This is a genomic window from Bradyrhizobium sp. CCGUVB1N3 (assembly GCF_024199925.1).
Classification (GTDB): domain Bacteria; phylum Pseudomonadota; class Alphaproteobacteria; order Rhizobiales; family Xanthobacteraceae; genus Bradyrhizobium.
On the sequence record NZ_JANADR010000001.1, the window covers coordinates 516994 to 1422207 of the forward strand.

Sequence of the window (905214 nt, forward strand, 5' to 3'; positions counted from 1 at the left end):
GCTGGGTGAACTCGGCGAGGCCCTCCTCGGCGAATTCGGTCCCGATGCCCGACTGCTTGGCGCCGCCGAAGGGGATGTGCGGGGCCATGTCGAGATGCTTGTTGATCCAAACCGTGCCGGACTCGAGCTGGCTTGCGACCTCGTGGGCGCGCTTGACGTCGGACGACCACACCGAGGCACCGAGGCCGTAGGTCGTGGCGTTGGCGCGGCGGATCACGTCGTCCTTGTCGGAATATTTGATCACCGGCAGCACGGGACCGAACTGCTCCTCGTCGACCAGCTTCGAGCCTTCCTGGATGTCGCGCACGATCGTAGGTTCGATGAAATAGCCGGGGCGGTCCGTCGCCGAGCCGCCGGCGATGACGTTGCCGTTCTTGCGCGCGTCCTCGAGGAACGCCTTCACCTTCTCGTACTGCATCTTGTTCTGAAGCGGTCCGAGCTTGGTGCCTTGCTTCGATCCGTCATCGACCACGGTGCTCTTGGCGATCGCGACCAGCTCGTTGCAGAGCTCGTCATAGACGGACTCGTGGACATAGAGTCGCTTGATCGCAAGGCAGACCTGGCCGGAATTCTGGAACGCGCCTTCGAAGATGCCGGGCGCGACCTTCTTCGGATCGACGTCGTCGAGCACGATGCCGGCATCGTTGCCGCCGAGCTCGAGCGTGATGCGCTTGAGTGTCTGCGCGGCGCTCGCCATCACCTTCTGGCCGGTCGCGGACGAGCCGGTGAAGGAGATCTTGCGGATGTCAGGATGCTTGGTCATTTCACCGCCGAGATCGTTCGCGTCGGTGATGACGTTGAGCACGCCCTTCGGCAGCACGTCCTTGACGAGCTCGGCAAAGCGCAGCGTCGCGAGCGGCGTGGTCGGCGCGGGCTTCACCACCAGCGTATTGCCGGCGAGCAGCGCCGACGGCAGCTTGAAGCTGAGGATCAGCAGCGGATAGTTCCAGGGAATGATGGCGCCGACGACGCCGAGTGGCCGGCGATACGCCTCGACCTTGCGGTCGCCGGAGTTCTCGATCACCCGCATCGGCAGCTCGAGCGAGCCGAGATAACGGAAGAACGCGGCCATGCCCAGGACCTCGCCGGTGGCATCCGTGAGTGGCTTGCCCTGCTCGGCGGTCAGAAGGCGCGCGAGCTCGCCGGAATTGGCCTCGATGACGTCGGCCATCTTGATCACGAGCTTGCGCCGCTCCTCGATCGGCGTTGCGGCCCAGGCCGGGTAGGCGGCTTTTGCCGCGGCCACGGCCGCGTCGAGCTGGCTCTTCGAGGCGCGCGGGCACTGCGCCAGCACATCCTCGGTCGCGGGATTGAGCACGGGCATGGTCAGGTCGCCGGGCACCATCTTGCCGTCGATGAGAAGATTGAAGTCGCTCATTGGCTTGTTCGCTCCCTGTCAAAACGGGCCGTTCGGGTCGCTATATCCATGCGTATATCACGATTTCGATCCGTGAGTCATGCTGTGCGTTTCGAGCGGTTCCAAAAAAGGCGGCTGGACGCGGCAGCCGATATCGATATATCGTGAACGATATAGCGAAGGCGGGGGTGTCGGAGTTTGCAATGGAAATCAGCGTCAAATCGCTCACGACCTGCGAGGTGGCTCCGGACGGCGGTGCGATCGCGCTGCGGTTCGAGGATGCTGCAGGCAAGCCGGCCGAGGTGCGCGTCTCGCTCAACCAGGTCGGCGCGCTGATCATGACACTGCCGGGCCTGCTCGAAGCCGCGCTGAAGGCCCGCTATGGCGACCAGAGCCTGCGCTATGCCTATCCGCTGGCGGCCTGGGTGGTCGAGCAATCAACGGATGCGACCCAGCGCATCATCACGCTCGAGACAGAAGACGGCTTCAAGGTCCGCTTCTCGATCCCGAAGGCCGAGCAGAGTCTGCTCGGCGAGGCACTGATCCAGCCAGCGCCGGAGATCGCGGTGCGGCCGAATTAGGCCGTGCACTCATCGGTTCGGAGCAGAGGTTGTGCCGTTGACGGCGAACACCGACGACGATTGCGCCGGACGGGCTTCATGCCGCTTGCGCGTGCTCGGCAACGCTTCTCTGTACGTTTAAGATGTCCGGCCCTTGCGATGAGCGGCTAGTTGTTTGGGACTAGTCGTTTATCTCTAACTCTCATGTCCAGCTTGGCGGTGGCGACGCGCAATGGGATTGTTCATCCCTGGCGCGATCGTATTGGCGGCGCGTCCAAGCAGGAGCCGACGACAATGACTTTCCGAGCGTTGCGCCTTTCATTCGTTGCCTTAAGCGCGTTGGTCGGCGTCGCGCATGCCGACAGTAACGCCGCGAACACCAATTTGCCGATCATCATCGGTCCACTGCCTCCGATACACATCGGCCCTCCGCCGTTGCCGTGGCCGTTGCCCTGGCCGCCACATATCCCTGTCGATCCGGTGCCGATCCATCCGCTGCCGCCGCTTCCGACGCCACAACCGATTGTTCCTGGTCAGGGGTGCGTTGCAACGCCGGGCACGGCTTGTCCGCTCTGAGGCCGAAGGCCTTTTCGGGCCACCGGACTCATGCATTGCAGCAATAGCGTCCTGTTCGATCGCCTCGTCGGAGCTGACGAGCGGTGGTGGTGACGTGATGAGGCACCGCAGGCCGGCGGACAGGCCGGACCCGGATCCTTGTCGCCGGGATCCTAATGTCTCAGACGATCGTCGACGCATCAGGTCATGCTGCCCGGTATGAAACAGCGGACACGGGGGTGGCCGTCGATGTAGTGCTTCCAGACCATCGTCCGTCCGGCGAGGTTGGGTTGCGTGATGAGAGCGCCGTCTGGCACCAGAACCCATTCGCCGTCGATGCGAACGCGATATCGCCCGTGATCGGACTCCCAATCCGGTTCGGAAACCACGTAGGCGTCGGAATCCTCGCAGCACTTACCGAATTCGCTCTCCAGGCTCTCGAACCAGGGTTTCAGCGGGGAATTCGCGTAGCGGCCGTCATCTCGCGCGAACGTCGCGGTCGTGAGCAGCAGCAGACAGATCGGAACGGTCGCCCGCCTCATCGCCAGCATGTCGTCGCCTCGCGATCTTGACTCGGTTCAACGGAAGACTTCGAGGCCACCGAGCGGTCTTGAAATGGTGTACTCGATCTTGCGCGTGCTCAGTCAGCGGTACAAAGCCCAGCGCCAGTCGCGCCTGTTGGCAGGCTAGGTGGCGTCAAGCCAACGGTGGTTGGTTCTCGCGTACCAACCGTAGCCTGAGCCATTTTCAGCGTTTTCGAACGCGAAGTGAGGACCGCAATCTGATGGGGAGAAGCGGGCAAACCAGCCAACGTCAGCTGCGGTGTGGCTGAGCTCTCCTCAACATGGGCCGATCCCATCACCGCTACCTGGTGCGGGGAGATTGGAAAGCCCATGAGTTCGAAAGTCGGAAGGTTCAAGTTGCACGCGCCGGCTCTTTCGGTCCATGTGCCTCCGATGGCGGCGATGGCAATCGTGGTCACAAACAAATTTTTCATGATGACATCCCTCCTGGATCAGAGATCGTCCCACGACGAATTTCGCAATCATCCTGCCTCAAATCTTCAACGTATTGTGGTGAGGAGAGCCGGGTAAGCTGCCCCAAGGAAGAGTGGGGCTGGGTGCCTGCTCCTCAACAGTCGCTTCATGAGGACCGCGCCCGCAGCATCTGACACACCGTCAATCGGGGAAACGGCGGACTCCATGCGGGGCCCTGGGAAATTTGCCCGACATCGAACCAAACAGTATCGAGTAGCCGCCGGATGCTGTAATCTGCGGAAAGCAGTACGGGCCCCTCGCCATGCGGAAGATAAGGATTCTTCGGCGCCGGCCGGTCATCGATCTCAAGTGGTCGCTATTGAGGCAAGTAGCGGCGGTTGCGTTACTCTGTTTTCTTGGCGCAGCAGCGATCTCCGTCTACCGAGCAGCAGAGGAGACGTTGAAGGCCAATCGGGCTGTAGCCGATGCTGTTGGCAGGTTCGTGGAAATGCCGATCGCATTCCATGGCGACATGCGGACTTTCTTCGGAAAGCGCCTTGATCTGCAAGCACGCTTTCGTCAGTTGGATGGCTTTCTCGACCAGGTGATGAACCCCGGTCAGTGTGTGCGGCTCCATGAAGCCGGCAAGGATGTCATCTCCAGCTGTCTGGGTTTCCGCAGCCAGGTGGACGAGGCGCCGGCATGGTTTTCGACCATTTATCGGTGGGCAGTCGGCAGTCGCATGACTTACGAGCGTCCCGTCGGGTACCAAGGTCGCGTATTTGGCTCGGTCGTCGTCAGCACAAACCCCTCAGCCGTGACGGCGCGCGCCTGGTCCGAGATCTCACGGATGCTCGGCCTCTCCGCAGCGACGATCGGCGCACTTGGTATCCTGGTGTATTTCGTCGTCGAGCGTGCGCTGCGGCCGACGAGAGATGTCGTTAGCGGCCTCAACAGGTTGGCTGTGGGCGATCTGAAGTGCCGTCTCCCGCCGTTCCGACTTGCCGAGCTGCAAAGCATACGCGGCGTCTTCAACGATCTGGCGAACACCCTGGACGTCGCGACCTCCGAGCGCGCCGAGCTTGCGCGACGTCTGGTGGAAGCCCGGGAGCAGGAACGGCGTCACCTCGCAAGGGTGCTTCATGACGAGCTGGCCCAGAGCCTCAGTGCCATGAGTGCGACGGCAGCTTCGATCAAGTTCACCGCCGCGACCGATTGTCCATCTCTTGTCCCCGAAGCTCAGGCCCTGACGGAAACTGCTGGCAATATCATGAAGGGGCTTCGCAGGACCGTGCAGGAGTTGCGACTGCAGGAGATCGACGACGTCGGTCTGCTCACGAGCCTGGAGGGATTAATCGGCGATCATAATCGCCGCGGTTGCGGGAAGACCCGATTCTTCCTCGAGACGCATGGCGACCTCGACGCGCTACCTCCGGCCATCACCGTTCACGTCTTTTATATCGTTCAGGAGGGTCTCACGAACGCGGCGAAGCATGCGCAGGCGGCCAACGTGCGTGCCGTGGTGCGGATCGACCTTGCCCAAATGGATGCGCCACGGTCTGGCGCCGGCATAGTCGAGGCAACGGTTGAAGACGATGGTGCTGGATTAGCGCCCGAGATCAGGAGAGAGACTGGTTTTGGCCTCGGGCTGATCGGGATTCGCGAGAGAACGCTCGCGCTGGGCGGGCAGATGAAAGTTGTGTCGAGGCCGGAGAAAGGCCTCGTCCTCAGCGCCATTATTCCGGTTGAGAATATCCGGGGTGCAGCATGATGAGGCCGCGAAGTATCAGCGTCCTGCTTGTCGATGACCACGCGGTTGTGCGTGAGGGATACCGTCGGCTTCTCGAGAAGCATGAAGGCATTACCGTCGTCGCCGAGGCCGCCGATGCGGCGGGTGCCTATCAAGCCTATAAGAGCAAAAGGCCCGATGTTGTGGTGATGGACGTGTCGCTGCCAGGTCGCGGCGGTATTGATGCCATTCGCCAGATACGTCAGTGGGATCCAGCAGCGCGCCTGCTTGTTTTCACCATGCATTTGAGCGCGACATTCGCTCTCCAGGCCTTCAGGGCCGGTGCAAAGGGCTTTGTCACAAAGAGCAGCCCGCCCGAGTTGCTCGTTAGCGCGGTATGTGACGTGGCTGCCGGCCGTGTTGCCATCTGCCCCGAGGTCAGTGAAGCACTTGCGAGGAGCCACTTGCAGGATGATGCAAGTGCCGTCGATAGTTTGTCCCCACGTGAATTCGAGATCCTGCGCATGTTGCTCGCTGGCCGGTCGGCCGAGGAAATAGCCACCGCATTCAATCTCAGTCCGAAAACCGTCTCGAACTACCACTACGCCATCAAATCGAAGCTCAGCGTTTCTTCCGACGTCGAGCTTGTGCTTTTTGGGCTGCGAAGCGGGCTAGTAACGCGAGTAGAGGAGCGCGAGCACGAGACCTAGCACCGCAGCTCCTCCAGGCAACGGGGGTTATCCATGCGCGTTAGGACCGCTCATGCCTTGCGCGAGCGCTTGATGTCCGTCTTCAGCGCCATCAGCTCCTTGCGTACGGCGCGCGCGGCGTCCCGCTCGATCTTGCGGTAACGCGCGACGAGCGCGGCGCCGAACGGGGTCAGCATCGCGCCGCCGCCGTTCTTGCCGCCGGTCTGGGGTTCGACCGCCGCATGTCCGCAGATGCGGTTGATCTCGTCGACGAGGTCCCAGGCACGCTTGTACGACATGTCCATGGCGCGGCCCGCCGCCGAGATCGAGCCGTGTTCCCTGATGTTCTCCAGAAGCTGGATCTTGCCGGGCCCGATCCGGTCCTCGGCATCCAGATCGATCCGGACGCTCAATTGGGGAAGCGATTTTACGCTCGCGCGCGACATGACAGGTTCTCTTCGGTCTCGGTTTGCGAGATTGCCACCACGGGAGCCAGCGAACAAGGTAAACGGGCGGGATATCCCTTATGGCGATTTTATGAACGGCACGCCCCGTTCCCGCGGCTGCTGGTCGCAGCTCGGCCGGCTTGATTTCGGCTCCTCGAACTTTATTTCTCCCTCAACAGTATCCGGGCCCCTCTGACGAGGCCGCCGATCCCTCGGCCAACCTCGTGATGTCGGATGACCTGTCCCGCGCGCGAATGCGTTTGGATTGGACGATCGTTGGGCCCAGCGCACCTGCTCTCATCGACCAGCCATCCTCATCGTTTCCGCGTTGCGGTCACAACCGTAAGCTTGAGGAGCTATGATGCCCAACGCAGGACCTTTGAGCCCGATCCACGGGGAGATCACTGAACCTTCCAGCCTGCACGAGCAGGCCGCCGCCGCGCTCGTGATTGCCGGCGCGCTGGTGGCCGTCGCCGATCGCCGCGTCGCCGCGGTCGAGCGCGAGGAGGTGACCCGCTTCATCCGGGAGCGCGGGCTCGCCCCGCATGTCTCGGAAGCGCGGCTGGCCGCGATGTTCGACGAGCTTGCCGAGCGGTTGGAGCAGCCTGATTTCGCCAATGTCGTCATCGACACGCTGCGCCCGGTCTCGGACCTGCCGCTGGCCGCGCATCTGGTCGACATCTCCGAGCGCGTCGCCGCGGCGGATGAGGACGTGCATCCGCATGAGGTGCAGGCGATCAAGCTGCTGCGCCTGCTCACGCTGGTGCTGCCGCGATCGAAGCCGGTCACCGCGCGCGGCGAGGGCCGCGTCACATCCGGAGCGTGAGCATGAGCGCAGGCACCGACGATCGCGCGAGATCGCGTGAGCGCGCCACCGGCGAGGCCGCCGGTGGCGATCCGCGCCTTGACGCGCTGGTCGGCCGCCTGCCGCCGCGCGTGAGCGGCACCGTCACCTATCTGCTGCAACCTTCAAACCGCTGGGTGAGGATGCCCGCCGGCGCGCTGCTCGTCGTCGGTGGCGTGCTGTCGTTCCTGCCGGTGCTCGGCATCTGGATGCTGCCGCTTGGCCTTGCCTTGCTTGCCGAGGACGTGCCGGGCTTGCGCTCGCAGCGCTCGAAGATCCTGGACTGGATCGAGCGCCGCAAGCCGCACTGGCTCGGTGCCGGCTCGCGCCCGAATGATCAGACATGAGCGAGTTCATCACCCCCGATGCGCTGACGGCGCTGTTTCAGGTCGTCCTGATCGACCTCGTGCTCGCCGGCGACAATGCCGTCGTCATCGGCCTTGCCGCGGCGGGCCTGCCTGCCGGCCAGCGCCGCCGTGCCATCATCGTCGGCATCGCGGCCGCGACCGTGCTGCGCATCGTCTTCGCCGGCGTTGCGACGCAGCTTCTCCAGGTGCTCGGCCTTCTGCTGGCCGGCGGTGTGCTGCTGCTGTGGGTCTGCTGGAAGATGTGGCGCGAATTGCGCGAGCAGGCTGCGAGCCATGGCGAGCTGGCCTTAGGCCATGCCGGAGCGGGCAGTTCTGCCGGCGCACAGACCCCGCGCAAGACGTTCCGGCAGGCGGCGCTCCAGATCGTCGCCGCCGACGTCTCGATGTCGCTCGACAACGTGCTCGCGGTGGCCGGCGCCGCGCGCGAGCATCCGTTCATCCTGGCATTTGGTCTGCTGCTTTCGGTCGCGCTGATGGGCGTTGCCGCAGATCTGCTCGGCCGCGTGCTCCAGAAACAGCGCTGGATCGCCTATGTCGGCCTCGCCATCATCGTCTACGTCGCCTTCGAGATGATCTTGCGCGGCTCGCTCGAGCTTGCGCCGGTCATCGCCAGCCTCTGATCCCAGCCTTTCTGACTTCGCCCGAAATCCGGAGTGATCCATGACGTCTGAATCCCAAGCACCTTTGGGCCGCGCGGCTTCGCCGCAGCTTGGGCTTGTCCCGCGCCTGATCTTCGGCTCGCGCTGGCTGCAATTGCCACTCTATGTCGGCCTCATCGTCGCGCAGGCTGTCTATGTGCTCCTGTTCCTGAAGGAGCTCTGGCATCTCGCCGCCCACTGGTTCGACGTCAACGAGCAGCAGATCATGCTGACCGTGCTCGGGCTGATCGACGTCGTCATGATCTCCAACCTGCTCGTGATGGTGATCGTCGGCGGCTACGAGACCTTCGTCTCGCGCCTCAACTTGCGCGGCCATCCCGACGAGCCGGAATGGCTGAGCCACGTCAATGCCAGCGTGCTCAAGATCAAGCTTGCGATGGCGATCGTCGGCATCTCCTCGATCTCGCTGCTCAGAACCTTCATCGAGGCCGGCAATCTCGGTACCGCGCGCAGCAATTTCACCGAGAGCGGCGTGATGTGGCAGGTCATCATCCACGTCACCTTCATCGTCTCGGCGATCGGGATCGCCTGGGTCGATCGCCTGAGCGAGGTCGCGCATCGCAAGGCGGCCGATCACGCGAAGGCCGCGGGCCATTGAGCCGGCGTGGCCTCGATTGCATTGGCTTGCGACCGCGCCTCAACACTCCCACGGCGCATTGTGAGACACGTTCTTGATGATCGCGAGATGGTCCGCCATTTCCGTCAACTTGATCTTGCGGCCGGCCCAATGGACGCGTCACGGTGCCCGATCTGGCGAAGCCAGTCGGAGAACACGCGATCAGCCTCGCGCGCAAGTCCGTTTGAGAGTTCTGCCGTCCGTGCCCGAAGCTGCGACACTGAGATTTTCGTCACCGCAAGCTCGACAGCGTGGCCGACATACCATTCCTCGAGTTGCCGCGAGTCGGCTTCGAGGTGAAATTGCAGTGCCAGCGCATGGTTGCCGCAGGCGAATGCCTGGTTTTCGTAGTTCTCGTTCGACGCCAGTCGTACGGCCGCTGACGGGAGATCGAAGGTGTCGCCGTGCCAGTGCAGAACCGGCGTGCCGCCGGCCAGCGGCTTCAGGCTTGAGGCGAGGCCCGCCTCCGACAGCGTGATCGATCCCCAGCCGATTTCCTTGACGGCACCGGCATAGACGCGGGCACCGAGCGCCTTCGCCATGAGCTGCGCGCCGAGGCAGATGCCGAGTGTCGGCAGATCCCGGCCGAAACGGTGCTCAATGAGCGAGATCTCCCGCGTGATGAAAGGATAGCTCTCGGTCTCGTAGACACCGATCGGGCCGCCGAGAACAATCACGAGATCGGCATCCCTGATCGAGGGATGGCTGAGATCGTCGACCGGTGCGTCGCAGAAGGAGACGTTCCAGCCCTCGCGCTCCATGATCGGCGCGAGCAGGCCCAGATCCTCGAAGGCGACGTGACGGAGCGCGACGGCAGATCGGCGGCGTTGAAACATTCGGCAAGTCCTGTGGCGCGAGGAAGCTCGGCCAGCATTCGCTATATTCAGACTGATATAACGAGTTCCGAACCTCGTCCAGTCGGTTGGGGGGCAATGCGGCGTGTGCATGACCGCATGCGGCTCACCGCACGGCGTGCATCTCCAGGAAAGCCTTCACCCCGGTGACGTCGCCTGTATCGGTCGGCTTGTAACCCGGGAGGGCGGCGACGGCGGCCCGAAACTCGGCGCCGCGGATGATCTCGATCACGCGCTGCATCGGCTCGGTTTCCAGAAACGCGCGCTTGCAGACGAAGAAATAATCCTCGGTCACGATCCGGATGAAATCGAGGCCGAAATGCCGCGCCGCGGCCTCAACGCCAAAGCAGGCGTCCGCCATGCCGCTCGCGACATAGGCTGCGACCGCGGCATGGGTGAACTCGATCTGCTGCGCGCCGCTGATCCGGCTTTCGTCGACGCCTTGGGCGGCGAGCAACTGGTCGAACAGGAGGCGCGTGCCGGAGTCGTGATCACGGTTGACGAAGCGGACGTTTGGCCGCGTGAGGTCCGGGATCGACGTGATGCGCAGGGGATTGCCGCGCGCCACCATCAGTCCCATCTCTCGCGTAACGAAGCTGATCACGCGATCCTCACGCGGATCGAGCCATTCGCGCGCGGCCTTGATGCCCTGCGCGCGTAGCGGGCCGTGCGGCAGATGCAGGCCGGAAAGGTCGCAGGCGCCCTGGGCCAACGAGACCAGCGAATGCTGGTTGCTGACATAGCGGAGGTCGACGCCGATGCCCGGCTCACGGTCGAGAAATTCGCGCAGCTTTGCCACCGCAAAGCCGTGGCTGGCGTGGACGCGGATCACCGAGGGGCGCTGCTCGAGGAATGGCTTGATCTCGCTTGCAAGCTCCTGCGCGAGGTTTTCGAGCTGCGGTCCGAGCCGGGCCTGCATGCGCTCGCCCGCCCACACCAGCCGCTCGCCGAACGCGGTGAGCTTGGTGCCCTTGCCGCGCTGGGTCTCGACGAGAGGCGTGCCGAAAAACTCCGACCATTGCTCGATCAGATTCCAGACGTGCCGATAGGAGAGGTGCGCGTCATTGGCTGCGCTCGTGATCTTGCCGGTCTTCCGGATCTCGTTGAGAACGCCGAGCATGACCACCGCGGTGCGCGGGCTGCCTTCGCGGCGAAATCGCCAGATGGCTTCGATCTCGATCTGAAGCATCGACCTTATCCTTATGAAGTTCGCTTCATATGTGGGGTGTCCATTTGCACTCCGTATCATATTTACTCCAGGCAATAGGCGCCTAGTCTGGTATACCAGAACAGGAGGAAATATGATGTCTGTTGCATATGACTTTGCGCATTCGCCGGCGACCGAGTTCATGTCCCGGCCGCAGCATCTGCTCATCGACGGCCGCCGCGTCCCCGCGAACTCCGGCCGCACCTTCAACTCCCTCAATCCCGCCACCGGCCAAATCATCGCCACCATTGCCGAAGGCGGCGAGGTCGATGTCGAGCACGCGGTCGCCGCGGCGCGCCGCGCGTTCGAAGGCCCGTGGCGTACGATGCGCGCGTCCGAGCGCGGTCAGATCCTGCTCCGCTGGGCAGACCTGCTGAAGGCCAATGCCGACGAGATCGTTGAGCTCGAATCGCTCGACGCCGGTAAGCCGATCGCGGCAACGCTGCGCCAGGATTTTCCGGCCGCCGTCGATACGCTGGTCTATTACGCTGGCTGGGCCGACAAGATCAGAGGTGACGTCGTCCCCGTGCGCGACGATGCGTTGACCTATACCGTGCGCGAGCCGGTCGGCGTGGTCGCGGCGATCGTGCCATGGAATTTCCCGCTGATGATCGGCATGTGGAAGCTCGCGCCGGCGCTGGCCTGCGGCTGCACCGTAGTGATGAAGCCGGCCGAGCTGACTTCGCTGTCGGCGCTGCGGATCGGCGAGCTCGCGCTCGAAGCGGGGTTGCCGCCCGGCGTCTTCAACATCGTCACGGGACCGGGCCGCGTCGTCGGTGACGCGCTGGTCAATCATCCCGATGTCGACAAAGTGACTTTCACCGGCTCGCCCGGAGTGGGGCGCGGGATCATGAAAGGCGCTGCCGGCAATTTCAAGCGCGTCTCGCTCGAACTCGGCGGCAAGTCGGCCAACGTCATTTTTGACGATGCCGATCTTGAAGCAGCATCAAAGGCGGCGGCCTCCGGCATCTTCTTCAATGCTGGCCAGGTGTGCTCGGCAGGTTCCCGCGTGCTTGTGCAGGAGGGTGCTTATGATGAGGTCGTCGAGCGGCTCGCGGCGCGCGCGAAATTGCTGCGCATGGGCGATCCCCTGGATCGCAAGACGACGCTCGGCCCGGTGATCTCCGAAAAGCAGATGAAGTCGATCCTCGACTATGTCGATATCGGACAGAAGGAGGGGGCAACGCTCGTCACCGGCGGCGAGCGGATCGGCGAACGCGGCTACTTCATCAGCCCGACGGTGTTCGCCAACGTCGCGCACGAGATGCGGATATCGCAGGAAGAGATCTTTGGGCCCGTGGTCAGCGTCATCAAGTTCAAGGACGAGACCGACGCCTTGCGGATCGCCAACGGCACGGCCTACAGCCTCGCCGCCGGCGTCTGGAGCCGCGACATCGGCAGGCTCCAGCGCTTTGCCAAGAAGGCGAGGGCGGGCACCGTCTGGATGAACACCTATGGCTACACCGACGTGCGATTGCCGTGGGGCGGCGAACGCGACTCCGGCCTCGGCCGCGAGCACGGCACTGCCGCGATCGACAATTTTACCGAGCCCAAGGCGGTGTGGATGAATCTGAGCGTCTGACAGCAGCGCAACCGGCGGCTTGATCATCCCCTGGGGAGCATCAGGCCGCCCGGGCGGGCGGGCCCGCGGCCTCGAGCTCAGCGACTTCCTCGTCGGTGAAGACGCGGCTACGCGTCAAAAATCTCACGCCTTCGGGGGCCTCGACCGAAAACCCCGATCCGCGTCCGGGAACGACATCGATGATGAGCTGGGTGTGCTGCCAGTATTCGAACTGGGCGGCACCGATGTAGAAGTCGCAGCCAGCGATATTGCCGAGCAGCACGTCCTGGGGGCCGACCCTGAAATCGCCGACCGGATAGCACATCGGCGCCGAGCCATCGCAGCAGCCGCCGGACTGATGAAACATCAGCGCGCCGTGCTGGGCCTTGAGGCGTTCGACAATCTCGGCGGCTTTCGGCGTGATCTCGACCCGATAGACCATGGTGTGCATCCCACAAAAAAGGGGGCAGGCGCGGACGGGCCACGCCTGCGCCAGGCGGCGAACGATCAGAAGAAGCCGAGCGCCTTGGTCGAGTAACTGACCAGGACGTTCTTGGTCTGCTGGTAATGATCCAGCATCATCTTGTGCGTCTCGCGCCCGATGCCGGACTGCTTGTAGCCGCCAAATGCCGCGTGCGCGGGATAGGCGTGATAGCAATTGGTCCAGACGCGGCCGGCCTGGATGGCGCGGCCGAACCGGTAGGCGCGATTGCCGTTACGGGTCCAGACGCCGGCACCCAACCCGTAGAGCGTGTCGTTGGCGATCGCGAGTGCGTCTTCCTCGGTCTTGAACTTCGTGACCGACACAACCGGGCCAAAGATCTCCTCTTGGAAGATGCGCATCTTGTTGGTGCCTTCGAAGATGGTCGGCTCGACGTAATAGCCTTCGGCGAGCTCGCCCTCCATTTTGGCGCGCTGGCCGCCGGTCAGCACTTTCGCGCCTTCCTGCTTGCCGATGTCGAGATAGGACAGGATCTTCTCAAGCTGGTCGTTGGAGGCCTGTGCGCCGATCATGGTGCTGGCGTCCAACGGATGACCCTGCTTGATCTTCTTGGTGCGAGCGACCGCCTTCTCCATGAACCTGTCATAGATCGATTCCTGCACCAGCACGCGGCTCGGGCAGGTGCAGACCTCGCCCTGGTTGAGCGCGAACATGGCAAAACCCTCGAGGGCCTTGTCCAGGAAATCGTCGTCGGCTTCCGCAACGTCGGCGAAGAAGATGTTCGGCGACTTGCCGCCGAGCTCCAGCGTCACGGGGATGAGGTTGTCGGACGCATATTGCATGATCATGCGTCCCGTCGTCGTCTCGCCGGTGAAGGCGATCTTGGCGATCCGCTTGTTCTGTGCGAGCGGTTTGCCGGCCTCGATGCCGAAACCGTTGACGACGTTGATGACGCCCGGCGGCAGGATGTCCGCGATCAGCTCCATCACGGCGAGGATGCCGAGCGGCGTCTGTTCGGCCGGCTTGAGGACCACGCAATTGCCCGCGGCCAGCGCTGGAGCCAGCTTCCAGGTCGCCATCAGGATCGGGAAGTTCCAGGGAATGATCTGGCCGACGACGCCGAGCGGCTCATGGTAGTGATACGCGACGGTGTCGTGGTCGATCTCGGAGATGCCGCCTTCCTGGGCGCGTACCACGCTAGCGAAATAGCGCCAGTGGTCGACGACGAGTGGCATGTCGGCATGGGTCGTCTCACGGATCGGCTTGCCGTTGTCGAACGTCTCGATCAGCGCGAGGAGGTCGAGATTGGCCTCCAACTTGTCTGCAATCTTGTTCAGGATGCGCGAGCGCTCCTGCGCCGACGCCTTGCCCCAGGCATCCTTGGCCTTGTGCGCGGCGTCCAGCGCAAGCTCGATGTCGGCGGCGGTGGAGCGCGGCACCGCGCAGAGCTTCTTGCCGGTGATGGGGCTTGGATTATCGAAATATTTTCCTTCTACCGGCGCCACCCATTTGCCGCCGATGAAATTGTCGTAGCGTTCGCGGATAAGGAGCTGTTTCGAGACTTGGTCGAGCGCTTGCTGGAACATGACATTTCCTCCGTGGGATTGACGAATTTTTTGTACTTGTGGTCTGCGGTCCCGCGCCTGGTTGACCGTTTGCTCCGATCGCGGCGGTGCAGCACGGCGCAACTGGTTGGCTAGGAGCGCAGCAGGCTCCAGCAGCGAGTGGGATTCAGTTATCCCGGCGAAACCATCAGGAAGTCTGCGCTCAGCGCGGACGTTCGTCAACGTTATATGCGAACGGATATTGCGCGGCATTAGGACCAAAGTAATAGACGGCCTCGCCGGGGCGCGAACAGATTCGCACGCCCGGCGCCGTGATGAGGCTCGATATTATTTCGGCAAGGCGACGGGCTTCAGCGCGAACGGGCCGGGATCCTCGTCCTTGTTCGGGCCGATGAGGTGAGACAGCTTGCCCTCGGCAACCCAGGCGACATCACCGATCTGCGTCACCGAGACGGGCTCGGCAAGACCGTCCTTGATGATCTCGATCTTCGCGTCATTGCCGCTGACCGTGACCTTGTCGAGACGGCCCGCGCCCTCGATCAGGAGCAGACCGCTGCCATCGGCGCGCAATGCGTCGGCGTGATCCAGTGGCTGCGACGGCTTGAGCTCGGTGATCGCACCGGACTTACCGTCCTTCAAGCCGATCCTGAACAGCTTGGCCGGAATGTAGGTGGTCACATAGAGGTAGCCGTCAGCCCCGACGGCGATGCCGTCGAGGCCGACGCCGTCCTTGGCCGGCGCCAGCGCCGGGTCTGTTGCCCAGACCTCGAGCGCGGTCGCGCCTGGCTTCAGGCTATAGACATAGGGGGCGAAGGAATCGGTAACGTACGCCGTGCCGTCGCTGCCGACCGCAATGTCATTGCAGAATGACTTGTCGTCCTTCAGCGCGAAGCTGCCCTTGGCTGCGCCGGTGCGGAGATCGAATGTCTTCAACCACGCGCCCTTGCCATCGCCTGGGCTCGGGACGCCGAGGCCGGTAAGGTCGTTGGAGCAGACGTACAGCGTGCCGCTGGCCTGGTCGGCCAGCACCCCGAGGGTGGAGCGGCTGCCGCCTGCACCGGGCGAGATGAAGGCGTCCACCTTGCCGCTGGGCGTAATCCTCGTCACGCCGCCGAGGTTGAAGCTGCCGACGTAAAGTGCGCCGTCGTTGGTCGACGTCACGCTTTCGGGGAAGCTCCTGTCGGCAAGCCTGATTGGTGCGTTCTGTGCATGCACGAAGCCTGCGGTTAGTCCAAGGAAGGCGATGGTCCATGCGGCCGCGCCGAGCGCGCGACCGGTCTTGAGCGTTTCTCCCTGCTTACGCGAAGCAGCGTCATTTTCTTGTTTCATGATTGAAAGTCCTGATGAATACGGGGCTATTCTTCAGAAGCGTTGCGGCGTCGGCCGGAAACTGCTCCGCCTTGCCGCGATCGATATATATGGATAAATATAGCGATACGAAGGCTGATGCCTGGACGCGGAGGATCGCCGATGGTCCGTCATATCTCGCAGGTGTACGACGCCGCCGCCGATCCCCGGCCGGACACCCAGCACAGGTGCTTGAACTGCAACGGGGTCATCGCCGGCCTGGCCGATCAGGATCTGGGGCTCGGCCTCGACACCAGGGTCGGTCTGGTGTCGGACGAATGCGCGCTCATCTGCAACGTGTGCACTGCAAAATTGATCGAAACGCGAGCGTCTGAGCCCGTAACGGCCGCGTCTCGGCGGTAACGCATTCGTTCAAATTGTCTGCAATTTGCCGACCCGCCGCCAACCCTGCCGACAAGTACCGCGCGGTCTTAAACCTGGCCTTTGGAACCCGCGTTCATCCTTCCCGGAAAAGGGTGGGGCATCAACATGTCGGTTCTCAAGGAGATCGTCGCTGCGGTGGCCGGAGTCTACGCGGTCCTGTTCGTCTGCGACGCATTGTTCGGCATCAACGAGACGCGTTTCGACGACGCCTATTATGGCCGCGACTTCTACGCGCCGCGGCCGAAGGAGTTTCGCTTCGCAAGCGATACGCCGCCGGCCGTCCGCGTCAGCGACGCCTTCGCGCAGTTCTTGCCGGGTGAAGCAAAGCCGGGAAAACGTTACTCGTCTTTGACGACCATCATTCGCTAGCCCGTCGTCACTCCCCCTGGATCCATTCGGCCACGCCGCGCCAGAGCGTGTCGCGGTGGTCGGGGCGGAAGAAGCCGAAATGGCCTATAGTCTTGGCGCCGACGTCGGACGGCCTGACGGTCAGTACCTCCGGCTTGGTCGACGTGAAGCCCGAACAGAGCAACTCCACCGCGGGCCGTGTCGCCCAAGGGTCGTCCGAGAAGGTGAGCGCACGCAATTCGCCCTTATAGTTCGCGAAGTTTGCCAGCGCCGGAAGCCCGGAGTCGAAGAGGTGGCGCGGACTGCTCACCCATTTGGTCCCTTGCAGGAACACGCCCTTGGGCAGGTCCTCGCCGATGCCGAGCCAGCCCGGCGCATAGCCGAGCAGGTGGGTCAGCGGCGCGCCAATGAAATTCATGAAGGCGAAGACGCGGTAGTTTTCCGGGGGCGGGATCAGCTTCCACGTTGCCGCCTGCGAAGCCACGAACAGCGCGCGCGAGATCTCGCTGTTGTTCTCGATCAGGCCGAGCGCCTGGCCACCGAAGGAATGGCCGACATAGCCGAGCGGCAGGCCGTGATAGCGCTCGCGCATCCATTTGACCGCGGCGGTGACATCGAGCGCGGCCCAGTCCGACATCGAGGCGTTGAAGCCGACCAGTGATTTCGGCTGGTTGTAGCCGACCAGCGCCGGCAAGCGGGAGTCGCCGATGCCGCGGTAATCGTAGGTCAGGACCGCGCAGCCGCGGTTGGCGAGGTAGGAGGCAAAGCCGCGATAGACTTTGCGGGGAACGGCGGTCGCGGAATTGATCAGGACGGCGTGGCGCTTGGCGCCGCGCGGCAGGAACAGGGTGCCGGTCAGCGAATAGCCGTCGACGGCCGGAAAGCTGATGTCGTCGATAAAAACGTCGTCGAGTGCCGCGTCCATGAGCAGCGCACGCCCCAGAGGTTTTCCGCACGCCCCCCAGCAAATGCGAATTCGGCTTTGTCCGCAAGGGCTTGCATGCGGAAATGGATTTACAACTGGCGAGGCGATGCTAGCCTGTGTATAAGGCCGCTCGCGCAACCCACAGATCAGGTTGCTGTTTTTGCTTTTAGAAGAGGATTTGCGATGTCCGAGCGATGGACACCCGAGAGCTGGCGCAGCAAGCCCGTGCTGCAGGTCCCCGACTATCCCGACGCCAAGGCGTTGGCCGATGTCGAGGCGCAGCTTGCGAGCTTTCCGCCGCTGGTGTTCGCCGGCGAGGCGCGCAATCTGAAGAAGGCGCTGGCGCGGGTTGCGGCCGGCGAGGCCTTCCTGCTCCAGGGCGGCGACTGCGCCGAGAGCTTTGCCGAGCACGGCGCCAACAATATCCGCGACTTCTTCCGCGTGCTGCTCCAGATGGCGGTGGTGCTCACCTATGCGGGCGCGGTCCCCGTGGTGAAGGTTGGCCGTATCGCCGGGCAGTTCGCAAAACCGCGCTCCTCGCCGACGGAGAAGGTTGATGGCATCGAGCTGCCGAGCTATCGCGGCGATATCGTCAACGACATCGCGTTCACCAAGGAAGCGCGCGTTCCGGATCCGCAGCGCCAGCTGATGGCCTACCGCCAGTCGGCGGCGACGCTGAACCTGCTGCGCGCGTTCGCGACCGGCGGCTTCGCCAATCTCGGCAGCGTGCATCAGTGGATGCTCGGCTTCCTGAAGGATTCTCCGCAGTCCCGCCGCTACAAGGAACTGGCCGACCGCATCTCGGACGCGCTGAACTTCATGCGCGCCTGCGGCCTTGATCTCGAAAGCCACCCCGAGCTGCGCGCTACCGATTTCTACACCAGCCACGAGGCGCTGCTGCTCGGCTACGAGCAGGCCATGACCCGCGTCGATTCCACGACCGGCGACTGGTACGCCACGTCAGGTCACATGATCTGGATTGGCGACCGCACCCGCCAGCTCGACCACGGCCATATCGAATATTTCCGCGGCATCAAGAACCCGATCGGGCTGAAGTGCGGCCCGTCGCTGAAGGCCGACGAGCTGCTCAAGCTGATCGACGTGCTCAACCCCGACAACGAGCCCGGCCGGCTGACGCTGATCGGCCGCTTCGGCTCCGACAAGGTCGGCGAGCATCTGCCGAACATGATCCGCGCGGTGCAGCGCGAGGGCAGGGTGGTCGTCTGGTCCTGCGATCCCATGCACGGCAACACCATCACCTCCACCAGCGGCTACAAGACGCGGCCGTTCGACCGCATCCTGTCGGAGGTGAAGTCGTTTTTCGCGATCCACGCGGCCGAAGGAACGCATGCCGGCGGCGTGCATCTGGAGATGACCGGCAAGGACGTCACCGAATGCCTCGGCGGCGCGCGCGCGATCACGGACGAGGACCTCAACGACCGCTACCACACGGTCTGCGATCCCCGCCTCAACGCCGAGCAATCGATCGACATGGCGTTCCTGATCGCGGAGCTCTTGAAGCAGGATCGCGCCGGCAAGGCGAAGCCGATGCCGGTCGCAGCGGGGCTCTAAGATCTTGCTGCGGCTCTGGAAGGCCACGATCAATTCGCGCAACGGTCTGGCCTTTGCGTTCCGCTCGGAGCAGGCCATCCGCGAGGAGATATTTGCGCTGCTGCTGTCGCTGCCGCTGGCCTGGTTCATCGGCGCGACCGCGATGCGCACGGTCGAGCTGGTCTGTGCCGTCGCCTTCGTGCTGGTCGTCGAACTGCTCAACACGGCGGTCGAAAAGCTCGCCGACCGCCTGACGCTCGATCACGACAAGCAGATCGGTCAGGTCAAGGACATGGGCTCGGCCGCCGTCGGTGTCGCGCTGTTGATGGCAGGCGCGTTCTGGATCTTCGCCATCGTGGAGCGGATAGGGCTGGTCTAGCCAGATGACCGAACGCGTCAACCAGTTTGCCGTGACGCTCGCCCAGCTCAATCCGACGGTGGGCGATATCGACGGCAATGCCGCGAAGGCGCGCGTGGCGCGCGCGCAAGCAGCTGCCGACGGCGCCGACCTCGTTCTGTTTCCGGAATTGTTCATCGCAGGCTATCCGCCCGAAGACCTCGTGCAGAAGCCTGCCTTCCAGTCCGCCTGCCGCGCTGCGATCGAAGCGCTCGCGCGCGAGACTTCCGATGGCGGCCCCGCCATGCTGGTCGGCACGCCCTGGGTCGAGGACGGCAAGCTCTACAATGCCTGTGCGCTGCTCGATGGCGGTCGTATCGCGAGCCTGCGCTTCAAGGCCAACCTGCCGAACTACGGCGTGTTCGACGAGAAGCGGCTGTTTGCGCGCGGCCCCGCGGCCGGCCCGGTGACCGTGCGCGGCGTGCGGATCGGCGTGCCGATCTGCGAGGACATCTGGCTGGAGGAATCCGAGGACTACGAGAATGTCGTCGAGACACTGGCCGAGACCGGCGCCGAGATCATCCTCGTGCCCAACGGCTCGCCTTACGCCCGCGACAAGGGCGACGTGCGCTTGTCGGTCGCGGTCGCGCGCGTGACCGAAAGCGGCCTGCCGCTGGTCTATCTCAACCAGGTCTGCGGCCAGGACGAGCTGGTGTTCGACGGCGCTTCGTTCGCGCTGAACGGCGATCTCTCGCTTGCCGCGCAACTGCCGGCATTCGAGGAGTGCGTTACCACGCTGCACTTCACCAAGACCGGCGACGATTGGCGCTGCAGGGGTCCGGTTGCGCAACTGCCCGAAGGCGACGAAGCCGACTATATGGCCTGCATGCTCGGCTTGCGCGACTATGTCGGCAAGAACGGTTTTCCCGGTGTGCTGCTCGGCATTTCCGGCGGCATCGATTCAGCCTTGTGCGCGGCGATCGCGGTCGATGCGCTCGGCGCGGACCAGGTGCATGGCGTGATGCTGCCGTATCGCTTCACGGCGCCGAGCTCGATTGCGGATGCCGGCGAGCTCGCAGGCCACCTCGGGATCCGCTACGAGGTGCTGCCGATCGCGGAGGCGGTGAACGGTTTTGGGACCATCCTCTCCGACATCTTCAAGAATCTGCCGCCTGACATCACCGAGGAAAATCTCCAGGCTCGCACGCGCGGCACGCTGCTGATGGCGATCTCCAACAAGACCGGCTTGATGGTGGTGACCACCGGCAACAAGTCGGAGATGTCGGTCGGGTATGCCACGCTCTATGGTGACATGAACGGCGGCTTCAACCCGATCAAGGATATCTACAAGACGCAGGTGTTTCGGCTGGCGTCCCTGCGCAATGCGTGGAAACCGGATGACGCGCTTGGTCCCTCCGGCGAGGTCATCCCGCCTGATATCATCACCCGTCCTCCGACGGCCGAGCTGCGCGAGGACCAGCTAGATCAGGATTCGCTGCCGCCTTACGATCTGCTCGACGCGGTGCTCGAACGCCTGGTCGAGCGCGAGGAGCCGCTGGAACAGATCATTGCCGCAGGCTTCGACCGCGCGATGGTGACGCGGATCGACCACCTCCTCAACATCGCCGAATACAAGCGCCGCCAGGCCGCGCCGGGCGTGAAGGTGACGCGGAAGAATTTTGGTCGCGACCGCCGCTACCCCATCACCAACCGTTTCCGCGACAAAGGCGAGCCCTTGCCTGCGCCCGACGAGACCCTCGTCTCACGCGGCAACCGCGCCTCGATCGACGCGTTCGAGGGTTGACCGAAGCGCTAGCTGGATGGGCGGTCTTGCCACCCATCATACTGTCATCATCCGCGAGGGCGGATGATCCAGTACTCCGCGGCGGAGTTTGTGGAAACCAACTAGCGCCTCGGCGTACTGGATGCCCCGCCTTCGCGGGGCATGACAGTGGAGTGAGGAGCGAACCCCTTTACTGCTACGACGGGGTTGCGAAGAACAGCACCCGAAGCAAGTGGGTGTATTCGGATTCGAGCACCATGATTGACACGAATACCAACACTGCAATCGGTGGCAGCAGGATGGCATAGGCCAGGGCCAGCCGCTCCCAGGCCATGTGCATGAAAACGGCGACGATCAGACCGGCCTTCAACACCATGAACAGCAGGATCAGCGACCACCTGAGATAGCCGTGTATGCCAAAGTAGTCGACGAGGTAGGAACACGTGCTGAGGACGAACAACCAGCCCCAGACCACGAGGTAGAGCTTGATCGGGTGCTGTTGCCCCTTGGTGTGCACGGCTGCTGTTGCGGCTGCGCCATGCGCCGGAGCGTGGAGCTGTCCTTCCATGTGTACCGTCGCGTTTGTCATGCGCCACCTCACCAAAGATAGAAAAACGCAAAGATGAACACCCACACCAGATCGACGAAGTGCCAGTACAGGCCCATGATTTCGACGATCTCGTAGTACCCTTTCCGGCTCGTGAAGAAGCCGCGTCTGCCGACGTCGAAGTCTCCGCGCGCGACCTTGCGTGCGATCGCGATCAGGAAGATCACGCCGATCGTCACGTGGGTGCCGTGGAAGCCGGTGATCATGAAGAAGCTCGAGCCAAATTGCTCCGCGCCCCACGGGTTGCCCCAGGGCCGGACGCCCTCCCTGATCAGCTTGGTCCATTCGAAAGCCTGCATGCCGACGAAGGTTGCGCCGAACGCCGCCGTGGCCAGCATCAAGGCGGCGGTTCTGACGCGATCGCGGCGGTAGCCGAAATTGACGGCCATCGCCATCGTCCCGCTGCTGCTGATCAGGATGAAGGTCATGATGGCGATCAGGATCAGCGGGATGTGCTTGCCGCCGAAGTTGAGGGCGAAGACTTCGCTCGGATTGGGCCACGGCACGGTCGTCGACATGCGCGCCGTCATGTAGGAGAGCAGGAAGCAACTGAAGATGAAGGTGTCGCTGAGGAGGAAGATCCACATCATGGCCTTGCCCCAGGACACATTCTTGAAGGCACGCTGATCGGACGCCCAATCGGCGGCGATGCCGCGCCAGCCTTCAAGCCGTGCAGGCGATTGTCCGGAGTTTGTCAGCACAGTCTCTGCCATCTGGTCTCGCCCTCCCTAGCTCAGCAATTGGCGGCAGATGTCGACGAGATCGTCCGTCCATCCCGTGAGAAGACCGAGCAGGACAAGCCAGACCAGCAGCAGGAAGTGCCAGTAGATGGTGCATAGTTCCACGCTCAAGCGCATGTCGGCGATCTCGGCGCCGCGCCACACCTTGGCTGAGGTTCGCCCGAGGGCCACCAGGCCGCCCGTCAGATGCAGCCCATGCACTGCGGTCAACAGGTAGAAGAAGGAATTGGCCGGATTGGACGCCACGAAATATCCGGCCGCGCTGAGCTGCTGCCAGGCCAGCAGTTGCCCGGCCAGGAAGATCACGGCAGCTACGCCCCCCGCGAGCAGGCCGACCATGACGCCGTCAGCGTCGTCTCGGCGGGCAGCCACATATGACCATTGCAGCGCGACGCTGCTCAGGACAAGGACACCCGTGTTGAGCCACAGCAGCTTAGGCACGGGCAGCGCCCGCCAGTCCACGACGCTCATGCGCATGGAGTAGGCGCTAATGAAGAGGACGAACAAACAACTCGCGACAGCGAGGAACACGCCGAGTCCGATCTTCGCTGCCGGCCAGGCCATTGCATCGCTGCCGGGGAAGTCACCGGCCGGACCTTCCTCCAGCCAGGGCTTGGCCGTCAGCCGTTGCTGCGAGAGCCACCATCCGGCGATGACAGTGATCACAGCCAGGAACAGGATGATGGCGCTCACGAAGCAGCTCCCTGAACGAGATGCGTCGCGCGCGGCGGCTGGTTCTGCGGAATGAAGTCCTCCTCGGCGCCGGGTACGCTGTAGTCATAGGCCCAGCGGTAGACGACCGGGAGCTCTTTGCCCCAGTTGCCGTGCCCGGGGGGCGTCTCCGGCGTCTGCCATTCCAGCGTCGTCGCCCGCCACGGATTGCCGCCTGAGGCCTCACCCTTGAACAGGCTCCAGGCAAGATTGAACAGGAACACCATTTGGCTGAAGCCGACGGTCAAGGCCACCACGGAGATGAAGGCGTTCAGTGAATGGGCTGAGGGCGGGATGAACGCGGCGTCGCCGAGTTCGAAATACCGGCGCGGAACCCCGAGCAGTCCGAGATAGTGCATGGGGAAGAAGATCAGGTAGGCGCCGAGGAAGGTGACCCAGAAATGAAACTTGCCCAGTAAGTCGTTGAGCATCCGCCCCGTGACCTTGGGGTACCAATGATAGATCGCTCCGAGCACGACCATGATCGGCGCCACGCCCATCACCATGTGGAAATGCGCGACCACGAACATGGTATCCGAGAGGGGCACGTCGACGACGACGTTGCCGAGGAAGAGGCCGGTGAGCCCGCCGTTCACGAAGGTGATAATGAAGCCGAGGGCGAACAGCATCGGCACCCTGAGGTGAATGTCGCCGCGCCACAGGGTCAGCACCCAGTTGTAGACCTTGATCGCGGTGGGGACGGCGATGATGAGCGTCGTGGTGGCGAAGAAGTACCCGAATTGCGGGAACATGCCGCTCACATACATGTGGTGCGCCCAGACGATGAAGCTGAGCGCGCCGATGCCCACGATCGCCCAGACCATCATGCGGTAACCGAAGATGTTCTTGCGCGCATGCGTGCTGATCAGATCGGAGACGATGCCGAAGGCGGGCAGGGCGACGATGTAGACCTCGGGGTGGCCGAAGAACCAGAACAGGTGCTGGAAGAGCAGCGGGCTACCGCCACCATATTTCGAAAGCGTGCCCATCTCGACGAGGGAGGGCATGAAGAAGCTGGTTCCCAGCAGACGGTCGAGCAGCAGCATCACCGAGGCAACGAAGAGTGCGGGGAATGCCAGCAGCGCCATGACGGTCGCGGTGAAAATGCCCCACACCGTCAGGGGCAGGCGCATCAACGTCATGCCGCGGGTGCGCGCCTGGAGAACCGTGACCACATAGTTCAGCCCGCCCATGGTGAAGCCGATGATGAACAGGATCAGGGACGACATCATGAGAATGATGCCCCAATCCTGCCCCGGCGTTCCTGAGAGGATTGCTTGCGGCGGGTACAGCGTCCAGCCGGCGCCGGTGGGGCCGCCGGGCACGAAGAATGTCGAGGCCAGCACCAGGACTGCGAGCAGGTAGACCCAGTAGCTCAGCATGTTCACATACGGGAAGACCATGTCCCGGGCGCCGACCATCAGCGGGATCAGGTAGTTGCCGAAGCCGCCCAGGAACAATGCGGTGAGCAGGTAGATCACCATGATCATGCCGTGCATGGTGATGAATTGGAGGTACTGGTTGGCATCGATGAAAGAGAAGGTGCCGGGGAATCCCAGTTGCAATCGCATCAGCCACGACAGCACCAGGGCCACCAGCCCGATGGCGGAGGCTGTCAGCGCGTACTGAATGGCGATCACCTTGGCGTCCTGCGAGAAGACATACCGTGTCCACCAGCTCCTCGGATGATAGAGCTCGACATCGGGTACTTCGGCAGGCGGGACGCCTGCGATCCCTTCATATGGAATATCGACCATAGAAAAACCTCCTCGGTCGTTTCCATCGGGGGCGACGAGTTGGCCTCACGCTCCCGATCTATCCTCGCGGCGGCAGCTTGCTACTTGCCGCCGGATTGGTACGTCGCCTTCACGATGGCCTTTCCAGGCAACAATTCCGCAAATGTTTTCTGCTGCTCCAGCCAGGCGTGATACTCACCCTCGTTGTCGACGACGACTTTGGCGCGCATTTGATAGTGCGCAGCGCCACACAGCTCTGCGCAGAGAACGTCGAACGTTCCGGTTCGGATTGGCTTGATCCAGAAATAGGTCACCATGCCGGGAACCATGTCCATCTTGGCGCGGAATTCGGGCACGTAGAAATCGTGCAGGACGTCGACCGAGCGGAGGAGAACCTTGACCGATTTTCCGACTTGAAGGTGCAGGTCGCCGTTCTCGATCACGACGTCATCCTGGGCATGTGGATCGTCGCGATTGAGTCCCATCGGATTGTCGGAACCGATGTTGCGGACATCGGATGTGCCCAACCGCCCATCCTTGCCGGGAAGGCGGAAGCTCCATTGCCATTGCTGGCCCATGACCTCGACCTCGGTGGCATCCGCAGGCACCGTCACGAACTGGTGCCAGACCACGAGGCCAGGCGCCAGCATGGCCGCGACGCCGACGCCGGTCCCGACGCTCAGCCACCATTCGAGCCTTTTGTTTTCCGGATTGTAGTCAGCCCGTCTTCCCTCCTTGTGGTGAAAGCGGAAGACGCAATAAGCCATGAAGGCGATGACCGCGACGAACACGAAGCCCGTGATCCAGAACGTGATGCTGATGGTGTGGTCGATATACGCCCAGTCCGTGGCGATCGGCGTCCACCACCACGGGCTGTAGAGGTGAAACAGCACCGAGCCGATCGCGACCAGAAGCAGTATCAATGCGACAGCCATCCTGATCCATCCTTGCCATCGAAGGCTGCGGATACGAATCCAGGGCGGAGCTCACGTCTGTTGCGATGGCTGCGTTGGCATGCACGCCATCGCTGCGCGTCTTGCCTCGCCCATTTCAACCGGTCGCGATATCAAGAGAGAGGTCGCGACCGCCAATCTCATCGAAGCTGCGGGCGTCTACACGTTTAAAATGATCTCCGCCGGACCCGGCGTCAATAGCGCATGCTAGGGTTCATTTGGCTCGGACAAACTGCACTGCCGCGCAATACGGTGGGCGTCAGTCGCCGGACCCGTCACGTTGCGCAGCGCACAATTCTACGCTGTCGCACAATTCACCCAACCGTGAGTGCAACCGTGCCTCGTGCGCGCTAAGCTTATGATGCAGGTCGCGACGGGTTCCGTCGGGCCAGGCTCGTTTCGCTGAACCTGGGTTGCCGTACTCGGCCCATCGCGTTTCTCGCTCGTGAGGCGGACACGCGTGGCTGGAAAGTGCGCGGTTTCACCGCCGCGACTTTCAGCACGGGAGGGTGCGTACATGGCCACTCTGTATTCCGACAACATTATAAGACGGCACGTGTTCGGCGACGCGGCCACTTATCCAGTTCGCAAGATCGGCCTCTCCGACTTGAGAGAGGCGCTGCGCCTGGGTTGGGAAGATTTCCAGGCGATGCCAAGTCACGCGATCGTGGTGTGCGTGCTCTATCCCGTTCTCGGCCTCGTCCTGTTCAGGATGGTCCTCGGCTATTCGGTGCTGCCGCTGCTTTTCCCGCTGGCTGCCGGGTTTGCCTTGATCGGCCCCTTTGCCGCGATCGGTCTCTACGAGCTCAGCCGTCGCCGCGAGCGCGGCGAGGAGGTCGATGCATGGGACGCGATCAAGGTGCTGCGAGCCCCGTCGTTCGGCGCCATGCTGGAGCTCGGCGTGCTCCTGCTCGTCCTGTTCGGGGCCTGGATCGGCGTCGCGAACGCGATCTACGTCACAATCTTCGGCCACGCGGCAGCTGCGAGCATTCCCGACTTCGCAACGCGCGTGCTGACGACGCCGGAGGGATGGTCGCTCATCATCGTCGGTTGTGGTGTCGGCTTCCTGTTTGCGGTGCTGGCTCTGTGCGTCAGCGTCGTATCGTTTCCGTTGATGCTCGACCGGCATGCGACTGCGATCGATGCGATCCGCACGTCGCTGCGTGCGGTGGCGGCGAATCCGGTGGCGATGGCTGCGTGGGGCCTGATCGTCGCGGCACTGCTCGTGATCGGCTCGCTACCGCTCTTTGTCGGCCTCGCCGTCGTCCTGCCGGTGCTCGGCCATGCCACCTGGCACCTTTATCGGCGGGTTGTCGAGCCGAATCCAAATCCACCCGACGAGGCGCCGCCGCCCCCGAAGGGAAGGCGCTACGCAGCGGACTTCCCGGCCAATCTCTTTCCGTGGAGCCGCGAGGGCGAGTAGTAAACCGCGAGGCGGCCGCTCCGCGCGGTCGCCTTGGCTCGATTTTGCTGCGGAGTTATTGCTTCGGAGCTATGAAGGTCGGCCCGACTGAGCGGATCGGCTTGTTCTCGCTCGTGGTCGTCGCGGCGGAATCCGCTGGCGCAGCAGGAGCGGCCGGTGCGTTAGCCGCCGCGGCCGGAGGAGGCGCGCCTTTCTTGCCGTTGGCCGCCGCGCCCTTGGTGAGCTGACGCTGCTGCATCTTCTTCGCGCTCTCCTCGGTGACGATGATGTCACCCTGCTGCTCGACCGCCGCCTTGTCGTCGGCCGATTTCAGCGCGTCCGCCCAGCTCTGGCCCGCGGCCTTGCACGAGCAGGACGGGTTGAACTCGCCGCGGAATTTGAAGGCGTTCGGGAGTGCGGTGTAGGCCTGGCCGCTGACGGAGACCGCCGCGTTCATGTCCTCGCCGGGATTGCGATAAGCGTAGAGCGCGGCGTCGGCTGCCGGGCACAGCGCCTTGCAGGTCTTCTCGTCATCGGGGAAGCGCGCCGGCACGGTGGCGAACGATACCGGGAAGTAGGCGCCGTCGCAGGTGCGGACACAGACCGTACGATAAGTCCCCGACTGCGGGCCGAGATCCGCGGGCGGTGCGCCGGCCGGATTGGCGTTGTTGCCGCCGCCGAACAGGTTGCTGAGGAAATTGCCGGGGCCCTGCGATTGCGCGGCGTTGGCATATTGCGGGCCGCAATTGTTCTGCGCGAGCGAGGCCAAGACCGAGCGGCGCTGGTTGTCGCGGTCGGGGCTGTAGCTGCCCGGACCGCCCGAGCGCAGCCGCTCGAGGTTGGAGGTGATCTGGTCGAGATTGGCCCGCATCTGCTGGATCTGGGTGTTGACCGGACCGCATTGCGCCGACTGGTTGTTGAACAGCGAGAAGAAGCCGGAGCTGTCGCAGCCCATGCGCTTGGCCTGCGAGGTGAGGCGATCCAGCTCGGCCTGCTGGCGGGTCGCCGAATCCTGGTAGCGGCGGATCTGGTCGTCCTTGGCGGGATCGCCGCTGCCGCCGCGGTCAAGCACGGCGAGTTGCCCCTCCAGCCGCGAGCAGATCGGGTTCGCTCCGGGCGCCGCTTGCGCGGGCGGCGGCGGTCCGGGGGGACCTGATTGTGCGAGGGCCTCGGTGCCGAGGGCGAGCGCGCTGATCAGCGCGGCGCCGGCAAGGATCGAACGGGAGCGAGAGAGAGAGAGAGATTCCGGCATATCCGCCATTCTAGCGATGTCACGGCCGCAAACATGGGGCCGGTGCGCGCCTCCAATACCCGCTTCTCGGGGCATCGTCACGTCGTTTCGGGGGCGAAGATTGGACCTAAGGTCCGCCAGTCCCGACTGAATTCAGCGCTGGCAGGTGATTGCGACATATTCGTCGCAATGGCCATGGGAGCAGTTTGCGCCGGATTTGGGGACGGAGCCGGTAATTTCGTCGGGATCGACCCGGCGATAGGACGATGCCTGGGCAAAGTCGCGGGACTGGCAATAGGAGCGGGCGGCGTGCGCGCCGCATTGATCGCCCTTGGCGAGGCACTGGTCGACGCCGTAGCCGTCCGCCTGATTGGCGACGATGAAGACGCGGGTCTCCGCCGAGGCGCTGGACGCGGCGACGATGAAGGCACAGCAAAGGAGTGCCGAAAGGGATCGCATGAAGTGCACCATGGCTTGGGAGGAACCGCCATCACATGAATAAACTCAAAAGGTTAAGGATGATTAACCCTGATGGCGGGACGGGGCCGCTTTGGGCAGAGAAAGCGGCTTTTTCGCGGCTCACTTGACGGCAGGCCCGCTTGTGGCCCATATGTTCCGCATGAACGGTCTCCTCGCCATTTGCGCCATTTGCCGCGAGATTATGAGCTAGCGATTCGCTGGCTGGAGCCGTCTTTTCTCAAAAAACATTGAGAGCACTGGACGCCCAGCCGATAGGGATGGGTTGTCATGGACTTGCGTCTTCACGATACGCTGACGAGGGAAAAGCGCGCTTTTGTGCCGCTCGATCCAAAGAACGTCCGCATGTATGTCTGCGGACCGACCGTCTACGACTTCGCCCATATCGGCAATGCGCGGCCGGTGATCGTGTTCGACGTGCTATTTCGGCTGCTCCGCCATCTCTATGGCGAGGCGCACGTCAAATATGTCCGCAACATCACCGACGTCGACGACAAGATCAACGATCGCGCCGCGCGGGATTTTCCAGGGCTGCCGCTCAACGAGGCGATCCGCAAGGTCACCGAGGAGACGGGCCGGCAGTTTCACGCCGACGTTGACGCGCTTGGTGCGCTTCGGCCGAGCGTCGAACCGCGCGCGACCGAGCATATCGGCGAGATGAGCGAGATTATAGAGAAGCTGGTTGCCGGCGGCTTCGCCTATGTCGCCGAGGACCACGTCCTGTTTTCGCCGCAGGCGATGAACGCGGCCAATTCCGAGCTGCCGCGCTATGGCGCGCTGTCCAATCGCTCGCTGGATGAGATGGTCGCCGGCGCCCGGGTCGATGTCGCGCCGTACAAGCGGGGCAACACGGACTTCGTGCTGTGGAAGCCTTCGAAGCCCGGCGAGCCGTCATGGCCGTCGCCGGCCGGCATCGGGGCGCCGGGCCGTCCGGGCTGGCACATCGAGTGCTCGGCCATGGCCTGGAAGCATCTCGGCACGCATTTCGACATTCATGGTGGCGGCATCGATCTCGTGTTTCCGCATCACGAGAACGAGGTCGCGCAGAGCTGCTGCGCCTTCCACCAGTCGCGCATGGCGAACTACTGGATGCACAATGGCTTCCTCCAGGTCGAGAGCGAGAAGATGTCGAAGAGCCTCGGCAACTTCATCACCATCCGCGACCTGCTTGCGGATTGGCCGGGTGAGGTGCTGCGTCTGAACATGCTGAAGACGCATTACCGCTCGCCGATCGACTGGACCCTGAAATCGCTCGAGGAGAGCGGCAAGACGCTCGACGACTGGTATCGCGTTGCGGCGGACGTTCCACCGGGCGAGCCGGCTGCGTCGGTGATCGAGCCGTTGCTGGATGACCTCAACACGCCGCAGACGATCGCGGCGCTGCATGGTCTGCGCAACGCGTCCGATGCCGCCGGCCTGGCGGCGTCACTGCGGCTGCTCGGCTTCCTGTCTGAAACCGGGGCGCAGTGGGAGGGACGGAAGCGGCAGGCAAGTGGCGTCGATGCGAGCGAGATCGATCGTTTGATCGCAGAGCGCGCGGCCGCGCGTGCGCGGAAAGACTTCAAGGAGTCCGACCGCATCCGCGACGAGCTTGCCGCCAAGGGCGTCGTGCTCAAGGACGGCAAGGACGCCGACGGCAAGCCGGTGACGACCTGGGAGCTCGCGTGATGGCCCGAGCACTCCCCAAGCCCGCGCTGCGGCCGTTCCTGCCGGCCGACGTTCCGGTCCTTGCCGCGATCTTCGCATCTGCCATCGAAGAGCTGACCGGCGACGACTACAACGAGGCGCAGCAGGAAGCCTGGATGGCGGCGGCGGAGGACGACGAGTTCGGCCGCCAGTTCGCCGCCGACCTGACGCTGGTCGCAACGCTGGACGGCTCGCCGGTCGGCTTTGCCTCGCTGCGCGGCAGCGATCACATCCGCATGCTCTATGTGCATCCCGCGGTGAGCGGGCAGGGCATCGCGACCCTGCTGGTCGATGCGCTGGAGAAGCTTGCCGGCGGCCGCGGCACCACGAGCCTGACGGTCGATGCCAGCGATACCGCGCAGGGCTTCTTCGCCAAGCGCGGCTACACCGCCCAGCAGCGCAACAGCGTCACGATCAACGACGAATGGCTCGCCAACACCACCATGAAGAAGACGCTCGGAGCGCCACAATGAGCAAGGAGCGCCTGTATCTGTTCGACACCACGCTGCGCGATGGCGCGCAGACCAATGGCGTCGACTTCACGCTCGCCGACAAGCAGGTCATCGCGCAGATGCTGGACGAGCTCGGCATCGACTATGTCGAGGGCGGCTATCCCGGCGCCAATCCGCAAGATACGGAATTCTTCGCCGAGAAGCCGAAGTTCGCGCACGCTCGCTTCACCGCGTTCGGTATGACGCGGCGGGCGGGGCGGTCGGTCTCCAACGATCCCGGCGTTGCAGCGCTGCTGGAGGCAAAGGCGGACGCGATCTGCTTCGTCGCAAAAGCCTCCGCCTACCAGGTGCGCGTTGCGCTGGAGACCACGAAGGAAGAAAACCTCGCCTCGATCCGCGACAGCGTCAGCGCTGCGAAAAAGGCCGGCCGTGAGGTCATGCTCGATTGCGAGCATTTCTTCGACGGCTACAAGGAGGACGCGGACTTCGCGCTCGCCTGCGCGAAGGCAGCCTATGAGGCCGGCGCGCGTTGGGTCGTGCTGTGTGACACCAATGGCGGCACCATGCCGCACGAGGTCGAGACAATCGTCACGGAGGTCATCAAGCACATCCCGGGCGATCACGTCGGCATCCACGCCCATAACGATACCGAGCAGGCGGTGGCGAATTCGCTCGCGGCCGTGCGTGCCGGCGCGCGCCAGATCCAGGGGACGTTGAACGGGCTGGGCGAGCGCTGCGGCAACGCCAATCTCTGTTCGCTGATCCCGACCTTGAGGTTGAAGAAGGAGTTTGCCGACGTCTTCGAGATCGGCGTCACCGGCGAGAAGCTCGCGAGCCTCGTCAAGGTCTCGCGCACGCTCGACGACATGCTCAACCGCGCGCCGAACCGGCACGCGCCTTACGTCGGCGAGAGCGCCTTCGTCACCAAGACCGGCATCCACGCCTCGGCCGTGCTGAAGGATCCGCAGACCTATGAGCATGTGGCGCCGGAGGCTGTCGGCAATCATCGCAAGGTGCTGGTCTCCGACCAGGCCGGCCGCTCCAACGTCATCGCCGAGCTCGACCGCGCCGGCATCGCTTACGACAAAAGCGATCCCAAGCTGACGCGGCTGGTCGAGGAGCTGAAGGAGCGCGAAGCGCAGGGCTACGCCTACGAGTCCGCCAATGCGTCGTTCGATCTCCTGGCCCGCCGCACGCTCGGCAAGGTGCCGCACTATTTCGAGGTCGAGCAGTTCGACGTCAATGTCGAGCAGCGCTACAACGCGCTCGGCGAGCGCGTCACCGTTGCGCTCGCCGTGGTGAAGGTCGATGTCGCCGGCGAACGCCTGATCTCGGCGGCGGAAGGCAACGGCCCCGTCAACGCGCTCGACGTCGCGCTGCGCAAGGACCTCGGCAAATACCAGAAATACATCGAAGGCCTGAAGCTGATCGACTACCGCGTGCGTATCCTCAATGGCGGCACCGGCGCGGTCACGCGCGTTCTGATCGAGAGCGAGGACGAGAACGGCGACAGCTGGACCACGGTCGGCGTTTCGCCCAATATCATCGACGCCTCGTTCCAGGCGCTGATGGATTCGGTGATCTACAAGCTCGTGAAGTCAGGCGCGCCTGCGTAGGAGTTGAATTGTCATTCCGGGGCGGTCCGAAGGACCGAACCCGGAATCTCGAGATTCCGGGCTCGATGCTTCGCATCGCCCCGGAATGACTGGGGGGAGGGGAGCGCGACCAATGATCGACCACATCTCCGTCGGAGTCAGCGATCTCGATCGCTCCGCAAAATTCTACGAGGCCATGCTCGCAACGCTCGGGCTCACGCGGCTCGTGATCCGGCCGGGGACGGTCGGTTTCGGAAAGGCCTATCCGGAATTCTGGATCAATTTGCGCGCCGGAATGGCGCCCGTAGCGCCAGGGAGTGGCGTCCACATCTGCCTGCGGGCGAAGACGACCACCGAGGTCGATGCGTTTCACGCCGCAGCCCTTGCGGCGGGCGGCGCTTCCGACGGTGCGCCGGGCATCCGCCCGCATGACCGCGTGCGCTATTACGCGGCCTTCGTTACCGATCCCGACGGCAATCGCATCGAGGCGGTGACGTTCCCGAGCGAATAGGCTTATTGATTGAGCATGATCTTTTCGGAAAACCGCTTCACACTTTTCCGGATCATGCTCTACAGCTTCCGCGCAACTTCCGGCGCGAGGCTCTTCTCCGCCTCGGCCACCTGCGCGGCAGCCGCCTTCAGCTTCGGAAGGATATCCTCGACGCGGTCGGCCATGAGGATGTCGACGTTGAGACCGGCGCGGATGAATTCCGTCTGGCGCATGTGCGACAGGAGCGAGAACAACGGTTCCCAGAAATTGTCGATATTGGCGAGCAGCACGGGCTTGGCATGGCGGCCGAGCTGCTTCCAGGTGAGTTGCTCGACCAGCTCCTCCAGCGTGCCGACGCCGCCGGGCAGCGCCACGAAGGCGTCGGAGCGTTCGAACATCAGCCGCTTGCGCTCGTGCATGTCGGGCGTGACGACCATCTCCTGCACGCGCGTCAGCGCGTTCTCGCGCATCCGGAGGAAGTCGGGGATGATTCCGGTTACGCTGCCGCCGTGATCGAGCACGGAGGTCGCGACTGCGCCCATCATGCCGAGCGAGCCGCCGCCATAGACGAGGCGGACGTTGTTCTCGGCGAGCGCCCTACCGAGCGCCTTGGCGCCTTCGATGAAACGGGGATTGGTTCCTGGGCCGGAGCCGCAATAGACACAGACGGTTTTAAGAGTGCTCATTGAACCCATGATGCATTGCAGCGTAAGGGCGTCAAGTCCAATCGGCGATTCGCAAGTCCCCGGGAGTCTACCGGTAAATCACGACAAACAATCGAGAATAGCCGTCTGGCGGGGTGCGCGCCCGCCCCGAAGCCTCTATATGACAGGCGAAAACGGTTAATCGCAAACGGGCTCGCATCCGGCGAGCTTTTCAAGGCTGTCTATGGCTCACCCTCATTCGTCCCCCGCCGGCGGCGACGTCCCTGATGCCGCGCGCAACTCCGCGGAGCGGGCGACCCTGGCCGGAACGCTGGCGCATCTGTGGCCCTATACCTGGCCGAGCGACCGCTTCGACCTGAAGATGCGCGTGGTCTGGTCGATGGTGCTGCTGCTCATCGCCAAGCTCATCACGCTATCAGTGCCGTTCACCTTCAAATGGGCGACCGACGCGCTGACCGGCGCGAATACGGCGCCCGTGGAGGCCTCCAACTGGCATCTCTGGGTGATCGCTTCGCCGCTGGTCCTCACCGCAAGCTACGGCGCGACGCGTATCCTGATGGCGGTGCTGACGCAGTGGCGCGACGGCATCTTTGCCCGCGTCGCCATGCACGCGGTGCGCAAGCTTGCCACCATCACCTTCATCCACATGCACGAATTGTCGCTGCGTTTTCACCTCGAGCGCAAGACCGGCGGGCTGACGCGCGTCCTGGAGCGCGGCCGTGAGGGCATCGAGGTGATCGTGCGCATGGTGATCCTGCAGCTCATCCCGACCATCGTCGAGGTGTCGCTGCTGATGGCCGTGCTGTTCTGGCAATTCGACTGGCGCTACGTGGTCGCGACCCTGATCACCGTCGTGATCTACATGTACTACACCTACATCGCCACCGAATGGCGGATCGGCATCCGCCGCACGATGAACGATTCCGACACCGAGGCGAATACCAAGGCGATCGACTCGCTGCTCAACTACGAGACCGTGAAATATTTCGGCGCCGAGGCGCGCGAGGCGCAGCGCTACGACCGTTCGGTCGAGCGCTACGAGGAGGCGAGCGTCAAGACCTACACCTCGCTCGCCGTACTCAACACCGGCCAGGCCGTGATCTTCACGCTCGGGCTCACTGCAACCATGCTGATGTGCGCGATCGGTGTGCGAAGCGGGCGCAACACGGTCGGCGATTTCGTGCTGGTCAACGCCATGATGATCCAGCTCTACCAGCCCCTGAACTTCATGGGCATGGTCTATCGCGAGATCAAGCAGGCGATCATCGACATCGAGAAGATGTTTGGCGTGCTGTCGCGGGAGGCCGAGATCAAGGACGCGCCGGACGCCAAGCCGCTGGTGGTGTCCGCAGGCTCCGTGCGCTTCGAGGACGTGCGCTTTGCCTATGAGACGGCGCGGCCGATCCTCAAGGGGATCAGCTTCGAGGTGCCGGCCGGCAAGACGGTTGCGATCGTCGGGCCCTCTGGTGCCGGCAAGTCGACAATCTCGCGGCTCCTGTTCCGCCTCTACGACGTCTCCGGCGGCAAGATACTGATCGACGGCCAGGACATCCGTGACGTCACGCAGGGCTCGCTGCGCGCCTCCATCGGCATGGTGCCGCAGGACACTGTGCTGTTCAACGACACCATTCGCTACAACATCCGCTACGGCCGTTGGGACGCAAGCGATGCGGACGTCGAGCAGGCGGCACGACTCGCGCAAATCGACAATTTCATCCGCATGGCGCCGAAGGGCTATGAGACCCAGGTCGGCGAGCGCGGCCTGAAGCTTTCCGGCGGCGAGAAGCAGCGCGTGGCTATCGCGCGCACGGTGCTGAAGGCGCCACCGATCCTGGTGCTGGACGAGGCGACCTCGGCGCTCGACAGCCACACCGAGCACGAGATCCAGGGCGCGCTCGACCGCGTCTCGAAGAATCGCACCTCGCTGGTGATCGCGCACCGGCTTTCGACCATCGTCGGCGCCGACGAGATCATCGTGCTGGACCAGGGCCGCATCGCAGAGCGGGGGACGCACGCCAGCCTGCTGGCGTTCGGCGGGCTCTATGCCAGCATGTGGAACAGGCAGCGCGAGGCGGAGGCAGCGCGCGAAAAGCTCGCCAAGATCGCCGACTCTGCCGAGGCGCCGAACCGCGAGCCGCCGCCGGTCGACGACGTCCTCACCACACCGGCGGCCGCCGAGTGACCTTGTCTATGGTCCCAACTCTGGCCTAAACCTCTTCCGCGCGCGAGATGACCGCGCGCCAGCAACCCCAGGCGGCAGATAGCGATGTCCATTCTCGATTCGATCCAACGGCAGATCCCGCCGATCCACAAGGAGGGCTATCCCTTCATCGGCATCTTCGCCCTAGTGAGCCTCCTCCTGTTCTGGCTCTGGTCGCCCCTGGGGTGGATCGGCACCGCGCTCACGGTGTGGTGCGCGCTGTTCTTCCGCGACCCTGTCAGGGTGACGCCGGTGCGCGAGGGGCTCGTGGTATCGCCGGCCGACGGGCGGGTCTCGATGATCACTATGGCGCTGCCGCCGGCCGAGCTCGGGCTCGGCGACCGGCCGCTGCCGCGCGTCTCCATCTTCATGAGCGTGTTCAACTGCCACGTGAATCGTGCCCCGATCGCGGGCCGGATCGACCGCATCGCCTACCGGCCGGGCCTGTTCATCAATGCCGAGCTCGACAAGGCGAGTGAGGACAATGAGCGCAATTCGCTGGTGATCTCCTCGGCGCAGGGGCGGATCGGCGTCGTCCAGATCGCCGGCCTCATCGCCAAGCGCATCGTCTGCTTCGTCAAGGAGGGCCAGTCGATCGGCGCCGGCGAGCGGTTCGGCCTGATCCGCTTCGGTTCGCGGCTCGACGTCTATCTGCCGCTCGGCACAAGGGCGCTGGTCTCGGAAGGCCAGACCGCGATCGCCGGCGAGACGGTTTTGGCCGATATCGTCGCTGACGACGCCGGCCGGTCCTACCGCGCCAGTTAACTATTACATCGGCGAAAGGTCCCGCGAGCGCATTGGCGGGAGGCGGGGCGGCTTGCTATATCTTGGGGAAGCGAGGTCAAAGCCATGACGCCCTACGACTTCAAGAATCCCGACGTGCGCCGCCGGCGGTTCCGCCCGATTCCGGTCCGGATGCTGGTGCCCAACGTCATCACGCTGCTGGCGATCTGCGCTGGCTTGACCTCGATCCGGCTATCGATCGAGGGGCGGATGACGCTCGCGGTCTATGCGATCGTGTTCGCCGCGGCCCTCGATGGCATCGACGGCCGCATCGCGCGGCTGATCAAGGGCCAGTCGAAATTCGGCGCCGAGCTCGACAGTCTCGCGGACTTCGTCAATTTCGGCGTGGCGCCCGGCTTGATGCTGTATTTCTGGCAGCTCCATGAGCTGCGCAACGCCGGCTGGATCGCGGCCATGGTGTTCGCGATCTCCATGGGCTTGCGGCTCGCGCGCTTCAACGCCACCTTGGACGATCCCAACAAGCCACCCTTCGCGTCGAACTATTTTACGGGCATCCCGGCGCCCGCCGGTGCGATCACGGTGCTGCTGCCAATCTATGCGGCGTTCCTCGATCTCGGGCGCTGGCCCGCGGCGGTGACGGCCGGCTACACGCTGCTGATTGCCTTCCTGATGGTGTCGCGGCTGCCGGTGTTCTCCGGCAAGTCGGTGCGCATGCGCGTGCCGCCGGAGCTGGTGCTGCCGGTGTTCGTCGGCGTGATCTTCTTCATCGCGCTCCTGATCAGCTATCCCTGGTACATCCTGCTGGCCGGCTCGGTGCTTTATCTCCTGGCCCTGCCATTGGGCTGGAGGTCCTATCAGAAGCAGGCGCGCGCATTCGCCGCGGCCTCACCCGCGCCGGTCGGCGTCACGCCGCCCGGCCCCGCGTCGACGCTGACGCCGAACCTGCCGGAACCCCCGCGCGACGACCGGCCCGAGCGGCTGCATTAGACGGCGCTCGCGGATATCTGCCATGAAGGCACGCGCGTTGGGTTGACGCCCGATCTCGGCTATATCGCCACGGCCTGCGGCATTTGCGATCTGCCGCGGCCAACAGGGGAGAGAACGCCGTGACGACATCCGCAACCGGGCCGCTGCCTGCATCCGTCCTCGAAGCGCTCGGCCGCTACGACACGCCGACGATCTGCAACGCCATGGAGATCGTGGCGCCCGAGCGGCGGCTGCTCGGCTTCACCACCAAGCCCCTGGTCTGTCCGTTCCCCGATCTGCCGCCGATCGTCGGCTACGCCCGCACCGTCGCGATCCGCTCGGTGTTGAAATCCTCGCTTCCTGCCGAAGAGCAGGCCAAGCGTCGCATCGACTACTATGAATATGTCGGCACCGGCCAAGGGCCGCGCATCGCCGTGATCCAGGACATCGACGGCGCGGACGTCGGCTACGGCGCGTTCTGGGGCGAGGTACAGAGCAACGTCCACAAGGCGCTCGGCTGCCTCGGCGTCGTCACTGACGGCTCGATTCGCGATATCCCGCAATGGGCCCCGGGCTTCCAGGCGCTCGCCGGCTCGATCGGCCCGTCACACGCCTGGGTACACGCGGAGAGCTTCGGCGGTGAGGTGCGGGTCGCCGGCATGACCGTGAAGTCGGACGACCTGATCCACGCCGACCAGCACGGCGCGATTGTGATCCCGCTCGACGTCGCCACCAAACTGCCCGAGGCTGCCGAGCTCTGCGGCCGCCGCGAGACCCCGATCCTGGAGATCGCGCGCAGCCCCGACTTCTCGCTGGAGAAGCTGAAGGCCGCGCTGAAGCGCTCGGCGGAGATCCACTAGCGGCGTGGATCGAAATTTGGCGTCTCGGACGGAGAGGGCGATCATGAAAGCGTTCGTTATCGCGGCCGAGACCCTCAAAGACGAAGCCATGTTCGCCGAATATCGACGGGCCGTTCCAGAAACGCTAAGGGCTTTTGGAGGTAAATTCGTCGTGCGGGGCGGGAATCTCCAATTGGTGGAAGGGGAATGGCCGCACCCGCGCTTGGTGATTATCGAATTCCCATCGCGAGAGGCTGCTGAGGACTGGTACAGATCGCCGGCGTATCAGAAGATCATCGGACTTCGACAAGGAAGCGCGATCACGAACCTCGTCATTGTCGAGGGGCAGGTGGACTAGATCTCACCACGCGAAGACAGGGTTGCGTTTGGCCTGGAGGCGACTGGCCCGTCGGGCCAGCCGGCCGATTATGGTTAGCAGAGTGTTGAGATTGCTATTCTGGCGCGGCAATTCGCCCGCGCGATGAGCCTCGCGGTGTGGCCGGACCGAGGCAGGCCGCACTTAACCTTTACGCGTCTTTAATGGCAGCTCTTTAGGGTTCCTCCCACGCGGTTCGGGGTTGGGCTGCGCCGCCGGCCAGGACGGCCGGTGTGTGGCGTGCGGGGTTGGAGTCTCCCATGGATATCATGACGAGCGTTGGGCTTGCGGCGGGCTTCGCCGTCATCGCCGTCATGATGATCATGGGTGGCGATCTCCACATGTTCATCTCCGAACATGCGATGATCATCATCTTCGGCGGCTCGATCTCCGCCACCATGATCCGATTTCCGCTCAGCGCGCTGATGCACGGCCTTCCGCTCGGCGCCAAGTTCGCCTTCACCATGAGCCGGCTGTCGGCGCACGATCTCGTCGACGAGCTCGCCCGCATCGCCGAGATCGCTCGCAAGCAGGGCCCGGTGGGCCTGGAAAAGGTCGAGACCGACGAGCCATTCCTCGCCAAGGGCATCCGCTACGTCGCCGACGGCTACGACCTCGACTTCATCCGCGACAATCTCGAGCGCGACCGCGACAACTTCCTCATGCATCTGGACGAGGGCAGCAAGATCTACCGCGCCATCGGCGACTGCGCCCCGGCCTTCGGCATGATCGGCACCCTGATCGGCATGGTGCAGATGTTCGCCAACATGACCGACCCCTCCAAGCTCGGCCCGTTCATGGCGACCGCGCTGCTCGCCACGCTCTACGGCGCGCTGGTCGCGAACCTGTTCTGTCTGCCGATCGCCGACAAGCTGCACGGCAAGCTGCTTGACGAGGAGACCAACCGCACGCTGATCATCGACGGCATCCTGATGATCCGCGACTCCAAGAGCCCGACCCTTGTGCGCGAAATGCTGCTGGCTTACCTGCCGGAGAAGCATCGCCATGCCGAGGGCGAGCCGGTGCCGGCCTGATCAGTCACGCCGGGTTTAGGACATGGCCAAGAAGAAGCGCGGCGATGCACATGGAGGCGGTCACGGCTGGTTCGTGACCTTCGCCGATCTGATGGGCCTGATGATGAGCTTCTTCGTGATGCTCGTCGCGTTCTCGACCCAAGACGCCAACAAGCTCAAGATCGTGGCAGGCTCCATGCGCGACGCCTTCGGCATCCAGAGCGAGGCGCGCTATGCCGGCATCATCGAATCCGACGGCCTGCCCACGCGTCCCAAGCTGAAGAACGTCGACCACATCCAGCCCGAGGATTCCTCCAATACGCCGACCCCGGATCAGCAGGATCGCGACCGCACCTCGGGCGCGAAGATCAAGGTCGACCGCGACTTCGCGCTTGCCGCGGCCTCGCTCCGCCAGGCGCTTCAGGACCTGCCCGAGCTCACCGAGATGTCCAAGCACATCATGTTCGAGGAGACCAAGCAGGGCCTCAATCTCGAGATCGTCGACCAGGACGGCCGCTCGATGTTTGCGGACGGCTCCAAGGTGCCCTATGACCGTACCCGCCGCCTGATCGAGAAGCTGGCCGTCCCGCTCAAGGCGACGCCGCTGCGCGTCTCCATCGTCGGCCATACCGCCGCGGGCTTCGTGCCGAACCGCAGCGACTACGGTGCCTTCGACCTCTCGGCCGACCGTGCCAATGCGGTGCGCCAGATCCTCGAGCGTGAAGGGCTGCCGCCCTCGCACATCTTCGCCGTCTCCGGCAAGGCGGACACCCAGCCGCTGTTTCCTGACGATCCGTCCCTGGCCGCCAATCGCCGCGTGACCATCACCCTGATGCGCGAAGACCCGCCGCTGCCGCCGAATCTGAAGCCGTAAATCCTTGCGCTACCATTCTACCTGAGGCATGTCGTCGCGTGCCGATGAACGCGGCTGCTCCGTCACAGCATCCGCGCGGGCGCCTGCTATGCTGGGGCGATTGACAGGCGCGCAGGAAGCGTCAAAAGGCGCCGGATCAATTCCAGGGAAGAAGCGTTTTCCACTCTCATGACGGCGAGCATCACCACGACCGAAGGCCAGGAGACCACGGCCCATGCGGGCTTTTGGGCCCTGACGCTCGGAAGCATCGGCGTCGTCTTCGGCGATATCGGCACCTCGCCGCTCTACGCATTCCACGAGGCGGTCAGAGGTGCGGCCCATGGCGAGCCGGTCTCGCGGGTCATCGTGCTCGGCGTGCTTTCGCTGATCCTGTGGGCGCTCTTGATCGTCGTGACCGCCAAATATGTCCTGCTGCTGCTGCGCGCCGACAACAACGGGGAGGGCGGCACGCTTTCGCTGATGGCGCTCGGCCAGCGCGCGCTCGGGCGTCGAAGCTGGCTCCTGCTCGCGCTCGGCGTCGTCGGCGCTTCCATGTTCATCGGCGATTCCATGATCACGCCGGCGATCTCGGTGCTGTCGGCGGTCGAAGGTCTCAAGCTCGCGACGCCCGCTTTCGAGCATTACGTCGTGCCGCTCACGGTCCTCATCCTGGCGCTGCTGTTCGCGGTCCAGAGCAAGGGGACCGCGCTGGTGGCCTCCGCCTTCGGGCCGGTGATGGTGGTCTGGTTTGCCTGCCTTGCGGTGATGGGCATCGTTCACATCGCCGACGATCCCTCGGTGCTGGCTGCGATCAATCCCTACTACGCGCTGCAATTCCTGCTGTCGCACGGCACGATCGGTCTCGTGACGCTCGGCGCCGTCTTCCTGGCGGTGACCGGCGGCGAGGCGCTCTATGCCGATCTCGGCCATTTCGGCCGCAAGCCGATCCAGTCGGCCTGGATGTTCTTCGTGCTGCCTTCGCTCCTGATCAACTATTTCGGGCAGGGCGCGCTGGTGCTGTCCGACCCGAGCGCGATCGAACATTCCTTCTATCGCATGGTGCCAGAGAAGCTCGTGCTGCCACTGGTCGGGCTTGCGACCGCGGCCACCGTGATTGCGAGCCAGGCGGTGATCACCGGCGCCTATTCGCTGGTCTATCAGGCCGTGCAGCTCGGCCTCTTGCCGCGCTTCGAGGTCCGCTACACCTCCGAATCCCACGCCGGCCAGATCTATCTGCCGCGCGTGAACCGGTTGCTCCTGATCGGCGTGATGCTGCTGGTCTTGTTGTTCCGCACCCCCAGCGGTCTTGCCTCGGCCTACGGCATCGCAGTTTCCACCACCATGGTCGCCGACGGCATCATGGGCTTCGTCGTGATCTGGAAGCTGTGGAACTGGCGCGCCGCGACGGCTGCCGCGGTGATCCTGCCCTTCGTCGTGGTCGACATGACCTTCTTCAGCGCCAATCTCCTGAAGCTGCTCGAGGGGGCCTGGGTGCCGCTGCTGTTCGGCGTCGTCATGGTCGCGATGATCTGGACGTGGCGGCGGGGCACGGGAATTCTGCTCCAGAAGACCCGCCGCATCGAGGTGCCGCTGGACGACCTGATCCGGAGCCTGGAGAAGCGGCCGCCGCACATCGTTAAGGGCACTGCGGTGTTCCTCACCAGCGATCCCGCCTTCGTGCCGACCGCGCTGCTGCACAATCTCAAGCACAACAAAGTGCTGCATGAGCACAACGTGATCCTGACGATCGAGACGGCGCACACACCGCGGGTCGATCTGTCGGAGCGGTTCCGGATGGAGAAGATCAGCGACAAGTTCTCCAAGGTGCGGCTGCGCTTCGGATTCATGGAACAGCCGAACGTACCCAAGGCGCTCGCGATCGCCCGCAAGCAGGGCTGGCAGTTCGACATCATGTCGACGTCGTTCTTCGTGTCGCGGCGGTCGCTGAAGGCCTCTGCGCAATCGGGCATGCCGCTCTGGCAAGACCATATGTTCATCGCGCTCAGCCGGTCCGCCAACGACGCCACCGATTACTTCCAGATTCCGACGGGGCGGGTGGTTGAAGTCGGCACCCAAGTCACTATTTGAGCGAAATTGGCGGACTTATGCGATTTTTGCATGGCAAGGGCCCAAAATCGCGCTAGGCTATGCCGGTAGCGCAGGACTATAAGCCCGCGCGCTCTGCCACCATTGTGCAGTGAAGCATCCTTAGAGGCCAATAGTCTCTCCCATGACGAGTGAAGTCGCAGTTCCCGCCCCGGAAACGGTGGCGGCCAATGGGCATGCGGATGCCCACACCACCGCCGGCTTCGGCGCGCTGACGCTTGGCAGCATCGGCGTCGTCTATGGCGATATCGGTACCAGCCCGCTCTACGCGTTCCGCGAGGCGGTGACGGCGGCGTCAGGGGCGGAGGGCGCGCCGACGACCGCGGCCGTGCTCGGCGTGGTCTCGCTGATCCTGTGGGCGCTCGTCGTCGTGGTGACGCTGAAATACGTCGTGATCCTGCTCCGCGCCGACAACAACGGCGAGGGCGGCACGCTCGCCTTGATGGCGCTGGCCCAGCGCGCGGTCGGCACGGGCGGGGCGACCATCGTCCTGCTCGGCATCATCTCCGGCGCCCTGTTCTACGGCGATGCGGTGATCACGCCGGCGGTCTCCGTGCTGTCGGCCATCGAAGGCATGAAGGACGTCACGTTGACGTTCGAGCCTTACATCGTTCCGCTGACCGTGGTGATCCTGGTCGGCCTGTTCGCCGTGCAATCGCGCGGCACGGCCCGCGTCGCGGCGTTCTTCGGTCCGGTGATGTGCGTCTGGTTCGCAGTGATCGCGATCGCGGCGATCGGCCCGATTCTCCGTCAGCCGCAGGTGCTGTTCGCGCTGAACCCGCTCTACGCGATCTCCTTCATGCTCCACCACGGCATCATCGGCTTCGTCACGCTGGGTGCGGTGTTCCTGGCGGTCACCGGCGCCGAGGCGCTCTACGCCGACCTCGGCCATTTCGGCAAGCGGCCGATCCAGACTGCCTGGCTGTTCATTGTGCTGCCGTCGCTGGCGCTGAACTATCTGGGGCAGGGCGCTCTCGTCCTGGACGATCCCGGCGCGATCGTGAGCCCGTTCTTCCAGTTGTTTCCGCAAGGCTGGCTCCGCGGCAGCATGGTCGTGCTGGCCACCGCTGCGACCGTCATCGCCAGCCAGGCCGTCATCACCGGCGCCTATTCGCTGACGCGCCAGGCAATCCAGCTCGGGCTGCTGCCGCGATTTGAGATTCGCCATACCTCCGAGGCCCATTCCGGCCAGATCTTCATCCCGCGCATCAACCAGCTGCTGCTGGTTGCCGTGATATTGATGGTCCTCCTGTTCCGTTCTTCCAGCGCGTTGGCGTCGGCCTACGGCATCGCCGTCACCGGCACCATGGTGGTCACGGGGATGATGGGCTTTGTGGTGGTCTGGAAGGCCTGGAGGTGGTCGCCGCTTGCTGCCGCCGCACTGATCGCGCCATTCCTGTTCCTCGACCTGACCTTCCTGGCGGCGAACCTGCTCAAGGTGTTCGAGGGCGGCTGGGTCCCGCTGGCGCTCGGCGCCCTCATGATCCTCCTGATGTACACGTGGCGGCGCGGCAGCCGGCTCCTGTTCGAGAAGTCGCGCAAGCTCGAGTTCCCGCTCGCCGACCTCGTGGCGATGCTGGAAAAGCGACCGCCGCAGCGGGTGCCCGGCACTGCCGTGTTCCTCACCTCGGACCCGCTGAGCGCGCCGACCGCGTTGATGCATAGTCTGAAGCACTACAAGGTGCTGCATGAGAAGAATGTCATTCTCACCATCGAGACCGCGACGACCCCGCGCATCGATCCGTCCGAGCGCGTGAAGCTGGAGCAGGTCAGCCCGACCTTCTCCAAGGTGACGCTCAAGTTCGGCTTCATGGAATCGCCCAACGTGCCGAAGGCGCTGGCGATCGCCCGCAAGCTCGGCTGGCAGTTCGACATCATGTCGACCTCGTTCTTCCTGTCGCGCAGGGCGCTGAAGCCGGCCGCCCATTCCGGCATGCCGCGCTGGCAGGACCGCCTGTTCATCTCGCTGAGCCGCTCGGCAAACGATGCCACCGACTATTTCCAGATCCCGAGCGGGCGGGTGGTCGAGGTCGGAACGCAGGTGACGATCTAAAGCTCCGCTTCAATGCGCTGCGATTTAGCTTTAAGTTCCGGGATATCGCTCAAGCCTTTGTAGCGCTTGATTTTCGTGAGCCGAGAGGCGAGGTTGCCGCCGGCCGGGGCAGCCCGGCCTAGCGCGCGGCCGTTCTGGAGGATGAAGTGGCAAACCAGGTGCAGGATCTGACCCCGGACGAGGTCGCCAAGGGTGTGAGCGAGGGGCGCTATCTGCTCGTCGACGTCCGTGAGCCCAACGAGGTTGCCGCGGAGGCCTACCCCTATGGCGTCGTCGTGCCGCTCTCGACCTTTGATCCCAAGGCGATCCCCGATCCCCAGGGCAAGGACGTCGTGTTCGCCTGCCGCTCCGGCAAGCGCTCGGTGACGGCCTCGCTCGCAGCGCAGGCGGCGGGCCTTGCCTACGACAAGCATCTTGCGGGCGGCATGCTCGGCTGGAAGGCCGCAGGGCTGCCGACCAAGGTAGGCGGCTGATCTACCCGATGTCGTCCAAGATGACCTGCAAGAGCTCCTCCCTGAACAAGGTCTTCGCGGACCTGCCCGTGACCATCTTCGAGGCGATGTCGCAGGCCGCGCGCGATAATGCCGCCATCAATCTCGGCCAGGGCTTCCCGGACGATCCCGGTCCCGAGGACATCCGCCGCGCCGCGGCCGAAGCCTCGGTGAACGGCTACAACCAGTACCCGTCGATGATGGGCATTCCCGAGCTGCGCCAGGCGATCGCGACGCATTACGGGCACTGGCATGGGTTGAAGCTCGATCCGATGTCCGAGGTCATGGTGACCTCCGGCGGCACCGAGGCGCTGACCTCGGCGATCCTCGCGGTGGTGCAGCCCGGCGACGAGGTCGTCTGCTTCCAGCCGGTCTATGATTCCTATTTGCCGATCATCCGCCAGGCCGGCGGCATTCCGCGCCTGGTGCGGCTGCAGCCGCCGCACTGGCGGCTGGACGAGGACATGCTGAAAAGCGTGTTCAATTCAAAGACCAAGGCGGTCCTGTTCAACAACCCCTTGAATCCGTCCGCCGTCGTCTTTCCGCGCGAGGATCTCGAGCTGCTGGCGCGCTACTGCCAGAAGTTCGACGTCATCGCGATCTGCGACGAGGTCTGGGAGCACGTCACCTTCGACGAGCACAAGCATATCCCGCTGATCACCATCCCGGGCATGCGGGACCGCACCATCAAGATCGGCTCGGCCGGCAAGATCTTCTCGCTGACGGGCTGGAAGATCGGCTTCGTCTGCGCCGCGCCGCCCTTGCTGCGCGTCGTGGCCAAGGTGCATCAGTTCCTGACCTTCACCACCGCGCCCAATCTGCAGGCCGCGGTCGCCTATGGCCTCGGAAAGCCGGACGAGTATTTCGTCTCGATGCGCAAGGATCTGGCGCGGAGCCGGGATCGCCTGACGAAGGGGCTCGAAAGCCTTGGCTTCCCGGTGCTGAAGTCGCAGGGCACCTACTTCCTCACCGTCGACCTGTCGCCGCTCGGCCTCAACGAGAGCGACACCGAGTTCTGCTGGCGCATCGTGAAGGACTACAAAGTCGCGGCGATCCCGGTGTCGGCGTTCTACGAGCAGGACCCGGTGACCTCGGTGGTGCGCTTCTGCTTTGCCAAGAAGGACGAAACCCTCGACACCGCGCTGGAGCGGCTGTCGGACGCGGTGCGCAGACGCAAGAGGTAGACCTGAGATGACGAACGTCAGCCGCTCCTGGCTTTGCCTTGGTTTCGCAATCGCCGCGCTGACGTTGTTCTCCGCTCCGGCAGGGGCCGAGGAACGCGTCGTCAACTTCTACAACTGGTCCAACTATATGGCGCCGGATGTCCTTGAGGCCTTCACCAAGGAGACCGGCATCAAGGTGGTCTACGACACCTTCGACGCCAACGAGACGCTGGAGACGCGCCTGATGGCCGGCAAGTCCGGCTATGACGTCGTGGTGCCCACGGCGTATTTCCTCCAGCGTCAGATCAAGGCCAACATCTTCCAGAAGCTCGACAAGTCGAAGCTGCCGAACCTCGCCAATGCCTGGCCGGTGGTGACGCAGCGCCTTGGCATCTACGATCCCGGCAACGTCTACGCCGCCAACTACATGTGGGGCACGACGGGCATCGGCTACAACGTCAAGAAGGTGAGGGAGATCCTCGGGCCGGATGCCAAGATCGATAGCTGGGACATCGTCTTCAAGCCGGAGAACCTCGCAAAATTCAGAGATTGCGGCGTGCACATGCTCGATTCCGCCGACGACATCTTCCCGGCGGCGCTGAACTATCTCGGGCTCGATCCGAACTCGACCAAGCAGGCGGACCTGGAGAAGGCCGCCGATGCCGTCGCCAAGGTCCGGCCCTCCGTGCGAAAATTTCACTCGTCCGAATATCTGAGTGCGCTCGCGACCGGCGAGATCTGCTTCGTGGTCGGCTGGTCCGGCGACATCATGCAGGCCCGAGCCCGCGCGGCTGAGGCCAAGAAAGACGATAGCAGCGGCATCGAGATCGGCTACACGATCCCGAAGGAGGGCGCGCAGATGTTCTTCGACAATCTCGCGATCCCCGCGGATGCCAAGAACGTCGCGGAAGCCTACGAGCTGATCAACTATCTCTACCGCCCGGACGTCGCCGCCAAGAATTCGGACTTCCTGTCCTACGCCAACGGCAACCTCGCGAGCCAAAAGCTGGTCGACCCAAAGATCCTGGGCGACAGGAACATCTATCCGGACGAGGCGACGCTCGCAAAGCTGTTCGTGATCACGGCGCGCGATCCGGCGACCCAGCGCATCATCAACCGGCTCTGGACCAAGGTGAAGACGGGGCGATAGTCACACCGCATTCTGCGAGCGAAACAGTCCACAAAGCCAGACCCTCACCCTGAGGAGCTTGCGTAGCAAGTGTCTCGAAGGGCGAGGCCACCAGCGGGGCCTTCATCCTTCGAGACGCGCGTTCCGCGCTCCTCAGGATGAGGAACGGGCAGGCTGGCTCCCCTCGGAACGGGACGGTAGAGGGGCTGCCGTTGTGCCTGATATCAACGCGGCAACCAAAACCTGCAAAACAACCCCATGCAAAGTAGATCCGCCACCTCCGGGTTGACTGGCGTGGCGGTGCCTAAGTCGCGATGAGGCTTGGCTTAATCGGCCCGCAGGCGCAAAACCCCAAGCACCTCGCCCGCAGCGCCCCGGAATGACTGTCGAGAGAGCAGGGGAGTGACGCCGCCTACCACGTATAACGCACCGTGCCCTTACCGGCGTAGGAGCGCGTCACGTTGGAGAACTCGCCCTCGAAGGTCGCGGCGGCCGACCAGCCGTTGAGCCATTTCATCTCGGCGGAAGCGGTGGTCAGTGCGGAGTCGCTGGCGGCCCGTGCGCCGTTGGCGACGAAGCTCGCGCCCGGCAGGGCCTGGAACGTCGCGGCGACGGAGTGATCCGGATTGAAGTCGTGCGCCCAGGCGGCGCGGCCGCGCAGGGTGAGGACACCGTTCGCAAGGGCGAAGGACTTGTCGGTACGCAGGCCGAGCTCGCTGCGCGTATCAGTCACGCTCTTGGCGGCGAGCTATGCAGAATTTTGGGTGACGAGGTGATCAGGCGGCGTGGGTTGCCGGCATTTGGATGACCTCGATGCCGTCGTTGAATCTGACACCTGCGATGATCTTCGGCAACTGATTTGTGCCTTTGAGCCGCCGCCAGGTTTTTGATGCGGCGATAACCAGCTTGAACACCATCAGCCTGGCGGTCGTTGCCGACAGCGATCCTTTCGTCCGCACGGTTCTGTGCCGCACGGTCGCGAACACGCTTTCGATGGGGTTGGTCGTGCGCAAGTGATCCCAATGCTCGGCAGGGAAGTCGTAGAAGGCCAGCAGTGCGTCGCGGTCCTTGGCGAGGCATTCGACCGCCCGGCCGTACTTGGCGCGATATTTCTGGGCGAAGATGTCGATCGCCGCTTCGGCGGCCGCCCGGTTCGGCGCCCAATAGACCTCGCGCAGGTCCTTCTTCATGTTGGCCTGCACCGAGAGCGGGACCTTGTCCAGGACGTTGACGGTCTTGTGCACCCAGCAGCGCTGGTGCCGCGTGCCGGGACAGATCTCGTCAAGCGCCTTCCAGAAGCCGAGCGCGCCGTCACCAACGGCAATTTCAGGGGCGATTTGCAACCCGCGCTGCTTCACGTCGATCAGGAGCTCACGCCAGCTCTGCGCGCTCTCGCGGACGCCGACCTGAAAGCCGATCAGCTCCTTCTTGCCTTCCGGCGTCGCGCCGATCAGCACCAGCATGCATTCGCCGTGGTCTTCCATGCGCGCCTGCAGGAAGACGCCATCGGCCCACACATACACGTAGCGTCGCGCCGACAGATCGCGCTTCTGCCAGCGCTCGTACTCGCCCTGCCACTCGGCCGTCAGCCGAGAAACCACCGCAGGCGACAGGTTTGGCGCGTCCTTGCCCAGCAGGGCCGTCAGTGCCTCCCGGAAATCGCCGGTCGAGATGCCGCGCAGATACAGCACCGGCAACAGCGCATCCAGGCTCCGGGTGCGCCGCGCCCACAGCGGCAGGATCGCCGAGCTGAACCGGATCCGCTCGCCATCGCTGGCCGCTCCACGGTCGCGAATCTTTGCCCGCGCCACTTCGACCGGGCCGATGCCGGTCGCAATCGTCCGCGCCGGGCCGTAACCATGTCGCACGACACGGGCGCGCCCGTCGGCCAGCTTCAAATCCTTCACCGTGGCAAGAAACGTCTCGACTTCGACCTCCACGGCCTGCGCCAGAAGTTGCCGAGCACCAGCTCGCAGAATATTGGTCAGTGGATCGTCGATATCGTCGGGCTGACGAAGGGCAACAATATTGCTAGTCTCGTTCATGGCGTATCGCTCTCCTTGAGAGGTTCTGGCAGGCTCGACACCCGCCTCGATACGCCGCCTATCTCAGTCCGTCATCACCCAGTTTCCCGCATAGCTCTGGCGGCATAGGCGAGTGCAAAGGCATTACTGCCTGAGACGACGGACTCCGCATAGCCCGGCAGGTTGAACGTCGTGAACTGGCCCGCGGCATAGGGCGTGATGCCGAAGCCGCCGATCCACGGCGCAATGAAGCGATAACCGCCTTCGAGCCGGCCGCTCCACGCATTGGCGTTGAACTCGGCACGCAGGCGATCGACGCCGGCAAGGGTGACGGTGCGATCGGTGGTGACGTCCTGCCAGCCATAGGCCAGCGCGGCGGAGATGTAGCTCGGGCCGTTGGTGTGGCGGAGATAGGCGCCGGCCTGGAACAGGTCGGAGCGGCCGCTGCCGCCATTGGCGACGGAGAAGCTGGTGCCGCCGCCGGCGAGCGCAAAGCCGGCCAGTGTCTGCGGCGAGAACCAATACTCGGCGCCGGCCGCGGTGCCGAACAGGCGGCTGGTCGCGCTGTTTGATCCCTGCGCGGTGCTGCCATCCGTCGTCTGCGATCCGGCGAAGCCGGAAGCCCACACGCTCCAGCGCTGCTCGAACGTCGTGGCCGGTGGCGCCTTGGTGAGCATGGCATAGGCCTCGCGCGCGGCGCCTGCCGGCGCGCTGTCCGCATAGGCCGGCGGAGCGGAGCCGCCGGTGTCGCGGCCGGCACTGAAGGGATCGGTGAGCAGGCCCATGAACTGGCCCATGGCCTGGAAGGTGGCCTGCTGCGCGCCCGTCGCGGTCTCGCCCGAGGCTTGTGTCAATCCGGCGGCCGTGAGCCCGCTATAGACCAGCGAGATGCCGCCGTTCGCATTGAACGAGCGGATGATGGCATTGCCGACACTCTGCTGATTGCCGCTCGGGCTGCCACCCGATGGCGGAACGAAGCTCAGCACCAGGTTGAGATAGGCGTGCGTGGCGTCGTAGCTCAGTGTGGTCTGGAGATTCGACGGCAGGTTGGTCTGGACGGCAGAACCGAACGTGCCGCTGACGCTGCCGGCGGTCAGGATGGTGTACTGCTTGGCGACGTAGCTGCCCGGCGCGAACACGGCATTGACGGTTGCGCCGCCCAGTGTCGCGCTACCTGTCACGTTGACGGAGGAGGCCGTCGCCGGATTGACCGCGACTAGATAGTAGGCGCCCGACTGGAACGCGAGATTGCCGGAGATCGCAAGCGATGTGCCGGCGGTGCCATTGCCGCCGAGCAGCGCGCCGCCGCTGTTGATCGCGGTGCCGCCGACCGTTCCCGTGCCCATCAGCGCGGCGCTCGCATCCACCGTCACGCCGATCGAGGATGCGATCGAGCCGTCCACGCGCAGGACGCCGCCGCCGACAGTCGTGGCGCCGGTATAGGTGTTGATGCCCGCCAGGGTCAGCGTGCCGGTGCCGACCTTGATCAGCGAGGCACCGGTGCCGCCGCCGGATCCGCCATCGGCGATCACGCCGGTGACGTTGGTCGACAGATTGTTGCTGCCGACCGTCAGCTCGTTGGCGCCGAGCTCGAATGTCCCTCCGCCGAGGAGTGAACCGGCGGTGAGCTTGTTATCGCCGTTCGGACCAGAGGTCATCGAGAGGTCGAAGACGGAGCCGACCGAGGCGTTGAACAATTGCGCGTTGCCGGGCGTGGAGTTGCCTTCGAACAGCGAGTGGCCGACGTTCATGATGAGGGCGCTGCCGGCCGTGGCGTTGGTGGACTGCACCCCTGAAGCGAGACACGATAATTTCAGTGACAGGCATTTCAAGGATGACCTGTGGCAGTACAAGGAAAGAACCGTCAGTTTCCGACGGCCTACAAAATAAAGGCGATCAAGCGGGTTGAGAGAGGCGACGGCGTTCTGCCGGTAGCCCGTGAACTCGGGATTTCTCGCAAGATTCTCCACGACTGGATCAAGGCGTGGAAGGCCGATGGGCCAGACGGGTTGAACCGCAAGCGCGGACCCAAGCCTGGCCCCCGCAAGCTGAAGCCGCTAGCGACGTACAACGACAAGCGCTCCGCCCTCGCGCTCGCCAAAGCGCGCATCGCCGAGCTCGAAGGGCTGGTGGGGCGCCAGCAGATGGATCTCGATTTTTTTCGACAAGCCTTGCGCGCCTTGGAGCGGCCGGCAGCGCAAGGCAAACCCGCATCCGCATCGTCGAAGTCATCCAAGCGATGACTTCGCAGGTAACAGACGCAAACGCCGACGTGCAGCGACTATGCCGCCTCGCGGGCCTGCCGCGCGCGACGTATTACCGCCATCTCGCCAAACGCAGCAGCGAGACAGCAGATTGCGAGCTGCGCGATGTGATCCAGCGCATCTGCCTCAAGCACGTCTTCTACGGCTATCGGCGGGTGACAGCTGCCCTCCGGCGCCAAGGTATGGCGGTGAATGCCAAGAAAGTTCAGCGGCTTATGCGCCAGGATAATCTGCTCGCGCAGCGCAAGACGCCGTTCCTGAAGCCGCCTGCGGAACGGCCATCGGGCGTTCTCGTCGTCCCCAATCTGGTCCGCGGCCTGGTGCCATCCGCACCCGATCAGATCTGGGTCGCCGACATCACCTATGTCCATCTCGCCAAGACCTTCGCCTATCTCGCCGTCATTCTGGATGCCTTCTCGCGCAAGGCTGTCGGATGGGCTTTTGAAGACACGCTCGATGCCTCACTCGCCATCGCTGCACTGGAGAAAGCCATCGCCACCAGGAAGCCGGCACCCGGCAGCCTGATCCATCACTCCGACCGCGGAGTGCAATATGCGTCCATCGCCTATCGCCAGCGACTGGCCGATCGCGACATCACCATCAGCATGAGCAGGCCGGGCAATCCCTTCGACAACGCCAAGGCCGAAAGCTTCATGAAGACGCTCAAGGCCGAGCAGGTCAACGGCCGGGCCTTTACTGACCTGGGCGACGCGCGCCGCCACATCAACAGCTTTATCGCAGAGGTCTACAACAAAGAGCGCCTCCATTCGGCGCTCGGATATCAGTCGCCTCTTGAATTCGAAACCGCGTTCGCCCAAAACAAAGCGCGATAACGCATCGTGACAACCCCGCTGTCACTGAAATTATCGTGTCTCACTTCAGGGGTGCAGTCCATTGGTGTCGAACGTCAGCTGGTTGTTGTTGGTAATGTTGGCGTTGCCGGCCGTTGACGAGGCGGTGAACAGCAGCTGTTGGTTGTTGGTGAGGGTAGCGCTGCCGGCCGTGGCGTTGGTGTCGAACGTCAACTGATGGTTGTTGGTGATAACAGCGCTGCCGGCCGTGGAGTTGGAGCTATAGACCAGTGTGGCGTTGTTCGTGATCAGCCTCGACGCAACGCTGTCAAGAATGGTCAGCGTGCCGGCGCTGACCGTGGTGGCGCCGGTGTAGGTATTGGCGCTCTGGAGGATGAGCGTGCCGGCACCGAGCTTTTCCAGCGTGCCGCTGCCGCTGATGACCCCGCCAAAGTTGACCGTGTCCGAGCGGTCGAAAATGAGCGCTGCGTTGTCGGTGATATCCCCGGCCACCGAACCGCTGGTGCCGCCATTGCCGAACTGCAACGTGCCACCATTGATCGTGGTGCCCCCGGTGTAGGTGTTCGCGCCGGACAGCGTCAGCGTGCCAGTGCCGATCTTCACCAGTGATCCGCCGGTCGCGCCCGCCGCGGAGCACGTCGGGCTCGTGCCGCAGTCGCTGATCACGCCGCTCACTTCCGTGCTCAGATTGTTGCCGCCGACGGTGAGCTCGCGTGCGCCCAGAAAGAAATTGCCGGCGCCCGCAATCGAGCCGGCGCTGAGCTTGCCGTCCCCCGCAGGCCCCGTCGACGCGGAAAAATCGACGGTGCCGGCCGTGTTGATGATGGCAGCGTTGCCCGCCGTGCTCGTGCCGGAGAAGCTCAGGTAGCTGTTGCTCGTGTTGTTTGTGATGGTCGCATTGCCGGCCGTGCTGGCGGCGGAAAAACCCACGGAACCGTTGTTGGCGATGGCGGCGCTGCCGGCCGTGCTCGTGTTCTTGAAATACACGAACATGTTGTTGGTGATGGTGGCGCTGCCGGCCGAGCTCGTGTCGTTGAAGAGCAGCCGTCCCCCATTTTCGCCGTTGTAATTGATGGTGATGGTGGCGCTGCCGGCCGTGCTGGAATTGTAGAAATTCACGTCACCATAGCTGGTGATGGTCGCGGACCCCGCCGTGCTGGTGTTGTAGAAATTCACGGCACTGTAGGGATTGTTGTTGTTGATGGTGGCGCCGCCGGCCGTGCTGGCGTTGAGGAAATTGACGCCGCCGTCGATGACGTTGATGGTGGCGCTGCCGCCGTTGATGACGATGCCCGCGCCGTTGAAATTCAGCAACTGGCCGCTGGTGAAGGTGTAATTTCCCGCCCCGGCATTGAACGTCCAGCCGCCGACGTTCGTCGTGTTGGCTTCGTCGTTGCCGGGAAGTGACAGGCTGGTGGTGTTCGAGGCGCCGAAGGAGGCGGTGCCCGTCGGCACCGTGCCGGTGCTCCAACTGGTGTCGAAGTCATAGCGATTGCTGTTGGGAGACGCGAGCCAGGTCGCGTCCTGCGCACGAGCCGGCGTCGCCGGCAGCGACCAGGCCAAGGCCAGCGCCGACGACGTCAGCAGCGCGGCCCGCAGCCGGCGGGGCGCTGTGAGGCGTTCTCGTCCCGGCCTTAGGGCTCCGCCCAGCGCGCGGACGTGCCGCCTACCACGCATAACGCACCGTGCCCTTGCCGGCGTAGGAGCGCGTTACGTTGGAGAACTCGCCCTCGAAGCTTGCCGCCGCCGACCAGCCGTTCAGCCATTTCATCTCAGCGGAGGCGGTGGTGAGGGCGGAGTCGCTGGCGGCCCGCGCGCCGTTGACGACGAAGCTTGCACCGGGGAGGGCCTGGAAGGTCGCGGCGACGGAGTGATCCGGATTGAAGTCGTGCGCCCAGGCTGCGCGGCCGCGCAGGGTGAGAACGCCATTCGCCATGGCAAACGATTTGTCGGTGCGGAGGCCGAGCTCGCTACGTGGATCGGTGACGCTCTTGGCGCCGTAGGCGAGGGCGAAGGCATTGCTGCCCGAGACGACGGACTCTGCATAGCCGGGCAGGTTGAACGTCGTGAACTGGCCCGCGGCATAGGGCGTCACGCCGATGCCGCCGATCCACGGCGCAACGAAGCGATAGCCGCCTTCGATACGGCCGCTCCACGCATTGGCATTGAACTCGGCGCGCAGGCGATCGACGCCGGCGAGCGTCACCGTGCGATCGGTGGTGACGTCCTGCCAGCCATAGGCCAGCGCGGCGGAGATGTAGCTCGGGCCGTTGGCGTGGCGGAGATAGGCGCCGGCCTGGAACAGGTCGGAGCGGCCGGTGCCGCCGCCCGTCACGGAGAAGCTGGTGCCGCCGCCGGCGAGCGCGAAGCCGGCCAGCGTCTGCGGTGAGAAAGCGTATTCTGCGCCGGCGGCGGTGCCGAACAGGCGGCTGGTCGTGCTGTTCGATCCCTGCGCGGTGCTGCCATCCGTTGTCTGCGATCCGGCGAAGCCGGAAGCCCACACGTTCCAGCGCTGCTCAAAGGTTGGCGCCTTGGCCAGCATCGCAAAGGCGTCGCGCGCAGCACCCGCCGGCGCGCTGTCCGCATAGGCCGGCGGAGCGGAGCCGCCGGTGTCGCGGCCCGCGCCGGAGGGATCGGTGAGCAGGCCCATGAACTGGCCCATCGCCTGGAACGTGGTCCCTTGCGACCCCGCCGCCGTCTCGCCGGAGGCCTGCGTCAGGCCGGCCGCGGTCAGCCCGCTATAGACCAGCGAGATGCCGCCGTTGGTATTGAACGAGTTGATGATGGCATTGCCGACACTTTGCTGGTTGCCGCTCAGCCCGCTGCCTGACGGCGCAACGAAGTTCAGAACGAGGTTCAGATAGGCATGCGTGCCGTCGTAGCTCACCGTACTGTGGAAGTTCGACGGCAGGTTGGTCTGGACGACCGAACCGAATGTGCCGTTGATGCTGCCAGCGGTCAGGATGGTGTATTGCTTGTTGACGTAGCTGCCATTGGCATAGACCGCCTGGAGCGTCGATCCGCCCAGCGTCGCCGTGCCCGAGACGTTGGCGTAGCTCGACGTCGCCGGATTGATCTGCACCATGTAGAAGGCACCGGATTGCAGCGCGAGGCTGCCCGCGACGGTCAGCGACGAGTTGGCGGTGCCGTTGCCGGCCAGGAGCGTGCCGCCGGCGTTGACGGTCGTGGTGCCCACGGTGCCGCCGCCGCCCAGGGTTGCGCCGCTGTTGACGGTGACGCTGCTCGACGCTGCGATCGATCCGTTCACGACGAGCGCACCGCCATCGACAATGGTCGCGCCGGTGTAGGTGTTGACGCCCGAGAGCGTCAGTGTGCCGGTACCGACCTTGATCAGCGACGTTCCGGTCGCACTCCCGTCGCCGGTGAGCACGCCGGTCACTTCAGTCGACAGATTGCTGCTGCCGACCGTCAGTTCAATGCTATTGAGGTCGAAGCGTCCGTTGCCGGCGATCGAGCCGGCGGTGAGTTTGCCGTCGCTGCTCGGGCCGGGGGTCCAAAAGTTGATCACGGCGGTGGACGCGGTGTTGATGAGCTGCGCGTTGTCTGGCGTCGAATTGCCGTCGAACAGCACATTGCCGCTGTTGATGATGATCGCGTTGCCGGCCGTGGAGTTGCCGTAGAACGCCAATTGCGCGTTGTTGGTGATGGTCGTGCTGCCGGCCGTGGTATCGAGGAACACCAGCTTGCCGTCGGCAATCGTCACGCCGGAAAATGTGTCTGCGCCGGTCAAGGTCAGCGTGCCGGCGCCGGACTTGGTCAACCCGCCGCCGCTGAGACCCTGGCTGACGGTGAAATTGTTGGCTGCATCCGCAATGTCGAACGTGCCGCCTGCGGCGCTCCAGTTGATGGTGCGTGCGGTGGTGTTGAAGGTCGTGCCCGTGATTTGCAAGGCGCCGCCCTTGAAGGTCAGACTGCCCGCGAGGTCGCCGAGATTGGCTTCGGACGCGACGCTGACAGTGCCGCCGGCGAAGGTGGTGCCGCCGGTATAGGTGTTGGTGCCCGTGAGCGTCAGCGTGCCGGTGCCGGTCTTCACCAGCGACCCGCCCGTGGCGCCGCTATAGCCGCCGTCGGCGATCACGCCGCTGACGGTGGTCGACAGATTGTTGCTGCCAACCGTCAGCTCGATGGCGCCGAGATAGAAGGTGCCGTCGCCGGCGATCGAGCCGGCGCTGAGCTTGTTGTCGCCGTTCGGGCCGGAGCTGCCGGAGAAATCGAAGAAGGTGTTGGCCCCGTTGTTGATCAACTGCGCATTGCCGGCGGTAGCATTGTCCCGGAACCAGGTCATTCCGTTGGGGTTGATGGGGCCGCCGGTATTGTTGGTGATGACGGCGTTGCCGGCGGTGCTGGTGCCGGTGAATGACAGATTGTAGGTGTTGTTGATGGTTGCGCTGCCGGCCGTGCTGGCGCTGTTGAACGACGCCGCAAAGTTGTTGGTGATGGTTGCGCTGGCCGCAGTGCTCGAGTTCCCGAAGTTCAAGCTGCCATTGTTGGTGATGGCAGCGCTTCCGGCCGTGCTGTTTTGACGGAAGTCGATTGAGTTGGTGCTGGTGATGACGGCATTGCCGGCGGTGCTCGACCCGCCGAAAGAAAGCGATCCGTCGTTGTTGATGGTTGCGGTGCCGGCTGTGCTGGTGTTGAGAAAATACGCGTAGCCCAAGTTGTTGACGGTGATGGTCGCGCTGCCAGCCGTGCTGGTGTTGCGGAAAGACAATTGGCCGTTGGCCGTGATGGTGGCGCTGCCGGCCGAACTCGCATCGTAGAAACCTATGAAAGTATAGCTGCTGCCGCCGCCGATGATGGCGTTCGCGGCCGTGCTCGAGTCCTGGAAGATGACCTGGCCGGTGCTGGAATTGGTGATGGTGGCACTGCCGGCCGAGCTCGTGCCGTAGAAGTATGTCAAGCCGTCGTTGTTGATGGTCGCGTGACCGGCCGTGCTGTTGTCGTAGAACGCCGTCGTTCTGTTGTTGGCGTTATTGATGGTTGCGCTCGCTGCCGTGCTGGCGTCGCGGAAATAGAACGTGCCGTAGATGTCGTTGCTGAGGTTCGCGGTTCCGGCCGAGCTTATGTTGTGAAAGGTCACGGCGTAGGTGGTATCGGTGGTACTGTTGATGATCGTGGCGCTTCCGGCCGTGCTCTGGTCGTAGAAGTCGATGGTGCCGTGTCCCGTGCTGGTGATCGTGGCGCTGCCGGCGCTGCTTGTGTTGCGGAAGATCACGGCCCCTTCGTTGGAGATGCTGGTGACGCCGCTGGTGTTGGCGTTGACGACGTCGAACGTGCCGCTGGCGCCAACGGTAACGGTCCCCAGAATCGTGCCGACGCTGGCGGCCGTGCCGAGCTGTAACGTGCCGCCATTGATCGTGGTGCCACCGGTGTAGGTGTTCGCGCCGGACAGCGTCAGCGTGCCGGTGCCGATCTTGACCAGCGAGCCGCCGGTGCCGGCGATGACGCCGCTCACCTCGGTCGAGGAATTGTTGGAGCCGACGGTCAGCTCATTGGCGCCGAGCAGGTACAAGCCCGCGCCCGCGATCGAGCCGGCGCTGATCTTGTTGTCGCCGTTGAGGCCCGCGGTCTGGCTGAAGTCGACCAAGGCGTTGGCATTGTTGACGATCGCCGCAGCGCCGGCCGTGCTGTTGTCCTGAAAGGTGACGCTACCATTGACGGTGATGGTTGCGGTGCCGGCCGTGCTGTAGTCCTGGAAGGTGATGCCGCCATTGTTGGTGATGGTGGCGCTGCCGGCGGTGCTGTAGTCATAGAAAAAGAGGAGGTTGGTGTTGGTGATGGCTGCGTTGCCCGCAGTGCTGTTGCCGTAAAAGATCGTCGTGCTGCCGTTGTTGTTTGTAATGGTTGCGTTGCCGGCCGTGCTGCTGTCGCCGAATTGAAGAAGGGAGCTGTTGTTGTTGATTGTCGCCCCGCCGGCCGTGCTGGTGTTCTGGAAAGCCAGCGAGGAGTTGTTCGTGATGGTGGCGCTGCCGCCGTTGATGGTGATGCCGGCGCCCGTGAAGTTCAGCGAGTTGCTGACGTTAAAGGTGTAGTTCGAGGCGCCGGCATTGAAGGTCCAGCCGCCGACGCTGGCGCTCGAAATCACCAGGCTGGTGGTATCAGAGGCGCCGAAGGTGGCCGTGCCCACCGGCACGAAGCCGCCGCTCCAGTTGGAGCCGGTGTTATAGTCGTTGCTGCTGGGAGAGGTGAGCCAGGTGCCATCCGACGCGCCGCGGGAGGGCGTGGCCGGCAGCATCCAGGCCAAAACCAGCGCCGACGACGTCAACAGCGCGGCCCGCAGCCGGCGGGTCGCTTTGAAACAATCTTTCCCCGTCTTCACCACATCCCCCAAACCGCACGAACCGCGAGTCCTCGACGGGATTCATCGCATTGGGGCCGCAGGGGTGTCCTGATAAGGGGGCGGTCAGTTTCTGAAAGTTTCTGATATTTCCGTTTCAGAGAAACTTTTCGGGCTTTTTCGACACAGTTCCTCTATATGAGCCGGCCAGAGAAAGGCTGGGGGGATCAATTGCTTCGTTTCGCCGGCTTCGGGCTGGATCAACAGCGCGGGGAGCTGCGGGGGCCGGATGGCGTTGCGATCAAGCTCCGGCCAAAGACCTTCGAGATGCTCCGCCTGTTCGCCACCAGCGGCGGCCGGGTGCTCAGCAAGCAGGAGCTGATGGAGGCGGTTTGGCCGAACGTCCATGTCGGCGAGGACAACCTCTTCCAATGCATCCGCGAGCTTCGCGGCGCGCTCGGCGACGAGCGGCGGCAGCTGATCAAGCTCGCCTCCGGCGGCGGCTATCTGCTGACGGCGGAGGTTGAGGCCGAGGCGGAGGTGACGGCGGAGGCCGAGGCGCCTCCATTCGCCCAGGCCGTGGACGCACGGCCTGCTGCGCCGGCCGAAGGTGTCCCGCTACAGGCGAGGTCGCACCGCTCCATCTTCGCCTTCAGCCGACGGGCCATGGTCGCCGCAGTTGCCGTGACAGGTGTGATCGCGGGGCTTGCAGTGGCCGCGCCGGTGCTGAAGCCGGACCTCCTGTTCCGGCGAACGCCGCCGCGCATCGCCGTGATGCCGATCGTTGACGCCAGCAACGATTCGCGCGGCCCGGCGATGGCGGAGGAGGTCACCGGCCGCCTCACGGACGGCTTTGCGAAGATCCAGAACATCAGCGTGGTTGCGCCACGATCGCCAGCGTTGGCGGGTGTCGAAAGCACCAGTGCGCGGGCTGCATCACCCGACTACGAGATACGCGGCGAGTTGCAGCATAGCGATCAGTCCTGGACGCTGCGGGCGCGCATGATCAAGACAGCCACCGGCGAGGTTCAGTCGGTGGTCGCGGCTTCGGCCAACGCGGATGAGGCGGACGCGCAGCTTGCGCAGTCCCGGCTTGTCGCGGGCGCCGGTCATGTGCTTGCGCGCCGCCTCAACGAAATGCTGGAGCCCAGCGCGTCTTCGCCCTCAAGCCGCGGGCAATCCGCGGGCGGCGACAGGGTCGCCGTCGAGCAGGCGCTCGCCTCGATCAACCAGACGACGCGCGAGCGTTTCGGCGCGGCGCAGACCATGCTGCAGAAGGCGCTTACCGACGATCCTGACAATGTCGATCTTGCCGTCGCGCTCGCCTCGTTGCAGATGCGCGGCATCCAGATGGTCTGGTTCAGCCCGGAGGAGGCTGTTACGGTCGAGGCGAAGGCCAATGCGACGCTCGAGCGCGCATTGCGGGCAAAGCCGAATTCCATTCCGGTGCTCGAGGCCTATTGCCGGTTTCTCAGCGCGACCAACCATTTCGTGGAAAGTCTCGTCACCTGCGCCAAGGCCTTGAGCTTCGATCCGTGGAACGGGTCTGCGCTCTATCTGATCGGCTTAGGCCAGATCTATCTCGGCCGCTTCGACGATGCGCTCACGACATTCCGGCAAGCCGATCGTTACGATACGCCGCCGGCCTCGCGCTGGACCTGGCTGCTCGGCGCAGGCATGGCGAATGTCTTGATGGGACGTGACGAGGAAGCGCTGCCGTGGCTGCAACGCTCGATCGCCATCACGCCGGCGACCGGCCGCTCGCACCTGCTGCTCGCGGCCGCGTACCAGAGATTGGGCCGGTTCGAGGAGGCAAAGGCGGCGATCGCGGAGGGACTGCGCTTGCGGCCCGGCACGACCAGGCTCAACGTCTCGCCGCCGATGAAGAACGCAAGTCCGGTGAATATCGCAGCCTGGGAGCGCGTCGTTCAGGCCGAGGTCGACGCAGGATTGCCGGAGCAGTGAGGGCGGCGGCGATCAGGCTCGCCGGGAGCGACGCCGCCTACCACGCATAACGCACGACGCCCTTGCCGGCGTAGGAGCGGGTGACGTTGGAGAATTCGCCTTCGAACGTCGTTGCGGCCGACCAGCCGTTCAGCCATTTCTTCTCGGCCGATGCCGTGACCAGTGCGGAGTCGCTGGCCAGTGCCGCACCGTTCACGACAAAGCTCGCGCCGGGCAGGCTCTGGAAGGTCGCGGTGGCCGCGCGGTCCGGATTGAAATCATGCGCCCAGGCGAGGCGGCCGCGCAGCGTGAAGATGCCGCCGTCGGCCGCGAATGCGCGGTCCGCGCGCAGGCCGAGCTCGCTGCGTGTATCGGTGACGCTCTTGCTCCCATAGGCGAGCGCGAATGTGTTGGCACCGGAGACGACCTGCTCCGCGTAGGCCGGAAGATCGAAGGTGGTGAACTGGCCGGCGGCGTAGGGCGTCAGGCCGACGCTTTGCGTGACGAAACGATAGCCGCCCTCGAGCCGGCCGCTCCAGGCATTGGCATTGAACTGGGCGCGCAGGTGATCGACACCGGCGATGGTGACGGTGCGATCGGTGGTGATGTCCTGCCAGCCATAGGCCAGCGCGGCCGAGATATAGGCAGGGCCAATGGTGTGGCGGACAAAGGCGCCGGCCTGGAACAGGTCCGAGCGGCCGTAGCCGAGCCCGTTTACGCTGAAATTGGTGCCGCCACCGGCGAGTGCAAAGCCCGCCACCGTGTTCGGCGAGAACCGATAGTCGGCGCCGACCGCGGTGCCGTAGAGGCTGCTGCTTGTGTTATTCGATCCCGCCGCGACATTACCACTGGTGGTTTGCGATCCGCCAAAGGCGGAGGCCCAGACGCTCCAGCGCTGTTCGAAGGAGGGCGCCACGGGCGCCTTAGCCGACATCGCGGCATAGGCGTCACGCTCGCTCCGGCTGCGGCCGCTCGAGGCATAGGCGATGCGCTCATCCGCGAAAGCCGACGGGCCTGTGCCGCCTGCCGGATCGCCGCGGCCGGCAAGAGACGGATCCATCATCGCGCCCATGAACTGGCTCATGGCGTTGAACGTGCCTTGCTGCGTCCCCGTCGCGCTCTCGCCTGTGGCCTGCGACAACGCTGTGGTGAGGCTGCTTCCGGTCAGTCCGAACAGGGACAAAAAGCTCGACGGCAGCGAGCCGCCATTGTTGAAGATCGTGTTGATCTGGTTGGCGACCGCCTGCTGGTTGGCGTTCAGATTGCTGCCGCCGCCGAGCGACGCGCTGACGGTCATGGAGACGGTGTACGGGCTGTAGCTCAGGGTTTCCGAGAAATTCGGATTGGTGCCGGTCACGCCGCTGAAGGTGCCGACGATGCTCCACGCCTGCAGAATCTCGTAGGTGGTCCTGGTGGTGTAGGTGCCGGATCCGAAGCTCGCGAGCACGGTGCCGCCCAGGGTCGCCGTGCCCTGCACATTGGCGATGCTCGCAGTCGTCGGGTTGATTGCAACCTGATAGGTCGAACCCGCTTGCATCACGAGATTGCCGCTGACGGTGAGCGTGCTGCCGGTTACGCCGGGCGTGCCGGGAGCGAGCACACCGCCGTTGGCGACGGTGACGTCGCCGACCGTGCCCGCGCCGGTCAGCGTGCCGCCGGTGACGGTGGTCGCACTCCCGGCGATCGAGCCCTCGACATCGAGAACGCCGCCGGCCACCGTCGTTGCTCCGGTATAGGCATTGAAGCCCGTCAGCACAGTGGTGCCGCTCAGATTGGTCAGCGAGCCGGCGCCGTAGATCGGCGTGGAGAACACATAGTTGTCCGAGGTGTGATTGAACACGATGCTGCCGTTGCCGTCACCGAACTGGATGAGGGACGCCGTGACATATCCCGGCGCGGTGGCTGCGCTGCCTGCGGCCGAACCGATGTTGATCGTACCGGTCGAGCCGGCATTGGTTGCGACATAGAGACCGCTATAGCCGTAACCCGCCATCACCGTGCCGCCATCGGACAAGGTCAGGACACCGGTGCCGGTCGAGCCGTAGGTGTTCGGATAGGTGCTTCCGATCGAGATGTTGCCGTCCGCCCTGAGCAGCGAGTTAGTGCCCGTTACGCTGACGGTGGCGGTGCCGTTGACGCCGATGAAGATCACGCCGCTGCCGTTCGAATCGCAGCACTGGTAATATTGAGCGTAGAACGTGCCGCCGTTCGAGATGTTCAGCGTCGTCACCGAACCGGCAGCAGCCGACAGGCTGACCTGGAAGCCGGTCGTGAACGTTGAGCCTGCCCCGTCCACGGTGATGGTCGTGGTGGTCCCGCTGGCTAACCCGGTATTCACGTTCGAGTAGGTCTGGATCGTGCCCCCGTTGGTCACCGAGATGACGGCGTTCGCGCCTGTGGCGGTCGCGACGTTGAGATCGTGGTAATACAAGTCGAAGATCGATCCGGAGCCGTCCACGGACAGGGTGCCGGTGTTCGACGCGGTCGTCGCGATGTAGCTGTAATTGCCGGAATAGACGAGGGCGCCGTTGGAGATGACCAGGCTGCCGTCGATCTGGACGCCGGAATAGTAAAATGGAGCTGTCGTCGGGTCTGAGACAGTGACGGTGGTCCCCGCCGGGATAACCGTTTGGGCGGCCGCAGGGGCGACAGCAAACATCGCGGCGGCAAGGACGGCGGCGCCGCCGAGCCTGGACAATCGTGAATTCAGAATGCGCATCGTCCCACTTCGCTTTCGGGCGAGGGGCCTGACCCACCGCTCGCGTCACCTCCGAAGGGACGCGTCGGCGCGCCACAATTGTGCGACGTCGATTCCCCTCCCGTCAGGCAGTCTCATGCCGTCGAACCGAAGTCCTGAAGGCGCGCTCGGAAGTTTCTGAAATTTTGCTGAAAGCTGCTGTTTGGGGTGGGTTTGGTGCGGAAAAGCCACATTTTGTCACGCCGCCGTTGTTTCAGAATGTTTCGCAGGGCAGGCCACGGCCACCCCGTGGGGCGGTTGGCGTCTACGCGTGTTGACGTCTCAAGCCGGGGAAGAAGCGGTATTCCCATGACATTGCGGAGTTATGCTGCTATCCGTCGTCCGGCTTGCCACCGCGCATAAGAAAATTGTCGTGTCGTGTTTCATTTTGCTGACTTTGAACTCGATCCGCAGCGCGCCGAGCTGCGTGGACGCAATGGCGAAACGATCAGGCTCCGGCCGAAATCATTCGACATGCTGGAGCTGCTTGCGACCAACGCCGGGCGGGTGCTGTCCAAGCAGGAGCTGATCGAGGCGCTCTGGCCCGACGTCCATGTCAGCGACGATAGCCTGTTTCAATGCATCCGCGAGATCCGTGCCGCCCTTGGCGATGAGAAGCGTGAGCTGATCCGACTGGTCTCGGGACGTGGCTATCTCTTCGATGTCGCAGTCTCGCGCGCTTCGGATGCCATTCCCGTCAGCGATCCCGTGGCGCCGGAGGCGCCGCCGCCGGCCATTGTGCCGGACGTTGCGGCTCAGCCCCCCACCATTCGGTCGCGCTTTGCCATGCGCGGTCCGGCGGCGTTCGCCGTCGCCGCCGCCCTGGTCACCCTTGTGGGGCTCGCCACCGCCGCGCCGATCCTCGCGCCCCGGTTCATCTTCACGCCAAAGCCTCCGGTCATCTCCGTGACGCCGATCGCTGCCGCCAGCGGCGACGCCGAGCAGGTCGCGATGGCGGCCGAAGTGACCGGCCGCCTCACCAACGGGCTCGCGAAGATCGATGGAATTCGCGTGGTGGCCCCGCAGTCAACCGCTCCGGCTGCACCGCAGGTGACGTCAGCCGTTTCCGCCGATCTGGTGGTGAGCGGCGAAGTGCAGAAGACGACCGGCGGATGGGAGGTGAGGGCGCGCATGATCGCCTCTGCCACGGGCGAAGTGCGCTGGGCAGGAACGGCGGTGGTCGCAGACGAGGGAGGGCCGGCGCTTCAGCAAATGCGGCTCGCAGCGGGCATCGGCCATCCCCTCGCGCTTCGCATCAACGCCCTCGTCAGTGGTGCCGCCCCGAGCGGCCGTGATGCCGAGCTTGCCGCCGGCCGCGCCAGGGTGGCGATCGAGCAGGCCAGCGCGGTGATCAACCAGACCTCGCACGAGCGCTTCAGCGCTGCGCAGGCGATGCTGGAGAAGGCGTTGGCGGCGGATCCCGACAATGTCGACATCGAGGTTGCGCTGGCGAGCCATCTGATGCGCGGCATTCAGTCGGTGTGGTACGACCCGGCGGATGTTGCTGCAACGGAGAGCCGCGCGCGTGCGATGCTCGAACACGCCCTGCGCGCGAAGGCCGGCTACGTGCCTGTGCTCGAAGCCTATTGCCGCTTCCTGACGGCGACCAACAGCCTCTCTGAAAGCCTTGTCGCCTGCGCGCGAGCGTTGAGCTTCGATCCCTGGCACGGAACGGCGCTGTATAATCTCGGTCTGACGCAAATGCTGCAGGGCCGCTTCGACGATGCTTTGTCGACCTTCAGGCAGGCCGACGACTACGGTACGCCGCAGGTCTCGCGATGGACCTGGCTGCTCGGCACGGGACTCGTCTACGCCCTGACGGAACGCTACGCCGAAGCATTGCCATGGCTTGAACGATCACTTGCGATCACAGCGGGTACCGGGCGCAGCCAGATGCTGCTGGCAGCGGTCTATTACAAGCTCGGCCGCTATGAAGAGGCGAAGGCGGAGATGGTGAGGGGACTGGCGCTGCGGCCCGGTTCGAGTACCGTCAACATCGCGCTGCCGACCAAGAATGCCAGCCAGGCCTTTATTGCCGGGATGGATAGGCTGCTCGGAATCCAGGTCGAGATCGGATTGCCGACGCGCTAAAGCCTGGATTGCTTCGCTTCGCTCGCAATGATGGAGAAGCTACCGCCACCGCCGGTGCAGCCAGAGCCACTGCTCCGGATATTCGCGGACCCAGCCTTCCACCACGTTCGTGATCGCCTGTGTCGTGCCCTGGACGTCGATCTTGCCGTCTGCATCGCGCACCGGCGCGATCTCCTCGGTCAGCTCGGCGCGGAAGCGATAGCCGGGCAGGCGGATGATGCGCACGCCGTGGATGGGGCATTCGACCTGGCGCAGGAGCCGCGCCAGCATCGGATTGGCGCGGGTCTTGCGGCCGAAGAAGGTGACCTCGACGCCGCCGGTCAGATACTGATCGACCAACATGGCGACGTGCTGGCCGTTCCTGAGCGCTTCGCCAAGCCGAAACGGCGCGTCGCGCCCTGCAGGGATCAGCGTGCCCATGTTGACCTGGCGCATCTCCTGGATGATGCGGTCGGCCGAGGCGATGTTCGGGCGGCGATAGAGGATCGCAGCGTCAAGGCCGTGAGCGACGGCGGCGAGCGCCGGTAGCTCCCACATGGCAAGATGTGAGGTGAAGATCAGCGCCGGCTTGCCATCATCCCTGATCTGGTCGAACAGCTCGATTGTCCGCGGCGGCAGCTCGATGCGGCTGTTCTCCGGGTGGGCGCGATCATAGTCCCAGACACGATCGATATGGGCGAACTCGGCGCCGTAGCGACCGAGACTGTCCCACACGCCCATCAGGATTGTTTCGATCTCCTCGGGCGATTTCTCCGGGAAAGCCGCCGACAGATTGGCGCGCGCGATCCTGTGCTCGCGCAGGCGAGGGCCGATCAGGCGGGTGACGCGGGAAAAGAAGTTCGAGGTCTTGAGCGGATCGAAATAGCGCGTGGTGCGCAGCATGCCGACGGTAGCGGCGCCGATCAGGCTCCCGCTGATCGATTTCGCAGCCTCCCGCGCCCGGGCCTTCGTGCTCGCAGGAAGCAGCGACATGCGTCCGGTCAGGCCGGTTCGCGGGTCAGGATCAGGGACGCGTTCTGGCCGCCGAAGCCGAACGAGTTCGACATCACCGCGGTGACGCGGGCATCGCGCGCGGTGTTGCCGACGACGTCGAACAGGATCGTGGGATCCGGCGTCTCGTAGTTGATCGTCGGCGGGATGCGCTGGTGCTCGAGCGTGAGCAGCGAGAAGATCGCTTCCACCGCGCCGGCGGCCGAGATGGTGTGGCCAACCATCGACTTGTTGGAGGTGACCGGAATCTTCTGCGCGAGCTCGCCGAATACGGCCGATGTCGTGTTGAATTCCATCTTGTCGTTTTCGGGCGTCGCGGTGCCGTGGGCGTTGATGTGGTCGATCTGGTCCGGCGTCATGCCGGCATCGGCCAGCGTCTTGTTCATGCAGCCGATGATCGGCTTCCCATCGGGCGAAGAGCGGGTGCGATGGAAGGAATCGGTGAGCTCGCCGCAGCCGGCGATCACGCCGAGGATTTTTGCGCCGCGCGCGGTCGCAGCCTCGTAGCTCTCCAGCACGAGGGCGCCTGCGCCTTCGGCCATGACGAAACCGTCGCGATTCTTCGAGAACGGCCGCGAAGCGGCCTGCGGCGGTTCGTTCTGCGTGGAGAGCGCGGAGAGCAGCGAGAAGCGCACCAGGGCTTCGGGATTCACGGTGCCGTCGGTTGCGACGCACAGCGCAGCATCGGTCTCGCCGCGGCGGATCGCCTCGACGCCGAGCTGGATCGAGGTCGCGCCCGAGGCGCAGGCCGTCGACAGCGAGATCGGCGAGCCCTTGGTGCCGAAGGTCTCGGCGAGATAGGCCGCGACCGAGCCGAACATGAAGCGGTGATGATAGGCGTTGTACTTGCCGCCGCCGGAGATGCGCAGCAGATCATCGTAGGTGAAGTCGGGCTTGCCGACGGCGCGGCCGAGCTCGCGGCGCTGCGGCCATTCGACCTCGACCGGCGCAACCGCCAGGAACAGCGGACCCGGGAAGTCGCCCTTGGCGCCGATGCCGGCCTGATCGAGCGCTTCCTCCGTGACCATCTCGGCCATCCGTTCGGAGAGGCCGGTGGAGGAGAACGGATCGACGCTGACGAAATCGACCGTGCCGGCCATCGTCGTCTTCAGCCCGTCGGTCGGAAAGCGCGTGATGGTGCGGATGCCGGATTGCCCGGCAACGAGCTTCGACCAGTTGTCGGCCTTGCCGGCGCCGAGCGAGGTCATGATGCCCATGCCGGTGACGACGACGACGGGCCGTCCGAATTTGTCGCGTGGTGCTGTCATGATTCCCCCGCTCGTCTCAATCGTCCCAAACAACCAGCCGAACGCGTGTTAGCTGACTGCTTCCACCAGCGCCATGCCTTCGCCGCGCCAGTGTCCGGCTCCCACCACCACAATCTGGGTCGGAGCCGACTGCATTTCAATCTCGAGGCCGGTCGAATCGTTCGGCGGGAACAGGGCTCCGCGCGAGAGCGACAGTGCGGCGAGCGCAATCCCGAGCGGGAACTGCGTCTCCATGGTGTGGCCGAACATGGTACCGGTGGCGCGAACCGGGAAGTCCGCATGGCTCTCGAGGAAGGCGCGCTCCTCGGCTGTCGCCGGCTCAGCGCCGGTTGCACCCGTAATGATCGCACCATTGCCCTCGCGCCTGGGGAGCTTCGACCACAGCTTCTGAAGCGTCGCGGTCAATTCGCCCGGCTGCTTGCGCCTGGCGAGATCGGCCACCACGCTCGTCAGCTTCGCGAACGGTTTTGCACCGCGCGCTTCCGCATGGGCCTTCGATTCCAGCACAAGGAACGCACCGGCCGAGCCGAGCGCGAAGCCGGCGTGGTCCTTGCGCGCCCAGACGGGGGCGAAATTGTCCTTGAGATTGAAGTCGCCGAACTCGTAGAGGACCATCAGGTCCTTGCGCTCGCCATTATGCGAGCCGCCGACCAGCGCAATGTCGCTCTCGCCAGAGGCGATCCGCGCCAGTGCGATGCGCGTGGCATCCGCGCCCGCCACCTCTTCACCCATGAAGGTGCGCGAGGTGCCGCCGAGACCGTGCACGATCGCGATGTTGCCGGCGAGCAGGTTGGAGAGCTGGGCCAGGAACAGCGTCGGCCGCAGATCGCTCATCAGCCGCTCGTTGAGGAAGCCGGGCGCATTGGCGCCCTTGGCCTCGGCCGTGAGCACGCCGGTATCGACGTTGAGATCGCGCTCGCCGCCGCCGGCCGCGACCACCATGTCGATCTTGGACAGAATGTCCTTGTTGCCTTTGATCCCGGCCGAATCGAGCGCCAGGCCCGCGGCATAGGTGCCGATGCGCTGCCAGGCTTCCATCTGGCGCTGGTCGCCCTTCTTCGGGATCTGGCTGTCGAAACTGACCGGCATCAGGGGATGCACGATGAAAGGGGCAAATCCCTTCTCGTCGACGTTGATGCGCCGCTCGCCGAGCGCGGCCCAGTTGGCGTCCAGCCCTTCGCCGAGCGAAGTGGCGAGCCCAATACCGGTGATCCAGACTTCCGTCTGGCCGGGCTTCGAAGCGGGAGTGTCAGTCATGGCGAAACGGCCTGTTGCGGAAAGCCGATGCGCTTGGCGAACGCGTCCATGTAGCTGCGCATATCCGCATTGGGGAAGGGAATCTGCGTGAAGGTGAGCGTCGAATTCGCGCGCAGCTTGCCGCCGACCCTGATCTTGGCTTCGGTCATGGCGTAGCCCGAGCCCTCATGGGCGAGGGTCGCCTCGATGCTCATGAGATCGCCGGGGAAGACCGAGCCGCGGACCTTGGCCTCCTTTACGGCGGCGAGGATCGGCATGCGCTCGAACTTCAACACGCCGAGCTGCAGCCAGCCCGAGGCCTGCGCCATCGATTCGATCAGGAGCACGCCGGGCATCAGGGGATAGCCCGGAAAGTGTCCCTCGAAGATGGTGCTTTCCTTCGGAACGAGCGCCTCGACGACGATCCGCTTCTCGTCGACGTTGAGGTCGACGATGCGATCGATCATGTGGAAGTATTCGAGTTGCATGGTCGCGCGATCAGGTGCTCGCGCCCTTGGCCGCCACCAGCTCGTCGATGCGCGCGCACAGGTTTTTCAGCACGAAATACTGCTCGGTGGTCGCCTTGCCGTCGTTGACCTCCTGGGTCCACTTCTCCAGTGGCAGCTTGATGCCGAACTGCTTGTCGATCGCGAACGCGATGTCCAGGAAATCGAGGCTGTCGATGCCCAGATCGTCGATGGCGTGGCTATCCGGCGTGATCGTGTCGCGCGGGATGTCGCAGGTTTCAGCGATGATCGTGGCGACCTGATCGAATGTAGAGGACATCACTAAGCCTTTGATATATTGCGGGTATTTGTCAGATGTTCCAGAGAGGCACGGTGGGCGGGCATCGCGCCCCGAGTGATGCCCTCAAACGCCCTCTGGCCGGGTCGAGTGCCCGTATATCGGACGGCCGGCCTGAGTTCAATGGAGCCGGGCAGGGCCTAAGGACAGGGCTGGGGATGCCGGTCGGAGCCCGGTGAATCGGGGCAGCTCCGGCCGGACTGCCTAGATATGCGGCGTCGTGATCTTCACGCAGTCGCGCCGGCCCATCAGCACGCAATCCTGGGTCCGCCTGAGGTCGGCAATGCTGACCGCGAGCCAGATCCCGATCGCGGTGAGCGCGATGGTGAAGGCGAGGGCTGCGATATTGGCGAGCATGCGGTGGCGGAAGTTGTCCGGCTCGTCGCGGGGCTGCTCGTAACGCGAGAGGTCGAGCGGTTCCGGCGCGGGCTGGGCCTGCAATGGCTGCACGGTCCCGTTCCCCCGCCGGGGCACGCCCTGGAGCTGGCTGCGCGGCCTGAACTGGAGCACCCGGTGCTCGTCGTCCGAGGTTATGGGCCGCTGGGTTTTCATGCCAAGGATCGGTCGCGGATCAGCTTTCAAAGCAGCGAAATTTAGATAGCACACGGCCGCGAGGCGTTGCAGAAAATCTTCGCAAATACAGCGTGCATCTGCGCATTCGGAATTATCCTTCGCCGGTCGTTTCCAGTGTTTGGTGGAACCTGCCGTAGTCGATGCGCAGCCGTCCATCGTCCTGCGTATCGAGGACGTCGGCATAGCGGCGGCCGAACCTGATATCGAGATGCTCGCAGGATTTGCGAGCATGCACCGTTTGCGCCGCACCATCCAGCCTGCTCGTCTCGTCCTGTTGATCAGTGTCGGCTTGCCCTCGTGCGGCGAGATCCCTGGATTTTGGGCGAACAACAGCCGCGCGCTCGGCCGCGAGAAGCGGGCGAAGATTAGCCCGGTCACAGCGACATCGAGAAGATGCCGGTGAATTCGACCGTCGCAATGAGGGGCCGTAATGGCTGTGCGGGTGCATGTCGCCATAGCCCGTGGTCGATAGCGTCTCGATCGATCTCTTCACGCCGTAGCGGCATTTGCCGTCCCGGCCGTCATGGCATAAATCGTACGGAGTTCAGGACGTTCTTTGCAACCTTTGAGGGGTTTTCGATCATGACCAACACGCGCGAGCCCAGAGTGCATCCGGTGCCGATCCTGTCGCTGAGGCCGACGCAGATGACGGTCGGCATGCGCGAGGTCAAGGAGAAGCGCAAGCGCTGGCGTGAGCAGGACAAGGAGAAGCAGGCGGACGCGCTGGGCAAGCACATGATCCCCGTGGTCTACGGGCCGGACCAGCGCTACTACGTCATCGACCATCATCATCTGGCCCGCGCACTGCATGACGAGGGCGTCAAGGACGTTCTGGTGACGATCGTTGGCGACCTCAGAATGGTCGAGCGGGAGGCCTTCTGGGGCGTGATGGACAACAAGCGCTGGGTCTACCCCTACGACACCAAGGGCGAGCGGCGGCATTTCAAGGACCTGCCGAAATCGGTTGCCGATCTCAAGGACGATCCGTTCCGCAGCCTCGCCGGCGAACTCCGCCGCATGGGCGGCTTCGCCAAGGACACCACGCCGTTCTCCGAATTCCTGTGGGCCGACTATTTGCGTCGAAAGCTGTCGCGCAAGGCGGTCGACGCCAATTTCGACAAGGCAATGGAGAAGGCGCTGGCTGCCGCAAAGATCAAGGACGCGATCTATCTGCCCGGTTGGTGCGGACCGGCATCGGAGGATTAGGCGCGACGCTCACATCAGTCGCGCTGGAAGATCTTGGCGCCGGGGTAGACGCGCCGGGCGTAAGTCACGACCAACTCGCGATCCTGGGTTTCCAGAAAAGGAGTTCGGATCTGACACGATCCGACGATCAGGTGCCACAGACCATTGAGCTTCTGAACGAAGACGTTCATTTGAGTGTTCCTCGACGAACCTGCATTCCAACAAGAGCTGCTTGTCACGGCAGTCTTGCGATTCACTATCGTGATCCCGAGCGCAAAATTCCCAACGTGCTTGCGCCCACTGTAAAACGACGGTAACTATTGTTGGTCGCGCCTTTCGAGAGTGAAGTTCGCGCCGTTCGTGTGTCGTTTTGGACTAGTCCTGAATATATGAACCTCTCAACGTCGTTCAATTGTACGACCCTATGCAGAGAGCATAAGAAGGAATGAGCGGGCTATACGAAGGTATTCCGTTGTTTGCCGGAGCGCCCTTGCGGGCCGGACCTCATCACAGTCTCTTGAGCGAAATCATTTTCCGGCCGCACGAAGAGATCCTGAAACAAAGCCGTCCCATCCTCGGGGGCAGTCGAGCCCACAAAGGAGGGAGGAATGCGTCGTCTGGTCTTCGCCGCCGCCTTGCTCGCGGTCGCCACAGTAGGGTTTCACACTTTCATCTCGGCCTCGCTTGCCGCAGCTCGCGAGGCCAAGGCAGCGACGTTTGCCGAACGCTTTGCCCCGGCGCTCGAGTTGATGGCGAAGCAAGCGCAGTAGCGCAGCAGCCGCCGCTGCAAGCAACGCAGCGGTGGTACGCCCGGACGTCAACGCCGGTGGCTCACGCTCCCGGCGGCGGGGATGGCGGCATCTTGGGGAAAGTCGGCAGGCCATCGTGCATCAGGTGCCAAGGCGGTGCTGACGACGTGTAGAGATGCAGGTCAGGCGTCAAGTCTGAATTGCTGTCGAGCGCGCCGAGCTTGATAGTCGCGAACGGCGCATGGGGAGGCAAGCTCCACAGCGGAGACCCGCACCCCGGACAAAAGGCGCGACCGACATCACCGCCGCTGTCGCCCTTGCAGACGTAAATCCGTGCCTCGCCCTTCGTGATTTCGAGGGCGGCCTTTGGCGCAAGCGCGACATAGTTCGGCCCGCCGCCCGAAGCCTTTTGACAGTCGGTGCAGTGGCAGACGCCGACGCCCATCAGCGGCGCGGAGATTTTGAACCGGATCGCGCCACACGCGCATCCGCCTGTACGGTCCGTCATGATCACCTCATCCTCGCTGTTCGGAAGCCACCGCAGGTCCTGGCGCGTGTATTGGCGGCGCCCAAGGAAGGCTTAAGCGAGCGCTGCTGCCAACGTGTTGTCAGCATGGCCGGCGGCCCTTGGAAGATGCGGCAGGTTTGCGTCGCACTGTTGCGATCTCCGCCGGACGTGTGCGGTCTTCAGCTCACGTCCTCGCCCCCGCGCGCGTCCGCATCATGCTGCTCCTCCCTGCCGCCGAGCGCGCGGTGCAGCCAGTGCTCGATGCGGTTACCGACGGTGAGGATCAGGAAAGCCAGGACGAACGCCGTGCCGACGATCGGCCACTCTCCGGCGCCGCAGGCAATCCCGAGGCAGGCAGCGAGGAAGGTGCAGGCGGCGCTGGTCAGGCCGCGCACGCGAAACCGGCGGCTCTCATGGACGATGACGCCGGCGCCGAGAAAGCCGATGCCGGTCAAAATGCCCTGGATCACGCGGCTCGCAGCATCGCTGATCTTGCCGGGCTCGGCGAACTGGACGGCGAGCAACACCACGGTCGCAGTCGACAGACCGACGATGCCGAGCGTCTTCAACCCGATCGGTTTGCCATGCAGGTCGCGGTTGAGGCCGATGGCGCAGCCTGCGAGCGTGGCGGTGCCAAGCCGCAGCACGATCTCCTGCCAGTCGAGCGAGGCGATCATTGCTTCGGCAGGCGTCCCATCAGGTAAAACTCGTCGTTCGGCCGCATGCCCGTGAAGTTCGCGAGCCGGTTCGACAGCGCGAAGAACGCCGATATCGCAGCGATATCCCAGATGTCGTCGTCGCTGAAGCCGTGTGGGGCAAGCGCCGCAAAATCCTCCTCGGAAATCCGCTGTGCGTCGGCCGAGACTTTCATCGCGAAATCGAGCATCGCTTTCTGCCGCGGCGTGATATCGGCCTTGCGGTAGTTCACCGCGACCTGGTCGGCGATCACTGGATTCTTGGCGCGGATGCGCAGGATCGCACCGTGCGCGATCACGCAATACTGGCACTGGTTGGCGGCCGAGGTCGCCACCACGATCATCTCGCGCTCGGCCTTGGTGAGGCCGGAATCCTTCTCCATCAGCGCGTCGTGATAGGCGAAGAAGGCGCGGAACTCGTCCGGCCGGTAGGCCAGCGTCAGGAACACGTTCGGCACGAAGCCGCTCTTCTCCTGCACGGCGAGGAGGCGCGTGCGGATGTCCTCTGGCAGCGTGTCGAGCGCGGGAGCGGGAAAGCGTTGCGTGGCGGGCTTTGTCATGGTCGTGGATTCCGGCTTGGGGCCGGCAAACATAGTCGATGCCGGCGGACGCCTCAATGTGCCACATACTCGCTGTCATCGCCCCACTTGATCGGGCGATCAGTATTCCAGAGACGGCGATGGGATATGGAGAGGCTGCGGCGTACTGGATGCCCCGGTCAAGCCGGGGCATGACAGCGGAATTTGGGGAAGCGGTATCCGCCCCTTACCGCAACGGCTTCTTCAACAGCGAGAAGCGATCGGGGTCGAGCCCCATCGCCGGCTGGAGCATCGGGGTCTCGAGGTTGGAGAGCGTCTTCGCGGGCGGCGCCGAGAACACTGGATCGTTCGGCGTATCGCGTTGCGAGGTCGCGCCGCGCCAGCGCTCCAGCACGGCGCCGACGAAATGCATGTCGTGACCGGCGGTGACCGAGGGAACGCTGCTGATGGTCGCCTCGCCGCGCGGCAATTGATGCGGCGGCACCTCCTTGAAGCGCAACCGCGTCGGCAGTGCCACGCCTTCGCCGAACGCCAGCACCTCACGGGTGCCGAGCGAGGGAACGAAGGAGAGCAGGTTCGCGGCCGCATCCGACACCGCGGCGCGGAGCAGCGCCTGGTCGCGGTCGTTGGCCAGGCGCATCGTGAACAGCGTGTTGCACTGGGAAATGATGGTGGCGTCGAGCTCGGCCGGACGCTGGGTGATGAGGCCGAGATAGACGCCGTATTTGCGACCTTCCTTGGCAATGCGTGACACCGCCTTGCGGGTCGGCCCGAAACCGATGTTGCGGTCGGCGGACGCATAGCGATGCGCCTCTTCGCAGACGAACAGCAGCGGCGAGACGCCGTCGCTCCACAGGCCGAAATCGAAGGCCATGCGGCACAGCACCGATACGACGGAGTCGATCACCTCGACCGGAAATCCGGCGAGTTGCATCACCGTCATCGGCTTGCCGTTGGCCGGCAGACGGAACAGGTGGCTGATCACCTCCGCCATGGTGTCGCCGCCGACATTGGCGTTGTCGAACATGAAGGTATAGCGAGGATCGTTGCGCACCGCCTCGATGCGCGAGATCAGCTTGTGATAGATGATGCGCGAGGAGCGGTTTTCGAGCTTGCCCATGCGCTCGTCGATCAGCGAGATCAGGTCGACGAGGCGGTAGGGCACCGGCGTGTCGACGGTGAAGCCGACCTGCTTGGGATCGATGCGCTTGAGGCCGAGGCGGTCGGAGTTCTGGTACTGGGTGTAGACCCCCTTCGCGATCGGAATGACCTCGGCGAGGATGTCGAGCTCTTCGGGCACGCCAGGGCGGCCCGCAAATAGCACGTCGACGATTTCCTCGAAATTGAACAGCCAGAACGGCAGCTTCAGGTTCCGCGGGTTGAGCACCAGGGAACGGTCGCCGAAACAGCGGCCATATTCGTTGTGGACGTCGAGCAGGAAGATGCGCAGGTTCGGGCGCGCCTTGAGGATCTCGTTGAGCAGCAGCGATACGCCGGTCGATTTGCCGACGCCGGTCGAGCCGAGCACCGCAAAATGCTTGGACAGCATTTCCTCGACGTCGACATAAGCAACGACCGAGCGGTCCTGTTGCAGGAAACCGACATTGATCTGGTCCGTGCCGGTCGGCGCGTAGATCGTGCGCAACTCCTGGCTGGTGATCAGGTCGACCGCATCGCCGATGGTCGGGTAGTTGGTGACACCGCGCTGGAACTTGGCCTTGTCGCTGGCATTGAGGATCTCGCCGAGCAGGTCGACGGAGGCGATGGCAATGTAGTTGTCGGCGCTCGAGAGGTTTTCGCAGGAGACCTCGGTGATCATGGCCACGATGATCGAGCTGCCGCAGCGGATGCTGACGAAGCGTCCGACGGTGGCGCGCACCTCCGCCATCGGCATCCGGCTTTCCGCCAAAAGCCCGACCCGGGCAAGCGATCCGCGTACCGAAATCACGCGTCCAAAGGATGTCACGATGATGAACCTGGAACAACAAAGGGCCTGTGCGTCACTATGCGCGCCGTCACTGCACAAACGGTTAAATGCGAAGCGCCGCCGCTTTGTTAAATCCGCGAGAATTCGGTCGGGAGATTTGTACCAAAGTGCATACTTGCCGCGAAAATCGGTAGGAGAATGCCGTTTTTCTGGGCCAGCCGAGCGGTCGGTGCGTAAGGAAGGATTTACCATTCGGAAAGCCGCCCGGCCTGGTCCGGACACGAAAGCGGCGCGGCCCGATGCGGGACGAGGGAGGCTTCTATTTGTTGACGAGACCTAATCATTTGTACATTAGTACAAATGAACCGGCGGCCGGCAGGGCTGCCCGCGCGCATGCAGGTCCCGCCGTTGCGTCCGCAAGCCCGCGTCGAAATTCCGGGATCCGTGGAAAGCGGATCGCCCGTCATGCCATGGAGGAAATGATGCAGCCTGAACCGATCCTCGATCTCGCCCATCTCGGCCATATGGAGCTGTTGACGCCGAAGCCCGACGAGAGCCTGAAATTCTTCGTCGACGTCATGGGCATGACCGTCAGCGGACGACAAGGCGAGTCGGTCTATTTGCGCGGCTGGGATGACTATGAACGCTATTCGCTAAAACTCACGTCGTCGAAAACCTCCGGCATGGGTCACATGGCGCTACGTGCGCGGAGCCAGCAGGCGCTGGAGCGGCGCGTCGCCGCGCTCAAGGGATCGGGCTTCGACATCGGCTGGATCGACGGCGACATGGGGCAGGGGCCGACCTTCCGCTGCCGCGATCCCGACGGCCACATCGTCGAGCTCTATTACGAGACCGAATGGTATCAGGCGCCGCCCGAGCTGAAGCCCGCGCTGAAGAACCAGGCCCAGCGCTTTCCCGCACGCGGCGTCAACGTCCGCCGCCTCGACCATCTCAACTGCCTCGCGGCCGATATCAAGGCGAACCGCCAGTTCTTCGAGAACTATCTCGGCTGCCGCCTCACCGAGCAGATCGTGCTCAACGACGGCCGGGAAGCCGCGATGTGGCTGACGATGTCGAACAAGAGCTACGATTTTGCTTATTCGCTCGACCACTCCGGCGTGCCTGGCCGCTTCCATCACGTCACCTACGCGCTCGACAGTCGCGAAGAGATTTTGCGCGCTGCCGACATCTTCCTGGAGAACGGCGTCTACATCGAGACCGGCCCGCACAAGCACGCGATCCAGCAGACCTTCTTCCTCTACGTTTATGAGCCCGGCGGCAACCGCGTCGAAGTCGCCAACGCCGGCGCGCGCCTTATCCTCGCGCCCGACTGGAAGCCGATCGTGTGGACGGAGGAGGAGCGCAAGAAGGGCCAGGCGTGGGGCCTGAAGACGATCGAGTCCTTCCACACCCACGGCACGCCGCCGGTGGAGATCAAGAAGCACGCCTGATCTAGTGCGTGGACGATCGCACGCGTGCGATCGTCTCGCTGATGCCAGTCCACGCCGGCTTGTCCGGCGCGAATTGTTTGCGCAGAAACGTGACGAGCTCCTCGACCTGCGCATCGCTCATGCTGTGCTTGAAGGCCGGCATGTAGCCGAGGTCGGTTGATGCGGGCTCGGTAATGCCGTGCAGGATGACCTGCACGAGATTGTCCGGCGCGTTGCTGTGCAGATTGCTGTTGAGCGCAAGCGAGGGCCGGCTGCCGAACAGCGGCAGGCCGCCGATCTCATGGCAGACGGCGCAGGCGCCTTGATAGAGCCGCGCGCCAGTTGATGAGGCAACGGTGACCCGCGTTGCGCTCTCGAGCCTGGCCGCGAGAGCGTCCTGCGCATGCTTGTCGATCGCGCTGTCGTTGAACGAGCCGAGATAAACCGCCATCGCGCGGATGTCGTGATCGGGCAGGGCCGCGAGATCCCGCACGATGGGCGCCATCGGGCCCGCCGCTACGCCGTGGAACCGCGAATGGCCGGTGCGCAAATAGGCGTAAAGTTCCTCCTCGCTCCAGGGGATCGGCGCCTGCGACAGCGACGTCAGCGCCGGCGCCTCCCAACCCTCGGCAAAGCCGCCGGCGAGATAGGCGCTCCGCCGCTCGGCGCCGAGCGCATTGCGCGGCGAATGGCAGGCGCTGCAATGGCCGAGGCTTTCGACGAGATAGGCGCCACGATTCCACTGCTCGGACTTGGTCGGATCCGGCTTGAGCACGTCGGTCTGATGGAATAGCGCGTTCCAGCCCGCCAACAATGGCCGAAGGTTGAACGGGAACGCGAGCGCATTGTTCGGTGCGGTCGCACGCACCGCGGGCTGCGCCATCAGGTACGCGTACAGCGCTTGCATGTCGGCGTCGCTTGTCTTCGCAAAATGCGTGTAGGGGAATGCGGGATAGAGCTGTCGCCCGTCGCGATGCAGTCCCTCGCGCATCGCGCGCTCGAACGCCGGATAGGACCAGGCGCCGATGCCTGTCTCGACGTCGGACGTGATGTTGGTGCTGTAGATCGTGCCGAACGGCGTTTCCAGCCCACGACCACCCGCGTTCAGCGCGCCGCCGACGGTCGTGTGGCACTCCGCGCAATTGCCGAGCGCGGCGAGCTCTGCGCCGCGCGCGATCGTCGCAGCGGAATAGACGGACGCATCGGGCCGTGCGATCGGCGCAATGGCGCGGCCCGGTAGCAAGGCGGCGCCGATGCCGACCGCGGCCGTACAGAGCGCGGCCATCGTTGCGAAGATGCCGGCGCGCTTCGCAAACGGGTTTGTCCAGGAGCTAGCCGGCGCGGCCGCCGGCGCAGGTAACGCCTGAGGCTCAGCCGGCACATCGCCGCGCAAGCCCCTGAGGATGCGCTCCGGCGTGAACGGCGGCTCGCGGAAACGCACGCCGGTTGCATCGAAGATCGCATTCGCGATCGCCGCAGCGCTCGGCACCGAGGCCGACTCGCCGACGCCGAGCGGCGGCTGGTCCTGACGCGGCAACATCAGCACGTCGATCTCAGGCACATCGGGGAACGGGATGATCGGGTAGGCGCCCCATTCGCGCGCCGCGACCGCTCCGCGCTCGAAGGAGACCTCCTCCATCAGCGCCCTGCTGGTCGACTGGATCACGTTGCCCTGGATCTGGTGGCGCACGCCGTCCGGATTGATCATCAATCCGGAATCCTGCCCTGCGACGACGCGGGTGACGCTGACATCGCCGGTCGTCTTGTTCACCGCGACGTCGGCGATCCAGGCCGACCACGCCGCGCCATAGCCGGGAAACTTGCTGTGGACATAGAGCGCGTAGGCGAAGCCGCGCCCATTCACCACCTCGCCGTCCTTGTCCTGCCGCACCGGCCGCGGTGTCCAGCCCGCGCGCTCGGCGACCGCATTGACGAGATCGACCGCGCGCGGGTCCTTCAGATAGCGCAGGCGATATTCGATCGGATCGACACCGGCTTCGCTCGCGAGCTCGTCGATATAGGACTCATGCGCAAAGGTGTTCGGCAGCGCCGAGACGCCGCGTAACCAGGAGGCGCGTACGATCGGCGGCATGTCGTGCGCGACGACGCGCATGTGATCGTAATCGTAGGGCGGAATCGCGGTGCGGTCGCCCATCTGAAGCACGTCGGGCTCGGGCGGGATCCGGCCGGTGAGAACCAGCGCAAGTGTCGGCGCGGCGTTCGACGGATAGCGTGTGGCGAGATCGTAACCGGCGACACCGCCGTCGGCGTTCAGCCCGCCATTGACGTCGATGAGCTGCGCGGTGCCCTTCGGCTCCCAGGCGTGCTCCTGCTCCCGCGACAACTGCACGCGCACGGGCCGGCCGACCGCGCGCGAGAGCAGCAGTGCGTCCGCGGTGACGTCATCGGCGCAGTTGCGGCCGTAGCAGCCGGCGGCCTCCAGCCGGATCACCTCGATCTCGGTCTCGGGCCGCTCGATCAGCAAGGCAAGGTCGGTGCGCAGGACGTGCGGGTTTTGCGTTCCGGACCAGACCCGGATGCGACCGTCCTGAAAATCGGCGACGGCGCAGGACGGCCCGATCGAAGCGTGCATCTGGTAGGGCCAGACGTAAGTGCGCTGCATTGGCTTGGCGGCGCCGGCGATTGCCGCGTTCACGTCGCCCTTGTCGATCAGCGTGCGCGGCGTCGATGGGTTGGCGCGTAGCGCAGTCTCGAGATCGGCGAGATCGGGCAGGGCGGGCGTCGGCTTCCAGATCACCTTGAGCCGGCTTGCGGCCAGAACCGCATTCTCCTCGCGCTCGGCGACGACGCCGACGAAGTCGCCGATGTGCACGACGGCGACGAGGCCAGGGATGTCCCGCACCGAGGACTCGTCCACCGCGATCAGGCTGGTACCGACGAACGGGCCGGCATCCACGCCGGCATAGGGCGGGCGCACGACGCGGCCGTGCAGCATGCCGGGCACACGGATGTCATGCACGAAGGTCAGCTCGCCCGTTGCCTTCGCCGGCAGGTCGACGCGCGGCACTGAGCGGCCGACGATGGCGTAGTCGCCGACGGGCTTCACGGCGACATCATCGGCAAGCTCGAGGCGGATGATCTCATCGCCGATCAGCTCACCAAAGCTGATGCTGCGGTTGTGGCCGCGAACCAGCCCATCCTGAATGCCGAGTTCCGCAGCCGGCAGCTCCAGCCGTTCGGCGGCGCGCGCGATCAGAAAATGCCGCGCTTGTGCGGCGGCCTTGCGCAGGGGAACGGCGGTGATCTGGATCGTCTCGCTCGCAATCGTCGCGCCCTGGTTCGGCACGACGGCCGTATCGCCGAGCACCACGACGACGCGGGCAAAGGACACGTCGAGCTCTTCGGCAACGATCTGGCCGAGCGCGGTGCGGATGCCGGTGCCGAGATCGACATGGCCGTTATAGGCGTTGACCGAGCCGTCCGCGGTGATCCGGACAAAGGTCTCGGACGTGCCGTCGTCCAGCGCGCGAGCGACGACGAGCGAACCGGAGCGCCGCTCAGTTTCATTCGACACGGGGGAGGTCATCAATCACCGGCCTCGGCAAGCTGGCCTGATGCGCGCATCACCGCGCGGAGGATTTCGACATGCGTGCAGCAACGGCAGAGATTGTAACGCAGCGTCGCCATTGCCTCCTGCTCGGTGGGCTGAGGGTTGATCGCAAGCAGCGCCTTGGTGGTCATGATCATGCCATTGAGGCAGTAGCCGCATTGCGCGGCTTGCTCGTCGATGAAGGCCTGCTGCACAGGGTCCGGTTCGTCGCGCGTGCCGAGCCCTTCAAGCGTCACGATGTCGCGCCCCACACAGCCGCCGATCGGAATGACGCACGAACGTGCCGCGAGCCCGTCGATCAGGACAGTGCAGGTGCCGCATTCGCCGAGGCCGCATCCATATTTCGGGCCGTTGAGTTCGAGGTCGTTGCGCAGCACATACAGTAGCGGCGTCTCCGGCGCGGCGGCGACGTCGTGGATCCCGCCATTCACGGTGAGGCGGATCGTGGTCTGCGTCATCTCTGGTCCCGGCAGTGCGGCTGCGCGTGTCAAATTGCGAAGCCCGACGATACCGTTTGTACACAAACGTGCAAGCGCCGCATGCCGCACTGCAGCGCGGTTGCCCGCTTTGTGGACAGTTCGGGCAGGCAGATGAGGTTTTATTCGGCAGCCTCATGGTTTTGCCGGTGGTGCCGCTTGACAGCTTCCGGCATCGCGCGCAACATCGTTCGTATACGAATGATAAGCCCCTGTGATCCGCTGGCTTTGACATGGTGACCGAAGCGACGAGCGCTGCCTCCGACAAAATCCGATGCGATGCCTGTCCGGTGATGTGCTACATCAAGCCGGGCGCGGCAGGAGCCTGCGACCGCTATGCCAATCACGACGGCAAGCTCGTCCGCGTCGATCCGCATATCATCCTCGAGCGCACGGTGTCGCATGGCGGCAAGCTGGTGCCGTTCAGCCGGTCAGAGGATTGGGACGGCAAGATCGTCCATGAACCCTCGACCTTCGTCACCGCGATCGGCGCGGGCACGACCTATCCCGACTACAAGCCGGCGCCGTTCATCGTCTCATCGGAAGTCGATGGCGTCGACATGGTCACCGTCGTGACTGAAGGCATCTTCTCCTATTGTGGCGTCAAGGTGAAGATCGACACCGACCGCTATCTCGGCCCGGAAAGCGCGGTCGTGCGCGCGCAGGGCGAGGCCGTCGGCCACGTCACGACCAGTGAATACGGCTCGCAGATGCTGTCGCTCGGCGGCGTGCATCATCTGACCGGCGGCTCCAAGAAGGAAGGCCGCGTCACCTGCGACACGCTGATGGATCTCTCCAACTGCAAGCCTGTCGAGTTCACGATCGACGATGGCGCGACGGTGGTGGTTCAGGCGGGAGAGCCGCCGATCGTCAACGGCGTGAAGGAAGAGCGCATGCGCGTCGGCTGCGGCTCGGCGACGATCGGCATGTTCGCCAAGCAGTGGCACGGCAAGGTCGATGAGGTCGTCGTGGTCGACGATCACATCACCGGCGTGCTCAGCGAGCACCAGGCCGGCAAGCTGCTCGACATCGCCGACACCGGTATCAAGATGAAGGGCCGGCGCTCGACGCCCGGCCGCTATTTCCAGGTCGCCGATCCCGGCACGGGCTGGGGCGGCACCAACATCTCCGATCCGCTGTCGATCCTCGGCCCCTTCAACGCCAAGGAAGCAAAACCCGGCTTGACCATGCTGATGGTCTCCACGACCGGCGAGCACGCGTCCTACTATGTGCTCGACGACGCCCTGAAGCCGGTCGAGACCGAGATGCCGGCGGACTTGCGATTCTCGGTCGAGCGCATCCAGGAGAATTGCGAGCCGGCGCTTTGCACGGTGCTGTTCATGGCGGGGGCCGGCGGCTCCTTGCGCGCCGGCGTCACCGATAATCCAGTGCGTCTGACACGCTCGGTGAAGGATGCGCTGACGCGCGTCACCAGCGGCGGTGCGCCGGTTTATGTCTGGCCTGGCGGCGGCATCACCTACATGGTCGATGTGACGCAGATGCCGGCCGGTGCGTTCGGCTATGTGCCGACGCCGGCCCTTGTCGCGCCGATCGAGTTCACCATGAGGCTGTCCGACTATGCCGCGCTCGGGGGGCACATGGACCATGTGCGTCCGCTGTCCGAGGTCCAGGAGAGCGATGATGTCCGCCAGGTGCCGTGGCAGAACCCGATCCCGGGGCGGCGCGCATGAGGAGGCTCCCGCAAATCGCATTGCTGTCTGATGGCCGGCGGCTGCATTTGCAGGATGGTCCGATTGATCTGATCGTGGAGGCGAGGGGAGCCGCACAGCATGTGCGCGCGGCCCATGAGGCGGCGGCGCGGCGGTTCACCGGACTGCTCGACGAGCTCTGCGAGGAATTGCCCGAGTTGCGCAAGGCAGCGCTGCCGACGCAGTGCTGTCTTAAAGGTGTCGTCGCGCGGCGTATGTCCGCGGCCGTCGCACCCTATGCCGCCGATTGCTTCATCACGCCGATGGCCGCGGTCGCCGGCAGCGTGGCTGAGGAGATTGTGGGCGCGATGCTCGGTGCCGCGCAGCTCGACCAGGCCTATGTCAACAATGGCGGCGATATTGCGCTTCATCTAGGTGAGGGCGAGCGCTTCACCGTTGGTCTCATGGATCGCCCCGACCGCGACGGCGTGATGCGGGCGATGACGATCGAGGCGGACGATCCGGTCCGCGGCATCGCGACCAGCGGGCGCCATGGCCGCAGTTTCTCGCTCGGCATCGCCGACGCGGTCACGGTGCTGGCCGCGACAGCCTCGCAAGCCGATGCGGCAGCGACCGTGATCGCCAATGCCGTCGATCTGCCCGGGCATCCGGCGGTCAAGCGCCGTCCGGCGAACGAGCTCCAGCCCGACAGTGATCTCGGCGCGCGTCTCGTCACCCGCGAGGTCGGCGCATTGTCGCGGACAGATATTCGTGAGGCTCTCGAATCTGGCGCAGAATGTGCACGGCGTTTGTTCGATCGCGGACTGATCGAGGGTGCCGTGCTCAGGCTTTGTGGTGATATGCTTGTCATCGGGACCAAGGATATTGAACGGCAGCGATTGCGCCCGTCTGTGTTGGAGAGCGCGGTCCATGCCTGATCAGGAAGCGAACTAAGGAAGCCGACATGAGCGTGATCATCCGCAAGATCGTCACCGTCGTCGAAGAGACGCAGAGGGAGATGGGACGGTCCGTGTCACCGCCGACCCGGCGCGCCGCGGCCATCGCAGTCATTGAGAATCCGTTCGCCGGAAAATATGTCGAAGATCTTTCATCGCTGATCGCGATCGGCGAGGAGCTCGGCGATCTCTTGTCAAAGCGCGCGGTGGCGGCGCTCGGCATCGAGGGCGCGAAGGTGCAGAGCTACGGCAAGGCTGCCGCCGTCGGAGAGAACGGCGAGCTGGAGCACGCGGCTGCGATCCTGCATCCCAAGATGGGCGCGCCGGTGCGCAAGGTCCTCGGCAAGGGCGCGGCCCTGATTCCGTCGTCGAAGAAGCGCAGCGGTCCTGGCACGACCCTCGACATTCCCTTGGGCCACAAGGACGCGGCTTTCGTGCGCAGCCATTTCGATGGCATGGAAGTGCAGATCAATGACGCGCCGCGCGCCAACGAGATCATGGTCGCGGTCGCCGTCACCGACAGCGGCCGTCCGCTGCCGCGGGTCGGTGGGCTGACGGTTGCGGAGATCAAGGGCGACGACGGCCTGCGTTAGAGCATGATCCGGAAAAGTGGAACCGGTTTTCCGATAAGATCATGCTCAAGAAATAGAGTTTTCAAAAAACTGGAGGTTGGGATGCGAGCAAGAAACTATTTTGTCGGTGCGGCCTTCGCGCTTCTGGCCGGCGGCATGGTTCATTCGGCCATGGCGCAGGAGATCAAGATCGGCGAGATCAACAGCTACTCGCTGTTGCCGGCGTTCACCGAGCCCTATCGCAAGGGCTGGCAGCTTGCCGTCGAGGAGATCAACGCGGCCGGCGGTATCAACGGCAAGAAGCTTGTCGTGATCTCCAAGGACGACGGCGGCAAGCCGGCCGATGCGCAGACCGCGGCCAATGAGCTCGTCTCGAGCGAAGGCGTCGCGATGCTCGCCGGCACGTTCCTGTCGAACATCGGCCTAGCCGTGAGCGACTTCGCCAACCAGAAGAAGGTGTTTTTCCTCGCCGCCGAACCGCTGACGGACGCCGTCACCTGGTCGAAGGGCAACAAGTACACGTTCCGCCTGCGTCCCTCTAACTACATGCAGGCCGCGATGCTGGTGGAAGCGGCAGCTAAGCTGCCGGCAAAACGCTGGGCGACGATCGCGCCGAACTACGAGTACGGCCAGTCGGCGGTTGCGGTGTTCAAGAAGCTGATGTCGGAGAAGCGTCCCGACATCCAGTGGGTCGACGAGCAGTGGCCGCCGCAGGGCAAGATCGATGCCGGCCCGGTGGTGCAGGCGGTTGCCCAAGCCAATCCGGAGGCGATCCTCAACGTCACCTTCGGCGCCGATCTCGTGAAGCTGGTGCGCGAAGGCAATACCCGCGGCCTGTTCAAGGATCGCGCCGTGGTCTCGTTCCTGACGGGCGAGCCGGAATATCTCGATCCACTCAAGGACGAGACGCCCGAGGGCTGGATCGTCACCGGATATCCCTGGTACTCGATCAAGACGCCCGAGCACGACGCGTTCCTGAAGGCCTATCAGGCCAAGTACAACGACTATCCGCGCCTCGGCTCGATCGTCGGCTACCAGACCATCAAGTCGGCGGCCGCGATCCTGGCAAAGGCCGGGTCGACCGATCCGGAAAAGCTGATCGCAGCGGCGGAAGGCCTCTCGGTGGGCTCGCCCTTCGGCGACATCACCTTCCGCAAGATCGACCACCAGTCGACGCTTGGGGCCTTCGTCGGCAAGACCGCGTTGAAGGACGGCAAGGGCGTGATGGTGGATTCGGCCTACAAGAAGGGCGCGGACTATCTGCCTGGTGACGCCGAAGTCGAGAAGCTGCGTCCGAAGGATTGATGTGATCGAAGCCGGGGCCTCATGGTTCGAGACGCGCGGCGTTGCCGCGCTCCTCACCATGAGGGTCCCGGACCTCATCCTGAGGAGGCGCGAAGCGCCGTCTCGAAGGATGAAGCCCGTCTGCTGAGACTATTGTGAACCCGGACCGCCGATGGCCTTTTACGTCGTACAGTTTCTGACCGGACTCGCCAGCGCAGCGTCGCTGTTCCTGGTGGCCTCGGGCCTGTCGATCATCTTCGGCGTGACGCGGATCGTGAACTTTGCGCACGGCGCCTTCTACATGGTCGGTGCCTACATCGCCTTCACGCTGACGGATCGCCTCTCCGGTGCGTTCGGCTTCTGGGGCGGCATCGTCGTCGCCGCGCTCACGGTGGCGCTGATCGGTGTCCTCGTCGAGATGGTGCTGCTTCGGCGCATCTATCACGCGCCCGAACTTTTCCAGTTGCTCGCGACCTTCGGCCTGACGCTGATGGTCGAGGATCTCGTCGTACTCATCTGGGGACCCGACGATCTGCTCGGCCGCCGCGCGCCGGGCTTCAAAGGGGCGGTCGATTTCTTCGGCCAGAACATCCCGAGCTACGACCTGTTCCTGATCGTGCTCGGTCCGGTCGTGCTCGGCATCCTTTGGCTGCTGTTCCAGCGCACCCGTTGGGGCGTGCTGGTGCGCGCGGCGACGCAGGACCGCGACATGGTCGCGGCGCTCGGCGTCAATCAGAAATGGCTGTTCACGAGCGTGTTCGCGGTCGGCGTCTTCCTCGCAGCGCTCGGCGGCGCGCTGCAAATCCCGCGCGATGCCGTGCATCACGCCATGGACCTGCGCATCATCGTCGAGGTCTTCGTCGTCGTCGTGATCGGCGGTCTCGGCAGCATCGTCGGCGCCTTCGTCGCGGCGGTGCTGGTCTCCGAGCTCAACGCCTTTGGCATCCTGATCTTCCCGAAGATTTCCATCATCCTGGTTTTCCTCGTGATGGCGGTGGTGCTGATCGTGCGGCCCTGGGGCCTGTTCGGAAAGGCCGAGGCGCCCGCGCGCCGGACACCGGGCCTCACCGTCAATCCCTGGCGTCCGCTGACGTCGAACGAGCGGCTGGCTGCGTTTGCCGCGCTCGTCGTCGCGGCGGCGCTACCGCTGTTCGCCGGCAATTATGCTCTGACAGTTGGCTCGGAGATCGCGATCTTCGTGATCTTCGCTGTCAGCCTGCATTTCCTGATGGCGGTCGGCGGCCTCGCATCCTTCGGACACGCGGCGTATTTCGGCCTCGGCGCCTACGGCGTCGCGTTCCTCGCCAAGATGGCGGGGCTGCCGATGATCGTCTGCCTGCTGCTGGGGCCGTTGCTCGGCTGCCTTGGTGCCGCCGTGTTCGGCTTCTTCGCGGTGCAGCTCTCCGGCGTCTATTTCGCGATGCTGACGCTCGCCTTCGCGCAGATCGTGTGGTCGATCGCGTTCCAGTGGGTCAGCGTCACCGGCGGCGACAACGGCATTCTGGGCGTCTGGCCTTCGAGCTGGGCGGCGAGCCCGTCGCATTTTTATTGGCTGGCGCTCGGCGTCGCCGCGCTGGTGACCATCGCCCTTCGCGTCGCCGTGTTCTCGCCGTTCGGCTACGCCCTGCGCGCCACGCGCGACTCAGCGCTGCGGAGTGAGGCGGTCGGCATCAACGTCAAGCGCATGCAGTGGACGGCCTTTGTCATCGCGGGAACGACGGCCGGCATCGGTGGTGCGCTGTTCGCGTACCTGAAGGGCAGCGTCTTCCCGGATAATCTCGGCATCTCGCTTTCGGTCGATGCGCTCGTCATGGTGCTGCTCGGCGGCGTCGAGACGGTGTCCGGCGCGGTGATTGGCGCGATCGTCTACAAGGCGCTCAACATCTGGCTCGTCAGCCAGACTGACCTGTCAAAGCTCGTGCTCGGCGCCTTCATCGTGCTGATCGTGGTCGTCTTTCCGAAGGGTATCGTGGGCATGCTGGAAATGCTTGCGCAGCGGCGCAAGGGATCCTCGCCGCCGGGCGCGACATTGCTCGCCAAACCGATCGGGCCTGCCGAATGAGCGTCGCCCCCACACTTCTCGCGGTCGAAGGCCTGACCAAATCCTATGGTGGCATCCACGCTGTGCGCGGCGTCTCGTTCGAACTGCGCGCCGGCGAGATCCTGGCGCTGATCGGCCCCAACGGCGCCGGCAAGAGCACCTGCTTCGACATGCTCAACGGTCAGAACACGCCGGACGCGGGGCGTATCCGGCTGCTCGGCGAGGATACGACGGGCAAGAGGCCGCGCGAGGTCTGGCGACTCGGGGTCGGTCGCACCTTCCAGATCACCGCGACGTTCGCAACCATGACGGTGCGCGAGAACGTGCAGATTGCGCTGATCTCGCACCAAAGGCAATTGTTCAATCTCTGGGGTTCGGGGCCGCGGTTCGACCGCGACGAGGCCGTGCGCTTGTTGGAATTGGTCGGCATGGGCGGCTATGCGGATCGTCCCTGCGGCGAGCTCGCCTATGGCGACCTCAAGCGGCTCGAGCTTGCGGTTGCGCTCGCCAATCAGCCAAAGCTCCTGCTGATGGACGAACCAACCGCCGGCATGGCGCCGCGCGAGCGCATCGACTTGATGCGGCTCACCGCGCGCATCGCGCGGGAGAAATCCATTGGCGTGCTGTTCACCGAGCACGATATGGACGTGGTGTTCGAGCATGCCGATCGCATCATCGTGCTCAACCGCGGCACGCTGATTGCTGAGGGTTCACCGACGGAAGTGCGGGGTAATCCGCAGGTGCAAGCGGTTTATCTCGGCGAGGGCCTCGTCTACGACGCCCGCCATCGCGAGGGGGCCTCAACATGAAGCTCACGGTCGAGGGGCTCAACAGCCATTACGGTCCGGCCCATATCCTGTTCGACATCGCCCTTGAGGTCGGCGAGGGCGAGGTGGTCGCCTTGCTCGGACGCAACGGTGCCGGAAAATCGACGACGTTCCGCTCCATCGTCGGCCTCGTGGCCCAACGCTCTGGGCGCATCGTGTTCGAAGGCAAAGACGTCTCGGCCCGGCCGACGCATGAGATCGTGCGTGGCGGGCTTGGCTATGTGCCTGAAGAGCGCCGCATCTTCACCGATCTCACGGTCGAGGAGAATCTCGAAGTCGGCCGTCAGCCGAAGCGGCTGAACGCGCCATACTGGACGCGCGAAAAGCTGTTCACGCTATTCCCGAATCTGAACGAGATGCGTAACCGGCCGGGTGGCCGCATGAGCGGCGGCGAGCAGCAGATGCTGACCATAGCCCGCACGCTGATGGGCAATCCGTCGCTGGTGCTGCTGGACGAGCCGTCGGAGGGGCTGTCGCCCAAGATCGTGGAGCAGATGGTCGATGCGATCCTGACCATGAAGAAGGAAGGCGTCAGCATCGTCGTTTCCGAGCAGAACCTGCATTTTGCAAAGCTGATCTCCGATCGCGCCTATATCATCGAGCGTGGCCGAATCTGTTTCGGTGGTACGATGGCCGAGCTCGATGCGCGCCCGGATATCCGCGACGCACATCTGTCATTGTGAAGGGCGGGGCGGGAATGGCGAGAGGCGTCGCAGCCAAGAAGAGCGTCAGGCAGGCCAAGCCGCCTTATGTGCTCGACGAGCAGGTCGGCTTCATCCTGCGCCAGGTCTGGCAGCGTCACAGCGCGATCTTTGCCCGCGACATCGGCACCAATCTAACGCCGACGCAATGGGCGGCGCTGTCGAAGCTCGCCGAGACCGGGCCTTGCTCACAGAACCAGCTTGGACGCCTGACCGCGATGGATGTCGCGACCATCAAGGGTGTGATCGACCGGCTCAGCGCACGCGGACTGACTGAGACGAGCCAGGATCCGGAAGACGGCCGGCGGCTGCTGGTCAGTCTGACACGCGCCGGTCAGCAACTGGCCGAAAAGGTCGCGCCGAGCGCGCTCGCGATCACCCGCGAAACACTGGCGCCGCTCGACGCCAGGGAGCGCGAGATGCTGATGGCGCTGTTGAACAAGCTGAGGTGACCGGCGACTAACCTCGGTGAAGGTTTTGTCGAGGTTTACCGGCATGAGAGCGGCGACGCGGTTTGCGATGGTTTTGAGTCTTGGTACGGCGCTCGCGGGCGGGTGCGCTCCTGCCTGGGCCGCGCAGCCTTACGAAGGGTTCTGGGCGTCGACCAAAGAAGACTGCCGCGACGAGGACAGTGCCAACCGCATGAGCATCGAAGGCGGCAATCGCCTCTACTGGTACGAGACGCGGTGCCGCGCCAGCGAGATCACCGCCGACGGGAAGCTCAGCTGGAAAATGCGGCTGGCCTGTGAAGGCGAGGGTGAGCAGTTTCGTTCCAATCCCCGGGTGTCAATCGCTGCGGATGGCAAGCTCTTGATGGACAACGGCCCGGTCGGGCGCGCCAAGCGCCAGACCTATGTGCGTTGTGAGGTGGCCAAGCCGCGCTGATTCCTGCGCTTACGTCTTTCCCGGCCATTTGGCCCGATAGCGGATTTCGCTGCCGTCGGCATTGGCTTGCCAAGGTCCGAGTTCAGAGGCATGCGGCGCCTTGGCCGATAGGCCGATGGGGTAGAGCCGGTCAGGCTGGCCCTTGATCTTGATCTCCAACTGCCGCTGCGCGGTACGGAAGGCGAGCTCGACGTCGCCGGCAATGATGGGCCTTTCGCCGTCGCGGCGGATCAGGTCGAGGCGTAGTTCGCCCGGCATGGTGTTGAGATCGGTCTGCAATTCGATCGCGATGTCGCCGACCGAGCTCGGCATTGTCGCTCCCGCGGGGAGCCGAACCTCGAACACCAGAAGCGGATTGGCGGCATTCGGGTTGAGCCAGGGCGTCGCCGTGTTGACCGCGTAGACACAATAAGCAGTGCCGGCGGCGGCGCAGAGCGCGACAACGACGGCGAATGCCTTCCGGCCGCTATGGAGACTTCCGGCGCTATTGTCTCCGCCGGGCAGCCGCTCGGCCAGCATCGCGCCGAGCACGAGGCCCGCGATCGCGCCGGCAGGCGCAAAGACGAATAGCATCAGCATGCCGGACATGATGGGATCAGCCCGGTTTCCAAGGCCAACCAGCTCGAGCGCCAGCGGCACGGTGACAAAGCCGGCGATCGCGCCTGCCACCCCGCAGGCAATCCGCAGCGAATTCTTCACGTATCCTCGATGATCTCAAAATGAGCAGGCTGCCGCCAGGACAGTCAGCTTTTGTCGGAGCTGGCCAGCCGTTCGTTCACCGCTTTCGAGGCATTACTGCAAGTTATATCGGGCGCGCGTGTCGCGCGCCCGCTTTGTCGGTATCAATGCCCGCTGACGATCAGCGGCACATTGCCCGCGGGCGGGGTGTTGCGGCTGCGCTGGGTGCGGACGATGCCGTCGATGATGGTCATGCCGATGCCGGGGAGGTCGCCGAGTTGCACGCTCTCCAGAATATTCTTGCCCGGCGAATGCTGCGCCTTGTCCATCAACACGAAGTCGGCGGATCGGCCCACTTCAATGAGGCCGCAATCGAGCTCGCGCATGCGCGCCGTGTTGCCGGTGGCCAGGCAAAACGCGATCTCGGCCGGGAGCTCGCCGAGCGAGGACAGCATCGAGACCATGCGCAAGATGCCGAGCGGCTGCACGCCGGAGCCGGCCGGCGCGTCGGTGCCGAGGATGACACGGTGCAAATCGCCCATCTCGCGCGCGGTGCGCAGCGTGAACAGGGCCGAGCGCTCATTGCCGTTGTGCACGAGCTCGAGGCCGCGCTTGCAGCCCTCGCAGATGCAGCGGATCTGGTCGTCGGGCAGTGCCGTGTGGCCGCCATTGATGTGGCCGACCACGTCGGTGTCGGCCTCCAGCACCACGTCCTTGTCGATCAGACCGGAGCCGGGGATCGAGGGGCCGCCGGTGTGGATCGTGCTCTGGATGCCGTATTTGCGCGCCCAGCCCACCATCTTGCGCGCGGTCGGGCCGTCCTTCACGCCGCCAAGGCCAACTTCGCCGAGCAGTTTGACGCCGGCGGCGGCCATCTCCTTGAAGTCCTCCTCGACCATCTCGCATTCGATCACCGGCGCGCCGGCGTGAACCTTCACGCCGCCCGGACGCAGCGTCCAGAACGCGCGCTGGGCAAAGATCGCCATGGCTTTCAGGCCGACGACGTCGCGGGGGCGGCCGGGCATGTGCACTTCGCCGGCCGAGATCATGGTGGTGACGCCGCCATGGAGGTAGCTGTCGATCCAGTTGATCTGGTTTTGCCGCGGCGTCCAGTCGCCGGCGACGGGGTGGACATGGCTGTCGATCAGGCCGGGTGCGACGGTGGTGCCGTTGGCGTCCACGATGGTCGTCGCACCTTCCGTGTTGACGTCCTTGAAGCGGCCGATCGCGGTGATCTTGCCGTTCTCGGCAACGATGGTATCGCCATCCAGGATCGGCTTCTCCAGGGCGCCCGACAGCATCAGGCCGATATTGCGGATCACGAGCTTCGAAGGCCCGGTGGCCTGGGGTGCGTCATGCGCCATGGAAAGGTTCCTCATTCCTAACTGCAACGCTCGCGATCTTGGGCAGCCTTGACCAAAAGAACAAGCTGGATTATTCATTTGTATACGAACGATCGTATACGAATGACGCATAGCTGACAATCGCCTGCGCACCGGCAAGGGAAGGGTGAGATGAGCAATTTCAACCAGGAAAGCGTCCTCAGCGTCCACCACTGGACCGACACGCTGTTCAGCTTCAAGACCACCCGCAGCCCGACTTTCCGCTTCCGCAACGGCGAGTTCACGATGATCGGGCTGAAGGTCGGCGAGAAGCCGCTGCTCCGCGCCTATAGCGTCGCCAGTGCCAATTACGAGGACACGCTCGAATTCTTCTCGATCAAGGTGCAGGACGGCCCGCTGACCTCGCGGCTTCAGCACCTGAAGGAAGGCGACGAGATCATCGTCAGCCGCAAGGCGACCGGCACGCTCGTGATCGACAATCTCGAAGAGGGCCGCAACCTCTACCTCATCGGCACCGGCACGGGTCTTGCGCCGTTCCTGAGCGTGATCAAGGATCCCGAAACCTATGAGCGGTTCGAGAAGGTGGTGCTCCTGCACGGCTGCCGGCACGTCAAAGAGCTCGCCTATGGCGAGGTGATCACCGAGACGCTGCCGAATGACGAGTTGCTCGGCGACTACATCCGCAACCAGCTCATCTATTACCCGACCGTTACCCGCGATCCCTTTCGCAACCGCGGCCGCATCACCGACCTCATCACCTCGGGCAAGCTGTTCAGCGACATCGGCCTGCCGCCGCTCGAAGCGGCCCACGACCGCGTGATGATCTGCGGCAGTCCGGCGCTGGTCACTGATACCCGCGTGCTCCTGACCGAGCGCGGCTTCGTCGAGGGCAATCACGGCGAGCCGGCGCAATTCGTGGTCGAAAAGGCCTTTGCCGAGCGCTGAATCGGATATTTATTTGGGGCATGATCCTCTCGGAAAACCGCCGCACACTTTTCCGGATCATGCCCACCGCGCAATAAAGCCGCATTTTCGCCGCTCGACGCCCGTTGCGGCGTCGATTCGGCAGGCGATATTATGGGAACGCCGAATCAGCGGAGTTTCTACATGGTTGCGGACAACGACAGCAACATCGCCTGGCACCGGGTTCAGGTGAAGAAGAACCGCGCCGAGTTGAAGGCGCTCGAGACCGCGCGATTTACGATGGGCGAGGTCGCATCATCCAAGCGCGACGGACAGACCCAGAAGGCGATCGTGGAACTCAAGCGCAAGATCGCGCAATCCGAACGCGCGATTGCCGACTACGAGAAGCGTACACGCCGCCCGCTCGCAACCGACCTGCAAAGCCTCAGCAATGGGAGCTGGAGCCATTGGGACGCCTACACCAACCAGCGCAAAGCGGGGCCACGGTCGCCCGGGCGCGGCTGATCGCCTTCTTTTGATCGACGTTCCGGCCTTGCGCCGGCGATTGTGCACACCATCTGGTGAGGCGCCATTAACAGGGGCGGTGACCCATGACACCGCGCATCGACTTCACTAGCGACGCCTTCTTTCGCGACCCGCCCAGGGGAATCGCGACGCTGCGCGCCTCCGGGCCCGTGGTCGCGACCCGTTTTCCGCTCATTGGCGACGTCTGGGTCACCACCACCCACGATGCCACGGCTGAAGTGCTCAAGGACGGCGCGACGTTCACGCTGCGCAAGGAGGACGGCAAGGTCGCTGGCTTGCGCTGGTGGATGCCGAAACTCGTCACGACCATCGCCAGCAACATGCTGACGATGGACGAGCCCGATCACACGCGGCTGCGCAGCATCGTGGACGAGGCCTTCCGCCGCCGCGCGATCGTCGCGATGGCGCCGCGCGTCCGCGCCATCGCGGACGGGCTCGCGGACGAGCTGTTCGCGGCGGGAAGCCCGGCCGATCTCGTCCAGCGCTACGCCCGGATCCTGCCGCTGTCGGTGATCTCCGAGCTGCTCGGCCTGCCGATGGCCGATCGCCCAAGATTCATTGCCTGGGCCAATGCGATGTCTTCGCTGACGAACGTCGTCAGCTTCTTCCGCCTGATGTTCGCGTTCCGCAAGATGCGCGCTTATCTCGAGGAGCAGTTGCGGATCGCACGCGCGCAGGGCGGCGAGGGCCTGATTGCCGAGCTGGTCCAGGTCGAGCGGGAGGGCGGCCGCATTTCGCCGAACGAGATGGTGTCGATGGTGTTCCTGTTGCTGGCCGCGGGCTCGGAGACAACCACGCATCTCATCAGCGGCTCCGTCTATGAGCTCCTCAAAAATCCGGGCTTGCGCGATTGGCTGGAAGAGGATTGGTCTCGCGCCGGCCTTGCCGTCGAGGAATTCCTGCGCTTCGTCTCGCCGGTGCAATTCTCAAAGCCACGCTACGTGCGGCGCGATCTCGAGCTCGAGGGCGTGCGCCTGAAGAAGGGCGACCGCGTCATGGTCATGCTCGCCGCAGCGAACATGGATCCTTCGGTGCATGATGCTCCCGAGCATCTCGATCTCGAACGCAAGCCCAACCGGCACATCTCCTTCGGCACGGGAATCCATTTTTGTCTCGGTCACCAACTCGCGCGGATCGAGGCGGCCTGTGCCCTTGAGGCCTTGTTCACGCGCTGGCCGCGGCTCGGTCTCGCCGTCGACGCGTCAGAGATCCGCTGGCGTCGGCGACCGGGCATCCGTGCGATCGAGAAGCTCCCGGTCGTTGCAGGGGCGCGTCAGCCCGTCGACTTGTCCGACGACGCGAGGTCGCGCTCCCAGCCGAACACGGATCGCCCACCGAGTTCGGGCGAGGCGGCGCGCTCGCCGGCCATATAAGCCTCGACCGATGGACCGCGCGCGGTGCGCTCCAACCGCCGCGCCTGGTCGTCGAGACGTTTGATCGCCTGCATTTCCTCCTCGCACCCGAGCCTTGCGTTCTCGATCGCGCCCTTGAGTACGCGAATGGTCTCGTCATAGACCTTGATCGGAACGGGGTAGGGGTGGCGGTCCTTGCCGCCATGGGCCAGCGAGAAACGCGCCGGATCCTTGAAGCGATAGGGCGCGCCGTGCACGACTTCGGCGACCATCGCGAGGGAGCGCACGGTGCGCGCGCCGACGCCGGGCGTCAGCAACAGCTCCGGAAAATCGACCGGACCGCGCTCGGCGGCCGCGGCCAGCGTGCCGTGCAGGCGACGCGCGAAGACGTCCTTCGGCCGCACGTCGTGATGCGCGGGCATGATGAGGTGCGGCAGCATGGCTTGTGCGGGTTCGACGCCGCTCAGACGTTCGAATTCGGACACGATGCGATCGGGGCCGAGATCGGAGAGCAGCTCGAGCTGCGCTGAGCGCGAGACGTCGGCGCGGTGGTCGGTGAGATTGACGATCTCGCCTTGCAAGGGGCCGTCGATCGCGCTGTGGGGCGCATCGACAAAGCTCTTCAGCGCCTCGGAGTGCCAGTGATAGCGCCGCGCCTGCCGCTTCTCGCCGTTCATGCCTTGCTGCACTACAGTCCATTTGCCTTCGGCAGTGACGAAGAAGCCATGCAGATAGAGGTCAAAGCCGTCCTGCACCGCGGCGCTGTCGACCTTCGCAACGAGGCGGCTCGCCCGGGTCAGCCTGACGCCATCGAAGCCGACGCGGTCGCCGAGCGTCTGGAGCTCATCCGGCGTCTTGCGCGAATGCTGGCCGCGGCCGCCGCAGACATAGATGCCGAGCTCGTTCTGGAGTGGGGCGAGCCCGCGCTTCAGCGCGCCGATCACGGAGGTGGTGATGCCGGACGAGTGCCAGTCCATTCCCATCACGGCGCCGAACGACTGGAACCAGAAGGGATGCGACAGCCGCTGCATGAACTCGTCGCGGCCGTAGTGATGGACGATCGCCTGGGTGACGATCGCTCCCAGCGAAGCCATGCGGCTTGCGAGCCACGGCGGAACCCGTCCGGTGTGGAGAGGAAGATCGGCGCTGCCGGTGCGTCGGGGCATGGCTGCTTTGATAGCCGGATTCTGCCGCAGTTGCACGACGGGAAATACTGCCTTCGCGCGCCGGGGCCAAGGCCGATCATCCTACTGCGCCCGGATGTTCGCAGCCTTCAGCACCGGCTCCCATTTGGTCGCCTCTGCATGCATGTAGGCATCGAACTCCTTCGACGACGAGCCGACCGGCGTCGCGCCGATCTTGTCGAGGGTCGACAGCACGCTCGGGTCTTGCAGCGCCGTCTTCAAATCGGCTTCGAGCTTTGCCACGATCTCCGGCGGCATTTTCGCCGGCGCCAAAAATCCCCACCAGACCGAGACGTCATAGCCAGCCACGCCGGCCTCGGCGACGGTCGGAACATCGGGCAGGGCCTTTGACCGCTGCGCCGAGGTCACGGCGAGCGCACGCACCGGGCCGCCTTCGAGCTGACCGATCGCTTCGGCAAGTGGGTTGAGGCTGAGGGGGATTTCGCCGGCGATCACGGCGGTCAGCGCCGGCGCGCCGCCCTTGTAGGGAATAGAGACGATCTTCACGCCGGCCATGTATTTCAACAGCTCGCCGGCAAGGTGCGCCGAGGTGCCGTTGCCCGACATGCCGTAGGAGAGCTTGTCCGGCTCCTTCTTCGCAGCGGCCAGGAGATCGCCGAGGCTCTTGTACGGGCTGTCCTTGGCGACGACGATGGCGAGCGGCGACGAGGCGACCTCGCTGATCGCGGTGAAATCCTTGAAGGTGTCGTAGGGTACGCTCGGATAGATGAACTGGTTGAGCGGATGGCCGCTCGCGACCAGGATCAGTGTGTAGCCGTCGGGCGGCGCCTGGGTCAGCGCCTGCGAGGCGATAATGCCGCCGGCGCCGGGGCGGTTGTCGATCACCGGCTGCTGGCCCCAACTCTTGGCCAGCGCCTGGCCGATCGTGCGGGCGAGCACGTCGACGGCGCCGCCGGCCGCATAGGGCACCAGAATGTGGACCGGCTTGCTCGGGAAATTGTCGGCCTGCGCGGCGCTCGCGGCCAGCAGCAGGCCCGCGCCCAGCAGTGAGCGTCCGATTTTCTTGTTCAAGCCCAGCATCTTCCAGCGCTCCTCGGGGCGAGTATCCGTCCGGGCGCTCGTCTTGCGACCGCCCTGGCGCTGCCCATCGTTTTTGTTGACGAGACCTTATCTTTTGTACGATAGTACAAATCACATGATACGCAAGCCCACCAGCAAAGAGACGGCCCGCAAGCCGAACATGCGCGAGGCGATCCTCGCCGCGGCCGAAGAGTTGTTCGCGACCAACGGCTTCAACGCCGTGTCGGTGCGTGACATCGCACAGGCCGCCGGGGCCAACCCCGGCAGCGTCACCTATCATTTCAAGACCAAGGACGGTCTGCTGCTCGAGATCTATCGCCGCCATTGCGGGCCGATGAATCTCCGCCGGTCCGAGCTGTTAGCTGCCGCCAAGCGCGTGCGCGATCTCCAGGACCGGCTGGAGGCGATCGTGCGCGCCTACGTCGTGCCGGCCTTCACTTCCGGCAGCGATCTCGCCGGCGGCGGGGCGCGGTTCACCCGGCTGCGCGCCGTGATGTCGGCCGAGGGGAACGAGGTGGCACGGCGCATCATCGCGCAGACCTTCGACGATACCAGCCACGCCTTCATCGACGCGATCCACGAGAGCCTGCCGCACGTGCCGCGCACCGAGATCGTCTGGCGCAGCCATTTCCTGCTTGGTGCCCTCTATTACTCGCTGGTGACGCCGGAGCGCGTCTCGCGCCTGTCGCGCGGCGAGGCCGACGGCAGCGATGCGGCCGCTGCGATCGAGCAGCTCGTTCAGGCGACAGTGGCCTCGTTCCAGGCGCCGGCACTCGACCAGGCCGCGCCGGCACGTCGGCGCGCAGCGGCAAGCAACAAGACGTAGACGACCGCCGACGGACGAGGAGCGTCAAGCTCGCGTTGTCCGCAACCGGCGGCATTTGACTGGGGATGCGGAATGAACAGGCGGGACTGCTTGCAACTCTTGACGGGCGTTTCGATGGCCGCCTCGGTTTCGAGCGCGCGCGGGCAGGCAGCCGAGCCGGCCAAAGCGATTCCGACCATCGACCCGCCGGACCCGAATCCCAAGACGCCGGCATTCAAGCTGCCGCCGAAATCCTGCGACGCTCACACGCACATCTTTGGGCCGGCCGCCCGCTATCCGTTCTCGGAACACCGTCCCTACAACACGGCCGATGCGCCACTGGAGGCCTTCCGCGCCGTGCACGAGAAGATCGGCGTCGATCGCTGTGTGATCGTCAACGCCACGGTGCATGGCACTGACAATCGCGTGGTGACCGACGCCATCGCGCAAAGCGAGGGCGCCTATAAGGGTATCGCCAACGTCAAGGACGAGATGTCCGATCACGAGCTCGAGGCGCTGGACAAGGGCGGTATCTGCGGCTGCCGCTTTGCCTTCCTGAAGCGGCTCGGCGGCGTCGGCGACATGAACAAGTTCCAGCGCATCGTGCATCGCGTCGCCGAACTCGGCTGGCACGTCGACGTCTATTTCGAGCCGGGCACGATCGCCGAATTCGCGCCGATCCTCACCGCGCTGCCGACGCGCTACGTCATCGACCACATGGGCACGGTGCAGGCGGGCAAGGGGCTCGACGATCCCGGCTTCACCGCGCTGCTCGATCTCCAGAAGAAAGATGAGAAGTGCTGGGTCAAGATCACCGGCCTAGAGCGTGCATCCGCCGCAGGCAAGCCGTTCCACGATGCCGTGCCGTTCGCAAAGAAGCTCATCGACAACGCGCCTGATCGGGTGATCTGGGGCACGGATTGGCCGCATCCCAACGTCAAGGTCATGCCCAATGATGGCGAGATCGTCGATCTGATCCCACTTTATGCGCCGGATGCCGCGATCCAGCAGAAGCTGCTGGTCGACAATCCCGCGCGCCTGTTCAAGTTCAGCTGAAGACACCAGATGTACACGCCGACCATTCCCCCGCCCGATCCGAACACGCGCACGCCGAAGTTCAAGCTGCCGCCGCTCGCTTGCGACGCGCATTGCCACATCTTTGGTCCGGGCTCGAAATATCCGTACGCGCCGGACCGTTCCTACACGCCGCCCGACGCGCCGCTGGAGGATTTTAGGGCGTTGCACGCCAGGCTCGGCGTCGGGCGCGCCGTCATCGTCAACGCCAGCGTGCACGGCACCGACAACGCCGTTGCGCTCGATGCGATCGCGCAAAGCAACGGCGCCTATCGCGCCGTGGCCAATATCGACGACACCATCACCGAGCGGGGCTTGCGCGTTCTGCATGAGGGTGGCTTCCGCGGCTGTCGCTTCAATTTCGTCCGCCATCTCGGCGGCGTCCCGGACAAGGGCGTATTCGACCGGGTGATCGCGATGGTCGCGCCGCTCGGCTGGCACATCGATCTGCATTTCGACGCGATCGACCTGCCGGAATATGCCGACATGCTGGCAAAGCTTCCGGTGCGCTACACCATCGATCACATGGGACGGGTGAAGGCGTCCGAGGGGCTCGACCAGCTTCCGTTCAAGATCCTGATCGAGCTGATGCAGCGCGACGAAAAATGCTGGGTCAAGATCTGCGGTTCGGAACGCGTCTCCTCCTCGGGCCCGCCCTTCACCGATGCCGTGCCGTTCGCGCGCAAGATCGTCGAGACCGCGGTCGACCGCGTCATCTGGGGCACGGATTGGCCGCATCCCAATGTCAAGGTGATGCCGAATGACGGCGACCTCGTCGACTTGATTCCGCTGTTTGCGCCGGAGGCGGAGTTCCAGCAGAAGATCCTGGTCGGCAATCCGGCCCGCCTGTTCGAGTTCGGAGAATGACGGCGCTCTCGATCGACAAGCCGCGCGGCCGCGCCTGGTGGAAGGAACTCTGGGTCCAGGTTCTCCTTGCCATGGCGGCCGGCATCGTGCTCGGCATCGTCAATCCCGAACTTGGCGCAAAAATGCAGCCGCTCGGCGACGCCTTCATCAAGGCGATCCGCATGCTGATCGCGCCGATCATCTTCTGCACGGTCGTGCACGGCATCGCGCACATGGCTGACATGGCCCGGGTCGGCCGCGTCGCCATCAAGGCGATCGTCTATTTCGAGATCATGACCACGATCGCGCTGGTGATCGGGCTTGTCGCGATCAATCTGCTGAAGCCCGGCGTCGGCATGAACATCGATGCCGCCAGCATCAACACCAGCGCGATCGAGCCCTACGTCAAGCAGACCGGGGCGATCGGCTTCGTGCCGTTCCTGATGAACATCCTTCCCGGCACCTTCGTCGGCGCATTTGCTGAAGGCAACATCCTCCAGGTGCTGTTCATCTCGGTGCTCTGTGGCTTTGCCCTGGTGCAGCTCGGCGAGCGCGGAGCGCCGCTGGTCAACCTGATCGACGTCGCTGCGAAGATGGTATTCGCGATCGTCGGCTTCGTGATGTGGGTGGCGCCGATCGGCGCCTTCGGCGCCATTGCGTTCACGGTCGGCAAGTTCGGTGTCGGCTCGCTGGCCTCGCTAGGCAAGCTGCTCGGTGGTTTCTATCTCACCTGCCTGGTATTCATCGTGATTGCGCTCGGCCCTGTCGCACGCTGGTGCGGTTTCAGCCTCGTCAAGCTGATCCGCTACATCTGGGAAGAGCTGTTGATCTGCATCGCCACGACATCGTCGGAAACCGTCTTGCCGCGCATGCTCTCGAAGCTCGAGAATGCCGGCTGCGAACGCAGCGTGGTCGGGCTCGTGATCCCGACCGGCTACTCCTTCAATCTCGACGGCACCTGCCTTTACCTCGCGGCGGCCTCTGTGTTCCTGGCGCAGGCGACCAACACGCCGCTTGGCCTCACCGAGCAGATCGAGCTGCTGCTGATCCTGCTCGTGACCTCCAAGGGGGCGGCGGGAATTGCGGGCGCCGCCTTCGTCGTGCTGGCGGCAACGCTGTCGGCGACCGGAACCATTCCGGTCGCGAGCGTCGCGCTGGTGCTTGGCATTCACAGGCTGATGTCGCAGGGGTTGACGCCGACCAATCTGATCGGGAACGCGGTGGCGACCATCGCGATTGCAAGATGGGAAGGCGCGCTCGACGCGGATCGGTTGAAGCGCGTGCTCGACGGCGAGGCCGTGCCGGCCGCAAGGGCGTGATGAATGGGCTGCTTGCGCTTCGCAAGGAGCAGCTCAAGCTTTGAAGAGATGAAAGGGGAGTTTGTCCCATGAAGACAGGTCTTGTGATTACCGCGCATCCCGGCGACTTCGTCTGGCGCGCGGGCGGCGCGATCGCGCTGCATGCCAGGAAGGGCTACCGGATGAAGATCGTCTGCATGTCCTTCGGCGAGCGCGGCGAGAGCCAGTTCGCCTGGAAGGAAAAGGGCGCGACGCTGGAGTCGGTGAAGGCCGGCCGCAAGGACGAGGCCGAGCGCGCCGCCAAACTCCTGGGCGCCGAGATCGAGTTCTTCGATTGCGGCGACTATCCGCTCAAGCTCAACGAAGCGCATTTCGACCGCATGGTCGATATCTACCGCGAGCTCAACCCGAGCTTCGTGCTGACCCATGCGCTAGAAGACCCTTACAATTTTGATCACCCGAATGCGGCCCATTTCGCGCAGGAGACTCGCGTGGTCGCGCAGGCCATGGGCCACAAGCCGGGCGCGCAGTACAAATATGCCGCGCCGCCGGTGTTCCTGTTCGAGCCGCACCAGCCCGAGATGTGCAATTTCAAGCCGAACCTGATCCTGAAGATCGACGAGGTCTGGAAGGAGAAGTACGAGGCGTTCCAGATCCTCGCCGCACAAAAGCATCTCTGGGGTTACTATGAGCGCGTCGCGCTCAACCGCGGCATCCAGGGCAGCCGCAACACCGGCGTGCCCATGACCTATGGCGAGGCCTATCAGCGCCTGTTCCCGACGGTTGAGGAGGTCCTGGCATGAAGCCCGTCGTCGTTTGCAACATCAAGCGCGCCGATCCCGCCGGCATGTCGGCCTATGGCGTGTCCACGGTGCACGAGGCTATGGGCCGTGTCGGCCTGATGAAGCCCTATATGCGCCCGATCTGGCCCGGCGCGCAGATCGCCGGTCCCGCGGTCACCGTGCTGGCGCAGCCCGGCGACAACTGGATGATCCATGTCGCGGTCGAGCAATGCAGGCCGGGCGACATCCTCGTGGTTGGTTGCACCACCGACAATACCGACGGCATGTTCGGCGAGCTGCTGGCAACGTCGCTTCGCGCGCGCGGCGTGCAGGGGCTCGTCATCGATGCCGGCTGCCGTGACGTGAAGGCGCTGCACGAGATGAAATTTCCGGTGTGGTCGCGCGCCGTCTCGGCCAAGGGAACGGTCAAGGCGACGCTGGGCTCGGTCAACGTTCCCGTGGTCTGCGCCGGCGTCAATGTCGAGCCCGGCGACATCGTGGTCGCCGATGACGACGGCGTCGTGGTGGTGCCGAAGCGGATCGCGGCGGAGGTCGCCGGGAAGGCCGGGAAGCGCAATGCGGACGAAGGCGGCAAGCGCAATCGCCTCGCCTCGGGCGAGCTTGGCCTCGACATGTACAACATGCGCGAGGCTCTGGCGAAGGCCGGACTCGTCTATGTCGACAATCCCGAGGACGTCTGAGCAGACGAGAAGCGGAGCGGGCTGATGGATCGTCTCAAGCTGCGGACCGTGCTCGGCAGTCATCCGCATGTGCAGGCATTGAAGAGCGGAGAACTCCGCTCCGACCGCTTCGATCTCGACTTCATCGAGTACACGCCGACCAACAGGGCGTTCAAGCCGATGGTGCGCGAGCAGGCCTTCGACGTCTGCGAGATGGCGATCGTCACCTATCTGATGGCGAAGGCCCACGGCAAGCCGCTGGTGCTGTTGCCGGCGACCATGCTCGGCCGCTTCCAGCATGGTTACGCGCTGTACAACCCCGAGCGAGGCACGCTCCGCCCGTCCGATCTGGAAGGCAAGCGCGTGGGTATTCGATCGTTCACGACCACGACGGGTGCCTGGATCAGGGGAATTTTGGCCAACGACTACGGCGTCAACCTCGACAAGATTGGTTGGATTACCTTTGAGGACCCTCACGTCGCCGAATATGTCGACACCACCGAGCGCGCGCCGAAGGACAAGAAGATCCTGCAAATGCTGCTCGACGGTGAACTCGACGCCGTGCTCGGCGAGACCTCGAATGATCCGCGCCTCAAGCCGCTGTTTCCCGATCCGGCCGCGGAGGCCGCGGCCTGGTACGCCCGGCGTGGCGTGGTGCCGGTCAACCATCTCGTGGTCGTAACCGAGGCTCTGGCAACATCGCGCCCTGACATCGTCGCCGGCGTGTACGATCTTCTGAGGGCCGGCAAAGCGAAGGCAGGCGTGGCCGCGTCGCCCGATCTCCTGCCGTTCGGGATCGATGCCAACCGCAAGCCGCTGGAGCTGATCATCGACTACGCCTATCAGCAGGCGCTGATCCCGCGCCGCTTTGCGCTCGAGGAGCTCTTTGACGACACCACGCGAAGGATGAACTGATGTCAGGCGATCCCAGGCGGTGGCAGATAGGACTGATCGGCTATGGCGAGGTCGGCAAGATCCTTGCGGAGGACCTGCGCCAGCAGGACATCAAGGTCGCGGCCTTCGACCTCAAGCTCGGGAGCGAGCAGGGCGCGGCCTTGCGTGATCACGCCACGAGGCACGGCGTTACGTTAGCTGCCTCGCATGCTGATCTGACCGCAAAATCCGACTTCATCGTCTCCGCGGTCACCGCAAGCCAGGCCGTCTCGGTGGCGCAAGCCTGCGCGGCTGCGATCAACCAGGGCACCTGGTTTCTCGACTTCAACTCGGCCTCGCCCGGCGCCAAGCAGTGCGCCGGGAAGCTGATCGAGGACGCGGGCGGACGCTATGTCGAGGGCGCGGTGATGACGTCGGTGCCGCCTTATCGCATCAAGGTGCCGCTACTGCTCGGTGGCCCCGGCGCACGCGAAGTCGAGCCGCTTCTCAACGCGATCGGCTTTGCCGCCAAGGTCGCGAGCGACCAGCTTGGCGTCTCCTCGGCGGTAAAGATGTGCCGGAGCATCATGATCAAGGGCCTGGAAGCCATGGTCATCGAGAGCTTCACCACGGCGCGCGCTTATGGCGTCGAGGATGCCGTGCTTGCCTCGCTCGCAGAAACCTTTCCCGGCATAAACTGGGAGAAGCAGGGCGCCTATTTCTTCCAGCGCGTGATCGAGCACGGCCGCCGCCGCGCTGAGGAGGTACGCGAGGTTGCCGAGACCGTGCGCGAGGCAGGGCTGACGCCATGGTCGGCACAAGGCACCGCCGAGCGACAGGCCTGGGTCGCCGATCTTGCCGACCAGGGTCTGTTCGGCGCAAAGGGCACCAAAGAGTTTGCCCGCAGCGCCGACTGGCGCACCGAGGCCGACCGCATCCTGGCAAAGATCAAGCGTGAGGGATGACGGCGCGCGGTTTGCCCGAATCTGAGGGCGGAAACAGGACGGCTTGTTGCCGTTCAAAGACCGGCCGGCCGTTCTTGAAGCCCATCATGGCGTCCGGCAGTTCGGCGATCGCAAAACGGCCGTCGCGTGTATCGAGCACGACGAGATCGGCCGGGTTGCCGATCTTGAGGCCGTAATTCTTCAGGTTCATCAGCCGCGCGGGCAAATCGGTGACGAGATCGAGGCAGGTGTCGAACTCGCCGACCGATGCATGCGCGACATTGGCGTAGAAATTCGCCATTCGCAGCAGCGAGGCATCGCCGAAGGGCGTGAAGGGATTGAGCACATTGTTGGTCGCAACGGAGCATAGCACGCCGCTTGCGGCGAGCTTGTGGGCCATCGTGATGCCGCGCGGCACGTTGTGCGTGGCATCGCGGCCCATCAGATAGAGATCGGTCGCGGGCAGCACCGTGACGGCGACACCGGTTTTTGCGAGACGCTCGACCACGGGTCTCAGGCGCTCCGGCGGTAGCGCGGAGAGCTTTGTGACATGGCCGATCGCGACGCGTCCCTGATAGCCGCGCTGTTCGGTCTGCCGGCACACTTCGTCGAGATGCGACCAGGACGTATCGAGATCGAAGTCGAGATGGAGATCGACATCGACATCGAATTCCTGGGCGAGGTCGAAGATGCGCTTAAGATGCGCGTTCGGATCGGTGTCGGTATAGGGACAGCCGCCGATCACATCGCCGCCGTCGCGCAGCGCATGGATCAAGAGCTCCTCAGCTCCGGGATCGTTGGTCAGCCCCTCCTGCGGAAAGACGCAGAGCGACAGATCGAGCGCCCAGGCATAGTCGCGCTTCAGGGCCTTGACGGCCTCGAAGCCGCGCAGGCCGATCCGCGGATCAATCTCGACATGGGTTCGCATCCGCGTCGTGCCGTGCACGATTGCACGTTCCAGCACCCTGGCGCCGCGGGCATAGACGTCCTCGACCGTGAAATCGCGCTTCATCGCCGAGACGGCGCGGATGGCGTCGCTGAGACTGCCGTGGTCGTGCCCGCAGCGGCCGAGCAGGCAGGCCTTGTCGAGGTGGACGTGGGTGTCGACGAAGCCGGGCAGCACGAGCCGCCCTTCGAGGTCGATCTCGACGGCATCGGCCTGAAGGCGCGGCTCGATCGCGGCGATCTTGCCTTGGGAAATGCCGATATCCGCAGGAGCGGTGACGCCGCGCATCAGTGCGTTGCGGAAGATCAGGTCGAAGGTGGTTCGGCTTGTCATGGCACCAGCACTTTGCGGCGTAAGCGTACAGGAGCGTGCCCTGCGGGGCACCTCCAGATTCCCGGCAATCGAGCGCGGGAATGTTCAAAATATATGCATGCAATCCAGCAGCCCAGGGTTAGTATCCCGCATCTTTCGGAGAAGTGCCATGTCCGTTGTCGCAAAAGCCCCAAGCAAAACCATGTCCGACGCCGAGATCGTCGAAGCCTATCTGACGGCGTCGATGATCCCCGACCCGGAGGCCGCGGCGGTCTACATGGCGCCCGGCACGGTGATCACCTTCACCGGCGGGCGCGAATTCGACCATCCGCGTGGGCCGACCGGATTCAACGCAAAGCGCTATCGCTGGGTCAAGAAGAAGATGGACCGGTTCGACGTCTGCCCGGGCGAGGGGGAGACCGTGGTCTACAGCGTCGGCACGCTCTACGGCGAATGGCACGATGGCACGTCCTTCGAAGGCAATCGCTACGTCGATCGTTTCGTGGTGCGGGGTGGCAAGATCACCAAGATGGACGTCTGGAACGACAGCGCCGAGCGCATCCTGGTTCAACGCGGCATCGAGGCATAGCGTCCAATCCTCGAGTCCGGCGGCGGCGCCGTCGTGCGCGGCGTCATCTCGGATTAGGGTGGCCGTCGAGGCGAAGCTGATAAACAAAATAGGTGGGGGTGCAGAACCCAAGCTTGCGGCTTTTCAGGATACTGAGGGTCTGCGGGCTGACGCCGAACTTCGCGCCAGTCAGGAAATCCGGCATCGCCTGGCAGATATAATCTTCCCGGCAAAATCGCGACGGCGAACATACGTTCAAGAGCCCGCGGCCGACGCCGGCTGCAAAGGCGGCGCTGTCGAAATAGCCCTTGGCCATCTGTTCAAAGCCCTTGCCGCCGACGACAGCGCAGATCTCGTCCGGCGTGCTGCCAGGCTGAACGGTCGCCAGTTTCGACTCTTCGGGTTTGCACGGGCGGGTGATGCGGCCGAGCGGCACGCCGATTTTTGTCGGCCGGCAATTGTAGTCATAGCCGCTCAATTTGCCCTCAGGCACGCGATAGACCAATTCATCCGTGTTCACGCGATCGGTGAAAGAGCGCAAACTGAAGCTCAACAGATCCTTCGCATTGTTCTTCGCCGTCGTGTCCTCGATGGCGTTCGAGCGGCAAGCGAGGCCTGCGTAGATGTTCTGCTGGGCCGGCAGACATTGGCCGAGATGGGAAGAGGCCGTCGCATTCGTCACCACGGCCTGGCAGGCGAGATGTCGCGCAGCGTTGCAGCTCCACTTCGCGCCATCGGCGAGATCGGTGTTCAGGGGACACGGCATGTTGTCGCCGGCGGCTGAATAAGCCGGGCTCGCGTTCTGCCAGGCTGCTGCGGGCGCAGACGGATGCGGACGGAACGTGTCAGGGGCCTCGCCCCGCGAAAGGCTTTCAACGTAGCTCTTCCGGCGGGTAAGCTCCGCATAGACGTGCGGCGAGAACGGAAGCTGCAGACTGTTGCCGTCGAGTGCGTCCTTGATTGCCCCGCCGTCGCTGCCGAAATCGACCCGGTCGACGCCGAGGAAGTGAAATCCCGCCGTCGACGAGGATTGATGGCAGCCCATGCAGGACGATGTGTTCAGCCGTTCGAGCAGACCGGCGCCGGATCGCGCGAACTTGGCGGACTTCGCGGTCTTTTCCAGCGCCGCGACGATCTGCCCCGCCTGCTCTTTGCTGACCAGCAGATCGAATGGCCGGTTGGCCACACGCGCGCTTCCCGCCGTGGAAAAACTCAGAGCGATATCGGCCTCCAGGCTCTCCGGCAGATTGAACACGCCGTTGTCGATCGCGTCCGCGTGGCCCGCGAGGTAGTCCTGCAATTGCTTCTGCTTGGAGGGATCCTTCAGGATCGCCTGCACGTCGGGTGTGTTCTCCAGCTTGATGGGCTGAAAGTTTTCGCCCTTCAAGGCGAATATCCGCATCCAGTAGATCGCCTGGCCGGCGAATTTCCGGCCCTCCATGTTTTCGAGATCGGAGGGAAAGCGCACGACCTGGGCGTTGACTTCCATCTGCTTGAAGGTCAGCCTTGAGAAATCCAGCGGGCCCTGCAGAAGGCGCTGCGCAATCAGTTGCGGGTCGCCGCCGTCGATGCCATCGATGCGCCAGAGCGCAGCCACATCCTGGCAGCGCTTGCCGTCGTCACGATAGCTGAAGACCATGTTCACGGTGAGCGGCATGCGCGAGGCGTAGGTCTTGCCGTTCATCCGGACTTCGTATCCAAGCCGGTAGATGAAGCGAAGTTCGCCGTAGTTGATAGGATCGAAGTCGCGGCGATCGATGCGATTGACCACGCCGGCCAGGATGAACAGCCCATCGTTCGACCCGAGCCATTTTTCGTTGAAGACGCGAGCGACGTTACCGTTCTGCCGCAAGGTCTTTCCGGCCTCCGTCTTGGCCGACTTTGGGTCGTAGGTCTTGAGAATTTCCTTTTCCCAGTCGATCCCAAGGCCCGAAATGATTCGCGTCATGTCCGCGGACATGACGGCCGCAAATTGTCCGTAGGTCTCGCCAAAGCGCAGCAAGTCGCTGGCGCGCGTGGGGCCCGGCGCCGGGGCCGGCGACGGGAGCCTTTCCGCCGCGTGGATTTTCTGAAGAAGCGTGATCAGCGACAGCGCGGATGAATTGTCATGATCGAGTAAGGCGAGCACGGCTGCCTGGTCGATCAGGACCGTGACCGGCGTGGAAGGCTGCGGCGACTGGGCGAAGCAAAGCGAAATTGAGAAGATCAACCAACAGATGATCGAGATGATGCGCATCTGCGATTTGTAACGCGGCAAAGAGCATTTTACAATTCAGAGACGAGCCACACTTTCATCCTTGGCGGCGCAGAAAGCCGGTGATCGTGACTTTCTCCCAGATGTCGGCCGCGGCGAAGGGGTCGGCGCGATTGAAGGCCTCGACCTCGGCCCGTCCCGGCGACTCGATCAGGAACAGGCTGCCGATCATCTTCTCGCCATCGTCGGAGACGAGCGGGCCGGACATGACGATTTTGACTTCGAAGCGCGAGGTGTCGCTCAGGAACGCCTTGTGCGCGTCGTAATGGGCGAGCCGGGTCGGCAGCGCACCGGCGCGGTCGAGGGCGTGAATGGCAAACAGCATGATGTCTCCGGACGATGTCTCCGAACGATGTCTTGGGACGGCCATATTGAACGGCCGTCCCGATTTTTAGAAGGACAAGCCTACTTCGTGCCGAGCTTTTGCGCCTCTTCCCAGGTGGGGCAGGCCCGCTGCTCAAGCGGCACGTCGAAAGGCCCGAAATTGTCCTTGGTGATAACGGTGGGCTTCAGCACGATCTCGGCGACGACGGGTTGTTCGCGCAGGTTGCGGATCGCCATCATGGTGCCGAGGCAGCCCTGCGCAAAGCCGTTATAGTCGCCGCTTGCGAGCAGCTTGCCGGACTTGATGGCGTCGATCGCTTCCTTGGTGCCGTTGATGCCGATCACCTGCGCTTTGCGATTGGCGCCATCCAGCGCCTCGATCGCGCCGACTGCCATGGCGTCGTTGGCGGCCAGCACGCCGTCGATCTGCGAGTTCGACTGCATCAGGTTTTCCATCACCTGGAGCGCCTGGAGTCGCTGGTAGTTGCCGGGCTGCGAGGCGAGCAGCTTCGCGCCCGGAGTTTCTTTCAGCGCGTCGTTGAAGCCTCTGACACGATCGACATTGGTCAGCGAGCCCTTGACGCCTTCGATGATGACGATGTTGCCCTTGCCGCCGAGCGTCTTCAGCAGGTAGCGCGCGGTTTCGAGCCCAAGGCTGTAGTCGTCGGCGCCGACGAAGGAGACGAACTTGCCGCCGGCGGAGCGGTCGGTGATGTTGACCACCGGGATCTTGGCGTCGTTGATCTTCTCGACCCCCGGTACCATCGCCTTGTAGTCGACGGGGATGAAGACGATAGCACTCGGCTTCTTCACCACGACGTCCTCGATCTGGCTGAGCTGTTCGGGGATCGAGTCCGGCTTGGTCGGGATATATTGCAACGTCTTGGCGTTCAGCGCCTTGGCCGCGACATCCGCTCCGACCCGCACGGTCTGGAAATAGGGATTGGTCTGGTTTTTGGTGAACACGGCGATGGTCTGGCCGTCGGCGCGCGCCTGCGTCGTGAACGCGGCGGCCGTTAGCAGCGGCAGTGCAAGGTAGCCCAATCTCAGTTTCATATGATCTCCATCCCTCTTTTGGTTTGCTGGATTTTTGCGAAAGAACTCATTGCGTGCGGCGGCGGGTCTTCATGTCGAGCCAGACGGCGAGAATAACGATGATCCCCGTGACGAGCGGCTGCCAGTTGGCGCTGACCGACAGGAGGTTCATGCCGTTGAGAACCAGCGTCAGGATCAGCGCGCCGACGAAGGTGCCGAACACCGTGCCGACGCCGCCGAACAGCGAAGTGCCGCCGATCAGCACGGCCGCGATCGCGGGTAGCGTCAGGCTTTCGCCGATATCTGCCTCGGCCGAATTGAGCCGCGACAGGAAGATGATCGACGCAAGGCCCGCCATGGTGCCGGAGACGGCGTAGACCAGCAGCAGGCGGCGTACGACCGGAATGCCGGACAGCCGTGCCGCCACCGGGTTGGCCCCGATCGCATAGATCTCCTGGCCCCAGATCGTCCGCTGCGCGAATAGCGTGCCGATCGCGAGAAAGACGACGAGCAGATAGACCGGGATCGGCAGGCCGAACAGATAGCCGCTGCCGATCTGGCGGAAGCCCGCTGGGAAGCCGTGAATGGTGTCGCCGGCCATGTACCAATAGGTGAGGCCATTCAGCACCCAGAGCATGCCGTAGGTGGCGATGAAGGAGGGGATGCGCAGTGCCGTCACCATGACGCCGTTGAGGAGGCCAACGATGCCACCGGCCACTAGCGCGGTGACAACGCCCAGCACCGGAGAGCCCGTCTGATGGATCACCGTGCCGGCGAGGCAGGCTGAGAGAGCGACATTGGCGCCGACGGAGAGATCGAGCCCGGCGGTCAGCACCACCAGTGTCAGGCCCGAGGCGATGAAGAAGGTCAGGCTCGCCTGCCGCAGCACGTTGAGGATGTTGCCGAGGCTCAGGAAGGAGTCGCTGAGGACTGCGAGCACGGCGCAGATCAGCAGTGCTGCGAGCAAGCGGTAGAACACCTGGATCGCATCCTGCGACAGGAAGGAGCGGGGCGGCGAGATGGCCTCCTTGGTGATGTCGGTCATGTGCGGCTCCTGATGCCGTCCAGGAACAGCGCGACTATGACGAGGACGCCGACGCTTGCGACCTGAACCGAGGACGGCAGCGAGATCAGATTGAGCCCGTTGCGGAGCACGCCGACGGCGATGACACCGAGCACGGTGCCGAGCAACCAGCCATTGCCGCGCTCAAAGGACGTGCCGCCAACCGCAACCGCCGCGATCGCATCGAATTCGAGGCCGAGACCGGCGGTCGGGTGGCCGGAATTCATGCGCGCGGTCATCAAGAGGCCGGCGACGCCGGCCATGGTGCCGCCGAGCGCGTAAACTGCGATCAGGAGGCGGTTCGGCGAGAGACCGGCATATCTCAGCGCCTCGCGGTTGCCGCCGAGCGCGAAGATGTAGGTGCCGAAACGCGTGTGATAGAGCAGGGCATGAAAGAACGCGTAAGTCACGAGCGCCATCACGATCGGCACGGGTACGCCGAGCAGGGTGGACGAGTAGATATCACGCACGCTGTGGGGGATGCCGACCACGCTCTGTCCGTCAGAGACGATCAGCGACAGGCCCTGCGCCATGCCGAGCGTGCCGAGCGTCGCAACGAAGGGCGGGATTCCCAGGATCGCGACCAGCCATCCATTGATGGTGCCGAAGCCGGCGCCGACCAGCACGCCTGCGGCGAGGCCAAGCAGCATCGATTTGGTTGCCAGCGACACGATCGCGACGCAGAGCGAGGTCAGCGTCAGCACCGCGCCCATCGAGAGGTCCAGGCCTTCGGTCATGATGATCAACGTCATCGGCAGCGCGAGCATGGTCAGGATCGTCGATTGCACCAGCACGTTGGAGAGGTTGGCGATCGACAGGAAGCCGGGCGCGATCGTCCCGAACAGCGCGATCAGGAGCACCAGCACGATGGCGACGCCGGGAATGCGCTGGAGCGGATTTGGTTGTGAAACGACCGCGGCCTCACGCATGGTGCATCCCCAATCGCACGATGTTCTCCTCGGTCAGCTCATTGCGCGACAGGTGTCCGGCGATGCGGCCCTCGCGCATCACATAGGCGCGGTCGCAGACATGGCAGATCTCGACCTGCTCGGACGAGATCATCAGGGCGGCAGCGCCTTCAGCGACGAGCCGGTCGATCAGGGCAAAGATCTCGGATTTGGCGCCGATGTCGATGCCGCGCGTCGGCTCGTCGAAGATGAAGAGTTTTGCGCCGGCAGCCAGCCACTTGCCGATCACGACCTTCTGCTGGTTGCCGCCGGAGAGCAGGCCGACGGTCTGCCGCGCGCTCGGGGTCGCGATCCTGAGCTGCCGGATCAGGCTGTCCGACGTGCGCTGCGCGCTACGCTGATCGAACAGGCCGCTCGGGAACAGCTTTCGCAGCGCTGACACCACGAGATTGTCGCCGACCGAGCGCAACAGTGCGAGCCCCTCACTCTTGCGGCTCTCCGGGATCAGCGCGATGCCACGGCGGGCGGCGACATCAGGTTCGCCTGAGATCGTCTTGCCGTCGAAGACGATCTCGCCGCTTGTCACGGGATCCGCGCCGAAGATCGCGCGCGCAACCTCGCTGCGGCCGGAGCCGACCAGGCCGCAGAGGCCGACGATCTCGCCCTGGCGTACCTCGATGTCGATGTCGGAAATGCCGGTCGGCGAGGCCAGGCCCTTGACGCTGAGCAGCACCGCGCCGGGCTTGTCGGCAAAATTGCGCGGATAGGTCATGTCGACGGTGCGGCCGACCATCATACGGACGAGCTGGTCCGGGGTGACGTCGGCGGGACGGACGCCGTCGATGCGGCGGCCGTCGCGCAGGACCGTGATGCGATCTCCGAGCGCGAACACCTCGGCCATGCGGTGTGAGATGTAGACGATAGAAACGCCATCGGCCTTCAGCCGCGCGATCAGCGCAAACAGGAGCTCTGTCTCGCGGTCGGACAGCGCCGCGGTCGGCTCGTCCATGACCAGGATGCGCGCATTCTGGCTGATCGCTTTCGCAATCTCGACCATCTGCTGCTGGGCGACGCCGAGCTTGTCGACCGTGATGGAGGGATCGATGTCGAAGCCGATGGTGTCGAGCACGCGCTTGGCATCGGCCAGGATCCTTCGGCGGTCGATCGTGCCGGGGATGCGGCCTTTCGGCTCGCGGCCGAGGAAGATGTTTTGCGCGATATCGAGGTGGGGGACGAGCGAGAATTCCTGGAAGATGACGGCGATGCCGAGCTTCTGCGCGTCTGTGGTCGAACTGATCGCGACCTTCTCGCCCTTGTGGTAGAACTCGCCGGCATCGGCGCGGTAGGCGCCGCACAGCACCTTCATCAGGCTCGATTTGCCGGCGCCGTTCTCGCCGAGCAGCATATGGACCTCGCCGGGAAACACGGCAAAGGACACGTCGTCCAGCGCCTTGACGCCCGGAAACTCCTTGCTGATGCCGCGCAACTCGAGCAGCGGTGTGTCAGCCTCCTCCATTTGTCCGTCCTCTCCAAAAAAGCGGCTTGCGGGACTCTTGTCGGTCCATTCGCCGTGATCCGGCTTAAGCAGCTCTCGCGCTGCTCGCAACCTGCTTCAGGCCGAAATCGTAGTTGAGATGGAAATAGTCGCTGTCCACCATACGACCATCCGGCGCACGGCCGGGCGGGCAGCGGACGAATTCGCGGATCAGGCTGTCCTTGACGCCGAACACCACGTCGCTGTCGAGGTATTGATCGCCGGCGACGAACACATGCGTCACGAGCTGTTCGAAGCCTGGCGCGGAGATCATGAAATGCACGTGCGCCGGACGCCAGGGATGGCGGCCCTGCGCCTCCAGCATCTCGCCGACCGGACCGTCATGCGGAATCGGGTAGGCGGCGGGCTTGATCGACCAGAAATGGAAGCGGCCGTTCTGGTCGGTGTGGAAGCGCGCGCGCATCGCGAGATCGCCGATTTTGTCGAGCTGCTGCACGTCGTAATAGCCGTCGTCGTCGGAATGCCAGACGTCGACCACGGCGCCCGCGAGCGGCCGGCCGTCCACGGCCGAGACGGTACCTGTGACCAGCATCGGATCGCCTTCCATGGTGCCGGAGATATCCTCGCCGTTGGTCTTCTCCGGTGCGGCTTGCACGAAGAACGGGCCGAGCACCGTGGTCTCGGTCGCGCCTTCCGGCACCGGGTGGTTGATGGCGTCCACCAGCATGGAGACGCCGAACGTGTCCGAAAGCAGGATGAACTCCTGGCGCTTGTCGTCGCACATGTGGCCGGTGCGGGTGAGGAAGTCGATGCCATACTCCCATTCCTTCTGGGTCGGCCGCACCTCGCGCACGAAGGCATGAAGATGGCGCACCAGCGCCTCGCTCACTTGCTTGACGCGCGGATCGGTCGCGCCCTTGATCCGCTCCAGCACGGCCTCGGTGATGGTGTTCTCGTTGAAGTTACGCAACGTTGCCTCCGCTAGTCAGAGTTTTGGCTCGCCGAGCCCGGACAGCCGTTCCAGATGCTTGACGGTCGCGATGAAGTCGGTCTCGCCGTCGCCTTGCGCAACCAGCGAGCCATAGGTCTCACGCACCTGGGCCGCAAGCTGCAAGGGCACGCCGACGGCATGACCGGCACCGAGGATGAGATCGAGGTCTTTCGCCATCTGCTTGCAGGAGAAGGTCGACTCGAAGTCGCGAGTCCTGAGCGGCGCGGTCTTGTACTTCACCATGGGAGAGGCAACCGCGCTGTCGTCGAGCATCTTCAGAATGTCCTGCCAGGCGATGCCGCCCTTCCGAGCGAGCGCAAGGCTCTCGGCCATCATGGCGGCCGACACCGCGATCATCAGATTGACCGCGAGCTTTGCGTAGCGTGCTTCTTCGCCGGGCCCGAGATAGGTCTGCGCGCGGGTGAAGGTTGCAAACAGCGGCTTTGCGCTTTCGAAAGCGTCCTTCGGCCCCGACACGAAGCAGGTCAGCGCGCCTGTGTGGACGATGCTGGCGTTGCCGGAGACCGGTGCACGCAGATAGGCGACACCGCGCGCCTGTGCGGCGGCATCGACCTCGGCGGAGGCCTCGATGCTCACGGTGCTGGTGTCGATCAGCAACGATCCTTGGGCCATCGTTGCGATGAGGCCGGTTGGGCCGAGCGTCACAGCGCGCAGCGCAGCATCGTCGGGCAAGGAGGTGACTACGGCTGCCCGGCCGCTGACCGCGTCGGCCGGTGACGCCGCAACGGCGATGCCCTGCTCACGTGCGGCAGCGATACGAGCCGCACTTGGATCGAAGGCGGTCACGGAATAGGCCTTGGCGACGAGAGCCGACATCGGCAAGCCCATCTTGCCGATGCCGATGAAAGCGATGTTGTTCGAAGCGTCTGCCATTCTTGTTGTCCGTTGGCGCCTTCAGGCGGCGCGTCCCTGTCGTTCGATGTCCTGCACCAGCCGCCGCCCGGATTGCGCGAGCAGCTCCTTCTTCGGCTCAAGCCCGTCAACCAGCAGCCTGCCGTTCCGCTTCTTCCAGACGCCGCCGATCATCACCGCCTCGATATTGGCAAGGCTCGTCTGCATCACGACGGTGGCGACGGGATCGTGGACCGGAAAGAGATTGAGGTCGGAGGCATTGATGATCACAAGGTCGGCGAGCTTGCCGGGCGTGAGCGAACCGATCTGGCTGTCGCGGCCAAGCATGCGGGCGCCCTCCAATGTGATCCAGCGCAGCGCCTCGCGTGCCGGAATCGTCGTCGTCGCCGGAATGCTTCCGCTGGTCTTACGTGCCTCGGCATTGTCGAGCGCCCTCTGCATCGACAGCGCGACACGCGCGGCGGAGAAGAGATCGCCGGCCAGCACGGATTCCAGATCGATGCCGATCGTCGGCCGGACGCTGCGCTTCAGGAGCCGTCCCGTGATCGGAAAGCCGTGGCCCTGGATCATTTCGTTCTCAGGCGTCACCGAGAACGATACGCCGAGATCGACCAGGCGGTCGAGGAGATCGTCGGGCAGATCGTTGCCGTGGACGATGTTGACGCCTGCGCCGACGAGGCCGGCCTCGATCAGCTTTTCCCAGCCACCCGGCGTCTTGGCCGGACCGCCGCCCTGGTGCATCGAGGCGATCAGGTTAAGCTCCCGCGCCATGCGGAAATCATGCATGGCGACATCGAGCGTCGAATAGTGCGGGCCCAGGATGGCAAGTCCGAGCGTGACGAGGCCGTTACGATCGGCGAGGGGACCTGCCAGCAACCGCTCGACCTCGCGGCGCGGATGCGGGATCTCCGAGAAATGCGGCTCGCCGGGTTTCGGCTCCGGCTTAGGCGAGCCGTGAAAGAAGGCCGCGCGGATGCCGCTCTCGATCAGTCCGCGCACCGCGGCATCGGTATGGTCAGGCGTCGGATTGTTGTGGCACCAGTCGACCAGCGTCGTGGTGCCCTGATTGATCTGGTTCAGCGCGCCGACGAGGGTCGCGATGTAGATGTCGTCGGGCCGGAACACGGTTGCCAGCCCCGCATGCATGCGGCGGAAATATTCGAGTAGCGTCCAGTTCGCGGCAAATCCGCGCAAGCCCGTCTGCCAGGTGTGCATATGGGCGTTGATCAGCCCAGGGATGACGATGCGCCCGGTGCCGTCGACGATCTCGGTCTCGGCCTCACCGCTGCCAAGCTCGATGCCGGGGCGCACGTCGACGATCCGGTTGCCTTCGACCAGCACATCGCCGGCACGGAGATCGCCAAGCGCGTCATCCATGCTGATGATGGTCGCCGATTTGATCAGCGTGCGCCGCATCGCTTCAAGCCGCCGCTTCGGTTGCGGCCGGCGGCTCGCCCGCCCAGGCGCGCGCGATCAGGTCGCGAATGGCGTTGCGCTCGAGAGGGCGCGGATTCCAGTAGGCGTTGGTGACTGCGAGATCCGCCGCCTTGCCGATGCCGCCCTCGGGCATGCCGATGTCGCGCAGCGCCAGCTTTGCATTCAGCCGCTTCGCGAGATCGTACAGCCCCCGCGATGCATCGGCCGCGCCGATCGCGCGCGAGATGCGTACGACGGCTTCGGGCACGGCGGGGGCGTTATAGGCCAGTGCATGCGGCAGCACGATGGTGTGGGTCTCGGCGTGCGGCAGGTCGAACGTGCCGCCGAGTGTGTGGCAGAGCTTGTGATGCAAGGCCATGCCGACGGTGCCGAGACAAACGCCGCAGAGCCAGGCGCCATAGAGCGCCTCGGTGCGGGCCTCGCGGTCGTCGCTCTTCGCGGCAATGGCAGGGAGAGCACGGGCGAGGGCACGGATGCCTTCTTCCGCCATCAGCGAGGTCACGGGATTGGCGTCGCGCGCGTAAAGCGCCTCCACGGCATGCGCAATCGCATTGATGCCGGAGGTCGCTGCCAGGCCGACCGGCAGCGTCAAGGTCAGGTCGACATCGTAGATCACGGTCTCCGGCAGCACGGCCGCATCGCGCACCGTGGTCTTGAGGCCATTCTCGGTCTGGCCGACGATCGGTGTCATCTCCGAGCCGGCATAGGTGGTGGGGATGCAGAGCTGGTTGACCCCGGTGCGCAACGCCAGCGCCTTGCCAAGCCCCGTGGTCGAGCCGCCACCGAGCGAGACGACGCAGTCGGCTTCGCAAGCCTTCATCGCCGCGAGCGCCTGCGCGGTGACCTCGACCGGGGTGTGCATGGTGGCGCCGGCAAAGAGGCCGGCATAGAGCGGGCCGAGTGCAGTGCCGAGGTTTTTGCCTTGCGCCTCCTGCTGCGGCGTCGTCAGCACCAGCGCGCGCTTGCCGCCCAGCCGCTCGACCTCGGCCTTGGCCGCCGCAAGCGTTCCGCTGCCGAACACGACACGGCAGGGGAGGTTTTCAAAGGTGAACGAACCGATCATGCGCCGGTCTCTTTGATGGGATAATCGACCTGGAAGCGGCCGATCCGCAAGTCGCCGAGCTCCTCGCGCACGCGCAGGTGCTCCGGATGCGTTGCATAGGCCTGAAGCGCTGCCCGGTCGGCGAATTCGGAGAACAGCACGACGTCGCAGGCGTAATCGACATCGCTGACGTCGAGGCCGACCTCGATATGGGTGAGGCCGTCGATCCGGCCCTTCAGGCCCTCGAACAGGGTTTTGACTTTGAGCCGGGCCGCGGAGCGCTCCGCAGGCGTCTCCCCGCGCAGCCGCCACATCACGATGTGCCTGATCGGGCCCGACATTTTCCTGATTTCCTCGCCGCTCGTCTTGCTTGTTGGAGGGTATTTTGCCTTGCAGAAATCGGAAATAAAGGTCTAAAATCGTAAGTCTCTTTTCCGATTTATGCAAAAATGGACCGCCTTCTCCAACTCGAGGTCTTCGCCAAAACGGCCGAGCTCGGCAGCCTTTCCAAGGCGGCCGAAACGTTACGGATGTCGAATGCGGCGGCAAGCCGGCATCTCAGCGCGCTGGAGGAGCGGCTCGCGGTCCGGCTGATCGAGCGGAACACGCGCCGGCAATGGCTGACGGAAGCAGGGCAGGAGCTCCTGCAGCGTTGCAGCACGCTCTTGAACGAGCTCGCCGAGGCCGAGGACGCCGTCTCGGACCGCGCGCTGTCGCCGAAGGGCATGCTGCGCGTCACGAGCTCGCTTTCGTTCGCGATGATCTATCTGGCACCGATGCTGCCCGCGTTCCGCGCGCTCTATCCAAAACTGAGCGTGCAGATCATCAGCGCCAACCGCTATCCCGATTTCATCGAAGCCGGCATCGACGTCGCGATCCGCACGAGGGAGCATGAGCCCGACTCCAACATCGTCGTCCGGCGCATCGGCCAGATGCGACGCGTGCTGGCGGCGGCCCCCTCGTATCTCGCAAGGCAGGGATGGCCGGAGCACCCCGCAGATCTCGCCCGCCACGACATGCTGATCTACAACCTCGCCAACGATCCCTATTCGCTGCGGCTCAGCAAGGGCAATGCGGCTCAGACCATCCGCATCGCGCCGACGCTCGACAGCAATGACGGCCAGGTGATCCGCGGCGCCGCGCTCGCAGGCCTCGGCATCCTCATCCAGCCGCTCTATATCGTGCAGGGCGATATTTCCTCAGGAAAGCTCGTGCCGCTATTGATGGATTGGGAGCTGCCCTTGCTCACGATGAACATCGCCTACCAGAACCGCGTCAGGCTGCCCGCCAAGATCAGGGTGTTTTCCGACTTCCTGGTCAACCACATCCGCGAACATTCGCAGCCGGGGATCTGGATCGACGCGAAGGAGCGCGTCCCCGATTCGTCAGGCGCAATGTAAAAACACGATAAGCTGCGCGTCCGATCTGTGCTCGCTCGCGCGCTTGCCGCAAGCAAGTGGCGCCGGTTAGGCGCCACTCCCTGTCGACGGCATCCGCCGTTCAGAACGAGCAGCCAAGGGATGTGAGCGAGGCCTTCGTCGCATCCATGGTTTGCTTGCAAGTCGTCTCCATGGTCGCCTTCGTCGACGGATTCTTGGACAGGTCGATCCACGTCTTGCGCATCTGGTCGATCTGCGCCTTGTACGTTGCGCGCTGTTCCGCAGGGACTTTGGCGGCAACGCAGCTGTCGTATTTGGTCAGGAACTCGTCGCAGGTGGCGATACCGGTGCTCTCCGCGTGGGCCGCCGTGACGCCCGCGAGCAAGGCGAGGCCTGCGATGCCTGGGAATATCCGTCGCCAGTTCGCGCTCGAACCCGCCGCGGCCTTCGATGTTGCTTGACGCATTTCTCTAACTTCCTTGTCACAACTGAATAGCTTCGAATGTCGGCGTGCTCCCGGCTTCGCCTCATCTCCCTGATCGATGCGCCAGACATCTCGCAACAAATGGTCGGCGTTGCGTTCGTAGAGCAGCTTGAGCGACGAGTAGTCAGAGGCGAGACCGGGCACGATCGCGCCGGCGCCGAACGAATGTTCGGTCAATCCGGCGAGATTGTGGGTGATGACGCGATGACAACTGCGCGGGGCGCGACATCGTGTGGCGAGCCGCGACAACGCGGTGTCGCAGCGAAAGAGCCGGCGCACTACGGGGGCATTGGGCAGGGGCTAGCGCGCTCGCGGGAACGGCAGCAACTGACCAGCCAGTGCCGCGCCGATCGCCGCGATGGCTGCCATCGCAAGCGCCCAGACGACAAAGAGCCGATGACCGATCAGCACGCCGCTCAGGAGCGGCGCGGTGATGTTGGCGCCCGACATCAGCGACTGGTTGAGGCCCATGATCATGCCTTGGCGGTTGATCGCGGTGCTGCGCGACAGCTCCGCCGTCAGCGTGCTGCGGGCGAACATCGTGCCGATGATGATCATCGTCAGGAAGATGGCGAGCAGGCTGTTGCTGTTTCCGATCGCGAGGCCGGAAAATCCGAGCGCCATGCACGCGAACGCCAGCAGCACGATGCCGCGGTCGGATGCAAAGCGGTTCGCGCGCGTGATCAGCAGGCCTTGAACGACCATGTTGATGAAGCCCGCATAGGCGAACACCCAGCCGAGCTCGCGTGCGCCGAAGGGATGCCCGTCCCAGGTGAACCGCGCCGACAGGAACAGGCCGATCTGCGATAGGAACATCGAGTTGGCGAAGAAGAACACGATCAGGAGACCGAGCACCCGCCACGCATGGCGCATGCCGACGATCGCACGCGTCACCTCCGCTTGGGGAACACGGTGATGATAGAGCGGCTCGGAGGCGGGATGGCGGGTGGCAGCAGGGCGACGGTCGCCAAAATGCTAACGAGCGATAGTGCCGCGGCGGCCCACACCGGCGCGGTGTCACCGTAGTGGACGAGAAAGCCGGAGAGCGCTGGTCCCAACAGCAGTCCCGTTCCGATCGCTCCGCTGGTCATCCCGAGCGCCTGCTTGCGCGTCGATGGCCCGCTGTGTTCGGCCGCATAGGCATGCGCCACCGAGATATTGCCCGAGGTCAGACCGTCGATGATCCGGGCGAGAAAGACCAGGATCAGGTTGGTTGCAAGCGCGAGAAGAACGAATCCGACGAACGTACCGATCTGGCTGACGAGCAGGATCTTGCGGCGGCCATAGCGGTCCGAGAGCATGCCCACCACCGGTCCGGCTATGAGCTGGCAGACGGCGTAGGCCGAGATCAGCATGCCAAGCACGAACGGTGTTGCGCCGAGCCGTTGCGAGTAGAACGGGAGCAGGGGCAGGATGATCCCCAATCCCGTGGCATCCACGGCCACCACGACAAAGGTCGGTACGAGCGACAGGCTGCTGTCGCCGCGCAGCGCCTGGCCTGCTTCTGTCGTGGAACCCGCGCCCATGGTGCGTCGGTCTCGCTCGCTTTCGCGTGATCGGTCGAGATATCCCGGCCTATATAGTTGTCACCTAATAGTTCGTGTCCTATCTAATTTGCATGGCTCCGTCGCGGTCCCAAATCCACGCCGAGATCGGTCGGCTGATTGCGCGCCTTGGCCGGATCTGGCGCCGCGAGTCGGACCAAGCGCTGTCCGATCACGGCCTGTCCTATGCGACGGCATTTCCGCTCCTGGTGCTGTCGCGGCAGGGAACTTCAGTGCGCCAGGGCGTGCTCGCCGACGAATTGGGAATCGAGGGACCTTCGCTGGTGCGGCTGATCGATCTGCTCGAGGCCGAGGGGCTCGTAGAGCGCCGCGAGGATCCGACCGACCGGCGTGCCAAAACGCTACATCTCACAGCAACGGGTGACGCCAAGGTCGAGGAGATCAACCGTGTGCTGCGGCGGGTGCGGGCGAGCCTGTTCAAGGATATCGGAGCCGAGGAACTTGCGATAACCTTCGCGACGCTCCAGCGCATCGAGCAGCGTGCCAGTCGGCTGCATGACGCGAAGACTGGTTCAGAGGCGAAATAGCCATGCGCGCTGATGAGCCTTTCCTGGTCCGCCACGCGGACCTCATCTTTGCCTTGAAGACGTTTGCCGCGTCGATGCTGGCGCTCGTCTTCGCGCTATGGATCGACCTGCCGCGGCCCTATTGGGCGATGGCGACCGTCTACATCACCTCGCAGCCGCTCGCCGGCGCGACCAGTTCGAAGGCATTCTTCCGTGTGATGGGGACGCTCGTCGGAGCCACGGCGACGGTGGCCATGGTGCCCAATCTCGTCGACGCGCCGGAACTGCTATGCCTCGCAATCGCGCTTTGGGTCGGCCTTTGCCTTTATGTCTCGTTGCTCGACGGCACGCCGCGCAGCTATCTCTTCATGCTGGCCGGCTACACGGTTGCGCTGATTGGCTTTCCCTCTGTCTCCGACCCCGGAAACATCTTCGACATCGCGATTGCGCGCGTGGAGGAGATCTCGCTCGGCATCATCTGTGCGAGCCTGGTCTCGACCGTCGTGTTTCCCCGCAGCGTCGCCCCGGCCGTCGCTGCGCGGGTCGACAACTGGCTCAGGGACGCGCGCCGCCTCAGCCACGACACCTTGCTCGGTCGCGACACCGTCGAGGCGCGCCGCGCGCTCCGCCTGCGCCTTGCAACCGACACCGTCGAGATCGACACGCTTGCGATCCATCTCGGTTATGACCGCCTGGCGGACACCGAGGCCGTCACCGGCCTGCGTGAAATCCGGTTGCGCATGCTGATGCTTTTGCCGGCGATCGCCTCGATCGAGGATCGGCTGGCTGCACTTGGCGAACGGGGCCTTCAGGCGCAGCCCGACTTGAACCGCCTGCTCGGGGATGTCGGCACATGGGTCTCGGAGGACGCGCGGCGGCCGGCCGGGCCGATCCGCGCCACGATCGAGGCGCGGCAGGCGGCGCTCGACGGCAACGCCTCGTGGGAGCGGATCATTACGACCAGCCTCCTGTCGCGGCTGCGCGAGCTCGTCGATCTCTCCAGTGACTGCCGCGCGCTGAGCGAGGCGATTGCCGCCGGCCGCAAGATTTCTACGGTCGATCTCGTATTCCATCCCGAGTCTGGTGCTGCGGCCGTACGTCACCGCGACCGCGGCCTCGCGCTCTGGTCGGCGGCCGGTGCCGTCATCGCCATCCTGATCTGCTGCGCCTTCTGGATCGGGACCGGCTGGCCGGACGGCGCTTCGGCGCCGATGATGGCGGCGGTCGCCTGTTGCTTCTTCGCCGCCCAGGACGATCCCGCGCGCTTCATCCGCAGCTTTGGCCTGTGGTCGCTGGTCGCGATCGTCGTGGTCGCGATCTACCTGTTCGCGCTGGTGCCCGCCATCTCCCATATCGAGGTCCTGATCGTCGCGCTGGCGCCGACCTTCCTGCTCTATGGCCTCCTGATCGCGCGGCCCGCGACGACCGGCACCGGCATGGCGCTCGCCGCCAACACCGCGACGCTGCTCGCGCTGCAATCGACCTACAGCGCGGATTTTGCCACCTATGCTAATTCCGCGCTCGCATTTTTCGTCGGTGTCATCATCGCCGAGCTCGTGACCCGGATCGCGCGCGGGGTGGGGGCCGAATGGGTCGCCAAGCGCCTGGTGCTGTCGAGCTGGAAGACGCTGGCGGTCGCCGCCGAGCGCCGCGGCAAGCACGACCGCGCGGAATTCGCAGGTCTGATGCTGCACCGGCTCGGACTGCTCGTGCAGCGTATCGCCTTCGTCTCGGAGGCCGACCGTCGCGACACCGAGAGCCTGGCGCAGCTCCGCATCGGGCTCAACATCATACACCTTCGGCGGGCTCGCTATGGCCTCGCCGCATCCACGCTCTTCGTCCTCGACGACATGCTCGACCAGCTCGCCGTCGCGTTCCGCCGCTATGCCGGCGGCGGCATGCCGACGGAGCTGCTCGCGCGCATCGACGCTGCGCTCGCCGCAGCCGTCGAGGATCCCAACCCGCAGGCGCGGGAGGACGCGCTGCTCGGGCTCGTCGGCATCCGGCGCGGGCTGTTTCCGGGTGCGCCGGCCTATCGTCCGCAGCGAGGGGAGAGCTTTGCGGCATGAGGTACGAGATCGACATTTACGGCGTGCTCGTCCCGGCGTTGCTGCTGTGGCTGATCGTGGCCTTTGCGCTCAGTGCTCTCTTGCGCAGGCTGATGCAGCGCTTCGGCCTCTACCGGCTCGTCTGGCATCGCGCGCTGTTCAATTTCGCGCTGTTCGTCTGCATTCTCGGCGGTGTCGTGTATCTTTCGGAGTTTCTGCCATGAAAGGGAGTTTTGGCTGGCTCGGTCGCGTGGCTCTGACCGTGCTGGTCGTCGTCGCGGCGCTCGCCGTCGGCCGCGGGCTTTGGGCCTATTACATGGAGTCGCCCTGGACGCGCGACGGGCGCGTCCGCGCCGACGTGGTCCAGGTTGCGCCCGACGTGTCGGGTTTCGTCACGGAGGTTCTGGTCAAGGACAACCAGAAGATCCATCGCGGCGACGTCCTGTTCCGTATCGATCGTGAGCGCTTTGCGTTGGCGCTGCAACAGGCCGACGCCGCGCTTGCCGGCCACCGCGCCACGCTCGACCAGGCCAATGCCGACCTGAAGCGCTACAGCGCGCTCACCACCGACGCGGTCTCGCAGCAAAAGCAGGAACAGGTGCTGGCCACGCAGTTGCAGGCCAAGGCGGCCTACGATCAGGTGGTCGCCGACCGGGCGGTGGCCCAGCTCAATCTCGATCGCAGCGACGTCCGGGCCTCGGTGAACGGCGTCATCACCAACATGGACTTGCGGCCGGGCGCGTATGTGACGGCCGGGAAGGGCGTGATGGCGCTCGTCGACACCGACACGCTGCATGTCGAAGGCTATTTCGAGGAGACCAAGCTCGCGCGCATCCGCGTTGGCGACAAGGTGCAGGTCCGCCTGATGGGTGAGCCTGCCAGGCTCACCGGCCATGTCGAAAGCATCGCGGCGGGGATCGAGGATCGCGACCGCGCCGCGGGTGCGAATTTGCTCGCCAACGTCAACCCGACCTTCAGCTGGGTGCGTCTGGCGCAGCGCGTTCCCGTACGGATCGCGCTCGACGAGATTCCGGACAATATCGCACTGGTCGCCGGCCGCTCGGCGACCGTGGAGGTGCTGAACTAGCTACCAGGTCGCGGTGAAGGCCTTCTGAAGCTCGGCAGGCGCCGTGACGCCGCTCGCGATCAGGAGCTGGGCGAGGACGCGCGCCTTCTGCGGGTTCAGATCCTCGGACACGACGAAGCCGTTCTTGTCGTCGTCGACCTCGACATTGCGCGTGACGAAGCCCGAGCGGACCCGCGTGGCGCGGACGATGATGATGCCCTTCTTCGCGGCCGCCTCGAGCGCCTCGAGCGCCGACTTCGATGTGTTGCCATCGCCGACGCCCGCGAGCACGATGCCCTTGGCGCCGTGCGAAATCGCGTCCTCGATCGGCACGGCGTCCATGTTGGCGTGGGAGTAGACGATCTCGACGCGCGGCAACGGGTCGCTTGCCGGCAGCGCGTAGGTCGCGCGCTTCGCACCCGCCTGAGCCAGGAAACGAACACCGCCGGCGGTATCGACATAGCCGATCGGCCCGTCGTTGGGCGACATGAACGTCTCGACGCTCGTGGTGTTGGTCTTGGTCACCGAGCGCGCGCTCTGGATCTTGTCGTTCAACACGGCCATGACACCCCGCCCGCGCGAGCGCGGATCGGCGGCGACCTGGAAGGCTTCATAGAGATTGCCGGGACCATCCGCGCTGACCGCTGTGGCCGGACGCATCGAGCCCACGATGACGACCGGCTTGTCGCCTTTGACCACGTTGTCGAGGAAGAACGCGGTCTCCTCCAGCGTATCCGTGCCGTGGGTGATGACGACCGCATCGGCCTCGTTTTTGTCGAACGCCTGCTGGATGCGACCGGCCAGTGCAAACCAGACCTTGTCGTTCATGTCCTGCGAGCCGATCGACGAAATCTGTTCGGCATTCACGCTCGCGAGCTTGTCGAGGCCCGGGACGGAGGCGACCAATTGCTCACCGGTGATCTGGCCGGATTTGTAGGCGCCTGCTGCCCGTGGATCGGCTTGACCCGCGATGGTTCCGCCGGTTGCGAGCACGAGGATGCGCGGCAGATTGCCAGCGTCTGCGGCATGTGCCGCCACATTGATCAGGAATGACGAGGCCGCCAGCGCAATCAGCGGAGCAGAGGCCATCGATATCAGGCGTTGCCGACGGCATGATGATTGGACGGTGTCGTTCGTCATCGAAGTGACCTCCCGTGTCCTCAAGGCATCGATGCCTGAGATGTCGCCGCCAGCGCCGATCAATGTCGTCCAACATGCGACATCTTGTCAATCCGCCAAGCCTCGCTCAGGCTGCCGCTGTCGTTGGCCGCGACGGAGTCCAGACACCAGCCGGCGAGGGCAAAGACGGAATCAACTGTGCGCCGGCGGCACCCGCTATCTGCGTTGTGATCTCACAGATTTCCTGCACCGAGCGGCGCATCGAGAAGCGCGGATAGGCCTCGGCCATTGTCGTCGCGGTCGCCGCCTGCGCGGCCGCGGGATCGTCGAGCACCGCCTCAACGGCGGCCGCGACGCTGTCGGCGTCCTGGCCAAAGCTGAAGCGGGAGAGGCGCGGCAGATGCTGCTTCGAAAAGCCGTTGGCGTCGAAGATCGGTACGGTGCCGGCGCCGAGCGCGAAGAACACGCGGTCATGCACCGACAGGTCGACATTGGGGTTGAGGGAGGCTGCGCCGAGATAGGTCCCTAGATTTTCGCGCAATGCGTCGAACGGCATCGCACCGAGGAAGCGTGCGCGGCGGCTCGAGGCCGCGAAGTCGTCCCAGCCGCCGCCGATGAAATCCACCGGATAGTTCGCAAGCACCGCGCCGACCTCGCGGGTGCGCACCGCCCGGGTATAATTGTCGAGCCGCGTGAGGATCGCATTGAAGACGTCGCCGCCGGGCGTCAGATAGACGAGATGTTCGGCGGCTACCGTGCAGATGATCTCCGGGAATGCCGAGCAGTTCTTGCCGCGTGCGGCTGCGATGGCATCGAACAGGATTGCGAACAGCCTCGGCGGCAACGTCTCGCGCCACGAGCGCTCGAGCTTCGCGGGATTCCAGTCGGACTTGGCGAAAACGATCCGGCCGTTGCGCTTCTCGGCCGGCGGGCCGCCGAAGAAGCCGGGATCGGGAATGCCGATATGGGTCGCAAACGCCGCGCCATTGGTGTGCAGGTGGTCGCGGCTGAAGACGGCGTGATCCGGAAAGACATAGCCATGGACGACGTAGCGGCTCTCCAGCCGATGGCGGCGGATGAAATAGGACGGATGGTCGCAATTCCAGTTGAACAGCGGGATCCTGGACATGTCCCAGAACAGCTTTTGGTCCTTGGTATAGAGCTCGAGGCCGATGCCTGACATGCAGATCATGATCGTCTCGTCGCGGCGTGGCAGCAGGGCATCGAGCCGCGCGGGCAGGTCCGGCGCCTCCAGATCGAGGACCTTGACCTCGTGCCCGAGGCGATCGAGCTCGGCGGCGGCTATCAAAAGGATGCCGCGAACCGAATGATAGGCGCTGTTGTTTGCTGTCAGGATGCAGACGACGGACATCGCGGACCCTCTCCAAAACGGAGGCGCCGACGGACTTGCGGATCGCGCCGTCATCTTGCCCCCGACTGTTGAACGGTCGAGGCGGCTTTCCCAGGCTCGCAAATCTTCCACGCCGGCAATTTTCCGCCTGAACTTGCCAGGCGTCGCGTTGAAACCCCGTCGGGCGACCGGTCGGGGGGACCGCGTTTGCGACCGACGCGCATTGGCGGGGGACTACATGCAGCTCGGTGACTTCGATGTCGTTGTCGTGGGGGCAGGGTTCTTCGGCGCAACCATTGCGGAGCGGGTCGCAAGCCAGCTCGGAGGGAAGGTCTGCGTTCTCGACCGGCGGCCCCATATCGGTGGCAATGCGTATTCGGAGGTCGATCCCGACAGCGGCATCGAGGTGCACCGCTACGGCACGCATATCTTCCACACCAATTCGGAAGCCGTCTGGAGCTATCTCCATCGCTTCACCGAGTTCACCGGCTACCGCCACCGCGTATTCACGGTGGCGCAAGGCCGGCTCTATTCGATGCCGATCAACCTTGCGACCATCTCGGCCGCATTTGGCCGGGTGATGACGCCGCAGGAGGCGCAGGCCGCGATCGCGAAGGAGGCGGACGCGCATGGCGCTACCGCGGCGCAGAACCTGGAGGACAAGGCGATCGCCTCCGTCGGCCGCACGCTCTATGACCTGCTGATCCGCGGCTATACGCGGAAGCAGTGGCAGACCGAGCCCAGGGAGCTCTCGGCCGAGATCATCGGCCGATTGCCGGTCAGGCTCACCTTCGATGACCGCTATTTCGCCGATCGCTACGAGGGCATGCCGGCCGACGGCTATACGGCGATCTTCCGCCGGATGCTCGCCGATCCGAACATCGCGCTTCACCTCGGCGTCGACTATTTCGACGTCGCCGACCAGATCCGGCCCGATCAGCTCGTCGTCTACACCGGACCGATCGACCGCTTCTTCCGCTATCGTTGCGGCGAGCTCGGCTGGCGCACCGTCGACTTCGCGCGCGAAGTGCACGACGTCGCCGACTTCCAGGGCGCGGCGGTAATCAACTATGCCGACGCCGAGGTGCCTTTCACCCGCGTCCACGAGTTCAGGCATCTTCACCCCGAGCGCGACTATTCGCAGCCGAAAACGACCATCTACCGCGAATACTCCCGCTTTGCGGGGCGCGACGACGAGCCCTATTACCCCATCAATACCGCGGCCGACCGGGCGATCCTGCACGGCTATCGCAGCATGATGGCAAAACATCCGAACCTCGTCTTCGGCGGTCGGCTAGGCTCTTACAAATATCTCGATATGCACCAGGCGATCGGCGCGGCGCTCAAGACGTTCGAGAACGAGATCACGGCCTTCCTTGCGGAACGCAAGATGCCCGCGGCCGCGGCGATGGCGGGCTGAAGGCTTGGCATTGAAGGCTTGGCATTGAAGGCTTGGGCCGGCCGTCGGCGCGAGCCCCAGGGTGCGCGGGCTGCGTCCGCCTCGTCCCCACCGCGGGGCGCGAGGTTCTATCCTGCGCGGGAGCTTTTGAACTTCTCGCGCAGCGCCGCCTTCAGCACCTTGCCGGTGCCGCCCTTCTTACGCACGACGAGCAGCCGCGGTCGTTCCTGCCATCCGCAAAACCGCGCGCACGTTGCGCATTCCGGCTTTTGTGGCTAACTGGCGCAAGTTGTCGAAAGAGCAACGTCGCCACGGAGGAAACGTTGATGTCAGCGGAAAAACACAAGACCGGCGCAGCCGGCTCATCCAGCATCGATATCGATGGCTTGCGTGCGCGCTATCGCGACGAGCGCGACCGGCGTCTGCGCGCAGAGGGCAAGGCGCAATATGTCGAGGTGACCGGCGAATTCGGCCACTATCTCGACGACCCCTGGGCCGATCCCGGCTTCACGCGGCAGGCGATCAGCGAGGAGACGGAGGTCGTCGTCGTCGGAGGCGGCTTCGGTGGCCTGTTGTGTGGTGCGCGCTTGCGCGAAGCCGGCATCGACGATTTCCGTATCGTGGAGAAGGCCGCGGATTTCGGCGGCACCTGGTACTGGAATCGCTATCCAGGCGCCGCCTGCGACACCGAGAGCTACATCTATCTGCCGCTGCTGGAAGAGACCGGATACATACCCGTGCGCAAATATGCGCGCGCGCCCGAGATCTATGAGCACTCGCGCCGGATCGGCCGCCATTTTGGCCTCTACGAGCGTGCACTGTTTCAGACCGTCATCTCGCGGATGGAATGGCGGGAAGAGGAGGCGCGCTGGCTGGTCGAGACCGATCGCGGCGACAGGATCCGCGCGCGCTTCGTTATTCTCGCCGGTGGCCCGCTGAGCCGGCCGAAGCTGCCGGGCATTCCCGGCATCGAGACGTTTGCGGGACACAGCTTTCACACCAGCCGCTGGGACTATGCCTACACCGGCGGCGGCGCGCAGGGCGGGCTGACGGGACTGGCGGACAAGCGCGTCGGCATCATCGGCACCGGCGCGACCGCCGTGCAATGCGTGCCGCATCTCGGCCGCGCGGCCAAGGAACTCTACGTCTTCCAGCGCACACCCTCCGCCATCGGCGTGCGCGACGACCGGCCAACCGACGATGACTGGGCGAACGGCTTGAAGCCCGGCTGGCAGCGCGAGCGCATGGACAACTTTACCGCGGTGATCTCCGGCGAGCCGTTCGAGAAGGATCTCGTGCAGGACGGCTGGACCGGTCTGCTCGGCGAAATCCTGCTCGCGCCGCGCCGTCAGCCCGAACCGGTCACCTCGCTCGAGCAGGCGCTCAAGGTGATGGAGCAGGCCGACTACCGGAAGATGGAGGAGATCCGCGCGCGCGTCGATGCCGTGGTGAAGGACCCCGCGACGGCTGAAGCCCTAAAGCCCTGGTACAAGGCGTTCTGCAAGCGGCCGTGTTTCCACGACGAATATCTCGACACCTTCAATCGCCCCAACGTGCATTTGGTCGACACCAAGGGCCACGGCGTCGAGCGGATCACCGAAAATGCCGTCGTCGTCGACGGCAAGGCTTATGAGATCGACTGCCTGATCTACGCCAGCGGTTTTGAGGTCGGCACCGATTATGCCCGCCGCATGGGGTTTGAGCTCTATGGCCGCGGCGGCGTCAGCCTGACCGAGCGCTGGCGCGAGGGCGTGAAGACGATGCACGGCTTTTACAGCCGCGGCTTTCCCAACTGCTTCCTGATCGTGACCGTGCAGGCCGGGCAGAGCGCCAACTTCCAGCACATCATCGACGAGCAGTCGCGCCACATCGCCTACGTGATCAACGAGGCGCAAAAGCGCGGCGCGAGAACGCTGGAGCCGACGCTCGCAGCCGAAAACGCCTGGGTCGAGGAGGTCGTCAAGGCCGCGATCGGCCGGCAGACTTATCTCGCCGAATGTACGCCCGGCTATTACAACAACGAAGGCGTGTTCGATCCGATCGCCGCGCGCAACAGCCAGTATTGGCGCGGCCCGGTGGCTTTCCTGCGGCTGCTCGAGAAGTGGCGCAAGGCGGGCGATCTCGAGGGACTTGAATTGACCTATGCGACCGCTGCCGAGACCGGCAGCACTCCGGTGCCGGCTTGAGCGCCGTGCCCCCGACGCTCAGCGGCGCGACGCGGCTCCATGTCATCGTCGGCGATCCCATCGCCCAGGTGCGCTCGCCCGCAGGGCTCACGGCCGCCTTCGCCGCACGTGGTCATGACGGCATCCTCGTCCCCGTCCAGGTCGCGCCAGCCGATCTGCCCGACTTCCTCGCTGTCGCCTCGCGGCTGAAGAATCTCGACGGCATCGTCGCAACCATTCCGCACAAGTTCGCCTGCTACCAGGCCTGCGCCAGCGCCACCGACCGCGCGCATTTCCTGCGTACAGTGAACTTGATGCGCCGCCGCGCGGACGGCGCCTGGCATGGCGATATGGTGGACGGACTCGGATTCGTCGGTGCTGCCCGTGCCAAGGGGATTGACCCTGAGGGGATGCGCGCACTGCTGGTCGGTGCCGGTGGCGCGGGCTCGGCGATTGCGCTCGCGCTGATCGAGGCCGGCGTCCGCGAGATCGCCATTCATGACACCGTGCCGGAGCGGCGTGACGTGTTGATCGAGCAGTTGAACAAGCTTGGCAAGGGTCGCGCTTCGGCTGGGTCGATCGATCCCTCCGGCTACGATTTCGTAGCCAACGCCACGCCCGCCGGCATGCGGGAAGGCGACTCGCTGCCGGTCGACGTCGCAAAACTGGCGTCGTCGACCTATTGCGGCTGTGTCATCACCAAGCCGGAGGTCTCGCCCTTCATCGCAGCCGCGCGAAAGATCGGCTGCGTCACGGCGACCGGCACCGACATGTATCAGCAGCACCAGAGCATCATGGTGGATTTCCTGCTCGGCGGATGACCGTTCATCCGATGTCAAGCGTCGTGCCGCGCAATGATTGCGGTCGGCAGGGCTTGAGCGATCGGCACTGACGTACGATCATGCCGCACGGCAGACGAATCCAGGCATCGATTGGTTGCGAGCAGGGCGCATGCCCCGAAGAAAGGAACGCGGAATGACCAGGGGCAAAATCGCAGCATTGGCCGTTCTCGGCACCGTGGCGCTGCTCGCGGGTCTTGGCGCCGCCGACGCCGCGCAATGCGGCAACGGGCCCGGCGGCTTCGAGGGCTGGAAGCGCGCGTTCGGCGAGGAGGCCCGTGGCAAGGGCATCGGCGCGACCGGCATTGGCGCATTGATGCAGGCCAATTACGCCAGCGCGACCATTGCGGCCGATCGCAGCCAGCACAGTTTTTCGCTTTCGCTCGACCAGTTCCTGGCCAAGCGCGGCGCCTCGACCATCGTGGCGCGCGGGCGCTCGCTGAAGCAGTCGCAGGGCGCTTTGTTCGCCTCGATCCAGCAGCGCTATGGCGTGCCGCCGGGGCCGCTGATTGCGATCTGGGGCATGGAAACCGGCTTTGGCAGCCAGCGCGGCAATCAGAACATGCTGTCGTCGATCGCGACGCTCGCCTATGACTGCCGCCGGCCGGAGTTCTTCACCGACCAGCTCTATGCCGCCCTGAAGCTGATTGATCGTGGCTCAATGTCGCCCGGCCAGCGCGGGTCCATGCATGGCGAGGTCGGCCAGACCCAGTTCATGCCCAAGAACATCCTGGCCTATGGCACCGGCAATCTCGACGTTGCCGCCAATGCGCTGAATTCGACGGCGAATTTCCTGAAAGCCCATGGCTGGCGCGCCGGCGCCGGCTACCAGCCGGGCGAGCCAAATTTTGCGGCCATCGAAGCCTGGAACGCCGCCGGCGTCTACCAGAAGGCGATCGCGCTGATGGGGCGGCAGATCGATGGCGAGGGGGCGCGTTAGCGCCCCGTCTCAGTAGTGCGAGGTGCGGTAGGCGTCGAGCGCGTGCGCTGCAAAAACGCCGATGCTGCAAAGGGCGAGGAAGGCGGAGATCAGCTCGATCATAGCTCATCCTCCCGCAGCGGCATGGCGACGAGGTATTGGCCGCAGGAATAGTCCCAGATCAGCTCGAGGAAGAATTGCATGGTGGCCGTCCCTGTATGATTTTGGGGATCAGCATAGGGGGCGGTCTGTTTCAGGGGTGTTTCGTGGGTTTGGGGAAAGGGTTTCGTCGGAACCGCCGCAGGCGTTGCGCCTTCAGGCCCGTTAACCACGCTATCCCAGATTGTGCTGCCCGTTGGGGTGGCGACGCTCTTGCGGCTCTCCAACGGAGATGGTCAGCTCGTTCCGGGGAAACGGCTGGGAGGACAATATGAGGAAATTGCTTTTCACGATCGCGCTGCTCGCGGGATTTTCGGCCACGCCTGTGCTCGCGCAGCAATCCAAGGTGGGCGATTGGACGATCGAGAAGCGCTCGCAGGACACCCATTGCAATGCAAGCCGCGGCTACAAGGACAAGGAGGACGAGAACCGCGATTACGTGATCGTGCTGTCCTACTCCGACAAGGCCATCGTCATCGTGATGATCTACGACGGCTGGGAATGGGACAAGGTCGGCGAGGTCTTGAAGGCCGACTTCGGCACCGACGACGCCGACATCATGAAGGGCGCCAAGTGGGAGGTCATGGACAAGACCACCGTGCGCGGCATCTTCGAGTTCAACCAGTCGATCCTTGACAGGCTGTCGAAGGCGAAGCGCCTCACGGTCGATTTCGAGGATGATGACGACGACAGCATCGAGATGCAGATCCCCCGCGCCGGCGAGGTGCTGGGCGCGCTGAAGTTCTGTGAGGAGAACAGGAAGTAAGGGCGAGGGCGGCTTCGTCGCGTGATGCCATCGCCTGACCTCACGGCGCCGTCAGCGTGAACTCCATCTCGGCGACCTTCTGCTCGCCCACCCAGGTCTGCAGGACCCACGTGCCGGGAACGGCTTCCCAATCCTCGTCGAGGCTGTAGCCGTGCAGCACGGTGCTGCCGATCGCCCAGCGCTCGGTGACATCGCTGCGCGAGAACACCTCGCCCGTGCGCGGGTTGCGTATGCCGCCGGGTGGGAAGATGGTGATGCTCCGCACCGGCACTAGCGCTCCGTTGGGGGCGCCGGCGAGCCGATATTCATAGCCGAAGCGAATGCCCTTGCGCGCCGGGACCGTCGTCGTCTCTGACGTGAACGTATGGATGACCCGCATGATCGTTCCGGTCGGTGTACCGCTCGACGTCTCGGAGTTGAGGACCTTGCCCTCGTAGATCCCGAACCGCGGAATGTCGGCGCCCGTGACGCTCGGCGTTTCGGCGGAGGCCACCTGCGAAACGAAAGCGAGCATAAGGACTGCCGGCCACCACGAAAGTGCCTTTGCTCGAAATTGGCGCATCAATGCCGCCCCAGGATCACGTCGCAACGCGAAGGACTTGAATGCGTCACGGCGCACGAGCCAGTCGCGAAATCGACAAGACTTGCCCGCTGGTCGCTGGAACAAGCTTGTTGGCGACCAGGCCGGCGTCGCTTTCAGGCTCCAGCAACGCGACGGCCAGGCCCGACAAGGACTGATTGAACGGAACGAAGACATCGTCCGGCGTCAAAACGATATCGGCCTTCTCCAGCGCAAAAGTCCCCTTGATGATCGCTCCGGCACCTGTGTCGTCGCCGCGCACATCTTCCTTCGCTCCCGAGGTAACATCGGCTACCCGATAGTGATCGCCGGGGATCACCGCCGCTTTTGCAACGAGCTGAAAGGTCAGGCCAGCCCGCTTGATCGCGTCGATGGCCTGGGTGTTGTCACGGCTGATGAGATAGCCGGCGGGTCGGGGGCGAGTCAGCGCCGGGTCGATCTTCAGTGCCGAGACCCAGGCTACCGTGGCGGGTTTGTCCGCACCGGTCTTGGGATCGACGAAGACCATCTCACGCGACTCGGGATGTCCATGCGCGACGATGACGACGGGTTGGTCGGACGTGCTGGCCTCGATTGAAGCCTGCTTCGACAACTGCATGAATGCACCGGGATTCTTGGCCGCTAGCTGCAGGATGGCTTCGGCCGCAACGACATGCGTCTCGACCCGCCGCGCCAGATGCGCGCGCCCAAGCCCCACCCCGCGGGTTTCCAGCAGGAAACTGACGGCATTGCGCAAGCCGGCGACGTTGCGGCCGGTATCGGGCCCGATCCCGCCCATCGCGACGGGCGAGTCACGACGACTGCCGTCGGTCGTGTGATACCAGTCATGCGTCAGACCATGCGTATCGAAGGCCTGCAAGATCGCCGGAAGGAAAAGCTGGGATTCGGCCTTCTCCAGGCTCGGCGGAAGATTGGGGACCGTGGCGTATTGGATCATCGCGTCGACGCGTTGGAGGCCACCGACCTTCTCGATCCAGCGGCCGCCCACGGTGAATTCATGGCAATCCAGCACGAGTTGCGGATGAAACCGGTTGAACAGGGCGCCGATCGTCCGGGTTTCCGGTGTTCGCAGCAGCGTGTGATCCCGGTTGGCGTCCATGCCGTTCGCCAGTCCGCGGACAAACGCTTCGGCACCATCCGGATTGGCGCGCGGGACAATGATGACGTCGATGGCGGAGAGGAGATCGGCGAGATCGCCGGCGCCGAGGCGCTGCGCCAGAACCAGGGCCGCTTCACCACCGGCAGGTTCGTTGCCGTGCTGCTGGCCGATGATGAGAACCACCGGCTTCGCTCCATTGCCGAGCGCGTTCTGATCGCGGGAGAAGAACAGAACGGGTAGCACGCGTCCTTGCTGGGAGCGGGCGCCAATCTCCATGCGCATGGCCGGCGCCTTATCCGAGAGCGCCTCCAGGAAGGCCATCAACTCGCTATGCGAAGTGAAATCCTGCTTTCCGGGCGCAAAGGCCGGCGTGCTGTAGTGCACCTCCGCATCTGGGTAGCGGGCTGCGACCTCCGGAGCCTCCTGATAGACGGATGCGGGATTGAAGCCCGCAAGAGACATGGCGGAGGAGGCCAGAAGGACCGCGGCGGCGAACGTGCCGCGGAAATGGCGCCGATAAGACATTGCTGATCACCCCCCCCCGATAGACATCGTAACTCTAAAGCAAATTGCCGCAGCAGGGTGCCAGGTGATGCCAAAGACATCATCGGCAGCATCGCTAAATAAATTGAAGAATTTTGATGGCTGGGGAACCTGGATTCGAACCAAGACAAACAGAGTCAGAGTCTGTTGTGCTACCGTTACACCATTCCCCAACGGAATTGCCTAACAAATTCAATAATTTATTGAACTGTCGGGCGGCGACCGGAGGCGCACGCGGCGCAAATCACGGCTCAGGCGTGGTGGGTTTCTACCCGCTCGTCTCCAGGCTTGCAAGCGCCGCTGTGGAGGGGATTTTCGCGCCGCTCCAAGGGCGCGAAACCAAGTGATCAAAATCGCGGCCGGTGCGCGCAGCGGTTGGCGCCGCGGCGAGCGGCAGATGCTCGCGGTCGGCCGCCTGCATCGCGAGGGCCCGACCATCCTGCTTGCCGAGCAGTCGATCGAGCTCGCCCTCGAGGTCTCCGATTTCGCGACGTGTTGCAGGTGGGCAGAAGCGTCTTGTCCTGCACCGCGACGGCGCTGGCGAACGATCCGCAGGTGCGGAAGGCTTATCTCGGGCAGGGTGAGACGGATGCGGCTCGTTACTTGATCTTGTCGTAGGCGGCAGCAAAGTCATTCAACGGCATCGGAATGTTGATGGTCTCCTTGGACATGTTCTGGAAGGAGACCTTCAACTGCTTGCCGGATTTCAGCGCCGCGAGCAGATCCGCGGAAATCGGCGTCGAGACGTAGCAGCCGCGATTTTCGCAGGTCTGGATCGGCAGGTCGACGGTCTTGCCCTCGTCGATCTGGAGCTTGGCGCCGACGGGGATGTTGAGGCCGAGCGGCAGCTGGATCAGCGCCGTGGGCACGCGGGTGTCGGCAGGCACGCGGATGTTGATCAGCACGATGAGCTGTCCTGTCTTGGTCAGCACCGCGTTCTGCTCGATCGCGCATTCCAGCGGCGCCTCGCGGCTCGCGCTGGTGCAGCGTGCGGCCCAGCCTGCTTGCGGGGCCGGCGCAACATCGGCCTGCGGCTGCGCGGCAGGAGCCGTGGGCTGTGCGGAGGGGGGCGGAGCAGCCTTGGACTTGGTGCCCTGGGCGTGTGCGGATCCGCTCCACAGCAAGGCAACCGAGAGGAGGGCGGCAAGATTGGAGCGCATGGGCATGAAATATCGCTTTGGCTTGAAAGGAGGGAAATGTGCCGGCATTGGAATCGCGACGCTGGCTTACTCGGCCGCTTCCTTGACCGTGCCGTGTTCGGTCGTCTCGTGTTCGCTCTCCTTGGAACGGCCCCAGCCGGAGAACCAGTTGGAGAGCTCGTCGAGATAGAGATAGACCACGGGTGTCGTGAACAGTGTCAGGGCCTGGCTGACGATCAAGCCGCCGACCATGGCATAGCCAAGCGGCTGGCGGATTTCGGCACCGGTGCCGTGCCCGAGCATCAACGGCACGCCGCCGAGAAGGGCGGCCATCGTCGTCATCATGATCGGGCGGAAGCGGAGCAGCGCGGCCTGGCGGATCGATTCCGCCGGCGTCTTGTGCTCGTCGCGCTCCGCCGCGATCGCGAAGTCGACCATCATGATGCCGTTCTTCTTCACGATGCCGATCAGCAGGATGATGCCGATCAGCGCGATCAGGCTGAAGTCGAACCCGGCCGCCATCAGGATCGCGAGCGCGCCGACGCCGGCCGAAGGCAGGGTCGAGAGAATCGTGATCGGATGGATGTAGCTCTCATAGAGAATGCCGAGGATCAGATAGACCACGACGAGGGCTGCGAGGATCAGCAGCGGCACAGTGCCGAGCGACTGCTGGAAAGCCTGCGCGGTGCCCTGGAAACTCGAATTCAGCGTCGCCGGCGCGCCGAGATCGGCCATCGCCTTCTGCACGGCTTCCGTGGCCTGTCCCAGCGCCACGCCCTGTGCGAGGTTGAAGCTGATCGTGATCGCCGGGAATTGGCCCTGATGGCTGATCGAGAGCGGGCGCACCGGATCGGTCGTCCAGGTCGCAAACGTCGACAGCGGCACCTGGTCGCCCGTTAGAGGCGATTTCAGGTACAGCTTGTTCAGGCTGTCGAGATTACCCTGCATCTCCGGCAGGATCTCGAGGATCACGTGATAGCTGTTGAGCTGCGTGAAGTACTGCGTGACCTGCCGCTGGCCGAACGCATCATAGAGGGTATCGTCGATCAGCTGCGGCTGGATGCCGTAGCGCGAGGCGGTATCGCGGTTGATCTTGAGCTGAACCGTGGTGCCCTGGGTCTGCTGGTCGGTCGCGACGTCGCGTAGTTCCGGCAGCGTCTGCATCTTGGCGAGGATCTTGGGCGCCCAGTCGTTGAGCTCGCCGAGATCTGCGTCCTGCAACGTGAACTCGAATTGGGTACGCGTCGGCCGGCCGCCGAGCCGAACGTCCTGGGCGGCCTGCATATAGAGGCGGGCGCCTTCGACCTTCTCGAGTTTCGGACGCAGCCGCGCGATGATCTGCTGCGCCGATGCCTCGCGATCGCTGCGCGGCTTCAGAGTGATGAACATGTTGCCGTTGTTGCCGGCCCGGCCGCTACCGCCGATGTTCATCGCGATGGAGGCAACGTCAGGATCGGCCATCACGATCTTGCCGAGTTCCACCTGCCGCTTTTGCATCTCGGCAAACGAGATGTCCTGAGATGCTTCGGATGTCGCGGTGATCAGGCCGACGTCCTGCTGCGGGAAGAAACCCTTCGGGATCAGGACGAACAGGTAGACCGACAGGCCGAGCGTGGCAAAGAAGATGGTGAGCGTGGTGCGGCGCCAGCTCAGCGCGTGGTCGAGGATGTATTCATAGCCGCGCAGCATCGCATCGAAGGCGCGTTCGCTCCAAACATAGAACTTGCCGTGCTTCACCTCGCCATGGGCGCGCAGGAAACGCGAGGCCATCATCGGGGTCAGCGTCAGCGACACGAACATCGAGACGAAGATCGTCATCGCGAGCACGACGGCGAATTCGCGGAACAGGCGCCCGATGATGCCGCCCATCAGCAGAAGCGGGATCAGCACCGCAACGAGCGAGATACTGATCGACACGATGGTGAAGCCGATCTCCTTGGCGCCCTTGTAGGCGGCGGCGAGGGGCGAATCGCCGTTTTCGATGTAGCGCGTGATGTTCTCGAGCATCACGATGGCATCGTCGACGACGAAGCCGACCGCGATCGTGAGCGCCATCAGCGACAGATTGTCGAGCGAGTAGCCGAACACCCACATCAGGGCGCACGCACCGAGCAGCGCCAGCGGAACCGTGACGGTGGGGATGACGGTCGCCCAGAAGCTGCGCAGGAAGACGAAGATGACCATGACCACCAGGATGATGGTCAAAAGCAGCGTGAACTGGACGTCCTCGACCGCGGCGCGAATGGTCGTGGTGCGGTCGCTGATGACCTCGATCTTGATCGCCGGCGGGATCGCCGCCACCAGCCGGGGCAGGGTTGCCTTGATCCGGTCGACGGTCTCGATGACGTTGGCGCCGGGCTGCTTGAACACCACCAGGAACACGCCGCGCTTGCCGTTGGCCCAGGCGGCCTGCTTGGCGTCCTCGGGCCCGGTGACGGCCTGGCCGATATCGCGGATTCGCAATGGGCCGCCGTTGCGGTAGGCGATGATGACGTCGTTCCAGTCCTTGGACTGGAGCAACTGGTCGTTGGCGTAGATGGTGTAGGCGCGTTTCTCGCCGTCGATATTGCCCTTGGGGCTGTCGACCGTCGTGATCGCGATAGCGCTGCGGACGTCCTCCAGCGACAGGCCCTTGGCGACCAGTTTCGCCGGATCGATCTGTACGCGGACCGACGGCTTCTGCTGGCCGCCGATGAAGACCTGTGCGACGCCCGAGATCTGGCTGATCTGCTGGGCGAGCTGGGCGTCGATCGCGTCGCTGACGGTCGTCAGCGGCAGCGTCTCGGATGTCGCGGATAACAGCAGGATCGGCGAGTCCGCCGGGTTGACCTTGCGATAGGTCGGCGGCGAGGGCAGGTTTTTCGGCAACTGGCCGCTGGCCGCGTTGATGGCGCCCTGCACGTCGTTGGCCGCGCCGTCGATGCTGCGATTGAGGTCGAACTGGATCGTGATCGAGGCCGTGCCCAGATAGCTCGTCGACGTCATCTGGGCGATGCCGGGGATCTGCGCGAATTGGCGCTCCAGCGGCTGGGCGACCGAGGAGGCCATCGTCTCCGGGCTGCCGCCGGGCAGGTTCGCGGTGATCTGGATGGTCGGGAAGTCAACCTGCGGCAGCGGCGCGACCGGCAGCAGGGGGTAGGCGACGAGGCCGACAAAGAGAATGCCGGCCATCAGCAGCGAGGTGCCGATGGGATAACGGATAAAAGGTGCCGAAATCCCGCCGTCGTTCATTCCTGTCGAACCTTGTTCTGGCCCGGAGTCGAACTCGCGACCGCCGTAGAGACGAGGCTTCCAGGCTGTACCTTGAACTGACCGCCGGTGATCACTTGTTGTCCCGGGCTAAGTCCTTCATCGATCACCGAGCGTCCATCGATGGAGTAGCTGACCTTGAGCTTGCGCAGTTCAGCCTTGTTCTCCTGATTGACGGTATAGGCGTAGAGACCGTTGGTCGAATGCTGGACCGCGTCGTCGGGCACCACCGTGGCGTCCTTCAGCGTCCGAACCAGAAGACGCGTCGAGACCGATTGGCCCGGCCACAGCGTGTGGTCCTTGTTGTCGAACACCGCCTTCAGCCGAATAGTCCCGCTGGTCGTGTCGACCTGATTGTTGATGACGGCGAGCTTGCCTGCGGCGAGCGCCTTCTTGCCGTCGGTCGTCAGCGCGATCACCTTGAGCGCGCCGGCCTTCTGGCCCTCATTGATGTAGGGCAGCTGGTCCTCGGGCGCGGTGAAGATCACCGTGATCGGCTCGATCTGGGCGATGGAGACGATTGCCGTCTGGCTGGAGGCATTGACGATGTTGCCGATATCGACCTGGCGCAGACCCGCGACGCCCGTGATCGGCGACTTGACCTGGGTGTAGTCGAGCTGGGTCTGGGCATTGGAAATCGCGGCCTCGTCGGCGGCGATCTGTGCGGTGAGTTGGGCGACGGTGGAGCGTTGCGTGTCGGTCTGCTGCCGGGTCGCGAATTCACCGAGCTTGGTATAGCGCTGGAGGTCGAGATTGGCGTTGGCGAGGTTCGCCTCATCCTGCGCCTTCTTCGCCTTGGCCTGGTCGAGCGCGGCCTGGAAGGGGCGGGGATCGATCTCGACCAGAAGGTCGCCCTGGTTGACGATCTGGCCCTCGGTGAAGGCGACCTTGTCGATCTGGCCGTCGACCCGGGTCCGAACCTGCACGGTATTGAAGCCCTGAACCGTGCCGAGCCCGGTCAGATAGACCGGGAAATCGGCCTGCTGCACCGGTGCGATGGTGACAGGAACTGCGACCGGCCGCGGCGGGCCTTTTTGCGCGGTCTGGGTCTTGGCGGCGTCCGGACCGTAGAAGCGTTGCCAGCCGAAGTAGCCTGTCACGGCCACGGCTGCGATGAGGGAAAACCACAGAATCGGCCGCGACTTTTTCATTTCAGCTTCGTATCGGCTCGTTTGCCCAAAGGTTGAATTATGGGTCTTCGAAAGGGTTCCGGCGGCAGCCTGTATAATACACGCCAAGTTCCAGTGTAAACAACACTGTCGCTTGAGAATCCTAAACAATTGGAAAGCTTTGCATCCGATCCGGGCGACGTGCGCGTATCGTGAACAACCGTTCTCCGAACGCCGAAGTATCGATCAACGTGCAAAAGCTTCGCGACACGCGCGCCGAGTGCGCGAATCCTTGCGCTGAAGCTCACGCCGCCCGCGCCAGAACGGTTCTAAATTGATCGCGCGCTGTTTCCGTTGTCAGCCCATGCGACGTCGTCCATATCAGCCGCCGCACAACGGGAGCGCATGATGGACGAGCTGAACGGCAAGCTGATCGCGTGTCAGATTCTGATCACGGGCCTGATCGCGCGTGTCGCCAACGAACAGGGCGATCCCTTGCGCTTCCTCACCGACTTTCGCGACGAGATCAAAGCCGTCGTGAAGGGTGTCAACATCGCGGGCATGGACAATACTGATCGCGTTCGCTCCGTCGCGCAGCAAACGGTCGACGAATTGTTCTCACTGATGAAGCCGCCGAGCAGCGATTGATGCTGTAAATTGCGAGATGGCGAGGCGCAGTTTTTCAGCTTTTTAGAACGTTTACAAACTAGCTCCTTAGAACGATTTAAAACTCCAGATTAGAATCGTTTTGATCTGGAATTATTCAAGCGTTCTCGCAAGCCTGCTCGCATTGACCGCATATTTCGCGGCCGATACCAACGCCTCAACGTTCATCGCGAATGACGCGCATGAGCGATCAGGAAAATGGGGCGTGTGGTAATGGGGCAGGTGGTTGCACCGAAGTCGCTGCGATCGTTCGCGGCAATTGATTTCATCGACGAGAGATTCGAAGGCGGCTCTGGCAAGGCGGCGTCAGCCGTTGCCGGATTGATCGCGGTGGCATCGTTCTCGGGCGCCGCTGAGGCGCAGCAGTCGAATCTTCCGCCGGTCAGCGTCGACGCGCCGGTCGAGCGCCCGCGCCCTGCCGCCTCGAAGCCGTCGCCGGAGCAGATTCGTGCGCGCAATGCGCTTCGCCGCGCGGCGCAGCGCCAGCAGGCGCAACAGGCCGCAGCCGCGCCGTCCCAGAGCGCAGGCGCGCCGGACCGCGATCCCTATGCCGATCCGGCAGCTCCCTACAAGGTCGATCACGTGCAGGCCTCGGGCAAGTTTCCCGAGCCGCTGTTGAACACGCCGAAGACCATCACCGTTCTCAGCAAGGAAGTGCTTGAGGACAAGAACGCCACGACGCTGAAGGAGATCGGTCGTTCGACCGCCGGCGTGACGCTGGGCTCCGGCGAGGGCGGCAACGCCTTCGGCGACCGCTTCTTCATCCGCGGCTTCGATGCGCGCAACGACGTCTTCATCGACGGCATCCGCGATCCCGCGGTCTCCATCCGCGAGAACTTCTTTACCGAGCAGCTCGAGATCCTGCGGGGACCGGCTTCGTCCTATGCCGGACGTGGCACCGCGGGCGGTGCCATCAACATCGTCACCAAGCAGGCGGGCGACCAGAACTTCACCAACGCCGAGACCACCTTCGGCACCGACATGACCAAGCGTGTCACGCTGGACGTCAACCAGGTCATCAACCCGACCTTCTCGGTGCGCGCCGGCGGCCTTTTCCAGGATGCCAACGTCGCCGGTCGCAACTATGTGACCGACAATCGCTGGGGCACCTTCATCTCGACCAAGTACACACCGACCAACGACATCAAGATCACGACGAACTACGTGCACACCGATCTGAGCGGTCTGCCGGATTTCGGCGTGCCCTACTACAAGCAGGGCAACGTGCCGGTGACCGAGGCCGGCATCCCGCGCCAGAACTGGTACGGCCTCATCAATCGCGACTGGCAGACCGCGCGGCAGGACTTCGGCACGCTGACGGGTGAGTACAAGCCCACCGACAACATCACGCTGACCAGCCGGACCCGTATGGAGCAGTCCATGCTGGCCTATATCGGCACGCTGCCGCAGTCGCCCGTGACGACCAACCCGGATCCGACGAAGTGGACGTTCACTGCGAGCGCGCAGAGCCGCAACCAGTGGGTCGACGTCGTGGCAAACCAGGAAGACGCGACGTTCAAGTTCAACACGGGATCGGTCAAGCACACGGCAGTGACCGGCCTCGAGGTCGCCAACGAACGTATCGGAATCGGCCGCTATACCGGGCTTTCGTCGGAGGTGAACGGTAGTGGGTTTACAAGCACCGGCGCGTTGCCGGGCCAGTCGATCTATGCACCTGGCTACACCTTCAGCTCCGGGCCGTTCAACCCTGTGCTGGGCGGCGATCCGATCCACTACAATGTCGACAGCGGCGCCCTCTACGTGCTCGATACCGCGAACTGGGAAGACCGGATCATCGTGAACGGAGGCGTTCGGTGGGACAACTATGCTTTGAGATCGTCGACCGCCGCGGCAGCGGCCAGGGTTGACTCGGACTTCGTCAACTACAACGGCGGCATCGTCTTCAAGCCCATTCCGATCGGAAGCCTCTACGCGGCCTACGCGACCTCGACCAACCCGTTCGGCTCCGAGCTCGACGCCACCGGCACGGATTATGGCTCGGCGCCGCCGACCAGCACCACGATCCTCGGGCCCGAGCGCAACAAGGCTGCGGAAGTCGGCACCAAGTGGGAGCTGTTCGACCGTCACCTCCTGGTGAGCGGCGCACTGTTCCAGACCACCAAGGATAATGCGCGTGAGACCGTCGGCACGACGCTGACGTCGGGTGCGGCGTACCAGATCCAGGGTATCGACATCGAGGCCAGCGGCAAGCTCACCGACCGCTGGAGCATCTTCGGCGGCATCGTGCTGATGGAGTCGAAGGTGACTAAGAGCAACATCGCCAGCAATGTCGGCTTGCCGCTCGCCAACGTCGCCCACCAGTCGTTCAGCCTGCTCAGCAAGTACAAGTTCGACGGCGACTGGGAAGTCGGTGGGCAGGCGGTGTTCCGTTCCAAGGTCTACGGCGGCACCTTCGGCGCCAACACCGGCACGCTGATCCCGAGCTACTGGCGCTTCGACGCGTTCGTCGAGAAGAAGATCGACCAGCACTGGACCATGAAGCTCTACGCGCAGAACCTGACCAACAAGCTCTACTACGATACGCTCTACCGTAGTGCGACGCCGTTCGTGGCGGTCGCGCCGGGCCGGGCGTTCTACGTCGTGACTTCGGCCAAGTTCTGATCATGCTGGCCTGCATACCCGGTGTCCTGAGCAAGGATGATGTGGCGGATTTCCGCCGCATCATGGATGCGAGCGAGTGGGAGGACGGCCGCTCCACGGCGGGTGCGCAGTCGGCGATGGTCAAACGCAACGAGCAATTGCCGCCGGACAGCGAGGTCGCGCGCAAGCTCGGCAACCGCATCATCTCGGCGCTGACGTCGAACCCGCGTTTCCTGGCGGCCGCAATTCCGCTCCAGATCTTCCCGCCGCTGTTCAACCGCTATGCGGCCAGCGGCGGACACCATTTCGGTCTGCACGTCGACAACGCGATCCGCGGTGATCGCCTGACCGGCCTTCGCATCCGCACCGACCTGTCGGTCACGCTGTTCCTCGCCGAGCCGGAGGAATACGACGGTGGCGAACTCGTGATCGAGGACACCTACGGTTCGCACGAAGTTAAGTTGCCGGCCGGCGACTGCGTGCTGTATCCCTCGACCAGCCTGCATCTCGTCACGCCGGTGACGCGGGGGGCGCGGGTGGCGTCTTTTTTCTGGCTGCAGAGCATGGTACGGGATGACCAAGCCCGCAGCCTGATCTTTGACCTCGATACTGCCGTTCAGGCGCTGGTGCAGCGGCTTGGACGCGACGACCCCGAAACGGTCAACTTGACGGGTATCTATCACAACCTAATTCGCTACTGGGCCGAAGTATGAAGACCACATTTTTCCGGACAAGCTTTGCCGTAACCGTGATGATTGCGGCCGTCGGGCTCGCGATCCCCGTTTCGGCGCAGCAGCCGGCGGCATCTCAGGCGGCCAATCCGGCGCCGGCAGCAGCGCCCGTGACTGCTACGCCCGCGGTCGCTGCTCCGGCTCCTGTGGCTGCCGTCCCAGCAGCGCCAGCCCCTGCGGCAGCTTCGCCCACGGTGGCTGCACCCGATGCGGCCTCGGCCGATGCCGGCCGAGCGCCGAAATCGACCGCGCCTTTGATGAAGGAGCTGTCGCCCTGGGTGATGTTCATGTCGGCGGACATCATCGTGAAGGCGGTGATGATCGGGCTCGCTTTCGCCTCGCTCGTCACCTGGACCATCTTCATCGCGAAATCGATCGAGCTGACGCTGGTGCAGGGCAGGGTGCGCGCGGCTCTGAAGAAGATCGCCGACGCACGCTCGCTGGCAGAGGCCCAGTTTGCGCTCGGTGCCAAGGAAGGCATCTTGCCGTCATTCCTTGCGGCTGCGCTGCGCGAGGCGCGGGCATCCGCAGGCATCTCCAGCGATGCCGGCATCAAGGAACGCGCCGCCTCGAGCTTTGCCGAGATCGCCCGCGCGGAGTCGCGGCGGATCCGGATCGGCATGGGCGTGCTTGCGACCATCGGCGCGACGTCGCCCTTCGTCGGCCTGTTCGGCACCGTCTGGGGCATCATGAACAGCTTCATCGGCATCTCGAAATCGCAGACGACGAACCTTGCGGTCGTCGCGCCCGGCATCGCCGAAGCGCTGCTTGCGACCGCGATCGGCCTCGTCGCGGCGATCCCGGCCGTCATCATCTACAATCATTTCGCGCGCATGACGAAGGGCTATCTCGAGCTCGTCAGCCGCGCCTCGGGTGCCGCGGCGCGGCTGCTTTCGCGCGACCTCGACCGCAGCCACGGCAGCGTTCATGCGCGCGCAGCGGCGGAGTAGGCAATGGGCGCTTCGCTCGCAGACAATGATCTCGACGACGATGCGGACTTCTCCGAGACGCATGAGATCAACGTCACGCCGTTCATCGACGTCATGCTGGTGCTGCTGATCATCTTCATGGTTGCAGCGCCCCTGTCGACGGTTGATCTGCCTGTCGATCTGCCGACCTCCACTGCCACACCGCAGAAGAAGCCGGACAAGCCGACCTACGTCAGCATCAAGTCCGATCTGACGCTTGCCATCGGGGAGAACCCGGTCACGCGCACCAACCTGGCTGCCTCGCTCGACGGCCTCGCGGACATGGGCAAGGACAAATACGTCTTCCTCCGCGCCGATCGCTCGGTGCCTTATGGCGAGCTGATGGGCGTGATGGAGCTGTTGCGTTCGGGTGGCTACTCCAAGGTGAAGCTGGTGACGCTGGAAGGTGTCCCGGTCTCTCCGGGGGCGCCCGCGGCAGACCCTGCGAAGCCCTAGAGGCTGCTCTTATGTCCGGTCTCGAGATCGAACCAAAACCATCCCGGCGGCTGTGGGTTTTGGCCGCAGTAGCGGCGCTCGCGCTCCATCTGGGAGGCGCAGCGCTGGCGCTCGCGCATCTGCGGACGGATGGTGGCGACGACGGTCTGGGTGCGGCCGGTGCGGAATTCGCCGTCGAGATGGCTTCGCCCGATGCTCCCGAGTCCGAACTTCCGCCCGGACCTGACAGCGAGGCTATGCAGGAACAGCGGGCGATGCCCGAACAAAAGGCGGAGGTGAAGGAGACGGAGCTTCCAAAGGATCAGCACCAGGACGTCGACGATGCCGACCGGGTCGTCACCGACAACAACGCGAAAAAGCCGGACGACGAGAGCCAGAAGGTAGCGGCCATCGAGACTCCGGCTACCGAGGCATCGCCGCAGTCGGTCGCCACGGCGCGACAGAAGCTCGACGAGGCCGCGCGCGAGGCCGAAAAGGCCATGGCGCCGGTGCTCGGGATCGGCAAGGACATCCTGAAGCTGACTGCCGACTGGAACCGCAAGATCAGCGCGCATTTCAAGCTGCACCAGGTCTATCCGGAGGGCAAGGAACCCAAGTCCCAGAAGGTCAAGGTGACCCTCGTCCTCAACCGCAAAGGCAACGTGCTTTCGGTCGACGTGGTGGAGTCCTCGGGAGAGGAGGCCTTCGATTCGGCCGCGGTCTCGATGATCCGTCGCTCGGATCCCGTGCCGCAACCGCCGGCCGGACTGACGGATGAAAAGTTCGAGCGCACGCTCGACGTGACCTTCCCGCCGCGCGAGACGAAGAAGAAGTCGGCTCAGCGCCAGTAATAGCGGATCGCGACGTAGACCACGACCAGGCAGGCGAAGATCAGTGCCACCGGCAGCGGCCGCTTCTCGGTTCCGCCGAACGCCGCCACCCGGAACGTGCCGGCCTTCTTCGGCTTGGGCGCGGGGCGTCGGAAGGCGGTAACATTGTCCTTCACAGGCTCGCTGGCCCGGGGGCGAACGTCGGGCGGAGTTCCCCCGCCGCCCATTTCGGCGTAGTAGGCCTTGTAGACCGATGTGATGGTCGCCTCTGTGGCCTCGTCCTCGCTCGTCTGCTCCAAGAGCTTCTTGTAGCTTGCAAGGAACTCCTGGGCCTCCGAAGGCAGCGCGGACAACCCGTTGAGCTTGGCCATCATCTTCCAGGTGGCGAAATCGGCGCGGGCACGGGTGTCGGCTCGTCGCGCGATCAGCATGTCGGCAGCTTTGACCAAGTTGGCCTCGGGCCCTTCGGGTTCTCTGGGTTTGTCCTGGTTCAACTACGCATTGCCGGTCAGGAAGAGAACGGCCTTAATCACATATCCGGTCAACGTTCGCAGTATTGCCGAGATAACATCAAGATTTAGACCGAACTGCGAACCCGCAAGGGGGAGCAGGATCAGGATGGCAATCAGGATCAGCATCCCGAACGGCTCGAGCCGGGCCAGCGGCAGGGCGAGCGGCCGCGGCAGGAGCCCGACCGCGACCCGCCCGCCATCGAGCGGCGGTATCGGCATCATGTTGAACACCGCCAGCACCACGTTGATCAACAGCGAATTCTTCAGGTTGTCGAAGATCCATTGTCCCGAATTTGCCGGTGCGAGGGGGAGGGCGTGGAATGCGAGGGCCGCCAGCAGCGCCAGCAGGATGTTGGTCACGGGGCCGGCCAGCGCCACCCAGACCATGTCGAGCTTCGGGTTGTTGAGCTTGCGGAAATTGACCGGCACCGGCTTGGCATAGCCGAACAGGAAGGGCGAATGCGCAAACAGCAGCATCGCCGGCAGGATCAGGGTGCCGAACGGATCGATATGCCGGAGCGGGTTGAAGCTGACGCGGCCGAGCTGCCAGGCGGTATCGTCGCCGAGACGGTGCGCCACGAAGCCATGCGCGGCCTCGTGGAAGGTGATGGCGATCACCAGCGGCAGCACCCAGACGGAGAGGTCGTAGAGGGAGACGTTCAAGCGGAGGTGTTCCAGTTCGTAACCTGAAGGGTCCGAACTATCACGATTCAGCGCCGTGGCGAACCGTTAGCTCTGCTCCCGCAACGCGGGCTGGACGTCGCACGCCTTGGCGCGGGGCTGCATCGTAGCGATCCAGATGCCGGCGAACACGGTGACGATCCCGGCCACAACGTGCCAGCGCACGGGCTCGCCGAGCAAGGCGCTGCCGACGAGCGAGGCCGCGATCGGATTGACGGTAACCGAGATCGCGACGCGCGTTGGCGTGGTGCGCTCCAGCGCGAAGGCCCAGAGCCAGAAGGTCAGCGCGCTGCCGATGGCACCGAGATAGATCGCGCTGAACCATTGCGGCGCGCCGAAGTGCGCAACCGGTGCAAAGCTGCCGCAGGTGAGCGCTGCCACGATCAGGACGGCCGCGCCGGCCGCCATCGCGAGTGTCGTGAAGGGGACGGCGCCGGAGCGGCAGATCAGGGGTCTCGACCAGATGCTGTAGAGCGCCATGCAGAGCGCGGCGGCGACCATCAGGAGGTCGCCGCGCCATGCGCCCGGCGGCGCCGCGGCAAGACCTGCCATGAGGGCCATGGACACGCCTGATATCGTGACCAGGACGCCGATGGTTTTGCGCGCCGTCAGCGGCTCGCTTCCGAGCGCTGCGCCGACCAGCATAGTCAGCAAAGGCAGCGTCGAGAGCGCGAGCGCCCCGCGCGCGGCCGTCGTGAAGATCAGCGACGCGTTGAACAGGATGGGAAACGCCGCAAAGAACAGGAGGCCAAGGCCCAGGGCCGCCGGCCAGTCCCGCCGTGGCGGCCACTGCATCGCCTGGGTGAGGGCGATGGGCAGCAACAGCAGAAAGCCGATGCCGAACCGGAACGAGCCGATCGCGAGCGGGTCGATAGCGCTAACCAGAAACCGCGTCGCGCCAATCGACGTGCCTCCGATTGCGCTCGACAACACCGCAGCCAGGACGCCCCAGACCTCAGCCATGCCTTGCATCTCCCACGACCCGCTTGCGCCCACGCTAAGGCCTGGGCGATAATCAAGGAATGGAATTTATGTGATAGAAGAAATCGCATTTTGTGATGGACCCCGATCTGCTCCAGGCCTTCGTCGCGGTGGCGGACCACCGGTCCTTCACCCGCGCCGCCATTGCACTGAACCGCACACAATCCGCTGTGAGCATGCAGGTGAAGCGGCTGGAGGAGCAGCTTCAGGCCGAGCTGTTTCACCGTACCAAGGCCAACGTCGAATTGAGTCCCGCAGGCGAAGGACTGCTCGGCTACGCGCGCCGCATCCTCAACCTGAACGAAGAGGCCGTGGGTCGGGTTCGCACGCACCGGCTGGAGGGCCGCGTCCGCCTCGGCGTGATGGACGACTACGGGACGCTGATCGTGCCGCCGCTGCTCGCGGGCTTTGCTGCGCAGTATCCGCTGATCCACATCGAGATGGAGACGGGATTGACGTCCTCGATGACCGATCGGCTCGGAGAGGCCTACGACCTCGTCATCGCCATGCATCCGGAAGGGCGCGGCGAGGGCGAGCTGTTGCGGCGCGAGCAGGCGGTATGGGCTGCGAGCGCCGATCATCGTGTGGAGGAGTTCGACCCGCTGCCCGTCGCGCTTTATCCGCAGGGGTGTCTGTTCCGGAGCTGGGCGATGCAGGCACTGGATGCTGCGAACCGCCGCTGGCGGCTCGCCTTCGTCAGCCACAGCCTCGGCGCCGTGGAAGCGATCGCCGCGCAGGGCCTTGCGGTGACTGTGGTGAAGGCCGGGACGTTTCCCGCAAAGCTTCGCCGCTTGTCCGAGCGCGACGGCTTGCCGACGCTGCCGCGGGCGGACATACGGCTGCACCGCGCGCAAAACCTGTCGCGTGGCGCATCACTGCTTGCCGATCATCTGGCGGCGGGTGTTGGTGCGAGGCGACGTGCCTAGCTAGGACGGGATTGTCGCCGGATATTGCGGCAGGCCGTCGTCGAGCTTCAGCCACGTCATCTTTTCCGAGACCCAGATATGCTCGGTCGGCGCGAAGCCGTTGCGGTCGTCGAACGTCGCGAGCGCGACGCCGACGGCGGTGCCGTTGCGCCGCCAGGCGAAGAGACGCGTGCCGCAGCGCTTGCAAAAGACGCGATCGATGTTTTCCGATGACGGGTAGCGGCCGGTGTCGCCCTCGACCGTCAGCGCCTCCGGGACAAACTGCGCGCGGGCGAAGAAGGGCGAGCCCATCGCCTTTTGGCAGATGCGGCAATGGCAGACCCGGACGTTGAGCGGCTCGCCCTCCGCCTTGAACCGCACTGCGCCACACAGGCAGCCGCCCTCCCGGATCATGACACCCTCAATAGGTCGCCCGCCCGCCGGAGATATCGAACACCGCGCCGGTCGAAAACCCGCAGTCTTCGGAGGCAAGCCAGGCGACCATCGCGGCGAGCTCCTCCACCAGCACGAAGCGGCCTTTCGGGATCTTCGACAGCATGAAATCGATGTGCTGCTGCGTGAGCTGGTCGAATATCGCGGTCTTCGCGGCCGCCGGCGTCACGGCGTTCACCAGGATGTCGTGCGCGGCAAGCTCCTTGCCGAGCGACTTCGTCAGCGCGATCAGGCCGGCCTTGGATGCCGAGTAGTGCGCCGCGTTCGGATTGCCCTCCTTGCCGGCGATCGAGGCGATGTTCACGATCCGCCCGTATTTCTGCTTGAGCATCGTGGGCACGATCGCCTTGCAGCAGATGAAGGGGCCGTCGAGGTTGATGCGCAGCACCTTGCGCCATTCCTCGAGATCGGTCTCCCAGACCGTCTTGTTGATGCCGGCGATGCCGGCATTGTTGACGAGGATGTCGATCCTGCCGAAGGCGGCGAGGGTCGCATCGCGGGCTTGGTCGACTGCGGCCGTGTCGGCGACATCGACCTTGAAGACGCGAGCGTCGCCGCCGATCTCCTTGGCCGTCTTCTCGGCGAGGGCCGCGTCGAAATCCCAGATCGCGACCTTGGCGCCGGAGGCGACGAAGCGTTCGGCGATGGCGCGGCCAAAGCCCTGCGCGCCGCCGGTGACGATGGCGCAGCGGCCGTTGAGGTCGATCTTGTTCATGCAGGAACTCCTTCCTCTCACCCTCATGGTGAGGAGCGCGCCCTTGGCGCGCACCCCGGGATGAGGATTGATCAGAGCATGAAGCCGCCGTCGACGACGAGGTCAACGCCGGTGGTGAACGCGCTTTCGTCACTGCCGAGATAGACCGCCATGGCCGCGATTTCCTCTGCGGTGCCGAGCCGGCCCATCTTCTGGCGGGCGATGAACATCTCCTTGCCCTGCGGGCCGACGGCGGCGGCGCGGTCGAGCATCGAGGGTGTCTCGACGGTGCCCGGGCAGATGCTGTTGCAGCGGATTCCCTGCGTGATGAAGTCGAGCGCAACCGCGCGCGTGAGCAGCGAAACCGCAGCCTTCGACGCGCTGTAGACGTAACGGTTGGCTGGCGGCCTCAGCGCCGCGCAAGACGAGATGTTGACGATGCTGCCGCCTCCGCCCGCGATCATTGCCGGCAGAAACGCCTTGATGGTCCGGTGCATGGACTTGACGTTGAGGTCGAACGAGAAGTCCCAGTCCTCTTCCGAACAGTCCAAAATGGTCCCGTTGTGCACGAAACCCGCGGCATTGAGCAGGATGTCGATCTTGCCGATGCGCTTGGCGAAGGCGTTGACGTCGGCGGTGTTGCGAACGTCGAGCTTTGCCGTCTCGGCGATGCCGTCCTTGCTTAAGCTCGAGATGCCGCCTTCATTGATGTCGGTGGCGATGACGGTCGCGCCTTCACGCGCGAATGCGATGGCGCATGCGCGGCCGATGCCTGCCGCAGCAGCCGTGACGACGGCGCGCTTTCCCTTGAGGCGGTCTGCCATTTTCTTGTTCTCCTCACCTAAGATTTGTCCGTTCGCTCGTCATTGCGAGCGAAGCGAAGCAATCCAGAATCTCGCCGCGGAGACAGTCTGGATTGGCTTCGTCGCTTCGCTCCTCGCAATGACGAGTTGTTAGTGGTTGTCCCGCGCCACGCCGAACGTGCCGGCGACGTTCTGGTAGCGTGTGGCGAGCTCCATGCAGGCGCCGGTCGATTGCTGGCCGACGGTGTTGCGATAGATCTCCTGCCAGGGCGTCTGGTTCGGCGGATGCTTGAAGCCGCCATTGGCCTTGAGCTCGGCGTGGCGCTTCTTCACTTCCTCATCCGAAATCAGGATGTTGGCGCTGCCCTTGTTGAGGTCGATGCGCACCTTGTCGCCGGTCCTGAGGATCGCAAGGCCGCCGTCGGCGGCCGCCTCGGGCGAAGCGTTGAGGATCGAGGGCGATCCCGACGTGCCGGACTGCCGGCCGTCGCCGATGCAGGGCAGGGAGTGGATGCCGCGTTTGATCAGCGCCGCCGGCGGCTGCATGTTCACGACTTCCGCGCCGCCGGGATAGCCGATCGGTCCGGTGCCACGGATGAACAACACGCAGCGCTCGTCGATGTCGAGCGAGGCATCGTCGATCCGCTCGTGATAATCTTCCGGTCCCTCGAACACGACCGCGCGTCCCTCGAACGCGTTCAGGTCCTTCGGGTTGCTGAGGTAGCGGTCGCGGAATTCCTTGGAGATCACGCTGGTCTTCATGATCGCGGAATCGAAAAGATTGCCGCGCAGCACCAGGAAGCCGGCATCCTTCACCATCGGCTTGTCGTAAGCCCAGATCACATCCTGATCGGGCTTGGGCGCGTTCGCGCAGTTCTCGCCGATGCCACGGCCGTTGACGGTGAGCGCGTCCTCGTGGATGCGCTTGTGCTTCATGAGTTCGCGTATCACGGTGGGCACGCCGCCGGAGCGATGGAATTCCTCGCCGAGATAGAAGCCGGCCGGCTGGACGTTCACCAGCAACGGCACGTCATGACCGTACTTCTGCCAGTCGTCGATCGAAAGCTCGACGCCGATGTGGCGCGCGAGCGCGTTGATGTGGATCGGCGCATTGGTCGAGCCGCCGATCGCCGAATTCACCACGATGCAGTTCTCGAACGCCTTGCGGGTCAGGAAGTCTGAGGGTTTCAGATCCTCCCAGACCATCTCGACGATGCGCTTGCCCGTCTCGTAAGCGATCTGGCCGCGTTCGCGATAGGGCGCCGGGATCGCTGCGCAGCCCGGCAGCGAAAAGCCGAGCGCCTCGGCCAGTGAGTTCATGGTCGAGGCCGTGCCCATGGTGTTGCAATGGCCGACCGAGGGCGCGGACGAGGCCACGATCTCCATGAACTCTTCGTAGTCGATCTCGCCCGCGGCGAGCCGCTCACGCGACTTCCAGACGATGGTGCCCGAGCCGGTGCGTTCGCCGTCATGCCAGCCGTTCAGCATCGGGCCGCCCGACAGCACGATCGCCGGCAGGTTGACGGTCGCCGCCGCCATCATACAGGCAGGCGTCGTCTTGTCGCAGCCGGTGGTCAGAACCACGCCGTCGAGGGGGTAGCCGAACAGCACCTCGACGAGACCGAGATAGGCGAGGTTGCGGTCGAGCGCCGCGGTCGGCCGCTTGCCGGTTTCCTGGATCGGATGGGTCGGAAACTCCAGTGCGATGCCGCCAGCCATGCGGATGCCTTCGCGGACGCGGTGCGCGAGCTCGATGTGGTGGCGGTTGCAGGGGGAAAGGTCGTTGCCGGTCTGGGCGATGCCGATGATCGGCTTGCCGGACTGGAGTTCCTCGCGGGTGAGGCCGAAGTTCAGATAGCGCTCCATATAGAGCGCGGTCATGCCGGGGTTATGCGGGTTGTCGAACCATTCCTGGGAGCGAAGGCGCCGGCGGCTGCCATTGGTTGAGGGCGCATGCCCGTTGGTTGGCTTTTTTGTCATTGGTATCTCCTAGAATGCGAACGCACAGGCGTCGGTCTGTCGTGTCGGCTTGTGCGATGCCCAACAGCGCAAGCCTGCATTCCGCAGCTCGCCTGATGGCGGTCGTTCCTCACAAGTGCGATACTAGTCATGGGTGGTTGGTAACGCTATCATTTTGTTCTGCCCGCCACCATTCCCGAAAGCGCGGGCTGGCTGTCGGCGCGCTGCGCCAACGAGCTTTGCCGCTCGACCACCTTGAAGCCGAGATCGAGCACCGGCTGTTCCGGGCGTCGGCCTTCGATGGCCTCGATCAGCATGGTGGCGGCGGCCCGGCCCATCTCGTAACGGTTGGTGCGCACGCTGGTGAGCGTCGGGACCGCGCTCGCCATGAATTCGAGGTCGTTGAAGCCGACGATGGCGATCTGATCGGGGACCGTGATCTCCCGGCGTCGGCATTCGAAGAGCACGCCGAGGGCAAGGTCGTCGTTGGCGCAAAACACCGCATCGATACTCGGCTCCCGCGCGAGCAGGTCGGCGAACAGCGTTCCCCCCAGCGTCACCGAGGTCGGCGTCGCCGTCGTGACGACCTGGCGTTGGTCGAACAGGCCGGCGTCCTTCATGGCCGAGACATAGCCGTCCAGCCGCCGCTGCACCCGCGGGTCCATCCGTGCACCGACGAAGCCGACCCTGCGGCAGCCTTGCGCGAACAGGTGCGCAATTGCCGCGCGCGCTGCCTCAAAGTGCGAAAAGCCGATCATCATGTCGACGGGGGCGGGCCCGAGCTCCATGATCTGCACGATCGGGCAATCGGCTGCCTCCAGCATCGCGCGCGATTCGGTCGTCTGGTCGATGCCGGTGACGATCAGCCCTGCCGGCTTCTGCGCCAGGAACAGGCGGAGAAGCTTCTCTTCCTGGAGGATGCTGTAGCGGGTATTGGAGAGCTGGATCGAGTAGCGGCTGCCTTCGGACGCATCATAGATGCCGCGCAGCACGTCGGAGAACACGTTGTTGGTGAGGGAGGGGATCAGGACGGCGATCACTTCCGTGCGCTGCGAGGCCAATGCACGCGCCGCGAGATTCGGCACATAGCCGAGCTCGCGTGCCGCGCTTTCGACTCGCGCCCGCTTGGCGACCGATAGCGCCTCGGGATTCCTGAAAAAGCGGGACGCGGTGATAGGGCTCACTCCGGCGAGCTCGGCGACCTCCGCCAGCCGGATCTTGCCCGATTTGGTGCGTTTTCGTCCCATTTGTTGCTCATAGCACAGCCGTTCCTGCAAACAAAGGAACGTTGACAGCGCTACCAGCTCAGACTAACCAAAGACAAATTGCCAAAACCGCGCAAACTGCGGACAATGCTGCCTGTATGATGGGGCCTCGTTGGATGGAGCCTCAGAAGAAAAGGCGGTAGCGGTGCCCGATTGAGCGCTGCGGACCAGTGAGGAGGGAGCTAGATGTCGTCTGTGCATATCCGCGACGTGCGGAAATCGTTCGGCAATTTTGAAGTCCTGCACGGCGTGACGATTCCGATCGAGGACGGTCAGTTCGTCGTTCTCGTTGGCCCATCCGGCTGCGGCAAGTCGACGCTGCTGCGCATGCTCGCAGGGCTCGAGAACATCACCTCGGGTACGATCTCGATCGGCGAGCGCGTCGTCAACAATGTCCAGCCCAAGGAGCGGGACATTGCGATGGTGTTCCAGAATTACGCGCTCTATCCGCACATGACGGTCGCCGACAACATGGGCTTCTCGCTCAAGCTGCGCAGCGCGGGCTCCGACGAGATCAACAAGCGCGTCAAGCGCGCCGCCGAGATCCTCGCGCTCACGCCGCTGCTCGATCGCTATCCGCGCCAGCTCTCCGGCGGCCAGCGCCAGCGCGTCGCCATGGGCCGCGCCATCGTCCGCGATCCGCAGGTATTCCTGTTCGACGAGCCCTTGTCGAACCTCGACGCCAAGCTGCGCGTCGCCATGCGCACCGAGATCAAGGAGCTGCACCAGCGGCTCAAGACCACGACCGTCTACGTCACCCACGACCAGATCGAGGCCATGACCATGGCCGACAAGATCGTGGTCATGCATGACGGCATCGTCGAGCAGATGGGCACCCCGCTCGAGCTCTACGACAAGCCCGAAAACCAGTTCGTCGCGGGCTTCATCGGCTCACCGGCGATGAACTTCCTGAAAGGCCATGTGCGCTCGAACGGGGTGGCGACCTTCGAGGGCCCGAACGGCGTCAAGCTTCCGCTCAAGACCGCGCCGACCGCGTCCGACGGACAGCCCGCGGTCTATGGTGTGCGGCCCGAGCATTTCACGATCGCCGACGACGGGGCGGAAGCCGAGATCGTCGTGGTCGAACCGACCGGTTCGGAGACGCAGGTGTTCGCAAAGCTCGGCGGCGAGCAGGTTGTCGCCGTGTTCCGCGAGCGGCACCAGTTCAATCCCGGCGACAAGGTCCGGTTGAAGCCGGATCCGTCGCTGGTTCACTTGTTCGATGAGGGGACGGGAAAACGACTGAACGCATAAGACAGATTTCAACAAACTAAAAAAAGCATCATTGGGAGGAACGACATGCATGACTTCACCCGCCGGGCATTGCTTCAAGGCGGAACGGCGCTGGCTGCAACCGGCGCACTGACTGGGCCTGCACTGTTCGAATTCGCGAAAGCCTGGGCGGCGGATTCGCCGTGGAAGGCCGAGCCGGGCGCCAAGCTGACCGTGATGCGCTGGAAGCGCTTCGTGCCGGCGGAAGACGATGCGTTCAATGCGATGGTCGCGGCGTTCAAGACGGCGACCGGCACCGAAATGAACGTGTTCAGCGAGTCCTTTGAGGACGTGCAGCCGAAGGCATCCGTTGCGGCCAATACCGGCTCCGGGCTCGACCTCGCATGGGGTCTGCATACGCTGCCGCAGCTCTTCCCGACCAAAGTGCTGAAGATGAACGACGTTGCCGATTATCTCGGCAAGAAATACGGCGGCTGGACGGATGCGGCGGCCAAGACCTGCAAGCTTGGCGACGACTGGCTGGGCATTCCGGTCGCGACCAATGGCGGTTACATGACCTACCGCAAGTCGGCGACCGACAAGGCGGGCTTCAAGGAGTTTCCGAAAGACTTTCCTGGCTTCCTCGAGATGTGCAAGGCACTCAAGGCGAACAACACGCCTGCAGGTTTTGCTCTTGGGCATGCCAGCGGCGACGCCAATGCCTGGCTGCACTGGGTGCTGTGGGGGCACGGCGCCTACACGGTCGACCAGAACGACAAGATCATCATCAATTCGCCCGAAACCGTGAAGGCGCTGGAGTACTGCAAGGCGCTTTCGGAAACCTTCATCCCCGGCACTCCATCCTGGAACGACTCCTCCAACAACAAGGCGTATCTGGCCGGCGAGCTCTATTGTACCCTCAACGGCATTTCGATCTATGTCGCGGCCAAGACGGACCCCACCAAGAAGGAACTCGCCGAAGATACCTATCACGCGCTGCACCCGATCGGGCCCGTCGGCAAGCCGACTGAATTGCAGCTGGCATTTCCGATTCTCGCCTTTAACTTCACCAAATATCCGAACGCAGCAAAGGCGTTCATCGCCTTCATGCTGGAGAAGGAAAACTACGAGAAGTGGATGGATGGTGCACAGGGTTACCTGACACAGACCCTGAATGCGTATGAAACCGCGCCGGTCTGGACGGCCGATCCAAAGAACGCCGTGTTCGCGCAGGCATCCAAGCGCACCCTGCCGGCGTCCGGCATCGGTACGGTGGGCGAGAAGGCGGCAACCGCAATCGCAGACTTCATCGTCGTTGACATGTTTGCCAACTATTGCACCGGCACGAAGGACGCAAAGGGTGCGGTTGCGGAAGCCGAACGGCAATTGAAGCGCATCTATCGCTGATGATATCGAGCGGGCGGCTGTCTGGCCGCCCGCTCATTCGCACTCTGATCGGGGATATCGGGCATGGCTGATGTCGTAGTTGCTTCTCAAGCCAAGCCTCAGTTTCGAGAGGCAAGCGCCTGGGACCACCTCAGGTACAACCGCAACTGGCTCGGCTTCTGGTTCATGCTGCCGGCCATGGCCTTCCTGATCTTCTTCCTGGCCTATCCGCTGGGGCTCGGCATCTGGCTGTCCTTCACCGACACCCGCATCGGCCGGGTCGGCCAGTTCATCGGCACCGAGAATTATCAATGGCTGTGGGACGACTCCATCTTCTGGCTGTCGGTGTTCAACACGCTGCTCTACACTTTCGTCGCCAGCGCTCTCAAATTCGCGATCGGGCTCTATCTCGCGCTGCTCTTGAACGAGAACATGCCGTTCAAGGCGATGCTGCGTGCGATGGTCCTGATCCCCTTCATCGTGCCGACGGTGCTCTCGGCGCTGGCGTTCTGGTGGATCTTCGATTCCCAGTTCTCGATCATCTCGTGGTCGCTGAAGCATCTCGGTCTGATCAGCCAGAACATCAATTTCCTCGGCGACACGACCTGGGCACGCATTTGCGTGATCTTCGCCAACATCTGGCGCGGCGTGCCGTTCGTGGCGATCACGCTGCTCGCCGGCCTGCAGACGGTGTCGCCCTCGCTCTATGAAGCCGCGACGCTGGACGGCGCCACGCGCTGGCAGAATTTCCGGTACATCACCTATCCGCTGCTGACGCCGATCATCGCGGTCGTGATGACCTTCTCGGTGCTATTCACCTTCACCGACTTCCAGCTGATCTGGGCGATGACCCGCGGCGGCCCGGTCAATGCCACCCATCTGATGGCGACGCTGTCCTATCAGCGCGCGATCATCGCGGGGCAGCTCGGCGAGGGCGCGGCGATCTCCAGTGCGATGATCCCGTTCCTGCTCGCCGCGATCATGGTTTCATGGTTCGGGTTGCAGCGCCGGAAGTGGCAACAGGGAGAGAACAATGACTGATCTTCCTGCCTCGAAAGTCGATCTCAAGACCGTCCTCGCGACGCCTGCGCGCGTCGATAACAGCGAAGGCATGAGCTACCTGCAGTCGGTGCCGCGCCGGATCGTGACGCTGTACCTGCCGCTCGCGATCATCGTCGTGATCCTCTTGTTCCCGTTCTACTGGATGGCGCTGACCTCGGTGAAGCCGGACGAGCAGTTGCTCGATCTCGACAAGTACAACCCGTTCTGGACCTGGAATCCGACCTTCAAGCATTTCCACAAGCTGCTGTTCGAGAGCTACTATCCGCACTGGCTCTGGAACACGATGTATGTGGCGGTCTGCGCCACGGTGCTCTCGATCATCGCATCGGTGCTGGCGGCCTATGCCATCGTGCGCTTGCGCTACAAGGGGGCAAATCTCGTCGGCGGGCTGATTTTCCTCGCCTACCTGGTGCCGCCGTCGATCCTGTTCATCCCGCTCGCCACCGTCGTGTTCCAGTACGGCCTATTCGACTCGCCGATGGCGCTGATCCTGACCTATCCGACCATCCTGATCCCGTTCTCGACCTGGCTGTTGATGGGCTATTTCAAGACCATTCCGTTCGAGCTCGAGGAATGCGCGCTGATCGATGGAGCAAGCCGCTGGCAGATCCTGGTCAAGATCGTGTTGCCGCTGGCAATCCCCGGCTTGATCTCGGCCTTCATCTTCTGCTTCACGCTGTGCTGGAACGAGTTCATCTACGCGTTGACCTTCCTGCAATCGACCAGCAACAAGACGGTGCCGGTCGCGATCGTCAACGAGTTCGTGGACGGCGACATCTACCGCTGGGGCTCGTTGATGGCGGGGGCGCTGGCGGGGTCGCTGCCGCTGGTTATCCTTTACGCCTTCTTCGTGGAGCATTATGTGTCGGCGATGACCGGCGCCGTGAAGGAATGATTGCGGGCCCGTCGTAAGTGCGCGTCCGAATGGGCGCGTTCAAGATCAATAAGAAGGAGTAGGCTCTTGCACATTCTGGTTCTCGGCGCTGCCGGCATGGTCGGCCGCAAATTGTGCGAACGGCTGCTACGCGATGGCCGGCTCGGCAAGAGCGACGTCACCAAGCTGACCATGCATGACGTGGTCGAGCCGAAGAAGCCCGAGAAGGCCGGCTTTGCCGTCGAGACGGTGTCCGGCGATTTTGCCGTTCCCGGAGCCGCCGAAAAGCTGATCGCGGGCCGCCCGGACGTGATCTTCCATCTGGCCGCCATCGTCTCCGGCGAGGCCGAGCTCGATTTCGACAAGGGCTATCGCATCAATCTCGACGGCACGCGGATGCTGCTCGATGCCGTCCGCCTCGCTGGCGGTGGCTACAAGCCGCGCGTGGTCTTCACCTCCTCGATCGCGGTGTTCGGCGCTCCGTTCCCGGATGCGATCGGCGACGAGTTCTTCCACACGCCGCTGCTCAGCTACGGCACCCAGAAGGCGATCGGCGAACTGCTGCTCGCCGACTATTCCCGCCGCGGCTTCCTCGACGGCATCGGCATCCGCCTGCCGACAATCTGCATCCGGCCCGGCCTGCCCAACAAAGCGGCATCCGGCTTCTTCTCCAACATTTTGCGCGAGCCGCTGGCTGGCAAGGACGCGATCCTGCCGGTCTCCGAAGACGTCCGCCACTGGCATGCGACGCCGCGCTCCGCGGTGGGCTTCCTGCTCCACGCCGGCACCATGGACCTCGCCGCGGTCGGTCCGCGCCGCAATCTCACCATGCCTGGCCTGTCGGCGACGGTCGGCGAGCAGATCGCCGCCCTGAAGCGGGTCGCGGGCGAGAAGGTCGCCGCCCGCATCAAGCGGGAGCCGGATCCCTTCATCGTCGGCATCGTCAGTGGCTGGCCGCGCAATTTCGATGCGCGTCGCTCGCGCGAGCTCGGCTTCACCACCGCCGAGAAGAGCTTCGATGATATCATCCGCATTCACATCGAAGACGAGCTGGGCGGCAATTTCGTCGCCTGACGTAACCGGTGAACAGTGTGGGTGGAGTGATGGTGAGCGTTGCTTGCATCGGTGAATGCATGGTCGAGCTCCGGCAGGCCCAAGGAGGCGGGCAGTCCGGCGGCCAGGGGCAGGGCGGCGGGCTCTACTCGCGCGGCTTCGGCGGCGACACGCTCAACACGGCCGTCTATCTCGCGCGGCTCGAGGTCAAGGTCGACTATCTCACCGCGCTCGGCGACGACGGCTTGAGCGATGAGATGGTGACGGCCTGGACGGCGGAGGGCGTCGGCACCAGGCGTGTCGTGCGTCTGCCCGGCAAGCTGCCCGGCCTCTACATGATCCAGCTCGATGCGAAGGGCGAGCGGCAGTTCTTTCACTGGCGCGACAGCGCAGCTGCGCGCCGGCTGATGGATCTGCCGGAGACGGACGAGCTCCTCAACTCCTTGATGAGCTACGACATCGTCTATCTCTCCGCCATCACCCTCTCGATCTACGATCAGGCCGGGCGGGAGCGCCTGTTCGCGGCGATCAAGCGCGCGCGCCTGCTCGGCACCCGCTTCGTGTTCGACACCAATTTTCGCGCCCGCGGCTGGCCCGATCGCGACGTTGCCCGCGAGGTGTTTGCCGCGGCCTTCGAGGCCGCCGACATCGTGCTGACCTCGACCGAGGATCTGCTTGCGCTGTACCCCGGTGAAAGCCATGCCGATTTGATGGCGCGCATCACCACTCCCGAGCTGGTATTCCGTCTCGCCGAGCCGGTCAGCCTGTTGCGCTTTCCGGGCGGCACCAGCGAGGTGCGTGCCGAGCCGCTGACCAAGCCGGTGGTCGACACCACCGCGGCCGGCGACAGCTTTGCCGCGGCCTATATCGCAGCCCGGCTTGCCGGCTCCGATCCGGTCGAGGCCGCGCAGGCCGGGCATCGCCTTGCGAGCCTCGTGATCTGCTATCCCGGTGCCATCATTCCGGCCTATGCCATGCCGCCGAAGAAGCGGCTCCGGCCGGCAACCTCACGCCAAGCGACAAAGTGAAAATCGAGACGCCATGACCACGACTGCCAAACAGGAAAAGCTCGCGGCGCTGTTCAAGGCCGCGACCGTCATCCCCGTCCTCACCATCGAGCGTCTCGAGGACGCCGTGCCGCTGGCGCGCGCCCTCGTTGCCGGTGGCGTCAAGACGCTGGAGGTGACGCTGCGCACCTCCGTGGCGATCGAGGCGGCAAAGGCGATGATATCGGAGGTGCCGGAGGCGATCGTCGGCATCGGCACCATTCTCAACCCGGCCGACCTTGCGCGTGCCGAGAAGCTCGGCGTCAAGTTCGGCATCAGCCCGGGCGGCACGCCCGATCTGTTGAAGGCCGCCGCCGACAGCGCCTTGCCCTTTGCCCCGGGCATTGCGACTGCGTCCGAGCTGATGCAGGCGTTGGCATTCGGCTTCGATCTGGCAAAGTTCTTCCCGGCGGAGCAGGCCGGCGGCATCAAGGGCCTGCGGGCGCTGGGCGGTCCGTTCCCCAATGTGCGCTTTTGCCCCACCGGCGGCGTCGGCGAGGCCAATGCGGCGACCTGGCTCGCCGAGCCGAACGTGCTGGCGGTCGGCGGTTCCTGGCTATGCCCGGCTGCGGAGATCAGGGCGGGGAACTGGGCCGGCATAACTGCCATCTGCCAGCGCACCCTGAAAGGCCTCAAAGCCACGTGAAGTCTTGGGCCTGATGGGCTAAGAATCGGGCAGGGGGAGACGAGGGAAGATCTGAGGAGAGTGACCATGACCGCCAGCATCGTCGGATGGGCGCACACGCCGTTCGGCAAGTTCGACACCGAGATCGTCGAAAGCCTCGTCACGCGCGTTGCCAATGAGGCGCTCGCCGATGCCGGCATCTCGGCTGGCGATGTCGACGAGATCGTGCTCGGTCATTTCAACGCCGGCTTCTCGCCGCAGGATTTTACCGCCTCGCTGGTGCTCCAGGCCGATCCGCATTTGCGCTTCAAGCCGGCGACCCGTGTCGAGAACGCCTGCGCCACCGGCTCGGCCGCCGTGCATCAGGGCCTGCGCGCGATCGCGGCCGGCGCTGCCAAAATCGTGCTGGTCGTCGGCGTCGAGCAGATGACGCGCACGCCGGGTCCGGAGATCGGCAAGAACCTCCTGAAGGCGTCCTATCTGCCGGAAGACGGCGACACCGTTGGCGGCTTCGCCGGCGTGTTCGGCAAGATCGCCAGCGCCTATTTCCAGAAATACGGCGACCAGTCCGACGCGCTGGCGCTGATCGCGGCCAAGAACCACAAGAACGGCGTTGCCAACCCCTTCGCCCAGATGCGCAAGGATTTTGGCTTCGAGTTCTGCCGCTCCGAAAGCGAGAAGAATCCTTACGTCGCCGGTCCCCTGAAGCGCACCGACTGCTCGCTCGTCTCCGACGGCGCTGCGGCACTGGTGCTGGCCGACGCCGAGACCGCCAAGGGCATGAGCAAGTCGATCGGCTTCCGCGCCACCGCGCATGCCCAGGACTTCCTGCCGATGAGCAAGCGCGACATCCTCCAGTTCGAAGGCTGCACGGTTGCCTGGCAGCGCGCGCTTGAGAAGGCCGGCGTGTCGCTCGCCGACCTCTCCTTCGTCGAGACCCACGACTGCTTCACGGTCGCCGAGCTGATCGAATATGAAGCGATGGGCCTGACGCCGAGGGGGCAGGGCGCCCGTGCCATCAAGGAGGGCTGGACGCTGAAGGACGGCAAGCTGCCGGTCAATCCGTCCGGCGGGCTCAAGTCGAAGGGCCATCCGATCGGCGCCACCGGCGTCTCCATGCATGTGATGACCGCAATGCAGCTTGCAGGCCAGGCGCCCGAGGGCATGCAGATCAAGGGCGCCAGGCTCGGCGGCATCTTCAACATGGGCGGTGCTGCCGTCGCCAACTACGTTTCCGTCCTGGAGCCGTTGAAGTAAGCTGTAAGGGTGGGCAAAGGCGCGAATGCGCCGCGCCCACCCTTCCTTGCGCTATGTCAAGGTGGCCACGTTTCGCTTCGCTCACCCTCCTGCTCTTGATTGATTTCCGGGGAATGCATCATGAGCAATGATAGCTCGCTATCACTCGACGAACTCAACGATCGTATCGCGATCCTCGAGGGCAATATCAGGCAGCTCATCGAGCAGGCCGCCGCCGCGTCCGGCGAGCAGAGCGAGGCGCGTATCGCCGATCGCATCAACCAGCAGAACGACGAGCTCGACCGGCTGCTCAAGATCCGCGAAGCCCGCCAGAAGAAATAAGCGGCGCCGCCCCGTGCTCGCACGCGGCGCATGCGGCCATACGCCCGCCGCCCTTGCTTGGGCCTCGCCGCTTCAGTTAGCTGGCCGAAATCGCGGGCCGCAGCTGGGCCCCGCGCAATCGGGAGTGAACGATGGGGCCGTTGAAGGGCATCAAGGTCATCGACATGACGACCGTGCTGATGGGGCCGTATGCGACCCAGATGCTCGGCGACTATGGTGCCGACATCATCAAGGTGGAGTCGCTCGAAGGCGACGTCACCCGCCTGATCGGCCCGATGCGACATGCCGGCATGGGTCCGGTATTCCTCAACACCAATCGCAGCAAGCGCTCGATCTGCCTCGATCTGAAGAAGCCCGCGGGCCGCGACGCCGTGCTGCGGCTCATCAAGGACGCCGACGCCCTCGTCTATAACGTCCGGCCGCAGGCCATGGCGCGCCTTCAGCTCGGCTATGACGTGGTCTCCGCGATCAACCCGCGCCTCGTCTATGCCGGCGTGTTCGGCTTCGGCCAGGACGGGCCCTATGCCGCAAAACCCGCCTATGACGATCTGATCCAGGGCGCAACCGCGCTGCCTGCGCTGATGGCGCAGACCGGCGACGGCGTGCCGCGCTACGTGCCGAACGCGCTGGTCGACCGCATCGTCGGTCTCACCGCGGTCGGCGCGATCTGCGCCAGCCTCGTGCATCGCGACCGCACCGGGCGCGGCCAGCGCGTCGACATCCCGATGTTCGAGACCATGGCCGGCTTCGTCATGGGCGATCACATGGGCGGGCTCACCTTCGAGCCGCCGCTCGACAAGGGCGGCTACGCGCGGCATCTGTCGCGCGACCGCAGGCCCTACAAGACTGCGGACGGCTATCTCAGCGTGATCGTCTACAACGACAAGCAGTGGCAGAACTTCTTCGAGGCGACCGGCCGTGACGATCTGCGCGCCGACAAGAGGTTCGCGACCTTTGCCGGCCGCGCTGCGAACATCGATTTCGTCTATGCCGAGCTCGCGCGCATCTTCGAGACGCGCGCGACCGCCGAATGGATCGAGCTTTTGACCAAGGCCGACGTGCCGGTCATGCCGATGCACGATTTGCAAACGATCCTGCATGATCCTCATCTCGAGGCGACCGATTTTTTTCCGGTGGTCAACCATCCGACCGAAGGCCCGATCCGCAGCATGAAGGTCACCGCGACGTGGTCGGACACCGACGCCGAACCGTCACGGCTCGCACCGCGGCTGAACCAGCACGGCGCGGAGATCCTGAAGGAGATCGGCTATTCCGCCGATGAGATTGCTGCTCTGGTGCGCGACGGCGTGACCCGCTCGCCGCCGGAGTAGGGAGAGGCACGATGAGCTTCATCACCGGCGTCGGGCTCACGCCTTACGGCAAGCATGAAGGCTCATCCTCGCTCGACCTGATGAGCCGTGCGGCCCAGCTTGCGCTCGACGATGCCGGGCTGACGCGCACGGAGATTGACGGTGTCCTCTGCGGCTATTCGACGGTGTCGCCGCACATCATGCTGGCGACCGTCTTCGCGGAGCATTTCGGCATCCGCCCCAGCTACGCCCACGCCGTGCAGGTCGGCGGCGCGACGGGGCTCGCGATGACCATGCTCGCGCACCACCTGGTCGAGGCCGGCGTGGTTCGGCATGTGCTCGTTGTGGCCGGCGAGAACCGTCTCACCGGGCAGAGCCGCGATGCTTCGATCCAGGCGCTGGCGCAGGTCGGCCATCCCGATTACGAGGTGCCCCTCGGCCCGACCATCCCCGCCTATTACGGCCTCGTCGCGTCCCGCTATATGCACGAATACGGCGTGACGGAGGAGGACCTTGCGGAGTTCGCCGTGCTGATGCGCGCGCACGCATGCGCCCATCCCGGCGCGCAGTTCCACGAGCCGATCACGGTTGTGGACGTGATGGCGTCCAAGCCTGTGGCGCTGCCGTTGAAACTGCTCGATTGCTGCCCGGTATCCGATGGCGGCGCCGCCTTCGTGATCAGTCGCGAGCGGATCGGCGAGGCCGGCGTGCGGGTCCGCGGCTGCGCGCAGGCGCATACCCATCAGCACGTTACAGCAGCTCCGGCGCTTGGCGAGCTTGGCGCCGAGATTTCGATCGCGCGCGCGAAACAGACTTCAGGGCTTGCGATACCAGATGTGCGCTATGCCGCCGTCTATGACAGCTTTACAATCACGCTCGCGATGTTGCTCGAAGACCTCGGCCTCGCCGGACGCGGCGAGGCCGCAGTGCGCGTGCGGTCCGGATATTTTAGCCGCGACGGACGCATGCCGCTCAACACCCATGGCGGTCTTCTCAGCTACGGACATTGCGGCGTCGGCGGCGCGATGGCGCATCTGGTCGAGACGCATCTCCAGATGACCGGACGCGCGGGCACTCGTCAGGTCCGCGACGCCTCGATCGCGCTGCTGCATGGCGACGGCGGCGCGTTATCCTCGCATGTCAGCATGTTCCTGGAGCGGGTGCGATGAGCGCGCGAATCGCGGACTGGACGAAAGGCGAAGCAGCGATCGTCTATCAACGCTGCGGGTCGTGCGGCGGCCTGCAGTATTTCCATCGCGCTTTCTGTGCGGCGTGTGGTGCGCCTGATCCGCGGGAACATCGCGCGAGCGGCAAGGGCAGGGTCTATGCAACGACGCTCGTCTGCCGCGCGGCCACGCCCGAGACGCGCGCGCATGTGCCCTACAACATCCTGCTCGTCGATTGCGCCGAGGGCTTTCGCATGATGGCGCACGGTGAGAAGGATATTTCGATCGGCGATGAGGTCACCGCGCAGTTCGTCTCGTTTGCCGGGAAGCTCGTTCCGTTTTTCACCAAGGTTTAGCTAATGGTTTTCGTCATTCGGGGGGCGGTCGAACGGACCGAACCTGGAACGGAATTCTGGGTCTGGCACCAGGGCCGCGCGCTTTGCGCGGTCCCGTACGCACCACCCCGGAATGACGAAATTTCTTTTCAGCGCCCGTAGAACAATATGCTGGCGATGACGAGCATCGCCGTCACCGCCAGCATATGCGCGAGCGCTTCCGAGGCCGCCCTCCTGGTGGCTTCCTTCATGCCGTTTACTCCCTAGACCTGGGCGTGACTCATCGTTGCGCGCGATGCGCAGGCGACGGTCCTATTTTTTACTCGGAACACCCCACTTCGAGTATTCGCTGCGATTTGTCCCCACGCTGCGAATATCGACGGTTGCAAGTTCGTTCAGCAATACGGCGGCAATTTGACTCGATGATGTTGCTCTTGCGTCGGTGCAAGAATAGTCTCGAAAAACTGCCCGAAAAAGCGCAACAAGACCAATACCCAAGGTGGCTGATGGCCCGTATCGACTACGCCGATCCTTCCATGGCGTCCGAGCGTACCCGCGACATTCTCGCCAAGAATCGCAACGCCAATATTTTCCGCATGATGTCGCATTCGCCTGATTATTTCGTGCAGTATTGCCGACTGGGCGGTGCGATCCGGAGCCGGGGCGAGCTTGACCCGATCGTGCGGGAACTTGCGATCACGCGGACCGGGATTCTCTGCGAGGCGCCTTACGAGGTCATCGCGCACAAGCGCATCGGCAGGAATGTCGGCGTCACCGACGAGCAGAACGAGGCGCTCGCGAACTGGCAGGCGGCGACGTGCTTTACCGAGACGCAGCGCGCGGCGCTCGCGTTCGCAGACGAGATCGTCAAGCTGAACAAGCCGACGGACGCGACCTTCAAGGCGATCGCCGCAATGCTCACGCCGGGCGCGCTGGTCGAATTGCAGCTTTCGGTCGGCTTCTACATCATGACGTCGAAATTTCTTGAGACGTTTGAGATCGACCTCCAGCCGGTGACGGAGGTCGTGGGCTAAAGCGCGATGAGACTGGGATGAATCGTCATCGCGCTTTAGTTTATTGTTTGAGCATGATCGTTTCGGAGAACCGCTTCACACTTTTCCGGATCATGCTCTAGGGTTCGAGACGCGGCGAGGGATGCCGATGGACATCGATGAATTCGCGGCCTGGGCTGCGACGATAGCCAAGGTCGAAGAGCACCCGACCAACGAGCGGCTGTCCTATCTCGGTCTCGGCCTGACGGCCGAGGCCGGCGAGGTCGCCGATCACATCAAGAAGCTCTTGCGCGACGGCTGGCTCGATCAGGCCGGCCTCGTCGATGAGCTCGGCGACACCATGTACTACTGGGCCTGCCTGTGTGCGGCGACTGGCCAGAAGCCGTCCGAGCTGCTGGCCAAGAGCGCCGCCAGGATCAACAGGCGCCTGCGCGAGGCGGCGAGCCGCTAGACGATCGCTTCCGTGCGACCAAGCAGGTGGACCTCATCCTGAGGAGCCCGCTGAAAGCGGGCGTCTCGAAGGATGGCCGCGGGCGGGATCTTGCCTGTGGCCGTCCTTCGAGACGCGCGCAAGAGCGCGCTCCTCAGGACGAGGCTGATGGATGACGGCACGCTCCTGACGATCCCTGAGCGGCCTACGTCGACGTCAGGATATCCACCTTGGCGTTGGCGACGATCAGCCGGTCTGCGAGGAGCTGCGCCAAATTGCGCATGATGCGCTCGCTGGCATGCGGATGTTGCTGGCGAAAACGCTCGAAATCCTTCAACGGCACCTCGAAAGCGGTCGCCGCCATGTCGGCCAGCACGTCCGCGGAGCGGGTCGATTCGAGCAGCGCCATTTCACCGAAGGCCATGCCGGCCGTCAGCGTCGCCAGGCGGACGCCGTCGGGCAGCGTGACGTGCACCGCCCCGCTGCGCAGGAAGAACAGGGAATCGGCGGGATCGCCGGCCGCGACGATCCTCGCGCCGGTCTGATAGGTGCGGATCGTGCAGAGCGAGCCGAGATCGGTCAGCTCTTCCTCGTCGAGGCCTGCAAGCAGCGGCTGCTCGACGAGCTCCGTGGTCTCGTGAAAATCGATCGCTCCACCATAGCGATAGACGATCTGGTCTTCGGCCCATTCGATCGCGGTGTCGAGCAGGTAGAAGTCGCGAACGTTCTTCAGCGTTGCCGTCCATTCGCGAAGCGCGGTCCATTCCCGCGAGGTGCGCTGGACGCCGGACAGGACCACGGTAACGTTCAGCGCCGCGAGATCTTCGAAGGCCTCGGCCACGAGCCGCGCGCCGGCGCGTGTGGTCGAGGTGACGCGGTGCAGGTCGAAGATCACGAGCTGCGGCCGCGGCCGCGCGGCGAGCCGCCGCGAGACGTAGTCGACGGCCGAGAGCGACAGCGTGCCGACGAGCTCGATGACCCGCACCTCCTCCTCGTGGGCTGCGAGGATCTCGCGCTCCCTGAGGCGGCGAACGCGGCGCGACGGGCTCTGGCCGATGTGATAATCCGCGATGATCGCATTGCGCGCGTCGTCGCTGCGGTTGAGCATGTGCAGGTCGTAATGCGAGGACAGCGCTTCGCAGACCTTGATGCCGCGCACGCTGTTGCCGTGCTTGTCGAGCTTTGGCGAATAGCTGCCGAGCCCGAGCCGGGCGGGTAGGGCTGCGAGGATGCCGCCGCCGACGCCGCTCTTGGCGGGAATGCCGATCCGGTAGATCCATTCGCCGGCATAGTCGTACATGCCCGACGACGTCATCACCGACAGTGTCCGAGAGATTGCGTAAGGTGTCATCACCTGCTCGCCGGTGACCGGATTGACGCCGCGGTTGGCGAGCGTCGCCGCCATCACCGCGATGTCGCGCGCGGTGACGAGTACCGCGCATTGCCGGAAATAGACGTCGAGCACATCAGCGACGTTGTCCTTGATCACCGCATTGGTGCGCAGGAGATACGCGATGGCGCGGTTGCGATCGCCGGTCTGGCTCTCCGAAGTGTAGACGGCCTCGTCCACGTCCAGCTCGCGGCCGGCGAAGCGACTGAGGGCTTTTCGGATCTCCTCGAAGGCGGCTTCGCCCTTGCTCTCCTGGATCAGCCCGGTGCAGGCGATGGCTCCGGCGTTGACCATCGGGTTGAACGGGTGGTTCTCGGCGTTGAGCCGGATCGAGTTGAAGGGATCGCCGGAGGGCTCGACGCCGATCGCGCTCTCGACGCGCGCCGCGCCCAGCATGTCGAGCGCCAGCGCGAACACGAACGGCTTTGACATCGACTGGATGGTGAAGGGGACCCGGCTGTCGCCGACTTCATAGACGTGACCGTCCAACGTCGCGAGGCTGATGCCGAAATAGGCAGGATCGGCCTTGCTGAGCTCGGGAATGTAGTCGGCCACCGCGCCGGAGGTCTCGGCAGAGAATTCGGTGAGACAATGGTTCAGGAACCGCAGCAAAGGCGGCTTCGATTGCGTCCAGGCGCTGGCGGGCGGTGATAGCGGTGTCATGGTTCCCTTGTGCAACGCCATCAGGGCAGGCGCAACCCGCCTGGAACGGGCTCCTCATGCAACGCTAGCGGCTCAACGAAAGATTTCATCATTCGGCTCGAGTAGCGTGCCACTGTCGCAATGCTGATTGCATTGTCAGTTCGCGATGATCGCGATCTTCATGGCTTCGATGAATGCAACGTCGTCGCCATCCGCGACGCTGTTTCCAACTTCAACGGGAATCGCGCAGATGCGTCCTGCGACTTCCGTGACGATCTTAATTTCTGGCATGCCAATCGCCTTTTTGTTGTCGTCGCAAGATGCCTGAGGTAGCGTGTCCCTCAAGCGGAATTTAATTCCGCACAGCGGAACACAACTGGTAGGGAACATGGGACGACGTTCGGAGCGGTTGAGCAGGCAAAATGTCCTCGCTGGCGAAGCCGGCGAAAGTGATGTGATCCAGGTGGTGTCGCGCGCATTCGATGTGTTGCGATGCTTCGAGAGCCACGAGGCGCGGCTCGGCAATCTTGAAATCTCCAACCGCTGCGGCCTGCCGCGCTCGACGGTGTCGCGGCTCACGCACACGCTGACGCGCATGGGGCAGCTGGTCTATCTGCCGCGCGATCAAAAGTATCGGATCGGGCCGAGCGCGGTCGCCATGAGCGCCTCGATGATGAAGGGCGCGCAACTGCGCAACCTCATCCGCCTGCGGCTCGAGGACATCGCCGAGCAATTGCCGGGGACGGTGGGCTTCGTCATCCCCGATCGATTCCATCTCGTCTATCTCGAGTTCGCTCGCTCGGCGAGCGCGCTCGGCCTGCACGAGGGAACCGGCAGCCGGATCGCGATGGCCTCGACCGCCGCGGGCGCCGCTTATACGGCGGCGTTGCAGCCGGAGATCGGCGATGCCCTGGTTGCGGAGATGGAGCGGGAGGCGCCGGAGGCGGCCCGGCTGCTGAAGCCGCGCATCGAAGCCAATCGCGAGTTCCTGCGCGAGCACGGCTATGTCGTGGCCTGCGGCCTGTGGAGCCCCCACATCAACGGCGTCGCGGTGCCGATGTGGTCGCCGCAATATCAGACCGTCGTGGTGGTCACGATCGGCCTGTTGGCAGCGATGTATGACGAGGAGCGGTTGCACAGCGAGGTTGGGCCGCTGATGGTCAAGCTCGGCAAGGCGGTCGGCGACCTGCTCGAAGGCGCCGAGGGCGATTTCCTCAACAACCGTCTCGAGCGCAAGCCGATCGCGATGGCCGTGCGAAACAATAACAAGCCGATCGCGCCGGGGGGATTGAATGAACTGGAAGCCGGAACTCGACGAGCTCGCCCGGCGCGAAGCCTTCGCGCGGGAGATGGGCGGCGTTGACAAGGTCAAGCGACAGCATGACCAGGGCCGGCTGACTGTTCGGGAGCGTATCGACGGGCTGATCGACAAAGGCAGCTTTCACGAGATCGGTGCCGTCTCCGGCATCGGTGAATACGACGCGCATGGCGAGCTCAAGCATGTGACGCCGGCGAACTGCGTGTTCGGCCGCGCCAGGGTCGACGGCCGCACGGTGGTGGTGGTCGGCGACGATTTCACCGTGCGTGGCGGCTCGGCTGATGCGTCGATCTCCGCCAAGCCGCTGATGGCGGAGGAGATGGCGCACGATTTCCGCCTGCCGATCATCCGCATCATCGAAGGCTCCGGCGGCGGCGGCTCGGTGAAGACCATCGAGACCAAGGGCGCGGCGAACCTGCCGGGCGGCATCGGCGGCACGCGCTGGTATCGCTTCACGACGGAGAACCTCGCGCGCGTGCCCGTCGTGGCGCTGGGGCTCGGTTCGGTCGCGGGTCTTGGCGCCGCGCGGCTTGCCGCCAGCCACTACTCCATCATGACCAAAAATTCCGCGATGTTCGTCGCGGGACCGCCGGTGGTGAAGCGGCTCGGGCAGGATCTGTCCAAGCAGGATCTCGGCGGCGCCGATATCCAGACCCGCGCCGGCGCGGTCGATCATGCCGTCGAGACCGAGGCCGAGGCGTTCGCCTGCGCGCGGCGCTTCCTGTCCTACCTGCCGGCGTCGGTCTACGAATTGCCGCCGACGCTGCCTTGCCATGACGATCCGGAACGCATTGACGAAGCCCTGACGAAGGCCGTGCCGCGGAGCCGCCGGCAGGTCTACAAGATGCGCCCCATTATCGAGTCCGTCGTCGACAAGGGCTCGTTCTTCGAGGTCGCCGGCAATTTCGGCAAGCCGATCATCGTTGGCCTCGCGCGGCTCGAGGGCAGGGCGGTGATGCTGCTTGCCAGCGATCCCTTCCACTATGGCGGCTCATGGACCGCGGATGCCTGTCAGAAGGTGGTGCGCTGGGTCGATTTCGCGGAGACCTTTCATCTGCCGATCGTCTATCTCATGGATTGCCCGGGCTTCATGATCGGGTTGGACGCCGAGAAGGCGGCCACGATCCGCCACGGCGTGCGCGCCATGGCTGCGGTCAACCAGACCACGGTGCCCTGGTGCACGGTGATCCTGCGCAACGCGTTTGGCGTGGCCGGCGTCGTGCATCAGCCCGCCGATCGCTTCTCGATCCGCTACGCCTGGCCGTCGGCCTATTGGGGCTCGCTGCCGCTCGAAGGCGGCATCGAGGCCGCTTACCGCGCCGACATCGACGCCGCCGAGGACAAGGCGGCGAAGCTGAAGGAGATCGAGGAGCGCCTCAACAAGCTGCGCTCGCCGTTCCGCTCGGCCGAAAAGTTCTGGGTCGAGGAGATCATCGACCCCCGCAAGACGCGGCCCCTGCTGTGCGAGTTCGCGCGGCTGGCGGAGCCGCTCAGGACGCCGGGGCCGCCGGGGAACATGACGATCAGGCCGTAGCTCTTAACCGTCATTGCGAGCGAAGCGAAGCAATCCAGATTGCTTCCGCGGAGGGATTCTGGATCGTAACTGTTGTTGACAGCTTGGCAGGCTGCGCTCCTCATTGTTTGGGCAGCCAAGCGGAGGGAATCAGAAAATCCGCCTCTCCGCGCCAATTCGCAACCTCTTCGACGCCTTCAATCTCGCCCCAAGCGTGGCGATCTGCGTGATCAAGAACGATGATTTGAAGTCGCGCTTTGAAACTCTTATGGGCGCGCGCGAGGGCTCTAAAAATCTGACGCGTACTCTCTAGATCGTCTAAGTGCCGCGTCGAGCGCCTGCGATCAATAGTTCTGGCGTCTGGGTTTTGGAGGATTTCCTCGAACGTGTCTGAAGGAAAATAGACTTGGCTTGGCTGGTCGATCACCAAGAAGGTGGGGACAGGGTTGTGACTGTCGCGCTTCAGGAAAATTCCATGCAACGCAAGAATTGTTGCAAGATGGTAAGCCATCCAATTTTCGCCACTTCCGATCTCCCATAGGAAATCTGGCTTGGTTGCCCCCTGATTCACGAACTTAACATTCAATTCGCGTTCATCGAGCAAGGGGCGACCTGTCGCGCCAGAAACACACGGAGTTCTTCGACGAAACGCTCGATATATCTAGAGATTGCATCCCGAGCCTTCTCTTCTCTCTCTCGGCGGCTCTGCTCGTCCAATTGTCTCAGTAACGTGCCTATTTGGGCGCTAATGTTACGATGACGGGCCTCAATTCCATCGTCCCCCTCAACTTCCCCAAGAATCCTGAGTGCTTGTTCGGTGTTGCCAATGAAACGGTAGACACTTTCCAAGCTCAAACTTCGACCTCGGTCTGCGTCTTCCTTCGTTTCGAGTTCAGATCGCGTTCGGCGGAGTTCTAGCAGTCTCCGCTCGTCCCCTAGGAGCTGACGCTGAATTGAAACGATCTCGTTGTCTACCATCGGGGCAGTAGTCGTCGTGCCAGCTGTGAGTTCGCTCAACTCGCGGATAGGAGTTTCCAACTCTTCGAGCGATCGCCGTGCTGCATCTGTCTCGGTGCCACAAAGGACGCACTGGCTAATATCAATAGCATTCTTAAACCAACCGACGCCTTGAGTTCTTGCTTGATGGTCCTCCAGAATATCACCGTAGTCCATTACGGTTGAACGGAGACTCTTTAGGCGTCGGAGGCGACGACGAGCAGCAGCGATGGCGCTATCTAACGCTTGCTCTTGTTGCCGTATCTCTTCCAATCGAGTGACGCTGGCGGAGATGCGGCCGCTTCCGCGAACGGGTGTGCCATTAGCTTCAACGACAGCCTGCAAGGCCTTGATAATATCGCGAAGTTCGGCAGGGGGATCGCCTGGAGGAAGAAGACTTAGTTCTTGCGCTCTGAAATAGGCGCCGGTTGCGTTCGCGCGCCAGTTTTCAATTCCGGATTTGCGCTGCTTAAGCTCGAGTTCGAGTTTGCGCTGCTCTTCTCGTAACAATTGTAGTCTATGACGACGCATAAGATCATCATTCGTTATGACGCCCATGGCTAGTGGAAGGACGTTTCTGAGCTTTTCCCGATGCTCGGAAGAATCTGCCTTAAAGAAGAGAGTGTAGGGATTGGCAACTATATGCTGCGGCTGAAAGTTGAACGCAGCCATGTCTCGAAATGAGGCTCTTTCATTGAATGCTCGTGCCTCATCGGGATCCATCTTTAGGTTCGTGAGGCCTGATAGCGTATCCATCTTAATGCGAAACTGCTCGGCGCTGATGTTCTGAGTCGGGCGGAGCGGGGGCGGCCCGTCTACGTCGGCGCCTTGTTGAACCCAGAAAGCATTGGACACTTGACGTCCATCGGGCTTGTGGCGGGCGATTCGCATCGCGCCAACGTCCGTGTCGAGCCGCAATCCGAACCATGAGGAGGTGTTCCGAATGTGGCCCACTGGTATGGCGCATGTGCCGGCGCCTAGGACGTAGTCAATGATTGCAATGACGGACGATTTGCCCGTCGCGCTCCATCCGGTGATGACACTGATCTTTTTGGTATCGAACTGTATGATCCGAGGGGAGTGCTCGGGGTTCTCGGGCCAAATAATCAGTTCCCTAATGAATAGCTTCATTCTTAAAACTCAATTCTTAGAAGTTGTTTCAATCCATGAAGCCTCGCTTCGCCGAACCACTTTCCTAGGCGTTTAGCGCAGCCGAATACACGGGGTACATCTCCATCCCCATGACGAATGTCCGTTGGAAGGTCTGCGCCTTTGGCTCGAAAAGCAGGAAAACGTTCTCCTCGTTCTTTCTCTAGAAGTTTTGTGGCGCAACCTAGCTGCAATGCCGCCAGTGCGGCATTTGCATTGTTCTCTAGGCGCAGTTGTAGTCCTCCGATTACATCGGGCTGTTCGGACACAGCCTTCACAAGGCCGCTTTCAAATCTCATGGCGTGAATCTTTTCCACGGTTGGACGATGGAAGATCATGGCAGCGCCAATCAGGAAATAGGGAAGGTCGGGTGCTGCGCCCGTCGCGGTTTCAGCGAATGAACGAGCGAGATGCCACGACGCACATGCGCCTAGCGCGGGATTGCGCAGTATCATCTCCTCGTGGTTCGCGTGCAACGCTACTTCTCCGAGCGTGGTCGATAATCGGGGTGCCACCAAATTTGATCGTCATCGGCCAATCGATGGTAATGGCCGGAGGTCATGTAGAGCTCTCGGCAGGGCTCGCTGCCGATTGGTTCTAGATGGTCGTACGTGGAGCGCTCAAGAATCTTGATGCCAATGTGTTCCGGAGGTCGTCCCTCGTAGTCGCGTTTCGCCTGTCGCTTGATATTGAGCCAGCGTTGTTTCAGTCTCTCTCCACGATCCCGCCACTCTCTGTCGGCTATTTCTCCATCGCTTGCCAGGCGATTCTTCTCGATATTGAATTGGATGAAGTGGTCGATTGCCTGTAGCACATCATCTTCGTCCGCATCGATGCGTGTAAGATGATGAACGAATGGGCGTGTAGAGGCGCGTGCTCGATCGTCGGGCGCAACTGGCACTTCCCGCGCGGGCTTTGGTAGTAGTCTGCGCCGCGCGAGGGCGTCTTCGATTTCTCTCCGTTGAGCTATGCACGCGGCTCGAGAAATCATGCCCGGGCGACCAGCCCGCCAGCATTCGAGTAGTGTGTTGGTCAGCCAGCCGAGAAGCGCTTCTAGCGTAATGCCCGGATCCAAGCGCGGGTCAAGACTTAGCGCATCGGCAAGTTCTGCTCGATCCTCTCGTTGATTTCTCGCTTCTACGACTTCTATGCGTGCAACGAGTCGAGCGAGTTCGTTATCGCTCCGGTTCAAGACATCGTCGATAATCGACTGAACTTGCGATCGGCTCTTGGGTCTGGAGCCGCCGACTGCGCGTAGGCTCCTTACAATCGCGTCTGGAGATGGTCCTCCATCGGCTGATTGCGCCTTTAGCATCGAGGCAATGGGAGTCGAAACTGGGTTGTTAGTAACGAGCAGGAATCGTTTGCACGCGGAGCAGTTGACTGCAGGTGTTAGCCAAATTTGGAGGGTCCGCCAGAGAGCGCGGCTCCGATCTGCCAGCAGTTCCGCCTTTGGACGTAACGAGTGCTTGTCTTGCTCTTTCAGGACAACTTGGCCGTCGCGGACAACAGAAACGTCGTCTGCATATTCGACTGCCACATAGTCGCTTCTTCGCACTCTGCCGAGATGGAAGAGGGCTCGTTCTAGTTGAAAAATGTATCCGGCGCCTGAACCGGAGGCATCGCTTCCGTTCGACACGCTCGCTCAAACCTTATTCGGAAGAACCACAGGTGCGATAATTTACCCGGATCAGCCCCCTGAACTTCAAGGACTTTTTTCAAGTAACAGTATAATAATACCGAGAACCGAAGGTTGTTCACTGAACTAATGGGTAAGGAAAGTCGCCGATCAGATTCGCTCTTTAAGGATTTGGGCCGACGAAATTCGCAGTTGGTGTGGATTGGGCTCATCTCGGCCGGCGACTAAGGGGCAATCGTTACCAGAAGCGGGCCGGAAGGCTGTGGCAGCGGGCGTGACAAGTTGGAGGGCGAATGGTTTCGATTATGCTGGGTGAGCGGCGATGGCCCGAGCACGCCATGATGGCATCGTGCCCCTGTTTTTTCCGACGAGTCAAAGAGCTTCGCGGACGCGCAAGTCATTGATTTCCCAACTGCCGTCTACTTTGCATGGGGTTGTTTTCGCCGCTTTTTGTTCGAGTGCCCCCGCGAGGCGCCTACGCGCTCTCCGTCTCCCGGTGCACGTCGTGCACGACGAGGCCCATGCCTTCCTCGGGCATCTTGATCCAGTCGCGCCGCTTCAAGGTGCGCTTAGTATCCTCGTAGCCGCTCGTCCAGTGCTCTCGCATCGAGGTACCTGAAAATTCGTGGTCCTTGGCGTCGCCCTCATAGGCCTTCTGCTGATAGATCAGATGCAGGATCGCGATCTCGGGCATGTTGCGCAGGCTCGCCTTGAGCTGGCGCTCCTCCTCGGACAATTGCTCGTCGGGAAGCTTCGCCAGCGCCTTGTAGAGCAGGATCTTCAGGTTGTGCGTCCGGCGATAGACGTCGGTGTTGTGGCGCGTGCGCGAGGAATACATGATGTCCTTGTGGCGGGCCATGACGTCCTGGATCGAGCGCGGCAGCACGCCGCGCGCGCTGAACAGGTCGACCTGGAACACCAGCGAGTTGAGATCGTCCTCCTGGTCGAGCAGATGCTGGAGCGGCGTGTTCGAGACGATGCCTCCGTCCCAGAAATGGTCTGTGCCGATCCTGACCATCGGCAGCGCCGGCGGCAGCGCGCCGGAGGCCATGATGTGCTCCGGCTCGATCTCGTCATGGGCATTGTCGAAATAGATGAAGTTGCCGGACAGCACGTTCACCGCGCCGACCGCGAAGCGGATCTTCTTGTCGTTGATCAGGTCGAAGTCGACGAGCTCGCGCAGGCTCTCGCGCAAGGGGGTGGTGTCGTAATAGCTCGTTGCGGTCCTGGCGCCGACGGGGCTGAACCAGGGATTGACCTGATGCGGGGTGAAGAAGCCCGGCTGGCCCATGGCCGACGTCATCCACGCGCTGGTGAGATTGCGCCACTGGCGGAAGACGTCGCCATCCGGCGTGTAGTGCCAGATCTTGCGGTTGGTGATGCGCTCCCAGAAGATGCGGAGCGCATCGAGCCGCTTCTCCGGCTTGTTGCCGGCGATGATGGCGGAGTTGATCGCACCGATCGAGACGCCGCAGACCCAGTCCGGCTCGATGCCGGCCTCGTGTAGCGCCTGATAGACGCCGGCCTGATAGGCGCCGAGTGCGCCACCGCCTTGCAGCACCAGCGCGACGCGGTCGCAGCGCTCGGGTCGCCAGCCCTGCGAGGGAGGCTGATGTGTCTGATATGTCGGTTGCGACGTCCTGGCGTCCATGGCCGATGCCTCCTGCCTTACCGAAACGATTGCGCCCGGCAGTGACGGCGTGATGACAATTGCGCGCCGCTGCATCGTGGGCATGCAGGTCGGTCGCGCCTGGCATGACAGGAGGTCACGCGCCTGACGGAAATCCATCACATCGCGGTCAATGACGACGGCTAGCAATCTGCGTTATGCTGGTTGCTGCCGGGCGAACATCACACCAGCATCACACAGGAGACGAGCGATGCGCAGGGAAGACGTTCTCAGACTCCCGTCCATGCCGGCTGCCGGACCGAGCTATCCGGCTGGTCCCTATCGCTTCATCAACCGCGAATTCCTCGTCATCACCTACGAGACCGATCCGGAATTGATCCGCGCCGGCTTGCCTGAGCCGCTGGAGCCGATCGACCAGCCGATCGTGCATTATGAATGGATCAGGATGCCGGACTCCTCCGGCTTCGGCAGCTACACCGAGTCCGGCCTCGTCATCCCCGCGCGCCTGCACGGCGAAGAGGTGAACTTCGTCTCGCAGATGTATCTCGACGACGATCCCCCGATCGCTGCGGGGCGCGAGATCTGGGGCTTTCCCAAGAAGTACGCCCATCCCAAGCTCGAGATCGTCAAGGATACTCTCACCGGCACGCTGGAATATGCCGGCCAGCTCGTTGCCATGGGCACGATGGGCTACAAGCACGAGAGCATGGCCGGCAACGGCGATCTCACGCGTGCGACGCTGTCGAAGACGCAAATCAATCTCAAGATGATCCCGGGTGTCGACGGCCACCTCGAAGTCTGCCAGCTCGTTGCGATCAACCTCACCGACATCGTTCCGAAGGGCTCCTGGATGGGGCCTGGCCGCCTGCACCTCGTGCCACATGTCAATGCGCCGGTAGCGGATTTCCCGGTCCGGCGTGTCGTCGGCGCGCATCACTATATCGCCGACCTGACGTTGCCGTTCGGCCGCGTCGTGCATGACTACGTCAAGGAAGCCGCGGCCGCGACGGGTCTCGCGGCGGAGTAGGGCGGCCCATCATCAAGCTGTAACACACGCGTATTTGAGTACCCCCGCGGGTTCCGGCGGATGGCATCGGCCGCCCGCCAGAGAGATCACATCGTTTGACCGTGGGGTTGAGCATGGCTGAGCCGGCAAAGATCGTCAGCGCGATTTCAGGCGCCGCATCCGCAATTCCCGGCCTGGTATGGGGCTTTCGCCTGCACAGCGACGGCAGCGCCGAGGCACTGCCGATCGACAAGCCGATCGAGTTCAGCCATGACGGCCGCCTGTGGCTGCATTTCAATCTGACCGATGCGCGGGCGCGGCCCTGGATCGCCGAGTCCAGCCTGCCGCAGCTTGCGCGCGATCTGCTGTTGTCCAAGGATACGTTCCAGCAGCTCCACGTCATCGACGATTGCGTCTATGGCGTGTTTTCCGACCTCGTGCGCGACATCGAGAGCCCGACCGAGGAGACAGCGTTCCTGCGTTTTGCGATGACCGAGCGGTTCCTGGTCAGCGGTCGCCATCAGGCGCTGTGTTCGGCGGACGCGGCGCGCCGGGTTCTGGAAGGCGGCTACCGCGTCGAAAACGTCGCGGCCCTCCTGGAGAAGATCGTCGACGAGGTCGCTGACACCATGGACCGCATGGCCGACAAGATCGGCCAGGACATCGACGGCATCGAGGAGCGTATCGCCGCTGATCAGGCCAAGCCGGAGATGCGCCGCAGCCTGAGCCGGCTGCGTCGGACCTGCGTCCGGCTGCATCGGCAGCTCACAGGCCTGCGCATCTTGTTTCACCGCCTCGACCTCAAGAGCCCCGAGAATATCCCGCCGGGCTTACGGCTTCACGCCGCCAAGCTCGCGCAGCGGCTCGATGGGCTCGACCATGACATCGTGGAGCTGCGCGAGCGCAGCCGCCTGCTCGAGGAAGAGCTGCACTTCAAGACCGAGGAGGAGAGCAACCGTCACCTTCACACGCTGTCGATCGTGACCACGCTGCTGCTGCCGCCGACGCTGATCACCGGCGTATTCGGCATGAACACCAAGGGCCTGCCGCTCACCGACGTGGAGACCGGCTTTCTCTGGGCCATGGGCTTGATGGCCTGCTCGATTGCTCTGGCCTACTTCTTCATGCGGCGCATGGGCATCCTCAGATAGGGCACACCCAGCCGGTATCAGCCATGTGTGCAGAGTAATGCCTCCGCTGCGAAGTCCAATCGCAATCGTGGCGGCGTGTCTTGCCAGCGTATTGGCAAGCACGTGCGCGCTCGCCGGTGCCAAGGATGAAAGCGTTGCCGAATGGCTGGCGCCAAAATGGTTCAACGAGTGGCACGACGGGCTGGCCAACAAGGGTCTGAATTTCGGGGCCACCTATATTTTCGACAACATCGGCAACGTCTCGGGCGGGGTCGCGCGCGGCGCCATTCATCTCGGTCGCTTTGACTTCTCGGTCGATGCCGATCTCGAGAAACTGGTCGGCTGGACCGGTGGCCGCTTCTATGCCAACGCCTACGAGATCTACGGTCGCGGGCTGACGCGCAACTACGTCTACAACCTCGCCACCATCAGTGAGATCGAGGCGTTGCCCGATACCAGGCTCTACAACGCTTATTTCGAGCAGAGCCTGTTCGACGGCAGATTGAACATCAGGGCTGGCCAGCAGGCCGCGGACGTCGAATTCTTCGACAGCGAAACCGACGATCTCTTCGTCAACGGCACCTTCGGCTGGCCGGCCATCAAGGCCACCAACCTGCCGGCCGGCGGGCCGGCCCCGCCGATCGCGGTGCCGGGAATTCGCGTCAAGGCCGCAGTTTCGGACAACGTCACCGTCTTCGGCGCGATCTTCAACGGCAATCCGGCGCGGCCCGGTGACGGCGATCCGCAGACGCGCGACAATCATGGTCTGGCGTTTCGCGTCAATGATCCGCCGTGGCTCATCGGGCAGGTCCATTTCGACTATCATCTCGATATCGGTGGGAGTTCGCTCGCCGGCAATTTCACGCCCGGCGGCTGGTATCATTTCGGCGATTTCGACAGTCAGCGCTTTACAGCCGAGGGCCTTTCTATCGTCGACCCCACCGGAAGCGGCATCCCGGCAAAGCTGCGCGGCAATTATGGAATCTACGCGGTCGTGGAGCAGGCTCTATGGCGGCCGGCTGGTGTGGCCGAGAAGACGGTTTCGGCGTCGCTGCCCGGCGTCACCGCATTCGGCCGGATCGCCTACAGCCCACCCGATCGCAACCTGATCGACCTCTATCTTGACGGCGGCGTCGGCTTCGTCGGGTTCACCCCGGGCCGGCCGCTCGACCGGTTCGGGGTCGGGATGGCCTATATGCGGATTTCGGGCTCTGCCCGCAGCCTCGATGTCGACACCCAGTTTTTCAACGGCATCCAGAGTCCCGTTCGCAGCAACGAGACGCTGCTCGAGGTGATCTACGAGGCGCATATCAAGCCGGGCTGGCTGCTGGCCCCTTATTTTCAGTATGTGTGGCGGCCCTCCGGCGGCATCCCGAATCCGAACGATCCAAGCGGTCTAACGCGCATCGGCGATGCCGCGGTGTTCGGGCTGACCACGACCCTCAAATACTAGATCCGCACCACCGTCACTTGCTGGCGGCCAGCGCCACCACGGGCTTCGGCTGCCGCGCCAGCGCCAGCACGATCAGCGCGGCGAACACGCAGAGTGTGCCGGCGATGAAGAAGGCGGGCAGGTAGCTCGCCAGCAGCGTCCGCGACAGGCCGGCGCCAAAGGCGGCAGTCCCGGCGCCGAGCTGGTGGCCGGCGAATATCCAGCCGAACACCAGATTGGCGCGCTCGGGGCCGAATTTTTGCGCCGTCAGGCGCACCGTCGGCGGCACGGTGGCGATCCAGTCGAGACCGTAGAACATCGCAAACAGCGACAGGCCGTAGAACGAGAAATCGCTGAAGGGAAGGAAGATCAGCGAGAGCCCGCGCAGGCCGTAATACCAAAACAGCAGCCAGCGATTGTCGTAGCGGTCCGACAGCCAGCCGGACATGATGGTGCCGAAGAAGTCGAAGATGCCCATCGCTGCGAGCAGGCTTGCCGCCTGCACCTGCGGGATGCCGAAATCGAGGCACATCGGGATCAGGTGGACCTGGACGAGACCGTTGGTCGAGGCGCCGCAGACGAAGAAGGTCGCAAACAGGATCCAGAACGCGCGCGATGTCGAGACGTCGCGCAGCGTGCCGAGCGCAACAGCCGTGATCGGCGCGTGGCTCACCGGCGGGACGGGCAGGGGCTCGCTGCCCTCGTCGCCGAACGGGCGCAGGCCCACATCGCTCGGCCGGTCGCGCATCACGAGCGCGACGGCAGTTGCGGAGACGCCGAGCATCACGCAGACGAAGCTGAGGGCAAGGCGCCAGCCGAACCGTTCGGTGAGGCTCGCAAGCAGCGGCAGGAACACGAGCTGGCCGGTGGCGACGCTCGCCGTCATGATACCGACCACGAGGCCGCGCCGCGCCGCGAACCAGCGCGTCGCGATGGTGGCCCCTAACACCAGCGCCGTCATGCCGGTGCCGATGCCGATCACGACGCCCCACAGCAGCATCAGCTGCCAGACCTGCGTCATCGCGAGCGAAGCCACCAGCGCGGAGACGACGATGAGCTGCGCCGTCAGCGTCACGTTGCGCAGCCCATAGCGGTTGAGGAGGGCGGCTGCGAACGGCGCCATCAGGCCGAACAGGATGAAGCGGATCGAGAGCGCCGAGGAAATCTCCGCGGTGCTCCAGCCGAATTCCTTTTGCAGGGGAATGATGAACACGCCGGGGGCGCCGACCGTGCCGGCGCTGATCAGCGCGGCGAGGAAGGTCACGCCGACCATCACCCAGCCGTAATGGATGTTGCGGCGGCCGAGTGCTGCCGCGAGCCAGTTAGAAATCATTGAGCCCCAACCTTACCTAGAGGATTCAGCGTGACCTGTTCGAGGCTGGCATTTTGGCACGAGTCGCGCGCGTCTAAAATGCCAGACTTCCCTCAATTTCGGACATTTGCCCTAATGCGTGAGACGCTCGATCGCGATCGCGGTGGCTTCGCCGCCGCCGATGCAGAGCGCCGCGACGCCGCGCTTGAGGTTCTGCGCCTCGAGCGCATGCAACAGCGTCACGATCAGCCGCGCGCCGGTGGCGCCGATGGGATGACCGAGCGCGCAGGCGCCGCCGTTGACGTTGAGTTTCTCTCTTGCGATGCCGAGGTCGCGTTGCGCGGCCATCGCCACCACGGCAAAGGCCTCGTTGATCTCGAACAGGTCGACGTCATCGACACCCCAGCCAACCTTGTCCAGCAGCTTGCGGATCGCCGGGATCGGCGCGGTGGTGAACCATTGCGGCTCCTGGCTATGGGTGGCGTGGCCCTTGATCTCGGCCAGCACCGGCAGGCCGTTGCGATCGGCGAGCGCGCGCCTTGTCAGCACGAGCGCCGCCGCGCCGTCGGCATTGGCGGACGAGGCCGCCGGCGTGATGGTGCCGTTGGCGCGGAACGCCGGCTTCAGTCCGGGGATCTTGGCCGGATCGACCTTCAGCGGATGCTCGTCATTGGCAATGACGCGAGGACCGGCCTTCTCGCTGAGCGTGATCGGTGCGATCTCGGCCTTGAACGCACCGCTCTCCACCGCCTTGCGCGCGCGGCTCAGCGTCTCCATCGCAAAGGCGTCCTGATCCCTGCGCGTGAACTGATAGGCTTCTGCCGTCGCCTCGCCGAAGTCGCCCATCGAGCGGCCGGTCTCATAGGCGTCCTCCAGCCCGTCCATCATCATGTGATCGATGATGCGGTCATGGCCGGCGCGGTAGCCGCCGCGCGCCTTCGCCAGGAGATAGGGCGCATTGCTCATGCTCTCCATGCCGCCGGAGACGACGATGTCGGCCGAGCCGGCGCGAATGATGTCGTGCGCCAGCATGGTCGCCTTCATTCCGGAGCCGCAGACCTTGTTGATCGTGGTCGCGCCCGTGGCGTCGGGCAGGCCCGCTGCGCGCGCCGCCTGGCGGGCCGGCGCCTGGCCTTGCCCTGCGGGCAGCACGCAGCCCATGAAGACCTCGTCGACCTTCTCCGGTGCCAGCTTGGCGCGTTCCAGCGCCGCCGAGATCACGTGCGAGCCGAGCTTGTGCGCGGCGACAGCTCGCCCATGAAACGGCCAAGCGGCGTGCGGGCGGCGGAGACGATGACGACGGGATCGGCGGCCATGGCGGGCTCCCTGGCAGGATGTTGTGAGATTATGATCATCATATGATGCATCGCAAAAAATGCAACTGCACCCGTCATGACAAATTATCGTGCGTGGGATGAGATTTGTTTGGGGGTGGTCGGGTGGTCGCGCCGCGACCTGAACTGTCCTCACCCGCGAAAGCGGGTGATCCAGTATTGCAGAGGCAGTGCAGCGATACGGAGAGGCCGCGGCGTACTGGATGCCCCGCCTGCGCCTACCGCTTCCGGTTGACGAATTCCTGCATCAGGCGCGTCGGCTCGTCCGTCAGGAACGACTCGCCGAACACCTTAACGCTGAGATTGACCGACTCGGTCAGCGGCAATTCCTCCCATTGCCGCAGCAGCGCCTTCTGCGACCGCAGCGCTTCGGGGCCGCAGGCGAGCAGCGCCTTCACGGTGTGCTCGACCGCCTCGTCGAATCCGCCCTCCGGCGCGACCTTGTCGACGAGCCCCCAGGCCAGGGCCGTCGGGGCGTCGATATTTTCCGCCGTCATCACCAGCCAGCGCGCGCGGCTCCAGCCGATCAGGCGCGGCAACAGTGCCGCGTGGATCACCGAGGGGATGCCGACGCGAACCTCCGGCATGCCGAAATGCGCATCATGGGTCGCAATCCGGAAATCGCAGGCGGCCGCGACCTCGAGTCCGCCGCCGAGGCACCAGCCCGGCATCCGCGCAATCATCGGGGTGGGGAAGTTGCGCACGGCTTCGCAGAGGTCGCGCAGGCGGGAGATGAACGCCTCGGCGGATGCCTGGTCGAGCTTCGCCATCTCCTTGATGTCGGCGCCGCCGATCAGGCTCTTCTCGCTCTGGCCGCGCAGCACCACCACGCGGATGCTGCGGTCGGCGGCGAGACGCTGCAGCCCCTCGCGCATCGCGTCGGTGACAGGCGAGCTCAAGATGTTGAGCGAGCCGGCATTGCAGATCGTGACGTGAACGACCCCGCGCGCATCGCGCGTGACGCCGCAGTGATGATTGAGCATTTCCATCGTGCAATCCCGAACGTTTCGTGGACGTACGCGGAAGGCGCGCCGTCGGATTCACTTCCGGACCCAAATGGCGGGATTGTCAAGCGGGCGGGTGGGCTGTTGCCAGAACGAAGTCCGCGACATAGTATGATGTATATCATCTAAATAGGCGCCCCATGACTGGACTCGATCACCCCGACCTGTTTTCGCCGGAACGCCGCCGCGAGCGGATGGTGGATTGGCAGGTGCCCGGAGCTGTCGCGAAAGCAGCTCTGGGGCTTTCTGGAATGGAGGCGATGCAGGGGATTCGCGATGGGCGCCTGCCGCCTCCGCCATTTGCGAAGCTGATCGGCTTTACCATGGCCGTGGTCGAGCCGGGCCGGATCGTGATGGAACTGGAGGGGCGGGAGGATCTCGAAAACACCATCGGGCTTCTGCACGGGGCGACCGCCGCGGCGCTGCTCGATACCGCCATGGGTTGCGCGATCACGACCAGGCTGGAAGCCGGCCAGGGCTCGGTCACCCTCGATTTGAAGCTGACCTTCCTGCGCCCGCTCTCGGTTCGTTCGGGACTGATCTCGGCGGAAGGCAAGGTGATCAAGCTCGGCCGCCAGACCAGCTACACCGAAGGCTTCGTCCGCAATGGCAAGGGCGACCTTGCGGTGCACGCGACCGCGACCTTTTCCATGATGGGCGCCAACCTGACAGCGAATTAATGCTCCATTTTCGCATGCGCCGTGTTATTAGATGACCTTCGACATCCAATGAGAGCGGCATGCGCTATTCCAGGGAACACAAGCAGGAGACTCACGACCGCATCGTGAGGAAGGCGTCCGTGCGGCTGCGCGAGAAGGGCGCCCACGGCATCGGCGTCGCCGACCTCATGAAGGAGGCGGGCCTGACCCATGGCGGGTTCTACGCGCATTTCGATTCCCGCGAGGCGCTGGTGATCGAGGCCTTTGCCCACGCCATGGACCGCTCGATGGATCACTGGCGCAAGATGACCGGCGAGGTCGCCCCCGAGAAGCGGCTGGCGCTGATCGCCGAGAGCTATCTCTCCGCGCTGCACCGCGACGATCCCGGCCATGGCTGCTCGATCCCCGCGCTCGGCGCCGAGATCGCCCGTGAAAGCCCGAAGACGCGCAAGGCGTTTGCCGGCAAGCTCGACGAGATGATCGAGACGCTGGCCGATCATGTCACCGGCGTGCCGCGCAAGGCCGCGCGCAAGCAGGCGATCGCGACGCTTGCGACGATGGCCGGCACCATGCTGCTGGCGCGCATTGCCGGCTCGAGCGAGCTGTCCGACGAGGTGCTGAAGGCTGGCAGGGACACCGCACTCGACAGCGCGCGTCGTGAACCGGCCGCCAGGAAGCCGAAGCAGAATTAGGCGGGATGCCGTAGGGTGGGCAAAGGCGCTGTGCGCCGTGCCCACCATCCTTCCACGATTGTGACAGACGTGGTGGGCACGCTTCGCTTTGCCCACCCTACAAATCCGTCGCATCACCGCCCCGCAAACAGCGCCCGCTCGCGCTCCACGATCTCGCAGATGTAATCCGCCACCGCGCGGATGCGCGCGAGATCCTTGCTGTCGGCATGCATCAGCATCCAGAAGGTGCGGGTGATCGAGATCTCCGCAGGGAGGACCGGCCTGAGCTGCGGATAGTCCGCCGCCATGAAATGGGGCAGCACCGCGATGCCAAACCCGGCGAGGGTGGCGTTGAGCTGCGCGATCAGATTGGCGCTGCGGAAACGTGCGGAAATCTTCGGCGACACCTGCGGCAGATAGTCGAGCTCGGGCGTGAACAGGAGCTCCTCGATATAGCCGACGAAGCGATGCTGCGGCAGCGCCTCGCGCGAGGTGATCTTTGGGAAGCGATCGAGATAGGCGGGGGCGGCGTAGAGCCCGAGCCGGTAGTCGAGCAGCTTGCGGCCCACGATGCGGCCTTCCTTCGGCATGGTGAGGCTGATCGCGATGTCGGCCTCGCGCTTGGAGAGGCTGAACAGCCGCGCCGTAGCCACAAGTTGCAGATCGAGATCGGGATACCGGTCCGCGAACGGCGCGAGCCGCGGCGCCAGGAAGGCGGTGCCGAACCCGTCGGGCGCGCCGATCCGCACGGTGCCGGTCAGCCGCGCGAGCGAGCCGCCGACCTGCTCCTGGTTGGCGACGATGGTCGATTCCATCGCCTCCGCACTGTCCGCGACGCGCTGACCGGCCTCTGTCAGGAGATAGCCGGTCTTGCGCCGGTCAAACAGCTTGGCCGAGAGGTGCTTCTCCAGCCGGTCGACGCGGCGGATGACGGTGGCATGGTCGACGCCGAGCTGTTTTGCCGCAGCCGACACCGAGCCGCCCCGCACGATGGCCAGCACGAAGCGGAAGTCGTCCCAATCGATCGCGCCTTGATCCAGCATTTTCGCACATCTATGGTGCATTATCTCAGACTTGAATCCTATAAAATGCAGGTCAATAGGATTTGTCAAAGTGATCAGGCTCGGCCTCAAGGAGATATTTCCATGCGCGCAATCGGACATTTCATCGGTGGCAAGGAGGTCAAGGGCACCTCAGGCCGCACCGCCGACGTTTTCGAGCCGATGACCGGTGACGTCCAGGCCAAGGTGGCGTTGGCCTCAAAAGCGGAAGTCCGTGCAGCCGTCGAGAACGCCCGCGCCGCGCAGCCGGAGTGGGCCGCGACCAACCCTCAGCGCCGCGCCCGCGTGATGATGAAGTTCCTGGAGCTGGTGCAGCGCGACTACGACAAGCTCGCCGAGCTGCTCGCACGCGAGCACGGCAAGACCGTGCCGGACGCCAAGGGCGACATCCAGCGTGGCCTCGAGGTCGCCGAGTTCGCCTGCGGCATTCCGCACCTGATGAAGGGCGAATACACCGAAGGCGCCGGCCCCGGCATCGACATCTACTCCATGCGCCAGCCGCTCGGCGTCGTCGCCGGCATCACGCCGTTCAATTTCCCGGCGATGATCCCGATGTGGAAGTTCGCGCCCGCGATCGCCTGCGGTAACGCGTTCATCCTGAAACCCTCCGAGCGCGATCCCGGCGTGCCGATGCGGCTTGCCGAACTGATGATGGAGGCGGGCCTGCCGGCCGGCATCCTCAACGTCGTCAACGGCGACAAGGAAGCGGTCGACGCGATCCTCGATGATCCCGATATCAAGGCGATCGGCTTCGTCGGCTCGACGCCGATCGCGCAATATATCTACGAGCGCGCCGCGCAGACCGGCAAGCGCTGCCAATGCTTTGGCGGTGCCAAGAACCACGCCATCGTGATGCCCGATGCCGACATGGACCAGACGGTCGATGCGTTGATTGGTGCGGGCTATGGCTCGGCCGGCGAGCGCTGCATGGCGGTCTCGGTCGCGGTTCCCGTCGGCAAGACCACCGCTGATCGCCTGATGGAAAAGCTGATCCCGCGTGTCGAGTCGCTCAAGATCGGCACCTCGATCGATCCGTCCGCCGACTACGGCCCGCTGGTGACGCGCGAAGCGGTCGAGAAGGTGAAGAGCTACATCGACATCGGCCTCAAGGAAGGCGCGACGCTTGCGGTCGACGGCCGCGGCTTCAAGATGCAGGGCTACGAGAAGGGCTTCTATCTCGGCGGTTCGCTGTTCGACAACGTCACCAAGGAAATGCGGATCTACAAGGAAGAGATCTTTGGCCCCGTGCTCTCTGTCGTGCGCGCGCACGACTACAACGAGGCGCTGGCGCTGCCGTCGGATCATGACTACGGCAACGGTGTTGCGATCTTCACCCGCGACGGCGACGCCGCGCGCGACTTCGCGGCCAAGGTGAACGTCGGCATGGTCGGCATCAACGTGCCGATCCCGGTGCCGATCGCCTATTACACCTTCGGCGGCTGGAAGAAGTCCGGCTTCGGCGATCTCAACCAGCACGGCCCGGACTCGATCCGCTTCTACACCAAGACCAAGACGGTGACCTCGCGCTGGCCGTCCGGTGTCAAGGAAGGTGCGGAGTTCTCGATCCCGCTGATGAAGTAAGGTTGTCGCACAGCCCGTCATTGCGAGCCCAGCGAAGCAATCCATATCGCCGCGAAAAGAAAGAATGGATTGCTTCGTCGCTTCGCTCCTCGCAATGGCGAGAGAAATGAGCAGCCCAGCATGCAGTTCGCTCTGAACGAGGATCAGATCGCGGTTCGCGACATGGCGTTGGCGTTTGCGGCGGAGAAGATTGCGCCGCACGCGCTGCGCTGGGACGAGGAGAAGCATTTCCCCGTAGATGTGATGCGCGAGGCCGCAAAACTCGGCATGGGCGGCATCTACATCCGCGACGACGTCGGCGGCTCCGCCATGACGCGGTTCGACGCGGCGCTGATCTTCGAGGCGCTCGCAACGGGCTGTCCGACCACCTCGGCCTTCATCTCCATCCACAACATGGCGTCCTGGATGATCGATGCCTTCGGCAGTGACACACAGCGCCAGATGTGGCTGCCAAAACTCTGCACCATGGAGCTGATCGCGAGCTACTGCCTGACCGAGCCGGGCGCCGGCTCTGATGCGGCGGCGCTGCGAACCCGCGCGGTGCACGATGGCGATCACTATGTGCTCAACGGCCAGAAGCAGTTCATCTCGGGCGCCGGCGGCACCGATGTGCTGGTCGCGATGGTGCGAACCGGCGGTGACGGCCCCGGCGGTATCTCGACCCTGGTCATCGACGGCAAGACGCCGGGCGTGTCGTTCGGCGCCAATGAGCGCAAGATGGGCTGGAACGCGCAGCCGACGCGCGCCGTGATCTTCGAGAATGCGCGCGTGCCGGTCGAAAACCGGCTGGGCGAGGAGGGCATCGGCTTCAAGGTCGCGATGGCCGGTCTCGACGGCGGGCGCCTCAATATCACGGCGTGCTCGCTCGGCGGTGCGCAAGCCGCGCTCGACAAGGCGCGCAGCTACATGAAGGAGCGCAAAGCGTTTGGAAAACGTCTCGACGAATTCCAGGCGCTGCAATTCCGCCTCGCCGACATGGCGATCGAGCTCGAGGCCGCACGCACGTTCCTGTGGCGTGCTGCGGCTGCGCTCGACCGGAAAGACCCTGATGCCACCATGCTCTGCGCCATGGCAAAGCGTTTCGGCACCGATGTCGGCTTTGAGGTCGCCAACCACGCGCTCCAGCTTCACGGCGGCTACGGGTACTTAAGCGAATACGGCATCGAGAAGATCGTGCGCGATTTGCGCGTGCACCAGATTCTCGAAGGCACCAACGAGATCATGCGGCTGATCGTGGCGCGCAAGCTGATCGAGGGCGCGCGATGACGGTGGTGGTTGAAGAGGGCGACCTGATCGCGCGCGTCGAAGGTGCGGCCGGCGTGATCCGGCTCAACCGTCCCAAGGCGATCAACGCGGTGACGCTGGAGATGTTTCGTGACATCGACAAGGCGCTCGACCGCTTCGAGGCTGATTCCGCAGTCAGCGTGATCCTGCTGGAGGGGGCCGGCGAGCGCGGCCTGTGCGCTGGCGGCGATATCCGCGCGCTCTGGGAGAGCTCGAAGGTCGATGGCGATCTCGGCAAGATCCTGTGGCGCGAGGAGTACATCCTCAACGCCCGGATCAAGAAATTCCCGAAGCCATACGTCGCTTTCATGGACGGCATCGTGATGGGCGGCGGCGTCGGCCTTTCCGCGCATGCAAGCCATCGCGTCGTCACCGATCGCACCAAGCTTGCGATGCCTGAGGTTGGCCTCGGCTTTTTCCCCGATGTCGGCGGCACCTATCTGTTGTCGCACGCGCCGGGCGAGATCGGCACATTCTTCGGCTTGACCGGTCAGACCATGAACGGGCCGGATGCGATCTATGCGAAGTTTGCCGATGCCGTCGTGCCTGCCGCGAAACTGCCGGGGCTGCGCGAGGCGCTCACGAAGGTTCGCGCGGGCTCGACCGCGGTCGAGGTCAGCAAGCTCCTCAACGGCTTTGCGACTGCTGAGACCGCTGGGCCGGTGGCCGCAAAGCAGGCGACGATCGATGCGCTGTTCGCCTTCGACCGCATGGAAGACATCGTCGCTGCGCTCAAGCGGGACGGCTCGGAGTTCGCGCAATCGACGCTCAAGACACTCGGCGAGAAATCGCCGCGCGGCATGGTGGTGACGCTTAAGCTGTTGCGGTTGGCGCGGCAATCGCGCTTGCTGGAACAGTGCCTCGTCCGCGAATATCGCGCCGCGCTCGAAGTCTTCCGCAGCGACGACTTTCGCGAGGGCGTGCGTGCCGCCGTGATCGACAAGGACCGCAATCCGAATTGGTTGCCGCCGCGGATCGAGGATGTCACGCCTGACATGGTCGCGCCGTACTTCGCCGAGATTGGCGCCGACGAGCTGAAATTTAGCTAACGCAACGAAACGCGCTCACGGAGGAAACGAAGATGGCCACGATCGCATTCATCGGTCTCGGCAACATGGGCGGCCCGATGGCGGCCAACCTGGTCAAGGCCGGCCACAAGGTGGTCGCGTTCGACCTCGTCGAGGCCTCGCGCGGTCAGGCCAAGGCCGATGGCGCCAGCATCGCCGAGAGCGCGGCCGGTGCCGTGAGGGGCGCCGATGTCGTCGTCACCATGCTGCCGGCCGGCAAGCACGTGCTCGCCGTCTGGAACGACGTCGTTCCGGCGATGAGCAAGGGCGCGCTGATCATCGACAGCTCGACCATCGACGTCGAAAGCGCGCGGCAGGCGCATGCGCTGGCTAGCCAGCACGGCGTGCTCTCCGTGGATGCGCCGGTCTCCGGCGGCACCGGCGGCGCCAAGGGCGCGACGCTCACCTTCATGTGCGGCGGCGACGAGAATGCCTTTGCCGCGGCCAAGCCGGTGCTGGAGAAGATGGGCAAGAGGATCGTCCATTGCGGCGGCGCAGGCGCGGGTCAGGCGGCAAAGATCTGCAACAACATGATCCTCGGCATTTCCATGATCGCGGTGAGCGAAGCCTTTGCGCTCGGCGAGAAGCTCGGGCTCTCGCATCAGGCGCTGTTCGATGTCGCCTCGACCTCGTCGGGCCAGTGCTGGTCGCTGACGACCTATTGCCCGGTGCCGGGACCGGTGCCGACCTCGCCCGCCAACAACGACTACAAACCGGGTTTCGCCTCGGCGCTGATGGTGAAAGACCTGACCCTGGCGCAGGACGCCGCGAAGGCCGCCGGCGCCGCAACCCCGCTCGGCAAGCATGCGCAGGAGATCTATCAGTCTTTCGACGCAGCCGGCCAAGGCGGGGTGGATTTTTCCGGAATTATCAAGCACGTTAGGGAGCTGGCCGGGAAAACTTGATGACGACCTTCAAGGACGCGCGCGCGTTTCTGCTAAAACACCGTACCGATTACGACGCTGCGGTCAAAGGTTTCCGCTGGCCCGATCCGGTTCCCTTCAACTGGGCGCTCGACTGGTTCGATGCCGAACTGGCGGCGAACGATGAAAGCAAGGATCGGCCCGCGCTCTGGATCGTCGATGCCGCGCAGGACCGGCAGACCAAGCTTTCCTTCGCGGCGCTGTCGCGCCGTTCCAACCAGGTCGCCAACTTCCTCCGTACGCAGGGCCTGAAGCGCGGCGATCATCTGCTGCTTCTGCTCGGCAACGTCGTGCCGCTCTGGGAGACCATGCTCGCGGCGATGAAGCTCGGAGTCGTCGTGATTCCGGCGACGACGCTGCTCACCGCGGATGAGCTGCGCGATCGCCTCGACCGCGGCAAGGCGAGGGCAGTGGTTGCCGCCCAGGACCAGGTCGCCAAATTCGCTAGCCTCGGTGCCGAGAACATCGTCCGCATCGTGGTCGGTGCGACCTCCGAGGGTTGGCTCGGATACGATGACGCAGCAAAAGCTTCAGAGAGTTTTGCGCCCGACGGACCGACCAACGCCGACGACCCGATGCTGCTCTATTTCACCTCGGGCACTACGGCAAAGCCAAAGCTCGTGCGGCACAGCCAACGCAGCTATCCGGTCGGTCATCTCTCCACGATGTATTGGCTGGGCCTGCAGCCCGGCGACGTTCACCTCAACATCTCTTCGCCCGGCTGGGCCAAGCATGCCTGGAGCTGCTTCTTCGCGCCGTGGAATGCCGGCGCCACCGTCTTCGTGGTCAACCAGCCGCGCTTCGACGCCAAGGGACTGCTCGCCACCATCGGCCGCTGCGGCGTCACCACGCTGTGCGCGCCGCCGACGGTGTGGCGGCTGTTCATCCAGGAGAACCTCGCCGCGTTCAAGGTGTCGCTGCGCGAGGCCTGCGGCGCCGGCGAGCCGCTCAATCCCGAGGTCATCGACCAGGTGCAGGCGGCCTGGGGCCTCACCATTCGCGACGGCTACGGCCAGACCGAGACCACGGCGCTTGCCGGCAACTCGCCGGGGCAAAAGGTCAAGGTCGGCTCGATGGGACGGCCGCTGCCGGGCTTTCGCGTGCAGATCAGCGATGCCGACGGCAATCCAGCGAAGGAAGGCGAGGTGACGCTCGTCCTCGGCGACAGCCGTCCGGCCGGCCTGATGCAGGGCTATCAGGGCGACGACGGCCAATTGTCCGGCGCCGAAGGCGAGCTCTATCGCAGCGGCGACGTCGTATTCGAGGACGAGGAGGGCTATCTCACCTTCGTCGGCCGCTCCGACGACGTCTTCAAATCCTCCGACTACCGCATCAGCCCGTTCGAGCTCGAGAGCGTCTTGCTCGAGCATGAGCTGGTTGCGGAAGCCGCCGTGGTGCCGAGCCCGGATCCGATCCGGCTCGCGATTCCCAAGGCGTTCGTGCTGCTGACCTCAGGCGCCGAGCGTTCGCCGGAAACGGCGCTATCGATCTTCAGGCATCTGCACACGCGCCTTGCGCCGTTCAAGCGCATCCGCCGCATCGAGATCGTCACCGAGCTGCCGAAGACGATCTCTGGAAAAATCCGCCGCGTGCAGCTACGCAGGCTCGAGCGCGACGACGATCGCGACGATCCCCTGCGCGGCCGGGAATTCCGGGAAGAGGATTTTCCTGAGCTGCCGAAGACACGGAGTGAGACCTAACAGGCTGTTGAAGAAGTCTTCGAGCGACGCGCGATAAATGGGATGTCGTCGCCATTAAGGAGGCAGATTTCACCTTCGAGTGAGCCGTCATCCCGCAGTTCGGCCTAGCCATCACCGTTGGCTGGCTCCATTTCGTCGTTTCCCTGCCAGCCGAACTGGACGGCATCGCCGTCACAGGCTCCATGAATGCAGCCCGTGAGGCAATCGAAGGCGAACTCGCCGCCGTCGTCATCGAACAGGATGTAGGCGCCCGCCACGGCCATGTCGTAGCCTGGTGTCTCGACGACCCGCCATCTACCTCGGATGCTCATGCCGGTGCCGCCAGAAGCTTGGGCAGCCGGATCAGATTATAGGCCGCAAGCGCCAGGACGAAGACGGCATCCACCCGGTCGCGGCCTCGCAGCTTGACCTTGGCCAGGCCAGCGGAACTCTTGATCCAGCCGAAGACTTCTTCGATGCGTTTGCGGCAGCGTTGGCTGATGTCATAGCCGTCGTGACGCGTGGTACGCGCGTCGACCGCCGTCTTGCGCCGCTTGCCGGTCTTACTCAGATGTCCATTGATCGCGATATGCGGAGTAACCGATCTATCTCTCAGGTCATGCACGAACTGCGTGACGTCGTAGGCTTTGTCCGCCCCCAGAGTGACCCGCTTCGCACACCCGCGCCTGTCGATCATGGCAAGCGCAATCTCTCGTTCGGCGGTGCCAGTAGCTTGGCTCACTCCACCTAAAACCGCCAAACCATTGCGGTTCTCCATCAGCGCATGGCCCATATAGCAGAGTTTGGCCGGCTGGCCGTCGCCCTTTTTATAGAGCCTGGCCTCAGGATCGGTCGTGCTCTCATGGGTCTCGTTGGATCGCTTCTCCTTGTGGAAGCTGCGCTCGGCATTGCGTCCCGGACCGTCCTGATCTTTGTCGCTGCCATCCTTCCTCCGGAAGCTCTTGATCGAAGCCCAGGCTTCAATGAGCGTGCCGTCCACCGAGAAGTGATCGCTCGACAAAAGACGCTTCACCTTCGGCTGCGCCAAAAGCGCGTTCAAGAACTTGGCCGCAATCTCACCTTCAAGCAGCCGGTCGCGGTTCTTCGAGAAGGTTGAATGGTCCCAAACCGCATCGTCCACCCCAAGCCCGACGAACCAGCGGAACAGAAGATCGAACTCCATCCGTTCCATCAGATGCCTTTCCGAGCGAACCCCATAGAACGCCTGTAGGAGCATCGCCCGAAGCAGTTTCTCCGGTGCGATCGAGGGCCGACCGAAGTCCGTGTAGAGCTTGCCAAACTCCCCAGAAAGATCGCCCAGCGCCGCATTTGCCAGATCCCTGATCGCCCGCAGCGGGTGGTCGACGCGAACCCGAGCCTCCAGGTCAACATAACTGAACAGCGAGCCAGACCGTTCGTCACTTCCCCGCATCGTGCCACCCCAGCAAAATCCTGATCCTAGGGAATCACGATCCAAAACGCTTCGCCAGAGACTTCTTCAACAGCCTGCTAAGTGAACGAAGTCTGGAAGAAGCCGCCGATTACGCTGGAGGCCTATCAGGCCCTGGTTGGCAAGGAGGTCGGCGTGTCGTCGTGGCACTTGATCGACCAGCCGCGCATCGACACTTATGCCGACGTCATCGAGGACCACCAGTTCATCCATGTCGACCCTGAAAGAGCCAGGAAGGAGACCGCGTTCGGTACCACGATCGCGCATGGCTTCCTGACCATGTCGCTGCTGTCGATCATGTCCTATGAGGTGATGCCGGTGATCGCCGGCACCACGATGGGCGTCAACTACGGTTTCGACAAGCTGCGCTTCATCTCGCCGGTGCGTTCGGGCAAGCGCGTTCGCGGCCGTTTCGTGCTCGCCGAGGCGAAGCTCCGCAAGCCCACGGAATTGCAGTCCCGCACCAATGTGACGGTGGAGATCGAAGGCGAGGACAAGCCGGCGCTCGTCGCTGAGTGGCTCGGGTTGATCTACTTCGCCTGACGCTGCCCGTCATGGCCGGACTTGACCCGGCCACTTATCGCTGCTCAAAAGCTGTCAATTTTGTGCTCGGTGCACCCTCTCCCCTTGTGGGAGAGGGTGGCTTCGCGGAACGCGAATCCGGGTGAGGGGTATGTCTCCGCGTAAAAACTCTCATTTGAGCTCGCGGAGACATACCCCTCATCCGGCGCCGTAGCCGACGCTACGCGTCGGCGTCACTTTTAAGGACGGCGGCCGTAGGCCGCCTATGCCACCTTCTCCCACAAGGGGAGAAGGGAGGAAGAACAGGGAAATATTCGCATGGCAATCAGGTTTGACGGACGCGTCGCCATCGTCACCGGCGCGGGCAATGGTTTGGGGCGGGCGCAGGCTTTGGGGCTGGCGAGCCGTGGCGCCAAGGTCGTGGTCAACGATTTCGGCGGCGCGCGCGACGGCACCGGAGCGTCGTTGTCGCCAGCGGATGCCGTTGTCGAGGAGATCCGCAAGGCGGGCGGTACCGCGATGGCCGATGGCGCCGATGTCTCCAATTTCGAGCAGGTCACTGCGATGGTCGAGCGCGCCACCAAGGAGTGGGGCAGCGTCGATCTGCTCTGCGCCAATGCCGGTATCCTGCGCGACAAGTCGTTCGGCAAGATGGAAGCGGCCGACTTCCAGAAGGTGCTCGACGTGCACCTGGTCGGCACGTTCTACTGCTGCAAGGCGGTGTGGGCCGGCATGCGTGACCGCAACTACGGCCGCATCGTGCTGACGACGTCGTCGTCCGGCCTCTACGGCAATTTCGGCCAGGCCAATTACGGCGCGGCGAAGTCCGGCATGGTCGGCCTGATGAACGTGCTCGCCGAAGAGGGCCGCAAGACCGACATTCGCGTCAACATCATCTCGCCGACGGCCGCGACCCGCATGACGGAGGAGCTGTTGCCGCCGCAGGCGCTGCAACTCATGAAGCCTGAGGCGATCACGCCGGCGGTCGAGTACATGCTCAGCGAGGACGCCCCGACCCGCACCATCATGGGCGCCGGCGCCGGCTCGTTTGCGGTGATCAGGATCATCGAGAGCGAGGGCATCAACCTGGCCGAGTCCGACTGGACGCCCGATGCGATCGCCGCGCATTTTGACGAGATCAGCGACATGTCGAAGGCCAAGGCGCTGCAAGGCGCATTCGAGCAGACGCAGAAATATGTCGCGCAAGCCGCCGCCCGCGCCGGAGTAAAACTCTGACAGGCGTCGCCGTCATCGGCGCCGGTCCCGCCGGGCTGATGGCGGCGGAGGTGTTGGCAGCGGGCGGCGCTGCTGTCACCGTCTATGACGCCATGCCGTCTGCGGGGCGCAAATTCCTGATGGCCGGCCGTGGTGGGCTCAACCTCACGCATAGCGAGCCGCTCCCGCAATTCCTTGCACGCTACCGCGAGGCGGCGCCCAGGCTGGAAGCCGCAATCGACGCGTTTCCGCCAAGCGCACTGCGTGAATGGTGCGAGGCGCTGGGCGAGCCGACCTTCGTCGGCACCAGCGGGCGCGTGTTTCCCAAGGCGTTCAAGGCCTCGCCCTTGCTGCGGGCCTGGCTGCGCCGGCTCGACGCCGGCGGCGTCACGTTTGCGTTCCGTCACCGCTGGACCGGGTGGGACGACGAGGGACGACTGTTGTTTCTGACGCCCAAAGGCCCTTCCGCCATCGGCGCCAATGCCACCGTGCTCGCGCTTGGCGGCGCGAGCTGGCCGGGGCTGGGCTCTGACGGCGGTTGGACGCAAGTGCTGGCCGGGAAGGGCGTGGCGATCTCGCCGCTACGGCCTGCGAATTGCGGCTTCACCGTTGCATGGTCTGAAGTGTTCCGGACGCGCTTCGAAGGCCAGCCGCTGAAAGGTATCGCCCTCGTCTTCGGCGGACACCCGGTGCGCGGCGAGGCGGTCATCACCCGGACCGGCATCGAAGGCGGCGCGATCTATGCGTTGTCGGCCGAATTGCGCGAGGCGGTTGCGGCCAAGGGCGAAGCGACGTTGCAGATTGCGCTGCGTCCCGATCTCGATCGAGGCGAGCTCGCCAAGCGGCTCTCCGCGCCGCGCGGCAAGCAGTCGGTCTCCAACTTCCTCCGCAAAGCTGCTCAGCTCTCACCAGTCGCCGTTGGCCTGTTGCAAGAGGCCGTGATCAAGGAGGGCCTGTCGCTCTCATCGCTGGCGCCCGAGCGACTGGTCGAACTGATCAACGCCGTGCCGGTCAGGCTCGTCGGCGTGGCCCCAATCGCGGCGCGATCTCCAGCGCCGGGGGCATCCCGTTCGACGAAGTCGACGCCGATTTCATGATCCGCAAGTTGCCGGGCGTCTTCGCCGCCGGCGAGATGCTGGACTGGGAAGCGCCGACGGGGGGCTATCTGTTGCAGGCGTCTTTTGCGACTGGAGCGGCCGCGGGGAAGGGTGTGCTGGAGTGGCTTAAGCGTTCTTAGAACGCCGCCGCCCTTCGAGGCCTCCGCTGCGCTCCGGCACTCAGGGTGACGGCTATCGGAGAGCGTGATCCGAGGATGACTCAAGAGAGAGCGTCATCCTGAGGTGCGAGGTTTCCGGTGCGAAAGCACCGGAAGCCGAGCCTCGAAGGATGTGCGGGCGCTCCGTGGTGCCTTACCGCAGCTTCCCTCGCGCGGCCACCGGCAGCGTGCCGATGATCTCATCGCCGCGCACCATCACGACTTCGTCCATCATGTTGACGACGACGCAGACGTGGTTCGGCACGATGCGCACGACGTCGCCGACGTTCGGCCGCGTGTTGCTGCGGGAGAGATCGAGGAAGCCGTGCTCCTCGGCGAAGCGCGCGATTTTTGCCTCCGGATGCTCGAGGATCAGGCCATGGCCGTCGAGCCCGCCGGTATCCGTGGTCAGCGTCTTCGAGCCGGCGTCGAGAATGCCGCGCTCGGGCGCGGCCCGGCTGACGACGGTGGAGTAGATATGCAGCGCGCAGTCGTCCCAGGTGGCGACGCCGGCGGCGACCTGCATGCGGTCGTTGTAGATATAGGTGCCGAAGCGGTGCTCGGTGCCGCCCTTGAGCTTGCCGATATTGACGAGGTTCGGCGTGCCGCCGGTCGACACGATCGCGGCGTCTAACCCGTGCGCGCGCACGCCGGCCAGCGCCTCATCATAGAATTTTTGCGCGTCGGCCCAGCCGGTCTCGGTCGGATAGAGCATGAAGCCGGCAAATTGCAGTCCCTTGGAGGCGGCGATCTCGCGCGCTAGCGCAATCGCCTCGGCCGGCGTCTCGACGCCCGCGCGCTTGCGGCCGGTGTCGCATTCGACCACCACCGATAGCGGCCGGCCTGAGGCTGCGGCCGCCTTGGGCAGGCCGGCGACCACGGTGGAGTTGTCAGCCGCGACCGTCATGTTGGCCTTGGCTTGCAGCGCCCCCAAGCGCGCCATCTTCTCTTCGCCCAGGAGATTGTAGCTGATCAGGATGTTGTCGATGCCGGCATTGGCCATGATCTCGGCCTCGCCGAGCTTCTGGCAGGTAATGCCCTTTGCGCCGGCCGCGACCTGCATTTTTGCCAGCGTCGGATTCTTGTGCGTCTTGATGTGCGGCCGGTTGGCGACACCCGCGTCATCGCAGGCCTTCTGGATCCGCGCGATGTTGCGCTCGACCTTGTCCATGTCGATGACGGCACAGGGCGTGCCATATTCACGGGCGATCTTGGCGGCGAGGCGAGTTGTCATATCATCTCTCTGTTTCGGCCCTGTAGGATGGGTAGAGCGCAGCGAAACCCATCAGTACTAGGTGTCGTTGTGCGATGGGTTTCGCTTCGCTCCACCCATCCTACGATTCTGCGGTTCAAGCCTGTTCGATTTCTTCACGGAGCATTTCGAGTTCGAGCCAGCGGTTTTCCGCTACGGAAAGTTCTTCATGCGCCTTGGCGATGGCCGCAGATGTATCGTCGAATTTCTTGCGATCCTTGGCATAGAGATTGGGATCGTCGAGTACGCGCTGGAGCTTTGCAATATCAGTGTGCAAGGTCTCAATTTTCTTGGGAAGCGTTTCCAGCGCATGCTTCTCGTTGAAGCTCAGCCGCCGTTTTGGCGCGGATGACGGGGCGGCGGGGCGCTCTTCCTTTTTCTCCGCAGGGGCTTGCGCCTTCGCGGTCTCGCGCTTCAGGTCGGCGCCGCGCTGCGCCAGCATGTCGCTGTAGCCGCCGGCATATTCGATCCATTTGCCGTTGCCCTCGGGCGCGATCACCGAGGTGACGACGCGGTCGAGGAAGTCGCGATCGTGGCTGATCAGGATCACCGTGCCCTCGTAATCGCCGAGCATCTCCTCGAGCACGTCGAGCGTCTCGAGGTCGAGATCGTTGGTCGGCTCGTCCAGCACCAATAGGTTGGACGGCTTTGCCAGTGCGCGCGCCAGCATCAGGCGGCCGCGCTCGCCGCCCGAGAGCACTTCCAGCGGCGTGCCCCGCTGCTCCTGCGCGAACAGAAAGTCCTTCATGTAGCCGACGACGTGCTTCGCCTTGCCGCCGACCATGACATGATCGCCGCGGCCGCCGGTGAGCGCCTCGGCCAGCGTCGATTTTGGATCGAGGCTTTCGCGATGCTGGTCGAGAGTGGCCATTTCCAGATTGGCGCCCAGCCGCAGGGTGCCGGAGTCCGGCTCTGTCCCGCCGGTCAAAAGATTGACCAGCGTGGTCTTGCCGGCGCCATTGGGCCCGATGATGCCGAGCCGGTCGCCGCGCTGGATGCGGGTGGAGAAATTCTCGACGATCCTGCGCTCGCCATAGGCCTTGGTGACGCCCTTCGCCTCGATCACCAACTTGCCGGAGGCTTCCGCTTCCGCCGCGGCGAGGTTGGCGCTGCCGGCCGTGCCGCGATAGTTGCGCCGCTGCGCGCGCAGCGCATGCAGATTGGCGAGCCGCTTGACGTTGCGCTTGCGCCGGCCCGAGACGCCGTGGCGCAGCCAATGCTCCTCGTCGACGATCTTGCGGTCGAGCTTGTGCTGGTCGCGCTCTTCTTCGGCCAGTACCTCGTCGCGCCAGGCCTCGAACGACGCAAAGCCGCGGTCGATCTGCTTGATCCTGCCGCGATCGAGCCAGGCGGTCGAACGCGAGAGATTGGAGAGGAAGCGGCGGTCATGGCTGATCAGGACCAGCGCGCTGCGTCGGCTGTCGAGCTCCTGCTCCAGCCATTCGATGGTGGTTAGGTCGAGATGGTTGGTCGGCTCGTCCAGCAGCAGGATATCGGGCGAGGGTGCCAGCACCCGCGCCAGCGCCGCGCGGCGGGCCTCGCCGCCGGAGAGATTGGCCGGATTCTCCTCGCCCGTAAGCCCGAGCTGCTCAAGCAGATAGCGTGCCTGATGCTGGTCGTCGCCGGGCGCAAGCCCCGCCTCGACATAGGCGAGCGTCGTCGCGTGAGTGCCGAAGTCCGGCTCCTGCGGCAGATAGCGGATGGTGGCGCCGGGCTGGACAAAACGCGTACCGCCGTCTGGCTCGACGAGACCGGCCGCGATCTTGAGCAGCGTCGATTTGCCCGAGCCATTGCGGCCGATCAGGCAGACGCGCTCGGACGGCGCGACGTTGAGCTCGACGCTCGTGAGTAGCGGCGTGCCGCCGAAGGTGAGGCGGATGTCTTTCAGTTGGATCAGCGGCGGCGCCATGATCAGCCCTTGACCGCTGCGGCCTGCTCGGCGCGGCGGCGCTGGATTCGGCGGATGGTCTGGTCCAGCGCGGACAGGAACGCGGAGCGATCGCGCGGCGCGAACGACCGCGGGCCGCCGGTGACTTCTCCGGCCGAGCGCAGATCGGTCATCAGGTTGCGCACCGCGAGCGTCATGCCGATCGATTCCTCGGTGAACGTCTTGCCGTTCGGCGCGATGACGTCGGCACCCGTCTTCACGCAGCGGCTCGCGAGCGGGATGTCGGCGGTGATCACGATATCGCCGTCACCGGCCCGCTCCGCGATCCAGTTGTCGGCAGCGTCCATCCCGGCGCCCGCCGCGACGCGTTCGATCAGCGGGTCCTGGGGCACGCGGATGAAATTGCCCGCAACCACGCTCACGGGCACGCCGTGCCTGGCAGCGACGCGATAGATCTCGTCCTTGACCGGACAGGCATCGGCGTCGACATAGATGCGGGGCTTGGCTGGAGGGCTCGTCATTCGCCGCGTGGTACCGCATTCGCCGCCCAAAGGCGAGGGGATTGACCGAGGTTCCTGACGCCCTACGATCAGCCTCTGAAGCAACAAAAATCAGGCGAAGGCGACAGCATGCCGACCCGGCTCGAAACCTACCGCGTTGAGGCCTACAACACCGCCAAACAATCCGAAAACAAGATGCATGACGACACCGTGGCGCGCCGCTTCGGCTTTTCCGGCGGGCTGGTCCCCGGCGTCGACGTCATGGCCTACATGATGCACGTGCCGGTCGCCCGCTGGAGGCGGGATTTTCTCGCCCGTGGCCTGATCGAGGCGCGCTTTATCAAGCCGGTCTATGACGGTGAGGCGGCCGATGTCGATGCGGTCGAGCATAACGGCGTGCTCACCATCGAGGTGTTCAGCCGTGGCGAGCTCTGCGCGACGGGAACGGCGTCGCTGCCGGAGTCGGCGCCCTCGCTCTCCCTCGCCGACTATGCCGAGGTGCCGGCCATTGCCGAGCGCAAGCTCGTCAATCCGGCCACCTTCGAGGTCGGCAAATGGCTCGGCACGGCGCCGCGCCGCTGGGCCGGGCAGGATGCGACCGACTATCTCGCCGACATCAGGGAGACCGATCCGATCTTCGCGCGGGAAGGGCTGGGTCATCCCGGTCTGATCCAGCGCGTCATGAACCGCGTGCTGGTCGATAACACGATTTTGGGGCCGTGGATCCACGTCGGCAGCCGCATGCAATTGCTTGCGGCCACGCGTGCCGGCGACGAGATCACCGCGCGCGCAAAAGTTACCGCGAACTACGAGAAGAAGCGCCACCGCTTCGTCGAGCTCGACGCGCTCGTCGTCGCCAACGGCAAGACGCCGCTCGCGCAATGCCAGCACATCGCGATCTATCAGCCGCGCGAGCAGGCGGCGGCGTAGCCATCTAGCACCGTCATTCCGGGGCGATGCAAAGCATCGAACTATGGTGCGCAATTGCGCACCTGAGAATCTCGAGATTCCGGGTTCGGCTCTTCGAGCCGCCCCGGAATGACGAACGCGTCGCTACCCCGCCCCCTTCGCCTCCTGGATCGCCCGCCATACGCGCTCCGGCGTCAGGGGCATGTCGATGTGCTTGATGCCGTAGTCGGACAGCGCGTCGACCACCGCATTCACCACCGTTGACAGGCTGCCCGCACAGCCCGCTTCGCCGCAGCCCTTGGTGCCGAGCGGATTGCTCTTGGCCGGCACCGGGTGGTCGCCGACGCTCATGAACGGAACGTCTTCGGCGCGCGGCAGCGCGTAGTCCATCAGCGATCCCGTGATCGGCTGACCGCTCTCGTCGTAGCGGACATGCTCCATCAGCGCCTGGCCGATGCCCTGGACCACGCCGCCGTGGAGCTGGCCCTCGACGAGCATCGGGTTGATCACCGTGCCGAAATCGTTCACGGCGCTGTAGCGCACGATCTGCACCACGCCGGTGTCCGGATCGATCTCGACCTCGGCGACATGGCAGCCGTTCGGGAAGGCTGATGGCACCGGCTCGGTGGTGTGGTCGACATCGAGCGAGGAGGGCACGCCCTCCGGCACCTTGCCGTCATGCAGGCGCCTGGCCAGGTCCATGATGTTGATGCTGCGGTCGGTGCCGGCGATGGTGAAGCGGCCGTCGGCGAACTCGATGTCGGCCTCGGAGGCCTCCATGAGATGCGCCGCAGCGCGCTTGCCCTTCTCGATGACGAGGCGGGAGGATTCCACGATCGCCATGCCGCTGGCGGTGATCGAGCGCGAGCCGCCGGTGCCGTTGCCGGTGTGCACAATGTCGCTGTCGCCCTGCACGAGTTTCACGTTCTCAAAGGGCACGCCAAGCTCTGCGCACAGCACCTGCGTGAACGGCGTCGCGTGGCCCTGGCCATAGTCGAGCGTGCCGGTGATGAGCTGCACCGTGCCATCGGGGTCGAACACGATCTTGCCGAGCTCGACGCCGGGAGGGGCAGTGACCTCGAGATAGGAGCCGATGGCGATGCCGCGCAGCTTGCCGCTCTTCCTGCTCTCCTTCTTGCGCTTGGAGAAGCTCTCATAGTCCGACAGCTCCAGCGCCTTGTTGAACACGGCCTGGAAGTCGCCGCTGTCATAGGTCACGCCCGAGGAGGCCGGGAACGGCATCTGGTTCGGCTTGACGAAGTTGCGCTTGCGCAGGGTCAGCCGGCTGATGCCCATCTCGTCGGCGGCGCGGTCGATCAGCCGCTCCATGTAGTAGTTCGCCTCGGGCCGGCCGGCGCCGCGATAGGCCCCCATCAAGGTGGTGTTGGTCAACACCGTCTTGATATCGACCGCCATCAGCGGCGTGCGGTAGACGCTGGAAAAATTCTTGCCGGTGTTGAGCGAGAGCGGGCTCGGCGCGACACCGGTGATGTAGGCGCCGAGATTGCCGTAGCCGGAGAGCTTTGCGGCGAGGAAATGCCCCTCGGCATCCAGCGCCAGCTCGGCATGGATCTTCTGGGCGCGGCCATGGCTGTCGGAGAGGAAGCTCGTCGAGCGCTCGTCGGTCCACTTCACGGGACGGCCCAGCGTCTTCGCCGCAAACAGGATGCACATATATTCGGGGTAGTTGATGTTCTTCATGCCGAAGGAGCCGCCGACATTGGCGGTGAGGATGCGTACCTTCTCGTTCGGCACCTTCAGGTTCTTGGCGAGATTGGCGCGGTTGCCCGAAACGCCCTGCGTCGGAACCTGGATGGTGTAGCGCTCGGTCTTCTTGTCGTAGGAGGCGAGCCCGACGCGCGGCTCCATCGAGACCACGGCGACGCGGGTGTTCTCGATGTCAAGCCTGGTCACATGGGCGGCGCTGGCGAAGGCCGCCTCCACCTTCTCGGCATCGCCAAAGTGATAGTCGAGCGCGACGTTGCCCGGGATGTGGTCGTAAAGCTGCGGCGCGCCTGCCTGCGCGGCCTCCTCGGGATCGGTGACCGCGGGCAGGGGCTCGATATCGACCTCAACGGCTTCCGCGGCGTCGCGCGCCTGCGCCAGCGTCTCCGCCACGACGAAGGCGATGGGATCGCCGACGAAGCGGACCTTGTCGGTCGCAAGCGGCTGGCGGTTGGTCTGCAGCAGCGGTGAGCCGTCGCGGTTCTTCAGCGGCAGGCCGCAGGTGAAGGGGCCGTAGCCGGCCGCATTGAGGTCAGTGCCGGTCCACACGCCCAGCACGCCCGGCATCGCCCTGGCCGCCTCGGTGCCGATGCCGCGGATCACGCCATGCGCGTGGGTCGAGCGAACGACCACGGCATAGGCCTGGCCGGGCAGGTTGAAATCGTCGGTATAGCGGCCCATGCCGCGGACCAGCGTATCGTCCTCCTTGCGCCGGACCGGCTGTCCGACACCGTATTTTTGCAGTGCAATAGCGTTTTCGAGCGAGGACGATTTGGTGTGTTCTTGCATGGAAATGACCTGAAAAGCCGGCTTTTGCGCGGGTTTCGCGGGCGGCGGAAGGGCCGGACCCCGTTCAGATAACGCAGGGGCCCGTTCACGACAACGCACGAATAGGCATGGTCCCATTGTGATGGGTTGTTGCGCGCGCCCTGAGCGCTGCTAAAGTTTCGGGCGAAAAAGCAATTCCGGATCGGCCCTTTCGGGCCGTGGAAAGACAGTTTGTATGAATGACCACACGCGGCTCCGCGACGGCCATGCGCTGCACGGAGAGCTGGGGGCGATGGCCACGGCGGCGCTGGCCGTTGAACCGGCCGTCCCTGCGCCAATGTCGGGAACCGGCGTCTATGCGGCGCTGGACCTCGGTACCAATAATTGCCGATTGCTGATCGCCTGTCCGACCAGCGACGGGTTTCGCGTGGTCGATTCCTTCTCGCGCATCATCCGGCTCGGCGAGGGCGTTTCGGCCACCGGCTGCATCAGCGAGGCCGCCATCGAGCGCGCCATCGCGGCGCTCAGCATCTGCCGCGACAAGATCGAGCTGCGTAAGGCGCGGCGGCTGCGCCTGATCGCCACCGAGGCCTGCCGTGCCGCCTCGAACGCGGAGGGCTTTCGCAGCCGCGTCGCGGCCGAGACCGGTATCGAGCTCGAGGTGATCGACCGCGAGACCGAGGCCGCGCTCGCCGTGCTCGGCTGCTCGCCGCTGGTCGACCCCAGAGGGCGCGGTGCGATCCTGTTCGACATCGGCGGCGGCTCGACCGAGCTGGTGCGGATCGAGCGCGACCCGGCCGACGAGAATCCGCAGCCGCGCATAAAAGCCTGGATGTCGATCCCACTCGGTGTCGTGACGCTGGCCGAGCATTTTGGCGGCCGCGACGTGACGCGCGAGACCTACGCCGCGATGGAAGATGAGGTGACACGTCATGTCGCGCCCTTCGCCGAGGAGCATGGCCGCGATCTCGCCGAAATGCACCTGCTCGGCACGTCGGGCACGGTGACGACGCTCGCCGGCATTCACCTCAATCTGGCGCGTTACGACCGCCGCCGCATCGACAGCATCTGGATGGACGATGCCGACATCACGGCAACCATCAACAAGCTGCTCGGCATGAGCTATGAGGAGCGCGCCAACAACAATTGCATCAGCATCGAGCGCGCCGATCTCGTGCTCGCCGGCTGCGCCATCCTCGATGCCATCCGCCGCGCCTTCCCGCTGCCGCGCCTGCGTGTCGCCGACCGGGGCCTGCGCGAGGGCATGCTGGTCGAGATGATGCGCGAGGACGGCGCGCTGAGGAGCTGGTGAGATGGCCAAGGACACCACCGGCCGCTTGCACGTCCAGGTCAAGACCGGCGGCAAGCGCAAGCTCTCGTCAAAGCTGTGGCTCGAGCGCCAGCTCAACGATCCCTATGTCGCCAAGGCGAAGGCGCAAGGCTATCGCTCGCGCGCCGCGTTCAAGCTGCTCGAGATCGACGACAAGTTCCGCCTTCTGAAGCCCGGCATGGCCGTGGTCGATCTCGGCGCGGCACCAGGCGGCTGGAGTCAGATCGCCGCGAAGCGCGTTGGCTCTGTCGAAGGCAAGGGCAAGGTCGTCGCCATCGACCTGTTGGAGATGCCGGAAATCCCCGGCGTCGATTTTGCGCAGCTCGATTTCATGGACAACGACGCGCCGGACAAGCTCACCGCTATGCTCGGCGGCGGCGCCGATATCGTGATGTCCGACATGGCCGCCAACACCACCGGCCACCGCAAGACCGACCAGCTCCGCATCGTCGGCCTCGTCGAGACCGCTGCGGCGTTTGCCTGCGATGTGCTGAAGCCCGGCGGGACGTTTCTCGCAAAGACCTTCCAGAGCGGCGCCGACGCCGATCTGCTCGCCCAGCTCAAGCGCGACTTTGCAACGGTGCGTCATGTCAAGCCGGCGGCCAGCCGGCAGGATTCGTCGGAGCGCTACGTGCTGGCGACGGGATTTCGGGGCGGCAACTAGGGCGCGACCGTCATTCACGAGCCCGCTTGTGGCCACAAGCGAAGTAGACGAGCGGACACCGGCGACAGGGATGACTCCATCCGGAACGACCTCGAAGGTCGCTTCTGCGCGGAGAAAAGCCGACTTTGAGTGATCACGTCATCCGCTTGGAGCATCACTGGGCCATTACCCGGGTGCCGCTCTTGCGCAGTCTGTCGAGATCCTCGTCAACCGATCGAGCCATGGGCGTATTGTACGGCGTCATCCGATACGTCTGCAAAGATGGTGCGGCCGCAACCAGAGCGGGCCACGCCGCCTCCGCCTCGAAGGCGTGGCCGGTACGGACCAGTGACGACAGCCAGATCGCCTTGCAGACGCCAAGCGCTGGCGTTCGATCCATGCATTCGCGCGCGAATCGCAGCGCATTTTCGTAATCCTGCACGGAGTAGCGCAGCCTTGCCGCTACGATGGCGTAATTCGGTGGGCGTAGCGGGCTCCAGGAGATCGCCTTCTCGAAGGCTTCGATCGCTGCTTGGGTTCGACCGGCATGGTGCTGTGCGACGGCGAGGGCGACCCAATTGTCCGGATCGCCAGGGCCGAGTTCAGTCGCCCGCTCGGCCGCACTCACTGCTGCCTCAGGGTTCTGGCTCGAGTCGATTGCGATGGACAGCACTCGCCACGAGCTGGCAAGCAGCGGGTCCAGCGCAGTCGCGTGCTCGATGTCGGCGATCGCCTGTGGCAAGTCCTGACGACCGAGCCCAGGATCGTGATGGCCGAAGATCAAGAGTGTCTTCGCCTGTCCGAGATGCGCCCATGCCGGGGCGTAGTTTGGATCAAGGCGGACCGCCAGTTCCAGTTCTTGCCGCGCCTCGCGAAGGCCCTCAGGACTCGGCGCGATAGTCAACGCGATTGCGCGCAACACGCGCGCGTGCGCATCAAGCGAGGCTGGCGCACGGTTCCGTAACATGGCCCGGTCCGACTCGCGCACGGTTGAACCGAGTGAGGCGCTGATCCGCGAGATCAACGCCTCAGTAACCTCGGGCAGGTCTTGCGCGGTGGGTTCGAACCGGCCGCTCCAGACGATGCGATTGTCGCCGGAATCGATCAGTTGCATGTGGAGCTGCAGCCGGTCGCCACGCCTCTCCGCGCTGCCGTCCACAAGGTAGCGAGCGTGGGTCATCGCAGCGATCTGCGACGGCGATAGGTTCTTACCGCGAAGCTCAGCTGTGGCGAGGGGTGAGACGATGTGCAGGTCGGGGTTGCGCGCAAGTTCGCTGGCAATCATGTAGGCTAGTCCATTGCCATCTGGACTTCTTTCCTGAGATGCGTTGAGCACGCGCAATGGCAGGACTGCGACGTCGGCCACCATCTTGTCGTGTGCCTCGCGGCGTCCGGGGGCGATGCCGGGCAGCACCAACTTCCAGACCAACATGATGGCGACAGCCGTTGTCACAAGGATGGCGGCCAGGCGATAAACGCTGACCTTCTGCACATCGTGAGGTTTCGTGTCGGCCGCATCAACGATCAGAAGGTAACCACGTCGTGGCATCGTTCGCACGACTTGCTGCCGGGTGTCACCAAGTGCGCGCCTGATCTCGACCACGCATTGCACAAGCGAGTCGTCGGTCACCGAAACGCCCGGCCAGATTTTCGCACTTAAATCGCGCTTTGTAACCAGCTCTCCATGCCGGCGCCCCAATTCGAGCAGGACTGCCAGAGCCTGAGGCCGCAGCTCAACCACTTGGCCGTGCAGGTCAAACAACTGCGCCTGATCCAAATCAAGCGTATATCCGTTCAGCCGCAGGCAGGCCATGAGCATGCCTCCCACCGTTCATTTTAGCGGACCGGTAAGTGCGCCTCAAGGCAGGGGCAGAGCCTGATTTCGTCCTTTATCGTCCCTTTTCGTCCTGTCTCACCACAGACCTGCGCTACGTTGACAATTGGAGAGCCGCTGCCTTGAACCAGCGGTAACCCGAGAACAGAGAGGCTGCAACGCAACTATGCAGCGCAACTAAAAGGCGCGGAGAGTCTCCGGAGCGCAACCGCAGGGGCAAATCTTTTGTTTTTAGGGAGACTGCAGATGAGGAAGATATTCTCGATGGCCGTCATCACGGCGGCGACGCTGATCGTGCTGCCGGTCTGGCACTCCGTGGCGCGCGCGCACGATCATAGCCGCCCCGAACTCAATAGCTGGTTCGAGAGCCTCAAAAGTGGCAAGGGGCCATGCTGTTCCGATGCCGACGGCAAGGCGCTATCCGACACCGACTGGGAGGTGAGGGGCGGCCACTACCGCGTGCACATCGAGAGCCAATGGTGGGACGTGCCAAACGAGGCCGTGATCAAGGAGCCGAACCGCGCCGGTCGCACGATGGTCTGGCCCGTCTACTATCGGGTGCTCGACAACCAGCCGCGGATCGACATTCGTTGTTTCATGCCCGGGACCATGATGTGACCGATTCGCGTTTTCGAACGAAAGCCTGTTCCACACTTGGTAGTCTGATGTTGGCCCATCTGCGACCTCCGGTTTTCCGTAGTCTGTTCGCCGTCGTGCTGATCGTATGTTCCGGCGCCGTGCTCGCGCACGATCACAATCGGGCCGATCTGTCGAAGTGGTTTGAGAAGCTTCATGACCGAAAGGGGGATATGTGCTGCGATGGCAGCGAAGCGATGCATTTGTCCGGGATAGATTGGGATGTTAACGGCAGCCATTACCGCGTCCGCGTTCCAACAACGCCTGGGGGCTTCGAGCGCGCGATGGCCGGCGCCAACGTGGAAACCGAGTGGGTTTACGTGCCCGACGAGGCCGTCATCGATGAGCCGAATAGGGCTAACGTGACGTTGGTCTGGCCGCTGTACGGCCCGATGGGTGTGAGCGTTCGCTGCTTCGTGCCGGGAACGATGATGTGAAGCGCGCGGTTTGTGTTGCGATCCTAATTGGCGCTAGGCGGAGGTGCCTAGGGCCTGGCTGAGACCTCACGATGGGCACTAAAGATGTCCGTTCGCCGGGGTTGACCAGAAGTCATCGCGGGGGGAGCAAGCCGACGCGATTGACCGATCTGAGACATTGGCCGACCGCCGCGTCAGAATCCGTACTTCACCGCACCGCGCACCCGTTGGCTTTCGATCCCGCTGACGGAGCTCGTCAGCAGATATTCGAGATCGAGGCTGAGGGCGCGGCCGACCTCGGCCCGCAAGCCCAACCCGCCGGTCAAGGTGTCACGCGAGGTCGAGGTGCCGCTGAGCGTATAGCCGGAGGCGAGGCCGACGAGATCGACGTAGTTCAGCGTCTGAGTATATCCGCCGTCGAAGGCATGGCGCCATTCCGCACGGGCTGTCGGCGTCAGCACGCCCCAGCTCTGCAGCATCGGATAGGCGAGGCGGCCGCCGATGACGCTGGCGACGCTCGTGGTGTTCATGCTGTCGTAGGTGAGCGCCCACAGGCTCGAGCCAGTCTCGCTGTAGGCGTCGAGCGCGGCCCTGACGACGTCGAGGCGGCCATAGGACGAGAGCTTCCAGCCGTCCCACTTGGAGACGTGCGTGACGCCGAGCGAGCCGAACACATCGTGCCCCGACCGTGTGCCGCTCAGCATGAGGTTGCCGTCGCTGGACCAGCGCTTGCTGTCGAAGCGCAGCGTGCCGTAGCCGCCGGCGACGTCGAGATAAGTGTGCGGCAGGAAGCGCCAGCTCGCATAGATCGCCGCATCGAAGTTGCGCGCATCGATCCGCGAGCCGTCGCTGCCGATGTCGGTATGGTCGAGCCCGAGACCGAAGGCCACGCCGAGCTTCAGGCCGTCGGCGATGCGCCGGTCGAAGCCGAGCGTGACGCCCGATGAGGTGAAGCGGTTGTCAAAGCTGTCGTCGCTGCGCAGCCGGCCGAAGCCGACCGTGCCGGAGGCCCAGACGTGAAATGGGAGCACGTTGGTCTTGTTGAGGGACTCGACGGCCTGGGGCAGCATTGCGGCAAGCTGGTTGACGGCGCGGCCCTCATCGCTCTGCTTCGAGAGGGAGGCGCCAAGCGGCAATTCGCTGGCATAGCCGAGGGCAGGAGCCACGCTGGCCTGGCTGTCCAAAGCGCTGGCGGTGCGGCCGGCTCCGCCGAGGACGCCGGCGGCGGACGCGGTGTTGCCGTTCGCGCCAGATCCCGCCTGTGACGAGCCGGAGGCGCCGGCTGAGCCGGAAGCGCCGCCGCCATCGTCCTCGTCATGGAGCGCTTCGAACCGGCTGAAGATGTTGGAGATCTGGGTCTGGCCGAACTGGACGGCACTCGACACCTGCGAGCCGACCAGGCCGCGCACGGTGCTGCTCGCGGTCGGATCGGATCGTCCGACCGTCAACGTGATCGCGCTCGAGGTCGCACCGGCATTGTTGCCGTCGCCGCCATAAGTGGCAGTGATCGCATGCGTGCCCATCGCCAGGCCTGGGGTCGAGAACGTCGCGATTGTGCCCGAGACCGTGGCCGTGCCGAGAACCGTCGTGCCGTCCTTGAAGGTGACGGTGCCGGTCGGCGAAGCCGCGCCCGACAGCGTTGCGGTCAAGGTCACCGATTGCGCCGCGGCCGGCGAAGTCGTCGAGCTCGAGAGCGAGATCGTCGTCACCGCCTTGGTGGTCGAGAACGTGTACGGGCTCGAGGAGACCGGTGCATTGTTGGTGTCGCCGTTATAGGTTGCGGTGATCGTGTGCGAGCCCAGCGCAACCGACGACAGCATCAAGATCGCGGTCGTGCCCGAAATCGTGCCGCTGCCGAGCTGGGTCGAGCCCTCGTAGAAGGTCACGGTGCCGCTTGGCGAACTCGCGCCGGTCATCGTCGCGACCAGCGCGACCGATGCGCCGTTGCTTGTGGGCGTCGAAGAGGCATTCAGTGCGATCGAGGGTGTGGCCTGTATCACCGTCACAGTTGTCGCGCCGGACGCGGTATTGTTGTTGGAATCGCCACCATAGCTCGCCGTGATCGCATGCGAGCCGACCGAGAGCGAGCTCACCGTCAGGCTCGCGGTCGTCCCCGACACGGTACCCGTACCGATCGAGGTCCCGTTGTCATAGAAGGTGACCGTTCCGGTCGGCGAGTAACCGCTGCTCAACGTCGCCGTCAGTGTGAGTGAGCTTGCGTAGGCCACCGACGACGATGAAGGCGAGACCGAGAGCGTCGGCGACGCTTTGTCGATCGTGATCTGGTAGAACAAGATAAAATTTGTAACGTCGGCAGGATAGGTGTCCGTTCCATCCACGAACCAATACGTGCCGGAGTATGTCCCCGCCGAAGTTGGAGTCCCGGTCAGCGTGAATGCGCAGGTCTTGCTGCCAAAGGCAGTGGTAGTTGCGGGAGTGAGGCCGGGGAAGTTAAAGTTAAACTGCTGAGGGTTACACGAGATGGAGTCCGTATAGACCGTGACGGTCTGGGAATATGCTGTTCCTACTGTGCCGTTCGGCAGGGCGCGAGCGGCGTAAGCGGTGCAGTGGGCGGCAAAGCACGCGAAGATCGCCAACAGAGCGGCAAAACATTTGTGCGCGTCCCTCGGCAGGACGCGACGCACACCAGTATCGAAGCAAAAAGAAATCATATCCCGCCCCACCTGTTCGGATCCCGGCTGAAGTCGTGTCTCGGCGCGGGCACCCGCACTGATCGGGACGCGCGGCCCGTTGGTGGGGCCGCAAATCCGCGCGACTCGACGTCTTGCGTGTCTGGGATCGACTGTAGGTCTGGTAGGCGAAGGTGGGAGAATCCACCATCAACGCGCGTTGATCTTGCGGCGCGCGCTCGGTCCAGAAGCGCTTGCTGCTGAATCAGGCCGGGATCGCCCGCACCGCCGCGCCGATGCAGATGGCAGCCATGATGCACGGTAGCGCCCAGCGTATCTGTTGCCTGAGTTCGTCGATCACGGCGCCACTCACCGCTTGCATGCGACGCGACAGCGTGTCCAATGACATGTCGACGATCAGGACCACGATCAGGTACATGTAGCCAAGAGAGATGATCTGGGCGACCGGCGTGTTGAGGGAGATGCAGCCCGGAAAGCTCGATTCGAACGTGAAGCTGATGGCTGCGAGCGCGAGCAGCGACGAGAAGATCAGGCTGCCCTTGTCCTTGGAGGCCAGATCCGGTGCCCATAGTACGAAAACGGATACGGCCAGCACGGCCATGATCGGCACAAAAATGCGCAGCAAATAATGCGTCGAGATCCGCGCGAGCGTCATGGTCACGTCGAGCTTGGAATAGCTGCGGGCGTTCCATCCCATCGCGTCGCGGTTCGCGAAGCGCAGGCCGGCGGCGCGCCAGTCGACCGAGGCGGTCGTATCCTCGATCCCGGAGATGTCCCGATCGGACTCGGTGGAAACCAGCATCGCGTCCTGCGCCGCGTGGCTCGGCAAGAAGAACGAAAGCGTGAGATCCTGGCGGTCAAAGGGGAAAGCGTTGAGGTTCAGGCCGAAGCGAAAGCGCGCCTCGTAACGTTCGATGAGCATGACCTCGCCGTTGGCATAGGTCGACGTGGCCACGGTGCGAGCCTCCGGCTCGCCGATGCGATTCTCGATTTCGAGGCCAGGCGTCCAGATCGATTTCAGATATTCGTCGGCTCCCGCGCCGGTGCGGTCGAGGCGGCCGAAGCCTATCGCGACCGGATCAAAGGCCTGCCGACGATCGGTCCAGCGTTGCGTGACTTCGACGAACAGGCGTCCCTCCCCAACGACTTCTTTGATCGAGAGCACCTTGAGGATGCGCACCGCGACACGTACCCGCACGGGAAGCTGTGCTCCCGTTGGCAGTTCGGTCTGAACGGCCTCCGCTGGCGTCGAGGCGAGGCAGAACAGCGTCAGGATCACACTTAGGATGCCGATGAACGGTGTCATGGGTGCGTCCTCCCGCGCGAGCACGTGGCGCGGAACAAGAGCGCGAACGCCAGGAAAGCGCAGATGCCCCCGCAGATCGCGATGACGCGCAATTCGGTGCGCGAGCGTCCGAGTTCGGTACCGTAGTCGGTCTTGAGCGCGATGGAGAAGCCGATCATGCGGCCGCTGAAATCGACGAGCGGTCGCGTAATCAGATCATGGCGGCGGCCATCGATCGTCGGCGAAGCGGCCACGCTGTCATGCGCCGGACGCAGCGGCATCGTCTTCAACAGCGACGAGAACAGCCGGTCATCGGTCGACATCGCCAGCACGAGGTCGCCGAAGGCAGGCAGATTGGGATCGAGCGCGATGCCGGCGAGCGAGGGAACGACCACGATCGCAATGTCGGCGTTGGAGGTCGCTTTGACGCTCTCGATCAAAGGCTTGAGATCGAGGCCGACTTCAACGGTTCCGACCATAATGCCCTGCTGCTCGACGATCGTTGCCCCGCGCAGGCCGATTCCGGCAACGCCGATTTCCAGCCCGACCTGCGGGCGGCCGGTGCGATTGGCGGCGACGATCATCGGACGAAATCCGGAGATATCGTCGTCGAACTGATCGGGCTTGTGCACGCGCAGGAAATAGCGGATGTCCTTGTCCTGGAAGCCGAAGATCTGCACGCCAGCCTGCTGGCGCAGATGGGCAAATGTCTCCGCAGACTGGCGCATCAATTCGGCTCGGTCGCGCGCGGCGAGCGCCTGGCGAATTGTCGTTCGCCGCGCGGTGACCTCGGCCAGCGCCAGCGCGAAACGTCCGCCGCGCTCGAACGCAGTCGAGAGCTCTCCGTTGACGAGCCGCATCTCGTCGCCACGAACACGGGTTCCAATTTCGATCTCGTAGCCGTCAGCGAACCAGAGCATGACGCCGAAGGCTGCGGCGATCACGGCGGCTACCGTTGCGGCGAGCATTCCCGACAGACCAGTTGAGGGGCGGTGTTCGCGTTTGAAGGCGACCGACTCCGTCGCGGTCTCAGCGGCTGGAATAGAATTCTGGATCGCGAGCATATGGAATTCCGTGGGACGCGGGGGCGGCGGCTTGCTGGATCAACGCGGTTTGAAGCCGTGGCGGCTCGGCTAGTCGCACAACTCCGATATGGCGAGTTGTGCTGGCGTTGTCCGGTCCGAGGAGGCACGCGCCCAGACCGTCAAGGCGACGATGTGGACGATGAGAAATGCGGCGGCTACGGCCAAGAGCCAGCCCGTTTCGTTTTGGGCTGTTGGCCGAGTGGTCAACCTTGCGCGAGCTGACTTGCTTGCAACGATCATGTCTGGCCTCCGAAATCTGGGTTGAGGTGTTTGCGCGCTGCTCAGAATGCAAGCTTGGCGCGCGCCCGTACGCGCTCGCTCCTCGCCTGGTTTGCGATCAGCTCGTCGAACTGCAGGCCAAAGCCTAGCGACCGGTTCACCTGCAGCTCGACGCCAAGGCCGATCAGGGCCTGGTCGCGCTTCTCCGACAGGCCGTACAGGCCGTAGGTGGTGGCGGGATCGATGGTGTAGGAGACGATCTGGGTGTAGGCACCGCTGAAGCCGTGCCGATAGGCGAGCTCGACGGTTGATTTGAGCATGCCCGCGGAGGTGTCCATTACGTGGCTGAGCTTGGTCCCGACCATCCCCGCCAGATCGAAGGCCGAGGTTTGGTTGAAGGAGAGATTGTAGATGCCCGCGCCGGTCTCGGCATAGCTGGCGAGCCGGATCGATTGCATGTCGAGCCGCGCATAGGGCGCGATCTTCCAGCGGTTGAGCTCGAACTCGCGGATCACTGCCAGCGAGCCGAAGACATCGCTCGCCCCGCGATTTCCGGAGCCGATCGCCAGTGCCGAGGTGTCATAGCGATAATTTCCGAGCGTGCCTGCCGCATAGCCGATGACGCCGTCGATGAACCAGTGCGGGGCGGCGCGATAGCTGGCGTAGAGCTGCGTCGACCAGGTGCTGGCATCGATCCCTGAGCCGTCGCTGCCGATCTTGGCGTGATCGATGCCGTAGCCGACCGCGATGCCAAACTTCAGATTCGGTGCCAGGCGGCCGTCGACGCCGGCGGTCAGGCCGGTCGCTGACACGTTGTACTTGGCGCTGGCATAGGTCGTGTCGCGGCCGAATTGCAGCGCGCCCGCAGTCCAGTAGCGCAACGTCGAGTTGGAGGCGGCTGCCGCCGGCGAGGCCTGCTCGCCATTGGGCTTGCGCCGTGCCTACGCCGGGTCGGCGGCGCTAGCCATGCTGTCGTCGGGATTCGCCGCCGGCGGGCCATAGGGCCTTTGGGAGCCAGCAGACTGCGTGATCGAAGCCTTGTTGCTGACCACGGGCACGTCGTCATTGTGCAGCTCGGTCAGCCGGTCCTGCACATTGTCGATCTGTTGCTGGCCCATCACCTGCACGGTGTGGACCTGGAAGTCGACCATGGCCTTCACGGTCGGATCCGCGCTCGGATCGGGCATCGCCGTATAGCGGTAGAGCGCCGTCCCCGTGGCCGATCCGAGTGGGGTCGTGACCGTGATGTCGACGGTGCCGGCCGCGTGCGGCGGCGTGACCACGGAGATCTGCGTCGCGCTCAGCACCTGGAATCCAAGCACCGCTACGCCGCCGAATTTCACCGACGTCGCCCCGGTGAGCTGCTGGCCGATGACGATCGTGGTTTGACGTCCGACCACCGGCCCCGAGGCCGGACTGGCGCTCGTCACGACAGGACCGGACGTGTTGCCCGTCACCGTGATGCTGACGGTCGCCGGCGACGAGGTGCCGACCGCATTGCTCGCTGCATAAGTGAAACTGTCCGCGCCGGTATAACCGGGCGTCGGCGTGTAGGTGATCGATAGGCCCGAGGCGGTCGCCGTACCGTGCGAGGCCGATGTACCCACCGCCACCGAGCTGGCCGCGGCCCCCGTGATGCTGAGTGTAATCGGATTGTTGCTGCTGTCATGGGCGACCGTCGCGCTCACGGGATTGGCGACCGGCGATGCCGTGGTCCCTGCGCAGGTGACGGTGACGTTGATCTGCGACGCCTGATCTTCGCTCAGGGAGCGCCAGTTGAAAATCTGTGCACCCGTCGTGATCACGGTGACCTGGAGCGTGCCCGATGCGGTGTTGGTGCCGTCGGCATAGTGGCCGCCGACGCCGAGCTCGATGCCGTAGAACAAGGTGGTGTCGATGAGGAAGGTATAGTTCAAGGTGATGACGTCGCCGGCGGTCAGCGACACCGTGGTGTCCGACTGGTGATCAGCGACGCCGTTGAAGGCGCCGCCATTGATGTCGGCGCAGGTGGTGGCCGCGAGAGCGGTGCCGACGCCGATCGCCTGCACCAGAACGAACAGCGCAAGCGCGCGTGATGCGGCACGCGTCGCCGCCGAGATCGCTCCCCAGATGCGCCCGAAAGAAGTCATGCCCAATTCCCCACCTGTGTTGATCCCCGCCAAGGTCCGGTCTCGACGCGGGATCGCACTGACAGGGCGGACGGCCAGCCAGCGGCCGCACAATCCAAGCGACGCGACGTCTGACGTGTCTGGGATCGACTGAAGGGGTCTCGTAGGCGAAAGGGGCGGAATCGACCATCAACGCGCGTTGATCTTTGGATAACGCGCTGGGCACGCGGCCAATTACGCCGACATTGGCTCTGGACGAGGGCAGGGCACTTCTGCAAATGAAGCGCACAGATGGCGACGAGGAGATCGGCCGGAATGCCGGCGGTAGAATTCGACCTTCACAGGCTGATCGGGACGAGCGGCGAATTTCGCGACGGTAAGACGGAGGAGGCGTTCTCGGCGAGCACCTGGCGGTCGGCACGCGCCATGGCTCTGTTGTGCATCCTGGCTGACACGGCCGCTAGGGTCCGGACTCAATTGAGCCAATAGGTGACTGCGGCGGCGATGAAGGCTGCACTGAGGTAATTCCTGGCGAGTTTGTCGTATCGGGTGGCGATGCGACGCCAGTCTTTGAGTCTGCACCACATACGTTCGACGCGGTTTCGCTGCTTGTAAGCGCGTTTGTCGTAAGGAATAGGGCTGCGCCTTGATGTGGTCGAGGGGATGACCGGTTCAGCTTTGCGGCCCTTGATCAGGTGGCGCAGGTGATCGGCGTCGTATCCGCGGTCGGCGATCAGGCGGCGGAAGGGACCGATAGCGCGGACCAGATCGGCGGCAACGGTGATGTCGTTGACATTGCCGGCGGTGAGCAAAAGCACCCGAGGCCGTCCTTTGGCGTCGGTCAGGCCGTGGAGCTTCGTCGTGCGCCCGCCGCGCGAGCGGCCGATACCTTGCGCGAAGTCCCCCCTTTTGCGCCAGCGGCGGAGCGGTGGGCTTTGACGTGGGTGCTGTCGATGGCGACGGTGCCGAAGATGCCGCTATGACCGGTCAGAGCCTTGAAGATGTCGTGCCAAATCCCCTGACGGCTCCAGCGATTATAGCGATTGTAGATCGTCGTGTAGGGACCATACCCCGCCGGGCAATCGCGCCAGCGACCGCCCGAACGCAGCATGTAGACGATCCCGCTGATCACCCGGCGATCGTCGACGCGACGCGCTCCACGCCGACCACGGGGCAACAACGGCTCGATCCGCCGCCATTCCGCATCGTTCAAAAGGTAGAGCACCTTCGCCATCCCGGCCTCCAAATCATCTTCGGAGACCTTGAATCACAAACCGGGCTCAGCCGGAATCCTTATTGAGTACAGACCCTAGCCTGTCGTTCGCGCCGCTGGATTTCCTGACGCTGGCCGGCTCGCGGCTGGCATTCTTCGTCGAGATTCGGCTCCTGATCGCGCTCGCGGCGATCGCCGCCGTGCTGGCCGTGTTGCGGACGACCCGATATTCCCGCATCGTCGCCATCACTCATCTCCACCAGGTCGCGTTTTTCACGCTCAACGCGCTGGTCTTCAACCATCCGAGCCTGACGCGCCACGGCGGCTTGCTGCTGCCGCTGATTGCCATCGCGCTCAACCTGTGCCTTCCCGGGCGATTTCGCTGGGTCGCGTTGACGAGCGCCTACGCGCCCATCGTCAGCCTGTTGTTCTGGGCGGTGTTCAGGCCGGACCCGGAGAGCCCGCTTGATCTCACGATCATCGTCCTGGTCGTGCTGGTCGGGTATGTGGTCGGCGCCGTGTCCCGCACCCAGTTCAACCGGCTACGGCGCGAGGAGTACCTGCGCATGGCGCGTGAACGGCAGGCCAACTTCGAGTTGCGCGAAGCCAAGGACGCGGCGGAGGCGGCCGCGAGCGTCAAGTCCGACTTCCTCGCGGTCATGAGCCACGAGATCCGTACGCCCATGAACGGAATCCTCGGCATGGCGCAACTGGCGCTGGATGATCCGTTGCCGCTTGCCCAGCGCAAGCGTGTTTCGACCATCAGGTCGTCGGCAGCGGGACTTCTCAAGATCCTCGACGACATTCTCGACATCTCCAAGCTCGAACGGCGGGCCGAGATCTACGAACACGCGCCGTTCGATGTCAGGCAAAGCCTGCGCGAGATCGTCAATCTGATGACGCCGCGCGCGCATGAGAAGGGGTTGACGCTGGAGCTCGTGCTTTCGCCGACCGTGCCAAGATGGGTGCTGGGCGATCAGTCACGTGTGCGACAGATTCTGTTCAACCTGATCGGTAACGCCCTGAAATTCACGAGCCAAGGGGGCGTCACGGTCGAGGTGATGGCATCGGGGCGCGAGGGCGATGCACAGGTCATCTATTGTGTTTCGGACACGGGCATCGGCATCACGGTCGAGCAGCAGGCGAATCTGTTTCAGTCGTTCGAGCAGGGAGATGCCTCGATCCGCCGGCGTTTCGGCGGAACCGGCCTTGGACTTGCGATCTGCAAGCGGCTCGTCGAAGGCATGAAAGGCGAGATCGAAGTCGAGAGCACGCCGGGGCTCGGCAGCCGCTTCCGCTTCTCGCTGCCGCTCCCGGCGCACGAGGGCCCGGGTGCGCGCGAGGCGATCGACGTTGCGGCTACGCCGGTCAGGCCGTTGAACCTGTTGTTGGTCGAGGACCTCCACATCAATGCGCAGGTCGCTCGTGGCATCCTGGGGCGGGCGGGCCACCGGATTGCGCTCGTCAGGTCCGGCGAGCAGGCGATCGAGCTGGTCCGGAGCGCTCGCTTCGATGCCGTCCTCATGGACGTGCAGATGCCGGATGTGGATGGGCTGGAGGCTACGCGGCGGATTCGCGCGTTGCCGTCGCCGCAGAGTGGGGTTCCGATTGTCGCGCTGACCGCCAACGTCATGTCGGAAGATGTCGATGCCTGTCGTGCTGCCGGCATGGATGGACACCTTGCGAAGCCGGTCGATGCCGTTGCCCTGCATCTCGCGATCGAGACCGCGCTGACGATCCGGCAATGGCCTGTCGCCGGTCCCGGTGTCGCCCTGAATGTCGGCGGCGATGTTCTGGTGGTGGGCGATACCAGCAAGGCAACGCACAGTGCCCTGCGGCACCTCGGTTTTCGGGTCTTTCCGGCCGGCTCTTTCGAAGCGGCCGGTGCCATGCTGGCGGCGCGCGAATTCGCGGCGATCGTCGCAGTCGCTCCACCATCCGGCTTTCTGGGAGCGTTGCGCGCGCGCATGTCGGACGAAGGCAAGCGAATCTTCATCATCGCAACGTCCGCCGGCGGGGAGGTCGCGGGTCTCCTGGAAGAAGGCGCAGATCTCGTGCTTGCCGCGCCGCTGTCCGCGGATGACATCGTCTGGAAGATCGAGGCGTTCCTGGCTCCGCAGCCGCCGGATGAAGCGTTCACGCTCGAAGAGGTCTTCGGGCGTGATCAAATCGACCAATTCCAGGAGTTGTTCGCGGATAGCCTGCTGGAGCTCGATCGTGCGCTGGCGCGAGACGGCCTGGCTCCGAAGGAACTGGCGGGCATCGCACACCGCATCAAGGGAAGCGCGGCCAATCTGCGGATGTCCGAACTCGCCGCGAGCGCCGACGACGCGCTGGTCGCCGCAAGGACCGTGGCGGCTGGGCTTCGCGATCGGGATGACGCCATCAATGCGCTCCGCAGGCAAATCAGCGTCGTGTTGAAAGGGGCCGGCGCCGGACGAGGCGCCCCGGGTTCCGCAGTGGTCTGCACGGAGTTCGAAGGAGCCGATGTCAACTGTACTCGTGGTTGAGGACGCGCCGGAGATCCGGTTGATGCTGACCTCGTTCCTGAAGGAGGAGGGCATGGTTGCTCACGGCGTAGCGACCGGCGCCGAGCTGCGCGCCGGTCTGGCCAAACTCAGGCCCGACATCGTCCTGCTCGATATCAATCTGCCGGACGCCGACGGCATTGCGCTGGCGCGAGAATTGCGGCTCGGCGAGCAATGCGGCCTCATCTTCGTCACCAGCCGCGACTCGGATGACGACGTGCTTTCAGGGCTCGATGCCGGCGGCGACGACTATGTCTCGAAGCCCATCAACCTGCGCACGCTACTGGCCCGCATCCGCAGCGTCCTGCGGCGCACGAAAGAATCGATCATCACCTTTGACGGCTGGATTCTCGATCCGGTCCGGCGCGAATTGTTCCGTCCGGACGGAAGCATGGTCAAGCTGACGTCGGGGGAATTCAACATCCTCGTCGCCCTCGCGTCCCACATGAACCAACCCCTGAGCCGCGATTTCCTGCTCGATGTCATCTCGAACCGCGATCCTCGTGAGATCAGCGAGCACACCGTCGACAATCTGATCGTGCGGCTGCGCCGCAAAATGCAATACGAAGGCGCGGCGGCGCCGATCGCAACGGTGCGCGGCGTCGGCTATGCGCTGATACCGCTACAGCAGCCGGCCAGCTCCTGATGATGCGCGGAGGGCGAGTTACCCCAGCCGCTGATCCCGCATGTCCTGGGTGTCCTCAGTCGCCGCCTTGACGGCGGCACTCGCCGCGCTCTTCGCCGCGCCCTTGCGGCTGGCGATCTCGACGGCCTTGCGGCCGGAGATCTCGTGGCCGGCATCATCCGGCATCTGCCAGAAGAAATACGATGATGCCGCCGACGTCAGCGCCACGACAATGAAAGCGGGCCAGAACACGGTGGCGTCGATCTCGCTGACATGGCGCCACCACATCGTCGATTCCACCGAGAAGGCGCCGACCGCGACGCCGGCGGAGACCGCGAGCTGCTGGTTGACGCTGACGAGCGTGGTGGCGCGGCTCATCTGCGGGGCCTCGACCTCGGCATAGGCCACCGTGTTGATGGCGGTGAACTCCAAAGAACGGAAAAAGCCGCCGACCACCAGGATGACCATGATGATGAGGAGTGGCGTGGTCACCGTGAACAGCGCGCAGACGCCGAGGAAGAACGCGCTGATGATCGCGTTCACCGTCATCAGGTTGCGGAAGCCGAAGGTGCGGATGATGCGCGCGGCCAACGTCTTCATGCCCATGGCGCCGAGCGAGGAGGCGAAGGTGACGAGGCCGGAATGGAACGGCGTCAGCCCGAAGCCGATCTGCATCAACAGCGGGAGCAGGAACGGCAGGGCACCGATGCCGAGCCGGAACATGAACCCGCCGATGACGGCCGCACGCAGCGTCGGAAGGTTCAGCAGCGAAAAATCCAGCACCGGCGATCCCGTCCGCCGGGCGTGGAGCACATAGAGCGTCATCGAGATCGATCCGCCTGCGACCAGCGCCAGCACGGTGCTCCAGGGCAGGAGGTTCAGGCCCGCAACGGAGAGGCCGAAGGCGATGCCGGCGAGCCCAATGCCCGCCAGCACCATGCCGTAGAGATCGAACGGCTCCTGCGCCTCGCTCTTGATCGGATCGATGAAGCGCAACGCCATGAAGATGCCGAGCAACCCGATCGGCAGGTTGATCAGGAAGATCCAGTGCCAGGATGCATAGGTCGTGATGAATCCGCCGAGCGGCGGGCCGACCACAGGGCCTATCAGTGCCGGCACGGTTACCCAGGCCATGGCGTTGACCAGCGCGCTCTTGTCGATCGAACGCAGCAGCACGAGCCGTCCGACCGGCGTCATCATCGCGCCACCCATGCCTTGCAGGATGCGCGCGATCACGAAATGCGTCACCGATTGGGACAGCGCACAGCCGATCGAGCCGACCATGAACACGCCGACCGCGATCGCGAACACCATCCGCGCACCGAAGCGGTCTGCGGTCCAGCCGCTCGCCGGAATGAACACCGCGAGCGACAGCAAATAGGAGGTGATCGCGAGCTTCAGCGTCAGCGGGCTGGTGCCGATGTCGGCGGCGATCGCGGGCAGGGAGGTCGCGATCACCGTCGAATCCATGTTTTCCATGAACAGGGCGGTCGCCACGATCAGCGGGATCACGCGTTGCTTGTTGACCAGCATGACGGATATTTAATGGAAATCAGAAGGAAGAGATGAGCGATGCGGCTTAACACCCTCGCTGCCCCGAGACCATTGCGGAACCGCGCATAGCACCTAAATCCTGCGTGACGGTGCGCCCCCGACTGTTTCCCGGGTTGCATCGCCTGCCGGAGATCCCGCGATGATCTACATCCTTGCCGCGCTTCTGCCGCCGATCGGGCTGCTCCTGAACGGGCAGCCGTTCTCGGCGATCTTCAACCTCGTCCTGTGCGTGGTTTGCCTGATTTTCGGCCTGGTTTTTCACATTTTGCTGCTGGTGCCGTCGGCGCATGCGGTCGTCGCGGTGCACATGAAGCGCGAGGACCGGCGGCATCGGGAGGTCGTGGACGCGATCCGCCAGCACGGCCCGCCGCCGGGTTATCCGCGCTAAAGACGCAAAAAAGCCTGTGCATGGCTGGCAATCGGGCCGAATTGCTTTGATTCGTCACCCGGCCGTGCTATCGACCGGCGTCAACCCCACCGATGGGCTCCGATTCGACGGTGCTGCCGCAAGGTACGCCGAGGGCGGCGCTCATCCATAAGCATTTGCGGCACGGCCGCAGGAAGGAGTTGGCATATGGCCACGGTGCAACTTCAAGGCATCCGCGAAGCCTTTACGTTCGACGACGTGCTGTTGAAGCCGGGCCTCTCGGACGTGCTTCCATCCGAGGTCGACATCCGTTCCCGCGTCACCCGCGCCATTCCGCTCAACATCCCGATCATGGCTTCCGCCATGGACACCGTCACCGAGGCCCGCATGGCGATCGCCATGGCGCAGGCCGGCGGCCTCGGCGTCATCCATCGCAATTTCGATCCCGAGGGGCAGGCCGCCCAGGTGCGGCAGGTCAAGCGATACGAGTCGGGCATGGTGGTGAACCCGCTCACCATCAGCCCCGACGCCACGCTGGACGACGCGCTCAAGCTGATGAGCGATCACGGCATCTCCGGCATTCCCGTCGTCACCGGCGCCGGCAAGTCCACGCCGGGCAAGCTGGTCGGCATCCTCACCAACCGCGACGTGCGGTTTGCGACCAATCGCCAGCAAAAAATCTCCGAGCTGATGACGCACGAAAATCTCGTCACGGTACGCGAGAATGTCAGCCAGGATGAAGCCAGGCGGATGCTGCACAAGCATCGCATCGAAAAGCTGCTCGTCGTCGACGACCAGTATCGCTGCGTCGGTCTCATCACCGTGAAGGACATGGAGAAGGCGGTCGCCCATCCGCTCGCCTGCAAGGACGCGCAGGGCCGCCTGCGGGTTGCCGCTGCCACCACCGTCGGCGATACCGGCTTCGAGCGCACCGAGCGGCTGATCGACGCCGGCGTCGATCTCGTCGTCGTCGATACCGCGCATGGCCACTCCCGTCACGTGCTCCATGCCGTCAACCGTATCAAGCGTCTCTCCAACTCGGTGCAGGTCGTCGCCGGCAACGTCGCAACCTCGGAAGGCGCGCAGGCGCTGATCGATGCGGGTGCCGATTGCATCAAGGTCGGCATCGGCCCTGGCTCGATCTGCACCACGCGCATCGTCGCCGGCGTCGGCGTGCCGCAGCTCACCGCGATCATGGACGCAGTGGAAGCGGCGAAGAAGGCCGACATCCCCGTCATCGCGGACGGCGGCATCAAGTACTCCGGAGACCTGGCAAAGGCGCTGGCGGCCGGCGCCGACATCGCAATGGTCGGCTCGCTGCTTGCCGGAACCGACGAGACGCCCGGCGAAGTCTTCCTGTGGCAGGGCCGCTCCTACAAGGCCTATCGCGGCATGGGCTCGGTCGGCGCGATGGCGCGCGGCTCCGCCGACCGCTACTTCCAGCAGGACATCAAGGACACCTTGAAGCTCGTGCCTGAAGGCATCGAGGGCCAGGTGCCCTACAAGGGGCCGGTCGGCAACGTCATGCACCAGCTCGCCGGCGGCTTGCGCGCCGCGATGGGCTATGTCGGCGCGCGCGACATGAACGATCTGCACGCCAAGGCGCAGTTCGTCCGCATCACCGGCGCGGGCCTGCGCGAAAGCCACGTCCACGACGTCACCATCACGCGCGAGAGCCCGAACTATCCAGGCGGGGGCTAACGCCGCTCTCGTGCCCCGGACGCAGCGCAGCGCTTCCCTTGCATCGTCCAGTTCAGCGGTGCGCTGCAGAGCCGGGGCCCAGCGTTTCTCCATACTGAGGAATTCATCTGTGAGGCGTGGGTCCCGGCTCTGCGCAGCAGCGCAAAAGCGCTGCAGCGCGTCCGGGACACGAGAGGGGCGCATGCTTCTGCGACCAACCGCTCCGCCGCTTGTGTATTGACGAGCCTCGCTTGCTCCGCTTCCGTCGAGGCGAAAGACATTCCGGAGGAAGCCATCATGTCCCAAGGCAAACGCATCGTTCTCGCCGCACGTCCTGTCGGCGAGCCAAAGCCGTCTGATTTCCGCATCGAGGAATTCGAAGTAGCGACGCCGGGCGCAGGCGAGGTGCTGTTGCGCACGGTCTGGCTGTCGCTCGATCCCTATATGCGCGGACGGATGAGCGAAGGTCCGTCCTATGCCGCGCCGGTGCCGATCGGCGGCGTGATGGAAGGCGAGACGGTCAGCGAGGTGACGGCCTCCAACAATGCCGATTTCGCCAAGGGCGACATCGTGCGCACGCGCGCCGGCTGGCAGACGCATGCGATCTCGAACGGCAAGGGCCTGATCAAGGTCGATCCCAAGCTCGGTCCGATCTCGACCTCGATCGGCGTGCTCGGCATGCCCGGCATGACCGCCTATACGGGCCTCCTCGACATCGGCAAGCCGCAAGCCGGCGAGACCGTCGTCGTCGCCGGTGCCTCGGGCGCGGTGGGCTCGGCCGTTGGCCAGATCGCGAAGATCAAGGGCGCCCGAGCGGTCGGCATCGCCGGCGGCAAGGACAAGTGCGACTACGTCGTCAAGGAGCTCGGCTTCGATGCCTGCATCGATCACCGCGATCCCGATCTCGCGGCGAAGTTGAAGGACGCATGCCCCAAGGGCATCGACGTCTATTTCGAGAATGTCGGCGGCGCGGTGTTCGAGGCGGTCTTCCCGCAGCTCAATGCCTTCGCGCGCGTGCCGGTCTGCGGCCTGATCGCGCATTACAACGACACCGAGGCCAAGCCGCCGAAATGGGCGGGCAGCATGATGCGCGCGACCCTGACCAAGCGGCTGACCTTCCGCGGCTTCATCGTCAGCGACTTCGCCGCTCGCCACGGCGACTTCCTGCGCGACATGTCCGCCTGGGTCCGTGAGGGCAAGGTCAAGTACAAGGAGTTCGTCACGGAAGGCCTGGACAGCGCGCCCGGCGCCTTCATGGGCCTCCTGAAGGGGGCCAATTTCGGCAAGCAACTCGTCCGGGTCGGGCCGGACAAGGGCTGATCTGCGCCGATTGCCGGCCCCTTCGGGGGACGGCAATCGTTAATAAAGAGTCACCAAACGGCAACACCGGCCCGTAAATGCCGATGGTATGACCCTCCGTTCATTGACGGGCCGGGGAAGGCATTGAATCATCGCGCATATTTCAGGTGCGATGATGTTAGAGATTGGTATTTTCAGCGTAATCCTTCTGGCCGCCGGCTATTGGGCAACCATGTTCGTCATGGGCCGTCACGACGACGTGCTGCACGGCAAGTTCGTCCACAGCGATGATGGGCCCGAAAGCACCGCAGCCGCAGCTCCGTTGCCGTTTCCGGCCCGGCCGGTCTTCCCCAAGCGCCCTGCGCCGCGGGTGGTCGCGAGCGCAAAGCCCGTGAACAGCGACGCTCTGCAATCGCTGCTGGCCGCGATCCAGCAGGATCTGAGGGACGTCGCGTAAGCGTTACACACTGCCGCGCTCGGCCAGGGCGAGTTCGACCGCGCGTCGCGGCTCTGCGCTCGGCGCGCCGGACAGGCGCGCCAGCAGCAGCTCAGCGGCGATGCGGCCGATCGCGGCGGAATCAAAGGTGATGGTGGTGAGGCCCGGCGTGATCTGGTCCGCCACGTCGTTGTCGCCGAAACCGAGCACAGCGAGATCGCGGGGCACCATCAGGCCGCGCGACCGCGCCTCGATCAGCGCGCCGGTCGCGAGCAGATCGTTGGCACAAAAAACCGCGTCGACGCGCCCACCGCGGTCGAGCAGGGTGGTGAAGGCGGCGCGGCCGTCGACCAGGCCCGTGATCTCACTGAGGCCGATCTCGTGGACGATCTCGAGGCCCATCCTTGCCGCCGCGGCGCGAAACCCGTCGCGGCGGAGCGCACCGCGGCCGCTGCGGCGCCCGATGAAGGCGACGCGGCGATGTCCGGCGTCTGCCAACCGCCGTGCCGCCATGGCGCCGGCGTCGGTGTTGGAGAGGCCGACCAGCATGTCGATGGGATCGCGTGGAAACGCCCAGGTCTCGATCACGGGTATGCCGAGCTCGGTGAGCGCCGTGCGATTCTCCTGAAGCTCGATCACACCTGTGAACATCACCGCCGCTGGGCGGATGCCGCGCAGCGACTGGATCATCGCGACCTCCTTGGCGTAGGAGTAGGAGGTCTGGCCGACCAGCACCTCAAAGCCTTCCGGCTCGAGCGTGGCGGCAAAGCTGCGCACCGCCAGCCCAAATTGCTGGCTGAGGATGTTGGAGACGAAGGCGACGACCACGTTCGACCGGCCCGAGCGCAGCGCGCGCGCATGCGGGTTCGACGCATATCCTGTCGCCTCGATCACTTCGAGAATGCGCTCGCGCGTCTCGCGGTTGACCTTCTCGGGATGGCGCAGCACGCGCGACACCGTGATCGGCGCAACACCGGCGCGCTCCGCCACCTCCTCGATGCGCGGCGGCCGTCCACCCGCGCTGCCTCGGCCACCCGGCGCCGGAATGCGCAGCACGTCGTCGTAGGTTGGCTTTGCCGGATCTGTCATCGAATCCCGAGGGTGGTTGAAGATGGTGTCGTCGCCAAAGCTCTCAGCGCGCCAGCACCTCCTCGCGTGTCAGGGCGCGGCCGACCTGGACCAGGCAATCGCCGCTCTGGCTGTCGGTGTGCAGGCGCTGCGAGATCACGATGCCGTCGGCGGGGAAGCGCAGCACCTCTTCAGGCACTTCCGGGCGCTCGAAATCATGGTACCAGCCGGCGATGTCGCCGGCCTTGACGCGTGCACCAACCGTGACGGCCGGCTCGAACCAGCCGCGCCGGGTCGCAAAGACCGCTTGCGCGTGGCTTTGCAGGGCCAGCAATTCGGTATCGCGCTCGACCGGCGCATGAGGTCCGAGCACCGGCGCCTGCACGATGCCGAGTGCGAGGAGCAGCCGATCGACGGCGCGCGCGGTCAGCGCCATCGTTTGCGGCGTGACGGTGCCGCCGCCGCCGAATTCGCCTGACAGTCCGATCGCGCCGGCGCGCGCCGCCGCCGCCATCGAGGTCGGAGCAGTGGCGCCATTTTCGGCGACGAAGGCGAAGGGCATCCCCAACCCTTCCATCAGGCGCAGCGCGTGGCCGAACATCTCGGGTGGTCCCTGCCGCTCGATCAGCGCGCAGGGCACATGCGCCATCGAGGTGCCGCCGGAATGGATGTCGAAGACGACGTCGTGGCGCGGAAAAAGATCGTGTTCGAGGAAGTGGGCCAGGCGGAACGTCGGCGTGCCGCCGGCATCGCCCGGGAAGGCGCGGTTGAGATTGCCTTCGTCGAGCGGTGAGCGCCGCCGCGCCGCCATCACGGCGGGCAGGTTGGCGAAGGGCAGGATCGTGATCTCGCCCTTGATGGCGGCACGATCGAGCCGGCGAAACAGGCGCGCGAGCGTGATCTCGCCCTCATATTCGTCGCCGTGATTGCCGGCCATCAAAAGGAGCTTTGGGCCGGCGCCGTTCCTGATCCGGAAGATCGGGATCTTGAGCTGGAAGTAGGGGGAGCGGTCGATCGAGAAGGGAATGCCGAGATGGCCGGACCATTTCTGGTCCTTCTCGAAATCGATCTCGTGAAAAAGTCCGGTATGCATGGATGGCCTCAGGGCCGCGTCGTCGCCGACGCCGGCCGAAGGTTGGAAGAAAGGGCCTTTAGAGCAAGGCGACCGCGGTCATCTCGACGCGCAGATCGGGATCTGCGAGGCGGGCTTCGACGCAGGCGCGCGCAGGCGGATTGGCCGGATCGATCCAGGCGTCATAGACCGAGTTCATGGTGTCGAAATCGGTGATGTGCGGCAGGAAGACGTTGACCGCCACGAGCTTGGAGCGATCGGAGCCGGCTTCCTTCAACAGCGCGTCGATCTTGGCAAGCACCTGCCGGGTTTGCGACACGATGCCGGCCTTGCGGTCATCGGCGACCTGGCCCGCGATGTGCACCATGCCGCCGGCGGCAACGGCCTGGCTCATGCGGGGGCCGACGACGTAACGTTTGATCATCTGAAAATTCTCCTCGTGAAAGTGAGCTCCCGCGCACGCCGCGCGGGAGCGTTGTTCGAGCTTACAGCGTCGGCAGCGACTGTTCTTCCTTGAACCATTTGAGCTGCAGCGCGCCGAGCTTGCCGTTGAGCTTGTTGGTGAAGATGTCGGTGTTGATCCAGTTGAGCAGATTCTGCTCGCCCTGGCGCACGCCGACATGGGCCGGCGACTGGCGGATCAGGAATTTCAGCTCGACCTCCTTGGTCGGGTTCTGCTCCTGCACCTTGATCGCGATCGCGCTGTTCTCGGCAAAGGTATCGGCTTGTCCGGCGAGGAAGGCTGCGATCGCCGCCGGCGTGTCCTCGAAGCGGACCAGCTTCACCTTCGGGGCGTTGTCGGTGAGCCAGACGTCGAGCGTCGTGCCCTTGGCGACCGCAACGGTGCGCCCCTCCAGATTGTCCGGCTTCTTGCCTGTTGCCGCGGGAATCGACTTGGCGCCGTAGACGCCGAGATTCACCACCGCATAGGGCTGCGAGAACATCACCTGCTGCGCGCGCTCCGGTGTGGCGCCGAGACCCGCAATCAGGATATCGATCTTGTCCGAGAGCAGGCTCGGGATGCGCGCCGGGCCGGTGACCGGCACGAGCTCGAGCTTCACGCCCATGTCGGCGGCGATCAGCTTGGCGAGGTCGGCATCAAGGCCGGCGATCTCGCCCTTGTCGTCCTTGAAGCCCCAGGGTGCGGCGTCGGTGAGGATGCCGACGCGAAGCTTGCCCGCGCCGAGCACGTCCTGGAGCTTGTCGGCCTTGGCAAGGCTTGTCGCAGCTAGGACGGCAAGCGCCGCTGCTGCGATCGTGAACAGGGACTTCCGCTTTCTCATGACTCTCTCCTGGTGGCGGCACGATGGCCGGACTGGTGGGACGACGTTCATTTCGCCGAAGCGATGAAGCTTGCGAGTTCGGGTGTCTCGGGGTTTGCGAACAGCTTTGACGGCGGGCCCTGTTCCCAAACGCGGCCCTGATGCATGAAGACGATGCGGTCAGCGACGTTGCGGGCAAAGCCCATCTCGTGGGTGACGAGGATCATCGTCATGCCCTGCTTGGCCATCGCCTCCATCACCTTCAAGACCTCGCCGACGAGCTCGGGGTCGAGCGCCGAGGTCACCTCGTCGAACAGCATGAGGTGAGGGGCCATGGCGAGGCAGCGGGCGATCGCGACGCGCTGCTGCTGGCCGCCGGAGAGCTGCTCCGGCCAAGCGTCGATCTTGTCGGCAAGCCCGACGCGCGTCAGCACGTCATCGGCGAGCGCGCGGGCCTTCGATTTGTCGACGCGGCGGGTCAGGAGTGGAGCCAGGGTGATGTTGCGCTCGACTTTCAGATGCGGAAACAGATTGAAGGCCTGGAACACGATGCCGACGCGCTGACGGAATTTCTTGAGGTCGGGCATCCCAGCGTGGATCTTTTGCCCCTCGACGCGGATCTCGCCGGCATCGACGCTCTCCAGCGCGTTGATGCAGCGGAGCAGCGTCGACTTGCCGGAACCGGAACGGCCGATGATCGTGACGATCTCGCCTTCCTCGACGTCGAGTGACACGCCCTTGAGCACGTCGACCCGGCCGAACTTCTTGTGCACGTCGCGGATTTCAACGAGAGCCATCGAGGCGGGCCTCCAGGGAGCGGGACCAGAGCGTGAGCGGCAGGCACAGCGCGAAATAGATCGCGGCGACGAGCGCGTAGGTGAGGAGCGGCTGGAACGTCGCCGCGCTCACCACTTGCCCTGCGCGGGCGAGCTCGACGAAGCCGAGGATCGAGGCGAGCGAGGTGCCCTTGATGAGCTGCACCAGGAAGCCGACGGTCGGCGGCAGCGACAGTCGCAGCGCCTGCGGCGCGATGATGTGGCGGAACTGTTGCCAGAGCGACAGGCCGAGGCAGCTACCGGCCTCCCACTGCGCGAGCTTCACGGCCTCCAAGCCGCCGCGCCAGATTTCGCCGAGGAAGGCCGCGGTGTAGAGAGTGTAGGCGACGGTGACCGCAACGAGTGCCGGCACCTGGATGCCGAGGAACACGGGCATGCCGAAATAGAAGAAGAACAGGAGCCCGAGCAGCGGCACGCTCTGGATGACCTGGATGATCGCCGCCATCGTCCAGCGCATGCCGGCGAAGCGGCTGATGCGGCCCATGGCAAGTCCGAGCGCCAGCGGCGCGCCGAAAGCGAGCGCGAGCACGACGAGAATGACGGTCCAGCGCAGGGCTGCGAACAGCGAGACGAGATCAATGAGGGTGAAGGATCGCATCGCTTTTCCCTCAACGCCGCCGTGGCCAGCGGAAGGCGGCCGCGCCAACAAGCGCGAACAGCGCCTTGAACGACATCGCCATGGCGAAATAGGCGATGCAGATCACCGCATAGACCTCGAAGCTGCGATAGGTGCGGCTCTCGATGAAGCCTGCGACATGAAACAGTTCATCGGTGGCGACCTGCGAGGCGAGCGAAGTGCCGAGCAAGAGGAGCACGAATTGGCTGGTCACCGCCGGATACGCATTGCGCAGCGCCGGCGGCAGCACGATGTGGCGAAACACCTGCCAGCCGGAAAGCCCGAGGCAGTGGCCGGCCTCGACCTGGCTCTTCGGAATGGAATCAAGGCCTGCACGGATGATCTCGACCGAATAGGCGCCGAAATAGAGCGACAGCGCTACGGCGGCCGCTTCGAAAGCCGGCAGCTTGAGGCCGAAGGTCGGCAGCACGAAGAAGACGATGAAGATCTGGATCAGCGACGGCGTGTTGCGGAACAGCTCGATGTACCCGCGCACCAGCCAGCGCAGCGATTTGATGCGGCCCTTCAGCGCGACGGCGCCGGCAATGCCGATCAGCAGGCCGAACAGTGCAGCGATCACGGTCAATTCGAGCGTGACGATCGCCCCGTCGATCAACTGGTTCTGATAGCGCCAGAGCGGGAGGAAGTTCATGTGCCGCTCAGCCGAACTGCGTGGTGAGCGCACGCGTGACCGTGCCGCCTGCATCGAGGCCATAGATCACGCGCCAGCGGTCGAGACAGGTGCAGGGATGCGAGATGCCGAAGGCGATGATGTCGCCGACAGCGAGCGGGCTGTCCTCAGCGAGGGTGACGAAGGCGTGCTGGTCATTGAGCCGCGTGACGGTGAGCGCCTTGGCAAGGCCTCGCTGCTCCACGCCATCGCGGAAGACGCGGAGCGCGATCGGAAGGCCCTGATCGAACGAGGCGTCGCGCATGCCGAAGCCGCAGATCGCGAGCCGGGCCTCGGGGCGCGACAGCACCTCGGCCCAGAGCGTGAGGGTAGGGCGAAAGCCCTCAGCCGCGGAGCGGCGTACGCCATCGATGACGAGACCGCCGCGGCGGTCTAGTTCTGCGAAGGCGCGTGCATAGATGCCGTGATCGGCGAAGAACAACGCGCCGGAGCGCAAGACGACGGTCGCATCACCATCGCGCTGTGCGACCGGCACGAGCGCGGCTGCGACGACGTCGAAATAAGCCGAGCCGCCGGCGCTGAGGATCAGCGGGCGGCCAGCGGCGGCGTCGCGCACGAGCGCGAAGGCCTCGATCGTGCGCGCCATCAGGTTTGCGATGGCTCGCGCGGTTTCGTCCGGATCCGGTGTGGCGACGGCGCCTTCGTAGGTGGCGACGCCGCCGAGCGAGAGGCCCTTCGCAGCGATCACCGCCGCGATCACGCCCGCGACCGTGCTGAGGTCGCGCGCGCCGGCGCGGCCGGCGCCGAGCTCGACCAGCACGGAGATATCGCTGTGGCCCGAGAGCCGCGCCGCCTCAGCAAGCGAAGCGACCGCAGCCGGCGAGTCCGCGAAGGCGTGGAATTCAACATCAGGATAGGCGCCGAGCAGCGCGCCGAGTCGCCGTCCGGCGGCAAGCCCGCCGATCTCGTTGGCCAAGAGCAGGCGCCGTTCGCCATGGGCGAGCAGCACGGCGGCCTGCTGGATGTTGGCGACCGTCGTGCCCCAGGCGCCGGCCTCGCGCAGCGAGCGGGCGAGCTCCGGCGACATTGGCGTCTTGGCGTGGGGGGCAACGGCAACGCCGGCACCACTGCACCAGCGCAGGAAGAGGTCGCGGTTGGCCGCAAAGGCGGCTTCATCCAGGGTGAGGGCGGGGAGCGCGAGGTCGCCGCGGGAGGGCTGCCAGCTCTGGCTGCCGATCTCCTCGGTCGCGAGTCCATCGACCAGGGGGATGCCCCTCGTGGTCGCAGACAGGCGCTGGGCGCCCCACCGGGAAAACGACTGCATTGTCACTCCGTCTCGCGGCGCTCAATCGCCGGTGACGACGATATGACGGAAATGACAACGTTGTCATTAGGAGTTTCTAGCCATCTTGAGGATAAGAGCGAGGCATGGAGGTACTAAAGTAGGGAGAGATGCCTAAGGATGAGGCTGACCCATCTGCGCCAGCAATTCCTCGATGTCGACATCGACCTGGCCAGCGGCCCTGACGTGACGGACCTCAAAGCTGTCGGGCTGGAAGCGGTATTCGACGAGGCCGGTCTCCTTGATCCCGATCCGCACCTGGCGCGCGTCGCTGGAGATGACGAAACCGGCCGAGGGCGCCCAGACATGCCTTGTGTGGCGATAGGTGAAATCGCGCCGCTGATGAACGTGCCCGCTCGCGACAAGGCGAACGTCGGCGCCCGCCATCATCTCGATCAGGCGCTGCCGCGCCGGTTGGGGCACGTAGCGGATCGCGGTATCGACGGTCTCGGGGTCGTCGGGCCTGTTCAGGAATAGCGGCTTGTGCACAAACAGCGCGATCGGCTTGCCGCTCGCGCGCGACAATTGCGAGGCGAGCCAGTCGAACTGCTCGGGCTCGAACCCAAGTCCGGAATTCATCACCAGCGAGTTGAGGCCGACAAAGCACCAGCCGGCCGCCTCGAACTGCCAATGGTCGTGGCCGAAGACGGCGCAGAATTGCCGGCGGTGCGCTTCGTCCACCGGCGGTGATGGCGCGGGCCCGATCGCGGTCGGATTGTCGCCGATGTCGTGATTGCCCGGCAGATAGCGGCACGGCACGGGCAGCGCGTCGTGCAGGGTTTTTGCAAACTCCATGTCGTCGCGGCTGGTCGGGCCGTCGAAGGAGACGTCGCCGGTGTTGACGACGAGATCGGGCCGGGCGGCGTCGATATGCTCGGCGACACGATGGAAGTTCGTGATCAGGCCAGGGAAGCGGCGGCCGAGATGGGTGTCGGAGATCTGCGTGAGGCGGAACTCGGTCATGCCTCATGGTAGGCCCGACAAGCGTCGGGACCATGACGGTCACAGCACGCGACCGTGCCTTCGATTTATGCGAGCCGCTGGTTGCGGTCGGTGTGGAGCTCGATCTGGGTGCCAGAAGCCTCCACTAAAGTCCCTCTGGGTAAGCGAATTTCGAATTCGGCCGCCGGCTTGGAGGGATTGAGCCCGAGATAGGCGAGCGCGACGTGGGGCATGTCGTAGGCGACGAAGGCTGACAGCCCCAGGGCAGCCAGTGCTGCGATCCCATGTCGTACGATATCGCGCCGGGTGCGGTAGCCGGTGCGGAAATAGACGGTGAGGCTGATCGCGACCGCCAGGGCCGCCGCGACGCCTGAAAGCGCCGACATCAGGATTCCGAGCCCGCCGTCGGCGGAATCACTGAACAGGGCGGAGAGGGACGACAACAGGAGCATGGTGGCGCCTTGCGGGTCGCGCGCGAGGAGAGGCCAAAATCGCTTTAACTATCGATAGTTGGTCGCAGATGCGGGAACGGTGGTTCAAGTCGTTGATTGTCAGGGCCAGCGGTGGCGGCTAATGACGGTTTCGCCCTCGCACCAAGCGGGAAGGATTCCGATGTCCGTTCAAATGGTTTTGCTGCCGGTCTTCGTTCAGGTCGCGCTGACTTTCGCGCTCCTGATCTGGATGGCGCTGGCGCGGCGCGAGACGCTGGTCTCGGGCGAGACCAAGATCCGCGACATTGCGCTGGGCGAACAGAACTGGCCGAAGCGCGCCACGCAGATCGCCAATTGCTTTGCCAACCAGTTCGAGCTGCCGGTGCTGTTCTACGTGCTGATCGCGCTGGCGCTGCCGCTGCGCCATGCCGATCTCGTCATCGTGCTGATGTCCTGGGTGTTCGTGGTGGCGCGGTTCGCCCATGCCGGCGTCTTCGTCAACTCGAACGACCTCGGCCAGCGCTCGACCATCTGGCTCGCCGGCATGCTCGTGCTGCTCGCGATGTGGATCTACTTCGCACTGAAGATTTTGTTGCTGATTTGAGCGTTTCCCGCGCCGATCCTGATCTGAAAGATTCAAATGACCCCTGCTGCCCGGCTGTCCGCGGCCATCGAACTGATCGACACCATCGAGAGAGACCGCGTGCCCGCGGCGAAGGCGCTGAAGGAGTGGGGCACCGCGCATCGCTTCGCCGGCTCCGGCGACCGCGCGGCGATCGCCGGCCTCGTCTGGGACGTGCTGCGCCGCTACGCCTCCAGCGCGTATCTCATGGACGCTGACACCGCGCGGGCGCGCCTGATCGGCATGCTGCGCCTGGAGCGTGACATGGACACGCCGACCATGGCCGCGCTGTTCGACGGCAACCGCTATGCGCCGGAGCCCTTGAGCGAGGCCGAGCAGGCCGCACTCGCCTCGCGTTCCCTGAAGGACGCACCGGCTTCGGTCGCCGGCGACTATCCCGAGTGGCTCGATCCGTACCTTGCCAAGGTCTTTGGCGAGGACCGTGCAGCGGAAGCGACCGCGATGGCGAGCCGCGCGCCGCTGGATCTGCGCGTCAATACGCTGAAAGGCAGTCGTGACAAGGTTCTCGGCCGATTATCTCATTTGAAGGCGCAGCCGACGCCGTGGTCGCCGAACGGCCTGCGCATCGAGCTTGGCGCGGACGCGCGCAATCCCGGCATCCAGTCGGAAGAGGATTTCATCAAGGGCGCCATTGAAGTTCAGGATGAAGGCTCGCAGCTTGCGGCGTTGTTCACGGCCGCAAAACCCGGCGAGCAGGTAATCGATCTCTGCGCCGGTGCCGGCGGCAAGACGCTGGCGCTCGCCGCCCTCATGCAGGGCAAGGGACGGTTGATCGCGACCGACCGCGACAAGCGCCAGCTCGCCCCGATCCACGAGCGGCTGTCGCGCGCCGGCGTCCACAATGCGGAGATCCGCACGCCCAAGGGCGAGGCCGATCCGCTCGCAGATATTCGCAGCACCGCCGACCTCGTCGTGATCGACGCCCCCTGCACGGGAACCGGCACCTGGCGCCGCAATCCCGACGCCAAATGGCGCATGCGCCCCGGTGCCCTGGAGATCCGGCTGAAGGACCAGGCCGAAGTGCTCGAGCGCGCCGCGCCGCTGGTGAAGGCGGGCGGCCGCATCGCCTACATCACCTGCTCGGTGCTGTCGGAGGAGAACGGCGAGCAGGTGCGGGCGTTCGTGGCGCGCCATCCGGAGTTCTCGGTCGTGCCGAGTGAGCAGACCGCGAGCGTGCTCTGGGACAAGGCGGAGGATTTCACGCAAGCCGCGCTGCAATCCGCCGAAGGCTGGCTGATGACGCCAAGGCGCACAGGGACGGATGGGTTCTTCGTCTCGGTGCTGAAGAAGGCCTAGCTCTCGTAGGTGGGTTAGCCATCCTACGCACCGCGACTGCAGGGCCACCATCCCGCCTAAAACAAAAGCCCCGCGCACCGAAGCTCGGTGGCGGGGCTTGATCGCTTACGCTCTGCCAGTACGTCCGTGGTCAGAGCGCTCTGATGCGTCGCGCGCGGGCGGACTAGCCGGCGCGGAGGTTGTCGGCCGAAGACTTGCCGCTGCGGCGGTCTGCGACGATGTCGAACGACACCTTCTGGCCTTCGTTGAGGGTGCTGAGACCAGCGCGTTCAACCGCGCTGATGTGCACGAAGACGTCCTTGTCGCCGTCGTCCGGCTGGATGAAGCCGAAGCCCTTCTGATTGTTGAACCACTTCACGGTGCCCATAGCCATGGGAATTTCCTTTGTTTGAGAAGTACGCACGTGGACCGGTACGCATCAGTGCGTCCACGATCCGGATTGGTCGATGTTTTGGGAGAAATCATCTGAAGCGTGCGCGCCTGTCAAAAACGAGGCGAAGCGGCCCAGTCGTTCGGCCAAGTATCGATGGTCAAATATAGCCAGAAAATGCTGCTGTTTCAAGGCGGCACGCGCGGCTCGGGAAATCGTATGACTTTTCTAGTCTTCGCTGCATATTGGGTCTGCCGGCCTTGTCCGCGCAGCTCGGCGGTGTCGGGTGGGTGCGGCACAAGTGAGCCTTTGCTCACTTGCGGTGGATCCGGCCATTTCCCCCGAAACTGGCCAAAAATCCGGCGGGAAAGCCGGTTTCCGGCATTGCGGGGGCGTTCCCGCTCGCGTATCTGCTTGCCATGACAGCAGCACAGAACGACCGCTCCCCGTCGTCGCCCCATGTGGCCTCGGCGCATGACAAGATTCTCATCGTCGACTTCGGTAGCCAGGTGACGCAGCTCATTGCGCGTCGTGTGCGCGAGGACGGCGTCTATTGCGAGATCGTCCCGTTCAACAAGGCCGAAGAGGCCTTCAAGGAGATGAAGCCGAAAGCGGTGATTCTCTCCGGCGGACCGGAATCGGTGCATGAGGAGGGCTCGCCCCGCGCGCCCCAACTGATCTTCGCCTCCGGCGTGCCCGTGATGGGCATCTGCTATGGCCAGATGACCATGGCGGCCCAGTTGGGCGGCGAGGTCGAGGGCGGCCATCACCGCGAATTCGGCCGCGCTGATGTCGAGGTGAAGGCCGAGAGCAAGCTGTTCGAGGACACCTGGAAGCTCGGCGGCAAGCATCAGGTCTGGATGAGCCACGGCGACCGCATCACCAGGATGCCGCCGGGCTTCACGGTGGCCGGCACCTCGCCGAATGCGCCGTTCGCGATCATCCAGGACGAGAAGCGCAAGTACTACGGGTTGATGTTCCATCCCGAGGTGGTGCACACGCCGGATGGCGCAAAACTGATCCGCAACTTCGTGCGCAAGATCGCAGGCCTTAGCGGCGATTGGACCATGCGCGCCTTCCGCGAGGAGGCGATCCAGAAGATCCGCAACCAGGTAGGCAAGGGCAGGGTGATCTGCGGCCTTTCCGGCGGCGTCGATTCAGCGGTCGCAGCCGTGCTGATCCATGAGGCGATCGGCGACCAGCTCACCTGCGTGTTCGTCGATCATGGCCTGCTCCGCCTCGATGAGGCCAAGACCGTGGTCGACCTGTTCCGCCACCACTACAACATCCCGCTCGTGCACGTGGATGCCTCGAAGCAGTTCCTCGGCGAGCTCGAAGGCGTCACCGACCCCGAAGTGAAGCGCAAGACCATCGGTCGTCTCTTCATCGACGTGTTCGACGCGGAGGCGAAGAAGATCGGCGGCGCCGACTTCCTCGCGCAAGGCACGCTCTACCCCGACGTGATCGAGAGCGTCTCCTTCACCGGCGGCCCCTCGGTGACGATCAAGTCGCACCACAATGTCGGCGGCTTACCTGCGCGCATGAACATGAAGCTCGTCGAGCCCCTGCGCGAGCTCTTCAAGGACGAGGTGCGCGCGCTCGGCCGCGAGCTCGGCCTGCCCGAAATCTTCGTCGGCCGTCACCCGTTCCCCGGCCCGGGCCTCGCCATCCGCTGCCCCGGCGACATCACGCGCGACAAGCTCGACATCCTGCGCAAGGCCGATGCCGTCTACATCGACCAGATCCGCAAGCACGGCCTCTACGACGAGATCTGGCAGGCGTTTGCCGTGCTGCTGCCGGTGAAGACAGTCGGCGTCATGGGCGACGGCCGCACCTACGACTACGTCGTCGGCCTGCGCGCCGTGACCTCCACCGACGGCATGACCGCGGACTTCTACCAGTTCGACATGAAATTCCTGGGCGAGACCGCCACGCGCATCATCAACGAGGTGAAGGGCGTGAACCGGGTGGTGTACGACGTCACCAGCAAGCCGCCGGGGACAATTGAGTGGGAGTGAGGGAGAGGCTTGGAGAATCCGAGCCATCCAGGGAGAGACACGATCGCATGTGGTCCTCTAAGAGCGACCAAAGTCAGAGCTTCGAGAGCTGGCCAATCGTGCGTTCTCAGCCTGCCGGGAGGACATATGGTCGCTCGATCTCCCTCTTCATCAATAATATGGAATGCCATCTCACCACCGTGGACGTGTATGAAGATGGCTCCATAGATTGCTGGGGATTCGTCGACAGGGCGCTGTTCAAGACGAAGGTGGGTGCTCGATGGGTCGTCTCTGGTCAAGCAAGGGACCAGCTGTTGTCCGTCTTTAACTTCGGTGCCGCTCGCGTAAATGACGCCAAGTGGTTTCAGCCCCAACACAGAATAGTGGAACAAGTCGATGCGATAATCGGATTCTTGAATCCCTCTATGCAGGGCTTGATCGATATGCACGGATCCGATGTTGAGCTTCGCGGCAAGGTACATACCGCAAAAATGGGGCTTTCTGACAAGAAGGCCTTTCGGATCGCTGATGCAACAAACGAGGAAATTCTGGCCGACAGCGTGCCGGTTCTTAAGCTGACGAACCGAGGGGCGCAGTTGACTCGGCTATTCGTGTTTGCCGATGGTCTGTTGCGGATCGGTCCTAACGGCGATCTTTTCCCGCTTGAAGAGTTGTCTTCGCGATACGTCGACGGAGAGATATGCAATCAAATTTCAGCCGGAAGTCTGATCGAATTGCCGGGGCTAGGCGAGTTCCGGCCAGCCGACGTATTCGGGTTCATCTCCGTCCACGACCGGATTGGCGAAGTTCATGACGTGCTCGATAAACTGAACGGTGGCCCCGGCGCCGTTCGGCGCTGTGCTCAAGCCTTTACGAAGTATGAGCGTGAACCGACACCTCAGATGAAGGATGCCTTGCGCGCGGCATATGAGGCCGTTCCTGAACACCTGCGTTGCTATTGTGGGGATATGGATACACGCGATACGGCCATCCGAAAGGTGCTTTTCGGGTAGTTGGTTGCCGCCTTGGAGAGCGCGTAGGATGGGTAGAGCGCAGCGAAACCCATGGTGATCGGGAACGGGATTGATGGGTATCGCTTTGCTCCACCCATCCTACGAGCTATCAACCGATAGGGGCATGAATTCACCGATGGCGGCGCAGAGTTGATGCCGCATTGACCGGTTGGGAGGCAGTCACTTGAAACGGTCCGCCGTGTGGTTTGCGTTGGTGGGGCCGGCGATCGGATTCGCGATGATGTTTGCCGTCTCGCTTGCGGGAATTTCCTGGCAAGTAGTCACGAGGCGAAGCGACGCCGTTCTGCTGGATGCCTCCCTGGTGTCAACCGCGCTTGGTGTCCTGACGCTCATCCCTATGCTTTTGATCGGGGCCTATGTCGTCGGGGCGCCCGCTGCCCTTGCCGTCGGCGCGGCGACGCGATTGATGTCGAATCGCGCCTTCTCGAAGTTATGGATCGTCGCCGCCAATCTTCTCATCGGAGCCGGGATCAGCATGGCGACGATCTATTGGCTCGATGAATTCGTGATCCCGCATCCCCATTTGGGTTCGGCGCCCATGTTTGGTCCGCGCATGTGGGTCGTCGTCGGAGGCGTTGGCGCCGCGTCGGCGGTGATGTGCACGCTGGCCGCCATGCGTCGCTAGCTTGTAGGATGGGTAGAGCGCAGCGAAACCCATCGCGCTTGAAAACGGGATTGATGGGTATCGCTTCGCTCCACCCTTCCTAACGCGCTTCAGTGGGAGACGAAAGGTGCGGTCAGAACGGCGAGCATGCCAAAGGCAGCGATGTTCCAGAACAGCGAGCGGACGAGCGGTATTCCCGATATATAGAGTGCGGTGTAGGCGATGCGTCCGCCAAGATAGGCGATCGATCCCCATTGGGTCAGCTCATTGTGAGCGCCTGAGACGTGAGCGATGAGAATCGCGGCGGCAAAGAACGGAAAGGTCTCCATGTAGTTGCGGAAGTTTCGGTTGACGCGACCGGGGAGGGGTCTGAGCGGCGGCATCTCGACATCGCGCGGGCTCGCGGCCCATCTGAGGCCGTACTGCACGTTTGCGGCTTGCGCAGCGGCGACGAGCTGAAGGAAGCCCCAGACAGTTGCGCCTGCCAGCATCGATAGCTCGAAGCTCATTCCCATCTTGCATCCCCTGAAAGCGGTACTGCAAATTTCGGGTCCGCCTGTGCCAAACGGCAAGATCAGTCGAGCCCGTAGGGTGGATTAGCCGGAGGCGTAATCCACCAATGCTGTCGTCGAGCCGTGTGCGTGATGGTGGGTTACGCTTTCGCTAACCCACCCTACGATCCCCGCGCCATCTTCTCAAACTTCTTCACCAGCCGCTCCCGCTTCAGCCGCGATAGCCGCTGAATCCAGAACGTCCCATCGAGCTGATCGATCTCGTGCTGATGACACACTGCACGTAACCCATCCGACTCCTCGGTTTGCATGTTGCCGTCGACATCCTGATAGCTGATCCGCACGCGCGCGTGGCGCTGGACCTCGTCGTTGACGCCGGGCATCGAGACGCTGCCTTCGCGGTGCAGGATCATCTCGGATGAAGCCCACTCGATCTCGGGATTGACGTAGGTTCGCACGCCGTCCTTGGCGTCGAGCTCGAGCACCACGACCCGCAAGGGAACGCCGATATGCGGCGCCGTGATCCCGATCCCGGGTGCGGCGCGCATCGTCTCGAGCAAATCTTTTGCAAGGTCTCGCAACGCGTCGTCGAACACGGTCACGGGCCGTGCCGGGATCGCGAGCCGGCGGTCGGGATAGCGGACGATGGGGCGGATGGTCATGATCAACCTCTTACCCCGGAACCCGCGATCAAATCTACGCGCGCGGCAAAATGCGACATCAAGTAGTCGGATGCGCGCGGCAAACTGCACAATTGGGGCCCGCATTTTCCTTTCTAACTCGTCGACAAAGGAGGTCCCATGAAGATCGTCGTCATCGGTGGCACCGGCCTGATCGGCTCGAAAGTGGTCGCCATTCTGCGCCAGGGTGGCCACGACGTCGTCGCCGCCTCGCTCAAGAGCGGCGTCAACATCATCACCGGCGAAGGGCTGAAGGATGCCATGAGCGGCGCGGAAACCGTGGTCGACCTTGCCAATTCGCCCTCGTTCGAAGACCAGGCCGTGCTGGAGTTCTTCCAGGCCGCCGGCCGCAACGTGCTCGCAGCGGAGGCCGCAGCCGGCGTTCGGCACCATGTCGCGCTCTCCATCGTTGGAACCGACCGGACACCCGAGAACGGCTATTTCCGCGCGAAGGTCGCCCAGGAGAAGCTGATCGAGGCCTCCCACATTCCCTACACCATCGTTCGCGCGACCCAGTTCATGGAGTTTCTCGGCGCCATCGCCGCATCGAGTGCGCAAGGAAACACGCTCAGGGTTTCACCTGGCCTGTTCCAGCCGATTGCAGCGGACGATGTCGCGAGGTCCATTGCCGATGTGGCGCTCGAACCGCCGCGAAACGGCATCGTCGAGATCGCCGGCCCGGACCGCGCGCCGTTCGACGAAATCGTCGCTCGCTATCTGAAGGCGACAGGTGACGCGCGCGCGGTCGTGCGCGATCCCGAGGCGCGATATTTTGGCGGCAAGGTCGAGCAGCATTCGCTGGTGCCGTTGGGCGAGGCGCGTCTCGGCCGGATCGGTCTTGACGATTGGCTCCGGCAGGCACGGGCGAAGGCCTGAGTGTTGGCGTCAGGCGCGCTTTGCACGCTTGTGCATGCGTTCTCTCCGGGCGTCCGTTTTGTCCCGCGACGTATCGGCGCCACGATATTTGACGTGCTCGATGAAGGCGCGCAGCTTTGGTAGGACCTGGCGCTTTCCCGGATAGTACAGAAAGACCCCCGGTCCCATGACGGCGAAGGGAGTGAGCAGCTTTAGCAATCGGCCGTCGGCAATCGCCGCTTCGGCGAGCGGGGCGGGCACCTGCGCAAGTCCGACACCTTTGATTGCGGCACCGAGCAGCGTGACATAATCGTGCGCGATGAGTGGCCCTGAGACGATGGCCTCGATCGCCTTGTTGCCATCGACGAAGGGCCAGGGCGCGATCGACCCGTTAGCGCGGCGCAGGCGTAGGCAGGCGTGGTCGCGAAGATCGTCGATTGCCGCCGGCCGCTTCCGCCCGCGCATGTAGTCGGGGCTGCCGACGACCAGAAACGGGAAAGGCTGCGTCAGCCGCACGGCGATCATATCCGGCGCGATGAGCTGGCCGAGACGGATGCCTGCATCGAAGCCGCCTGCGGCAAGATCGACCATCTCCTCGCTTGCGGCGATCTCCACCTCGATCTCGGGATAGGCCCGGCAGAAGGCGGCGATCACAGGCTCGAGGATCAGCGGCACGACCGAGCGGGGAACGGCGAGGCGTAACAGCCCGGCCGGTCGCCGCCCGAGATCACGTGCGGCCTCGCTGGCCGCGACGAGCTCCTCGAAGGCGGGCTTTGCGCGGGACAGGAATCGTTCGCCGGCTTCTGTCAATCCGACACTGCGCGTCGTGCGGGCGAACAGCGCCGCGCCGATGCGCGCCTCGAGCGTGCGCACCGCCTGGCTGACCGCCGACGGCGTCACCCCGAGCTCGGCGGCCGCGCGGCGAAAATTGCGGTGCTGGGCAACGGCGAGGAATGCCTCCACGCCGTCGAGCGCGCTCTGCCGGATTGTGAAGTTCTGCTTCATAGCCTGTCGACATTATCGCGGATAGTCGTCTGCCGGAAGCGGTCGTATGTGTTGCGGCGAGACCTGAAGCTTTCACGGAGTCCTGCAAATGACCGATGTCCTTGATGGCGTGCGCGACCATTACGCGGCGACCGGCCTGACCGGGCGGCTGAAGACGGCGCTCTCGGCCTTTGGGCCGGAGGGTCAGCGGCTCACGCCCCAGCAGCTTGCCGCTCTCGACCAGTTCCACACCCGTGGCATTGCGGCGACGGCCGAGCTCGCGAGGCTCGCGGGCGTCAGCGCCGAGATGTCGGTCCTCGATGTCGGCTCGGGCGTCGGCGGGCCGGCGCGCTTTCTCGCGTCGACCTGTGGCTGCCGGGTGACCGGCGTCGATCTCAGTGCCCCCTTCGTCGAAGCGGCGCGCTACCTGACCGCGCGCACGGGCTTGAGCGAACGCGTGTCGTTCGAGACGGCAAGCGCCTTCGAGCTGCCGTTCGACGCCGGCCGCTTCGACGTCGCCTGGCTCCAGCATGTAGCGATGAACATTCCTGACCGGGCGCGGCTCTATCGTGAGATCCGGCGCGTGCTGAAGGTCGGCGGCAGATTCGCGACCTACGACGTCGTTTTGGGCGGCGGCGAGCCGCTCTATCCGGTGCCGTGGGCGCGAACGTCGGCGACGAGCTTTCTGCTGTCAGCCGCAGCCACGCGCGAGGCGGTCGAGGCGGCAGGTTTCCGCACGCTGGTCTCGCAGGACGACAGCGAAGCCGCCAAGGCGTGGGTCGCCCAGCTCCGCGCGTCGGGGCCACCGCCGTCGCCAAACCTCGGCGTGGTGATGGGGCCGGACTTTGCCCAGCTCTCCGCCAATCTGGGACGAAATCTCCTGGAAGGCCGGCTCGGCATCCTGACCGCGGTGTTCGAGGCCGCACCAACTGCCACCTGAGGAGACGCCAGATGTCGACCGCAACCATCTTCCAGATCCATCTCGTTCTTGGCTATGTCCCGTGGCTGCTTCTCTTCGGCTCGTATGGCTGGCCCTGGCTCAAATCGATGGACCAGGTCGAGGCGCAACGCGTCATCGCCACCTTGCACAGCTTCCGCTTCTTCGGACTGGTCTTTCTGATCCCCGGCGTGGTCGGGCCCAATCTGCCCGCCGGTTTCGCCAGCTTCGCCGCCTATTTCGACTTCGCGACCGGACTTCTGGCGATGCTGGCGCTACTCACGGTGCGGATACGTCCGCTCTTCTGGCTGTTCGTCGTTGCCTTCAATCTCGTCGGGGCAGTCGACATCCTCGTCGACTACTATCACGGCAATCAGCTCGGCCTTGCGCCGCTGGCGGGGGAGCTGGGCGCCGTCTACGCGATCCCGATCATCTACGTGCCGCTGTTGATGATCACGCACGTGGCTGCGTTCTATCTGATGGTGCGTTCTCGCGGGTCGCAGCCGGCACTTCAGCGCGATGTCGCAGTGTCGCGTTGAGTTAGCTCGAATGCCATTCCGGCACCTTGGGCACGGCAGGATCGAGGAAATCCCAGGCGTATCCCCGTGCCGCGTAGAAGATGGCGGCGGGCCTGAACGACGCGGCGTCGTCGAGGCTGCCGACATAGATCCCGATGAATTCGGGCTTCTCGTCCGGCTTGTTGTAGATCGCGACGCCGCAGGTGGGACAAAAGCCCTTGCGCTTGGTCGCGCCGCGGTCGCTCGTGCGCGCGATTTCGCGAACCGTGCCCGTTAGCTCGAACGCGCTTCGTGGAAACACGAACACCGAGCTATGTCCCCCGCCGGAGTCCATCTGGCAATCCCGGCACTGACATTGGAAGCCGCGCACGGGCTCGGCATCGATGCTGTACCGAACCGCGTGACACGAACAGCCGCCTGAAAATCCCATGGTTTCGCCTCCCGAGCATCGCGGCCTGCCGCAGAGCTGTTTGCGCCGAAATGGTGGTAGGTGCGCAGCCGCGCAAGGTGCGGTGATCCCGCGTCGCGCATGGCAACGGACGGCAGCAGCGCGACGTCTCTGCGCCCGGGGCGGACGAGCGCGGCCTACTGCGCTCTGATCCGCTGACGGTGCGCGGCCTGTTTGGCGCGATTGCCACAGATGGCCATGCTGCACCAGCGTCGCCGATGACCGCGCGTGTGGTCGGCGAAGAGCAGCGTGCAGGCCGGCCCTTCGCAGGCCTTCACGTTCGAAAAATCTTCTACGCAGACGAATTGTGCCAGTGCCTCTCCGATGGGCGCGAGAAGGGCTTCGGGCGTACGCCATCGGCGGATCGACTGCCGCTGGAGAGGCGACGGTGCGCCTTTCGGCGCAGCCACGATGCGGTTGAAGGAATCATCCCGCTCCAGCAGGCGATTGAGCGGCTCGAGTTCGGCGAGACTCTTTGCCGTCAGGGCACGGCCCTTGTGCTTACGCACAAAGCCTCTGAACCACTCGCGTAGGCTCCTTGCCTGATCTGCGACCTTGTCGAGCTCGCCGGGCAGCGCCTTTGAGCGAATGCTCCCAAGCGCATCCGCAGGTACGAGCTGCGCCTGCTCGAGCCAGTTCAGCAGGCCCTCGCCATCATCGATCCAGTCGAAGGGCGTATCGACCGGCGTCGCGATTGAATTCACGAAATCCAGGCCGGGCGCATCGCCGACGAAGATCGCGGGAGGATGTTGGTTCATCGAAGGCTCCTGTTCCGGGCGTTGGCCCAACTCCATCACCCAACCGTGAACGTTGTTCCATAGATAACCGCTTTGTCCGTCGTTGACAAGTTACGTACGATCGAAGTAACCACATTGAAGCCAATAAAGAGGTTACCGACAGTAAGATTCTCTGGACGGAAAGCAGTGATGTCCCTGAACGATCTGAGCATGCTCATTGCCCACGGAACGGGGATCTTGCGATGGGCTTGGGCAAAGCTCGTCGGCTCCGTGGCCGCATTCCAAGGCGTAGAGGTGGCCCACGGCGAAATGGGGCGCCGGTCAAGCCGTAACCTGTGATTGACATTTTAAAAAGTTACGTAACGGAGGAGAAAGCTCATGGTTGCAATCAACTATCGCACTGCCGACGTCGACGGCTGGAAGATCTTCTATCGCGAAGCCGGCCGTCCGGAAGCGCCGACACTGCTGCTGCTGCACGGCTTCCCGAGCGCCGGCCACATGTTCCGCGATCTCATCCCGCTGCTCGCCGATCGCTTTCACATCGTAGCCCCCGATCTGCCCGGCTTCGGACAGTCGGACAAGCTGGCGCACGGTATGTTCGCCACCACCTTCGATCAGATTGCCGAGGTCATCGACCGCTTCACCGAGGTGATCGGGTTGGAGCGCTTTGCGGTCTATGTCTTCGATTACGGTGCGCCCACGGGCTTTCGGATCGCTGCAAAACATCCGGAGCGCATCGCGGCGATCATCTCGCAGAACGGCAACGCCTACGAAGAAGGTTTGAGCGACGGCTGGAATCCGATCCGGGCCTATTGGCAGGATGCGTCGGAGGAGAACCGGAAAGCGTTGCGCGCCTTCCTCAAGCCGGAGACGACGATCTGGCAATACACCCATGGCGTCCCCGACGCGACCAGGGTTTCGCCGGACGGCTATTCGCTCGACAACTACTATCTTGCGCGGCCCGGCGCCGACGAGGTGCAACTCGATTTGTTCGGCGACTACAAGAGCAACGTTGCGCTCTACCCGGCCTTCCAAAAATATTTCCGGACCCACAAGCCGCCGTTCCTGGCGGTATGGGGCAAGAACGATCCGTTCTTCCTGCCGGCAGGGGCGGAGGCCTTTAGGCGAGACATACCGAATGCAACGGTGCGTTTCTTCGACACCGGACATTTCGCGCTGGAGACACACGCCGCCGAGATCGCCGCTGCGATCCGCGATTTCCTTTCCCGCTGACTTCGCAACCGCGCCTGCCTCGCAAGCGCTGACCGTGGATACCGCTTAACCAAAGGAGACACATTGTCATGCGTGCCATCGTTCTCGAGAAATTCGGCGGGCTGGACAGCCTGGTCTACAAGGACATCCCGGAGCCGGAGCCCAAGCTCGGTCACGTCGTCATCGAGATCAAGGCGTTCGGCCTTAATCACGCGGAGCTGCACATGCGCCGCGGCGAGTGGGCGGAGGCCGCGCCAGTGAGCGGCATCGAATGCGTGGGCCTCGTGAAATCCTGTCCCGGCGGCGAATTTCCGGTCGGCGCGAAAGTCGCAGCGCTGATGGGCGGTCTCGGCCGTACCATCAATGGCAGCTACGCCCAATATACCCGCGTTCCCGTGTCGAATGTCGCGCTGATCGAGGCGGACTTGCCGTGGGCCGAGCTTGCGGCAATTCCCGAAACCTACGCGACCGCCTGGACCTGTCTCTTCCGCAATCTGGAGATCAGGAAGGGCCAGCTTCTCGTCATTCGCGGTGCGACCTCGTCCTTCGGCCAGGCCGCTCTCAAGCTGGCGGTCAACGCCGGGGTTCGCGTGATCGCGACCACCCGCAGCCGTGATCGTTTCGCGCTCCTGGAGAAGCTCGGCGCCGAGCGCTGCGAAATTGAGCGCGCCGACCTCTCGAAGCATATTGCCGAAGCAAAGCAGATCGATGCGGTGCTTGACCTCGTCGGCAACAGTGTGGTGCTGGATTCCCTTGCCATGCTTCGTCGCGGCGGCCGCTTGTGCCTGGCCGGCTGGCTCGGCGGCCTCGCTCCGATCCCCGACTTCAATCCGATGCTGCAGATGGCGAGCGGCGTCTACCTCACGTTCTTCGGCAGTTTCGTGTTCGGCACGCCGGGCTTCCCGCTGTCGGACGTGCCGCTTCAACAGATCGCGCAGGATGCAGCCGGCGGTCGGCTCGACGTCAAGCCGGCCCGCGTCTTTCGCTTTAACGAGATCCGCGAGGCGCACCGGGTCATGGAGGCCAATGAGGCGAGGGGAAAGATGGTCGTTGTCCACGACTGAGGAGCAATGCTTTCGACGGAGAATTCGAGCGAAATCAGTCGCGCTCGTCACGGGCGCCAGCCAGGGCATCGGAAAGGCCGTTGCCGTAGTGCGGTGGCGTTGCTGCATAAGCAGACCGCCGCGCAGTCAGCCGACCTCTATGTTCATCTCCGCAATCAGCCGCTCGCGACCCGCCAGGGAGTTCAGTGCCTTGTCACCCAATTCCCTCGCGACAAGGTTGAGCAGCGCTTCACAGAAGACGACATAGGCGCCCATGCTGTTCGAATAGAAGCTGCTTGCGTGGGGGATGAAAAACGCGTGCGTGGCAGGAGGTACGAGCGGTGACGACCGGGAATCCGTAATCGCGATAACCGTCTGGCCGTTCGAAGCCGCGACCCGGCCGACCTCCGCGACGCTGCGCGTATAGGGCGCACAGCTGGCGACGATGACGACGTCGCCCGGGTCGAGCTGTGACAATGCCTCGGCGACGCCGAGGCGCGGCGCGTCGAGAAGCGCGACGTCCGAGCGCACCATTCCCAGGCAATAGGTGAGAAAGCTCGCCAGCGAATGGAATTGGCGAACGCCATGGACACGAATACGGCGGGCGTTTGCCAGGAGCTTCGTGGCCCGTTGCAGAGCGGCTCCGTCGAGCTGTCCGAGGAATCCGTCGACATTCGCTGCCGTTTCCCGCGCGAGCTGCTCGAACGCCTGGACTTCGGCATTGCCGACGGACGGTGCGGCCATCAGCCGGCCGGCCTGGCGGCTATAGAAATACTGCTGCTCGTTCGCTATGGCCTTGCGGAAGACCGCCTGGAAATCGCTGAAGCCTTCGAAGCCGAGACGTTTCGCCAGTCTGGTCAGCGTCGACGGATTGATGCCGAACTGATTGGCAAGCTCCGAGATCGAGCGAACCGCCGACTGCTCCGGCGCTTCCACCAGCTTTGCGAATACATCATGCGCTTTGGAGCCGAGCGAAAAGCCTGCCTCGTCGCGACCGACCGAGAGCGCGAGTGCCCTGAGATCCTCGATGGTGCGCGGCGGCTCCGCGACGGCTTCCTCTGGCATCACCCCGTTCCTGTTTACGCCGCGAAGGGCACCAGCCCATCCCGCATATCGAAGCGAGCTGCTTCGTGCGCTCCATCGTAGACAGACCACTCGACCTTGTCAGCCCCGACCCGGAAGACGGCGCTTGCGAGCGTGTTCTCGACGTCGCTGTCGGCCGGGTCCGTGCGGTAGATCGGCAATTCCGCGTCGACTGCGTCCCACAATATGCCGAGCGCACGGCCTTGCGGCTCCGACTGGTGCGTTTCACCGAGCAGCATCTCGCCGCGGCGTTGTCGCACGCCGGACGAGCCGGTGACGATCTGCGACATGCGTCCGGTGTCGGCATGGATCAGATGATTCGAATGGACGCGCGGCGCTTCGACCCGATCGACCGACAGGGCCCGGGCGGTGAACTCGACGCTGAGCAGCCGCTCGTCCCCGGCTTGCGCCAAAGTCAGGTGAAATGCGCCGGCGCGCGGGGCGGATTTGAGCACGGTGAGTGCCGCGTCGAGGTCCGGTGCGTCGAGTATCGCGCGGGCGAGCACCATGCGCGGCGCGCCGGCGCCGCCGGCCAGCGGCCTGATATTGTTGACGGTCTGGACCACTCCCTTCGACGTGGCCGCAAAAGTGTGTCCCGGAAGCGAGCCTGGGTACACAAAGGCGGTGAACGGTGTGCCGCCTTCGGATGCAAGATGGGCAAGGGCGCAGTGGCCGGCAAAGTCGGGGGCGCCATCCTCGTTGTGGCCGATCACATGCGGAAAGCCGGGCAATTGCACGGTCGTGCAGCCGTCCGGCGCCATCGCCCAGATATCGCCGCGGCAGTTCCACAGGAAAACGTCGTCGAACGGCAGCGCCAGCCCGACGGCGAGGCCCTGCAGCTCAGCCCAGTATCTTGGAAACCGTTCCCGGACGATGGCCGCCATCTCGCCGATCAAGGGATCGCCGCGGCGCGTGGCGAGTTCGCGCCACGCGGCCGAGGTACGGAAATGGTCCTGCAAGGCCGCTCGGCCGAAGCGCCCAAGAGCAGCTCCGACATCAAATGGCGAACCTGCGACATCGATGAAGGAAAGCCGGCGGCCGGCGTCATACGACATGTTGCAGAAACTCTTTCAAGCGGGGGTTTTGCGGGTTTGCCAGCAGCTCCCGTGGCTCGCCGTCGACTGCGATCTTGCCGCCTTCCATGAAGATCAGCCTGGTGCCGACCTTGCGGGCGAAGGCCATCTCGTGGGTGACCACGATCATGGTCATGCCTTCCTCGGCCAGCGACTGCATGACGCGCAGCACTTCATGCCTCAGTTCTGGATCGAGTGCGGACGTGGGCTCGTCGAACAGCATCAGCTTCGGCTTGACGGCAAGCGCGCGGGCGATCGCGACGCGTTGCTGCTGGCCGCCGGAAAGTTCGCTCGGATAGTGGTGAGCGCGGTCGGCGAGGCCGACCTTGGCGAGCATTTCCAGCGCCCGCTTTCGCGCATCCTCCCGCGACTCGCCGCGCACGCGGCGCGGGCCGAAGGCGACGTTCTCGAGCGCCGTCATTTGTGGAAACAGGTTGAATTGCTGGAAGACCATGCCGGCTTCCTGTCGGATCATGCGGACCATGCGGCCGCCGGCCTTGACGCTGATGCCGTCGACGACGAGATCACCGCCATTGATCTCCTCCAGCGCGTTGATGCAGCGGAGTAGCGTCGACTTGCCGGAACCGGAGGGACCGATCAACACGACTTTCTCGCCAGCCTCTATCGACAGGTCGACCTGGTCGAGGATCGTGACCTGGCCGAACCGCTTGGTGACCTTCTTGAACTCCACGATGCTCACAGGATGCGCATCCTCTTTTCGGTCATCCTGAGGATAAGCGTGAGCGCGCCGGTCATGATGAGGTAGAACATCGCCACGGCGGACCAGATTTCGACGGCGCGAAAGTTGGCCGCCATGATTTCCTGGCCTTGCCGCGTGAGTTCGCCGACACCGATGACGATGAAGAGCGACGTATCCTTCAGGCTGACGATGAACTGGTTGCCGAGCGCCGGAATCATGCGGCGGAAGGCGAGCGGGCCGATGATGTAGAGAAGCACCTTCCAGAGTGGCAGGCCGAGCGCCAGACCGGCTTCCCGCAATCCTTTATGGACGGAGAGAAACGAGCCGCGCACGATCTCGGCGATATAGGCTCCGGCGTTGACGACGATGGCCATGATTGCCGCCGCGAGCGGGTAAATGCGGACGTTCGCGAGGATCGGCAACGCGAAATAGATGAACATCACCTGCACGATGATCGGCGTGCCGCGTATGAGCTCGACATAGGCGAAGGCTATGGCGTTGAGGACGGCATTGCCGTAGGCGCGCGCCAGGCCGGCCGCGAAGCCGATCAGCAGTCCGCCGGCGAGCCCGGCCAGCGCGATCAGCACGGTGAGGCGGGCACCCTTCAAGAGCTCAGGCAGGGCCTGCCAGATAACCGACCACTCGAAATCCATGAGAGCTTTCCTCTAGGGAAGGCGCGCCGGTCATGCCGGCGCGCGCCGCAAAACCCGGATCAGCTCTTCGGCGGCTCGGCGCCGAACCACTTCTTGTAGATGGCGGTGTAGGTGCCGTCGCCCTTCAGCTTGACCAGCGAGGCGTTGACCTTGGCGATGAGCTCACTGCCCTTCGGGAAGGCCATGCCATATTGCTGGGCCATCATTTGCGGACCGACGGTCTTCACTTTCCCCTGACCGTTGGTCTTGATGTAGTAGAGGACGTTGGGAGTGTCGTGCATCGCGGCGTCCGCGCGTCCGGTCGCGACTTCGAGATAGGCGTTGTCGCTGTTGGGGAAGAGGCGAAGCTCCGTCCCCTTGAAGTGCTCCTTGGCGTAGTCGGTTGCCGACGTGCCGGTCTTCACGGCAAGCGTCTTGCCGGCAAGGTCTTCCGGACCCTTGATCGTGCTGTTGACCGGCACCATCAGCAGGAAGCCGCTGTCGTAATAGCCGTCCGAAAAGTCGATGACCTTCTTGCGCTCGTCCTTGATGGTGATGCCGGCCAGCCCGACGTCGACCTGCTTGGTCTGGAGCGCCGGGATGATGCCGTTGAAGTCCATCGGCTGCAGCGTGTAGGTCACGCCGATATCCTTGGCGATGGCGGCCCACAGGTCGATGTCGAAGCCGACATACTTGTCACCATCCTTGAACTCGAACGGAACGAAGGCCGTGTCTGTTGCGACGATCAGATCGCCGGCACGAGCGGGCTGGCCGAGGGCCAGGGTTGCCGCGACGGCCGCGGCGGCGGACAGGCTGGCAAGCGCGAACTTCATTTTAGGGGTCCCCTTTTGTTGGGATTGCCACGAAACCCCCACATCGTCGCACAGATGACGAAAATATAAAATGCATCTTTTTATGCAATGCATTGGAAATTTGCGTATTTTTGTGGCGGTTGATCCCGGTCGGTTTCGGGGGCTGCCCTAGATGGAAGCCCGTCAGTGCACCGTCTCCGCACATCGCCAGGCAAGGCGCCGCGGTCCGCCGGCTACTTTGCATGGGGTTGTTTTCGGGTTTTTGGTTTTGGGGCATAAGCCCTCGAGCCGGACCTATTTCATCCGCGGCCTTGAACGTCGATCCGGCGTCAACGATGCTTCGGATAAACAGAAATACGGAATGTCGTATTTGCGGGTTCGTGGCCTCGGATCGAGTTTTGGCGAGACTGCTGGCTCCTTGCCATCGAATCATCTTGTTGGCGGCTATGATTTCGCGGCTATGACGAACCGACTGGAGAGGCTATTTTTCACTGCGCCGGTATCATCGTGGGCTTCCGCTCGTGCTCTCGGACATCATCAACCGCAAGGACATCTATGATTATTTCAGCCGTTCGGCGATGGAGAAGGGGCATGCCTATCAGGCCCAAAGACGCGTCGCGGATTTGGAAGTCAGCGACGACCTGAAGCATGTCAGCGCCCGGGTCCGCGGCAGCGGATCCAATGTCTATCGCGTCGACATTGCGTTGCGGTTCGGGGGCGACCGGCTGACCGACCTCGACGGCGATTGCAGTTGTCCCATGGACTACAATTGCAAGCACGTCGCTGCGACCCTTCTCGAGGCGTTGAGCGGCAAGCAACCCGAGGCGCCGTCGTCGTCGCCACTGACGCGAAAGGCCGATACGGGCAAGACTCTCGCGCCGGCACCTCCTCCGGTTCTTCCCTTTGAGGTCCAAACCTGGATCGAGGACGTCGGCCGCACGGTGCGGACACCTGACACTGATGCGGAGGTGAGCCAACGACTGCTGTATTGCCTGCATCCGTCGGGAGAGGCGATGCCCTTTGTGGCCGTGTCCTTGCGTTCGGTTCGGGTGCTCAAGGGAGGAGGCAATGCAGACAATTACGCCAGCCCGAGCCTGTTCGATTTCAAGTCGGAACGGGCGCCGAAATATTACCGTGATGTCGACGTCGATCTTCTGACGCAAGTCACGGGGCGGATTCGCGCCTACTATTCCCAGGGACCGTATCCGGCGGAATTGTTGAAGCGGATCGTCGCAACGGGCCGCGCATTCTGGCTCGATCACAAACGCAAGCCGCTGATTTGGGGAGAGGAGCGCGAGGGCCGGATCGAATGGCAACAGGCCGGCAAGCGTGGCGTCGCGCCTCATCTCGTGGTGCCCGGAGCAGTCGCACTCAATGCCGAGCCGCCGGTCTATGTCGACGAAGGGTCCGGGCTGATCGGCCCCGTGCAGTTGGGCGTGCCGCCGCGGTTTGCCTGCCAGTTTCTATCGGCGCCCGCCATTCCCCGCGCGCAGGTTGAGGAAGTCTCGCGCCGCTTGAGCCAGAAGCTGCCCTCGCTTCATCACGGCCTCCTGCCCGTGCCTCCGCCGGCGGCGGTACGGATCGACGAGGATCCGCGTCCGGTACTGCGACTGAAACGCGGACACGTAAATGCGTATTACTATGCTGGCAGGGAGAAGGAGCGTGGTCCCGTCGGCGTCGCCAGTCTCGGCTTCCGCTACGGTCCGTTCGACATCGACACGACCCAGAGGGCGAGTCGGCTGGAATTGTTCCAGGCCGGGCAGGTCTATGCGATCACGCGGCGCCAGGGCAAGGAAAGGCAGGCGCGCAAGCAGCTCACCGACTTCGGTCTCGGGGACGCGAGGGCGGCATTTCCGACGCTCGATTTCCGTCATGCCATGGACGTCACGCTGCGCGACCAGCTCGACTGGTTCGATTTTATCGCGCTTCACGCGGAAAAGTTGCGGTCCGAAGGTTTCGAGATCCTGATCGACGACGACTTTCCATTTCGGCTCGCGGAGTCGTCGGGCGACTTCGACGCCGAGCTGGAGTCGAGCGGCATCGATTGGTTCGAGCTGGCGCTCGGCATCGAGATCGACGGCGAGCGTCACGATCTCGCGCCGCACGTCGCCGCACTGGTGTCGAGGCCCGATTTCACGCCCGAGCGGTTGAAGCAACTCGCCGACAAGGGCGAGCGGTTCTACCTGCCGCTTGCCGACGGTCGTCATCTCGCGCTGGCCGCCGATCGCTTCCTTCCGCTGGTGCTGGCCCTCCACAGCCTGCACCTGAGCGGCGCCTTCGTCGACGCCAGGAAAAAGATCGGGTTGTCGCGTGCTGATGTCGTTCCGCTGCTCGGGGTTGAGACCGAGAATTTTGCCTTTCGCGGGGCCGACAATCTCCGTCGTCTCGCCGGGCTCCTTCAGGTGCGGGGACTGACCGCGCCGGATCTCCCGCCGACCTTTCGTGCGACGCTTCGGCCTTATCAGTCGCAGGGCGTGGCATGGCTCGACCTGCTCCGCGAAAGCGGGTTGGGCGGTGTCCTGGCCGACGACATGGGGCTGGGCAAGACTGTCCAGATCCTGGCATTGATCGAGCTGGAAAAGCAGCGGGGTCGCCTCACGTGCCCGGTGCTGGTCGTTGCGCCGACGAGCCTGATGACCAACTGGTCCGCCGAGGCGCAAAAGTTTGCGCCGGAATTGAAAGTCCTCGTCCTGCAAGGCGCGGACCGCAAGCAGAAGTTTCCAGCCATCGCCGAGAACGATCTGGTCCTGACCACCTATCCCCTGATCGCAAGGGATCGGGAGGCGCTCCTGGCGCGGGAATGGCACATGGCCGTGCTGGACGAAGCGCAGACGGTCAAGAATCCCGATGCGGCCACCACCCGCGCGCTGCGGGAGATCAGGGCGGGCCACCGCTTCTGTCTCACGGGAACGCCGATGGAAAATCATCTCGGCGAACTCTGGTCGATCATGAGCTTCGCAAATCCGGGCTATCTCGGAGACAAGGCGGCATTCTCACGCCAGTGGCGTGGGCCCATCGAGAAGCGTGGCGACAAGGCCCGCGCAGGAGCGCTGGCGCAGCGCGTCAAGCCATTCCTGCTGCGCCGGACCAAGGCTGAAGTGGCCGCGGATCTGCCCCCCAAGAGCGAGATCCTGGAGGCGATCGTGCTCGAAGGGCCGCAGCGCGACCTCTACGATTCGATCCGGCTGTCGATGTCGCGCAAGGTCCGCGAGGCCATCGAAAAGCGGGGCCTCGCCAAGAGCCACATCGTGGTGCTCGAAGCCCTGCTCAGGATGCGGCAGGTCTGCTGCGATCCGGCGCTGCTCAAGCTGAGTGACAGCGTGGAACGCCCGTCGGCCAAGCTCGACCGCCTGATCGAGATGGTGTCGGAACTGCTGAGCGAGGGACGAAAGATCATCGTTTTCTCCCAATTTACCTCCATGCTCGATCTGATCCGACGACGCTTTGACACCGATAGCCTGCGTTACAGCCTGCTGACCGGCGAGACCAAGGATCGCAAGGCGGCGATCGAGGCGTTCCAGAACGGCTCGTCGGAGATATTCCTCGTCAGCCTGAAGGCGGGCGGCGTCGGCCTCAATCTGACCGCGGCGGACACCGTCATCATCTTCGATCCGTGGTGGAATCCTGCCGTTGAGGAGCAGGCGATCGATCGTGCGCACCGGATCGGACAGGACAAGGCCGTGTTCGTCTACAGGCTCGTTGCCGCCGGTACGATCGAGGAAAAGATGGACGAGCTCAAGGCCAGAAAGCGCGCGCTCGCCGACAGCCTGTTCGACCGCGATGGACAGATCGCTTCGGCGCTTACCGAGGATGATGTGAAGGCCCTGTTCGAGGCGTGACGGAGCGAATGCCCGAGACCGACGGCCAGGCCCACGAAAAAGTGACGGGTCCGCCGGTCCGGCTGCCGGCTCCCGCAACACGCCGGCAGCCCCCGGCTACTTTGCATGGGGTTGTTTTCGGGTTTTTATTGTGGAGCATAAGGCGCTCAAGTCGGACCTATTTCAACCGCGGCCTTGAACGCAGATCCGGCACCGGCGAGTGTTTCGCGTTACACGAAATTCAAAATATCGTATTAATGTTCGCCCGGGCCTCGTGGAACTTCGCGGCAAGAAATTTCGTGTCCCGTCAATTCCGGTGTCGGCCCGCGTCGTTCCCATTCGTCTTTCATCCAGAGAGATTTGACGGGAGACCCAAAATGACCCCTTCCAACTATCGCTGGGTGATCGTCGCCGCCGGCGGCCTGCTTGGCTGTGTCGCGATCGGCGGCATGTTTTCGCTGCCGGTGTTCCTGCAGCCGATCGCCAAGGATACCGGCTGGTCGGTGACGGGCATCTCCAGCGCGATGACGATCGGCTTTCTCGCGATGGCCTTCACCAGCATGGCCTGGGGCACGCTGACCGACCGGTTCGGGCCGCTGCCGGTGGTGCTGACGGGATCGGTCGTGCTGACGCTGAGCCTGACGCTCGCGAGCCACGCGACCTCGCTGATCGCGTTCCAGTTCATCTTCGGGCTCTTGGTCGGTGCGTCCTGTGCTGCGATCTTCGCGCCGATGATGGCGACGGTGACGGGCTGGTTCGACACCCACCGCAGCCTTGCGGTCTCGCTAGTGTCGGCCGGCATGGGCATGGCGCCGATGACGATGGCACCGTTCGCTGCCTGGCTCGTCTCCAGCCATGACTGGCGCACCTCGATGCAGCTCGTGGCGCTGGTGGTCGGCGCCATCATGATCCCGGCCTCGCTGCTGGTGCGCCGCCCGCCGGCGCTGGCAAACCCGCAGGCCGCAACGTCCGAAGCGGGCGCGCCGCAGGCCGAGATGTCGCTGTCGGAGGCGCTGCGCTCGCCGCAATTCCTGATCCTGGTCGCGACCAACTTCTTTTGCTGCGCGACGCATTCCGGGCCGATCATCCACACCGTCAGCTATGCCGTGAGCTGCGGCATCCCGCTGATCTCGGCGGTGACGATCTACAGCGTCGAGGGCTTTGCGGGCATGGGCGGCCGGATCGCCTTCGGTCTCATGGGGGATCGTTTCGGTGCCAAGCGCGTGCTGGTCTTGGGCCTGCTGGCGCAAGCCTTCGGCGCGCTCGCTTACGTCTTCGCGCACCAGCTCGCGACGTTCTATGCGGTCGCCGCCGTGTTCGGCTTCATCTATGCCGGCACCATGCCGCTCTACGCCTCGCTGGCGCGCGACAATTTTCCGCTGCGTATGATGGGGACGGTGATCGGCGGCACGGCGATGGCCGGCAGCCTCGGCATGGCGACGGGGCCGCTCGCCGGCGGCCTGATCTTTGATGCGTTCTCCAGCTACGCCTGGCTCTATATCGGCTCCTGGGCGCTCGGCCTCTGCGCGTTCCTGATGGCGATGACGTTCCGCCCGTTCGCAAAGCCGCAAGCGGAGCCTGCAGCGGCGACGGCGTGAGTAATCAGGCCGTCATTGCGGGGCGATGCGAAGCATCGAACCCGGAATGACGAGGCTAAGGGGCAAGCCGCTTTTCGAAGAACAAATCCGGGTAGGGGTCGTCGTTGAAGCGCGGGATCTCACTCCAGCCGGTGCGGCGGTAGAGCTGGCCCGCTTCCGGCAGCGCGCTGTTGGTGTCGAGCCGCAGCACGGTGATGCCGAGCTCGCGCGCAGCGCTCTCGGCCGCGTCCATCAGGCGCCGGCCAAGCCCCAGACCGCGCGCGGACGGAGAGACCCACAGCCGCTTGATCTCCGCATAGCCGTGGTCGGTTCCCTTCAGTCCGACGCACCCGATCGGCAAGCTATCCGACATCGCCACGATGAAGCTGCCGCGCGGGCGCACCATGTCCTTGGCGTCGGGGTCGCGCGACAGCTTGACGTCGAAGCCCTGTTTGAAGCGGCGTCCGAGCTCGGCATAATACTCGCCGAGGCAATAGCGCGCCTCGTCGCCGCGCGGGTTCATCTCAGTCAGTGTGGTGCGGCTCTGCCCGAGCGCAGAACCGATCATGTCCATCGCCGCCAGCAGCGCGTCGGCTTGCGAATGGCGGGCGAGCAGGGCCTCGGCCTGCGAATTGGACAGCGCCTCATAGGCATTGAACTCGCGCCGGCCCGCGCGCGTCAGCCGGGCGACGCGACGACGCGCGTCGTCCTCATGCAGGCTTGTCTCGACCATCCCTTCCTCCTCGAGACTGCGGAGCAGGCGGCTCATCAGGCCGGAATCGAGGCCCAGATAGTCACGGATCTCGGCGACGTCCTCGCGCCCATGCCCGATCGCGTTGAGCACACGCGCGGCGCCCAGGGGCCGGCCGCGGCCGAGGAAGGAGGTATCGAGCGCACCGACGGCGGAGGTGACGGCGCGGTTGAAGCGGCGGACGCGGGAAATGGGGTCGAGCATATATCTGACTTTAGTCAGATAATCTCGGCGGTCAATGCCCAGATCTACTTCACCGGCGTCAGCAGCGGCTTGTCCTTCTCGACCACGTAGGACGACGACTAAGCCCTACGCCGGTTCCGGTCAGTTCGGCAGCGGCTGGCCTGCCTGCTCCTTCACGATGTAGTCAGCGTACCAATCCGGCCAGTTCTCATCGTGCTTGCCGCCGGTCCGCTTCTCATGCTCGCCATGGGCTGTGGCCGCGCGCCGCAGCGCGCTTGCGAGCTCGGTTGTCGAATTGAACGTCGTGTCGGCCTCGACACGGCCAGGCAGGCGCGTCGTGATCTCCTGGAGCAGCCAGCCATTGCCATCGGGATCGCGGAACGAGGCGAAGGAGCGATAGCTGCCGCGCGCAGGGTCCGGGCCGCTGACGCGTCGCGAGCCGGAGATGTAGGGCTCGTCCGCACCGCTATGCGTATCGCCGCTGCCGTGAAAGACCTCGCCCACCTCGATGCCGCGGGCAACAAGCGTGTCGCGGGCGGCCTCGATGTCGGAGACGATCAGGTACAGGCCCTGCGCGGAGCCGGGCTTGGCCGGCGTGACGTTCCTGCCGAAGATGACCGAGGCATTCGATCCCGGCGGGGTGAACTGGATCACGCGCCAGTCGTTGCCGGAGGCGAAGTCGGCATCGAGCCGCCAGCCGAGCTTTGCGTAAAATGCCTTGGCGCGATCGACGTCGGATACCGGCACGACGACGATCTCGAGCTTGAAATCGACGCTGCGCAATTTCGGAGTGCCGGCAGCCTTGCTGTTTTCCGCGGTGGCCATGGGTTCCTCCCTTGATGTCCGTGCGCCGCGAATGTTGCGCGCCAAATGTGTCAGCTTGCATGTCGGCGCAGCCCGAACGCCACGTGCGAACGAACGCGAGGTCGGGTTCCATGGCGCTGCCTGTGTCAAAGCCGGATGCTACGGCGCCGGCGATGACCGTTGCGCGATCAATCCGTTGCTGGGTCCACGGGGCGAGGTCGCCCGCCGACCGCCGCGAACGCCCGGATCGTGCGCCTCACTGCGGCGTCGTCGATGTGGCGGTGGGTGACGAGGCGGAGCTGCCTCGGCCCGCTTGCCTGCACGAGAATGCCGTGTGGCTTCACACCGTCGGCCCAGGCGGCTGCATCGTGCGGGCTCGCAGAGAGGTCGATGCGCAGGATGTTGGTCTCTACGTGGTGGGGCTCGGCGAGCGCCGGATCAAGCCAGGTGAGGGCAGCGGCCAGCCGTCTTGCAGCGGCATGGTCCTCGCGCAGGCGCTCGACCATGGTCTCCAGCGCGACGAGGCCAGCAGCGGCGACGATACCGGCCTGGCGCAGGTTGCCGCCGACCAGTTTTCGCAAGCCGCGCGCCCGCGCAATGAACTCTGCGCGCCCGCACAACAGGCTGCCGACCGGCGCGCTCAGCCCTTTGGAGAGACAAAACATGACGCTGTCGGCATGCGCAGCGATATGCGCCGGCGGCACGCCGAGCGCGATGGAGGCGTTGAAGAGACGTGCGCCGTCCAGATGGACGGGAACTCCGCTCGTCTGTCCGAGCGCATGGATCCGTTCCATATGCGACAAAGGCAGCACGGCACCGCCGGCGCCGTTATGCGTCGTCTCCATCGCGATCAGGCCGGGCCGGGCTGACGCTTGAATCGCCTCTGTGAGCGCCGCCTCCTTCATCGCGCCGCGGTGGCCCGGCATCGGATTCGGCACGAGCCCCGCGATCGTCACGACGCTGCCGAGCTCGGAATTGAGCAGATGTGCGCTGCTGTCAGCGAAGACATCCATGCCGCGCTCGGCATGGGCGAGCATCGCCAGCAGATTGCCCATCGTGCCGCTGGGAACGAAGAGGGCGGACTCTTTGCCCGTCAGAGTGCCACCGCGGTCTTCCAGCGCGCGGACGGTCGGATCACCGTCGCGGCTGTCGTCGCCGAGCGGCGCGCGCTGCATGCGCTCCAGCATCGCTTCTGTCGGAAACGTGACGGTGTCGCTGCGCAGATCGACAATCGGCTGGTCTGCGTTCATTCAGGCGTCCTGCACTTGCAGTCCGGCTGCCGTGGGCTCTGTCTCATCCGCCAGCACGTCCCCGGCGAACCGCTCGACCAGCTTCACCGCAACTGTGTTGCCGAACACGTTGATCGCGGTGCGGCCCATGTCGAGGAAGGCGTCGACCCCGGCGATGATCGCGAGCGCCTCGATCGGCAGCCCGATCGCCGACAGCACCATGGCGATCGCCACCAGCCCGCCCGAGGGCACGTTGGCGCTGCCCTTGCTCGCGATCGTCGTGACCATGACGATCGTGAACAGCGTCGACCAGGTCAGCGTCACGCCATAGGCTTCGGCGAGGAAAGTTACGGCGAGCGCGAAATACATGATGGCGCCGTCGCGGTTGAAGGCATAGCCGAGCGGCAGCACCACCGAGACGATGCGCTCGGAGGCGCCCATCGCCAGCAGCTTTTCCATGTGCAGCGGCAGTGTCACCTCGGAGGAGCGGGTTGAGAAGGCCAGGATCATCGGCTCCATCACCGCTTTGGTCACGGCAATCGGCCTCTCGCCGATCGCAAGCAGCATCAGCCAGAAGATCGCGACCATGATGGCAAGGCCGAGATACATGACGCCGACCAGCTTTGCGAGCGCGACCACGGTGGCAAGGCCCTGTGTGGCGAACAGCCATGCCATGACGGCGAAGATGGCGATCGGCGCGAGCGATGTGATCCATTTGGTGATCTTGAACATCGCCGCGATGACGGCTTCCAGCACGGCGATCATGGGCTCGCCGACCTTGCCCACCGAGGCGAGCGCGAGGCCGAACAGGATGGCGAAGACGAGCGTCGGCAAAATCTTCTGCTCGGCCATCGCCGCGACGATGTTGGATGGGATCATGTCCATGAAGAACTTGATCCAGTCGACCGAGACCGCGAGGTTTTGGGGCACTTTGCCGGTCGCAGCCAGCGGTGCGCCGGCGCCGGGATGGAAGATGGCGTTGAGGAGCAGGCCGATGATGATCGAGATCACGGTGGCGAGATAGAAATAGCCGAGGCTGATCGCAGCTATGCGCCCGAGAACCTTCAGCTCACGCCCCATCCGGCAGATGCCGAGCGTCACGGAGGCGAACACGATGGGGATGACGATCATCTTCACCGCTTCGACGAAGGCGGTGCCGATCGGGCGCAGGCTCGCGCCGAAGTCCGGCCAGAGCAGTCCGACGCAGAGGCCGAGGGCGAGCCCGCTCAGCATCTGGAACACGAGTGGCAATCTGAACAACAGCCGGATCATACGCGATGGTCTCCTTGTCCGGGATATTGCGTGCGGATGGCGCCTAACGCCGTCAGCCGCGCCTCGAAGGCGGACGACAGATGTCGCCACATGCGCTGCTGCGCGGCGTCGGGATCGTTCGCCGCGACCGCGGCGTAGATATCGAGGTGCTCGTTGATGGCCTGACGCGTGCGTTCGACGCTGTATTGCCGCATCTTCTGGAGCGCGAGGCCGCTCTGCGCGCGCAGATTGTCATAGGCCTGCGCCAGCCGGCCGTTGGCGGTGGCGCGAAACAGCTCGTCGTGGAAGGCCCAGCCAATCTGCTGCGCCTCCTCGACATCGAGTACCGCACCCGCCGGGATCCTGCGTAGTTCTTCCGCGCAGCTTCTGAGCGCCTCTGTCGGGCCACGCGTCGCGGCGAGATAGGCCGCCATGCCTTCGAGCGCGAGGCGCAACTCGTGGATCTCGCGGAGATCATCGAACGACATCTGGCGCACGAAGGTGCCGCGCATCGGATGGATGGTGAGGAGGCCGTCTTGGGCGAGGGCCTTGAGCGCCTCGCGGATCGGTGTGCGTCCAAGCCCGAGCCGGGTCGACAGGCTGCGTTCGGACAGCGGCTCATCGGGAGCAAACTCGCCGGAGATCACGAGGTCGCGGAGTTGGGCATAGGCGCGGTCGCGCCCCAGGGACGTGGCGAGCATAACTGACATACCAGCGGTATGGCAGCAGAGTGTCAAGCCTTGACGCTGCATTTGCCGGTGAAGCGGCCCCGCGAGATCAATCACGGCCTTGTGGTTTGCGTTTCCAATCTCAAAACATATCTTACGATATATCTCTCATAGGAGACGTAAGATATGTTTCGAGACAAGCACCACGATCGACACGACAGAGACGACCGGGAATTCCGCTTCGCATTCGCCATGGGGCGGCACGGCGGGCGGCATCGATTTGGGCGTGGCGGTCATGGCTTCTTCGGACGCGGCGGTGGCGCCGACTTTCCGGGCGCGCGGCGGCTTTCGTCGCAGGACCTCCAGCTCGTCATCCTCGCGTTGCTCGCCGACCAACCGGCGCACGGCTATGAGCTGATCAAGACCATCGAGGAGCGCTCGGATGGCTTTTACAGCCCGAGCCCCGGCGTGATCTATCCGGCGCTGACCTATCTCGAAGAGGTCGGGCACGCCAGCGTCGAGCAGGACGCCGGCCGCAAGCGCTACAGCATCACTACGCAGGGCCAGGCCCATCTCGCCGAGCATCGCGCTACCGCGGATGCGATCCTTCAGGCGCTGTCGCGGATCGGACGTCGCATGGACGAAGTGCGCGAGGCCTTTGCGGGCGTCAGCGATCTCAATGGCGATGCCTCCGACGAGCTGCATCGCGCCCGCCATGGCCTCAAGCGCGCGCTGCGCGCCAAGCACGGCTGCGATGCCGATGAGGCGCGGCGCATCGCGAAAATTCTCGACCGCGCGGCGGCCGAGATTCTGCAGAGCTGAAGGGAATACGATCATGTCGCAAGATCAACCGCACAGCCCGATTCAGGATGAGCGTATCAATGCCGTGATCGAACGCATGCAGGCCGCGCGTCGCCGTCCAACGGGCGGCGGTCCGCGCGGCGGATTCAGCAGCCGCGATCCGCATGCCTATGCCGAGCAGGGCTTTTCGATTCATCCCGAGCAGGGCGAGCTGATCTACCTGTTGTGCCGCGGCATGCGCGCGACGCGCGTTGCCGAGTTCGCGACTTCGGTCGGCATGTCGACGCTCTATTTCGCGGCGGCGATGCGCGACAATGGCGGCGGCACCGTGATCGGCTCGGAGATCGTGCCGGCCAAGGTCGTTGCCGCCCGGCGCAATCTCGACGAGGCGGGCCTTGCCGCCTACGCCGAGATTCGCGAAGGCGATGCGCGGCAGACGCTGCGCGATCTCGGCGGCCCCGTCGACTTCATCCTGATCGACGGCTGGCCGGGCGAGGAGGGTCCTTCGCTCGCGCGCCGGGTGATCGAGATCGTCGCGCCGCAGCTTCGCATCGGCGGCTACGTCATGAACGACAATGCCGAGCCCGATTTCCTGGAGTTCATGCGTGATCCCAAAAGCGGCTTCGTGTCGATGACGCTGCCGCTCAAGGGCGGGACCGAGCTCAGCCTGAAGGTGGCGTAACCACTGCGCCGCCATCGCTCGCGCGATGGGCCTCCGGGATCACGAACACCTCGTCGGCGTGGCCGTAGCCGCCGTCGGGTACCTCCTCGATCAGCACCATCGTGTGCGGTCGCGCCGCCTCGCCGAAATAGTCGACGAACAGCGCGGTGAGGCGGTGCACGATCTCCGCCTTCTGCGTCTGTGACAGCGCGGCCTGCGGGATCTTGATGTTGGCGAAGGGCATGATGGGTATCTCCTTGCGGCGCGTCGTGCCGGGCGTCAGATCACGCCGCCGTTGGCGCGGATGATCTGGCCGTTGACCCAGCCGCTGTCGGCGCCGGCGAGGAAGGCGACGAGGCCGGCGATATCGTCGGGCTGGCGGAGCCGGCCGAATGGATTCATGCCGACGATGGCGCGCACCTGCTGCTCGGTCTTGCCCTCGAGGAACATCCGCGTCTCGACCGGCCCCGGTGCCACCGCATTGACGGTGATGTGCCGGCTGCCGAGTTCCTTGGCGAGGATGTGCGTCATGGCTTCGACCGCGGCCTTGGTTGCGGCGTAGACGCTGTAGCCGGGCTGGTAGAGGCCGACGACGCTGGAGGAGAAATTGACGATGCGGCCGCCGTCGCGCAGCCGTCGCGCCGCTTCGCGCAAGCAGCGGAAGACACTCTCCAAATTGATCGAGATCTGCCGCGCGAACGCGGCGTCGGTCATCTCGGCGAGCGGTGCGAGCTCCATGATGCCGGCATTGTTGACGATGATGTCGACCCCGCCGAAGGCGCGCTGGGCCGCCTCGAACAGGCGCGCCGGCGTCGCGGGATCGGCCAGATCGGCCTGCACGGCGATGGCGTGGCCGCCGGCAGCTACGATGGACGCGGCAAGCTCGTCCGCGGCGGCGCGGCCGCTCGCATAGTTGATCGCAATGGCGATGCCGTCCCGCGCAAGCCGGCGGGCGATCGCGGCGCCGATGCCGCGGGAGCCGCCGGTCACGATGGCAACGCGCTGAGTGTGATTGGTCATGGTCCGCTCCTGTCTTTCCCTGGACAGGAGATATCTGATCGCCATGGCCGGATAATTGCCAGCTACTTGTCATCACTTGTCGGATATGGTGAACAATCCAGCATGGACCGCTTCGACGCCATGCGCCTGTTCGTTCGCCTCGTCGAAAGGCGCAGCTTCACTGCTGCGGCCGCCGACCTCGGCATTCCCCGTTCGACCGCGAGCGAGGTGTTGCGCGGCACCGAGGCGCGTCTTGGTGCGCGTCTGCTCGAACGCACGACGCGGCATGTCACCCCGACGCTCGACGGCGCGGATTTTTATCGGCGCTGCGTCGCCATTCTCGCAGAGGTCGAAGAGGCCGAGACGGCGATGCGCGACGCGCGGCCGCGGGGCCTGTTGCGCATCGATGCGCATCCGCTGCTCACCCGCACCTTCATCCTGCCGCATCTGCCGGCATTCCTGGCGCACTATCCGCTGCTCGAATTGCAGATCGGGCAGGGCGACCGTCTGGTCGATCTCGTGCGCGAGGGCGTCGATTGCGTGATCCGCTCGGGTGAGCCCGACGACAGCGGGATGATCCAGCGACGCCTCGGCACCATCGCCGAGATCACGGTGGCAAGCCCGGCCTATCTTGCCGCCCACGGCGTGCCGGCGACGCCCGACGCGCTCGACGGGCACCAGATGGTGGCCTTCGTCTCGTCGCGCACCGGTGACGTGCTGCCGCTGGAATTTTCCGTCGCGGGCACGCTTCGGCACATCGTGCTGCCGAGCCGGATCCGGGTGAACAATTCCGACACCATGGCCGATCTCGCCCGGCTCGGCTTCGGCCTCATGCAGGCGCCGCGCTATCGCTTCGCTGAGGATCTCGCCAGCGGCGCGCTCGTCGAGGTGCTGGCCGGCTTCCCGCCGTCGCCGACCCCGCTCTTCGCGCTCTATCCGCAGAACCGCCAGCTCACGCTGCGGCTGCGCGTCTTTCTCGACTGGATCGCCGGCATTTTTGCGCAGGCGAGGCTGTGACCGGGGGCGGGAGATCTGCATGCGGCATCCCGGACGATCCAGGCCAAATTGCTACTTTGCATGGGTTGTTTTCGATGAAAACGAAATCGGCTTGTGCCGTCGGGCAAATCACCTTTACGACTTTGGGCCAGTCGCGATCGTCACGACAGCCGCAACTCCTTCCGCGCCTTGCGCGTCAGCTTCGCAACGATGAGCGCATGGGCCTGGTCGAGATAGGCGGCGAGCTCGGGGTCGGGCAGGGCGTCGTTGGCGACGAGCTGCACCCATTTGGCCCGCGCCAGATACGGAGCAGGCCGAGCAAGCCCCTGCTCGATGAGCATCGCGTAAGCCAGGTTCGACGTCTTGAACATGAAGCCGCCGGACTGCTCGACGAAGCCACGCGCGAGCGCGAACATCTTGCCGCCGACCTTGAACACCGAGGTGCCTTCCCACTGCACCACTTTGGTTGCGGCGGGTAGTCGCAGGCAATGGGCTTCGAAGCGTTTGGGAGTCATGTCGGGCAAAAGGCGAAGAGGTGCGGCAAGATCATTGGCCGAGTGCGCGAGGCCCGACAAGCCGAAACTTCCATGCGTCTTCACAGTTTTGCCCGAGGCACACATTACCTGCGGCTGTTCGAATCCTCAGCCCCCGCGGAGTTCCCATGCACACGCTGTCAGCCGACCGGCCGGCCACCCGGCTCGCGACACGCCTGTCCTTCCTCGTCGCGGGCTTCGGCATCGCCTGCTGGGCGCCGCTGGTGCCGTTTGCCAAGGAGCGGCTCGTGGTCGACGACGGCATCCTCGGCCTGCTCCTGCTCTGCCTCGGCATTGGCTCGGTTGCCGCGATGCTGCTGACCGGCGCCTTGAGCGCGCGCTACGGCAGCAAGCCGATCGTTCTCGCCGGCGGCTTTGGCCTCGCAGTGATCCTGCCGTGGCTTGTCGTCGCGAGCACGCCGGCCGCGCTGGGCCTCGCCCTGTTCGTGTTCGGTGCGGCGCTCGGCTCGATCGACGTCGCCATGAATATTCACGCGGTTGAGGTGGAGCGGGCCGCAACGCGTCCGCTGATGTCGGGCTTCCACGCGTTGTTCAGCATCGGCGGATTTGCCGGGTCGAGCTTGATGACACTGCTGCTGTCGGTTCATCTCGGGCCGCTCGCGAGCACGCTGATCGCGTCGGTCCTGATGCTGGTCGCGATGATCGCGGCCTGGCCGCTCCTGCTGCGTAGCGCGCAGGTGCAGAATGGGCCGTTGTTCGTTTTGCCTCACGGAATCGTGCTGCTGCTCGCGCTGCTCGCCGCCGTTACTTTCCTGGTCGAAGGCGCCATGCTCGATTGGGGCGCGCTGCTCATCGTGGGCGCCGGCCTGGTGCCGGACACGCAAGGTGGCCTCGGCTACATGCTGTTCTCGATTGCGATGACCGCAGGACGGCTCGCCGGCGATGCCGTGGTGGCGCGGGTCGGCGATCGCGCCACGTTGGTCGTCGGCAGCATGCTGGCGATTACAGGCTTCGTCGTGCTGCTGATTGCACCGATCGCCGCCATTGCGATGGCCGGGTTCGTGCTCATCGGCCTCGGCGCCTCGAACCTGGTGCCGGTGCTGTTTCGCCGGGCGGGCTCGCAACAAGCGATGCCCGCGGGCCTAGCCGTGGCCGCAATCACCACCGCGGGTTACGCCGGCGTTCTGGTCGGGCCTGCCGGTGTCGGCTTCGTGGCACGGATCGCGAGCCTTCCGACGGCGTTCGCCATGCTCGGTGCGCTCCTTTGCCTCGTCACATTATCCGCGGGCATTGTGACGTCAGGCGACCGCTTCGGCGGACGCGGTACGTAAGGCGGGGCGCCGCATTTGTGAGTTGAGTTGTCATCACGGGCGGCTACCATGCCGTCCAAACGTTCCGGCGAAATGCCGGGAGGCATCGTTGAGGGGAGGCGACATGAGCGGCCAGGCACGGATGGTGAAGGGGTCGGATCTGTTTGTCGCTGCTCTCGAGAATGAGGGCGTCGACCGAATCTTCGGCGTTCCCGGCGAGGAAAATCTCGACCTGGTCGAGTCCTTGCGCAACTCCAAGATCGAATTGATCCTGACCCGCCACGAGCAGGCCGCTGCCTTTATGGCCGCTACCCATGGACGGTTGACGGGCAAGCCCGGCGTTTGTCTCTCCACGCTCGGCCCGGGTGCGCTCAACCTGTCGACGGGAGCGGCCTATGCACATCTTGGCGCGATGCCGATGATCATGATCACCGGCCAGAAGGCGATCATGAGCAGCCGGCAGGCGCGCTTCCAGATCGTCGATGTCGTTGCGAGCATGAAGCCGCTCACAAAACTGGCGCGGCAGATCGTCAGCGCGTCAAGCATTCCGACCGTGGTCCGCGACGCCTTCCGCGTTGCGATGGAGGAGAGGCCGGGGCCGGTGCATCTCGAACTGCCTGAGGACGTCGCGGGCGAAGAGGTGGCGTCCGTGCCGGTGGTCCCGGTGCATCCGATCGAGATTCCCGTCGCCCATCGCGCCGCGCTCGATCGTGCCGCCGAGATGATTTTGGCGGCGAAACGGCCGCTGGTCATGATGGGCGCGGCGACCAGTCGGCCGCGGTCGACCCACGGCATCGCGAATTTCGTGCGGCGGACGCAGATCCCGTTCTTCACCACGCAAATGGGCAAGGGCACCGTTCCCGGCGGCACCAATCTCTATATGGGCACCGCGGCGTTGTCCGAGCGTGACTATGTCCACGAGGCCATCGACGCCGCCGACCTGATCATCGCGATCGGCCACGACGCGATCGAGAAGCCGCCCTTCATCATGGGGCCGTCGGGCCCGAAGGTGATCCACGTCAGCTACACGCCGGCGAGCGTCGAGCAGGTCTATTTCCCCGATGCGGAGGTCGTCGGCGACGTCGGTCCGAGCCTCGAATTGCTGGCCGACCGCCTCGAAGGCCGGCTGCCGGATGCCGGCGCGCTGCTGCCTTTGCGCGAGCAGATTCTCAGCCATATCGCCGATCGCGCGACTGAATCGCGCTGGCCGCCGACGCCGCAACGGATCGTGCACGACATCCGGCAGGTGATGCCGGAGAACGGCATCGTCGCGCTCGACAACGGCATGTACAAGATCTGGTTCGCACGCAACTACCGCACCAGGGTCGCCAACACGCTGCTGCTCGACAATGCGCTGGCGACGATGGGCGCCGGCCTGCCGTCGGCGATGATGGCCGCGATGTTGTATCCCGAGCGCCGTGTGCTCGCGGTCGCGGGCGATGGCGGCTTCATGATGAACAGCCAGGAGATGGAGACCGCTGTCCGGCTCAAGCTCAATCTCGTCGTGCTCATCCTTCAGGACAACGCCTACGGCATGATCCGGTGGAAGCAGGCGGTCGATCACTTTGCTGACTTTGGTCTTACTTTCGGCAATCCCGACTTCGTCCTGTACGCGAAATCCTACGGCGCCGAGGGCCATCGCATCGAGACGATCGACAGTTTCGTGCCGACGCTCGATGGCGCCTTCAGGAAGGGTGGCGTGCACCTGATCTCGATCCCGATCGACTATTCGGAGAATGTGCGGGTGCTGGTCGATGAGCTCAGGGCCCGCGACAAGCAGACGTAGTTTCAAACATGGACTGAAAGCGAGGAATCGGAATGACGCGCGTGCGCTGTATCACCGAGATGGGTATGGGCGTCGACGTCCATGGCAAGGACGCGACCAAGGCGGCCAGGCGCGCGGTGTCGGATGCGATCAGGCATTCGAGCCTCGGATTCTTCCGCATGCTCGGCAAGACCGCCAACGACATGTTCGTCGACGTCACCATCTCGGTGCCGAATCCGGAAGCCGTCGACAAGGAGGCGGTGGCCAAGGAGCTGCCTTACGGCACTGTGACCGTCAATGCAGTGAAGGGCGGCCTCGAAATTCCGGCCGAGCAGGGCGGCGACGCCATCATCATCGCCAATGCGGCCGTGATCGTGAGTCTCGATAAGGAATAGAGCCCGTGTCCGATTCCGATTTGGCGCTGCTGGACCGGCCGATCTGGAGCGCACTGACAACACGACAGCGGGATCTGGCGCAAGGCGGTGCGCGGGCGCTGCGCTATCCGTCGGCGATCGGGCCCTTCGCCGACGTGGTCGATCTGTCGCCAGCGAGCTATGCGGAGCTCGGCGAGTTGATGTTGCCGTCCGAATATGTCGCGCTTTTCACGCATGAGGCGGTGGCCGCGCCGGCGGGCCTCAAGGTGCTGCTGGCCGAGACGGGCGAGCAGATGATCGGCACGCCCTTCGAGAGCCCGCTTCACGGTGCCGAGATCGTCACGCTCGGGGTCGATGACGTTCCGGCGATGGTGGCGTTGACCGCGTTGACCAAGCCCGGTCCGTTCAGCAAACGCACGCACGAGCTCGGAACGTTTCTCGGTATTCGCGTCGGTGGCGAACTGGTCGCGATGGCCGGCGAACGGATGAAGCCCGGCAATTATACGGAGATGACGGCGATCTGCGTGCATCCCGATCACCGCGGACGCGGCTATGCGCAGGTGCTGCTTGGAGCGATCGCGCGCCATATCGTGGCGCGGGGCGACACTCCCTTCCTGCACGTGTTTTCCAACAACGCGTCGGCGATCGCGCTCTACCAGCGGCAGGGGATGAGCATCCGCCGCCGCCTGCATGTTACCGTGCTTCAGAAGGAGGAATGAGGCCCGGTGGCGCTTGCGACCCGGCTCCTTGGCTCAGGTCTTGTAGTCAACGAGCAGCGAGCTCGACGCAGAGGAGGACGATGCGTTGCCGCTGGAGCTGTAGGAGGTCGACTGGCTGGTCGCATTCTGAAGCAGTGCGATCAGCTCCTTCATGAGGTCAGCGGTGCTGGTGGAGGACGAGCTGGACGAGGAGCTGTCGGTGCTGCTCGTGCTCGACGTCGAGCTCGAACTGTCGCTGCTGCCGTCCGGAGGCGGAGGCGGAGCGCCGGCTCCGTTGGAGAACGTGTTGGCGAACACATTTTTCAGCTCATCCGCCTGGTCGCTGGTCAGCTTGCCGCTCGACACCTCGTTCTGGATGAGATCGTCAATTTTCGACTGCATCTCGTCGGGCGAAGGCGGTGTCGAGGAGCTCGAGCTGGAGCTGCTGCTCTTCATCGCGGAATCGATGTCGTCGAGCGCGGACGAGAGTGCAGACTCGTCGCTCGAGCTGATCGTGCCCGCGGAGACTTCCTTGGTGAGCTCGCTCTTGAGCATGTCGAGCGGAGAATAACTACTGGTCGAGGTCGCAGAGATTGAGGTCATTGCCGGTCACCCGTGGTTGAATTGAGATACGCCTAACATGGGTGTGAGGCTAAAGGTCGCGCCCTTAACGGGGGCTTGCCCAGGTGTTGCCAGGATGGTTGCGGGGCTTTTCGTTGTGTTGCTCGCAGCCGGATGAACACGCGGCGAAACAAAAATGTCGGCGCTCGCGTGCGCAGGCGCCGGTTCGAAGGAAGGGCTTTCCTGCCTGGGATTCGGCGTTATATCCATTTCAACCAGCTCAGGGAGGCAGCAGCAGATGGACGCCAGGACACGTGATTTTTCCGCCGCACGGACGGCGATGCAGCGCTACGTCGATCAGGAGATCGTCGCCGGCGTATCCTGGGCGGTGCTGCGCGGGCGCGATGTGGTCGATCAGCAATGTGTAGGGCTGGCCGATCGCGAGGCGAACGTCGCGCTCAAGCCAGATCATATCTTCCGAGCCTTCTCCAACACCAAGATCATCGTCACCTGCGCGATCATGCTGCTGGTGGAGGAAGGTCGCATCGGCCTTGATGACCCCGTCGAAAAGTTCCTGCCGCAGCTCGGCAATCGCAAGGTGCTGAAGCAGGGGGCAACGAGCCTGGCCGATGCCGAGCCGACGCGCAGCCCGATTACGATCCGCCAGTTGCTGACGCATACCTCGGGCCTGAGCTACGGGATATTCGATCCCGGCACGGTGCTGTTCAAGGGCTACAACGAGGCGCGCGTCCTCAATCCGCTGACGCCGCTGAGCGACATGATCGACGGGCTCGCCGAGCTGCCGCTGTCCTATCATCCCGGCACGGGATGGGAATATTCGGTTGCCACCGACGTGCTCGGCCGCGTCGTGGAGGTCGTTTCCGGCAAGCCGCTCGATGTCTTCCTCAAGGCGCGCATCTTCGATCCCCTCGGAATGGTCGATACCGGCTTCCACGTGCCCGAAGCGGAGCTGGGCAGGCTGGTGGCCTATTATCGCGGCGCGGACGTGCTCGATCCGATGAAGCCGGGCCTGTGGCGCAATGACGATCAACCCTATCCGCAAGCCTGGCGCAGGCCGTTTCCGCGCCTGTCCGGCGGCGGCGGGCTGGTCTCGACCCTACCGGACATGCTCGCTTTCGTGCGAAGCCTGCTGCCGGGCGGCGATATGCTGCTGAAGCCGGAGACGCTGCGGCAGATGATGACGAACCAGCTTCCGGACGGAATGACCATCCGCTTCGCCACGCTCGGTCCGATCCCCGGCAAGGGCTTCGGGCTCGGCGGCGCCGTCACTTTCGCGCCGACGCCTTTCGATCCCCAAAATTCGACTGGCGAATTCCAGTGGGGCGGTATCGCCGGCACGCATTGGTGGATATGCCCGGCGGCCAATACGGCCGGCGTGCTGATGGCGCAGCGCGCGATGGGCTTCTGGAATCCGTTCTTCTTCGAATTCAAGCGGTTGGCGTTCCAGGCTATTGGCGCCTGACCGGCGGAGAGGCGGAGAAAAAAACTGCCGGCCGCGCGAATCCTTTTCGCTCCTCACGTCCTCTTCACTGTATCGAGGCATCCCGCCTCGACATCGTGTCGGAGGATTTGATGGCGTTTTACAGGAAGAACATCGGCGGTCTGCATCAGGCGATGCGGGTCGCGCTCGGGGGAGCGGTTGCGATCGCTGCATTCGTATATCTGTCGGGTGCGGTGGCGTGGCTGGTCGCCGTCAGCGGCGTCGGCTTTGCGCTCACCGGGCTCGTCGGCTATTGCCCGATGTGCGCGATGGCCGGCATCGGACGCGGAGGCGCCTCGTGAGCGCGGCCGCGATCTCGCCAAAACTGTTCGAGGCGGCGCGGCTCGGCGATCAGCACGCGATCGTCCGGTTGCTCGAGACGGCGCAGCCGGACATCCGCCGCTACGCGCGCGCGACCTGTCGCAGCTCGGCGGATGCCGAGGATGCGGCGCAAGAAGCGTTGTGGATCCTGTTCCGGCATGTCGGCACGATCCGCACGCTGCTGTCATTGTCAGCCTGGCTGTTCGCCGTGGTCCGTCGCGAATGTCTGCGCCTTGCGCGCAGGGCCGGGCTTGTCGTACCGGCCGAAGAGGACGAGGCTGAGGCGGCGCTGTTGTCACGGCCGGAGGCTGACCTGCGGCTGGACGTCGCGGCCGCGCTCGAGGCGCTGCCCCCGCATTACCGCGATGTCGCGCTGATGCGCGACATCCGGGAAATGACCATCGAGGAGATCGCTGCAGCACTCGGTGCCTCCCGGCCGACGGTGAAGGCACGGTTGCATCGCGCCCGCGCCCTGATGCGCGAATATCTGACGAGATGAGACATGACGGATTACCAAACCCCTGACGATCTGAAATCGATTCCGGCCTTCGTGGCACTGGCGCGGGTCGAGGCCAACGCCTTCCTGGCGTTCAACCATGCGGTCGAGCGCACGGACGGATTGATCCCGCCGAAATATCGCGAACTTATCTCGCTCGCCGTCGCGCTCACCACGCAGTGCGCCTATTGCCTCGACGTGCATACGACGGCTGCCGCGAAGGCCGGTGCAACGCGCGAGGAGGTGGCGGAAGCCGCACTCATCGCGGCAGCGGTGCGGGCCGGCGGTACGCTTGGGCACGCGCTGCTCGCGCAGCGTCTGTTCGAGCGCAATCGAAGCGAGAGAGCATCATAGATAGTGCGAGCGGGAGGAATTGCCTCCCGCCCGTCATTTGCGTCAGTCCTTCCAAGGATCGAACTCGCCTTCGCCGGCCATGGCGACGGCGAAGGGCCGCAGCGTGTGCAGCACCTTGACCGTGCCGGCGTGCTGCGCGAGCACGTCGGGCAGGCGCCGATAGGCCATCGGGCTTTCATCGAGGTCGGCACCGATCAGGGTGACGCCACGCTCGTTCAGCCAGCGATCCATCTCGACGCGGGTGAAGCGCCGCTTCGCCTCCTTGCGTCCGAACAGGCGGCCGGCGCCGTGGACGGTCGAGTAGAGCGAAGCCTTCGCTTCAGGACTGTCGACACCTTCGAGGATGACGGCGTCGTCGCCCATGGAGCCGCCGACAAATCCCTTCTGGCCAGGGAATGCCGGCGTCGCGCCCTTGCGCACCACCCACAGATCCCGGCCGTTGTGCGTCTCGCGCCAGGCATAGTTGTGGTGGTTGTGGATGCGTTCGGTGACGCTGCCGCCGATGATCTGGCGGACGCGCTCCACGACCCACTCGCGGCCTGCATAGGCGTAACGCCCGGCGAGCTGCATCGCCGCGATGTAGCGGCGGCCGAGCTCGGAGTCCTCGTCGACGACGGCGGGCGGGACGTTCATGCCGTCCTTGCCGCCGGCGGCCTTGAGGTAGCGCGTCGCCGAGGTATGCCCGAGACCGCGGCTGCCGAAATGGACGCCGATCCAGACAAAACCGTCCTCGTCGCGCATCAGGTCGACATAGTGGTTGCCGGACCCGACCGTCCCGAGCTGGGCGACGGCCTTTTGCCGATAGGCCTCCATGTCGCTCTCGCGCCACGCGTCGCCATCGTCGAACAGCTTGTGCTCGGCGCGCTCGGCATTGGCCCGGCCGATCCCGAAGGAGATCGTCTTCGCGACGTCGCGGATGATCGTGGGCACGATACCTGCGATGTCGTCGAAACGCGTGTCGAGACGCGCGGCCATGTTGCCGCAGCCGATGTCGAAGCCGACGCCGGAGATGCTGATCTGCTTCTCATAGGCGATGACTCCGCCGACCGGTTGGGCGTAGCCGAGATGACCGTCCGCGCAGATCACGCCGGACACGACGTTGCCGATCGCCATGCAGTTGCGCATCTGCGCCACGGTCGCCTCATCGTGCTCGCCGAAGATCTTCAGCGGCGCATTCTGGAAGCGCGGCTCCTGCGGGCGAAGGTTGACGATCTCGCTTGCGGCCGCGTTGGCCTCGCGTGCCAGATGTACTTTACGCGCGGAGTCGCGGTAGAGGCACCAGGCAGGCTGGCCGCGTCCTTCGCCGACGCGCGAATCCGGATCGACGCCGGCGGCGAGGCACAGTTCGCGGGCACGTTCCTGGTAGGGATCGGGTCGTCGCATGGTCTTGCTCCTACTTCGTTCCGCGCGCGCTGTCTGGCTCGCACGGGGCATTGCCGGCTAGCTCGAGTTGCCCGGAGCTGCCGGAACTTCGTCAAAAATAATTAAACCGGTCGGTTGACAATCGATCCCGGGCGCTTATGTTAAACCACATGGTTGAACAATTCTCGCATCTCGACGCCGTTTTTCACGCCCTCGCGGATCCGACGCGGCGGGCAATGCTTGGTCATCTGGCGGAACGGGAGCTCACGATCGGGGAGCTCGCGACACCGTTCAGCATGAGTTTCGCGGGCGCCTCGAAGCACGTTCGGGTGCTGGAGAATGCAGGCCTCGTCACACGCACGATCCGCGGCCGTACCCATCTGTGTCGGCTGCAAGCCGCACGGCTCGCGGAAGCCGATGCCTGGCTGCGACGTTACGAACGCTTCTGGAATGACAGACTCGACTCGTTGGAGACGCTGCTGCGCGCTGAAGACGAGGCGCAGGCAAAAAAGAAGTGAGGAGCAGAACGATGGATGCAAAGACCAAGCCCGATGCCTATGGCGAACTGATCGAACCGACGACGCTGAAGCTTCAGCGTCTGCTGCCCGGACCGATCGAGCGTGTCTGGGCCTATCTCACCGACAGCGACCTTCGCCGCAAATGGCTGGCGGCGGGCGCGATGGAGATGAGGGGCGGTGCACCCTTCGAGTTCGTCTGGCGCAACGATGAACTCAACGATCCCCCAAGCAGGCGCCCGGCCGGTTTTCCCGAAGAGCATCGGATGCAGAGCCGGATCACCGAGTGCGATCCGCCGCGAAAGCTTTCGATTGCCTGGAGCAACAGCGGCGACGTGACCTTCGAACTGGAGCCGAAGGGAAAGGGCGTGGTGCTCACCGTGATCCATCGTCGTTTGCCCGACCGCCCGACCATGCTCAAGGTCAGCGCCGGCTGGCACATGCATCTCGACATTCTGGTCGCGCGCATCTCCGGCGAGGAGCCGGCACCGTTCTGGGATGGCTGGGCTCGGCTTCAGCAGGACTACGACCGGCGGCTGCCGGCCTGACAGAACGCCCCAAACAACAAACAGGAGGTTAGCTATGCAGACTCATGCCGTTTCGGCGCAGGAGTGGGAAGCTGCGCGTCAGCAGTTGCTGGTCAAGGAGAAGGCTGCAACCCGAGCCCGTGACGCACTGGCCGCCGAGCGGCGGCGGATGCCGTGGCTCGCGGTGGAGAAGAGTTACGCCTTCGACGGACCCGAGGGCAAAGCGAGCTTGCCCGACTTGTTCGAGGGCCGCCATCAACTCATCGTCTACCGGGCTTTCTTCGAGCCGGGCGTGTTTGGCTGGCCCGACCACGCTTGCCGTGGCTGCTCCATGGTGGCCGATCAGGTCGCCCATCTCGCTCATCTGAACGCGCGCGATACAACGCTCGTCTTTGTCTCGCGTGCGCCGCAGGCGGACATCGCGCGCCTCAAGGCACGGATGGGATGGGAGATACCCTGGTACACGATCACAGACGACTTCGACGCCGACTTCGGCGTCGGCGAGTGGCACGGCACCAACGTGTTTTTCCGCGACGGCAGCAAGCTCTTCCGCACCTATTTCATCAACAACCGCGGCGACGAGCAGATGGGAGGTACCTGGAACTACCTCGACATCACACCGCTCGGCCGGCAGGAGGTGTGGGAAGACTCGCCCGAGGGCTATCCCCAGACGCCGACCTACAAGTGGTGGAACTGGCATGACAATTACGAGGCAGGTGCGGCGCCCGACAAGAGATGGGTCGAGGTGTCGGACGCCGGAGAGGCGGCGTTCCGGAAACAGCAGGCGAGCGCAAAGTCGTGAGCAAGACCGCGGCGATCGGCGCGGCCAATTGGCTACGCCTCGCGGCCGCGCCGACCTTCGCGATCATGGCGCTGCTGACGACCGTTCTTGGTGGCGGATCGGTGGACGCATTGTGTTCGACTGCAGGGGCATCGCCGTTCGGTGGAATGGTCCCGATGTACCTGCTGATGAGCGCCTTCCATTTGTCGCCCTGGCTGAAGCTGATCGGCAGCCGCGCGAGGCTGCATCGTGTGGGTGAAGGCACGGCGTAAAACCGAGTGACCCGGGCGCGGGAGGCCGCGCCCGGGTCGTTCGTGGGTCGCATCAGTGCAACGTCATCTCTGACGCTGCGATCCATGTGATCACGGCCTCCGAGAAGCCGTTGACGCGGGTCCAGGCGCCGTGACCGACACCGTGCTGATACGAGGCGACGTTCACCATCGTGCCCCGCGCCTTGGGCTCGGGCACCTGGTCGTGGCTCTGCTCGTCGGTGAAGACGATTAGGCGGTCGCCCTTGCGGTCGATCTCGGCAACGGCCTTGCCGAGATAGGTTCCGCCGTGCGGCTGCGAGTTGATGATCGCGTCCCGGAGCGCGAAGCCGCGGCGGGGCGGGACCTTCACGACCTCGTTGGAGAAGGTGAAGATCTCGACCTCGTCGCAGATCTCGCGTGCGAGGATGGCCAGACCACACGCCGCCTCCGCGCGCGTCATTTCCGACTGCGCAGAGAGGGCCGCGAACATCGAGCCCGACACGTCGATCAGGAGCCGCGTGCAGCCGGGCAGCCGCACATGGTCCTTGATCGACTTCAGCATCGCGGTTTCGAGCTCGGGCTCGAAATCCGGCGCGTAGCGCGCCGCCGTGATGAAGCGATAGGGCAGGATACGATCCGTCCGCATCGCCTCGATCGAGTCCGCGATCGTCTCGCGCGGCACCTGCGCAGTCTGCATCAGTCGCAGGTTGCGCAGCAGTGCCATGCCGCCGAGCTTCTTCTCGGCGATCAGCCGCTCGAAGCTCTCGCGCTTGTTCTTTCCGGCCGAGAGCGAGACCTCCCAGGTGTCGGGGGAGGCGAGCTCGCCATCGACGAGCTGCTTCCACACCTTCTCCTGCGCGGCGTCCTTCGGCTTGGCGTGCACCAGGAACAGCACGTCCCTGATCCGCACCGTGCCGTCCCGGTCGTACTTGGCGAGCTGATAGGCGTCGAACTTGGTCAGCGCGCGGGCAAGCCCCTTCTTGACCTGCGCTGAGACCGGCTGACGCTTGCGCTGCTGCTGCGGGCCGAGCGCGTCCGCCCAGTAGATCGCGAGCAGCTCCGTCATCTCGTCGGGGCGCTGGATCACCTGCGCGAGCGTATCGGCAACGAGGGGACGATGCTTCTCGCTACGCGCCATCTCGCGGACCACGAGGAGTGGCGCGTGCCGCAGCTTCATGACCTCGCGCGCCTCGATCGCAAGCTCCGCCACGTGGGCAGGAGCGACCTTGGGCACGAGCGCCTTGATGCGGTCGGCGATCGAGACGCCGTCCTCGTAGAACTGGTCCTCCCAGAGGAGGCAGTTCATCAGCGCGCGCTTCAGCTCCATCTCGGGCGTGAAGCGCACGGCGCGCGCGCCCTCACGCGTGAAGGCGCGAACGATCTTGTTGAGCCTGACCATGACGGCCTCCTCTTAAGTTGATGATGGAATGGAAACGGGTGCCGGGGAACAGGCGAGCCTGTACTGCCCTTTCGGGCTCCGTTGAGCGGGCTCAATCTCCGAGGAGAGACGAGGCACCGCCGATCACGAAGTAACAGGGCTCTTCACCACCGGGGATGGGGACGAAAGCGACACGATCCGGGAACAGGCGATTGCTGTGACCCGGCCAGCTTGCGCTGGCCGGAAAGTGCTCTGTCCACTGAGCTACCGGTGCATGGAACACCGGACGGGATTCGAACCCGCGACCTCTCGCGTTGCAGGCGAAGTAACAGAAATCTTCACCACGGATCGTGATGGGGTTGGCGGGGAACGATCGATCCTGCTGCTGCTCTTTGAGCTTACTGAGCTACGGCATTTCAGCCGGCGGGAGTTGAGCCCGCGACCTCCGGCCAACAATAGAGACCGGCGCTCTGACCGAAGTAACAGACATCTTCACCACCGCCAAGCCGATGCTTTCGAGTCGGCCTTTGATGGGTACGCTGGGGAACGGGCGATATCGGCCTTCAGTGACGACAACACAGGAACTGTCCTTGCGAACGAGTCCTGCGCCGGGCCGCGTGCAAGCCTTTCTCGAGGCCGCATCCCGGTGCGTGTGTCAAAGGCGGGAGGAATACCCGCTTTCCTTGGCGAGAAGTATCCGAGATCTTCACCACCTGCGTCGGTTGAGCCGCGAGATTCGCGGCAAACCGATTCACGAAAATTCTATCGCGGCGCTGTCGACGCGCCGCAGTTTGCGAACCATTCGGGTTCGCTCTGCCATCGGTGTCCGGCTCATCGCCTCGTTCCCTCCGGCAGGCCCCGCGCGCTTGGGCACGCGCTTCTCCAGCGCGAGCCCCGGGATCCGGGTCTCCCGTTCCGGCATCATGCCGGGGTATTCGAACGGGCCGCGCGGCGGGCAATAAAAAACCCTCCGGAGCGGCTGGCTCGGGAGGGTCCGTGAGAAGCGGACTTTCGATCTCGCTCTCAAGCGAGATCGCTCCCATGAGCCGGGCATGCGCTATCGATCGGTCCGAGACCGTTCGACAGTCGTGCAAATCTTTCGTAGCGGTAGTGCATCGCTCGGTTCATGTTGTTTTCGCGCGAACGGAAGTGTTCGCGAGGGCGCGGGACATACGCCCGCAACTTGCGGATGTCAAGCGTGGGTTGAGAGACCAAGGGAGCGCGATGCCAAATTATCTCGGCTTGGATGGATTTCGCCGCGGTTGGGTTGCGGCCTGGATCGACGATCGCGGCGATCACAGCTTTGACTATTCGTCTGGCCTCACGCGCTTGCTTGCGGTGCCGCACGCGCGCGCGATGATCGATATGCCGATCGGGTTGAAAACGAGCGGTTATCGCGTTTGCGATCTGCGTGCGCGCGAACTGATTGGCCCGGCGGTTTTTCTCGGCGCGCGTCGCGATCTCTGGATGTTTCCGGACATGCCGACTGCGAACCAACACTACCGGCAGAACGGCGATAAGGGCGTGTCGTCGCAGCTCTGGAACATCGGGGATAAGATCAAGGAGGTTGACGACGTCATGACCCCACTGCGCCAGAAGACGATCGGGGAGGCGCATCCGGAATTGATCTTCTGGAATCTTGCCGGCGAGCGAAGGCTCGAGCCCAAGACGTCGGCGGCCGGGCGCGAGCAGCGTCTCGAGTTCCTCGAGACGCGAGGCTTCACCAAAGTTCGGAAATGGCTGACGCAGCGCCACGGCACCGGCATCGGGCGTGATGACCTGATCGACGCCTGTGCCTGCGCGATCGCTGCGCGCGACAGCACCAGATGCCTCGATGGCGAAGATCCTGATCCGCGCGGGTTGCGGATGGAGATCAACTATTGAGAGCCGGGGTATCCCTCAGCGACAGGAAAAAACGGCAATCTTTCCGCGACGCCAGGAACATGGTGAACCTGGCGACGTTGAAGGAACAGGTTCGCTGAGGGACAATTGCAATGAACGATGTCAGCCAATTGGCGACCGCCATGCTTGCGATCGCCTTTACGGCGATGCTGCTGGTGACGGGGCAATGGTTCATGGAGTATCGGCTGCAACACGAGGCGGTGACTCCGATCGCGGCGATGATGACGCTGCCGCCATAGATGCGTCGGGTCGGGCTCGCGCTGGACTTCCTCGTGACCAGAAAGCGCAGACGGGCAACCTGTGATCTTGCGTCGTTCCGCGCCTCGCCTAGATTAGATGGGCCCCAATACACGCATCCAAGGTCCTGATGTCCGATCTCTCAGCTTTCCCCATCACCAAGCGCTGGCCCGCGAAGAATCCCGAACTCCTTCAACTCTACTCCCTGCCGACGCCGAACGGCGTCAAGGTCTCCATCATGCTGGAGGAGATCGGGCTGCCGTACGAGGTCCATCTGGTCGACTTTGGCAAGGACGACCAGAAGACAGTGGAATTCCTGTCGCTCAATCCGAACGGCAAGATTCCGGCGATCCTCGATCCCAACGGCCCCGGTGGCAGGCCGCTGCCGCTGTTCGAATCCGGCGCGATTCTGCAATACCTCGCCGAGAAGACCGGCAAGCTTCTGCCGCAAGACGCGGCGCGCCGCTATCAGGCCATCCAGTGGCTGCACTTCCAGATGGGCGGCATTGGGCCGATGTTCGGCCAGGTCGGCTTCTTCCACAAATTCGCCGGCAAGGAGTTTGAGGACAAGCGGCCGCTCGAGCGCTACGTGGGCGAATCCAGGCGCCTGCTCGGAGTCATGGAAACGCATCTCGCCGGCCGGCAATGGGTGATGGACGACGAGTACACCATTGCCGACATCTCCATGCTCGGCTGGGTCCGCAATCTCATCGGATTTTATGGCGCGGGCGAACTCGTCGCGTTCAATCAGTTCAAGTCGGTCGCGGCTTGGCTCGAACGCGGCCTTGCGCGCCCCGCCGTGCAGCGCGGGTTGAACATTCCGAAGCGGCCGTGAGCTAGGTCAGGGCCTTGTGGGTCATGTAGAGCGCCATCAACGAGACGAACCCTATCATGACCCGGCGCAACACTGATTTGCTGACGTTGTTGGCCATGCGTGCGCCGAGATCGGTGCCGACCCAGAGGCCGGCAAGAATGCCGATGATGGCCGGCCAGCCGACCATGAGTCCCTTGCTCCAGTAGATCCAGGCTGCCGGAATGTTGGTCGGGATGATCGAGAAGATGAGGCTGACGAGCTGCGCCTGATGCTGCGGCACGCGCAGGCCCGCGGCGAGGCCGACGGTGATCGCAAGTCCGCCGCCGATGCCCATGAAGCCCGAGGAAAAGCCGGCCAGCGCGCCGATGAGGAACAGCGGGAGCCCGGGCAATTTGGCGGGATTGCCGACCTCGCGACTGGCCTCCTTGCGGTCACGCCGCAGAACCAGCGCTGCGATCAGCGCAACGAGGTAGACGACGTAGGTCCATTGCAGGACCGAGTCGGATACCTCGGCCGCGGCATAGCCGCCGCTCGCACCACCGACGAGAAATCCGATGCCAATCCAGGTGATCCATTGCAACGGGCTTCGGTTGCCATTCCGCCAGTAGCGGCGCACGCCGGCGAGGCCCGTCGGAGGGACCTGGGCGATTAGCGAAGTACCCTGGGCGATGTGCTGCTCCGCGCCGAGCAGCAGCACGCAGAAGATCACGAGACCGCCACCGGGGCTTGTGCCCATGAAGCCCGATGTCACCCCTCCGACAAGGCCAACGCCGACACCTGCGAGCAGGTCATGGATCCAGGACATCATTCAAGCCTTGGTCCTTCGTTTGACGTCGGGTTTGCGGAATCCGTCGATCACGCCGGTGACGGCCGCCATGCAGGCTTTGATGTCGAACTCCTCGCCCCAGCATTTTTGCAGCACGAAACCTTGGAAAATCGCGATCAGCACGCGCGCGATCGCATCCGCGCCGAGATCGCGCTTGATGAGGCCGTCGTGCTGGGCGCGCTCGACCAGCGCCACGATCAGTGCGCGCGGCATGTCGATGCCCTCGACGATGCTGGTGCGGACGCGGCGGTTGCGCAGGGCCTCGGCCCAGCCGTGGATTCCGACACGACGGCGCGCCTCGCCGGCGGGATCGGTGAGCCATTGCGCGTAGACACGGACCAGCGCCTGCAGTCGCTCCAGCGGATCGCCGGACCCTTGCGCTACTGAGTTGAGCACGGCCTCGCGGCGGTGCCGGTCGTCGGCCAACGCCTCGATTAGATCGTCCTTGCTCTGGAAGTAGAGGTAGACCGCGCCGTGGCTCAGACCCGACCGTTTGACGATGTCGGCCATGCCGGTCTGGTGGAAGCCGTCCTCGGAGAAGCAGGCGAGGGCGGCCTCGAGAATCTGCTGCCGCCGGCTTTCGCGCTGTCTCTCGCTGATCTTCGGCATGGCGTTCGCCTCGCTAAATAACTGACTGGATGATCGTTTTTCTGACGCTTGCCTTTCTTTGTAAGGAGAAGTCGCAATTATAAAAAACGATCAGTCAGTCATTTTTATCGCTGGCGAACGGCCGCGTCAAGTGACAGACCGGCCATCGCTGGCATGCCAGAAATCGAACGACGTTACGTTGGCTGATGGACTGAGGTGGCTAGAACAGCCGGCCGCCATTAGGTACGGGTTTGCTTGGCTGCATCAGCACGACCTTGCCCTCGGCGTCGGGGAAGCCGAGCGTCAACACCTCGGAAACGACCGGCCCGATCTGGCGTGGAGGAAAATTGACGACGGCCGCGACCTGCTGTCCGACCAGCGTTTCCAGCGGATGGTTTTCGGTGATCTGCGCAGAGCTCTTGCGCACGCCGATTACGGGGCCGAAGTCGATCCACAACCGCCATGCCGGCTTGCGCGCTTCGGGGAACGGTTTTGCGTCGATGATGGTGCCGACGCGGATGTCGACCTTCAGAAACGTGTCGAAGTCGATGGTCGGCGCCGCGGCGGCACTGGAATCGTGATTGACGTGCATGGTGAAATCCGTGTGGCGAACTTAGGTGGCGAATATTGTGGGGCGCGCCGTAGTTTCGTACAACGCCGATCATCGTCACGCGACCCATGCACGAGGAGCAGCCTTGCCCACCACCATTTATGGCATCAAGAACTGCGACACCATGAAGAAGGCGCGCGCCTGGCTCGAATCCAACGGTGTGGCCTATGATTTCCACGACTACAAGGCCGCAGGCGTCGAGAAGGAAAAGCTCAAGGCGTGGAGCGACAAGGTCGGCTGGGAAACCCTGCTCAACCGCGCCGGGACCACCTTCAAGAAGCTTCCCGAGGCCGACAAGGAAGGCCTCAACGAGAAGAAGGCGCTCACCTTGATGTTGGCGCAACCCTCGATGATCAAGCGGCCCGTGCTCGAGACGGGCGGCAAGCTCCTGGTCGGATTCAAACCGGATATCTATGCCAAGGACGTCGGCGCCAAGAAGCGCTAAAAGCCAGCAAGGGCTAGTTCAGCTCGATGATCTCGGTGGTCACGCCGAGTGCGGATTGGTCGGCGAATTCGATCACGTCGGCGGCTGCGATGCGGCCCGGCGCGCGATGAAAGAGATCGCGGTCGATCACCGAGCGCAGTTTCGGGCGCGGCATCGCGTCATTTCCGCGCATCAGGTTTTTGATCTCGAAGCCGCCGTCCTCGCTGATCGTCTTCACCGACACGATGACATGCGTGATCCTGTCGTCCATTGCGAACGGCAGTAGCAGCCGCTCATAGGCGACGACACGGCCGTAGATGTCGTCGATCTCGGCAATCGTATAAACGGGCAGGCTGCGCCCGATGCACGTGTAGTAGACCGGCATCACGAAGGCCGCGAGCCTTGCGCCGAAATAGTCGTCGAGCCGGCGGCCTTTTCCGGGATGGCCAAAGGCATGCGACAATCGCGCGCCGTCGCTCTGGATGGTGACTTGGGGCGGCGCGGTCGAGGCATCGACCGTGCAATAAACGAGATCCGGAAGTTCGTCCTCGATGCGTGCGGGCTGATAGTCCCAGATCGCCGGCACCGTGTGCTGGCGGGCGTAGAGCCGCAGCCACGTGTTCAGGAGATCACGTTGCCTGATCGACTTGACGACGGACGGAGTGGCGCTTTCGAAATCCAAGACAATGATCCAGGCGAATACAAAACCCGCGCAAGATCCACCACGCGGTAAAATTTTCCATGAAGGGCTGGCCGAGCCTGCGAAAGACCGTTAACGACGGCTTGATGACTGATGTCTTGCGCGCGAGGTCATCGGGCGGGTGCGACATCAATGCCTTCGACTAAGGGAGCATCTATCCCGTAGTCGACGGCTCCGCCTGCTCAGCTTTCCGCCTTGCCTAACCCCCGTCACCTCCGGCATATTCCGCCGCCGGAGGCGGCGTTCCGGAAAGGGCTTCAAGGCTTCCGGAAAGCCGATAGGAATAAGCAAAGCCAGGCGCGGCCAGCGCGTCGTGCGGGCAGGGGGAAATTTGTTTGGCCGATGAGTTCATTCTCGAAACGGAAGGGCTGACCAAGGAGTTCGCGGGATTTTTCGCCGTCCGCGATGTTGCCCTCAAGGTCCGCCGTGGGAGCATTCACGCGTTGATCGGCCCGAATGGGGCCGGGAAGACGACGTGCTTTAATCTCCTGACCAAGTTCCTCAAACCGTCTGCCGGAAAAATCCTCTACAAGGGGCAGGACATCACCGCGATGGCGCCGGCCGACGTCGCGCGCATGGGATTGGTGCGCTCGTTCCAGATCTCGGCGGTGTTTCCGCATCTCACTGCGCTCGAAAACGTTCGTGTTGCGCTTCAGCGCCAGCACGGCAGCTCGTTCGATTTCTGGCGCTCCAAATCCGTGCTCAACCGCTTCAACGATCGCGCGCGCGAGCTGTTGAACGATGTCGGCCTCAGCGAGTTTGCCAATACGCCCGCGGTCGAGATGCCCTACGGGCGCAAGCGCGCACTCGAGATCGCAACCACGCTCGCGCTCGACCCCGAGATGATGCTGCTGGACGAGCCGATGGCCGGTATGGGCCACGAGGACATCGACAAGATCGCGGCGCTGATCAAACGCATCTCCGCGAAATATACCATCCTGATGGTCGAGCATAATTTGAGCGTCGTGGCCAATCTTTCCGACATCATTACCGTGTTGACGCGCGGGCAGGTGCTGGCGCAAGGCCATTATAGCGAGCTCACCAAGGACGAGCGCGTCAAGGAAGCCTATCTGGGAGCCGGTCATGCCTGACACTGCGATCGCCGAGGCAACGGCGAAGGCTGCAACGACCGGTGGCAACATCCTCCAGGTGCGCAACCTCGAAGCCTGGTACGGCGAGTCCCACATCCTGCACGGGATCAATTTCGACGTGAATGCGGGCGAGGTCGTCACGTTGCTGGGGCGCAACGGCGCCGGCAAGACGACCACCCTGAAGTCGATCATGGGCGTCATCGGCAAGCGCACCGGCTCGGTGCGGTTCAACAACCAGGACATCATCCGCGCGACCTCCGACAGGATCGCGCGCATGGGGGTCGCGTTCTGCCCCGAGGAGCGCGGCATCTTCGCGAGCCTCGACGTGCGCGAGAACCTGATGCTGCCGCCGATCGTGCGGGCCGGGGGCCTGTCGCTCGACCAGATCTTCGAGCTGTTTCCGAACCTGAAGGAACGTCTGAGCAGCCAGGGGACAAAACTCTCCGGTGGCGAGCAGCAGATGCTGGCGATCGCGCGCATCCTGCGTACCGGCGCGAGCTTCCTGATGCTGGACGAGCCGACGGAAGGTCTTGCGCCGGTCATCATCCAGCAGATCGGCCATACCATCGCGCGGCTGAAGAAGGAGGGTTTTACCATCCTGCTGGTCGAGCAGAACTTCCGCTTCGCTTCCACCGTCGCCGACCGCTATTATGTCGTCGAGCACGGCAAGATCATTGACGGATTCTCCAATGCGGAGCTTGCCGCCAATATGGACAAGCTCCACGCCTATCTCGGCGTCTAGAACTGCCAACGAGAAACTTCAAAAAAGGAAAGTTGCATGAAGACCAGGTCGATTGCGTCATTTCTGCTCGGCACCGCGCTGTCGCTCACCGCGGTGGGCGCGGCTTGCGCACAGGACAAGACCGTCAAGATTGGCGCGCTGTCCGATCAGTCCGGCCTCTACGCCGATCTCGGTGGCCCCGGCTCGACGCTGGCGGCGCAGATGGCGGTTGAAGATTCCGGCCTCGCTGCCAAGGGCTGGAAGATCGACATCATCTCCGGCGATCACCAGAACAAGCCCGACATCGGCACCGCGATCGCGCGGCAATGGTTCGACGTCGACAAGGTCGACGTCATCGTCGACGTGCCGAATTCCGGCGTGGCGCTTGCCGTCAACAACGTCATCAAGGAGAAGAACGGCGTCTACATCAATTCGGGCGCTGCGACCTCCGATCTCACCAACGCGCAGTGCTCGCCCAACACCGTGCACTGGACCTACGACACCTACATGCTCGCCCACACCACGGGCCAAGCGCTGGTGAAGGCGGGCGGCGACACCTGGTTCTTCCTGACTGCCGACTACGCCTTCGGCGCGGCGCTCGAGCGCGACACCACGGCGGTTGTGCTGGCCAATGGCGGCAAGGTCGTCGGCGGCGTCAAGCATCCGCTCAACACGCCGGACTTCTCCTCCTTCCTGCTCCAGGCGCAGTCGTCCAAGGCCAAGATCATCGGCCTTGCCAATGCCGGTGGCGACACCACCAATACGATCAAGCAGGCGGCCGAGTTCGGTATCACCAAGGGTGGCCAGAAGCTCGCGGCGCTGCTTCTGTTCCTCACCGACGTCAAGGCGATCGGGCTCGAGACAGCGCAGGGCCTCAACTTCACCGAGACCTTCTACTGGGACATGAACGACCAGACCCGCGCGTTCTCAAAACGCTTTTCCGGGAAAATGAAGAATGGCGCGCCGCCGACCATGGTGCAGGCGGGCGTCTATGCGGGCCTGCGTCACTACTTCAAGGCGCTGGAAGCGCTCGGCGGTAATCCGCATGATGGCGTCAAGGTCGTCGAGAAGATGAAGTCGATGCCGACCGAGGACGATCTGTTCGGCAAGGGCGAGATCCAGCCGAACGGCCGCACCATCCACAACGCCTATCTGTTCGAGGTGAAGAAGCCCTCCGAATCCAAGGCGCCGTGGGACTTCTACAAGCTGGTCGGCACGGTGTCGGGCGATCAGGCCTTCACGCCGCTGTCCGAGAGCAAGTGCGCGCTACTGAAGAAGTAAGAAGCAACAACGGTTCGCCGGCCAACACCGGCGAACCACATGAGGAACGCTGAAGGGACTGGGTGCGGGATCGATGCAGGCTCTCTATGCACAGCTACTGGTGGGACTGATCAACGGCTCGTTCTACGCGCTGCTCAGTCTCGGGCTTGCCGTGATCTTCGGCATGCTGAACATCATCAATTTCGCCCATGGCGCGCTCTACATGATGGGCGCGTTCGTCGCGTATTTCCTGCTCAACAACGACTACCTCAGCATCGGCTACTGGCCAGCGTTGATCATCGCGCCGATCGTGGTCGGCATCTTCGGCATGATCCTGGAGCGGACCATGCTGCAATGGCTGACCGGGCTCGATCATCTCTATGGCCTGCTGTTGACGTTCGGTATGGCCCTGATCATCCAGGGCGTGTTCCAGAACTATTTCGGCTCGTCCGGTCTGCCCTATGCCATTCCCGACCAGCTCAAGGGCGGCATGAATCTCGGCTTCATGTTCCTGCCCGTCTACCGCGGCTGGGTGGTCGTCTTCTCGCTGGTGGTGTGCCTTGCGACCTGGTTCCTGATCGAGAAGACCCAGCTCGGCGCCTATTTGCGCGCCGCGACCGAAAACCCGACGCTGGTGCGCGCCTTCGGCATCAACGTGCCGCGCATGATCACGCTGACATACGGCCTCGGCGTCGGCCTTGCCGCGCTGGCCGGCGTGCTCTCCGCGCCGATCAACCAGGTGCGGCCTCTGATGGGTGCCGACCTCATCATCGTGGTGTTCGCGGTGGTGGTGATCGGCGGCATGGGATCAATCATGGGCTCGATCATCACCGGCTTCGCGCTCGGCGTGATCGAAGGCCTGACCAAGTATTTTTACCCTGAGGCCTCCAACACCGTCGTGTTCGTGCTGATGGTGCTGGTGCTGCTCGTGAAGCCGACGGGACTGACGGGAAGGGCGGCCTGATATGACAGCCTTGACAGAACAAACCCTTCCCGTGACATCGCGCGCGATGCGCGACGAGATGATCGTGTTCGTGTTCATGGCGCTGGCCCTGGCCGCCGTGCCGTTCACCGGAATCTACCCGTTCTTCGTGATGCAGGCGCTGTGCTTCGCGCTGCTCGCCTGCGCCTTCAACCTGCTGATCGGCTATGGCGGTCTCTTGTCGTTCGGCCACGCGATGTTCCTCGGCACCGCCGGCTATTGCAGCGCGCATGCGCTGAAGGTGTGGGCGCTGCCGCCGGAGCTCGGTATTCTCGCCGGCGTTGCAGCGGCCTTCGTACTCTCGATCGTGACCGGTTACATCTCGATCCGCCGCCAGGGCATCTACTTCTCGATGATCACGCTGGCGCTGTCGCAGCTCCTCTATTTCATCTACTTGCAGGCACCGTTTACGCATGGCGAAGACGGCATTCAGGGCATTCCGCAGGGCCATCTGTTCGGGATCTTCGATCTCTCCAAGCCGACGGTGCTCTACTACGTCGTGCTGGTCGGCTTCCTCGCCGGCTTCCTGCTGATCTACCGCATCATCAACTCGCCGTTCGGCGAGGTCTTGAAGTCGATCCGCGAGAACGAGCAGCGTGCGATCTCGCTCGGCTACCGCACCGATCAGTACAAGCTTTTGGCCTTCATCCTCTCGGGCACGCTGGCGGGCTTTGCGGGCTCGCTGAAGGTGTTCGTGGCGCAGAACGCCTCGCTCACGGACGTGCACTGGTCGATGTCGGGTGAGGTCGTGCTGATGACGCTGGTTGGTGGTCTCGGCACCATTTTCGGGCCCGTGGTCGGCGCCTTCGTGATCATCGCCATGCAGCAGTACCTGGCGAGCTACGGCCAGTGGGTGACGGTGATTCAGGGCGCGATCTTCGTGATCTGCGTGCTCACCTTCCGCCGCGGCGTCGTCGGCGAAATCGCGCATTACTTCCGGAGATCTCTGTAAGCCGTTGATTTGAGGTTTATTTCCGGGGCCATTGAAAGTGGTGGATGAACTGCTTCGGGCGGCGTGACGTGGCACGCGCGCGGCCCGAAAATGGTCTATGACAGTTGGGTGACAGTCCCTCCGGACCGGCCAATCTCAACCCGGCAGTTATTCCCATGATGCGTTGGTTTCGTGCCTTTCTCCCCAAGGAGGAACGGTTCTTCGATCTGTTCGACCGCCACGCCCAGACCGTGATCCAGGGCTCGATCGCGCTCCAGGGCATGCTGAACGGCGGCGAGGAGACGCCGGTCTATTGCCAGCGCGTCAACCAGTTCGAGAACGATGCCGACAACATCACGCGCGAGGTGCTGACCGCGGTGCGCCGCACGTTCATCACGCCGTTCGACCGCGGCGATATCAAGAACCTGATCACCTCGATGGATGATGCCATTGACCAGATGCAGCAGACCGCCAAGGCGGTGATGCTGTTCGAGGTCCGCGCCTTCGAGCCGCCGATGCGCGAGATCGGCGGGCTTCTGATCGAATGCGCCAACCTGGTGGGTCGTGCGCTGCCGCTGATGCAGGAGATCGGCAAGAACGTCGCCATGCTGACCGCGATCACGGAAGAGCTGACCAAGCTGGAGGGCCGGGTCGACGATCTCCATGACATCGGGCTGAAGGAGCTGTTCCTGAAGCACCGCGAGGGCAGCGCGATGGATTTCATCGTGGGCGTCGAGATCTACGACCATCTCGAGAAAGTCGCGGACCGCTTCGACGACGTCGCGAACGAGATCAACAGCATCGTCATCGAACAGGTCTAGGGCAGGGGCTGCGCCGTGGATGCCGTGTTAGGTCTTCCCGTCCTGGTCGGACTGATTGCGGTCGCGCTGCTGTTCGACTTCCTGAACGGCCTGCACGACGCCGCCAATTCGATCGCCACCATCGTCTCGACCCGCGTGCTGCGGCCGCAATTCGCGGTGTTCTGGGCCGCATTCTTCAACTTCATCGCCTTCCTGGTATTTGGTCTGCACGTCGCCCAGACCATCGGCACCGGCATCATCGATCCCGCGGTCGTCGATGCGCAGGTGATTTTCGCGGCCCTCGTCGGCGCGATCGTCTGGAACATCGTCACCTGGGCGCTCGGCATTCCCTCCTCATCGTCGCACGCGTTGATCGGCGGGCTCGTCGGCGGCGGCATGGCTAAGGCGGGGCTCTCGGCGGCGGTCTGGGGCGGGCTGTCGAAGACCGTGCTGGCGATCGTGCTCTCGCCGCTGGTCGGCTTCCTGCTCGCGATGATGCTGGTTGCAATCGTCTCCTGGGCATCGGTGCGCTCGACGCCCTTTGCCGTCGATCGCGCCTTCCGCATCCTGCAATTCGCGTCAGCCTCGCTCTATTCGCTCGGCCATGGCGGCAACGACGCACAGAAGACCATGGGCATCATCGCCGTGCTGCTCTTTTCGCAGGGGCAACTCGGCGGGGAATTTTACGTACCGTTCTGGGTGGTGCTGTCGTGCCAGGCGGCGATGGCGATGGGCACCTTGATGGGCGGCTGGCGGATCGTCCGCACCATGGGCCTGCGCATCACCAAGCTGACGCCGATGCAGGGGTTTTGTGCCGAGACCGGCGGTGCCGCGACCCTGTTCATGGCGACCTTCCTCGGCGTTCCCGTCTCGACCACCCACACTATCACCGGCGCGATCGTCGGTGTCGGCGCCGCTCGCCGCGTTTCGGCGGTGCGCTGGAACGTGGCGAGCTCGATCGTCTACGCCTGGGTGATCACGATACCGGCGTCCGCGATCGTCGCGGCGCTCTCCTGGTGGGCGGTGCAATTTTTCAGGTAACGAGCTTCAGCCCGACGATACCGCCGATGATCAGCCCGATGCTGGCGAGGCGCAGTGCCGTGGCCGGCTCGCCGAACAGGATGATCCCCAGGGCTGCGGTGCCGACCGCGCCGATCCCGGTCCAGACCGCATAAGCGGTTCCAATCGGCAGCCACTTCAACGCCAATCCGAGCAGGATGACGCTGCCGGCCATGGCGGCGAGCGTGAGCACGGATGGAACGAGCCGCGAGAAACCCTCAGTGTATTTGAGGCCGATCGCCCAGCCGACCTCCAAAAGACCGGCGACGAACAGGATAGTCCAAGCCATGACGCCCCTCCGTTCAAGGCAGGGCCGTCCCCGCGACTGATCTGCGAATTGAAGGAAGGTCGTCCTTCCCAGCATGGATATGGGGCTGGCCGAGGCGCCCCGCAATCACCAAATGACCCTTGATTAGGCCCGTTTTCCCTGCCAAACGCTCCCGCCATGTCCGACATCGCCATCACAGCCGAGTCGCCGGCCCGTTCCCCGCTTGCCACTGAGGTGGCGCGGCGGCGGACCTTTGCGATCATCTCCCACCCGGACGCCGGCAAGACCACGCTGACCGAGAAGCTCCTGCTGTTCGGCGGCGCCATCAATCTCGCCGGCCAGGTCAAGGCCAAGGGCGAGCGGCGCAACACGCGCTCGGACTGGATGAAGATCGAGCGCGAGCGCGGCATCTCCGTCGTCACCTCGGTCATGACCTTCGAGTTCGAGGGCCTGGTCTTCAACCTCCTGGACACACCCGGCCACGAGGACTTTTCGGAAGACACCTATCGCACGCTGACGGCGGTCGACTCCGCCGTGATGGTGATCGACGCCGCAAAAGGCATCGAGGCGCGCACGCGAAAACTGTTCGAGGTCTGCCGACTGCGCGACATCCCGATCATCACCTTCATCAACAAGATGGACCGTGAGAGCCGCGACGTTTTCGAACTCCTGGACGAGATCGAGAAGACGCTGGCGCTCGACACCACGCCGATGACGTGGCCGGTCGGCCGCGGCCGCGACTTCCTCGGCACCTATGACGTCGTCAATGGCGGCGTGCGCCTGCTCGAAGGCGGTGGCGCCAAGACCGGTGCCGCCCAGCAGATCGAGATCGCCGAGCTGGCCAAGCTCAATGCCAATCTCGATGTGTCGGCGGTGAAGGACGAGCTCGAGCTCGTCACCGAAGCGTCCAAGCCGTTCGAGCTGGAGGCGTTTCGCGAGGGCCATCTGACCCCGGTCTATTTCGGCAGCGCGCTGCGCAATTTCGGCGTCGGCGATCTCCTGGAAGGCCTCGGCAAGTTCGCGCCCGAGCCGCGCGCGCAGGAGAGCGACCAGCGCAAGGTCGAAGCAACCGACCCACGCATGAGCGCCTTCGTGTTCAAGATCCAGGCGAACATGGATCCGAACCATCGCGACCGCATCGCCTTCGCGCGGCTCTGTTCCGGCAAGCTCAGCCGCGGCATGAAGGCCAAGCTGGTGCGCACCGGCAAGAGCATGCCGCTGTCGAGCCCGCAATTCTTCTTCGCGCAGGACCGTTCGGTGGCGGACGAAGCCTTCGCCGGCGACGTCGTCGGCATTCCCAATCACGGCACCTTGCGCATCGGCGACACGCTGACCGAAGGCGAGGATTTCACCTTCGTCGGCGTGCCGAGTTTTGCTCCGGAAATCGTCCGCCGCGTGCGTCTTACCGATGCGATGAAGGCCAAGAAGCTGAAGGAGGCGCTGCAGCAGATGTCCGAAGAGGGCGTCGTGCAGGTGTTCCGCCCGCGCGACGGTGCGCCGGCGCTGGTGGGCGTCGTCGGCGCGCTCCAGCTCGACGTGCTGAAGGCGCGGCTCGAGGCGGAATATTCGCTGCCGGTCGAGTTCGAGGTGAGCGAGTTCCAGCTTGCGCGCTGGGTCTCCTCGGATGACCGCAAGAAACTCGACACGTTTGTCGCCGCGAACACCTCCAGCATTGCCGACGACGTCGACGGCGACCCCGTGTATCTGGCCAAGAATGAGTTCTATCTCGGCTACACCAGGGAGCGCGCCGAGGGCATCGAATTCGCCAACGTCAAGGACGTGAAGAAGAAGGGGTAGGGCCGAGCCCTCTCTCTGCCGGAGCTTCAGCGAAGGCGGCAGGTCGCGCAACGACCACGAACTGAACGCGCGCATGTGAACGCCGGTGGGCTTGACGCGTCGACGGCTGGTGCCACGTTTGAAGCCTGTGGCATTGCGGTCTTGCGGTCATGTGGCGCTGCATCCTGATTCTACTCTTGGTGACGGTAACATCGGTCTCTGCCGATGCTCGGTACCGACACTTCCATTCGACTCCGTACTTCTACGAGCCTTTTTCGTACGAGCCTTGCGGCGGACCATTTCAGGGCCCCTGCATCACCGAGATACCCTTTCCATTTGGCGAGACGCTCCAGGTCACGGTCGAGACCGTTCCATCGCAAGCCGACAGCGCGAAGTACCAGAAGCCGGATCATGACCTCGACACGATCAGCGACCTGTTCGCCCAGTTGCGATCATGCTGGTCGCCCCCCACAGCCGATAGTGCGCGGGAGGGCATGCAGATGTCGGTGCGTTTCAGTCTCAACAGGTCGGGCAGCCTGATCGGCCCGCCGCGCCTGACCTTTGCGACGGCAGGCGCGTCGACGGACACGCGAACCACCTACCTCGATGCCATCAACGCGTCGCTGAATGCCTGCCTGCCGCTGAAGCTCACCGACGGTTTTGCCGGGGCGCTGGCCGGACGGCCGATCGCGATCCGCTATGTCGACAATCGCGAGCTGAAGAAGCCGGGGGCGCAGCAGTGACCCGCGAATGACGCATTGCGGGCGGCAGGCTTGAAGTGATACCCGGTAGACGGGGGCTCGTTAAGGGGAGGATGCCGTGGGCTTGTTGGTGATGATCCTGGGGCTCGCGTTGTTTTTTGCGGCCCACACGTTCACGACGAAACGCGAGGCGCGCGCGCAGGCGATCGCGCGGCTGGGCGAGGGCACCTACAAGATCCTCTACGCAGTGGTCTCGCTGGCCGGCCTTGCGCTGATCGTCTGGGGCTTTGCGCAGTACCGTGCGACCGGCTGGATCGACGTCTGGTATCCGCCGAAGGCGATGAAGCACATCACCGTCGCGCTGATGCTGCCGGCGGTGATCCTGGTGGTGGCGTCCTACATCCGCGGGCGCATCTATGCGACGCTGAAGCACCCGATGCTGGCCGGCATCAAGTTGTGGGCGGCGGCGCATCTTTTGGCCAATGGCGATCTCGGCTCCATCATCCTGTTCGGCTCGTTCCTGGGCTGGGCGGTGTATGACCGGATCTCGTTGAAGCATCGCAAGGATGCCGGCGGCCCGCCGATTCCGGTTGGCGGCGCTACCAACGACCTGATCGCCGTCGCGGTCGGTGTCGTCGCCTATCTGGCGCTCGCCTTTGCCTTCCATCCCGTCGTGATCGGCGTTCCCGTGATGGGAGCTTGAGGTTAGCCGATCAGCGCAAGACGAGACCGGCTGTCCGTGCGGGGAAGGCGACAAGAACAACAAGCCGGGAGCACCCCGATGGACTGGTCGCTATCTCAGCTCCCCCCGATGCGGCTCGAGGCGCGCTTCGGAGATCGCGTGGTGAGCGCATTTTGCGAGCGGCCGGCAAGCCTTTGGGCGATGATCGCGGAAGCCGCCGACCGCAATCCCGATGGTGAAGCGCTGATTTGCGGCAACGCCAGGCTGACCTGGCGGCAGACCGTCGAGCAGTCGGCGCGGATCGCCGCCGGACTTCGCAGGCTGGGCCTGCAACGCGGCGATCGCGTCGCGCTCCTGCTCGGCAACCGCATCGAATTTCCGTTGATCCTGTTTGGCGCTGCGCATGAAGGCCTCGTGACGGTGCTGCTTGGAACGCGCCAGCAGAAGCCCGAGATCGCCTATGTGCTCGCCGACTGCGGCGCCAAGGTCCTGATCCACGAAGCAGCGCCCGCCGACCGTCTTCCGGAGCCGCGCGATGTCCCCGATGTCGTGCGTCGCATCGCGGTCGACGATGATGCGGTTGTGTCGTGCTTCTCCGATCTCAGCGATCACGCGCCTGCGGATGCGCCGGCTAATGTCGGCGAAGAGGATACCGCGATGATCCTCTACACCTCCGGCACCACCGGCAAGCCGAAGGGGGCGATGCTCGCCCATTGCAACATCATCCATTCCTCGATGGTCTTCGCGACCTGCCTAAAGCTCGCGGCGGCGGATCGTTCGATCGCGGCGGTGCCGCTCGGCCATGTCACCGGCATCGTCGCCAACATCACGACGATGGTGCGCTGCGCCGGTACGCTGATCATCATGCCGGAGTTCAAGGCGGTCGACTATCTCAAGCTCGCCGCGCGCGAGCGCGTCACCTACACGGTGATGGTGCCGGCGATGTACAATCTGTGTCTGCTCCAGCCGGACTTCGACAGCTATGATCTGTCGAGCTGGCGCATCGGCGGCTTCGGCGGCGCGCCGATGCCGATTGCGACCATCGAGAAGCTGAACGAAAAAATTCCCGGCCTGAAGCTGATGAACTGCTATGGCGCGACTGAGACGACGTCGCCGTCGACGATCATGCCGGGCGAGCTTACCGCGAGCCACATCGACAGCGTCGGCTTGCCGTGTCCCGGCGCTCGGATCGTCGCGGTTGATGCGGATGGACGCGAGCTGCCGCGCGGCGAGATCGGCGAGCTCTGGATTGGAAGCGCGTCCGTGATCAAGGGCTACTGGAACAATCCGAAGGCGACCGCCGAGAGCTTTACCGGCGGCTTCTGGCACTCCGGCGATCTCGGCTCGGTCGATGCCGGCGGCTTCGTCCGCGTGTTCGACCGCCAGAAGGACATGATCAACCGCGGCGGCCTGAAGATCTACTCCGCTGAGGTCGAGTCCGTGCTGGCCGGACATCCGGCCGTGGTCGAGAGTGCGATCATCGCAAAACCGTGCCCGGTGCTTGGCGAGCGCGTTCATGCAGTCGTCGTCACGCGTGAGGCTGTTGCGGGCGAAGCGCTGCGCGTCTGGTGCGCCGAGCGACTGTCCGATTACAAGGTGCCGGAGACGATGGTCCTCACCGCCGACCCGCTGCCGCGCAACGCCAATGGCAAGGTGCTCAAGCGGCAGTTGCGGGAGACGCTGGCCGGATCATGAACCCTGGCGGGAACCCGGAAGGGGCCGTCGCAGAGGGTTAACGCCTTGATCCGGCTCGCTTTGCCTTGCCACCGCCATATCGATAGCGTATCGCAGCCGCGACGCGGGGACGGGATTCCTGACGCGAACGCTATGGCGCGCGCTCCCGGCCGGGCATGGGATTAGCATAAGTGTCTGAATTATTTGACGAAGTCGACGAGGAAGTACGTCGCGATCAGCTCAAAAAGCTGTGGGACAAGTATTCGATCTACTTCATCGCCCTGATGGTGCTGATCGTGGCCGCCGTCGGCGGCTGGCGCGGTTATCAGTACCTGGAGGCCAAGAAGGCCGCCGAGGCCGGTGCCGCCTTCGAGAAGGCCGTGGAGCTGTCCGAGCAGAACAAGCACGCCGAGGCCGAGGCGGCCTTCACCGAGCTCGCGGCCAAGGCACCCCGGGGCTATCGCACGCTGGCGCGCCTCCGCGCCGCCGCCGAAGCAGCGGCCCGCGACCCCAAGGCTGCCGTGAAAATGTATGACGATATCGCGGCCGACAGCAGCGCTGGCACCGAACAGCAGGCGCTCGCAAAACTCCGCGCCGCTGGGCTTCTGATCGACACGGCGGCCTATGCCGACATCCAGCAGCGGCTGGAGGCATCCGCCGCGGCCGGCTCCACCTTCCGCCATAGCGCGCGTGAAATGCTGGCTTTGTCGGCCTGGCGCAATAGCGACGCGGCCGCCGCGCGCAAATGGCTGGATGCGATTGCCGAGGATGGTGAAACCCCGCAGGGCCTGCGCTCGCGCGCCGAGGCCTTGCAGGCTCTCCTGCCGCCGGTCGCCAAGAGCTGACGGCCCGAGAACAGTTGGACGAGACTTGAGATGCGCCGTACGCAACGTTTGATCGCAGCTGCAGTTCTGATCGCCTTCTCAGGCCTCCTTGGCGGCTGCTCGAGTGGCGGCTTCGATCCGAGCGACCTCATGGACTGGCTCGACACCAAGAAGAAGCTGCCGGGCGATCGCAAGCCGGTTTTCCCCGAGGGCGTGCCGGGCCTGGAGCAGGGCGTGCCGAGGGACCTCTACAAGGGAGCACAGCAGCAACCGGACCAGCAGAATGCGGACGCCGCGGCTGCTGCCGCAGCACCGCCGCCCGAGCCGCCGAAATCCGCCAAGGCCGCGAAGTCGAAGAAGACCAGGCAGCCGGCGGCAGCCGCCGTTGCGCCGGCCGGCGAGGTCGACGGCGAGGCCCAGCCCGAAGCGGCGCCGGCCCCCGCAGCACCGCCGCCGAAGCAGAAAATCGTCCGCAAGCGCACCACAGCTCCGCCGCCGGATCAGGATCAGACCACCCAGCCCGCGCAATCGACTCAGTCCACGCAGCAGCAGTCGCAGGGAGCTTTCCCGGCGCCGGTGCCGAGCGGCAGCTTTACGCGCTGACATTTTTCACTGCATTGACAGGCGCAGCCCCGGCAGCGCACGAATGACCAATGTCCTTTACAATCGCCATCATCGGCCGGCCCAATGTCGGAAAGTCGACGCTGTTCAACCGCCTGGTTGGACAAAAGCTTGCGCTCGTCGATGACCTGCCCGGGGTGACCCGCGACCGCCGCGAGGGCGATGCAAAGCTCGGCGATCTCGCATTCACCATCATCGACACGGCCGGTCTCGACGAAGGCGCCAAGGGGTCGCTGACCGCGCGGATGCAGGAGCAGACCGAGGCCGCGATCGCGCAAGCCGACGCACTGTTCTTCGTGATCGACGCGCGCGTCGGCCTCACGCCGACCGATCGCGCCTTTGCCGATTTCGCGCGCCGCGCCAACAAGCCGGTGCTGCTGGTTGCCAACAAGAGCGAGGGCAAGCACGGCGATGCCGGCGCGATGGAAGCCTTTGCGCTGGGCCTCGGCGATCCCATCCAGATTTCCGCCGAGCATGGCGAGGGCTTGGGCGAGCTCTACGATGCCCTGAGCGGGTTGATGCCGGAGCCGCCCGATGAGGATGAGGTCGAGGACGAGGAGGAACTGTCCGAGGAGGAGGCCGCCAGGCGTCCGATACGGGTTGCGATCGTCGGCCGCCCCAATGCCGGCAAGTCGACGCTGATCAACCATCTGCTCGGCGAGGAGCGCCTCTTGACCAGTCCGGAGGCGGGCACCACGCGCGACTCGATCGCGGTTGAGATCAACTGGAAGGGGCGCGATTTCCGCGTGTTCGATACCGCGGGTCTGCGCCGCCGCTCGCGCATCGAGGAGAAACTGGAGAAGCTCTCGGTCGCCGATGCCTTGCGCGCCGCGCGCTTTGCCGAAGTCGTCGTGCTGATGATGGACGCTCAACACCGCTTCGAGGAGCAGGATCTGCGCATTGCCGACCTGATCGAGCGCGAGGGCCGCGCCGTCGTGCTGGCGGTCAACAAATGGGACCTGATGGAGAGCAGGGGCGGCGGCGCGATCTCCAATCTGCGCCGCGATGCCGATCACTGGCTGCCGCAGGTCAAGGGCGTGCCGATCGTCGCCGTCTCCGGCCTGATGGGGGAAGGCATCGACCGCCTGATGCAGGCGATCCAGGATGCCTATGCGGTCTGGAACAGGCGCGTGCCGACATCGGCATTGAACCGCTGGTTCGAGCAGGCAATCCAGGCCAACCCGCCGCCGGCAGTTTCGGGGCGCAGGCTGAAGCTCAACTACATCACCCAGACCAAGGCGCGCCCGCCGAGCTTCGTGCTGTTCTGCTCGCGCGCCGACGCGGTGCCGCAAGCCTATCTACGCTATCTCACCAACTCGATGCGCGAGACGTTCGAACTGCCGGGCACGCCGGTGCGGATCACGTTGCGCGAGAAGGCTAATCCGTTTGCACACAAGCGCAAGCGCCTGTCGTGAGTAGATAGCGCCAGGCGCTTTGTCCAAAACGTCGATGCCCGGGACGAGCCCGGGCATGATGTCGTCGAGACACGTGCGATGGCTACGCGGTTACTTCTTCACCAGCGGACACTCGCTCGCCTCGAGCGGCTTGGCGGCGTCTTCAGGTGCGATGGTGGCGACCAGCTTGTAGTAGTCCCACGGGCCCTTCGACTCTTCCGGCTTCTTCACCTCGAACAGATAGGCCGGGATGAGGCGGCGGCCGTCGGCGCGCAGCGGGCCCTTGCCGAACAGCGGATCATCCGTCGGCAGTTCCTTCATCTTGGCAACGACCTTGGCGCCGTCATGCGGGTTGCCGCCGAGCGCGTCCATCGCCTTGAGGTAATGCAGAATTTCCGCATAGAGGCCTGCGACTGTCATCGACGGCATTGATCCCTTCGGCGAGACTTTCTGGAAGCGCTTCGACCATTCGCGGGTCTGGTCGTTCAGGTCCCAGTAGAAGGATTCGGTGAAGGTGAGGCCTTGCGCGGTTTTCAGGCCGAGCGAGTGCACGTCGTTGATGAACAGAAGGAGCGCTGCGAGCTTCTGGCCGCCGGCGACGATGCCAAATTCGGCAGCCTGCTTGATCGCGTTGGTGGTGTCGCCACCGGCATTGGCGAGGCCGATGACCTTGGCTTTCGATGACTGTGCCTGCAGCAGGAACGACGAGAAGTCGGAGGAGTTGAGCGGGTGCTTGACCCCTCCGAGTACCTTGCCGCCGGTGGCGGTGACGACGTTGCTGGTGTCACGCTCCAACGCGTGGCCGAAGGCGTAGTCGGCGGTGAGGAAGAACCAGGTATCGCCGCCCGCTTTCGTCAGCGCCTTGCCGGTGCCATTGGCGAGCATGTAGGTGTCGTAAGTGAACGAGACGGTGTTGGGCGTGCAGGCCTTGCCGGTGAGGTCGGCGGTGGCCGCGCCCGAATTGAGCAGCACCGAGTTCTTTTCCTTGACGAGGTTGCTGACCGCGAGCGCGACGCCCGAGCTTGGCGTGTCGGCAATGGCATCGACCTTGTCGGCATCGATCCACTGCCGGGCGATGTTGACGCCGATGTCGGGCTTGTTCTGGTGATCGCCGGAGACGACCTCGATGGTCCAGCCCTTGGCCTTCATGCCGGAATCCTCGACCGCCATCTTCACCGCGGCGACCGAGTTCGGCCCGCCGATGTCGGCATAGAGGCTCGACATGTCGTTCAACACGCCGATCTTGATGGTCTTGTCTTGGGCGGAAGCCGAGGTGGCAAAGCCGAGGCCGGCACAGGTCAACAGCGCGGCATAGCGCCACGCGCGCAAATTTTTCATTGTATTCCCTCCAACTGTTGATGCCGGGACGGCCCTCTTGGATGGGGCTTTTGACCATCGGCCCGATCGGTCACGATCTTGATGTTCCCGATAACCTGTCCTGATGCTTGCGGCAATGCGCTAATCGTAGCGGTTCGGGCGATCGGTTAATCCGATCGTCCTGCCACTGACTTAAATTTCATCAATCGGTCGCATGGCCGCGTGGCGGCCAGCATGCACGGACTTCAGGCCGGCGGCCGGAAGCTCATCAGCGTGCGCGACTTGTAGTCGTAGAATTTACCGGTTTCCGTCCAGTCGGGTGCGCACATCGGCACGATGAACTCCGCCGCCTGCTCGGGCGTGTCGAGCGTCAAGGGATCCTCGCCCGGCATTAGGGTCGCGCGCACGCGGGTGCGGATCGGCCCGGGATTGAACAGGTTGACGCGCAGCTTCGTGCTCGCGGTCTCCTGCGCCCAGGCGCGTGCCAGCGTTTCCAGCGCGGCCTTGGAGGCGGCGTAGGGGCCGACATAGGCGGTCGCCTTGTTGGCGGCGCCCGAGGTGATGAACACCGCGCGGCCGGCGTCGGATTGCTTCAGCAGCGGCTCCATGCAGCGGATCAGCTGGAAATTCGCCGACACGTTGATCGCCATCACGTCGGTGAAGGTCTTCAGCTCGATATGGCCGATCGGGGAGGAGGGGCCGAGCACGCCGGCATTGCCGACGACAATGTCGAGCTTGCCGTGGCGCTCATGCAGCGCGGCGCCGAGCCGCGCGATACCGTCGAAGTCGGTGAGGTTGAGCGGCACCAGCGTGGCGCTGCCGCCCGCTTTCCGGATCTCGTCGTCGAGCTCTTCCAGCCCGCCCTGCGTGCGCGCGACCGCGACGACGTGCGCACCGGCTTTCGCGAGCGCGATTGCGGTGGCGTAGCCGATGCCGCGCGAGGCGCCGGTGACGAGAGCGATGCGGTTGGCGAGGGGTTTTGTCATAGCGGGGTTTTACAGACGTGAACGGCCGGGACAAGCCCCCGCTGGGTCGTCATTCCGGGGCGATGCGAAGCGTCGAACCCGGAATCCAGAGATCACTAACCGACATCGAGATCCCCGGGTTCGCGCGATCGCGCGCCCCGGGATGACGCCTTCGGCGTCAGCTCGCCTCAGCCAGCAACGACAATTGCCGCGGCTGTTGTTCGGTCTGGGTCTGGTCGGTGAGATGCGTCGGATAGGCGCCGGTAAAGCAGTGATCCGAAAACTTCGGATTGGCCGGGTCGCGGCCGGGCTCGCCCATCGCGCGGTACATGCCGTCGATCGACAGGAAGGCGAGCGAGTCCGCGCCGATGATCTCGCGCATCTCTTCGAGCGAGTGCGTTGCCGCGAGCAGGCCGCCGCGATCGGGCAGGTCGATGCCGTAGTAATCGGGATAGAGGATCGGCGGCGAAGCGAGACGGAAGTGCACCTCGGTCGCGCCCGCATCGCGCATCATGCGCACGATCTTCTTCGAGGTGGTGCCGCGCACCAGGGAGTCGTCGATGAGGATGATGCGCTTGCCTTCGATCGCGGCGCGGTTCGCCGAATGCTTCATGCGCACGCCGGATTCGCGGATCGCCTGCGTCGGCTGGATGAAGGTGCGGCCGACATAGTGGTTGCGGATGATGCCGAGCTCGAACGGCACGCCGGAGAACTGGCTGTAGCCGACCGCGGCGGGCACGCCGGAATCCGGCACCGGCACCACCACGTCGACCGGCACGTGGCTCTCCCTGGCGAGCTGTGCGCCAAAGGCCTTGCGCACCTCGTAGACCGAGCGGCCGTGGACGATGGAATCCGGACGGGAGAAATAGATGTATTCGAAGATGCAGGGCCGCGGGGCCATCGGCGGGAACGGCTTGTGGACGTCCTGGCCGTTCTCGTCGAACACGATGACTTCGCCGGGCTCGATGTCGCGCACGAAGCGCGCGCCGATGATGTCGAGCGCGCAGGTCTCCGACGTCAGGATCGGGCAGCCGTCGAGCTCACCGAGCACCAGCGGCCGGATGCCGCGCGGATCGCGGGCGCCGACCAGCTTCTTGTTGGTGAGCGACACCAGCGCATAGGCGCCTTCGATCTCGCGCAGCGCGTCGATATAGCGTTCGATGAAGCGGGCGCGCCTGGATCGTGCGACCAGGTGCAGGATCACCTCGGTGTCGGTGGTCGACTGCATCATCGCGCCGTTCTTGACGAGCTCGCGGCGCAGCGTCAGGCCGTTGGTGAGGTTGCCGTTATGGGCGACCGCAAGGCCGCCGGCGTTCAGCTCGGCGAACAGCGGCTGCACGTTGCGCAGGATCGTGGCGCCGGTCGTGGAGTAGCGGACATGGCCGACCGCAACACTGCCGGGCAGGCGGTCGATCACCTCGCGGCGGGAGAAGGTGTCGCCGACGAGACCGAGGCGGCGTTCGGAGTGGAAGCGATTGCCATCGTAGGAAACGATGCCGGCAGCTTCCTGGCCGCGGTGCTGAAGAGCGTGGAGACCGAGGGCGGTAATGGCGGCGGCGTCGGGATGGCCGTAGATGCCGAATACGCCGCATTCCTCGCGTAGCGTGTCCCCCTCGAGATCGTTCTGAAGCTCGAGCCCGGCCGGGGGGAGGTCGAGATCAAGCTGGGCGTTCCAGTCGGGGTTTTGCATCTCGTCCATCGCGCCTCTCTTCGGGCTCAACTCAACGCGCCGCGGGTTTCTCGATCAGCTTTTTAAGGCTGTCACGAGCCGGTTTACTGTAGCCGTCGCTGCCGCCCGCAGGCTGCTGCTCGGTATCAGCTTGATCATCATCTGGTTTGTTTTTCTTGAATCTCTTCAAGATGGTGTTCTCGGGGTCATCCGGCAAGAGCGACATCAGCCAATCCCCGGTTCCCTGGAGCACCACCCGGGATTTCGCCCCGGTGACCCAGTCCGGGCGCTGCTTGTCCGGGACCAGCCAGGTGAAGAACAGGAAGGCGACCACGACGATCAGGAGGCCGCGGGCCAGGCCGAACAGGAAGCCCAGGGTGCGGTCCAGGGCGCCGATCCGGGAATCCAGGATCATGTCGGAGATCCGGACCGTGATCACGGACACCACAATCAGCGTGCCCACGAACACGCCGGCCACAACCACGACGCTCGCGACAGTGTCGTTGTTGAAATACGTCTTGGCGGTCGGCAGCAGCTTGGAGAATGAATAGAGCGTCACGATCGCCGCCGCGCCCCAGGCCGCGATCGACAGGATTTCGCGCATGAAGCCGCGGACCATGGCGAGCAGGCCCGAGATCAACATCACACCGAGCAGGATCAGATCGAGGAGTGTAATCGGCATCGGCTGGTCTGGTCCGCTCGTACTTTCAAAGGTGCTCAGCGAATCGGTGTTTTGGCCGCCGCCCTAAGTGAGGGGCAGACGGTGTTCCCGGCAAGTCCGGAACCACGCAATCCCGTGCTGCTTTGTGACGGCTGTATAGCGGCGGGGCCGGGGATCGTCACCTCCACCTAGCCCTCTCCACGGCGGAATCTGGCGGGTGTGGCATTTTTCTCGGGCTGACTTGCGGCTTCGCCCCGGCGGGAGCCGCGGGCGGCGATTTCGGCGACCAGCGTGGTGAGGCTGTTCACGGCGTTGAGCGACAGCCCGGCGTCGCCGCCAGCCTCGCCCCGGGCCGATTCGGGCAGCACGGCGCGGCTGAAGCCGAGCTTTGCGGCCTCTTTCAGCCGCGCGGGGGTCTGGGCCACCGGCCGCACCACGCCGGAGAGCGAAATCTCGCCGAAATACACGGCATCGGTGGGTAACTGCGCATTAACCAGTGAAGACACCAGTGCTGCTGCCGCGGCGAGGTCGGCGGCCGGCTCGTGGATGCGCAGGCCTCCTGCGACGTTCAGATAGACGTCGTGGCCGGACAGCTTGACCCCGCAATGGGCCTCCAGCACCGCCAGCACCATGGAGAGCCGGCTGGGGTCCCAGCCCACCACGGCACGGCGGGGGGTGCCGAGCGAGGTCGGCGCCACCAGGGCCTGCAATTCGACCAGCACGGGGCGGGTGCCCTCGATCCCTGCGAACACGGCGGTGCCGGGCGTGCCGAGGTCGCGCTCGGACAGGAACAGCTCTGACGGGTTGGTGACCTCGCGAAGGCCGAGGCCCGTCATCTCGAAGACGCCGATCTCGTCGGTGGGCCCGAAGCGGTTCTTCACGGCGCGCAGGATGCGGAACTGCTGCGAGCCTTCGCCCTCGAAGGACAATACGGCGTCGACCATGTGCTCGACCACGCGGGGGCCGGCGATCTGGCCGTCCTTGGTGACGTGGCCGACCAGGATGATGGCGGCTCCCGTTTTTTTGGCGAAGCGGATCAGGGCCTGCGCCGAGGCGCGCACCTGCGTCACGGTGCCGGGCGCTGATTCCACCGTGTCGGTCCACATGGTCTGGATCGAGTCGATCACGATGAGGCGGGGGACCGCTCCTTCCGACAGCGTCGAGATGATGTCCTCGACCGACGTCTCCGCGGCGAGCTGCACCGGCGCGTCCGACAGCCCGAGCCGTTCGGCGCGCAACCGCACCTGCGCGATCGCCTCTTCGCCGGAGATGTAGACGATGCGGTGGCCGGCGCGGGCCAGCATACTGGTGGCCTGGGTCAGCAGCGTCGATTTGCCGATGCCGGGATCGCCGCCGACCAGCAGCACCGAGCCGCGCACGAAGCCGCCGCCAGTGACGCGGTCGAGCTCGGTCATCCCCGAGGACAGGCGAGGGGCGTCGGGGCTCTTTCCCGCCAGGCTCTCCAGCGCGAAGGTGCGCCCCTTGCGCTTGGAGCGGATCGACACCGGCACGTTGCCGGTCGCGTCCTCCTCGGCCAGCGTGTTCCACTCGCCGCAGGCCTCGCACTTGCCCTGCCAGCGGTTATAGGCCGCGCCGCAGTTCTGGCAGACGAAGGAGAGCGTGGATTTGGCCATGGGGAACAGCGTGAATCGGTGTCAGGGGGACTGCGCGGCGTTCCATAGCATGGAGAGCCCCGCCGCGACCATGATGGCGTCCATCACCAGGCGGAACACGTCCGGCTTCATGTGCAGCACGAAGCGCTTGGCGATGAACGCGCCGAACATCAGCGAGGAGCCTGCGATGAGGCCCTTGATGGCGACGTCGCCGGTCAGCGCGCCGAACCGTTCGAAGGTCACGGATTTCGAGAGATAGAGGCCGAGCGAGGAGGCGGCTTCGGTCGCGAGGAAGGCGCCCTTGGTCAGGCCATAGAACAGGAACAGCGGCACGCTGAGCGGGCCCGTCGAGACCACGATGCCGGTGAGATAGCCGATAATCGCGCCGCCGATCGCCAGATGCCAGAGATTGGCCTTCAGATCGTGCCGCGCGAGCCAGTGCCGCGCCGGCACCATCGCGATCAGGAAGATGCCGATCGCAAGGTCGACCGCGTGCGAGGGCAGCGCCAGCAGCGTCCGCGCGCCGAGCGCCGCGGCAGGAATGCCGGTGATTGAATAGGCGGCGCACGCCTTCCAGTCGACCTCGCGCCACCAGGCGAGGATCCGCGACAGGTTCGCCATCACGGCGGCCACCGCCATGATCGGCACCGCCTGCTTCGGCCCGTATTCGTAGACCAGCACCGGCATCAGCATGATCGACGAGCCCGTGCCGACGATGCCGGAAATGGTGCCGGCGATCAGGCCGACGATGAGGACGAACAGGAAGGCCAAAGGGGAGGACTCCGGGAATCGGGGGGAGTGTAGCCAATTCTTTGCCGCAGGTCGGACCGGTTCCCCTGCGCGGCAAAAACTTTGGAAAACAACCCCATGCAAAGTAGCTGGCGGCGCCCGGGTCGGGCGGCTGCCTGCAAACCGGGCACCGCGCCGCAGCACATGCTGACAGCATGTTGGCAGCAGGCCTCGGCTATGACCATCTCCTGACACTTTTCGAAAGACGGAGCGGGTCATGCCGATCGAGGGGAGCTGCCATTGCGGCGAGACGGTGTTCGAGGTCACGGAGCCGCCGGCGAGCGTGACGCGCTGCACCTGTTCGCTCTGCGCCAAGCGCGGCGCGTTGTGGGCCTATTACAGGCCGGCGCAGTTCCGCCTGCTATCTCCGGCAGAGAACGTGGCGACCTATCAATGGGGCAGCCGCACCGTCAAACATCATTACTGCGCGAGCTGCGGCTGCGGCACCTATTCGGAGTCGCCGGACTGGTCGACCGGTAAGCCCGACTTCGACAATCCCAAGGTCGGGATCAACGCGCGACTGTTCGACGATTTCGATCTCGATGCGGTGCCGGTCAACGTGATCGACGGAAAGAATTTGTGGTGACGGCGCGTACTTGGAAGCGCGAAAATGCGCCCACAATGGTCCGAGCATCCGGTCTGGGTTCAATGACCGAAGTAGACGAACATCGATGCGATGGCTGCATATAGAACTGAACGTAGAAGGACACTCGAGCGGCTCCACCTTCTTCCAATGGAGTTCTCGTTTGGCCCAAGCCAGTATTGCTCGTACCAATCAGGCTGAACGCGAAATGCGCGCATCGTGGCTTGTTCGAATTGATTTGGGTGAGAAATTTTCGGCTGCATGACACGCCCTTGTGCGGCCAGTTCGTTTTGAACCAGGCGCGCGGTCCTATTCACGACGGGAGGACGGCGCCGCGCGGGTCGGAGGCACGATTGGAGGAGACGTAGTCGATCTCGCCGCGCCCGATACCGAAATCGAGCAGCTCCCGCTCACTCAGACCATCTAACCTGGTGCGCAACTTCTCGCGTATGCGCCATTCGCAAAATGCATCGCGGCAATGCGCGAGGACGGCGAAGCCGAGCCGCACCGCCACAATAGTCCGCCGTGACTCGAACGCGTTGAAGGCCGTTGTCATCGGAGTACCTCCCGGCGCTTGTTTCGCCGGGCCATGATGCTCGGACGCGGCAAGGCACGCTTGACAGGCGGCTTACATTTTCCTTACCGGCGGCTTATTCTTTCGCGTCAGACCGTGCCGTGGCGACCTCGAAGGGCAAGGCGGCGCTGACGACCCGCCTCAACGCTGCTAGAAGCGCGATCGGCGATACGGGCGAGGCCGGGCTCCCTGAGTGACGTTGCGCACCTATTCGAAGTCGCGGACACCCGCGGCTTATTTTGATTCATTCTAGCCGTCGAGTTCAATTCTCTGTGCACCATCACGGTGGAGACGAAAGTGAGCGGACTCGAATACACCAAAGAAAACGCGAGGCGGTTGGAAAAACTCTATCTCACGAGGGACGTCGCGGCGCAGCGATCGGAAACAATTCGACAACTCAATTTGTCCAGTGGTGAGAGTGTTTTGGATATCGGGTGTGGCCCGGGCTATCTGTGCGAAAGCATGGGAGAAATCGTTGGACGTCATGGTGCCGTCGTCGGCATCGATGTTTCGACCGATTTGATAGCCCTCTGCGATCAACGAAAACCGTCTACTTGGCTTTCATATGCGATTGGCGACGCGACCAAAATAGATCAGGCGGATGGATCGTTCGATGTCGTCGTTTGTACGCAAGTCGCCGAATACGTTCCCGATGTCGATCGCGTTCTTTCTGAGGCACTTCGTGTCCTGAAGCCGGGTGGCCGCACAATTTTTGTAGCAACAGATTGGGACGCTGTTGTGTGGCACTCAGACAACCCAGAACGCATGGCTTCGGTCATGAAATCATGGGAGGCACACTGCGCCCATCCGCGTCTGCCAAGATCCATGGCGTACAGGTTGGTCAATGCGGGATTCAGGTTTGACGGTGCAACGGTGTTTCCAATCCTCAATCTGCGCCATGATGAGGATAGCTATAGCAACGGCCCATCACTGGGTATTCGGGATTTCGTCGCGCGGAAGAAAGACGTCTTGGCTGGTGATTTGAACGAGTGGTACGGCGAGTTCGAGCGTCTGAGCGAAGCAGGGAGATACTTCTTCAGCACCAACCGATACATCTTCAAAGCGTCGAAGCGCACTGCGCAAGCCAGTTGAAATGACTGTTCTTCGGCGCATGGCAGAGGTGATAAGGCGCCACCGACTCTGCTTCGAGGGCGATACCGCCGCTTTGCTGCGTCTGGCTAGGCAACGGAATGAGCGCGCGCGCCTATGGCGTGTACTCATAAATCGAGGTTCGTGATCGAGCTCGACCCATGTCCGCTATCCGGCGTATTGCAGACTCAAACCCGAGATCGCCTCAGGTCCGAAAAGGGCCAAGAGCCGACATTGCTCGATCATGAGGACGCGCCCGCCGAAAGGCTTGCGACCAGCTCGCGCAGATAGATCCTGATCGCATCTGAATCCGCATTCATCCGTGCGCCGTTCGTGCGAAACAAGAACTTGATGCGAAGTCCGCTGGTGACAGTTTCTTGCGCGGCGCAGAACAGCGCCGCATCGGCGATCGACGCTTCATTGCCTTCGCAGACGAGCACGAAAAGTTCGCTGGTTTCGAGCAGCTCCTGGTGCAGCCGCTTTTCTATCGCGTAAGTGCCGCCCCTCAGTATGGCCTTGTCCATCTCGGAGCCGTAAATCGTGGCGCGTTCCATCCTCCGCGCCAAATACGCCTTGTCGGCGAGGCGGCACACGAGGACAAGTGTCGCATCGCGGGCCGACGGGCAATTCGACGCGGCCCAAGTCTGCACATCTGAGCCGCCGAACTTCCAGGGATATAGGCCGATAGCGACCGGCCCGATCACTTGATTGTCCCGGAGCCCACGCCCGCAGATTTCCTTGAGGCCCTGCTTGCTATCGAAACTGAGAAAGTTCGTGTAAGGCGAACCGGCTGCACCCACATCAAGGGCAAACACCGGCGCCGCCCCTACTCTCAGCGTCATGTTCGCTGCGCTCACGCGGTAGGTGGCTGCGGCGCAGACCTGCTGCGAGGGCCGCTTGATCCAAGCCATCGTCGCGGCAGGCCCCGAATAGGCGATGGGTGGCAAAATATAGCCGAGCATGGCGACTGCCATGAACCGATGAGGATGCCGGCTCAACGGTGCTATCCAGAGCGTCGCCGCCCGCGTGAGCAGTCCGCACCATAGGCCCCCGGCAGCGGTCAGGATGAATAACAGGGCGAACACCGACGCGAGCCTGCCGTCCATCGTGGCATTCATATATGCCGCGAAGGCGAGGGCAGCGATACCCGTTATGATACGCAAACGCCAGCCCGGCAACGCGAGGCCGACGAGGAATGGAAGCGTGTAAGTTGTCGCGATGGCGCTGTCGTCGAGTAAGAACATGCCGGCTCTCGATAAGAATGACTTGGTGACGCATGCCAAGCTTGTTGCCTGGTCACCATGAACATCTGCCCATAGGTCTGACGAATTTATCGCCACGGCTCGATACGGAGACCGTCAAATCCCGGAAATATCTGGAATCGGGAACGGAAAAGTCGGCCAGTTTCCGCCTTCGGGGGCATGTCCGTTTTGGGTCAGTTGCGTCGTTTTGACCTTGAGCCAGACACTTCCGGTCTACGCCCAACTTCGGACATTAAGCTGCGCGTCACTGCAGCGACGGGCCAAAACTCGACGTTGGATTTCCCTATCAGTCACACAGACGGCATTGTCCTCGCTTGCCCAGTCTTCAAGCCATATGCCGGCATGGGCTGCTGGGACTGATCTGCAAGACGGGCAGGGCCAGAGGCTGAACTTGTGCCTACAGGCGCGTGGTCTGTGGTACCTTCGGTTAGCGAAGCTGCTTGAGGTTTGGGTCTCGTTCGGCCCAAAGTCGCGGGAAATGTGACAGTCTTCGGTCCAATCCAGCTGGGTCGGACCTCGTGGCAATAGCGGAGCAAGCCGCGGAGCCTTGTGCTTACACGGCGAGGGGCAAGGATCGCCTGGTGCTTCAGTACCCTCGAACACAGGTCCATCATGAGAGATCGACCGGTCTCGATCTGACGCGGTGGGAGCACGCAATCGCGCTGACCTTAGCGATTGGCGTCGTCTATTTTGTGGCGGCGCGGCTAAGCCTTGTACTGCTGACTAAACCAGAGGGCGTAGCGGTTTTCTGGCCCGCCGCAGGTGTCTCGACCGGCGTCTTGATTGCGCTCGGATTCCATGCGCGATGGCCGGTCATTTTCGGTACGATTGCTGCCACCACTTTGGCAAATCTGCTTGGCGATCGAAATGTATGGGGCGCAATTCTGTTCGGCCTATGCAATGCCGGCGAAGCTGTGCTCGCGGCGTGGCTAATCGAGGTTCGTTATGGTCCCGACTTCACGCTGAGCAAGCTGCGGAACATGCTGGGATTTGTCGCGGCAGCCGTCATGGGGACCGCCGTGTCTGGCATCGGTGGCGCGATCGTATTCAGATTTTTCCACAACTCGATGACGCCGATATGGACAACCTGGGAGCACTGGTTTGCGTCTGATGGACTGGGGATTTTGGCGGTTGCGCCGTTGGTGATCGAGCTCGCTTCGGCTGCGCGCGACCGGCCGCCGGTGAGCGAACTTCTCGAGGGCGCCCTAACCCGATCTATTCACGAGAGCACGGTCGTTCTTGACGTCTGACGGGGGCTGGCGGCTGGCGTGGGTGACCGTCCGGCGTTTTGTCACCGGGTTCTACATCAAGCTGTTTTGTACGCGCTGGAGGAATGGGCGGGTGAGCGGGCGCAGGCCCGGTCGGTTACGGACCGAGCGGGAGCAGCGCGCCGGGCAAGCTGCGGAAGAGGTCGGCTTCGGGGCATGCCGCGGCGAACGCAAGGCGAATGCGGCTCGCGGTTTCGATGACCCGGGCTGCGATTTTCAAGAGACGAAGACGCAGCGTCGCGAACTCGGCAGTGGCCAATTCCCGGACTTTGGGAATGGCGCCGCGCACGGTAAGCATCAACCAATAAGCGGCGGTGTGGAGAACGAGACGGACCTGGTTGGCGAGCGCCGAACGGCAACTGGTGCGATCGGAGGCGAGCTGCGTCTTATGCAGCTTGATCAGATTTTCGGCTTGGCCGCGCGCGCAATACAGGCTGTCGTAGATCCACTCGGCCGAGCCGACATCGAGGCTGGTGACGACGAAGCGGATGTCGAGGCCGAGCATCGTCGCCTCAATACGGGCGACAGTGCGCCGTTCGTGATCCCAGGACTTTGCCTTGTGGCGCGTCTCGGTATAGCCGCGCAGAACAGGCAGGTTCTCGATGGCGCGTCGCGTGCGAACGTCGTCGGCGACCTCGTCGACTTTTCTGGCGAGAGGCTTGGTACCGGACAGACCGAAGATGTAGTCGATGCCGTTGTTCTCGCACCACGTCATGGCCTCCGGCCGAGCATAGTGCCCGTCGCCACGGAACGTAATTCGCGTCTTGTGCCACCGCGTCCGGATATGCCGTATCAGGCGGCGCAGATGGGCACGCACCTCGACGCCGCCCGGCGTCTTGCCGGGCCGCAGCACGACCGCCACGGGCCGGCTCTTCTCCGTGTCGTAGACGTGGATCGGCAGGAAGCAGCGTTCGTCATAATGAGCGTTGAACAGCGAGAGCTGCTGATGGCCGTGGACGACATCGCAGGTATCATCGATGTCGAGCGTGACGGATGCCGGCTCGCGCGGGTAGCTATCCATCCATGCGTCGACCAAAGTGTAGGTCAGTCGGATCACGTCGCGCAGGCGCGGAGCATTCTCCAGGCGCGACAGCGTCGGTTGGGAACACAGATCGCGACCGCTGTCCGGCAGCCGTCCGCAGGCCAGCTTGAATGCGGGATCGGACCGCAGATGATCGAGGTCGTCGGCGTCCTCGTAGCCGCAGCAGATCGCGAACATGCGCGCGCGGAACATATCGACAAGGCTGTGCACGACCCGCGTCGGATCGCGCCGATCCGGGAACACCCGGGCCAAATTGTCGGCCAAACCGAGACGCCGCTCGGCCATCGCCAGAAGCATCACGCCCCCATTCGAGGTTAGGCGTCCACCATCGAAGGCAGCTGTGACTTTCTTGGCGTGAACGGCTGGAAACGAGAAGGGCAGAATCGTATCATCGGTCATGGCGGGCGTGGCGTTCGCGGTTGAGGTGATGGGGTTGGCTTCGCAACCGAATCCTACGCCGCATCAGCGCTTTACACCACGCTCGCCAGCCTCTCAGGCGCCCTCTCGCGAATAAGACGGGCTAACAGTCGTGGCACTTGCACTCGTAAGCGCACTTGCCATTTTCCTACGGTCGGACCTGCTGGCGAACGTTGGGCCGGTCGCCGTTTTGTTTGCCCCGATGTTGTGGCTTGCGGCGCGATGCCGGCCAGTGTTTGCTGCCGCCGCGGCCTTCATAGTTAGTCTTTCGATCGTTTGGACCACTACCTTTGGCATTGGCTATTTTGGCAATCCTGCTCTTTCGTTAGGGGAGCGTGTTCTCGCCGCGCAAGTCAGCATTCTGCTCGTGACCATCGGCTCGTCGCTTCTTGCGGCACTGTTTGCCGAAATACGAGACAAGAGGAGGATCGCCGAAGCAGCGCTCCGCGCAAGCGAAACCCAGCGTTATCTCATCGAGTCTGAGAGACTCGCCGCACTCGGACGCCTCGTCGCGGGTGTCGCACACGAACTCAACAGCCCCATCGGCATCAGCCTGACGGTTGCTTCAACACTCGCGCAACGTTGCAGCAAGTTTGGACATCAAATCCTCTCAGGTCCGGTCCGCCGTTCGTTGCTCACGGAGTTTGCTAATGGTAACCGCGACGCAGCCAATCAGCTGGTGTCGAATCTCGAACGCGCCGGGGAGCTGATTCAAGCGTTCAAGCAGGTTGCTATCGATCGCAGCCATGCTGATCGCCGCAGATTTGATCTGAGACTCGCGACCGAGCAGATAGTGGCCAGCGTAATGCCGGGCCTCCCTAAGCCTCGCAGCCCCTTGGCGATCGACATACCCTCCGACGTCATCCTGGACAGCTACGCCGGCGCTTACGGACAAGTGCTGACAAATCTGATCTTTAATGCCGTTACGCATGGCTTTGCCGACGGACGTGGCGGGAACATGCTGATCGAAGCAACTCGCGTAGGCTTCGACCAGATCGAGATCAGTTTCTCCGACGACGGATGCGGCATCCCGGAGGAAATTCAGCGTCATGTGTTCGACCCGTTCTTTACGACGCGGCGGGCGAAAGGCAGCACCGGGCTCGGCCTCTATATCGTCCATAATCTTGTAACTGAGCAACTGGGCGGTCGGATCACGCTCATCTCTGCTCCCGGGAAGGGCACGTCGGTTTGCATGGCAATTCCCTTGGTTACACCTAGCCATGCGACGTCTCGCGTCGCAGTTCTAGCCTAAGCAAGGGAGTGAAAGCCAGCTTTGCCAGTATCCGCGAAATTCTCGAAACTATCGTCACGCGTCGTGCGCTCCGGCCCTGAACGTCGTGCTCATCGCAGTCGCCCCCGTCACGCCAGTGGAAGCTTGTACTTCGGCCAGCATCAAATTCCGACGGGACCATAGCACGTTGCGCCGGCTACGGCGTCGCTGCGGGATCTCTATGCGGCCTATGACTGCTCTGGGTCATTCGCGTCGTTTTGACATGTCTGCAGCATGTCCGCTATCCGCAATTCGGCGTTGCGGCTACGGCTTATGATTCCACGCCCTACTTCAGCACGACCCACGCCGGCGCGTGGTCGCTCGCGCCTTCCTCGCCGCGGACTTGCTTGTCGACGCCGCCTTTGGTCAGGCGCGGGGCGAGGGCAGGGCTGAGCAGGAGGTGATCGAGGCGCAAACCGGCATCGCGCGGCCAGCGGTTACGCTTGTAGTCCCAGAAGGTGTAGATGCGCTTTTCGGGATGCAGCGTGCGGAGCGCATCGCACCAGCCTTGTGTGACGAGTGAGGCGAACGCGGCGCGGCTCCTGGGCTGGATCAGGGCGTCCTTGTCCCAGGATTTCGTCGGGTAGATGTCGAGCGCGGCCGGGGCGACGTTGTAGTCGCCGGCGAGCACGACCGGCAGGTCCTGCTTGAGGAAGGTCTTGGCGTGGCGCTTCAGGCGCACGAACCAGTCGAGCTTGTAATCGAACTTCGGCCCGGGCTGCGGGTTGCCGTTCGGCAAGTAGATGCTGGTGACGATGATGCCGCGCACAGCAGCCTCGATGTAGCGCGCCTCGTTGTCGTCAGCGTCGCCGGGTAAGCGGTCGCGGGTCAACACGGGCTCGGCGTTGCGCGCGAGAATGGCGACGCCGTTCCAGGTCTTTTGTCCGCGCCAGACCGCGCCGTAGCCGGCCTTCGCGATCGCAGCGGCCGGAAATTCGCCATCAGTGGCTTTCAGTTCTTGGAGCGCGACGACATCGGGATTCGCCGCGCGCAGCCAGGTCAACAGGTTGGGCAGGCGACGGTTGATGTTGTTGATGTTGAATGTCGCAATCTTCATGTAGAGCTGATGGCTCCTCACGCCGCAAACCGGAGAGACAATGTCCAAGTTGAATTTTGCCGCTATCGCAGTCGCCGTCGCGCTCTCCGGGCCCGCGCTGGCACAATCGTCCGATCAGCGCGGCGCTTGCAAGGCGGATTATGACAAATTCTGCGCCGGCATCGCACCGGGCGGCGGCATCGTCGCGTGCCTCAACGGCAAGCGCGACCAGCTCAGCGCCTCCTGCAAGAAGGCGCTGGATAGCCGGAAGAAGTAAAGTCTCGTGTCCCGGACGCGGCGCAGCGCGAAGCTGTGCGACGCAGAGCCGGGACCCATCTCACCACAAACGCTGGGCCCCGGCTCTGCAGCGCACTACGCCGCGAAGGGCGGCGCACTGCGCTGCGTCCGGGGCACGAGAGTGTTGACTAAGTTGGCAGCGGCGGCGGGCTCGCCGGCTGCTCCGTCAGCGGTGGGGGCGCGGGCGGTTCGGCGGCGGACGTCGCGGCGACCTGCGCGAGAGCCGGCTGTTCGACCGGCGCTTGCGCATTGCCGCCCTTGTAGACCCGGGCATAACGATGGCCGAGGCTCGTCAGCACCTCGTATCCGATGGTGCCGAAATGATGCGCGAGCTCGTCGACGGTGATGCCTTCGCCGAGCAGCGTCACCATGTGGCCGCGCCGCACCGTGTTCGGCGGCAGATCGGTGATGTCGATCGCGATCAGATCCATGGAGACTCGGCCCGCGACCGGGCAGCGCTTGCCTGCGACGATCACCTCGGCGCCGCGCGTGCCGTCATTGGAGCTGGCGGCGCGGAAATAGCCGTCGGCATAGCCGACCGCGACGATCGCGAGCTTCGTGGGGCGCCGCGCGCTCCAGGTGCCGCCATAGCCGACCGTCTCGCCGCGCTCGATGGTGCGGATCTGCACGATGCGGGCCTTGAGATCGACCACCGGCTGCATCGGATTGTCGGCCTCCGGCGTCGGGTTGACGCCGTAGAGCGCCGCTCCCGGCCGCACCAGGTCGAACTGGAAGGGGGCGCCCAGGAAGATGCCGGAGGAATTGGCGAGCGCCGCGGGCACGCCCGCGAATTCGCTCGCGATGCTGCGGAAGGCCGCGAGCTGCTTGGCGTTGACCGGGCTGTTGAGCTGCTCGGCGGAGACCAGATGGCTCATCACCAGCGTGATGCCGTGATCGCCGGCATTGATGCGCGGGATGATGGCCTGCGCCTCCTGGAGCGTCAGCCCGAGCCGGTTCATGCCGGTGTCGACGTGGATGGCCGCGCCCCCGGTCCAGCCCGTGCGGCGGCAGAACACGTCCCATTCGGCGAGCTCGTTGAGATCGCCGATCACGGGACGGCAATCGATCTTGGCGTAATGCTCGCCGGTGTTCTGGAAATAGCCGCCGAGCACATAGATCGTCGCGGTCGGCACCGCCGCGCGGGCGGCACGCGCTTCCTCGATCGTCGCGACGAAGAAGGTCTTGCAACCCGCCTTGTGGAGCGCGCGCGCCACCGGCTCCGTGCCGCAGCCATAGGCGTCGGCCTTGATCACGGCCGAGCATTCGGCCGGCACCGCGGTCTTCTCGAGCTTGCGCCAGTTGGCGACGATCGCGTCGAGGTCGACGGTGAGCACGCCGCCATAGACGGCAAGCGCCGCGGCCTGGTTGGCCTCCTCGGAGAGGAGGCCGGTTTGCGGGATGAGATTCGGGTCGGACGCCATTGTCATGGCGTCGTTTTACGCAAGAGGTGAGCGCGGTTCAACCCGAGCAACCCAGAGCGCGATGAGATCATCGCGCTCTGCCTCGTTGCTTGAGCATGATCTTTTTCGGAGAACCGCTGCACACTTTTCCGGATCATGCCCAGGGCTAGTAGTCGCTGCGATCCGGGATCTGGCCGTCATGCGCGAGGTCGCCGAAGCGGGTGACCGAGGCATCGAAGTGCAACTCGACCGTGCCGGTCGGGCCGTGGCGCTGCTTGCCGATGATGACTTCGGCGCGCCCCGCCGTGCGTTCCATGTCGCCCTGCCATTTGGCGTGTTCCTCGGTGCCGGGGCGCGGCTCCTTCATGGCGAGGTAATATTCCTCGCGGAACACGAACAGCACGACGTCGGCGTCCTGCTCGATCGAGCCGGATTCACGCAGGTCGGATAGCTGTGGCCGTTTGTCGTCGCGCGATTCCACCTGACGCGAGAGCTGCGACAGCGCGATCACGGGGACGTTGAGCTCCTTCGCCAGCGCCTTCAGGCTGGTCGTGATCTCCGTGATTTCCTGCACGCGGCTGTCGCTGGCGCGCTTGCCCGAGCCGGACAGCAGCTGGATGTAGTCGATCACGAGGAGATCGAGGCCCTTCTGCCGCTTCAGCCGCCGCGCGCGCGCCATGAGCTGGGCGATCGACAGACCGCCGGTCGCGTCGACATAGAAAGGCAGCGACTGCAGCTCGATCGAGACCTGGCGGATCTTCTCGAAATCGGCTTCCGAGATGCCGCCACGGCGGATGTGGGAGGAGGGAATGCCGGTGCGCTCGGCCACGATACGCGTGGCGAGCTGGTCGGCCGACATTTCGCAGGAAAAGAAGCCGATCACGCCGCCGTTGGCGGCCTTCATGGTGCCGTCGGCCTGAAGTTCTGGAACGTAGGCTTGCGCGACGTTGTAGGCGATGTTGGTCGCAAGCGAGGTCTTGCCCATGCCGGGGCGGCCCGCGACGATGATGAGGTCGGAGTGCTGCAGGCCGCCCATCTTGGTGTCGAGGTCGCGCAGGCCCGTGGAGATGCCCGACAGCTTGCCGTCGCGCTGGAACGCTTTCGCCGCGAGATCGACCGCAACCGTCAGCGCCTGCGAGAATTTCTGGAAGCCGCCGTCATAGCGGCCGGACTCGGCGAGCTCGTAGAGGCGCCGCTCGGCGTCCTCGATCTGCGCCCGCGGGGCGAAGTCGACCGGCGCGTCATAGGCGACATTGACCATGTCCTCGCCGATGCCGATCAGGTCGCGCCGCAACGACAGGTCGTAGACGGTGCGGCCGTAGTCCTGGGCGTTGATGATGGTGGTCGCTTCCGCCGCAAGCCGCGCCAGATATTGCCCGATGGTCATGCCGCCGACGTCGGTATCGGAGGGCAGGAACGTCTTCAGCGTCACCGGGGTGGCGATCTTGCCCATCCGGATCAGGCTGCCGGCGGTCTCGAAGATCGTCTGGTGCAGCGGCTCGAAGAAGTGCTTGGGCTCGAGGAAGTCGGAGACGCGGTAGAAGGCGTCGTTGTTGACCAAAATGGCGCCCAGAAGGCTCTGTTCCGCCTCGATATTGTGCGGCGCGCTCCGGTAGGCGGGGGTTCCCGCGTCGGGCGCGAGTTTCAGGACGGTCGAATCAGTCAGGGCCATGGTCGGAGGTGCTTAGCAACTTTTCCGGCAGGATGCGGGGCGGCGATAAAGCGCCCACGGCTCCCAAAGCGGAAGCGAAAGCTGGTCGCTATCAACCGCTCTTTAAAATGGTGGATGGTTAGCAGCCGCAGCATGCGCGATGCTTGACTGATGTTTTGCGGAATTCGCCTCGGCGCCTTGATCTCGCTCAGGCCGGGCCACGGAAAAATCCGGATGATGTGAACCTTATATGTCGGCGCGCAGACCTATTTTGCAGGCGCGCATCATGCGGCGCGCTGGCCGGCCGACTGTTCAGACGATCAGGAGGTAGACCAGCGCAACCAAGGCGGCGGCAACGCCGGTGGCGATCAAGGCATAGTCGGTGCCGAGATCGTCCTGCACGTCGAAGGAGGTTTGGATCTTCTTGCTCATAGTGACGGTCTAGGACAATTCCGACCACCACTTTGTGAAGCAGATCACAGAACCCCGGAATCTTTCGGGTGAGGCTTGGAACCGGCCGGCGGGCAGCGAATTGATCCGGTCCGCGAGCGTCAGGAGGAGGCGAGGCGACCATGCGGCAGGAGCTGCAGACGTGGAAAAGCGAGGCAGGCAGCCGGATCTGGCTGTCGGCGCTTATCGCGGCCATGGAGGACGCCTCCCGCCCGGAATCTGAGCGGTCCAAGCTGCTGCCCGAGACGCTGGCGCAATTCCGTGCGCAGCTCGCGCTGCCGGCCTCGCTGCTCTATCCAGCCTCGCACCTGCGCCACTAGCCTCTATTATCATTCGCCCGCGAGCTTCAGCCTCGGCTTGCTACCGCTTTCCAGGCTGCGCAGCCGCTCCTCTTCTCGGGAGATATAGTCGCGGGTCACCGGCACCACGCCTTGGCGTCTGGTGAGCTGGACCTGGAAGTTCATCATGCCCTGCTTGCGGAAGGTCATCTCGCAGGCGGCCAGATAAAATTCCCACATCAGCGCAAAGCGCTCGTCATAGAGCTGAACCGCTTCCTCGCGCCGCGCCATGAAGCGCTCGCGCCAGGCCTTCAGCGTCTCGGCATAGTGCAGGCGCAGGATCTCGATGTCGCAGACGAGCAGCCCCGCGCGCTCGATCGCGGGCAGCACCTCGGACAGCGCCGGGATATAGCCGCCGGGAAAGATATATTTGGCGATCCAGGGATTGGTGGAGTCCGGCCCCTGCGAACGGCCGATCGAATGCAGCAGCATGACACCGTCCTCGGCGAGGAGTTCGGCGCAGCGCTCAAAATAGGTGTTGTAGAACTTGACGCCGACATGCTCGAACATGCCGACCGAGACGATGCGATCGAACGGACCGTCGATGTCGCGATAGTCCTGCAGCAGGAACCGGGCCGATCGGGTCAGGCTCCTCTCGGCCGCGCGAGCATTCGCAACCTGCAACTGCTCGGTCGAGAGCGTGATGCCGGTGACGTCGGCGCCCGCAATCTCGGCGAGGTAGAGGCCGAGCCCGCCCCAGCCGGAGCCGATATCAAGCACGCGCTGGCCGCGCTTGATGAAGAGCTTCGCCGCGACATGCCGCTTCTTGGCGAGCTGGGCGTCGTCGAGCGAGCTGTCCGGCGTCTCGAAATAGGCGCAGCTATATTGCTTGTCGGCGTCGAGGAAGAGCGAATAGAGCCGGCCGTCGAGATCGTAATGACGGGCAACATTGGTCCTGGCGCGGGCACGCAGGTTGAACTGCTTCAGATGCCGCGTCAGGTAGCGCAGGTGCCATTGCGGCCTCGCCCACTGCGGCACCATGTCGGGTTGATCAAGCAGGATCGCCAAGGCATCAGCGATGGTGCCGGCCTCGACGACAAACTCACCGTCCATATAGGCCTCGCCGAGCCCGAGTTCGGGATTGAGCAGGATCTTGCGCTGCGCCTCGGCGGTCACGAAGCGGACCGCCACGTGCTGGCCGGAGCCGTCGCCACATGTGAATTTTGCGCCGCCTGCGGTCGTCACCGTCATCGTTCCGCGGCGGATGAACTTCGTCAGGAAGCCACGCAACAAACGGTCCATAGAACCATCCTGTCGAGCGAACCCGAAAAGATGCGACTAACCCCCGCTGTCACACCGACGCATCGGAACCGCATTGGTTCCTATGCATCCGCATGGAAAGCTAATCAGCCGGCCCCGAACCTGCTATTGCGTTGTGTTCAAAGCCGATATTCGCAAAACGCGCGATCACATCCTTGCGTCATGAGCGCGCTTCCAATTGCAGCGCAATCGGCTAAAAGGTGACCCGCCGCCGGCGCCACCTGCGCGCGCGGGCCGGCGTTCTTGCGTATTTTCAATGGAGATGACGGGATGTCGAGCCGAGCGCTCAGCCTCGCGACGGTGTTGCTTCTGATTGGCCTTGGCGCTCCAGAGGCTGCGTTTGCGCAGGCGACGAACCTCGAGGCCGGCAAGAGCCCGTCCCAGATCTTCGCCCAGACCTGCAATGCCTGCCACAAGTCGCCGCGTGGGCTGCTCAAATCGGTGCCGCCGGGCTCGCTGCCGGGCTTCTTGCGCCAGCACTACACCACGAGCTCGGACATGGCCGGCGTGCTGTCATCCTATCTCGTCTCCAACGGCGCGACCGACACGCGCTACCAGGCCAAGGACGGCAAGGACAAGAAGGACGGCGCCAAGGAGAAGGACAAGGAAGCCAATTCCAGCGCCACGCAACAGCCCGAGCATCCCAGCCGGCGTCAGCATCAGGACGCGGCGAAGCCGGAGGGCGAGGGCGCTCCTGCATCCGAGACCGGACGCGCCGGTTCGAGGCGAATGGCGCGGCCGAGCGAAGAGGGGGCCAAGGACGGTGCGAAGGAAGGCGCCAAGGAGAACGGCAAGCCCGAGGGCCAGGCGACCAATGAGCGTGGCCCCGAGGGCCGCAAGTCCAAGCAGCGCATGAGCAAGCGCGGCAAGCCCGAGCCCGAGGAAGCTCCTAAGACTGACACGCCCAAGGGCGAAACGCCCAAGGACATGCCTGCCGCGGCCGAGGACAGGAAGAGCGAATCCAAGAGCGATACGAAGAGCGATACGAAGAACGACAGCGCCAAGGTCGATACCGACGCCAAGCCCGACAGCACCAAGGACAAGCCGGCGGAGAAGCCGGCCGACAAGCCCGAGAGCGCCAAGGTCGAGCCTTCGACCAGCCAGACCCCCGCGCTGCGGCCTGATCCCGTGCCGCAGGTGACGCCGCCCGCGCCGGCTGCCGCGAAACCGGCCGAGGCTGCGCCCGAGCGGAAGCCGGCCGATACCGCGGTGAAGCCCGCCGATGCCTCTTCGAACGGCAACGGCGCCTCCGCGCCGCAGGATGCGCCTGCGACCGCGGCGGCTCCGCCGGCTCCGGTCGAGCCGTCAGGCCCGCCGACCCCGCCGCTTTCCCGCTAAAGAGACTTTCATCTCGTTACTGCGCCGGAGGCTGCTGATCGCGGCCTCCGCTACCGCGTTGGCCTCGATCGCGATGCTGAGCGAGGACGTCGCAGCCCAAACGAAAAGCCCGGCCGCATAGGCGGCCGGGCTTCCGTTTGGCGCATGAGCGCGAGGCTTACTGCTCGGTCTCTTCCGCAGCCGGAGCCGGCGCGGCCTCGTCGTGCTGGGCTTCCGGATCGAAGAACTCGCCGGCGGCGGCGATCGCCTCGGCGGCAGCATCCCGGTCCTCGTTGCGGGTCGAGATGTCCTCGCCGCGGTTGATGCGCTCGGCTTCTTCCTGGCTGCGCGCAACCGTCACGGTGACCTCGATCTCGACCTCCGGGTGGACGGCGACCGTGATGGTGTGCTTGCCGATGGTCTTGATCGGCGCGTCGAGCTGCACCTGCGGGCGAGCGAGCGCAACGCCGTCCGCTTCGAACGCCACCACGACGTCGCGCACGGTGACCGAGCCGAACAGCTGGCCGGCTTCGGACGCCTGTCGGATCACGATGATGTTCCGGCCCGCGATCTTCTCGGCGACCTTGGACGCCTCGCCCTTGGCCTGGAGGTTGCGCGCCTCGAGGTCGGCCTTCATGCCGTCATACTTGGCGCGGTTGTCGGCGGTGGCGCGCAACGCCTTGCCACGCTTGAGGAGGAAATTGCGGGCATAGCCGTCGCGAACCTTCACGACTTCGCCCATCTGGCCGAGCTTGGCCACGCGTTCCAGCAAAATGACTTCCATAATCGTTCTCCTTTTGAAGTGCTGTGAGTTGGGATTTACGGGTTGAACTTAAGGGGTCGGCAGTGGCGGCGGTTGCGGCCGGTTGCGTAGGAAGCGCTCGCGGAAGCCGAAGACGGCATCGGCAAGCCCGAGCGCGATCATCGCGATCACGGGCCATCCGAGCACGACGACGACGGCGTAAGTCGAGCCGAGCCAGAAGGCGCGGCTCTTCAGCGCCAGCGTCAGCGTATGCAGCACGGCGAAGCCGGTCAGCGCATAGGCTATCATCAGCGCCGCCGTAATGATCTGCGCGGCGATCGCGATCAGCCCGCCGGCGAAGCAGAAGGCGATGGCGATACACAGCACGGCGAGCGTCATCGACGGCAGCTCGGCGGTCATCAGCGCGGGCCAGGGACGGCGCAGCCGTCCCGACGTCGCCGTCACCTTGGCCGAGAGCCAGAGGTTGAGGGTGAGCGTCATCATCGAAACGATGGTGGCAACGGCCGGTGCGACGGTCGCCAGCGCGTCGATGAACTGGTCAGTATCGCCGGAGAGTTGCGGATCGGCCGAGCGGAGGATGCGCATCAAGCCACGACGCAGCGAGGTCGTGATGCCCTCGGCATCGCTGCCGAGCGTGAGCAACGCCGCGATCGTGACCAGCGCGGCAAAGCCGGCGATCCAGAGCAGGATCCGCCCGACCGGATACCATTCGATGTCGGGCTCGGCCGGCGGCTCGGCGCCCGCCGTGATCACGGCAGGAGTGGTATGGCGGCCGAGCAGCACGAGATGGCCGAGCCACCAGGCCGGCAGTGCGACCGTGACGGCGAAGGCGAGGCAGTAGGGCAGGCCGAAAATCGCGCCAAGGCCGATCGCGGCGGCGATGCCGCCAAGGCTCGCATACAGCGGTCCCCAGCCGATCGCGGCGACCATCAGCGGCAGGGGCGAGAGGTAGAACAGGACGAGCGAGATCAGCGCGCCCGAGACGATCGAGGCGAACATCAGGGCCGACGCAGCGCCGGCGATCAGGGCAATGAGTACAAGTGCCATCATCAGCTGTCCCGCTCCCTTCGAGCGGTTAGAGGCGTTTCGCCCCAACCATCGGCAACCGGACGACCCGGAAGCCTTATGAGTTTGAATAATACGACCGGCGGCCTTGGGGCCGCCGGTCGTAGCGTCTTAGCGGATCACGTAGGGCAAGAGGCCGAGGAATCGCGCGCGCTTGATGGCGCGGGCGAGCTCACGCTGCTTCTTGGCGGACACGGCCGTGATGCGGCTCGGCACGATCTTGCCGCGCTCGGAGACGTAACGCATCAGCAGCTTGGAATCCTTGTAGTCGATCTTCGGCGCGTTGGTGCCCGTGAACGGGCAGCTCTTGCGGCGACGGAAAAACGGACGGCGTGCACCAGCTTCAGCCATTGTTCTTACTCCCCATCCGTCGTCGTGGTGGTTTCAGCGTCCTCGCGCGGACGGCGCGGGCCGCGGTCACCGCGGAAGCCACCGCCGTCGCGATCGCCGCCACGGAAACCACCCTCGCGGTCGCCACGGAAGCCACCGCCTTCACGATCGCCACGGAAGCCGCCGCCACGGTCGTCGCGCTCGCGGTCACGGTCGGCCTTGCGCATCATCGCGGACGGGCCTTCCTCGAGCTCCTCGACGCGGACGCTGAGATAGCGGATCACGTCTTCGCTGATGCGCTCCTGGCGCTCGATCTCGGCGATCGCCGCGGACGGCGCGTCGATGTTGAGCAGCACGAAGTGCGCTTTGCGATTCTTGTTCATGCGGTAGGTGAGGGAGCGCACGCCCCAGTTCTCGGTCTTGGTGATCTTACCGCCGAGACCCTCGACGATACCGGTCATCTGGGCCGTCAGTTCTTCAACCTGCTGCGGGCTCGCGTCCTGACGCGCGAGAAAAACATGCTCGTAAAGAGGCATGGAAGTCCTTTCCTCATGTTGGCGCATCGCCCGGCGTCAAGCCCTTAAGAGACCTTCGGAAAGGACTCTGGGATTAAGCTCAGAAGGCGGAAACACGGGACGACGGGCCGACTGGCCCTGCCACATCAAAATCAACAAGTGAATTTGCTGAGACCGTCCGTTCAGCTCCCGGCCGGGGTCTGCGGTTGGCGCGCTTTATACGGATTTTGGCCGGCTTTGCAAGGTTCGGCGGACGGGTTTTGGAGACCCGCGGGCGAACAGGGTTGTCGCGGTTCCGGTGCGGGAACACCGCGCTTGTACGGAATCCCCAGAATTTGCAGAAAGTTGTAGGCTTGCGATTGCCGGGGCTGAATTTCATCTCGAAACCATTTTTACCGGCAAGGGGCCGCTCTCAGGAGCGGCCCCTTTCGATTCCAGAGCAATCCAAAGCCGCATGCTGCTTCGTCTTGATTTATTTGTTTGTATAGCATACAAATAAACGACGGGAGGAGCCGATGGCCAAATCTGTCAAAGGTGCGGTGGAAGCGGCTCGGGGCGACCCGAAGCATGCTGCCCGGGCCACCCGTTCGGCGGGGCGCAAGATGCGCTCGCTGCTCCTCGATGCCGCTAGTCCTCTGTTCAAGGAGCAGGGGCTCTCGGGGACCTCGATTTCCGACATTGCGACCGCCGCGAACGCCTTTCCGAGCCAGATCACCTATTACTTCCGCACCAAGGAGGCGCTGTTCGTCGAATGCGCCTGCCGCGATCTCCTGTATCTGGCGCGCGCCACCGAGCAGGCGGCGCTGAAGGTGCACACGCCACAGGCCTACACGCATGCGCTCGCGCAGACGGTGACGGCGACCGATTCGGTGGCGTTCTTCGCCGAAGCACTGACGCTGACGCGGCGGCGACAGGATCTCGCGCCGCTGGTCGAGCGCACCATCGAGCGGCTGCACGCCGAGGGCGCACGCGCCTATGCCGCCCAGGTCGAGCGCCACGGCTGGCGAACGTTGCGCGCGCCCGACGAGAGCTCGCGCAGGTTCTGGGCGGTGGCGATCGGCGTCATCGTGGAAGGCTACGCGATGGGCCGCTCGCCGGATGAGCTGTGCGCAGAGATGCTGCGCGTGCTGGGCGAGCAGGCGAAAGCAGCGGGCGCCGCTGCGCGCCTGCTGCTCGTCGGGGATCGCGACGCATCAACAGAAACGGATGGGGAGAGTTAGGCCATGACCGCGCTTCGCATGCGTGCCCGCGATTTCCTGACCGAAGATCAACTCGTCGACGTGCGCGAGCGCGTCACCTGGAAGGGCGCCGCACTGATCGCGCACGCCTGGGCTCTGATCGCGGCTGCGATCGCACTGGTGGCGTGGTGGCCCAATCCACTGACCTATATTCTCGCGGTCGCGATCATCGGATCGCGCCAGTTGGGCCTGGCGATCCTCATGCATGACGGCGCGCATGGCTGCCTGTCACCCGATGAAAAGACCAATCTGGCGCTGAGCCAATGGTTCTGCGCCTATCCGCTCTTCGCGGAGACGCGCAGCTATCGCCGCTATCATTTGCAGCACCACGCACGCACCCAGCAGGAGGACGATCCCGATCTCGTGCTGTCGGCGCCATTCCCCATCACCAAGCTGAGCTACCGTCGCAAGTTCATCCGCGATCTCACCGGACAGACCGGCTACCAGCAGCGCAAGGCACAACTGCTCAATGCGCTCGGTCCGAAGGATTGGCCGTGGTCGCAGCGCGCCGCGCATTTCTGGGAGAAGCTCGGGCCGCAATGCGTGACGAATGCGCTTCTGTTTGCAGTGCTCGCTGCCGCCGGCGTGTGGTGGGCCTATCCGCTGTTATGGCTGGTGCCGCTTTTGACCTGGCAGATGGTCATCACCCGCATCCGTAACATCGCCGAGCATGCGGTGGTCCCCGACAGTCACGATCCCCTGCGCAACACCCGCACCACGCACGCCAATTTTCTCGAGCGCCTGTTCATCGCGCCCTATTACGTGAACTATCACCTCGAGCATCACCTCTTGTTCTATGTACCCTGCTACAATTTGCCCAAGGTGCATCGCCTGCTGAGCGAGAGCCGGCATGCCGGCCGCATGGAGGTGCAGCCGAACTATCTTGCCGTGCTGCGGCTCGCGACGGCCAAGCCAAACCGTGATGATCGTCCCGGGCAATTGGTCAGCAGCGTTCGCCGCGCGCAGGCGGGTGCCGAAGTCGGCGCGGATCAGAAAGCCGGCGGGTTCTAGTCGGCCAGCGCCAGGGATTCCCCCGCAGGAACGAGCGTCACCGTCTCGGTGATCTCTTCGACGCCGGAGGCGTGAATCACGAAGCCGCCCTTGCCGCGGCGCTTGGCCTGGTACATCGCGCGGTCCGCGGCGCTCAGCAATTCGTCGGCGGTCGCGCCGTCGCGCGGCGCCGATGCGAGACCGATGCTGGCTCCGACGCGGGCGGCTGGTGCGAACTCGAACGGCTCCGAGACGCGCGAGATGATTCGCTGCGCGACGAGAGCTGCTTCGCCGTCGGTGATGTGGGGTAGCAGCACGACGAATTCGTCGCCCCCGAGGCGGCACACGAAATCGACGTCGCGCACGCTGGCACGCAGGCGCTTGGCCACGGCGACGAGGACGGCATCGCCTGCCGCGTGCCCGAACCTGTCGTTGACGCCCTTGAAGCCGTCGAGATCGACGCAGAACACGGTCAGCTTTGAGGCTCGTGACGTTGCCTCCGGCCACGGGCCGTCGAGCAGTTCGGAGAACAGCTTCAAATTGAAGGCGCGGTTGGGCAGGCCGGTGAGCAGGTCGTGATGCGCCATCAGGCGGTTGTTGCGCTCGGAGTGATGGAGGTCGAGCAGGATCTTGTGATTTTCCAGCAGCAGGAAGATCATTCCGGCGGTGTAGACCGGCGTTTGCACACCGATGACGAACAGAAACGGGATCGGCGACAGGATGGTGGCAAGCGCGAAGGGCAGCGTCAGGATGCAAATCATGAGGATGCCGTAACGCGGCGTTCCGGCGTTTCGCGAAGCAATCCCGCCGACCAGATTTGCAAGCCCGATGCCGGCCATCAGGATCAGCGGCAACTCGCCCGAGGCGACACATTGGTAGCAGCCGGCGGAAATCAGGACGACGGACACTAGTCCGGCCCAGATCGGCGTGCCGGTCGCCGCGGCCCGTCCATCTGATCTGGCCCGCGCAGTGGCTCTCATCATCAGGTAGAGGCGTGTAGAGCCGAGGACCACTTCCGCCGCCACCCAGGCATAGGCCCATGTGGCGCCGGTCAGCGCGGCGGAGAGCGATGCAATCAACAAGGACGCCAACACGGCCACGACCAGCGTCTTGGTCTTGTTCGTTCTCTGCTGGAGCAGCACGCTGTGGATGTCGTCGGGTTGCCGGCTCGGACTGCTGAGCAGCCAATCGACATAGCCTTGCCACGGCCGCCGCGGTTGCGCGGCGGCCGGCAGAGCCGTCGAAATCTGTGGGGCCTGAGGTGCCATGGCGGCAACCTAGGCCAAGCGGTATTGAGGGCCGCTTAAATGCGCCGGCGAAGTTCCGGACAGCGTAAACGCTTTGCGAGCGGGCCGCCTTCCGCCCGGCCGGGGAAGCCGTAAGACGCGGTAAGCTGGCCTCCACGGTGCGACGTCCCCAACCGGCCGTCGGCCGAAAGGCCCCTCGCGGCTTGACATTGCAGCCCCGGTCAGTGTCTACGGCCCCCTTTGGAGCATGATCGGGAACAACGGCCTGCGCCCGGCGTAGAATGGCCGCCCGATCCTGATGAGGCTCAGCAAGCCAGGGAGCGCCGATGACGGCAGCATTCACATTTCCGGGGCAGGGGTCCCAGGCGGTCGGCATGGGCAAGGCCTTGGCCGAAGCCTTTCCTGCCGCCCGCGCTGTGTTCGACGAGGTCGATGCCGCGCTTGGGGAAAAGCTCACGGCAACCATCTGGGATGGCCCGGCCGAGACCCTCCAGCTCACCGAAAACGCCCAGCCGGCCCTGATGGCGGTCTCGCTCGCCACCTTGCGCGTGCTGGAGGCCGAGGCCGGTTTTTCCGTGGGACGGGATGCGGCTTACGTCGCCGGGCACTCGCTCGGCGAATATTCGGCGCTGGCCGCGGCCGGGAGCCTGACGATTTCCGATACTGCGCGGCTGCTGCGCACCCGCGGTCTCGCAATGCAAAAAGCCGTCCCGGTCGGCGCCGGCGCGATGGCCGCGCTGCTCGGCCTTGACTACGAGGCGGCGATCGAGGTCGCCAATGAGGCGGCACAGGGCCAGGTTTGCCAAGCCGCCAACGACAATGGCGGCGGTCAGGTGGTGGTCTCCGGCGACAAGGCCGCGGTCGATCGCGCCGTCGAGATCGCCAAGGGCAAGGGCGCCAAGCGCGCGATGCTGCTGCCGGTGTCCGCGCCGTTCCATTGCAAACTGATGCAGCCGGCCGCCGATGCGATGGCCGAGGCGCTGTCCAAGGTCACGATCAAGGCGCCCGCGGCGCCCTTGGTCTCCAACGTGCTGGCGAGCGCGATCACCGATCCCGACGAGATCCGCCGCCGTCTGGTCGAGCAGGTCACCGGCACGGTGCGCTGGCGCGAGTCGGTCTCCTATATGGCTGGCCAGGGCGTCACGCGCTTCTTCGAGATCGGCGCGGGCAAGGTGCTGACGGGTCTCGTCAAGCGCATTGCCGACGGCGCCGTCGGCATGGCCGTCGGCGGGCCGAACGATATTGCCGCGGCCAAGGACGCCTTGAAGGATGCCTTGGCTGCCGCGAAGCAGGGGTGAGGAGCTATCGATGTTCGATCTGACTGGCAGGAAGGCGCTCGTCACCGGCGCGACCGGCGGCATCGGCGGCGCGATCGCGCTGGCGCTGCATGCGCAGGGCGCCACGGTTGCGATTTCGGGGACGCGGAAAGAGGTGCTGGACGAGCTTGCCGGCAAGCTCGGCGAGCGCGTGCAGGTGCTGCCGTGCAATCTCTCCAAGGCCGACGAGGTCGAGGCGCTGGTGCCCGCGGCGGAAGCCGCGATGGGACAGGTCGACATCCTAATCGCCAATGCCGGCATCACGCGCGACAATCTCTTCGTGCAGCTCCGCGACGAGGACTGGGAGGAGGTCATCAACGTCAACCTGACCGCGACCTTCCGCCTCGCGCGCGCCGCGACCAAGCTGATGATGCGCAAGCGCTTCGGCCGCATCATCGCGATCACTTCGGTGGTCGGCGTCACCGGCAATCCCGGACAGGGCAATTACACCGCATCGAAAGCCGGCCTGATCGGCATGATCAAGACGCTCGGCGCCGAATATGCCAAGCGCGGCGTGACCGCGAACTGCATCGCGCCCGGCTTCATCAAGACGCCGATGACGGATGCGCTCAACGACAAGCAGCGCGAGACGATTCTGACCAAGGTTCCGGCTGCCCGGCTGGGAACGCCGGAGGATATTGCTGCAGCTGCGGTCTATCTCAGCTCCAACGAAGCAGGCTACGTCACCGGCCAGACCATCCACGTCAACGGCGGCATGGCCATGATCTGAACGTAATCCGGCCGGCCGAGGGCCGGGCGGACCAGATGCGGCAAACGGCCGTTTCCGAAGCGAATTGAGGCTTGTAGTCAAGGCAATTGAAGTATGATAACCGGACCTTCAACGGATGGGCAAAGAACGCCATTGCAGGTTTTTGAAACCCTGTATATTGGCGATGCGGAGCCTTGGCCGTCGTTCGCCGGGCCCTGCATCGGCTAGGATGGGGCCAAATCAAGTTCGTACGCAAAGGCAGTAAAACGACCACGACGGCTCGTATCGTCCCGGGGGGTCGGGTCTACAGGGAACAACACGAGGTTAAGCAATGAGTGACATTGGCGAACGGGTTAAGAAGATCGTGGTCGAACACCTTGGTGTTGAGCCCGAGAAGGTTATCGACAGCGCGAGCTTCATTGACGACCTCGGCGCCGACAGTCTGGACACCGTCGAGCTGGTGATGGCGTTCGAAGAAGAGTTCGGTTGCGAGATTCCGGACGACGCCGCGGAAACGATTCTCACCGTCGGCGACGCCACCAAGTTTCTCGAGAAGAACGCGAAGAGCTAAGGCTCCAAAATCCGCGGTCGAACGACGAAACCGGACGGATCGTGCCAGCGGTCCACCGGTTTCTTATTATCGGCCGCGTGTCCTTGAGAACCGGAGTTTTGGGATATGAGACGAGTTGTCGTCACGGGCCTCGGCATGGTGTCGCCACTCGGCTGCGGTGTCGAGCCGACCTGGCAGCGTATCCTGAACGGCGAGAGCGGGGCGCGCAAGATCGAGACATTCGACGTCTCCGATCTGCAGACCAAGATCGCCTGCGTCGTGCCGCGCGGCGACGGTTCGAACGGCACTTTCAATGCCGACCAGTGGATGGAGCCGAAGGACCAGCGCAAGGTCGACGACTTCATCATCTTCGCCATGGCTGCGGCAACGCAGGCGCTCAACGATGCCAACTGGCATCCCGAGAGCGAAGAGGACAAGTGCGCGACCGGCACCCTGATCGGGTCCGGCATCGGCGGCCTCAACGGCATCGCGGAGACTGCAATCCTGCTGAAGGAGCGCGGGCCGCGCCGGGTCTCGCCCTTCTTCATTCCGGGGCGGCTGATCAATCTCACCTCCGGCTACGTCTCGATCGAGCACGGGCTGAAGGGGCCGAACCATTCCGTGGTCACGGCCTGTTCGACCGGCGCGCATGCGATCGGTGACGCCGCCCGTCTGATCGCGCTGGGCGATGCCGACGTTATGGTCGCCGGCGGCGCGGAATCGCCGATCAGCCGCATCGGCATCGCCGGCTTCAACGCGGCACGCGCGCTGTCGACCGGTTTTAACGAGACGCCCGAGAAGGCCTCGCGTCCCTATGACAAGGATCGCGACGGCTTCGTGATGGGCGAGGGCGCCGGCGTCGTGATCCTCGAAGAGATCGAGCACGCCAGGCGCCGCGGCGCGAAGATCTATGCCGAGGTGATCGGCTACGGCCTGTCGGGCGATGCCTATCACATCACCTCACCATCTCCGGATGGAGACGGCGGCTTCCGCAGCATGTCGGCCGCGTTGAAGCGCACCGGGCTGACGCCGTCCGATCTCGACTACATCAACGCGCATGGCACCTCGACGCCGGTCGGCGACGAGATCGAGCTCGGCGCGGTGGAGCGGCTGCTCGGCAATGCCGCGTCCAGGGTTGCGATGTCCTCGACCAAATCCTCGACCGGGCATCTGCTCGGTGCAGCAGGCGCGATCGAGGCGATCTTCGCCATGCTCGCGATTCGCGATAACATCGCGCCGCCGACCATCAACCTCGAGCATCCGTCGGTCGAAACTGCGATCGATCTCGTGCCGCAGGCGGCGAAGAAGCGCGAGATCAACGTGGCGTTGTCGAATTCGTTCGGTTTTGGCGGTACCAATGCATCGGTGATCGTCAGGCGTCTGGCCAATTAGCTTGCGTTTGAGACGAATCCACCGTTTTGCCTCATTCGGCGATAAGTCATAGTTGCGGGCGTGTGCTATTGGCCGGGCAGACGGTTGTCAGGCTGCGATTGAACCGGCAGGATTCAGGTTTTCGATGAGTGAGAGGCCGCCCATTTCGCCCCGAAGTCCGCGTGCTGCGCTGGAGCCTGAACAGGTGCCGCCGCCGCCGAAGCGGTCGGACCGCGCGCGCAATCCCTTCGTGGTGGTCGGCAACGCCATCATCACCATCCTGTTGATCGCGATGCTCGGGGCCGGCGCGGTCTATTATTACGGCCGGCAGGTGCTCGAGGCGGCGGGGCCGCTCCAGGAAGACAAGATCGTCAACATCCCCTCGCGTGCGGGCAAACGCGACATCGCCGACACCCTGAACAAGGAAGGCGTCACCGACGTCAATCCCTGGGTATTCATCGCCAGCGTCTTCGCGCTGAAGGCGAGTTCGGACCTCAAGCCCGGCGAATATTCGTTCCAGAAGAATGCTTCGTTGCGCGACGTCATCGCCACCATCGTCGAAGGCAAGGTGGTGCAGCATGCGGTGACGATTCCCGAAGGCCTGACCTCCGAGCAGATCGTGGCGCGGCTGTCGGACAACGACATTTTCACCGGCAGCGTGCGCGAAGTGCCGCGTGAGGGTACGCTGCTGCCGGAGACCTACAAGTTCCCGCGCGGCACCACGCGCGAGCAGGTGGTCCAGCGCATGCAGCAGGCGCACAAGCGCGTGCTCGCCGAAATCTGGGAACGCCGCAACCAGGACGTTCCGATCAAGACGCCGGAGCAGCTGGTGACGCTCGCCTCGATCGTGGAGAAGGAGACCGGCAAGCCCGACGAGCGCAGCCGTGTCGCCGCCGTGTTCGTCAATCGCTTGAAACAGAAGATCAAGCTGCAGTCCGATCCGACGATCATCTACGGTCTCGTCGGCGGCAAGGGCACGCTGGGCCGCCCGATCAAGCGCAGCGAGATCACCCAGCCTTCGCCCTACAACACCTATGTGATCGACGGACTGCCGCCGGGGCCGATCTCCAATCCCGGTCGCGCCTCGCTGGAGGCCGCCGCCAATCCGGCCCGGACCCGCGACCTCTATTTCGTCGCCGACGGCACCGGCGGCCACGCCTTCACCGAGACCTACGACGCGCACCAGAAGAACGTCGCAAAGCTGCGCGCGATGGAGAAGCAGATCCAGAACGATACGGTGGAGCCGGCCGACGACGCCCAGGCGCCGGCCGCGGCCGCGCCCGCCGACACCGCTCCGACCGCGACCACCAAGCCGCCGGCTCAGCAGAAGAAGCCGCCCGCGACGCGCCCGGCCAATCCTGCCCCGGCCCGCCAGGGGGCGGCGCAACCCTCGCCGCAGGTTATCCAGCGCTAAGGCATGATCCTTTTCCGAAAAGATCATGCGCAAACAATAACCTAAAGCGCGATGACGACTCATCCTGATCTGATCGCGCTTTAGGGCCGCAACCCCGACCTGCGGTGGTTACGGATTCCACTTTGGGGCAAAATAGTCTTAAGATTCGCGTGCCTTGATGGCTTTGCGAATCTCATCTGTCCGGAGAAGTTCACCCGATGGCGCTGTCGTCCATGACCGGCTTTGCCCGAAGCCACGGCGCGAGCGGGCCGTATACGTTCGAATGGGAATTGAAGTCTGTCAACGCCAAGGGCTTCGACCTGCGCGTGCGGCTGCCGCAGGGCTTCGACGAGCTCGAAGCGCACGCCAAGAAACGCGCCGGCGAGATTTTGTCGCGCGGCACGGTTTACGCCAATCTCAACGTCAAGCGCGCCAACGCCGTGGCGACCGTGCGGATCAATGAGGACGTGCTCTCAGCCGTGCTGAAGGCCGCCTCGCAGATCGCCGGCAAGGTCGACGCGGTGGCGCCGAGCATCGACGGCCTTTTGGCCATCAAGGGCGTCATCGAGGTCGCCGAGCCCGAAGGCAACGAGGAAGAGGACAAGGCGGCGCGCACCGCCGCGGCCGAAGCCTTCGACAAGGCGCTCGCCGAGCTCGTCGACATGCGCAAGCGCGAGGGCACCTCGCTTAGCCAGATCCTGATCCAGCGCGTGGACGAGATCGAGGCACTCGCGAAGACGGCGGAAGCCGCGCCCGGGCGCAAGCCGGAGGCGATCAAGGCAAAACTCGCCGAGCAGATCGCGATGCTGCTCGACACCTCCGATCGCTTCGATTCCGATCGCCTGATGCAGGAAGCGATCCTGATCGCGACCAAGGCCGACATCCGCGAGGAACTCGACCGCATCGCCTCCCATGTCGCGCAGGCGCGCGAGTTGATCGGCAAGGGCGGCCCGATCGGGCGCAAGCTCGATTTCCTGGCGCAGGAGTTTCACCGCGAGGTCAACACCTGCTGCTCGAAGTCGAACGACATCGAGCTGACCAATACGGGGCTCGCCATGAAGAACGTGGTCGAGCAGTTCCGCGAGCAGGTCCAGAATCTGGAGTGATCGATGACGAAGGGCGGTCACGGAACTGATGGTGTCGAGCGGCGCGGACTGATGTTCGTGCTGTCCTCACCCTCCGGCGCGGGCAAAACGACGCTGTCGCGGCTGTTGATCGAGCGGATGCCTGGACTGAAGATGTCGGTCTCCGCGACCACGCGCGCGAAGCGGCCCGGTGAGGTCGACGGCCGCGACTATCTGTTCGTCGACAAGCCGCGCTTCGAGGCGATGGTGAAGGATGACGAATTGCTGGAATGGGCGACCGTGTTCGACAACCGCTACGGCACGCCGCGCGCGCCGGTCGAGGCCGCGTTGTCGGCGGGGCAGGACGTGCTGTTCGACATCGACTGGCAGGGCACGCAGCAGCTGCGCGAGAAGGCGCGCGCCGACGTCGTCAGCGTCTTCATCCTGCCGCCCTCGGCGGCCGATCTCGAGAAGCGCCTGCACTCGCGCGCGCAGGATTCCGATGATGTGATCCGCAAGCGGATGAGCCGCGCCAGCCATGAGATGAGCCACTGGGCCGAGTACGACTACATCGTCATCAACCACGACGTCGATGAGGCCTTCTCCGAGGTGCAGTCGATCCTGAAGGCCGAGCGCCTCAAGCGCGAGCGGCGGATTGGCGTCGTTGGCTTTGTACGAGGTCTGCAAGGTCAGCTTCAGGGCTAGACGGCGCCAGCCGCGGGCCTTCCTTCGCCAGCCGTTCCAGGATCGCGGTGATCGCATCGATATCGACCGCGTCGGCATCGGCGTCAGTCGCATGAGTGTCGAATTCGAGTGCCGCGAGTCGGGGTTCTGTCGATCCCTTGGGTTCGATGTTCAAGTCTTCGATGGCCAAGTCTTCGTTGGCCCACTCTTCGATGTTCAAGTCTTCCGCCAAGCCTTCGTCTTTGGCCGTCAAGTCTTGCGCAAAACGCTTCCTCAGGTCTTCCGACAAGTCTTCCTCCAGACCGTCCCTGCCGGCTTCCTGCGCGTCGAGATTGCTCGCGACCGCCGCCTTGTTCGCCTGCGCCAACGCGAAACCGAAATCGACCGGGCGCAGACGCTCGGTGCGCAGCGTAGTGCTTCCCGCCGCGTCCGCCCACGGCGCGCGGGTGTTGTCTGCGGGCTGCTCCCTTTTGTCCCAATTGACGCGATGGCGACCCTCGCTGGCCCGGGCGCGCTTACGTGCACCGGCGAAGCGGTAGATCACGCTGCCGATGATACCGGCGAGCGCTAGGGCCCCGCCGATGACGAGCAGCAGCGTCTGGAGCGAACCGGTCGGCTTTTCGAGCGGGGCATCGGCCGAGGCGAGCGTCATCGTGCCGGCGGAGGCCGAAGCCTGAGGTTTCGGCGCGGGTCGCGCATCGGCGAGTTTTGGCGCAGGCGCGGCTTGCGGGGCGGGCGAGGGTGAGACGTTCGGGTCGGGCCAGCGCGCATCGACGGTCGGCTGGCCTGCGTCGGCATCGCTCGCCGCGACCTGACGCTGAAGCGTTGCGGGCGGCGTGCCAGGTGCGCTCGGCGCCGGGATTGATGCGGTCGTGTCGGGAGCGGGGCTCTGTGCCGTGAGTTCGGCGCGCGCGTCCTGCACCGAGCGCGGCGCAGGCTTGTCGGCCTTCTGCGCGGGTGCGGTTGCCGGCGCGCTTTGCGTCGCCTGCGTGCTCTGCGTCGCCGGCGCGCTCTGCGTCGTCTGCGCGCTCTGGGCCGATTTCGTGCCTTCCTCGCGCAGATACCAGCACTGCCGCTTGGTTCCGCGCTCGAGGCGATAGTACCAATGCTGCCCCTCAGGCGCTGTGCCCTTCGGGGCGCGCAGACAATCGTCGGCGGAATTCGATGCGCTCGGCGCATTCTGCGCGTCTGCGGCGGCCGGGGTGCCTGGCGCGTTCTGCGATTCAGCACTTAAGGGTATGCCGGCAATGATGCTCGCAAACAGAGCGGAAATGAACTTCGCGGTTCGGTTGCCCATCCTGGTCTCCCGGCTACGCCTTACGCAACACGTCACTGTCCCCTTCTCGTCAAAGAGTTGGGTGGCAATGAGCCGCAAATCCGGAGAGGATGAGGCTAAATCGGGCCTGCGCGGCGCTCGTTCCGCCGCGAAAATGAACAATTTTCGTCTCGGCCTAATACCTATTAAATGCCCTCAGGCTATCACGTGCCTTATTGCTTGACCGAGGTCCACGTTCCCGAACATCCATCGGAGCGGCGGAAGGTTCCCGAGCCGCTGCGGCCCGAGAGGCGGCCGGAGCCCGTGTAGGTCACGCCCTGGCCCCGGCCGAACGTAGAGACCGCGCCGCCCGCGCTGACACGGCCGCTGACGCCCTCGCCGATGACGCGGCCGGAGGTCACGACGACCGCGCCGCTGGTCGTGCCCCCGCAACCGACGCTGGTGACAGCCCAGGCACCGTCGAAACCGCCGCTGCCGCCGCCACCTCCAGCGCTTCCACCGCTGCGTCTCGACGAGCGCGGCTCGTCCGCGTCGGGTTTGCTCTTGCGCGAGGGCGGGGAGGGGTCGGCCGAGCGGTCCTGCGAACGCGAGCCGGACACGGACTTGTCGTCATTGCCGATCGAGCCGCCGGCGCTGCCGGACTGCGCCAGCGCCGAGCACGGGCCGAGAGCGATGAGGAGAGATGTAAGGAAAATCCTGCTGCGAATGGCGTTCGGCATGGCAAATCCAAATCATCAGGAAATCAGCGGCCGGAGCCATCGGCGCAGACGGCTCCGATAATGCGGCAAGCTTTGCCAGCCTTGCCGCATTCGTCAAGCGCGGCCTCGCGAGCCCTCTGCACGCCATCGCGCGCGACAAGCGACCAGGACTTGTCGGAGATCGCAAACGCACCGCAGCGGTTGCCGTAAAAGCTCAGCTCGACCGGACATTTGGCGCTGCCGCAATTGCCGCGCGCATCGGCGACCGCCGCCCGCCGTGAGGCGTGGTTCCAGGACATGCCCCATTTGTCGCCGTCCGGCCCATAGACGATCGAGCCCCACGGCTTCAGATCGTCCATCCCGCGCAGGCGCATCAGCAGGCCTTCGGTCGCCTCGCCGGTGGGCGCCATCGCGATCTTCTCCTGGAGTTTTGTGATCGCGCGCGTCAGGTCGCTGCGGCCGTCCGATGTCTCGGGGTCGAAATTGTGCTCGTAGAGCCGCTCGCTCAATTCGCTGAGCAGCGCAGGATCGCGGATCGGCACCCGGTCCGGATCCGCACGCAGATTGGGTGTCGCAGCGGTCTTGGCATCTGGCTGTGCGGTCGCGACCTGCGGCGCGTTTTGCGCGGGCGGTACGAAATAGAAGGTGCCGTCGATCGGCGAGGAGGACACCCAGGGCTGCTGTGCGCCGCCGGTCTGGCGCTTCACGGCAAGGCCGACCTGGTTGAAGGTCTGGAAGACGTCGAGGCCTGCCTGCCTGATCGTCGCGGCCAGTGCCTTGGTGTAGGGGCTGTGGCCGTCGCTGCCGTCCTGCGCCACGTTGCCGGGCTGGGTGGCGTAGGAGATCAGCGTGCCGTCGGGCGCGCGCATCTGCGCGAGCCCGCCCTCGGAGGCACGTAAGCCCCGCGCGCCAAACGGGTTGTTGCGGCAGGCATCGAGGATCACGATGTTCAGCCGCGTGCCCGAACCCTGCATCTGCCGCAGCACCAGATTGACGTCGGTCATCTGGAAATCGACGTCGGCCTCGCGCGTCGGATTGGCGTTGACCGGCACGAGATAATTGGAGCCCGCGATCTGCACGCCGTGGCCGGCATAGTAGAACAGCGCGACGTCGGCGCCCTGAACCTGGCGGCCAAAATTCTGCACGGCCGCATCCATCGCCGATTTGTCGAGATCGAGCTGCGCGCGCCCTCCGACGAGAGCAAAGCCGAGACCGGAGAGCGTCTCGGCCATCATCCCGGCATCCCTGGTCGGGTTGTCGAGCGGGGTGACGTTCTTGTAGGCCGAATTGCCGACCACGAGCGCGATGCGTTTCTCGGCGGCGGCCGGCCAGGCGCCGGCAACGAGCCCGGCCAGCGCAAGTGCTGCCAGCGTCACGATGCGTCCAAGCAGCCCCCTGCGCATCAAATCCCCCGTCGAGACGAGCAGGGTCAATCTACCAGCGGACCGAGGTCGCGGAAAGCGGTGCGACACTTTGTCGAGTGAGCCATTGCAGGTACCCGACAGGCGAGGGGAGTCCCCCTGTCTTTGAGCAATACGAAATTCGACAAATATGAATATTTAAAACTGTTCGGATTGAGATTTGGCCATCCATGGATGGCCGGGTGGTCCTACGGAGAGCCGGCATGTAGGCCCAATTTTCGCGGAATTTCGACCTTATAGCCGATGTTGCGGAGGCCGGATGGCTTGCTGTGTACCGTCCGCCAGCAAAGAAGGATGCGACCCGAACTCACGAAAACAAGTCGAGGCGGACATGGTACAGGCGCAAAAGTCGATGCTCGCATCCGAGGTGTTGCTGTTTCCGGAGCAACCCGCCCTGAGGTCGATCTACGACACCGCGCCGATCGGGCTTGCCTGCCTCTCTCCGGATTGTCGCTATCTCCAAATCAACCAGCGGCTCACCGAGATCTGCGGAATTTCCGTCGAGAACCATCTCGGCCGCTTCGTGCGGGATTGCGTTCCGGCTCTGGCCGATTCCGTCGCAGAGATCGTGCGTTCGATCATGGAAACCGGAGAGCCGGTGGTGGGAATCGAGGTTTCCGGCCAGCGAGCCGATCAGGTCGAGCAGCGCTACTGGATGACGTATTGGCATCCATTACGCGCGGCCAGCGGTGAGATCGTTGCGGTCAACGTCGCTGCCGAGGAGATCACCGAACGCAAGCGCGCCGAGCAGGAGCTGCGAGAGGCGAGGGACGCTGCCGAAACCGCGCTGCGCCGTTTGCGGGAAACCCAGGAGTCCCTGGTGGAAGCTGAAAAGCTCGCGGCACTCGGCCGGATGGTGGCCGGCGTCGCGCATGAGGTCAACGGTCCCGTCGGGAACAGCCTGACGATCGCCTCCACACTGCAGCGCAAGTCCGAGGCGTTCTCGTCGGAAGTCTCCAGTGGCAAGGTTCGCCGCTCGAGCCTCAGCGAATTTCTCAACCTGACGGGCGATGCGTCCGCGCAACTGGTCGCCAATCTGTCGCGCGCGGCAGAGCGGATCCAGTCCTTCAAGCAGGCCGCGCTCGATCAGGGCCAGTCTTCCCTGAGCCGCTTCAATGCCGGCGAGTTGTCGAAACAATTGCTGTCGGGTCTCGATCGCGAATGTCGGCGTCTGGGCCTCTCGCTCGATCTCCGGTTCGCGCCGGATCTCGAGATGGATAGTTATCCGGGACCCTTCGGTCAGGTCCTGAATCATCTCGTCATGAATGCCATGACCCACGCCTATCCGGGCAATTGTGGAGGACGGGTTCGCGTTGATCTAAGATCGGCCGGACACGATCACGTCGAACTCGTTGTTTCCGACGACGGATGCGGAATGGCGCCGGAGGTCAAGCTGCAGGCCTTCGACCCGTTCTTCACGACGCGGCGCCATCACGGAGCGACGGGCCTTGGATTACTCGTCGTCTACAGCATTGTCACTGAGCGCCTCGGCGGCCGCATCCGGCTGGAAAGCGAGCCCGGGGCGGGTACGTCGGTTTGGCTGACCCTTCCGAGATGCGCTCCGAGGCCTGTCGGTTGATCCGCCCCGGGGACGATAGCCGGATCACGATTTCGAAGGTCGGCGGTCCCGAGCACAAAATGCCTATCTGGATCGGCGCGTGCGCAGTAGGCTTTTTCGGGGCATGTCGTTTGAGGGATCATGACCATGGCCCTGACCGAGCATCATTCCGACAAGAGCGGCAAGCTTTCCACCTGGGTGGCGGCGGGCGAAGAGTTCGTGCTTCTCGATACCGTCCAGCCGCCCGCCCGCATCGCGATGGCGCGCGAACGCCTGCTGCTGACCCGTCTCTATCTCGGCCTGATCCGCAGCCTCAATGACGACTATGGCGCCGACTTCGTCAAACAGAACGACAGCGCCACCTTCCGCACCATCGGCATCTATCTGTTCCTGCGCACGGCCATGTGCTCGCCGGTGCGGGCAAGCACGGTCGCGCAGGCGCTCAGGTTGCCGCGCGCGACGGTGCTGCGGCGGCTGGAGGAGATGATCAAGCAGGGCTATGTCGAGCGCATCGGCAACGCCTACCGCGTGACCGACAAGGTCAACATCCCCGATCTCCAGCAGCGCTTGCAGCAGCGGATCGATATGATCCTGGAGACGGCGCGTGAGCTGTCGCGGCTGAGGGACGCCGGCGGCCCTGCGCATTGACGCGATGCGCACCCGTTCAGCCCTCGGACGGATCGCAGATCTCGCCGATCTTGTGAACGGCGACCTTGATCGACATGCCCTGATAGTCCTTTGGTCCCCCAACCATGATCCCTCCAGGGGAATGGCCTGAAGACAGTACTGCGCAGTCAGGCGGCCCGAGAACGTCGGCCCACGTTGATCTATGTCAAAGGCGCTTCCACGTGATCTCTCTTGGATGCCACCCGTCACAAGGTGCCGGCTCACGACGGGAGAAGCGAAATGGGGATTCTCTGGACGATCATCATCGGCTTTGTCGTCGGCCTGATCGCAAAATTCATCATGCCGGGCAGCAATGAGCCGAAGGGCTTCATCCTGACCACGATCCTGGGGATCGTCGGCGCGTTCATCGCGACCTTCCTGGGCCAGTCGGTCGGATGGTACCAGGCGGGCGAATCCGCCGGTTTCATTGGGGCCATCGTCGGTGCAGTGATCCTGCTCTTCCTCTATGGTCTCGTCCTGGGCCGTCAGGGGCGTACGAGCTGAACCCGGGCGCGTTCCGGCCCTCGGGCCCGGCGGCGGTTGCGCTCCTCTCGCTCCCTGGCTGAACCGACAGGTCGTTTCCGCCGACCAAAGCGAAATGCGGTGGCTTATTCCTCTTCTGCAACTCCTCGTCGCCTCGGCGAGCGTCTTCAACGTGATCCGTTTCCGGCTCGACAACCTCCTGATCGAGAGGGCGGCTGAGCTCGATCGTCTGACCCTCGCGGGGCTGGCCGTGACTGCCGTGTCGACGACCGCCGTGCTCGCTCTCTGCTGGCGCGTGACGGCACTAACTCTGCCGCGTGCGGGACTTTCGCTTGTGCTGATCGGGGTGACGGCTCTCTCCGGCGTCATGCCCGGGATTATCGAATCCCGCGTGCGGGCCGTGGAGCACGCCACGCGCATAGCCGAACAACAGCAACGGGATGACGCGTTTGCGCGCGAGCTCATTCAGTGGACCGCTGATGTCGACAGACGCGCGGCCGCGGCTCAGCCGCTCGAGCCCGAGCAAGCCTGGGCGTTTCTCGATTGCATCGCCAGTGCGGGTTATCGGTACGAGGGAGCCGATCCTCCCAGCGCCCGGGCGATCGAGCTCTTGCGCAGGGCGCTCGCCGCGGGCCTGATCGACGTCAATGCGCTGGTGCCGGGTCACCACGTCAAGGAGCCGGTGGCGCGGCCGCTGTTCCTCCAGTTCTACAAGGAGCGCGTCGAGCCGCTGCGCAACGCGCTTGCGCGGCAGGATTGGGAGATCATGCGCCTGCTCGCCGCTGGTGGCGCCGATCTCTCGTTGCCCGACGCGGCGCCGCTCGCTGCGGACCTCGCAAAGACCGTGGTCGCGGGGCCGTCGCGGTTCGTCAGCTTGAAATAGCTTCGGCCGCGCGCAGCCTCGACGCCGGCGGATCAGTTCTTCAGCACGATCCGTCCGACGACCTTGCCGGCGCGCAGGCTGTCGATCCATTTCTGGACATCGGCCATCGGCTCTTCCTGCATCGGTGTCGGCTTGATCTTGCCGGCGCGGGCGAGCGCCATCAACTCGTGGGCCTCGGCGAGCGTGCCGACCATGAAGCCTTCGATGGTCATGCGCTTGTAGACCCATTGCACCATCGGCAGCGTGAACTGGCCGCCCATCAGGCCGGAGACCACGGCCTTGCCGCCGCGCGCGAGCACGGAGACGGCGAACGCCATCGACTTCTCATTTCCGGCGAAATCGACCACCTCGTCGAAACCGCCGTCGGTCTCTTTCAGAATGCGCCGGACAACTTCCGGCTCGGCCGGATCGTAGGCGGTCGCCGCGCCGTTCTTCAGCGCAGTCTCGCGCGCCGCCGGGCTGAGATCTGCGACCGTAATCGGCTGCTTGAACATGGCTTGCGCGAACGACAGGCCCATCATGCCGACACCGCCGAGACCAATCAGCAGCAGGTTGCGCTGGCGCGGACGGTCGACGAGGCGCTTCAGCGCGCCGTAGGCGGTGACGCCCGAGCACATCAATGTCGCGGCCTGGTTGACCGGCAGGGGATCGTAGTCGAGCAGGTATTTTGCATCGGGCACCAGCACGTGGCTGGCAAAGCCGCCGTCGATGGAGACGCCGAGGAAGCGCTGCTTGGCGCAGAGATTCTCGTCGCCATTGGCGCAGTCGCGGCACTGTCCGCAGCCGATCCACGGAAACACCGCCTTCTTGGCGCCGATGAGGCCAGCCGGCGCATCGCCGCCGACTTCTTCCACGACGCCCGCAATCTCGTGGCCGAGCGTGAACGGCAGCGTCATGCCGCGCGTGGTGTCGAGCTTCTTGCCGCCGCCGAGATCGGCATAGCCGTCCTGGATGTGCAGGTCTGAATGGCACAGGCCGCAGCGCTCGATACGCACCAGCACCTCGCGTCCTTGCGGCTTGGGCGTATCGATGATGGTCTCGCACAGCGGCGCATCGAACTTGACCAGGGACTGCCGACGCATCAATGCCATTTTCCTTCCTCCGGAATTTCTGCTTAAGCGCGATCATCGCGCTCTAGCTTGTTGTTTGAGCATGATCTCTTTGCTTCAGGCTTGGCCGCGTATATCGGCCAATTCACGCGCCATGGCAACAAAGCCCGCGACCGGAATGGTTTCGGCGCGCCGCGTCGCATCGACGCCGGCGGCAGCGGCGAGGCGCGCCGGATCGGCCTGAAGCGATTTCAGGCTCTGCCGCAGCATCTTGCGGCGCTGGCCGAAGGCGGCGGCCGCAACCTGTTCGAGCAGCCGGCGGTCGCAGGGCAGAGGCGCCGCGCGCGGTACGAGGCGCACGACGGAGGAAGTGACCTTTGGCGGCGGCACGAAGGCGGAGGGCGAGATGTCGAACAGGATCTTGGTCTCGGCGCGCCAGTTGGCGAGCACGCCGAGCCGGCCATAGGCCTCCTCGTTCTCGCGTGCCACGATCCGCTCGGCGACCTCGCGCTGGAACATCAGCACCATCATCTCGTACCAGGGCGGCCACGGCTCGCTGGTGAGCCATCCGATCAGGAGCTGGGTCGCGATGTTGTAGGGCAGGTTGGCGACGATCTTTGCCGTAGCTCCTGCGAGCAGGGGTCTCGGATCGAAGGTCATGGCATCGCCATGCACGATCTCGAGACGCCCCGGATAGCGCGCGGAAATATCCTGCAAGGCGGGAATCGCGCGCTCGTCATGCTCGATCGCGATGACGCGCGCAGCACCGAGCGCGAGCAGGGCGCGGGTCAATCCGCCCGGGCCCGGGCCGATCTCGACGATCGTCGAATTCTCGAGCGGCGCGGCGGCACGCGCGATGCGCGCCGTCAGGTTGAGGTCGAGGAGGAAGTTCTGGCCCAGCGACTTGCGGGCCGATAGCGAATGCTGGCGAATGACCTCGCGAAGCGGCGGGAGGTCGTCGATCGCGCTCATCAGCTTTTGGCAGCCGCCATGCGGCTTGCGAGCTGCAGCGCCGCGATCAGGCTTGCGGGATTGGCCTTGCCCGTGCCGGCGATGTCGAACGCCGTGCCGTGATCCGGCGATGTCCGGATGAAGGGCAGGCCGAGCGTGACGTTGACTGCATCGTCGAAGGCCAGCGTCTTGATCGGGATCAGCGCCTGGTCGTGATACATGCAGACCGCGCAGTCATAGGTCTTTCGCGCGGCGTCGTGGAACATGGTGTCGGCGGGCAGGGGGCCTCTGGCCTCGATGCCGTCGTTGCGCAAGACCTTGATCGCCGGCGTCACGACGGTCTGCTCCTCGTGACCGAGCGAGCCGTCTTCGCCGGCATGCGGATTCAGGCCGGAGACCGCAATGCGCGGCCGGCTGATGCCGAAACGGGACTTCAGCTCGGCTGCGACGATGCGCACCGTCGAGACGATCAGCTCGCGCGAGAGCTGCGCCAGCGCGTCACGCAGCGAAAGATGAATGGTCACCGGCACCACCGCAAGTCGCGGCGACCACAGCATCATCACCGGCTGCGGCACGCGCCCGTCCTGTTCGGCCAGTTCAGCAAGAAATTCGGTGTGGCCGGGATGGCGGAAGCCCGCGCGGTAGAGCACGCTCTTGGCGATCGGGTTGGTGACCACGGCGCCGGCGCGGCCTGCGCGAACGTCGGCAACGGCCTGACGAATGGAGGCGAGCGCTGCGGGCGCGCTGGTCTCGTCGGGCCGGCCCGGCTCGGCCGTCGTGACCGCTCCGGTCGCAACCACCGGCAGGGCGTCGGGGAAGGCGGCGAGCGCTTCCTCGGCACGCACACGCGCGATCTTGATATCGGCGCCGAGCGCCTTGGCACGGCGCGCGATCAGCGCGTCATCGCCGAGCAGGTAGAAGGCGGGCAGCTCGAGCTCGCTGCGGCGCAGCCAGGCCGCGATCGTGATGTCGGGGCCAATGCCGGCAGGCTCGCCCAGGGTCAGTGCGAGGGGCCTTGCCATCAACGATATTCGATCATCGCCGCTTTGCGGATTTCTGCCAGATACCGCTTCGAGGTCTTCTCGTACTTCTCGACGTACATCTTCTCGCGGACCTCGCGCCGCTTCGGCGTGTCGATCATGGTCGGATTGCGCGCGCACAGCACGACCATTTCGATGCCCTGCTTGGTGACCTCGGGCGGGGTGAGATGGCCAACCTGCGTGTCGTCGAGCACCTTGCGAAGTGCCTCGGGGAGATCAGCGGTGGTCTTGGTGACGCTCTCGCGGATCGCCGCGTTGGGCGTCGAGCGGAACAGCGAATTGGCTTCATCGCAGCTCGAGATACGGCCGCGGTACATTTCGGCTTCCTTGTGCCGTGCCTCGGTCGCTGCCTGCGACGAGCCGCGCGGCACGATGAGGACGATCGGCTGCATCTTGTATTCGAAACCCTCGACCTGCAGCTTTTCACCGTTCTGGGCCTGCACGGCGGCCGCGACGTCGCGCTCGCCGACCTGCAGCTGTTCCTTGAAGCGGCCGCGAACGAGGCTGGTCCAGACCATTTCGGCGCGCATGCGGTTCTTCAACGTCTCCGGCCGCACGCCCTTCACCTCGAGTGATTTCGCGAGCTGGTCCGGCGTGATGCGCATGCGCTGCGCCATGCCGGAGAAGGACTGGTCGACATCGGAGCCGGTCGGATCGACGCCGTACTTCTTGCCTTCCTTGATCTTCACCTTCTCGTCGATCAGCTCGTTGATGACCTCCTGCCGGCCAGCGTTCTTCTGGTTGGTCAGGAGGTCGAGCTTGCTGCGCTGCTCGATGTCGAAATCTGTGATGGGCTCGCCATTGACCATGACGACGACGGTCTGCGCGCGCGACGGGGCTGCGCCGCCGATCAGGAGCAGGGCCGTGCCAAGCGCGGTGAGGAGAAGGCGATGGACTCGCAAAGTGGTCGTCATGGATGTCGTCGCTCGCATGCTTGCGATCCGAACAAGCCCCGCAGCGTCAAATCTGTTTACTGCATACCGGCGGAGTTGCTGGTTCCCGAGGAGTTCGCCAGCGTTCGCAGGCCGATCTGGAACATGAACGCGTGGCTCAGAACAGGCGGGGTGCTGCCCGCCGAGTAGCTATAGGACGTTACATAGTTCGCCGCCAGCACGAAGCAATCGTCGACATAGCCGGCGCCGACCACGTATTGATTGATCTTGTTGGCCTCGAGGTCCCAGCGCGCCGAGCCCTGGACCACCCAGTTGGCCGCGACCTTCATCGATGCGCTGGTGAGGATGCCCTCGCGGCGGGTCAGGTAGCCGAGTTCCGGCTGCGGCGCATAGTTGCCGTAGAGCATGCTGACCGACCAGCGGTCGAAATTGGCACGGCCTTCAGCCTCGAAGCGCTGGACGTTCCAGGTCTGCTCGTCGAACCGGCCGCGGACGCTGAAAGTGTAGGTCCGGTTCGGCGAATAGCCGACGCTCGCGACATAGTCGGATCGCGGCTTGTCGAGACCTGAATTGAGGCCGGTATTGGTGGAATCCTGGACTGCGAAAGAGTTCATGCCGAACAGCTGGTAGGACTGTCCGAACAGCACCTTGACGGCACCGCCCTTGTCGAACTGGGTCGTGGCCTGCACGCCGACATTGGCGCGGCCGCCGCCCTCGACGCGATCGTAGCCCGAGAACTTGTCGACGCTGAACAAATTGCTCGCGTCGAACACCATGCTCTGCGCGTCCTCGTTGGGAAGCTTGCCGGCATAGGTCTCGTTCGGCCGGATGATGACCTGCGCGATCGGCTCGACCACCGTCGAGCCCCATGGCTGCACATTGATGAAGGGATAGCGGTACTCGAGGCCGACCGTCGGCATCAGGCGGAACGCCTGGGTGTCGCCGACCGGCAGGAAGTTCGACACGCCCGGCTGGTTCGAGACCGAGGAATTGATCGCATCCGCACGCAGGATCGCGAACGGCGTCCAGATTTCACCGAAGGGATCGGTGAAGGACTTCCGCCACTGCGCTTCCGCCGTCAGGCGCGTGTAGGTGCCGGGGAAGCCGCGCAAGAGACATTGCGATGGCGTCCGCGCGAGCGGATCGGCCGAGGTGGTGGTGCACAGGCCGGCGGTGTTGGCGAGCGTCGTGATCGGATCGAACACGGCGTCATTGCGCGTCAGGTTGACGAAATTCGTCTTGTAGGAGACCTCACCGCCGAAGATCGGATAGTTGAGCACGTTCGAGTAGTCGATCACGGGGTAGACGACCGGCACCTGCTGCTGATTGCCCGAGAAGCTCAGGAAATACATCGTGCGCGCGTCGAAGAAGCTGCGGTTGCCAACTCCGGTCAGATAGAGCTGGGAGATCGCTTCCGTCGGCAGGCTCAGGAACGAGGAGTAGGGATCGCGGTACTGCGCCAGCCGGTAGTCCGACATGAAGTAGTAGTCGGACAGCAGGACGCCGTCCCAGCCCCAGACCCATTTGTCGTTCAGCGCGAACTGGCCCTTGGTCTCGACGCCGCCGCGGAACTGACGGTCGCCCGGCAGGCCGGTGAACTGGCCGCGATCGAGCTGGTCGATGCCGTAGACGCGGACCTGGTAGGCGCCGTCCATCAGGCGCTGGCGGAATTCGGCCTGGAACAGCACGCCCTGCTTGGACGTGATGCGCGGGTTGAAGGTCGCGTCCATATCGGGCGCGATCGCCCAGTAGAATGGGACTTCGACGCCGTAACCGAACGCCGTGTAGGACGTGAAGCCCGGCATCAGGAAGCCGGTCTTGCGCTTCACCGTCGGATCGGGCGTCGAGAAGTACGGTATGTAGGCGAGCGGCACGCCGAAGAATTCGAGCTGCGCCGTCTCGAAGTAGAGCATCTTCTCCTGCTGGTCGTGGATGATGCGGGCACCCTTGACCTGCCACAGCGGAGGCTTCTTCGGATCGTCCTTGCACGGCGCGCAGGCCGTGTAGACGCCGTTCTCGAACACGGTGTAGTTGCCGCTGGAGCGGTCGGCGCGGCTCGCGGCCATGCGGGTCTGGTCGGCGGTGTCCACGCGCAGCGAATCGACGAAGCCGTCGCGGTAGTCGTCCGACAGATCCATGATCTCGGCATAGGTGATCTTGCCGTCGGCATCCGTCATGCGGATGTTGCCTTCGGCATGGAGGCGCTTGGTCTTCTGGTCGTAGATGACCTTGTCGGCCTCGACGCTGGTGCCGTTGTAGAACAGCTGGACGTTGCCGACCGCCGATACCCGGGAATTGTTGTAGTCGTAGTCGACCTCGGTCGCCTGCACGAGCATCTGGTTGTCGTTGGGGGCCTTCGGCGGCTTCGGACGCGGCGGCAGCGGATTGTAGGTGAAGCTCTGCGCAGCCGCAGGCCCGGTCGCGGTAAGATCGAGCAATCCACCCAGCGTGAGCGCGGCAATGAAGGCGAGCAGGAGGCTATGGGCAGGCAAGCCGCGCCCGTTCGCGCGCACCACGGTGCGTTGCGCTAAACGAGACACATGCCCTCGGTGGACGGCAGTCACTATCCGTCCTCCTGATAGAGCAAGGCCAAAAAGCCGGTGAGGCCGCCCACCACAACGGGCAGCCACGCCGCAGCGATCGGATGCATCAACTCAGCCTTGCTCAAATCCTCAGTAACTTTGGACAGCACGTAGAGCAGAAAGCCTGCGCCCACGCCACTCAAAACCATCTTCTGCACGCCGCCCATCCGGAAGAAGCGCAACGATACGGAAGCTGCCAGCATCACCATCGCTGCAAGCAGAAACGGCTGCGCCAGAAGCTTATGGTACTGGAGTCGATATCCGGCTGTCGCGAAGCCCGAGCTTTCGGACGAACGGATGTAGCTCGGTAGTTGCCAAAAGGACACAGTCTCGGGTGTGGAAAAGCTGTTGCGAACCTGCGCTTCGGTCAGCGTTGTGGGAATCTCCAGGCGGTCCTGGTCGACGGGGGGCGCGTCCAGGGAGAACCGCCGCACCGTCCTGAACACCCAGTGGCCATCCTCCAGGGTCGCCTCGCGTGCCTCGATGCGCTCCTTGAAGTGAAACTCCGTATCAAACCGGAATAGCGTCAGGCCGGTCAGCCGGATGCCTTGCTGCTCGCTGCGCGCGGCGTTGATGATGACCTGGCCTCCGCTGGTGACCTGGTTGAGCCAGAAGCCCGAGGCGTCCTGGATGCCGCCGCCGGGCGCCGAGCCGAACAGCTCCGCCTCCATGCGCTTGGAGAGCTCGCGCAGGTTCGCCGACATCGGATTGTAGGCAACCGTCGCGATCACGCCGATCAGCAGCGCACTGCCGAGCGCGGGCGAGATGAACTGCCAGGCGGAAATGCCGGCGGCGCGTGCCACGACAAGCTCGAGCCGGCGGGAGAGGGCGAGGTAGCAGGTCATGGCGCCGATCAGCATGCAGAACGGCGTCAGCTTCTCCAAAAGTTGCGGCACGCGGAACAGCGAGGTCTCCGCCACCATGATCGCGGAGGCGGACGCAAGCCCGGAGGTCTTGCGCACCATCTCGATATAGTCGACCAGCACCAGCAACAGGAAAATGCTTGCGAACACGCCGAGCGCCGCGACGACGAAGCGGCCCGCGAAATAGCGCCCGAGCGTGTTGGTGAGCATGCTCATGCGGCAACCGGTCGTCGGAACAGCCGCGCAATGCGCGCATTGGATCTGTTGATGGCTTCCAGCAGCGCAGGCGGCGCTTCCACCACGATGCCGCCGACGATCATCCAGAGGCCGAGGCCGATGGCGGTCACCAGCATGGCATATTGCACGAGGGGCGCGGTGGGCGACTTCACCGCCATCACCGAGCAGGCAAAGCCCGCCATGCGCAGGCCGAACACGGCGAGGATCGAGCTGCCGATCGAGAAATTGCGGCTCTGGCGCGTGGTGCGCGGCGCGCCGAGGAAGGCGAATGTGAGCGCCGCAAAGGCGAATGGGTACATCGGCGCCATGATGCGGTCATGCAGCTCTGAACGGAATTGGCCGGGCACCGCTTTGTAGACGGGGTCGTCCTCGGACGGCGAGAACAGCTCCCAGAGATAGCGTTCGCGAATCCCGAGCGTGACGTCGCGCCCCTGGTTGGAGAATTTCGACATGTCGAAGCCGTGGCGGGCGAACGTCACGAGCGCGGGATCGCGCTTGCCGGCCTCGAAGCGCTGCAGGTTGCCGTCCTCCAGCACCAAAATGGTCTCGCCGCCGCTCTTCACCACGGTGCCGCGCTCGGCGACGATCGAGTTGCGCTCCTTCGGATCGCGGCGGTCGTCGATGAAGATGCCGGCCATGATGCCGCCGGGCTGGCGCTCGCGAATCCGGATCGTGAGGTTCTGGTCGAGCTGGGCGAAGCGGCCGGGCTGGAGGATGTTGGTGAGGACGTCGGCGGTGATCTCGGCGTCCCATTGCTTGATCCGCCGCATGCCGTCGGGGGCGAGGTAGGCGGCGATGAAGGCGACCAGCAGCGCCACCACGCAGGTGGCATAAAAGAACGGATAGAACAGCCGGAACGGCGAGAAGCCGGCGGCATTCATCACGATGATCTCGGAGTCGGTCGCGAGCTTGTTCAGCGTATGCGAGATCGCGATCATCAGCGCGATCGGCGAGATGATCAGCACCAGCGCCGGAATCACCAGGCTGGTGATGCCGAGGAAGGTCAGGATGGTCTGGCCCTGACTCGTCATCAGGTCGATGCCGCGCAACGCCTGCGTAATCCAGATCACGCCGGTGAGGCTGACCAGGACGAGCGCAAACGACGCCAGCGTCGTGCGGAAAATATACCTGTCGATCGACCCCATGCGCTACCGCACGATCCCCACAAGGCCCCTTCTGGGTCCCAAACTCCGGACGTCCCGACCCATCCCGAAAGGGGTCCCCAAGGGTCGTTCTGCCACGTCTTTCACCAGTTCACATTCTCACTACCATCCCTTTGATCCGTCAACAAAATGGCTGCCCCGTGGCGCCCTCGATCTTCGGTTAATATTTCCCTCATGTGGCTCGCCGGCCACGGGCGGCGCTTGGCATGCGCGGTGCGGACGGGTCATAGTGCGTTCCGGATCAGTGAATCGCGGTTCAGCCGGCACCCTCAGGGGTACCCGAGGAGCGGCAAAAGTCTTGTCTTTTGGAGGAGTTATCCATGTCCGACGCCGTCAAGGTCGGCTTTGTTCCGTTTTCCGCCGTCGCCAGCGGCACGCTGGTGGCGTTCTGTGACGACGGATTGCGATTCGGCCCTGCGACCGCCAAGGCGCTGGGGGCGGCGGTCGAGCTGGTGAAGCGGGCAGCAAGCGCGAGCCAGTTCAAGGGCAAGACGGGCGCGGCGCTCGACATCCTGGCACCCGAGGGGCTGAAGGCCAGCCGCCTGATTGTGATCGGGACTGGCAAGGCTTCGGCGCTGAAGCTCAACGATTTTCTGAAGTTTGGCGGCGTGGCGGCCGGCAAGCTGAAGGCTGGCGCAAGCGCCATGACCATCATTGCCGAGCTGCCTGACGGCGCCATGACAGCGGAGCAGACGGTCGCGATCGGCGCGGGCCTGCGGCTGCGCGCCTATAAATTCGATCGCTACAAGACGAAGAAGAAGGACGGCGAGGAGGGCGGTGCCTTGCGCGCCGACGTCGCGTTCGCTGTCGCTGACCTGGCTGCTGCGAAAAAGGCCTTCACGCCGGCGGGCCATGTCGTCGACGGCGTGATCATCGCGCGCGATCTCGTCAACGAGCCGCCGAACGTGCTCTTCCCGGAAGAGTTCGCGCGGCGCGCGAGCCAGCTGCGCAAGCTCGGCGTCAAGGTCGAGGTGCTCGACGTCAAGGCGATGCAGAAGCTCGGCATGGGCGCGCTGCTCGGCGTCGGCCAGGGCTCGGCGCGGCCGAGCCGCACCGTGATCATGCGTTGGGACGGGGCCAAGAAGGGCGAGGCGCCGGTCGCCTTCGTCGGCAAGGGCGTCTGCTTCGACACCGGCGGCATCTCGATCAAGCCGGCCGGCAGCATGGAGGACATGAAGGGCGACATGGGGGGAGCGGCCTGCGTCGTCGGCCTGATGCACGCGCTCGCGGCGCGCAAGGCAAAGGTCAACGCGGTCGGCGCCATCGGTCTCGTCGAGAACATGCCTGACGGCAATGCGCAGCGTCCCGGCGACATCGTCACCTCGATGTCGGGTCAGACCATCGAGATCATCAACACCGACGCCGAAGGGCGCCTCGTGCTCGCCGACGTGCTCTGGTACGTCGCGAAGAGGATGAAGCCGAAATTGATGGTGGATCTCGCAACGCTCACCGGTGCGATCATGGTCGCGCTCGGCACCGAGCATGCCGGCATGTTCTCCAACAATGACGAGCTCGCCGAACGTCTCCTCACGGCCGGCATCGAGAGCGGCGAAAAGGTCTGGCGCATGCCGCTCGGGCCCGAATACGACAAGCTGATCGATTCCCAGTTCGCCGACATGAAGAACACTGGCGGCCGCCATGGCGGCTCGATCACCGCGGCGCAGTTCCTCCAGCGCTTTGTCGACGGCACGCCCTGGGCGCATCTCGACATCGCCGGCACCGCGATGGGTGCGCCGAAGACCGACATCAACCAGAGCTGGGGCTCCGGCTATGGCGTGCGTCTGCTGGACCGTCTGGTCGCCGACCATTACGAGCGCAAATGACCCAAGATGACTGAAGTGCTGTTCTACCATCTGCAGAACATGACGGTGGAGAACGTCTTGCCGCCGCTGCTTGAGAAATCGCTCGAGCGCGGCTGGCGCGTCGTGGTGCAGTCGACCTCGGAGGAACGCGCAGATGCGCTCGACGCGCACTTGTGGACCTATCGCGACGATTCCTTCCTGCCGCACGCGACATGGCGGGTCGGCGACGCCGCGGAGCAGCCGGTCGTGCTGGCGATCGAGGAGGGCAATCCCAACGGCGCCAATGTCCGCTTCCTGATCGACAATGCCGCGCTGCCTCAGGACGCCCAGACCTATGAGCGCATGGTGCTGCTGTTCAACGGCGATGATCCGGATGCGCTGGCGCTGGCGCGCAGCGCCTGGACGGATTGCAAGACGCGCGGATTTGATGTCACCTATTGGCAGGCCGACGAGCGCGGCCGGTGGCAGCGGCGCAACTAGAGGGCGGCGCGCCAATTAATGATAATTTGCGGCTTTTCGGGTAATGCTGGCCATCAGCCACGGTCATGCCGCAAAGTGATGTTGGGACAATCGTTTAGGGCTGGTCCTTGACGCGGGGATTTGAGTTTATCGTGCGACATCAAAAGCTTTCTTCGACGCTTCTCCTGGCGTTGTGCGCGGTTGCGCCGCTGATGGCGGGCTGCTCGGGCGCGTCCGACATGATGTCGAGGGATGCCGAATGGTTCAACAAGCCCGCCCGGCTCTTCATCAAGAACATCTCGATCGAATCGCCGCCGCTGACCCCCGACAAGCCGGTGACGGCGGAGGATCTGGTCAGCGCCGACGGCGCCTGTCCGGGCATGGCGCCCGCAGGTGCGCCCACGGATGCCAATGCCTCAACCACGTCGCCGGCGCCGGCCGGCGGAACGGTCGCGCTCGGCCACACCGAATGCGATGTAGTGCGCGGCATCGGCGCGCCGAGCAACGTCAATCTCTCCAATGACGCCGGCGGCAGGCGCGTGGTCGTGATCACCTGGGCGAGCGGTCCGCGCGCCGGCATCTACACCTTCACCGCAGGCCGCCTGACTTCGATCGAGGGTAGCCCCGAGCCGGCGCCGATGCCGAAGGTGGCGAAATCGAAGCCGAAGAAGAAGCAGGCGACGTAAGCGAAGAACGACAGCGTTGCCGGTTCCTCTCGCCTTAACCGCGGTCCAAAGCCACGGTTGTGCCCTTGACGCGCTACGCGACGCAGATGCCGGGCACCGCGACCTTCTGGAACAGGTGCGGAGAGGCAACGGCTGAAGAGGGATAGGCCGAGATCTTCGATCTGAACTCGGGGTGCGTGAAGGCAGCCCGGAAGTGGGCGGTCGATTCCCAAACGGCGTAGTTCAGATAGGTCGGGCCTTCGCCGATCGCGCGGTGAAGCTGGGTGGCGATGAAACCCGGCTGCCGTTTCATGAACGCAGCATCGTCCTGCCAGACCTGGAGGAATGTTTCCTCATCGGCTTTGTCGAGCGTGAACAGATTCACGAGCACGACAGGGTTGGTATCGATGCCAAGCTGACGCTCGATCGGAAACGCGGGGTCCAGTGGGCGCAGGTGCGACATGAAAGCCTTCGTTCTGTTGGTCGTATGATGTCAATGTGGTATCATATTTAGATGGCATATTTGTCATTATGATGTCAAGATAGATTTATGGTGACGGATGCTGAAATCCCGACGAACACCTGCTGGCGATGCCCTGAGCAACCTCATGCTTGACCTGTTCCGGCTGAATAGCCTGGTCCTGACCGCGGGTGACCGCTTGGTCGCCCCGCTCGGGCTCACGAGTGCCCGCTGGCAAATCCTCGGTGCCATCGTGCACGCGGAGCGAGCACAGCCGGTGGCATGGCTCGCCCGCGACCTCGGCGCCAATCGACAAAACGTGCAGCGGATCGTCAACGACCTTCACGCGGAAGGGCTGTTGGCGTTCGAGGCCAACCCGCACCACCGGCGCGCACAACTTGTGGTCCTGACCGACAAGGGAAGGCGCACTTTCGACGCCGCGATGGCTTTGCAGGCCCCGTGGATCAACGACCTCTCGGAAGGGCTCTCGGTCAAGGACCTGCAAACGGTTCACCGCCTCGTCGCGGCGCTACGCAAGAAGCTCGAGAGCAATGGCGAAACTGAGGATCAAATGTAGCGTCGGCGCCAGTGTCCTTGCGCTCTGAATCCTGACGCTGATTAAGCAGGTCGCCGGTTCGCCACGCGCGTGGGACCAAAGCTCAGGCGCGCTCTGGCCTTCTCGCGGACTGATCGGAAATGAGGTCGGCAGGCAGCAGCCGCCGACCCTTCAACGATCATCGATCGGACTTTTTGCCGTTCGCTTGGCCGTAAGCCGGCTTGTTGTCAGGCTCAAATGCGCACGCACTCACTGAGATGCCGATCAGGATCACCCAGGCCGCGCTCGTCCAAAATTTCATCTGCTCGTCCTCAGGGTATCGATGGGGCGTTCCTGAAAGATACAGGTCTTTGACGTCGCGGACTGGGATGGGGTTCAAAACTGCACTTCGTCCAGCGCGCGCACCTTGGCGATGCGGGCATTTAGGACCTTCGCCCCAGCCCTTCCCGGATCGACACGATGGGGGCGTCCGTCGTTTTGGGTTCGATGATCATGGCGAACCACCTGCATCTACAACTGCCACAGGCGATGTTGGAGGGGGCTTGCTTCGTCTCTCGACGAAAGTCCAGCAGAGCCTGACGGCCATCCGGATTGATACCAGATCGCTATTGTCGTGCACCTTCCGTCGGAAAGATCTGCTTCCAGTCCTCTTTCATGTCGACGATGGTCCAGCCGCGCTGCCTGGCCTCGTCCCATGCCTTGTCGAGCTTTCCAACTTTGGAGTCCCGGTCATAAGCGTATTCCCGCGCGCCATCCGTGTGGTGGACAATGCCGGCGAAGCGGGGACCCTGTCCCGCCATCGTCCATTGCAGCATTTGGAGATCCCCGTCCGAATTGCCGAACGCGAGGATCGGTCGCCGGCCGATAAATCGGTTGATGCCGACGGGTTTGCCGGGACCGTCGTCGATGAACTCGACCTTGGCAAGCTTCATCAGCTCCGGCTTGCCGTCCGTGGCGATCTCGAATTTCACAACCCCGGACGAGCCGACGACCTGCTCTGGAGGAATGCCATAGACCCGCTCGGCCCATGGCCGCATGAATTCGACTCCGCCGCCGGATACGATGAAGGTCTTGAAACCGGTGTCGCGCAGGTAGGTCAGGAGCTCCTGCATCGGCTGATAGACGAGTCCGTCATATGGCTGGTTGAACCGTGGATGTCTGGCGGTCCTGATCCAGTCGAGCACGGATCTGGAGAACTGATCCGTCGTCATGCCCGTATGAGTCGCGGCGACGATTTGCAGCAGGCCTTTCTCGCCGGTTTCGGACAGCGCCTTGGTGTCGTTGTCCAGCAGCGCCTTGAACGGCTGCTTGGTCCTCCACTCTGGATGCTGCGGTGCCATCGCCTTGATCTGATCGACGGCGAAGGCGAGTTGAAAATAGAACGGCTTTTCGCACCACAGCGTGCCATCATTGTCGAAAGTTGCGATCCGCTCGGCCGCTGGCACGAACTCCTTGCTGTCCTGGGTCGTCACGCGTGTGACGAAGTCGATGATGGCCTTCTTGGCGGCGCCATCGGTCCAGGACGGCAGCGGGTCGCTCTGAGCCAACACCGCACCGCTGGACATGAAATACAAGGCAAGGAAGAGCAGCGTCTCGAGCGCGCGCGCCGCCCTCCCGCCGACCTTTGCTGGCGTCATGCCCTCGTGATCAGACGTCAACATGGGCGTCCTCGTATCTGGAGTGCGGATCGAGATGACGGTCCGGGCAAAGGCCCTACCTTTGCCCGGACGTGAGCGTTCATTCGCCGTGCTTGTCGATTATCCGTCAGCCGCCATTCGAATTCTCCAACTGACTCATGATCTGGTCGACGCTGAAGCTCGACGGCTTTTGCCGCGGCGGGAAGTCCTTGAACGTCGCGATAAACTGCGACACGAACGCTTGCGCCGGGACGAACAGGAATGCCCGCTGCATCGTCCAGTCGTAGTAGGTGTTCGAGGTGATATCCGCGCGCTCGTAGGGGTCCATGCGCAGGTTGAACAATTTGGGCAGCCGCCGGCAGGTGAAAGGCTCTCCCCAAAGATCGAGTGTACCGGGCGTCTTCTGCTCGCAGAACACGACCTTCCAGTTTTCGTAGCGTATCGCCACGAGCTGGGCGTCGTCATTGATATAGAAGAACTCCTTGCGCTCGGATTTTTCTTGCTGGCCGGTGAGGAACGGCAACTGGTTGTAACCGTCCAGGTGCACCTTGTATTTTTTGCCCATCGAGTCGTAGCCGGTCAGCAGCTTGCTCTTTACGTCCGGCTCGCCGGCCGCCGCCAGCAGCGTGGGGAACCAATCGAGTGCGGAAAAGAGTTCATTACTGACCTGTCCCGGCTTGATGCGGCCCGGCCAGCGGACCATTGCGGGAACGCGGTAGGCGCCTTCCCAATTGGTATTCTTCTCGCTGCGGAACGGCGTCATTCCACCATCCGGCCACGAGTTCATATGTACGCCGTTATCGGTGCCATAGATCACGATGGTGTCGTTGGCGATACCGAGATCGTCGAGTGTCTTGAGCAGAGTCCCGACATCCCCATCGTGCTCCAGCATCCCGTCGAGGTATTCGCTGATACCGCTGCGCCCCCTATATTCCTGCCGCACGTGCGTGTAGAGATGCATTCGCGTGCCGTTCCACCAGCAAAAGAACGGCTTGTTGGCCTGCGCCTGCCGCTTGATGAAGTCGACCGCGGCGTTGGTTGTTTCGTCATCGACCGTTTCCATTCGCTTCTTGGTAAGCGAGCCGGTGTCCTCGATGGTCTGCTTGCCGACCCTGCCAAACCGCGGATCGACTGTGGGGTCGTCGCGGTCGGTGGCCTTGCATTTGAGTACGCCGCGCGGACCAAACTTGGCCTTGAACGCGGGGTCCTTCGGATAGTCGTCGCGCTCGGGCTCTTCCTCTGCATTGAGATGATAGAGATTGCCGAAAAATTCATCGAAGCCGTGCGCCGTCGGTAGGAACTCGTTGCGGTCGCCAAGGTGGTTCTTGCCGAACTGGCCCGTGGCGTAGCCAAGCGGCTTGAGCGCCTCGGCGATGGTGATGTCCTCGGACCTCAGGCCGAGTGCCGCACCAGGCAAACCGACCTTGGTCATTCCAGTGCGCAGGCCGGATTGCCCTGTGATAAACGATGCGCGACCCGCCGTGCAGCTCTGCTCGGCGTAGTAGTCGGTAAACATCATGCCTTCACGGCCGATACGATCGATGTTCGGCGTCTTGTATCCCATCAGGCCGAATGAATAGGCGCTGACGTTGGCAATGCCGACATCGTCGCCCCAAATCACGAGAATATTCGGCCGCTTCCCGGAAGCCGGCGGCTGGTTCTGCTGCGCTTGGGCCGTCCGGATCGCTTCTCCAGATCCTGCCGCTGTGACCGCCGCCATCGCCGTGCCGGCGAGCAGGATGTTTCGCCGGCTCATGCCCGCCTGATCCTCTCTGCCCTTCAAGGATTGATGCTGCGTCTCAACCCGCTCGATTTCAGTTTCGCTCATCACTGCCTCCTTGGTGGACTGGGTCGCGTCTCTTCTCAATTGCTCCGCGGCCGGTCGCCAAGCACGGCACGCGCCGAAGACGAAATGTATTGGCCGCCTGCGAGAACCGCATCGACCGCACCGGCCAGCTCGTCGCCCGCATCGGATTTCACGACGTAGCCGCGCGCCCCTTCGGCGAGCGCTCGCCTGATGATGGCCGGCTCATCGAGGACGGTCGCGAAGATGATCGGAATCTGCGGATGCAGCTCCAGGATGCTGCGCGCCGCCGCCAAGCCGCTGATGCCCGGCATCGCGATATCGCTGATGATGAGATCGGGAATGTCGAGCCTCACGGCCGCGATCAGGGCCTGCCCGTTTGGAACGATGTGCACGGCATATCGAGAACCGAGCAAGGCTTGCAGGTGTTGGGCCATGTCGGGATGATCCTCTGCCAAGATGACACGTACTTGCCGCATGTTCGTCTCGGCTTGTGACAATCGGCTTGAGTGCGCGCGAGGCTACGCGTTCGGCCGGACGGACACATCGGGGAAAGCCGAAGCGGTGGACGTGGAAATCACGGGACGGTCGGTCCGGATTTCCCGGTCATCTCACTCGGGAACAAGCCCTTGTTTAATGGCAAACTTTACCAAATCGGCAGTGCTCTTGACGCCGAGTGCCGCAAGCAACTGGCTCTTGTGATCTTCCACTGTCCTTACGGAGATCCCAAGCTGGGCCGCGATTTCTTTCATGCGCTTGCCCTGGGCGATCAGCCGCAGCACTTCCAGCTGGCGCGAGGAGAGCGAGGGTCCGCCGCCATCGGTTGAGCGTGACATCGTCTGCAGCACGTCCTTGGTGATGTGCGGCGTCAGATAGATGCGGTCGGCCATGACCGCTCGGATCGCGTCGAGCAATTCCTCTCCGGCGGCCGCCTTGAGAAGGTAGCCGCATGCGCCGTCGCGTATTGCCTGCGTTGCGAGCTGCGGTTCGGTGTGAACCGTCAGGAAAATGAAGCGGGTCTTCGACCCACCTGCCTTGAGCTGCCGCAGAGCCTCCAGTCCGCTCATGACGGGCATGGTGACATCGGACACGACGATGTCGGGTTTCAATCGCTGCACGGCCTCGACGAGCTGTTTGCCATTTTCGACTTGCGCAACGAGGTCGGCGACCTCGCCGACCAGCCGGCCCAGTCCTTCGGCAACCATCACATGGTCGTCTGCGAGGATCACGCGCGGTCTCAATGGGATCCTCCGGCCGGAATGCAGATGGTAGCAATGGTGCCTGCCTGCGGTGCCGACTTGATCTCGAATGTGCCGCCCAGCATCCTCACGCGCTCGCGCATGCTCAGGAGCCCGAGACCGCACTGGCTGCCGGAGGCGTTGGCGTCGAAACCTTCCCCGTCGTCGGCAATCTTCATCACGATTTGACCGTCCTCGCGCGCGACCGAAATACGCCCGGTTCGGGCATGGGCATGCTTTGCGATGTTGCGCAGCGCTTCCTGCGCAACCCTGTACAGGCAGAGCTTGACGTCGTCCCTTACCTCCGTGCAGCCTTCGGCTACATCGAGATCAATGGATGTGTTCGACCCACGGGTGATCTCCTCGCAGCGTTCGCGCAAGGCTTCCGGCAAACCGGCATGTTCGAGCACGCCTTGGTGCAGGCCATGCGAGAGGTCGCGCATATCTTCCGCCAGATCGACCGTCATCCGCTGAAGCCGGGCCAGTTCGGCCCTGGTCGTATCTGGTGAATCAGGCAGACGGCGCCTCAGGCTGCTCAGTCCAATTGACAGGGAGGCGACGCGTTGGCCGACATCGTCGTGTAATTCACGCGCAATTCGCTGGCGCTCTTCGTCCTGCGCATGGATCAGTCGGCCGGCAAGGTATCGCAGCTGCTCATAACTGGTGCGCAGCGCGCTCTCCTTCGAGCGATTGTCTTGTTCCGCCGCCCAGCGACGCGACCGCTGCACGATGAGGGCAGCGATGAGGACCGACTGGAGGACGATGAGGGAACCCGCTCCAATGATGTAGCGATGATAGAGCTCCCAGACGCCGGGCTCCTTGAAGAGAACCACCGAGCCAGGCGGAAGATTGTCTTCGCTCAGGCCCCAACGGTGCATTGCCTGGTAGTCCACCCGGTACGCTGCTTCTGAGCTGGTTCGCGGAGGAATCGAGGCCGGGTCCTTGCCCGCGAGGATTTCGAGCGCGATGTCGCCGGCGGTGCGTCCCATCGCTTCGTAGCTCTCGCTGAACCCGCCAATGAAGCCTCTCACCGGGTAGGGATATGGCGCATAAACTGGGGCGGACGAAGACTTGATGAGTTGGGCGGCGACCTCGGACGGCATCAGAGCTTTCCCGCCGCCGTCGCGAAACATCGAAAGAAGAATGACAATTGCGTCGCTGGGGATCTGGGTGACCTTTGCGATGACTTCGTCGTAGCGCAGATCGAACAGATAGGTCGTATCGAGCTTGCCGCCTCGCGCCTCGACGACTGTTCGAGCGATTGGTTGCCATCGTCGGTCGACAAGGCCGCTTCCTGCAATGATGAAGAGGCGGCTGGCATCCGGTTGCAGGCGCTCGGCCAGAGCGATGGTCGCGTTCAAATTCGCGGCAAGGTCGACAATGTGACCGGTCACATCAGGTGGCGGCCCTGCCACGGCGTAGCCCGGCTTTGAGACGCCGAGAAAGACAACGGGAACATGAGGAGCGAAATCGTCCCGATGCCGTATGACGAAGGGCAGGGCATCGCCACCGATGACCATCACGACATCAGGCCGCCTGTGCGCGTATCTGTCCCGGAGAAAGCCGGCCATCAGGGCCTCGTGACCCGGCTCGGCAAAACGTGCGAGGTCGAGATATTCGGCGTCGAGCTCGATCTTCTGCGGCGAACGCTCCAGAAGACGGCCTCGCGCTCCGTCCGAAGCCATGGACGTAGCTGGAAATGTGTAGTTGTACGAATGCAGGATCAGAATGTGCTTCGCCGCCTCATCCGCGTAGCTTGGCGATCCGAAACACAGGAGGCCGCACAAAAGAAGTCTCGTCGCTCTGTGACGCCTTATCGAGGCAGCCAGGCGCGAGAACCCGAGGATCTTTGCGCAGCACATCGAGAAAACCTGGGCTTTCGTCGATCCAGGAAAGCTATCGTGTACCGAGGGTGCTGGGATGTGCAGTTCGTGCCATCAACCAATTTGTCGCGGTCGAGGGCGGATTTAGCGGTCTTGCTCGAACGGCGCTCCAACCAGGCGCTCGGACGGTTCGACTCGACAGGGACCCAGACTTCCGCGTCGACCTCGCATTTAAGAGCTGTCGATGATCGCATGTCCGGATGTGGTTACTTGTGAACCTCACGTGATCTCAGTCTCGAATCCGGGAAGCTCCGAGAGCGGACGTCAATCTGATGGCCATCACCTCGCGCTAACGTCAGTCGGCTTGGTATGGTGATACCTCAAGGCTTACTTTGCATGAGGTTGTTTTGCAGTTTTTGATGAGAGCCTCGCTCGGCTGAACCAGCCGAGAGCCTCTAGGTCGCCGCCTCGTCATATTGCGCACTGGCATCGAGCCATTGCTCCTCGGCACGCGCCAGTGCGTCGGCCGCATTGGCGCGCGCCTTCGAGAGCTGCGCGGCCTGTTTCGGGTCGCGGGTGAAGATGTCGGGCAGGGCGAGCGCGGTATCGATCTTGGCGATGATCTCGCTGACACGGGCGATCTCGGCCTCGGCTTCCGCGATGCGCTTTTTCAGCGGCCCCCGATTGTCCGACCGTGCGCGCTGCAGCTTCTCGGCTGGCGCGGTGCGCTCGCGCGGGCTGTTGTCCGCGCTCGCCGCCGACAGCACCACGCGGCGGTAGTCATCGAGGTCGCCGTCGTAGTTCGTCACCGTGCGATCGGCGACCAGCCAGAGCTGCTCGGCGCAGGCCTCGATCAGATAGCGGTCGTGCGAGACCATGATGACAGCGCCGGGAAAGTCGTTGATGGCCTCCGCAAGTGCGGCGCGACTGTCGATGTCGAGATGGTTGGTCGGCTCGTCCAGGATGATCATGTTGGGGCCGAAGAAGGTCGCAAGCCCCAAGAGCAGCCGCGCCTTCTCGCCGCCGGAAAGCTTGCCGGCCTTGGTGTCGGCCGCCTTGCCGGAAAAGCCGATCGCGCCGGCGCGCGCCCGCACCTTGGCCTCGGGCGCATCGCCCATCAGCTTGCGGACGTGATCGTAGGCGGAGGCATCCTCGTTCAATTCGTCGAGCTGGTGCTGCGCGAAATAGGCGATCGACAATTTGTCAGCGCGCGTGACCCTGCCGGAGAATGGTGCGAGCTTGCCCGCGAGCAGCTTCACCAGCGTCGACTTGCCGTTGCCATTGGCGCCCAGAAGCGCGATGCGGTCGTCATTGTCGATGCGCAAGGTGACGCGGCTCAGCACGGGGGTCGTCGGATCATAGCCGACCGAGACGTTGTCGACCGCGATGATTGGCGGCGACAGCGTCTTCTCCGGCGGCGGGAAGCTGATCTCGTGCACGTCCTGCGTCACCAGCGCCGTGATCGGCTTCAGCCGCTCCAGCATTTTGACGCGCGACTGGGCCTGGCGGGCTTTTGAGGCCTTGGCCTTGAAGCGGTCCACGAAGGCTTGCAGGCGCGCGCGCTCGGCCTCCTGGCGCTTGACCTGCTTGGCATCGAGCAATTCGCGCGCGGCGCGCTGCTCCTCGAAGGATGAATAGCTGCCGCGATAGAGCGTCAGCTTGCCGCGATCCAGATGCAGGATCTGGTCGACCGAGCTCTCCAGCAGATCGCGGTCGTGGCTGATCACGATCACGGTGCGCGGATAGTGGGCGAGGTGATCCTCCAGCCACAGCGTGCCTTCAAGGTCGAGATAGTTGGTGGGCTCGTCGAGCAGCAGGAGGTCGGGCGCTGCGAACAGCGTCGCGGCGAGCGCCACGCGCATCCGCCAGCCGCCGGAGAACTCCGCGCAGGCGCGCAACTGGTTCGCGGCCGAGAATCCGAGGCCTGAGAGAATCGCAGCCGCGCGGGCAGGGGCCGAATGCGCATCGATGTCGACGAGCCGGGTCTGGATCTCCGCGATGCGATGCGGGTCGTGCGCGGTCTCGGCCTCGCGCAGCAGCGCGTCGCGCTCGAGATCGGCCTTGAGCACGACCTCGATCAGGCTTTCCGGGCCGTCAGGAGCCTCCTGCGCAAGACTGCCGATGTGCCAGCGTGGCGGCAGCGTGACCGAGCCATGCTCGGCGGCGAGCTCGCCGCGGATCACCTTGAACAGCGTCGACTTGCCGGTGCCGTTGCGTCCCACGAGGCCGACGCGCGAGCCGGGCGTGATCTGCACGGAGCTCCGGTCGATCAGGAGGCGTCCGGCGAGGCGGATCGAGAGGTCGGTGATGCTGAGCATGCGGCCTTGTCACCGCAGCGCGCGGCAAACGCAACCCCGTTTTACGCCTAGTTCTGCGGATCGCGGTCGCGATCCCGCTTGCGCAGCTCGTTGACGAGGTGCTCGAGATATGTCGGAAGCCGTGGCTCGGGCCGAAGGCTCTGCTGGAGCCGCTCGCCGATGGCGTCGCAGATCGATCGGCTGGTCCGCCGGTCCATCTGTTCGCTGTCATTGGCGGATTGGCGAGGCATCACAGGGTTCCATTCTGAAAAAAGCAAGGACACCCTACCAAGTCACTGAGCACGAAATAGTTTCGGGTCCCAATGGGCCCACCGTCCATTCTCGTAAAAATTGTATGAACGCGGCGATGGACGCCCAAGGCAAATCGTCCAAGGCAAATTATCCAAGGCAAAGCCCCGGCGGCGGGGGACGCCGGGGCTTCTTCTGGTCGTTCTGTTGGGTAGTTCTCTTGGGTAGTTCTCTTGGGTAGTTCTCTTGGGTAGTCTTCTTGGAAGGTGCTGACGGGCTCAGTAGCAGCGGTTCACCAGCCGCCAGCGGGGTCCCCAGGGGGTCGGGACCAGCTGGCGCACATAGCAGCCGCCATAGCCGTAGGAGACGGGGCCGCCGGCATAAAAGCGCGGTGCGCCCCAGCCGTAGCCGTGCCAGCCGCCATGCCAGCCACCCCAACCGCCATGCCAATGGGCGGAGGCAGAGGTAGGAGCCAGCGCGGCACCCAGCGCGACCGCGGCGACTGCAGCAAGCGAAAGTTTCCTCAACATGGTGATCTCCTCAAAACTGCCGGCGCGGGCCTGCGCGTCGATGGAATGGCCGCCGAAACGCCTCTTGAAGGGCAGAACGCGTCTCGATGGCCCCGACCTTAGGCCCGTGATCCTGAACCCGAGCCTGAACGTGCCTTGCAGATTGGGTTCATCTCGGTGAAATTATTGTAATTCAGGAGCCCGGCGCCCGCGTCGATCCGCCTGTGAAGCCCTTTTGGCCGGTCGCTTGCCGTTCGCCGATCGCGCCGATATAAGCCCGGCAACTCCAAATCACCCCCCTTTCTCAAGGATAGAACCATGGCGATTGAACGCACCTTCTCGATCATCAAGCCCGACGCGACCGAGCGTAACCTGACCGGCGCGGTCAACGCCGTGATCGAGAAGGCCGGCCTGCGCGTCGTCGCCCAGAAGCGCATCCGCATGACCAAGGGCCAGGCCGAGACCTTCTATGCCGTGCACAAGGCCCGTCCGTTTTTCGGCGAGCTCGTCGAGTTCATGACCTCCGGCCCCGTGGTCGTGCAGGTGCTGGAAGGCGAGGGCGCGATCGCCAAGTACCGCGAGGCGATGGGCGCGACCGACCCGTCGAAGGCCGCCGACGGCACCATCCGCAAGCTCTACGCCAAGTCGATCGGCGAGAATTCGGTGCATGGTTCCGACGCCCCCGAGACGGCCGTGATCGAGATCGCCCAGTTCTTCTCGGGCAACGAGATCGTCGGCTGATCGGAAGGACGCATTGTGAACTGGCTCTGGCAGATATTCGACCCCGCCACGCTCGGGTCGTTCTTCACCCAGTTCCGCAATGAAATGGCCGAGCCGGCCTTCTGGGTCGCGGTCGGCAAGATCATCTGGATCAACATCCTGCTCTCCGGCGACAACGCGCTGGTGATTGCGCTTGCATGCCGCGGCCTGAAGCCGCGGCATCGGCTATGGGGCATGGTGCTCGGTGCGGGAGCGGCGGTGCTGCTGCGCATCGTCTTCACCGGCATCGTCGCGAGCCTGATGGCGCTGCCGTACCTCAAGCTGGTCGGCGGCCTGGCGCTGATCGTGATCGCCGCAAAACTGCTGGTGCCGGAAAACGAGGACGAGGACGACGTCGCCTCGGCCTCGCATCTATGGCAGGCGGTGCAGATCGTCGTTGTCGCCGACATCATCATGAGTCTGGACAACGTCATCGCGGTCGCAGCCGCCGCCAATGGCAGCGTGCCGCTCCTGGTGCTCGGCCTTGCCATCAGCGTGCCGCTGATCGTCGCCGGCGCCGCGCTGATCATGGCGCTGCTGTCAAAACTGCCGATCCTGGTCTGGGCCGGCGCGGCGCTGCTCGGCTGGATCGCCGGCGAGGTGATCGCGACCGATCCGGGCGTCGAACCGACGCTGCATGCGCTGTCCGACGGTCGATTCGGCGCGTCCCTGGATTCGCTGCTCGCAGGCTTGCGCATCCCGCCGCCATTTGCCCATGGCGGGGCCGGCGCCGAATATCTCTGCGCCGTGCTCGGCGTCATCGTCGTGCTGGTCGTCGGCTATATCTGGCGGCGGCGCAGCCTGCATGTCGCGGCGCTCGAAGCCTCCGAGCGCCACGCCAAGGTGTCGGCGGAGTAGTTGCGCCCCTAAGCAATGGGATGCGGCAGCGACTCAAGAACTCAGACTCCGAACTCCATGTCGTCACGCTTCTAGAATTTCGCGGCGGTTTCGCTTGAGAGCCACTGCTCGAAGGCCTGAGCTGCCGGGCTCGACTCGTCGTTCAAGGCTATGAGGTAGGGATCGAGCGGTCGGCTCAGTCTTGGCAGCACGTGACACAGCCGGTTCGATGCGATGTCATGAGCGACCAGGCTGGCGGGCCCAACAGCTATTCCCAATCCATCCGCTGCCGCCCGCAGGGCGAAGTCGAGGTGATCAAACCGCATTTCGTCGGCGGGATGGATCCACCCAACCCCGGCGAAGCTGAGCAATTCGTGCCAATCGTTGGCTCGCGTCTCGCTATGAAGGAAGACATGGCGTGTCAGGTCTTCGGGCTTTTCGACAGGGGAGGCCTCCAGCAGCGATGGTGCGGTGACGAGATATGCATGATCGGCCATGAAAGGGCGCGGCTTAAGATAGGATGGCCAGCCGGCCCTCGTCCGACGAATGACGACGTCAAAGCCGTCGCGGCCCAGGCGCGCCGGCTCTTCCGAACTGGTGAAGATTTGCGGTGCGATGTGAGGATGTTTGCGGATGAAGCCCGGCAGTTGGGGAATGAGCCACCGCGCCGCGAAACTCGCTCGGACGTTGATGCGTAGGCCTGAAATGGGAGCGAGGCGAGCGACCGCGACGGCTGTCGCCGCGATGCGCTCAAGCGCGGGCGCAAACCCTGCGAAGAGTTGCCGTCCAGCGGGGGTCAGGCTTACTTGGCGGGTCTCTCTGACGAAGAGCTGTACGGCGAGATGCTCTTCCAGCTGCTTGATCTGACGGCTGACAGCCCCATGAGTGACGCCCAATTCGGTCGCCGCGAGCGTAAAGCTCGCATGTCTGGCTGCGGCTACGAAGGCACGCACCGCATTTAAAGGAGGGAGGCGGACGTTGGTCATGCGTGAGTTTCCATCACGCGTACATCTCAGATTTGCTCGCTTGTTGCCATCGCTTTCTCGAGCTATCCGCGTTGAGGTACGTTAAATTTTTTCACCGATTAACCTGATCGATGAGCCCAAAGCGGAATTCCATGGCTGAAAAAATAGAACTGATCCTGTTCGACATGGACAACGTCCTGTGTACCTACGACAGGCATGCTCGTGCCGCGCGATTGGCCGAAATCTCCGGCAATACGGCGGAGAACATCTATCAAGCCATATGGGATAGCGGGTTCGAGCAGTTGGGCGACGACGGCACACTGTCGCGTCGAGAATATCTTGGCGCCTTTGGCGATCGGATTGGCCATTCTCTGAGCCTTGCTGAATGGCTCGACGCACGTCGAACGTCCATGAAGCCAAATCACGCGATGCTCGGGGTCGTCGATCACCTGCGTAGATCCGTCGACGTGGCCGTTCTCACGAACAACACGGAACTGGTCGTGGATCACATCGATCTTCTCTGCCCAGAACTCCGACCGCTGTTTGGCTCACGACTGTACGCGTCGGCTCGATTTCGTGCGGCGAAGCCTGATGTTGCCTGTTATCGACGATGCCTCGCTGAGTTGGGCGTAAGATCGGAAGCAGTCTTGTTCATCGACGATCTTGCGGAAAACATAGCGGGAGCGAATGCGGCCGGTCTCCATAGCCACCATTTTACAACTGTCGAGGGATTCCAGGCAGAGTTGAAGCGCTATGGGATTCTGTCTTCGGGGGCAGATTGATGCTCTTGCGGCAATGTTGGGCCATGTCCACGGAGGAGACGCTAGATTTTATCGACTTGGATCCTTGGGCCCTGCTGGTGTGCAACGGCAAGGAGACGCCCCTTGTCACCGCAATTCCCCTGTTGCTGGATCGAAGTCGCGGCAAATTAGGGACCTTGGTGGGGCATATCGCCCGGGCCAATCCACAGGCTTCGGCGATCAACAACGGTCTCCGCGTGCTGACTTTATTTCAGGGGCCGCGCGCTTACGTGAGTCCGAGCTGGTATCCGGCCCGCGACATGGCGCCCACGATGTATCACGTCATGGTGGAAGCCGAAGGCGACATCTCGTTGCAAGACCAAGGAACCGCGCGGCGATGGATTGACCTGCTGACGAGGCGATATGAAACAGGCCGTTCCGAACAATGGACCATGGGTGAACTGCCCGAAGACGGCATCGCCCGGCGGATGACCATGATTGTTGGTTTTGAGGTGGCGATCACGACGTTAAGAGGCAAAGCCAAGCTCGGCCAGGACGAACCGCGAAATGATGCTCTATCTGTGGCCTCGAAGCTCGATGCCTCGGGGATGCGGGGTGACCAGCGTTTGGCTGCTTGGATCAGGAAAAAGAATCCCTAGGCAACCAGTGCAAAGCCGGCAGGGTCGTATCCGTTCCTGCGATGAGCTGTCGGCATTGGCCGGCACTGCGTGCGCTTCGCCTTCGCGCGATGGTCGCCGCGCATCAACGCCTGACGATTGACCCCGAGCGGCCGACCAGGCGGGCGAGCTGCTTGAAGCGGCCGCCGACGCGGTCGGCGACGAGATCGCCGAGGCGGTGCTCGAACACCAGCATCAGCTTGCGACCCTGGCTGCGGAAATGCGTGGCCGGCAGCACGCCGGGCCGGGCCGCCGAGATCAGATGCGCGACGCGGAACGCCGCCCCCAGAAGGCGCGCGCGCTCGAGATGCGCGGGCGAGAGCAGCTCCTGCATCGTCAGCGGCGGCTGGTTCTCGTCGCTCAAACCGGCATAACGATAGAACACCGACAGGCCGACAAAGGCGCGGCCCTCGTGGCTGACTGCGCCGAAATTGCCGTTGACCACGAGGCTCAGCGTCTGCTCGCCGCGGTGGTCGGGATGGACGCGCCAGCCGATGTCGGAGAGCAGGCACGCGGTGTGCCGCAGCCTGCGGTCCTCCTCGGTCTCGCGCAGCTTCACCACGCGCACGAAGCGGTCGGTCCATTCCATCAGCTCGCGGGCATGGCGCGCCGAGCGTGACATCAGCTGGTTCAGCTCTTCCGCTGCGCAGATCAATCCATCCTTGGCGCGCTCGGCTTCCGACAGCTTCTCGTGCAGCAGGCCTTCGCGCACGCCGAAAGTCGAGAACACGATCGTCTTCGGCTGTGCGACGCGGATGATGTGCTCGAGCACCAGCGCGGCATAGGCGAGGAGAGGCCGCCGCGCGTCGGCGACCAATTCGATGTCGGCTAGCATGTCGGACGCAGCCAGGCGCCGCAGTCGTCGTGCGAAATCCAGCGCATCCGCAGCCGGTATGGAATAGCCGTGCATCACCTGGAGCGGATAGCCGCTCTGGATGATGTGGATGCGCGCGAGCGCTCGCCACGTACCGCCGACCGCATAGAAGGTGCGGCCGTGCCCGGCCTTGAGCTGCGCTACGGCGTCGAGTTCCTCGCGCACGATGCGGTCGGCGCGTTTCAGCGATTTGTGCGCGAGATCCTGCAAGGCGAGCCCGCCGAGCGGCAGCGTCACGCCGCTGCGCACGCTGTTGCGGTGGACCTCGACGAGCTCCAGCGAGCCGCCGCCGAGATCGCCGACGATGCCGTCGGGGTGATGAATGCCGGAGACGACGCCGAGCGCCGAAAGCCGCGCCTCGCGCGGGCCCGACAGGATCTCGATCTTCACGGCGCAGATGCGCTCAGCCTTGGCGATGAAGTCGGGGCCGTTGGAGGCGTCGCGGCACGCAGCCGTCGCGATCGCAAAGACGCGCCCGACCTGCATCACGCGACAGAGCGCGCGAAAGCGTTTGAGCGAGGTCAACGCCTTGTCGACCGCGTCAGGCGCGAGCAGACCCGTGCTCTGCACCTCGCGGCCGAGGCCGCAGAGGGTCTTCTCGTTGAAGATCGGAATGAGGCTCCGCGCCAGCGCCTCGTAGACGACGAGACGGACCGAGTTGGAGCCGATATCGATCACCGCGACGCTTGCGCCACGTTTGCGCGGCCGCGTCACGGCATCAATCCCCGATCAGGACTGATGACGTTCGTTCCGGCGCGTGAGACGCCGCGGCGAGGATTCCTTGAGCGACTTTCCACGGCCAGACAGACTCGGATTTGTCATGAAGTAGTTGTGCACGTTGAAAGGCTCCTCGCCTTTCGCGGCCTTCATACGCGTTGACGATCCATCGGGCAACAATTGCCAGCTCTGCTCATTGTCCTTCAGGTTAGCGACCATGATCTGTTCGAGAACCTGCTGATGTACCGTCGGATTTTGCAGCGGGCACAGCACCTCGACGCGGCGGTCGAGATTGCGCGGCATCATGTCGGCTGACGAGATATACACAGCCGCTTTCGTGCTCGGCAGGCCCTGGCCCATGCCAAAACAGTAGATTCGGCCGTGCTCGAGGAAGCGCCCGATGATCGACTTGACGCGGATGTTCTCCGACAGACCGGGGATGCCCGGCCGCAGGCAGCAGATACCGCGCACCACGAGCTCGACCTGGACGCCGGCTTGAGACGCCTCATAGAGCGCGTCGATGATATCGGGATCGACCAGGGCGTTCATCTTCATCCAGACCGCGCCGGTCCGGCCGTGGCGTGCATGCGCGGTCTCACCCTGGATGTGCTCGATGATGCGCTTGCGCAGCGTCAGCGGCGACACCGCCATCTTGTCGAGATCGCTCGGTGCGGCATAGCCGGTGATGAAGTTGAACACGCGGGCGGCGTCGCGGCCGATGGTCGGGTCCGAAGTGAAGTAGGACAGATCGGTGTAGATGCGCGCGGTCACCGGATGGTAGTTGCCCGTGCCGGTGTGAACATAGGTGGTGAGGCTGCCGCCCTCGCGGCGCACGACCATCGAGAGTTTTGCGTGCGTCTTGAGTTCGAGGAAGCCGTAGACGACCTGTACGCCGGCGCGCTCGAGGTCGCGTGCCCAGCGGATATTGGCTTCCTCGTCGAAGCGCGCCTTGAGCTCGATCAGCGCGGTGACGGACTTGCCGGCCTCGGCGGCCTCGGCCAGCGCGCGTACGATCGGCGAGTTGTTGGAGGTGCGGTACAGCGTCTGCTTGATCGCGACGACGTCGGGGTCGCGTGTGGCTTGCTGGAGGAACTGCACGACGACGTCGAAGGATTCGTAGGGGTGATGGACGATGAGATCCTTCTGCCGGATCGCGGCGAAGATGTCGCCGCCATGCTCGCGCACGCGCTCGGGATGGCGGGGCACGTAAGGGGTGAATTCGAGGTCGGGGCGATCGAGGCGGGTGAGCTGCGACAGCTCGTTCATGGCAAGCACGCCGTCGACCAGGAACACTTCGTCGTCGGCCGCAGAAAGAGCGTGCTGCACGAAGCTGCGCAGCTGTTCGGGCGTCTTGGCGTCGACCTCGAGCCGGATCACCGATCCGCGGCGGCGGCGCTTCAACGCGGTCTCGAACACGCGCACGAGGTCTTCGGCCTCTTCCTCGATTTCCATTTCGGAGTCGCGGATGATGCGGAAGGCGCCCTGGCCGTGGAGGTTGTAGCCGGGGAACAGGCGGTTGATGAACAGGGCGGTCATCTGTTCCAGCGAGATCAGTCGCACTACGCCATCGGCGGGCAAGCGGACGAAGCGGTCGATCTTGCCGGGCATGCGGATCAGCGCGTTCATCTGCTTGCCGTCTGCGGCGCGCGTGAGCTGCAGCGCGATGGTGAAACCCAGGCTCGGAATGAACGGGAAGGGGTGAGCGGGATCGATTGCGAGCGGAGTGAGCAAGGGAAAGACGTTGTGGAGGAAGTGGTCCTCGAGCCAGCTCTTCTCCGCCTTGGTGACGTCCTTGCCGTCGACCAGCACGATGCCGACGTCGGCGAGCGTGGCGCGCAGATCGCGCCAGATCGCCTGCTGGTCACTTGCGAGCTGCGAGACGGTGCGGTTGATCAGCGCGAGCTGCTCGGACGGGGTCAGGCCGTCGGGGCTGCGCTCGGGGATGCCCTCGCGGACCTGCGCCTTGATGCCGGCGACGCGGACCATGAAGAACTCATCAAGGTTATTTGCCGAAATCGACAGGAATCGCACCCGCTCCAGCACCGGGTGGTGGGGATTGACCGATTCCTCCAGGACCCGGCGGTTGAAATGCAGCCAGGAAAGCTCGCGATTGATGAATCGCTCGGGGCTCGTTGCGATCGCCGGCAGGGCCGTCGCTTCTGGTTCTTTTTCTTTGATTTCAATAGCTTGCGCGGAGTCCATGAGAAGTCGATCCATCTTCTTTCGCCTCATCTTGCGACTTATGCGCAAAACCGGCGCAGAGCATGTGTTAGTGCGATGACGTTTCGATGACATTGATGTTCCGCCGCCCGGTGGCGTCAAGCGGCCGAGACGAACAAGGCCAAGCCGGGAGGGGTCAGGCGTGGCGCAGCAATTCGGCGGCCAGCGCCCGGGTCACGGGCCGGCCGAGCCGCAGGGCTTCGCTGTCAAGCAGCTCCACGGCCCGCCGTGCCGCTGCGGAGGAGCGCTCCAGGTGGGTCGCGAGATAGCTGACCACGCTCTCATCGACGCTCAACTGGCGGTCGGCACAGAACTTGACGATCAGGCCGCGGAACAGCTGGTCGTCCGGGGGCAGCAGCGACACCACGGGTACGGCGCGTAAGCGCGAGCGGAGGTCGCGCAGTTCGATCTCCAACGCCGCCGGGACCTCGCGGCCGGTGAGCAGGACGCAGGCCCCGTCCTCGCGCGCGAGGTTAAACAGATGGAAGAGCGCGCGCTCGTCAAAATCCTTCGATCTCAGATCCTCGACGACGAGCGCGCCCGTGGCGAGCGCCCCGGGCACGGCGGCCGCGGTCAATGCATTGGCAGTGGTGGAGCGGGCGCCGGCCTCTTCAGCCCAGATCGCGGCGAGGTGGCTCTTGCCTGAGCCTTCGGGGCCGGCAAGCCACATGATCCGGTTCGGCCATTCGGGCCAGGCATTGATCAGGGCGAGACCGGCGGCGTTGGCAGGGCCTTCGAGAAAATTGTCCCGGCTCAGGCTTTCCGCATGCGGAAGCGAAAACGCCAGTTGTCGGGGATGAACGCGGCCTGCCACGCTTGCTTTGCTCCATGCCGGCGCGCCGGCTTCGTTTGAAGAGAATCGACGTATCGAGCGGGAGTTGGCCTTTTGCGGGGCCGCATCCCGGCTCATTTGGCCTCGATCGTGCTCATGTGCCGCAGCCACTCGACGAGATAGAGCGATACGGAGGAGAGCGTGAAGACCGTGACGAGGCCCATCAGGATTATATCATAGGGGCCGGGCTTGAAGCCGAACGCGAGGGAGGCCAGCACCAACGCCGCATAGGCCACCTGGGCTGCAGTGTTGAGCTTCGACACCTTCGAGGGCTTCATCTCGACCGGCTTGTCGAACAGCCAGGAGACGATCACGGCGGCGACGATCATGATGTCGCGGGAAACCACCAGAATCACGATCCAGCGCGGGATGTCGCCCCAGATGCCGAGCGCCAGATAGATCGAGACCAGCAGCGCCTTGTCGGCGAGCGGATCGAGCAGGGCGCCGAGCTCGCTCCTCATGTTGAAGCGCTTGGCCAAGAAGCCGTCGACGGCGTCGCTGATGCCGGCGATCAGGAAGACGGCGAACGCCACTTCCATTTGGCTCGACACGATCGCCCAGACGATGATCGGGACCAGCATGATGCGGCCCAGGGTAATGATGTTTGGAATACTCACGCGGCGCTTCCCGGCACCCGGTCTGACCTCGAAACCGGCCCCTTGGAGGCTGAACCGGTTGATATCTACATAGTATAGCCTTAGGCCCCTTGCGAGCCATTGCGCAGCCCTCGAATTCGACGTAACCAGCCGCAAATCCACTGGAAATCCGGCATGACCGACCGCAAAAACGGCCTTACCTACGCCGATTCAGGCGTGGACATCGATGCGGGCAATCGCCTGGTCGACCTGATCAAGCCGATGGTGCGCGCCACCGCGCGTGCTGGCGCCGATGCCGAGATCGGCGGTTTTGGCGGCCTGTTCGACCTCAAGGCGGCCGGGTTCAAGGACCCGGTCCTGGTCGCCGCCACCGACGGTGTCGGCACCAAGGTCAAGATCGCCATCGAGACCGGCCTGCATGGCGGGATCGGCATCGATCTGGTCGCGATGAGTGTCAACGACCTCGTGGTGCAGGGGGCCGAGCCGCTGTTCTTCCTCGACTATTTCGCATGCGGCAAGCTCGACCCCGAGGCCGCTGCGTCGATCGTCGCGGGCGTCGCCGAGGGTTGCCGCGAGTCGGGTTGTGCACTGATCGGGGGCGAGACCGCCGAGATGCCCGGCCTCTACAAGGACGGCGATTATGATCTCGCCGGGTTCGCGGTCGGCGCCGCCGAGCGGGGCACCCTGCTGCCGCGCAATGATATCGCCGCGGGCGATGCCGTGATTGGGCTGGCGTCCTCCGGCGTGCATTCCAACGGCTTCTCGCTGGTGCGCAAGATCGTTGAGCAGTCCGGCCTCGGCTTCGGGGCCCAGGCGCCCTTTGCGCCGGTCATGACGCTCGGCGGCGCGCTGCTCGCGCCGACCCGGCTCTACGTCAAATCCTGCCTGCGCGCGATCCGCGAGACCGGCGCGGTGAAGGGCCTTGCCCACATCACTGGCGGCGGCTTCACCGACAACATTCCGCGCGTGCTGCCAAAGCATCTCGGCGTCGGAATCGATCTGGCGCGGTTGCCTGTGCTGCCGGTATTCAAATGGCTGGCGATGCAAGGCGGCATCGCCGAGCTCGAAATGCTGCGCACCTTCAACTGCGGCATCGGCATGATCGCGATCGTCGAGCCGGATGCCGCCGACAAGGTTATGCAAGTCCTCACCGATGCCGGCGAGACGGTGGCGCAGCTCGGCACTGTCATCCCGGCCGAGGGCGAGCATCGCGTCGTCTATAACGGCCACCTCGATCTGTCGCTGTAAAACCGATGAAGCGCCGCGTCGCCATCCTGATCTCCGGCCGAGGCTCCAACATGGCGGCGCTGATCAAGGCCGCCGCCGCGGCGGATTTTCCGGCGGAGATTTCGCTCGTCATCTCGAACAAGGCCGCCGCGCTCGGGCTGGAAAAGGCGAGGGCGGGCGGCGTGAAGACGCTGGTGATCGAGAGCAAGCCGTTCGGCAAGGACCGCGCCGGCTTCGAGGCTGCGCTGCAGGCAGCCCTCGACCAGCACGGCATCGAGCTGATTTGTCTGGGCGGCTTCATGCGGCTGTTCACGGCCGAGTTCACGCAAAGCTGGTACGGGCGGATGCTCAACATCCATCCCTCGCTGCTGCCGTCGTTCCCCGGCCTCGACCCGCACGGCCAGGCCTTGCGCGCAGGCGTGAAACTGTCCGGCGCGACGGTGCACTTCGTGATCCCCGCGACCGATGCCGGCCCGATCGTGATGCAGGGCGCCGTCCCCGTCAGCGACAACGACACGCCGGACACGCTCTCCGAGCGCATCCTCGAAGTCGAGCACCGCATCTATCCCGAAGCGCTACGCCTGCTTGCAACCGGCAAGGTCCGGATCGACGGCGATGTCTGCAAGACCGCGGGGAGCGGGGGCTCGGAGAATTTCCTGATCTCGCCGGTGGTGAGCTGAAGCGCCATGCAGGCTTGAACCACAAACGAAATCCCCCGGGCAGAGCCGGGGGGATTCATGCTTGCCTGTGTCGATTGTCGGTAGAAAGTCAGTGAACCTTGAGGTTCTCCGCGGACGATTTGCCGCGGTTCTCCACGAGATCGTACTCAACCACCTGGTTTTCATTGAGCGTGGAGAGTCCGGCACGCTCGACCGCAGAGATGTGGACGAACACGTCCTTGTCGCTGCCGTTCGGCTTGATGAACCCATAGCCCTTGGTCGGGTTGAACCATTTGACGGTGCCCTTTTGCGCCATCGCGAGTCTCCTCCTTTAGACAGAAAAAAGACGCGGCCGCGATTTTCGCGTGCCACGCCACAAACGGACTTCCGGAAGTCTGTTCGAATCTCTCAATGTCGCGAAACGCACAGTCGAGCGGCCAAATCCGATTGTGCCGGATATTGCAACATGAAAATCGCGCGCTAGCAAGCAGCGTGCAGATTTCAAGTGCCGATCCGACTCGCCGTGGCACAGTTTGCGACCTGTGGCAGCGGTACCACAGCGCGGGTAATCCCCCCGTTCAACGCCACTCAAGCGATTGACCCTTCCGGCCAGTTCGGCGCAAATCGTCGCAGTTGCAGCGATGCGTGTTGCATTTTTGCGCGTCGCCATTTGCTTTGGGAATTGTGTCGTTATGCGCTGCCTATCGCAGCCTTCTGGGACTAGGCGGACGCGCCGGCCGGGTTTTGTCCGGCGGGCCGCGAGCGTCACCGCGATCGCCTTTGCGTTCGTCCTGATGATCATGGCTGCCCCGGCGCATGCCCAGTCGCCCACACCGACGCCGACCCCCACAGCGACCCCGACGCCCACCCCGACACCGACGCCGTCACCGACGCCAACCGCGATGAATTACGGCCAGTCGGCGGGCAACACCACGCTCAACCTCGGCTCCAACTTCCTGGAACGGCTCGGCAACCAGGCCTCGAACGGCTTCGACCGGACCTCCCGTACCAATCCCGGCGGCGGCGGCGCCGCGGAGGGGGCGGAAGGGCCGCGCTACCGGACCTGGTTCGAGGGCTACGGTATTTCGATGCGGACCGACGCGCAGGGCGACTTCGTCGGTGACAAGCGCAAGACCATTGGCGGGGTGGCGGGCTTCGGCGCGCGGCTCGCGCCGGGAGTCAATCTCGGCTTCTCCGTCGACCAGAGCCACACCGACATCGACGTGCCCCTGGCGCTGCAATCGGCAACGCTGGATCTGACCCAGTTCGGCGTCAACGGCTCGGTCGACAAGGGGCCCTGGACCTGGGCCTTCGCGCTCGTGCACGGCTTTGGCAACGTCCATTCCAGCCGGGACAGCGGCTTCGGCCTTGCGACCGCGGGCTATCGCGCCAACATCGACGGCGCGCTGACCGAGATCAGCTACTACTGGACCCAGGACCAGACCCGCTTCGTCCCCAAGGGTGCGCTGGAATATGTCCGCGCCACCAGCGCCTCGTTCCAGGAGACGGGCAGCCTCTTTCCCCTGACCGTCGGCTCGTCCGCACTCGCGCGCGCACGCCTGATGCTCGGCGCCGAGGTTGGGCGCTACTTCATCTTCGATCAGAAGGTTCTGGACCTGTCCGCCTACGGCAAGTTCGTCGACAATTTCTATCAGGACCTGGGATCGATCCAGGTCAGCCTGGGCAGGCAGAGCCTCGTGGTGCCCGGCATCGGCGAGAGCCGCTACGGCCTCGACGCCGGCGCCTCGGCCTCGCTTAGCCTGACCAACACCGCGCGCCTCTACGTCAATTATGACGGCAAGTTTCGTAACGAGTTCACCTCGCACCAGGGCACGGTCGGCTTCGAGTACAGATGGTAGCCGCCGCCGATCAGGTCGGCGTCGCCGCGACATAGCCCGTCAGGCCAAAGCTCTCCCGGGCCGCCGCCATCATCGGCACCAGCGCGTTCGGGTGGATGAACTCGTCGCGGAAGCAGGGATAGGTGCGCGGATCGAAGATCTTCTTCAGCCACTCGACTACGATCCTGTGTCGCTCGGAGGCGCGGAATTCCTTGTGATAGGTGAGCCAGAGATCGGCGTGGTGACTGACGCCGAGATCGACGGCGACAAGCGGCGCGCCGAGTGCGATCGACACCGTCGGCAGAAAGCCGATGCCGGCGCCGCGTTCCACCGCATAGAGCACGCCGACCGACGAGTTGGTCTTGATCCCGACGATGCCCTCGAGCGACGTGAGCCCCAGGATGCGGGCATAGGCGGTGTCGTCGACCTGCGGCGCGCTCTGCTTGATGATCCTGTGGTTCTGCAAATCGGCAAGCGTGCCGGGCACGCCGTGCAGGCTCTCGTAATCCTTGGAGACGAAGGGGTAGATGTGCAGCCGGCCAAGCTTTGCCACGATCAGATCGGGATTGGTCGGCGGCTCCAGCTGGATCGCGATATCGGACTCCAGACGGGCAACATCGGCCTGCTCCATCGCGCAGCGCAAGTCGACGGTGATCTTGCGATACGTCTTCTGGAAATCGATCAGCCGCGGCAGGATCCAGAAATTGCCGGGGCCCTCCGTCACTGCGACGCGCACGGTGCCCGTCGCGTCGCTCGAACCACGCGAGGCGCGGCGAAATACATTGAAGGCGTGGCGCTCCATCAGAGTAACATCGGAGATCATCGCCGTGCCTTCGTCGCTCAGCGTCAATCCGCTCTGGTCGCGCAGAAACAGCTTGCAGCCGATGCTCTCTTCGAGCCGGTCGATCCGGCGCATCAGCGTCGTCGAGGTAAGGCCGAGCTCCTCGGCAGCGTTGCGGAAACTTTTATATTTTGCGCAAGCTAAAAACAGCTTCAAATCGTCCCAGGATGCATCCAGGGACTCATCGCTGCGGTGCTGCGTCATCGCAGCACCCCGGTGCAATAGTTGCTGCATACACCCGTTCCTTACCCGATAAGCTCCTCATCCTAACGGGACGGGGCGAAACGATAGAGGGGTGGGATGGGTATGGAAAGGGGCTCGTTTGCCGCAAGGCATGAATTTGACGCGCTGCCGCTCAGTCCAGACGTCGATGTCCATTGTGCGCAATTTTCCGAAATTGCCGCGCTTGCCGACATGGCGCATCGGTTGGTCCCCGGCGTGCGGATCGGCGAGCAGCAGCTCGCGCGCTATTTCACCTTCGATTCCCAATGCCTTCTGACCTTCACCCGGAACGGTGCGCTGGTCGGTGGCATGGCCTTCCTGTTTCTCAATGAGCGCGGCCATGACGCGTTGCTGCTCGACGAGATCTGTCTGACCGAGCCCGACATCGGGTATCTCGCATCTGGCAACGAGGAGGTCTCGGCCACCTACATCTGGGCCATCGCGACCACCGGCCGCGGCATCGCCGGTTTGGGCAAGGCAGCCGCGCATCTGCGACAGCCACGGCTACGAAGTGCCGATTGTTTCGCGCAGCCGTCGACTGCGGCTGGACGCGACATCATGAAGGCGACCGGTTTTGAACCTATCGCGAGCTTCCAGCCCGACCTCTGGTGTTACGAGCGGCCATGGAATCGACTGCCCCTGCACGGGCGGGGTGCGATGATCGAAGCAAGGAGTTTTGCAGATGCACGGCACTAGAATTCCTTTAGCCAAACCCGACTCGCGCGCCATCACGATCCGCATCGCACGCGACCCCAGCGACCTGATGCTGGTCACGGCCATCCGCTCGGCGGTGTATCTCGCCGAGCAGGACTGTCCGTTCGAGGAAGAGTTCGACGGCAACGATTTGGTCGCCGCGCATTTCATCGGCTTCATCGGCAACGAGCCCGCGGGCTGCCTCCGGGTTCGCTTCTTCGGCGAATTCGCAAAGGTCGAGCGGCTCGCGGTGCGGCACCAGTACAGGCGCTCGCGCGTGTCGTTCAAGCTCGTGCAGGCGAGCGTCGATTATGTGAAGCGCAAGGGCTTCCGCAAGATCTATGGGCAGGCGCAGGATCGGCTGGTCGACTTCTGGGCCCATTTCGGCGCCAAGCCGCTCGGCCACAATCGCAAGATCACCTTCTCGGATTTTTCCTATACCGAGATGGTGCTCGAGATCGAGCCGGGGCCGGACGCGATCACGCTGGACAGCGATCCTTACGTGATCATCCGCCCCGAGGGTGATTGGGACCGGCCCGGTGTGCTCGACGCGTCGGCAGGACGGGCGGTGACGTCGCCACTGCATAACCTCTCGACGGCCGAACACTGATATTGGTGCAGCTGCGAACAAGAAAATGCCGGACTTCACTCACGACGATCCGCCGATCCTGGTTTGCGCCGATCTGCAGATCGAATATCTGACCCCCGGGCGTCGCCATGTCATTCTCGATGGCGACGCCACGACCTCGCGCTGCCTGGAGTTGTTGACGCTGTGGCGCGACAATCTTTGGCCAGTGATGCACCTGAAGCGCATTGCGCAGGCCGCCTGGTTCAATCCGGCATCCAAGCTGACCGATTGGATTGTCGAGCTGAAGCCGCGGCCGGGCGAGATGATGTTCGAGCATCCGCTGCCGTCGGCCTACAGTTCCGCACGGTTCGCGGACTACACTGCGAACATCCGGAACATCCGCTACGTGCTGCTGGGTTTCTCCCTCGACGAGACGATTTTGGCGACGGTGGTCGACGGGTTTCACAGGAGCCATCGCTACCAGGTCGTCTCTGATGCTGTCGCCTGCCGCCATCCGGGCCATGGCGACGCGGCGACCTACAAGCAGTCGGTGGTGAACGTGATCGGTAATTTTGCTACTATCGGCCCAGGGGCCGAGCTCATCAGGACCAGCGGCGCCATCGCGGTGTAGACGAGCGCGGCCCGCGACAAGGATGATTGACGACATTGTCCCGGGGGCAAGAGCTGGAAGATCTTGTGAGCGATCTGTCGCGCGCCCTTGAAGCGGCGCGCCGGCTCGGCCTGTCGACGACCGTCTATCTGCTCTCAATGGCAATCGTCGAGGCGCGCGAGGCGGCCGAGGCTGCCTCGGATGACGGCGACGATGACGGGGCCGCCTGAACCGAGGCTTTACCTGTTTCCTGCAACGCTGCTGTGCTGCCGACGAATTGGCGTTGCAAGTTGTGTCGTGCCGCAATAGCCAAGTGACGACGCCGTCGACAGACGAGCTCCGTTTCGGCGCGAGCCGAAGGCTGAAGGAATGATATGATGACCATGCTGCCCAATTCGCAAGAAGCCCGCGATGTCGCCTACCAGCTCCATCCCTATACCAATGCGCGCACCCATCAGCAGAATGGCCCGCTGGTGATCGAGCGCGGCGAGGGGCCCTATGTCTTCGACGCCGCGGGCAAGCGCTATTTCGAGGCGATGGCCGGCCTGTGGAGCGTCGGGCTCGGCTTCAACGAGAAGCGGCTGGTCGAGGCCGCATACCGGCAGATGCAAGCCCTGCCGTTCTATCATACGTTCTCCGCGAAATCGCACGGGCCCTCGATCGACCTCGCCGAGAAGCTCGTCGCTCTCGCGCCGGTGCCAATGAGCAAGGTGTTCTTCACCAACTCCGGCTCGGAGGCCAATGACACGGTGCTGAAGCTGATCGCTTATCGTTCGAACGCTCTCGGACAGCCACAGCGCAAGAAGGTGATCAGCCGCATGCGCGCCTATCACGGCGTCACGATCGCCTCCGCAAGCCTCACCGGCCTGCCGAACAATCACCGCTCCTTCGATCTTCCGTTGCCGAATATCCTGCACACGGGCTCGCCGCATTTCTACAAGGACGGCCATGCCGGCGAGAGCGAGGAAGCCTTTGCGACGCGGCGCGCCGAGGAGCTGGAAGCGCTGATCGTGAGGGAAGGTCCGGAGACCATCGCGGCCTTCTTCGGCGAGCCGGTGATGGGGGCAGGCGGCGTGATCGTTCCGCCCGCGACCTATTGGGACAAGGTCCAGCAGGTCCTGAAGAAGCATGACATCCTGCTCGTCGCCGACGAGGTCATTTGCGGCTTCGGCCGCACCGGCAAGATGTTCGGCTGCGACACCTACAACATCAAGCCCGATGCGATCGTCGTCTCCAAGCAGATCACCTCGAGCTATTTCCCGTTCTCGGCGGTCCTGATGAACGACCGGATGTTCGAGCCGATCGCGGACGAGAGCAACAAGATCGGCGTTCTCGGCCACGGTTTCACGGCAGGCGGTCATCCGGTCGGCGCGGCGGTCGCGCTGGAAAACCTCAAGATCATCGAGGAGCGCGGCCTGGTCGCGCATGCCGCGGAGACGGGTGCCCATATGCAGGCGCGGCTGCGCGAACTTTCGGGCCATCCGCTCGTCGGTGAGGTCCGCGGCGTCGGCATGATCGCCGCGATCGAACTCGTGCTCGACAAGCAGCGCAAGACGGCCGCAAGCACGCCCGGTGCCGTCGGCGGCATCGCGGCGCGCATGCTCCAGGAGCGCGGCGTCATCTCGCGCAACATGCTCGAAGCCGTCGCCATCTGCCCGCCGTTGATCGTCACCAAGGGCCAGATCGACGAGCTGGTCGGCACCATCGCGGGCGTGCTGGATGATATGAAGGCGGAGGCTGCGAAGCTGACGCCGGCGTAGGGCGGCGGTCGGCATGACCGTAGCGATTGGTCACATTCTCGGTGTCGTCCTGGCGAACGCCAGGACCTCAGACCTGGCGGATTGCCTTTTGCGGCTCCGCTGGCGGTCGGACATCTGCCGCGTGACGTTCCAGTTCTCGAGGTAGCCGATTGAGCACACTTTCCCAGTCCCCGGGTCGATGTTGGCGGAACAAGCGAACAGTCGGGTACCACGGACTATCTTCCTGCTCATAGAACCACCGCCAGTCCAGAATATGCGGCAGCAGAATCCAGGTCGGCTTGCCAAGTGCGCCTGCCATATGTGCGACCGCTGTATCCACGGTGATTACGAGATCCATTACGCTCGCAGCAGCCGCTGTCTCCGCGAAGTTCGTCAGGAGAGGCTCCAAATCAACAACCCTGTCCTTCAGCTGTTCGAGTACCGGACGGTCGCTCGTGCGGGCCTCCTTTTGCAGGCTGAAGAGTTGGATGCCGGGAATCAGAAGGTTTGGTAGGAGAACTTCGCCCAACAGAGAGCGCTTCCGGTCATGCAGATGGCCGGGGTTTCCTGCCCAAACGACCCCGACTTTGAGGCCAGAGAATTTAGCGAGCCTCCGTTGCCAAGCAGCAACTTTTGCCGGGGCAGCCTTGAGATATGGTCGTTCTGCCGGGATCGTCTCGATGCTGGTACCAAGCTCATAGGCCAGGCTCATTAGCGGCACGTGCAGGTCGAACGGTGGCGCTGGCTCGTCACGCGAGATCACGGTCACGTCGAGGCTGTCTCGTAGCAACTCGACCAATTGGGGCTGAGCCTGCAGAACGACCGGGCCTCCTGTTGCGGCAGCTGCAGGCACGAAGCGAGCAAAGTGCAAGGTGTCGCCAAGTCCTTGCTCGGCATGAATCAACAGGGTTCGGCCGTTGCGACATTCTCCTCTCCAGCGAGGGACATCGAATGCGCCAGGCCTGAACCTCGGAGCTGGGTGAGAATGCCTCCACTCGAACTCTCGAAAGCCCGCTTTGAGATCACCAGCCAGGAGGAGAAGCATTGCGTGATTGTAGTGAAGCATCGGGTCGCCAGGTCTAAGCTCAATTGCGCGACGGGATGTCGCTATTGCCGCCTGGCTCATGCCTAGATTGCTCAATGCCACGCCCAAATTCGTCGAGACTTCGGGTGAATTCGGATCGATGCTGATCGCTTTTCTGTAGATATCGACTGCGCCTTCGAAATCGTCTCTCTTGCTGTGAATGATCCCGAGGTTAACGTACGCGCCGACGTTTTGCGGGGAGAGTTCAATTGCCTTTTGGCACGCTGCGCTCGCCTCATCCAGCCGTCCCTGCCGGGTCAACGCGGCCGCCAGGCTGGCTTGGACATCGGATCTGCCGGGCGCCGCCAAGGCGGCAAGTTGGTACATGGTGACCGCTTGATCTGTCCGCTCAAGCTTGAGCAGCAGACTGGCCATAATCAGATAGGCTTCGAGATCGTCGGGCTGAATCTCTACCGCATGGCGGCATACCGATAGCGCTTCAGCAAGCTCTCCAACCTGTTCGAGCGCCAATGCGAGATTGCGATGTCCCGGGCCAAATTGAGGAGCAAGGGTAATCAGTTCGCGATAGGCCTCGATGGCTTTGGCCAACTTGCCCTGATCCATCATGTGATTGCCACGGTTCAGAAGGGCTACCATTGCTTCTGCGCGCGCGGCTTCTCTAGTTTGCCCTTTCATACCTGCCCTTTCCGGTTGGACGATTTGATCCGCACAGTGTGTTAAACGAGCGTGAGCCGCGTTTCGGGCAAACGATTATGCTTCGGCGCGCAAATTTGGCTCTGGGGCAGGTGGAGGTCACGGCCTTGGTTGCCGGGTCGCATGCCGCCAGCCGCACATCCGCGGCCTGCGGTACCCACCCGAGGCGGGAGCCGTATGCCTTAATGGGCACGTACGGATCTGTGCGGAGGGCGTCCAGCAATGGGCGTCCCTGCCGCTACCTGGCTTTCACCACGACGACTTTGCGAGAGTCGCCGGCTCCTTACGCCCGGGTGACGCCGATTACGCGGCCCTTGTCGATCGCGAGCGCGAGCTGGCCGTGCTTCAGCTTCAGGGCGGCGTCGCCGAACAGCTCGCGGCGCCAGCCGCGCAGCGCGGGCACGTCGGCCTCGTCGTCGGCCGCGATCTCTTCGAGATCGTCGACGGTGGCGATCACCTTGCTCGCCACCGCATGGCGCTCCGCGGTCATCCGCAGCAGCACCTTGAGCAGCTCGACGATCGCCGCGCCGTTGGAGTTGTTGCGCGGCTTCTCCAGCTTCGGCAGCTTCGAGAGGTCGCGCGCCAGCCCGCGCTCGACCGCGGCGACGATGTCCGCACCCCACCTGGATTTTTCAAAACCCTTCGGCACCGAGCGCAGATGCGCGAGCTTCTCCAGCGTGGTCGGCGCGTGGGTCGCGATGTCGCTGATTGCCTCGTCGCGCAGCACGCGACCGCGCGGCACGTCGCGGCTTTGCGCTTCCTGCTCGCGCCACGCCGCGACCTCCATCAGCACCGCCAGGTCCTTCGGCTTGCGCACCCGGGTCTTGAGCCGCTCCCAGGCGCGCTCGGGGTGGAAGTCGTAGGTGCGGGGCGAGGTCAGGATCTCCATCTCGATCGAGACCCATTCGCTGCGGCGGCGCTTCTTCAGGTCGGCGTCGAGCGCGGCGAACACCTCGCGCAGGTGCGTGACGTCCGATACCGCATAGTGCATCTGCTCCTTCGTCAGCGGCCGGCGCGACCAGTCGGTGAAGCGATGGGTCTTGTCCGGCCGATGACCGGTGACCTTCTCGACGAGCTGGTCGTAGGCGATGCTGTCGCCATAGCCAAGCACCATGGCCGCGACCTGGGTGTCGAACACCGGATGCGGGATGATGTTGGCCTGGTGCCAGATGATCTCGATGTCCTGGCGGGCGGCGTGGAAGACCTTCAGGATCTTCTCGTTGCCCATCAGCTCGAAGAACGGCTTGAGGTCGATGCCCTCCGCCAGAGCATCAATGACCACGGCCTCCTTCGGGCTCGCCATCTGCACCACGCACAGGAGCGGGTAGTAGGTGGTCTCGCGCAGGAACTCGGTATCGACGGTAATGACAGGATGCTCGGCCAGCCGGCTGCAGGCAGCGGCGAGCTCAGCGGTGGTGGTAATCAGATCCATGAACGGCCCATGACACGTACATCAGCCGTTCTGCCGAAAGTGCTGTGATGTCAAGGGGGTTGGAACGAATTCGAGGCTTGATTTCGGCCGGAATCGCCGATGCCGGCCGCGGACGGGCCAATCCGCAGGCCGCGGACGCGAAATCCTACTCGTACCGGATCCGCTGCGACGGCTTCCGCCCGCAGGGCAGCGCCACCACGACCACGCACATGGCGAGCATCGCCAGTCCCAGGAACTCGAAAACCAACAGATCCACGGCCAACTCCCCCCGAAAGATCGCTAGACTTGTCGGGGGTAAATTGACGGCCTGTTAATTGTCGTGGTTACCGGCGGAAGGGCGAGGCGGATGGTGGACGGGAGGTTAACGGCTGGCACCTGACCAGCGGGTGAATCGCTCGACGCACAATGTGCTCGGCTGAGCACCCGCAAAAAAGCCCCGGACGATGCCGGGGCTTTGATGTTCGAGCTGCAGATCGGATCAGTACTTCGCGACCACTGCGCCATCCGAGTTGAAGCGGTAGACGATCGAGGTGCTGATGGTCTGCACCCAGGGCTTGAACGTGATTGCAGTGCCCGGGTCGATGCCGCCGAACGCCGGCAGCGTCGTCTGCGGCAGAGTAATCCGGTTGTAGAACGCTGACCGGTATTCGGTCTTCATGAACCAGCCCGGCGCGGAGATTCCGAAGATGTTCAGGCTGTTCTCGACGCCTCCGCCCACGAACCAGCCGTCACGACGGAACGAGGGTGTCGTGGCGAATGCCGAGATTGGGAGAAAAATGAAACTCTGAGTCGTCCCCGACCACTCGGACCCTGAGTAACCCGCGTTGACATAGGACAGGACATTCGGCGCGACCAGATAACCCAGCCTGACACCGGCGGCGTAACTGGTTCGCAGTTTCTCGGTACCCTCCGTATCCGGCATGTTCGGAGTGGCGAGCGAGCCACGAATGTCTCCGAACTGTCCGTCAGCGAAAACGCCGGCGACCCAGTTGCTGCCAAACTGCCAGTCGTAGCCGGCGCCAACGGTGCCGAACCACCCGCTGCCAGCCATCCGTTGGTCGCGCGTGAAGGGCGTGCCCGGCGCAAAGAATGCAGCCGCAGCCGGCGAGGCGACGGCGTTGCTGTCGGCATTCCAGAGGCCGCCGCCGCCGCCACCGAAGGCGTAGAAGCCGGTCCAATGCGGCGCCGCGATCCCAGCAGCTGCCTTCGTATACAGCCTCGGAGCCGAATCCGCGGCCCCAACCGTTCCCGTCGAGTTGAAGCGGTAGACCAGCGAGGTGCTGACGGTCTGCACCCACGGCTTGAATGTCACTGCCGCTACAGCAGGGCCGCCAGTTGGAATGAAAGTCTCGGGAAGCGTCGCGCGAGCGTAGTAAGCGGACCGATATTCGGTCTTCATGAACCAGCCAGGCGCCGAAATGCCGAAGATGTTCAGACTGTTTTCCACGCCACCACCGATGAACCAACCATCCCGATGGAAGGACGGCGTGGTGAGCAATGGAGTGCCAGCGAAGCGACCTCTAGTGAATGGATCCGAGAGCGTGGCACCTGACCAATCAGAGCCGGAATAGCCCGCATTGACGTAGGAAAGAACATTCGGCGCGACCAAAGTCCCGAGTCGCACACCCGCCGCATAACTTGTACGAAGCTTTACGCGTCCTGCCGGGAAAAAGTCGGACCAGGGGTCCGCGATCGTACCGCTGATGTCTCCGAACTGTCCGTCAGCAAAGACGCCTGCCACCCAGTTGCCATTGAACTGCCAATCGTAACCCGCGCCAACCGTGCCGAACCAGCCGCTGCCGCCGAGGCGCTGGTCCCGCGACAATGCCGTGCCAGCCGGTCCAACGGCAGCGGGATCAATTCCAGAGCTGACAACGTTGCTGTCAGCCGCCCACAGGCCGCCACCGCCGCCGCCGAACACATAGAAGCCGGTCCAGCTCGGCGCGGCGACGGGCGCTGGCGCTTTTACATAGGGCGTGGCCGCGAGGTCGGCCGCCGAGGCCACCCCGGTCATTGCGGTGACCGCGCCCAGAGCGAGCAGAAGCTTTTTCATTTCAAATCCCCAACCCCAATCAGTTTGGTAGGCTCCGCCGCGGTCGCGGCGGATCTTGCTGATCCGATTCAGATGCCCGTCGCATGGTCTTGCCGAAGCGCGGGCGGGATGAACAGGCCGAACGACGAGCTGTCGCCAAATCGGAAAAAACAGGAAGCGAAACTGGAAGGCGCGGGAAAAAGATGCCTGTCCACCGGGAGGAAGGAGACGGATGGGCTGAACACGTAGTTCGTGCTCGTGTGATTGAAGTCGATCTCCGCGGCACCCGCACCCATGGTGATGGTAGCCGCGTTGATCGATCCAGGCGCCGACGCGGGGCTGGTAGCGTCGTTGCCGATAATGAGCGTGCCGGAAGAGTTTGCGTTCTGGGCCAGCGTGATGTCGCCCGATCGCCATTCACTGTGACCGTCCCGCCTGACATGAAGGCCGGTGCCGCTTGCCGTTCTAATTCCGCAAACTTCATCATCCCGCTCTGCCAACGGCTACCAGACATAGCGTGCGACGGCCTTGCCGACGACGCTGCGCCGGGTGGTGGCGAGTTCAGAATCGATGCTGCCGCCCAGTGAGAAGCCGTTGCGCCAGGCGATCTCGGCGGCGCCGGTGAGCAGCGCGGAATCGTGGGCCTGGCTCGCGCCGTTCACGACGAAGCCTGACTGCGGCAACGTCTCGAATGTCGCGGTCGCCGTGCGCGCGACATCGAAATTGTGGGCCCAGGCCGTGCGGCCGCGCAGCGTCACGATCGTATCCCCGGAAGAATAGGACCGATCGCTTCGCAGGCCGAGTTCGCTGCGCGAGGCCGTGACGTCCTTGCCGCCGTAGGCGAGCGCGAAGGTATTGGTCCCGGTCACGGCCTGCTCGCTGAAGCCCGGCAGAAACAGCGTGGTCGCCTGACCGGCAGCATAAGGCGTCAGCGCCACCCAGGACAGCTCGTAGCGATGACCGGCCTCGACGCGGCCCGAGAGGGCGTTGGCATTGAAGCGGCCCTGCAGCCGGTCCAGACCGGCGATGGTCACCGTCCGATCGGTAGTGACGTCTTGCCAGCCATAAGCGAGCGCGCCGGCGAGATAAGTCTGGCCGAAATAGTGCCGCGCGAAGGCTCCGGCCTGGAACAGGTCGGAGTGGCCGCCACCAAGGCCGCTGTCGAGATTGAAGCTGGTGCCGCCGCCGCCAAGCGCGAAACCCACGATCGTGTCGGGCGAGAGACGATAGTCGGCGCCGGCGGCCACGGCGTAGGCATGGCTGCTCGTTGTGTGCGAGCCGACGATGGCATTGCCGTCCGCATTCTGCGCGCCGCCATAGCCGGCCGCCCACACGTTCCAGCGCGTGGCGAACTCCGCGCCAACCGGTGCCTTGTGCTGCATGGAGGCGAACGCGTCGCGCGCACTGCCGCGGCCGTCCGCGCCGCTTGCGTCAGCAAAGGCGAGGGCGCCGCCACCGGCTCCAACGTTGCCGAGATGGCCGAACGGATCGAGCATCGTCCCAACGAAGCTGTCCATCGCATCGAAGCTGACCTGCTGGACTCCGGTTGCATGCTCGCCGGACGCCTGAGTGAGGGCGTTGTTGAGATTGGCGCCGGTCAAGCCGAGCAGAGCGTTGAAGCCATTCGACGGGTTGGCGCCGGCGGTCAGCGCATTGTCGATTCCGGCCGCGACGTTGCGCTGGTTGATGGTCGCGCCCGACAGCGACGGCGACAACAGCCCGGGATCGAGCGTCAGCAGCACGCTCGTTCCGCTGTAGGTCAGGCGCGCGTTCCGCGCGAGCCCTGTGCCGCTGAGCAGCACCGTGTCGAACGTGCCGCTCACCCCGCCCGTGCCTGTCAGGATGGTATAGGTCGTCGTCGACGACACACGGCTCAGCACTTGCACCGAGACGGTGCCGGCGAGTTGGGCGGTGCCCGTCACAGCCGCGCTGGTCGTGCTCGTTCCTGAAATCTGCACGAGATAGGTTGAGGCACTGCTCATGACGAGGCTGCCCTGGACGTTCAGGGTGCCCGTGCCATTCCAGCCGGGCGCAAGAATACCGTCATACATGTGGATGGTGCCGCCGACCGTACCGTCGCCAGCCAGCGTGCCTCCAGTCTGAATCGTCATCGCTGTCGAATTGGCGAGCGAGCCGGTCACCGCGAGCGTGCCGCCGTTGATGTAGGCGAGGCCGGTGAAGCCGCTGCTATCGGCAGTGACGCGTGTGACGCCGGCGTCCTGGATGATCTCGCCATTGCCTGCCAATGTTGGAGCAAAGACATAGTTTGAGGAAGTGTGGTTGAACCTGACCGCTCCGGTCGGGATCATCCCGCTCTGAAACTGGACGAGCGATGCGTTGAGCGTGCCTGGCGCGGCCGCGGTCAGACCAGCGCCTGCGCCGATATCGATTTCGCCAAAGCTGCCAAAGCCCACAATGACTACACCGGAGGCGACGGTCACCGCGCCACCATTCGCGATCGTCAGAAGGCTTTGGCCGCCACTGCCGCCGAAGCCCAGCACGAGGCCGTTCATCAACCAGGACGAGCCGGCGCCGTCGACAGTGATCGAGCCGTATCCTCCGGGCTGAAAGCCCACACAGGCGAAGCCGCTCGTGACGCTGGCGCCGTTCGTGATGGAGAGAGTGCCTTGCGCTTGCTCGCCGACTACAAAAAAGCCCGCCGAGGTCCAACTCGAGCCGGCGCCGTCGACGCTCACCGTTCCCTGGCCATTGAAGCCGATGCCAACACCACCGCTGCTCGTGACCTGGCCGCCGTTCGCGATGGTCAGGCTGCCAGATCCGGCATTTCCGACAATCAGCGTACTCGAGGTCGAGAAGGAAGAGCCGGCACCGCTGACGGTCAGATCGCCGTGCGCGCTGCTCGTGAGATCGCCAAGATACGCGTTCACGGCACTGACGCTGCCGCCCGACAGAACCTGCAGAGTGCCGCTGCCGGCGCGTCCGATCGAGATGTCGCCGACGTTGATCCAGTTCGAGCCGGCGCCGGTAACGGTCACAGTGCCCGTGCTGCCCGCCTGAAAGCCGATAGCGGCATTTGAGTCGCTCAGGGTGCCGCCGTTCGTGATGGTGAGCTGCCCCGTCGCCGCTGCGCCGACATAGGTCGACAATGCGCTCGCCGCCGCGCCGCTGATCACGGTCGGGTTGGTCGAGACCTGGTCGATGGTCACGGTGTCGGTCGCGTTTGGCACGCCGGGATTCCAGTTGCCGGAGTAGAACCAGTTCGAGGATGAGGCCCCCGTCCACACCGGATTTCCTGCCTCGGCCGGTTGCGCGAAGATCAAGGTGGGCAGCGCCGTCGACGCGAGCAGCAGCGAGAGCGAACGCGCGCGCGAGCCGTTCCTCCGCAGCGCACGGGGCGATCTGAGAATGGAGCGGGAGAAAGGATGGGCCGGTTGTCGCGCTTGTCCTGTCGAGATCATCTGCATTTCCGTCATTCAATTCGGCAGGCACGACCGGGGCCTGTCTCATGTTTCTTTGACGGAAGGTGCGCGGAAAGGACAGATCGAGCAGCGCGTTGGCGCGAATTCGGAAATGACGGGAAGTGAAACAGGAAATGGTGGGAAAGAGAGAGCTGGCCGCTAAGCTAGAGGGAAGAATCATGCGCAGCTGATGCGCAGCTTGCCTTTCGGAAATCGCCTTCCAGTATGACGCGACGAGCATGGTCTTCGCCGCTCATGGCGCTCCAGGCGTCATCCGTCGCTATGCCGCCGCAAGATTCGTCTGCTCGGTCAATTCATGAGTCTGAGCCAGTGCACCCACTCTGCGAGCGTGTTGTCCGACGTTGCCGACAACGCTTTGCCCTCGATAGCCCGCACGCGCACCTCGCGTGGGGTGAGATCGAACTGCCGCTGAAAGGCGAGAGCGAAGCTGCGATAGTGATTAAATCCATGCGCCTCGGCGATCGCCTCGATCGACTGACCTCTGTGTGCCGGATGAGCCAAGGCCGCACGAATCAAGGACAGGCGCTTTCGTCGTATGTAGGCCGCAACACCGCCATGGGATTCGAAGAGATAGCCGAGATTGCGTCGCGTCATTCCAAAGCGGCCGGCAATGGTTTCCGGATTGAGGTCCGGCTCGAGGACATGAGCGTTGATGTACGAGCAAATCCGCTCGGTCATCGCCATCCGCACACTGCCGGCCTGTTCTTCGTGAACCGTGCCGTTGAGCGCCGCAGCAATCAACTGCACAGTGGCAGGTATCACCGCTTGAGCCTGATCAAGCGACATGCCGGACAGCCGCGCGCGAAGGCCGACGATATGATCCCTGACGAGCGCGGCAAGCGGGTCGCTCGACGGCAACAGGTGCAGATTGTGCTCGTCCGGCGATTTGAGATGAGGGCCGAGCAGATTGCGTGGCAAGAACAGCGCGAGTGCCCGGTTGTCGCCCCCGCGCCGGTCGCTGGGCTGCGCCATGTCGTAAATCATGATGTCGTCGGCGCGGACCGTGTCCCCGCCGTCCCGCGGGCCGCTCCAGCCTCTGCGCAGGATCTGCACCATGTACATATCCAACCCATCGCGTGCGATGCAGGTGCGGGAGCGGCTCCAGTCCTGGGCAGGCTGCTGAAAGTCGGCAATCAGAACGTTGCCAACCTGCCAAGCATCCGTGCGTACTTCGTAGGTTGGCGGATATTCCTTCAGCGCGCGCAGGTCGTAGTGGAGACCGGTATGCTCCTGCCAGAGTTTGAACGCCTGCTTTCCGGGGAGGCCGCGTGTGTCGAGGATCGAATGGGGGATTCTCTCTGCGTGCTCTGCCATGTCTGAACGAATGTCCAACTTACCGCGCGAGTAGTTGGTGCCTTTCCAGTTGAATTTGGTTCTAACGAAGCGGCAATGCCCTAGCACGATGAGGGCCAAAGTCAGCCGCCATGATTACAAGGGAATCTGCGGGAAGCAATGGAAGTTTTGGGAAAATATCGACTGCGCTCGCAGCTGCGATTGCGCGAGCCGGCGCCGAGCAGCGGCGCCAAGTGGCTGGGGCGTCAACCAGATAGCCCTCGGCGCCCCCGATGTGGGGACGCCGAGATCTGGTTCATCTTCTGAAGCTCCCCGGTATCAGGGCAGCTTCAGTGCGGTCTCCGCGTTGTAGGGCTTGAGCAGCTCGTCGGCGGCCTTCTGCGCGGCGGCGAGTGCGTCCTTCGGCTGCTTCTTGCCGTTCAGGACCAGCATCACCTCGTCCTCGAGGGTCTTGCGGACCGGCACGGTCTTGTAGGTCGCGAACCAGGGCTTTGCGACGTCGAGCTGGTCGACCGCGGTCTTGGCGTCCGGATTCTTGCCGAGGAAGTCGAGCATCTCCGGCGTCTTGTAGGCGGCCATGTTCGGGGCGAAATAGCCCGTGGCGCGGCTCCACCAGCCGCTCTTCTCCGGCGAGGTCATCCACTTGATCAGCGTCCAGGCCGCCTTCTGCTTGTCGGCCTCGAGACCGGCCGGAATGATCAGCGACGCGCCGCCGATCGGCACGGCGTTGCGGACGTTGCGCGGGATGAAGGCGACCTTGTAGGGGAATTTGGCGTTGTCGCGCACGTAAGTGAGCGAGCCCGTCGAGAGCATCATCATCGAGGCGTTGCCGGAGATGAAGGCGGTAGACACGGCCGGGCCTGGCGTTGCGCCCGGCGGATGCACCTTGTGCTTGGCGATGAGGTCGTTCCACCAGGAGAGCGCGCCGAGCATCGAGGGCGTGTCGTAATAGACTTCGCCGCCGAACTCCTCGTTGTAGTAGCGCCCGCCATTGGACATGGTGAGCGTCTCCATCATCCAGCCGCAATAATCATAAGCGCAGGGAATCTCGATGCCCCAGCGCGTGACCTTGTCGCCCTCGCGCTTGGTCAGCTTCTTGGCCCAGTCGGTGACCTCGGCCCAGGTCTGCGGCGGCTTGTCGGGATCAAGACCGGCTTCCTTGGCATGCTCGGCGTTGATGTAGAGCAGCGGCGTCGAATTCTGGAACGGCACGCCATAGACCGAGCGGTTGATCATGGCGTTGCCGCTCAGCGCCGCAAAGAACTGGCCGAGGAACTGAGCCTTGGTGGTGCCGTCAGCGGCGATCAAGGAATCGAGATTGGTGAGCTCGCTCTCGATCTGCATGTCCAGGAGGAAGTTCGCCGACATGATCACGGCAGCCGGCGGCTTGCCGGCCTTGATCGCGGCGCGCGTCTTGATCAGCGTTTCGTCATAGGAGCCGGTATAGACCGCGGTCGTCTTGACCTCGGGATGGCTCTCGTTGAACTCCTTGATCAAGGTGCCCATGTCGCGGGCGAGCTTGCCGTCCACGGGGACGGGGAAGAACAGATCGATCTCGGTCGGGCCTTCGGCAAAGGCTGGAAAGGCGAGGGCGCCCGCGATGGTGAGGCCGAGCGCGAGCCGGCGGGAGAGCAGCATCGGAAAATCTCCTATTTGATGCCTGAGGTGACGAAAGAGCTGATGAAGCGCTTCTGGAAAATCAGGAATGTGACGAGCAGCGGCGCGATCACGATCAAGGTGCCGGCGGCGATCGTGCCCCAGGCCTGCGTGCCTTCGGCCGTGGTGGTGAACACGGACAGCCCCACGGTGAGCGGACGCTTGTCCGGCGAATTGATCACCATCAGCGGCCAGAGGAAGTCGTTCCAGTGGCTGGTGACGGAGACGATCGCAAACGCAGAGAAGCTCGGCAGCGACAGCGGCACGTAGATGTGGCGGATGCGCGCGAACACGCCGGCGCCATCGATCAGCGCCGCGTCCTCCAGCTCGGTCGGAATGGCCTCGAAGGCCTGGCGCATCAGGAAGGTGCCGAAGGCCGAGGCGAAGAACGGCATCATCACGCCGGTCAGCGTGTCGTAGAGCCCGAGCTTTGCCACCAGCGTCAGGTTCGGCACGATCAAGAGCACCGGCACCAGCATGAGCTGCAACAGGAAGAGATAGAAGATCAGCGTCTTGCCGGCGAACGCGAGGCGCGCGAAGGCGAAGCCCGCCAGCGTCACGGTGACGAGTTGCACCAGCAGGATGCCGGTGCAGATGATGGTGGTGTTAAGGAAGTAGCGCGGGAAGTCGCCGATGTCCCAGGCATCCCTGATGTTGTCGAGCGTGGGCTTCATGCTCGGCATCAGCTCGGCCATGGCGTTGATGCCATCGGAGGCCGGCCGCAGCGTCGCCACCACCATCCACAGGAACGGGATCAGCCAGACCAGCGCGAGCAGCACCACCAGTGCAAAGCCGAGCTTTGGCGTGATCTCGTTGCGGGTGGCGAGCGGCGCGTCCTTGAAAAGTTGCTTGAACAGTTGCTTGAACAGTTTCATGACCCGCCCTCGCGGTTGGCAAGCGTGCGGAAGGACAGCGCCGTCAGCCCCATCAGCACGCCGAGCGAGAGCAGCGTTGCCGCCGAGGCCTTGCCGACGTCGTAATGCTCGACCGCCTGCTGGTAGATGTAGAACAGCACGAGATTGGTCGCGTTCGACGGCCCACCCTTGGTCATGACGAAGACGTGGTCGACCTGCGTCACGGCGTTGAGGCCGGCGATCACGGTGACGAACAGGAAGGTCGGGCGCAGCTCCGGCAGGATGATGTAGCGCAGGCGCTGCCACGGGCCCGCGCCGTCGAGATATGAGGCTTCCATCGCGTCTTCCGGCACGGCCTGGAGGCCTGCAAGGAAGAACAGCATGTAGTAGCCGGCGTTCTTCCAGATCGTGATCACCATGATCGCAACGAGCGCGATGTCGGGATCGCCGAGCCAGTTCGGCAGCACCGGAAGCAGGCGGCCGATATAGTGATCGAGCAGCCCGACATTGGGCAGGAAGATGAACAGGAACAGCGCGGATGCCGCGACCATCGGGATCAGCACCGGCAGGAACAGCGCGGCGCGCAGCGCACTCGTCACCGCATTGGTGCGGGACAGCGCCAGCGCAAAGAGGAAGGCGAGCGCCATGCTCGGCACCACGGTGCCGACCGCGTAGATGAGATTGTTGACGACCGCGCCTGTGAACGCGGGGTCGGCGAGCACGGCTGCGACATTGTCCAGCCCAACGAAGCGGCTCGGCGCCCGCGGCGTGGCGCGCTGATAGAGCGCATCCACGATGACCCGCCCCACTGCGCCATAGGTGAAAGCCGCGAGGAAGATGAGCGACGGCAGCAGCAGCAGATAGGCCGGAAGCGAGGCTTTGACCGCGGCGGACAATCGCCTCACCACGGGAGGGCGCGACGATGCGATCGCCGCGACCGGGAGAGCCGCGGGCTCGGCAAGGCTCATCTCACCGCGCCGCGAAGTTGAGTGCATAGTCGCGATCGTCCATTCCCTCCGGTGAGGAGAAGGGGAAGCGCAAGCTCGTGTCGAGGAAGTCGTGGCTGTGCACGACCAGGTTTTCCTGGTCGATCAGCACCACGCCATAGGCCGGCGGCTCGTGGCTTGCGAGATGCGGAGCCTTCGCATCGAGCTCGAACCAGACCTGGTGGTTGGTGCCGCGCAGGGTGGAGAAGGGGATCTTGCCGTAGCTGCCCGAGATCGGACGGTGCACATGGCCGAAGAAGAGGTGGCGGATGCGGGAACGATAGGGCGCGATCACCTCGGCAAATTCAGCGCTCTGCTTCAGCGCGATCTCGTCCATCGCGTGGACGCCGACCGGGAACGGCGGATGATGCATGAACACCACGAACGGCACATCAGCGGGCGCTTTGGCGAGCGTCTCCGCAAGCCAGCCGAGGCGCTTTGCGCACATCTCGCCGGCGTCGCTGGTCTCGTCCAGCGTGTCGAGGAAGACGAACAGGCCGTGTTCCGTGGTCCGCGTGCCCTGTACGAAACCGTTGGCATCGCGCGGCGCGGCCTTGAGCCCGTCGAGGCAGGCTACGCGCCGGTCGTGATTACCGACCATCGCGATGTAGGGCATCTTGAGAGGGGCCATCGCGCCAGCGAAATCCGCATAGGCCGCAGGGTCACCCCAATGGGTGAGATCGCCGGTCACGACCGTGAAGGCGGCATCCGAATGGTGCTTGTTGATATCGGCGATGGCGGCGTCGAGGCGGGCACGCGGATCGAGGCCATAGAGTTTCAGGCCCGGGCCCGCAAGATGCGTGTCGGTGAGGTGGATGAATTTGAAAGGCATGGCGCGTGTGTCTTGTCTCTGGGAGGACGGTCGCCTCCGGCAAGACGGCCCGCCAGCCGGTTAGAGTGCGAGTGTTTCAGTTTGATGACAGTGGTTGCCGACGCCGCAAATTGTTGGGCAGAACGGCAGACGAGGTCAACCGGGTCGTCTCGCGGTGCGGTAGGGAGCCGATCGCCGGGCGTGTCGGATTCGTGTTGACCGTGCGCAAGTTCGTACGGTCTGCGCCAGCCTCACGTCCCGCAAAACGTCCGCAGCACGCGCTGATCCGGCAGCGGCGGGTCCTGATAGGCCGCGTACTCCGGCTGATTCTCGTACGGCTTGGCCAGCACCTTCACCAGCTCTTCGAACGGTGCGTAGTCGTCGTTGTCAACGGCGGCGCGGATCACCGCTTCGACCCGGTGATTGCGCGGGATGAAGGCCGGGTTGACGGCGTGCATGGCGGCCTGCCGCTCGGATGCGGACTGCGGCTCTGCGGCGATGCGCTCGCGCCAGCGTTTGGCCCAATCGTCGAACGCCGCCGGGTCCATGAACTGTGCGCGGACGTCAGCAACTCCGTTTTCGTTGCCTGCGGCGTCGCCGAGCTTGCGGAAGGTGAGGGTGAAGTCGGCGGCATTCTTCGCCATCGCATCCAGCAGGTCCTGGATCAACGCCTCGTCGCCGTCGTGTTCCGTGAACAGGCCGACCTTCCTGCGCAGGCCCCCCTGATAAGCCCTGGTGAACGCGTCCGGGAACGCGCCAAGAATGTCCTGCGCCTGTTCGATCGCCTTCTCCTGATCGTCGGAGAACAGCGGCAACAGGCATTCGGCGAGCCGCGTCAGATTCCACAGCGCGATGCGGGGCTGGTTGGCATAGGCGTAGCGGCCCATTTCGTCGATCGACGAGAACACCTGCGCGGGATCGTAGGAGTCCATGAAGGCGCAGGGGCCGTAATCGATGGTCTCGCCGGAGATCGAGGTGTTGTCGGTGTTCATCACGCCATGGATGAAGCCGACCAGGAGCCAGCGCGCGACGAGATCGGCCTGGCGCGCAACGACGCCGGCGAGCAGCGCGTGATAGGGGCGCTCCGCGCTGCGCAGCTCCGGATAGTGCCTGTCGATGACATGGTCGGCGAGGCGGCGGATCGCGTCGGTGTCGCGGCGCACGGCAAAATACTGGAAGGTGCCGACGCGGATGTGGCTCGACGCCACGCGGGTCAGCACGGCGCCCGGCAGCGCGGTCTCGCGGATCACGTGCTCGCCGGTGACGACGGCGGCGAGCGAGCGCGTGGTCGGGATGCCGAGCGCATTCATCGCTTCGCTGACCACGTATTCCCGCAGCACCGGTCCGAGCGCGGCGCGGCCATCGCCGCGGCGCGAGAAGGGGGTGGGACCTGAGCCCTTGAGCTGGATGTCGCGGCGACCACCGTCCTTGTCGATGACCTCGCCGAGCAGGATCGCCCGGCCGTCGCCGAGCTGGGGCACGAACTGCCCGAACTGGTGGCCGGCATAGGCCATGGCGATGGGGTCTGCGCCGGCAGGAACCGTCTTGCCTGCCAGGATCTCGGCCCCCTCCGGCGTCTCCAGCAGGTCCGGATCAAGCCCGAGCTGGAGGGCCAGCGGCCGGTTCAGCTTGATCAGCCGGGGTGCGGCAACCGGGGTCGGTGCGACGCGGGCGAAGAAGGTGTCCGGCAGCGCCGAATAGGAGTTCTGGAACGGGAAATGGACAGTCATAGGCCTAAAGATAGGCCTGGAACGCGCATCGGCAAAGGCTTAGGCCGAGACGGGCCAAAAATGCACGGTTCGGGCCCAAAACAGCCCGTTCCCTTGGTTGCCGCCCCCGGCCTCGTCGGGTAAACCCACCCGCAACTTCGGACCGGCCTTTTGGGTCGTCCGATTCGATCCTCCGACATCATTTTGGGACTACCATGCATCGCTACCGGTCACATACATGCGGCGCGCTCCGCGAGAGCCACATCGGCGAGACGGTCCGCCTTTCCGGCTGGGTCCATCGCGTTCGCGACCATGGCGGCGTGCTGTTCATCGACCTGCGCGACCATTACGGCCTGACCCAGTGCGTGGTGGACCCGGATTCGCCGGCGTTCTCGCTGGCCGAGAAGCTGCGCTCGGAATACGTGGTGCGGATGGACGGCAAGGCCCGCCGCCGCCCGGAAGGCACCGACAATGACGACCTGCCGACCGGCAAGGTCGAGGTTTATGTCAGCGAGATCGAGGTGCTGGGCCCGGCCGGCGACCTGCCGCTGCCGGTGTTCGGCGACCAGGAATATCCCGAGGACATCCGCCTGAAATACCGCTTCCTCGACCTGCGCCGCGAGAAGCTGCACCAGAACATCATGACGCGCGTCGCGATCATCGATTCCATGCGTCAGCGCATGAAGGCGCAGGGCTTCTTCGAGTTCAACACGCCGATCCTGACCGCGTCCTCGCCGGAGGGCGCGCGTGACTTCCTGGTGCCGTCGCGCATCCATCCCGGCAAGTTCTACGCGCTGCCGCAGGCGCCGCAGCAGTACAAGCAGCTGCTGATGATGTCGGGCTTCGACCGCTACTTCCAGATCGCGCCCTGTTTCCGCGACGAGGACCCGCGTGCCGACCGCCTGCCCGGCGAGTTCTACCAGCTCGACGTCGAGATGAGCTTCGTGACGCAGGACGACGTCTTCGCGGCGATGGAGCCGGTCATCACCGGCGTGTTCGAGGAGTTCGCCAAGGGCAAGCCCGTGACGAAGGGCTGGCGGCGGATTCCGTTCGCGGAAGCGCTGCTCAAATACGGCAGTGACAAGCCGGACCTGCGCAACCCCATCGAGATGCAGGACGTCTCCGAGCACTTCCGCGGCTCCGGTTTCAAGGTGTTCGCGCGCATGCTCGAAGACCCGAAGAACCAGGTCTGGGCGATCCCGGCCGCAGGCGGCGGCAGCCGCGCCTTCTGCGATCGCATGAACTCCTGGGCGCAGGGCGAAGGCCAGCCCGGCCTCGGCTACATCATGTGGCGCGAGGGCGGCGAGGGCGCAGGCCCGCTTGCGAACAACATCGGGCCGGAACGCACGGCTGCGATCCGCACTCAGCTCGGCGTGAAGGAGGGCGATGCCGCCTTCTTCGTCGCCGGCGATCCCGACAAGTTCTGGAAGTTCTCAGGGTTGGCCCGCAACAAGGTCGGCGAGGAGTTGAACCTCACCGACAAGGAGCGGTTCGAGCTCGCCTGGATCGTCGACTTCCCGATGTACGAGTACAACGAGGACGACAAGAAGGTCGACTTCTCGCACAACCCGTTCTCGATGCCGCAGGGCGGGCTTGAGGCGCTGAAGGGCCAGGATCCGCTGACCATCAAGGCGTTCCAGTACGACATCACCTGCAACGGCTACGAGATCGCCTCTGGTGGCATCCGTAACCACGTGCCGGAAGCGATGGTGAAGGCGTTCGAGATCGCGGGCTATGGCGAGCAGGAAGTGGTCGAGCGTTTTGGCGGCATGTACCGCGCCTTCCAGTACGGCGCGCCGCCGCATGGCGGCATGGCCGCAGGCGTCGACCGCATCGTGATGCTGCTCTGCGGCACCACGAATTTGCGCGAGATCTCGCTGTTCCCGATGAACCAGCAGGCCATGGACCTTTTGATGGGCGCGCCGTCGGAAGCCACGACCAAGCAGCTCCGCGAGCTGCACGTGCGGGTGAACCTGCCGCAGAAGTGATTTGGTCTCGTGCCCCGGACGCAGCGCAGCACGCAGTGGTGCGCTGCTGAGCCGGGGCCCACGTCTCGGCAAACACAGGCTTTCTGGGTCCCGGCTCTGCGCAGCAACGCTCGCGCGCTGCAGCGCGTCCGGGACACGAGACCGCAACCGCCCGACCTACAGCCCCGTCGACGCCTCGATCCGGAATTGCGCCAGCGCGACGATCGGCTCGGTGTTCAGGAGCTGCATTAGCTGAATGCCCGGGACCTTGCCGAGCGGTGTCAGCTTGATTGACAGCGTCTGGCCGGGCGTCTCGACGAAGCGAGCGATCGCCTCCACCGCTGCGCCTGCGTCCGGATTGGATGCATCGACCTGCTCGTGGGTCGCGCGGATGCTGTCGATAATCGCTTGGCGCGCGGCGTCGCGGCTGACGTTTTGCATGCGCGCAAGTTGCGCAACCGCAAGATCGACAGCGCCGTTATCGTGCAGGGAAAACTCGATTGTTCCGGCATTGATCTGTTCGGCCCTGCTCATGACCTGTGCGGGATCGGACGAGAACACCTCACGCGGCACGTTGGCGAGCGCGAGGCGGGCCTGTACCTTGGCGAGATTGCCGAGGTCGATGGTCGCAGGTGCAAGCGAAAAACTGCTCGATGACTCGGCCCAGGCGGCGCCCAGATCGAGATCGACCGCCAGCTTGTCGATGCCGGCCGTGGTGAGCGGCAACTGAGTGGAGTTGTTCGGATCGGTCGGCACGACCATCTTGGCGATCAGGTTTGCCTTGCTGGGGATCGAGCCGATCAATTGGCCCCAATCGAGGCTGAGCGTGTCGATGGTCAGCAGCTTCCTCGTGTCGGGGTAGGCGGCAGCAAATCCCTTCATCTCGAAGCCGCTGAGCATCCGGAATAGGCCGAGAGCCCGATCAGACGTTGGCGCCCGCTGAAGCTCCGCGCCGAGACGGATGGCCTGCGCCGCATTCAAGGATTTGAGTGCGAACCGGTCGAACCGAAACTGCCCCGCCGGTGCCTGGTTATCCAGCCCCTCGAATAGTAACTCGGCCTCGCCGTTCTCCAGGCTGTAGTGGATTGACGACAGCTTGAAGGAGCCTTTCGGCGACTGAACCGAGATGCCGCGCGTCTGCGCGTTGCCGACCCGAGTCCCCTCGTAGAAGCTGGCGATCAACTCCAGCATCGCGTCAGCCTGCGCGGCCGTCGGCGCTACCGTCCGGTCGGATGGCAGCGCGGCGATGAACTCCGAAAGGCGCAGCTTCGACGGCTGCAGTCCGAAGTCCTCTGAGAGGATGCTCTCGACCTGTGTATGATTGCCCCGTCCTGTCGTGACCTCGTAAGGCCCGGCCGCGATCTGCCGATACAGGCGGTGATAGCGGTCGTCATTGACCTTCTGCGGGGCCAGGATGGCAGCGATTGCTCCCGAATCGAAGTCCCTGATCACGACGTTGGAAGCCTTGCCGTCGGCTTTCTCGACATCGCCCATCTGGCGCACGCGAACGCTGAAGGCGAGGCGGTCGGCCTTGATGGTATCGACCTTGCCTTCGTGGAGGCGCTCGACGGCAAGGTCGGCGAAGGCAAGTTCACCTCGCGAGGAGTCCTTTGGGGCGGGGTCGATCGTGAGGGTGATGCTGGGAGCGACGATGGACGAGGCGGTTACGCTTCCGAATTGCGCGAGCGCGAAGCGGGCTAGGTCGATGAACGAATCTGGTGCCGGCGAACTCACTGCAGGGGCCGGGCCAGAATAGTCGCGGATCGTGATCTGGGGTGCCCGATAGCTTATTTTCGTCGTGCCTGCCGGCTCGGAGGTCTCGAACGCGAGCTCGCAGCCCGAGACCTCGATGCTCGCTGTCGACAAATTCGTCGCGTCGAGGCGGACGCCTGTGCCCTTGATGCTGGCGATTTTGATCTGTGCCTGTAGCTGGTCGCTAGGCTCGACTGTAACGTCCTCGACAATCAGCGTCCGGCTCCCCACGTCGAACGCCACCTTGCCATGGCTTGCCTTGCCGCCGCGGCTGCGGATCTGGTCGAACGCGGCCTCGACCTCGGCCGTGGCGCGGTGCTGAGCGTAGAGATTGAAGCCGAGCCAGCCCCCGCCTGCGAGCAAGGCAAGTGCAATCAGGCCGATCAGGACTCGTCTCATGCGGTCAGCTCCAGTTGCTGGCTCGGGGCGGAACAACCTGCCATATTCGCGAAACGCCGCGCGGTCCAGGGAAAGCTATGGTTTTCAAATATTTGACGGCACGGCCTGTTGATGGGGATGCAATCGGATGTTGCCACACGGGCGCCGGCCGTGCTTCATCCCGTTTCCACGACCCGGAATACGTGCCGTGAGGGCGCGGACCGGTCGGAGGAAACAGGTTTGGGGCCGCAAAACGCGAGGCGAGGCACGGCATGTCGTCCTATTCTGAAGATCTGCATTCGGCGGCGCTGGCCTATCACCGTCTGCCGCGTCCCGGAAAGCTCGAGATCCAGGCGAGCAAGCCGCTCGCCAACCAGCGCGACCTCGCGCTCGCCTATTCGCCGGGCGTCGCGGCTGCCTGCACCGAGATCGCCAAGAACCCGGCCGAAGCCGCCACGCTGACGACCCGCGCCAACCTGGTCGCCGTGGTCTCCAACGGCACCGCGGTCCTGGGCCTCGGCAATATCGGACCGCTTGCGTCCAAGCCCGTGATGGAAGGCAAGGCGGTCCTGTTCAAGAAATTCGCCGGCATCGACGTCTTCGACATCGAGATCGCCGCCGACAGCATCGAGCGCGTGGTGGAGACGGTGGCGGCGCTGGAGCCGACCTTCGGCGGGATCAATCTCGAGGACATCAAGGGCCCCGAGTGTTTCGAGATCGAGGCGCGGCTGAAGGAGCGCATGAAGATCCCGGTCTTCCATGACGATCAGCACGGCACCGCGATCATCGTCGCCGCCGCCATCACCAATGGCTTGCGGCTGAACGGCAAGAAGCTCTCGGACGTCAAGATCGTTGCGTCGGGGGCAGGGGCGGCGGCGATCGCGACGCTGAATCTCCTGGTCTCGATGGGCGCGCAGCGCAAGAACATCTGGGTCTGCGACATCGACGGCCTCGTCTATGACGGGCGCAACACGCTGATGGACCGCTGGAAGGCGGTCTATGCCCAGAAGACCGACAAGCGCACGCTCGGCGACGTGATCGGCGGCGCCGACATCTTCATCGGGCTCTCGGCACCGGGCGTGCTGACGCCCGACATGGCCAAGGCGATGGCCGACCATCCGCTGATCATGGCGCTTGCGAACCCGACGCCTGAGATCATGCCTGAGGAGGCGCGGAAAGCGCGTCCCGACGCCATGATCTGCACCGGCCGGTCCGACTATCCGAACCAGGTCAACAACGTCCTCTGCTTCCCCTTCATCTTCCGCGGCGCGCTCGACGTCGGCGCGACCGCGATCAACGAGGAGATGAAGCACGCCGCCGTGGATGCCATCGCGCAGCTCGCGCGCGAGGCGCCGTCGGACGCGGTCTCGCAAGGCAGCTTCGATACCGGTGAGGCGGGCGGCTTCGGCCCGGGCTCGCTGATCCCGAGCCCATTCGATCCTCGGCTTATCCTGCGCATTGCGCCGGCGGTCGCCAAGGCCGCGATGGAATCAGGGGTTGCGACGCGTTCCATCACCAATTTCGACGAATATGCTGCCCAGCTCATGCGCTTTGCCTTCCGCTCCGGCATCGTCATGAAGCCGATGTTCGCCAAGGCCAAGACCCAGCCGGTGCGGGTGATCTACGCCGAGGGCGAGGACGAGCGCGTGCTGCGCGCCACGCAGGTCGTGCTGGAGGAGAAGCTCGCGCGTCCCATCCTGGTCGGCCGTCCTTCGGTGGTCGAGGCGCGTATCAAGCGCTTCGGTCTGTCGATCAAGGCGGGCAAGGATTTCGACCTGATCAACCCCGAGGACGATCCGCGCTACCGCTCCTATGTGCAGTCCTATGTCGAGGTCGCCGGCCGCCGCGGTGTCACGCCGGAGGGAGCGCGCACCGTGGTGCGCACCAACAACACCGTGATCGCGGCGCTTGCCGTGGGGCGCGGCGAGGCGGATGCGATGCTCTGCGGCGTCGAGGGGCGCTACATGAGCCATTTGCGCCACGTCCGCGAGATCATCGGCTTCTCGAGCGGGATCAGCGACTATGCGGCGCTGGCGCTGATGATCACCACCAAGGGCGCGTTTTTCATTGCGGACACCCAGGTGCGGCCCAATCCAAGCGCGGAGGAGCTGGCCGAGATCGCGGCGCTCGCGGCCATCCACGTGCAGCGCTTCGCGCTGAAGCCGAAGGTCGCCTTCGTGTCACATTCCGATTTCGGCAGCTACGATACGGACACTTCGCGCAAGATGCGCCGGGCGACGCAGCTCCTGAAGGAGAAGCATCCGGAGATCGAGGCCGATGGCGAGATGCAGGCCGACACCGCGCTCTCGGGCGCGGCGCGCAAGCTGGTGCTGCCGCACTCGAACCTGGAAGGCGAGGCCAACATCCTAATCATGCCGACGCTGGACGCGGCCAACGTCGCCTACCAGACCATCAAGGTGCTGGCCGACGCGCTTCCCGTCGGGCCGATCCTGATCGGCCCGGCGCGCCCGGCCCACATCCTCACGCCCGGTGTCACCGCGCGTGGCATCCTCAACATGACGGCGGTGGCCGTGGTGGAAGCGCAGGAGCGCGCAGCCCGGCAGCAGCCGACCCTGTTTACGTAAGCGCGTAGCCTAGCCACATTGAAGCTGCAAACCCTTCTCACTTTACAAGGGGAGAGGGGAAGACATTTCCCTGTTTGAAAACCGTCTGCGGACTCTTCATAATCGCGTCAGCGTCCCGCGCCAGAAGTTTTGCCAAGAGGCCGACCATGCCAGCGTTCGTGACTTTCGGGCGAATCCTGTTCGCCGTGCTGTTCATCTATACGGGCGCGACGAAGCTGTTCGCGATACAGACGACCGCGGATTTCATCGCCAGCAAGGTCACCGTTCCCGAGATGATCGCGCCCTATGCGCAGCAGGTCGAGCAGGCCACCAGCATGACGACGCCGCAGCTGCTGGCGATCGCCGTCGGCGGGCTCGAGATCATCGCGGGGGTGATGATCGCGTTGAACTTCGGCGCGCGCTTCTTCGCGATGCTGCTGATCATCTATGTCGCGGTTGCGACGTTCCTGTTCTACGACTTCTGGAACCAGGCCCCGCCCGAGAATGGCAAGATGCTGGTGGATGCGCTGAAGAACCTGTCGATCATCGGCGCGCTGTTCATGATCATGGGCTACGGTCGCGGCACGCGCCCGGTCGAGGCGGCCTACGGCGACGTGTAGCGTCGCATCACGACATCTGGCGTGCAACTGGGAGTGACAGGGCTGATCTGGCGGCCGCGCGCCTGATTTTTCCGATACATCAATGGCTTGACGAAATCTACCGGGCGCAGCGCCGATTGTCGTCGGCTACTTTGCATGGGGTTGTTTTCGACATTATCGCACCGCCGCAGGGCGAGGGCGCTGCGCTACCTCCGCCGCCACGGCGTGACGGTGATGTCATGGGCAGCTTCGAGCATCAGCTTTGCGCCGGGATTGAGCCCATGGGCCGCGAGCACCTGGTGCGGCGTGCGTGCGGGCACGTCCGTGAAACAGCCTTCGCCGCCGGGTAGGCGTACCTGCGGGGCTTCCGAGAGCCAGAAGGTGTCGTAGCGGTCCATGAACATGTCGAACACGACGGGGCCGCCGATGATCGCCACCGTGCCGGAGGCGACGTCGGCGAAGGCGCACGCGTCCTCGAAGTTCGCGTGCTCCGGGTTCCAAAGCGTCGCGTTCGGCATTTCCGGATCGACGGTGAGAGCCTTGATCTTGCGGGTCAGGATCAGCCGCTTGCGCTTGGGCGAATTCGGCTGTCCCTCATGCGAGTGCCGACCGTGCACGATCAGCGCAACGCGATCGAGCGCCTCCTCGAAGAACCGCTTGTCGCCCTCGAACTTCAGGCTGTCGGGCATGACGTGCCGCGCGTCGGCAAGCATGCCGTCCGCCGAGACGATGACGTAACCTTCGAAACGGAAAGACAAGTGTGACGACTATTCGGAAACGGTCGTCACGACGCTGTTGACCGGGCGCTGGCTCACCGTCGGCAGCTTGACGTCCTTGAGCAGCTCCTGGTCGTACTCGGGCAGCGTCGACACCGGGCTCTTCGCGCGCATCGCCACGACCTTGTAGCCGCCAGCCTTGAGCTGCGTGAGCAGCGCGGGCAGGGCCTCGGCGGTGTGCTTCTGGAAGTCGTGCATCAGGATGATGCCCTTGCCGAGCTTGGTGAGCCTCTTCATCACGGTGTCGATCACCTTCTCCGGCTTGGAGGCCTTGAAGTCGAAGGAGTCGAGGTCGCAGGAGAAGATCGCGATGTTGCGGTTGCCGAGATAGGTGACCATCTCCGGCGGATGTTGCAGCGCCGGGAAGCGGAAGAACGGCGAGGGCGAGATGCCGCCGAGTGCCCATTTCACCGCGGAGAAGCCCTTCTCGATCTCGTCCTTCTTCTGCTGGTCGGTGAGCTTCTTGTTGTTGAGATTGGCGTGCGACCAGGTGTGCGAACCGACGGTGTGGCCCGCGGCGTAGACCTTCTTCAAGATCTCCGGCTCGTAGGTCGAGTGCTTGCCGATCGGGAAGAAGATGCCGGTCGTGCATTCATCGGCCAGCGCCTTCAGCACCGCGGGCGTGTTGTTCGGCCAGGGGCCGTCGTCGAAGGTCAGCACCACCTCGTGGTCGCGCAGGAAGTCGAGCTCCTTGAAGTGCTCGAAGCCGAAGCCCGGGCCACCCGTGGTGTCGATCTCGACGGTGCGGGCGACGCCGAGCGCATTGGGATTGCTGCAGGCGGCGCGTGCCGGCTGGGCGCCTTGTGCCGCCGGTGACGGGCTGGCGGCTGCGGCGGGTGCAGGAGCTGCCGCCGGTGCTGCGGCGGGCGCAGCTTGCGTGGCTGCCGCGGGCTTCGCGGCCGGGGTCTGCGACCATGCGGCGCTCGCCATCGCAAGAGAGATTGCGCTCGCCAAAATCAGTCCTGCCGCAACGCGCATGATGTTGTCCTCGATAGATTGATCCCGTTGTTCGGCCGTAGCTTTTTTGCCCCTGTCCGAACCTGTCCGCCCCAGACGATCCTAGCCTAGATGGTGGGCCATCACCAAGGCAACGGCTGTTTCGCTCCGCTGGGCAATTGTGCCCAAGCGCGTGAGTTCAGCTCAGCTATCCGCGAGCGCCTTGGCGACCGCGGTCTTAACGCGGGTGTCGGTCGGCTCGACCGCCGAGGCGAACACCTCGGCGATATAGCCGTCGCGGCCGATCAGGTATTTGTGGAAATTCCAGCGCGGAACCTCGCGTGGCCGGGCTTCAGCGGCCCATTTGTAGAATGGATGGGCCCTGGGACCGATCACGACGGCCTTGGCGGCGATCGGGAAGGTAACGCCGTATTGGTGATGGGCAGTCTCCGAGATCTCCGTCACGCCGCCCGGCTCCTGGCCGCCGAAATCGTTGGAGGGCACGCCGATGATGGTCAGTCCACGTTCGCGGAACTCGCTCCAGAGTTCCTGAAGGCCGGTATATTGCGGAGTGTAGCCGCAGAGTGAGGCGGTGTTGACGATCATCAGCGGCCGGCCGGTAAAAGCGGCAAGCCGGATATCCTCGCCGGAGAGCGCGGGGAAGGAGAAGGCGTAAGCCGAGATCTTGCTCATCGCGCCTTGCGCGAGAGCGCGAGTCGCGACGGGGCTCGCGATCGCGGCGAGCATTGTCCTGCGGTTCAGCATGGCTATGTCCCCAAGTTGATCCGGGGACGGATCATACTCCGGGCACGCGACCGCGCGCGCTCAATACCGCGTTATGCGCTCCGCGATCAGCGCAGACGGACGATGAAATCCGTGCCTTCGCCGGTCTCGCCCTGGTTGATGCCCTGGTCGGAGACGATGATCGAGCCGCCGGTGGTGAGCATCTCGTTGATCTTCGCCATGGTGTCGGCGGGGATCGAGATGCGGTCGAGCGCCTCGGCCGGACTGTCCGGCGTGATCACGGGCTTTGCGGCGATCGGGATGACGCCGGCCATGCGCTGGCGGCGCGTCATGCGGCTGTCGTCGTCACGCTCCACAGAGCGGACGGCGACGGGCAGCGACACCACAGACCAATGCAGCGCGTTGGCGTCGCTCTTGTCGACTTCCGCGGTGAAGACATGCGTGCCGAGCGGACGGTCGCTGGCTGCGATCGTCACGGGCGCTTCGAACAGCGGCGAAAAGTTCTGCCGCACATAGATCTTGGAATCCTTGCGGCTGATGAACACCGCGATCTGGCCAGCACGCTTCGGTGGCTCCGGCTTTGCGCTTGGGGCCGGCTCGGCGACGCGGGTCTGATCCTTTTTCGCATCGGCGGCGGGCTGCGCCGGCGTCGGTGCCGTCACGGCAACATCGGGCTTCTTGGCCTCGGTCGCTTCGGTCTTTGCGGGTTCAGGCTTGGCGACGTCAACCTTCACAGCTTCGGGCTTGGCTTCGGTGCTGGTCGTCTCGCGCGCAGCAGGCTTGGACGCGTCAGCAGATTTCGCGCCGTCCGTCTTCGCGTCTTCGTTAGGAGCGGCCTTGTCCGCGGGGGCTTCCTCGCGCGCCATCGCGTTGCCGATTGTTGCGTCGGACATCACGGTGTGGCCGACGGTCGAGCGCAGCTCCATCACCGGCTCGGCGCTCGCGCTCTTGACCTCGTTGGTTTTGGTCTCTTCGACCTTGCTCTCAGGAGACTTTGCCTCGGGCGCGCCCTTGTCCGACTTGTCGGCGACGGTCGTCGATGGCTGCTCGAGGCTCGCCGCGGGTTGCGGCGGCACGCGCAGGCTCGCGAGCAGAGGATGCGAGAAGCTGTGCGGCGTCATCTCGCCGGGCGTCACGATCACGCGCGCGCCCATCTTGGTCCAATTCCACATCTTCACGGCGAACGCCATCGGCATGCGGATGCAGCCATGGGAGGCGGGATAGCCGGGGAGGACGCCGGCGTGCATGGCGACACCCGACCAGGTGATGCGCTGCATGAACGGCATCGGTGCGCCGCTATAGATGTTGGAGTGGTGGAATTTGTGCTTCTGGATCACGCTGAACACGCCCATCGGCGTGGGATGGCCCTTCATGCCGGTCGACACCGGCGATTCCGCGAACACGCCGTTCGAATCGTAGACCGTCACTCTCTGCCGGTCGACCGAGATGGCGATGACGAGAGGGCCTTGCGGCTTGGCGCCGGTCTCCTTCTCCGCGATCTCCTTCTTGCCCGGGACAGCGCCGCGCTTGCGCGGCTTCGCACGCTCGATCCGCGGCTGCGGCTGGTGGTAGTAAGAACCGTCGGTATAGTCCGACCAGTAATACATTGCGGCTTCCGCATGGGTCGTGGTGCCAATCGCACCCGCCGCCGTCAAAATGGCGACCCGCCACAACCGCGCCTTTGCGGCAGAAGAACCGGCCCCGTTCACGCTATTCATCGTCGAATCCATCATCCAAATCAGTAGTTAGTCTCGCAGGGGGAATACGCGTTCACCAGCACGGCGGTTCTGCCATCAGGTACAATTTGCCCGAGCCGTAGCAAAAAAGCCTCACGGAGGGGTAAACGGCACCCGCGGGGATGCGCTGGTCGCCTTCCTGATCAGCCCTCGCATCCCTACATTGCGGGGACTTGTCACCGGAGAACTTCATGTCATCTCGTTTCCCCGGTCTTTCCGGCATACGCTTGAAAGGCCTCGCTTTATTCCTCCTGCTCGTGGCCATGCCGGCCAGCTTTGCCCAAGCCGCCGACGAGCCCGATCTGATCTTCCGCCGCTCCACCGTGTTCAAATGGCTGAGCCCGAACGACAAGCTGGCAACTTACGGCCTCGACGATCCCGAAGTCGAGGGCGTGGCCTGTCATTTCACGGTGCCGGAGAAGGGCGGCTTCAAGGGCTGGTTGGGGCTCGCCGAGGAGGTGTCTGACATCTCGCTCGCCTGCCGGCAGGTCGGTCCCATCAAGTTCAAGGACAAGCTGGAGCAGGGCGACGACATGTTCCGCAGGCGCCGCTCGCTGTTCTTCAAGAAGATGCAGATCGTGCGCGGCTGCGATACCAAGCGCAACGTGCTGGTCTACATGGTCTATTCGGACAGGCTGATCGAGGGCTCGCCGAAGAACTCGACCTCGACCGTGCCGATCATGCCGTGGGGGCCGACGGATACCAGCATTCAGAAATGTGGCGACTTCTTCACTCAGTGACGAGACTGCGGCTGACGCGCGGCTTTGCGAGATGCGAGCCGGTCAGCCGCACGAACCCTTGGGGTGCCGCCTCATAGCCGCGATCGGATTGCAGCGCCATCGCGCCGGTGGCGCTGCGCTGCCTGGGTCTCTCGTTGGCGCGGTCCGAACTCTGGTCCGCCTCGCGCGGCATTGCGCGATCTGACGCCATCATGATGGCCATACCTCAACCCTGAGCCTCGGTTTGGTGCCGGGCTTGTTACTGTTCGAAGGCTTCGGTCGTCGCTGGCACGTCCCCGGTTCAGCGGAACTTCGCGCTTCTTTTGCGCTCCTCTTCAGCAGAGAAACGTAAAATGCGTGTGAAGTGTCTGCTTCGGGACAGTGACGCCAGGACGCGCGATGGCTGCGGGAGCGTCGGAGAGGCCGGTGAGACGCAGCCGTCGACACCGGGACGACTTCACTGAAATGATTGGGGTTTTTGACTTAATGTTTCGTCGCATCCGCGCCGACGAAACAATTCTCACGAAGATGAAACCATTTTCCCGTTTTCGCGCATCACGGCGGAAACCGCTCATGGTTATCAACCCCACCAGCGGTAGCGGCGCACAGCCGCGGGGAACTGGAGACTTCACATGCGGGCGCTCAGCTTCATCCTTGCTTTGGGCTTCGTCCTCGCCGGGTCCTCGCTGGCCGGAACGAGCGACAGCGGGTTGCCGGGCGTCGGGACCTTTGCCTATAGCGGCTCGCCGGTTGGGGCCAAGGTGTCTCAGCCGATCGTGATGGCCGCGCGTCTCTGATCGCAAGAAAAAGTCCAGCAAGATCAAGAAAAGCCAATGATGTTTCGCATCTGCGCCGCAGCTTTCCTCGCGTCCCTCGTGACGATCACCGCGGCTCAGGCTCAGGTGCGCTCTCCCAACAGGTTGCCGGATCCGCGCACCGATTTCGTGCGCCAATGCGCGCCGCACATGCTCGGGCGCTGGGCGCATCCGGAGGAAGTCTGCGGTTGCCTGCATGATCATGCCGCCGCCGTGGTTGAGGACCGCGACCTGCGCGAGGCGCTGCTTCGCGGCATCAGCGAGACCGGTGTGCCGACCATCGAGAACGAATGGGTGCCGGTTGCGAAGCAGTCCGAGATCGGACCGACCTTCACCAAGATCGCCAAGCCGACCCTTCAGTGCATGTTCGACCCGGCGAAGTAGCCCGCAAGCTATTTCGACTTCGGTCCAAATCGCGGCACGCAGGTGCGTGTCGGCGTGATGCCGTTTGCGGTCATCTTTGCACCGCGCACTTCCTTGATTTGCCCGGCCGGGCAGGTACCGTCATCGACCATCACGCGCTGGCCAAGCCGCAAGCCGACGATGTCCTGCTCGCGACCAACCGTGTCGGCGCGCGCCAACGATATTGTTGCTACGGCAAACAGCGCGCACACGCACGTCGCGCGAAAATGGGTCATGACGAAAATCCCGGCCTCGATGTGGCGATGTTAGAAAGCCGCGCGCGATTCTCATAGTGAACCTTCGTCACGCGCGCCGCGCCGGCTTGTCGCTACCGCGAAGCGCGGCCAGCGATTGCGTCGCGAGCTTTTCGGCTGACGCCACCAGTTGCGGAACCGAATGGCCGGAAAAGCCGAGGACGAAACCGGGCAGGGGACGGGAGCGCGCATAGGTGTCGGCAAGCAGCCAGCCTTCCGCACCGGCCGCGTGCTTGGCCTGCGCCGCGATGCGCAGATCCACCGACGGCTCGAACCGCGCGACCAGATGCAGGCCCTGCGAGGGCACGGGAACAGACAGCCGGCCGTCGGACGCGGCCTGGAGCGTCTCAGCCAGGGCATCGCGCGCCTCGCGATAGAGTTTTCGCACGCGTTTCAGGTTCGCGGCGAAGGCGCCGGAATTGAGCATGTCCGCGACCGCGCCTTCCATCAGTGTACCGGGAAAGCGGTCGAGCGCGGCGCGCGCCGTCGCGACCGTGCCGATCAAGCGCTCCGGTAGCGCGCAATAGCCAATACGCAGGCCCGGAAACAGTGTCTTGGCAAACGTGCCCATGTAGATCACGCGCTCGAGTCGATCGATGCCGGCAAGCGACATCAGGGGCGCGCCGTCATAGCGGAACTCGCTGTCGTAATCGTCCTCCAGCACGAAGGCGCCGGCCTCCTTCGCCCAGTCGAGAAGCTCGAGCCGCCGCGGCATCGACATCTGCACGCCCAGCGGAAATTGATGCGACGGCGTGACATAGGCCGCGCGCGCCCTTGCTGCCGCCGTGCGGCCCTTGGCAACGCACAGCCCGTGCTCGTCGACCGGCACGGAAACGGCGCGATAGCCGCAATGGAGGATCGTCGCGCGCGCGGTGGGGTAGCCGGGATCCTCGCACCAGATCTGGTCGTTGGTCTTGAGGATCGCGCCGAGCACGATGCGTAAGCCGTGCAGCGTGCCCGACGTCAGCATGATCTGGTCGGGATCGCAGCGCAGGCCGCGCGCCGAGAGCAGATGATCGGCGACCGCCACGCGCAGCTCGCGGCTGCCGCGCGGATCACCGTAGTGCAAATGTTCGCTGCCAAAGGCGCGCATGCGCCGGCCGACAAAGCCGCGGAAGCGTTGCAGCGAGCGCTCGTCGATATGGGTGCAGCCGAGTGCCAGCGTGCCCTGCCGCGGGGCCTCGACTGTGATCTTCGCCTTGCGGGTATCGCTCGCGCGGGCGGGAATTTTTGCGGCGACGAATGTCCCGGAACCGACGGTCGCTTCCGCAAATCCGTCGGCGATCAGCCGCTCATAGGCCGTCACGACGGCATTGCGCCGGAAACCGGTCTGTTTGGCCAGCATTCGCGATGGTGGCAGCGGCTCGCCCGGCTTGACCAGGCCTTCCACGATCGCGTGGCAGAGCGCCTGGTAGAGTCGGTGCGCCGAGGAGGCACTCGCCGTGATGTGCGCTCCCGCGAAATCGAGCGGCAGCTCGGCCTTGCGCGGCGGGGCTTTCGGGGACGGCTTCGAATTGGTTGGAATTTTTCGCATGGAATTGGAACTATCGCAGACCAAATGGGCCGCTACAACTCCGTCCAGAGTCAAATGTCACGACAGGAGTCGCCGTGTCCGACGGTATCGCCACCACGTCCTATCCGGTCTCGTCCCGCAACCAGGTCAAGCGCCGCCATGACCGCGGTTCGTACGATCACGCCACGGTTCACCGCATCCTGGACTCCTCAATGCTGTGCCACGTCTCCTATGCGATCGACGGCCAGCCCTATTGCACGCCGACCTTCTTCTGGCGGGAAGGGACAAAACTTTATTGGCACGGCTCCAGCGCAAGCCGCATGCTGCGCAACCAGTCGGAAGGCCAGAGGGTCTGTCTCACCGTTGCACATCTCGACAGCCTGGTTCTGGCGCGCTGCGGCTTCAATCATTCGGCGGACTATCGCGCGGTGATGGCCTTCGGCACCGCCTACCTCGTCACCGATGCGGACGAGAAGCAGCGCGCGCTGGTCGCCATGGTCGATCGCTTCTTCCCGGATCGCACTGCGGGCCTGCGCCCGAGCAGCACACAGGAGATCAAGGCGACGTCCTTCATCGCGATGGAGATCGAGGAAGCCTCGGCCAAGGTTCGCGCCAAGGGGCTTGCAGATGACGACGAGGACTATGCGCTGCCGATCTATGCGGAGCGGATTCCCGTGCGCACCGTGCTTGGTGCGCCGGAACCTTGCACGCGTCTGCTCGACGGCGTCACGCGGCCGGCGACGCTGAATGGCTATTCGGAAGGCCGACTGCTCGAAGATGCATTGCTGGATGCCTATTTTCAGGAGTACCCGGAGGGCTGAAATCGGCTAGCTTCGCGGCGTTCCTTGGAATGCCTGACGGAGTTGCCAGCATGAATGCCGAAACGCAGCAGAGGATTCTCGACGCCGTCGATGCCGGCTTCGAGGCTCAGCTTGCGACCACACGCGATTTCGTCGCGATCCCCTCGACCCGCGGCGCGGAAGGCCCCTGTCAGGACATGATGGGCGACCTCCTGCGCGCGCGGAGTTATGAGGTCGACGACTGGCACATCAATGTCGACGACTTGAAAGATCTGCGCGGCTTCGGCCCGATCGAGCACGATTTCTCCAAAGCGCGCACGGTGGTCGGCACCTACCGCCCGCAAACGAACGGCGGCAAGTCGCTGATCCTGCAAGGCCATTGCGACGTCGTGCCGGCGGGACCGCTGGAGCTCTGGGATACCCCGCCATTTGCGCCGGTCATCAAGGACGGCAAAATGTATGGCCGCGGCGCCTGCGACATGAAGTCCGGCACCATCGGCGCGCTCTATGCGCTTGATGCGATCAAGGCTGCAGGCCTTCGGCCAACGGCGCGGATCCATTTTCAGTCCGTGATCGAGGAGGAGAGCAGCGGCGTCGGCGCGCTCTCGACGCTCCAGCGCGGCTATCGCGCCGATGCCTGTTTCATTCCGGAGCCGACGGGCGGCAAGATGGTGCGCTCGCAGGTCGGCGTAATCTGGTTCCGCCTGCGCGTGAAGGGCCATCCGACCCATGTGGCGTTTGCCGGCTCCGGCGCCAACGCGATCATGGCGGCCTATCACCTGATCCAGGCCCTGCAAAAGCTCGAGATCGAATGGAATGAGCGCGCGAAGAGCGATCGCTATTTCAAGACGCTCAACCATCCCATCAACTTCAACCCCGGCATCATCAAGGGCGGCGACTGGGCCTCCAGCGTGCCGGCCTGGTGTGACGTCGATTGCCGTATCGCGGTGTTGCCGGGCTGGTCGATCGCCGATCACCAGAAAGAGATTCTTGCTTGTGTAGCGGCCGCAGCGCGAAACCATCGTTTCCTCGCCAACAATCCGCCCGAAGTCGAATGGTCCGGCTTCCTGTCGGAAGGCTATGAGCTGACCAACGCGGCCGCGCCGGAAGCCGCTTTCGGCAAGGCCTTCAACGCCGTCTATGGCGGCGCGGTCGAAGACCTCGTCTTCACCGCGCTCACCGACACCCGCTTCTACGGTCTTAATCACGGCATCCCCAGCCTCTGCTTCGGCCCGAGCGGCGGCGAGATGCACGGCTTCAACGAATATGTCGATCTGGACTCGCTGAAGAAGTCGACCAAGGCGATGGCGCTGTTCATCGCGGAGTGGTGCGGGGTGGAGAAGGCGTAGGCTCCGCCGCCTTTTCGTAGGGTAGGCAAGGGCGCGCCTGCGCCGTGCCGACCATCTTTCCCGGATTGCGACCCAAGTGGTGGGCACGCTTCCGCCTTCGCTCTTCGAGCTACGGCGGACAAGTCGCTTTGCCCACCCTACAGACGCGGCCAAAAGCTTTAAGCTTAAAATAAAGACTAGGACGAACGCCCCGCTGGTGGCAGAGTAGCACCTGTTGTCCGCGAGTCCTCTGGGAGTAACGATGCGCGATTGGGACGATGCCTATGCCAACTCGGCTCACGTGCCGGGATCGGACATATTGCCCGCGCTCTGGGCGGAGCGCGCCGCGGCCTATCGCGCGGGGCTCAGGGCATTTCGTCCGGACATCGCCTATGGCTCAGGCGAGCGCCAACGCCTCGACCTGGTTCTGCCGGATGGCGACAGCAAAGGTCTCGTCGTCTTCGTGCACGGCGGCTACTGGATGCGCTTCGACAAATCGTCATGGACCGACCTTGCCGAAGGCGCGCGCCACCACGGCTGGGCCGTCGCGCTGCCGAGCTACACGCTGACGCCCGCCGCGCGGATCTCCGACATCACGGCCGAGATCGCCGCCGCCATCGCCGCCGCGGCCGCGCTCGTCTCCGGGCCGATCCGGCTCGCCGGCCATTCCGCCGGCGGTCATCTCGTCACGCGCATGCTGTGCGACGACAGCCGGCTTGAGCCTGCCATCTACAATCGCATCGCCGCGACGCTTTCGATCAGCGGTCTGCATGATCTGCGCCCTCTCTTGAGGACGAAAATGAATGCGACGCTCGGAATGTCGCTGGAGGAGGCGACGCTCGAAAGCGCAGCGCTGCATCTGCCGCGCGGGCACGCGCCGCTCACGGCCTGGGTCGGCGGCGCCGAGCGGCCCGAATTCGTCCGCCAGGCCGAGCTGATGGCGAACGTCTGGACCGGCTTTGACGTGCCGACACGTCTGGTGGTCGAGCCCGGCTACAACCATTTCTCTGTCGTCGACGGGCTCAAGGATCCCTCGTCAAAAATCAACGCGAGCCTGGTCGGCCTGGACTGACGGAGATCGATCGGAGAGCGGATGTCATGACCAGCAACGACTACGATCCCACCGCCGAGGGCGCCGAGACCGACTTCGCCCGGCGCATGTCCTATGGCGACTATCTCCAGCTCGATGCGATCCTCGGCGCGCAGCATCCGCTGTCGGACGCGCATGACGAGATGCTGTTCATCATCCAGCACCAGACCTCCGAGCTCTGGATGCGCCTCGCCATTCACGAGCTCAGTGCCGCCCGCCGCGCCATCGCGCAGGACGAAGTCTCGCCGGCGATGAAAATGCTCGCGCGTGTCTCCCGCATCTTCGAGCAGCTCAACAGTGCCTGGGACGTGCTGCGCACGATGACGCCGAGCGAGTACACGCGTTTCCGCTCCAAGCTCGGGCAATCCTCGGGCTTCCAGTCGAGCCAGTACCGCCTGATCGAATATCTCCTCGGCAACCGCAATCACGCGATGCTCAAGCCCCATGCGCATGACGTCGAGGTCACGCGGCTTTTGGAGGGGGAGCTGGCGACGCCGAGTCTCTACGACGAGGTGCTGCGCCTCGCCGATCGCAAGGGGCTCGCGATGCCGCCTGCTGTCCTGGCGCGTGACGTCAGCGAGACGCACAACCTGAACGAGGGCGTGCTTCAGGCCTGGCGCCGGGTCTACGAGGCGCCGGAGACGCATTGGATGCTCTACGAGCTCGCCGAAAAACTCGTCGACTTCGAGGACTATTTCCGCCGCTGGCGCTTCAACCACGTGACCACCGTCGAGCGCGTCATCGGTTTCAAGCGCGGCACCGGCGGCACCGGCGGGGTCAGCTATCTCAAGCGCATGCTGGAGGTCGAGCTGTTCCCCGAACTCTGGCGCGTGCGCACGATCCTCTGAGCAAGTCCTGCCTCTGAGCAAGTCCTGCCTTTGAACAAGTCCTGCCTTTGAGCAAGCCATGACCAAGACCCGACTTCGCGTCTACGAGGACACCAGGGCGCTCTTCCATCTGCCCGAGGGCGTGATCTATCTCGACGGCAATTCGCTCGGCGCGCTGCCGCTTGGTGTTGCCGAAAAGGTCGACCGCGTGATCCGGCAGGAATGGGGCGATGAGCTCATTCGCGCCTGGAACACGGCGGGCTGGTACGTGCAGCCGCGCAACGTCGGCAATCGCGTCGGCAGGCTGATCGGCGCGGAGGCGGGCTCGGTGATGATGGGCGATACACTCTCGCTCAAGGCCTACCAGGCGCTCGCTGCTGCGCTCGATATGAGTCCTGATCGCAAGGTCGTGCTCTCCGACACCGGCAATTTTCCGACCGATCTCTACATGGCCGAAGGCCTGATCGCGACGCTCGGGCGAGGGCACCAGTTGCGCCTCGCGGCGCCGGAAGCGGTCGAGGCCGCGCTGTCGGAGGAGATTGCGGTGCTCTACCTCACGGAGGTCGACTACCGCACCGGTCGCCGCCATGACATGGCGGAGCTCACTGCAAAAGCGCATACGCTGGGCATCGTGACCGTCTGGGATCTCGCGCATTCGGCCGGTGCGCTGCCGGTCGATCTCGCCGGCGTCGGCGCCGACTTCGCTGCTGGGTGCACCTACAAATATCTCAACGGCGGTCCAGGCGCGCCGGCTTTCCTTTATGTCGCGCCGCGTCACGCCGATCAGGCACGGGCCGCGCTCTCCGGCTGGATGGGCCACGCAAAGCCGTTCGCCTTCGATCTCGGCTACGCGCCCGCGGGCGGCGTGGAACGCATGCGCGTCGGCACGCCGCCGGTGCTCGCGATGGCCGCACTGGAGGCTTCACTCGACATCTGGGACCGCGTCGATCTTGGGGAAGTGCGAGCCCGATCGCTCGCGCTCGGCGATCTCCTCATCGCTGAGGTCGAGCGCCGCTGCCCGCATCTCAGGCTGGTCACGCCGCGCGCGCACGAGATGCGCGGCTCGCAGGTCTCCTTCGCCTTCCAAGGTGGCTACGCCGCCATGCAGGCGCTGATCGCGCGCGGCGTGATTGGCGACTTCCGCGCCCCCGACATCATGCGTTTCGGCCTGACGCCGCTGTATATCGGGGAGAGCGAGGTGATGAAGGCGGCGGAGATCATCGAGGAGGTGATATCAGGCGAAATCTGGCGCCGGCCGGAATACCAGGTCGTGAATGCGGTGACGTAGCTCGCAATGGCGAGCATTGTGGCAGGCGCTCACCACACTCTAGCGTCATCGCCCGCCTTGTGCGCAATTGCGCACTGGAGCGGGTGATCCAGTATTCCAGAGACCGTGATGGAATACGGAGAAGCCGCGGCGTACTGGATGCCCCGCCTTCGCGGGGCACGACAGCGGTAGTAGCTCAACCCGCTTTCCGCGCCTTCGCACCCGCCGCGGCCGGCGCCTTCTTCTTCGCCTTGCCCTGATTGTAGTCGATCGCCGCGCGCACGAGTTCTTTCAGCGCCCGCGCATTGATCTTGTGACCCTCCAGGAAATCGATCGCGCGGCGTTCGTTGCCTTCGAGGCCGGCGTTGAAGAGTTTGTCGGGATCGGCAAGGCGGGCGCCGTACATGAAGGTCAGCTTCACCTTGCCCTTGTGGGCATTGGCGACCGCGATGATGCCGTCGCGCTCCCACACCGGGCTGCCCATCCACTTCCATTCCTCGACGATCTCGCTATCGGCCTCGAGGATGGTCTTGCGCAGGTTCGCAAACGTCTTGCCGCGCCAGTCGGTGATCCCGGCGATCAGCTGGTCGATTTTTTCCGATGGAGTCATTTGAGATCCTGTGCTCCGAAATCCGGTCCTGTTCTATGTCAGGCGAGCGATCGCCGTCAGCCACTGCGCCATTTGGTGGCATAGGGCAGGGCGAACAGATAGAGGCCGGAGAGCAGAAGCAGGATGAGCGGGAACAGCGCCATGAGGCCGATCCAGATCGCCTGCTGCTCCAGTCCCATCGCGAGGACATTGATCATGACGGCGACCGTGAAGCCAATCGACAGCCAGCGGTGAACCTGCCGAATCCACATGTTCCAGTTCAATGAAACCTCCTATCCTACAGTGCGACGGCGGCGTCAGTCTGCCTGCGGCAGAACCTCTTCCAGCTTCGCCAAAAACTGCTTCCATCCAGCATGTGCGCCGCCATAGGCCTGCTTCTGGTCCGGGCGGAATCCCACCTGCTCGACGCGGAGCAGAGTTCCGCCCCGCGTCGGTGTGAGGGTGAAGGTCACCACGCTCTCCAGATTGTAGGCCGCATCCTGATGCGCAAAGTTCCAGGTGTAGGCGAGCGCCTTGTTCGGTTCGATCGTGAGGACCTCGCAGTCGAGCACGCCGCCCCACTCGCCGGTGAGGTTGAAACGGTGGCCCACCACCGGCACAAAATCGTTCTTCATCAGCCACTCCGAAATCAAATGCGGCTGCGTCAGAGCGCGCCAAAGCTTCTCGGGCGGATGTGCGAACTCACGCTCGACGACGACGGAACGGGTCTCGGTCTTGTTCATTGGTCCATCCTCTTGAGAAGATCTTCGAGGTCGTCGAACCGGCTTTGCCAGAAGCCGGTCATCTTGCTGGTCCAGTCGATCAGCGGAGCGAGCGCGCGAAGCTGCGCGCTGTAATGCGTTTGGCGGCCCTCGTGGCGGTCGCGCACGAGGCCCGCCTGTTTCAACGCCATGAGATGCTTCGAGACGGCCGGTTGCGACACGCCAGCCCGCGCGGTCAACGCGCCAACGGTCTGCTCGCCGTGGCGGCACAGTCGCTCGAAGATTGCCCGCCGGGTTGGATCGGCAAGGGTCCGGAACAGCACATCGTGGGTGTTGGCCATGCGAGATTTATAACTCATTGGTTATGAGTTGTCGTATAACCCAATAGTTATGAATGCGTCAAGCGGGGGATGCGGTTCACGTCGCTTGCGCCAGGACGGAACGGCTCCTGTTTGAATCAATTGAAGCCAGGCGCGACAGCTCCGGTCCCATCTCCGCTCGTACCGGATGGTTGGGCTGCATGTTTCCGCATGGGTTGTAAGTTGACTCGCTCAACATGCCGGCGCTGACTCAAGTCCCAAGGCATCGCTGCCGCGGGACGAGCAGACGTGCCGGCAGGAGGGCGGAAATGTCTGACGTGCGCAAGCCCGGTGGTATCTTCATTGTCTTTGTGTTGGTCGTCGCAATCGGCGTCAGCCTTGTTACTTCGCCGCCTGCGCGGGCCCAGCAGGGGTCCGCGATCCTGTTTCAAAGCGTCCGCATCTTCGACGGCCGGAACAGTGCGCTCTCGGCGCCATCCAACGTGCTCATCCGCAACGGCAAGATCTACAAGAACGCGCTGACCGGCGATAAGACGAAATAACCAGCACGTCCATCTCGGTCTGGCGCTCTAGCCTCCGTGCCGCAGCACCTCGATGGGATCGAGCCGCGCGGCGCGCCATGACGGGTAGAGCGTTGCGAGAAACGAAAGCGTCAGCGCCATGATCACGACCGCGGAGGTTTCGCCAACCTCGACTTCCGCCGGGAGCTTCGAAAGAAGGTAGAGTTTTGGCGGAAACAATTCGGTCCTGGTCAGCCAGGACATGAACTGCCGGATCGATTCGATGTTGAGGCAGGCCAGAAGCCCGACGACGAAGCCGATCAGCGTACCTGCGACGCCGATCGAGGCGCCGGTGATCAGGAAGATCCTCATAATCGAGCCCTGCGAAGCTCCCATGGTTCGGAGGATCGCAATGTCGCTGCTCTTGTCTTTCACCAGCATGACGAGGCCCGACACGATGTTCAGGGCAGCCACGAGGACGATCAGGGTCAGGATGAGGAACATCACGTTGCGCTGGACCTGAAGCGCGCTGAAGAAGGTCGAGTTGCGTTGCCGCCAATCGACCAGGAAGATCGGCCGGCCGGCGGCATCCATCACATTCCTGCGAAACATGTCGATGTGATCCGGGTCGGTCGTGAACACCTCAATCGCCGTGACATCCCCGCTGCGGTTGAAGTAGGACTGCGCCTCCGCAATCGGCATGAAAACCACGCTCGCGTCGTACTCGGACATGCCGATCTCGAACACAGCCGTGACCTTGTATTTCTTGATGCGCGGCATGACGCCCATTGGCGTCACCGCGCCGTGCTGCGCGACGAGCGTAATGGCGTCACCGGCATGCAGTGAAAGCTGATCGGCGAGGCCCTGGCCGATCGCGACGCCTTGATCCCCGTCAAAATGCTCGATCGAACCCTGCTTGATGTTACCGGCGACCGAAGCGAGCTTGTTGAGATCGGCCGCGCGGATCCCGCGCACCAGGACGCCGGAGGCGTTTGCGGATGATGCCAGGGCCGTCCCGTCAACGACGGGCGCAGCCAGTCGAACCCCCTTCAACTGGCTGATGCGTTCGGTCACGTCCTTCCAGTCGGTCAGCGGCGATTCCAGCGGCTGAACCAGAACATGCCCGTTGAGCCCAAGGATCTTGTCCAGCAGCTCTTTGCGGAAGCCGTTCATGACCGCCATCACGATGATGAGGGTCGCCACGCCCAGCATGATTCCCAGGAACGAAAACCCTGCGATGACCGAGACGAAGCCTTCTTTGCGCCGCGCACGCAGATAGCGAGCAGACAGCATCCATTCGAACGGCGCAAAGGGAGCAGTCTTGAGCGGCGCTGTCATGATCATCAGGTCTCGTCAGACCTGTCATTCTGTCCAGTTGCAGCCGGTTTGGCGACCCTGGAGTGCTCAGGCAAACGTGGCGCGTGGAGGCGGCATCGATATCATCGTGGCAATGACCTCGGACGTCATTGCTTTGTGTCGCTGGACAATTCACGTTGAGAATTCAAGACACTGGGAGGAGATCCGATGATGCCGCTTGAAAGACTTCATGCGATGAAGATGCCGTTTGCCGAACTCAAGGGCGTGCAGTTCGTCGCGGCCGAGCCGGACCGCGTGGTGGCGAAAATGATGATCAGGCCCGACCTCTGCACGCTCGGCCACATCGCGCATGGCGGCGCCATCATGGCCTTTGCCGATTCCGTCGGGGCGGCTGCGACTGTGATCAACCTGCCGGCGGACGCCAAGGGCACGACGACGCTGGAGAGCAAGACCAATTTCATCGGCGGCGCGAAGGAGGGGGCCACGGTGACCGCCACCGCGACCCCGATCCACCGGGGACGGCGGACCCAGGTCTGGCAGACCCGCCTTGAAACAGAGGACGGCAAGCTGGTGGCGCTGGTGATCCAGACCCAGATGGTCCTCGTATGATTACGGGGCTTTGAGTTTGTTAACGAATTGGTCGTTTGCCATGCCTCAAACTTGGGCAGGTTCCCGTCTTGCAAATTATGCTGCGACGCACAATATAGGAGGCCTAGGGATTCGAACGCCTCCTCGAGGGACACCAAGAGGAGTTTTGACGTGGCACTTGAAGAGACCATGCACACGGAGTCCGTCCAGGGCTATGTGCGGACCCTGATCCAGCAAGAGGAATTGCCGCTCCTGCGCGATCATTTGCTGAGACTCGATCCCGAGAGTCGGCACGACCGCTTCAACGGTTTTCTCGACGACAGCTTCATCGAGCGTTACGCCGCCCGCTGTGCGGAGGACGGCACTGTGATCGTCGCCTACATCGTCGATGGCGTGGTCCGCGGCGCGGCCGAGCTGCATCCGCCGGAAGGCGATTCGCTGCCCGAAGTGGCATTCAGCGTGGAAGCCTCCGCGCGCCGCCAGGGCGTCGGCACCGTGTTGTTCCGGCGGCTGATCGCGGAAGCACGCTGGAAGGGATTTGGTCGCCTGCGCATCACGACGGGCGCGGAGAATCAGGCGATGCGGGCGCTCGCGAAGAAGTTCGGCGCGCATCTGGCATTTCGGCACGGCGAGTCGACCGGCACGATCGACCTCACCAAGACGCCGGAGGCGGAGCTAGCGGATCTCGCGGCTGCGCCGTTCAAGGCCGGCCGCGCGCTGCTGAGCTTCAACAGCACATGGTGGAAGCTGTTTTCCAGCATGTACGGCAATCGCGCCGCCTAAAATCAAAAAGCGGACCGGCAACGCCGGTCCGCTTTCGTATCCGAGAGTAGAGACGAGAACGCTTCAGGTGCCGGTACGCTTGTCGTTGCCGAAGCGGCGCACGACGCGGCGCTCGACCACCACCGAGCGCTGCGCGCCCTGTTCGCCGGCAATCACGCGCGTGGCGGTGATACGGCTGTTGGTACGGGCCTGCTTCTTCACCTCGGCCTGCACGACGTCGAGCGGCATGCCCATCAGGGACGCGGCGATCTCGGCCTGCTGTGCCTGATCGTCGGTAATGCCGATCGCGGCGAAAATCGCCTCGTCCAGGGTCGGCGGATCGTGGCGGACGCGCCGCGTGCCATATTTGGTATTCCAGTCTGCGCTCATGGTAGCCTCATTTCGATCCGGGATACCTAGTGCTGCCCATGTTGCATTGCAATATGAATTTGGTGTGGCATCTCAGTTATTCGCGCCTTGCATTGATCTGATGTCAGGGCGGCGACGGCTGACCGGCATCGAGCGCGATTTTCGGCTGCGGCCAGCGCTTCAGCGCCGCGCGTCCGGCCTCGGTTAATCCGTAGATTCCCCGCTCGGCCCGCGCGAACCAGCCATAGACATTGTGCAGCAGAATCTTGCCGGCATCAGGACACCGCGTGCGCAGATCGCGCACCGGCCGCGGGCCGTCGGCGAGCGCCGAGGCACAGGCCAGCGCCTGCTGGCGATAGGCCGTCATGATCGGCGCGCGCGTACTGCCGCCCAGCACCGGATCGCCCTGGCGGCGCTGATGCTCGGCGACGAGCCGCGAGCGCTTCTTCGGCTCGCGGCGCGGCGCCGCGGTCGGCGGTTTCACCAGCACCTCGACCTGGCCGCGCTCGGTGACTCCAAGCATGCCGAAGCCGAGGCGGCGGCAGAGATTGCGATAACGCGCGTCGCTCTCGCGCCCCTTGCCGCGCGCCGACATTTTTGCGGCGATCCATATCTCATCACCGGCCGGGGCGCGATCGACAGCCTGCAGGATCAGCTCGAGATTGAAAGCGAGCTTGAGCTCGCCGATCACCACGACAGGCGGATCACCGGCGCTGAGGCCGACGAGATCGCAGCCGCCGATCTCGCCCTTCACGGTGAAGCCGAGCTCTTCGAGGAAGCGTTTGACTGGCAGATAGAGCGCGGTTTCCAAAGAAGGCTTCCGGGTCTTGCGTTCGTGGAGAATCAGTTGCGGCCAGTCTATCCCGGATCGGGTAGGCGCTGGCCGGCCATTTGATCGAGAGGTATCGAGGGGCTATCTTGCGCGTGGGACAATTGGGCGCGGAAGATGACAATCAGGAATGGGCTCTATCACATCCGAATAGAGATGCTCGACAGCGTTCAGGGCGGCAATCAGGGCGTCGTGGTCCTGCGCGATGGCATCATGCGCGGCGGTGATTCTTTTTTCTTCCACTACGGCACCTACACCTCCGCCAACGGCAAGTGGAAGGGCGAGGTCACCAACGAAGAACATTCGCCCTCATTTGATGAACGTCCAGTGTGGGGCCGCAAGGTGGTCACCATGGGCTTCAGCGGCACCTATACGGACGAGATCGCCTGTGGCGAGGGCATCGCGCTCGCGGGCAAGCAGAGCATCCGCTTCAAGGGCAATCTGCGGCTCCTGGTACCGGACTAAACGCGTCCGCTCACCGGGATAAGCGCACCGGTCACGCCGCTTGCTGCATCGCTTGCGAGGAACAGGATCACTTCGGTGAGCTCCTGCGGCGTCACCCATTTGGAGACATCCGCATCCGGCATGCTGGCGCGATTGGCCTTGGTGTCGATGATCGAGGGCAGCACCGCGTTTACCGTGACCTTGCCTTTCCACTCATTGGCGAGCGCCTCTGTGAGGCGGTGTACGCCGGCCTTCGAGGCTGCGTAGGGGCCCATGCCGGAGCCGGCCTGGAGCGCGCCCATGGCACCGACATTGACGATGCGGCCGGCCTTGGAGGTCGCAAGATGGGAGAGCGCGGCGCGCGAGGTGTTGAGCGCGGTCAGCACGTTCAGCGCGTACATGCGCTGCCAGGTCCTGATGTCGCCGTCGTTGACGGACTCGAAGGCAAAGCCGCCGGCGATGTTGATCAACGCATCGAGCCGACCGAAATGTTTTGCTGCCGCCGAGACGGCTGTCTTCGCCTGCGCCTCATCCGAGAGATCGACGCCGCCGATCTCGATATGCTGCGCAGTCGCGACTGCCTGCGAAGGCGCGTGATCGATGCCGGCGACGCGCGCGCCGCGCGCCAGCGCCGTCTCCGCCACCACCTGGCCCAGCGCGCCGAGCGCGCCGGTCACGACAATGACTTTTCCCTGCACGATGCTCTCCGTCGGTTTGATGCGCGCCGACTATTGCGCGGAGCGAATTGGACTTGCAATGGCGGCAGCTTCAAGGCTGGGCTATAGATGCAACTTTAGATCGTGGAGGAGGCTGTTTCATGTCCGACAATTTGCCGACCATCGAGTTTCCTGCAGCGATCGTTGATCTGAAGTTTCCGCTGGACAATTTCCGGACGGCGTTGGCCGGAAAGGGCCCCGTGCGTATCGTGGCGATGGGGTCGTCCTCGACGGCCGGGCTCGGCAATGTCGTTGCGTATCCCGCGAGGCTCGAGCTGTATTTGAGGAAACACTTCAAGGATGATGATCCCCGTCTGAACATCCGGATCGACGTGCTCAACCGCGGCAAAGGCGGCGAAGATGCGCCGCAGGAGGTGGGCCGGTTCACGGATGATATCTTTGCTGACAATCCTTCGCTGGTGCTCTGGCAAGTCGGAACCAACGCCGTTTTCCGCAAGGAACAGTTCGACTTCGATGAGGTGGTCAGAAAAATCGTCGAGGGATTGAAACTCCTGCGCGACCATCCGACCATGGATGTCGTGCTGATCGATCCACAATACGTGACCGCCATGCTGTTCGACGAGAAGGCCGAACTCTCGGAGAAGATGGCGTCGGCGATCCGGATCGCGGCGCAGGACGCCAAGGTCAACCTGTTCCAGCGCTGGGCGCTGATGCGGCACTGGAACGTGCACAACAACGCTTCGTTCGAGCAGCTACTCGCTCCGGACGATGAGTTGCAGCTGCACCAGAGCGACTGGAGCACCATGCAGGTCGCCCGTGCCCTTCGTTCGGCGATCCTCAAGGCCAGCGGCGCGACGCAAAAATGCCCGTGTTTGATTACGGCTTGAGATAACGTGCCTTCAGCGCGTCGCGTTCTGGCGCGCCAATCTTGAGACCATCGCGCAAGTAGGTTTCCAGGTCGCCATAGTCGGCGCGCACGGCTTCGAAGCCGGCTTCGAGATAGGAGGCCTCTACCGAGCCAATCGCGTCGCGGACGTCCTGCGGCAGTTCGGATGCCGCCGACGGATCGCGGCGGTAGAACCGGTTTGTCAGCAGATAGTCCTCCGCGATGGTCTCCTTGGGCACGCCGAGCGCATGAAGGATCAACGCGCAGGCAAAACCGGTGCGGTCCTTGCCGGCCGTGCAGTGGATGACGAGCGGCGCGCGGTCCTCCAGGAGATGACCGAACAGCGCGCGAAAGCTGTGCGTGTTGTGGCGGACATAGTTGCGGTAGGATTCGCGCATGATCTCGAGCGCAACGGGCGCGGTCAACGTGCCCTCGGCCATCTGTGCCCTGAGCGCTGCTACAACTGTCGGCTCGATCGGCAGCGAATGCGTGGTGATCTCGCGCACACCGCACAGCGCGTCCGCACGCTCCTCGACGCCTCGGAAATCGAATGCGCTGCGCACGCCGAGACCGCGGACGATCTCGACATCGGCTTTGGTGAGGAGACCAAGATGATTGGAGCGGAAAAGGTGTCGCCAACGCGTCTGCCGGCCATCGGCGGTCAGGTAACCGCCGAGGTCGCGAAAATTGCTGGCACCTTGCAAGGCGAGATGGCGGGCAGGGGAGTCTGACATAAGGTTGGCCTGGGCTATGGTGCCGGCGGAATCGGCCGCGGGGCTCGCGCGCGATATACTTGAACTCTGTTACAGGGGGCGAACATGGACCGGCACAAGGCCATTATTTTGGCTATCGCTGTCGCGGCAGGCGGAACCTTGCGTGTGACCGGCGCGAAGGCGCAGACCTTTCAGGGCTATCATTGCGCTGATGGTACCCAGTTCATCGTGGCATTCTACGCGGACGACAAGCGCGCCTTCATGCAGATCGACGGCGGCGCCATTCCGCTCGCCAAGCGGCTGACGCTGTCGGGTGCGCGTTACTCCGGCGCCGGGGTCACGCTGAAGATCGGCAAGACCGGTACCACGGTCAAGCATCTGAAGCGGCCCATCACCGCCTGCGAACTGAGCTGAGCGCAAGAATCAAAACAAGAATCAAAAAGGGCCGAAACGATCCCGTTTCGACCCTTTTCAGACTTCCGCCGGGCGCTTGCGAGCGCGGGGCGGCACCGAAGGCAACGCAGGCATCAGCGATCCCATTTCGGCTTGGCTTCCTCGATCGCCTCCTGGTGATACCAGCTGCCGCTGCAGATCGTCTCGACGACGGGCGACGAGACATGATCGGCCGGCAGCCTGGCCTCGCCATAGCGACGACCGCCGAGAGCCGCGCGGCCCCCGACAGGGAATTGGTAGATCGTGGCCGACCCTTGGCCCAAGTTCGTGTTCATCATTGCGGTATCTCCTTCAGCCGGAGCGCTTGACCTCCATGGTGCGCCCGACTCGTTCGCTTATGGTTACTGGGTCACCCCATATTGGCCCTGCTTGTCGAAATGCAAAGTGCTGAAAAGGGCATCATTATTGGCCTAATTTGTAGGCAGTGATGCCTCTGCACCCTGCAAGGCAGGTTCCAGGTGACCAACGCTTGGGCCATTGCGAAGGTTGCGAGGAAGCAGCCAGGGACTTCGCGAAAATTGCGAGCGGTTGGCGCTGCTTTAGCCGGCGGGCAAGTGCAACGCGGTACATGCTGTGAAATCGGGCGCTTTCCGCGATTTTTTTGCGGTGCGGGGTAACGCAAAGGTGCGCTGCTTTGACGCACGACGCTGTGGATTGCCGGCGGGGCCCTGAGCCTGAGGAGCGGTGGTGGAAAACGTCCCGCAATGCGGCGTTTTGGCACGCGAAATGCTTGTAAAGCGCCGGCCGATGGTGGCCGGGTACAACGTGCGGGGGCCACCGGTCCCCACCTTTCGCATCATCTACAGAGAGGCTCAATGACCAAGTACAAGCTCGAGTACATCTGGCTCGACGGATATACGCCGACTCCGAATTTGCGCGGCAAAACTCAGATCAAGGAATTCGCGTCGTTCCCGACGCTCGAGCAGCTTCCGCTCTGGGGCTTCGATGGCTCCTCCACCCAGCAGGCCGAAGGCCACAGCTCCGATTGCGTGCTGAAGCCGGTCGCGGTGTTCCCGGACGGCGCCCGCACCAACGGCGTGCTCGTGATGTGCGAAGTCATGATGCCTGACGGCAAGACCCCGCATGCGTCCAACAAGCGCGCCACGATCCTCGACGACGCCGGCGCATGGTTCGGCTTCGAGCAGGAATACTTCTTCTACAAGGACGGCCGTCCGCTCGGCTTCCCGTCGTCCGGCTATCCGGCCCCGCAGGGTCCGTACTACACCGGCGTCGGCTACTCGAACGTCGGCGACGTCGCTCGCAAGATCGTCGAAGAGCACCTCGACCTCTGCCTGACCGCCGGCATCAACCATGAAGGCATCAACGCCGAAGTCGCGAAGGGCCAGTGGGAATTCCAGATCTTCGGCAAGGGCTCCAAGACCGCTGCCGACCAGATGTGGATGGCCCGCTACCTGATGCTGCGCCTCACCGAGAAGTACGGCATCGACATCGAATTCCACTGCAAGCCGCTCGGCGACACCGACTGGAACGGCTCGGGCATGCACGCCAACTTCTCGACCGAGTACATGCGTACGGTCGGTGGCAAGGAGTATTTCGAGGCGCTGATGGCGGCCTTCGACAAGAACCTCATGGACCACATCGCCGTCTACGGCCCGGACAACGACAAGCGTCTGACCGGCAAGCACGAGACCGCGCCCTGGAACAAGTTCAGCTATGGCGTGGCCGACCGCGGTGCTTCGATCCGCGTTCCGCATTCCTTCGTCAACAACGGCTACAAGGGCTATCTGGAAGACCGTCGTCCGAACTCGCAGGGCGACCCATACCAGATCGCTTCGCAGATCCTGAAGACGATCTCGTCCGTGCCGACCGACAAGAAGGCGGTGGCCTAAGATCCTCCCGGCCCGGACCTTGGGGGCTTGGTCCGGGTTGGCTCTAAATCCGCCGAGGCCGAAAGGCTTCGGCGGATTTTTGCATTTTGATGACAGTTGGCGATATCGAGCGTTTGGTCTGGGCGCACGAAACTTTGTCTCTCACGGCTGAAAGCGGGATAGACTGGCGCCTCGGATGCGCGCAGGCCGGGGACACGGCTGGTGTTGGAAGGTTTCTACAAGGTACGGTTTCAGCTCGGCGAAGCTGTTGGTCGCAGCGTGATGCATGTCGGCGACGGCAGGATGCTTGGCGGCAATTCGGCCTTTGCCCATATCGGCACTTATCAGAAGACGGGCGAGGAGGTCGCCATCGTCATCAAGACCGTGCGCCATAATCCCGATCCGAATTATCGCGCGATGGCCGGCACCGATGATGCGACCCTGATCGCGAAGGGCTTGCCGGACGGCGATCTCTACCGTTTCAAGGGCGAGCTGAAGGAGTTGCCCGGCGTGCCCTTCCAGTCGGTGATGATGCCGATCAGGGAGGACGAGGTGCCGATCGCCGGCGGCGTCGGGGAGGGCGGCATCGCCAACGGTCTCTACTCGATCCATCTGCGGATGCTGGATGGCATCGAAGGGGGCCTCACCGGCGTCATGCTGCTCAACCAGGGGCGCATCCTCGGCGGCGATGCCTCGTTCTATTATATAGGCAGCTACACGGCCGCGAACGGCCGCTGGAAGGGGCAGATCCTGAACCAGGAGCACACGCCCGCACGCGATGAAAATCCGGTGTTGGGCGGGCATGAGGTCGGCATCGGCTTCTCCGGCACGTATGACGACGAGCAGGCGGTGCTGGAAGCCACCGCGCTCGCCGGCAAACGCAGCCTGCGGCTGACCGCGGCGCTGAAGCTGATGCATCGCGCCTGATTGGATGTTTCGGAGAACCATGGAAAACACCATCCGCATGCTCTCGACGCTCGGCCTGATGGGGGCGATGCGCAACCTGTCCTCCGCCTACGAAGCCGCGACGGGTGTCCACATCGACGCCGACTTCGCGCCGACCCAGGCGCTGCTCAAGCGTCTGCGCGACGGCGAGGCCGCCGATCTCGTGATCCTGACGCGCGAAGGCCTCGACGAGGTCATCGCCGAGGGCCGCGTGGTGGCGGAAAGCGCTGCTGATCTCGCGCGCTCCCATGTCGGCATCGCCGTGCGGGCAGGAGAGGCGCATCCTGATATTTCCAGCGAGAGCGCCTTGCGCAAGACGCTGCTTGCGGCGCGATCCGTCGCCTATTCGCGGCTGGGCGCGAGCGGGATCTACCTTGCCGAGCTGATCGGACGGATGGGCATTGTGGCCGAGATCAATGCCAGGGCGACCATCGTGCAGCAGGGCTTTACCGCGGAACGGCTCATCAGCGGCGAGGCCGATCTGGCCGTGCAGCAGATCAGCGAGTTGAAGCAGGTCGAAGGCATCGAAGTGGTCGGACCTATCCCGCTCGCATTGCAGACGCCGGCGCTGTTCTCGGCCGGTCGCATGACAACGGCGACGAATGCTGAGGCCGCGGATCGTCTGTTGCGCTATCTGGCCTCGCCCGAGGTTGCGCCCGTGCTGCGGCGATCGGGCCTCGAGCCTTGAATTCGCCAACGCCCGGACGCAACCTTCTGGCCATGCGGACAGCTCTCTGCGCCATTCTCCTGACGTTCGTGGCACCGCTCGCCGCACATGCGCAGTCGGCCGATCTCGTGCTGTGCGATCGCCTGGCGGCCGATCTCGTGCTGTGCGATCGCCTGGCGGCCGATCCCAGCGATCCCGACAAGCCGGCTGACGTGAAGGGGGTGGCCGAGGTCGCGAGCGCCGACATCGCGACCGCGATCAAGTTCTGCAAGACGGCGGCAGGCGGCTCGCGCCGCGCGATGTTCGAGCTCGGGCGCGCCTACGCCGCCAATCGTCAGATGGCGGAGGCGATGGCAGCCTGGCGCAAGGCGGCCGACAAGGGCTCGAGCGCGGCGATGGTCGAGCTCGGCGTGCTCTACGGCACCGGCGCAGGCGTCGCCAAAGACGAGGCGCAGGCGCGAAAGCTGTTCGAGAAGGCGGCGCAGGCCGGCAACCCCCGCGGCGTCAGCAATCTCGCCGCGCTTGGTGGTTCGCCCGGAGCAGCTCCGGCCGACCCGGCGCGGGCGCGCGAGCTGCTCGGCAAGGCCGCCGAGACCAACGCGGAGGCGCAGTATCAGCTCGGCCTGATGCTCGCGAGCGGCGATGGTGGTCAAAAGGACGACGTTGCGGCGCGCGCGCTGTTGGAGAAGGCGGCCGCGCAAAACCACCCGGGCGCGCTGGAGCGGATGGGCGCGTTCGCGCAGGAAGGCCGTGGCGGTCCGAAGGATGCGACTGCTGCGAAGGCCTATTACGAGCGAGCGGCGGCGCTGGGCGACGAGGACGCCAAGAAGGCACTGGAACGCATCCGCTGTCCCTATGCGATCAAGAACAAGCAGGGCCAGCTCGTCACCACGCTTTGCTTCTGAGCCCGTTGCGGGCCGAGTAACAAAAAGATCGAAAACAACCCCATGCAAAGTAGCCGGGCGGACCGGTGCGATGGATTGCTGATTTAACGAAATTCGTTGACGCGTCGGGCAAATCAGAGGCATGATGGCATCATCGGAGCGGAAAGCGCCTCTCCAACGAGAGCGCCCTGCGCGCAAAAGCCGGATGGCCTCGGCAAGGCGGCGGTGCTAGGTAGCCCGCGACTAACCCGCTACTCGAAATGGCTTTCCGGGATCCTTCATTGCTGAACGGGCTCTACAAGGTCGAATACGGCGTCAACGATGCGTTCGGCCGCAGCATCATGTGCATGCACAACGGCAAGCTGCTGGGCGGCAATTCCGCCTTTGCACATCTCGGCACCTATGAGGAGCGCGGCGGCGAGATCATCGGAGAGGTGGTCACCCAGCGTCACAACCACGATCCCTATTACAAGTCGCTGTTGGGCGCTGATGCGATGTCTATCAGCGTGCGCGGCCGGACCCACAGCAATGGCATCCGCTTCGAAGGCGAGGCGGCGCCGGCGCCCGGCGCGATGTTCTGGGCCGAGCTGACGCGGCTCGATGACGATGCGTTGCCGCCACGAGGCATTGTCGGAGCAGGCGGCATCGCGAACGGGCTCTACGCGATCCATCTGCGCGCGCTCGATGGTGTCGATGCCGGCCTCTCGGGCGTCATGCTGCTGATGGACGGCCGCATCCTCGGCGGCGATGCGTTCTTCTACTATCTCGGCTCGTACTCCTCGGCGGACGGCCGCTGGAAGGGCGAGATGCTCAACCAGGAGCACACGCCGGCGAAGGGCGAGAACCCAGTGTTCGGCGGCTACGAAGTCGGCATAGGCTTTTCGGGAAGCTGCACCGCTGATAGCGGCGAGCTCGAAGGCGTTGCGCTTGCAGGCAAGCGCAGCCTGCGCCTTGCAGCTTCGCTCAAGCTGATGCGGCGGGCCTAGGGCGTGTGCTCGTAGATTCGTCGCGTCTGCTTTGCTGTTACTTGCCGACCTTGCAGGAGCGACCGCCAAGTACAGCTCAGGGTCGATTTCGTTGAAAAAGGCCCGGAGCCGACGTAAGAAAACGACTGCGGAATTGCACCAGCCTCCACGCGCACGCTAGGTTGCGACATGATCCAGAAGCTGACTGATAAACCAATCTCAATCGCGGCTGACCATCGTGGCGTCGTTTTGAAGGGGCGACTAACCGGGTGGCTGCGTGCCAACGGCTACAGCGTGAAGGACTGCGGAACGGACAACGCCACCGAGCGGGTCGATGCGATGGACTACGCGCTTGAGTTGGTAGCTGAAATCAAGGCGAGCCGGTCCGACTTCGCCATAGGGATATGCGGCAGCGGGCAGATGATGGCAATAACGGCCAACCGCTTTCCCTTCATGCGTGCGACACTCCTTCATACCGCAGCAGAAAGCGTCCCCGCTCGCGAACATGGTGACGCCAACATGCTGGTCTTAGGCGCGGATGTCACCGATGACGCCACCGCCGAGCATATTCTCAAGACATTTCTGAACACCCCCGCTCTAGGCGATCGTTACGCCGCGCGTCGAGAACGATTGGCTAAACTCGATATTTTCTAAATTGTAGAATACGTCTGTGTTGGCCCAAAATGCGAAGAACTCAACGTGAGCAAATCGGGTCCGCAATGCCACGCGGAGCGACCTCGTTGAGACGTGCCTCCACTTCGCTGATGGGCCATCAGCAGAAGTAAGCCCGTGATCAATCGATCACTTCGTCGGCGCGGGCGAGGAGCCCTTCCCGTACAGCCACGCCGAGAGCCTTTGCCGTCTTGAGATTGACTGCCAACCACAGCTGGCTTGGAAATTCGATGGGAAGATCACCCGGTTGTGTTCCCCTAAGGATCTTGTCCACAAAATAACCGCAGCGACGATAGCACCAGCGCAAGTCAACGCCATAGCTCACAAGACCGCCGTGGATAACATGCTCGCGATACCCGAAGACGGTCGGCAGCCGCTTTTCAAGGGCGATAGTGCCGATCTGCTCGCTCATGTTGAGCAGCAGGTTGGTCTGAAGGACAACAGCGACATCGACCTCTTCGTTCGCCAGTGCAGCGAGCGCATCCGGAATGTCCCTCGCCGTACTGGCATCGGCTTCGACCACGCTGAGGCTCATAGCCCCGCAAGCTGCCGTCAAATCCCCGACTTGAGGCGGACCCTTGGGATCGTTCATATTGGTAAGCAGTCCGACGCGCCGTGCCTTCGGCGCGATTTCTCGCGCGATTTCAATTTGCTTGGTCGGCAAACCCGCGATGTAGGGCTCAATGCCCGTGACATTTCCTCCCGGGCGAGCTTCGCTGGCAATCAAGCCGAGATGGACCGCATCGGCAAGCGCGGCACAGACGATCGGTATTGTCGATGTTGCCTTTCGGGCAGCGACGGCTTCCAGTGTTGCAGGCGCAGCGATGATATCGGGTTTGAGCAGAGCCACCATCTCCTGAATGGATGGTACCCGGTCCCGGAAGATGTCCGTTCGCCGAATGATATCGATGTTACGGCCTTGCTCGTAACCGAACTCAGAGAGCCCCTTAACAAAATTGCCGAACGTCAAGTCCACTATGAATTGGGGCGTCTTCACACCCGGAGGCGCAGCTCCTGCCCATGCGATGAGCGGACGTTTTGACACAGACTGCGCGCTTGAGCCCCGACCAAACAACGTTGATCCTGCCGTAGCGCCAATAGCGCTGAGATATCCGATGAACTCCCGCCGTCGCATATGTCCCCCTGTACGGGCTACGCTATTGAGTGGTGAGTCTAGCACCTTGCAGCGGTCTGTGCGGCAATTTGGCGAGCCTGGTGCTCCAAGGGGCTTCGCCGGAGGATGGCCGAGATGGGTCAAAAGCCGTCGATCACGACCAAGCGGGGCGCTCCCCTTTATCCTCGGAAGCCGACGTTTAGGACTACTCGCCCTGGCGCGCGCAATCGGGCGTGATGCCGCTGATGGACGGCCGCATCCTTGGCGGCGATGCGTTCTTCTACTATCTCGGCTCTTATTCCTCGGCGGACGGCCGATGGAAGGGCGAGATGCTCAACCAGGAGCATACGCCGGCGAAGGGCGAGAACCCGGTGTTCGGCGGCTATGAAGTTGGGATCGGTTTCTCCGGAAGCTGCACCGCGGATCGTGGTGAGCTCGAAGGCATCGCCCTCACAGGCAAGCGCAGCCCGCGCCTTGCAGCTTCCCTCAAGCTGATGCGGCGGGCCTAGGGCGTCTACTCATAGATTTCGTCGGGTCCGCTTTGCTGTTAGAAGGCGACGTTGAAGCCGATACCTCTGCATGTCGGCCTTGGGCCAAAGGCGGACCTATCGATTGAGTACCTTTACCGTTACCTTACTTCGGTCGCTTGACGATAGCGCGATTTCGCGGGCCAATCGTCGGTGGCGTGATATCATGCTGGTATGACTGCATTCATTGGATTCATCTTTGAAATCATCTTTTGGATGTTGCTCGATCTTGTGGGATGCGGTGTCGCGCATGTTGTTCTCCCACTCGTTACCGGTGGCAAGGTTGATGTTCGGCCGTCGACGGATATTCAGCTACCGACTTCCCAGGAAGAATTCCTGAGCTACTACCGGATTAGAAACGGCCGTATCGAATTGGACCGGAGCCTTGCGGGACTTTTTGGGCTGATCTTTTGTCTTCTGGTGACAGCCGCGGGCTTTCTAGCGACATTCGCTTTCGCGTCTCTAGTCTAGTTGTTTTTTTGAGCGGTGCCGGCATCTTGGCAGAGATCATTTCGGTTAAGCATCGATGTCCGCTCGGGGTCAAAATGCGCAAGAACTCAGTGTGAGCAAATCTAGTCCGCTATGCCCCCGTGTCCGGACCTCGACGAGGCGCCCACAAGGAGGCAAATGGTCACAGACCTCCACCACGTGGTAGGCTTCGGTGCTGACGGTTTCTGGAGGCATCGCGTCATGATTAGCAAGGCCGATGTTATCGTCATTGGTTCCGGCGGCCTCGGCGCTGCGACAGCATATTACCTGACCAAACACAAAGGCCTCAGCGTCGCCCTTGTCGACAAGCATGATATCGGATCGCAGACCTCGCCGCGCGCTGCAGGCATGGTGAGCTGTGCTCGCAAGAGCGACTTGATGATCAGCCTCATCAAGGATGCGTGCAGCAAGATCGAAGCGTTCACGGAAGAAACCGGGCAGCCTCTCGATTGGGTGCACTCGGGTAGCCTGAAGATCGCACGTCGGCCGCAAGACGCCGAGGTTATCAAGGTCGACTTTGAACGCGGGCGCCGTATGGGCCTTGATGTTGAGCTGATCTCTCCGGAGCAGGCGAATAGCCTCAATCCATTTTTGAAGCCGACGGGCGTCATAGCGGTGATGAGGGTCGGTGACGACAGGTATTTCGACCCGGCGCAGGTTGCTATCGGCTTCGCCAGAGCCGCGGCGGCCCGGGGCGCAACCGTGCTGCCGAAGACGGACGTGCTCACCGTCAACATCAGCGCCGGCAAGGTGACTGGCGTAACGACAGCGAAAGGCACGATTGAAAGCCCCGTCGTTGTCGATGCAGCCGGTGCGTGGACGCGACAGGTAGCAGAGGCAAGTGGGATTCGCGTACCGCTGGTCCCCACCCGGCAGCAACTGATCGTGACGGAGCCTTTGGATGGCGCGCGCGCCGACCTGCCGATGGTTCGCATCATGGATGCAGCCGTTTATGCCCGCCCCTGCCAAGGCGGCTTGCTCTGGGGTGTCTACGAGGAAACGCCGCGGTTTTTCGATATGCAATCGCTCGGGGCCAGTTTCGATATCAAGGACGTGCCACTCGACATCGAAGTGCTTCGTTCAGCCGCCATTGAAGTGAAGGATCAACTCCCAATCCTGCAGACCGCCAAGGCGCGAGAATTTCGCGGCGGCATTCCGACAATGACCGCTGATGGCCATCATATTCTCGGTCCGGCCCCCGGAGTGGCCGGCTTCCACTTTGCAAGCGGGTGCAATGTCGCCGGGCTTTCAATCTCGCCAGCGGTCGGGGAAGCGCTTGCAACCTGGATCGTCGATGGCAAGCCGGCTATCGATCTATCCCCTATGTCCGTCATGCGCTTCAAAGACCAGTCGTGGTCTGAACCTCAATTGGAGCGGGAAGCGGCATGGCAATATCGGCACTTCTACGGCGCGGACTAACTTCTCCTGAATGGTGAGAAGGCGGGCAAAAGGACCCCTCGAACCACTAACGAATGAAGGCTTCGGGTCATAAGCCGTCGATGACGACCAGGCGGGGCGCTTCCGCTTTACCCTCGGAAGCCGACGTTGAGGACTACTCGCCCTGGCGCGCGCAATCACGGCGCGGGGCATGCAGCGCCGGTCTTCACCCAGGCTTCGACCAGCGCACCGGCTTGTGCCTGCGTGCCGGGCACCGGCGAGCGGCCGAAGCCCGGCTTCCAGGCCCAGCCGACCAGCGTGTCCTTGCCGATATGGTCGATCAGCGCCTCCACCTTGCGGCCGCCATTGCGCGCGGGATCCCTGATCTGCTCGCAGATCTCGCCGATCTGGATGCCGTCGCTCGACCGCCAAGGTTCGCGCGCCGATTCTTTGTGGGCATGCTGCGGCTGCAGCCGGATATTGTCGCCGCCAAACGACTCTGATCTCGCCGTCATTCTGGTGCAAATGCAGTTCGTCGAAGTTCGACAAGCCGTTGTGGTCCAGCGGCGCCTGCGATGAAGCGACCAAATGAAGGCACTTCAGGCTGCGAACAAAAGCGTCATATCCCGATTTAGAAAGCCTTAAGCTCTCTCCTTCATATCGCGGGTTCGATGGTGTCGGCACGGCGGATGCCCGGTACCGTCTGGATGCCTATCCAACGCTCTCGAATAGAGCCCTCTAACGAAGCCAGCGCGACTAACCGAAGACCTTCGGGGGGCCTGCCTCATGGGGCGAAGACGCGCGTCGACTTACCAAACCCAACGTAAACTGCTGATTACCCGCGAATGGCGGCGTTGGCTTCAGACTCATTCGATCGATCGCGGAGCAGCCACCGCCCGCGGTACGTTGAGGTTCTTTTGCGAACTAGAGGACAAGCGCTCCCCGCTCCTGAAATTCCAAGCGAGGGGGCGAGACAAGTGGAAAATTATCAGCAGCTGGTTGCTGGCTTGCGGCCAGCATGGGAACGGAGAATGCTCGCAGTCTTAGACCCGCCCGCCGAGCGGACCTAGCTGATGCGCACCGCCATTTCGCCTGAAGAGCCACTTCCGCACCCATGCATCGCAGCAATAGGCGCTTCATTCGATCACTTCGTCGGCGCGGCCGAGCAGCGAGAGCGGGACGGTGAGGCCGAGTGCCTTGGCAGTCTTGAGGTTGATGATCAGCTCGACTTTCGTGGCCTGCTGCACCGGCATATCGGCCGGCCTCTCGCCCTTGAGAATCCGGCCGGTGTAGACGCCGACTTGTCGGAACAGGTCCCTAAGATTGGTACCGTAGCTGATCAAGCCGCCGGCCGCGGCGAACTCGTGAGTCTGGAAGATCGTGGGCACCGCATGACGGACGGTCAGCGCGGCGAGTTGTCCGATCTGGTTAACGAAGAATGCATCGTTGCCGATCACGAGCCCGCCTGCTCGCCGTTGGACGAGAGTTGCGAAGATGGTGTCGATATCGCGATCGGTGCTCGCATGAAGGACATGAAGCTGCAACCCAAGGGGTCGGGCCGCTGCCTGCAGGTCTCTCGATAAGGTTTCGGCAAGGCCGGGATTGGTCGGATTTACGAGCAGGGCGATGATGGACGCCGTGGGCACCAACTCGTGCAGCAGCTCCAGCCGCTTCGGCCCAATCTCTGTATTCAATGAGGTCACGCCCGTGAGGTTGCCACTCGGTCGGTTTAGGCTGTTGACCAAGCCAAGCTCGACCGGATTGTCCCCTAACTCGAACACGATCGGAATCGCCTCGGTCGCAGCCTTGGCCGCAAGCGCCGCAGATCTAGCGGGCGCGGCGATCACGGTCACCTGACGACGAACCAGATCAGCCGCCAAGGCCGGCAGTCGGTCGTTTTGGCCCTCCGCCCAGCGGTATTCGATCGCCACGTTCTTGCCCTCGACATAGCCGATTTCGTTCAGGCCTTGGAGGAACGCACGCACAAGGTCTGCGTGTGGACCGGGCGATGCGCTGTGGAGGAAACCGATCACCGGCATCGGCTGCTGCTGCGCCCGCACCCCGAGTGGCCAGGCTGCTGCCGTGGTAGCAATCGCTATTATGAACTCGCGTCGTCGCATCCTTGCCCCCTTAGCTCTGGACGAAGGATCGAAGCGGCTCAAAAGAATACGCTAATATGGATGGAATTGAATTAGTTTTGACCCAAGGTCCGCTGAACGCGGCCCGATGTCTCAGTTGGGTCATAAGCCGTCGATGACGACCAAGCGGGGCGACCTCCGCTTTACCGTCGGAAGCCGACGCTTATGACTACTCGCCCTAGCGCCTTGTCACGGCGCCGGGCATGCAGCGCCGGTCTTGACCCAGGCTTCGACCAGCGCACCGGCCTGTGCCTGCGTGCCGGGCACCGGCGAGCGGCCGAAGCCCGGCTTCCAGGCCCAGCCGACCAGCGTGTCCTTGCCGATGTGGTCGATCAGCGCCTCCACCTTGCGGCCGCCATTGCGCGCGGGATCCCTGATCTGCTCGCAGATCTCGCCGATCGTCTTGCCCTCCCAGGCCATTTCTCGTGGGGCAAGATGCCATTCGGGATGACCGGGGACACGGCCGGGCTCGAAATTCGCCTTCTGGTGGCAGGTATGGCAGCGCATCGACTCCAGGCCATGACCATCGGCGCCGCGCGTGACTGGCGGCTGATGGAGATGCGGATTGTCGCCTTGCCGAGGGCTGTCGCCGGCCGGATGGCAGTTGGTGCAGCGCGGATGCGTCAGCACCTTGCCGAGCTCGGTGAAGATCGCGGCCGAGCGCTTCTCGGTATCGGCAATGTTGGCAAAGCTCTCGGGCGAGGCCAGCTCATGGCTGGCCGTCTCGGAGGCCGCATAGCCTGCGCAAAGGCTGCTGGCGAGCGCCGCGATCACGGCCATCGTCTTGAAGCGCGCGTCGGAGATCATGGCTCGTATCACTTGGTGGCGATGAGGTAGCGTTGTGAATCGGCGAGGATCACGTCGCGCACCGCCTCGTGGTACTTGATATAGCCGGTGCAGCGGCAGAGATGGCCGTCGAGCGCCTCAGCGATCGTCTGCTCCAGCCCGTCGCGGTCGACCGGCTTGCGCGCCAGGCGCTCGAGCAGGACCTGTCCCTCGTTGAGGAAGCCCGCCGTACAGTAGCCGCACTGAAACGCGAAATGATCGACGAAGGCTTTTTGCAGCGCGGAGAGCTGGCCGTCCTTGGCATGTCCCTCGACGGTGCGGATCGACTTGCCGTCAAAGTTCACGGCGGGAGCGATGCAGGTCGGGCTGGTGTAGCTGGTGCCGTCGGGCTCGTCGACGATGATGGCACAGCTCAGGCATTGCGCGGCGCCGCAGCCGAATTTCGTGCCGGTCATGCCGAGCATTTCACGCAAGAAATCGTTCATCGAGAGGTCGTCGCGCACCTCGACCGGACCATGCTTCTGGCCGTTGATGGTGAGGCTAAGTGTCGTCACGCGAGCACTCCCTTCAAAAGGCTTGGTGTCACCGGCAGCGCGCGGAAACGGTGGCCGGTGGCATCATGGATCGCGTTGATGAGCGCCGGCACGATCGGGATCATGACGACCTCCGCCATGCCTTTCGGCTCTTCGTCCGGCGTCAACGGTTTCAGCATCTCGATCTCGAGATCGCGCAAGGGGAGGTCCGAGCCGCGTGCGACGAGGTAGCGTCCGAGATTCCATTCGCCGTTGCCCGGACCGCCCTCGAACGGCGGCAGCGTCTCGAGCAGCGCATAGCCGACGCCCATCGCGAAGCCGCCATGGGCCTGGCCCATGACGACCTCGGGCACGAGCGCGGTGCCGCATTCGAACACGCTGTAGGCCTTGGCGATGCGCAAGACGCCCGTCGCGCGCTCGATCTCGACACGGACGACCGTGCCGCACATCGAGGTGTAGGCGGTGCCGATGCGGTTGTTGTCGGTCGGAGGAAACTTGACGCTGGTGCGATTGATGCGCTCGAACTTGCCGTTGCCCCGGCGGATTGCGAGCGCGTCGATGTCGGCGCGGTATTGCTCGCCGAACAGCGGGAAGCGGGCGCGCGACCAGGCCCAGCGAGAAAAGCTGTGCGCAACCGCCCCGGTGACGAAGCCGCGCGCGTGGGCGGTCGCCGCCAGCGCCGGCAGCGCAAGTGGCTCGAGACCGGGCATGACGAGCTGGCCGTTTTGCCAGTGCGCGCTAGCCCATTGCTTTGCGCGAGCGTCGGTCTTCGGGATGCGCCAGAGCTCCAGTGCTGCCGGCCACAGGCCGAAGCGGAAGATGACGCGGGCAGCCTCCGCAGACGAATGCGTGCCGACATGCGCGCCGATCGAGGCCGATGTCGCCGAGCTGATCGCCGGCACCCAGCGTGGATTCCTCCCGGCAGCGTCCTGGGTCTTCTGATCCATCGTGTAGGGATCACCGGAGGTGACAAGACCGAGCGCGTCGTAACTGTCGACGCGGGCGACCGAGACCTCGTCGGCAATCGTGCCGAGATGGCTCGCCACCCGGTTCGCCAGCGCCGTCCCGATGCCGTTGCCCATCTCGACGTGGTCGCAGAAGATCGCGATCTTGCCGTCGGCGGTCAGCTCGACGCGCCCGAGCGAGCAATCCGCGCCGGAGCCGTAGTCCTTGGTCACGCAGGCAACGCCGGTACCGACCAGCCGGTCGGATGCGCCTTGCTTGAACCGCGCGCGCTGCTGCCAGATTGGATGCTTTTCGAGCTTGTCGAGGATTTCCGGTGTGCGGACCGAGACGATGTACGGATTTCCCGTCATGGTCCGGCCGTTCTGCTTCAAGGCATTGCGCCGGCGGAATTCGATCGGGTCGAGCTTGAGCTCGCTTGCCGCCTCGTCGATCAGCACCTCCAGCGCAATCATGGTTTGCAGCGTGCCGTAGCCGCGCATCGAGCCTGCGGTGACGCCGCGCGAATGCAGGGCCACGGTCGTGACGTCGACCTTTGGAATGTCGTAGATGCCGATCGCACCGGTGGCGGCGACCACGGCGACGTTGGCCGAGAAATTGGCGAGACCGCCGCCGTCGAGCACGTGATCGGCGGCAAACGCCTTGATCGTCCCGCTGGCGCGGTCGATGCCGATCCGCGAGCGCATCTTGATCGGGTGGCGCTTGATGCCGCCCTGGAACTGCTGATAGCGGTCATGGGCGAGCCGCACCGGCTTGCCGGGAAAGCAGATCGCCGCGAGCGCGACATAGAGAATGAACGGCGTGTGGTCGCGGCCGCCGAAGCCGCCGCCGACATGGGCGAACTGCGCATTGATATGCGCGGGCTTGTAGGGCGCGCGGGCCTTGGCCAGCAGATGCGCGATCGACTCTGCCGCCTCATAGGGTGACTGCACGCCGAGCACCAGCTCGAGATTGCTGGCCTTGTTGTCGTACCAGGCGAGGCCGCTTTCGGGCTCGAGGAACATCGGATCGACCGACTGCGTCTCGAACTCGCGATCGAGCACCAGCAGCGAACCACCCTCCGCCGCAAGCTCCGCGCGGATCTGCTCGCCATGTTTGGCGGCCTTGGCGTAGTCGGGCGGCATCTCCTTGGCGAGCGGCGACCACACCGGCAGCGCCGCGCTCTGGACCTTTTTGGGCGAGACCCAGCCTGCCTGGATCGGCGAATAGACGTCGGGCTTGTCAGGCGAAGCACCCGCCACGCGTGTGAAGCGGAAGGAGCCGTAGTCGGGCGCGATGACCGGCCCGGTTTCCTCGCCGAATTTGACGAAGGTTCCGTCGCGCAGCACGAGGCGCGCCTGATCGAAGGCGTCGAACTTTTCGAAGATGAGAAGTGCGACCGGTTGACCCAGATAGAGCGGCGTCTTGCCGACCGCGCAGAACAGATCGCCGGCATAGAAGTCCGGCACCTGCGTTCCGATCCGGTCGAGATCTGCGGCCGTGACGATGACCGAAGGCTTGAGCGCGCCGCCAAGCCGCTTGAGGTCCATGCCGGTGTAGACATGCGTGGCGTCGTTGGCGCGGACCAGGATCGCGTGCGAGGTGGCCTGTGGCCAGCCCGGCAGATCGTTGGCGCGGAAATCGGAGGCGTAGAGCTTTGCGCCCGTCACCTTGGCGACGCCGTCGACGCGGCCGGTACCACGCGTGGCTGGATTGAAGTTGCCGCGTCCGGGAAGTGTCTCGTGGGAGGCGAAGGGCGCGTCCTTCGCCAGGCCGAGATGCGAGAGGCTGACCGAGATGCCGCCCGCTGATAACCACTTCACGAACTCGCGTCGCGAAGGCCGCATGTTCTGATCCTTGCACAAGGTTTCGAGGACATCACGATGCTGACGGCATCGGTGCCCGGAGAGTACGCGCCAACGCTCGCGTGAAGCTGTCATGATTCGTCATGCAGGCATAGAAACGGCAGGGCGTTTACATCAGATGAAGACGGTGCGTGTCAGGCGTGCGCGAATTGAGAATTCCATTTCCGCTTGCCTTGCAGTCGAATCAAATTGAAAGAACGGATCGCATCATCGGGGGCGGGGATCTCATATGCAGCAGGATTCGAACGATCACTCAGAGGTCAGCACGGCAGCCGGGATGACGAGGCGCCAACTGCTCGATTGTGGTCTCAAGATGGGTGCGCTGTCATTGTTCGCTGGCGCCGCGAACGCCCAGCACGCGATGCACGACCATGCCGGCGCCTCGCACGCCGCCGACGATGGGCATGGTGCCGGAGACGCCGGTTCCGGCCATGGACCAGCCGCTGGTCGAGCCCGAGGTGCGGCGGTCCGTCAACGGCGTACTGAGCACGACCCTGCGTTGCAGCTACGATTATCGCCAGATCGGCGGCGTCAGGCTCTATGTCAGATCCTATGAGGGCGGCAGTCCGGGCCCGACGTTGCGCATGAAGCCCGGCGACACACTGCGGATCAAGATGATCAACGACCTGCCGCCGAACCGCGACGGGCTGCCCGCCGATATCAGCCATCCCCACCAGTTCAACAACACCAATTTCCATTTCCACGGCTCGCATGTCAGCCCGAGCGGCATCGCCGACAACGTCATGCGCTCGATGGCGCCCGGCCACAGCTACAGCATCGAGATCACGCTGCCGGCCGATCACACCAGAGGCACCTACTGGTATCACCCCCACCACCACGGCAGCGCCGACATCCAGATGTCCAGTGGCATGGTGGGGGTCGCCATCATCGAGGGCGATTTCGCCGACGTTCCGGAGATCACGGCGGCGCGTGAGCGCCTCCTGGTGCTCACCCAGGTCGTCTTTGATGCCAACGGCATGATCGAGAATTTCGAGACGCTGTTCCCGGAGACAGCGACGCGGTTCCTCGCGATCAACGGGCAGCGGCGGCCGGCGATCGAGATGCGTCCCGGCGAGGTGCAGCGCTGGCGCATCCTCAACGCGGCCTATCAGGACGACATGCTGCTCGATCTGGAGAAGCACGACCTGCACGCGATTGCTTATGACGGCATCCAGCTCGGCGCCGTGCAGCCGCTGAAACAGCTTTTGATCGCGCCGGGCCAGCGCGCCGACATCCTGGTGAAAGCCGGCGGCCCTGGGACGTATGCCCTCAACGCGGCGCCCTACGATCAGGGTCATCCGTCGCCGGTCGGGCCCCTCGCGCGCATCGTGGTCTCGGGGGCGCCGATGGACATGAAGCTGCCGCGCGCTCTTCCGCCGGCGCCGCTCGCGACCATCAAGGACAGCGAGATCACCAACCGCCGCAAGGTGGTGCTGTCGGCGACAGCGCCGGAGGCCGATGCCGCCGGGCATTGGCAGGAGTTCGGCTTCTTCATCGACGGCAAGAAGTTCGATCCCACGCGTATTGATCATCGGGTCAAGCTTGGGGCGGTCGAGGAGTGGACCATCGTCAACACGCATGAGCATGACGACCACGTCTTCCACATCCACACCAACCCGTTCCAGGTGGTCTCGGTCGCCGGCAAGGCCTTAGCGACGCCGGAATGGCGGGATTCCGTGATCGTGGAGCGCAAGGGGGGCCAGGTCGTGTTCCGCTCGCGCTTCCTCGATTTCACGGGTGTCTTCATGCTCCACTGCCACATGATGAACCATGAGGAGATGGGCATGATGCAGACGGTCGAGGTCTATAAGCCCTAACCCTCGGGGGAAATTGCGGGAATTTGGCGTTTGACGGGGGAATCCGGGTGCGGCCGGGCTTCCCCTGAGGGCCTGCATGGCCTATGACGCTGCAACGCAAAAATCCCCAAAAAGACCTCATGATCCGTCTCGACAACGTCAGCAAGCAAGCCGGCCACCAGATCCTTTTCATCGAAGCCTCCGCCGCCCTCAACAAGGGCGAGAAGATTGGGCTTGTCGGCCCGAACGGCGCCGGCAAGTCCACGCTGTTCCGGATGATCGCCGGGCAGGAGCCGCCCGATGAAGGCCAGGTCTCGATCGATCGCGGCATCACCATCGGCTATTTCAACCAGGACGTCGGCGAGATGAGTGGCCGCAGCGCCGTGGCGGAAGTCATGGATGGTGCGGGCCCGGTCAGCGCGGTCGCGGCCGAGCTGCGCGAGCTCGAGGCCGCGATGGCCGATCCGGACAAGGCCGACGAGATGGAGGAGATCATCGCGCGCTATGGCGAGGTGCAGCACCGTTTCGAGGAGCTCGACGGCTACGCGCTCGACGGACGGGCGCGTGAAGCGCTGTCCGGCCTCGGCTTCAGCCAGGAGATGATGGATGGCGATGTCGGCGCGCTTTCCGGCGGCTGGAAGATGCGCGTGGCGCTCGCGCGCATCCTCTTGATGCGCCCTGATGTCATGCTGCTCGACGAGCCCAGCAACCATCTCGATCTCGAAAGCCTGATCTGGCTGGAGAAATTCCTGCACGACTACGAAGGCGCGTTGCTGATGACCTCGCACGATCGCGAGTTCATCAACCGCGTGATCTCCAAAGTGGTCGAGATCGATTCCGGCTCGCTCACCACTTACACTGGCGATTACGAGTTCTACGAGCAGCAGCGTGCGCTGAATGAAAAGCAGCAGCAGGCCCAGTTCGAGCGTCAGCAGGCGATGCTCGCCAAGGAGATCAAGTTCATCGAGCGCTTCAAGGCGCGCGCGTCGCATGCTGCGCAGGTGCAGAGCCGGGTCAAGAAGCTCGACAAGATCGAGCGGGTCGAGCCGCCGCGCCGCCGCCAGACCGTCGCTTTCGACTTTCTGCCGGCGCCGCGCTCGGGCGAGGACGTCGTCGCGCTGAAGAATGTCCACAAGGGCTACGGCAGCAAGCGCATCTATGACGGTCTCGATTTCATGATCCGCCGCCGCGAGCGCTGGTGCGTGATGGGCGTCAACGGCGCCGGCAAGTCGACCTTGCTCAAGCTGGTGGCCGGTGCAAGCGATCCCGATCAGGGCACGGTGGCGCTCGGGGGCAGCGTCAAGATGGGCTATTTCGCCCAGCACGCGATGGACCTGCTCGACGGCGAGCGCACCGTGTTCCAGTCGCTGGAGGACGCTTTCCCGACCGCGGGGCAGGGGTCCTTGCGCGCGCTCGCCGGCTGCTTCGGTTTCTCCGGCGACGACGTCGAGAAGCGCTGCCGCGTGCTCTCGGGCGGCGAGAAGGCGCGCCTCGTGATGGCAAAGATGCTGTTCGACCCGCCGAACTTCCTGGTGCTGGACGAGCCGACCAACCATCTCGATCTCGCCACCAAGGAGATGCTGATTACGGCCCTGTCGGATTTCGAAGGCACCATGCTGTTCGTCTCGCACGACCGGCACTTCCTCAGCGTGCTCTCCAACCGCGTGCTGGAGCTGACGCCCGAGGGCATCCACCAGTATGGCGGCGGCTACACCGAATACGTCGCCCGCACCGGCCAGGAAGCGCCGGGATTGCGGAGCTAACATTCCCGTACGCGCCTTGACGCGTTGATGGCGCTCGCTACGCTCGCGCCGCTTTTTTGGAATGCGGGAGTTGCGAGAATGGGCGGCTTGGTGATCAGGGGTGGCCGGGTGGTCGATCCGGCCAGTGGGATGGATGCCGTCGGCGATGTGGCTGTCATGGACGGCCGGATCGTTGCCGTCGGCACCGCCCTTGGGGGCGCCGAGCGGACGATCGATGCGACCGACCTCGTGGTGGCGCCCGGCTTCATCGATCTGCATGCGCACGGCCAGTCGATCCCTGCCGATCGCATGCAGGCGTTCGACGGCGTGACGACGACGCTGGACCTCGAGGCGGGCGTTCTGCCGGTCGCAGCCTGGTATCGCAAGCAGGCGGCGAAAGGGCGCGTGCTCAATTACGGCGCCTCCACCAACTGGGCATTCGCGCGTATCGGCGCGATGACGGGCTCCAACTCGGAAAGCTCGCTGGAGGCGTTCGGCAATGCCATGCGCGATCGCCGCTGGATCGACAACGTGGCGAGCGACGCCGAGGTGGGCGGCATCCTCGATCGCCTTGCGGGCGGGCTCAACGAGGGCGGCATCGGCATCGGCATCCTCAACGCCTACGCTCCCGGCGCCGGCGTGCAGGAGCTCACTGCGGTCTGCCAGCTGGCGGCCAGCCATGACGTGCCGACCTTCACCCACATCGCCTTCATGTCTCGCATTGATCCGGAAAGCGCGGCCGAGGCCTATATCCGCCTGATCGGCTATGCCGGCGCCACCGGTGCGCATATGCACATCTGCCACTTCAACTCCTCCAGCAAGACCGACATCGAGCGTTGCGTGGAGCTGGTGGCCAAGGCGCAGGCGCAGGGGCTTCCGATCACGGTCGAGGCTTACCCTTACGGCACCGGTTCGACCGTGCTCGCGGCCGCGTTCTTCAGCGACCCCGAATTCGTGGCGCGCAACGGCACCGGCTACGAGTCGGTGCAGCGGGTCGCCGACGGCCGGCGCTTCCGCGACCGGGAAGAGCTGCTGGCGGCGCAGGCCGCAGAGCCCTCCGCGCTGGTGCTCTGGCACATCCTCGATATCGAGAACAACGCACACCATCGCAATCTCCTGGACATGTCGGTGCTGTACCCCGGCGGCGCGATCGCGTCCGACGCCATGCCCTGGACGCTTTCCGACGGCCGCACCTACACTGGCGATGCCTGGCCGCTGCCCAAGGATGCCACGTCCCATCCGCGCTCGGCTGGCTGCTTCACACGCTTCATCCGCGAGTGGGTGCGCGAGCGCCGCGCGGTGTCGCTGCTGGAGGGCATCCGCAAATGCGCGCTGATCCCGGCGCAGATTCTCGAGCACAGCACGCCGGCGATGCAGGCCAAGGGACGGCTCGCAGCCGGTGCGGACGCCGACATCGTGGTGTTCGACTACGAGACGCTGACGGACCGGGCGGAATTCTCTGCGATGAACCGTGCATCGGAAGGCGTGCGCCATCTCGTGGTGAGCGGCCATCCGCTGATCACGGACGGCGTGCTGGATGTGGCGGCAAGGCCCGGCCGGCCGGTGCGCCGGCCCGTCGCCGAGGCTTGAGGCGTGTCCGTTCCGGTCCTGCTCGTGGCCGGCTTCCTCGGGGCGGGCAAGACCACGGTCGTGAACCACCTCCTGGCGCATGCCGACGGGCGACGGATCGCAGCCGTCGTCAACGATTTCGGCGCGATCAACATCGACGCCGAGCTGATCGCGGGCGCGGCCGACGGCGTGGTGAGCCTCGCCAATGGCTGCATCTGCTGCTCGCTCGAAGGCGATCTCTTGCGTACGCTTGCCGCGCTGCTGCGGCGTGATCCGCGCCCGGACGTCATCGTGATCGAAACCAGCGGCGTGGCCGATCCGGCGGATGTCGTGCGCAATCTGATGGATCCCCTGATCTTTCGCGAAGCGCCGCTGGAAACCGTGCTGTGCATGGTGGATGCGACGATGCAGGTGGCCATGCTGGACGACGCGTTGCTGCGATCTCAAATACGGGCAGCCGACGTGATCGCGCTGAGCAAGGTGGATCTGACTGATGCGGTCGCCATCGCGCAGATGCGCGGTGCCATCCGCGCGATGCGCCCCTCGGCCGTCCTGGTCGATGTTGTCCATGGCGAAGTGCCCGCGGCGCTGCTGTTCGCACCCGACCTCGATCGTACGCCGGTGCCGCGCGAGCCGGGGCCGAAACGGCCGGCCGCCGAGCGGTTCGAGACCATGAGCTGGACGTCGGACAGGCCGGTGTCGCTGCCGCGATTGCAGCAGGCGATCGGCCGGCTTGCGCCAAAACTGGCGCGGGCAAAAGGACTGTTCGAGACTGTCGAGCAGCCCGGGCGGGTGATGGTGTTTCAACTGGCCGGCGGCCGGGCGACGCTGGCCGCGGGCGGGACTCTGCCAGTGGGGACACCGCGAACGCGGATCGTCTTCGTTGCCGAGATCGGAATCCTCTCGCGCGAGGAGATCGAGCGGATCATGGAAGGCTGCATCGAGGCCGGCACGGCGTGAGGCCTTCGACGACCGTTTCAAGCGGCGGTCCGTTCCAAAGCAAGATACGCCCGCAGCGAGCGGGCGTATCTGGATCGAAAGCTAATCGCGCCGCGCCTTAAGCGCCCATCTCGCACTTCTTCATGAAGCTGTTCTTGGCAGCACCGGCCAGTGGCTTGCCGTCCGAGCCAACCGCCTTGGGCGTACAGGCGTCTTCCTTGCACTTCTTCATGAACGAGGTCTTGGCGGCGCCGGCCAAGGCTTTGCCGTCCTTGCCGACCGCCTTGCTTTCGCAGGTGTCCTCCGCGAAGGCCGAGCCGGCCGCGAAGGTGGCGACGACGGCAGCCAGGAAAATCCGCTTCATCATGGGTGTCTCCCTAAACAATGGTTCGCGAATTGGAACTCCGAATCGTGGCGCAATCAAGCAAGATCAGCGCTTGGCTTGGCGATCGCTTCAATTTTTCCAGCGTGCAACCGTAGCAACCGCCTTGGCCTGCACGTCGTTCATCGCGGCCTGGTTCGCGGCGACCGACTGGTGCCGTCGTGAGGGATCGTCGAAATCATGGGTCGCGCCGGGATAGACCGTGACGTCGATCTTGCTGCCGGCCTGGCGCGCCCGGTCGGCCGCCTGCTGGCAGAACGCGGGCGACACCTCCTCATCATTGGCGCCCAGGAATAGGGCGATCGGCGCGGTCGTGGAGATCGTCGGCTGCAACAGCGCTTTCGGTCCGCAACCCGGATAGAACGCGAGTGCGCCGCGAAAGCCGGCAGCCAGGTTCGCGCCTTGCCGGATCATCACGTTCAAAGCCGTGCTGCCACCGTTCGACCGCCCTGGAGGAAGATCTGGTTGCCGATCACATCGCCGCGGCTGCGCAAATAGGCGAGCGCCCCCTCGGCATCGAGCGGGCGCACGGTCTTCTCGTTGACGTCATCGCGATCAGGATCGTCATGGGTGAAGCGGCCGAAACCGTAGGCCTTGCCGCGCGGACCAAAACTGTCCGGCAGCAGCGCGAGATAGCCGCGTGCTGCCCAGTATTGGCCCCACATCGCATGCCGTTTCGACAGGGTCGTGGCATTGCAAGGCGAGGAGACCTTGGGGCCAACGGCCGTGCAGTCCGCGTTGACGTTGCTGGAATAGGGCCCGCTGCGGCCGTGCAGCAGCACGATGGCGGCAGCAGGACCCGCCGCTTGCGGGCGGAACAGATAGCCGACGAGCTGCGTGCGGCCGTCGGCGCTGCGGAAATAGACAGTCTCTGGTGCGGCTGCCGCATCGCGGATCAGCCATATCGAGGTGATCACGGCCAAGACAAGACGGATGAAATGGGCTGGCATGCTCGTTGGAATCGCTGGTCCACGGGTAGGAGACACCGGTGGACGCGAAGATTCAACTCCGCTCGCACCGCGCGCTGAGCGGCGCCTCAGACGCCGCGGGCGAGCAATGCCTTGAAATCGGCACGCGCGCGCTGCGCCTCGGCGCGTGCGGTTTCGGACGCTTCACCCATGCTGAAATAGCCGTGGATCAGGCCGGCGCCCTCGTGAAGCCTGACCGGAACGCCGGCAGCTTCCAGGGCCCGCGCGTAGGCCGCGCCCTCGTCGCGCAGCGGATCGAACCATGCCGTCGTGACCACGGCCGGCGCGACGCCGGCGAGCGATTTTGCACGCAGCGGCGAGGCGCGCCAGTCCCGCGCGTGGCCGGGGTCGGCCAGATAATGACCGGCAAACCATTCCATCACCGCGCGCGACAGGAAATAGCCGTCTGCGTTTTCGGTGCGCGAGGGGAAGCGCGCATTTTCGGTCGTATCAGCATAATTGCCGACCACGTCGGTCGCGGGATAGACCAGAAACTGTCCGGCGAGTCCGATGCCGGCGTCGCGGCAGGCAATTGCGGTGACTGCTGCGAGATTGCCGCCGGCGCTGTCACCGGCGATGCCGACGCGCTTTCGGTCGCCACCAAATTCCGCGATGCGGTCGAACACATCGCGTGCCGCGGCAAAGGCATCCTCGAATGCGCCGGGAAAGCGCGTCTCCGGCGGGCGCCGATAGTCGACGGAGATGACGACCGCGCCGGTCTCGATCGCGAGAAACCGTGCCTGCCGGTCATGGGTGTCGAGATCGCCGGCAACCCAGCCGCCGCCGTGGAAGAAGATGACCGTCGGCGATGGGGCCGATCCGGCGCGATAGACGCGCGCAGCGAGCGGTCCCGCGCCGCCCTTCACCTCGGTATCCCGGACTTCGTTCACGGGCGGGGGCGGCACCGCGGCGCGCGCCGCAGCTAGTGCGCGCAGGGAGTCGCGGGTGCTCTGCGGCGTCATCGTCGCGGGATCGCGCAGCGGCAGCAGCGGGATGATCTCTGCAATGACGGGATCGAGGGGGGCGGCCATCGGCGGGTCTTTCCAGGTTCTTGCCAGGTTCTCGGCAGGGTTCTTGGTTTTGCTTGCGCACTAGCATAGGTTTCGCGCGCCGCCAGGGCAACCGGCGGCCGCGTCATGACGAATTGCGTGGCGCGGAAAGCAGGAGAGGCAGGGGGAAGAGAGTGGATTTCGAAACGCTGGTGCAGTCCCGTCGCAGCGTGCGCGGTTTCAAAAAGGATCCGGTGCCGCGTGCAGTGATCGAGGCGATCATCGATGTAGCCAAGCGCGCGCCGTCCTCGATGAACACCCAGCCCTGGCACGTTCATGTGCTCACCGGCGCGCCGCTCGAACAGGTCCGCCGACGCAACATGGAAGAGATGGTCGCCGGCGCCAAGGTCGAGCGCGACATCGTCAGCCATGGCGAGTACCAGGGCATTCATCGCACGCGTCAGGTCGACATCGCCAAGAAATTGTTCGGCGCGATGGGGATCGCGCGCGATGACAAGCCGATGCGGCAGGATTGGGTGCTGCGCGGCTTCCGCCAGTTCGATGCGCCGGTCTCGCTGGTGCTCACCTATGACCGCGTGCTCGACCCCGGCGCGGTCTGCCACTTCGATCTCGGCGCGCTCTGTTACGGCATCGTGCTCGCGGCCTGGGACCGCGGCCTCGGCTCGGTGATCAACGGGCAGGGCATCATGCGCTCCGACATCGTGCGCGAGGTCGCTGATATCCCCGACGACGAGGTCATCATGACCTGCGTCGCCATGGGATATCCGGACGACACGTTTGCCGCCAATGCCGTGCGATCCGATCGCGAAGAGAACAGCGGGTTCGTGCGTTTCGTCGGATTTGCCGACTAAAGGTTGCATACTCAAGGTGCGCGCTGCGCTTGCCAGCAGAATATTCTCTCGCCGAAATTTTTGGTGCGGACTCCCAACCGGCTCTTGCAATCTCGACTCGTCAGGAGGAACAATAAGGGCGGTGAAAGGTTTGTTGCTGGCGCGAGGGAATTGACATGCGGCGGCTGGCTAGCCTGGTGCGATGGTTGCTCGGGCCGCGAGTGCGGTATCCGGTTGATGATGATCCAAGTCTCCCCTTCACATCAGAAGAATTTTGTCGACTGATCAGCAGCGGCAAGCACGATGACATGAAGCGGCTGGCGGAGGGCTTGTCGTGCCGGTCGATCCCGCACCGCGCCAAATACCGCGCGACGCATTGAGGTCGACGCGTTGAGGTCGACGCGTTGAAGGCGCCGACGCGCGATCAGCGGGTCAGCGCGACCTGCTTGAATGAGGCGACCAGCGCCTTTTCCAGCTTGCCCTGCATTCCCAGGAGAATGCTATAGGCCTCCTCGCGCGGCATGGTCGGCCTGTACGACCGGTGCTCGATCAGCGCGGCGAAGATGTCGGAGATGGTGAGAATTCGAACGACATCCGTAATGCTGTCGGCGCAAAGCGCGTCCGGATATCCGCTGCCGTCGAGATATTCATGGTGGTGACGCACCGCATCGAGGATCTCGGGCGAGATGTTGGCATAATCCTTCAGAACCTCGTATCCAGTGACCGGATGCGTCTCGATGAGCGTGCGCTCCTCGGCGTCGAGGCGCCCCGGCTTGTCGAGAATCGTGAGCGGAATTTTCGCCTTGCCGATGTCGTGGAACATGGCCGCGGAGTACAGCCGTTCGAGGTCATCTTTCCGGACGCCCAGGCTCAGCCCGAAGTCGATGGCGACGCCCGTGACGAGCAGGCAATGCTGGTAGGTTCCCTCGTGATGGCGCCGCACTGTCGTAAGCCACTCCGACAGGCCGTGCTCGGCGATGCGGTTGGCGATCTTGCGGCCGGCCTCCTTCGCTCCGTCGACGTCGATGGTTTCACCGAGCATGACAGAGCTGAACATCGAGCCGATCGCGGCCGCGGCCGCCTCGACGGCATCGTCCGGTTGCGGTTGGCCATCGGCGGATGTGGCATCCGGGTTCGGCGACCCGAATAGCGCCGCCAGGAGCTTGGTCTGGTTGGGTGCGCCCGGCAGGACGTGCGTGGCGCCGAGGGCGTAAGCCTGCGAGATGCAAACGTGGGTGGGCGGCTCGACCAGGAAGATGCGCTTGTCCGCCTTGGCCAGCCGTGCAGCCCGTTTCTTCAGTGCCGCGATGTTATCGACGTCGCGAAGGTCAGCGCGCACGACGACAGCAAGCGGCGAGTGCGGCAGCCGTGCCTCGGCATCGAGCCGCTCGCCCGCCACGGCGAATTTCCGTTCGACGATCGAGCAAACTCCGGCCAGCTTGTCCGAGCTGTCAGCCAGCACATGCACGAAAGCATGCGCGACCCGAGGCTCCGGGACGCTGCTTTGAGCTTTGGCTGGTGCGACGAGACTGGAACTTGGCACGGTATGGCTTTCGGCGACGGCTACTTGCCCGTGCTCTTCTGCGTCGCTTGTTCGTTGCCGGCTTTCGCCGGTCCTTTCTTAGTTCCCGCCTTGACGAAGTGAATTCCCGCCATCGTTCCGTCGATCCAGACCAGTTCGCAGCGGCGATAGGCGAGGCCCGTCGAGGACAGCAGCATGAAGAATTCCCTGGCTTGCAGAACATCGAGAGTTCCCTCGACCTCGATCTTGGCGCCGCTGTCCGAAACATCAAGCAACACGCAGGAGCGGCGCCAGGTGCCGTCGGCCCCCATCAGATTGACGGCCTGCTTGTGATCCATTCGAACGCGGTGTGCTTTGCGACCGTCGAATTTCATCGGCTGGCTCCCGATTTCACACGCTTGTTGTTATTGTCAGCGGTCGCGGCGTCGGCGCCTGCGGCCATTTCCCCCCAGCGCACCGTCCACTGGCTTGTTGAAAGATAGAGCTCGTCGAACAGCTTTTGGGCGCGCTCGCGTTGTTCGTAGGAAAGGCGCGGGCCGCCGCGATTGCAGAGGATGGCGAGCGTCGTCTGCCAGTTCAGGCGGGAGGCGCGGCAGGCCATGACCAGCGCTTCGCAATCCTCGTCTGTGATAATCTTTTCAATCACGTCAATCGGCGCACCCGACAGCACCGAGAGCGAGGCGATCAGATTGGCCGCCTCGCCGCGGATCGCGAAGCGGTTGATGGTCGAGTCGTTGAGCTTGCCGACGCGGTTGAGCGCGACGACGGACAGCCGCGCTTCGGAATAGTCGATCGATGACGGCAGCTTCGACCGTGCCGCGGTCGGCGTCGGACACAGCACGGTCTCGATCCGCTCGCGCAAGGCGGGGGCGGCAGCATCAAGTATGGAGGCTCTCGCGTCCGGCGTCAGCCTGGGAAAGAGCCCGCGGACGACCTTGTCGGGCGTGTCGGGCCGGAATGCCAGTGCCCTTGCGATCTCGCTGTCATGTTCGGCCCTGGCGATCAGCATGGCATAGCCCGCGGCGGAAAAAGCGGCGCCCGTATTGTTCACCAGCGCGCGGCCGACATTCTTGCCGCCGCGCTTCAGCAGGATGTCCGTCAGGGCCGGGCAGACTGCGTGCCGGCCTGCGATCGCCAGCAGGTGCTGTTCCCCGCGCGATGTTGCGACCGCTTCGAGATCGCATTCCGAGATCGCGCGCGATTTGAGAAGCAGTGGTCCTGCGACCGTCGGGTCGTCGTGAAGGACGAGGCGCCGCGACGTCTCCCTCGGAGCCAGATTGAGATCGACCAGCACGGCGCTCAGTTGCGAAAGCGCGTTCGCTTCGATGCGGTCGGCAATGCGAAGCAAGACCTCGTCGAGCGCATTGATCTCCTGCTCCTGAAGACGATCACGGCTCGCCGCAAGCAGGTCCGTCGTCCGCCACAGCATTCGGACGCGACGATCGTGGGGGCAACCCGCGATGGTGCTCTCGAGTTCAGCAACAATGTCAGCAGGCAAAATGGCATTCATGGCGGGCCTGATCCGCTAAACGACAGTATTTGTACGGGATCAATTGCGCGCCAAAGTTGTTAACATCAGATATACAGAATCGCTCGACGGTGCCATCGCACCGTGATTTGAATTTGAATCGATATCGAAATTCGGCAGACTAAGCCAACGTCAGTTGTTCTTTTGAGAGGGATGCATCCCAACTGATCCGGAGAGATGTTGGGATTCGATCGAGGGGAAAACGGAGGGAACCGTCCGGAGTGTGACTGGACGCGCGTCATCCGCTGGCGCGATTTTTCAAGATATTTGCGATGAGCATCAGTCAGGGCGCGCCGTTGCAGGCGCCGAAGATATTCCGTTTCAACGACGTTGATGAGTTCCGCAGTTCGATACGAGGCCTGGACGTCGTGTTCACGCCGCTCGTGCGGAAGATCGCGGCCGAGCAGACCATCCTGAATCTGCCGGGCTGCGACGTCAATTTCACGAAATCCTTTCCGCGCATCGTCGATGCGCGACTCGCCGGGAATTGCACGGCGATCGGCTTCACGATGGATGACCACGAGGTTCCGATCCGCTTCAACGGCGCGCAGCGGGACCGGACGGCTATCGTCATCGGCCGCGGTGGTGCTGCCTACAACACGGTCGAGCAGGTCGAGCGGCAGATTGCTTCGGTGATGTTCACGCCTGAGGTGAGGGGGCGCGGCTGGCCGGAAACGACGACGAACTTCCGGATATTTGAAACCAGCACGCTCGCGCTCGACCGGCTGCGCAGCCTCATCAGGGAAGTGCTGGCCGCGGCGTCGGAACCCGTCGATGCCGTCGAGTGGCGGATGAAGGCGTCGGCAATGAGGGAATCCCTGCTTGCCGCCGTCGATGCGGCGTTTGCCAGCGTCGTTCCGGCGCCCTGGACCGCACGGGCCAATGACGAGCGGCACTTCAGGACGTTCCGAGACATCCATGCGCTCCTACTGGATGATCTCGCTCAACCCATCTACAGCGAGGAGTTGGCCAAGAAACTCGGCCTGTCCGTGCGCAGCATGCATGATGCGGTCCAGCGCTATCAAGGCATGAGCCTGCACCGCTATTTGCGGCTGTGGCGGCTCTGGCTCGTACGCAAACGGCTGCTTGCGGGGCCTGAGAGCGTGAAGGCTGCTGCGCTTGCCTTCGGCTTCTGGCACCTCAGCGACTTCTCGAGAAGCTATCGGCAACGGTTCGGCGAAACGCCGTCGCAGACGCTGGAGCGCGCCCGAAAGGCCTGACCTTTCGTCGCGGCTTTCGTGAATAGTTCGGCATTACGCTTCATGCTAGGATGCGCCCATCATGGGCAATCGCATCCTCGTCTTCTACGGCTCCTACCGCTCCGACCGTATGGGCATTCGTCTGGCGCATTTCGTCGTCAGCGGTTTGCAGAGCCGCGGCGATGACGTCACCTTCATCGACGCCAAGGCGGTCGGCCTTCCCATGCTCGACCGCATGTACAAGGAGCATCCCAAAGGGGAGGCGCCAGAGGCCCTGGAGAGGCTCGCCGCGCAGATCCGAGATGCCGACGGCTTTGTGTTCGTCACCGGCGAATACAATTGGGGTATTCAGCCAGGGTTGAAGAACCTCACTGACCATTTTCTCGAGGAATGGTTCTGGCGCCCGGCCGCAGTCGTCAGCTACTCGGCCGGTCGCTTCTCCGGCGCACGCGCCGCAACCGCCTGGCACGGCACGCTGTCGGAAATGGGCATGGTGGTGATATCGAGCACGATCGCGGTCGGTCCGATTGCCCAGACGCTGTCGGCCGAGGGCGAGCCGACGGGCGAGGGCGGCAAGGCGCTGGAGCGCTCGTTCCCGCGCTTTGCCGACGATCTCACCTGGTGGGTCGAAGCTGCCAAGGCACAGCGCGCGCGCAAGCAGCCGCCGTACTAAAGGCGCTAGCCCTACTGAGGAGCCCGCAAGAGCGGGCGTCGCGAAGGATGGCCGAGGGCGAGATGCGGGCCTTGATGGTTCGCCCGGCGATGCGCAGCATCGTCCGGAGACGCGCTTCGCGCTCCTCACCAGAGGGGTCTTATGACGCAGTAGCCTACGCAGCCCTGACTTCGCTGAGGAAGCGGTTGACCTGGCCGGCAAGGTCGCGCGACTGCGAGGACAGCTGCTCGGCCGCACCCAGCACCTGATTGGCGGCAGCTCCGGTATCGTCGGCGGCGCGCTGCACGCCGGTGATGTTGGAATTGACCTCCTGGGTGCCGCGCGCGGCCTCCTGGACGCTGCGCGAAATTTCCTTGGTCGCCGAACCCTGCTCTTCGATCGCAGCCGCGATCGCAGTGCCGATCTGATCGATCTCGGCAATAACGTCGGCGACGTTGCGGATCGCGACGACCGTCTCGTCGCTCGCGGACTGGATCGCGGAAATCTGCTCGGAGATTTCGGTCGTCGCCTTCGCGGTCTGTCCCGCCAGCGATTTGACCTCGGAGGCGACCACGGCAAAGCCGCGGCCGGCGTCACCGGCGCGCGCCGCCTCGATGGTCGCGTTCAGCGCCAGCAGGTTGGTCTGCTCGGCGATGCTCTGGATCAGCGTAACGACGTCGCCGATCCTCTGCGCGCCCTCGGCAAGGGTGCGGGCGGTATCGCCGGTGCGGCGCGCATTGTCGACGGCGCGCGCCGCGATCTCGGTGGACTGGGCGACCTGGCGACCGATCTCGGCGATCGAGGAGGTGAGCTCCTCGGTCGCGCTCGCAACCGTCTGCACGTTGGTCGAGGTCTGTTCGGAGGCGGCCGCAACGACCGCGGCCTGGCTGTTGGTCGCGGACGCCGTCGAGGTCATCGACTGCGCCGTGCTTTCCATCGTGGCCGATGCCGAGGACAGGCCGCCGACGAGCTCGGAGACCTTGGCCTCGAAGGCGCGGGTGAGCTCGTCGAGGATCTGCGCCCGACGCATCTTGCCGTCGTTCTCGGCCTGCTTCTCGGCCGCGAGCTGCTCGGCCTTGATCATGTTGTCCTTGAAGACCTGAACGGCGGCGGCCATCGCGCCGATTTCGTCGGAGCGCGCGGCGCCCGGAATTTCGTCCGCCATCTCGCCGGCGGCGAGGCGCGACATCCGCGTCGTCAGGTTGACGATCGGCGCGCAGACGCGGCGGCGGACCATGACGATCAGCCCGACGCTCGCGACGAGCACGGCTGCAAGGCCCGAGAGCGCGATCGCGAAGCTCAGCCGGGCGGCGGCCGAGGCGGTACCGAGGATCTGCTCGGCATTCTCGTAGAAGGCCTCGCGGACGCCGATGACGGCACCAAGGCCGCGCTGCGAGCCGGCATAGAAGGCGTCGACGTCGATGTCGTATTTGCCGCTCGCGCCGCCGTCCTTGACGAGCTTGAGGTCGCGGCCAAAGCCCTCGACATAGTCGGAATTCATCTTCTCGAGCGCGGCCGCGACGTTGGCCGGTGTGGTCGGATTGCCGCGCAATTCCTGGAGCGACATCAGGATCTGGTCGTTGCGGCCCTGCGTGCGGCTGATATCGATTTTCTCGGCCTCCGTCGCCGCTTTCTTGGAGCCGACGAGGTTCTTGTGCAGGCTCGCATTCAGCCCGCCGACGTCGCGCAGCGCCCAGGCGACGTTGGCGTAGCTCGCCTGGCGATAGGCATCGCCATTGAGGATGGCCATGCGGCGGACCTGTTCGTTGAGCAGCGCCGTGACGCCGTTGTTGAACACGGCATTGTCGGCGACGATCTTGCGCGCAGCGTCCTTGCGGGCGTCGGCAGGTCCCTCGATCGCCTTGTCGATGGCCTCGCGCAGGGCGGAGAACTTCGCATTCAGCGCATCGATGCTGCTCGCGATGGTGTTGCCGTCGTCGAGGCCGCCCGGAAGTTGCTCCTTGCGCAGCGCGTTCATTTTGTCGCGGGCGCCATCCGTCAGCTTGCGCAGCTTCTCGTGCTCGGCGCGCATCGCGGGGTCGACCGTCGCCGGGCCGTAGAGAATGTTGGTGGCGTAGCCGCGCTCGGGATTGAGATAGCGCGGGATATCGCCGACCGCGCGCACGATCTGGAGCCTGTCTCGCGCCTCCGCGATCCGGTCCATGGTCTGATATTTGGTCACGGCGACATAGACGGCGAGGCCGCCGCCGACGGTCGACAGCGAGACGATGGCGGCAGTCAGAAGCGTACCGATTTTCATGGGTCGTCCGGCAATGGTCGCGGGTAAAAATCGCTCCAGAGGGTATGCGGGTCCGCTTAATCCGGGGTTTACGATGGGAGGCGCAGGCCTCAGTCGGTCAGCCCGCGCTGCGGTCCATTGCCGCGAGGATATCGAGCGTCGCGCCATCGCGCTCGCCGGCAAAATAGTGGGCGAGCGCCTGGCCGAAGATCGCTTCATCCGACATGGATCCGAACAGCGTCATCGATGAGCGGAACTTGACGTCGTCAGGCGCGCCGAGGATCGCGTTGATGCTGCGGCCCTTCACCGCGAGCACGAGGCTGGTGCACTCGATGAGGCGCGGTCCGAGCACGGGGTGGGCGAGGTAGGCCTCGGCCTCTGCCCGGGAGCCGATGGCATAGCGCTGCGACATGGCGCTGAAGCCGAGCCCTGCCAGTTGCGGGAAGATGAACCACATCCAGTGGCTGCGCTTCCGCCCCGCCGAAAGCTCCCCGATGACCCCCGGATAAACGTCGTTCTGGGCCTGGATGAAGCGTTTGAGGTCAAAAGGATCGCTCATTTAACCGCCTCCGGCTAGCGCCCCGGCCGCGATTATGCCTAACTTTTGGCTCCTGATGTGGTAGCTGGTATAGAGTCTCGAAGGGGTTGGGCACCCCAAGGGGTTCGAGACGGGGTTGAGCGGGTCGATTTGGGGATCTGATGGTTTCCGACGCAGCACGGGCCAAGAAGCTCTTGTCGCGCCGCCGTATTGGGCGGTCGGAGACAATTTTGCTGTCTTTGGCCGCCCTGGCGCTGTCGGTCGGCGCGGCGGCCTGGATCGCCTCTGGCAACGAGACCGCCTCGCTCGCCTCCGCCGCCTTGCCGCCCAGCGGCCCAACGACCTCCTTTGACGATCGGTTCCAGCCCAGTTCGCCGGCGCGCGACGCCGGCTTGCGCCCCGCCGAGCGCTCGGCGGTCAGCATGCTCCAGCTCAAGCTCCGCGACGCCAAGGCACTGCTCGCCCAGCAGCTCGTCCGTGACGAATGGCGCTCGACCCTGACCGAGGACGACAAGCAGGTGGCCGAGGCGGCGGCGCCGCAATCGCAGAAGCCCGACGTCCCGATGCCCCGGTCGCGCCCGGTCCAGGCCGATTTCGCCTCCCAGGTCGCCTCCAGCCAGGCCTTCGCCGATTCCCTGCCGAAGGGCGACAACCGCAGCCTGATGCAAAAATTCTCCGACATGTTCCCGGGCAAGATCAGGCTCGCCTCGCTGACGCCCGACAGCGGCCTGTTCCGCCAGGGACCTGACCTCGCCGCGCTCGGCTATGATTCGCAGACCGCCGTCTACGACATCTCGGCGAAGGCGGTGTACCTGCCGAGCGGCGTGGCGCTCGAAGCGCATTCCGGCATGGGCTCGATGATGGACGACCCCGGCCATGTCGACCAGCGCATGGTCGGCGCGACCCCGCCGGCGACCTACGAGCTGAAACCGCGTGAGAAACTATTCCATGGCGTGCGCGCGCTCCGCATGACGCCGGTCGATGGGACCAGCGCCCTTGGCCGCGTCGGGCTGCTCACGCACAGCTACATGCTCGGACCGCGCGGCGACTCCAACGGCTGCGTCTCGATCAAGTTCTACGATCGTTTCCTGAAGGCCTATGACGACGGCGAGATCAATCGCCTGATCGTCGTGCCGAACTTGAAGGGCGCCACGTCGGTGTCGCAGCGCGCATCGGCTTCGGACTCCTGAAGTCTGAACAAGCGGCGAGGGCTGCTGTTTTCCCTTCGTTAAGCCGTTCTCGTGCAGAAGCAGCCCATGATCGATCCATCCAGTTCCGACACCCCGCTGCGCACGACGTTCAAGATTCGCCTGAACGGCAATACGCTGGCGATCGCGTCCGTCGGACAGGCCTATCAATTCCTCACCAACTACAATTCGATGGAATGGATGGAATACCGTTCGCTGCATGAGGAAGCGGTTGCCGCGCTCGAAGGCGCCGCCGAGAACGCGATGCTTGCGGTGCAGGCGACGAACGCCGTGCGCGCGCTGTTTGTGAGCGCAAAGCTGCTCTGAACGGGTGTTCGCGCATGAAGATGCGGATGAAGTAGCAAGCCGTCGCCCACACTCACTCTCGCGCATGCTCCGTGCGGGAGCATTGCGCGCAGGGCTTTTTTTGCGACGGCCTTGGACGATCGGTGCCTGTCGTCTCCGCGGCAATCGTCGTCACCATTGAAGTCGTGGTCGCCACCCGGCTTGAACTGCGGGAGCGCGCGTTCGGCGAATTGCAGGGGGCGCTGTCGGTCTTTGTCGATGAGCCCTGAGCACTGAAGCTGTAGCCCGGGCACCGCGAGCTGTGGAGCGAGTCGAAAGCGATTCGTTGTTGCCCGCTCGCAATGACGAGATTGGGCCACGTACTTGCCACACACTTGCTCTCGTCGCCCGGCTTGATCAAGCGGGGTGAGCGTATCCCGCGCCTCAGCATCACCCACTTGAGATCACGGAGAAATTAACCGGCCGTTAACCATCTCGGTCGCATCGTTAACCATTCAATAACAAGGACGAGTCGGCAGCCATGGAGGCAGCAGCAAGACCTCAACGCCAACTGGTGCGCCTGCGCGGCCGCTCCTACGTCGCCTTCGTCTTCGTGCCGACGGTTCCCATTGTCGACTGGCTCCAGGAGATCGACGCTACGATCGCGCGTTCGCCGGGATTCTTTGCAGGCCGTCCCGTGGTGGTCGACCTGTCCTCGGTCGATCTCAGCCAATCCGGTATCACGCATCTGCTCGGGAGCCTCCAGGAGCGCAACATCCGCGTGCTCGGCCTCGAGGGGGTGGAGGAGGCGCGGCTGACGCCGAACATGCCCCCGCTGCTCTTGGGTGGTCGGTCTTGCGGGCTCGAGCCAAGCGCACCGAAGAAGGTCGAGGTCACGAAACAGCCGGCCTCGCTGCTGCTCGAAACCCCTGTGCGATCTGGCCAGACCGTGATCTTCCCCGAGGGCGATGTGACCATCCTGGGCTCGGTCGGCTCGGGTGCCGAGGTCGTCGCCGGCGGATCAATCCACGTCTATGGCGCGCTGCGCGGGCGCGCCATGGCGGGTGTCAACGGACACTCCTCCGCGCGCATCTATTGTCAAAAGATCGAGGCTGAACTGCTTGCAATTGATGGATTTTACCAGACCGCGGACGACATCGACGCCGCCTTGCGCGGCAAGCCGGCTCAGGCCTGGCTACAGGGCAATACCATGCGAATTACAGCACTGAACTGACCAGAAAAGGAGACATTTCAGATGAGTAAGGTACTGGTCGTGACATCAGGCAAGGGCGGGGTCGGCAAGACCACCACGACCGCAGCCTTGGGGGCGGCGCTGGCGCAGCGCGGCGACAAGGTCGTGGTCGTCGATTTTGACGTCGGCCTGCGCAACCTTGACCTCGTGATGGGCGCCGAGCGGCGCGTCGTGTTCGACCTCATCAACGTGGTGCAGGGGGTTGCAAAGCTCCCGCAGGCGCTGATCCGCGACAAGCGGCTGGAGAACCTCTGGCTGCTGCCGGCCTCCCAAACCCGCGACAAGGACGCGCTGACGGAGGAGGGCGTTCGCGCCGTCATCGCCGATTTGCGCAGCCGGTTCGACTGGGTGATCTGCGACAGCCCTGCCGGCATCGAGCGCGGCGCCTCCATGGCGATGCGCTTTGCCGACGAGGCCGTGATCGTCACCAACCCCGAGGTGTCCTCGGTTCGCGACTCCGACCGCATCATCGGCATGCTCGACTCCAAGACGGTGCGGGCCGAGAAGGGCGAGCGGGTCGAAAAGCACGTCCTGATCACGCGCTACGATCCCTCGCGTGCGTTGCGCGGCGAGATGCTGAACATCGACGACATCCTCGAGATACTCGCAACGCCGCTGCTCGGCATCATCCCGGAGAGCCAGGACGTGCTGAAGGCCTCCAACGTCGGCACGCCCGTGACGCTGTCCAATGCGGACGGCGCGCCGGCGCGGGCCTACATGGACGCGGCGAAGCGGTTGTGTGGTGAAAGCATCCGGATGACCGTGCCTTCGGAGAAGAAGCGCTTCATGGATCGCCTCTTGCGGCGGAGGGCAGCATGAGCATGGGCCTGCTCCGGCTTCTTCGCGGCAACAAGGCCACTGCTCCGGTCGCGCGCGAGCGGTTGCAGATCCTGCTTGCCCATGAACGCGGACTGCGCGGCCAGCCCGATCTGCTGAGCGTGCTGCGTGAGGAAATCCTCGCCGTCGTCTCGAAGCACGTCAAGCTCGACCCGACCAAGGTGATCGTGCGGCTGGAGCGCGGGGACGAAGTCTCGACGCTCGAGGTGGACATCGAGGTGCCCAACGACATCGAGCGCAAGCGGGCGGCGGTCGGGTAGGGGCCCGGCCGCGGTCTTCTAACTTGGGGTGGATGAGAAGGCAGTCCGCTGGCGACAGCGGGCTGCCTTTGTTGCGTTCGCAACGTCGAGCCGTTCAAATTCCCGAGCCTGCCGATGTGATGTGAGTCGGGGGAACCCGGATTGCGCTCGTCCGTTTGAGAGAGGCCGCGGCGGCGTCAACGCCGTGGCTGCGACGCGTCAGCGGGGAGAGCGCCCATGATGTCCGAGATCCAGGTCCATACCATCGCGCGTCAGATGCTCGAGAAGCACGGTTTTGCTGCGATCGCTCAGGCCGCCCAGCAGGCGCAAGCCTGCGAGGGCCGCGGCGAGGCCGAGGAGGCGAAGGAGTGGCGTCACATCGCGGACGCCATGAAGATCATGAAGGGGCCCCACCAGAGCTGAACTGGCGCGGATGATCAACCTCCTGAAAGCCCACATCTAGTGCGCGTACGGTTCGGTGCCCGGCGCCGGCGGCTTGTGCTGCGTCTGCGCCTGGCTGCTGCGCTCGCCGGTCTCCTTGCAGGGAAGCTGGGTCGACGAGCCGTCCGGTGCCTGCTGATAGGCGCTGCACGTTGACGCGGCCGATTTCTCTTCGGCCTGCTGGCTGTTCGAATTCCTGGCGAGCACGGGCGCTGTCAACGCGCCTGCGAGCACCCCTATAAGCAGGATGTGGGCAGTCCGCATCGGGGATCTCCTTGACGAAGCCGCCTGCATGCTTGCGAGGATTGTGACGATTGTTGGCCAAGGCCACCGGTTCCATCGCGGCATGGCTAACGTTTGCGCGAACGCCTCACTGTCCCTCGGGCTCGACGGCGATGTCGTTGCGGCGGGCGCAGGCGCGAAGCCAGCCGATGATGCCGGGCTGCACCGAGAATTCATAATTGTCCTCGACAGTCTTGGCCTTGACAGCACCGAACCCTTCTCGATCGCCGCGGCAAGTGCCGCCCCATGCTGCGGAACGATATTGATTTCGTCGGGCCCCTCGATTTGCGCGGAAAAGTCGGCAAACGGCGCGTTGCCGACCTTCAGCGTCGCCTCGATGGACTGGCCTTCCGGCAGATTGAGCTTGGAATCTTTCAGCATCACGTTCAGCCCCTTGGCGCGGCTGACCATCAGGAAGGTCCCGAGGCGTCGTGAGGGCGTGTCCGTGCTGAAGCGGTAGTGGCGGCGGATGAAGCAGACGACGATCGCGCCGTCGCGATTGCGCAGTTCCGAGGCATCCCAGCCTTCGATCCTCTGCTTGTCTTCGATTCCGGGCGGGCCGGCCGGTGTGGGCTGCATCACCGCGATCTTCGGCGAGCGCGGCCGTGGCGTCGGCATATCAGCGGTGTTGGGATCGGTCGGTCTGTCGATCGCGATGTCGAACGTCTTGCCGCATTGCTTCAGCCAGTTCAGCGCTTCTGCCGGCAGGTCGAGGGCGATTGTACCGGTATCGACGCCGGCACCCGCCGAGCGCAGCGTCACGTTGCGCGCTTTGGCAAGCCCCGTGAGCGCGCCCTCGGCGTCACCGGGATGAAGCGCGAATGCGGTGCCGACCGGGAAGCCGACTGCCGGAAATGTGCGCTCGTCGATGACGATCTCGGCCTGGTCGTCCAGCACCCGTTCGCTCGGCAGGCCGTCGTCCATGATCGTGATGACGAAGCCTGAGCCTCGGCTGATGGTGAGCGCGAAGCGGGTGTCGACCTTGCCGCCCGCCTCGGTGCGCTGCCTCGGCGCAACCAGCACGCATTGCCTCACCTTGCCGTCCGGTCCAACTTGGGGCACGGCGCTCCAGACGCCTTGCGGAAAGCGCACCTGCTGCCCCGCCACGGGCTTGTCCGCCGTCGCGGCGAAGGCGGGCAGTGCCAATGTTGCGGCGATGAGCGCCGCAAGCGCCGCCGTCCGGCGCTTCCAATGCGTACGACCTTGAGGCATGGCCCCTCTCGCGTTTTCCTCAGCTTGAGGGATTGGACGCGAAGGAGGGACCCGAGGTTCACCGGTGGCGCAGGTTTGCGCTGCGGGAGCGTTATTTGGCGTGAATGAGCCCGGCGAGGTTGGTCTTCTGGGCTTCGCACCAGCGGCTCATCCCCAGCCGCCGCTGGTCGAGATCGGTCGATTGGGTTGCGACCGCAACCTCGGCCATGAGGTCGTCGTCCTGCTTCTCGCCCATCTTGCCGCCGGTGTGCATGAAGGCGATGGCCTTGCGGACTTTTTCAGTCGTGCCGTCGGGCAGCTGCATGTCCTGCGCTCGCTTCACCAGGTCCTGATAGACGAGATCGGTGCCGGGGCATTCGACCTTGGCGGCGAAGGCCTGCAGGACCATCGTCACATAGACCGACCGCGGCTCGGCCTGGGCGGGGGCAGCAATCAGCATCAAGCCCGCGATCAACCAACCATAGCGCATTCCAATGTCCTCCCGTTTTTTGGGAGGCTAGCGTCAGGGGGCCCGCTGCGCAATGGGGGGTGGAAGATCGCGCGCGCCCGTGCGCGCCATCAGGCCGGGACGCTCACGCGGAATGCCGCCCCGTCATGCGACGGTGAATGCGGGATGGCGGTGCGCGACGAGCTAACCGGACCGTTGCCAGCTCGGAACGGGATCGAGCGGCGTGCGATAGACCTCGTTGTGATCGCGATCGGTGACGCGCACGGCGCAGCCCCTGTGCTGAAGACCGGGATTCACCTGCGACAACTCGTTGGCCAGTTGTTCGGCGCGATCGGAGGCGACCTCGAGGTCTTCGAGGATAATGCCGCCCTGGTTCTTGAACTCTTCATCAACCACGAGATCAAAGGAGTAGTAAGGCATCCGAGGTCCCCAAGTGTTCACCGGCAGGTCTTGAGTACTCAAGTCCGACGACAAGTCTCACGCAGGAGATGGTACCACTGAGTCGATCTTTCCCGAACGAAGTGTCCGCGCAATCTCTGTGCTTATGGCGCAAAAATCATGTGCAGTACGCGAGGTCGTTAAGATTTTATTAAGTATGGGCGCATCATGCTCACAGCATGGAATTGCAACAGAACCGGGCTCCGGGAACCGGCAGTTGCAAGAGAAGGCCGGCGGCATAAATCCCGACGGCCTTTTCTCTTTGCGAGCGCGGCACAAATCCTCGCTACCGTAGTGGCCCGGACTCAACGCCTCGCGACGACTCGGACAGCGTCACCTTTGCTTCGGCGTAAGCCAGCGCACGAGCGAGACGAGCGCGTAGGTCACAATCGCAAGCGGTGCAATCAGCACCAGCATACCGAACAGCGTCATGACGTTGGCGACGAAGTTGTCGGCGGCCTGCGGCCCTGCGACCGCGGAGATGATCCAGCCTGCTAGTCCGATCAGCGCGAACAGCCCGACGATCGCGAACAGAATGACCGGCGGCGTTGCCGCGAGCCATAGATTCGAAACGAAGCGTCTGATCGTCAGCATGGTTGTCAGCTCGAGGCGGATGACCGGTCGGTAAGCGAATCGGTCCTCCGTCTTGGTCTCGCCGTGCTGTCGAAGGGTTCACGAGCTGAGGCCAAAGCGCGATGTGATCAGGATGAATCGTCATCGCGCTTTAGGTTGTCGTTTGAGCATGATCTCCGCGCAAACGCGTTCCGTTTGTCGCGAGGAAAAACCGCTTCACCTTTTTCCGGATCCTGCGCTAGTGCACCGGCATCGGCGGGCGCACCACCGGTCCGTCGTCATCGGCGAGCTGCGAGGTGGAAGCAGGCGGTGGCGGCGGCGGAACGGCAGCGGCTTGCGGCGGAGGCGCGATCGGCGCCGGTGCGTAAGTCGGTGCATAGGTCGCGGCCACGGGCCTGGGTTTACGGACAGGCGGCGCCGGCGGCCGCGGTGGCAGAGCCGAAAGTTTTGCGCGCGGATCGGCAATCCTGGCCTCTGCCGGTTTCGGCGGTGCGGCTTTCGCGATCTCGCGTGCCATCTGCTCCTGGCTCGCTTTCAGCTCGGCGATGTTGGCCTTGAGCTGCGCGATCTGCTGCGTCATGGCGGCGAGATCGCGCGTCATCGACTGGAGCGACTGTGCCGCGTCGGGCGCCGCCGCCGGCGGATTCGTGTTGCTGTTGTCCTGTGCCTGAACCGGAGTTGCCGGTTGCTGCTCGGCGGGCTGATCGGGCGCAGTCGCTTGCTGCTCGGTAGCTGCGGACTGCTCCGTGGCCGGCGGCGTCGCCTGGGACGGCGAAGCCACCAGGGTCGGCATCCATGCAGCGATTATCGCTTTCGCCGAATCGCCATGTGTCTGCCAGGCGACGGTCGCGGCGGCACTGCCTCCGGCAAACAGCAGGGTGACGAACGCGCCGCTGAACCATCTGCCGACCGACGAGCGCTTGCGCGTGACGCGGAGATCGGCAGCCGCTGCGCGAACTGCGGTATCGACCGACGGCGCCGCAGCGGGAGCCTCCTTCACCAGATTGATCTTCAGATTGATCTTGGGCTCCGGACGCGTTGCGCTGTCAGGCACGAGCGTAGGCGCGGGCGCGGCCTTGTCCGGGCGCGAGGCGAGGACGATCTCGGGTGCGATATCGAGCGCGTCGTGCGGATCGTTATCCTTCGCCGTGTCCTTGACGATTTCATCGACGATTTGCTTGCTGTTCAGCGTCGCGAGCATCGAAGCTCCTTAAACCTTGGTCGTCCGCATTTGCGCGAGCCGATTGAAAGAGGTCACTCGGTCCTCCGCCCCCAGTGCGCACGAGTCCAGCCGGGTTTGACCAAAGCAAGGCGGAGGGAAGGAGAGTGTGGGGCCGCCCCCTTGCCGGACGTGCCGGCGGAACCCCTTGCTCCCGAATACTTGTCAGTTTTCCCGCCGTACTGCCATTTTTTCAGCACGATTTGGGCAGCTGATGTCGATGGTTGGGGGCGCAACCTGGGGCAGGCTGTGCAAAAATCCTCTATCGCAATATTGGTAGCCGCGTTGCTGCCACTTGGCGGTTGCATGCAGGCGACACTGTCGCCGTCCAACAATGCAAGCATGACGCCGCGCGACCGGCAGTTGCTGGCGCATACGCCTTACGCGCAGGCGAACGTGCCCGAGCAGTATCTCCGCCATATCGTCGACTATCCGCGCAGGGAGCAGCCGGGCACCATCCTGGTCGATACCGATGCGCGCTATCTCTACTACGTCATGCCGGATGGCAAGGCGATCCGCTACGGCGTGGCCGTCGGCGAGGAGGCAATGGCGTTCTCCGGCGTGGCGCGGGTTGGCAAGATGGCCGCTTGGCCGGACTGGATCCCGACGCCGGAGATCCAGGAACGGCTGGGGCCTTATCCTTCGCGCGTTCCCGGTGGCGCGGCCAATCCGCTCGGCGCGCGGGCGCTTTACCTGTACGCCGGAAACAAGGACACGCTCTACCGCATTCACGGCACCAACCAGCCGGAATATATCGGCCAGGCGATCTCGTCCGGCTGCATCCGGATGCGCAACGAGGATGTCATTGACCTCTATGACCGGGTGAAGATGGGTTCGACCGTGGTGGTGCTGCCACCTGGACGGACGGCGCAAACCGGCATGGGAGATGGCTTGCGCGGGTGAGGCCGCTGTTGTCCGGAGCGCCAGCCGCTTGCGGACAATTTTAGGTATTCTCTTGCGGCGTCCGTAATGCTTCGCGCCTAGCGTGCAGCGAGCAAGGGGTTGCTCGCATGTATCTCGTCAAGAATTCTCTGCGCGCGCTGTTCGCTGCGCTGATACCGCTCGCCATCGTGGAAGCCGTGCTGATGGCGTTCGCGATTGCCGGCGGACAGGTGACAGCTCCCGTCGGCGTGCCAGCACCGGATCAGATCGTCGTGTTCTATACCGGACGTATGGCCATGAATGCCGCGCTGCTGTTTGCCGGCCATTTCATGCTGCGGCAGTGGACGATCTCGAGCCGGCTCGCTTACGGGCTCATGGGCGGCATCATGGCGGCCGTGAGCTACGGCATCGCGATTCGCCACCACATCCAGCTTGCAGCGCCGGGCGACGACATGGTCGTGACGATTGGCCTCCTGCCGACGATTGCAGGAATGATCGGCGGATTTCTCTACGGCCAGTTTGCCGGCCTGATCCAGGTCGCGGGCGCAGCGCGCGTTGCGTCCGGTGAGGTCGCGTCAGGAGGGGCGGAACGGCCGGCTACCCCGCTCATGTTCGATGGTCCTGTCCAGGTCCGCACCTCGGTCGCAGGGATAGCGATCGCGGCAGTCATGCCGGCGGTGCTTGCAACGCTTCTGCCCTACACGCTGCTACCGTTGCTCATGAACGGCTTCGAGGACAAGAGCACCGCGCATATCTTCGCCGCTGTGATCCCCGCGCAGACCTTCCTGGTTATGCTGGTCGTCACGGTCATCCCGTCGACCATCTTCATGCTTTGCGTGCATCACATCGCGCGCGCGATGAGCCGGCGCCGCACGTGGGAATATGCTGCGATCGGCGCCGCGATGGCGTTCGCCTGCATGCTGCTGCTCGCGCTCGTGGTGCCGCTGCTCGCTGTTCTGCTGGTGCCGGCTGCGTTCTGTGGAGCCGTGATGGGCGCACTCTACCGGCGCTTCGCCGGCATCGAGCCCTTGCCGTTGCCTGAGGTCGTGATCGCGACCGATCCCAATACACTCGTCGGCGCCGATCATCCATCACGACATCAGCACAGTGTGATTCTCAGCAACTGATTGCCAAGGAGGGGACATAAGGGGCTTGCGGCGCTTGGCCGTTGCGGCGCTCTGGTTCACGATCAAGCCCGTCCTAGTGAAGCAGGAAATCAGGCGGCTCCAGGTGAGCGCGGACGCGCCGACCCGGCACTAACCAGCCGGAATATACCGGCCAGGCGATCTCGTCCGGCTGCATCCGGATGCGCAACGAGGATGTCATTGACCTCTATGACCGGGTGAAGATGGGTTCGACCGTGGTGGTGCTGCCACCTGGACGGACGGCGCAAACCGGCGTGGGAGATGGCTTGCGCGGGTAGGCGAGCAGCTGCGGAGGATGCGTCACCTCCGTGCGGCGCTTTGGAACCGCAAAAGGTGAACTGCCTCACAGCGGATTTGCTGCGTGTGCGCTATGCCTCCGGGGCTAGCTGCCATCGGAGGCACCATGCAGAAATTCTCTTATCAATTGAATGAGCACGACCGCCGCATTAGGCGAAAATGGCGATGGGCGAGTGTCGGCTTTTACGGCTCAATCCTCGCAGGAATGATCCTCTACGCGGCGCTGCATTGGAATCCGGAGGTGAACTACGCTTCCGTCGATTCCGTGCCGCATGCGAAGGTCGCAAGCAACGCGAGGCACTGAGCTTCGAGCGGCCCTGCTACTCGTCGGGCCGGGCGATCCGCCATTGCAGCGTCGTGGCGTTGCCATTGGTGTCGCCGGGCTCCTTGTCGGCGGGAGACGTATAGAGCGGGCGATAGCGGTAGGCCCACATCTTGCTGCCGTCATTGCGGGTGATCACGGTGAAGTCGCCGACCGCCTTGGCGTCGGTGGGCGCTGACAGCGGCGTCCAGCTCTGGGCGCATTTGCCGTCGCAGTTCGAAGTCTTGCCGCTGGTGTCACGCTCGTAATAGTACAGCGTCATACCCTTGAGATCGACGAGCTTTGGGCCTTGCTTGGTCAGGATCACGCGCGCCGGCGCGGTCGTGGCATCGGGCTTCGGCGGCGGCGGAGCATCCGAGCCGTGTCCGTTGGCGAGCGCCTGCCCGGAAAAGAGCAGCGCGGCTGCGGCCACCATGACGAACCTGAACATCCAAGGCCCCCGATCGCAAAATTAATCGCACGTTAAGCGCAGAATGAAGCGACGCTAGCAGCCGAAAGTTAGTTCCAGGTTTCGCCGCGCTGCGACAAATGTGGGCACTGGTTGCAATCGGCGAGGATTTGCGGGAACTCTATCGCACGCGACATCCAACTGGGGAGTTACGCCATGGCCTTTTCGCTCTACGACGCAACGGTTGCCAACTATCTCCAGATCTTGGGCGCGGTCGGCGGCTTCCTCGACAAGAGCCTTGTCCATTTCAAGGAGAAGGGCATTGATCCGGCCGAGGTCGTGGAGACGCGCCTCGCGCCGGACATGTGGCCGCTGCGCGCCCAGGTGGTCTCGGTCGCGCATCATTCGCGCGGCGCGCTCGCAGCGGCGAGGGATGGGGTCTTCGTCCCGCCCAGCATCAAGCCCGATCTCGACTACGCCGCGCTACAGGCGCTGGTGACCGAGGCGCGCAACGAGATCTCCGCTCTCACACCCGAGGCCGTCGATGCTCTGATCGGCCGCGATGTCACCTTCAAGGTCGGTGACCGCACGCTGCCGTTCACCGCGGAGGGTTTTCTAATGTCGTTCTCGCTCCCGAACTTCTTTTTCCATGCGACCACGACCTACGCCATCCTCCGCCACAAGGGCGCGCCGCTGGGAAAACGCGATTTCATGGGCCGGCTGACGCTGAAGACGTGAGCGCGATCACGTCGGCGCCTCGCGCAGCGGCGCGCGGCTGAGCTCGTTGCCGGCGGCGATCGCCTTGCGCAAGAGCCGCATCAATTCGTTGGCCTCCTTGTCGGTCAGGCCGCGCAGCATGCTCCGCTGCGCCGCCTCGACGGCCGGCGTGATGGCGCGCAGCGTCTTGCGTCCCTGGTCGGTGATCTCGAGCTCGCGCGCGCGGCGGTCGCGGCTGCTGGCGCGACGCTCTGTGAGGCCCTTCTGCACGAGGCGATCGATCACGCCGGTGATGGTCGTGCGGTCGTAGGCGATCAGGCCGGCGAGCGTCACCTGGTCGAGCCCGGGATTGGCCTTGATGGTCGCGAGCGCGGCGTATTGCACGGGCGTGAGATCGAAGCCCGCGTCCTCTACCTCGGCCAGGAACACCGCCACCGCAATCTGCTGAAATCGACGGGCCAGATGGCCGGGCATGTCGTTGTTGTCTTTCACCGGACGCTCCTTGGGTGGCGGGTGTTGACTAGTATACTGATCGTCAGTATACTGATCAATATTGAAGAAGGGCCTAACGCGGTCCGCAAGGCTTAAGATGCAAAACGGGGAGGAGCAGGTCTCATGCAGTTCCATCTCAACGGATTTTTGCCGGGCGACCCCGATATCGCCGACCCCGCAGAGCGCATTCAGGCTTCCGGCGCGACCGGCTCCGTTCCGGATGAGGTCGACGTTTTGATCGTCGGTTGCGGTCCGGCAGGCCTCACGCTCGCGGCGCAGCTGGCCGCGTTTCCCGACATCAAGACCTGCATCGTCGAGCAGAAGCCCGGCCGGCTTCTCGTCGGCCAGGCCGACGGCGTTGCTTGCCGCACCATGGAAATGTTCCACGCCTACGGCTTTGCCGAGCGCGTGCTGAAGGAGGCCTATTGGGTCAACGAGACGACGTTCTGGAAACCCGACGACAAGCACAATGCAAACATCGTCCGCAGCGGCCGGGTGCAGGACGTCGAGGACGGGCTCTCCGAGTTTCCGCATGTCATCCTGAACCAGGCGCGCGTGCATGACGGCTTTCTCGACGTCATGCGCAAGTCGCCGGCCAAGCTCGAGCCGCATTACGCGCGGCGTCTCATCGATCTCCACGTCGATCCCGCGGCGCGCTTCGAAGATCACGCGGTGACGGTGAGGCTGGAGCGGGTCGATCCCGGCCATCAGGGCGAGGTCGAGACCGTGAAGGCGCGCTATGTCGTCGGCTGCGATGGCGCGCGCTCCACTGTGCGCAAATCCATCGGCCGCGAGCTGCATGGCGATTCCGCCAACCACGCCTGGGGCGTGATGGACGTGCTCGCGGTGACCGACTTTCCCGACATCCGCTTCAAGGCACTGATCCAGTCGGCCAATGACGGCAGCATCATCGTCATCCCGCGGGAGGGCGGCTATCTCGTCCGCCTCTATGTCGAGCTGACGACGCTCGACATAGGCGAGCGTGTTGCGAGCCGCAACATCACCTCCGACGATTTGATCGCGAAGGCGCACCGCATTCTCAATCCCTACACGCTCGACGTAAAGGAGGTCGCCTGGTGGTCGGTCTACGAGATCGGTCAGCGCCTGACCGACAGGTTCGACGACGTGCCGGAGGCGGAGACCGTGACGCGGCTGCCGCGCATCTTCATCGCTGGTGACGCCTGCCATACCCACAGTCCGAAGGCGGGGCAGGGCATGAACGTCTCGATGCAGGACGCTTTCAATCTGGGCTGGAAACTCGCCTCCGTGCTGCGCAAGCAGTGCGCGCCGCACCTTCTGCATAGCTATTCGGCCGAACGCCAGGCGGTGGCGAAAGAGCTGATCGAGTTCGATCGCGAATGGGCAACGATCCTTGCCTCTGCCAAGGGCGACGGTAAGGCCGCGGATGCGGCAAAGACCCAGGACTATTTTGTCCGCCACGGGCGCTACACCGCAGGCACGGCAACGCATTATCGGCCGGGCCTCCTCACCGGCAACGCCGCACATCAGCATCTGGCGAGCGGTCTCGTGGTCGGCAAGCGCTTCCATTCCGCGCCGGTCATTCGTCTTGCCGATGCAAAACCCGTTCACCTCGGCCACGTCGCCAGGGCGGACGGACGCTGGCGCATCTTTGCCTTTGCCGGCGCGGGCAACCCCGCGACCGGCGACGGCGCAATTGCCGCGCTGTGCAATTTCCTGAGCCAGGGACGGGAGTCTCCGATGCGACGCTATACGCCCGGCGATGCGGATATCGACTCGGTCATCGATGTGCGCGCGGTGTTTCAGCACGATCATCGCGAGATCGCCATCGGTGCGATGCCGTCACTGCTTCTTCCAGCCAAGGGACGGTACGGACTTCGCGACTACGAAAAGATGTTCTGTCCCGATCTCAAGGGCGGTCACGATATCTTCGCGATGCGCGGGATCGATCGTAATGCGGGATGCATGGTCGTGGTGCGGCCGGACCAATATGTCGCGCATGTCCTGCCGCTCGATGCCCACGCAGAGCTGGCGGAGTTCTTCGATGGCTTCATGCTGCAGGTGAATTGAGCGTCGCGCGATGAATGGCGGATGAATATTGAACCCGTCCGCCAGCGGCCTTTTCATCTTTCGGCGAGTTCGACGCGACGGCGCGGAACGCTCGCTCCGCTCGAACGTTCCTGCTCGCATGAGGAGGATCACGCCATGAAGCTTAGACTTGTTTTTGCGGCAGCCATGCTGCTCGCACCGACCGCCGCGCTTGCGGCGCCCGGCATCGTCACAGCGTCCGTCGGATTGAGGGCGGGGCCAGGGCCCGGTTTTCCGATGGTCGATCGCATTCCCGGAGGTTCACGGGTCAACATCCACGGCTGCCTTGACGGCAGGGCCTGGTGCGACGTGAGCTGGTCGGATGACCGCGGCTGGGTGTCGTCGCAATATCTCGAATATCTCTACCGCAACCACTACGTCTATCTGCCCGACTATGTCGACGAGGTCGACGTTCCGGTGGTGCCGTTCGTGCTGAGCTCGTACTGGTCGAGCTACTATGCCGGCCGGCCCTGGTATCATCGCCGCGACTACTGGGCGAACTACTGGACATCGCATGAGCGCAATGCGACGCGGATGACGCTTGATCCGCGGGCCGCGCGCATCGGCCGTGCCGCGACGCGCGAAGGTGCAATCGCGGTCCGAGGCGGGACCCGCGCCGGCGAGGCCGCGCGTGTGACGCGCGAGCAATCGCAGGCTCGCGAGATCCGCGGTCGCCCGGCGGATGCACAGGCGCGGATGACACGCGACAATGCGGTGCGTGCGACGCATGAGAATGCGCGCGCCACTGCCCGTGAGAACACGCGCGCCGCAGCCCGCGCGCAACCGATGGCACGCCCGCAGCCGCAGATCGCGCGCGGCCACGAGGCGCCGCGCGTCTCGGCCGCACCCGCGGCACGTCCCGCGATGCCGCACGTCGCGCAGCCCAATATCAGCCACGGCGCGCCGATGAATGCGCATGCGCAGATGCCGGCTCCGCGCGCAGCAGCGCCCGCGACGCCGCATGTCGGCGGTGGTGGCGGTGCCGCACACATCAACGCCGCGCCGCATGGCGGCGGCGCGCCGGCCGGCGGGCCTCCGGGCCGCGAGCGGCACTAAGACGAGCGAAAGCCCGGCCAAGAGCCGGGCTCTTCTTTTCCGGCCCGCACAATTTGAGGCAATTTCGCAGAGGTAGATTTTATCGAACGTAACAACTTAACCGGATGATTCGCGCGTCCACTCGGGGCAAGGGGCTTACGGGAGGATGACGATGAGACAGCAAGGCCACTCGGAGACGCGCCGGCAAAATGTCGCGATGAAATCGATGTCGAAGGAGGCGAAGCAGCTCGCCCGCGTGATCGCAGGATATCGCGGCTCGCTTCTCGATCTCGACCAGCAGCGGACGCGGACGAAATTGTCCGACGCCGAAAAAGGAATCTTGGACGAGCGGCGCAATAATTTGCTTGTGACGATTGCAGCATTGGAAGACCGCCTCTCGGCGGTACAGGGATTGATCGACCTCGGCCGGCCGCACGTCATTCGCGTGCATTGACCGCCGCCCAGCGCGCCCTCCATCGATGACGTGACGGTTTCGCGTGCCGCGGCGGCGGTCGCGAGGCTGCACGATGCTCTGGACGGCACCAAATTGCCATGCTCCCGGCGAATTGCCGCCAAAGCCCGCTGGCACGTGAGAAGCGGGGTGCAGGGGACGTGCGATGGGGACGATCGTGGCTTACAAGATGGTCGCAGAACGCGACAATGAGACGTATAGGTTCGAGCGTGAGAGCCGGCTCGTGATCGTGGCGAAGGCGCGGGTGTGGGCGAGCGAAGGCTGGCAGGTCGTGATCACCGACCAGGATGGCAAGGCCTACGCGCCGGCCGAGTTCGAGGCGTTGCTGGCGGCCTGATCGGCTGCTTGACGGGGATAGGGGACGATTTTGACGTCATCTGATCGATTGGGGCGCGGGCTCATCGCGCCCCTGTTTGGCGTGGCCGCCGCAATCCTCCTGACGGCGACGATCGCCCGTGCGCAGAACCTCGACGAGGGCAAGCCGCCGCAAAAACTGTTTGCAGATGGCTGTGCGAGCTGCCACCGCAGTCCGCGCGGGCTTGCCAAGGGGCGCTTCAGCTTCACGCTCTACTGGTTCCTCAAGGACCATTACGCGAGCAGCGCGGATTCGGCGAAGGCGCTTGCCGCGTATCTGGAGAGCGTGGACAGCCCGCCTGCCGGAAAGCCACGCGCGGCGGCGAAATCGTCGAAGCCCGCCGGTGCACCCCGGTCGTCGCTGCGGCCGCCGGCGGCGGTGCCGCAGAGGTAAATGGCCCTACGCGGCTACCTGCTCAGCTCGTACGCACTTTCGAGGCTCGGGCTGCTTGCGGCTGTTTCGCAGGGCTCCGCGTCTCGCGCGTGGCCGTGTGCTTGGCCGATCTGCGCGCTGCCGCGAGCTTCCTTGCCGCAAGCTTCTTGTGCGGCCTCGCATCGGCTGCAGCCTGCTTGGACGGCGTGCCACCGCGGCGAGAGACGTATTCCTGACCATCGACCGGGCCGACATGCGGCGGATCGTGGTCGAGATAGGGCCGCCCGATGCCAAGCGCCTTGCCATTGGCATCGACCCACTTCCAGAGCAATTCGGTGGAGACCCAGCGTTGCGCGCGGTTCTCGCCCTTGACGCTCACGATGTCGGCGGCGAGCCCATGGCCGTAACCGCCGCGAGTGCTGCCGCCATGATACGACCGGTTGGAGGCGGCTTTCAGGCCACTCGCGATTGACTGGCGATAGTCGTCGCGGAAGGCGCTGGTGATGCCGGGCTCGAGACCCGCCGCCTGCGCGGCGTGAAGTGTGTGGAACAGCTTGAGCTTGAAGTTGCGGTCCATGCCGCCGATCACGTAATCCATCAGCGACATGCCGGCCTTGTCCGCGGCCTTCGGATCCTTCCAGGCGAAATCCTCGTCGACGAGCTTGGTGAAGCTCCGCATGACCGTCACCATCTTGCCCCGCCGCTTGATCGTGACGCTACGGCGGTCCTGCACCTTGATCGAGTCCTCCTTGGGCGTGCGCTGATAGAGCGCCCAGAGATAGCGGTCGATGCAGACGTCGACGACGAGGCATTCGTCGGCGGCTTCGAGCAGATCCGGCCCCTCGCGCGTGGTTGCTTTCGCGTCGGTCTCGGCGGGCCCTGGCGTGGTCGCGCTCGCGGCGGCGAGCGGCGGCGTCTCCGCAGGCAGCATGTCGGTCGGATCGGCGGAAGCGAGCTTGACGGCCGGCTCGTGCGTGTCCGTGGTGGTGACGGGTTCCGGCGTGCTTGAACTTGCGAGCTGCGGCGGAGTTTCCGCCGGCAGCATTTGCACTGGATCGGCCGATGCAAGCTTGACGACTGGCTCGGATACGGTCGCGGCCGGTGCCGTGTCGGTTGTCGTGCTTACCGCGGGCAGCGCGATCGTCGGTACGTCGATCACGGCGACGGGCTCGCTCATGGTCGTAGCACTTGGGACGTCGGCAAGTTCAGTGTGTGCGGCGAGAGGTGGCGCGGGGAGTTCCGCAGCGACATTGGCGCTGCTGTTCTCGATTGCCGCCGGGGCGACCGCGACGAGCCAGAATGCAAAGGAGCCCGCGACAACCGCCGCAGGGCACGACACCGCCACGATGAGAGAGCGCTGATCGTTCATCACCCCAGCCTCCAAAGGCTCCTGCCGGAACCCGATGCAACAGCCAAGCAAGCGACGCAGCAATTGTTCGGGTGAGGATATGGCGGCGCAATGGCGCAAAAGGCGAGTGCGGAGCTTTTCAACGCGAGTGTGGCCCGGCGGACACGCGCGGGTTCCATGCGGTTTCCCGCAGAGTCTTGGTCGACCGTCGCTAAGCGCCGATGTTTCAGACAAAAGGCCGCCGAGCGGCGGCCTTCAAAGTCACAAGCGCAGAGCCAATCAAAGTAGGTATCGCAAAGCCAGCCCCGGGTTTTCAAAATCCGCACGAGCTGAAACGTCCTGCCCGGTTGCGTGGACCTTAATGGAAAATTGTTGCACGCGTAAATGAAGAACTGTGATTTCGCTTAATGCAAACCCCTAACGCGCGATGCCGCGCTAACAGTCGTCATGGCCGGGACACGCCCGGCCATGACAATGTGCAAATTGTGCCAAGGCGCGCCTGCGTCGCGCGCGATTGCCGGCTCTACTTGCCAGGCGGCGTGTAGACGGCGGCGAGACGCGAGGCCTTTTCCGCGACAGCCTTGAACTCGCCCATCTTCCAGGCGCGCACCGTTTCGATCTTCGACACCGCGCCGCTTGCAGCAGCCGCCATGCCGATCGCGATGGCATCGGAGCCGTCGGGCATATCGGTGACGAGAACGGCATCATGCGCGCCGGTGGTCATGAACGCGCCAAGCAGCTTGCCGCCAGCCTTCTCGACCAGCTTGTTGACGACCTCGGAACGATCAGACGGCTTCTCGACGAGTCCCTTCACGCCTGCATTCGAATAGGAGACGTAGGTGATGAACAATGGCATCGTTCCCTCCGTTGGGGTGATGAGCGCACAATCAGCTTTTTGAAAAAGATGCCCGCAAGGGCGAGGCTCAGGCCTGCCGACGGCATGCAAGCTGCCTGAAAACGAAGCGGACTTCGGCACGTCCGGTATGGCAGCGGGGAGGGACTATAGTCGCTTTTTCCCGCGCCACAATGCATTCACCTCGCACAGGGGCGCGGTTGAGCCCTTGCGAAAGGTATCATCTTCGTGGAGCAATTGATGAGTATCGCTGTCGCTCCACCTATCTCCAGTCAAATCGCGCACATGCTCGTTATCTCCATTCAAAGCCAGGTCGTTCACGGCCATGTCGGCAATTCGGCCGCCGTCTATCCCATGCAGGCGGAGGGCGTGAATGTCGCGGCGGTGCCGACGACATTGCTCTCGAACCATCCGCGCTATCCAACGCTGCGCGGCCGCGTGCTGGATGCGGAGCTCGTGGCCGATCTCCTGCTCGGCGTCGAGGAGCGGGGTCTTGTCGAGCGGGGAAGCGTCCTTCTCACCGGCTATCTTGGCTCGCCTGCAAACGCAGACGTCATCGCCGATTTCGTCGAGCGCGCGCTGCGACGAAATCCAAAGCTTGTCTATCTCTGCGATCCCGTGATCGGCGACGACGGCAAGGTCTACGTTGCCGACGGCATTTTGGATGTGATCCGCAAGCGGCTCGTGCCGGCCGCGACCTTCATCGCGCCGAACCAGTTCGAGCTGGAACTGCTGTCCGGTATTGCGGTGAATGATGCCTCCAGCCTGCTGGCCGCGAGCGCTGCCATCGCGGCGCAGGGCCCGCGAGGCGTCATCGCCACCGGCTGCACGCTCGACGACACCCAAGCAGGGCAGGTGGAAACGATCCTCTGCCAGCACGAAAAACTATCGCGCTTTGCGACAGCACGGCTGCCGATCCGGCCGTGCGGAACGGGGGATCTGCTGTCGGGGCTCGTGGCGGCGGGGCTTGCGAAGGGAGCGACGGTCGAGAGGGCGGTTCGGCTGGCGGTCGATCATGTGTTTGCGGTGCTCGCGCACACGCATCAAGCCGGATCGGAGGAGATGTGCCTCGTTTCGCCAACAGGTTGAGCGGCTGCTAGTCTTGTTATCTATAGGTGTCAAGCGGGACGCCCCAGAAATGCGGCAAACTTCAGGCCGTCAAGAACACATACAGTTAGAAGGTCGGTTGTCCCCGTAATACATTGCGAGTGTTGGGGTTGTTCGGGGCGCGTATCGGGAGAACCTACCCATGGCAAGTGTAGAACAATTGCGAAGAAAGGACTCGGTAAACCTGGTTCAACTTGAGGCGGACATTGCGACGGTTCGTCAGGGAAGTTCATTAGCTTCAATTGCATTGCCTGATTATGTCGAACACACCGAGGGCGTTACGCGCGTAGGCGCCCTCAGCGCAGAGGCGGTTATTCGCGACTATGAATCCGCCGCAAAAGAGATTGAGGCGATGGGGGCCGAGTTGATCGGCGCTGCGCAGAAATGCGAGGAACTGACGGCCCACGTGCACGATGCGATCGCGTATATGCGCGAAACGGCCGCGGGCTACCGTGAAGAAGGACGCAAGATCTTCAAGAGGATCGAAGAATGCGCCCTGTTCACCGAGGACGTCCGCAAGACATGCGAGCAGGTGAAGCGCAGAATGGAAGCCTCCGGCAGCGTTTCCTCCACGGAGGAGGAGCCCGCCGAGCAGGAGCAGGTATCCGAAAGCGCCTAGTTCCCCGGATCTGGTCCCCTTGATCCGGGGCTGAGAGACCGCTTTCGGGCGGTCTCTCTTTTTTTGCGAGAGCCTGGCGGTCTCGGGATACGGGACTATCGGCTAGTGCCGTGTTGCACGGACTTCCAGCGTGGTCTGAGTGATCCTGGCCACGAAGCCCTCAAGATTTACGACCCTCTGCGCGACCAATTGGCCGTGCAGGTCGGCAATTTTCTGGGCTTCTACGGCCAAGGTTTCACATGCCTGCTTCGCGAATTCGATCTGAAGCTCAAACACCTCCGCGGGTGAACGCGCGCTCGCAAGCCTCCCGACGAAGGACCATGCGTGTTCCAGCGACCTCCTGGTGTAGTCGCCATAGGCGTTTGCAATCGACTGAACGCTGACCGGGACGAGTTCCATCGAAGCGGTCGGCACGTTTGCTGCCTCAATGGCAGAAACTTCAGTCGACGGGAGTTGCAGATCGAGGTCGACGTCGGTCTCCGGCTCGGTCGCTTGGATGGTCTCCGGCGCAGGATCCGGCAACTGATCCGTTGCGGTCGGTTGTTGCTCGTCGGCCTTGGTCTGCCTCGTCTTTTTCTTCCGGTTACGCTGGCCGGATTTTCCGGTCGGCTTGGTGTGGTCGGCACTCAACATTACAAAATGACTCCCCAAATCGATGAAGCTGCAAGCCTCCGCCGTGTTTGCGCTGAAATCGCGATGGCGGCTTGTCGCCGGCGTGGCGGCGATGTGATCAGATTTGGCGGGATGAACGCCAGGCCGCAGCCATCCCCGTCCGAGCCGCCTGCGGAAACTGCATTGTTGCAATGCAGCAAGACGGGCTACCGCCTCGCAACATGGAGGCATAGCTCCGGATCTCAAGTTCTACCCAGGAGATTCGGTGTGAAGACAGTTTCGTTAACCCTCGCAGCCGCGGCCATGTCGGTCGCCGCTGTCACCGCCGCCTTCGCCGCGGAGTTGCCGAGCTATGAGGCCAATGGCTTCCCGGCCTCTTCCGTGCAGGTCCGCCTGCTCGGCGCCGCGCACCTGACGGAACAGGCGGCCGCAACCACCGCGCCGTCCCCGCACCAGGTGAGCGTGTTGGCGCCGCGCGCCAAGGTTAAGACCGCAACGACCGCGCCGGTCACGACCGGCACTGCACGTTGAGCGAGATCCGAAAGAGCAGGGTGGGCCCAGCCGTTTGGCCGATCCATCCTGCCGGCTCGTTCCGCGAACATGATACCAGCGCAGCCTTCGTCGCGCTTGTCGTCAATTGACAGACCCAAATTAACTCAATCGTAGATTGCAGCTTCTATCCGGTTGCGTGCAGGCGATACCCCGCACAACTGGAAAGGACATGAAATTGAAGCGCATTTTCAAAGAATTTATCGCTGACGAGTCCGGCGCGACCGCGATCGAGTATGGCTTGATCGCCGCCGGCATCGCGCTTGCCATCATCGAAGTCATTTACGCGCTCGGCACCAATCTGGTTGAAAAGCTCACCGCGCTTGCGACGGCGTTGAAGTAGCAAGAGCTGCCAAACTTCGTAGCCCGGATGGAGCGAAGCGCAATCCGGGCTACCGCTGGCGGTTCGCATCAGGATTGAGCTGATGTACCGTAAATCCGAAGTTTTGTAAACAGGAATCCAGCGGCCATAGGGCCGATCAGCCGAACAGCGCGGCGTAGATCACGTAGATCCAGCCCAGAATGCCGTGGATGATCGCCCACAGGATCGAATGGTTCTTGGTGTAGGAGATCGCGATGGCAAGCGCCGAGCCGAAGCCCACGCCGTATTTCGCGCCCTCGACCCGAACCCCGTAGTAGCGATTGCCGTTCATGGTGGTCCTCGCTTCCATCGATGCTGCCGGCGTTACGCCTTCCGCACGAACTCCGATTTCAAATTCATCGCGCCGATGCCGTCGATCTTGCAGGCGATGTTGTGCCCGTCGGTGGCGTCCTGGAGACGGATGTTCCTGACCTTGGTGCCGCCCTTGACGACCGATGACGATCCCTTGATCTTGAGATCCTTGATCACGATGACACTGTCGCCGTCGGCAAGCGCATTGCCGTTGGCGTCGCGCACGCCCGCCTCGATCGTGGCGTCCGCGGCCGCATCCGCAGTGGTGCTCCATTCATGGCCGCATTCCGGGCAGACCCAGAGATCGCGATCCTGATAGGCGTGCTCGGACCTGCAGGTGGGGCATTTCGTGGTGTCAGTCATCGTCATCCTCTTGAGCCCGTTCGGGCGAGGCGCACCGTAGGTTCGTATCCGGGTAAATCAAGTCGCTCCCCCCGGTCCGGCACGGAAATGTGCTGACATCGCGACGCAGCAATCACATGATACCGCTTGTGCCTTGCCGCTCCCGGCATACCTGATGAGGGACGGCGTTCTGCCCGGCATTCCCTGAGGTAACATCATCGCATGAGCGAAATCGAAACCCTGTTTGGTGTGTTGCGTCAGTCGGCCGACGAAGGCGTCGTCGACATGCTCGAACGCATGGTGCGGGAGGCGCCGGACCACGCCTTGAACCGCATGAACGCGCTGGACCTCGCCGCACATGCCGGCCTCGACGAGGAGCGCGTCGTCGCAGGCCTGCTGCACGCGGTGCAACTTGGCATGGCGGAGATGACGTGGAGCGTGATCTGCCCGAGCTGCGCCGGTGTGCTGTCCGCCAACAAGAGCCTGAAGACCCTCAACAGCCCGCAATATCATTGCGCCTTCTGCGCCGCGGGCTATGAGACCACGCTCGACAATCTGGTCGAGGTGACCTTCACGATCAGTCCGCGCGTGCGCAAGATCGCGGCCCACAATCCCGACGAATTGTCGCTGGCCGATTACTATCGCCAGATCTTCTGGAGCTCGGCCATCGATCTGCCGGGCGATCTGGAGACGCTGCTGCGCGAGGTGACGCTCGAGACCTTCGACCTGCCGCCGGGCGAGCGGGCCATCCTGTCCCTGCATGTGCCCGAGGGCACGCTGATCGTGTTCGATCCCGTGACGCACACCGCCCAGTTCCTCGATATCAAGGGCGAGGAGACCAGCGAGCGGCAAAACCTCGCGATGATCTTCAACAAGGCAGAGACGCCGGCCGAGGCTGTCACCTTGCGCCCCGGGCCGCTGCGGCTGGCTCTGGACAACCGCACCGATGGCCGCGTGCTGCCGGCGGTCTGGGTCGCGAACAAGGCGCTCGACGATCTCCTGACGCGGCGCAAGCCGGCGCTGACGGCAAAGCGCCTGCTCACCAACCAGACCTTTCGCGATCTCTACCGCACTGACACGCTCGCCATCGGCCAGCGGCTGAAGATCCTCAGCCTGACCTTCCTGTTCTCGGACCTGCGGGACTCCACCGGGCTCTACGAGCATGTCGGTGACCTCGTCGCCTTCGATCTCGTCAACGAGCATTTCCGCCTCATGCAGGAGATCATCGCCTCCGAACGCGGCGCCATCGTCAAGACCATCGGCGATGCCGTGATGGCGACCTTCGAGACGCCCGATCGTGCCATTGCCGCCGCCATCCGCATGCGCGAGGCGATGAGCGAGCTCGGCGCCGAGCGCCAGTATCAGGGCCTGCTGCTGAAGATGGGCATCCACGAGGGCTCGTGCCTGGCGGTCACGCTCAACGGCCAGCAGGATTATTTTGGCCAGACCGTCAACATCGCCTCGCGCGTCCAGGGCCTCGCCGCCTCACGCGCGATCGTGGTGACCGAGCCGGTGGTCGAGCATGCCGGCGCGCGGACGCTGCTGGAGGCGGGCGGACTAAGGCCAACGCGACGCAGCGTTGCGCTGAGCGGCATCGCGGACCGGGTGTCGGTGTACGAGATCCCCTGAAGCGGGGAGACAATCGCAAATGAAAAAGAACCGGATGAGCGGCCTCTTTGCGGCCCATCCTTCGAGACGCCCGCCGTTGGCGGGCTCCTCAGGATGAGGTCTAGTTTCGCGGCAAAATCCTAGACCCTCGTGGTGAGGAGCGCCGCTTGCGGCGCGTCTCGAACCATGAGGCCGAGCACGTTCACCAATCGATATGCGATAGCCCTGCCTGAAGCGGAGAGGGTCGGGTGGGGGGCAAAACAAAAAGCTCGAAAACAACCCCATGCAAAGTAGCCGACCACCCCTGTGACGCGTTTGCGGATTTTACGAATTCGCTTGACGCGTCGGGCAAATCACCGGCATTATTCCATCATCGCGGTTTTTGGCGACGCCCCGTCACCATAGTCCGGATTTCGCTTCCGCCTTCGCTCGTTGAGCTACGGCGGACAAGCCGCTTCATCCGGGCAATGCCACGCTCATCCGCATTCATCACCAAGGTGACCAGATGGATATGAAGACCGCGCTCGCGACGTCCTTGCTGATTGTCGGCTTCCTGGTCACCCTGTGGTTCTGGGCCCTCGTCGAGCAAATACCGGGAGTGCCCAGCCCCTTTAATGGGGGGCGGGAAGCCGGCCTCGGCATCGTGTTTTTCATTCCCCCCTTGCGCTGGCTGGCGTTGTCAGCCGCGTTCATGGTTCTGCTGATCGACGGAAGATTGCATGCGTGGGCGCCTTACGGCGTTCTGCGATTTCTGCTGCCGATGGTCGGACTCATCGTGCTGGAAATCTGCATGTTCGAGCTTCTCATCCGCAGCGTCGACAAATCCATTGCGGCTTTCCAATGGGTTTTTAGTTCTTTGATGATCCTGCTGCCTCTGACGGTGATCGTGGGAGGATATCTCGGCTCGCGCGCAATATTCGTCATCGGCATCGCCGGCTCGCTGGCTGCGGCGGTCTGGCCTATCCCGCCCAGTGTCGATTACATCGTGCACTACCCGGACAATGAGGCAGACACAAAGGTGATTCTGGCGCGCCTCGAGAAACATCCCGATTGGGTGAGACAGGTCGCACGCGAGCTCGATGTCAACGGCTCCCCGTCCTTGTACCCCGTCTATCTGCTGACCCTGAAGCCGGCAGCGCTGGATGAGGATGTGCAGGAGAAGTGCTGGAGGGCAGGGCTCTCGGCGTTTGCCGATGTGAGGCGGTTTCACGACAAGGGTGAAAACCAGATGCCCGGGGAGTTCAACCTGATCGCACCGATTTTCGCAGGCCTGGCCTCGATTCCCGGCCCCGTGCGGGACCGTCACCGCGCCGAGTTCGTCGCTATCAGGGATTTCGTCAATTTCTACAGGACCGAAACGCCCGACACGCGTCATCCTGAACTCCCGGACCTCAGCAAGGTGGACTGGGTACCGACGGGCAAGTGAGGCGAGGCGCAGGGTAGCCCGGATGGCGGGTGGTTCGTTGCCTATGTACGGCCGTTCAAAACGGACGTGATCCCTTTAATGGTTGATTTGCAGATCGCGCTGCTTGATGCGGCCGCCGCATCTTGAGCGGCCATTTTTTGCAATCATACTGGAGGCCGTCATGTCCGTTGCGCAGAAAGCCGTCATTGCCACGCAGTCGTCGCGTGGGTTCATTCTCAGGCATGTGGCGCTGTTCGCCGCGGCCGCGCTGTTCGTGTTCGTGCTGAGCCTGACATACGGGCTGGATCTCAGCCCGGGATTTTTCTGAGCGAAGTGCGTAGGGTGGGTTAGCGAAGCGTAACCCACCAATTTGTCTCAACGCGGAGGAACAGTTGGTGGGTTACGCCTTCGGCTAACCCACCCTACGAGGCTACAGGCTCACCAATACGGATCGTCGTAAGGATCGAGCCTGTATGGCGGCGGCATCCAGCGTTCTCGTGGCGGCCTCGACCGCCGAGGTACGGCTGCGGGAATGCGCTGACGCGCAGCCGTATCGTTCTCCTTCATCACGCTGCGCACGACGGGTTTCGCGGGTAAGGTCGTAAGCTGTGTCTGCAGCGCCTGGACCTGAGCAGCGATGCGTGCGTTGTCCTCGGCACCTTTCTCCTGCGCCGTCTTGAGCTGTTGAATGGCGTCGGCCTGCTCGCGAAGCGTCTGCTCGTTGCGGCTCTTCTGTTGCTCGAGCTTTTCGTTGATGCTCGCAAGTGCATCGGTGATGGTCTTGAGCGATTGTGTAAGCTCGGCGGATGCTGGGTCGGGCGATGTGGCGACGGGCGGCGGAGCGTTTTCCGCCTGCTTGGCCGCTTTCTTTTCCGCTTCCTTGGCGACCGGCGGTGCCGGCACGGACGTCGGCTCATCCGCAGCAGCGAGCTGGACTGCTGGCGGCGTCGGAGGACTGCGAACCTCGGACACCTCCGGGGACGGGCTCGCGCCCGGCGGGGCCCATCGCGCCATGATCGCCTTGGCCTCATCGCGATATTGCGAAGCGAACGCAGCACCGAGGATGCCTATCGCCAGCAACAGGCCAACGAAGGCTCGCAGCACGGGCTGGTTCTCTTTCAGGCCTTGATGGTAGACCTTGCTCTCTGGCGCCGGCGCCTTGTCCAAGGGAGAGTCCGAGGGAACGTTCAAGGGAACGTCCGAGGGCGCGGTTAAGGGAGCGCCGTGTTCCGCACCGGTCTTGACCTGCGGGGCCGGCGGGCTGTCGCTGCCACGTTCCAATCCGGAAACCAGTCGGTCCAGCCGCGCAAGTTCTTCATTGGCGCTTTTGATCCGTTCATGGGCTCGCGCCAGCTCGACATCGGCGGGCTGCGGGCCTTGCGGATCATCCGGCTTCGGATCATCCGGCTTCGGGTCGTGCGTCTCAGGCACCGATGCGCTCTCCACTCAGCCTTGCGTCAACGGAACGAGTGCGGCAGTCCGATCAAGAGGATAGTTCTCGCCGCCGTCCAAGACAACGCGGGCGCGAGGGAGAAATTAAGGCGGCCCTCGGCCGGGCTATGGATTGACTACACGGAGCTGTTCCCCGATCGGTTTACAGCCGCGCGTTGTCCCCTCGGCATCCCTGCGACGTGGTATGCTATGGCGGGAGGAATCGCCATGAGGCTCCTTACCGCGATACTCGCCTTGCTTCTTTTGAGTCCGGCCGCCGCCCAGGAGTGCCAGACATGCGCGATGGCCGACGCCTGCACGAAGGAGTACCTCAAGGCGACGTCGGAGGCCCAAAGGGCCACCAAGCAAGCCATCCGGGACTGGAAGCAGAATCTGGACAGAAAGGCCTCTGCGGAATTGTCCAGCAGGGGCATACTCGCATTACAGGACGCCATGGAGGCGCAGGTTCGCACGGAGCTGGAGCGCCTGAAGGAGTGCCTGGCGAAAATCAGATAGGGCGCAAAGGAGGATGCGATGAAATCGCTTTTGCTGCTCACGGCCAGCGGGCCGCTGCTTATTCTCACGTCGCACGAGTCCTTGCGCGACCAGGGGCTCCTCGATGTGCTCAGGCGGAAAGGTATCGGCAAGTTCGTCGCGTTCGAGGTTCCCTTGTCGCTCGCCAGAGAGCGTTATGGCGGGCATTTTCAGGCGGTCGAAAGCAATCTGCACGAGACAGACGATCTGAGGGTCCTCGACTTTAGCGGACAGCGGGTCTTCCAGCTCTTTCGTTTCGATGAGCTGGGTTCGCCGATCCTGATAGAACAGTCGTGATCCGGTTTTGCCTTGCGGCATCGATCGAGAGGAGCCTGCCATGACATCCTATACCGTCGGGTTGAAGCTCGGGATGCGCGCCAAGGCGCTCACGATCGACGCCGAGGACGCATTGGTCGCGGCGCTGAAGATCAAGATCGAGAACCCCGAGGCGCTCGTCACCTACGTTCGCAAGTCGAATCGACGTGGCGATCGCCGCCACCCGCACGAAACGCTGCGGGCTAAGAAAACCGTCTAGGCGATGCTGTGGCTGCAGGTCTGTAGGGTGGGCAAAGCGGAAGCGTGCCCACCTCTTTGGTCGCCATGGCGCAGAAGTGGTGGGCACGTCGCTTGCGCTCCTTTGCCCACCCTACAGGCTACGAGCTAATCGCCGTCATCCGCCGCAAGGCGCAGAAATTGCCGCTTCATCGCGTTGACCCTGGCGACGTAGGCCGCGACGAGGTGATCGCCGCAGCGCTCGCCGGCGATCATCTGAAAGTGACGGCGTGCGTAGGCCAGGGCGGGACCTGCGCCGCAGAGATGGATCAGCGCGGCGAGATCCTGTTTCTGCTGCGCGCTTGCCTTCACATCGCCCGCAAGCGCAAGAACCGCAGCCACGTTGCGGTCCAGATACACCGATGCCAGCTCGATGGCGTGGCTCGGGATCGCGCGGACATAGAGGCTGGCGAACCCGCAGCCGCTATCCGTGACCGCGTTGCCGCGGATACAGAACCTGATAGCCTCGGCGTAGGCCGGATTGGTCATCTGGTAGAGGCCGACGGCGCTGGAGGCGGGCTGGTAAAGCGCGAGGGGATTGAGGCTCAATCGCCAGCGCCAGTAGGTGCGCGCGACCGGATTGCCGGAACTCTCGACCTGCGCCAGCGCGGCCAGCAATTCGGGCGTGATCGTATCGGTGGAATGCTTGCGGAACAGCGGCCCGTATTGCCGCCACGTCTCGGCCGGCTCCTTGTCGAGGGAGTTGCCGACAAGGAAGAACAGCTCAGTCGGCTTGCGGATCACGTGATAGACGATGTTCGTCAGCGCCAAGACCGCAAGCAGCATTGCCGCGACAGCCGCGATACGAACCATCCGCGGTGCTCGCGCGAATGTCTTTCGCACCCACCGAGCGCCTCGCCGGACGCTGCGAAGGCGAGGGAGGAGGGGCTTGCTTTTTCTTGGCATGGATCTTGGGCATGGGTCTTGGGGAATAAGATGTCGATTTCGGGTCGCAAGCCGGTCTGGTGCGCGCGGCGGCCGAAGTCCGCCAGAGGCAATAGCGGTCATTCGAGCATGTCGGGAGCAAATTAGCTTGCGTTGCTTTGCGTCCTTTAGCACTCTGCGTGAAGGAGGCCGACGCATGAAGATAATGACCGTCGCGTGTGCTCTCGGAATGGCCCTGGGGCTGTGTACCCTTGGAACGTCTGGTGCTGAAGCCCGGGCGCGGAAGGCCCAAATCGTTCGTGAACCACAGCCGAGGCTTGTTGTCACGGCGCCCGTACTCAGGCCAACTCCGTGGGATTATTATATTGTTCCACGGTATCGTTATCGCCCTGAAGACGACCGGGTCGATCCAAACGCCCCGCCGCTGGTGTCGTCGTGGGTCCTCTATGAGGGCTGGCGGTGGCCGTACTGGTGGTGAACAACGATCACATTCCGGGGATGTGGTGATCGGCCATCGACCGATGCGAAGCTGAATAGCTCGCAGGATGGGTCGAGCCTTTGCGAAACCCATCATCGTCTTGGCCCGCGGTTGATGGGTTTCGCTTTCGCTCGACCCATTCTGCGGGCTGAATCTCATTCGAAGCCTTAGCAAGAAAATAGAACGTTAAGACTTGCCGATAGCTGATTTGCGCGATTCCGATTCGTTCTTTGAGAACGAAGCGGAGTCAGATGCAGAACGGATTTCCTGCATAGCTCGTAGGGTGGGTTAGCCGAAGGCGTAACCGACCACGTCTCTCAGCGCACGGAAGGCAAAGAGGTGGGTTACGATTCCGCCTGACGCTCGTTGACGCCTTGTCGGTTGCGCGGGTTCCTGCGTGCGGTGCGAGGTCCGTCGGTTAATACATTGGTCATTCCTTTGCAGTCATTTTCACGGCCTCATTCAACAGGGAGGCACCATGTCTGACGTCACCATTCCCGGCGGAAAAATTCGGTCGTTCGTCGAGCGGATCGAGAATCTCGATACCGAATTGCAGGAGTTGAACGAGCAGAAGAAGGAAGTGTTTTCGGAAGCCAAGGCCGAGGGTTTCGACGTGAAGATCCTCAAGGAGATCATCAAGCTGCGGAAGCAGGACGAGGACGAGCGTGACGAGCGAGAATCCCTGCTTGATCTCTACATGAGAGCGATGGAGTCGGCAGCGCCGGAACAGGCCGCCAAGGCAGCCTGATTCAATTCGAGCAAATCCAAACAACGGCACGTAGGATGGGTTGAGCCCTTGCGAAACCCATCCTCTTTGCAGCGGCAATTGATGGGTTTCGCTGCGCTCTACCCATCCTACGGGCTACTACGAGCTACCCATCCTACGAGCTTGCGAAGCCCATCATCTTCGTGGGGCGTGGTGGGTTACGCCTTCGGCCAACCCCACTCTATGAAGCGGGTGGTGCTTGCTCAGAAAATAGTGATGGCCCTGTGAGAAGGCGTTGCCAATCCTGCGGGTGCGTGCTGCGCGGCGACGGCCGGAAAGATTATTCTCGTCCCGCAGGGAACTTGAGCAGCAATCACTAGGCTTGCGCACAGTCGCGACATGAAACGCTCGCGTGAAGCAAGCGATCAATGTCGGGCCTCGCTTGCGCACGAGCCGCGCTTGCTGCCGGTCACGATCATGTTTTAATATGACGCGCGTCATGTCATTGACGATGCAGGAGGGATGCATAACTCCGGTTCTCCAAAAGCCACCAGGAGAATTTCCGTGAGGAAGCTGTCACTCATCATTGCGGCAACCGCTGCGATCTCGATCGCCCATATGACTGCGAGCTCCGCAGCCGAGTTGCCGATCTATGAAGCAAACGGACTGCCGATCTCGCCGGTTCAGGTCGGTGTGCTGGGCGCGGCCCAGGTCCAAGGGCAGGCTCAGGTCACGACCACTGCATTATCACCGCATCAACTGAGCGTCCTCACACCGCGGCCGCAGCGAACGGCGGCGTCGGACCGCAAAGGACCGGCAATCAATTGATGACCTTGTGCCTCAGTGCGGAGGTCGAGCGTCAGCGGAGTAGCGTTGACAGCGCACTTAATCGACCTCGCGTTCCCTAGCTCGTAGGGTGGGTTAGCCGAAGGCGTAACCCACCACTGTTTGCCCAAGCGGAAACGAAAGAGAGGTGGGTTACGCTTCGCTAACCTACCCTACGCGCTGCGGCTTGCAGATGACGCTTCGCTCGAGAGCGAAAGGGATAGGTGAGTTGAGCCAGTGTCGAAGGCGAGGAAGGAGGCTCTTGTTTTTTTTTGGCATGCGTCTTGCGGGAGCAGGTGGAGATGGGTTGAGCCCTTGCGAAACCCATCACCTGACCGAGTTTGATGGGTATCGCTTCACTCCACCCATCCTACGGGCTTCGAGATCGATTTGGTGCTTGATGACCGGTGCGGCCTAGGCCGAGCCACTTTCTGAATATCCGGCGCAGGCTTGGATCTTCATGACCGAGCTTTCCTATTTGGTTGGCGTAGCTCGGGGTGTCCTTTGAGTCTTTCCAGAAGACCTGCTTGTTTAGAAGATACTGAACCGCCCCGGGTTTGCCGGAGGCAATTTGGTTTAAGTTATGCCGCCATGGCGGGTTGTTCCAGCATGGCGTAGTAGCGTTGCTCGGCTTCGGCCGGCGGGATGTTGCCGATGGGCTCGAGGAGCCTTCGGTTGTTGAACCAGTCCACCCATTCCAGCGTCGCGAACTCGACGGACTCGAAGCTGCGCCATGGCCCGCGCCGATGGATCACCTCGGCCTTGTAGAGGCCGTTGATGGTTTCGGCGAGAGCGTTGTCATAGGAGTCCCCGACGCTGCCGACAGAAGGTTCGATACCAGCTTCAGCCAGACGCTCGGTGTATTTGATCGAGACGTATTGGCTGCCCCTGTCGCTGTGGTGCACGAGCCCGCCGCGATGGACCGGCCGGCGATCGTGCAGGGCCTGTTCCAGCGCATCGAGCACGAAGCCCGCATGCGCCGTGCGCGAGACCCGCCACCCCACGATCCTGCGGGCGTAGGCATCGATGACGAAGGCGACGTAGACGAAGCCGGTCCAGGTCGCGACATAGGTGAAGTCGGAGAGCCAAAGAACGTTCGGCCTTGGCGCCCTGAACTGGCGGTTGACGTGATCCAGCGGGCATGGCGCGGCCTTGTCGCTGATCGTGGTCTTGACGGGTTTGCCGCGGATGACTCCTTGCAAACCCATGTCCCGCATCAGTCGCGCCACCGTGCAGCGGGCAACATCGAAGCCTTCCCGCTCGAGCTGCCGCCAGACCTTGCGCACGCCATAGACCCGGAAGTTCTCATCGAACACCCGCCGAACCTCGATCTTCAGGGTAGCGTCCTGCCTGGCGCGCGCCGACAGCCTGGCAGGATCGCGCCGCCTGGCCACATGGGCGTGGTAGGTCGAAGGGGCGATCGGCAAGACCTTGCAGATCGGCTCGACCCCATGCGCCCCACGATGATCGTCGATGAAGGCGATCATGGCTTGGACCGGCGGTCGAGCTCCGCCATCGCAAAATACGCGCTCGCCTTGCGCAGGATCTCATTCGCCTGCCGAAGCTCACGGTTCTCCCGCTCCAGCGCCTTCAGCTTCTCGGCCATGTCGGTCGGAACGCCGGCCCGGTGTCCGCTATCGACTTCGTCCCTCTTGACCCAGTCGTGCAGCGTCTGCGGTGTGCAGCCGATCTTGGCCGCAATCGAGGTCACGGCCGCCCACCGCGACGGGTGCTCGCTCGCATGATCCAGAACCATCCGAACCGCACGAGCCCGGACCTCGGGTGAAAACTTGTTCGTCGTCTTGCTTGTCATGGCTCCATCCTCTCAGGAGTTGGAGCCTCCGGCAAACCCGTGGCGGTTCACATTGCGGAGTGCGGCAACGTCTACAAGGACATTGTCCACAATATCGAAATAACATCGTTCGCATCCACCGGAACGCTTAGCATTGCCCCTTACGTCGAGGGACTCACGTCCGACGAAGGCGAATACCTAGACGAGGCGCAGCGGTGTCTTACGGTCAACGCGCTCCGTGCCTGCGTCGTGCTCGGGTGGTGCGCGACCATCGCTCGCATTCACAAGAAGATCGAAGAAGTCGGCTTTGATAAATTCAGTCAGGCGACCGTCGAGATGGCTGGAAAGACTACTGGCCGGTTCAAATTCTTCACGAAAAAGCAGTCAATCCAATCAAGGTCCGAACTGCAAACCGTGTTCGATACCGACTTGTTGTGGGTGCTCGAATATCTTCAACTGATCGATAACAACCAGCATCAGCGCCTCCGTCACTGTTTCGAGTTTCGAAACAATTCAGCCCATCCAGGCCTCGCGCCGATCAGAGGGCCAAACCTCTACTCATTTTACTCCGACATTAGCGAAATCGTATTGAAGAACGAGAAGTTCGCGTTGGCGCCTTCTCACTAACCGGAAGGTCAAAAGGGCGGCCTTTCGGCCGCCCATCATGGATGCCCGGGTCAAGCCCGGGCCTAACGATCGTCGCGAACTACTGCGTTACGAACACCCCGTCGTGCTTCCGCACGTATCACACTTCATGCACGTGCCATTCCGCACCAGCGTGAAGTTGCCGCACTCGCTGCACATCTCGCCTTCGTAGCCTTTTGCCTTCGCTTCCGCGCGGCGCTCGGCCTTGGTTGGCACCACCGTCTGCGCGGTGCCGGCCTTGCTCCACTGGAGCTGCTCGAGCTTCTCGGTTGGCGAGAGGTCGTGGCTGGCTTCCTGCTTCAGGGCGACGGCGCCTTCGATCGTATCGCCGGCGCGGGCGCTTGCACCATGGAGCGCGGTGACCTTGCTGCCGCCGGCGGGGGCGCTGTCGTTGCCGGAGGAGATCGCGGCGGAGCCGCCGCGCATCACGACAAGGTTGTCCGTGCGGGAGCGGGTGAGGCCGCGCGAGACCAGCTTGGTCGCGTGGTGGGTCTCGTCCGGCTCCTTGCCTTCTTCGACGCCCTTGCCGAGCGCGTCGAAGTTCGACTCGGTCGGATCGACATGGGCGAGATCGAAGCGCGACATATAGCTCACCGCCAGCTCGCGGAAGACGTAGTCGAGGATCGAAGTCGCGTACTTGATGCTGTCGTTGCCCTGCACGGGGCCCGCCGGCTCGAAGCGGGTGAAGGTGAACGCGTCGACATATTCATCGAGCGGCACGCCATATTGCAGGCCGAGGGAGACCGCGATGGCGAAGTTGTTGATGAAGGAGCGAAGCGCCGCGCCTTCCTTGTGCATGTCGATGAAGATCTCGCCGAGACGGCCGTCGTCATACTCGCCGGTGCGCAAGTACACCTTGTGGCCGCCGACGACCGCCTTCTGGGTGTAGCCCTTGCGGCGATCCGGCATCTTCTCGCGCTCGCGCATCACGATGATGCGCTCGACGAGCTTCTCGACGATCTTCTCGGAGACCTGGGCGGCACGCGCGGCCATCGGCTTCTCGTAGATCTGCTCGACCACATCGTCCTCGTCCTCATCATCGCTGATGAGCTGCGAGTTGAGCGGCTGGGACAGCTTCGAGCCGTCGCGGTAGAGCGCGTTGGCCTTCAGCGCCAGCTTCCACGACAGCATGTAGGCGGACTTGCAGTCCTCCACCGTGGCGTCGTTCGGCATGTTGATGGTTTTCGAGATCGCGCCCGAGATGAAGGGCTGGCTCGCCGCCATCATGCGGATGTGGCTTTCGACCGACAGATAGCGCTTGCCGATCTTGCCGCAGGGGTTGGCGCAGTCGAACACCGCGTAATGTTCTGCCTTGAGGTGGGGAGCTCCCTCCACCGTCATCGCGCCGCAGATGTGGACGTTGGCCGCCTCGATCTCGCGCCTGGTGAAGCCGACGGCCTGGAGCAGGTCGAAGCCGGGGGCCGCGATCGCTTCCGCGCCGATGCCGAGCTGGTCGCGGATGAAGTCTTCGCCAAAAGTCCACTTGTTGAAGGCGAACTTGATGTCGAAGGCGGTCGGCAGGGCCTTTTCGACCTTGGCGATCGCTTCATCCGTAAAGCCCTTGGCCTTCAGCGTCGAGGCGTTGATGCCGGGAGCGTTGGAGAGCGAGCCGTGGCCGACGGCGTAGGCCTCGATCTCCGCGATGTCAGCTTCGCGATAGCCGAGCGCGCGCAGCGCCGCGGGGACCGCGCGGTTGATGATCTTGAAGTAGCCGCCGCCGGCGAGCTTCTTGAACTTCACCAGCGCGAAGTCGGGCTCGATGCCGGTGGTGTCGCAATCCATGACGAGGCCGATCGTGCCGGTCGGCGCGATCACCGTGGTCTGGGCGTTGCGATAGCCGTGCTGCTCGCCGAGCTCGAGTGCCGCATCCCAGGCTGCCTGCGCATGCGCGATCAGGTCTTGTTGCGGGCAGGAGGCATGGTCGAGCGGCACCGGGTTGACCGAGAGCGCCTCGTAGCCGGAGCTCTGGCCGTGCGCGGCACGGCGGTGGTTGCGGATCACGCGCAGCATGTGCGCGGCGTTCTTCTTGTAGCCGGGGAAGGTGCCGAGCTCGGCCGCCATCTCCGCCGAGGTCTTGTAGGTGATGCCGGTCATGACCGCGGTCAGCGCGCCGCAGAGCGCACGGCCTTCCTTGGAGTCGTACGACAGGCCCATGGTCATCAGCAGGCCGCCGATATTGGCGTAGCCGAGGCCGAGCGTGCGGAACTCGTAGGAGAGCTCGGCGATCGCGCGGGACGGGAACTGCGCCATCATCACGGAGATTTCGAGCACCAGGGTCCAGAGCCGGCAGAGATGCTCGTAGCCCTCGACGTCAAAGTGCTTGGTCGTCGTGTTGTAGAACGTCAGCAAATTGGCGGAGGCGAGGTTGCACGCCGTGTCGTCCAGGAACATGTATTCCGAGCACGGATTGGACGCGCGGATGTCGCCGGACGCTTTACACGTGTGCCAGTCGTTCATCGTGGTGTTGAAGTGCAGGCCCGGGTCGGCCGACGCCCAGGCGGCGTAGCCGATCTTCTCCCAGAGGTCGCGGGCGCGCAGCGTCTTCGTCACCTTCTTGTTGGTGCGGCCGATGAGGCTCCAGTCGCCGTCGGTCTCGACCGCGCGCAGGAAGTCGTCCTTCAGCGAGACCGAGTTGTTGGAGTTCTGGCCGGAGACGGTGAGGTAGGCTTCCGAATCCCAGTCGGTGTCGTAGGTGTCGAACTGGATGTCCTTGTAGCCCTGCTTGGCAAACTGGATCACCCGCTTGATGTAGTTGTCGGGCACGAGGCTCTTGCGGGCGAGCTTGATCTCGCGGCGCAGGGCAGGGTTCTTCTCGGGGTCGAAGCAGTCGTCGCCCGAGCCTTCGCAGTTGACGCAGGCCTTCAGCACCGCCTTCAGATGCTTCTGGTTGATCTTGGATCCTGTGACGAGGGCTGCGACCTTCTGCTCCTCCTTCACCTTCCAGTCGATATAGGTCTCGATGTCGGGGTGGTCGACGTCGACCACGACCATCTTGGCCGCGCGGCGCGTGGTGCCGCCGCTCTTGATGGCGCCCGCCGCGCGGTCGCCGATCTTGAGGAAGCTCATCAGGCCCGACGAGCGGCCGCCGCCGGAGAGCTTTTCGCCTTCGCCGCGCAGGCGCGAGAAGTTGGAGCCGGTGCCGGAGCCGTATTTGAACAGGCGCGCCTCGCGGACCCAGAGGTCCATGATGCCGCCTTCGTTGACGAGGTCGTCACCGACGCCCTGGATGAAGCAGGCGTGCGGCTGCGGATGCTCGTAGGCCGACTTGGACTTGGTCAGCTTGCCGGTGAAGGGGTCGACGTAATAGTGGCCCTGGCCGGGGCCGTCGATGCCATAGGCCCAGTGCAGGCCGGTGTTGAACCATTGCGGCGAGTTCGGCGCGACCATCTGCATGGCGAGCATGTAGCGGAGCTCGTCATAGAAGGCCTGGGCGTCCTCGTCGGAGGAGAAATACTTGCCCTTCCAGCCCCAATAGGTCCAGCAGCCGGCGAGGCGGTCGAACACCTGCTTGGCGCTGAGCTCGCTGACATAGCGCTCCTTCTCAGGCAGCGCGGCGAGGGCATCCGTGTCCGATACGGAACGCCACAGGAAGGAGGGAACGGATTCCTCCTCGACCCTCTTCAGGCGCGCGGCAACGCCGGCCTTGCGGAAATACTTCTGGGCCAGCACGTCGGAAGCGACCTGCGACCACTCGGTCGGCACTTCGACGTTATCCAGCTTGAACACGACCGAGCCGTCGGGATTGCGGATCTCCGACGTGGTCAGCCGGAACTCGATCCCGGCATAGGGTGACTGTCCTACCGTGGTGTGGCGCCGCTCAATTCTCATAGTTTGCCCCGTCCTTTTCTGACCGGACCCGCCTTCGTTCAGGCGTCCCGGGTAGTTGTTCTCACGCGACTCCTCCCAGCCGTTTCGGCTTCAAGGCTTCGCAGTTCAGCCGGTGGATCCGGCCCTGTTTCTCCCGACGGGCGAAACACCGATCATCCGCCGGCATGTCCACCCGCATCCGCCCCCAGGGGATGCGCGCGACATGCGTTCAACGCCACCACACTACGCTTGCTCCGGGCCTGTCTCGGCCCGTTGGAGCGCCCCCAAGAGTCGGCAAATCAAGGGCAGACAAGCCCTTCACCCGCTGCCTCCTTCGGCTGGCGGAGTGGTCATTTGCGAAGACCCTTTGGGGAGTGACCGGCGGGACGCAAACACACTCGCGCCGAACGGACCGAAAGCTAGGACTCTCCGTTGCGCACGTCAAGAACTAGTGCGAGTTCCTGAATCAAATACTAAATATGGTGGAAAGACGGGGATAACAGGGGGCCCAGCCGCGCCTGTTGTGGAGGCAAGTATCAGTGAGTCCTGAGAGATTCCCAACCGAAAAAATTTGCGTTTGGTGATGCCTGGCCGGCTTCGTCCCGCTGTTCACAGGGCGCGTTTATTTTTAGCCGGAGGCATTGCGTCAGCAGGACTCACGTAGTGCTACGGAAGGTACAGGCAGCCATGCCCGCTCAGGTGGTGGTCGAGCGCGCCAATTGGCGCCAAGGTGGGGCCGTTTCCGCCGGGTTACCACATGCATGATTCGACACGACGGGGGATGCGGACGCGCATCGCCCCGGCCGGCCTGATGTTCCTCGCCATCACCTCGGTGGGCTGGGGCTTCAACTGGCCGGTGACCAAGTTCCTGCTCTCCGAATTGCCGCCGCTGACGCTTCGCGGCGTCACCGGCGTGCTCGGCGCGCTCCTGCTCGCAGCCCTCGCCGTGATCCGCCGCGACAGCCTGAGGATCGCCCCCGGCATATGGCCGCGGCTTCTGGTCGCGGCGCTCCTCAACGTTACCGGCTGGATGGTGCTGATGGGGCTGGCGCTGCTCTGGCTGCCGGCGAGCGAGGCGGCGCTGATCGCCTACACGATGCCGGTCTGGGCCTCGCTCTTTGCCTGGCCGGTGTTAGGGGAGCGGCCGACGCTCCTGCGCACCATCGCACTGGTGATGGCCTTTGCCGGCCTCGCCTCGATCATGGGCGGCAACGGCGTCTCTGCGAGCGTGGAGAAGCTGCCGGGCATCATCATGGCGCTCGGCGGCTCGATCGGCTTTGCGGTCGGCACGGTGGTCTCCAAGAAGTATCCGATCCATCTGCCGCCGATCACGGCGGCGGCCTGGCAGATCGGTCTCGGCTGCCTGCCGATCGCGATCGTGGGCCTTGCGCTCGAGACGACGCATCTGTCGCAGGTGACACCGGTCGGCTGGGGCTTGCTGGTCTATTCGGTCATCGGCCAGTTCTGCATCGCCTATGTCAGCTGGTTCGCCGCGCTGTCGCGCCTGCCGGCCTCGGTCGCCGCGATCGGCACCATGGCCGTGCCCGTGATCGGCGTCGTGACCTCCGCGATCGCCCTGCGCGAGCCACTCGGAGTGGGGCAGATCGCCGCCCTGGTCTTCACCCTCGCCGGTGTCGTGCTGGCGACGCGTTGAGGCGGCGCGATATTTGTAGGATGGGTAGAGCGAAGCGAAACCCATCAAATTCTTCCTTCAGGACCATTCGCCGAACAGGAGGCCATCCTCGTCCTTCGAGTTGTTGCCTGCCCAATCCACCGGATAGATTCCAAGCCTGACGAAGCTATGGAACGAGGAAGGTCCCCAGTCCGACACCCGTCCGACCAATCCATGTTTGACCGGATTGATGTGGATGTAGTCGACGTGCCTGGCAAAATCTGCCTCGGTTCGGATGGTGTGCTCCCAACAGCGACGTTGCCACACGCCGCGCTCGCTCTTGGCGGCGCGGCTCGCCGAAACCCTCTCCACGCGCGCGAGGTTGCGAGAAAAAGTCGACTTGATCAGTCGCCACCGCGTCGCGAAATTCGCGTCACCCTCGGGCATCGTCCAGACCGTATGAAGGTGGTCGGGCAGCACAACGACGGCATCGATCGTAAATGGTGTCGCTGGCGCGTCTCACGGAATGCCGTGCGCAACAACTCGATATGGGTCGTCAACAACGAGAGCCGCCGATCCGCCAGATTGACGGTGAAGAAGAAGCTCCCGCCGGGAATAAAGTTGCGGCGATACGAGGTCATTCCCGGAGGATAGCACAACTTTTGGGCGATGGGTTTCGCTTCGCTCTACCCATCCTACGATTCTAGCTGGCGACGCGCTAAGTCTTCTTACCCAGCGCAAGGCGGATCATCTCGGCGAGCTGGTTGCGGCGGTAGGGCTTGGTCAGCAGCAGCACGCCTTCGTCGAGCTTGCCCTGGTGGACGATGGCGTTGTCGGTGTAGCCGGAGGTGTAGAGCACCTTGACGCCCGGCCGGCGTTTTTCGACTTCCAGCGCAAGCACACGTCCGCTCATGCCGCCGGGGATGACGACGTCGGTGAAGAGGAGATCGAACGGCTCGCCGCGGTCGACGAGCGCCAGCGCCGTGCGGCTGTCGGCGGCGGAGATGGTCTTGTAGCCGAGGCTTTGCAGCTGCGCGGTGACGAAATTGCGCACGAGATTGTCGTCCTCCACGATCAGGATGGTCTCAACACCGCCGGTCGCCGGAACAGCCGCGCTGGGCGCCGTCTCGCTCGCGCCTTCGCCCGGCGGCAGATAAAGCTTGATGGTCGTGCCGTGGCCGGCCTCGCTGTAGATCTTGATGTGGCCGCCAGACTGCTTGACGAAGCCGTAGACCATGGAGAGCCCAAGCCCCGAACCCTTGCCGACCTCCTTGGTGGTGAAGAACGGCTCAAACGCCTTTTCCTGCACGTCTAGCGGCATGCCGCTGCCGGTGTCGCTGACCGCGAGCATCACATAGGCGCCGGGCGCGACGTCGGGGTTCGCCTGCGCGTAGGCCTCGTCCAGCGTCACCCGACGCGTCTCGAGCAACAGCTTTCCGCCATCGGGCATGGCGTCGCGGGCGTTGATCGCCATGTTGAGCACGGCGTTGGTCAGCCGCGACGGATCGATATGCGAGGTCATCGGCCCCTGTTCGAGCACGGTCTCGATCTGGATCTGCTCGCCGAGGGCGGGACGCAGGAGCTTTGCGCTTTCTGATATCGCCGCGTTGACGTCGACGTCGCGCGGCTCCAGCGGCTGCTTGCGGGCAAAGGCGAGCAGGTGCTGGATCAGCTCGGCGCAGCGCTGCGCGGCATCGTCGATCAGCCGCGCCACGCGCTGCAGCTCGGGTTGCTCCTTGAGGCTGCCGACCAGCGTCTCGGTATTGCCCGAGATCACCGTCAGCATGTTGTTGAAGTCGTGCGCGACGCCGCCGGTCAATTTTCCGATGGCGTCCAACTTCTGCGACTGGTGCAGCTGCCGCTCGGTCTCGCGCGAGATGGTCGCATCGTGATAGACCAGCACCGCGCCGGAGATCACGCCTTGCGCACTGCGCATCGGCCGCCCGCTGATGACGAGATGGCGGACGAGATTGCCGCTGTGCGGGTGGACGATCATCTCCATCTCTTCGAACTCGTCGCCGCGCAACACGCGCGCGGACGGCAGCTCCTCAGGCGGCAGCGGCGTCACGCCGTCGCCGTGGAACACGTCCGACATCGCGCGCAGGCTCGTCAGGTTCATCCCGGCGCGATGCAGCAGGATGCGCTCTGCGGCGGGATTGGACAGAAGGACGTTGCAGTCCTTGTCGATGACGAGCACGGCTTCGGCCATGCTGTGGAAGGTGCTTTGCAGCACGTTCACCGAGATGCGGAGCTCGTCATGCGCGGTGACGAGGTGCTCGGTTCGCTCGGCGACAGCCGCCTCCAGCGCCTCGTTGGCAGCCCTGGTCTCATGCAGCGTGCTTTGCAGGGCGACACTGCTGCGCCGGGTCTCGCGCAACAGCAGCGCGACCAGCAGCAGGATCAGCACCGCGCCGGCGACGTCGATGCCGAGGAGGACGATGCCGGTGCGGCGCGACTCCACCGCGCGGGCGGCAAGCTGCCGCTCTTCCTCCGCGGTCAGCCGGTCGAGATTTGCCGTCACCGCCTCCATCAAGCCGCGGCCTTCCGCCTTGCTCTGGAGCGCGGAGATGCCGTCCCCGTCGTTCGCGGCGCGCAGCCGCATCGCTTCGGCCGCAAAATCGAGCCGGCGCAGAATCAACGGTTCGGTGCCCTCCAGCAGCGCGACCTGATCGGGATTGTCGCGGAGCGCGCGCTTGAGATCCGCGAGCGCAGGCGCGATGGCCCCGCGCGTCGCCAGGAACTCGTCGTTGAAGGCCGGGTTGCGATAGAGCTCATAGCCGCGCGCCGCGCTTTCGGCGCGACGGACGAGCAGGCGCAGGTTCGAGATCTTCTTCAGCGTCCCGACGGTGTGATCGGCCCATGACGTGTCAAACCGCGACTTGACGTCGAGTCCGATCGAGGCGGCAGTGATGATCAGGAGGATCGCAAGTCCGGCACCGAGAATGACGCGCTGCGAAGCAATCAAGGGGATTTGTTGTCCTTCACCGGCGCCACCTCGTCGAGGCATTCCTTGATTGCAGTCAGCAGCGTGTCGGGCGTGAACGGCTTGCGCAGGCAGCGCGTCGCGCCGAGCTCGAGCGCCATGCGGAGAAAATCGGGCGAGGGCGATGCGGACGAGGCAAAGGCGTAGCCGGACATCGCGATCAGCGGGATCGTCGGAGCACGCTCATGGAAGATGCGGATCGACTCGAAGCCGCGCATATGGGGCATGAAGATATCGACCAGCATCGCGTCGAAGCGCTGCTGCTCCAGCGCAGCCAGCCCGGTCTCGCCGCCGTCAGTCAACGTGACGTCGAAGCCCTGGCGTTGGAGGAGGACCTCGATGGTCGCGCCGACCATCGGATCGTCATCAACCACGAGAATACGCGGCATGACTCTGCCTAACCAATCGAAGTCCCCATAGTCCTTGCTGATATAGGCGAATCGTGGATCGGGTCAAATTTGGATTGGATCAGGACAGATATGCACGGTGGGGTGAATAAAACGCGTGATGTATGGCGTTCGTGTGAAAGCCCGCGCGGCGCGCAACGCCGAAAAGGCACCGCGTGAAAGCGGCGCCTTTTCGATCAAATTGGAGCAATGCAACTAACCGGCTCTAGGGGCAGGGATGTCGCAGACCGTCATAGCCGAGATAGGTGCCTGACGCGGGGTCGTAGGACCTGTAGCGCTGGGCACAATAGGCTGCGGAATCGCCGCCGGTGTCGGGCACGACGGCAACGGCCGGACCTTGGTCATAGTAGTCATCGTTGTAGTAGTAGTCGTCGTTGTAGTAGGGGCCGCCGTAGGCGTATGAGCCGAAAGCGCCAATCGCCGCACCCGCAGCCACGCCCGGCCAGAAGCCGCCACCGCGATGGCGCCAGCCGCCACCATGCCAGTTGCCGCCGTTCCAGTTGCCGGACGGCGTGCCGGCTGCCACACGGCCGGCTCCGCTGAAGGCCGGCGCAGAGACGCCGGGACGAACCGCGCCGGAGGCTGCGAAATTCCCCCCGCCACCGCGGATCGCGGCACCGCCGCCAAATCCGCCACCACCCATTCTGGCTCCGCCACCGCCACCGCCGCCTCCAATGGCGGCGTGTCCGCCACCCCCACCTCCGACGGCCTGAGCGCGGGATTGGGCAAAGCTGGCGGCCGGTGTCACCAGCGGGAGAACCAGTGCCAGCGCCGCCGTGGCGGTCAAAACTCTGAGATTGTTCATTTTCGGCTCCTTTTCCCGAAATCAAACTGCTCAAGCAGGCAGTGGTTCCGAGGCGCCCGCGAGGTTTGCGTGGGAAGCGCAGGATTCCAGCCCACGTCTGTACCCGGCATGAACGGATCGCGTCCGCTTTGCGACGGATCAGCGCATCTCCGGATGTCCCGTCCGCAGTTCGGCAACTGGACAAGTCCGCTTCCGGATGGCATCAGGACCCCACGAAGCAGGGCCCTTGCCGCATGAAACAATTCTTCCTCAAGCTCTTCACCTGGTGGAACGGCCAGACCTTTGGCACCCAGCTCTGGACCCGGCGGTTCGGCGAACTGGTCGGCGAGGACGAGCAGGGCAACCGCTACTACCGCACGCGCGGCGGGGTGATCGATCCGACACTCGGTTTCGAGCGGCGCTGGGTGATCTATAACGGCTATGCCGAAGCGAGCCGGGTACCGCCGGACTGGCATGGCTGGCTGCATCACGTGGTCGACGTGCCGCCGACCGAGCTCAACTACAAGCCGCGCGAGTGGGAAAAGCCGCATCAGCCGAACCTGACCGGCACGCCCAAGGCCTATCGGCCCTCCGGCTCGACGCTTGCGAGCGGCAAGCGCCCGAAGGCGACCGGCGACTATCAGCCCTGGACACCTGGTTAGACCGGGAAATTCCGCAGATCATTGGCGCTGGATGCATTCGCATCCAGCTATCGCCGCTGTGAACAACGGGAACAGCGGGGACGCTGCATGCGCGGCCGTTGCGCTTCCGCGAGCGATGCGGCTTAATGAACCCATCTTACGGAGATGGGAGACCATCGCGTACGGTTCGGGTCACAGTTCGCGACTGTCCCGAAATGCAGCGGCTGCCGAACAGGACTCGATCGGGAGATAGGCCCCCGATCTGGAAGCTCCGAAATCGCCCGTTGGAATGTGCAGCTGTCGTAAGACAGGAAAGGCCGCCCGGGAAACCTGGCGGCCTTTTTCTGTTGTCGGTCTCGTGCCCCGGACGCAGTGCAGCGCGCCAGGGTTGCACTGCTGAGCGGGGGCCCAATCTCCTGCTCAGTCGCCCGATGGGTCCCGGCTCTGCGGCGCAGCGTTGCACGCTGCACCGCGTCCGGGACACGATAGGTGCGTCCTCACATCACCCTTGCCGCCGCGCGCCTCGCGGCCTCGAGCCGGCGCGCCTGCGAGGGCGCGGTGCGTTCCTTCATCAGCGCGAGCACCTCGGCAGGCGCGGTCTCCGGCGAGCCCGCGTTGAACGGCGGCGCCGGATTGTATTCGAGACGGAGCTGGATCGCTTCGGCCATGGTGCGGTCGACCAGGATCGAGACCAGCGTCAGCGCAAAATCGATTCCGGCGGTGACGCCGCCGCCTGTGATGCGGTTGCGGTCGATGCAGACGCGCGTCCGTGTCGGCGTCGCACCGAACAGCGCCAGCACCTCCATCGCGCTCCAATGGGTGGCGGCGCGGTAGCCTTTCAACAGGCCGGCTGCCCCCAGCACCAGCGATCCCGTGCACACCGAGGTGACGTACTTGGCGCCGTCGGCCTGCTTGCGCAGAAAGTCCAGCACCTCCTCGTCATTGACGAGCGCATCGGTGCCGAAGCCGCCGGGCACGCAGATCACGTCGAGCTGCGGGCATTCGGCGAAGGTCGTGGTCGGCGTCAGCGTCAGCACGGAATCGCTCGGGACGGGCTCGATCCGCTTCCAGATCAGGTGCACCTCGGCGCCGGGCACGGACGAAAACACCTGCACGGGACCGGTGAGGTCGAGCTGGGTGACGCGCGGAAAAACCAGACATCCGATTCTGAGCGGTGACGACATGAGAGCCTCCAGACAATCAGCTTGACGGGCGGACGATGCCATGATGCTCTTCTGTCAGAAATGGCGTAATTCCCTCTTTTTCGGACATTGCGCGGGGTTTGGCCCATGATCGGCGTCCTGATCTTTCCCGACTTCCAGTTGCTCGACGCGGCGGGCCCGATCTCGGTGTTCGAGATTGCCTCGCGCTACGCGAAGAAGGTCCCCGTCATCCGCGTGCTGGCGCTGAACGCCGGGCCCGTGCGCAGCTCGTCCGGCGTCGAAATCATGGCTCGCGATTTCAAGTCGGCGCATGCAGTCACGACGCTGATCATCGCCGGCGGCGAGGGCGTGGCGGGCGCAGCGCGCTGCACGGCAACGCTTGCCTTCGTGCAACGGCTGGCCAGGCGCGGCGTGCGCGTCGCGAGCGTCTGCTCCGGTGCCTATGTGCTCGCGGAGGCAGGGCTGCTGGACGGCAAGCGCGCGACCACGCATTGGGGCCGCACGCCCGATTTCGTGGCGCGCTATCCCAAGGTGAAGCTCGAGCCCGACCAGATCTTCACCCGCGACGGCGACGTCTGGACGTCGGCCGGCATCACCGCCGGCATCGACCTTGCCCTGGCGATGGTGACGGAGGATCACGGCGAGGCGATCGCGCAGGACACCGCGCGCCAGCTCGTGCTGTACCATCGTCGCAGCGGTGGACAGTCGCAATTCTCCTCGCTCCTGGAATTGAAGGCGCCGAACGGGCGCTTCGGACCGCTGCTCGCCTGGGCGCGCGAGAACCTCGATACGCCGCTCACGGTCGAGGACCTCGCCGAGCGCGCCAATATGAGCGCGCGGCATTTTGCGCGCGCCTTTGCCGCGGAGACCGGCTCGACGCCGTCAAAGGCGATCGAGCGTCTGCGTGTCGAGGTGGCGCGCGAGCGCGTGCAGTCGTCCAGCGAGGCGATCGAGCTCGTGGCGCAGTCGACCGGCTTTCGCGATCCTGAAAGGATGCGCCGCGCCTTCATCCGCGCCTTCGGCCAGCCGCCGCAATCGCTGCGGCGGGCGGCGCGGGCGGGCTAGCGTCCGCCGTGGCTCAACGTATGGAGGCGTACCCCACCATGCCGCGGGTAACAACAGTGGTGGGTTACGCTTCGCTAATCCCACTGCGTCAAAGACCCTCATGGTGAGGAGCGCGGAGCGCGTCTCCGGACGATGCTGCGCATCGCCGGGCGAACCATGAAGGCCCGGATCTCACCCGCGGCCATCCTTCGAGACGCGCGTTCCGCGCTCCTCAGGATGAGGAGAGGAGTGCTCGTGACGCAGTCGTACTAGCCCACGTTTGCGCATAAGGCGTCCGCAATGTCGTCCATCCGCTCGAAGGTGTGATCGGGTGCAAGCGCCCGCAACGCCGCGGGCGCTGCATAGCCCCAGCATACCGCGCCGCAGGCAATCCCCACCGCGCGCGCCGCCTCGATATCGCGGACCTCGTCGCCGATCGCGATCACCTGTGCCGGCTGCACGCCGGCGCGGCGGATGACGCGGCGGAATTTGGCGGGCTTGCCGAACAGCGAAGCGGAGCAGTCGAAATGCGCGAACAGGCTCGCTGCCGCGCCGAGCTTCTCGCGCGCATTGGCTTCGCTGTCGGACGTCACCAGCGCGAGCTGCACGCCGCTTGCGGCAAGCGTCTGCAGCATGGCCTCGACGCCGGAGAACAGGGAAATCTCCGCCGCGGCCTCCGCCTTCAGCCGCCGCGCATGCCGCGCGATCGCCGGCAGCTTCCACAAGGGCACCTCGAGCCGCCTCAAAATCTCGCGCGTCGAGGCATGCCGCAGCCCCTCGACCTCCTCGTCGGCCACGCGGCGAAAGCTGAAGCGGTCGGCGACGTCGTTGATCGTGCGCAGAAACCACGGAAAGCTGTCGGCCAGCGTGCCGTCGAGATCGAAGATGACGAGGGAGTAGGGCATAAAGCGATTGGAAGCGCGAGATATCTAGCTACGTCAGCTTGACGACAATGCGTCAGCCGGTGAAGCCGAATGGAAGTCCTTTCGGTATTTCAGGCGCGCATTCCGAAAATTACGCCGCGAGACCCAATGGACTCGTCCGAATCCATCAGCGACTCCGACCTGCGAAAAGTCATCTTTGAGAAAGCAATCACTGGTGTAAGGAAAGATGAAGTTTGCTTGGTCTCCAACTTCGAGACGAGTAGACGCTGGCGTAGTGGCCCAATGCCCATAGTCAGGATAAAGCATCGCGCGGCCTCGGTCTCGATCGAGCAAGGTTCGCTTTAGCCAATTCTTCCGAACGAAAGTGAGCCCAATTCGGTTGGGTATCGGACCAATGTTCAGCGCCTCCACTGAGACAAACGGTCCATCAGATGGATGACCTGCTTGAATGATCCTCTTTACACCTATCGCGACCTTGAATTTTGGCCTTCTGATTGCGTCGCGATAGACAGTCCAGCCAAGCGTCAGCGAGGATATCGCTAAAGCCAAGATGCTAGTAATTGTTGGAACAGCGCTTTGAAGGTCGGAACTCACTCCGCCGCCTCGCTCGTGCTCCGCCGCTTCGGCTTGCCCGCCTTCTTCAGCACCGGCTCCAGGAACTTGCCGGTGTAGCTCCTTGGCGCCTTGACGATGTCTTCCGGCGGGCCCCAGGCGACGATTTCGCCGCCGCCGTCGCCGCCTTCGGGGCCGAGGTCGATGACCCAGTCTGCGGTCTTGATGACTTCGAGATTGTGCTCGATGACGACGACCGTGTTGCCCTGCGCGACCAGCTCGTGCAGCACTTCCAGAAGCTTCTTCACGTCGTGGAAGTGCAGGCCGGTGGTGGGCTCATCCAGGATGTAGAGCGTGCGGCCGGTGGCGCGCTTTGACAGCTCCTTGGCGAGCTTGACGCGCTGGGCTTCGCCGCCGGACAGCGTGGTGGCCTGCTGGCCGACATGGATGTAGTCGAGGCCGACGCGGTGCAGGGTGTTGAAGGTTTCGCGGACGCGCGGAACGGCCTTGAAGAACTCGGCGGCTTCCTCGACGGTCATGTCGAGCACATCGGCGATGCTCTTGCCCTTGAACAGAACTTCGAGCGTCTCGCGGTTGTAGCGCTTGCCCTTGCAGACGTCGCAGGTGACGTAGACGTCGGGCAGGAAGTGCATCTCGATCTTGATGACGCCGTCGCCCTGGCAGGCCTCGCAGCGGCCACCCTTGACGTTGAAGGAGAAGCGGCCGGGCTCGTAGCCGCGCGCCTTCGCTTCAGGCAGGCCCGCAAACCATTCGCGGATCGGCGTGAAGGCGCCGGTGTAGGTCGCAGGATTCGAGCGCGGGGTGCGGCCGATCGGCGACTGGTCGATGTCGATGATCTTGTCGATGTGCTCGAGGCCCTCGATGCGGTCGTGCGGAGCTGCGCCTTCGCTGGCGCCGTTCAGCTTGCGGGCGATGGCGCGGTAGAGCGTGTCGATCAGCAGCGTCGACTTGCCGCCGCCGGAGACGCCGGTGACGCAGGTGAACAGGCCGAGCGGGATCTCCGCCGTGACGTTCTTGAGGTTATTGCCGCGCGCGTTCACCACCTTGATTGTGCGGCGATGGTTCGGCGGACGCCGGTCCGGCACCTCGACCTCGAGCTCGCCGGTGAGATATTTGCCAGTGAGCGATTTCGGGTTGCGCATGATCTCGGCGGGCGTGCCTTCGGCCACGATGTGGCCGCCATGCATGCCGGCGCCAGGACCGATGTCGAGCACGTAATCGGCAAGGCGAATGGCGTCCTCGTCATGCTCGACCACGACGACGGTGTTGCCGAGGTCGCGCAGGCGCTTCAGCGTGTCGAGCAGGCGCGCATTGTCGCGCTGGTGCAGGCCGATCGAAGGCTCGTCCAGCACGTAGAGCACGCCTGTCAGGCCCGAGCCGATCTGCGAGGCAAGGCGGATGCGCTGGCTCTCGCCGCCGGACAGGGTGCCGGAGGAGCGCGACAGGGTGAGATAGTTGAGGCCGACGTCGAGCAGGAAGGTGAGGCGCTCGCGGATCTCCTTGAGGATGCGTCCCGCGATCTCGTTCTGCTGCTTGTTCAGCGTATCAGGCACACCTTCGAACCATTCGCCGGCGCGCCGCACCGAGAGCTCGGAGATCTCCCCGATATGCTTGTCGCCGACCTTGACGCAGAGCGCCTCCGGCTTCAGCCGGAAGCCGGTACAGGCGCCGCAGGGCACGTCGTGGAAATACTTCGCCAGCTCCTCGCGCGCCCACTCGCTCTCGGTCTCGCGATAGCGGCGGTTGATGTTGGTGATCACGCCTTCGAACGGCTTCTTGGTGTCGTAGGAGCGGACGCCGTCCTCGTAGGAGAACTTGATCTCGTCCTCGCCGGAGCCGTAGAGGATCGCGTTCTGCGTCTTTTTCGGTAGATCCTTCCATTTGGCGGTCGGCGTGAACTTGTAGTGCTTGCCGAGCGCAACCAGCGTCTGGATGTAATAAGGGGACGACGACTTGGCCCAGGGCGCGATCGCGCCCTTGCCGATGGCGAGCTCCTTGTCGGGGATGACGAGATCCTCGTCGACATGCTGCTCGACGCCGAGGCCGCCGCAGGCGGGACACGCGCCATAGGGATTGTTGAAAGAAAAGAGTCTGGGCTCGATCTCGGGGATGGTGAAGCCGGAGACCGGGCAGGCGAACTTTTCCGAGAACAGGATGCGCTCGGGCCCGCTCTTGTCGTGGATCTTTGCGGTCTTCTTTTTCTCTTCGGCCGGAGCGGCTGCCGCCGGCGCATCGGCGAACTCGACGACGGCAAGGCCCTCGGCGAGCTTCAGCGCGGTCTCGAAGCTCTCGGCGAGGCGCTGGCCGATATCGGCGCGCACGACGATGCGGTCGACCACGACGTCGATGTCGTGCGGGAATTTCTTGTCGAGCGTCGGCGCCTCAGCGAGCTCATAGAAGGTGCCGTCGATCTTGACGCGCTGAAAGCCCTTCTTGAGCCATTCGGCGAGCTCCTTCCTGTACTCGCCCTTGCGGCCGCGGACGACCGGAGCGAGCAGATAGAGGCGGGTGCCCTCGGGCAGCGTCAGCACGCGGTCGACCATCTGCGAGACGGTCTGGCTCTCGATCGGCAGGCCCGTGGCGGGCGAATAGGGCACGCCGACGCGCGCCCACAACAGGCGCATGTAGTCGTAGATCTCGGTGACGGTGCCGACGGTCGAGCGCGGGTTCTTCGAGGTCGTCTTCTGCTCGATCGAGATCGCCGGCGACAGGCCGTCGATCTGGTCGACGTCCGGCTTCTGCATCATCTCCAGGAACTGGCGGGCGTAGGCCGAAAGCGACTCGACGTAGCGGCGCTGGCCTTCGGCGTAGATGGTGTCGAAGGCGAGCGAGGATTTTCCGGAGCCGGAGAGGCCGGTGAACACCACGAGCTTGTCGCGGGGAATCTCGACGTCGATGTTCTTGAGGTTGTGCTCGCGCGCGCCACGGATGGTGATTGCGCGCAGGTGTGATCCCACGTTCTGTTGTTGGCGCTTCGCCTTGATCACTTCGTCCATCCCAGTAGTCCCCAAGGAGATTCCCACGCTGCGCGGCCGCGCCGGCGTTCAGGCGCGCCTCGCCCGGAACCGGGGATGGACGCCGTTGGGTAGGCTGCGAACGTAGGAAGAACGAGCGAGGATTTCCAGTGCGAGTTGCGAATCGTCAACGGATTGTTGGCGTGCTGGCGGCACTTGGCAGTAGCCCAGCAGTGCTGCCGCCTCTGGACCAAACAAAAAGGCCGGCGCGAGGCCGGCCTTCAGTCGAAAATTGATGGTCTGCCGAAGCTCAGTACTTCGCGACCACTGGGCCGCCGAAGTGATAGTTCACGCCGACCTGGACGCTGTGGAGGTTCAGCGTGCCGGACGAAACGGTGCCGGCGAAGTAGTTCTCGCTGCCGAGGCTACGATAGAGGTACTCGCCCTTCACCGACCACTGCGGAGCGAAGAAGGCTTCGACGCCCGCGCCGACCGTCCAGCCCGTGTGGAACTGGCTGTCCGAAGCGGTCACGCCGAGGACGTCGGTGGTCAGCTTGTTGTTGATCCAGGCAAAGCCGCCGGTGCCGTAGAGCAGGACCTGGTCGAACGCCACGCCGACGCGACCGCGCACTGTCCCCAGCGAATTGATCCGGCTGGTCACAGCGAGCACGCCGGGGGTGCCGGCCGTGGCGTTGACGTCAGCCCAGCCGCCATCGGCCTCGAGACCGAACACGATGTTGCTGGCCTGCCAGTTGTAGCCAACGGTGCCGCCGGCGAAACCGCCCTTCATCTTCGGGTCAGTGGAGGTGTTTTCCCAAGCGTAGCCGCCGAAACCACCGAGGTAGAAGCCGGTCCAGTTATAGACCGCCGCTGCGGCCACCGGGGCCTTGGTGTAGGGGCGGGCCGCCAGATCGGCGGCCATGGCCGGGGCGAACGCGCTGAGTGCGAACAAGCTGGCCGAAGCCAACAAAACCTTCTTCATCTTCTTTAATCCCAGTCCCAGTTTCTGTTTTTGCCTTCCGTGCGCAGGAAGGACATCGGACGCACAGGTCCAACTGATGCCGTGCTTACACCAGTGAAGCCGCAAGTTGTGTGCCCGAGATACCACACCACAGGGAAAAAGCGTGAGGATGGCTGACCTATTCACGCCGGCTGGATCCACGCAGCAAAAAGGCCGGCGCAAGGCCGGCCTTTTCGACAGGAAGAGTTTTGGCGAAGATCAGTACTTCGCGATCAGCGGGCCGCCCCAGCGATAGTTCAGGCGGACAAGGCCCATATCGACGTTCTGGCTGATTCGGTCGGCGCCGAATGTCAGGCCGCCGGGCGTCGTGAAGCCAATGGTGCGGTTGCCCAGGAAGATGTGGTCGTACTCGACACCAACCGACCAGTTCGGCGCAAAGCCGAATTCCAGGCCGGCCCCCACCGTGCCACCCCAACGGGTTTCGCTGGCCGAACCGAGCAGGGTGCCGGCACCGACGATGCCGGGCGCGACAAAAACGTCGTACTTGTCGCCGACGACCGCGCCGCCGCCCTTCACGTAGAAGAGCACGTTGTTCCAGGCGTAGCCGACCTGGCCGGTGATCAGGCCGAAGGCATCGATGCGCGAGCGGTTGCGGTCCGTCGGGAAGGCGAGGCTGACGTTATCTCCCCTGAAATCGGCCCAGTTGCCCTGGCCTTCGACGCCGAACACCCACTGGCCGGACTGCCAGCGATAGCCGATCTGGCCGCCGATCGTGCCGCCGGTCGCATTGTGGCAGCCTTCACCCACAAGACTGCCCACAACACCAGTCACCGCGCCGGTGCTGTCCAGGAAGTCCCAGCATTTGTGGGTCGAGCCACCGCCGCCGTTGATGCCGATGTAGAAGCCGCTCCAATCGTAGATTGCGGCGACCATCGGGGGCGGGGCCTTCACGTATGGACGCGCTGCCATATCTGCCGCGCTCGCCGGAGCCGACAGGCTCAACGCAACCGCACCAACTGCACCCACCAAAATCTTCTTCATTATTCAGTCCCTCCGGCTGTGCCGCTTCTTTCTTTAGTCCCCGAAGCGGTCAATCAGGCGCGACGCCCAATGAATTGATGTTGCGCCGAGCCTAGTCTGATTTGGGGGTAGAGTCCGTCTCCAAAAGGCAACAGTCGCGAGTGAAGTGAGCGGTTCCTAAGTTAATGAATGTTAAGCGGTATTCCCGTCCGCGGGAACCCGAAAAAGTTCCATGCGGTTCCGATGATTTCCTGGACATGCAACCCCATGTTGCGGGCGTATCCCGTCACCGCCCTGTGGAACAAAGCTGGAACACTGCCGCGCCCGGTGCTATATGTGGGGATAACCTGCGGGACCGCGGGCTCGGTAACGTGCGCGAGCGTATAGGGTCCCTCAGCAGGCGGCAGCGAGCGGTTTTGGCACGGCTCCGGCTTTTTCGAACAATTTGGCAGTTTGGAGTGGAGAGCGGCAATGGCGGGAAGCGTCAACAAGGTCATTCTGGTCGGAAATCTCGGCAAGGATCCGGAGATCCGCCGCACCCAGGACGGGCGGCCGATTGCCAATCTGAGTGTTGCGACGTCGGAGACCTGGCGGGACAAGGCGACCGGCGAGCGCAAGGAAAAGACCGAGTGGCATCGCGTCGTGATCTTCAATGAAGGGCTCTGCAAGGTCGCCGAACAGTACCTGAAGAAGGGCGCCAAGATTTACGTCGAGGGTGCGCTCCAGACTCGCAAATGGACCGACCAGAGCGGTGTCGAAAAGTACTCGACCGAGGTCGTGCTTCAGGGCTTCAACTCAACCCTCACCATGCTCGACGGCCGCGGTGGCGGGGGAGGCGGCAGCTTCGGCGAGGAGCCGGGCGGCGATTTCGGCTCCAGCAGCCCGGTGAGCAGCGCGCCGCGCCGCGCGGTCGCCACGGGCGGTGGCCGCAACAGCGACATGGACGACGACATCCCGTTCTGACGTCGCGCCGCTTCGCGCGGAACGACAGCATTTCCGATCAACCGACTGGCGGAGCTCGCATCTTGCGCGTTCGCCTCATGTTGGGTCTCAAGGGATTGGACGCCCGGCGATGTGAATGGTATTAAGTTAATGTTAATGCTACTTACATCGCTTGCGCCTGATACTCGGGCGCCATCATTGGGACGCGTCAGCCATGACCCTCGCGCCGCTGCTCGACGCAGCTCCAGCCATCCCGCTCCACGCCTTTGCGGCGATGACTGCCTTCGTGCTCGGCGTCGTCCAGTTCGCGGCCCCCAAGGGCACGCTGCCGCACCAGACCGTCGGCTGGATCTGGGTGGCGCTGATGGCCCTCGTGGCTGCGTCGTCGTTCTGGATCCACCAGATCCGGCTGGTGGGGCCGTTCGGTCCGATTCATCTGCTCTCGATCTTCACGCTCGTGATGTTGCCGCTCGCGGTGTGGCGGGCGCACACCCATCGCATCGCCGCTCACCGGTGGTCGATGATCTTCCTGTTCACCGGCGCGCTGGTGATCGCGGGGCTGTTCACGCTGCTGCCGGGACGCATCATGCATCACGTGATTTTCGGCTCGTAGGGCGGGGTTCCATCCGGCCTGTTCCCGCCGCCCGGAAAGGGTCTTCGCAGGGCCCGTAAGTTATTGGAAAAATGAGCGGAAAAAGCGCTTCCCATGGGCTTGCCAGGGTGGTTATCAGACCCTCGATGCGCTATATGATTCCCAGATAAAAACTCACCGGATTCCCCCTTGGCCGACGACGACAACAAGAAGCCCGGCGACGAGCCGGAGCGCTCGGATATTCGCCCCGTCTCCATCTTCGAGGAGATGAAGAAGTCGTATCTCGACTACGCCATGAGCGTGATCGTGGCGCGTGCTCTACCCGATGCCCGCGACGGTCTGAAGCCGGTGCATCGCCGCATCCTGTACTCGATGAACGAGCAGGGGCACACGCCGGACAAGAAGTACGTCAAATCCGCCCGCGTGGTCGGCGACGTCATCGGTAAGTATCACCCGCACGGCGACCAGTCGATCTATGACGCCATGGTCCGCATGGCGCAGGACTTCTCGATGCGCGTGCCGCTTATCGACGGCCAGGGCAATTTCGGCTCGGTCGACGGCGATCCTCCGGCCGCCTATCGTTATACCGAAGCACGCCTGACCAAAGCGGCGCTGGCTCTGCTGGCCGACATCGACAAAGATACCGTCGATTTCCAGCCGAACTACGACAACAACGAGACTGAGCCGTCGGTTCTTCCGGCCAAGTTCCCGAACCTTCTCGTCAACGGCGCCGGCGGCATCGCCGTCGGCATGGCGACCAACATCCCGCCGCACAATCTCGGCGAGGTCATCGACGCCTGCGTCGCGTTGATCGACAATCCCGCGCTGACCATCGACGAACTCATCAACATCGTGCCGGGGCCGGATTTTCCGACCGGCGGCGTGATCCTCGGGCGCCAGGGTATCCGCAGCGCCTACCACCTTGGCCGCGGCTCGATCGTGATGCGCGGCAAGGTCGAATTCGAGACCATCCGCAAGGATCGCGAGGCGATCATTGTCACCGAGATTCCATATCAGGTGAACAAGGCGACGATGGTCGAGCGCATCGCCGAGCTGGTCAAGGAAAAGAAGATCGAAGGCATCGGCGACCTGCGCGATGAATCGGACCGCGATGGCTACCGCGTCGTCATCGAATTGAAGCGGGACGCCGTGCCGGATGTGGTGCTGAACCAGCTGTACAGATTCACGCCGCTGCAGACGAGCTTCGGCGTCAACATGGTGGCGCTCGACAGCGGCCGTCCACGGATCATGCATCTGAAGGACCTGCTGGCCATCTTCGTCGACTTCCGTGAGCGGGTCGTCACGCGCCGCACCAAGTACCTGCTCGCCAAGGCGCGCGATCGCGCCCATATCCTGGTCGGTCTGGCGATTGCGGTCGCCAATATCGACGAGATGATCCGCGTCATCCGGACCTCGCCCGACCCGACCACCGCGCGCGACACCCTGATGTCGCGCGACTGGCCGGCCCGGGACGTCGAGGACATGCTGACGCTGATCGACGATCCGCGCCACCGCATCAGCGAGGACGGCACGATCCGGCTGTCGATGGAACAGGCGAGGGCCATTCTCGACCTGCGCCTTCAGCGCCTCACCGCGCTTGGTCGTGACGAAATCCGCGACGAGCTCGACAAGTTAGCCGGCGAGATCGCCGATTATCTCGACATCCTGCGCTCGCGCGAGCGCGTGCTGGGGATCATCAAGGCCGAGCTCGCCGAGGTAAAGGCTGAGTTCGCCACGCCGCGCCGGACCGTGATCATGGAGCAGGAAGGCGAGGTCGAGGACGAAGACCTGATCCAGCGCGAGGACATGGTCGTCACGGTCTCCCATGCCGGCTACGTCAAGCGCGTGCCGCTGTCGGCCTATCGGGCCCAGCGCCGCGGCGGCAAGGGCCGCGCCGGCATGCAGACCCGCGACGAGGATTTTGTGTCGCGCCTGTTCGTGGCCTCCACGCACACACCGGTGCTGTTCTTCTCGTCGCGCGGCCAGGTCTACAAGGAGAAGGTCTGGCGCCTGCCGATGGCCGCGCCGAACGCGCGCGGCAAGGCGCTGATCAACATCCTGCCGCTCGAGCAGGGCGAGCGCATCACCACCATCATGCCGCTGCCAGAGGATGAATCCACCTGGGGCCAGCTCGACGTGATGTTCGCCACTACCGGCGGCAATGTCCGGCGCAACAAGCTCTCCGACTTCGTCGACGTGCGCCGCTCCGGCATCATCGCAATGAAGCTCGACGACGATGAATCGATCGTCGACGTGCAGATCTGCACCGAGCGCGATGACGTGCTGCTGACCGCTGCCGGCGGCCAGTGCATCCGCTTCCCCGTCACCGACGTGCGCGTGTTCACGGGGCGCACCTCGATGGGCGTGCGCGGCATCGCGCTGGCGAAGGCCGACAAGGTCATTTCGCTCGCGATCCTGCGCCACGTCGAGACGACTTCGGACGAGCGCTCGGCGTACTTGAAGATGCGCCGCGCGGTCGTCGGTGAAGGTGCGACTGATGAAGCTGCAGCGGACGCCGAGGCCGAGGAGACCTCCGGCAGCTTCCAGCTCCCGCAGGAGCGCTATGTCGAGATGTCGGCGGCCGAGCAGGTGGTGCTCACCGTGTCCGTCAACGGCTATGGCAAGCGGACCTCGTCCTACGAGTACCGCACCACGGGCCGCGGCGGCAAAGGCATCGTCGCCATGAGCGTCAACAACCGCAACGGCAATCTGGTGGCGTCCTTCCCCGTGGAGGAGGCCGACCAGATCATGCTCGTCACCGACAAGGGCCAGCTCATTCGCTGCCCGGTCGAGGGCATCCGCATCGCCGGCCGCTCCACGCAGGGCGTGATCGTGTTCGACACCGCCGAGGACGAGCACGTCGTCTCGGTCGAGCACATCACGGAAGAGGCGGAGAACGGCAACGGGGCGAATGGCGAATAGCGAGTGGCGAATAGGGTGCGCTGCTCTATTCGCTATTCGCCACTCACCATTCGCTAGATCTCGAGCTCCGTGCCGAACTCCACGACCTGTCCCGTCGGCACGCCGAAGAACGCGGCGGAACGTTCGGCGTTACGTTGCAGGAACGCGAACAGCGACTCGCGCCAGACCCACATGCCCGGAATGTCCTCGCTCGGGATGATCGTCTCGCGGCCGACGTAATAGGTGATGTCGGAGAGGTCGATGCCGGGCAGCTTGCCCTGCCGGCAGGCGAGCTTCAGCCCCTCATAGATGGTCGGGTTCTGCATGAAGCCGTAATGAAGGACGACGCGCGTGATCGCCGGGATGATCTCGATCACCTCGGCGCGCTCCTCGTCGGGGACGTGCGGCACTTCCTCGATCAGCACGGTTACGAGCAGCAGGCGTTCATGCAGGACGCGGTTGTGCTTGACGAATTGCGTCAGCGCCAGCGGCACGCCTTTCGGCGCCGAGGCCAGATAGACGGCGGTGCCGGGAAGCCTGGCGCGGCACTTGTTGACGGCGGTCTCGATCAGATCCTCCTCGGGCTGGCGGAGCTTCGCGCGGGCGCGCTCGACGAGCTTGACGCCGCTACGCCAGGTCAACATGAGGAAGGCGACGAAGCCCGCGAGCAGCAGCGGAAACCAGCCGCCTTCGAACAGCTTGATCGAATTGGCCGCGAAGAAGATCGTATCGATCGCGAAGAAGAAGCCGTTGACCGCGACCACGATCCAGGGCGAGTAGCCCCACTGGATCGCGACCAGCGCGGCGAGCAGCGTTGTGATCGCCATCAAGAGCGACACCGCGATGCCATAGGCGCCGGCAAGCGCGTCCGACGTGCCGAAGGCGAGCACCGCGCCGAGCGTTGCGGCGGCGAGCAGCCAGTTCACAAGCGGCACATAGATCTGGCCGATCGCATCGCTCTGGGTGTGACGGATCTGCATCCGCGGCAGGAAGCCGAGCTGGATCGATTGCTGGGTCAGCGAGAACACGCCCGAGATGATCGCCTGCGAGGCGATCACGGTCGCAACCGCCGAGAAGGCGACCAGCGGGTAATGCAGGACATCCGGGCAGAGCTGGAAGAACGGATTCTCGATCATCGTGGGGTCGGTGATCAGGAGCGCCGCCTGGCCGAAATAGTTGAGCACCAAGGCCGGCAGGCAAATGGCGAACCAGGCCAGCCGGATCGGCAAGCGTCCGAAATGCCCCATGTCGGCATACATCGCCTCGCCGCCGGTCACCGCCAGGAAGGCCGCGCCGAGAATCGCAAAGGAGACGTGGAAATCCTGGTGGATCAGGAATTCGAAGGCATAGAGCGGGCTCAGCGCGGCAAGCACCGCCGGCGCCTTGACGATGCCGTGGATGCCGAGCGCGGCAAGCACGCCGAACCAGGCCAGCATGACCGGACCGAAGATCCGGCCGATGAAGCCGGTGCCCTGCTTCTGCATCATGAAGAGGCCGATCAGGATGGCGATCGTGACGGGCACCACGACGGGCGCGAGCGACGGCGCATCGACTTTCAGGCCTTCGATGGCGCTCAGGACCGAGATCGCCGGCGTGATCGCTCCGTCGCCATAGAGCAGGGCGGCGCCGACGAGGCCGACCACGAGGAGATGCGCGCGCCAGGTGCCCGGCTGGGCGTGACGAGCATGCAGCAGTGCCAGCAACGCCACGATTCCGCCTTCGCCGCGGTTATCGGCGCGCAGGATCAGCAGCGCGTATTTCAGCGAGATGATCAGGAGCAGCGCCCACAGGATCAGGGACGCAACGCCGAGCACGGCATCCTGGGTCACCGTCCCGCCATGCGCGGCCGCCTTGGCGGCTTCCTTCAGGGCATAAAGAGGGCTGGTTCCGATATCGCCATAGACGACCCCGAGGGCGCCCATGGTCATGGCAAGCGGCAACGGATTGGGATGGTGGCCGGTAGCGACAGCAGGCGTACTGGACAATGGCAACCCCCTGATGGCGACGCGCCCGCCGGGCTATCCGGGGGGCGCGGTCCTCCGCTCAGTCTGCGACGAGACGTCGCAAAATTCCATGGGGTTTGTGTGACGCCGGATTAGGCAGCGTGCCCTACGGCGTCCGGTCGGCGGTCACAAGGCGCGCCTCACGCACGTCCGCCTTGCTGCCGGCGCGGCGCAGGCAGGAGGCTTCGAAGTTCGGCCAGGCCTGCTGCGAGCAATCCTTACCGATGACGCGGATATCCAGCCGGTCAGCCTTGGCAAGGGGCTGCGGCACGCTGGCTTCGACGGTCGGAGCAAAGCCGGGCAGGACGGTGAGGGCGGCAGCAACACACGCAGCGATAGTGATAGCCGAAAGAGCCTTGAACATAGACGGTCCCCTGTGATGTGGCCGCTGCGCCTTGAGTGCGGCCCGTCATTTCGTTGGGTGGATTACTAACCATGGCCAGTTTCCGGACATCTTCGCCGATGCGGAAAATGGTTTCGTTCGCTATCCGTTTTGTTTCGTCGCTACCCGCAGGACGAAACAGTTCAGGGAATTCCGACAGGTTCTCGCGGGAAAAACGGACAGGGAACCTCGCCGGCTTGCCGGGCAAGGCGGGGCGCGGTAGGAGGAGGCCATGCCGCGTATCGCCTTTTATCCGGGTTCCTTCGATCCCATCACCAACGGCCATCTGGACGTGGTCCGGCATGCCGTTCCCCTGTGCGACCGGCTGGTCGTGGCGCTTGGCGTGCACCCCGGCAAGAAGCCGCTGTTCTCGACCGAGGAGCGGCTGAAGATGCTCCACGACGTCTGCGAACCGATCGCCGCACAGGCCGGCTGCATTTTCGAGGCCACGACCTTCGACGACCTGACTGTGACCGCGGCGCGCAAGCATGGCGCGACCATCATGATCAGGGGCCTTCGCGATGGCACCGACCTCGACTACGAAATGCAGCTCGCCGGCATGAACGAGGCCATGGCGCCCGAGGTGCATACCGTCTTCCTGCCGGCCTCACCCATGGTCCGCCCGATCACCGCCACACTGGTGCGCCAGATCGCCGGCATGGGCGGGGATGTCTCGGCATTCGTGCCGCCTCTCGTCGCAAGCCTGCTCAAGGCAAAATTCGCCGGCTAACGGCGCGCGTTTCATCTCATCTGATCCGGAGTTTTCATGATCCGTCGTCTCGCAATCCTTGCCACGATCTTTGCCGCGCTGATCGGCATTGCCCCTGCGGTCGCCCAGACCTTGCCGGCGGGCCTCGACAAGGCCAACGCACTCGTCATCGACACCACCAAGGGCCGCATCGTCATCAAGCTGCGCACGGATCTGGCGCCCCAGCATGCCGAGCGGCTGAAGCAGCTCGCGCGCGAGGGCTTCTACAACAACGTGCCGTTTCACCGCGTGATGGACGGCTTCATGGCGCAGACCGGCGACGGCCAGAACGGCAACGGCACCGGCGGCTCGAAATATCCGAACCTGAAGCAGGAATTCTCCAAGGTGCATTTCGCCCGTGGCATCGTCGGCATGGCCCGCCGCGGCGACAGCGTCGACACCGCCAATTCGCAGTTCTTCATCATGTTCGCGGACGGCGGCAGCCTCGACGGCCAGTACACCGTGATCGGCGAGGTCGTGCAGGGCATGGACGTCGTCGACAAGCTGAAGAAGGCCCCGCCCGGCTCCGGCAGCGGCACCGTCACCGATCCCGACAAGATGGTGAAGGTGCAGGTCGCCTCCGACATCAAATAGGAGAGGCGATGGCGCGCCGCGGCGAAAAGCTCCTCGTAGCTGCCGCGGTGCTCCTGCTTGGCATCACGAGCGCGGCGGCGCAGGACGAGCAGGTCAACACCATCCGCGATATCTTCGTGCGGTTGGGCCGTTGCTGGCAACCGCCGCCGCCCTCGAAGGCCCGCCCCATCGACATCACCGTCGTCGTGAGCTTTAACCGCGCCGGAGAGATTTTGGGCCATCCGAGGATCACCTACGAGTCCAAGGATGCCTCAGAGAATGACCGGCTCCAGTACCGGGTCGCCGTGATGGAGGCATTGCAACGCTGTACGCCGATGCCATTTACCGAAACGATGGCCGGCGCCGCTGCGGGGCGTCCATTCGCGGTCCAGTTCCACGGCCGGAAGACTTCACCCCCAACCCAAGAGAGAAAAGCATGAGCGTCACCGAAAACACCCTGATCCTCGAAACCACGCAGGGCCCCGTCACCATCGAGATGCGGCCCGACCTCGCGCCCGGCCACGTCGCGCGCATCAAGGAGCTGGTCCGCGAGGGCTTCTACGACGGTATCGTGTTCCATCGTGTGATCGACGGCTTCATGGCGCAGACAGGCTGCCCGCACGGCACCGGCACCGGCGGCTCCGGCAAGAAGCTGAAGGCCGAGTTCAACAAGGAGCCGCATGTGCGCGGCACCGCCTCGATGGCCCGCGCCGCCAACCCCGATTCCGGCGACAGCCAGTTCTTCATCTGCTTCGACGACGCGCGCTTCCTCGACAACCAGTACACCGTGTGGGGCAAGGTCACCGCGGGCATGGAGAATGTCGACAAGATCAAGCGCGGCGAGCCGGTGATGAATCCCGACAAGATCGTCAAGGCGCACATGGCGGCGGACAAGGAGTGACCGCTCGACCCTCATGGTGAGGAGGCCCGTAGCGCCGTCTCGAACCATGAAGGCCAAGCTGCAGCAGCGGGGCCTTCATCCTTCGAGACGCGCGTCCCGCGCTCCTCAGGATGAGGGGTGACGGCGTAGCGCTGAGCCGACCATGCGCACCGATCTCTTCGACTTTGACCTGCCCGCCGAGCGCATCGCACTGCGCCCGGCGCATCCGCGCGACTCCGCGAAGATGCTGGTCGTGGAAGGCGGCGGGCTGCGCGATCACCTCATCTCCGATCTGCCGCAATGGCTGAAGCCGGGCGACCAGCTCGTCGTCAATGACACCAAGGTGATCGCAGCGCAGCTCAAGGGCCGACGGATCGGGCGCGAGACCGAGCCGAAGATCGAGGCGACCTTGATCAAGCGGCTCGACGGCTCGCGCTGGCAGGCGCTGGTGAAGCCTGCGAAAAAGCTCACTGCCGGTGACCGCATCCGTTTCGGCAACGAAGGCAAGGTCTGCCTGCTCGGCCATCTCGATGCCGAGGTCGAGGCCAAGGGCAGCGAAGGCGAGGTGACGCTGTCGTTCTCGTTCCACGGGCCGACGCTCGACCAGGCAATCGCCGACCTCGGCAGCCCGCCGCTGCCGCCCTACATCGCCTCGAAGCGCACGCCGGACGAGCAGGACCTAGCCGACTACCAGACCATGTTCGCAGCCAATGAGGGGGCCGTCGCAGCGCCCACCGCCGGCCTGCATTTCACGCCGGCGCTGGAGCAGGCGTTGCGCGCGCGCGGCGTCGGCATCGTCAGAGTCACGCTGCACGTCGGCGCCGGAACGTTTCTGCCGGTAAAGGTGGACGACACCGAAGGCCACAAGATGCACGCCGAATGGGGAACGATCTCGGCCGAGACGGCGGATGTGCTGAACACGGCGCGCAAGAACGGCGGCCGCATCGTTGCGGTCGGCACCACGTCATTGCGTCTCCTGGAGAGTGCAGCCGACGAGGACGGCACGATCCAACCGTTCGCGGCCGACACGGCGATTTTCATTACCCCCGGCTATAGATTCCGCGCGGTCGACATTTTGCTCACCAATTTCCACCTGCCGCGCTCGACCCTGTTCATGCTGGTGTCGGCGTTCTCGGGGCTCGAGACGATAAAGCAGGCCTACGCGCATGCGATTGCCGAAGGCTATCGCTTCTATTCGTATGGCGATGCGTGCCTGCTGTTTCGGGCGCGGGAGTGATCCAAAGCGCAGCTCTATCTCCGTCACCCTGAGGTGCTCGCCTCTTCGGCGAGCCTCGAAGGGCGACGGCCCGACTGCTGCATCTCGGCCGTCCATCCTTCGAGGCTCACCCAACGGTGCGTTGCACCGCTGGGCTCGCGCCTCAGGATGACGGGGCAGCAGTACGAAGGCTTACGCCATCACCCGCTGCGGCAACAGCTCGGCGATCTGCACGGCGTTGAGTGCTGCGCCCTTCAGAAGCTGATCCGCTGCCACGAACATCGAGATTGAATGCCCGCTCGGGTCGCTGAGGTCCTTGCGGATGCGGCCGACGAGAACGTCGTCCTGGCCCGAGGCGTCGATCGGCATCGGGAAGTAGTTCTTGGCGCGATCGTCGACGACCTTCACCCCGGGTGCCTGCGCCATGATGGCGCGGACCTGGTCCTCGCTGATCGGCTTCTCGCATTCGAAGGTGATGGCCTCGCAATGGGCGCGCAACACCGGCACGCGCACGCAGGTGACGCCGACGGCGATTGTCTCGTCCTCGAAGATCTTGCGGGTCTCCTTGATGACCTTGGTCTCTTCGTCGTTGTAGCCGGTCTCGGGATCGACAGCGGTGTTGTGGTTGAAGAGATTGAAGGCGTAGGGGTGCGGCATCACCTTAGGGGTATAGACATGCCCGTTGAGATTGGCGCGGGTGGATTCGACGAGCTCCTCCATCGCGGCAGCACCGGCGCCGCTGGCGGCCTGGTAGGTCGAAATGATCACGCGCTTGATGCGGTTCTTCTGGTGGATCGGCCACAGCGGCACCAGCGCGGTGATCGCCGCGCAGTTCGGGTTCGCAATGATGCCCTTGTGGTCGCGGATACGGCTCGCGTTGATCTCGGGGATCACCAGCGGCACGTTCGGGTCCATGCGGAAGGCGGAGGAGTTGTCGACGACGACGGCGCCGGACTTCACCGCGATCGGCGCGTACTTCTTCGAGATGCTGCCGCCGGCGGAGAACAGCGCGATGTCGACGCCGTCGAAGGAACGCTCGTTGAGTTCCTCGATGACGACCGGCTGGCCGCGGAACGACACCGTCTTGCCGGCGGAGCGGGCGCTGGCCAGCGCCTTCAGCTTGCCGACGCGGAAACCACGCTTGTCCATGGTGGCGATGAATTCGGCGCCCACCGCACCGGTGACGCCGACAATCGCGACGACGGGATCGTTACTCACATTCTCCTCCATTGTTGCAGGCAATAAAAAAGCCCCGGACCACGAGGGCGGGGCTTCGGTTGAGCTGATGCGTAAAGTCGACGACTACGCGCGCACGCCTCCCCGGGCCCCGAAGGCCGTGGTGGTTTTCGTCGTGCGTTTCGTCGCGGTCATCATGGCGGCGACTTATGCGGGAGAGTTTTGCCGCCGTCAACGGCTTTTCAGGCAGATCCGGCTGTAACGGAGCAGGCGCCTCGTATTACCGCCGGCTTGCGGCGCCGGGCGGCTCGAGGATGACCTCCTTGAGGTCGTTGCCGCTCATGACGACGATCGCGAAGTTCAGCCGGCCGCCCTCGCGGACCATGCCGCCGCTGATCGCCTTGCCTGAGGCGGCGTGCTCGGCCACTCGCACCGCATCGGCCAGTCGGTGCTGGATGGTCTTGAGGGTGGCGAGGTTGCTGCGGTCATCGGCACCGAACTCGTCGAGCGGTGAGGCTGCGGCGCCGCCGACGATCTTGCCGGTTGTGGCGTCGATCGCGTGTTGCCAGACGCGGTCGTTGTGCAAGGTTTTCACCCGGTAGACCGGCGAGGCAGCGGCGCCGTCGAAACTGACGTCGGCAGTCGTCGAGCCTGCATGCTGTGCCTCGGCGATCGCCATTGCCTGCCTCAGCGAAATCGCCGAGCCGCGGAACAGCGCGAGCTCGCGGTCGACCGCGCGCTGGTCCAGGACGGCGCTGTCATCGGCCTCGCTCCGGAGCGAGGCCGACGCGTCGGTCGACGCCACGATCGCGTAGACCGGCGCGGGGAGCAGGACCGCCCACAGGGTGAGCACGAGCAGTGGTTTCCAGCGTTTCGGAGCGCGCATCGGTGCCGTCATCGTCTTCACCCCGTGCGGAGGTGCAGGAAAGGGCGCGGCCGACCGGGGGCAACTGGCCGGCCGCGGAGCGTCGCAACAGCATAGGATGTTGCAGCGATCAAAGTCTTAAGAACGGTGCGGGCCTGCCAGGGGCTAGGAAGGCATCAACCCGTACCTTGCTTATAAACAAAACCATACCGTATCGTTTTATTATGGGCAAGACGGAACTCGCCATCCGGCGGAGATAACCGGTCACGAATCTGTCAGCGGGACGGGCGGCGCCGAACCGCGCCTTTGGACGCGGCCTGGACACGGCCCGGAGGGCCGAGCGCACCGGCCAAGAACAGCCGGATCGCCGAGCGCATGCGCTTTTCGGCCGTCTTCATCTCAAGCGGTGTGCCGAACGTCGCCATCCGGTGGGTATGGCCGACGACCACGTCGAGAAAGACCTCGGCCGCGATGCCGGTATCCTCGAGGTCCATCGCTCCTTGCGCGACCAGATGATCGAAGAACCGCGCCGTCGTGGCGACGGCCTTCATCCAGCCTTCCTCCTTGCCGAGCTTGGCGATGTCGGGGAAGTTGATGGCCTGTGACGTCATCATCCGGCTGAAGGCGACGGCGTCGGGACCGCAGGTGAACATCAGCATCTCGCGCCCGACCTCGACCAGGCGCTGCTCGACTGAAATGTCCGAGGGGCGCGTGAGCTGCACCTCGGCGGCCTCGGCAAGCGGCGCCAGCCAGCGCGCGATCTCGCGCCTCAGGACCTCGGCAAACAATCCGCGCTTGTCGCCATAGCGCGCGTACACGGTGGGCTTGCTGACCCGGGCCGCTTCCGCCACCGCATCGAGCGAGGTCGCGTCATAGCCGCGATCGAGGAACAGGCGGGTGGCGACCTCGATCAGCCGCTGGTCGCGCTCGATGGCGGCGCTCTTGGTCGGCCGGCCGCCGCGCGATTTCGGAACCTCCCGTTTCGCCGCTCTCGTCTTGGTCGCAGTCAATCCCATGCCCAATGATTCCTGCGCGGTCGTGATCGTCGTCATCGCTCTATAACGCGCAGCGAGAGGGGCGTCATCGCGAATCTGCCCGAATCGGCCGCATCATCAACCGTCTCGGCATCGCGCCGTTCCGCTGGCGCCCATGCAAGGCTCTAGGGAAGCGTGGCGCTCCAGGCGTGGCCACCGGCCGCCTTCTCGTACCCATACTGATAGAGCGCGCGCATATAGGCCGTGTCGAATCCTTGCGAGGGCGGCGGCGGATAATCGCGCTCGATATAGGACAGGTGAAAGCCGAGGTGGTTGCGGCGCGCGAAATCGTAGGTCGAGAAGATCACCGAGCGTGTCTGCGACTGCGTGATCGAGGATAGGCTGCGCGAGGCAACCTCGATCGTGCCGTTGGGCACGAGCTCGAAGGTACGCTCGATCTTCTTGTTGACGAGGATGTAGATGTTCACCCGGCTGTTGCCGGGCAGGCGCCCGTGGAACAGCAGGTCTTCCGGGAGCGTCAGGACCGGCGCGGTGACGCCGCCGTCGACATGCATCTCCTGAAAGCGTCGGCCCTGGCCTTCGGCCTCGATCAGGATCGGCGGAAACACCAGCGGAATGCTGGCGGAGGCCGCCATCACGTCGCGAAACAGCTTGAGCGCCTCGGGCGTGCCGAGCGCGGCGATCTTGCCCATGTCCCAGACGGCGGTGCGCTGGGTGTCGAGATCGGTGGTCACGACGAGCAGCTTGCGGCCCTTGGCATGCTCGCGCGCGACCTGCGCCAAGATCTCCGGCCCGACATAGCGGGCGACGAGCTCGCGCAGCCGCGTGTTGCCGAACAGGCCGGATCCGAACAGCACGCGCATGATGCTGGGATCGCTCAGCAGGCTCTCCGCGATGCCGCTGGTGTAGAGCTCCCTGAGCGTGTCGTCATATTGCGGTCCGAGGTACGCGAACGGCGCAATGAGCCCACCGGTGCTGACGCCCGAGACGACCGAGAAAACGGGGCGCGTGCCGGCCGCGCTCCAGCCGTTCAGCACGCCGACGCCATAGGCGCCGTCGGCGCCGCCGCCGGACAGCGCCAGGTAGGTCGTGGTCGCTGCGGTGTCGTCCTTGCCGGCGCGGAATTTGCCGACGGGCTCGTCGGTGTAGCGGCGCAGGCCGTCGATATCGAGCACGCGCGAACTGCTCGCATCGGCCGCCGTGTAGGGCGTTCGCGGCAGGGTCGTGCACCCGGCCAGCGCCAGGCCGCAGAGCAGGGCGGCCTGGCGGAGCAGGCGCATGCCCGTTCTGCCGATCCCGCCGTTGAACAGGATCGATCCGGTCAGGAATGAAGGGGGAGGCATTCGCCGTCAGTCACCACACACGCACGCGCCGCCGGCGTCGTCGCCCGCGGCATTTCCCATCCTGCCCCTGACGCTAAAACTATACGGTATCGTTTTATTTAACAAGTGGAAGGCTGGGGCTGCCGCAGGGCGCTATTGTGTCGGACCTGGGGCATGGCCCTGCGCACTGGGCGGTTGATTGGCTCCCGCCGGCACGCAATAAGCAGCGCCATGAATCTTCCCGATCATGGTCTTCCCAATCATTTCGAACTGCTCGCAACCGATGGCACTGCGCGCACCGGCCGCCTGACCACGCCCCATGGCGTGGTGCGCACGCCTGCCTTCATGCCGGTCGGCACCGCAGGCGCCATGAAGGGCATGCATTGGCGCGAGGTGCGCGAGGCCGGTGCCGACATCGTGCTCGGCAACACCTATCATCTGATGCTGCGGCCGGGCGCGGAACGCATCGCAGCGCTCGGCGGCCTGCAGAAGTTCACCGGCTGGAACGGCCCGATGCTGACCGATTCCGGCGGCTTCCAGGTGATGTCGCTGTCGGATTTGCGCAAGGTCAGCGAGAAGGCGGTCACCTTCCGCTCGCATATCGACGGTGCCAAGGTCGAATTGTCGCCCGAGCGTTCGATCGAGGTGCAGCGCTATCTCGGCTCCGATATCGCCATGCAGATGGACGAGTGCGTGCGGCTGCCGGCCGAGCGCGACGACATCGAGCGCGCGATGCGGTTGTCGCTGCGCTGGGCGGAACGGAGCAAGCGCGCCTTCGAGAGCGCGCCCGAAGGCTACATGCTGTTCGGCATCGTGCAGGGCGGCGACGTTCCGTCGCTGCGGCATGCGAGCGCGGAAGGCCTGGTCGAGATCGGCTTTCACGGCTACGCGATCGGCGGGCTCGCGGTCGGCGAGCCGCAGGATGTGATGCTGGCGATGATCGACGAGACCGCGCCGGCGTTACCGTCCGAACGGCCGCGTTATTTGATGGGCGTCGGCACGCCGGATGATCTTCTCGAAGCCGTGAAACGCGGCATCGACATGTTCGATTGCGTGATGCCGACGCGTAATGGCCGCCACGGCGTCGCCTTCACGCGCTTCGGTCAGGTGAACCTGCGCAACGCACGCCACGCCGACGATCCGCGGCCGCTCGATGAAGAGAGTTCGTGGCCATCCGCGCGCAACTACGCGCGCGCCTATCTCCACCATCTCGTCAAGTCAGGCGAGACGCTCGGCGCAATGCTGCTGTCGGATATCAATATCGCCTATTACCAGTCCCTGATGCAGGGCATCAGGGACGCAATCGCAAACGGCAAATTCGAAGAATTCTATCAGCGTACGCGCGAAGAGTGGGCGAGGGGCGACATCGCCCCACGCTAGCCGTCAATTGCACGTGTACGGTTTGACCGAATGCTTGGTCACGAAGCCATAGCCACAGGTGTCGCAAGTCCAGAGATAGCTGATCACGTGGTCTGAGACATAGGCGGAGGCTTCGGCGGCGACCATGGAGTCGGCGCAGACGGGACAGGTGGGCAACTCGCTGCAACGTGGATCGCGGCTACGCGCGACGGTCGTCAGGACTTCAGCAAGTGCTGACATCGTGGGACCTCCCTGCTGTTGGACGTAAGTCTAACATAAGCAGAGTTCGTTGACGAGGTCGCAACACAAATGCGTTGGTTTTCTGATATTTAATCTTTGAGCGATTTTGCGATGCAGCGATTTTTTGCGGTGCATCTCTTTGTTGCTTGCGTGTCGTCACAAGCTGTCTCTAACTGAACAAGATCGCTGACAAAGCGAACATTGTTGTCATAGGGAGTTCATCATGGACGCTTCGTCCACCACGGGTGCAGTGCACTCAGCCGGCCGCGGCCGGGTTTATGACTCGATCGTCGACGCTTTCGGCGACACGCCGATCGTGCGGCTGCGCCGGTTGCCGGGCCTGCAAGGGGTGAATGCGACCATTCTCGCCAAACTTGAATATTTCAATCCGGCCGCGAGCGTGAAGGATCGCATCGGCGCGGCCATGATCATCGCCATGGAGAAGGCGGGCCACATCAAGCCGGATACGGTGCTGATCGAGCCGACCTCCGGCAATACCGGCATCGCGCTCGCCTTCGTCGCCGCCTCGCGCGGCTATCGCTTGAAGCTCGTGATGCCGGAATCGATGTCGATCGAGCGGCGCAAGATGCTGGCCTTCCTCGGCGCCGAGATCGTGCTGACGCCGGCGGCACAGGGCATGAAGGGCGCGATCGCAACCGCTGAGGAGCTGCTCAAGACGACGCCGAACTCGGTGATGCCGCAGCAGTTCAAGAACCTCGCCAATCCCGAGGTGCATCGCCGCACCACCGCGGAGGAGATCTGGAACGACACCGGCGGCAATATCGATTTCTTCGTCGCCGGCGTCGGCACCGGCGGCACCATCACGGGCGTCGGCCAGGTGCTGAAGCCCCGCAAGCCGTCGTTGCGGGTCGTGGCGGTCGAGCCGGAGGAGAGCCCGGTGCTGTCAGGCGGTCAGCACACCCCGCACAAGATCCAGGGCATCGGCGCCGGCTTCATTCCCGACATTCTCGATCGCTCGGTGATCGACGAGATCGTGAAGGTCAACTCGACGACCGCGATCGAAACCTCGCGTGCGCTGGCGCGGCATGAGGGCATCCCGGGCGGCATCTCCTCGGGCGCGGCGATCGCTGCAGCGCTCCAGATCGGCAAGCGGCCGGAAGCTGCGGGAAAAACCATCCTGGCGGTGGTGCCGTCGTTCTCCGAGCGCTATCTTTCGACCGCTCTGTTTGAGGGAATCTAGCACATGGCGGATCAACCGAGGCGGCCGCGGACCCTGGGCGATGCGAGGACGGAGGCCGAAGCCGCGTTCAAGAAGGTGACCGCCAAGGTTGCTGTGGCGCCGCCGAAGCCGAACGTGGCGCCGGGCATCAAGGAGCAGGTCACGCTGCGCATCGACCAGGACGTGCTGGAGCATTTCCAGGAAGGCGGCCCCGGCTGGCAGGACCGCATCAACGAGGCGCTGCGCAAGGCGGCGGGGAAGTAGCATTTCTGAGCTACGTCAGCTTTAGCCCCTCATCCTGATAAGCACGGAACGCGCGTCTCGAAGGATGAAGGCCAAGGTGCAAGAGCGCGGGCCTGCATGGTTCTCCCGGCGATGCGAAGCATCGTCCGGATTCGGCGCTGACGCGCCTCCTCACCATGAGGCGAGAAAAGGAAAAGAGGGGGAGAAAAGAAAAAGCCCGGCGAGAGCCGGGCTTTCTTGTTGTCGCTGCTCGGGAGCTGCGGCTTGGCGCCTTACCGCCGCAACATGCCGCCCACCACGCCGCCCATGACACCGCCGATGAAGGCGGCGCCGGCGGCATCGCCGCTGCCGCTGCGCTGGACGGGCGCGGGCGCGCTGGCGGTGTTGCTGGGGGCGCGACGGGGAGGCTGCTGACCGGAGCTGCCGCTATTGGCGGTCGGCGCCGCTGTCGCGACGATCTCGGAGAGCAGGGCCTTGTGCTGGAGCTTGTTGAGATAGCCCGAGACCGGATAACTGCGCGCGGCCTGCCAGCGCTTGATCACGCTGCGGGTCTCGTCGGTGAACACACCGGTCAGCTTGGTGTCGAAGCCGAGTCCGGTGAGGCGGTGCTGCACGTCGCGGCGCGAGCCCTTGTCGAGCCCGATTTGGTCCTCGGTGAGCTGGGTGGCTTCGTCCGTGAAGGTCGCGGGATCGACGCCGGCATTGAGGGTACGCGTCGTCGTCGACGGACCGGTCTTGATTGCCGCAATGCGCGCCAGCGCCAGCGCCTTGAACTGGCCGTTCGGATAGGCGGAGAGATAGGCGTTGAGCTCTTCCGGCTTGTTGGATTCCTTCACCGAGCGCCAGTATTCGAGCTCGACATTGGCCGCATCGGTATTGCCGCTCGCGGCCGCCGGGGCTGCGCCCGTCGCGGTCGGTGCCGCGTTGGCCACCTGCTGGCCCTGCTGTGACGGATTGAGATAGACGGCGCCGATCAGGTTGGTGTGGCCCCAGGGAAGCTGACCCTTGTGGGTCTCCTCGTTGACCTGGGCGCGCACCGACGTCATCGCCTGCTGGATCTCGACGCCGGGTTTGGTGATGTTGTCGATCAGCGCGCGGGTGAACGGGCTGTTGTTGCCTTCCTGGCCGTCGAGCGCCGTTTGTCCCGGGCCGGTCGCGAACGCGATCAGCGTGCCTTCGCCCGACTTCATCTCGGCGAGGCCGGTCTGGACGTTGACGCTGCGGGTCGCCGAGTTGGACTTGATCTTGGCGGCAAAGGGATTGTCGCGGCAGGCATCGAGGAACACCAGCTTGACCTTGGCATCGCCCATGGTCTGGTCGAGCGTCAGGTCGATATTGATGGCGGCCCCTAGCTTGACGTCCATCTCCGACTTGATGTCGGCATCGACCGGCAGGAGGTAATTGGTGCCGCCGACGGCAATGCCATGGCCGGCGTAGTAGAACACCGCGACGTCAGAGCCCTGCGCCTTGCGGCCGAAGTCCAGCAGCTTCTCCGTCATCTGGTCGCGGCTGAGGTTGGAGCCTTCGATCACCTCGAAACCGACGTTGCGCAGCGTCGCCGCCATTGCCTTGGCGTCGATCGGCGGATTCGGCAATTGCGCGACGTTCTTGTAGGCGCCGTTGCCGACCACGAAGGCGACTCGACGGTCGGCCTTCGCGGCGCTGACCGACAACGCCATGCACATCAGCGAAACGAGAATGGTGAGATAGCGCATCTGAATTCCCCAACAGAATCGAATTCGAAGCAGCAAAAGCGGGTCCAAACTTACACGAAAACGCCGCGCGTCGGCACCCACAGTGCCCAACCCTTGCCGATAACCGAGTATGTCCCCAGAGGCCGCCCCTTCAGCGTGATCCAGATCACGCTTTGCTACTCCGATTGGTCGCGAGCCCTATGGAATTGGTTCACTGCGCGGGCGGAAACCTGCGCCGTCGGCTTCAAGTTCAGAAGATTGCCCAGCAGGATCAGCAGGGCGCCGACTACCGTCCATGCGTCGAGCCGCTCTGAATACAACAACCAGCCGGCGGTCGCCGTCAGTGGAACCCGCAGGAAATCCATCGGCACGACGATGGTGGCATCGGCGTAGCGCATCGCGCTGGCGAGACAGTAATGCGCAAATGTGCCGCATATGGCGACCACCATCACCCAGCCCCAGACATAGGTCGGCGGCCAGGCCCAGACATAGAGCGCCGGAAAGAAGCCCGCGACCGCCTGCACGACGATCATCCAGAACAGGATCGCCAGCGCGCTCTCGGTGTGCGCCAGCGACTTCACCAGCACCATCGACACGCCGAAACCCATGGCGGCGCCGAGCGCGATCAACTGGCCGGGATTGATCTCGCCCATCGCGGGCCGGACGATGATGATCACGCCGACGAGGCCAAGCACGATTGCGGCAATCTTCCACGGCGTCATGCGCTCGGACAGGAAGCCTGCAGCCAGGATCGCGGTCCAGATCGGCATGGTGAACTCGATCGCCACCACCTGGCCGATCGGGATCAGCGTCAGCGCGAAGAACCAGCCGAGCTGCGAGACGTAGTGGATCAGGTTACGCACGATGTGCTGGGGCAGGCGAACGGTCTTGAGCGTCGCAAAGCCGCCGGCGCGATAGATGATCGGATAGAGCAGGACGAAACCGATCAGCGAGCGCACTTCCATCAATTGGAAGACGTTCATCTGCCGTGCGGCTTCGCGGCCGGCGACCGCCATGACCAGCGTCAGTGACAGCCAGCCGGCCATCCACAGCGCAGCCATCGGTTTGGACGGGGTGATGCTCATCGGGGCAGGAGAGGGGACGTGAGAGGGCAGGCCGGTATCGGCGACCGGGCGCGCGTTTGCAACGACCAAATCCGCGGATGCAGCGATGCGCGGCGGCGCGGGAGGGTGCCATGTCCAGATGTCATTCCGGAGCGATGCAGGGCCAATGCGGTGCTATCGGGTAGCGGGTGTCCCGAGCTAGGTACCTGAGGAATCGGTTGGTGAGACGGCCGAGGCCGCAGCCTGCGCGGCGACTGCAAGCTGGGACATGACACGCCCCGCAACACGCGATGCCTCCTCGCCAAGAGCCTCAGCCAACCGGACCCGGGCGCGCTCCCAGGCGGCCATGGACTCGTCCATCAGCCGGCGGCCCCCGTCGGTAAGCACCAGGCGTTTGCCGGCTCGGCCCCGCCCCCCATGGTTGCGCACGAGACCCCTCCGCTCGAGGCTCTTTACGCTGCGGCTGAGAGTGGTGGCATCGACCCCGGCGCGCGCCGCCAGCTCAGCAAGCGTTGGCTCGTGGCTGCCGCCAATCCCCACCAGAAGGCTGAACTGCTCTGCCGTGATCCCCAAGGGCCGAAAGCAGGCATTGTAGTAGCGCGTGAGCGCCCGCGCCGTGACTCGGGCCTGGAAGGCCGGGCACTCGGTTTCGACGCGGCGATAGAGATCAGAAGCCTCTGTCATTTGCAGGTCTCGACAAGATCCGACTCATATAATACTGTATATGCAGTATTGTTAGGGAGCCCGCCATGACGGCCTATGTCCACGTCAATCTGCGTATAATGGATCCGGCCAGGCAAGCCGCACTGGCGCCGCGCTTTCAGGCGGCGCTACAGGCAGCAGGAGGCCGCATCCTCCACTTCGGGCCGGTGGCCCAGATGCTGGAAGGGGACGTGGCGCCATTGCCCATGGCCGGCATCTTCGAATTCGCGACTCTCGCCGACGCGCTGGCGTTTTATCAGTCACCGGGGTACGCGCCGATCAAGGTTGAGCGCGACGCGGCGCAGGAAGCACGCGTGTTTGTCGTCGACGCGGGCTGAGGGGTTTCAAGACCGCGATCGTCCGGCTACGGACGGGTCCCGCTCCGTTTGCGATCTTCGCAGCAGAGGGCTGCCTATGAAGCCGCTGCCTTGCCATTGTCAAAATCCGGGGCGCGGGCTCGGGGTAGCCGCGGCGTGACAAGGGCGCCGCCGGATTCAAGCTGGCCGTTGGCCGTTGCGTCTAGCCCAAGCTCAAGGCAGACCTCGCGGTTATGTTCGCCTTGAAAGGCTGGAAGGCCGACGGGCGCCAATTAGGCGCTCGAAAGGCACAGGGTGATCCGGTGGGTTGCGGATCACTTGCAGATCGAATCCAACACTTGACCGCCGTCGTGCCCAGCCCATCGATCGGCCGTGGCCAGCACGATCCGGGCGCGCCAGACATGCTTCTGGGGGCTGTTGCGGTCATCGACGATCGCCTGCAAGCGCTTGCGATCGGTCGAACTCAGATGGACGGCGACGCCAGTACGCATCCCGCAGACTCGCACGCCGCAAGGCATGGGAATCCCGACAAGGACTCTTACGTCGGCATCAATCCACTAGCGCGACATCGAGATGTTGGCGCCGCGGAACTGGCTGTCGGCCCGCATCGTGACCGTCTGCTTGCTGCCACTCGTGTGCAACCCGATGCTGGCATTGAAGCCAGCGGTCTGGGCGACGACCTCGAAGTTTGCGCCGCCGCCGCGGCCCGAAATCACGCCGCTGATGTTGCGGCTGGCCTCGGTCCAGCTGCCGGTGATGGCATTGCCTTCCGCGCGGACATTGGCGGAGAGGTTGAACTTGTAGGCGTCGCTGGCGCAGGTCAGCGACATTTCCATTGCGGGACCTGCGGGCGCGTATTTGGCGCGGCAACGGATGCGTTCGGTCGATCCGTCGTCGAGGGTGACGGTGCCGCCGCCACTCCAGCTGCCGGCGAGGACGGCGAACGGACCGGACTGCGCCTTGCTTTCCGAATTTGCGACTGACGCCGCAAACAAAACGGCGGCCGCAACGAGCAGCCGCCGGTTCATGACCCGAGCCTCGGTTGGCTTATTGGCGCGATGCTTCCCACCGCCCGCTGCACGGTATGCCTCCTGATGCTCCATTCCACTTTCCCGATCCGGCGTTGCCGCTGAGTTGACCGTTGGCATATGCACCATTGATCGAAACTTTCACAAGACCCTCGCGGCCGATGGTGCCGGAAACGTTAGCGCCGGGCGCCGTGATCCGGCCATCGGAAACCGTCAGCATGGAGCTTGCGGTCGGCTCGCAGGAGCCGCTCTTGGTCATGATGGTGACCTGCCAGTTGCCGTCATAGGGGTTTTGGGCGAACGCGGGTGCTGCGAGCGAGCCGGTGGCAATCGCGGCGGTAAAAATCAACGCAATGCGATCAAAACGCATGAATTTCTGTCCCTGCCTATGTCTGAGATGCTGACGCTTATTGGGGGGAAATGTGACAGAAATTTGCTGCATCGCCAAAGCGAAAATTGTTCCTGTGGAAACAATGGTTTATTTGCCCATTCTCAGCCTGTTTTGGGCGTCGAATCGGCCGGATTCGCAACGTTAAGGATGAATCGTCGGCGGGCGCCTAAGACAGGCTCGGCGCGGCGGTCGCGAACTGCTCGTCCTGCGTCTTGGCCGGCAGCGTCTTGTGGACCTTGATGTAGTCGATGACTTCCGCAAGCAGCTTCAGGCCAAGTGGGGCCAGCGCCCGCTCCCACAGCTCGCGCGCCGTCTCGCCCTTCTTGACGAAGCACCAGTCCTGGGCGGCGATCGCGCCGGCATCCATGCGGTCGGCAAGGTGGTAGATCGTGCCGCCGGCTATCGGGTCGCCCTCCTTGATGGTCCACTCCACGGCGGCCTTGCCGCGGTGACGCGGCAGCAGCGACGGGTGGTAGCCGACACCGCCAAGCCTCGAGGCGGCGAGCGCCTCCCTGGAGACGCGGGCGTGGCTGTGTGCGGTGATGATCAGGTCGGTGTTCGCAGCGATCTCGGATGCCGCCACCAGCTTTGGATTGGCCTGGACCACCGCCTCGATACCGGCCGACCGGGCGGTCGCGGCGAGGCGGTCCTCGCCGTCGGCGACCACGACCCGCGCGATGTCCACGCTGTGCTCCCGGAGCATATTCAGGGTGATCACGCCGAAATGGCGGGAGCCGATCAAGGTGATGCGCATGGGGTCTCGGTCCGTCTCGGGAGCTGGGTCACCCCCGGATAACACGCCATAAGGCCCTGTCACCCCCCGCGAGCCCTTTGCGCCGGTTATCAACAATGCGCGGGACGCAAGCCTGTCGAACCGGCTGTCCGTTCGTCGCGTCCAACGGGCATGCAACGCAAACGGGGGAACGCCGTGTCGAAATGGCCGAGATTGATGCTGATGAGCGGAATTACGTCGGCCGCGCTCATCTATGAAATCACCAGCGCGACCGAGGCGCCGAGCCGGGCGCTGGCCGTGCTGCAATATGTGCTGCTGGCCGGCGGCCTCATCGGCCTGGTCGGCTCGTTCCTGATGCACGCCCAGGAAAAATGACAGCCGCCGGCGCTTCGGCGCGCTACGCCTATCGGCCCTATTACCGGTACTCCGCCTATCGCAAGCTGCCGCGGACTTATTTTTGCGGCGGGGTGGAATGATCCGGGGATTCCAGGTTCCTGTGTACGGTTTCGGGCAGAACGAATCGCCAGCCTACTCTTAGGGTCGCCTGCCCGGGGCTGGCAGACGTTTCATCCCGAATCCGTTTTCGAACCCGGCCGGCCGCTGGCGATATTGCCAGCGGCCTTTTCATGTCCGCGTCATCGCGATGTCGCGCACTGTGCCGATCGTTCTGAGCGCGACGTCGCCCAAAAGGGCGCCGGACCAGCAGCGCAGTAACGGGTTCTCAACCGGCCTCGCGTATCGACGAATCTGTCGCGGATTTGTATTGCGTACCGCGACACAAGAGTTGGCCCGCCGGCGTGCAAAGCTGGCGCGGCCCTTTCCTTCCTGGAATCACCGGATGCCGAGTGCGATTGAGCAGATCGTCGACACCTATGTCAGGCTGAAGAACCGCCGTGGCCTGGACGCACTGATGATGCACCGCCAGCGGCTGGCGATCGACCTGAAGAGTCGCTCCGGCTACGATTTCAGCCTGCCCATCGGTCAGGTCGACGAGGAGATCGCGATCATCGAGGCCGGACTGAGCAAGTTGAAGTCGCCCAATCCCGCCGTGGCCTAATGCGCAGCACCGCTTAGTCCGCCGCTTAGTCTAGTCCGCCTTGCCACCGTCGATCACCGTGAACAGCGGCCGCGCCTTGGTCGGCTCGATCAGGAGTTCTTCGACCATCGCGCTGGCAGCTTCAACGTATTTCCGGGTCGGCTTGTCCAGCGGCCGCAGCGCTTCATCGTCGAGCGCAACCTTCGCTGCTTCGACAAGCTTGCGCATGCGCGCCGCATGATCGTCGCCAGCCGTCAGCGTCGCCCGCGCCAGCGAGCGCAGCACGAATAGCTCCCCCTCGAGCCTGAGTAGTCGGTCGTTGAGCTTGGCGAGGACGGCGTTGAGATCCGGCATGGCGGCCTACGGCGGAGGGGCAAACGGCACCCGATCTAACCGCTCAGGGGTGAACGGACTGCAAACGGCGCAGCGCGAATTGGCGTCACCGTCACAGGCCGGGTGGCATCCGGATCAAGAGGCTGATTGCGACGACCAGCAGGCAGAGGCTGCTCGACAGGACGAACAGGAAGAAGTCGTCCATCGAGAATTCACCGCAGCGCTCGCGTCGGTCGGGATCATTCGACATCCACTGGCCCCTTGCAAGGCTTCTGAGATCTGCCCGCCGTCCCAACGGGCCGCGTGGAGATTTCGTTCCGCGGGAACAGGTCCGCTACGCGGCAGAGACCTTCAGGGCCCGTCGCTGCGGTCGTGGTCGCTGTCGTCTTGGCCGCTGTCCTCAAGCAGATTGAGCGCGGTGTCGACCTGCTCGATGAGGCGTTCGATTTGATCGCGCTCGTGCGGGCCGGGATCTTCCTTGAGCCGCTCCAGCAGCGACTGCTTGCGCGCGAGTAGGTTTGCCATGGTGCTCATTGCAACCTGACAAGCCGCTCAGTCGAGCAAGGTTCCCCGTCATGCGTTGCAGGAAGACCAGATGGTATGCCGGGTCCGGGGCCCGGCGCGTCGCGTTAATCAGTGCGTACCGCCAGCTGCGCCACGGACTGGCGCGTGGGGCCATCAACGCGAGGCGCATCGAGGCATGTCGCGCGAATTTTGGCGATGGCGATGTTCGCGCCTATCAGCGCACGCCGGCCCACCGCCGGCCGAACACCGGCGGTTTCGCGTTGATCGGCTCCCAGCCGAAGAAATGATGATTGCCGGACCAGGTATGGACCACCGCGTTGCAGACGCTGCACTTGAAACTGCCGGTGTGCCTGGCCTCGTGCTCCTCTCTGGTCGCGGTGTAGTTCATGCCGCAGCTCGGGCAGGAGAATTCTTCGATCGTCCAGACAGTATTGGCCATGGCAACGCAACGTGTTTGATGTGACCGGTCCAGTGTAGGTTTTGAGCGCTTGCGCTCGGGTAAATCGATTGGCGCAAATCCGGTTAACGGCGGTTAGGCAAATCCGGCCGCCGAGTTGCGCTTGTGCAGCAACGCCGCAGCCGGGCCGTCTTGACGCCCGGTCCGTGGCTGGCAATAACGCAGGGCCCCGCGCGCCAATCGCGGCGGTCGCCGGAAGTCGCGTTGATATCGCAAGGAAAGCTGCGCCCGTGAAAACCCTCCGCCAGTTCCTGACGGGAGAGGACATCGTCCAGCTTCTGATCCGGCTCGGTCTGCTCGCGCTGCTGATCATCTGGACCTTCTTCATCATCCGGCCCTTCGTGCCGATCCTGACGTGGAGCGCCGTGCTGGCGGTGGCGTTCTATCCGGCCTTCAGCTGGCTCGCCAAGTTGCTTGGCGGCCGTCCCAGGACGGCCGCGATCATCCTGACCTTGATGACGCTCGGCATCGTCATCGGGCCGGCAACCTGGTTGGGGCTGAGTGCGGTCGAGGGGGCGAGGGAGCTCGCGCGCCAGCTCGGCACCGGCGACCTCGCGCTTCAGTCGGCGCCGGAGCAGATCAAATCCTGGCCGATCATCGGCCCGCAACTCTACGAGCTCTGGGAGCAGGCCTACAACAACATCCGCGCCGTGCTGCGCGAGGTGGCGCCGTATCTCCAGCCGCTGGCGGGACCGCTGCTGTCGCTCGCCGGCGACGCCAGCGTCGGGACGCTGCAGTTCCTCGTCTCGGTCTTCGTCGCCGGCTTCCTGTTTCCCCACGGGCCGCGGCTCGTCGCCGCCGGCCGTGGCTTTTTGTTTCGCATCGTGCCCGAGCAGAGCGAGCATTTCCTCGAGCTCGCGGGCGCAACCATCCGCGCCGTGTCGCAAGGGGTGATCGGCGTCGCGATCGTTCAGGCGTTGCTCGCCGGTGTCGGCTTCAAGCTCGCCAGCGTGCCGAGCGCCGGCCTGCTCGCGTTCATCGTGCTGCTGCTGTCGATCGTGCAGATCGGCGCCTTCCTCGTGCTCCTGCCCGTGATCATCTGGATCTGGACCGCAAAGGACGTCACCACGGCGCTGCTGCTGACCGTGTTCCTCGTTCTCGTCGGCTTCATCGACACCATGTTGAAGCCGCTGGTGATGGGGCGCGGACTCAATACGCCGACCATCGTGATCTTCGTCGGCGTGATCGGCGGCACGCTCGCTCACGGCATCGTCGGCCTGTTCATCGGGCCGATCGTGCTGTCGGTGGCGTGGGAGTTGGCGATGGCGTGGATCAGGACGGATCGCGCGGATATTGCGGCTGAAGGCTGACGAAGCCAAAAACGACCCGCCTCCGAGTCCGTGGGAAGAACGGAGGGAAACGTACCAAAAAAAATCCCCCGACGGACTTTAAACCATGGGTCCGGAGGCGCGGCCACACATGGATGGATGCGGCCTATCTCAGCCAGACGTACCCGTGGTCTTGTGCGCGCTGCCTTGCTGGAAGTGCTCAACGCCAGCGCCACCGATTTCGACCCAGGCATGTTTCGACTGCTCGAACACCGATCTGACGGGAGCCGTGTAACCTGCGTCCGCGATCGCTCCGATGGCAACGCCAATGAACGCGGGAAGATTGCTGGACTTCCAATAGACCGTTGAGCCGCAGTCCGGGCAGAAATAGCTCTGGACCTTCCCGCCGCTTGCGGCAGCGCGCGTGAACTCCTTCGGCCTTCCTGAAACGGTGACGGTCGCGGCGGGATAGAACGCACCCACACCGAACGGCGCACCGGTTCGCCGCTGGCAATCGATGCAGTGGCAGGCAACGATGAGCTTGGATAGTCCGGGAAGCGACAGCGTCACGGCGCCGCAACCGCATCGGGCAGTGGTCATCGGGGTCTCCTATGCTTTGTTGAGTTGCGAGGCCGAGCGCCGGCGCCGATCGCACAGGAGTGCAACCGGCAGCGTGTGGCGACGCATGCCCGGCGGCTGAAGCGGCAGACGACCAGACCCGCCGTTCACGCTGGCGGGCCCACACCTCGATAGCACGCCGAGCCGGGAGGTATCTCTTTCAACGACTACGGTACGCCCGAGGCTGCTGCACACTCTGCTGCTGGAATAGAAGGCGCCGGTTTTCCTTACATATCACGTTCGACCGGCCGGACGCGGACGCCAGGCATTGCTCTCTCGTCTCATAGGAGCAGTCGCCGGAATAGCCGAGTTCCCCACCATAGACGCACCAAGGGTAGTCATATGGGACGGGAGAAGCGGAGCCGGCGACTGCGGCGGTCCCGGCTGCCAGCAAGGCGAATATGACGAGCATCGAGCGTATGATCATATTTCCTGTCCTGATACATGAGGTTAGGGCGCGAACAGTCCTGCCAGCATGAACCGGCTGGGCAGTCAAAGCGGCGCAAGAATCTGGCGGTGCAAGAATCTGCCAGATGATCAACGGCACCACGATCACCAGCGTAGTGTAGACGGTCCCGCGGCCGATCCAGTTCATCCGACGAGCCCGCACTTCCTGCCGGCTGGCATCTCGGTTCGACATCTGGGGGCCAACTCGTGCGGTTCAAGGCACGTTGATGCCGATCCGGGCGGACATCGTCGGCCCGCCTTTCCCGGCAACCAGATGCGGCGTGGTTCGAAGTTGAGGATCTGGGCTTGCCCGCATTCAGGACCCGCGGAGCAGCATTCTGGCGCAGCAGGTGTTCATTCCGTGCCTGGGTGGAAAGCAGGATGGGCCAGGCTCTCGACGGCCGACTTTTCCTCGCTCAGGCGCTGTTCTAGAAATTGGCGCTCAATATCCGACAGATTGGTTTTAAGCAGGCGTCGATATCGGCCGATATTCCTGTCGTGGGCGCGCAGACGGGCGAGTCTCTCGTCGGTCATGGGGCCTCCCGTATGAATAAAAGAAATCGAGCACTGTCCAAATTCGCGTCCGCAAGTATCCAACAAATGGAGCGACCCCACCTTGCAGGAAGCTTGGTAGGGTCGCGTGCTCTCCGGGCGGGGGCTGGGGGCTGGAAGCCCGGCGGGCAATTTCCAATCTACGCCCGCAAGCGGAGTGGGAACGATTGCTCAAGAGAGGCACCCCGTTGGAGTACCCCGGCCGCCTCAGTTGGCTACCGTGCGTCGTGGGTGGAAGGGCGCATGTCATGGAACTGTCCGGGCTGTCGCCGGTTGAATGATCGGTCTCACGCGCACATAAGGGAGTGCGTGTCATGCGCCTTCAGACCTTCAGGGACGACCGCCACTCCAGACACTTCGACCTGATCGGGGGAAAACGACACCCCTGGTCGGTTGACCTGGTCACAGTAACGGCTGCCGGTATCCTAGCGATAGGCTTCGCGTGTGCCCTCTTGGCCCTATGGGGACACTAAAGCCCGATGAGATTAGGATGAATCGTCATCGCGCTTTAGGGTGTTGTTTGAGCATGATCTTTTCGGAAAACCGCTCCGCACTTTGCGCTAACGCGGCCCTTCGGGTCCGGATCATGCTTTAGCGAGCATCGGGAAGCTGCACCCGCGTCTCAATTGCGGCGAGCTACCGGCCATCGTGGCTGGTGGACTGAGCGCGTTCTGCGAAGCGAGTTTGGCAGAAGCAGACGCAAGCTATTGATTTTGTTGGTGAGCGCGCTGGGGCTCGAACCCAGGACCCCGTGATTAAAAGTCACGTGCTCTACCGGCTGAGCTACGCGCTCCCATGGCCGCTTGATGGCTTCGTTGGTCGATTTGCCATCGTCTTCGGACATTCGAGAAGCATGTCTTGCCGCAACGTAACGCGCGTCGCGGGGAAAACCGGTAAGGCGATTTCCGGATCATGCTTTCGGCTCGCGCTGTGTAGGGGGAGCGGCCGCTGAGGTCAATAGCATGCGCGGTTGCCGGAGATCGCGGCAGGGGCGGGGATTCGTGCAGCGTTTCCGTCAGTTAGAGCGGAATTTTCAACCTGCCGGCTGCCCATCATCCCCGCCGAAGAACGAGCCCGTCCACGGCGGAGTCGCGACCGGCGCTCCAGCCGACCGCGGACCGTGCTCAGTTCGCCTCGCGACGGACCTCGCTTGCCACCGGCTGCGAGGAACCGGCGGGGCTCGGCAGTGCGACCGGGCGCAGGCCAATCAGCTCGGCGGCGCGCACGGCGCTGTCGCGCCAGAACTGGAAGGAGTTGATGCGGCTGAGCTCCAGGATGGCGATCGCGACCGCCGCCAGGAACGGCAGGCTTTGCAGCACCAGGACGCCGGCGAAGATGTAGATCTCGGTGATCTGCCGGAAGCTGTTGGAGGCGACCAGAACGCCGGCGCCGATCAGCAGCAGCGCGCCGATCACGGCCTCCCAGAACGCCTGGAACTCGATCGACATCCGCGACAGGCCGCCCTTGGAGGTGCGTGCGAAGGCGATGTGCTCGGTGATCAGGCCTTGCGCGACCGCGCGCGACACCGTCCACTGCACGCTCATCGCCGCGATCATGGCGCCCAGCATCTGGCCGGGCTTCACCGCGACACGCAGACGGTACATCGACAGGAAGTGCGCGAGCGAGACGACGAAGGCGGCGATGATCGGCAGCGTCAGGATCTTGTCGGGGATCGCGATGTCGGCGAAGGCGACGATCGGCACCCAGACGAGGTTGAGAAGGGCGACGACGACGCCGAGGCTTTCCGCGCCGAGCCAGTTCAGCCAGCCCAGCCCATATTCGCGCTTCTGGTCCTGCGTCAGCCGGCTCGCTCCGGGCAGGAAACGCCGCCAGTGCTTTTTCACGATCTGCAAGCCGCCATAGGCCCAGCGGTGACGCTGCTTCTTGAAGGCCTCGTAGGTGTCGGGCAACAGGCCCTGGCCGTAGCGGTGGCGGGTGTAGTGCGTGGTCCAGCCGAGCTCCTGGATCGCAAGGCCGAGGTCACTGTCCTCGCAGATCGTGTCGCTCGACCAGCCGCCGGCCATGTCCATCGCGGCGCGGCGGATCAGGCACATCGTGCCGTGCACGATGACGGCGTTGAACTCGTTGCGCTGGACCATGCCGATGTCGAAGAAGCCGGCGTATTCGCCGTTCATGATGTAGTGCATGATCGACAAATCTTCGTCGCGGTGATCCTGCGGCGCCTGCACGAGGCCGACGCGCGGATCGGCGAAGGCCGGCACCAGATCCTTCAGCCAGTCGGGATCGACGACATAGTCGGCATCGAGGATGCCAATGATCTCGGCATCCGCCGCGGTGCGGTCCATGGCGATGCGCAGCGCACCGGCCTTGAAGCCCTGCACCTTCTCGGCGTTGATGAACTTGAAGCGTTCGCCGAGCGCACGGCAGTGATCCTGGATCGGCTGCCAGAAGGCGGGGTCGGGCGTGTTGTTGATGATGACCACGCACTCGTAGTTCGGGTAGTTCAGCCGCGCGAGAGCATCAAGCGTCTGCTTGAGCATGTCGACTGGTTCGTAATAGGCGGGGATGTGGATCGAGACCTTTGGGAAATAGTTCTCGGGCACACCTTCGACAGGCTTGCCCTTGGCGAGCAGCCGGCGCGGCGGCCGACCGAAGGCGACCGCGGCGATCTCCTCGATCCGCGCCATCGCGATGAGGACGAGCGGAACGAGGAGGATCATGCCGAGCGTCAGCGCGAAGGCCGAGCCGAACAGGAAGTAGTGTCCGTTCCAATAGGCGAACACGATGGCGGCCCAGGCGCCAACGCCGTTGGCGGTGACCGAGAGCAGGAAAGCCTGTGGCGCGGTCGGTTGCGACAGGCGCATGATCGGCAGCGACAGAAGGATGCCAACCAGGAGCGCGATCGTCATCAGCTTCCAGTAGTCGGGATTCTCAACCGGCCCGGTCCAGGCGAATTTCGGCTCGCGGCTGGCGTTGAGGATGCCCCAGTAGGGACCGACGCCGCCTTCGAAGAATTTCCAGGGCTGATCGATCGCCTCGACGATGTTGTAATCCATGCCCATGGCTTCGGCGCGGCTGACGAAGTTGCGCAGCGTCAGCGCCTGCTGGAACGGGCCCGGGTCGGCATTGCGCAAATTGTAGCCCGCGCTCGGCCAGCCGAACTCGGCGATCACGATGCGCTTGCCGGGGAAAAGGTTGCGCAACAGGTTGTAGCGGTCGACGGCCTGATCCACCGCCTGGTCCGAGCGGAAGTTTTCCCAATAGGGCAGCACGTGGGCGGCGATGAAATCGACGCTGGAGGCGAGGTCCGGATTGTCGCGCCAGATGTTCCAGATCTCGCCCGTGGTGACGGGTACACGAACCGCGCTCTTGACCTTCTTGATCTTGTCGATGAGGTCCTCGACCTTCTGCTCACCGCGGAAGATCACCTCGTTGCCGACGACGATGCCGATCACGTTGCTGTTCTTGCGGGCGAGGTCGATGGCGGCCTTGATCTCCCGCTCGTTGCGATCCTCGTCCTTGTCGATCCACGCGCCGACCGTGACCTTGAGGCCGAACTCGGCGGCGATCGGCGGCACCAGCTCGTTACCTTCCGTCGCGGAGTAGGACCTGATGGCGCGCGTGAGGGTGGAGAGCTTTTTCATATCGGCTCGGATCTTCTCCGAGTCGACGGTGGGATCGACGACGTGTCCCGGTTCGAACGGCGTGTACGACAGGCTGGGCAACAGGCCCTTGAAGTCTGGCGCGGGCTCCCTGTCGCGCAGGACTCCCCACAGCCCGGCGTGAAGCGCGGACACGAGCAACAGAACGGCAACGATGGCACGCATCGCGGCTAAACCAATCGGGGCTGAGATGGCAGGGAAGCGGATCCGACCCCGAGATCCGACCGAGTCCGCGGCAAATGGAACATACCTCTGCCACGCCTTTTCACAACTGTCATGACGCCGTGTCGTTTAGCGGCATGGCCTTTTAAGGGCACCGACGATTTGAAAAGCACGAGCAGTGCCAATCGCCGGTATCGCCCATCGTTCCTGAACGGCGCGTGAAGTGATCGCGGCTATTTTGGGGGCGCGGCAGGCGAGGGGCTCGCGGCCGGCGCAGGGCTTGCCGCCGGCTGCGGCGAGGTGCCGGTCGTCGGCACCGGCGGCTGGGACACCGCGGCGGCCGCCTGCTGGGGCTGTGCCGCCGGATTGATCCAGCAGGCGTGCACACGGCTGTCCAGGGTCTCGGCGACCTTGGGATCGATCTGGCCGCCAAAGCGAGTCAGGCAGCGGAACGCCGCCTGAATGTGGCCGCCGGGGCAGCCGAAGCGGTCGTAGAGATCGAGATGGCGGAAGGCGGTATCGAGATCATCCCGCCACATCAGCCGCACCACGCGGCGGCCGAGCCAGACGCATTCGGGGTTTCCGGCCGGGCCGTTGATGGCCTGCGCAGCCTCGGCGAACTCGTCGGTCCGGCGCTGGTTCTGGCTGGCGTCCTTGGCGGCATCGGCAGGCGCGTTTGCGGCCGGCTTGCCCTGATCCTGGGCGGCGGGACCGCCGCTCTGGGCGAACGCGCTTGACAGGCCGAGCACAACGACAAGGGAGGGGACGGCAACATGCCGCAGGACCGCATTCGTCAACTCAAGCACCCGTCGCCGCATAAATTCCCCGATCTCTCTGGCCGCCTGCGCGAGAACGCCACGGACGCGCGGTGTGATGCCGTCCAAATGGGTCTCCAATGCGGCGGAAAAGTCCCATTGAATCCCATGACTGGTATTTCGAATTTTGTCCAGCAAAGTCACCATGCTATGCGCCGGTCGAAGAGCCGCAGGCGATAAGGGGCGGAATGGCAGGTGCAATTGCCGCCTGGCTGTACTGGCCCCCCTTGGCAGATGGCCCGCAAGCAGGTAATCGACGGACCCTTCGCGGAGGACGGAACCGATTACTGTTCGTACGCCACTGGCGCTATTGCTCATATCGTTGGGTGCGATTGCTGCCGTGTGGTGGTGGCTGGCCACGCCGATCACGCTCGCGCGCGCCCCCATCGATCCCAGTTCCAAGCTGCAATGCGTCTCCTACGCGCCGTTCCGCGGCGGCCAGACGCCGCTCGATCCCTCGACCCATATCGAGGCCGACCAGCTCGAGCAGGATCTGCGGCAGCTCAAGGAGATCACCGACTGCGTCCGCACCTATTCGATCGAGAACGGGCTCGATCAGGTGCCCGCGATCGCCACCAAGGTCGGCGGGCTGAAGGTGATCCAGGGCATCTGGCTCGGTAGCAACCGCTCCAAGAACTTCTCCCAGGTCTCGACCGCGGTCCGTCTGAGCAAGGATTTCCCCGACACCATCACCTCGCTCGTGGTCGGCAATGAGGTGCTGCTGCGCGGCGAGATGACCACGGCCGATCTCGTGGCCGTCATCCGTTTGGTCAAGGCGCAGGTTGCCGTTCCCGTGACCTACGCCGACGTCTGGGAATTCTGGCTGAAGAATCGCGAGGTCTACGATGCCGTCGACTTCGTCACGATCCACATCCTTCCCTATTGGGAGGATTTTCCGATCCGCGCCAAGTTCGCCGCCGCCCATGTCGAGCAGATCCGCCAACGCATGGCGGTCGCCTTTCCGGGCAAGGAAATCCTGATCGGCGAGACCGGCTGGCCGAGCGAAGGGCGGATGCGCGAAGGCGCGCTGCCCTCGCGTACCAACCAGGCGCGCGTGGTGTCGGAAATCCTGACCCTCGCCAAGGCGCAGGGCTTTCGCGTCAACCTGATCGAGGCCTATGACCAGCCCTGGAAGCGCCAGATCGAAGGCACCGTAGGCGGCTATTGGGGCTTCATCGATTCCGTCCGCCGCCAGCTCAAATATCCGCCGGGCGAGCCGATCAGCAATTTCCCGTACTGGAAATGGTACATGAGCGCCGGCATGGCCGTCAGTGTGCTGGTGTTCGCAGTCGCGGGCCTGACACTGCGCCGGCGGCCCTGGACGCCGCGCTTCTCGGCATGGCTCGGCGTCGGCATCTCGGCGACATCAGCCGGCATGCTGTTCGGCATCGCTTTCGACAAGATGTACTACGAGAGCTACGGCTTGGGCGGCTGGCTGCAATGGGGTGCGCTGCTTGCCGCCGGCGTGCTGTCGCCGATCTTCTGCGCACAGGCGCTGGTGTCGGGACGCGGACTGCCGACCTTCCTCGATATCCTGGGTCCCCGCGAGGAGCGCAAATGGTCGAAGCTCACGGCGGCGCTTGGGCTAACGCTCGCGGTGACCGCCGTGATCGCAGCCGAGACCGCGCTCGGCTTCGCGTTCGATCCGCGCTACCGCGATTTTCCTTTCGCCTCGTTGACCATGGCGGTGGTGCCGTTTGCGCTTCTGATGCTGAACCGCCCGCAGACCGGCGTACGTCCGATCGCGGAATCGGTTTTTGCCGGCCTCCTGGCGCTGTCGGCGACCTACGTGCTGATCAACGAGGGGCGCGACAATTGGCAGTCGCTGTGGACCTGCGCGATGTATCTGCTGTTCGCGCTTACGCTGTGGCGGGCGCGGGCCGCGCAAAGCCCAGAATAAGCAGCCCGATCGCGAGCCCCGACAACACGATGTTGTAGAGCACGATGCCGAGGCCTGCGGCGATCACGCCCAGCGTCAGCAGCACGATCGAGGGCCGCATCAGGTTCAGCGTCGCAATCACCAGCGCGACGATGCCGAACACCGAGTTCTTGAACAGCACGGTCGCGGTTGCGCGCGCCTTGCACATCACGGTCTGCAGGCCGGCGTCGCAGGCGAGCGAGACTTGCGAGAATTCGAGGGCGAAATAGCGCAAATAGAGCGCGTAGCCGACGGTGACGAAGCCGACCACGAGCAGGAACTGCACCTGGTAGGGCGTGAGGCGGAACGGTTTCTTCTTCATGGGGCCAATATGGTCGGGAAGGCGGATGTGGGCAACAGGGTCCGCGCAGGCTCTGTGAGTTTGTCTCAGAGTCTCGCGATAACGGACTGATCTGACTTCAGTTTTTGTTTCGACTGAAGAATGAGGATATGGTCGAGGCGGCCGTCGTCTCCTGCTTGGGCGCAGGCGCGGCCGCTGCCGGCGGGGGTGGAGGCGGCTCCTCGCGCTTGGTGCGCTTCGAAGAGTAGCTCCGCCGGTGCTGCGGCTTCTCCGGCTTGGCTGTGGTCGGCGGCGTCTCGGCCTGGGGAGAGGCCTGCTGCGGCGCAGCCTCTTGGCCGCGCATCGACAGCCGCTGGCCGTCGAACACGGTCGTCTCGCAGGCCCTTTCGTTCTCGGTGAGGCCGGCGCAGATCTTGGCAGCGGCGGCCGCATTCACCAGCGGACCGGCGCCGAGGCGGAGCTGCATGCCGGTGCCTGTCTTGCTTTCCTTGATCATGATGATCGGCCGGAGGTTGACGATCTCCGGGTTGGACTTGATCAAGCCCTGCCACAGCGCGCGCAGGCCACCGATCGAGTTGGCGCTGCCGAGATCCACTGCGAACCGGGTCTGCTGCACTGATATCGCCGGCGCTGGCTGCTCGCTCTCGGCGGCCTCGGGCTCGGCAGCGGGAGACGCCGTCGCGACCTCGGTCGGCGACGCCGCGTCTGCCTTTGGCTGCTCGGCTTTTTCCGGCTTCTCCGTCTTGTCGGCTTTGTCAGCCTTCTCCGATTTGTCTGCCGTTTCCGGCTGGACCAGCCTGGCTGCGGCGGGATCGGGCGGCGCCATAAGCGATTTGGACGCAACCAGCGGCATGGTTGGCAGCCCGGCAGGCGGTATCGAGGATTGCGGAACGAGCGATGCCGCAGCAGCGGTCTGGGGCAGCGGAGCCGCCTGCTGCTTGATCTGTTCCTTGAACTGATCCTTGCTCTGTTCCTTGCTTTGTTCCTTGTTCAGTTCCCTGGCCGGCTCTTTGGCGGCGTCCACGCGGGGCTTGTCGCCGGCAGCGGGCGTCGAGGCGACCGGCGCGACGTTTGGGGCAGCGGGCGAAGGTGAGGGCGTCGGCTGCGCGGCGGCCGCCGCCGTCTCCTGCGGCTTGGCTGCAGGCGTCGGCGACGACGCTGCATTCTGCTTTGCGATCGTGCCGGTGACGGAATCGAGCCCTTGCTCCAAAACCGTGACGCGCGAATAGAGCCGGTCGCGATCGGTGTTGAGCGTCTCGATCGCGGACGCCAGTCTGCGGGCTTCGCTCTGGCTTTCCCTTGTCAGCATCTGGAGCCGGTCGGCCTGGCGCGTGAGATCGGCGGCTGCGACCTGGTCGCGCCGCCACCCGAGTTGCGCCTGACTGGCCATGACGGCGATCACCACGGCGCCGACGGCCCCTGCGCCCCACGAGCCGAGCCGCCACATCATACGGCGATCGAATTCGTTCTCCTCAGCCAGGAGTCCGGCGAGAAGACCGCCGGATTCCTTGGTCTCGAAGACGCCGGCCAGTGGGTCGGAATCTTTTGCCATGATTGTTAAGTGCCCAGCCCTGTCGAGCTTCCCCGAATCAATCACGGAACATTAACAGGAAAAGCGGGATGCACTTGAATTCTGGGCGTTTGCGGGGGTAGCAAAACGCCTCTATGACGACGCGTAAAGCAGCTCGCGCCGATCAGAAGCGATTCGGCCGACATTGGAATCACCGGGGATCTCGATGACCGCCCGCTCCAGCCTCACCATCGTACTCGCTGCCGGCGAAGGCACGCGCATGCGATCGAGCCTGCCAAAAGTGCTGCATCCGGTGGCGGGGCAGTCGCTGCTCGCTCATGTGCTCGCGGCCGCGCCGCAGGGAACTGGCACGTCGCTTGCGGTGGTGATTGGGCCCGACCATGCGGCCGTTGCAGATGAAGCGCGGCGCATCCGACCCGACACGCTCACCTTCGTGCAGGCCGAGAGGCTCGGCACCGCGCATGCGGTGCTGGCGGCGCGCGAGGCGATCGCGCGCGGTGCGGATGATCTTCTGATCGCGTTCGGCGACACGCCGCTGATCTCGGCCGGGACCTTCGAGCGGCTGCGTGCGCCGCTCGCGAGCGGCGCGGCGCTTGCCGCGCTCGGCTTTCGTGCCGCCGATCCGACTGGCTACGGCCGGTTCATTGTCGACGGCGATCGTCTGGTCGCGATCCGCGAGCATGCGGATGCGAGCACTGACGAGCGCAAGATCACGTTGTGCAATGCCGGCGTGATGGCGCTGGACGGGCGCCGCGCGCTGGCAATCCTCGACAAGATCGGCAAGGCGAACTCCAAGGGCGAATATTATCTGACGGACGCGGTCGGGATCGTCCGCCAACAGGGATGGGAGGCCATGGTGGTCGAGACCAGCGAAGACGAGGTGCGCGGCATCAACACCAAGGCGCAGCTTGCGGACGCAGAGGGCGTGATGCAGGCGCGGCTGCGAAGAGCCGCGATGGACGCCGGCGTCACGCTGATCGCGCCGGAAACCGTCTATCTCGCCGCCGACACGACGTTCGGCAAGGACGTGACGATCGAGCCCTTCGTGGTGATCGGTCCCGGCGTGTCGATTGCTGACGGAACGGTGATCCACTCCTTCTCGCACATCGTCGAGACTTCGCTCGGCAAGAACGTCTCAATCGGTCCCTATGCGCGCCTGCGACCCGGCACCTCGCTCGGCGACGGCGCCCGCATCGGCAATTTCGTGGAGACCAAAGCCGCAACGCTGGAAGCCGGCGTCAAGGTCAACCATCTCTCCTATATCGGGGACGCGACCGTCGGCGCCAATTCCAACATCGGCGCCGGCACCATCACCTGCAACTACGACGGCTTCAAGAAGCACAAGACGCTGATCGGGAAGGGCGCCTTCGTCGGCACCAACTCCTCGCTGGTCGCCCCCGTCAAAATCGGCGACGGCGCCTATATCGGCTCGGGCTCCGTCATTACCAAGGACGTGCCTGACGATGCGATGGCGCTGGAACGCAACCAGCAGACCATCCGCGAAGGCGGCGCTGCGCGGTATCGCGAGATGAAGACGGGGAAGAAGAAATCCGAAGGCTGAGCCGCGCCTATTCGTCCTCGGAGAATTCCGAGAAGATGGCGCGTGTCAGGCGCCAGCCGCGCGGTTTGGCGCGCTTCGCGGGCTCGCCGGCCTGGTGCTTGACGAATACGGGTTTGCTCTCCTTGCCACGTTGGGGCGGCGGCCAATGCGCCAGGTGCGTGCCAGTGGTCTCGCTGGCATGCACATACATCGATGACAGACCTTTGCGATCGGACGAGCGCTTCATGGCCTTGATCTCCGGGCAAGGAATCGTTGGCCAAATCTGTTGACAGCCGGTTAATACGCGCGGTTAAAGGCCAGCCAATTGGCCGCACGTTAGGGCTACCGCCATTTGGTGCTGTCGTAATCCGCAATAATTATTGAGTATCTGGTTCGTTACGAGTTTCGATAAAAACCGATCGCGTCGTTTTGACGATTTTTCGACGATTTGGGGGATATTGATCCGCATGTGCGGGATTGTCGGCATTCTCGGGCGCGAACCGGTTGCAGAGCAATTGGTGGATTCGCTCAAGCGGCTTGAATATCGCGGCTACGACTCCGCGGGTGTTGCCACGCTCGAAGGCGACCACCTGGAGCGCCGCCGCGCCGAAGGCAAGCTGAAGAACCTCGAGGCGCGGCTGCGCGACCAGCCGCTCAAGGGGACGACCGGCATCGGTCACACCCGCTGGGCCACCCACGGCAAGCCGACCGAACATAACGCCCATCCGCACGCCACCGAGCGCGTCGCGGTGGTCCATAACGGCATCATCGAGAATTTCCGCGAGCTGCGCGAGGAACTCGAAGCGAAGGGCACGGTATTCCGTACCGAGACCGACACCGAGATCGTGCTGCACCTGGTCGACGATCTGCTCGGGCGTGGCAACAAGCCGGTCGAGGCGGTGAAGCTCGCGTTGGGCCGGCTGCGCGGCGCGTTCGCGCTCGGCTTCATCTTCGCAGGCGAGGGCGATCTGATGATCGGCGCCCGCAACGGTCCGCCGCTCGCGGTGGGCTATGGCGATGGCGAGATGTTCCTGGGCTCGGACGCGATCGCGCTCGGGCCGTTCACCGATACGATCAGCTATCTCGAGGACGGCGACTGGGTCGTGCTGACCCGGAGCAGCGTTGCGGTCTTCGACAAGGACGGCCGCGCCGTCCAGCGCGACAAGATCAAGCATGCGGCCTCGACCTCGCTGGTCGACAAGGCCAACTACCGCCACTTCATGGCGAAGGAAATCCACGAGCAACCCGAGGTCATCGGCCACACGCTGGCCCGCTATGTCGACATGGCATCCGAGCGGGTGTCGCTGCCGGTGAAGCTGCCGTTCGAATTCCGCGACATCCAGCGCGTCACGATCACGGCCTGCGGCACGGCGAGCTACGCCGGCTATGTCGCAAAATACTGGTTCGAGCGTATGGCGCGCCTGCCGGTCGAGGTCGACGTCGCCTCCGAGTTCCGCTACCGCGAGTCTCCCTTGCGCAAGGGCGATCTGGCGATCTTCATTTCGCAATCGGGCGAGACCGCCGATACGCTCGCCGCGCTCCGCTATGCCAAGGCCGAAGGCGTGCACACGCTCGCCGTCGTCAACGTGCCGACCTCGACGATCGCGCGCGAGAGCGAGACGGTGCTCCAGACGCTAGCCGGTCCCGAGATCGGCGTCGCATCCACAAAAGCCTTCACTTGCCAGCTCATGGTGCTCGCCTCGCTCGCGGTCGCGGCCGGCAAGGCGCGCGGCGAATTGTCCGAGGAGGACGAGACCCGGCTCGTGCACGGCCTGGTCGAGATCCCGCGCCTGATGGCAGACGCGCTCACCACCGAATTGCAGATCGAGAAGCTCGCGCACAGGATCGCCAAGTCGCGCGACGTGCTCTATCTCGGCCGCGGCACCAGCTTCCCGCTCGCGCTCGAGGGCGCTCTGAAGCTGAAGGAGATCTCCTACATCCACGCCGAGGGTTATGCCGCCGGCGAGCTCAAGCACGGGCCGATCGCGCTCATCGACGAAACCATGCCGGTCGTCGTCATTGCGCCCCACGATCGCGTGTTCGAGAAGACCGTCTCCAACATGCAGGAAGTCGCCGCCCGCGGCGGCAACATCATTCTGATGACGGACGCCAAGGGCGCGGCCGAGGCGACGGTCGATTCGCTCGTCACCATCGTCATGCCCGACATGCCAGCAGCCTTCACGCCGATGGTGTATGCCGTCCCCGTGCAACTTTTGGCCTACCACACGGCGGTGGTGATGGGCACCGACGTCGACCAGCCGCGCAATCTCGCCAAGTCGGTGACCGTCGAATAGGCAGGGATGGGGACAGGACGAAAGCGGGTGCGGTCGCCTTGCACCTTCAAAAATCTGCTAGAAGACCCTAGCTAGAGTGCTGCGACCGACTTGGAACCCGAATGACCGCCCGTGACGACGCGTCCCCGCCTGTGCCTGCCGAAGACCTGCCGCCGGAGCCGCATACCGGCCTGATGGGCCGATTCCGCAACTATTTCCTCACCGGGCTCGTCGTTACGGGACCGATCGCGATCACCCTCTATCTGGTCTGGTGGTTCGTCACCTGGGTCGACGGCGTGGTGCGGCCGTTCGTGCCGCTGGCCTATCGGCCGGAAACCTATCTTCCGTACGGTGTTCCCGGCTGGGGACTGATTGTCGCATTTTTCACGCTGACGCTGGTCGGCTTCCTCGCGGCCAATTTGATCGGCCGGACCCTGGTCGATGTCGGCGAGACCTTCCTGGGCCGGATCCCGGCCGTGCGCGCCATCTACCGCGGCCTGAAGCAGGTGTTCGAGACGCTGTTCTCGGGCAAGGGGTCGAGCTTCCGGAAAGTGGGTCTCGTTGAGTTTCCCTCGCCGGGCATGTGGTCGATTGTGCTGATCTCGCAATCGCCGAGCGAGGACATCGCCCGCAGTCTGCCGGGTCAGGAGGAGCATGTCTCGGTGTTCCTGCCGTGCTCGCCGAACCCGACCACCGGCTTCTTCTTCTATGTGCCCAAGAGCAAGATCATCGAGGTCGAGCTGAGCGCGGAGGACGCCGCGACGCTGATCATGTCGGCGGGCGTGGTACAGCCGGGATCGAGCCCCGATCCGAAGAAGATCGCCGCGCTTGCGGGCGTGGCGAACGCCGCCCGCATTGCCAATGCCGCCGCCGTGCGCCCCGAGCCCGTCAAGGTGGATTGAGCGTCAGTCATTCCCCCGCGGGATGGCCGGCATTCGCTTTGCGGTTCCCTCACTCTGCTATCATTCGAGATGACGAAGCGCAGATCGCGTTCGCATTTGAACTGGAGTGAGCCATGTCCCCAACCATCGCGATCCTCGCGCCCGGCGCCATGGGCAGCGCGGTCGCACGCCGCCTCAGTGAAAACGGCGCGTGCGTGCTGACCTCACTGAAGGGTCGTAGCGAGCAAACCGCAAAGCGGGCGGCGGAGGCAGGCATGATCGCCGCCGAAGATACCGACATCGCGGGCTGCGACATCATCCTGTCGATCGTGCCGCCGGGTGAGGCCGTGGCGCTCGCCGAACGGCTGGCCGCAATCATCGTGAAGCGGGAGAAGAAGCCGCTCGTCGTCGACTGCAATGCCGTCAACGTCGATACCGTGCTCAGAATCGAGGGGATCGTCGGCTCGGCGCAGGCGCCGTTCGTCGATGCCGGCATCATCGGCTTTCCGCCGCAGCCGGGTGGCAAGGGGCCGGCGTTCTACGTTTCCGGCGAGCACGCGAAGGATCTGGCCGTGCTGAGGCAGCTTGGTCTCGACCTGCGGATCGTCGAGGGACCGGTCGGCGCTGCCTCCGCGCTGAAGATGTCCTACGCCGGAATCGTCAAGGGTCTTGCGGGCATCGGTTCGGCCATGGTCGCTGCCGCCACGAAAGCGGGCGCGGCCGATGCGCTCCGCGACGAGCTTGCGCTGAGCCAGCCCGCGATCCTGGCGCGACTCGAGGTCGCGCTGCCGGACATGATCCCGAAGGCCTATCGCTGGGTCGCCGAGATGCGGGAGATTTCCGGATTCCTGGGGCCAGCACATCCGGCCAGCCAGATCTATGAGGGCTTTGCGCGCTGGTTTGAGCATCTCGCCGAGGATGCCAAGGGCGAGGGCGCAGATGCGGGGCTTTTGAAGGCATTCGCGGAAAGAACGGCAAAGAAGCAGGGGTGAGGCGGGCTCGCAAGTCCGGCGACGGCCGCTGCGTTGCTGATTAGAAGGGGCGTCGGAACGCCCCAGGCGATCACGGCCGAAGAGTTGCGGCTGGAGTGCATGTTCCCCGCCAACGATTGGACCGAAGCCGAGCACGGAAGGTTCATGCTCGCGCATTCGGGCCGCGCGGGGATTGCGTTGGCCGATGGGCTAGCGTGAGTCAGCCCATTTGCGCCAATGGGTCGGCTGAATGTCGGCGTGCATTTTGCCCCGACCGTCGACCAAGTTGGATCCGTCCGTGTGACAAGGGAAAGGAAGCGCATGGACTATACCATCAAAGTCCAGCGCGCAGATTTCCAGATCTCGGTCGGATGGAGCTGTTGAAGTGGGCTGCCATTCGGCGGACACGAACTGCATGATGTACCTCCAGCAGTGATGCACGGATAGTTCCGATGTGTGCTCGGTCAGCGATCATCAGATGAGTTTCGCCTCTCCGAAGCAGCACATGCCTTTGCCTCCTTGACCTGCGATGCCCGACTTATACCACGGGTGGTCCATCTTGAATGTGAGCCAGCCCGCAACAAGGGAGACTCGAATGATGTTCCGCAACGCCGCCCCATAATACCTCCGGGCGAACGAACACCGCTTGCAAGTGGGTCCGGCTCGGTCTTTCGGAGGTTCACGAATTGGCCGTGAGGCCGAATGTCGCGAATGGCTGCCGGCCTTTTGCGGCGCTGTGGCCAAGACCTTCAACGCGTCATGCGCGAGTTTGACCTGCGCGTCTATCAAAGATGCTTGGAGCGCAGAAGGGTCGCTTCGGGTAATGGACTACTGGATCAATCCCTGCAGGACGGACATCATCGTGTCAGCCCGCACCGATCAGCGGGATCGCTTCGTCGCGTTCGTAGAGATACAGCAGGCAGCGCAGTGCATCGCCGCGCTCACCCTGTAGTCTTGGATTGTCCTTCATGATGCGAAGCGCTTCGTCGCGGGCCTGCGTGATGAGCTGGCTGTGGACCTCGGAGCGCGCGATGCGGTAGCCGGGCAGGCCGCTCTGGCGCACCCCCAGCACATCGCCTTCGCCGCGTAGCTTCAGATCTTCCTCCGCGATCCTGAAACCGTCCGTGGTCTCGCGGATCACCTTCAGCCGCGCTTTCGACATTTCGCCGAGCGGCTCGCTGTAGAGCAGGAGGCAGGTGGAGGCTTCCGAGCCGCGTCCGATACGGCCGCGCAACTGGTGCAGTTGGGCAAGGCCAAAACGTTCCGCGTTCTCGATCACCATGATGGTGGCAGCCGGCACGTCGACGCCGACCTCGACGACGGTGGTGGCGACCAGAAGTCCGATCTCGTTGGCGGCGAACTGCGCCATCACGCGGTCCTTCTCCGTGCCCTTCATCTGGCCGTGGACGAGGCCGACCCGATCGCCAAAACGCTTCTGCAGGCTCTCGAAGCGCTTGGTTGCATTGGTCAGATGCTCGGTGCCCTCGGCCTCGGATTCCTCGACCAGCGGGCAGATCCAGTAGACCAGCGTGCCGGATTGCAGCGCGCGGGCAACGCCGTCCATGACCTCCGAAAGCCGGCTGATCGGCACCGCGCGGGTGTCGATCGGCTGGCGGCCCGCCGGCTTCTCCCGCAGCTCGCTGACATCCATGTCACCGAAATAGGTCAAGACCAGCGTGCGCGGGATCGGCGTGGCACTCAGCACAAGCACGTCGACCGCTTCGCCTTTCGAGGTCAGCGCCAGCCGCTCGCGCACGCCAAAGCGATGCTGCTCGTCGACCACCGCAAGCGCGAGCGCCCTGAAGATCACGTCGTCCTGGATCAGCGCGTGGGTTCCGACCAGAAGGTCGATCTCGCCTTCGGCAAGCCGCGCGAGGATATCACGCCGCTCCTTGCCTTTTTCGCGCCCGGTGAGGATCGCAACCCGCAGGCCGGCGCGCTCGGCGAGCGGCGCGATGGTCTTGATGTGCTGGCGCGCCAGAATTTCTGTCGGTGCCATCAGCGCGGCCTGCTTGCCGACTTCGGCGACGGCGGCGGCAGCTAACAGCGCCACCACGGTCTTGCCGGAGCCGACGTCGCCCTGAAGCAGGCGCAGCATGCGCACGGGCTGTTGCAGATCGTCGGCGATCGCGGCCGCGGCGCTGCGCTGGGACGGCGTCAGTGCGTAGGGCAGGGCGTCGATGATCTTGTTGCGCAAATGACCGTCGCCGGCGTTGCGCACGCCGGCTGGCCGGCGCAGCTGTGCGCGGATCAGCGCCAGCGCAAGCTGGCCGGCGAGCAGCTCGTCGAAGGCAAGCCGCGACCAGAACGGCTGGTCGGGCAGGACGTCCGTGAGCTCAACTGGCTGATGGACGCGGGTGAGGGCTTCCGCGATTGGCGGGAAGTGGCAGCGGCGGATGACCTCCGGGCTGATCCATTCCGGCAAGGCCGGCAGCTTTTGCAGAGCCTGCGCGATCGCGCGGCGAAGCGAACCGAGCGCCAGACCTTCGGTGAGCGGATAAACGGGATCTATTCCCGAGAGCCTAGCGATGGCCTCCTCGTCCAGCACGCGGTCGGGATGCACGATCTGCGGAATGCCGTCGTACATCTGGAGCGTGCCGGAGACGTAGCGCTTCTCGCCGACCGGCAGCAGCTTTTCGACATAGCCGGGCTTGGCGCGGAAGAAGGTCAGCACGACGTCGCCGGTGTCGTCGCTGGCGTAGACGAGATAAGGAGCGCGCGCATTGCGCGGTGGCGGCGGGCGATGGCGATCGATCGTCACCTCAAGCATCACCACAGTTCCGGGCACGGCGTCGCGGATTTTTGGCCGCGCCCGGCGGTCGATGACCTGACTCGGCAGATGGAGCAGGAGATCGACCAGCCGCGGCGTCTCATCGCGGCTGAGCAGATAGCGCAACAGCTTGTCCTGCTTCGGCCCGACGCCGGGCAGGCTGGTCACGGGAGCAAACAGCGGATTGAGCAGGCTGGGGCGCATGAGGCGAATCTAGGATCGTTTCAACCCGTCTTGCCCGGCTTTATGCCGGGCATCCACGGCTTTTTTCATCGGGCGAGCGGCCCGGGTCATGATGATTTGAGAACCGTGAGCCGCGGCAACAAAGGGCTGGCATCGGTCGCCTCAGTCGCTATATCACCCCCGCCCGGCACGTCCGGGCTTTTGGCGTTGGACTGGATATCACGGACATGACGGGAACGACACGATCGAGCGGTGGCCTGGACGAGCGCCGCAAGCGGCTTCTGTTCCGCTGCTGGCACCGCGGCACGCGCGAGATGGACCTTATCCTCGGCCGCTTTGCGGACGCCGAGATCGGCAATCTGTCCGAGGGCGAGCTCGCCGAGCTCGAGGGCCTGCTCGAGGTCAACGATCCCGATCTCTATGCCGCGATCACCGGCGACAAGGTGCTGCCGGCTGATGTCGCAGGCACCCTGTTTGCCCGCATCAAGGCGTTTCCGATCGCGGATGGAAACGCATGAAACAGCCGTTGAAATCGCCGGCCGAATCGCTGGCGCCCGGCCGTGCGCTGACGCTTGCCAATGTCGCCGAGGGCGCCGAGGGGCTCGTCGTCTCCGATCTCGCGCGCGCGATCGCGGCGCGACCCAAGAAGGCCGCCGTCAGCCTGGCGGTGATCTGCCGCGACGGTCCGCGCATGCAGCAGCTCGAGCGTGCGCTGCAATTCTTCGCGCCGGATCTGCCGGTGCTCCAGTTCCCGGCCTGGGACTGTCAGCCCTATGACCGCGTCTCGCCACATGGCGGCATCCTGGCCCAGCGCCTGACCACGCTTGCCCGGCTCGCCTCGCTCACCGGCAGTGACAAGCCGCTGATCGTGCTGACCACGGTGAACGCCATCGTGCAGCGCGTGCCCTCGCGCGACCTGGTGGCGGCGCAGGCGCTCTCGCTCGCGCCGGGCAATGTCGTGCCGATGGACACCATCGTCGCCTGGCTCGAGCATAACGGCTATAGCCGCTCCTCGACCGTACGCGAGCCCGGCGAATATGCCGTGCGCGGCGGCATCCTCGATCTGTTCCCCGCGGGCCTCGACCAGCCCGTCCGTTTCGACTTCTTCGGCGACAGCCTGGAATCGATCCGCTCCTTCGATGCCGAGACCCAGCGCACGATGCTCGACATGCGCTCGCTCGACCTGGTGCCGATCTCGGAATTCCAGCTCGTCACCGAAACCATCCGCCGCTTCCGCATGGGCTATGTCGCCGAGTTCGGTGCGCCCGAGCGCGACGATGCGCTCTACGAGGCCGTCAGCGAAGGCCGTCGCCATCCCGGCATGGAGCATTGGCTGCCGCTGTTCCAGGAGCGGATGGACACGCTGTTCGACTATCTGCAAGGCGCGGCCGTCGCGATCGAGCCGCAAGCCGAGGACGCGATCCGCGAACGCTTCAAGCAGATTCTCGATTACTACGAGGCGCGCCGCGATGCGCTGGAGCATCGGGCCGGCGGCGCCGTCTACAAGCCACTGCCGCCCGACCGGCTGTATCTGACCGAAGAGGAATGGGCGAAGCGCGAGGGCGCGATCCCGCTGGTGCGGCTGACGCAGTTCTCGGTACCCGCCGACGGCACCAGTGTCATCGACGCCGGCGCGCGCAAGGGCCGCGACTTTGCGCCCGAGCGCAACGACACCACCGTCAACGTGTTCGAGACCGTGGTGGCGCACGTGATGGCCTTGCAAGCCCAGCGCAAAAAAGTCGTCGTTGCGCTCTGGACCGAAGGCTCGCGCGACCGCATGACCTCGATGCTGCGCGACCACAAGCTGACGCATACGACCAGCGTCAATAGCTGGCGCACCGTGCAGGCGACCCCGCGCAACGAGACCATGCTCGCCGTGCTCGGCCTCGAAAGCGGGTTCGAGACCGACGAGATCGCCATCATCAGCGAGCAGGACATCTTGGGCGATCGCCTGGTGCGGCCGCGCAAGGCGAGCCGCAAGCTCGACAATTTCATCTCGGAAGTGACGAGCCTTAGCGCCGGCGACATCGTCGTCCACGTCGATCACGGTATCGGCCGCTTCGTCGGCTTGCAGACGCTGGAGGTCGGCGGTGCGCCGCACGATTGTCTCGAGCTGCATTATGCCGCCGAGACAAAGCTGTTCCTGCCGGTCGAGAACATCGAGCTGCTCTCGCGCTACGGCTCCGACCAGACCACGGTCGAGCTCGACCGCCTCGGTGGAAGCGGCTGGCAGACCCGCAAGGCCAAGCTGAAGAACCGCATCCGCGAGATCGCGGGCGAACTGATCAAGATCGCCGCGGAGCGCCAGCTCCACGAAGCGCCAAAGCTGCCGGTGCAGCCCGGCCTCTACGACGAATTCTGCGCGCGCTTCCCCTATGACGAAACCGAGGACCAGCTCGGGGCGATCGAGTCCACGCTCAAGGATCTCGAGCGCGGCCGTCCGATGGACCGCCTGATCTGCGGCGACGTCGGCTTCGGCAAGACGGAAGTCGCCTTGCGCGCCGCCTTTGCGGTCGCACTCGAAGGCAAGCAGGTCGCGGTTGTCGTGCCGACCACGCTGCTCGCCCGCCAGCACAACAAGACCTTCACCGAGCGTTTCCGCGGCTTCCCCGTGCAGGTGGCTCAGGCCTCGCGCCTGATCCCGACCAAGCAGCTCAACCAGGTCAAGAAGGGCATCACCGACGGCTCGGTCGACATCGTCGTCGGCACCCACGCGCTGCTCGGCAAGGCGATCAAGTTCCGCGACCTTGGGCTGCTCATCGTCGACGAGGAGCAGCACTTTGGCGTCAGCCACAAGGAGCGGCTGAAAGCACTCCGCTCCGAGGTGCACGTGCTGACGCTATCGGCGACGCCGATCCCGCGCACGCTCCAACTCGCCCTCACTGGCGTGCGCGAGCTCTCGATCATCGCCTCGCCCCCGGTCGACCGCCTCGCGGTGCGCACCTTCGTCGCCCCGCACGATCCGCTCATGATCCGCGAGGCGCTCTTGCGCGAGCGCTATCGCGGCGGACAGGCGTTCTACGTGGTGCCCCGGATCGACGACCTCGCCGAGGTCAAGGACTTCCTCGACAAGAACGTGCCCGAGATGAAGGTCGCGGTCGCGCACGGGCAGATGCCGCCCGCAGTGATCGAGGACATCATGACGGCGTTCTATGACGGCAAGTTCGACATCCTGCTCTCGACCACGATCGTCGAGTCCGGCCTCGACATTCCCAACGCCAACACGCTGATCGTGCATCGCGCCGACATGTTCGGCCTTGCCCAGCTCTACCAGCTCCGCGGCCGCGTCGGCCGCTCGAAGCTGCGTGCCTATGCGCTGTTCACGCTGCCGGCGCAGCAGAAGATCACGGCGCAGGCCGAGCGCCGGCTCACCGTGCTGCAATCGCTGGAGACGCTTGGCGCAGGCTTCCAGCTCGCCTCGCACGACCTCGACATCCGCGGTGCCGGCAACCTGCTCGGCGAGGAGCAGTCCGGCCACATCAAGGAGGTCGGCTTCGAGCTCTATCAATCGATGCTGGAAGAGGCGATCGTCAACCTCAAGGCAGGCGTCTCCGAGCCCGCGGCCGACCGCTGGTCGCCCTCGATCACGATCGGCATGCCCGTGCTCATTCCGGAAGATTACGTCGGCGACCTCTCGGTGCGGCTGTCGCTCTACCGGCGGCTTGCCGATCTCGACACCGAGGAGGAGATCGAGAACTTTGCCGCCGAGACGCGCGACCGTTTTGGCGTGTTGCCCGACGAAGTGCGCTATCTCTTCAAGATCGCGGCGATCAAGGCCTATTGCCGTCGCGCCAATATCGAGAAGGTCGATGCCGGCCCGAAGGGCGCGGTGATCGTTTTCCGCGACAACTCCTTTGCCCATCCGGACCGCCTGGTGTCGTTCATTCGCAGCCACGGCGAGGCCGCGAAGGTGCGGCCCGATATGAAGGTGGTGTTCTTCCAGGACTGGGAGACGCCGGAAGAACGCCTCGCGGGCACGACCGAGATCCTGCGCCAGCTCGCGCAGCTCGCCACGAGCAAGAAGGCGGCGTAGGCATTCTCGTGTCCCGGACGCGGCGCAGCGTGAAACGGTGCGCCGCTGAGCCGGGATCGATAGGCGCGAGGCTCTGACCTCGGCCTCAAGTTTAGTGATGTGCGAGATCGATAGGCCGATTCACGACCATGCGTTCCAGCACCTTGATCCCGCTAGCGATCTGCTGATCGAAGTCCTTTACTGAATAGTCCTCGCCTTGGCCTTTGTTGGATGAATAGATCCGAATCCAGGCAGTCAGGCCGTCACGGCAGGCCTTGAGCAAACAGCCTCCTGAGAAATCGCAATTGAGCGGGTAGTATCGACTTTTCAATCGTTCGCCCTGGTCAAGAAACTTGACGAAGGTGCTCGTTGGAGGATTTCGGTGGTCGTCCTGCCTGGTCCAACCGTATTGGTCTGCCGGTAGACCCATAGCGACTTCACGATAACGCGCCCACTGGGGCAGCCATGCTTCGCAGTTCGTGTCCAAGCCACTGACGACGCCCACGCCAATGACGCCTTTCATGACTTCTTCGCCCAAGATTTCGCGCGGGCGCGTTGGTGAAGCACGGACGGAACTCCAATCTGACGACCGCAGCCTTGGGGCATAGCGATTGGGGTCGCCAACCAGATCAGTGAGAGTAAATTCGAATGGGCTTTTTCCGGGCGGCGTCGATACGTCGAACGTGGTCATTCTCCTTGTCGGCTCTTCCTCCGGGAGAGCGATGAGCACGTCCTTCACTTGGACCAGATATCGGCCATCCGGCAGTCGCGGAATCTCTTCGCCCAGCGCAGGTCCAATCAGATTCATTGGCATGAGAAAGATGAGGAGTGCGACTCTGTGAACGAACTGCACACTGCCCTCGGATGATCTCAGCGAGATGATGGTTGCTTTCGGATTGAGGTGATCGCTACGACGCCGCGCGCGGAGCTTCGGCCGACAAGCGTGCCAGCAGCGATCTCGCGGTATCCGACGGCGACAGCGAATCTACGCTGACGACGGGCTCTGAGCGCGGCTCGCGCTTGCCGTTGGAGGTATGGCGCATCACGGCGGAGAGGCGGCGGGCGATCATGTGGGCGGTCCGGAAATCGGTCTCCGCGAACACCACGATGACGGAGCCATCCTTCTGCGCGGCGCCGAAATCCATCTGCCGCATCAGCCGGCTCAGGATCCGCGCGGCATCCAACTGCGCGCGTGGATTGCGGGCATCGAAAGCAAAGCGCGCCACCGACAGGCCGCCGCCGCGGGCGAGCGTCTGCTCGACCGCTTTGGAAAAATCGCGGGCAAAGGCTTCCGGCGTGAGCAGGCCGCTGCGCGGATCGAGCCAGCCGCCGGCGTCGATCGAGCGTAGCGTGCGGCTGAACTGCGCCTCCATCGCGTGCTGACGGATCAGCGGCAGCGCGTTGGCGGCAATCTGCGCCGGATCGCCGGAAATGAGCTCGAGATTGGGCAGGTCGTAAACCTGGGTGAGCTGATGCGCGGTGACGACCACGGGCATGTTGCGGAAGCGGGTATCTTCCGCGAGCACCGTGAGGAAAGCGTCGGCAACGCGGGCGGTAAAGCCTTCGGCAAGCACAACGCCGTCGATGTCGCGGGTGTTGAGATGCTTTGCGGCGGCTTCGATGGAGAGCGCTCCGATCACGCCCATGCGCTCGCCGAGTGCGACCGAGAGGGCCGGATAGGCGGAGCCGCGGCCGATCAGCAGGACGGTCGCGTCGCGCGCGGGGTCGGAATCGGGCAGCGAGACCTTTGTCTCCGGCAGGCGGCGCAGCACGGTCGCGTGCAGAGTGCGGACGCGCATCGCGGCGCGCAGCCGCGCGATGAGGCGGTCGGAATTGTTGCCGCGCAGCGTGAACGGCAGCGCGTTGTGGGGCAGGGCTGTCTGGGGATCGACGATGATCAGGGGCAGATAGAGCGTCTGGCCCGCGATCGCCTTTGCGACAGCGGCAAGATGCAGCTCATGTCCACTGGCAAGCGCAGCGACGACGGCGGCCGGCTGGATCTCTTCGACGGCGCGTGCCGCACCCGCCCAATCGCTATCGATGACGGGAAAAAGCCGGGCCTCGTCGAGCGCCGAAACGAAGGCCGGCCGCTGGGCATTGGACACAAAGAGGATCGGGCCCGCCTGGGACATATCAAGCTCTGATTACGCACGCGAATGCCGCGCAATCTAGTCGTGCCGTCTTAATGCCCGGTCAACGGACGCGATGAAAAGCGCTTCAACCGGGCCCGGTGCGGTCGCGAAAAGCCTCGACCATCAGGGGGTTAAGCCCGAGTTCGCTGAGCGCCTCGCGGGCCCTTGCGTTGTCCTGGGCGCGCCCGGCCAGACGGTGTCCGGAGAGCCGATCGGGCAGCGCCGTGAGCAACGCGCCCTGGCCGAGGCGGCGCGCCCATTCCTGCAAGTCGTTGGACAGGAAGCGGTAGCCGCCGACGGCCATGATGCCGGAGGGAGGCGCCGTGATGCAGATCGCTCCGCTCGGGCGATCGAGCCGCGCGGCGTAGCCGGTGTCGACATAGTCGCGCGGCGGTTGCGCCGTCAGGGTGTCGCCGACCGGTTGCGGCGGGGCGTAGGCCGCGATCGGCACCATCGGACCGCGCAGGCCGAGCGTGCCCTTCGGCGTCAGCAGGATCTCGCCCGCAACAGAGGAGCCGGACTGCTCCCGCGGGGCGCCATGCGGCCCCGGCATCACCGGCACCGGCATGCCGTCCTCGCCGCGCCGCGCCCCGAACAAGCCGGCTTCGCCGAACAAATAGACGTCCGTCAATGGCGCATGCGGTGCGATCCAGGCGTCGCTCGCCGCCACCTGTTCCGGCGCGCGCCACAGGCCGACGACGTTGCGCAAACCCGGCATCCGCGCCGCGAGATCGGCTTCCCCGAGCCGCAAGGCGAGCGGGGCGGGTGCGATCAACACCTCGCAGCCCTGCTCATTGACTTGCTGCTCCAGCACCTCGCTGTCGAAGGGGTGATGCAGCGCCAGCGTTCCGCCGGACAGTAGCCAGATCGCAAGCGAGGAGGCGAGGCCGGCAAACGACATCGGCGTGAATGCCGACACGATGGTCGCGCCCTGCGGAATGTCGGCTTCGAGCGACATCGCGAGCCCGGCCGCGATGATGCTGAAATGCGGCCGCGGCACTGGACGAAAGCCTTCCGCGGTGACGTCGAAGGAGATCATCGCCGCCTTACGGCCGTCCTGGATGACGCTGCGCGTCGTGCCGGGCGCGCGCGACAGAACATCGTCGAGCGAGGCCATGCCTTCCGGCAGATCGGTGCCGAAGCCGCAGACGTGACGGATGGAGAAGGCTTCTGCCGCGGCATGCATGGCGAGATCGGCGTAGATCACACCGTCGACCTTGCTCATGGTGACGATCGCACGCGCCGCGGTGCGGTTGAGCGCCGCGGTCAGCTCCGCGTGCCGCCACAAGAGCGGCAGCACGGCGACGACGAGGCCGGCGCGATGGGCCGCAAGCACCGTGAGCACGAACTCGACCGTGCTCGGCAGTTGCACGGCGATAACGGAGTTGGCCGGCAGGCCGGACTCGACGAAATGGGCCGACAGCGCCTCGATCGCCCGATCGGCTTCGGCATAGGTCAAGCGCCTGGGCAGATGCCCGGTGATGCGAATCTTGTTGAGGGGATCGTACAGCGCGGGCGCATGCGGCTGGCGGGCCAGCGTCCGCTGGAACAGCGTGTCGAGCGTCGGCGATACTGGCTGGTTCACGGCATCACGTCGCTGGTTAGTTGCCTTGTTGCTTGCTCTGGGCGTTCGCCTTCTGCCACCAAGTCTCCGGCAGATAACCGGACAACGCGGTGACCGATGGCCGTTCTATCCGATTCCAGCGCGCGATCCATTGCTCCGATACGTTAAAGAGGGGGATCGTGTAGAAGCCGGCGATCAGGGCGCGGTCCAGCGCCCTCACGGCGGAGACGAAATCCGTGTGATCACGAGCCTCCAGCAGGGCTGCGATCATCGCGTCGACGGCCGGGTCCTTTGCGCCCATGTAATTGCGGGTGCCGGGATTGTCGGCGGCGGCGCTGCCCCAGTAGAACGATTGCTCGTTGCCCGGCGAGAGCGACTGGTCCCAGCGGTTCTGGATCATGTCGAACTCGTAGCCGAGCCGGCGCTGGTCGAACTGAACCGGATCGACCGAACGCACGCTCGGCTCTATGCCGGCGCGCTTGAGGTCACGCGCGAAGGCGAGCGCAATGCGCTCCTGGTCGCGCGTCGTCACTAGGATCTCGAAGGTGAAAGGCGCTTTCGTTGCGCGGTTGCGCAGCACCGTGCCGTCGAGATCATAGCCAGCCTCCGATAGCAGCTTCAGCGCCGCGCGCAGCGTCGCGCGGTCGCGGCCCGAGCCGTCGGTCACCGGCAGGCGATAGCTGCCGTCCATGACGTCCGGCCGGATCTGCGCCGCGTAAGGCTTCAGCAGTTCCCGCTCGCGTGCATCGGCGGGGCGGCCATAGGCGGAGAGGTCCGAGCCCGCGAAGTAGCCGGCCACACGCGAATAGAGCCCGAAGAAGTAGCTGCGGTTGACCAGCTCGAAGTCGAACAGCAGCGTCAGCGCCTGGCGCACGCGGATGTCGGCAAACATCGGCCGGCGGGTGTTGAACACCAGAAATTCCGAGGGCTGCGGCACGCCCGGCTTGATGGTGTCGCGGATCACTTCGCCAGCCTTGACGGCGGGAAAGTCGTAGGCGTCGTGCCAGCGCAGCGGCTCGGTCTCGACGCGAAAATCATAGAGGCCGCGCTTGAAGGCTTCAAACTGGCCGTTGGCCTCACGATAATAATCGAGCCTGATCTCGTCGAAATTGTAGAGGCCGCGATTGACCGGCAGGTCGCGGCCCCAATAGTCGGGATTGCGGGTCAGAGTCACGCTGGTGCCGGGTTTGACCGCACCGACGCGGTAGGGGCCCGAGCCGACCGGGCCGGTCATCGTCGTCTCCTCGAAGGTCGCGACGTCGACGGCGTGCCTGGGCAGGATCGGCATCAGTCCGAGGATCAGCGGCAGTTCCCGGTCGTTGGCCCCAGCGAGATCGAAGCGGACGGTGAGGGGATCCGGCGCCTCCGCCTTGGCGACCTTGGCGTAATATTGCCGGTGGTTGGGCCGGCCATGGTCGCGCAGGAGCTGCCAGGAGAACAGCACGTCATCGGCCGCGACCTGCGTTCCGTCGGAGAACCGCGCTCTGGGATCGAGGTGGAATGTCACGTAAGTCCGGTCGTCGTCGGTTTCGACCGTCTTCGCGAGCAGGCCATACAGCGTGAAGGCCTCGTCATTGCCGCGTGCCAGCAGGCTTTCGATGACGTAGCTGCGGACGTGCTGGACCGCGATGCCCCTGACGATGAACGGATTGAGGCTGTCGAAGGTGCCGAGCACCGACCAAATCAGCCGGCCGCCCTTGGGCGCATCGGGGTTGACGTAGGGCATATGGGTGAAATCGGGCGGCAGCGCCGGCTTGCCATGCATGGCAATGGCGTAGCTTTCGGCTGCCTTGGCCGGAACGGACGTCAAGCCCGCAAATGCGAGAGCAAGCGCCACGCAGACCACGGCTGGCAGGCGCACGCTCTCAGACATGAACAACGGCGCGCGGATTGATTCGGGGACCGGTCACGCCCAAACCCTAGCATAGGCCTTCGTCTTAAGCCTCTCTGCCCACTTCAAACATGCTTGTCGGCATTGATCTTTTCGTCCGCCACGTTAAGAAGGCGGGCAATCGCGCAGGAGCGTCGAACTTGTCACGTTTCCGCCTCTATTGATGGGGAGACAGCCGCGCCAAGGCGGCTCAGTTTCGGTGCTTACGAGCGGTTCGGGCACTTCCCGTTCAGAAAGGGTTTTCCGCAATGAATTTCCGTATTTTGGCCGCGTCGGTCCGGCCGCGCGGGCGCCTTCTCGCCCTGTTGACGGTCTCGGCACTTGCTGTTCCGTTCGCCGCCCAGGCTCAGACCGCAACGCCTGCTCCGGCGGCGCCGAAGGCTGCGCCGAAAGCCGCGCCGAAGGCAGCTCCCAAGGCGCCTGGGTCCGCCGCACCGGCGCCGCAGGCCCAGGGCCAGGCACCCGCCGCCGGCGCCCCGCCGGCCGGCGCGCCGCCCGCCGACCAGCAACAGCAGCAGGTCCAGCTGATCTACGCGCCCTGGACAAAGTTCTGCCTAAAGGGCCAGGACGCCAACGCCAAGCAGGTCTGCTTCACCGGCAAGGACGGCCGCATCGAGTCCGGCCAGCCCGTGATCGCCGCCGTGATCATCGAGCCGGAAGGCGAGCCGAAGAAGATTCTTCGCGTCACGCTGCCGCTCGGCATGCAGCTCGTGCACGGCACCCGCATCATCGTCGACAACAATCCGCCGCTGCAGAGCCCCTACGTGATCTGCTTCGCCAACGGCTGCATGTCGGACTATGAAGCGACGCCCGACCTCATCAACAACCTGAAGAAGGGCCAGAACCTGGTGGTTCAGGCGATCAACGCCAATGGCGCGCCGCTGACGCTGCCGCTGCCGCTGGCCGGCGAGTTCGCCAAGGCCTATGACGGTCCGCCGACCGATCCCAAGGTGTTCGAAGAGAACCAGAAGAAGCTCCAGGAAGAGCTTCAGAAGAAGGCCGACGAGCAGCGCAAGAAGCTCGAGCAGAGCGGTCAGGCAGCGCCGGCGCCTTCGGCCCAGAAGTAATCGGGTCGACGCAGAACACGAAAAAGGCGCTCGATTGAGCGCCTTTTTTATTGGCTTGATTGGCCGAATTCGAAAGGGGTCAGTTGAGCGACGGATTACGCGGGCGATAGCCGCCCGATTTGTCCTTCACGAAGATCTCGGCAACCTGCGAATGCCGGATCGGCTCGCCGGAATCGTCGGGCAACAGGTTCTGCTCGGAGACATAGGCGACGTATTCGGATTCCGCGTTCTCCGCCAGCAGATGGTAGAACGGCTGATCCTTGTGGGGCCGGACCTCCTCGGGGATCGACAGCCACCATTCCTCGGTGTTGTTGAATTCCGGATCGATGTCGAAGATCACGCCCCGGAACGAGAAGATCCGGTGGCGCACGACCTGTCCGATCTGGAATTTGGCGGTCCGCGCTTTAATCATGCTTCGTCGATAGACCAGGATTGTGGCCGATGCTAGTGCCCTTCCTTGGAATTAACCCGCGAAGGGCGGGCGGACAGCTCCCATTGCCTCAGAAATCACTTCATTAATGGTCGATATCCTCAATCTGGCCCTACCTTATTTCGGCCTGATCTTCGTCGGTTTCGCCTGCGGCAAGGCCAAGTCCCTGCCGGAATCAGGCCTCGCCTGGATGAACTTCTTCCTGCTCTACGTGTCGTTGCCGGCGCTGCTCTTTGCGATCATGTCGAAGACGCCGTTCTCCGAGCTGAACAACCCGCCGTTTCTGGTTGCGACCACGCTGTCGACGATTGCAGCATTCAGTATTGCGCTCGTGGTCGGGAAGGTCCTTGGCCGGCTGTCGCTGCGCGAGGCGACGCTTGCGGGGCTCTCCGGCGGCTATGGCAATATCGGCTATATGGGCCCGGGGCTCGCACTCGCGGTGCTCGGACCGAAGGCTGCGGCGCCGACCGCGCTGATCTTCTGCTGCGACAGCATTTTCCTGTTCACGATCGTACCGCTCCTGATCGAGCTATCCGACCGCGATCATCCCTCGATCCTGCACGCCTTCGGCGTCGTGCTGAGGCAGATCCTGCTCAACCCGCTGATCATGTCGGCCTGCTTTGGCGCGGCTGTCGCGGCACTCCATATCGAGCTGCCGGTCGCGCTCGATCGCACCATCACCTTCCTGCAAAATGCCGCCGCGCCGACCGCGCTGTTCGTGCTCGGCGTCACCGTGGCGCTGCGGCCGTTCAATCGCGTGCCCTGGGAAGTGCCGGGCGTGATCGCGGTAAAGCTCCTCGTCCATCCGCTCGCATCATTCGCGCTGATGCTGGCGTTCGGCCCGTTCGCGCAGCCCTGGGCCGCGACCGCGGTGCTGATGGCTTCGCTGCCCCCGGCGCTGAACGTGTTCGTCATCGCGCGGCAGAATGACGCCTGGATCGAATCCGCCTCGGTTGCAGTGCTGCTCGGGACGTTTGCCTCGGTGGTCACGCTGACCAGCGTGATGTGGTTCATCCAGACCGGACGGCTGGCGTTTCCGTGAAGTACGGCTAGCACCGCCAAACTACCGTCGCCAAGTTATCGTCTCCAAGTTATCGTCGCCAAGTTATCGTCGCCAAGTCGGTGCGAGCCCCTCTCGCATAGCCAGGCGCCGCAACGGGCCGATGGCGCCGAGCAGGTGCATGCCGACGGCGCGGACCGGTTGCAGCGGCAGGAAATCGTTCAGCAACGAACGGTTCGCGATATCGATCATGAACGTGCGGCTCAGAATGTCCGGACGCCGGGCCCAGTCGTACCGCTTGAGCACCTCGTCCGCACCGGGATCGCGGCCAGCCGCGATCGCCTCTCCGGCGAGCCCAGCGATATCGGCGGCATCCCGCAGGCCCAGATTGAGGCCCTGCGCGCCAATCGGGGGAACCACATGGGCCGCTTCGCCCACGAGCGCGATGCGGTCGCGGGCAAAGGATTTCGGCCGCTCGATCGCCAGCGGAAACAGGTTGCGGCCCGGTTCCACGCGCATCTGCCCAAGGATGAAATGCGACTGCTTCTCGATCGCCGTCGAGAGTTCCTCGTCGCTCAGGGACCTGAACCGCTCGGCGTCCGCTGGCGAGGCCACCCATACGATGCTGCAACGATCGCCCGGCAGCGGCACGAGCACACAAGGGCCGTGCGGGGTGTGGAACTCGGTCGAGACGCCCCGATGCGGCCGGGAATGGCTGACGTTGAAGGTCAGCGCCGTCTGCTTCAGATCGCGCCGCGTGACGTCGATGCCGGCGGCCTCGCGGCACAGCGAATGCCGGCCGTCGGCGCCGACCACGAGGCGGGCTGTCAGATACTGCCCCGCGGCGGTGTGGATCGCGACGTCCTCGGCTTCGGTGAGGACGCTGTCGGCCTCGTCATCAAAGCGGACGAGATTGGCAAGCTCGGTGGCGCGCGCCTCCAGCGCCAGCATCAGCGAGCGGTTGTCGATGTTGTAGCCGAACGCGTCGAGGCCGATCTCATGGCAGGAGAAGCGCACCTCCGGCGCGCGGATGAGGCGGCCGGTATCGTCGACGAGCCGCATTGCCTCGAGCGGCGCGGCCTTGTCGCTGCAGCGCGACCAGACCCCGAGCCCGTCCAGGAATTCAACGGAGCCGCCGAGCAGCGCGGTGGTGCGGTTGTCGGAATAGGGCACGCGTCGCGCCACCAGCGCGGTGCGGGCGCCGGTCTCCGCCAGCGCGATGGCGGCAGTGACGCCCGCCGGTCCACCTCCGATCACGGCCACGTCAAAAGGTGCTGCTAGATCTGTCATGACCCCGGACATTTGACATGCCCGGCGGCAAATTCAAGTCGCTTGTTTCGCGAGAATTTGTCGCGAATTGCGCGGCCGGATGTCGCCGCGGCTTATGTGCAAATCGTTCTCATTCTGATAGCACTGCGCCAGCCATGGACACCCCGCAGGATTCTCTCAACCCCACGCCGGCCGCCCGCGCCGCAGCCTTCTCCGTGCATATCTTCACGGCGTTCGGCGGCGCGGTGGCGCTGCTGGCGATGCTGGAAGCCGTGCGCGAGCATTGGGCGGCGATGTTTCAATGGCTCGGCGTCGCCCTCATCATCGACGCGATCGACGGGCCCATCGCCCGCAGGCTGAACGTCAAGGACGTGCAGCCGAACTGGTCGGGCGACGTGCTCGACCTCGTGGTCGATTTCGTCACCTATGTGTTCGTGCCGGCCTATGCGATCGTGGCGAGCGGCCTGTTGCTGCCGGTCGCGGCGCCGCTGCTCGGGGTCGCCATCATCGTCACCAGCGCACTGTATTTCGCCGACTTGCGCATGAAGGCCGAGGACAATCACTTCCGCGGCTTTCCGGCACTGTGGAACGCTGCGGCGTTCTATCTGTTCCTGCTGCACTGGCCGCCGCTGTGGTCGACGCTGCTGGTTGCCGCGCTGGTCGTCCTGACCTTCGTTCCCTTCCACGTGCTGCATCCGGTCCGTGTCGTGCGCCTGCGCTGGCTTACCATGTCGCTGATCGTGATCTGGGCCGCGCTCGGCCTCTATGCGCTGGAGATGGATTTCCTCGTCGGCACCGCTGCTAAGGTTGCGCTGTGCGCGATCGCACTCTGGATTGTCGGCAGCGACGCCGTGATCAGGATGGCAAGATCCTTCGCATGATGCACCTCATCACCAGCCCGGAAGCCTGGGCCGCGCTTCTCACCCTGACCTCGCTCGAGATCGTGCTCGGCATCGACAACGTCATCTTCCTGTCGGTGATCGTCTCGCGTATCCCCGACAAGCAGGCGCATCGCGCCCGCCAGATCGGGCTCGCGCTGGCCCTGGTGTTCCGCATCATTCTGCTCAGCGTCCTGGTCTGGCTGATCGGTCTGACCCAGCCGGTAATCTCGCTCAGGGGGTACGATTTCTCCTGGCGCGACCTCATCCTGATCGGGGGCGGGCTGTTCCTGATCGCGAAAGCGACCCACGAGATCCATGCCGAGGTCGATGCGGATGACGAGGGGGGCGAGGACAATTCCGGCCGCAGCGCCTTCTTCTGGGTGATCGCCCAGATCGTCGTCATCGACCTCGTGTTCTCGCTGGATTCCATCATCACCGCGATTGGCATGGCGCAGGACCTCGAGATCATGATCGCGGCTGTCGTGATCGCCTGCCTCGTGATGTACATTTCCTCGGGACCGGTGGCGCGGTTCGTCGCCGAGCATCCCACCACCAAGATGCTGGCGCTGGCATTTCTGGTGCTGATCGGCGTTGCGCTGGTGGCCGACGGATTCAAGTTTCACATTCCGCGCGGCTACATCTACTTCGCAATTGCGTTCTCGGCGGCGGTCGAATTCTTCAACGTGCTGGCCAAGCGCAATCGCAGGAAGGCCGGCAAATAGCCGTGTTTGTCCGGCCCGCCTCCAGCGTCGAGTTGACAACGCAGGCCTGATGGCTTTCGCTTGCGCTCAACAAGACCGAGGAGGTCAGGTGATGACCAAAGCCGTCCGCGTGCACAAGGTCGGGGGTCCCGAAGCCCTGGTCTATGAGAGCGTGGAGGTGCCGGCGCCAGGGCCGGGCGAGGTACGTATCCGTCAGCACGCGGTGGGGTTGAACTTCATCGACGTCTATTTCCGCACCGGCCTCTACAAGGCGCCCGGACTTCCCTTCATCGCCGGCAACGAGGCGGCGGGCGAGGTGGTCTCCGTCGGACCCGGCGTGACGAATTTCCACCCCGGCGACCGCGTCGCCTACTACCACAATCTCGGTGCCTACACCGGCGAGCGCAACATCCCTTGGGAGCGGCTGGTCAAGCTGCCCGACCACATCACCTACGAGCAGGGCGCCGTGCTCATGCTGAAGGGGCTCACCGTCTGGTATCTCCTGCACAAGACCTTCAAGGTCGAGCCGCATCATCGCGTGCTGATTCACGCCGCCGCCGGCGGCATCGGCCTGCTCGCCTGCCAATGGGCGAGGGCGCTCGGGGCGCATGTGGTCGGCACCGTCGGCTCGCGCCAGAAGGCGGAGCTTGCCGAGGCCAATGGCTGCGACCACGTCATCCTCTACAACGAGGAGGATTTCGTCGCGCGCGTGAAGCAGATCAGCCGCAACGAGGGCTGCGACGTCGTCTATGACGGCGTCGGCAAGGCGACGTTCCCCGGCTCGCTGTCCTGCCTGAAGCCGCGCGGCATGTTCGTCTCCTTCGGCAATGCCTCGGGACCCGTGCCGCCGTTCGCGATCGCCGAGCTCAACAATCACGGCTCGCTGTTTGCGACCCGGCCGAAGCTCAACGACTATATCGGCAAGCGCTCGGAATTGCTGGAAGGCGCCGACACGCTGTTCGCCGCCGTGATCAGCGGCAAGCTGCACGTTCCGATCAACCACGCCTACGCGCTGAAGGACGCGGCGAAAGCGCATATCGATCTCGAGAGCCGCGCCACGACGGGCGCGTCGATCTTGAAGCCGTGAGAGGCGGCGTCATTCCGGGGCTCGCGCAGCGAGAACCCGGAATCTCGAGATTCCGGGTTCGGTCCTTGCGGACCGGCCCGGAATGACCACGCGAAACTACGCCACCCTCCGTGCCGCGCCGGCTTTGGTCAGGATCGCATCCAGGCAATCGATCATCTCGGCGATCTCCTCGCGCGTCACGTTGAGGGCCGGCATGAAGCGCAGCGTGTCGACCTGCGGCGCGTTGAGGAGGACGCCCTGTTCGAATGCCTGTGCGACGATCGCAGACGCGATCGGCAGTTTCAGGTCGAGTGCCAGGAGCAGGCCGCGGCCGCGCACCTCGCCGAGGCCGTACCGCGCCGACACCTTCTGCAACTCGCTTTCGAGCAGCAGACCGGTGTCGGCAACGGCCTTCAAAAATTCCGGCTTGCCGACCTCTTCGAATACCGCGAGCCCGGCGGCGCACATCACGGGATTGCCGTTGAACGTGCCGCCCTGATCGCCATGCTCGAAGCATGAGGCTTGCTCGGTCGCAAGCAGGGCGGCGAGCGGCACGCCGCCGCCAATGCCCTTGCCCAGCGTCATGATGTCGGGCGCAATCCCGGCATGTTCGTAGTGGAAGAGCTTTCCGGTCCGGCCCACGCCGGTCTGGATCTCGTCGAAGATCAGCAGGAGACCATGCGCCTTGGTGAGCGCGCGCAGCTCCTGCAGGAACTTGTCGGCCGCCGGCCACACGCCGGCTTCCCCCTGGATCGGTTCGAGCATCACGGCCACGGTGTTCGCGGTGATGAGCGCCTCGACGGAGGCGATGTCGTTCAGCGTCGCCTTCTTGAAGCCCGAGACTTTCGGCTCGAACAGCGGCTCGAAGGCCTTCTTGCCGGACGCCGACATGGTGGCGAGCGTGCGGCCATGGAAGCCACCTGCGAAGGTGATGATCTCGAACGCACCGCCTTTGTGCAGGCTGCCATATTTGCGCGCGAGCTTGATCGCGCCTTCATTGGCCTCCGCGCCGGAATTGGCGAAGAACACCTGATCGAAGCAACTGTTCTCGACCAGCGCTTGTGCGAGCTTCAGGCTGGGCTCGTTGTAGAAGGCGGGGCTCGGCGTCAGCAACCGCTTGGCCTGCGCTGCAAGCGCATCAGCGACCGACGGCGGCGAATGGCCGAGGCAGTTGACTGCCCATCCCTGCACGAAATCGAGATAGCGCTTGCGGCTATTGTCCCAGAGGTAGGAGCCCGCGCCGCGGACGAACACGGCCTTCGGCCGTGCGGTGATGTCCATCAGCGCATCATACGGATGGGTAGCGTTGGTCATGTCAGACTCCTCTTGGGGCAGGGACAGTTCAGGGAAAAGACGCGCGAAAAAGCGCGAAGGCCGCACTTTGCGGGTGCGGCCTTCTCGAAAACTCTGCTGATGTCAGTGCTTCAGCGGCGTCGTCGGACATGGCGCAACCCATCATCGTCGCGGGTGCGACGACGGAAAGCTGCGCGGCGGCGGGTCCGAGAAGAGATCATGGGGCGGGGCCATACAGCCGAAGGGCAGGGCTTGTCAAGCCGGTTCGCGGCGCAAGCAAGGCGTGGTGACTACTCGACGCCGTAATGCGCGAAGTCCTCGGCGATGTCGGCCTTGATCGCCTTCGCCGCCGCGATGTCGCGCTCCGCTGCATCGGCATCGCCCCTCTTGCGCCTGGCAACACCGCGGCCGTACAGCGCGCTTTCGAGCTGCGGCTTCGCCGCCAGCGCGGAGTCGTAGTCCGCGATGGCCGCATCGAGATTGCCGAGCTTCAGGTAGCAGAGCGCGCGGCTGTCGAGTGTGTAGGGATCGTTCGGGCGCATGCGCAACGACTGCTCGCAATCGGCCAGCGCCTCCTGCAACTGGCCGAGGATCGCGCGGGTCATGCAGCGGGCGTTGAACACGCCAGCATAGCTCGCATTGATCTTGATCGCGCGGTCGTAATCGGCGAGCGCAAGCGCATAGTCGTGCTGGTCGGAATACATGTTGGCGCGGGCATAGGCGTCGCGGTCGTTGCTCGGATTGAGCTCGAGCGATTTGCCGAAGTCGGCGAGCGCGCGCGTCCGGTCTCCGTTGTCGCGGAAGATGCGGGCGCGATTGCCATAGGCCGGCCCATAATTCGGATCGAGCTTGATCGCCATGTCGAGATCGGCGAGTGCGCGATCCGCGTTCTGATGCTCGCGATAGGCGTTGCCTCGGTTGTAGTAGGCGAGCGCAAATTTCGGGTCGAGCCTGACGGCTTGGTCGTAGTCGGCGAGCGCGTGCTCGTAGTCGTTCCTGGCGCTGTAGGAGTTGCCGCGGTTGTTGTAGTAGAGCGGATCATTCGGTCTGAGCCGGATGGCGCGCGTGTAGTCGACGATGGCCTGGTCGCGGTCGCCCAGATCATCGTAGGCGATGCCGCGATTGTACCAGGCGGCAGCGTCTTTCGGATTGAGATCGATGGCACGGTTGAGGTCGGCGACCGCGCGCTCCGGATCACCCTTGCGCCGGAAGGCCTCACCGCGATTGGAGAGCGCCAGCGCGTCCGACGGATCGGCTTTGAGGATCGTCGAGCAGCCTTCGATGCGCTGATCTTCCGTGATCCTGCCGGTGCCGAAGCACCGGGCACGCGCTTGCGTTGCGGACAAGGATTCGGCGGCAGATGGGAAGGGGACAAGAAGCGCGAAGAGCGCCAACGCACCTCCGACAACGCGAAGGCTGCGCCTGGCCGTGGCACGAGACCCGCTCACCCGACGCCCCAATGCACGAATTCCACGGCGATAGCGCGATCGCGGGGCACGGCCGGGGCGGGCTCCCAGGTCCCCGCGCAGACAGCCAGGAACGCCGGCGCCAGCATAATCAGGGCGGCAATGGCCCTCCGACCGGCCTTGAGATCGCCTCGCATCAATTGCGCCCGCTTCGAACCATTTTCACGCCCCCGTGTTTGTACCATCCAGGCGCCGTTTGGTTCGAACCGAGCCGGCGATCTGCGCGACCAAGAAGACATCTCCATTCCGCCAGGCGCGCCCCCTTGTCCGATCCCTCCTATCGCATCGACGTCGACAGCATCCGCCGAGCCTTTCCGCCCGGCACCGAAGCGCCGCCCCTGCTGCTCGATTTTGCAGGTTGGCTGAAGGGGCGTCCCTGGGGCAGCGTCGGTTGCTTCGATCTGCGTGGCCAGTTCGCCGATACCGCGCCGGTCTTCGATAGCAGCCCCTTGCGCGACAAGTTCGCCCTGTTCATGCGGCTGCCGGACGGCTCGGCCGTCGGCGCCTGGTATGGCGAGGGCTTGGACAGGGCCGATCCGCCCATCGTGGGACTCGGATCGGAAGGCGAATACGACATACTTGCACCGTCATTGCCAAGGCTGATCGCCAAGCTCGCGAGCCAGGAGTTCGAGCGTGCGTGGCATGATCTGGCGCCCAACGACGAGGTGGAATGCGAAACGGTCGAGCTTGCGCAATGGTTGGCGAGGCGACTTTCCGATGTCGGGCTGGCGCCAGTGGAAGAAGCGTCATCTGACCTGCCCGACTTTCGTGGCTTCGTCGACAGATGGAGCAGGGAGCGCGAGACCTATTGGGCGAATAATCCGATGATGGCCGAACTCGGTTGGCGTCTCGCCGCGCATCTGCCGAAAGCTAAAAATCCCTGGGACAAGACACGGTTCGAGGTCGCGATCGTCGGCGCGCAATATCAGGCGCGCGTCATGCGCTCCGGCCCGCAGTCGTTCAAGGAGGAGAAGGCGATCGAGCCGTTGCTGCGTGAGTTGCGCGACGACATGCGCCGCGCGCAGCCCGAGCTCGGGCTTTGGTACTCGATGGATTTTGGCCTCTACGCCGACGGCCGCGTCATGCCGCGCTTCGACTATGATGAGCGCCCGACGATCGACGACGTCCCGGCGGAGCTGTCAGAGGCGAAGGCTGACCTCGCCCGTGCGCCGCGGCCTGAGCGTTGGGTGCCGACCTGGCTGGCCGCTGGCTGATCTCGCCCCGCGCGGCTCGCTGGCCAGTAAGTCTTTGGTTAATGTTTTCTTGCTATTTACCGGTCCGCTTCGAATGGGGGGAGCGGATGGGATTTTTTGGGCGGCAGACAAGCCAGGATCGCGACGGCCAGATCTGGCAAGCAGTTTTCGAACGTTCGGTCGATGCGATCATGGTCCTGGCGGGACCCAAGATCATCGCCTGCAACGAGGCCGCGGTCAGATTTGGAGGCTATCGCAGCAAGGCCGACCTGCTGTCCCGGTCACCGGCCGATATGGCTCCCGAATTCCAGGCGGACGGCCGTCGCTCGTCGGAGTACGTCAAGGAGACGCTTGCGCGGGCGATGAAGGACGGCCACGCCCGCTTCGAATGGATCACGCGCCGCGCGGACGGTCAGATGGTCCCGGTGCAGGTCACGCTCGTTCCCGCGGAGATCGATGGCCAGCCCGTCGTCATCAGCTATCGGCGTGACTTATCGGAGCTGATTGCCGCGCGGGAAGAGAAGACGCGCGCCATCGCCAAACTTGCCGGCGAATTCGAGGAAACCATCGGCTCCATTGCCAATGCCGTGTCGTCGGCTGCCAAGAACGTCGAAATGACGGCGGGCTCGCTCAGCTCGACCGCCGAGAACGCTGCCCAACGCGTTTCAACCGTCGCAGCGGCCTCATCTGAGGCGTCGACCAATGTTCAGTCGGTGGCTGGTGCGACCGAAGAGCTGTCGAGCTCGGTTGCCGAGATCAATCGCCAGGTCACGACTTCATCGAGCATTGCGGCCGAAGCGGTGGAGGCGTCCGCACGCACCAATAATCTCGTGAAGAGCCTCTCGGAGGCTGCGGCCAAGATCGGAGCGGTCACCGAGATGATCAATGCGATTGCGAGCCAGACCAATCTTCTGGCCTTGAACGCTACGATCGAGGCGGCGCGAGCCGGTGATGCCGGTCGCGGTTTCGCGGTCGTCGCCGCGGAGGTCAAGAGCCTGTCCAGCCAGACCGCCAAGGCCACCGAAGAGATCAGCGCCCATATCAGCGCCATGCAACGGGCAACGGGCGATACCGTTGCAGCCATCCAGGGAATCGGCGGGACGATCGGACAGATCAGCGATATCGGCAAATCGATTGCCATCGCCGTCGAGCAGCAAGGTCAGGCAACGCAGGAGATTGCGCGCTCCGTGAGCCAGGCCGCGGCGGGTACCAGCGGGGTTACCGCAAACATCAATGCCGTCACGCGCACGATCGATGCCACGGGCACTGCTGCCAACGACATGCTCGGCGCTGCCGGTGAATTGTCACGACACGCAGTTGCGTTGCGCGACAAGGTGGCCGGTTTCCTGAAGGCCGTGCGCGCCGCGTAACACGTGGCGCTCGGTTGAAGATCAAAATCCCGCGACGCCGCCGTGCAGATCGTATGCGTCGGCACGCTCGATCTTGGCGGTGACGATCTCGCCAACGCGCAAGGGGCGGCGGCTCGACAGATAAACGGCGCCGTCGATCTCCGGCGCATCCGCCTTTGAGCGGCCCTTTGCGACGGTCGGGCCGACCTCGTCGATGATGACCTGCTGGCGGGTGCCGACCTTGCGCTTCAGCCTGCGCGCGGAAATCTTCTGCTGGCGCGCCATCAGCGCGTTGTAGCGCTCCTGCTTCACCTCATCCGGAACGGTGCCGGGCAGGGCGTTGGAGGTGGCGCCCGCGACCGGCTCGTATTTGAAGCAGCCGACGCGATCGATCTCGGCTTCATCAAGCCAGTCGAGCAGATAGGCGAAGTCGGCATCGGTCTCGCCGGGGAAGCCGACGATGAAGGTCGATCGCAAAGCCAGATCGGGACATTCCTCGCGCCAACGCTTGATCCGCGCCAGCGTCTTGTCCTGCGCCGCCGGCCGTTTCATCGCCTTGAGGACTTCGGGGCTCGCGTGCTGAAAGGGGATGTCGAGATAGGGCAGCACCTTGCCCTCGGCCATCAGCGCGATGACCTCGTCGACATGCGGGTAGGGGTAGACATATTGTAGGCGGACCCAGGCCCCGAGCTCCCCGAGCTCGCGCGCGAGATCGAGGAATCTGGCGCGGACCTGGCGGTCCTTCCAGGGGCTCTCGGCATATTTGACGTCGACGCCATAGGCCGAAGTGTCCTGCGAGATGACGAGCAGCTCCTTGACGCCGGCGCCGACCAGCCGCTCGGCCTCGCGCAGCACGTCATTGGCGGGACGCGACACCAGGTCGCCTCGCAGCTTCGGGATGATGCAGAAGGTGCAGCGGTTGTTGCAGCCTTCGGAGATCTTCAAATAGGCGTAATGGCGCGGCGTCAGCTTGATGCCCTGCGGCGGCACCAGGTCGAGATGCGGATTGTGCGCCGGCGGCAGCGCCCGGTGCACGGCATCGAGCACCGATTCATATTGCTGCGGCCCCGTAATCGAGAGCACGCCGGGATAGGCCTGCTCGATCTGCTCAGGCTCGGCACCCATGCAGCCGGTCACGATCACCTTACCGTTCTCGGCCATGGCCTCGCCGATCGCCGAGAGCGACTCCTGCTTGGCGCTGTCGAGGAAGCCACAGGTGTTAACGATGACGATATCGGCCCCGTCATGCTTGCGGGCGAGCTCGTAGCCCTCGGCGCGCAGCCGTGTGATGATGCGCTCGGAGTCCACCAATGCCTTGGGACAGCCGAGTGACGTGAATGAAATACGCGGCGCTCTTTCCATGTAATCGCCTGGAGCCTGCATCTGAATTGTTCGGATATGCGATCCAACTAATTGATCCGATGGAAAAATTCAACTGCTGTGCACGTTCCGGCGATGGTAAAATAAAACAAGACTCGGCAGAGGGGATGCTTGGGGGCTGAAAGTTCCTGACGGGCGGAAGGCTGTTCCGATCGAACTCACCGAAGCGATGGAAGAAGCGCTCTACTGGCCCTGCTGGTTGGACGCACCCATCGGCACAGAGCCGACATCTGCCAGCCAACGCGATGGGCCAGAGCCGCTCTTAAGGCTTGTGTCGAAATATCCGCGACTGCTGCTTCCTCAGTGCCAGGATGCTTGGGACTAATTCGCGGCGCCCTCGACAGCAAATGTGTGATAGGTGGCGTATTTCTCGCCAACGGCTCGAACTTGCACGTAGGCTGGATCGTTTCGCCAAGCCCGAAGCGCCTCCATGCTCGGATACATATAGATAACCACGCGTTTGGGTGGATTTCCGTCAACGGCAACGACCTGCGAACCGGTTGCCGCCGCGCCTGCAGCCGCAACCAACTTCCCGCCATGTGCTTTGATGATCTCCCTCGCCTTGGGGAGATATTCCTTGGCGTAACCATCGGGATCGGAGACGTCGATTTGGCCGATCAGATAGGCGGGCGGAGTAGCTTCGCTATGGAGTGCTTCGCTGCCAATCGCGCCTAATACGGCGCCTGTCAACATGACGAGACCGATCCTGCATCCGGAATTCATGTGTGGGCCTCCATTCATGTCTGGCCACCGCCGCGAGCAGTCACACCGGATTCTCCACAGCAGCTCAAAATGTGTCCAATACATAGATGCTCTGAAATATTATGCTCTAATGGTATAAGCGAGCATGAACCTTCGACAGGCCCTCACGTTCCTGACCGTGGCCGAGCTCGGCACCGTCTCAAAGGCTGCTTTGCGGTTGCGTGTTGCCCAGCCGGCGTTGTCCAGGCAAATCATCGGTCTCGAGCAAGAGCTAGGCTTGCGGCTGTTCGACCGGGTGGGACGCCGCCTTCTGTTGACCGGTGAGGGCGAGCAGTTGATTGCAGGCTGCCGCCTGCTGCTCAACAGCGTCAGTTCGCTGAAGGAGCAGGCCGAGCTCCTCCGTCAAGGAGACACAGGGGTTCTAAAGATAGCCGGGTCGCCGCAACACATCGAGAGCGTGCTGTCACGATTTCTCCACCTGTACGCCAAGCGATATCCCAGGGTTGATATAAGGATCAGGGAGGGGACTGGAAGCGAAATACTGACGATGCTCGAACGCGGTGAAATCCATCTCGGCCAAAACCTGCTGCACGCAGTCAGGCTGAACGAACAGCACTTCGGCAGCCTTCCGCTTGGATCTGTACAATTGCTGGCTGTCTGCCATCCCTCGATGCCACTTAGTCCCCATCGTACCATCGAGATAGCTGATCTCGCTGAGTTTCCGTTACTGCTGCTGGACACCGGATTCGGATTTCGCCGTGCGTTCGACGCAGCAAGCCGTATGGCGGGACTGAAACCGACCATCATGTTCGAGAGCCGAAATCCGCATACTTTGTTGGCGCTCGCTGAGGCAGGGCACGGCGTAGCGATCGTTCCTTCCCAACTTCAGTGCTGGCGTTACGAATTGAGGGTTATCGGTCTCACGCATAGACGCCGCGTGTTGCAGGAGCCCCTGACAATCTCATGGGATAAGCGGCGCCCGTTGCCTCGTTTCGCGACTGATTATTGTACAATGCTCGCCGCGCATATGCGCGAGACGTTTCCGATCACTCGCCCGACGGAGCCGGCCAGAGCAAAAAGCAGCGGCCGGTTCCGAGCCCAAGCGAAACGAAGCTGACCTTGGGCGCAGCCGTCTGATCCATACCTAAATCTGCCTGATTGACCGCTTGCAGCTAGTCCTAATTGCCCACAATTACAACCCTTTGCATGGGGCTCCGGCGTGCTATGGATGCGTCGCCGGGGGTGAGTTGAGCGATGAGCGCCGAACAGTCGCCTAAAATTGTGATTGTCGACGAAAGCCCGATCCGGGCCGCGATCCTCGAGGAGGGGTTGCGGGAGGCGGGCTTCACCCAGGTCGTGCATATCAGCGAAATGCAGAGCCTCTTGGCGCGCATCTATGCTGTCGACCCCGATATCATCCTGATCGATCTGGAAAACCCCAGCCGCGACGTCCTGGAACAGATGTTCCAGGTCAGCCGCGCCGTACGCCGGCCGATCGCGATGTTCGTCGACCAGAGCGATTCGGCCTCGATCCAGGCCTCCGTGGAGGCGGGGGTATCCGCTTACATCGTCGGCGGACTGAAGAAAGAGCGCATCAAGCCGATCCTCGACCTCTGCGTGTCCCGCTTCAACGCCTTCGCGAAACTCCAGGAGGAGCTGGAGCGCACCAAATCGCAGCTCGAGGACCGAAAGATCATCGAGCGTGCCAAGGGCATATTGATGCGGGTAAAGGGCCTGACCGAAGACGAGGCCTATGTGCTGATGCGCTCCACCGCGATGCGCGAGAAGAAGAAGATCGGCGAGATCGCCCAGTCGATCATCACCGCGTCGGAGATGCTGAAATGACCGGACCGCTCCGCATAGGGTTCATCCCGCTGGTCGATGCCGCCGCGCTGATCGTTGCCGTCGACAAGGGGTTTACCGCGGCCGAAGGGCTCGAGGTCGAGCTGGTGCGCGAGGTCTCCTGGTCCAACGTCCGCGACAAGCTCAATATCGGCCTGTTCGATGCTGCGCATCTGCTCGCGCCCGTCGCGATCGCGTCTTCGCTCGGGCTCGGCCACGTCAAGGTGCCGATCGCAGCCCCCTTCAACCTCGGCATCAACGGCAACGCCATCACTGTCTCGCCGCCGCTTCACGCCGCGCTGATGGAGGAGATCGACGGCGACCGCTTCGATCCGATGGCGACCGCCAAAGCGCTCTCGCGCGTCGTGGCGAAACGGCGCAAGGCGGGGGCTGAGCCGCTGACCTTCGGCATGACCTTTCCGTTCTCGACCCACAACTACCAGCTCCGGTTCTGGATGGCGGCGGCCGGCGTCGATCCCGACGAGGACGTGCGCCTCGTTGTGCTGCCGCCCCCCTACATGGTCGACAGCCTCGCCAACGGCCATGTCGATGCGTTCTGCGTCGGCGCGCCCTGGAATTCGGTCGCGGTCGATCTCGGCATCGGCCACATCCTGCATTTCGTCTCCGACATCCTGGTCCGGGCGGCGGAGAAGGTTTTGGCCGTGCGCCAGACCTGGGCCGAGAAGAACACGGACGTAGTGGCCGCGCTGGTGCGTGCAGCAGAGAAGGCTGCGGAGTTCGTCGAGCATCCGGACAACCGCGACGAGACCGCGCGCATCCTGGCGCAGCCGGACCGGATCGGCGTCGATCCCGAAGTGATTCAGCGCACCTTGGGTGGTCGCCTGAAGATCTCGCCCGACGGCACGCTGCGCGAGAGCGGCCGCTATCTTCTGGTCGGGCGCGAAGGGGCAGGGCGGCCGGAACCTGTCCAGGCCGCCTGGCTCTATGCGCAAATGGTGCGCTGGGGGCAGACGGCGCTCAGCGAGGCTGCGCTGAGGACCGCCATGGGCGTGTTCCGGCCCGATCTCTATGACGCCGCGGTGGGGCAAAGCGGGAGCGCCACGGACTCCGGCGGCGGCTCGTTCGGGGCCTTCGCCGGACCGGCTTTTGACCCCGAGGATCTGGCCGGCTATCTCGCCGCCTTCGAGGTCGCCCGCCGCGTCCGTTAGACTCTGCTCAAATACTAGCCATCGCGATTCGAAGCTTAAACTTTGGGCCATTGCTGCCCCAAGCGGCATGAATGCTGATCCATTTCATGCAGTGCACACAGTTATAACCAACTGATTTTACACGAATTCCAGATTTATGCTGCGTTGGCACACTCCTTGAATAGGAGAGAAACAAGCCGACCGGCGTGGAAGCTGGCGGCCCCAAGTCCATGATGGATTTCCGCAGCAACGAGGCTGATCGGATCGCCCCGGGTTCCGGCCAGGCCGCGTGCGCCTGTAATCGTGCCCCAGCGATCAACGTCGTTTCAACCCGTTGTGGCCGCCCCGCGCGGCGCTGGAGCTTCGATATGGATTACGCAAAACCCTCTGACGTTGTGGCCTCGATGGTCGATGCCAGCCTGAAGAAGCTGGCGCTCGGTCCGCGCGACCTCCTGATCCGCGGCGCGATTTCCGGCGCGCTCCTTGGTGCCGCCACCACGCTCGCTTTGACCGGCGCCGTGACGACGGGCCAGCCCCTCGTCGGCGCGCTGATCTTTCCAGTCAGCCTCGTGATGATCGTTCTGCTCGGGCTCGAGCTCGTCACCGGCAGCTTTGCCATCGTGCCACTCGCCCGTCTCGAGGGCAAGGCGACCTGGAACGCCGTGATCGCCAACTGGTCCTGGGTCTTCGTCGCCAACCTGCTCGGCAGCCTTGCCTTCGGCGTCTTGATCGCGATCTCGCTCACCAACATGGGCAAGGTCGAGGTCGCCGGCGTCGCCGCGCGCATCGTCGCGGTGGCCGAGGCCAAGACGATCGGCAATGCCGCGATCGGCACCGCCGGCATGGTCTCCGTCTTCGTCAAGGCAGTCCTCTGTAACTGGCTGGTGTGCCTCGGCGTCGTCATGGCAATGACCTCGACGTCGACGGTCGGCAAGATCACGGCGACCTGGCTGCCCATATTCCTGTTCTTCGCGCTCGGTTTCGAGCACGCGGTCGTCAACATGTTCGTCATCCCGACCGGCATGCTGCTTGGCGCCAAGGTCAGCCTCTCGGACTGGTGGCTGTGGAATCAGATTCCCGTGACACTCGGCAATCTCGTCGGTGGCTTCGTCTTCACCGGTCTTGCGCTTTACGCAACGTACAAGCCCGCGAAGCCGGCGACCGAAGTGGCGCAGGTCGCGGTTCAGCCAGCAGAGTAGGTCCGGTTACCCCATGAAACTTGAAACAGCACCCACGGCCGATTTCTCCGACGAGCAGAAGCGTTATCTCGAAGGCTTCATGTCCGGCCTCCAGGTCGGACGTGTCGGCCGCGCCTTTGTCGCTGGTGGCGCGCCTGCCGCCGCAGGCAGCGCGCCCTCGGAGCCGACGGGTCCCGATGCCGCCGCCATCAAGGCGCAGGACAAGCTCACTGCGGCGGGCAAGAAGCTCGCCGACCAGGAGAAGTTCAAGCGCGAGCTGCATCCCTTCGACGGCTATCAGCGACTGAAGGACCAGGCGCGCAACAACGCAAATCCGACGCCGGCGGACAATTTCCGCTGGCGCTATTACGGCATCTTCTGGGTCGCGCCGGCGCAGACCTCCTACATGGCGCGCCTGCGCATTCCAAACGGCATCCTGAAGCACTGGCAGATGTCGGGCCTTGCCGATCTGGCTGAAGCTTACGGCGGCGGCTACACCCATGTGACCACGCGCGCCAACTTCCAGATCCGCGAGATCGAGCCGAAGAACGCGGTCGCGCTGATCGAAGGCATCCAGGACATCGGACTGTGCTCGCGCGGCTCCGGCGCGGACAACATCCGCAACGTTACGGGTACGCCGACCGCCGGCATTGATCCTCAGGAGCTGCTCGACACGCGCGCTTATGCGCGCGAGTGGCACTACCACATCCTCAACGACCGCTCGCTCTACGGCCTGCCGCGCAAGTTCAACGTCGCCTTTGACGGTGCGGGCCGCGTCGCGGTGCTGGAAGAGACCAACGACATCGCGTTCTCCGCGGTGGAGGTGAAGGGCGGCTTTGGCGTCGATGCGGGCGTCTGGTTCCGGCTCGGCATTGGCGGTATCACCGGCCACAGGGATTTCGCAAAATATTCTGACATCGTCGTTCGTCCCGAGGACGCCGCCGCCGTTGCCGACGCCATCGTGCGCGTCTTCATCGAGCGTGGCGACCGCACCAACCGCACCAAGGCGCGGCTGAAATACGTGCTCGACAACATGGGACACGATCAGTTTCTCAAGCTCGTTGAGGAACGTCTCAAGAAGCCCTTCACACGCGTGCCGGCGGATGCGATGGCACCGCGCCCAAGCTTCGATCGCATGGCCCATATCGGCGTGCACAAGCAGAAGCAGGCCGGACTCAACTGGGTCGGCGTCGCGCTGCCGGTCGGCAAGCTCACCTGCGAGCAGATGCGCGGTATCGCGAAGATCGCGCAGGATCTCGGTGACGGCGACATCCGCCTGACCGTCTGGCAGAACTTTTTGATCTCGGGTGTCCACGACGAGAACGTCGCGGTGGTGACCGCGGCCGTCGAGAAGCTCGGCCTCGCCACGCAGGTCTCGCAAGTCCGCGCCGGCCTGATCGCCTGCACCGGCAACGCCGGCTGCAAGTTCGCGGCCTCCGACACCAAGCGCCACGCAACCGCGATCGGTGACTGGTGCGATGAACGCGTCAACCTCGACACGCCGCTCAACATCCACCTGACCGGCTGCCATCACTCCTGCGCGCAGCACTACATCTCCGACATCGGGCTGATCGCGGCCAAGGTGCCGGGCGCGACCGAAGAGGATCAGGTCGAAGGCTATCACGTCTTCACCGGCGGCGGCTTCGGCCCCGATGCCGATATCGGGCAGGAGGTCTATCACGACGTGAAGGCCGAGGACGCGCCCAAGCTCGTCGAGGGTCTCTTGAAGGCCTATCTCGCCAACCGCGCCTCGCCGGAAGAAACGTTCCTCACTTTCTCACGTCGCCATGATGGCGAAGCCCTGCGCAAACTGGCCGGAGCGGAAGCAACAGCATGACCCAGATGCCTGTCCCACCGAAACTCGAGATCATCCCGCCGAACGCGCCCTTCAGCGAGGGGCAGCGGCTATGGCTGAATGGATTTCTCGTGGGCATGTTCGGCCTCGACGGCTCGACGCCGCTGTCGCCCGCCGAAAACGGTGCGGTGCTCGCGCCGCAGGGCGATGGCGATGATGGCGAGGCGCCCTGGCACGATCCGGCGATGCCGATCGGCGATCGCATGAAGCTTGCGGAAGGGCGTCCGCTCCGCCGCCGCATGATGGCGGCGATGGCGCAGCAGGATTGCGGCCAGTGCGGATACAATTGCGCCGATTATTCCGACGCCATCGCCAAGAAGAGCGAGGCCCGCCTCAACCTCTGCGCTCCCGGCGGCAAGGACACCGCGCGGATGCTGAAGCAGCTCTATGAGGAGCTGGACAAGGCACCGGCGGCGAAGCCTGCCGAGGGTGCTGCGGCGTCGGCGGCCGCGCCGTCCGCTCCCGAAGTGAAGGCTGAGCTGGGGCGCGCCCGCGAAAATCCGGCTGAAGCCGTATTCTCGTCACGGCGCCTCCTCAACAAGCAAGGCTCCGAGAAGGAGACCTATCACATCGAGTTCGATCTCTCCGAGAGCAAGCTCGACTATGTCGTCGGCGATTCCTTCGGCGTGTTCGCGCGCAACGATCTCGGTCTCGTCGACCAGATCATCGCGCTGCTCGGCGCCTCCCACACCACGCAGGTCAACGGCAAGACGCTGCGCGAGGCGCTGGTCCAGGACGTCTCGCTGTCGCCGGCGCCGGACAAGCTGTTCGAGCTGCTGTCCTTCATCACCGGCGGCGCGCAGCGCGAGAAGGCGCGGGCGCTAGCGCAGGGCGAGGATCCCGATGGGGATGCTGCAACGCTCGACGTCATGGCGGCGCTGCAAAAATTCTCCGGCTGCCGACCGCATCCCGAAGCCTTCGTCGAGGCGCTCGAGCCGTTGCAGCCGCGGCTCTACTCGATCTCGTCCTCGCACAATGCGACGCCCGGAAAGCTGTCGCTGACGGTCGATTCCGTGCGCTACGTCATCGGCAAGCGCAAGCGCCTCGGCGTCGCCTCGACCTTCCTCGGCGAGCGCATCACCGAGGGCGAGAAGCTGAAGGTCTATGTGCAGAAGGCGCACGGCTTTGCGCTGCCGCAGGATCCGAAGACGCCGATCATCATGGTCGGTCCCGGCACCGGCGTTGCGCCGTTCCGCGCCTTCCTGCTCGACCGCAAGGCGACCGGCGCGCCGGGCAAGAACTGGCTGTTCTTCGGCCATCAGCGCAGCGACTGCGACTTCTTCTATCGCGACGAGCTCAACGCGCTGAAGACCTCGGGCCTTCTGACGCGCCTGTCGCTCGCCTGGTCGCGCGACGGCGAGAAGAAGTTTTACGTGCAGGACCGTATGCGCGAGCTCGGCCGCGAGGTGTGGACGTGGCTGGCCGAAGGCGCGCATCTCTACATCTGCGGCGATGCCAAGCGCATGGCCAAGGACGTCGAGCGTGCGTTGGTCGACATCGTCGCCCAGTTCGGCGCGCGATCGACGGACGAGGCCGTGAGCTTCGTGGCTGATCTCAAAAAGAAGGGCAGGTTCCAGGCGGACGTTTATTAGCGCACGGGAACCGGTTCCATTGGCGTAAAGGTTGAACGAATAAGATTCTCGGAACCTGCGGGTTCCGAGAATTTCCCTCTGCAACGGCGGTTCTGAAGAGAACCGCCGTCGCTATTTCAGCCACCATCTTGTCCGCCGCCGCAATTGATCCTTCATATCTCCGCAAATGGGGCGTTGGAGATCGACCATGCGCGAACTATCGGCAGAAGCCAGGCTGCACTTCTACGCGCGCTCGCTCTCCCGGCGGACCGGGGCGAGCGTCCACCATGTTGCGCTCTACAGCGCCTTTGCGGTCATCGCGGCCATCGTCTTCGGCACGCTGTCGGTGCACCCGTTCTGATCACGCGGCGCGCTTGAACGGCGCCACTGCAATCCTGGCATCCTTGAGCGCCTGACGCAGATTGCGCGCGATGTCGACGGCGCCTTGCGTGTCGCCGTGGATGCACACCGTATCCATCCGCATCTTGATGACCTTGCCGGTGACCGAGACCACGGCGCCGTCCTGCACCATGCGCACGACGCGATCCGCGATCGCCTTGGCATCGTGCAACACCGCGCCGGGCTTCTTGCGCGAGACCAAATTGCCGTCGTCCTCATAGGCGCGGTCGGCGAACACCTCATGCACCATCGGCAGGTTCGCGTCCTCGCCGGCCTTCACCAGCTTGGAGTTGGCGAGCACGACGAAGATCAGCGAGGGGTCGACGGCCTTGATGCCGGCGGCGATCGCTTTTGCAGTCGTGTCGTCCTCGCAGGCGACGTTGGAGAGCGCGCCATGCGCCTTCACATGCGTGACCTTGTGGCCGGCCGCGGTCGCGATCGCCTGGAGCGCGCCGATCTGGTAGGCGACGAGGTTCTCGATCTCGGAGGATTTCAGGCCGACGATCGGATGCCGGCCAAAGCCGTGCAGGTCGCGATACCCGGGATGCGCGCCGATCGAGACGCCGCGCGCCTTCGCGAGCTCAACCGTCCGCCGCATGATGTCGGGGTCGCCGGCATGGAAGCCGCAGGCGACGTTGACCGATGTCGCAAGCTCGAGCATTGCGGCGTCATTGCCCATCTCCCAGGCGCCAAAGCCTTCACCGAGGTCGCAGTTGAGATCGATCGTCGTCATGGATGTTCGCCTCTCGTTGTCACGACTAACCCTGCATGATCCTCATGGTGAGGAGCGCGGAACGCGCGTCTCGGACCATGAGGCCCCATCATGGCCTTCATCCTTCGAGACGCCCGCGTCCCGCGGGTTCCTCAGGATGAGGGGATAGAGTGTCTACGGCTCCGCCGGAGTTTGCCACGTTGCGGCATCGACGGCGTTCACCGCATGGCCTGCCACGTTAGCATCGTGCAAGGCCTCGATGTTGAGCTCCACCGTGTCGGCGGCGCGCAAGCGGTCGGGCAGGCCGCGCAGGAGCTGCGCGAATTTTCTCGCCTCGTCCTGCGCTTCCGCCATGCTGATCGCCGTGAAGCGGAACGCGGTGCCGGCCGACGTCTGGGCGAGGCGGCCGATATCGGCGGAGATGACGGTTGCGATCTTCGGATAGCCACCGCTGGTGCCGCGGTCCATCATCAGCACGATCGGCGCGCCGTTGCCGGGCACCTGGATGCTGCCGTTGACCGTGCCGTCCGAGACGATGTTGTGTCCGTGCAGATGCTTGATCACGGGGCCTTCGAGGCGATAGCCCATGCGGTCCGAGGTTGCCGAGATCTTCCAGTCGCTCGACAGGAACAGCGCCTTGTTGGCGTCATCGAACTCGTCGTCCTGCGGCCCCAGCACGACGCGGATCGGATCGCTCGGTGGCTTCGGCAAATCGATCCGCTGCTCAGGCCCGCTGCTGGCGGCCGCGACGCTGAACTCGTCGCCGGCCTGGAGCGGGCGCGGGTAGGGGCTGCCGAGCCCGGCGCGGGCGTTGACCGCGAGGCTGCCGAACACCGGTTCGCCCCGGATACCCCCTTCGATGGCGAGATAGCTGAACGCGCCGCCGCGGGCGAAGCCGAGCATCAACGTCTCGCCGTCCTTCAGCGTCACCGAGGTCTCGCTTGCCACCGGCTTGCCGGCGATGTCGGCATTGCGCGGCGCGCCTGCGAGCGCGACGCGCACCGCGCCGTCGCGCGCGGTGAAGGAAGCGCCGAACGGGCCGATCTCGACAACGGCCGCAAACAGCTCGTTGCCGACCAGGCAGTTGGCGGCAGCCAGCGCCAGCCGGTCCATCGCGCCGCTCGGTGTCAGGCCATAGCGCTGCGAGCCCGGCCGCCCGCCGTCCTGGACGGAGCTGGCCGGCCCGATGTTGGCGACAATGAGCCGGCTCATGACTCCGTCAGCTCCGCAATGATCTCGCCGGCTTCGGCGGCACCGTCCTGCTCCACAAAGGTCTTATAGTCGACGGCAAAAAACGTCACGCGATCACCGGGTTCGGTGAGGAAGGTGGGATTCCGGTGGAGCTGATAGGTGCGCACGGGGGTGCGCCCCAACAGGTGCCAGCCGCTGGGCCCGGCAAGGCATTGCACACCGGTCTGCACGCCGCCAATCGAGATCGTACCGGCGGGCGTCAGCAGCCGCGGATTCTGCCGCCGCGACATGTGCAAGGATTTTTCGAGGCCGCTGAGATAGGACCAGCCCGGGGTGAAGCCGACCATGGCGACGCGGTAGTCGCCGGCGACGTGGCGCGCGACGATGTCGTCGGGCGTTGTGTTCAGCGTCTTGGCGACATCCTCGAGATCGATGCCGTGCTCGCCGCCATAGGCCACGGGAATGCGCCAGCGCCGCGTCTTCGTGGTCGGTGGCGGCGGCTGGCTCGCGAGCGCCATGAGCTTGTGGCCGAGCGCCTCGAACCCGATCCGGCTCGGATCGTAATGCACCAGCAGCGAGCGATAGGTCGGCACCGCCTCGGTGACGCCCTCGATGCCGGCTGCGGTGAGCGCCCGGTCGAGCGCAAGCACGCGCTGGTTGGCGGAGTCGTCGATGGTGCGGCTGAACTCGACCGTGACGGCACTATCGCCACTGGGCAAAAGGCGGGGCGGGGCAAGAGTCGGAGCAAGCGTCGCGGCCATGAGCTGTCGAAATCGGCCTTCAGGGGAAATCGCGGGAGCCGCCTGTGGCTCCCGCGTGCCCCTTTGCTTCGCGTAAATGCGCCCCCAAGTCCAATAAATTAATTCAGCAGGAAACGATAAAGCCTTGTTATCGCATCGCATAACAGCGTTGCGCGGCTTCTCCTTGGGCCTTGACGGACGCCGCGCGCCTCGCAAGATGCGCGCTTCGTTTCCCGCCCATCCGGAGCTCGTTTTCGTCCATGTCGCTATCCCCCGAAGCCCGCAAGACCCTCGCCGGCATCACCACCGCCACCATCACCACGGTCCTCCTGAAGAAGGGCCTGCGCAATGTCTGGATGCGTGGCGCGCGTCCGCTGCGCCCGGGGTTGCCTCGGCTGGTCGGCCCGGCCTTCACGCTGCGCTTCGTGCCGGCGCGCGAGGATCTTGCGACACCGGAATCCTGGTCCTCGCCGATCTCGACCCGCACCGCGATCGAGGCGATGCCGGATGGCTGCATCGCCGTGGTCGACGCCATGGGCATCACCGATGCCGGCATTTTCGGCGACATCCTCTGCGCGTGCATGGTCAAGCGCGGCGTCACCGCACTCGTCACCGACGGCGTCGTACGTGACGTCGAGGGAGTGCTCGGCACCAACCTCCCGGTGTGGTGCGACGGCTATGCCGCGCCGCCGTCGGTCGCGGGCCTGACCTTCGTCGGCTGGGGCGAGCCGGTCGGCTGCGGCGGCGTTGCCGTGTTTCCGAACGACATCGTCGTCGCCGACCAGGACGGCTGCGTGCTGATCCCGCAGGCGATGCTCGACCACGTGCTCAACGAGGGTGTCGAGCAGGAGCGGATGGAAGCCTGGATCGTCAACGAGGTGAACAACGGCGCCGCGCTGCCGGGCCTCTATCCCATGAACGCCGAGACCAAGGCGCGCTACGCCGCGAGCAAGAAGTAACGAGAAACGAAGCGAGGTACCCTATGGAGATCCACGTCGCTGGCACGCGGCCGACCCGCCGCGCGCCCAAGGAGAACTTCACCGGCACGGTGTTGCAGGACCCAGTCATCATGGCGCCCGCGCCGGCGCGGCTGAACTGCTCTCGCGTGTCATTCGAGCCGGGCGCACGCACCAATTGGCATCACCATCCGCTTGGGCAGACCCTCTATGTGATCTCCGGCGTCGGCCGCGTCCAGGCCAAGGGTGGCCCGATCCGCGAGATCCGTCCGGGCGATACCGTCTGGATTCCGCCGGGGGAATTGCATTGGCACGGCGCTTCGCCCACCAACGGCATGACCCACATCGCCATGCAGGAAGCGCTCGACGGCGTCTATTCGACCTGGATGGAGCCGGTTACCGACGCGGAATATTCGGCGCCGGTGGGCTAACTCTCGCGTCCCGGATGCGACGCAGCGCACAAGCGCTGCGTTGCTGATCCGTGGCCCGGGATTTCCGCGGTATCGACGGGCAAGGTCCCGGCTCCGTGTTGCAGCGCTTCACGTCACGCCGCGAGCGTCACTTCGCGACGCGCGCCTCCTCCTTCCTGGTCACGTGCCAGATCACGACGTGGTAGTGCGGCGCGTTCACTCCAGGGTGACCGGGATTAAAATAGATGCTGACGTGGTCAACTGTTCCAGCGAAGCCCGGCGCCTCCAAAGACTTGTGATCGTCGATTTCCTTGGTGGGCACCATATACACGCTCGCCACCAGGCGATCCCTGCGATCAAAGCACAGGAAAGGCCCTAGCGGCAGACTGTCGGGTTTGACGAAGAGGATGCCAAGGCTAGGGAAGAACTTCGGGAAGTTCACGAGATCGCTGACGCGCTTGTATCCCTTCTTTTCGGCGATCCTCCGCTGATTTGGCTGTGAGGGAGCGACGTAGAGCCTCTTATGTGGTTTGCCGTCCGGGCGAGTAGGTGGTTTGCCGTCTGAGCGAGTTACCACCTTGGCTTTCCCGGCGTTGCCGGTTGATGGCACCGTGGTTGGAGCGAGCGTCTGCGGAGCCGGCAGCTCGAATGGAAAAAGTTGCGCGGCCGGCCGCTCCACGTCAGCGGTCAACGCGAGCAACACGACCAAGGCTGCGGTCACCAGTGAATTGCGCATCAAGACCTCCCAGTGCTTGGGTCATCGGCCCTGCTGGCGTTCTCGCCACCGCATGAAGTCCTGGAACAATTGCTCGCGGTCCGGCGGATTGCTGATCGGTTTTTGCTCGAGGAAACGACCGAACGCCTTGCGAAGCGCGGCTTCTCCGCCGGATTGCTGCTCGAGCCAGCGCTCCGCGGGTTGAAATCGCCGCCAACCGGGAAGCAGCGCCGCCAGGCTCACCTCTCGCCATTTGGGGTGATGGCCGTCGCCGAGAAACTCAGGAAACCGCGAGAACAATGTCTGCACGAACAGTTCCAGAAGCGGAAACCGTTCGTTGCGGGTCGGCCAGTTGTAAGCGAAAAGCGCGCATTTGATTGCGATGGTGTCGACGCTGTCAGAGTCCCCGATGATCTCTGGATAGTCTTCGTGGCGGAGAGTCGATGGCAGATAATCCTGCTGCAGCATCGCCTTCGAATATGGGATGGACAGAAAATGAAGGCCGTCGCCCTGTCCGTAGCGGGCCAGGAAGCTGACCGGCTTGCCCGACACCAGCAAGGCGGCGGAGATTTGCCCCTTCCGCATTCCCTCCAGTGCTGCGTCCAGAGCCAGGTTAGATTCGCTGACCTTCACCTCCAGATGGTTGAGCACCTCGCGACCCAGGACAGCGCCGGCACCGCCTTCTTCGCCGAGATTAACGCGCTTTCCCGCAAGATCCGACAGGCTCTGGATCTCGGGCCGCGCGAGGAGGTGGAACTCCTCGACAAACAGCGGGGTGATGTAGACAAGCTTGTTGCGGATATCGCCGAGCGTTCCTGACCCTCGGAGACGATCAGCCAGCAGGACTGGTGCGATCGCCATGTCGGCCCCGGCCAGGCTGAGTATGTCGATGATGTTGCGACTGCCGCCATTTCCCACCATCGGCAGCACTCGCAACGCGACCTCGCCGTGAGGGCCGGTCTCCTGGCCGCTGGCCAACGTGATCGCAATGTCCTGAGCAATTGCGAACTCGGTGCTCTGCGCAGCACCGGTTACAAATCCTGTCGTGTGCGGGTCGGATCTTGCGGCTTCCTTCCTTTGGACATTTTCCTTCCGCGGAGACACGTTCGCCACTTCGCTGGGAGAAATGGATGGCCGGGTTTGCGCGAGGGATGTCTGGACCTGTGCGCCGAGCCAGGTCGCTGCAATGAATGCGGTGAACAAACCGGCCCGCACAGCTCCGCAGACCCTCCTTGTTCAAACCTGTTCGGGGCGCCAGCGCCCGCTTGGCGCGGTCTTGTCCAGCCGGCAGATCTCACGAGGCCCATCCGTCGCGCGACCGGCTCGAATGGGTCTGCTTGGGCTTCCCAACGCACCGATCGGAGCGACGTTCCCTGGGATGTTTGCCTACGATCGGTGAACCGCGACTCGACGCGATGCCTAGAGTCTTTCCGCTGTCCACGTTCCCGTGCACATGGTGCCGCGCCAGGTGCCGGAGCCTGAGGTCCCGGCGAGGTGGCCAAAGCCCGTGGCGCGCTTGATGCCGCTGCTCAAGATGACACTGATGTTGCCGGCGTCTGCGACGCGGCCTGACGCACTCACCGCGGCGCTGCTGGATGCGACCTGACCGTTGCTGATGCCGATGGCGACGGTCGAACCGTTGCCGCAGGCGTTTGTCGACGATGCGATCCGCACATTCCAGGTGCCGTCGAAGCTGGCGGTCGCAGCGCTCGCCTGAGCCACCGGCAGGGCAATGACGAGGAAGATGGTCAAAACTCCTTTGCGAAAGTGATTCATGGCTCGCCCCTATGGGTTGTGGGTTGAACGTGCAGGGACCTTGCCACGGTGCACGGGCGCGCCGATGTGAGGGCTGTCACGCTGGTTCCGCGGTCGTGACCGCGCGCCATGGTGAGGACGAGATCTCCGCAAGAATCCAGGCGCATGTGATCGAGTCGACGCCCTAAAGCGCGATGAGATCAGGATGAATCGTCATCGCGCATCAGGTTGTTGTTTGCGCATGATCTCCGCGCAAACGCGTTCCGCGTTTGTCGCGAGGAAAACCGCTTCGCACTTTTCCGGATCATGCCCGGACGGGCGTGAGCTAATTCACGCGCGTCCAGGTCTGGCCGCCGCAGAACATGCCGCCGAAGGCGCAGCCCTGCACGCGCAGGCGATCGGTGCCGCGCATCGCAATGGTGGAATCGTAGGTCGATCCGGTGTTGGGATCGACGATCCGGCCGGTCCATTTCTGGCCTTGGGCCGGCTTCATGTTGATCAGGATCTGCTCGCCGTTCTGGTCCGACTTGGCATCGACCGAGTAGCCGCAGAGATTGTTGCCGCACTGCTCGATGCGGACCTTGCCTTCCTTCTCCTCGGTGAGCCAGACGCCGAGCGGCGAACTGAGGTCGCGCGCGGGTGCGGGAGCAGCTGCCGGAGCCGGAGCGGCCGCCGCCTGAACGGGAGGCCGCGCGGATGCCGGCGGAGGAGGCGGAGCCGGGGGCGCGGGCGGAGCAACCGCGACGGCAGCCGGCGGAGCAGGCGGCGGCGTCACCGCGGGAGTGGCGTCCTGCTGAGCCGGGGCGGGTGGTGGAGGCGGAGCCGGTGGAGGCGCGACAACGGTTGCGGCCGGCGCGTTGTTGGCGGTCGTGGTCGGCGGCGGCGCGGGCGGGGCAGCTGGCGCCGGAGGGGGCGCGGCCGCTGCGGGAGCGGCGGCTGTTGCTGCCGGAGCTGGCGCGGGTGGTGCTGCGGGTGTCTGCTCGGCCGCCGGAGGCGGCGCTACGGGAACCTGTGCAGGCGTGGGATTGGCTGGCGGTTGCGGATCGACCTTGGCCTGTTGGGGAGGCTGGGTCTCGGTCTTGGGCGCGTTCTTCGTATCCGTCTTGGCGTCGTTCTTGGCCTTCTTCGCTTTGCCCTGGCCGGTGTTGTCGTAGACCCCGGGAATCTGCACCGTGCCGCGGTCGGGGTCGATGCGGATGGTGCGGCCGCCATACTCGAAGGTGTATTGCGCTTGCGCGGCCGTGCTCGCCAAAAGAAATGCGGCCATCGCCAACAGCTTTTTCATTGCAATCTCCTGAGCAGGTGGTCCTCGTATCGACGCTTACGCCCCGGCCTCGTGGCGAAACGTGATCCAGATCACTTTCAAGCTATGAGTCGTGCTCCCTTCGATCTTGGTTCAATGCGCGCCAACTCGGCCGAAGGTTTGACCTGCGGACAGCCAAAATGCGGACAATTGCGACGTTTTAATCGAACCAGGCGCCATAGATTTTCTGGTAGCTGCCGTCCTCCATGGAGACGTGCAGCCACTGGTCGACAAAGGCTTTCAGCGCGACATCGCGCTGGAGCCAGTAGGCCTTCTCCGAGAAATCGAACGGCTTGTCCGGATGCACCGCGCAGAGCACGCCCTGATGCTGCTTCTGCTGGTAGCGCGTCTCGGAGGCGTCGGTCATCATCAGGTCGGCATTGCCCTTGGCGATCTCGTCGAAGATCGTGGTGTTGTCCGGGAAGACGTTGATGTCGGCGTCCTTGATGTGCGCCCGCGCGAAGCGCTCATTGGTGCCGCCGGGATTGACGATGACGCGCGTGCCCTTCTTGTCGATATCGGAGAGCGTCTGGTACTTGGCGACGTCGGCGCAACGCGCGATCGGCGTCTTGCCCTCGCGCATGATGGGCGTGGAGAACAGGCCCTTCTTCTGGCGGTCGAAGGTGATGGAGACGCCGCCCATCGCGATGTCGAACTGGTCGGCCTCAAAGTCCTTCATCAGCTTCGGCCAGGCGGTCGGGACGTACTCGACCTTGACGCCGAGCGCCTTGCCCAGCGCCTCGGCCATGTCGACGTCGAAGCCGCTGAACTTCTGCGTGGTCTTGTCGAGAGACGTGAAGGGCCGGTAGTCGCCGGTCATGCCGACGCGCAGCGTGCCACGCTTGATGATCTCGTCGAGGCGGGAAGGGGACGTTGTCTCCTGCGCATGGGCCGCAAAGCTCACCACCACCGCCGCGGCCAGAACCGCCAGTCGTCGAACGATCATCTCTTTCCCACCCTCGCACGAGCTGTCATGTTGCTCTCGGAACGCGGATTTAGACCAGATGTCCGCAAACTGCGAGAAGGAAATTTTGATGTGACGCTCTCCCTCCATGAGGTTTCGGTCGGCATGTTCGTGCCGTTCCTGCGCAACCTGTCCGGGCTGCTCGACAAGGCCGCTGCTCACGCCGAGGCGCGCAAGATCGATCCGGCGATCCTGCTGGGCATGCGGCTCTATCCGAACATGTATGATCTGGCGCAGCAGGTGGGTGAGGCGGTCCGCCATGCCGTGGTCGGATCCGCGCTGCTCGCCGGGCGCGAGCCGATCACGTTTGCCGACACGAAGCCTGATCTTGCCGAGCTACAGCGGCGCATTGCAGCCGCGATCGATTTCGTCGAGAGCCTGCCGCGTACCGAGATCGATGCCGCGGGCGAGAAGGACGTCGCCTTCCGCCTGAAAAGCGGCGCCGAGCTGCCGTTCACCGGACGCTCGCTGCTTTTGGGCTTCGCCGTCCCGCAATTCTTCTTCCACGTCACGACCGCCTACGACATCCTGCGGCACGCCGGCGTCGATCTCGTGAAGAAGGATTTTCTGGGCAGAAGGTGAGGCTTACGCCTCACCTTTCCGTACGATGTCGGCGACCGAGCTGCGGTTGGCGATCTCGTCGCGCAGGACCTCGAAACGCTGATGCGCTTCGCTCTCGCGTTCGTCGACGAACTGCACGGCGGCTTCACCCGACATCGGTCCGCTGACGACGGGCGTCGAATACGCGCCGATGGTCTCGTGGACGTAGTAGAGACCCTCGTCGCCACGCTGCACGGTCCATTTGAACCGCAGCGCCTCCATCGGCCCGGGGCCGAGCTTGCTGTAGCCGTCGGCGTCGGCCGGGTGCTCCGGCACGAGCGGCTGCTCATCGAGGACCAGATTCTCGTCGACGCTCGGGTGCTCGTCGACGCTCGCGAACTTCTCGGTCTCGGGTGGGGCCTCGGGGGATTCGAGAATGCTGGCGATCGTCGCCAGTGCGTGATCGGTCGGGTCGATGTCTGACAAGGGTCCATCCTCCAAGAGGACGCGCCGGCAATTCTGTCCCACGGCCGGTCGCGACCTGTCACCCTAGGTTGCCTTTGATTAAGGCCAGGTTTGGGCCCGATTGTGCCGAAATGGGACACCCGGTTGACCTTGGCGAGGCGGAGGAATTATTTCCGCCTCTCCGAAAACGGCAGCGGTCAGGCGAGAACGTCCTGGTTGATCACGTTCTGGCGGATCGGGTCGCCGTCGAGCACGCTCAAAATGTTGCGCGCGGTCTGCTCGCTCATGCGATCGACCGCCTCGACGGTGACGCCGGCCACATGCGGCGCCATGATCACGTTCGGAAGCCCGAACAGCGAGTGTCCGGCCGGCGGCGGCTCCTGCTCGAACACGTCGAGCCCGGCGCCGGCAAGCCGGCCCGAGGTGAGCGCGTCATGGAGTGCCTTCTCTTCGACGATACCGCCGCGCGCGGTGTTGATGAGATAGGCCGTCCGCTTCATCAGGCCGATCCGCGCCGGGTTGAACATGCCGACGGTTTCGGGGGTCTTCGGGCAGTGGATGCTGACGAAGTCGGCGCGGGGCAGCACTGCGTCGAGATCGGTGACCGGCTCGCAACCGGCGGCCTTGATGTCGGCCGCCGGCTTGTAGGGGTCGTACACCAGGACGTTCATTTCCATCGCGAGGCAGCGCTTGGCGGTGCGGCTGCCGATGCGGCCGAAGCCGATGACCACGACGGTCTTGCCGTAGAGATCGAACGGCAGGATGCCGAGCCGGTCGGCCCATTTGTTGTCCCTCACGCAGGCGTGCAGCTCCTGGGCGCGCTTGGCCAGCGTCAGCATCATGAACAGCGCGGCTTCCGCGACCGAGGGCGAGTTGGCGCTGCCTGCGACCATCAGCGGCACCTTGCGGCGGGAGAGGGCGGGCACGTCGACGGCGTCGTAGCCGACGCCGATCCGCGTCACCACCTGCATGTCCCCGGATGCCTCGAGCTCGGGCTCGCCGAACCGGGTCGCGCCGAGCGCCACGCCATGAACCGGCGCATGCGCCGTCAGCATCGCCTGGAAATCCGAAGCCGAGATCAGATTGGAGAACTCGACCAGTTCGATGTCGTCCCGCTGGGTGAGAAGGGCGCGTGCGCCCCGCGACAAAGTTTGCGTGACAAAAATCTTCTTCTTGTTGGTCGCCATCGTTCCCCGCCTGCTCGAAGCTCTTCTCGTCCGGCCATCACAGCACGAGGCCGGTCGCCTCGTTTAGCAGGTGCATGTTGTTGAGGTCCATCGCCAAACGCATAGGTGCCCCGTCCTTGGCGCCGGCATTGGGATTGACGCGGCCACAGACCGGCGTGCCGTCGAGGGTGAAGTAGACCAGCGTCTCCATGCCCATGGGCTCGGTGACGTCGAGCACGGTGTCGAACGTCTCCACCCCGGGCTCCAGATGCGCATGCGACTCGGTGAGGTGCTCCGGGCGGATGCCGAGCTGCAGCTTGTCGGTGCGCGGCAGCGCGTTGTAGCGCGAGGCGCGCGCAGGCGGCAGCCGGAAGGAGACGCGGTCGTTCAGGCGGATGTTGAGCTGGCCGCCGACGTCCTCCAGCCGGCACGGCACGAAGTTCATGGCGGGCGAGCCAATGAAGCCTGCGACGAAGCGCGTCGCCGGCTTGTGGTAGAACTCGTTCGGCGTGCCGATCTGCTCGATGCGGCCCTTGTTCATGACCACGACGCGGTCGGCCAGCGTCATCGCCTCGACCTGGTCGTGGGTGACGTAGACCGTGGTGGTCCGCACCTTCTGATGCACCTTCTTGATCTCGATCCGCATCTGCACGCGCAGCTTGGCATCGAGGTTGGACAACGGCTCGTCGAACAGGAAAACCTTCGGATTGCGCACGATGGCGCGCCCCATCGCGACGCGCTGGCGCTGGCCGCCGGAGAGCTGCTTCGGCTTGCGGTCGACCAGGTCGGTGATGTCGAGGAGCCGGGCGGCTTCCGTCACGCGCGCCTTGATCTCGGCCTTCGGATAGTGCTTCAGGCGCAGCCCGAACGACATGTTCTCGGCGACCGTCATGTGCGGATAGAGCGCGTAGTTCTGGAACACCATCGCGATATCGCGGTCCTTCGGCGGCACGTCGTTGACGACGTCGCCTCCGATCGTGATATCGCCGTCACTGATGTCCTCGAGCCCTGCGATCATGCGCAGCGTGGTCGACTTGCCGCAGCCCGACGGGCCCACCAGCACGATGAACTCGTGGTCGGCGATGTCGAGGTCGATGCCGCGCACCGCCTCGACGTCGTCGTAACGCTTGACCACCTTGCGCAAGGAAACGTCAGCCATGAATCGTCAACCTCTCGATTTCAACCCTTTGTCGCACCGGCCGTCAGGCCGGCAATGTAGTAGTCCATCAGGAAGGCGTAGATGATCAGCGGCGGTGCCGCACCGAGCAGCGCGCCGGTCATGATCTGCCCCCAGTTGAAGACGTCGCCCTTGATCAGCGTCGTGGTGATGCCGACCGGCAGCACGAACTGGTCCACGGATGTCGTGAACACCAGGGGATAGAGGAACTGCGCCCAGGACACCGTGAAAGCAAAGATGGTCGCTGCGATCAGCCCCGGCAGGGCAACCGGAATGAAAATCCGCGTCAGCGTCTGGAGCCAGGACGCGCCGTCAATGATGGCGGCCTCGTCAAGCTCTTTCGGGATCGAGGCGAAATAGCCGATCATGATCCAGGTGCAGAACGGCACCGTCAGCGTCGGATAGATGAACAGCAGCACATACCATCTGTTGAGCAGTGGAATGCCGGTCCACTCCTGAACGGTCGCGAAGACCTTGAAAAGCGGGATGAACAGCAGGCTGTCCGGGATCAGGTAGGTCAGGAAGACCCCGGTCGCCAGCGTCGCGGAGCCCCAGAACTTCATCCGCGCCAGCGCAAACGCGGCCGGAATGCTGATCAACATGGTCACGATCACCACCACGATCGAGACCATCGCCGAATTCCAGAAGAAACGCAGAAACTGGTTCGAGGTCAGGAGCTCGAGGTAATTCGACAGCGTTGGATGAAACACCCACCAGGGGTTGGTGGCGGCGGAGATTTCCGCGCTGGTCTTCAGCGAGGCGATCAGCATGTAGAGCGGCGGCGTCAGCGAGAAGATCGCGAACAGCACGAGGAAGAAGTAGGACCAGCGTAGCGCCCAGGCGCGGTCGCGGCTCATGCTGCCATAGTTCTTGACGTTGCGCCGGGGGCCGGCCTTGTCGATCGCGAGCGTGCTCATCAGGACTCGTTCCCGCGTTTGGAGACGTCGCGCAGGATAAAGATCGCGGCGACGGCGAGGATGGGGACCATGAACAGCGAGACGCTGGCACCGAGCGGAATGTCGCTGCTCTCGATTCCAACCCGGAACGCGTAGGTGGCAAAGATCTGGGTCTGGTCGAGCGGCCCGCCCGAGGTCAGGATGCGGACGATGTCGAAATTGGCGAAGGTGACGATCAGCGAGAACAGCGTCGTGATCGCGATGATGTTGCGCATCATCGGCAGCGTCACGTACCAGATCCGCTGCCACCAATTGGCGCCGTCGATCGCGGCGGCCTCGTAGAGCTGCTCCGGCACCGATTTCAGCGCTGCCAGATACATGATCATGAAGAACGGCGCGCCGTACCAGACGTTGACCAGGATGACGGAGAAGCGCGCCCACGCGGCATCGCCGAGCCAGGGAATCGGGCCGATGCCGAACAATGAGAGCGTGTAGTTGAACGCGCTGTAGGAGGGATCGAACAGCCAGAGCCAGGCCAGCGTGCTCATCGCCGGCGGGATCACCCACGGCACCAGTAGCATGCCGCGCCATTTGCGCTGGCCCTTGGCCGGAATGTTGTGCACGAAATGCGCGACGATGAAGCCGATCAGCGCCTTGAAGATCACCGCGGTGATCGCGAAGATGCAGGACTGCTTGACCACCATCCAGAACGTTTCGCGCTTGAACAGGAAGGTGAAGTTGCCGAAGCCGACAAACCTCTGCATCGACTTGTTCAGCGTCGCGAGGTGGACCGAGTACAGAGCAGGATAGAGCACGAGCAGTGCGATCAGGAGGATCAACGGCAGCGTCAGGAAGAATGCAACGGTCGATTTCCGCCTCAATGCATTGTGCAGACCCGTCCGTTTGCGTGCGCTCGCGGTGCCGGCAACGCGACCGTGCTCAACGACGACATCGGCCATGTCAGTTCCCTTGGGTCAAGCTTCCTTGCAGAATGTCCAGCGATGAAGCCGGCGCGCGCGTGTCGGCTTCATCAGATCACGTCCATCGAACGGCGGGTTGCCCTGGCGGCTCACGCGAGGATGCGTGAACCGCCGCGGCACACCCCGGCTCAACTTCGCATGAAGCCCTCGCACTCGCCCTCGGCCCAGGCGAGCGTGTTCTCGAGCTTCTCCCCTTGCGCAAAGCGCAGCGCCATCTTGGTCAGGGTTGCCTGCGCATAGATCTGCTGGGCGATCTTCGGTGGCGCAGGAGCGGCCGCGATCGACAGCGTCTGGTGATTGTAGGGATTGGGATAATGATAGAGCGTGCCCTTCGGCGGCCCTTCCTCGGCCCAGGTCTTCAGCGTCGTCATGTTGGCGTAGGCCGGCAGATCGTAGCCACCGCTCGCCGCGACGAATTTCTCGATTGAAGACGTCTGCGACAGATGGGTGAGCAGGCTCTTGGCAGCTTCCTTGTTCTTGGAGAAGTTCCAGAGGCCCCAGAAATAGGGCAGGAACGGTGCAAAGCGGCCCTTGGGACCCGCCGGGAAGCCGTGGGTCCAGCATTGCTCGGCGACCTGTGGCGCGTCGCGCTTGGCAACCGCCCAGGCGCTCGGCGGATTCATGATGAGGGCGCCGCGCCCCGAGATCAGCCATTTGTTGTTCGAGGCATCGTCCCAGGACGGTGCGTCCGGCGGCAGGAAGGCGATCAGCTTCTTGTAGTATTCGAGCGCCTGGCGAACCTGATCGGTCTTCGCCGTGATGTCGCCCTTGGAGTTGACGAGCTCGGCGCCGAATGACTGGAAGATGGCGCCGGCCGTATCGACGCTGTCGGTGGTCTCGCCAAGACCGATGCCGAACGCGAATCCCGCCTTCTGGCAGGCCTCCGCCGCCTTCAGGAAGGTGTCCATATTCCAATTGTCGGCCTTCGGCGGCGCGCCCACTGGGTACAGCTCCTGAACGTCGATGCCCGCGTGCTTCTTCATCAGATCGATGCGGGAGCAGGGCCCCTTGATCTGGCTTCCCGGAGTTGCAGGGACGGCAAGCCATTTGCCGGCGGCCTGGCCGAGATATTTGACGGTGCCGTTCACCTCGCCGTTCTGCTTGATCGCGGCCTCGACAACTTCATTCACCGGTTCGAGCTGCTCGGCATAAGCATGCGGCCACCAAGTGTACATCTGAAGAATGTCATGACCGGATTTGGCCTGCGCTTCGGCGGCAACGGTCAGCTCGATCTTCTTGTTGTTGCTGGTGATGTAGTCGATGGAAACCTCGACCTTTTCCTTCGCGGCCCACTCGTTGACGAGAGCCCTGGAGGTGTCGATGGCGCCGGGCACCCAGTGGTCCCAGAAGCCGATCGAGAGCTTGCCGGCGGCGTAGGCGCCGCGCACATAGGGCGCGGTGATCAGGGCTGCGGAGGACATGGCAGTTGCGGCCACAAATTGTCGCCGCGTGAACTTCTTGCGTGACATCTCGTTTCCTCGCTCTGGCATTTGTTGTTTTGCTTTTTGTTTTTTTGTTTTTCTTGCCGTCGCCTCGCGTGGCTAGTCACGCGAGCCGCGGAGAATTGGTAGCGCGATCAGATCAGAATTGATCGCGTCTGTCGAGAAATCCCACGCGCACGTTTCTTGAACTAACGTTGAGTCCAAGAGCGCGGCAGCTCCACGTCGCGCGCGCGTCGAAGTGTTGAACCTGGACGGCGCCTTTTGCGACGCACACTGTGGTCGGGATGGGCGAAGATCGTTCGAGCGCAATTACGCCGCAGTTCCGAATAAACCTGAACTAACCGGTTCGCAGGACAGACTTTTCGGATGTGGAGGGTCGCTCCTCGATCTGGACCGGCGACGTGAAAACGCTAGAGTTCCACCGGCAGACCTTTTGCGCGATTCCACCCACCGAGCAGCCAATCAGATCGACATGGAGACCAGAATGATCAACCCGACGCCGCCCGCGCGGCTTCGCCTGCGACGATGGTTCGCGCTCGGGTCAGTCGTTGCGTTGCTGCTGGGCGCCGCTTGCGTCGCCAATGCGCAGGGCCTGGTCAAAGGTGTTCAGGAGGGCGCGGCCGCCGGCAACAAGGCGGCAGGCCCGGTCGGTGGCGTGCTGGGCGGCGCGATTGGCGGCGTGGTCGGTGTCTTCACCGGCGTGCTCGGGGTCGGCAACAACAACCAGGCGCCGGCCAACAAGGATGCAAGCAAGGACGCGAAGCAGCCGGGGGCCGACAAGGGCGCTGACGCAAAGGGTGCCAAGGACGCGAACAAGGACGCCAAGAGTGGCAAGGCGAGCAAGACCGCCAAGGCCGCCAAGGACGCACCGAAGGACGCGACAAAGGACGTCACCGTTCTCACCCAGAACGGCGCGCCGCAACTCACCGCCGAGCAGATCGTTGCCAACAGCGATTCCTATATCGAGCGCATCAAGACCGAGCTGAACCTCACGCCCGACCAGGAGAAGCACTGGTACGGTTTCTCCAGCTCTATGCACTACCTCGGGCATAATGGCGCGGAGCGGCTCAACCTGCGGATTGCCCGCGCCAAGCGCGATCCGCCGGACGATATCATCGAGCAGATGCGCAACGAGGCGCAGTTCCTGATCGACCGCGCCGCCGACCAGCGCAACGTCGCCGATGCCGCCGAGCCGCTGTTCTCGAGCCTGGATGACAAGCAGAAAGAAGTCTTCATCCAGGAGATGGTCCGCCTCAGCCACGAGCGCGGCCTGGATTGATCGGCGTTCGAATAGGAATTGTCGCGCTCGATTGCCACGAACTCGTGAATCCCCGCAGCGAAGCAGTTATGATTAGCTGCACGCAATGGCTGCGGGGTTGAAATGACGACGGGCGCACTCTCCGTTTTCCTGGTCGAAGACGAGGCGTTGATCCGGATGATGATTGCCGACATGGTGGAGGAGCTTGGCCACCATGTTGTCGCTGAGGCCGACAATGTTCAGGACGCAAGCGCCTTCGCGATGACGGCGCAATACGATCTGGCCATTCTCGACATCAATCTCATGGGGCTTTACGTCGATCCCGTCGCAGACCTGATCGAGCGCCGCGGCAAGCCGTTTCTGTTCGCCACAGGTCACGGGCCGGAGCTGCTGCCGTCCCTGCTTCGGCGCAGGCCGATCCTGCGCAAGCCGATTTCGGTCGACCAACTCAAGGCGATGATCGACTCTCTTTTTCCCGGCTCGCCGGCCGCCTCGAAAAGCGGATCGGCCTGACGCGCGCTTGCGGGCGAATAGCCGGGCAACCTTGCCCTGGGGTAGGTGGAAGGCACTGCGCCCGGCTATCCTGCCGCAGCGGCGCGGCCCGCCCAATTCGTCACGGGAACTTGAAGAAAAGCGGACCGATTCACGCCCGACCTGTGGCCGAGCTGCGGTCTTGTCGGGAACCCGCGACGAGGGCCCGTGATTGGCCGTCACGCGACCCGCCATCCCATTGCATCGCACAATGAGATGACCCCGGGAAACCCGAGGATTGTGCAATTTGTTTAGGCAGTCCGGCTAGGCTTGAATCAAGGCAGACGGCGCATGGACGACAAACGAAAGTATCCCCGTATCGACATCGAAGAGCTGGCCTATGTCTCCGCGGGCGGCTCGGTGATGAGCTGCGTCGTGCGCAACATCTCGCCTGCCGGCGCGGCGATCGACGTCGACAATCCCGCCTTCGTTCCCCAGCGTTTTCGCCTCGTCATCGCGAAGGACTCCTCGGTCCACGATTGCCGGGTGATCTGGATCCAGAAGAACCGGATCGGGCTCGCCTTCGTTGGCCCGGAGGAGCCGGCGCGCCGCTCCTGAATTGCATGCGGGCCGAAAACGAAAAATGGCCGCCCGAGGGGCGGCCATTCGATCAATGCCTCGCGATGAAACTGGCTTAAAGAATGTCTTTAATCGTCGCTCGTTTCACATCAAGCCGGCGCCGAGGTCGATGCCGCTCGCCATCAGGCTGAACGAGGCAAGCAAACCAGCGCAGCAGAACAGCAGGATGGTCTTGAAGGAATTGTCGATCGAACGGATTTCGATGCCGGCCGGAGCCGAGGCCAGTGACAGCATGCTCATGTCAGTTCCCCCTGTGTTGATCCTGAATTGCATCAGGTAGGGGAAATCTCTAGCCCAGAAAGTTTGATACGGGATTGCCAGGCATCCTTAACGAAATCGCAATCGACACCCGACTCCGCGGCGGCGGGCCGGCAGGGTGGACGTCCCCGGAATCAGTCGCGGCCCGTTCCCAGCACCTTGGCGATGGTCCGCGCCGTCATCGCGGCCCGGTCGGAGGCACGCTGCACGGCTAGTCGATCCCTGGCCTTTTCCTCGATCAGGAGATCGATGAGCGCCAATCGCCTGTCCTCGTCCACCGCCTCGGTCAGCAACCGGTGATAGCGATGGTAGTCAAATCCTAGATCCTGCTTACGCATGCCACGCCCCCCGCACCGCACACACGCACCACGGGCGAATTGTTTCTCAAGCGACGGCAGCGGACAAGCTGGAACTCGCGTCCGGTGAGGTGAATCGATGCATTCAGCTGTGGATAGCGCCGCGCGGCTTGCGCGAGATCAGCAGCAGATCGCGCTTCCGCTGTGAGTGAGATCACAGCGCTCTCGCCCGCCGGGGCCTATAGCTGAGGGGCAGGGCATTGGAATACGAGAATGCAAGACGAGTTCGATTTCATTTCGATCATTGTCGCCGTCTGGGTGGCCGGCTATGTCGCCATCATGCTGGACTACCTCGCCCAGGCCGAGCTTGGCTGGTCGCTCGCGCAGTTGCGCGGATGGGCGTGTCTGACTGCTGTTCTGATCGCACTCGTGACGCTTGCAGGCACGCTCGGCCGCAAGCTCGGCGAGCTTGGCAGGCGTCGCTAGCAGACGACGGATCATTTGCTGGCGTCCGCCGCATCCATGCATTTCAACACGAAGGCGGCGCGGTCGCGCAGCAGGATCTTGGCCTGCTCCGCCTTGAGGCCGCAGGCGCGCTGCTTCAACTGCTCGGCGCGGCGATGCTCCGCCGCGTCGCGATACTCCGGCGCGACCGTCGCTGGATCGACCAGTCTTTGCGCAAAAGCGGGGGTCATCAAAACAAACGAAATCGCAATGATCCGGATCAGGTGATTCACAAAAGCCTCCCCAAGCCCACAAACCCGGTAATCCTAACACGGCCGGGACGGCTGGCTGTGAGGCGTTTCACGCTCGACGCCGCAATCGAGGGGCGAGGCTCACGCCGTGCTGTGATCGCAAAAGGCCTTCAGGCCTGCAAAGCTCGCGTCGGGCTTGACGATGATGGCGGTCGGAATGGGGTGCAGGTAGTCCCGGAAACGCCCCTTGGCTTCAAAACGCTCGCGGAACGCGGAGGCGGCCAGAAATTTCGGGAAACGCGGGACGATGCCGCCGGCGATGTAGACGCCGCCTCGGGCACCGAAGGTCACCGCCAGATTGCCGGCGACTGAGCCGAGGATGGCGCAAAACATCTCGAGGACCATGCGGCTCAGGTCGCAGCTGCCGTCGAGGGCGGCCGTGGTGATGGCCGCCGCATCGCGTTGTGGGGCCTTCACACCATCGACCTCGGCGACCGCCTCGTAGAGGTTTTGCAGCCCCGCACCGGACAGCGCGCCCAGTTCGATCTCAACATGGCCCATGCGCCGTCGCATCGCGGCGATGACACGCTCTTCGCGTTCCGTCTCCGCGGGCAAGGTCGCGTGACCCGCTTCAGTGATCACGGCCACCCGGGCACCGTGACGCTCAACGAGGCAGGAGACGCCAAAGCCCGTGCCGGGTCCGAGCACCAGCAGCGGCTCGCCGGCCGCGCCAGTCTGGGTATCGAGCCGGAACAGGTCGGCAGGTTGCAAGGCCGGCAGCGCCCAGGCCAGCACCTCGAAATCGTTGAGCACGTGAACGGCGTCGAGGCCAAAGCCCTCGCGGAGCTCCGTCCCATCGATGATCCAGGGACTGTTGGTCATGACGCAGCGGTTGTTCACGACGGGACCCGCGACGGCGAGCACGGCGGTGCCGACGCCTGCGCCCTTGGCCTGGCGGGCGAGGAAGTCGGCCATGGCGGCGCGGACGGTGGGGAAGTCGGCGACCCGCGCATAGGTGACCGGCCCGATCCGGCCGTCCTCCTCCATCAGCGCGAACCGCGAATTGGTGCCGCCGATGTCGGCGAGCAATGCGCAACCTCTTGTCGTCCGACTGGTCATGTCCTCGTGGCCGCCGCGTCCACCGTCATAGGTGATCGCGGGAACCTTTGTCTCCATTGCTTCGCGGTCAGATTCGCATACCACCGCGGCTTGATGATGTCGTCAACGTCGATGCGGGCGAACCGTTGCGCCGGCAGCAATCCGCCCGCGATAGGCGGTTGCGAAGCGCCGCCGGAAGATCGACATTGAGGCGAGACCGGGTGGAGACCAGCGATGAAGATATCCGACCGGGACGTCCTGCTCGTAATCGACGTCCAGAACGACTTTTGCACCGGCGGGGCTCTGGCCGTTCCGGGTGGCGAGAAGGTGGTGCCCGCCATCAATCGTATCGCCCAAAAATTCGCCAATGTCGTGCTGACACAGGACTGGCACCCCGCCGATCACATCTCCTTCGCCTCCAACCACCCCAACAAGCGGCCGTTCGAGGCCATCGATCTCGACTACGGTCCGCAGGTGCTGTGGCCGACCCATTGCGTGCAGGGCACCGCCGGCGCCGAATTCCATCGGGACCTCGACGTCCGCCGGCCAAGCCTCGTGGTCCGCAAGGGTTTTCGCCGCGGCATCGATTCCTATTCGGCGCTGTTCGAGAACGACCACAAGACCCCGACCGGGCTGCTCGGCTATTTGCGCGAGCGCGAGCTGAAGACGGTGTTCGTCGCGGGCCTGGCGCTGGATTTCTGCGTCCGCTTTTCGGCGGAGGATGCCCGCAAGACAGGCCTTGAGGTCGCGGTGATCGAGGATGCCTGCCGCGGCATCGATCTCGACGGCTCGGTTGCCGCCACCCATAACAGCTTTAGCAGGCTGTTGAAGAAGTCTTCGAGCGACGCGCGATAAATGGGATGTCGTCGCCATTAAGGAGGCAGATTTCACCTTCGAGTGAGCCGTCATCCCGCAGTTCGGCCTAGCCATCACCGTTGGCTGGCTCCATTTCGTCGTTTCCCTGCCAGCCGAACTGGACGGCATCGCCGTCACAGGCTCCATGAATGCAGCCCGTGAGGCAATCGAAGGCGAACTCGCCGCCGTCGTCATCGAACAGGATGTAGGCGCCCGCCACGGCCATGTCGTAGCCTGGTGTCTCGACGACCCGCCATCTACCTCGGATGCTCATGCCGGTGCCGCCAGAAGCTTGGGCAGCCGGATCAGATTATAGGCCGCAAGCGCCAGGACGAAGACGGCATCCACCCGGTCGCGGCCTCGCAGCTTGACCTTGGCCAGGCCAGCGGAACTCTTGATCCAGCCGAAGACTTCTTCGATGCGTTTGCGGCAGCGTTGGCTGATGTCATAGCCGTCGTGACGCGTGGTACGCGCGTCGACCGCCGTCTTGCGCCGCTTGCCGGTCTTACTCAGATGTCCATTGATCGCGATATGCGGAGTAACCGATCTATCTCTCAGGTCATGCACGAACTGCGTGACGTCGTAGGCTTTGTCCGCCCCCAGAGTGACCCGCTTCGCACACCCGCGCCTGTCGATCATGGCAAGCGCAATCTCTCGTTCGGCGGTGCCAGTAGCTTGGCTCACTCCACCTAAAACCGCCAAACCATTGCGGTTCTCCATCAGCGCATGGCCCATATAGCAGAGTTTGGCCGGCTGGCCGTCGCCCTTTTTATAGAGCCTGGCCTCAGGATCGGTCGTGCTCTCATGGGTCTCGTTGGATCGCTTCTCCTTGTGGAAGCTGCGCTCGGCATTGCGTCCCGGACCGTCCTGATCTTTGTCGCTGCCATCCTTCCTCCGGAAGCTCTTGATCGAAGCCCAGGCTTCAATGAGCGTGCCGTCCACCGAGAAGTGATCGCTCGACAAAAGACGCTTCACCTTCGGCTGCGCCAAAAGCGCGTTCAAGAACTTGGCCGCAATCTCACCTTCAAGCAGCCGGTCGCGGTTCTTCGAGAAGGTTGAATGGTCCCAAACCGCATCGTCCACCCCAAGCCCGACGAACCAGCGGAACAGAAGATCGAACTCCATCCGTTCCATCAGATGCCTTTCCGAGCGAACCCCATAGAACGCCTGTAGGAGCATCGCCCGAAGCAGTTTCTCCGGTGCGATCGAGGGCCGACCGAAGTCCGTGTAGAGCTTGCCAAACTCCCCAGAAAGATCGCCCAGCGCCGCATTTGCCAGATCCCTGATCGCCCGCAGCGGGTGGTCGACGCGAACCCGAGCCTCCAGGTCAACATAACTGAACAGCGAGCCAGACCGTTCGTCACTTCCCCGCATCGTGCCACCCCAGCAAAATCCTGATCCTAGGGAATCACGATCCAAAACGCTTCGCCAGAGACTTCTTCAACAGCCTGTTAGGGCGCTCGGCATTCCCGTCGTCAGCATCGAGGCGTTCTTCTAAAGATGGCGCAAGCGACCAAGAAACCGCCGACGCCTACAGGATCCGGGCCGGGCCCGGATGATCCGCTGCTGTGGCCGTTTGCAGCAGCTAAAGTCGCCATGGATGCCGCGTTCTGGTGGCTGGAGCGCAGCTCGCCCGAACCGCGCGAGACGGAGCTGCCCTGGACCACGCCCAGCAAGGTCGCGCTGGAGCTCGCGACCATGCGCCTGCGCGACTCTACGACAAAGCGCACCGGCCCTGCGGCGCTGGTCTGCGCGCCCTATGCCCTGCACCGCGCGCTGATCGCCGATTTTGCGCCCGGTCACAGCGTCGTGGAGTCTCTGCATAAGGGCGGGGTCGATCGGGTCTATCTCACGGACTGGCGCTCGGCGTCATCAGAGATGCGCTATCTCTCGATCGACAGCTATCTCGGCGACCTCAACGTTGCGATCGACGAGATTGGTGCGCCGGTCGACCTCATCGGCCTGTGTCAGGGCGGCTGGCTGTCGCTGCTCTACGCCGCGCGCTTCCCGGACAAGGTGCGCCGCCTGGTGCTGGTCGGCGCGCCCGTTGATCTCGCGATCGAGTCCGCATTGTCGCGGCTCGCGCGCAATGCGCCGGAGCTGGTCTACGACCAGCTCGTGGCGCGCGGCGGCGGCAATGTCAGCGGCGAGGAGATGCTGCGCTTCTGGTCGAGGTCGCTAAGTCCTGAAGATATCGCGGTCGCGTTGCAGAGGAGCCTGGCGGACGAGGGCGGTGCTGAGCTCCTCGAACGCTTCAACCGCTGGAACGAGGAGACGCTCAATCTGCCGGGCAGCTATTATCTCCAGATCGTCAACTGGATCTTCCGCGAGAACCGGATCGCGGCGGGAGACTTCGTCGCGCTCGGCAGACGAATCGATTTGAAGGATGTGAGAGCGCCCATCTTCCTGCTCGCCGGGCTCGACGACGAGGTCGTGCCGGCAACGCAGGCGCTGGCGACGGCTGATCTCGTGGGCACGCCCCCGGTGTTCATCGCGGCGGCATCGGAGCCGTCGGATCATCTCGGGCTGTTCATGGGCGCGCGGACCCATGCTCATGCCTGGCCGCGCATCACCGAATGGCTGCGTTCCGATCTCGGCGGCGGCGTTCTCGCGCGCAGGGCCTGAGCGGTATCACCGGACGGCGCCGGTCTTGATCCCGGTCAAAGCCGTCGGAGTGACATGGAGCCTAGAGTGTGACGTGGAGGCTCCATGAGGCTCAGCACGCTCTTGGCCGCTCTGGTGCTCGCGACTGCCTCGCTGTCGCAGGCGCTCGCGCAGGCCGACAACATGCGCGCCGACAAGGCGATGTCCGAGCTAATGGGCGCTCTTCAGCTCCAGCACATCAAATTGTGGTCCGCCGGTCGTCTCGGCAACTGGCCGCTTGCGACCTATGAGCTCAACCAGATCGAAGCCGGCCTCGGGCGTGTGGCGCAACCGGCGGGCCGCGCCGATCAAGCCGCCGCGGCCGTTCAGGCCTTGCGCAGTGCCGTCGATGCCAAGGACGCGACGGTGTTCACCAAGGCCTATGGTGATCTGACCAATGCCTGCAATGCCTGCCACCGCGCCGAGGGATATGGCTTCATCACGCTTCAGGTGCCGACGAGTTCGCCTTTCACGGATCAGCTCTTCGTCGACCAACTCGCCGAGGCGCGCTGGCTTGCGCGCTCGATCTGCGGCAACTGCCATGTGGTTTTCGACAAGCCGAACGATCGGCCGGAGTCGCGCATTCCGGCGCCGAGCTTCCCCGACCTCGCAAGCCGGCCGTCATTCTCCAGCGACGACCTCAGGCAGCTCCTCACCTCCGGTCATCGTTACCTCGGACCGAACCAGTCCATGCCGAACCCGCGGCTTGCCAGCCATCAGGTCGAGGCCATCGTCGCGTTGTTCGAGACGCAACGTGCCGAACGCGCCCGGTAGGGGCCGCCTCCACGCTATTCCGCCAAAGGAACGGCCGCGGCATCCACGGGGTGCGGCGGCCGGAAGTGGAGTAGGGAGGATGTTTAGCAGAGCGGTTATGCATGATTGGGAATTGCGTGCATTGATCCACGTCAATCGGCTAAGAATGGTTCGCAACTGAACGGAAGGTCCCGCGCGCCATGAGCTTTCACTCGATCTACGCCCACGGGTTTGCGCGCGTGGCCGCCTGCGTCACCACCTCGCATGTGGCCGATCCCGCCGCCAATGCGAAGGCGATCGTCGCGGCCGCGGGCGCCTGCCATCAGCAGTCGGTGGCGGTCGCCGTGTTCCCTGAACTGTGCCTGTCCGGCTATGCGATCGAAGATCTCGTCATGCAGGACCCGCTGCTCGATGCGGTCGAGCGGGGCCTTGAGGTGATCGTCGAGGCGTCGTCGGCCCTGATGACCGTGCTGATCGTCGGCGCGCCGCTGCGCCATGGCGCGCGCATCTACAATTGCGCGGTCGCTATCCATCGCGGCGGCATTCTGGGCGTCGTTCCCAAGACTTATCTGCCGACCTATCGCGAGTTCTACGAAGGCCGCCACTTTGCCTCCGGCGCCGGGATCGTGGGTGAGGAGATCGCGGTCGGCGGCGTGCGCGCGCCGTTCGGCGTCGATCTGCTGTTCGCGGCGGAGGACGTCACGGGCCTGACAATCGGTGTCGAGATCTGCGAGGACATGTGGATCCCGGTGACGCCAGCCTCAGAGCTGGCGCTTGCCGGTGCGAGCGTGCTGATCAACCTCTCCGGCAGTCCGATCACGATCGGCCGCGCGCGGTCGCGCGCGCTACTCTGCCAATCGACCTCCGCGCGCTGCCTCGCCGCCTATGTTTATGCGGCCGCGGGCGCCGGCGAGTCGACGACCGATCTGGCCTGGGACGGCCAGACCTCGATCCACGAGAACGGCGTGCTGCTGGCCGAGGGCGAGCGGTTTCGGCAGGGCGGACAGATCACGACCGCCGACGTCGATCTCGACCTGCTGCGGCAGGAGCGTTCGCTGATGGGAACGTTCGACGACAATCGTCGTCAGCGCGAGGCAAGCTTCCGCAAGATCACCTTTGCCTTGAAGCCACCGGTTGGCGATATCGGCTTCCTGCGCAAGGTCGAGCGCTTCCCCTTCGTGCCGAGCGACGAGCATCTGCTCGAGCAGGACTGCTATGAGGCCTACAACATCCAGGTCGCCGGTCTCGTGCAGCGGATGCGTGCGACGGGGACAAAACGCGTCGTGATCGGCGTGTCGGGCGGGCTCGATTCCACCCACGCCCTGATCGTCGCGGCCAAGGCGATCGACCTGCTCGGTCTGCCGCGCGAAAACATCCTCGCCTACACCATGCCGGGCTTTGCCACCGGCAGCGAGAGCAAGACCAACGCGCTCGCGCTGATGAAGGCGTTGCAGACGACCTGGCAGGAGCTCGACATCCGCACCACGGCGACGCAGATGCTGAAGGACATCGGTCATCCCTTCGGCAAGGGCGAGAAGGTCTACGACATCACCTTCGAGAACGTGCAGGCGGGGTTGCGCACGGACTATCTGTTCCGCCTCGCCAACCATCACGGCGGCATCGTCATCGGCACCGGCGACCTGTCGGAACTCGCGCTCGGCTGGTGCACCTATGGCGTCGGCGACCAGATGGCACATTACAACGTCAATGCAGGCGTGCCAAAAACGCTGATCCAGCATCTGATCCGCTGGGTGATAGCATCGAAGCAGTTCAGCGATGACGTCAACCATACGCTTGCGTCGATCCTCGCGGCCGAAATCTCGCCCGAGCTGGTGCCGGTCAAGCCGGGCGAGAAGCCGCAGAGCACGGAGGCCGCGATCGGGCCGTACGAGCTGCAGGATTTCAACCTGTTCTACACGCTGCGCTACGGGTTCCGCCCGTCCAAGATCGCCTTCCTGTCGCTGCATGCGTGGAAGGATGTTGCCGGGGGCGAGTGGCCGCCGGCGTTCCCGAGCGATCGGCGCAAGGCTTATGCGCTGGCCGACATCCGCCACTGGCTCGAAGTGTTCCTGCGGCGGTTCTTTGCCTTCAGCCAGTTCAAGCGTTCGGCGATGCCCAACGGTCCAAAGGTCTCGGCCGGCGGCTCGCTGTCGCCACGCGGCGACTGGCGTGCGCCATCCGACTCCAGCGCCGCTGCCTGGCTCGACGACCTCGAGCGCAACGTACCCAAGTGAGGAACACGAACGAAAAAAGAGGATAGGCTGATGGCGGCCGTGCCTTGGCCGGAAACGGCCAACGATCACACCGGGGTCGTCAACGGCCTCTATATGTTCGAGATCGAGATGCGCGACGGCAAGCGCGGCCAGGCCAAGGGCGTCGCCGTGCTCTGCGACGGCCGCATCATGGGCGGCGACAGCTATTTCTACTATACCGGCCACTACACCTTCCGGAACGGCAAGTGGCGCGGCGAGATGACGGTCAATCAGCACACCGAGGCGGTCGGCAAGTCGCTGGCGTTCGCCGGCAAGGAGGTCACCTGCGGTTTCTCCGGCGGCTATTCCGCCGGCGGCGCCGAGGTCGAAGGCATGGCGCTGGTCGGCAAGACCAGTGTGAGCTTCACGGCGCGGCTGACGCTGAAAGAGGCGATGTAGGCTTGGCGGCGTATCGTCGCACATGATCTCAGCCGCATGTGCTCTGAAGAGAGCACGAGGTCCGGAGTGCCTAGGAGTCCGGACCTCGTGACTTCATCCCCCGCCCCATGAGGCCCCCGCCCATGTGACGCGGCCAGGAAAATGAGATGTGCGTTGGCCGTCGGTCGCGCGGAAATACGCGAAATTGTCGGGCGTTGCTATCCGCGTCATTACGGACGTGAACTGCTGTCTCAGTGCGACGCACGCGTGTGCTTTGGCCGACGCGATGTCCACATCTACCTGAACGTCTGGAACCTGCCTTTCACCGGCATGTCACTGAACTGCGTTAGCGCTGCTCCCCGTCATCACGCGATGGCCAAGGGAGTTCCAGAACATGTCCGCTGTGCTGCCCGTACTGGGCGCTGCCCTGTCCATCAGATCGATCCCTGCGCACCGTGACTGGCTCCTCGAACGCCAGCGCGACCTCGAGATTCAGGATTTCTTCCGCGCCGATCTCCTCGACAGCGATTGGCGTACGACGGCGAGCGAGATCAGGCAGATGCTCGTGGGCCACACCGGCCGTCTCGGCATCCACGGCCCGTTCTGGGGTTTCACGATCGACAGCCATGATCCGATGATCCGCCAGGCCGTTACGAAGCGACTGCTCCAGGGCCTCGACGCCGCCGAGTTTCTCGGTGCGACGCAGATGGTGATCCATTCGCCGTTCACGACCTGGGATCACAACAATCTCGATCTTTATCCTGAAAGCCGCGGCAACCTGGTCGAGCGGGTGCGCGCGACGCTTGCCGAAGTGATCGCGCGCGCCGAGCAAAGCGGCTGCGAGATCGTGATCGAGAACATCGAGGACAAGGATCCCCGTGATCGCGTGCGCCTCGCGAAAGCGCTCGAAAGCCCAAGGGTGCGCGTCTCGCTCGATACCGGTCATGCCAACTACGCCCATGTCTCAACAGGCGCGCCGCCGGTCGATTATTACGTCGATGCGGCCGGCGACATGTTGGCGCATGTGCATCTCCAGGACACCGACGGTTTTGCCGACCGCCATTGGGCGCCGGGGGAAGGCAATATCCGCTGGCCCGCCGTGTTCCGTGCGCTGGGGCGCCTCAATTCCAATCCGCGGCTGATCCTCGAACTGCGCAATCACGATCACGTCCGCGCGGGAGCGGCCTATCTCAAGTCGCTCGGTCTCGCTGAATAGCCAATACCAACAAGGGCAGGGGTCATCGTCATGAGCAAGCTCACCCGTCGAACCATCCTGAAGTCCGGCGCAGGCGTTGCCGGCACGCTGCTTCTACCGCGGTTCTCGATCGCGCAAGGCGACAACCGTCCTTCGGTGACGATCGCGGTGCAGAAGGTGACGAACGCGAACGTGCTCGATGTGCTGCGCGAGCAGTCGAACGTCGGCGAGCGCGTGTTCTTCTCCTCGATCTGGGAAGGCCTGATCTCGAAGAACTGGCGCGGCAATCTCGAGGCCGTGCCGGGGCTTGCGACCGAATGGCGGCGCATCGACGACAAGACCGTCGAGGTGAAGCTTCGTCAGGGCGCGAAATTCCACAATGGCGACGAGCTTACGGCGGAGGACGTTGTCTTCACGTTCAGCCGCGAGCGCATGTTCGGCGAGACCGAGGCCAAGAGCCGCTCCACAATCCAGGCGTTCGAAAAGATCCCGACGCCGCGGCCCGGCAAGGAATTGCCACCGGACGTTCCGGCGGTCGCCCGTCGCATCTGGCCGGACCTCGTCCGCGTTGATGCCGTCGACAAGTATACCGTGCGCTTCTACAACGCGACCCCCGACGTCACGATCGAGGGCCGGCTACAGCGTTACGGTTCCGACATCATGAACCGGCGCGCCTGGGACGAGGCCGCGAGCTATCTCGACTGGGCGCGCAAGCCGATTACGACCGGACCCTACAAGGTCGTCGAGCTCAAGCCCGACGTATCGCTCACGCTGGAAGCACACGACGAATATTGGGGCGGCCGTCCGCCGCTCAAGCGCATCCGTTTCCTCGAGGTGCCTGAAGTCGCGAGCCGCATCAACGGACTTCTGTCGGGCGAATATCAGTTCGCCTGCGACATTCCGCCGGACCAGATCGCCGGCATCGAGAAGAACGCCGCGTTCGAGGTGCAGGGCGGCACCATCCTCAATCACCGCCTCACCGTGTTCGACAAGAACCACGCCCAGCTCGCCAATCCCCTGGTGCGTCGCGCCTTCACCCATGCGATCGACCGCCAGGCGATCGTCGACAGCCTGTGGGCCGGCCGCACCCGTGTGCCGAAGGGGCTGCAATGGGAGTTCTACGGCGACATGTTCATCGCCGACTGGAGCGTGCCGACCTACGATCCGAAGCTCGCGCAGGATCTGTTGAAGCAGGCAAACTACAAGGGCGATCCCATTCCCTATCGCCTGCTCAACAACTACTACACCAACCAGGTCGCGACTGCGCAGATCCTGGTCGAGATGTGGAAGTCGGCTGGCCTCAACGTGCAGATCGAGACCAAGGAAAACTGGTCGCAGATCATGGAGCGCGGGGATACGCGCGCGGTGCGCGACTGGTCGAACTCCGCGGCCTTCAACGATCCCGTATCCTCGATGGTCGCCCAGCACGGGCCGAATGGCCAGCAGCAGCAGATCGGCGAATGGACCAATGCGGAGCTGAACAAGCTCTCGGAGTTCCTGGAGACCTCGACCGATCGCGAGGCCCGCAAGAAGGCATTCCGTCGCATGCTGGAGATCGCCGAGCGCGAGGACCCCGCCTACACGGTGCTGCATCAGAACGCGACCTTCACCGCCAAGCCGAAGTCGATCAAATGGAGGGCGGCGCCGGCATTCGCGATGGACTTCCGCGCCGGCAATTTCGAGGCGTAAGCCGTGTCGCCGCTGGTCAGCATCGAGGCGTTGAGCGTCGCCTTCAACGGCGTGCCGGTACTGCACGGCGTTGATCTCTCCTTGCGGAAGGGCGAGGCCGTCGGCCTCGTCGGCGAATCCGGATCGGGCAAGTCTGTCACCTGGCTGGCCGCGCTCGGGCTATTGCCGCGCCACGCGCGCGTCTCGGGCTCGGTGCGGCTGGATGGGTGTGAGATCCTCGGCGCTCCCGCCGCGATACTCGATCAGATCAGGGGCGGGCGTGTCGCCATGATCTTTCAGGACCCGGCGAGCGCGCTCAATCCGGTGCTGACTATCCGCAAGCAGCTCTGTGAAGCCCTGGCGCTGCACCGCGATCTCTCGGGCGACGCGCTGAAGGCGGAAGCGCGGCGGCTGTTCGATCTCGTCGGCATTCCCGACGCGGCGCGGCGGCTCTCGGCCTATCCGCATGAATTCTCCGGCGGGCAGGTCCAGCGCATCATGATCGCGATGGCGCTGGCCGGAAATCCCGACTTGCTCGTCGCCGACGAGCCGACCACCGCGCTCGACGCAACTATCCAGGCGCAAATCCTGGAGCTGCTCTCCGCGGTGCGCCGCGAGATGGGCATGGCGATGGTGCTGATCAGCCACGACCTTGGCGTGGTCGCCGAAAACTGCGACCGCGTCGCCGTGATGTATGCGGGCCGCATTATCGAAGAGGCGCCGGCAGCGGCGCTGTTCGACGATCCCTGGCACCCCTATGCCCAGGGTCTGATCGGCGCGCTGCCGCCGCTGGACGGGCCGCGTCGCAGACTGACGGCGATTTCCGGGACCGTTCCCGACCCGTCAAAGATGCCGGCGGGCTGCGCATTTGCGCCGCGCTGCGCTTTGGCAGTCGAGCAGTGCGGCATCAGCACGCCCAGCCTCGCGCCGCTCGGCGATGCGCGCGCCGTGGCCTGCATCCGCGCCGAGGCCTCGCGTCGTGCGCTGCTTGGGATCGCCGCGGAATGAGCGCGCCGCTCGTCGAGGTCGCCGCGATCTCGCGCACCTACACGATGCGCACGGGGATGTTCGGCCGGAGCACTGCGGTTCGCGCGGTCGACGGCGTGTCGTTCTCCATCCGCAAGGGCGAGACCCTCGGCCTCGTCGGCGAGTCCGGCTCGGGCAAATCGACGACAGGGCGCGTCGTGCTCGGGCTCGAGGCGCCTGACCGCGGCGTAGTGCGGTTCGACGGCAAGCCCATGGCTGCGTTGGGGACATCGGAATGGCGCGCGCAGCGTGCGCGCACGCAGATGATCTTTCAGGATCCGCTGGGGGCGCTCGACCGCCGGCTGGCCGTTGCCGAGCAGATCCGCGAGCCACTGGATATCCATGGCCTCGGCACCAGAGCCGAGCGTGAGGCGCGCGTGCACGAGCTGTTGAGGTCCGTCGAGCTCAGCGCGCAACACGGCCGGCGCTATCCCGGCGCGCTGTCGGGCGGGCAGCGCCAGCGCATCGTGCTGGCGCGGGCACTCGCGACAAAGCCGGATTTCCTGGTCTGCGATGAGCCGGTCAGCGCGCTCGACGTCTCGATCCAGGCGCAGGTGGTGAACCTGCTCGCCGATCTCCAGGCACAGCTTGGATTGACCATGCTGTTCATCAGCCACGATCTGCGCGTCGTCAGGCAGATCAGCAATGTCGTCGCAGTGATGTATCTCGGCCGCATTGTCGAAACCGGGAGCGCCGACGATCTCTTCGCACGGCCGGAACACCCGTACACGCAGGCGCTGGTCTCGGCTTCGCCCGCGCCCGGCCGCCGCAGTGCGGGCCGTATCGTGCTGGCGGGCGATCCACCGAACCCGGCCGCGCGCCCTTCCGGCTGCGCATTCCATCCGCGCTGCCCGCGCGCGATTGCGCGCTGTGCGACCGAACTGCCGGCGCTGACGTCCGTTGCGAGCGACCGGCAGGTCGCCTGCCATCTCGTGACCGGGCCGCAGGCGCAGAGCCGGGACGCAGCGTGATGGGGCGTTATTTCGCCATTCGCATCGGACGCGCGCTGCTGACGATCATCCTCGTCGTCACCTTCGCCTTCGTCGTGCTGCGCCTCTCCGGCGATCCCTCGTTGATGATCCTGGGGCCGGAAGCACCACCGGAGGTCCTTGCCGCCTTCCGCAAGGCCTGGGGCCTCGATGACCCCATCTGGATACAGTACATCGACTATTTCGGCGCCATCGCCAAGGGCGAGCTCGGCCGCTCCATGCGCGACGGCCGGCCTGCAATCGAGCTCGTGCTGGAGCGGATTCCCGCAACACTCGCGCTGACACTGCCGGCCTTTGCCTTCAAGGTGGCGCTCGGCATTCCCGCAGGCATCTATGCCGCGCTGCATCGCGGCTCGGCGATCGATCGTGCGGTGATGATCACGGCGGTTGCAGGCTTCACCGTACCAAGCTTCGTGCTGGCGCTGCTGCTCGTGCTCGTGTTCGCCGTGCAGCTCGGCTGGTTGCCCTCGGGCGGGCAGGACAGCTGGCGCCATGCGATCCTTCCCATTGCAACGCTCAGTCTTGGCGGCGCCGCGGTGCTGGCGCGCTTCACCCGCAGCGCGATGCTGGAGGTGCTCGGCCAGCCCTATGTCCGCACCGCCTCCGCCAAGGGCGTGCCCTGGCACAAGGTCGTTATCTCGCATGCGCTGCCGAACGCGGCGATCCCGACCGTGACCGTCCTGGGCTTCATGGTGGGAACGCTGATCGCGGGCGCGGTCGTGGTCGAGAGCGTTTTCGCCTGGCCGGGCGTCGGGCGGCTGCTCGTCGTTGCCGTGGCCAACCGCGATCTGGCCGTCGTGCAATGCATCCTGCTGCTGGTCGCGCTGACCATGGTCGCGTCCAATCTGGTCGTCGACTTCCTGTACGGCTTCCTCGATCCGCGGCTCCGCATGAAGGGAGCCCAGGCATGACCGACGCGACGCTGAAGGACATCGCCATCCGTCGCCGCATCAGCCTTCCGGCCATTCCGGTGTCGGTCGGGCTCGCGATCACCTGGATCGTTGCGATGCTTTTGATCGCGGCGCTTGCCGAGAGAATCGCGCCCTACGGCTTCACGCAGCTCGACCTGCGCAACCGGCTGGCGGCGCCCGGCAATGTCGCGCACTGGCTCGGCACCGACGAGCTCGGCCGCGACGTGCTGTCGCGGCTCCTGGTCTCCATCCGGATCTCGCTCCTGATCGCTTTCGGCGCCACCGCGATCTCGGCCGTCGTCGGCACCACGCTCGGCTTCCTCGCCGCGCATTTCCGTGGGGCGACCGAGCAGCTCGTGCTGATGCTGTCCGACTTCCAGGCGAGCATGCCCTTCCTGATCATGGCGCTCGCGGTGCTCGCCTTCTTCGGCAATTCGCTGCCGCTCCTGATCGGCCTGATGGGTCTGTTCGGCTGGGAGCGCTACGCCCGCATCGCGCGGGGCCTGGCGATCTCGGCCAATGCGCAAGGTTATGCCGCCGCCGTCCGGCAGCTCGGCGCGACGCCGGCGCGAATCTATCTCAGGCATATCCTGCCCAACATCGCCTCGACCCTGATCGTCTCGACCACGCTGGTCTTTCCCGAGGTGATCCTGCTCGAATCCGGCCTGTCCTTCCTTGGCCTCGGCGTGCAGCCGCCGATGACCAGCCTGGGCAACATGGTCGGCTATGGCCGGGAGTACCTGACCCGGGCTCCCTGGATCATGCTGGCGCCGGCAACGACCATCGTCGTGACCACGCTCGCCGTCTCCATCATCGGGGACTGGCTGCGCGACCGGCTCGATCCCACCCTGCAATAGGCCGCGCCGGGAGCAGGGGAGGCCTGCGGAAGGCCCCATCCCGGCGGGTTGGGCCAAGTTCCCGTTGCGCAGCTCCAGCCCGTGCGCTATCCGGCCGGAAAGGCCTGAGGCGGCTTCCAAATTTCCCGCCCCGGCCGGCCCCAACCAGGACGGAAACCGCCATGCCAGCCTATCGCTCCCGCACCACCACTCACGGCCGCAACATGGCGGGCGCACGCGGCCTCTGGCGCGCGACAGGCATGAAGGATGCGGATTTCGGCAAGCCGATCATCGCGGTGGTCAACTCCTTCACCCAGTTCGTGCCCGGGCACGTCCACCTGAAGGATCTCGGCCAGCTCGTCGCGCGCGAGATCGAGCAGGCCGGCGGCGTCGCCAAGGAGTTCAACACCATCGCGGTCGACGACGGCATCGCCATGGGCCATGACGGCATGCTCTACAGCCTGCCGTCGCGCGAATTGATCGCCGACAGCGTCGAGTACATGGCCAACGCCCATTGTGCCGACGGCCTCGTCTGCATCTCCAACTGCGACAAGATCACGCCCGGCATGCTGATGGCGGCGCTGCGGCTCAACATTCCCGCGGTGTTCGTCTCGGGCGGCCCGATGGAGGCCGGCAAGGTCAAGCTGCACGGCAAGACGCATGCGGTCGACCTGATCGACGCGATGGTCGCGGCCGCCGACTCCAAGGTCAGCGATGACGACGTCAAGGTGATTGAGCGCTCGGCGTGCCCGACCTGCGGCTCCTGCTCGGGCATGTTCACGGCCAACTCGATGAATTGCCTGACCGAGGCGCTCGGTCTGGCTCTGCCCGGCAACGGCACGGTGGTCGCGACCCATGCCGACCGCAGGCGCCTGTTCGTCGAGGCCGGCCATACCATCGTCGACCTCGTTCGCCGTTACTACGAGCAGGACGATGCTAGCGTGCTGCCGCGCAACGTCGCCAACTTCAAGGCGTTCGAGAACGCGATGACGCTGGATATCGCGATGGGCGGCTCGACCAACACCGTTCTGCATCTGCTTGCGGCTGCCCATGAGGGGCAGGTCGAGTTCACCATGCGCGACATCGACCGGCTCTCACGGCGCGTGCCCGTGCTGTGCAAGGTCGCTCCTTCCGTTGCCGACGTTCACGTCGAGGACGTGCACCGCGCCGGTGGCATCATGGCCATTCTGGGCGAGCTCGACCGCGCCGGCCTGATCGACACCAAGGTCTCGACCGTGCACGCGCCGACCATGGCGGACGCGCTGGACCGCTGGGATGTCAAGCGCTCGAAGAGCGAGACGGTCCGCACCTTCTATCGCGCCTCGCCCGGCGGCATCCCCACGCAAGTCGCCTTCAGCCAGGAGCGCCGCTACGACGAGCTCGATCTCGACCGCGAGAAGGGCGTGGTGCGCAACCTCGAGCACGCCTTCAGCAAGGACGGCGGGCTTGCCGTGCTCTACGGCAACCTCGCGCAGGACGGCTGCATCGTGAAGACAGCCGGCGTCGACGCCTCGATCCTGAAATTCTCCGGGCCCGCGCGCGTGTTCGAGAGCCAGGACGCCGCGGTCGAGGGCATTCTGGGCGGCAAGGTCGTCGCCGGCGACGTCGTGGTCGTGCGCTATGAAGGACCGCGCGGCGGGCCGGGCATGCAGGAGATGCTCTATCCGACCAGCTACCTGAAGTCGGTCGGCCTCGGCAAAGCCTGCGCGCTCGTCACCGACGGCCGTTTCTCCGGCGGCTCCTCAGGGCTCTCGATCGGGCATCTGTCGCCGGAAGCCGCCGAAGGCGGCAATATCGGCCTCGTGCGCGACGGCGACCGCATCGCGATCGACATCCCGAACCGCAGCATCCAGCTCGAGGTCTCCGACGAGGAGCTGGCCAGGCGCCGTGCGGCGGAGGAGGCGAGGGGCGATGCGGCGTGGCAGCCGCACAATCGCAAGCGCAACGTCTCGACTGCGCTGCAAGCCTACGCCGCACTGACCACCAGCGCCGCGCGCGGCGCGGTGCGCGAGGTCAAGCGCCGCACGAACTGAGCGGCGCTATCGCACGCCGCGATCCGTGGGTCACGGCGTGCATGGTCAATGATGCGTTAGCGGCCGGTCAGAATTGTCCGGTCGCATTAAGGATGCCCCGACGAACTTTCAACGATGTGGATTTCGCAGCGTATACTGCTGCGTGCCGACCCATCGATCCAAGTCATTTCTCGCGTAACTGGGGCACCACCACCATGTCTCGTACCATTGCCGTCGTTTTCGCCAGCGCAACCGTCGCCATTGCCATGACGGGCACGGCGTCCGCCGGCTGCTACAATTGCTACACCCCGCCGCCGTGCACGACGTGCTACCAGCAACAATACGTGGCGCCGCAATATCGCACCGTCGATGAGACCGTGATGGTCTCGCCCGGCTCCGTCGTTGCCCATCGCACGCCCGCGCAGTATCGCACCGTGATGGTGCCGCAGACTGTCATGGTCGCGCCGCCCGGCGTTCAGTACGAGCGCATCCCGCCGCAATACGCGACGCGCCAGCGCGTCGAGATGGTTTCGCCCGGGTATTCCTATTACGCTCCGGTCGTCTCGCCCTGCGCGTCCTGCGGCGGCTACTGAACCAGACTCATAGCAAATAAAGAGCGCGGCGCCCCTGGCGCCGCGCTTTCGTTTGAAGCGAACGAGGCCCGGAGTTGGAGACCAGTCCAACCGGGCCTCGTAACCGGCGACGCCCTGGGCGGCGGCGCCGATGTCGGGAATTGATCGTGTCCGGCCACGTGATCTGGGCCGTTGGAAGCTTCGCAACCTAAGCGGCCAACCTGACAGCGACCTTACAGGCGGTTCCGGTGGGCGAGGGCACTTGCCAGCCGGACCACTCCAACTTCGCGTTGCCTTTGCGGACCGCCTGCGTTAAGCGACTGAAATTCCTGCAAGGGAAGGGTGGCCGAGTGGTTTAAGGCACCGGTCTTGAAAACCGGCGTGCCCGCAAGGGTACCGTGGGTTCGAATCCCACCCCTTCCGCCAGGGAAGACAATTAACGAATTGAATTAATTGAAGAAAATTTCATAGTTGGGCAGTAAGCCCCAGCAATAGCCCTAGCAGTCTTGTCGGTGGAAAGGGTTTAGGGACCTGTGAATCTCTGACCTCCAAAAATTGCGATCAGCACAGATTTGCAGCAGTTTGGCCGGGTTGCATCGCACGTGGGGTCACACGTAGCGATACTGCCATTCGGAATGAGCAGAGGAAAGAAATTGTCGAGTCCCCCAGTGTTCAGCTTGATCGGGAAGGAAACGGATGATGGTTGGAAGGTTATCGAGCCCGTCGGTTGGAAGCTCGATACCACCGGCAAGCCGGTCGCAGCAGGCGCCCCGGGATCAGGTGGCAATTTTTCCGCCGGCTATAGAGTGCAGAAAGACGGCCGGAAGGCCTTCTTAAAGGCGATCGATCTCAGCAGAGCAATGCTCGCGAAGGATGTTATTGCTGCGCTTAAAGTAATTGTCGACACCGCATCATTCGAGAAGTCTCTCTGCGCCATGTGCGGCGAGAAGCGCATGGATCGAGTTGTCCTTGCACTGTCATCGGGAGATTTCATCACGGGCGTGAACCTGCAAGATAGGGTGCCGTATATCATTTTCGAACTGGCTGACGGGGATGTTCGCCGGCGGGTTCGCCTTGTAGATTCAAAGCTTCGGCTGCAGTGGGTGTTCCGGGCAATCCAAAATTCCGCAGTTGGTCTCCGCCAGCTGCACAAGGCCAACGTTGCTCATCAAGACTTCAAGCCTTCGAACGTTCTCCAATTTGAGGCACAGAAGGCGTTTAAGGTCGGAGACGTAGGGCGCGCAGTGCTGGAAGGCGTTGCTGTCGCGCACGACAGCCTGCGGATCGCCGGCGACCCTGCATACGCGCCACCGGAATTACTGTATGGCCACCTGGATCCCGACTGGCGCACGCGGCGATACGGTTGCGACTTGTTCATGTTTGGGAGCCTGATTGTATTCTTCTTTATGGGGCAGGGGCTCACCCCACTCCTTATACGTAAAATTGAAGCTGCCTACCTGCCGAGAGCCCGTGGCGGAACCTGGGCGGGCACATATATGGAGGTTCTTCCCATCGTCCGAAGGGCCTTCGCGGACGTATTGGAAGAGCTAGCTGCATTGGTGCCAAACGATCGGGCAATTGGAAGGCTACGCTCGATGCAATTGGGAAATGGCTAGATCTCGAGCCCTTCAGCGTTAGACCTGCTGTGATGGGCTCTTTCGTTTCAGTCGCTCATCTAGGAGATGGCAAAGCCGGCGAAGCATTTTCTCGTAGAGGCCTCGTAGCGAACAAAGGGGATTCTACGCTACATAACAACCTGGCGGTTTCGTACGCAATACAGGGAAAACTGCAGGAGGCCTTTGACGAGCTCGCCATGGTGAAGTTTCGTCATGACACTTCCGAAGAAGTCGTGAACCTTGCTACGCGAGGTCTTATTCAGATGCGAGGCGGGTCTACTTCAGAGGGTGCCCGGCTCTATAATCAAGCGATCGAGTTGGCGCTGAAATTGCGAGACCCGGTGTTGTGGTGCCGGGCTGCCTCCTTCTTTTTATACGAATTCGCTCGGTTCGATAAGTCGGACCTAGATGAGACAGCCGGCTTAATCATGAAGGTTTACGATCGCTTGAGCCCGCCGATCAAGGCGTCAGCCGACGACATCCCCGCGCTCATCCAGCGAGCACGAGATGTTCCCAACGTCTCGGAGATGCTCGAAAAGCTGACCTCCTTTAGAAACGGCTTCCTTTCTTACCCTGTCGACAGCGAAACGTAGGACGGGCGCGTGGCGGGGACGGCCGAGGGGAACCGTCTTACGCCAGCACCGCCTTGACACATTCCGCGTTCGTCGTGAGCTGCACGTCCGCATCGGCGTGGCTCGTCGGGAAGGGGACAATCGTGAACAATGAGATCGATCAAGCTAAGGGGCGAATATGAAGATGCCGACAGTTGGCTGGGCCTTTTTCGGCCTCGCTGTCTTCGTGCTGATATCTTATGTCTTGAGCCTAGGGATATTTGTCGGCTCAACGACACGCTTCAATCCAAGAGATGGCGACGAGCGGAGCTACCATTCGTACCATTGCCAATACCTTTACCTGAGCGGCGTGCGCACCACGTTCGGTCATGGAACGGGTTCTACGCCTGAAGAGGCAACCGAAGTGGGCTTCTGTCCGACGTTCGGACCGAAGGATTGACGTCTGGAGTCACAGCAAAGACAGGGGAGGTGAGAAATGGTCGGCGGAATCGCGCGGGCAACCTTTGGACTAGATCTTCCTTCGGAACCAGAGCCACGTCTTCCTTCGGAACCGGAGCCACCTAGGCGTCCCGATACAAGACCATGGTACAAAAAGCTCGCTGAAACGATTGCTGCAATCCTAGCCGCACTTCTATTCGTGTCTGCTTTTCTTGCAGCCTACGCCGCTGTGGGCAGGCACGAAGAGTGGTACGTCCCGGAGCTATTGCGTCTCAAAGGCGAGCTGATGCTGAAGGGTACGCCACACCGATCCGTCTCGTCAGCGGAACAGTGCTTCTCCGACGCCCGCCAGCTGGCAAGACAGCAGGGCGCGCTCTTCTGGGAGTTGCGAAATGCCGTGAGCCTTGCGCGGCTCTGGGCGGCACAGGACAGGAAGGCCGAGGCGAGGCAAATCATTGCGCATGTATGCAAGACGCTCGGGGACAGCCCCCAGATTGCCGACGTTCGCGAGGCAAGAGCACTGCTGGATGGACTTGACGCCAAGGAGTGATCGGTCAACTCGTCGTGTTCGAGTTTTTCGCCAAACCTCGGCAAAGCCCCGCCCGACATGGAGCGGCTGCGTCGGCAAGCCAGACGTCCGCCTGAAGACCGGGGGGTGGGGGGAAGCCACGGCCGATCGGATATTCGAGAAGCAGATGTCGTCGCCAGCCAGACCACCCAAACATATCAGATCTTGCCAAGGTGATTCCGATTCCACACGCGGCTTACGATGCGACGGCCGGATGAGCAGGTGCAATGAAGCTGAAGATAGCGCCACGCGGCAGGTTAGGGCTCGCCCACAATCGGCCGTTATGCGCTTCAATAATCGACCAGCAGATCGACAGCCCAAGTCCTAGACCGCCCGATTTCGTGGTGTAGAAAGCTTCGAACAGGCGCTCAAGAGCCGCCGGCGTGAAGCCCGGCCCTGTATCTCGCACTTCGACGCAAACGCCATCGCGTTCGTTGCGGGTGCTGATAAGCAGTTCCCGATCCCCTTCGCCGACATCGCGCATTGCTTCGACGGCGTTGATGATCAAGTTGAGCACCACTTGCTGGAGTTGGACCCGATCCGCTCGAATGGCTGGCAAGTCCTCCGCGAGTTGCGTCCGCACCGAGACGCAGTTCTTCAAAACTTCGGGACGGGTCAGGGCTATGACCTCAAGCACCGTCTCGTTGATATCCAGGTCCTCCTTTCGCGGCGGCGTCTTCTTCATAAGAGCCCGGATACGATCCATAACGTCGCCCGCATGTTTGCTGGCGCTGACGATAAAACCGAGCGTTTGCCGGACCTCCTCCAAATCAGGCGGTTGAGCATCGAGCCAGTTCAAGCCCGCCTGTGCGTCGTTGACAACCGCGGCGATCGGCTGCTTGATTTCATGGGCAATCGAGGCCATGAGCTGCCCCATCGTCGCGACCCGGCTCGCGTGCGTCAGCTCCGCCTGCACTTCGCGATAGCGGCGCTCGCTGTCTCGTGCTTCGGCTTCCGCCCGCTTGCGTTCGGTAATGTCGTTGAAAAGGATTCCGACGTGTCTGCGCTTGGGGTCTTCGACCCGGAAGGCGAAAACGTCATACCAACGTCCGAGTTGTCTGGCCTCATTTTCAAAGCGCATCGGCTCGCCAGTCAGGGCGATCCTACCGTAAATCTCGAACCAATGCTCTTCGTGCTCTGGCGCGATTTCGCGCATCCGTCTGCCGGCGGCATTCTTGATTCCCGTCTGCCGTTCAAACGACGGGCTGATTTGCAAAAAACGATAGTCGACCGGCTTTTCGTTCTGGTCAAACAAGACTTCAATCGTGCAAAAACCCTCGTCAATCGATTCGAACAACGTGCGGTAATTCCGTTCCGACTCGCGCAATTCCGCCTCGGCGCGCTTGCGTTCGGTAAATTGACCGATCTGGCTGCCAATGGTGGCCAGCATATCGAACAGCTCCTGATCGGGCTGCCGGATCTCGCGGCTGAAAAACTCGATTACCCCCAAGGCTTCCCCCCCGATCAGGATAGGAAAGCCAACGGCCGCGTGTAGTCCTTCGCGTTCGGCGATGGGTCCGCGCGGAAGGTTTTCATCAGGAACGACGTCGGGAATATAAGCGGGCTTAAGGCTGGACCACACCCGGCCCGGCAATCCCACTCCCGGAACGAAAGTGGACTCCGAACCGACTCTTTCAAATTCCGGGACTTCTATCGACGCTCTATGCCAAAGCTCGACACAGCGCAGGACCTTGGCCTCCCGGTCCACGCGCCAGAGTGCGCCCACGTCCCATCCCAGACACTCGCCTATGGCCCGCAGTATTCTCTGAGCGACATCTTCGATCGTGGCTGCGTCTGCCAGAACCTGCGCTACGGTATGCTGCACGCGGAGGCGCTCCTCTGCGCGCTTGCGCTCGGTGATGTCCGTCAGGATGCCGTACCATTTTAGAATCTCGCCCTGTTCATCACGTAGCGGCACCGCCCGTGCGAGGAACCACCGGTATTCGCCCTTGACACTGCGATGCCGAGCTTCGCTTTCGAACGGCTCGCCACTTACCATCGAATGATGCCACCTGGCTGCGTGTTCGATCAGATCCTCGGGGTGAATCGCGGATTGCCAACCCGATCCCGAAGTCTCTTCCACGGACAGCCCTGAAAATTCCACCCACTGCCGGTTTACCCAAAGGTTGCTGCCGTCGAGATGGGCGGTGAAGGCTATCGCAGGTATCGCCTCAATGACATCCCGAAGCTCTTTTTCTCTCCGACGCAGCGCATCCTCGGCCCGTTGGCTCGCGGCTCGATTGCGTGCCTCGCCCAACGCACGGCTCACCGCGGGTACGAGCCGCGACATGCGGGTCTTCAGAACAAAATCGGTGGCCCCATCCTTAAGTGCTTCGATAGCTGCCTCTTCGCCAAGAGTGCCAGAAACAAAGATAAAAGGCAGATCGGGGCGCACACTCAGCGCTAGACTCAAAGCGGACAGTCCGTCGAACGACGGAAGTTCATAGTCCGAGAGGATCAGATCGAATTCGCCGTTCTCAAGAGACGCCAGGAAGTCAGCGCGACTTTGCACGCATGTTATTCGACAGATAAAATGATCGGCTTCCAAGAGCGCTTTTATAAGGCCCGCGTCGTTGGGATTATCCTCCAGCAAGAGGATTCCGATAGGCGAACTCATGACACCTTCTTCGCGCTGCCGGGGAGCGGTTTATTCATAGTCTTGCCGTCACCCCATTCCCGTGCCGGGGGCGGGCAGCTGTTGATTATAGCAGGTTTTAAGGTGACTGGAGGCCGGAGGATCCTTCGCCGGTACAGCTAATGGGCTAATTTCTTTTTGCAGGTAGCCAGGGCTGTAGGGTCCCACCTGCTTGAGTGCCGTTCTTGCAGGAGTTTTCTGACCGAGCGGGAGCAGAGCGCGCAAGGCACCAAGCAGCCGAGGCAATTGTAAACCTGCGCGGTCGAACACAGCTCGACATCAGCGGAGACGACAGCCTCTCTGATGTCATGATCGCTGATGACATTGCACGAGCAGATGATCATTCTGAGTGCACTTTCTGGCATTCGGTCATCGTGCAGGTGGTTCCAGTCGGCTGCCGACCCATCACTGCCCCGATCAGCAGACAAATAGCGGTCTGCGTCGCAGTCCAATGATGGGTCGTTTCAGCGTTTGACCTAGAAGATTTGCAGGAGACGATCAGTGATACCCCACATCGGCTCGAACCTTTCCGCGAAACACCCAATATGACCAGCTCGAATAGGTCAGGATTACGGGAATCAGGAACAGCGTTCCGACCAGAAGGAAGGCCTGAGTGCGCGGCGACGAGGCAGCCTCCCACAGCGTCAGCTGGTAGGGCACGATCATCGGAAACAGGCTGATCGCCATGCCAATGTAGGCCAGGACGAAGAGCGCGATCGCACCAAAAAATGGCGCCGCCTCGGCCTTACTGCCGAGAGACCGCCATGTCCCGAGCGCGATCACGCCGGACAGTACGGGCACCGGTGCGAACAGCGCGATGTTGGGCCAGCTAAACCAGCGCGCCGCCACCGCGGGGCTCATGATTGGTGTCCATACGCTCACGATGGCGATCGCGGTTACGACACCGATGAGGCAGATGCGGCCTTGGCGACGTGCGGCAGCCTGAATGTCACCCTCGGTTTTCAGAATGAGCCAGCCGGCGCCGAGAAGGCCGTAGCCGAACATCAAGGCGACGCCGGTCAGAACGGAGAACGGCGTGAGAAACGAAAGCGACGTTCCCGCGAATTGCCCGTCGCGAACCGGAAAACCCTGGACGAATGAGCCAAGCACGACGCCTTGCGCGAACGTGGCGACGGCCGATCCGTAGCAGAATGCGTGGTCCCAGAACGTCTTGTTTTCAGCGTCGCGAAACCGAAACTCGAATGCAACGCCGCGAAACACCAGTGCCAGCAGCATGATCAGAATGGGGAAATACACTGCCGGAATGATGATCGCGAAGGCGGCGGGGAACGCCGCGAGAAGGCCAAGGCCGCCAAGCACCAGCCAAGTCTCGTTACCATCCCAGATCGGGGCGATCGAATTCATGATGGTGTTACGGGAGCGCGTATCGGACGCCAAGCCATAGAGCATCCCCACGCCGAGATCGAAGCCATCGAGCAGCACGTAGAAGAATACAGCTACTGCCAGGATCAGCGTCCAGATCGGAACCAAATCGAGCACCTGGGTCATCACACGTTTCCTTTCACGACGTTGATTGCGGGGGCGAGAACCGGCGCCGCAGCTATGCCAGCCTCGATTGATGTAGCCGCTTCACTGCTCTCGAGCGGGCCCTTGCGAACGAGCCGAGCCAACAGGATGACCCCGCAGGGATAGATCAGCAGATAGACGGCCATGTAAGCCAGGAGCGACAGCGTAACGTCATGGCCTGTCAGAGACGGCGTCACCGAGGCTGCCGTGCGTAAGAGTCCATAGACTGTCCACGGCTGCCGGCCGACCTCGGTCACGAACCATCCGGCAACGACCGCGATAAAGCCAAGCGGAATCGCACACTGACATGCCAACAGGTACAGCCGTGTGTCATAGAGTTGCCCGCGCCACCGCAACCAGCCACCCAGAAGCACGAGCCCCAGCATCAGGCCCGCGCATCCGACCATCGCACGGAACGCAAAGAAGGGGATGGCGACCGGCGGACGTTGATCGGCGGGAAAATCCTTCAGACCCTTTACTTCGCCATGGAGGTCGTGCGTGAGGATCAGGCTTCCGAGCCAGGGAACTTCGATCGCGAACTTGTTTTGCTCGGCCTTGTCATCCGGAATTGCAAAGAGCGTCAGCGGCACACCCTTGCCGGTCTCCCAACGCGATTCAATCGCGGCCAGTTTTGCAGGCTGATATTTGCGGGTGTTGAGGCCATGCATGTCGCCGATCACCATCTGCAGCGGCACCAACACGGTCAGGGCCCACAGCGCCATCGACATCATGATGCGCGCTTCCTGCACGGATCGATTGCGCCGCAACAGGTATGCGCCCACGCCGAGGACGACGAAGCCAGTTGTCGTGAAGAACGCGACCGCCGTGTGCGCCAGCCGATAAGGAAAGGACGGATTGAAAATCGCCTGGATCCAGTCTGTCGGAATAAACTGGCCATTGATGATCTCATAGCCGGCCGGCGTCTGCATCCAACTGTTGGCGGACAGGATCCAGAACGTGGAAAACAGCGTCCCGATCGCCACCATGAGGGCCGCGAAGAAGTGCGCCCACGGCGGCACCAGCTTGCGGCCGAACAGCAGGACGCCGAGGAAGCCGGCTTCCAGGAAGAAAGCCGTGAGGCCCTCATATGCAAACAGCGGCGAGAGGACGTCGCCGGCTGCGGACGCGTAGCGGCTCCAGTTGGTGCCGAACTGGAATGGCATGATAAGGCCTGTCACGACGCCCATGCCGAATGCGATGGCGAAGATCTTGATCCAGAATGTCGAAATGCGGGCATAGACTTCGCGTCCGGTCGCAAGGCTCAAGCCCTCGACGACGGCGATGAAGGACGCAGCTCCGACGGTGAACGCCGGCAGCAGGATGTGCCAGGCGACGACCCAGGCGAACTGGATGCGCGATAACAGGACTGGATCGAAATGCATCGCTGAACCTCTTGTGTTGGTCATGTAGAGAGAGCAGCCGAAGGAGCTCTCAGAGCCGTCTGCAGCATGCAGGCTCTATGAAAAATAGACCGCACAGTTCAGATTCATCAGTAAACGCTGCCAAATACCGGCAAATCCTTCAAAAGCAGCGGCATCAACTCTGAGGCTCAAGCGTCGTCATTGTGACACGTCGCGCGCGCCGACGGCTGCTGCATTCGCGTTCGGGGTGCATTGCGTCATGTGCGTTGAGCGCATGCTCAACGGTCACTGAGTGCTTGCAATTCGGCCCTGCATTCCTCGCTGAAAGCCCGCAGCGGATTGACGGCGTGGCCGTTCATCATCTCTCGAAGTTCAGAGAAGGTCTTGTTGGGCGTGAAGTATGTGTCGATGATCAAATGAACGACGGCCTCCGCCTTCTCGATCACGGCGGAGCTCGATACCACACGCATCCGGTTGATCAGCGCGTAGATGCTCACCAGTGCCGAGACCTCCGCGCGATCATGGGCGAGCGCGTCCGCGTAGAGCTTCGATGCCTCAACGATAAATTGCTTGTACAGCTTTTGCCGCCGGGTCTTTTCCCCCGACAGTCGCTTGGCGCGATCCTGACGGTGCTGCGTGAGCCAGGCTGATGCGAAAGATGTCAGGCCGCCGATGGCCGACCCCGCCAAAGCAGCGAATGCAGGGAGATAGGGAGTATTCATGGCGCAAGCGACCACTCAACGGTCGGACCGGAGAGCGGCGTCCCTGGGTGGCTCGGGGATCAGGCGCGAGCTGCGCTGGCCGGTGAAATACGACCAGAGCCACTGACGCTGCACGCGCAGCCGGTTCTGCAGCTGGGGCAGGGCGAGGATGTGAACGAACGCCCACACAAGCCACGTCAAGGCCCCGCTTGTGCGCAGCCAACCTCGCTCCAGCACCGCGTAGTTCTTGCCGACGACGGCCATGTTGCCCTTGTCGAAATAGCGGAACGGGCGTTTGACTTCTCGCCCCTTCAACTCCTTCGCGATCAGCCGCCCGACGTAGCGTCCTTCCTGGATCGCGGCCTGCGCCACGCCGGGCACCGGGTGTTCGTTCTGCATGACCGACGCCGCATCGCCCACGACGAACACGCCGGGCGCGTCCACTACCTTTAGGAAGGGATCAACGAGCGCGCGCCCTGCGCGGTCGGTCTTGGTGCCGAGCATTTTTGGAATAGGCGATGCCGCAACGCCGGCAGTCCACAGCACGGTGGCGCTGGGGATCCGGCTTCCGCCGGCGACCACGCCCTCCGCGTCGACGGTTTCGACCTTCGCTCCGGTCAAGACCTTCACACCGAGCTTCGTGAGTCGTCGGGTCACCCTGCGCGACAGTGGCTCAGCAAAGGTCGGCAGAACCCGCTGCCCTGCGTCGAGCAGAATGATGCTGGCCTGCGCTGGGTCGATATGGCGAAAGTTTCCGCGCAGCGTAACCTTCACCATTTGCGCGAGGGATGCCGCGAGTTCCACGCCGGTGGGGCCTGCTCCGACCAGCACGAATGTCATCTGGCGCGCGCGTTCGCTTGCGTCCTCGGTCGCTGCGGCAACTTCGAACGCGCTCAGGATTTTGGCTCGGATCTTCTCTGCGTCGTTGAGGCTCTTGAGCGCCGGGGCAAATCGCGCGAACTCATCGTGCCCGAAGTAGCTCGGGCGCATGCCGGTCGCGACCACCAGATAGTCGTAGGCGATCTTGCGGACGCCCACGCCGGGGGCGGCGGCCTCGACCGTGCGGGACGCAATGTCGACGCCGGTGACCTCTGCCAGCAGCACGCTGAGGTTTCGCTGCTTGACCTCGAGCTGACGGATCGGCGCTGCGATCTCGGCCGGCGAGAGGACTGCCGTTGCCACCTGATAGAGCAGCGGCTGAAATATGTGGTGGTTACGGCGGTCGATTATTACGACATCAACATCGGCGCGCCGCAGCGCCCGTGTTGCGGCGATCCCGGCAAAGCCGCCCCCGACGACGACGACCCGCTTGCGCTCTTGGTGGGGAGCCTCAACAACGGCGGTTGCCTCGTCAGGCCGGATCTCATCCAACATCGCACTCATGGTTCACCTCGTTTGCGCTCTTTGTCATTGGCCGCTTCAGCAAGCGTCTGTCGGAAGCGACGCTCCCAAAGCTCGAGCCATCCGCCTTCGCTACGGCATGTCAGCGCACCAGAAGCCGATGATTCTGCAATGCGCGGGCTTGTTCGGTGCCGCGACTGCACTCAGAACAGTCGGCTTCATGGTGGCCAGAAACACTGCGAAGCACAGCGCTACGGTGACAAACGTGGCGAGACTCAAGACGTGTTTCATATCAGTCCACGCATTGCCGCTTGGCGCCGCGGTGACGCCTTTCAATTTCCAGCATTCACCACACCGGACCCGACGCGGCGCCCATCAATTGTTCCGAGCACGGACTATTCGGCCGCCACGTGCGTCGGGCTCTTCGTAAAATTGGGTGGACGTTTCTCGAGGAAGGCCGAGAGCCCTTCCTTGGCCTCTGGCCCGCTCACCCGCTCCATGAACTCCTGGCTTTCACTCTCGATCGCCGCTTTGAGCTGGCCTATCGAAGGCCGCTTGAGGAGCCGCTTGCTCGCCAACAACGCGCCGCTCGGTTTTGCCGCCAGCTTCTGCGCCGTTGCGGTGGCGGTCGCGAGCAGATCGCTGTCGGGCACAACGCGGGTCACGAGGCCCAGCTCAGCTGCCCGCGCGGCCGTGAAGGGCTCTCCCAGCAAGTACAATTCCGCCGCCCGGAGATGGCCCACGCGGGCCGGTATCGAGAAGCTCGATCCGAACTCCGGCACCAGCGCCAGGTTGATGAACGGCAGCTGGAATTTCGCACTTTCGACCGCGTAGACGAAATCGCAGTGCGTCAGCATCGTGGTTCCGCCGCCGATAGCCGCGCCTTGGACGGCTGCGACGATCGGCTTTTCGAACTTGACGAATGCGTCCATCAGAAGCCCTTGCGGAAATGCGCCCGGCCTGGGCGGATTCTTGAGGAAATCCACGACGTCGTTGCCAGCGCAGAACACGTTTCCGGTGCTGTGCCAGAGCACGACACGGATCGCGTCGTCCTTGTCAGCTTCGTTGAGGATGCCGGCCAGGCTCGTGTACATGCCCGACGTCATGGCGTTCTTCTGGGCCGGGCGATTGAGCTGGACCCGCAGGATCGCGTCGGTACGCTCGGTGATGATGTCGCTCATGGTTCGCTCCTCTGTTCGCTACTCTTCGTCGCCATGTTCTACGCGTGTTCGTTGACCTTCGGCACCGCGCCGCTCGTGCGCAGGTCCTCGATCCCTTTCGCGTCGAACCCCAGGTCGCGCAGGATCTCTTCAGTGTGTTCGCCGAGGTCGGGCCCACGCCGGGCCGGAACCTTGGCGACCCCGTGCACCTGAATCGGGCTGCTGATCGTCCTGCCGAGGTTGCCGCCGGCGCCTTCGAGCGGAACGACGATGTCGTTTGCCGTCAGCTGGGGATCGTTAATCACCTCTTGCGGCCCGCGCACGGCGCCGAACGTGACGTGCGCGCCGCTGAAAACCTCATACCAACGCGCCATCGGCTGCGCGGAGAAAACCTCGTCGAGGATGGCCGTGAGTTCCGGCATGTTCGCCATCAGCTTCGCCGGATCGGCGAATCGCTGATCGGTCAACAGATCCGGTCGGCCGATTGCCTTTGCCACAGCGGCCAACTTGTCGGGCGTGACGATAAGAACGAACCAGGTGCCGTCGGCTGCGCGATACACGTTGAGCGCCGCATTAGCCGGATGCATGCGATCATGCAGCCCAAAGAACTTTGCACCGGCCAGCGCAGCCTGGATCGAAACGCTCGCCGACCAGACACCCTCGGCGAGCAGCGAGGTCGTGACATACGCTCCCTTGCTGGTGCGCTCGCGGCGGTAAAGCGCGGTGACGATCGCCGAATAGATTCCGACACCTGTCGCGTTGTCGCCGCTGCCGGCCACCGGCCAGGTCGGCGGCGCGCCGGCATCGCGCGTCATCGACAGCAAACCACTACGCGCCCAGTATGCCGTGATGTCAAAGCCCGGCAGATTGGCATCCGGTCCCTTTTCGCCGAACCCCGTAAGGTCCGCGTAGATCAGGCGCGGATTCCAGCGCACCACATCGTCATATTCGAGCTTTAACTTCTTGCGCGCGGGATGTGGCGTATTGACGATGAATACATCGGCCCATTTGACAAGCTGCTCGAGGACTTGAGGGGCGCTGGGCGACTTCAGATCGAGCGTGATACTGCGCTTGTTGCGGTTGACGAGATGCCACTGATAGGGCTCATCTGCCGCCGGCTGCGGCGGGATCTTGTGCACATGTCTCCAAGGGTCACCACTCGGCGGTTCGACCTTAATGACGTCGGCGCCGAAGTCGGACAGGATCACGGCGGCGCCGGGCGCCGCGACGAAGCTCGAGAAGTCAACCACCTTCAGTCCGGAAAAAATGTTGTCGCTTGCCATTGGATCTCTCCTAAATCACCGTGCTTGCTTCACCGCCCCAGGAACTGGGGTGCGCGCTTTTCGAGGAAGGCGGACGTGCCCTCCTTCTTGTCTTCCGTCCCGGCGCACAGCCCGAAATAGGAGGCTTCCAGCGCAAAACCCTCGCTCTGGCTCGTGTCCAATCCCTTGTTCACCGCCTCAAGCGACTGCTTGATAGCGATGGGAGCGTTCGCAGCGATCATCTTCAGGATGGCTTCCGCACGCGAAATGAGATCGGCTGCAGGAACGACCTCGTTAATGAGCCCGATGCGATACGCCTCCTGTGCGCTGATGGTCTCGCCGGACAGAATGAGCTGAAGCGCACGGCCCTTTCCGACCAGACGCGGCAGTCGCTGCGTGCCGCCGCCGCCGGGAAGCAATCCCAGCTTGACCTCGGGCTGGCCGAACTTCGCATGTTCGACGGCGATGCGGATGGTGCACGCCATTGCCGTCTCGCAACCACCGCCCAGTGCAAAGCCGTTGATTGCCGCGATCACCGGCTTGCCGAGATTCTCGACGAGATCAAGCACCTCCTGCCCGTAGCGGCTGGACCGTTCGGCGTCGATCGCACTCGCATGCGCGAGCTCGCCTATATCGGCGCCGGCGATGAATGCCTTGTCGCCCGCGCCGGTCAGGATGACGCCGCGCACCGCCGCGTCGTCCCGCGCGTCCTCGAACGCACTTCGCAGGTCCTTCCATGTCGCCGTGTTCAGGGCGTTGAGCACTTTGGGCCGGTTGACGGTCACATAGGCGATCGCGCCGCGCTTCTCGTACTGGACGTTTGCGAGTGTCGTTGTTGTCGAGGACATGTTGATCTCTCTTTTTGTTGTGGCGAGCCGGCGCAAAGCGCGCTGGCCCACTTTTCGGTCTCAGATGAAGGCGCTGAACCCGGTGATCGCCTTGCCGACGATCAGGTTCTGCATCTGGTATGTGCCCTCGTAGGAATAGAGTGCTTCGGCATCAGCAAAGAAGCGCGCGACGTTGTAGTCGGCGATAATGCCGTTGCCGCCGAGCAGCTCTCGTGCCCAGGAGACCGTCTCACGCGCCTTGGCCGTCGTGAACGCCTTCGAAAGCGCCGCCTGCTGGTCCGTAAGCTTGCCTTCGTCGGCGAGCTGTGCTGTACGAACCACCATGCATTGGCAAGCAACGATGTTGGCGAGCATTTTCGCAAGGAGATCCTGAATCATCTGGAACGAGCCGATCGGCTTTCCGAACTGCAATCGCTCCTGAGCGTATTTGAGCGCGTGCTCGTAGGCGCCCATCTGGCATCCCGTCGCTTCCCATCCCACGTAGTACCGCGTCCCACGCAACACGCGCGCGGTGTCGCGGAACGAGTTGCCGCCCTGCAGGCGGTTCGACTCCGACACTCGAACGTCTTTGAGGGTAATCTGGCCGTTCTGGACGACTTTGAGCGCGATCTTGTTCTGCATCTTTTCGACGCTGAAGCCGGACGTCGTCTTGTTCTCGACGATGAAGCCCTTGACCTGGTTGTCGTCGACGTCGCGCGCCCAGATGATCGAGATATCGCACCAGGGTGCATTGCCGATCCACCGCTTCTGGCCGTTGAGGACCCAGGTGTCACCCTCGCGTTTTGCCGTCGTGGTGAGGCCGCCGCCTGTTCCTGAGCCGACCAACGGCTCAGTCAGGCCGAAGCAACCGATCTTTTCCAGGCGCGCCATCGGCGGCAGCCACTTTTGTTTCTGCTCCTCCGATCCATCGAGCGCGATCGAACCCATCGCCAGATGGCTGTGGACGCCGAAGAAAGTCGCGATTGAGACATCGACCCGCGCCATCTCTATTCCAACAAGGCCGACCAGCAATTGGCTCCCGCCGGCGCAGCCATAGCCCTCATAGCCGAGGCCGCCGATGCTCAGCTCCTTGAACGCGGGAAGCACTTCGAACGGGAAGGCGTCCTCGACCCAGTATTTGTTGATGATCGGCGCGACCTTGGACTCCATGAACGTGCGCACCTTCTGCAAAATCGCTCGATCGTTTCTATTCAAGGTCTCTGCGAAGTCATAGAAATCGCTGTTCGGCGTCGGAACCTGCTTCGGCGCTTTGGTAAGCATCTTGGGTCTCTCGTTGCTGCGGCTTGGGGAAAGAGGACGTCAGTTGGATGATCGATCTCGCCGGTTGGGCTTGGGCTTATGCGACCGGCTCGATCGATTTCGTCTGGTTCGACTTGGCGACCTTGTTGCGCAGCTCCAGCAGGCCGAGCAGGACTTCGTCGCGTTCGGCCTCCAGCGCCGAGATGGAGCGCGATCCGACCTCCGCGTGAACGCTGTCAATGAGCTTCTTTTGTACTTCCGGCCTCAGCACGGGTGAGCCGAGGGTCTTCCACCAGGCCGTCATTGGACCAGAGAACTGCTGGAAGAAGTGCTCGATGCCGCCCGCGCCGCCGCCGAGGTGATTGAGCAGCATGTTGCCCATGATTCCCCAGCGAAGGCCCGGCCCCCAGGAGAGGGCGGTGTCGACGTCGGCCGCGCTCACCACGCCCTCGGCGACAAGATAGTAGACTTCGCGCGCCAATGCGGACTGTAGGCGATTTGCGACGTGGCCGGGCATCTCCTTGTTGACGCGCACGGTCTTTTGCCCGATCGACGTGTAGAATTCCGCCGCGCGCTGGATTGTCGCTTCCGAGGTCTTTGCTCCGCCGACAATCTCGGTCAGCGGAATCAGGTGCGGCGGATTGAACGGATGACCGATGACACAGCGCTCGGGATGTGCGGCGGCGCCCTTCTGGATTTCGCTCATGGTGAGCCCCGACGAGCTCGATGCGATGATCACCTCGGGCGGCAGCAGCTCGTCGAGCTGCCCGTAGAGCTTTTGCTTGAAATCGATCCGCTCGGGCCCGTTCTCCTGGACGAGGTCGACGCCGGTAAGCGCCTCCGCGAGATCCGCGGTGAATTTGAGGTTCGACTGTGACGCTCCCGCCGACAGGCCCAAGCGCTTGAGCGCCGGCCAGGCCGTCTCCACGAACTTGCGGAGCGAGGCTTCTGCGTTCGGCGCGGGGTCGGTCGCGACAACCTGCAGTCCCTTGGCGAGAAATAGCGAGGCCCAGCTCGCGCCGATCACGCCAGTGCCGATGATGGCGATGCGGCGAATGGGTTTGGTGTTGCTCATGTCACGTTCTCCAATGGGTTCGTCAGATTTCGGCGTAGGCAATGCCGGTGAGGTTGCCCTGGGCGTACAGGAAGTTGCGCTCGTTCTTGCCATCGAGATCGGCGGAATAGACCGAGCCGGCGAAGTCGGTGACGAACATCCGGTTGCCGGGAACGTCGAGCGCGATGCCGATGCCCTCCATCAAGTGCGTGACCACGATTTCTGGGTCAGCCTTTGTGTCGATCGGTGCGCGATTGACGGTATTGCCGCGCGGCGGATCGCCGCGGTCGGTCCAGTAGAGGATGCGGTTCGTCAGATCGAGCTCAAGGTCGATCGGCTCGGGCAAACGATCGAACAACACCTCGATGTCGGAGCGGTTCGCCGGGGTCTCGCCCTTCGGGATGTCGATGCCGGCGCGGAAGATGCGGCCCAGTTCGCCATTATCGGGACCCTTTTGCGTCCAGTAGATGTGCCGCCGTTTGGGATCGACGGTGATTCCGACGCACCAGCGATTCTGATCCTTCCGATCGTCGTCGCCGCGGCCGGTCTCGACCAGCGTTTCGACCTGCGAGCCATCGAGGTTGGCGCGCATCACGCGCATGCCTTCACGGTCGCACCAGTAAAGCTTCTTTCCCTCCTTATCGAGGTGCATCTGCTTCGGCGTGTACGTACCGCCTTGCGGAATGATGACCTTGCGGTTTCCGCCATCGAGGTCGACTCGTTCGATCGAGCCATCGTTGAGAGGGGGAACACCCATGTTGGTCCAGTAGATATGGCCCGCCTCCACATCCACGGCGATGCCGTCGGGGAGACGCCCATTCGTGACGATGATCTTGCGGTCGGAACCGTCCGGATTCATCGAGTAAATGCGGTCCCCACTCAGCTCGAGAACGAATAGTCGGCCGGAGCGGGTCACCCCCGACGAGTTCTTCGATTTGGATGCTTCAAGTACCGTCATGAATTGTCCTTCGGTGTTGCAGTTGCCTTGTCTCGCTTAACTTGGCTGACCTCTATTTGACCCACGTGTGCCATCATCGCGAGTAAAGGCCGGCAAATCCCGCCAAATTGCTGCAAGGCAGCCTGCTCGTGAGTCAGTCGGCTTGACCGCTGTCTTTGTGCTCCAGACGGCACAACGCGCGGCATCGGGTGATGCCGCGCGTTGCGGAGATTGCGTACTCTTACTTCTTGTCGGGCAGGGCGTAGGCGATCAGAGCGTCGCCAGGCGGCGTCATCATGAAGTGATGGCCGCCGGCCATGATGGCAACGTACTCCTTGCCATCCTGCTCATAGACGATCGGCGTGGCCTGGCCGCCCGCGGGGAGCACGTCACTCCACACGATCTCGCCGGTCTTGATGTCGATCGCCTTGATCAGATCGTCGGTTGCCGCCGAGATAAAGATCAGGCCACCTGCCGTCACGACTGACCCGCCATTGTTTGGCGTGCCGATGAAGGTCGGCATGCCGAACGGACCGTTTCGACGAGCTGAACCGTACGGACGATCCCACAGAGTCTTGCCGGTGGCGAGATCGATCGCACGGATGCCGCCGTAAGGAGGCCGTGTGCACAGCACGCCGGTCGGCATCTGCCATCCCGCGTTGACGAGGATGCCGTAAGGCGTTCCCGTCTGCGCACCCGCACCTTCGGCGCTCGAGGCGCTTCCGGCCGCGCGGGGATCACCGGCAGGGAACAGGCCCATCGCGTCCGCGTCTTTGCGGGTCACGAGCGTGTCGTAGTTCGGCATATCGTTGTAGTTCGCGATGATCACCCCGCGGTGCGGGTCGACGGCAACGCTGCCCCAGTCCGATCCGCCGTTGTAGCCGGGATATTCAAGGTTGTGGCGGCCGAGCTCCGGCGGAGTGAACGGGCCTTCATAGCGAGCGCGCTTGAAGTTGATCCGGCAAATCATCTGATCGATGGGCGAGATGCCCCACATATCGTGCTCGACCAGATCGGCTTTGCGCAGCGTGTGGTAACGGGAGAACGGCTGCGTGGGAGAGCGCTGGCCGGGCTCCGCGCCGCCCTGCGGGACGGCCACTTCGTCGACCTGGTGCAGCGGCTTGCCGGTGGCGCGGTCGAGCACGAACATGTCGCCTTGCTTGGTCGGCAGCAAGACCGCCGGCACCTTGCCGTTCGCGGTGGGGAATTCGACCAGGGTCGGTTGAGAACCGAGATCGTAGTCCCACACGTCGTTATGCACGGTCTGGAACACCCAGCGCGGCTTGCCCGTGTTCACGTCCAGCGCGACGAGTGCGGAGCTGTACTTCTTCTCCTCATCCGAGCGCAGCGACGTGTAGTAGTCGCCCGCCGAGTTGCCCATCGGCAGGTAGACGAGGCCAAGCTTTTCGTCACCGACGCCTGTGGTCCACATGTTCGGCGTGCCCAGCGAGTAGGGCTTGCCGTCCGGCGGCAGTTTCGTGACCTCGGGCTGATTGATGTCCCAGGCAAAGCGGAGCTCGCCGGTCACCGCGTCGTACCCGCGGATGACGCCAGATGCAGCCCAACGGCGTTGACCATCGAGCACCTGATGCCCGGAGACGACGATCCCGTGCACGATGACCGGGGCCGAAGTGATAGCCGCTGTTCCCGGAATGACGGGTGTGATGGCGCCCGTAGCGCTATCCTTCTGCGCCAGTCCGACCTTGAGGTCGGCCGAGCCGTCCTTGCCGAAATCCTGGCATGGCTGACCCGTCTTTGCGTCCACCGCGATCAGGCGCATGTCGAGCGTTCCCTCGATGATGCGTACCGCGCAGGCCTGGCCGGCTGTAGCCTTGGGATTCTCATAGTACGCCACACCACGACAAGCCGCCGTGTAGGGCACCCAAGAGGTCGGGACCTCGGGATCGTGCATCCACAGCTTTTCGCCAGTCGCCGCATTCAGCGCGAACAACTTGTTCATCGGCGTGCAGCCGTAGATGGTGTTGCCGACCTTGAGCGGGGTCAGCTCCGATCCGTACTTCTTCGGAATGTCGCCGGTGTGAAAGGTCCAGACGCGCTTGAGGTCCTTGACGTTCGCGGGCGTAATCTGGGCGAGATCCGAATAGCGTTGCCCGCCCTGGCCGCCGCCATAGGCGTTCCACTCACCCTTCTTGGGCGCATACGCGGAATCTCCGAAGACGGCGTTTGTGTGCGCCTGAGGGAGTGGGTTCGGTGCCGCCTGCTGATTGAAGATCGGGATGAGGACGCCGAGTGCGGCAACGAAGAGTCCGGCGCCGATCGAGCCCAGCTTTCGGACATGCCGGCCGATCGTCTTGTCAATTGCGGGAGCAGCCAGAATGGCGAGGACGAGGAGGATGAAGGGGCCGACAAGACGCGGGATCAATTCCCAGCCCGACAGGCCGACCTCCCAAAAGCTCCAAACGGCCGTGAAGGCGAACGCGCCGACATAGGTGTAGATGCCAGCGATCTTTCCCCGGATCATGAGAAGGCCCGCAGCGACGAGCATGACGCCGGCCAGGACGTAATAGAGGCTGCCTCCCAGCGAGGCGAGGTAGGCGCCTCCGCCTGCGAGGATCAAACCGAGCAATGCGACGATCCCACCCAAGACCCGGGGCGTCAACGCGAGGTATTTCTGCAACTCTGATGCCCGGTGTCGAGTCGTTGCTGCCGGGGCTACATCTACTGTCGAAGACATTTCGTTCTCCTTTTTGATATCCAGATTTCAAGAACGACGAACCGAGCCGCTCCTGCCGCCGAGCGTTTGCACGCTCCGAGGGCTCGAGGCTCAGCTCGTTGATCGCCGGCCTTAGTTCAGCTCGGCGCGGGCGTAAGAATTGATTTCGAGACCGACGGCGATCTCGACGATCCGTGGAGTGGTCCACTTCGTCGGGGCTTCTTCCTGAACCGGCGAGGGAAGCTGGTTCGCTATCGAAGCTCTCAGTCCTGTGGCGGTGGGCATCTGGATCTCCTTTGTTTCACGCTTGAGTGCGTCGGTTTCCATTTGACCCGCATGCGCAGTCGGCGCGAGTGAAGCGCCGCAAATCGCGCCAAAATGTTGCTAGTGAGGACGGCGTATCGGCGTGCGTTGGGTCAGCAAGATCAACGGACGTTCGGGCTTTCTGTGCATCGATCGTTTCCATCCATGGTCCTGAGACCGGACTACGATCTGCATCGTTCGAATACATGGCGCAGGGAGATCGGCTGAACATGCGAACGACTTCGCGTGCACCAACGACCGAATATGCGTGGATGGCCATGTGACGGGTGTTCCGGCACGTTGCGCGTGCTCGGACCGAATCCCGCTCTCCCTCTCCTGGAGGGCCTGCAGCATCGAAGGTGGCTCAAGAGCCAGCTTGGCAGCCGGTGTTGATGTGCCTTCATTCAGCACGTCTCGATACGGATACATCGCCTGGAAAGCGTCCGGATCTCCAAAGGGCGGCTGAGCGAGAGCCGGGATTGTCGTCACGGCCGACATAAGTGCGGCTGTGGCGAGAGCTTTGAGTGAGGTCAAAATGTTGTCGCGTGTTATGGCCATTTGGATTCCATTCTTTCAGCCTGCCAGTACTGGCCTCCAGCTAGGCCGCATGAGCCGCCCTCGCGCGAGTAAAGGCCGGCAAATCGCGCTAAATTGCTACTAAGGGGAGGGCGGAACCGGGCACATTGGATCGGACAAGACGAACCGACAGCTGGCATTTCTCAGGCGATGCGGTACCATTTCTGCAGGCCCGAGAGAGGTTCGGGCGCATTGCGCACGTAAAGCCTGGTTGGCCGACCTCGATTCGAGCTACGGATGCCGGAGGCTGATGATGGTGCCGCATTCGCTGAACGTTGCGTACTCGGATGGTGGCTCTCAGGTCTTGTGGAGAGACAGCGAACGCGTCTTTCACCGCGGCTGGCGATTGGACGATGACGGCAAACAGCGCGCCGTCCTGCTCGTTGCTCCTGCCGCCGACCACCCATCTCGTTCAAGCCTCGATCGCCTGACGCATGAATATGAGCTGAAGGACGAACTCGACAGGGCGTGGGCGGTGCGGCCGCTGGACCTCGTCCGCGACGCCGGTCGGACGATGCTCGTGCTCGAAGATGAGGGCGGTGAGCCGGTCGACCGGCTGCTCGGCGTGCCGATGGAGGTTGGACGCTTCTTGCAAATCGCCATCGCGATTTCGTTGGCTACCGGCAAACTTCACCAGCGCGGGCTCGTTCACAAAGATATCAAGCCGACCAACATCCTGCTCAACAAGGCGACCGGTGAGGTGCGGTTGACCGGGTTCGGCATCGCCTCGCGGTTCGCGCGCGAACGCCAGTCGCCTCATCCTCCTGAGACGATCGCCGGCACACTCGCCTACATGGCGCCGGAGCAGACCGGACGGATGAATCGCTCAATCGATTCCCGCAGCGACCTCTACGCGCTCGGCGTCACCTTCTATCAGATGCTCACTGGCGCGTTGCCGTTTACCGCCGCCGACCCCATGGAATGGGTGCACTGCCATCTCGCCAGGCGGCCGGTGACGCCGGCCGAGCGGGTGAAGGAAATTCCCGCTGCTATTTCGGCGATCGTCATCAAGCTGCTCGCGAAGAGAGCCGAAGACCGCTATCAAACGGCGGGTGGCCTCGAAAGCGACCTTCGGAGCTGCCAGAACGAATGGGAAGCGCAGCGCCGGATCGACGACTTTCCACTCGGCGAACACGACATACCCGACCGGCTGTTGATACCCGAGAGACTGTATGGCCGGCAACGCGAGGTCGAGACCTTGCTCGCTGCCTTCGATCGGGTCGTCAAGGGTGGTGCCCCCGAACTGGTCCTGGTCTCCGGCTATTCCGGCATTGGCAAGTCCTCGGTTGTCAACGAGCTCCAGCCGGTGCTGGTGCCGCCGCGTGGCCTGTTCGCTTCCGGCAAATTCGATCAGCTCAAACGCGATATTCCCTACGCGACGCTGGCACAGGCGCTTCAGACCCTGATCCGGCCGCTGCTCGGCAAGAGCGATGCCGATCTCGCACCATGGCGCGACGCCTTGCAGGAGACGCTGGGATCTAACGCAGCACTGATGGTAAGTCTCGTTCCTGAGCTGAAGGCCCTCATCGGAGAGCCACCGCCGGTCGTTGAGCTTCCACCACGGGACGCACAACGGCGCTTTCAGATGGTGCTTCGACAGCTCGTCGGTGTGTTCGCTCGGCCGGAACATCCCCTCGCGCTGTTCCTCGACGACTTGCAATGGCTCGATGCGGCGACGCTCGACCTTTTGGAACATCTGTTGAGCCGGTCCGATCTCCGCAATCTCCTCCTCATCGGCGCATTCCGCGATAATGAGGTCACCGCAGCGCATCCGCTCATGCGCAAGCTGGAGGCGATCCGCGCAACCGGAAGAGTGCAGGACATCAAGCTGGCGCCCTTGACGACCACGGACCTCGGAAACCTTGTCGCGGACACGCTCCGGTGCGACGCGGAACAAGCCGATCCGCTTGCAAGCTTGGTGCAAGCGAAAACCGAGGGGAATCCGTTCTTCGTTATCCAGTTTCTTCACGCGCTTGCCGACGAGGGGCTCCTGGCCCTTGATCACGGGCGGGGGCGATGGTCCTGGGACCTCCAGCGCCTTCATGCGAAGGGGTACACCGACAATGTGGTTGACCTCATGGTTCAGAAGCTGGTTCGCCGTCCGGAAAGTACGCGGCAGGCTCTGAAGCAGCTCGCCTGTCTCGGCGCCGTCGCCGACACAACCACGCTGGCGATCGCGCTGGGGATCACGCAAGACCAGGTTCACGTGGCTCTCTGGGATGCGCTCTGTGAGGAATTGGTCGAGCGCCGGCGAGACTCCTACCGGTTCATCCATGACCGGGTGCAGGAAGCCGCATATTCCCTGATTCCCGAGGTGTCTCGCGCCGAAGCTCACCTTCGCATCGGCCGCCTCCTGCTGACGAGCACGGCGCCGGAGCAACGCGAGCAGGCGATCTTCGAAATCGTCAACCAGCTCAATCGCGGCGCGCCATTGATCTCCTCATCCGATGAGCGCGAGCAGCTGGCCCGACTGAATCTGATCGCGGGCAAGCGCGCCAAGTCGTCGACGGCCTATGGCGCGGCGCTGAAGTACATAGCTGCTGGTGCGGCGCAGCTGCCGGAGGACTCTTGGGAGCGCCGGCGTGAGCTCATGTTTGAATTGGAGCTTCACTGGGCCGAATGCGAATTCTTTACAGGCGAGCTGGCCGCGGCGGAGGATCGGCTGACGTTGCTGGCAGCCCGCGCCGCCAATACCCTCGAACGGGCGGCCGTCGCATGCCTGCGAATCGACGTGTGTACGACCCGCGGCCGGATGAGCGAAGCGGTCGCGGTTGGTCTGGACTATCTCCAACATGTGGGCGTGGCTTGGACGGCACATCCTGCGGACGAGCAGGTGCGCCACGAATATCAGCTGATCGGGTCAAAGCTCGGCGGCCGCGCGATCGAGGAGCTGGTTGACCTGCCGCTGATGACCGATCCCGCATCCCTCGCGTTTATCGATGTTCTGACCAAGCTCGGGCCACCGGCGGTGTTCACGGATGCGAACCTGCTGGCGTTGGTCAGCTGCCGGGCGGTTAGTCTCAGCCTCGAGCGCGGCAACAGCGATGGTTCGTCAAACGCCTATGTTCGGGTAGGCATGGTCGCCGGTCCGTTTTTCGGGGACTACAAGGCCGGATATCGGTTTGGCCGGGTCGGCTACGAACTGGTCGAGCGGCGCGATTTGAAGCACTTCCTGGCCAGGATTTTCATGAATTTCGGCAACCAGGTCACGCCATGGACAAGGCATGCCCGGAGTGGGCGCGATCTGCTGCATCGGGCGTTCGACGTTGCAAACAAGACGGGCGATCTCACCTACGCGGTGTACAGCCGCGCCCATCTGAACTCTAACATGCTCATGGTAGGCGATCCGCTTGACGAGGTTCAGCGCGAGGCCGAGCAGGGATTGGCGTTGGCGCAGCAGATGCAGTTCGGTCTGGTCATCGATGTCATCGCGACGCAGCTTGCGCTGGTCCGAATGTTGCGCGGGTCGACGCGCCGATTTGGCTCTTTCGACGACCAGCAATTCGATGAAGGCCGGATCGTAAGCCGTTTGTCCAGCAATCGGAACCTGGCATTTGCCGAGTGCTGGTACTGGATCCGCAAGCTCCAGGCGAGTTTCCTGGCCGGCGACTTTGCTGCAGCCGTCGACGCGTCGCTTAGGGCGCAACCGCTGCTCTGGACATCGCTGCCTGCCATGGAAGTCGCGGAATATCACTTTTACAGCGCGCTCGCGCGCGCTTCATCCTGTGACTCCGCATCAGCCGATCAGCGCCGACAGCATTTGGAGGTTCTGGCCGCGCATCACCAACAGCTCGGAATCTGGGCGGAGAACGGCCCGGAGAATTTCGAGAACCGCGCCGCCCTTGTCGGTGCTGAGATCGCCCGTTTGGAAGGGCGCGAGCTGGACGCCCAGCGTCTTTACGAGCGGGCGATCCGCTCGACCCAAGCAAACAGCTTTGTCCACAACGAAGCGCTCGCCTATGAGCTGGCTGCCCGCTTTTACGCAGCGCGCGGCTTCGAGGACATTGCGCATCTCTACCTGGGAAACGCACGGCGGGCTTATCTTCGATGGGGGGCCGACGGAAAGGTGCGGCAACTCGACCAGCTCCATCCACGGCTGAGGCAGGTCGAGCGTGCGCCTGCTCCAGCGGGCACGATCGAAACGCCGGTCGAGCATCTCGATCTCGCGACAATGATCGAAGTCTCGCAAGCGCTTTCTGGCGAGATGGTTCTCGAAAAACTCATCGACAGGCTCTTGCGAGCGGCTATCGAGCATGCCGGCGCAGAGCGAGGTCTCTTGATCGTTCCGCGAGGAGACGTACTGCAGATAGAAGCGCAAGCGTTCGCCAGAGGCGAGCATGTAACGGTGCATCTGCGGGATAGTCCCGATGCTGCAGCCAGCTTTCCGGAGTCACTCGTTCGATACGGAACGCGCACCCGCGAACGTCTGAGTCTCAATGATGCGTCGTCTCAGAATGCGTTTTCTGCCGATCCTTATATCGTTCGGAGCCTTCCCCGTTCCATTCTCTGTTTGCCATTGATTAGCCAGGACAAGCTCATCGGTGTTCTTTACCTGGAGAATAATCTGGCGCCGAACGTTTTCACGCCTGATCGCGTCAACTGCTGGAGGTGCTTGCGTCGCAAGCAGCAATATCGCTTGAAAATTCACGGCTTTACCGCGATCTCGCAGATCGGGAAGCGAAGATCAGGCGTTTGGTCGACGCCAACATTATCGGGATCTTCTTTGCCCGCAAAGGTCAGATTATTGAAGCCAATGACGCGTTTCTCCGCATGCTGGGATATGACCGTGTGGACCTGGCTGCGGGCCGTGTGCACTGGCCCGAGCTGAGTCCCCCGGAATGGCGCGAACGCGACTTGCTCACACGAACACTACTGGACTCAAGAGGGATCGTGCCGCCCTTCGAGAAGGAGTATTGTCGGAAGGACGGCAGCCGCGTTCCCGTGCTTATTGGCGCCACGTTGTTCGAGGAAGGAGGCGACGAGGGCGTCGCGTTCGTGCTCGATTTGACCGAGCTCAAGCAGGCGGAGGAGGCGCTGCGTGAAAGCGAGCGAAGTTTGCGCTCGGCAATTGACGGGATACCGGGGCTGGTTGCGGTCTTGGCCCCGAATGGTAAGGTCGAAGCTCTCAATCGCCAAATCGTCGAGTATTGTGGCCGGTCACCGGAAGAGCTGAAGAACTGGACCACAAACGGACCGGTACATCCTGATGACCTTAGCCGTCTCGTTGAACTTTTTACAAAATCAATCGCCGCCGGTGTTCCCTTTGAGACCGAAAACCGCTTGAGGCGGTTCGACGGCGAATATCGATGGTTTGACGTCCGCGGCGTCCCAATTCGCGATGGCTCCGGGCGCATTACTCGTTGGTATGTTCTCCTGACGGACGTCGAGGATCGCACACAGGCGTTGACGCGATTGCAGCAGATGCAATCGGATTTCGCCCACTTGAACCGCGTGAGCATGATGGGAGAATTGGCCGCCTCGCTGTCCCACGAAATCACGCAACCGATCGCCAGCGCGCGCAACAACGCCCGGGCGGCCCAGAATTTTCTGAAGATGCAGCCGCCGGAACTGGGCGAGGTCACGGAAGCACTCTCCTGTGTCGTTGGAGACGCAGACCGAGCCGGGGACATCATCGACCGTATCCGAGAGCAAATGAAGAAGGCGCCACCGCGAAAGCAGCGTTTCGACCTTAATGCGGCAATCAATGAGGTGATCGCATTGGCGCGAAGCGTGACCAACCAAAATGGTGTCTCCGTCCAGACCCGGCTTGCCGGCGGATTGTTTCCCGTTGAGGGGGATCGCGTTCAATTGCAGCAAGTCTTGCTGAACCTCCTCCTGAATGCGGCTGAAGCAATGGGTTCGGTCGAGGAGGGGGCAAGAGAGCTGGTGGTCAGCACCCAGCGAGACCAGGCAGGCGTCCTCGTGGCCGTTCGCGACTCTGGCCCAGGCATTGATCCAGCGCATCTCGACCGGATCTTCGACGCCTTCTACACCACGAAGTCCAGTGGAACGGGGATGGGGCTGTCGATCTGCCGCTCCATCATCCATGCTCATGGGGGCAAGCTGTGGGCGGGAGCGAACGAGCCTCGCGGCGCGGTATTTCAGTTCACATTGCCCGCTACCACAAGAGAGCTCACGCCTTCTCTTCAGGCGAGCCAGCGGACCTGAGAGCCGTACGAACACATCGCGTGAGACGCTCTTCATCTACCGGCCTGCGCGCGTAACACACGACCCCGGAAGGCTCTGTTGTCCGCAGCGTCCTGATCAAAGGCCGCGAATTGCGCGAAGCGCGCCTGCGGACATCCCGGCAGGCGCAAAGCTTGACGTAGTGCCGGTGTTCCACCCCTCCGTGCTGCCGTCGTGCGCAACGTCGTCTGTTGGGGCCGTTATTACAAATTTGCGGAGCTTTGGCGGCTTTAACTCACGCTTTCAGGTCCCGCGACGTAGCTATCGAGACGCCGCAACAACGCATTAAACGGAGGAGCGTCGTGCTCTCAGACAAGTCTAGACCCGTCATTCAGGCGACACTGCCAGCCGTCGGCGCGCACATCCAGGAAATCGCCCAGTGCTTTTATCGAAAGCTATTTTCCGCTCACCCGGAACTGCTGGACGGGACCTTCAACCGCGGCAACCAGGCAGACGGCACCCAGCAGCAAGCATTGGCTGGATCGGTGGCCGCGTTCGCCACGTCCCTGGTGAACACGCCTGATCAGCTGCCCGAGAGCCTTCTGTCCCGCATCGCGCACAAGCACACGTCGCTGGGCATCAAGCCGGAGCAGTACCAGGTCGTCCATGAGAACCTGATGCCGGCCATTGCGGAGGTGCTGGGTGACGCGGTGACACCGGACGTCGCGGCAGCGTGGGATGAGGTGTACTGGCTGATGGCCTACACCCTGACCCACGTGGAGCGCGGCCTCTACGGCGCGCGCGGCGTGCGACCGCAGACGGTATGGCGGCAATGGGAGGTCGAGAAGAAGATCCATGAGACCGATGACGTGGTGACGTTTGTCGTCAAGCGCATCGAGGACCACCTGGTGAAGCCGTCGCTTCCCGGCCAATATATATCGGTGCAGGTGCCGCTGCCGGACGGCACGCGGCAGCCGCGCCAGTATAGCCTGAGCCGGGCCGACCAAGGAGAGTCCCGCCAGTTTACGGTCAAAAGAGTGTACGGCGCAGCAGGAAAGCCCGACGGAGAGGCGTCGACGCTGTTGCACACCAGCGTCAGGGTTGGCGACGTGCTGAGCATCTCTGTCCCGTTCGGTCCACTGGTGCTCGATGACTACTCTGGGCGCCCGATGGTGTTCATCAGTGCGGGTATTGGAATTACTCCAATGGCCGGGATGCTCTCGCACCTTGCCACCGTTAGATCCCATTTGCCGATCATGCTGCTGCACGCCGATCACAACGAGAGCGCCTTTGCTCTCCGCAGCCAGATTCGCGACGACATCGTCGCACTGGCCAAAGCCTCCTTCTACGTCTGGTACGAGCAGGGCGCTGAAAGCCAATTGCCGGTGCAAGGGGTCTTCGCCGGCAGGATGGACCTGTCACAGGTCCGCCTGCCCGACGATGCGTTGTATCACCTGTGCGGGCCGGTTCCGTTCATGCATGGGATCCGCAGCGCCCTGATCGGGCTTGGTATTCCGCCCCGCGACATCCAGTACGAAATGTTCGGCCCGGACCTGTGGCAGGCAGATTAGGACCAGGCTCACGGTCCGGCTCTTGCGGCGCGAAAGGCAGTCTAATTCGTGCGCCACGAGCCCATCGTTCGGAGTGGTCAGGATGACCGACTTGCAGGGCGCTCTCGTTCAACGCGCTCTGTTACGTCGCGTGCTATCGCGACCGCGCCAAGTGCATCGTTTTTGGTGTCGCCTTTGACAATCGCAAAGGTCATCTCGACGTACAGCTTGCGTCCGCTCTTGTGCAGGGCGCGGGTGAGTGTCGGTCGGCCCTGAAGCTTCGTAGCACCCTTTGTCATCGCGGCGTCGTAGCCGGTCCAATGTGCAGCTCGCAGATGCTCGGGTATGATCAGTTCGACGCTTTGGCCGAGCGCCTCCTCGGCGGAATAGCCAAACAACGCGGTACAAGCAGGGTTCCAGCGAATGATGGCTCCCGAGTGGTTCGTACAGATGACGGCGTCAGCGACCTGATCGAGAATCCTCTCGGCCAACTTGGACTGCTCTTCCATGGATACACTCCTTGGATCGGACTCATGGGGCTCGCCAACCGCGAGCAGCCCAACGATGAGAATGGACCGTTCTTGCGACCTGCGGGCGGAGACGACGGAGCCTCGCAGAGCCGTGTTTCAGTTCGCCTTGTCAGTGCCGTAGCAAAGCTCACGAATCGTCTTCGTGCGACCCAGCGGACTTGAGAGCCTCGCGGACACACTGCGTGAGACGCTCTTCATCCACCGGCTTGCGCAGGTAACACGCGGCGCCGTTGTTCAGGGCGCGAGCCCGGTCATCGTCATTAGGAAACGCAGTCACGAGGATCGTCGGAATCGTGTGGCCCGTGTCGGTAAGGCGCCGGAAGAGTTCGAGGCCGGTCATGGCAGGCATATGGATGTCGGTGATCAGGCAGGCTGTTTCGGCGAGGCGCGGGGAGGCGAGAAAGTCGGCTGCAGACGAGAAAATGTCGACCGTATGGCCCAGCGATCTCATGAGCCTGCACATGGACTCACGGAAGAACCGATCATCATCGACGACTGAAACCAGTACCTTTTTCATCATGTCCCTATGTGGCCATTCGTAGGACCCCTTGTGCGGCCTGACAGTGCCGTAGCTCCGCGTGGGATTGCTTGACTTGCGTCAAGAATGCCACCAGTGCCGTGCTGGTGCCCCATAAACTTTGGCTTACCTCGACGACAATGCCGGAGCCAGCCAGCCATGGCTTCTGATCAGGACTTCGGCTGACGGACAGCGACGCCGGGATCACACCTCGGCGACCTTAGGATCCCGTCCGGCCGTCGTAAGCCTTCGTATCGTCGTCCTGCCACCCTGGGATGCCCGACGTCGACCTGCGCTCAATTGAGATGTTGGTGACGATTCCCCTAGTCTGCATGCGTTGGAAATGCGCAAAGACTGAGGGGAGAGAACAATGCCATACCGCCTAGAAAGCCAAGGCTCTGACAAGGCCGCGCGATGCGCAATCTGCGATGGCAAGTTTGGTCTCGTCCGGCATTATTCGTGGCGAACCCCGCTTTGCTCCAGCAAGTGCGTCGATCGCTTCAAAGCGCGCCGCCAAAATGACCGCAATTGGATGGGCTGGTTCCAAGTCGCTTTCGACCAGTCGCTCGAAAACCGCGCGAGGGCCTCATGACGCTCCAGATATCACAACGAGGCAAACAGTACTTGAAGACAGCGCAGACTTTGCTCCACACCGCCAAAACCATGACCGATCAAGCGATCGCGGATCAGCTAAGGGCCCTTGCCGAGGACTACGAGCGTCGAGCCGAGAAGGCTACGCGCGATGATGCGGCCAAGGTATTGGCCCGACCGGCTGTTAGTGCTGAATCTGAGTGGCTTACCTGAGCTGATGGGCAGCATCGCTCAACAGCGATCGGACCAACCGGAGATCGTCCAGCCAAGGTCGATCAGCGGGCCGGACGAGGGCGAGCTGTGTCGGTGGCGTAAACTTTGGTGTACCCCGCGCGGATCCTCCAGGAAAATGGGACTTTTCAGGTCCCGGGATTGGGACTAAAAATGCACGGTCCGGCCAAACCTGAAACCAAGACAAAGGCTGATTTTCGCGATCTCTTCCGAGTGGCAGCGATGTCTGACGCAACCTCCACCGTGTTGGTCATCGACGACGATCCGGACCTCCGCGCGTCCGTCGGGCGGCTGTTGCGATCGCTCGGGATCAATGTTCAGCTTTTTGCCTCTATTTCCGACTTCCTGAAGTCCGATCCACCCGACTGTCCCACATGTCTGGTGCTCGACATCAGATTGCCCGGTCAAAGCGGCCTCGATCTCCAGCGCGAGCTTGCGGCGGCAAACAGGGAGATTCCGATCATCTTCGTCACCGGGCACGGCGACATCCCAATGTCCGTGCAGGCCATGAAAGGGGGCGCCATCGAGTTCCTGACGAAGCCGTTCCGCGATCAGGATCTCCTCGACGCTATTCAGCTCGGCCTCTCGCGCGATCGTGCACGGCGGGAAAACGACAAGGACCTGGCCGCTCTCAGGGAGCGCTTCGGGTCATTGAGCCCCAGGGAGCGCGAAATCGTGATTCAGGTCGCTCGCGGCCGCCTGAGCAAACAGATTGCCCACGACATCGGCATCGCCGAAGCCACGGTGAAAGTGCATCGCAGCAGGGCGATGCAGAAGATGCAGGCCGGCTCCCTTCCTGAGCTTGGCCGGATGGCTGACAAGCTCAAGCTGGTGCCCGGCACGCCGCAGCGCACCTGAGCTGTACACCGTTGCGGCGCTAATCCCCGGCCGCATCAGTCGAGTGCCTCCGTCATTGCGCCCACCTTCCGCCGGCCGAACGCACCCGGCGCGATGCCCTGCAAATTTGGGATTAGGTAGCGCACCTGCGTAGGTCATTGCCCGCCACTCGCGTCCAATAGCTCGCCGCATCCAAAGCCATAAACTTCGTCACGAGGGCCTCCCTGGGAAACAGCCCGCGCAACGCGAAACAGGGCGCGCTGTTCAAGCTTCGGACAGGAGACAGCTTTGAAGTCAGTCGATCAGGAAATAGGCTGCACCCACGCGGGTCATCCAGCTGAGATCCATGGCATCGGATCGTGGATTACTCTTGTCGTCCTGTTTGCCCTGTTGGTCGCCACGATGGTGCTGGCCTACGTCGGGTCGAATCTCGCTGTAGGTATTGATATCCCCATGTCAGGCTACATGGCTTTCTGTCTTGGAGCTTTCTTCTCGCTCCTGGCGGGCGCGGGACTAACGGCGCTTGTATTCTACAGCAGCCCGCTTACGGCAAAGGCCTAGCCAACCGACGAACCAAGTCATAAAGCCTGGGCTTATAGCTGTTCGCCACCGGTCGGCGTTCGCTGCGCTTTGCACAATTGCGTCGGCAAAGTAGCTCCGTAGCTCGATAAGGCGCTCTCGCGCATACTAGCAGAGCCTTCAATTGGGCGATCTCCCAGAGAACCAACATAAAAGGCCGGCGGGCGCTACGCCGCCAACCTTCTCTTGCAACTTCCGGCTCGTGGGTCCGATGCCGCTGCGATTCCCGGCACTGCGTGCCGGAGCAAACGAAGAGCGGACTGCTGTGCACTTGGCGGTCTGCATTACCGAATCCGGGCACAGCCAATTATACGTCTGCCCGGCCTCGATCCTGCCAGAGCACCCATGATCCACGGCCCGAGCCCCTCCACGCAACATGTAAATCTAGGTTTAGGAAACGCAACCAAATCTGTCATTGCGCGCCACCAGTGTGGAATAGCTCGCGGTCCTCCAGATCGTCAGATTAGCGTCACTAGCATCTTTGCCGGGAACAGCCCTGCCAAGGCACGCGAGGTCACAATGCGATCGACTTTTGCTCTCGGACGTTTGGAGCAATTTCATCCCGAACCGGGGCTTGACGCCGGACGCGCCGTTCACAGCCCGGATGCGGTCAGACCATTCGTCCAGAAGCGAACCGGATCGGCAGGCGCCGCCCCAGCCGACATTTCCTTCGGACCGTTCCGTCTGCTTCCGACGCAGTTTCTTCTGCTGGAAGGTGACAAGCCCGTGTGCCTCGGAAGTCGTGCCCTGGAAATTCTGATAGCTCTGCTTGAACGCAGAGGTGAGTTGGTCAGCAAGCAGGACTTGATGACTCGGGTTTGGCCCAATGTCTTTGTCGAGCCTGCCAATCTCACGGTCCACATGTCCGCGCTGCGGCGCGCGCTGCGTGACGGGCAGAACGGCAATCGGTTCATCATCAACATCCCCGGGCGTGGCTATTCCTTCGTTGCCTCGGTCGATGCCCCGGGGCATCAGAGCTGAGCGCGAGTGGCGAACAATCGAAAAATCCGGTGAGGCATTACCGTGGTCGCGACAACTGCAGAGCAGCCGTTCACCATAGCGAAGATTCCTCTCAGCTCCTGGTCCTTCGCAATCCGCGTTTGGCTGGCTACAGTCCTGGCGTTATTCGTAAGCTTTTGGTTGCAGCTTGAATCGCCGACGACGGCCGCGCTCACCGTTGCAGTTCTCGCCGAACCAACCCGCGGCCAGGCGCTGGACAAGGCAGGTTTTCGACTGCTCGCCACCGTGGTGGGCGTTACAGCGTCAATCGCAATCACCGGCCTCTTCTCGCAGGCGAGGGATCTGATCCTCGTGGCGTTTGCGGTGTGGCTTGGAATTTGCGTCTTCGCGGCAAAGCTCTTGGACGGCTATCGAGCTTATGCGGCGGTGCTGGCCGGCTATACCGTCGCATTCATTGCGACACAGCAGATCGACAAACCGCAGCACGTGTTTGAATCCGGGATGGCGCGTGGCGCTGCGATCGCGGTGGGCATTCTTTCGATCGCGGTGGTGAATACGTTGATGTTTGCTCCGGACCGTCAAACGCGCGTGGCCGCGCAGCTGGCGGCGATTCGTCGTCGCGTTCGCGGGTATGCGAGCGCAGCCTTCCGCGGCGAACCAGGCAACGTGATGACATTCCTGGCGCTACTGCGAGAAATTGTGGCGCTCCGGCCGGAGATCGCAAGCATCGCTCCGGAGTCGAGCAGCGGCTCGGTCAGGAGCGCTGCGGCCCGCAGCACCGCGGTCTCGCTAATCGCCGAATTACAGGCTGCGCGGACCTTGAGTAGCGGTCTTGTCCGCGGCGGTGACGTTCGAACCGAAGTTTCGGCACGGAGCGAGTTTGTTCGACGGGACGAACAGGTTCGACAAGAACTGCTCGCCCTGAGATCCGTCAAGTGGCCGTTGCTATCGTGGCGAGCGCCCTTGTATCGCTCCTATCGAATTGCGGCCGAAAGCGGTCTCCGCGCCTCTCTATGGCTTGCAATCGCCTCGGCCTTCTACGTTTGGGCCGGGTGGCCAGCGGCGAGCGTTTCCCTGTCTTTCGTGGCGCTGATGATCGGATTAGGAGCCACAACTCCGAATCCGCGCGGCTTCACCGCGATCGCGCTTGTTGCTGCGCCGATCGCAATTGTCCTAACCGGCATACTCGAGTTCATCATCCTCGATGGCGCCGACGCCTTTCTTCTGCTGGCCATCGGTCTTGCTCCCTTTATGGTCGGTGCAGCACTCCTCATCACCTCCAAAAAACTTCTGTGGTCATCACTTGGTCGCACCATTCTACCCTACACCATCCTCATTCTGGCGCCGAGCAATCCGCAGAACTACAATCCGCAGGCCTTCCTTTTCACGTCTGCGTTTATTATCGCGGCAGCTGCGTTCCTGCTCGCGGCGCAAACACTTATTCCTCCCGTATCTGACGACAAACGCAGGATGCGGCTTCTGGCGGAGGCCCGCAGCGAGCTGCAGGAACCGTTCTTCCGCAATGGAGAAGCGCCGGAAGAAGCGACGTTCCGGGACGCTTCGCGGATAGGGCAGTTTCTCGCCGTTGGGGGAGCGCAGGACAGTCGCGCCCTCGCGGAAATGCTCTCTTGCTTCGACCAATCGGCAATGCTCCGGCTTTGTGATGCGAAGCTGATGCAAATCGCCGATGGGCCACTTGCGCCACTGGCAGACGAAACGCGCGCGGCGATCATCAAGCGAGATGCGGCCGCCTTGCGCGCTATTGCCCACCGAATTCGTTCGCAGGCTGCGCAGAACGATTCGATCCAGGTAGATGTCGCGGCATGCCTTGTCCTGACAAGCAACATCTTTGATCGGAGCCAAAATCTTGATTTGTCGGAGGCAATCTGATGGCACGCACCTTTGTAGAGTTCGTGGTCGGAGGCGTTCTGATGGCGCCACTTGTAACCTACCTGGTGATAGCTCTCGTCGTGATCACTATGCTTCGACCGGTTCTGCATGTCGTCGGTTTTGCGAAGATGTTCAGTCACAGCGCAATCGCAGAGTTGAGCCTCTATGTGACGGTTCTCGGCCTATTGATTCTTTTGTTCTAGCAGGCTGTTGAAGAAGTCTCTGGCGAAGCGTTTTGGATCGTGATTCCCTAGGATCAGGATTTTGCTGGGGTGGCACGATGCGGGGAAGTGACGAACGGTCTGGCTCGCTGTTCAGTTATGTTGACCTGGAGGCTCGGGTTCGCGTCGACCACCCGCTGCGGGCGATCAGGGATCTGGCAAATGCGGCGCTGGGCGATCTTTCTGGGGAGTTTGGCAAGCTCTACACGGACTTCGGTCGGCCCTCGATCGCACCGGAGAAACTGCTTCGGGCGATGCTCCTACAGGCGTTCTATGGGGTTCGCTCGGAAAGGCATCTGATGGAACGGATGGAGTTCGATCTTCTGTTCCGCTGGTTCGTCGGGCTTGGGGTGGACGATGCGGTTTGGGACCATTCAACCTTCTCGAAGAACCGCGACCGGCTGCTTGAAGGTGAGATTGCGGCCAAGTTCTTGAACGCGCTTTTGGCGCAGCCGAAGGTGAAGCGTCTTTTGTCGAGCGATCACTTCTCGGTGGACGGCACGCTCATTGAAGCCTGGGCTTCGATCAAGAGCTTCCGGAGGAAGGATGGCAGCGACAAAGATCAGGACGGTCCGGGACGCAATGCCGAGCGCAGCTTCCACAAGGAGAAGCGATCCAACGAGACCCATGAGAGCACGACCGATCCTGAGGCCAGGCTCTATAAAAAGGGCGACGGCCAGCCGGCCAAACTCTGCTATATGGGCCATGCGCTGATGGAGAACCGCAATGGTTTGGCGGTTTTAGGTGGAGTGAGCCAAGCTACTGGCACCGCCGAACGAGAGATTGCGCTTGCCATGATCGACAGGCGCGGGTGTGCGAAGCGGGTCACTCTGGGGGCGGACAAAGCCTACGACGTCACGCAGTTCGTGCATGACCTGAGAGATAGATCGGTTACTCCGCATATCGCGATCAATGGACATCTGAGTAAGACCGGCAAGCGGCGCAAGACGGCGGTCGACGCGCGTACCACGCGTCACGACGGCTATGACATCAGCCAACGCTGCCGCAAACGCATCGAAGAAGTCTTCGGCTGGATCAAGAGTTCCGCTGGCCTGGCCAAGGTCAAGCTGCGAGGCCGCGACCGGGTGGATGCCGTCTTCGTCCTGGCGCTTGCGGCCTATAATCTGATCCGGCTGCCCAAGCTTCTGGCGGCACCGGCATGAGCATCCGAGGTAGATGGCGGGTCGTCGAGACACCAGGCTACGACATGGCCGTGGCGGGCGCCTACATCCTGTTCGATGACGACGGCGGCGAGTTCGCCTTCGATTGCCTCACGGGCTGCATTCATGGAGCCTGTGACGGCGATGCCGTCCAGTTCGGCTGGCAGGGAAACGACGAAATGGAGCCAGCCAACGGTGATGGCTAGGCCGAACTGCGGGATGACGGCTCACTCGAAGGTGAAATCTGCCTCCTTAATGGCGACGACATCCCATTTATCGCGCGTCGCTCGAAGACTTCTTCAACAGCCTGCTAGAGGAGAGCGACATGGATGCGACCGTTTATGATGAGACTGTTCGAGAAGACGCGATGCAGACAATCGTTTCGCGTTCTTCGCTGGTTGACGCTGAGGAACCGGCTCGCCAGGCGAGCGAGTTCGACCAGATCGTCCTAAGGGTATCGGAAGGTCACCGGGAGGGCGAACAAATTGCCCCGGCTCCATCGAAATCAATCCCGCCGCGGCGAAATGATGGCTGGCGAACGGTGCGGCTTCTGTTGCGCAAGCTGGCGACAGCCGGAATAGCCGCCGTTGCGGTCGCGGCCGCTCTCGTGGCCTGGGACCAGTACAACGCCGGGCCGTGGACGCGCGATGCGCGAGTGCGAGTGCAAGTTGCAAGTGTGGCGCCGGACGTTTCCGCAAAAATCAAAGAGCTGCGAGTCACCGACAATCAATTCGTTCGCAAGGGTGACATCTTGTATGTCATCGATCCGTTCGATTTCGAAGTCGCGCTCCGTGCAAACAAAGCGGCCCTACAGCAAAAGGTGGCCGATTTGAACGTGAAGGAATTGCAGTCTGAGCGGCGAAGCCGCTTGTCTGATTTATCTGCGTCCGTTGAACAGAAGCAGGTCTATGAGGGAAATGCGCTTCAGGCAAAGGCCGCCGTCGATGCGGCTCAGGAGCAGGTGCGGCAGGCGGAGAACAATCTGCGGAACACCGAGGTGCGCAGTCCGGTGAATGGCATCGTCACCAATCTCATGCTCCGAAAGGGAGACTATGCGCATCAAGGTACGGCCAACGTTTCCATCATCGACACGGACAGCTATTGGGTGGACGGCTACTTCGAGGAAACGAAGCTGGCGCGGCTGTGCGTGGGTGACCGCGCCGAGGCAAAGCTGATGGGCTTTTCAGCGCCGATCATAGGCCACATCGCAACAGTGACGCGTGGCGTCAGCGTATCCAACGCAGCGGCTTCCACGCAAGGACTGCCCAACGTCGATCCTGTCTACACCTGGGTGCGTTTGGCGCAGCGGGTGCCAGTCCGGATTGCGATCGACAAGGTGCCGCCTGGTGTGCCGCTCGTGTCCGGCTTGACCGCAACTGTCACGATCCGGGATGGCAAGGACGGCGAGAGCGACACGCTCTTGCAAAGAGTTCGTACCGAGATCGAGACGAGCTTCGTCGGATTGATCGGCAGAGCGTCGGCGCGACCAGGCTGTATTCCCGGCTTTTCGTCTCCGTCGCCGTAGAACGCGGTTATCAGCCGGAAGTACAGGCTACCGCTGTCGACCAAGTGCGGCGGTCACTCGCCAAGAGGCGAGTGACCCCTCTGCCGCATTTGAAACCGTCGCTCTCCGTTTCTAAGCCAAGGTTTATGTACCGCAACCACGGCCGTACTCGGAGCGACTCGCGTGCAATAGAAGATCGCCTCGCAGAACTGTAATTCTCCTCGTAACAATTCGCTTTGCGGAGTTCGATCATGAGGAGAATACTCGTTCTCATCGCTTCTGCCGCGATCAACGCGTCCACGATTCCCGCAGTTGCGGCGGAATGTACGTCGATCAAGGACATCGACGCGTCTCGCTCGCGCTGGGAGACGGTGCGCAGCCGACCAGCCAAGGCGGCCGACAAGGAGCGGACTTGTCGCGCCTATGCCGTTTCTTTCTACGAATCGGTGACGCTGCGGCAGGCTGCTGCAAAATGCACCGACGGCGAAAGAACTCTGGCAGCGCTTGATTCCGAGATCAACGCCTTCAACGACCTGTTGGCGACAAAATGCGGTGGGTGAGCGTGACGGCGTTCCGGCAATGAAGATCCACGAGGTGCGCAGATGATCCTCTTACCTCTCTTGGCAACCTGGATGTGGCTGCAGATCCTTACGGCGTCACCGCTTCCAGAAATCGCGTCGTCTCGTCGAGGACGTCAGCAGTAGTGATATCTGTTGCGGCTCGTTCGGTTTTGAAGGAGGTTGAACTTGATCCAGGTATATTTTCACTGCTCGAATACGAAGAAGGTCTTCGTTGATCGCCACGGTGCCGTATTGGACGACGTCACTGAGGCACGCGATCGCGCGACCCTTGTAGTCCAATCCCTCACCAACCAGCGCAGCCTCGAGGATTGGCGTGACTGGATCCTGCATGTCAGCGACGATCGGGGCGATGAGCTCTTCGTTGTGCCTTTTACATTCGTCCTCGGAAAACCCAATTGAGATCGCCATGGCAGTTCAGTCACTCTCCGAGATTACGCTGTATTGCTCGTTCTGCGGCAAGAGCCAGCACGAAGTCCGCAAACTGATCGCGGGTCCCACGGTCTTCATCTGCGACGAGTGCGTCGAGCTCTGCATGGACATCATCCGTGAGGAGAACAAGTCCTCGCTGGTGAAGTCGCGCGACGGTATTCCGACGCCGAAGGAAATCTGCAAGGTGCTGGACGACTACGTGATCGGCCAGAGCCATGCGAAGAAGGTTCTCTCGGTCGCGGTGCACAATCACTACAAGCGCCTCAACCACCAGACCAAGCACAACGACGTCGAGCTCGCGAAGTCGAACATCCTGCTGATCGGTCCGACCGGCTCGGGCAAGACGCTGCTCGCGCAGACGCTCGCCCGCATCCTGGACGTGCCCTTCACCATGGCCGACGCGACGACGCTGACCGAAGCCGGCTATGTCGGCGAGGACGTCGAGAACATCATCCTGAAGCTGCTCCAGGCCGCCGACTACAACGTCGAGCGCGCGCAGCGCGGCATCGTCTACATCGACGAGATCGACAAGATCAGCCGCAAGTCCGACAACCCGTCGATCACCCGCGACGTGTCGGGCGAGGGCGTGCAGCAAGCGCTGCTCAAGATCATGGAAGGCACGGTGGCTTCGGTCCCGCCGCAGGGCGGCCGCAAGCATCCGCAGCAGGAATTCCTGCAGGTGGACACCACCAACATCCTGTTCATCTGCGGCGGCGCCTTCTCGGGTCTCGAGAAGATCATCTCCGCGCGCGGCCGGTCGACCTCGATCGGCTTCGGTGCCTCGGTGATGGCGCCGGAAGACCGCCGCACCGGCGAGATCTTCCGCCATGTCGAGCCCGAGGATCTCCTGAAGTACGGCCTCATCCCTGAGTTCGTCGGCCGTCTGCCGGTGGTTGCGACGCTCGAGGATCTCGACGAGACCTCGCTGAAGAAGATCCTGACCGACCCGAAGAACGCGCTGGTCAAGCAGTACCAGCGCCTGTTCGAGATGGAGAACATCGAGCTGACCTTCGCCGACGAGGCGCTGGGCGCGGTCGCCCGCAAGGCGATCGAGCGCAAGACCGGCGCGCGCGGACTGCGCTCGATCCTCGAGGCGATCCTGCTCGAGACCATGTTCGATCTGCCGGGCCTGGAAGGTGTGGAAGAAGTCGTGATCTCCCGCGAGGTCGTGGAAGGCACGGCGCGTCCGCTCTACATCTACGCTGATCGCCCCGATCGCCCGATGGAAAGCGGCGCCGTGGCGTGCTGACCCGGCTGAGCCGAACGAAGGTTAGCTTTGAACATCCGATGGGGTTTTCTCGTGATCAAGATCATCGCCGTGCTCTGCAGTCTTTCTTCTCCAGTAAGTTGCCACGAGCAAACCGTCACCACTTCGGACTTCGCCGACGTCTCCATGCAGTCCTGTCTGATGGGCGCGCCGCAGCTCGCCGAGTGGATGAATCAGCATCCGACCGAACGCCTTGCGGTATGGCGCTGCGTGATCGGTCAAAAGGAGGGCAGGGGAGCTTAGGGAAATGTCGGCCAGTTCGCCCACCAGAGCGCTTGCGGCGTCTATTTTGCGAGATCGCCGCTTTTCTTGCGGGTGCGATAGCCGCACATTGACGCTCGTGCGCGACATGGAGGTCAGGCGCATATTCCGAGTTCGTTCTCGATAGTCGGAGTAGCCGATTTGTTGGAGCAGTCGGCTAAACCCTCATGCCTCACTAGGCCTTGAACCCAGGGAACTGCCGGGCGGACGGCTTGCCAGAGTCCGCTATGCCCCGATAGCGCCCACATCCTGCAGCACAGCCAAATGACGTGATGGGCCGGACGTTGCCAGGTCGGTCCCATCGATCTGCCATGAGCGCGTCGAACTTCGACTGAACGTGCAGGAGCTGGCGGCTCATCGGAATGCAGCACGAACCTCATCGATGGCCAGCTTTGGGTTCTGCAGGTGGAGAAAATGCCCCATGCCCGGAAGAAGGGTCAGCTCCGTGTGCACTCGTTCGGCGAACTCTACTCCCATCTCCTTGTTGATGTAGAGATCTTTCTCACCCCAAATGACCTTCACGGGTGTCTTGAGCCGGGCCAGTTGCGATTCGAAGTGATCCTGGTCTCGCGTAAAGTGCGAGTAGTAGTGGGAGAACGCGTCTGCCGATGTGATCGCTCCCTGGGTCCATCCTCGGAACATGTCGTCCTTGAACTCACGCGCAACTTCAAAATGCACTTCCTCGGGCAAACCTCTCGTGAAGGTGTTCTGCAGGATCTCGTCGCGATTGCTGTTCAGGTTGGCGCGGACCTGATCCATCGCAGGTCCCTCCTTCAAGCTTTGCAGGCTCGTGTACATGAATTGGGGCCTGTTGAACGGGGCGAAATCGCCCACGATGATCGTCCTTGCTATATCGGGTCTTTCCACGGCCAGCAGGAGCGCCGGCAGCGCGCCGATATCGGTTGCGTAGATCGTCAGCTTCGATGTGTCGATCCCTGCTTTGCCGATGTATCGATCCAGAATTCGAGCGTAGCCTTTGGGCGCATAGGGAAACCTGTCGACCGTTGGCCTCGATGAGAGGCCATAACCCGGCCAGTCGAAAGCGTGGATCTCGTAGTCATCGGCCAGAGCCTTGGCGACGTCTTTCCAGGCGTACAGGGTCTCCGGAAACCCATGCAGGAAGAGAACGGTCCCCTTTGGGGTCGAATTGCGCAGAACCATGCGCCTGAGTGTGATATCTTCGTCGATCTTGAAGAAATCGATCGCGTCGTCGTTCACCGGCTGTGACATGATGTCTACCCTCTCGACGTCGTTACCGCCTGGCTCAAGAGCCGACGATCTTCAGCGCGTTGTCAACGCTCAGGCGCGGTTCCGGCGCATTGACCCACTGGGCGAGAGCCGGAAGCCACTCCGCAGCCGGCGGCCGCTCATCGTCGACGCTATTGTAGACATCCGGCTAGCCAGTCATCGCGGCGACTGCGTCATCGACGTGAACGATTGCCATCATACAGTGGGACTGAACACCTAGCGCCCGCGCATGACGTCCAAGTAAGGCCCGTGCATATTTCAAGGTTTCGGCTGCATGCCCTGCAAAAAGCGAAGCGGGTTGAGCGGGCCAATGGGGATCAGTTCGAAGCTCATCATATGTGCTTTACCCAAAGGCAGCTTTTCGAGTATCTCGTGAGCGACGGCCGGATCGGCGACGTTGATGATGAATGCCACGCCCGGCCTTCCCTGTAGCGAGTACCACTGTTCGATCTTGCCATCGAGGTAGAGGTCGACAGTTTCCCGAACTTCCTCCGGGAGGACGGCAAACACCTGCGATTGTTCAAAACCAGGATTGATGGTCCCGATGGCGAGAATTTTGGTCGTCGGCGTCGTTTTCATAGCGGCTCCTTGTGCGTTTGCGGAACTGAAGCCGACAAGGCAGCCAATAAGTGCCAATGCCGCAGCAGAAACGAATTTCATGTCATTTCCCTTCTGTGTGTCGCTCAGGCGACCGGGTGATGGGCCAAAAACAGACAATCAGCTGATCATGACAGCTGAGCAGGGATCGCAAACTGAAAGAGAGCCCCGTGTGGCTGGCACGCGCTGACCCACAGGCGTCCACCATGGGATTCGACGATTGAACGACAGATTGTTAGTCCCATTCCCATGCCGTTGGGTTTTGTCGTGTAGAATGGTTCAAAGAGACGTGAGAGGGTCTCCGGGCTCAGCCCGGGGCCAGTATCTTGAACCCCAACGTACAGATCGTTCAATTCGATCTGACGGGTGGTTATTATCACCTGTCGCGCGCCCTCACTAACTGCGCTCATCGCTTGCAGGGCGTTGAGAATGAGGTTAAGGGCGACTTGCTGAAGTTGGACCCGATCACCGGCAATGATAGGCAGGCTCGCGAATTGGGTCTTCACTGAGACCCCGTTCTTCAGTGCTTCTCCTCGGGTGAGCTCAATCACTTCCTGCAGAGCCTCGTTCATATCTACCGGATCTGATCGGAGCGACGCCTTCTGCATGAGCGCGCGCATTCGACCGACGATGGCACCGACCCGGTCGGCGTCCTTGACGGCAGCGGCGAGCGCTTCTCTGACATCCTGCAAATCTGGAGGATTTCCATCCAGAAAATGCAGCGCCGCAATAATGTTGTTGCGCGCCGCCGCAATCGGCTGATTGACCTCATGTGTGATAGAGGCGCTGAGTTCCCCCATTGTTACGACGCGATTCGTGTGCGCTAGCTTTATCTGCAACTCGCGCAGCTCCCGCTCGCGGCGGGTGATCTCCAGGGCAATGGCGGCCTGCGCAGCGAAGTCCGTGACCAGCTCAATCTCGTTCTCCGTAAAGGGCTCTATGCGCAGCCGCGAAAGACTAAGTGTTCCAATCAGTTCGTCGTTTCTTAGCATCGGCACGATGAGGAGCGTCCCAACGCCACGCGATATGGCCTCGCGTTCAGCTTCTCCCAGAGAATTGCCTTCAAGATGCGTGATGAAGTCAGGGATGTGGACCGGCGATTTGCTTCCGAAAAGGCGACCTACAAAGCTGCCGTGTTCCAGAATTGGCCGCGGATGCATCTCTGACAATGCGGGGCTCAGTTTGGATGCAACGAGACGAAAGCCTATTTCCTCGGAAAGGCGGAAGGCGCCAAGCTCCGCTCGGCACAGATCTACTGCGCTGTCGATGATGGTGTCGAATATGGGCTGCAAGTCGTGGGGTGAACTGGCAATAGCGCGCAGCACTGCCGAGGTGGCCGCCCGTTGCCGAAGAACCTCGGCCAGCTCCTTTTGCTGCAAGTCTGAATTGCCGTGAGCAGCTGCGGGCGCTTTGCCGGTTTCGGGCTGGTTCATCGCCGCTACATCCCGATCTACGTTGCGGCCAGAGATGGTATCGCTCCAGGCTCCACTCGGATAGCTCCCGTGGGGGATCCAAGTCCGAAAAAATGCGTCGGAGGTCTACTCTCGGTCATTCGCAACTGAGGCGAGCCAGCATCGCCGCATTTGGTTGCGCGCTGATGAGTCCGCGCCTAGAGGGGCGGCTGGAGCTCCGCGAAGATTTTCTTCAGCCGCGGCGCCGCAAAGTCGATGAAAGCACGCACCTTGATCGGCAGAAACCGGTTGGCCGTGTACACGAGATTGACCGGCAGCGGTGCCGGCTGGAATTCGTCGAGCAGGGTCGTGAGGGCTCCGCGCTCGAGCGCTGTCTGGAAGTGATAGGCGAAAGCGGAGGTAATTCCGACGCCGGCGCATGCAGCGTCGCAGGCGGCCTCGGCGCTGCCGACCACCAGCCGCGCGCGCACGGGCACCGCGACCGCCGCTTCGTCTTTGAAGAATGTCCAGACATCGGGGGACATAAAGCCTGCATAGGTGATGCAGTCATGCCCGGCGAGATCGTCCGGCGTGCGCGGCGTTCCGTGCGCTGCTAGATAGGCGGGACTGGCGCAAACCATGCGACGCATCGTACCGAGGCGTACCGCCATCAGGCTGCTGTCGGGAAGCGCGCCGATGCGCAGCCCGAGGTCGATCTGCTCTTGAAACAGGCTCTGCACGCGATCGGCGAGGAGCAAACTGGCGTTGATATCCGGGTAGGCCTTCAGGAAATCCGCCAGGATCGGAATGAGGTAAGCGCGGCCAAGGCCGACCGGAGCAGTCAAGATCAGCTCTCCGGTTGGAGCAGAATATTCGCCGGAGGCGGCGCGCTCGGCCTCGGTTACATCAGCCAGAATCCGCTTGCACGCGGCAAAATAAGAGCTGCCGGCATCGGTCAGCACCAGCTTGCGGCTCGATCGGTTGAACAGCTTCGTCCGCAGGTGGGACTCGAGCTCGGAGACCTTGCGGCTGACCGTTGCCAATGGCGTTTTCAATTGCCGCGCCGCAGCCGACAGGCTGCCGGTTTCGACCACGGCCAGGAAGGTCGACATCGCGTCCAGGCGATCCATCGCTCCTCTTCCATATTTTGGAAGGATAGCTCTCGACTTTGCCAGATAGCGCCAAATTTCGGAAGGCCTTAGGTCTGGACGGCATAACGGAGAACGTCCATGAGCACCACCAACAAAGGCACCGCCCTTATCACCGGCGCATCGGCAGGCATCGGCGCCATCTACGCCGACCGTCTGGCCAAACGTGGCTACGACCTAATTCTGGTCGCCCGCGACAAGACCCGTCTCGCCGGCCTCGCGCAGCGCTTGAGAAGCTCGACGGGCCGCTCCGTCGACACCGTCGCAGCCGACCTCAACGACAAGACGGATCTCGCCGAGGTCGAGGCGATCCTGCGCGCGAATGCGGACATAACGCTGCTGGTCAACAATGCTGGCGTTGGGGCCACGGCGCCGCTGCTTAGCGCCGATATTGAGAAGATGGACGACATGATCCGCCTCAATGTCGGCGCGCTCACCCGGCTGACCTATGCGGCGGCCCCGGGCTTCGTCGCGCGCGGCAAGGGGACGATCATCAACATCTCGTCCATCGTGGCGATCTCGCCTGAAACGCTCAATGGCGTTTATGGTGGAAGCAAAGCGTTCGTGCTGGCTTTTTCTCTCTCGCTGCACCACGAGCTTGCCGACAAGGGCGTGCGTGTCCAGGCCGTGCTGCCCGGCGCGACCGCGACAGACTTCTGGGACATCGCCGGCGTGCCGGTCCACAAGCTGCCGGCCGCGATCGTGATGTCTGCCGATGACATGGTCGACGCCGCACTGTCCGGTCTCGACCAGGGCGAGGTCGTCACCATTCCGTCTCTCGCCGACAAGGCCGACTGGGACAAATACGACGCCGCGCGCCGCGCGATGTCCGGCAAGATCTCAAGCGCCGTCCCGGCTGCCCGATACAAGGTCAGCGCGAACACCTCCGCGTCGAAGGCTACCGTCACGTCGGCGCAGTGACCACCGTAACCAACGCAAGTAGAATCAAAGGAGATGCACCCATGAAACGTCTAGTGTTGTTTGCCGCCCTTGCGACCGTCATTGCGAACGGAATCGATGTTGCAGCTGCTGCCGAGCTTCCGACTTATGAATCGGCTGGCTTTCCGACCACCCGGCTCCAAGTTTCCGTTATCGGCTCGGCTAACGTTCAAGAGGCCGCTTCTGTCCCCACGCTGACGCTGGGTGGCATGCCCGCGTCTCCCCATCAGATCGAGGTCTTGACGCCGCGCAAGAAAATCCTCGCGAGCAAGCCACAAAGTGCGCAACAGCGGGCCGAAGCGGCACACTAGAGCTGGGCGGGTTCGTCCTGAACACGAGCTACTGATAGACGTTCTCGATGCACGGCAGCCTGGAACGCAGGCGTAGCTCCAACAAGGTCGCGGCCACGAGGTTGCCTTCTTAGGCAATCTCGGCCGACCTAGACGAAGGCCTGTTCTTCAACGTTCGGACTTCGTCACGCGCTTTTTACCTCTTTGTTACCGCCTGCGGGACTTCAACGCCGGAGCCAAGGACCCCAAGTTACGACAATGAATGATGAGCATAATTCAATCGGAGCTTACTATGGGTGAGGTCGTTCGATTTGTTTCAAAATCCGAGCGCGAGCGTATCCGTCTGATTCGAGAAGCGCGCGCGATATATGACAGCGTCTTCCCGCCGGGTGTTTCCGTCGACGAGCAGGGCGACAAGGCGCCGGCGGTTCATGCGATCAGTGGCGGAGATCTGCCATCGTGATCAAGATCATTGCCGTGCTCTGCAGTCTGTCCTCTCCGGCAAATTGCCACGAGCAGACCGTCACCACTTCGGATTTCTCTGACGTCTCGGTGCAGTCCTGCCTGATGGGCGCGCCGCAGCTTGCCGAATGGATGAAGCAGCATCCAGCCGAGCGCCTCGCGGCATGGCGCTGCGTGATCGGCAAACAGGCCGGCAGGGGAGCTTAGGGTGACAAGCGGATCACTTCTCCTGGCGAATGTGGTCGATGCGCCGGCGTACGCATTCGCCGCGATTTGCCGAGATTTGGACGGCTTTACTCGCACTGACGTTCCTTGTCGGATACCAATTTGCCTCGCGGAGACAGACAGCTTCGTAAGTGTTTGGCCTCGGCGCCCTGTCCCTTCGCCGTGGCTCCTCGCGGCCGGTCCTTTCCCTCCCGAGGACCGGCCGCCCCTTCGCCTAATCGGCGACCGCGCTGGATCGGATGGGCATGGCTGCTCTAAGGGTCGAGGAAGTCCCAATCGTTGAGCACAAAGACGACGAAGGTTTGCTCTATGATCTATGATCATTTCTTTTCCGCCGCGCTTGCTCGCCTGCACGAGGAACGGCGCTACCGCGTGTTTGCCGATCTCGAGCGCATCGCCGGGCGTTTCCCGCATGCGATATGGCATTCCCCGGACGGACCGCGCCCGGTCGTGATCTGGTGCTCGAACGACTACCTCGGCATGGGCCAGCACCCGAAGGTGATCGGCGCCATGGTGGAAACAGCTACCCGCATGGGTGCTGGCGCGGGCGGCACCCGCAACATTTCCGGCACCAACCATCCGCTGGTCGAATTGGAGCGCGAGCTCGCCGACCTGCACGGTAAGCAGGCGGCACTGGTCTTCACCTCGGGCTACGTCTCCAACGAGACCGGCATCGCGACCATCGCCAAGCTGCTGCCGAACTGCGTGATCCTGTCGGACGCCTGGAATCACAATTCGATGATCGAGGGCGTGCGACGCGCCGGCGTGGAAAAGAAGATCTGGCGCCACAATGACGTCGACCACCTCAACGAATTGCTGGCGGCCGAGGCTCCGCAGCGACCGAAGCTGATCGTATTCGAGGCGCTCTACTCGATGGACGGCGCCGTCGCGCCGGTGAGCCGCATCTGCGATCTCGCGGAGCGTTACGGCGCCATGACCTATATCGACGAGGTCCATTCGGCCGGCATGTACGGTCCGGCCGGCGCTGGCATCGCGGCGCGTGAAGGCGTCTTGCACCGCATCGACGTGGTCGAGGGCACCCTGGCAAAAGCCTTTGGCGGCCTCGGGGGCTATATCGCGGCGAACACCGATATCATCGATGCGGTGCGCTCTTACGCGCCGGGATTCATTTTCACCACCGCGCTGCCGCCGGCGGTCTGCGCCGCCGCTACCGCGGCTATCCGGCACCTCAGAACTTCGCAATGGGAGCGCAACCGCCATCAGGACCGCGCTGCGCGGGTCAAGGCCGTGCTCAACGCAGCAGGCTTGCCGGTGATGTCGACCGACACGCACATTGTGCCGCTGATGGTGGGTGATCCAGAGAGGTGCAAGGAAGCGAGCGATCTCCTGCTCGCCGAGCACGGCATCTATGTCCAGCCGATCAATTATCCGACTGTCCCGCGCGGCACTGAGCGGCTGCGTATCACGCCAACGCCCTATCACGATGACGCACTGATCGACGCGCTCGCTGAAGCGCTGGTCGATGTGTGGGGGCGTCTTGGATTGCCACTGCGACATCGCGTTCTCGCGGCGGAGTGACTTCGGGAAAACTCGCTTGAAATGTCAATGCGAAGCGCGTCTCTGGTCGGCCGCTCGGGACGGAATCTCCTCACGCAACAAGCTTCGGCATTTACCATTCGCTGAATCGCAAGCCCCGGTGTTGCGAATCCCCAACCGCCGATCCTGCGATATCGGCGCAGGCGACCGCGCGATCGTCTTTTTTTGCGTTTTGGAAGCCCTGGGCTCAGCGCCTCAATTTCGCTGCGCGGTCCAGTAGCCTGAACAACGCGCGTTTCCTGAATAGCCACTCCACGTGCCGCGGCCAGAGCTGCTCGAGAGTTTGCCTGAGCCGGAGGCGAATTTGTCCTGAACTGTCACCGACGCCCGAACTGCGCCGGAACGCGCCACGTAGCCTCTGAGCCTGACTAAATTCGGATGTGTCACTATTCCGTCGGTGATGTTGACGGTGAAATTATAGGTCGCATCACAAGCGCCTCTTTGCGTCACAAAAATGAGGTCCCAGGAACCGTCGTATGCAGAGCGAGCTTCCGCGACAGAGACGAAAGCGACAAAGCAGCCCACGGCCGCCACACAGGTGAGGAGCTTTTTCATTGTTTACTCCAAGTTGTCATCCCACACATGATGAAGTGGGGCTGGCGAGTTCAATGCGGCTCGCCGAGCACAAACGCGAAGCGGGCTATGAATAGCACAGCACCGGTTGCTCGCGTTGGCGTCTATTTGATATGCAGGCGCTGCTGGGGCGAGTAAAGCGCGTCAAACCGCACTAAATTGTTGCGAACCAGACGGCGGAGTCCCCGAAGGTCGGATCGAGTGAGCTCGATGGGCGCCGATGAGGTACGAGTATGGTGCGGTTTAGAGGATCGGGCGCGTGGCGCGACGTAAGGCGTGGTCAGCAGAACTGCTTCAGACGCCGTACGTCCCACGCGAGGTGAGGGCACCACAACGTGGAGAAGTTCGGCGCGCCACTTGATCAAGAAAAAGGCCGACGGGCACTACGCCGCCGACCTTGTCTTGCAACTGCCGGCTCGCGTCCGGTTCCGCTGCATTGCATTCCGACTTCCTATGTCGATTGTGATCCGTAGCATCCAGCGCCTGCTGAAGCCATTGCACCTGGGTAGGCGAAATCCCTACCGAATTAGGCTCGAGCTATTCCTTGGTTTAGGGCGAACCCACAAGAGCGATTGTTGCGGCTTCGGATGGCCGCCGCAGGGTAGGTGAGTTGGGCCGCATTGCATCGCGGTAGGTCCAAGTCGGGTCAAAGCGCTGGTTTGAAAGCCGGCCAAGGCTCGGGTGGGCAGACCCTAAACTTAGGTGTGCTCTTCATAGCCAATGTACCGTGTGCGATCGCCCTCTGTGCAATGGTTTGATTCTCCTCTCGCGACTACGCTCGGGGTGTTATTCGCCCGATCTATCGAGCCGCAATCGAGGAGTTCCAGCGATGAGAATCATGGATGCAACCGCATTGCCAGGTTTTGCCCGCAGGACGGCTGAGGCAGCCTCCGACTTCGCCAGCGTCGTTCGCAACTTGATTCTGGACGTGCGCGACAGTTACCGGCCCGAGCTGCACTACATGCGCGGCCCTGGCCCGAAATGGCGCGCCAAGCATCAGCCGTGGCTGGAATTCGATCCTCGAGCTGTACCGCCGACCAGACAGCACCAGCTGTCGCCCCTGTATGTACGCGGGCGCGATGTGGCCAGCCCTGCTCGATAGTCAGGCCGAGGTTGCGGAATCATGCCCGTCTCGAAGGCCGCATGCTCTGAGTGCGCCCGCACTGCCGACCTAACCTCAAGTCGCGCCAGTTGGGCCGAAATCCGAGGTTGGATGCTGCTCATTGGTGCCGCTCTTTGCGTCGCATTGGTAGCGATGCTGAGCGGTTCGGCGCACGCCGGCGGTGCCGTCGAAGAGCGCAAATTGCCGATGAAGTTCAGCTGGGTCGCTTGCCAGCCGAATTGCCGAGGCTGGATCAGCGCAGTCGGCATCGTGACCAACGATAGTCCAGGGGATTTCGATGAATTCGCGCGCGGCCGACAGCTCGGCGGTGTGACCATCGTGCTGGATTCCAGCGGCGGTTCGGTCAACGATTCGATCGCACTTGGACGGCGCTGGCGCAATCTCGGGGCGCTGACCACCGTCGGCGTCAGCGTTCAGACCAACACTGCTCAGGGCGACCCAGTCAACATGGCGCCCGGAGCCTATTGCGAATCGATGTGCGTGTTTCTGCTTCTGTCGGGCAAGACGCGTTACGTGCCGGAGACCGCCCATGTTCGTGTGCATCAGATATGGATGGGCGACCGCGCCAATGACGCCAGGGACGCCACCTACAGCGCAGATGATCTGACGATCGTGGAACGCGATATCGGACGTCTCGCGAAATACGCCTTCGACATGGGCGGCACAGGCGATCTGTTGTCGCTTTCGCTGAACGTGCCACCTTGGGAAGAGCTGCATGAGCTATCACGGGACGAATTGCGATTGACCAATCTCGTCAACATCGATGTGCTGGATCAGCCGGGCAGCCCTAACGCAGCGGTGGCCGAGCTCCAGCCCAAACCAGTGCAGGGGCGCTTCGTAAGCAGCGCGGTTGCGACCGTGACAAATCCAGAGACGATGAAATCAAACAAGTCGGCTCAAGCTATGGGGCGCACAGGTGGCGTGAGCGCGGAGGCCGCGCTTGGACGAGATGTTCGAGAATCTACGCGGCGTCCCGCGTCGCCTGCGCCTGTTTCTCGATCAGGGCATTGATCGCGGCGAGGTCGGTCTTCAGCCGGGCGAGGTCTGCGGATGAGCCGAAAACCTTACCCCAGCCGTTTTCGTAGCTGTCGATGTGCTCCAGGATGCGAGCGCGCTGTTGTTGCAGCGTGTCGTTGAGGTGCAGGACGTTGGCGATCTTTTCGCCGAGCGTGTCGAAGGCGTTGGACGCCGTGTTCTTGAGGCCCAGCCATGCCTGCGACCAGATGCTGGTCACCTCCGCCGTCTTCGCCAGCGAACCCTGGACCCCCGCCAAAAGGGCTCGCTGGGAGTCATAGAGGCGGTTCTGAGCAACCAGGCTGGCGATCTGCCGCTGCATGCCGGCGTCCAGGAAGCCGAGCCGATCGTTGAGTTGCTCGGCACCGCGGACGGGATCCGCGAAGGCGGTGGCGAGTTGCCGGGCCGCTTCGGTGTCAGTGACTCCGAAGGTCGTCGCGAAGTCCTTCCCGATCTGGACGATTGGGAGAAGGTTGTCGTTGGCGACCTTGCCGGTGGCGGCGAGGGCGGTCGCCAACTCCCGGGCGGACGACACAGATAGGCCAAAGGCGGAGCTGCCGGCGCCGCGTTGATGCCGGGGGCGGTGGCACCACTGGCGCGGCCGGCGCCGGACAACGCGATCTTGACCTTATCCTGCTCGGTCAAGAAGTGCTCCAGGGCCATCGAAGCGCCGCCGATGGCCACCGCGACGCCGCCAAAGGTCACTCGGCTCACGGTCGGGATGCTGGTGAGGTAGTTCGCCGACTGTCGCGAAAAGCCGCTCAGCGTCGCGCTCGAGCTCGCAAAAACATCGCCGATCTGGCTGCCTTGCTGGAGCAGCACCGTTCCGAGGCCTTGGCCGCCGGCGAGGCTGGCCACAACGTCTTGGGCCTGGCGACCGAGGTTGATAAGCTCGTATCGCTGGAGGCCAGCGGCGGCGGCCGCTTCCTGAGATGCGGATTTGACCTGCCGCAGCGTCGCGATCTGCTCGGCGAAAGCGGCCTTGGTCCGCTGGACCGCCGCGGCGCGCTCCGCTTCGGTGATGGCGCCGACTTGAAGCGCGCGGCTGATCTCGTCCAAGGTGGCCTTGTAGTCGCGACCGGCGGCGAAGACGGGATTGAATTTGGCCCGGAGCCGGTCCAACTCCGCCCCGTAAGCGGCAACGTCGGCAGCGCGCGCCGCGCTGACGTCGGGCCCACCGATGCCGAATTGAGTGCTGATCCCTTGCTGGAAAGTTTGAGCCCGCATCTGTGCCTGGAGGCGCTCTGCGTTCTCAGCCGCGGCCGCCATGCGCGCGTTCATGGCGTCGACCGCAGGCACGATCGAAACGAAGCCGCGCTCGGCAAGGGCCGCGGCGTCGGCAGTGAGGCCGAATTTTCGATATGCCGCGTCGAGCAACGTCTCCGCGCGGTCCAGGCCCATCCCTCGATCGACGGAATTGGCAATGCGTCGAACGATGGCCTCGAACTGGGCGCCGGCGCCATATCCCTCGAGGAGTGTCTTGCTGAGGCCTCCGACGCCCGGAATTGCCCTGGCCATAGCAGCATCAGCTTGCGCCAGCGCAGCGGCTCGCGCGCGATCGCCGGCAATCATGCGATTGTCGGCGTCGACCTTGGCAGCGGCCATCCGAGAATAGCCGCCGGCGTCACCATCAACGGTGACACGCAAGGATTTGAGCGCAACGCCTGCCACGACGCGGGCTCGTTACGCGAACTTCATGAGCTTGATAGCCTCGGAGTTCGCAACACCGCCGCCGACGCGACGATAGGCGTAATACAGGACCAGCGGCTTGGCGGTGAAGGGATCAAGCAACAGCTTGATGCCGATGCGATCCACGATAAGGTAGCCGAGCTTGAAGTTGCCAAACGCTATCGAGAAGGAGTTTGCAGCGATGTCCGGCATCGCGACGTCATCAATGGCCACGGGGTAACCCAACAACATATCGGGCATGCCCGAAGTAAGGCCTGGCCTGAGCAGGTAGTTGCCCATGCCATCCTTGAGCTTGTCCACCGCGGACAATGTGTTGGAATTCATCAGCAATGAACAGACGCACATCCTCAATGTGAGTGTGATTGGCGTACGGCTCTGCCATCGTCGTTTCGATCTGATTGACGGCGACCTCGTACGTCGCCCAGTCGACAATATCGAGCAATTCGCATAGCGCGTCGAGTTTTTGTCGGTCGGCCGCCTTCACCAATTTCTCCATCGCTTCCCAATCGTGCTGAAGGTGTGTCGGCAGCGGACGCTCAGGCAGAACCTGGAGCGATGCCACCGACGGGGCCGGACGGAAGCGGGGAGTTTTTGTATCAGTCATGATTGTCGTCCTTTTCAGTTTTCTACGGTTTGAGAAGCGGAATTTTGCGCTGTACCGGTCCTTCGTCACCTGGTTGGCGAGGGGGATCGAGCAATGAGGCAAAGTGCCAAGGATCTCGCCACCGGATCGAATCGAGGCCTGCGATGCTCGCGCGAACGCGGTCCAGGTCGATGTCGGGGCGCACTTTTCGTTCGTCCGCCGCAATCTGGAACGCCGCCTCTAACTTTGCCGCAGCGAACAAACGCGCCTCAGGCGGACGTCGCACGTCGCCCGCGATGGCCATAAGCTGGCGCAAGTCAGAGATATCAAAAACCTGATCGATCGCGGTCTTGACGACTTCGAGCCGTTCTGGCGATTGCGCGTCATGCAAGCCGACGCCGCGGTGCAGCCCGACGATGGGAATCTTGTCGCCCGTCATGACCGCCCGCCTTGCAGCAGCCTTAACGCTCGCCGCGTCAGAGCGTCGCCTTCCGGATTCTCTTGCCGTGCTGGTGGAGGGGTGCCCTCGAGCAGAGCTTTTGCGGCGCTCACTCGCGCCGTTGCCGGTGCGGTTGGGTCGCCTGCAATAGTCTTGAGCACCATCATCGGATCGACCGCCGCCACGTCGACATTGGTGAGCGCAGCCTGGCTGGCTTCCTGACGTGTCGGGCGACCCCGTCGGCGCTTTGCTGTCTTCTTCGTCCGCTTCGTCATTTTTACCTCAGTGATTTTCTGGGATTTTGCCACCGCGCGCGTGAGAGGTGCGAATGAGGCCCTACGCGGTTGGCGCCCCGAGGGGGGTCTAGCCTTTCCGACCCCCATCCCCCCGGTCAGAAGTCAAAGCCATCATCATCGGGCCATGGAGCATGGAAGCCGGCGTTGACCGCAGCTGCCCTACTGATTCTGAAGTCGCTCTCATTCAACCCGTGGAAGACGCCGGCCACCGCGCTGTCGATGCCGCGGATTGGCCGCTTGGGCTGCGGTTCATCCGTCCAGCATTCACCATTCAGCCAGGTTGCCGGGTGTTTGGTGAAGGTCGGGTCTTCACCGGCGCGCTCCGCGCCATACCGCATGACACCAGCCATGAGTTGATCGAACGTGGCGATTTTTTTGGCGAGCACCCGCTTGAATGCTTTGCGGGCTGCACCCTTGGCAACTCGACGAGGGTATTGACGCCACCATGCTTCGAAGAACTCATCGACCGAGGCAATCGTCGGCTTGGGATCGACGGCAGACAGGTCCAATGCAGAGGTGGGCAGATTGGATGCCTTCATCGCGCACCCCCCGAGAGTCTAGATAGTACCGGAGTATTCAACCCTAGGCCGGTAGGGGTGATTTGCCCCCCTGGCTCCGTACCCCCATTTTCCGCCCCTACAGGTTGGGGGGGGAAATACCCCTGGCTTTTTGCCTTCTTCTCCAGGAGTTGAGCCGCTGCGGCCTCCTTTGAGCGCTGGACAACCACTGGGTTCTTCTCCGCACGCGCCTCGGTCGCCACTTTCTTTGCGTGGTCCAGGTCGCGAATACGCTTCCAGTCGTTGGTTGGAGCGTCGTCGGTCCAGCGGTAGGTCAGGCGAATCTTGTTTGGAAAGCGCCATTCCGCCTTGCTCGGCCTACCGCGTTCGGTGATCTCCCAGAAGCCCAGCGCGCAGATCTCACGAAGCGCTGGCGCTATCGACTTCCTGTCGACGCCGTACTTCTCGAAGTCGGCATACGTTATTGGGAGCCTGCCATTTCCTGTGCCGCCGTGCTGCGCAAGCTCGATCTCGCCCCGATCCAGCAGCTTCCGGGCCGCCAATGACAAGGCCCTGTACGCTGGCGATCGCAACATCTCGATTGTTCGGGGTGCAAATTGCTCGCCGATGGCAGTGCGCCGGCGCCGACGCCTTCCTGCGGCGCTCATGCGGTCACCAGGAACTTGGAGAGCGCCGCCCTGATTGACGTCTCGAGGCACCTCAGCTCGCGCTCGATTAGGCTTGTGTCTATGCCCTTGCGCATCATCGCATCCCGTTGGATGCGAAGCTGATGCTGGATGTAGCGTTCGCCAGCCGTTTCATTGAGCTCGGCGACGACGACGGCTTGACGTTGGATGAACGCTTGGCGGCGGATGACGGGGAAGGGGAGGACGCTACCCATGCTGACCTCCCTGAGCGGCGGCCCTGTTACGCGCGGCCCAGCCTTCGGGATCGCGCTCCCAATCGAGAATGTCGGTGCGGCGATAGGCGATTTTGCGCGCCGACAGCTTTACGCGCTTTGGGAACAATCCCTCCTTTTCACGGCGCCATCTCGTCGAGTCGGACGTGTGCGTACGAGCTTCCACCTCCTCAGGGAGGAAGAACGGACTTTCTGAATTTTGCATAGACAGACCTCGCGCCTTAGATCGGTTGCAGTGACAGCCCCAAACCTCTCGGTTGGTCATGGGGCCTTCAGCGATCTCGTGGCGAGGATCAGTGATTAATAGATCGTCCCGAACGGACTCGGGGTCAACGGGATTATTTCGACGCCTGTTACGGTCATCACCGGCTATTTGTAGGCTACGCTGCGATATCCCTTATTTCCGCCGCGTTTTGCTGAGGCACGTAACTGCCGACATACTCGGCCCAAGCATCCATCAGGGCACGGCGCTTCTTGATGGCATCGCTGCGGCGGTATGCCCGTTCGGCCTCGTCGCCGACCAAATGAGAAAGCGCCGCCTCGGCGACCTCACGCGCGAAGTCCGTTTCGTCGCCGGCCCAATCCCGGAAGCTCGAGCGGAAGCCGTGAACCGTGAACTCTTCGTGCTTGGCTCGACGGAGAGCCATCGTCAGGCTCATGTCGCTCAGTGGGCGTCTCGGCTTTGCACCGGGGAAGGCGAACTCGGATTGCCGCTTGCCAGCGATGCGGGAAGCAATCTCGAGGATCTCGATCGCGCGGGCACAGAGCGGCACTCGATGTTCGCGCTGTTCCTTCATTCGTGCCGCTGGCACCGTCCAGACCAGGTCGACGCGATCGAGCTCCGTCCAAACCATCTCGCGTGACTCGGTTGATCGCGCCGCGGTCAAGATCGTGAATTCGAGAGCCAAATTGGACATCGTGACGTTCTGCCGCAGATAGTGCACGAACGCCGGCACCTGCGCATACGGCATCGCCGGGAAGTGGCCTCGGCTCAGCTTGGTCCGGGTTGGGAGGATCATGTCGAGATGACCACGCCAGCGTGCAGGGTTCTCGCCTTTACGGTGGCCCTGGACGCGTGCGGCATCGAGGACGCGCTCTATGCGCCCCCGGAGACGCGAAGCCGTCTCTGGCTTTTCCTGCCAGATTGGACGCAGGATCTGGAGGAGGTGGTCGGTGTCGACCCTGTCGACCCGCTTGTCTCGGATAGATTTGCAGTAGTCAAATTCTGACGGTTTGCCCTCCCGATCGATCCCCAGCAGGGTCATCACCCATTGGTCGGCGTGCTTCTGGCTTTTCCAGCTCGGCCGCATCGACTCGATGAGCGCCTCGGCGACCTCGCCGAAGGTGGGAACAGCCTCCTCGGTGCACCGAACCTCGAGCGGATCCTTGCCGTCGGCGAGGAGGGCGCGCGCGGCTGCCGCTTTGTCTCGGGCCTTCGCCAGCGGCACGTCCCGGGCCGCGCCCAGTCCCATCTCGACGGGCCGGCTGTTCTCGCCGCGATAGAGAAAGACCCACCGCTTGGCGCCGGACGTCGAGACGCTGAGGTACAAATTGCCGCCGTCGGCGTGCCGGCTAGGCGGCAGTTGCTTGGTCAAAATGTTCGCGGGGAGTCGGTTGAGTGTCTTTGCCACAGCCCTAGCACCAGCCCTATCAGCGACGTGCAATGTCGTGAATTGATGAGAGCCGATTTGAGTCTTGCCGACAAGAGTCCGGGCCGGAAAACCCTTTGTTTTGAAGGGTCTTGAAACGATCTGACGCGAAAAGAATTTCTAGATGCTAATCCCACCCCTTCCGCCAGTATCTTGTTCTCCTCTGTTCGCAGTCGTTCGAACTCCACAGCAAAATCAGTGAGTTGCACCGAAGATCTGTACTTCGCAGTTCGTCGGTGTTCTTCCTAATCGGGTCACTGACCGTAGTTTTTGCGTGTAGGTTCGGAGGACGGTTTTTCCTGGAGGGACAATGGCTGGAAGGCTCAAACCACTCGACGTAGAGCGTCAAACCAAGCCCGGCAAATACGCCGATGGCGATGGGCTCTACTTGATCGTCACCGGCTCACCGCTCCTCCGAACCGAAATAGCAAGACATTCAACTGTCTTCGGTTTTCGACAGACCGCCCGAGACCAGCGTGACTAGCTACGGTGACGAGCTACAAGTCTGCACGGCCGAACTTGGGACTACGCCGGCACGGCAGGGCCAGCGCACCAGATGACCGGAGCGAGGGGCAACAGCTCCAGCCGTGATCAAGAAGAAGAGAGATGTGAAGGACTTCACACGGCGGCCCCGAGCCTTGCACTAGGCAGGACTGAGACAGTCTCAACGGAGGTTCACATGAAGCTCCTGATGATCTCAGGCCTGACCACCATCGCGCTCTTCTTGGCCGCAACGAGCATTCCGCGAGCACATCCACCATCGGTGAGTCGCACATCGGTAGCAGAGATGCCCACGGTGCAAGAGATGCAAAAGGTGGCGCAACAAAGCAAACTACCAGTTGAAGATTTTGAAGATCGATCACTGGTGTTTCCAAGGGAAACACAGCGGTAGAGAGAATGCTGCCATCGTGTCGCGAACTAACTGTGGTTCGAGCATGCATCGGGCAGTTCGTGTGCCATCAAACAGCTCGATGTATCAGGCGGCTGGTCCGCCTGCGAGAGCAGCAATGTCTCAAGCGCCGTCTCAAGGACTCATGAAAATCGGGCTGATCTCAACAGGATCCCCGGGCAGAAGCACCGCACGGTGGAGGTCGATCTCAAGGACAGCCAATAGTAGCACTAGCACGGCGACGATGTAGACGAGCAGTGGCGACGCGGCCTGGTTGGCGGGATTTCGCGGCAGCAAAGCGCGAAAGTGCCACAACCACGAGATGAGCTGCCGATATGCTTTCGGGTGCAGTTGCATGTTCGGCCTCGATTGGTGAGGGCGCCCTTTGGCAAGCCTGCGATCACGTAGGTCGCCATTCAAGGCGCCGCTTGTCGCACCCTGGAACCGGACACGAGCTCCCTTCGTTGAGCTGAATCAAATGGGGTTGTTATTTCTCCGGGAGCCAAGGCTGCCGGTTGTTTCGCTGCAATCGTCTCCGACGACCCATGGATTGGACCTTGCGTCTCGCGACCGTGCTTCTGACGGCATCGCTGCTCCCGGCGCTGCAACCCGCGCAGGCCCAGTTGGCGGGACATGGCGGGCCTGTCCGGGCGATCGCCGTCTCGGCCGATGGCAAGACCGTTTTGTCGGGTAGCTTCGACACTGCAGCGATCCGATGGTCCCTGGCAACCGAGTCCGCCGAGCAGGTCCTTCGCTTCCATTCGGGTGCGGTGAACGCGGTTGCCTTCCTCGGAGATGGAAGAATGGCAACGGCTGGTGCGGACAGCCAGATTGCTATTTGGACGCCAGGCCGGCCACAGCCCGACCGGGTTTTCGAAGGTCATACCGGACCCATTGTCGGGCTCGCCGTTTCGCCCGATGCATCGAAGCTCGCATCAGCCTCGTGGGATCATACCGCGCGGCTTTGGTCGCTGTCGGATGGCACGTCGCGCGTGCTGGAGGGGCATTCGCAAAACGTCAACGGCGTTTCCTTTACGCCAGACGGACAATCGCTCGTGAGCGTCGGCTACGATCTTACGGCGCGGGTCTGGCATTTGGCGGATGGGACATCCGAGACTGCGACCTTGCCGGCGCCATTGAACGCAGTTGCGATCGCACCGGATGGCGATATCGTCACGGGCGCAGCGGACGGCAGGCTACGCATGATAACCTCAGATGGCAAGGAAAGCGGTGACGCTGCTGCTGGCGCCACGCCGATCGTGGCCCTGGCGATCTCGCATGACGGTGCCTTGATTGCCGCAGCCGGCATTGGCGGCACCGTAGCGATCGTCGATCGCAAGGCGCGCAGCGTGCTGCGCACGCTCGCCGGGCCCGGCATGCCGGTCTGGTCGGTTGCGTTCCTGCCCGATGGCGCGACGCTCCTGACCGGCGGTGCTGATGGCAAGATCAGGCGCTGGAACGCACTGACCGGCGCGGCGATCGGCTCGAACCTGCTGGGCACGCCGGCGGATCCACTCGCCGCCTATGCCGGCGATCATGGCGCCGAAATCTTCAGAGCCTGCATCGCCTGCCACACATTGTCGGAGACGGAGGTGCAGCGTGCCGGCCCGACGCTTGCCGGACTTTACGGTCGGAAGATCGCCTCGCTGCCGGGCTACCGCTTCTCCGACGCGCTCAAGAGGATGGACATCGTCTGGACGCCAGAGACCGTGTCAAAACTGTTCGAGATCGGGCCGAACGCCTACACGCCCGGCACGAAGATGCCGGAGCAGCACATCGGCTCGGCCGAAGACCGCCGGGCGCTCACGGATTTTCTGGCGCGTGCGACGTCGAAATAGCCCTGGAAATAGCCCCACTTGACTCTAATACCCCGGCCATTGCTCCACGGGAGATTGGGACTAATCCTTGTTCTCGCGTTGACGCAGATAGTCATCCGTCGTCCGTGGCGGCGCGCGTTCCGGTACGCCCTGGGACGGATCGAACTGCTGTTCACTCATCACGATGACGCGGCAGTCGGCGCACATCCGCAAGGCCTCGAGCCTCTTGTCGCCGGCGGGATACATCCAATGCCGGCCCTCGAGCTTTGCCGCAATCCGGTCGATCGTGCTCTTCACGCCGAAGGGGGTGCCGCAGCGGATGCACAGCGCGGGCTCTTCCTCCTTGACCACGACCGCAGACGCGCGCGCCGCGCGGAAATCGATCTGCGGCTTGAGCGTGATGACCTTTTCAGGGCAGGTGCTCTGGCACAGGCCGCATTGCACGCAGGCGTCTTCGACGAACTTGAGCACAGGACGCTCGGGATCGTCGCGAAGCGCGCCGGTCGGACAGACCGAGACACAGGATAGGCACAGCGTGCAACCATCCGTATTGACGCTGATCGCGCCAATCGGTGCGCCTTGCGGCAAAGCGATCACATCGATCGGCTTTGGTGCCAGGCGGTGCAATTCGCTGAGGGCAAATCGCAGCAGATCGCGCCGCTTTCCGACAGTCCTGAAGGTTGCGGGCGTCTCGACCGTTGCAAGCATCTCGATTCCGCCCAGTTGCGCACCCAGCGCGTCGGGATCGTCGGTTTCGATCGTCGCGACACGACGTCCGTCAAATCCGAGGCCCGCAAGAATGGCCTCGGCCACGGCGATCGTCTGCAATAGTCCGGTCACCTCGTGCCGCGGTTTTGCGCGCAGCAGAAAACGTATGGCTGACGCGCCATAGGCGAACGCGCCGATCACCGCTTCCAGCCCGACCTGCGTCAGCTCGTTGACGGCGAGGGGAAGCAGGCTAGCCGGCAATCCGTCGCCGTGACGGGCGAGCGCATCGATCAGCGGCGTGCCGTGCTGGCTGTCATGCAGCAGCAGCACCGGATGCGCGCCGCCAGCCTCGTGATAGGCGCGCAACATGGCGCGAAGAATCTGCAACTGGGTGTCGGCGGGCGGCAGCGCGTAGGATGCAGCTCCGGTCGGACAGGCTGCAGCGCATTGCCCGCAGCCTGCGCAGACTTCCGCGTTGACAGCGACATGATCGCCGGCAGGCGTGATCGCGCCGGTCGGGCACAGATCGAGGCAGCGATGGCAACCGATCAGCTTCGAGCGCGAATGCGCGCAAAGGGCAGGCGTGAAGTCGACATATTTGGGTTTGTCAAAACTGCCGATGAGATCGCGCGCAGCAAGTATCGCGCGCAGCACAGCGGCGGGATCCTTGGGATCTGCGCGCAGGTAGCCGTCGCGCAGATCGTGCGCGGGAAACAGCGGCGACTCGCCGGAGAGGTCGAGCACGAGATTGCAGCACGAGGTCGCCCCGTTGCGCGCGGCTTCGAACACGAAGTGGTCGCGCGAAGACGGTCGGGGCCACGCGTAGTCGTCGATCGTAAGCTCGAAGGCGCCAAAATGTCCCCTGGCATTGCGGATGGTTCCCTTCACGATCGGGAAGACCGTCGCCGCAGGCGGCGTGATGTCTGTCGGCTGCTTGAGCATGACCGTGACATCGAGGTGGTCCGCGAGCAGCCGGCCCGCTTCGATCGCCGCCTCGTCGCGTCCATAGATCAGGATGATGCCTTCGCTCGACAGCGTGACGAGCGCATAATCCGGTCTCGGAATCGCAGCCGCCGCAAGCAGCGCGGCCATCTTCGCGCCCGCATTCGCGCCATCGCGCGACCAGCCCGCCGTCTCGCGGATGTTGACGAAGGTGATCCCGTCAGGGCGCTCGCCGGCCTCATCGGTAAACTGCGCCGCCTGCTGCGTGCAAGCGACCGTCAGCGGGCCGTCAGCCTTTGCGGCGCTGCGGAAGTGATCGAGCTCCGCGCCGCAGAGATGTCGAAAGCCTTTGATCTCACAGTTGGGGCAGCCACGCCGGATCGCCGCCGTGTCGAGGCGCATCGTGTCTTCACACGAGCAGATCAGGACGGTCTTCGCTGGCTGCTCCAGGTGTGTCCCTCCGTCAGTGCGGCGCGGACTTGGCGGACTCGCGCCGATCCTTTGCCTCGTATAGATATTCCCTATCGGGAAGAAAAGGAAAGTGGAGGACGGTCTTGCCGTCGACCCCTACCACCCATGTTTCCCTGGCGGAACCGATCCATCTGCCGCCGCCATTCGCGCTCGTCCGGCTGCGCGAGAGCGGAGACGCCTTTGCCCACGCTTGCCGCATTGCACCCGAGAGCGGCGCCGGTACGCTGGTCTATGTCGGACGGTTCGATCTCGCCGAATTCGCCGTGGTGCTCGAGCCAGGCGAACCCTTGAGCACCGCGCGCCGCGCCTTCTACGCCAGCATGGTCGCGCTCACCGATGCTCTTCGTGCCTATGCGCCGCCGAACAAGACGGTCGCGATCGACTGGCCCGACGCGGTCCGGATCGACGGTGGGCTGGTCGGCGGCGGGCGGATGGGATGGCCGTCGTCCGCGTGCGAGGACGAGCCGCCCGCATGGCTCGTGTTTGGCGCCATGATCCGAACCGTCGCAATGACTGACCATGGGCCCGGCGTTCATCCGCTCGCGTCTGCGCTGGACGAGGAGGGCTTCGGCGAAGCGGGCGCGGTTCAGGTGACCGAGGCCTTTGCGCGGCACCTGATGCGGGCGATCAATAATTGGCAGGTCGATGGCTTTGACAGCGTCGCGCGCGACTACCTCAGCCGGGTGCCCCGCGAGCGGCAAACCGTCCTGCGGATCGATGATCGCGGCGATCTCCTCACACGCCGCATCGGCACCGACACGATTGAACGGAGGGAACTCGTCAGCGCGCTCGCCTCGCCATCTTGGCTCGATCCGAAGCACGGAGGGCCGCGGCTGTGAAACTCTTGCGCGCCATCGCGCTCGATCCCTCCGACACCTTCGTGTTCGACGTGGCGGCCGTCTCAGGCGAATGGGCGGTCTCCGGCGCCTTCCGCTTCTGCGATCAGGATCCGGCGACTCTGAGCGGCAAGGCGCGCGCGGCCTTCCGCAGCGGCTTCCTCGGCGTGCAATCCTGGGGATGGTCGACGTTGGTGCAGATCGTCCCGGCGACGCAGGACGATTGCCGGGGGCTTATCGAACTGCTTGCCAGGCGGCTCGTCGACCGCTTCGGCGCGCCGGACATTGCAACTGCGAGAGCTGCGGCGGAGGAGGAGGTCGCCTTCGCGCAATCGCTCTGCACCTATCCGATCAGCTCGCTCATTGCCGTCCATCGCTCGGCAAGCGACGGCGAGGTCCGCGAGGCCTTCCGCAGGCTGCAACTGCGCGAAGGGCAGGGCCATGGCAAGGCATTCTCATTCATGGAGGTGGAGGACGATGTCGAGCCAGACAGCGATCTCCACCTTGCCGATCTGGGCCGGGAGCCTCGAAACCGATGAGGGATTTCTGGATCGCGTGCGGCCACCATCTGCTCGATCGCGACGAGAGCGGCCGGCTCTGCGTCACGGATGAATTCCTGAAGGCCTATTTTGTCCGTCCCGAGCTGATGCCGCCGGACGATGCATGCCCGGTCGAAAGAAGGCTGCACCGCGAGCTGCTCGCTGGTCCGCGCCAGCCGGTGGACGATGACGAGATCGCTGCGATTACCGATCAGGACGCACGCGAAAACTGGCGGTTCGTACTCGCTTTTCGCGATCTCCTGCTGCGGCATCCGACGCTCGAGGCTGCTTACCTTGCAACCGTCCGATCGCGGACCAACGATCTGCCGCCGCTGTTCGTCAATCATCTCGTGCACGTGATCCTGCGCAACGCGCTCGATCGCTGCGACGATCCGTTCGTACCGCGTGCCGCCGAACTGTTCTTCCGCCGGCAGCGCGTCCTGCCGCATGAACAGGCCTTGCTGCTCGGCGATGAAGAGGTGGTCTGTGGGCAGAGCCCGACCCCAGTGCTCTCGCTGATGTCGATGCTGGGGGCTGTAACCGACGCCCAGCTTGACGTGCTGAACGAGGAGAATGCCGACGAGTATTGGCAGCGCAGCGACCATTTCGACATGGCGTTCGACCTCACCTCGGGTGGCCGCGGCCCGCATGCGCTCGCGCAGGCGATGGCGCGCTGGATTTCCCATCTGCTAGCGGTCGACGTCGCCATCGAGCCGTTGCGCGAACTGCAGGATGCGCAGGTCAGCTGGTATGTCGGGCTGGACACGGACGCCACGGGTCTCGGCGACCGTCTCTGGCATGGCGAGCAGCTCGACGAACGTAGCACCGGACGCGTGCTCGCGTTGTTTCGGCTGACGTTTGCGGACGCCGGCGCGGCCACGGAGGATATGCGGGGCGAGCCCGTCTATCTCATCCTGGCGATGACGCCGGACCAGAAGCTTCGGATGAAGCCTCAAAATCTGCTCACGGGGCTGCCGATCAAACGCCTGGAGATGGTGACGTGAGCCCCGCCGCGCTGCCACTCCTGCGCATTCCCGTCGGCATCGTGGTCGAGCGGCGCAAGGCCGACTCGCCATGGGCCGACTTCGTCTGGCGCGCTGTCGCCGTGCTGCCGGATGAGCCGGTGATAAAGCCCTGGACGGTGCTACGCGAAGAGGACGGCAAAACCCTGTTCTATGCCGGCAGCGCCACGGTCGATCTCTATCCGTCTGAGACGGCGCGCTATCGCGACAATCTCGCCTCGGGCAGTCCGAGCATCTGGATCGTGTTGTCGCCCGCGGAAAGCGCTTGGCCCTATTCGGTGGCGGCCGCCACCGCCGATCCTGCGGAAGGCGAGGCGTTCACCGAGGCCGGCACCAATCTCGTCGAGGCGGTGCCGATGCCGGAGGTGCTGCGCGAGGCGATTGAAGGTTTCATAGCCGAGCACCACGTCGAACGCGAGTTCTTCAAGCGCAAGCGGCGGCAGGCCGATCCGGAGGCGCTGGCGCGCCGCCAGCATGAGGGCGGACACGAATGAGCGAGGACAAGCTGGGTGAGGACAAGTTTCTGGTGCGCTGGTCCCGCCGCAAGCAGGAGGCAAAGGCGAACGCCACGCCGCCGGCCGCGGCAATGCACGACGACGTGCAATCTGCACCAAAGCCCCCCGTCAAGGACAACGAGGCGGAAGTCGATCTGTCGAGCCTGCCTGCGATCGACTCGATCACGTCAGTAACCGACATCAAGGCCTTTCTGCGCAAAGGGATTCCGCAGGAGCTGACGCGTGCGGCGCTTCGACGCGCCTGGAGCGCCGATCCGGCCATTCGCGACTTCGTCGGGCTGGCGGAGAACGCCTGGGACTTCAACGATCCCTCTGCGATGCCCGGTTTCGGTCCGCTGGATTATTCCGAGGGAGAGCTGGCCGCGCTGGTTGACCGGATCCTCGGTGGCCTGCGCGAGTCGGCCGAGGCTCAGCTTGAGACTTCGGTTGAAGCCACGGATTCTTCGCGAGAATTGCGCCAGGCCGAGACTTCAACGGTCGAGGTTATCGCCGCGGAATCCGCGACGACCGAAATCGCCTCCGTTCCTGCTGCAACGCAATCGGCGGTCGCTGAAAGCGCCGAGAGCGAACGCGAGCCCATTCGGCGCCGCGCGCATGGCGGCGCGCTGCCGCGCTAGTAGCCCTAACGAAATACTATAGCCTCAGGCTATGGAACGCCCGCGGCATTGGAACTACACTTCGCCTAGCGCTTTGTAACAAAAGCGTAATCAAGCACCTGGGACTTGGATGGGAGGTCCACGTGCGTGATGATGGCCTCGATCGCGCCATTGACGCCGCTGGCGGCGTTGCCCAGCTTGCGCGAAAAATCGGCATCAGCCAGCCCTCCGTTTCAAACTGGAGCAAGGTACCCGCACAACGGGTGATCGCTGTCGAAACCGCGACCGGCGTGTCGCGCAACGAATTGCGGCCTGATCTTTACGGCGAGCCGCCTGTGTCCGAAGACCCGATTGATCCCGTCGACGTGGCGCGTGCGCAGGAATATCTGCTGCTGGCTTCGCTTCTATCGGCGGCGCCGTCAAGAAGGCTGCTCGATCAATTGGCGGCATTGACCGGCGAGGCGACGCCGCTCGGGCGCGCGCATGCTGCGCTGGCCGAAGCCGCTGCCGGTGCGGTCGCAGCGAAGGTCGAACGCGAATATTTCGACTTGTTCATCGGTCTCGGCCGCGGCGAACTTCTGCCCTATGCCTCCTACTACCTGACCGGCTTTCTCAACGAGCGGCCGCTGTCGCGCCTGCGCGCTGATCTCGCAGCGCGCAGGATCGAGCGCGTCGCGAGCAATTTCGAGCCGGAAGATCACGCAGCCATCCTGTGCGAGATCATGGCTGGCTTTGCGGGAGGCCGTTTCGCGGCGTCGTCTGACTCGCAGCGTGCCTTCTTCGAGAAACACGTCGCGCCCTGGATGGGGCGGCTGTTCGCCGACATCGAAAGCGCGGAGAGCGCCACCTTCTATCGTGCGGTCGGCGCGCTTGGTCGCGCCTTTATGGAGATCGAGACGGAAGCATTCACATTCGCCAACTGACCCGCACGCGCGGATCCAGGAGAGATGCGATGGGTGAATACAGGAAAAACACAGTCGGGCGCCGCGACTTCCTGCGCAAGGTCGGCATCGGCACGGTCGGTGCCGGCGCGACGCTTGCGACACCGCTGGTCGGGTCCGCCGAGGCCGACAGCGAAACCAACGATGAGAAGCGCAAGGCGCGCTACAAGGAGACCGATCACGTCAAGGCCTTTTACCGCGTCAATCGTTATCCGGCTAAGGGAGGTTGACCGTGCTGATCAAGCGAACACACCAGCATTCCCTGCGCCACGGCTCCGTCGCGGAGTCCCTTGCAGGTCAGGCCGGCGGTCTCGACCGCCGCAGTTTCCTGCGCAAATCCGGTCTTGCCGGTGGCGCGCTCGCAGCAGTTGGCACCCTGCCGGTCGGCAACGTGCGCAAGGCGGAGGCAGCGATTGCCGGTCCGCTCACCGCGGGCGCGACCGTCCGCAAGAGCATCTGCACGCACTGCTCGGTTGGGTGCACGGTGACGGCTGAGGTCTTGAACGGGGTATGGATCGGCCAGGAGCCGAGCTGGGATTCCCCGATCAATCGCGGCTCGCACTGCGCCAAGGGCGCTTCCGTGCGCGAACTTGTGCATAGCGAGCGGCGGCTGCGCTATCCGATGAAGCTGGTAGACGGGCAGTGGACCCGCGTGTCCTGGGACACCGCGATCAACGAGATCGGAGACAAGCTTCAGGCTGTACGTGAGAAGTCGGGTCCCGATTCCGTCTATTGGCTCGGCTCGGCCAAGATGACCAACGAAGGCGCCTACCTGTTCCGCAAACTCGGGGCGTTCTGGGGCACCAACAACACCGATCACCAAGCCCGCATCTGCCATTCAACCACCGTCACCGGCGTCGCCAACACCTGGGGCTACGGCGCGATGACCAACAGCTACAATGATATCCGCAACGCGAAGACACAGGTCATCTTGGGCGGCAATCCGGCCGAGGCGCATCCAGTCTCGCTGCAGCACCTGCTCGAGGGAAAGGAGCTCCAAAAGGCCAACTTTGTCGTCATCGACCCGCGCCTGACGCGCACGGCCGCACACGCGACCGAATATGTGCGGATGCGGCCGGGCACCGACATCCCGGTGCTCTACGGCATGATGTGGCACATCCTCCAGAATGGCTGGGAGGACAAGGAATTCATCCGGCAGCGCGTCTACGGTTTCGACGACCTCAAGAAGGAGGTTGAGAAGTGGCCTCCGGAAGAAGTTGAGCGCGTCACCGGCATTCCGGGCGAGCAGCTGAAGCGCGTCGCCAAGATGTTCGCCACCGAGAAGCCGGCGACGCTGATCTGGGCCATGGGCCAGACCCAGAAGACCGTCGGCACCGCCAATGTGAGGGCGAGCTGCATCGCGCTGTTGATGACCGGCAATGTCGGCAAGGCCGGCGCCGGTGCCAATATCTTCCGTGGCCACGACAACGTGCAGGGCGCGACTGACGTTGGACTCGATATCGTCACGCTGCCGTTCTACTACGGCCTCGCCGAGGGCGCCTGGAAGCACTGGTCGCGGGTTTGGGAGGTCGACTACGAATTCCTGAAGTCGCGCTTCGATACCAAGCAGATCATGGAAACCCCCGGCATTCCGCTGACCCGCTGGTTCGAAGCGGTGACGCTGCCGAAGGATCAGGTCGCGCAGAAGGATAATGTGAAGGCGGTGTTCGTGCAGGGACACGCCTCCAACAGCATCACCCGCATTCCTGAATCCCTCAATGGCCTGAAGGCGCTCGAGCTGCTCGTTATCGCCGATCCGCATCCGACGACCTGGGCCTCGCTCGCAGTCGAAGCGGGACGCAGGGATGGTATCTACATTCTCCCGGTCGCCACGCAATTCGAGTGCAAGGGTTCGCGCGTCGCCTCCAACCGCTCGCTGCAATGGGGCGAGCAGATCGTGAAGCCGATCTTCGAATCGAAGGATGATCTCGAAATCATCTATCTTTTGGCGAAGAAGTTTGGCTTCGCCGATCAGATGTTCAAGAAAATCAAGGTGGAAAACAATCTTCCTGAAGCAGAGGATGTCCTGCGCGAGATGAACCGCGGCAGCTGGTCCACCGGCTATTGCGGGCAGTCGCCCGAGCGCCTCAAAGCGCATATGAAGAACCAGGCGAAGTTCGACATGCTGACGATGCGGGCACCGAAGGACGATCCCGAGGTCGGCGGCGACTATTACGGTCTGCCCTGGCCGTGCTGGGGATCTCCGGAGATCAAGCATCCCGGCACGCCGCTGCTCTACAACACAAATCTGCACGTGATGGATGGGGGCGGCACGTTCCGGCCGCGTTTCGGCATCGAGCGCGAGGAGAAGCTGCCTGACGGCACGACGCGGAAAGTGAGCTTGCTCGCGGACGGCTCGTACTCGCTGGGGTCGGGAATCCAGGACGGTTATCCGGAATTCACCCTGGCGAGCCTGAAGAAGCTCGGCTGGGACACTGAACTCACCGAAGCGGAAATAGGTGTCATCAACAAGATCAATCCCGCAAATCCGGACACGGTGTCGTGGGCGCTCGACCTGTCGGGTGGTATCCAGCGGGTGGCGCTGGCCCATGGCTGCGTGCCTTACGGCAACGGCAAGGCGCGCATGAATGCCTTCGGCTTGCCGGATCCCATCCCGGTCCACCGCGAGCCGATTTATACGCCGCGCGTCGACCTCGTCGCCAAATATCCGACGCTGCCCGACGCCAAGCAGTTCCGCATGCCCAATATCGGGTTCTCCGTGCAGAAGGCGGCGGTGGAGAAGGGAATTGCAAAACAGTTCCCGCTCATCCTGTCGTCCGGCCGTTTGGTCGAATATGAGGGCGGCGGTGAGGAGACGCGCACCAACCCGTGGCTCGCCGAATTGCAGCAGGACATGTTCATCGAGATCAATCCTGCCGATGCCGCCGAGCGCGGCGTCAAGGACGGCGGCTGGGTCTGGGTCACGGGAGCCGAGAACAATTCCAGGGCAAGGATGAAGGCGCTCGTCACCGAGCGGGTCGGCAAGGGTGTTGCCTGGATGCCCTTCCACTTCGGCGGCTGGCTCGCAGGCAAGGATCTCCGCGGCAACTACCCGAAGGGCACCGACCCGATCGTGCTCGGCGAAAGCGCCAACACGATCACCACCTACGGATACGACCCCGCGACGGGCATGCAGGAGCCCAAGGTCACCCTCTGCCAGATCGCGGCGGCATAAGGGAGCAACGACGATGGCACGTATGAAATTTCTCTGCGACGCCGACCGTTGCATCGAATGCAATGCCTGCGTCACGGCCTGCAAGAACGAGCACGAGGTCCCTTGGGGCATCAACCGGCGTCGGGTCGTCACCATCGCCGACGGCAAGCCGGGCGAACGGTCGGTCTCGATGGCCTGTATGCACTGCACGGATGCGCCCTGTGCGGCAGTGTGTCCGGTGAACTGTTTCTATACCACCGCCGACGGCGTGGTTCTGCACTCCAAGGATCTCTGCATCGGCTGCGGCTACTGCTTCTACGCCTGTCCCTTTGGCGCGCCGCAATATCCCAAGATCGGTAATTTCGGCTCGCGCGGCAAGATGGACAAATGTACCTATTGCGCCGGCGGCCCCGAGGCCGATGGCAGCAAGGAGGAATACGAAAAATACGGTGCGAACCGCCTCGCCGAGGGCAAGCTGCCGCTGTGCGCCGAGATGTGCTCGACCAAGTCGCTGCTCGCCGGCGACGGCGAGATCATCGCCCAGATCTATAAGGAGCGGGTGATGAAGCGCGGCTACGGCTCAGGCGCGTGGGGCTGGAAGACTGCCTATCGCGAGACGATCGAGTCCTGAAGCAGGCCGCGGGCGACGCGGCACAAATGCCGAGGAGGAGTTCATGTCCTCATTTGCAAGGTTCGTTCGACTCGCCATCGGCGCGTGGGCGTTGCTTCTGTTGATCATGGCAGTTCCGGCGCCGTCGGCGGCCCAGCAGATCAATCCGACGGCGAGCTCGGTCAACGAACGCCAGTTGCTTCAGGAGATGGACCGGATCCAAGGGCGCGTCAGCATTCCCGACCAGCGCTCCAGCGTGCTGATGCAACCGGCTGGCCGCGAGTGGCGTGAATTCCGCAACGTCGCGCTGCGGTGGATCGGCGGCGTTGCCATGCTTGGCATGCTGGCGGTGCTCGTGATCTTCTATTTGACGCGCGGCATGGTTCGCCTCGAAAGCGGACGATCGGGCCGCACCATCGTGCGATTCAACACATTTGAGCGTTTCGTGCACTGGATGACCGCGACCTGCTTCGTCATCCTGGCGATCTCGGGACTGAACATCACGTTCGGGCGGCCGCTGCTGCTTCCGCTGATTGGATTTGACGCTTTCTCGGAATGGTCGCAATGGGCGAAATTCGCCCACAACTACCTGAGCTTCCCCTTCACGATTGGCGTTGTGCTGATCTTTCTGATGTGGATCGGCGGCAATATCCCGAACAAGGTGGATCTGGAGTGGATCAAGCGCGGAGGCGGGCTGTTCGGACACGATCATCCGCCGGCACGTCGCTTCAACGCTGGACAAAAGGGGATCTACTGGATCGTTGTGATTGGCGGTGGCCTCGTCGCGGCGACCGGGTATCAGCTCATGTTCCCGTTCTACCTGACGGGAATCGAGGGCATGCAGATTGCCCAGATCGTTCACTCGGTCGTGGCCGTGCTGTTTATCGCCGCGATGCTCGCTCACATCTATATCGGCACGATCGGGATGGAAGGGGCATTCGAGGCGATGGGATCAGGTGAGGTGGATGTCAATTGGGCGCGCGAGCACCACAGCCTGTGGCTCGAGCAGCAGTCGGCACGGAGCGGCCCGAACGATTCTCAGCCGCAACCTCGTCGTGCTGCATCCGCAGCCGAATAGAGCTGCCGGAGCATTGCCTACAGACGCACGCCCGTCGTCGCAAAGGCTTCTGCGACGGATTGCTGTACGCTGTCGAGCACGGCAACTCCAATCGCAGCGATTACGATCGTCGCAACGCAGGCAAGGATGAAAGCTTTCATCGCGATCCTCCAAACAAGCAGACTCACGGATTATTATATAGTTTGTCTGGTCACGAACAAACGACCGACCGGGCTCCGGATCGAGTGCGAGGTGCGGAATCGTTTTGGCTGTCGGCAATTGAATGACCGTCCAATGCGCGGAGGAGGGAGCGCGCGTCATGCGCTTTCAGACATTCAGGGACGACAGAGCTGGCTCCGCAAATTCGGACAGTAGCTTGAGTGGATTTTCTGCCTGAGAGCGGCGAGGCTTCTTGCCGCGAATCAGGAGCGAAGATGACGAAGAGGAGTCGCCGGACGCATTCTCCGGCATTCAAGGCAAAGGTGGCTTTGGCGGCCGTGAAGGGGGAGAAGACGTTGGCCGAGCTGGCGCAATTGTTTGATGTCCATCCGAACCAGATCACGACCTGGAAGACCCAACTCCTGGAAGGCGCCGCCGGAGTGTTTGGGCAGGACAACGGACCGGCCGAGGCGCCGGTCGATTTGAAGGCGTTACATGCCAAGATCGGCGAGCTTGCGTTGGAGAACGATTTTTTGTCCGGCGCGCTCACCAAGGCGGGCCTGCTGAGCGCAAAGCGATGATCGACCGCGACCATGATCTGTCTGTCGTGCGCCAGGCGAAGGTCCTGAACCTTGCCCGCAGTACGGTTTACTATGAACCTCGGCCGGTTTCGGCCGAGGACCTTGTCTTGATGCGCCGGCTCGATGAGCTGCACCTCGATTATCCCTTCGCAGGGGCGCGCATGCTGCGATCGCTGTTGCAGCGTGAGGGCATGCAGATTGGCCGCCGCCACGTCGCGACGCTGATGAAGCGCATGGGGATCGAGGCGATCTATCGCCGTCCGAACACGAGCAAGCCCGCACCGGGCCACAAGATCTACCCGTACCTATTGCGCGGATTGAAGATCGAGCGGCCGAACCAGGTCTGGGCAATGGACATCAGCTACATTCCGATGCGACGTGGATTCGTCTACCTCGCGGCGGTCGTCGATGTGTTCAGCCGACGGGTGTTGGTCCATCGCGTATCGATCACGATGGAGACGATATTCTGCGTCGAAGCGCTCCAGGAGGCGTTGGCGAAGCACGGCAGGCCCGAGATCTTCAACACGGATCAGGGTAGCCAGTTCACCAGCCTCGACTTCACCGGCGTGCTGCTGGACGCGAACATCGCCATCAGCATGGACGGCAAGGGTGCCTGGCGCGACAACGTGTTCGTCGAGCGGCTGTGGCGCACTGTCAAATACGAGGAAGTCTATCTGCGTGCTTACGACAGCGTGCTCGAGGCGCGAGCATCGATTTCCAAATATCTGGCGTTCTACAACCGAGGACGTCCTCACTCGAGCCTTGACGAACGCACGCCCGACGAGGCTTACTTCGGCGCGCAAACGATGGTGACGGCCGCATGATCGTCGCCAACGATTTTGCTGCGGCTCTGGTCGGGCTTACGCCCTCCCGACGCCACAGCAAAATCGTAAAGCCCCGCCTTCAGCATAACCCGGCAGGAATCCACTTAATTTTCGCGGGGCGCTGTCCAAACAACCGGGGCCAGCTCTGACAGCCGCTCCAGACACTTCGACTTGATCGGAGGATCCCGGGTCAATTGAGTCACGGTAACGGCCGCAGGCGTCCGTCCGGCCGGGCGGAGTCGATACTCGGAAATTTGCGGGCGAGGCCGGCTCGCTACATGAGCTTGCGGCAAACTACGGTCGGGAAGCGGTACTCCGAGGCGCCGTGACTACGACCGTAGATTGCTCCCCACGCGCCGCGATCAAAATGACCCTGCGAGTCGTGGTGTGGCCAGGACGGACGAGGCCGGCTTGCAGCCGCCAGTGTAAGGACGCCTTGGTTGGCGTCCAATGTTCTCAAGAGCCGGACAGGGGTCCCGCTTTCGTGCAGCTCGAGCCTTAGCGAGGTCGTTTTGGGCGGCGAGCAGCTCCAGGGTGTTTCTTCTCTGCGGGGATTGCCATCTTCAACAGATATTGCAGAAAGGCTGGGATAGTTTCCCCCTCGGCCGCGCGCCGCTGCAGCTCAGCGGCGATGTCTGTCGTTACGACGCGCGACCATCCTTCGGTGGTGTTGAAACAGACGATGCGCACGGGAGGGCAATACCGGCCGTCCAAGAGGTCGCCGATGAGAGTTTCGTGGTTATCCTCATTGTCCCACCGGGCGCGCCCTACCCAAGTCCCGGAGGCGTCCAGCACGATGTAGGTTTCGTCGTCCAAATCTTTTGGTACGATGGATGGCGAGCGAGGCATATCACACACTCCCGCCCCGGAAGTGGAAGGCTGTGACGATTAACACCGCCCAAGCGGGTTTATGCCACGGGTTGGCTTGCAAATCGGGGTGATCTTACTCGGGTATGCGGCTCACCTGTGAAATGTATGATGATATGCAGAACAACGTGCAGGCTTGTCTCCCCGGGTGGCTCACACCTGCTGCCTACCAGTGCGTGCGGCACTTCCTCGACCTTCATCGCCATCAAAGCGCCCACGTAAGCACCTCGCAAATTATCGATTCCTAGCGGTTCGGAATGGGCGCGAGCTACCGCCAGTCGTGGATGTGGAAGCCCCGGAAGCTGAATTGAGATCGGGACGGGCGCGGGCTGCGGTCCCGCTTCAGAGCTCACGCCCCATCGCGGGATGGCTGGGCTGTGGCATCTTCTGCTCAAGCTGGGTCGCCGCTGCCCGGTGCTTGAAGTGGTCGAGGACGAACAAGCGTAACGCGGACGACAAATTGCCGTGCAGGCGGTTGCGGTCGATCTCACCGGCCAGCTCAGAGAGCGTCATGTTGCGCAGGCTCGAAATCTCCTTCAACCCGGTCCAGTCATGCGCGGCTGGGTCTCGAACTCCATCACCGCGAGCGTACTGAGGCCAACAAGGATGAGAGCCACTCTCATCTGATTTCACGCTGTCCGAGGAAGAAGCCTCGCTCAAAGCCCGCCGGAAATGAGCTCTCCAAAATCGGAGACGATTGCAGGGACCCAATGAGGCGGCTTAGCGGCAGAAGTGAATCAGCCGGCGTGGATACGGGACAAGATCAGCGACAGGGTTAACGCGGGTCAGGGAGAGACGCATGGCAGGCGCTATCCCTCAAGATCGACATACTGCCGGAGCCTCAAGACGATGTCGGGCAAAGCGCGGCGCAAGAGTGAGGCGTTCTCCAAAGTGGTCGAGAACGGGCCGAACCTGATCATGGCATTCCAGGGCCGATATCCGTACACGGTGATCGAAACTCCGGATTTCGGAAAGCCATCTACTTTGCGAAGCTCACCAAGGACAAGGTCGGCGATCGCCACAGCGGGCAGTCGCGCTCGTTTTTCATCGGGGCCGCCGGCGGACATGGGAGCGATCGGCTTGGTTCGCGGCGCGGACGCGGTAACGGGCTCCTCCTGGAGCGTTGGCGGCATCTCCAGCGCCGGAGGTGCGGTCGCTCCCGTTGGCGCTGACTGGGCAGACTCACCGAGCGGATTCGACCTGGAAGCTCGCTCGTTCGTAAGCTTGCCGCCCAGAATGCCGCTGATCAGCGCCGCAAGGCCCGCTTCTTTCGCTTCATCGCTCATCGCTCTCTCGCACTTGTGCGTAGTCTAACAGCTCCGGAAGGGCGCGACCACGCCGGGGCAAGCGGTCGCAGTTCCAGTGTTCGCAACCGAACATTCAGGCGTGCAAAGGTCCGCTAATCTCCACCTGTGCGAGATACCTGATTCACGAAGGGGCGTTCGAAGGTGTTGGGTGGTCTGGTGATGCGCTGGCGTATGCGCAATTTTTTATTGATTTGTCCGTCTTGCAAAAATGCCGCTTCCGCGATCCGCGGGCGCTACATGCTCGGCGAGGAGCGATTGACGTGCGATCGCTGCGGCGCGAGTGACTCTGTGACTTTCTGGCGTTTCGAAGGGATCGCTCACCGCGCGTGCGCGATGAGCAGTCAGAATAACTCTTGCGTTCAAGGCTAGCAAAAGCAGTGCAATTTTTGGATTAGAGAATGACAAATTATGTGATCGTTCGGGCCTATGGAAGGCAATTGGATCAGTTGCGCGGAGAGGCATCCCGCATTTCAAGGGCAAACAAAATAGACTGGTGGATAGAGCGCGGCGTCCAGGGGACACGATTTTGCTTTGAGGACGCTGAGACGAAGAGGGCGTTCGTCTCAATCTGCGAAAACTCCGGCGTTTCGCATATAGACGGCACCTCGCCGGCGTGAACCGGCGGGACCGCTCGCGCCTGCTCAAGCATACTCTGCGGCGGATAGCACCTTGCGACCACGCGCTCCATCGCCTGATGGCCGTGGTTCTTCACCGTGATCCAAAACTGCTGCCGGCCGCCGCGGTCGGAGTGATCGATGTGCGCGTGACTGAAAACTGAACGACAAGGAAAGTCTGCCCGCAGATCCCGGGGCCGTCGGTAACCTCGACGCGCCAGTTAAGGTCTTGCCAAAACGGTCCCTCCGGTCCTTCGTTGAGAATATTCCTGCACACTTCGATCGCGACGAGTTGCGCAGCGGCGACGTCCGGAAGCTCCAGCCCGACGTCATCGAAGACGGAAATGCCGCCGTGGGCGTGGAAGAAGAAGCGGGTCATCCGCGCGGCTCCCTTCCAAGAGACGGCAGCGAGAGCGCGCGGTCTCAGTTCGCCAACGTGGGCGACCCGATAAAATAAATAGACCGGCTGTGAAATTCGCAGGGCGGCTCTTTTGAGGGAGATGAATGCTCTTAATGGGTACGGTCCCGGTCAGAACGAGAGCTGCCGGACTTCCCCTGGTCGGAGCGCATCTGGCTTCACGCGCAGGCTGTGCCGCAAGAGCCTGGTGACATGGCCATTGCCAATGACTCGCACAACCGCGTCGGTCGCCCTATCCGGTTCGACCGCCGCAACCCAGTATGACCTTTCCCCGTCGGGCGAGATGACCGCGACGATGGGTAAACGGACCATCATCAAACGATTCCATACCGAAAGCCACAACTATGAGTTTTAATACTTGTCCAATCAAGAGGTGGTTGTAGCTATGGTTAGCGCCGGCAGCCGCCAGCCAGCTGCGGGCACGCCGCATCAAAGCGGCCTCCCAAGCGTCTTGCAAATTATCAACTCGTCGAGGGCCCGATCGCCTGCGGAACGCTATGGCTTGTAGGTGCGGAAAACGGGACCTCGATTGATGCTGGGCTTACCGAGTGCTCGCTTCCCAGCGCGGCTTGAGCCGCTATCTCGTCACGACGAGTGCGGGCACTGTGTCCGTTCATCGCTTTCACAGCCTCGTTCTCGTCGGCACAAAAAGCGATGCATCGTCGATCGGCAAACACGAGCCACTGACGAGAGCCAACTTCCCTGATGACGTACTCGGTCATTGTCGAGTCTCCAGCAGCAAGTTGATTACATTTTACGCCAACAGCGTTGCTCATTCATTAATCGGGCTCCGCTCTCGCGTTCACTCGAACCAACGGCAAACACAAGATCCACCGCGCAACGGTGTCACGGGTGGCACGCAGGTCGTCGCAGGAAAAACTGACAACGAGTGGCGAGGGTTTCGAGAGTGAGTTGTCGCGAAGGCGGCTTGTCGACTGAGCGGGGTAATCCCGTTTCTCAATTGCGGGACTATTGGACTGGCCGTCTAATCGCGTGGCGAGCAAAGCTGGCGTGAGCCTCCCTGCTCAGATCCAGCCCTCGGAAGCGGCCACCTGCCTCGGACGTACGGGCGGGTGGCCCGCGAGGGCGGCTGTCAGAATTCTATTTGTCCTTCGCCCTCAGCCCGGTCTCGAGCAGCGGCCCACGTTCCCGTAGCGGGAGGGTGAGCGCAAGGGCGTTCAGTTGCTCGGCCTCGCCCTCCAGCCGTATTCCGGATGTGGAATCGTGGCGGTGATGTCGGCGTCGCTGCCGGCCGACAGGCGCCAAGCGGCCAGCCCGAAACACAAGGTCAGGGTCAAGGCGGTCGCAAGCAGAAGCATTGAGACGAATTGGCTCACGCGTGTACGCCCCGCAGTTTGAAGCTACGAGGGGAGAGCGAACACGATTGGCCGATTCGGAAAACACAGATGCGCTGACCTAACGGCAGGATTTCCCCAGGAGCAGCAACAATGAGGATCGGAACTCGCGGATGACTGCCCACCAGCCTTTGACGCGCCACGGTGGAAAAGACGGGACCTGGCACAGCTCCCGAAATGTCCTGTTAGCTTCTGTGTGCTCAAGTCGACACGTGCCGATTACCGCTGATTACGGCACATTGGAATGGGAATGACGGCCCCGGCTGTCCCCCAACCCTGCGGCTGGGGCCGTTTTGAACTTTCACAGCATCGTTCAACGACCCGGTCCACGACCATGCTTAGAGGCATTGCTATCGCGCTATTTGGGCTGAGCTTCCTGTCTCAGCTAGACCAAGCTTACTTCTATGGCCGCTATTCCGAAGCCGCGCTTAAACTGCTGCACGAGATCGGCCGCGGGTTTGGCTGGTAGCGGCCGTCCGCCGCATTGGTCGAGGGTTTCAACGTTTGTGCGCTCAAAGCCCCGCTCCATCGCTGGGGCTGGGGGCTGAATAGCGATGGAGCGGGAGTCGGGGACTTCAATCGCACCAGCGTGGAAATCGACTGAAGCCCTCGACGCACCAAACTGCATTTGTGATTCGGGCTTGTTGACGGCCGATGCGTGGCGCCATTCGTTCAGGCTGAAGCCATTTGCCGTTTCATTCTTGAAAATCTGTAAGTGCCGCAGCCAAGCAATTTCTGAGGTGGCGATGCAGGCCTGCCACGTTCTTGATGCGCGTCACAGCTTGAATGCGACCCGCGGCGAACCGACGACAACGAGTATAACCGAAGCGTCGCTGCTCAGCTTCGCTTCGCTTTCGACCTCAGCCTCATCTCGAGTTGCTGGCGAATGTTCTTCGCAAGAGGCCGCAACGCCACGACGGCAAAGCCGCAGAGAAGCATCAGCCATGTCGCGAGGGCCGCGCACCACAATAGGTCTTCGAGAATCCTGGGCATGACTTGCCCCCAAATGACTGCCTGAAATGAGAACAGTGTCCCTCAACCCCGGAGCGGCGACAAGGCGTCCTAAAAGTAGCAACAGAGCGATGGACGCGCCGAAGCGCCGCGAAAGGAGATCGTCGTTTCCCAGAATTCTCCGATCGCTGATTGTGAACTAGGGATCGATTCTCGGGGCAATCGGTTGGATGCGCATGCGTATCCAGGTGATGACATGGGCAGGTTCGCTGACCCTTGTGGGTGTTCTCGTCTCCGCTTGCGTGAACTCCGACCATGCGAGGCCGACAGTTCGGACGGGCGCGCCTTCGGGTGCGCCATGGGCCCGCGACCTCAACGAGCCGCCCCCAAATCGAGAACCGGCCAATAAAGCGGAGGTCCCAGAAATAAAGGCGGATATGAATGCTGCGCGAGCGAAAGCCTCGCGCTAAGGCGGAGACTTCGGTCCACGGCCCCCTTTGCCACGGGAACGTTTCAATGCCAGGGCCACTACCCGATTATTCTTTCAAGGGCGACGAGAGCGGTAAAGACGACCACGACGACCCCAGTGAAGGTAATGCCAAGAAAGACATTGTGCATGGTACCGTGTTTCCCTAGTCACCGCCGGGGCCAACATGCCGCGATGAATCGCTGGCTGAGCTATTCACGCGTCTTTCGGTTTCCAATCGTGCGTCTGTCCACTCCCGGCGCTCAGCCTGCAGGGTCAGGGGATTCAGTGGATTTTGATTTCCTTCAAGGGAAGCCGTAGCTCGGCGGCGCGTTCTTCGCGATCCTTCCTGCGAAATTCGATCTCTCGCCGCTCGAATTCGGTGAGTTCCTTTCGAGCCGCTTCCAAAATGCGATCACGTGGCGCCGTTCCTGGTTGTGTCCGGTCGGTCATCACTCACCCCAATGTCTTGGAAGGACAGAGCGCCCTAAAATTGCGGATTTATGACGGCGGTGGGTGGGGCTGGGGACCGGGATGGGGTTGGGCCGGCTCTGCGCGCTGGCGCCGGGGCTGGACCGGTTGGGGTTGGCGCGTCGTCCCGGTCCAACGCGTGCTGGTCACTTTTCGTCCGATTAAGGGAGGGCGGCACCCGCGCGGGCTGCGAGGCCGCTTCTTTGGCGGCCTGGTTGGGCCTCGACCGGGCCGCCAAGGCTCACGCTACTTTGCATGGGGTTGTTTTCGACGTTTTTGTTTGTCCCATGCCGGTCACACGGCTGCGTCTGACGCAGATGACCTGATCCGCGTGCGTTGGGCGGCAGCTTCACTGCCTGCGGTACACCCGGGGCTGCGGCACGCCCGGCTGCTGTCCGGTCTGCTGCTGCCTGAACAGGACGCGCGGGTTCAGATCGCAATAGGTGGTCGGCCGGCCGGAAGCGGACGCCAGGCACTGCGCCCTGGTTTCATACGAGCAGTCGCCGGACCAGCCGAGCTGCTCGCCAAAGACGCACCAGGGGTAATCATACGAGGCGGGAAGGGCGGAGCCTGCGCGGGCGGCTGTTGCCGCGGCCAGCAGGGCCAAGATGGCTAGCGTTGTCCGCATGATCATTTCTCCTGTCCTGAGGTCTTTGGCGGCGGGAAAGACCTCGAACCATTGCACACACCGCTTCAACGCGATCAAGCGCGTTGAGGATCAAGCTGAGAAGCCCGCCGGTCCACTCAGGCGCACTTTTTTCTCGCCATGTGTGAACTGCTTCACATCCGCAATTCCGATCGCCTGCTATAGGTGATCCATTGCTTTACTTATCCATTATTTAAAAAACACACCCCCGGCAGTCGCATGCCGGGGGTGTTTTTGCGTGAGGCGAGGGTGCAGCTCGCAAATTGACCGATAGTTTCGCTGTCGAAATCCGGTCAGGCGCCGCGTTGTTCGGTGTCGGCGGGATGAGCGCAGCTCTCTGTTCGTGCGCTGTCTCCCGGTGGTTGAGGACAAGCCAACCGCGATTCTCCTTTGTGAGTAGTGAATCAGGCGAAGCTGGCGTCAGGCTGGTCACCGCGCCTGTGCTATAGTCCGACGCATGACCTGATCCCGAACAGCCGCGCCGGCGGTTCCACCGTTCGGCTGGCGTCTCGACAGGCAAACGAAGTAAACGGCAAAGCGACCACGGAGACGATCGTAACGGGAGGGAGCCTGACCATGACCACGTTCGACAAGCGCGAGCAGGGCTTTGAGGCCAAATTCGTTCACGACGAGGAGCTCATGTTCAAAGCCACGGCCCGGTCCAACAAGCTGCTCGGCATGTGGGCCGCGGGACAGCTCGGGCTGAGCGGCGATGCCGCAAGCCGCTACTCGACCGAGCTCGTGACCGCAAATCTGGACAACAAGGCGGTCGATGATGTCCTGGCAAAGGTCTCCGGCGACCTCGCCGGCAAGGGAATCACGCCCGAGCAGGTTGCACAGAAGCTTCAGGAATTCCTGCACCAGGCCGTGCAGCAGCTGAAGGGCCCCGACTAGGGTGGGTCCCGAGCGTGCAGATGTCTTTCGAAGGTCACAGCTCCATGTGGACGATCTCGATCGGCGCGCCGCCGAGGCCGTGTGAGAAATAGCCCCGCTTGATGCTCCTGAAGCCGTGCTTGCGGTAGAAGCCTTCGGCGTTGATGGTTGCTTCGAGCCTGATCGGTCCCTCGTGGCCGACCTTCGCCTCGGCTATTCCGATCTTCAGCAGTCTTTGTCCAAGTCCCGTGCCTGCCGCTTCGGGCAGGATGAATAGGCGGGTAACTTCGCCCGGCTCGGCATCGACAAAGCCAACCATCTTGCCATCGCGGAGGCCCACGGTCATTCGTCCCCTGGCGATGAGGTCCTCGTAGAACGCGACCGTGCGGTCGCCCATCCAGTTCGCGATCTGGTCGCGGGAATAGGATGCTCCGGAAAGGCCGCTGATCGACGCCTTGGTGAGATTGAAAACCGTTTCCGCGTCTTCGAAGCGGGCGGCCCTGAATGAGAAATCGGTGTCCATCACGGGAGTTGGAATGAGCGTTATTCGTGGTTGCGCGTGGCCGTGTCGCTCAGGCGATCGACGAAGGCAATCCCGATCGCCGACGCCACGAAGGTGATGTGGATCAGGACCTGCCACATCACGCCCTGCTCGGTAAAGCTGGCGCGGCTTGAGCCGAGATTGCCGGCTTCGATGAAGGTGCGCAGCAGCGCGATCGAGGAGATGCCGATGATGGCCATCGCGAGCTTGATCTTCAGCACGCTCGCATTGACGTGGCCAAGCCATTCCGGCTCGTCCGGATGACCCTGGAGATCGAGCCGCGAGACGAAGGTCTCGTAGCCGCCGACGATCACCATCACCAGCAGGTTGGAGATCATGACGACGTCGATCAGCGCCAGCACGCTCATCATGATCTGCTGCTCGGTCAGGTCCAGCGCGTGCCAGGACAGATGCCAGAGCTCCTTGACGAACAGCGCGATGTAGACGCATTGCGCGACGATCAGCCCGAGATAGAGCGGCAGTTGCAGCCAGCGCGAGCCGAAGATGACCATCGGCAGCGCGCGCAGGCGCGGCGAGGCCGGAAGGCGGGGCTGTCTCGTCGTCTCAGGCTCGCTCGACATTTTCAGGCAATTCCCCGCTTCGGTTGCACGGTCACCAGATGTAACCCGACATGATGGCCTGCGGAAGACGCGACGTCGGGATCATGCGCCGCCTGCGGCATGATGCTATCCTGACCTCAGGGCGGCGCTGGCTTTCAACTGAGATCCTTGGAGACATCGTGCGGACGATTGCGGCTGTTGCAACCATCGTGCTCTGCGGAGCCATGATCAGCGAAGCGGCCGCGCTGCCGCTGACGCCATTTCGCTACGCGGACCAGGCGCAGCGCTATTGTCCGACAGACAAGGTGGTGTGGCTGGATTTCAGGAAGGGCCGCTACTACGCCAAGGGGCAGAAGCTCTACGGGCAGGGGTTTGATGGCAGCTTCGTCTGTCTGAACGAAGCCAGGAGTAGCGGCTATCGCCGCTCGGTGCTGGGCCTGCGCTGAGCTGACCCAGGCCGCGTGCGTCGCTGGCTACTTGCTCTCGCTCGGCAGCTTGACCGGCACGTGCGGGGAGCTGCTGACGACGCGCGGACTTCCGTCCGGATAAGTGCGGCTCGTCCGGATCAGCGTTTCCAGAACCAGGAAGAATTTCTCGGCAAGCATGTCTCGTCACCCTCGTTGGTGATGGCCTCTTGATTTGAGTCGAGGCGCGAGAGACGGAAATTCAATCAACTAAAAGGGAGGCAGACGGTCCGAAAACCCTGGACGCGCCGACCGAAATGCTATTGCGCCGCAACATCGCGGTCGATGGGATAGAGGAAAGAAAGTCGGCGCGCCTCAGGCGAATGCCAGGGCCATCAGACTCGAGCAGAGCAGAACCAAGCCGCCTGCGGTCAACGCCAGAAAGCCGTCGGACACCAGATCATGGTTGCGCATAGGACACCTGCCGCTCTCCTACTCGATGCTCGACCGGATTGATTAAAAGTTTCCGAACGCGCTCAATTGAAAGAGGTGACGCTTCCGCGCGAGGCATTATGCCCTCGTGCGATATCCTTCGAACGCATGGGCCAGAAAAATCCCCGCGCTTACCAGACCCATCAGTGCTGAAACCGTCTCAATCATCGCAAACTTCCGTTGCGCCCCTCGCACACGCGACAAAACGCGTACCGCCTTGCACAGTCAAAAGGATTCCAATGTGCGCACTAGCAATCGGGAAGCAGTGAGGCTTCGGCGCAACAGTTTGTCCAGGACTGGGACGGGAGTAGGGCGCCTCGCGCACCGGCGCTCCGTAGATCAACGGAGGGAACGCCAATCTCTGGTTTACCATCTCGGTGCGAGAGCCGCGCGCTCCCCATTTCCGCCGTGATCACGTTGCGATATCGTCACTGCTTCCGAACCGGTGGTGGGCCGTTTCGGGCAAAGTCCGGCAGAAGGCCTCCTTGTGGGCACGCGTCCGGCGAGATGGTATTGGGGCGAATGGGGATCCGACGGTCAGATTCGATGATGCGGGCCGCGCGCGGTGTTGCGGCTGCCGCAACCTGCCTCGCGCTCGCCAACTGCGCCTCATCGGGCAAATTCGCCAGCCACGTCGATCCGAAATACGGCGTGTCCTCCAGCCCGCGCGTCGTGGCCTTGGGCGATCCCGTGCCCAAGGGCGGCGGCACTTACCGCATCGGCAAGCCCTATGTGGTGGCCGGCAAGACGTACGTGCCGGAGGAGGACGCCAACTACCGCGCCGAGGGCCTGGCTTCCTGGTACGGCGACGACTTCCACGGCCGCCTGACCGCCAACGGCGAAATCTTCGACATGGGCTCGCTCACGGCGGCGCACCCGACCTTGCCGATGCCGTGCTATGCGCGGGTGACCAACCTTTCCAACGGCAAATCGCTGATCGTCCGGGTCAATGACCGCGGGCCCTATCACGGCAACCGGCTCATCGACGTCTCGAACAAGGCGGCTGAACTGCTTGAATTCAAAGGCAATGGCGTCGCCAAGGTGCGCGTCGAATATGTCGGCCGGGCGCCCCTCGAGGGCTCCGACGACCGCCAGCTGATGGCCACCTTGCGCACCGGCATTCCTGCGCCGACCCCCTCGATGGTCCGCGTCGCCTCGGCCAAACCGTTTGTCCCGGAACTTTCGGCCTCCAGCCACGGCGCGATCCGTGGCGAGGTTCCGTTGCCGGAAGGGCGGCCCTACAGCCTCGGCAATACTTCGGCGGACGTCGCCTCGATCAACGCGACCTCGGAAATGTCGGCCTCGAGCCGCAGCCGCGGCCGGGCGCTGCAGAACGCGCGCGCGGTGTCCTATGACCAGGATACGTCGGATACGGCACCATCGGCGGCCTATGTCTCCGACGACGGCGCGGCGGAAGCGCGCAATATCCTGAGCGGCCGCGGGCTCTACTGAGCCGCGCTTTCCTTCAGGAAGTTCACCAGGGCCGTATTGACCTCGTCGGGCCGCTCCTGCTGCACCCAGTGGCCGGCGCCCTCGATGATCAGCTTTCGCTTGAGGTTGGGCAGCACGCGCTCGAGTTCATTGACGCGCTTGGCGCCGATCAGCCCGGTGATCACGGCATCCTTGGAGCCGGCGATGAACAGAGAGGACTGATGGATCTGCGCATCCTGCCAGGGGGCGGTCAGCTCCCAATTGCGGTCAATGTTGCGGTACCAATTGAGGCCGCCGCGAAAGCCAGACTTGCGATAGGTCTCGGTGAAATAGGCGAGATCGGCTTGCGTCAGCCAGCTCGGCAAAGGCTCCGAGCCGCTGGCGTGGCCGAGGAAGCCCTTGTCGTCCTGAACGAACATCGCCGCCGTCGGATCGGACAGCCCGCGCCCGCCGAGCACGATGCGCATGGTGTGGGCGACATCGCGCTCGAGCTCGGCCTCGGCGACGCCCGGCGTCTGAAAGTACTGCCAGTAGAAATTGGTGATGCCGTTCTCACGCAACAGGTCGAGCGGCTTGCCGCGGCCGCGAAACGGCGGCGGGACGCTCAAGCCCGCCACCGCCGTGAACATGTCTGGCCGGAACAGCGCCGCATGCCAGGCCACCGGTGCGCCCCAGTCGTGACCGATGACCATGGCCTTGGTCTCGCCAAGCGCCTGCACCAGGGCGACGACGTCACCGACCGTGTCGAAGATGGAGTAGGCGGCAACGCCCGACGGCGCCGTGGTCCTGCCGTAACCCCGCATGTCCGGAGCGACAACGCGAAAGCCGGCCGCCGCCAGCGCCGGGATCTGGTGACGCCAGGAGTAGGAGAGTTCGGGCCATCCATGGCACAGTACGACCAGCGGCCCCTGGCCCTGTTCACGGACGAAAAGATCGATCCCATTGGCTGAGATCATACGGGAGGAGAACATCGCTTTTCCGCCTTGTTTCAGAGGTTTGGTCGGAAATCGTGAGGCGCCACGATAGGGACGCCGGCTCACCTGTGCAATCTTCGGGTGATGATCCGGTTCCCGATGTTGTTTGCACAGGGGCCAACTGTTAGAACGCCGCTCTCAGGGCTTCGCCATGGCATTTCTCTTTTCTCCGACCCGCCCATCCCGGTTCACCGCCGGGTGGCTCGCGCGCGGGCTCGTCGCGGCCGGCGTGGCCCTAGGCCTCGGCTGGGGCGGCGTGCTCTATGCCGCCAATCAGAGCGTGCAGGGCGCCAAGAAGGAAGAGGCTGGCTTTGACGGCGACGCGCCCACCGCGATCCTGATCGAAGCCTCAAGCGGCAGCGTCTTGTTCGAGAAGAACGCCGACGAGCTGCGCGCGCCTTCCAGCATGATGAAGCTGATGACCGCGGAGGTCGTCTTCAATGCGGTGAAGAAGGGCGACATCAAGCTGACCGACGAGTACCGGATCAGCGAGAATGCCTGGCGAAAGGGCGGTGCGCCCTCCGGCAGCTCGACCATGTTCGCCGCGATCAACAGCAAGGTGTCGGTCGACGATCTCCTGCATGGCGCGATCATCCAAAGCGGCAACGACGCCTGCATTGCGCTTGCCGAGGGTTTGGCCGGGAACGAGCGCCTCTTCGCCTCCGATTTCATGACCAAGCGTGCCCGCGAGCTCGGACTGACCAAATCGACCTTCGCCAATTCGAACGGGCTGCCCGACCCCGGCAACAAGATGACGGTGCGCGAGCTCGGCGTCCTCGCGCGCCACGTCATCCTGGACTATCCGGAGTTCTACAAGCTGTTCGGCGAGAAGGAGTTCACCTGGAACAAGATCCGCCAGCCCAACCGCAATCCGCTGCTGAGCGCCATGGAAGGCGCCGACGGGCTGAAGACCGGCTTCACCAAGGAGGGCGGCTACGGCATGGTCGGCTCGGCCGTGCAGAACGGCACGCGGCTGATCGTCGTCGTCAACGGCCTTGAAGACCCCGAGGATCGCGCCACCGAAGCCAAGAAGATGCTGGAATGGGGGTTTCGCAACTTCGAGACCCGGACGCTGATCGCGGCCGACCAGCCGGTGGGCTATGCAAAAGTGTTCGGCGGCGAGAGCCGCTCGGTCAAGCTCATTGCCAAGACGCCGGTGAGGGTGATGGTGCACAAGAACGGCGGCGACAAGCTGATCGCGCGCATCGTCTATAGCGGCCCGGTGCGTGCGCCGGTCCAGGAGGGGCAGCCGGTCGGCGTGGTACGGGTCTGGCGCAGTGGCCAAATCGCGGTGGAGACACCGGTCTACGCGGCGGAGGCGATCGGCACCGGCTCAACCATGCGGCGCGCGATCGACGGCGCGAGCGAGCTCGTGATCGGCATGTTCCGCGCGGGCGCCGAGAAGCTCTGACCATGACCGAGATTCCAGTGAAGCCGCCGTCCGGGCGCGGGCGATTCATCACCTTTGAAGGCGGCGAGGGCTCGGGCAAGTCGACCCAGATCAAGCGGCTCGCCGACCGGCTCAACGCCACGAAGCTCAAGACCATCGTCACCCGTGAGCCCGGCGGCTCGCCAGGCGCCGAGATCATGCGCCATCTCGTGCTGTCCGGGATGGGCAAGCTGCTCGGGCCGGATGCCGAGACGCTGTTGTTTGCGGCCGCCCGCGACGACCATGTCCGCACGGTGATCGAGCCGGCACTCAACCAAGGCACGTGGGTGCTGTGCGACCGCTTCGCCGACTCGACGCGAGCCTATCAGGGCAGCCTCGGCAGCGTGCCTGAGGGCATCATCAACGCGATGCAGCGGGTCACGATCGGTGATCTCAAGCCGGACGTCACGATCATCCTCGATCTGCCGGTCGAGATCGGTCTGCAGCGCGCGGCCGCGCGGCGTGGTAGCGGCGCGCCGGATCGTTTCGAGGGCGAGAATGTCAAGTTTCACCAGGATCTGCGCGAGGCCTATCGCAAGATCGCAGCCGGCGATCCCGGCCGCTGTGTGCTGATCGACGCCAGTGGCGATGCGGACACGGTCGCCGCGCGAATCTGGGCGGCGTTGCGCGATCGCGTGTTCGGCGTCCCGACGAAGGCGGCGTCCGCATGAGCCCTCGCCAGACCGAGCGCGAGACCGCGGTCCCGCATCCGCGCGAGACCAGCCGCCTGTTCGGCCATCGCGAAGCTGAAGCTGCGCTACTCGCCGCCTACCGCAGCGGGCGCATTCCGCATGCCTGGCTGATCGGCGGACCGCAAGGCATCGGCAAGGCGACATTGGCGTACCGGATGGCGCGCTTCGTCCTTGCGCATGGCCATCCGCTCGCCCCCGCCGTGCAGCGGGCCGGAGATTTGTCAATTGATCCGAACGACCCCGTGGCGCGTCAGGTCGCCGCCGGCTCGCATGGCGGGCTGTTGACGTTGGAGCGCACCGCGAACGACCGCGGCGTGATGCGGACGGTCATCACGGTCGACGAGACGCGCGAGACGATCGCGTTCTTCGGCTCGACGGCGGCCGCCGAAGGCTGGCGCGTCTGTATCGTCGACACCGTCGACGAGCTCAACCCCAACGCGGCGAACGCGCTGTTGAAGATCCTCGAGGAACCGCCGCAGCAATCGCTGTTCCTGCTGGTCAGCCACGCGCCGGCGCGGGTGCTGGCGACGATCCAGTCGCGCTGCCGCAAGCTGCGGCTGCGCTCGCTTGCGACCGACGACGTGATCGGCGCCGCGGCTGTGGCCGCTGGGCTTGACGTGAGCGATCCGGCTCTGCGAGAGGCGGCAGAGGCTTCCGAGGGCAGTGTCGCGCGGGCGCTGACGCTGCTCGGCGGCGATGCGCTGAAGCTTCAGCAGCGTACCGCGGCGCTGCTCGCGCGTCTGCCGCAGGTCGATCCAAAGGAATTGCACACGCTCGGCGATTCGCTCGGCACCAGCGACCGCGTGGCGCTCGCGGCCTTCATCGACGGCATTGACCGCTGGATCGCCGAGCGGCTGCATGCGGATGAGGCCAGCGCGAACCAAAACCTGCCGCGCCTTGCACGGCTTGCGGAGGTATGGGAAAAGATCGTCCGCGCCGCGCGCGACACCGAAACCTACAATCTGGAGCGCAAGCCGCTGGTGTTTTCGGTGTTCGGCTGGCTCGCGGACGCAACGCGCTAGGCGCTGGTTTCCATTTTTTGAGAGCCGTAAAGGAATTCGTGGTGGCAACGCGAGCTAAGAAAACCGTCAAACGCAAGAGCGGCAAGAAGGCTGCGAAAAAGGCCGCCAAGAATACAGCCAAGAAAACGACCAAGAAGGCCGCGAAGCGGTCGGCCAAGTCGCGTGCGCGCAAGGTTGCCAAGAAGACCGGCAAGGTTGCCGCCAAGACAGCGAAGAAGTCCAAGGCCAAGGCGCGCGTGACCAAGACGGCGAAAAAGGCTGCCAAAAAGAGTGCGAAGAAACAGGTCATTGCCAAGAAGGCCGCCGGGAAACCGGCCAAGACCGTGAAGACGACCGTGGTGGCTGCGCCTCCCGCGGCGTCGGCTCCCGTCGCGACTCTTCCGAAAGTTGCGAAGCCGAAGGCGACGCGCGCACCCGTGAAGAAAGTGGTCGCTCCGCAAGTAGCAGCACCCGTCGCGGTGCCCGCGCGCGAAAACGCCTTCTACATCACGACCGCGATCGCCTATCCCAACGGCCAGCCCCATATCGGCCACGCATACGAGGCGATCTCGGCCGACGTGCTCGCGCGCTTTGCGCGCCTCGACGGCAAGGACGTGTTCTTCCTGACCGGCACCGACGAGCACGGGCTGAAGATGGTCCAGACCGCGCAGAACGAGGGGCTGACGCCGTCGGCACTCGCGACCCGCAACGCCAACCGCTTCAGGGAGATGGATGAGCGGCTCGACGTGTCGTTCGATCGCTTCATCCGCACCACAGAAGAGCAGCATCACCGCTCCAGCAAAGAGATCTGGCGGCGGATGGCTGATAACGGCGACATCTATGCCGACACCTATGCCGGCTGGTACTCGGTGCGCGACGAGGCCTACTACGCCGAGGACGAGACACGCCTGAACGATGACGGCGTGCGGCTCGGTCCGCAGGGCACGCCCGTCGAGTGGGTGGAGGAAAAGAGCTATTTCTTCCGGCTGTCTGCCTATCAGGACAAGCTCCTGAAGCTCTATGAGGAGAAACCCGAGTTCATCGGCCCGGATGCGCGCAAGAACGAGGTGGTGAGCTTCGTCCGAAGCGGCCTGCGCGATCTCTCGATCTCGCGCACCACCTTCGACTGGGGCGTGAAAGTGCCCGGCGACGAAGAGCATGTGATGTATGTCTGGGTCGATGCGCTGACCAATTACATCACCGGCGTCGGCTTCCCCGACCAGAGCGACGCCAACTGGGGCCGTTGGCCGGCCGATGTGCACATCATCGGCAAGGACATCATCCGTTTCCACGCGGTCTACTGGCCGGCGTTCCTGATGTCAGCGGGCATTCCCGTGCCGAAGCGGGTCTATGCGCACGGCTTCCTGTTCAACAGGGGCGAGAAGATGTCGAAGTCGGTCGGCAACGTCGTCGATCCCTTCAATCTCGCGGACCAGTACGGCGTCGACCAGATGCGCTATTTCTTCCTGCGCGAGGTGCCGTACGGCCAGGACGGCAACTACAACCATGAGGCCATCGTCGCACGCATCAATGCCGATCTCGCCAACGACCTCGGCAATCTCGCGCAGCGCTCGCTGTCGATGATCGCCAAGCAACTCGGTGGCGTGCTGCCGGAGCCGGGCGAGTTCAGCGACAACGACAAAGCGATCCTGGCCCAAGCTGACAGCATGATCGCGCTTGCGCGCGAAGCGATGGCTACGCAGCAGATCCATCAATGGCTCAACGCGGTGTGGGCCGTGGTCGCTGAAGCCAACCGCTATTTCGCGGGCGAGGCGCCCTGGGCGCTGGCGAAGACTGATCCGGCGCGGCAGAAGACGGTCCTGTACGTGACCGCCGAAGTCGTGCGCCAGATCGCGGTTCTGACCCAGCCCGCGATGCCGAGCGCCTCGGCCAAGCTGCTCGACAGCCTCGGTATCCCCGAAGGCGAGCGCACCTTCGCGATGCTCGGCGGCGAGAAGCGGATCGCGCCCGGCTCGACGCTGCCCGCGCCGACGCCGGCGTTCCCGCGCTACGTCGAGCCGGCAGCCTAAGGCCCGGACAATGCTGGTCGACAGTCACTGCCATCTGGATTTTCCGGATTTCTCGGACGATCTCGACGGGATCGTGTCGCGTGCCGCGGCCGCAGGCGTCGGCCGTATGGTCACGATCTCGACACGGGTGCGCAAGCTCGACCAGCTCATCGCCATCGCCGAGCGCTACGACAACGTCTATTGCTCGGTCGGCACCCATCCGCACAATGCGGATGAGGAGGACGGCATTTCGTCGGACGAGCTGATTGCGCTCACGAAGCATCCCAAGGTGGTTGCGCTCGGGGAAGCCGGGCTTGATTACTTCTACGACAACGGCTCGCCGGAGGCGCAGGCGAGGGGCTTTCGCGCCCATATCGCGGCTGCGCGCGCAACCGGCCTGCCGCTCGTGATCCACACCCGCGAGGCGGACGAGGATTGCGGGCGCATCCTGGAGGAGGAAGTCGCGAAGGGATCGTTTGCCGCCGTGCTGCATTGTTACACGGGCGGACGCGAGCTTGCGCTGAAGGCAATCTCTCTCGGCTTGTATATCGGCTTCACCGGCATCCTGACCTTCAAGAAGTCGGAAGCCTTGCGCGCGCTCGCGGCCGAGTTGCCGGCGGACCGTATCCTCGTGGAAACGGATTCGCCCTATCTCGCGCCCGGCAAATTCCGGGGAAAACGCAACGAGCCGGCCTTTGTGGTCGAAGTGGCAAAGGTGCTCGCCGAGACGCGCGGCGTGTCGCTTCCGGAGATATCGCGCCAGACCACCGAAAACTTCTTCCGCCTGTTCTCCAGGGTGAAGGCCTGAACCAGGGACGCCCATGACACTGACGCTGACGATTCTGGGCTGCGGCTCCTCCGCCGGCGTGCCGCGCCCGGCGCTCGGCTGGGGCGCCTGCGATCCCAACAATCCAAAGAACCGCCGCCGCCGCTGCTCGCTGCTCGTCGAGCACGCCGGCGAGCACGGCACAACGCGGATCGTCATCGACACCTCACCGGACCTGCGCGAGCAACTCATCGACGCCAATGTCGATCACATCGACGCGGTCTTCCTGACCCACGAGCATGCCGACCAGACCCACGGCATGGACGATCTGCGCTCGGTCGTGCTGCATATGCGCAAGCGCATTCCGACCTATTTCAACCAGTCGACCGCGAAAGACATCATGGCGCGGTTTTCCTATTGCTTCATCTCGCCGGAAGGCAGCGACTATCCGCCGATCCTGACCCGTCATTCCATCGAGGCGGGCGAGACCCAGACCATCTTGGGGAAGGGCGGCGCGGTGAAGATGACGGCCTTCCTGGTGCAGCACGGCCATATCCCCGCCCTCGGCTATCGCATCGGCGATGCCGCCTATACGCCCGACCTCAACGACATTCCGCGCGAGAGCTGGGGCGCGCTGGAAGGTCTCGATCTCTGGATCGTCGATGGCCTGCGCTACACCAGTCACGTCAGCCATTTCAGCATCAACGACGCGCTGTCCTGGATCGAACGCTTCAAGCCGAAGCGCGCCGTCATCACCAACATGACTGCGGATGTCGACTACGAGGTGGTGAGGCAGTCGCTGCCGGCGGGCGTGGTGCCGGCGTATGACGGTATGCGGCTGGAGACGCGTTGAGCACGCGTCCTACCAGGCGTAGCGCATGATGGCCTTGCCGGTATAGGACCGCACCTGGCTGGAGAATTCGCCGTCGAAGCTTGCGGCTGTGGCCCAGCCATTCAGCCATTTCAATTCGATCGCTCCGCCCGCGAGCGCCGAGTTCGGAGCCAGCGCCGCGCCGCTGGCGACGTAACCGAGCCCGGGCAGTGCCTGGAAGGCTGGCGCGATCGTGCTTGCGGCGCTGAAATCATGCGCCCAGGCGAGGTGCGTCCGGAAATTGAGCGCACCGCCCTGGAGCGCGAAGGCCGCGTTGGTGCGCAAGCCGACTTCGCTGCGGCTGTCGGTGACGCGATCGCTGCCGAAGGCCGCTGCAAACGCGTTCGTAGCAAAGGCCGGTTGGGATGCGTTGGCCGGAAGGCTGAAGGCCATGAACTGTCCGGCAGCGTAGGCGGTCACGCCGAGCCAGGGCGTCGCGAAGCGGTAACCGCTTTCGATACGGCCGGAATAGGCATTGGCGTTGAAGGCCGCGTTGAGCTGGTCGACGCCGGGATGATCGCTGGTGATCGCCTGCCAGCCATAGGCAACCGCCGTGGCGACATAGGCCTGCCCGACCGTATGCCTGACGAAGGCGCCGGCCTGAAACAGATCGGAGCGGCCGCTCCCGGCGCTGCCGGCGAAATTGGTGCCGCCGCCGGCCATCGCAAAGCCAAGCCGCGTCTGCGGCGACAGCGAATAATCGGCGCCGACCACGGTTGCAAAAATCCGGCTCGATGAGCCCGCGCCCGGCGCGGCGTTGCTGCCGGCCACCTGCGAGCCGCCGATGCCCGAAGCCCAAACGTTCCAATGGGGCGCATAAGAGGAGCCGGTGAGGGGCATTTTGCCGTAGACGGCCTCGTAGACCTCGCGCCCGACGCCGCCGCGCATTCGATCTGACGGGATCGCCGCATAGGCCGCCAGCGTTTCGTCGGCAAGCGCTGGCGAGGCGTCCGCTGCACGGCCGTCGATCGCGGGATCCAACAGCGTCTGTGTGAACTGCGTCATCGCGAGCAAAGTCGCTTGCGCGGTCTCGGCCTGCGACAGCGCTATTGGGCCGGGCGGCGTTGCCTGACCGAAGACACCGATGGCACTCGCGGCCGTCGATGAAACTGTCTGTGGCGGTGGCGCCGAGGCGACATTCGGCTGGCTGGCGGGAGTGCTGCCGGCGGGAGGTGAGGTCGTGGTGCCGGTGGGACTCGCAACCGTCGACGAAACTGTCTGTGACGGTGGCGCGGCAGCGACGCCTGTCGGCGTTTGAGTTGTTTGCGGGGAAGGTGTGGCAGCGACGGTCTGTTCAGGAGCGGGTGCACTGCCGGGAGCCGACGGCAGGCCCTGCGCGTGCGCGATGCCCGGCAGCAGTCCGATCATCAATAGCAGCGCCAGACGCAAAGATGCGTCTGCGCGCAAGACAAATCGCATGAAGCGCCCCACCGGACCGGTCGCCCGCCGCGCCAATCGCGCAGCCCCTCGTTCGGGAATCAGCGAATCCGATCCTCTGGAACCGTAGGCACGTCTCTATCTTTTTCAAATCTTTTCCGACCGTTTCCGGGATTTCACGGAAACCGGCAGCAGCCGTAAATGCGCGCCGAATCAGGCTGAGATCGCCTTCGCCGAGTCCACCTGGTTGCGCAGCAGGAATTTCTGGATCTTGCCAGTGGACGTCTTCGGGATCGGCCCGAACACCACCGCCTTCGGCGTCTTGAAGCCACTCATTTGGCTGCGGCAGAACGCGATGATGTCGGCTTCGCTGGCGCTCGCGCCGTCCTTCAGCTCGACGAAGGCGCAGGGGACCTCGCCCCATTTCGGGTCGGGCTTGGCTACCACGGCCGCGAACAGCACGGCCGGGTGCTTGTAGAGGATGTCCTCGACCTCGACGGAGGAGATGTTCTCGCCGCCGGAGATGATGATGTCCTTGGAGCGGTCCTTGATGATGACGTAGCCGTGCTCGTCGAGCACGCCGAGATCGCCGGTGTGAAACCAGCCGCCTTCGAAGGCCTCTTTGGTGGCCTTCTCGTTCTTCAGATAGCCCTTCATCACGATGTTGCCGCGGAACATGACCTCGCCGATGGTCTCGCCATCGCGCGGCACCTCCTGCATGGTCTGCGGATTGATGACGGTGACGCCTTCCTCCAGCGGGTAGGGCACGCCCTGCCGCCGCTTCATCCGCGCGCGTTCGGGTGCGGACAGTTCGTCCCAGCCCGGCTGCTCGGCGCAGACGGAGGCGGGGCCATAGACCTCGGTCAGCCCATAAACGTGCGTGAGCTTGATGCCGATGCTCTCGGCGCCCTCGAGCACGGCGACGGGCGGCGCCGCGCCCGCGATCAGGCCAACGACGCGCCGCGCGGCATTTCCCTTGGGCGCATCGGGCGCGTTGATCAGCGTGTTGTAAACGATCGGCGCGCCGCACATGTGGGTGACGCCGTGCGCCTTGATCAGTTCGAAGATCTTCGTCGGCTCAACCTTGCGCAGGCAGACGTTGATGCCGGCGGATGCGGCAATGGTCCAGGGAAAGCACCAGCCGTTGCAATGGAACATCGGCAGCGTCCAGAGATAGACCGGGTGCTGGCCGAGATTGCCGGCGAGGATGTTGCTGACGGCGTTCAGATACGCGCCGCGGTGATGGGTGACGACACCTTTGGGATTGCCCGTGGTGCCCGAGGTGTAGCTCAGCGCGATCGCGTCCCATTCGTCCTGCGGCGGGATCGCGTTGAAACCGGGATCACCCTGCGCGACCGCTGCCTCGTACTCGATCTCGCCGATGCGCTTTCCGCCCTTGAACGAAGCGTCGTCGACGTCGATCACGAACGGCTTTGGCCCCTTCATCAGCGCCAGCGCATCGGTGATGACACCGGCAAACTCGGGATCGACCAGGATGATCTTGGCCCCGCCATGATCGAGCTGGAACGCGATCGAGGGCGCGTCGAGGCGGATGTTCAAAGCATTGAGCACCGCGCCGGTCATCGGGACCGCGAAATGCACCTCGTTCATCGCCGGCACGTTCGGCAGCATGGCCGCCACGGTGTCACTGATGCCGATGCCCTTGCCTGCCAGATACGCCGCAAAGCGTCGGCACCGCTCATAGGTCTCGGCCCAGGTGAAGCTGCGGCTTTCATAGACGGTGCTGACATGGTCGGGATAGACGGCGGCGCTGCGCGCGAGGAAGCTCATTGGGGTCAGCGGCACGTAGTTGGCGGGCGTCTTGTCCAAGCCGAGATTGTAGTGGTTCTGTCTCTCACTCATCGGCACCCTCCCTCAACGCTTCAAAGGAATCCGATCGAAATCCACGGGAAGATCGCAACGATAATCAATCCTGCGAGCAACGCCAGCAGATAGCCCCAGATTGGCCTGATGCCCTCGGCGGGGTCAACGCGTCCAATCGCGCAGGCGGCATAGTAGCCGACGCCGAAGGGCGGGGCGAACAGGCCGATGCCCATGGCGAGGATGATGACCATGGCATAGTGCACCTCGTGCACGCCGACGGCGCGTGCGATCGGAAACAAAAGCGGCCCGAACAGCACGATGGCCGGAATGCCTTCCAGGACGCTGCCGAGGATGGTGAAGGCCAGGATCGAGACCGCGATGAAGGAGGCGGAGCCGCCGGGAAGGCCGGTCATCGCGGCCGCGAGCGAGCGCGAGAAGCCGGATTGCGTCAGGCCCCAGGCCATGCCCGTGGCGGTGCCGATGATCAGCAGGATCGCCCCTGACAGAGCCGCAGTCTCGACCAGCATCGGAAACAGCCGTCGCCAGTCGAAGCGGCGGTAGATCAGAAGGCCGACCAGGACGCCATAGACGATGCCGATGGTCGAGACTTCGGTCGCGGTCGCAATGCCCTCGACCACCGCATAGCGGATCACGAAAGGCAGGGCCAGCGCGGGCAGGGCGATGACGAACGTCTTGCCGATCTCGGAAGCCCTGGCGCGGCGGACATGGCTCATGTCCTCGTGACGATAGCGCCACCACACCAGCGTGCAAAGCGTCAGCGCCAGCACAACGCCGGGCAACAGGCCGCCGGTGAACAGTGCCGCGATCGAGACGCCCGTGACCGAGCCGATGGTGATCAGCACGAGGCTCGGCGGAATGGTTTCGGTCTGCGCGCCGGTGGCCGCGAGGAGGGCGACGAGATCGCCGGGCTTGGCGCCGCGCTGCTTCATCTCGGGGAACAAGACCGGCGCGACCGCGGCCATATCGGCCGCCTTGGCACCGGAGATGCCGGAGACCAGGTACATGGCGCCGACCAGCACGTAGTGCAGTCCGCCGCGGACATGGCCGAGCAGGCTCGCGAGGAAGGCGACCATGGCCCGCGCCATGCCGGTCATTTCGATCAGCAGCCCCAGGAACACGAACAGCGGTACCGAGAGCAGGATCAGATGGCTCATGCCCTCGTCCATCCGCCCGACCAGCACCATCACCGGCGTGCGCGTGGTCAGCGCGAGATAAAAGCCGAACGCAATGGGAACGCCGGCGAAGACACAGAAGCCGGCAACGCCGACGAAGAAGATCACCAGGTTGAGATTGCCGAGCGGCCGCAAGTACGGCTCGGCGAGCCAGAACAAACCAACGACGACGGCAACGGTCACGGCGGCCGTCAGCACGGTCCGATAGTCGGCGGCGCGCAGCAGGCGCAGCACCGCGAACGCCGCCATCAGGCAGATGCCGACCGGCAGCGCAGCGGCGCGCCACATGTTCGATATCTGCAGCGCCGGCGTCGTAATGAAGCTTTCCTCATAGGCGTAATCGTAGGACGGCCAGGCGATCATCACGAGGAACGCCAACGCGGCGCAGACCGCCACGAGATCGAGATAAGCCCGCATCGCCGGGCTCGCGCTCGCGACGATCGCCGTCATGCGCATGTGCTCGGAGCGGCGGAACGCCACCGCCGCGCCCAGCATCGCCAGCCACAGGAACAGGATGGATGCGAGCTCGTCCGACCAGACCAGCGGCCGGTGAAAGCCGTAGCGTGCGACGACGCCGGCGAACAGGATGACGATCTCGGCGACGACCAGGATCGCCGCCGGAATCTCGACGATGAAGCCGAGCACGCGCTCCAGCGAAGCCAGAATCGAAGGTCGGCGAGGGGACTGCACGGTCACCTCGCCCACCACCTCGGTCACCTCGATATGAGCCATGACGGCCTTGATGCGTTACGACAGCTTGCCGACAGCCTTTTCCAGGAGATCCCAGGCCTGGTCGCCGTACTTGCCCTTCCACTCGGCATAGAAGCCGGCGCTGCGCAGCTTGTCGCGGAACGGCGCAACCGCAGGCTGGTTGAAGGCCAGGCCTTTGCCCGCCAGCTCCTGCTGGAGATTGGCGTTGAGCTTGGCGGTGTCCTCGCGCTCCTTGACCGCCGCCGCGTTGATGTTCTTGGCGACGATGGCGCGCACGTCCTGTGGGAGCTTTTCCCAGGCGCGGCGGTTCGCCAGGAACCAGAAGCCGTCCCACATGTGGTTGGTCAGCAAGCAGTACTTCTGCACCTCGTAGAGTTTTGCGGTCGAGATGATCGCCAGCGGGTTTTCCTGGCCTTCGACGACCTTGGTCTGGAGCGCCGAATAGACCTCGCTGAAATTGATCGAGGCGGGCGCCGCATCGAACGCCTTGAACATCGAGGTCCACAGCGGCGACACCGGCACGCGGATCTTGAAGCCCTTGAGATCGTCCGGACCGTTGATCGGCTTGGTCGACGACGTGGTCTGGCGGAAGCCGTTATCCCAGATCCTGTCCATGACCTCGAGGCCGGCCTTCTTGATCTCGCCGCGCACATAGGCACCGAGATCGCCGTCCATGGCTTTCCAGACCGTGTCGTAGTCCGGGAACGCGAAGCCGATGCCGTTGATGGACGCCGCCGGCACCAGCGTCGCCAGGATCAGGCCGGACAGCGTGAAGAACTCGACGCCGCCGGAGCGGATCTGGCTCAGCATGTCGGTGTCCGAGCCAAGCTGATTGTTCGGGAAGATCTGGAGGTCGAACCTGCCGCCTGTCTCGCTCTTGATCGTCGCCGCCATCTCCTTGGCGCGGATGTTCAGCGGATGGGTGTCCGGCAGATTGTTGGCGTATTTGTACGAAAACTCGGCTGTCTGGGCGCGCGCCACATGGGGTGCGCCGATACCGCCCAAAACCGCGGTCGCGGCGGAGGCCTTGAGAAGCGTGCGTCGGGAAAAGCTCATCGGGGGTTTGCTCCCAAAAGGTTTGTTGTTGTTCTGAGATGCAAACCTATACGGACGGAAGGCCATGAGGTCATCTGCGATCTCGCGAGGTGTCGCTTATTGCAGCCGAGCCAAGTCGCGGCAACATCGGCGTTCGCAAGGTGCGGGCTTCCGTCAAAATCCGCAAAACAACCCCATGCAAAGTAGCGGCTGATAGCTGATACCAAGCTCGGCGGCTGCGACGATTTGAGGGCTAAACCAAATGCGTGCTGTTAGGAATTCCACCTAAATATCTGATCTAATTAGATATAAAAATATTCCATAATATACCTTATGCGAATTACGGATATGGGTGTGCAGATCAGGCGCGACGACAATTCTGAGGCTACCCAGAACCCCGCACCCGGCCCAGAGTTGTGCAAGCGAAGCGCGAAGTACACAGGCGCCAAACACCGTCGCTCATGGGAGGTCCATCATGCAGGAGGATGTCGCCAGCGGAGCCGACTCGCGCGCCATTCCATTCGATGCCGCCAAGCTCGACCGTCTGATGGAGGCCGCGGGCCTCGACGTCCTGATCGCGACCTCAAAGCACAACGTGCAGTACCTGCTCGGCGCCGAGCGCGCGATCTTCTTCGACTACATGGACGCGATGGGCGTCAGCCGCTACCTGCCGGTCCTGGTTTACCCCAAGGGCGCGCCCGACAAGGCCATCTATATCGGGCATCGCCTCGAGACCCATCAGCGCGCCGTAGCGCCGCCCTGGGTGGCACAGGTGCGGACCGAGTCCAGCGGTTCGGTCGATGCGGTGACGCGCGCCGTTGCCGCCCTGAAGGGCGCCGGCGTGCCGATGAATCGGGTCGGGGTCGAGATGGCATTCCTGCCCATGGACGCAGGGTGGGCGCTGGTCGACGCCCTGCCCGATGCCGAGATCAAGGATGCGCTGCTGGTGCTGGAGCGTTTGCGCGCGGTCAAGTCGGCGGCGGAGCTTGCCAAGCTCAAGACGGCATCGGAGCTCGTCATCGCCTCCATGCTGGAGGTGATTTCGAAGCACGGTCCGGGCACGACCAAGCAGCAGCTGTCCGACGCCTTGCGCATCGCGGAGGCCCAGCGCGGGCTGACCTTTGAGTATTGCCTGCTTGCCTGCGGCAACAGCCACAACCGGGCGCCGTCGCCGCAGCGCTGGGAGCAAGGCGACGTGCTCTCGCTCGACTCGGGCGGCAATTACCATGGCTATATCGGCGACCTCGCCCGCATGGCCGTGCTGGGCGAGCCGGACGCCGAGTTGAAGGACCTGCTGGCCGAGATCGAGGCCGTCCAGCGCGCCGCCTTTGGCGTCGTCCGGCCGGGCGCGCTTGGCGGCGCGATCTATGCCGCGGCCGAGCAAGAGCTCGCCAAGATCAGCCAGCGGGACTGCACGGACTTCCTGGCTCACGGCATGGGTCTGGTCAGCCACGAGGCCCCTCGCCTGACCGCCAAGGGTCCGGTGCCCTATGACGATCCCGACGCGCGGCTGCCGCTGGAGGTCGGCATGGTGGTGTCGATCGAGACCACGATGAAGCATCCCAAGCGCGGCTTCATCAAGCTCGAGGACACCGTCGCGGTGACGCCGACGGGCTACGAGATCTTTGGCGAGGGCGGCCGCGGGTGGAATCTTGGCGGCAGTGCGCCTTAGCCGCGGCGCTCCGATATTGGTTCGGTCCCACAATGGTCTCTCTCCGCCTGGCAACGTCCGTCTCAACGACGATTGCCGTTTGCCGACGACGTCGAACTCTCGATGCGGACGCGTTGAGCTCGCGATGGCGAACTGGAGGCCGATCGTTAAGCCGCCTGAGATTCCAGGAAACGCTCGGCGTAGTGGCAGGCGACGAGGCGACCGTCGAGCGGGCGCAAGGGGGGACGCTGCCCGCGGCAGAGGTCGGTCACATGGGGACAGCGGGTCGAGAAGACGCAGCCCTTTGGTGGATCGAGCGGCGAAGGCACCTCGCCCTTCGGCACGATACGCTGGCGTTTGCGGCCAAGGCCCGGCGTCGCGTCGAGCAATGCCAGCGCATAGGGATGCAGCGGCCGTGCAAAGATGCGCTCTTTCGGTCCGTGCTCTACTGCGATTCCCAGATACATGATCATCACGTCATCTGCGATGTGACGTACCACGCCGAGATCGTGCGAGATGAAGAGGTAAGCCAGCCCCAGTTCGCGCTGGAGATCGACCAGGAGGTTGATAACCTGCGCCTGCACCGACATGTCGAGCGCGGAGACCGGTTCGTCGGCAACCAGCAGCTTCGGCCGCAACATCAGGGCGCGCGCGATCGCGACGCGCTGACGCTGGCCGCCCGAGAACATGTGCGGATAGCGGCCATATTGCTCCGGCCGCAGCCCAACCCTCGCCATCATGTCGAGCGCCTGCGCCCGACGCTCCTGCTTCGAGAGCTTGGTGTTGATGATCAGCGGCTCTTCCAGTATGGCGCCGACGCGCTTACGCGGGTTGAGCGACCCATAGGGGTTTTGAAACACGATCTGGACGGCCCGGCGCAACGTCTGTGCGGCGCTGGCCGAAGGATTGACCGCACCCACCCCATCGAGCATCAACGTGCCGGCGCTCGGCTTCTCGATGAGCGTCACCAGCCTTGCGAGCGTCGACTTGCCGCAACCGGATTCGCCGACGATCGCCAGCGTCTTGCCGGCCTCAAGCGCGAACGATACTCCGCCCACGGCCTGCAGATGCGCCCGGGCGCGGAACCAGCCCTGCTTGATCTCGTAACTGCGCTTGAGATCGGTGGCGGTGACAAGCGCCGTCATGACACGGTCTCGCGCTTTGGGATCGACGCCCCGCCCTCGCCGGCCCGATCGGCCGCGATGCGTTCGTCCCGTGTCGGATCGCCGAGCGGATAATGACAACGGATCAGGCCGTCCATCCAGGGACGCAGGTCGGGACGCGCCTTGTCGGCCAGCGGCGTTGCATGGATGCAACGCGGATTAAACAGGCACCCGCGCGGCCGATCGTAAACCCCGGGCACCACGCCTGGAATGGTGGCGAGCCGTCCGCCGTCGCTCGCCTCAGGGCGTGCCGCCAGCAATGCGGACGTATAGGGATGCTGCGGCGACGCGAACAGGCTTTGCGTCGGGCGCTGCTCCATGATCTGCCCCGCATACATTACTGCGACGCGCTCGGTCGTGTCCGAGACCACGCCCATGTTGTGCGTGATCAGGATCAGCGCCATGCCGCGATCGCGTTGCAGGGACAGCAGAAGATCGAGAATCTGCGCCTGGATGGTGACATCGAGCGCTGTCGTCGGCTCGTCGGCGATCAGGAGCTTCGGATTGCAGGCGATCGCCATCGCGATCATGACGCGCTGGTTCATGCCGCCCGAGAGCTGGTGCGGATAGGCGGACAGCCGCTTCTCCGGGGCCGGAATGCCGACTTGCTCGAGGAGCTCGACCACGCGCCGCCGCGCGGCCTTGCGATCCATCCCTTCGTGGATGTGCAATGTCTCGGCCAGCTGATAGCCGATAGTGAAGGAGGGATTGAGCGACGTCGTCGGCTCCTGGAAGATCATCGCGACGTCCTTGCCCGTGAGCGCGCGCCGCTCGCGATCGGTCAAGGTCAGGAGATCCCTCCCCTCGAACAGCAGCCTGTCGGCCGTAACACGCCCCGGATAGGCCACAAGCCCCATCAGGGCCAACATGGTGACGCTCTTGCCGGATCCGGATTCTCCGACGATCCCCAGCACCTCGCCTCTTTCGAGCGCGATGCTGACGCCATCCACTGCGCGCACCATCCCGCTCTGCGAGGGAAACGCGACCGATAGATTTTCGATCTCGAGGAGCGGCATCGGATCGTCTTTCAACGCTTGAGCTTGGGGTCTAGCGCGTCACGCAGTCCGTCGCCGAGAAGGTTGAAGGCCAGCACGGTTACGAGGATCGCCAAGCCTGGAAGCGTGACGACCCACCAGGCCCGCAGCACAAATTCGCGCGCATCCGCCAGCATGGTCCCCCATTCGGGCAAGGGCGGCTGCGCACCGAGACCGAGAAAGCCGAGCGCGGCCGCGTCCAGGATCGCCGTCGAAATGCCGAGCGTCGCCTGGACAATCAGCGGCGCAGTGCAGTTCGGCAATACCTCCTTGAACATCAATCGGAGCCGGCCGGCACCCGCGACTTTGGCCGCGGTGATGTAATCCTTCGAGACTTCGCTGATCACGGCGGCGCGCGCAATCCGCACATAGTGCGGCAAGAGCACGATCGCGACCGCCAGCATGGCATTCATCAGGCCGGGCCCAAGGATCGCGACGATCACGATCGCGAGCAAAAGGCTTGGCAGCGTCAACGTGATGTCCATCAGCCGCATGATCGCGATTTCGATGACGCCGCGAAAAAAACCCGCCACCAGCCCAAGGATCGTCCCGGCGACCACCGACAGCGTCACGACCGCGATTCCGATCAGAAGCGAAAGCCTTGCTCCGTGAATAAGGCGGGAAAGAATATCGCGGCCGATGGCGTCGGTGCCGAGCGGATAGGCGATCGATCCACCCTGCTGCCAGAACGGAGGTTTCAGAAAGGCCGCATTGTTGGTGATGATCGGGGAATGCGGCGCAACCAAATCGGCGAAAAGTGCAACGAGGATCAGAACCATGATCACTGCTAGACCCATCACGGCGCCGACATTTGCCTTGAAATCGAACCAGAATTCCAACAGCGGATGCGGCGGAGCGGCGGCTGCGACGACGGGGTTTTCGAGGACTTCGGCGGTCATCTTGTGTACCGGATGCGGGGATTGATCAGCCCGTAGGTGACGTCGACCAGCAGATTGACGATCATGACGATCGCGCCGATCAACAGCGTGCCGCCCTGCAACACCGGATAGTCGCGACGGTTGATACCCTCGATCAGCCATTTGCCCACGCCGGGCCAGGAGAAGATGGTTTCCGTGAGGATCGCGCCAGTAAACAGGACGCCGACCTGCAGCCCGATCACCGTCACCACCGGAATCAGCGCATTGCGCAGCGCATGAATCGCGATCACCCGGAAACGCGGCAACCCCTTGGCGCGGGCGGTGCGGATGTAATCTTCGCCCAGGACCTCCAGCATGGCGGACCGCGTCATGCGGGCGATCACGGCGAGCGGCACGGTGCCGAGCACGATCGTCGGCAGCACGAGATGTGACAAGGCCGAACGAAACGCGCCGAAATCGCCGTCCAGCAGCGTATCGATCAGCAGGAAACCGGTCACTGGTTCGATGAAGTATTGCACCGCGATCCGGCCCGACACGGGAGTCCATCCAAGCTGTACCGAAAAAAGCAGGATCAACAGCAATCCCCACCAGAAAATCGGCATCGAATACCCGGTGAGCGATATCCCCATCACGCCATGATCGAAGATGGAGTTGCGGCGAACCGCGGCGATGATGCCGGCCGGCAATCCGAGGCACAATGCAAACAGGATCGCGCAAACAGACAGCTCGATCGTTGCCGGGAACAGCATCCGAAATTCAGAGATCACTGGCTCATGGGTGACGATCGAGCGGCCGAGGTCGCCATGCGCCATCCGTGACAGATAGAGGCCGTACTGGACCAAAACGGGCTGATCGAAGCCGTAGTCAGCGCGCAATTGCGCGAGCCGGGCCGGATCGATGCCGCGTTCGCCCGCCATGGTCTCGATGGGATCGCCGGGTATCAAGCGGATCAGCACGAACACAAGCAACGTGATCCCGATGAAGGTCGGAACCACGAGACTCAGTCGGGTAAGAGTGAACCGGAGCACGCCGTCCTCAGTCATCTCGAAGGAAGGAGAAGGGCAAAAGAGCGCGGGAGCGGCGAAGGCCACTCCCCCGCTCTGGTCTTCCTCTACTCCTTGACGTCGACACCATAGAAGTTGTGGCGTCCGAACGGCGACAGCTTGAAGTCGACAACTCGCTTGCTGACGGGCTTCAACTGCACCGCGTGCGCGATGGTGAACCACGGAGCCTGGTCCTTGAAGATCACCTGGGCCTGCGCATACAACTTGGCCCGCTCGGCCTGATCGCTGACGGTCTTGGCCTTCACGACCAGATCGTCGAACGGCTTGTAGCAGAACTTGGCGATATTCGAACCCGATGCCGATTGCGCCGAGTCGCAGCCCAGCAATGTGTGCAGGAAGTTGTCAGGATCGCCGTTGTCGCCGGTCCAGCCCAGCATACCCATCTGGTGCTCGCCGGCCTGCATCCGCTTGCGGTATTCGCCCCATTCAAATGACTTGATTTCGGCCTTGACGCCGATCTTGGCGAGGTCGGCCTGCATCAGTTCGGCAATGCGCTTGGCGTTCGGATTGTAGGGGCGTTGCACCGGCATGGCCCATAGATCAGTTTCGAAACCGTTCGGAAATCCTGCGTCGGCCAGAAGCTTCTTGGCCGCCGCCGGATCATAAGGGTCGTCCTTGACGTCGTCGTTATACGACCACATCGAGGGCGGGATGGGATTTTTGGCTGCGATGCCGGTCGACAGATAGACGGCGTCGATGATTGCCCTCTTGTCGATCGCCATGCTGATGGCCTTGCGCACGCGCACGTCGTCGAAGGGCTTCTTTTGCGTCTGGAAGGCCAGATAGCCGACGTTGAGGCCCGGCTGTTCCAGGATGGTGATGTTCGGATCTTTCTTTATCGCATCGATGTCGGCCGGGTTCGGATAAGGCATCACGTCGCATTCGCCCTTCTGGAGTTTGGCCCAGCGAACGGATGCATCCGGCGTGATCGCGTAGACGAGGTCGTCGATCTTCGCCTTTCCGCCCCAAAATCCAGGGAACGCCTTGTACCGGATCACGGCGTCCTTCTGATACTGCACCAGATAAAACGGTCCGGTGCCGATCGGATCCTGGTCGATCTTTTCGGGCGTGCCGGCCTTCAGCATTGCATCCGCATATTCCTTCGACTGGATGGCCGCGAAGGGCATCGCGAGGTCGGCGAGGAATGGGGCTTCCGGCCGATTGAGCGTCACCTTGATGGTGTAATCGTCGACCTTCTCGACCGAATTCAGCAATTTCGGCATCCCCATGTCGCCGAAATACGAATGGTTCGGACTCGTCACCTTGAAATACGGATTGTCCTCCTTCCATTGCCGCTCGATCGAGAATATGACGTCGTCGGCATTGAAGTCGCGCGTCGGCTTGAACGACTTGGACGTCGAATGCCACTTCACGCCCTTGCGCAGGTTGAAGGTATAGGTGGTGCCGTCCGGTGAGATCGTCCATTTTTCCGCGAGGGCCGGCACCACTTGCGTGCTGCCGCGCTCGAACTCGACAATGCGATTGTAGATCGGCTCATTGCCGTCGAACGACGTGCCGGTGGTGTTGACGCCGGGATAGAAGTTCTCCGGGCTGCCTTCCGAGCAGAAAACCAGGGTTTTGGCGGAAGCAGCCGAAGCCACCACAAGCGCCGAAGCGCAGACGGCGGCGAGCAGAATTGATCTGTCCACTGTTGGAACTCCAGGTGAATTCTTCGGCGCGGTTCAGGCTGCGCCAGAGACGCCCGAACGAGCTTGCTATCGGGTATTGCGGCTGTCAATGCGTCCTGAGTTGATGCGTCATCGGACTCCGATGCCGACGAGTTTGCGACGCCGTGTGAGGTCCGCTGATCGAAGCTCATGTCCGCAAGTCAGCCGTGAACGAGAGTGGCTTGTGGGAACGCGGCCGCGGTGCACGCGGCGTATCCAAAGGCGAGCGGCCGCGCCCCCTGCTAGCGCAACGGCAGCAGGTCGATCTGGCTCTGCGCCTTCTTGACGGCTGTTACGAACCAGCTCTGGCTTGGCGCCGCCTTGGCGAAGCACTGGGTCAACGCGGTCATCGCCTGGTCCTCGCGGGTCATATCGCCCCGCGGGTCCTTCTTGTTGATGGGCTTGGCCATCATCTGTTTCCAGACCTGCTCGCAGGCCGGGATCTCGGCCGTCTTCACGGCGTCGCGGACGGCGACGAAATAGACCTTGTCGCCCTGGATCGCGACCACGTCGATCTCGCTGGGCGGTCCCTTGATGTCGCCATTGCCCCGCAAGCCCAGCACAGCGACCGCGACGCTCGCCGAAGCAGGCTTGGCGATCGGCAACTCCGCGTATTTGGCGAAGGCGGAATCCTGGATCGCAGCATAGTAGAACTGATCCGACTTGAATGCGGCGCTGATATCCTGCGGCATGCCGTCCGCTCGGTGCTCGCCAAGCCAGTGCTTGAGCAGCGCCATGGTCGTCACCACGGCCTCCGTCTTGTCGGCCTTGGAGGAGAAAGCCAGCCCGTCGAGATGGCCGAAGCCCGAGTCGCCCTTGTAGAGCGTGTCGACATTGGATTGCGGGTCAGCGGGAAGCCCCTTGATCGTGACCGGCCCCACCAGGCTGCGTAGCACCCCCGTAAGCTCCTTGAGCGCCGCATCCTGCTGCTTGTAGGTCTCCTCGTTCTCGGGAGCTTTGGTGAATTTTGCGATGTAGCGATCGCGCAGTTCGAGGTAGCGCTGCTCGGGCGAGGCGGCATTTGCACTCGTGACGCATGTGAGCAAGCAGAGCAGGCTAAGCCACTTCATAGAGATCCCGCGGGTGTAAGAGCTGTTGTCAGTCTTTGTACCCGGGTTCCGCGGGAAGGTTCATTTCGATGCAGGCGCCCTCTCCCCGTGCCGGCGCTGGCGCCGGCCGCCGACCGCGTCGATCCGGCGCAGCATGTCGGCGGGATCGTCATAGACGCGGAAGGCGCCGGATTGGCGCAGCTCGTCCGGCCCGTAGCCGCCGCAGCTTGTTGCCTTTAGCGTCAGCGATGCCGCAGCTTTCGGTTGACCCGCCGCGCCAGATGGTCGCCTGCGGACTGGACCGCCTGCACCAGCGCGATCAGGACGATCACGACGGCGAGCATCATCTCCGGCATGAAGCGCTGATAGCCGTAGCGGATGCCGAGGTCGCCCAGCCCGCCTCCGCCGACCGCACCGACCATCGCGGAGTAGCCAAGTAGGCTGACGACCGCGAGCGTGAGGGCGAGGACGAGGCCGGGCAGCGCCTCGGGGATCAGCACCTTGAGCACGATCTGGAGCGGCGAGGCGCCGAACGAGGACGCCGTCTCGATCAGGCCGGCATCGACCTCGCGGATTGCGGCTTCGACGAGCCGCGCGATGAACGGCGTCGAGGCAATCGTCAGCGGCACGATCGCCGCCGTCGATCCGATCGACGTTCCCGCGACCAGCCGCGTGAACGGAATGATCGCGACGACCAGGATGATGAACGGCGTCGAGCGCGTCGCGTTGACGACCATGCCGAGCACGGCATTGACCGCGGGCGCGGCGAACAGCTCGCCTTTGCGGCTGGTCGCCAGGAACACGCCGATCGGCAGTCCGAAGACGGTGCCGAGCAGTGCGGCGACCGAGACCATGAACAGGCTCTCGAAGGTAGCCTGGACGATGAGACTGATCATTTCAGGCGACATGGCCGAGACGCTCCGAAGCGAATTGATGTTGCGCGAGCCAGGCCAGCACCTGCGCCGCCGCCCCCTCCCCGCCGGGAATCCCGATCGTCAGCGAGCCGACATGCTGGCCGCCGATCTCGTCGATGCGCGCGGCGAGCAGCCCCACGTCGATGCCGACTTCGCGCGCGAGCCGCGCGACGAGCGTGTCGCCAGCACCCGTGCCGCGCACCTGGACGCGGATCACGGCCTGCCCGCCCGCAACCGGCTGCGCCGCGAGGCGCGAGGCCAGCGACACCGGCAGGCTGTCGCCGACGACCTCGGCGATGAAGGATTGCGTGATGGGATGCTGCGGGTTGGTGAAGATGTCGGCGACGTGGCCGCGCTCGACGATGTGGCCGGCATCGATCACGACCACCTCCTTGGCGAGCTGCCGCACCACGGACATCTCATGCGTGATCAGCACGATGGTCACACCGAGCTCGCGATTGATGTTCGCGAGCAAATCGAGGATCGCGCGCGTGGTCTGCGGATCGAGCGCCGAGGTCGCCTCGTCCGACAGCAGCACGTCGGGGCGTGTCGCGAGCGCCCGCGCAATGCCGACGCGCTGCTTTTGGCCGCCGGAGAGCTCCGACGGATAGCGGTCGGCCTTGTCCGCGATGCCGACGAGTGCGAGCAACTCGGCGACGCGCGACTTGATCTCGGCTTTCGGCCAGCCGGCGATTTTCAGCGGCAGCGCGATGTTGTTGGCGGCGGTGCGCGAGGACAGCAGGTTGAAGTGTTGGAAGATCATGCCGATCGAGCGCTGCGCGAGCCGCAGGTTCGCCCCGGCGAGCGCGGAGATGTCGCGGCCGTCGACCACGACGCGGCCGGCGGTCGGCTTCTCCAGCCCGTTGATCAGGCGCACCAGGCTCGACTTGCCGGCGCCGGAGCGGCCGATCACGCCGGTGATCGATCCGCGCGCAATGGCGAAGTCGATGTCTTGCAATGCATGAACGCCGGGCTTGTCGCGATAGGCCGGATAGATCTTGGAGATGCCTTCGAACCGGACCATGGCGTCGGGCGCATCGCCCGGCGAAAATGTTGCCTGTGCCCCGATCGGTTCCCCGACCGCGAGCGCTTGGTGTGCATTCATTCGAATAACTCTCATTCGCAAGGCGTCGCCGGTTCGAGCGGCCAAGCGAGGTGGCAGCGGCGAAAAAGGCGTCAGGCGAGCGGGATTGCCGGACTGCGCGCTGCATTGCAGCACGCACAATTGCCTGATCCGGCCTGACTTGCAATCGCAGATATTCAGGCCGGGCTAGGCGAAGCTTCCCCTCTTCAGCGCGGAAGGAGAAAATTCGTCCTTGGCGTGTCCTAGCCTCCGCGGAGCTGCAACCACGGCAGCACGATGACGAGCAGCCCGGCAAAATAGATCAGCCCGAAGATCAGGCCAAAGCTCCAGAACTGGCCTTTGCCGATATAGCCGCTGCCGAAATACATCGGTGCCGGCCCGGTGGCGTAAGGCGAGATCACGCCCATCAGGCCCAGCGAGTACATGCAGAGCAACGCGAGCGTCGTGACCGGAAGGCCGGGGATGCCGGAGCCGACAGCCAGCACCACGGGCAGCACGGCCGCCGCGTGCGAAGTGATGCTGGAGAAGAAATAGTGGATCCAGAAGAACAGCGCGACCAGCATGAGCATCGCCGTCGACGGCGACAGCCCGGCGAGCGGCTTGGCATATTCGTTGGCGAACCATTTGATGAAGCCGATCTCGTTCAGGCCCGAGGCCAGCGTCAGCAGCGAGGTGAAATAGAAGAACACCTCCCAGGCGCTCTTCTCGCTGACGATGTCGTTGAACTCGACGATGCCGGTGACCAGCATCAAGGAGATCACGATGAACACGACCGTCGTGGCGTTGATGAAGTTCGAGCCGAGGATGGGCAGGCTGATGTCGGGGGTCGAGCCTGTGATCCACAGGAACATCGCGAGCACGATCAGGCCCAGCATGATCCATTCGTGGCGCGACATCGGCCCCATCGTCGCCAGTTCCCTGCTGGCCCATTCGGAGATCTCGGGGCTCCGCTTCACCTCGGGACGGCAGATGGCATAGCTCAGAAGCGGCACCAGCAGCATCAGGAGGATGCCGAGCGGCGCAAAGCCGATAAACCACTGCGCCCAGCTTATGTCGATGCCTGCGGTCCTCTTGGCGATGGCGAGCGCCGCGGCGTTCGGCGCAAGCGCGGTGAAGAACAGCGAGCTCGTCACGGCGGTCGCCGCGAACGCGGTCCACATCACATAGGTGCCGATCTTGCCCGCGGTCGGGCCGGGCTCGGAGCCGTAGATGCGCGGGATGTTGCTGATGATGGGATAGACGATGCCGCCGCTGCGCGCCGTGTTCGAGGGCGTTGCCGGCGCCAGCAGGAAATCCGACATCGCGACCGCATAGCCGAGCCCGAGCGTGTTGCGCCCGAGGCTGCGTACCAGCACGAGCGCGATGCGCCGGCCAAGCTGGCTCTTGCGATAGCCGATCGAGAACACGAATGCGCCGACGATCAGCCACACCGTGCTCTCGGCAAAGCCCGCCAGCATCCAGCGCAGCGATTTTGTCGGATCGGGATCGATATAGCCGCTGATACCGGCGACCGTCAGGCCGATCAGGCCGACCGCTCCGACCGGCATCGATTCCAGAATGAGACCGGTGATGACGGCGGCGAATACCGCGAAATAGTGCCACTGATTGGCGTTGAGACCTGGTGGCACCGGCCACAGATAGATCGCGAGCCACACCACGAGCGGGGCGAACAGCTTCCAGCGAAATCCCTTCGCCTCTGGCGCCTTTGCGCCAACCGCCTTCGAGGCAACCGGCGTTGTGTCAACCGGCTTTGAGTCAACCATGATGGGCTCTCCCCCTCAATTCCTGTGGCATTGTGCCGGCTCGTTGACCGAGGCTCGGCCGTCCCCGAGGGGCCGTATACGGATAGTCTACGATGCGATCAATGGCCGCGCGAGGCCAGCCTACCGGCGAGGTCACAAACACGTGGCGTCATGTGCGGATCGCCGGGCCTCGACAGATGCGGACCGGTGGGCCTATCTTCCGGCCATGGGCGAACACGACCACCATCACGATCACGACCATTCGGAACTCTCCGAAACCGAGCTGCGCGTGCGCGCGCTCGAAAGCATCCTGACCGAGAAGGGCTATGTCGATCCGGCCGCGCTGGATGCGATCATCCAGGCCTTCGAGACCAGGATCGGCCCGCACAATGGCGCGCGCGTCGTTGCCAAGGCCTGGACTGATCCGGCCTTCAAAGCGGCCCTGCTGGAGGACGGCAGCAAGGCGATCGGCACGCTCGGCCATGTCAGCCGCGTCGGCGATCACCTCGTCGTGGTCGAGAACACGCCCGAGCGCCACAACATGATCGTATGCACGCTGTGCTCCTGCTACCCCTGGGAGATGCTCGGGCTGCCGCCGGTCTGGTACAAGGCTGCGCCCTATCGCTCGCGTGCGGTGAAGGATCCTCGCGGCGTGCTCGCCGATTTCGGCGTGGCGCTGGGCAAGGACATCGAGCTCCGCGTCTGGGACTCCACGGCGGAGACGCGCTTCCTGGTGCTGCCGATGCGGCCCGAGGGCACGGAAGGCTGGAGCGAGGTACAGCTCGCGGACCTCGTGACGCGCGATTCCATGATCGGCACCGGCTTTCCGAAGACGCCGGGAGCGCCGTCATGAACGGCGTGCACGACATGGGCGGCATGGACGGGTTCGGTAAGGTCGAGCCCGAGCCGAACGAGCCGACGTTCCACGCGGACTGGGAAGCCCGCGTCCTGGCCATGGTGCGCGCGATGGGCGGCGCCGGCGCCTTCAACATCGACACCTCGCGCTTCTATCGCGAGACGCTGCCGCCGCACGTCTATCTCTCGAGCTCCTATTATCAGAAGTGGTTTTTGGGGCTCGAGGAGATGCTGCTCGACAAGGGCTACATCGCCAAGGAGGACGTCGCGGCCGGCCATGCGGTGACGCCGGCAAAGCCGCTCAGGAACGGCAAGTTCGAGGTCGACGATCTCGAGCGGATCATGGTGCGCGGCAAGTTTGCCCGCCCTGCCCCGGCGCCGGCCCGCTTCAGGATCGGCGATCGCGTGCGCGCGAAGAACATTCATCCGGCGACGCATACGCGGCTGCCGCGCTATGTGCGCGGCCATGTCGGCGTGGTCGAGCGCAACCATGGCTGCCAGGTGTTTCCGGATTCGGCTGCGATGGAGCTGGGCGAGAATCCGCAATGGCTCTACACGGTGGTGTTCGAGGGGCGTGATCTCTGGGGCGCGGATGGCGATCCGACCTCGAAGATCTCCATCGATGCGTTCGAGCCCTATCTGGACCCCGCGTGATGAGCACCGCTGCTGCCGCGAGAGCGACCGCGGCCGTCCCGAGCATTCCCCGCGATGACGACGGTCCGGTGTTCCGCGCGCCCTGGGAGGCGCAGGCCTTCGCGATGGCGCTGACGTTGCACGAGCGCGGCGTCTTCACCTGGAGCGAATGGGCCTCAGCGCTCGCCGAGGAGATCAAGCGTGCCCAGGCCGCAGGCGATCCCGACACCGGCGAGACCTACTATCTGCACTGGCTCGCCACGCTGGAAAGGCTCGTCGCCAGCAAGGGCGTCACCTCTTCGGAAGCCCTGCACCGCTACCGCGACGCCTGGGACCACGCCGCCGACCGCACCCCGCACGGCCAGCCGATCGTGCTGGGGCCGGAGGATTTTGGCTAGTCGCCCCAATCCACACTGTCATTCCCCGCGAAAGCGGGGAATCGAGTACGCCGCGGATTCTCCGTAACCTCGCACCGTCTCTGGAATACTGGATCGTCCGCCCCAGTGCGCAATTGCGCACAAGGCGGACGATGACACCTGAGATTGACGCTCTACTTGCGCGCCACGTACTCCGCCCATCCCTTCGCCCGCAGGCTGCACGCCGGACACTCGCCGCAGCCGTAACCCCAGTCATGCTGCGCGCCGCGTTCGCCGAGATAGCAGGTGTGGGACTGTGCGCGGATGAGATCGACGAGACCGTCCCCGCCAAGCTCATGCGCGAGCTGCCAGGTCGCCGCCTTGTCGATCCACATCAGCGGGGTATGAAGCTCGAACTTGCGCGCCATGCCGAGCGAGAGTGCGCTCTGCATCGCGCGGATGGTCTCGTCGCGGCAATCGGGATAACCGGAATAGTCGGTCTCGCACATGCCGCCGACGATCTCTGTGATGCCGCGCCTGTAGGCGAGCGTGGCAGCAAAGGTCAGGAACACGAGGTTGCGGCCGGGCACGAACGTGTTGGGCAGGCCGTCGGCGCCCATCGCGATCGCGACGTCGCGTGTCAGCGCCGTCTCGGACATCGCAGCCAGCGTCGGGATCGAGAGCGTGTGGCTCTCACCCAGCTTGGCCGCCCAATCGGGACGCAAGCGCTTCAGGCCATTGACGAGCCGCTCGCGGCAGGCAAGCTCGATGGCATGACGCTGCCCATAGTCGAAGCCGAGCGTCTCCACCCGCGCAAAGCGGCGCAGGGCCCAGGCAAGGCAGGTGGTGGAATCCTGGCCACCGGAGAACAGCACCAGGGCGGTTTCGGACGAATAGTGTTCGCTCATGGCCGCGATTTAGCACCGCGTGCCCGCGCCGCCAATCGGTGGAAATCGGCTCATTTCACGGCGTTGTGCTGGGAACGGTTGGCCGCTTGCGGCATAAAGCGACACCTTAAGGAGAATTGGCCCGCAATGACCCCTTCCCGCGACATTTCCCGCCTGATCGAGATCATGGCGACGCTGCGCACGCCGGTCACTGGCTGCCCCTGGGACCTCGAGCAGAATTTTGCGACGATTGCGCCCTACACGATCGAGGAGGCCTACGAGGTCGCCGATGCGATCACGCGCGGCGATTTCGACGACCTTCGCGAGGAGCTCGGCGATCTCCTCCTCCAGGTCGTCTATCACGCGCGCATGGCGGAGGAAGAGAATGCGTTTGCGTTCGGTGATGTGGTCGAGGCGATCACGCGGAAGATGATCCGCCGCCACCCGCACGTCTTTGCCGACAAGGACGGCAACATCCAGCCTGCCGGCGTCAAGAGCGCGTGGGAGCGCATCAAGGCCGAGGAGAAGGCCGAGCGCGCCGCGCGCCGGCCGCCGGAGGAGACGCTGCACAAATCGCTGCTGGCAAGCGTCAAGGCCGGCCTGCCTGCGCTGACGCGCGCGATGGCGTTGCAGAGCAAGGCCTCCACCGTCGGCTTCGACTGGAACGACCCGCGCGCGGTGCTGAAGAAGATCCGCGAGGAAGCCGACGAGATCGAGGCCGCGCTCGACCGCAACGACAGCCGGGAGCTGGCCGAGGAAACCGGCGATCTCCTGTTCGCCCTCGTCAATCTCGCCCGCCATGTCGACGCGGATCCGGAGACCGCGCTGCGCGCGACCAACGCAAAGTTCGAGCGCCGCTTTGCCTACATCGAGCGTGCGCTCGAGACGCAGGGGCGCACGCTGGAGCATGCCTCGCTGGAAGAGATGGACGCGCTGTGGAATGCCGCGAAGGCGGAGGAGAGGTCTGCAACGGCAGAGAGAAGCCAACAAGCGCGCGGGTAACTCCGCCGTCGTCCTGGCGAAGGCCAGGACCCAATATTGCGGAATCTATCGACGAATCGACGCGGCCAGTACCGCGCACCAAACCACGTCCTGGGGTAATGGGTCCTGGCTTTCGCCAGGACGGCCCCCGCTATTTGGCGTTACGCGGCGTGATGCGGCACGGCGTCGAAGCGGTTCACCACGATGTCCCGCTTGGTTTCGTCCACCCGCACGGTCATGTCGAAGCGGCCGTCGTTCAGCTCTTTCGCCAGCACTTCGGAATTGCGATGCAGCCAGGAGATGCCGGCGCCGTCGGCGGCGTCGATGGAGAGATCGAGCGTGGTGCGCTTTGCCGCCAGCCGCTCTTCGATCGCAGCAAGCAGCGCGTCGATCCCCTCGCCTGACACAGCCGAGACCAACATCGCGGGATGATCCGATGGCCTGCGCGCGGCGATGTTCACGAGCTCCTCGCGTTGCTCGGAATCAAACCGGTCGACCTTGTTCCAGACCTCGATGATGCGCCCGGAATCGTCGGGATTGATGCCGAGCTGGCGCAGCACGGCGTCGACGTCGCTCTGCTGCGCCTCCGCGTCCTCATGCGCGATGTCGCGGACATGCAGGATGACGTCGGCCTCCAGCACCTCCTCCAGCGTGGCGCGGAACGCCGCCACGAGCTGGGTCGGCAGGTTGGAGATGAAGCCGACGGTGTCCGACAGCATGGCCTTGCCGCCATGCGGCAGGTTGAGCGCGCGCAAGGTCGGATCGAGCGTCGCAAACAGCATGTCGGCAGCCTGCACGTCGGCGCGCGTCAGGCGGTTGAACAGCGTCGACTTGCCGGCATTGGTGTAGCCGACCAGCGCCACCACGCGATACGGCACGCGCTGGCGGCCGGCGCGGTGCAGGCGCCGCGTCGCCTGCACCTTCTTCAATTCGTTCTCGAGCCGCGAGATGCGCTCGGAGATCAGCCGCCGGTCCGCCTCGATCTGTGTCTCGCCGGGACCACCCATGAAACCGAAGCCGCCACGCTGGCGCTCCAGATGGGTCCACGAGCGCACCAGGCGCGAGCGCTGGTAGTTGAGATGCGCGAGCTCGACCTGAAGCGCGCCCTCCTTCGTCTTGGCGCGGCGGCCGAAGATCTCCAGGATCAGTCCGGTGCGGTCGAGCACCTTGGCGTTCCAGGCCTTCTCGAGATTGCGCTGCTGGATCGGCGAGAGCGCACAGTCCATCACCACGAGCTCGACCTCGAGGCTCTTGATCAGCCCGGAGATCTCCTCGACCTTGCCCTTGCCGAGATAGGTCGCGGGGCGGATCTGGCTGATCGGCGCGACCAGCGCGTCGGCGATCACGAGGTCGATGGCGCGCGCAAGGCCTGCGGCTTCTTCGAGCCGCGCCTCGGCATTGCGCAGGACATGGCTTTCCGATTGCGCGTCGGCGCCGCCGGCGCGCACACGCATATAAGGGCCGATGACGATCACCCGCCCTGTCTGTCCAGCCCCTGCCGACCGCGGACGGTCGGCCCCCCCGTCAAAATTCCGGGGTTCCAATCAGATCACTCTCAAGCCGGCTGATCCTCGCCGCCTTCGAACAGCTGGATCGGAGCACCGGGCATGATGGTCGAGATCGCATGCTTATAGACGAGCTGCGAGTGACCGTCGCGCCGAAGCAGCAGACAGAAATTGTCGAACCAGGTCACAATTCCCTGCAGCTTGACCCCGTTGACCAGAAAGATCGTCAGTGGCGTCTTGGTTTTGCGAACGTGATTAAGGAAGGTGTCTTGTAGGTTTTGTGCGCGGTCTGCCGCCATTGTTGTTATCTCGCTTTGAGTTTCTTGTTGTTTGGATAGTCCGACCGGTTGCTGCCCTCATTTGAAGATACGGTTTTGAGATGCGGGGCCTCTCCCGGTTGCCGTCCCTCATGAGATCCCCCTCCGGAGGCGCGGCGGTACGATTAGAAGACAGGTACGCTTATTAGGCAAGCCGCTTCCCGCGGCAGCCCGCATCCAAATCCTCCGAAAAACTACGGAAATCGATGATTTTCCTCTGATATTATGAACGTGTGGTCGATCGGGCGCGGCTCAGCCGACGCCGAGCGCCTTCAACTTCCGGTGTAGTGCCGAACGCTCCATGCCAACGAACTCCGCCGTACGAGAAATATTTCCTGAAAAACGACTGATCTGGGCAATCAAATAGTCGCGCTCGAACACTTCGCGCGCCTCGCGCAGCGGCAGGCCCATGATGTGCTCGCCATTGTTGCTGGTCGGCATTGCCGGGACCATCGAGCCGACGTCCTGCGGCAGCATGTCGGCGGTGATGATCACCTCCGGCCCGCCGGCGGCGAGAATCATGACTCTCTCAACGTTGTTGCGGAGCTGACGGACGTTGCCGGGCCAGACGTGGGACTGGAGCACCGCCATCGCGTCCTGGCCGATCTGGCGCTTGGGCAGCCCCGTGGCAGCCGAGATCTGGTCCATGAAATAGTCGATCAGTTCCGGAATGTCCTCGCGCCGTTCGGAGAGCGCGGGCACGCGGATCGGGACCACCGAGAGGCGGTGATAAAGATCCTCGCGGAAAGTGCCGGCTGCGATCTCCTCCTCGAGGTTGCGGGCGGTCGAGGAGATGATGCGGACGTCGACCTGCACCTTGCCGGTACCGCCGACGCGCTGGAACGACTGCTCGACCAGGACCCGCAGAATCTTGTTCTGGGTCTCGCGCGGCATGTCGGCGATCTCGTCGATGAACAACGTGCCGCCATGAGCTTCTTCGAGCGCGCCCGGTTTGCGCGGCTGCTCGCCATTGGACTGCTCGACGCCGAACAGCTCGTGCTCCATCCGCTCCGGCGTGATCGCCGCCGCATTGATCACGACGAAGGGCCCGTCGGCGCGGCCCGAGGCCGCATGCAGCGTACGTGCAGCCAATTCCTTCCCGGCGCCGGCGGGGCCGACGATCAGGATGCGGCTATTGGCCTTGGCCGCCCGCTCGATGGTCTGGCGGAGCTGGTTCATGCTGGGCGAGCGGCCGACGAGCTGGCTCGCGGTTGGAGCGAGCTGCTTGAGCTCCCTCACCTCGCGCTTGAGCCGCGAGTTTTCCAGCGCGCGCGTGGCCACCAGGATCAGGCGGTCCGCCTTGAACGGCTTCTCGATGAAATCATAGGCGCCGCGCTTGATCGCGGCGACCGCGGTTTCGATGTTGCCGTGACCGGAGATCATGACGACCGGCAGGTCGACATTGTCCTTCTTGACCTGCTCGAGCAGTTGCAGGCCGTCGAGCTTGGAGCCTTGCAGCCAGATGTCGAGGAACACCAGATGCGGCCTGCGATTGGCGATCTCCGCAAGGGCAGAGTCGCTGTCCCGCGCAGTCCTGGTGACGAACCCCTCGTCTTCCAAAATGCCCGCGACGAGATCCCGAATATCGGCCTCATCATCGACAATCAGAATTTCATTTGCCATGGGTCGCGCCCGCTCTGTCAGTTGCCTGTTGAGGCTTCGATTCTTGTTGCATCATTAGTCGTTTCTGCCGGCTGTTTGGTTTCGACGGCCGGCGTGTTTGAATTCGGTTCTCTGGCTGTTCCTCGGGCCTTTTGAGCCGCGTCCTTCGCCTCGACGGTGTTGGCATGGCCCGAGATCGCAAAACGCATCCGCATCCAGGCGCCGCGCTGGCCCTGCCGGAAGTCGGAGGCGTCCTTCAACTCGATGCGCCCGCCATGGTCTTCGAGGACGCGGCCGACGATCGCAAGCCCGAGGCCCGTGCCCTTGGCCCGAGTTGTCACATACGGCTCAAGGAGCCGCGAGCGCGCGACCTTGGGCAGGCCGATACCGTTGTCGACGACGTCGATCAACACGTCCTGGGCCTCGCGCGAGACCACGACATCGATGCGGCCCTTTCCGCCATCCTTGCCGAGTTCCTCCGGCGGGACCTGCTCGATCGCTTCCGTCGCGTTCTTGACGATGTTGGTGACGGCCTGCGAGATCAGCCGGCGGTCGAACTGCGCGCGCAGCGGGTCTTCCTTGAAAGTGGTCTCGATGTCGAGCTCGGGATGCGCGACCTTCATCAAAAACACCGCCTGTCGCACCGTGTCGACGACATCCTCGCCTTCCATCACGGGTTTTGGCATGCGCGCAAAGCGCGAGAACTCGTCAACCATCCGTCTGATATCGTCGACCTGGCGCACGATGGTGTCGGTGCACTGGTCGAAGATCGACTTGTCCTTCTCTTCGGTGATGGTCTTGCCGAATTTGCGGCGGATGCGCTCGGCGGAGAGCTGGATCGGCGTCAACGGGTTCTTGATCTCGTGGGCGATACGGCGGGCCACGTCGCCCCAGGCCGAGGTGCGCTGCGCCGAGACCAGCTCGGTGATGTCGTCGAGCGTGATGATGTAGCTGTCGCGCGGCTGGCTGGTCTTTTCCGCGCTGACGCGGACCGACAGGTTGCGCTCCTGCCCGTCGCGCATGATGGTGATCTGGCCCTGTACCAGCCGCTGGGTGCCTTCCCGCGCGCTCTTCATCATGTCGTCGAGCTCGGGCAGCACGTCCGACAAGGGATGGCCGAGCGTCTCGGACTCGGCGTGGCCGATCAGCTTCTCCGCGGAGCGGTTCAGGATACCGACGCTGCCGGAGGTATCGACGCCGATGATTCCGGCGGAGGCCGAGGACAGCACGGCCTCGATGAAGCGGCGGCGGCTGTCGATCAGATCGCTGGCGCTGACGAGCTCGTCGCGCTGGCTGCGCAGCTCCTGAGTCATCTTGTTGAAGGTCTCGCCGAGCTGGGCAAGATCCCCTTCGGATTTGTGCACGGGGACCTGGACGTGGAGATCGCCGGTCGAAACCGTATGGGCCGCGTTCATCAGCCGCCTGATCGGCGCAACCAGCCAGTTGGCGAAGTTCAGGCCAATCAGCACCGAGGCCATCAGGATGGTCAGCGCGATCACCGCGAACATCAGCGCGAAGGCGACCTGGATGCCGAGCCGGCGCGACTCGATCTGGGCATATTCGGCGACGCCCAGCTGTGTCTGCTTGACCTGCGCCACGACGCGAGGATCGAGCTGACGGGCGACATAGAGGAAGGTGTCGTTGAAGGCGCGGAGCCGGATCACGGCCGCCACGTAATTGTTCTCCGGCAGGACGGCGATTTCCGGCTCGCTCTCACCGACATTGCTCAGGAAGTCCGGAGCGGGAGGCGAATAGGCGAGCCGGATGCCGGTATCCGCCGATTCCAGGATGTTGGTATCCTTGTCGATGATCATCGCGCCCGGCAGGTTCCGGGAGCCGGCGCTCGCCGTCAGCAATTCGCGAAACGACCGCCGGTCCTGGTCATAGAGCGGGCGGGCGTGCGCGATGTCGTTCGCCATTCCCAGAATGTCACCGCGAATGAGCTGCGCATGATCCTGCATATAGGCGAGCGCAATCGTCAGCGAGTTCTGGATCACCTCCTTGGTCGGCCCGGAGAACAGCCGGTCGAGGCCGCGCTCGATGGTGACGTTGGCGACGATCGCGACCAGCACCGCCGGCAGCACCGCGATCACCGAGAACAGTCCCACGATCTGGAAATGCAGCCGCGCTGCCGCCCGCCCCCTCCGGCGCGCCTGGATCATCTGCCAGATCTCGTGGACGATGATGCCGACGAGGAGCAGGATGGTGCCGGCATTGATCATCAGGAACGACCTGACAACATCGGGCGTCGGCTCGATGCGGGTCAGCCCGGTCAGGACGACAAAGGTCAGGAACGCCGAGAGCAGCGCCAGCACGACCGCGAACGCCGCCAGCCAGCGGCGTGGCGACCAGCGCCGGGCTTCTGCGGCTGGAGACGTCTCAAAGGCTGCGGCCGAGGTATCTGCGCTGGTCATTCCGGCAATGGTGATGCTGAAAGCGGGATCCGTGGATCACGGATACTGATGCATACATATCACATTGTTGCCGAATTGCGACAATTCCGCGGCGTCCCGACCGCGGCGGACGGGCGCATCCACAGGGGCTGGGCCCTGGCACGCACAATTGTCGTTCCGGGTTCGCCTCTGCGAGGCGCCCCGGAATGACATCGAAGGAGACTAGCCGCCGCTCCGGTACACCTGGATATCCAGATCCCGGATCTTCTTGCGCAGCGTGTTGCGGTTCAGACCGAGCAGGTCAGCGGCGCGGATCTGGTTGCCGCGGGTGGCGGCAAGCGCAGCCGTGAGCAGCGGGACCTCGATCTCCTTGAGGATGCGGTGATAGAGGCCGGGCGGCGGCATGCCGTTGGGGAAACCCTGGAAGTGCGTGGACAGATACGCCTCCACGGCCCCGCCGAGATTGTCGACGCCCTGCTGGACGGCGGCACCCGGGCTGACCGAGGGCGGCGCAAGCTCACCATCGATGACGGACGACGTGATGACGTCCTGCGGATAGAGTGCAGCGAGGCGCCGTGCGAGGTTTTCCAGCTCGCGCACGTTGCCGGGCCAGCGATGCTGCTTCAGCCGTTCCAGCGCCAGCGCGTCGAGCTTCTTGGGCGGCAGGCCGTCCTTCTCGGCGAGCGCAAAGAAGTGGCGCACCAGATCAGGCAGATCCTCGATGCGTTCGCGCAGGGGGGGCAGCCGCAGCGGCACGACGTTGAGTCGGAAGAACAGGTCCTCGCGGAACAGCCCCTGCTGGATCAGGACGCGCAGGTCCTTGTTGGAGGCCGCGACGATGCGCACGTCGGTCTTGATCGGGGTGCGGCCGCCGACGGTGGTGTATTCGCCCTGCTGGAGCACGCGCAACAGGCGCGTCTGTGCTTCCATCGGCATGTCGCCGATCTCGTCGAGGAACAGCGTTCCGCCTTCGGCCTGCTCGAAGCGGCCGGACGCACGGGTGTTGGCGCCGGTGAACGCGCCGCGCTCATGGCCGAACAGTTCGGATTCAATGAGGTCGCGCGGGATCGCGGCCATGTTGACGGCGACGAACGGACCGTTGCGGCGCTTGCCGTAGTCGTGGAGCGCCCGTGCCACCAGCTCCTTGCCGGTACCGGACTCGCCCGTGATCATCACGGTGAGGTCGGTCTGCATGAGGCGCGCGAGTACGCGGTAGATCTCCTGCATCGCCGGCGAGCGGCCGACCAGCGGGATCGCCTCCATCTCCGCATCTTCGTCCGGGCTCGAGGTCCGCTCCTTCGGCTCGGCCAGCGCCCGCCCGACGATCGCGATCAGCTCCTTCAGGTCGAAGGGTTTTGGCAGATATTCGTAAGCCCCGCGCTCGGAAGCTCGGATCGCGGTCATGAACGTGTTCTGCGCGCTCATCACGATGACCGGCAGATTCGGCCGCATCTTCTTGATGCGCGGCAACAGGTCGAAGGCGTTTTCATCCGGCATCACCACGTCGGTGATGACGAGATCGCCCTCGCCCTGGCTGACCCAGCGCCACAGCGTGGCGGCGTTGCCGGTCAGCCTGACTTCGTACCCTGCCCGGGACAGAGCCTGATTAAGAACCGTGCGGATGGCGGTATCGTCATCAGCAACGAGAATGCTACCTGCGGGCATATTCAATCCTCATTTTGCCCCCTGTGACGCAGGCGACGGCTTCCCGGCAGAGTCGGCGCGACTGCTATGATCGGCGTGTTTGATGGAGGTCGAGTACATCGGCATCAGCACGCGGAAGGTGGTCTTGCGCGGCTGAGACTCGCATTCGATGATGCCGCCGTGGTCCCCGACGATTTTTGCGACCAGCGCCAAGCCGAGACCGCTGCCGGTCTGCTTGGTGGTCACGAAGGGATCGAACAGGTTCGGCAGAAGATCGTCCGGCACGCCCGGTCCGTTGTCCTTGACGCAGAATTCGAGCGGCAGGGATACCCGGGATTTTTGACCGGGCACTGACAGGCGCACGCCGGGACGGAAGGCGGTGGTGAGCTGGATCTCGGCGTCGGGCACGTCGATCAGGGCTTCCGCAGCGTTCTTCACGAGGTTGAGGAACACCTGGATGAGCTGGTCCTGGTTCGCGAGCACCGGCGGCAGTGAGGGATCGTAGTCCTCGACGAAGCGGATGTTGCGGGCAAAGCCGGATTGCGCGAGCCGCTTTACGTGGTCGAGCACGGAATGGATGTTGACCGGACCGCGCACGACCGGCCGTTCGTCGCCGAACACTTCCATGCGGTCGACCAGCGTAACGATGCGGTCGGCCTCGTCGCAGATCAGCCGCGTCAGCATGCGATCTTCCGAGGAAGCCTGCTGCTCGAGGAGTTGAGCCGCGCCGCGGATGCCGGAGAGCGGGTTTTTGATCTCATGCGCGAGCATCGCGGCGAGCGCGATCACCGAGCGCGCGGCGCTGCGATGAGTGAGCTGGCGGTCCATCTTGTCGGCGATGGTGCGCTCCTGGAGCATCACCACGATGTAGCCGGGCCGCTCGGTGAGAGGAGCGACATGCAGATCGACCTGGCGGTCGCCGCCCATGCGCGGGGTGCCCAGATCGACCTTGTATTCGTTGATCGGTGAATTCGACGAGCGCACCTGGTCGATCAATGCCAGGAGCGGGCTGCCGAACGGCACCAGCTCCTTCAGCGACTGGCGCTTCAGGAACTGGGTCGAGATCTCGAAGAACGCCTCCGTCGCGATATTGGCGTCGATGATCTTGCCGTCCGGCCCGATCAGCAGCACTGGATTGGGCAGCGCGTCGAGGATTGCATCGCCGTTTGACGGAAGCGGACGACGATGTTCAGCGGCTGAGCTCATGCAGCAGCGCTCCATGCGAAGTCGTCGAAAGCATCTTGCAGTGAACGGTGAACAGCGCGCGGATCCTCGGATGTGAGGATGTTCTGGCGCCAGGCCTTCAGCTTCTCGGCGGGCGCGCGGCTGAGATGCGCGGCGACGTCGAGCGCCCAGCCGAGATGCTTGCGCGCGTGCCTGAGGCCGATGCGCAAGCCATAGAGATCGCAGACGCCCTCATAGAGCGTGCGGACGTAATGGAGTTGCTCGCCGAGCGAAGGTGCTGCCTCTTCCGCCCCGCCCTGGAGGCGTCGGCCGATCTGACCGGGCAGCCAGGGCTGGCCTTGCGCGCCGCGTCCGATCATGACGGCATCGGCGCCGGAGGCCTCGAGCGCCGCAATGGCCTTGTCGTAGGAGGTGATATCGCCGTTGACGACCAGCGGAACCGAAATCGCCGCGCGAACGTCGCGCACGGCGTCCCAATCGGCTTCGCCCTTGTAGAACTGACAGCGCGTGCGGCCATGCACGGTGATGAGCTTGACGCCGGCGCTCTCCGCCCGCCGTGCCAGCTCCGGCGCATTGCGGCTACGGTCGTCCCAGCCGAGCCGCATCTTCAGCGTGACCGGAACCTTCACGGCCGCGATCGTCGCCTCGATCAGGCGCAAGGCATGGTCGAGGTCGCGCATCAGCGCCGAGCCGGACTGGCCGCCGGTGACGTGGCGCGCCGGGCAGCCCATGTTGATGTCGATGATGTCGGCGCCTTCCGCTTCCGCGATCCGCGCGCCCTCCGCCATCCAGTGCGCCTCGCAGCCGGCAAGCTGCACCACATGCGGGCCCAGGCCAGTCGCCTCGCAGCGCAACCGCGACATCCTGTGGCCATTGGCGAGCTCGTCGCTGGCTGTCATTTCGGACACGACGAGACCGGCCCCAAGCTCCGCGGCCAGCCGCCGGAAGGGGGAATCGGTCACCCCCGACATGGGCGCCAGGAAGACCGGGTTGGCGACATCAATATCGCCTATTTTCAAGGGCTTAGCGCCTAATCCTACCGGGCCGGTCACAGACGTCTCGTCTCAAAGGCGGCGCCTCATCGCGCCTGCCATGACCTATCTTGCGCACAATTCTTGTGCAGTCAAGCGTCATGCCTACAGTTTAGACAGTTCTTCCAATCTTTCAAGTGCAGTGCAGCAAAAAGCTGTTGCTGACAATCGGGCAAACACCGCTGTTCTTCGGCGGCTGCCGTGCTAGAGGCATGCCAAAATTACCCCTCGCCCCGATCATCACTATCAATTGAGTATTTCAGCGCTATGGCGAAATCAGAGCGGACCGCAGTTGTTCTCGTGGCGGCCGGGCGCGGGCTTCGCGCAGGTGCGGGCGGACCGAAGCAATACCGCGCGATCGGCGGCGTGCCGGTGATCTTTCGCGCCATGGAGTCCTTCAGCAACCACCCTGACGTCGCGCTGGTGCAGCCGGTGGTGAACCCCGATGACAGCACCATGTTCACGGCAGCGGTCGAAGGCCTGCGCCATGAGCCCCCGACCAGCGGCGGCGCGACGCGCCAGGCTTCCGTGCTCGCAGGCCTCGAGGCCCTCGCTCCGCACAAGCCGGACCTCGTGCTGATCCACGACGCGGCACGTCCCTTTGTCTCGCAGGCCCTGATCTCCCGCGCGATCGAAGCCGCCAGCCGCGATGGTGCCGCCATCCCCGCGATCCCCGTCAACGACACCGTCAAGCTGATCGGCGCGGCCGGGCAGATCGAGGGCACGCCGGACCGCGCACGCTTGCGGATCGCGCAGACGCCGCAATCCTTTCGTTTCGATGTCATCCTCGACGCGCATCGTCGCGCGGCGAAGGACGGACGCTCTGATTTCACAGATGATGCGGCGATCGCCGAATGGGCGGGATTGACGGTCGCAACCTTTGAAGGCGATGTTGCAAACATGAAGCTCACCACCCCCGAAGACTTCGTCCGCGAGGAAGCGCGCCTCGCCAGCCAGCTCGGCGACATCAGGACCGGGACAGGCTACGACGTGCATGCCTTCGGCGAAGGCGACCACGTCATGATCTGCGGCGTGCGCGTGCCGCACAGCAAGGGGTTCCTGGCCCATTCCGACGGCGATGTCGGCCTGCATGCGCTGGTCGACGCCATCCTCGGCGCGCTCGCCGACGGCGACATCGGCTCGCATTTTCCGCCGAGCGACCCCAAGTGGAAGGGCGCCTCCTCCGACCAGTTCCTGAAATACGCCATCGAGCGCGTCACGCAGCGCGGCGGCCGCGTCGCCAATCTCGAGGTGACGATGATCTGCGAGCGGCCGAAGATCGGTCCCCTGCGCGACACCATGCGCGCGCGGATCGCCGAGATCTCGGGCGTCGACATCTCCCGCGTCGCGGTGAAGGCCACGACCAGCGAGCGGCTCGGCTTCACCGGCCGCGAGGAAGGCATCGCAGCGACCGCGAGCGCCACCATCCGTCTTCCTTGGGGCATCTAGGTCATGGGCGGCAGCGACGCACGCGCCCTCTCCCGCTCGCTGCTCGATTTGTGCCGGATGCGCAAGCTGACGATCGCGACCGCAGAGTCCTGCACCGGCGGTCTCGTGGCCGGCGCGCTGACCGACATCCCAGGCTCCTCCGACGTCATCGACCGCGGCTTCGTCACCTATTCCAATGATGCCAAGCGCGTGATGCTCGGCGTCGAGGCGAGCACGCTGCTGAACTTCGGCGCCGTCAGCAAGGAAACCGCGACCGCGATGGCGGTCGGTGCGCTGGAGCGCGCCGGCGTCGACCTCGCGGTCTCCATCACCGGCATCGCCGGCCCCGGCGGCGCGACGCCCGGCAAGCCGGTCGGGCTCGTCCACTTCGCCGCTGCCGCGCGCGACGGCCGCATCATCCATCGCGAGCACCGCTTTGGCGCGATCGGCCGCACCGCCGTGCGGCAGCGCTCGGTCGTCGAGGCTTTGCGCATGCTGATGGACCTCGCCCGCGGCCCGCAAGCCGCCGCAAAGCCGCGCCGCGAGGCCGCAAGCCGGCTGCGTTCCCGTGTTGCCCGCTCGCCAAGGCGTGGCGCGGTCAAGCGGCGCAGGCCGCCAAGAGGTTGAAATAGTCGTTCAGGCCGCAGCGCCTCGCATGATCCGGAAAAGTGTGGAGCGGTTTTCCCTCGCGACAAACGCGGAACGCGTTTGCGCGGAGATCATGCTCAAACAACAACCTAAAGCGCGATGACGATTCATCCTAACGCGCTTTAGGACGATGCGATCTTCGGCCGGCCGTAGATCGCATCTGCCCGCTTCTCGAACGCGACGGAGAAGCGCGCAAACGCGGCGTCGAACATCGAGCCCATCAGCATCGCCAGCATGCGGCTCCTGAACTCGTAGGCGAGGAAGAAACCAACGTCGCAGACGCCCTCGCCCTTCGGCTCGAAGGTCCAGCGGTTTTCCAGCTTGCTGAAGGGCCCTTGCAGATACTCGACCACGATCTTCAGATTGGCGCGGTCAAGCGTCACGCGGCTGGTGAAGGATTCCTTGATCAGCTTGAACGACACCGTCATGTCGGCAACCAGCACCTCGGTGCCGTCGGGTTTTGTAACCCGCTGGCGCACTTTCAGCGCGCTGCACAGCGGCACGAACTCCGGATAACGCTCGACGTCCGCGACCAGATCAAACATCTGGGATGCGCTGTGGTTGACGCGGTGCTTGCTCGAAACTCGATGCATTGGACGTCAGCGGGCTATTGCGGCCCGCGCTGCCTTCAGTCTTGCGAAATCATCGCCGGCGTGATGCGACGAACGGGTCAGCGGGCTTGCCGACACCATCAGGAAACCCTTGGTGTAGGCGACCTTCTCATAGGATGAGAACTCATCCGGCGGCACATAGCGCATCACAGCGTGATGCTTGCGGGTCGGCTGGAGATACTGGCCGATGGTCAGGAAGTCGACCTCGGCCGAACGCAGATCGTCCATCACCTGGAGCACCTCGTGGCGCTCCTCGCCGAGGCCGACCATGATGCCGGACTTGGTGAAGATCGTGGGGTCGATCTCCTTGACCCGCTGCAACAGCCGGATCGAATGGAAATAGCGCGCGCCGGGCCGCACCGTCAGGTAACGCGACGGCACGGTTTCGAGGTTGTGGTTGAAGACGTCGGGCTTGGCCGCGGCGACGACCTCGAGCGCCCCCTCCTTGCGCAGGAAGTCGGGCGTCAGGATCTCGATCGTGGTCGAGGGACAGGCGGCGCGGATGGCGCGGATCGTCCTGGCAAAATGCTCGGCACCCCCATCGGCGAGATCGTCGCGGTCGACCGAGGTGATCACGACATGGGCGAGCCCGAGCTTGGCGGTGGCCTCGGCGACATGCTCCGGCTCGGCGGCGTCGAGCGCGTTGGGCAGGCCGGTCTTGACGTTGCAGAAGGCGCACGCGCGGGTGCAGGTGTCGCCCATGATCATGAAGGTGGCGTGCTTCTTGTCCCAGCACTCGCCGATGTTCGGGCAGCCCGCCTCCTCGCACACCGTATGCAGGCCGTTGGCCCGCACGATGTTGCGGGTATCGGCATAGCCGCGGGTGTTCGGCGCACGCACGCGGATCCAGTCCGGCTTCGGCGGCGAAGCGGCATCGGGCCGATTCACTTTTTCCGGGTGACGGGGGCGCAGGGGGTTGTTGATGGTATCGACAATAACGACCATGGGGTGTCCGGTCTGTTCTGGTCCTACCTAATCGGTATCGCCCTTAGCCGCAACCCGGCTCGCGCCGCTTCAGGGAACATGGCAGATATGGGCAATATCCTGCTCTGTCGTCTAGCGATTCTCACCTCGAATGGCTCCAAAATCGAAGCCCTCCACACCCGCTCTGGGCAAGCCGCTGAAGCGTGGCTTCTTCGCGCGCAGCGTCCACGAGGTCGCACCCGACCTGATCGGCGCGACGCTGCTGGTCGACGGCGTCGGTGGCATCATCGTCGAGGTTGAGGCCTATCATCATACCGAGCCGGCGGCACACTCCTACAACGGCCCGACGCCGCGGAACCAGGTGATGTTCGGCCCGCCCGGCTTTGCCTATGTCTACCGCTCCTACGGCATCCATTGGTGCGTGAATTTCGTCTGCGAGGAGGAAGGCTCGGCCAGCGCCGTCCTGATCCGCGCACTGGAACCGACGCATGGGATTGCCGCGATGCGCCGGCGCCGGCATCTCGTCGATTTGCATGCGCTGTGCTCGGGTCCGGGCAAGCTGACGGAGGCGCTCGGCATCACGATTGCGCACAACGCCCTGCCCCTCGACCGCCCGCCGATCGCGCTGCACGCGCGCAGCGGCGAAATGGCGGTCGCGACCGGCATCAGGATCGGCCTCACCAAGGCGGTCGAGCTGCCCTGGCGCTACGGAGTCAGGGGCTCGAAGTTCTTGAGCAAGCCATTTCCAAGGTAGAGGTCATTCCGGGGCGGCTCGCAGAGCCGAACCCGGAATCTCGAGATTCTCTGGTGCGCAAGTGCGCACCAAAGTTCGGCTCTACGAGCCGCCCCGGAATGACGAACCTGTCACGACACCTGCTTCAGCCGCTCCAGCGCCTCGAGCAGCTTCGCCTTGCGCGCCAGTGCAGCCTCGCGCTTTTCGCGCTCCTCCTCGACGACCTCTTCGGCCGCGTTGGCGACGAATTTCTCGTTCGCCAGCTTGGACTCGGCGCGCTTGATGTCGGCGTCAGCCTTGGCGATCTCCTTGTCGAGACGCACGCGCTCGGCTGCGAGATCGACCACGCCCTTCAGCGGGAGCGCTGCGACCTCGCCGCGCACCAGGATCTGCACGGCACCGTCGGGCGCGCGATCGGCGAAGGAGATGTCCGAAAGACGCGCCATGCGCTTGATGACGTCGGCCCAGCGCGGCGCGCGCTCCTTCGTCTCCGCGGAGGCGCCGGCCAGCACCAGCGCGGTCAGCGTCGCCGGCGGGATGTTCATCTCGGCGCGCACCGACCGAATCTGCGTCACCAGGTCGATCACCCAGCCGATCTCGGCTTCCGCCGCAGGATCGGTGAAGTCGGCGTGGTCGAAGATCGGCAGCACCATCGGCGAAAGGAAGGCCCCGTCATTCGGCATCGATGCCGCGACCATCGCGAGCTCTTCCGCCGTCGGCCCGGCGGACTTCAGCGGCCATGGCGCCAGCGTGAGGAGTTCCTCGCGCTTGGCGGTCACTTCCCAGAGCTCCTCGGTGATGAAGGGCATGAAGGGGTGCAGTAGCTTCAGGATCTCGTCGCGCGCCCAGGCGACCATGGCGCGGGTCTCGGTCTTGGCCGGACCGTCCGGCCCCAGCAACACGGGCTTTGCGAGCTCGACATACCAGTCGCAATAGACGTTCCAGACGAAGCGGTAGATCGCGCCCGCCGCGTCGTTGAAGCGATAGGCTTCGATCGCCTCCGTCACCTCGCGCGTGGTGTGCGCCGTCTCGTGCGCGATCCAGCGGTTCAGCGTCTGCGTCGCTTTCGCGGGCTCAAAACCTTCCGGCACGACGCACTGGTTCATCTCCGCGAAGCGGCAGGCATTCCAGAGTTTCGTCGCGAAATTGCGATAGCCCTCGACGCGGCTGGTGGCGAGCTTGATGTCGCGCCCCTGTGCCGCCATCGCCGCCAGCGTGAAGCGAAGCGCGTCGGCGCCGTACTCGTCGATCAGATGCAGGGGATCGATGACGTTGCCCTTCGACTTCGACATCTTGGCGCCCTTCTCGTCACGGACGAGGGCGTGGATGTAGACGGTCGAGAACGGCACCTCCTTCATGAAGTGCAGGCCCATCATCATCATCCGGGCGACCCAGAAGAAGATGATGTCGAAGCCGGTAACCAGCACGTCGGTCGGGTAGTAGCGCTTCACCTCCGGCGTATCGTCGGGCCAACCGAGGGTGGAGAACGGCCAGAGCGCGGAGGAGAACCAGGTGTCGAGCACGTCCTCGTCGCGGGTGATGAAGCCTTCGCGCTTGTTGCGGTCGAGCGCCATCTCGCGCCCCTGCTCCGGCGTGATGACCTCCTGCTCGACGTAGTAGCCGAGCGCGTGGCTGACGGCCTCCTCTTCGGTCTCGGCGACGAACACCTTGCCGTCCGGCCCGTACCAGGCCGGGATCTGATGGCCCCACCAGAGCTGACGCGAGATGCACCAGGGCTGGATGTTCTCCATCCACTCGTAATAGGTCTTTTCCCAGTTCTTCGGCACGAAGGTCGTCTCGCCGCTCCGCACCGCCGCGATGGCGGGCTTGGCCAGCGTCTTGGCGTCGACGTACCACTGGTCGGTGAGGAAGGGTTCGATCACGACGCCGGAGCGGTCGCCATGCGGCACCATATGCGTATGCGGCTCGATGCGCTCGATGAAGCCGAATGCCTCCAGCCGCTCGACAATGCGCTTGCGCGCGGCGAAGCGCTCGACATTGTGGAACTCCTCGGCGAATTGCGAGGCGCCCTCCGGCAGGTCGCGCAGGTAATCCTCATTATCGACGAGGTCGAGACAGCCCTCCTTGTCGAGCACGCTGATCTGGCGCAGGCCATGGCGCCTGCCGACCTCGAAGTCGTTGAAGTCGTGCGCCGGCGTCACCTTCACCGCGCCCGAGCCCTTCTCGGGGTCGGAGTAGTCGTCGGCGACGATTTTTACCTTGCGGCCGACGAGCGGCAGGATCACGTGCTTGCCGACGAGCTTCCGGTAGCGGTCATCCTCGGGATGCACGGCAACGCCGGTATCGCCCAGCATGGTCTCCGGGCGCGTGGTGGCGACGACGATGAAGCTCGAAGGATCGTCGGGGCTGAAGCTCCTGCCCTCGATCGGATAGCGCAGATACCAGAGGCTGCCCTTGACCTCGACCTGCTGCACCTCGAGATCGGAGATCGCGGTGAGCAGCTTCGGGTCCCAGTTCACCAGCCGCTTGTCCTTGTAGATCAGGCCATGGCGGTGCAGTTCGACGAACACCTTGATGACGGCCTTAGACAGGCCCTCGTCCATGGTGAAGCGCTCGCGTGACCAGTCGCAGGAGGCGCCGAGGCGCTTGAGCTGGTTAATGATGGTGTCGCCGCTCTCGGCCTTCCACTCCCAAACCCGCTCCAGGAATTTCTCGCGGCCCATCTCGCGGCGGCCGGGCTGCTGCCGCTCCATCAGCTGCCGCTCGACCACCATCTGGGTCGCGATGCCGGCATGGTCGGTACCCGGCTGCCACAGCACGTCGCGTCCGCGCATGCGCTCGAAGCGGCACAGCACGTCCTGAAGCGTGTTGTTGAGCGCGTGGCCCATGTGCAGCGAGCCCGTCACGTTCGGCGGCGGGATCACGATGGTGAAGGGGGTGGCGTCGCGCCGGTCGGGGCGGCCCGCCTTGAAGGCAAGGCTGTCCTCCCAGACGACGGACATGCGGGTTTCGATATCGGCGGGCTGGTAGTTTTTCTCGATCATGGGGCTGCTAAAAAGCCGTGCGCGGCGGCCAAGTCAACGGAAAGGTCAATGGAAAGCCCGGCGGCAAAACGGCTCTTGGGACCGTCGACAGGCCGAATAGAGCACGAAAGCAGGGCCTTACGAGGGCTGCGCGGCCCCGGCGTCACCGGCCGCCGCGCGAGACCCGCTCGATTTCCGCCTTCACGATGCGTTCAACGAGGCCGGGCAGGTTGTCGTCGAGCCAGGATTTCAGCATCGGCCGCAGCATCTCCTTGACCAGATCCTCCAGCGTCCGCGCATTCGAACTCAGGACGGTATGGGCCAGGGAATTGAAGGCGGATTCGACGGCCGAGACCGTCGTCTGCGCCAGGATCGGCTGCTGTGGCGGCAGCGGCGGCGCGTCGAAATCGACCGGCTGGTAGGACGGTGGCGGAGGAGCCGGCCGAAACGGCGGCGCCACGGCTTCCGCGAATTCGACATCGTCGCCCGGCTCGACCTTGCGAAAGCTCGGTGCTGGAGGCGCGGGCGTCTCCACCGCCATCTCGTCGGTCAGTTCGAGCACGTCCGGCTCAGGCTCGGGTTCCGGCGCCCGCATCTCGGGCGCAGGGGTCGCCTCGTCCAGGCCCGCCAGCAGTGCGTCGATATCGTCCTGGTTGTTGCTTGCGGCCGGCGCTGGCGGCGGCGGAGCCGCTGGCTTTGCAGCCGGTGGTGGCGCAGCAGGTTTTTCGGCGGCAGGTTTGGCCGCCGCGATCTTGGACGGCGGAATGTCATTCATCGCGGCCGGCTTGGGCGCCGGCGCGGCTGCGGGCTTGGCAGGTTCGGCGGCTTTCTCGTTCGGCGGCGGCTTGGCCTCATCGTCGGCAATGATGCGCCGGATCGAGGCCAGAATCTCCTCCATCGAGGGTTCTTGGACCTTTGCAGGCTGCGTCATCTCCGACTCCACATGATCAACGCCCTCGCATGCGTTGTTTTACACCAAGCACGACAGGATTGGCCGGTTCCGAACGGGTGGCTCGGCATTTTCGCCGCGACCGCCTGACTTGTCCCCAGATCAAGGCGATTGCGACTCATTGCGCGGCGGTGCGCCCCTGCCCACGTCACCGAAGCTCTACGCAAACAACATCGGGTGCCGCGCGAATCGCGCCATCACCTCAGTGAAAGGCTATGTCAGGGCGTTTGATGATTGCAAGCAAACCGCAGATCGGCATCGCCTTTGTGCGACGCCGACCTCGTCGCGGAGATCAGCGTCCGTCGGGCGTGCGCACGCCGGCCCAGCTATCACGCACCTGCTGGTAATGCACGCTCGGATCGTAGACCGTGGTCTTCAGGCCGAGCACGATCGGCGACAGGCGGCCCACCGCAGCGAGCACGTTGTAGGATGCAACGACCCGGTCGTGCTGCGCAGTCACGAGAGTGATGCGGGCATTAACCAGGGCCTGCTGCGCATTGAGCACGTCCAGGGTAGTCCGCTGACCGGCCTTTGCCTCTTCGCGCACGCCATTCAGCGCAATCTCGGACGCGGTCACCTGTGCCTGTGCCGATTGCACCTGCGCCTTCGCCGCCACCAGATTGCCCCAAAACTGCACGGTCGTGGCGCGGGTCTGGTCGCGCGTGGAGTCGAGGTTGAGACGCTGCTGCGCCAGATTCTCCTTGGACTGACGGATCAGCGAATATTCCGCACCGCCTTGGTAGAGCGGCACGGAGGCTTGCGCGATGGCGGAAGCGGTCGAGGTGCGGAAGATCGTCAAGGTCTGTTCGTATGCCTGTGTCGCCGCGACCTGAAAACTGATCGTCGGCAGCAGCGCGCCTTCGGCGATCTTGACCTGCAGATGGTTGACGTCGATGCCGTACATCGCCGACGTGACGGCCGGGTTCTCGATCAAGCTGAGCTCGATCGCAGAAGGCAACGTCGACGGAAAGAATCGATCGACCGGCGCGCCCGGAGCGAGATTGATGGGATCGACGCCGATGATGCGGCGATAGTTCGATCGCGTCGTCGTCAATTGCGATTCAGACGACTGCTCCTGCGTCTTGCCGGCCGCCAGTTGCGCTTCCGACTGAGCGACGTCGGTCCGTGTGACCTCGCCGACGTTGAAGCGGTCACGCGTCTGCTTCAGCGTCTGCTCGAGCACGCGGACGTTGCTCTTCTGAACCTCGACCGCGGCCGAATCGCGCAAGTAATCCATGTATGTCGTGGCCGCAGAGAGCAGAACGCTCTGCTCAAGCACGCGCAGTGCTTCGCGCGCGCCAGAGACCTGACTCTCCGCGGCGCGCGTCCGGTTGGCGGTCTGATTGCCGTTGAACAGGGTCTGCGTAGCGGTGAGGCTCACGCTGCGGGGAACGCCGGTGCCGTGGATCGTCGGGCCACCCTGCACCGGTTTCGTATCCTGATATTGGTAACCGGCGCTCGCCGTCACCGCGACCTTGGGGCGATATCCGGACAGCGCCTGCGGCACGTTCTCGTCGGTCGAACGGACCTGTGCGCGCTGCGCGTTGAGCTGCGGATTGCCCTGATAGGCGAGTACCAGCGCGCTTTCGATCGTCTCCGCTAAGGCAGACGACTGCCCGGCCAGCGCCATCAGGAGGACCGAAACCGCAGCTCCGGTGAAGAGCTTCACCCCATGCATCCCAGAAATTCCGTTCATTCTTATCGCCGGTTCGTGCCCGCGAGCCGGGTGACAGAGAGTCGTTGCCCCCGGCTCACCATAGGACGGGGTCAAGCCGGACGGAACTACCTGACGGTTGTTCAGAGCGGAAACTCTTCACGTGCAGCATCCCTGCCACACTTCTGATTCAGAACGGTATTTTTTAACGGGTTCCACCCGGTCAGAAGACGAAGGCAGGCGCCCGCGCGAGGCCGGGAAGAAGCGGGGCTGCGGCGTCGAACAGCGCGCGGTGGCCGAATTCGCCGTGGGCGCGGGTCACGATCACGGCCCGCCGGGGCGTGGTGTCGGCCGAAACGCCGACCAGCCGCCCGCCCTCCTTGAGCTGCTCGAAGAGCGCGCTGGGCGTCACTTCGGTCGCCCCGTTCAGAAAGATTACATCGTAGGGACCGGCCGCCGGGTCCCCATCCGCGCAGGGGGCCGCTACGCACGCCACATTCGCAAATCCCAGGGCAGCCAGATTGCCCTTCGCTTTTGCGGCGAGCGCCGAATCGCTTTCCGTAGCCGTGACTTGCGCAGCGAGCCTGGCAACAAGGGCTGCGACGTAACCGGAGGCGCAGCCGACCACCAGGACACGATCAGCCTCGCCGATCTCGGCCGCCTGCAGCAGCTTGCCGGTGAGCGCCGGCTTAATCAGGTACCGCTTGGCCGATCCGCCTTCGGCCACGTCGAGATCGAGGTCGAGATAGGCCAGCGCCTGCCGGCTCGCGGGCACGAAAGCCTCGCGGGGAATCGTGAGCATGGCGTCGAGGATGCGGCGATCGGTGACGTCACTGGTGCGCACCTGGCCATCGACCATCTTTTGGCGCGCGGTCGCAAAACCGGACATTGGGGAACCCTGCAATGCGGACGGCGCCGCGGGAAAACGTGGCGGCATCTTTGGAACATGCCCCGTCAAAACGCAACACGGCGATTGCCCGAAGGCGGCAGCCTCGGAGCCGTCAACGCAGGCCTGACGCCTTGCGCCCTATTCGATCGCGACGGCGAGCCGGCCAATCAAGGCTGCGACTTCATCCAGCCGGGCCGAATCGCGTGTCTCGACCGCGCGCGCAAGCAGCGCGAGACATTCGTCGTCGCTGAGATCAGGGATGTCGGTGGGCAGAATCGAGGGGGACAAGTGGGAATGGTCGACCTGAACGTTCGGCATCGGAATCAGCTCCGCGTAAGCCCAGCGTCAGGGAACCTCGATTTGAATTGAGTCGAATTGGCGTCGTTCCAACGCCGGCGCGGCGGACGACGTGCACGACCGCGTGAACGGCGTCGCGCTCCGGTCCAGGAGCGTGCGGCAAGACATTGAAGTTGATAAGAAATTTGGCTCCCCGGGCTGGATTCGAACCAGCGACCATCCGATTAACAGTCGGATGCTCTACCGCTGAGCTACCGAGGAAAAGGGCGAACCGACGTTCGCGCGCGGCTGCGTATAACAAAGCCTCCGGCGCTTGCAAAGGACGAATTCGTCATATCCTCGCCATCAGGAGGAAGGGCGCTCGTCCCCTCCCCGCCGGTCCCGCCGCGCGCGCGAACGCGCCGTGATGCGACGCTTACTCCGCGATGAAAGAGGTCGTCTTGGTGCCGGGGTCGTAGCGCAGCCGCAGCACGTTGAACTTGCAGAGGTTGACGTTCTTCCACAGCACGGACTCGTTGTAGTTCTGCCAGTCGACGCGGATGTTCCAGACGCATCCTTCATCATCGTCGTCGAACTCGACATAAGTGCTCGCCTGGTTCTGCAAGGTCTTGTCGAGCTCGTTGTCCCATTCGTCCAGACCATCGTCCGGCGCATTGAAGCCGAGGAACTTGATGGCGTAGCCGGTCTCGTTGACGACGGAGACGTTGCGGGAATCCGCGGCCTGCGACGGCGCGGCTGCGACCGCGAGACCGAGTGCAATGAGCGCAGCAAAAACAAATTTCATGAGAGAGCCCCGATCAAAAGAACATCCGGCGCCTGTACCTCATGGCCGCAGGTGCCGCGGCAACCAATGGCGTTGCCTTGCAAGGTTCGTCCGGAGAGCGATCGAACGGTTCAACACACGATCGACCTGCACTCCGGAAGGTACGCCACGCGAGAAGCGCACGGCCTGTTCTTATCGACTAGGGCTCACGCCAGCAATGAATGGGCATTCATAGCCGGCGCATTCGTAGCCTACTCTGCGGCGTCGGTTTTCTCAGGCGCAGGCACACGCGAGGAAACCTCGACAGCGGCACCGTTGCTCTTGCCGGTGACGGCGCCGACCAGCGCCTTCACGGGGTCCTCGCCTGGCGCAAAACCGCTCTGGCGCAGGATTTCGTCGATCATCGGCCGCAGCGCATGCACCTTCAACAGCTCGCCGGCCAGACCTTCGCCGAAGCCGGCATTGCTGCCGTTCGCGCCATTGCCGCCGAACGCGCCGCCGGTGTGCAGGATGCGGACGTCCTTGATGTTGGCGATCGGCTTGACCATCTCGGCGAGCGCGGAGGGCGTCATCTCGATCCGCTTCTTGGCGATCTCGAAATCGATCACGTTGCTGCCGAGCTTGTTCTGCGCCTCGTTCTTCATGGTGATCACGGCCGCCTCGGCTTCACCGATGTTCTTGACGCCGACCGCCTTGATCTTGTTGGCCTCTGCTTCCGCGCTCGCGAGCGTCTTGGTGGCCTCGGCGCGGTCGAGCGCCGCCTTCTTCTCGGCTTCGGCCGCAACGATCAGCTCGGTCGATTTGCGTTCGGCCTCGGTGCGCGCGGCGAGCACCTGTGTCAGGCGGGCACGGTCGGCGACCTCGACCGCGCGCGCGGTCACGACCTTTTCCTCCGCGGAGACGGCTAGCGCCTCGGCCGCCTTGGCTTCGGCGACGGCTTCCGACGTCGTCTTGCTCTTGGCCGCGATCTGGATCTCGTTCTCCTGCGTTGCGATCTGGATTTCGCGCTGCGCGTCGGTTTTGCGCTTGTTGATCGCGAGATCGGATTCGATCACCGCGGTTTCCTTGACCTGCTTGGCGCCGGCCTCCTTCTCGGCGACCGCGCGATCGGTGTCGATACGGGCGTTCTCCTCGGTCAGGCGCGCGGTCTGTGTCGCGGTGGCGACTTCGGCGCGCGTGCTCGCGGTCTTGTTGGCAATGTCGCGCTCCTGCGAGAGCTCGGCTTCCTTCTTGGTCCGTTCAATGGTCAGGGTCTGCTGCCGCGCCTCGAGGTCCTTTTGCGCAATCGCCACCTCGTTGTCGCGCACGATGGCGTTGCGGTCGCGCCGGCGGGTCTCGGTGATGGTCTTGAGCTGCGTGAGACCCTCGGCGTCGAAGAAGTTTTCCGGGTTGAAGAACTTGACATCGGTCTGGTCGAGTTTTGTCAATGACACCGACTCCAGTTCAAGGCCGTTGGACTTGACGTCGGATTCGACCGTCGACTGCACATGCTTGACGAAATCAGAGCGCTTCTCCTGGAGCTCCAGGATGGTCATGGTGGCGGCGACCGAGCGCAGGCCGTCGACGAATTTGGCTTCGACCTGATTGCGCAGCGCTTCCGCATCATTGGTCAGTGCGCCCAGCGTCTGGCTTGCCAGCGCAATGCTCTCCTCGTCGGGACGGACGCGGACATAGAACTCGGCGACGATGTCGACGCGCAGACGATCCTTCGTGATCAGAGACTCCCGCTCCTTGCGCTCGACGGTCAGCCGCAGCGTCTTCAGGTTGATGCTGCCATAGGAGTGGAAGATCGGCAGGATCATGGCGCCGCCGTCGAGCACGACTTTCTTGCCACCCAGGCCGGTGCGGACGAACGCCTCGTCGCGCGTCGCGCGCTTGTAGAGGATGGTGAAGACGATGCCCAAGACGATGATCAGCGTGACGCCGATCATGGCCGGGACTGCGATGTCGAACATAGGTCTCTCCGCTAATTGCTTTGCTGATTGCTTAGAGTGGGTTTGGATGGTTTGAGTTCATCGTCGGCTTTCACCGCCACGAAGCGGGTGCCGACGCGATCGACCAGCAGGACGAGGCTCCCCTGCACCAGCGGCTCCGACGAAGGCGCCGCGACCGCCCAGACGAAATGACGGTTGCCGTGGACGTCGGCGACGCTGACGCGGCCGGGCGGCCCCTGGTCCAGGGGACCGATGACGACCTCGCCGACACGACCGACGAGATCCCCGAGGCCGACCGCGTAGCTTTCGTCCTTGGGAATGATCCTGGCGATGAAACCGCTGGAGATGCGCACCAGCGGAATCGACGCGACCCCCGCGCCGAGCGAGGCGACGCTCGCCGGCAAGGGGCCGGCGACCATCCGCGCAATATCCTGGATCAGGAAGCCGGTGATCGAGAAGGCGCCGAGCAGCAGCAGCAGGAAGATCAACAGCGGCACGCCGCCGAGATTGATCCAGGAGATCGCGTTGATCACGCCATTGTCGCTGGGGTGACCGAAATCGATGTTGGTGCCGAGCATCTCGCTGATGGAGGCCCCGACCATCATCGAGACCACCTCGACCGAGCCGACGATGACGATCATGGCCGCCGCGATCGCGAACGGCCTGACCTCAGGCGCCATCACATGTTCGAGCAATGTGCTCATGGCCGCAAACTCAGGAGCGCGTCTTCAACCGCGCAAGCCTCGCCGCAATCTCCTTGTCGCGATGCAATGCGCTGAGCTCGTCGATGTCGCTCGAGAACGCAATGCCGGCCGGCACGCCGGTGGCCCGCGCCACCGCCCTGCCCGCGCGCAGCGCCTTTGCTGCGGCCGAGTTGCCGGCCTGTTTTTTCGACGTTGCGGTCGAATGTGTGCCGGCGGCGGCCTCGCTCTTCTCGAGATCGGCGCGCCGCTGCTCGGCATCCTGGAGGGCCGAGAGCACCGCGCGCAGCGAGGTGACGCATTGCTCGATCTTCTCATTGTTCTCGTCGAACGCGCGCGACAGCACTTCGAACTGCGCTTCGAGGTCCATCTGCCGTGCGATGCCGGCGCGGGCGAGATCGTCACGGCTGTCGTCGATCGCGCCCTGGATCTTTGCGGCGAGATCAGTCATCGCGCGCTCGATCTCGCTGCGCCGGGCGTTCAGTCGATATTCCTCGGCGCGCGCCGAAGCGAGCGCTTCGCGGGCCTCGTTCTCTGCGTTCTCGATCTCGCGGATGGCCTGGCCCACGACCTTCAGCTTGTTCTTGCCTTCGGCCTGCTCGATCGCGTCATAGGCGATGCCTGCGATCAGGCGTCCGACCCGGGACAGGAAGTTCTCGGGGGCGGCAGCGATGGTATCCATGGCGTTCTCCTCCTCTGGCAGATTGTTCGGCGTGACGCCGTAGTGAATTTCGAAACCGTCATCGGTGCGGATCAGAAGGGCGGGCACGCTCTGGCCCCAGCCCTCGGCGTAGCCAACGTAATCGAACGGCACGCTGAAGCGCCCCTGCACGGTGGCGATGGAGATCGTGGTCGGGCCCTTGAGCTTGGCGAGCTTGTCGTCGAGCGGCAGCCGCCGGCCGCTCGCCGCGCGATATTCAGCGCGGTTGCGCAGGCCCAGCGTCACCAGGCGTGACGGCAGACCGGTCTGTTTTCGGATTGCGTCGTAGGCGTGGGCATGCAGCAGCACGACGTTGGAGCCCACATTATGCGTGCGGGCAACCTCCTCCAGGATCTCCATCATGCGGTCATAGGCCTCGAAGGTCGCCTCCAGCGCGGCTTTGACGGCCGGCTCAGGGGCGAGCCTGTAGCGCAGCGCGGACGGCGCTTCTCGGGGCGACGGGCTCATGGAAAGCACTAAAGCACCATTTTGGTGCTTTACAAGGGGGATCGACGATCACGTTCCACTGATCCTTATGCACTCTACTGATTAGTCGCCGCGGGCACGGGCGGCGTTCAAGGTGTCCGGTCACCGATAGATCACCGCCGATCAAGACTTCTTGCACGCGGCGGTTGCAGTTTGCATCGAAATGGGGGCAACGGCGCGGTGTCGGCTTCAAGATCGCGTTCTCGCCGTGGACGCCGTCACGCACAGGCTGTCCGCAGCATATCCACAGGGCTGCGGCGTCGATTCCGGCTGCGCGCAAGCTCACTTGATGCGCACAAATCCACAGCCTGGCCGGGCTTCAACCGCCCGCCTGGTCGAACACGGCGCGGCAGGCCTCGCTCAGGCTCGGCTTGTTGCGGCGCAGGCACGCGGTGATGGCGCGGACGTTGGGGATCTCGCCGGCGCAGAGACGGTAGACGTCGGGAGTGCAGGCCCGGCGCTGCTCGGAGGTGCCTTGTGCGGAGGCGGCGGAAGCAAACAGCGCCAGGAACAATCCGAGAGTCGAGGCCCGGCGGGCCCGGCTCTTCACGCCTGCAAACTTCAGGAACCTCGCCCTCATGGTTGCGTCTCCTGTCGCCCGCCCCCGGCCCCCATTGGCCGGTGCCACGCCAGACTTAGGGGAAAGAAACTTCTGGGAATGTGATCTCTTTCACACTGCCGGAACGGTGGAACCGCCTAGGTTCCGCGCGGGGTTTTCTTAGGGAATCGCTAACCAATCGAGCGCCGATCGACGGATCGATAAAATTCGACCGTTCCGCTCAATTGGGAAAAAAGCCGGTTTTGCGAATTTGCGCCGACGGGAATGGTCCGGAGGGTGCGATGAGCGAAGCCGAATTCAACTTGCTGCTGGATGCCGTGCGGGCCGCCATCGAGCCCGTGCCGGAGGAGGAATTCGTGCCCCGCTCGTGGAAATTCGACGCGCCGCTCAAAGCCGCCAACGACAATGAAGGCGCCTGGCCGCTGCTGCCGTTTCCGGATGGCTGGTACGCCGCCTGCTGAGCGCGACGCCCCTCGCTCTTCTCTCTCCGCTACGTCCGTCGGAACAGGTCGCCGCCTCGCATGTAGCGGCGACAATCAATCAGCTTTGCAATCAGCTTTGAGTGCCTGACTGGTCGTCCGACTCACGCGGGTCCCTGACAGGACCTGCGGAGGGAAAGATGCTCTCATAGATTGCGCGGGCTTCCCGTATCAGACGGGCCCGCTCCAGCTCGGACTTCGGAATAAATCGGACGATCTCGCCCACGTGCGCTCCAGGATTTTCGGCTCGAGGATTCATCATCTAGGTGATGCGATCTTCATGCCAAGGCACCTGAATCGCGGTTAACCGCCAACCCCGGACAAATCCGGGTGAGTTCCGGGCGCATCACATCGGGCGGCCCGGAGGCCCGCGCGCGACGGCGTCATTTTTGTTGGAAAATCAGGAGCTTGTGATGGAGGCCACGACCAGAATTGAACTGGTGTAAACGGTTTTGCAGACCGCTGCGTAACCACTCCGCCACGTGGCCCCGTAAGGCCGGACTGATATAGGGGATCAAGGACTTAGGCAACCGCCTTCATCCGACTTCCCGATCAGTTGTGGAAGGTCGTCCAAATTGCGGCGGGGCGGCTGCTACCCAAGCATCTGCGACAGTTTGATACCTGCACAGATGATCATCCCCCACAGCGCGAAATTGATCTCGATCGCGGCGAGCATGAGCGTTCTTCCCAGGTGGCACAACTTTAGCCTGTAGTGCTCAGTGTCTACGATCGCTCAGCCTCGTCAGGGGCTCCAGCGCATAATTTCCATTTTTTTGCCACTCCTGCCTTGGTCGGGTCACAAACGTAAACAAGCGGTGGTGCCCGACTCACGGTTCCAACAGCAGGCCGGGAGTTACGCCCTGCCCTCGCCGGCGCCAGTCAGATATTGGCCGAGGATGTCTTCGGTTGAACCCGCGGCGGCGATCCGTCCCTCACGCAACAGGATCGCGCGGTTGCAGGTGCTCTTGATGAGATCGATGTCGTGCGAGGCGAGCACGAGGATGCCGGCGCGGGCCACGATCGCGTCGAGCCGCTGGCGCGCTTTCTTGCGGAACTGCTGGTCACCGACGCCGATCCACTCGTCGAGCAGCACGATCTCGCCCTCGATCGCGGTTGCCACCGCGAAAATCAGGCGCAGCATCATGCCGCTGGAATAGGTGCGCAGCGGCAGGTCGAGCCGGTCGCCGAGCTCGGTGAACTCGGCTATCTCCGCGCGCCGCGCCTCGATCTCGGTGCGCCGCGCTCCGATCACCAGCCCGCGCCGCAGGATGTTCTCGTAACCGGTCGCCTCCTCGTCGAAGCCGGCGGCGAGATCGAACAGCGACAGGCAGCGGCCGCAGACGTCGACCGTGCCCGCGGTCGGATGGTAGATGCCGGCCAGCACTCTGAGCAGCGTGGTCTTGCCGGCGCCATTGGCGCCGATGATGCCGAGCCGGTCGCCGGCGTGGATATCGAGATCGACCCCGTTCAGTGCTGAGACAAGGTGCGGGCGCGGCGCATTGCCGGCACTCCGCAGCGTCACCGCGCGCACGAACCGGCTGCGCAGCGAGCGGTCGCGAAACGACAGCACGGGAAATGAGACCGAGACATTGCGCAGCACGATGTGGGCAGCGGAGCTCATGGCGCGCACCTAAAGCATGATCCGGAAAAGTGTGAAGCGGTTTTCCGGAAAGATCATGCGCAAACAACAACCTAAAGAGCGATGACGATTCATCCTAATCTCATCGCTCTTTAGAGCCAGTACGCCACGCGATGGCGATATCTCGCGTAGCAGCCGAGGCCGATCACCGCCATGCCGACCGCGTAGAGCGATCCGAGCAGCCACTGCTCCGGATCGGCCGGCTGCGACAACAGCGGCTTGCGCACGAGATCGAGCAACGTCGCGAACGGATTGACCCGCGTCAGCCAGTGGAAGGCGGTGCCACGCACCGCGTCCTCGGTCCACATGATCGGCGTGAGGAAGAAGACGAATTGCAGGCCACTGACGATCGCCGACCCGATGTCGCGAAAGCGCGCGCAGAGCAGCCCGAGCGCGGTCGCGCCGCCGACCAGCGTGACCAGCAGGATCGCAAAGCCGGGAACGGCGAGCACCAGGGTCCAGTGCAGCGGCCAGGGCATCACGACATAGAGCAGAACGACCAGCAGCAGATGATGAAGGAAGATGACGACGTTGCGCGCCGTCATCTGCAGTACGTGGACGATCAGGGGCGCGGGCACGGCCTTGATCAAATGGCCGGAGGCCACGAAGACGTTGGAGCCTTCCTGGAGCGTTGCTGCGATCAGGGTCCAGACGATCAGGCCGACGGCGAAGGACGGCAGGAAGACCGCGACGTCCTGCTTGAACAGCGTCGCATAGACCGTGCCGACGCTGGCGATGGTTGCCGCGAGCGTCAGAGTGATCCAGAGCGGGCCGATCACGGTGCGGCGATAACGCAAGGAGATGTCCATCAGGGCAAGCGTGCCCCAGCGGTCGAATTGCGCGCTTTGCCTGAAAATTTCCCTGGCCGCAGCCTGAATGCGACTTCCCATCCCGCTCCTGGCTTTCCAACGCTAGGCCCGATCACGGGATGGAAACAAATCCCCCCGAGTCTCTATCTGCCCGCTCTCCTGCGGGCAAGCCCTCGGCGCTGGCGGTCAGCCGCGGCGGCTGCGGCGAAAATCGCGACGGCGGCCTCGGCCTGCCGGTTTTGGCGCAAGTTCGGGCATCTCCGCCAGCACTTCGCGGTAGCGTGTTAACATCCGTTCAAAACTCGCATGCAGCGTCTCGGCAATCTCGGGCCGCTGCTGGAGGCTCGCGAGCATCATGGCCGCAGCCTCGATGGTGGCGAGCCCGTCACGGCGCGGCTCGCGGCGCAGGCGCCCATAGCGCGAGGGCCTCGCGGGATTGAGGATCACACGCTGGCACTTCAGCATCCAGGGATTGCGCCACCACAGCGCCTTGGCCTGGCTCCAGGTGCCGTCGAGCAGCACCACGCCCTCGATCCTGTTCAGGATGGCGCGCTGATTGTCGGCGATCTCGCCCTTGCGGGTCAGCGCGATGATCTCGGCGTCGCTATCGAGATCAGTGGCGCGCGCGGAGCCGAGATAGAGCACCGCCCAGCGCGCGGGATCCGCGACCGGCCGCCCGAGCGCCTTGGCAAGGCTCGGCCACGACAGCCCGACCCGCACCGTCGCATCGGCAAAATGCCGCGCCGTCAGCCGCGCGGTGCCGAGCGCCCTGTCCTGCTCCTGCGGATGCTGAAGGATCAGGAGCGCAACGCGGCTGTCGAGCGGCGTGACGCTGTCGCAGATGCAGAGCGGCATCGGCTTCTGGCAGTGCGGACATTCGGCGACGGGTTCGGGAGCTGCGGTGGCGACGTCAGACAGGTTCGACATCCCGCCGCTATACGCTTGGCCCAGGCCTTCAACAACCGTTATTGCCTGCAACAACCGTTATTCCGCGGGCGCATGCACTGCACCCGGCTCGGAACGGCGGCGCAGGCGATCGATCAAGAGATAGATCACCGGCGTCGTGTAGAGCGTCAGGATCTGCGACACGAACAGGCCGCCGATGATGGTGATGCCGAGCGGACGCCGCAGTTCGGTTCCGGGTCCCGTCGCGATGACCAGCGGTATGCCGGCAAACAGCGCCGCCATGGTCGTCATCAAGATCGGTCGGAAGCGCGCCTGGCAGGCCTCGAAGATCGCATCGGCCGAGGACAGGCCGCGCTGCCGCTCGGCGTCGAGTGCGAAGTCGACCATCATGATGCCGTTCTTCTTGACGATGCCGATCAGAAGGATGATGCCGACGAAGGCGATCACCGTCAGCGGCGTGTTGGTGAGCTGGAGCGCGAGCAGCGCCCCTAACCCGGCCGATGGCAAGGTCGAGATGATCGTGAGTGGATGGGCAAGGCTCTCGTAGAGCACGCCGAGCACGATATACATCGCCACCAGCGCGCCAAGGATCAGCAGCGGCTGCCGGCCGCTGGTCCGGGCGAAATCGCCGGCGTTGCCGTCAAAGCTGCCGCGAATGCCTTCGGGCATGTGCAGCTCCTCGACCGCACGCTGGATGTTCTGGGTCGCGACCTGCAACGGCACGTCCGGCAAGGTGTTGAACGACACGGTCGTCGAGGGGAATCCTTGCGAGTGAAACACGGCGAGCGAAGCGAGCCCGCGCTGGGCACGGACGACGGCTGACAACGGCACCTGCACGTCATTGGCGCCCGCCACATAGATGCGCTCGAGATTGGTCGGGTCGACCTGGAATTTCGGATCGGTCTCCAGCACGATCATGTACTGGTTGCGTTGGGTGTAGATGATCGAGATCTGCCGCTGCGCAAACGCGTTGTTCAGCGCATTGTCGATGTCCTGCACGCGGACGCCGAGCCGCGAGGCGTTCTGGCGGTCGATGGACAGGGTGAGCTGCAATCCGCCGGGATCGCGATCGGCGGAAACGTCGGTGATGCCTTCGACCGTCTCCATTCGCTTGGCGACGATCGGCGCCCACTGCTGCAACAGGTCGAGATCGGTGCTCGACAGCGTATATTGGTAGTTCGAGTCGCTCTGCCGTCCGCCGGCGCGGACGTCTTGTGCCGCGAACATGAACAGGCGGATGCCGGCGACGCGATAGAGATTGCGGCGCAGGCGATCGATGACGATCTCGGTCGAGACATAGTTCCGCTCGGCCGGCGGCTTCAGGCTGATGAACATGGTGCCGCGGTTGGAGGTGGCCGGGCCCGGCCCGCCGCCGCCCAGCACCGAGCCGATGCCGGCAACGGCCGGGTCGGCCATCACGATGTCGGCGAGCTGCTGCTGCAAGCCCAGCATCGACTGGAACGAGATATCGGCAGACGCCCGCGTTGCGCCGATGACGAAGCCGGAGTCGTCGGTTGGAAAATAACCCTTGGGGATCTTGATGTAGAGCGTCACCGTCAGCCCGATGGTGGCGAAGAAGACGAGCAAGGTCAGCAGCGGAAATTCGAGCCCCGTGCGCAAGGTTCGGGCATAGAAAGCGACGATGCGCGACAGTGAGCCTTCGATGACGCGGTCGAACAGCGTCGCCGTGCCCGATGTGGTCTGCCGGATGTAATGGGCGCAGATCATCGGCGTGACCGTGAGCGAGACCAGCGTCGAGACCACGATCGCAAAAGTCAGTGTCAGCGAGAACTCGCGCAGCAGGCGGCCGACGATGCCGTCCATGAAGATCAGCGGCGTGAACGCCGCGATCAGCGACAGGCTAATCGACAGCACGGTGAATCCGATCTGCTTCGCCCCCTCCTGAGCTGCCTGGAACGGCCGCATGCCATGCTCGAGATTGCGGAACATGTTCTCAATCATCACGATGGCGTCGTCGACCACGAATCCGACGGAGATCGCGAGCGCCATCAGCGACAGATTGTCGATGGAGAAGCCGGCGATCCACATCCCGGCGCAGGTCCCGGCAAGTGCAAGCGGCACCGAGATGCCGGCCGCGATGGTCGGTGTGATCCGGCGCAGGAACACGAACACCACGACCATCACCAGGATGGCGGTCGCAAGCAGCGTCCACTGCATGTCCTCGACGCTGGCGCGGATCGTGCCGGTGCGATCGACCAGCGTCGAAATCTCGACCCCTGCCGGAATCCATTGTTTCAGCTCGGGGATCAGCGCCTTGACGCGGTCGACGGTGTCGATGACGTTGGCATCGCCCTGCTTGGTGATCTGCATGATCACCGCCGGCTGCTTGTTGAACCAGGCGATCGAGCGGGCGTTGCGGACGGAATCCTCGATCTCGGCGACATCGGAGAGCCGGACGAAATTGCCGTTCGCACTCTTGATCACGATGTCGCGGAATTCCTTCGCGGTCCGCATCTGCCGGTTCAGCCCCAGCGTCTCGCTCTGGCGCTCGCCGTTGAAGATGCCGACCGGGCCGAGCGGATTGGCATTGATGATCGCGGTCCGCACGTCGTCGGTGGCGATGCCGGCATTCGACAGCGCGACCGGATTGAGCTGGATGCGAACCGCCGGCTGGTCAGCACCGCTGATCGTCACATTGCCTACGCCCGGCACCTGCGAGATGCGCTGTGCCAGCACGGTATCGGCGACGTCGTAGATCGCACTGGTGGTGAGGGTTTTCGAGGTCAGTGCCAGCACGTAGACCGGGGCGCCCGCCGTGTTGGCCTTGCGGAAGCGCGGCAGCGCCGGCAGATCGCTCGGCAGGTCCACCAGGGAGGCGTTGATGGCGGCCTGCACGTCGCGTGCAGCCCGATCGATGTCGCGGCCGATGTTGAATTGCAGCTGAATACTGCTGACGCCGAGCGAGCTGGTCGAGGTGATCTGATTGATGCCGGCAATCTCACCCAAGCGCCGCTCCAGCGGCGCGGCGACGGTTGCCGCCATTACGGAAGGATCGGCGCCAGGGCGGCTTGCGGAGACGAAGATGGCGGGAAAATCGACGTTCGGCACCGAGGAGACGGGCAGGAACTCGTAGGCCACGACGCCCAGGAGAAACAGCCCGATCGAAAGCAGCGTGGTGGCGACGGGCCTGCGGATGAAGGGCTCCGAGATCGATGCCATCACATGCCCTCGGTTGCGCCCGCAACCGGCGGGCCTCCCGGCTCGACCGGGGGCAGCGCGCGCTCGAGGCGGCGGTTGATCCGGTCGAGCGCGAGATAGATCACCGGGGTGGTGTAGAGCGTCAGCAACTGGCTGAGCAGAAGGCCGCCGATGATGGAGATGCCGAGTGGAAAGCGCAGCTCCGAGCCGGTGCCGCTTTCGATCGCAAGCGGAAGCGCGCCGAACAGCGCCGCGAGCGTCGTCATCATGATCGGGCGGAAGCGCAACAGGCAGGCCTGAACGATCGCTTCCGTCGGCGCCATCCCCTGCCCACGCTCTGCTTCCAGCGCGAAGTCGATCATCATGATGGCGTTCTTCTTGACGATGCCCATCAGGAGGATGATGCCGATCAGGCCGATGACGGAGAGGTCCTGCCCGAACAGCACCAGTGCCAGGATCGCGCCGACGCCGGCGGACGGCAGCGTCGACAGGATCGTGATCGGATGGATGTAGCTCTCATAGAGCACGCCCAGCACGATGTAGATCGTGATGACGGCAGCAAGCAGCAGCCAGGGCTGCCCGGCGAGCGCCTTGGCGAATTCGGCGGCATCGCCAGCGTAGACGCCGACGATGCTGCCAGGCATGCCGATGCGGGTCTCGATCGCCTTCACCGCGTCGACTGCGTCGCCGAGAGCTGCGCCCGGTGCCAGGTTGAAGCTGAGCGAGACCGCCGGGAATTGCGCCTGGTGCGAGATCGCCAGCGGCGCCGTCGTCCGTGTGAGCGTCGCCACGGCCGACAGCGGCACTTGGGCGTTGGGCGCGCCAACCGTGGCGCTCGCTCCGCCCGGCAGATAGAGTTTTGACAGGATCGACGGATCGCGCTGGTACATCGGCAGCGCCTCCAGCACCACGCGGTACTGGTTGGCCTGGCCGTAGATGGTGGAAATCTGCCGCTGCGCGAAGGCGTCGTTCAGGGTGTCGGTGACGGCTTGCAGGTTGACGCCGAGCTGGCCGGCGCGGGTTCGGTCGATGTCGAGCTGAGCGCGCAAGCCGCCTTCCTGTGCCTCCGATGATACGTCGCGGAACAGCGGATCGCGCCGCATCTCGGCGACCAGCTTGCGCGACCATTCCGAGACGGATGCCGCGTCGGTGCCGGTGAGCGTGTACTGATATTGCGAGCGGCTCGACTGGGTCGAGATCTGCACGTCCTGGACCGGCTGGAAGTACACGGTCATGCCGGGGATCGCGGCAACCCTGTTCTTCAGCCTGTCAATGACCACGCTGACGTCGTCGCGCCGCTCGCCGCGCGGCTTGAGCGTCATGACGAGGCGCCCGACATTGGTGGTCGGGTTGACGGAGCCCGCCCCGATCACCGAGACGACGCCGACCACGTCGGGATCGGCCTTGATGGCATCGGCGGCCTCGGTCTGCCGCTTCTGCATCTCGGCGAAGGAGACGTCGGCGCCGGCCTCCGTCACTGCCGTGATCGAGGCCGTATCCTGGAGCGGCAGAAAGCCCTTGGGCGCGACAACGTAGAGAGCCAGGGTCGCGATCAGCGTCGCGAAGGTCACGACCAGCGTCGCGCGCTGATGCTCCAGCACCCATAACAGGCTGCGGTGATAGAAGCCGACGGTCCAGTCGATGAAGCGGCTGACCGCGGCGAGCCCCGGGACCGCCAATTCCTCATGGGCGTGCTTGAGGAGGCGCGAGCACATCATCGGCGTCAGGGTGAGCGAGACCACCGCCGAGGTCACGACCGCGATCGTCAGCGTCAGCGCGAATTCGCGGAACATCCGACCCACGAGGCCCGACATGAACAGAAGCGGGATGAAGACGGCGATCAGCGACACGGTCAGCGAGATCACGGTGAAACCGATCTCGCTCGCGCCGCGGAGCGAGGCCTGCATCGCGGTCTCGCCATTCTCCATGTGGCGGACGATGTTCTCGATCATCACGATGGCATCGTCGACCACGAAGCCTGTGCCTATGGTCAGCGCCATCAGCGACAGATTGTCGAGGCTGAAACCGGCGAAGTACATGATGCCGAAGCTCGTGATCAGCGACAGCGGCAGCGCGACGCCGGCGATCACGGTCGCACGCAGCGAGCGCAGGAACAGCAGCACGACCAGCGTTACCAGCACGACGGCGAGGATCAGCGTGAACTGCACGTCATGGACGGAGGCCCGGATGGTGACGGTCCGGTCCGAGACCACGGTCAGGTTCACGCCGGCCGGGATCGTGCGCTGGACTTTCGGGATCTCCGCCCGGATCTGGCTGACCACGTCGATCACGTTGGCGCCGGGCTGGCGCTGGATGTCGATGATCACCGCCGGCGTGCCCTGATACCAGCCGCCGGTCCGGTCGTTTTCCAGGCCGTCGACGATCTGCGCGATATCACCGATGGTGACGGGCGAGCCGTTGCGATAGGCCACGATGACCGGCCGGTAGGCATCGGCCGCGGCGATCTGGTCGTTGGCCGCGATCAGGTAGGACTGCTGCGCGCCGTCGAGCGAACCCTTCGGCCCCGAGACGTTGGCATTGGAGACCGCGCTGCGCAGATCCTCCATGGCGATGCCGTAGGCGGCAAGCCGCGCGAGGTCGGCCTGGATGCGCACCGCCGGTTTCAGCCCGCCCAGCACGGAGACGCGGCCAACGCCGGAAATCTGGCTCAGCCGCTGCGCCAGGATCGTATCCGCGATGTCGCTCATCGCCCGCAGCGAGATCGTGTCGGAGCGCAGCGCAAGGGTCATGACCGGCGCATCCGCCGGGTTCACCTTGGCGTAGGTCGGCGGATAAGGCAGCGTCCTTGGCAGCACGCCGGCGGCTGCGTTGATCGCGGCCTGCACGTCCTGCGTCGCGCCGTCGATGTCGCGGTTGAGATCGAATTGCAGCGAGATCTGGCTGACGCCGAACGAGCTCGTCGAGTTCATCGCCGACAATGACGGGATCTGGCCAAGCTGCCGCTCCAGCGGGGCGGTAATGAGCGAGGCGATGACGTCGGGGCTCGCGCCGGGCAGTTGCGTCGTCACCTGCACGGTCGGGAAGTCGACCTGCGGCAGCGCGGAGACCGGAAGCGAGAAATAGCCGAGCGCACCGCCGATCAGCAGCGCGATGCCGAGCAGCGAGGTCGCGATCGGCCGGCGAATGAAGGGTTCGGAGACGCCCATGACGCGATCAGTCGGTCGAGGTCGGGATCATGGCTGCTTTGCTCCACTGCCCGATGAATCTGCCCCCTGCGCCGCTCCGGTCTGGCCCTTCTGGTCGCCCTCACCGCTTTGCCGCTTGGCGCGGCGCTCGCCATCCTTGCCTTGCCCGTCCTTGGCCCCCTCCTTGGCCCCGTCTTTGGCCTGGCCATCCTTGGCCTGCCCGTCCTTCGCTTGACCGCCCTTCTGGGCATCCGGCGCGCGAGTACGCTTGCGCGGCGCAAGATCGGCCGACGGCGTCTGGTCGTCACGGCCGACGATCACCTTGGAGCCGTCGGAGAGATTGGCAAAGCCCGTGGTGACGACGCGATCGGTCGGCGACAGGCCGGTTGCGATCACGGCGTCATGCTCGTTCTGCTGCGTCACCGTCACGGGTTTGGCCGAGACGATATCGCCGTCGCCGATCACATAGCTGAAGGTTCCGATCGGCCCGCGCTGCACGGCCGATGTCGGCACCACGAGCGCTTTCGGCAGCGTCTCGACCTTGAGGCGGACATTGACGAACTGGCCCGGCCAGAGCTGGTAGTTGGCGTTGGGGAATTCCGCCTTGAGCTTGAGGGTCCCGGTCGTCGGATCGACCTGATTGTCGATGCCAGTCAGCTTGCCGGTGTCGATCACCGTGATGCCGTCATTGCCGAACACGTCGACCGGCAGCGTGCCTTTCGACGCGGCGGCGTTGACGCGCATGATCTGCTGCTGCGGCAGGCTGAACCACACTGCGATGGGCTGCAGCTGCGTGATGACGACGAGGCCCGTGATGTCGGAGGCATGGATGATGTTGCCCTGGTCGACCTGGCGAAGGCCCGCGCGGCCCGAGAGCGGCGCCACGATCTTGGTGTAGCTCAGCGTTGCCGCTGCATTGTCGATCGCGGCCTGGTCGGCCTTGACCAGCGCCTCGGTCTGCGCGACCGCCGCGCGCTGGGTGTCGGCCTGCTGCTTGGAGCCGGCGTTGGAGGCAGCGAGCTGCTCGTAGCGTGTGAGGTCGATGCGCTGGTTGGCGAGCTGGGCCTGGTCCTGGGCCTTCTTGGCCACCGCCTGATCATACTGCGCCTGGTAGATTGCGGGATCGATCTCGGCGAGCACGTCGCCCTTCTTGACGTCCTGGCCTTCGATGAAATTCACCGCGATCAGCTTGCCGTCGACCTGCGAACGCACGGTGACGGTGTTGAGCGCGCGGATCGCGCCGACGCCGTCGAGATAGACCGGCACGTCCTGGACGCGCGGGGACGCCGCCAGCACCGGCACAGGCAGATCGGGCCGCGCATTGCGGTCATTCGCCGGCTTCTGGTGCCATACGGTCCAGCCCAGATAGCCGAGCCCGCCGAGGATCACGAGCGTGATCAGCGTGGAAACAAAGCGGCGGACGCGCCGGGACGTGCTGCGCTTGCCCGCCTCGTCCTTCGCGCCTTCCTTCGTATCCGGCTTAAAGAGCATTGACCGGTTTCTCCATTCTCGGCTCCCAACCGCCGCCCAACGCCTGGTACAGGCTGACGATCGCCAGAAGCCGCGCGAGCTGCGCCTGCCACAGCGCATCTTCCGCCTGAAATAGTGTCTGCTGGACGTTCAGCACAGCCACGATGTCGGCCGTTCCAGCGCGCAACTGTTGCTCGGCAAGATCAAAGGCGCGACGCGACGACGCAAGCACATCGCGCTGCAATTGCAGCCTGATCGTGGTCTGCTTGATCGAATAGAGCGCGTTGTCGACGTCGGCGAAGGCCTGGACGATGGTCTTGCGGTAGATCTGCAGCAACTCGTCCTGGCGCGCCTTGGCAAATTCGAAATTGCCCAGAATCTTGCCGCCGTCGAAGATCGGCTGCGTCGCGCTGCCGACCAGCTGGAAGAAGGCCGCGTGCGGCTGGAAAAGCGACACCAGCGCCGAGCTCTGATAGCCGCCGTTGCCGGTGAGCTGGATGCTCGGAAAGAACTGTGCGCGGGCATTGCCGATATTGGCGGTGGCGGACGCAAGCTGCGCTTCCTGCCGGCGAATGTCGGGCCGCTGCGTCAACAGTTCGGACGGCAGCCCCGGCGTGACGCGCGGGATCGCGATCTGGTTCAGCGAGCCGCCCGCGACGCGCACGCTCTCCGGCGGCCGCGACACCAGCACGGCCAGTGCATTGACGTTCTGGTCGAGCGTCTGCCGGAGCGGCGGCACCAGCGCCTTCTGGTTCGCCACCACGCTCTCCTGCTGCGCGACGTCGAGGTCCGTGCCCGTGCCCGCCTTGCGCCGCTCCTTGATGGCATCGAGGATGCGCTGGGCACTGGCGATGTTGCGCTGCGCAGTGCGCAAGCGGTCCTGCGAGGCCAGCACCTGGAAATAGGCGTTGGCGACGCTGGCGAGCGTGGTCAGCGCCACCACGTCGCGATCGAAGCGATTGGCGCTGGCCGTCTCTTCGGCCGACTGGAGAGCGTCGCGATTCTGGCCCCAGAAATCCAGCTGATAGCTCGCGCTCAGCGAGGCCGAATAGTTGACGACCTCGCGGCCGCCATTGGTGAGACCAGAGGACGAGGAGCCTGAGGTGCGCGAATAGGTCTCCGAACCCGAGCCGGACACGCTCGGCAGCAGGGCCGCTCCGGCCTGCCGCGCCTGGGCATCGGCCTCGAAGATGCGCGAGACGGCGGCGGCGATGTCCAGATTGACGGTCTGCGCCTCCTCCATCAATTGCGTCAGCTCCACCGATCGAAAGCCGCGCCACCAGTCGAGCGGCGGCGGCGCATCGGGTTTGCCGGCGTATTTATACTGGCTGGGCACGTCGAGCGCCGGATCGGGCAAGTCCTGCGTCAGCACGCAGCCGGCGGAGCTCAGTGCCAGGCCGAGCGCCACCATCCGGCCCGCTGCGCCCAGCAGCCGGGGTGCGGGACCGTACGATCGCCGGACAGCGACCATCGGGAATCTTCGGGTCACATCCACCCCCTGCCGGGCAGACGCAACTGCCACCGCGCGGCCGGATTAACCGATTCGCGGCGGGTCAGTTGGGGTGTGGTCTCCGTTTCGTTCACAGCGTGATGCTTTCCAGGAACCGTGCCGCATATTAGCGGGGCGTAACGGGGGCGGACAGTCCCGCAACTGCGAAGCCCGCCCCGCAACCGGGCTTCACGAAGTCGCGAGACACGCAGGTTTTGCCTATCTTTATAGGGCTTTCTCGCATTTCGACGCGCTCCCGGGCGGGCGGCAAGCTTACCAACATTTCATGTGTCATTGTCGCCACAGCGGGATCTGGACGCCACGGAAGGGCTGCTCTCCACTGAAACCTGCGCCGCAACGCACCGTAGCTTGTCCGACATCAAGCGGCAGGGGCATTGCACATGCGCATCGCGGTCATCGGAACGGGCATTGCCGGCAACGCGGCGGCCTGGACGCTCTCACGACGCTATCCGGTGACGGTCTATGAGCGCGAGCTCCGCCCCGGCGGACACAGCCACACCGTCACGGTCGATTATGACGGCACGCCGATCGCGGTCGATACCGGCTTTATCGTCTATAACGAGCTCAACTATCCCGACCTGACCGCGATGTTCGCCCATCTCGGCATCGAGACGGTCGAGAGCTGCATGAGCTTTGCCGTATCCGCTGACGGCGGGCGATTCGAGTGGCGCGGGGGCGGCAACGACTGGTGGTCGACGGGTGCAGGGCTCTTCGCCCAGCCCGGCAATCTGCTCTCGCCGTCCTATGTACGGATGCTCGCTGACATCGCGACGTTCAACCGGCAAAGCGTGGCCGACCATCATGCCGGGTCCCTCGCCGGCCTGACGCTCGGCGATTATTTCGCGCAACGCCGTTTCTCGCAGCGGCTCCTCACCGACTATCTCGCGCCGATGGGGGCGGCGATCTGGTCGACGCCGGCTGACGAGATGCTCGACTTTCCGGCCGAGAATTTCGTCGCCTTCTTCGACAACCATCGCCTGCTGCATCACGACCGCCCGGTCTGGCGCACCGTCAAGGGCGGCTGCCGGCGTTATGTCGAGAAGCTGACGGCGACCTACGCAGACATCCGGCTCGGCTGCGCCGTCACCGCGATCGAGCGCACCGCGCATGGCGTCGTCGTCCATGACAGCCACGGCCACCACGACAGTTTTGATCATTTGGTGATCGCTGCCCACAGCGACCAGGCGCTCGCCATGCTGTCCGATGCCGACGCGGACGAGCGCCACATCCTCGGCGCGATCGGCTACGCACCGAACACGGTCTATCTGCATCGCGACATCAGGCTGATGCCAAAGCGCAAACGCGCCTGGGCGTCCTGGAATTTCCTGCGCTGGCAGCGCGAGGGCACGAGCGCGAACGACGTCGCCGTGACCTATTGGATGAACCGGCTCCAGGGTATCGATCCCGACAAGCCGCTGTTCGTCAGTCTCAACCCGCCCTTCGCGCCGGCGCCGGAGCTCACTTTCGGCAAGCATGTCTGCGAGCATCCGCAGTATAATGCGGCAGCCTTCGCAGCCCAGAAGCGGCTCGGCGAGATCCAGGGACGCCGGCACACCTGGTTCTGCGGCGCCTGGACCGGCTATGGCTTTCACGAGGACGGCCTGCGCTCGGGCCTTCGCGTCGCCGAGGCGCTCGGCGCGGTCGCCCCTTGGCGCGAGGCGCCGGTCGAGCTGGCGCAAGCCGCGGAGTAGCGCGATGGCGACAGAGGCCACCCTGCTCGCAAAGGACGCCGCATCGCTCTATGTCGGCGATGTCATGCATGCGCGGTTGAAGCCGGTCGGCCATCGCTTCAGCTATCGCGTCATGAGCCTCCTGATCGATCTCGACCGGCTCGCGGAAGCGGACCGGCAATCGGCCCTCTTCGGCGTCAATCGCGCAGGACTTTACAGTTTCCACGAGGCCGACCACGGCGAGCGTGACGGCTCCTCCTTGCGCGCCTACGCCCAACGCTGCGCCGCACGGCACGATGTCGACCTGACCGGCGGGCGGGTGCTGCTGCTCTGCTATCCCCGCCTGCTCGGCTACGGCTTCAATCCGCTGTCGGTATATTTCTGTTATCGCGCAAGCGGAGCGCTCGCGCTCGTCATCTACGAGGTGCGCAACACCTTTGGCGACATCCATCCTTATGTCCTGCCGGTCGTATCAGGCGAGACGAGCGCCGCCGGCCTGCGGCAGCAGCAGGACAAGCAGTTCCATGTCTCGCCCTTCATCGCGATGGAGACGCGCTATCATTTCCGCCTCCATCCGCCGTCCGATACCGTCCGCCTGCGCATCCTCGAAACCGACCGCAGCGGCCCGCTGCTCGCCGCAACCTTCAGCGGCCGCCGCCGCGCGCTGACGTCGCGCGGGTTGTTGCGGTCGTTTGTCGCGCTGCCGCTCGTGACCCTCAAGGTGATGGCGGCGATCCATTGGGAAGCCCTGCGGCTCTGGTTCAAGGGCGCGCGGCTGATACCACGGCCGAACGTCGCGGGCCGGCTCGACGTTAAGGCTGCCGATCAAACCGGCTTGGCGGCCGCCGAAACGCGCGCTTATACTGTTCGTCGCTGACTTCCTGCGGGGGCGCTCTCGGGTCCAGCGAGAACCGGGATCGGCGCGGCTGCCTGTGCGGTCGGACAGTGCCAGTTCAGGTGATGCCGATGTCGAACGCGATCCCGGTCACCCCCGATAATGTCGAGACGGTCCTCGCCGACCTGCCGCGCCTGGTTCGCCTCGCGCTCGCCTTCGGCTCACGCCTGAGGCGCGGCACGCTCGAGGTGATCCTGCCCGACAGCCGCGTCATCCGGCTCGGCGGCCTCGAGCCCGGCCCGAACGCGGTGATGCGGCTGCACAATTACAGTTTTGCGCCGCGCCTCATCAATGGCGGCGATATCGGGATTGCGGAAGCCTATCTCGCCGGCGATTGGGACACGCCCGATCTCACGCAGTTCCTCTACATCTTCTGCGTCAACCACGACCTGATCCAGGCCATGCTCCGCGACAAGCCGCTGATGCGCCTCGTCCAGGTGGTCCGGCACTGGTTCAACCGCAACACCAGGCGCCAGGCGCGGCGCAACATCCACGCGCATTACGACATCGGCAACGCCTTCTATTCGGCCTGGCTCGATCCGAGCATGACCTATTCCTCGGCGTTGTTCGAGGAGAACACCACCGATCTCACGGCAGCCCAGACCAACAAGTATCGCCGGCTCGCCGAAGCCATCGATCTCAAGCCGGGACAGAAGCTGCTCGAGATCGGCTGCGGCTGGGGCGGATTTGCCGAATACGCGGCCAAGACCTTTGGCGCGTACGTTGTCGGACTGACGATCTCGACCGAGCAGCGCGACTTTGCGCAGAAGCGCATCCACGATGCCGGTCTCGCCGAGAGGGTCGAGATCCGCCTTCAGGACTACCGCGATGAGCGCGACCGGTATGACCGCATCGCCTCGATCGAGATGATCGAGGCGGTCGGCGAGCAGTTTTGGCCGAAATATTTCGCACAGCTGCGTGATCGCCTGCTGCCGGGCGGCCTTGCCGGCATCCAGGCCATCACCATCCAGGACGGGCTGTTTCAGACCTATCGGCGCGAGGTCGACTTCATCCAGCGCTACGTGTTTCCCGGCGGCATGCTGCCCTCGCCCGCCGTGCTCAAGTCGCTCGGCGAGACGTTTGGCGTGCCTGTCATCCGGGAGCGCATCTTTGGGCAAGATTATGCCAAGACGCTTGCCACCTGGCGAAATAACTTCCGTAGCGCCTGGCCGAACCTCGTGCCGCTTGGCTTCGACGATCGGTTCCGACGTCTTTGGGAGTACTATCTCTCCTATTGCGAGGCCGGTTTCCTCTCCGGGAATATCGACGTCCGGCAGGTCGTCTTCGCAAAGCAGCATTAAGACTTTGCGCCCTCGCCTTGTGTGGCCGGAGACCCTACTTTAGGGTCTCGACCACTTCACAGAACCAGCCGGTAATTGCCTGACATGACCATCAATAACGACGTTGTCGAAGCCATCGGCAACACCCCCCTCATCAAGCTCAAGCGTGCGTCCGAACAGACCGGCTGCACCATTCTCGGCAAGGCGGAATTCATGAATCCGGGCCAGTCGGTGAAAGACCGCGCCGGCAAATGGATGATTTTGGAGGCCGAGAAGCGCTGCGAGCTGAAGCCGGGCGGCCTGGTGGTCGAGGCAACTGCCGGCAACACCGGCATCGGCCTTGCGGTCGTGGCAAGCGCGCGCGGCTACCGCACGCTGATCGTGATTCCGGAGACCCAGAGCCAGGAGAAGAAGGACTTTCTGAAGCTGTGCGGCGCCGAGCTCGTCGAGGTGCCGGCGTTGCCTTATGCCAATCCCAACAACTATCAGCATGTCGGCCGCCGCCTCGCGGACGAGCTGCGCAAGAGCGAGCCCAACGGCGTGCTGTTCGCCGACCAGTGGAACAACCTCGACAATGCCAAGGCGCATTACGAATCCACCGGCCCCGAGATCTGGGAGCAGACCGGCGGCAAGGTCGACGGCTTCGCCTGCTCGGTCGGCAGCGGCGGCACGCTAGCCGGCGTTAGTCGCTATCTGAAGGAGAAGAACAAGAACGTCGCCATCGCCTGCTCTGATCCGCATGGCGCGGGGATGTACGAGTATTTCAGGACTGGTGATCCCAAGGCGACGCCCGGCGGCTCGATCACCGAGGGTATCGGGCTCAACCGCGCCACCGCGATCGTCGAGACCGCGAAGGTAGACGATGCCTTCCTCATTCCCGACGAGGAAGCGGTCAACTTGATCTACGATCTGCTCCAGCACGAGGGCCTGTGCCTCGGCGGTTCGACCGGCATCAACATCGCCGGCGCCATTCGCCTTGCGAAAAAGCTCGGCCCCGGCAAGACCATCGTCACGGTGCTCGCCGACTCCGGCAGCCGCTACCAGTCGAAGCTTTTCAATTCGGACTTCATGCGCGCCAAGAATCTGCCGGTGCCGACCTGGCTCGAGAAGCGTAGCAACATCAAGCCGCCGTTCGTGTAAGGCGCGGCGCGCCTTCCGACCTCATCCTGAGTGCGTAGGGTGGGCAAAGCGACTTGTCCGCCGTAGCTCGAAGAGCGAAGGCGGAAGCGTGCCCACCACTTCTGTCGCGGCCGTGGAGAGATGGTGGGCACGGCGCGATGCGCCTTTGCCCACCCTACAGGATCACCGCAGGATCTGGCTCAGGAACAGCTGTGAGCGCGCGTGCTGCGGGTGGGCGAAAAATTCCTGCGGCGTGTTGGATTCGATGATCTGGCCGGCATCCATAAACACCACGCGGTTGGCGACTTCCTTCGCAAAGCCCATCTCGTGGGTCACGACCAGCATGGTCATGCCCTCCTTGGCGAGGTCGACCATGGTGTCGAGCACTTCCTTGACCATTTCGGGGTCGAGCGCCGACGTCGGCTCGTCGAACAGCATCACCTTCGGGTTCATGGTCAGCGCGCGCGCGATCGCGACGCGCTGCTGCTGGCCGCCGGACATCTGGCCCGGAAACTTGTTGGCCTGGTGCGGGATTTTCACGCGCTCCAGGAATTTCATCGCGGTTGCCTCGGCATCCTTCTTCGGGATGTTGCGGACCCAGATCGGCGCCAGCGTGCAATTGTCGAGCACCGTGAGATGCGGGAACAGATTAAAGCTCTGGAACACCATGCCGACCTCGCGGCGCACTGCGTCGATGTGCTTGAGGTTCGGCCCGAGTTCGATGCCGTCGACGACGATCTCGCCCTCCTGAAATTCCTCCAGCGCGTTGATGCAGCGGATCAGCGTGGACTTGCCTGAGCCCGACGGGCCGCAGATGACGATGCGTTCGCCCTTCTCGACCTCGATATCGATGTCGCGCAGGACGTGAAAGTCGCCGTACCATTTGTTGAGGCCGGAAATCTTGACAATCGGACTAGTGGACATGGTGACCTTGTTCAGTTGCGGCGATGGGCGTTGAGCCGGTTCTCGACGAAAAGCGAGTAACGGGACATTCCAAAGCAGAAGAGAAAATAGAGGACTCCGGCGAAGGCGAAGCCGGTGAAGGCGGTCGACGGCGTCGACCAGACCGGGTCGGAGAAGGATGCCCTGAGCGAGCCGAGCAGGTCGAACAGCGCCACGATCGAGACCAGCGAGGTGTCCTTGAACAGGGAGATGAAGCTGTTGACGAGGCTCGGGATGACGTGGCGCAGCGCCTGCGGCAGCACGATCAGCGAGGTGGTCTTCCACCAGGACAGCCCCAGTGCGGAAGCCGCCTCCCCCTGCCCGCGCGGCACCGCAGCGAGCCCACCGCGAATATTTTCGGCCTGATAGGCGCCGGTGAACAACGCAATGCCGATCAGTGCGCGCACCAGGCCATCGACCGTGAAATTGCCCGGCAGGAACAGGGGCAGCATGTAGGTGGCGAAGAACAGCACCGTGATCAGCGGCACGCCGCGCCAGAACTCGATATAGGCGATCGAGAAGATCCGGATCAGCGGGATCGTCGAGCGGCGTCCGAGTGCCAGCGCGATGCCGATCGGCATGGAGGTGACGATGCCGGTCACGGCAACCACCAGCGTCACCAGGAGCCCGCCCCACAGGCGCGTATCGACGATCGGCAGGCCGCCGTGATCGAGCCCCATCAGCTTGATCACGATCGCCATGCCGATAAAGGTCGCTATGCTTGTTGCGAGCGCGCGCCAGCCGGTGCGCATTCCCCCGCCGAGGAAGAACAGGATCAGCGAGACGACGATGGCCGTGATCGCGAAATCGATCCAGACTGACTGGCTACTCGCCTGGATCTGATCCCGCAGCCAGGTCAACGGGAGGATCAGCCACTGGATCGCAGTGCCGACCAGCACGATGAAATTGCCGACGACCCAGAGCAGCGGACCGATCGCCGAACTCTTGCCGAGGCCGACCAGCACCTGCCCCGCGCCGATGACGCTGTCGTCGAACAGTTGCAAGAGGCCCGCGGTCCAGCTGAGGCCGAAACCGGTGATGCCGCCGCCGTGCATCAGGAAGAACGCGACCACCGGAAGGGCGAAGAAGAACAGGCCGGCATTGAGTCCCTTCGCCGGCAGGCGCGGAATGAGCAGCGGGAGCAGGAGGACGGCCGCCAGGATGAAGGTCAGATTGACCCGCCAGCGTTCCGCCTCGGGATAGAAGCCGTAGATCAGCTGCGGGAGCTTCGCCTGGATATAGGGCCAGCAGGCGCCGACCACATATCCGGCATTTTCGGGCAGGCACGCCGTACGGTCCTTGCCGGTCCAGACGGCGTCGACCAGCAGGAATCTGAGGGCGGGAATGACGGTGTACCAGAGCAGCAATGCGCCGAGGATCGTCAGGAGAATGTTGGTCGGCGAGTTCAACAGGCGCGTGCGCACAAGGCCGACGAAGCCGGTGGTCTTCACCGGCGCAGGCCGCTCGGCAACAATATCCTGGCGAACGAAGGATGACGCGGTGATATCCGTCATGCTCCCAGGCTCCGGTTGATGCGCCAGCCATAGACGCTCATGACGGCGCTGGTGAAGAGCGAGATCAGGAGGTAGACGGCCATGGTCATGGCGATGATCTCGATCGCCTGCCCGGTCTGGCTCAGCGACGTGCCGGCGAACACGGAAACCAGATCAGGATAGCCGATCCCGACGGCGAGCGAGGAGTTCTTGGTGAGGTTGAGATACTGGTTGGTCAGCGGTGGCACGATGACGCGCATGGCCTGCGGCACGACGATCAGCCGTAGCGTGGTGCCGCGGCTCAAGCCCAGCGAGGATCCCGCCTCCATCTGTCCCTTGTGCACGGACAGGATTCCGGCGCGCACGATCTCGGCGATGAAGGCGGCCGTATAGGTCGACAGCGCCACCGACAGCGCCACGAATTCCGGGATGATCCGCGAGCCGCCGGCAAAGTTGAAGCCCTTGAGTTGCGGCAGCTCGAAAGTGAAGGGCAGACCAAACACCAGCGTGGTGAGGAGCGGAAGCCCGAACAGGAGGCCCAGCACGTAGGGCCAGATGCGGATCATGTGGCCGTATTGATACAGCGCACGTCGCGCATAAAAGCGCAGCGCAAGCGACGCAACGATGCCGAGCCCAAGCACCGCCATGAATGGCGCAAATCCGCTCTCGCCGATCGGGCTGGGAATGACCAGTCCGCGATTGCTGATGAAGGCGATGCCCAGGAGCGAGATGCTCTGCCGCGGATTGGGCAAGGCCGCGAGCACCGCGAGATACCAGAACAGAAGCTGGAACAAGAGCGGCAGGTTGCGGATGATCTCGACATAGATCTCGCCGACGCGCGATAACAGCCAGTTGGGCGAGAGCCGGCACAGCGCGATGACGAAGCCGATCACGGTGGCGAAGACGATGCCCACCACCGAGACCACCAGCGTGTTCAGGAGTCCGACCACGAACACACGCAAGAACGTGTCCGAGCCGGTGTAGGGGATCAGGGTCTGATTGACGTCGAAGCCCGCATTGTTCCTCAGGAATCCGAAACCGGCAGCAATGTGCTGGTTTTCTAGGTTGGCGCGGGCATTGGAGATGATCTCATAGGCCATCCAGCCCAGGATCGCGGCGAAGGCGAGCTGGACGGCGACGCCGTTCCAGCCAGCCTTACCACCGAGAGCGCGCCTCAGCTTCAGCGCGATCTGCGGTGGTGGTTTACGGGCCTCGGTGCTCATCGCCGCAAACCGTGGGCTTGATCAATCAGCGGATCGGCGGCGCGTACTGGAGACCGCCCTTGTTCCAGAGACTGTTGAGGCCGCGGGCGATGCCGAGCGGCGAGCCAGCGCCGACGTTGCGGTCGAACACCTCGCCGTAATTGCCGACCAGCTTCACGACCCGGACCACCCAGTCCTTGGTCAGGCCGAGCTGTTCGCCGAAATTGCCGTCGGTGCCGAGCACTCGCTTCAATTCCGGATTGTCCGACTTCGCCTTCTCGTCGACGTTCTTGGAGGTGATGCCGAGTTCTTCGGCCGTGACCATCGCAAACAGGGTCCATTTCACGATGTCGAACCACTGATCATCGCCGTGGCGCACCATCGGGCCAAGCGGCTCCTTGGAGATGATTTCCGGGAGCACCATGTGGTCGTTGGGATTGGCCAACTTCAGGCGATTGGCGTAGAGGCCCGACTGGTCCGTGGTGAAGACGTCGCAGCGCCCGGATTCATAGGCCTTGACCGTCTCGTCGTTGGTGGCGAACGCGATCACCTCGTACTTCATGTTGTTGGCCTTGAAGTAGTCGGCGAGGTTCTGCTCGGTGGTGGTACCGGTCTGGACGCAGACCGAGGCGCTGTTGAGTTCCAGCGCCGAATTCACCTTGAGCGACTTCTTCACCATGAAGCCTTGGCCGTCATAGTAGTTCACGCCGGCGAAATTGGCGCCGAGCGAGGTATCGCGCGAGATCGTCCAGGTGGTGTTGCGCGAGAGCATGTCGATCTCGCCGGACTGCAGCGCGGTGAAACGGTCCTTGGCGGACGTCGGCACGTATTTGACTTTCGTCGCATCGTTGAAGATGGCCGCCGCGACCGCGCGGCAGAGGTCGACGTCGAGCCCGGTCCAGTTGCCCTTGTCGTCCGGCGACGAGAAGCCCGGCAGGCCCTGGCTGACGCCGCAGGACACCATGCCCCTGTCCTTGATGGTCTTGAGCGTTTGCGCATGGGCGGCCGGGGCGGACAGGCCGGCGGCGAGAGCAAGGGTGAGAACCAGAGTTACGCGTTTCATGGGCTGAAGCCTTTCAAGGGCGTCGCGTTGGGGGCGACGTGCGGTCGTCTCTAAGGGCGTATGGGAACGTTCGTCGAACATCATTCGCTGAACATCGTGCAAGCTGTGGGCCAACCCCGTCGATCCCCTGCCGAAAACCTTTGGACGCCAGGCTGTCAGGCATGGTCCCTCGGGCGGTGGATCGAAGAGTCGCGGCAAGCCCCTCAACATGCGGCGACAGAATAGCACCTGCGCATCACAGAACGACTGGCGAGCCGGGTCAAGGGGTTGACGGGACTCTTCTGTGATCTGTTATTACCAGTTGCGGTCGATCCGCCGTCCCGCGCGGGGACTTTCCGCGCCGACCATCCCAGTTTTGAAAGCACACGCATGGATTCTTCTGCGGGCGCGAAGCCCTTCTCGCAACATCCCGACACCCGGCTGGTGACCTCCGGCCGCGACACCAAGGCGCAGAAGGGTTTTGTCAATCCGCCGGTCGTGCACGGTTCGACCGTGCTCTATCCGACCGCCGAGGACCTGCACGCCCATCGCGGCGAGTTCCAGTACGGCCGCCACGGCACTCCCACCACCAAGGCGCTCCAGGAGACGCTGATGGCGCTGGAGGGGCCCAACTGCGCCGGCGTCGGCATCGCGCCGTCGGGCCTGGCTGCGATCACCACCACCCTGCTCGCGGTGCTGAAGGCGGGCGATCATCTGCTCGTCTGCGACAACGCCTATCGGCCCACGCGCAATTTCTGCAACGGGCTGCTCGCGCGCTACGGCGTCGAGACCACCTATTTCGATCCGTTGATCGGCGCAGGCATCGAGGCCCTGTTCAAGTCCAATACGCGTGCGGTGCTGGTGGAAGCGCCGGGCTCGCAGTCCTTCGAGATGCCCGACATTCGCGCGATCGCCGAGGTCGCGCACGGCCGCGACGCGCTCGTCATCGACGACAACACCTGGGCGACGCCGCTCTATCATCGTTCGCTCGACCAGGGCGTCGACATCAGCATGCAGGCTGCGACCAAATATATCGGCGGCCATTCCGACATCATGTTCGGCACCATCTCCGCCAATGCCAGGGCCTGGCCGCTCGTGACCGAAGCTATCCGCCTGCTTGGCGTCTGCGCCGGCCCCGACGACGTCTTCCTCGCGTTGCGCGGCATGCGCACGCTGTCGGTGCGGCTCGCCCAGCATTATCGCTCGGGCCTGGACATGGCGCGCTGGCTCGCCACGCGGCCCGAGGTCGCGCGCGCGCTGCACCCCGCGCTCGAGACCGATCCGGGACACGCGATCTGGAAGCGCGACTTCACCGGCGCCTCCGGCCTGTTCAGCATCGTCTTGAAGCCCGCGCCGCAGAAGGCGGTCGATGCCATGCTCGATAGCCTCAAGCTGTTCGGCATGGGTTATTCCTGGGGCGGCTTCGAGAGCCTTGCCATCCCCTTCGACTGCGACAGTTATCGCACGGCAACGAAGTGGGCCCCGGGCGGTCCGACGCTGCGTCTGCACATCGGGCTCGAGAGCGTCGAGGACCTCAAGGCCGATCTCGATCGCGGCTTTGCTGCCTTCAACGCGGCAATTTGAGCATCGAGATTGGGCATCCCGCCTAGCAAATGCGCCGTAACAAAGGTTAGTGCGGGCGCGTTGCAACAAAATCGTTGATCCGCGATCGTTTGGGAATAGCCTGACCCTTCGACTCAATTCCGAAGGACGCGGAGCATGGGAAGCATGGTTCTGCTCGACTTGATGGGCGGCGTGGCGCTGTTGCTGTGGGGCCTTCATATGGTCCACAGCGGCATTTTGCGCGCTTTCGGTCCCGACCTGCGGCGGCTGCTCGGGCGCGCGCTGAGCAATCGCTTCAGCGCCTTTGCGGCCGGGCTCGGGCTGACCGCGCTGCTCCAGAGCAGCACGGCGACGGCGCTGATCACGAGCTCGTTCGCGGCGGAAGGCCTCGTCAGCCTGGTCGCCGCGCTGGCCATCATGCTCGGTGCCAATGTCGGCACCACGCTGATCGTGCAGGTGCTGTCCTTCAACATCGCGGCCGTGGCTCCCGTCTTGTTCGTGCTCGGGCTCGTCGCCTTCCGCTCGGGGCCGCGCTCGCGGATCAAGGACATCGGCCGCGTCTCGATCGGCCTCGGCCTGATGCTGCTGTCGCTGCACATCCTCCTGGATACGCTGGCGCCAGCCGAGAACGCCCCCGGCGTCCGCGTCGTGATGTCGGCCATCACCGGCGATCCGGTGCTCTGCATCGCCATCGCCGCAATCATCACCTGGGCGGTGCATTCCAGCGTCGCCAGCGTGCTTCTGATCATGTCGCTGGCCTATTCCCAGTTCATCTCGCCCTTTGCCGCCTTGGCGCTCGTTCTCGGCGCCAATCTCGGCAGCGCGATCAATCCCGTGTTCGAGGGCGCACGGCGCGACGATCCGGCCAGCTACCGTCTGCCGGTCGGCAATTTGATCAATCGCGTGGTCGGGATCGCGCTGGTCCTGCCGTTCCTTCAGGCGATCGCCGACCAGCTGCACATCTGGCAGCCGGATCTTGCCAAGATGACGGCCGCCTTTCATATCGCCTTCAACATTGCAACGGCCGTGATCTTCATCGGGCTGCTCGACACCCTGTCGCGCCTGCTGACCTGGCTGTTTCCCGATCGCGTACGGGAGGAAGATCCTGCCCGCCCGCGTTATCTCGACGAGACCGCGCTCGAGACCCCCTCCCTGGCGCTGGCGGATGCCGCCCGCGAAACGCTGCGCATGGGCGATCTCGTCGAGGTCATGTTGCGCAAGGTGATGGCGGCGATGATGACGGGCGACCGCGCGTTGGTCGACCAGGTCTCGAAGATGGACAACATCGTCGACAGCCTCGATGAGTCCATCAAGCTCTACGTGACAAAGCTGACGCGCGGTAGCCTGGACGAGGGCGAGGGCCGGCGTGCCATGGAGATCATCTCCTTCGCCATCAATCTCGAGCATATCGGCGACATCATCGACAAGAATTTGAGCGAGCTCGCGACCAAGAAGATCAAGCGCCGCTTCCAGTTCTCGGCCGAGGGCGCCGAGGAGCTGGCAGCCTTCCACAAGCGGACGATGGACTCGCTGCGCATCGCCTTCGGGGTGTTCATGTCGGGCGATGCCCACGAGGCGCGCAAGCTGCTTGTCGAAAAGTCCGCACTGCGCAACACCGAGCTCGCCGCCGTCGAGCGGCATCTCGATCGCCTGCGCGAGGGGCGCCCAGAGACCATCGAGACCACCTCGCTGCATCTGGACGTGCTGCGCGACTTGCGCCGCATCCACTCGCACATCTGCTCGGTGGCCTACCCCGTGCTCGATGCAGCCGGCGAGCCCTACCGCAGAAACGAGGCTGATGAGGCGGCCGCCCTTCCCGCGTCCGGCGCGGCGTCCGCGCTGCTGCGCTAAAGCATGATCCGGAAAAGTGCGAAGCGGTTTTCCGAAAAGATCATGCTCAAGCAATAACCTAAAGCGCGATGACGATTCATCCCAATCTCATCGCGCTTTAGTTTGTTCGATACGCCTTATCTACCAGATGCTTAAGGCTTACGACCGGCGATCGCCGATCTACTTTGCATGGGGTTGTTTTCGACATCTTTGTCGGACGGGCCACGAAATCCCCAGTCCGAACCCCGATCAGCGATCCAGCGTCTTCGAGGCGCGGCCGCGGTTTTTCACGATCAGCATGATGTTGCGGATGTAGATGATCGTCGCGAGCGCCTGTCCGAGGATGATGACCGGCTCGCGCTTCACGACGCCATAGACCAGCGTCATCAGCCCGCCGCCCATGGAGCAGAACCAGAAGGCCATCGGCACCACGCTGTTTCCGGCGCGCTCGCTCGCGATCCACTGCACCAGAAAGCGCGCCGTGAAGAACAGCTGCGCGACCAGGCCGAATGCCAGCCAGAAATCGAACTTGGCGACGAAGACGTCGTAGAGATAGTTGCTCAGCGCCTGGCCATATTGGATGATCATGCCTTCACCTCAGTCACATCTGGTGTCGGCTTCTTACGGCGGATCAGCCACCACACGCCGGCGAGATCCATGATCCCGATCCATAGCCGGTCGAAGAAACCGTAGTTTGACACGCCGGCGCGGCGCGGCCGGTCGATCACGTCGACATAGGCGATCTCGAAACCCTCCCGGCGCACCAGCGCCGGCAGGAAGCGATGCAGCCCGTCGAAATAAGGCAGCATCAGAAACACTTCGCGGCGGAAGGCCTTCAGGCCGCATCCGGTGTCGCGCGTGCCGTCCTTCAGGATCGTGCCGCGCACGCCGTTGGCGATGCGCGACTGCAACTTCTTGAAGCCGGTATCCTTGCGCCCGACCCGCTGGCCGGCGACGAGACCGACGCGCTCGCTTTTCTCGACCGCCGCGATCAGGTCCGGCAGGAAGGATGGATTGTTCTGGCCGTCGCCGTCGAGCGTGGCCACGATCGCGCCGCGTGCCGCCCGCACGCCGCTGCGCACGGCCGCCGACTGCCCGGTCGACTTCGCATGGCGGAGCTGACGCAGATTGCCCCGCTGCTTCATGATGGCCGACAGGCGCTCGCCGGTCGCATCAGTCGAGCCGTCATTGACGTAGACGATCTCGTAGGCCCAGCGGCCATCGAGCGCAGCGCCGATCTCCTCGATCAGAGGCGCGATATTGTCCGCCTCATTGCGCACGGGGACGACGATGGAAACCGAGGGCTGGAACGACAAATCGAGGCTCGTGGTTGGAATTGACCCGCGGCGGGAACCGGTCCGGGCGGCAGGCAGCCGCTTTTATGGGGCGGATGCCCCGTGGGCAACCCTTTTGAGGCGGGCGAACACCGGCCCCGGAAGCGCCACGATCGCCCCGTCGCTGCGGATGGCGAAGCCGAGCCGGCGCGCCGCAAACCAGTAGCGTACCGCCATGGCGCCGACGATGCCGATCAGGGCGCCGGCCACGACGTCACTCGGATGATGGGCGAGCAGCACCAGCCGCGTCAGCAAGATGACGATGGCATAGGTGAACATGAACACGCGCAGGCGCGGCCAGAGCGCGCTGACCGCAAACGCCAGCGCGAACGCGGTGATCGCATGGCCGGAAGGAAGGCTGGCATGAGCTTCCGTTCCATTGAAGGGAATGAAATTGAAGGCGTTGGCCTTGCCGCCGACGAAGGGCCGGCCGCGGCCGATGACGAATTTCAGGATCTCGCCGACCAGCACCGAGAAGAGCACGGAAAAGAAGATGAACTGCAACCGCGTGCCGAAGCCGAGCAGCAGCGCCCGCGAGGTGCCGTGCCTGCCTGCCGCGACCAGGGCCACGGTCACGAGCGCGGCGGCGAGCGCCGTCAGCACATACTCGTCCTTGCCGAAATCGGTGAGGATCTTGATCGGCCACAGGCCGGGCGTGCCGCGCGCGGGCATCATCTGGATCTCGCTCATGTCAAACGCGAGCATCAGCGCGATGATGAGGGCCGCGCCCGCAGCACTCAGCCACAGCGAATGCAGCGCCAGCCGGCGCGCCGCCTCCGCGCGCCGCGAATGCGAGGGCGTGCGGAGGAGCTGCGCCAGCGCGCGGCCGGAAACCACGAGCAGTTGCCCGCCATAGCCGGGGCGATGTGCAACGTCGGCCGGCATCTTACTCGGACCCCTCCGAGCGGAAGATCGCGATCGAGATCGCCCGCCCTTGCGAGAAATTGTAGCCGTCGATGCGCGAGCCGACGCGGTAGCGCAGCCCGATCGCCTCGGCGCGCTGGACGAAGCTGCGCTCCGAACGCTGCTCAATGAACGCAAAGCGGCAGCTCCCCTGCTTCAGGAAGTCGGCAGCACCCGAGCCGTCGGTCAGCAGCGTCGACGTCCCCGTCAGGAAAACGAGGCTCGGCTCGTGATAGCCGGCGGCGGCCGCCTTCGGGCCGACGCAGCGCACATTGCGCAATTCGCGCGCGATCTCGACGCTCGGAAACAGCGGCGTCAGCGACGGCAGGACCAGGCCCCAGACCACGACCGCCAGCATCAGCGCCGCAACCAGCGCATTGAGCAGCGAGCGTTCGGCGCGGTTGTTGTCGTAGAGCCACCAGGCGAACAGGCCGAAGATCAGCGACGCCGCGATGAACGGCCAGGCGGCGAAAGCCGGCTGGCGCGTCAGCATGACCGCGCCGACGACCGCCATGATCGAGCCGAGCGCAGGGATCGCGAACCACCAGGCCGAGCCGCGCATCAGCCAGGAGCGCGACAGCACGCGACGCTCCACGGCACCGGCCGTGAGGATCGCGATCGCAGGATAGAGCGGCAGCACGTAATGCGGCAGCTTGGTCAGCACAGCCTCGAACACGATCCAGGACGGGATCAGCCACGCCAGCAGATATTGCGCGCCGGGCTCGCGCCGTGCCCGCCACACCGCCGGCGCCGCCATCGCCGCCAGCGGCGCGCCAGGCCAGAAGGTGATCCAGAACAGGACCAGATAGAGTCCGGGCGGCGCGCCGTGGGATTCCTGGGCGCCGAGCTTGCTCAGCATGTCGCCGCCGACGGAATCGGCGAAGAAGACATCGCCCGCGCGCCAGAAGATCGCGATGAACCAGGGGAGCACCAGCACCAGCACCCACATCAGGCCCCAGAGCGGGCGCAGCCGCCACAGCCAGGATGCGTCGCGGTCCTGGATCGCCAGCACGATGATGGTGAGCGCTGCGAACATCAGGATCAGCGGCCCCTTGATCAGGATGCCGACGGCGATCGCGGTCCAGAAGATCGCGGGATAGCTCCACGGCGGATGCGCCTCGTCCTCGCCGCGCTGCCAGGCGAGATAAATCCGCCCCATCGCGCCCATGGCCGCAACCACGGTGAAGAGCAGCACCGCATCGGTCTTGGCAAGCCGTGCCTCGACGCCGAGCAGGACGGATGCGCACATCATCAGCGCCGCAAGCACGGCGGCGCGGCGCGTGACGAAGCCGAGTGCGGTCCAATAGGTCATCAGCACCGCGCCGATCGCGCCGACCAGCGACGGCACCCGGTAGACCCAGATGCGCAATTGGGCGCGCGGCAGGCCGAGCGCGGACGCGGTGTGAACGGCAGCCGATTGCAGCCAATAGATGCCGACCGGCTTCTTGTAGCGGACGTCGTCCTGGAAGCGGATGTCGACATAATCGCCGGTCTCGACCATCTGCTTGGTTGCCTGCGCAAAACGCGCCTCGTCGCGATCGACCGGCGGAATCGTGAAGAAGCCGGGCAACAGCAGAAGCAGCGCACAGATCAGCAGGAAGCCGATTGCGCGGGCGTGGCTGCCGGTGACGGCGTCGATCACGCGCACGAACCGGCTGCCCGGATTTACGGGGGTTTTCGGCTCGCGCGGCTCTCCGAAACTGGGGCGGGCATAGGTCTCGACCATTGGTTCCGCATACGCTGAAACCGCCGCCCCGACAACCGCTTAAGCCGGGATCATTGAATTCGAATGACAACTGTGTCGGCGGCGCCCGTGGCGTCGATTACGGTCAGCCGCGCGAAGCCCGGCCCGGGCGGATCGATCAGCCGCTGGCGCCGTCCGTCGATCTCGCCGAGCGCGGTGCCATTGACCAGTACAGTCATGGGCAGGACGCCGCCGGCGACTTTCACGGGCATGGTGGCAGCCTCGGCACCCGCCGAGCGGTCGACGTCGATCCGGGAGCCATTCAGGGGAAACTGAATGTGGGGCGCCTGCTCGCCGCCGGTGCGGACGAGTTCCCCAACGGGGCGGAACCGCCTCAGGGGTAACGGCAGCTTGGCGTTGCTCGCGAGGAGGGTTCCCTTCGGCGGCTTGGGCAGCGGAACCGGCAGTTTGCCGCTCCGGGCGAAAGCGTCGAACAGGATGGGCGCCGCCGCCGCGCGGCCGATCAGGCCGGGAACCGGCGCGCCGTCGGGACGACCGACCCAGACGGCGATGGTCATGCGGCCGTCAAAGCCGACCGACCAGGCATCGCGATAGCCGTAGGAGGTCCCGGTCTTGAAGGCGATGCGGTTGTGGGCGGCGTTTTCGGGGGGCGGCGTACCGAGGAGCACGTTGCCGACCTGCCAGGCTGCGACCTGGTCGAGCAGCCGCAGCGGCTCGCGCGCGTCCCTGTCGGTCATGATTTCGCGCAGCGGGCGCGTGGTTCCAAGCCTGGCGAGGCCCGCATAGAGTTGCGCAAGATCCTGAAGCGTGACGCCGACACCGCCGAGACCCATGGCGAGACCCGGCGCTTCGTCCTTGGGGAGCACCAGATTGCCGCCGGCCTGCCGCAGCCGCGAGGCCAGGCGGCTGGAGCCGACACGGTCGAGCAGCACGATCGCCGGTACGTTCAACGACATCTGCAGCGCCTTCTTCACCGGCACCGTGCCCTGGAACGTCATGTCGAAATTCTCCGGCGCGTAGGAGCCGAAGCGGACTGGGCGATCGTCGATCAGGCTGTCGGGGTGGACGAAGCCGTCCTCGAAAGCGAGGCCATAGATGAACGGTTTCAGCGTCGAGCCCGGCGAGCGCAGCGCGCGGGTCATGTCGACCTGCCCTGCCCGGCTGTCGTCGAAATAATCGGCGGAGCCGACGCGCGCCAGCACGTCGCCGCTCTCATTGTCGACGACGATGATGCCAACCGAGATGTTCGCACCCAGCGCGATAGCGCGGTCGCGCGCGAGCGGCTCCAGCACCTTCTGGAGATTGGCGTCCAGCGTCAGCTTGATGACCGGCGTATCCTTGACGGTTGAAAGCGCGGTATCGGACGCATGCGGCGCTAGGATCGGCATCGGCTTGCGCAGCTTCGGCACGGGGACTGCCTTCGCCTGCTTGGCATCATCAGCGCTGATCTGATGCTCCTCGACCATGCGGTCGAGCACGCGGTCGCGCGCGATGCGCGCCGCCTCGGGATAACGGTCGAGCCTGCGCGTCTCCGGCGATTGCGGCAACGCGACCAGAAGCGCGGCTTCCGCGAGCGACAGCCGCTTCGGCTCCTTGCCGAGATAGGCGATCGAGGCTGCACGAATGCCCTCGAGGTTGCCGCCATAGGGCGCCAGCGCGAGATAGAGATCGAGGATCTGGTCCTTGCTCAAGCTACGTTCCAGCTCGATCGCGCGCACGATCTGCCGCAGCTTCGCATGGAGCGAGCGCTGCCGCCGCGGCTCCATCAGCCGCGCGAGCTGCATCGTGATGGTCGAGCCGCCCGAAACGATATGGCCGCGCGTCGCAAGCTGGATCGCGGCGCGCCCGAGCGCGAGCGGATCGACGCCGTCATGCGCGTAGAAACGCTGGTCTTCATAGGCGAGCAGCAGCTTCACATAAGTCGGATCGACGTTCGCCTTGGTCTCGACCGGCAACCGCCAGCGCCCGTCGGCCATCGCATAGGCGCGCAGGAGTTTTCCGTTGCGGTCGACGATGGTCGTGGAGACTGCACGCGCCTCGTCGAGCGGTGGTGGACCGAGGGAGATGGCCCAGGCGACGAAGGCGCAGATGGTGAGGATGAAGGCGAGCGCAAGCGCTGAGAGGAGACGAGGAACGCGGCGCCCCGCCCCTCTGCTGTCATTCCGGGATGGTCCGAAGGACCAGACCCGGAATCTCGAGATTGCGGGTTCGGCTCTTCGAGCCGCCCCGGAATGACGAGAGCTATTAGCGCCTTCGCTCATCTCACCATCACTCACTTCGCCGCTCGCACCTCAACCGACCCGGTCCCCGAACGGCCGTAGCGCGAGGGATTGTACATGTCCTCGACATAGGCCTGCGGCAGCACGTATTTGCCGGGCGAGACCGCGCGCACGACATAGGCGACGGTGAAGACCGACTTGGCGTCGGAGGCGCGGTCGACGGCTGCGGTGAAGCGGTCGTCGCGGAACTCCGTATCCTCCGGCTCCACGCCATCCTCGATCCAGTCCAGCGTGCCGCTGTCGCCCGACGAGACCAGCTTTGGATTGTCGATCTCCAGACCCGCCGGCAGATAGTCCGACACCATGATGTGCCCGTATTCAGGCTTGGCCTCGGTGATCTTCAGCACCACGGCGAAGCGATCGTTCTGCTTGACCTTGCTGATGTCGGCGGGCTTGCCGTCGAGCGTGAAGTAGTTGCGCTCGATCTTGAAGCCGGCTGCCACCGCAGGCTCCGGCGTGACCGGCGAGCCCGAGACCGAGACCACGGCCTGTATCGGAGCATCGCCGGTGTTGGTGATCTTCAGCGGCTTGCCCTCCAGCGTCACCGCTTTGTAGCTGCGGTACAGTGCGGTCTTGACCGGCTGGCCGTCGACGTCGAGCGACAGGTTTTCCTTCGCCAGCGCCCGCGCCGCCAGCACCAGCCACGCATTCTCCTGCGTCGAGGTGTAAGGCGTCAGTCCGCGCGCGGTCTCGACACGGGACACCGCTTGCGTCAGCGTCGCCTTCGGCGCGTTGCCTTCACCGGCGAGCGAGACGAGTGCTGCGGCATCGCGGAGCTGCGAGCCGTAATCGGTGCGGCCGAACTCCAGCACGGGCTTTGGCGCGAGGCTATCGAGTGCTGCGCCATAGACCCGCTCCGCGCGGTTGCGGTCGCCGACTAGTGCGAGCGCTGCCGCAAGCTGCGATTTGGCGATCGGCGTCGCCAGATTGTTCAGCTTGGTATCGGCGAGATAGCGGAGATCACCGATCGGAGCTGCTCCGTTGCGCGCAAGCACGTAGAGGCCATAGGCGAGATCGCGGCCACCGTCCTTCTCCGGCTCGCTGGCGTTGACGACGGAGTTGCGGATGCGGTCGAGCGCGTTCTTGAACAGCACGTCCGGCACCACAAAGCCTTTTTCACGGGCGCGGCTGAGGAAGTCCGTCACATAGGCATCGAGCCAGGCGTCGTCACCGCCAGCCGACCACAGCCCGAACGAGCCGTTCGAGCCCTGTCGCGCGAGCAATCGCTCGATCGCGTCGCGGATGCGCTGGTCGACTTCGGTGTCCATCGCAAGATGGGCACCGGCCGCGAGCTCGTTGACGTAGAGCAGCGGCATGGCGCGGCTCGTGATCTGTTCCGAGCAGCCATAGGGATAGCGATCGAGCGCCTTGAGGATCGTCGCGGCGTCGAGCGCGGTCGACAGGCTCGCAGAGACCGAGACGCTGCCCGTACCCGGCACGAGGTCGGAGAACATGTCGGAGGTCAGCGTCAGGCTCTCGCCCTTCGCCAGCGTCCGGATCGAGCGGCGCGCCAGCACCTGCGTCGCCGCCTTGACGTCGAGCGCGTAGTGCCGCGCGAGCGCAAGGCCGTTCGGGCCCTTGATGTCGACATCGAGCGTCGCCTGCCCCGCCGCGGTCGCATCGAGCGCGAGCGAGAACGAGTTGCGCTGCTTGGCGGCGAGCTTGACCGTGGTCGCGGGACTGCCGGTCATCTTCACCGGACCGCTGGTCTTCACGTTGATCGTGTAGTCGCCGGCCTGGCCTTCGACATTGTCGATCTCGAGATTGACCGTGCCGTGATCGCCATTGAGCAGGAAGCGCGGCAGGGTCGCCGTCAGCACCACGGGATCGCGGATCACGACATCGGTGTTGGCGCGGCCAAGCTTGGTCGCAGTCCACGCCACCGCCATGACGCGCGCGGTGCCGGCGAACTCCGGGATGTCGAAGCTCACTTCGGCGGTGCCGTCGGCGGCGACCGTGACGATGCCCGAATAGAGCGCGAGCGGCTTTTGCGTGGGCGGCGAGCCCTGGAGCTCGGCAGCGCCCGCGTCGCCGCCGGACTTGATCTGGCCGCGCGTGCCCTGCATGCCGTCGATGAGCTGGCCGTAGAGATCGCGGATCTCGGCGGTCAGGCGGCGCTGGCCGAGATAGTAGTCATCCGGCGCCGGCGGCTTGTAGTTGGTGAGGTTGAGAATGCCGACGTCGACCGCCGCGATGACGATCTTGGCATCCTCGCCCGGGTTGAGCCCGTCGAGCTTGACCGGGATCTTCAGCATCGCATTCGGCCGGATCAGCGCCGGCGGCGTCAGCTTCACGGCCAGCGTGCGCGTCTGCTTGTCGATGCCGAACCATTTGAGGCCGATCGCCCGGCCCGGCATGCGCTGGGCAGCCGCATCGAGCGGACGACGGAGCGTTGCCACCACGTAGGCGCCGGTGCCCCAGTCGCTAGCGACGGGGATCTTGAGCTGCGCGGTACCTTCCTTGACGTCGACGGTCTGCGTGGTCAGCAGGCGATCGCCCAGCACGTTGATGGTGAGCTTGCCGGCGCTGCGCACGTTGACCGACACCGTCATGGTATCGCCGGAGGCGTATTGCGGCTTGTCGATCGAGGTCTCCAGAAGGTCGGGCGTGTCGGCGCTGCCGTCCGAATACCAGCCGACATCGAACTGCACCGACGTCACCGGACCGTCCGCGTCGTTCGACTTCACGTCCAGCCGGTAGCGGCCCGGCCGAGGGTTCAGCGAAATGCGCGAAGGCCTGTCGGCGGCAATGGTGAGATCGCCGTCAGCGACGCGCGAGGTCGACTTGACCGGCTCGTACTCCCAGTAATTGTTCTGGCGGTACCACTGGTAGCGCGACTCCATCTTGAGGAGCTCGTAGCGCAGACCGTCGCGCTGCAGCGTCTTGCCGTCGGGCGAGACGAACACGACGTCAAACTCGGCCTTGTCGCCTTCGGCAACGTTCCTGTCGCCGAACAGCGGCTTGACGCCGAGCATCGCGGCCGCGGGTGCGACCGGCAGCACGAGCTTGCGCTCGACGGCGCGGCCGCCCGTCTCCGCCATGCGGACGAAGATCTGCGCCTCTTGCGGCCGCGTCGAGGCCGGCTGCTTGTCCAACGTGACCGGGAAGGTCGCGACGCCATTGGCATCGGCCTCGGGGAGGTTTTCCAGCGGGGTGCGCTCGTTGCTGGTCGTCTCCTCGTCGGCGACGCCGAACTGGTAGCCGGCAAAGCCCGGCCGCTCGGCGGCGGGTGCCACCAGCATGTCGCCTTCGAGCTGGAGGCCCGAGGCCGGCGCGCCATAGAGAAAATGTCCGTCGACCTTCAGTTCGACCGGAGCATTCGCCTTGATCAGCTTGTCCTTGGACGAGAGGTCGAACTCGATCCTGTCGGGGACGTAATCCTCGACCATGAAAGTCGTCTCGCCGACCGATGAGCCCTTCGGGTCGGTGAAGGCGCGCACCCGCCAGGTCCCGGTCGGGACCGCCGAGTTGAGCGGCACGGAGAGCGTGCGGCCGCCGGCGCCCTGGTCGGACAGCACGGCGCGGCGGAATTCGACGCCATCGGGACGCTCGATCACCAGCGTCAGCGGCCCGCCGGTCACGGCATTGCCCTGCCCGTTGCGCAGGAGCGCGGTCAGGTACACGGTCTCGTTGGAGCGGTAGACACCGCGCTCGGCATAGACGAAGGCGTCGGCGCCGGCCGGAACCTCGCGTCCGGCAACGCCGCGATCGGTGAGATCAAAGGCGCTGGTCTTCAGGCTCAGGAAGGCATAGTCGGTTTTCTCGCCGCTGACGGTGAGCAGCGCCGGCGACAGCCCGCCCTCGCCGCGCGCCAGCCCCGCTTCGAACAGCACATGGCCGGCATCGTCGGTCTTGCGGGTCGCCAGAATCTCGTTGTTGCGGGCGACCAGACGCACCTCGGCCTTGCCGACCGGATCGGTCGAGGCCAGCGAGTTCACGAAGACATGGATGCCGTCATTGCCGGAATAGGCTGTGACGCCGAGATCCGAGACGATGAACCATTGCGTCGCGAGCTGGGAATCGTCGTCGCTGCCCGGCCCCTTGGCCGCGGCCGTCATCACGTACACACCGGGCTGGAGATCACCGAGTGCCTGGTCGACCGGGAACGCCGTGGTGACGTCCTGGTTCAGCGTCATCGCGGTCGCGAGCTCGCCGGACCAGACCTTGACGCCGCGCTCGTCGCCCAGATTAGAGAGTTGATAACGGGAGAGCGTCTTCTGGAAGTCGCTGTCGACAACCGTGCTGATCAGGTTGCGATCGCCAATCCGGAACACGTTGATATTGACCGCCGGCGTATTGACGCTGACCACGGGAATGCCGCGCTGGCCTGTCCGCGGCAACACGTAGGCGCGGCTGTTGAAGCGCACGAACGGCTTGCGGTCGCGCACATAGATGTTGAACTCGGCCGATTTCGGCAGCCCCTCCTTCACGGTCGACGGCAGGCCGGCGCGTAAGTTGATGTTGTAGCGCTCGCCATGCTTCAGGCCGTCGACGCAGAGCTGCTTGCCCTCGGCCGACAGCGCCGGCTTGTCGGTGCCTGCGAGCGCCAGGAACGGCGCGAAGTCGGTGCGCTTGGCGAGTTCCTCGGAGAACTGGAAGCAGGCGCGCGGGCTCGCCGAGTCGGAATCGACGGTGTAGTCGAGCAGCCGGAAGCCATGCTCGTCCCGCAGCTTCTCATATTGGCCTCTGATGTCGGCGACCTCCCGCATGTCGAGCGACAGCCGCAGCGCATCCAGCGCCGGCCGGAACAAATGCCGCTCGGAGAGCGACCTGCCGAGCACTGCGAGCGCATCCGCCTCCTCGCCCGGATTGCCGGCGCGCATGTAGGCGATGTAGGCGGCGGTCGAGGCGCGCTCGAGCAGGAAAGTCTGCTCGCTCGAGCTCTTTGGGGTGATCGGGAAGATGACGCGCGCAAGGCGCAGCCAGTTGCCGGCATCCTCAGGCGTGGTGGCGGCGATCTGGCCGAGAACGGAAAGGCCGCTGCGGACATCGTTGCGCCTGAAGGCGGCATCCGCGTCGGTGCGCAGGGTCGCGTTGGTCTTGGCGACCGGCCCCGCCTCGCTCTTGATCTGGGCTTCCAGCTTGATCGCAGCGTCCGCAAGATCGTCGCGCTTGAAGGCCTTGTCGGCGGCCTGCGCCGATACCAGGCCGAGCGCCAGCGCTGCGCAGATTGTGACGGCGCGAACAAAACCGATCATGATGGACTCCCGGGAGCGCGGACAAGCGCCGCGTAGGCGATGAAATGCGCGGAAAGGTGACAGACTCAAGGCGATGGAACCAGAATAGCAAAACGTCGCATGCGCCATTGGCAAGCAAGCCCGAGTGGGCCTCCGAAGTGCCGCCCCTGGCGCCGCCTCAGCCTGTGGCAGCACCGGACAAGATTAGCTGGTGGACTTAAGTCCCCAACGCAAGTGCAACGTCTGGAGCGTCGCTGGGCAGAACGGGACGAAAAGAGTCCATCGCTTCGCTTTGTCGCGCGACGGGGGAAAACGGTTCGATCCGGACTTCACTTCGGACTTGGCGGACGTGCGGATTTTTCATATTTGGCATGCTAAGACGTCGCCGGGCCCCACCTTCGGGGCCGTCCAGACGGTCCCGTAGCTCAACTGGACAGAGTAGCGGATTTCTACTCCGCGGGTTGCAGGTTCGAGTCCTGCCGGGATCGCCAGCTCATTTTCCGACCCCAGTAACTTCAATAGGTTGAGGCTCAATTTGGCTCACTGGGTTGGGTGGTGAGGCAATGTCTGTCCAACGCACAGGCGGCGGCGCGCACGGGCTGGCGCCGCCAAGCGGCGCTGTTGATAAGCGGACGTAATGTGCTGAGTGTGGCCGAGGGGCGACGGCAGTGGGTGCCCATGTCTACTATCCTGATCCGTGATTCGGAAAGTCGACGGGGGACTAGGATGCAAACTCCGGACTTCGCTGCTGAACGAAAGCGGCTCCTCGAGCAGGCCGCGGAGGTGCGCCTGCGCGCGCACTCGGTGGCCTCGAGCGCGGAGAGAGAGCGACTGATACGCCAGGCCCGAGCCTGCGAGATCGGCGCGAGGGGAAATGCTCGCGTGACGTCGTCCGACGTCCGGCTCCAGAACTAACTTCACGCACGGTCGTCGAGAGGATCGCGGGCGCGCCTAGTGGCGGTCAGTGACCAAAACAACCGGCGCCGATTCTTGGACGGGCTTGCGAGTGCCCTCATCGGAAGCAACACCCGTGGGCTGGGCCGCAGCGCCTTGTGAGGCCTGTCCAACAGTTGTGGAAGGCGCGGTGGCGGCGACAACGGGATCTTTAGCGCTTGCCTGACGGTTCCAATCGCATGCGGCCGCCGGATAGGCGGTAAGAGTAACGGCAGCAAAGGTCGTCGCAATCACGATCTTCTTCATGGCCGGGCTCCTCTTCGAGGCGGGGTCATTCTACTACGATGAGCCTTGCTCGAACGTATCGGCGTGATCACGAAGCTGCGAGAGCCGTGCAGCCCACGGAGGCACGGGAAGCGCCGACGACGCATCCGCAATGCAACTAGTCAGGTGAGCGACCCACTGGAAAGGCTACTCACCCATGGCCTTCTCTGCGGCCGGCCGCTTGGCTGTCGTATCCTCGCCGCACCCGAACTGGCGGATGCCCAGCAGCTCGTAGGATGGGTAGAGCGAAGCGAAACCCATCGAAGTGTCGAACGACAAGCCTGATGGGTTTCGCAAGTGCTCTACCCATCCTACGAGCTACGAGCTGCATCCGAGTCCGTGGCGGGCCAGCGGGCTGCTCAGATGATGTAAGCAAGCATCCCTAGTATCGGCGCGAGTCCCATGGAATGTCGTTGCGGGTGCGCTCCTGGGGCACGGCGGATCGAAGGCTCAAAGGCGCTCACCCTCTTGCTGCGATGCGAGATCTGATTTGCATTAGGAAATCGCTCGCTTTGAGCGAGATCCCTTTACATGCAACTTTTTCCTGATTATCAGTTGTTTCGATTTATTTCTGCACGTTTCGGTTGGGGCATTTCATGGCCGCAGGTGGGGGCATCCACGCGGCGAAAGGGAAGGTTGCTTGGCAACCAGCGAATTATACCGCTACCATCCCTATTTCGCCAAAACTACCGAAGATCGGCAGGGTCAAGCTCATAATCGGCTTGGTCCTTACCATGGTGTCACTTAATGCGCTCGTCTTCTTCGGTGGGCGCACGCGGGTACCCTTGGCGCCAACCCTAAGCACGTCAGGCCTTCTTGGGCCGATGGTCCCTTTTGGTTATCTGAAACGCGTGCCCCTCGACACGGTAGAGAACGACATAGGAGGCGCCTTCAACGCTTCCTACAATTACGATCAGTTTCTTGGACGATCACTGCGCCAAGGGATCATCCCCCTTTGGGATCCCTACCTCGGCTTCGGAATGCCGCACCTCGGAAATGGTCTGTCGGCCGTCCTCTATCCGCCCAATTGGCTGCACGCAGTCGTGCCGCCGCGCTTCGGCGACTTCGTGCTGTTTCTAAACTGGTGGCTCGCAGCCGTATTTCTTGTGCTCTTCCTCTTGCGCATCGGACTCGATCCGCTCTCAGCCGCGTTCGGCGGACTTGTCATTCTGTGCTCGGGTTGGTTTTCCGGCTGGCTTGGCTTGAGAGAAATCACCGGAGTAGCAGCCTGGTTTCCATTCCTGCTCTACGCAGTTGAACGGACGACAACTGAGCCGGATTGGAGATGGAAGTATGCGACCATATCGGTTGGCGTATTCTGCACGGTGAGTGCTGGCCATCCCGAAGCTTTCATTCCAAGTCTCTTAGCGGTTTGCGCCTATGGCTTATTTTCAGTCTCGCGGTCGGCCCGCCCTGTAAGAACTCTCGCCGACCTGTGCATTGGAGCAGCTCTGGGACTCGCTTTAGCGGCTCCGGTTTGGCTCACGTTCTTGGAGACGTTTCAACTATCCTATCAACCTCATCAGACCTGGTCTTTTTCGGCAGGCGAATTGTCGGTCAATGTACATGGCTTCGGCAACTTCATCTTCCCGGCCTTGTTTGGGGGAATACACCAGCACTCCTTTCTCGACCTGGCTGGAAGCGAATACGCGTCGGTTGGCTGGTTGCCCTCCTCCGTAATCTTTTTCGTGCTTGCCGGATTACTCGCTGGCAAATCGCGGTACGCTTGGTTCTTCCTCGGACTGTTCTTGTTCGTAGCTCTCAAGATCTACGGATTTCCTCCGCTCCAGTTCTTGGCACAATTACCCGTCCTCAAAGAGATTATATGGCCTCGCTATGGCGCGTTCCTCATGACATTCGCTGTGGCAGTTCTCGCCGCCATAGGGCTGGCAGCAGTCCAGCGCGCGACAGTGAATCTGCGGCGGGTCTTAATTCTCCATTGCTTTCTCGTCGCTGGGCTGGCCTTCGAGCTCTTATGCCAGATACTCTCCTCGCACGTACCGACCTATGGAGAAGCAGTTAGTGCGCTAGTCGTTGCTCTGATTTGGGCCGTCTTGCCACCAATCTTGCTGACCGAGCTTCACGATCGCTATGGCGCCGGATGGCGCTTCATGATGGTAGCTGGACTCAGCTTGGCGTTGCCAGCGGTCGCTTACAACACCAGTGGATTTTCCTGGGGCTTGCAGCTTTGCATTTCTGCAATTTACGTCCTCGTCTTTGCGCTCTTTGTTGCTGCCTCTCGCCTCACTCAACAATTCAACACAGTAGTCGCCGCAACCGCCGCATTCCTTGCGATCGCGCTGCCAATGATCGTCTTTGCCAAAATAACAGATTACGGACCACCTCGGCGCTATGACGCACTGACACGGCCGCCATACCTTGAGAAACTGGTCGAGCTTCAGCAGAATGGACTGTACCGCCATTTCGCGTTGGACGCGGCGCCAATGCCGAACACGCAAACCGGCTTTGGGCTTCCCGGGCTAAGCTGGATCGTCCCGACCGTGCCCAACGTTTTCCGGGAGTTCTTCCAACGGTTCATGGACCGCGGCCTCCACATTCCGAACTGGTATGCTGCCAATGTAGGTGTGGTCCCGAACATGTCGGCAATAGATGAACTTTATCGAAACCTCCGCTTCTTTTCACTGGCGGGCGTCAAATACGTGACGACCCAACGCCCTGTTGAAAGGGACGAACCTGGGCGGCTCCATAAGACCTTCTCCGATGAGGCAACGGGTACTTCCATCTTGGAGAATCCAAGCGCAAATCTTCGTCTGTTTTTGGCGACGAACATCAAGAACGTTGAAGATCAAGCGCAGGCATGGGATTCACTCGCCCGTCTCGTGAATCTGTCGGACACGGCCGTAGTTGAGCGGGACCTGCCTAGCAGCACCGATTGCGCCGAGAAAAAGCTGGATGTTGAGGAGTTTACCGTCTACCCCAATTCGGTCAAAGCCGTGGTAGCTGCACATTGTTCGGGAATGCTTGTTCTCAGCGATCTCTACTTCCCAGGGTGGCACGCCAGTCTCGACGGCACTGAGCAAAGCCTATATCGAGTTGACGGCGTGTTCCGCGGTGTCAGCATTGAACGCGCTGGCCGTTACGTTGTTGAATTTTGGTATCGGCCGCTGAGCTGGAACATGTCGCTGACACTATTCTCGCTAGGCGCATCCATCCTCCTCATTTTCCCACTGTTTCGTCTGTACGCCCAACGAGCGACCTTTAGGGCAAGACGTTGAACATGCGCAAACTGGAACAGGAGTTAGCAGGCAATTATCGACCCGCGGCTGCCGATCTCGAACGAGGGCGCGCTCGTGCTTGATCCTGAACCAGGATCATCCTTCATGCGTTGTGCACCGTTGCTTTGCCTACTCTTGTCCGCCTGTTCGAGTGGAATATGGACGGACACGCCTGTGCCGCTGCCGACCGCTTCGCCAGTAGTACCGCCAAGCCAAGAGGAAGTACTAAAAGGCGTCCAAAACGTTGTGGTCCAGGCAAAGTTGAAGAAGCCCTTTGAGATCTCCACCCTTCGCAAAACTTACCACGGTCCGGGTGAATACTTCATCTGCTTGAGAGAAGCGAACCCATCGCCAGAAGAGCGACGCCCCCCTTATTCGGTATTCTTCGACGACGTCTACAAAGGATCCAGACAGTCGGTCATTATCGAAGCGTGTGAGACCCAGCAATACACGCCTTTGAATTGAGACCAGATTCGCGCTTGGGTATTGGTCGCGGCCTCTGGGATATCGCACCGTCGACAAAGGTACTGCCGTTTCTATTTCGAGACATCATATGGCAGACACCAGCAGTCGTTCTGCTCGCCGTGGCGGCGCCGGCACTCCTGCCACGGGGTCACCGCAATGGAGTACTTTCATAGCTCGTAGGATGGGTAGAGCGAAGCGAAACCCATCGAACTATCGAACGACAAGCCTGATGGTTTCGCAAGTGCTCTACCCATCCTACGAGCTTCATCCGCTCCGCCTGCGGTCGCCGCGGTGCGGACGTCCGGCCGGACTTCAACTGAGAAAAGCAGCCGGTCGCGATGATGGGGTATCACTGAGGCTCAGTCACATGCAGCATTCTTTTTGTTTTCACGGTTCCGGAGCTGCAACACATGAGCAAGGCTGGCCTTGGCTCGATCAATGCTGCGAAGGGCTTCTGCCTGCCGCAGGCAGAAGACGGTCACAGTGAGGTCACGCACCGCGGCCTTCACCTCGCGCAACGCATGATCGACCTTTTCAGCCAGTTCTGAATGGATTCCGCCCATTTGAAACTACTCCAGCTGATGCTCGTCCGAGGTCCGGTGGACCCTTGTTTTGCAGCAAACTCGCCCGCTGTGGCTTATCTACGGCGCGGTGCCATTCTCAGGGGCGGCAGCGAACCGACCATGATGAGCTCGTAGGATGGGTAGAGCGAAGCGAAACCCATCGAAGTATCGAACGACAAGCCTGATGGGTTTCGCAAGTGCTCTACCCATCCTACGAGCTTCTATCGGAGCCCCTACGGAGGTCCCTACTGACAGGCGCGAGCCTCTCTGATCTCGAGTCGCAGGTTCGGACCTACGCGCGGGCGCGCGCGCCGCTTCAAGTTCGATTGGCTATGAGACTTGCTGGGTGCTGGGTTCTGACAGAATACGGTCGGACAGCCAAGCAGCGATCGATTTGGGAACCTCGGGGACTTCGTGCAACGAATGAACCAGGCCGCTGTTCTTCAGGCCAATCCCGACAGTCTTGACGTCAACATCGTCAATGTCCGGAACGGAGTCGAAGAGGATGTCGCAACGCATTGCGCCGGCGCCAAGCTCATTGCCAAACACCATTCGTGCCAGCGACGGCAAAAACAGTCCGATCAAGATGCTCACCAGAAGTATCGGCATCGATGAGCTGACGAACTGCTTTGCGTAGTTGACAGAGAACAGTTCAAGCGCCTTGATCGTCAATATATAGGCAATAAAACCCACAAACCCGAACAAGATTGTCGACGACCACCTGTATGCCGCTCGAGTCACGCGATTGACGATCGCGCCGGCAGCAAGCGTCAGCGCCGCCTCGTCATCGACACCTCGCAGCACCAACAGCCTCCCACTGAGGACTCTCGCGTCCCAGGCGGTCGCATCAGCGAGCCGCTCAGGTCGCTGCTGCCAATCGGCCGAGTACAGAAGATTCTTCCAGAACGAAGGATATTCCGCATTTGCGGCTGGAGTGTTGGCGAACGCACGAGTCAGCAGCCAATAAAGCGCCTCGGTCCCCGTCGTGAAGAGCATCAAGCAAAGCAGAAGCGCGAGCACATGATCGATGAACGAAAATGGAAATAGAAAGTAGAGCGCGGCGACGACCGAAGTCGCCGCAACAAGGCGAAGGAGAATTGGTGAATGTGGCAGGCGCCGATCAACCGCGACGATTGAGAGGAATGGCGTCGCCAGCGTGCACAGATAAGTCCTGGAGGAGTCGCAAATCGCCGAAATGGCTTTCAGAGCGACATTGCCTCCGTGACTATGCGCGACAATCAACGTCCGTCCATCGCCAGATCCGAGTGCGGATAGTCTGACGGCAAGGCGTCCGGCGGCCTTTTCCCTCTCGAACACGGAATTCGATCCGCTCCAGGCGAAGGCATCTACCGTCAGTTGAACGCCAGGAAGCTGGGACAGCACTGCCCTTTTTAGTTCCACCACGAAGCTGGCCTCGGCTTCGCACCAGCCGGCGGTAGGCTTCCTACAGCACCGCCAGAAACCTCGTCCCCACGTGCCGTGGACCAACACGACGTTCAGTCGAGTGACTTCCACCATGGGGCCTCCGATCTCCTGGAGATGCTGCCCTTGATCGCGGGGTCGAGATCAGACGCGCAAGGTACCAGTTTAAGTAGCGTATTTCTATCTTAGGATGCAACGGGTCCCCGCTGTCCTTTTCCGACGTGTCTCACTTCAGGGGTGCAGTCCAGTGCACTTAGTTCTCCCAACGTCGGTAAGTACGGGCGAACTAAACGCGCAGTCGCCGCCGCACCTCTGCGCGATAAACAAGCTTGTGACTGGCAGCGACCACAGGGAACCCGGCGCGTCTTGCAGGGTTGGCTGGTCGAGCGTTTGTCTCTTACGAGTGGAGGTGATCCATGAGCACCGTCAAGACAGCAGCCGCGCTGTTTCTTGCCGGCACGATATCGTTGGTCAGTGCGCCCGCTTCTGCTGCGCCGCTATCATCCCTTTCCGGATTAGCGAAATCGACTGAGAATACGGTACAGATTCGCTGGGGTGGCGGCTGGCATGGTGGTGGCTTTGGCTGGGGCGGAAGAGGTTGGGGCGTAGGCGCAGGACTTCTTGCTGGCGGTCTGATCGCGGGCGCCCTTGCTGCCCCTTACTACGGTGGTGGCTACTACGATCCTTATTATTCCTACGGCTACGCGTATCGGGACCCCGGGTATGGCGACCCCTATTATGGTGGGGGATACGGGTATCCACCCGCCTATCCGCCTCCGCCCCGCTTCTATCGGAGCCCCTACGGAGGTCCCTACTGATAGGCCCGTTTCGGCACTGTCACAAACCTGTGGCATGAGCCTTGCTATCTCATAGCCGACTGGGATTTCAGTGCCCGGTTTTGAGACAAGAGCGCTGCCGGGGGGACTGGCATTTCGAGCCCGGCAGCGCTTGTCTATCGATGCTTCTCCGGCATCAGCTCGTAGGATGGGTCGAGCGCCATCCTACGCGCTATCGCAAATCATCGTACGGATCGTAGCTCGCATCGGGATACCAGTCACCGGAGAACAGGCGAGCCTGGCGTCCCAGGCTCGCGCGCTGGACGTGATCGTCATCGATGAACGTGTGAACGCTGCCAGGGGTACCCCAGTCGCCTCCCCAAATCAGCCTATGATGCTTGGCGAGCGATCCCAGCAGCGAGAAGTCGCCCTTCCAAGATGGCTGACCATTGATATCCTTGACGAGATCGCAAGCGAGCCCGAAGTGGTGGACGCCGACTTGCCTGAGCTTGGTTGCGCCTTGATTGAACAATGCGATCTGACGCGCCTGGCTGCGATAGGTTTCAAAGATCATCAACTTCAGGCCATTTGCCCCAGCGTCGTCGATGATTGCTTGTACGAGCTCCCTGGTGACAGGCTCCAGAAGCTCTGGATCTGCGATCCGCTTCGAGCTGTTGAACCGAGGATCGCTCATAATGACGTCAGTATAGAAATTGCCTCCGCCAGCGGTTGCTCCGCCAGCGCGGACCGCGAACAATGGCGCGGCAGCGCCAACCGCCGGCGCGCCCGCGACCGTGCACGCACCGAAATCGACCTTGGCTTCATTGACGTCGACGCTCAGCCCATCCCAGTTCTGATCGAGCGGCGTGGTCTGCGCGAGGTTCCAACGTCCCGAGCGATAGAAGTCGCGCGTTCCCGCGAAGGACTTTGAGGCCGACAACCACGTGTAAGAGCAGATCCCTTCGTTCAGAAGGGTCTCGCAGACAATGCCGTCGCTGTAGACGCCGAGCTGATATTTCGTCCCGATCGCTTGCCTGACGCCGGCGAAGTAGTCCCTGATGGCAGGCAGGTCGGACTCGACATAACCGTTCGGCAGCCCCTCTACTGCGAAATAGATTGGTGTTCCTGCGGGCTGACCAATCTCGGTTGCTTGCGCGAGCGCATTCTGGCCGTCAGTCTTTCCCTGCGCCACAGTCAGGGTGAGGTTGTGGCCCCGGTCTTCATAGACCGTGAAAATCTTGATCCCTGCCGCGCTGAGCCTTTGCGCCTCCGCCTCCGTGAGACGCCACTCCGGATGAACCACCCGATAGTAGCGGCCGACGGCGGTGACGCCTCGGGCCCGAAGCGTGTCAATCGCGTTAAGACAATTGGTGTTCGTGTCGATCACCGTCATCGTGCCCCCCCTCGGCCTGCGGCCACATTGGTCCGTTTCCTCGAAACGAACGATAAGGGGCGCCCGCGGTGGATGATTGTGAACTGTCTCACAATCTTTCCGGGATTTGTCCGTGCCGCTACTGCACCTTCGATCCGTGAAAATACGTTGTGGCGCGCAAACAACGCCCTACGAAAGAAAGATGAAGCGTCACACCTCACGATTGCCGGCGATTCAGCGAATCACTTAGACCGCAAGTGGGGCTGGGAAGCGGAGAGTAGAATGAGAGTCGCTTCCTTGGAAAGTGTACTGGCGGCAGCCAGTTTGGTCTTGGGTATCGTCATCGTGTTGTGGGGAATCAAGATCTTCTACGGCGTGTAACGTGTAAACAGACAGGACGCAGGCGTCGAACAAGAGACCATCGATAGGTCCACGACAGGCATCCCTTCCGCGGCGGCGGAAGCCCTGCTGTTTTTCGTGAGCCGACGCGCGTTCCGGATGACCGCTACGTCACCAGGATCTCTTCCCGCTTCGACCTCACCTCCGCCTTGACCCGGTTCAGCAACGTCACGCCGACGTCGCCGCCGTTCACCCGGGTGAGCTCCCACCCATGAAGCCGTGCCCCCCTGGCAAAGCGCTACCGGTAATATAGTACAGACGTCCGGGCCCCGTCCTACTTTGCATGGGGTTGTTTTCGCAAAAATGCGCGAGGCCTGGGCGGTGGGCGGATCTGGAGGATCACTTTCGCTGGCCGACCGATTGCGAGGGGTGCGTCGAAAGTCTCTCGATGGCAGCCTGCTGTGCCCGTTCGCCAAAATGAATGCACAGGAAGAGCACGAAGCCCGCCACCGCAACGATCGCAAACCAGGCGACGCTCATGCGCGCCTGCTTCGAGCGAAGTGGTCGAATCGAAGATCGCCGCATCGTCGGCGTCCGTCGTCGTCGCGATCAGAAACGGCCTCGGCTGGTACGGGGGGCATCATACCGAGGCCGCCATTCCCGCGTGCCGACAGTCGGCGGTCGTCGGCACAGCAAGGCAAGTCGGTCAGGAGCCAACGGTTCCATAACGCCGAGGCCCGGTCGCGGGACGCCCCTACTCGGCGTCGCTCTCACGCCGCTGGCGCGCGAGCTGATGCCACGCCAGCGCAAGCCGGATCAACCGTTGCCGGTCGGCGCCTTCGGAGGCCGCAGCGCGCTTCATCAACGCCTCGGCTTCACTCTCGGGGTCATACTCCGTGCTCATGACGCCGATCATGACTCGCGGAAGTGGACAATGGTTTGACAATTCGCCCCGTATGAATGCGGGGACGTCGATGCCATCCTGCGGATAATCAGAACAGTCGGAGGCGGCGCAGGCCCCCCCGCAGGTTTGGTTAACGCCGCAGCGCAGCAAGATGCGGGCGACAATGACTTCCGGCCTTCGGCCTTTGAATTGGCACTGGCTTTGCTCAGGCATGCCCAATCAGCCAGACCCGCCGTGGGTCTGTTTCACAGTGAGGCATGACCATGCAGCCGATGTCCCGCTTCGAAGCGACCGCCACCACGCAACTCCACGCCTTGATCGCCGACCTGCGCTGGAGGGTTCAACTCCTGGATGCAGACATCCAGGAAGAAGAGCGTAAGGCCGGCGTGTTCGATCCTGCGAACCACGCCTATCCGATGCTGGCCCTGACGTTGCGGGGACGCCGCGACAACCTGCAGGCGACGGTTTCGACCCTGCAACGGCAGTTCGAGGCGATGGCCCCCTCGACCGACTGGAGCCGGGCCGCCTGAACCGGCGAGCACCTGTTGACGACGGTTCACGGATAACGGCCGCGATTGTGAATTTAATCACAGAGGCGGCGCGATTCCTCGGCTAAAAGGCAGGCCGTGCGGCCGCGCGACGTTGCGGCCGCGGGTCACGCAACGACACATCAACGGACACCCCTGCCCGCCATGACGCACGAAGCCGAAGCAGCAGCCACGGACGCGGACGCACAGGCGCCGCGCCGGAGCCGCGATCTGCTCGGCGTGGCCTATCTCGCGACCATCGGCGTCGTCATGGTCGCCTGGATCGGCGCCCTGATCTGGGCCGGAGTGGCAGTGGTGAGTTGGCTGATCTTCTAGAAAATATGTTGCGCCAGTTGCGCGGCCTTGATGCTGCCGCACACGATCATTCCCCAAAGCGCAACGCTGATCTGGATAGCGTCCAGCATGTCCCGTTTCCCCGTGAATCAGTTCAATCGCTTTTTTTCTTTGATCAAAACCGCGAACTGGCCGGGAGCGCCAGAGAAAATTTCAGGCAGTTGTTGTGCGTCGCCACAGGAAGCACAGCGCTCGGCGAGCGCCCCTGTCTGCATGCCCGGAAATGATTGAGACGTAGGCAGCTACGCAGATTGCCTAACGCGACGCCACCCGCCGCCATCTGGTCTCGATCCGCGCCTTGATCGCGCGGACGCGCGCTTCATGCGCGGCCCAGAATGCGCGGCTGGCCGCCGCCGTGCCGTGCTTGTAGGTCGCATAGACGTCGGTCGGCTTGACCGGTGATGGACGTGCTTGCGGTTTCGCGCTCGCGACGGCCCGCGCGGGCTCGGGATCCGGCGCTACGGCCGTCGTCGCACCCGGTGTCGCGAACGGCGAGCTCATCGCGATGAGGCGGTTGCGCGCGCGATTGCAGTAGATCACGGAGCGCGCCGTCATGGTCTCTTCGCCGTGCCCGGCGCGGTATTTCATCAGCGCGCGGCACAGGTCGCCCTGGGCCAGCCGCCAGGCCCTGGCGAGATAGGTCACGCCGTAGTGGATATTGATGTCGGGTCTGGCGAGCTCGGCCGTGGTGCCTTTGAAGCCGAGCATGGCCGCCGTCTCGGGTCTGACCTGCATCAGCCCGATCTCGCCGACGCGGCCGATCACCGTGGAATCGTAGCGGCTTTCGACGAAGACGACGGCTTCCGCGATATCGGGCGGCAATTTCGTCTTCGCGGCCTCCTTCTCGATCAGCGCGCGAACGGACGCGCGCGCCGGAAACGGCTCGGCATCCGCGGCTGATGGAGCTTCGACACTGTCCGACATGACCGCGCCGGTAACATCGAGCGCGGCCGCCGCGTCATCCGCCGCGCCTGCGCGCACCGGGCCGGCCGCGAGCACCACCAGGCAGAGCGGCGCGGCGTACAGGACCCATGACAGGCGCGTGCAAGACCTCATCGGCGCTTCATAGCTGAGGCCAGTTAACAACGCTTGTCGGCAAGCCCGCCCCGCGATCGCGCCGCAATCCGAAGCAGCGTGTCAAACGAAAAAGGCGGGCCTTGGGCCCGCCTCGGTCAGATCATGGATTGATCCGCGGATCAGTAGCACGCGCGCTGATCGGCAAGCACGTACTGCCCGCTCGGATAGCGGTAGTAGCAATTGCCCTGCGACCAATAATAGCCCGGCTGCGACGCAGCCGTTGCGCCGGCGATTGCTCCGGTCGCACCGCCGAGCACGGCGCCGGCGGCGGCTCCGGTCGCGTTGCCGGAGATCAGCCCGCCGAGCACGCCACCGACGATGGCCCCGCCGAGCGCACTCGCGCCCGGGTCTGCCGGAGCAGGCGGTGGAGGCGGCGCATAGGCCGGAGGTGGCGGCGCATAGGCCACCGGCACGTCATCGATGTACTCTTCGGAGATGTAGGCGGGCGGCCCGTCCATGCGCTCCGGATAATAATACCAGGCGCCGCCAACGTCCCACCACCAGCCATAGCGGCCATTGTGGTTCTCATGCCGCCAGCGTCCGCCGTCCCAGGCGAGATTGCCGCGATAGGCGTGTCCACCCCAGTCGCGCTGCGGCACCGGCCCGCGGGCCACATAGCGCCCCTGCGGCGGTCCGCCGGCCGGACCCTGGTGCACACCCTGCGGCGGTGCAACTCGCGTGGCCTGCTGCGGCGGCGCGACTCGCGTGGGAGCATTGGCGTGTGGCGGTGCGCCCGCACCCGGCCGCTGGCCCCCCCTTTCTGGGTTCGAATCCTGCGCCTGCGCCGAAAGCGCGAGCAGCGACACGGCCGAAACCAAGGGAATGATAATCTTCATCCGGCTGGATGCACGCATTGGTGCCTACCCCTTACCTCTAGCTCTCATCTGTCGTCGCCGTGGTCCGGACGCCCGACAAAGTCGGACTCCAGTTGATGCCGGCGGACAAAGCTGATCCCGTTGATCAGCGATGTCCCGTTACAAATGATTAAGATCACGGCAATTTTTCGTCCGCCGCGTTAGCGCGCCGGCTCGATCACGTTGCAATTCGTGCGTCCCGACATCAGGCAATCCTGCATCTTGCTGGCGGCGGTGAGATCGCGCGCCAGCCAAAGGCCGACGCCGAGGATGACGACGGCAATGATCAGTCCGGCGATGGCGCCGCGGCGATTATCGCCGGGCGGCCTTGGCTGCGGCTTTGATTGCGAGTTGGGCTGGGTATCGGGCATGGCAGGGGAAGCCGTGAATTGCTGCCCTTACCATCTCTGCGGCGCCACGTCACACCACATTCAGGGCTTGGGTGCGCGGAGTGCCACCTTGTTCGATGCCGAGGTGGCCTGCTGCACCCGCGGCGCGCAGGTCGTGAGTACAAACGCCGTCTGGCTGCACTGCCATTCGGCGCCGAGCAAGCCGCTCTCGACCGGTTTGGGCTGGGCCAGGTAAACGACGATGCCGGCGAGCGCCACTGTCGCAAATGTGATCGCGAAAGTTCGCAAAGACACCCGGAAAATAGTCATCGCCGTAGCTCCGTTCGTCTCGGTGCGGACACTAGGCGCCGCCCCCGTGCTCCCTTGTTAGGGGGATCACAATTCGGCAGTTTTTCCGGACTACGAAAGATCGGCGATTCCAGCGATTTTTCGCGACCTGATAGGCTGCGATTATGGGTGGCTTCGCGACGCGCATAGATGTACACGCTTGTTCGTCGCGCGGCGCACGTTTGTTCGCGACCGCCGCACCCGCAGGCGTTGATGTAGGATTGAAAGCGAGGAAGACAAGGCTCGTTCGATGAGTGGATTCAGGGAACCCGGCTTCGCAGACCGGCAAAAGGCGGCACTGGAAGCCCGCAAAAATCTTTTGAACAAATTCAAATCGCAGCCGGGGCAAGACGACCCCGGGGTCGCGGCGCGGCGTGCCGAGCGCGAGGCGATTGCCGCCAAGCGTGCCGAGATAAAGTCGGCACGCGAGGCAGAAAAAGCCGAGCATAGGCGCCGCGAGGAAGAAGCCGCGGCCGCGGAGGCCGCGCGGATTGCGCGCGAGGCTGAGGAAACGTCCGCCAAACTGGCCGAGCTCGAAGCCGAGCAGAAGGCCAAGCGCGACGCGCGCTACGCCGCCCGCAAGGCCAAAGGCAAGCGGAAGTAGCGTCACACCGGAGCGATGCGACGAGACCGCGCCAAGCACGAGTCCAACCGTATCGAGTCCACAATGTGTCATTGAGCATTCCGGGGCTCGCGCCGTCGCGCGCCCCGGAATGACGATGTCGGCGCGATCAGTTCTTCTTCATCATGCCGTCGTCTTTCTTCATCCCGTCCTTGGACATCGTGTCCTTCTTCATGCCGTCATCCTTCGACATGGAATCCTTCTTCATGCCATCCTTGGACATCGTGTCCTTCTTCATGGCCTCGTCCTTGCCCATCTTGTCTTGAGCGAAGGCAGCCGGCGCAAGCGCCAGGCTGAGCGAGAGAGCGGCAGCGGAGACGCCGAGCGCGATGCGGGTGCGAATGGTCATGGTTGATCTTCCCTTCGAGGGTGATGGTTGCCAGCGACGGATGCCGCTACTCCTGCTCGACGGGACGGCGGGCATGTTTGTTACGCGAGCGGCCGAATTTTTTCCGAGCCCTTGCCCCGTTTCCGTGTTCAGCCCGACACAATTTTGCCGGCGTGAGCCATGCTAGTGCGCGGAACCTGAGGAACGAGTGTGCAGCGCAGCATCAGCGCCCCCGCGACTTGCCGCCGCATTCGCTCTCGAACTATCAGATTAGAGAATATCGGGCGAAAGACCGGCTAGGATGTGCCCAAACGCCGGCCTCAAGACCCAATCATCAAGAACCGTTCAAGGGGATCAAATCCATGTTCACGCGACGTCACCTTCTCGCGACGGCTGTTGCCGCGCCCGCCATTCTCCGCTTCAGCATCGGGACCGCGCATGCCGCGACCACGCTGAAGATTTCGCACCAATTCCCGGGCGGCACGATCGACAAGGGCGACTTCCGCGACCGTCTCTGTCGCATGTTTGCCGCCGAGGTCGCCAAGCGCAGTAATGGCGACATCGCCGCCGAGATTTATCCGAACTCCTCGCTGATCAAGACCAACGCGCAGTTCTCAGCAATGCGCAAGGGTGCGCTCGATATCTCGCTCTATCCGATGCCCTATGCCGGCGGCGAACTGCCGGAGACCAATATCGGCCTGATGCCGGGCCTCGTTACGACCTACGACCAGGGCATGCGCTGGAAGAAGGAGCCGGTTGGCAAGGCGCTCTCCGACTTCCTCGCCGACAAGGGCATCATCCTGCTCTCCTGGATCTGGCAGGCCGGCGGCGTCGCCAGCCGCTCGAAGGCGATCGTTGCTCCCGAAGATGCCAAGGGCATGAAGGTGCGTGGCGGCTCGCGCGAGATGGACATGGTGCTGCAGACCGCCGGCGCGTCCGTCCTCTCGGTGCCCTCGAACGAAATCTATGCAGCGATGCAGACCGGCGCTTGCGATGCCGGCATCACCTCCTCCACCAGCCTGATCTCGTTCCGCCTGGAGGAAGTCGCAAAATCGCTGACCTCGGGCGCGGGCGCCTCCTACTGGTTCATGCTCGAACCCCTGATGATGTCGAAAGCGATCTTCGACAAGCTGCCGAAGAACCATCAGAGCATTTTGCTTGCGGTTGGCACCGAGCTCGAAGCCTTCGGCCGCAAGGGCGCCCAGGATGACGACGTCGAGGTCGCCAAGGTCTACGCGAAGGCCGGCGCCAAGGTCAGCGCGCTCGATGCGGCAACCGTCGGCAAGTGGCGCGAGATCGCCCGCGATACCGCCTGGAAGGACTATGGCGCGAAGACCGCGACTTCGGCGAGCCTGCTCAAGCTCGCCTCCGAAGTCTCGGCCTGATGCACGGTCCGCTTCCGGATCGTGACGACCCGGTCGATGCCGCCGCACGCCACGGGCTAGCGGCGGCGCTCGATCGCGTGCTCGCCGTCCTCAACAGCATCATCGTGGTGCTGGCCGCACTCGCGCTGGTCGCCGCCTGCGCGATCCTGAGCTACAGCGTGCTCAGCCGCGCGCTCTTCAAGGCCGCCAATTACTGGCAGGACGAGGCGGCCGTTTTCCTGCTGGTCGGCGCCACCTTCATGACGGCGGCCTATGTGCAGCAAAATCGCGGCCATATCGGCATCGAGGCCTTTGTCGGGCTGTTGTCGCCGCTCGCGAACAGGATCCGGCTCTGGCTGGTCGACGCCGTCACGCTGCTGTTCTGCGCCTTCTTCACCTGGAAGTCCTGGACTCTCACCCACGAGGCCTATGTCGACGGCCAGGTCTCGAATTCGATGTGGTCGCCGCCGCTCGCCATTCCCTACGGCCTGATGGCGCTCGGCATGAGCCTGCTTTGCGTGCAGATCATCGTGCAGCTCGCCCTTCCCTTCACCGGAGCCAAGCGCCGATGAGCGTGTTCGGTATCGGCCTGTCCTATGGGCTGGCGACGCTGTTTGCGATGTTTTCCGGCATGCCGATCGCGTTCGCGCTCGGCGCGGTCGCGGTCGTCTTCATGGGCATCTACATGCCCGCGGCCTCGCTCGATACGGTGACGCAGAACGTCTACGAGGAAATGGCCTCGATCACGCTGCTGTCGATCCCGCTCTTCATCCTGAAGGGTGCGGCGATCGGCAAGTCGCGCGCCGGCCAGGATCTCTACTCGGCCCTGCATGCCTGGCTGCATCGCGTGCCCGGCGGCCTCGGCGTCGCCAACGTCTTCGCCTGCGCGCTGTTCGCCGCGATGGCCGGCTCCTCGCCTGCGACCTGCTCGGCGATCGGCTCGGCCGGCATTCCCGAGATGCGCAAGCGCGGCTATTCCGGTGGCTTTGCCGCAGGGATCATCGCCGCCGGCGGCACGCTCGGCATTCTTTTGCCGCCCTCGATCACCATGATCCTGTTTGCGGTCGCCGCGGAAAAATCGCTCGGGCGGCTCTTCCTCGCCGGCATCGGCCCCGGGCTTTTGCTGGTCAGCCTGTTCGGCGCCTATGCCGTGATCCGCTTCCGCCAGGAATATGCTGCGGCCGAAGCCGCCTACAACAAGGGCGGCCCTGAGGCTGCGATCCTGACCCGCGATGAGTTCACGCTCGCTGAACGTTTCAGCGTGCTGCCGCGCGTCATTCCGTTCGTGCTGCTGCTCACAGGCGTCATGATCGCGCTCTATGGCGGCTATGCGACGCCGTCGGAGACTGCGGGTCTGGGCGGTCTCCTCGCGCTCGCGCTGATCGCGATGATCTACGGTGTCTGGCGGCCGACCGATCTCGGGCCGATCATGAAGTCGACGATCCGGGAATCGACCATGTTGATGATGATCATCGGCATGTCGCTGCTCTATTCCTACGTGATGAGCTATCTGCACATCTCGCAGTCGGCCGCCGAATCCATCGTCGCGATGCATCTGCCGCGCTGGGGCCTGCTGTTCGCGATCCTCGCCATGGTGATCGTGCTCGGCTTCTTCCTTCCGCCGGTCTCGATCATCCTGATGACCGCACCGATCATCCTGCCGCCCTTACGTGCCGCCAATTTCGACATCATCTGGTTTGGCGTCGTCATGACCATCGTGATGGAGATGGGGCTGATCCACCCGCCAGTCGGTCTCAACATCTTCGTCATCCGCAATGTCGCGCCTGATATCCCCCTGAGCGAGGTGATCTGGGGCACGCTGCCCTTCGTGCTGTTGATGATGGGCGCCGTGCTCCTGCTGTGCTTCGTGCCGGAGATCTCGACCTGGCTGCCGGACCTCGTGATGGGGCCGGATGGGAGCAGGTGACGCTGCCGTAGGGTGGGTTAGCTGTGGAATCTCAGGAGGTCGTCCTCGTGGAGAGCGAGGCGGCTGATAGGTGGTTTGGATTTGAGGCTGCCGTGCGGGCGATGCCAATTGTAGTGATGGAGCCAGATCGGCAGGTCCTTGGCGCGCTGATCGGAGGTATCGTAGGCACGAGCATAAGCCCACTCGCGCAGGGCGGTCTGGATGAAACGCTCGGCCTTGCCGTTTGTCTGCGGCCTGTAGGGTCTGGTGAAGATGTGCTTGAGACCGAGCTTCCCGCATGCCCTGCGGAAGGCTTTGGCGCGATAGCAGGAGCCGTTGTCGGTCATGATGCCGGTGACCTTCATGCCGAGGCTCCGGTAGGAGGCGACGGCGTCAGTGAGAAAGGCGATGGCGCTCTCCTTCCTCTGATCGCGCCGGATTTGGGTGAAGGCAAGGCGCGAAGTGTCGTCGATGGCGACGTGGACGAACTCGTGGCCAGCGCCGCGGCTCTCGCCCTTCTGACGATCGCCGGTGATGCGGTGTCCGGGTCTTACGAATCTGCCGAGCTTCTTGATGTCGATGTGGATGAGCTCGCCGGGACGCCCGCGCTCGTAGCGGCGCACTGGCTCGACCGGCTCCAGATCGCGTATCCGGCTTAATCCCAAGCGGCGAAGAATGCGGCTGACGGTGGCTGGTGACACCTTGACCTTGGCGGCGATCTGCTTGCCGGTGTGGCGCTGCCGGCGCAACGCTTCGACGGCGGCGCACGTGGCTGGCGGGGTTTGGCTTGGCGATGAATGAGGTCGCGACGAGCGGTCGCGCAAACCCTCCACACCTTCCCCGCGGAACCGCCTGATCCACTTGGCGACGGTCTTGGGTGTCGTATTGAACTGATGGGCTGCGTCGGCCTGGCTCAACCCGCCTTCCACCACGCTTCGCACCATCGCCTCTCGACCTTTGGGCGTCAAAGGCGCATTCTTGTGGACGTTCATCTGGTCTTTCCCTGGAACACTGAAGCTTCGCAACCTCAGCTTCCTCGGTTCAGACCAGATGGACAACCTCCTGAGAGACCAAAGTTAGCCGAAGGCGTAACCCACCTCTTCTGTCACCGCAGGCAAAGAAAGTGGTGGGTTACGCTTCGCTAACCCACCCTACGCTTCCTACGCCGTCGCCCGCTTCTTCTTTGCGTTCAGCGCAGACGCCACGCGGCTCACCGGAGGCTTGCCCAACACGCTGCTCATCTCGTTTGTGGCCGCGAGCAGCTTGTCCATGTCGATACCGGTTTTGATCCCCATGCCCTCGAGCATGTAGACGACGTCTTCGGTCGCGACATTGCCAGTCGCGCCCGGCGCATAGGGGCAGCCGCCGAGGCCGCCGGCGGCGGAATCGATGACGCGGATGCCCTCCTCCATTCCCGCATAGAGATTGGCGAGTGCCTGGCCGTAGGTGTCGTGGAAATGCATCGCGAGATGGGAGGCCGGGATATTCGCGGCAACCGCGCGCAGCATGTCCTTCGCCTTGGTCGGCGTGCCGACGCCAATGGTGTCGCCAAGCGAAATCTCGTAGCAGCCAAGATCCCACAGCGTCTCGGCGAGATCGGCGACGGCTTTCGGCTTGATCTCGCCGTCGAAGGGGCACCCCAACACGCAGGAGACATAGCCGCGCACCCTCACGCCGTCGGCCTTGGCGCGGGCAACAACCGGCTTGAAGCGCTCGATGGACTCGGCGATCGAGCAATTGATGTTGGCGCGCGAGAATCCTTCCGAGGCCGCCGCGAACACGGACACAACCTTCGCGCCCGCTGCACGCGCGGCCTCATAGCCCTTCTCATTCGGCACCAGCACGTGGAATTCAGCATTCGCCACGTGGCCCACGCCGCGCAGCACGGCGTCGGAGCCGGCCATCTGCGGGATCGCCTTCGGCGAGACGAAGGCGCCGACCTCGACGGTGTGAAGGCCGGCTGCGACCAGCGCCTCGATGAAGGCAATGCGCGCCTCCACACCGACCGGCGTCTTCTCGTTCTGAAGGCCGTCGCGCGGCCCCATTTCGATAATGCGGACCTGGTCGCTCATATCTTGCTCACTCGCCGATCGGCTCGACCTCGGCAAGCTCGACGCCCTCCTGCACGATGTCGCCGACCTTGCACTTGATTGCTTTCAGAACGCCGGCAAACGGCGCGCGCAGCGTCTGCTCCATCTTCATGACTTCGAGCGTCAGGATTGCCGCGCCCTTTTCGAGCTCGGCACCCTCCTCCGCGAGCACCGCCACGACCGTGCCCGGCAACGGCGCCGCGATCTTGTCCTCGCCGACATGCTCCTCGCTCTCGCCGCCGAACGGATCCACCCAGTGCAGCTCGAACCGCCCGTTGCGGGTGCGCAGATAGAGCTCGTGACCATCAATCACAGCGGTGACCGATGATTTGACGCCGTCGAGCGTCAAATCGAATCCACCCTCTTTCGGCGCCATCGCGAAAGCCAGCTCCCGCTCACCGATGACGAGCGTCGAGGGACCGCTGCCGTAGTTCAGCGAAATCCTCTGCTCCGACCCGTGGCCGACGCGGAAGGCAAAGCTGCGCTGGCGGCGTCCGACCGGCTGCCAGCCAAAGGTCCGCCAGGGTGAATTCGCATCGTCTTGAGCGGTTCTACGTTCCTCATTGACGATGGCTGCAACGGCCGCACACAACTCGAGCTCGCCGGGCGCAGCGCCCACCGCGGTCAACCCAGCCAGCTCCCGCTCGATGAAGCCGGTATCGATCGCGTTCGATCGCACCTTCGGATGCGTCATCAGCGCCGAGAGGAACGGAATGTTCGTGACGATGCCGCGGACGTCGGAATTCTCTAGCCCGCGGTTCAACCGCTCGATCGCCGCATCCCGCGTCGGCGCCCACGCGATCATCTTGGCGAGCATTGCGTCATAGTAGGGCGAGACAGTATCGCCTTCACGATAGCCGGCGTCGATGCGCAAGCCGCCGGCGTCCTCGGGTAAACGCCAGGTCGAGATCCTGCCGACCGAGGGCATGAAGTTCTTGGTCGGATTCTCCGCGTAGACACGCGCTTCGATGGCGTGCCCGTTCAGGCGGATATCATTCTGCTTCAGCGGCAGCGCCTCGCCGAATGCAACGCGCAACTGCCACTCGACAAGATCGATCCCGGTGATCAGTTCGGTCACGGGATGCTCGACCTGGAGACGCGTGTTCATCTCGATGAAGAACACGTCCTTGCCGTCCGAAACGAACTCGATGGTGCCGGCGCCGACATAGTTCACCGCACCGGCCGCCTTGCGCGCGGCGGCGCAGACGGCCTCGCGCTGGGTGGCATTCAGCGTCGGCGACGGCGCTTCCTCGATCACCTTCTGGTGCCGTCGCTGGAGAGTGCATTCGCGCTCGAACAGCGACAACAGATTGCCGTGGCTGTCGCCGATTACCTGGACTTCGATATGACGGGGATTGTCGACATATTTCTCGATCAGCATCGTGTCGTCACCGAACGCGGCTTTTGCTTCCCGCTTGGCGCTAACGATCGCAGCTCCGAGCTCGGCGGCCGAGCGTACGATGCGCATGCCGCGGCCACCACCGCCCGCGGAAGCCTTCACCAGCACCGGAAAGCCGATCTTGTCGGCAGCCTTTGCGAGCGTCGCCTCGTCCTGCGCCTCGCCGTGATAGCCCGGCACCAGTGGCACGCCAGCCTTCTCCATCAGCGCCTTTGAGCCCGATTTCGAGCCCATCGCCGTCATCATTCCGGCAGTCGGGCCGACAAAGACCAATCCGGCATCCAAGCAGGCCCGCGCGAATTCGGCATTCTCCGACAGGAAGCCATAGCCGGGATGCACCGCTTCGGCGCCGGTCTTTCGCGCGGCTTCGATCAGTCGCTCGACGTTGAGATAGCTATCCCGCGCGCGCGCGGGCCCGAGCAGCACGGCCTCGTCGGCGAGCGCGACATGCATGGCGTCGCGGTCAGCCTCGGAATAGACGGCGACTGTGCGCAGGCCCATGGTGCGCGCGGTGCGAATGACGCGGCAGGCGATCTCGCCGCGGTTGGCGATCAGGAGCGTGCGAAAGCGCCGGTAGAGGTTTGAGCGGTCCATCGTCACATCCTGAACAGGCCGAATTTCGTGGGTTCGATCGGCGCGTTCGACGCCGCTGACAGCCCAAGCCCGAGCACGAGCCTCGTATCGGCCGGATCGATCACGCCGTCGTCCCACAGCCGTGCCGTCGCATAGTACGGATGCCCCTGGCTTTCATATTGCGCACGAATGGGGCTGCGGAACTTCTCTTCCTCTTCCTTGGACCAGCTCTCGCCCTTGGCCTCGATGTTGTCGCGCCTGACCTGGCTCAGCACCATCGAGGCCTGCTCGCCGCCCATCACGGAGATGCGCGCGTTCGGCCACATCCAGAGGAAGCGCGGGCTGTAGGCGCGCCCGCACATGCCGTAATTCCCGGCGCCGTAGGAGCCGCCGATCACCACGGTGAACTTCGGCACCGAGGCCGTGGCGACCGCCGTGACGAGCTTGGCACCGTCGCGCGCGATGCCGCCGGCTTCGTATTTCTTGCCGACCATGAACCCGGTGATGTTCTGCAGGAACACCAGGGGGATACCGCGCTGGCAGCACAGCTCGATGAAATGTGCGCCCTTCAGCGAGCTCTCGCTGAACAGGATGCCGTTGTTGGCGATGATCCCGACCGGATAGCCCCAAATATGGGCGAAGCCGCAGACCAGCGTCGTGCCGTAGAGTTTCTTGAACTCGTCGAACTCCGAGCCGTCGACGATGCGCGCGATGATGTCGCGGACGTCGAAAGGCTTGCGGCCGTCGACCGGCACGACGCCGTAGATCTCTTCCGCCGCAAACAGCGGATCGCGCGGCGGATGCATGTTGAGGTTCGGCCGCGCCTGTGGCTTCAGCGTACCCACGATACGCCGCGCGATGCCGATCGCATGCGCATCGTTCTGGGCGTAGTGATCGGTGACGCCGGACTGCCGCGAATGCACGTCGGCGCCGCCGAGCTCTTCGGCGCTCACGACCTCGCCGGTCGCGGCCTTCACCAGCGGCGGGCCGCCGAGGAAGATGGTGCCCTGATTGCGCACGATGATGCTCTCGTCCGACATCGCAGGCACATAGGCGCCACCGGCCGTGCAGGAACCCATCACGACGGCGATCTGCGGGATGCCCTGCGAAGACATCTGCGCCTGGTTGTAGAAGATGCGGCCAAAGTGCCGCTCGTCCGGAAAGATGTCGTCCTGCATCGGCAGGAAGGCGCCACCGGAATCAACCATGTAGACGCAAGGAAGATTGTTCTGCCGCGCGACGTCCTGCGCACGCAGGTGCTTCTTCACCGTCATCGGGTAGTAGGTGCCGCCCTTGATGGTGGCATCATTGGCGACGATGACGCACTCGCGTCCCGAGATCCGCCCGACCCCCGTGACGACGCTCGCCGAATGCACGTCGCCACCGTACAGGCCATAGGCGGCAAGCGGCGACAACTCCAGAAACGCAGTGCCGGGATCGACCAGGAGATCGACGCGCTCGCGCGCCAGCATCTTGCCGCGCGCGGTGTGCCGCTTGCGCGAGGCCTCGCCGCCGCCGCCGGCGACCTCGGCGAGCTTTTGCCGCAGGTCAGCGACGAGCGCGCGCATTGCCTCGGCATTGCCTGCGAAGTCCGATGATGAAGGATCGATGGTGGAATGGAGCGGCATGTGTCCAGCGCTTCTATTGACGTGGTGAGATGCCGCAACAGGGTGGACCATTTTCGCGGCGATTCCAAATGCGTTCAGGCCGTCTCCGCCATCAGCTCGCGGCCGATCAGCATGCGGCGCACTTCCGAGGTGCCGGCGCCGATCTCGTAGAGTTTTGCATCGCGCCACAGACGCCCGGTCGGAAATTCGCTGGTGTAGCCGACGCCGCCGAGCGCCTGGATCGCCTCGCCCGCCATCCACGTCGCCTTCTCGGCAGAGTAAAGGATTGCGGCGGCAGCGTCCTTGCGCAGCGAGCGCGCGTGACCGCCGCGGTCGCAGGCGCGGCCGACGGCGTAGACATAGGCGCGCGTCGCCTGCCAGGTCGAATACATGTCGGCGAGCTTGCCCTGCATGAGCTGGAAGTCGCCGATCGGCTGACCGAACTGCTTTCGCTCGTGCATATAGGGCACGACGGCATCCATGCAGGCCGCCATGATCCCGAGCGGACCGCCGGACAGCACGGCGCGCTCATAGTCGAGGCCGGACATCAACACCTTGACGCCCTCGCCCACCCCGCCCAGCACGTTCTCGGCCGGCACCTCGCATTCGTCGAAGAACAAGGGATAGGTGTTGGAGCCGCGCATGCCGAGCTTGTCGAGATGCTGGCCGTGGGTGAAGCCCTTGAAGCCCTTCTCGATGAGGAAGGCGGTCATCCCGCGCGGGCCGGCGTCCGGATCCGTCTTGGCATAGACCACCAGCACGTCGGCGTCCCCGCCATTGGTGATCCACATTTTCGAGCCGTTGAGCACGTAGCGGTCGCCGCGCTTGTCGGCGCGCAGCTTCATGGAGACGACGTCGGAGCCGGCGCCCGGCTCGGACATTGCGAGCGCGCCGACATAGTCGCCGGAAATCAGCTTTGGCAGATAGCGCTGGCGCTGCGCGTCGTTGCCGTTGCGGCGGATCTGGTTGACGCAGAGATTGGAATGCGCCCCGTACGACAGGCCGACGGCGGCCGAGCCGCGCGAAATCTCCTCCATGGCGACGACGTGGGCGAGATAGCCCATGTTGGAGCCGCCATATTCCTCCGGCGCGGTCATCCCGAGCAGGCCGAGGTCACCGAAGCGCTTCCAGAGGTCGGCCGGAAACAGGTTGGCCTTCTCGACCTCGGCCGCGCGCGGCGCGACCTCAGCCTCCACGAAGGCGCGCACCGTATCGCGCAGCATGGTGATGTCTTCGCCCAGATCGAAATCGATGCTCGGGATGTTCATGGGCTGCTCCTCCGGTCTTGTCTTGCCCGCAAACCTACCCCCGATCGGGCATTGGGGTCGTCGAAAAGGTTGCATTTCCCGCCATAGTTGGCGAGGATTCGCCATGCCTTTTCAAGCCTCAGCTGCAATTCCTCGCCGCGCCGTGACACCGGCCGCCTTCGTGCGCGGGGTGGTTGCCGCCTACGCCAGATATGGCCGTGATGCGGCTGAGGCGCTAGCCAGGAGCCAGGTGCCGGCGGACCTCCTCGGATCGGCGGATGGGCGGGTCACGGCGGCCCAGTTCGAGGCCCTAGCGGGCCACGCCATGCGCGAGCTCGACGACGAGGCGCTTGGCTGGTTCTCGCGCCGGCTGCCCTGGGGCACCTATGGCATGCTGTGCCGGGCCTCGATCACCGCCCCCAATCTCGAGGTGGCGCTGAAGCGCTGGTGCCGCCATCACCGCATCCTCACCGAGGACGTGCTGTTCGCGCTAAGCGTCGACCGCGACACGGCCGTGATCTCTATTCGCGAGCAGCGCGACCTCGGGGCATTGCGCGAATTCTGTCTGGTGACGCTGCTGCGCTACGTGCTCGGCTTCTCCTGCTGGGCCGTCGATTCCGCGATCGCGCTCCGGGCGGCGGAATTTCCCCATACCGAGCCGCGCCACGTCTCGGTCTATCCAACGATCTTCTGCAAGAACGTTCGCTTCGATGCGGAGCGCGCCAGCATCACCTTCGACAAGCGCTATCTGGCGCTGCCGCTGACGCGCAGCCCGTCCGATCTCGACGGCATGCTGAAGGGTGCGCTGCGCCTGACCGTGCTGCCCTACCGGCGCGACCGCCTGATGGTGGAGCGGATCAGGCGCGTGCTGCGCAGCGCACGCGGCCGGATCCTGACCGCCGACGACGTCGCAAGCGAGCTCGCGCTGTCGACCCGCACCATGCATCGCCGCCTGCGCGACGAGGCAACCTCGCTGCGCGCGTTGAAGGAAGAGGCAAAGCTCGAACTCGCCAGGGAAGCCTTGATGCGCGGCCGCGCGCCGATCAAGCGGATCGCCGAGATCGCTGGTTTTCGCAACGAGAAGAGTTTTTCGCGCGCCTTCCGCAACTGGACCGGCGCCTCGCCGCGCGAGTTTCGCACCAGGTATCGTTAGGCTTGCATGGATGATCATTCCAGCCGCTATCCGCATCTGCCGGGGCTCATATTTGACTAAATGGCGGACGCGCTCGCGACTGCGATGTCCTGCACGGGCAGCGGCATATCCTTCGCAACGCCCAGCACCGGAAAGCTGCGGACGTTCTTCACGTTCGGCATGGCGGCAAAATGCAGGAGCTGTTGCCGCATGCTTTCCACGTTCGGGGCCACGCATTTCAGGAGATAGTCGGTATCGCCGGAGATCCGCCAGCACTGCTGGATGCGCGGTACCGCCGCAACGGATGTCTCGAAGGCCTCCAGAACCGGTTGGGCCTGGCTGCCGAGCTGGATGGCGACGAACGAGACGACCTCGTAGCCGAGGAGCCGTTCGTCCAGAATGGCGCGGACCGCTTTGATCACGCCGCGGCTGACGAGGGATTTGAGCCGCCGCAGGCAGTTCGGCGCGGAGACGCCGACACGATGCGCCAGCTCATTGTTGCGGACGCGGCCGTCTTCCTGGAGCTCCGACAATATCCTCAGGTCGACGCCGTCGAGCTGGTCACGCCCGGCCATACCCACCTCGTCATGATCCCGTCACGCTTCGCCCAGCGAAGCATACGAGAAAATCCATGCCAAGGGCTCGGTGGAGGCTGGCCGCAGCGCGGCAGGTCAGTGCATCCGGATCAGTGCGTCCAGATCAGTGTGTCCAAGGCTCGCCGCGGCGGAAGGAGAAATTGTCGGCATAGGCGACCGGGCGGCGGATCGACTCCTTGGGCTCGATCACCTGGTAGGCGATGCCCTTGCGCTCGCAATAGGCGATCGCCTCCTCCTTGGTCTCGAAACGCAGCGTGATCTGCTGCTTCATGTCCGCCGACGAGGTCCAGCCCATCAGCGGCTCGACCGCGCGCGGCTGCTCCGGCTCATAGTCGAGCTGCCATTCCCGGGTCTTCCCCTTGCCCGACTGCATTGCGTTCTTGGCGGGCTTGAAAATGCGTGCGGTCATTGGACGGCCGGACCCCTTCTACGTCTATTCGGTCTAACTCTATGCGTCACCGAACCTAATGGTGGAAACCACCGGGATAGTATAGAGAACACCGTATCGGGAATTTGAACGGTGATTCCACAATCCTGGAGGTAGCGTTGCCAACGGGTATAGTCATTATGCTGCGCCGTGACAATCTGGCCCCCCGCACACCGCGGACCGGGACCCTGGCCCCGCGGTACGGCTGATCAGCCGGCGCTCGCCGTGCGGCCCTCGTGTTCTGTGTTTCCTCCTCGAAAGTCCGCTTCGAATGGCCTTCCTGAACATCAACGCAACGCTTCCCGAAAAAGGCCGCGACCTCCGGCTGGACCTGTTTCGCGGGGTCGCGAACTGGGCGATCTTCCTCGATCACATCCCCGACAACGTCGTGAACTGGATCACGACACGGAACTACGGTTTCAGCGACGCCGCCGACCTCTTTGTCTTCATCTCCGGCTATACCGCGTCCTTCGTCTATGCGCGGATGATGCTGGAACGCGGCTTCATCGTCGGCGCCACCCGGCTGACCAAGCGCGTTTGGCAGCTCTACGTCGCCCACATCATCCTGTTCGTGATCTATATCGCCGCGATCAGCTATCTGGCGCTGCGCTTCGGCGACTCCGACATGATCGATGAGTTCAATGTCGCCGGCCTCGTCGACAACGCCACCGAGACGCTGCGGCAGGGCCTGTTCCTGCGCTTCAAGCCACTCAATCTCGACGTGTTGCCGCTCTACATCGTGCTGATGGGATTATTCCCGCCGGTCCTGTGGTTCATGTTGCGCAAGCCGGACCTCACGATGGGGCTGTCGCTTATCCTGTGGCTGGCGGCACGGCATTTCGGATGGAATCTCACCGCCTACCCGGCCGGCACCTGGTATTTCAACCCGTATTGCTGGCAGGTGCTGTTCGTGTTCGGGGCGTGGTGCGCGATGGGCGGAGCACGGCGCTCGATGACGCTGATCAACTCGAAGGTGACGCTCTATCTGTGCCTCGCCTATCTCCTGTTCGCGCTGATCATGACCATGGCGGGACGCTTCCCGAACCTCGGCGCGATGTTTCCGGAGTGGCTGTTCTCGGCCTTCAATCCGAACGACAAGACCAATCTTGCGCCCTATCGCTTCATCCATTTCGTCGTGATCGTGATCCTCGTGATCCGCTTCGTGCCGAAGGACTGGCCGGGCCTGGAGTGGAAGGTCTTCGATCCCGTGATCGTTTGCGGCCAGCAGTCGCTCGCCGTGTTCTGCGTCGGCGTGTTCCTGTCCTTCGTCGGCCATTTCGAACTGTCGATGAGCTCGGGCTCGCTGTTCGCACAGCTCTTCGTCAGCATCGCCGGAATCGCGATCATGACGACGGTCGCCTACTACATCTCCTGGTCAAAGCGGCAGGACAAGCCGCTGAAGCCGCCCGCCGCGGCGAAGCCGGCGGCCACCACCGCGAAGGCGGGCTGAGCGAGCAAACCGCGAAGCGGCCGCCTCAGGCCGCTTCGTCCTCGCCATACTCGGTGAATTTCTTGTAGATCCACCGACGGCCGTCGTGGCGGCGCCAGACCTTGCCGTAGACCAACTGCCCGTTGATCGAGCGCCTCGGCACGATGATGGTCCACAAGTGCCAGATCTCGGTCCAACCGGATCGTAAATCGGGGATTTGGGAGCTACGATCGAAAACCATGACGAAAAACTCGCAAGAAACGAAGCGCCGCGATGTCCGTGATGTTGTGTGAGCTACGTTCGCAGGCACAGCGGCAAGCCGCGACCGATTTGATAACAGTCGACAAAATGGCCGCAACACGAGCGTGCGCTTAACCTAACCGATCAACCTTAACTGTCGTGGATGTGCAGGCCGTGGCGGTTGAAAGAAGGCCCGGTCTTTCCTAGAATGGCGTGACATTTGAGATGACCGTGCCGTTTTGAAGCGCGACGATTTGGAACTGAATTTTAATTTTTGAGACGCCTGCTATCCGGGTCGATCGATATGAGTTTGCTCAGCATGAATTTGCTCAACATGAATCTGCAATGCGGCTGTCTGCATCTGGCGATCGTGTATCCGCCGTCGGCGCCGACGGTGAAGGAAGCCGCCGACGAACTCCCCGATGCAGCGAACGACAACGAGACGGTCTGGCCGATCGTCCCGTTTCCGGCGGGCTGGTGCGCGTCGAGCTGAGACAGTCCGCCCGGCCAATTTGTCGGCTCTGAGAAAGCGCGACGCCGCCTAAGCGGAATATCATCGCTTGGCGGCGTCCGTTTAGATATTGGGCGCTGAAATCCCCAATACCCGTATGTCTATTGCGAGCCCCAAAGGTTCGATGAAGCCCTGGTAATTTTGCACGCGGCCGGTGCGCCATCTACCTGAAAAATCGCGCAGAAGTCGCGATGCGCTGCGAAGAAAGACCCAAGGTTTGAACGCGCGCTGGTGCAAGACGCCGGGGCGCGGCGATCGACCGCAACCCCCGGTCCCGCCCCCGTGTCTCACGTGCTCCCGGCGGTTGGACCGAGCGTGCCTTGAGCCGTGTAGGTCTGACCAGCCTGACTGGTCTGACCACCCTGGTTCTGGCCGCCTTGCGCGCTGACCGAGGTTTCGACTTCTGTCGTGCCGTCGGAATAGGTGATGACCGTGGTGGTGATCCCGTTCACGGTCGTGGAGACCTCGCTGACGATGGTTTTGGCCGAACTGCCGCCACCACCGCCCGCTCCGCCACTTCCGCCGGCGGATTGAGAGGATGATGCAGTCGCCGAAGATGACGCCGTCGCCGATGTGGAGGATGTCGCCGAGGAAGAGGAGCTTGCTGCGGACTGAGACGTTGCCGCTGCGCTGGAGGTCGAACCGATCGCCGCGATCGACATGGGAGCCTCGCCTTAGGGAGATGTTGCCGGGCGCAACGCGAGATGCGCGATCCGCCACTTCCTTCAACGCAGCTCCAGCCCGAAGCAGGCGACAGGATCGCTTGGAAAATGTCAGAATCACGGCCTCAAGAGCCGAGGCGGGGCTGGTCGGGGCAGCTGGATTCGAACCAACGACCTGCAGTACCCAAAACGTTTGCATTTGCATTCCAGTGGATAAGCTGCCACATCCTGCAAAATACAAGTCATTGAAATTACTAAGTTTTACTGTTTCACCCTGTTCATACGAATGCAAACAGTCTCACGAAATAGGTACCCGGGGTACCTAGCATCCAGCGCCAGATTGGCGTGGGGCACTCAATCTTCCGCAGCAGGTTCTGGAACCTCAAGAGCCTCCGCAATCACGCGCCGCACATTCCGCACACTGTCCTCCAGGTACGCAAGAAGCCGGAAGCCACGGCTGCCGCCAAGGCGATAACCTCTCTGTCGTCCGCTTCACGAACCTCGTTTTGGTGGGCCTTCGTTCCGTATTCCGATATCGATTGACGCACTGCTGCTATCTTCGCTGCACGAGCCTCGGCCGTTTGCCTATGCGCAATTGAGTTACGCGCTTGGCTCAAGGCCTTGATCACGGCCCAGCCGCGTGCAGCCGGGTCCGGGCAATATGCTTTCGCCAATAAAATTTTGTCTGAAAAGTCGAGCCGCACCTTCCGGAGATACTCGGGCCGAAAGAAGATCAGATCGAGCACCGTGTCGAGGTGACCCTCAACTTCCAGGTGCCCTCTCAAAATGACGTTGGACACGCCATCCACCTCATTCAGGTGGCGGCGGAAGTCCCGAATGAACTCATCGCTTGCTTCCACGGCTACCTCTCAATTAGCCGATTAGTCTGAACCAGTCCTTCACTGTCGGCACCAGCCTGTCGATTTCATCCTCGGACATTGGGCAGCAGTGGGCGATAGGGCCGCGGAGCATGTTCAAGTTTTTGACAATGCGCTGAACGGCTCATTCCGTTCACGCTTTTACAACTGATCGTATACATTACCGTGCGGCAAGCTGCACTGGGAGCAAAAGCCTTGCACATAGGGAAGAGTTGCACGCCACCCGCATGGGGCCTGACTGCCGTTGGCGTCCTCCTACTCTTACTTCGGCGCAACTACACTTTGTTTGTTCAGCCACAATTTTGGGCGGAGGATGGTTTCGTATACTTCGTTGACGATCGCATTCTCAAATCAGGCGCACTGTTTGAACCTTACGCTGGATACCTTCAGCTAAGCTGCCGAGTGATTGCATTCGTCGTCGGCTTCGCTCCACCTTCCCTTGCTCCAAGGCTGTATGATGGCGCATTCGTCGCCGCGGTAGCGTTGACCTGTTTGCTGACCTTCACCTCTCCTGCATTTAAAGGATGGGGTCGAGCATTTGCTACGCTGGCAGTTGTGGGCGCTCCAGTAAGCTCCGAGGTGTTTCTTGGGATGTGCTATACGCAATGGATATTGGCACCTGTTGTGGCGCTTGCATTGTATGAGATACCCGAAAGCCGGACGCGCGCGTGTGCACTGGCATGCGTTTTCTTTCTGGTCGGAGCATCTTCCCCATTCACATTGGTCGCTGCTCCGCTCGTCCTTTGGAAAGCCTGGTCGGAGCGCAGCGGATTTTCGTACGCACTTCTCGCTATCGATGTGCTGCTCGCAACATTTCAGATCCAGGGGATGATCAATCGGTTTGGAGCGGAAGTTTCCAACGTCACAGGTTACTCGAAGCTGCTCGTCTCGATGACCGTCCTATACCGATGGTTGCTCGGGCACAATTCCGATGTTGTGGCCTCCACGGTCGTGGCCACTCTCACTTTGGTTGCGATCGCTGCCTACCTGTGGATCTACCGAGAACACGCGAAACGGCCGGCTCTCTATTTTCTCGGCTACGGACTTGCTCTTTTGTACGTTGGAGCGAGCATCTTGAATCCAGCGATCGATCCGAACCAATGGGGTTCGGGGGCGCGGTACTTCTACTTACCTGTCCTCATGATCATTTGGACATATGTTGCGACCGAACAGTGTTACGAACGAAGCACGCGGTCATTCCGCTGGTCTGCTGGTCTACTGTTGTTAATCTTCGGCATTCATGTCGAAAGCGCGGCCCGTCGATTCGGCGAAGATAACTGGATTGCCACTACCGACTGTCTTGAGGCTAGTGAGACCGCGTGCGCGCTTCAGATCAATCCATCAGATCTAGGACAAGTCCAGATTCCGTCTGACTTCCAGTTGGAACATGAAACTCCTGTTGAGCTTCGGCGATACCGGTGGGAGAGCAGAGCCTAGGTGCTCCGTCCTGAGACCGAGGCACTAGCGGCCGTCCTTCCGGTTCAGCGCCCGCATGATGCCAATACGCGCAAGCATCGTGGGGCCGTCTTTCTCCGCCACAAAGATCAGCACCTCCATTGCGGCTTGCCACTCTGGCGCGTCATGCTCTTTCTTCAGCGGTGTGGACACAGGACTTAGCTCTGTTGTAAACTTACCGTGCACTTTCGCGGGGGCGTCATGGCTGATCCGAAGTGTACTACAGAACCGGAGATCACTCCTTGGCCTGACCGGATCCGGCGCACGGGTGAGTTGAAGATATTCCCCGGTCCGAGCTTCACAGCGAGCGTCTGGGTGAATGATCTTGATCCGGCGATCACAACGATCAATCGGCTTCTCAAGCAGAGCGGGATCAATCTCGCCTTTAAAAAGGCAGATAAGGAGTCGGGCAGCCCGATCATTGCCGAAATCTATCCGGGCTCTGGCCTCCACGGTAGCGCCGCGCTGACAGTTGTAGATTCGAGCAGGGGCACCTCGATGGGTTCGGTGAAGTTACGGGTGCCCGCGACTCCAAAAATCGGCCAGGTTGATGTGGGCAAGCCCGTGCGTCTCCACATTTTGGTGCACGAGCTGGTCCACTGCATCGGCCTCTCCAATTGCGCACACAGCAACGATGATGTCTTCATTGCCAGACCGGTGATTTCGGTCGGTGCGACCCAGGGTGGAAAGGTACTTCCGCTTGATGGTAGCGGCTCGATCCCGCCGCCTAAGCTTGGCGCGCACACGATCGAGAAAATTAAGAAGGCATGGCCGGAGACGTAGATCAGCGCGCACGGTTGAGCAAGCGCTCGACGACCTCGCCCAGGCAGGGAGAGCGCAGCAATGAGCAACATCGTAGACCTACGGCGGACCGTCTATTTCGAGAACGAGACAGACATCGAGGACATCGTCCGGCTCACCGAATTGATGGTCGTGATGCTGGCTCAACCCGATGCGGAGACAGCCCTGGACGGAATGCACTGCCTCATGGGGATCATCGCAGACAAGGCCCGTGATCTGCGGGGGCGCCTTGTGAACGGGAGCAGGCCATGAAGCGCCGTCGCGGATCGCAGCGAGCCCGCAACCGACAGCGGCTGGCTGCTCATGCCCGCCGTTTGAGACGGTGACGACGAGGCCCGCCGGTTCACGCTGGCGGGCCTTTCCTACGAAAGCATAGAAGCGATGGTGAGCAGAGCCATCGCGGCCAGCGCCCACATCAACATTTGATGCATCCACTGCCGGTTGCGTGTCATGGGGCACCTGCTGGGATTGCTGATCATTCGCAGTAGGCGCCGGGCTAGCTCAGCGGGATTGAGCTAGATCAATAGAAAATCAGCGCCAGGGGGCGAAGGCCACGGTTATTTGGCTCACCGGATCACCCCGTAGTTCTTGGCTGACTTGCGTCTCGGCTTGAGATCTTGAGCCGACCTCCCGCGGTTGAAGGCTCGCATGATGCCGATCGCAGCGAGCGGCTCGCTTAGCTCTTGCCGGGGGGGCGATAGTTGCTCGCTGCTTTGGAAGCCCTTTCGGCCACCTTTTTGAATTCCGCTCCGGTCCAAGCTCTTGCAGTTTTCACGTCAGATATTGTGCCTGCCGCCACCGCTGCCAACATTGCGGCGATGATGGATTCGGACTCGTTAGCCTGAGAAATGACCATGAAGTCGCTGTCGCCGGTCGTGAAGTAAAAGCTGATAAGCTCGCCACCGGCACCCTCAATCAGCTTGCGCACAGCCGGCTCTCTGTCCTCGGGTGCGCTAACCAATCCCTTGGCATAACTCTCGGTGAAGCAACCACGCGTGACCAACCTGATCATAACGCTCCTCCATTGCTTTTGAGCTTATTGCAACCGAGATTTTAGGCTCGCCTTAGGAGGGTTATTGACATGGATCAATCCGACTCGCCGAAGGTGATCTTCGGTCGGACGGTCAGGCATCACAACATCATCCCGCCGAATTGACCGATCGTGAAGCCGCCAGAGCTTGGGGTGATTAACGGTCGAACCACATGCCTAGCGGGCGACAACACTCGATTGGAAGCAATTGTCGTGCGCGCTGTTTTTGCCTTGGGCCTGTTGATGGCTCTGTGTGCCGCTGGGAATGCCGCCACGGTGCATCGCACAGTGCCATCGCGCACGCGCCAGGACGTCTTCGTTCCCCCTACTCAACTCATTGCTCCCGGTCAAGGCGTGGCGACCCCCGGCTTCGCTGTCCCGGGCTGGACCGACGAGGCCACTCGGCGATGGATGGACAACAACACGGCCTGTTCACGCTGTGGCGGATAGCCCGCCATGTTGCGACTCTTCTTGACGGCGGGCCGCCTGCCGGAGTCTGATCCGCGGCCATGGGGCGGGATCAGCACATCATCGACGAACTCGAGCGGTTCGAGCGGGGCTCTGCTTGGAGCTTGGCGGACGACAGCACGATGCATGAGGAGCGTTACGCGCTGCTCGAGTTCGCTGCGAACTATCGCGACGAAGCAAGCCGGTGCCCTCGCCGCGCCTTCCCATGGTCTTCCCAATCGGAAAATCTGGGAAGATTTGGACCTCAGAACACCATCTAAGTATTTGATTTTACTGGTCGGGGCAGCTGGATTCGAACCAACGACCTGCAGTACCCAAAACTGCCGCGCTACCAGGCTGCGCTATACCCCGAATGTCCAGCAGGCCCCGTCGATACACGCTTCAAGGGCCGCCAGCAAGGCGGCTGTGCGCCGCCGATTTTGGTCCTATTTGGCGCCGAACAGCGGATGCGCGACGCGGTCGCCGGGGCGGATGCCGTATTTCTGTGCCGTGCCGGCCGGCACCTCCAAGACCGCCCGGGCGAGACCGCGCGAGGGAATGATCTTGGTCGACAGCGGCTCGGTATTCTCGGCAATCCGCAGAATGCGACCGTCGGCTGCGATGAAGATCATGTCGAGCGAGATGTAGGTGTTCTTCATCCACATCGTCACTTCCTGCTCGGGCGAGAAGTCGAACAGCATGCCTTTGCCGTCCGCGAGCTCCTTCCGGTACATCAGGCCGGTCGTCTTCTCCTCCTCAGTCGTGGCCATCTCGACGGAGAACACCTGAACGCCGTTCCTGGTCGCGATCTCGAGCGGCTGGAAACTCGCGGCCCGCATGGGGACGGCGCAAGCGGCAAAAACGAGGATTACGGCCAACAAGCCCCGGACAAGGGACCAGGCTGCCTTGCGATCAAATTTCATGGAACGGCACTCATGCCAGCGGCGTGGGAAGGGATGCGCATCCTAACCCGGCGATCATGGCAAATGCCAGACGGCCCTACCCGGCCCGGCTGCTCACGAATCCGGGAACAGCCGGCTGGAAGACCTGGTAGCTAGTGGGACTGGAGCCCGGGCGATCCGGTCTCGGGATGGATCTCGGCGGCCATCATGCCCTTGGAGCCCGGCCCATAGCGGACCAGCACATACTGGCCCGGCCGCAACTCGGTCATGCCGAAGCGGCGCAGCGTCTCCATGTGCACGAAGATGTCAGGTGAGCCCTCACCACAGGTCAGGAAGCCGAAGCCGCGGAGCCGGTTGAACCACTTGACCTGTGCCCGCTCCAGCCCGCTGGTTGGCGTCACCGTGACATGGGTGCGCGGCGGCAGCATCTGGGCGGGGTGGATCGCGGTCGACTCGTCCATCGAGACGACGCGGAACGCCTGGTAGCCCTTGGCGCGCTGGATGCACTCGACGACGACGCGGGCCCCCTCATACGCGGTCTGGAAACCGTCGCGCCTGAGCACGGTTACGTGCAAGAGCACGTCGGGCCAGCCATTGTCGGGAACGATGAAGCCGTAGCCCTTCGAAGCGTCGAACCATTTGATGACGCCCGTGACTTCGACGAGATTAGCACTGGCTTCACCGAGCCCGGTGAAGGGATTGAGCGATGTATCGCGACCGACACCTGCGATCTCGCCTGGTGACAGCCGCCCAGGCGACGCGCCTGGCGCGGGAACCCCGACCTTCTTGGACTCGAATCCGTCCGACGACCCCATAACCCCGGACCTCACACATCAAAGGCAGACCGCCCTCAGCGACGGTGCCGAATCACGCGTCTGGACGAGAACTTCTCACCACGACGCCACACGAATCTCTCGAATCAAAAGATAACACTACCGGTTGCGGCGCATAGACAAAAAAGAGATTCGCCGGAACCTATGAACAGTCTTGCACAGCAGCGAATCAAATTCGCCGTCAGTTGCCGACGAACGGCCCCAGGGTTTCGCCGATGTCGTGGTGGATCACGAGGTCGGCGATCTCGTCCTGCTCGGTCGGCTCGCGATTGATGATCACGAGACGCGCACCGCAATTCTTTGCGATCATTGGAAAACCGGCTGCCGGCCAGACCACGAGCGAGGAGCCGATCGCGATGAACAGATCGCAATGCTGCGCAAGCTCTGTCGCACGCTGCATCGCATCTTCCGGCATCGCTTGCCCGAACGAGATCGTCGCCGTCTTCACCGGTTCGGCACACACGGTGCAGTCTGGCGCGGCACCGTCTGTGTCGAACCGCCGCTTCACCCAGTCGAGCCGATAGATCTCGCCGCAGCCGATGCAGCGCGCGTAAGTGGTATTGCCGTGCAGTTCAATCACGTGGTCGGCGGCAAACCCCGAGGCCTGGTGCAGATTGTCGATGTTCTGGGTGATGACGGCGGGAATCTTGCTGGCGCGGTAAAGCGAGGCGAGCGCGCGGTGGCCGCGTCCGGGTTTTGCGGCGGCAAAGGTCGGCTCCATCGCGAAGCGGCGGCGCCAGGATTCATCCCGCGCCTCCTGGCTCGCGACGAATTCGTCGAATGGGATCGGACGGTTACGCGTCCACAATCCGCCCGGCGAGCGGAAATCGGGGATGCCGCACTCGGTCGAAACGCCTGCGCCGGTGAACGGCACGATGGTGCGCGCCGCGGCGATCATGTCGCCGAGCCTTTCGACGCCGCTGCGAAGATCTGATGCAATCATGGGCAGCCATCCCGTTCGCGAACGTGCCTCCTATAGCACGCCCGGCCGGTCGCCATGACCTCCCTCATCGCAAATCACGCCCCGCTGCCTGTGGATCGGGCGGCCGCGGCGCCTGTCACGCAGCGACCTTCTCAGGGAGCTTTGCATTCGCGCGCTCGCTCAATTCCGCGAGCTCTTCGATGCTCAGAGAGTCCAGATCGATCTTCGCCACCTCGACCTCCTGATTTGCTCATTTGGGCTAGCGGCAGAGCGTCCAGGCGACAAGGTGGTTGACACTCTTATCCACCATGAAGCGCGACGAGGTCGGCAAGTTTTTCCGCCCATGCCTCGTCCCATTGACGCCCCATTCGAGGTCGATCAATGCATCCGTTCGAATCCGACTCAACGCGATGCGGCGGCAGCGCTTGAGGTCAGTTGGTAAGAAGGGGATGGACATGACGGAAGAAGAACAGCGTAAAGCAAGGGAGCGTGAAGAGATCGCCGCGCGCGTCGCCGCCTTTCGCGCGACTCAGGAAAAATTCAAACGCGAGCGAGAAGAATATTTTGTCTCGACGCTGGAGAACGCCCGCAAGGTCGAGCGGCCGTCGCTTTGGCCGTAAGGCCGTTTTGAATTGAACAAGCAAAAAGCCCGGAGCGCTGCTCCGGGCTTTTCGTTTCGCCGCTTGGTTTTACCAGTGACGCCAGTGATGGTGCCGGTAGTAGACCGGTCCGCCGTAATAGGCGTAAGGACCCGGTCCGTAGTAATAGCTCGGACCATAGTCATAGTAGCTCGGGCCATAATAATATGGATGGGACGCGGCGATCGCGCCCGCCGTGAGTGCGCCGGCTGCGAGACCGAACGCAAGACCCGGTCCGATGCCGCGCCCGCGCGCCTCTGCCGGTGCCGCAATCGCGGTCGCGCCGACGGTCGCAACGGCGGCCAGAACTGCCAAAGTCTTTCTCATGCGCTTTCTCCTCCATCGCTCTCGGAGGACCAACGCCTGCACCGCCCGATGGTTGCGGGCGATCGACGCCGGCGAAACCCGGGCCATTCGAAAAAAATCGAGCCAATGTGGAACAAACGGGCTCGCCGGCGCATTTGACCTGCAAGTGCAGCAGCCTCCGCCATCCGGGTCGAGGCGAAAGCACGAAGACCCCGTCAGCATCCTCCGTGGTGTTGGCGGGGTTTTCAATTTCAGGGCGAGGTGGCAGCAGAGGCGTCCCCTTGCCAATGGGGAGGGCATTTGAGGAGGTCCGTTTGCCGATTGCCGCATTGCTGGCCCGCATCCGCAGGCTCATCCCCAGACGCAAAGATGAACACTATGAGGAGATCGTCCGCAGCTTCGGCGTCGGCGCCTTGCGCCCGCCACCTACCCCAATGAGCGACGGAGAACTTGCCCGTGCGATCGCCGAGTTCCTGAAGGACTCGCCTTCAGCAAGCTCGGTCTCCAGCCTCGGGCGGCGACTGGATCCATCCTCCGGGACCTGAGCAACTTTCTCGTCACGGTCTCGGAACAAACCCGCCTCATGCACGTTGGCTATCCTCGTTCGCGCAGAGAGGCTGCGATGCCCGCGTGGCTTGAAGTCCTGCTCAACCTGGTCGGCTACGCCGGCTTCCTAGCGCTCGCCGCGCGCAGCGCCTCGCGAGCGCGCGGCCCCGGCGATGACTCACATTTGCGGCAATAGGATTCGAACGAGCGGCGGCGCACTCAGTGCGTCTGAGGCGGTTGCCCCGCCGTCCGCACCAGCCGGTCAGCCTTCACGAGCACATGCGAGCCGTCTTCCACCTGCGGACGCAGCGAGAAGCTGACCATCACGAAGGCGGCGCAGAACAGCGTGCCGACGACCGCGACACGACGAAAGGTCTGTCGGTCGGCCTGGTAGAAGGACGGCGTCGAAGGTGGTGTCATGGCCATTGTGCCTGGCTCTCTCGTTTGGCTTTGCCTGCGAGCCGACACCTATCGCAATGCGCCGCAACTGCAACGCGATCCGGCTTTTTAACCTAACCGAATAGGGTTATCTGATCTCGCGCAAGCTTTCGTTAGGCTTTGCTGCGCAGCGCTTTCCGCGCGCGCGGTCAGATGTCGGCGAGCCGCTTCAACGTCGCACGAAAGCTCAGGCTGCGGTTGCCGCCGACCAGCACGGTGCCGAACACTTCCGCCTCCTTTTCGGTGAACGTGCCGGAAAAGCCGCTGGTGACCTCATGCCCGCCGAACAGCGGCCGGACAAAGGCATCGGCAAACGGGGTATGCTGATTGGTGGCAAGCTCGCCCTTCCAGGTGCCGTTGCCGACCGTGTACGAGCCTTGCGACCAGAAATACGGCCCGCCGCCGAGCAGCACCCCATCCCGCAGCACCAGCACGCCGCTATCGCGGCCCTTCACGCCGTCGAGCATGTGGATGTGGATGGAGTAGAGCCCGTTTTTCATGGCGGGCCCGATGATACAACCTGGCGCCGACAGCGTCGAGCAGCGGCGTGAAGCGCGAGCCTGCCATGCGGCCGGTTGCACGCTCCTCCCCCTGCCCTCGCCGCGCGTTTGCTGCTATGGAACGGCCGAACCAAGCCCGCCTCAGTCAAAGACCGCCTAGGGAGAAAAAGACCATGCGTTACCTCCACACCATGCTGCGCGTGCGCAATCTCGACGTCGCGCTGAAATTCTACCAGGACGCGCTCGGCTTGAAGGAGGTGCGGCGGATCGAGAACGACAAAGGGCGCTTCACGCTCGTCTTCCTGTGCTCGGCGGACGATCTCGAAGCGCTCAAGAAGCAGCCCTCGACGCGCGGCGCGCCGCTGGTCGAGCTCACCTACAATTGGGACGAAGAGAAGTATGGCGAGGATCGCTTCTTCGGCCATCTCGCCTATGAGGTCGACGACATCTACGCGACCTGCGATCGGCTGATGAAGGCCGGCATCACCATCAACCGTCCGCCGCGCGACGGCAACATGGCCTTCGTCCGTTCGCCCGACCTGCACTCGATCGAGCTGCTCCAGAAGGGCGATCCGAAGCCGCCGCAGGAGCCGTGGCTGTCGATGCCGAACACCGGTCACTGGTAAGCAAGCACGCACGTTCCACTTGGAACGAGCCCTGCCCGGCGGCGTTCTCTCCTCAACGAGGACATATCGAGGAGGACGCGAATGGCGAGAGGGATGTTGCTGTGGTTGCTTGGCGTGCCGATCCCGGTGATCATTCTGCTGTGGCTGTTCTTCGGCCACTGACGCTTGTCACCGGTTGTCGAAAGTGCCTGAAAGCTCCGCCGCTGGCGGAGCTTTTTGCATGAGACGGCTTCGCAAGCGCTGCTCGCGCGCTGCGCGATATTCCGCTATCACCCGCCGCAATGCATGAACGCGGGAGGAGCAACATGCCGGAGCAAAAGCTGCAACTGACGGTCTGGGGTCGCGCCAACTCGGTCAACGTCCAGAAGGTGCTGTGGTGCCTGACCGAGCTCGAGCTTGCTTTCGAGCGCATCGATGCAGGCATGCAGTTCGGCCGCACCCGCGAGGCCGACTACCTCGCGATGAACCCCAATTCCCGCATCCCGACGCTGGTCGACGGCGACTACGTGCTGTGGGAATCCAATTCCATCATGCGCTATCTCTGTCTCGCCTATTGTCAGGACACGCCGATCTATCCGCAAGCCGCGAGACGACGCGCCGGCGTCGACCGCTGGCTCGACTGGACGCTCTCGACGCTCCAGCCGGCCGATCGTCCCGTGTTCTGGGGCATCGTGCGCACGCCGCCGGCCGAGCGCGACATGGTGCAGATCCAGAAGGACGCCGACGCGGCGGCCGAGGTCTGGCGCATCCTCGATCAGCAGCTCGCGACACGCCGCTTCGTGGAGGGTGACGACTTCACCATTGCCGACATCGCGCTCGGTGCCTATGCGCGGCGCCGGCTCGGCGTCGAGGGCATCACGCGTCCGACGCTTTCGAACCTGAACCGCTGGTTCGCAGAGTTCGCGAGCCGGCCCGGATTTGAGAAGCATGTCGCACCGCCGATGTCGTGAGGTTAACGCCAGCCGCGCTCGACCAGCAGCACGCAGATGACCAGCACCAGCGTGACGGCAGCGGTCGCAAGCCGCGCAGTCCAGCTCATGCCGCGGCCAACCCACCAGAGCAGCGCGCAATACATCAGGACGGGAACGATGATGTCGAGCGAGAGCCCGTTCGCCGGCATGCGCCGCTAGCGCCGGCTCGAAGCGCCAACACCGACATCGAGCGCGCCGCCGATCTTCACGCAGCTGCCGGTGCTCTCGACGCGAACGAAGCCCGGGCCGTAGGCGGCGCAGGCATTGGCGCTCCCCGTGCCCCTGAGCGGCAGCACCTTGCCGGCTTGAGGCGATCGATCCGATGTGGGCAGGCGCGCCGTCTCGGCACGGGCCGAGGAGATTGCGAGACAGCCGATGGCAATGATGGAGAGCGCGCGCATAGCGCCTTGTAGCGCGAGCACGGCCCGGTTTCCATCCGCACCGGCGGCGCCGAAGGTCAGATGAATTTGATCCCGGCGGACTTGCCGCGCCGCCAGACCACCTGGCAGCTCTGCCCGGTCCGGGCATCGCGCGCGAAGGCTAGGCGGATGACGCCGGGCAGTTGAGCCGCGTCCTCGTCAAGCGTGATGCGGGCCCCCGAGCTGGAGATGTCAGCCACGAGGCAATGCCGCGCGGCAAAACCGCCATCGAGCGTGACCCAGGCGTGCTGGGACAGCAATTTGCGTGCTGCCCGCTTCTTGGTTGCGGCCATCGGTTGGAAATCTCCCCCTCCAGCGCTACCGCAGGGAACCCTAAGAAACCGTTGAAATTGCCTCCGAACTTTCCCAAGGGCCAGTTTCTCCACCGGTCCCAAAAGACGTTCCCGAATGGCTTGCCCCACCGGCCAAAGGCCACTATACGTTCGCCCGCCGCAGGGCATTCCGGGCACGACTCGTTTGGGCCCCGGCACGGCGCAAGTCTTGCTCCCTTCGTCTATCGGTTAGGACGCCACCCTTTCACGGTGGAGAGAGCGGTTCGATTCCGCTAGGGAGCGCCAGCACCGGACTTGCTGAAACCAACGTATAGCTATCGCAATACCGCAAATTCCGGCCTCATCAATCGACATGAGGAACGAAACCGTCTGGATCATCGTCCCCGCTATCGGCTTCGCCATTTTTCTGGCGACGATCGTTCTGCTCATCGGCCGGTGATGCCAGGTTCCGCCCCCAACCCGTGATCTCGTCTCCACTGCGGGCATTGCGATCTCCTGCGAATATGATCCGCCGGTTGGCACTCCACTCGCAGTCGGCGCCTGCGTCGGCCGCGCGATCCGCAAATTCGCGAACGGGTTTGCGGTCAAATTCGCCGAGAAGCAGAACCGCGACGGCCTCGTCCGGCTCGTCGTCCGCTCCAGCCAGCTTCTGAAAGCTACGGCCTGAGGCCCGACGCTCGCCTTGGAACCGGATGCTTAACTTTCCTTTAACTGAATTGTTAGCTCAATTGTTGGAATTGCCCACCCGCCCGCTATAGGGTGTGCCTGAGTACCCGCGCAATCGTGGCGGGATTGGAGTTTGGAATGTCCGTCGCTGATGCAGAGTTCGCTGCGGAAGGATCCCAATCGGCCCAGCCGCAGCTTCCACCCGGGGTGATCGTCAGCGGACCGGTCGTGCAGGCCAAGTTGCGCGAGAGCTATCTCCTCCTCGGCATCCTCTACGTCGGCTCGATCGCGGGCCTCATCTGGGCCTTCACGCAAGGCATCGGCTGGGTGGAACTTGCTGTCTTCGTGGCCATGTTCGCGCTGACCACATTCGGGATCGGCGCCGGCATGCATCGCCTGTTCGTGCACCGCAGCTTCCGGTGCGGGCCGGTGGTGCGGACCTTCTTCTGCGCCATTGCGCAGATGGCGATACAGGGTTCGATCGCCAAATGGGTCGCCAATCATCGCCGCCATCATCTCTACGCCGACCATGTCGGCGATCCCCACAGCCCGCTCTACGACGGCTTCGGCAACCGCTATGTCAGCCTGTTGAAGGGCTTCCTGCATGCCCAGGGTGGCTGGGTGTTCGACCAGGCAACCACCGACAACGACTTCTACGCAAAGGACATCCTGGCCGACCCGATTGCGATGTTCTTCGTCCGCACGCGGTGGGTTTGGTACGGCCTGTCGGCGGTGTTCATTCCGGCAGCCATCGGCTACGCCTGCGGCGGCGTTCACACCATGATCGGCTGTGCGCTGTTCTCCGGGCTCTTCCGCGCCTACCTTCTTATTCTTGTCAGCCAGCTCACCGGCTCGGTCTGCCACAGCTACGGCTATCGCCGCTTCGAGCTCGACGATGCCTCGACCAACGAGTTCGTGACCACGATCCTCACCTTCGGCGAGGGGCTGCACAACAATCATCACCGCTTCCCGCGCGATGCCTATATCTCGCATGCCTGGTACGAGTTCGACCTCAACGGCCTGATCATTCTGGGCATGGAAAAGCTCGGCCTCGTGCATGACGTTTTCCGCGCTTCGCACCGCCAGCTCGAGCTTGCGGAGACGGCACCGAACGCCCGAGCCTCGTCGACGGCCGGCTGATCCCTCCCCGGCCGGCCGCCTGCGCCGCCCCGCCTTAACCGCGTTCGATTGATCGCCTTGTCTTGGCCCAAATTGCCGAGGCAAACTCATCTCGACCGTGCCTTGTGCGCGGCCTTCGCTGTCATTGCTCGCTTGCGATCGGAGACCGAATGGCTGTCAACAAGATCACTTGGGAACGCGTCGGCCGGGTCAGCGAGCCCGGACGCTACATGTACACATTCGGATGGCTGACGATCACGGAGGGCGACCTCCAGGTCTGGCAGCAATATCCCGACGCGGCCTTCACGCTCCTCGCGCAAGTACCGTCGGCGGATGCGGTCGGCGATGAATTCCATCTCGGCGCGTTCGACATCTCACCCGACACTCAATCGGCTTCCGACAGCGCATATGCGGATGCCGTGACGGGCGGGCACACTAGTGGCGCATTCGCACCGGACGCGGAGCGCCGCAGGGAACAGATGGCATAGGTGTTGCTTTGTCAGGGGCATGATCCATCTTCCCGCTCCCGATCAGGCCGTCCTGCTACTGCTCATCATCGTCTGCCTGGGCTCGTGTTTTGTGCGGGTCTTCTGGCAGCTCGAGCAGGTCCGCACACGCCGCGTCGGCGATAGGCGCTTGAGGTGCCCTGCGCCTGTGCGGTTTTCGCGATTTCGCTTATGGACAGGCGATCCGGATGCGCGCTTCATGAAGCGAAGAAACGATCGAAATCCGTTGATTTGCCTAGCGAATTGCGATCCCGCGCGGCACGCAGGATCCTTGATGTGGATATCAAGCGGAAACTGTTATGCGGTTGATTAAGCTGGCGCTTTCGATTCCCGCACCGCGCACGGATGAATGGGTGCTGTCGGGACCGTTAAGGCTTGCGACAGCAACCGCATGACACATCGTCGCATCGCTGCAAGTGGATAAGCTGACCAAGGGAACCTATTGTCCAGCCGATGATGACCCTGCTTGAAGCATTGCCGACCGTGATCGGGACGGCCGCCGTCGCGCCGGCCTTGTTGATGCTCTGGCTCGTCATCGCGGCCGAGGAGCGCCCCGGTCCGCCGGCCCAGGTCTGGACCGCCTTCCTGCTCGGTGCGGCCAGCATTTCGCTGCTGGGGCTGGCCCGTGCGCCCTTCGCCAGAATGGTTGCAGCCCCCGACGATCCCTGGGCGGCGCTCGCCATGCATTCGATCTTCGGCGTGGCGCTGCCGGAGGAAGCCGTGAAGGTCATCGCCATCGTGCTGGTCTCCTCGACCAAGCGGCGAACCTTTGCCAATCCGATGGACACGGTGGTCTACGGCGCCGCGGTCGGGCTCGGCTTTGCGGCCTACGAAAACCTCGCCTATCTCGTGCAGCATGCCGACATGTGGCGCGCGCTGGCGGCCCTGCGCAGCGTGCTCACGGTGCCCTTCCATGGCGCGCTCGGCATCATTGCGGGGGCCTATCTCGCCATTGCCCGCTCAGGCACGGCGCTTGGCGCGCACCGCCATCATCGCGACTGGGCGCGTTTCTCAAGCCGCGTCCTGATGCTGATGGGGCCACTTGCGCTGCATGCGAGCTTCGATTTTCCGCTGCTGACCCTGCAGCGGATGCCCGACCTCGATCCGACTTTGCGGATGTGGTTCGGCGCGGCGAGCCTTCTGATCGGCTTCAGCTCGATTGCTTTCGCCATCCGCCTGGTGCGCCGCGTCGCGCGCCATCACGCGCCGCGCACCGAGATCGCGCGCGAGCGCCTCAGCCAGCTTCGCCGCATGTGGGCGCTGCTGGTGATCGGCGGCGGCGTCGGTTTTGTCGGCCTCGGCTTCGTGCTGACCTCGATCCATCACTGGCTGGTCAATCCCGATCACAACGTGACGCTGGTGCTGATCCCCATCGGCCTGACCTCGATCCTGCTCGGCATCGCCCTACTTGTTGTCACAACGGCGATCTACGTTCTCGGCCGCAACCGCATCCGCACCCGCGCGGAAGGCTTTTCATCCGCGCCCTGAGGCGGTGGTCACTGCGGAACGCGCATACTAGAGTGAGCCGCATCTGGTCCTTGCGGCCTGGAGGCCTCCATGACGTCGCCCGAGCAATTTGCGCGCTTGCAGTCCGCCATGAGCCGAGCGGTCAAAGCGCATTGGAAGGCCTTCCTGTTCGAAGGCATCCTGCTCGTCGTTCTCGGCATCGCCGCGCTGATCCTGCCGCCGCTCGCAAGCCTCGCGATCACGATCTTCCTCGGCTGGATGTTCCTGATTAGCGGGATCGGCGGGCTGGTCGTCACCTTCTGGGCGCGCAACATGCCGGGCTTCTGGTGGTCGCTGATCTCGGCGGCGCTGGCCGTGCTCGCCGGCATGGTGCTGCTGGCGCGGCCGATGCAGGCGGTGCTGACGCTGACGATCGTGCTCGGGGCGTATTTCCTCGCCGAGGGCGTCGCCACCATCATGTATGCGCTGGAGCATCGGCGCGAGCTGACCGGCCGCTGGTCGTGGCTCGTGATCTCCGGCCTCGTCGACATCGTTATCTCGTTCCTGGTCATCACGGGCCTGCCGAGCTCGGCGGAATGGGCGATCGGTATCCTCGTCGGGATCAACCTCCTGTTCGGCGGCGCCACGCTGATCGGCATCTCGCTTGCGGCGCGCAACAGCAACACTTGATCGGCGCGTTGGCTCACCTCCCTGTTTGGGGCTGTTTGGGGGGTGACAAGCCCCAAAGGCTGCGCTATAGAGCCGGCCATGATCACCTTCGCCACCAGCTATTTTTGGTACTTTAGCTACGACAGCTCGCTGGCGGCGGGAGGATCGCGCTCAATCTGACACATTGCAGCAAGACATCCGAACAGCCGCCAGACCTGGCGGCTTTTTTTATTGGCCGGCAGGATCTCAAACAACAGGAGCCCGCCGTGCTGAGCACGACCGACGATCTTCGTATCCGCGAACTGAAAGAGCTGAGCACGCCGGAAGAGGTGATGCGGGAGATCCCCCGCACGCTCACTGCAACCCGTGTGGTGATGGCGGCGCGCAACGCGATCCACGCCATCCTCAATGGCCAGGACGACCGCCTTCTGGTCGTCGTCGGCCCCTGCTCCGTGCACGATCCCAAGGCCGCGATCGACTACGCCGAGAAGCTCGCACGCCTGCGCGAGGATCTCGCCGATCAGCTCGAGATCGTGATGCGGGTCTATTTCGAGAAGCCGCGCACCACCGTTGGCTGGAAGGGCCTGATCAACGACCCCGACCTCGACGGCAGCTTCGACATCAACAAGGGCCTTCGGCTTGCGCGCAACGTGCTGTCCGCGGTGAACAATCTCGGCCTGCCGGCCGGCGCCGAATTCCTCGACATGACGACGCCACAATACATCGCCGACCTCGTGTCCTGGGCTGCGATCGGCGCGCGCACGACTGAAAGCCAGATCCATCGCGAGCTGGCGTCGGGGCTGTCCTGCCCGGTCGGCTTCAAGAACGGCACCGACGGCAATGTCCGCATCGCCGCGGACGCAGTGAAGTCAGCGGCCCATCCACACCATTTCATGGCGGTGACCAAGCGCGGCCGCTCGGCGATTGCCTCGACCGCGGGCAACGAGGACTGCCACATCATCCTGCGCGGCGGCAGCAAGCCGAACTACGACGCCGGAAGCGTTGCGGCGGCCTGCAACGAGCTCGCCAAGTCCGGCGTCGGGCCGCGCCTGATGGTGGATGCGAGCCACGCCAATTCGAGCAAGAAGCCGGAAAACCAGCCGATCGTCACCGCCGACATCGCCGGCCAGATCGCCGGCGGCGAGAGCCGCATCATGGGCGTGATGATCGAGAGCAACCTCGTCGCCGGCCGCCAGGACGTGGTGCCGGGCAACCCGCTCATTTACGGCCAGAGCATCACCGATGGCTGCATCGACTGGACGACGACGGCGAGCGTGCTCGAGCAGCTTGCCGACGCGGTCGAAATCCGGCGGAACACGCAGCGCTCCGGAGTCCAAGAGCGCTCGGCGTAGACCACAAGCTGCGGGCGGGGCGAGCTGTCGCGCCCTGCCCGCGGAGGATGACCTAGCACCCGCGGCAGATGCTCTTGATCTTCTTGTCGAGCGCCTGGTTTTCCTTGCTCAGGGGATCACTGGGATCGCTGAGGTTCTTCTCGCTCGGCACGTCGGAAACGCGCGGCTGGCGATGGCCGACCGGCGCGGGCAGCACGGATCCAGCGGATTGACCCGATGTCGTCGATCCCTTGCTGCCGGTCTGCGCGATGGCCGTGCCGCCGAACAAGGCCAGCAGCGACAGTGCCACGACGATTTTTCTCATTCTGCTCCTCCACTCCGAAAAGCCGGCGCGCCCTCGTCTTATCCGCTCAGCTCTCGGGCGGATAGAGATGAACGTCGCCGCAATAGTCAACGATACGATAGCGCGTTTCCGACGCCGCATCACCTTTGGCGGGTGCGGTATTTTGCGCCGCCAACACGTAATTCGGCCCGACCGGCGATTTGCCGGCGCCACCGGGAAGATCGAGCACGAATTCCGGCTGGCACAGCCCCGACACCCGGCCGCGCAGCGCCCGCATCAATTCCTGCCCCTCCGCGAGCGTGGTGCGCAGATGCGCAGTCCCCGGCGCGAGGTCGCCGTGATGCAGATAGTAAGGCTTGATCCGGCATTCGACGAAAGCACGCATCAAATCCGACAGGGCGGCGACGTTGTCATTGACCCCGCGCAGCAACACGGACTGGCTCACCATGGGAATGCCGGCATCAACGAGGCGGGCGCAGACGGCGCGCGCCTTGTCCGTCAGCTCGCGGGCGTGGTTCGCATGCAACGCGACCCAGGTTGTAGCGCCCTTCACCTTCAAGGCGGCAACCATCTCGTCGCTGACACGATCGGGATCGGCCACCGGCACGCGGGTGTGCAGGCGGATGACCTTGACGTGGTCGATCCCGGCGAGATCGGCCATGATCTCGCCGATCCGCCGCGGCGACAGCATCAGGGGATCGCCGCCGGTGAGGATCACCTCCCAGATCTCGCTGTGCGCTCGGATATACGTGATTGCCGCGCGATAAGCGCTCTCCGACAGCGCGTTCTCCTTGCTCGGGCCAACCATCTCCCGGCGGAAGCAGAAGCGGCAATAGACCGCACAGACATGCACGAGCTTGAACAGCACCCGGTCGGGATAGCGATGCACGATGCCGGGGACCGGCGACCAGGCGTGATCGCCGATCGGATCGGCATCCTCGCCCGGCTGTACCTCTAGTTCCGCAGCATTCGGAACGAATTGCCGCGCGATGGGATCATCGGAATCGGAGCTGTCGATGAGGTCGATGAGCTCGGGCGTGATCGCGACCGCATAGCGCAAGGCGACGCGCTCGAGCGCCGCGAGCTCGGAGGCGGGCGCGAGGCCGCGCTCCACGAGCTCGGCCGGCTCGCGCAAGGTGCGTGCAAGATTGGTCTTCGTCATATCTCACCTTGAGGCGGCGTCCACACCACCTGATCAACCCGTAACGCGCCGCTCGCCAGCATCACCAGCCGGTCGAAGCCGAGCGCCACGCCGCTCGCCTCCGGCATCTGGCCGACGGCGGCGAGAAAATCCTCGTCCAGCGGATAGGCCTCACCATAGCGCCGCTGCTTCTCTGCCATCGACAATTGAAAGCGCCGGCGCTGCTCCTCGGCATCGGTCAATTCGCCAAAGCCGTTGGCAAGTTCCACACCGCAGGCATAGACCTCGAACCGCTCGGCCACCCGCGGATCGTCCACCTTCGCCCGGGCCAGCGCTGCCTCGGGAGATGGGTATTCGAACAAAATGGTCAAACGCCCCAGCCCCAGATGCGGCTCGACATGCTCGACCAGGATCTTGCTGAAGATGTCCGACCAGGTGTCGTCCTCCGTCACCCGCACCATCGTCCCGGCGACAGCGGCGAGCGCATCGCGGTCGCCCTCGTCGCCCGAAATGGTCGACAGTAGATCGATGCCTGCGAACTGCTCGAAAGCATGGGCAACCGTCAGAAGCTCCGGCTCCGCAAAGGGATCGGCGGTCCGGCCCCGGAACGAGAACTGGCCGATCCCGGTCGCCTGCGCGGCGTGGGCGATCACCACGATGCAGTCGGCCATGATGGTGTCATAGGGGGCGCCTGCGCGGTACCATTCCAGCATGGTGAATTCCGGCAGATGCAAGTCGCCCCGCTCCCTGTCGCGAAACACCCGCGCCAGCTCGAATATCCGGGGCTCCCCGGCCGCGAGCAGCTTCTTGCAGGCGAATTCCGGCGAAGTCCGTAAATACCGCGTCACCCGGCTGCCGTCAGGACGCATGATCCCGGTCCGGGGCGCATGCAGATGGGTCTCATTGCCCGGCGAGACCTGCAAAACCGAGGTTTCGACCTCGACAAAGCCCTGCTCGGCAAAGAAGGCCCGGACGGCCGCCGTGATCGCCCCCCTTGCCTGGAGGAACGGTCGCCGGTCGATGTGCCGGTTGGGTGCCCAGAACGGGCTGCTGGGCTTGTCCCCAACCATTAACGGACCGTCCCGGGCGGCAGCAAAACGCTGGCATCCAACGGCAAAATCAGTATGTTGCGGCCCGAAACGGGCGCCGAGGTCCGAGTCAAGGCCCCCAGTCCCCCATCAATTTGACCACGCCCTGGCCGGTGCCGGGCTAAGCAAGCAGGAAATACAGCTTTGAGAGTCATCGCCAGTTCTATTCGCAAGGGCAACGTGATCGAGCAAGACGGCAAGCTTTACGTCGTCGTGACCGCCGAGAACATCCATCCCGGCAAGGGCACTCCGGTCAGCCAGATCGAAATGCGCCGAATCAGCGACGGGGTAAAGATCTCGGAGCGGTACAAGACCACCGACCAGGTCGAGAAGGTCACGATCGAGGAGCGCAACTACACCTTCCTCTATGAGGATGGTGACGGCTATCACTTCATGAACCCCGAGACGTATGACCAGGTCCAGGTTTCCAAGGACATTATCGGCAGCTCGGCCGCCTATCTGCAGGAGAGCATGACCGTCAAGCTGTCCATGCACGACGCCAACCCGGTGTCGATCGCACTGCCGCAGCGCGTGACGCTGGAGGTGGTGGACACTGAGCCCGTGACCAAGGGCCAGACCGCCTCCTCCTCCTACAAGCCCGCAGTGCTCTCCAACGGCGTCCGCACCACCGTGCCGCCGCACATCTCGGTTGGCACCCGCGTCGTGGTGATGACGGAAGACGGTTCTTACGCCGAGCGCGCCAAGGACTAGGCAAAGCGACCGAGCGGTCGGAACAGGCAAGGTCGCCGGGGGGCGAGACAACAGTGGGCAGGCACAGGTTCCGCTTCGTCTCGTCTCTTCTCGGGTTGCTTACGCTTCTGGTCGCCGGCTCTGCGCCGCTGTCCGCGGACGAATTCCGCACCCCCTCGCTCACGGCCCTGCGCGTCGACTGGCGCGTGGCGCTCGACCAGCTCCGTAGCGAAATCAACGCGCATCCCGCAATCGCCGGTGACTTCGTGTTCACGCAGCGCCGTTCGGTCGGCCGCTTCGATCCCCGCGCGCTGCCGGCGCTGGTGCAGCTCAACGGGGTTTCCTCGCCATTCTTCTCGGGCATCGCGCGCAGTTCCGTTCCGGTGCTGCTGCCCTTCGACGCCGCCGCCTATCTCGACGCGCAGCGCAGCGCCGCGCCGGCGAACCTATCGCTTGCCCGCTACCAGTCCGACTTCAGCCCGGCCGACCTGTTCGATGCGGGCCCTGCTGGCTACGACGCCGTCTTCTCACTCGAGCCGGGCGCCGGCGACGGCCTGCCGCAACGGGTGTTCGCAAAGCCGGTGGAGGTCCAGATCACCGGCTCCGCGCTGATCTACGATCTTGCCGATCCCGCCGGCGGCAAGGGCGAGCCGGTCAAGTCGCTCGCAGGCCAATATCCGGATCTGCGCCGTTTTATCCGCGAAGGCTATGTGCGCTACGCCTTCAGTCGCTTCGGCGCCGCCTATGTCGTGTCGATCCAGTGCCTCGACAGCGTCGCGAAACCGCGGCGGCTCGCCTGCAAGGAGGCCTATCCGGTTGCCGAGCGGTTCCTGAAGGCGCTGCATGTGGCGGGGGGGCAGCGCATGCGTCCGTTGACGGACGTCGCCTCCGAAATGGTCGATCGGCCTTTGGGGCGATCGGCGGATTTCGGCTACCGGTCGAGCGGCGACATCATTCCCAACACCGGCTATCGCAAGCAGGCGGGCCATCCCGACGTCATGACCTACGCGCAGATTCGCTTTCCACTGGCGAAGGCGCCCGCTTTCGTCCGCTCGCAATCCTACGGCAAGCGCGACAAGACGGACGGTCCGACAGCCTATCCCTGGCGCGATAATTTCTGCGAGTCCCGCAGCTTCGAGGTCTGGCAGTGCCCGGGCGGCTATGGCCACCAGGGCGAGGACATCCGCGCCGCCGATTGCCCAGCGAACACTGACGCCGGCGAACGCTGCGACCCCAAGCAGCAGGGCGTCGTCGCCGTGCGCGACGCGACCGTGATCCGCGGGCCGAAGGACCAGGCCGCGACGCTCCAGGTCAACAGCCGCACCGAGCACATCCGCTTCCGCTACATGCACATGAACCCGTCCGCGTTGAACGCCGACGGTCTCGTCAACGGTCACGCCGTCAGCGAGGGCGAGAAGATCGGCGTGATCTCCAACTATCTCGACCATCCCGGCGGCACCTCGCTTCACCTGCATTTCGACGTCCAGGTGTTCACCCGGGACGGCTGGATCTGGGTCAACCCCTACGTCACCCTTGTCTCCGCCTATGAACGCCTGATCCGCGGCCGCGGCCGCGAGATTGGCCCGGAGGTCGCCGGCGCGGCACAACCGCTCGCGCACGCGCTGCCCGAGGATGCGGTCAAGCCGGACCAGCGCGAAGGCGCGAGCAGCGAGGAGAATTGAGGCGAGCGCGGCCGTCGACAGACGGCGCCCGCTCCGCCTCAGCGCCGTCGCTGCGAGCGACCGGACCTGGCCCCCTTCGGGATTCGCCCTATCTGGCCTCAGAATTGCTTGGCTGCTGGGCGGGCGCTGCAGCCGCGCGCGAGCGCCGCAGTTAAACGGAATAAGGGAAACACATGCGCTTTTTGACCACGGCGGCCGTGCTGGCCGTCGCGTTCGCCGCCCCTGCCGATGCGCAGGAACTGAGCGGCACGTTGAAGAAGATCAAGGACACCGGCGCGATCACGCTCGGGGTGCGCGACGCCGCACCGCCTTTCAGCTACATCGACGACCACCAGAAGACCGTCGGCTACGCGATCGACATCTGCATGAAGATCGTCGACGAGATCAAGGCCGAGCTCAAGCTGGACAAGCTCGAGGTCAATGAAAGCGTCGTCACCTCGTCCAGCCGCATTCCGCTGATGGCCAACGGCACCGTCGATCTCGAATGCGGCTCGACGACCAACAATGCCGAACGCCAGAAGCAGGTGTCATTCACCAACACGCATTTCCTCACGGCCAGCCGCTTCGTGTCCAAGAAGGCGCTGAAACTCGACCAGATCGACGACCTCAAGGGCAAGGCCGTCGTCTCAGTCTCGGGCTCGACCAATCTGGTCCAGCTCAACAAGGCCAATGCAGCCCGCTCGCTCGGCATCACTGTGATGAATGCCAAGGACACGCCGGAAGCGTTCCTGATGGTCGAGACCGACCGGGCCCAGGCTTTCGTCATGGACGACATCCAGCTCGCGGCCATGATAGCGTCCTCGAAGGACCCCTCGCTCTACGCCATCAGCTCCGGCGCCTTTTCCGATCCGGAGCCCTACGGCATCATGCTGCGCAAGGACGACGCGCCATTCAAGACGGTGGCCGATCGTGCGACTGCCAAGCTATACAAGAGCCCCGAGATCGCGAAGATCTACCACAAATGGTTCATGGAGCCAGTGCCGCCGCGCGGCCTGAACTTCCAAGTCCCGATGCCGGCCTCGATGAAGAAGTCCTTCGAAAACCCGTCCGACAACCCCGATCCTGCCTCGTACGGAGGTTGATCCCCGCTCGGGTCAACCGAAAGCAGACATGTTGTCCACCCACGTGCCTTCGGCCGCGCTGCGTCCGGAGGCACGAAGCATCACCTCGCCGATGCGCGATGCAGAGAACCGCGACGGTCCCATTGCATCAATAGCCCGCATGATGCTACCCGATCCCGACCAGCGTTGACGCAAGTTTCGGCATTCAATTTGCGCGACGCGCCGCGCGTTGGGCCTCCTGGCCGAGGGAACGTCGATGGCACGCAAAATGCTTTTCAGTTGCGATGTTTGCAATCTTCATCATCGCCGGCATCTTCAGCGCCGGAATGGCCACAGGCTACGGCATCCGGGACGCAATATCCCGGCACCGGCGCAGGAGGTCGAGGACGCTCGTTAGATCCGGAACCGCAGGCAAGGCGACACAATAGAGTCCGCTCGCACCATCCAGACCGGATCGCGCTACTCGATGAATGTCGTGAGCTGAGCGCCTTCATCCGCCACGAACACGGCGATCAGCTCCGCCGGCTCCGTGTTGCTCGCGTTCGCCGACACCAGATGCGTCGAGCCCGGCGGTTCGAAGAAGGATTGCCCGACCGTGAAGGTCTCGACCGGGCCGCCGCCGAGCTGGGAGCGGATCTCACCCTTGGTGATATAGGCGGTGACGGAGCCGGCGTGCCGGTGCGGCCGCGAGAAGCCGCCCGGGCCGTACGTGACGCGGACGATGGTAACGCGCTTGCCCGGTACATTCGGCAGCGCGTAGGAGCCGATCGGCTCGACCTTGTCGAGCGGCGATCCTTCCGCTGCGTTGGCGCAGAGCGGCGCCAGCGCGCCGGAGACGGTGTCTATCGTCACCGGCAGCGCCTTTCCGAGGGCCAGCGCACAGGCTAGACCCGCGACGATTGCGAGCGACAGCGGTCGTGATTGAAGCCGCCAGGGCGCGGCGGAAATGGCCGATATCGTTGACGACATCCTGTGTCCTCCCGAAGTGTGTGAGATCACGACGCCTTGGCATGCGCCACGGCCGGCCGCTGCGGCGGCGTCCAGCGATAGGCGACACCAAAGCGGTTCCAGACGTTGATCGAGGCAACCGCCGAGGTCAGGTACATCAGCTCCTTTTCGGAGAACTCGCGGCTCGCCTCGGCATAGACGTCGTCGCTGACCCCTTCCGGCAAGAAGGTCAGCGCCTCGGTCCAGGCGAGCGCGGCCCGCTCGCGCGCCGAAAAGATCGGAGCCTCGCGCCACACCGCGACGAGATTGAACTTGTCGACGGGCACGCCGAGCCGCTCGGACAGCAGGATGTGATGCTGCACGCAGAAAGCGCAGCCGTTGATCTGCGAGGCGCGCAGCTTGATCAGCTCGAGCAGCTGCTTGTCGAGACCGGCCTTGGCCGCAAGCTGGCCAAGCGCGAGCGTCAGGTCATAGGCATCGGGGGCAAGCGCCTTGAAGTCTTCATATTCGCTGCGGGCGTGTGACATGGACCTCACCTCGTGATATTGTAAGTGCACTTACAAGTTATCAGGGCTCTGATATTATGCGCAAGCCGCGCCAGATCACAAATACGCAACCGGAACGGACGGTCGCGCTGCCCGCCCCCGGCGAAGGCAAACGCGGCGAAGAGGGTTATCTCGGCTATCTCCTGCGCCAGGCCCAGGCCGCGGTGAGGCTCAGCATGGAACGGAGCCTCGCCGATCTCGGCGTCACGCCGCCGCAATTTGCCGTACTGACCATGCTGAAGGCCTATCCCGGCCTCTCCGGCGCCGAGGTCGCCCGACTAACCTTCCTGACGCCGCAGACCGTCGGCGTGATCATCGGCAATCTCGAACGCGACGGCGCGATCCGCAAGTCGCCACACCCCGTGCACGGCCGCATCCTGCAATGGACGCTGACGGCACGCGGCAAGACGCTTCTGAAGACGTGCCGGGAGCGTGTCCTCGCCCTGGAGCAGCGCCTGGCCGCGGGGCTCGACGCAAAGGCGGACGCCACCATCCGCCGCTGGTTGGCGCGGATCGCGGCGGAGTTGCAGGAGGACTAGTCGCCGCCCCAGTCGAAATCCGGGAAGTCCCCGCCGGTGCCGCGATGCCCGCGGCCAAGGGTTTCCGCGATAATCGCCACGATCACCGCAAACAGCCCGCCGGCAGAGAGCAACGGATTGGCGCGAATGAGGTCGAACAGCTCCTGCATGGCCGCCATTATGCGCGATGACATGCGAAAGTTCCGTAAACCGATGGACCGAAAGTCGCGCCTCCGGCTTCAGGTTTCACCGATGAGAGCGCCTGCGCGCCGCGATGCTTCCGGCTAAACTATCTGCATGAACCAGCCTGATTCCTTCCCCCATCCGACCCGCCGTGCGGCGCTGCAATCCCTGCTCGGCGCAGCCGCCCTCATCGCCTCGCCTGCCCTCGCGGCCACCCCGCCCGGCTTCGAGGAGTGGCGCGAGGGTTTTCGCGCTCGCGCGATGGCCAAAGGCATTTCCGCCGCCACCTGGCAGCGCGCGATGGCACGTATCGAGCCGGACTTGAGTGTGTTCAAGGAAATTCGCAACCAGCCGGAGTTCAACGAGCAGGTCTGGCAGTACATCAACCGCCGCGTCTCCGACTGGCGCATCATCAACGGCAAGGTCGCGCTGAAGAACAACGAGGCGCTGTTCGCACGCATCGAGCGTGATTTCGGCGTCGAGCGCGGTACGTTGCTCGCGCTGTGGGGCGTGGAATCCGCCTACGGCGATCCGCTGGTGCAGCAGAACCACATGAAGCCGGTATTTCCCTCGCTTGCCGCGCTCGCCTGGAACGAGCCGCGGCGAAAGGCCTATTGGGAGACCGAGTTGATCAACGCGCTGCGCATCGTCGACAAGGGCTGGAGCACGCCGGAGGAGATGCACGGCTCCTGGGCCGGCGCGATGGGGCATTCGCAGTGGATGCCGGAAGTCTGGCTCAATGTCGGCATCGACTATGACGGCGACGGCAAGGTCTCACCATTCGGCAAGCCCGACGATGCGCTGGGTTCGACGGCAAAATATCTCGTCAACCGCGGCAAGTGGCGTCGCGGCGAGCATTGGGGCTACGAGGTGCGCCCCCCCGGCAACATGAGCGGCGGTCGAACCTATGCGGCCTGGCAAGCCGCCGGCATCACGCGCGCCGACGGCCAGCCGTTTCCGCAACCCAATGCTTCGGCGCAGATGTGGACGCCGGTCGCGGGCGGCCCGACGTTCCTGCTGGGACCGAACTTCTATTCGGTGAAGAGCTACAATCCATCGATGAACTATGCGCTGGCGATCTGCCATCTCGGTGACCGCTGCCTGGGCGCGCCGCCCTTCATCCAGCCCTTCCCAGGCTCCGAGCGCGCGCTGACGCTCGCCGAGGTGCAGGAGATGCAGACGCGTTTGACGAAAGCCGGTTTCGACACCGGCGGCACAGACGGCCGCGTCGGCAACGACACCATGAAGGCGATCAAGGATTTTCAGCAGAGGGCCGGCATAACGCCCGCGGACGGTTATGGCGGGCTGAAGGTGCTGGCGAAGCTGCGGCAGGGCTCCTGAAGCGATCCCGCCTCAATGCCGGTATTGCGGCTCCTCAGCATCGAGCTGGCGGCGGATCGCGGCGAGATGCAGCCGCGCGGATTCGGAATCGCCCTCACGCATCTGCCTGTAGGTCGCGGCCGCAATCGCGGGATCGACTGGAAGCACCTTGCGCCCCGTCGACATCGCCAGCACCTGCACCGCGGCGGCGCGCTCGAGATAATAGAGATCGTCCCACGCCTCCGCGATGGTCGGGGCCAGCACCATCACACCGTGATGCTTCATGAAGACGATGTCGGCATCGCCAACGGCGGAGGCGATGCGCGCGCCCTCGCGATTGTCGAGCGCGAGGCCGTTGTAGTCGCGATCGACCACCGTGCGGCCATAGAATTTGAGCGCGGTCTGGCCGGCCCAGATCAGGGGATCACCCTCGGTCATCGACAGCGCCGTGGCATAGGGCATGTGGGTGTGGAAGGCGACTTTCGCGCGCGGCAGGCGCTTATGCATCTCGGCATGGATGTAGAAAGCGGTCGCCTCTGGCTGGCCGTCGCCGTCGAGCACGTTGCCGTGGAAGTCGCAGATCAGCAGTTTTGACGCTGTCAGTTCGCGGAAAGCGTAGCCGTAGGGATTGACGAGGAAGAGATCGTCATGGCCCGGCACCACTGCGGAGAAGTGATTGCAGATGCCCTCCTCAAAGCCGTTCCGCGCCGCCATCCGAAAGCACGCGGCGAGGTCCTCGCGCGCGGTGCGGATCGCATCGGTCGCGAGGTCCGGCCGGTTCGAGCGAACGGGCGCGGGCGCCTCGGAATGCAGACTATGGGCCATGGCAAAGACATCTCTTGAGCTAAGGTCGTTGCCCGGCTTGTACAGGGGCGAGACGCAGGCGTCAGCCCCTCGCCCCGCCACCCTGCCCTGCGCCTCACGCCCGCCGCGGTGCGCTGCCGGCGTTCATGCCGCCGTCGATGACAAGCTCGGTGCCGGTGACGTAGCGCGAGGCGTCGGAGGCGAGATAGAGCACGCTGGCGGCGATTTCCGCCGCATGGCCGGCGCGGCCGAGCGGGGTTGCGAGCCTGGCGCGCTCCTCGGGATCGATCGGCGCATTGCCCTGGTTGCCGGCGGCGCCCGTCGGGATCTTGCCCCAGATCGGCGTGTCGATGATGCCCGGATGCACGGAGTTGACGCGGATGCCGTCGCCGGCGCCGGCACATTCCATCGCGATCGATTTTGCGAACAACCGCACACCGCCTTTGGTGGCCGAATAGGCCGACAGCCCCGGCGCACCGCGCAGACCCGCGAGCGAGGACATCATGACGATCGAGCCGCCGCCAACTTTGCGCATCAACGGCAGGCAGTGCTTGACCGACAGAAACACGCCGTCGAGATTGACCGCATTCTGCTTGCGCCAGTCGGCGAGCGTCATGTCGACGATCGAGGGCACCGCGATGCCGATGCCGGCATTGGCGACCAGCACGTCGAGCCGGCCGTAGCGTTTTGCGGTCTCGGCTGCGATCTCCACCCAGCGCTCCTCGCTGGTAACGTCTTGCTCGAGGAAGATCGCCTTGCCTCCGGTTTTGGTGGTCCGTGCCACGACCTCGGGGCCGCGCAGATCATCGACGTCGGTTGCGATGACGGTTGCGCCCTCTTTCGCCAGCAACTCGACGACGGCTTCGCCGATGCCCGATGCGCCGCCCGTCACCAGCGCGACCTTGCCTTCCACCTGCCCTGTCATTTGCTCTCCCCTTTTTGTTGTTGATCTTACGCTTATCGGATGGTTTGTGGCCCCTGGTCGGGCAAGCCGACGTCGATCACGCGCAGTTGCACGCGCTCTACGCCCTGATAGCGGTCGAGCGACAGCGCGCCCGCGACATGCAGCTGCTGGCCGCGATTGGCGAGAAGCGCATTGCCGAGTTTCTGGCCGATGGAGCGAAACGCGATGCCGTTGACGATCGCGCCATCGCCCGACTTGAAGCGCAGCCGCAAATGCGCCTGCCCGACCTCGTCGGCATAGACGAGTTGATGTGCCGGCAGCGCCAGCACGGCTTCCGGATTGCCGCTGCCGAAGGGACCGGCGCGGTTCAGCGTCGTCGCGAGCTCCGGCGTCACCGCGCGCGCGGACACCGCGCCGTCGATGAAGAGCTCGTTGACGTGGCGCGCTTCCGCAACGTCGCGCGCGAGCGCACTTTCGAGGTAAGCGCGGAATTCGGCGAGCTTCTCCTTGCGAAGCGTGACGCCGGCGGCCATGGCGTGCCCACCGCCTTTGAGCAGAATGCCGTCGGCAACCGCCTGCCGCACCGCCTTGCCGAGATCGACGCCGGCGATCGAGCGGCCCGAGCCGGTGCCGATGCCGCCGGGCTCGAGCGCGATGGCGAACGCCGGCCGTGAAAACTTCTCCTTCAGCCGGGAGGCGACGAGGCCAACCACGCCGGGATGCCAGCCTTCGGAGGCCGTGACGATCACGCCGAGCTGGTCCTCGAGCCCGATCGATGCGAGCGCCTCGGCTTCGGCCTGGGCTTCGGCGGCCTGCTCGATGATGCGGCGCTCGCCGTTGAGGCGATCGAGCTCCGCCGCGATCCGTGCGGCCTCGACGCTGTCGCCTTCCAGCAGCAGCCGCACGCCGAGGTCGGCGCGGCCGATACGGCCGCCCGCGTTGATGCGCGGCCCCAGCATGAAGCCGAGATGCCAGGCCTCCGGAGGGCCGTTGAGCCGCGCGATGTCCATCAGCGCAGTGTGGCCGACATGGTCGCGCCGCCGCATCGCGATCAGCCCTTTTGCGACGAAGGCGCGGTTGAGCCCGATGAGCGGCGCCACATCGGCCACCGTGCCGAGCGCGACGTGATGCAGCATGCCCAGGAGATCGGGCTCGGGCATCCCAGAGGTCCAGAAGCCGCGCTGGCGCAGCTCGCGATTGACCGCGACCAGCGTGACCAGCACCAGCCCAACGGCGGCAAGATGGCCGAGGCCGGAGAGATCGTCGAGCCGGTTCGGATTGACCAACGCGTCGACCGCCGGCAGCTCCGTGCCGGCCTGATGGTGATCGATCACCACCACAGACATGCCGAGTCGTTTTGCTTCGGCGAGCGGCTCGATGCTGGTGGTGCCGCAATCGACGGTGACGAGCAGCGTCGCGCCCTTCGCAGCAAGCGCCCGCACCGCTTCCGTGTTCGGGCCGTAGCCTTCGAAAATGCGGTCGGGAATGTGGATCAGGGGATCGAGCCCGCAATGACGCAGATGCCAGGCGAGCAGCGCGGCCGAGGTCGCGCCGTCGACGTCGTAGTCGCCGAAGATCGCGACCTTCTCGCCCCGCACTGCTGCCTCTGCGATGCGCTTGGCGGCGGCCTCCATCTCCGTCACCGTAAACGGGTCCGGCAGCAGCTTGCGGATGGTCGGATCGAGGAAGTCGCTGACGGCGTCGATGTCGACTCCGCGCCCGGCCAGCACCCGCGCCAGCAGTTCCGGCAACTGGTAGCGCTGGACGATGGCGAGCGCCCTCGCCGCTCCGCGCCCGTCCAGCCGGTCACGCCAGAGCTTGTCGGTGAGTGAGCGCGCAACGCCGAGGAACGCCTGGGGCAGCTCGACGGGCAAGGCTGTGGCGGGCGGCGACATGATTCGAGGGCTTCGATGAGTTCAGATCAGACCGGTGGCCTCCGGCAGTCAGGATACCGCCGGGAAACGCGAGGCAATGCAATGTCCGGGCCGAACAAAGCGGTGGATTGCCGAAACCGTATGCGATCTGACTATCATTTGAGCAGCCGCCCCGACAGCAAATTAAGTGAGCGTTAGGCGGAATCTTCGAAAAAGGCTCGTATTCGATCTGTATTTCTGGTTCCGGGTCATTGCAGATCAGACTTCATTGCAAGGGAATCCCCTCGATGTCTGCTGCGCTGGCCATGAAGACCAAGCCGCTCCCCACCGGAACCAATCCTGAACCCGCCGACGACAATTCCGACATTTCCGCGCTGATCAACCGGCTGACGGCTGAGGTCAACCAGATCGCGGTCGACAAGACCAAGTCGATCCAGCAGATCACCAACCAGATGAAGATGCTGGCGCTGAACGCGCTGATCGAGAGCTCGCGCGCCGGCGCGCAAGGCGCCGGCTTCGCCGTAGTGGCACAGGAGGTGCGCGGCGTCGGCCAGCAGGTCGAGACCATCGCGCGCGAACTCGAGACACAGCTGACGAAACGAACCGGCGATCTGGTCTCCTCGATCGAGCGGATGAGCCAGCGCTCGCGCGGTGAGCGCATGATGGATCTGTCGCTCAACGCCATCGAGCTGATCGACCGCAACCTCTATGAACGCACCTGCGACGTGCGCTGGTGGGCGACCGACTCCGCCGTGGTCGACTGCGCCGCCTCCCCGAGCGCCGCGGCAGTTTCTCACGTCTCGCAGCGTCTTGGCGTCATCCTCGGCGCCTACACCGTCTATCTCGACCTCTGGCTCTGCGACCTCGATGGCAATATCATCGCCAACGGTCGCGCTGACCGCTTTCGCGTCGTCGGTCAGAACGTCGCCAATACCAGATGGTTTCGCGAGGCGCGCACCTTGCGTTCCGGCGACGATTACGTCGCCGGCGACGTCGAGAACCAGGCGCTGCTCGGCAATGCGCAGGTTGCGACCTATTGCGCCAGCGTGCGCGCGGGCGGCGAGGCCAACGGCGCGCCGATCGGCGTGCTCGCCATCCATTTCGACTGGGAGTCGCAGGCCCGCGCCATCGTGCAGGGCGTGCGCGTCGGCGACAGCGACAAGGCGCGTGTGCTGCTGGTCGACTCGAACTTTCGCGTCATCGCGGCCTCCGACGGCCAGGGCATCTTGTCAGAGCGTGTCTCGCTCGTGATGAACGGCCAGCGCTCCGGCTTTTATCACGACCGCACCGGCGACCTCGTCGCCTTCCACGCCACGCCGGGCTACGAAACTTACCGCGGCTTGGGCTGGTACGGCGTGATCATCTGCGGGGCGTGACTCGGCGAAGCAGAACGGCCAAAGCTCGGCCGGTTCGTTGCCCTGAACAAAAACTGCGAAAACAACCCCATGCAAAGTAGCCGGGGTTGCCGGTGGGATGCCCGCGCATTTCGGAAAAACGGTTGACACGTCGGGCAAATCAGGGGCAATAGTCGATCATCGCGAGATTTGCGGCAGGCTGCGAAGAGGCTTGCACTTCGATTTGAATCGCCTCCCCGCAACCCACTCGCTATGGTCTGCTGATGTCGCGCCTCGTGTGTCTGTCGATTGCTGTCGTTCTGTCGCTGCTGCCGGTCGTCGCGCCGGCTGCGCCCAATCACAAGCGGCCGGCGCCAGTCTGGCACGGCTACGGCTTCTTGCCAGGCTATCATCAGCCGCCGAGCAACAGCCTTCCACCTTATGCCCAGAAAGCCGCGGTGCGGCGCATGGCGCGCAACAACCGACGCCCCTGGTACATCGACCCGGTCCCCAGCTATTACGGATTTGACGGCAACTGGCACTATTTCGGCCGGCCCGGTTTTTATGACGGCCGCTACAACAACGGCAGCTTTGGCCCGTGCTGGACGCGGACACCGATCGGACCGATCTGGAATTGCGGCTGACTGCGCATTGCGCTCCGAGAAGTCGACTTACACGTGGAAGGTGCCTGTCGAGATCATCTTCGGGCCTTCGTCGCAGCGGCTTGCGATCGGCGACTGATGATCGAACCGCGAACGGCCTCTTCATCTTCAGTAGAGTTACGCCTCGCGTGTAGACCGGGCTCGTGACTCAAAGGCACAGGCAGATCCGGACGCTCAGCGAGGTTAGCTAGCACTACTTTGGCAGAATCTGTTTGTGCGGGGACTCTTCAAGGATTTGTTTTCTGCAGTACGGACACCACGGAGCCGGCGGCCGCAGGATGAGATCGACGATGGCGTGACGTACGGCGGGCATGGTTGGCTGAGGCGGAGGCCCGTTGATTCTTTTTTTCCGCCCCGCGTATGCGAGGCGACGATGTTGCAGGAAGGCGTAGGCAATCATTGTCGTCAGGGCATGGCGATGAAGACCCTGCCATGATCGCCCTTCGAAGTGATCAAGTCCAAGCTCCTCCTTCAACTGCTGATGCGCCTGCTCGCAAATCCATCTTGCCTTAATGGTGGCGGCCAGTGTGTGCGCAGATCCGTCGCCGCAGGGAGATTGGCGAGATAGTATTTCTTCTCCCCTGAGGCACGTTGCTCGCCAATGAGCCAAGCTTCGTCGCCCGGGAGATGCTGCTGACTTTTATCCCAAATCCGCTGCGGAGGGCCGTCGGCGGTGCGGACACGGAGCGGCGCGGGAGCGGACATCGCGGCACTTCGCCTTCGGGCCATAACCGGAAATCGCCCATAAGCTGGGCTCGCGTAGGCCGGTTGACAATCACGATCGCCACAAGTCTTTGGCTCGTGACGTTTTGGGCTACCGTCGCGCAGTCGCGCGACGGTACCGCGTCCTACTACGGTTAAGCTTTGCTGATCACGCCGGCGACCCCGAATGAGAACTCCGAGGTCGCAGTTTTAATGAGCTCAGTTGCTGCTGGGCAGCGAAATGTGGACGCCTTCCTTCGCTAGTTGGCCCCTGACCCACTGGAACTTCTGATCGTGATAAGACCGGTGTACCCGAGGCTCTGGAGCTTGCGCGGCGGGTAATCGACATAGCTCTCGGTTCTGAGAGGGGCCGCACGAAACGAGCAACATGCAACACTTCTCAATCGCCGATGTGGCCTTCACGCCACACGGCTCGGCAAACGCAATGGTCAACTAGAGCGCGCTCGCAGAAGGGTCTACGATAGCGCTGCTTGAACGGATGGAAGGCGAAGTGCCAGGGGGGCCCATCGAGAAGCAGGCAGGAGAGGGCCATGGGACAGGCCACGCATGGAAAAATCGCAGCGGTTGGGACCTTCTGCGCTGTCGCGCTGCTTGCAAACCCGCGAGCGGCCCTCGCTGATGTAGGTGGCCTCAGCTTTTGGTTTCCGGGGGCATTTGGCAGCCTCGTCGCAATTCCAGGCGTCCCGGGATGGGCGTACACGACGGTCTACGTCCATGCGCAGGAGAACGCCGGCGCAGGAAAGAATTTCGTCACCAGCGGGGGCCTACCTAGCTCCATTGTCACCGGTCTCAGTGCGCGTGCCGACGCCGTCGCGGAAGCTTTCACCTATACCTCTGCTATGCCGGTTCTCGGCGGCCAGGCGGCCTTCACCGTCGTGAGTGCTCTCGGCAATGTCAACGCCGGTATCAGCGCGACGCTGACCGGGCCACTGGGCAACGCCATCTCCGGGAACGCGAGCGACAATCGCACGACATTATCGGATGTGATCTATCAAGGAACTCTCAAATGGAACCAGGGTGTCCACAACGAAATGGTCTACTTCACGGGCAACATCCCGAGCGGCACTTACGATCCGCATCGCCTAGCCAATCTGAGCTTGGGATTCGTGGCATTCGATGCGGGCGCCGGCTACACCTACCTCGATCCAAAGTCGGGCCATGAGTTCTCTGTGGCCGGAGGGCTGACCTACAGCCTCATGAATCCTGATCTGCAGTACCAGAACGGCATCGACTTCCACCTCGACTGGGGCGCGTCACAGTTCATAAGCAAGAACGTCCATATTGGTCTGGTCGGTTATTTATTCCAGCAGCTCACGGGCGATAGCGGGCCGGGGGCGAAGCTCGGGCCATTCAAGACCAGCACGGTTGGAATCGGTCCGCAGATCGGTTTCATCATCCCGATATCCGAAGGCTATCAAGGCTATCTCAACCTGAAGGGATACAGGGATCTTGCCGTCGAGAACCGGCCCGAAGGCTGGACCGCATGGGTCACGTTCGCGATCTCCCCCGCGCCGCCGGAGTCCGGATCCTCGAAGCCAATCGTGCGAAAATACTGACCGGGATGTCGGCTTGGGTCAGACTCGGAAAGGCTCTTGCCGAGCATAACGAGTCCGCTTTACCCCGAACAGCCGACCTAAGAGCTGACGTCGCATAGGTCTGCGTCGGGCCAAAAGCCGACCAAGCCGGGCCATGGCGCGCGGTGATCATCGCCGTCACCACGCTACGACGCGCGGCTCACACAGACGCGAGGCCGCACATCTACTCTTTGCGCCCATCGAACTGTGTCGTCACTGCATCCGCAGCGCGAAATCCTTCTTTAGCTGTTCAAGTTCACCCCGCTTCTGGGGAGTGAGTCGGTCGGCTCCGAGATGGATGTCAACCTTATTGAGTGTGCCGCCAAACTTGAATGGCATCTTGGCGTCGTATTCGTCGATGACGGGGGACCCAGTGTCCTGGCCGACATCAAAACTCTCATCGAGCGAGAAGCGGAGCGGCTGGGTCAGCGTGATGCGGCCCTCGGCGACCTTCTGACCATCGACTGTGATCGTTCCTGTTCCAGGCTTGCCGGCACCACCGCCATCGTAGGCGAAGTTGAAAGCGATGGTATGCTTGCCCGCCGCGAGCGCGTCCTCGCTCGCGATACGAAACTTGTATTTATTCTGATTGGGATACTTATCGCCGTCCTGATTGGAGAAGGCATAAGCGAACATCGGCTTCCGGTCGAGGACGAGCAAACCCCAGCCGCCAAACCGCCCCCCTTGCGTCACGATCACGCCGTCAGCCTCGCCCTGCGGAATGTCCACTTCGGCCGTGATGCGGAATGACTTGTTCTTGATGTCCGGTGCGCTCGCTTCCGGGATGCGGATCGTGCCGGGGTAGTATGTAAAGTCAGTTCGCCCCCGATTCAGGTTCGGCCGACTGGCCGGATTCGCTCGGTCGGCGAAGCTGGAATCGATGGGGAGAACGTTGTAGCGCGCCGCCTCGATCAGGAAGCGTGCCTGCAAATCGGCGAGCTTCTTGGGATTATCGCTCGCCACGTTCTTGGCCTGGCTAAAGTCGTCGTTGACGTTGTACAGCTCCCACGGAAAGTCATCCGGGTCGGGTTCTGCTCCCGCTACGACCCACGGCAGACGTAGCGGCGTTGTGCTGGCAATCCAGCCGTCCTGGTACATTCCGCGGTTGGCCGCTATCTCGAAATACTGCGTCTTGTGCCGTGTCGGCGCCTTTGCGTCATCGAACGTGTAGACCATGCTGACGCCTTCAAGCGGCTTCTGTGGCGTGCCGTTGAGTACCAGCGGTGTCTGAATGTTTACGGCTTCCAGGATCGTCGGCGCGATGTCGATGACGTGGTGGAACTGAGAGCGGATTTCACCGTGAGTCTTGATCCGTTGCGGCCAGCTCATGCACATTCCGTTCCGCGTCCCCCCAAAATGCGAAGCGACTTGCTTGGTCCACTGGAACGGCGTGTCCATCGCGTGCGCCCAGCCGACAGGATAATGGTTGTAGGTCCGGTCGCTGCCGAGCAGATCCATCATCGACAACAGATAAGGAAGCGACTCCGGCTCCGGCGCCAACTCACCCATTTCGTTGGTCGTACCCTGCAGCGTGCCTTCGCCGCTCGCGCCGTTGTCGCCTTCGATGTAGATCACGAGCGTGTTGTCGAGCTGGCCCGACTGCTCCAGGGAATCGAGGAGGCGACCGATCTCATAGTCGGACTGGGCGACGGCGGCAGCATAAACCTCCATCATCCGTGCATAGACCTTCTTCTGATCCGCGTTTAGCGAATCCCACCCCGGTATCTGGGCAGGACGCTGTGTTAACACGGCGTTGGTAGGGATGATGTCGAGCCGCTTCTGGTTAACAAGCGTCTCCTCGCGCTGCTTGTCCCATCCCTGATCAAACTTGCCCTTGAACTTGGCGATCCATTCCTTGCTCGCATGATGCGGGGCATGACCGTTGCCCGGAGCGAAATATATCAGGAATGGATTGTCGGGTGCCACGGCATGTTGGTTCCGTATCCAGTCGATGGCCCGATCAGCCATGTCGTGGATCAGAATGTAGTTCGGATCGCCAAACGGCGGCAGAACAGGCTTGGTGTTCTCGAAAAGCGCGGGATGCCAATTATCCGTATCGCCGCCGAGGAAGCCGTAGAAATATTCAAAGCCGAGACCGCCCGCCCATTGATTGAATGGTCCAGCGGCGCTCTGCTGCCAGTCCGGGATCAGGTGGTGCTTGCCGAACCACGACGTGTTGTAGCCGTTGCCCAAGAGAATGTTGCCGATGGTGCCTGCGCTCTTGGGAATGATCGAATCGTAGCCGGGATAGCCGGTGGCAAACTCCGAGATGTTGCCGTAGCCGACGCTGTGATGGTTGCGCCCTGTGAGAAGTGCTGAACGAGTCGGCGAGCACAGTGCAGTAGTGTGGAACTGGTTGTAGCAAATTCCGTGCTGGTAAACTCGCTCAAGGCTCGGCGTCGGGATCGGACCGCCGAAGGTGCTGGCCGCACCGAAGCCGGTATCATCGGTCAAGATGAGCAGCACGTTTGGAGCGCCCTTGGGCGCCGTTATTGCGGGCGGATAATCCGGCTTTGATTCGCTGACCTTGCGTCCAATGACGCCGCTGAATGCCGGTTCGGGAACCGGAAGGATCGTCGAGCCTCCAGTCGGGGTCGACGCGTTTTGCGCAAGCGATAGGGTCCCCAATCCGATGCAGCTAGCCATCACTGCAATCGAAACGGTTTCAAGCAACTGGCTTTTGTGACGCATGGTCCCTCCCATACCGTTCGAGACCAATGTCACGCTCGGTAGGTCGCGCAAGCTGTTGATCTAGATCAACTGATGTCCGAGTTGGGTCACGAACGACAAAACCCAAAGTGAGCATAACGCGTCCGCTTCCGGGCGCATCGCGACCAAAAGCGCTCCTTGGCCGGGCATGTTGAGCCCACCTGCCGACGATAATTCAATCCCCCTAAATCGAGGGGCCGAATCATGCGCTACGAACTCACCGACAATGAGTGGTCTGCTATCAAGCCGACGCTGCCGAATAAGCCGCGCGGTATGCCACGAGTGAATGATCTTCGCGTCCTCAATGGCATCTTCTCGTACACCACCTGCTACAATCGCTTCGTTCGCTGGCGACGGGCGGGCGTGTGGGCCAAGCTTATGAGCGCACTGGCCGGCGTCCATGATGCCGCTGTGCAAATGATCGACACGTCTATTGTTCGCGTGCATCAGCATGGGGCGTGCATCACCAGGAATCGGCGGCAATCAATGGGGCGCTCGCGAAGTGGATTGGCCAGCAAGATTCATGCATTGGTCGATACCAATGGCCTGCCGGTACGGCTCGCGCTGGCAAACTCCTGTCTCGACTGAAGTCGAAAACGATGCTGCTGGCCGATCGTGGTTATGATGCGGACTGGATCAGGAGCCTTGCGGCCGAGAAGAGCGCATGGGCCAACATCCCGCCACGATGCAACCGCACCGAGTCTATCTGCTTCAGCCCGTATCTCTACCGGGCTCGGAACTTGGTCGAGCGCTTCTTCAACAAGATCAAGCACTGCCGCCGGGTTGCGACGCGCTATGACAAGCTCGCCGCCAACTGCCTTGCCTTCGTTCAACTCGCATCGATCAGACTATGGCTGCGCGCTAATGAGTCTGCGTCCTACTAATAACACCGGACGCGAAGGTCCCAATCCAATTGCCGGACCTATCGGACGGCCAGCACATCGCCCCGAAGGATTCGGCTCGAGCTTAGGAGGACAACCAAGCCCATCGCCATCAACAGCACGCCGAGCAAAGTTGCCGTCCATCCCGGCCCGTCCTCGTCCACCTTGGCGGCAAGAACTGCGACGCCCGGAGTTACCGGGGGGACAACCGCGTCGCCGTCGGCCGGCACAGCGGCCAAGAGCATCTCGACGTCGACTTGGTCCGCCTTGGGATTGAGAGCCGTGAGCCGATCGGCCGGGAGCTTGGCAATATCGGGGGCAGACGGTGCGCGCGCCGCGGCCGTCGTAGCGACAACGGGACTGGCATCGGCCACCTTGAATTCGGGCGCGGGCGGAGCTGGGCGGTTGGCGTCCGTCGGCGCGGAGGGCCGCAGCTCCGCATGCGCATCCGCAACCGCCTTTCGGCTGCGTGGGGTGGCCGCGCTTTTCTGCGAATCGGCGACATGTTTCGCGGCCTGATGGCGAACCGACTTCTTCCTGATCAGGGTGCCCTCCGCGGCCTGGAACCAGCATTTGCGGTGGCCGTCGAAGCGATAGACCCAATGCTGCCCCTCAGCGGCCGATGCGCCGGGCCGCGACACGCAATCCGTATTGGATGGAGCTGGCGGCGAGGCTTCCACCGGAGCGGTTTGGCCTAACAAGTCAGAGAAGGGATTCGAAAATGCAGGTGACGTCGATAGACCTGCGACAAGGAGAAAAGCAGCAGAGCAAGAAATTCGCAAATGACCGGACATGAAAACCCCCGGTGTTGCGCCCCCGCCCAGCACGACCTTTGGCTCCAACCTAGGTCGCAATGCGACTCAAATCCGGCAACGAGGAGGCTTCATTCCGCCTCAAAAACGAGATTTCCAGCGCGATTTCAGAGCTAGTCCTGCAGCCGCCCATGGTACATTGACCCGGTCCCAACTATTGCGGGTATGACGGCAACGGGCCCCTATTTCGGCCGCCCGGTTCTTATGACGGCCGCTACAACAACGGCAGCTATGGCCCGTGCTGGACGCGGACACCGATCGGACCGATCTGGAATTGCGGCTGATCAGCCTATTGCTCATCGAGCGCGTGATCGATCTCACGGATCGCCGAAAACATCGACCAGGCGAAAGCGCTCGCACATCAGCATCATGTCCTCGCTGAACCGGCCGAGGCGGCCGAAATAGGTCCGATGGGCACCGCGCCAATAAGCGAGGCTCCGATCGCCTTCCCCTTCATCGCAGGCAAAAGCGGCATCGACTTCATGGAAGCGCTGATACGTGACTTCGATGGTTTCGATGACACAGCGCGGTTCTCCGCGCCCGTCGAGCACGATCCAGCGCTCACCGGGCGTCGAGGTGTTCGGTTCGTCTTCCGTACTGCACGTTGCGGTCTTGATGCCGTTGATGACCAGTTCGAGCAATTCATCGGCGAGCGCGGGACCGTCGCCGAACGCGAATGTCCGCAAGTGTTGATACCGCTCGGGAACGAGCTTGCCCATTGGTGATCCGGTTCCTCGCACAACTACCGTCTTCGGCACGATGGCGGCGGATAGTCTAGCTGCCCGGGTTCGGCTCGCAACCTCTGCGCGACGTACTAAAGTCCCTCCGGGTCTTCGCGAAGCTCGGGACCGAAGTTTGGGACCGTCAATGCCCGATGATGTCATCCCACAACCGGCAGAGCGGAGGCCAAAGCAGATATTCGTTGATCTAGATCAAAAGTACCGGCCGAGTTCAAAATCTTCTTGGTGCGCCATCGCTGGCTAATGCACGCGAGCGCATCACCCTCGCGCGAGTCTCCTTACAACGGAGGGATCGAGATGCGCGAGACCGACAAGAAGGGCGCCCTTTCGTCTGCGGACAAAATTCAAATCAATCGCCGCCGGTTGCTCGGCTCGACCTCAATCCTGGCGGCATCGGCGCTCGCCTCGACTGCGCTCCCGCGCGTCGCGAACGCCGCGACCGACACCGTATTGCCGCGGCCGGAGCCGCCCTTTGCTGGAAAGATCGAGCGCACGGTCAAGGGCTCTACGCCTGATTTTCCAAAGGGCGTCGAAGCTCCTGCGGGCGCGCCCAACGTTCTCTTGATCCTGACGGACGACGTCGGCTTCGGCGCGACAAGCGTCTTTGGCGGACCGATCCAGACCCCCAATTTCCAACGCGTCGCCGACAACGGCCTTCGCTACAACATGTACCACACCACTGCGCTGTGCTCGCCGACACGAGCGGCGCTGATCACCGGCCGCAACCACCACTCGGTTGCCAGCGGCGTCATCACCGAGTTCGCGACCGGCTTTCCCGGCTACAATTCGCTGGTGCCGAAGAGCGCAGGCTCTGTAGGGGCCGTGCTACGGGAGAACGGCTACAACACGTCATGGTTCGGCAAGATGCATAATGTGCCGGACTGGATGTCCAGTCAGGCCGGCCCGTTCGATTTGTGGCCGAACGGCCTGGGCTTTGAGCACTTCTACGGATTCATCGGCGGTGACAGCGACCAGTGGCACCCGGCTCTCTATGAGAACATGACGCCGATCGAGCCCTATCTGGGCAATCCAAACTACATCCTGGATATTGATCTTGCCGACAAGGCGATTGCCTGGATGCGGATGCAACATGCGCTGGCGCCGACCAAGCCATGGCTGGTCTACTACGCGACCGGTACCGCTCATGCTCCGCATCACGCGCCGAAGGACTGGATCGCCAAATACAAGGGGCAGTTCGATCGAGGGTGGGACAAGGTGCGCGAGGAGACACTCGCCCGGCAGATCAAGCTCGGCGTTGTCCCCGCCAACACCAAGCTGACCGCACGCCCGGAACAGCTTCCGGCATGGGATTCTTTGTCGGCAGACCAGAAGCGCCTCTACGCGCGCATGATGGAGGTCTACGCGGGCGCCCTGTCACACGCCGACTACAACATCGGCCGTCTGCTCGACGCAGTCGAACAATCGGGCCAGATGGACAACACGCTCGTCATCTTCATGATGGGTGACAACGGCGCGAGCGCCGAAGGCAGCTTGCAGGGCACCACGAACGAGGTCGCCACCGCCGGCAACGGCGTGACGGAGAGCCTGCCCTTCCTGCTCTCGATGATCGACGAGTTGGGTGGGCCGCTGACCTACAACCACTACCCGGTCGGTTGGGCGCACGCCATGGACACGCCGATGCAATGGACGAAGCAGATTGCATCGCATCTTGGCGGTACCCGCAACGGCATGGTGATATCGTGGCCTGCTCGTATCAAGGACAAGGGCGGCTTGCGATCGCAGTTCTGCCACGTGATCGATATCGTGCCCACGATCTACGAGGCCGCGAAGATAACTCCCCCGGATATGCTGGATGGCGTGAAGCAGAAGCCGATAGACGGTGTGAGCTTCGTTTATACCTTCGAGGCCGCCGGGGCACAGCCGCAGCACACCGCGCAATACTTCGAGATGTTGGGGAACCGTGCGATCTACAAGGACGGCTGGATGGCGAGCACGACGCCGCTGCGCTTGCCCTGGGTGACCCTCGGAGCCGAACCCAATCCCGATGACTTCAAATGGGAGCTGTACAACATCGCCGAGGATTTCAGCCAGTCGAACAATCTGGCGGCAAAGTCGCCCGAGAAGCTCAAGGAACTACAGGACGCGTTCGACGTCGAGGCAAGGAAATACAACGTCTACCCGCTCGATTCGAGCTTCGCGTCGCGGGTTGATCCTGCCATCCGGCCAAGCCTCACGCGTGGCCGCAACGAATTTATCTACTATCCGGGCATGGTCCGAATCCCGGAGGGGTCGGCGCCGGACTTCAAGAACAAGTCGTGGACGATAGCCGCCGAGGTCGCGATCCCGCAGGGCGGCGCAAACGGCGTGTTGGCGACGATTGGAGGTCGCTTCGGCGGCTGGGCCCTGCTGCTGATGGACGGCAAGCCTGTCTTTGCCTACGCCCTTTCGAACCAGCCGGACCACAAGTTCAGGGTGGCCTCCGATCAGCGGCTCCCGGCAGGCAATCATGTCGTCCGCATCAAGTTCGAGTACGAAGGTGGCGGGATCGGCAAAGGAGCTAATGCCACGCTACTGGTGGACGAGAAGCAGGTGGCGCAAGGCCATATCCCACAGACGCTGCCCTGTCGCTTCTCACTCGATGAAACCTTCGACGTCGGGCAGGATACTGGAACTCCGGTTCTGGAGGAATATGCTGACAAGATGCCGTTCCCCTTTACCGGAACGCTCAAGCAATTCGTGGTCGTGCTGGAGCCGCAGAAGCTCAGCGAGGACGAGCGACGCCGACTTCAGGAGGCGCTGGCGAAGGCGATGGCCGCAGTGAATTGATCCATGCGGGTGCGACTCTGGATCCTTCTCGGCACTCAGGAGTCGCGCCTTTCTCGAAGGACACACCGGAACCCGACATGGCTGGTGGACGTGTCGATCGGCTCCGCGTGCCGCGCCGCGGGCCGATAGCGGCGGCAATAGTTCGGCGCACAGAGATGCGAGCCGCCCTTCAGAACCTTGCGTGGAATACGGATGTTGGGTTGACATGGATCGAGGCTCGCGGCCTCCGGCCCACCGCGCGGATTTTGCGGAATGCAGCAGGGCTTTGCTGCATCTGCTTCGTGCTTGTCCGACCACCAATCAGACGTCCATTCCCAGACATTGCCGATCATGTCGTAGAGGCCGTAGCCGTTCGGCGGAAAGGCCGTCACCGGCGCGGTGCGCTCATAGCCGTCGTCGCAGAGATTCTGGTTCGGAAAGATGCCCTGCCAGGTGTTCGCCATATGCTTGCCGCCGGGTACAAGCTCGCTGCCCCAGGCAAACTCCTCGCCGTCGAGCCCGCCGCGCGCGGCGAACTCCCACTCCGCCTCCGTCGGAAGATCCTTGCCTGCCCAACGGGCATAAGCGAGCGCGTCGCCGTAGCAGACGTGCACGACGGGGTGGTTGTCGAGAACGTTGATATTGCTCTTGGGTCCGTAAGGGTGTCGCCAGTCGGCGCCCTTCATGAACGTCCACCACTGGCTCCAGTCTTTCAGGTTGTTTACGCGGGGCGGCGGCGAAAACACCAGCGAGCCGGCATAGATCATCTCCGGCAGAGCACCGGGGTAATCGTTCGGGTCAGGCGGAATCTGCGCGGTCGTGACATGGCGTGTCGCCTTGACGAACGCCTTGAACTGCCGGTTCGTCACAGGCGTGCGGTCGATCCAAAAACTATCGACCGACACATGATGGGCCGGCGCTTCTTCGGGGTAGTGCGCGTTCGAGCCCATGCGGAACGTGCCGCCGGGGATCCAGACCATCTCGCCAGTCAGGCCATTGTCCGGAGATACTTGAGGAAGCTCGAACATCATCAGGCTCCCGTTACGCCTACGCGATAGATGCGCCATCCTTCATACGGTCGGCGGAGGAGATATGTTGACGTAAATCAAGCCCCACGGGTAGGCGCGAAACTTGCCTGGTATGATCGCACCTGATTTAAACGAAATCCAACCACAACCTGATCGCGCATGCGAGACTTGGGCAATGCCGGGGCCCAGCGAGTTGGACATCACGCCCAAGCTCTTTTCGCGTCAGTTGCGATCTTTCAACGAGGACGAGATGCTGTTGATTGGAGTAAACCGGTCACCATTTACGCGGCGCGTCGCAATCACGCTCAAGATCTATGACATGCCGTTTGAGCAGCGGCCTCTTTCAGGCTTCGGCAATCGGGACGACGTCCGCGCAAGCAATCCGCTGGGCCGGATCCCTGCGCTTGTGCTCGACGATGGCGAGACACTGGTCGACAGCAACGCCATCATCGATCATCTCGACGAGGTGTACGGTCGCCATCGCGCCTTGACGCCCGTCAGCGGCCGGGACCGCCGCGCCGTGCAAAAGGCCGTCGCGCTCATGATGGGAGTGTGCGAGAAAGGCCTTCAGGCCGCCTATGAGCGCAATCACCATCCGCCGGACAAGCTGCACCAGCCCTGGATCGACGATTGCATGGCGCAGATGACGAATGCGCTATGTACGATTGACGCCATGATCGAGCAGGGCTCGCCCTATTTGCTGCTCCGCCGTCTCACCCAGGCCGATGTCACCGCCTTCGTCGCGGAACGTCTCGCCAGGGGGCTTGGCGTTGACACCGCTGCGCGGATGCCACGCCTGCGCGAACTGGCGATGCGCCTTGCCGAGGAGGACGCGTTCCGCTCGACCGAGCCTTGAAATCGACCGCATCGCGGCTTCGACTTCGTGGATGCGTCGATATTTTTTCCGCGGCGCCTAGTTGAGCTGAAGGGTGGCTAGATGTTCAGTTTGTGCCAACCGATAGCGCACCATCCGGCTCAGGTCAGGCGGTTTCAACAGAAGCCGGGAAGCGCATGGCTCCAGGACAATCGGATGCCACCCGGGTTCGTAACAACAGCCTATTGAAGAGCTAGCCCGCGCGACACACATGCCCGCCAAAAGAGTGGGGAAACGCGATGTGGGAAACGATCAGGGAAGCGCTACGCCAGTGGTCGATTCTGGTCGTCGGCCTGGTTCTTCTGCTCGGCGGCTTCGCCCTCGGCACCGGCTTGTATCCGCCGGGCGGGACAGCATCCAGCACCCAGACGGCGGCTTCCGAGAAGCCGGCGCCCGGGCCTCAGCACCAGATGGCGGACAACGCCGCACCGAAGCAACAGCCGGCTCCGAACGACGTTGCCAGGTCGCAGCGAGCCCAATCTACGCCGCCCCCCACGGCCGAACCGCCCAAGGCGTCCCCCTCCTCGGAGAAAACGGCATCTCCGCAGGTGGACGCACCAAAGCAGGCGCCGCCCGCTCATGATCACATGGTGCAGGATCGTATGGCGCAGGATCATATGGCGCAGGCAGCGCCCACCTCATCACCGGCGACCAGCGGTCAGACTGCCTCACCGTCGAAACCACCTACGCCCGTCCCTGCCGCAGCGGCTTCGGGCAGTGGCGATGCCGCCGCGGGACGTCTCGTCTTCCGCAAGTGCCAGGCGTGCCACTCGCTGGATCCTGGAAAGAACATGCTCGGGCCATCGCTCGCCGGCGTGATCGGCCGCAAGGCGGGTAGCGAACCAAACTACAATTACTCACCGGCGATGAAGAGCGCCGATATCGTCTGGAACGAGCAGACCCTGGAAAGCTACCTCGCCGATCCGGCGAAGACCGTGCCGGGAAACAAGATGCCGTTCCCCGGACTGAAGACGGATCACGACCGCGGCGACATCATCGCATTCCTCGCCGCGTCCTCAGGCAGCACCCAAGCCGCGGCACAAGGCGCGGCCACATCCCCGCAGCCGCAGCAGGCGCCTCCGGCTTCGCCGGTTGCCGCTCCGCCTTCGAGAACGCCGCAGGGCGCGACGGGCGCCGATATCGGTTACATCGCGGATGCGAAGTTCACACTGCGGTCGGGCATCGCGGAAGGACGGATGGTTTACATCGGCGTCGGCGGCGCCATCGAAGGCAAGGTAAACCCCGTGCTGACCGCGGCCGAAGGCCAGGTCGTGCAGCTCACGCTGATCAACGGTGAAGGCGCCGAGCACGACATCGTCTTCCCCGACCAGGATGCGAAATCGCCGAGGGTGACCGGCAAAGGCGCCAGCACAACCATCGCTTTCCGGGCCGCGAAGTCGGGCGACTTCACCTACTACTGCGGCGTGCCCGGCCACAGGCTTGCCGGCATGGAAGGGCAGTTCATCGTGACAGCCCGTCCCGCGCCGCAAACCGTCGTCGAGGCCGACATCTCGCGCGAGCCTAGCGACCTGCCGCCGCCGCTCGGCAAGCGCGATCCGCAGACGGTCCGCGTCGATCTCTTCAGCGTCGAAGTCGAGGGCCGCCTCGCCGAAGGGACGACGTTCGGCTACTGGACGTTCAACGGCAAGGTGCCCGGCCCGTTCATCAGGGTCCGTGTCGGCGATACCATCGACATCCATCTCAAGAACTCTGCCGACAGCGCCATGATCCATTCCGTCGACTTCCATGCCGCGACCGGGCCCGGCGGCGGTGCGGCGGCTCTCCAGGTCGATCCGGGCGCCGAGAAATCGATGACGTGGAAGGCGCTGGTGCCCGGACTCTTCGTCTATCACTGCGCGACGCCGATGGTCGCCGAACACATCGCCAACGGCATGTACGGCTTGATCCTGGTCGAGCCGGAAGGCGGTCTGCCGCCGGTTGACCACGAGTTCTATGTCATGCAGGGCGAGATCTATTCGGATATCGCATTCGGTCAGCACGGCAGCGCGGAATTCAGCGTCGACAAGCTGCTTGCGGAACGCCCCGAATATTTCGTCTTCAATGGCTCCGTTGGCGCGCTTTCCAAGCTGCATCCCCTGCATGCCAAGGTGGGAGATACGGTTCGCATTTTCTTCGGTGTCGGAGGACCGAACTACATATCGTCCTTCCACGTGATCGGCGAGATCTTCGACAAGGTCTACACGTGGGGCGGCGTCATCACCTCGCCCGCTGAAGGAATACAGACGGTCGCCGTGCCTGCCGGCGGTGCCGTGATTACCGAGTTCAAGGTGGACGTTCCCGGCAACTACACGCTCGTCGACCACGCGCTCGCGCGCGCGGAACGGGGCCTGTTGGGTATTCTCAGCGTCGAAGGTGCAAAGAATCCCGAAATCTTCAACGGGGAAGTGATGCCGGGCATGGGACACTGACGGAATGCACGCCGGGTCCCGAACGTGGCGGGCAAGCCAACGCGAAACTTCTGATCGAGGGGCTTCGGAGGGCAGGACTGCCTGAATGAACGCGCACGGCCGGCAACGCACATCGGGCGTCACCAAGGTTCCGAGCGTTCTGCGCTAACACCCCAGCCGATCGGCAATCCCGCCAAAATCCCTGGCGACGATGTCCCAGTTACCGGTGGCTTCGAAGTCGACCTTCTGATGCGGACCGTATTCGGTCGGGCGCGCGACGAACGCGGTCTTCAAGCCGTGGCTTTGCGCGGCCTTCAGGTCGTAATTGTGCGCGGCGACCATCATCACCTGCTCCGGCTCGAGACCGAGCAGCCGCGCGGCGCCGAGATAGGTTTCGGGATCAGGCTTGTAGTGCTCGAACAGCTCGGCCGACATCACGAGATCCCACGGCAGGCCGGCGAACTTCGCCATGTTGGTGAGCAGCGCGACGTTGCCGTTCGAGAGCGGCGAGATCACGAATTTCGACTTGAGCCGCGTCAGGCCGGCGACTGAGTCCGGCCAGGGGTGCAGGCGATGCCAGCCCTTGGTCAGGTAGTCGAGATCGGCTTCCGTGAGATCCTTGATGGCGAACTTCTCGACCAGCTTTTCCAGCGAACGGCGATGCAGCTCGTCGAGCACGACATAGCCGCGCTCGGGATGCCTGCGCACGTCGTCCATCGAGGCGACGTACATGCCGCGCCAGCCGTCGACCAGCGCGGTCCAGTCGGCGTCGATGCCGCGGCCCCTCGCCCACCACATGAAGTCGGTGATCAGGCTGGTGCGCCAGTCGACCACCGTGCCGAAGACGTCGAAGACCAGGGCTTTCACGGCGGAGAGGTCGGACATGTGCGCTTCCCCTTGTTGTCATTCCGGGCCGCGCTTCGCGCGGTCCCGTCGCCCCGGAATGACCGAAAGCCTCAGCCCAGGTAGAACTTCTCGAGCTGCCGGTGCTCGGCCTTGATGTAGCGCACGGTGCCCGTGACCGAGCGCATCACGACGGTCTCGGTCTCGATCACGCCGTCCTTGCGGAATTTGACGCCCGAGAGCAGCGAGCCGGTGGTGACGCCGGTGGCGGCGAACAGGCAATCGCCGCGCGCCATGTCCTCGATGCCGTAGATCATCTTGGGATCGTTGACGCCCATCTTGGCGGCCCGCTCGCGCTTCTCGTCGGAGTCGAGAATGAGCCGGCACTGCATCTGGCCGCCGATGCAGCGCAGCGCCACGGCCGCCAGCACGCCTTCCGGCGCACCGCCGGTGCCGAGATACATGTCGACGCCAGTGTTATCGGGATCGGCGCAGTGGATCACGCCGGCGACGTCGCCGTCGGTGATGAGGCGCACGGCCGCGCCGGTCGACCGCACGCTCTGGATGATGTCGGCATGGCGCGGTCGGTCGAGCACGAGAACGGTGATGCCTTCCGGCTTGACACCCTTGGCCTTGGCGAGGCGGTGAACGTTATCAGCCGGCGAGGCATCGAGCTCGACCACGCCCTTGTCGTAACCGGGGCCGATCGCGAGCTTCTGCATGTAGACGTCCGGGGCATGCAGCAGCGTGCCGCCGTCGGCCATCGCCATGGTGGCGATCGAACCCGGCATGTTCTTGGCGCACAGCGTGGTGCCTTCGAGCGGGTCGACCGCGATGTCGACCTGGGGGCCGGCCTTGAGACCGACCTGCTCGCCGATATAGAGCATCGGCGCCTCGTCGCGCTCGCCTTCGCCGATCACGATGGTGCCCTGGATCGGCAGCTTGTTGAGCTCGCGCCGCATGGCGTCGACGGCGGCCTGGTCGGCCGCCTTCTCCTGCCCATGCCCGCGCAGCCGCGCCGACGACACCGCCGCCCGTTCCGTCACCCGTACGATCTCCAGCGTGAGAATGCGCTCGAGCAGCATCTGCGGGGGGACTGAAATATGGGTCGACATTGGCTCACTCCTTCAAAACTGCTCTCAGCGGACGTCCGCCGTATCAATTCGCAACGTCACGGTTCGGTTCGAACCGCTCTTTCGGATCATGCTCTAGTTCTTCTCGATCCGTATTACCTGCGGCCGGCCGCTGATCACCTTGTCGTGCTGCACGGCGGCAAGCGCGCGGCGCACGGCGTCCTCGTGGGTCGCATAGGTGATCAGGATGACGGGCACGGGCACAGCCTTGCCGGTGGTCTGCGCAGGGACGCCATTGGGATGGCGCTGCACGATGGATTCGATCGAAATCTTCTGCTCGGCAAGCCGCGTCGCGATCGCCGCCGCAGTGCCCGGGAAATCGCGCGCCAGCAGGCGGATGTAGTAGCCGCCCTCGTGCCGCTCCATCGGCGCCTTGCTGGTCTCGCGCAGTTGCGCGACCGGCCGGCCGAACGGATTGGCGCGAATGCCGCGCGCAACATCGGCGATATCGGCGACGACGGCAGAGGCCGTCGCAGCACCGCCCGCGCCGGGGCCAACCAGCGTGATCGGCGGAATGCCTTCGCCGTCGATCGTGACCGCATTGGTGACGCCCATGACCTGCGCAATCGAGGACGACTTTGGAACCATGGTCGGATGCACGCGCTGCTCTATCCCCTTGGCGGTGCGCACGGCAACGCCGAGCAGCTTGACGCGGTAGCCGAGATCGGCAGCCGCGCGAAGATCTTCCGGAGCGATCGAGGAGATGCCTTCGACATACACGGCCTTTTGAGCAACTTTCGTGCCGAAGGCGAGGCTCGCCAGGATCGCGAGCTTCTGCGCGGTGTCGTGGCCGTCGACGTCGAATGACGGATTGGCCTCGGCATAGCCGAGCCGCTGCGCATCCTTCAGACATTCGGCGAATGACAGGCCCTCCTGCTCCATCCGGGTCAGGATGTAATTGCAGGTGCCGTTGAGGATGCCGTAGACGCGGTTGATGCCGGTTCCGGCAAGGCCCTCGCGCAGCGTCTTGATCACCGGGATCGCGGCGCCAACGGCTGCCTCGAAATTCAGCGCACCGCCGTGCTTTTCGGCGGCTTTGGCCAGCTTGATGCCGTGCTTGGCGAGCAGCGCCTTGTTGGCGGTGACGACGGACTTGCCGGCGCTCAGCGCCGCCTCGACGGCGGACAGTGCGGGGTCGCCTGCCCCGCCCATCAGCTCGACGAAGCAGTCGATGTCGGGATGCGTGGCGAGCGCCATCGGATCCTTGGCCCATTCGACGCCGCGCAGGTCGATGCCGCGCTTCTTCGCCTTGGAGCGCGCGGTGACGGCGACGACGCGAATACCACGGCCGCTGCGGCCCGCGAGCACGCGGGCCTGGGTTTCAATCAAGCGGACAACTTCGGCGCCCACAGTGCCGAGCCCCGCAATACCCACTTTCAGGGGTGCGACCATAATGCTTCGAAAACCTGCCGGAAGGAATTAACGCCGATTGGCGAGCGGAACGACGTTGTGCAACGTTTCGATGCCGCTTTCAAGGAAGCGGCGCACGCCGCGCGCGGCCTGCCTGATCCGTTGCTCGTTTTCCACCATGGCGATGCGGACATATCCTTCACCATGCTCGCCGAAGCCGACGCCGGGCGACACCACCACGCCGGATTTCTCGACCATCAGGGTCGCGAACTGCATGCTGCCGACGCTGCGGAAGGCTTCGGGCAGCGGCGCCCATGCGAACATCGACGCATCCGGCGGCGGGATCTCCCAACCGGCACGGCCGAACGACTCCACCAGCGCGTCGCGACGCTTGCGGTAGGTGTCGCGCATCTCCCTGATGCAATCGTCGGGGCCGTTCAGCGCCGCGGTCGCGGCAACCTGGACCGGCGTGAACGCGCCGTAGTCGAGATAGGACTTCACGCGGGCGAGAGCTGCGATGATGCGCTCGTTTCCGACCGCAAAGCCCATGCGCCAGCCGGCCATCGAATAGGTCTTCGACATCGAGGTGAACTCGACGGTGACGTCCATCGCGCCAGGCACCTGCAGCACGGAGGGCGGCGGGTTGTTCTCGTCGAAATAGACCTCGGCATAAGCCAGATCGGACAGGATCAGGATCTCGTGCTTCTTCGCGAAGGCGACGAGATCCTTGTAGAAGTCGAGGCTCGCGACATAGGCCGTCGGGTTCGAGGGATAGCAGACGACGAGCGCGAGCGGCTTCGGGATCGAATGCACGATCGCCCGCTCGACCGCTTCGAAGAACTGCGGCGTCGGCTCCGACGGCACCGAGCGGATGACGCCGCCCGCCATCAAAAAGCCGAAGGCGTGAATCGGATAGCTCGGATTGGGACAGAGGATGACGTCACCCGGCGCGGTGATCGCCTGCGCCACGTTGGCAAAGCCTTCCTTCGAACCGAGCGTCGCGACGATCTGGGTGTCCGGATTGAGCTTCACGCCGAAGCGGCGGGCGTAATAGCCCGCCTGCGCCTTGCGCAAGCCGGGGATGCCGCGCGAAGCCGAGTAGCGGTCGGTGCGCGGCTTGCCGAGGGTCTCCTTGAGCTTTTCCAGCACGTGCGGCGGGGCCGGCAGGTCCGGATTGCCCATGCCGAGGTCGATGATGTCGGCGCCGGCGTTCCGCGCGGCCGCCTTGGCCCGGTTGACCTGTTCGAACACGTAAGGCGGCAGACGGCGGATACGGTAAAATTCTTCCATGGGTTCCAGGCTCCGAGCAACCGGCCAGGGCAGAATCGGGCGGCCTCGACAATGCAATCGAGAGGATTGCCGGACCCCGCCTGAAAATCGCTCCAAATCAAACGCTTAGAGCAAGATCCTTAAGGCGGGGACTGAACTCCCTCACCCTGACTTTCGGTTGAATGAGGTCTTTTAGCACGGAGACGCGGGCGCGCCAGCGATTACGTTGGCGCGAGGTTACTCAGCTCAGGGTTTAGCTCAGGGCTTACCTGGCTCAGAATTACTTCCCGCTTGCATCCTTGGCCGCCGCCGTGGCCTGGCGGTCGCGGGCGGCCGCCAGCTCGGCTTCGATCTTGGCGCGCTGATCCGGCGGGATCACCGCCTCGTCGCGCGCTGGCGGCAGATCATGCACGGGCAGATAGCCGCCCGCCTCCTTCGGATGCGGCTGCGTGTCAGCCGGCGTCAAATCGGCGATCTGGCTTGAGCAGCCGCCGAGCGTGAACGCAATGATGAGCAGCGCGAACGGCGCAAGCCGCCTCGTTTGTCGGTCCCTCAACGCCAACACTTGGGAATCCCCTACTCGTCCCAACAGCACGGCCGATGGAGCTTACCCCAACAGCGTGCCTCAGCTCAAACCAATGCTGCCCTCAATGGCGCGAGCCGACCACATCCAAGAACCCCTGCCGCCGTTGGTGAACCCTGATTGTGACAGAAGCAAGAACTATATCGCAGTGCAGCACATCTTCGCGCGCGATTAACCCTAGATGGTGCGAGCTTCGCGGTGACGAACGCGGAATGAATCGTTACTGTTCTTGCCATGAGTACCGTCACGACCGACACGCCCACATCCGAGAAGAAGTTCGATGCGGAAGCCTTCGCGATGAATGTCGCGCGGGCCATGGAAAGCGGAGGCAAAGCGCTCGCCGCCTACCTCAGGCCGCGCGAAACCGGCGAGGTCCAGGACCGCCCGCCGCCTGAGCTGACCGAGATGGTCAAGACCTTCACCGCGGTCGCCGAGTACTGGCTGTCGGACAATGCGCGCTCCTCGGAACTCCAGACGCGGCTTGCCAAGGACTATCTCGACCTCTGGGGATCGGCGGCCCGCCGCATGGCCGGCGAGGATGCACCGCCCGCGATCGCGCCCTCGCCGCGCGACAAGCGCTTCGCCGATCCGGAATGGAAGTCGAACCAGTTCTTCGATTTCATGATGCAGCTCTATCTGCTCACCACCAAGCGCGCGCAGGAGCTGGTGAACGACGCGCAGGGGCTCGATCCGCACACCCGCCGCAAGGCGGAGTTTTACGTGCAGCAGGTCACCAACGCGCTGTCGCCGTCGAATTTCGTGCTGACCAACCCGGAGGTGCTGCGCCAGACCGTCGCAAGCTCCGGCGACAATCTGGCGAAAGGCCTGCAAATGCTGGCCGAGGACATCGCGGCCGGCAAGGGCATGCTGAAGATCCGCCAGTCCAATCCGGACAATCTCGAGCTCGGCGTCAACATGGCGACGACGCCCGGCAAGGTGATCTACCAGAACGAGATGATGCAGCTCATCCAGTATGAGCCGACCACCGAGAAGGTGCTGCGCACGCCGCTCCTGATCGTGCCGCCCTGGATCAACAAATTCTACATTCTCGATCTCAAGCCGGAAAAATCCTACATCAAATGGTGCGTCGATCAGGGCATCACGGTGTTCGTGATCTCCTGGGTCAATCCGGACAAGCGGCTCGGCAACAAGACCTGGGAAGACTACATGAAGGAAGGCCCGCTCACGGCGATGGACGTGATCGAGCGGGCGACCGGCGAGATGAAGGTGCACACCGCCGGCTACTGCGTCGGCGGCACCATGCTCGCGACCACGCTGGCCTGGCTTGCCGAGAAGCGCCGCCAGCGCGTCGCTTCGGCGACCTTCTTCGCCGCGCAGGTTGATTTCACCCATGCCGGCGATCTCCTCGTCTTCGTCGACGAGGAGCAGATCTCGTCTCTCGAGCACGACATGAAGGCCGCCGGCGTGCTCGAAGGCTCCAAGATGGCGATGGCCTTCAACATGCTGCGCTCCAACGACCTGATCTGGTCCTATGTCGTCAGCAACTATCTGAAGGGCCAGCAGCCGAGCGCGTTCGACCTCTTGCACTGGAATTCGGACGCAACCCGCATGACGGCGGCGAACCATTCCTTTTACTTGCGCAATTGCTACCTGGAGAACCGGCTGTCGACGGGCAGCATGGTGCTCGACAACACGCTGCTCGATCTCTCCAAGGTCAAGGTGCCCGTCTACAACCTCGCCACCCGCGAGGACCACATCGCGCCGGCCGAATCGGTGCTCTACGGCTCCCAGTTCTTCGGCGGGCCGGTGAAATACGTGCTGTCGGGCTCGGGCCACATCGCCGGCGTCGTCAACCCGCCGGCCTCGAACAAGTACCAGTACTGGACCAACGACAACATCAAGGACGTCAACGTCGCGCAATGGATGAAGGGCGCAGAGGAGCACAAGGGCTCGTGGTGGCCGGACTGGCGCGAATGGCTGGGTGGGCTCGACCCCGAGGAGGTCCCGGCGCGTCCCGTCGGCAGCGTGGCGGTGCCGCCGATCGAGGACGCACCCGGCAGCTACGTCCGCGTTCGCGCGTAGCGGAATCTCTCGCGCTTTTGTATAAGCTCCCTCTTCGACACGGTGAATAAAGTGGGGATCGGATTATGACGCGCGAATTGTTCTGGCTGACCTTGACGGTGATCCTGACCGGCATCCTCTGGATCCCCTACATCATCAACCGCACGCAGGTCCGCGGCCTCTCCGGCGCGATGGCCAATCCCTCGCGCGGCGACAAGCCGCATGCGGAATGGGCGAACCGGCTGATGTTCGCGCATGACAACGCGGTCGAGAACCTCGTGATCTTTGCGCCGCTGGTGCTGATCCTGAATGCGATCGACTATTCGAGCAAATGGACGGTGCTGGCCTGCGCCGTCTATTTCTGGGCCCGCGTCGCGCATCTGATCGTCTACACGCTCGGCCTGCCGGTGTTCCGCACCCTCGCCTTCACCGTCGGCTTCCTCGCCCAGGCCGTGCTGGCGCTGGCGATCTTCCAGGTGTTTTGATTTCGTGTCCCGGACGCGCAGCAGCGCCATAGCGCGTTGAAGACGCGCGTAAACGCGCTTTGGGCGTTGCTGTGCAGAGCCGGGACCCAGAGAGGCCGCCCTGAAGACGTGGGCCCCGGCTCGGCAGCGCACCGCTGAAGGAGCGCTGCGCTGCGTCCGGGGCACGAGTGTTTCCTACTCCTCCGGCAATCCCAGCATCAGCCGCATGTTCTGCACGGCCGCACCCGAGGCGCCCTTGCCGAGATTGTCGAGGCGCGCGACCAGCACCGCCTGGTGATACTTGTCGCTGGCGAAGACGTAGAGCTCGAGCATGTTGGTCTCGTTGAGCGCCTCCGGCTCGATCCGGCCGCCCTTTGATGCTTCATTCTGGAGTGGCATCGCCGAGACGTACTTTGAACCCGCGTAGCGCTTGGCGAGCGCGGCCTGCAGATCGGCGCCGCTGGGCTTGCCCGGCAGCGTGTCGAGCTGGAGCGGCACCGAGACCAGCATGCCCTGCCGGTAGTTGCCGACCGAGGGAATGAAGATCGGCCGCCGCGTCAGGTTCGAGTAAAGCTGCATCTCCGGCAGATGCTTGTGCTCGAAGCCGAGGCCGTAGAGCTCGAAGGACGGCGCGCTGCCGTCTTCAAAGCTCGCGATCATCGACTTGCCGCCGCCGGAATAGCCGCTCACCGCGTTGACGGTGACGGGATAGTCAGACGGCAAGAGGCCGGCATCGACGATCGGCCGCAGCAGCGCGATCGCGCCGGTCGGATAGCAGCCGGGATTTGAGACCTTTTGCGCAGCCTTGATCTTGCCGGCCTGATTGGGCGTGAGCTCGGCGAATCCGTAGGCCCAGTCGGGCGCGACGCGGTACGCGGTCGAGGCGTCCAGCACTTTCGGCGCCGCGGCGCCCATGCTGTCGACCAGCGCGACCGTCTCCTTGGCGGCGTCATCGGGCAGGCAGAGGATGACGAGATCGACCTCCTCCATCAGCGCCTTCTTGGCCGCCGGATCCTTGCGCTTGTCGTCGGCGATGGTCTTCACCACGACATCGTTCTGGAGCTTGAGGCGCTCGTTGATGCCGAGCCCGGTGGTGCCGGAGCCGCCGTCGACGAAGACGACCGGCTTCTTGGTGGCAACGCCGACGTCAGGGGCTTGTTTGGTCTCAGCGAGGCTCATGTCGCGCTCCTTTCGAGCTTGTTCGTGTCATCTGCAAAGGCCTGATCGGTGAAGATTTGCGGCCGCGTCTGCCGCATCAATCGTGAAATCGCTTTCGCGTCGGCATCGCCATCGCCGAGCGCATTTGCGATCGCAGCGAAGTCGGCTTCGGATTTGTGCTGGTTGAGCTTGAAGCTGCCTTCGACCTCTTCAACCGTCATGACCAGACCCACGATCGCCTTCTTCATCGTCTCGAGTCGCCCCGCCGTCATCTTCGCCGAGGTCCATGGCTTCTTCGGCAGCAGCCAATCCTCGAACTTGGCGCTGAGCGTCTCGATCTGAACGCTGAGCTCCGCATCCGACAGGACCCGCACCGGCCCGGTCAGATGCACCGACTGGTAGAGCCAGGTCGGCACCTGATCCGGTGAGACGTACCAGTCCGGCGATACATAGGCATCCGGACCATTGATCGCGAGCAGCCAGGACGTCGACCCGTCCGCGAGCTTTACCAGCGGATTGTGACGGGCAACATGAAAGGCGACCTGCGGCGTGCCGTCGGCGGCGTAGCTCAGATAGAACGGCAGTTGTGACGCGATCGGCCTGGTGCCGTCCCACGCGCAGAAGGTGCCGAAGCCGCGCTCGTCCGCAAGCTTGAGGCTCGCCGCGCGGTCCTGCTTGAAAAAGGGCGGTGTGTACATCGTGGTCTCCTGCTGGGGCTCCTTGTGGGGCCGCCGGATCAGATCGCGCTGACAGGAGAGAGAATGCCGCGGATCGGATCCAGCGGCAAAGACGATGATCTCAAACGCGATCGACCGCCCAAACCGCTGAAGTGCGGCGGCGGCGACGGGCGAACAGGATGGTCGCAGCGTTGATCATGGCGCGCGGCTATAAGGCCAAGCGGCTCCGGCGTCAAGATTTGACACCGTCACACCAGGCGCCAGATCCATTCCATGATCCGCGCCATCACATCGCCGAACAACAGCAGCGCCGCCGCCCAGACCAGCGCCGAGATGAAGTTGGCGGCTTGAAAGCTCCAATACGGCATTTCGAAAATGCCGGCGGCAAGCGGCACGGAAGCGCGCAAGGGGCCGAAGAAGCGGCCGATGAAGATGCTGGGCACGCCCCAGCTTTTCACAAAGGCTTCGCCGCGCGGCAGGATGTCCGGATAGCGCGACAACGGCCACATCTGCGCGACGTGCTCCTTGTAGCGGAAGCCGAACCAGTAGGAGACCCAGTCGCCGAGGGCGGCCCCGATCGCGCCCGCAATCCAGACCGGATAGAAGCTGATGCCGCTCACCCCGATGAGAGCGCCGATCGCAACCAGCGCGCCCCAGGCCGGGATCAGTAGCGAGATGAAAGCAAGCGATTCACCGAACGCCAGAAGGAACACGATCGGTGCCGCCCAGACCTGGTGAACGCGCACGAAGTCGGCCAGTGCGTGCGCAAACTGCTCCATACCCAAAAATGCCTTCCCCGCCCCGCCGCGTGTCCATGATCGTGAAAAGGACTGGTAAGCCAACGCCTTGCGTGACATCAAGTCACAAAGACCGGCTCCGTACGGGCCACGATGTCAAATTGCCGGGAACAAGGGGCCATGCGGCCTAAAATCGCCGGGATTGGCTCGCAACGACGCCAGCGACCGGACCGACGGTCACTTTTTCAGGCCAGCCGTGGCATAGTCGGCCTAACCGATTCGCCGCCTCCGCGGCCCTCAAAACGCATCAAAACATATGTCCAAGCAATTGAAAACCAAAGCAAAAGACGATCTGTTCGGCGGCGATGAACCAAAACCCCGCGCGCCCACCAAGGCGGCTTCGCGCGCGAGCGGAGGAGAAGCCGACTACACGGCGGCCGACATCGAGGTCCTCGAAGGTCTGGAACCGGTCCGGCGCCGTCCCGGCATGTATATCGGCGGCACCGACGAGAAGGCGCTGCATCACCTTTTCGCCGAGGTCATCGACAACTCGATGGACGAGGCGCTTGCCGGGCACGCGACCTTCATCGAGGTCGACCTGAGCGCTGACGGTTTTCTCACGGTCACCGACAACGGTCGCGGCATCCCGATCGACCCACATCCAAAATTCCCGAAGAAGTCGGCGCTCGAAGTCATCATGTGCACGCTGCATTCGGGCGGCAAGTTCGACTCCAAGGTCTACGAGACCTCCGGCGGTCTGCATGGCGTCGGCATCTCCGTCGTCAACGCCCTCTCCTCGCGTCTCGAGGTCGAGGTTGCGCGCAGCCAAAAACTCTATCGCATGACGTTCGAGCGCGGGCACCCGAAGGGCAAGCTCGAGGATCTCGGCAAGATCAACAACCGCCGCGGCACGCGCGTGCGGTTCAAACCGGACACCGACATCTTCGGCGCCAAGGCGGTGTTCAAGCCGCAGCGTCTTTTCAAGATGACGCGCTCGAAGGCGTATCTGTTCGGCGGCGTCGAGATCCGCTGGAATTGCGCGCCCGAACTCTTGAAGGGCGTCGAGGACGTGCCGGCGGAAGCGACGTTCCACTTCCCTGGCGGGTTGAAGGATTATCTCGCCGCCGCGATCCACGCCGACACGCTGGTGCATCCCGACATCTTCTCCGGAAAGTCGGGCCGCAACGGCGCGCATGGCGCCTGCGAATGGGCTGTGGCGTGGACTGCGGACGCCGACGGCTTCCTGTCCTCCTACACCAACACCGTGCCGACGCCCGATGGCGGCACCCACGAATCCGGCTTGCGCAGCGCGCTGCTGCGCGGCCTGAAGGACCACGCCGAGCGCGTCGGCCAGGGCAAGCGCGCGGCATCCGTCACCTCGGAAGACGTGATGGTGGGCGCGGCCGTGATGCTCTCGGTGTTCGTGCGCGAGCCGGAATTCCAGGGCCAGACCAAGGATCGTCTCGCCACTGCCGAAGCGCAGCGCATCGTCGAGCAGGCGATGAAGGATCCGTTCGACCACTGGCTCTCCGGCAATCCGAACCAGGCCAACAGGCTGCTCGACTTCGTGATCGATCGCGCCGAGGAGCGCCTGCGCCGCCGCCAGGAAAAGGAAACTGCGCGCAAGACCGCCGGCAAGAAGCTGCGTCTGCCCGGCAAGCTCGCCGACTGCACCGACGCCGGAACGGAAGGCTCCGAGCTCTTCATCGTCGAGGGCGACTCGGCCGGCGGCAGTGCCAAGCAGGCGCGCGACCGCAAGACCCAGGCCGTGCTGCCGCTGCGCGGCAAGATCCTCAACGTCGCCTCTGCCGGCAAGGACAAGCTGACGGCGAACGCCCAGCTTTCCGATCTCGTGCAGGCGATCGGCTCCGGCACGCTCGCGCAATATCGCGAAGAGGATCTGCGCTATCAGCGCATCATCATCATGACCGACGCCGACGTCGACGGCGCCCACATCGCTTCGCTGCTGATCACCTTCTTCTACCGGCAGATGCCGCGGCTGATCGACGAGGGCCACCTCTTCCTGGCCGTGCCGCCGCTCTACAAGCTGACGCACGGTTCCAAATCGGTTTACGCCCGCGACGACGCGCACAAAGCGGCGCTGCTCAAGAGCGAGTTCAACGCCAACGCCAAGGTCGAGGTGAACCGCTTCAAAGGCCTGGGCGAGATGATGCCGGCGCAGCTCAAGGAAACCACCATGGACCCGGCGCGGCGGACGCTCCTCAAGGTGGTCCTGCTTGCCGACGACCGCGACACCACGGCCGATTCGGTGGAGCGCCTCATGGGCACCAAGGCCGAGGCACGGTTTGCCTTCATCTCGGACAAGGCCGAATTCGCCAGCGAGGACCTGCTGGACGTCTAGCTAGCTGCTAGCTCGAGGCTGAATCTAGGAGAAGAGCCCCGGCGTTGTCCGGGGCTTTTCGCGTTATGCGCCCCCCCCGGGAAGCGTAGGCTTGGTCTGGACTATTCCTCGAGCTGCGCCCCCGCAGGTCCTTCTTGCGGACGACCGCAACACCGCCACCGATTCGGTCCAATGGGCACCAAGGCGAGGCACGCTTCGCGTTCATTTCGGACAAGGCCGAGTTCGCAAGTGAGGACCTTCCGACGCCCAGAGCATGATCTCCGACGCCACGAGCACGGCGCGAGAAGCCTAGTCGCGCGAAATCCGGAATTCTTTTTAACGCATTATTATAAAAGAAGAATTCAGCAATCTACACGCCACAATCCGCTCCGTTATTCAGTATAAGTACTGATCGTTTTTCGGACATTGTGTCTGCGCAGCAACAGCTTTTCGGCTGGAAATGACTATAGTTGCGGCATCGGATGGATTTTGTGGCTCGCGCCGCCAAGCCTTGGGGATTTTTACAATGAAGAAGTTTTTGCTGACTCTGACCGTGATGGCGGCGATGACCGGAACGGCTTCGGCCGCCGACCTTGCGGCAAAGCCCTACACCAAGGCTCCTCCGCCTCCTGTTCCGGTTGCCAACTGGACCGGCTGCTACATCGCCGGCAGTGTTGGTTACGGCCTCTACGACAACGAAACGAATAGCCGCTTCAGGGACCCCGTCACCGGTACGGACTTTGTTGCTGGCGCGAACGTGGACGTGGCCGGGAAAGGCTGGCTGGCCGGGGGCGGCGGCGGCTGTGACTATCAGTTCGGGTTCGGCGGGGGAGGCGGGATCTTCGGCACGGGTCAGTTCGTGATCGGCGTCTTGGCTGATTACTATTGGTCCGACATGAGGGGTAATCGCCCCAGTATCCTTTCCCCCTTCTTTTCCGCGCAGGAGAAGGTGGACTCTCAGTGGGCTGTAGGCGGCCGCATCGGCTGGCTTGTGAATCCGAACACCCTCACCTACTTCTCCGGCGGCTACACTGAAGCCCACCTGACTGGCACTGGTAACTTCTTCACCCCAATAAACAACACCTTCCTTGGTACCGCGATTCCGGGCCGCACCCTCCAGGGTTGGTTCCTTGGCGGCGGTGTCGAGTATCAGAGCGGTTGGATTCCGAACCTCACCTGGAAGACCGAGTATCGCGTCTCCGAGTATAACCGGACCGATCGCTTCGAACGTGCTATCGCGACTGGCCTGTCCACCAATTTCTTCAGCAGTGACAGGCTCATCACTCAGACCGTCATGACCTCGCTGGTCTATCGCTTCAACTGGGGCGGCCCGGTCGTCGCGAAGTACTGATCTGAAATTCGACATCGACTTCAAAAGCCCCGGGATCGCCCGGGGCTTTTTCGTTTTTGGGGCGATCGCTCCGCCCCTGGCGCCCTCATGGCGACGCTCCAGTCCGTGGATCGTCGTGATAAGACAGAATATCTGTCGCAACTGTGCCTCCCCGGCAACAGCATTTTGGATGGAACCGGCTATAAGCAGCATATCAGTTGAATCGTTTCCGGCGCGCTCGCGTCTGGCAGCTAGGGGTGGACTTCGAAATGAAGAAGTTTGTGATGGCTTTCACGGCGATCGCGGCGATGACGGGTGCGGCTTCCGCGGCTGACCTGGCTGCGCGGCCCTACACCAAGGCCCCGGTGGTTGCGGCTCCGGTCACCAACTGGACGGGCTGCTATCTCGGCGCTGGCGGCGGCGGCGCGATGACCAACAACGACTATAACGATTTTAACTCGGTTACAGGTTTGGCGGTTACCGCCAACCAGACGGGTGGTGCGCGCGGCTGGTTCGGCACCGTTCAGGGCGGCTGCGACTACCAGTTCCAGAACTGGGTGGTTGGCGCTTTCGCCGACTATGACTTCATGGACGTGCACGGTGATCACACGACTTTGGGCGCTCTTGTGGGCCAGCAAAAGCAAGACTGGCAGTGGGCCGTTGGCGCTCGCGTCGGTTATCTGGTTCTGCCGCAGTTGCTGACTTACGTCTCGGGCGGCTACACGCAGGCTCACTGGAAGGGCACGGACTATGCGCTCCTGTTCGCGCCCGGCGCCCCGCTGGCCTCAAGTCCCGGCTTCACGAAGGGCGGCTGGTTCATTGGTACGGGTGACGAATACGCTCTGACGAGCTTCCTGCCCGGCCTGTTCTGGAAGACTGAGTATCGCTACTCGGAATTCGACCGCGCCAACGTGTCGATCAACGACTTTGCGACCGGACTTTCGCTCGGCTTCAATCAGACCGAGAAGTTCCGCGAGCACAGCGTGCGCAGCGAGCTGGTCTACCGCTTCAACTGGGGTGGCCCGGTCGTCGCCAAGTACTGATCTAAATTCGATTTTGACTTCAAAAGCCCCGGCGTTGCCGGGGCTTTTTCGTTTTGGCGGCGTTGTCGCCGGACCTCTCACCGTGGAGCAACGCGCAAGGCTGTGTCCTCCCCGCAGCTGCGGATTGTTTCCCGGCATTGTGTCTCCGCAGCAACAGCTTTTCGAGGGGAACTGTCTATAAGCTCAGGCATCGGTTGATCGGAATCGGTGCGCTCGCGCCTGTTGGACTGGGGATTTGAATATGAAAAAGATTGTACTCGCTCTGACGGCGGTCGTGGCGATGACGGGTGCGGCTTCCGCGGCTGACCTGGCTGCGCGGCCCTACACCAAGGCTCCGGTGGTTGCTGCCCCGGTTCCGAGCTGGACCGGCTGCTATCTCGGCGCCGGCGGCGGCGCCGCGATGACCAACAACGACTACAACGACTTCGTGACCACCACGGGTGCTCCGTTCAACCCTAACACCACGGGCGGCGCGCGCGGTTGGTTCGGCACGGTGCAGGGCGGTTGCGACTACCAGTTCGGCAACTGGGTCGCCGGCGCTTTCGCAGATTACGACTTCATGGACGTGCACGGTGACCACAGCACTCTTGGCGCGGCTTTTGGTCAGCAGAAGCAAGACTGGCAGTGGGCCGTCGGCGGCCGCGTCGGCTACTTGGTCCTGCCGCAGTTGCTGACCTACGTCTCGGGCGGCTACACGCAGGGCCATTGGAAGGGTACGGACTACAGCGTATTGGGCGTCGTCGGTCCGCAGGTTTCGACTTCTGGCTTCACGAAGGGCGGCTGGTTCATCGGCACTGGCGACGAGTACGCCTTGACCAGCTTCCTCCCCGGCCTGTTCTGGAAGACCGAGTACCGCTACTCGGAATTCGATCGCGCGAACACCGACATTACCGTGTTCGGGACTGGGGCTGCGTCGGGCCTCAGTCAGACCCAGAAGCTCCGCGAGCACAGCGTGCGCAGCGAGCTGGTCTACCGCTTCAACTGGGGTGGCCCGCTCGTCGCCAAGTACTGATCCGATCGCGATACGAGAGTCTCAAAAGCCCCGGCATCGCCCGGGGCTTTTTCGTTGTGACACGACCTCGTCAGGACACCCACGCCATGACGCCCGAAGCAAAACCCGTCGTGTCAGGCCGTGGACTCGCGTTGCGGTTGTGTCGGAACAGCAACAGTTTTCTCTGGGGAACTCGCTATAAGCATCCTATCGGCTGAATCGTTCCGGGGCACTCACGCTCCCTTCTAAGGGCTGGAATTCGAAATGAAGAAGTTTGTGCTTGCTTTCACGGCGATCGTGGCAGCGACGGGCGCAGCCTCGGCGGCTGACCTGGGCGCGCGTACGTACACCAAGGCTCCGGTGGCTGTTGCTCCGGCCGTCAACTGGACCGGCTGCTACGTCGGCGCCGGCGGCGGCGGCGCGATGACCAACAACGATCACAATGAAACCTACGACGCCACGACCTTCGCACTGATTAGCAACAATTCAAATAAAACGGCCGACGCGCGCGGCTGGTTCGGCACCGTACAGGGTGGCTGCGACTATCAATTCGCGGGCACCAACTGGCTGGTCGGCGGCTTCGCGGACTACGACTTCATGGATGTGAAGGGCGACCTCGGCATCGACGGCACCGTAGTTACCCTCTCGACTGGCAGCCAGAAGCAGGATCAGCAGTGGGCCGTCGGCCTCCGCGTCGGCTATCTGGTTCTCCCGCAATTGCTGACCTACGTGTCGGGCGGCTACACGCAGGCGCATTGGAAGAGCACGGCCCTAACCTCACTTGGCTTCCCGGGCGGAACGGCAACTCTTGGCGGAGCAACCAAAGGTGGCTGGTTCATCGGTACGGGTGACGAATATGCTCTGACGAGCTTCCTGCCCGGTCTGTTCTGGAAGACCGAGTACCGCTACTCCGAGTTCGATCGCGCCAATGTCACCATCGACTATACCGGGTACGGCGGCCCGGCCACCGGCTTCGGCGAGAGCCAGAAATTCCGCGAGCACAGCGTGCGCAGCGAGCTGGTCTACCGTTTCAACTGGGCCGGCCCGGTGGTCGCGAAGTACTGATCCGAACTCGATATGAGATCTCAAAAGCCCCGGCATCGCCCGGGGCTTTTTGCGTCGTGGCTCAACGGTCGATTCGCGTTCAGCGACCGACGGGGCTTGCCTCTCCTCGCTACTCCGCCCAGCCGGCGGCCATTGTCTCCGCGCCGAAGCTCCGGCTAGTCTGGTCCCAAGGTTTTCGCGACCGCCGGCATCGTCGATGCTGCGGCGCGACAGAAACAGACCGGTGGGAGAACGCATGCGCAGATTTCTGCTGACCGCAGGCCTGTTGGCGACCGCCCTGGGCCTGATCTGGATCGGACAGGGCACGGGCACGTTTCCCTGGCCGCGGTCGAGCTTCATGGTCAACCAGCTGCAATGGGCCGGCTATGGCGCGGCCATGGCCGGGTTCGGGCTGGTCCTGATCTGGGAAAGCAGCCAGTAGAAGAAAACCAAAAAAGAAAAGGACATCACAGCATGACATCCAGCCGGTTCGATCTCCGCGGCAAGGTCGCGATCGTCACGGGAGGCAATGGCGGCATCGGGCTCGGCATGGCCCGCGGGCTTGCCGATGCCGGGGCCGACATCGCCGTGGTCGGTCGCAACGAAGCGAAATCAAAAGCGGCGGTCGACGACCTCCGTCAGCGCGGCGTCAAGGCGATCGCGGTCGCGACCGACGTCACCGACAAGGCGGCCGTCGAGGCCATGGTTGCGCGTGTCGCAAAGGAGCTCGGCCGCATCGACATCCTCGTCAACAATGCCGGCATGAGCATCCGCAAGCCGCCGCACGAGCTCGAGCTCGAGGAGTGGAGCAAGGTGATCGACACCAACCTCACCAGCGCCTTCGTGTGCTCGAAGGCTGCCTACCCCGCCCTGAAGGCGTCAGGCCGCGGCAAGGTGATCAATATCGGCTCGATGATGTCGATCTTCGGCGCGAGCTTCGCGCCGGCCTATGCGGCGAGCAAGGGCGGCATCGTGCAGTTCACACGCGCCTGCGCCAACGCCTGGGCGGCGGACAACATCCAGGTCAACGCCATCCTGCCGGGCTGGATCGACACCGATCTCACGCGCGGCGCACGCCAGCAGGTGACCGGGCTGCACGATCGCGTGCTCGCTCGCACGCCTGCGGGACGCTGGGGCCATATCGACGATTTCGCAGGCATCGCGGTGTTCCTGGCATCGCCCGGATCCGACTTCGTCACGGGCACTGCGATCCCCGTCGATGGCGGCTTCTCGGTCATGGCGTGAGATCGCGACACGCAGCAAAAAAGCCCCGGCCAAGGCCGGGGCTTTGCATCAAAGGGTCGATCAAGCCGGGGCTTTTCGCTTCATGACCGAAGCGATTGAGTCTCAGTAGCGCGCGATGACCGGCGAGTCGAACTTGTAGCTCGCACGCACCACCGCCCACTGAATGTCGCGCGGCTTGGCATCGAAGGTGTAATTGCCCGAGATGCCGCCGAGCTGATAGGTCTGGCTGACGAAGGCGGCGTAGTTGTATTCGAGGCCGACGATCCAGTTGCGCGTGATGCCGTATTCCCAGCCGGCGCCGACGGTCCAGCCATTGGCCCAGTGGGTCTGACCGCCCGAGCCTGTGGCAACTCCGACCGTGTCGGTGACCGAAAGACGGTTGTTCACGCCGGCGTAGCCACCCTTGATGTAGAACAGGTTGTTCTGCACGGCGTAACCGGCGCGGCCGACCACCGTCGCCAGCACGTTCGCGCGCCAATTGAACACGTCGTCACCCGCACCGAACGCGGTGTTCACGACGGTGCCCTTGTTATTGAGCCCGGAGATCGTGCCTTCGAGGCCGAACACGTAGTTGCTGGCCTGCCAGTTATAGCCGATCTGAGCGCCGCCCATGAGGCCCGAACCGCGCTGACGATAGCCCTCGCCCGGAACCAAATCGCCGAACGGCGCGCCGGTCCCGTTGTTGATGAACTGCTCGTTGGTCCAGGCGCCGCCGATGTGGCCGCCGACGTAGAAACCGGTCCAGTTGAAGAGCGGCTCGATATAGGCCGGCGCCTTCGTGTAGGGCCGCGCGGCGAGATCGGCGGCGGAAACGTTACCGGCTGCGACGAGCGCGCTGGTGCAGGTGAAGGCGGCAATCAACTTGGAACGCATGGTACAACCCCTTGTCCTCGGATGGGGCGCACGCTCACAGACAGTTCTTACTAAAATTGGAATCAACGACGTTAAGCGGCAGGATTAGCTTTCGCGCGCTTCGAATCCGATTTCGCTGTTGCACACGCGCAACGCGCACGATGCGGCTTAACGCGCTGTTATCCCTACCGAACCGTTCACGCAATCACGCTACGCGCGCGACCGGCGAATGCACATGCTCGGGCCGTACGCCGAGTGCGATGAAGCGCGCGGGAATCTTCTGGAGCCACGGCAGCGCCGTGACCAGGCGCACGATCAGCGGAACCTTCACGGGCTGATTGCCGGGCCTGAGTGCACCGCTGATGATGTTGTTCTGCACGACGACCTGCATCGCCTGCGTCATCTTCACCGGAAACGCACGCCGCTCCCGCACGGCGTCGAGTTCGGCTTCGGACGGGCAGCCGTTCCGGATCTTGTCGGCAAGCAGATTGGCGGTCGCAACCGCGTCCTGGACCGCGAGATTGACGCCAACGCCGCCGACCGGCGACATCGCATGCGCGGCGTCGCCGATGCAGAGCAGGCCCGGCCGCGTCCAGCGGCTCAGGCGGTTGATCACGACGGTGAGAAGCTTGACGTCGTCCCAGCTCTTCACGTCGGAGATGCCGGATGAAAGGATCGGCGCCATGCGAACGACGTCGTCGAGCAGCGCCGGCAAGCCCCTCGCCTTCACTGCGTCATACTGCCCCTTGGCGATGACATAGGCGCATTGCCAGTACTCGCCGCGATCGAAGGTGATCATCATCTTCCCCGGTTCGACCCGTGCGAACACGTTCTCGGTTTCGTTCGTCCGCCGTGCGGCGCGAAACCACAACACGTCCATCGGCGCGCCGATCTCTTCGACCGCAAGGCCCGCGCGCTGGCGCACCATCGAATGACGGCCGTCGCAGGCGATGGTCAGATCCGCCTCGATGTCGATCGGCCCCTCCGGCGTCGTCGCGCGCACGCCGGCGATCGCCTCACCGCGCCGGATCACGTCGGTTGCCTCCGTGCTCATCATCACCTTGAGCGAGGGAAAGCGCCGACCGCTCTCGCGCAAGAAATTCAAGAAGTCCCATTGCGGCATGAAGGCGATGAACGGGTATTTGGTGTCGAGCCGGCGGAGATCGGCGATGCGCACCGGCGTGCCGCCGAACATGCCGTCGAGCGTCTGCAAGCGCTGATGCGGCAGCCTCAGGAAACCGTCGATCAGGCCGAGCTCGTCCATCACCTGCAGCGTCGAGGGATGCACCGTGTCGCCGCGAAAATCGCGGAAGAAATCCGCGTGCTTCTCCAGCACCACGACATCGATGCCGGCGCGCGCCAGGAGATAACCGAGCATCATCCCGGCCGGCCCGCCGCCGACGATGCAGCAGCGAGCTTTCAGGGAACGAGATGCGGCGGGCGGTTCCGGCGCGTTAGCGTTCATGATCCGGTCCTCGGCGGCGGTTCGATCCGCAACAATGATTATAGCGCGGACTCGGCAACAAGATGCCGAGTCACGAGATCGAGAAACTCACCTGCCAGCGGCGAGATGTTCAAAGACCGGTGGCGAATGACGCCGACGGTCCGCTTGATCTCGGGAGCAGAGATGGGAACTGCCCGGATATTGGAGCCGAGATTTGTCGGGAGGGCCATTGCCGGCAAGATGGCGCAGCCGACGCCCGCTTCGAGGAGTTCGAGGATGCAGGAGACGTGCTCGACTTCGTAAAACCACCGTAGCTTCAGGGCCGCATTTCCGAGCAAGACCTCGAGCAGTAGCCTGTTGCCGCTGTCGCGTCCCCCAATCATGAGCCGAACCTTTGGCATCGCCTGTAGCTCTTGCAGCGCGATCTCCTGGCGAGCGACCAGCGCGTCGTCCTTATGCACGGCCAGGACGAAGCGGTCTGCCAGCAACGGTACGAATGTTAGGTCGGGGTCGGGCCCCGGGTCCACGCCGACCCCGAATTCGGCCAGCCCGGACAAGACCTGGCGAACGACAAAGTCCTGGTTACCGTCGAAGACCTGCACGCCGACGTTCGGATGCCGCTCGGTGAACGTCCTCAGCAGGGGCGGAAAGGTCTGGCAGACCACGGTCGGAATGCTGGCCACCCGAATCTTGCC

The 905214-nt window shown here is 63.8% G+C and carries 865 protein-coding genes, 8 tRNA genes, 18 pseudogenes and 1 other annotated feature (2 of these 892 cut by a window edge); of the genes and pseudogenes, 432 read left to right on the forward strand and 459 right to left on the reverse strand.

Annotated features, from left to right (window positions below; translation table 11 throughout):
• Window positions 1-1378, reverse strand: the 5' portion of a protein-coding gene (locus NLM33_RS02315; protein WP_254094299.1) for an aldehyde dehydrogenase family protein. Its footprint begins 32 nt before the window's first position; the window shows 1378 of its 1410 coding nt (coding positions 1-1378); it begins with the start codon at window positions 1376-1378; its stop codon lies beyond the left edge, outside the window.
• Between the two features lie 182 nt (window positions 1379-1560).
• On the opposite strand from NLM33_RS02315, the gene NLM33_RS02320 reads away from it, so the two are divergent.
• Window positions 1561-1938, forward strand: a complete 378-nt coding sequence (locus NLM33_RS02320; RefSeq protein WP_254094300.1) for a hypothetical protein — start codon at window positions 1561-1563, stop codon at window positions 1936-1938.
• A gap of 734 nt (window positions 1939-2672) precedes the next feature.
• On the opposite strand, the gene NLM33_RS02325 is transcribed toward NLM33_RS02320, so the two are convergent.
• Window positions 2673-3023 carry a hypothetical protein gene (locus NLM33_RS02325; protein ID WP_371929893.1) on the reverse strand — a complete coding sequence of 117 codons (351 nt, stop codon included), beginning with the start codon at window positions 3021-3023 and terminating at the stop codon, window positions 2673-2675.
• 934 nt (window positions 3024-3957) lie between these two features.
• Between NLM33_RS02325 and NLM33_RS02330 the strand changes: the two genes are divergently transcribed.
• The gene (locus NLM33_RS02330; RefSeq protein WP_254094301.1) at window positions 3958-5220 is read left to right on the forward strand and encodes a histidine kinase; all 1263 of its coding nucleotides are present in this window, start codon (window positions 3958-3960) and stop codon (window positions 5218-5220) included.
• On the forward strand, window positions 5220-5888 hold the full coding sequence (locus tag NLM33_RS02335) for a response regulator transcription factor (RefSeq protein WP_254105632.1): 669 nt from the start codon (window positions 5220-5222) through the stop codon (window positions 5886-5888). The genes NLM33_RS02330 and NLM33_RS02335 overlap by 1 nt, the downstream gene beginning before the upstream one ends.
• Before the next feature lie 50 nt (window positions 5889-5938).
• Here the strand turns inward: NLM33_RS02335 and NLM33_RS02340 are convergent, their stop codons facing one another.
• Window positions 5939-6313 (reverse strand): winged helix-turn-helix domain-containing protein, encoded by a 375-nt coding sequence (locus NLM33_RS02340; protein ID WP_254094302.1) that lies wholly within the window; start codon window positions 6311-6313, stop codon window positions 5939-5941.
• A gap of 361 nt (window positions 6314-6674) precedes the next feature.
• On the opposite strand from NLM33_RS02340, the gene NLM33_RS02345 reads away from it, so the two are divergent.
• From NLM33_RS02345 to NLM33_RS02360, 4 genes are read left to right on the forward strand one after another with little or no spacing between them, the layout of a single operon-like run.
• A complete protein-coding gene (locus NLM33_RS02345; protein ID WP_254094303.1) occupies window positions 6675-7139 on the forward strand; it encodes a tellurite resistance TerB family protein in 465 nt (154 codons plus the stop codon).
• Window positions 7140-7141: 2 nt separating this feature from the next.
• Window positions 7142-7504: a hypothetical protein gene (locus tag NLM33_RS02350; protein ID WP_254094304.1), complete on the forward strand. Its 363-nt coding sequence runs from the start codon at window positions 7142-7144 to the stop codon at window positions 7502-7504.
• Window positions 7501-8145 carry a TerC family protein gene (locus tag NLM33_RS02355; RefSeq protein ID WP_254094305.1) on the forward strand — a complete coding sequence of 215 codons (645 nt, stop codon included), beginning with the start codon at window positions 7501-7503 and terminating at the stop codon, window positions 8143-8145. Before NLM33_RS02350 ends, NLM33_RS02355 begins: the two co-directional genes overlap by 4 nt.
• A gap of 40 nt (window positions 8146-8185) precedes the next feature.
• The gene (locus NLM33_RS02360) at window positions 8186-8782 is read left to right on the forward strand and encodes a TIGR00645 family protein (RefSeq protein WP_254094307.1); all 597 of its coding nucleotides are present in this window, start codon (window positions 8186-8188) and stop codon (window positions 8780-8782) included.
• A 104-nt stretch (window positions 8783-8886) separates the two neighbouring features.
• On the opposite strand, the gene NLM33_RS02365 is transcribed toward NLM33_RS02360, so the two are convergent.
• Window positions 8887-9636, reverse strand: a complete 750-nt coding sequence (locus NLM33_RS02365) for a glutamine amidotransferase (RefSeq protein WP_254094309.1) — start codon at window positions 9634-9636, stop codon at window positions 8887-8889.
• Window positions 9637-9760: 124 nt separating this feature from the next.
• Window positions 9761-10843, reverse strand: a complete 1083-nt coding sequence (locus NLM33_RS02370; protein WP_254094311.1) for a substrate-binding domain-containing protein — start codon at window positions 10841-10843, stop codon at window positions 9761-9763.
• A 115-nt stretch (window positions 10844-10958) separates the two neighbouring features.
• Between NLM33_RS02370 and NLM33_RS02375 the strand changes: the two genes are divergently transcribed.
• Entirely contained in the window at window positions 10959-12443 is a 1485-nt protein-coding gene (locus NLM33_RS02375; RefSeq protein ID WP_254094313.1) for an aldehyde dehydrogenase family protein, read from the forward strand.
• A gap of 40 nt (window positions 12444-12483) precedes the next feature.
• Here NLM33_RS02375 and NLM33_RS02380 read toward each other — a convergent pair whose 3' ends face one another.
• From NLM33_RS02380 to NLM33_RS02390, 3 genes are all read right to left on the reverse strand, one after another.
• A complete protein-coding gene (locus NLM33_RS02380; protein WP_254094315.1) occupies window positions 12484-12864 on the reverse strand; it encodes a DUF779 domain-containing protein in 381 nt (126 codons plus the stop codon).
• Window positions 12865-12929: 65 nt separating this feature from the next.
• Window positions 12930-14450 (reverse strand): aldehyde dehydrogenase, encoded by a 1521-nt coding sequence (gene adh / locus NLM33_RS02385; protein ID WP_254094317.1) that lies wholly within the window; start codon window positions 14448-14450, stop codon window positions 12930-12932.
• Between the two features lie 306 nt (window positions 14451-14756).
• Window positions 14757-15758, reverse strand: a complete 1002-nt coding sequence (locus NLM33_RS02390) for a hypothetical protein (protein ID WP_254094319.1) — start codon at window positions 15756-15758, stop codon at window positions 14757-14759.
• A gap of 141 nt (window positions 15759-15899) precedes the next feature.
• On the opposite strand from NLM33_RS02390, the gene NLM33_RS02395 reads away from it, so the two are divergent.
• Together NLM33_RS02395 and NLM33_RS02400 are read left to right on the forward strand one after the other, a co-directional pair.
• Window positions 15900-16139: a hypothetical protein gene (locus tag NLM33_RS02395; RefSeq protein WP_254094320.1), complete on the forward strand. Its 240-nt coding sequence runs from the start codon at window positions 15900-15902 to the stop codon at window positions 16137-16139.
• Between the two features lie 126 nt (window positions 16140-16265).
• The gene (locus NLM33_RS02400) at window positions 16266-16529 is read left to right on the forward strand and encodes a hypothetical protein (RefSeq protein WP_254094321.1); all 264 of its coding nucleotides are present in this window, start codon (window positions 16266-16268) and stop codon (window positions 16527-16529) included.
• Between the two features lie 7 nt (window positions 16530-16536).
• Here NLM33_RS02400 and NLM33_RS02405 read toward each other — a convergent pair whose 3' ends face one another.
• Window positions 16537-17433 (reverse strand): alpha/beta fold hydrolase, encoded by an 897-nt coding sequence (locus NLM33_RS02405; protein WP_254094322.1) that lies wholly within the window; start codon window positions 17431-17433, stop codon window positions 16537-16539.
• Window positions 17434-17616: 183 nt separating this feature from the next.
• Here NLM33_RS02405 and NLM33_RS02410 point away from each other — a divergent pair, with 183 nt between their 5' ends.
• From NLM33_RS02410 to NLM33_RS02420, 3 genes are read left to right on the forward strand one after another with little or no spacing between them, the layout of a single operon-like run.
• Window positions 17617-19005: a class II 3-deoxy-7-phosphoheptulonate synthase gene (locus NLM33_RS02410; protein WP_254094323.1), complete on the forward strand. Its 1389-nt coding sequence runs from the start codon at window positions 17617-17619 to the stop codon at window positions 19003-19005.
• 4 nt (window positions 19006-19009) lie between these two features.
• Complete coding sequence (locus NLM33_RS02415; protein ID WP_254094324.1) at window positions 19010-19363, forward strand: diacylglycerol kinase; 354 nt, start codon at window positions 19010-19012, stop codon at window positions 19361-19363.
• A 4-nt stretch (window positions 19364-19367) separates the two neighbouring features.
• Complete coding sequence (locus tag NLM33_RS02420) at window positions 19368-21125, forward strand: NAD+ synthase (RefSeq protein WP_254094326.1); 1758 nt, start codon at window positions 19368-19370, stop codon at window positions 21123-21125.
• A 175-nt stretch (window positions 21126-21300) separates the two neighbouring features.
• Here the strand turns inward: NLM33_RS02420 and NLM33_RS02425 are convergent, their stop codons facing one another.
• The 5 genes from NLM33_RS02425 to NLM33_RS02445 form a co-directional block, all read right to left on the reverse strand.
• Window positions 21301-21693, reverse strand: coding sequence for a cytochrome C oxidase subunit IV family protein (locus NLM33_RS02425; protein WP_254094328.1), 393 nt, complete (start codon window positions 21691-21693; stop codon window positions 21301-21303).
• 8 nt (window positions 21694-21701) lie between these two features.
• Window positions 21702-22424, reverse strand: a complete 723-nt coding sequence (locus NLM33_RS02430) for a heme-copper oxidase subunit III family protein (protein WP_254094330.1) — start codon at window positions 22422-22424, stop codon at window positions 21702-21704.
• A 15-nt stretch (window positions 22425-22439) separates the two neighbouring features.
• Complete coding sequence (locus NLM33_RS02435; protein WP_254094332.1) at window positions 22440-23144, reverse strand: cytochrome c oxidase subunit 3; 705 nt, start codon at window positions 23142-23144, stop codon at window positions 22440-22442.
• On the reverse strand, window positions 23141-24919 hold the full coding sequence (locus tag NLM33_RS02440; protein WP_254094334.1) for a cbb3-type cytochrome c oxidase subunit I: 1779 nt from the start codon (window positions 24917-24919) through the stop codon (window positions 23141-23143). The genes NLM33_RS02435 and NLM33_RS02440 overlap by 4 nt, the downstream gene beginning before the upstream one ends.
• An 80-nt stretch (window positions 24920-24999) precedes the next feature.
• Complete coding sequence (locus tag NLM33_RS02445; protein ID WP_254094336.1) at window positions 25000-25833, reverse strand: cytochrome c oxidase subunit II; 834 nt, start codon at window positions 25831-25833, stop codon at window positions 25000-25002.
• 535 nt (window positions 25834-26368) lie between these two features.
• On the opposite strand from NLM33_RS02445, the gene NLM33_RS02450 reads away from it, so the two are divergent.
• A complete protein-coding gene (locus tag NLM33_RS02450) occupies window positions 26369-27274 on the forward strand; it encodes a DUF2189 domain-containing protein (RefSeq protein WP_254094338.1) in 906 nt (301 codons plus the stop codon).
• Between the two features lie 55 nt (window positions 27275-27329).
• On the opposite strand, the gene NLM33_RS02455 is transcribed toward NLM33_RS02450, so the two are convergent.
• Together NLM33_RS02455 and NLM33_RS02460 are read right to left on the reverse strand one after the other, a co-directional pair.
• Entirely contained in the window at window positions 27330-28514 is a 1185-nt protein-coding gene (locus NLM33_RS02455) for a DUF2865 domain-containing protein (RefSeq protein ID WP_254094340.1), read from the reverse strand.
• A 123-nt stretch (window positions 28515-28637) separates the two neighbouring features.
• On the reverse strand, window positions 28638-28943 hold the full coding sequence (locus NLM33_RS02460; protein WP_254094342.1) for a hypothetical protein: 306 nt from the start codon (window positions 28941-28943) through the stop codon (window positions 28638-28640).
• Between the two features lie 288 nt (window positions 28944-29231).
• Between NLM33_RS02460 and cysS the strand changes: the two genes are divergently transcribed.
• From cysS to NLM33_RS02480, 4 genes are all read left to right on the forward strand, one after another.
• Window positions 29232-30629, forward strand: coding sequence for a cysteine--tRNA ligase (cysS, locus tag NLM33_RS02465; RefSeq protein WP_254094344.1), 1398 nt, complete (start codon window positions 29232-29234; stop codon window positions 30627-30629).
• Complete coding sequence (locus NLM33_RS02470) at window positions 30629-31120, forward strand: GNAT family N-acetyltransferase (protein WP_254094346.1); 492 nt, start codon at window positions 30629-30631, stop codon at window positions 31118-31120. The genes cysS and NLM33_RS02470 overlap by 1 nt, the downstream gene beginning before the upstream one ends.
• Window positions 31117-32715, forward strand: coding sequence for a citramalate synthase (cimA, locus tag NLM33_RS02475; protein ID WP_254094348.1), 1599 nt, complete (start codon window positions 31117-31119; stop codon window positions 32713-32715). The genes NLM33_RS02470 and cimA overlap by 4 nt, the downstream gene beginning before the upstream one ends.
• A gap of 112 nt (window positions 32716-32827) precedes the next feature.
• Window positions 32828-33205 (forward strand): VOC family protein, encoded by a 378-nt coding sequence (locus NLM33_RS02480; RefSeq protein ID WP_254094350.1) that lies wholly within the window; start codon window positions 32828-32830, stop codon window positions 33203-33205.
• Between the two features lie 59 nt (window positions 33206-33264).
• Here NLM33_RS02480 and NLM33_RS02485 read toward each other — a convergent pair whose 3' ends face one another.
• The gene (locus tag NLM33_RS02485) at window positions 33265-33870 is read right to left on the reverse strand and encodes a TIGR00730 family Rossman fold protein (RefSeq protein ID WP_254094352.1); all 606 of its coding nucleotides are present in this window, start codon (window positions 33868-33870) and stop codon (window positions 33265-33267) included.
• Window positions 33871-34072: 202 nt separating this feature from the next.
• Between NLM33_RS02485 and NLM33_RS02490 the strand changes: the two genes are divergently transcribed.
• The 12 genes from NLM33_RS02490 (at window position 34073) to NLM33_RS02545 (ending at window position 47803) form a co-directional block, all read left to right on the forward strand.
• Window positions 34073-36031 (forward strand): ABC transporter ATP-binding protein/permease, encoded by a 1959-nt coding sequence (locus NLM33_RS02490; RefSeq protein WP_254094354.1) that lies wholly within the window; start codon window positions 34073-34075, stop codon window positions 36029-36031.
• 78 nt (window positions 36032-36109) lie between these two features.
• Complete coding sequence (locus NLM33_RS02495; RefSeq protein WP_256570602.1) at window positions 36110-36814, forward strand: phosphatidylserine decarboxylase; 705 nt, start codon at window positions 36110-36112, stop codon at window positions 36812-36814.
• An 84-nt stretch (window positions 36815-36898) separates the two neighbouring features.
• Window positions 36899-37780 (forward strand): phosphatidylcholine/phosphatidylserine synthase, encoded by an 882-nt coding sequence (locus tag NLM33_RS02500; RefSeq protein ID WP_254094358.1) that lies wholly within the window; start codon window positions 36899-36901, stop codon window positions 37778-37780.
• Window positions 37781-37899: 119 nt separating this feature from the next.
• Entirely contained in the window at window positions 37900-38619 is a 720-nt protein-coding gene (locus NLM33_RS02505; protein ID WP_254094361.1) for an RraA family protein, read from the forward strand.
• Between the two features lie 43 nt (window positions 38620-38662).
• Window positions 38663-38956 (forward strand): DUF1330 domain-containing protein, encoded by a 294-nt coding sequence (locus tag NLM33_RS02510; protein WP_254094363.1) that lies wholly within the window; start codon window positions 38663-38665, stop codon window positions 38954-38956.
• Between the two features lie 278 nt (window positions 38957-39234).
• Window positions 39235-40008 (forward strand): motility protein A, encoded by a 774-nt coding sequence (locus NLM33_RS02515; RefSeq protein WP_254094365.1) that lies wholly within the window; start codon window positions 39235-39237, stop codon window positions 40006-40008.
• A gap of 22 nt (window positions 40009-40030) precedes the next feature.
• Window positions 40031-40861, forward strand: coding sequence for a flagellar motor protein MotB (locus tag NLM33_RS02520; RefSeq protein WP_254094367.1), 831 nt, complete (start codon window positions 40031-40033; stop codon window positions 40859-40861).
• 168 nt (window positions 40862-41029) lie between these two features.
• Window positions 41030-42928, forward strand: a complete 1899-nt coding sequence (locus NLM33_RS02525; RefSeq protein WP_254094369.1) for a potassium transporter Kup — start codon at window positions 41030-41032, stop codon at window positions 42926-42928.
• A gap of 142 nt (window positions 42929-43070) precedes the next feature.
• A complete protein-coding gene (locus tag NLM33_RS02530; protein WP_254094371.1) occupies window positions 43071-44999 on the forward strand; it encodes a potassium transporter Kup in 1929 nt (642 codons plus the stop codon).
• A 146-nt stretch (window positions 45000-45145) separates the two neighbouring features.
• Entirely contained in the window at window positions 45146-45472 is a 327-nt protein-coding gene (locus NLM33_RS02535) for a rhodanese-like domain-containing protein (protein ID WP_254094373.1), read from the forward strand.
• Window positions 45473-45480: 8 nt separating this feature from the next.
• Window positions 45481-46674, forward strand: coding sequence for an aminotransferase (locus NLM33_RS02540; protein WP_254094375.1), 1194 nt, complete (start codon window positions 45481-45483; stop codon window positions 46672-46674).
• Window positions 46675-46681: 7 nt separating this feature from the next.
• Window positions 46682-47803, forward strand: coding sequence for a polyamine ABC transporter substrate-binding protein (locus tag NLM33_RS02545; protein WP_254094377.1), 1122 nt, complete (start codon window positions 46682-46684; stop codon window positions 47801-47803).
• Between the two features lie 391 nt (window positions 47804-48194).
• Here the strand turns inward: NLM33_RS02545 and NLM33_RS02550 are convergent.
• The 3 genes and pseudogenes from NLM33_RS02550 to NLM33_RS02560 all read right to left on the reverse strand — a co-directional run.
• Window positions 48195-48527 (reverse strand): annotated as a pseudogene (locus tag NLM33_RS02550) (autotransporter outer membrane beta-barrel domain-containing protein); the annotation flags it as partial.
• 31 nt (window positions 48528-48558) lie between these two features.
• Window positions 48559-49827 (reverse strand): IS256 family transposase, encoded by a 1269-nt coding sequence (locus NLM33_RS02555; protein WP_254094380.1) that lies wholly within the window; start codon window positions 49825-49827, stop codon window positions 48559-48561.
• Between the two features lie 74 nt (window positions 49828-49901).
• A complete protein-coding gene (locus NLM33_RS02560) occupies window positions 49902-51596 on the reverse strand; it encodes an autotransporter outer membrane beta-barrel domain-containing protein (protein ID WP_254094382.1) in 1695 nt (564 codons plus the stop codon).
• A gap of 51 nt (window positions 51597-51647) precedes the next feature.
• Between NLM33_RS02560 and NLM33_RS02565 the strand changes: the two genes are divergently transcribed.
• Both NLM33_RS02565 and NLM33_RS02570 read left to right on the forward strand, forming a co-directional pair.
• Entirely contained in the window at window positions 51648-52049 is a 402-nt protein-coding gene (locus tag NLM33_RS02565) for a helix-turn-helix domain-containing protein (RefSeq protein WP_254094384.1), read from the forward strand.
• Window positions 52046-52903, forward strand: coding sequence for an IS3 family transposase (locus NLM33_RS02570; protein ID WP_254094386.1), 858 nt, complete (start codon window positions 52046-52048; stop codon window positions 52901-52903). The genes NLM33_RS02565 and NLM33_RS02570 overlap by 4 nt, the downstream gene beginning before the upstream one ends.
• 45 nt (window positions 52904-52948) lie before the next feature.
• Here NLM33_RS02570 and NLM33_RS02575 read toward each other — a convergent pair whose 3' ends face one another.
• Window positions 52949-54445: an autotransporter-associated beta strand repeat-containing protein gene (locus NLM33_RS02575; RefSeq protein WP_254094388.1), complete on the reverse strand. Its 1497-nt coding sequence runs from the start codon at window positions 54443-54445 to the stop codon at window positions 52949-52951.
• A 103-nt stretch (window positions 54446-54548) separates the two neighbouring features.
• On the reverse strand, window positions 54549-59222 hold the full coding sequence (locus tag NLM33_RS02580; RefSeq protein WP_254094390.1) for an S-layer family protein: 4674 nt from the start codon (window positions 59220-59222) through the stop codon (window positions 54549-54551).
• A gap of 189 nt (window positions 59223-59411) precedes the next feature.
• On the opposite strand from NLM33_RS02580, the gene NLM33_RS02585 reads away from it, so the two are divergent.
• The gene (locus NLM33_RS02585) at window positions 59412-61145 is read left to right on the forward strand and encodes a winged helix-turn-helix domain-containing protein (RefSeq protein WP_254094392.1); all 1734 of its coding nucleotides are present in this window, start codon (window positions 59412-59414) and stop codon (window positions 61143-61145) included.
• Window positions 61146-61182: 37 nt separating this feature from the next.
• Here NLM33_RS02585 and NLM33_RS02590 read toward each other — a convergent pair whose 3' ends face one another.
• Window positions 61183-63843 carry an autotransporter domain-containing protein gene (locus NLM33_RS02590; RefSeq protein ID WP_254094394.1) on the reverse strand — a complete coding sequence of 887 codons (2661 nt, stop codon included), beginning with the start codon at window positions 63841-63843 and terminating at the stop codon, window positions 61183-61185.
• 396 nt (window positions 63844-64239) lie between these two features.
• On the opposite strand from NLM33_RS02590, the gene NLM33_RS02595 reads away from it, so the two are divergent.
• Window positions 64240-65952 (forward strand): winged helix-turn-helix domain-containing protein, encoded by a 1713-nt coding sequence (locus NLM33_RS02595; protein WP_254094396.1) that lies wholly within the window; start codon window positions 64240-64242, stop codon window positions 65950-65952.
• 39 nt (window positions 65953-65991) lie between these two features.
• On the opposite strand, the gene NLM33_RS02600 is transcribed toward NLM33_RS02595, so the two are convergent.
• From NLM33_RS02600 to NLM33_RS02630, 7 genes are all read right to left on the reverse strand, one after another.
• The gene (locus NLM33_RS02600; protein ID WP_254094398.1) at window positions 65992-66924 is read right to left on the reverse strand and encodes a lipid A biosynthesis lauroyl acyltransferase; all 933 of its coding nucleotides are present in this window, start codon (window positions 66922-66924) and stop codon (window positions 65992-65994) included.
• 8 nt (window positions 66925-66932) lie between these two features.
• The gene (locus NLM33_RS02605) at window positions 66933-68210 is read right to left on the reverse strand and encodes a beta-ketoacyl-ACP synthase (protein WP_254094400.1); all 1278 of its coding nucleotides are present in this window, start codon (window positions 68208-68210) and stop codon (window positions 66933-66935) included.
• A gap of 48 nt (window positions 68211-68258) precedes the next feature.
• Window positions 68259-69467: a beta-ketoacyl-ACP synthase gene (locus tag NLM33_RS02610; RefSeq protein WP_254094402.1), complete on the reverse strand. Its 1209-nt coding sequence runs from the start codon at window positions 69465-69467 to the stop codon at window positions 68259-68261.
• Window positions 69464-69934: a 3-hydroxyacyl-ACP dehydratase FabZ family protein gene (locus NLM33_RS02615; protein ID WP_027523670.1), complete on the reverse strand. Its 471-nt coding sequence runs from the start codon at window positions 69932-69934 to the stop codon at window positions 69464-69466. Before NLM33_RS02615 ends, NLM33_RS02610 begins: the two co-directional genes overlap by 4 nt.
• A gap of 10 nt (window positions 69935-69944) precedes the next feature.
• Window positions 69945-70232 (reverse strand): acyl carrier protein, encoded by a 288-nt coding sequence (locus NLM33_RS02620; RefSeq protein ID WP_254094404.1) that lies wholly within the window; start codon window positions 70230-70232, stop codon window positions 69945-69947.
• Between the two features lie 222 nt (window positions 70233-70454).
• Complete coding sequence (locus NLM33_RS02625) at window positions 70455-70802, reverse strand: hypothetical protein (protein ID WP_254094406.1); 348 nt, start codon at window positions 70800-70802, stop codon at window positions 70455-70457.
• Between the two features lie 112 nt (window positions 70803-70914).
• Entirely contained in the window at window positions 70915-71058 is a 144-nt protein-coding gene (locus NLM33_RS02630) for a hypothetical protein (protein WP_254094408.1), read from the reverse strand.
• A 347-nt stretch (window positions 71059-71405) separates the two neighbouring features.
• Here NLM33_RS02630 and NLM33_RS02635 point away from each other — a divergent pair, with 347 nt between their 5' ends.
• Window positions 71406-72029, forward strand: coding sequence for a ParB-like protein (locus NLM33_RS02635; protein ID WP_254094410.1), 624 nt, complete (start codon window positions 71406-71408; stop codon window positions 72027-72029).
• Between the two features lie 14 nt (window positions 72030-72043).
• Here the strand turns inward: NLM33_RS02635 and NLM33_RS02640 are convergent, their stop codons facing one another.
• On the reverse strand, window positions 72044-72199 hold the full coding sequence (locus tag NLM33_RS02640; RefSeq protein ID WP_198031773.1) for a hypothetical protein: 156 nt from the start codon (window positions 72197-72199) through the stop codon (window positions 72044-72046).
• A gap of 417 nt (window positions 72200-72616) precedes the next feature.
• Here NLM33_RS02640 and NLM33_RS02645 point away from each other — a divergent pair, with 417 nt between their 5' ends.
• A complete protein-coding gene (locus NLM33_RS02645) occupies window positions 72617-72778 on the forward strand; it encodes a hypothetical protein (protein ID WP_254094412.1) in 162 nt (53 codons plus the stop codon).
• 61 nt (window positions 72779-72839) lie between these two features.
• On the opposite strand, the gene NLM33_RS02650 is transcribed toward NLM33_RS02645, so the two are convergent.
• From NLM33_RS02650 to NLM33_RS02665, 4 genes are all read right to left on the reverse strand, one after another.
• The gene (locus tag NLM33_RS02650) at window positions 72840-73265 is read right to left on the reverse strand and encodes a GFA family protein (RefSeq protein WP_254094414.1); all 426 of its coding nucleotides are present in this window, start codon (window positions 73263-73265) and stop codon (window positions 72840-72842) included.
• Between the two features lie 179 nt (window positions 73266-73444).
• Window positions 73445-73942 carry an MgtC/SapB family protein gene (locus NLM33_RS02655; protein WP_371929894.1) on the reverse strand — a complete coding sequence of 166 codons (498 nt, stop codon included), beginning with the start codon at window positions 73940-73942 and terminating at the stop codon, window positions 73445-73447.
• The gene (locus NLM33_RS02660; RefSeq protein WP_254094416.1) at window positions 73939-74520 is read right to left on the reverse strand and encodes a peroxidase-related enzyme; all 582 of its coding nucleotides are present in this window, start codon (window positions 74518-74520) and stop codon (window positions 73939-73941) included. Before NLM33_RS02660 ends, NLM33_RS02655 begins: the two co-directional genes overlap by 4 nt.
• Window positions 74521-74725: 205 nt before the next feature.
• Window positions 74726-76465, reverse strand: a complete 1740-nt coding sequence (locus NLM33_RS02665; RefSeq protein WP_254094418.1) for an ATP-binding protein — start codon at window positions 76463-76465, stop codon at window positions 74726-74728.
• Between the two features lie 443 nt (window positions 76466-76908).
• On the opposite strand from NLM33_RS02665, the gene NLM33_RS02670 reads away from it, so the two are divergent.
• Window positions 76909-77877: a catechol 2,3-dioxygenase gene (locus NLM33_RS02670; RefSeq protein ID WP_254094420.1), complete on the forward strand. Its 969-nt coding sequence runs from the start codon at window positions 76909-76911 to the stop codon at window positions 77875-77877.
• A 1-nt stretch (window position 77878) separates the two neighbouring features.
• On the opposite strand, the gene NLM33_RS02675 is transcribed toward NLM33_RS02670, so the two are convergent.
• Both NLM33_RS02675 and NLM33_RS02680 read right to left on the reverse strand, forming a co-directional pair.
• Window positions 77879-81403: a molybdopterin cofactor-binding domain-containing protein gene (locus tag NLM33_RS02675; protein ID WP_254094422.1), complete on the reverse strand. Its 3525-nt coding sequence runs from the start codon at window positions 81401-81403 to the stop codon at window positions 77879-77881.
• Window positions 81403-81885, reverse strand: a complete 483-nt coding sequence (locus NLM33_RS02680; RefSeq protein ID WP_254094424.1) for a (2Fe-2S)-binding protein — start codon at window positions 81883-81885, stop codon at window positions 81403-81405. Before NLM33_RS02680 ends, NLM33_RS02675 begins: the two co-directional genes overlap by 1 nt.
• A gap of 251 nt (window positions 81886-82136) precedes the next feature.
• On the opposite strand from NLM33_RS02680, the gene NLM33_RS02685 reads away from it, so the two are divergent.
• The 9 genes from NLM33_RS02685 (at window position 82137) to NLM33_RS02725 (ending at window position 90818) form a co-directional block, all read left to right on the forward strand.
• Window positions 82137-83594, forward strand: a complete 1458-nt coding sequence (locus NLM33_RS02685) for a 6-hydroxynicotinate reductase (RefSeq protein ID WP_254094426.1) — start codon at window positions 82137-82139, stop codon at window positions 83592-83594.
• On the forward strand, window positions 83591-84490 hold the full coding sequence (locus NLM33_RS02690; protein WP_254094428.1) for a UPF0280 family protein: 900 nt from the start codon (window positions 83591-83593) through the stop codon (window positions 84488-84490). The genes NLM33_RS02685 and NLM33_RS02690 overlap by 4 nt, the downstream gene beginning before the upstream one ends.
• Before the next feature lie 26 nt (window positions 84491-84516).
• A complete protein-coding gene (locus NLM33_RS02695; RefSeq protein WP_254094430.1) occupies window positions 84517-85101 on the forward strand; it encodes an amino acid synthesis family protein in 585 nt (194 codons plus the stop codon).
• Between the two features lie 81 nt (window positions 85102-85182).
• On the forward strand, window positions 85183-86385 hold the full coding sequence (locus NLM33_RS02700; protein ID WP_254094432.1) for an ABC transporter substrate-binding protein: 1203 nt from the start codon (window positions 85183-85185) through the stop codon (window positions 86383-86385).
• A 151-nt stretch (window positions 86386-86536) separates the two neighbouring features.
• Window positions 86537-88426, forward strand: coding sequence for an ABC transporter permease (locus NLM33_RS02705; protein ID WP_254094434.1), 1890 nt, complete (start codon window positions 86537-86539; stop codon window positions 88424-88426).
• Window positions 88423-89214, forward strand: coding sequence for an ABC transporter ATP-binding protein (locus tag NLM33_RS02710; RefSeq protein ID WP_254094436.1), 792 nt, complete (start codon window positions 88423-88425; stop codon window positions 89212-89214). Before NLM33_RS02705 ends, NLM33_RS02710 begins: the two co-directional genes overlap by 4 nt.
• Window positions 89211-89915 (forward strand): ABC transporter ATP-binding protein, encoded by a 705-nt coding sequence (locus tag NLM33_RS02715; protein WP_254094438.1) that lies wholly within the window; start codon window positions 89211-89213, stop codon window positions 89913-89915. Before NLM33_RS02710 ends, NLM33_RS02715 begins: the two co-directional genes overlap by 4 nt.
• 14 nt (window positions 89916-89929) lie before the next feature.
• A complete protein-coding gene (locus tag NLM33_RS02720) occupies window positions 89930-90385 on the forward strand; it encodes a MarR family winged helix-turn-helix transcriptional regulator (RefSeq protein WP_254094440.1) in 456 nt (151 codons plus the stop codon).
• A gap of 43 nt (window positions 90386-90428) precedes the next feature.
• Complete coding sequence (locus tag NLM33_RS02725; RefSeq protein ID WP_254094442.1) at window positions 90429-90818, forward strand: hypothetical protein; 390 nt, start codon at window positions 90429-90431, stop codon at window positions 90816-90818.
• Window positions 90819-90827: 9 nt separating this feature from the next.
• On the opposite strand, the gene NLM33_RS02730 is transcribed toward NLM33_RS02725, so the two are convergent.
• Together NLM33_RS02730 and NLM33_RS02735 are read right to left on the reverse strand one after the other, a co-directional pair.
• Window positions 90828-91517 (reverse strand): hypothetical protein, encoded by a 690-nt coding sequence (locus NLM33_RS02730; protein ID WP_254094444.1) that lies wholly within the window; start codon window positions 91515-91517, stop codon window positions 90828-90830.
• A gap of 143 nt (window positions 91518-91660) precedes the next feature.
• Entirely contained in the window at window positions 91661-92860 is a 1200-nt protein-coding gene (locus NLM33_RS02735) for an amidohydrolase family protein (RefSeq protein WP_254094446.1), read from the reverse strand.
• Between the two features lie 150 nt (window positions 92861-93010).
• Here NLM33_RS02735 and NLM33_RS02740 point away from each other — a divergent pair, with 150 nt between their 5' ends.
• From NLM33_RS02740 to NLM33_RS02750, 3 genes are all read left to right on the forward strand, one after another.
• Complete coding sequence (locus NLM33_RS02740) at window positions 93011-93784, forward strand: ferredoxin--NADP reductase (protein WP_254094448.1); 774 nt, start codon at window positions 93011-93013, stop codon at window positions 93782-93784.
• 162 nt (window positions 93785-93946) lie between these two features.
• Window positions 93947-94267 carry a hypothetical protein gene (locus NLM33_RS02745; protein WP_254094450.1) on the forward strand — a complete coding sequence of 107 codons (321 nt, stop codon included), beginning with the start codon at window positions 93947-93949 and terminating at the stop codon, window positions 94265-94267.
• Window positions 94268-94353: 86 nt separating this feature from the next.
• Window positions 94354-95661 (forward strand): cytochrome P450, encoded by a 1308-nt coding sequence (locus NLM33_RS02750; protein ID WP_254094452.1) that lies wholly within the window; start codon window positions 94354-94356, stop codon window positions 95659-95661.
• Here the strand turns inward: NLM33_RS02750 and NLM33_RS02755 are convergent.
• Both NLM33_RS02755 and NLM33_RS02760 read right to left on the reverse strand, forming a co-directional pair.
• Complete coding sequence (locus NLM33_RS02755; protein WP_254094454.1) at window positions 95562-96806, reverse strand: DUF763 domain-containing protein; 1245 nt, start codon at window positions 96804-96806, stop codon at window positions 95562-95564. The two genes, NLM33_RS02750 and NLM33_RS02755, sit on opposite strands and share 100 nt — an antisense overlap.
• A gap of 81 nt (window positions 96807-96887) precedes the next feature.
• Window positions 96888-97865 carry a tripartite tricarboxylate transporter substrate binding protein gene (locus tag NLM33_RS02760; protein WP_254094456.1) on the reverse strand — a complete coding sequence of 326 codons (978 nt, stop codon included), beginning with the start codon at window positions 97863-97865 and terminating at the stop codon, window positions 96888-96890.
• A gap of 115 nt (window positions 97866-97980) precedes the next feature.
• Between NLM33_RS02760 and NLM33_RS02765 the strand changes: the two genes are divergently transcribed.
• The 8 genes from NLM33_RS02765 to NLM33_RS02800 all read left to right on the forward strand — a co-directional run bounded on the left by NLM33_RS02765 (window position 97981) and on the right by NLM33_RS02800 (window position 105188).
• The gene (locus NLM33_RS02765; protein ID WP_254094458.1) at window positions 97981-98691 is read left to right on the forward strand and encodes a TetR/AcrR family transcriptional regulator; all 711 of its coding nucleotides are present in this window, start codon (window positions 97981-97983) and stop codon (window positions 98689-98691) included.
• 114 nt (window positions 98692-98805) lie between these two features.
• Window positions 98806-99726: an amidohydrolase gene (locus NLM33_RS02770; RefSeq protein WP_371930102.1), complete on the forward strand. Its 921-nt coding sequence runs from the start codon at window positions 98806-98808 to the stop codon at window positions 99724-99726.
• Window positions 99727-99735: 9 nt separating this feature from the next.
• Window positions 99736-100611 (forward strand): amidohydrolase, encoded by an 876-nt coding sequence (locus NLM33_RS02775; protein ID WP_254094462.1) that lies wholly within the window; start codon window positions 99736-99738, stop codon window positions 100609-100611.
• Window positions 100608-101909: a C4-dicarboxylate transporter DctA gene (gene dctA, locus NLM33_RS02780; RefSeq protein WP_254094464.1), complete on the forward strand. Its 1302-nt coding sequence runs from the start codon at window positions 100608-100610 to the stop codon at window positions 101907-101909. Before NLM33_RS02775 ends, dctA begins: the two co-directional genes overlap by 4 nt.
• Before the next feature lie 68 nt (window positions 101910-101977).
• Window positions 101978-102691 (forward strand): PIG-L deacetylase family protein, encoded by a 714-nt coding sequence (locus NLM33_RS02785; RefSeq protein WP_254094466.1) that lies wholly within the window; start codon window positions 101978-101980, stop codon window positions 102689-102691.
• Window positions 102688-103371, forward strand: a complete 684-nt coding sequence (locus tag NLM33_RS02790) for a 4-carboxy-4-hydroxy-2-oxoadipate aldolase/oxaloacetate decarboxylase (protein ID WP_254094468.1) — start codon at window positions 102688-102690, stop codon at window positions 103369-103371. The genes NLM33_RS02785 and NLM33_RS02790 overlap by 4 nt, the downstream gene beginning before the upstream one ends.
• A gap of 24 nt (window positions 103372-103395) precedes the next feature.
• Window positions 103396-104265: a hypothetical protein gene (locus NLM33_RS02795; protein WP_254094470.1), complete on the forward strand. Its 870-nt coding sequence runs from the start codon at window positions 103396-103398 to the stop codon at window positions 104263-104265.
• Entirely contained in the window at window positions 104265-105188 is a 924-nt protein-coding gene (locus tag NLM33_RS02800) for a DUF1932 domain-containing protein (protein WP_254094472.1), read from the forward strand. Before NLM33_RS02795 ends, NLM33_RS02800 begins: the two co-directional genes overlap by 1 nt.
• On the opposite strand, the gene NLM33_RS02805 is transcribed toward NLM33_RS02800, so the two are convergent.
• Entirely contained in the window at window positions 105172-106446 is a 1275-nt protein-coding gene (locus tag NLM33_RS02805; RefSeq protein WP_254094474.1) for an amidohydrolase family protein, read from the reverse strand. The genes NLM33_RS02800 and NLM33_RS02805 overlap by 17 nt on opposite strands.
• A 148-nt stretch (window positions 106447-106594) precedes the next feature.
• Between NLM33_RS02805 and NLM33_RS02810 the strand changes: the two genes are divergently transcribed.
• On the forward strand, window positions 106595-107014 hold the full coding sequence (locus tag NLM33_RS02810; RefSeq protein WP_254094476.1) for a nuclear transport factor 2 family protein: 420 nt from the start codon (window positions 106595-106597) through the stop codon (window positions 107012-107014).
• A 43-nt stretch (window positions 107015-107057) separates the two neighbouring features.
• On the opposite strand, the gene NLM33_RS02815 is transcribed toward NLM33_RS02810, so the two are convergent.
• The 11 genes from NLM33_RS02815 to NLM33_RS02865 form a co-directional block, all read right to left on the reverse strand.
• Window positions 107058-109229, reverse strand: coding sequence for a hypothetical protein (locus NLM33_RS02815; RefSeq protein WP_254094478.1), 2172 nt, complete (start codon window positions 109227-109229; stop codon window positions 107058-107060).
• 55 nt (window positions 109230-109284) lie between these two features.
• Window positions 109285-109572 (reverse strand): YciI family protein, encoded by a 288-nt coding sequence (locus NLM33_RS02820; RefSeq protein ID WP_254094479.1) that lies wholly within the window; start codon window positions 109570-109572, stop codon window positions 109285-109287.
• Window positions 109573-109652: 80 nt separating this feature from the next.
• The gene (locus tag NLM33_RS02825) at window positions 109653-110627 is read right to left on the reverse strand and encodes a sugar ABC transporter substrate-binding protein (protein ID WP_254094481.1); all 975 of its coding nucleotides are present in this window, start codon (window positions 110625-110627) and stop codon (window positions 109653-109655) included.
• A 46-nt stretch (window positions 110628-110673) separates the two neighbouring features.
• Window positions 110674-111651, reverse strand: a complete 978-nt coding sequence (locus NLM33_RS02830) for an ABC transporter permease (RefSeq protein ID WP_254094483.1) — start codon at window positions 111649-111651, stop codon at window positions 110674-110676.
• A complete protein-coding gene (locus tag NLM33_RS02835; protein WP_254094485.1) occupies window positions 111648-112598 on the reverse strand; it encodes an ABC transporter permease in 951 nt (316 codons plus the stop codon). Before NLM33_RS02835 ends, NLM33_RS02830 begins: the two co-directional genes overlap by 4 nt.
• Window positions 112591-114093: a sugar ABC transporter ATP-binding protein gene (locus NLM33_RS02840; protein ID WP_254094487.1), complete on the reverse strand. Its 1503-nt coding sequence runs from the start codon at window positions 114091-114093 to the stop codon at window positions 112591-112593. Before NLM33_RS02840 ends, NLM33_RS02835 begins: the two co-directional genes overlap by 8 nt.
• 64 nt (window positions 114094-114157) lie before the next feature.
• Complete coding sequence (locus tag NLM33_RS02845; RefSeq protein WP_254094489.1) at window positions 114158-115042, reverse strand: intradiol ring-cleavage dioxygenase; 885 nt, start codon at window positions 115040-115042, stop codon at window positions 114158-114160.
• A 15-nt stretch (window positions 115043-115057) separates the two neighbouring features.
• Window positions 115058-115957 carry an NAD(P)-dependent oxidoreductase gene (locus NLM33_RS02850; protein ID WP_254094491.1) on the reverse strand — a complete coding sequence of 300 codons (900 nt, stop codon included), beginning with the start codon at window positions 115955-115957 and terminating at the stop codon, window positions 115058-115060.
• 21 nt (window positions 115958-115978) lie between these two features.
• A complete protein-coding gene (locus NLM33_RS02855) occupies window positions 115979-117352 on the reverse strand; it encodes an amidohydrolase family protein (RefSeq protein ID WP_254094493.1) in 1374 nt (457 codons plus the stop codon).
• 4 nt (window positions 117353-117356) lie between these two features.
• Window positions 117357-118436, reverse strand: coding sequence for a maleylacetate reductase (locus NLM33_RS02860; protein WP_254094495.1), 1080 nt, complete (start codon window positions 118434-118436; stop codon window positions 117357-117359).
• Window positions 118433-118756, reverse strand: coding sequence for a Dabb family protein (locus tag NLM33_RS02865; RefSeq protein WP_254094497.1), 324 nt, complete (start codon window positions 118754-118756; stop codon window positions 118433-118435). The genes NLM33_RS02860 and NLM33_RS02865 overlap by 4 nt, the downstream gene beginning before the upstream one ends.
• A gap of 108 nt (window positions 118757-118864) precedes the next feature.
• Between NLM33_RS02865 and NLM33_RS02870 the strand changes: the two genes are divergently transcribed.
• A complete protein-coding gene (locus tag NLM33_RS02870; RefSeq protein WP_254094499.1) occupies window positions 118865-119815 on the forward strand; it encodes a LysR family transcriptional regulator in 951 nt (316 codons plus the stop codon).
• 100 nt (window positions 119816-119915) lie between these two features.
• Here NLM33_RS02870 and NLM33_RS02875 read toward each other — a convergent pair whose 3' ends face one another.
• A complete protein-coding gene (locus NLM33_RS02875) occupies window positions 119916-120422 on the reverse strand; it encodes a hypothetical protein (RefSeq protein ID WP_254094501.1) in 507 nt (168 codons plus the stop codon).
• A gap of 156 nt (window positions 120423-120578) precedes the next feature.
• Window positions 120579-121804 (reverse strand): annotated as a pseudogene (locus tag NLM33_RS49540) (MFS transporter).
• A gap of 92 nt (window positions 121805-121896) precedes the next feature.
• Here NLM33_RS49540 and NLM33_RS02890 point away from each other — a divergent pair.
• From NLM33_RS02890 to NLM33_RS02905, 4 genes are read left to right on the forward strand one after another with little or no spacing between them, the layout of a single operon-like run.
• Window positions 121897-122370, forward strand: a complete 474-nt coding sequence (locus tag NLM33_RS02890; RefSeq protein ID WP_254094507.1) for a MarR family winged helix-turn-helix transcriptional regulator — start codon at window positions 121897-121899, stop codon at window positions 122368-122370.
• A 2-nt stretch (window positions 122371-122372) separates the two neighbouring features.
• The gene (locus NLM33_RS02895; protein WP_254094509.1) at window positions 122373-124418 is read left to right on the forward strand and encodes an FUSC family protein; all 2046 of its coding nucleotides are present in this window, start codon (window positions 122373-122375) and stop codon (window positions 124416-124418) included.
• Window positions 124415-124621: a DUF1656 domain-containing protein gene (locus tag NLM33_RS02900; protein WP_254094511.1), complete on the forward strand. Its 207-nt coding sequence runs from the start codon at window positions 124415-124417 to the stop codon at window positions 124619-124621. The genes NLM33_RS02895 and NLM33_RS02900 overlap by 4 nt, the downstream gene beginning before the upstream one ends.
• Window positions 124618-125484, forward strand: coding sequence for an HlyD family secretion protein (locus NLM33_RS02905; RefSeq protein WP_254094513.1), 867 nt, complete (start codon window positions 124618-124620; stop codon window positions 125482-125484). The genes NLM33_RS02900 and NLM33_RS02905 overlap by 4 nt, the downstream gene beginning before the upstream one ends.
• Here NLM33_RS02905 and NLM33_RS02910 read toward each other — a convergent pair whose 3' ends face one another.
• Together NLM33_RS02910 and NLM33_RS02915 are read right to left on the reverse strand one after the other, a co-directional pair.
• Window positions 125485-126603, reverse strand: coding sequence for an asparaginase (locus tag NLM33_RS02910; RefSeq protein ID WP_254094515.1), 1119 nt, complete (start codon window positions 126601-126603; stop codon window positions 125485-125487).
• A gap of 106 nt (window positions 126604-126709) precedes the next feature.
• Window positions 126710-127954: a hypothetical protein gene (locus NLM33_RS02915; RefSeq protein WP_254094517.1), complete on the reverse strand. Its 1245-nt coding sequence runs from the start codon at window positions 127952-127954 to the stop codon at window positions 126710-126712.
• A gap of 217 nt (window positions 127955-128171) precedes the next feature.
• On the opposite strand from NLM33_RS02915, the gene glf reads away from it, so the two are divergent.
• The 4 genes from glf (at window position 128172) to NLM33_RS02935 (ending at window position 133276) form a co-directional block, all read left to right on the forward strand.
• Entirely contained in the window at window positions 128172-129353 is a 1182-nt protein-coding gene (gene glf / locus NLM33_RS02920; protein ID WP_254094519.1) for a UDP-galactopyranose mutase, read from the forward strand.
• A 305-nt stretch (window positions 129354-129658) separates the two neighbouring features.
• On the forward strand, window positions 129659-131518 hold the full coding sequence (locus NLM33_RS02925; RefSeq protein ID WP_254094520.1) for an NAD(P)/FAD-dependent oxidoreductase: 1860 nt from the start codon (window positions 129659-129661) through the stop codon (window positions 131516-131518).
• A gap of 5 nt (window positions 131519-131523) precedes the next feature.
• Window positions 131524-132318, forward strand: a complete 795-nt coding sequence (locus NLM33_RS02930) for a shikimate dehydrogenase (RefSeq protein ID WP_254105634.1) — start codon at window positions 131524-131526, stop codon at window positions 132316-132318.
• A gap of 154 nt (window positions 132319-132472) precedes the next feature.
• A complete protein-coding gene (locus tag NLM33_RS02935; RefSeq protein WP_254094521.1) occupies window positions 132473-133276 on the forward strand; it encodes a lytic transglycosylase domain-containing protein in 804 nt (267 codons plus the stop codon).
• 98 nt (window positions 133277-133374) lie between these two features.
• Here NLM33_RS02935 and NLM33_RS02940 read toward each other — a convergent pair whose 3' ends face one another.
• Entirely contained in the window at window positions 133375-133641 is a 267-nt protein-coding gene (locus NLM33_RS02940) for a hypothetical protein (RefSeq protein ID WP_254094522.1), read from the reverse strand.
• A gap of 44 nt (window positions 133642-133685) precedes the next feature.
• Between NLM33_RS02940 and NLM33_RS02945 the strand changes: the two genes are divergently transcribed.
• The gene (locus NLM33_RS02945) at window positions 133686-134180 is read left to right on the forward strand and encodes a hypothetical protein (protein WP_254094523.1); all 495 of its coding nucleotides are present in this window, start codon (window positions 133686-133688) and stop codon (window positions 134178-134180) included.
• Window positions 134181-134220: 40 nt separating this feature from the next.
• Here the strand turns inward: NLM33_RS02945 and NLM33_RS02950 are convergent, their stop codons facing one another.
• The 6 genes from NLM33_RS02950 to NLM33_RS02975 all read right to left on the reverse strand — a co-directional run bounded on the left by NLM33_RS02950 (window position 134221) and on the right by NLM33_RS02975 (window position 141941).
• Window positions 134221-134694: a DUF3859 domain-containing protein gene (locus tag NLM33_RS02950; RefSeq protein ID WP_254094524.1), complete on the reverse strand. Its 474-nt coding sequence runs from the start codon at window positions 134692-134694 to the stop codon at window positions 134221-134223.
• Between the two features lie 94 nt (window positions 134695-134788).
• The gene (locus NLM33_RS02955; protein WP_254094525.1) at window positions 134789-136384 is read right to left on the reverse strand and encodes a M14 family metallocarboxypeptidase; all 1596 of its coding nucleotides are present in this window, start codon (window positions 136382-136384) and stop codon (window positions 134789-134791) included.
• 117 nt (window positions 136385-136501) lie between these two features.
• Window positions 136502-136575 (reverse strand) — tRNA-Gln (locus NLM33_RS02960).
• Window positions 136576-137001: 426 nt separating this feature from the next.
• Window positions 137002-137568 (reverse strand): invasion associated locus B family protein, encoded by a 567-nt coding sequence (locus NLM33_RS02965; RefSeq protein WP_254094527.1) that lies wholly within the window; start codon window positions 137566-137568, stop codon window positions 137002-137004.
• 60 nt (window positions 137569-137628) lie between these two features.
• Window positions 137629-140772 (reverse strand): multidrug efflux RND transporter permease subunit, encoded by a 3144-nt coding sequence (locus NLM33_RS02970; RefSeq protein ID WP_254094529.1) that lies wholly within the window; start codon window positions 140770-140772, stop codon window positions 137629-137631.
• Window positions 140769-141941 (reverse strand): efflux RND transporter periplasmic adaptor subunit, encoded by a 1173-nt coding sequence (locus NLM33_RS02975; protein ID WP_254094531.1) that lies wholly within the window; start codon window positions 141939-141941, stop codon window positions 140769-140771. The genes NLM33_RS02970 and NLM33_RS02975 overlap by 4 nt, the downstream gene beginning before the upstream one ends.
• Window positions 141942-142307: 366 nt before the next feature.
• On the opposite strand from NLM33_RS02975, the gene NLM33_RS02980 reads away from it, so the two are divergent.
• The 6 genes from NLM33_RS02980 (at window position 142308) to NLM33_RS03005 (ending at window position 148151) form a co-directional block, all read left to right on the forward strand.
• Window positions 142308-142547: a hypothetical protein gene (locus tag NLM33_RS02980; RefSeq protein WP_254094533.1), complete on the forward strand. Its 240-nt coding sequence runs from the start codon at window positions 142308-142310 to the stop codon at window positions 142545-142547.
• A 216-nt stretch (window positions 142548-142763) separates the two neighbouring features.
• Complete coding sequence (locus tag NLM33_RS02985; protein WP_254094535.1) at window positions 142764-145187, forward strand: TonB-dependent siderophore receptor; 2424 nt, start codon at window positions 142764-142766, stop codon at window positions 145185-145187.
• A 2-nt stretch (window positions 145188-145189) separates the two neighbouring features.
• The gene (locus NLM33_RS02990) at window positions 145190-145879 is read left to right on the forward strand and encodes a Fe2+-dependent dioxygenase (protein WP_254094537.1); all 690 of its coding nucleotides are present in this window, start codon (window positions 145190-145192) and stop codon (window positions 145877-145879) included.
• Window positions 145876-146847 (forward strand): tonB-system energizer ExbB, encoded by a 972-nt coding sequence (gene exbB, locus NLM33_RS02995; RefSeq protein WP_254094539.1) that lies wholly within the window; start codon window positions 145876-145878, stop codon window positions 146845-146847. The genes NLM33_RS02990 and exbB overlap by 4 nt, the downstream gene beginning before the upstream one ends.
• A 3-nt stretch (window positions 146848-146850) precedes the next feature.
• Window positions 146851-147321, forward strand: a complete 471-nt coding sequence (gene exbD, locus NLM33_RS03000) for a TonB system transport protein ExbD (protein WP_254094542.1) — start codon at window positions 146851-146853, stop codon at window positions 147319-147321.
• Between the two features lie 11 nt (window positions 147322-147332).
• On the forward strand, window positions 147333-148151 hold the full coding sequence (locus tag NLM33_RS03005; RefSeq protein WP_254094544.1) for a TonB family protein: 819 nt from the start codon (window positions 147333-147335) through the stop codon (window positions 148149-148151).
• On the opposite strand, the gene NLM33_RS03010 is transcribed toward NLM33_RS03005, so the two are convergent.
• The 3 genes from NLM33_RS03010 to NLM33_RS03020 form a co-directional block, all read right to left on the reverse strand.
• Complete coding sequence (locus tag NLM33_RS03010; RefSeq protein ID WP_254105635.1) at window positions 148139-148561, reverse strand: hypothetical protein; 423 nt, start codon at window positions 148559-148561, stop codon at window positions 148139-148141. The genes NLM33_RS03005 and NLM33_RS03010 overlap by 13 nt on opposite strands.
• A gap of 63 nt (window positions 148562-148624) precedes the next feature.
• Window positions 148625-149305, reverse strand: coding sequence for a site-2 protease family protein (locus tag NLM33_RS03015; RefSeq protein ID WP_254094546.1), 681 nt, complete (start codon window positions 149303-149305; stop codon window positions 148625-148627).
• 66 nt (window positions 149306-149371) lie between these two features.
• On the reverse strand, window positions 149372-150286 hold the full coding sequence (locus NLM33_RS03020) for a DMT family transporter (protein ID WP_254094548.1): 915 nt from the start codon (window positions 150284-150286) through the stop codon (window positions 149372-149374).
• A gap of 95 nt (window positions 150287-150381) precedes the next feature.
• Between NLM33_RS03020 and NLM33_RS03025 the strand changes: the two genes are divergently transcribed.
• On the forward strand, window positions 150382-151230 hold the full coding sequence (locus tag NLM33_RS03025) for a LysR substrate-binding domain-containing protein (RefSeq protein ID WP_254094550.1): 849 nt from the start codon (window positions 150382-150384) through the stop codon (window positions 151228-151230).
• Here NLM33_RS03025 and NLM33_RS03030 read toward each other — a convergent pair whose 3' ends face one another.
• From NLM33_RS03030 to NLM33_RS03050, 5 genes are all read right to left on the reverse strand, one after another.
• Window positions 151231-151623: a GFA family protein gene (locus tag NLM33_RS03030; RefSeq protein ID WP_254094552.1), complete on the reverse strand. Its 393-nt coding sequence runs from the start codon at window positions 151621-151623 to the stop codon at window positions 151231-151233.
• Between the two features lie 7 nt (window positions 151624-151630).
• A complete protein-coding gene (locus tag NLM33_RS03035; RefSeq protein WP_254094554.1) occupies window positions 151631-152377 on the reverse strand; it encodes an SDR family NAD(P)-dependent oxidoreductase in 747 nt (248 codons plus the stop codon).
• A 71-nt stretch (window positions 152378-152448) separates the two neighbouring features.
• Entirely contained in the window at window positions 152449-153180 is a 732-nt protein-coding gene (locus tag NLM33_RS03040; protein ID WP_254094558.1) for an SDR family oxidoreductase, read from the reverse strand.
• A gap of 129 nt (window positions 153181-153309) precedes the next feature.
• On the reverse strand, window positions 153310-155139 hold the full coding sequence (locus NLM33_RS03045) for an IlvD/Edd family dehydratase (protein ID WP_254094560.1): 1830 nt from the start codon (window positions 155137-155139) through the stop codon (window positions 153310-153312).
• 149 nt (window positions 155140-155288) lie between these two features.
• Window positions 155289-156365, reverse strand: coding sequence for a LacI family DNA-binding transcriptional regulator (locus tag NLM33_RS03050; protein ID WP_254094562.1), 1077 nt, complete (start codon window positions 156363-156365; stop codon window positions 155289-155291).
• A 204-nt stretch (window positions 156366-156569) separates the two neighbouring features.
• Here NLM33_RS03050 and NLM33_RS03055 point away from each other — a divergent pair, with 204 nt between their 5' ends.
• The 14 genes from NLM33_RS03055 (at window position 156570) to NLM33_RS03120 (ending at window position 169494) form a co-directional block, all read left to right on the forward strand.
• Window positions 156570-157637 (forward strand): ABC transporter ATP-binding protein, encoded by a 1068-nt coding sequence (locus NLM33_RS03055; RefSeq protein ID WP_027523756.1) that lies wholly within the window; start codon window positions 156570-156572, stop codon window positions 157635-157637.
• 45 nt (window positions 157638-157682) lie between these two features.
• Window positions 157683-159002: an ABC transporter substrate-binding protein gene (locus NLM33_RS03060; RefSeq protein ID WP_254094564.1), complete on the forward strand. Its 1320-nt coding sequence runs from the start codon at window positions 157683-157685 to the stop codon at window positions 159000-159002.
• A gap of 63 nt (window positions 159003-159065) precedes the next feature.
• Window positions 159066-160022, forward strand: a complete 957-nt coding sequence (locus NLM33_RS03065; protein ID WP_254094566.1) for a carbohydrate ABC transporter permease — start codon at window positions 159066-159068, stop codon at window positions 160020-160022.
• Window positions 160015-160938: a carbohydrate ABC transporter permease gene (locus tag NLM33_RS03070; RefSeq protein ID WP_254094568.1), complete on the forward strand. Its 924-nt coding sequence runs from the start codon at window positions 160015-160017 to the stop codon at window positions 160936-160938. Before NLM33_RS03065 ends, NLM33_RS03070 begins: the two co-directional genes overlap by 8 nt.
• A 66-nt stretch (window positions 160939-161004) precedes the next feature.
• Window positions 161005-161991 (forward strand): D-erythronate dehydrogenase, encoded by a 987-nt coding sequence (denD, locus tag NLM33_RS03075; RefSeq protein WP_254094570.1) that lies wholly within the window; start codon window positions 161005-161007, stop codon window positions 161989-161991.
• A gap of 29 nt (window positions 161992-162020) precedes the next feature.
• Window positions 162021-162998, forward strand: a complete 978-nt coding sequence (locus NLM33_RS03080; RefSeq protein WP_254094572.1) for a sugar kinase — start codon at window positions 162021-162023, stop codon at window positions 162996-162998.
• A gap of 13 nt (window positions 162999-163011) precedes the next feature.
• On the forward strand, window positions 163012-163662 hold the full coding sequence (eda, locus tag NLM33_RS03085) for a bifunctional 4-hydroxy-2-oxoglutarate aldolase/2-dehydro-3-deoxy-phosphogluconate aldolase (protein WP_254094574.1): 651 nt from the start codon (window positions 163012-163014) through the stop codon (window positions 163660-163662).
• Between the two features lie 66 nt (window positions 163663-163728).
• Window positions 163729-164898 carry an acetyl-CoA acetyltransferase gene (locus NLM33_RS03090; RefSeq protein ID WP_254094576.1) on the forward strand — a complete coding sequence of 390 codons (1170 nt, stop codon included), beginning with the start codon at window positions 163729-163731 and terminating at the stop codon, window positions 164896-164898.
• A gap of 120 nt (window positions 164899-165018) precedes the next feature.
• Window positions 165019-165219 carry a hypothetical protein gene (locus NLM33_RS03095; RefSeq protein WP_027523764.1) on the forward strand — a complete coding sequence of 67 codons (201 nt, stop codon included), beginning with the start codon at window positions 165019-165021 and terminating at the stop codon, window positions 165217-165219.
• Between the two features lie 131 nt (window positions 165220-165350).
• Entirely contained in the window at window positions 165351-166550 is a 1200-nt protein-coding gene (locus NLM33_RS03100; protein ID WP_254094578.1) for a CaiB/BaiF CoA-transferase family protein, read from the forward strand.
• A gap of 11 nt (window positions 166551-166561) precedes the next feature.
• Window positions 166562-167698, forward strand: coding sequence for a thiolase family protein (locus tag NLM33_RS03105; RefSeq protein ID WP_254094580.1), 1137 nt, complete (start codon window positions 166562-166564; stop codon window positions 167696-167698).
• Complete coding sequence (locus NLM33_RS03110) at window positions 167695-168051, forward strand: Zn-ribbon domain-containing OB-fold protein (RefSeq protein ID WP_254094582.1); 357 nt, start codon at window positions 167695-167697, stop codon at window positions 168049-168051. The genes NLM33_RS03105 and NLM33_RS03110 overlap by 4 nt, the downstream gene beginning before the upstream one ends.
• 485 nt (window positions 168052-168536) lie before the next feature.
• Entirely contained in the window at window positions 168537-169064 is a 528-nt protein-coding gene (locus tag NLM33_RS03115) for a carboxymuconolactone decarboxylase family protein (RefSeq protein WP_254094584.1), read from the forward strand.
• A 127-nt stretch (window positions 169065-169191) separates the two neighbouring features.
• Window positions 169192-169494, forward strand: coding sequence for a nucleoside triphosphate pyrophosphohydrolase family protein (locus NLM33_RS03120; protein ID WP_254094586.1), 303 nt, complete (start codon window positions 169192-169194; stop codon window positions 169492-169494).
• A gap of 184 nt (window positions 169495-169678) precedes the next feature.
• On the opposite strand, the gene glsA is transcribed toward NLM33_RS03120, so the two are convergent.
• Together glsA and NLM33_RS03130 are read right to left on the reverse strand one after the other, a co-directional pair.
• On the reverse strand, window positions 169679-171526 hold the full coding sequence (gene glsA / locus NLM33_RS03125) for a glutaminase A (protein WP_254094588.1): 1848 nt from the start codon (window positions 171524-171526) through the stop codon (window positions 169679-169681).
• A gap of 147 nt (window positions 171527-171673) precedes the next feature.
• Window positions 171674-171796, reverse strand: a pseudogene (locus NLM33_RS03130) (acetyl-CoA carboxylase biotin carboxyl carrier protein subunit); the annotation flags it as partial.
• 97 nt (window positions 171797-171893) lie between these two features.
• On the opposite strand from NLM33_RS03130, the gene NLM33_RS03135 reads away from it, so the two are divergent.
• Both NLM33_RS03135 and NLM33_RS03140 read left to right on the forward strand, forming a co-directional pair.
• On the forward strand, window positions 171894-172868 hold the full coding sequence (locus NLM33_RS03135) for an IclR family transcriptional regulator (protein WP_254094590.1): 975 nt from the start codon (window positions 171894-171896) through the stop codon (window positions 172866-172868).
• Window positions 172798-174357 (forward strand): acyl-CoA carboxylase subunit beta, encoded by a 1560-nt coding sequence (locus NLM33_RS03140; RefSeq protein WP_254094592.1) that lies wholly within the window; start codon window positions 172798-172800, stop codon window positions 174355-174357. The genes NLM33_RS03135 and NLM33_RS03140 overlap by 71 nt, the downstream gene beginning before the upstream one ends.
• A 100-nt stretch (window positions 174358-174457) precedes the next feature.
• Here NLM33_RS03140 and NLM33_RS03145 read toward each other — a convergent pair whose 3' ends face one another.
• The 5 genes from NLM33_RS03145 to NLM33_RS03165 all read right to left on the reverse strand — a co-directional run bounded on the left by NLM33_RS03145 (window position 174458) and on the right by NLM33_RS03165 (window position 179771).
• Window positions 174458-174940, reverse strand: a complete 483-nt coding sequence (locus tag NLM33_RS03145) for a DUF3732 domain-containing protein (protein ID WP_254094594.1) — start codon at window positions 174938-174940, stop codon at window positions 174458-174460.
• On the reverse strand, window positions 174919-176463 hold the full coding sequence (locus NLM33_RS03150) for a DUF3732 domain-containing protein (RefSeq protein WP_254094596.1): 1545 nt from the start codon (window positions 176461-176463) through the stop codon (window positions 174919-174921). The genes NLM33_RS03145 and NLM33_RS03150 overlap by 22 nt, the downstream gene beginning before the upstream one ends.
• A 2-nt stretch (window positions 176464-176465) precedes the next feature.
• Complete coding sequence (locus tag NLM33_RS03155) at window positions 176466-176957, reverse strand: three component ABC system middle component (protein ID WP_254094599.1); 492 nt, start codon at window positions 176955-176957, stop codon at window positions 176466-176468.
• Between the two features lie 2 nt (window positions 176958-176959).
• Window positions 176960-178021: an ABC-three component system protein gene (locus NLM33_RS03160; protein WP_254094601.1), complete on the reverse strand. Its 1062-nt coding sequence runs from the start codon at window positions 178019-178021 to the stop codon at window positions 176960-176962.
• A 574-nt stretch (window positions 178022-178595) separates the two neighbouring features.
• Window positions 178596-179771, reverse strand: coding sequence for a patatin-like phospholipase family protein (locus NLM33_RS03165; protein ID WP_254094603.1), 1176 nt, complete (start codon window positions 179769-179771; stop codon window positions 178596-178598).
• 229 nt (window positions 179772-180000) lie between these two features.
• Here NLM33_RS03165 and NLM33_RS03170 point away from each other — a divergent pair, with 229 nt between their 5' ends.
• From NLM33_RS03170 to NLM33_RS03180, 3 genes are all read left to right on the forward strand, one after another.
• Complete coding sequence (locus tag NLM33_RS03170) at window positions 180001-180777, forward strand: acetoacetate decarboxylase (RefSeq protein ID WP_254094605.1); 777 nt, start codon at window positions 180001-180003, stop codon at window positions 180775-180777.
• A 113-nt stretch (window positions 180778-180890) separates the two neighbouring features.
• Window positions 180891-181907 carry a transporter gene (locus NLM33_RS03175; RefSeq protein WP_254094607.1) on the forward strand — a complete coding sequence of 339 codons (1017 nt, stop codon included), beginning with the start codon at window positions 180891-180893 and terminating at the stop codon, window positions 181905-181907.
• Window positions 181908-181944: 37 nt separating this feature from the next.
• A complete protein-coding gene (locus NLM33_RS03180; RefSeq protein WP_371929895.1) occupies window positions 181945-183339 on the forward strand; it encodes a carbohydrate porin in 1395 nt (464 codons plus the stop codon).
• Between the two features lie 13 nt (window positions 183340-183352).
• Here NLM33_RS03180 and NLM33_RS03185 read toward each other — a convergent pair whose 3' ends face one another.
• The 3 genes and pseudogenes from NLM33_RS03185 to NLM33_RS03195 all read right to left on the reverse strand — a co-directional run bounded on the left by NLM33_RS03185 (window position 183353) and on the right by NLM33_RS03195 (window position 186953).
• Window positions 183353-184651: an MFS transporter gene (locus NLM33_RS03185; protein ID WP_254094611.1), complete on the reverse strand. Its 1299-nt coding sequence runs from the start codon at window positions 184649-184651 to the stop codon at window positions 183353-183355.
• A gap of 111 nt (window positions 184652-184762) precedes the next feature.
• Window positions 184763-185985 (reverse strand): annotated as a pseudogene (locus tag NLM33_RS03190) (acetyl-CoA C-acyltransferase).
• Window positions 185986-186182: 197 nt separating this feature from the next.
• Window positions 186183-186953, reverse strand: coding sequence for an enoyl-CoA hydratase (locus tag NLM33_RS03195; protein WP_254094613.1), 771 nt, complete (start codon window positions 186951-186953; stop codon window positions 186183-186185).
• A 155-nt stretch (window positions 186954-187108) separates the two neighbouring features.
• Between NLM33_RS03195 and NLM33_RS03200 the strand changes: the two genes are divergently transcribed.
• Both NLM33_RS03200 and NLM33_RS03205 read left to right on the forward strand, forming a co-directional pair.
• Complete coding sequence (locus tag NLM33_RS03200; protein ID WP_254094615.1) at window positions 187109-187648, forward strand: PaaI family thioesterase; 540 nt, start codon at window positions 187109-187111, stop codon at window positions 187646-187648.
• Window positions 187649-187707: 59 nt separating this feature from the next.
• Window positions 187708-188319 (forward strand): TetR/AcrR family transcriptional regulator, encoded by a 612-nt coding sequence (locus tag NLM33_RS03205; protein WP_254094617.1) that lies wholly within the window; start codon window positions 187708-187710, stop codon window positions 188317-188319.
• Window positions 188320-188432: 113 nt separating this feature from the next.
• Here the strand turns inward: NLM33_RS03205 and NLM33_RS03210 are convergent, their stop codons facing one another.
• A complete protein-coding gene (locus tag NLM33_RS03210) occupies window positions 188433-189341 on the reverse strand; it encodes a LysR family transcriptional regulator (RefSeq protein WP_254094619.1) in 909 nt (302 codons plus the stop codon).
• Window positions 189342-189443: 102 nt separating this feature from the next.
• Between NLM33_RS03210 and NLM33_RS03215 the strand changes: the two genes are divergently transcribed.
• From NLM33_RS03215 to NLM33_RS03235, 5 genes and pseudogenes are all read left to right on the forward strand, one after another.
• Window positions 189444-190940: a CoA-acylating methylmalonate-semialdehyde dehydrogenase gene (locus NLM33_RS03215; RefSeq protein ID WP_254094621.1), complete on the forward strand. Its 1497-nt coding sequence runs from the start codon at window positions 189444-189446 to the stop codon at window positions 190938-190940.
• Between the two features lie 120 nt (window positions 190941-191060).
• The gene (locus tag NLM33_RS03220; RefSeq protein ID WP_254094623.1) at window positions 191061-192206 is read left to right on the forward strand and encodes an isobutyryl-CoA dehydrogenase; all 1146 of its coding nucleotides are present in this window, start codon (window positions 191061-191063) and stop codon (window positions 192204-192206) included.
• Entirely contained in the window at window positions 192203-193273 is a 1071-nt protein-coding gene (locus tag NLM33_RS03225; RefSeq protein ID WP_254094625.1) for an enoyl-CoA hydratase/isomerase family protein, read from the forward strand. Before NLM33_RS03220 ends, NLM33_RS03225 begins: the two co-directional genes overlap by 4 nt.
• Window positions 193274-193290: 17 nt before the next feature.
• Window positions 193291-194196, forward strand: a pseudogene (mmsB, locus tag NLM33_RS03230) (3-hydroxyisobutyrate dehydrogenase); the annotation flags it as partial.
• A complete protein-coding gene (locus NLM33_RS03235) occupies window positions 194196-195914 on the forward strand; it encodes an AMP-binding protein (RefSeq protein WP_254094629.1) in 1719 nt (572 codons plus the stop codon). The pseudogene mmsB and the gene NLM33_RS03235, both read left to right, overlap by 1 nt.
• A 104-nt stretch (window positions 195915-196018) precedes the next feature.
• On the opposite strand, the gene NLM33_RS03240 is transcribed toward NLM33_RS03235, so the two are convergent.
• Complete coding sequence (locus tag NLM33_RS03240) at window positions 196019-196225, reverse strand: hypothetical protein (RefSeq protein WP_254094631.1); 207 nt, start codon at window positions 196223-196225, stop codon at window positions 196019-196021.
• Window positions 196222-197325, reverse strand: coding sequence for an IS5 family transposase (locus NLM33_RS03245; protein ID WP_254094633.1), 1104 nt, complete (start codon window positions 197323-197325; stop codon window positions 196222-196224). Before NLM33_RS03245 ends, NLM33_RS03240 begins: the two co-directional genes overlap by 4 nt.
• 81 nt (window positions 197326-197406) lie before the next feature.
• Between NLM33_RS03245 and NLM33_RS03250 the strand changes: the two genes are divergently transcribed.
• From NLM33_RS03250 to NLM33_RS49545, 4 genes and pseudogenes are all read left to right on the forward strand, one after another.
• A complete protein-coding gene (locus NLM33_RS03250; protein WP_254094635.1) occupies window positions 197407-197886 on the forward strand; it encodes a MaoC family dehydratase in 480 nt (159 codons plus the stop codon).
• A gap of 297 nt (window positions 197887-198183) precedes the next feature.
• On the forward strand, window positions 198184-199101 hold the full coding sequence (locus tag NLM33_RS03255; RefSeq protein ID WP_254094637.1) for an SDR family NAD(P)-dependent oxidoreductase: 918 nt from the start codon (window positions 198184-198186) through the stop codon (window positions 199099-199101).
• Between the two features lie 38 nt (window positions 199102-199139).
• Window positions 199140-200078 (forward strand): annotated as a pseudogene (locus NLM33_RS03260) (TIGR03862 family flavoprotein); the annotation flags it as partial.
• Window positions 200030-200317, forward strand: a pseudogene (locus tag NLM33_RS49545) (NAD(P)/FAD-dependent oxidoreductase); the annotation flags it as partial. The pseudogenes NLM33_RS03260 and NLM33_RS49545, both read left to right, overlap by 49 nt.
• A 172-nt stretch (window positions 200318-200489) precedes the next feature.
• Here NLM33_RS49545 and NLM33_RS03265 read toward each other — a convergent pair.
• From NLM33_RS03265 to NLM33_RS03275, 3 genes are all read right to left on the reverse strand, one after another.
• Window positions 200490-201569, reverse strand: a complete 1080-nt coding sequence (locus NLM33_RS03265; protein ID WP_254094639.1) for a D-TA family PLP-dependent enzyme — start codon at window positions 201567-201569, stop codon at window positions 200490-200492.
• 115 nt (window positions 201570-201684) lie between these two features.
• On the reverse strand, window positions 201685-203496 hold the full coding sequence (locus NLM33_RS03270; RefSeq protein ID WP_254094641.1) for an ABC-F family ATP-binding cassette domain-containing protein: 1812 nt from the start codon (window positions 203494-203496) through the stop codon (window positions 201685-201687).
• A gap of 2 nt (window positions 203497-203498) precedes the next feature.
• Complete coding sequence (locus NLM33_RS03275; protein WP_254094643.1) at window positions 203499-203996, reverse strand: YaiI/YqxD family protein; 498 nt, start codon at window positions 203994-203996, stop codon at window positions 203499-203501.
• Window positions 203997-204104: 108 nt separating this feature from the next.
• Here NLM33_RS03275 and NLM33_RS03280 point away from each other — a divergent pair, with 108 nt between their 5' ends.
• Entirely contained in the window at window positions 204105-204905 is an 801-nt protein-coding gene (locus NLM33_RS03280) for a hypothetical protein (RefSeq protein WP_254094645.1), read from the forward strand.
• A 123-nt stretch (window positions 204906-205028) separates the two neighbouring features.
• On the opposite strand, the gene NLM33_RS03285 is transcribed toward NLM33_RS03280, so the two are convergent.
• Window positions 205029-207398: a xanthine dehydrogenase family protein molybdopterin-binding subunit gene (locus NLM33_RS03285; RefSeq protein ID WP_254094647.1), complete on the reverse strand. Its 2370-nt coding sequence runs from the start codon at window positions 207396-207398 to the stop codon at window positions 205029-205031.
• Window positions 207399-207612: 214 nt separating this feature from the next.
• Between NLM33_RS03285 and NLM33_RS03290 the strand changes: the two genes are divergently transcribed.
• Together NLM33_RS03290 and NLM33_RS03295 are read left to right on the forward strand one after the other, a co-directional pair.
• Window positions 207613-208689, forward strand: a complete 1077-nt coding sequence (locus NLM33_RS03290; protein ID WP_254094649.1) for a Ppx/GppA phosphatase family protein — start codon at window positions 207613-207615, stop codon at window positions 208687-208689.
• Between the two features lies 1 nt (window position 208690).
• Complete coding sequence (locus NLM33_RS03295; protein WP_254094651.1) at window positions 208691-209371, forward strand: RlmE family RNA methyltransferase; 681 nt, start codon at window positions 208691-208693, stop codon at window positions 209369-209371.
• Window positions 209372-209525: 154 nt separating this feature from the next.
• On the opposite strand, the gene NLM33_RS03300 is transcribed toward NLM33_RS03295, so the two are convergent.
• Window positions 209526-211163 (reverse strand): winged helix-turn-helix domain-containing protein, encoded by a 1638-nt coding sequence (locus tag NLM33_RS03300; RefSeq protein ID WP_254094653.1) that lies wholly within the window; start codon window positions 211161-211163, stop codon window positions 209526-209528.
• 267 nt (window positions 211164-211430) lie between these two features.
• Here NLM33_RS03300 and NLM33_RS03305 point away from each other — a divergent pair, with 267 nt between their 5' ends.
• Both NLM33_RS03305 and NLM33_RS03310 read left to right on the forward strand, forming a co-directional pair.
• Entirely contained in the window at window positions 211431-211802 is a 372-nt protein-coding gene (locus tag NLM33_RS03305; RefSeq protein WP_254094655.1) for a hypothetical protein, read from the forward strand.
• Window positions 211799-212257, forward strand: coding sequence for a hypothetical protein (locus NLM33_RS03310; RefSeq protein ID WP_254094657.1), 459 nt, complete (start codon window positions 211799-211801; stop codon window positions 212255-212257). The genes NLM33_RS03305 and NLM33_RS03310 overlap by 4 nt, the downstream gene beginning before the upstream one ends.
• A gap of 173 nt (window positions 212258-212430) precedes the next feature.
• Here the strand turns inward: NLM33_RS03310 and NLM33_RS03315 are convergent, their stop codons facing one another.
• The 6 genes from NLM33_RS03315 to NLM33_RS03340 form a co-directional block, all read right to left on the reverse strand.
• Window positions 212431-214530, reverse strand: a complete 2100-nt coding sequence (locus NLM33_RS03315) for an Ig-like domain repeat protein (RefSeq protein ID WP_254094659.1) — start codon at window positions 214528-214530, stop codon at window positions 212431-212433.
• A 601-nt stretch (window positions 214531-215131) separates the two neighbouring features.
• Complete coding sequence (locus tag NLM33_RS03320; RefSeq protein ID WP_254094661.1) at window positions 215132-216193, reverse strand: neurotransmitter-gated ion-channel ligand-binding protein; 1062 nt, start codon at window positions 216191-216193, stop codon at window positions 215132-215134.
• A complete protein-coding gene (locus tag NLM33_RS03325; RefSeq protein ID WP_254094663.1) occupies window positions 216190-217236 on the reverse strand; it encodes a cache domain-containing protein in 1047 nt (348 codons plus the stop codon). Before NLM33_RS03325 ends, NLM33_RS03320 begins: the two co-directional genes overlap by 4 nt.
• Window positions 217237-217538: 302 nt before the next feature.
• Window positions 217539-218357, reverse strand: a complete 819-nt coding sequence (locus tag NLM33_RS03330) for an autotransporter outer membrane beta-barrel domain-containing protein (RefSeq protein WP_254094665.1) — start codon at window positions 218355-218357, stop codon at window positions 217539-217541.
• 60 nt (window positions 218358-218417) lie between these two features.
• Entirely contained in the window at window positions 218418-219605 is a 1188-nt protein-coding gene (locus tag NLM33_RS03335) for an IPT/TIG domain-containing protein (protein WP_254094666.1), read from the reverse strand.
• A gap of 452 nt (window positions 219606-220057) precedes the next feature.
• Window positions 220058-220818, reverse strand: a protein-coding gene (locus NLM33_RS03340) for an IS5 family transposase (protein WP_254094667.1) whose coding sequence is annotated in 2 segments (ribosomal slippage) — window positions 220058-220477 and window positions 220480-220818 — 759 coding nt in all. Because the reading frame shifts where the segments join, the coding sequence is not laid out codon by codon here.
• 62 nt (window positions 220819-220880) lie between these two features.
• On the opposite strand from NLM33_RS03340, the gene NLM33_RS03345 reads away from it, so the two are divergent.
• Together NLM33_RS03345 and NLM33_RS03350 are read left to right on the forward strand one after the other, a co-directional pair.
• Window positions 220881-223307 (forward strand): sensor histidine kinase, encoded by a 2427-nt coding sequence (locus tag NLM33_RS03345; protein ID WP_254094668.1) that lies wholly within the window; start codon window positions 220881-220883, stop codon window positions 223305-223307.
• A complete protein-coding gene (locus NLM33_RS03350; RefSeq protein WP_254094669.1) occupies window positions 223285-223971 on the forward strand; it encodes a response regulator transcription factor in 687 nt (228 codons plus the stop codon). The genes NLM33_RS03345 and NLM33_RS03350 overlap by 23 nt, the downstream gene beginning before the upstream one ends.
• Before the next feature lie 18 nt (window positions 223972-223989).
• Here the strand turns inward: NLM33_RS03350 and NLM33_RS03355 are convergent, their stop codons facing one another.
• Entirely contained in the window at window positions 223990-225480 is a 1491-nt protein-coding gene (locus NLM33_RS03355) for an MFS transporter (protein WP_254105636.1), read from the reverse strand.
• A gap of 163 nt (window positions 225481-225643) precedes the next feature.
• On the opposite strand from NLM33_RS03355, the gene NLM33_RS03360 reads away from it, so the two are divergent.
• The 4 genes from NLM33_RS03360 (at window position 225644) to NLM33_RS03375 (ending at window position 229307) form a co-directional block, all read left to right on the forward strand.
• Complete coding sequence (locus NLM33_RS03360) at window positions 225644-225892, forward strand: hypothetical protein (protein WP_254094670.1); 249 nt, start codon at window positions 225644-225646, stop codon at window positions 225890-225892.
• Between the two features lie 186 nt (window positions 225893-226078).
• The gene (gene guaB / locus NLM33_RS03365; protein WP_254094672.1) at window positions 226079-227572 is read left to right on the forward strand and encodes an IMP dehydrogenase; all 1494 of its coding nucleotides are present in this window, start codon (window positions 226079-226081) and stop codon (window positions 227570-227572) included.
• Window positions 227573-227848: 276 nt separating this feature from the next.
• Entirely contained in the window at window positions 227849-228871 is a 1023-nt protein-coding gene (locus NLM33_RS03370; RefSeq protein WP_254094674.1) for an NADP-dependent oxidoreductase, read from the forward strand.
• A gap of 154 nt (window positions 228872-229025) precedes the next feature.
• A complete protein-coding gene (locus NLM33_RS03375) occupies window positions 229026-229307 on the forward strand; it encodes a hypothetical protein (protein ID WP_254094675.1) in 282 nt (93 codons plus the stop codon).
• 3 nt (window positions 229308-229310) lie between these two features.
• On the opposite strand, the gene NLM33_RS03380 is transcribed toward NLM33_RS03375, so the two are convergent.
• The 10 genes from NLM33_RS03380 to NLM33_RS03425 all read right to left on the reverse strand — a co-directional run bounded on the left by NLM33_RS03380 (window position 229311) and on the right by NLM33_RS03425 (window position 237507).
• Window positions 229311-230375 carry a LacI family DNA-binding transcriptional regulator gene (locus tag NLM33_RS03380; RefSeq protein WP_254094676.1) on the reverse strand — a complete coding sequence of 355 codons (1065 nt, stop codon included), beginning with the start codon at window positions 230373-230375 and terminating at the stop codon, window positions 229311-229313.
• Between the two features lie 43 nt (window positions 230376-230418).
• Window positions 230419-231447 carry a succinylglutamate desuccinylase/aspartoacylase family protein gene (locus NLM33_RS03385; protein ID WP_254094677.1) on the reverse strand — a complete coding sequence of 343 codons (1029 nt, stop codon included), beginning with the start codon at window positions 231445-231447 and terminating at the stop codon, window positions 230419-230421.
• Between the two features lie 58 nt (window positions 231448-231505).
• On the reverse strand, window positions 231506-231850 hold the full coding sequence (locus tag NLM33_RS03390) for a RidA family protein (RefSeq protein ID WP_254094678.1): 345 nt from the start codon (window positions 231848-231850) through the stop codon (window positions 231506-231508).
• A gap of 61 nt (window positions 231851-231911) precedes the next feature.
• Window positions 231912-232709 carry a transporter substrate-binding domain-containing protein gene (locus tag NLM33_RS03395; protein WP_254094680.1) on the reverse strand — a complete coding sequence of 266 codons (798 nt, stop codon included), beginning with the start codon at window positions 232707-232709 and terminating at the stop codon, window positions 231912-231914.
• Between the two features lie 47 nt (window positions 232710-232756).
• Window positions 232757-233485 carry an amino acid ABC transporter ATP-binding protein gene (locus NLM33_RS03400; RefSeq protein ID WP_254094682.1) on the reverse strand — a complete coding sequence of 243 codons (729 nt, stop codon included), beginning with the start codon at window positions 233483-233485 and terminating at the stop codon, window positions 232757-232759.
• On the reverse strand, window positions 233472-234122 hold the full coding sequence (locus NLM33_RS03405) for an amino acid ABC transporter permease (RefSeq protein ID WP_254094684.1): 651 nt from the start codon (window positions 234120-234122) through the stop codon (window positions 233472-233474). The genes NLM33_RS03400 and NLM33_RS03405 overlap by 14 nt, the downstream gene beginning before the upstream one ends.
• A gap of 10 nt (window positions 234123-234132) precedes the next feature.
• The gene (locus NLM33_RS03410) at window positions 234133-234792 is read right to left on the reverse strand and encodes an amino acid ABC transporter permease (protein ID WP_254094686.1); all 660 of its coding nucleotides are present in this window, start codon (window positions 234790-234792) and stop codon (window positions 234133-234135) included.
• Window positions 234793-234799: 7 nt separating this feature from the next.
• Complete coding sequence (locus tag NLM33_RS03415) at window positions 234800-236095, reverse strand: alanine racemase (protein WP_254094688.1); 1296 nt, start codon at window positions 236093-236095, stop codon at window positions 234800-234802.
• A 132-nt stretch (window positions 236096-236227) separates the two neighbouring features.
• Window positions 236228-237076 (reverse strand): metallophosphoesterase, encoded by an 849-nt coding sequence (locus NLM33_RS03420; RefSeq protein WP_254094690.1) that lies wholly within the window; start codon window positions 237074-237076, stop codon window positions 236228-236230.
• A gap of 65 nt (window positions 237077-237141) precedes the next feature.
• Window positions 237142-237507 carry a hypothetical protein gene (locus NLM33_RS03425; RefSeq protein ID WP_254094692.1) on the reverse strand — a complete coding sequence of 122 codons (366 nt, stop codon included), beginning with the start codon at window positions 237505-237507 and terminating at the stop codon, window positions 237142-237144.
• 160 nt (window positions 237508-237667) lie between these two features.
• Between NLM33_RS03425 and NLM33_RS03430 the strand changes: the two genes are divergently transcribed.
• On the forward strand, window positions 237668-238090 hold the full coding sequence (locus NLM33_RS03430; protein WP_254094694.1) for an MAPEG family protein: 423 nt from the start codon (window positions 237668-237670) through the stop codon (window positions 238088-238090).
• 36 nt (window positions 238091-238126) lie between these two features.
• Entirely contained in the window at window positions 238127-239425 is a 1299-nt protein-coding gene (locus NLM33_RS03435) for an RsmB/NOP family class I SAM-dependent RNA methyltransferase (protein ID WP_254094696.1), read from the forward strand.
• 163 nt (window positions 239426-239588) lie between these two features.
• Here NLM33_RS03435 and NLM33_RS03440 read toward each other — a convergent pair whose 3' ends face one another.
• A complete protein-coding gene (locus NLM33_RS03440; protein WP_254094698.1) occupies window positions 239589-239798 on the reverse strand; it encodes a cold-shock protein in 210 nt (69 codons plus the stop codon).
• Between the two features lie 416 nt (window positions 239799-240214).
• Between NLM33_RS03440 and guaA the strand changes: the two genes are divergently transcribed.
• The 3 genes from guaA to NLM33_RS03455 all read left to right on the forward strand — a co-directional run bounded on the left by guaA (window position 240215) and on the right by NLM33_RS03455 (window position 243451).
• Window positions 240215-241813, forward strand: a complete 1599-nt coding sequence (gene guaA / locus NLM33_RS03445; RefSeq protein WP_254094700.1) for a glutamine-hydrolyzing GMP synthase — start codon at window positions 240215-240217, stop codon at window positions 241811-241813.
• Between the two features lie 47 nt (window positions 241814-241860).
• Window positions 241861-242805: a hypothetical protein gene (locus NLM33_RS03450; protein WP_254094702.1), complete on the forward strand. Its 945-nt coding sequence runs from the start codon at window positions 241861-241863 to the stop codon at window positions 242803-242805.
• 238 nt (window positions 242806-243043) lie between these two features.
• Window positions 243044-243451, forward strand: coding sequence for a hypothetical protein (locus tag NLM33_RS03455; RefSeq protein ID WP_254094704.1), 408 nt, complete (start codon window positions 243044-243046; stop codon window positions 243449-243451).
• Window positions 243452-243540: 89 nt separating this feature from the next.
• On the opposite strand, the gene NLM33_RS03460 is transcribed toward NLM33_RS03455, so the two are convergent.
• Both NLM33_RS03460 and NLM33_RS03465 read right to left on the reverse strand, forming a co-directional pair.
• On the reverse strand, window positions 243541-243939 hold the full coding sequence (locus tag NLM33_RS03460) for an MAPEG family protein (protein WP_254094706.1): 399 nt from the start codon (window positions 243937-243939) through the stop codon (window positions 243541-243543).
• 164 nt (window positions 243940-244103) lie between these two features.
• Window positions 244104-244604, reverse strand: coding sequence for a peptide deformylase (locus tag NLM33_RS03465; RefSeq protein ID WP_254094708.1), 501 nt, complete (start codon window positions 244602-244604; stop codon window positions 244104-244106).
• 138 nt (window positions 244605-244742) lie between these two features.
• Between NLM33_RS03465 and NLM33_RS03470 the strand changes: the two genes are divergently transcribed.
• The gene (locus tag NLM33_RS03470) at window positions 244743-245498 is read left to right on the forward strand and encodes an SDR family oxidoreductase (protein ID WP_254094710.1); all 756 of its coding nucleotides are present in this window, start codon (window positions 244743-244745) and stop codon (window positions 245496-245498) included.
• A 9-nt stretch (window positions 245499-245507) separates the two neighbouring features.
• Here NLM33_RS03470 and NLM33_RS03475 read toward each other — a convergent pair whose 3' ends face one another.
• Complete coding sequence (locus NLM33_RS03475) at window positions 245508-246482, reverse strand: LysR family transcriptional regulator (protein WP_254094712.1); 975 nt, start codon at window positions 246480-246482, stop codon at window positions 245508-245510.
• 88 nt (window positions 246483-246570) lie between these two features.
• Here NLM33_RS03475 and NLM33_RS03480 point away from each other — a divergent pair, with 88 nt between their 5' ends.
• Window positions 246571-247401, forward strand: a complete 831-nt coding sequence (locus tag NLM33_RS03480; RefSeq protein ID WP_254094714.1) for a class I SAM-dependent methyltransferase — start codon at window positions 246571-246573, stop codon at window positions 247399-247401.
• An 11-nt stretch (window positions 247402-247412) separates the two neighbouring features.
• Window positions 247413-247937 (forward strand): hypothetical protein, encoded by a 525-nt coding sequence (locus tag NLM33_RS03485; protein WP_254094716.1) that lies wholly within the window; start codon window positions 247413-247415, stop codon window positions 247935-247937.
• A 1-nt stretch (window position 247938) separates the two neighbouring features.
• On the opposite strand, the gene NLM33_RS03490 is transcribed toward NLM33_RS03485, so the two are convergent.
• Complete coding sequence (locus NLM33_RS03490) at window positions 247939-248346, reverse strand: GFA family protein (protein ID WP_256570511.1); 408 nt, start codon at window positions 248344-248346, stop codon at window positions 247939-247941.
• A 155-nt stretch (window positions 248347-248501) separates the two neighbouring features.
• The gene (locus tag NLM33_RS03495) at window positions 248502-249122 is read right to left on the reverse strand and encodes an ABATE domain-containing protein (RefSeq protein ID WP_254094719.1); all 621 of its coding nucleotides are present in this window, start codon (window positions 249120-249122) and stop codon (window positions 248502-248504) included.
• Window positions 249123-249479: 357 nt separating this feature from the next.
• Here NLM33_RS03495 and NLM33_RS03500 point away from each other — a divergent pair, with 357 nt between their 5' ends.
• Window positions 249480-250334 carry an alpha/beta fold hydrolase gene (locus NLM33_RS03500; RefSeq protein ID WP_254094720.1) on the forward strand — a complete coding sequence of 285 codons (855 nt, stop codon included), beginning with the start codon at window positions 249480-249482 and terminating at the stop codon, window positions 250332-250334.
• Between the two features lie 68 nt (window positions 250335-250402).
• Complete coding sequence (locus tag NLM33_RS03505) at window positions 250403-251377, forward strand: zinc-binding alcohol dehydrogenase family protein (protein WP_254094721.1); 975 nt, start codon at window positions 250403-250405, stop codon at window positions 251375-251377.
• Window positions 251378-251503: 126 nt separating this feature from the next.
• On the opposite strand, the gene NLM33_RS03510 is transcribed toward NLM33_RS03505, so the two are convergent.
• From NLM33_RS03510 to glnH, 5 genes are read right to left on the reverse strand one after another with little or no spacing between them, the layout of a single operon-like run.
• A complete protein-coding gene (locus NLM33_RS03510) occupies window positions 251504-252421 on the reverse strand; it encodes a MurR/RpiR family transcriptional regulator (protein WP_254094722.1) in 918 nt (305 codons plus the stop codon).
• Window positions 252422-252435: 14 nt separating this feature from the next.
• On the reverse strand, window positions 252436-253494 hold the full coding sequence (locus NLM33_RS03515; RefSeq protein WP_254094723.1) for a C45 family peptidase: 1059 nt from the start codon (window positions 253492-253494) through the stop codon (window positions 252436-252438).
• Entirely contained in the window at window positions 253484-254212 is a 729-nt protein-coding gene (gene glnQ / locus NLM33_RS03520) for a glutamine ABC transporter ATP-binding protein GlnQ (protein WP_254094725.1), read from the reverse strand. Before glnQ ends, NLM33_RS03515 begins: the two co-directional genes overlap by 11 nt.
• Window positions 254209-254865: a glutamine ABC transporter permease GlnP gene (gene glnP, locus NLM33_RS03525; RefSeq protein WP_254094727.1), complete on the reverse strand. Its 657-nt coding sequence runs from the start codon at window positions 254863-254865 to the stop codon at window positions 254209-254211. Before glnP ends, glnQ begins: the two co-directional genes overlap by 4 nt.
• 59 nt (window positions 254866-254924) lie before the next feature.
• Complete coding sequence (glnH, locus tag NLM33_RS03530) at window positions 254925-255677, reverse strand: glutamine ABC transporter substrate-binding protein GlnH (RefSeq protein WP_254094729.1); 753 nt, start codon at window positions 255675-255677, stop codon at window positions 254925-254927.
• A gap of 500 nt (window positions 255678-256177) precedes the next feature.
• Here glnH and NLM33_RS03535 point away from each other — a divergent pair, with 500 nt between their 5' ends.
• On the forward strand, window positions 256178-259495 hold the full coding sequence (locus NLM33_RS03535) for a DEAD/DEAH box helicase (protein ID WP_254094731.1): 3318 nt from the start codon (window positions 256178-256180) through the stop codon (window positions 259493-259495).
• Window positions 259496-259851: 356 nt separating this feature from the next.
• Entirely contained in the window at window positions 259852-261072 is a 1221-nt protein-coding gene (locus NLM33_RS03540) for an MFS transporter (RefSeq protein WP_254094733.1), read from the forward strand.
• Between the two features lie 55 nt (window positions 261073-261127).
• Here NLM33_RS03540 and NLM33_RS03545 read toward each other — a convergent pair whose 3' ends face one another.
• The 5 genes from NLM33_RS03545 to NLM33_RS03565 form a co-directional block, all read right to left on the reverse strand.
• Window positions 261128-262006 (reverse strand): helix-turn-helix domain-containing GNAT family N-acetyltransferase, encoded by an 879-nt coding sequence (locus tag NLM33_RS03545; RefSeq protein WP_254094735.1) that lies wholly within the window; start codon window positions 262004-262006, stop codon window positions 261128-261130.
• A 120-nt stretch (window positions 262007-262126) separates the two neighbouring features.
• Window positions 262127-262810, reverse strand: a complete 684-nt coding sequence (locus NLM33_RS03550; protein ID WP_254094737.1) for a VOC family protein — start codon at window positions 262808-262810, stop codon at window positions 262127-262129.
• A gap of 167 nt (window positions 262811-262977) precedes the next feature.
• Window positions 262978-264039 carry a GntG family PLP-dependent aldolase gene (locus NLM33_RS03555; protein ID WP_254094739.1) on the reverse strand — a complete coding sequence of 354 codons (1062 nt, stop codon included), beginning with the start codon at window positions 264037-264039 and terminating at the stop codon, window positions 262978-262980.
• Entirely contained in the window at window positions 264040-265290 is a 1251-nt protein-coding gene (locus NLM33_RS03560; RefSeq protein ID WP_254094740.1) for a dicarboxylate/amino acid:cation symporter, read from the reverse strand.
• The gene (locus NLM33_RS03565; protein ID WP_254094741.1) at window positions 265287-265970 is read right to left on the reverse strand and encodes a GntR family transcriptional regulator; all 684 of its coding nucleotides are present in this window, start codon (window positions 265968-265970) and stop codon (window positions 265287-265289) included. The genes NLM33_RS03560 and NLM33_RS03565 overlap by 4 nt, the downstream gene beginning before the upstream one ends.
• Before the next feature lie 153 nt (window positions 265971-266123).
• On the opposite strand from NLM33_RS03565, the gene NLM33_RS03570 reads away from it, so the two are divergent.
• Entirely contained in the window at window positions 266124-266759 is a 636-nt protein-coding gene (locus NLM33_RS03570) for a PadR family transcriptional regulator (protein ID WP_254094742.1), read from the forward strand.
• A 13-nt stretch (window positions 266760-266772) separates the two neighbouring features.
• Window positions 266773-267420, forward strand: coding sequence for an O-methyltransferase (locus NLM33_RS03575; protein ID WP_254094743.1), 648 nt, complete (start codon window positions 266773-266775; stop codon window positions 267418-267420).
• Here the strand turns inward: NLM33_RS03575 and NLM33_RS03580 are convergent.
• Window positions 267401-267643: a 4-oxalocrotonate tautomerase family protein gene (locus NLM33_RS03580; RefSeq protein ID WP_254094745.1), complete on the reverse strand. Its 243-nt coding sequence runs from the start codon at window positions 267641-267643 to the stop codon at window positions 267401-267403. The genes NLM33_RS03575 and NLM33_RS03580 overlap by 20 nt on opposite strands.
• Before the next feature lie 35 nt (window positions 267644-267678).
• Window positions 267679-268419 carry an SDR family oxidoreductase gene (locus NLM33_RS03585; RefSeq protein ID WP_254094746.1) on the reverse strand — a complete coding sequence of 247 codons (741 nt, stop codon included), beginning with the start codon at window positions 268417-268419 and terminating at the stop codon, window positions 267679-267681.
• Window positions 268420-268521: 102 nt separating this feature from the next.
• Here NLM33_RS03585 and NLM33_RS03590 point away from each other — a divergent pair, with 102 nt between their 5' ends.
• Window positions 268522-269415, forward strand: a complete 894-nt coding sequence (locus NLM33_RS03590; RefSeq protein ID WP_254094747.1) for a LysR family transcriptional regulator — start codon at window positions 268522-268524, stop codon at window positions 269413-269415.
• Between the two features lie 140 nt (window positions 269416-269555).
• Here NLM33_RS03590 and NLM33_RS03595 read toward each other — a convergent pair whose 3' ends face one another.
• A complete protein-coding gene (locus NLM33_RS03595) occupies window positions 269556-269909 on the reverse strand; it encodes an MmcQ/YjbR family DNA-binding protein (RefSeq protein WP_254105637.1) in 354 nt (117 codons plus the stop codon).
• A gap of 146 nt (window positions 269910-270055) precedes the next feature.
• On the opposite strand from NLM33_RS03595, the gene NLM33_RS03600 reads away from it, so the two are divergent.
• From NLM33_RS03600 to NLM33_RS03615, 4 genes are all read left to right on the forward strand, one after another.
• Window positions 270056-271219, forward strand: a complete 1164-nt coding sequence (locus NLM33_RS03600) for an MFS transporter (RefSeq protein ID WP_254094748.1) — start codon at window positions 270056-270058, stop codon at window positions 271217-271219.
• Between the two features lie 121 nt (window positions 271220-271340).
• Window positions 271341-272984 carry an acetolactate synthase large subunit gene (locus NLM33_RS03605; protein ID WP_254105638.1) on the forward strand — a complete coding sequence of 548 codons (1644 nt, stop codon included), beginning with the start codon at window positions 271341-271343 and terminating at the stop codon, window positions 272982-272984.
• A gap of 32 nt (window positions 272985-273016) precedes the next feature.
• Window positions 273017-273358: a Lin0512 family protein gene (locus tag NLM33_RS03610; RefSeq protein WP_254094749.1), complete on the forward strand. Its 342-nt coding sequence runs from the start codon at window positions 273017-273019 to the stop codon at window positions 273356-273358.
• Window positions 273359-273363: 5 nt separating this feature from the next.
• The gene (locus NLM33_RS03615) at window positions 273364-274056 is read left to right on the forward strand and encodes a GNAT family N-acetyltransferase (RefSeq protein WP_254094750.1); all 693 of its coding nucleotides are present in this window, start codon (window positions 273364-273366) and stop codon (window positions 274054-274056) included.
• A 33-nt stretch (window positions 274057-274089) separates the two neighbouring features.
• On the opposite strand, the gene NLM33_RS03620 is transcribed toward NLM33_RS03615, so the two are convergent.
• Window positions 274090-274638 carry a hypothetical protein gene (locus tag NLM33_RS03620; protein WP_254094751.1) on the reverse strand — a complete coding sequence of 183 codons (549 nt, stop codon included), beginning with the start codon at window positions 274636-274638 and terminating at the stop codon, window positions 274090-274092.
• 256 nt (window positions 274639-274894) lie between these two features.
• Here NLM33_RS03620 and NLM33_RS03625 point away from each other — a divergent pair, with 256 nt between their 5' ends.
• The 4 genes from NLM33_RS03625 (at window position 274895) to NLM33_RS03640 (ending at window position 277268) form a co-directional block, all read left to right on the forward strand.
• On the forward strand, window positions 274895-276079 hold the full coding sequence (locus tag NLM33_RS03625; RefSeq protein ID WP_254094753.1) for a serine hydrolase: 1185 nt from the start codon (window positions 274895-274897) through the stop codon (window positions 276077-276079).
• 110 nt (window positions 276080-276189) lie between these two features.
• Window positions 276190-276399, forward strand: a complete 210-nt coding sequence (locus NLM33_RS03630) for a DUF2892 domain-containing protein (RefSeq protein ID WP_254094755.1) — start codon at window positions 276190-276192, stop codon at window positions 276397-276399.
• Window positions 276396-276917 (forward strand): RNA polymerase sigma factor, encoded by a 522-nt coding sequence (locus NLM33_RS03635; protein ID WP_254094757.1) that lies wholly within the window; start codon window positions 276396-276398, stop codon window positions 276915-276917. Before NLM33_RS03630 ends, NLM33_RS03635 begins: the two co-directional genes overlap by 4 nt.
• 3 nt (window positions 276918-276920) lie before the next feature.
• Window positions 276921-277268: a carboxymuconolactone decarboxylase family protein gene (locus tag NLM33_RS03640; protein ID WP_254094759.1), complete on the forward strand. Its 348-nt coding sequence runs from the start codon at window positions 276921-276923 to the stop codon at window positions 277266-277268.
• A 42-nt stretch (window positions 277269-277310) separates the two neighbouring features.
• Here the strand turns inward: NLM33_RS03640 and NLM33_RS03645 are convergent, their stop codons facing one another.
• Window positions 277311-278651, reverse strand: coding sequence for an RtcB family protein (locus tag NLM33_RS03645; protein ID WP_254094760.1), 1341 nt, complete (start codon window positions 278649-278651; stop codon window positions 277311-277313).
• A 149-nt stretch (window positions 278652-278800) separates the two neighbouring features.
• Between NLM33_RS03645 and NLM33_RS03650 the strand changes: the two genes are divergently transcribed.
• Genes NLM33_RS03650 through NLM33_RS03665 form a run of 4 tightly spaced genes read left to right on the forward strand, consistent with a single transcriptional unit; the run spans window position 278801 to window position 280725 of the window.
• A complete protein-coding gene (locus NLM33_RS03650; RefSeq protein ID WP_254094762.1) occupies window positions 278801-279148 on the forward strand; it encodes a helix-turn-helix transcriptional regulator in 348 nt (115 codons plus the stop codon).
• 11 nt (window positions 279149-279159) lie between these two features.
• On the forward strand, window positions 279160-279693 hold the full coding sequence (locus tag NLM33_RS03655; RefSeq protein WP_254094764.1) for an SRPBCC family protein: 534 nt from the start codon (window positions 279160-279162) through the stop codon (window positions 279691-279693).
• Window positions 279694-279727: 34 nt separating this feature from the next.
• The gene (locus NLM33_RS03660; RefSeq protein ID WP_254094766.1) at window positions 279728-280474 is read left to right on the forward strand and encodes a DUF899 domain-containing protein; all 747 of its coding nucleotides are present in this window, start codon (window positions 279728-279730) and stop codon (window positions 280472-280474) included.
• Window positions 280471-280725, forward strand: coding sequence for a hypothetical protein (locus NLM33_RS03665; protein ID WP_254094768.1), 255 nt, complete (start codon window positions 280471-280473; stop codon window positions 280723-280725). Before NLM33_RS03660 ends, NLM33_RS03665 begins: the two co-directional genes overlap by 4 nt.
• Window positions 280726-280777: 52 nt before the next feature.
• Here NLM33_RS03665 and NLM33_RS03670 read toward each other — a convergent pair whose 3' ends face one another.
• A complete protein-coding gene (locus NLM33_RS03670; RefSeq protein WP_254094769.1) occupies window positions 280778-282103 on the reverse strand; it encodes a TROVE domain-containing protein in 1326 nt (441 codons plus the stop codon).
• Window positions 282104-283306: 1203 nt separating this feature from the next.
• Here NLM33_RS03670 and NLM33_RS03675 point away from each other — a divergent pair.
• The 3 genes from NLM33_RS03675 (at window position 283307) to NLM33_RS03685 (ending at window position 285056) form a co-directional block, all read left to right on the forward strand.
• Window positions 283307-283966, forward strand: a complete 660-nt coding sequence (locus NLM33_RS03675; RefSeq protein ID WP_254094771.1) for a DUF429 domain-containing protein — start codon at window positions 283307-283309, stop codon at window positions 283964-283966.
• A 110-nt stretch (window positions 283967-284076) separates the two neighbouring features.
• A complete protein-coding gene (locus NLM33_RS03680; protein ID WP_254094773.1) occupies window positions 284077-284223 on the forward strand; it encodes a hypothetical protein in 147 nt (48 codons plus the stop codon).
• A gap of 128 nt (window positions 284224-284351) precedes the next feature.
• A complete protein-coding gene (locus NLM33_RS03685) occupies window positions 284352-285056 on the forward strand; it encodes a glutathione S-transferase family protein (protein ID WP_254094775.1) in 705 nt (234 codons plus the stop codon).
• A gap of 1 nt (window position 285057) precedes the next feature.
• Here the strand turns inward: NLM33_RS03685 and NLM33_RS03690 are convergent, their stop codons facing one another.
• The 3 genes from NLM33_RS03690 to NLM33_RS03700 all read right to left on the reverse strand — a co-directional run bounded on the left by NLM33_RS03690 (window position 285058) and on the right by NLM33_RS03700 (window position 287041).
• Window positions 285058-285840: a sulfite exporter TauE/SafE family protein gene (locus NLM33_RS03690; protein ID WP_254105639.1), complete on the reverse strand. Its 783-nt coding sequence runs from the start codon at window positions 285838-285840 to the stop codon at window positions 285058-285060.
• Between the two features lie 3 nt (window positions 285841-285843).
• Complete coding sequence (locus tag NLM33_RS03695; protein ID WP_254094777.1) at window positions 285844-286470, reverse strand: TetR/AcrR family transcriptional regulator; 627 nt, start codon at window positions 286468-286470, stop codon at window positions 285844-285846.
• A gap of 199 nt (window positions 286471-286669) precedes the next feature.
• A complete protein-coding gene (locus tag NLM33_RS03700; RefSeq protein ID WP_254094779.1) occupies window positions 286670-287041 on the reverse strand; it encodes a tRNA-binding protein in 372 nt (123 codons plus the stop codon).
• A gap of 103 nt (window positions 287042-287144) precedes the next feature.
• On the opposite strand from NLM33_RS03700, the gene NLM33_RS03705 reads away from it, so the two are divergent.
• Window positions 287145-287504, forward strand: a complete 360-nt coding sequence (locus NLM33_RS03705; RefSeq protein ID WP_254094781.1) for an ArsC family reductase — start codon at window positions 287145-287147, stop codon at window positions 287502-287504.
• A gap of 13 nt (window positions 287505-287517) precedes the next feature.
• Here NLM33_RS03705 and NLM33_RS03710 read toward each other — a convergent pair whose 3' ends face one another.
• A complete protein-coding gene (locus NLM33_RS03710; protein ID WP_254094783.1) occupies window positions 287518-288165 on the reverse strand; it encodes a PAS domain-containing protein in 648 nt (215 codons plus the stop codon).
• 353 nt (window positions 288166-288518) lie between these two features.
• Here NLM33_RS03710 and NLM33_RS03715 point away from each other — a divergent pair, with 353 nt between their 5' ends.
• From NLM33_RS03715 to NLM33_RS03745, 7 genes are all read left to right on the forward strand, one after another.
• Window positions 288519-289274 carry an ABC transporter ATP-binding protein gene (locus NLM33_RS03715; protein ID WP_008551999.1) on the forward strand — a complete coding sequence of 252 codons (756 nt, stop codon included), beginning with the start codon at window positions 288519-288521 and terminating at the stop codon, window positions 289272-289274.
• Window positions 289267-290016 carry an ABC transporter ATP-binding protein gene (locus tag NLM33_RS03720; protein ID WP_254094785.1) on the forward strand — a complete coding sequence of 250 codons (750 nt, stop codon included), beginning with the start codon at window positions 289267-289269 and terminating at the stop codon, window positions 290014-290016. The genes NLM33_RS03715 and NLM33_RS03720 overlap by 8 nt, the downstream gene beginning before the upstream one ends.
• Before the next feature lie 36 nt (window positions 290017-290052).
• The gene (locus NLM33_RS03725; protein WP_254094787.1) at window positions 290053-291276 is read left to right on the forward strand and encodes an ABC transporter substrate-binding protein; all 1224 of its coding nucleotides are present in this window, start codon (window positions 290053-290055) and stop codon (window positions 291274-291276) included.
• 73 nt (window positions 291277-291349) lie between these two features.
• Window positions 291350-292219 (forward strand): branched-chain amino acid ABC transporter permease, encoded by an 870-nt coding sequence (locus tag NLM33_RS03730; RefSeq protein WP_254094789.1) that lies wholly within the window; start codon window positions 291350-291352, stop codon window positions 292217-292219.
• Between the two features lies 1 nt (window position 292220).
• On the forward strand, window positions 292221-293189 hold the full coding sequence (locus tag NLM33_RS03735; RefSeq protein ID WP_254094790.1) for a branched-chain amino acid ABC transporter permease: 969 nt from the start codon (window positions 292221-292223) through the stop codon (window positions 293187-293189).
• Between the two features lie 155 nt (window positions 293190-293344).
• Window positions 293345-293989, forward strand: a complete 645-nt coding sequence (locus NLM33_RS03740) for a DUF47 domain-containing protein (RefSeq protein ID WP_254094791.1) — start codon at window positions 293345-293347, stop codon at window positions 293987-293989.
• A 15-nt stretch (window positions 293990-294004) separates the two neighbouring features.
• Window positions 294005-295009, forward strand: a complete 1005-nt coding sequence (locus NLM33_RS03745; protein WP_254094792.1) for an inorganic phosphate transporter — start codon at window positions 294005-294007, stop codon at window positions 295007-295009.
• Here NLM33_RS03745 and sugE read toward each other — a convergent pair.
• Window positions 295002-295316 (reverse strand): quaternary ammonium compound efflux SMR transporter SugE, encoded by a 315-nt coding sequence (sugE, locus tag NLM33_RS03750; protein WP_254094793.1) that lies wholly within the window; start codon window positions 295314-295316, stop codon window positions 295002-295004. The genes NLM33_RS03745 and sugE overlap by 8 nt on opposite strands.
• Before the next feature lie 156 nt (window positions 295317-295472).
• On the opposite strand from sugE, the gene NLM33_RS03755 reads away from it, so the two are divergent.
• The 7 genes from NLM33_RS03755 to der all read left to right on the forward strand — a co-directional run bounded on the left by NLM33_RS03755 (window position 295473) and on the right by der (window position 302988).
• Window positions 295473-297092: a peptide chain release factor 3 gene (locus NLM33_RS03755; protein WP_254094795.1), complete on the forward strand. Its 1620-nt coding sequence runs from the start codon at window positions 295473-295475 to the stop codon at window positions 297090-297092.
• A 149-nt stretch (window positions 297093-297241) separates the two neighbouring features.
• Window positions 297242-297814, forward strand: coding sequence for a hypothetical protein (locus NLM33_RS03760; protein ID WP_254094796.1), 573 nt, complete (start codon window positions 297242-297244; stop codon window positions 297812-297814).
• Window positions 297815-297890: 76 nt separating this feature from the next.
• Window positions 297891-298475, forward strand: a complete 585-nt coding sequence (locus NLM33_RS03765) for an NnrU family protein (protein ID WP_254094798.1) — start codon at window positions 297891-297893, stop codon at window positions 298473-298475.
• Window positions 298476-298553: 78 nt separating this feature from the next.
• Window positions 298554-300149: a class I adenylate-forming enzyme family protein gene (locus NLM33_RS03770; protein WP_254094800.1), complete on the forward strand. Its 1596-nt coding sequence runs from the start codon at window positions 298554-298556 to the stop codon at window positions 300147-300149.
• A 170-nt stretch (window positions 300150-300319) separates the two neighbouring features.
• Entirely contained in the window at window positions 300320-300973 is a 654-nt protein-coding gene (locus tag NLM33_RS03775; RefSeq protein ID WP_254094802.1) for a tetratricopeptide repeat protein, read from the forward strand.
• Between the two features lie 30 nt (window positions 300974-301003).
• On the forward strand, window positions 301004-301555 hold the full coding sequence (locus NLM33_RS03780; RefSeq protein WP_254094804.1) for a hypothetical protein: 552 nt from the start codon (window positions 301004-301006) through the stop codon (window positions 301553-301555).
• Between the two features lie 50 nt (window positions 301556-301605).
• Window positions 301606-302988: a ribosome biogenesis GTPase Der gene (gene der, locus NLM33_RS03785; protein WP_254094806.1), complete on the forward strand. Its 1383-nt coding sequence runs from the start codon at window positions 301606-301608 to the stop codon at window positions 302986-302988.
• Window positions 302989-303078: 90 nt separating this feature from the next.
• On the opposite strand, the gene NLM33_RS03790 is transcribed toward der, so the two are convergent.
• The 6 genes from NLM33_RS03790 to NLM33_RS03815 form a co-directional block, all read right to left on the reverse strand.
• Window positions 303079-304305 carry an ABC transporter substrate-binding protein gene (locus NLM33_RS03790; RefSeq protein WP_254094808.1) on the reverse strand — a complete coding sequence of 409 codons (1227 nt, stop codon included), beginning with the start codon at window positions 304303-304305 and terminating at the stop codon, window positions 303079-303081.
• Window positions 304306-304529: 224 nt separating this feature from the next.
• Window positions 304530-305270 carry an SDR family NAD(P)-dependent oxidoreductase gene (locus tag NLM33_RS03795; RefSeq protein ID WP_254094810.1) on the reverse strand — a complete coding sequence of 247 codons (741 nt, stop codon included), beginning with the start codon at window positions 305268-305270 and terminating at the stop codon, window positions 304530-304532.
• Window positions 305271-305427: 157 nt separating this feature from the next.
• Entirely contained in the window at window positions 305428-306939 is a 1512-nt protein-coding gene (purF, locus tag NLM33_RS03800; RefSeq protein ID WP_254105640.1) for an amidophosphoribosyltransferase, read from the reverse strand.
• Between the two features lie 31 nt (window positions 306940-306970).
• The gene (locus tag NLM33_RS03805; protein WP_027522555.1) at window positions 306971-307600 is read right to left on the reverse strand and encodes a CvpA family protein; all 630 of its coding nucleotides are present in this window, start codon (window positions 307598-307600) and stop codon (window positions 306971-306973) included.
• Window positions 307601-307767: 167 nt separating this feature from the next.
• Window positions 307768-309213, reverse strand: coding sequence for a DNA repair protein RadA (gene radA / locus NLM33_RS03810; protein ID WP_254094811.1), 1446 nt, complete (start codon window positions 309211-309213; stop codon window positions 307768-307770).
• A 21-nt stretch (window positions 309214-309234) separates the two neighbouring features.
• On the reverse strand, window positions 309235-309963 hold the full coding sequence (locus NLM33_RS03815; protein ID WP_254094812.1) for a sulfite exporter TauE/SafE family protein: 729 nt from the start codon (window positions 309961-309963) through the stop codon (window positions 309235-309237).
• A 235-nt stretch (window positions 309964-310198) separates the two neighbouring features.
• On the opposite strand from NLM33_RS03815, the gene NLM33_RS03820 reads away from it, so the two are divergent.
• A complete protein-coding gene (locus tag NLM33_RS03820; RefSeq protein ID WP_254094813.1) occupies window positions 310199-310567 on the forward strand; it encodes a GFA family protein in 369 nt (122 codons plus the stop codon).
• Between the two features lie 310 nt (window positions 310568-310877).
• Here NLM33_RS03820 and NLM33_RS03825 read toward each other — a convergent pair whose 3' ends face one another.
• Window positions 310878-311120, reverse strand: a complete 243-nt coding sequence (locus NLM33_RS03825; RefSeq protein ID WP_254094814.1) for a DUF1127 domain-containing protein — start codon at window positions 311118-311120, stop codon at window positions 310878-310880.
• Window positions 311121-311435: 315 nt separating this feature from the next.
• Here NLM33_RS03825 and NLM33_RS03830 point away from each other — a divergent pair, with 315 nt between their 5' ends.
• Complete coding sequence (locus NLM33_RS03830; RefSeq protein ID WP_254094815.1) at window positions 311436-312230, forward strand: methyltransferase domain-containing protein; 795 nt, start codon at window positions 311436-311438, stop codon at window positions 312228-312230.
• Window positions 312231-312469: 239 nt separating this feature from the next.
• Here NLM33_RS03830 and NLM33_RS03835 read toward each other — a convergent pair whose 3' ends face one another.
• Window positions 312470-313471: a hypothetical protein gene (locus tag NLM33_RS03835; RefSeq protein WP_254094816.1), complete on the reverse strand. Its 1002-nt coding sequence runs from the start codon at window positions 313469-313471 to the stop codon at window positions 312470-312472.
• Between the two features lie 536 nt (window positions 313472-314007).
• Between NLM33_RS03835 and NLM33_RS03840 the strand changes: the two genes are divergently transcribed.
• Window positions 314008-314739 (forward strand): MASE1 domain-containing protein, encoded by a 732-nt coding sequence (locus tag NLM33_RS03840; RefSeq protein WP_254094817.1) that lies wholly within the window; start codon window positions 314008-314010, stop codon window positions 314737-314739.
• A 115-nt stretch (window positions 314740-314854) separates the two neighbouring features.
• Here the strand turns inward: NLM33_RS03840 and NLM33_RS03845 are convergent, their stop codons facing one another.
• Window positions 314855-316198, reverse strand: a complete 1344-nt coding sequence (locus NLM33_RS03845) for an IS1380 family transposase (protein ID WP_254094818.1) — start codon at window positions 316196-316198, stop codon at window positions 314855-314857.
• A 130-nt stretch (window positions 316199-316328) separates the two neighbouring features.
• Here NLM33_RS03845 and NLM33_RS03850 point away from each other — a divergent pair, with 130 nt between their 5' ends.
• Window positions 316329-317468, forward strand: coding sequence for a sensor histidine kinase (locus NLM33_RS03850; protein WP_254094819.1), 1140 nt, complete (start codon window positions 316329-316331; stop codon window positions 317466-317468).
• A 304-nt stretch (window positions 317469-317772) separates the two neighbouring features.
• On the opposite strand, the gene NLM33_RS03855 is transcribed toward NLM33_RS03850, so the two are convergent.
• Window positions 317773-318543 (reverse strand): exodeoxyribonuclease III, encoded by a 771-nt coding sequence (locus tag NLM33_RS03855; protein ID WP_254094820.1) that lies wholly within the window; start codon window positions 318541-318543, stop codon window positions 317773-317775.
• A gap of 40 nt (window positions 318544-318583) precedes the next feature.
• Here NLM33_RS03855 and NLM33_RS03860 point away from each other — a divergent pair, with 40 nt between their 5' ends.
• The gene (locus NLM33_RS03860; protein WP_254094821.1) at window positions 318584-318799 is read left to right on the forward strand and encodes a cysteine rich repeat-containing protein; all 216 of its coding nucleotides are present in this window, start codon (window positions 318584-318586) and stop codon (window positions 318797-318799) included.
• Window positions 318800-318947: 148 nt separating this feature from the next.
• On the opposite strand, the gene alr is transcribed toward NLM33_RS03860, so the two are convergent.
• Both alr and NLM33_RS03870 read right to left on the reverse strand, forming a co-directional pair.
• On the reverse strand, window positions 318948-320240 hold the full coding sequence (gene alr, locus NLM33_RS03865) for an alanine racemase (RefSeq protein WP_254094822.1): 1293 nt from the start codon (window positions 320238-320240) through the stop codon (window positions 318948-318950).
• A 145-nt stretch (window positions 320241-320385) separates the two neighbouring features.
• On the reverse strand, window positions 320386-321891 hold the full coding sequence (locus NLM33_RS03870; protein ID WP_254094823.1) for a replicative DNA helicase: 1506 nt from the start codon (window positions 321889-321891) through the stop codon (window positions 320386-320388).
• A gap of 551 nt (window positions 321892-322442) precedes the next feature.
• Between NLM33_RS03870 and NLM33_RS03875 the strand changes: the two genes are divergently transcribed.
• Window positions 322443-322640 carry a transcriptional regulator gene (locus NLM33_RS03875; RefSeq protein WP_254094824.1) on the forward strand — a complete coding sequence of 66 codons (198 nt, stop codon included), beginning with the start codon at window positions 322443-322445 and terminating at the stop codon, window positions 322638-322640.
• A gap of 9 nt (window positions 322641-322649) precedes the next feature.
• Here NLM33_RS03875 and NLM33_RS03880 read toward each other — a convergent pair whose 3' ends face one another.
• Window positions 322650-323900: a cyclopropane-fatty-acyl-phospholipid synthase family protein gene (locus tag NLM33_RS03880; protein ID WP_254094825.1), complete on the reverse strand. Its 1251-nt coding sequence runs from the start codon at window positions 323898-323900 to the stop codon at window positions 322650-322652.
• A 288-nt stretch (window positions 323901-324188) separates the two neighbouring features.
• Between NLM33_RS03880 and NLM33_RS03885 the strand changes: the two genes are divergently transcribed.
• Window positions 324189-325256, forward strand: coding sequence for a hypothetical protein (locus NLM33_RS03885; RefSeq protein ID WP_254094826.1), 1068 nt, complete (start codon window positions 324189-324191; stop codon window positions 325254-325256).
• 157 nt (window positions 325257-325413) lie between these two features.
• Here the strand turns inward: NLM33_RS03885 and rplI are convergent, their stop codons facing one another.
• The 4 genes from rplI to rpsF all read right to left on the reverse strand — a co-directional run bounded on the left by rplI (window position 325414) and on the right by rpsF (window position 327929).
• Complete coding sequence (gene rplI / locus NLM33_RS03890; protein WP_254094827.1) at window positions 325414-326019, reverse strand: 50S ribosomal protein L9; 606 nt, start codon at window positions 326017-326019, stop codon at window positions 325414-325416.
• A gap of 48 nt (window positions 326020-326067) precedes the next feature.
• Entirely contained in the window at window positions 326068-327048 is a 981-nt protein-coding gene (locus tag NLM33_RS03895) for a DUF2232 domain-containing protein (RefSeq protein ID WP_254094828.1), read from the reverse strand.
• A 126-nt stretch (window positions 327049-327174) separates the two neighbouring features.
• Window positions 327175-327414, reverse strand: a complete 240-nt coding sequence (rpsR, locus tag NLM33_RS03900) for a 30S ribosomal protein S18 (RefSeq protein ID WP_212371059.1) — start codon at window positions 327412-327414, stop codon at window positions 327175-327177.
• Between the two features lie 5 nt (window positions 327415-327419).
• Window positions 327420-327929, reverse strand: a complete 510-nt coding sequence (gene rpsF / locus NLM33_RS03905; protein ID WP_254094829.1) for a 30S ribosomal protein S6 — start codon at window positions 327927-327929, stop codon at window positions 327420-327422.
• Window positions 327930-328423: 494 nt separating this feature from the next.
• Here rpsF and NLM33_RS03910 point away from each other — a divergent pair, with 494 nt between their 5' ends.
• Window positions 328424-329128: a TetR/AcrR family transcriptional regulator C-terminal domain-containing protein gene (locus NLM33_RS03910; RefSeq protein WP_254094830.1), complete on the forward strand. Its 705-nt coding sequence runs from the start codon at window positions 328424-328426 to the stop codon at window positions 329126-329128.
• 3 nt (window positions 329129-329131) lie between these two features.
• A complete protein-coding gene (locus NLM33_RS03915) occupies window positions 329132-330157 on the forward strand; it encodes a fatty acid desaturase family protein (RefSeq protein ID WP_254094831.1) in 1026 nt (341 codons plus the stop codon).
• On the opposite strand, the gene NLM33_RS03920 is transcribed toward NLM33_RS03915, so the two are convergent.
• Window positions 330154-331404: a GGDEF domain-containing protein gene (locus NLM33_RS03920; RefSeq protein ID WP_254094832.1), complete on the reverse strand. Its 1251-nt coding sequence runs from the start codon at window positions 331402-331404 to the stop codon at window positions 330154-330156. The genes NLM33_RS03915 and NLM33_RS03920 overlap by 4 nt on opposite strands.
• 305 nt (window positions 331405-331709) lie before the next feature.
• Here NLM33_RS03920 and fabD point away from each other — a divergent pair, with 305 nt between their 5' ends.
• The 7 genes from fabD (at window position 331710) to gmk (ending at window position 338491) form a co-directional block, all read left to right on the forward strand.
• The gene (fabD, locus tag NLM33_RS03925) at window positions 331710-332681 is read left to right on the forward strand and encodes an ACP S-malonyltransferase (RefSeq protein ID WP_254094833.1); all 972 of its coding nucleotides are present in this window, start codon (window positions 331710-331712) and stop codon (window positions 332679-332681) included.
• Between the two features lie 10 nt (window positions 332682-332691).
• Window positions 332692-333429 carry a 3-oxoacyl-[acyl-carrier-protein] reductase gene (gene fabG, locus NLM33_RS03930; RefSeq protein WP_254094834.1) on the forward strand — a complete coding sequence of 246 codons (738 nt, stop codon included), beginning with the start codon at window positions 332692-332694 and terminating at the stop codon, window positions 333427-333429.
• Window positions 333430-333739: 310 nt separating this feature from the next.
• Window positions 333740-333979, forward strand: coding sequence for an acyl carrier protein (locus tag NLM33_RS03935; RefSeq protein ID WP_027522576.1), 240 nt, complete (start codon window positions 333740-333742; stop codon window positions 333977-333979).
• Between the two features lie 105 nt (window positions 333980-334084).
• Complete coding sequence (gene fabF / locus NLM33_RS03940) at window positions 334085-335350, forward strand: beta-ketoacyl-ACP synthase II (protein WP_254094835.1); 1266 nt, start codon at window positions 334085-334087, stop codon at window positions 335348-335350.
• Between the two features lie 124 nt (window positions 335351-335474).
• Window positions 335475-336743, forward strand: coding sequence for an endolytic transglycosylase MltG (gene mltG / locus NLM33_RS03945; protein ID WP_254094836.1), 1269 nt, complete (start codon window positions 335475-335477; stop codon window positions 336741-336743).
• 197 nt (window positions 336744-336940) lie between these two features.
• Entirely contained in the window at window positions 336941-337828 is an 888-nt protein-coding gene (locus tag NLM33_RS03950) for a YicC/YloC family endoribonuclease (protein ID WP_254094837.1), read from the forward strand.
• A 3-nt stretch (window positions 337829-337831) separates the two neighbouring features.
• Window positions 337832-338491 carry a guanylate kinase gene (gmk, locus tag NLM33_RS03955; protein ID WP_254094838.1) on the forward strand — a complete coding sequence of 220 codons (660 nt, stop codon included), beginning with the start codon at window positions 337832-337834 and terminating at the stop codon, window positions 338489-338491.
• Here the strand turns inward: gmk and NLM33_RS03960 are convergent.
• From NLM33_RS03960 to NLM33_RS03970, 3 genes are all read right to left on the reverse strand, one after another.
• Window positions 338424-339767: a hypothetical protein gene (locus tag NLM33_RS03960; RefSeq protein WP_254094839.1), complete on the reverse strand. Its 1344-nt coding sequence runs from the start codon at window positions 339765-339767 to the stop codon at window positions 338424-338426. The two genes, gmk and NLM33_RS03960, sit on opposite strands and share 68 nt — an antisense overlap.
• A 191-nt stretch (window positions 339768-339958) precedes the next feature.
• The gene (locus NLM33_RS03965; protein WP_254094840.1) at window positions 339959-340465 is read right to left on the reverse strand and encodes a hypothetical protein; all 507 of its coding nucleotides are present in this window, start codon (window positions 340463-340465) and stop codon (window positions 339959-339961) included.
• Between the two features lie 23 nt (window positions 340466-340488).
• Window positions 340489-341847 (reverse strand): caspase family protein, encoded by a 1359-nt coding sequence (locus tag NLM33_RS03970; protein WP_254094841.1) that lies wholly within the window; start codon window positions 341845-341847, stop codon window positions 340489-340491.
• Window positions 341848-342196: 349 nt separating this feature from the next.
• On the opposite strand from NLM33_RS03970, the gene NLM33_RS03975 reads away from it, so the two are divergent.
• The 4 genes from NLM33_RS03975 (at window position 342197) to NLM33_RS03990 (ending at window position 345455) form a co-directional block, all read left to right on the forward strand.
• Window positions 342197-343444: an ATP-binding protein gene (locus tag NLM33_RS03975; protein WP_254094842.1), complete on the forward strand. Its 1248-nt coding sequence runs from the start codon at window positions 342197-342199 to the stop codon at window positions 343442-343444.
• A 120-nt stretch (window positions 343445-343564) separates the two neighbouring features.
• Window positions 343565-344071, forward strand: a complete 507-nt coding sequence (locus NLM33_RS03980; RefSeq protein ID WP_254094843.1) for a helix-turn-helix domain-containing protein — start codon at window positions 343565-343567, stop codon at window positions 344069-344071.
• Window positions 344072-344329: 258 nt separating this feature from the next.
• Window positions 344330-344593: a GlsB/YeaQ/YmgE family stress response membrane protein gene (locus NLM33_RS03985; protein WP_254094844.1), complete on the forward strand. Its 264-nt coding sequence runs from the start codon at window positions 344330-344332 to the stop codon at window positions 344591-344593.
• 94 nt (window positions 344594-344687) lie between these two features.
• Window positions 344688-345455: a hypothetical protein gene (locus NLM33_RS03990; RefSeq protein WP_254094845.1), complete on the forward strand. Its 768-nt coding sequence runs from the start codon at window positions 344688-344690 to the stop codon at window positions 345453-345455.
• A gap of 32 nt (window positions 345456-345487) precedes the next feature.
• On the opposite strand, the gene NLM33_RS03995 is transcribed toward NLM33_RS03990, so the two are convergent.
• The 7 genes from NLM33_RS03995 to lptF form a co-directional block, all read right to left on the reverse strand.
• The gene (locus tag NLM33_RS03995; protein ID WP_254094846.1) at window positions 345488-346546 is read right to left on the reverse strand and encodes an alcohol dehydrogenase; all 1059 of its coding nucleotides are present in this window, start codon (window positions 346544-346546) and stop codon (window positions 345488-345490) included.
• Between the two features lie 75 nt (window positions 346547-346621).
• Entirely contained in the window at window positions 346622-347476 is an 855-nt protein-coding gene (gene rsmA / locus NLM33_RS04000) for a 16S rRNA (adenine(1518)-N(6)/adenine(1519)-N(6))-dimethyltransferase RsmA (protein ID WP_254094847.1), read from the reverse strand.
• Entirely contained in the window at window positions 347476-348477 is a 1002-nt protein-coding gene (gene pdxA / locus NLM33_RS04005; protein WP_254094848.1) for a 4-hydroxythreonine-4-phosphate dehydrogenase PdxA, read from the reverse strand. The genes rsmA and pdxA overlap by 1 nt, the downstream gene beginning before the upstream one ends.
• Complete coding sequence (locus tag NLM33_RS04010; RefSeq protein ID WP_254094849.1) at window positions 348477-349409, reverse strand: SurA N-terminal domain-containing protein; 933 nt, start codon at window positions 349407-349409, stop codon at window positions 348477-348479. The genes pdxA and NLM33_RS04010 overlap by 1 nt, the downstream gene beginning before the upstream one ends.
• A gap of 56 nt (window positions 349410-349465) precedes the next feature.
• On the reverse strand, window positions 349466-351952 hold the full coding sequence (locus NLM33_RS04015) for an LPS-assembly protein LptD (RefSeq protein WP_254094850.1): 2487 nt from the start codon (window positions 351950-351952) through the stop codon (window positions 349466-349468).
• Entirely contained in the window at window positions 351952-353049 is a 1098-nt protein-coding gene (gene lptG / locus NLM33_RS04020) for an LPS export ABC transporter permease LptG (RefSeq protein WP_254094851.1), read from the reverse strand. The genes NLM33_RS04015 and lptG overlap by 1 nt, the downstream gene beginning before the upstream one ends.
• Window positions 353046-354215, reverse strand: a complete 1170-nt coding sequence (lptF, locus tag NLM33_RS04025; protein ID WP_254094852.1) for an LPS export ABC transporter permease LptF — start codon at window positions 354213-354215, stop codon at window positions 353046-353048. Before lptF ends, lptG begins: the two co-directional genes overlap by 4 nt.
• 338 nt (window positions 354216-354553) lie before the next feature.
• Here lptF and NLM33_RS04030 point away from each other — a divergent pair, with 338 nt between their 5' ends.
• The 3 genes from NLM33_RS04030 to NLM33_RS04040 all read left to right on the forward strand — a co-directional run bounded on the left by NLM33_RS04030 (window position 354554) and on the right by NLM33_RS04040 (window position 357180).
• Entirely contained in the window at window positions 354554-356056 is a 1503-nt protein-coding gene (locus NLM33_RS04030) for a leucyl aminopeptidase (RefSeq protein WP_254094853.1), read from the forward strand.
• A 6-nt stretch (window positions 356057-356062) separates the two neighbouring features.
• On the forward strand, window positions 356063-356515 hold the full coding sequence (locus NLM33_RS04035; protein ID WP_254094854.1) for a DNA polymerase III subunit chi: 453 nt from the start codon (window positions 356063-356065) through the stop codon (window positions 356513-356515).
• Window positions 356516-356685: 170 nt separating this feature from the next.
• Entirely contained in the window at window positions 356686-357180 is a 495-nt protein-coding gene (locus NLM33_RS04040; protein WP_254105641.1) for a hypothetical protein, read from the forward strand.
• 73 nt (window positions 357181-357253) lie between these two features.
• On the opposite strand, the gene NLM33_RS04045 is transcribed toward NLM33_RS04040, so the two are convergent.
• The gene (locus NLM33_RS04045; protein WP_254094855.1) at window positions 357254-357622 is read right to left on the reverse strand and encodes an antibiotic biosynthesis monooxygenase; all 369 of its coding nucleotides are present in this window, start codon (window positions 357620-357622) and stop codon (window positions 357254-357256) included.
• Between the two features lie 97 nt (window positions 357623-357719).
• On the opposite strand from NLM33_RS04045, the gene NLM33_RS04050 reads away from it, so the two are divergent.
• Window positions 357720-358196, forward strand: a complete 477-nt coding sequence (locus tag NLM33_RS04050; protein ID WP_254094856.1) for a MarR family winged helix-turn-helix transcriptional regulator — start codon at window positions 357720-357722, stop codon at window positions 358194-358196.
• 584 nt (window positions 358197-358780) lie between these two features.
• Here NLM33_RS04050 and NLM33_RS04055 read toward each other — a convergent pair.
• The 8 genes from NLM33_RS04055 to NLM33_RS04090 form a co-directional block, all read right to left on the reverse strand.
• Window positions 358781-359836, reverse strand: a complete 1056-nt coding sequence (locus NLM33_RS04055; protein ID WP_371929896.1) for an HAD family hydrolase — start codon at window positions 359834-359836, stop codon at window positions 358781-358783.
• A gap of 103 nt (window positions 359837-359939) precedes the next feature.
• Window positions 359940-361640 carry an arylsulfatase gene (locus NLM33_RS04060; RefSeq protein ID WP_371929897.1) on the reverse strand — a complete coding sequence of 567 codons (1701 nt, stop codon included), beginning with the start codon at window positions 361638-361640 and terminating at the stop codon, window positions 359940-359942.
• Window positions 361641-361675: 35 nt separating this feature from the next.
• Window positions 361676-362095 carry a response regulator transcription factor gene (locus tag NLM33_RS04065; protein ID WP_254094857.1) on the reverse strand — a complete coding sequence of 140 codons (420 nt, stop codon included), beginning with the start codon at window positions 362093-362095 and terminating at the stop codon, window positions 361676-361678.
• A gap of 132 nt (window positions 362096-362227) precedes the next feature.
• On the reverse strand, window positions 362228-362845 hold the full coding sequence (locus tag NLM33_RS04070) for a response regulator transcription factor (RefSeq protein WP_256570512.1): 618 nt from the start codon (window positions 362843-362845) through the stop codon (window positions 362228-362230).
• Window positions 362846-362853: 8 nt separating this feature from the next.
• Entirely contained in the window at window positions 362854-364641 is a 1788-nt protein-coding gene (locus NLM33_RS04075) for a histidine kinase (RefSeq protein ID WP_254094858.1), read from the reverse strand.
• A 491-nt stretch (window positions 364642-365132) separates the two neighbouring features.
• The gene (locus tag NLM33_RS04080; protein WP_254094859.1) at window positions 365133-366995 is read right to left on the reverse strand and encodes an ABC-F family ATP-binding cassette domain-containing protein; all 1863 of its coding nucleotides are present in this window, start codon (window positions 366993-366995) and stop codon (window positions 365133-365135) included.
• Window positions 366996-367042: 47 nt separating this feature from the next.
• Window positions 367043-367225 carry a hypothetical protein gene (locus tag NLM33_RS04085; protein WP_254094860.1) on the reverse strand — a complete coding sequence of 61 codons (183 nt, stop codon included), beginning with the start codon at window positions 367223-367225 and terminating at the stop codon, window positions 367043-367045.
• Window positions 367226-367501: 276 nt separating this feature from the next.
• The gene (locus tag NLM33_RS04090) at window positions 367502-367753 is read right to left on the reverse strand and encodes a hypothetical protein (protein ID WP_027522611.1); all 252 of its coding nucleotides are present in this window, start codon (window positions 367751-367753) and stop codon (window positions 367502-367504) included.
• Window positions 367754-368050: 297 nt separating this feature from the next.
• Here NLM33_RS04090 and ndk point away from each other — a divergent pair, with 297 nt between their 5' ends.
• Together ndk and NLM33_RS04100 are read left to right on the forward strand one after the other, a co-directional pair.
• Window positions 368051-368473 (forward strand): nucleoside-diphosphate kinase, encoded by a 423-nt coding sequence (gene ndk, locus NLM33_RS04095; protein WP_254094861.1) that lies wholly within the window; start codon window positions 368051-368053, stop codon window positions 368471-368473.
• Between the two features lie 15 nt (window positions 368474-368488).
• Window positions 368489-369349, forward strand: a complete 861-nt coding sequence (locus NLM33_RS04100; protein WP_254094862.1) for a TerC family protein — start codon at window positions 368489-368491, stop codon at window positions 369347-369349.
• A 71-nt stretch (window positions 369350-369420) separates the two neighbouring features.
• Here the strand turns inward: NLM33_RS04100 and NLM33_RS04105 are convergent, their stop codons facing one another.
• The gene (locus tag NLM33_RS04105; RefSeq protein WP_254094863.1) at window positions 369421-370314 is read right to left on the reverse strand and encodes a LysR substrate-binding domain-containing protein; all 894 of its coding nucleotides are present in this window, start codon (window positions 370312-370314) and stop codon (window positions 369421-369423) included.
• A 131-nt stretch (window positions 370315-370445) separates the two neighbouring features.
• On the opposite strand from NLM33_RS04105, the gene NLM33_RS04110 reads away from it, so the two are divergent.
• Complete coding sequence (locus tag NLM33_RS04110) at window positions 370446-371075, forward strand: HAD family phosphatase (protein ID WP_254094864.1); 630 nt, start codon at window positions 370446-370448, stop codon at window positions 371073-371075.
• On the forward strand, window positions 371075-371692 hold the full coding sequence (locus NLM33_RS04115; protein WP_256570513.1) for an FMN-binding negative transcriptional regulator: 618 nt from the start codon (window positions 371075-371077) through the stop codon (window positions 371690-371692). The genes NLM33_RS04110 and NLM33_RS04115 overlap by 1 nt, the downstream gene beginning before the upstream one ends.
• A gap of 103 nt (window positions 371693-371795) precedes the next feature.
• Here NLM33_RS04115 and ppx read toward each other — a convergent pair whose 3' ends face one another.
• From ppx to NLM33_RS04135, 4 genes are all read right to left on the reverse strand, one after another.
• A complete protein-coding gene (gene ppx, locus NLM33_RS04120) occupies window positions 371796-373298 on the reverse strand; it encodes an exopolyphosphatase (RefSeq protein WP_254094866.1) in 1503 nt (500 codons plus the stop codon).
• Window positions 373299-373313: 15 nt separating this feature from the next.
• Window positions 373314-375503, reverse strand: a complete 2190-nt coding sequence (locus NLM33_RS04125) for an RNA degradosome polyphosphate kinase (protein ID WP_254105645.1) — start codon at window positions 375501-375503, stop codon at window positions 373314-373316.
• Between the two features lie 154 nt (window positions 375504-375657).
• Window positions 375658-376335: a DnaA ATPase domain-containing protein gene (locus NLM33_RS04130; protein WP_254105646.1), complete on the reverse strand. Its 678-nt coding sequence runs from the start codon at window positions 376333-376335 to the stop codon at window positions 375658-375660.
• 92 nt (window positions 376336-376427) lie between these two features.
• Window positions 376428-376970, reverse strand: a complete 543-nt coding sequence (locus NLM33_RS04135) for a CDP-alcohol phosphatidyltransferase family protein (protein ID WP_027523874.1) — start codon at window positions 376968-376970, stop codon at window positions 376428-376430.
• A gap of 153 nt (window positions 376971-377123) precedes the next feature.
• Here NLM33_RS04135 and purM point away from each other — a divergent pair, with 153 nt between their 5' ends.
• Together purM and purN are read left to right on the forward strand one after the other, a co-directional pair.
• A complete protein-coding gene (purM, locus tag NLM33_RS04140; RefSeq protein WP_254094867.1) occupies window positions 377124-378197 on the forward strand; it encodes a phosphoribosylformylglycinamidine cyclo-ligase in 1074 nt (357 codons plus the stop codon).
• Between the two features lie 5 nt (window positions 378198-378202).
• A complete protein-coding gene (gene purN / locus NLM33_RS04145) occupies window positions 378203-378856 on the forward strand; it encodes a phosphoribosylglycinamide formyltransferase (RefSeq protein WP_254094868.1) in 654 nt (217 codons plus the stop codon).
• An 88-nt stretch (window positions 378857-378944) separates the two neighbouring features.
• Here purN and NLM33_RS04150 read toward each other — a convergent pair whose 3' ends face one another.
• On the reverse strand, window positions 378945-379151 hold the full coding sequence (locus tag NLM33_RS04150; protein ID WP_254094869.1) for a cold-shock protein: 207 nt from the start codon (window positions 379149-379151) through the stop codon (window positions 378945-378947).
• A gap of 376 nt (window positions 379152-379527) precedes the next feature.
• Between NLM33_RS04150 and NLM33_RS04155 the strand changes: the two genes are divergently transcribed.
• A complete protein-coding gene (locus NLM33_RS04155) occupies window positions 379528-380694 on the forward strand; it encodes an autotransporter outer membrane beta-barrel domain-containing protein (RefSeq protein WP_254094870.1) in 1167 nt (388 codons plus the stop codon).
• 10 nt (window positions 380695-380704) lie between these two features.
• On the opposite strand, the gene NLM33_RS04160 is transcribed toward NLM33_RS04155, so the two are convergent.
• Window positions 380705-381748, reverse strand: coding sequence for a LysR family transcriptional regulator (locus NLM33_RS04160; RefSeq protein ID WP_254094871.1), 1044 nt, complete (start codon window positions 381746-381748; stop codon window positions 380705-380707).
• 66 nt (window positions 381749-381814) lie between these two features.
• Here NLM33_RS04160 and NLM33_RS04165 point away from each other — a divergent pair, with 66 nt between their 5' ends.
• The 5 genes from NLM33_RS04165 to NLM33_RS04185 all read left to right on the forward strand — a co-directional run bounded on the left by NLM33_RS04165 (window position 381815) and on the right by NLM33_RS04185 (window position 385367).
• On the forward strand, window positions 381815-382432 hold the full coding sequence (locus NLM33_RS04165; protein ID WP_254094872.1) for a hypothetical protein: 618 nt from the start codon (window positions 381815-381817) through the stop codon (window positions 382430-382432).
• Entirely contained in the window at window positions 382419-383039 is a 621-nt protein-coding gene (locus tag NLM33_RS04170) for a GNAT family N-acetyltransferase (protein WP_254094873.1), read from the forward strand. Before NLM33_RS04165 ends, NLM33_RS04170 begins: the two co-directional genes overlap by 14 nt.
• Before the next feature lie 25 nt (window positions 383040-383064).
• Window positions 383065-383628 (forward strand): isochorismatase family protein, encoded by a 564-nt coding sequence (locus tag NLM33_RS04175; RefSeq protein ID WP_254094874.1) that lies wholly within the window; start codon window positions 383065-383067, stop codon window positions 383626-383628.
• Between the two features lie 65 nt (window positions 383629-383693).
• A complete protein-coding gene (locus NLM33_RS04180) occupies window positions 383694-383837 on the forward strand; it encodes a hypothetical protein (protein ID WP_254094875.1) in 144 nt (47 codons plus the stop codon).
• Between the two features lie 147 nt (window positions 383838-383984).
• The gene (locus NLM33_RS04185; RefSeq protein WP_254094876.1) at window positions 383985-385367 is read left to right on the forward strand and encodes an aspartate aminotransferase family protein; all 1383 of its coding nucleotides are present in this window, start codon (window positions 383985-383987) and stop codon (window positions 385365-385367) included.
• Between the two features lie 67 nt (window positions 385368-385434).
• Here NLM33_RS04185 and NLM33_RS04190 read toward each other — a convergent pair whose 3' ends face one another.
• The 11 genes from NLM33_RS04190 to NLM33_RS04240 form a co-directional block, all read right to left on the reverse strand.
• The gene (locus NLM33_RS04190; protein ID WP_254094877.1) at window positions 385435-387066 is read right to left on the reverse strand and encodes a tetratricopeptide repeat protein; all 1632 of its coding nucleotides are present in this window, start codon (window positions 387064-387066) and stop codon (window positions 385435-385437) included.
• A gap of 301 nt (window positions 387067-387367) precedes the next feature.
• Entirely contained in the window at window positions 387368-388516 is a 1149-nt protein-coding gene (gene rnd / locus NLM33_RS04195) for a ribonuclease D (protein WP_254094878.1), read from the reverse strand.
• Between the two features lie 478 nt (window positions 388517-388994).
• Complete coding sequence (locus NLM33_RS04200) at window positions 388995-390569, reverse strand: outer membrane protein (RefSeq protein WP_254094879.1); 1575 nt, start codon at window positions 390567-390569, stop codon at window positions 388995-388997.
• A 68-nt stretch (window positions 390570-390637) separates the two neighbouring features.
• On the reverse strand, window positions 390638-391048 hold the full coding sequence (locus NLM33_RS04205; protein WP_254094880.1) for a hypothetical protein: 411 nt from the start codon (window positions 391046-391048) through the stop codon (window positions 390638-390640).
• 3 nt (window positions 391049-391051) lie between these two features.
• Window positions 391052-393967, reverse strand: coding sequence for an autotransporter domain-containing protein (locus NLM33_RS04210; protein ID WP_254094881.1), 2916 nt, complete (start codon window positions 393965-393967; stop codon window positions 391052-391054).
• A 309-nt stretch (window positions 393968-394276) separates the two neighbouring features.
• Complete coding sequence (locus NLM33_RS04215) at window positions 394277-395401, reverse strand: helix-turn-helix domain-containing protein (protein ID WP_254094882.1); 1125 nt, start codon at window positions 395399-395401, stop codon at window positions 394277-394279.
• Between the two features lie 198 nt (window positions 395402-395599).
• Window positions 395600-396919 carry an ABC transporter substrate-binding protein gene (locus tag NLM33_RS04220; RefSeq protein ID WP_254094883.1) on the reverse strand — a complete coding sequence of 440 codons (1320 nt, stop codon included), beginning with the start codon at window positions 396917-396919 and terminating at the stop codon, window positions 395600-395602.
• Window positions 396920-396930: 11 nt separating this feature from the next.
• Window positions 396931-397812, reverse strand: coding sequence for a carbohydrate ABC transporter permease (locus NLM33_RS04225; protein ID WP_254094884.1), 882 nt, complete (start codon window positions 397810-397812; stop codon window positions 396931-396933).
• Complete coding sequence (locus NLM33_RS04230) at window positions 397809-398759, reverse strand: carbohydrate ABC transporter permease (RefSeq protein ID WP_254094885.1); 951 nt, start codon at window positions 398757-398759, stop codon at window positions 397809-397811. Before NLM33_RS04230 ends, NLM33_RS04225 begins: the two co-directional genes overlap by 4 nt.
• Before the next feature lies 1 nt (window position 398760).
• On the reverse strand, window positions 398761-399609 hold the full coding sequence (locus NLM33_RS04235; RefSeq protein WP_254094886.1) for a phosphodiesterase: 849 nt from the start codon (window positions 399607-399609) through the stop codon (window positions 398761-398763).
• Between the two features lie 230 nt (window positions 399610-399839).
• Window positions 399840-401318 (reverse strand): YdiU family protein, encoded by a 1479-nt coding sequence (locus NLM33_RS04240; RefSeq protein WP_254094887.1) that lies wholly within the window; start codon window positions 401316-401318, stop codon window positions 399840-399842.
• Window positions 401319-401512: 194 nt separating this feature from the next.
• On the opposite strand from NLM33_RS04240, the gene aspS reads away from it, so the two are divergent.
• Window positions 401513-403285, forward strand: coding sequence for an aspartate--tRNA ligase (gene aspS / locus NLM33_RS04245; RefSeq protein ID WP_254094888.1), 1773 nt, complete (start codon window positions 401513-401515; stop codon window positions 403283-403285).
• 156 nt (window positions 403286-403441) lie between these two features.
• Here aspS and NLM33_RS04250 read toward each other — a convergent pair whose 3' ends face one another.
• On the reverse strand, window positions 403442-405415 hold the full coding sequence (locus NLM33_RS04250) for a hypothetical protein (protein ID WP_254094889.1): 1974 nt from the start codon (window positions 405413-405415) through the stop codon (window positions 403442-403444).
• Window positions 405416-405666: 251 nt separating this feature from the next.
• Between NLM33_RS04250 and NLM33_RS04255 the strand changes: the two genes are divergently transcribed.
• Window positions 405667-407979 carry an NADP-dependent malic enzyme gene (locus tag NLM33_RS04255; RefSeq protein WP_254094890.1) on the forward strand — a complete coding sequence of 771 codons (2313 nt, stop codon included), beginning with the start codon at window positions 405667-405669 and terminating at the stop codon, window positions 407977-407979.
• Window positions 407980-408125: 146 nt separating this feature from the next.
• Window positions 408126-408578, forward strand: a complete 453-nt coding sequence (locus tag NLM33_RS04260; protein WP_254094891.1) for a DoxX family protein — start codon at window positions 408126-408128, stop codon at window positions 408576-408578.
• A 185-nt stretch (window positions 408579-408763) separates the two neighbouring features.
• Here NLM33_RS04260 and NLM33_RS04265 read toward each other — a convergent pair whose 3' ends face one another.
• From NLM33_RS04265 to NLM33_RS04280, 4 genes are all read right to left on the reverse strand, one after another.
• Entirely contained in the window at window positions 408764-409315 is a 552-nt protein-coding gene (locus NLM33_RS04265; protein WP_254094892.1) for a dihydrofolate reductase, read from the reverse strand.
• Window positions 409316-409324: 9 nt separating this feature from the next.
• Window positions 409325-410311, reverse strand: a complete 987-nt coding sequence (locus NLM33_RS04270; RefSeq protein WP_254094893.1) for a polysaccharide deacetylase family protein — start codon at window positions 410309-410311, stop codon at window positions 409325-409327.
• Window positions 410312-410473: 162 nt separating this feature from the next.
• Complete coding sequence (locus NLM33_RS04275) at window positions 410474-411034, reverse strand: glutathione peroxidase (protein ID WP_254094894.1); 561 nt, start codon at window positions 411032-411034, stop codon at window positions 410474-410476.
• Between the two features lie 86 nt (window positions 411035-411120).
• Entirely contained in the window at window positions 411121-412731 is a 1611-nt protein-coding gene (locus NLM33_RS04280) for a L,D-transpeptidase family protein (RefSeq protein WP_254094895.1), read from the reverse strand.
• Between the two features lie 209 nt (window positions 412732-412940).
• Here NLM33_RS04280 and NLM33_RS04285 point away from each other — a divergent pair, with 209 nt between their 5' ends.
• Window positions 412941-413489: a CreA family protein gene (locus NLM33_RS04285; protein WP_254094896.1), complete on the forward strand. Its 549-nt coding sequence runs from the start codon at window positions 412941-412943 to the stop codon at window positions 413487-413489.
• Here the strand turns inward: NLM33_RS04285 and NLM33_RS04290 are convergent.
• The gene (locus NLM33_RS04290) at window positions 413479-413691 is read right to left on the reverse strand and encodes a hypothetical protein (RefSeq protein WP_371929898.1); all 213 of its coding nucleotides are present in this window, start codon (window positions 413689-413691) and stop codon (window positions 413479-413481) included. The two genes, NLM33_RS04285 and NLM33_RS04290, sit on opposite strands and share 11 nt — an antisense overlap.
• 409 nt (window positions 413692-414100) lie before the next feature.
• On the opposite strand from NLM33_RS04290, the gene NLM33_RS04295 reads away from it, so the two are divergent.
• Together NLM33_RS04295 and NLM33_RS04300 are read left to right on the forward strand one after the other, a co-directional pair.
• Window positions 414101-414265, forward strand: coding sequence for a hypothetical protein (locus NLM33_RS04295; RefSeq protein WP_254094897.1), 165 nt, complete (start codon window positions 414101-414103; stop codon window positions 414263-414265).
• A gap of 36 nt (window positions 414266-414301) precedes the next feature.
• Window positions 414302-414667 (forward strand): hypothetical protein, encoded by a 366-nt coding sequence (locus tag NLM33_RS04300; RefSeq protein ID WP_254094898.1) that lies wholly within the window; start codon window positions 414302-414304, stop codon window positions 414665-414667.
• An 8-nt stretch (window positions 414668-414675) separates the two neighbouring features.
• Here NLM33_RS04300 and NLM33_RS04305 read toward each other — a convergent pair whose 3' ends face one another.
• Window positions 414676-414921, reverse strand: a complete 246-nt coding sequence (locus NLM33_RS04305) for a DUF6719 family protein (protein WP_254094899.1) — start codon at window positions 414919-414921, stop codon at window positions 414676-414678.
• A 67-nt stretch (window positions 414922-414988) separates the two neighbouring features.
• Window positions 414989-416473: a PLP-dependent aminotransferase family protein gene (locus NLM33_RS04310; RefSeq protein ID WP_254094900.1), complete on the reverse strand. Its 1485-nt coding sequence runs from the start codon at window positions 416471-416473 to the stop codon at window positions 414989-414991.
• A gap of 74 nt (window positions 416474-416547) precedes the next feature.
• Between NLM33_RS04310 and NLM33_RS04315 the strand changes: the two genes are divergently transcribed.
• From NLM33_RS04315 to kynU, 5 genes are all read left to right on the forward strand, one after another.
• On the forward strand, window positions 416548-417273 hold the full coding sequence (locus NLM33_RS04315; protein ID WP_254094901.1) for a pyridoxamine 5'-phosphate oxidase family protein: 726 nt from the start codon (window positions 416548-416550) through the stop codon (window positions 417271-417273).
• Between the two features lie 50 nt (window positions 417274-417323).
• Window positions 417324-418601, forward strand: coding sequence for an ArgE/DapE family deacylase (locus NLM33_RS04320; protein WP_254094902.1), 1278 nt, complete (start codon window positions 417324-417326; stop codon window positions 418599-418601).
• Window positions 418602-418842: 241 nt separating this feature from the next.
• Window positions 418843-419652, forward strand: a complete 810-nt coding sequence (locus NLM33_RS04325) for an alpha/beta hydrolase (RefSeq protein WP_254094903.1) — start codon at window positions 418843-418845, stop codon at window positions 419650-419652.
• A 26-nt stretch (window positions 419653-419678) separates the two neighbouring features.
• Window positions 419679-420518, forward strand: coding sequence for a tryptophan 2,3-dioxygenase (kynA, locus tag NLM33_RS04330; RefSeq protein ID WP_254094904.1), 840 nt, complete (start codon window positions 419679-419681; stop codon window positions 420516-420518).
• A gap of 58 nt (window positions 420519-420576) precedes the next feature.
• The gene (kynU, locus tag NLM33_RS04335) at window positions 420577-421785 is read left to right on the forward strand and encodes a kynureninase (protein WP_254094905.1); all 1209 of its coding nucleotides are present in this window, start codon (window positions 420577-420579) and stop codon (window positions 421783-421785) included.
• Window positions 421786-421960: 175 nt separating this feature from the next.
• Here kynU and NLM33_RS04340 read toward each other — a convergent pair whose 3' ends face one another.
• The 4 genes from NLM33_RS04340 to NLM33_RS04355 are packed head-to-tail and all read right to left on the reverse strand — an operon-like array spanning window position 421961 to window position 423416.
• Entirely contained in the window at window positions 421961-422374 is a 414-nt protein-coding gene (locus NLM33_RS04340) for a DUF1801 domain-containing protein (protein WP_254094906.1), read from the reverse strand.
• 56 nt (window positions 422375-422430) lie between these two features.
• Entirely contained in the window at window positions 422431-422637 is a 207-nt protein-coding gene (locus tag NLM33_RS04345; protein ID WP_254094907.1) for a hypothetical protein, read from the reverse strand.
• Window positions 422638-422670: 33 nt separating this feature from the next.
• Entirely contained in the window at window positions 422671-423096 is a 426-nt protein-coding gene (locus NLM33_RS04350; protein WP_254094908.1) for an SRPBCC domain-containing protein, read from the reverse strand.
• Window positions 423093-423416 carry a helix-turn-helix transcriptional regulator gene (locus NLM33_RS04355; RefSeq protein WP_027523917.1) on the reverse strand — a complete coding sequence of 108 codons (324 nt, stop codon included), beginning with the start codon at window positions 423414-423416 and terminating at the stop codon, window positions 423093-423095. The genes NLM33_RS04350 and NLM33_RS04355 overlap by 4 nt, the downstream gene beginning before the upstream one ends.
• Window positions 423417-423703: 287 nt before the next feature.
• Here NLM33_RS04355 and NLM33_RS04360 point away from each other — a divergent pair, with 287 nt between their 5' ends.
• Window positions 423704-423937: a hypothetical protein gene (locus NLM33_RS04360; protein ID WP_254094909.1), complete on the forward strand. Its 234-nt coding sequence runs from the start codon at window positions 423704-423706 to the stop codon at window positions 423935-423937.
• 27 nt (window positions 423938-423964) lie between these two features.
• Here the strand turns inward: NLM33_RS04360 and NLM33_RS04365 are convergent, their stop codons facing one another.
• Entirely contained in the window at window positions 423965-425233 is a 1269-nt protein-coding gene (locus tag NLM33_RS04365) for a lipoprotein-releasing ABC transporter permease subunit (protein WP_254105648.1), read from the reverse strand.
• A 186-nt stretch (window positions 425234-425419) separates the two neighbouring features.
• Here NLM33_RS04365 and NLM33_RS04370 point away from each other — a divergent pair, with 186 nt between their 5' ends.
• Window positions 425420-425821, forward strand: a complete 402-nt coding sequence (locus NLM33_RS04370; RefSeq protein ID WP_254094910.1) for a PaaI family thioesterase — start codon at window positions 425420-425422, stop codon at window positions 425819-425821.
• 150 nt (window positions 425822-425971) lie between these two features.
• Window positions 425972-426583, forward strand: a complete 612-nt coding sequence (locus tag NLM33_RS04375; protein WP_254094911.1) for a GNAT family N-acetyltransferase — start codon at window positions 425972-425974, stop codon at window positions 426581-426583.
• A 63-nt stretch (window positions 426584-426646) separates the two neighbouring features.
• Here the strand turns inward: NLM33_RS04375 and NLM33_RS04380 are convergent, their stop codons facing one another.
• Window positions 426647-426952, reverse strand: a complete 306-nt coding sequence (locus NLM33_RS04380; RefSeq protein ID WP_254094912.1) for a hypothetical protein — start codon at window positions 426950-426952, stop codon at window positions 426647-426649.
• A gap of 103 nt (window positions 426953-427055) precedes the next feature.
• Window positions 427056-427742: a DUF2161 domain-containing phosphodiesterase gene (locus NLM33_RS04385; RefSeq protein WP_254094913.1), complete on the reverse strand. Its 687-nt coding sequence runs from the start codon at window positions 427740-427742 to the stop codon at window positions 427056-427058.
• Between the two features lie 135 nt (window positions 427743-427877).
• On the opposite strand from NLM33_RS04385, the gene NLM33_RS04390 reads away from it, so the two are divergent.
• Complete coding sequence (locus tag NLM33_RS04390) at window positions 427878-428225, forward strand: GrlR family regulatory protein (RefSeq protein ID WP_254094914.1); 348 nt, start codon at window positions 427878-427880, stop codon at window positions 428223-428225.
• Here the strand turns inward: NLM33_RS04390 and NLM33_RS04395 are convergent.
• A complete protein-coding gene (locus NLM33_RS04395; RefSeq protein ID WP_254094915.1) occupies window positions 428222-428902 on the reverse strand; it encodes an SDR family oxidoreductase in 681 nt (226 codons plus the stop codon). The genes NLM33_RS04390 and NLM33_RS04395 overlap by 4 nt on opposite strands.
• A gap of 119 nt (window positions 428903-429021) precedes the next feature.
• Here NLM33_RS04395 and NLM33_RS04400 point away from each other — a divergent pair, with 119 nt between their 5' ends.
• Window positions 429022-429768 carry an SGNH/GDSL hydrolase family protein gene (locus tag NLM33_RS04400; protein ID WP_254094916.1) on the forward strand — a complete coding sequence of 249 codons (747 nt, stop codon included), beginning with the start codon at window positions 429022-429024 and terminating at the stop codon, window positions 429766-429768.
• Here the strand turns inward: NLM33_RS04400 and NLM33_RS04405 are convergent.
• The gene (locus NLM33_RS04405; protein WP_254094917.1) at window positions 429758-430501 is read right to left on the reverse strand and encodes a tyrosine-protein phosphatase; all 744 of its coding nucleotides are present in this window, start codon (window positions 430499-430501) and stop codon (window positions 429758-429760) included. The genes NLM33_RS04400 and NLM33_RS04405 overlap by 11 nt on opposite strands.
• 84 nt (window positions 430502-430585) lie before the next feature.
• Between NLM33_RS04405 and NLM33_RS04410 the strand changes: the two genes are divergently transcribed.
• Window positions 430586-430894 (forward strand): MliC family protein, encoded by a 309-nt coding sequence (locus NLM33_RS04410; RefSeq protein WP_254094918.1) that lies wholly within the window; start codon window positions 430586-430588, stop codon window positions 430892-430894.
• Window positions 430895-431007: 113 nt separating this feature from the next.
• On the opposite strand, the gene NLM33_RS04415 is transcribed toward NLM33_RS04410, so the two are convergent.
• Entirely contained in the window at window positions 431008-431211 is a 204-nt protein-coding gene (locus NLM33_RS04415) for a DUF2735 domain-containing protein (protein ID WP_254094919.1), read from the reverse strand.
• A gap of 537 nt (window positions 431212-431748) precedes the next feature.
• Between NLM33_RS04415 and NLM33_RS04420 the strand changes: the two genes are divergently transcribed.
• From NLM33_RS04420 to NLM33_RS04445, 6 genes are all read left to right on the forward strand, one after another.
• Window positions 431749-432783, forward strand: a complete 1035-nt coding sequence (locus NLM33_RS04420; protein ID WP_254094920.1) for a glutamine synthetase beta-grasp domain-containing protein — start codon at window positions 431749-431751, stop codon at window positions 432781-432783.
• Between the two features lie 201 nt (window positions 432784-432984).
• Entirely contained in the window at window positions 432985-433689 is a 705-nt protein-coding gene (locus NLM33_RS04425) for a GrlR family regulatory protein (RefSeq protein WP_254094921.1), read from the forward strand.
• A 19-nt stretch (window positions 433690-433708) separates the two neighbouring features.
• Window positions 433709-434395, forward strand: coding sequence for a substrate-binding domain-containing protein (locus NLM33_RS04430; RefSeq protein ID WP_254094922.1), 687 nt, complete (start codon window positions 433709-433711; stop codon window positions 434393-434395).
• A 32-nt stretch (window positions 434396-434427) separates the two neighbouring features.
• Complete coding sequence (locus tag NLM33_RS04435) at window positions 434428-435279, forward strand: tetratricopeptide repeat protein (protein ID WP_254094923.1); 852 nt, start codon at window positions 434428-434430, stop codon at window positions 435277-435279.
• A gap of 260 nt (window positions 435280-435539) precedes the next feature.
• Window positions 435540-436244, forward strand: coding sequence for a GrlR family regulatory protein (locus tag NLM33_RS04440; RefSeq protein ID WP_254094924.1), 705 nt, complete (start codon window positions 435540-435542; stop codon window positions 436242-436244).
• Between the two features lie 168 nt (window positions 436245-436412).
• Window positions 436413-436877: an RpiB/LacA/LacB family sugar-phosphate isomerase gene (locus NLM33_RS04445; RefSeq protein ID WP_254094925.1), complete on the forward strand. Its 465-nt coding sequence runs from the start codon at window positions 436413-436415 to the stop codon at window positions 436875-436877.
• A 139-nt stretch (window positions 436878-437016) separates the two neighbouring features.
• Here the strand turns inward: NLM33_RS04445 and NLM33_RS04450 are convergent, their stop codons facing one another.
• The gene (locus NLM33_RS04450) at window positions 437017-437892 is read right to left on the reverse strand and encodes an ABC transporter substrate-binding protein (protein ID WP_254094926.1); all 876 of its coding nucleotides are present in this window, start codon (window positions 437890-437892) and stop codon (window positions 437017-437019) included.
• Window positions 437893-438236: 344 nt separating this feature from the next.
• Here NLM33_RS04450 and NLM33_RS04455 point away from each other — a divergent pair.
• Window positions 438237-438518 (forward strand): annotated as a pseudogene (locus NLM33_RS04455) (GrlR family regulatory protein); the annotation flags it as partial.
• A 708-nt stretch (window positions 438519-439226) separates the two neighbouring features.
• On the forward strand, window positions 439227-440444 hold the full coding sequence (locus NLM33_RS04460) for an FAD-binding oxidoreductase (protein ID WP_254094927.1): 1218 nt from the start codon (window positions 439227-439229) through the stop codon (window positions 440442-440444).
• Window positions 440445-440599: 155 nt separating this feature from the next.
• Here the strand turns inward: NLM33_RS04460 and NLM33_RS49550 are convergent, their stop codons facing one another.
• From NLM33_RS49550 to NLM33_RS04485, 5 genes are all read right to left on the reverse strand, one after another.
• Complete coding sequence (locus NLM33_RS49550; protein WP_371929899.1) at window positions 440600-440917, reverse strand: hypothetical protein; 318 nt, start codon at window positions 440915-440917, stop codon at window positions 440600-440602.
• A gap of 621 nt (window positions 440918-441538) precedes the next feature.
• The gene (locus NLM33_RS04470; protein ID WP_254094928.1) at window positions 441539-442441 is read right to left on the reverse strand and encodes an ABC transporter substrate-binding protein; all 903 of its coding nucleotides are present in this window, start codon (window positions 442439-442441) and stop codon (window positions 441539-441541) included.
• Between the two features lie 288 nt (window positions 442442-442729).
• Window positions 442730-443347, reverse strand: coding sequence for an Isoquinoline 1-oxidoreductase subunit (locus NLM33_RS04475; protein ID WP_254094929.1), 618 nt, complete (start codon window positions 443345-443347; stop codon window positions 442730-442732).
• Window positions 443348-443355: 8 nt separating this feature from the next.
• Window positions 443356-443880 (reverse strand): (2Fe-2S)-binding protein, encoded by a 525-nt coding sequence (locus NLM33_RS04480; protein WP_254094930.1) that lies wholly within the window; start codon window positions 443878-443880, stop codon window positions 443356-443358.
• A complete protein-coding gene (locus tag NLM33_RS04485; RefSeq protein WP_254094931.1) occupies window positions 443877-446648 on the reverse strand; it encodes a xanthine dehydrogenase family protein molybdopterin-binding subunit in 2772 nt (923 codons plus the stop codon). The genes NLM33_RS04480 and NLM33_RS04485 overlap by 4 nt, the downstream gene beginning before the upstream one ends.
• 389 nt (window positions 446649-447037) lie before the next feature.
• On the opposite strand from NLM33_RS04485, the gene NLM33_RS04490 reads away from it, so the two are divergent.
• The 4 genes from NLM33_RS04490 (at window position 447038) to NLM33_RS04505 (ending at window position 452733) form a co-directional block, all read left to right on the forward strand.
• On the forward strand, window positions 447038-448483 hold the full coding sequence (locus tag NLM33_RS04490) for a multicopper oxidase family protein (RefSeq protein ID WP_254094932.1): 1446 nt from the start codon (window positions 447038-447040) through the stop codon (window positions 448481-448483).
• 119 nt (window positions 448484-448602) lie between these two features.
• Complete coding sequence (locus NLM33_RS04495) at window positions 448603-450225, forward strand: ABC-F family ATP-binding cassette domain-containing protein (RefSeq protein WP_254094933.1); 1623 nt, start codon at window positions 448603-448605, stop codon at window positions 450223-450225.
• 78 nt (window positions 450226-450303) lie between these two features.
• On the forward strand, window positions 450304-451794 hold the full coding sequence (locus tag NLM33_RS04500; RefSeq protein WP_254094934.1) for an amidohydrolase family protein: 1491 nt from the start codon (window positions 450304-450306) through the stop codon (window positions 451792-451794).
• 3 nt (window positions 451795-451797) lie between these two features.
• A complete protein-coding gene (locus tag NLM33_RS04505; RefSeq protein ID WP_254094935.1) occupies window positions 451798-452733 on the forward strand; it encodes a GTP-binding protein in 936 nt (311 codons plus the stop codon).
• Window positions 452734-452830: 97 nt separating this feature from the next.
• Here NLM33_RS04505 and NLM33_RS04510 read toward each other — a convergent pair whose 3' ends face one another.
• The 4 genes from NLM33_RS04510 to NLM33_RS04525 form a co-directional block, all read right to left on the reverse strand.
• On the reverse strand, window positions 452831-453079 hold the full coding sequence (locus NLM33_RS04510; RefSeq protein WP_254094936.1) for a hypothetical protein: 249 nt from the start codon (window positions 453077-453079) through the stop codon (window positions 452831-452833).
• An 87-nt stretch (window positions 453080-453166) separates the two neighbouring features.
• Entirely contained in the window at window positions 453167-453508 is a 342-nt protein-coding gene (locus tag NLM33_RS04515) for a dienelactone hydrolase family protein (RefSeq protein WP_254094937.1), read from the reverse strand.
• Between the two features lie 5 nt (window positions 453509-453513).
• Window positions 453514-454044 carry a dienelactone hydrolase family protein gene (locus NLM33_RS04520; RefSeq protein ID WP_254094938.1) on the reverse strand — a complete coding sequence of 177 codons (531 nt, stop codon included), beginning with the start codon at window positions 454042-454044 and terminating at the stop codon, window positions 453514-453516.
• Window positions 454045-454130: 86 nt separating this feature from the next.
• On the reverse strand, window positions 454131-455093 hold the full coding sequence (locus NLM33_RS04525; RefSeq protein WP_254094939.1) for an alpha/beta hydrolase: 963 nt from the start codon (window positions 455091-455093) through the stop codon (window positions 454131-454133).
• A gap of 152 nt (window positions 455094-455245) precedes the next feature.
• On the opposite strand from NLM33_RS04525, the gene NLM33_RS04530 reads away from it, so the two are divergent.
• The gene (locus tag NLM33_RS04530) at window positions 455246-455923 is read left to right on the forward strand and encodes a nitroreductase (protein WP_254094940.1); all 678 of its coding nucleotides are present in this window, start codon (window positions 455246-455248) and stop codon (window positions 455921-455923) included.
• Window positions 455924-456326: 403 nt separating this feature from the next.
• Here the strand turns inward: NLM33_RS04530 and NLM33_RS04535 are convergent, their stop codons facing one another.
• The 3 genes from NLM33_RS04535 to NLM33_RS04545 all read right to left on the reverse strand — a co-directional run bounded on the left by NLM33_RS04535 (window position 456327) and on the right by NLM33_RS04545 (window position 458934).
• Window positions 456327-457370: an HD-GYP domain-containing protein gene (locus NLM33_RS04535; protein WP_254105649.1), complete on the reverse strand. Its 1044-nt coding sequence runs from the start codon at window positions 457368-457370 to the stop codon at window positions 456327-456329.
• 95 nt (window positions 457371-457465) lie between these two features.
• Window positions 457466-457798 carry a PilZ domain-containing protein gene (locus NLM33_RS04540; RefSeq protein ID WP_254094941.1) on the reverse strand — a complete coding sequence of 111 codons (333 nt, stop codon included), beginning with the start codon at window positions 457796-457798 and terminating at the stop codon, window positions 457466-457468.
• The gene (locus tag NLM33_RS04545) at window positions 457795-458934 is read right to left on the reverse strand and encodes a DUF2336 domain-containing protein (RefSeq protein WP_254094942.1); all 1140 of its coding nucleotides are present in this window, start codon (window positions 458932-458934) and stop codon (window positions 457795-457797) included. The genes NLM33_RS04540 and NLM33_RS04545 overlap by 4 nt, the downstream gene beginning before the upstream one ends.
• A gap of 290 nt (window positions 458935-459224) precedes the next feature.
• On the opposite strand from NLM33_RS04545, the gene NLM33_RS04550 reads away from it, so the two are divergent.
• Together NLM33_RS04550 and NLM33_RS04555 are read left to right on the forward strand one after the other, a co-directional pair.
• The gene (locus tag NLM33_RS04550; RefSeq protein ID WP_254094943.1) at window positions 459225-460172 is read left to right on the forward strand and encodes an AraC family transcriptional regulator; all 948 of its coding nucleotides are present in this window, start codon (window positions 459225-459227) and stop codon (window positions 460170-460172) included.
• A gap of 61 nt (window positions 460173-460233) precedes the next feature.
• Complete coding sequence (locus NLM33_RS04555) at window positions 460234-460824, forward strand: NADPH-dependent FMN reductase (protein ID WP_254094944.1); 591 nt, start codon at window positions 460234-460236, stop codon at window positions 460822-460824.
• A 154-nt stretch (window positions 460825-460978) separates the two neighbouring features.
• Here NLM33_RS04555 and NLM33_RS04560 read toward each other — a convergent pair whose 3' ends face one another.
• Together NLM33_RS04560 and NLM33_RS04565 are read right to left on the reverse strand one after the other, a co-directional pair.
• On the reverse strand, window positions 460979-463063 hold the full coding sequence (locus NLM33_RS04560) for a methyl-accepting chemotaxis protein (RefSeq protein WP_254094945.1): 2085 nt from the start codon (window positions 463061-463063) through the stop codon (window positions 460979-460981).
• Between the two features lie 97 nt (window positions 463064-463160).
• On the reverse strand, window positions 463161-463601 hold the full coding sequence (locus NLM33_RS04565) for a DUF1810 domain-containing protein (RefSeq protein WP_254094946.1): 441 nt from the start codon (window positions 463599-463601) through the stop codon (window positions 463161-463163).
• Window positions 463602-463810: 209 nt separating this feature from the next.
• Between NLM33_RS04565 and NLM33_RS04570 the strand changes: the two genes are divergently transcribed.
• The 7 genes from NLM33_RS04570 to NLM33_RS04595 all read left to right on the forward strand — a co-directional run bounded on the left by NLM33_RS04570 (window position 463811) and on the right by NLM33_RS04595 (window position 467803).
• Window positions 463811-464770, forward strand: coding sequence for a DUF2778 domain-containing protein (locus NLM33_RS04570; protein ID WP_254094947.1), 960 nt, complete (start codon window positions 463811-463813; stop codon window positions 464768-464770).
• Window positions 464771-464836: 66 nt separating this feature from the next.
• The gene (locus NLM33_RS04575; RefSeq protein ID WP_254094948.1) at window positions 464837-465094 is read left to right on the forward strand and encodes a hypothetical protein; all 258 of its coding nucleotides are present in this window, start codon (window positions 464837-464839) and stop codon (window positions 465092-465094) included.
• Between the two features lie 122 nt (window positions 465095-465216).
• On the forward strand, window positions 465217-465342 hold the full coding sequence (locus NLM33_RS49220; RefSeq protein ID WP_256570514.1) for a hypothetical protein: 126 nt from the start codon (window positions 465217-465219) through the stop codon (window positions 465340-465342).
• Window positions 465343-465593: 251 nt separating this feature from the next.
• Window positions 465594-466286, forward strand: coding sequence for a septum site-determining protein MinC (minC, locus tag NLM33_RS04580; protein WP_254094949.1), 693 nt, complete (start codon window positions 465594-465596; stop codon window positions 466284-466286).
• A 21-nt stretch (window positions 466287-466307) separates the two neighbouring features.
• Window positions 466308-467123 carry a septum site-determining protein MinD gene (gene minD, locus NLM33_RS04585; RefSeq protein ID WP_254094950.1) on the forward strand — a complete coding sequence of 272 codons (816 nt, stop codon included), beginning with the start codon at window positions 466308-466310 and terminating at the stop codon, window positions 467121-467123.
• Window positions 467120-467401, forward strand: a complete 282-nt coding sequence (gene minE, locus NLM33_RS04590; RefSeq protein ID WP_254094951.1) for a cell division topological specificity factor MinE — start codon at window positions 467120-467122, stop codon at window positions 467399-467401. Before minD ends, minE begins: the two co-directional genes overlap by 4 nt.
• A 216-nt stretch (window positions 467402-467617) precedes the next feature.
• On the forward strand, window positions 467618-467803 hold the full coding sequence (locus NLM33_RS04595) for a hypothetical protein (protein ID WP_254094952.1): 186 nt from the start codon (window positions 467618-467620) through the stop codon (window positions 467801-467803).
• Between the two features lie 36 nt (window positions 467804-467839).
• Here the strand turns inward: NLM33_RS04595 and NLM33_RS04600 are convergent, their stop codons facing one another.
• From NLM33_RS04600 to NLM33_RS04620, 5 genes are all read right to left on the reverse strand, one after another.
• On the reverse strand, window positions 467840-469315 hold the full coding sequence (locus NLM33_RS04600; protein WP_254094953.1) for a hypothetical protein: 1476 nt from the start codon (window positions 469313-469315) through the stop codon (window positions 467840-467842).
• A 91-nt stretch (window positions 469316-469406) separates the two neighbouring features.
• Entirely contained in the window at window positions 469407-469784 is a 378-nt protein-coding gene (locus NLM33_RS04605) for a hypothetical protein (RefSeq protein ID WP_254094954.1), read from the reverse strand.
• Between the two features lie 162 nt (window positions 469785-469946).
• Window positions 469947-470183 carry a hypothetical protein gene (locus NLM33_RS04610; protein ID WP_254094955.1) on the reverse strand — a complete coding sequence of 79 codons (237 nt, stop codon included), beginning with the start codon at window positions 470181-470183 and terminating at the stop codon, window positions 469947-469949.
• Between the two features lie 351 nt (window positions 470184-470534).
• Window positions 470535-470795 carry a hypothetical protein gene (locus NLM33_RS04615; protein WP_254094956.1) on the reverse strand — a complete coding sequence of 87 codons (261 nt, stop codon included), beginning with the start codon at window positions 470793-470795 and terminating at the stop codon, window positions 470535-470537.
• 217 nt (window positions 470796-471012) lie between these two features.
• A complete protein-coding gene (locus tag NLM33_RS04620; RefSeq protein ID WP_254094957.1) occupies window positions 471013-471975 on the reverse strand; it encodes a hypothetical protein in 963 nt (320 codons plus the stop codon).
• A 324-nt stretch (window positions 471976-472299) separates the two neighbouring features.
• Here NLM33_RS04620 and NLM33_RS04625 point away from each other — a divergent pair, with 324 nt between their 5' ends.
• The 4 genes and pseudogenes from NLM33_RS04625 (at window position 472300) to NLM33_RS04640 (ending at window position 474621) form a co-directional block, all read left to right on the forward strand.
• Complete coding sequence (locus NLM33_RS04625) at window positions 472300-472896, forward strand: L,D-transpeptidase (RefSeq protein ID WP_254094958.1); 597 nt, start codon at window positions 472300-472302, stop codon at window positions 472894-472896.
• Between the two features lie 107 nt (window positions 472897-473003).
• Window positions 473004-474002, forward strand: a complete 999-nt coding sequence (locus tag NLM33_RS04630) for a hypothetical protein (protein WP_254094959.1) — start codon at window positions 473004-473006, stop codon at window positions 474000-474002.
• 125 nt (window positions 474003-474127) lie between these two features.
• Window positions 474128-474298, forward strand: a pseudogene (locus NLM33_RS04635) (L,D-transpeptidase); the annotation flags it as partial.
• Between the two features lie 125 nt (window positions 474299-474423).
• Window positions 474424-474621, forward strand: a complete 198-nt coding sequence (locus NLM33_RS04640) for a hypothetical protein (protein WP_254094961.1) — start codon at window positions 474424-474426, stop codon at window positions 474619-474621.
• A gap of 16 nt (window positions 474622-474637) precedes the next feature.
• On the opposite strand, the gene NLM33_RS04645 is transcribed toward NLM33_RS04640, so the two are convergent.
• The gene (locus NLM33_RS04645) at window positions 474638-475069 is read right to left on the reverse strand and encodes a hypothetical protein (protein ID WP_254094962.1); all 432 of its coding nucleotides are present in this window, start codon (window positions 475067-475069) and stop codon (window positions 474638-474640) included.
• Between the two features lie 174 nt (window positions 475070-475243).
• On the opposite strand from NLM33_RS04645, the gene NLM33_RS04650 reads away from it, so the two are divergent.
• Window positions 475244-475765, forward strand: coding sequence for a DUF1993 family protein (locus NLM33_RS04650; protein WP_254094963.1), 522 nt, complete (start codon window positions 475244-475246; stop codon window positions 475763-475765).
• Window positions 475766-475771: 6 nt separating this feature from the next.
• On the opposite strand, the gene NLM33_RS04655 is transcribed toward NLM33_RS04650, so the two are convergent.
• Complete coding sequence (locus tag NLM33_RS04655; protein WP_254094964.1) at window positions 475772-476236, reverse strand: MarR family winged helix-turn-helix transcriptional regulator; 465 nt, start codon at window positions 476234-476236, stop codon at window positions 475772-475774.
• Window positions 476237-476359: 123 nt separating this feature from the next.
• On the opposite strand from NLM33_RS04655, the gene NLM33_RS04660 reads away from it, so the two are divergent.
• The 5 genes from NLM33_RS04660 (at window position 476360) to NLM33_RS04680 (ending at window position 480558) form a co-directional block, all read left to right on the forward strand.
• A complete protein-coding gene (locus NLM33_RS04660; RefSeq protein WP_254094965.1) occupies window positions 476360-478285 on the forward strand; it encodes an FAD-binding monooxygenase in 1926 nt (641 codons plus the stop codon).
• Window positions 478286-478420: 135 nt separating this feature from the next.
• Window positions 478421-479359 (forward strand): SH3 domain-containing protein, encoded by a 939-nt coding sequence (locus NLM33_RS04665; RefSeq protein ID WP_254094966.1) that lies wholly within the window; start codon window positions 478421-478423, stop codon window positions 479357-479359.
• A 145-nt stretch (window positions 479360-479504) separates the two neighbouring features.
• The gene (locus NLM33_RS04670; RefSeq protein ID WP_371929900.1) at window positions 479505-479792 is read left to right on the forward strand and encodes a hypothetical protein; all 288 of its coding nucleotides are present in this window, start codon (window positions 479505-479507) and stop codon (window positions 479790-479792) included.
• 163 nt (window positions 479793-479955) lie between these two features.
• Window positions 479956-480147 carry a hypothetical protein gene (locus NLM33_RS04675; RefSeq protein ID WP_254094968.1) on the forward strand — a complete coding sequence of 64 codons (192 nt, stop codon included), beginning with the start codon at window positions 479956-479958 and terminating at the stop codon, window positions 480145-480147.
• 30 nt (window positions 480148-480177) lie between these two features.
• Window positions 480178-480558, forward strand: a complete 381-nt coding sequence (locus tag NLM33_RS04680) for a hypothetical protein (RefSeq protein WP_254094969.1) — start codon at window positions 480178-480180, stop codon at window positions 480556-480558.
• A 22-nt stretch (window positions 480559-480580) separates the two neighbouring features.
• Here NLM33_RS04680 and NLM33_RS04685 read toward each other — a convergent pair whose 3' ends face one another.
• Window positions 480581-481906: a hypothetical protein gene (locus tag NLM33_RS04685; protein WP_254094970.1), complete on the reverse strand. Its 1326-nt coding sequence runs from the start codon at window positions 481904-481906 to the stop codon at window positions 480581-480583.
• A 502-nt stretch (window positions 481907-482408) separates the two neighbouring features.
• Window positions 482409-482741, reverse strand: coding sequence for a GYD domain-containing protein (locus NLM33_RS04690; RefSeq protein WP_254094971.1), 333 nt, complete (start codon window positions 482739-482741; stop codon window positions 482409-482411).
• Between the two features lie 282 nt (window positions 482742-483023).
• On the opposite strand from NLM33_RS04690, the gene pdxY reads away from it, so the two are divergent.
• Complete coding sequence (pdxY, locus tag NLM33_RS04695) at window positions 483024-483827, forward strand: pyridoxal kinase (RefSeq protein ID WP_254105650.1); 804 nt, start codon at window positions 483024-483026, stop codon at window positions 483825-483827.
• Window positions 483828-483987: 160 nt separating this feature from the next.
• On the forward strand, window positions 483988-484464 hold the full coding sequence (locus NLM33_RS04700; protein WP_254094972.1) for a hypothetical protein: 477 nt from the start codon (window positions 483988-483990) through the stop codon (window positions 484462-484464).
• Window positions 484465-484566: 102 nt separating this feature from the next.
• On the opposite strand, the gene NLM33_RS04705 is transcribed toward NLM33_RS04700, so the two are convergent.
• Window positions 484567-485097 (reverse strand): phasin family protein, encoded by a 531-nt coding sequence (locus NLM33_RS04705; protein WP_254094973.1) that lies wholly within the window; start codon window positions 485095-485097, stop codon window positions 484567-484569.
• Between the two features lie 246 nt (window positions 485098-485343).
• On the opposite strand from NLM33_RS04705, the gene NLM33_RS04710 reads away from it, so the two are divergent.
• Together NLM33_RS04710 and NLM33_RS04715 are read left to right on the forward strand one after the other, a co-directional pair.
• Entirely contained in the window at window positions 485344-485607 is a 264-nt protein-coding gene (locus tag NLM33_RS04710; protein WP_254094974.1) for a hypothetical protein, read from the forward strand.
• Between the two features lie 190 nt (window positions 485608-485797).
• Window positions 485798-485968, forward strand: a complete 171-nt coding sequence (locus NLM33_RS04715; RefSeq protein ID WP_254094975.1) for a Flp family type IVb pilin — start codon at window positions 485798-485800, stop codon at window positions 485966-485968.
• Between the two features lie 136 nt (window positions 485969-486104).
• On the opposite strand, the gene NLM33_RS04720 is transcribed toward NLM33_RS04715, so the two are convergent.
• On the reverse strand, window positions 486105-486296 hold the full coding sequence (locus NLM33_RS04720; RefSeq protein ID WP_254094976.1) for a hypothetical protein: 192 nt from the start codon (window positions 486294-486296) through the stop codon (window positions 486105-486107).
• A 14-nt stretch (window positions 486297-486310) separates the two neighbouring features.
• The gene (locus NLM33_RS04725; RefSeq protein WP_254094977.1) at window positions 486311-486661 is read right to left on the reverse strand and encodes a zinc ribbon domain-containing protein YjdM; all 351 of its coding nucleotides are present in this window, start codon (window positions 486659-486661) and stop codon (window positions 486311-486313) included.
• 201 nt (window positions 486662-486862) lie between these two features.
• On the opposite strand from NLM33_RS04725, the gene NLM33_RS04730 reads away from it, so the two are divergent.
• From NLM33_RS04730 to NLM33_RS04740, 3 genes are all read left to right on the forward strand, one after another.
• Window positions 486863-488269 (forward strand): adenylate/guanylate cyclase domain-containing protein, encoded by a 1407-nt coding sequence (locus tag NLM33_RS04730; RefSeq protein WP_254094978.1) that lies wholly within the window; start codon window positions 486863-486865, stop codon window positions 488267-488269.
• A 484-nt stretch (window positions 488270-488753) separates the two neighbouring features.
• Window positions 488754-489674, forward strand: a complete 921-nt coding sequence (locus tag NLM33_RS04735) for a hypothetical protein (RefSeq protein WP_254094979.1) — start codon at window positions 488754-488756, stop codon at window positions 489672-489674.
• 160 nt (window positions 489675-489834) lie between these two features.
• Window positions 489835-489981 carry a hypothetical protein gene (locus tag NLM33_RS04740; RefSeq protein WP_254094980.1) on the forward strand — a complete coding sequence of 49 codons (147 nt, stop codon included), beginning with the start codon at window positions 489835-489837 and terminating at the stop codon, window positions 489979-489981.
• A gap of 110 nt (window positions 489982-490091) precedes the next feature.
• Here NLM33_RS04740 and NLM33_RS04745 read toward each other — a convergent pair whose 3' ends face one another.
• Window positions 490092-491084 carry a hypothetical protein gene (locus NLM33_RS04745; protein ID WP_254094981.1) on the reverse strand — a complete coding sequence of 331 codons (993 nt, stop codon included), beginning with the start codon at window positions 491082-491084 and terminating at the stop codon, window positions 490092-490094.
• A gap of 228 nt (window positions 491085-491312) precedes the next feature.
• On the opposite strand from NLM33_RS04745, the gene NLM33_RS04750 reads away from it, so the two are divergent.
• The 3 genes from NLM33_RS04750 to NLM33_RS04760 are packed head-to-tail and all read left to right on the forward strand — an operon-like array spanning window position 491313 to window position 492153.
• The gene (locus NLM33_RS04750; RefSeq protein ID WP_254094982.1) at window positions 491313-491600 is read left to right on the forward strand and encodes a hypothetical protein; all 288 of its coding nucleotides are present in this window, start codon (window positions 491313-491315) and stop codon (window positions 491598-491600) included.
• An 18-nt stretch (window positions 491601-491618) separates the two neighbouring features.
• On the forward strand, window positions 491619-491915 hold the full coding sequence (locus NLM33_RS04755) for a cytosolic protein (RefSeq protein WP_254094983.1): 297 nt from the start codon (window positions 491619-491621) through the stop codon (window positions 491913-491915).
• 40 nt (window positions 491916-491955) lie between these two features.
• Window positions 491956-492153 (forward strand): hypothetical protein, encoded by a 198-nt coding sequence (locus tag NLM33_RS04760; protein WP_254094984.1) that lies wholly within the window; start codon window positions 491956-491958, stop codon window positions 492151-492153.
• Between the two features lie 125 nt (window positions 492154-492278).
• Here the strand turns inward: NLM33_RS04760 and NLM33_RS04765 are convergent, their stop codons facing one another.
• Complete coding sequence (locus tag NLM33_RS04765) at window positions 492279-493076, reverse strand: transglycosylase SLT domain-containing protein (RefSeq protein WP_254094985.1); 798 nt, start codon at window positions 493074-493076, stop codon at window positions 492279-492281.
• Between the two features lie 935 nt (window positions 493077-494011).
• Between NLM33_RS04765 and NLM33_RS04770 the strand changes: the two genes are divergently transcribed.
• Both NLM33_RS04770 and NLM33_RS04775 read left to right on the forward strand, forming a co-directional pair.
• Window positions 494012-494281, forward strand: a complete 270-nt coding sequence (locus tag NLM33_RS04770; protein WP_254094986.1) for a DUF2312 domain-containing protein — start codon at window positions 494012-494014, stop codon at window positions 494279-494281.
• A 522-nt stretch (window positions 494282-494803) separates the two neighbouring features.
• Window positions 494804-495067, forward strand: a complete 264-nt coding sequence (locus tag NLM33_RS04775; protein ID WP_254094987.1) for a hypothetical protein — start codon at window positions 494804-494806, stop codon at window positions 495065-495067.
• Between the two features lie 578 nt (window positions 495068-495645).
• On the opposite strand, the gene NLM33_RS04780 is transcribed toward NLM33_RS04775, so the two are convergent.
• Window positions 495646-496877 (reverse strand): IS3 family transposase gene (locus NLM33_RS04780; RefSeq protein ID WP_254094988.1). Its coding sequence is split into 2 segments (ribosomal slippage): window positions 495646-496586 and window positions 496586-496877, totalling 1233 coding nucleotides; the frame shifts between segments, so codons are not numbered across the junction.
• Window positions 496477-496593: a sequence feature (AL1L pseudoknot), on the reverse strand. It overlaps the preceding gene by 117 nt.
• 39 nt (window positions 496878-496916) lie before the next feature.
• Between NLM33_RS04780 and NLM33_RS04785 the strand changes: the two genes are divergently transcribed.
• On the forward strand, window positions 496917-497483 hold the full coding sequence (locus NLM33_RS04785; protein WP_254094989.1) for a hypothetical protein: 567 nt from the start codon (window positions 496917-496919) through the stop codon (window positions 497481-497483).
• Window positions 497484-497570: 87 nt separating this feature from the next.
• Here NLM33_RS04785 and NLM33_RS04790 read toward each other — a convergent pair whose 3' ends face one another.
• Window positions 497571-501329, reverse strand: coding sequence for a vitamin B12-dependent ribonucleotide reductase (locus tag NLM33_RS04790; RefSeq protein ID WP_254094990.1), 3759 nt, complete (start codon window positions 501327-501329; stop codon window positions 497571-497573).
• Between the two features lie 736 nt (window positions 501330-502065).
• Between NLM33_RS04790 and NLM33_RS04795 the strand changes: the two genes are divergently transcribed.
• Window positions 502066-502962: a DMT family transporter gene (locus tag NLM33_RS04795; protein ID WP_254094991.1), complete on the forward strand. Its 897-nt coding sequence runs from the start codon at window positions 502066-502068 to the stop codon at window positions 502960-502962.
• A 57-nt stretch (window positions 502963-503019) separates the two neighbouring features.
• Here NLM33_RS04795 and NLM33_RS04800 read toward each other — a convergent pair.
• The 4 genes and pseudogenes from NLM33_RS04800 to NLM33_RS04815 all read right to left on the reverse strand — a co-directional run bounded on the left by NLM33_RS04800 (window position 503020) and on the right by NLM33_RS04815 (window position 507115).
• A pseudogene (locus NLM33_RS04800) lies at window positions 503020-503561 on the reverse strand (transposase).
• A gap of 77 nt (window positions 503562-503638) precedes the next feature.
• Window positions 503639-505885 carry a CHASE3 domain-containing protein gene (locus NLM33_RS04805; protein WP_254094992.1) on the reverse strand — a complete coding sequence of 749 codons (2247 nt, stop codon included), beginning with the start codon at window positions 505883-505885 and terminating at the stop codon, window positions 503639-503641.
• Window positions 505882-506292 (reverse strand): response regulator, encoded by a 411-nt coding sequence (locus tag NLM33_RS04810; RefSeq protein WP_254094993.1) that lies wholly within the window; start codon window positions 506290-506292, stop codon window positions 505882-505884. The genes NLM33_RS04805 and NLM33_RS04810 overlap by 4 nt, the downstream gene beginning before the upstream one ends.
• Window positions 506293-506515: 223 nt before the next feature.
• Complete coding sequence (locus tag NLM33_RS04815) at window positions 506516-507115, reverse strand: BA14K family protein (protein WP_254094994.1); 600 nt, start codon at window positions 507113-507115, stop codon at window positions 506516-506518.
• A gap of 233 nt (window positions 507116-507348) precedes the next feature.
• On the opposite strand from NLM33_RS04815, the gene NLM33_RS04820 reads away from it, so the two are divergent.
• On the forward strand, window positions 507349-507756 hold the full coding sequence (locus NLM33_RS04820) for an NADH:ubiquinone oxidoreductase subunit NDUFA12 (RefSeq protein WP_254094995.1): 408 nt from the start codon (window positions 507349-507351) through the stop codon (window positions 507754-507756).
• Between the two features lie 476 nt (window positions 507757-508232).
• On the opposite strand, the gene NLM33_RS04825 is transcribed toward NLM33_RS04820, so the two are convergent.
• Window positions 508233-508919, reverse strand: coding sequence for a DJ-1/PfpI family protein (locus NLM33_RS04825; RefSeq protein ID WP_254094996.1), 687 nt, complete (start codon window positions 508917-508919; stop codon window positions 508233-508235).
• A gap of 105 nt (window positions 508920-509024) precedes the next feature.
• Between NLM33_RS04825 and NLM33_RS04830 the strand changes: the two genes are divergently transcribed.
• Entirely contained in the window at window positions 509025-509963 is a 939-nt protein-coding gene (locus tag NLM33_RS04830) for a GlxA family transcriptional regulator (RefSeq protein WP_254094997.1), read from the forward strand.
• A gap of 248 nt (window positions 509964-510211) precedes the next feature.
• Here the strand turns inward: NLM33_RS04830 and NLM33_RS04835 are convergent, their stop codons facing one another.
• From NLM33_RS04835 to NLM33_RS04850, 4 genes are all read right to left on the reverse strand, one after another.
• Window positions 510212-510847, reverse strand: coding sequence for an HAD-IA family hydrolase (locus NLM33_RS04835; RefSeq protein ID WP_254094998.1), 636 nt, complete (start codon window positions 510845-510847; stop codon window positions 510212-510214).
• Between the two features lie 569 nt (window positions 510848-511416).
• Window positions 511417-514395, reverse strand: coding sequence for an excinuclease ABC subunit UvrA (gene uvrA / locus NLM33_RS04840; RefSeq protein ID WP_254094999.1), 2979 nt, complete (start codon window positions 514393-514395; stop codon window positions 511417-511419).
• A 268-nt stretch (window positions 514396-514663) separates the two neighbouring features.
• A complete protein-coding gene (locus tag NLM33_RS04845; RefSeq protein WP_254095000.1) occupies window positions 514664-515335 on the reverse strand; it encodes an outer membrane protein in 672 nt (223 codons plus the stop codon).
• A gap of 237 nt (window positions 515336-515572) precedes the next feature.
• Window positions 515573-516355 (reverse strand): outer membrane protein, encoded by a 783-nt coding sequence (locus NLM33_RS04850; RefSeq protein WP_254095001.1) that lies wholly within the window; start codon window positions 516353-516355, stop codon window positions 515573-515575.
• A 450-nt stretch (window positions 516356-516805) separates the two neighbouring features.
• Here NLM33_RS04850 and NLM33_RS04855 point away from each other — a divergent pair, with 450 nt between their 5' ends.
• The 3 genes from NLM33_RS04855 to gyrA all read left to right on the forward strand — a co-directional run bounded on the left by NLM33_RS04855 (window position 516806) and on the right by gyrA (window position 520790).
• Window positions 516806-517297: a single-stranded DNA-binding protein gene (locus NLM33_RS04855; protein ID WP_254095002.1), complete on the forward strand. Its 492-nt coding sequence runs from the start codon at window positions 516806-516808 to the stop codon at window positions 517295-517297.
• 193 nt (window positions 517298-517490) lie between these two features.
• Entirely contained in the window at window positions 517491-517889 is a 399-nt protein-coding gene (locus NLM33_RS04860) for a DUF2306 domain-containing protein (protein ID WP_254095003.1), read from the forward strand.
• Window positions 517890-518057: 168 nt separating this feature from the next.
• Window positions 518058-520790 (forward strand): DNA gyrase subunit A, encoded by a 2733-nt coding sequence (gyrA, locus tag NLM33_RS04865; protein ID WP_254095004.1) that lies wholly within the window; start codon window positions 518058-518060, stop codon window positions 520788-520790.
• Between the two features lie 53 nt (window positions 520791-520843).
• Here gyrA and NLM33_RS04870 read toward each other — a convergent pair whose 3' ends face one another.
• The gene (locus NLM33_RS04870) at window positions 520844-522697 is read right to left on the reverse strand and encodes a potassium transporter Kup (RefSeq protein ID WP_254105651.1); all 1854 of its coding nucleotides are present in this window, start codon (window positions 522695-522697) and stop codon (window positions 520844-520846) included.
• Between the two features lie 181 nt (window positions 522698-522878).
• Window positions 522879-523136, reverse strand: a complete 258-nt coding sequence (locus tag NLM33_RS04875; RefSeq protein WP_254095005.1) for a hypothetical protein — start codon at window positions 523134-523136, stop codon at window positions 522879-522881.
• 250 nt (window positions 523137-523386) lie between these two features.
• Here NLM33_RS04875 and coaD point away from each other — a divergent pair, with 250 nt between their 5' ends.
• From coaD to queA, 5 genes are all read left to right on the forward strand, one after another.
• Entirely contained in the window at window positions 523387-523884 is a 498-nt protein-coding gene (coaD, locus tag NLM33_RS04880; RefSeq protein WP_254095006.1) for a pantetheine-phosphate adenylyltransferase, read from the forward strand.
• Between the two features lie 36 nt (window positions 523885-523920).
• A complete protein-coding gene (locus NLM33_RS04885) occupies window positions 523921-524496 on the forward strand; it encodes a peptidylprolyl isomerase (protein WP_254095007.1) in 576 nt (191 codons plus the stop codon).
• An 8-nt stretch (window positions 524497-524504) separates the two neighbouring features.
• The gene (locus NLM33_RS04890; RefSeq protein ID WP_254095008.1) at window positions 524505-524915 is read left to right on the forward strand and encodes a hypothetical protein; all 411 of its coding nucleotides are present in this window, start codon (window positions 524505-524507) and stop codon (window positions 524913-524915) included.
• On the forward strand, window positions 524912-525376 hold the full coding sequence (locus tag NLM33_RS04895; RefSeq protein ID WP_254095009.1) for a peptidylprolyl isomerase: 465 nt from the start codon (window positions 524912-524914) through the stop codon (window positions 525374-525376). Before NLM33_RS04890 ends, NLM33_RS04895 begins: the two co-directional genes overlap by 4 nt.
• A gap of 142 nt (window positions 525377-525518) precedes the next feature.
• Entirely contained in the window at window positions 525519-526592 is a 1074-nt protein-coding gene (gene queA, locus NLM33_RS04900; protein WP_254095010.1) for a tRNA preQ1(34) S-adenosylmethionine ribosyltransferase-isomerase QueA, read from the forward strand.
• Window positions 526593-526763: 171 nt separating this feature from the next.
• Here queA and NLM33_RS04905 read toward each other — a convergent pair whose 3' ends face one another.
• Window positions 526764-527801, reverse strand: coding sequence for an aspartate-semialdehyde dehydrogenase (locus tag NLM33_RS04905; protein WP_254105652.1), 1038 nt, complete (start codon window positions 527799-527801; stop codon window positions 526764-526766).
• Window positions 527802-527856: 55 nt separating this feature from the next.
• Here NLM33_RS04905 and NLM33_RS04910 point away from each other — a divergent pair, with 55 nt between their 5' ends.
• Complete coding sequence (locus NLM33_RS04910; RefSeq protein WP_198031898.1) at window positions 527857-528009, forward strand: hypothetical protein; 153 nt, start codon at window positions 527857-527859, stop codon at window positions 528007-528009.
• Between the two features lie 18 nt (window positions 528010-528027).
• Here NLM33_RS04910 and NLM33_RS04915 read toward each other — a convergent pair whose 3' ends face one another.
• The 3 genes from NLM33_RS04915 to NLM33_RS04925 all read right to left on the reverse strand — a co-directional run bounded on the left by NLM33_RS04915 (window position 528028) and on the right by NLM33_RS04925 (window position 530950).
• Complete coding sequence (locus NLM33_RS04915) at window positions 528028-528645, reverse strand: PepSY domain-containing protein (RefSeq protein WP_254095011.1); 618 nt, start codon at window positions 528643-528645, stop codon at window positions 528028-528030.
• A gap of 242 nt (window positions 528646-528887) precedes the next feature.
• A complete protein-coding gene (locus NLM33_RS04920; protein ID WP_254105653.1) occupies window positions 528888-529628 on the reverse strand; it encodes a TetR/AcrR family transcriptional regulator in 741 nt (246 codons plus the stop codon).
• Between the two features lie 143 nt (window positions 529629-529771).
• Window positions 529772-530950 (reverse strand): patatin-like phospholipase family protein, encoded by a 1179-nt coding sequence (locus NLM33_RS04925; protein ID WP_371929901.1) that lies wholly within the window; start codon window positions 530948-530950, stop codon window positions 529772-529774.
• A 210-nt stretch (window positions 530951-531160) separates the two neighbouring features.
• Here NLM33_RS04925 and tgt point away from each other — a divergent pair, with 210 nt between their 5' ends.
• Window positions 531161-532309, forward strand: a complete 1149-nt coding sequence (gene tgt, locus NLM33_RS04930) for a tRNA guanosine(34) transglycosylase Tgt (RefSeq protein ID WP_254095012.1) — start codon at window positions 531161-531163, stop codon at window positions 532307-532309.
• Window positions 532310-532312: 3 nt separating this feature from the next.
• Here tgt and NLM33_RS04935 read toward each other — a convergent pair whose 3' ends face one another.
• Window positions 532313-532528: a hypothetical protein gene (locus NLM33_RS04935; protein ID WP_254095013.1), complete on the reverse strand. Its 216-nt coding sequence runs from the start codon at window positions 532526-532528 to the stop codon at window positions 532313-532315.
• 223 nt (window positions 532529-532751) lie between these two features.
• Here NLM33_RS04935 and cysK point away from each other — a divergent pair, with 223 nt between their 5' ends.
• Both cysK and NLM33_RS04945 read left to right on the forward strand, forming a co-directional pair.
• Window positions 532752-533729: a cysteine synthase A gene (cysK, locus tag NLM33_RS04940; RefSeq protein WP_254095014.1), complete on the forward strand. Its 978-nt coding sequence runs from the start codon at window positions 532752-532754 to the stop codon at window positions 533727-533729.
• A 3-nt stretch (window positions 533730-533732) separates the two neighbouring features.
• Window positions 533733-533972: a BrnA antitoxin family protein gene (locus NLM33_RS04945; protein ID WP_254095015.1), complete on the forward strand. Its 240-nt coding sequence runs from the start codon at window positions 533733-533735 to the stop codon at window positions 533970-533972.
• Between the two features lie 251 nt (window positions 533973-534223).
• Here the strand turns inward: NLM33_RS04945 and NLM33_RS04950 are convergent, their stop codons facing one another.
• From NLM33_RS04950 to NLM33_RS04960, 3 genes are all read right to left on the reverse strand, one after another.
• The gene (locus tag NLM33_RS04950) at window positions 534224-535666 is read right to left on the reverse strand and encodes a caspase family protein (RefSeq protein WP_254095016.1); all 1443 of its coding nucleotides are present in this window, start codon (window positions 535664-535666) and stop codon (window positions 534224-534226) included.
• Between the two features lie 155 nt (window positions 535667-535821).
• On the reverse strand, window positions 535822-536730 hold the full coding sequence (locus tag NLM33_RS04955; RefSeq protein ID WP_254095017.1) for a DMT family transporter: 909 nt from the start codon (window positions 536728-536730) through the stop codon (window positions 535822-535824).
• Between the two features lie 177 nt (window positions 536731-536907).
• Window positions 536908-537393: a MarR family winged helix-turn-helix transcriptional regulator gene (locus tag NLM33_RS04960; RefSeq protein ID WP_254095018.1), complete on the reverse strand. Its 486-nt coding sequence runs from the start codon at window positions 537391-537393 to the stop codon at window positions 536908-536910.
• Between the two features lie 65 nt (window positions 537394-537458).
• Between NLM33_RS04960 and NLM33_RS04965 the strand changes: the two genes are divergently transcribed.
• Window positions 537459-537749: a DUF1330 domain-containing protein gene (locus NLM33_RS04965; RefSeq protein WP_254095019.1), complete on the forward strand. Its 291-nt coding sequence runs from the start codon at window positions 537459-537461 to the stop codon at window positions 537747-537749.
• Between the two features lie 319 nt (window positions 537750-538068).
• Here NLM33_RS04965 and NLM33_RS04970 read toward each other — a convergent pair.
• The 4 genes and pseudogenes from NLM33_RS04970 to NLM33_RS04985 all read right to left on the reverse strand — a co-directional run.
• Window positions 538069-538219, reverse strand: a pseudogene (locus tag NLM33_RS04970) (IS630 family transposase); the annotation flags it as partial.
• A gap of 66 nt (window positions 538220-538285) precedes the next feature.
• Window positions 538286-538831 carry a hypothetical protein gene (locus tag NLM33_RS04975; protein WP_254095020.1) on the reverse strand — a complete coding sequence of 182 codons (546 nt, stop codon included), beginning with the start codon at window positions 538829-538831 and terminating at the stop codon, window positions 538286-538288.
• Entirely contained in the window at window positions 538776-539126 is a 351-nt protein-coding gene (locus tag NLM33_RS04980; RefSeq protein WP_254105655.1) for a hypothetical protein, read from the reverse strand. The genes NLM33_RS04975 and NLM33_RS04980 overlap by 56 nt, the downstream gene beginning before the upstream one ends.
• A 187-nt stretch (window positions 539127-539313) precedes the next feature.
• Window positions 539314-539901 (reverse strand): formyltransferase family protein, encoded by a 588-nt coding sequence (locus NLM33_RS04985; RefSeq protein ID WP_254095021.1) that lies wholly within the window; start codon window positions 539899-539901, stop codon window positions 539314-539316.
• 201 nt (window positions 539902-540102) lie between these two features.
• On the opposite strand from NLM33_RS04985, the gene NLM33_RS04990 reads away from it, so the two are divergent.
• On the forward strand, window positions 540103-540255 hold the full coding sequence (locus NLM33_RS04990; protein WP_254095022.1) for a hypothetical protein: 153 nt from the start codon (window positions 540103-540105) through the stop codon (window positions 540253-540255).
• Window positions 540256-540718: 463 nt separating this feature from the next.
• Window positions 540719-540937: a hypothetical protein gene (locus tag NLM33_RS04995; protein ID WP_254095023.1), complete on the forward strand. Its 219-nt coding sequence runs from the start codon at window positions 540719-540721 to the stop codon at window positions 540935-540937.
• A 30-nt stretch (window positions 540938-540967) separates the two neighbouring features.
• On the opposite strand, the gene NLM33_RS05000 is transcribed toward NLM33_RS04995, so the two are convergent.
• The 4 genes from NLM33_RS05000 to NLM33_RS05015 all read right to left on the reverse strand — a co-directional run bounded on the left by NLM33_RS05000 (window position 540968) and on the right by NLM33_RS05015 (window position 542213).
• Window positions 540968-541270: a hypothetical protein gene (locus NLM33_RS05000; RefSeq protein ID WP_254095024.1), complete on the reverse strand. Its 303-nt coding sequence runs from the start codon at window positions 541268-541270 to the stop codon at window positions 540968-540970.
• A gap of 91 nt (window positions 541271-541361) precedes the next feature.
• Window positions 541362-541499, reverse strand: coding sequence for a hypothetical protein (locus NLM33_RS05005; protein ID WP_254095025.1), 138 nt, complete (start codon window positions 541497-541499; stop codon window positions 541362-541364).
• A 101-nt stretch (window positions 541500-541600) separates the two neighbouring features.
• Complete coding sequence (locus NLM33_RS05010) at window positions 541601-541774, reverse strand: hypothetical protein (RefSeq protein WP_371929902.1); 174 nt, start codon at window positions 541772-541774, stop codon at window positions 541601-541603.
• A 214-nt stretch (window positions 541775-541988) separates the two neighbouring features.
• Window positions 541989-542213, reverse strand: a complete 225-nt coding sequence (locus NLM33_RS05015; protein WP_254095027.1) for a hypothetical protein — start codon at window positions 542211-542213, stop codon at window positions 541989-541991.
• A gap of 248 nt (window positions 542214-542461) precedes the next feature.
• Between NLM33_RS05015 and NLM33_RS05020 the strand changes: the two genes are divergently transcribed.
• Window positions 542462-543541 carry an AI-2E family transporter gene (locus tag NLM33_RS05020; RefSeq protein ID WP_254095028.1) on the forward strand — a complete coding sequence of 360 codons (1080 nt, stop codon included), beginning with the start codon at window positions 542462-542464 and terminating at the stop codon, window positions 543539-543541.
• 129 nt (window positions 543542-543670) lie between these two features.
• On the opposite strand, the gene NLM33_RS05025 is transcribed toward NLM33_RS05020, so the two are convergent.
• The 6 genes from NLM33_RS05025 to NLM33_RS05050 form a co-directional block, all read right to left on the reverse strand.
• Window positions 543671-544099 carry a GFA family protein gene (locus NLM33_RS05025; RefSeq protein ID WP_254095029.1) on the reverse strand — a complete coding sequence of 143 codons (429 nt, stop codon included), beginning with the start codon at window positions 544097-544099 and terminating at the stop codon, window positions 543671-543673.
• A 178-nt stretch (window positions 544100-544277) separates the two neighbouring features.
• Window positions 544278-544757, reverse strand: coding sequence for a DUF3551 domain-containing protein (locus NLM33_RS49555; protein ID WP_371929903.1), 480 nt, complete (start codon window positions 544755-544757; stop codon window positions 544278-544280).
• A gap of 161 nt (window positions 544758-544918) precedes the next feature.
• Window positions 544919-545098: a hypothetical protein gene (locus tag NLM33_RS05035; protein ID WP_254095030.1), complete on the reverse strand. Its 180-nt coding sequence runs from the start codon at window positions 545096-545098 to the stop codon at window positions 544919-544921.
• A 735-nt stretch (window positions 545099-545833) separates the two neighbouring features.
• Window positions 545834-545909, reverse strand: a tRNA-Lys gene (locus tag NLM33_RS05040).
• 331 nt (window positions 545910-546240) lie between these two features.
• Window positions 546241-548904, reverse strand: a complete 2664-nt coding sequence (locus NLM33_RS05045) for a glycosyltransferase (protein ID WP_254095031.1) — start codon at window positions 548902-548904, stop codon at window positions 546241-546243.
• Between the two features lie 230 nt (window positions 548905-549134).
• Window positions 549135-549719: a beta-1-3, beta-1-6-glucan biosynthesis protein gene (locus NLM33_RS05050; protein WP_254105657.1), complete on the reverse strand. Its 585-nt coding sequence runs from the start codon at window positions 549717-549719 to the stop codon at window positions 549135-549137.
• A gap of 337 nt (window positions 549720-550056) precedes the next feature.
• Between NLM33_RS05050 and NLM33_RS05055 the strand changes: the two genes are divergently transcribed.
• Window positions 550057-551616, forward strand: a complete 1560-nt coding sequence (locus tag NLM33_RS05055) for a beta-(1-6) glucans synthase (RefSeq protein ID WP_254095032.1) — start codon at window positions 550057-550059, stop codon at window positions 551614-551616.
• On the opposite strand, the gene NLM33_RS05060 is transcribed toward NLM33_RS05055, so the two are convergent.
• Complete coding sequence (locus tag NLM33_RS05060) at window positions 551576-551956, reverse strand: hypothetical protein (RefSeq protein WP_254095033.1); 381 nt, start codon at window positions 551954-551956, stop codon at window positions 551576-551578. The genes NLM33_RS05055 and NLM33_RS05060 overlap by 41 nt on opposite strands.
• A gap of 97 nt (window positions 551957-552053) precedes the next feature.
• The gene (locus tag NLM33_RS05065; protein WP_254095034.1) at window positions 552054-553487 is read right to left on the reverse strand and encodes a hypothetical protein; all 1434 of its coding nucleotides are present in this window, start codon (window positions 553485-553487) and stop codon (window positions 552054-552056) included.
• Between the two features lie 184 nt (window positions 553488-553671).
• Here NLM33_RS05065 and glmU point away from each other — a divergent pair, with 184 nt between their 5' ends.
• On the forward strand, window positions 553672-555027 hold the full coding sequence (glmU, locus tag NLM33_RS05070) for a bifunctional UDP-N-acetylglucosamine diphosphorylase/glucosamine-1-phosphate N-acetyltransferase GlmU (RefSeq protein WP_254095035.1): 1356 nt from the start codon (window positions 553672-553674) through the stop codon (window positions 555025-555027).
• 7 nt (window positions 555028-555034) lie between these two features.
• Here the strand turns inward: glmU and NLM33_RS05075 are convergent, their stop codons facing one another.
• Window positions 555035-555253: a hypothetical protein gene (locus tag NLM33_RS05075; protein ID WP_254095036.1), complete on the reverse strand. Its 219-nt coding sequence runs from the start codon at window positions 555251-555253 to the stop codon at window positions 555035-555037.
• Between the two features lie 220 nt (window positions 555254-555473).
• Here NLM33_RS05075 and glmS point away from each other — a divergent pair, with 220 nt between their 5' ends.
• From glmS to NLM33_RS05090, 3 genes are all read left to right on the forward strand, one after another.
• Complete coding sequence (glmS, locus tag NLM33_RS05080) at window positions 555474-557300, forward strand: glutamine--fructose-6-phosphate transaminase (isomerizing) (RefSeq protein WP_254095037.1); 1827 nt, start codon at window positions 555474-555476, stop codon at window positions 557298-557300.
• Between the two features lie 101 nt (window positions 557301-557401).
• A complete protein-coding gene (locus NLM33_RS05085; RefSeq protein ID WP_254095038.1) occupies window positions 557402-558181 on the forward strand; it encodes a DUF502 domain-containing protein in 780 nt (259 codons plus the stop codon).
• A gap of 113 nt (window positions 558182-558294) precedes the next feature.
• Entirely contained in the window at window positions 558295-559152 is an 858-nt protein-coding gene (locus NLM33_RS05090) for an NAD(P)-dependent oxidoreductase (protein WP_254095039.1), read from the forward strand.
• Between the two features lie 844 nt (window positions 559153-559996).
• Here the strand turns inward: NLM33_RS05090 and recG are convergent.
• A complete protein-coding gene (gene recG / locus NLM33_RS05095; RefSeq protein WP_254095040.1) occupies window positions 559997-562105 on the reverse strand; it encodes an ATP-dependent DNA helicase RecG in 2109 nt (702 codons plus the stop codon).
• Between the two features lie 206 nt (window positions 562106-562311).
• Here recG and NLM33_RS05100 point away from each other — a divergent pair, with 206 nt between their 5' ends.
• Both NLM33_RS05100 and mfd read left to right on the forward strand, forming a co-directional pair.
• Window positions 562312-562602, forward strand: a complete 291-nt coding sequence (locus NLM33_RS05100; RefSeq protein WP_254095041.1) for a succinate dehydrogenase assembly factor 2 — start codon at window positions 562312-562314, stop codon at window positions 562600-562602.
• Window positions 562599-566117 carry a transcription-repair coupling factor gene (gene mfd / locus NLM33_RS05105; RefSeq protein ID WP_254095042.1) on the forward strand — a complete coding sequence of 1173 codons (3519 nt, stop codon included), beginning with the start codon at window positions 562599-562601 and terminating at the stop codon, window positions 566115-566117. Before NLM33_RS05100 ends, mfd begins: the two co-directional genes overlap by 4 nt.
• A gap of 91 nt (window positions 566118-566208) precedes the next feature.
• Here mfd and NLM33_RS05110 read toward each other — a convergent pair whose 3' ends face one another.
• The 4 genes from NLM33_RS05110 to NLM33_RS05125 form a co-directional block, all read right to left on the reverse strand.
• Window positions 566209-566949: a hypothetical protein gene (locus NLM33_RS05110; protein WP_254095043.1), complete on the reverse strand. Its 741-nt coding sequence runs from the start codon at window positions 566947-566949 to the stop codon at window positions 566209-566211.
• Between the two features lie 55 nt (window positions 566950-567004).
• Window positions 567005-568228: a GGDEF domain-containing protein gene (locus tag NLM33_RS05115; RefSeq protein WP_254095044.1), complete on the reverse strand. Its 1224-nt coding sequence runs from the start codon at window positions 568226-568228 to the stop codon at window positions 567005-567007.
• Between the two features lie 85 nt (window positions 568229-568313).
• Complete coding sequence (locus NLM33_RS05120) at window positions 568314-569813, reverse strand: class I adenylate-forming enzyme family protein (RefSeq protein WP_254095045.1); 1500 nt, start codon at window positions 569811-569813, stop codon at window positions 568314-568316.
• Window positions 569814-569829: 16 nt separating this feature from the next.
• Window positions 569830-571665 carry an extracellular solute-binding protein gene (locus NLM33_RS05125; RefSeq protein WP_254095046.1) on the reverse strand — a complete coding sequence of 612 codons (1836 nt, stop codon included), beginning with the start codon at window positions 571663-571665 and terminating at the stop codon, window positions 569830-569832.
• A 266-nt stretch (window positions 571666-571931) separates the two neighbouring features.
• Between NLM33_RS05125 and NLM33_RS05130 the strand changes: the two genes are divergently transcribed.
• Window positions 571932-572750: an invasion associated locus B family protein gene (locus NLM33_RS05130; protein ID WP_254095047.1), complete on the forward strand. Its 819-nt coding sequence runs from the start codon at window positions 571932-571934 to the stop codon at window positions 572748-572750.
• Between the two features lie 79 nt (window positions 572751-572829).
• Here NLM33_RS05130 and hspQ read toward each other — a convergent pair whose 3' ends face one another.
• Complete coding sequence (gene hspQ, locus NLM33_RS05135) at window positions 572830-573162, reverse strand: heat shock protein HspQ (RefSeq protein ID WP_027523411.1); 333 nt, start codon at window positions 573160-573162, stop codon at window positions 572830-572832.
• 106 nt (window positions 573163-573268) lie between these two features.
• Here hspQ and NLM33_RS05140 point away from each other — a divergent pair, with 106 nt between their 5' ends.
• Window positions 573269-574222 carry an AEC family transporter gene (locus NLM33_RS05140; protein ID WP_254095048.1) on the forward strand — a complete coding sequence of 318 codons (954 nt, stop codon included), beginning with the start codon at window positions 573269-573271 and terminating at the stop codon, window positions 574220-574222.
• A gap of 63 nt (window positions 574223-574285) precedes the next feature.
• Here NLM33_RS05140 and NLM33_RS05145 read toward each other — a convergent pair whose 3' ends face one another.
• Window positions 574286-575470 (reverse strand): UbiH/UbiF family hydroxylase, encoded by a 1185-nt coding sequence (locus NLM33_RS05145; protein WP_254095049.1) that lies wholly within the window; start codon window positions 575468-575470, stop codon window positions 574286-574288.
• 134 nt (window positions 575471-575604) lie between these two features.
• Between NLM33_RS05145 and pcsA the strand changes: the two genes are divergently transcribed.
• The 3 genes from pcsA to NLM33_RS05160 all read left to right on the forward strand — a co-directional run bounded on the left by pcsA (window position 575605) and on the right by NLM33_RS05160 (window position 578118).
• A complete protein-coding gene (gene pcsA, locus NLM33_RS05150; protein ID WP_254095050.1) occupies window positions 575605-576330 on the forward strand; it encodes a phosphatidylcholine synthase in 726 nt (241 codons plus the stop codon).
• The gene (locus NLM33_RS05155) at window positions 576327-577052 is read left to right on the forward strand and encodes a TerC family protein (RefSeq protein ID WP_254095051.1); all 726 of its coding nucleotides are present in this window, start codon (window positions 576327-576329) and stop codon (window positions 577050-577052) included. The genes pcsA and NLM33_RS05155 overlap by 4 nt, the downstream gene beginning before the upstream one ends.
• Window positions 577053-577143: 91 nt before the next feature.
• The gene (locus tag NLM33_RS05160) at window positions 577144-578118 is read left to right on the forward strand and encodes a quinone oxidoreductase (protein ID WP_254095052.1); all 975 of its coding nucleotides are present in this window, start codon (window positions 577144-577146) and stop codon (window positions 578116-578118) included.
• A 96-nt stretch (window positions 578119-578214) separates the two neighbouring features.
• On the opposite strand, the gene NLM33_RS05165 is transcribed toward NLM33_RS05160, so the two are convergent.
• Window positions 578215-579411: an acetylornithine transaminase gene (locus NLM33_RS05165; protein WP_254095053.1), complete on the reverse strand. Its 1197-nt coding sequence runs from the start codon at window positions 579409-579411 to the stop codon at window positions 578215-578217.
• A 269-nt stretch (window positions 579412-579680) separates the two neighbouring features.
• The gene (locus NLM33_RS05170) at window positions 579681-580736 is read right to left on the reverse strand and encodes a tetratricopeptide repeat protein (RefSeq protein WP_254095054.1); all 1056 of its coding nucleotides are present in this window, start codon (window positions 580734-580736) and stop codon (window positions 579681-579683) included.
• Window positions 580737-581119: 383 nt separating this feature from the next.
• Between NLM33_RS05170 and NLM33_RS05175 the strand changes: the two genes are divergently transcribed.
• Both NLM33_RS05175 and NLM33_RS05180 read left to right on the forward strand, forming a co-directional pair.
• The gene (locus NLM33_RS05175; RefSeq protein ID WP_254095055.1) at window positions 581120-582070 is read left to right on the forward strand and encodes a hypothetical protein; all 951 of its coding nucleotides are present in this window, start codon (window positions 581120-581122) and stop codon (window positions 582068-582070) included.
• Between the two features lie 86 nt (window positions 582071-582156).
• The gene (locus NLM33_RS05180; RefSeq protein WP_254095056.1) at window positions 582157-583419 is read left to right on the forward strand and encodes a methyl-accepting chemotaxis protein; all 1263 of its coding nucleotides are present in this window, start codon (window positions 582157-582159) and stop codon (window positions 583417-583419) included.
• Window positions 583420-583440: 21 nt separating this feature from the next.
• On the opposite strand, the gene rimO is transcribed toward NLM33_RS05180, so the two are convergent.
• Window positions 583441-584760 carry a 30S ribosomal protein S12 methylthiotransferase RimO gene (rimO, locus tag NLM33_RS05185; protein WP_254095057.1) on the reverse strand — a complete coding sequence of 440 codons (1320 nt, stop codon included), beginning with the start codon at window positions 584758-584760 and terminating at the stop codon, window positions 583441-583443.
• On the opposite strand from rimO, the gene NLM33_RS05190 reads away from it, so the two are divergent.
• On the forward strand, window positions 584736-584900 hold the full coding sequence (locus NLM33_RS05190; protein ID WP_254106189.1) for a hypothetical protein: 165 nt from the start codon (window positions 584736-584738) through the stop codon (window positions 584898-584900). The two genes, rimO and NLM33_RS05190, sit on opposite strands and share 25 nt — an antisense overlap.
• Window positions 584901-585099: 199 nt before the next feature.
• On the opposite strand, the gene NLM33_RS05195 is transcribed toward NLM33_RS05190, so the two are convergent.
• A complete protein-coding gene (locus NLM33_RS05195; protein ID WP_254095058.1) occupies window positions 585100-585471 on the reverse strand; it encodes a DUF1330 domain-containing protein in 372 nt (123 codons plus the stop codon).
• A 154-nt stretch (window positions 585472-585625) separates the two neighbouring features.
• Here NLM33_RS05195 and NLM33_RS05200 point away from each other — a divergent pair, with 154 nt between their 5' ends.
• The 7 genes from NLM33_RS05200 to NLM33_RS05230 all read left to right on the forward strand — a co-directional run bounded on the left by NLM33_RS05200 (window position 585626) and on the right by NLM33_RS05230 (window position 593435).
• The gene (locus NLM33_RS05200; RefSeq protein ID WP_254095059.1) at window positions 585626-586597 is read left to right on the forward strand and encodes a LysR family transcriptional regulator; all 972 of its coding nucleotides are present in this window, start codon (window positions 585626-585628) and stop codon (window positions 586595-586597) included.
• 137 nt (window positions 586598-586734) lie between these two features.
• Window positions 586735-587325, forward strand: coding sequence for an ANTAR domain-containing response regulator (locus tag NLM33_RS05205; RefSeq protein ID WP_254095060.1), 591 nt, complete (start codon window positions 586735-586737; stop codon window positions 587323-587325).
• Window positions 587322-588491, forward strand: coding sequence for a CmpA/NrtA family ABC transporter substrate-binding protein (locus NLM33_RS05210; protein WP_254095061.1), 1170 nt, complete (start codon window positions 587322-587324; stop codon window positions 588489-588491). Before NLM33_RS05205 ends, NLM33_RS05210 begins: the two co-directional genes overlap by 4 nt.
• Before the next feature lie 347 nt (window positions 588492-588838).
• The gene (locus NLM33_RS05215) at window positions 588839-589669 is read left to right on the forward strand and encodes a formate/nitrite transporter family protein (protein WP_254095062.1); all 831 of its coding nucleotides are present in this window, start codon (window positions 588839-588841) and stop codon (window positions 589667-589669) included.
• Between the two features lie 13 nt (window positions 589670-589682).
• Window positions 589683-591485, forward strand: coding sequence for a NirA family protein (locus NLM33_RS05220; RefSeq protein ID WP_254095063.1), 1803 nt, complete (start codon window positions 589683-589685; stop codon window positions 591483-591485).
• Window positions 591482-593095: a sulfite reductase subunit alpha gene (locus NLM33_RS05225; RefSeq protein ID WP_254095064.1), complete on the forward strand. Its 1614-nt coding sequence runs from the start codon at window positions 591482-591484 to the stop codon at window positions 593093-593095. The genes NLM33_RS05220 and NLM33_RS05225 overlap by 4 nt, the downstream gene beginning before the upstream one ends.
• A 187-nt stretch (window positions 593096-593282) precedes the next feature.
• A complete protein-coding gene (locus NLM33_RS05230; RefSeq protein ID WP_008129634.1) occupies window positions 593283-593435 on the forward strand; it encodes a hypothetical protein in 153 nt (50 codons plus the stop codon).
• Here NLM33_RS05230 and NLM33_RS05235 read toward each other — a convergent pair whose 3' ends face one another.
• From NLM33_RS05235 to pxpB, 3 genes are all read right to left on the reverse strand, one after another.
• Entirely contained in the window at window positions 593436-594206 is a 771-nt protein-coding gene (locus NLM33_RS05235) for a LamB/YcsF family protein (RefSeq protein ID WP_254095065.1), read from the reverse strand.
• Window positions 594207-594359: 153 nt separating this feature from the next.
• Entirely contained in the window at window positions 594360-595397 is a 1038-nt protein-coding gene (locus tag NLM33_RS05240; RefSeq protein ID WP_254095066.1) for a biotin-dependent carboxyltransferase family protein, read from the reverse strand.
• On the reverse strand, window positions 595394-596137 hold the full coding sequence (pxpB, locus tag NLM33_RS05245; protein ID WP_254095067.1) for a 5-oxoprolinase subunit PxpB: 744 nt from the start codon (window positions 596135-596137) through the stop codon (window positions 595394-595396). The genes NLM33_RS05240 and pxpB overlap by 4 nt, the downstream gene beginning before the upstream one ends.
• Before the next feature lie 239 nt (window positions 596138-596376).
• Between pxpB and NLM33_RS05250 the strand changes: the two genes are divergently transcribed.
• Window positions 596377-597075, forward strand: coding sequence for a ribonuclease activity regulator RraA (locus NLM33_RS05250; protein ID WP_254095068.1), 699 nt, complete (start codon window positions 596377-596379; stop codon window positions 597073-597075).
• A 23-nt stretch (window positions 597076-597098) separates the two neighbouring features.
• The gene (locus NLM33_RS05255; RefSeq protein ID WP_027523391.1) at window positions 597099-597503 is read left to right on the forward strand and encodes a cupin domain-containing protein; all 405 of its coding nucleotides are present in this window, start codon (window positions 597099-597101) and stop codon (window positions 597501-597503) included.
• A gap of 127 nt (window positions 597504-597630) precedes the next feature.
• Here the strand turns inward: NLM33_RS05255 and NLM33_RS05260 are convergent, their stop codons facing one another.
• From NLM33_RS05260 to NLM33_RS05280, 5 genes are all read right to left on the reverse strand, one after another.
• Window positions 597631-598218: a hypothetical protein gene (locus tag NLM33_RS05260; RefSeq protein ID WP_254095069.1), complete on the reverse strand. Its 588-nt coding sequence runs from the start codon at window positions 598216-598218 to the stop codon at window positions 597631-597633.
• Between the two features lie 21 nt (window positions 598219-598239).
• Window positions 598240-599400, reverse strand: coding sequence for a TAXI family TRAP transporter solute-binding subunit (locus NLM33_RS05265; protein WP_254095070.1), 1161 nt, complete (start codon window positions 599398-599400; stop codon window positions 598240-598242).
• 216 nt (window positions 599401-599616) lie between these two features.
• Window positions 599617-599973, reverse strand: a complete 357-nt coding sequence (locus NLM33_RS05270) for a hypothetical protein (RefSeq protein ID WP_254095071.1) — start codon at window positions 599971-599973, stop codon at window positions 599617-599619.
• Window positions 599974-600277: 304 nt separating this feature from the next.
• On the reverse strand, window positions 600278-601237 hold the full coding sequence (locus NLM33_RS05275) for a DUF2147 domain-containing protein (RefSeq protein ID WP_254095072.1): 960 nt from the start codon (window positions 601235-601237) through the stop codon (window positions 600278-600280).
• A gap of 178 nt (window positions 601238-601415) precedes the next feature.
• Window positions 601416-602201 (reverse strand): transporter substrate-binding domain-containing protein, encoded by a 786-nt coding sequence (locus tag NLM33_RS05280; RefSeq protein WP_254095073.1) that lies wholly within the window; start codon window positions 602199-602201, stop codon window positions 601416-601418.
• 90 nt (window positions 602202-602291) lie between these two features.
• Between NLM33_RS05280 and NLM33_RS05285 the strand changes: the two genes are divergently transcribed.
• Window positions 602292-602801 (forward strand): DUF1993 family protein, encoded by a 510-nt coding sequence (locus NLM33_RS05285; protein WP_256570515.1) that lies wholly within the window; start codon window positions 602292-602294, stop codon window positions 602799-602801.
• 3 nt (window positions 602802-602804) lie between these two features.
• Here the strand turns inward: NLM33_RS05285 and NLM33_RS05290 are convergent, their stop codons facing one another.
• The 6 genes from NLM33_RS05290 to NLM33_RS05315 form a co-directional block, all read right to left on the reverse strand.
• Entirely contained in the window at window positions 602805-603245 is a 441-nt protein-coding gene (locus tag NLM33_RS05290; RefSeq protein ID WP_254095074.1) for a hypothetical protein, read from the reverse strand.
• A gap of 176 nt (window positions 603246-603421) precedes the next feature.
• Entirely contained in the window at window positions 603422-604411 is a 990-nt protein-coding gene (locus NLM33_RS05295; protein ID WP_254095075.1) for a hydroxyacid dehydrogenase, read from the reverse strand.
• A gap of 37 nt (window positions 604412-604448) precedes the next feature.
• Entirely contained in the window at window positions 604449-605549 is a 1101-nt protein-coding gene (locus NLM33_RS05300; protein ID WP_254095076.1) for an ABC transporter ATP-binding protein, read from the reverse strand.
• A gap of 20 nt (window positions 605550-605569) precedes the next feature.
• On the reverse strand, window positions 605570-606484 hold the full coding sequence (locus tag NLM33_RS05305) for a carbohydrate ABC transporter permease (protein ID WP_254095077.1): 915 nt from the start codon (window positions 606482-606484) through the stop codon (window positions 605570-605572).
• Entirely contained in the window at window positions 606484-607422 is a 939-nt protein-coding gene (locus NLM33_RS05310) for a carbohydrate ABC transporter permease (protein ID WP_254095078.1), read from the reverse strand. Before NLM33_RS05310 ends, NLM33_RS05305 begins: the two co-directional genes overlap by 1 nt.
• A 149-nt stretch (window positions 607423-607571) precedes the next feature.
• Window positions 607572-608912 carry an ABC transporter substrate-binding protein gene (locus NLM33_RS05315; RefSeq protein ID WP_254095079.1) on the reverse strand — a complete coding sequence of 447 codons (1341 nt, stop codon included), beginning with the start codon at window positions 608910-608912 and terminating at the stop codon, window positions 607572-607574.
• A 457-nt stretch (window positions 608913-609369) separates the two neighbouring features.
• Here NLM33_RS05315 and NLM33_RS05320 point away from each other — a divergent pair, with 457 nt between their 5' ends.
• The 3 genes from NLM33_RS05320 to NLM33_RS05330 all read left to right on the forward strand — a co-directional run bounded on the left by NLM33_RS05320 (window position 609370) and on the right by NLM33_RS05330 (window position 611232).
• Window positions 609370-610164 carry a Spy/CpxP family protein refolding chaperone gene (locus tag NLM33_RS05320; RefSeq protein ID WP_254095080.1) on the forward strand — a complete coding sequence of 265 codons (795 nt, stop codon included), beginning with the start codon at window positions 609370-609372 and terminating at the stop codon, window positions 610162-610164.
• 102 nt (window positions 610165-610266) lie between these two features.
• Window positions 610267-610656: a response regulator gene (locus tag NLM33_RS05325; RefSeq protein ID WP_254095081.1), complete on the forward strand. Its 390-nt coding sequence runs from the start codon at window positions 610267-610269 to the stop codon at window positions 610654-610656.
• A 309-nt stretch (window positions 610657-610965) separates the two neighbouring features.
• On the forward strand, window positions 610966-611232 hold the full coding sequence (locus NLM33_RS05330) for a PilZ domain-containing protein (protein WP_254095082.1): 267 nt from the start codon (window positions 610966-610968) through the stop codon (window positions 611230-611232).
• A gap of 105 nt (window positions 611233-611337) precedes the next feature.
• On the opposite strand, the gene NLM33_RS05335 is transcribed toward NLM33_RS05330, so the two are convergent.
• Both NLM33_RS05335 and NLM33_RS05340 read right to left on the reverse strand, forming a co-directional pair.
• The gene (locus NLM33_RS05335) at window positions 611338-611493 is read right to left on the reverse strand and encodes a hypothetical protein (protein WP_254095083.1); all 156 of its coding nucleotides are present in this window, start codon (window positions 611491-611493) and stop codon (window positions 611338-611340) included.
• A gap of 152 nt (window positions 611494-611645) precedes the next feature.
• Window positions 611646-611849: a hypothetical protein gene (locus NLM33_RS05340; protein WP_254095084.1), complete on the reverse strand. Its 204-nt coding sequence runs from the start codon at window positions 611847-611849 to the stop codon at window positions 611646-611648.
• 231 nt (window positions 611850-612080) lie between these two features.
• Here NLM33_RS05340 and NLM33_RS05345 point away from each other — a divergent pair, with 231 nt between their 5' ends.
• Window positions 612081-612293 (forward strand): hypothetical protein, encoded by a 213-nt coding sequence (locus tag NLM33_RS05345; protein WP_254095085.1) that lies wholly within the window; start codon window positions 612081-612083, stop codon window positions 612291-612293.
• A gap of 11 nt (window positions 612294-612304) precedes the next feature.
• Here NLM33_RS05345 and NLM33_RS05350 read toward each other — a convergent pair whose 3' ends face one another.
• Window positions 612305-612544 carry a hypothetical protein gene (locus NLM33_RS05350; protein WP_254095086.1) on the reverse strand — a complete coding sequence of 80 codons (240 nt, stop codon included), beginning with the start codon at window positions 612542-612544 and terminating at the stop codon, window positions 612305-612307.
• Window positions 612545-612643: 99 nt separating this feature from the next.
• Window positions 612644-613621, reverse strand: a complete 978-nt coding sequence (gene glk, locus NLM33_RS05355) for a glucokinase (RefSeq protein ID WP_254105659.1) — start codon at window positions 613619-613621, stop codon at window positions 612644-612646.
• A gap of 213 nt (window positions 613622-613834) precedes the next feature.
• Between glk and pncA the strand changes: the two genes are divergently transcribed.
• Complete coding sequence (gene pncA / locus NLM33_RS05360) at window positions 613835-614455, forward strand: bifunctional nicotinamidase/pyrazinamidase (protein ID WP_254095087.1); 621 nt, start codon at window positions 613835-613837, stop codon at window positions 614453-614455.
• 67 nt (window positions 614456-614522) lie between these two features.
• On the opposite strand, the gene NLM33_RS05365 is transcribed toward pncA, so the two are convergent.
• Entirely contained in the window at window positions 614523-614729 is a 207-nt protein-coding gene (locus tag NLM33_RS05365; protein WP_254094631.1) for a hypothetical protein, read from the reverse strand.
• The gene (locus NLM33_RS05370; protein WP_254094633.1) at window positions 614726-615829 is read right to left on the reverse strand and encodes an IS5 family transposase; all 1104 of its coding nucleotides are present in this window, start codon (window positions 615827-615829) and stop codon (window positions 614726-614728) included. The genes NLM33_RS05365 and NLM33_RS05370 overlap by 4 nt, the downstream gene beginning before the upstream one ends.
• Window positions 615830-615955: 126 nt before the next feature.
• Here NLM33_RS05370 and NLM33_RS05375 point away from each other — a divergent pair, with 126 nt between their 5' ends.
• From NLM33_RS05375 to NLM33_RS05455, 17 genes are all read left to right on the forward strand, one after another.
• The gene (locus tag NLM33_RS05375; protein WP_254095088.1) at window positions 615956-617080 is read left to right on the forward strand and encodes an alpha/beta fold hydrolase; all 1125 of its coding nucleotides are present in this window, start codon (window positions 615956-615958) and stop codon (window positions 617078-617080) included.
• An 84-nt stretch (window positions 617081-617164) separates the two neighbouring features.
• A complete protein-coding gene (locus tag NLM33_RS05380; protein WP_254095089.1) occupies window positions 617165-617872 on the forward strand; it encodes a hypothetical protein in 708 nt (235 codons plus the stop codon).
• 179 nt (window positions 617873-618051) lie between these two features.
• Window positions 618052-620085, forward strand: a complete 2034-nt coding sequence (locus tag NLM33_RS05385) for an NAD(+) synthase (protein WP_254095090.1) — start codon at window positions 618052-618054, stop codon at window positions 620083-620085.
• A 30-nt stretch (window positions 620086-620115) separates the two neighbouring features.
• Complete coding sequence (locus tag NLM33_RS05390) at window positions 620116-620502, forward strand: GrlR family regulatory protein (protein ID WP_254095091.1); 387 nt, start codon at window positions 620116-620118, stop codon at window positions 620500-620502.
• Between the two features lie 373 nt (window positions 620503-620875).
• The gene (locus NLM33_RS05395; protein WP_254095092.1) at window positions 620876-621697 is read left to right on the forward strand and encodes a sugar phosphate isomerase/epimerase; all 822 of its coding nucleotides are present in this window, start codon (window positions 620876-620878) and stop codon (window positions 621695-621697) included.
• Window positions 621698-621727: 30 nt separating this feature from the next.
• Window positions 621728-623365 (forward strand): ABC transporter substrate-binding protein, encoded by a 1638-nt coding sequence (locus NLM33_RS05400; RefSeq protein ID WP_254095093.1) that lies wholly within the window; start codon window positions 621728-621730, stop codon window positions 623363-623365.
• Between the two features lie 3 nt (window positions 623366-623368).
• Window positions 623369-624352, forward strand: a complete 984-nt coding sequence (locus tag NLM33_RS05405) for an ABC transporter ATP-binding protein (protein WP_254095094.1) — start codon at window positions 623369-623371, stop codon at window positions 624350-624352.
• The gene (locus tag NLM33_RS05410) at window positions 624349-625341 is read left to right on the forward strand and encodes an ABC transporter ATP-binding protein (RefSeq protein ID WP_254095095.1); all 993 of its coding nucleotides are present in this window, start codon (window positions 624349-624351) and stop codon (window positions 625339-625341) included. The genes NLM33_RS05405 and NLM33_RS05410 overlap by 4 nt, the downstream gene beginning before the upstream one ends.
• Window positions 625341-626270 carry an ABC transporter permease gene (locus NLM33_RS05415; RefSeq protein WP_254095096.1) on the forward strand — a complete coding sequence of 310 codons (930 nt, stop codon included), beginning with the start codon at window positions 625341-625343 and terminating at the stop codon, window positions 626268-626270. Before NLM33_RS05410 ends, NLM33_RS05415 begins: the two co-directional genes overlap by 1 nt.
• The gene (locus NLM33_RS05420) at window positions 626267-627127 is read left to right on the forward strand and encodes an ABC transporter permease (RefSeq protein ID WP_254095097.1); all 861 of its coding nucleotides are present in this window, start codon (window positions 626267-626269) and stop codon (window positions 627125-627127) included. Before NLM33_RS05415 ends, NLM33_RS05420 begins: the two co-directional genes overlap by 4 nt.
• A gap of 161 nt (window positions 627128-627288) precedes the next feature.
• Window positions 627289-629139, forward strand: coding sequence for a dihydroxy-acid dehydratase (ilvD, locus tag NLM33_RS05425; RefSeq protein ID WP_254095098.1), 1851 nt, complete (start codon window positions 627289-627291; stop codon window positions 629137-629139).
• 245 nt (window positions 629140-629384) lie between these two features.
• Window positions 629385-629711, forward strand: coding sequence for a hypothetical protein (locus tag NLM33_RS05430; RefSeq protein WP_254105660.1), 327 nt, complete (start codon window positions 629385-629387; stop codon window positions 629709-629711).
• Window positions 629712-630026: 315 nt separating this feature from the next.
• A tRNA-Ser gene (locus tag NLM33_RS05435) sits at window positions 630027-630116 on the forward strand.
• A gap of 242 nt (window positions 630117-630358) precedes the next feature.
• Window positions 630359-631306, forward strand: coding sequence for a protein kinase (locus NLM33_RS05440; protein ID WP_254095099.1), 948 nt, complete (start codon window positions 630359-630361; stop codon window positions 631304-631306).
• Window positions 631307-631503: 197 nt separating this feature from the next.
• Window positions 631504-631899, forward strand: a complete 396-nt coding sequence (locus tag NLM33_RS05445; RefSeq protein WP_254095100.1) for a hypothetical protein — start codon at window positions 631504-631506, stop codon at window positions 631897-631899.
• 157 nt (window positions 631900-632056) lie between these two features.
• On the forward strand, window positions 632057-632317 hold the full coding sequence (locus NLM33_RS05450; protein ID WP_254095101.1) for a hypothetical protein: 261 nt from the start codon (window positions 632057-632059) through the stop codon (window positions 632315-632317).
• A 36-nt stretch (window positions 632318-632353) separates the two neighbouring features.
• Window positions 632354-632866: a hypothetical protein gene (locus NLM33_RS05455; RefSeq protein WP_254095102.1), complete on the forward strand. Its 513-nt coding sequence runs from the start codon at window positions 632354-632356 to the stop codon at window positions 632864-632866.
• Between the two features lie 214 nt (window positions 632867-633080).
• Here the strand turns inward: NLM33_RS05455 and NLM33_RS05460 are convergent, their stop codons facing one another.
• The 13 genes from NLM33_RS05460 to pqqA form a co-directional block, all read right to left on the reverse strand.
• On the reverse strand, window positions 633081-635501 hold the full coding sequence (locus NLM33_RS05460; protein WP_254095103.1) for a PAS domain S-box protein: 2421 nt from the start codon (window positions 635499-635501) through the stop codon (window positions 633081-633083).
• Window positions 635502-636017: 516 nt separating this feature from the next.
• On the reverse strand, window positions 636018-637028 hold the full coding sequence (gene cydB, locus NLM33_RS05465) for a cytochrome d ubiquinol oxidase subunit II (RefSeq protein ID WP_254095104.1): 1011 nt from the start codon (window positions 637026-637028) through the stop codon (window positions 636018-636020).
• Entirely contained in the window at window positions 637028-638428 is a 1401-nt protein-coding gene (locus NLM33_RS05470) for a cytochrome ubiquinol oxidase subunit I (RefSeq protein WP_254095105.1), read from the reverse strand. Before NLM33_RS05470 ends, cydB begins: the two co-directional genes overlap by 1 nt.
• Before the next feature lie 257 nt (window positions 638429-638685).
• Window positions 638686-639144: a hypothetical protein gene (locus NLM33_RS05475; RefSeq protein ID WP_254095106.1), complete on the reverse strand. Its 459-nt coding sequence runs from the start codon at window positions 639142-639144 to the stop codon at window positions 638686-638688.
• Window positions 639145-640482 (reverse strand): NAD(P)/FAD-dependent oxidoreductase, encoded by a 1338-nt coding sequence (locus tag NLM33_RS05480; RefSeq protein ID WP_254095107.1) that lies wholly within the window; start codon window positions 640480-640482, stop codon window positions 639145-639147.
• Window positions 640483-640844: 362 nt separating this feature from the next.
• Complete coding sequence (locus NLM33_RS05485) at window positions 640845-641630, reverse strand: enoyl-CoA hydratase (protein WP_254095108.1); 786 nt, start codon at window positions 641628-641630, stop codon at window positions 640845-640847.
• A gap of 38 nt (window positions 641631-641668) precedes the next feature.
• A complete protein-coding gene (locus NLM33_RS05490) occupies window positions 641669-642892 on the reverse strand; it encodes a CaiB/BaiF CoA-transferase family protein (RefSeq protein WP_254095109.1) in 1224 nt (407 codons plus the stop codon).
• Window positions 642893-642921: 29 nt separating this feature from the next.
• On the reverse strand, window positions 642922-643719 hold the full coding sequence (locus NLM33_RS05495) for an enoyl-CoA hydratase-related protein (RefSeq protein ID WP_254095110.1): 798 nt from the start codon (window positions 643717-643719) through the stop codon (window positions 642922-642924).
• A gap of 60 nt (window positions 643720-643779) precedes the next feature.
• Complete coding sequence (locus tag NLM33_RS05500) at window positions 643780-644979, reverse strand: acyl-CoA dehydrogenase family protein (RefSeq protein WP_254095111.1); 1200 nt, start codon at window positions 644977-644979, stop codon at window positions 643780-643782.
• Window positions 644980-645055: 76 nt separating this feature from the next.
• Window positions 645056-646033: a 3-hydroxyacyl-CoA dehydrogenase NAD-binding domain-containing protein gene (locus tag NLM33_RS05505; protein WP_254095112.1), complete on the reverse strand. Its 978-nt coding sequence runs from the start codon at window positions 646031-646033 to the stop codon at window positions 645056-645058.
• A gap of 22 nt (window positions 646034-646055) precedes the next feature.
• Complete coding sequence (locus NLM33_RS05510) at window positions 646056-646970, reverse strand: DUF5050 domain-containing protein (protein WP_254095113.1); 915 nt, start codon at window positions 646968-646970, stop codon at window positions 646056-646058.
• 220 nt (window positions 646971-647190) lie between these two features.
• Window positions 647191-649644, reverse strand: a complete 2454-nt coding sequence (locus NLM33_RS05515; RefSeq protein ID WP_371929904.1) for a membrane-bound PQQ-dependent dehydrogenase, glucose/quinate/shikimate family — start codon at window positions 649642-649644, stop codon at window positions 647191-647193.
• A gap of 111 nt (window positions 649645-649755) precedes the next feature.
• Window positions 649756-649950 (reverse strand): pyrroloquinoline quinone precursor peptide PqqA, encoded by a 195-nt coding sequence (gene pqqA, locus NLM33_RS05520; protein WP_254095115.1) that lies wholly within the window; start codon window positions 649948-649950, stop codon window positions 649756-649758.
• Between the two features lie 805 nt (window positions 649951-650755).
• Between pqqA and NLM33_RS05525 the strand changes: the two are divergent.
• Together NLM33_RS05525 and NLM33_RS05530 are read left to right on the forward strand one after the other, a co-directional pair.
• Window positions 650756-656670, forward strand: a pseudogene (locus NLM33_RS05525) (AAA family ATPase).
• Window positions 656671-656990: 320 nt separating this feature from the next.
• Window positions 656991-658199: a globin domain-containing protein gene (locus NLM33_RS05530; protein WP_254095116.1), complete on the forward strand. Its 1209-nt coding sequence runs from the start codon at window positions 656991-656993 to the stop codon at window positions 658197-658199.
• Between the two features lie 77 nt (window positions 658200-658276).
• Here NLM33_RS05530 and NLM33_RS05535 read toward each other — a convergent pair whose 3' ends face one another.
• Together NLM33_RS05535 and NLM33_RS05540 are read right to left on the reverse strand one after the other, a co-directional pair.
• A complete protein-coding gene (locus tag NLM33_RS05535) occupies window positions 658277-658687 on the reverse strand; it encodes a PAS domain S-box protein (protein ID WP_254095117.1) in 411 nt (136 codons plus the stop codon).
• Between the two features lie 148 nt (window positions 658688-658835).
• Complete coding sequence (locus NLM33_RS05540; protein ID WP_254095118.1) at window positions 658836-659225, reverse strand: response regulator transcription factor; 390 nt, start codon at window positions 659223-659225, stop codon at window positions 658836-658838.
• Between the two features lie 588 nt (window positions 659226-659813).
• Between NLM33_RS05540 and NLM33_RS05545 the strand changes: the two genes are divergently transcribed.
• The 13 genes from NLM33_RS05545 (at window position 659814) to NLM33_RS05605 (ending at window position 669718) form a co-directional block, all read left to right on the forward strand.
• Window positions 659814-660029 carry a hypothetical protein gene (locus NLM33_RS05545; protein ID WP_254095119.1) on the forward strand — a complete coding sequence of 72 codons (216 nt, stop codon included), beginning with the start codon at window positions 659814-659816 and terminating at the stop codon, window positions 660027-660029.
• Between the two features lie 240 nt (window positions 660030-660269).
• Entirely contained in the window at window positions 660270-660905 is a 636-nt protein-coding gene (locus tag NLM33_RS05550) for a response regulator transcription factor (protein WP_254105661.1), read from the forward strand.
• A 267-nt stretch (window positions 660906-661172) separates the two neighbouring features.
• Window positions 661173-661445: a hypothetical protein gene (locus tag NLM33_RS05555; protein ID WP_254095120.1), complete on the forward strand. Its 273-nt coding sequence runs from the start codon at window positions 661173-661175 to the stop codon at window positions 661443-661445.
• 537 nt (window positions 661446-661982) lie between these two features.
• A complete protein-coding gene (locus NLM33_RS05560) occupies window positions 661983-662444 on the forward strand; it encodes a transcriptional regulator (protein ID WP_254095121.1) in 462 nt (153 codons plus the stop codon).
• 42 nt (window positions 662445-662486) lie between these two features.
• On the forward strand, window positions 662487-664313 hold the full coding sequence (locus NLM33_RS05565) for an FUSC family protein (RefSeq protein WP_254095122.1): 1827 nt from the start codon (window positions 662487-662489) through the stop codon (window positions 664311-664313).
• Entirely contained in the window at window positions 664313-664516 is a 204-nt protein-coding gene (locus NLM33_RS05570) for a DUF1656 domain-containing protein (RefSeq protein WP_254095123.1), read from the forward strand. Before NLM33_RS05565 ends, NLM33_RS05570 begins: the two co-directional genes overlap by 1 nt.
• A 77-nt stretch (window positions 664517-664593) precedes the next feature.
• Window positions 664594-665697, forward strand: a complete 1104-nt coding sequence (locus NLM33_RS05575; RefSeq protein WP_254094633.1) for an IS5 family transposase — start codon at window positions 664594-664596, stop codon at window positions 665695-665697.
• The gene (locus NLM33_RS05580) at window positions 665694-665900 is read left to right on the forward strand and encodes a hypothetical protein (RefSeq protein WP_254094631.1); all 207 of its coding nucleotides are present in this window, start codon (window positions 665694-665696) and stop codon (window positions 665898-665900) included. The genes NLM33_RS05575 and NLM33_RS05580 overlap by 4 nt, the downstream gene beginning before the upstream one ends.
• Before the next feature lie 119 nt (window positions 665901-666019).
• Window positions 666020-667219 (forward strand): HlyD family secretion protein, encoded by a 1200-nt coding sequence (locus tag NLM33_RS05585; RefSeq protein WP_254095124.1) that lies wholly within the window; start codon window positions 666020-666022, stop codon window positions 667217-667219.
• A 230-nt stretch (window positions 667220-667449) separates the two neighbouring features.
• Complete coding sequence (locus NLM33_RS05590) at window positions 667450-667758, forward strand: hypothetical protein (RefSeq protein WP_254095125.1); 309 nt, start codon at window positions 667450-667452, stop codon at window positions 667756-667758.
• A gap of 186 nt (window positions 667759-667944) precedes the next feature.
• Complete coding sequence (locus NLM33_RS05595) at window positions 667945-668178, forward strand: hypothetical protein (protein WP_254095126.1); 234 nt, start codon at window positions 667945-667947, stop codon at window positions 668176-668178.
• A gap of 7 nt (window positions 668179-668185) precedes the next feature.
• Entirely contained in the window at window positions 668186-669457 is a 1272-nt protein-coding gene (gene clpX, locus NLM33_RS05600; RefSeq protein WP_254095127.1) for an ATP-dependent Clp protease ATP-binding subunit ClpX, read from the forward strand.
• 51 nt (window positions 669458-669508) lie between these two features.
• Entirely contained in the window at window positions 669509-669718 is a 210-nt protein-coding gene (locus NLM33_RS05605; protein ID WP_254095128.1) for a hypothetical protein, read from the forward strand.
• Window positions 669719-670090: 372 nt separating this feature from the next.
• Here the strand turns inward: NLM33_RS05605 and NLM33_RS05610 are convergent, their stop codons facing one another.
• From NLM33_RS05610 to NLM33_RS05625, 4 genes are all read right to left on the reverse strand, one after another.
• Window positions 670091-670966: an alpha/beta fold hydrolase gene (locus NLM33_RS05610; RefSeq protein ID WP_254095129.1), complete on the reverse strand. Its 876-nt coding sequence runs from the start codon at window positions 670964-670966 to the stop codon at window positions 670091-670093.
• A 276-nt stretch (window positions 670967-671242) separates the two neighbouring features.
• Window positions 671243-671644: a hypothetical protein gene (locus tag NLM33_RS05615; RefSeq protein WP_254095130.1), complete on the reverse strand. Its 402-nt coding sequence runs from the start codon at window positions 671642-671644 to the stop codon at window positions 671243-671245.
• 65 nt (window positions 671645-671709) lie between these two features.
• Entirely contained in the window at window positions 671710-673014 is a 1305-nt protein-coding gene (locus tag NLM33_RS05620; protein ID WP_254095131.1) for a sensor histidine kinase, read from the reverse strand.
• Between the two features lie 176 nt (window positions 673015-673190).
• Window positions 673191-674102 carry a LysR family transcriptional regulator gene (locus NLM33_RS05625; protein WP_254095132.1) on the reverse strand — a complete coding sequence of 304 codons (912 nt, stop codon included), beginning with the start codon at window positions 674100-674102 and terminating at the stop codon, window positions 673191-673193.
• Between the two features lie 99 nt (window positions 674103-674201).
• Here NLM33_RS05625 and NLM33_RS05630 point away from each other — a divergent pair, with 99 nt between their 5' ends.
• The 5 genes from NLM33_RS05630 (at window position 674202) to hemA (ending at window position 677575) form a co-directional block, all read left to right on the forward strand.
• Complete coding sequence (locus NLM33_RS05630; protein ID WP_254095133.1) at window positions 674202-675041, forward strand: SDR family oxidoreductase; 840 nt, start codon at window positions 674202-674204, stop codon at window positions 675039-675041.
• A 41-nt stretch (window positions 675042-675082) separates the two neighbouring features.
• On the forward strand, window positions 675083-675370 hold the full coding sequence (locus NLM33_RS05635) for a hypothetical protein (protein ID WP_254095134.1): 288 nt from the start codon (window positions 675083-675085) through the stop codon (window positions 675368-675370).
• A 271-nt stretch (window positions 675371-675641) separates the two neighbouring features.
• Window positions 675642-675812: a hypothetical protein gene (locus tag NLM33_RS05640; RefSeq protein WP_254095135.1), complete on the forward strand. Its 171-nt coding sequence runs from the start codon at window positions 675642-675644 to the stop codon at window positions 675810-675812.
• Window positions 675809-676018: a hypothetical protein gene (locus NLM33_RS05645; RefSeq protein WP_254095136.1), complete on the forward strand. Its 210-nt coding sequence runs from the start codon at window positions 675809-675811 to the stop codon at window positions 676016-676018. The genes NLM33_RS05640 and NLM33_RS05645 overlap by 4 nt, the downstream gene beginning before the upstream one ends.
• 327 nt (window positions 676019-676345) lie before the next feature.
• Window positions 676346-677575 (forward strand): 5-aminolevulinate synthase, encoded by a 1230-nt coding sequence (gene hemA, locus NLM33_RS05650; RefSeq protein ID WP_254095137.1) that lies wholly within the window; start codon window positions 676346-676348, stop codon window positions 677573-677575.
• A 213-nt stretch (window positions 677576-677788) separates the two neighbouring features.
• On the opposite strand, the gene NLM33_RS05655 is transcribed toward hemA, so the two are convergent.
• Window positions 677789-678148, reverse strand: a complete 360-nt coding sequence (locus tag NLM33_RS05655; RefSeq protein WP_254095138.1) for a hypothetical protein — start codon at window positions 678146-678148, stop codon at window positions 677789-677791.
• An 847-nt stretch (window positions 678149-678995) separates the two neighbouring features.
• On the opposite strand from NLM33_RS05655, the gene NLM33_RS05660 reads away from it, so the two are divergent.
• Window positions 678996-679268, forward strand: coding sequence for a hypothetical protein (locus NLM33_RS05660; RefSeq protein ID WP_254095139.1), 273 nt, complete (start codon window positions 678996-678998; stop codon window positions 679266-679268).
• Window positions 679269-679379: 111 nt separating this feature from the next.
• On the forward strand, window positions 679380-680300 hold the full coding sequence (locus NLM33_RS05665) for a hypothetical protein (protein ID WP_254095140.1): 921 nt from the start codon (window positions 679380-679382) through the stop codon (window positions 680298-680300).
• On the opposite strand, the pseudogene NLM33_RS05670 reads toward NLM33_RS05665, so the two are convergent.
• The 10 genes and pseudogenes from NLM33_RS05670 to NLM33_RS05705 form a co-directional block, all read right to left on the reverse strand.
• Window positions 680251-680844, reverse strand: a pseudogene (locus tag NLM33_RS05670) (phage tail length tape measure family protein); the annotation flags it as partial. The gene NLM33_RS05665 and the pseudogene NLM33_RS05670 sit on opposite strands and share 50 nt — an antisense overlap.
• A gap of 80 nt (window positions 680845-680924) precedes the next feature.
• A pseudogene (locus NLM33_RS49560) lies at window positions 680925-681908 on the reverse strand (phage tail length tape measure family protein); the annotation flags it as partial.
• Between the two features lie 78 nt (window positions 681909-681986).
• Window positions 681987-682337, reverse strand: a complete 351-nt coding sequence (locus tag NLM33_RS05675; RefSeq protein WP_371929905.1) for a phage major capsid protein — start codon at window positions 682335-682337, stop codon at window positions 681987-681989.
• 281 nt (window positions 682338-682618) lie between these two features.
• Window positions 682619-683014: a hypothetical protein gene (locus tag NLM33_RS05680; protein WP_254095142.1), complete on the reverse strand. Its 396-nt coding sequence runs from the start codon at window positions 683012-683014 to the stop codon at window positions 682619-682621.
• On the reverse strand, window positions 683011-683289 hold the full coding sequence (locus tag NLM33_RS05685; protein ID WP_254095143.1) for a hypothetical protein: 279 nt from the start codon (window positions 683287-683289) through the stop codon (window positions 683011-683013). The genes NLM33_RS05680 and NLM33_RS05685 overlap by 4 nt, the downstream gene beginning before the upstream one ends.
• A 116-nt stretch (window positions 683290-683405) precedes the next feature.
• Window positions 683406-683849 (reverse strand): hypothetical protein, encoded by a 444-nt coding sequence (locus NLM33_RS05690; protein ID WP_254095144.1) that lies wholly within the window; start codon window positions 683847-683849, stop codon window positions 683406-683408.
• Complete coding sequence (locus tag NLM33_RS05695; RefSeq protein ID WP_254095145.1) at window positions 683846-684370, reverse strand: hypothetical protein; 525 nt, start codon at window positions 684368-684370, stop codon at window positions 683846-683848. The genes NLM33_RS05690 and NLM33_RS05695 overlap by 4 nt, the downstream gene beginning before the upstream one ends.
• 101 nt (window positions 684371-684471) lie before the next feature.
• Window positions 684472-684708 carry a DUF6074 family protein gene (locus NLM33_RS05700; RefSeq protein ID WP_254095146.1) on the reverse strand — a complete coding sequence of 79 codons (237 nt, stop codon included), beginning with the start codon at window positions 684706-684708 and terminating at the stop codon, window positions 684472-684474.
• On the reverse strand, window positions 684701-684991 hold the full coding sequence (locus NLM33_RS49565) for a helix-turn-helix transcriptional regulator (protein WP_371929906.1): 291 nt from the start codon (window positions 684989-684991) through the stop codon (window positions 684701-684703). Before NLM33_RS49565 ends, NLM33_RS05700 begins: the two co-directional genes overlap by 8 nt.
• Window positions 684992-685106: 115 nt before the next feature.
• A complete protein-coding gene (locus NLM33_RS05705) occupies window positions 685107-686357 on the reverse strand; it encodes a site-specific integrase (protein ID WP_254095147.1) in 1251 nt (416 codons plus the stop codon).
• Between the two features lie 697 nt (window positions 686358-687054).
• On the opposite strand from NLM33_RS05705, the gene NLM33_RS05710 reads away from it, so the two are divergent.
• Window positions 687055-687267 (forward strand): hypothetical protein, encoded by a 213-nt coding sequence (locus tag NLM33_RS05710; RefSeq protein WP_254095148.1) that lies wholly within the window; start codon window positions 687055-687057, stop codon window positions 687265-687267.
• A 132-nt stretch (window positions 687268-687399) separates the two neighbouring features.
• On the opposite strand, the gene NLM33_RS05715 is transcribed toward NLM33_RS05710, so the two are convergent.
• Window positions 687400-687621, reverse strand: a complete 222-nt coding sequence (locus NLM33_RS05715; RefSeq protein WP_254095149.1) for a hypothetical protein — start codon at window positions 687619-687621, stop codon at window positions 687400-687402.
• A gap of 188 nt (window positions 687622-687809) precedes the next feature.
• Here NLM33_RS05715 and NLM33_RS05720 point away from each other — a divergent pair, with 188 nt between their 5' ends.
• On the forward strand, window positions 687810-689102 hold the full coding sequence (locus NLM33_RS05720) for a c-type cytochrome (protein ID WP_254095150.1): 1293 nt from the start codon (window positions 687810-687812) through the stop codon (window positions 689100-689102).
• A 60-nt stretch (window positions 689103-689162) separates the two neighbouring features.
• Here the strand turns inward: NLM33_RS05720 and NLM33_RS05725 are convergent, their stop codons facing one another.
• The gene (locus NLM33_RS05725) at window positions 689163-691133 is read right to left on the reverse strand and encodes a 4Fe-4S binding protein (RefSeq protein WP_254095151.1); all 1971 of its coding nucleotides are present in this window, start codon (window positions 691131-691133) and stop codon (window positions 689163-689165) included.
• A gap of 152 nt (window positions 691134-691285) precedes the next feature.
• Here NLM33_RS05725 and NLM33_RS05730 point away from each other — a divergent pair, with 152 nt between their 5' ends.
• The 10 genes from NLM33_RS05730 (at window position 691286) to NLM33_RS05775 (ending at window position 700493) form a co-directional block, all read left to right on the forward strand.
• Entirely contained in the window at window positions 691286-692041 is a 756-nt protein-coding gene (locus tag NLM33_RS05730) for a biotin/lipoate--protein ligase family protein (protein WP_254095152.1), read from the forward strand.
• Window positions 692038-692577, forward strand: coding sequence for a DUF6505 family protein (locus tag NLM33_RS05735; RefSeq protein WP_254095153.1), 540 nt, complete (start codon window positions 692038-692040; stop codon window positions 692575-692577). Before NLM33_RS05730 ends, NLM33_RS05735 begins: the two co-directional genes overlap by 4 nt.
• On the forward strand, window positions 692574-693581 hold the full coding sequence (locus tag NLM33_RS05740; RefSeq protein WP_254095154.1) for a DUF6352 family protein: 1008 nt from the start codon (window positions 692574-692576) through the stop codon (window positions 693579-693581). The genes NLM33_RS05735 and NLM33_RS05740 overlap by 4 nt, the downstream gene beginning before the upstream one ends.
• A complete protein-coding gene (locus tag NLM33_RS05745) occupies window positions 693578-694093 on the forward strand; it encodes a DUF3305 domain-containing protein (RefSeq protein ID WP_254095155.1) in 516 nt (171 codons plus the stop codon). The genes NLM33_RS05740 and NLM33_RS05745 overlap by 4 nt, the downstream gene beginning before the upstream one ends.
• Before the next feature lie 11 nt (window positions 694094-694104).
• Window positions 694105-694731, forward strand: coding sequence for a DUF3306 domain-containing protein (locus NLM33_RS05750; RefSeq protein ID WP_254105663.1), 627 nt, complete (start codon window positions 694105-694107; stop codon window positions 694729-694731).
• Between the two features lie 122 nt (window positions 694732-694853).
• Window positions 694854-695633: a Cro/CI family transcriptional regulator gene (locus NLM33_RS05755; RefSeq protein ID WP_254095156.1), complete on the forward strand. Its 780-nt coding sequence runs from the start codon at window positions 694854-694856 to the stop codon at window positions 695631-695633.
• A 29-nt stretch (window positions 695634-695662) separates the two neighbouring features.
• On the forward strand, window positions 695663-695881 hold the full coding sequence (locus tag NLM33_RS05760) for a twin-arginine translocation signal domain-containing protein (RefSeq protein WP_254095157.1): 219 nt from the start codon (window positions 695663-695665) through the stop codon (window positions 695879-695881).
• 2 nt (window positions 695882-695883) lie between these two features.
• Window positions 695884-698826 (forward strand): formate dehydrogenase subunit alpha, encoded by a 2943-nt coding sequence (locus tag NLM33_RS05765; RefSeq protein ID WP_254095158.1) that lies wholly within the window; start codon window positions 695884-695886, stop codon window positions 698824-698826.
• A 13-nt stretch (window positions 698827-698839) separates the two neighbouring features.
• The gene (fdh3B, locus tag NLM33_RS05770) at window positions 698840-699436 is read left to right on the forward strand and encodes a formate dehydrogenase FDH3 subunit beta (RefSeq protein ID WP_254095159.1); all 597 of its coding nucleotides are present in this window, start codon (window positions 698840-698842) and stop codon (window positions 699434-699436) included.
• A 43-nt stretch (window positions 699437-699479) separates the two neighbouring features.
• On the forward strand, window positions 699480-700493 hold the full coding sequence (locus tag NLM33_RS05775) for a formate dehydrogenase subunit gamma (RefSeq protein ID WP_254095160.1): 1014 nt from the start codon (window positions 699480-699482) through the stop codon (window positions 700491-700493).
• 17 nt (window positions 700494-700510) lie between these two features.
• On the opposite strand, the gene NLM33_RS49225 is transcribed toward NLM33_RS05775, so the two are convergent.
• Window positions 700511-700633: a hypothetical protein gene (locus tag NLM33_RS49225; protein ID WP_256570516.1), complete on the reverse strand. Its 123-nt coding sequence runs from the start codon at window positions 700631-700633 to the stop codon at window positions 700511-700513.
• A 273-nt stretch (window positions 700634-700906) separates the two neighbouring features.
• Between NLM33_RS49225 and NLM33_RS05780 the strand changes: the two genes are divergently transcribed.
• A protein-coding gene (locus NLM33_RS05780; protein ID WP_254095161.1) for an IS3 family transposase occupies window positions 700907-702036 on the forward strand; the annotation gives its coding sequence in 2 pieces (ribosomal slippage) (window positions 700907-701159 and window positions 701159-702036; 1131 coding nt in all).
• Between the two features lie 498 nt (window positions 702037-702534).
• Here the strand turns inward: NLM33_RS05780 and NLM33_RS05785 are convergent.
• The 7 genes and pseudogenes from NLM33_RS05785 to NLM33_RS05815 all read right to left on the reverse strand — a co-directional run bounded on the left by NLM33_RS05785 (window position 702535) and on the right by NLM33_RS05815 (window position 709113).
• Window positions 702535-702885, reverse strand: coding sequence for a hypothetical protein (locus NLM33_RS05785; RefSeq protein ID WP_254095162.1), 351 nt, complete (start codon window positions 702883-702885; stop codon window positions 702535-702537).
• A 360-nt stretch (window positions 702886-703245) separates the two neighbouring features.
• Window positions 703246-703452, reverse strand: a pseudogene (locus tag NLM33_RS05790) (ribbon-helix-helix domain-containing protein); the annotation flags it as partial.
• A gap of 260 nt (window positions 703453-703712) precedes the next feature.
• Window positions 703713-704189, reverse strand: coding sequence for a hypothetical protein (locus NLM33_RS05795; protein WP_254095163.1), 477 nt, complete (start codon window positions 704187-704189; stop codon window positions 703713-703715).
• A 729-nt stretch (window positions 704190-704918) separates the two neighbouring features.
• The gene (locus tag NLM33_RS05800) at window positions 704919-705203 is read right to left on the reverse strand and encodes a hypothetical protein (protein WP_254095164.1); all 285 of its coding nucleotides are present in this window, start codon (window positions 705201-705203) and stop codon (window positions 704919-704921) included.
• Between the two features lie 500 nt (window positions 705204-705703).
• Window positions 705704-705964, reverse strand: a complete 261-nt coding sequence (locus NLM33_RS05805; RefSeq protein ID WP_254095165.1) for a hypothetical protein — start codon at window positions 705962-705964, stop codon at window positions 705704-705706.
• Between the two features lie 2335 nt (window positions 705965-708299).
• Window positions 708300-708467 carry a hypothetical protein gene (locus NLM33_RS05810; RefSeq protein ID WP_254095166.1) on the reverse strand — a complete coding sequence of 56 codons (168 nt, stop codon included), beginning with the start codon at window positions 708465-708467 and terminating at the stop codon, window positions 708300-708302.
• A gap of 367 nt (window positions 708468-708834) precedes the next feature.
• Entirely contained in the window at window positions 708835-709113 is a 279-nt protein-coding gene (locus NLM33_RS05815; RefSeq protein WP_254095167.1) for a DUF3551 domain-containing protein, read from the reverse strand.
• A gap of 594 nt (window positions 709114-709707) precedes the next feature.
• Between NLM33_RS05815 and NLM33_RS05820 the strand changes: the two genes are divergently transcribed.
• Window positions 709708-710025, forward strand: a complete 318-nt coding sequence (locus NLM33_RS05820) for a DUF1476 domain-containing protein (RefSeq protein ID WP_254095168.1) — start codon at window positions 709708-709710, stop codon at window positions 710023-710025.
• 34 nt (window positions 710026-710059) lie between these two features.
• Here the strand turns inward: NLM33_RS05820 and NLM33_RS05825 are convergent, their stop codons facing one another.
• Window positions 710060-710527, reverse strand: a complete 468-nt coding sequence (locus tag NLM33_RS05825; protein ID WP_371929907.1) for a GNAT family N-acetyltransferase — start codon at window positions 710525-710527, stop codon at window positions 710060-710062.
• 20 nt (window positions 710528-710547) lie between these two features.
• Window positions 710548-711126 carry a TIGR00645 family protein gene (locus NLM33_RS05830; RefSeq protein ID WP_254095170.1) on the reverse strand — a complete coding sequence of 193 codons (579 nt, stop codon included), beginning with the start codon at window positions 711124-711126 and terminating at the stop codon, window positions 710548-710550.
• A 203-nt stretch (window positions 711127-711329) separates the two neighbouring features.
• Between NLM33_RS05830 and NLM33_RS05835 the strand changes: the two genes are divergently transcribed.
• Window positions 711330-711551 (forward strand): hypothetical protein, encoded by a 222-nt coding sequence (locus tag NLM33_RS05835; RefSeq protein ID WP_254105664.1) that lies wholly within the window; start codon window positions 711330-711332, stop codon window positions 711549-711551.
• 27 nt (window positions 711552-711578) lie between these two features.
• Here NLM33_RS05835 and NLM33_RS49230 read toward each other — a convergent pair whose 3' ends face one another.
• Window positions 711579-711710 carry a hypothetical protein gene (locus tag NLM33_RS49230; RefSeq protein ID WP_256375276.1) on the reverse strand — a complete coding sequence of 44 codons (132 nt, stop codon included), beginning with the start codon at window positions 711708-711710 and terminating at the stop codon, window positions 711579-711581.
• A gap of 840 nt (window positions 711711-712550) precedes the next feature.
• On the opposite strand from NLM33_RS49230, the gene NLM33_RS05840 reads away from it, so the two are divergent.
• Window positions 712551-713453 carry a septal ring lytic transglycosylase RlpA family protein gene (locus tag NLM33_RS05840; RefSeq protein WP_254095171.1) on the forward strand — a complete coding sequence of 301 codons (903 nt, stop codon included), beginning with the start codon at window positions 712551-712553 and terminating at the stop codon, window positions 713451-713453.
• Here the strand turns inward: NLM33_RS05840 and NLM33_RS05845 are convergent.
• On the reverse strand, window positions 713447-714403 hold the full coding sequence (locus tag NLM33_RS05845; protein WP_254095172.1) for an alpha/beta fold hydrolase: 957 nt from the start codon (window positions 714401-714403) through the stop codon (window positions 713447-713449). The genes NLM33_RS05840 and NLM33_RS05845 overlap by 7 nt on opposite strands.
• 154 nt (window positions 714404-714557) lie before the next feature.
• Between NLM33_RS05845 and NLM33_RS05850 the strand changes: the two genes are divergently transcribed.
• From NLM33_RS05850 to NLM33_RS05875, 6 genes are read left to right on the forward strand one after another with little or no spacing between them, the layout of a single operon-like run.
• Window positions 714558-715817 carry a D-alanyl-D-alanine carboxypeptidase family protein gene (locus NLM33_RS05850; RefSeq protein ID WP_254095173.1) on the forward strand — a complete coding sequence of 420 codons (1260 nt, stop codon included), beginning with the start codon at window positions 714558-714560 and terminating at the stop codon, window positions 715815-715817.
• A gap of 2 nt (window positions 715818-715819) precedes the next feature.
• Entirely contained in the window at window positions 715820-716506 is a 687-nt protein-coding gene (gene tmk / locus NLM33_RS05855) for a dTMP kinase (protein WP_254095174.1), read from the forward strand.
• The gene (locus NLM33_RS05860; RefSeq protein ID WP_254095175.1) at window positions 716503-717549 is read left to right on the forward strand and encodes a DNA polymerase III subunit delta'; all 1047 of its coding nucleotides are present in this window, start codon (window positions 716503-716505) and stop codon (window positions 717547-717549) included. The genes tmk and NLM33_RS05860 overlap by 4 nt, the downstream gene beginning before the upstream one ends.
• Window positions 717550-717590: 41 nt before the next feature.
• Window positions 717591-719558 (forward strand): methionine--tRNA ligase, encoded by a 1968-nt coding sequence (metG, locus tag NLM33_RS05865; protein WP_254095176.1) that lies wholly within the window; start codon window positions 717591-717593, stop codon window positions 719556-719558.
• A 10-nt stretch (window positions 719559-719568) separates the two neighbouring features.
• Window positions 719569-720345, forward strand: a complete 777-nt coding sequence (locus NLM33_RS05870) for a TatD family hydrolase (RefSeq protein ID WP_254095177.1) — start codon at window positions 719569-719571, stop codon at window positions 720343-720345.
• A gap of 13 nt (window positions 720346-720358) precedes the next feature.
• Window positions 720359-721156: an MBL fold metallo-hydrolase gene (locus NLM33_RS05875; RefSeq protein WP_254095178.1), complete on the forward strand. Its 798-nt coding sequence runs from the start codon at window positions 720359-720361 to the stop codon at window positions 721154-721156.
• A 9-nt stretch (window positions 721157-721165) separates the two neighbouring features.
• Here NLM33_RS05875 and NLM33_RS05880 read toward each other — a convergent pair whose 3' ends face one another.
• The gene (locus NLM33_RS05880) at window positions 721166-722179 is read right to left on the reverse strand and encodes an autotransporter outer membrane beta-barrel domain-containing protein (protein WP_254095179.1); all 1014 of its coding nucleotides are present in this window, start codon (window positions 722177-722179) and stop codon (window positions 721166-721168) included.
• Between the two features lie 79 nt (window positions 722180-722258).
• Between NLM33_RS05880 and NLM33_RS05885 the strand changes: the two genes are divergently transcribed.
• The gene (locus tag NLM33_RS05885) at window positions 722259-722432 is read left to right on the forward strand and encodes a hypothetical protein (protein WP_254095180.1); all 174 of its coding nucleotides are present in this window, start codon (window positions 722259-722261) and stop codon (window positions 722430-722432) included.
• 332 nt (window positions 722433-722764) lie between these two features.
• On the opposite strand, the gene NLM33_RS05890 is transcribed toward NLM33_RS05885, so the two are convergent.
• The 3 genes from NLM33_RS05890 to NLM33_RS05900 are packed head-to-tail and all read right to left on the reverse strand — an operon-like array spanning window position 722765 to window position 727335.
• On the reverse strand, window positions 722765-724414 hold the full coding sequence (locus tag NLM33_RS05890; protein WP_254095181.1) for an acyl-CoA synthetase: 1650 nt from the start codon (window positions 724412-724414) through the stop codon (window positions 722765-722767).
• 20 nt (window positions 724415-724434) lie between these two features.
• Window positions 724435-726300, reverse strand: a complete 1866-nt coding sequence (locus NLM33_RS05895) for a TRAP transporter large permease subunit (RefSeq protein WP_254095182.1) — start codon at window positions 726298-726300, stop codon at window positions 724435-724437.
• Between the two features lie 15 nt (window positions 726301-726315).
• Window positions 726316-727335, reverse strand: coding sequence for a TRAP transporter substrate-binding protein (locus NLM33_RS05900; RefSeq protein ID WP_254095183.1), 1020 nt, complete (start codon window positions 727333-727335; stop codon window positions 726316-726318).
• A 454-nt stretch (window positions 727336-727789) separates the two neighbouring features.
• On the opposite strand from NLM33_RS05900, the gene NLM33_RS05905 reads away from it, so the two are divergent.
• Window positions 727790-728986 carry a Xaa-Pro peptidase family protein gene (locus tag NLM33_RS05905; RefSeq protein ID WP_254095184.1) on the forward strand — a complete coding sequence of 399 codons (1197 nt, stop codon included), beginning with the start codon at window positions 727790-727792 and terminating at the stop codon, window positions 728984-728986.
• 146 nt (window positions 728987-729132) lie between these two features.
• On the opposite strand, the gene NLM33_RS05910 is transcribed toward NLM33_RS05905, so the two are convergent.
• The 9 genes from NLM33_RS05910 to NLM33_RS05950 all read right to left on the reverse strand — a co-directional run bounded on the left by NLM33_RS05910 (window position 729133) and on the right by NLM33_RS05950 (window position 739581).
• Entirely contained in the window at window positions 729133-730110 is a 978-nt protein-coding gene (locus tag NLM33_RS05910; RefSeq protein ID WP_254095185.1) for a peptide ABC transporter ATP-binding protein, read from the reverse strand.
• Entirely contained in the window at window positions 730107-731144 is a 1038-nt protein-coding gene (locus NLM33_RS05915; RefSeq protein WP_254095186.1) for an ABC transporter ATP-binding protein, read from the reverse strand. Before NLM33_RS05915 ends, NLM33_RS05910 begins: the two co-directional genes overlap by 4 nt.
• 11 nt (window positions 731145-731155) lie before the next feature.
• Window positions 731156-732061 (reverse strand): ABC transporter permease subunit, encoded by a 906-nt coding sequence (locus NLM33_RS05920; protein ID WP_254095187.1) that lies wholly within the window; start codon window positions 732059-732061, stop codon window positions 731156-731158.
• Window positions 732058-733068, reverse strand: coding sequence for an ABC transporter permease subunit (locus tag NLM33_RS05925; protein WP_254105665.1), 1011 nt, complete (start codon window positions 733066-733068; stop codon window positions 732058-732060). The genes NLM33_RS05920 and NLM33_RS05925 overlap by 4 nt, the downstream gene beginning before the upstream one ends.
• A gap of 83 nt (window positions 733069-733151) precedes the next feature.
• Window positions 733152-734753 carry an ABC transporter substrate-binding protein gene (locus NLM33_RS05930; protein ID WP_254095188.1) on the reverse strand — a complete coding sequence of 534 codons (1602 nt, stop codon included), beginning with the start codon at window positions 734751-734753 and terminating at the stop codon, window positions 733152-733154.
• Window positions 734754-735013: 260 nt separating this feature from the next.
• Entirely contained in the window at window positions 735014-735841 is an 828-nt protein-coding gene (locus NLM33_RS05935; protein WP_254095189.1) for a hypothetical protein, read from the reverse strand.
• A 221-nt stretch (window positions 735842-736062) separates the two neighbouring features.
• Complete coding sequence (locus tag NLM33_RS05940) at window positions 736063-736728, reverse strand: methionine ABC transporter permease (protein ID WP_254095190.1); 666 nt, start codon at window positions 736726-736728, stop codon at window positions 736063-736065.
• Window positions 736718-737839: a methionine ABC transporter ATP-binding protein gene (locus tag NLM33_RS05945; RefSeq protein WP_254095191.1), complete on the reverse strand. Its 1122-nt coding sequence runs from the start codon at window positions 737837-737839 to the stop codon at window positions 736718-736720. The genes NLM33_RS05940 and NLM33_RS05945 overlap by 11 nt, the downstream gene beginning before the upstream one ends.
• Before the next feature lie 221 nt (window positions 737840-738060).
• Window positions 738061-739581, reverse strand: coding sequence for a DASS family sodium-coupled anion symporter (locus NLM33_RS05950; RefSeq protein WP_254095192.1), 1521 nt, complete (start codon window positions 739579-739581; stop codon window positions 738061-738063).
• 205 nt (window positions 739582-739786) lie between these two features.
• Here NLM33_RS05950 and nthA point away from each other — a divergent pair, with 205 nt between their 5' ends.
• The 3 genes from nthA to NLM33_RS05965 are packed head-to-tail and all read left to right on the forward strand — an operon-like array spanning window position 739787 to window position 741446.
• Entirely contained in the window at window positions 739787-740413 is a 627-nt protein-coding gene (gene nthA, locus NLM33_RS05955) for a nitrile hydratase subunit alpha (RefSeq protein ID WP_254105666.1), read from the forward strand.
• Complete coding sequence (nthB, locus tag NLM33_RS05960; RefSeq protein ID WP_254095193.1) at window positions 740410-741069, forward strand: nitrile hydratase subunit beta; 660 nt, start codon at window positions 740410-740412, stop codon at window positions 741067-741069. The genes nthA and nthB overlap by 4 nt, the downstream gene beginning before the upstream one ends.
• Window positions 741069-741446, forward strand: coding sequence for a nitrile hydratase accessory protein (locus tag NLM33_RS05965; protein WP_254095194.1), 378 nt, complete (start codon window positions 741069-741071; stop codon window positions 741444-741446). Before nthB ends, NLM33_RS05965 begins: the two co-directional genes overlap by 1 nt.
• Before the next feature lie 152 nt (window positions 741447-741598).
• Here the strand turns inward: NLM33_RS05965 and queC are convergent, their stop codons facing one another.
• Entirely contained in the window at window positions 741599-742312 is a 714-nt protein-coding gene (gene queC / locus NLM33_RS05970; RefSeq protein WP_254095195.1) for a 7-cyano-7-deazaguanine synthase QueC, read from the reverse strand.
• 126 nt (window positions 742313-742438) lie between these two features.
• On the opposite strand from queC, the gene mazG reads away from it, so the two are divergent.
• Window positions 742439-743293 carry a nucleoside triphosphate pyrophosphohydrolase gene (gene mazG / locus NLM33_RS05975; protein WP_254095196.1) on the forward strand — a complete coding sequence of 285 codons (855 nt, stop codon included), beginning with the start codon at window positions 742439-742441 and terminating at the stop codon, window positions 743291-743293.
• Between the two features lie 140 nt (window positions 743294-743433).
• Here mazG and hflX read toward each other — a convergent pair whose 3' ends face one another.
• The 7 genes from hflX to dusB form a co-directional block, all read right to left on the reverse strand.
• Window positions 743434-744816: a GTPase HflX gene (hflX, locus tag NLM33_RS05980; RefSeq protein ID WP_254095197.1), complete on the reverse strand. Its 1383-nt coding sequence runs from the start codon at window positions 744814-744816 to the stop codon at window positions 743434-743436.
• An 11-nt stretch (window positions 744817-744827) separates the two neighbouring features.
• A complete protein-coding gene (gene hfq, locus NLM33_RS05985) occupies window positions 744828-745076 on the reverse strand; it encodes an RNA chaperone Hfq (protein WP_007591126.1) in 249 nt (82 codons plus the stop codon).
• Window positions 745077-745346: 270 nt separating this feature from the next.
• Entirely contained in the window at window positions 745347-746717 is a 1371-nt protein-coding gene (locus NLM33_RS05990) for a sigma-54 dependent transcriptional regulator (RefSeq protein ID WP_254095198.1), read from the reverse strand.
• Window positions 746718-746734: 17 nt separating this feature from the next.
• Complete coding sequence (locus NLM33_RS05995) at window positions 746735-749110, reverse strand: PAS domain-containing sensor histidine kinase (RefSeq protein ID WP_254095199.1); 2376 nt, start codon at window positions 749108-749110, stop codon at window positions 746735-746737.
• 201 nt (window positions 749111-749311) lie between these two features.
• Window positions 749312-750754: a nitrogen regulation protein NR(I) gene (gene ntrC / locus NLM33_RS06000; RefSeq protein WP_254095200.1), complete on the reverse strand. Its 1443-nt coding sequence runs from the start codon at window positions 750752-750754 to the stop codon at window positions 749312-749314.
• 9 nt (window positions 750755-750763) lie between these two features.
• Entirely contained in the window at window positions 750764-751939 is a 1176-nt protein-coding gene (locus NLM33_RS06005; protein ID WP_254095201.1) for a nitrogen regulation protein NR(II), read from the reverse strand.
• Window positions 751936-752937, reverse strand: coding sequence for a tRNA dihydrouridine synthase DusB (dusB, locus tag NLM33_RS06010; RefSeq protein ID WP_254095202.1), 1002 nt, complete (start codon window positions 752935-752937; stop codon window positions 751936-751938). Before dusB ends, NLM33_RS06005 begins: the two co-directional genes overlap by 4 nt.
• 279 nt (window positions 752938-753216) lie before the next feature.
• On the opposite strand from dusB, the gene NLM33_RS06015 reads away from it, so the two are divergent.
• Together NLM33_RS06015 and NLM33_RS06020 are read left to right on the forward strand one after the other, a co-directional pair.
• The gene (locus tag NLM33_RS06015) at window positions 753217-754398 is read left to right on the forward strand and encodes a bifunctional 2-C-methyl-D-erythritol 4-phosphate cytidylyltransferase/2-C-methyl-D-erythritol 2,4-cyclodiphosphate synthase (RefSeq protein ID WP_254095203.1); all 1182 of its coding nucleotides are present in this window, start codon (window positions 753217-753219) and stop codon (window positions 754396-754398) included.
• 3 nt (window positions 754399-754401) lie between these two features.
• Window positions 754402-755004 carry a CinA family protein gene (locus NLM33_RS06020; protein ID WP_254095204.1) on the forward strand — a complete coding sequence of 201 codons (603 nt, stop codon included), beginning with the start codon at window positions 754402-754404 and terminating at the stop codon, window positions 755002-755004.
• A gap of 143 nt (window positions 755005-755147) precedes the next feature.
• Here the strand turns inward: NLM33_RS06020 and NLM33_RS06025 are convergent, their stop codons facing one another.
• The gene (locus NLM33_RS06025; RefSeq protein ID WP_254095205.1) at window positions 755148-755618 is read right to left on the reverse strand and encodes a type II toxin-antitoxin system RatA family toxin; all 471 of its coding nucleotides are present in this window, start codon (window positions 755616-755618) and stop codon (window positions 755148-755150) included.
• A 6-nt stretch (window positions 755619-755624) separates the two neighbouring features.
• Window positions 755625-756581, reverse strand: a complete 957-nt coding sequence (lipA, locus tag NLM33_RS06030; RefSeq protein ID WP_254095206.1) for a lipoyl synthase — start codon at window positions 756579-756581, stop codon at window positions 755625-755627.
• A gap of 130 nt (window positions 756582-756711) precedes the next feature.
• On the opposite strand from lipA, the gene NLM33_RS06035 reads away from it, so the two are divergent.
• A complete protein-coding gene (locus NLM33_RS06035) occupies window positions 756712-757314 on the forward strand; it encodes a DNA-3-methyladenine glycosylase (RefSeq protein ID WP_254095207.1) in 603 nt (200 codons plus the stop codon).
• A gap of 110 nt (window positions 757315-757424) precedes the next feature.
• On the opposite strand, the gene NLM33_RS06040 is transcribed toward NLM33_RS06035, so the two are convergent.
• The 11 genes from NLM33_RS06040 to NLM33_RS06090 all read right to left on the reverse strand — a co-directional run bounded on the left by NLM33_RS06040 (window position 757425) and on the right by NLM33_RS06090 (window position 769230).
• Window positions 757425-760298: a valine--tRNA ligase gene (locus NLM33_RS06040; protein ID WP_254095208.1), complete on the reverse strand. Its 2874-nt coding sequence runs from the start codon at window positions 760296-760298 to the stop codon at window positions 757425-757427.
• A gap of 142 nt (window positions 760299-760440) precedes the next feature.
• A complete protein-coding gene (locus tag NLM33_RS06045) occupies window positions 760441-761208 on the reverse strand; it encodes a PopZ family protein (RefSeq protein ID WP_254095209.1) in 768 nt (255 codons plus the stop codon).
• A 310-nt stretch (window positions 761209-761518) separates the two neighbouring features.
• Complete coding sequence (locus NLM33_RS06050; RefSeq protein WP_254105667.1) at window positions 761519-762904, reverse strand: TolC family outer membrane protein; 1386 nt, start codon at window positions 762902-762904, stop codon at window positions 761519-761521.
• Between the two features lie 199 nt (window positions 762905-763103).
• Window positions 763104-763769 (reverse strand): protein-L-isoaspartate O-methyltransferase, encoded by a 666-nt coding sequence (locus tag NLM33_RS06055; RefSeq protein ID WP_254095210.1) that lies wholly within the window; start codon window positions 763767-763769, stop codon window positions 763104-763106.
• A 138-nt stretch (window positions 763770-763907) separates the two neighbouring features.
• On the reverse strand, window positions 763908-764087 hold the full coding sequence (locus NLM33_RS06060) for a hypothetical protein (RefSeq protein WP_254095211.1): 180 nt from the start codon (window positions 764085-764087) through the stop codon (window positions 763908-763910).
• 165 nt (window positions 764088-764252) lie between these two features.
• A tRNA-Asn gene (locus tag NLM33_RS06065) sits at window positions 764253-764327 on the reverse strand.
• 154 nt (window positions 764328-764481) lie between these two features.
• Window positions 764482-764850: a hypothetical protein gene (locus NLM33_RS06070; RefSeq protein WP_254095212.1), complete on the reverse strand. Its 369-nt coding sequence runs from the start codon at window positions 764848-764850 to the stop codon at window positions 764482-764484.
• A 230-nt stretch (window positions 764851-765080) separates the two neighbouring features.
• Window positions 765081-766784, reverse strand: a complete 1704-nt coding sequence (locus NLM33_RS06075; protein ID WP_254095213.1) for a flotillin family protein — start codon at window positions 766782-766784, stop codon at window positions 765081-765083.
• An 11-nt stretch (window positions 766785-766795) separates the two neighbouring features.
• Window positions 766796-767467: an OB-fold-containig protein gene (locus NLM33_RS06080; RefSeq protein ID WP_254095214.1), complete on the reverse strand. Its 672-nt coding sequence runs from the start codon at window positions 767465-767467 to the stop codon at window positions 766796-766798.
• A 10-nt stretch (window positions 767468-767477) separates the two neighbouring features.
• The gene (locus tag NLM33_RS06085; RefSeq protein ID WP_254095215.1) at window positions 767478-768641 is read right to left on the reverse strand and encodes a PspA/IM30 family protein; all 1164 of its coding nucleotides are present in this window, start codon (window positions 768639-768641) and stop codon (window positions 767478-767480) included.
• Window positions 768642-768969: 328 nt separating this feature from the next.
• Window positions 768970-769230 (reverse strand): hypothetical protein, encoded by a 261-nt coding sequence (locus NLM33_RS06090; protein WP_254095216.1) that lies wholly within the window; start codon window positions 769228-769230, stop codon window positions 768970-768972.
• A gap of 260 nt (window positions 769231-769490) precedes the next feature.
• Between NLM33_RS06090 and NLM33_RS06095 the strand changes: the two genes are divergently transcribed.
• A complete protein-coding gene (locus NLM33_RS06095) occupies window positions 769491-769670 on the forward strand; it encodes a hypothetical protein (RefSeq protein WP_254095217.1) in 180 nt (59 codons plus the stop codon).
• A 432-nt stretch (window positions 769671-770102) separates the two neighbouring features.
• Here NLM33_RS06095 and NLM33_RS06100 read toward each other — a convergent pair.
• The 8 genes from NLM33_RS06100 to NLM33_RS06135 form a co-directional block, all read right to left on the reverse strand.
• Window positions 770103-770176, reverse strand: a tRNA-Cys gene (locus NLM33_RS06100).
• A 365-nt stretch (window positions 770177-770541) separates the two neighbouring features.
• Window positions 770542-771309 (reverse strand): ABC transporter ATP-binding protein, encoded by a 768-nt coding sequence (locus NLM33_RS06105; RefSeq protein WP_254095218.1) that lies wholly within the window; start codon window positions 771307-771309, stop codon window positions 770542-770544.
• Between the two features lie 110 nt (window positions 771310-771419).
• Window positions 771420-772136, reverse strand: coding sequence for an ABC transporter permease (locus NLM33_RS06110; RefSeq protein ID WP_371930103.1), 717 nt, complete (start codon window positions 772134-772136; stop codon window positions 771420-771422).
• Window positions 772137-772322: 186 nt separating this feature from the next.
• Window positions 772323-773063 (reverse strand): tRNA-uridine aminocarboxypropyltransferase, encoded by a 741-nt coding sequence (locus NLM33_RS06115; protein ID WP_371929908.1) that lies wholly within the window; start codon window positions 773061-773063, stop codon window positions 772323-772325.
• 57 nt (window positions 773064-773120) lie between these two features.
• The gene (locus NLM33_RS06120; protein ID WP_254095220.1) at window positions 773121-776222 is read right to left on the reverse strand and encodes an efflux RND transporter permease subunit; all 3102 of its coding nucleotides are present in this window, start codon (window positions 776220-776222) and stop codon (window positions 773121-773123) included.
• A complete protein-coding gene (locus NLM33_RS06125; RefSeq protein WP_254095221.1) occupies window positions 776222-779368 on the reverse strand; it encodes an efflux RND transporter permease subunit in 3147 nt (1048 codons plus the stop codon). Before NLM33_RS06125 ends, NLM33_RS06120 begins: the two co-directional genes overlap by 1 nt.
• Window positions 779369-779395: 27 nt before the next feature.
• On the reverse strand, window positions 779396-780838 hold the full coding sequence (locus NLM33_RS06130; RefSeq protein ID WP_254095222.1) for an efflux RND transporter periplasmic adaptor subunit: 1443 nt from the start codon (window positions 780836-780838) through the stop codon (window positions 779396-779398).
• Window positions 780828-782228 (reverse strand): efflux transporter outer membrane subunit, encoded by a 1401-nt coding sequence (locus NLM33_RS06135; RefSeq protein ID WP_254105669.1) that lies wholly within the window; start codon window positions 782226-782228, stop codon window positions 780828-780830. The genes NLM33_RS06130 and NLM33_RS06135 overlap by 11 nt, the downstream gene beginning before the upstream one ends.
• 479 nt (window positions 782229-782707) lie before the next feature.
• On the opposite strand from NLM33_RS06135, the gene NLM33_RS06140 reads away from it, so the two are divergent.
• From NLM33_RS06140 to NLM33_RS06155, 4 genes are all read left to right on the forward strand, one after another.
• A complete protein-coding gene (locus NLM33_RS06140; protein WP_254095223.1) occupies window positions 782708-784018 on the forward strand; it encodes an NAD(P)/FAD-dependent oxidoreductase in 1311 nt (436 codons plus the stop codon).
• A 4-nt stretch (window positions 784019-784022) separates the two neighbouring features.
• Window positions 784023-784874, forward strand: a complete 852-nt coding sequence (locus NLM33_RS06145) for a DUF1365 domain-containing protein (RefSeq protein ID WP_254095224.1) — start codon at window positions 784023-784025, stop codon at window positions 784872-784874.
• A gap of 89 nt (window positions 784875-784963) precedes the next feature.
• On the forward strand, window positions 784964-786193 hold the full coding sequence (locus NLM33_RS06150; protein WP_254095225.1) for a cyclopropane-fatty-acyl-phospholipid synthase family protein: 1230 nt from the start codon (window positions 784964-784966) through the stop codon (window positions 786191-786193).
• 84 nt (window positions 786194-786277) lie between these two features.
• A complete protein-coding gene (locus NLM33_RS06155; RefSeq protein WP_254095226.1) occupies window positions 786278-787312 on the forward strand; it encodes a cysteine synthase A in 1035 nt (344 codons plus the stop codon).
• 162 nt (window positions 787313-787474) lie between these two features.
• Here NLM33_RS06155 and NLM33_RS06160 read toward each other — a convergent pair whose 3' ends face one another.
• Genes NLM33_RS06160 through NLM33_RS06175 form a run of 4 tightly spaced genes read right to left on the reverse strand, consistent with a single transcriptional unit; the run spans window position 787475 to window position 791991 of the window.
• On the reverse strand, window positions 787475-788215 hold the full coding sequence (locus NLM33_RS06160; RefSeq protein ID WP_254095227.1) for an amino acid ABC transporter ATP-binding protein: 741 nt from the start codon (window positions 788213-788215) through the stop codon (window positions 787475-787477).
• An 11-nt stretch (window positions 788216-788226) separates the two neighbouring features.
• The gene (locus tag NLM33_RS06165) at window positions 788227-789747 is read right to left on the reverse strand and encodes an amino acid ABC transporter permease (protein WP_254095228.1); all 1521 of its coding nucleotides are present in this window, start codon (window positions 789745-789747) and stop codon (window positions 788227-788229) included.
• Window positions 789744-790949 carry an amino acid ABC transporter permease gene (locus NLM33_RS06170; RefSeq protein WP_254095229.1) on the reverse strand — a complete coding sequence of 402 codons (1206 nt, stop codon included), beginning with the start codon at window positions 790947-790949 and terminating at the stop codon, window positions 789744-789746. The genes NLM33_RS06165 and NLM33_RS06170 overlap by 4 nt, the downstream gene beginning before the upstream one ends.
• 25 nt (window positions 790950-790974) lie before the next feature.
• Complete coding sequence (locus tag NLM33_RS06175; RefSeq protein WP_254095230.1) at window positions 790975-791991, reverse strand: amino acid ABC transporter substrate-binding protein; 1017 nt, start codon at window positions 791989-791991, stop codon at window positions 790975-790977.
• 369 nt (window positions 791992-792360) lie between these two features.
• Between NLM33_RS06175 and metC the strand changes: the two genes are divergently transcribed.
• Window positions 792361-793554, forward strand: a complete 1194-nt coding sequence (metC, locus tag NLM33_RS06180; protein ID WP_254095231.1) for a cystathionine beta-lyase — start codon at window positions 792361-792363, stop codon at window positions 793552-793554.
• A 135-nt stretch (window positions 793555-793689) separates the two neighbouring features.
• Window positions 793690-795384 (forward strand): Na/Pi cotransporter family protein, encoded by a 1695-nt coding sequence (locus NLM33_RS06185; RefSeq protein ID WP_254095232.1) that lies wholly within the window; start codon window positions 793690-793692, stop codon window positions 795382-795384.
• 228 nt (window positions 795385-795612) lie between these two features.
• Here the strand turns inward: NLM33_RS06185 and NLM33_RS06190 are convergent, their stop codons facing one another.
• From NLM33_RS06190 to NLM33_RS06215, 6 genes are all read right to left on the reverse strand, one after another.
• Entirely contained in the window at window positions 795613-795951 is a 339-nt protein-coding gene (locus tag NLM33_RS06190) for a lipid-A-disaccharide synthase N-terminal domain-containing protein (protein ID WP_027527070.1), read from the reverse strand.
• Window positions 795948-796679, reverse strand: coding sequence for a glycosyltransferase family 2 protein (locus tag NLM33_RS06195; RefSeq protein WP_254095233.1), 732 nt, complete (start codon window positions 796677-796679; stop codon window positions 795948-795950). The genes NLM33_RS06190 and NLM33_RS06195 overlap by 4 nt, the downstream gene beginning before the upstream one ends.
• 63 nt (window positions 796680-796742) lie before the next feature.
• On the reverse strand, window positions 796743-797582 hold the full coding sequence (locus NLM33_RS06200) for a phosphatase PAP2 family protein (RefSeq protein ID WP_254095234.1): 840 nt from the start codon (window positions 797580-797582) through the stop codon (window positions 796743-796745).
• Between the two features lies 1 nt (window position 797583).
• On the reverse strand, window positions 797584-799326 hold the full coding sequence (locus NLM33_RS06205; RefSeq protein WP_254095235.1) for a glycosyltransferase family 39 protein: 1743 nt from the start codon (window positions 799324-799326) through the stop codon (window positions 797584-797586).
• A gap of 50 nt (window positions 799327-799376) precedes the next feature.
• Window positions 799377-801566 (reverse strand): penicillin-binding protein 1C, encoded by a 2190-nt coding sequence (gene pbpC / locus NLM33_RS06210; RefSeq protein WP_254095236.1) that lies wholly within the window; start codon window positions 801564-801566, stop codon window positions 799377-799379.
• Window positions 801567-801577: 11 nt separating this feature from the next.
• Entirely contained in the window at window positions 801578-806782 is a 5205-nt protein-coding gene (locus NLM33_RS06215; RefSeq protein ID WP_254095237.1) for an alpha-2-macroglobulin, read from the reverse strand.
• A gap of 393 nt (window positions 806783-807175) precedes the next feature.
• Here NLM33_RS06215 and NLM33_RS06220 point away from each other — a divergent pair.
• Window positions 807176-807252, forward strand: a tRNA-Arg gene (locus NLM33_RS06220).
• A 460-nt stretch (window positions 807253-807712) separates the two neighbouring features.
• Here NLM33_RS06220 and NLM33_RS06225 read toward each other — a convergent pair.
• Complete coding sequence (locus NLM33_RS06225) at window positions 807713-807961, reverse strand: hypothetical protein (RefSeq protein WP_254095238.1); 249 nt, start codon at window positions 807959-807961, stop codon at window positions 807713-807715.
• 614 nt (window positions 807962-808575) lie between these two features.
• Between NLM33_RS06225 and NLM33_RS06230 the strand changes: the two genes are divergently transcribed.
• Window positions 808576-811215 carry a hypothetical protein gene (locus NLM33_RS06230; protein ID WP_254095239.1) on the forward strand — a complete coding sequence of 880 codons (2640 nt, stop codon included), beginning with the start codon at window positions 808576-808578 and terminating at the stop codon, window positions 811213-811215.
• A gap of 824 nt (window positions 811216-812039) precedes the next feature.
• On the opposite strand, the gene NLM33_RS06235 is transcribed toward NLM33_RS06230, so the two are convergent.
• Window positions 812040-812243 carry a hypothetical protein gene (locus NLM33_RS06235; RefSeq protein ID WP_254095240.1) on the reverse strand — a complete coding sequence of 68 codons (204 nt, stop codon included), beginning with the start codon at window positions 812241-812243 and terminating at the stop codon, window positions 812040-812042.
• Window positions 812244-812573: 330 nt separating this feature from the next.
• Entirely contained in the window at window positions 812574-813761 is a 1188-nt protein-coding gene (locus tag NLM33_RS06240) for a hypothetical protein (RefSeq protein WP_254095241.1), read from the reverse strand.
• A 320-nt stretch (window positions 813762-814081) separates the two neighbouring features.
• On the opposite strand from NLM33_RS06240, the gene NLM33_RS06245 reads away from it, so the two are divergent.
• Window positions 814082-814483: a hypothetical protein gene (locus tag NLM33_RS06245; RefSeq protein ID WP_254095242.1), complete on the forward strand. Its 402-nt coding sequence runs from the start codon at window positions 814082-814084 to the stop codon at window positions 814481-814483.
• 190 nt (window positions 814484-814673) lie between these two features.
• Here the strand turns inward: NLM33_RS06245 and NLM33_RS06250 are convergent, their stop codons facing one another.
• From NLM33_RS06250 to NLM33_RS06260, 3 genes are all read right to left on the reverse strand, one after another.
• Window positions 814674-815834, reverse strand: a complete 1161-nt coding sequence (locus tag NLM33_RS06250; protein WP_254095243.1) for a glycoside hydrolase domain-containing protein — start codon at window positions 815832-815834, stop codon at window positions 814674-814676.
• A 717-nt stretch (window positions 815835-816551) separates the two neighbouring features.
• Entirely contained in the window at window positions 816552-816692 is a 141-nt protein-coding gene (locus tag NLM33_RS06255; protein ID WP_254095244.1) for a hypothetical protein, read from the reverse strand.
• 214 nt (window positions 816693-816906) lie between these two features.
• Window positions 816907-817056, reverse strand: coding sequence for a hypothetical protein (locus NLM33_RS06260; protein ID WP_254095245.1), 150 nt, complete (start codon window positions 817054-817056; stop codon window positions 816907-816909).
• Between the two features lie 257 nt (window positions 817057-817313).
• On the opposite strand from NLM33_RS06260, the gene NLM33_RS06265 reads away from it, so the two are divergent.
• Together NLM33_RS06265 and NLM33_RS06270 are read left to right on the forward strand one after the other, a co-directional pair.
• Window positions 817314-817586: a hypothetical protein gene (locus NLM33_RS06265; RefSeq protein ID WP_371929909.1), complete on the forward strand. Its 273-nt coding sequence runs from the start codon at window positions 817314-817316 to the stop codon at window positions 817584-817586.
• 162 nt (window positions 817587-817748) lie between these two features.
• Complete coding sequence (locus NLM33_RS06270; protein ID WP_254095246.1) at window positions 817749-817919, forward strand: hypothetical protein; 171 nt, start codon at window positions 817749-817751, stop codon at window positions 817917-817919.
• A gap of 273 nt (window positions 817920-818192) precedes the next feature.
• Here NLM33_RS06270 and NLM33_RS06275 read toward each other — a convergent pair whose 3' ends face one another.
• From NLM33_RS06275 to NLM33_RS06290, 4 genes are all read right to left on the reverse strand, one after another.
• Window positions 818193-818993, reverse strand: a complete 801-nt coding sequence (locus NLM33_RS06275; protein WP_254095247.1) for a transglycosylase SLT domain-containing protein — start codon at window positions 818991-818993, stop codon at window positions 818193-818195.
• A gap of 140 nt (window positions 818994-819133) precedes the next feature.
• Window positions 819134-819868 (reverse strand): hypothetical protein, encoded by a 735-nt coding sequence (locus tag NLM33_RS06280; protein ID WP_254095248.1) that lies wholly within the window; start codon window positions 819866-819868, stop codon window positions 819134-819136.
• Between the two features lie 161 nt (window positions 819869-820029).
• Entirely contained in the window at window positions 820030-820239 is a 210-nt protein-coding gene (locus NLM33_RS06285; protein WP_254095249.1) for a DUF2273 domain-containing protein, read from the reverse strand.
• 60 nt (window positions 820240-820299) lie between these two features.
• On the reverse strand, window positions 820300-820527 hold the full coding sequence (locus tag NLM33_RS06290; protein WP_254095250.1) for a hypothetical protein: 228 nt from the start codon (window positions 820525-820527) through the stop codon (window positions 820300-820302).
• A 268-nt stretch (window positions 820528-820795) separates the two neighbouring features.
• On the opposite strand from NLM33_RS06290, the gene NLM33_RS06295 reads away from it, so the two are divergent.
• Window positions 820796-821149 (forward strand): DUF6481 family protein, encoded by a 354-nt coding sequence (locus NLM33_RS06295; RefSeq protein ID WP_254095251.1) that lies wholly within the window; start codon window positions 820796-820798, stop codon window positions 821147-821149.
• A 127-nt stretch (window positions 821150-821276) separates the two neighbouring features.
• On the opposite strand, the gene NLM33_RS06300 is transcribed toward NLM33_RS06295, so the two are convergent.
• Window positions 821277-821516, reverse strand: coding sequence for a pentapeptide MXKDX repeat protein (locus tag NLM33_RS06300; RefSeq protein WP_254095252.1), 240 nt, complete (start codon window positions 821514-821516; stop codon window positions 821277-821279).
• A gap of 341 nt (window positions 821517-821857) precedes the next feature.
• Here NLM33_RS06300 and dctP point away from each other — a divergent pair, with 341 nt between their 5' ends.
• From dctP to NLM33_RS06315, 3 genes are read left to right on the forward strand one after another with little or no spacing between them, the layout of a single operon-like run.
• On the forward strand, window positions 821858-822880 hold the full coding sequence (dctP, locus tag NLM33_RS06305) for a TRAP transporter substrate-binding protein DctP (RefSeq protein ID WP_254095253.1): 1023 nt from the start codon (window positions 821858-821860) through the stop codon (window positions 822878-822880).
• On the forward strand, window positions 822877-823431 hold the full coding sequence (locus NLM33_RS06310; protein WP_254105671.1) for a TRAP transporter small permease: 555 nt from the start codon (window positions 822877-822879) through the stop codon (window positions 823429-823431). The genes dctP and NLM33_RS06310 overlap by 4 nt, the downstream gene beginning before the upstream one ends.
• Window positions 823428-824786, forward strand: coding sequence for a TRAP transporter large permease (locus NLM33_RS06315; RefSeq protein WP_254095254.1), 1359 nt, complete (start codon window positions 823428-823430; stop codon window positions 824784-824786). The genes NLM33_RS06310 and NLM33_RS06315 overlap by 4 nt, the downstream gene beginning before the upstream one ends.
• A 17-nt stretch (window positions 824787-824803) precedes the next feature.
• Here NLM33_RS06315 and NLM33_RS06320 read toward each other — a convergent pair whose 3' ends face one another.
• From NLM33_RS06320 to NLM33_RS06340, 5 genes are all read right to left on the reverse strand, one after another.
• Window positions 824804-825757, reverse strand: a complete 954-nt coding sequence (locus NLM33_RS06320; RefSeq protein ID WP_254095255.1) for an IS481 family transposase — start codon at window positions 825755-825757, stop codon at window positions 824804-824806.
• A 168-nt stretch (window positions 825758-825925) separates the two neighbouring features.
• On the reverse strand, window positions 825926-826837 hold the full coding sequence (locus NLM33_RS06325; protein WP_254095256.1) for a hydroxymethylglutaryl-CoA lyase: 912 nt from the start codon (window positions 826835-826837) through the stop codon (window positions 825926-825928).
• A gap of 7 nt (window positions 826838-826844) precedes the next feature.
• Window positions 826845-828848, reverse strand: coding sequence for an acetyl/propionyl/methylcrotonyl-CoA carboxylase subunit alpha (locus tag NLM33_RS06330; protein ID WP_254095257.1), 2004 nt, complete (start codon window positions 828846-828848; stop codon window positions 826845-826847).
• 2 nt (window positions 828849-828850) lie between these two features.
• Window positions 828851-830455 (reverse strand): carboxyl transferase domain-containing protein, encoded by a 1605-nt coding sequence (locus NLM33_RS06335; protein ID WP_254095258.1) that lies wholly within the window; start codon window positions 830453-830455, stop codon window positions 828851-828853.
• A gap of 74 nt (window positions 830456-830529) precedes the next feature.
• Entirely contained in the window at window positions 830530-831702 is a 1173-nt protein-coding gene (locus NLM33_RS06340) for an isovaleryl-CoA dehydrogenase (protein ID WP_254095259.1), read from the reverse strand.
• Window positions 831703-831805: 103 nt separating this feature from the next.
• Here NLM33_RS06340 and NLM33_RS06345 point away from each other — a divergent pair, with 103 nt between their 5' ends.
• Window positions 831806-832834: an AraC family transcriptional regulator gene (locus tag NLM33_RS06345; RefSeq protein ID WP_254095260.1), complete on the forward strand. Its 1029-nt coding sequence runs from the start codon at window positions 831806-831808 to the stop codon at window positions 832832-832834.
• Between the two features lie 56 nt (window positions 832835-832890).
• On the opposite strand, the gene NLM33_RS06350 is transcribed toward NLM33_RS06345, so the two are convergent.
• Together NLM33_RS06350 and NLM33_RS06355 are read right to left on the reverse strand one after the other, a co-directional pair.
• Window positions 832891-833388 carry an Lrp/AsnC family transcriptional regulator gene (locus NLM33_RS06350; RefSeq protein WP_254095261.1) on the reverse strand — a complete coding sequence of 166 codons (498 nt, stop codon included), beginning with the start codon at window positions 833386-833388 and terminating at the stop codon, window positions 832891-832893.
• 124 nt (window positions 833389-833512) lie between these two features.
• Window positions 833513-833818 (reverse strand): ETC complex I subunit, encoded by a 306-nt coding sequence (locus NLM33_RS06355; RefSeq protein ID WP_027527719.1) that lies wholly within the window; start codon window positions 833816-833818, stop codon window positions 833513-833515.
• A gap of 289 nt (window positions 833819-834107) precedes the next feature.
• Between NLM33_RS06355 and NLM33_RS06360 the strand changes: the two genes are divergently transcribed.
• The gene (locus NLM33_RS06360; protein ID WP_254095262.1) at window positions 834108-835286 is read left to right on the forward strand and encodes an OpgC domain-containing protein; all 1179 of its coding nucleotides are present in this window, start codon (window positions 834108-834110) and stop codon (window positions 835284-835286) included.
• A gap of 25 nt (window positions 835287-835311) precedes the next feature.
• Here NLM33_RS06360 and NLM33_RS06365 read toward each other — a convergent pair whose 3' ends face one another.
• Complete coding sequence (locus NLM33_RS06365; protein ID WP_254095263.1) at window positions 835312-835506, reverse strand: hypothetical protein; 195 nt, start codon at window positions 835504-835506, stop codon at window positions 835312-835314.
• 318 nt (window positions 835507-835824) lie between these two features.
• Between NLM33_RS06365 and NLM33_RS06370 the strand changes: the two genes are divergently transcribed.
• Window positions 835825-835998 (forward strand): hypothetical protein, encoded by a 174-nt coding sequence (locus NLM33_RS06370; protein ID WP_254095264.1) that lies wholly within the window; start codon window positions 835825-835827, stop codon window positions 835996-835998.
• A gap of 305 nt (window positions 835999-836303) precedes the next feature.
• Here NLM33_RS06370 and NLM33_RS06375 read toward each other — a convergent pair whose 3' ends face one another.
• A complete protein-coding gene (locus NLM33_RS06375; RefSeq protein WP_254095265.1) occupies window positions 836304-836678 on the reverse strand; it encodes a hypothetical protein in 375 nt (124 codons plus the stop codon).
• Window positions 836679-837076: 398 nt separating this feature from the next.
• Window positions 837077-837538: a hypothetical protein gene (locus NLM33_RS06380; RefSeq protein WP_254095266.1), complete on the reverse strand. Its 462-nt coding sequence runs from the start codon at window positions 837536-837538 to the stop codon at window positions 837077-837079.
• Between the two features lie 420 nt (window positions 837539-837958).
• Between NLM33_RS06380 and NLM33_RS06385 the strand changes: the two genes are divergently transcribed.
• Entirely contained in the window at window positions 837959-838993 is a 1035-nt protein-coding gene (locus tag NLM33_RS06385; protein WP_254095267.1) for a hypothetical protein, read from the forward strand.
• Between the two features lie 24 nt (window positions 838994-839017).
• On the opposite strand, the gene NLM33_RS06390 is transcribed toward NLM33_RS06385, so the two are convergent.
• Window positions 839018-839164, reverse strand: a complete 147-nt coding sequence (locus NLM33_RS06390) for a hypothetical protein (RefSeq protein ID WP_254095268.1) — start codon at window positions 839162-839164, stop codon at window positions 839018-839020.
• A 48-nt stretch (window positions 839165-839212) separates the two neighbouring features.
• On the opposite strand from NLM33_RS06390, the gene NLM33_RS06395 reads away from it, so the two are divergent.
• Together NLM33_RS06395 and NLM33_RS06400 are read left to right on the forward strand one after the other, a co-directional pair.
• Window positions 839213-839794 carry a hypothetical protein gene (locus NLM33_RS06395; RefSeq protein WP_254095269.1) on the forward strand — a complete coding sequence of 194 codons (582 nt, stop codon included), beginning with the start codon at window positions 839213-839215 and terminating at the stop codon, window positions 839792-839794.
• 60 nt (window positions 839795-839854) lie between these two features.
• Window positions 839855-840064 carry a hypothetical protein gene (locus NLM33_RS06400; protein ID WP_254095270.1) on the forward strand — a complete coding sequence of 70 codons (210 nt, stop codon included), beginning with the start codon at window positions 839855-839857 and terminating at the stop codon, window positions 840062-840064.
• 424 nt (window positions 840065-840488) lie between these two features.
• On the opposite strand, the gene NLM33_RS06405 is transcribed toward NLM33_RS06400, so the two are convergent.
• The 5 genes from NLM33_RS06405 to NLM33_RS06425 all read right to left on the reverse strand — a co-directional run bounded on the left by NLM33_RS06405 (window position 840489) and on the right by NLM33_RS06425 (window position 843967).
• Window positions 840489-840824 (reverse strand): GYD domain-containing protein, encoded by a 336-nt coding sequence (locus NLM33_RS06405; RefSeq protein WP_254095271.1) that lies wholly within the window; start codon window positions 840822-840824, stop codon window positions 840489-840491.
• 760 nt (window positions 840825-841584) lie between these two features.
• Window positions 841585-841661: transfer RNA gene (locus tag NLM33_RS06410), tRNA-Pro, on the reverse strand.
• 74 nt (window positions 841662-841735) lie between these two features.
• Window positions 841736-842212, reverse strand: a complete 477-nt coding sequence (locus tag NLM33_RS06415) for a DUF192 domain-containing protein (RefSeq protein ID WP_254095272.1) — start codon at window positions 842210-842212, stop codon at window positions 841736-841738.
• Window positions 842213-842343: 131 nt separating this feature from the next.
• Window positions 842344-843006 (reverse strand): cold-shock protein, encoded by a 663-nt coding sequence (locus NLM33_RS06420; RefSeq protein ID WP_254095273.1) that lies wholly within the window; start codon window positions 843004-843006, stop codon window positions 842344-842346.
• A gap of 199 nt (window positions 843007-843205) precedes the next feature.
• Entirely contained in the window at window positions 843206-843967 is a 762-nt protein-coding gene (locus NLM33_RS06425; protein WP_254095274.1) for a Sir2 family NAD-dependent protein deacetylase, read from the reverse strand.
• A 434-nt stretch (window positions 843968-844401) separates the two neighbouring features.
• Here NLM33_RS06425 and NLM33_RS06430 point away from each other — a divergent pair, with 434 nt between their 5' ends.
• A complete protein-coding gene (locus NLM33_RS06430) occupies window positions 844402-844566 on the forward strand; it encodes a hypothetical protein (RefSeq protein WP_198031950.1) in 165 nt (54 codons plus the stop codon).
• Window positions 844567-844635: 69 nt separating this feature from the next.
• On the opposite strand, the gene NLM33_RS06435 is transcribed toward NLM33_RS06430, so the two are convergent.
• Window positions 844636-844911: a hypothetical protein gene (locus NLM33_RS06435; protein ID WP_254095275.1), complete on the reverse strand. Its 276-nt coding sequence runs from the start codon at window positions 844909-844911 to the stop codon at window positions 844636-844638.
• A gap of 293 nt (window positions 844912-845204) precedes the next feature.
• On the opposite strand from NLM33_RS06435, the gene NLM33_RS06440 reads away from it, so the two are divergent.
• Window positions 845205-845435 carry a hypothetical protein gene (locus NLM33_RS06440; protein ID WP_254095276.1) on the forward strand — a complete coding sequence of 77 codons (231 nt, stop codon included), beginning with the start codon at window positions 845205-845207 and terminating at the stop codon, window positions 845433-845435.
• A gap of 220 nt (window positions 845436-845655) precedes the next feature.
• Here NLM33_RS06440 and NLM33_RS06445 read toward each other — a convergent pair whose 3' ends face one another.
• Window positions 845656-845856 (reverse strand): hypothetical protein, encoded by a 201-nt coding sequence (locus tag NLM33_RS06445; protein WP_254105672.1) that lies wholly within the window; start codon window positions 845854-845856, stop codon window positions 845656-845658.
• Between the two features lie 167 nt (window positions 845857-846023).
• The gene (locus tag NLM33_RS06450) at window positions 846024-846374 is read right to left on the reverse strand and encodes a GrlR family regulatory protein (protein WP_254095277.1); all 351 of its coding nucleotides are present in this window, start codon (window positions 846372-846374) and stop codon (window positions 846024-846026) included.
• A gap of 173 nt (window positions 846375-846547) precedes the next feature.
• On the opposite strand from NLM33_RS06450, the gene NLM33_RS06455 reads away from it, so the two are divergent.
• On the forward strand, window positions 846548-847000 hold the full coding sequence (locus NLM33_RS06455; RefSeq protein ID WP_254095278.1) for a VOC family protein: 453 nt from the start codon (window positions 846548-846550) through the stop codon (window positions 846998-847000).
• 305 nt (window positions 847001-847305) lie between these two features.
• Window positions 847306-847950 carry a glutathione S-transferase family protein gene (locus NLM33_RS06460; protein ID WP_254095279.1) on the forward strand — a complete coding sequence of 215 codons (645 nt, stop codon included), beginning with the start codon at window positions 847306-847308 and terminating at the stop codon, window positions 847948-847950.
• 2 nt (window positions 847951-847952) lie between these two features.
• Here NLM33_RS06460 and NLM33_RS06465 read toward each other — a convergent pair whose 3' ends face one another.
• Genes NLM33_RS06465 through NLM33_RS06475 form a run of 3 tightly spaced genes read right to left on the reverse strand, consistent with a single transcriptional unit; the run spans window position 847953 to window position 848683 of the window.
• The gene (locus NLM33_RS06465) at window positions 847953-848120 is read right to left on the reverse strand and encodes a hypothetical protein (RefSeq protein ID WP_254095280.1); all 168 of its coding nucleotides are present in this window, start codon (window positions 848118-848120) and stop codon (window positions 847953-847955) included.
• 6 nt (window positions 848121-848126) lie between these two features.
• Complete coding sequence (locus NLM33_RS06470; RefSeq protein ID WP_371929910.1) at window positions 848127-848393, reverse strand: hypothetical protein; 267 nt, start codon at window positions 848391-848393, stop codon at window positions 848127-848129.
• Window positions 848394-848428: 35 nt separating this feature from the next.
• On the reverse strand, window positions 848429-848683 hold the full coding sequence (locus NLM33_RS06475) for a PilZ domain-containing protein (protein ID WP_254095281.1): 255 nt from the start codon (window positions 848681-848683) through the stop codon (window positions 848429-848431).
• Window positions 848684-848893: 210 nt separating this feature from the next.
• Here NLM33_RS06475 and NLM33_RS06480 point away from each other — a divergent pair.
• From NLM33_RS06480 to NLM33_RS06505, 6 genes and pseudogenes are all read left to right on the forward strand, one after another.
• Window positions 848894-848968: transfer RNA gene (locus NLM33_RS06480), tRNA-Glu, on the forward strand.
• A gap of 519 nt (window positions 848969-849487) precedes the next feature.
• Window positions 849488-850489 (forward strand): acyl-CoA desaturase, encoded by a 1002-nt coding sequence (locus NLM33_RS06485; RefSeq protein ID WP_254095282.1) that lies wholly within the window; start codon window positions 849488-849490, stop codon window positions 850487-850489.
• A gap of 149 nt (window positions 850490-850638) precedes the next feature.
• Window positions 850639-850851: pseudogene (locus tag NLM33_RS06490) on the forward strand (hypothetical protein); the annotation flags it as partial.
• A 579-nt stretch (window positions 850852-851430) separates the two neighbouring features.
• Window positions 851431-852462, forward strand: a complete 1032-nt coding sequence (locus NLM33_RS06495; protein WP_254095283.1) for a PrsW family intramembrane metalloprotease — start codon at window positions 851431-851433, stop codon at window positions 852460-852462.
• A 69-nt stretch (window positions 852463-852531) separates the two neighbouring features.
• Window positions 852532-853110, forward strand: a complete 579-nt coding sequence (locus NLM33_RS06500) for an HdeD family acid-resistance protein (RefSeq protein ID WP_254095284.1) — start codon at window positions 852532-852534, stop codon at window positions 853108-853110.
• A 245-nt stretch (window positions 853111-853355) separates the two neighbouring features.
• Window positions 853356-854441 carry a 3-deoxy-7-phosphoheptulonate synthase gene (locus NLM33_RS06505; protein ID WP_256570517.1) on the forward strand — a complete coding sequence of 362 codons (1086 nt, stop codon included), beginning with the start codon at window positions 853356-853358 and terminating at the stop codon, window positions 854439-854441.
• 52 nt (window positions 854442-854493) lie between these two features.
• Here NLM33_RS06505 and NLM33_RS06510 read toward each other — a convergent pair whose 3' ends face one another.
• From NLM33_RS06510 to epmA, 3 genes are read right to left on the reverse strand one after another with little or no spacing between them, the layout of a single operon-like run.
• The gene (locus NLM33_RS06510; protein ID WP_254095285.1) at window positions 854494-854745 is read right to left on the reverse strand and encodes a hypothetical protein; all 252 of its coding nucleotides are present in this window, start codon (window positions 854743-854745) and stop codon (window positions 854494-854496) included.
• A gap of 46 nt (window positions 854746-854791) precedes the next feature.
• Window positions 854792-855886 (reverse strand): lysine-2,3-aminomutase-like protein, encoded by a 1095-nt coding sequence (locus NLM33_RS06515; RefSeq protein ID WP_254095286.1) that lies wholly within the window; start codon window positions 855884-855886, stop codon window positions 854792-854794.
• The gene (epmA, locus tag NLM33_RS06520; RefSeq protein ID WP_254095287.1) at window positions 855883-856935 is read right to left on the reverse strand and encodes an EF-P lysine aminoacylase EpmA; all 1053 of its coding nucleotides are present in this window, start codon (window positions 856933-856935) and stop codon (window positions 855883-855885) included. The genes NLM33_RS06515 and epmA overlap by 4 nt, the downstream gene beginning before the upstream one ends.
• Window positions 856936-857097: 162 nt before the next feature.
• Between epmA and efp the strand changes: the two genes are divergently transcribed.
• The 4 genes from efp to NLM33_RS06540 all read left to right on the forward strand — a co-directional run bounded on the left by efp (window position 857098) and on the right by NLM33_RS06540 (window position 860576).
• Window positions 857098-857664, forward strand: a complete 567-nt coding sequence (efp, locus tag NLM33_RS06525; RefSeq protein ID WP_254095288.1) for an elongation factor P — start codon at window positions 857098-857100, stop codon at window positions 857662-857664.
• Between the two features lie 53 nt (window positions 857665-857717).
• Window positions 857718-859325, forward strand: a complete 1608-nt coding sequence (locus NLM33_RS06530) for a M23 family peptidase (protein ID WP_254095289.1) — start codon at window positions 857718-857720, stop codon at window positions 859323-859325.
• A gap of 173 nt (window positions 859326-859498) precedes the next feature.
• The gene (locus tag NLM33_RS06535) at window positions 859499-860407 is read left to right on the forward strand and encodes an amino acid ABC transporter substrate-binding protein (RefSeq protein ID WP_254095290.1); all 909 of its coding nucleotides are present in this window, start codon (window positions 859499-859501) and stop codon (window positions 860405-860407) included.
• A 28-nt stretch (window positions 860408-860435) separates the two neighbouring features.
• On the forward strand, window positions 860436-860576 hold the full coding sequence (locus NLM33_RS06540; RefSeq protein WP_254095291.1) for a hypothetical protein: 141 nt from the start codon (window positions 860436-860438) through the stop codon (window positions 860574-860576).
• Between the two features lie 269 nt (window positions 860577-860845).
• Here NLM33_RS06540 and NLM33_RS06545 read toward each other — a convergent pair whose 3' ends face one another.
• Both NLM33_RS06545 and NLM33_RS06550 read right to left on the reverse strand, forming a co-directional pair.
• Window positions 860846-861355, reverse strand: a complete 510-nt coding sequence (locus tag NLM33_RS06545; protein ID WP_254095292.1) for a cupin domain-containing protein — start codon at window positions 861353-861355, stop codon at window positions 860846-860848.
• Between the two features lie 26 nt (window positions 861356-861381).
• Entirely contained in the window at window positions 861382-861861 is a 480-nt protein-coding gene (locus tag NLM33_RS06550) for a carboxymuconolactone decarboxylase family protein (protein WP_254095293.1), read from the reverse strand.
• A gap of 56 nt (window positions 861862-861917) precedes the next feature.
• Between NLM33_RS06550 and NLM33_RS06555 the strand changes: the two genes are divergently transcribed.
• On the forward strand, window positions 861918-862418 hold the full coding sequence (locus tag NLM33_RS06555) for a MarR family winged helix-turn-helix transcriptional regulator (protein ID WP_254095294.1): 501 nt from the start codon (window positions 861918-861920) through the stop codon (window positions 862416-862418).
• Here the strand turns inward: NLM33_RS06555 and NLM33_RS06560 are convergent.
• The gene (locus NLM33_RS06560) at window positions 862415-862591 is read right to left on the reverse strand and encodes a hypothetical protein (protein ID WP_254095295.1); all 177 of its coding nucleotides are present in this window, start codon (window positions 862589-862591) and stop codon (window positions 862415-862417) included. The genes NLM33_RS06555 and NLM33_RS06560 overlap by 4 nt on opposite strands.
• 103 nt (window positions 862592-862694) lie before the next feature.
• Between NLM33_RS06560 and NLM33_RS06565 the strand changes: the two genes are divergently transcribed.
• Complete coding sequence (locus NLM33_RS06565) at window positions 862695-863921, forward strand: lytic murein transglycosylase (RefSeq protein ID WP_254095296.1); 1227 nt, start codon at window positions 862695-862697, stop codon at window positions 863919-863921.
• 12 nt (window positions 863922-863933) lie between these two features.
• Here the strand turns inward: NLM33_RS06565 and NLM33_RS06570 are convergent, their stop codons facing one another.
• The 3 genes from NLM33_RS06570 to recJ form a co-directional block, all read right to left on the reverse strand.
• Window positions 863934-864725 (reverse strand): aldolase, encoded by a 792-nt coding sequence (locus tag NLM33_RS06570; RefSeq protein ID WP_254095297.1) that lies wholly within the window; start codon window positions 864723-864725, stop codon window positions 863934-863936.
• Window positions 864726-864819: 94 nt separating this feature from the next.
• On the reverse strand, window positions 864820-865629 hold the full coding sequence (locus NLM33_RS06575; protein WP_254095298.1) for an SDR family NAD(P)-dependent oxidoreductase: 810 nt from the start codon (window positions 865627-865629) through the stop codon (window positions 864820-864822).
• 32 nt (window positions 865630-865661) lie between these two features.
• Window positions 865662-867503: a single-stranded-DNA-specific exonuclease RecJ gene (gene recJ, locus NLM33_RS06580; RefSeq protein ID WP_254095299.1), complete on the reverse strand. Its 1842-nt coding sequence runs from the start codon at window positions 867501-867503 to the stop codon at window positions 865662-865664.
• Between the two features lie 266 nt (window positions 867504-867769).
• On the opposite strand from recJ, the gene NLM33_RS06585 reads away from it, so the two are divergent.
• Together NLM33_RS06585 and NLM33_RS06590 are read left to right on the forward strand one after the other, a co-directional pair.
• Window positions 867770-868858: a methyl-accepting chemotaxis protein gene (locus NLM33_RS06585; protein ID WP_305880483.1), complete on the forward strand. Its 1089-nt coding sequence runs from the start codon at window positions 867770-867772 to the stop codon at window positions 868856-868858.
• 242 nt (window positions 868859-869100) lie between these two features.
• Window positions 869101-869460, forward strand: coding sequence for a hypothetical protein (locus tag NLM33_RS06590; protein ID WP_254095300.1), 360 nt, complete (start codon window positions 869101-869103; stop codon window positions 869458-869460).
• A 245-nt stretch (window positions 869461-869705) separates the two neighbouring features.
• On the opposite strand, the pseudogene NLM33_RS06595 reads toward NLM33_RS06590, so the two are convergent.
• Window positions 869706-870171, reverse strand: a pseudogene (locus NLM33_RS06595) (transposase); the annotation flags it as partial.
• Window positions 870172-870731: 560 nt separating this feature from the next.
• Here NLM33_RS06595 and NLM33_RS06600 point away from each other — a divergent pair.
• Complete coding sequence (locus NLM33_RS06600; RefSeq protein ID WP_254095301.1) at window positions 870732-871757, forward strand: transporter; 1026 nt, start codon at window positions 870732-870734, stop codon at window positions 871755-871757.
• 231 nt (window positions 871758-871988) lie between these two features.
• Here NLM33_RS06600 and NLM33_RS06605 read toward each other — a convergent pair whose 3' ends face one another.
• A complete protein-coding gene (locus tag NLM33_RS06605) occupies window positions 871989-874466 on the reverse strand; it encodes an arylsulfatase (protein WP_254095302.1) in 2478 nt (825 codons plus the stop codon).
• A gap of 222 nt (window positions 874467-874688) precedes the next feature.
• Between NLM33_RS06605 and NLM33_RS06610 the strand changes: the two are divergent.
• Window positions 874689-875368 (forward strand): annotated as a pseudogene (locus NLM33_RS06610) (IS5 family transposase).
• Window positions 875369-875406: 38 nt separating this feature from the next.
• On the opposite strand, the gene NLM33_RS06615 reads toward NLM33_RS06610, so the two are convergent.
• Complete coding sequence (locus NLM33_RS06615) at window positions 875407-876006, reverse strand: hypothetical protein (protein WP_254095303.1); 600 nt, start codon at window positions 876004-876006, stop codon at window positions 875407-875409.
• Window positions 876007-876494: 488 nt separating this feature from the next.
• Window positions 876495-876896: an ASCH domain-containing protein gene (locus NLM33_RS06620; protein WP_254095304.1), complete on the reverse strand. Its 402-nt coding sequence runs from the start codon at window positions 876894-876896 to the stop codon at window positions 876495-876497.
• A gap of 318 nt (window positions 876897-877214) precedes the next feature.
• On the opposite strand from NLM33_RS06620, the gene NLM33_RS06625 reads away from it, so the two are divergent.
• A complete protein-coding gene (locus NLM33_RS06625) occupies window positions 877215-879704 on the forward strand; it encodes an arylsulfatase (protein WP_254095305.1) in 2490 nt (829 codons plus the stop codon).
• Window positions 879705-879739: 35 nt separating this feature from the next.
• Here NLM33_RS06625 and NLM33_RS06630 read toward each other — a convergent pair whose 3' ends face one another.
• Complete coding sequence (locus NLM33_RS06630) at window positions 879740-880711, reverse strand: formylglycine-generating enzyme family protein (protein WP_254095306.1); 972 nt, start codon at window positions 880709-880711, stop codon at window positions 879740-879742.
• Window positions 880712-880886: 175 nt separating this feature from the next.
• Here NLM33_RS06630 and NLM33_RS06635 point away from each other — a divergent pair, with 175 nt between their 5' ends.
• A complete protein-coding gene (locus NLM33_RS06635) occupies window positions 880887-881567 on the forward strand; it encodes a glutathione S-transferase family protein (RefSeq protein ID WP_254095307.1) in 681 nt (226 codons plus the stop codon).
• A 257-nt stretch (window positions 881568-881824) separates the two neighbouring features.
• Window positions 881825-884014, forward strand: a complete 2190-nt coding sequence (gene nirK / locus NLM33_RS06640) for a copper-containing nitrite reductase (RefSeq protein ID WP_254095308.1) — start codon at window positions 881825-881827, stop codon at window positions 884012-884014.
• 144 nt (window positions 884015-884158) lie between these two features.
• On the opposite strand, the gene NLM33_RS06645 is transcribed toward nirK, so the two are convergent.
• The 5 genes from NLM33_RS06645 to NLM33_RS06665 form a co-directional block, all read right to left on the reverse strand.
• Window positions 884159-884878 carry a haloacid dehalogenase type II gene (locus NLM33_RS06645; RefSeq protein ID WP_254095309.1) on the reverse strand — a complete coding sequence of 240 codons (720 nt, stop codon included), beginning with the start codon at window positions 884876-884878 and terminating at the stop codon, window positions 884159-884161.
• 71 nt (window positions 884879-884949) lie between these two features.
• A complete protein-coding gene (glpX, locus tag NLM33_RS06650) occupies window positions 884950-885951 on the reverse strand; it encodes a class II fructose-bisphosphatase (RefSeq protein WP_254095310.1) in 1002 nt (333 codons plus the stop codon).
• A gap of 93 nt (window positions 885952-886044) precedes the next feature.
• Window positions 886045-887361, reverse strand: coding sequence for a homoserine dehydrogenase (locus NLM33_RS06655; RefSeq protein ID WP_254095311.1), 1317 nt, complete (start codon window positions 887359-887361; stop codon window positions 886045-886047).
• Between the two features lie 27 nt (window positions 887362-887388).
• A complete protein-coding gene (locus NLM33_RS06660) occupies window positions 887389-888609 on the reverse strand; it encodes an LL-diaminopimelate aminotransferase (RefSeq protein ID WP_254095312.1) in 1221 nt (406 codons plus the stop codon).
• 259 nt (window positions 888610-888868) lie between these two features.
• Complete coding sequence (locus NLM33_RS06665; protein WP_254095313.1) at window positions 888869-889153, reverse strand: hypothetical protein; 285 nt, start codon at window positions 889151-889153, stop codon at window positions 888869-888871.
• Between the two features lie 252 nt (window positions 889154-889405).
• Here NLM33_RS06665 and NLM33_RS06670 point away from each other — a divergent pair, with 252 nt between their 5' ends.
• Window positions 889406-891214, forward strand: coding sequence for an alpha/beta hydrolase (locus tag NLM33_RS06670; RefSeq protein WP_254095314.1), 1809 nt, complete (start codon window positions 889406-889408; stop codon window positions 891212-891214).
• A gap of 65 nt (window positions 891215-891279) precedes the next feature.
• Window positions 891280-891678, forward strand: a complete 399-nt coding sequence (locus tag NLM33_RS06675; protein ID WP_254095315.1) for an MAPEG family protein — start codon at window positions 891280-891282, stop codon at window positions 891676-891678.
• A gap of 174 nt (window positions 891679-891852) precedes the next feature.
• Here the strand turns inward: NLM33_RS06675 and argC are convergent, their stop codons facing one another.
• From argC to NLM33_RS06690, 3 genes are all read right to left on the reverse strand, one after another.
• On the reverse strand, window positions 891853-892836 hold the full coding sequence (gene argC / locus NLM33_RS06680; protein ID WP_254095316.1) for an N-acetyl-gamma-glutamyl-phosphate reductase: 984 nt from the start codon (window positions 892834-892836) through the stop codon (window positions 891853-891855).
• Window positions 892833-893513, reverse strand: coding sequence for an FMN-binding negative transcriptional regulator (locus NLM33_RS06685; RefSeq protein WP_254095317.1), 681 nt, complete (start codon window positions 893511-893513; stop codon window positions 892833-892835). Before NLM33_RS06685 ends, argC begins: the two co-directional genes overlap by 4 nt.
• A gap of 227 nt (window positions 893514-893740) precedes the next feature.
• Window positions 893741-894271 (reverse strand): DedA family protein, encoded by a 531-nt coding sequence (locus NLM33_RS06690; RefSeq protein ID WP_254095318.1) that lies wholly within the window; start codon window positions 894269-894271, stop codon window positions 893741-893743.
• 274 nt (window positions 894272-894545) lie between these two features.
• Between NLM33_RS06690 and parE the strand changes: the two genes are divergently transcribed.
• From parE to NLM33_RS06725, 7 genes are all read left to right on the forward strand, one after another.
• Window positions 894546-896591, forward strand: coding sequence for a DNA topoisomerase IV subunit B (gene parE, locus NLM33_RS06695; protein ID WP_254095319.1), 2046 nt, complete (start codon window positions 894546-894548; stop codon window positions 896589-896591).
• A gap of 505 nt (window positions 896592-897096) precedes the next feature.
• On the forward strand, window positions 897097-897921 hold the full coding sequence (locus NLM33_RS06700; protein ID WP_254095320.1) for an outer membrane protein: 825 nt from the start codon (window positions 897097-897099) through the stop codon (window positions 897919-897921).
• Window positions 897922-898169: 248 nt separating this feature from the next.
• On the forward strand, window positions 898170-898943 hold the full coding sequence (locus NLM33_RS06705; RefSeq protein WP_254095321.1) for an outer membrane protein: 774 nt from the start codon (window positions 898170-898172) through the stop codon (window positions 898941-898943).
• A gap of 241 nt (window positions 898944-899184) precedes the next feature.
• Window positions 899185-899955 carry an outer membrane protein gene (locus tag NLM33_RS06710; RefSeq protein ID WP_254095322.1) on the forward strand — a complete coding sequence of 257 codons (771 nt, stop codon included), beginning with the start codon at window positions 899185-899187 and terminating at the stop codon, window positions 899953-899955.
• Window positions 899956-900198: 243 nt separating this feature from the next.
• Window positions 900199-900999: an outer membrane protein gene (locus NLM33_RS06715; protein WP_254095323.1), complete on the forward strand. Its 801-nt coding sequence runs from the start codon at window positions 900199-900201 to the stop codon at window positions 900997-900999.
• A 235-nt stretch (window positions 901000-901234) separates the two neighbouring features.
• On the forward strand, window positions 901235-901420 hold the full coding sequence (locus NLM33_RS06720; protein WP_254095324.1) for a hypothetical protein: 186 nt from the start codon (window positions 901235-901237) through the stop codon (window positions 901418-901420).
• Between the two features lie 32 nt (window positions 901421-901452).
• On the forward strand, window positions 901453-902223 hold the full coding sequence (locus tag NLM33_RS06725; RefSeq protein WP_254095325.1) for an SDR family NAD(P)-dependent oxidoreductase: 771 nt from the start codon (window positions 901453-901455) through the stop codon (window positions 902221-902223).
• A gap of 102 nt (window positions 902224-902325) precedes the next feature.
• Here the strand turns inward: NLM33_RS06725 and NLM33_RS06730 are convergent, their stop codons facing one another.
• The 3 genes from NLM33_RS06730 to NLM33_RS06740 form a co-directional block, all read right to left on the reverse strand.
• Window positions 902326-903096, reverse strand: coding sequence for an outer membrane protein (locus tag NLM33_RS06730; protein ID WP_254095326.1), 771 nt, complete (start codon window positions 903094-903096; stop codon window positions 902326-902328).
• A gap of 184 nt (window positions 903097-903280) precedes the next feature.
• Window positions 903281-904540 carry an FAD-dependent oxidoreductase gene (locus NLM33_RS06735; RefSeq protein WP_254095327.1) on the reverse strand — a complete coding sequence of 420 codons (1260 nt, stop codon included), beginning with the start codon at window positions 904538-904540 and terminating at the stop codon, window positions 903281-903283.
• Between the two features lie 38 nt (window positions 904541-904578).
• Window positions 904579-905214 carry the 3' portion of a LysR family transcriptional regulator gene (locus NLM33_RS06740; RefSeq protein ID WP_254095328.1) on the reverse strand. It continues 276 nt past the right edge of the window, so 636 of the gene's 912 nt are visible here — the last part of the coding sequence; the start codon falls outside the window, past its right edge; its stop codon occupies window positions 904579-904581.

Coding starts and splice junctions, on each gene's coding strand:
- NLM33_RS05430 (WP_254105660.1), top strand. CDS start 629,385: ATGACGGGCACGGCGTCCGCCGGCTGCTACAATTGCTACACCCCGCCG.
- NLM33_RS03140 (WP_254094592.1), top strand. CDS start 172,798: ATGAACTGGAAGCCGGAACTCGACGAGCTCGCCCGGCGCGAAGCCTTC.
- NLM33_RS06705 (WP_254095321.1), top strand. CDS start 898,170: ATGAAGAAGTTTGTGATGGCTTTCACGGCGATCGCGGCGATGACGGGT.
- NLM33_RS04470 (WP_254094928.1), bottom strand. CDS start 442,441: ATGCCGGTGATCGGTTTCCTCCACAGCGCATCGCCCGGTCCACACGCA.
- NLM33_RS04030 (WP_254094853.1), top strand. CDS start 354,554: ATGTCCGACGCCGTCAAGGTCGGCTTTGTTCCGTTTTCCGCCGTCGCC.
- NLM33_RS03515 (WP_254094723.1), bottom strand. CDS start 253,494: ATGTCGTATGACGCCGGCCGCCGGCTTTCCTTCATCGATGTCGCAGGT.
- NLM33_RS03885 (WP_254094826.1), top strand. CDS start 324,189: ATGTCGAGCCGAGCGCTCAGCCTCGCGACGGTGTTGCTTCTGATTGGC.
- alr (WP_254094822.1), bottom strand. CDS start 320,240: ATGGCGTCCGACCCGAATCTCATCCCGCAAACCGGCCTCCTCTCCGAG.
- coaD (WP_254095006.1), top strand. CDS start 523,387: ATGCCGCGTATCGCCTTTTATCCGGGTTCCTTCGATCCCATCACCAAC.
- NLM33_RS02655 (WP_371929894.1), bottom strand. CDS start 73,942: ATGATCGCCTCGCTCGACTGGCAGGAGATCGTGCTGCGGCTTGGCACC.
- pncA (WP_254095087.1), top strand. CDS start 613,835: ATGAAGATATCCGACCGGGACGTCCTGCTCGTAATCGACGTCCAGAAC.
- dctP (WP_254095253.1), top strand. CDS start 821,858: ATGTTCACGCGACGTCACCTTCTCGCGACGGCTGTTGCCGCGCCCGCC.
- NLM33_RS06355 (WP_027527719.1), bottom strand. CDS start 833,818: ATGACCGCACGCATTTTCAAGCCCGCCAAGAACGCAATGCAGTCGGGC.
- NLM33_RS05005 (WP_254095025.1), bottom strand. CDS start 541,499: ATGTCGAATGATCCCGACCGACGCGAGCGCTGCGGTGAATTCTCGATG.
- parE (WP_254095319.1), top strand. CDS start 894,546: ATGTCCAAGCAATTGAAAACCAAAGCAAAAGACGATCTGTTCGGCGGC.
- NLM33_RS02690 (WP_254094428.1), top strand. CDS start 83,591: ATGAGGAGGCTCCCGCAAATCGCATTGCTGTCTGATGGCCGGCGGCTG.
- NLM33_RS05235 (WP_254095065.1), bottom strand. CDS start 594,206: ATGACGACGATCGATCTCAACTGCGACCTCGGTGAAGGCTTTGGCGCC.
- NLM33_RS02675 (WP_254094422.1), bottom strand. CDS start 81,403: ATGACCTCCCCCGTGTCGAATGAAACTGAGCGGCGCTCCGGTTCGCTC.
- NLM33_RS02600 (WP_254094398.1), bottom strand. CDS start 66,924: ATGTCGCTGCTTCCTGCGAGCACGAAGGCCCGGGCGCGGGAGGCTGCG.
- NLM33_RS04260 (WP_254094891.1), top strand. CDS start 408,126: ATGCCAGCGTTCGTGACTTTCGGGCGAATCCTGTTCGCCGTGCTGTTC.
- pxpB (WP_254095067.1), bottom strand. CDS start 596,137: ATGGCCGCGACGCTTGCTCCGACTCTTGCCCCGCCCCGCCTTTTGCCC.
- NLM33_RS05140 (WP_254095048.1), top strand. CDS start 573,269: ATGGTCGATATCCTCAATCTGGCCCTACCTTATTTCGGCCTGATCTTC.
- NLM33_RS02420 (WP_254094326.1), top strand. CDS start 19,368: ATGACCGAACGCGTCAACCAGTTTGCCGTGACGCTCGCCCAGCTCAAT.
- NLM33_RS03300 (WP_254094653.1), bottom strand. CDS start 211,163: ATGGCCTGCCTGCGGCTGAACGGATATACGCTTGATTTGGATCAGGCG.
- kynA (WP_254094904.1), top strand. CDS start 419,679: ATGACCAGCAACGACTACGATCCCACCGCCGAGGGCGCCGAGACCGAC.
- NLM33_RS05240 (WP_254095066.1), bottom strand. CDS start 595,397: ATGAGCCGGCTCATTGTCGCCAACATCGGGCCGGCCAGCTCCGTCCAG.
- NLM33_RS04715 (WP_254094975.1), top strand. CDS start 485,798: ATGAAATTGAAGCGCATTTTCAAAGAATTTATCGCTGACGAGTCCGGC.
- NLM33_RS05585 (WP_254095124.1), top strand. CDS start 666,020: ATGGATGCGACCGTTTATGATGAGACTGTTCGAGAAGACGCGATGCAG.
- NLM33_RS02965 (WP_254094527.1), bottom strand. CDS start 137,568: ATGCCCATGCGCTCCAATCTTGCCGCCCTCCTCTCGGTTGCCTTGCTG.
- NLM33_RS06255 (WP_254095244.1), bottom strand. CDS start 816,692: ATGAGCGTCGCCTGGTTTGCGATCGTTGCGGTGGCGGGCTTCGTGCTC.
- NLM33_RS02700 (WP_254094432.1), top strand. CDS start 85,183: ATGCGAGCAAGAAACTATTTTGTCGGTGCGGCCTTCGCGCTTCTGGCC.
- NLM33_RS03550 (WP_254094737.1), bottom strand. CDS start 262,810: ATGGCCACCGCGGAAAACAGCAAGGCTGCCGGCACTCCGAAATTGCGC.
- NLM33_RS05220 (WP_254095063.1), top strand. CDS start 589,683: ATGAAACTTGAAACAGCACCCACGGCCGATTTCTCCGACGAGCAGAAG.
- NLM33_RS03560 (WP_254094740.1), bottom strand. CDS start 265,290: ATGATCCGGCTGTTGTTCAGATTGCCACTCGTGTTCCAGATGCTGAGC.
- NLM33_RS03035 (WP_254094554.1), bottom strand. CDS start 152,377: ATGAACAAGATCGACCTCAACGGCCGCTGCGCCATCGTCACCGGCGGC.
- NLM33_RS05830 (WP_254095170.1), bottom strand. CDS start 711,126: ATGTCGAGCGAGCCTGAGACGACGAGACAGCCCCGCCTTCCGGCCTCG.
- NLM33_RS06225 (WP_254095238.1), bottom strand. CDS start 807,961: ATGAAGAAGATCGTGATTGCGACGACCTTTGCTGCCGTTACTCTTACC.
- NLM33_RS05700 (WP_254095146.1), bottom strand. CDS start 684,708: ATGGGTAGCGTCCTCCCCTTCCCCGTCATCCGCCGCCAAGCGTTCATC.
- nthA (WP_254105666.1), top strand. CDS start 739,787: ATGGGCGAACACGACCACCATCACGATCACGACCATTCGGAACTCTCC.
- NLM33_RS02615 (WP_027523670.1), bottom strand. CDS start 69,934: ATGCAACTCGAATACTTCCACATGATCGATCGCATCGTCGACCTCAAC.
- NLM33_RS03170 (WP_254094605.1), top strand. CDS start 180,001: ATGCGCAGGGAAGACGTTCTCAGACTCCCGTCCATGCCGGCTGCCGGA.
- sugE (WP_254094793.1), bottom strand. CDS start 295,316: ATGGCTTGGACTATCCTGTTCGTCGCCGGTCTTTTGGAGGTCGGCTGG.
- NLM33_RS06405 (WP_254095271.1), bottom strand. CDS start 840,824: ATGATCAGGTTGGTCACGCGTGGTTGCTTCACCGAGAGTTATGCCAAG.
- NLM33_RS02850 (WP_254094491.1), bottom strand. CDS start 115,957: ATGGCAGACGCTTCGAACAACATCGCTTTCATCGGCATCGGCAAGATG.
- NLM33_RS05400 (WP_254095093.1), top strand. CDS start 621,728: ATGAGCAAGCTCACCCGTCGAACCATCCTGAAGTCCGGCGCAGGCGTT.
- NLM33_RS06375 (WP_254095265.1), bottom strand. CDS start 836,678: ATGTCGATCGCGGCGATCGGTTCGACCTCCAGCGCAGCGGCAACGTCT.
- NLM33_RS05965 (WP_254095194.1), top strand. CDS start 741,069: ATGAGCACCGCTGCTGCCGCGAGAGCGACCGCGGCCGTCCCGAGCATT.
- NLM33_RS03695 (WP_254094777.1), bottom strand. CDS start 286,470: ATGCCGAAGATCAGCGAGAGACAGCGCGAAAGCCGGCGGCAGCAGATT.
- NLM33_RS05215 (WP_254095062.1), top strand. CDS start 588,839: ATGGATTACGCAAAACCCTCTGACGTTGTGGCCTCGATGGTCGATGCC.
- NLM33_RS03225 (WP_254094625.1), top strand. CDS start 192,203: ATGACGGTGGTGGTTGAAGAGGGCGACCTGATCGCGCGCGTCGAAGGT.
- NLM33_RS04230 (WP_254094885.1), bottom strand. CDS start 398,759: ATGAGCCTTGCCGAGCCCGCGGCTCTCCCGGTCGCGGCGATCGCATCG.
- NLM33_RS06660 (WP_254095312.1), bottom strand. CDS start 888,609: ATGGAAGAATTTTACCGTATCCGCCGTCTGCCGCCTTACGTGTTCGAA.
- NLM33_RS05085 (WP_254095038.1), top strand. CDS start 557,402: ATGACCGCCCGTGACGACGCGTCCCCGCCTGTGCCTGCCGAAGACCTG.
- NLM33_RS05580 (WP_254094631.1), top strand. CDS start 665,694: ATGAGCATCCGAGGTAGATGGCGGGTCGTCGAGACACCAGGCTACGAC.
- NLM33_RS04730 (WP_254094978.1), top strand. CDS start 486,863: ATGAGCGAAATCGAAACCCTGTTTGGTGTGTTGCGTCAGTCGGCCGAC.
- glpX (WP_254095310.1), bottom strand. CDS start 885,951: ATGTCGACCCATATTTCAGTCCCCCCGCAGATGCTGCTCGAGCGCATT.
- NLM33_RS06020 (WP_254095204.1), top strand. CDS start 754,402: ATGGGCGGCAGCGACGCACGCGCCCTCTCCCGCTCGCTGCTCGATTTG.
- NLM33_RS04475 (WP_254094929.1), bottom strand. CDS start 443,347: ATGATCTCCGACGCGCGCTTCAAGACGATGGCCGTGATCGCGGCGCTC.
- NLM33_RS49225 (WP_256570516.1), bottom strand. CDS start 700,633: ATGAAAGCTTTCATCCTTGCCTGCGTTGCGACGATCGTAATCGCTGCG.
- NLM33_RS06200 (WP_254095234.1), bottom strand. CDS start 797,582: ATGCCGGCCGACGTTGCACATCGCCCCGGCTATGGCGGGCAACTGCTC.
- pbpC (WP_254095236.1), bottom strand. CDS start 801,566: ATGAGCGAAGGCGCTAATAGCTCTCGTCATTCCGGGGCGGCTCGAAGA.
- NLM33_RS03275 (WP_254094643.1), bottom strand. CDS start 203,996: ATGACGAGCCCTCCAGCCAAGCCCCGCATCTATGTCGACGCCGATGCC.
- NLM33_RS03255 (WP_254094637.1), top strand. CDS start 198,184: ATGGCAATCAGGTTTGACGGACGCGTCGCCATCGTCACCGGCGCGGGC.
- NLM33_RS03610 (WP_254094749.1), top strand. CDS start 273,017: ATGACGCGCGTGCGCTGTATCACCGAGATGGGTATGGGCGTCGACGTC.
- NLM33_RS04525 (WP_254094939.1), bottom strand. CDS start 455,093: ATGGCCGCCCCCCTCGATCCCGTCATTGCAGAGATCATCCCGCTGCTG.
- NLM33_RS04965 (WP_254095019.1), top strand. CDS start 537,459: ATGACGGCCTATGTCCACGTCAATCTGCGTATAATGGATCCGGCCAGG.
- NLM33_RS03010 (WP_254105635.1), bottom strand. CDS start 148,561: ATGCTGATCGCGCGACGAGCCGACACCCGTGCCCGCGCCGATTTCGCC.
- NLM33_RS03120 (WP_254094586.1), top strand. CDS start 169,192: ATGGACATCGATGAATTCGCGGCCTGGGCTGCGACGATAGCCAAGGTC.
- NLM33_RS04595 (WP_254094952.1), top strand. CDS start 467,618: ATGATGTCCGAGATCCAGGTCCATACCATCGCGCGTCAGATGCTCGAG.
- NLM33_RS04605 (WP_254094954.1), bottom strand. CDS start 469,784: ATGCGCTATGGTTGGTTGATCGCGGGCTTGATGCTGATTGCTGCCCCC.
- NLM33_RS03555 (WP_254094739.1), bottom strand. CDS start 264,039: ATGAACGCAGACCAGCCGATTGTCGATCTGCGCAGCGACACCGTCACG.
- NLM33_RS04945 (WP_254095015.1), top strand. CDS start 533,733: ATGGCGGATCAACCGAGGCGGCCGCGGACCCTGGGCGATGCGAGGACG.
- NLM33_RS05375 (WP_254095088.1), top strand. CDS start 615,956: ATGGCGCAAGCGACCAAGAAACCGCCGACGCCTACAGGATCCGGGCCG.
- NLM33_RS03860 (WP_254094821.1), top strand. CDS start 318,584: ATGTCCAAGTTGAATTTTGCCGCTATCGCAGTCGCCGTCGCGCTCTCC.
- NLM33_RS03960 (WP_254094839.1), bottom strand. CDS start 339,767: ATGGGCAACCGAACCGCGAAGTTCATTTCCGCTCTGTTTGCGAGCATC.
- NLM33_RS06055 (WP_254095210.1), bottom strand. CDS start 763,769: ATGTCCGGTTTTGCGACCGCGCGCCAAAAGATGGTCGATGGCCAGGTG.
- NLM33_RS03475 (WP_254094712.1), bottom strand. CDS start 246,482: ATGAAGCAGAACTTCACAATCCGGCAGAGCGCGCTCGACGGCGTGGAG.
- NLM33_RS04160 (WP_254094871.1), bottom strand. CDS start 381,748: ATGCAGCAACTATTGCACCGGGGTGCTGCGATGACGCAGCACCGCAGC.
- NLM33_RS05505 (WP_254095112.1), bottom strand. CDS start 646,033: ATGAGCAACACCAAACCCATTCGCCGCATCGCCATCATCGGCACTGGC.
- NLM33_RS03680 (WP_254094773.1), top strand. CDS start 284,077: ATGAACGATGTCAGCCAATTGGCGACCGCCATGCTTGCGATCGCCTTT.
- NLM33_RS04845 (WP_254095000.1), bottom strand. CDS start 515,335: ATGAAGAAGGTTTTGTTGGCTTCGGCCAGCTTGTTCGCACTCAGCGCG.
- purM (WP_254094867.1), top strand. CDS start 377,124: ATGACCGACCGCAAAAACGGCCTTACCTACGCCGATTCAGGCGTGGAC.
- NLM33_RS04200 (WP_254094879.1), bottom strand. CDS start 390,569: ATGAAAAAGCTTCTGCTCGCTCTGGGCGCGGTCACCGCAATGACCGGG.
- NLM33_RS03935 (WP_027522576.1), top strand. CDS start 333,740: ATGAGTGACATTGGCGAACGGGTTAAGAAGATCGTGGTCGAACACCTT.
- NLM33_RS04675 (WP_254094968.1), top strand. CDS start 479,956: ATGGGGACGATCGTGGCTTACAAGATGGTCGCAGAACGCGACAATGAG.
- NLM33_RS06040 (WP_254095208.1), bottom strand. CDS start 760,298: ATGATCGAGAAAAACTACCAGCCCGCCGATATCGAAACCCGCATGTCC.
- NLM33_RS06730 (WP_254095326.1), bottom strand. CDS start 903,096: ATGCGTTCCAAGTTGATTGCCGCCTTCACCTGCACCAGCGCGCTCGTC.
- NLM33_RS03005 (WP_254094544.1), top strand. CDS start 147,333: ATGTCCGGTCTCGAGATCGAACCAAAACCATCCCGGCGGCTGTGGGTT.
- NLM33_RS05470 (WP_254095105.1), bottom strand. CDS start 638,428: ATGCATTTCGATCCAGTCCTGTTATCGCGCATCCAGTTCGCCTGGGTC.
- NLM33_RS03265 (WP_254094639.1), bottom strand. CDS start 201,569: ATGACAACTCGCCTCGCCGCCAAGATCGCCCGTGAATATGGCACGCCC.
- NLM33_RS04290 (WP_371929898.1), bottom strand. CDS start 413,691: ATGGCCATCATGATGGCGTCAGATCGCGCAATGCCGCGCGAGGCGGAC.
- NLM33_RS04915 (WP_254095011.1), bottom strand. CDS start 528,645: ATGACGGCACCGATGCGCGCTCCGAAACGCTGGAAACCACTGCTCGTG.
- NLM33_RS05615 (WP_254095130.1), bottom strand. CDS start 671,644: ATGAAATTCGTTTCTGCTGCGGCATTGGCACTTATTGGCTGCCTTGTC.
- NLM33_RS05550 (WP_254105661.1), top strand. CDS start 660,270: ATGTCTGACGCAACCTCCACCGTGTTGGTCATCGACGACGATCCGGAC.
- NLM33_RS04545 (WP_254094942.1), bottom strand. CDS start 458,934: ATGAATGCCATTTTGCCTGCTGACATTGTTGCTGAACTCGAGAGCACC.
- NLM33_RS03740 (WP_254094791.1), top strand. CDS start 293,345: ATGATGCGTTGGTTTCGTGCCTTTCTCCCCAAGGAGGAACGGTTCTTC.
- NLM33_RS04975 (WP_254095020.1), bottom strand. CDS start 538,831: ATGGAGCATCAGGAGGCATACCGTGCAGCGGGCGGTGGGAAGCATCGC.
- NLM33_RS03080 (WP_254094572.1), top strand. CDS start 162,021: ATGGTGAGCGTTGCTTGCATCGGTGAATGCATGGTCGAGCTCCGGCAG.
- NLM33_RS04610 (WP_254094955.1), bottom strand. CDS start 470,183: ATGCCTTACTACTCCTTTGATCTCGTGGTTGATGAAGAGTTCAAGAAC.
- NLM33_RS03990 (WP_254094845.1), top strand. CDS start 344,688: ATGCGGTGGCTTATTCCTCTTCTGCAACTCCTCGTCGCCTCGGCGAGC.
- NLM33_RS04835 (WP_254094998.1), bottom strand. CDS start 510,847: ATGCCCTACTCCCTCGTCATCTTCGATCTCGACGGCACGCTGGCCGAC.
- NLM33_RS02365 (WP_254094309.1), bottom strand. CDS start 9,636: ATGTTTCAACGCCGCCGATCTGCCGTCGCGCTCCGTCACGTCGCCTTC.
- NLM33_RS04390 (WP_254094914.1), top strand. CDS start 427,878: ATGACAATCAGGAATGGGCTCTATCACATCCGAATAGAGATGCTCGAC.
- NLM33_RS04320 (WP_254094902.1), top strand. CDS start 417,324: ATGAATGCCGAAACGCAGCAGAGGATTCTCGACGCCGTCGATGCCGGC.
- NLM33_RS04925 (WP_371929901.1), bottom strand. CDS start 530,950: ATGCCTCCCCCTTCATTCCTGACCGGATCGATCCTGTTCAACGGCGGG.
- NLM33_RS49230 (WP_256375276.1), bottom strand. CDS start 711,710: ATGCTTGCCGAGAAATTCTTCCTGGTTCTGGAAACGCTGATCCGGACG.
- NLM33_RS05660 (WP_254095139.1), top strand. CDS start 678,996: ATGAGAATCATGGATGCAACCGCATTGCCAGGTTTTGCCCGCAGGACG.
- NLM33_RS06335 (WP_254095258.1), bottom strand. CDS start 830,455: ATGCCGCTCCATTCCACCATCGATCCTTCATCATCGGACTTCGCAGGC.
- NLM33_RS06555 (WP_254095294.1), top strand. CDS start 861,918: ATGCGCAAGCCGCGCCAGATCACAAATACGCAACCGGAACGGACGGTC.
- queA (WP_254095010.1), top strand. CDS start 525,519: ATGCGCACCGATCTCTTCGACTTTGACCTGCCCGCCGAGCGCATCGCA.
- NLM33_RS06620 (WP_254095304.1), bottom strand. CDS start 876,896: ATGGGCAAGCTCGTTCCCGAGCGGTATCAACACTTGCGGACATTCGCG.
- NLM33_RS05190 (WP_254106189.1), top strand. CDS start 584,736: ATGAAATACGCGGCGCTCTTTCCATGTAATCGCCTGGAGCCTGCATCT.
- epmA (WP_254095287.1), bottom strand. CDS start 856,935: ATGGTTGGGGACAAGCCCAGCAGCCCGTTCTGGGCACCCAACCGGCAC.
- NLM33_RS06435 (WP_254095275.1), bottom strand. CDS start 844,911: ATGAGAAAGACTTTGGCAGTTCTGGCCGCCGTTGCGACCGTCGGCGCG.
- NLM33_RS05225 (WP_254095064.1), top strand. CDS start 591,482: ATGACCCAGATGCCTGTCCCACCGAAACTCGAGATCATCCCGCCGAAC.
- NLM33_RS02685 (WP_254094426.1), top strand. CDS start 82,137: ATGGTGACCGAAGCGACGAGCGCTGCCTCCGACAAAATCCGATGCGAT.
- nirK (WP_254095308.1), top strand. CDS start 881,825: ATGTGGGAAACGATCAGGGAAGCGCTACGCCAGTGGTCGATTCTGGTC.
- NLM33_RS04955 (WP_254095017.1), bottom strand. CDS start 536,730: ATGAGCATCACCCCGTCCAAACCGATGGCTGCGCTGTGGATGGCCGGC.
- NLM33_RS03490 (WP_256570511.1), bottom strand. CDS start 248,346: ATGGGATTTTCAGGCGGCTGTTCGTGTCACGCGGTTCGGTACAGCATC.
- NLM33_RS02900 (WP_254094511.1), top strand. CDS start 124,415: ATGAGGTACGAGATCGACATTTACGGCGTGCTCGTCCCGGCGTTGCTG.
- NLM33_RS05850 (WP_254095173.1), top strand. CDS start 714,558: ATGGCATTTCTCTTTTCTCCGACCCGCCCATCCCGGTTCACCGCCGGG.
- glnH (WP_254094729.1), bottom strand. CDS start 255,677: ATGAAGTTCGCGCTTGCCAGCCTGTCCGCCGCCGCGGCCGTCGCGGCA.
- pqqA (WP_254095115.1), bottom strand. CDS start 649,950: ATGGAAACCGACGCACTCAAGCGTGAAACAAAGGAGATCCAGATGCCC.
- NLM33_RS02835 (WP_254094485.1), bottom strand. CDS start 112,598: ATGCGTGAGGCCGCGGTCGTTTCACAACCAAATCCGCTCCAGCGCATT.
- NLM33_RS06725 (WP_254095325.1), top strand. CDS start 901,453: ATGACATCCAGCCGGTTCGATCTCCGCGGCAAGGTCGCGATCGTCACG.
- NLM33_RS05900 (WP_254095183.1), bottom strand. CDS start 727,335: ATGAGCTTTTCCCGACGCACGCTTCTCAAGGCCTCCGCCGCGACCGCG.
- NLM33_RS04350 (WP_254094908.1), bottom strand. CDS start 423,096: ATGAACAAGACCGAGACCCGTTCCGTCGTCGTCGAGCGTGAGTTCGCA.
- guaA (WP_254094700.1), top strand. CDS start 240,215: ATGACAGCAGCACAGAACGACCGCTCCCCGTCGTCGCCCCATGTGGCC.
- NLM33_RS05370 (WP_254094633.1), bottom strand. CDS start 615,829: ATGCGGGGAAGTGACGAACGGTCTGGCTCGCTGTTCAGTTATGTTGAC.
- hemA (WP_254095137.1), top strand. CDS start 676,346: ATGATCTATGATCATTTCTTTTCCGCCGCGCTTGCTCGCCTGCACGAG.
- NLM33_RS06230 (WP_254095239.1), top strand. CDS start 808,576: ATGGCCGCAGGTGGGGGCATCCACGCGGCGAAAGGGAAGGTTGCTTGG.
- NLM33_RS05260 (WP_254095069.1), bottom strand. CDS start 598,218: ATGCGCAATTCACTGGTGACCGCAGCCTTGGTCGTGTTGCTCGCGTTG.
- NLM33_RS02650 (WP_254094414.1), bottom strand. CDS start 73,265: ATGACGGACCGTACAGGCGGATGCGCGTGTGGCGCGATCCGGTTCAAA.
- NLM33_RS04170 (WP_254094873.1), top strand. CDS start 382,419: ATGCACGGCACTAGAATTCCTTTAGCCAAACCCGACTCGCGCGCCATC.
- NLM33_RS04305 (WP_254094899.1), bottom strand. CDS start 414,921: ATGACCCATTTTCGCGCGACGTGCGTGTGCGCGCTGTTTGCCGTAGCA.
- NLM33_RS03450 (WP_254094702.1), top strand. CDS start 241,861: ATGTGGTCCTCTAAGAGCGACCAAAGTCAGAGCTTCGAGAGCTGGCCA.
- NLM33_RS03485 (WP_254094716.1), top strand. CDS start 247,413: ATGTCGACCGCAACCATCTTCCAGATCCATCTCGTTCTTGGCTATGTC.
- NLM33_RS05575 (WP_254094633.1), top strand. CDS start 664,594: ATGCGGGGAAGTGACGAACGGTCTGGCTCGCTGTTCAGTTATGTTGAC.
- NLM33_RS06630 (WP_254095306.1), bottom strand. CDS start 880,711: ATGTTCGAGCTTCCTCAAGTATCTCCGGACAATGGCCTGACTGGCGAG.
- NLM33_RS06655 (WP_254095311.1), bottom strand. CDS start 887,361: ATGGTCGCACCCCTGAAAGTGGGTATTGCGGGGCTCGGCACTGTGGGC.
- NLM33_RS03875 (WP_254094824.1), top strand. CDS start 322,443: ATGCGGCAGGAGCTGCAGACGTGGAAAAGCGAGGCAGGCAGCCGGATC.
- NLM33_RS05675 (WP_371929905.1), bottom strand. CDS start 682,337: ATGTGCGTCTGTTCATTGCTGATGAATTCCAACACATTGTCCGCGGTG.
- NLM33_RS04985 (WP_254095021.1), bottom strand. CDS start 539,901: ATGCGCATCACCTTGATCGGCTCCCGCCATTTCGGCGTGATCACCCTG.
- NLM33_RS05540 (WP_254095118.1), bottom strand. CDS start 659,225: ATGAAAAAGGTACTGGTTTCAGTCGTCGATGATGATCGGTTCTTCCGT.
- NLM33_RS06690 (WP_254095318.1), bottom strand. CDS start 894,271: ATGGAGCAGTTTGCGCACGCACTGGCCGACTTCGTGCGCGTTCACCAG.
- NLM33_RS04090 (WP_027522611.1), bottom strand. CDS start 367,753: ATGTTGAGGAAACTTTCGCTTGCTGCAGTCGCCGCGGTCGCGCTGGGT.
- NLM33_RS02735 (WP_254094446.1), bottom strand. CDS start 92,860: ATGGCGCATGACGCACCCCAGGCCACCGGGCCTTCGAAGCTCGTGATC.
- clpX (WP_254095127.1), top strand. CDS start 668,186: ATGGCAGTTCAGTCACTCTCCGAGATTACGCTGTATTGCTCGTTCTGC.
- NLM33_RS06175 (WP_254095230.1), bottom strand. CDS start 791,991: ATGAAACGCGTAACTCTGGTTCTCACCCTTGCTCTCGCCGCCGGCCTG.
- NLM33_RS06265 (WP_371929909.1), top strand. CDS start 817,314: ATGACCATGCAGCCGATGTCCCGCTTCGAAGCGACCGCCACCACGCAA.
- NLM33_RS06720 (WP_254095324.1), top strand. CDS start 901,235: ATGCGCAGATTTCTGCTGACCGCAGGCCTGTTGGCGACCGCCCTGGGC.
- NLM33_RS04280 (WP_254094895.1), bottom strand. CDS start 412,731: ATGAATAGCGTGAACGGGGCCGGTTCTTCTGCCGCAAAGGCGCGGTTG.
- NLM33_RS06540 (WP_254095291.1), top strand. CDS start 860,436: ATGTTGTCCACCCACGTGCCTTCGGCCGCGCTGCGTCCGGAGGCACGA.
- NLM33_RS03590 (WP_254094747.1), top strand. CDS start 268,522: ATGGACCGCTTCGACGCCATGCGCCTGTTCGTTCGCCTCGTCGAAAGG.
- NLM33_RS02635 (WP_254094410.1), top strand. CDS start 71,406: ATGACCAACACGCGCGAGCCCAGAGTGCATCCGGTGCCGATCCTGTCG.
- NLM33_RS03700 (WP_254094779.1), bottom strand. CDS start 287,041: ATGCACGTCAATCACGATTCCAGTGCCGCCGCGGCGCCGACCATCGAC.
- NLM33_RS03430 (WP_254094694.1), top strand. CDS start 237,668: ATGTCCGTTCAAATGGTTTTGCTGCCGGTCTTCGTTCAGGTCGCGCTG.
- NLM33_RS04410 (WP_254094918.1), top strand. CDS start 430,586: ATGGACCGGCACAAGGCCATTATTTTGGCTATCGCTGTCGCGGCAGGC.
- NLM33_RS02870 (WP_254094499.1), top strand. CDS start 118,865: ATGGACCGCCTTCTCCAACTCGAGGTCTTCGCCAAAACGGCCGAGCTC.
- NLM33_RS03040 (WP_254094558.1), bottom strand. CDS start 153,180: ATGGCAGACCGCCTCAAGGGAAAGCGCGCCGTCGTCACGGCTGCTGCG.
- NLM33_RS06325 (WP_254095256.1), bottom strand. CDS start 826,837: ATGAGCGACCAGGTCCGCATTATCGAAATGGGGCCGCGCGACGGCCTT.
- adh (WP_254094317.1), bottom strand. CDS start 14,450: ATGTTCCAGCAAGCGCTCGACCAAGTCTCGAAACAGCTCCTTATCCGC.
- NLM33_RS05305 (WP_254095077.1), bottom strand. CDS start 606,484: ATGAGCACGCTCGCGATCGACAAGGCCGGCCCCCGGCGCAACGTCAAG.
- NLM33_RS03415 (WP_254094688.1), bottom strand. CDS start 236,095: ATGCAGTCGTTTTCCCGGTGGGGCGCCCAGCGCCTGTCTGCGACCACG.
- NLM33_RS04125 (WP_254105645.1), bottom strand. CDS start 375,503: ATGGACTCCGCGCAAGCTATTGAAATCAAAGAAAAAGAACCAGAAGCG.
- NLM33_RS04340 (WP_254094906.1), bottom strand. CDS start 422,374: ATGACTCCATCGGAAAAAATCGACCAGCTGATCGCCGGGATCACCGAC.
- NLM33_RS04495 (WP_254094933.1), top strand. CDS start 448,603: ATGATCCGTCTCGACAACGTCAGCAAGCAAGCCGGCCACCAGATCCTT.
- NLM33_RS02680 (WP_254094424.1), bottom strand. CDS start 81,885: ATGACGCAGACCACGATCCGCCTCACCGTGAATGGCGGGATCCACGAC.
- NLM33_RS03545 (WP_254094735.1), bottom strand. CDS start 262,006: ATGCTCGACCCCATTTCCCGCGTCCGCCGCTTCAACCGCGCCGTCACC.
- NLM33_RS02590 (WP_254094394.1), bottom strand. CDS start 63,843: ATGCGCATTCTGAATTCACGATTGTCCAGGCTCGGCGGCGCCGCCGTC.
- NLM33_RS05500 (WP_254095111.1), bottom strand. CDS start 644,979: ATGCTTACCAAAGCGCCGAAGCAGGTTCCGACGCCGAACAGCGATTTC.
- NLM33_RS06550 (WP_254095293.1), bottom strand. CDS start 861,861: ATGTCACACGCCCGCAGCGAATATGAAGACTTCAAGGCGCTTGCCCCC.
- NLM33_RS05935 (WP_254095189.1), bottom strand. CDS start 735,841: ATGAAGTGGCTTAGCCTGCTCTGCTTGCTCACATGCGTCACGAGTGCA.
- NLM33_RS03690 (WP_254105639.1), bottom strand. CDS start 285,840: ATGTCCTGGATCCATGACCTGCTCGCAGGTGTCGGCGTTGGCCTTGTC.
- NLM33_RS03760 (WP_254094796.1), top strand. CDS start 297,242: ATGTGGCGCTGCATCCTGATTCTACTCTTGGTGACGGTAACATCGGTC.
- NLM33_RS05880 (WP_254095179.1), bottom strand. CDS start 722,179: ATGACGCAGTTCACACAGACGCTGTTGGATCCCGCGATCGACGGCCGT.
- rpsF (WP_254094829.1), bottom strand. CDS start 327,929: ATGCCTCTTTACGAGCATGTTTTTCTCGCGCGTCAGGACGCGAGCCCG.
- NLM33_RS05480 (WP_254095107.1), bottom strand. CDS start 640,482: ATGTTGGATGAGATCCGGCCTGACGAGGCAACCGCCGTTGTTGAGGCT.
- NLM33_RS03380 (WP_254094676.1), bottom strand. CDS start 230,375: ATGACAGATCCGGCAAAGCCAACCTACGACGACGTGCTGCGCATTCCG.
- NLM33_RS06330 (WP_254095257.1), bottom strand. CDS start 828,848: ATGGACCGCTCAAACCTCTACCGGCGCTTTCGCACGCTCCTGATCGCC.
- NLM33_RS06510 (WP_254095285.1), bottom strand. CDS start 854,745: ATGAGAAAAATCGTCGTGGCACTGTCGCTGCTGGCCTTGTTCGGCGGC.
- NLM33_RS06445 (WP_254105672.1), bottom strand. CDS start 845,856: ATGACACCACCTTCGACGCCGTCCTTCTACCAGGCCGACCGACAGACC.
- NLM33_RS04615 (WP_254094956.1), bottom strand. CDS start 470,795: ATGCTGACGATCAGACGCTTCGTTTCGAATCTATGGCTCGCGGCAACG.
- NLM33_RS05390 (WP_254095091.1), top strand. CDS start 620,116: ATGGCGGCCGTGCCTTGGCCGGAAACGGCCAACGATCACACCGGGGTC.
- NLM33_RS02445 (WP_254094336.1), bottom strand. CDS start 25,833: ATGGCTGTCGCATTGATACTGCTTCTGGTCGCGATCGGCTCGGTGCTG.
- NLM33_RS05800 (WP_254095164.1), bottom strand. CDS start 705,203: ATGACCCGCTTCTTCTTCCACGCCCACGGCGGCATTTCCGTCTTCGAT.
- NLM33_RS03290 (WP_254094649.1), top strand. CDS start 207,613: ATGAATGACCACACGCGGCTCCGCGACGGCCATGCGCTGCACGGAGAG.
- NLM33_RS06415 (WP_254095272.1), bottom strand. CDS start 842,212: ATGAAATTTGATCGCAAGGCAGCCTGGTCCCTTGTCCGGGGCTTGTTG.
- kynU (WP_254094905.1), top strand. CDS start 420,577: ATGACCAAGACCCGACTTCGCGTCTACGAGGACACCAGGGCGCTCTTC.
- NLM33_RS02670 (WP_254094420.1), top strand. CDS start 76,909: ATGCAGCCTGAACCGATCCTCGATCTCGCCCATCTCGGCCATATGGAG.
- NLM33_RS03595 (WP_254105637.1), bottom strand. CDS start 269,909: ATGACTCCCAAACGCTTCGAAGCCCATTGCCTGCGACTACCCGCCGCA.
- NLM33_RS05380 (WP_254095089.1), top strand. CDS start 617,165: ATGAGGCTCAGCACGCTCTTGGCCGCTCTGGTGCTCGCGACTGCCTCG.
- NLM33_RS02470 (WP_254094346.1), top strand. CDS start 30,629: ATGGCCCGAGCACTCCCCAAGCCCGCGCTGCGGCCGTTCCTGCCGGCC.
- NLM33_RS02395 (WP_254094320.1), top strand. CDS start 15,900: ATGGTCCGTCATATCTCGCAGGTGTACGACGCCGCCGCCGATCCCCGG.
- NLM33_RS04235 (WP_254094886.1), bottom strand. CDS start 399,609: ATGCCTTTCAAATTCATCCACCTCACCGACACGCATCTTGCGGGCCCG.
- NLM33_RS03425 (WP_254094692.1), bottom strand. CDS start 237,507: ATGCTCCTGTTGTCGTCCCTCTCCGCCCTGTTCAGTGATTCCGCCGAC.
- NLM33_RS02970 (WP_254094529.1), bottom strand. CDS start 140,772: ATGAACGACGGCGGGATTTCGGCACCTTTTATCCGTTATCCCATCGGC.
- NLM33_RS04435 (WP_254094923.1), top strand. CDS start 434,428: ATGCGGACAGCTCTCTGCGCCATTCTCCTGACGTTCGTGGCACCGCTC.
- NLM33_RS05050 (WP_254105657.1), bottom strand. CDS start 549,719: ATGCGGCGACGGGTGCTTGAGTTGACGAATGCGGTCCTGCGGCATGTT.
- NLM33_RS06060 (WP_254095211.1), bottom strand. CDS start 764,087: ATGCCGAACGTTCAGGTCGACCATTCCCACTTGTCCCCCTCGATTCTG.
- NLM33_RS03045 (WP_254094560.1), bottom strand. CDS start 155,139: ATGACAAAAAAGCCAACCAACGGGCATGCGCCCTCAACCAATGGCAGC.
- NLM33_RS03795 (WP_254094810.1), bottom strand. CDS start 305,270: ATGACAAAACCCCTCGCCAACCGCATCGCTCTCGTCACCGGCGCCTCG.
- NLM33_RS04760 (WP_254094984.1), top strand. CDS start 491,956: ATGACATCCTATACCGTCGGGTTGAAGCTCGGGATGCGCGCCAAGGCG.
- NLM33_RS06605 (WP_254095302.1), bottom strand. CDS start 874,466: ATGCGTCACAAAAGCCAGTTGCTTGAAACCGTTTCGATTGCAGTGATG.
- NLM33_RS06560 (WP_254095295.1), bottom strand. CDS start 862,591: ATGTCATCGCGCATAATGGCGGCCATGCAGGAGCTGTTCGACCTCATT.
- NLM33_RS03790 (WP_254094808.1), bottom strand. CDS start 304,305: ATGAAAAATTTGCGCGCGTGGCGCTATGCCGCGCTGTTGACCTGTGCC.
- NLM33_RS04855 (WP_254095002.1), top strand. CDS start 516,806: ATGGCGGGAAGCGTCAACAAGGTCATTCTGGTCGGAAATCTCGGCAAG.
- NLM33_RS04740 (WP_254094980.1), top strand. CDS start 489,835: ATGTCCGTTGCGCAGAAAGCCGTCATTGCCACGCAGTCGTCGCGTGGG.
- NLM33_RS03770 (WP_254094800.1), top strand. CDS start 298,554: ATGGACTGGTCGCTATCTCAGCTCCCCCCGATGCGGCTCGAGGCGCGC.
- NLM33_RS05510 (WP_254095113.1), bottom strand. CDS start 646,970: ATGACGGTACTTGAAGCATCCAAATCGAAGAACTCGTCGGGGGTGACC.
- NLM33_RS06500 (WP_254095284.1), top strand. CDS start 852,532: ATGACGTCGCCCGAGCAATTTGCGCGCTTGCAGTCCGCCATGAGCCGA.
- NLM33_RS04850 (WP_254095001.1), bottom strand. CDS start 516,355: ATGAAGAAGATTTTGGTGGGTGCAGTTGGTGCGGTTGCGTTGAGCCTG.
- NLM33_RS05685 (WP_254095143.1), bottom strand. CDS start 683,289: ATGACGAAGCGGACGAAGAAGACAGCAAAGCGCCGACGGGGTCGCCCG.
- NLM33_RS04910 (WP_198031898.1), top strand. CDS start 527,857: ATGCGTAAAGTCGACGACTACGCGCGCACGCCTCCCCGGGCCCCGAAG.
- NLM33_RS03620 (WP_254094751.1), bottom strand. CDS start 274,638: ATGACCTCAATCTCTGCGACCTCGACCAGTAGTTATTCTCCGCTCGAC.
- NLM33_RS03895 (WP_254094828.1), bottom strand. CDS start 327,048: ATGATGGCACTTGTACTCATTGCCCTGATCGCCGGCGCTGCGTCGGCC.
- NLM33_RS02340 (WP_254094302.1), bottom strand. CDS start 6,313: ATGTCGCGCGCGAGCGTAAAATCGCTTCCCCAATTGAGCGTCCGGATC.
- NLM33_RS02765 (WP_254094458.1), top strand. CDS start 97,981: ATGATACGCAAGCCCACCAGCAAAGAGACGGCCCGCAAGCCGAACATG.
- NLM33_RS05950 (WP_254095192.1), bottom strand. CDS start 739,581: ATGGTTGACTCAAAGCCGGTTGACACAACGCCGGTTGCCTCGAAGGCG.
- NLM33_RS04255 (WP_254094890.1), top strand. CDS start 405,667: ATGTCGTCCTATTCTGAAGATCTGCATTCGGCGGCGCTGGCCTATCAC.
- NLM33_RS05000 (WP_254095024.1), bottom strand. CDS start 541,270: ATGCCGGATCTCAACGCCGTCCTCGCCAAGCTCAACGACCGACTACTC.
- NLM33_RS06155 (WP_254095226.1), top strand. CDS start 786,278: ATGACCATCAATAACGACGTTGTCGAAGCCATCGGCAACACCCCCCTC.
- NLM33_RS06090 (WP_254095216.1), bottom strand. CDS start 769,230: ATGAGGGCGAGGTTCCTGAAGTTTGCAGGCGTGAAGAGCCGGGCCCGC.
- NLM33_RS05335 (WP_254095083.1), bottom strand. CDS start 611,493: ATGAGCATGCTGTCACTGGCCTCGGCTCCGGCCGGCATCGAAATCCGT.
- NLM33_RS02640 (WP_198031773.1), bottom strand. CDS start 72,199: ATGAACGTCTTCGTTCAGAAGCTCAATGGTCTGTGGCACCTGATCGTC.
- NLM33_RS03440 (WP_254094698.1), bottom strand. CDS start 239,798: ATGGCTATGGGCACCGTGAAGTGGTTCAACAATCAGAAGGGCTTCGGC.
- NLM33_RS03245 (WP_254094633.1), bottom strand. CDS start 197,325: ATGCGGGGAAGTGACGAACGGTCTGGCTCGCTGTTCAGTTATGTTGAC.
- NLM33_RS05340 (WP_254095084.1), bottom strand. CDS start 611,849: ATGCGTAAGCAGGATCTAGGATTTGACTACCATCGCTATCACCGGTTG.
- NLM33_RS06150 (WP_254095225.1), top strand. CDS start 784,964: ATGTCGAACGCGATCCCGGTCACCCCCGATAATGTCGAGACGGTCCTC.
- NLM33_RS05995 (WP_254095199.1), bottom strand. CDS start 749,110: ATGACCAGCGCAGATACCTCGGCCGCAGCCTTTGAGACGTCTCCAGCC.
- NLM33_RS06260 (WP_254095245.1), bottom strand. CDS start 817,056: ATGAGCACGGAGTATGACCCCGAGAGTGAAGCCGAGGCGTTGATGAAG.
- guaB (WP_254094672.1), top strand. CDS start 226,079: ATGGCCACGGTGCAACTTCAAGGCATCCGCGAAGCCTTTACGTTCGAC.
- NLM33_RS04105 (WP_254094863.1), bottom strand. CDS start 370,314: ATGACCAACGTCCGCCTCCCTCCTTTAAATGCGGTGCGTGCCTTCGTA.
- NLM33_RS04990 (WP_254095022.1), top strand. CDS start 540,103: ATGAGCGGAATTACGTCGGCCGCGCTCATCTATGAAATCACCAGCGCG.
- NLM33_RS05275 (WP_254095072.1), bottom strand. CDS start 601,237: ATGAAAAAGCTGTTGGCGATGGCCGCATTTCTTTTGGCGAGCACGGCC.
- NLM33_RS02500 (WP_254094358.1), top strand. CDS start 36,899: ATGACGCCCTACGACTTCAAGAATCCCGACGTGCGCCGCCGGCGGTTC.
- NLM33_RS03510 (WP_254094722.1), bottom strand. CDS start 252,421: ATGCCAGAGGAAGCCGTCGCGGAGCCGCCGCGCACCATCGAGGATCTC.
- NLM33_RS04515 (WP_254094937.1), bottom strand. CDS start 453,508: ATGATCCGGCAAGGCGCGAACCTGGCTGCCGGCTTTCGCGGCGCACTC.
- NLM33_RS02660 (WP_254094416.1), bottom strand. CDS start 74,520: ATGACAAAGCCCGCCACGCAACGCTTTCCCGCTCCCGCGCTCGACACG.
- NLM33_RS02910 (WP_254094515.1), bottom strand. CDS start 126,603: ATGACGAACGACACCGTCCAATCATCATGCCGTCGGCAACGCCTGATA.
- NLM33_RS02715 (WP_254094438.1), top strand. CDS start 89,211: ATGAAGCTCACGGTCGAGGGGCTCAACAGCCATTACGGTCCGGCCCAT.
- NLM33_RS04860 (WP_254095003.1), top strand. CDS start 517,491: ATGACCCTCGCGCCGCTGCTCGACGCAGCTCCAGCCATCCCGCTCCAC.
- NLM33_RS04905 (WP_254105652.1), bottom strand. CDS start 527,801: ATGGAGGAGAATGTGAGTAACGATCCCGTCGTCGCGATTGTCGGCGTC.
- tgt (WP_254095012.1), top strand. CDS start 531,161: ATGAATCTTCCCGATCATGGTCTTCCCAATCATTTCGAACTGCTCGCA.
- NLM33_RS02645 (WP_254094412.1), top strand. CDS start 72,617: ATGCGTCGTCTGGTCTTCGCCGCCGCCTTGCTCGCGGTCGCCACAGTA.
- cydB (WP_254095104.1), bottom strand. CDS start 637,028: ATGACCCAGGTGCTCGATTTGGTTCCGATCTGGACGCTGATCCTGGCA.
- NLM33_RS03600 (WP_254094748.1), top strand. CDS start 270,056: ATGCACACGCTGTCAGCCGACCGGCCGGCCACCCGGCTCGCGACACGC.
- NLM33_RS05715 (WP_254095149.1), bottom strand. CDS start 687,621: ATGCAACTGCACCCGAAAGCATATCGGCAGCTCATCTCGTGGTTGTGG.
- NLM33_RS03455 (WP_254094704.1), top strand. CDS start 243,044: ATGATGTTTGCCGTCTCGCTTGCGGGAATTTCCTGGCAAGTAGTCACG.
- cysS (WP_254094344.1), top strand. CDS start 29,232: ATGGACTTGCGTCTTCACGATACGCTGACGAGGGAAAAGCGCGCTTTT.
- NLM33_RS04660 (WP_254094965.1), top strand. CDS start 476,360: ATGCAGTTCCATCTCAACGGATTTTTGCCGGGCGACCCCGATATCGCC.
- NLM33_RS05330 (WP_254095082.1), top strand. CDS start 610,966: ATGGACGACAAACGAAAGTATCCCCGTATCGACATCGAAGAGCTGGCC.
- NLM33_RS02830 (WP_254094483.1), bottom strand. CDS start 111,651: ATGACCGACATCACCAAGGAGGCCATCTCGCCGCCCCGCTCCTTCCTG.
- minE (WP_254094951.1), top strand. CDS start 467,120: ATGAGCATGGGCCTGCTCCGGCTTCTTCGCGGCAACAAGGCCACTGCT.
- rplI (WP_254094827.1), bottom strand. CDS start 326,019: ATGGAAGTCATTTTGCTGGAACGCGTGGCCAAGCTCGGCCAGATGGGC.
- NLM33_RS03645 (WP_254094760.1), bottom strand. CDS start 278,651: ATGCGACGACCCGATCCCTACCAGGAACGTGCCCGCGAACTGTGCCTC.
- NLM33_RS05270 (WP_254095071.1), bottom strand. CDS start 599,973: ATGAATCACTTTCGCAAAGGAGTTTTGACCATCTTCCTCGTCATTGCC.
- NLM33_RS05280 (WP_254095073.1), bottom strand. CDS start 602,201: ATGATCGTTCGACGACTGGCGGTTCTGGCCGCGGCGGTGGTGGTGAGC.
- NLM33_RS03495 (WP_254094719.1), bottom strand. CDS start 249,122: ATGAACCAACATCCTCCCGCGATCTTCGTCGGCGATGCGCCCGGCCTG.
- NLM33_RS06700 (WP_254095320.1), top strand. CDS start 897,097: ATGAAGAAGTTTTTGCTGACTCTGACCGTGATGGCGGCGATGACCGGA.
- NLM33_RS06165 (WP_254095228.1), bottom strand. CDS start 789,747: ATGACGGATATCACCGCGTCATCCTTCGTTCGCCAGGATATTGTTGCC.
- NLM33_RS04285 (WP_254094896.1), top strand. CDS start 412,941: ATGTCATCTCGTTTCCCCGGTCTTTCCGGCATACGCTTGAAAGGCCTC.
- NLM33_RS04405 (WP_254094917.1), bottom strand. CDS start 430,501: ATGTCAGACTCCCCTGCCCGCCATCTCGCCTTGCAAGGTGCCAGCAAT.
- ndk (WP_254094861.1), top strand. CDS start 368,051: ATGGCGATTGAACGCACCTTCTCGATCATCAAGCCCGACGCGACCGAG.
- NLM33_RS04820 (WP_254094995.1), top strand. CDS start 507,349: ATGAAACAATTCTTCCTCAAGCTCTTCACCTGGTGGAACGGCCAGACC.
- NLM33_RS04415 (WP_254094919.1), bottom strand. CDS start 431,211: ATGATGAACACGAACTTGGGCCAAGGGTCGGCCACGATCTACCAATTC.
- NLM33_RS03650 (WP_254094762.1), top strand. CDS start 278,801: ATGGTTGAACAATTCTCGCATCTCGACGCCGTTTTTCACGCCCTCGCG.
- glnP (WP_254094727.1), bottom strand. CDS start 254,865: ATGGATTTCGAGTGGTCGGTTATCTGGCAGGCCCTGCCTGAGCTCTTG.
- NLM33_RS05915 (WP_254095186.1), bottom strand. CDS start 731,144: ATGCCGCTCCTCGAGATCGAAAATCTATCGGTCGCGTTTCCCTCGCAG.
- NLM33_RS05490 (WP_254095109.1), bottom strand. CDS start 642,892: ATGGCAAGCGACAACATTTTTTCCGGACTGAAGGTGGTTGACTTCTCG.
- NLM33_RS06715 (WP_254095323.1), top strand. CDS start 900,199: ATGAAGAAGTTTGTGCTTGCTTTCACGGCGATCGTGGCAGCGACGGGC.
- NLM33_RS02825 (WP_254094481.1), bottom strand. CDS start 110,627: ATGAAACTGAGATTGGGCTACCTTGCACTGCCGCTGCTAACGGCCGCC.
- NLM33_RS05535 (WP_254095117.1), bottom strand. CDS start 658,687: ATGGAAGAGCAGTCCAAGTTGGCCGAGAGGATTCTCGATCAGGTCGCT.
- NLM33_RS02430 (WP_254094330.1), bottom strand. CDS start 22,424: ATGGCAGAGACTGTGCTGACAAACTCCGGACAATCGCCTGCACGGCTT.
- NLM33_RS02720 (WP_254094440.1), top strand. CDS start 89,930: ATGGCGAGAGGCGTCGCAGCCAAGAAGAGCGTCAGGCAGGCCAAGCCG.
- NLM33_RS03720 (WP_254094785.1), top strand. CDS start 289,267: ATGCCTGACACTGCGATCGCCGAGGCAACGGCGAAGGCTGCAACGACC.
- NLM33_RS02985 (WP_254094535.1), top strand. CDS start 142,764: ATGGGGCGTGTGGTAATGGGGCAGGTGGTTGCACCGAAGTCGCTGCGA.
- NLM33_RS04430 (WP_254094922.1), top strand. CDS start 433,709: ATGGAAAACACCATCCGCATGCTCTCGACGCTCGGCCTGATGGGGGCG.
- NLM33_RS03780 (WP_254094804.1), top strand. CDS start 301,004: ATGCGCCGTACGCAACGTTTGATCGCAGCTGCAGTTCTGATCGCCTTC.
- NLM33_RS05905 (WP_254095184.1), top strand. CDS start 727,790: ATGCAGGAGGATGTCGCCAGCGGAGCCGACTCGCGCGCCATTCCATTC.
- NLM33_RS06370 (WP_254095264.1), top strand. CDS start 835,825: ATGAATTTGCTCAACATGAATCTGCAATGCGGCTGTCTGCATCTGGCG.
- NLM33_RS04690 (WP_254094971.1), bottom strand. CDS start 482,741: ATGCCATTGTTCATCACCTACGTCTCCTATTCGAATGCAGGCGTGAAG.
- NLM33_RS02555 (WP_254094380.1), bottom strand. CDS start 49,827: ATGAACGAGACTAGCAATATTGTTGCCCTTCGTCAGCCCGACGATATC.
- NLM33_RS06515 (WP_254095286.1), bottom strand. CDS start 855,886: ATGACGAAGACCAATCTTGCACGCACCTTGCGCGAGCCGGCCGAGCTC.
- NLM33_RS06600 (WP_254095301.1), top strand. CDS start 870,732: ATGGGACAGGCCACGCATGGAAAAATCGCAGCGGTTGGGACCTTCTGC.
- NLM33_RS05010 (WP_371929902.1), bottom strand. CDS start 541,774: ATGGCAAACCTACTCGCGCGCAAGCAGTCGCTGCTGGAGCGGCTCAAG.
- NLM33_RS06075 (WP_254095213.1), bottom strand. CDS start 766,784: ATGTTCGACATCGCAGTCCCGGCCATGATCGGCGTCACGCTGATCATC.
- NLM33_RS02705 (WP_254094434.1), top strand. CDS start 86,537: ATGGCCTTTTACGTCGTACAGTTTCTGACCGGACTCGCCAGCGCAGCG.
- NLM33_RS03835 (WP_254094816.1), bottom strand. CDS start 313,471: ATGTTCTTACTCGACGACAGCGCCATCGCGACAACTTACACGCTTCCA.
- NLM33_RS03505 (WP_254094721.1), top strand. CDS start 250,403: ATGCGTGCCATCGTTCTCGAGAAATTCGGCGGGCTGGACAGCCTGGTC.
- NLM33_RS02855 (WP_254094493.1), bottom strand. CDS start 117,352: ATGCGGCGCACGCTGATCAAATCGGCGACCATCATCAGCATGGATGAC.
- glmU (WP_254095035.1), top strand. CDS start 553,672: ATGACCGCCCGCTCCAGCCTCACCATCGTACTCGCTGCCGGCGAAGGC.
- NLM33_RS05410 (WP_254095095.1), top strand. CDS start 624,349: ATGAGCGCGCCGCTCGTCGAGGTCGCCGCGATCTCGCGCACCTACACG.
- NLM33_RS03105 (WP_254094580.1), top strand. CDS start 166,562: ATGAGCTTCATCACCGGCGTCGGGCTCACGCCTTACGGCAAGCATGAA.
- NLM33_RS03350 (WP_254094669.1), top strand. CDS start 223,285: ATGTCAACTGTACTCGTGGTTGAGGACGCGCCGGAGATCCGGTTGATG.
- NLM33_RS06565 (WP_254095296.1), top strand. CDS start 862,695: ATGAACCAGCCTGATTCCTTCCCCCATCCGACCCGCCGTGCGGCGCTG.
- NLM33_RS03030 (WP_254094552.1), bottom strand. CDS start 151,623: ATGATCCGGGAGGGCGGCTGCCTGTGTGGCGCAGTGCGGTTCAAGGCG.
- NLM33_RS05835 (WP_254105664.1), top strand. CDS start 711,330: ATGATCAGCGAAGCGGCCGCGCTGCCGCTGACGCCATTTCGCTACGCG.
- exbB (WP_254094539.1), top strand. CDS start 145,876: ATGAAGACCACATTTTTCCGGACAAGCTTTGCCGTAACCGTGATGATT.
- NLM33_RS02545 (WP_254094377.1), top strand. CDS start 46,682: ATGACGAACGTCAGCCGCTCCTGGCTTTGCCTTGGTTTCGCAATCGCC.
- NLM33_RS06420 (WP_254095273.1), bottom strand. CDS start 843,006: ATGGGGTCGTCGGACGGATTCGAGTCCAAGAAGGTCGGGGTTCCCGCG.
- NLM33_RS06315 (WP_254095254.1), top strand. CDS start 823,428: ATGAGCGTGTTCGGTATCGGCCTGTCCTATGGGCTGGCGACGCTGTTT.
- NLM33_RS06045 (WP_254095209.1), bottom strand. CDS start 761,208: ATGACGCAGCCTGCAAAGGTCCAAGAACCCTCGATGGAGGAGATTCTG.
- NLM33_RS03360 (WP_254094670.1), top strand. CDS start 225,644: ATGATCTACATCCTTGCCGCGCTTCTGCCGCCGATCGGGCTGCTCCTG.
- NLM33_RS04185 (WP_254094876.1), top strand. CDS start 383,985: ATGACCATGCTGCCCAATTCGCAAGAAGCCCGCGATGTCGCCTACCAG.
- NLM33_RS05035 (WP_254095030.1), bottom strand. CDS start 545,098: ATGACCGACGAGAGACTCGCCCGTCTGCGCGCCCACGACAGGAATATC.
- NLM33_RS06235 (WP_254095240.1), bottom strand. CDS start 812,243: ATGGGCGGAATCCATTCAGAACTGGCTGAAAAGGTCGATCATGCGTTG.
- NLM33_RS06320 (WP_254095255.1), bottom strand. CDS start 825,757: ATGAACGTCCACAAGAATGCGCCTTTGACGCCCAAAGGTCGAGAGGCG.
- NLM33_RS02745 (WP_254094450.1), top strand. CDS start 93,947: ATGGTTGCGGACAACGACAGCAACATCGCCTGGCACCGGGTTCAGGTG.
- NLM33_RS06670 (WP_254095314.1), top strand. CDS start 889,406: ATGAGTACCGTCACGACCGACACGCCCACATCCGAGAAGAAGTTCGAT.
- NLM33_RS02820 (WP_254094479.1), bottom strand. CDS start 109,572: ATGCTGTTTGCCATTCACGCCCTCGACCGCGCCGGTGCGCTGCCGACC.
- NLM33_RS04735 (WP_254094979.1), top strand. CDS start 488,754: ATGGATATGAAGACCGCGCTCGCGACGTCCTTGCTGATTGTCGGCTTC.
- NLM33_RS06425 (WP_254095274.1), bottom strand. CDS start 843,967: ATGATTGCATCAGATCTTCGCAGCGGCGTCGAAAGGCTCGGCGACATG.
- NLM33_RS04420 (WP_254094920.1), top strand. CDS start 431,749: ATGACCAAGTACAAGCTCGAGTACATCTGGCTCGACGGATATACGCCG.
- NLM33_RS06080 (WP_254095214.1), bottom strand. CDS start 767,467: ATGAGCACATTGCTCGAACATGTGATGGCGCCTGAGGTCAGGCCGTTC.
- NLM33_RS04510 (WP_254094936.1), bottom strand. CDS start 453,079: ATGATGAAGCGGATTTTCCTGGCTGCCGTCGTCGCCACCTTCGCGGCC.
- NLM33_RS04995 (WP_254095023.1), top strand. CDS start 540,719: ATGCCGAGTGCGATTGAGCAGATCGTCGACACCTATGTCAGGCTGAAG.
- NLM33_RS04810 (WP_254094993.1), bottom strand. CDS start 506,292: ATGCCGCGTATTCTCGTGGTTGATGACGATCCGATGGTCGGCGCGACC.
- NLM33_RS02480 (WP_254094350.1), top strand. CDS start 32,828: ATGATCGACCACATCTCCGTCGGAGTCAGCGATCTCGATCGCTCCGCA.
- NLM33_RS05310 (WP_254095078.1), bottom strand. CDS start 607,422: ATGGCCGATGTCGTCGTTGAGCACGGTCGCGTTGCCGGCACCGCGAGC.
- NLM33_RS06140 (WP_254095223.1), top strand. CDS start 782,708: ATGCGCATCGCGGTCATCGGAACGGGCATTGCCGGCAACGCGGCGGCC.
- NLM33_RS02350 (WP_254094304.1), top strand. CDS start 7,142: ATGAGCGCAGGCACCGACGATCGCGCGAGATCGCGTGAGCGCGCCACC.
- NLM33_RS02810 (WP_254094476.1), top strand. CDS start 106,595: ATGTCCGTTGTCGCAAAAGCCCCAAGCAAAACCATGTCCGACGCCGAG.
- NLM33_RS04520 (WP_254094938.1), bottom strand. CDS start 454,044: ATGCCAGCCCATTTCATCCGTCTTGTCTTGGCCGTGATCACCTCGATA.
- NLM33_RS04935 (WP_254095013.1), bottom strand. CDS start 532,528: ATGTCAGCACTTGCTGAAGTCCTGACGACCGTCGCGCGTAGCCGCGAT.
- glmS (WP_254095037.1), top strand. CDS start 555,474: ATGTGCGGGATTGTCGGCATTCTCGGGCGCGAACCGGTTGCAGAGCAA.
- NLM33_RS02980 (WP_254094533.1), top strand. CDS start 142,308: ATGGACGAGCTGAACGGCAAGCTGATCGCGTGTCAGATTCTGATCACG.
- NLM33_RS04275 (WP_254094894.1), bottom strand. CDS start 411,034: ATGCTGAACCGCAGGACAATGCTCGCCGCGATCGCGAGCCCCGTCGCG.
- NLM33_RS06130 (WP_254095222.1), bottom strand. CDS start 780,838: ATGCTCTTTAAGCCGGATACGAAGGAAGGCGCGAAGGACGAGGCGGGC.
- NLM33_RS05945 (WP_254095191.1), bottom strand. CDS start 737,839: ATGAATGCACACCAAGCGCTCGCGGTCGGGGAACCGATCGGGGCACAG.
- NLM33_RS02625 (WP_254094406.1), bottom strand. CDS start 70,802: ATGAAAACCCAGCGGCCCATAACCTCGGACGACGAGCACCGGGTGCTC.
- NLM33_RS49555 (WP_371929903.1), bottom strand. CDS start 544,757: ATGTCGAACCGAGATGCCAGCCGGCAGGAAGTGCGGGCTCGTCGGATG.
- lptF (WP_254094852.1), bottom strand. CDS start 354,215: ATGGGGTCGATCGACAGGTATATTTTCCGCACGACGCTGGCGTCGTTT.
- NLM33_RS03625 (WP_254094753.1), top strand. CDS start 274,895: ATGGACGCCAGGACACGTGATTTTTCCGCCGCACGGACGGCGATGCAG.
- NLM33_RS04065 (WP_254094857.1), bottom strand. CDS start 362,095: ATGCGGCAAGTACGTGTCATCTTGGCAGAGGATCATCCCGACATGGCC.
- NLM33_RS03070 (WP_254094568.1), top strand. CDS start 160,015: ATGACTGATCTTCCTGCCTCGAAAGTCGATCTCAAGACCGTCCTCGCG.
- NLM33_RS03395 (WP_254094680.1), bottom strand. CDS start 232,709: ATGAGAAAGCGGAAGTCCCTGTTCACGATCGCAGCAGCGGCGCTTGCC.
- NLM33_RS04010 (WP_254094849.1), bottom strand. CDS start 349,409: ATGACGACCACTTTGCGAGTCCATCGCCTTCTCCTCACCGCGCTTGGC.
- NLM33_RS02410 (WP_254094323.1), top strand. CDS start 17,617: ATGTCCGAGCGATGGACACCCGAGAGCTGGCGCAGCAAGCCCGTGCTG.
- NLM33_RS06455 (WP_254095278.1), top strand. CDS start 846,548: ATGCGTTACCTCCACACCATGCTGCGCGTGCGCAATCTCGACGTCGCG.
- NLM33_RS06360 (WP_254095262.1), top strand. CDS start 834,108: ATGGCCTTCCTGAACATCAACGCAACGCTTCCCGAAAAAGGCCGCGAC.
- NLM33_RS06475 (WP_254095281.1), bottom strand. CDS start 848,683: ATGGCCGCAACCAAGAAGCGGGCAGCACGCAAATTGCTGTCCCAGCAC.
- lptG (WP_254094851.1), bottom strand. CDS start 353,049: ATGAGCATGCTCACCAACACGCTCGGGCGCTATTTCGCGGGCCGCTTC.
- mazG (WP_254095196.1), top strand. CDS start 742,439: ATGACCCCTTCCCGCGACATTTCCCGCCTGATCGAGATCATGGCGACG.
- NLM33_RS05760 (WP_254095157.1), top strand. CDS start 695,663: ATGGGTGAATACAGGAAAAACACAGTCGGGCGCCGCGACTTCCTGCGC.
- NLM33_RS05385 (WP_254095090.1), top strand. CDS start 618,052: ATGAGCTTTCACTCGATCTACGCCCACGGGTTTGCGCGCGTGGCCGCC.
- mfd (WP_254095042.1), top strand. CDS start 562,599: ATGAAACAGCCGTTGAAATCGCCGGCCGAATCGCTGGCGCCCGGCCGT.
- NLM33_RS04115 (WP_256570513.1), top strand. CDS start 371,075: ATGCTCTTGCGGCAATGTTGGGCCATGTCCACGGAGGAGACGCTAGAT.
- NLM33_RS05450 (WP_254095101.1), top strand. CDS start 632,057: ATGAAGATGCCGACAGTTGGCTGGGCCTTTTTCGGCCTCGCTGTCTTC.
- argC (WP_254095316.1), bottom strand. CDS start 892,836: ATGAGCCTCGCTGAGACCAAACAAGCCCCTGACGTCGGCGTTGCCACC.
- NLM33_RS06215 (WP_254095237.1), bottom strand. CDS start 806,782: ATGATCGGTTTTGTTCGCGCCGTCACAATCTGCGCAGCGCTGGCGCTC.
- cysK (WP_254095014.1), top strand. CDS start 532,752: ATGGACGCTTCGTCCACCACGGGTGCAGTGCACTCAGCCGGCCGCGGC.
- NLM33_RS05710 (WP_254095148.1), top strand. CDS start 687,055: ATGAAGCTCCTGATGATCTCAGGCCTGACCACCATCGCGCTCTTCTTG.
- NLM33_RS02380 (WP_254094315.1), bottom strand. CDS start 12,864: ATGGTCTATCGGGTCGAGATCACGCCGAAAGCCGCCGAGATTGTCGAA.
- NLM33_RS04365 (WP_254105648.1), bottom strand. CDS start 425,233: ATGACAGCGCCGCTCAAGACTGCTCCCTTTGCGCCGTTCGAATGGATG.
- NLM33_RS04665 (WP_254094966.1), top strand. CDS start 478,421: ATGAAGCTTAGACTTGTTTTTGCGGCAGCCATGCTGCTCGCACCGACC.
- NLM33_RS03915 (WP_254094831.1), top strand. CDS start 329,132: ATGACCGCGCTTCGCATGCGTGCCCGCGATTTCCTGACCGAAGATCAA.
- NLM33_RS06185 (WP_254095232.1), top strand. CDS start 793,690: ATGGGAAGCATGGTTCTGCTCGACTTGATGGGCGGCGTGGCGCTGTTG.
- NLM33_RS04175 (WP_254094874.1), top strand. CDS start 383,065: ATGCCGGACTTCACTCACGACGATCCGCCGATCCTGGTTTGCGCCGAT.
- NLM33_RS05180 (WP_254095056.1), top strand. CDS start 582,157: ATGGGATTTTTTGGGCGGCAGACAAGCCAGGATCGCGACGGCCAGATC.
- NLM33_RS05840 (WP_254095171.1), top strand. CDS start 712,551: ATGCGGGCCGCGCGCGGTGTTGCGGCTGCCGCAACCTGCCTCGCGCTC.
- NLM33_RS04895 (WP_254095009.1), top strand. CDS start 524,912: ATGAGCGTCACCGAAAACACCCTGATCCTCGAAACCACGCAGGGCCCC.
- NLM33_RS03180 (WP_371929895.1), top strand. CDS start 181,945: ATGCCTCCGCTGCGAAGTCCAATCGCAATCGTGGCGGCGTGTCTTGCC.
- NLM33_RS03215 (WP_254094621.1), top strand. CDS start 189,444: ATGCGCGCAATCGGACATTTCATCGGTGGCAAGGAGGTCAAGGGCACC.
- NLM33_RS02525 (WP_254094369.1), top strand. CDS start 41,030: ATGACGGCGAGCATCACCACGACCGAAGGCCAGGAGACCACGGCCCAT.
- NLM33_RS05620 (WP_254095131.1), bottom strand. CDS start 673,014: ATGAACCAGCCCGAAACCGGCAAAGCGCCCGCAGCTGCTCACGGCAAT.
- NLM33_RS04240 (WP_254094887.1), bottom strand. CDS start 401,318: ATGACTGTCCATTTCCCGTTCCAGAACTCCTATTCGGCGCTGCCGGAC.
- NLM33_RS05655 (WP_254095138.1), bottom strand. CDS start 678,148: ATGAAAAAGCTCCTCACCTGTGTGGCGGCCGTGGGCTGCTTTGTCGCT.
- NLM33_RS03660 (WP_254094766.1), top strand. CDS start 279,728: ATGCAGACTCATGCCGTTTCGGCGCAGGAGTGGGAAGCTGCGCGTCAG.
- NLM33_RS03270 (WP_254094641.1), bottom strand. CDS start 203,496: ATGGCGCCGCCGCTGATCCAACTGAAAGACATCCGCCTCACCTTCGGC.
- NLM33_RS02695 (WP_254094430.1), top strand. CDS start 84,517: ATGAGCGTGATCATCCGCAAGATCGTCACCGTCGTCGAAGAGACGCAG.
- NLM33_RS03410 (WP_254094686.1), bottom strand. CDS start 234,792: ATGAACTTCCTCCCGCTCTGGCGCTATCAGAACCAGTTGATCGACGGG.
- NLM33_RS06125 (WP_254095221.1), bottom strand. CDS start 779,368: ATGGGCGTCTCCGAACCCTTCATTCGCCGGCCGATCGCGACCTCGCTG.
- NLM33_RS06115 (WP_371929908.1), bottom strand. CDS start 773,063: ATGTCGAACCTGTCTGACGTCGCCACCGCAGCTCCCGAACCCGTCGCC.
- NLM33_RS02795 (WP_254094470.1), top strand. CDS start 103,396: ATGGATCGTCTCAAGCTGCGGACCGTGCTCGGCAGTCATCCGCATGTG.
- NLM33_RS04110 (WP_254094864.1), top strand. CDS start 370,446: ATGGCTGAAAAAATAGAACTGATCCTGTTCGACATGGACAACGTCCTG.
- NLM33_RS05870 (WP_254095177.1), top strand. CDS start 719,569: ATGCTGGTCGACAGTCACTGCCATCTGGATTTTCCGGATTTCTCGGAC.
- cimA (WP_254094348.1), top strand. CDS start 31,117: ATGAGCAAGGAGCGCCTGTATCTGTTCGACACCACGCTGCGCGATGGC.
- NLM33_RS03175 (WP_254094607.1), top strand. CDS start 180,891: ATGGCTGAGCCGGCAAAGATCGTCAGCGCGATTTCAGGCGCCGCATCC.
- minC (WP_254094949.1), top strand. CDS start 465,594: ATGGAGGCAGCAGCAAGACCTCAACGCCAACTGGTGCGCCTGCGCGGC.
- NLM33_RS05940 (WP_254095190.1), bottom strand. CDS start 736,728: ATGTCGCCTGAAATGATCAGTCTCATCGTCCAGGCTACCTTCGAGAGC.
- NLM33_RS04795 (WP_254094991.1), top strand. CDS start 502,066: ATGCATGATTCGACACGACGGGGGATGCGGACGCGCATCGCCCCGGCC.
- NLM33_RS05825 (WP_371929907.1), bottom strand. CDS start 710,527: ATGGACACCGATTTCTCATTCAGGGCCGCCCGCTTCGAAGACGCGGAA.
- NLM33_RS03090 (WP_254094576.1), top strand. CDS start 163,729: ATGACCGCCAGCATCGTCGGATGGGCGCACACGCCGTTCGGCAAGTTC.
- NLM33_RS03405 (WP_254094684.1), bottom strand. CDS start 234,122: ATGCGATCCTTCACCCTCATTGATCTCGTCTCGCTGTTCGCAGCCCTG.
- NLM33_RS03845 (WP_254094818.1), bottom strand. CDS start 316,198: ATGACCGATGATACGATTCTGCCCTTCTCGTTTCCAGCCGTTCACGCC.
- NLM33_RS06735 (WP_254095327.1), bottom strand. CDS start 904,540: ATGAACGCTAACGCGCCGGAACCGCCCGCCGCATCTCGTTCCCTGAAA.
- NLM33_RS02360 (WP_254094307.1), top strand. CDS start 8,186: ATGACGTCTGAATCCCAAGCACCTTTGGGCCGCGCGGCTTCGCCGCAG.
- NLM33_RS04830 (WP_254094997.1), top strand. CDS start 509,025: ATGATCGGCGTCCTGATCTTTCCCGACTTCCAGTTGCTCGACGCGGCG.
- rsmA (WP_254094847.1), bottom strand. CDS start 347,476: ATGAGCGCGATCGACGACCTCCCGCCGCTTCGCGAGGTCATTCGCCAG.
- NLM33_RS04165 (WP_254094872.1), top strand. CDS start 381,815: ATGGGTATGGAAAGGGGCTCGTTTGCCGCAAGGCATGAATTTGACGCG.
- NLM33_RS03640 (WP_254094759.1), top strand. CDS start 276,921: ATGACGGATTACCAAACCCCTGACGATCTGAAATCGATTCCGGCCTTC.
- NLM33_RS05810 (WP_254095166.1), bottom strand. CDS start 708,467: ATGACCGACCGGACACAACCAGGAACGGCGCCACGTGATCGCATTTTG.
- NLM33_RS04980 (WP_254105655.1), bottom strand. CDS start 539,126: ATGCGTTTTGATCGCATTGCGTTGATTTTTACCGCCGCGATTGCCACC.
- NLM33_RS03500 (WP_254094720.1), top strand. CDS start 249,480: ATGGTTGCAATCAACTATCGCACTGCCGACGTCGACGGCTGGAAGATC.
- NLM33_RS03965 (WP_254094840.1), bottom strand. CDS start 340,465: ATGCCGAACGCCATTCGCAGCAGGATTTTCCTTACATCTCTCCTCATC.
- NLM33_RS05630 (WP_254095133.1), top strand. CDS start 674,202: ATGAGCACCACCAACAAAGGCACCGCCCTTATCACCGGCGCATCGGCA.
- NLM33_RS04155 (WP_254094870.1), top strand. CDS start 379,528: ATGCGCTGCCTATCGCAGCCTTCTGGGACTAGGCGGACGCGCCGGCCG.
- NLM33_RS03385 (WP_254094677.1), bottom strand. CDS start 231,447: ATGCATACCGGACTTTTTCACGAGATCGATTTCGAGAAGGACCAGAAA.
- NLM33_RS04250 (WP_254094889.1), bottom strand. CDS start 405,415: ATGAGACGAGTCCTGATCGGCCTGATTGCACTTGCCTTGCTCGCAGGC.
- NLM33_RS03295 (WP_254094651.1), top strand. CDS start 208,691: ATGGCCAAGGACACCACCGGCCGCTTGCACGTCCAGGTCAAGACCGGC.
- NLM33_RS02890 (WP_254094507.1), top strand. CDS start 121,897: ATGGCTCCGTCGCGGTCCCAAATCCACGCCGAGATCGGTCGGCTGATT.
- NLM33_RS02330 (WP_254094301.1), top strand. CDS start 3,958: ATGCCGATCGCATTCCATGGCGACATGCGGACTTTCTTCGGAAAGCGC.
- NLM33_RS02975 (WP_254094531.1), bottom strand. CDS start 141,941: ATGAAAAAGTCGCGGCCGATTCTGTGGTTTTCCCTCATCGCAGCCGTG.
- NLM33_RS03220 (WP_254094623.1), top strand. CDS start 191,061: ATGCAGTTCGCTCTGAACGAGGATCAGATCGCGGTTCGCGACATGGCG.
- NLM33_RS04500 (WP_254094934.1), top strand. CDS start 450,304: ATGGGCGGCTTGGTGATCAGGGGTGGCCGGGTGGTCGATCCGGCCAGT.
- NLM33_RS03630 (WP_254094755.1), top strand. CDS start 276,190: ATGGCGTTTTACAGGAAGAACATCGGCGGTCTGCATCAGGCGATGCGG.
- NLM33_RS02915 (WP_254094517.1), bottom strand. CDS start 127,954: ATGTCCGTCGTCTGCATCCTGACAGCAAACAACAGCGCCTATCATTCG.
- NLM33_RS02455 (WP_254094340.1), bottom strand. CDS start 28,514: ATGGCGGATATGCCGGAATCTCTCTCTCTCTCTCGCTCCCGTTCGATC.
- NLM33_RS04400 (WP_254094916.1), top strand. CDS start 429,022: ATGTCCGACAATTTGCCGACCATCGAGTTTCCTGCAGCGATCGTTGAT.
- NLM33_RS03150 (WP_254094596.1), bottom strand. CDS start 176,463: ATGAAGCTATTCATTAGGGAACTGATTATTTGGCCCGAGAACCCCGAG.
- NLM33_RS02570 (WP_254094386.1), top strand. CDS start 52,046: ATGACTTCGCAGGTAACAGACGCAAACGCCGACGTGCAGCGACTATGC.
- NLM33_RS06070 (WP_254095212.1), bottom strand. CDS start 764,850: ATGAAATTTGTTTTTGCTGCGCTCATTGCACTCGGTCTCGCGGTCGCA.
- NLM33_RS04485 (WP_254094931.1), bottom strand. CDS start 446,648: ATGCGGCCTTCGCGACGCGAGTTCGTGAAGTGGTTATCAGCGGGCGGC.
- NLM33_RS06710 (WP_254095322.1), top strand. CDS start 899,185: ATGAAAAAGATTGTACTCGCTCTGACGGCGGTCGTGGCGATGACGGGT.
- NLM33_RS04700 (WP_254094972.1), top strand. CDS start 483,988: ATGGCAAGTGTAGAACAATTGCGAAGAAAGGACTCGGTAAACCTGGTT.
- tmk (WP_254095174.1), top strand. CDS start 715,820: ATGACCGAGATTCCAGTGAAGCCGCCGTCCGGGCGCGGGCGATTCATC.
- ilvD (WP_254095098.1), top strand. CDS start 627,289: ATGCCAGCCTATCGCTCCCGCACCACCACTCACGGCCGCAACATGGCG.
- NLM33_RS06430 (WP_198031950.1), top strand. CDS start 844,402: ATGACGGAAGAAGAACAGCGTAAAGCAAGGGAGCGTGAAGAGATCGCC.
- NLM33_RS06050 (WP_254105667.1), bottom strand. CDS start 762,904: ATGCATGGGGTGAAGCTCTTCACCGGAGCTGCGGTTTCGGTCCTCCTG.
- NLM33_RS06285 (WP_254095249.1), bottom strand. CDS start 820,239: ATGCCCGATACCCAGCCCAACTCGCAATCAAAGCCGCAGCCAAGGCCG.
- NLM33_RS05920 (WP_254095187.1), bottom strand. CDS start 732,061: ATGACCGCCGAAGTCCTCGAAAACCCCGTCGTCGCAGCCGCCGCTCCG.
- NLM33_RS04445 (WP_254094925.1), top strand. CDS start 436,413: ATGATCCAGAAGCTGACTGATAAACCAATCTCAATCGCGGCTGACCAT.
- NLM33_RS03235 (WP_254094629.1), top strand. CDS start 194,196: ATGACGACCTTCAAGGACGCGCGCGCGTTTCTGCTAAAACACCGTACC.
- NLM33_RS05415 (WP_254095096.1), top strand. CDS start 625,341: ATGGGGCGTTATTTCGCCATTCGCATCGGACGCGCGCTGCTGACGATC.
- NLM33_RS03020 (WP_254094548.1), bottom strand. CDS start 150,286: ATGGCTGAGGTCTGGGGCGTCCTGGCTGCGGTGTTGTCGAGCGCAATC.
- NLM33_RS05125 (WP_254095046.1), bottom strand. CDS start 571,665: ATGTCTGAGAGCGTGCGCCTGCCAGCCGTGGTCTGCGTGGCGCTTGCT.
- NLM33_RS02955 (WP_254094525.1), bottom strand. CDS start 136,384: ATGTCTTATCGGCGCCATTTCCGCGGCACGTTCGCCGCCGCGGTCCTT.
- NLM33_RS04620 (WP_254094957.1), bottom strand. CDS start 471,975: ATGCTCGCGACGCTGAACAGCAAGCAAATCGTCGATGAAATCGTCAAG.
- NLM33_RS06135 (WP_254105669.1), bottom strand. CDS start 782,228: ATGGTGGCGCTCGGCCTGGCACTGAGCTCCGCCGGCTGCGTGCTGACG.
- NLM33_RS04770 (WP_254094986.1), top strand. CDS start 494,012: ATGTCTGACGTCACCATTCCCGGCGGAAAAATTCGGTCGTTCGTCGAG.
- NLM33_RS04540 (WP_254094941.1), bottom strand. CDS start 457,798: ATGAAATTCGACGGTCGCAAAGCACACCGCGTTCGAATGGATCACAAG.
- NLM33_RS03280 (WP_254094645.1), top strand. CDS start 204,105: ATGCCGACCCGGCTCGAAACCTACCGCGTTGAGGCCTACAACACCGCC.
- NLM33_RS05690 (WP_254095144.1), bottom strand. CDS start 683,849: ATGAAGGCATCCAATCTGCCCACCTCTGCATTGGACCTGTCTGCCGTC.
- NLM33_RS06270 (WP_254095246.1), top strand. CDS start 817,749: ATGACGCACGAAGCCGAAGCAGCAGCCACGGACGCGGACGCACAGGCG.
- NLM33_RS05155 (WP_254095051.1), top strand. CDS start 576,327: ATGATGCACCTCATCACCAGCCCGGAAGCCTGGGCCGCGCTTCTCACC.
- NLM33_RS05045 (WP_254095031.1), bottom strand. CDS start 548,904: ATGCGTGCCATCGTTGCCGTTCTGTTGCTCGTGTCCGCGCTTCACGCC.
- NLM33_RS04310 (WP_254094900.1), bottom strand. CDS start 416,473: ATGCGAAAAATTCCAACCAATTCGAAGCCGTCCCCGAAAGCCCCGCCG.
- NLM33_RS05485 (WP_254095108.1), bottom strand. CDS start 641,630: ATGAGCGACATCATCACCGAGCGTACCGACGCGATCCTGCGGGTCCAG.
- NLM33_RS06535 (WP_254095290.1), top strand. CDS start 859,499: ATGCGCTTTTTGACCACGGCGGCCGTGCTGGCCGTCGCGTTCGCCGCC.
- NLM33_RS04295 (WP_254094897.1), top strand. CDS start 414,101: ATGCGGGCGCTCAGCTTCATCCTTGCTTTGGGCTTCGTCCTCGCCGGG.
- NLM33_RS05795 (WP_254095163.1), bottom strand. CDS start 704,189: ATGAGCGATGAAGCGAAAGAAGCGGGCCTTGCGGCGCTGATCAGCGGC.
- NLM33_RS02840 (WP_254094487.1), bottom strand. CDS start 114,093: ATGGAGGAGGCTGACACACCGCTGCTCGAGTTGCGCGGCATCAGCAAG.
- NLM33_RS03100 (WP_254094578.1), top strand. CDS start 165,351: ATGGGGCCGTTGAAGGGCATCAAGGTCATCGACATGACGACCGTGCTG.
- NLM33_RS06110 (WP_371930103.1), bottom strand. CDS start 772,136: ATGGACATCTCCTTGCGTTATCGCCGCACCGTGATCGGCCCGCTCTGG.
- NLM33_RS03470 (WP_254094710.1), top strand. CDS start 244,743: ATGAAGATCGTCGTCATCGGTGGCACCGGCCTGATCGGCTCGAAAGTG.
- pcsA (WP_254095050.1), top strand. CDS start 575,605: ATGGACACCCCGCAGGATTCTCTCAACCCCACGCCGGCCGCCCGCGCC.
- NLM33_RS03200 (WP_254094615.1), top strand. CDS start 187,109: ATGACTGGACTCGATCACCCCGACCTGTTTTCGCCGGAACGCCGCCGC.
- NLM33_RS04890 (WP_254095008.1), top strand. CDS start 524,505: ATGGCGCGCCGCGGCGAAAAGCTCCTCGTAGCTGCCGCGGTGCTCCTG.
- NLM33_RS04270 (WP_254094893.1), bottom strand. CDS start 410,311: ATGCGCGTTGCGGCAGGACTGATTTTGGCGAGCGCAATCTCTCTTGCG.
- NLM33_RS02510 (WP_254094363.1), top strand. CDS start 38,663: ATGAAAGCGTTCGTTATCGCGGCCGAGACCCTCAAAGACGAAGCCATG.
- NLM33_RS04685 (WP_254094970.1), bottom strand. CDS start 481,906: ATGAACGATCAGCGCTCTCTCATCGTGGCGGTGTCGTGCCCTGCGGCG.
- NLM33_RS05560 (WP_254095121.1), top strand. CDS start 661,983: ATGCGATCGACTTTTGCTCTCGGACGTTTGGAGCAATTTCATCCCGAA.
- NLM33_RS03390 (WP_254094678.1), bottom strand. CDS start 231,850: ATGATCAAACGTTACGTCGTCGGCCCCCGCATGAGCCAGGCCGTTGCC.
- queC (WP_254095195.1), bottom strand. CDS start 742,312: ATGAGCGAACACTATTCGTCCGAAACCGCCCTGGTGCTGTTCTCCGGT.
- NLM33_RS02725 (WP_254094442.1), top strand. CDS start 90,429: ATGAGAGCGGCGACGCGGTTTGCGATGGTTTTGAGTCTTGGTACGGCG.
- NLM33_RS06585 (WP_305880483.1), top strand. CDS start 867,770: ATGTCTGCTGCGCTGGCCATGAAGACCAAGCCGCTCCCCACCGGAACC.
- NLM33_RS04640 (WP_254094961.1), top strand. CDS start 474,424: ATGCAGAAATTCTCTTATCAATTGAATGAGCACGACCGCCGCATTAGG.
- NLM33_RS03605 (WP_254105638.1), top strand. CDS start 271,341: ATGGTGAAGGGGTCGGATCTGTTTGTCGCTGCTCTCGAGAATGAGGGC.
- NLM33_RS05725 (WP_254095151.1), bottom strand. CDS start 691,133: ATGCGCCTCGACACGGCGGCGATCCGGCGTGGCTGCCCCAACTGTGAG.
- ntrC (WP_254095200.1), bottom strand. CDS start 750,754: ATGCCCGCAGGTAGCATTCTCGTTGCTGATGACGATACCGCCATCCGC.
- NLM33_RS04360 (WP_254094909.1), top strand. CDS start 423,704: ATGTCTGACGTGCGCAAGCCCGGTGGTATCTTCATTGTCTTTGTGTTG.
- glsA (WP_254094588.1), bottom strand. CDS start 171,526: ATGACACCGCTATCACCGCCCGCCAGCGCCTGGACGCAATCGAAGCCG.
- NLM33_RS05065 (WP_254095034.1), bottom strand. CDS start 553,487: ATGGCAAAAGATTCCGACCCACTGGCCGGCGTCTTCGAGACCAAGGAA.
- NLM33_RS02520 (WP_254094367.1), top strand. CDS start 40,031: ATGGCCAAGAAGAAGCGCGGCGATGCACATGGAGGCGGTCACGGCTGG.
- NLM33_RS06350 (WP_254095261.1), bottom strand. CDS start 833,388: ATGGCCGGGCGTGACCAGCTCGACGGCGTCGACCTGAGGATATTGTCG.
- NLM33_RS02815 (WP_254094478.1), bottom strand. CDS start 109,229: ATGCGCATCATCTCGATCATCTGTTGGTTGATCTTCTCAATTTCGCTT.
- NLM33_RS03575 (WP_254094743.1), top strand. CDS start 266,773: ATGTCGCAAGATCAACCGCACAGCCCGATTCAGGATGAGCGTATCAAT.
- NLM33_RS02355 (WP_254094305.1), top strand. CDS start 7,501: ATGAGCGAGTTCATCACCCCCGATGCGCTGACGGCGCTGTTTCAGGTC.
- NLM33_RS05495 (WP_254095110.1), bottom strand. CDS start 643,719: ATGTCCTCGACAACAACGACACTCGCAAACGTCCAGTACGAGAAGCGC.
- NLM33_RS04755 (WP_254094983.1), top strand. CDS start 491,619: ATGAAATCGCTTTTGCTGCTCACGGCCAGCGGGCCGCTGCTTATTCTC.
- NLM33_RS06450 (WP_254095277.1), bottom strand. CDS start 846,374: ATGAAAAACGGGCTCTACTCCATCCACATCCACATGCTCGACGGCGTG.
- NLM33_RS05250 (WP_254095068.1), top strand. CDS start 596,377: ATGTCGCTATCCCCCGAAGCCCGCAAGACCCTCGCCGGCATCACCACC.
- NLM33_RS02760 (WP_254094456.1), bottom strand. CDS start 97,865: ATGCTGGGCTTGAACAAGAAAATCGGACGCTCACTGCTGGGCGCGGGC.
- NLM33_RS03135 (WP_254094590.1), top strand. CDS start 171,894: ATGGGACGACGTTCGGAGCGGTTGAGCAGGCAAAATGTCCTCGCTGGC.
- NLM33_RS04325 (WP_254094903.1), top strand. CDS start 418,843: ATGCGCGATTGGGACGATGCCTATGCCAACTCGGCTCACGTGCCGGGA.
- NLM33_RS04600 (WP_254094953.1), bottom strand. CDS start 469,315: ATGCCTCAAGGTCGTACGCATTGGAAGCGCCGGACGGCGGCGCTTGCG.
- NLM33_RS05455 (WP_254095102.1), top strand. CDS start 632,354: ATGGTCGGCGGAATCGCGCGGGCAACCTTTGGACTAGATCTTCCTTCG.
- NLM33_RS03240 (WP_254094631.1), bottom strand. CDS start 196,225: ATGAGCATCCGAGGTAGATGGCGGGTCGTCGAGACACCAGGCTACGAC.
- NLM33_RS02805 (WP_254094474.1), bottom strand. CDS start 106,446: ATGACAAGCCGAACCACCTTCGACCTGATCTTCCGCAACGCACTGATG.
- NLM33_RS03185 (WP_254094611.1), bottom strand. CDS start 184,651: ATGATTTCTAACTGGCTCGCGGCAGCACTCGGCCGCCGCAACATCCAT.
- NLM33_RS03975 (WP_254094842.1), top strand. CDS start 342,197: ATGGTACAGGCGCAAAAGTCGATGCTCGCATCCGAGGTGTTGCTGTTT.
- NLM33_RS04960 (WP_254095018.1), bottom strand. CDS start 537,393: ATGACAGAGGCTTCTGATCTCTATCGCCGCGTCGAAACCGAGTGCCCG.
- NLM33_RS04870 (WP_254105651.1), bottom strand. CDS start 522,697: ATGACCATGGGCGCCCTCGGGGTCGTCTATGGCGATATCGGAACCAGC.
- hfq (WP_007591126.1), bottom strand. CDS start 745,076: ATGGCGGCAGACCGCGCACAAAACCTACAAGACACCTTCCTTAATCAC.
- NLM33_RS04825 (WP_254094996.1), bottom strand. CDS start 508,919: ATGTCGTCACCGCTCAGAATCGGATGTCTGGTTTTTCCGCGCGTCACC.
- lipA (WP_254095206.1), bottom strand. CDS start 756,581: ATGGTCGTTATTGTCGATACCATCAACAACCCCCTGCGCCCCCGTCAC.
- dctA (WP_254094464.1), top strand. CDS start 100,608: ATGACGGCGCTCTCGATCGACAAGCCGCGCGGCCGCGCCTGGTGGAAG.
- NLM33_RS05515 (WP_371929904.1), bottom strand. CDS start 649,644: ATGTCTTCGACAGTAGATGTAGCCCCGGCAGCAACGACTCGACACCGG.
- NLM33_RS03540 (WP_254094733.1), top strand. CDS start 259,852: ATGACCCCTTCCAACTATCGCTGGGTGATCGTCGCCGCCGGCGGCCTG.
- NLM33_RS49565 (WP_371929906.1), bottom strand. CDS start 684,991: ATGACCAACCGAGAGGTTTGGGGCTGTCACTGCAACCGATCTAAGGCG.
- NLM33_RS04035 (WP_254094854.1), top strand. CDS start 356,063: ATGACTGAAGTGCTGTTCTACCATCTGCAGAACATGACGGTGGAGAAC.
- NLM33_RS06025 (WP_254095205.1), bottom strand. CDS start 755,618: ATGCATCGAGTTTCGAGCAAGCACCGCGTCAACCACAGCGCATCCCAG.
- NLM33_RS03685 (WP_254094775.1), top strand. CDS start 284,352: ATGTCCGATCTCTCAGCTTTCCCCATCACCAAGCGCTGGCCCGCGAAG.
- NLM33_RS04575 (WP_254094948.1), top strand. CDS start 464,837: ATGATCGATCCATCCAGTTCCGACACCCCGCTGCGCACGACGTTCAAG.
- NLM33_RS04045 (WP_254094855.1), bottom strand. CDS start 357,622: ATGTCGCACCTGCGCCCACTGGACCCCGCGTTTCCGATCGAGCGTCAG.
- NLM33_RS04060 (WP_371929897.1), bottom strand. CDS start 361,640: ATGAGCGAAACTGAAATCGAGCGGGTTGAGACGCAGCATCAATCCTTG.
- NLM33_RS04650 (WP_254094963.1), top strand. CDS start 475,244: ATGGCCTTTTCGCTCTACGACGCAACGGTTGCCAACTATCTCCAGATC.
- NLM33_RS04950 (WP_254095016.1), bottom strand. CDS start 535,666: ATGCGCTATCTCACCATTCTCGTTTCGCTGATGTGCATGGCGTTGTCG.
- NLM33_RS05610 (WP_254095129.1), bottom strand. CDS start 670,966: ATGTCACAGCCGGTGAACGACGACGCGATCGATTTCTTCAAGATCGAC.
- NLM33_RS02740 (WP_254094448.1), top strand. CDS start 93,011: ATGAGCAATTTCAACCAGGAAAGCGTCCTCAGCGTCCACCACTGGACC.
- NLM33_RS03195 (WP_254094613.1), bottom strand. CDS start 186,953: ATGGAAATGCTCAATCATCACTGCGGCGTCACGCGCGATGCGCGCGGG.
- NLM33_RS03655 (WP_254094764.1), top strand. CDS start 279,160: ATGGATGCAAAGACCAAGCCCGATGCCTATGGCGAACTGATCGAACCG.
- NLM33_RS03670 (WP_254094769.1), bottom strand. CDS start 282,103: ATGGTCAGGCTCAACAAGATCGTTCGCGCCTTCACGCGTGAGGGCGCG.
- NLM33_RS06590 (WP_254095300.1), top strand. CDS start 869,101: ATGTCGCGCCTCGTGTGTCTGTCGATTGCTGTCGTTCTGTCGCTGCTG.
- NLM33_RS05090 (WP_254095039.1), top strand. CDS start 558,295: ATGTCCCCAACCATCGCGATCCTCGCGCCCGGCGCCATGGGCAGCGCG.
- NLM33_RS02485 (WP_254094352.1), bottom strand. CDS start 33,870: ATGAGCACTCTTAAAACCGTCTGTGTCTATTGCGGCTCCGGCCCAGGA.
- NLM33_RS03060 (WP_254094564.1), top strand. CDS start 157,683: ATGCATGACTTCACCCGCCGGGCATTGCTTCAAGGCGGAACGGCGCTG.
- NLM33_RS02540 (WP_254094375.1), top strand. CDS start 45,481: ATGTCGTCCAAGATGACCTGCAAGAGCTCCTCCCTGAACAAGGTCTTC.
- NLM33_RS06365 (WP_254095263.1), bottom strand. CDS start 835,506: ATGGTTTTCGATCGTAGCTCCCAAATCCCCGATTTACGATCCGGTTGG.
- metC (WP_254095231.1), top strand. CDS start 792,361: ATGGATTCTTCTGCGGGCGCGAAGCCCTTCTCGCAACATCCCGACACC.
- NLM33_RS04550 (WP_254094943.1), top strand. CDS start 459,225: ATGAGCATCAGTCAGGGCGCGCCGTTGCAGGCGCCGAAGATATTCCGT.
- NLM33_RS03980 (WP_254094843.1), top strand. CDS start 343,565: ATGACCATGGCCCTGACCGAGCATCATTCCGACAAGAGCGGCAAGCTT.
- NLM33_RS04190 (WP_254094877.1), bottom strand. CDS start 387,066: ATGAAAGGGCAAACTAGAGAAGCCGCGCGCGCAGAAGCAATGGTAGCC.
- NLM33_RS02790 (WP_254094468.1), top strand. CDS start 102,688: ATGAAGCCCGTCGTCGTTTGCAACATCAAGCGCGCCGATCCCGCCGGC.
- NLM33_RS02865 (WP_254094497.1), bottom strand. CDS start 118,756: ATGTCGGGCCCGATCAGGCACATCGTGATGTGGCGGCTGCGCGGGGAG.
- NLM33_RS06145 (WP_254095224.1), top strand. CDS start 784,023: ATGGCGACAGAGGCCACCCTGCTCGCAAAGGACGCCGCATCGCTCTAT.
- NLM33_RS05775 (WP_254095160.1), top strand. CDS start 699,480: ATGTCCTCATTTGCAAGGTTCGTTCGACTCGCCATCGGCGCGTGGGCG.
- NLM33_RS02860 (WP_254094495.1), bottom strand. CDS start 118,436: ATGATCGGTTCGTTCACCTTTGAAAACCTCCCCTGCCGTGTCGTGTTC.
- NLM33_RS02390 (WP_254094319.1), bottom strand. CDS start 15,758: ATGAAACAAGAAAATGACGCTGCTTCGCGTAAGCAGGGAGAAACGCTC.
- exbD (WP_254094542.1), top strand. CDS start 146,851: ATGGGCGCTTCGCTCGCAGACAATGATCTCGACGACGATGCGGACTTC.
- NLM33_RS04625 (WP_254094958.1), top strand. CDS start 472,300: ATGCAGGCGACACTGTCGCCGTCCAACAATGCAAGCATGACGCCGCGC.
- NLM33_RS05640 (WP_254095135.1), top strand. CDS start 675,642: ATGGGTGAGGTCGTTCGATTTGTTTCAAAATCCGAGCGCGAGCGTATC.
- NLM33_RS02530 (WP_254094371.1), top strand. CDS start 43,071: ATGACGAGTGAAGTCGCAGTTCCCGCCCCGGAAACGGTGGCGGCCAAT.
- NLM33_RS03065 (WP_254094566.1), top strand. CDS start 159,066: ATGGCTGATGTCGTAGTTGCTTCTCAAGCCAAGCCTCAGTTTCGAGAG.
- NLM33_RS03025 (WP_254094550.1), top strand. CDS start 150,382: ATGGACCCCGATCTGCTCCAGGCCTTCGTCGCGGTGGCGGACCACCGG.
- mltG (WP_254094836.1), top strand. CDS start 335,475: ATGAGTGAGAGGCCGCCCATTTCGCCCCGAAGTCCGCGTGCTGCGCTG.
- NLM33_RS05460 (WP_254095103.1), bottom strand. CDS start 635,501: ATGAGTTCGCCTATCGGAATCCTCTTGCTGGAGGATAATCCCAACGAC.
- NLM33_RS02400 (WP_254094321.1), top strand. CDS start 16,266: ATGTCGGTTCTCAAGGAGATCGTCGCTGCGGTGGCCGGAGTCTACGCG.
- NLM33_RS03480 (WP_254094714.1), top strand. CDS start 246,571: ATGACCGATGTCCTTGATGGCGTGCGCGACCATTACGCGGCGACCGGC.
- NLM33_RS05720 (WP_254095150.1), top strand. CDS start 687,810: ATGGATTGGACCTTGCGTCTCGCGACCGTGCTTCTGACGGCATCGCTG.
- purF (WP_254105640.1), bottom strand. CDS start 306,939: ATGCAAAACCCCGACTGGAACGCCCAGCTTGATCTCGACCTCCCCCCG.
- NLM33_RS06290 (WP_254095250.1), bottom strand. CDS start 820,527: ATGACTATTTTCCGGGTGTCTTTGCGAACTTTCGCGATCACATTTGCG.
- NLM33_RS05060 (WP_254095033.1), bottom strand. CDS start 551,956: ATGAAGAAGAAACCGTTCCGCCTCACGCCCTACCAGGTGCAGTTCCTG.
- NLM33_RS05570 (WP_254095123.1), top strand. CDS start 664,313: ATGGCACGCACCTTTGTAGAGTTCGTGGTCGGAGGCGTTCTGATGGCG.
- recJ (WP_254095299.1), bottom strand. CDS start 867,503: ATGTCGCCGCCCGCCACAGCCTTGCCCGTCGAGCTGCCCCAGGCGTTC.
- NLM33_RS03285 (WP_254094647.1), bottom strand. CDS start 207,398: ATGCAAGAACACACCAAATCGTCCTCGCTCGAAAACGCTATTGCACTG.
- uvrA (WP_254094999.1), bottom strand. CDS start 514,395: ATGGACGAAGTGATCAAGGCGAAGCGCCAACAACAGAACGTGGGATCA.
- NLM33_RS04050 (WP_254094856.1), top strand. CDS start 357,720: ATGCTGAAATCCCGACGAACACCTGCTGGCGATGCCCTGAGCAACCTC.
- aspS (WP_254094888.1), top strand. CDS start 401,513: ATGCATCGCTACCGGTCACATACATGCGGCGCGCTCCGCGAGAGCCAC.
- NLM33_RS03375 (WP_254094675.1), top strand. CDS start 229,026: ATGTTAGAGATTGGTATTTTCAGCGTAATCCTTCTGGCCGCCGGCTAT.
- NLM33_RS06005 (WP_254095201.1), bottom strand. CDS start 751,939: ATGAGCTCAGCCGCTGAACATCGTCGTCCGCTTCCGTCAAACGGCGAT.
- NLM33_RS05990 (WP_254095198.1), bottom strand. CDS start 746,717: ATGGCAAATGAAATTCTGATTGTCGATGATGAGGCCGATATTCGGGAT.
- NLM33_RS03565 (WP_254094741.1), bottom strand. CDS start 265,970: ATGCTCGCCACGTCCCTGGGGCGCGACCGCGCCTATGCCCAACTCCGC.
- NLM33_RS05345 (WP_254095085.1), top strand. CDS start 612,081: ATGCAAGACGAGTTCGATTTCATTTCGATCATTGTCGCCGTCTGGGTG.
- NLM33_RS02945 (WP_254094523.1), top strand. CDS start 133,686: ATGAGGAAATTGCTTTTCACGATCGCGCTGCTCGCGGGATTTTCGGCC.
- NLM33_RS05875 (WP_254095178.1), top strand. CDS start 720,359: ATGACACTGACGCTGACGATTCTGGGCTGCGGCTCCTCCGCCGGCGTG.
- NLM33_RS04460 (WP_254094927.1), top strand. CDS start 439,227: ATGATTAGCAAGGCCGATGTTATCGTCATTGGTTCCGGCGGCCTCGGC.
- NLM33_RS05845 (WP_254095172.1), bottom strand. CDS start 714,403: ATGTTCTCCTCCCGTATGATCTCAGCCAATGGGATCGATCTTTTCGTC.
- NLM33_RS02750 (WP_254094452.1), top strand. CDS start 94,354: ATGACACCGCGCATCGACTTCACTAGCGACGCCTTCTTTCGCGACCCG.
- NLM33_RS05320 (WP_254095080.1), top strand. CDS start 609,370: ATGATCAACCCGACGCCGCCCGCGCGGCTTCGCCTGCGACGATGGTTC.
- NLM33_RS04790 (WP_254094990.1), bottom strand. CDS start 501,329: ATGAGAATTGAGCGGCGCCACACCACGGTAGGACAGTCACCCTATGCC.
- NLM33_RS02405 (WP_254094322.1), bottom strand. CDS start 17,433: ATGGACGCGGCACTCGACGACGTTTTTATCGACGACATCAGCTTTCCG.
- NLM33_RS05300 (WP_254095076.1), bottom strand. CDS start 605,549: ATGGCTGACGTTTCCTTGCGCAAGGTGGTCAAGCGTTACGACGACGTC.
- NLM33_RS02335 (WP_254105632.1), top strand. CDS start 5,220: ATGAGGCCGCGAAGTATCAGCGTCCTGCTTGTCGATGACCACGCGGTT.
- NLM33_RS03570 (WP_254094742.1), top strand. CDS start 266,124: ATGTTTCGAGACAAGCACCACGATCGACACGACAGAGACGACCGGGAA.
- NLM33_RS03465 (WP_254094708.1), bottom strand. CDS start 244,604: ATGACCATCCGCCCCATCGTCCGCTATCCCGACCGCCGGCTCGCGATC.
- purN (WP_254094868.1), top strand. CDS start 378,203: ATGAAGCGCCGCGTCGCCATCCTGATCTCCGGCCGAGGCTCCAACATG.
- NLM33_RS03675 (WP_254094771.1), top strand. CDS start 283,307: ATGCCAAATTATCTCGGCTTGGATGGATTTCGCCGCGGTTGGGTTGCG.
- NLM33_RS04815 (WP_254094994.1), bottom strand. CDS start 507,115: ATGAACAATCTCAGAGTTTTGACCGCCACGGCGGCGCTGGCACTGGTT.
- NLM33_RS05200 (WP_254095059.1), top strand. CDS start 585,626: ATGAACCTTCGACAGGCCCTCACGTTCCTGACCGTGGCCGAGCTCGGC.
- NLM33_RS06275 (WP_254095247.1), bottom strand. CDS start 818,993: ATGAGGTCTTGCACGCGCCTGTCATGGGTCCTGTACGCCGCGCCGCTC.
- NLM33_RS02610 (WP_254094402.1), bottom strand. CDS start 69,467: ATGACTGACACTCCCGCTTCGAAGCCCGGCCAGACGGAAGTCTGGATC.
- NLM33_RS05205 (WP_254095060.1), top strand. CDS start 586,735: ATGAGCGCCGAACAGTCGCCTAAAATTGTGATTGTCGACGAAAGCCCG.
- NLM33_RS03050 (WP_254094562.1), bottom strand. CDS start 156,365: ATGGGACGAAAACGCACCAAATCGGGCAAGATCCGGCTGGCGGAGGTC.
- NLM33_RS03805 (WP_027522555.1), bottom strand. CDS start 307,600: ATGCCGATTACACTCCTCGATCTGATCCTGCTCGGTGTGATGTTGATC.
- NLM33_RS03730 (WP_254094789.1), top strand. CDS start 291,350: ATGCAGGCTCTCTATGCACAGCTACTGGTGGGACTGATCAACGGCTCG.
- NLM33_RS06240 (WP_254095241.1), bottom strand. CDS start 813,761: ATGGTGGAAGTCACTCGACTGAACGTCGTGTTGGTCCACGGCACGTGG.
- NLM33_RS05100 (WP_254095041.1), top strand. CDS start 562,312: ATGACGGGAACGACACGATCGAGCGGTGGCCTGGACGAGCGCCGCAAG.
- NLM33_RS06170 (WP_254095229.1), bottom strand. CDS start 790,949: ATGAGCACCGAGGCCCGTAAACCACCACCGCAGATCGCGCTGAAGCTG.
- NLM33_RS06300 (WP_254095252.1), bottom strand. CDS start 821,516: ATGACCATTCGCACCCGCATCGCGCTCGGCGTCTCCGCTGCCGCTCTC.
- NLM33_RS03370 (WP_254094674.1), top strand. CDS start 227,849: ATGTCCCAAGGCAAACGCATCGTTCTCGCCGCACGTCCTGTCGGCGAG.
- NLM33_RS05295 (WP_254095075.1), bottom strand. CDS start 604,411: ATGGCGACCAACAAGAAGAAGATTTTTGTCACGCAAACTTTGTCGCGG.
- NLM33_RS04565 (WP_254094946.1), bottom strand. CDS start 463,601: ATGAGCGATCCTTTTGACCTCAAACGCTTCATCCAGGCCCAGAACGAC.
- NLM33_RS03755 (WP_254094795.1), top strand. CDS start 295,473: ATGTCCGACATCGCCATCACAGCCGAGTCGCCGGCCCGTTCCCCGCTT.
- NLM33_RS03735 (WP_254094790.1), top strand. CDS start 292,221: ATGACAGCCTTGACAGAACAAACCCTTCCCGTGACATCGCGCGCGATG.
- NLM33_RS05230 (WP_008129634.1), top strand. CDS start 593,283: ATGCGCGAACTATCGGCAGAAGCCAGGCTGCACTTCTACGCGCGCTCG.
- NLM33_RS05820 (WP_254095168.1), top strand. CDS start 709,708: ATGACCACGTTCGACAAGCGCGAGCAGGGCTTTGAGGCCAAATTCGTT.
- NLM33_RS03855 (WP_254094820.1), bottom strand. CDS start 318,543: ATGAAGATTGCGACATTCAACATCAACAACATCAACCGTCGCCTGCCC.
- NLM33_RS06575 (WP_254095298.1), bottom strand. CDS start 865,629: ATGACAGGGCAGGTGGAAGGCAAGGTCGCGCTGGTGACGGGCGGCGCA.
- NLM33_RS06545 (WP_254095292.1), bottom strand. CDS start 861,355: ATGTCGTCAACGATATCGGCCATTTCCGCCGCGCCCTGGCGGCTTCAA.
- NLM33_RS06625 (WP_254095305.1), top strand. CDS start 877,215: ATGCGCGAGACCGACAAGAAGGGCGCCCTTTCGTCTGCGGACAAAATT.
- NLM33_RS05160 (WP_254095052.1), top strand. CDS start 577,144: ATGACCAAAGCCGTCCGCGTGCACAAGGTCGGGGGTCCCGAAGCCCTG.
- eda (WP_254094574.1), top strand. CDS start 163,012: ATGACCACGACTGCCAAACAGGAAAAGCTCGCGGCGCTGTTCAAGGCC.
- NLM33_RS05785 (WP_254095162.1), bottom strand. CDS start 702,885: ATGCCTCGCTCGCCATCCATCGTACCAAAAGATTTGGACGACGAAACC.
- NLM33_RS03115 (WP_254094584.1), top strand. CDS start 168,537: ATGGCCCGTATCGACTACGCCGATCCTTCCATGGCGTCCGAGCGTACC.
- NLM33_RS06685 (WP_254095317.1), bottom strand. CDS start 893,513: ATGTACACACCGCCCTTTTTCAAGCAGGACCGCGCGGCGAGCCTCAAG.
- NLM33_RS05895 (WP_254095182.1), bottom strand. CDS start 726,300: ATGGCTCATATCGAGGTGACCGAGGTGGTGGGCGAGGTGACCGTGCAG.
- NLM33_RS05545 (WP_254095119.1), top strand. CDS start 659,814: ATGACGCTCCAGATATCACAACGAGGCAAACAGTACTTGAAGACAGCG.
- NLM33_RS06295 (WP_254095251.1), top strand. CDS start 820,796: ATGAGTGGATTCAGGGAACCCGGCTTCGCAGACCGGCAAAAGGCGGCA.
- NLM33_RS06345 (WP_254095260.1), top strand. CDS start 831,806: ATGCCTTTTCAAGCCTCAGCTGCAATTCCTCGCCGCGCCGTGACACCG.
- NLM33_RS06035 (WP_254095207.1), top strand. CDS start 756,712: ATGGCTCCAAAATCGAAGCCCTCCACACCCGCTCTGGGCAAGCCGCTG.
- NLM33_RS03165 (WP_254094603.1), bottom strand. CDS start 179,771: ATGGACGCCAGGACGTCGCAACCGACATATCAGACACATCAGCCTCCC.
- NLM33_RS06245 (WP_254095242.1), top strand. CDS start 814,082: ATGAGCACCGTCAAGACAGCAGCCGCGCTGTTTCTTGCCGGCACGATA.
- NLM33_RS06160 (WP_254095227.1), bottom strand. CDS start 788,215: ATGTCCACTAGTCCGATTGTCAAGATTTCCGGCCTCAACAAATGGTAC.
- NLM33_RS04555 (WP_254094944.1), top strand. CDS start 460,234: ATGGGCAATCGCATCCTCGTCTTCTACGGCTCCTACCGCTCCGACCGT.
- NLM33_RS02950 (WP_254094524.1), bottom strand. CDS start 134,694: ATGCTCGCTTTCGTTTCGCAGGTGGCCTCCGCCGAAACGCCGAGCGTC.
- NLM33_RS03580 (WP_254094745.1), bottom strand. CDS start 267,643: ATGCCCTTCGCCAACATCAAGATCCCGCAGGCCGCGCTGTCACAGACG.
- NLM33_RS03820 (WP_254094813.1), top strand. CDS start 310,199: ATGCCGATCGAGGGGAGCTGCCATTGCGGCGAGACGGTGTTCGAGGTC.
- fabG (WP_254094834.1), top strand. CDS start 332,692: ATGTTCGATCTGACTGGCAGGAAGGCGCTCGTCACCGGCGCGACCGGC.
- NLM33_RS02370 (WP_254094311.1), bottom strand. CDS start 10,843: ATGCTTCAGATCGAGATCGAAGCCATCTGGCGATTTCGCCGCGAAGGC.
- NLM33_RS02785 (WP_254094466.1), top strand. CDS start 101,978: ATGAAGACAGGTCTTGTGATTACCGCGCATCCCGGCGACTTCGTCTGG.
- NLM33_RS03985 (WP_254094844.1), top strand. CDS start 344,330: ATGGGGATTCTCTGGACGATCATCATCGGCTTTGTCGTCGGCCTGATC.
- NLM33_RS02450 (WP_254094338.1), top strand. CDS start 26,369: ATGGCCACTCTGTATTCCGACAACATTATAAGACGGCACGTGTTCGGC.
- NLM33_RS02440 (WP_254094334.1), bottom strand. CDS start 24,919: ATGGTCGATATTCCATATGAAGGGATCGCAGGCGTCCCGCCTGCCGAA.
- NLM33_RS05740 (WP_254095154.1), top strand. CDS start 692,574: ATGAGGGATTTCTGGATCGCGTGCGGCCACCATCTGCTCGATCGCGAC.
- NLM33_RS03880 (WP_254094825.1), bottom strand. CDS start 323,900: ATGGACCGTTTGTTGCGTGGCTTCCTGACGAAGTTCATCCGCCGCGGA.
- NLM33_RS03870 (WP_254094823.1), bottom strand. CDS start 321,891: ATGGCCCTGACTGATTCGACCGTCCTGAAACTCGCGCCCGACGCGGGA.
- NLM33_RS05860 (WP_254095175.1), top strand. CDS start 716,503: ATGAGCCCTCGCCAGACCGAGCGCGAGACCGCGGTCCCGCATCCGCGC.
- NLM33_RS03825 (WP_254094814.1), bottom strand. CDS start 311,120: ATGACAACGGCCTTCAACGCGTTCGAGTCACGGCGGACTATTGTGGCG.
- NLM33_RS05015 (WP_254095027.1), bottom strand. CDS start 542,213: ATGGCCAATACTGTCTGGACGATCGAAGAATTCTCCTGCCCGAGCTGC.
- NLM33_RS06095 (WP_254095217.1), top strand. CDS start 769,491: ATGAGCGAAGCCGAATTCAACTTGCTGCTGGATGCCGTGCGGGCCGCC.
- NLM33_RS02710 (WP_254094436.1), top strand. CDS start 88,423: ATGAGCGTCGCCCCCACACTTCTCGCGGTCGAAGGCCTGACCAAATCC.
- NLM33_RS49550 (WP_371929899.1), bottom strand. CDS start 440,917: ATGACGGCGAGATCAGAGTCGTTTGGCGGCGACAATATCCGGCTGCAG.
- NLM33_RS06250 (WP_254095243.1), bottom strand. CDS start 815,834: ATGACGGTGATCGACACGAACACCAATTGTCTTAACGCGATTGACACG.
- NLM33_RS03970 (WP_254094841.1), bottom strand. CDS start 341,847: ATGCGCAGGGGGCTGCTTGGACGCATCGTGACGCTGGCAGCACTTGCG.
- pdxY (WP_254105650.1), top strand. CDS start 483,024: ATGCTCGTTATCTCCATTCAAAGCCAGGTCGTTCACGGCCATGTCGGC.
- NLM33_RS03055 (WP_027523756.1), top strand. CDS start 156,570: ATGTCGTCTGTGCATATCCGCGACGTGCGGAAATCGTTCGGCAATTTT.
- NLM33_RS04490 (WP_254094932.1), top strand. CDS start 447,038: ATGCCGGCGCCTCGCACGCCGCCGACGATGGGCATGGTGCCGGAGACG.
- NLM33_RS02515 (WP_254094365.1), top strand. CDS start 39,235: ATGGATATCATGACGAGCGTTGGGCTTGCGGCGGGCTTCGCCGTCATC.
- radA (WP_254094811.1), bottom strand. CDS start 309,213: ATGGCCAAATCCACGCTCTCCTTCGTCTGCCAGAACTGCGGCGCGGCC.
- NLM33_RS02325 (WP_371929893.1), bottom strand. CDS start 3,023: ATGCTGGCGATGAGGCGGGCGACCGTTCCGATCTGTCTGCTGCTGCTC.
- rimO (WP_254095057.1), bottom strand. CDS start 584,760: ATGGAAAGAGCGCCGCGTATTTCATTCACGTCACTCGGCTGTCCCAAG.
- NLM33_RS05115 (WP_254095044.1), bottom strand. CDS start 568,228: ATGTCCCAGGCGGGCCCGATCCTCTTTGTGTCCAATGCCCAGCGGCCG.
- NLM33_RS03305 (WP_254094655.1), top strand. CDS start 211,431: ATGAGGAAGATATTCTCGATGGCCGTCATCACGGCGGCGACGCTGATC.
- NLM33_RS03950 (WP_254094837.1), top strand. CDS start 336,941: ATGGCGCTGTCGTCCATGACCGGCTTTGCCCGAAGCCACGGCGCGAGC.
- der (WP_254094806.1), top strand. CDS start 301,606: ATGTCCTTTACAATCGCCATCATCGGCCGGCCCAATGTCGGAAAGTCG.
- NLM33_RS04750 (WP_254094982.1), top strand. CDS start 491,313: ATGAGGCTCCTTACCGCGATACTCGCCTTGCTTCTTTTGAGTCCGGCC.
- NLM33_RS05255 (WP_027523391.1), top strand. CDS start 597,099: ATGGAGATCCACGTCGCTGGCACGCGGCCGACCCGCCGCGCGCCCAAG.
- NLM33_RS05165 (WP_254095053.1), bottom strand. CDS start 579,411: ATGACCAACGCTACCCATCCGTATGATGCGCTGATGGACATCACCGCA.
- NLM33_RS06485 (WP_254095282.1), top strand. CDS start 849,488: ATGTCCGTCGCTGATGCAGAGTTCGCTGCGGAAGGATCCCAATCGGCC.
- nthB (WP_254095193.1), top strand. CDS start 740,410: ATGAACGGCGTGCACGACATGGGCGGCATGGACGGGTTCGGTAAGGTC.
- NLM33_RS02490 (WP_254094354.1), top strand. CDS start 34,073: ATGGCTCACCCTCATTCGTCCCCCGCCGGCGGCGACGTCCCTGATGCC.
- NLM33_RS05315 (WP_254095079.1), bottom strand. CDS start 608,912: ATGTCACGCAAGAAGTTCACGCGGCGACAATTTGTGGCCGCAACTGCC.
- NLM33_RS04765 (WP_254094985.1), bottom strand. CDS start 493,076: ATGCCAAGAAAAAGCAAGCCCCTCCTCCCTCGCCTTCGCAGCGTCCGG.
- NLM33_RS05420 (WP_254095097.1), top strand. CDS start 626,267: ATGACCGACGCGACGCTGAAGGACATCGCCATCCGTCGCCGCATCAGC.
- NLM33_RS05365 (WP_254094631.1), bottom strand. CDS start 614,729: ATGAGCATCCGAGGTAGATGGCGGGTCGTCGAGACACCAGGCTACGAC.
- NLM33_RS03320 (WP_254094661.1), bottom strand. CDS start 216,193: ATGACACCGTTCATCGGCATCCTAAGTGTGATCCTGACGCTGTTCTGC.
- NLM33_RS05210 (WP_254095061.1), top strand. CDS start 587,322: ATGACCGGACCGCTCCGCATAGGGTTCATCCCGCTGGTCGATGCCGCC.
- NLM33_RS04670 (WP_371929900.1), top strand. CDS start 479,505: ATGACGATGAGACAGCAAGGCCACTCGGAGACGCGCCGGCAAAATGTC.
- NLM33_RS06465 (WP_254095280.1), bottom strand. CDS start 848,120: ATGCCGGCGAACGGGCTCTCGCTCGACATCATCGTTCCCGTCCTGATG.
- NLM33_RS06280 (WP_254095248.1), bottom strand. CDS start 819,868: ATGCGTGCATCCAGCCGGATGAAGATTATCATTCCCTTGGTTTCGGCC.
- NLM33_RS02345 (WP_254094303.1), top strand. CDS start 6,675: ATGCCCAACGCAGGACCTTTGAGCCCGATCCACGGGGAGATCACTGAA.
- NLM33_RS02800 (WP_254094472.1), top strand. CDS start 104,265: ATGTCAGGCGATCCCAGGCGGTGGCAGATAGGACTGATCGGCTATGGC.
- NLM33_RS04720 (WP_254094976.1), bottom strand. CDS start 486,296: ATGGAAGCGAGGACCACCATGAACGGCAATCGCTACTACGGGGTTCGG.
- minD (WP_254094950.1), top strand. CDS start 466,308: ATGAGTAAGGTACTGGTCGTGACATCAGGCAAGGGCGGGGTCGGCAAG.
- NLM33_RS04300 (WP_254094898.1), top strand. CDS start 414,302: ATGATGTTTCGCATCTGCGCCGCAGCTTTCCTCGCGTCCCTCGTGACG.
- NLM33_RS02425 (WP_254094328.1), bottom strand. CDS start 21,693: ATGACAAACGCGACGGTACACATGGAAGGACAGCTCCACGCTCCGGCG.
- NLM33_RS04630 (WP_254094959.1), top strand. CDS start 473,004: ATGTATCTCGTCAAGAATTCTCTGCGCGCGCTGTTCGCTGCGCTGATA.
- NLM33_RS02990 (WP_254094537.1), top strand. CDS start 145,190: ATGCTGGCCTGCATACCCGGTGTCCTGAGCAAGGATGATGTGGCGGAT.
- NLM33_RS04705 (WP_254094973.1), bottom strand. CDS start 485,097: ATGTTGAGTGCCGACCACACCAAGCCGACCGGAAAATCCGGCCAGCGT.
- NLM33_RS04210 (WP_254094881.1), bottom strand. CDS start 393,967: ATGATCTCGACAGGACAAGCGCGACAACCGGCCCATCCTTTCTCCCGC.
- NLM33_RS04220 (WP_254094883.1), bottom strand. CDS start 396,919: ATGCTGCTCTCCCGCCGGCTCGCGCTCGGCCTCACCATCGCGGGCGCC.
- NLM33_RS06340 (WP_254095259.1), bottom strand. CDS start 831,702: ATGAACATCCCGAGCATCGATTTCGATCTGGGCGAAGACATCACCATG.
- NLM33_RS02460 (WP_254094342.1), bottom strand. CDS start 28,943: ATGCGATCCCTTTCGGCACTCCTTTGCTGTGCCTTCATCGTCGCCGCG.
- NLM33_RS05805 (WP_254095165.1), bottom strand. CDS start 705,964: ATGACCGAGTACGTCATCAGGGAAGTTGGCTCTCGTCAGTGGCTCGTG.
- NLM33_RS03995 (WP_254094846.1), bottom strand. CDS start 346,546: ATGGCATTGATGCGTCGGCAGTCCCTGGTCAAGTTCGATGCGCCGCTG.
- NLM33_RS06645 (WP_254095309.1), bottom strand. CDS start 884,878: ATGTCCGACCTCTCCGCCGTGAAAGCCCTGGTCTTCGACGTCTTCGGC.
- rpsR (WP_212371059.1), bottom strand. CDS start 327,414: ATGGCTGAAGCTGGTGCACGCCGTCCGTTTTTCCGTCGCCGCAAGAGC.
- NLM33_RS04150 (WP_254094869.1), bottom strand. CDS start 379,151: ATGGCGCAAAAGGGCACCGTCAAATGGTTCAACCCGACCAAGGGCTAT.
- NLM33_RS03460 (WP_254094706.1), bottom strand. CDS start 243,939: ATGAGCTTCGAGCTATCGATGCTGGCAGGCGCAACTGTCTGGGGCTTC.
- NLM33_RS03095 (WP_027523764.1), top strand. CDS start 165,019: ATGAGCAATGATAGCTCGCTATCACTCGACGAACTCAACGATCGTATC.
- NLM33_RS05130 (WP_254095047.1), top strand. CDS start 571,932: ATGAATTTCCGTATTTTGGCCGCGTCGGTCCGGCCGCGCGGGCGCCTT.
- NLM33_RS06205 (WP_254095235.1), bottom strand. CDS start 799,326: ATGGTCGAGACCTATGCCCGCCCCAGTTTCGGAGAGCCGCGCGAGCCG.
- NLM33_RS05680 (WP_254095142.1), bottom strand. CDS start 683,014: ATGACGGGCGACAAGATTCCCATCGTCGGGCTGCACCGCGGCGTCGGC.
- NLM33_RS03585 (WP_254094746.1), bottom strand. CDS start 268,419: ATGACCAATCACACTCAGCGCGTTGCCATCGTGACCGGCGGCTCCCGC.
- fdh3B (WP_254095159.1), top strand. CDS start 698,840: ATGGCACGTATGAAATTTCTCTGCGACGCCGACCGTTGCATCGAATGC.
- NLM33_RS04080 (WP_254094859.1), bottom strand. CDS start 366,995: ATGCTCAGCATCACCGACCTCTCGATCCGCCTCGCCGGACGCCTCCTG.
- NLM33_RS04875 (WP_254095005.1), bottom strand. CDS start 523,136: ATGTTCAAGGCTCTTTCGGCTATCACTATCGCTGCGTGTGTTGCTGCC.
- NLM33_RS04920 (WP_254105653.1), bottom strand. CDS start 529,628: ATGGGATTGACTGCGACCAAGACGAGAGCGGCGAAACGGGAGGTTCCG.
- NLM33_RS02895 (WP_254094509.1), top strand. CDS start 122,373: ATGCGCGCTGATGAGCCTTTCCTGGTCCGCCACGCGGACCTCATCTTT.
- NLM33_RS05590 (WP_254095125.1), top strand. CDS start 667,450: ATGAGGAGAATACTCGTTCTCATCGCTTCTGCCGCGATCAACGCGTCC.
- NLM33_RS05395 (WP_254095092.1), top strand. CDS start 620,876: ATGTCCGCTGTGCTGCCCGTACTGGGCGCTGCCCTGTCCATCAGATCG.
- NLM33_RS02775 (WP_254094462.1), top strand. CDS start 99,736: ATGTACACGCCGACCATTCCCCCGCCCGATCCGAACACGCGCACGCCG.
- NLM33_RS03210 (WP_254094619.1), bottom strand. CDS start 189,341: ATGCTGGATCAAGGCGCGATCGATTGGGACGACTTCCGCTTCGTGCTG.
- NLM33_RS02755 (WP_254094454.1), bottom strand. CDS start 96,806: ATGCCCCGACGCACCGGCAGCGCCGATCTTCCTCTCCACACCGGACGG.
- NLM33_RS06675 (WP_254095315.1), top strand. CDS start 891,280: ATGACGCGCGAATTGTTCTGGCTGACCTTGACGGTGATCCTGACCGGC.
- NLM33_RS06395 (WP_254095269.1), top strand. CDS start 839,213: ATGGCTGATCCGAAGTGTACTACAGAACCGGAGATCACTCCTTGGCCT.
- NLM33_RS05890 (WP_254095181.1), bottom strand. CDS start 724,414: ATGAGTGAGAGACAGAACCACTACAATCTCGGCTTGGACAAGACGCCC.
- NLM33_RS03335 (WP_254094666.1), bottom strand. CDS start 219,605: ATGACTTCTTTCGGGCGCATCTGGGGAGCGATCTCGGCGGCGACGCGT.
- NLM33_RS06120 (WP_254095220.1), bottom strand. CDS start 776,222: ATGGCATCGATCTCGGAGCCCTTCATCCGCAGGCCCGTCGCCACCACG.
- NLM33_RS05325 (WP_254095081.1), top strand. CDS start 610,267: ATGACGACGGGCGCACTCTCCGTTTTCCTGGTCGAAGACGAGGCGTTG.
- NLM33_RS03400 (WP_254094682.1), bottom strand. CDS start 233,485: ATGGCTCTCGTTGAAATCCGCGACGTGCACAAGAAGTTCGGCCGGGTC.
- NLM33_RS05145 (WP_254095049.1), bottom strand. CDS start 575,470: ATGACAGATCTAGCAGCACCTTTTGACGTGGCCGTGATCGGAGGTGGA.
- NLM33_RS04725 (WP_254094977.1), bottom strand. CDS start 486,661: ATGACTGACACCACGAAATGCCCCACCTGCAGGTCCGAGCACGCCTAT.
- glk (WP_254105659.1), bottom strand. CDS start 613,621: ATGACCAGTCGGACGACAAGAGGTTGCGCATTGCTCGCCGACATCGGC.
- NLM33_RS06015 (WP_254095203.1), top strand. CDS start 753,217: ATGGCGAAATCAGAGCGGACCGCAGTTGTTCTCGTGGCGGCCGGGCGC.
- NLM33_RS02935 (WP_254094521.1), top strand. CDS start 132,473: ATGACCAGGGGCAAAATCGCAGCATTGGCCGTTCTCGGCACCGTGGCG.
- NLM33_RS04085 (WP_254094860.1), bottom strand. CDS start 367,225: ATGCCTCGCCAATCCGCCAATGACAGCGAACAGATGGACCGGCGGACC.
- rnd (WP_254094878.1), bottom strand. CDS start 388,516: ATGGATCTGATTACCACCACCGCTGAGCTCGCCGCTGCCTGCAGCCGG.
- NLM33_RS06460 (WP_254095279.1), top strand. CDS start 847,306: ATGCCGGAGCAAAAGCTGCAACTGACGGTCTGGGGTCGCGCCAACTCG.
- NLM33_RS04355 (WP_027523917.1), bottom strand. CDS start 423,416: ATGGCCAACACCCACGATGTGCTGTTCCGGACCCTTGCCGATCCAACC.
- NLM33_RS02375 (WP_254094313.1), top strand. CDS start 10,959: ATGTCTGTTGCATATGACTTTGCGCATTCGCCGGCGACCGAGTTCATG.
- glf (WP_254094519.1), top strand. CDS start 128,172: ATGCAGCTCGGTGACTTCGATGTCGTTGTCGTGGGGGCAGGGTTCTTC.
- NLM33_RS02905 (WP_254094513.1), top strand. CDS start 124,618: ATGAAAGGGAGTTTTGGCTGGCTCGGTCGCGTGGCTCTGACCGTGCTG.
- NLM33_RS06105 (WP_254095218.1), bottom strand. CDS start 771,309: ATGAGCTCCGCTGCCCACATCGTGCTGCGCAATGTCTCGGTCTCATTT.
- NLM33_RS05625 (WP_254095132.1), bottom strand. CDS start 674,102: ATGGATCGCCTGGACGCGATGTCGACCTTCCTGGCCGTGGTCGAAACC.
- NLM33_RS05445 (WP_254095100.1), top strand. CDS start 631,504: ATGGTGAAGTTTCGTCATGACACTTCCGAAGAAGTCGTGAACCTTGCT.
- NLM33_RS04225 (WP_254094884.1), bottom strand. CDS start 397,812: ATGAAACTGTTCAAGCAACTGTTCAAGCAACTTTTCAAGGACGCGCCG.
- fabF (WP_254094835.1), top strand. CDS start 334,085: ATGAGACGAGTTGTCGTCACGGGCCTCGGCATGGTGTCGCCACTCGGC.
- NLM33_RS02925 (WP_254094520.1), top strand. CDS start 129,659: ATGTCAGCGGAAAAACACAAGACCGGCGCAGCCGGCTCATCCAGCATC.
- NLM33_RS02620 (WP_254094404.1), bottom strand. CDS start 70,232: ATGTCCTCTACATTCGATCAGGTCGCCACGATCATCGCTGAAACCTGC.
- NLM33_RS04055 (WP_371929896.1), bottom strand. CDS start 359,836: ATGTTGACGTCTGATCACGAGGGCATGACGCCAGCAAAGGTCGGCGGG.
- NLM33_RS03110 (WP_254094582.1), top strand. CDS start 167,695: ATGAGCGCGCGAATCGCGGACTGGACGAAAGGCGAAGCAGCGATCGTC.
- gmk (WP_254094838.1), top strand. CDS start 337,832: ATGACGAAGGGCGGTCACGGAACTGATGGTGTCGAGCGGCGCGGACTG.
- NLM33_RS05910 (WP_254095185.1), bottom strand. CDS start 730,110: ATGACGGCGCTTGTCACCGCCACCGATCTCAAGCGCAGTTACGAGATC.
- NLM33_RS02770 (WP_371930102.1), top strand. CDS start 98,806: ATGGCCGCCTCGGTTTCGAGCGCGCGCGGGCAGGCAGCCGAGCCGGCC.
- NLM33_RS06190 (WP_027527070.1), bottom strand. CDS start 795,951: ATGATCATCCAATATGGCCAGGCGCTGAGCAACTATCTCTACGACGTC.
- NLM33_RS04370 (WP_254094910.1), top strand. CDS start 425,420: ATGATGCCGCTTGAAAGACTTCATGCGATGAAGATGCCGTTTGCCGAA.
- NLM33_RS04380 (WP_254094912.1), bottom strand. CDS start 426,952: ATGAGCGCAGACTGGAATACCAAATATGGCACGCGGCGCGTCCGCCAC.
- NLM33_RS05885 (WP_254095180.1), top strand. CDS start 722,259: ATGGCACTCGCGGCCGTCGATGAAACTGTCTGTGGCGGTGGCGCCGAG.
- NLM33_RS03435 (WP_254094696.1), top strand. CDS start 238,127: ATGACCCCTGCTGCCCGGCTGTCCGCGGCCATCGAACTGATCGACACC.
- NLM33_RS06570 (WP_254095297.1), bottom strand. CDS start 864,725: ATGGCCCATAGTCTGCATTCCGAGGCGCCCGCGCCCGTTCGCTCGAAC.
- recG (WP_254095040.1), bottom strand. CDS start 562,105: ATGCGCCCCAGCCTGCTCAATCCGCTGTTTGCTCCCGTGACCAGCCTG.
- NLM33_RS02605 (WP_254094400.1), bottom strand. CDS start 68,210: ATGACAGCACCACGCGACAAATTCGGACGGCCCGTCGTCGTCGTCACC.
- NLM33_RS05815 (WP_254095167.1), bottom strand. CDS start 709,113: ATGCGGACAACGCTAGCCATCTTGGCCCTGCTGGCCGCGGCAACAGCC.
- NLM33_RS02320 (WP_254094300.1), top strand. CDS start 1,561: ATGGAAATCAGCGTCAAATCGCTCACGACCTGCGAGGTGGCTCCGGAC.
- NLM33_RS03920 (WP_254094832.1), bottom strand. CDS start 331,404: ATGGCACCTCAGGCCCCACAGATTTCGACGGCTCTGCCGGCCGCCGCG.
- hspQ (WP_027523411.1), bottom strand. CDS start 573,162: ATGATTAAAGCGCGGACCGCCAAATTCCAGATCGGACAGGTCGTGCGC.
- NLM33_RS06635 (WP_254095307.1), top strand. CDS start 880,887: ATGCCGGGGCCCAGCGAGTTGGACATCACGCCCAAGCTCTTTTCGCGT.
- NLM33_RS05025 (WP_254095029.1), bottom strand. CDS start 544,099: ATGACCACTGCCCGATGCGGTTGCGGCGCCGTGACGCTGTCGCTTCCC.
- NLM33_RS04560 (WP_254094945.1), bottom strand. CDS start 463,063: ATGAAAATCGGTACGCTTCTGACTGCCGCCATCGTCTCGCTGTCGACC.
- NLM33_RS04885 (WP_254095007.1), top strand. CDS start 523,921: ATGATCCGTCGTCTCGCAATCCTTGCCACGATCTTTGCCGCGCTGATC.
- NLM33_RS03205 (WP_254094617.1), top strand. CDS start 187,708: ATGCGCTATTCCAGGGAACACAAGCAGGAGACTCACGACCGCATCGTG.
- NLM33_RS06495 (WP_254095283.1), top strand. CDS start 851,431: ATGACCCTGCTTGAAGCATTGCCGACCGTGATCGGGACGGCCGCCGTC.
- NLM33_RS03420 (WP_254094690.1), bottom strand. CDS start 237,076: ATGACCGAGTTCCGCCTCACGCAGATCTCCGACACCCATCTCGGCCGC.
- fabD (WP_254094833.1), top strand. CDS start 331,710: ATGACGGCAGCATTCACATTTCCGGGGCAGGGGTCCCAGGCGGTCGGC.
- NLM33_RS06400 (WP_254095270.1), top strand. CDS start 839,855: ATGAGCAACATCGTAGACCTACGGCGGACCGTCTATTTCGAGAACGAG.
- NLM33_RS05195 (WP_254095058.1), bottom strand. CDS start 585,471: ATGTTGACAGGCGCCGTATTAGGCGCGATTGGCAGCGAAGCACTCCAT.
- NLM33_RS05665 (WP_254095140.1), top strand. CDS start 679,380: ATGCTGCTCATTGGTGCCGCTCTTTGCGTCGCATTGGTAGCGATGCTG.
- NLM33_RS05075 (WP_254095036.1), bottom strand. CDS start 555,253: ATGAAGCGCTCGTCCGATCGCAAAGGTCTGTCATCGATGTATGTGCAT.
- NLM33_RS03325 (WP_254094663.1), bottom strand. CDS start 217,236: ATGCTCGCGATCCAGAATTCTATTCCAGCCGCTGAGACCGCGACGGAG.
- NLM33_RS04645 (WP_254094962.1), bottom strand. CDS start 475,069: ATGTTCAGGTTCGTCATGGTGGCCGCAGCCGCGCTGCTCTTTTCCGGG.
- NLM33_RS03910 (WP_254094830.1), top strand. CDS start 328,424: ATGGCCAAATCTGTCAAAGGTGCGGTGGAAGCGGCTCGGGGCGACCCG.
- NLM33_RS03725 (WP_254094787.1), top strand. CDS start 290,053: ATGAAGACCAGGTCGATTGCGTCATTTCTGCTCGGCACCGCGCTGTCG.
- NLM33_RS05635 (WP_254095134.1), top strand. CDS start 675,083: ATGAAACGTCTAGTGTTGTTTGCCGCCCTTGCGACCGTCATTGCGAAC.
- pdxA (WP_254094848.1), bottom strand. CDS start 348,477: ATGGCAAGGCCCCTCGCACTGACCCTGGGCGAGCCTGCCGGCATTGGC.